Genomic DNA, 922746 nt, shown 5'->3' on the forward strand with positions numbered 1-922746 from the left:
GTGAGCCAGAACTCATCTTCTTTGCTCGAAACCTGGCGCCAAGTTGTTGCCGATCTCACAACTTTGAGCCAGCAAGCGGACAGTGGATTCGACCCATTGACGCCAACTCAACGTGCATATTTGAACCTGACGAAGCCGATTGCCATCGTCGATGGCTACGCCGTGCTGTCCACACCCAACGCGATGGCAAAAAATGTCATTGAAAACGATTTGGGCGATGCTTTGACCCGTGTGTTGTCGCTGCGCATGGGCCGATCATTCAGCTTGGCCGTCAGTGTGGAGCCTGAGCAGGAAATTCCAGAAACCCCAGCTCAGCAGGAGTTTAAATATCAGCCTGACGCACCTGTGATCTCTTCCAACAAGGGGCCAAAGCAGTATGAAGTTGGTGGTCGGGGAGAGGCGTCGACAAGCGACGGCTGGGAACGCACCCACTCTGCACCGGCTCCTGAGCCGCACCCGGCACCTATCGCCGATCCTGAGCCAGAGCTGGCCACCCCGCAGCGCATTCCGCGTGAAACCCCAGCTCACAACCCTAATCGGGAAGTGTCCCTCAACCCGAAATACACTTTTGAAAGCTTCGTGATCGGACCGTTCAACCGTTTCGCCAACGCAGCCGCAGTTGCTGTGGCGGAAAGCCCAGCGAAAGCTTTCAACCCGCTGTTTATTTCCGGCGGTTCCGGCTTGGGCAAAACTCACCTGCTGCACGCAGTAGGAAATTATGCTCAAGAATTGCAGCCTGGCCTGCGGATTAAGTACGTCTCAAGTGAGGAATTCACCAACGACTACATCAACTCCGTGCGAGATGACCGTCAGGAAACCTTTAAGCGCCGCTACCGCAACCTGGATATCCTCATGGTCGATGACATCCAGTTCCTGGCTGGCAAAGAAGGCACCCAGGAAGAGTTCTTCCATACCTTCAACGCATTGCACCAGGCAGATAAGCAAATTATTTTATCCTCGGACCGCCCACCCAAGCAGCTGACCACGCTGGAAGATCGCCTGCGCACCCGCTTCGAAGGTGGCCTGATTACTGATATTCAGCCACCTGACCTGGAAACTCGCATCGCGATTTTGATGAAGAAGGCCCAAACCGATGGCACGCACGTGGATAGGGAAGTCCTCGAGCTCATTGCCAGCCGCTTTGAATCTTCGATCCGTGAATTGGAAGGCGCACTGATTCGTGTGTCTGCCTATTCTTCGTTGATTAATCAGCCGATCGATAAAGAAATGGCCATCGTGGCGCTGCGCGATATCCTCCCAGAACCTGAGGATATGGAAATCACCGCACCGGTGATCATGGAGGTCACTGCGGAATATTTTGAAATTTCCGTGGATACACTCCGTGGAGCAGGCAAAACTCGTGCGGTCGCGCATGCACGCCAACTGGCGATGTACCTGTGCCGCGAGCTCACCGATATGTCATTGCCCAAGATCGGTGATGTGTTCGGCGGAAAAGACCACACGACTGTCATGTACGCGGATCGGAAGATTCGCCAAGAAATGACAGAAAAGCGCGATACCTACGATGAAATCCAGCAACTTACCCAGCTGATTAAGTCGCGCGGACGTAACTAAGACCTGTTTAGCGTGGCGCTAAATTACAAAATTTAGCTCTGCTGCTCTTGAAGACCCATCTTCGGATGGGTCTTTTTGTAATTTAGGGGTTGTGCAGGGATTTTGTGGACAACTTCCGATAAAAGCCCAGCTCACAAAGCTATCCACAACCTTATTCACAGCAGTGTAATTACAAACTTGTAATTCGGTGAGCTTTGTCACAGAAAATGTGATTCCGCGGAACTTTCCGCCCTGTGCACAACTCCCCAAAAATTGGGGATAAGCTGGGGATACATCTGCACAGACTGGGGATAAAATCCGTACCTCGAAATCTATCCACAGATAGACAAAGTTATCCACAATCAATTCACAACCCAGTTCACACGCCAGAATTCCGCGACTACCTTGTAAAACAATGGTCTATCCACAGTTTCAACAGGACTTACTGTTATTACCGATTTTTTACCTAGAAATTAACTAAAAGAAAGAGGGGGTGGGGAGAAAGCTTCGTGGGTGAGCTCAATGCTCACGAAACTTCAGCAAAAGCCTCGAGGAAATTGAAATTACAAATTCCAGATCCGCGAGGAACACAGGTAGGTTGGGTTTGTGTAATTCGGACTGAAGCCACCTGGAGGGTGAACCTTCTTCCAAGAAGTTTTCCCTATCGGTAAACGTCCGGATTTAGTTAAACGATGAACTATATTTGATCTATATTTCCCAAGGAGCTTTAAAACAGCATGGAGTCACAAAACGTGTCCTTCCGTGTGGCCAGGGAAGACCTGGTTACCGCGGTAGCCTGGGTCGCTCGCAACCTGCCCACCAAACCGACTCAGCCGGTACTTCGAGCCATGCTGATCACTGCCGATGATGAGGGTCTTGAACTCGCCGGTTACGACTACGACGTATCCACCCGAGTTCGCCTCTCAGCTGAGGTTTCTCAGCCAGGTCGCATCGCAGTAGCCGGCAAGCTGCTGTCTGAAATCACAGGATCTTTGCCCAACAAGCCCGTTGATTTCCGCATCGACGGATCCAAAGCTTTTGTCACTTGTGGTTCTTCCCGCTTCGAGCTGCCACTGATCCCGCTTGATGATTACCCAATGCTGCCCAAGCTTCCTGCAGGTACCGGTTCCATCAACGCCAAGCTGTTCACCGAAGCAGTCTCCCAGGTGGCATCCGCTGCAGGTAAAGATGATTCTTTGCCGATGCTCACCGGTGTCAGCATGGAAATCGTGGGCAACCAGATCAACTTGGCTGCTACTGACCGTTTCCGCCTGGCGCTGCGCACCTTCGAATGGGAAGCAAACGACCCAGAGCTCAACGTTAAACTGCTGATTCCTGCCCGCACCCTGCTGGACAACGCGCGTTCTTTGGATTCCGGTCTCAACGATTCCATCGACATCGCTGTCGGTACCGGCGATCAGGTTGGCCGCGAAGGACTATTCGGCGTTCACACCGATAACCGCGAAACCACCACCAGGCTTCTCGACGCCGATTTCCCCAACATCGCACCACTGCTTCCCAAAGAGCACACCGCGATCGCATCAGTTGAAATCGCACCGCTGGTCGACGCCATCCGCCGCGTATCCCTGGTGGCAGAACGCAACGCTCAGATCGTCTTGCACTTCAGCGAAGGCCAGGTCATCTTGACTGCAGGCGCAACCGAGGCAGGCCACGCGGAAGAAACCCTGCCGTGTGCATTCACCGGCAAGGAACTGACCATCGCGTTCAACCCTGGCTACCTGAAGGATGGACTTTCTGTAGTTCCAACTTCTCGAGCAGTCTTCGGATTCACTGAGCCTTCCCGCCCAGCGATCATGATCCCAGAGCCTGAAGAAATGCCTTCCGCCAACGAAAATGGCATTTTCCAAACTCCGGACACCTATTTCACCTACCTGCTCATGCCAGTGCGCCTGCCAGGCTAAACACAAAAGTTTCACCCTTTTCGCGCCTGACTTTGTACACTTTTCAACCGACAAAGTCAGGCGCGTTATCCAATCCACTTCCCGCCGACTAAAAGGAGGTCAGACCCGATGCACATCCGTTCTTTGGAATTACGTGATTACCGTTCCTGGCCTGAACTCAAAGTGGATTTGGAACCTGGAATTACAGTTTTTATCGGCCGCAACGGTTTTGGTAAAACCAACATCGTCGAGGCCATCGGCTATCTTGCGCATTTGTCATCGCATCGGGTGTCCTCTGATGCGCCATTGGTGCGGGCGCACGCTGAAAACGCCCGAGTTTCGGCGGTTGCTGTTAATCAAGGCCGAGAATTGGCAGCTCACATGCTGATCAAACCCCATGCTGCGAATCAGGCAAGTTTGAATCGCACAAAAGTCAGGACTCCCCGGGAGCTGCTGGGTGTGGTGAAAACGGTGCTGTTTGCGCCGGAAGATTTGGCATTAGTCAAAGGCGAGCCAGCAGAACGTCGCCGCTATTTAGATGACATTATTGCCACTCGCCAGCCTCGGATGGCGGGGGTCAAGGCCGACTACGACAAGGTGCTGAAACAAAGGAACGCCCTGCTCAAGACCGCCACCATTGCGCTTCGTCGAGGTTACGGCACCGAGGAAGGCGCAGCTGCGCTGAGTACTTTGGATACCTGGGATGGCCAGTTGGCACGCCTGGGTGCTGAAGTGATGGCAGCCAGATTTGCCCTGCTCAATGAGTTGGGGCCGAAAATCTATGAGGCTTACACCACAATCGCCCCGGAATCCCGGCCAGCTGCGGTGAATTACAAAACCACCATCGATCAAGGCCTGTCGCAGTTTTCCGAATTCGATGCCGGCATCATCGAAGCCACGTTGCTGACAGAATTGGCAGCGAAACGTCAACGAGAAATCGAACGCGGCTCAAGCCTGGTCGGCCCCCACCGCGATGATGTCGATTTAATGCTCGGCGATCAGCCCGCCAAAGGCTTTGCCAGCCACGGCGAGACCTGGTCTTTCGCGCTTTCACTGCGAATTGCAGAATTTAACCTGCTGAAATCCGATGGCACCGACCCGATCCTCATCTTGGATGATGTGTTTTCCGAGCTCGACGCCGGCCGTCGCGAAAAACTCGTGGGCATAGCGCAAGAGGTGGAACAGGTGCTCATCACCGCTGCGGTCCACGACGATCTGCCGGAGAATCTCAAGAAAGTGCTCACTGCGCAGCACACCGTCACCGTCCAAGACACCGACACCGGGCGGATTTCACTCCTGGATGTGCAACCATGACAGATCCAATTGAGCAGGCATTTGAACGCATCCGCGCCGAAGCCATGCGCAGAAATGGATCCGTTCCCGACCTCAATAAAAACGATGCTTTTCGACGCCCACCTGCGCCGAAAGGGGACGTCGAAAAGCGCAAAAAAGGCCGTGCAAGCGGCCTAGACGGCCGCCAAAAACGATATGTGCGCGGCGCGGAGTCGCTGGGATCGGTGCTGAACAAGGAAATTCAGCGTCGTGGCTGGGGCAAAGACATTGCCGGCGGTTGGGTGACGTCCAACTGGGAAGAGCTTGTTGGCGCGAAGATTGCGCAGCATACGCGTGTGGAAATGATCAAAGATAAGAAGCTTTTTATCACTTGTGATTCCACAGCGTGGGCCACCAATCTGCGCATGATGCAGCGGCAAATCCTGCAGGTAATCGCTGAAAAAGTGGGTCCAAATATTATTACAGAGCTGCGTATTTTCGGGCCTCAGGCCCCAAGCTGGCGCAAGGGGCCGTTGCACGTAAAAGGACGCGGTCCGAGAGACACATACGGATAGTTTGGTGATAAAAACCGTCGAATTGGGGCCTATTTTGCCGTTTCTCGCGTTGTGTGTGGTACTACGTGGGGACCTAAGCGTGTAAGATGGAAACGTCTGTATCGGATAAGTAGCGAGGAGTGTTCGTTAAAAGTGGCAAACACTGAACACAATTATGACGCTTCATCGATCACCATCCTTGAAGGTCTTGAGGCGGTACGTAAGCGCCCGGGCATGTACATCGGTTCAACTGGACCGCGTGGACTGCACCACCTGATTTGGGAAGTCGTTGACAACTCAGTGGATGAGGCCATGGCTGGCCACGCCACCAAGGTTGAAGTGACCCTTCTAGAAGATGGTGGCGTTCAAGTTGTCGATGACGGTCGAGGAATTCCCGTCGATATGCACCCATCCGGTGCACCAACCGTGCAGGTTGTTATGACCCAGCTGCACGCCGGCGGTAAGTTCGACTCCGATTCTTACGCCGTTTCCGGTGGTCTCCACGGTGTTGGTATTTCTGTGGTGAACGCCCTGTCCACCCGCGTGGAAGCCGACATCAAGTTGCACGGCAAGCACTGGTACCAAAACTTTGAAAAGTCTGTTCCAGACGAGTTGATCGAAGGCGGCAACGCTCGCGGCACCGGTACCACCATTCGTTTTTGGCCAGACGCTGAAATTTTCGAAACCACCGAGTATGATTTCGAAACGATTTCTCGACGTCTGCAGGAAATGGCATTCCTTAACAAGGGTCTGACCATCACCTTGACGGACAACCGCGCCACCGACGAGGAACTCGAGCTCGAAGCACTCGCTGAGCAGGGCGAAACCGCAACGGAACTATCCCTCGATGAGATCGACAACGAAACCGAACTCGTTGAAGAGACCACCGATGCTCCAAAGAAGCCAAAAAAGCGTGAGAAGAAGAAAATCTTCCACTACCCCAATGGTCTCGAGGACTACGTTCAGTACCTCAACCGCAGCAAGACCAACATCCACCCTTCAATCGTGTCATTCGAGGCAAAGGGAGATGACCACGAGGTTGAGGTGGCAATGCAGTGGAACTCCTCCTACAAGGAATCCGTCCACACCTTCGCCAACACCATTAACACCCGCGAAGGCGGCACCCACGAGGAAGGTTTCCGCTCTGCGCTGACCTCCCTGATGAACCGCTACGCACGTGAGCACAAGCTTCTGAAAGAAAAGGAAGCAAACCTCACCGGTGACGACTGTCGTGAAGGCCTGTCCGCGGTTATTTCCGTGCGCGTTGGTGACCCACAGTTCGAAGGCCAGACCAAAACCAAGCTGGGCAACACGGAGATCAAATCCTTCGTGCAGCGCATGGCCAACGAGCACATCGGTCACTGGTTGGAAGCAAACCCTGCTGAAGCCAAGGTCATCATCAACAAGGCTGTCGGTTCCGCGCAGGCACGCCTTGCTGCTCGAAAAGCCCGTGACCTGGTCCGACGCAAGTCAGCAACCGATCTGGGTGGACTGCCCGGTAAGCTTGCCGACTGCCGTTCCAAGGATCCAGAAAAGTCCGAACTTTACATCGTGGAGGGTGACTCCGCAGGTGGTTCTGCGAAGTCCGGCCGTGACTCCATGTTCCAGGCAATCCTTCCACTGCGAGGCAAGATCCTCAACGTGGAAAAGGCCCGCCTAGACAAGGTTCTGAAGAACGCCGAAGTCCAAGCGATCATCACCGCACTGGGTACCGGCATCCACGATGAGTTCGACATCAACAAGCTGCGCTACCACAAGATCGTGCTGATGGCCGACGCCGACGTTGACGGCCAGCACATCGCAACGCTGCTGCTCACCCTGCTTTTCCGCTTCATGCCAGACCTCGTCGCCGAAGGCCACGTCTACTTGGCACAGCCACCTTTGTACAAACTGAAGTGGCAGCGCGGCGAGCCAGGATTCGCATACTCCGATGAGGAGCGCGATGAGCAGCTCAACGAAGGCCTTGCCGCTGGACGCAAGATCAACAAGGACGACGGCATCCAGCGCTACAAGGGTCTCGGCGAGATGAACGCCAGCGAGCTGTGGGAAACCACCATGGACCCAACCGTTCGTATTCTGCGCCGCGTGGACATCACCGATGCTCAGCGTGCTGATGAACTGTTCTCCATCTTGATGGGTGACGACGTTGTGGCTCGCCGCAGCTTCATCACCCGAAATGCCAAGGATGTTCGTTTCCTCGATATCTAAAGCGCCTTAACTTAACCCGCCCCTGGAATTCTGGGGGCGGGTTTTGTGATTTTTAGGGTCAGCACTTTATAAATGCAGGCTTCTATGGCTTCAAGTTGGCCAATACGTGGGGTTGATTTTTTAAAACCAGACTGGCGTGCCCAAGAGCTGAACTTTCGCTAGTCATGGGCATTCCTGGCCGGTTTCTTGGCCTTCAAACCGGACAGGAATGCCCAAGTTAACGGAAAAACCGAAAGATGGGCACGCCAGTCTGATTCCCCCAAACTCAGACCAAATTCTGCCTCGGTGCCCGGGAAAAGTGCCCTCTCTTAAATCGTTTCTAAGGGCTCGTCAGGCCCCAGTTGATACAAACATACATTCTGAAAATTCAGTCGCTTAAACGGGTGCAGCGGGAAATGCTGAAAACTACATTAATCACCGATACCCTAGGGCACGTGACCTCTACTGAACCCACCACCACAGCCCATGTTCCACTACCTGATGGATCTTCCACTCCAGTCCAAATTTGGGCGTCAGATAACAAAGACTCCCAGCTGGTGATGCTGTGGCCAGGTTTCGGCATGGGTGGCTATTACTATCGTCCGATTGCGGCAGCGCTAAATAAAGCTGGATTCCATGTGGCGATTGGTGAACTTCGTGGTCAGGGGCAAAGTTCCGCGAAGGCTTCTCGGAAAAGTCAGTGGGGATACCATGATCTCGCATCGGTAGATTTTCCGCTGCAGATTGCCGCTGCGAAAAAGGCGCTTGACCTGGAGGAAGGCCATCCCATGAGGTTTTTGTCGCATTCGATGGGTGGGCAGATTTCTTGTCTTTTCGCAGCGAGGCCGGAGGCTGAGAAATATAATCTTCGGGCGATTTTCGGGGTGGGTGCAGGGTCGCCGTTTAGGCCTACGTTTAGTCCGAAAATGGGGAAGCGTTCGGGATTGGGGGCGGTGTTGCTTGGCGGGATAGGTGGCCACATTGTGGGATTTTGGCCAGGCAAAGTTTTAGGAAAAGACCTGGTGGGTTATGGCCGACAATCGGGAACTCACATGAGGGAATGGCGTCGATTCCATAAGCACAATTCTTTGGACGATCTCACCGCGCAGGACATCAACTATGTGGAGGCGATGAAGAAGGTGAGCATTCCTATTACTTTTAGTCGTTGTCCTGATGATGAGGACTGCCCGCAGGCATCGATTGATGGGTTGGCGAGTTTTGTTCCCGCAGCGCAGATCAAAATGATAGAAATTCCAGAAGCCCTGGGACATAACCGGTGGGCTCGGGAACCTGAATCAACAGTGAAACTCTTCCTGGAACAAGCTCTTTAGTGACCGATGGAGCGGAGGTAGAGTTTGCGCCACTGGCGGACGAAGAATCCGATGAAAAACGCCGCGAACACTGTTCCTTCGCGCACGCCAATGAGTCCACCCATGGTGATCCAGGACAAAATGGCAGCGGCGGAGACGAAAGTCCAGTCGACGATTTGTTTCATGGTGCCAAATTCCACGTTGGGAAATTTCTTCACCAGCGCAGAGACAATGCCTTCACCAGCGATGAAAGTGATGTTGGGGAGTACTTGAATAAAAACTCCGATCGACATCAAAATGGTGGACACAATAACCCAGATCCAGGCCACAAAATAATTGTCAGTTTGCGCCCAGGTGGTTAGTTGCAGGCTTAAATCACAAAGAAACCCAAAGAGGAACGCCCACAGGATTTGGACTAACATTTGCGGTTTGAACTGGGAACGCAGCACAATTATTTGGCACAGAATCATGAAGCCATTGAAGTAAACTGTGGTCCAGCCCAGGGATAATCCGCTGGCAGCAGTCCACACCACGGGAAGTGATGAAATTGTGGTGGTTCCTAGTCCTGCGTGGACGGTGATGCCGATGGCGAAGGACATAATAAAGATCCCGACAAAGAACATCGCCCATCTGGTGGGGAGGGAGAATCTTTGTGCGGGATCTAAAGGTTTCTTATTAGGGTTGCTCACCTAATTATTGTGCGTTCTTTTCAATCAACTGGCCAATTGCAGGAAGTTCCTGCTCGATTACTTTGGCAGCCTTGCCGCGCACGCCCTTGTAGACCTTGCCAAGTCCTGGAACGTTGATGCTCTCTGCGTTTTTGTCAGCAACGCTGAGAATCGCGTCGAGTGCGGTGGAGCTGTTGGCCTCGAGGTGGGCGCCGAAATCTGCGGCGGTGCCACCATTTTGGTATTCCTGCCAGAGTCCGTCGAGGGAGTCAGCGATTTCCGGGAGGAGACGCCTGGAGCCTTTGGCTACGATGTCGGAGTCGATCTTGGTTGCAGCACCCATTGCGCCTTTGAGTGCGATGCCGCTGATGCCGGATTGCTTGCCCACGGTTTCTTCGATAAATGCTGACATATCTGCAATTGCTGCGTCGGCATTGGTGGAAACAAGTAAGTCCTTGAGTGAAGTCATGTTCTACATCTTAAGTGAAATGAGAAAAGACCGGCGTTCGACGCTTCGTTTAAGCGGACGCACGGTCATTCTCTTGAAAAAGCGTTGCAACCCTTCCTCCACAGAAACTGAAAACCACATCAGTCACTGCAATCACAACAGTCACAAAGCTTACATTTAGTAACATCGGCCCCGCAACATGGGTGGTAATTACACAAATGCTAACGGATCTTGACGGATCGGATGCAGCGCCACCTGGATGGCCGCGGTGCGGAGAATGTGGGCGTCTGCGCGTTGGATTCTCAGTTGGCTGCCGGTGTTTGCTCGGAGCTGGGTCACCACAATGCGAAGAGTTTCCGGATCCAGGGTGAAGGCTTCGCCGGCGAAGACGACGGCTTCGGGGTCGACAACATCAACGGCGGTGGTTACGGCGTCGGCAAGTTTGTGGGCGCGCTCGTTGAGGATCTGTCGGGCAAGCGGGTTGGTGTGGGAGAGTTGGACTAAATCGGAGAAAGTTGTTGGTGTGAGTCCACGTCGAAAAGCATCTTTTAAGGTATTTGTATTTCCGAACGCCGTCGGCGTGCGGCCGCTGTTGGGGCGGTGGACAGCGCCGTTGAAAATCCAGGCGTGGGAGACCATTTCGCGGGCGTAGAAATACAGCGTGGACTGCGTGGATTGGGTCAGTGGCGCGTTGATAATTTCCGAACCGGCCATCGCCGCAACACCTGATCCGATGGTGGCGGGGAAGGGGAGGTGTGCCCCAATTTCCACCTCTGACCAGCCATAATCTTCGGAAGTGACGGTTCCGTTGGCGCTTAAGTGGGCAGATAATGCCACGCCCACATTGCGGGGCTCGGGCAAGCCGGCGCTCAATGTTTGTAACCTATGTGCGACAAAATTCAGCGTTTCCGACGGCGTGGAGTGTGAAACTTCATGGTCCACGCGCTCATACCTAATCACTCGGCCGGCTAAATCGCACACCGCAAAATCCGTGCTGCGCAGGCCAATGTGCACTCCCCAGGCGGTGAGATGGCGGCCGTCGATGCCTAATTTTGTGCGCGGTCGCCCCGAGCGCGCCCCGGAATCCACTCGGGTTTCCTCCACGAGACCTGCATCAATAAGCGCTGACACATGCCGCGTGATGCCAGCTTGGGAGAGTTCAAGATCGCGTTGCAGAGAGGTGCGATCGGCGTCTGTGGCGCGAATTTGATGAAATACGCGCGCGACGGGTAGGTGGGGGGCGGTGATGTGAATGGGGAGTGTTCGCTGTGCAAGCATGAACACATGCTAGACCGTATGGTCTATTTTGGAATAGTTTAGATTCAAGAATTTAGCTGCGAAAACGTGAACAAATAGACCGTTCAGTCTATTTGTTGATCTCTAAAAGTACTCTCTGGGCGACTGCCGCGAAGGTCTCGTTTCGACCACTCAATGGCTTTAATGCTCTGATCATTTCAGAAACTTTTCCTGCCATCGCCTCAGCTGATCCAAAAACGCGCACGCCGTGGAAGTTGGCCGTGCTCACTGCTGCGGCGGCTGCAAGCGCTGCGAAATCCCGCACCACAACGCCGTGTTCCGCGCACACCTCATCGGCGATGGCCAGCACATTTTCCGCGCTTAAGCCCTTCATCGGGCTTGCCTAATTCGCTTTTCGACGCCCGCATACTCGTGCAGCATCGTCCGGGCGAGCCCGGCGATCTCAGCGTCGTCGACCGCCCTGCTTGCTGCCGCAATGATTGCTCGCGTGGCAGCTTCCTGTTTGCTGCAGCCTTGGGTCCTGGCAAGCAGGGTGAGGGCGCGGTCCTGGGCGTCGTTAAGCCTTAAAGTCATTGCCATACCCAAAATGGTATCGCTTTGATACCAGTTTTGGGGCATGCAAGGCGTTAAAACGGCCTGTGGACTAAAATCGGTAGGGTTGACACGAAGAAAGGTGATCAGTGAGCGACGACAATACCGGACAATTTGACCGCGTTAATCCCATTGATATCAATGAGGAAATGCAGTCGAGCTACATCGACTACGCGATGTCAGTCATCGTCGGACGTGCCCTCCCAGAGGTGCGCGACGGCCTGAAGCCAGTCCACCGCCGCGTCTTGTACGCGATGTTTGACAACGGCTACCGCCCCGACCGCAGCTACGTGAAGTCTGCAAAACCAGTGGCAGACACCATGGGTAACTTCCACCCACACGGCGACACCGCAATTTATGACACGTTGGTGCGCATGGCTCAGCCATGGTCCATGCGATACCCGCTGGTAGACGGCCAGGGTAACTTCGGTTCCCGCGGCAACGACGGCCCTGCAGCAATGCGTTACACCGAGTGTCGCATGACCCCACTGGCCATGGAGATGGTGCGCGACATCCGCGAAAACACCGTCAACTTCTCACCAAACTACGACGGTAAAACCCTCGAACCAGACGTTTTGCCATCGCGCGTTCCAAACCTGTTGATGAACGGTTCGGGCGGCATTGCGGTCGGCATGGCCACCAACATCCCACCGCACAACCTCAACGAGCTTGCCGACGCCATCTTCTGGCTCCTGGAAAACCCAGACGCCGAAGAATCCGAAGATCTCGAAGCCTGCATGAAGTTTGTGAAGGGCCCAGATTTCCCAACCGCTGGCCTCATCATCGGTGACAAGGGCATCCACGATGCCTACACCACCGGCCGCGGCTCCATCCGCATGCGCGGTGTCACCTCCATCGAGGAGGAAGGCAACCGCACCGTCATCGTTATCACCGAGCTGCCATACCAGGTCAACCCGGATAACCTGATCTCTAATATCGCGGAGCAGGTGCGCGACGGCAAGCTCGTGGGCATCTCCAAGATTGAAGATGAATCCTCCGACCGCGTCGGCATGCGCATTGTGGTCACCCTCAAGCGCGACGCAGTTGCTCGCGTGGTGCTGAACAACCTGTTCAAGCACTCCCAGCTGCAAGCCAACTTTGGTGCGAACATGCTCTCCATCGTCGATGGCGTGCCACGCACCCTTCGCCTGGACCAGATGCTGCGCTACTACGTGGCACACCAGATCGAAGTCATCGTGCGCCGCACCCAATACCGCCTCGACAAGGCTGAAGAGCGCGCCCACCTCCTCCGCGGCCTGGTCAAGGCCCTGGATATGCTGGACGAGGTCATCGCGCTCATCCGCCGCAGCCCAACCCCAGATGAAGCCCGCACCGGCCTCATGTCGCTTCTCGACGTCGACGAGGCGCAGGCTGACGCAATTCTGGCAATGCAGCTGCGTCGCCTGGCGGCACTGGAACGCCAAAAGATCATCGATGAGCTCGCTGAAATTGAGCTGGAAATCGCTGACCTGAAGGATATCCTGGCAAGCCCAGAACGTCAGCGCACCATCGTTCGCGATGAGCTGACCGAAATCGTGGAAAAGTACGGCGACGAGCGTCGTTCTCAGATCATCGCTGCCACCGGCGACGTGTCTGAAGAAGACCTCATTGCGCGTGAAAACGTTGTCATCACCATTACCTCCACCGGTTACGCAAAGCGCACCAAGGTCGATGCCTACAAGTCGCAAAAGCGTGGCGGCAAGGGTGTTCGTGGCGCGGAGCTCAAGCAAGATGACATTGTTCGTCACTTCTTCGTCAGTTCCACCCACGACTGGATTTTGTTCTTCACCAACTACGGTCGCGTGTACCGTCTCAAGGCATTCGAACTTCCAGAGGCATCCCGTACCGCACGTGGACAGCACGTGGCCAACCTTCTGGAATTCCAACCTGGTGAGCAAATCGCCCAGGTCATCCAGTTGGAAAGCTACAACGACTTCCCATACCTGGTGCTCGCAACCGCACACGGTCGCGTGAAGAAGTCCCGCCTGCTCGACTACGAATCAGCACGTTCCGGTGGCCTCATCGCCATCAACCTGAACGAGGATGATCGCCTCATCGGCGCCGCACTTTGCGGTGAAGAAGACGATCTGCTGCTGGTCTCTGAATTCGGACAGTCCATCCGCTTCACCGCCGACGATGAGCAGCTCCGCCCCATGGGCCGCGCCACCGCCGGTGTCAAGGGCATGCGCTTCCGCGACAACGACCAACTGCTGTCCATGTCCGTGGTCCGCGACGGCGAATTCCTCCTCGTTGCCACCTCCGGCGGCTACGGCAAGCGCACCCCACTTGAGGATTACTCCACCCAGGGCCGTGGTGGCCTCGGCGTGGTGACCTTCAAGTACACCCCGAAGCGCGGTCGCCTCGTCAGCGCCATCGCAGTTGAGGAAGATGACGAGATCTTCGCCATCACCTCCGCCGGCGGCGTTGTTCGCACCGAAGTCAAGCAGATCCGACCATCCTCCCGTGCAACAATGGGTGTTCGACTGGTCAACTTGGAAGAAGGTGTAGAACTGCTTGCCATCGACAAGAACGTCGAAGACCAGGGCGAAGCATCCGCAGAAGCAGTAGCAAAGGGTGCAGTCGAAGGACCAGCATCCAAGACTGCTGCCGAAGAAACCGACTCCGTTGACAACGGATCCGACGAAAACGGCGAGGAATAATTTATGGCATCCCGAGAAGTATCCATCACCCGAATCTCACCACTAGCAACCTTCCGAGTTGCACTGGCAATGTCCATCATCGGACTCGTGGCGTGGATCATCTGCGTAACCGTCCTCTATTTCGGACTTAACGTGGCTGGCGTCTGGCAGAACTTCAACGATGTCATCGGCGGTGTTGGTGCAGAACAAACCATCACCTTCGGGCTCGTCCTGAGCATTTCCGCACTTCTGGGAGCTATCGGAGCGATTACCGTCGCTGTGCTTGCACCATTGTGTGCAATCATCTACAACTCGATTGTTGACCTCTTCGGTGGACTGCAGATTCAACTGCAAGAAGAAGTAGACTAACCTCTGAAACACAAACCCCTAGACACTGCTAAATATAGCCTTTGAACAGGGGATTTGTTGTATTGTTAACTTGAAGGTAGAGTCTTATCTCGTTCCTAGAGGGGCCTATAGCTCAGTCGGTTAGAGCGCATCGCTGATAACGATGAGGTCGCAAGTTCGATTCTTGCTAGGCCCACCAGGAACAAAAAAGGGGCATTAGCTCAGTTGGTAGAGCACCTGCTTTGCAAGCAGGATGTCAGGAGTTCGATTCTCCTATGCTCCACAGTTTTCCCGGTTCACCTTGTTGGTGGGCCGGGATTTTTGTTTTTTTAGTGTCTCTGGGATACCTCGGTGGCACTCCGGCGGCACTCTGGGTCATTGGAAAGCTGTGTGTACTTTCGACAACAAGATTTGGGCAAAATGGTGGTCAAAATCAGGAAATCTTGTTGTCGAAAGTACAACTGGGTCTTCGGTTCTATCCGAGGTGGGTGAGTAGGGTGCCTGCAAGTGCGATACTGGTGACAAGTGTCGTGGATCCGAAAGCCAGAATGAAAGGCTTGACCCCAACATGGATCAGGTTCTGGATTTTTACGCTACACCCGAGACCAAACATTGCTGCAGAGAGCAAGGCTGTCTGTAGGAAACCTCCAGCCGCAATTACCTCGTCTGGGAGCGCAACAGTGGAGCGCAAAACTACCATCGCCAAGAATCCAAGGATAAATAGAGGAACGACCGGTGGTCTCTTTCCATCGGGGGACGTGTAACCCTGGCGGCGCTGGCGAAAACTTAAAATGGCAGCAATGGGTGCAAGTAGGAGTACTCGGGCGAGTTTCACCACAACTGCAACACCTAATGCTCCACCACCAATGATTCCTCCAGCTGCTACTACTTGGGCGATTTCATGGATGGATCCGCCTGCCCACATCCCACCGATTTCAGGGGATAACCCCAAGACTTTGGTTGCGAATGGGATAAAAGGAATCATCAGCGTTCCGAAAATAACAACAAGTGCAACCGCAGTAACGACCTCTTCTTCTTCGGAATCAGTTACTCCTTCAACACCTGCCACGGCCGCAGCGCCACAAATAGAAAAGCCACAAGCAATCAACAGAACTTGGGTTGGTTTCATTCTGAGCAGGTGTCCCATGAGGATGGTCCCAAAAATGCCACCGGCAACGATGCACACAATCACCGCCAGCATGGGGAAACCAAGTGACAAAATATCTGAGAAAACTAACTGCAGACCAAGGAAGACGATTCCCAGCCGCAAAAGCTTTTTCGACGCCAACGTGATGCCGGGTGAAATCGATGCTGGGAGCTGAACCAGATTGGTCAGGATGATGCCAAGAATGATTGCGACGATAAGCGGACTCACACCAGAGAAAAAGTGATTCACGATCATAGCGATGAGTACCGCAATGGAGCATAAGAGCAGGCCCGGGGTGTACTTCTGGAGGACTCCGGTGCGAAGTTGGGTAAAGGGCGGCGTCGATTCCAGAAGGTTTGTAGACATGCTTCAAGGTTGCGCTAATTGAAAAGAACGCGGTAGACGGTACTTTCATATCCACCCATATAATGTTGATATGGATAATGGGTGGCCGAACCTGCAAACTCTCGCACTCTTTGTGGCGATTGTGGAAGAGGGGAGCCTCGGTGCCGGTGCTCGAAAAGTCGGAATGGCCCAACCCAATGCCAGTCGGGCTATCGCAGAGCTTGAGGCAGACATGAAAGCCGAATTGTTGGTACGTCATCCTCGAGGTTCACATCCGACGGCGGCTGGTCTTGCGTTAATTGAGCACTCGCGCAATCTGCTTCAATCTGTACAAGAATTTACTGAATGGGTGACAGAGGGACGAACTGAGCAGCCGCTGAAATTGCATGTCGGGGCCAGTATGACCATTGCCGAGGCTCTACTTCCCGCTTGGGTTGCGGACATGCGCGCGCGTTTTCCTGCCTCCCGTGTCGACGTCTCTGTGATGAATTCTTCTCAAGTAATTGAAGCCGTCCAGAAAGGGCACTTGCAACTAGGTTTTATTGAAACACCGCATGTTCCCGTACGGCTTCATGCTCGTGTGGTGCAAGAGGACAAGCTGATTGTGGTGATTTCTCCTAATCATGAGTGGGCTAATCGCACGGGTAAAATCAGTCTCCGGGAGTTGTCGGAAACTCCGCTGATTGTGAGGGAAATCGGCTCAGGTACCCGAGAAGCATTACAAGAATTACTTGCGGATTATGACATGGCTGAGCCGATTCAAGTGTTAAACAGCAATGCTGCGGTACGTGTTGTTGTTGAAGCAGGGGCAGGTCCTGCAGTACTTGGTGAATTAGCCTTGCGTGATCATCTTGCTCTCGGCAGACTGTTGAGTGTGCCATTTGAAGGCAGTGGAGTTACTCGTCCTCTTACAGCTGTGTGGAGTGGGCCCCGCAGATTGCCGATTCTAGCGGGAGAATTAGTGTCCATCGCATCGAACCACATCTGATTTTGAGCCCTGGCTATCGGATTGTTTTTGACAGATTGGAATGACAATGATGAACGAGATTCCAGAATGGTTGACTCTTGTATCTGTTGAAGCAGGAAAGAGACTTGGGCTGCCTGGGCCATTGGTGTTTCCGCCGGAGTTGATCACTTTGGCAGTTGAAGGGATTGAGCTTATTGAACTTGAGCCTTCATGGACTTCTGATTTGCCTCTGCCGGAATTCGGGTTCCTATCTGCGGATATGGTTGATTTCTATGATGATTATGAGTTTAGTGAATGGATTCCGGGTGCGTGGCCTCTTGCTTTAGATGGTGGAGGAGGTTTCTTTTGCCTTGATCTCCGTGCTGCCAACGCTGATGGAGAGATTCCTGTTGTGTGGGTGCATGCCAGCAACTTGGGTTGGGGTGATGATGAGGCAGTACGCGTAGCTGCCTCGTTGGCAGATTTGTTGAGTCCGTCGAAATAGAAGAATTAGCATTTAGCGGAATTGACGGTAAATAGTGATGCCGTGGAATTATGGAGAAGTTGGGCGGATGGAAGTTTTTGATCATTTTGCTGAAGTCGTCAAAGCTATGGGGCGCTCGTTATTTTTCCAGCGCTGCCCCTGAGGCGAACCAATTCCAATACCGCCTCGCTCCAAAACTAATAATTAGCGAGGGTTAATAACCCATCCACTTTCTTTGGGTCGCTGAGCTTCTTCCTTGCGCTTTTGTCGTTTGTTCCAGAAGTACAAGAACAAGCCAGCGGCGACAATGATTACTGCGATGTCAAAGAGTGGTGAACCCAACGAGAACGTGGCTTCTTGCAGCCAGATCTGGGTGTCCATTGGAACAAGTTCCGGCATGCTGACAAGTCCATTGGTGGTCCAGAAGAGGATTCCAACTCCGATGATCAAAGCACCGCTGATGACGGACACAATGTGCCACCTCCTGCCCAAGAAAGTGAATTCCCGGCCGCGGAGAATCTGCTGTCCCCGTTGTCCAAGCTTGGCCCACAGTGCAGCAATGGCCATCAGGGGCAGCACCATTCCCGCACCATAAGCACTCAAAATGAGTGCTGAGGTGATGGAGTTTCCACTGGTGGCAGCCAAAGTAAGAACGGCGCCGAGGATTGGTCCGGAACAAAAACCTGCAATACTACTGGTCATTCCTAGTAAAAAGCTCTTTCCCAGGCCTGAGGTTACAGTGGCTTTTGATTGCAGTCGATCTAATCCTGGGAGTGCTTTTCCAAAGTCGAATCCGCCGCCGAAGATCTGGACAAAACCTAGGATAATCAGCACGATCGATGAAACCACGATGATGGTCTGGCGTTGCGTGATAAACAGCTCTCCCAGGATTCCTGCTCCAAGTCCAAGTGGCACAAGGAGCACCAACAGTCCTGCGTAGAACACAACACCGTGAAGGATCATGCGCGGGCCAGCACCCACTGAGGATGCAAAAAATGCTGGTAAAAGGAGTGCGGCACAAGGGCTTAGGAGTGCGAGTGTACCACCGAGAAATGCTGTAACTAGGCCGACATCCACGGTTTATTCTTTCGCTGCCAGTGCTTGCTCGAAGGCGGCTTCAAATACAGAAGCAGGCTGAGCGCCCATGATTGGCTGGCCACCTAGGAGGAAAGCTGGGGTGGAGTAGGCGCCAAGATCGATTCCCAGCTGTTGATGTTGCGCAATTGCGGCTGCAGTTTCAGGGGATTGGAAATCGGCAGTGAATTTCGATTCGTCTAGTCCAAGGTCGCCAGCAAGCTTAATGAGTCCCTCTTCGCTGAGTAGTTCTTCGCTGGGTTTTTCACCGTTGGCAAAGAGTGCGTTGTGGTATTCCAAGTATGCGTCCTGCAAACCCGCAGCGTATGCCGCTCTAGCTCCACGCTCAGATGGTTCTCCAAAGATGTTTACTTCGCGCCATTCGATGCGGAGGTTTCCATCTTCCACGTGCTTCATCATCTCAGGCAGGGTTTCATCGCTCCACTTTGCACAGAACGGGCATTGGTAGTCGGAAAACACTACTAACCCAACAGGTGCATTAACGTCTCCCACCGCAACAGGGTCGGAAGGGTCGCGTGCTTCCACGCTGGTCAGATCGGAGTCCGTAGCACCAGAAGCGGAACCTGAAGCAGCAGTCGAAGCAGCAGTCGAAGCAGCAGCCGAGTCCGAAGTCGCAGCGGCTGAAACGTCCTCGGCCGTATCACTCGCATTTCCTCGGTACATCAACAGAACAACTGCGATGAGGAGCACTGCAATGATGACGACCAGTGTCGGTACGAGCCACTTTTTACTCTGTTGGTTCACTGAATTCTCCTTAACCATCCCTGCGGGGAAGCCCTCAACTAAAAGCCCTCAACTAAAGTCGCCTAGCTAAAAGCCATGAATAAAACTCAACTATGGCGACTATGCCACATAGTCGACTACCTTGCATAGTTGACTATTTGATTGAGTTGAACTGTGTCAGTGTATGAAGAGAAAAATGAAGAGAAAAACAGCTGCACATGGTTTCAAAAGATAAGGAAGTGAAGCATGAGCATCGAGCCAGGAATCCCCACGCTTGGACCGCTTGAAGAACAAGTCATGCACATTCTGTGGGATCACGGAAAATTGACAGTCCGTGAAGTCATCGAATTCCTTCCAGGTGATCCTGCGTACACAACGATCGCAACCGTCCTGCGTCACTTGGGTAGAAAAGGCATGGTCACCACCGTCAAAGATGGTCGGACTGCTCGACACAGCGCGTTGATGAACAGGGAAGAATACACCGCTGGCGTCATGGACCAGGTGCTTTCTACCAGTCGGGATCGCACCGCATCAATTCTGCATTTCGTGGATACGATCACCGCGACTGATCGCGAGCTGCTTCTGGAGTATCTGCAACAGCAGGAGGGCAGGAAATGACCGCGGCTTCGGCGTTAACTGCAGCGCTAATAATTGGGATTTCACTGGCTGTCATTGGATTTTTCGGTCCGGCTCTTCTTCGCCACGCAGCGCCAGCGCTGGCTAAAACTCCGCGCCTAGCTGCGACGTTACTGGTCGGCGGAATTCTTGTTTGGCCAACCACACTGCTGGCCTTGAGTCTTGCGTTGGCGTGGGTGCTGGCAGGTCCAGCGCTTCTTCCACAAAAAGCTGCTTTAGTTTGTGAACAGTGCTTGACCGCAGCCAATCCGTTTTCTGTGGAGTCCATTCAGACGGCACTGCCCACCGTGCTGCTCCTGGCTGTTCCGACGGTGATTGCGGCGATGTGCACCGTCGGCATCGCGGCGCAGTTTCTGGCCCTGGTGCGGTGCTCGCGTTCCACGGCGGCGCGCGTGCAGCAGGAAGCTTATCGACGCCCCCTTCTCGGCTACAACGTTTCCGTTGTCCACGATCACCGTCCTTGGGCTCTGACGTTTTCACCTCGTCTTGGAGGAATAACCCTCTCTTCAGGGGCGATTGATCAGTTGGCTGATGATGAACTCGAGGCAGTCCTTGCCCATGAACAGGCCCACATGGATCAACGACACCACATTGTCACCGCATGGGTGGACAGTATCGCAGCACAACTGCGATGGGTGCCGTTTATTCGAGAAGCCGCAGAAGTCTTGCCGGACTATTTAGAAATCGCTGCTGATCAACAAGCCTGCAGAAAAGTAAACACCACGGCGTTGGTTCGGGCTCTTTTAGTTTTGGGGGAGAAGAAGATACCGACAGGAACCATTGGATCAGCTGCCGGAACGTTGTTTGCTGCAGGTCCTAGACGTATTCCGCATCTGGTGGGTTCATCCACAGGGCGGAAAGGGTACGTTCCGGCTCTTGCAGCAGGTAGTCAGATTCTACTGTTGGGATTTGTCAGCGTTATTGTGCTGCTGTCCTATGCAATTGCACTACTAACCGGGTGTTCCCTGCCGTAAAACTAGTCCAGCGATTGCAGTCGTTCGAGCATTCGTGGATCGTGGGTGAATCCCGCAAGGGGTTGTTGCTTGTCTAGGGCGGCGATACCCGCCATTTCTTCATCTGTGAGTGTGAAGTCAAAGACATCGATGTTCTCACGTAAACGGTGTTTTTTGGTGGATTTCACCACTGCAGTGATATCGCGTTGCAGGAGCCAGCGCAGCATCACTTGAGCAATAGATTTTCTGTGCTGTTCCGCGATGGACACCAAAAGGGGATTGGTGTGTGCTTCCTGGTTGCCTTGGGCCAGTGGTGCCCATGCCTGCAAGACCGTACCGTGTTGTTTCAGCAGCTGATCCATCTCGATCTGCTGGTTGAACACGTGGGTTTCGCGTTGGTTGACCGCAGGTACGATGCGGTTGTGAGCTACCAAGTCGGCGTACCGGTCGGCGTAGAAGTTGGACACGCCGATGGAGCGCACGAGGCCGGCGTCGATAAGCTCTTCCATGGCTTTCCAGGATCCGTAGTAGTCATTGAATGGTTGGTGGATAAGCCACAGGTCAAGGTAGTCGAGGTCGAGTTTTTCTAGTGACACCTGAAGTGCTTTTTTGGTGTTGTCGTAGCCGTGATCTTTGAACCACAGTTTGGTGGTGATGAATAGCTCTTCGCGGGCGATACCGGATTCGGCGATGGCGCGGCCGACGGCTTCTTCGTTGTAGTAGCGGGAGGCGGTGTCGATAAGCCGGTAACCTGCGTCGAGTGCCATGGGGATGGTGTCGAGGACTTGCTGGTCATTCATCTGGAAGACGCCGAGACCAAGCTTTGGCATCTGGTTTCCGTTGTTGAGGGTGATGTTTTCCATCGGGGGATCCTTACTTTTAAGATGCGCGGATGACTTTGATGTTGAGGTCGAAGGTGCCCAAAGCTCCAGTGAGTGTGAAGTAGAGGCGTGAGTACATTTCAGCGCCACGGGCTCCGGTGATGTCGCCGAGATCGATGAATGGGGTGGCTGGCCAGCCGAAACCTTCCAACGGTTCCTGTACGGTGTTTTTTGCAGCTTGGTCGTCGCCGGCGATAAAGAGGTCGTGGTCCCCGGGGATTCGGGATGGATCCACCATGACGGCATAAGCCACCGAGCTGAGTGATTTCACCACTTTTGCTTCGGGGATAGTGCGCTGAATTTGCTCGCCGAGGCTGTCGTCGTTGGCGATTGTCAGCGTTGGTGGCATGCCTTGAGAAAGATCAAGAGGCAGCGCGACATCGAGAAGTATTTTTCCGGCAAGGTTGTCTGCACCAACAGCTGTTAGCGCGCGGAGAGAGTTTGCACCATTGGTTGCGTTGATGATCACGTCACCGAAAGCACCGGCCTCGTCGAAAGGCAGGAGTGCAATATCGGGGTAGGTTTCCTGCCACTGCGCAAAAGGAGGGTTTCCAAACATATCGGGTTCGGTGTTTGCCAGGGTGTTTTCCACTTTGCGGGTACCAATGGCAACGTCATGCCCAAGATCAAAAAGGGCTGCTGCGAGGGTACGTCCGACGCCACCGGTGCCAATGACTGCGATCCTCATATAAGTGATTCTCTTAAATTTCTAACGTGGTGTGATTTCAACAGTTGCGGCTTGGGTGCGCGCAGAAACCATGGGTGGAAGGTAGGGGCTGCCTGCGTATTTCGTTTCGTAGGCTGCATCGATATCAGCTGTGAGGGTGGGATCTGCAGATTCAAATGCCACATCAAATGTCTGGCCAGCGGCGTCGATGCGTCCGGCTTTTGGGCAAGTGCGGAGTTGTACCAGCGGCCGTTTATACCGTTGTAGGCGCGCACGAACAAGCGACCGTCAACGACCACGGACCAGATCCAGGTTGGGGTGCCGTAGGTTTTGCCGTCTGCGCGGAATGGGTAAATGTGAAGATCGTCAGTGGATGCGATCTTAGAGATTGTTTCTGTGGACCATGTAGTCATGGTTTTCATTGTGTGCGCTATATTCGATCACTGATAGACCCTCTTAGGGACTCCCACTGCGGCTGCGTCGTTTCTATCCTTGGAAAGCATGGACATGAAACGCGAAATCAAGGAATTCTTGATGAGTCGCCGCCCGCAAATCACCCCAGACATGGCGGGGCTGCCGTTTGCCGGCGCAGATGATCGGCGAGTGCCTGGTCTACGGCGCGAAGAGGTAGCGATGCTGGCTGGTGTGAGCGTTGAGTATTACACGCGGTTGGAGAGGGGAAACTTGAGGGGAGCGTCGCAAAGCGTCCTCGAAGCCCTGGCCCGCGCGCTCCAACTAAATGACGACGAGCGCGCCTACCTGTTTGACCTTGCGCGAAGCGCAGGCACGCCACCTAAAAGGCGAAACAACAAGAACCCGCGGTGACTGACGCCGTGCAGCAGGTGCTTGATTCCATGAGTGTGCCCGCTGTGGTGATGAATTCGCGCATGGATATCGTCGCCGCCAATGAGCTCGGGCGCGCGCTATATCCCGGCCCGTTTAGCATGGCTGGCCAGCCGAATTTCGCCCGCTTCGCCTTCCTCGATCCGCGAGCCGCCGAGTTTTATGATCAATACGACGGCGCCAAAACCTTCACTGTCTCCGTCCTTCGCGCTTCCGCCGGACGCAACCCCCCTTGATACGAAACTCAGCGATCTCATCGGAGAACTCGCAGCTCGCAGCACAGATTTCACTGCGCGATGGGGCAAGCACAATGTGCTTCGACACTCCCAAGGGCAGAAAACTTTCCACCATCCAGGCGTTGGCACGCTCGAATTGATCTACACCGATCTCACGCTGCTCGGCGACCCCACCGTCTCCATGACCACCTACACCGCAGTCCCCGGCAGCCCCACCGCAGATTCCCTCGCACTGCTTGGCACCTGGGCACAATCACAGGAAGAACTATGACTCGAAAAATAGTCCAACGCGCCTTCGGCGGCCCAGAAGAGCTTTCGCTTATCGACGCGCCCCCACTCACTCACGCCGACCTCGCGCCGGGCGAAGTGCTAGTCGCAGCCACGGCCGCGAGCATCAACCCCATCGACATCATGACGCGCACCGGTGGTGGCATGGCAGCTGTAGGAATAATTTCCGTTCCTTACACCCCAGGTTGGGACGTCGCCGGAACAGTGGAAGCAGTTGGAGAATCAGTCGAGGGCTTTGACATCGGGCAACGCGTCATGGGTTTGCTGAACTTCCCACACCCCGGCAGCGCTTATGCTTCGCAGGTAATCGCACGGGCGGAAGATCTCATTGCAGTGCCAGACAACCTCAGTGATATCCAAGCCGGCGCGCTACCCATGGCTGCGATGACCGCTTGGCAAGCATTCGCCGACACCACCTCCGTTAGCCCTGGTCAACGAGTACTGATCACCGGCGCGGGCGGGGGAGTAGGACACTTCGCCGTGCAGATCGCCCACCATTTGGGAGCCCATGTCGTAGCGATCGCCAGTTCCGGCAAACACGAATGGCTGAAATCTCTCGGCGCTGATGAAACCATCGACTACCGCGACGAATCTTCGGTTGCCGGCCTGGAAGGAAGCATCGACGTCGCGCTCAGCCTCGCTGAAGGCTCACGACACACCGCCCTCCGCGCTGTAAAACCAGGCGGAACTCTGATCGGCCTCGGAGGCGGCGCGGGAGACATCGGATCTGACGCCGGTGCAGCAGGAATCCGTTTCGAAGCCACCCACGTGCACACCCAGCGCGAATGGTTGGAAAAAGTCACCGAACTAGCTGCCCAAGGAGAACTCATCCCGACCGTCTCTAAAGTTTTCGATCTGGCTTCTGCTGCTGATGCTTACCGCGCCGTGGAATCTGGGCACAGCACCGGAAAAATCGTGTTGGCAATCTAAATAATTTGGTCGGGAGTTTAGTCGGGACCTGAACCGCAACAGTGAGCCTGGAGATTCCTGCAACCCTTTCAGGTCCTCAAACCTTGTTGTCACCACCGATGCCCGCACCACAGCCAGCAGGAGCTTTTTGCATAGATTTTGTCAAAAACTATGCCTTTAGCTGCGGATTTCTTTAGAATCGTGGTCTAGGTGTAAAATCAAAAGAGCAAGTTTTAAAGCTTGTTCTTTAGTTTGGGGCATTAGCTCAGTTGGTAGAGCACCTGCTTTGCAAGCAGGATGTCAGGAGTTCGATTCTCCTATGCTCCACAGTTTCCCGGTTCGCCTGATTTAAGGTGAGCCGGGTTTTTGGTTTTCTTAGGTCAATAAAAAGCACACATTTGTCCCTTAGTGTTAAGGGACAAATGTGTGCTTTCCACAAAGGTGATGTCTTGGGTCGCCTTGCCCTTCCTTGGGTCATACCAAAACCTGAGAATTTAAACGGGGTGAATCAGGGGTAGAAGTAAAGCTGGGAGCTTATGTGTTAAGGGGCAAAAGTGTGTTTTTGCGGGTGGGGTAGCAAATTCTGTGCACGGTAGGTTCCCATTCCTTAACTAAGGCTTGGGGCGTAATTATACTTTCCCTATACAAACATTAAGCTCATGGTAAGAGCAGTATATGTGCAGGTAGGAGCGATATTTGCCACTTTCCTTATGTAAAGCAGTGTGAGAAAATCTAGCTGTATCATCTGGCGTTGGGACGGCTCTAGAATCCGGTTAGGAAACTCGATAAGCAGCCCCTCGGTGCATTTGGAGGAGGTGTCGGGTGGGAATCACAAATATCTCGTCTACGGAGCCTGAAGAGGCAGGGCACGAAGGGCCAGGGGAATCCCCAACGCACGCTAAACATGCGCGAGCAATTGACCTAAAACCCCAAAAGCGTATCGAGGGTTTGGATATTGCGCGTGGTTTTGCGCTGCTCGGAATGATTACTGTGCATCTTATTCCGTGGGATGTTGAGATTGGTGTTTCTGTTTTCCATGATCTCTTCGCTGGTCGCGCTGCCGCTTTGTTTACCTTGTTGGCTGGCATTAGTTTGGCACTGATCACTGGTGGCTCGACTCCACACACGGGTAAAAGGCTCCGGCGGGATCGAGTTGCTGTTGCTACCCGCGGGCTAATTTTGTTGGTTTTCGGTTTGGCGTTGAACTCTTTGGCACCGGGGGACATCAGCATTCTTCCGTATTACGGCGTGTTTTTCCTGGTGGGATCTCTGTTCATTGGATTACGTACCCGAACTCTCGCAGTTTTAACGGGCATCCTCATTGTTGCTGGTCCAGCAGTTGTTCATATGGCGTTGTGGGCTGAGGGGTTTGATTCGGTTCGCTCGTCCACTCTTCCTGAGCTGTTTACATCTCCTCTGAACACCGTGTATTCGCTGGTATTTATTGGTTTTTATCCGGCGGCTACATGGATCACGTTTGTTGCGTTGGGCATTGTGCTCGGAAGGATCGATGTGCAGGATCTGTCGGTGCAGATAAAGCTAATGTTTTTCGGTGGGCTGACAGCTGTGTGTAGTGCGCTGGCTTCTGAGGTGATTGTGTATCACTTTGGCGTGCTGGATCGGATTATTGAGGCAACGCCGTGGGAGTATTCGGATATCATGTTTGCCCTGGATTATGGCGGGGAGACGGTGCCAGGTTATTCCTGGTGGTGGTTGATGGTTGATAATCCGCACAATAACACTCCGTTTTCTTTGTTGGATGCGGGTGGGTCGGCGGTGTTCATGGTGGGGTTGTCGCTGCTTGCATCGCGGGTGTTGGCTAGGGAGCTGAGCCCGATTGCTGCTGCAGGTTCGATGACATTCACGTTATATACGGCTCATTTGCTGGCGTTGAAGATTGATCATTCGGAGTTGCAGATCATGTGGGTGTGTATCAATATCGCTGTGGCCATTGCGTTTGCGTATTTTTGGAAGAAGTACATCGGGCAAGGCCCGTTGGAACGCCTCATTTCTTCGGCGTCTAAATCAGCGGCGCGGGCGGTGGTGCCCAGGGTTTAAAAGATTGCTTGTCGACGCCCACCTTCAGTTGAGCAACGCAACAGGCCGAAAGTCACATATTCCGCAGTCAGATGTAGTTAAACTGATAACCCGAAGAAGTTTTTTTAATGTGGAGTACTTTTTTGGGCCCGACCGCTGGTTGTCAACGGGGCATGGAAAACACCTCGTGGCTAATTAATCCCGTCGTCTTACAAGGAGACCCATGAATTCCCTTGATATAAAAAACCCTAACTATCTCTTTGTTAATGAAAATATTGGTGGTCACCGCACAGTTCACCGATCACTAAGAAAAATCCTCGCTGATCGTGAGGATGTCACCGTAGAGTTCATCGATGGTCAGGATCCTGGTCTTATTGGAAAGGTTTTAAGAGCTCCGATTCCAGGGTTGTCCAAGCTTGATATGGATTTCCAGCCATTGCGTGGGCAGTTGGTGCATTCTTTTAATTTACGAAGAAGGGTGCGCAAGCGGCTGAAACAAGGTGGCGTGGATGCCATGCATGTCTATACCCAAAACGGCATGCTGGGTGGTGCGGAGTTGTTGCGTGAAACCCCAAGTGTCATCACGACGGACAGCACCGGTCGGTTGAATGTTTTCAGTGTTCCTTACCGAACCCCCACCAGATTCACTGCGCCGCTGAGCAAGGTGAATCCTATTTTTGAGCGACCTGTTTTGAAGGCAGCATCAAAGGTTTTTGCATGTTCCAATGCGGTGGAAACCTCTCTGACCTCCTCTGACTACACGATGACCTTGCAGCAAGTGGAGAGGTTGGAGATGGGTGTGCATTCCCCCTACTTCACTAATCCACTCCCGCCACGTGATCCAGCCAAACGTCCTGTCATTGTGTTTGTGGGAACATCTTTGGAGCGTAAAGGCGGAAGTCTTCTTCTTGAGGTGTGGCGCAACCAGCTTCGTAACCGTGCAGATCTTGTGCTTATTACTTTGGAAACCCCACCTGTTGAAGAAGGCCTGACTGTCATTAATGATTTGCAGCCGGGCGAGGATAGATTGTGGGATCTGCTGGCCCAGGCAGATATTTTCTGTTTGCCATCCCTCATTGATCAAGCACCCAACGCAATTTTGGAAGCGATGGCGGCCAGCCTTCCTGTGGTGGCTCATCCCAATGGAGCGATCCCAGAGATGGTGATCGATGGGGAAACGGGATTTCTCGTTGATGCCAGCAAACCGGAGCCAGTGGCGGATGCTCTCAACAAGTTGATCGATGATCCAGAGCTCAGGGCGACCATGGGTGCTGCAGGTTATCGCCATGCCAAAGACCACTATGACATGAGTTCGTCGGTGGAAACGATCTTGGCTGCGCTGCATCATGCGACCGATATTGGAGCACGCCCCGAAGACCGTGGAATGGTATTTGAAGTGCATGAAGAAGTTGACGATGAACTTCTTCAGCAGTGGAATGAACTAGCGGCTGCGCATTCCACGCGCTTTGCATCAAGGCCATCCTATGTACTCAATTGGTTTGAATTTTTGGGGAAGGGCCAAATGGCGATCGCTACGGTTTATCGCGATGGTCAATTGGTTGCCTTGCTGCCACTGCATTCGCGGACCCGCTTGGGCGTGACTGTATATCGCCTGGCTGGACACGGTTTAGGAACCATCGGTGAGGCGTTGGTAGCAGACCCACAGGCGTTGAAAGCCCTGGTGGAGGGGATGTATGAGCGTAAGTTTTTGCTCGCTCTGACACATCTTCCAGAAAATTCGCCTCTAGTTCATGCACTTGTTGATCATGGGGGTTGGACGATCAATCACCAAGTAGACGATGTTTGTCCGATCACAGAATTACCCAAGGGCACCACTGCGGTGGATCTGCGGGGTGGACGTTCGCTGAAACGCTTGCGAAGTGCTCGAAACAAAAGCGCCAAAGAAGGTGGCGAGGTCACGTTTGAGGTTATTAACAGCCCTGAGAGATTCATTGAAGTATGGCCCGAGCTGGTGCGCGTTGCGGCTGCTACGGAAGAAGGGGAGCAAATTGCCAGGTTAAATCTCACTTCTGGAGTGCATGGCAGTTTCACTCGAGCATTCATGTTGGAGGAAGCACAGCAGGGCCGCCTTCGGATTGTTTTGCTTCGCGTGGGTGGAGAAGCCATGGCTTTGGACGTGATGTTTAGTTCTCATGGTTATGCGGAATCATGGCTGACTCGTTTCGATCCTATTCAGCGCAACTTATCTGTGGGACACCAGCTCATTGAGCGATCAGTCAACGATAGTGATGCTGCCGGGATCACTGTGATGGACCACATGATTGGCGAAAGCGACTATAAGCAAGCCTGGGAAACTAGCACTTATCAGGTGGGCACCGTGATCGCTGCACCTGCGAAGACGGCGTGGTTCTGGCTCCCCATTGAGAGGCTTATTCGTGGTACTTCAGAGCTGGTGTACCACAAAGTTCAGGAGTGGAGGGAGAGGAAATGATGACCGCTCCGGCTCAAAGTGAATCCCGCCGATTATTCAGCAGCAGCGTCGCAATGATTGGTGGGCGGTTGATTTCGGCAGGCTTTGGTTGGGCAGGAAGCGTCATCATTGCCCGTTCGCTGACTGGCGATGATTGGGGCCGGTACTCTTTCGTTTTCGCTTTGTTGGGCATGCTTGAGATCGTCACGGATTTGGGGGTTGGGCGCGTCGTGCTGGCGCGCTTGACCTCAAATGACCGGGCCGAGGCGTCGAAAATTGCGGGCTCTTTCTTTGTTTTGCGCGCGGTTTTAGGTGTCGTCGGATTTGCCATAGCGGTGGGTTACGCCTGGGCTATTGGTTTGGATCCGGTGGTGATGGCTGCAACGATGTTGGCGGGCACAACTGTGTTGATCGCGACTCCTGCCAATGCGTTGTTTGTGCTTTATCAAAGCCGTTTGAAGCTTACGTATGTGGCGTTGTGCGATATTGCTGGGCAGGCCGTGCAGTTTCTTCTCATTGTTGTGGTGTCGCTATTTTCGCCGATGCTCTTGATGTTTATTCTGCCTGCGGTTGTGCGTGAAGTGATCGTTTTTGCAGGCAGAGCGTTTGGTGTACCGAAGTTGTTGGACCGGGAATTCCGGCCGTCGTTTCGGGAACCTACTGCGTACTGGGGTGAGATGTTGCGGGAGGCGATTCCACTTTCAGTGGGGTTTGCACTGCTGCATCTCCTGGAACGCATCGACATTCTCATGTTGCAATGGATGGATACGTTTGATGCAGTCGGTAAATATGCAGTCGGGTATAAGTTTTCGGACTTGCTGGGATTGGCTGTGAGTGCGTTGGCCATTCCGTTTACAACCGTGTTGATCACCGCGTGGCCTGGTAAACCGGAAGTTTTTCGTGCGCGGTTCCGGCAGGCCGTTCTCATTGCGGCGTTGCTTGCCGGTGTAGCTGTGGTGGTGTTCATTCCAAGTGCACAAGCGGTGATTACGTTGCTGTATGGCGTTGAGTTTGAAAGTGCATCACTGGCAGCCATTCTGCTTGTTGTGGGCGCGGGTTTTTCGGGCGTGACGTATGCAGTGGTGTCGTCGTTAATTGCGGCGAAGAAACTGCGGGTGTTTCCGATTATCGCGGCGGCCGGTCTGATACTCAATGTGGTGCTCAACCTCATTTTGATTCCGCTCCAGTCAATTGTTGGTGCGGCTTTGGCCACGGTGATTACTGAATCCGCGATGTTGGTGGCGATGCTTCTGGTTTTGCAGTGGAGTCTGAAGGTAGCTCAGCTTATTCCGTGGACAATTTTCATCCGCATGATCATCATCGTCGGTGTGGTGGTATTCCTATTTACGCAGCTCATTGATATTAATTGGGTGCTGGAAGTCGTCGGTTCACTCGTGGTGTTTGTGGCTGTGTGGGGTGTGGCTGAGCGTAAAACCAGCGCGGTGGTCGTGGATCTAATCCGCAACCGTTTCGGTACAGAGACGGAGCCAGCCGATGACCATTAGTGAATTCCTCCAACACAGACTCACCGAGTCCGGTGTGGTGTTGGCCTATCACGACATCATCGACGATTCCGCCTCCATCTATCCTTACGCCGTCCGCGAATCCACCTTCCGCGCGCAGATAAACCTCGCCCGCAGGCTCGGATTTGAATTCATACCGCTGAGTTCGCTTGTCGAGGCACTGCTATCCCGCGCCTCAGTGTCCGGCAAGGCCGCATTGCTTTTCGACGATGCCCTGCGGGGTGTTCATCTTCGGGCGATGCCTTACCTTTCGGAGGAGTCGATCCCGTGGTCTCTTCTTCCAGTAGTTGACCGGCTTGGTGTTTTTCCCGATTGGTGGGAACCCGCCGATCGCACCATGACATTAGATGAAGTTTTGGAGGCCGTGGACTCTGGTGCGCAATTGTGCGGACACACAGCCACGCATCCATCACTACCCAAGCTTGATGATGTCTCGATGCTTATGGAACTTCAGCATTCCCGTGAAAAGCTCTCCGACTGGGGAAACCGCGAAGTTTTGGATATGTGTTACCCCTTTGGGCACCAAGATGCTCGTGTCCGAAAACTAGCCCGCGAGGCCGGCTATCGCAGTGGATGGAGTTTTACCAATGGTAGATGTCACCCGGCTGATGATCCTTTTTCGCTTGCGCGCATGGCCATGCGAGAAGACATGAGCGGTGCTCGTTTCGCTAAATTCCTCCTGCGTCCACGGTGGACATGGCCAGCAGTGGAGGAGTTATCATGATCGGTTTCCTTACAGCATTACTTCTTGCTGGGCTGATATTTTTGGTGTCTTTGCAGCGTCCCCAGTGGGGTTTGCTCATCGTGGCCACGTTGGTGCCTTTTCACGGGTTGCTGCTCATTGCGCCTGTGACAGCAAGCTGGTGGAAGGAAGCAGCCGTTCTGGCTGTCGTGGCTGGTGCGCTTTTTGCTCCTAGGGAACGTGACAGAGTAGCGGTGTTGCCTTGGTTGAGGCCAGCTCTTGTCCTAGTGGCAGTCGGAAGTGCTTCAGCTTTTTTGGTGTTGGGGGAGCAGGCTGCTTTCCCAATTAAGATCGCGTTTTTCTACATCATTCCAGCTGTGGTGATTTATTGTCATCCGTTCACAAGGGCGGATAAAGATCTGTTGGTCACGCTGCTCCTGTCCACTGGTGCCATCACTGCAGCTTATGGGTTGTGGCAACAAATTATCGGCGGTTGGGCATTAGCTGATTTGGGCTACGAGTGGAATGAAGCCATTCGTCACGCAGGACCCTTGCTGCGTAGTTTCGGTACTTTCAATCAGCCTTTCCCCTTTGCGTTTTTCCTCATGTTGGTGCTGGTAGTGGGCTTTGCTGCGGCGATGGCACAACCTCGGCGATTCCGATCAAAGCTGTATTGGTGGCTTTCCCCATTTCTTTTAGCTGCAATGCTGTCCTCAGTGGTGCGCGCAGCCATGGTGGGGCTCGTGGTGGCGCTGATTGTTCTGGGAATTGTTTTGTATCGCAGGCTTTTGGCCCTGCTTGCTGTCCTCGCTGCGGTCGTGGCCATGCTCCTTCCACTGGCGTTGCTTCTGGATCCAGGCGGGGCTGTGAGCACGCTGTTTTCTGCAACCAGCCTGGAAGATCGGGGAGGCCACTGGTCTGAGCGATTGCCGGAAATGCTGGTTCAACCCTTCGGTACAGGTCTGGGAACCACCGGTTCTGCGGCGGAGCGTCTCCACAATTGGGGATCGCCGGTTGCAGCTGCCTATCAACCAGATAATCAGTACCTGAAAATCGGCCTGGAGCTGGGGATACCCGGCGTGGTCTTGTATGCAGTGGTGGTTATCATCGCGGCAGTTGTGCTGATTCGTTTGATAGGCGTGCACACCGACGCACTTGAACAAGCGATTACTGCTGCAGCCTTGGCGATGACGCTGGCGGCGTGTGTTGCCGGGTTCTTTTCCACCTATCTCGAGATTTTTCCTCTCGATTTTTACTTTTGGTTTCTTCTCGCAGTTGGGGCTTCTGTCCCAGCTAGCGCCAAAGCACAGGTGGTGTTTTGGCAGAAAAGCCCTGAAATTCTTAAAACCAATGAAAGTGAGAAAGTAGATGACCATTAGAGAAGTTGAAACCCCGGCGCGCCCTGTTCCGCGGCCACTTGATCTTGGTTTGCTGTGGGGAGCTTTCATCCGGTCGCTGCCGATCGCATTACTAATTGGTGTGCTTGCTGGCGGTGCAACGTATTTCATCCAAGATGGCGAACCCCCTGTGTACGAGGTGACGTCGACGGTGTCGCTCGGTGTGTTATCTGATGCGGATATCCCTGATTGGATCGTTGCCCGCGCAGAGCCGGTGTACTTGTCCATGGCTCAAGATCGAGAAACGGTGGAGCAGGTAAGCGCGGTAACTGGCGTGCCAGATCCGGTGATTAGCGCCGAATCAGGGGATGTGCAGGGAGTCATCTTGATCTCTGCGGAAGGTGCGGATGTCGCGCAGGCACGGTCGCTTGTCGACGAGACCGTCATGACTCTTATCCGTCGCAGTGCCAGAATGCATGAGACGGCGATGTTTGCGGCTAGTACCCAGTCGGAGCAGCTTACTGCACCGTTGCGGGCGCAAATAGCTGCACGTCAGTTGGAAGATCCGCTGGCTGATATTAGTGACCTTGAGTGGGAAATCCAGCTGATTGCTCGAGAGATTGAGACGTCAATTCCTGAGGTTGTTCCACCAGTCCAGGTGTCTCAAACAGACAATGATGGGGAGCCAGTTCGTCCGCAACCTTTAAATACAGCACTTGTGGTTGGAATGGCTGCTGGTTTGATCGCGTTGCTGCCACTTATCTGGTGGAATTTCAGCAACCCACGAAAAGTTGGCCGCATGTGGTTGCGGGGACTTCGTAATCGCTACGGCGTGGACACAGAGACGGCGTCATTTGCTCGTTCCATTAGTCCTCTTGCGGAGGCGCGTGCTGTGCAGACTCTGTCCACCAGCGGGACTGTTTTGCTGTTGGGCCAGATGGGATCGCTTTCGGAGCTTGAAGGTTCAGGACGTATTTATCAGGCTGATTGGTTTGATCCTTGGTGGCGTGAAGTTCCACCGAATGAGGTGGGATTAGCCATTGTCACTGTGGAAAAACGTTCCAAGAAACTCCGTGACATTGAGAAATTAGTTGCTCATCTCACGGGCATGGGAATCCCCACCATGGTGGCTTTTAACAATAAGGAGGAAAATAATGGCTCGCATAGCAATCGCTCATGAGCGATGGACGGACATTGCAGGCAGTGAGCAGGTCACCCAGCAGTTGACTAAAACCTGGTCAGAAACATCCGTTCATGTACCTTTTGCTAAGAAATCGTTGATTCCAGAGGATCTTCGAGACAGTTTTCATATCAGTCCACTCCAGGTGGCCTACCAATTAATCAGGCAGCGCACCTATGCGCCCTTGCTCCCCTTGGTGCCACCTGCCATGCAGTGGGGAAGCCTGCGGCAGGCTCACGACGTCGATGCGGTTGTTGTTAGCCACCATGCATTTGCGCTCGCTGCTGTTGGTGCAGCCCAAGCCATTAACAAGCCGTCTGTGGCTTATGTTCATTCACCAGCCAGGTGGGCGTGGGATGCGCGTTTTCGGCAGGAAGAGAACCGCAGCAAGGCAGGGAAGGCAGCGTTAGCAGTGTTGTCGGCGCGGGCTCGGGCAAATGAAACTAGATGGGCACCTCATGTGACAAGCATCGTGGGCAACTCCTCGGCTGTGGTGAAAAGGATTGAGCAGCATTGGAACCGAGAGGCTCAGGTTGTTCATCCACCAGTAGATACTGAGTTTTTTCACCCCGATGAGGCCATTGAAAAGGGAGACTACTTCATCTCTGTGGGACGTTTGGTTCCGTACAAGCAGGTGCCTTTAGGGGTGGCTGCTGCGGTTGCCGCAGGCGTCCGGCTAGTCGTTGTCGGTGATGGTCGCGATATGGATCGTGCGCGTGCTTTTGCTGGTCCAAACGTGGAGTTCAAAGGGCGACTGCCCGGCGATGAAATGCGTGATCTCATCCGCGGTGCCCGTGCGCTGCTTATGCCGGGTGAAGAGGACTTTGGAATCGTGCCGGTAGAAGCTATGGCCTGCGGTACCCCGGTGATCGCCCTGGGCAAAGGTGGCGCACTAGACACAGTCAAGCCAGGAATCAGTGGTGAACTCTTCTCAGGAGATGGGGAGAAAGAAGTCATCGCTAACCTGGCTGAAGTGTTGAAAAACTTTGACGATTCCCGCTTCAACACATCCACGTTAAGGAACTGGGCGGAGGGTTTTTCTGAAGCAGCGTTTCGGGAGAAGATGGCCGAGGTTGTTGACGCGGTCGTTTAGAGCATTTCTGCGTAGACCTGCGCAGTTGACCGTGCAGTGGCTTGCCAATTTAGAGAGGCAACCTGCAGGGTCGCGTCGTCAAGCAAACTGCTGCGGAAGGCAGCATCATTAAGCGCCGCAGACAAGCTCGCCCGCCACTCGCTCGTGCGCAATCGCTTTACGACGCAAGCGCCGGATCCTACCGCCTCCGGAATGCCGCCCACGGCGCTGGCAACGACGACCGCACCGCAGGCCATCGCCTCCACCGGAGGCAGCCCAAACCCTTCATAAGAAGACGCATAAGCAACCACGCTCGCAGCACGATACAACGCCGGGATATCTTCACGATCCACATATCCCAACCCAATTGAACCTGCCGGACGTTTCAGCCCATCAGTGTGCCCACCAGCAAGCACCAGCGGCACGCCCAAGCCCCGCAACGCATCATTAACCACATCAGGGCGCTTACGTGGCTCCAACGTACCCAATTGAAACACAAAACGTTTGGGCAAATTGTACTTTTCCCGCACCCGATTCACACTGGCCTCATCAGGAATATGCGTCCACGCAGCAGGCGCTAGGGGAGTAACCGTGGAATCCCGCCCCGTCAACGCCTTAATCCGCTCCGCGGTGAACTGTGACACCGCGATGATCGCATCCGCACGCCTCAAAGACCGGCGAAGCAGCAGCTGCTCACCGCGGGCCCGGAATTTCGACATCGCCCACGGAGTATCAAAAGCAGACATGTCATGCACCGTAGAAACCGTCAAACCCTTTTGCGCAAGCGGCAGATCGACATCGAGCGAATGGAACAGCGTTGCCGGTACCGGCCGCAGCCCCTCCACAGCCCGGCGCGTACCAGAACCTACCGGCCGCGTTACAGGTTTCACCGCCGACGGGAGAGCTCCAACGCTGTCCTTTTGTACTACCGCAGAAAACGATGGCAGCCCATCAACTTTGGTGAGTGCGTGGATGAGTTCACGCTGATAAGTCTGCACACCGCTGCCATGTGGACGCAGCGCAAGAGCCCCAAAGACGATTGATGTCATCCCCCCGTGCCCTTCAAAACAGCACGCACAGTGAGAAGCAAAATCTTCACATCCAACCAAATAGACCAGTGCTCGATGTACCAATTGTCATACTCAGCACGAGTTTTAATGTTGGTATCGCCCCTCAGACCATTGATGGCAGCCCAACCCGTCAAACCAACCGGCACGCGGTGACGATCGTGGTAAATCGGGTAATCGGCACCGAACTTCTCAACAAAGTGAGGGCGTTCCGGACGAGGTCCCACCAAGGTCATATCCCCGCGCAAAACATTCAAAATCTGAGGAAGCTCATCAAGAGAAAACTTCCGCATGATGCGATTCAACGGCGTTAACCGATCATCGTGCGATACATTCCATGTCACATCAGACTCATTCACCGTCGCTGGCGTTAAAGTGCGAAACTTCAGTAGCTCAAAAGGTTTTCCATCCAAGCCGATACGAGTCTGACGGAACAACAACGGATTACGTGGAGAATCCAATTTCACCAGTATCGCGAGCACTGCCATCAAAGGCGACAACCAAAGCATCGCTATCAGCGACAACGTAACATCAATCGGCCGTTTCAACAGCCACCAGACCGAGCGATAAGCCGAACGCTTCACAGGCCGAAGCGAGATGAGCCCTAATTCTTCAGTGTCATGTCTTTGCCCCTGAAGTGGAAGCGCGGGCACGACATAAAAGGTAGTTGGATCACGAAGGGAAGCACGGAACGCACTGAGAAGAAACTCTTCAGAATGCTGATTCGGTGCCACGATTACAACATCAGCCTCATGACGTTGCAATAATTCCGTGAGGTTATCCGAAAAATAGTCTGTTTCCACTTCGGGAAATTTTTCCGATGCTGCTTGCGACTCCAAATCAATGATAGCCACGGGCGACAACCCAAACTGCGGGTTTTCCTTTAACGTTGTCACGATCTCTACGGAATCATCAGCGGACCCCAACACCAGCGTGCGATGCAAAGAAATAGGTGCGTGGCGCCGCCAGGAACGAATAGCTGCAAAGCTCAGTGCCCAAGAAATTATCAGGCCAATTGTGCTGACCACAATGAAATCAAACGAATCCCTCGCATCGACGTGCGGATTGACCACAATGTATGCGAAGAACCCAACAATTAAGGCTCGGGGCACAACTGTGGGTAACGCGTTGAGTAGAGACAGATTAAGCCGATGCCGGTAGAAATCTGGAAGAACCTGCAAAATGATGACCATCACCAATGCTGTGATCCACGGCGATGGGATATCGACAATCCAGGCGGACAGAAAAATAGCTACGGTATCCAACACTCGATGTATAAATTTAGAAAAGCGGGTGTACTTCGCTGCTACGTGCCTAGCGGTGCGGGGTATGGCCTGCCGGTGTAGAGGGCGGATATTTGGAGCAAAGCGCGCTAGCCGACTACCTGTCGGAAATGCTTCCGTGCTCATGGGTCATCTCCTGGACTGTATCAAAACTTGCCACAGAGCTAACGATTCTAATTATCTTTTCAGGATCATTAGGGTCTGTTATAAGGGTGGGAAAGGCCTACTCTTAGAGCATGAAAACGCTGCTCTAAGAGTAGAAATGAGAGGCTATTGCCCGTCACTTAGCCAGGGAATTTTACCAGCAAATGCCACTCTTTTGTAGAAAAAGTTCTACCGCGTAAATATGGGGGTATTTTCCAAAGAATCAGTTTGTGACACGTGTGTCATATAGAGTTAGCACTATTGATATGGCGCCATGCAATATGTGGCGGTGCATTGCTTGCAAGTTACGGAAGGGAAACATGGAGGAGTATCGGCTTTCTCGTCATATAGTTTTCATCAACGCTGGAGCACAGGTGTCTGGAGCGGAGCGGGTGCTCCTTGATCTGGCAGAGCAGGCTAAATCATTAGGAGATCGGGTTACGGTGGTTAGCCCTTGCGGCCCCCTGTCCATGCAAGTGTTACCCCCGTTGCTGCACGTTACTGCTCCAATTGCCAGGCTCAGTGGTGGGCATGGGTTGCAAAGAGTGCGCCAAGTAATGGGATTGCCATTCCTGTGGTTTTTCTCAGCTAAGGAAATCCGCAAAATTTCTGCCGATGCAGACACCATTATTGTGAATTCCACCTTTGCCCTCCCGGCCGTGGGGCTAGCTTTTCCAATGCATGGTCGAAAGCGTGGTGGCCCAGTTATCTCCTGGCTAGTCCACGACACGATCACCAGTCTGAAACAACGCGTCGTAGCCAAACTAGGTGCTCATTCAATAACCAGGGCGGTCGCTGTCTCTGAGGTGACAGCAGCATCAGTAAGACCATTTGTGGGTACAGTGCTGGTGCAACCCAATGGTGTTGAAGTGCCGTCGGAAGTAGTGGCTGTTAAGCACAGCCAGGTACCAACTATCGGAATCCTGGCTGCGATCACCAAATGGAAGGGACATGACATTCTCCTAGAGGCTGTGGCCTTACTTCCAAACGTTCATGTGGATATCGCAGGTGAGGTTTTCGCCGGATCAGAAGACTTCGAAGCAGCACTACGAGAACGAGCACGCCAGCCAGATCTACAAGGCCGCGTGCATTTCCTCGGGCACGTGAACAAACAAGATGTGTTTCAGAAATGGAATGCTCTCATTTCAGCTTCAACCTCTCCAGAAGCCGGACCCTTAGGTGTCCTAGAAGCCATGGCGTACGGAGTGCCAGTAATAGCAACAAATCACGGTGGTGCAGCCGAATACCTGCGTGACGGAGCCGGCATACTTGTAACTCCATCAGATCCACAGGACTTAGCGAACGGTATCCGCCGCATCCTTGAAAACCCAGAACAAACTACTCAAATAATCGAAGTTGCTCGGCAACGAGTCGTTGCACATCACAATCTGGCGCATACCCGGAAACGTATGCTGGAGGTTTTAAACTGATGGGTTTCCTACACCCACGCGACCGAGCGTGGAGGGTTACTTTATTGATTCTTCTAGCTATAACACTGATTGTTGGAGTGATCGGACGAGCGGTGGTGGTCAGCCTTGAAAACGATGAACAGGTGACACAGGTGGAAAGGCTTTACCGATGTGACTCCCTAGGCATCGCCGGGCCCATGTCATGGGAAAACATGACTATCGAAGAATTCCAAGTCATGGTCCAAGAGATGGCTGACATAGGCGCTGCTTGGATACGCATTGGCGTGATTTGGCGTGATGTGGAACCCAGCCGTGGAAATTTTGAATGGGATGGCCTAGACCAGCGGCTGCAACTTGCAGTAGACGCTGGATTGCGCCCACTGCTTCTCATCCACACCACACCATCTTGGATTGATGATGTCGGAGAAGTTGGAAACGGAACCGCACAAGAATATGCCCGATTTTCCGAAGAAGTGGCCAAACGCTATCACGATCAAGCAGAAGGATATGAAATCTGGAACGAACCCAACCTAGATCGTTTCTGGCCTGAACCATCACCAGAATCCTATGCAGAGCTACTCACAGCCACCGCACCATTGCTCCGGCAAATCGACCCAGATGCCGAAATCGTTGCGGCTGGTCTAGCACCGGCAGCAAGCATCGAAGGATACTCCGTCACCATTGAGGATTTTCTCCGCGGACTATATGACCTCGATGCATTGCAAGATGTCACCGCCATAGGAATCCACCCATATTCCTACCCAGAAATGCCATCTGGAAACTCAAGCTGGAACACCTTTGCACAACTGCCACGCATTCAAGCAATCATGCACAGCTATGGAGATCGAGAGCGAGAAATCTGGCTCACAGAATACGGCGCCCCCAGCGAAGGAAACGGTGGAGTCGGCATAGAAATGCAATCCGATATGATCGTCGAAGCACTCCAAATGACCGAAGATGGCGACAACTTTGGACCCATATTCATCTACACCATGTACGACATCAACTTTGATCCTGGAGACCGCGAAGCCCATTTCGGACTGTTATACGGCCCAGGCAACCCGAAACCCGCATTCTCAGCTCTCCGTGAAGCGGCAGAAAGATGTTGCCTCCTATCCGACTTGGAGTGATTATGCTCAATCCTCCCAGCACAGGAGGATGAGTGTTGCTGCTACAGAATCCTCGTACCGATTACCCCTTTACGCTCGTGATTTGGTAGTTGCAACGCTAGTCGGTAGAGTTTGGGATTGTTCCTAGAGGGGCCTATAGCTCAGTCGGTTAGAGCGCATCGCTGATAACGATGAGGTCGCAAGTTCGATTCTTGCTAGGCCCACCAGGAACAAAAAAGGGGCATTAGCTCAGTTGGTAGAGCACCTGCTTTGCAAGCAGGATGTCAGGAGTTCGATTCTCCTATGCTCCACAGTTTTCCCGGTTCATCTTGTTTAAGGTGGGCCGGGATTTTTGTTTGCTTAGGTTTTTTGAAAAGCACACTTTTGTTCCTTATCCCTAAGGGCAAAATGTGTGCTTTTTCTGGTTTCCAGGTGTCACGTAATTTTGGGGTTCTGGGTGCATTCGCCAGCAAGGTTTGGCCAAAATGGTGGTCAAAATCAAGAAATCTAGCTGTCGAATGTACGACGGAAAACCGCTCATAGGCGAACTAGTTGTAGCGAGCGTATTCTTTGTGTTCTCTCACGACCAATATCGAAAGGAATACTGCTATGGCGATCGAGTCCATCGCGTACACCACTGAAGCACTCTCGACCGGCAGTGGCCGTTTGGGCCAAGTACGCACCACCGATGGTGCGCTTGAATTTGATATGACGCCACCGAAGGCTTTGGGCGGATCAGGTGAGGGCACCAATCCGGAACAGCTGTTCGCTGCAGGTTACGCAGCCTGTTTCCACTCTGCCATGCACTCTGTCGCTCGCAGCCGCAAGATCACTCTTGAAGACACCGCGGTTGGCGCTCGAGTCAGCATTGGCCCAAATGGCGCTGGCGGATTTGAGATTGCAGTAGAGCTCGAAGTATCTATCCCTCATTTGCCACTAGCCGAAGCCCAGGAACTTGCAGATGCCGCGCACCAGGTCTGCCCGTACTCCAATGCCACACGAGGCAACATCTCGGTAACTGTGTCAGTCATCGACGAAGAAGCTTAAAACCTCACACCACATGTTGATAGATTAACAAGACCCTCAGTTTCTACACTGAGGGTCTTGTTTTATAGAGTGAGGGACGCGCTACGCTGGCCTGAAGTGGTGGAGGTAGGCGTCGAAAAGCAATTTCTTTTTAGCCGCTCACTCCGGTGAGCTCGTTGGGGGTTCCTGGCAGGGTGGCGCTGGCTAGGATGTTGCCGTTAGCCAGGTCAACAACGTGGAGTTCGTTGTTTGATGGGTCGGAGACGTATGCGCGGTCCTTGTTGATGAACAGGGTTGGGCGTGCTTCTTGCCATACTTCTGGTTCGGTCCAGGCGTCGATGACGGGGTAGGTATTGTTGACGGATCCGGTGTTGGCGTCGATGATGTGGAGTGCACCGTCAGTGCCGAGAACTACTGCTTCGCCTGCAGGGCCACGGCCAAGTGAGCGGAATGAGTAGGAGGTGCCGAGGTCCACGAGGGTGAGCTCGCCGGTCTCGGTGTTGGTGAGGGAAACGCGCTCTGGACGCTCCAAGTCGGCGTCTTTATCTACCTTGTAATCGCCGAGGACGACAGGGGAGATGTCGCTGCCTGATTGGTTGCCGATACGGCCGTAGGAATCTGGTGCCTGGACCTTGGTGAACTCGCCGTCCTTGTAGATCAGTACACCGTCTTCACAGCCGACTGCGATGGCGTCGCCGAGTGCAGCGCTTTCACCGTGGACGCCGGGGCACTGCTCATTGCGGGCGATTTCTTCACCAGCTGCGTTAAATACGACGGCGCCGTTGCGGGAATCCTCATCGCCCAGGGTGTGCAGCAGGTCGCCGTTTTCGAGGACGACTGCCACACCGTGGTGGGGTTCTAAGGCGTTCTTGATTTCTGGCTCGACTTCATCGCCCTTGAGGAGGGAAGCGGTGTCGAAGATCTGGATCTTGCCGTCACCATCGCCGAACAGCACGGTCTTGCCGGCGTGATTTACCACGTGACCAGGCTTATCGGTGGAGTAGGTGATGTCGGTGAGTTCTGGGGTGGCGGTGTAGCTGTGAGTGTGGTCGCCGTGTGGTTCGGTCCATGCGCCAGTATCAAAAAGCTGGAAGCCGCCACCTGTGGAGACAAAGACATGGCGACCGTCGCCTGCACTGTTGAGGCGGTTGAATCCTGCAAGTTCGGTATCATCCAGAACTTCCAGGGTGTTGGCGTCGAGGGTAATGATGCCACCGTCGTAGGTGGTGACGATGCGGGCCTGCGGGGACGACACCTCAACGGCAGTGCTGCTGCCTTCGGCTTCGTGGCCATCATGATCGTGTGCCTCGGAGCTTGCTGTTGCAGAGCTGGATGCAGTTGCAGTATCTGCAGAGCTGTCAGTGCCGCAGCTTGCCAGCAGGATAGATGCGGTGGATACCGCAGCAATGAGAAGTAGCTTGGAGTTTTTCATGGTTCTCCTTTGAGTAAAAATGGGCAGTTTTGCGGTAGTACCGCAGCGTTGCGGTAGTGCCGCAGCGTTGCGGCGCTTAGGACAAAGTGCTTGCAATGCGCTCGGCATTGATTTTTTGCATGCTGATGTAGGTGGGTGCTTCACCATCTGCATCGGTGAGTGATTCCGTGAAAATGGACACCACTTGAGCATCAATGCCAGCGTTGCTGGCCAACACTTCAGCTAACCGTTGTGGGCTTGAGGTATCGGTGAAGATTGCGGGAACATTGTTGTCTTCGATGGCGGTGGAGATGTCATTGAGGTCAGATGCTGAAGGCGCCACCAATGTGCTTCCACCTGGGATGATGGTGCCAATGACGGTGTAGTTAAACCGGCTGGCCAGGTATCCAAAAACATTGTGATTGGTTACCAGCTTGCGGTTTTCTGGGGCCACGCCGCTGAGCAATTCGGTGACTTCCTCATCAAGGGCAACAAGTTCCTCACGGTAGTGCTGGGCTGATTGTGTGATCGATTCAGTCAGGGAAGGATCGAGTTCTTTGATCAGTTCAGCTTCTATAACTTCCGTGGCGGCGATCATGCGCGCCGGGTCTGTCCAAAAGTGAGGATCTGGAACGCCGGGGGAGTAGTCAATGACATCGATGTGTTCGCCGACTTCCAAGACGGGAACCCCTTGGTTTTTGGCATTGTCCACATTGGATTGAAGGCCCTCTTCCAGTCCTAGTCCATTGGCCACGATGAGATCGGCGTGTTCCATGGCAGCGGCGTCTTGTACTGAGACTCCGAAGGAATGTGGATCTGCGTTGGGTTTCATGAGTACTTGGACATCTGTGGAATCTCCCACGATGTGGCTTACAACATCACCCAGGATGTTGGTGGTGACCACAATGTCAGGGGTGTCATCTACAGCGGAACAGGCGGTGATACCAAAAGCTAGTGAGGCAGCAACGGCTGGAACAGCTAGTAGTTTTCGGAAATTTTTCGCGGAGGAAGCCCCAAAGAGCTCCCCATTATTGAAAATGTCTTTCAGTATCACGCGGTGAAGTTTAACCTACTAATGGCACTCTTTGTCAATAAGGTGGCAAAAAATATCGCAGCACTTAACAAAGTGATAGTGGCTCCCGCGGCAGTGCTTGCGTGCCAGCTGATTAAAAGTCCGAGGTAAATTTCCGCGCATCCAAGAAGCGACGCGACGATCATGATCAGTGAAATACTTGCTTTGTCTTGCACTAAAAGTGCAGCCGTGGCGGGCGGACCAATGAGAAGTCCAAACACTAAAAGCGTTCCCACCACCTGAAACGACACCACCGTAGCTAATGCGATCAGTGCCAGCATGAGTAGGTGTGCAAAGCGGGGGTTGAGTCCCAAGGTGTGAGCTTTACGCTCGTCGAAAGCGAGTGCAGTGAACTGTCGGTGGAAGAGGAAAATAGTCAATCCACCCAACACTGTTGCAATGGCGATGATGAATATATCCGAGGGTCGCACGCCAAGAGTGTCTCCACAAAGGAAACTGGTGAGGTCTACGGCGTGGGAATCGGAGTGGGACACAATAACCACGCCGAGGGAAAGCATGGTAATAAATTGCAGGCCAATGCTGACGTCTTGGGAGAGGCTGGATTTTCTGCTGGTCCACACCACTCCGGCTGACATGATTAATGCGCTGATTGCTGCGCCGAACATGAGATTTCCGCCCAATAGTGATGCCGTGGCTACTCTGGGGAGCATGCCGTGCGACATGGCGTCGCCGAAAAAGGTCAGCCTGCGCAAAATAACCCACGTTCCAATGAGTGAGCACAAAATTGCGGCCAGGCATCCGGCGACCAGGGCGCGGGAGATGAATGAACCGTCAAAAGGCACTATGAGGGCGTCAATAAAAACTTCATTTAAAAATGATAACCGTTATCATTAAGGAATGGCAGAACTCAGCGTCCGAAATCTCACATGCACATACGGCAATCACATCGCGCTCAACAACATCACGGCACGCTTCCCAACCGGAAAAATAACTGCCCTCATCGGCAGCAACGGCTCCGGAAAATCCACACTGTTGGAAACTTTGGCGGGCACGCTGGCACCCCGCAGCGGAAGCATTAACAACCTTGTGTCAGAAATCGCGTTCGTCCCCCAACGCAGCCACGTCTCCCATAATTTGCCCATCACGATCAGACAAACAGTCAGCATGGGGCGATGGTCAGCCAAGAAAAACTGGCAACGGCTCACTGCCGCAGATCGCAACATCGTGGACAGCTGCCTCGACCGGCTCGAAATCTCCGGCCTCGCCGACCGCCCCCTCGGCAAAGTATCAAGCGGGCAGCGCCAACGCGCCCTCATAGCGCAAGGTTTAGCGCAACAGGCGCCCTTATTGCTTCTCGACGAACCCCTCGCCGCCGTGGACTCCCACGCGGCAAGTCTTATCGAAGATGTCATTAACCAACAACGCAACCAAGGAACCACAATTATTCTTGCGACTCACGATCTTGATCAAGCACATCAAGCAGATCAGATTATCGCCTTGGAAAAAGGAATCATAAAGCCACAGCGCAAAGCTACTGAATCAATAAAGAAGCGTTAATAAAGTTTGACTTGTGCCTCTGACCTGCGTTGACTTGAGTAAATGAAGCTACCAAGACTCGCCGCAGCGCTCATTGGTGCTGCGCTGTTAATCACGGGTTGTTCAGCTACCGGGGGAGCACCACGGGCAACAGATGGGGCATCAGGCGGAGGAACCGTCGATACGCCTCGGTTGGTTGTTGCGATGGTGAGCCACGGCGCGCCGGGCGATACTTTTTGGGATTTGGTCCGAAAAGGTGCTGAAGACGCCGCCCAAAAAGACAACGTTGAACTCCGCTATTCCTCTAATCCGGAAATCCCTGAACAATCCAACCTCGTGCAAAATGCCATCGATTCACGCGTCGACGGCATCGCCATGACCATGCCTAATGCTCAATCACTAGGACCGGTCGCCCAAAAGGCCGTGGATGCGGGCATTCCTGTGGTTGGTCTCAACGCTGGAATGAACGAATACCAAGATTATGGAATGACAGGATTCTTTGGTCAAGATGAATCCGTCGCAGGAGCATCCGCAGGAGCGCGCCTTGCCGAGGAAAACGCACAAAAAGTTTTGTGTGTGATCCATGAACAGGGCAACTCCTCCCAGGAAGCTCGCTGTGGTGGCGTGTCTGAAGGTTTGGGCAAACAAGTAGAAACCCTGTATGTCAACGGCATGGATCTCACCTCAGTGAACTCCACCCTGCAGGCAAAACTTGCTCAAGACCGCAGCATTGATTGGGTTGTGGGACTCCAGGCTGGCGTATCAATGGCTATTTCTGATGCGGCAGACGCTGCGAACTCAGAAGTAAAGATCGCCACCTTTGATACAAACGCACAGCTCATGACCGCTATTCGTGATGGCAAGATCCAATTCGCCATTGATCAGCAACCATATCTGCAGGGCTACATGGCCGTGGATTCGCTGTGGTTGGCGCACCGAAACGGCACCACTGTTGGTGGCGGACGACCCGTGTACACAGGACCAGCCATTGTGGATGCCACCAACGTTGATGTCATTGCTGAAGCCGTTGGGGAGGGTCTGCGATGACAAAAATCAAGAGTGGGGAGGCGTCGACAAGCATTGTTGAGCGCGCCTTAAAGCGCCCCGAACTGACCAGCCTGCTTGGCGCCGTGCTTGTTTTTACGCTGTTTATGGTGGTCGCGCCGGCATTTAGGTCATGGGATTCGATGGCGACCGTGCTGTATGCGAGTTCCACGATTGGCATTATGGCGGTTGCCGTGGGCCTGCTGATGATCGCTGATGAATTCGACCTGTCCACCGGCGTTGCCGTGACAACTGCAGCGCTGGCGGCCTCGATGTTTAGCTATAACCTGTGGCTGAACACCTGGGTGGGCGCGCTGATTGCATTGGTGATTTCGCTGGCCATCGGCTTTTTCAACGGCTTTTTGGTGGTGAAAACCAAGATTGCATCCTTCCTGATCACCCTTGCCACTTTCCTTATGCTGCAGGGTATTAATCTGGCGGTCACCAAGCTGATTTCCGGTACTGTGGCCACGCCAACCATCGCGGATATGGAAGGTTTTCCTTCAGCGCGTGCGGTGTTTGCCAGCTCGATTCCCATCTTTGGTGTGAATATTCGCATCACTGTTTTTTGGTGGCTGCTGTTTGTTATCGTCGGCACTTTTGTGTTGTTTAAGACGCGCATCGGCAACTGGATTTTTGCGGTCGGTGGCGATGAAGAGGCAGCTCGCGCAGTCGGCGTTCCCGTGCGTGGCGTGAAAATCGGCCTGTTCATGTTCGTTGGTTTTGCCGCCTGGTTTGTGGGCATGCACAACCTGTTCCTGTTTGATTCGATTCAGGCTGGTCAAGGCGTGGGTAATGAGTTCCTCTACATCATCGCTGCGGTGATCGGAGGCATCTCCATGACTGGTGGCCGCGGTACGGTGGTGGGCACAATGATTGGTGCACTCATCTTTGGAATGACCAACCAAGGCATTGTTTATGCAGGTTGGAACCCTGACTGGTTCATGTTCTTCCTCGGCGGCACCCTACTTCTGGCTGTTTTGCTCAATCACCGATTCGAGCGTTTCAACAAGGAGCGATCATGACAGGCCTCATTCAACTCCGCGAAGTATCCAAAAAATACGGTGCTTTCCAGGCTCTCAACGACATCAATTTGAGCGTCCGCGCAGGCGAAGTCACCTGTGTTCTGGGTGACAACGGCGCCGGAAAATCCACCCTCATCAAGATTCTCTCCGGCCTGCATCCCGCCACCTCCGGCGAAGTAATCGTGGCCGGCGATGTAGTGAATTTTGGATCCCCCCGCGACGCCCTCGACGCCGGAATCGCCACCGTCTACCAAGACCTAGCAGTGGTCGGGCAGATGAGTGTGTGGCGCAACTTCTTCCTCGGCCAGGAACTCACCGGCCGATTTGGCGTTCTGAAACAAGAAGAAATGCGCCGCATCACCGACGAACAACTCCGCGAAATGGGCATCGAACTCCGCGATGTCGACGTCCCTGTGGCCTCCCTTTCAGGTGGTCAACGCCAAGTTGTTGCCATCGCCCGCGCCATCTACTTCGGCGCGCGCGTCCTCATTTTGGACGAGCCCACCGCAGCGCTGGGCGTGAAACAATCTGGCATGGTGCTGCGCTTTATTGCCGCAGCACGCGACCGGGGGATCGGCGTCATTTTCATCACGCACAACCCCCACCACGCCTACCTTGTCGGTGATCACTTCATCCTGCTCAACTTAGGCAAGCAGGTCATGGACAAATCCCGCGCAGAAGTCGAGTTGGAAGAACTCACCCTCGCCATGTCCGGCGGCGGCGAGCTCGACTCACTCAGCCACGAATTGAAGCGTTAACCTACTTCTTCTTTTCGCTCTGGGTGCGCTGAGGTGCATTCTTCTTATCAAACTCAGCCTGAATGGCCTCAGCTTCCGCCTCTTCTGCCGCTTCCTGCTCCGCATCGGCCTCAGCCTCGAGCTCGGCTTCGAATTCCGCCTCGAGCTCTGCCTCTAGTTCAGCTTCGGTTTTGGCTTCTTCTTCGGTGGTTTCTGCTGGGGTTTCGGTGGTTTCTGCTGGGGTTTCGGTGGCCTCAGCTGGGGCTTCAGTGGTTTCTGGGCTTTCTGTGGAGTACACCAACTCTGGCTCCTCCACAGCAGCCTCAGCCACAACCTCAGACTCATCCTGCTCCACGGCCTTCTTCAACTGAACCTCAACCCGTGGAGGCTGGGTGCCTGGGGTTTCCTTCTTGGTCTTGTTCAAAAACGCGTAGGCCACCGCGACGATGCCGGAGGTCGCTAGCGCCGCCAACGACAGATTGCGCACCCAGTGCGACTCCTTCTTTTCAGTCGCCTTGCGGGCTGCCTTAGCGGCCTTGTCTGCTTTTCGACGCGCCTTCCGGTTCAATTTCTTGCCCGATTCACGTGCGTCCTTCAACGCAGAAGTGCCCTGCTTGTCAGCCTCAGCGAGCGCCTTTTCCAGACGAGCACGAGCAGCCTTGGTGACATTTCCAGCCTTATCGCGCGACTCAGTATATAATTCCTTCGCTGATTCCCGCGCAGTCTCTACAGCCTGCTCAGCTTTTGGTGCATATTCACCAGCAGCTTGGGACAACGCATCATAAGTCTCAGAAACCTTGCGGTCACGGTAATCCGCATAAGTTCCATAAGCTTTACGTGCGCCATCCACCACTAACTTGAGGTTGCCAATCGTGCTCATATTCAACTCTCCTTAATTGGTCGCTTTCTTCTAAGACCCCACATTAGTAAAAGCATGGGACATGTGGTTGGCATTTCGCTCGATGTAGTTATGATGGGCGTTATGACTTCTAAGACCGCAACTGCGATTCTGCATACAAATCGCGGAGACATCACCATCGACCTGTTCGGCAACCACGCTCCAGAGACCGTCGCTAACTTCGTTGGCCTGGCACAGGGCACCAAGGACTACCAGTCCGCAAACGCTCAGGGCGACAGCGAAGGTCCGTTCTACAACGGATCTGTCTTCCACCGCGTCATCGACGGCTTCATGATCCAGGGTGGAGACCCAACCGGCACCGGCCGTGGCGGCCCTGGCTACACCTTCGCTGATGAATTCCACCCAGAGCTGCGCTTCGACCGCGCATACCTGCTGGCAATGGCAAATGCGGGCCCAGGCACCAACGGTTCCCAATTCTTCATCACTGTGACCCCAACCCCTCACCTGAACAACGCTCACACCATCTTCGGTGAGGTCACTGACGCTGAGTCTCAGAAGGTTGTGGATGCAATTGCAACCACCGCAACCGATCGTTACCACCGCCCAGCTGACGCAGTTGTCATCGAGTCTGTAGAGATCACCGCGTAACAGCCACCTCTACGTACACTAATCTTCAGGTTATACCGCAAGCCGGTATGACCTGATTTTTTTATGCCACAAAAACCTGTTGAAAGACCAGTTGAAGATTGTTGGATTCATGAATGTAGAACGGATTTATCGACAAGCGCCAGCAAGTACGTTGATCTCTTTAGCCATCATCGCTGTGTACGCAGTAACGGCCATTCAATCGAGATCAGTGACAGACAACCTGGGTTCAACCAGTATCGGTGACGCGTGGATTCTGTACGCACCGCTGATGGATGATGGTGGCTTTGGTCCACTGCGTGCCATCGGAGGAATGTTCCTGCACATTGGCCCCGGGCACATGCTGTTGAACCTTGTGTTGTTGTGGTTGCTGGGAAGAGAAATTGAACGAGACTTCGGTTCTGCGCTTTTCACTGCGATGTACTTTGTAGGCGGTATTGGTGCGTCTGCAGCTGTCATCTGGATGGATCCCTATTCACCGACAGCAGGTGCTTCCGGCGCTATTTACGCCATGATGGCTATTTTGGTGGGGCTTTTTGTGTTAAGAAGCGCGGATATCCGAGCACCCTTGATCCTTATCGCCATCAACATCGCCTATACCTTGATGTCCACCAATGTTTCTCTGTGGGGACACCTTGGAGGTTTGATCACTGGAGCTTTAATTACTTGGCCAATGGTTAAAGCGAAAACTCAAAGAACACGGTGGATTATCGTGCTCATTGGTTTTGCTGTAGTTGTGGCTGCTGTCATCCTAGGAATCGACCGGGTGTAGACACATTCCGCCCATTGCCCTCACCGGGGTCAAAAATCTGACATCCGGTGAGGGTATTTCTGTATCTATCGTTTGACAGGAATTGAACTAAATTACAATTTTGTAATTCACCGAGTGAATTAACCCCGTGTTAGCTTTTCCACAGAATGTGTAATTCCAAGTTTCCTCTTTGTACACATAACAACATCGAGCTTCCCACACGCCTGTGCACAGTTCTGTGGATGAATGTGGATAACCCACAACGGTTCAAGTTATCCACAAAAGTTATCCACACTGTGGATAGTTACATTTTTGTAATTTACCGATACATTGAGCCAATTTATTATTCGAACACGTAGATGGCTTGGAAACACTGACGTCAGCACCTGTACTATTCGAACAAATCACAACCCGGTGGAAACTGTTCACAGAGTTATCCACAGGCCGTGAAATGGTAGGTATACCTGACGGTGTCAGTCTAAAACTGTTCCATTCACAACTTTTTCCACAGCCTGTGGATAACTTGAGGAAAAGCGATTAACACACACTTGTCCACAGATCGATGTGTATAACTCCGAACCCCTGTGGATAACTCAGGGGGTAGGGATGCGCGCACAGTCAGCTTGGTACTGCATCGGTGTGCAACCATGAGTGGCGGTGAAAGCACGGTTGAAAGCAGGTAAGTGTGAGTATCCGAGGTTCCGTGCGACTACCCCCGGGCTTAGCCCTTTGCTTAATTGAATGCGCGCCAAAGTCATTCTTCGCAGAAGTCCCCAGCGCTGCACCGCAATGCCAGTGATGTGTGCAAACTCTTCCGCAATTCCGCCGCGAATAGCAGAAACATTAGTTTTTCGGGAGACTGCGAGATCAACTGCCAAAGAAATTAACTCATCGTTATGACTTTTAGTTGGGGCGTTTTCCGTGTTTTTCGTGGAGCTTTTTTGAAAAGGCAGGGAGAAGCACTGATCCGGGGCCGCTTTGTGCGGGTGAAAAGGAGTGTAGGCAGAAATCGTGCATTGCAAAAGCTGCTGAATAGAGCAATCAAACTGAATGATGTCCACATGTTGGGCACTGATTGAATGGGAATCTGAAAATTGGTAGCCCAACGGCAACATGAGTCCGCCCGCAGGAGTGTGAAGATCCAGGCGCATTCCAGCTGGAAGAATTAACCCTTCACCTTGATGAACAGTGAGTTCTCTATCAGCTACTCGAACGGTAGATGTTCCTTGAAAAGCCCACACCATGATGTGAGATCCATTGATCCGAGACCATGTTTCATTTGCTGGAATTTCTAAAGATGCGAGTTGGGGCAGTGGTGGATCAAGATGTTGCGGTTCTGGAAGTGTAAGAATCTGATTGGGTGAGATCCCCATATGAGTGCGAAATGCTTTGGAGAGGTTGCTTGCTCCAGAAAAACCAACGTGATGAGCTGCCCATTCTGCGCTGTCGCCATCGGAAAGATAGGCAACTGCAAGGCTTAAACGGGTGCGTGTTCTCCAGGTGCTGATGTTTAGCCCTGTTTCATCGAGAAAACGGCGCTGTGAAAAGAAACCAGACGATTCGGGTTGCAAAGCTTTCTGTGCAGTTCCGTCCCCGGACACTGATGGTAGTGCTCATCGCGGTTACGTTGGTGGTGATTCTTATTCATTTGAGTCTGACTGTTGGTTCCATCACTGCATCGCAGGAGTGGGTGATGCTTCTGATATTCGTTCAGTGCAATCACGGCGCTTGCCTCCAGTGCTGACAGTGGTAGGAGTGGGCGCTGCGCTGGGATTATCTGGCGCTTGTTTCAGTCCGTGTCACGTAACAGTGCTGGGCTCACCAGACATCATTGGATTTACCACGGGAGCTGCCACAGCTGCGGCGATCAGCATTATTTTCTTTGATGCAGGTGTGGTCTTAACCGGAGTGGCAGCCATTCTTGGTGGACTTGCGACCGCAGTTTCTGTCTATCTCATGGCCAGACAAAATAGCAACACCGGCGGGTTGCGTCTGGTGTTGGTTGGTATCGGAACAGGTGTATTTTTGGGTGCTGCTCGTGATTTCTTCATGGTGCGCGCAGATATTACGGGTGCTTCGACGGTACAGCTGTGGTCTGCCGGTTCGTTGAGCGGGCGCGACTGGAATCATGCCCTGTTGGTGCTGATTTCGTGTGCAGTGATTGTGCCAGCACTGTGCATTATTGTCCGCCGTTTACGCCTGATGGAAATGGGTGATGATGCAGCTGGGGCACTTGGAATTTCAGTGGAGAGAACACGCTTGATAGCCATTTTGTTGGCTGTGCTGCTGGTGGGGATCGCCACCGCAGCTGCAGGTCCCATCGCTTTTATTGCACTGGCAGCACCTCAGATTGCCCGGGCTCTGGCCCGGGAGGATGGAGTGCTGGTGGCGGCGTCGATAAGCATTGGCTCTGGACTGTTAGTCGCGGCGGATTACCTGGCGCAACACGTTGATATTGAGCTGCACACGCCCGTTGGCCTGGTGACCAGTTTGCTGGGCGGGGTGTATTTGGTGTGGCTTTTGAGCCGAAAGGAGGCATAAATGCTGCAAGCGCATGATCTCACGCTGAGTTACGGCGGGCGAAATATTGTAGAAGGGCTCAGTCTGGACCTTCCGGAAAGAGGCCTCAGCATCATCATTGGCCCCAACGGATGCGGGAAATCAACCGTTTTGAAAGCGTTGGGCAGACTGCTGAAACCACAATTGGGGAAGATCACGCTAGGTGGGCGAGATATTTCCAGCATGGGCACCAAGCATGTGGCGAAACACATCGGGGTGCTTCCGCAACCCCCATATGCGCCCGATGGGGTGAGCGTCACGGAGCTGGTCAGCCGCGGGCGGTATCCGCACCAACATCTGCTGTCGCAATGGTCAAAAGACGATGAAGCCATTGTGGCGCGCTCGCTGGCGGAAGTCGGCATGCACACCCATGCTGAGCATTTAGTGTCGGAACTTTCAGGCGGCCAGCGCCAACGGGCGTGGATCGCCATGGCGCTCGCTCAGGAAACAGACATTTTGCTTCTCGACGAGCCCACCACGTTCCTCGACGTAGCCCACCAAATATCCGTCCTCGATTTATGCTCCGACCTGCACCAACGTGGTCGCACCCTGGCCATTGTTCTACACGATCTGAACATGGCTGCACGGTATGCCACCCACATCATCGCCATGCGGGACGGCACCACCATCGACCAAGGAAAACCCGAAGAAATACTCACTAAAGCGCTGCTCAAAGAAGTTTTTGACCTCGACGCACTCATCCTCAAAGACCCCAACAACGGCCGACCACTCATCGTGCCCACAGACAGGAGAAACTCATGAAAGAAACCGACAACCTACTGCGCGAAAACTCCCACGACCGCGACATCTCTGAAATCGTCGCCACCATCACTGCCCTTGACCGCCCATCACCCTCACTTCTGCGATTCACAGCTTTTGTTCCAGGATCAGCAAACAACCCAGTGTGGGCAGAAGCCAACGTGGCAATCAGGCTTTACCTCAGCGAAGAATTCGACGACGCCACCCGCGTCTACACCGTCCGATCCTTTGATGCCGCAACTGAAAGCATCGTGGTGGATGTGGTTCAACACCACCACGAAAGCCCCATGATGCGCTGGTCAGACACCGTAAAAATCAACGACACCCTCGTGCTCACCGGACCCCGCCCACACTTTGTCATCCCCGAAGGCGAACAAGCAGCACTCTTCCTTGATGACACCGCCATCCCCGCTCTCGCCGCTATTTTGGATCAATGGCCAACAGGTCTTCGTGGCAAAGGATGGGGTGTCACTGACGATCCCGCAGCCTTCGATGAACTACCCAGCATCGACGGACTGGAACTGAACCTGCTCGCGCCGGGATCAGATCCAACTGTTCAGCCACTTGCCCAACAGGCATATGACCTGGAAAACCCAGAAACTTACGTGGTGTGGGCAGCCGGCGAGCGAGATGAAATGAAATCCATCCGCAGGCACTTCCGCAAGCAGGTGGGATTGGAAAAAGATGCAGTGGCCGTGTTTGGGTACTGGAAATACAACACCACCAACACTCAGATCGATGCAGTCCGCAAAGAAAACTACATGAAGATGCTCTCTGAAGGGCTACAGCTGGAAAACTTCGACGACCTCTCATTGGAGATTTAAGGGGTCGAGTTTTTAGAATGGGTGTTTGCATTGATTGGCGTCTGATGAGCTCTTAGAAGCGATTCTGGGAGGGCATGATTTTTGGGATTCGGAGCTGAATGTGGACTGATTTTGGGGGAACCAGACTGGCGTGCCCAAATGTCGTGTCTTCAGTCCACATGGGCATGCCTGTCTGGTTTCTCGGTTCTCAAACCGAACAGGAGTGCCCACGGCTGGCAAAAGTTCAGTTCTTGGGCACGCTAGTCTGGTTTTACCTTTTTGAGTGCCCCGAACTGCCAAACGAGAGTGCCCATGAGGGGCTAAATCTGGATCCGCCCGCACAAAACAACTGCCGCAGCACAACGAATCAACGCTGTGCTGCGGCAGTCACTTTTTTGAAGGATTAACGCCAACCCATGGTCATGAGTAGGCCGATGATCATCAGACCGAAGCCGATGCCATAGTTCCATGCACCAAGATCAGCCATGAATGGGATCTGTGGGCCCACGAGGTAGTTAATGATCAACCAGGCTAGGCCGACGATCATGAAGGCAAACATGATCACCTTGTACCACATTGGGGTTCCGGCGGAATTGATCTTAACCGGGGTGCGGTTTGCGCTTGGGTTGCTTGAAACCGGAGCGGTCTCGTTTTTAGTTACTCTTGCCTTTGGCATTGTTCACACCTTCATAATTTATTGTTTGGAAAACCCCAGCAACTGGTACTTATCTTGTTTGAGCTTAACGTATCAGTTGCCAGACCAGCTACCTTGACGGTTACCTTGTCAGCTATTGCACGAGTGCGGCGAGATCGAATTCGAAGAGTCGCACTTGAACTTGGGCATCTTTGCGGAAGAGCGTCGCAGGTGTTGGGGATTGGTATCCGATCTTGCCTTGGTCCACGAGTGCTGCGGTGTGGACTGGTTCGCCGACGATCAGGGATTGATCTGGGGCGGTCCAACCGGCGGCGCGGAGGGCACTGATTGCTTGCTCTGTGGACATGCGGGCTAGATCAGGGGCTTCGATGAGCATGCCGTTGGAGACTTCCACGGTGATGGATGAACCCTTGGGAAGCTCAGTTCCTTGGCTTGAAACTGAAAATACTTCGCCTTCTGGTTGTTGGCTGTCTAGATAGGTGGCGGTGGGATTGAATCCCATGGAGATGAGGTTTTGTTCTGCCTGTGACCAGTTCATGCCGGTGAGGTTGGGTACTCGGATGCTTTCGGCACCTGAGGACATGGTCAGGGACACTGAGGAGCCCACGACTACTTCTTGTCCGGCTTCGGGGTTTTGGTCAATGACGAGGCCGGATTCGACGTCGTCGGAGTTTTCTTCCCGAACGTTTTGGTTGAGCACGAGGCCCACCTCTTCGAGAGTTCGGGCCGCGTCCTCGAGTGTCATGCCGGAGACGTCTGGGATGTTGATCATTTCTCGGCCGGTGGACACGGTGATGGTGACGGTGGCACCTTGGCGGATTTCGGACCCAACGTTTGGGTTTGCTCGGATGACAAGGCCTTCGGCGACGTCGGCGCTGGCTTCTTCGACGATGCTGACCACAAATCCTGCGGCTTGAAGTTCTGTCAGAGCTTCTTGCTGCGGGAGTCCTTCAACGTTGGGGATTGCGCTGGTTGCGGTGGAGGAGCTGTTGGCAAAGTAGTCGTAGGTGAAGGCACCGGCAACGCCGACGACACCTAGGGATAACACGATGGCCAGGGCGGTGAGGCCCCTGGAGCCACGTTTGCGCGAATCAGACCCTGATCCAGACCCTGATCCAGACCCTGACCCAGCTCCTGCCGCAGCCACGCCTGCGGCGGGGGCCACTTGGGTGGAGGTGCGCGTCGAGAAGCGAGTTTCTGGTTCTTCTTCTGTTTCTACATGTGCGCGTGCCGCATGGGAGACTGCATTGCGGGATACCCGGCCCAGGTCAGCGGCCATTTCGGAGGCTGTTTGGTAGCGGTCGGCGGGGTGTTTTGCCATGGCGGTGAGTACCACGGCATCCACGTTGACAGCAGAGGTCGGGGTGAGGTCTGCGATGAAATCCGAAGGAGGGGTGGGGTCTTCCTGGACGTGTTGGTAGGCCACGGCGAAAGGGGACTCGCCTTCAAAAGGTGGCTTACCGGTGACCAATTCGTACATGACGCAGCCAGTGGCGTAAATATCGGAACGCGCATCGGCGGGCTTGCCACGAGCCTGCTCGGGGGAGAGATACTGGGCGGTGCCGATGACCGCGGAGGTCTGAGTCATGGCGGAGGTGGAATCGTTGACCGCGCGGGCGATGCCAAAGTCCATGACTTTCACGCCACCGGTGTTGGTGATCATGATGTTGGCGGGTTTCACATCGCGGTGAATAATGCCGGCGTCATGGGATGCCTGCAGCGCTTCACACACAGGGATGAGGATGTTGGCTGCCTCAACTGGGGTGAATACGCCGTCTTCGGTGACAACTTCGCGCAGGTTTCGGCCCCGCACACGTTCCATCACAATGTAGGGAACAGAGGTGCCGTCTTTGTCTACTTCGCCGGTGTCAAAAACAGCGACGATTGAAGAGTGGCTCAACCTTCCGGAGTTTTGGGCTTCCCTGCGGAAACGTTCCCGGAAATTGGGATCTTTGGCAAGGTCGATGCGCAGCATCTTTACCGCGACCTCCCGACCAATGAGCGTGTCGGTGGCCGCGAACACCTCGCTCATGCCACCGGAGCCGATGACGGCACCCAGTTCATAGCGATCAGCGATCACGAAGATCACTGCGCTCCTCCTACATCCAATAGGCCATTTACGGCGTCGATTAAATCATCAGCCGGTGCATTAGTCTCAACTGGAACGCTAGCACTCGTCCTAGGTGTAGAGGTAGGGATTTGAGGCACAGTTCGGCTACTTGTTGGAGCTTCCGTGGTTGGTTCCTCGGAGGTGCTCTCTTCACTTGTCGTCGGACGGTGTGAAGTTGTTTCAGGTTCGGTGAAAGTTGACCGAGTTGGAGGCGTTGGCGGTACCCACTGAGAGGTGGTTTCCTCCACGGTTGGGGTGTAGGTTTCCGTAATGGTTTCAGGTGTGGTGGTTTCTTCCGGAGTGTCGTTGAACAAAATTCCGGTGGTGCCCGCATAGATCACCGCGCCAATAATCACGGCCAGCAAAGCTGCGATGAACAGACCAATGCCAATGCCGGAACCGCGTTTCGGGGCCACTTCTTGGGTGATTGTTGCAGGCCGGGCCACCCTGCCCAGCATCGCCGTTGATTCGCTTGGCGACGGCGCCTCCGCCTGCGCCATCATCGCGCTCGTGCGCGGTTGAGGCGGGCGCTTGCCAAGGCGCACAGCAGAAACAGCTAGCGCCATTTCATTTCCATCAGGGAAACGGCGACCCGGATCCTTGCGCAACGCAATGCCAATCAACTCGCGAGTCTGTGCCGAAATGCTGGTGGGCATCTGCGGCGGAGCTTGGTTGATGTGCGCGATCGCCACAGACACCGAAGAATCTCCAGTGAACGGGCGGCGGCCAGCCATCATCTCATAGCCGACCACACCGAGAGAATAAATATCAGAAGCCGCGGTGACTTCCTTGCCCTGGGCTTGCTCAGGTGAAACATATTGAGCAGTACCCACCACCATGCCGGTGCGGGTCAAAGGCACAGCAGCGGCAGCCTTAGCGATACCAAAGTCCGTGATCTTCACAATGCCATTGGCTGTGATCAGCATGTTGCCCGGCTTGATATCGCGGTGCACCATGTTCATCCGGTGAATCACCGACAAACCATGCGCGGCCTGCTCCATCACATCAAGAGCCAAATCTTCCGGCAGGCTGCCTTCGCGCTCTAGAAGATCCGCAAGCGATTCACCGCGGACAAATTCCATGACGATGAAGCAGAAAGTATGCCCAGCAGGGTCTGGAACCTCACGGTAGTCATAGGTGGCCACCACGTGTTCAGAATCGATATTCTCAGCCGCTTGCGCTTCATTGCGGAAACGGCTCAAGAACTCCTGGTTGTCGGAAAATTCCGGGCGCAGTACCTTGATGGCTACTTCGCGATCATTGACCACATCATCTGCGAGCCACACGGTGGACATGCCACCGTGTCCGATGATCCACTGCAGACGATAATCAGCACCGATGAGTTCTTGGAGTCGATCTTTTCCAGTGATGTCTTCTTGACTCATATTTTAAAATCCTCCGGCTGCCTGAAGCACAGCTCGGCCAATTGGGGCTGCGACCTGACCACCAGTTGCACTGGTGCCAAATCCACCGCCGTCTTTCACCAACACAGCAACAGCAATGTCGTTGTTGAATGCCACGTACCAGGTGTGTGGTGGTGTGTTTTCATCACCATGCTCTGCAGTACCAGTCTTGGATGCAATCTGAATTCCGGCGTAGCCTGAGGTGTTGCGCTCTGAAGCTTCCATGAAAGTTTTCAGCTGCTCCGCAATTTCAGGCTCAATTCCACCGGCAGATTTTGGCTTGTGGGTGCTCAGTTCGCTCAGGTCCTGACCGGTGACGCGGGAGACCAAATATGGTTCCATGCGCACGCCACCGTTTGATACGGTTCCTGCCATGACAGCGGCCTGTAGCACGTTCATTTGCACGTCGCGCTGGCCAATGCTGGATTGTCCAAGGGCTGCATCGTCGGGGATCTCACCCAAGCCACCGGGAACGTTGTCCAGTCCCAAGCTGTAGGTTTGTCCCACTCCGAAGTCCTCGGCAGACGCGCGCAGAGCATCCGCGCCAACATCAATGCCGGTCTCCACAAACGCAGTGTTGCAGGAGAGCTGGAAAGCGGTGAGCAGGGTAGTGGTGCCACCGCCTGCACATGTCTGACCGCCGTAGTTGGTCAAGGTGGTGTTGGTGCCAGGCAGGGTCACTGCTGCTTCTGCAGTCACGGTGGAATCAGCGGAGTAGCCGTTCTCCAAAGCTGCGGCAGTAGTGATGATCTTGAAAATAGATCCAGGAGGCAGTGATTCCTGCGTTGCATGGTTGAGCAACGGTGCGCCTTCAGTGGAGGTGTACTCATCCCAGGCATCTTCAGCAGTTGCTGGATCCACGATCTGGTTGGGGTCATAGCTTGGCGATGACGCCATGGCCAGCACCTCACCAGTGCTTGGGCGAAGCGCCACCACAGCACCCTCGTAGCCGCTTTGGCTCAGCTGTTCATAAGCAGTTTGCTGCGCATTGAGATCCAAGGTCAGCTCAATGTTTGCGCCATGGGTAGGGCTGCCAGAAATGACATCCAGCCATTGGGAGGTAAATAGGGAGGAGTCGCTGCCGTTGAGGATTGAGTTGTATCCCAATTCCAGGCCGGCTGCGCCATACACATCAGAGAGGTAACCAACCACAGGCGCGTAGGCAGAAGGGTTGGTAGTGTAGCTGCGCTGATAGTAGCCCTGATCATCCTGAGAGGATTCCGCCAGCACTTGGCCACCAGTAGAGATCTGTCCACGCGGAGTGGACTTAGCCTCCAAGAAACCGCGCGCGTTCAGTGGATTTTGCGCAAGATCATCGTCCCTAAAAGCCTGAATCCAGGTGAGGTTTGCCACGAGCACCAAGATCAGGAGCAAAGAGAAGAGAGATGTGATTCGGATCGAGCGGTTCACGCAGCCACCTCCGATGCTTGCTTGGACATGACAGGTCGGCGGGCACTGTCAGAAATACGCAAGATGATGGCCATCAGAATGTAGTTAGCCATCAGGGATGAACCACCCTGGGACATAAACGGAGTGGTCAAACCTGTCATGGGCATCAGTGAAGAAATACCTGCCACGACGACGAAAATCTGGATCATGATGGTCATCGACAGACCAGATGCCACGAGCTTTCCGTAGCTGTCACGAGCCAGGGTAGCGGTGCGCATACCGCGGGTGACAAACACACCAAACAGCACGATGATGGCCGCCAGGCCAATCAGACCAAGCTCCTCACCAATGGCTGCGAGAATGAAGTCCGAGTGCACGACAGGGATCATGTTGGGGTAACCCTGACCAATGCCGGTGCCGGTGATTCCGCCCCAACTCATGCCAAACAAGGACTGGGACAGCTGGTAACCGGTGGTGTCGTAGTGGGCCACGGGATCCACGAAGTTTTGCACGCGTTCCTGAATCTTGCTTGAAACTTGGTACACCGCGAACGCGCCGACAGCCACCAACACAGCACCAATCAACAGCCAGGAACCACGGCCGGTAGCCAGGTACACCATGGCCAAAACGGTAGTGAAAAGCAGCAGTGCAGGACCGAAGTCGTTGGCGCCAGCCATGATCAAAATAGCCAACGTCCACACCATAAGAATCGGCGCGAGGTCACGCAAACGAGGGAAATCCATGCCGAGGAAACGGTAGCCCGCAACAGTAAACAAAGCACGCTTGGTGGCTAGCAGCTGAGCAAAGAACAGCAGCAGCAAAATCTTGGAGAACTCACCTGGCTGGATGGAGAAAGGTCCAAGCCAAATCCAGATGCGGGCTTCCACGCCGCCTGGCTGCGGCCACACGAGAGGCAGCGCCAGCAGCACGATGCCCACCACACCGAGGAGGTAGGAATAACGCGAGAGCGACTTGTAATCACGCAACAGCAACAACACAGCCACCATCAGCGTGACGCCAACAACCGTCCACATCAATTGGCTATTGACCGTGCTGTAGCCCGTGGCCTCATCAAGGCGATAAATCATCACCAAACCAATGCCATTGAGCACCGCCACCACAGGCAGCATGATCTGATCAGCAAACGGCGCCACCCATGCCATGGCTAGGTGCGCGACGATGAAGATACCGATATATCCGCCCATCAGCATCAAAATATGAGTACCCAACTCATTGCCCATGGCCAGCTCGAGGCTGATGAACATGATCGACACAACGAGTGTGGCAAGTATCAGCAGCCACATTTCCGTGCGACGAAGCTTTAATCGTTCAAGCGTGTTCATGAGACCTCCCTACAATTGACTCCGGGTTCGTTTCTATCGCCACCGGTTGTTACTTCTAAGTTCACGCACACCGGCAAAGCTTGAGCAGCCAGCCGTTGCATTTGCGCCTGGACTTCGTCATACGACCCATACGGTAATCCCGCGACACTACCGCGAACAGACGCCGGTAAATCATCCAACTTGAAAGACGTACCGTTTTCACAGGATTCCTTGAGTGACAAGGTGCCAGCTTCATTCAGGCACGCCACCTGGAATTGCGAATGTAAATCCTTGCCAAAGATGCGGTAATCCACACCGTGTTCCACGGTGATGGCTTCCTCATCATTGACCGCGACGTAAAAAGTGCTGTCAATACGGGAGTAGCCCCACCATCCTGCGGCAACTACACCGATGAGGATGACCAGGGCTACGATCAATACCGCAAGTTTGCTGGAACTTTTCTCTGGTGGCTCCTCAATTGTGGGAATATCCTCCGTTCCAGCATCAGATATCTTTGGTGCCGGATCAATCACTTGAGCTCGCCGTGTGATCGCCGCAGCGCGTCCCGCAGCGGTATCAGGCCGCGGATCCTCAGGCTGCTCACCATTGAGCGCACCAGCCGTGACAGGCACTGATGCTTCCGCTGCTGCTTCCGCCTCGGTGACTTCTACAACATCGGCCACAATGACCGTCACATTGTCCGGACCGCCAGAACGCAGCGCCAACTCCACCAACTTGGTGGACGCATCCTGCGGGGTGCCTACACGCACTGTTTCTTCAATCGTGGAGTGTGTAACCGGATCTGATAGACCATCAGAGCACAACAACAAACGATCCCCAGGCAAGGCCGGGAATTGCTCCAGAGTGGGCTCCACAGGATGGCCGGTATAAGCCTTCAGAATCAAAGAACGCTGAGGGTGAGTTGAAACATCTTCTGGATCAAGCTTGCCCTCAGCGACCAACGACTGCACAAAAGTATCGTCGACTGTAACCTGTACCAACTTATCGTCGCGAAGCACATAACCGCGACTATCACCGACGTGGCACATTGCCAGGTCACGCCCGTTAAACATGAACGCCGTCAACGTGGTGCCCATGCCGTCGCGCGCCGGGTCCTCGGCGATGCCCTCAGCAATCGCCGCGTTGGCTTCGCCTGCCACCATGCCCACCAGCGCCAACATATCGTTATCACCAGGATCAACATCAAGCGCACGCAAATGGTTGATCATGGTTTGGGAAGCGATCTCACCAGCAGCATGGCCGCCCATACCATCAGCCAGCGCCAACAAATGCGGGCCAGCGTAAGCGGAATCCTCATTGTTCCCGCGCACTAACCCTCGGTCAGATGCCACCGCATATTTAAGTTTCAACATCAGGGAACAAGCCTCACTGTTGTACGACCAATACGGATATCCGTGCCCACCGCAATCTGCTCAGGCTGATCAATGCGCGTACCACCGACAAAAGTGCCGTTGCGCGAATCCAGATCCTCCACAAACCACTCCGAACCACGCTTAAACACCCGCGCATGCATGCCGGAGGCGTAATCATCGCCCACCACAAACGTGCACTCAGGGCTACGGCCCATCGTCATATCCTCCGACACCTCAATCGAGGAGCCCGCCAACGGGCCCTCGACCACCGTCAAAAGACGAGGCGGGCTGGAGCGATTAAAAGCCCGAGCAAGGCCCTGCGGTGCCGCGACGGACGAGCTGCTTGTCGACGCTTGACCCGTCACTTTCAAATCCGCCCTCATAGCGCGCAGCGCCATCAAAACGAAAAACCACAACACCACAAGCAAAGCGATGCGAAGCCCAAGAAGGACCAGAGAATCCATTGATCAACCTCTCCCTCTAGGGACTAACAATACGAACTTCGATATTGGAATGACCCACCGTAATGACATCACCATCAGCCAACAACCAATTATCCACAGGAGTGTCATTCACCGTCGTGCCATTAGTCGACTTCAAATCAACCAAAATGGCATCCCGGCCATCCCACGTGATCTCCACATGCTGACGAGACACACCAGTATCCGGCAAACGCAGATCCGCATCATTACTACGACCAATGATGTTCGAACCCTCCCGAACCAAATAAGTCCGGCTCGAACCATCCTGCAGCAGCAAAGTCACCGTAGGTCCCGCAGGCTTCAACGCACTCTGTCGACTCGCATCAACCTGAGACTGCGGCACACCCTGAACCAAAGGGCGATCCGCTGATTGCGCCGGCAAAAACTCCGTACCAGTGTAAGGGGAACTGTCAGACACGTTCTTAGACTCACTTTCTGCGACAGGCAGGATGCCGTCGCCTTCCAAAGGCAGATAACCGCTACTTAACTCCGGATCCGGATCCTTCTCCGAAACCGACTTCAACTGGCCCGTGTGCAACGAAGAATCCTCTTCAATCAACACAATCACCGGACCAACCAACGTCCAGCCACTGTTCCTGCAGAACCTCATCATTTGATCACCAAAACGAGCCGGCTGATCAGGAAAACGATCGACAAGATTACTAAAATCGTTCGGGCTCACCGAAACCTTAAAAACATTCGGCGCCTCAACATAGCCAAACTCAGTATGAACCACATTGTCCTCAGCCTCTTGCTTCAAAAGCTCCTCAAGCTCAGCCGGAACAACGCGACCACGGAAAACAAACGCCAACGCATTATCAAGGCCGCGCTGCATAGAACTGTCCAGCTTGGCCAAACTGTTCATAGCATTAGCTATCCGATTCGAAGTAGCCATAACTTTGCGACCTCCTTTTCTAAATAAGTTGGGTGTTCCATAAGTGTCTTCTCCTAGAAAACGCCTAAGGGCATGGCTTTGTCCCTCCCTGTGACTGAAATTTCATTTAGAAAAACCTTCACACGGTCTAAACCAAAGCGCACGATAGCGTCATTATAGAGGTGAACGGCGCCAGAGTTATAGGCCAAACCACCGGGATGCATAAATTTACAACTTTGTTGCCATTCAGGAAACCGCTATTTAGCTGCCGATTTGGTATTCCATGCCAGGTGCGTGCTATCTTTAACAAGTCGCAAAAGACACCCTGCCCGGGTGGCGGAATTGGCAGACGCGCTGGCTTCAGGTGCCAGTGTTCGCAAGGACGTGGGGGTTCAAGTCCCCCCCCGGGCACCAAGAGCGGTTCTCGAACTGCACAGGCCGGAGATCACAAACTCGAAAGAGACTGTGATCTCCGGTTTTTCATTTTTTTGATGTAGAAGTATCGATGGAAACGGGTAACAAATCTGTGGGAAAACATACCAAATTACGTGCAGTATTGGCTCGTGACTGCTCTCGTGATATTTAGCTTAAAAGGATAATATCTAGGCGTGGCCTATGGAATTAATTGGCAGTACATGGCCTCATCTTGACGCTCTTCCTCATACTATGGAACTCACTGGAGCTAAATCCCTTCGTCTTATGGAACCTCTTGTGGTTGGTGCTGTCGATTGAGGCCGAGGGGAAAATATGAAGAACAATTGATATTGTTAGTTAATCATAGGAGACCAAGCCGCCCATAGGAGATAATAGCCAAATGGAGTTGCCGATATCTGATGGGAGCCACCGTTTTGTGAGCCGAGGCTGGGACCGTCAGTTTTATACGAGGTGCTGAGGTATGGCTGCGATGCAGGAGGAGTCAACTCAGCGGGGCAGATCCACTGCTTCAGAGCGAGTGAGAGCCTCACGTGATGGTGATAGATTCCACTACACTTGGGGTGCAGCTCAGCTTCTACAGCTCTTGAGTCCTGCGTCTAGACTCCAACAGGTGACTGTGGAGGGAGCTGATTCAACTTCTTCTCGCGAAGAACCGGATGGATCTGAAATTATAGACCTCACCGAGTTTTATGGCCCCACAGAGGGGAACTTCACATCTCTGGAAGTTCGGCAATTTAAACACTCGACACTACGTTCTAACGAAAACTTTACGCTGGGCGAAGTTTGCAAGGTTTTCAGTAAGTTCGCTGAACTTGACGGTGCGTTATGTCTGCAGTACCCCGATGCTATTATTCGGTACTCTATTGTCACGAACAAGCCAATAGCTCAAGTGGCAATCGATTCTGTGCGTGAGTTGGCGACTGGAATGTCACCCAAGGAAGGGTCGCCGGCTGCCAAATTGCAGGATGCTGCGAAACTCACTGCTGATGCTTTGGCGTCTCTGTGTTCGCGGATAGATCTTCTAGGCCGCGAACCTGGAATTACCGCACTCCGGCGAGGACTTGATCGAGAAGTCGGTGGGCTCACTGCTGATGTAGATCTTCGCGTATCTGCCTCCCTCATTGACCTCGTCGCGTCACGTGCAAGCACTGAGACAAGTGGTCCAATTACGAGAGCAGATATTCTAACCGCATTTGGATGCCGAGAAGATGATCTTGCTCCTGCGCCGTGTTTGATCGACAAAGGAGATTTCATTGAGCGAGATGCGTACAGGGATCTCGCGGACCACATTCTCAAGACTACAGGTTCAACAATTGTAACTGCGGAAGGTGGCGTGGGCAAGAGCACGTTCGCTCGCGTTCTACCAGATCTGCTTTCTGACTGTGCCGATGTTATCATTTACGACTGCTTTGGAAATGGTAACTATCGGAACCCAGCTCACCCGAGACATCGCCACAGGGATGGGCTTGTTCAGCTTGCGACTGAACTAGCTGGTTTGGGACTGTGCTTTCCTATTATTCACACAGGTAATCTCGCTCCCGAGGAATACACCAAAGCTTTTGTTCGCCGTCTTGCTCAGGCAAGCGAGATGCTTATACAACGCCAACGCCAGCTGGTTATCGTGGTGGACGCAGCCGATAATGCTGTAATCGCAGCCGAGGACAATGCGGATTCAAGATCATTCGTGCGTGACCTCCTCAGGCTTGAATGTGATATTCCCCGGAATATTCACATCGTGCTCACCTGTCGGCCAGAGCGTCTCGATCGTCTTGAAGCCCCAGTTGGCACGTTTTTAGTGCAATTACCGGCTTTCACTCTTGAAGAGTCGACGAAATTTGTTACAGATATTCATTCGTCGGCGACCGACTCGGACATTACAGAGATTCATGATCGCACTGCGGGAAACCCACGTGTTATGTCAACGGTGTTACTCGAATCTGCGACGATTTATGATGCGCTTAGTCGGCTCTCGGGATTGTCGAGTGCCACATCTGCGCTTGACTTACTCATGCAGAGGAAAGTCGCGAAGGCATTTAACAATGCCGGTAAGTCACGCATAGAACTTGAACGTGTGTCACAACTACTGACTCTCTTGTGTCCGAGTATTCCATTGGAAGTGCTCGCGGAACTTGCTGACACGCATGTTGCTAGCGTGCGTAGTTTCATATCCGACCTTGGCCAAGGACTGATCTTAAATGGGCAAACCGTACAATTTCTCGATGAGCCGACCGAAACATACTTTCGAACTAGTCACCCTGCAACACGGGAAGTAGCGACCCAGGTTGCGTCGCAGTTACGAGCACTGAGTAGTTCTTCCGCATACGCTGCGTCATCCTTGCCTGAGGTTCTCTGGAGCGCTCAACTTTATGATGAGCTCCTCGACCTCGTCGCAACGGACGACGGCTTGCCGTCAACGAGTGACGTCGAGCGTACCCAAGTCGAGCACCTGAGAGTGGAGTTTGGTCTTCGTGCAGCAGTCCGTCTACATCGTTCGGATTCAATCGTCCAACTCTCTATGCGAGCAGGCGCCGGGCGTTCGGGTAAGGGGCGCCAGTTCACGATTATCAGAGATAACCCTGACCTAGCAGGTTCATGGATGGATGCTAGAGTGCTCGGTGAGCTAATAGCGTCTCGAGAGCTTCCTGAGAGTTGGCCAGGGTCAACACTCGGCGCTGAGGCAGCGTTGCTTGCACACACCACTGGAGGAGTTAGTGCAGCCAGGAGCAGAGCCAGGCAAGCAGCATCAACTATGGCTGCATGGGTGCACGCCCCGAGAGAACGGTACTCGCAAATACAGAACATCGCCCCAGATCAAGTGGCACATATCGCATTAGCCATGCTGCGAACGGACGGACCTGCTTCGGCTGCCCGATACTTATCAGATTGGAGTCCCGCTCACTTCGTCATCGAATCAAGTGCAACGCTCGCTCGGATGCTAATTTCATCTGCGAGGGATAAGGACGTGTCGGATTTGATCGTGAGCGCCACCTGTCCCTCACTACTATTTGGCGTTCTTGGCGAGATGCAGCGAGTTGGCATGACCTTGGATGAACATATCATCGGTGACCTATGGAAAATGCTGAAGCTATTCGATTCTCCTCTCACAGCCACAGATTTCGACCACCAGAAGGCTGAAGATATCGCGTTTCGCGGTATTGCCTGGATTTGCGCACTTGCGGTGCGTCACTCGGTCGTCGATGCATCAGTAGCTGCGGAACGACTCTGCGGATGTCTACCGTCCTCGTTGCCTTTAGGGCTTGGCGACAGGTATAGTTCAGGCCGACTGGGTCTACTCTTCGCGATCGCGTTACGCGCAGAACTCATGGGTGAGGTACTCGATGTCAGTCACTACCGCCCCGTTGAAGCTCCACCGAAACGTGGCAGGCACGATGCCGCAAAGTCCAATGACAAGAATCTAGATCATTATTTGCGTCCTGCACTAAACTGGCTCAGCACCTGGGCAAAGTACGCTTGCGGTGACCTCGACCCGAAAACCGCAGTGGAAGTAATCGAGAGCTATCCCAAAAGCCTCTCACAAGACGAAGTCGGGTTGATTTCCAATCGGATTGCTAGACAAGTATTACCGTTAGTCGGAGTGGCCTTCACCGATGAGGCAGTGACAGTCGCTTGCAATCAAGCAATTCAGGCGATTGCCACTAATTCTCCGATTGCCGGTGCACTCGATCTGATCTCGGGTTTGCGTGGCGACACCCGTTTCGAATTGATGATCCTTGATCTTTCCAACGCAGCACACGATGAGCTGTTCAATACTGCTGAAGTAGCCGAAAGCAGAGCCGAGACGCTAGTGCGTATAGCACGGGGCCTATACCGCTTTAGTCCAGACGAAGCTAAAAGTTACTTTGACCAAGCAGTGAAAGTGGCTTCCGGAGTGGGCGATGATGCAATCCATCGTTGGAATGCAATAGTGGCCCTCACCCGGGCAGCTGCTGGCATTGATCCTCAGGATGCCCTCATTCTCGCCGAGCGTATCGCTCGCCTCAGCGAGGCCGTCAAACCGATTGTGCATGATAATTTCAATCAACACGAACTCGTCGCTGCACTCACGTTGATCTCGAACACCAGCATTTTCAGAATACTTGGGCAGTGGCGGGATCGCCGCTTCGGGACGCTCGAATCACAATTCAGTGGACTATTCGATGAGGATGATTCCCTGTTTGTGCAGCGACCAGACCTCACGATAATTCTGGCGCCCTTCTCAACCCACTTCAGGTTAAGCGACAGCCTCCGTGAACTTGACGCATCCGATGACCTCAATGCAAAAACCCTATCTACTGTGAATAATCTTGCAAAACGATTTGGTCGCTCACTCGATGACGAGTTCACACAATCGCTACTTCCTGACCCGCCTCGTGCCAAGGATTCTAATAAGTATCGGAGTACCATTTTCGATCTCACACCAGATCAACAAGCAAAAAGAAATATGCAGATAGAGCAATGTAGAACGCAGATTTCACAGCTTGACCTCACTAAGACAAGGGATGTGGACGCAGCGATCCGGCTTCAGAAAGATGCTCGTACATACAGCGAAAACCTCTTCATCGCAGAGGTTTTTAACCGTCCTATGCTCCAGTGGGGGCCAATTCTGGACGCTACCTCAAGCTCTGACTGTATCAGTGAATACGAGTTTGCCAAGCTCCTGAATGAAGCGTTAACGCGTCCTCGGAAGTCTCAGTCGTTCGTCAAATCGCTGAAGAATGCGGTCGGTACCTATGTCGCTCGACATGGTGCTTTTCTGGTTCAACACAAATGGGTGAGCTTTAACTTACATTCGGCGGCCGACCTTTTGGAAGTACACACGACTGATCTTCTTCAACGTGCCCTCGAACAGCTGAATCTTGAGGAAGCGTTGACCAACGCTGACAACTGCTACATGCTCGCAGCTGGAGCTTCAAAAATCCTAGATTCTCCCACAGCCGCGAGGATACTCGATGAAGCGCTCATCTACTTCGAAGAAGAGCTTAACGTTTGTCCCGAGGCAGCTATTGAGCAGATGCCAGCAGATCCAATTAATGTCGCTGTTGCGAACTTCATTTGGGCTGCGCTAGGTGACCCGCGCTCAGCAGTTCGTTGGCAGGCCGCACACGCAGTGCGTACTGCCATCGAGCTCAGCGTCAGTGACGTACTCGATGCACTCGGTTCTGCAGTTGTGCGAGGTGATGCCGCCGGGTACGCAGATGAACGTTTCCTCTTTTATGAGATGAGCGCAGCAGAGTGGTTCCTGGTCGCTGTCGAGCGAGTAGCACGCGACGATCCCTCGGCAATCGATTCACTCTTCTCCGCAGTGATCGAACTAAGCGACCGTTATCCGGACCACGCAATGATCCAAAGTCATTGCGCGTCGATTGCGGAACTGACAGGCCGCTTGGCTGGCAGATCTGTGGGGACCGACTGGAAGTCTAAACTTGCAGAACCTATGATCCTCGAAAACTGGCGTCGCAACAGCCATCCCCGTCCAATGATGCATGGGGCGCCGAAAGCGGAATACCGATTCGATTTTGACTTCGACGATTACGTCCTCGGAAAACTGACGAAAGCATTTGACATCACTCACCAAGAAGTGCTCAATGCAACTAGCGTTCTCATCCTCGATGAATGGGGTTTTAGAAACAAAGGTAAGCATTTAGAGGACCCTAGACGGACCGCAAGTGTGTACCAAGATGGTGAAACTTACGGATTTAAGTGGGAGACACCCAAAGCTGAAAGTCTAGATTACTATTTAGAACGTCACGCGGCTCTAACCATCGCAGGACGACTTATGCGGACAGCTATTCCGTACCGGGAACCCGACGCAGAACAGCCGGACGTCGTTGAATGGCTTGCTGATTTCGACATCGCGCGCTATGACGGGAGATGGATTACAGACCAGCGAAGTTCCGTTCCTGGTTCCCTGGCCGCCGTCGGACCGCGAGGAAGTAACCAGAACCTGGAATCAGAGTTCTTGGCTGCCCTCAAACCAGCTGACGGATGGGTGACAATCTGGCAATCGGCGTCTGCCGCTGACTATGATCGAACTCAAAGGATTGATATCGCATCAGCTCTGGTCAACTCCGAGACCGCAGGGGCGCTTGTGCGTGCGCTGCAAACTGCTGATAGTTATATGAGCTTTCGAATCCCATCAGCTGACCTAGATGACGAAGACTTTCAATTCTCTTCACCACCGTTCGAGCTTCGAGGTTGGGTATCAATACCGTATTCTGAAGGTGGTATTGATCGACTCGATTCCCTCGCCACCGGACTCGCACCTGAGCTCCCTCGTCCTTCGTCAGACATTGTGGAGATGCTCAGTATCATCTCAGCAGAAGGTGGCCTCCGCTGGGAGAATGAGGGTGGAGACAGTATCTTGGCATCTGAGAGTTGGGCTGAATTTAGAAATAGCCTCGAACAAGACGGCTCATCAGGATATCGGCTTCGGATCACGACCGAAGCACTCGACATGGTGCTGAAACGTCTCGATGTCTCGCTTATTGTGGAGGTACAGGTGAGACGAGAAGACCGCCGCACACGTTACATTGAGGATCCAGATCACAAAAATGAAGGAGGTAACGCCGATCATGGCAACGATTTCAGAGTCTTCTCCTACCGACCAGGAACAGGATGGAACGACTTCAAAGGCCATATTGAAACTGGGTAAGCTGTTGGCGGCTGAGCTGGACGAGACCGATACTTTAGGACGTTGGATAGCTCACTATCTTGCAAAGCAAATGACCGACCTTGAACAGAAGTCTGCATCTGAGAGAAGTATTGCCGAAGCTGAGGTTGCTGACTTAATTGTTCAACTTTGGTCCCTTCGCCGTCAGCTCCCTGGCGACCAGGTGCCCTTTGCTGAAGTAGACAAAGTAGAGGCGGCAATCGCAAGGTTATCGCCCGGACGAGGACAGTGGGCGTACTTCGGAGCATTTGCTTATGGTACCGAGCCAAGTACAGAGGAGACCGAGACTAGCGCGACTCTAAAGGCAGCATTGCTCGTCGATCAGCTTGCCGGCGATCTCGTCCACGGACTGATTGGTAGTGCAGCTGCGCTTGCTGAGGAGGACGGTGCAGCTTGGACCGAGCAAGCGGAAAAGCTCGGGGATAGGGCACTGTGGACAATTCGTCGTGTCCGTTTTGCTGATAGCGAAGATAATGACGAGGTCCTGGATTGGAACAGTGAAGTAAAAAGTAGAGCAAAAGAGCTGTTATCGGAGGTGTCGACTCTGGTCGCCACACTAGAGGCTGAAGGTTTGGAGCTTCCAATTGAGGACTGAGGATGATGTTTTCGGTTTCGCTATTGTCAGCACTTTTGTATGCCTCGTGGGAGGCCCGTTCTCGTTGTTGACTTGAAGTGTAATAGGAAAGATAATTTGGTGCAGGGGGCACCTGATGTACTCACAACAACGCAAACACGCCAGAGAACTGATTCTTAAATGAGGCTGCAGCAATGAGGAAAATCGAAGCAAACGCAAACCAAACCCGCAGTATCTAGTCTCGTCGCGTTTATAGAAATCTATGGTCAGTGTGCCTATTCGCTGCTCTCGGCCACGTTGTTCACAGTCAACTAGTCCCCAGCTGCGTAGTACCGTGTCGCATCAACAGACAAATATCAGGACCTTCACTGCGACTAAGTCCTGATTACTGCACCTTCGGAGCTTTAGGCAGGCTCTGCTTTCACAGTAGATGCCTCTTGAGATAGTTTCGCAATGTCGCGACCCATTCGGTAGCCAAACACAAGGGCTGGTCCGATGTGCGAGCCATAGCCTGGATAGCCACCACCGAATACCGAGACTGCAGAGGCACCGACAGAGTAGAGACCGCGAATTGGTTCTCCTGCTGTATCAATGACCGCTGAGTGATCATCAACATCGATGCCAGCGAAGGATCCAAGATCGCCCATCTGAATCTTTACTGCATAGTAAGGAGCCTTTTCAAGGGTTGCGAGGTTGGGGTTTGGCTTATGGTCGGGATCGCCGCGGAAGTGGTTGTAAGCGGTGGAACCTCGACCAAAGTCATCATCAACTCCCTTTTCCGCAAAGGCATTGAAGCGGTTAACGGTGGCTTCAAGAGTTGCGGGGTCTGCTCCAATTTTGGTGGCTAGATCACGGAGGGTATTGGCTTTGTGGAGGAATCCGATGTCATGGAAGTACTTGCGGGGGATGGGCCACGGTTTTGCGTAGCCAATTCCGTAGGTATGCATGCAAGCTTCGTCGGCGATGATCCATGCGTAGGTATCGTCATGGTTTTTGTCGTGCTCGAGAAGCTGACGTCCAAAATCGTGGTAACTGAGAGCTTCATTTCCGAATCGTTTTCCTGTGCGGTCGACGGTAATCATGCCGGGTAGGCCGATTTGTCGAAGGTGCGGGAAGAGTCGCTGGCGGCCGTCGCGAAGCTGTTTGAATGCGGTAATCGGTGCCCAGGAACCTGGTGCGAAGAGGTCATCGTTGATGTGGCCTCCTGCTTGTATCGCCATTTCGGCGCTTGATCCATCGTGGCCAACTGTTGGGGTGATGTGGTTGGTGCCGTGGGAATCGTGGGGGAAGTATTGACTGCGTAGGGAAGTGTTTCCGGTAAATCCTCCACCTGCCAGCACAACACCCATCCGGGCTTTTACCTTTCCGGAGTGAACGCCACCAAGGACTGCGCCAGAAACTGAACCGTCAGATTCCTGAATGAGGGACTCGACAGGTGTGGAAGTCCAGATCTGAACTCCAGCGTCGAGTGCTGATTTCACCATGCGGGTGATTAATGCTGAACCATTGGTTCGTTTGAGCGGCTGACCGTGAATTGCTGCATCAAACCAGGTGCGGGTGAGTTTTGCTGCAACATAAAGGAAAGACTTGATGGAACGGTTCGCGTGCAGGACCTGGTTGAGGTCTGCACCAACCTGAGGCATGTAACCGAAGACGGTGTAACTGCTCAAATAGGGCTGTAGTTCTCTACGTCGATCACCGAGCATGCGTGCATTGGCATCATCGGGAAGGATCGCTCGGCCACTTAGACGAGCACCAGGAAGATCCATTTGGTAGTCGGGCGCTTTTTCTGGGTAGACGAAATTTACTTCAGTGTTGTTCTCAAAGAAGCTGATGGCTTCCGGAACCGTATCAAGGAAGGCATTGACACCCGCTTCGTTGTAATGCTCTGGTGTGAGTGCCTTGAGGTAGGTTTCTACTTCTTCACGGCTATCTCCTGATGCGGAAGCACCTTTCGGGTTTCCAGGAACCCATGCCCAACCAGCGGAAATTGCTGTGGTGCCACCGAAGTACTTTTCTTTTTCAGCGACAATGACATCAAGTCCCTGATGAGCTGCAGCAAGTGCGGTGGCAAGGCCTGATGCTCCTGATCCGATGACAAGGACATCGCAGGTTCGGTCGGTGGTGATCGTCTTGATGGAGGTAGAGGACTTACTCAAGGGAATGCTTCTCTCTTTGTGGTGAGTTTCTGTTTACAAGCTGGGAGCAGGTTCTTTGGTTTGGGACATTGCAGGCTGATCTGCTTGCTGTGTTGGCCATGCGCCTGTTGCCTTCAAATAAGGCTCACCGAGCAGTTTGATATCGGTGAATGCGGTTTCACGTGCAGAGAGCACTGCGCCGATTGCCAGCAAAGAGCAACCTGCACCGAATACGGCGACTGGAATCCAGCCGTAGGTGCCGTCGTTAAGCAACATGCCGCCGATCATGGGGCCGAAACCTGCGACGACCAGGCCGAGCTGATTGCCCATGGCCATGCCGGTGTAGCGCACTGGCGCTGCGAAGAGTTCAGCAAAGAAGCTGGTCCAGACGCCATTGAATCCGGAGTAAAGGATGGTCATGAACAGGAAGCTTGCGCCGAAGACGAGCAGGATGTTTCCGGTACCAAGAGCCAAGAAGTAGACGAAGATGGTGAATCCACAGCCGATCATGGCAGTCAGCATGAGTGGCTTGCGGCCGATGCGGTCAGAGAGTCGTCCGGCTAGCGGCATCATCACCATAGATAGACCGATGGCGATGGCGTTTACTGCGAGGATGGAGGAACGTTCGAAGCCACCGTGGCTGGTTGCGTAGGACAATCCGAAAACCGTGAAGATGGTCTGCATGACTGAGAAGATGGACATCAGTAGCACTCGCAAAACATCGCCACCCTGGTACTTCAAAACTCGACCAGCAGGGAGTTTCTTCTCTTCCTCTGCTTCAGCAACTTCATCTTCAAAGACTGGAGTTTCATCAAGCCTCGTTCGGACCCAGAAGGCAATGATGAGGACTACGACTGAAAGCAGGAAGGGGATTCGCCAGCCCCAGCTCATCATTTGTGCTTCAGGGAGAGCAGCAACAGGGATGAAAACCAAGGTCGACAACACCATTCCGGATGCGTAACCGGTCATCACGAAGGAGTTGAAGAAACCACGTCGACCTTCCGGCGAGTGTTCCAAGGTAAGAGATGATGCGCCGGCTGCTTCGGCACCTGCTGAGAAACCTTGAGCTAGACGGGCGATGACGAGGAGAGCAGTGGCCCAAATACCGATCTGCGAATATGTGGGCAGCAAACCGATGGATAGTGAAGCGATACCCATGATGAGCAAGGTGACAAGGAGGACATTCTTTCGGCCCAAGCGGTCACCGAAGTGTCCCATGACGAGACCACCTAAAGGACGAGCGATATAAGCAACACCGAATGTTGCAAAAGCCGCGATAGTAGCGATCGCAGGGTTTCCATCCGGGAAGAAGAGCTTAGGGAAGACGAGTGCTGCTGCGGTGCCGTAAATGAAGAAATCGTAGTACTCAAGTGTGGAGCCAAGGAAAGACGCCATGGCAGCTTTCTTGGGACTGCGTCTAGCTTCCAGATCTGAACTAAGTGTTGTGCTGTGTGTAGACATGATGTGGTCCTTTTCTTGAAGGAAATCAGGGGAGTTCGAAATCGACGTAGGCGATTTCTTCAGCGTTTGGCAAAGAGTAGGGTTTGATCGCTTCGTGCAACGGATGTGTGTTGTACACGGCGATTGCTTCTGTAGATGTGAAATCAGCGATGATGACGTGATCCCAGGAATTGTTGGTTTTTAGGATGTCGTGACCGTGGATGAGTTTCAGGAGACCAGGGATATTGCCTTCGAGTTTTTCAAGGCCTTCGACCCATTTGCTGCGAATGTCATCAGTGAAGGAATCTTTCCACCGGATCATAAGAACGTGCCGGATCATGAAGCGTGCGATTCTGCAGGAACTCGGACAGTCGCGGCGATGGTGCGACCAGCTTGATACGCCATGGTCATGAGTGGTCCTAGAGTTGCTCCCGCTCCGGGGTATCCGGATGCGTAAGGGGATTCTGAGGCATTGCCAGCGGCAAATAGGCCGGGGATGGGGTTACCATCAACGTCGATGACCTGGGCGTTTCCGTCAGTGGCGATGCCACCACAGGTACCGAATGCGCCGTTTACTACTTCCATTGCGTAGAAAGGTCCTTGTTGTAGTGGACCTAATGAAGGGTTTGGCCACGGGCTGTCAGCATCGCCCCAGTATCGGTCGTATTCAGAATCGCCACGACCAAAATCTTCATCCACACCCTTGAGCGCCATTTGATTAAAGCGCTCAACGGTAGCAGTTAGGTTGCCGGCTGGAACGTTGAGTTTTGCTGCAAGCTCTTCAAGAGTTGCGGCCTCGATAAGATAATCAGGGGTTGGCTGGCCTGAGCGGTGATCTAGAATTCCATAGCGGTCAAGGTATGACTGATCAAAGACCACATGGGCCGGAGTGTTCAATGTTTGATTGTTTGGAGAATCCCATGACTGCAGGCAACGCGCCAGATCATTGTAGTTTTGGGCCTCATTGGCAAAACGCTGACCATGCCTATTAACCATGATGGAACCAGGGCCTTGGCGTTCAAAGCGAAGCAAGGAACCGATGGGCTCTCCATCGCGCATGCCGCCAGTAATCGACATGGGTGCCCACCATGCTTCGCGGGTTCCCCGGGTGGCAGCACCAATGCGCTGAGCCATTTTCAGGCCATCACCGGTATTAGTTGGTGGGGAACACATTGTGTACAAGCGAGTAGCCAATAATGAATCTGCAAGCTGGCGATCCCATTCAAATCCACCCGATGCGATCATGACTGAGCCAGCAGAAATGGTGTGGCCCTCTTCTAGCTCAATACCTGTTACCTGTTGGGCATCGCCGAGCAACTTAGTGACGCGCGCATCTACAGCGAAAGTGACATTGAGGCGGATACACGCTGCAATCAGCATTGCAACCAGTGCATGGCCTTTGGCTGCGAAACCATCCTCCACGCGCTTATTAAGTTCGTCCCACGGGAACTTGGTGAATGCACCCCAAGTTTCATATTCCTGCATCGTGTACGGATGCCGGCCATCGGTACGCACGTAATCGGCTAACTTACCGAGCGCTTCACGGTAGTTGAACAGCTGAGGCTCAATGGTTCGGCCACCGTGGACCGCGCCGGGAAGGTCTTGACGGTAGTCAGGGAAGTTGTCTAGGAAGAGGAACTTTACATCCAGCTCATCTTCGATGAATTCCAGCATGTCAGAGCCGTGAAGGAGGGCTGCGTCGAGAAGCTCTGCACGCCCGCGCCCCCTGGCAACCGCTTCGACGTACTCGCGGCCTGCTTGCTTGGAATCTGCAAAGCCCGCTTCGCGGGCGTAGTGGTTATCGACGACCCACAGCATTCCACCGGAGACTGCCGAAGTACCACCGAGCAGTTCAGCTTTTTCCAATACGAGGACGGAGAGTCCAGCGTGAGCTGCAGTAGCAGCCGCGGTGAGGCCTCCGGCACCAGAGCCGACGACGATGAGGTCGTAGTGGTTGGCCAGATTGTCAGTGTTTAAAACTTTCATTGAATGTGCCCCTGTTCGCACTTGATTAAGTATGTGATTTAGATCATGCAGGGGGTGGAGCTGGATTGAAAGAGAGAAACCATTCAATAGAACAGAGTGTTCCATTGAATGGTTTCTTGTTCGGTGGGTGGCGCTTTTCTTATGGATTGATGGGTATTCTGCGACTCATGACACACACGACTAAAAGAGTTGAAGGTAAAGTAGCGTTTATTACCGGCGCTGCTTCTGGAATGGGTGCATCCCACGCACGAGTTCTAGCAGCACATGGGGCGAAAGTGGTGATTACTGACCTGAATGATGAGCTGGGTCAGGAGCTAGTAAAAGAAATTGGCGAAGAAAAAGCTCACTACGTTCATCTCAATGTCACAAGCTTTGAAGAATGGGAAGTAGCTGTTCAAAAGGCTCTGGAACGTTTTGGCAAGATTGATATTCTGATAAACAACGCCGGAATTTTCTCTTCGGGAAGTGTTGAGGATGCGACAGTGGCAGATTGGGACAAGACAATTGCCATTGATCTCAACGGCACGTTTTACGGCATGAAAGCTGCGCTACCTGCCTTGAAAGAAAATCCCACGGCATCGATCATTAATATTTCATCAATTGCAGGCGTGACCGGATTCAAAAATCGAGCAGCATATTCTGCCGCGAAGTGGGGCGTGCAGGGCCTGACCAAAACTTCAGCTATGGACCTTGGAAAATACAATATCCGAGTAAATTCAGTACACCCTGGCAGCGTAGAAACCCCACTCACCGCCAACCTCAAGCGCGGGTTAGGCCAAATCCCACTGGGTAGGGCTGCTCAAGTGGAAGAAATCTCAAACCTCATTTTGTACTTGTCTTCCGATGAGTCCTCATTTGTGACAGGCAGTAGCTTTGTTATCGATGGTGGAGAAACCGCAGGTAACAACCTGCGAGATGATCAATAAGTACTCATCCCAGGGGTGATGGTCGAGTCTGCCGCGAGACTCTCGAATTCATTTCTGGGACAACTCCTGTACGCCGCTGGATCGCTCTGGCGGTGATTTTCATTTGCGGGACAATGAGATCCAGATCTTCATCTCCAACCGGAACAATGACCGTGAGTGCTGCAATCGCCAGCTTCTTGGGCCCGAAAATAGGCACTGAAATGCCGGTAGATTCCGGGATGATCGTTCCCAGTGAAGCTACAAACCCATCAAGACGCGCACGATTGAGTTTTTCTTTCAACTGCTCAATCTCCGTGGGAGTGGTTTCTGTAAAACGCGCATGACCACGGCTTAAGAACAACCGTTGACCTTCTTGAGAACCAAAGGCGTGAAGCACCAATCCAGCGGAAGTAGCATGTGCAGGCAACCTGCCCGCTACCGACGTGATGTTGACCGTGTAATCATCCGGAGTAATTCTCTCCAAATAAAGCACTTCATGGCGGTCCAAAATAGCCAAAGAAACATGGACTCGAAGTCCTGCAACCAGATCCTCCATCGGAGGAAGCGCAGCATCCCTCAGCGATTGAACCGGAGAGTTTCGGGAGGCAATTTCCCACAACCTAGTGCCGTGTTGCCATCCGCCATCGGTCATGCGGGTTACTAAATCTTCTGCCTCCAACTCCTTGAGCAACCGGTGAGTAGTAGTTACTGGGAGCGAGGCATACTCTGCAATTTCCCGGACGCTCAATGGGCGGTTGTACTTGGGGAACACAGATAAAAGGCGCACGACTCGAGCAATCATGGATTCGCCAGATGGGGAATTGGCCATATCGACCATCATATTGGACTGGATTGAGGTATTTGGTTTTTCGTGGAGCTACCGCAGGACCTTAACCCTGGTTCCACTCTTGCAATTTTTCTGACGGCCGAGCCAGATGTAGACAACATTTCGATCACCCGTGGCCGCGTCCGCCATGCCAAGGATCCGTTGGCTGTTGCTGCAGCATGGCGTGCCCGCGCAGAAAAAGACAACCTGTCCATCCGTGAGCTCGTTATTGAGGCCGCTGCGCGCACCAGTTTCGTTAGCACCTATAAATCTGTTGCTGAACAAATCAACGAGTTCATCCAGCAACGCGCCGCCGATGGATTCATACTCGTTTTCGTCGGCGGCGGACCTCGCACCACCGGAATATTACTGCGCCTAGCTGCAAACATCCCCGCTGAAGGCGCACCGATCACCGACATCCACGTGGTTGATCCATACCCGGCGGGCAGCGGACGGATCTGGCGCACCAAACAATCCGGCCTGCTGTGGATGAACTCGATGGCGCAGGACGTGACCATTTTTGCCGACGATTCCGTAGAGATGGCTGGCCCTGTTATCCCTGGGCCAAGTCTTGCCGAATGGGTGCTGGGCATAGGCCGCGAACAGGTAAAAGCCGCGGGCTTGGGCGAAGAATTGGAACATTTTAGTGGCCGTTCGTTTGCGTCCAGGCGGCTTCAATCGCTGTATTTAGATTGGGCATTTCAGGAAGCTGTGGCCAGATTAGGAAAGGTCACCGTGCATGAAGCGCTGGCCCTTGGCCTTGATGATTCCCAAACGGTCCATTTAGACAATGGCTTAAAAATTCATGCCGACACCGTAGTGCTCACCCAAGGGCATTTAGATATGGTGAAATCCCCAGAATCGGCAGCGCTGGCCTCCATAGCTGCCACCGAAGGACTAGCGTACGTACCGCCCGGATTCACCGCTGACCAGGATTTATCTGTCCTTCCCTCCGGTAAGCCGGTGCTGGTTCGTGGCTTTGGCCTGGCATTTATCGACGCCATGGTGCTCCTCATGGAAGGCCGCGGCGGCACATTTGTCACCGTTGACGACCAACTCGAATACATTGCCAGCGGCGCGGAACCCGAACTGTGGGTCGGCTCGCGCCGGGGCGTGCCCTACCTGCCGAAAATCGGATACTCGGTGCCTCTCCACACCGAGGCGCCACTATATTTCGACGATGACTCCCTATCCGCATTCGGATTTGTGCTTGACTACTGCGAACACATTTTTCCCCTGCTGACCTGGAATTTGCAGTACGCCCACTATGGCCAGCTGCTTGCCACCGATCCATCGCGCGCCACCGTGCCTTGGGGGGAATTATCTGCGGCACTACATCGCACTTTGCCACCAGAACTGGGTGGTTCTGACCACGATATTTCCGCGTTCCTTGAATCAGCAATTCCCGATCCCGCCGACCGCTTCGACTTCCTTAAACTAGACAAACCCCTAACTGAGCTGCACTTTACTACACAAGAGGAGCTTTCTGACCACATCGCAAACTACATCTCCGACCGCATCAAGCGTGCCAGCGACCCCCGATACTCCATGGACCAAGCAGTATTTTTCACCCTGCTCAAAATCTACTTCCGCGTCCACGAACTAGCCGAAACCGGCCGCTTCACCCTGAACGATCTCCGCGAAAACATCGACCGCTCCCTCCACAACCTCTTCTCCTACATCGCCAGCGGCCCACCACCCATCCGACTTGAACAACTCCTAGCCCTCAACCGCGCGGGCCTTGTCCACTTTCTCGGACCAGACATCCGCATCGGCATCGACGACACCCACTTCACCGCCAGCTCCACCGCCACACAAGGAGAAATAAAAGCAACAGCGCTTATCGACGCCTACCTCGCCTCCGATTCCGCCTCCGCCGTAGACGACACCCTCCTCCAAAACCTCCTCCAAGCAGGCGAAGTAACCGTAGAATCAATCGATGGTTCCATCTGGGGAAAATTCCTAGTCGACGGCATCGGACGCCCCATCCGCCACGACGGTACCACCCACCCCTCCCGTTTCCTTCTGGGCCCACTTGTCTCTGGTGGGGGAAGCGAAGCACCCTTCTCTAGGCCAGGAACTAACGCCCGGGGATTCCAACGCGCCGACCGCGTCGCCCGAAAACTTCTCGACCTCGACGAAGAACTCGACACCGACATCCAATTAGCGACTGCGAGCAGGCATCACGACTAAAAATGGGGCTTAGATCGACGCTTTATGGATGAGCACCAAACCACACTGCCCACGAAACCCAGAAATGAGTTTCGTGGGCAGCCTGGTTTGGTTTATCGACCTCGACACCGGTCACACATGCCCACGGATCGCGATTTCGGAGTTCATGGGCACTCTTGTTTGGTCTATCGGTTGTCGTTTGGAGTAGCTCGGGGCACTCATAAGTGGAGAACCAGATAGGCGTGACAATAGTCTGGATTTTTGCTTGATCCTGTCACGCCTGTCCGGTTTACAGTCCGGTTTAGAGTGTTGATAACCGGACACACGTGACGAAGATTCGCTTTTTCAGGAGATTTTGTCACGCCTGTCTGGTTTCCACTGGGTTGGCTAAAATCCAGCACCCGGGCCTCAGGAATAGTGAGCCTCCAGAATCGCTTCTAAGGGCCTTTAGGAGACGGATCCATACTAGAAGTTCATCCCAAAAACCCGAGGCCTTAAAACGATGCTGAGTGAGATCCCTTCTTGGGAGCGATGATCTCCACCCAAGAGTGAATGCACAAGCACTACAGTTCAGCTTCACATGTGCTGACTTCTCATGTTCAACTTCTCATCACACGACTTCACTAGGAAATGCCTGTAATCCTGACTGAAGTCAGCGCACGAAAAGTTGAGTACGCGAAGTCGGTGTTAAGAAGTCGAACGTAATGCAGACCTACTCAACAACTGCAGCTCCCAAAACACAAAAATCCACCACAAACATCCCAGTGTTTGCGGTGGATTTTCTCCTGGATGCTAGCCGGCGTAAGGATCCCGGATGCCGATGTACTGCACGGAGGTGTACTCTTCAATTCCTTCGAGACCACCTTCGCGGCCCATTCCGGATTGTTTTACGCCACCAAAAGGTGCAGCGGCGTTAGAGATGACACCGGAGTTGACGCCCACTAGGCCGAACTCGAGGCCGTCGGAGACGCGGAAGATGCGTGAGGTGTCTTGGGTGAACACGTAGGAGGCCAGGCCGTATTCGGTGGAATTGGCTAGGCGCAGAGCTTCAGCTTCATCAGAGAAGGTGACGATCGGTGCGACGGGACCGAAGATCTCTTCGTTCAGGATGGCTGCATCTGTTGAAACTCCCGTGAGCACCGTTGGTTCGTAGAAGTAGCCTGCACCTGTGCCGGCCTTGCCGCCGGTGAGGACGGTGGCACCTTCGGCGACGGCGCCGTCGACAAGCGATGCAACGCTATCCCGTGCTTTTTCCTCAACCAGGGGGCCCACGGTGACGCCTTCGTCGAGGCCGTTGCCTAGGACTTGCTCTTCAAGGCGGGCAGCGAAGCGACGGCCGAATTCATCGGCGACGGATTCGTGGACTAAGAAACGGTTGGCTGCGGTGCAAGCTTCGCCGATGTTGCGCATTTTTGCGCCCATGGCACCTTCGATCGCGAGATCTAGGTCGGCGTCCTCGAAGACAATGAAAGGTGCGTTGCCGCCGAGTTCCATGGAGGTGCGCAGAACTTTATCGGCAGCCTTTTTGAGTAGCTGCTGGCCAACTGGGGTGGAGCCGGTGAATGAGACTTTACGAAGGCGATCGTCTTCCATAATCGGGTTGGAAATCGCAGAGGCGGAAGCACCGGAGACCACATTGAGGACACCTGCTGGAAGACCGGCATCAAGCATGGTCTGGGCAAAATACTGGGAGGTCAGCGGGGTCAGGCGAGCTGGCTTGAGCACCATGACACAACCTGCAGCGATGGCGGGTGCAACCTTACGGGTGGCCATTGCTAGTGGGAAGTTCCATGGGGTGATCAACAGGCAGGGGCCAACTGGTTTGCGGGTGGTCATCATGCGCAGGTTGCCTTCTGGGGTGGCACCGTAGCGGCCGTAGAGGCGGACTGCTTCCTCAGAGAACCAGCGCAGGAATTCGTTGCCGTAGGTGACTTCGCCGCGAGCTTCAGCCAAAGGCTTGCCCATTTCCAAGGTCATGAGGGTGGCGAACTCTTCTGCACGTTCCGCGACGAGCTCGAAACCGCGTCGTAAAATATTAGAACGCTCGCGCGCTGGCGTCCTAGCCCACTCGGCCTGAACAGCGCATGCAGCATCAAGAGCAGCCAGTGCATCCTCGGAAGTAGCAGACGCGAGCGTTGCGATTGTTTCACCCGTCGCTGGGTTTTCCACATCGAAAGTACCGCCGTCGGATGCTTCCACCCAGGAATCACCAATCAGTAAACCCGTGGGGACTTTGGCAAGTAGTTCGGAGACATTAATAGGCATGGTGCGTTATTTTCCTTCACTTTTCGTATCCAGCAGCGTTGAGTTGCTGGACATCGGCACCGACTCGGACAAAGTTGGCGCCGGCGTCGAGGTAGTCCTGTGCTTAGTTCAAATCAAAGGCATTGACATCCACAGGTTTACCAGCATCGCGGAAAGTTTGGATGGATTTTTACTCCGGCCACAACGTCCGGCTGGAAGCTCAGCCACGTGCTTTCTGGTCGTGCGCCTGAATCTCTGCTGCGCACCTACCACGACGAGCACTACCCAGCTGCGGCAAACCTCATTGCTTTCGATAAGGGATGGTCTACCCTCATGGCCCCTCAGCTGGAAGATCCAGAGGCGGTGGAGAGGTACTACGTTGCTGCGGAGGAATTCACCGCTGGATTCCTCACCGAATACAAGGACAATCTGATCACTGCGGGCACGGAGCACCAGGCGCTCGCGAGCGGCTTCCCGGTGGGGCGTCGCTTCAAGTCCGATATTGCTTTACGACGCTGCGATGCGGTGACCACCCACATCGGCCACGAACACTCCTCCGATGGTCGATGGAAGAAAGCGAAGACTCACCACTCAACCGCTTCACTCCAGAAGACGGCGACCGCAACGCAATCTCCGATATCAAGGCCATCTACCAGCAGCATTACCACTCCTTCGACCTGTTCGATGCGCCAGAGGTCTTCTTCCCACGAGTTGGACCATACAAGCTGCAAAACCTCGAAAACGTTTGGACCGCACTGGATTCCCAAGACATCTTTGAGTCCCGTGGCATCAGTCGCGATGGCGCAATTGTTGTCGTTCGCCCAGACCAGTACGTCGCAGCAGTCCTCTCACTCGAAGACACCGCAGCACTGACTGAGTTCTTCAACGGCAAACTGCTTGAGCCATAAACCCTAAATCCTAGGAACGATTCCCCGGAACCTTGAGTGGTTTCGGGGGGTTTGTGCTTTTTTCGACAGAATGAGTGAACCTGCGCTTGAACTATACCCCCTGGGGTATTACTGTGGATTCTCAATACCCTGAGGGGTATCCAGTTTTTACGTTGAGAAGGAGAGCTCAGTGCTTATTGAACGCATCTACGACGAAGACCTTGCGCAGGCCAGCTATTTCATTGGTTGCCAAGCCCACAACACTGCGGTTGTGGTTGATCCGCGTCGCGATATTGCCGTCTATCTGGACATGGCCAAGAAAAACGGAATGGAGATTGTTGGAGTTACCGAAACCCATATCCATGCGGACTATTTGTCAGGAACACGCGAGTTAGCAGCAGCAACTAATGCCACTATGTACGTTTCAGGGGAGGGTGGCGCCGATTGGCAGTATGAATTTGACGCCGAGCGACTTTATGACGGCGGTGAGATTCGCCTTGGAAACCTGGTGCTCACAGCAGTTCACACCCCAGGCCACACTCCGGAACATTTGTCGTTCCTGCTGAAGGATGGTGCGTTCGCGGACGAGCCAGGATTCATGCTCACTGGCGATTTCGTTTTCGCGGGTGATCTTGGCCGACCAGATTTATTGGATGAAGCAGCTGGGGGAGTGGACACTCGTTTTGAGGGTGCTCGCCAAATGTTCAAGAGCTTGAAGGAAAAATTCCTGACATTGCCGGATCACATCCAGATCTTCCCAGGTCATGGTTCCGGTTCTGCGTGTGGCAAAGCCTTGGGTTCGGTTCCTTCAACAACACTTGGATATGAACGTCAATTTGCGTGGTGGGGAAAGTATCTGGAGGCAGATGATGAACAAGGATTCATCGATGAGCTTCTGGAAGGCCAACCTGATGCACCTGCATACTTTGGCAGGATGAAGAGGCAAAATAGGCAAGGGCCCGCAATTATGGGCGCTCGCGAGCCATTGCCACAGCTGGAAGCTTCTGATCTGCACGACGTCATTGTTGTTGATACCCGCTCAGCCGATGAAGTTCACCAGGGCACTGTAGCTGGTGCAGTGAATATTCCTGCGGGCAATTCGATGGCGAAATTTGGCTCGTGGACCGTTGATCCCGAGAAGGATTCCCGAGCTTTGGTTCTTCTCGCGGCAAGCCAAATTGGTGCCATGGAGATGTGGGATCATTTAGTTCGGGTGGGAATCGATAATGTTGCAGGATTTGTCACCAACTTTGATGGCGTGGATCTGGTTGCACCGCAAACCGTGTCCCCAGATGAGTTGGATAAATTTGAATATGATCTGCTTCTTGATGTCCGCAACCGCAGTGAAGTCGAAGAAGGCTACATCCCGGGAGCACTCCATATTAATGGTGCATCCGTGCTGTGGAATCTGGAGAAACTGCCACGTGACGGAAAGATCGTGAGCTACTGCAAGAGTGGAACACGCAGCTCAATCGCTGCAAGCACCCTGCGCAACGCTGGTTTTGATGTGGTGGAACTTGAAGGATCCTATGACAATTGGGTCCGGCACAACGCACAATAATTAATAGACAAAGGAACCCTCACGAACTGTGAGGGTTCCTTTTTTGGTTTCGCCGGAGGGAGACGTCGAAAAGCTTATAAAAGCTCTAAGCTGAGCACGAAAACGCCCATGACCAGTACGAACACGCCGAACCCTTTGCGGAGCAAAGTCTCAGGCATGCGCCCCGCAAGGCGCGAACCGACAAGCGAACCGACGATGGCGGCCGCAGTTACCATCAGCACCAGCCCCCAATCCAGCTGCACGCTGGTCAGATATCCGGCAAGCCCTGCAAACGACTTCATCGTGATCACCACCAACGACGTGCCCACAGCCACCGGCATCGACAGCCCGCCGAGCAGCGCCAGCGCCGGCACCACCAAAAAGCCGCCGCCCGCACCAACAAGCCCGGTCACCGCGCCGACCACCAGGCCATCAACAAGGACGCGCCAAAGAGAGCTTTTCGACGCCCCCCTCTTCTCCTTACGCCCCCGCAACATCGCAGTCGACGTAGCGATCATCATGAGTGCAAACGCGATCATCAAAATTGTGCCAGGAATGTAGCCACCGAGAAGGCCACCGCCAAACGCGCCAACCATGCCCGCAGCGCCAAACAGCAGTCCAGTTTTCCACCGAACCCGCCCATTTCTTGCGTGACTAATGGCACTGACCAGCGACGTTGTGCCCACAACAAACAGCGAGGCGGCAATAGCTTCACGAGGCTCCAAACCCGCCACATACGTCAGAATCGGAACAGTGAGGATCGAACCACCACCGCCCAACAGTCCTAGCGAAATGCCGATAAAAAGTGACAGAAACAACGTGATTATCAAAGTGGCGGTCATGGGGACTTCCTACTTAATCGGCAGATTGTTTTGGTACCACGCACTCATTCCGCCAGTCATAGAGTACGCGGTATATCCCGCCTGTTTAAGTGCATTTGCCACCTGTGTACTGCGGTTACCGCTGCGGCACACCACAATCACAGGCCGGTTCTGATCTAGCTCTTTGAAGCGAAAGTTGAGGTCCCCCATGGGAATATGTATCGCTTCGGGGATCATACCTTCGGTGATTTCAAAATTTTCGCGCACATCCAGGATCTGATCCAAATTTCGGCGCTCGTTAGTTTCAGTAATGGTGATAAACATTTAGTTCTCCTTAGGGTTTGGAAGCTTGCTCAATGTCTCGGTTTTGGTAGGAACTGGCTTAGTTTTATTCCACGGCAAGGCAGACAGAGCTTTGCCCATGGCACAGGTGTTGGAAACGCCAGAAAATGTCAGACCCGCACCAATAATTCCCGACAGGGTGCGAACTTTTGGTGAAAGGAATTTACCTCCCACAAGTCCCGCAAGTACCAAAGATCCAGCGGCAAAACGCACCTGACGTTCGATATCCCACACCTGGGTTCCGCGGACCACATCACCGTCAGCCTTAGCAAAACTATTGATGCCGCCCTCCAAAATAGCCACGGTGGAAATTCCCAAAAGTGCCAGCTTTTGTTGTGCCTGACCTGCACGAATGCCGGATTGACACACCAAAACAACATGTTCTCCAACACGAGAGGCAATCTCTTCGGAATGCTCAGCAAGTGTAGTCAGAGGCACGTTGTAAGAGCCTTTAATGTGCAAATTTGAAAACTCATGTGCAGTGCGGACGTCAATGACGGTGAGTCCTTCATGCTTATCGATCCACGATTTTAGAGTCTGTGCATCTACGGAAGTAATCGGTTGAGCGGAAGTCATACCTTGTCCTTTTCAATCTCAAAGTGATGGGTGATTCCAAGTGTGCCATATACCCTGGGGGGTATTCAAGATAGGGGTGGGGGTATACTGTGGGATCAACGTTCCAGGGCAACAAAAGGAGAAAAAATGCAACTCAATCCTGATGAGATCACCCCAGTACTCAACCGGCTCAAGCGCGCCCAAGGTCAACTCGCCGGAGTAATCCGAATGCTTGACGAGGGCGAAGACTGTAAAGCCGTAGTCACCCAACTTTCCGCAGTCACAAAAGCACTGGACAGGGCAGGTTTTGCCATCATTGCCACAGGTTTGGAACAGTGCCTCACCAACCCTGATGGCGACATGGACAAAAAGGAACTAGAAAAACTGTTCCTGTCGCTGGCTTAACTATGGCCTAGTTCAGGGCGTTTGGGTGTTTCGGGCGTCAAGGGGCGACTTCACGTGTGCTGACTTCTCATGCTCAACTTCTTATCCTCGACTTCGCTGGGAAAGCCCGGGTTTACCTAACGAAGTCGGCGACGTGAAGTCGTCCTTTTGATTAGGTGTTTAAGTTCGAGACCTTTAGTTCGATTTCACGGTACCGATTTCGCAAGTTCGATACCTTGCGCTCAATTTCTTAAGAGCGATTTCGGTCGGTTTTTGGCGTTTTTCCTAGTGGTCTCGAAGGTAAGAAATTGAGGATGCGGAACTGTAAATGCGAAATCGCTGTTGAGAAATCGAACTTTAGGTAACCGGCGGGAGCTGAACCTTTTCAAAACCTCTCAAAACCGGGAGCCCCCGCTCTAACCCCCACTAGGTGCACTGATACCTTTGCACTAATGAGAACTGTTTTTCAATTGGTGCAGGATTTCCACAAGGAAGCTAGGGGAGAGGGGCTTCCAATCAAGTGGGGTCCATCGCGTGGAGAATTTGGCGTGCTGGAGTTTCCTGCAGATGTCATTCCCGAGAACATCAAACACATTGCGCAGACAAAGTTCCAGACTGAAACAACTTCGGTGGAGGATATTCGTCGTGCGATTAAACTGCTGAGTGATCAGGCGGAGCGTGCGGGTGCGTCCTTTAATCCTGGTTTCATTCTTGCGCAGGTGGGCTCCACCATCGTGGAGGTTTATGGCGGTGCTCCGGTCGCTTGGCTAGATGCGGTTGAGCTGTTGATTAGTCCTGATGTGGAGTGGGTTGGGGTTCATGGCTCAAGGAAGCTCGATATTAATGTCAGCGGAGAATTGTCCGGGGTGATTTCTGCTGGTGACAAGTTGGGTGAACTGCTTGGCGATGATTGGACAATCAACATTGTTCAAGGCGAGTGCAAGATCCAGATCGAAGATGCTCAACTATGCACGGCGTTCTTTGCTGACGCAGCTGAACTGATTAATCAGGCAAACTCTGAGATCACTCCGTTTTATGTTCGGATGCTCAGTAACTCGAAAATTGTGATGTCTGGCTTTAGTGATTACTCGCTGGCCGGTGATTCGATTACATCGGCGGGCAACTTGGCTGAATTGGCGAGGCCTTTTGCGCACTGGAAAGAAAACATCATTCCAAAGATAGAAATAGCCATGGACTATGAACCACGGCCGGTGGCAGATCTTTGGCAGGGAGATTCTTCAGAGACACCTGAGCCTTTCGACGATTTTGAGCGCTTATTGCGGGAAGAAATCCTTATTCCTGAGTTTTAGCTGGTCGTAGGCCTGCCGTTTTTCTGGAAAGGTGAACGGCAGATGAACGAGCTCTTAAATCAATGCAACGAAAGTGGTTGATAGTTAGCGGAAATACTCCCAAATTCTCACAGGGAACGCTCGGGATTCTTTCAAAACAATGATTCATGATGATTGGCATGAGCAATCAAACAGTCAATCAAGCAGTGTCGTCAGGGGTGAAAGTTTCCCCGCACAGGTTCAATCGTTTTGAAATCAAATACTTGATTCCAGAGCAAGATGTACCTGCACTTCGCGAGCAGCTGGCTACGCGGATGAGCACGGATCCGCTTTCCCCACCCGGAGGCTACCGAGTGGAATCCCTTTACTTCGATTCAGCCGATTTGCGGTGCTACACCGAAAAGATCGAGGGTCTGAAATTCCGAAGGAAACTACGGATCCGTACCTACGGTGATGGAGTGCTCACTCCAGAATCCACCGTGTCGGTAGAGATCAAGCAGCGGGTTAACAAAGTAACTCAAAAGCGTCGACTGGATTTGCCCTTTATATATGCGCTCGCCCTGGGCGATAGCACGGGCGCCGCGGTAGGCGAGCAGGTGGACGTCGAGAAGCTTCTTGAAATCTCTCCGGAAAACCAGCACGCTTTGATTCACGAAATGGCGTCGTTTGCTAAAAATTATCGGCTGCGACCCATCGCCACCACGAAGTATCACCGCGAGGCATTCGTCGGCGCTGATGCGGAGGCAAGTTCGCGAGTCACCATTGACCACGGTGTTTCAGGCCGTGATCGTGATTTTCTGCTTGGCCAAGACCTTGAAGACCGCCCAACGGTGGCGCAAGGATTGGCAGTCGTGGAAATCAAATGCGATGAACGCGTGCCGTTTTGGCTCACTGATATGACTGCTCAACTGGAAATGTCCGTGATTCGGATGTCCAAATACTGCGAAACCATCGAAGCGTTTCACAACCGTCCGGCATCAGCTTTCGGCGCTGTCGACCCCATCTTCTAAACAAGAAAGGCCCCTCCAATGTTGAGCGATCTGAGCTCCATTTTTGACTTCCAAGACCTCTCCGGCACCTTCTCTGTCGTCGACGTTCTCATCACTTTGGTCTTGTCCTTCGTCCTGACCTCCATCGTGGGTGTGGTGTACCAAAAGACCCACCGCCATATCTCCTACAGTCAGTCATTTGTGCAGACGCTGGTGCTGGTTGGCATGGTCATCGCGATCATCATGCTGGTTGTTGGCTCTAACATTGCCCGCGCATTCGCCCTGGTTGGCGCGCTTTCGGTGATCCGATTCCGTAATGCAGTGAAAGAAACCCGTGACGTCGGATTCCTCTTCCTCGCGATGGCCATCGGCATGACCTGTGGTACCCGCTTCTACGTTCTGGCGATCGCTGCAACCATCGTTGTCTGTGGCGTTCTGTTCATCATGTACCGCTTCGACTGGTTCAAGGCTGATATCCAGCGCCAGGTCATCAAGGTGCAGGTCCCAGCCGATGGACAAGCTGATTCCGGCAGGTCCTACGCAGAAGAAGTTGAACTGATCCTCGCACAGTACTGCACTTCCTTTGAGATGATGTCCGCTGAATCTGTCCGCGGCGGAGCCCTGACCGAGTTCTCCTACACCGCTCAAATGCGCAAGAACGTGAAGCCACATGAGCTGGTCGCCAAGATGCGCGATGTGAACTACGGCCAAAAAGCGACTGTCCTGACCGGTCACGATCAAACGGATGTATAGAAAATGCCTAGCTTTAAATCTGCTCGATGGAGGATGAACAGACGCCTCTTCCTAGGAACTTCCGCAGCTATCATCGCTGTCGGTGGCGTGCTGGGTGGAGTGCAGGTTGTACCTTATATTTCCTCTGGTGAAATCCAAACGTCAGCATCATCGACTGCCACGATCGATGTCGGTGCAGGCAATGTCGATATTTTTGATACCTCCGTTTCCCATGAAATCAGCCTGCAGGTTTCGCAGGAAAGCCTCGATGAGATGCTCGCGGACTATCAAGAAGACGGTTCCAAAACCTGGGTGAAGGCAACCATCACGATTGATGGCGTGACCATTGAAAACGTCGGCATCCGCCTCAAGGGCAACTCCACGCTGTCCGGGTTGGGTCGAACATCTGAAGAAGGCGGACCTCAGGCACCAGAAGGCGTCGAAGAGTTTACAGATCTCAGCGAAGAGGAAATCGCCCAGTTTGAGGAACAGCTCGCGGCGCAGCAAGAGACTACTGACGCTTCAGAGACCGGTGAAACTGCGGAAACTGAAGAGACTCGCGGCCCCGGCGGTGGCATGGGTGGTGGCGGCATGGGTGGCATGACTTCGGTCGATGCCGACGATGTCAGCACCTGGCCACTTCTGATCAGCTTCGACAAATACGAAGACGGCCGCGTTTACCAAGGCATGACCCAACTGGCACTACGCCCCGGCACCACCGTGGTCAACGAAGCAATGGCGTTGGCCCTGACCGCAGAAACCGGCCAGGTCTCGCAGCAATCCAGCTTCACAACGTTTTCGCTTAACGACGAGCCCTCCACCACTCGACTCCTTTTGGAGCACCCCGATGAAAATTATGCCGACGCGCTCGGCAACGGAGTCCTCTTCAAAGCAGATTCCAACAGTTCCTTCACCTACCAAGGCGAAGACCAAACTGAATACGACGGACAGTTCAAGCAGATCAACGGTGACGGCAACGGAGACATCCAACCGATCATCAACCTGCTGAAATGGCTCGACACCGCAAGCGATGAAGAGTTTGCTGAACACCTCTCTGACTACGTCGATGTGGAAAGCTTTGCTCGCTACGTTGCCACTCAAAACCTGTTGGTAAATTCCGACGACATGGCTGGTCCCGGTAGTAATTACTACCTGTGGTACGACTACGACACCGGCCTGATCAGCGTGATCTCTTGGGATTTGAACCTCGCAATGTCCGGCTCAACTGATGCTGGCCCAGATGATGAAATCTCCATGGGCGGAGGTGGCGGTGGCGGAATGCGTCCTGGTGGAACGACCGACACTGAAACTGAAGGTACTGCGACCGAGGGTACTGCGACCGAGGATATGCCTGCGATGGGCGAAATGCCAGACATGGAAAACATGCCAGACATGGGTGAGATGCCTGATATGGCTGACCGGGAAGGCGGCGGATCGATGGGAGGAAACCAGCTCAAGGAACGTTTCCTCGCTTCCGATGCATTCACGGAAATCTATGAGCAGGTGTACTGGGAGCTGTATGAAGAAATGTATGGTTCCGGAACTGCCATCGAGTTGTTGGATGAGATTGCAGCGTCAATTCCAGAAACTGATGCGGTGACTGCAGATGAGATCGCTACGGAAGTGGCGTCAATGCGGGAATGGATCACTGCCCGCACAGAAGCGTTGGCCGCTTTGCAAGAGTGATCAAACTAGAAAACCAACAAGCCCTGGAATTTCCGAGGCCTGTTGGTTTTTCGGTTTTTGTCTCACATCCACTTACTGCGTTTGAAGATCCAGTACAAAAGGAGGGTGAATCCGAGCATCGCTAAGAGAGCCAACGGGTAGCCAAACGCCCAGTGAAGTTCTGGCATGATGTCGAAGTTCATGCCGTAGATGGAGGACACGAGGGTTGGGGCGAAGATGATGGCGGCCCATCCGGAGATTTTCTTCATGTCTTCGTTTTGGCGTTGGGCTACAAGGGTGGCGTTGACGTTCAAAATTTGGGATAGGGATTCGCGGTATTCGGAGACGCGGGTGTTGTCACGGGTGAGGTGGTCGGCGACGTCGTCGAGGTAGGCGCGGAGTTCTTCGGACATGCCACTTCGGATGAAGTCTTTGTTGAGGCGTTGCACCACTTCGGTAACTGAGCTGGTGGTGTGCTGCATGTCGATGATTTCTTGGGACAGGTTGTAAATACGTTCGGCGACGGCGGCGTCGCCGGAGAACACCTGGCGCTCAATCTGTTCCTGGTCGATGGCGATGCCTCTAAGAACGGGGGAGAAGCCGTCGACGATGGCGTCGAGAAGCCTATAGGCCACGGCGCGGGGGCCGGACGAGAGTAACTCGGCGTCGGCAAGCAATGTTTTTATGCGCTTATCGATCTCCTCGGGGTTGCTGAAGCTGGCGGCGCTGGTGCCGTCAATCCATTGGTTATCCTGGCACAAAATGGCTATGGCCTGAGGCTTCATGAGGATGTGGAATTCGGAGAAGTCCACCTCTTCGCGGGAGTCGATGTAGCGCGCGGAGCGGATCGCGATAAAAATGATGTCTTCGTAGCGGTCTAGTTTTGGGCGCTGCTGACCAAGGAGCAAGTCTTCTACGATGGTGGGGTGGAGGTCCCAGGCCTCTGCCAATTCCTCGATTGCGGGCTTGGATGGCGCAGGGTACAGCGACATGACCATGCGGTTGGAGGCGCCTTCGGCGAATTTTAAACCGTCAGCAACAGTGGCACCCAGCGGTGGGCGCTTCGGGATGCCGTCGGTGACATAGCGGGTCAGCGGAGAAACCTCTTCAGGTACAGGAGTTGAATTTGCCGAATCAGGAAGGTACCGACGTCTGAGCATATCCCGTCTGCGGATCGCCCCGTTGATGTCGTAATTCTTTGGCATTTTCAACTCCTTCAACAGTTCTGGACAGCATTTTCTACTAAGCCAGTATTGTCGATGAAGTAAGAAATGGCCTATTCGAGAGCTATTCTGACGATCCTTCTAGCTCGGTCAACCTTTCCCGCAGGCCTTCGGGAAGCGAATTAAACCACTTCTCCTCTTCGCCAGGTTCCATGAGGAGACGGCCATATTCCGTCATATTGGAACCAGGAATCTCCGTTATATATACCCATACTTCTTCATTGGGGATCCCAAGAATCAGCGCGATCTCTTGTGTCAGCCGAAGCAGAAGTTCCTCTTTTTGCTTCTCTGTACGCCCCGAACGAATCGTTGCTTGGACCCAAATGTGGTTTTCCGACGCCGACTGCGCCGCAATGAAATAAGAATCAGGCTCCACCTCATTGAAAAGCACCTGCACCAAATACTTGGGAGCATGCGCTAATTCATGGTGGGCATCGGTGATTGCCTCAGCGATGCGTTGCTTAGCTTCCCTAGAAATGCGAATTCTTTGCGACCAACAAGTATAAGTAGGCATGTGCGTGAACCTCTTTCATTTTGGAAAACCTGGAAAATTGAGAAGCTATCCCTCATCATAGTTTTAAATCTGGGGCAGAGACGGGAATTTAAACACCTCTGATACAGCGTTTACTGACTATAGTGTTGCGCGTGCCAAATCGAGTTCCTGTGTCAACCATTCCGCTGAATCGTCTAGCCGTTATCGCTGCCATCATTGGTGTCGGTACCGGGCTGTTTGTTGCTGCACTGAACTGGTCTGCCATTGGCGTGGAGCGTTTAGTTTATGGCGCTGACCATTTGCATAATCACAATCCGGTGGCCAATGTGTCGCCACTTCGCCTGTCCATCACGGTGATTGTGCTTAGCGTGGTGGCCTCCTGGGCGTGGTTTTTTGTGCACCGCACGGGGCTGAAAGAGGTTTCGATTGTGGGTGCGATCCGGGGCGAGAAGATGCCGATTTTGGAGACCATCGCGTCCGCATTTTTGCAGGTCACCACGGTTGCTGCGGGTGCGCCGGTGGGTGCAGAGAACGCCCCACGTATTGCTGGAGCCTTGGTGGGAGATCGGTTTAGTCGGTGGTTGCAGCTCGATATTGATGCAAAGCGCATTTTGGTGGCCTCCGCCGCGGGAGCTGGTTTGGGAGCAAGCTTCCACCTTCCCCTGGCAGGCGTGCTGTTTGCCCTTGAGGTCCTACTGGTTGAGGCCTCCACTCGGACCGTGGTCATCACAATTATCACCACGACCGCCGCCGTTGCCACCACTGGATTTTTCGTGCAAACCCCAGATGTGTTCAGCACTGTCCCGCTGACGGAAAGCCCATGGATGCTGCTTGCCGCGATGGTCACCGGAGTAGTCGCCGGCATGTGCGGGCATTGGTTCTCGGTGGCTGCCCATAAAATGGCGCAGGCCTCGCCCAAGGGTGTGGAGATTTTGTGGCAGATGCCGTTGGGTTTCGTGGTGATCGCTGCGGTGATTTATTTCTTCCCCGAAACCCTGGCGAATCCCCGTTGGCTTGCCGATTCCATGCTCGGCGATGGCCTGATCCTCAGCACCATTTTATTGGTACTTGTTCTGCGCACCGCCATGTTTTTGCTCGCCTTCCGCGTGGGCATGGTCGGCGGTAACCTGATCCCCGCGTTCGCACTCGGATCCATGGTCGGTGGGGTAGTGGGTGCTGTATTGGAACCCATCACTAACGTCCCGATCGCCGCTTTTGCGCTGCTTGGCGCCGCCGCATTTTTGTCCACCACCATGGCAGCGCCACTGTTCGGGCTCATCGCCGCAGTGGAATTCACCGACATGGAAGCCCAAGGCTACCTTCCGATTTTCCTCGCAGTAGCCTCCGCGGTCCTCGCCGTGCGCGTGTGGTCTGTCATCGCCAAGCACGAGCTCCGCGCCATCCCGATCACGTACGCGAGCTGGACGGGCGAGCTTAAATAAGCTTGTCGACGCCTCCCTCCACCTTCTATTTAGTAAACGCTTTTCAGACTGTCATAGACTCCTGAGCTTCCAGCGCACGAGCCTTGTCTGCTTTTTGCACCCGCAGCCACACGACAAATCCCCAGCTGACAAACGCACCGTACACCAGGTAAAGCACCGCGGATGGGTAGTAGCCAGCAGTCAAAAGTAGAGGAACGCCAACTATGTCGACGGCGATCCAGATCAGCCAGAACTCTGTCCATCCGCGAGCCATTCCGTAGGTAGCCAGGATTGAGCCGACGAAAATCCACGCGTCGGCCCATGGCCCCCAGGAGCCGAGTGCTTGGAAAATCCAGGCAAAGCTGAGTGTTCCCACAACCGCCGCAATCACAATGCCGGCGCGTTCTTTGGTGCTTGCCCAGCGAGGAACCACTGCTACTGCATTTTCTGGGGTGAGTGCGCGACGTTTTGCGGCCGACCATTGGTACCAGCCATAACCACTGACGATGATGAACATGATCTGGCGACCCGCTTGGCCGTAGAGATCGAGGTTTTGTGGAGTGTGGAAAAGGCCGCCCATAAATACTGTGAACAGCAGCGCGTTGCCTATGATGCCGATGGGCCATGCCCACACGATGCGTCGCATTCCTGCCCACGCGCTAAATAATCCGAAAACGTTGCCGATGATTTCGCGCCACAGAATCGGAACTCCGCCGATCCATAATGTTGCGTCTAATAATTCGGTTATAGGATTCATGATCTTGTCCCCTTTTCAAAGGATTTAAAAGCATGTAATCCTCGGGGCCTTAATTCCGGGTTCGCTAAAAAATCAGCGAAACCACGGTTCTCTTGCATCCGGACTATGACCGTCGGCTCCGGAATTTAACCGGATCTGCTGACCCACAAACCATTGCTAGTTGGTGGCGCTCGCGGGCTCAACTAGTCATATCTGATGATTCGTCTTACCGCCGGTGGGGAATTTCGCCCCGCCCTGAGAACAAAACTCACTATAGCGCTTGACGCGGAAAGTGTGAAGCATATGAACCGTCCTGGTTGAAACTGAACGATTGGTGACCGGCTCATGAAAACTTGACGAGTTCCCGGTATTCGCCAGCGGTGACTACTACCGTGGGCGACAAGCCCACTTAGAGGAGGACTTGTGACAACCACCTATCCAGATTTCCTTGGAAATTCTTCGCTCCAAACAGATACGGAGCACTGGGAAATGGAAGGAGGTGCGCAGGAAGTCTCTGTTACTTATGTTTTGGACACGTCAGTGTTGCTGTCTGATCCGTTGTCGTTGACACGGTTCGCGGAGCACGATGTAGTTCTGCCAATTGTTGTAATTACGGAATTAGAAGCCAAGCGTCATCACCCGGACCTTGGCTTTTTTGCTCGCCAAGCGCTTCGGATGCTGGATGAGCTGCGTGAGATCCATGGGGATTTGTCCAAGCCGCTACCGATTGGTGATGAAGGCGGACACATCCACGTTGAGCTGAATCACCAAAACACGGAGTCCTTGCCTGTGGGATTCCGCCTTGGTGACAATGACACCCGCATCCTTGCAGTGGCCAAGAATCTGCAGGAAGAGGGCCACAATGTGGTTCTGGTGTCGAAGGACCTGCCGATGCGGATTAAGGCGTCGGCAAGCGGAATCGCCGCACAGGAATACCGCGCTGCCCTGGCGCGCGACCGTGGTTACACCGGCATGACCCACGCCAATATCACCGATGACCAGCTCAGCGAGCTCTACGACACCGGCGAGGTGCGCATTGAGGAGCTCGAAAAGCTGCCCGTCAACCACGGCTTCACCCTCAAATCCAACAGCGGTTCGGCGCTTGGTCGTATGAATTCCGACAAGATCATCGAGCTTGTCCCCGGCGACCAGCAGGTATTCGGTATCAGCGGGCGTAGCGCTGAGCAGCGGGTTGCCATTGATTTGCTTAACGACGACGCCGTCGGCATCGTATCGATCGGCGGCCCCGCGGGTACAGGTAAAAGCGCACTCGCACTGTGTGCCGGCCTGGAAGCTGTGATGGAGCGTCGCATTCAGCGTAAGATTATCGTGTTCCGCCCACTCTTTGCCGTTGGCGGACAGGAACTTGGCTACCTGCCTGGCGACCAAGAAGAAAAAATGGGGCCTTGGGCTCAAGCGGTTTTTGACACCCTAAGCTCCATGGTCAGCCAAAACATCATCGATGAAGCCCTCTCCCGCGGCCTCATCGAAGTTCTCCCACTAACCCACATCCGCGGACGCTCACTCCACGATGCTTTCGTCATCGTCGACGAGGCCCAATCCCTAGAGCGCAACGTGCTGCTCACCATGCTGTCTCGCATCGGCCAGAATTCCCGAGTAGTTCTCACCCATGACGTAGCGCAGCGCGACAACCTGCGCGTTGGTCGCTACGACGGCATCGTCTCTGTGGTGGAAGCACTCAAGGATCACGAACTGTTTGGCCACATCACGTTGCAGCGTTCCGAACGTTCCCGCATCGCTGAGTTGGTCACTCAAGTTTTGGATGCGCCGTCTCTGTAGTCGCGCAGTCTGTGGCGATTTAAGGGCTTGGGGTCGCTCAATGACCTGTTGCCCTGGTTTGGGAAAGTTAGGGCTTCAGGAGCGATTCTAGGAGGGGTCGATTTTGGGGCCATTGGGGCTGTTGTGAATCCTGGCAGTTTGCAGGGCAAGGATCCACCACGTTTGAGCGGAAACCTCGGATCTGTGGTGGATTCGTGCAAGATTGGCCTCTGAACTTGCAAAAATCCACCACGTTTTGGCTGATCAGAGCGATTTGTGGTGAATCCTCACCATTACTGCTGTCGAAGGTGGGAAAGGTTGAGGAGCGCCAAGACTATCGAGCTCACTAGGGCAGCGCCCGCATATGAACCAATAGCGATGAAGATAAGCCCGACTCCCCAAAGGCCTGTCTCATCAAAGGGGGCTGAGATGGCGGCGAATGCAGCGCCGATGGCAAGTGTGAGGCCAGCCGAAACTCTAGTGATTACCCGCTTCGCAGTTAATCGCTGCCTATAGCCCCAAAAGGTGAGTGCGGCACAAATTAGGACGAAGTTGGTGCAAGCTCCGATAACTTGCACCTGGGAGAACTCATTTGCTCCAGTGAAAACAAGCCACAACGCAGCGAAAATGATGCCAACAATGAAACTGCGGAATCCTAGGCCGTACTCACGATTGCTCATAGTGGGTGATCATATTAGAAAACCCCTCTTCCCCGTGCACAGAACAACACGGGGAGGAGGGGTTTGGCGTCGAAAAGCTATTTTATGCGCTGAGTGGCACGACGCCGATGAAGAGGGCTACGGCGAGCATCGCGATGGACACGATGCAGGCGCGCCACAGAACCTTCTTGTGGTGGTCGCCAAGGTTGACGTTGGCGAGGGAAACCAGCAGGAGGATCGCTGGGACCAGCGGGCTCTGCATGTGAACGGGCTGGCCGGTGATGGATGCGCGGGCCATTTCCACAGGCTCGATGCCGAAGTGGGAGGCGCTTTCTGCAAGGACTGGGAGGATGCCGAAGTAGAAGGCGTCGTTGGACATGAAGAACGTCATCGGGATGGACAGCAGGCCGGTGATAACTGCCAGGTGAGGGCCCATTGCGTTCGGAATGACGGTGGTGATCCAGGTAGCCATCGCGTCGACCATGCCGGTGCCGCTGAGGACGCCGACTAGGACGCCTGCGGCGAGAACCATGGAGACAACGCCGACGATGCTGGAAGAGTGCGCCAGCATTTCGGTTGCTTGGTCCTTGACCTTAGGGAAGTTCACTGCAAGTGCCAGTCCGGCGCCAGCCATGAAGACGAAGGCCAGTGGGAAGATATCGGCAACCAGGAGAACCATGACGACCAGGGTTAGGGCTGCGTTGAACCAGAACAGCTTCGGTCGAAGTGTTGCGCGGTGTGGATCGAGCAGAGTGTCGGTCATGTTCTCGGTGAGGGTGGAGTCGTCGAGGTTGATGTGCTGCTCAGTTTCAACTTCGCGGTCCTCAACAAGTACGCCACCAGTAGGTCCTGGCTTTGGAGCGTCCTTTGCTTTGCCCAGTCCGCCGAGGCCTGGGAAGCCCTTCTTGTTGGAGCTGGAGCCTGAGCCCGTTCCTGTTTCTGGGGCGTCGAGTCCTGGCCCACCGAAGCGGGAGGAGTCAATCTTGCCCAGGCGCTTGCGCTCGGAGAGACCGAGGAACCATGCGAACAGCAGACAGATAACAACGCCGGCGATAAGCGATGGAACCATTGGTACGAAAACATCTGCTGGCTCGAGGCCAAGTGCTGCGGCTGCGCGGACGGTTGGGCCACCCCAAGGAAGGATATTCATGGTGCCGTTGATCAGGCCGGCAGTACAGGTGAGAACCACAGGGCTCATGCCAAGGCGCAGGTAGATGGGCAGCATCGCGGAGGTGGTGATGATGAAGGTGGTGGAGCCGTCGCCGTCGAGGGAGACAACACCTGCAAGTACTGCGGTGCCGATGACGACCTTTGCGGGGTCATCGTGAAGAACGCGGGTGATCACGCGGATCAGTGGGTCGAAGAGTCCGACGTCGATCATGATTCCGAAGAACATAATCGCGAACATCAGGAGTGCCGCGGTAGGCGCCATGTCCTTGATGGCGTCAAGCGCCATGTCACCAAGGCCGAGTCCTGCGCCGGCGATGAGACCGAAGATGGTGGGGACTAACAGCATGGCCACCATTGGGGTCATGCGACCCAGCATGATCAGTGTCATGAAGGTGAGGATCATGGCGAAGCCGAGGACTACCAGGATGCCATCTGAGGGGGTGTGGCTGAGCGTGTAGTCAGCGGCTAATGCCGTGACTTGTCCTGAAGCCAGGAGAAGTGTTGAGCTGCTCATTGCTGCCCTTTCTGTGTTTCTCGAAACTTTGAGATCCCGAGTGTTCTGTGTTGCTTGTGGGAGTATAAGGTGGCGCGTGTCACGAACTTAAGTGTTTGGTGCATTGCCTGGGGTAGTGCGCAAAAGAAGACTTTTGTGCATTATGCTCAGAATTGTTGGCCTGGGACTTCGCTTCACGCTCTGCTGATAATCGCCCCCGGGGGTAGGTATGTCTGTTGATGGATACGAATGAAAAACTTCAAGGAGGTGGACATCATTCGCTTTGCTACCCGAATACTGGTGATTCAAGTGGCTACCGTCGCGTTGGTGGTAGCTATTTGCACCGGAATTTTCGCAGTTTTGATGATGGATCAGATGAAAACTGAGGCCGAGCACACAGCGCTGTCCATCGGACGTTCGGTGGCATCCAACCCGCAGATCCGCGAGGAAGTAGCGCTTGATACTCAAACAGGAGCAAACCCATCGGCCGAAGAATTAGCCGATGGAGATATCCAAGCGGTTGCACAGGCGGCCAATGAACGCACTGGAGCTTTGTTTGTCGTTATCACTGACGGTTTAGGTATCCGCCTGTCCCACCCAGATGAGGAACGTCTGGGGGAGCAGGTGAGCACTAGCTTTGAGGCTGCCATGCGGGGTGAAGAAACCATGGCGTGGGAGACCGGGACCCTCGGTGCGTCCGCGCGAGCAAAAGTGCCTATCTTTGCGCCGGATTCTAATGTTCCAGTCGGTGAGGTCAGTGTTGGGTTTGAGCGAGACAGTGTGTATTCCCGCCTGCCCATGTTCCTCGCCGCCCTTGCTCTTATTTCTGTGTTGGGAATCCTTATCGGCGTGGGTGTAGCCATGGGCATGCGACGCCGTTGGGAACGCGTGACCTTGGGTTTGCAGCCGGAGGAGCTAGTGACCCTTGTGCAAAATCAGACTGCAGTCATCGATGGCATTGATGAGGGCGTGCTGGCGCTGAGCCCAAACGGAACAATTGGGGTGCATAATGAGCAGGCACAATCCATGATTGGTGCAGGTCCTATGAGTGGCAGGACGTTGAAAGAACTAGGGCTTGACCTCGGTCTTGATGGCGTTGTATTGCATGGTCAGCATCCGGAAACCGTTGCCCATAACGGCAGGATCCTCTATCTGGATTTCCACCCCGTGCGCCGTGGGGATCAAGATTTAGGCTACGTGGTAACCATCCGCGATCGCACCGACATCATTGAACTCAGTGAACGCCTCGACTCTGTGCGCACCATGACCCACGCACTCCGCGCCCAGCGCCACGAGTTTGCCAACCGCATCCACACCGCAACAGGGCTTATCGACGCCGGCCGCGTCCACGACGCGGCAGAGTTTCTAGGCGATATATCCCGCAACGGGGGACAGTCACATCCATTAATCGGATCAGCGCACCTCAATGAAGCATTTTTGAGCTCATTTTTAAGTACTGCTTCTATCTCGGCATCTGAAAAGGGCGTTAGTCTGCGCATCAACTCTGACACGCTCATCCTTGGCACTGTTAAAGATCCAGAAGATGTAGCAACCATTTTGGGTAATTTAATCAACAATGCCATCGACGCCGCGGTGTCAGGTGAAGCCCCACGGTGGATTGAGCTTACGTTGATGGATGATGCCGATACGCTGGTCATTTCTGTTGCAGATTCTGGTCCTGGAATCCCAGAGGGCGTGGATGTATTTGCCTCAGCCACCCAGATAGGAGACTCTGAAGATAATGAACGCACCCACGGGCATGGCATTGGTCTAAAACTGTGCCGGGCTTTGGCTAGATCACATGGTGGCGATGTCTGGGTGATTGATAGAGGAACCGAAGATGGCGCTGTATTTGGAGTGAAACTACCGGGAGTAATGGAGTAATGGATCAAACACTTAAAGTTTTAGTAATTGATGATGATTTCCGCGTCGCCGGCATTCACGCCTCCATCGTTGATGCGTCCCCTGGATTTTCGGTGGTCGGTACCGCGCGTACCCTCGCAGAGGCAAAAACCCTGATCGCCACATTTTCCCCGGATCTCCTACTTGTTGATGTCTACCTCCCCGACGGCGATGGCATTGACCTCGTGGGCACCTCCAATATTGATGCGTTTGTGCTCAGCGCAGCCGATGACATCAAAACAGTTCGACGCGCCATGCGTGCCGGGGCACTCGGATATCTGCTCAAACCATTTCCCCAAAAACGTCTCGTGGAACGCCTTGACCGTTACGTCCGCTACCGCCATGTCTTATCCGGCACCCAAGGACTTTCCCAAGACAAAATTGACCAGGCAACCGCAATCCTCAACGGCACCCAAGCGCCGGTCACCGTCTCTAGATCCGCCACAGAGCAATTACTTCTCGACGCCCTGGAAGGCCAAGAACTCTCCGCAACAGAAGCTTCCGAAGCTGCCGGAGTTTCACGTGCCACAGCACAGCGCAGGCTGGCAGCGATGGCTAGCCAAGGTGTGATCCAGGTTCGCCTTCGGTACGGACAGTCCGGGCGACCAGAACATCTATATTCAAAGCCACTGCTCTAGTAACCTTTGTGGATGTCCACCTCGGTCAGCATCTTTTCTCCAGCGAGAAACCGTCGGTAGTTTTCTGCCACCACTGGGGCAAGCATGCGATCCATCGAGGTCAACGTGTTGGCTACGTGCGGGGTAATGATCACATTGCTGCGCCCCCACAGTGGATGATCGTCCGGCAATGGTTCAGGATCGGTGACATCTAAGCCTGCCCCGGATATTTCTTGGGCATCTAAGGCGTCAACTAATGCTTCTGTATCTACTACTTCTCCGCGAGCCACGTTGATCAAAATTGCAGTAGACTGCATTGCTTTAAGCTCTGCTTTTCCGATCAGATGATAGGTGTCTGCGGTAAGCGGTACGCACAACACCACATGGTCGGCGTCGGCAAGTACTTGGTGCAGGTTGGATATAGGTTCCGTTGCATCAAAATCTTGGGTGGGTGTACCGGTCCTGCTTACTGCTAAAGACTTTGCGCCAAAAGGTTTCAACATGGCTGCTAGATGTTTACCGATTCCACCAGCTCCCACAATGGCAACTGTTGCACCATCAAGCCATCTGGTCTGCTGATCTATTTGAGTGCTTGGTGCCCAACTATCGGCGCGCACCATGGTGGGGTGCATATGAATCAGTCCCAGCAAAAGAGCCATTGCTGCTTCGGCTACCTGTTGGCCATACACCCCTGATGCATTTGACCACCGGCGTTTGTCATCAATCTGCCCAGCTGTGAAATATGCGTTGAGCCCTGCATTGGGAAATTGCACCCACCTCACTCCGTCGGGAAGTAGGGGAAATTCTGTGCCTGGTGTTTGAGTGAAGACAAACCCCTCGGCTTTTTCGAGGGAGTCGACTATTTCTGCGCCTGCCTCCTTAAGGGCTTTGGTGGTGAGTGGATAATCGCCAAAACCAACAAAGATTTTCATGGGCTCCAGGATAGGTTGTTGGTGTGAGGTTGGGTTTTGTCATCCTGAATGCTTCATTTCTACCCTCGTAGGTAAAGTTGGTGCCGAATCAACAATCTCTTTTGGAGGAACTTTAATGAGCATTTCCAACGCAATCCTGCGTGGTGTGTCTGGCGCTTATATTCTGCAGTCCGGCTACGGAAAACTTGGATTGCCTAATGAGGCCGCTGCTGGCATTCAGGGTCTAGCTGCAACGGGTATCCCAGCGGTGGCTGATATGGATTCAGATACTTTCGGTAAGTTTGTTGCCTACTCGGAGTTGGGTATCGGTGGAGCTTTGCTTGCTCCATTTATCCCTAGCCGTCTTGCAGGTTTGGGTCTTGGTGCTTTCTCTGCAGGTTTGTTGGCCATTTACTTCCGTAACCCAGCGATGACTCAAGACGACGGAATCCGCCCTTCCCAGGATGGAACCGGATTGTCTAAGGATCTTTTCCTTGCTGCTATTGCGGGTGCTTTGGTGTTCGCACCTGCTAAGAAGCGTAAGAAGGCGAAGAACAAGTCTAAGTAAGCTTGCTTGAACGGCGCTTGTTAGCAAGGCCGTTCAACCGCGCTGTTAATCAGCCATTTTTGAACAGTGTTCAAAAATTCTTGAACACTGTTCAAGTCATGGGTTAAGGTTGTCGTTTAAGGCACGTGTCATTTTGCATGCGCGTGCCCAATTCTTCTTAAGTGTGCTCAATTTTTAAGCGCGCAGTTCTTGACAACCAGCCTCTAGGAGACCTATGACCATCCCCGGCACCATCCTTGACACCGCCCGCACCCAAGTTCTGGAACAGGGAATTGGCCTTAATCAGCAGCAGTTGATGGAGGTTCTCACCTTGCCTGAAGAGCAAATCCCAGACTTGATGGAATTAGCCCATCAGGTTCGGTTGAAGTGGTGCGGGGAGGAAATCGAGGTAGAGGGCATTATTTCCCTCAAAACTGGCGGTTGCCCTGAAGATTGTCATTTCTGCTCACAGTCTGGGTTGTTTGAATCGCCGGTGCGTTCCGTGTGGCTGGATATTCCGAATCTGGTTGAAGCCGCTAAACAGACCGCAAAAACTGGCGCTACCGAATTCTGTATCGTCGCCGCAGTCAAGGGGCCTGATGAGAGGCTCATGACCCAGCTGGAGGAAGCAGTCCTCGCGATTCACTCTGAAGTTGAAATTGAAGTTGCAGCATCGATCGGAACGTTAAATAAGGAACAGGTGGATCGCCTCGCTGCTGCCGGCGTGCACCGCTACAACCATAATTTGGAAACTGCGCGTTCCTATTTCCCTGAAGTTGTCACCACTCATACATGGGAAGAGCGCCGCGAAACTTTGCGCCTGGTGGCAGAAGCTGGAATGGAAGTCTGTTCCGGCGGAATCTTAGGAATGGGCGAAACTTTAGAGCAGCGCGCCGAGTTTGCCGTGCAGCTGGCGGAGCTTGATCCGCACGAAGTCCCCATGAACTTCCTTGATCCTCGCCCGGGCACCCCATTTGCCGATAGGGAATTGATGGACAGCCGTGACGCTCTGCGCTCTATTGGTGCGTTCCGCCTTGCGATGCCTCACACCATGCTTCGTTTTGCTGGCGGTCGCGAGCTGACTTTGGGCGACAAGGGTTCCGAGCAAGCCCTCCTGGGAGGCATCAATGCGATGATCGTCGGAAACTACCTGACCACGCTCGGCCGCCCAATGGAAGATGACCTCGACATGATGGATCGTCTCCAGCTGCCCATCAAAGTCCTTAATAAGGTCATCTAAGAAGCACGCGCATGAACGACGATCTCCAAATGGCCATGATTCTGGCAGACACCCCGATCTTTCATCCAAACACCGGCAAGCCCTTCGATGGTGAACATAAGCTGTCGCCCTCTGCGCGAGCAGGTTTGGAAGCACCCCGTTATTGTCAGCTCTGCGGTCGGCGCATGAAAGTCCAAGTCCGCCCCGATGGCTGGGACGCCTTATGCTCCCGCCACGGTTTCGTCGACTCCTCTTATCTAGGGCGCCGATAATGCGTGGCCATCTCATTGACGGTGACGGCCGCTGCATCCACTATCACGGACCCTTCGACGTCGTCGGCAACAAATGCGCCACATGCAACGAGTGGTGGGCGTGTCATCGCTGCCACGAGGAGATTGCCAATCATCCTTTCGGGAAGATGCTTATCGACGCCCCGAGCTCCCTTCAATGCGGCCACTGCGGGGAGCTTATGGCCTACGGGGTGCAAAAATGCCCGCGATGCGGGCATAACTTCAATCCTGGGTGTTCACTCCACACTCCGCTGTACTACGAAATGCCCTCTTGGCCTGGGAAGTTGCGGACTGTTGGGCGGGTGTGTAAATTAATTCCAGTCAGCGCGACCAACAACGCCCCAACACATAAGAGATTATGTGGACAGTGAGGCGGATCTAGGAAAACAAACGCTCGACAAACCAACAACACTTCATCGAAGTCAACAAACACCGATTTGGTGAAAGTAAACAAGATGAAGTAACGTTGAACAAGCTGCCAACAAGACACCAACAAACAAAATGTTGATGCTCTTATGGTGTGCGTATGTTGTTTGAGAACTCAATAGTGTGCCATTTATTATTTTTGTCACTACCACAGATCACCTTGGGTGATGTGTGGTGGGTCATGCCGGGTGGTGGATCGCCAATATTTATCCATCACTGTAAACAATAATCTTATTGTTGGCATGATTTTGTGGGTCTGCTTGTTCCCCGTCAAGGGACTAGGCCCACGTTAAAGACACGATGATCCTTATGTGGGTTGTGGTGTTTTTTAAATCATTATTTTTTGATAATGCCAGTAACACCCCATTCTCCAACTGTCACCTTGTGTGTGGTTGGTGGGGGTGTTGTTGTTTTTGTCAGGTGTTGGGCTTTTCACGGCCTAAACAATCTTTTTTATTGTTTTTTGTGGAGAGTTTGATCCTGGCTCAGGACGAACGCTGGCGGCGTGCTTAACACATGCAAGTCGAACGCTGAAACCAAATGCTTGCATTTGGTGGATGAGTGGCGAACGGGTGAGTAACACGTGGGTGATCTGCCCTACACTTTGGGATAAGCCTGGGAAACTGGGTCTAATACCGAATATTCACACCACCGTAGGGGTGGTGTGGAAAGCCTTGTGCGGTGTGGGATGAGCCTGCGGCCTATCAGCTTGTTGGTGGGGTAATGGCCTACCAAGGCGTCGACGGGTAGCCGGCCTGAGAGGGTGTACGGCCACATTGGGACTGAGACACGGCCCAGACTCCTACGGGAGGCAGCAGTGGGGAATATTGCACAATGGGCGCAAGCCTGATGCAGCGACGCCGCGTGGGGGATGACGGCCTTCGGGTTGTAAACTCCTTTCGCTAGGGACGAAGCCTTTTAGGTGACGGTACCTGGAGAAGAAGCACCGGCTAACTACGTGCCAGCAGCCGCGGTAATACGTAGGGTGCGAGCGTTGTCCGGAATTACTGGGCGTAAAGAGCTCGTAGGTGGTTTGTCGCGTCGTCTGTGAAATCCCGGGGCTTAACTTCGGGCGTGCAGGCGATACGGGCATAACTTGAGTGCTGTAGGGGAGACTGGAATTCCTGGTGTAGCGGTGAAATGCGCAGATATCAGGAGGAACACCAATGGCGAAGGCAGGTCTCTGGGCAGTAACTGACGCTGAGGAGCGAAAGCATGGGTAGCGAACAGGATTAGATACCCTGGTAGTCCATGCCGTAAACGGTGGGCGCTAGGTGTAGGGGTCTTCCACGACTTCTGTGCCGCAGCTAACGCATTAAGCGCCCCGCCTGGGGAGTACGGCCGCAAGGCTAAAACTCAAAGGAATTGACGGGGGCCCGCACAAGCGCATGGAGCATGTGGATTAATTCGATGCAACGCGAAGAACCTTACCTGGGCTTGACATGGACCGGATCGGCGTAGAGATACGTTTTCCCTTGTGGTCGGTTCACAGGTGGTGCATGGTTGTCGTCAGCTCGTGTCGTGAGATGTTGGGTTAAGTCCCGCAACGAGCGCAACCCTTGTCTTATGTTGCCAGCACATTATGGTGGGTACTCATGAGAGACTGCCGGGGTTAACTCGGAGGAAGGTGGGGATGACGTCAAATCATCATGCCCCTTATGTCCAGGGCTTCACACATGCTACAATGGTCGGTACAGCGAGTTGCCACACCGTGAGGTGGAGCTAATCTCTTAAAGCCGGCCTCAGTTCGGATTGGGGTCTGCAACTCGACCCCATGAAGTCGGAGTCGCTAGTAATCGCAGATCAGCAACGCTGCGGTGAATACGTTCCCGGGCCTTGTACACACCGCCCGTCACGTCATGAAAGTTGGTAACACCCGAAGCCAGTGGCCCAACCTTTTAGGGGGAGCTGTCGAAGGTGGGATCGGCGATTGGGACGAAGTCGTAACAAGGTAGCCGTACCGGAAGGTGCGGCTGGATCACCTCCTTTCTAAGGAGCTTTACTAACCACCGGCAAACAGTTGTTTGTGTGTGTGGTTGTTGGTGTTGGAACCCGTATGTGGTTGCCATCAACATATTTTTAATCGGGTGGAGATGACCCCTGAGGGTGACAACAACACAGTCAATACTGTGATTAATAGGTGGCATGCTGTTGGGTGTCTGGAATGACATCGCTTGCATCACCTTATGGTGGTGTGTGTGGGTTGTTTCTAACATCGAGCATCGTCAACACGGGTAGAGAATGTTTGTGTTCTTTGGTTGTGGTGTCGGTGGTGTGTTGTGTGAGAACTGTATAGTGGACGCGAGCATCTTTATTTTTTTGTTTTTTGTTGTGTGATACCGAACGCGCCCAAACATTGGTGAGGCTTGTCCTTGTTGGTGGTTGGGTTATAGTTTTTTGTTTGTTGTTTTGTAGGGCACACGGTGGATGCCTTGGCATATCAAGCCGATGAAGGACGTGAGAGGCTGCGTTATGCCTCGGGGAGTTGCCAACTAAGCGTTGATCCGAGGATGTCCGAATGGGGAAACCCAGCCGCAGTGATGTGTGGTTACCTGCCAGTGAATGTATAGCTGGTGTGGAGGTTGACACGGGGAAGTGAAACATCTCAGTACCCGTAGGAGAAGAAAACAATTGTGATTCCGTTAGTAGTGGCGAGCGAACGTGGATGATGGCTAAAACTTATGTGTGTGATACCCGGCAGGGGTTGCATGTAGGTGGTTGTGGGGCAATAACGTTCATATTCTGCCGGATGTGGGCATGTGCTGCGTGGTTAGTGGAAGTGGTGTGGAAACACCTGCCGTAGAAGGTGAGAGTCCTGTACACGAAGATCATGGTGGTGTGTGTGGTTGTTGATACCCCGAGTAGCAGCGGGCTCGTGGAATCTGCTGTGAATTAGCCGGGACCACCCGGTAAGCCTGAATACTTGATATGACCGATAGCGGATTAGTACCGTGAGGGAATGGTGAAAAGTACCCCGGGAGGGGAGTGAAATAGTACCTGAAACCGTGTGCTGTCAATCCGTCAGAGCACCCGTTTGTGGTGTGATGGCGTGCCTTTTGAAGAATGAGCCTGCGAGTCAGCGGCATGTCGCGAGGTTAACCCGTGTGGGGTAGCCGTAGGGAAACCGAATCCTAACGAGGGTGATTTTGAGTGGCATGTCTTGGACCCGAAGCGGAGTGATCTACCCATGGCCAGTGTGAAGCAGCTGTAAGAGGTTGTGGAGGCGCGAACCCACTTAGGTTGAAAACTGAGGGGATGAGTTGTGGGTAGGGGTGAAAGGCCAATCAAACTCCGTGATAGCTGGTTCTCCCCGAAATGCATTTAGGTGCAGCGTCGTGTGTTTCTTGCCGGAGGTAGAGCTACTGGATGGTTTAGCGGGACCAACATCTTAGCGACATCAGCCAAACTCCGAATGCCGGTAAGTCAGAGCACGGCAGTGAGACTGCGGGGGATAAGCTTCGTAGTCGAGAGGGAAACAGCCCAGATCGCCGGCTAAGGCCCCTAAGGGTGTGCTAAGTGGAAAAGGAGGTGGGGTCGCGAAGACAGCCAGGAGGTTGGCTTAGAAGCAGCCATCCTTGAAAGAGTGCGTAATAGCTCACTGGTCGAGTGATTCCGCGCCGACAATGTAGTGGGGCTTAAGTACACCGCCGAAGCCGCGGCAATGATCCTTTTGGATTGTTGGGTAGGGGAGCGTCGTGCATGCGTTGAAGCTTTGGGGTGACCTTGGGTGGAGTGTGTGCGAGTGAGAATGCAGGCATGAGTAACGAATGATGCGTGAGAAACGTATCCGCCGGATGACTAAGGGTTCCTGGGTCAAGTTAATCTTCCCAGGGTGAGTCGGGGCCTAAGGCGAGGCCGACAGGCGTAGTCGATGGATAACGGGTTGATATTCCCGTACCCGAGTATGAGCGACCATGGTGAATCAGTGATACTAACCACCCATAAGCACCCGCGAAAAGGCTTTGCTTTTTGTGGTGTGTGGTTGCGTGGGACCTGATCTGGTAGTAGCTAAGTGATGGGGTGACGCAGGGAGGTAGCTCAGCCACTTATTGGATTGTGGTGTAAGCGTGTGGCACGCAGTGTAGGTCAAATCCGCACTGTTTTTGTGTGAGGCGTGATGCGGAGCCCGTAAAAGGGTGAAGTGGGTGATCCTGTGCTGTCGAGAAAAGCCTCTAGCGATGTTGATATTCGGCCCGTACCCTAAACCGACACAGGTAGTCAGGTAGAGAATACTAAGGCGTTCGGGTGAACTGTGGTTAAGGAACTCGGCAAAATGCCCCCGTAACTTCGGGAGAAGGGGGCCACGGCGTGTGAACAACTTTTCGTTGGGAGCGTGTTGTGGTCGCAGAGAATAGAGGGAAGCGACTGTTTACTAAAAACACAGGTCCGTGCGAAGACGTTTAAGTTGATGTATACGGACTGACGCCTGCCCGGTGCTGGAAGGTTAAGAGGACCGGTTAGTGACCTTTATGGTTGCGAAGCTGAGAATTTAAGCCCCAGTAAACGGCGGTGGTAACTATAACCATCCTAAGGTAGCGAAATTCCTTGTCGGGTAAGTTCCGACCTGCACGAATGGCGTAACGACTTCCCTGCTGTCTCAACCACAGGCCCGGTGAAATTGCAGTACGAGTAAAGATGCTCGTTACGCGGCAGGACGAAAAGACCCCGGGACCTTCACTATAGCTTGGTATTGGTGTTTGATTCGGTTTGTGTAGGATAGGTGGGAGACTTTGATCATATGACGCTAGTTGTGTGTGAGTCGTTGGTGAAATACCACTCTGATCGGATTGGATGTCTTAACCTTGGCCCATGATCTGGGTTGGGGACAGTGCCTGGTGGGTAGTTTAACTGGGGCGGTTGCCTCCTAAAATGTAACGGAGGCGCCCAAAGGTTTCCTCAGCTTGGTTGGTAATCAGGTGGTGAGTGTAAGTGCACAAGGGAGCTTGACTGTGACACTGACAGGTGGAGCAGGGACGAAAGTCGGGACTAGTGATCCGGCACCTACTTGTGGTTGTGGTGTCGCTCAACGGATAAAAGGTACCCCGGGGATAACAGGCTGATCTTCCCCAAGAGTCCATATCGACGGGATGGTTTGGCACCTCGATGTCGGCTCGTCGCATCCTGGGGCTGGAGTAGGTCCCAAGGGTTGGGCTGTTCGCCCATTAAAGCGGCACGCGAGCTGGGTTTAGAACGTCGTGAGACAGTTCGGTCTCTATCCGCGCGCGTTGAAACTTGAAGGAAGGCTGTCCCTAGTACGAGAGGACCGGGACGGACGTACCTCTGGTGTGCCAGTTGTTCCGCCAGGAGCAGGGCTGGTTGGCTACGTACGGGAGGGATAACCGCTGAAAGCATCTAAGCGGGAAGCCTGTTTCGAGATGAGGTTTCTTTTGAGGTTCCCTAGAGATTATGGGGTTGATAGGCCAGATCTGGAAGCACTGTGAGGTGTGGAGGTGACTGGTACTAATTTACCGATAACAACAAACCAATACTGGTTTGGTGTTGCGCAACGTAACGAAAACAGAACAATTGGTGTTCGCGTCCATTATGCAGTGTCTGACACAGCACAACCAGCAACGTGTGTTGTTGGTTTGGTGTGTGGTTGTGTCGGTGGTGATAGTAGCAGGGAAACGCCCGGTCCCTTTCCGAACCCGGAAGCTAAGCCTGGTTACGCTGATGGTACTGCACTCGGGAGGGTGTGGGAGAGTAGGTTACCGCCGACCAAAAACTTAAAATAGTATGGATAAGCCCAGAAACACTGTGTGTTTCTGGGTTTATTCGTGTTTGTGGGGGTGTGGTGGATACGCATGGTTGTGTGTTCACCGCACTCCCTGTTTTTTTGTGTTTGTGGGGGTCTTGGGCCCTTGTGCATGCGGCACCTGCGCCTGGGGGTGGGCGTCGACAAGCAAAAAGCTCGTACCTTCTTTATTTGAGGAGGTACGAGCTTTATCTGTCCTGGTGAAGTTTTAGATTTTTACAGCGATAGCTGGCTCAGGAAGGGTGATGCTGGTTTGTGAGACTTTGCCAGCGGCTTTTGGAATAAGGACTGCTGCGGTGATGGTGGCTGTTGCTGCGAATACAACGTTGATGCCAAGTGAAACTGTTCCGGCGAGTGCGACGTCGGAGTTGATGGAGGTGCCGTCGCGAAGTGCGAGGAACACTGAAGTGGAGATTGCGATGCCGAGTGCTGCGCCGAGGGAAGAAGACATCTTGAATACACCTGCACCAGCGCCGGTACGGTCTTTGGGAAGTGTTCCAAGGGCGGTATCTGTGACTGGGGTGGCGAAGAGTCCGAGGCCAAGGCCATAAAGGGAGAAGCCGGCGAGGGAGATGACGATGTACGTTGACTCGCTGACTGCGGTGATCATTAGGAGGGCGGTCGCAGTCGCTACCAAGATGCCAGCGGTGATGATCACTGCTCGGGCGCCAACTTTCTGCATGGCCTTTTCTCCAACTCGAATGAAAAGGATGACAAAGGCTGCGAAGCCGATGCTGGTGAGTCCCGAGATTGTTGGGGAGACACCCCATCCCATTTGCTGAACCCACATGACAACGGCAACTACTCCGCCAGTAGCGCTCATAATGAAGTTGGTGATGGTCGCACCGCTGAAGGCGTGGTCTTTGAAAAGGTTGAAGTCGAGAACTGGCCAGCTGGCGACGCGTTCAATGAAGACGAAAACAGCGAGAAATGTCAAAGAAACGGCAAGGAGAGTCCAGGCCATCCAGTGCGTCCAGCCAAGTGATTCTCCTTGGGTAATAAACAATTCAAGAGATAGAACACTGAGGGCAAGAACGATGATGCCACTCCAATCCAAGTGCATGCCAATGGGTTGAGCCGGACGGGATTCCGGGATGTGGCGGGTAAGGGCAATAGCAACGATGGAGACGATCGCGCAGAGGGCGAAGATTCCTCTCCAGCCAAAGGGGCTTGCTACAACAAGACCCGCGAAAAGTGCGCAGAATCCGGTGCCACCCCATGAACCAATGGACCAAATGGAGACTGCTCGTTGGCGGTCAGTACCTAACCAATATGTCTTAACTAATGCTAGGGATGCAGACATGATGGCCGCTGCTGCCAGTCCTTGGAGAACTCGGCCGGTGATCACCATTTGGGTGGCTAAAGAAGTCGTTGCCGTGGCGATGAGGAGAGATCCCAGGATGTTAAGGATGTTGCCAATCATCATGATTCGTACTCGGCCAAAGACATCTGCGATGCCGCCGGCTGCGACGATAAATGTTCCACAGAATAACGCGGCGGCCACGACAGCTATGTTCATGGTGCCATCGCTCATCCCTAAATCAGTTGCCATATCTGGGCCGATATTTAGGGTTGACTGAGCAAAAAGCCAAAATGTGAGAACTGATAAAACTATGCCAATGAGTGCTTTATCGTCGCCTTTAAAAGATGCGTTAGACATCTAAACTCCTTTTTCTATCAATCTATAGAAACTTGCAAAATCGACTTTAAGTCATACTTTCTATAGATTGATAGAAATGTGGGGAGTCCCACAAAATTTAAGGAGGCCCAACTGGGCTGTTAGATGTTCCAGTCCACCTGTTCGGGCTCCCTGGAGAGCACCTTTTTGCCGCGGTGGATGCTCAAAAGTACGGAAGCTTTTCTTTGTACAGCTTCCTTCTCGCTGCTCGCATCAAGAACCAGCAGGTTCGCCGGGGAGTTTTCTGCAATGTCGTAATTGTCCAGGCCTAGGTTTCCGGCTGGATTGGTGGTGATGAACGATAGTGCATTCTTCAAGTGGCTGGCTGTGAGCATGTGGGACACGTGTAATCCAGAATCAAGAATGCGGAGTAGATCTCCATCGCCCATGGGGTAGAAGGGGTCATTGAGTGAGTCCTGGCAAAAACTTACTGGAATTCCCCATTCGATAAGTTGCTTTACCGGTGCAACACCTCGGGGGACGGGTCCTTGGAAACCAAGTCCTTGCAGATGGAGGTTTTCATTGGGGCATACTGCAAAACGAACCTTTGATGCTGCGAGCTTGGGTAAAAGTCGCGCCATGTAGCCAGGTGAATAATAGGCCATCGCCACAGAATGAGACACCACGGTTTGTGCGCCCATGTCACGTTTTGCGGCTTCTGCGGCGAGAACTTCGACAAATCGGGAATGTGGATCGTCAATTTCATCGGTGTGGATATCGATGGGGGCTGAGTGCTTCTCTGCAAGGTCGAACAGCCATTTCACCGACTCGACGCCATCGTCTCGGGTGGGCTCAAGGTGTGGGATGCCACCCACGACATCTGCACCTGCGGACATTGCATCCGAGATTAATTTCTGGCCGCCTTCGTAGGCGTAGATGCCATTTTGTGGGAAGGCGACAATCTGGATATCGCACCACTCGCGGACTTCATCGCGCAGCTCCGCAATTGCTTCAAACCCGGCGAAGGTGGGATCTGTAACGTCTACATGGGTGCGGATGAAGCCAACGCCGTGTTCTGTTGCCCGACGGGCTGCCTGGAGAGCTTTCGCTTTAATATCCTCTTTGATGTGGAAGCCTTGGGTTTTGCGGTCGGCCCAGATTTCGATGGCTTCAAAAAGTGTGCCAGAAGAATTTTCGCGAGGTACTCCCGCGGTGTTTGCATAGTCAAGGTGGATGTGGGCTTCAGCAAACTGGGGTGAGACCAGTCTTCCTGCGGCATCGTAATCGTCCGCGCGGCGATCTTCTTCTGGTCGAATTGAAGAGGGGGTAATCGAGGAAATTTTTTCACCCTCTATGGTGATATCAACTAACTCCGTGTAGTTCTTAACCTGGGCGTTTGTAATGCGCACAAGAACTCCATTTCTACATGTCAAGGCATATTTTCAAACTCTGGAGGATCCAGATGCTATCTATTCTATTGCTTGACAGGTATTAGTGTGGAGTTAAATAAAAATGGTGAGCTGTCGTAGATAGTTTCTCAGCATTGCCTCTGCGTCGGGGACCTCCGCTTAGCCTTGTCCGAGAACCTCGATAGTTTTCATCGGGGTTGAGGTGGTCGAGGTAACTGGTCCGAGGACAGCTGCAGCATCGGTGATGGATGCGTCTGGAGTGTCTCCCGCTCCACTGACCTCAACTGATGATTCTGGGGGCTTCGCCTTCACCAGCCAGTTGCTATCCGTTAGGCTGAGCTTCATTTCCGCCGGAGACATCTGCTCCAGAAACGGCTGACGCATCCCCAACTGTTCCTTTGAGTCCGCAGCTTTCTGCTGCTGTATCCACTTGTGCCAAAGTAGCAAGGGTCTGATTTCCACGATCATGAAATACAGCTAGAGCTTGGGCTTAGGCAACTTTGTTTTGATAATCCGCGTCGTTGGTCCAATAGGCTTCCACTGTGGCACAAGAAATTTCACCTTGAGGGACTTGGCTCAGGAGAGCACCAACTGCGAGTGGGGTAAATAAGCGGGCAGAGAACTTAAGCATGGGAAAATAATGCATTTTGACTAGCGTACTTCTGCCTAACATGCACAAAGCCCCCACGCGGATCTCCGTGAGGGTTAAGGGATGTGAATAGATTTAGATCTTGATTCCGAACTGTGCCAAGAACTGTTGGACGATTTGGTATAGATCTGGCAGCTGAACCCCGCCAACTCCTGGAACTTCAATGGTGAAAGTTGGTGATCCTGCAGGTGCAAGGTTAACCACAGGGGTAGCTGCTGGTGCTGCTGGTGCTGTTGGTGCTGCTGGGGCAGGGGCAGTCTGAGAAGTGCCGGTGTTATCCTGCGGTGCAGTGGCTTCAGCCTGCGGTGCAGTGGCTTCGCCCTGCGCAGCTACGGTGCCGCCTTTGAGCCCACAGCGGTTTGCTGCTTCGTCGACGCGTGCGAGAGCTGCCTTGATCTGTGGGCCGCGGGAGTCGAACATCGCCAAGGCGTTGGCCTGCGCAACCTTGCTGTTGTAATCAGCTTCGGTGGTCCAGTACTTTTCAGCCTGAGAGCAACTGATCTCACCGGATGGGAGTGCTGCGAGGGCGTTGTCGATGATGTCAGCGGATGCGATTGCAGGAGTTGCAAGGGTTGCTGCACCAACGAATGTTGCGGTGAAGGCTACGGTCTTGGTTTTTGCAGAGTTAAGAAAGCTCATAGTCATTAACCATACGGGTTCACCTGAAACGGACCAGTGTTATACATCGGAATTTACTAACAACTTAATTGGCCAGGATGTGGCTTAGGATAGGGGAGTGTTTGATGAACTCACTGCTCGTGCCCACAATTCAGCGCTGAGGTCTATTGCTCGTGTCGTCGCGGAGACGGTAGAGCCAATGGAGGAGGATGTGGCGAGGGTGGGCGTCGTAAAGCAATTAAAGGCCGGGAACGTGCTGGCGGTGACTGGGGCTGGGGTGTCGACGGACTCGGGCATCCCTGATTATCGCGGCCCGAAGGGCAGCTTGAGCAGGCATCGGCCGATGACGTATCAGGAGTTTCGGCATGATCCAGCGGCCTCGCATCGCTATTGGGCGCGGTCGTTTGTGGGGTGGCGGGTGATGGATCAGGCGCGGCCGAATCGAACGCACTACGCCATGGTTGAGCTGGAGCAGCATGGTTTTTTAAGTGGTGTGGTCACCCAAAATGTCGATGGTTTACACGCGGAAGCAGGCACGAAAAACCTGGTCGCGCTGCATGGTGATCTCGCCCATGTGATGTGTTTGAACTGTGGTTTCGGGGAGGATCGACACCTCTTTGATGAACGTCTCGAAGCCGCCAACCCCGGCTACGTCGCTTCCATTCGCCTGGAACCGGGCGCAGTCAACCCCGACGGCGACGTCTTCCTCGACGAGGAACAAGTACGCCGCTTCACCATGATCGGTTGCTTGCGCTGCGGCTCGCTCATGCTCAAACCAGACGTGGTTTACTTCGGCGAACCCGTGCCCGCCGCGCGCAAAAAAGATTTAAAAAAGCTTCTCGACGCCTCCTCCAGCCTCTTAATCGCCGGCTCCTCCCTAGCCGTCATGAGTGGATACCGGATCGTCATCGAAGCGCAACGTCAAGGAAAACAAGTGTCTGTCATCAACGGCGGCCCAGGTCGGGCGGATTCCCGCGTGGACATTTTGTGGCGCACCCGCGTTGCACCGGCCTTTGATGACATTTTGGACGCGCTGGACATTTAGACTTTTGGTGCCTTAAGTTCGATTTCACGGTACCGATTTCGCAAGTTCGGTACCTTGCGCTCAATTTCTCAACGGCGATTTCAGTTTTTGGTGGTTTTCCTAGTGATCTCGCTTTTAAGAAATTGGAAGTATGAAATCGAACCTAAGTGCGGAGACCTCCGCCCAGACACGGCTACACGAGTGCTACAGTTCGACTTCACGTGCGCTGACTTCTCATACTCAACTTCTTAACCTCGACTTCACTCGGAAAAGTCCGCAATTTAGAGTGGAGTCAGCACACGTGAAGTCGAGCTTTAGACAACCACCAAAACCCCTAGTTCTCCGTAGTCTCGGAAATCTCCACCAATTTGCTCAAATCCGCCCTGACCAGTGCGCGTACGCGGGGATCGTAAGGCATTGCTTCGTGGAGCACGACTGAATTGGGGTCGAGGTTTTCCACCCAGATGTTTTGGACCCGCTTGAGTTCTTCGGGGTTCCGGGCCTCTAGGAAGCAGGTTTCAGGGGGCTGAATCACGGTGTCAAAGTGGGTGGCGATGCACAGATATGTCACGTCTGGATCCAAATCGCCGCCTTCATTGATGGCGTTGATGGTGTCGTGTCCGCGGATCATTTCAAATCCAGCTTCGCCGAACCACGATTGAACGACAGAATTAACCACGCTTTCGCCACGATTGTTACGGATTAGCGGGCTGACGATTCCGCCCATGGTGGTGCCGTGATTGGGGACAGCGAGGGAGACCATGTGTTTGACTTTGGATGCACCACCCAAAACACGCATCCAGTATCGCAGCAACACGCCGCCTTGGGAGTGGCCAACGACAATGACTTTTGAGGCTCCTGTAGCAAGCAATACTGTATCTATATAGGCGCCAATTTGTGCGGATGATTCTGCGACTGAACCGGTGGCGCGTTGGCCAAATTCGGGTGCAAACACTGCCCAGCCGTCGCGGCGTAGATCGGCTCCCAAGTCTTGCCAATCACCTTTTGTTGATCCAGTTCCGTGGACTAATACTACTGGCCAGGGGCGGTCTTCGGTGGGGCGGGCGCGCCAATCGTCTTCAAAAAGCCCACGTGAACGTATGCGCGCCAGCATGGGTAGGGAATCTGTTTTGTCTTCGTTGAGTTTGCCGCGGTTTTTGGGATTGCGATAGAAGTTTGTCGCGATCTCTTCCACTACATCGTCTGGCAAGGCATCGGCCTGCGGGGCGTTCTCGGTGGGGAGGTTTTTCCATACGGACCTTAACGCGTTTGTGAGTTCTCGGCGGAGATCATTGAGGGCGTCAACCATGACCCCAACTTAGCCGAGGCGTGCCACCCGGTCGAGCTCTGCGCGTACGATTTCGATCACCCTGGGATCGCGCACCATATCGTTGTGGGCAATCATTGCGCGCGGGTGTTCATCTTCGACCCAAATATTGTGGACTCGATTTGGATCATCGTCCTCGTTGACCTCAAGAAATGCCACTTCAGGGGGTTGAATGAAGGGGTCGAAATGGGTACCAACGCAGGTGTAGGTGACGCCTGGATCGAGGTCGCCACCGTCAGCCAAAAATTCAATGATGTCGTGTCCGCGCAGCTGCTCAAATCCAGTGGGACCGAACAGTCTGTGCATTAGTTTTTCGATCGTTCCCTCTCCCGATTTTACCTTTGTCATCGGGTTTAAAATGCCTCCCATGAGTGTCCCGTGATTCGGCGTGGAGATAGAAATCATGTGCCTGACCTTCATGTATCCGCCGTAGGTGCGCATCCAATACCGCGCCACGACACCGCCTTGAGAATGCCCAACCAGCACAATCTGCGCAGCACCAGTCACCAGCAAAACGGCATCAATATACGCACCAATCTGGGCAGCCGACGCCGCAATGGGCTCTGTGGCACGCGTTCCAAAGTCAGGTGCAAACACGGCCCAACCTTTGCTGCGCAGCTCAGAGCCCATTTCCTCCCAAGAACCTTTGCTGGCACCGGAACCATGGATCAACACGATCGGCCACGGTCGCGCACCACTTGGTCGCGCCCGCCAATCATCCTGGAAAAACCCCTTCGGCTTCAGCCGCGCCGTCAGGGGCAGGGTGATATTTGTTGCGTGATCGTAGAGTTCTTGGGTGAATTCCTCTGCAAAATCCTCGCGCGGATTCCGGCGCACCTTAGCCACACCACGCGAAATCGCGCGCTTGAACAAACCAGAATTTTCCTGGGACATGTGCTCACACTAGCGCCGTAGGCCGGCTTGCGCTCGGCAAGTGTTTTGCTTATCGACGTCTCCCCACATAACAATCCCAACTCGAAGCACCAACGATTCAAGCCTTATCAGTTTCGTACAGGAAAATAGTGCAAAAATGGGGTTTAAGCTTCGTGGAGAGGATTGTCATCATGAACAGCGTGCAACAGTTTCATCGATTTTTTGATGATTCCGCAGTCTATTATCCCTGCTTCGTCCCGCTTGACCGAGCCATCGGCGAACACTTTGATCGTCAGAACAAACCGATGTCCAGATTCATCGGAACGCTCATTCTGCCGTTAGCCAAACTGGAAGAAGCCGCCCAATATACCGGCGATGAAGTCCTTCGCGTGTCGGCAGTAATCAGTACTGATGAGCTCGCTGATCTGCGAAGGGATTTTTACGAACTCCCCAACATCGACATCGCTTCGGTGGAAATCAAGCTGGTCGGAGCAGCCCTCACCAACACCGCTTGGTTGGGAGATGTGGAAAAACTCATCCAACAACATCGCAACACTTTCGTATGGGTTGAGATTCCGACAGCCCTGGTCACCGCAGATATTGTCCGAAAACTCCGCCACATGGGAGCTGGCCTGAAATACAGAACTGGAGGTGATAGGGAAGAGCTCTTCCCCTCACCGCAGGACTTGGTCACTGTGCTGCGCACCGCCATCGATGCTGCATTGCCGTTTAAACTCACTGCAGGCCTGCATCGTGCTCTCAGGTATCGTGACGAGAAAACCGGCCGACTTCACTTCGGATTCCTCAACATTGCAGCCGCCGTGGCGACACTTCGTGCTGGAAAAGGCGAGGCAGAGGCACTGAAGATCCTTGAAGGCGATGATGCCGCTCCGCTTATTCACGCACTACAAAGCGGCGAAAACTGGCGGGATTCCTTCCGCAGCTTCAGTACCTGCAATGTTGTTGAACCACTCAACACTCTGATTGATCTTGATGTGTTGGCGGAAGGAGACGTACATCCCTAAGGATCGACGCTAGTTAGATCGGTTTTTACGAACCTTGGATGCGCGGTTGGAGTCGAGCAGTTTCCTGAGCAACGACTCCAATAAATCCTGCTCGATGTCGGTCAGGGTGCCAAACCACTCGGATTCCAAAGCATTTTGGCGGGTGGATGTTTTCTGAATGTATGTAGTGCCTTTTTCGCTAAGGCTTAAAACCTTTGAACGTCGGTCTTTTTCATCTGCTACCTGAACGATCAGAGACTCGGCGAGCAATGGTTTTAGCAGGTTGGAAATCGCCGACTTTTTCATCCCAGTCTTGTCAGCCACCTGGAGCGGACTCATGGGGCCATCAGTCCACAGTGAAAAGAGAATTCTATAGGACGCCAGACTTAGCCCATCAGGTCGATGAATTGAAGAGTCCGCATCATAAGCCAACAGATGTGCCACCTGATTTAGAGCGACAGAAAGCTGGTGTGCGTTCTCATTTCCATCCGGTAAAAGCATGTTGAAATGGGAGTCGGCCTGTCGGGGGTGTTCATCTTGAGTCATCGGTGCAAGCTTACGTCAAAATCAATAAAAGGCCGGTACACGGCGGTTTTATGCTTCATTTTTAAGGGGGTAGATATGCAGATGTAGCGCTACTTTCCTCTCAAAGGAAAGCAGTATATTGTCGGTTTTTTAGAGGCTCTCCCAAATATTGCGTTGGGGGAGCTAAACTAATTTCTGTTACCTGACAGAAAGGGGCAAAATTGCATATCACTCCTCGTGAACAAGAAAAACTGATGATCGTGGTGGCGGCTGACCTTGCACGTCGCCGTAAAGATCGCGGCCTGAAACTTAACCACCCAGAGGCCGTTGCCCTCATCACGTATGAACTGATTGAAGGCGCCCGTGACGGACGCACAGTCGCAGACCTTATGAGCTGGGGAAGCACCATTTTGACTAGGGATGATGTCTTAGAAGGCATCCCAGAGATGATCCCTGACATCCAGGTTGAAGCAACGTTTGATGACGGCACCAAGCTCGTCACCGTGCACAATCCCATCCGATAACCCTTGATGTTTTTAGGAGTTTTGCCATGATCCCAGGCGAGTACATCCTGTCCAGCGAATCACTCACCGGAAATGTTGGGCGCGAGGCCAAAACCATCGAAATCATCAACACCGGTGATAGGCCTGTGCAGATTGGTTCGCATTTCCACTTCGCTGAAGTAAACCCCAGCATCAGCTTTGATCGCAGTGAAGGTTACGGCTTCCGCCTTGATATTCCATCCGGCACCGCGGTGCGTCTCGAGCCAGGCGATGCCCGCACCGTCAACCTTGTTGCCATTGGCGGTGACCGCATTGTTGCAGGTTTCCGAGATCTCGTCGATGGGCCGTTGGAGGACCTCAAAGTCAACGTGTGGGAGGGACGCGAAGACGGTTGGCGTCGTTCCTCAGCTGCTGGTGATGCTCCACAAGAATTGCCACAGGTCGAAGCTGCTGAACGTGGCCGGAAACTAGATGACGCCACTGATGTGGGCACAAATGTGGGCACAGAAGAAGGCTCGGAAGAAGGTCGAAATTAAATGAGTTTTGAGATTTCCCGCAAGCAGTACACCGACCTTTATGGTCCAACCGTTGGCGATTCAGTACGTCTTGCTGATACTGAGCTTTTTCTCTGTGTGGAAAAAGATTACGCAGCAATCGGCGAAGAAGTAGCATTCGGCGGTGGCAAGGTCATTCGTGATGGCATGGGCCAAAATGGCACCTTGGTTCGCGATGTAGATATTCCCGATACCGTCATCACCAACGTCATCGTCCTTGACTATACGGGTGTGTACAAAGCTGACGTTGCGCTTCGAGATGGCAACATCTTCCGAATCGGAAAGGCCGGAAACCCGAATGTCATGGAAAACGTCGATATCGTCATTGGCGTTGCCACCGACATCATTGCTGGTGAAGGCAAAATCCTTACCGCAGGTGGCATCGACACGCACGTGCACTTCTTGGGCACTGACCAGGTGAATACTGCATTGGCATCGGGCATCACCACCATGATCGGTGGAGGTACCGGCCCAAGCCAGGCGTCGATGGCTACAACTGTCACGCCAGGTCAGTGGAATACCTACAACATGCTTAGTGCTTTTGAAGGCATGCCCATGAACTTCGGCATTTTGGGTAAAGGCCATGGTTCTTCCAAATCTCCGCTGGCTGAGCAGGTTCGTGCGGGTGCAATCGGTCTGAAAATTCACGAGGACTGGGGTGCCACACCATCGTCGATCAACACTGCCCTAGAAGTGGCCGATGATATGGACATCCAGGTGGCACTCCACTCCGATACCTTGAATGAGGCCGGTTTTGTGGAAGACACCATTGAAGCCATTGCGGGCCGAGTCATCCATACCTTCCACACCGAAGGTGCTGGTGGTGGACACGCTCCTGACCTAATCCGAGTGGCTGCTCTGCCAAACGTGTTGCCTGCATCCACCAACCCAACGCTTCCGTACACCAGAAACACTGTTGAAGAGCACCTGGATATGGTGATGGTTGCCCACCACCTCAACCCAGATATTCCAGAAGACGTGGCTTTTGCGGATTCCCGTATTCGTGCGGAAACCATTGCTGCCGAAGACGTGCTTCACGATATGGGTATTTTCTCTATTACTTCATCGGATTCCCAGGCGATGGGCCGAGTTGGAGAGACCATCACACGCACGTGGCAGGTCGCTGACCACATGAAACGCACCCGTGGATCACTAACGGGAGATGCTCCATACAACGACAACAACCGCTTGCGTCGATTCATCGCAAAGTACACCATCAACCCTGCGATTGCGCACGGTGTGGATTATGTTGTCGGTTCAGTGGAGGAAGGCAAGTTCGCTGACCTCGTGCTGTGGGATCCAAAGTTCTTTGGTGTGAAACCTGATCTGGTGATCAAGGGTGGGTTGATGGTCAATTCCCTCATGGGTGATTCCAACGGTTCCATTCCAACTCCGCAGCCCCGCACCCTGCGCAATACTTGGGGTGCGTTTGGCCAGGCAGTTTCCAGAAGCTCCATTACATTCCTATCCCAGGACGCTATCGATGCAAATGTTCCTGATCTGCTGAATCTGAGGAAGCAGATCCGGGGCGTTCGAGGTGTAAGGAATCTGACCAAACGAGATATGAAACTCAATGCAGAAATGCCTGATATTCATGTCGATCCAGAGACCTACCAGGTGTTTGTCAACGGTGAGTTGATCACCAGCAAGCCAGCAGAGACAGTGCCAATGGCACGTCGCTACTTCTTGTTCTAATCCGCCAACAAGGAAGGAAGATCCATGATTATCACTGCGATCGACACCAACATCTACGATCAACCGGAGTTTGTTGAAGGACGCGATGTCATCGGTGTGCGTTTTGAAGATTTAGTGCTGGATAAGCGCATTCAACGTGTTGCGCTCTCCGGAGGAGAAGAACTGGGGTTGCGGCTCAATCACGGGCACCCCATCCTGCGGGAAGGCGATGTGCTGAAAGCCGATGATAAGACAGTATTTGTGGTGGAGATTATTCCCACGGATGTTTTAGTCATCACACCAAGCGATATTCACCAGATGGGATTTGTGGCGCACTCTCTGGGAAATAGGCATCTGCCAGCACAGTTTTCCAAGCCAGGTGAAGTGACAGAGAAGGCAGCCATGATCGTGCAATACGATCACACGGTGGTCAGCTTCTTAGATGAGCACAGCATTGAGTATCAGCGCACCGAACTTGTTCCGCCAATTCCTTTCAGGCATAGCGGGCACACACATTGATGGATTTTGACGCTGATTTTCTGCTGTTGCATTTATCGGATTCAGCACTTCCAACGGGAGCGTTTGCGCACTCATTTGGATTTGAAACTTATATGGATGCAGAGCGAATCACCAATGCAGAGGAGTTCCAAGACTGGCTGAAAGTCCTGCTTAAGGTGCAATTGACCAGCTCTGATGCTTTGGCAATGAGGATGTTTTACGCCACCCCGACGGTGTCTGAGCTGAAACGGCTGGATGAGTGCCTTTTTGCTGGAACTCCGGCGAGAGAAATTCGGGAAGCTAATGCTCGAATGGGTACGCGCATGGCAGAGATCGTGGCTGAAACCTACTCCGTGCCCCTGATTGTTGAGTATCTCGAATTGATTCAACATCGAGAGCTATCAGGGCACCCGGCTTTGGCTTTGGCTCTTGCCACCCACAGCGCGGGGATTGATGTGGATCGAGCAATCCACGCTCACCTCACGGCAACGGTGAGTTCGCTGATCCAAAATGCGGTTCGTGGCATCCCACTGGGGCAAATGGCAGGTCAGCGGGTGCTGTTCGCCATGCGTGAGCATATCGGTGCGGCCGTGAAACGTAGCGTGAACTTGGATGAGATTGATTTCTGTTCGGGTGATCCAGGCTTGGATATTTCACAAATGGTTCATGAAACCCAACGCGCACGACTATTTATGAGTTAAGAAGGAGAAAAGAAACATGGGTCCAATCAGAATCGGCGTAGGCGGGCCGGTCGGCGCCGGCAAAACGCAGCTGGTAGAGCGGATTACGCGAGCGCTTATCGACGAAGTCAGCATGGCTGCAATCACTAACGATATCTACACCATTGAAGACGCCAAGATTCTTGCCGCCAATGGAGTGCTGCCAGAAGAACGCATTGTTGGCATTGAAACTGGAGGATGCCCACACACTGCGATTCGTGAAGACACCTCCATGAATGATGCAGCGATCAAAGACCTTGTGGAACGCTTCCCAGATCTGGAACTCATCTTTGTGGAATCTGGTGGAGATAATCTCTCTGCAACGTTCTCGCCAGAGCTCGTGGATTTTTCCATTTACATCATCGATGTTGCCCAAGGTGAGAAGATCCCGAGGAAAGCTGGCCAAGGCATGATTAAGTCGGATTTGTTCATCATCAACAAGACAGATCTTGCTCCATACGTTGGTGCCAACCTTGATGTCATGGTGGAAGATGCCAAGACATTCCGTAAAAACAAACCATTCTGCCTGACCAATCTGCGTACCGATGACGGTTTGGACAAGGTCTTGGAATGGATCCGCCATGAGGTGATGATGCAGGACTTGCAGGAAGCCTAAATGACACAAACCCAACCAGTGGGAACCCTGCGACTCACCATCGATGATCAAGGACCCCAAGGTCAAAGCCGTGCGGTGGAACAATTCCACCAGGGTGCGCTTCGAGTAATCCGGCCACACTATTTGGATGATTCAGGCCAGGTCTCGTACACCATCATCGCCATTGGTGGTGGCTACCTGGGCGGCGAGGTTTATGAGCAGCAATTCACGGTCAAAGACAACGCCAAAGCGTTGATCACCACGCAATCAGCCACCAAGATTTATCGCACACCGCAAGGACCAGTCACCCAGTACACCGAGATCAACGTCGGTGAAAATGCCGTGCTGGAATACCTTGCGGATCAAACTATTGCGTACCGAGAATCCACGTATCATCAATTCACCAAGGTGGCGCTGCACCCAACTTCAACGTTTGTGATGAGTGAACAAATCACCCCAGGCTGGCACCCCGACGGCAAACACTTTGCTTACGATGAAATGCGTCTACACACCGAAATCACGGACTCCACCACAGGGCGACTCGTGCTCTTGGATAATTTACTGCTCCGGCCGGACTCCCGAGAGGGAAGTTTTGGGTGGACGGAACAGTACACACATTCAGGGCAGATGATTGTGATGGGGGAAGGCGTCGATAAGCAGCTTGTTGCTGAGCTGAATGAGCAACTTGCCGCGCACCCTGATGTGTATGGCGCTGTCAATTTTTTGAGCGCGCCGGGCACGGAGTTGCGCGGATTTATTGCGCGCACGCTGAGCAATCGCACTGAGGAGCTGGTTAACCTGCACGAACACATCGCGTCGCTGTTGCGTGGGCGATGGCGCGGGCAGGAACCGGTGAATTTGCGGAAGTACTAGAACCTAAACCACATACCCGCGTTTGATCTGCACCCCGCGGATTATTGCGGATCCAAGGGCGAGCGCAGCCAGCGCGTACAGCGGAATGGAGGCGCCTGCGTGTGGGAGGAGGGCGTCGAGAAGCACTGGCAGCCCGAATCCCAAATACGTGAACACATAATAGATGCCGATGCCGGTGCCACGTCGGTTGAGTGGTGTGTAAGTTTCGATGCCGAGGAGCCCTTCGCGCAGGCAGAGGCCATATGCGGTGCCGAGCAGGATCGATGCGATGACGAAAAGCCACACTGGAATGGAGTCGCCACCAAAAGCTGCCAGCGCGAAGCCGGCGAGAGCGCACAGCGCGCCCACGATTCCGGAGCCACGACCCCACGCGAATTTCCTACCTAAAAATTGTGCGATCAGGCCGGCGCTGAAGGCGATCGCCGCGCCGATCCCGGGGAGAAGAATGGCGTTGCCGAAGGTGGCGTCGATGCGCGCGGACATCACGATGAGGGAGGTGGTGATGCAGCTGAACACCCAAATTGCCATCGGCAAGGACACCGCGAGGGCCTTTTTCATGCTTCGTTCGTGTTTGATTCCGCTGTATGCGCCAAGTGCGCTCGGGGTGCTGCGGGCATCGCCAAGCGCAAATCCCACAACCACCGCGATCAGCGAGAGGGCAACGCTTATGGCAAAGGGCGTAATAATGCTTGTCGACGCCATCCCCAACCCACTTGTCACAATCGGCCCCATCATGAAACCGGCGGTCAGAATAATGCCGGCCAATGTCACGCCGCTTGCTCCGCGCAATCTGCCCGCCCATGCGGTGCCGGCGCTGACTACTAATCCCACGCCAAGACCAACGATGAATCGTCCCACCAGGAGAGAGGGGCCATCATGAAATGCCAGGAGGGAGAGGTTTCCAAGCGCAGAAAGTACACCTCCGGTGAGTACCACCATGCGGGCACCAAAACGGTCGGCAAGCACACCGCCTGCGAGCAAACTTGGAAGAAGTCCCAGTGCATAAATACCAAAAGCGCCGTTGACCAGCACGCTTGATACGTCTAATTGTTCACGGATCAACACCAACACTGACGCGAAATGATTGGCTGCCCATCCTGCAGTAAACAGCAGGATGGTAACACCTATGAAGACGCGATTGGCGTTTCCTGATCTCATGGGTGCTCACTTTAATTCATAAGCAGCATGTTTTCTTGGGATTTCTTGGGTTCTTGGGCGGTCTGTTTCCCTCAACCAAACCAGGTGACCAAAGGAGTGTATGTCGAGGTTCCCTTGGTCATATGGGCTGGTTCTGAAGTCTGATAACCGTCCCATATGACCAGTGGCGGGCTAGCCGATGCGTTTTCGGTCACCTGGTTTGCTCGGCCCTCAAAGAGGAGAAAAACTGCCCCTCGGTCTAAAGAAAGTGCCCTTCCAGAATCGCTCTCAAGCGCCTAAAGCAGGTCTGCCTAGACCGACACCCATTCTGAAACTTCGACTCTTTAAACGGTCGTTACTCCAGAAGCTGCTGCTTTTCCTGCGCCTGCTGCTCCCAGTACTGCGACTTCGCGGAATCGCCGAAATCTTCATAGATGGAAGACAGTGCATTTGCGTAGTACAGTGCCTGCTCAGTGGGGATGCCTTCAACCCTGAATGCAGATTCCAGCAGGCTTGCGCCGTCAGTTTCGTGGCCCAATTGGAACAAGTACTGTGCACACTGCTCCAACTGGGCAGCTGCATTGGAAGGGTCATCGTTTTGCATGGCCAGGGCAGAAGCTTCGGCTGCTCCGCTGATGCAATCTTCAGGGCGGGCAAAAGTGAAGTATGCGCGGTTGAGGGATTCCTGCACGTATAGCTTCTGAGCTGTGGTTTCTGCGAGTCCCATTGCGGTGCCCAGGGTTTCCAGCGCTTCGGTGGAACCGAGGTCTGCCTGGACGATGGCAATGCTGTCCAGCAGTTTCAGTTCAGCTTGGTGTTGATCATCAAGCATTTGAGCATAGGGGAGAGAGTGGTTGAGCTCCTCCAGCAGTTGCTCGTGCATGTCTTGGGTGTAGAGGACATCCGTGATCATGGTCATCGCTTGGACTGCGAGTTCGAAGTTGCCGAACCCTGCGGCGTTTTCGCGAGCGTGGCGCAAAATTGCTGCGGCAGCCTGGGGGTCGTGGATAGCAACGGTAGCACCCAAAGGAAGGAGTGCTTCAGTTTCAAGTTCATCAAGTGTCAGATTCTGCTCGAATTTAGGCAGCAGCAGCTTTTCCAGGATTTCGCGGGCTTCAATTGGTTCAACCTGGGCGAGTTGCATGCCCAATCGCAGTTCTTCCTCACGGTGGGAAAGTCCTGCCGCTTGAAGTTCCTCGAAAGCGAGTCGTGCCATTTCAATGGAGCGTTCCTGCCTGCCCACAAATGAGTAAAGCTGCGCGAACTGGCTGGCGGTGCGGGCAGTGGTTTCACGCATGCCGGCGCCGATCATGTACCCGATAGTTTCATCTAGGATGGCTTCGCCGTTTCCGGTGTTTTGAACAACGGCATGTTGGCCGAAAATGCTGTCCAAGGCGAGTTCTTGAACAAAGTTTCCCTGTGTACGAAGCTCCTGGTAGAGGGCTACGTCGAGGTTCTCCGGGCTTTGAGCAAGCAAGATGGTGAACTCGGAGAACTGGGCCTCGAGGTTTTCGAATCTCAGCTCAGGATGGGAAGCGGTTTCCTCGATGATCTTGCGGGCGATTGCAAGTGGCTCTTCGTTTTCCTCGCCGTATGGAACGAGATCGATGTTGTCCAATGCCATTTGATTGAGGACTGCCCAAGACCTCAAGTCATCGCGAATCAGTTCCGCTTCGGTGAGGTAAGTCTGGACATCGGGGTTATTGAGCTGCTCCACGGTTTGGGATTCCAAGAAATTGACAGCGCGATAGCCCTGGCGGCGAAGCTCCGAAAGGAAAAGTTCGCGTCCTTCTGCTTCTTTTCCAGGCTGATCAAGCAAGGTGATGGCATAAGCCAGACGCTCATAATCAGAAAGCTCCGCGAGCTCATCGGCGTTGAGCAGGAATCGCTGCGCATCGGAAAATGCCCTCTTACCATTGGCGATGCAGAAACGGTACAGTTTGTCCTGAGCATTCGCAGGCTCAGATGGGGTCGCGGTTTGCGCCTTGAGCAGCAAATTGGAACCGCCCAATCCCACTGGAATATCCAGGGTGGAATTAGCGATTGAGGCCTCGAAACGCTTCATGAAATTGTCGTTGCCATTGCGGGCGTCATACTCGCGCGCCAGGTTGCGCGCCAATTCCAGGCAGCGTTCTTTAAGCTTTTCGACGTTTAGATCCTCATCGTGGCCAAACACCTCTCCAGTACCGGAGACAACAAGATCCCCGAAGCCTGCGCGTTCAGTGGAGGACAGCAACGTGTAGGTGCCCAAGTAAAACTGGAAATGTCCCAGAGTTGCCAAAGGATCCGTGATCAAGCGGTGCTGGTAACGGGTGAGAAAGCCCAAGCCCCTGGAATGGTTTCCAGTGATGCCGAGGAATTCTAGGTGGCGTCCAACGGAATCAAGGGACTGGAATTCGGGGTTTGCCTTCGCACTGACATCTTGCAGGTAGCGGGCATAATCAGCATCGCCGGACTTAAGCACACGCAGCATGAACGCAGCGAGGGTGGTTTCTGGCTCCATGACGCAGCCGATGGATCCGTAGCTGATGATTTGGGAGACGAGGTTTTGGGTTTCGTCGTAATCATCTGCCGCCATTGCGAGTGCCGCTTTTCCTGCAATTTGGCAGGTTGGGCAGTCGTCGAAGGGATCGTCGTGCGGGGAGGCGTCGATAAGCTCTTGCAGCTCTAGCGCACGCTCGAGGGAGCCGTTCATCAGGGCGTCGTCGCGGCGCTCAATATCAATCGCGATGCGCGGGATACCCGCGCGCGTGAAGTGTTCATCCATCTGATCGAGCATGTTGTCCATCTGCTCACGGGTGAACAGCACTGAGCTAATGACCAGGTTGAGGGCGTTTTTGTACAGCCAAAAAAGATCCGGGTAGGAACCGTCGCCCTGGCCTGGGAAGCGAGCTGGATCGCGGTCATGCATGCCGACAGCTGCGGAAAAGTGGGTGAGCATTGAGGTGTGATCCTCGTTGATATTGCCCAGCGTGGCCAGAAACAGTCGAGCTTTAAACTCAGTATCTTGATCTTCGGTTTCCTGTGCCACGCTCAATGCAAGTTGAAAAGCTTCCATCTGCTCATCGTTCATGGGCATGTCAATTGCACGATCTAATAGCGCAGTCGCCGACTGCTCAAAGGCATAATCCATGGCCTCGAGAGTAGCGGAGGATTGCCTTAGATATCGGATGACAAAGACAAAGAAACCAGATCTGCCAGCGAATCATTAAGCAGCGCGCGTTCCTTCACCCGCAGTGGCCTCTTGCTGGACAACAATGCCTGAACGTAGAGCAAACGCACCGTGCGCGACACCACGGCGGTGTCATCAGTGGAGGCCAATTTCCTGACCAGCGAATTGTTCCAATTCAAGCACAACGCGGACAGTCCCTGATCTTGTGGAATGTTGGCTGTTTGACGGCTCAACGTGTTATCCACCGTTGCCAAAATGTCAGCCCAACGATCAGTCGTTGCGCTTTGTGTTTCATTGCGATCCCGTGAGGCCTGCGCCTTGGAATCAATAATCACCACGGCAGGAACATCTGCGGGTTCAAAAACCCTCGTTGCACCTTTGATCTGGAAATCCTTCAGCGAGTCCGTGACTTGTGCATCCAGTGCCTTGGCTTTTTCTACATCCTGCAGCGGCGGAAGCTCCATCAGATCCATGGATTCGCGCAGGTCAGCAGTAGATACCGTAAGCGGTGGGTAGTGAACGGGAATGAGCCGAGCCAGATCGCTGTCGTGAATGTAGCCGCCATTAATAATCAAGGTGTCCGGGCGCGCAATGGTGTTGAGCTGCCTGAAATCATCCAACGTGGTAGCCAGCTGCAGCGACACATCCTCGGTGATGGACAACGTGGTGATCTCACCGATCGAGATGCGGCCACGAGAGGTCTCCAAAGTGAGAAGACCCAACATGGTTTCAGCCAGGTCCGCGTCCGATAGGCACAGCTCGCGCAGGGCAAGATCATGAATCGCAGTAAATTCCCGCACGCGGTGAGGCTTGGTCATGGCGAGATTAATCAGCCACGATTTAATGCACTCACCGATATGTTCCCTGGTTGCCGCGAACGCGGTGTCATCCATGAGCGCTTCACGCGATGCGGTGGGTTCCAAATCGGTTGAATTGATTTCACATTCCACAAAGAACGCCCAGTTGGGCAACACCGTGGAAGGCCCATCAGAGACCAACATGCGGTTGACATAAATACTGTGACGCCTGGACATATGCGGAGCCTGAGCCTCCGGCAATACATAAGCCACACCCTCGATGCCAGGACCGGTGAGATCAATGACATCAAAAGGAGTTTTACCAAGGCGCTCCCGGCCGGCATACAGCCTGTGCTGCTGATCAGTATCTTTTGCAAACACCGGCGATGTAGTGATGGTGGTGTTTTTCTCACTCTGCACCACAATTGAAACCGGCAGGTAACGGCCATAATTGCTCGCAATGGTGACCACGGAATTTTCCGTCAGCAACGTGCGCTCATCAGGGCGCGGTGTCAGGTGCACAGTCGTGCCCACCGGAATGACATCCGTTGCGTCATCCCCAAGAATCTCCAGGTTAAACGTGCCATCCGCATGACCAGTCCACCGAATCGCCGACGCACCCTCCGCATGCGACACCATGGTGATCTCATCCGCCACCATGAAACAACTAAGCAGCCCGATGCCAAATTGCCCCAGGCGACCTTCCCGCTGCAGACCGAATTCATCGCGTTTCGACGTCCGCCCCACCGTCGCCAGCAATTCCCGCGCCTCCTGCGCGGTCAGGCCCGTACCATTATCAACCAGTGAAAACGTGGCACGATCCTTGGTCACCGGCCGAATACGAATACTCGGCTCGTAGCCCTCCTCACCCTGTTCAGAACGTGCAGTACAAGCATCAACCGCATTCTGCAGCAACTCACGCACATACACCCTCGGACCGGAATAAATGTGGCGACTCAAAAGATCAACAACGCCGCCGAGGTCAACTTGGAAATTATCACGTGAGGATTCTTGCATACGCCTATAAAAGCACAGTTTTGAATCCACAGGGCATCAGGGCGTGCAGAAAGATAGTGTGGTGCGCATGGAAGCAACAACGATCGATGACGCAATCGCGAAGCTCATTGACATCTACGACACCTCGACCAAACTGGCCAAAGAAACCCTCAACAATGAGGACTACGCCGCATACGCCGATGTTGTTTACCCCAAACTCACCGTTGACGTGCTGGAATGGAAACCCATCGACCGCACCGAACCCTTCGGCTATGTGGATCGAGCCGGGCGATACTCCGCCACCTTGTCCAAACCACGCGTGATTGAGCGTTACCTCCGCGAACAACTCGAGCGTCTCACCAGTAATTATCCCTGCAAGATTTACGTATCTGAGTCAGATATCCGCATCCCACCGGAGTACATTCGCGGCGCACCTTCCGCTACCGAAGCTCGCCGTGCTGGTGATGTTGCAGATATCATCCCACGCCCCACCCTGGATGAAGTCCACGACGCAATTATCGACGGCGACTGGCACGCCTTCAACGGCCCCGAACTCCCGCTTTTCCACTTCGGGCCGCAACGCTTCGACATCGCCTGCGCCCGCATCGAGCACTACACCGGCATCAACGTGGAACACGTGCAGAAGTACATTCTGTTCACCAACTACGCCATGCACACCACCGAGTTCGTGCATTTTGCCATGTCCGAACTTACCTCGGAAGACTCCCGCTACGTGGGTCTATCCTTGCCAAACGGGCAGGTAATTGACCGAGAGACCGCCACCAGCCTCGGTACGGAAACCCTTGATCTGACTAGCCGTTTCCAAATGCCTCGTTACGATCTCATCACCGAAGCCGGTGACGGTATTACCATTATCAACATCGGTGTCGGCCCATCCAATGCAAAAACTATCACCGACTGCCTTGCTGTACTCCGCCCAGAAGCCTGGGTCATGATCGGCCACTGTGCTGGCATGGACGCCCGCATGCGCATCGGCGACCTCATCCTTGGCAACGCCTACCAGCGCGAAGACCACATTCTGAATACCCGCATCCCACTTGGTAATCCGATCCCGGCAATACCAGAAATTCAAAAAGCTCTAGAAGCCAGCGTCGACGAAATCTACGGATCCGACAACAGCCTCATGCGCACCGGTACGGTCTTATCCACCGACGATCGAAACTGGGAATGGCACACCCCAGAAGACCTCTGGAACTGGCTCAAAGGATCCACCGCCGCAGCTGTTGACATGGAATCTTCCACCTTGGCCACCAACGGATATCGATACCGCATTCCATACGGCACCCTGCTGAGCGTCTCTGACCTGCCACTACACGCAGTGCCGAAACTTCCCGCGCAAGCGCAGGCGTTTTACTCCAACTCCAAGGAAGCCCACGTCATGTGTGCTGTTCGTGCAATGGAATACCTGGCAGTAGATCCTGAACGGTTGCGTACCCGTAAACTGCGCAGGACCTTAGGTGAGGTGCCGTTTCGCTAAAGTCTCGGAGAGCTAGGCCAGTTGCGCGGCCATTTTTTCAGCCGCACGACGTGTCGCATCGCCGAAACCTTGGCCCACTGACCTGATCACTCGGTTGAGAGGCGTGGCAATACAAACAGCGGTGCTGTTGCAAAGTTGGGGCAGTAGGAAGATCGACGTGAAATAATCACAGCCATGGGTATCTTCTCCGGTCGTCATTTCCCCCGTGACATCATTTTGTGGGCAGTGCGCAGGTCACTGCCGCTACGGGGTGAGCTGACCTAAGATCTGGAGGAAATGATGACTTCAGCCGCGGCGTGCCGGTCGATCACACCACGATTCTCACCGCTGGGTCCAGAAATACGCCCCTGAGCTGGACAAGCACACTCGGTGGTACCGGCAGGTACCTGACTGGCAGGCCCGGTCCTGGCGGGTGGATGAGACCTACATCCGGGTCGGCGGCAGGTGGTGCTACCTCTATCGGGCTATTACCGCCGGTGAGCAGACCCTGGACTTTTACCTCTCCCCGAAGCGCAACGTCGCGGCAGCGAAGCGTTTCCTGGCTAAGACCCTGCGGTCGAACGCGTCAGCCGGGTCCCCGCGGGTGATTAATACAGATAAGGCACCCTCCCTGGCCAGGGCAATCGCTGAGTTGAAGTCAGAGGGAATCTGCCTGCCAACAGTGGAACACCGGCAGGTGAAATACCTGAACAACGTTCTCGAGGGAGATCATGGGCGGCTGAAAAGGATCCTCGGGCCGAAGGGTGCATTTAAGAACTTAGACATCTGCATATCGGACGCTGAAGGGGATGGAAGCGATGCACTCCTTGCGGAAAGGTCAGGGGACGATGTTTGCTTACGGGCAACCGAACCCGGACGCGGTGATCGTCAGCCGGGTCTTCGAGACGGCCTGAGAACGCTGAGTCGCAGAGACCATGGAGAAATGAAACTCGGGCGTTCGTGGCCCCTCCACCCGACTTTGCAACAGCACCGTTCGAGATACCTTGAATATGCTCCATGATCTTCGCGAACGCGAGGTTGGAGTACGTACCCTGGCCGATCCCATCAAGGTCGATTCCTCCAACCCCGATGACCCAATGGCCCAGTTATCAGTCGTGATCCTGTCGTTGTTCGGTCAGATGGAGCGCACCTACGCCATTGAGCGCGCGGCTCATGCCCGGGCCGTGGCGACCGCGAAGGGAAAACAGGTGGGCCGGCCCAGCGTAGTCGACCCGGCGAAGCTCCGCTACGCGGAGCATTTACGCAATGAGGGGTACTCGATGCGGGAGATCGTCGAGGAAACAGGAATTGCCCGCACCAGCCTCTACCGGCACCTGCCGCCTAGGCCGGTCGAGGCCCACACTGTCGAAGGGCAGGACGCCGCTCCTGGTGATGGTTAGTGAACACGGCTTCTGAAAAATGACGGACAGTGCAGGTGAGTCCTGAAATTTGAATTTCAGAAGTCGACTTCACTCCGCAGGTCACAGTGTGCAGATAGTGCAGACGATTTCTGAAAACCACAAATGGTGTCCGGTTCACCTGTCACGTAAACGTTCGTTCCGGTGTCGGGTGCTTGCCCTGCTGCCAATTCTAAAACCCAAAGATGAAGAGCAAGATTCTCCTTGCCCCAATCATAATTAAACATGCTTCGCGGCGATTACCTGCGCTAACATCGTATTGAGAGCGCTTGTGATGGAGTATCGTGAAAATATGGGACGATTGAAAAAAGGTTTTCTCGTCATAGCAGTTGCTGCGACTACTGGGGTTTCTGGTTGCGGAAACTACACCCCGGTTATGGACATACAAGGATTGACCGGAGTGTCTAAAAGTGACGACGGAACAGTTCAATTAATGATTGAAACCTGTTCCTTGACTCTCAACCGTATTGTCGTTTCTGAGGGGCGAGAGGGGATTGAAGGTAATGAACCAAACCCCAGACTGGGGGAGATAAGCCCGCTCAGGAATAAAACAGGTTTCTTAGAAGTTAACCTGGATTCAATAGGGAGTGACTGGGAGGGGAGCGACCGGATACTACTTCCTGACGACGACGAGCTTTTTATCGTTTCCCCTGAGGTGTCAGAGAAGAATTCCGCCATACCTCAGGTTTCTGCTACGCAAGCTGCTTTGGAAAGATTGAGACCTGGGGAGGTTATTATTCATAATGGAGAGAAAGCTGCGGTGGAAGAGTTTTCTACTGCTTGTGATTAGCTAAGTAGAAGGCCCTCTCCGTGTGCAACTTTCCCTCTCATCAGAGTTTTTACAGGTTGTTCGCGTGAGACCAGGTCACCCCATGCCAGTAGGTGACTGCCGTGTTGAGGCAACTTTGACGACGCACATCGAACCCGCTATAGACAGTCCTGCAGATGCTATCCATATTCATTTTCAGCTCGGAGATCGCCTTGGCCAGGGAGGGTGCCTTATCTGTATTAATCACCCGCGGGGACCCGGCTGACGCGTTTGACCTCAGGGTCTTGGCCAGGAAACGCTTGGCCGCCGCCACATTCCGTTTTGGTGAGAGGTAAAAGTCCAGGGTCTGGCCACCAGCGGTAATAGCCCGATAGAGGTAGCACCACCTGCCGCCGACCCGGATGTAGGTCTCATCCACCCGCCAGGACCGGGCCTGCCAGTCAGGTACCTGCCGGTACCACCGAGTGTGCTTGTCCAGCTCAGGGGCGTATTTCTGGACCCAGCGGTGAGAATCGTGGTGTGATCAACTGGCACGCCCCGCTGAAGTCATCATTTCCTCCAGATCTTAGGTCAGCTCACCCCGTAGCGGCAGTACCACCGCACTGCCTACAGAATGATGTCACGGGGGAAATGACGACCGGAGAAGATACCCATGGCTGTGATTATTTCACGTCGATCTTCCTACTGCCCCAACTTTGCAACAGCACCAATTCAACTGGGCTCTTGTTACTAGCACTAATGTTCCTTTTTCAAACACTGGATCAGAGTACTTCGCCAGAAAACTGGATCAGTTGAACCTGACCGCCGACACGTTCAGATTGGAACGTGACAAAAACTGCACAAGTTCTTAGCCTAATCATCGGGCGAGTGGCTTTCCGTGCGCGTGCTTAAACTGCTGCGATTTCAACGTCAGCAAGATCATTGCCGGAAGTGTCATCGAGGTCTATTTTCCATTTCAGCTGGCCGTCGTCTTCGTCTAATTCAACAGAATCAATAATTCCGTCTGGGTATTGATCCAGCGCTAGGCCAATGGCTTGAGCTGCGGTGACTGTGGCTGCGTGAGCTTCGCGGATGTCGTCATCATCATCGTTGTCGCGGTCGTCGACGCTGATTTGGCCACTGGTGGTGACATCAAGTTCAAGGACTTCTTGGCCAACTATAACATCGACTTCGTATTGATCGGAGGAGTCTTCGCGGTCAATGTCGGTGATGATCCCGTCGGGGTATTGGGCAAGGACGATGTCGATGATGTCGAATACCGGATCGTCATCAATCGCGGCAGAGGTGGCGGTACTTGAGGAGGTAGAAGTGGTGGCATCTACTGCAGAAGCAGTTTCGCTGGAAATGGTGGATTCTGCTGTTCCGGAATCGGTGGAGCTGCAGCTAGCGAGGAGAAGGGGAGTGGATACGAGCGCGAGGAAAAGTTTTGCGTTCTTCATGTGTTCAACCCTATGAAGTGAATATGAAATGAAGATGAGAGTTTGTTTTGAGCGGTAAAACGGGGGTATCAACAGGCTGAGGTGGAAGCGTGTGCGCTGCACTTTTGGCAATTTCAGTGGCGTAAAAAGGGGTGCGGTGGTTAAAAATCCATGTTTGGGATTATGTTGGGGGCCACATCTGAAAATAGTTGCTGGGATCCATCACACCTACGATGCGAAACGGCACCCACACTGCTGATCTTGAAGGAGAACCGCCACCATGACATCGATGAATCTGCCTATTGAGTTGGCTACGCTGTCTGACCAGGCTGTGGACAAGGTGCGCTCCTGGCTGGAGTACAGCAAAAAGGAAAGCGTGCCCAATGCCGATGCGAAGCGTCTAGCTGCAGTGTTGCAGGATCCTAATGGTTTGGAATTCACGGTTGGTTTCGTGGATCGAGTGGTTCGAACTGAGGATCGTGAAGCGGCAGCGCATGCGTTGTATGAGTTGGGCAAGATTGCTCCGTCGACGATGTCCTTTTTGGATCGGGCGCAGATTCAGGCTGGTTCTTTGGTGGGGCGGGCGTTGCCGCAGGTTGTGGTTCCTGCGGCGCGGGCTCGAATCCGGCAGATGGTTGGGCACATGATTGTGGATGCCCGCGACAAGCAGTTCGCCAAGGCTGTCGCTGAGATTCAGTCGGATGGGCACCGCCTGAACATCAATTTGCTAGGTGAAGCGGTGTTGGGCCGAAAGGAGGCAGCGAAGCATTTGGATGACACGGTGCGGTTGTTGCGCCGTCCGGATGTGGAATATGTGTCCATCAAGGTCTCCTCGGTGGCATCGCAGATTTCGATGTGGGGTTTCGAAGACACCGTCACTTACGTTGTGGAACAGCTGACACCTTTATATATAGAGGCCGCGCGGGCGCCCCAAGGCACGAAGTTCATCAACCTGGACATGGAGGAATATCGCGACCTGCGTCTGACCATGGAAGTGTTTAAACGGCTGTTGTCCAAGCCGGAGCTGCATGAACTAGAAGCCGGAATTGTGTTGCAGGCGTACCTTCCCGATGCCCTCGGTGCGATTCAGGACCTGGCGCAGTTCGGCCGCGAGCGCGTCAACACAGGCGGGGCGGGCGTTAAGGTTCGCCTGGTCAAGGGGGCTAATTTGCCCATGGAGCACGTCCATGCACAGATCACCGGCTGGCCGGTTGCTACGGAACCTTCCAAGCAAGCCACTGATGCCAACTACAAGCGCGTGCTGTATTGGACGATGCGTAAAGAAAACATGGAGGGCCTGCGCCTGGGTGTTGCCGGCCATAACCTTTTCGACATAGCATTCGCGCATTTACTCTCTGTGGAGCGCGGGGTTGCCGACCGTGTGGAGTTCGAAATGCTGCAGGGCATGGCGTCCGATCAGGCGCGCGCCGTCAGCGTTGACGTCGGTGAGCTGCTGCTTTACGTACCAGCCGTGCGCCCACAGGAATTCGACGTGGCCATTTCTTACCTCGTGCGCCGCCTCGAGGAAAACGCCGCGAGCGAAAACTTCATGTCCGCCATCTTCGACCTCGACGCCGACAACCCGTCCTTCAAGCGAGAGGAGAGCCGCTTCCGCGCCTCCATATCTGACCTCGCCACGCTTATCGACGTGCCCGCGCCCGGCCCCAACCACACACAAGACCGCAGCAAAGAGACGCTTCTCGACGCCCCCCTCGTCCCATTTATCAACGAGCCCGACACCAACCCAGCGCTCATCCAAAACCAACAGTGGGCCACAAAAGCCCTCGCCACCGCAGCAGAGCCCGGTTGGTTGGAAAAACAAACAAAGCCGGAGGTGTTGGAAGAGGGGGACGTCGACAAGCTAATTAACGATGTGCGCGACGCTGCTGAAGCGTGGGCAGCGCGCCCAGCCCGTGAACGCGCTGAGATTTTGTACAAGACCGCCGAGATTTTGCGCGTGCGACGCGGACACCTGATCTCAGTGGCGGCCGCGGAGGTGGGCAAAGCTGTGGAACAAACCGACCCGGAAATCTCTGAAGCCATTGATTTCGCCCGCTACTACGCGCATTTGGCCCTGGAATTGGACGACGTAGACAATGCGGAATTCACCCCAGATCGCGTCGTTGTGGTGACCCCGCCCTGGAATTTCCCCATCGCGATCCCCGCTGGATCGACTTTCGCAGCACTCGCGGCGGGCGCTGGCGTGATCCACAAACCCTCAAAACCTAGCCAACATTGCTCCGCTGCAGTGGTCGAAGCCCTCTGGGAAGCCGGCGTTCCCCGCGAGGTTCTGCATTGCATTTACCCAGCTAATCGCGATGTTGGACGTGCGTTGATCAGCCATGAACACGTCGACCGCGTCATTTTGACCGGCTCCTCCGAGACCGCCGCGATGTTCTCCTCCTGGCGACCAGAACTCACCATCAACGGCGAAACCTCCGGCAAAAACGCCATCGTGGTCACCCCATCTGCCGACCGCGACATCGCCGTCGCCGACCTGGTGAAATCCGCCTTCGGCCATGCAGGACAAAAATGTTCCGCAGCCTCCCTCGGCATCTTGGTAGGCAGCGTCTACGAATCAGAACGCTTCCGGAAACAGCTGGTAGACGCCGCATCCTCACTCATCGTCGACTGGCCTACCAACCCCTCCGCAACCGTCGGACCACTCACCGAACTCCCCAGCGATAAACTCCACCACGCCCTAACCACCCTCGAAGAAGGAGAAAGCTGGCTGCTGAAACCCCGACAACTCGACGACACCGGCCGACTCTGGTCACCCGGCATCAAAGAAGGCGTCAAACCAGGAACCTTCTTCCACCTCACAGAAGTATTCGGACCAGTCCTCGGCCTGATGAAAGCCACCGACCTCAATGAAGCCATCGAATTCCAAAACGGCAACGACTTCGGACTCACCGGCGGACTCCAATCCCTCGACGCCGACGAAGTCCGCACCTGGCTTGACCACGTCGATGTCGGAAACGCCTACGTCAACCGCGGCATCACCGGCGCCATCGTCCAACGCCAATCCTTCGGAGGCTGGAAAAAATCCTCCGTCGGCCTCGGATCCAAAGCCGGAGGACCCAACTATGTCATGCTCATGGGAACCTGGGCCGACGCGCCAAGCCACCACGCCCCACGCAAAACAAACCCGCTGATCAGCAAACTGGATCTGTCCGGTGAAGACATCGAATGGCTCGAAAAAGCCAACGCCAGCGATGAAACAGCATGGAACACGGAATTCGGCAGCCCACGCGACCCCTCCGGCCTCGATGTAGAAGCCAACATCTTCCGCTACCGACCAGCAGAGGTAGTACTCCGACTCGATGATTCCGCTATACCTCGCGATGCTGCCCGCGTACTTTTGGCAGCGCGCCGCGCCGGGGTTACTCCGCGAGTTCTTCAAACACCAGGTGTTTCAGAGCAAGTCCGCGAAGTATTGTCCGCTGCTGGAGTGAGTGCAGAAACAGTCGATGATTCAGTATTTATTTCCAACGTGTTGCGCGGCGAATACGACGAGAACTCCAGCGTCCGAGTCCGCTACCTGGGCAAAGTTAGCGACACTGTCCGTGAACGCCTAGCTGTACGGCCCGAAGTTGTTCTGCTTGACGATGCAGTAACTGCCTCCGGTCGAGTTGAATTACGTTACTGGCTCAAAGAACAAGCAATTTCCATGACGTTGCACCGTTTTGGAAACCCAGTTGCGGCTTTCCACGAGTTGGCGGAGGAACTTAAACGTTGATGGTTTTGCGCATGGGTCGCTGCGTGCCGATTTAAGGGCTCCGTGAGTCGCAGTGACCTGTTGTCCTGATTTCAGTTCTGAAGGCTCTTAGAGGCGATTCTAGAAGGGGTCGAATTTGGGGCCATTGGGGCTGATGTGATTCCTGCATACTTGCTGCATGATTACTGTTCATCTTCTCGTTGCGGATTGCCGGGAAACCTCAAAATCGAACGAGTATTTGCATAATACGGACCCATTAGCGCAAATCTTCGATCAAAATCTACCTTTTGCCGCGGTTCGGGGACGGATTTTTGCGTTTCGACACACCTCAGGCTCCAATGACTTATTTCTGAAAGTCTCCTGAAAGGTTCCAAGGCAAGGATTCACCACGTTTGAGTGAAAACCTCGGATCTGTGGTGAGTTCGCGCAAGATCGGACTCCGAAACCGCAAAAATCCACCACGTTTCGGTTGATCAGAGCGATTTGTGGTGGATCCTAACCGATTTGGCGGTGGGCGCAGTGACGACTCCATGGGAGGGCTGTTTAAAGGTCATATGTCGATTTTGGGGCGAAAAATCGACACGTTTTCTAGATGTGTTTAAGACATCAACATATGGCTTGTGCTACTGAAAGATTTTTATTCTGAAATTCTGTAGAAGCGCTCCTATGCTCGGGGCAGTAAGTTGTGAGCATAGGAAATGGAGCACGGCGTGACCGTTATTAAAGGCACTGAATTTGATGTTTTCCCACTAAACCTCGGTGGAAATACCTTTGGCTGGACCTCGAATAGGGAACAGACCTTCGCGGTTTTGGATGCATTCGTGGCAGCGGGAGGAAACTTTGTTGACACCGCCGATTCTTATTCTGCATGGGTTGAAGGCAATGAGGGTGGCGAGTCGGAGCGGGAGCTCGGCGCGTGGATTAAGGAACGTGGCGCAGACAAGCTGATCATTGCTACCAAGTCTGGTGCGTTGGAGCCTGTTGCTGGTCGTTCCCGTGAGGCAACTTTCAAGGCTGTCGAGGGTTCCCTGGAGCGTTTGGGCGTGGAATCGATCGATATTTTTTACTATCACTACGACGATGAGGCAGTCAGCATTGATGAGCAGGTTGCTATCGCTAATGATCTGATTGCACAGGGCAAGATTAAGCACCTCGCATTGTCTAACTACAGCGCGGAGCGTTTAGCTGAGTTCTTTGAGAAGTCTGTAGGCACTCCAGCGCAGCCGGTTGCTCTGCAACCGCACTACAACCTGGTGTCGAGGAAGGATTATGAGGAGAACGTGCAGCCACTCGCCGAGAAGTATGGCGTTGCAGTCTTCCCTTATTTCGCGCTTGCCGCGGGTCTTTTGACCGGAAAGTACACCTCCAAGGAGGATATTTCGGGTAAAGCGCGTGCGGGGCAGTTGGATCGTTACGCCAGCGATGAGGCGTTTGCCGTGGTGACAGAGTTGCGTGCTGTTGCCGATGAGTTGGGTGTTGCGCCAACGACTGTGGCGCTTGCGTGGTTGGTTGCGCATGGTGTGACCGCACCGATTGCGTCCGTGTCCAAGGTAGAGCAGTTGAAGGATTTGATGGCTGTGAAGGATGTGGAGCTGAGCGCTGAGCAGCTTGCACGTTTGGATAAGGTTTCGGAGCCTTTCGCTTAAGCTCTCCTCAAAGTAAGTGATGCAAGTCATAACATTTGCATTACGGTTGCCTTATTTTCCGATATTTATTCGGTGAGTTACTTAGTCTGGCTGGCATCGCCGGAAAACCGGACCGAGGTTTTCCGCATGACTGCAAAGGTCTGAGAAATGAGCTCAACAACCTCAAAAACCTCAGAAAGACAACAGCCAGACGCACCGACGAGCAAGCTCGGTAAATGGAGCGATAAATTTCTCAATGGTGTGGAAACACTTGGAAACAAGCTGCCCACACCATTTACGCTTTTCTTAATCCTTTTCCTCCTCACAGCGCTGGCCTCATCGGTCATGGCGTGGATGAACGTGTCCGTGATTGTGCCGGGTTCGGATGAGGAACTATTTGTAAAAGGCCTGTTCACCGGTGAAGGCCTAACCTGGTTGACTACGAATCTCGGGGCAAACTACATCGGGTTCCCGCCGTTGCTCACCGTGTTGCCAATTCTGTTGGCAGTGGGTGTTGCTGAACGTTCCGGCATGTTGGCTGCGCTGATTAGGAAACTTTTTGGTTCGGCGAAAAAGATCGTGCTGCCTTATGCCGTTGGTGTGATTGGTGTGACGGCGTCGATCATGGCGGACGCTGCCTTCGTGGTGGTGCCACCTTTGGCCGCGATGGTGTTTAAAGCTGCTGGTCGGCACCCTGTGGCTGGGCTATTGGGTTCGTTTGCAGCTGTGGGTGCAGGATATTCCACAGCGATTGTGCCCACCAGCCTTGATGCACTTTTTGCGGGAATTACCAACGCCGTGATGGAGACTCTGCCGGGAATCGCCACAACTGAAGTGAATCCGGTGTCGAACTATTACTTCAACATTGCATCCTCGATTGTGCTGGGTCTGCTGTGTGGTTTCCTCATCGATAAGGTTCTGGAACCCCGCATGTGGCGTCAGGATATCGCCACCGAATACGCGGAGAGCGTTGAACCGATAAGCGGCACCGGTGATGAGGAAATCTCGGCAACGTTGACGGTTCAGGAAAACCGCGCACTGGCGATCTCCATGTGGACCACCCTGGTCACGGCCATCATTGTGCTGGTAGTTGTGCTGATTCCTGGATCCCCATGGCGAAATGAAGACGGCGGATTCCTCCCAACTTCGCCACTGCTGAGCTCTGTGGTGTTCATCGTGTTCTTGTTCTTCATGGTGATGGGTCTGGCCTACGGCATGGTGGTGGGCACGATCAAGAACATGGATGATGTCGTGAACATGATGGGCGAAGCAATCAAGGACATGATTGGTTTCTTGGTTTTGGCCTTCATTTTGGGACAGTTTGTGGCGCTGTTTAACTGGACGGGCATCGGTACCTGGACTGCTGTTCAGGGCGCTGCGGGATTGGAAGTGATCGGGCTTACCGGATTCCCTGCGATCATTGCATTTATTATTTTGGCGTCATGTTTGAACCTGCTGATTATTTCCGGCTCTGCGATGTGGACGCTGATGGCTGCGGTGTTCGTCCCGATGTTCGCTCTGCTTGGCTATGAACCATCATTCATTCAGGCAGCATTCCGCGTGGGTGACTCGGCAACTCAGGTGATCACACCGCTGAATCCGTACATGATTGTGATCCTCGGTTTGCTCCGTCGATACGAACCGGATGCAGGTTTAGGCACCTTGATGTCAAGGCTTATCCCATTTGTGATCCCTTTCTGGCTAGCCTGGGCTACATTGTTGGCAATTTGGTTCTACGCCGATTTGCCGCTTGGACCTGGCTCTGCGATCTTCCTCGAAGGATAAGTTTTCATGAGTACTGACAATTTTTCTCCACAAGTTCCGTCGACTGTGTATTTGGATTACATGGAGCAAGGGATTGCCGCGCGTAAAGCGGAGGCAGAATCTAACGCCAGCACGCAGGGGGAGAGCCCGGATTATCCAGGCCAGCAGGTTATTTGGCGCCTGATCCAGGAAGCAGGGGAGTCGTTGCGCGATGAACTGCGCACACTGGCTTTCACGCTGCACGACCATCCGGAAGAAGCGTTCGAGGAGGTGTTCGCCACCGAGGAAATCACAAAACTTCTGCAAAATCATGGTTTTGAGGTTCAGAGTGGAGTTTATGGTGTTAAAACCGCTCTAGAAACTAGTTTTGAAACCCCTGGTTATGATCCAGCGCAGCATCCAAGCATTGCGATCTTGGCGGAATACGATGCCCTTCCAGAGATCGGCCATGCATGCGGGCACAATATCATCGCAGCAGCTGGTGTTGGCGCATTTTTAGCTGTCACCAACATGATCAAAACTGCCGAAGTGAAAGGCGTGGATCACCTCGACTTTGAAGGTCGGATCGTGCTGTTGGGAACACCTGCTGAGGAGGGGCATTCCGGCAAGGAATACATGATCCGAAATGGCGCATTCGATGGCATTGATGCGTCGATTATGATGCACCCCTTTGGCTTCGATCTGGCGGAGCATGTTTGGGTGGGCAGACGTACCATGACGGCGACGTTCCACGGTGTCTCTGCACACGCGTCTTCGCAGCCTTTCATGGGTAAAAATGCCCTCGACGCTGCAAGTTTGGCGTACCAAGGTTTTGGAGTTTTGCGTCAGCAAATGCCGCCGAGCGACCGTCTTCACGCCATTATTACGGAAGGCGGAAACCGGCCAAGCATCATTCCAGACACTGCAACGATGTCGCTGTACGTGCGTTCTTTGTTGCCGGAAGCACTCAAAGACCTATCGAAACGCGTGGATGATGTGCTCGATGGGGCGGCCTTGATGGCGGGGGTTGGCGTCGAAAAGCAATGGGATGTGCACCCAGCTAGCTTGCCCGTGCGCAACAATCATGTGTTGGCGCGGCGCTGGGCAAAAACGCAGAATCTGCGTGGTCGAACTGCGCTTGCCGAGGGCATTTTGCCCGACACACTCGCCGCATCGACTGATTTCGGCAACGTTTCGCACCTGGTTCCGGGCATTCATCCGATGGTGAAAATTTCTCCGGAAAACGTTGCGCTCCACACCAAGGAATTCGCCGCTTATGCGCGCACGGAAGAGGCCATCGACGCAGCCGTCGACGCCGCAATCGGGCTGGCGCAAGTCGCCGTTGACGCGCTTGCAGATCCGAAAATGCTTATCGACGCGACCCTCGAGTTCACCAACTCCGGCGACGTACTTAAAGTAGGGGACTATTTGGCTTAGGCAACGACTCCGAAACCTTCAAGAACGTGTGGCACTAACAATTGCGGACTATCCTTGGGAACTGTTTTAGATTTTATTCAGGGTAGGGAGATTGTTGTGGATGAACGAAGCCGGTTTGCGCGCAGCGTTTTCCCGGACGGTGAAGAACCAGATCCACGTTTCACTTTGGCCAATGAGCGCACGTTTCTAGCATGGACGCGTACGTCTTTGGCGTTTCTTGCCGGTGGTATTGCTTTTGAGGCGTTCCAGATCAGTGGACTATCGGATACTGTCCGTACAACAATCGCGGTTTTTATCATTGCGGTTGGCATGATCATTGCCGCTGGTGCTGCGGTGAGGTGGATGAATGTGGAGCGTGCAATGCGTAAACAGAAGCCACTTCCCGTACCTGCGATTATTCCGTTTTTGTCTATCGCAGCCTTGGTGGCCTCTGCGGCTGTCTTGGTTCTGATTATTGTTCAGTAACATCAGAAACAATGCGCATTCATGAGGATCCAGGTTTGCAACCTGAACGGACTGTGTTGGCATGGAATCGTACGACGGTGTCCTTGGCTGTGTGTTCGGCAATTTTGCTGAGGTGGACTAATTTCTATGGGATTTTTGCACTGCTGCCGGTGGTGATTCTCAGCGGAATGGCGATTTTCATCTTGTTTACGCAGCGGGTTCGTTATGAACGTCAGGCTATCGGGCTTGCGGATAATAAATTGCCACCTAATATAGTTGGGGTTGTTTCTTTAACGGTGACACTTTTGGCGTTCGGGGCCGCTGGAATTGTATTCGTCTTCATTGATTAAAACGTTTGTGTTGCAAAGTAGTAACAGGTCTATAACTTTTGTAATGAGGGGTTTCTTCTTTGCGATATTGATGCGATTATGGCAACTAACGCCCAAGGGATTGGGTTGGTAAGGCTTCTGGTTGGTGTCGCGATTCTTGCTAGCGTATTGGATGAGCAATGAGCCCATTGTCCTCCAGTCAGAAGAAGCCCCTCACCGTGTAACACCCAAAACACGGTGAGGGGTTTTTGCTGCGTCATTTTAGGGTGGCTACTGGTCCGTTAGTCGTTTGTGCATGTTGTGCGTAGAGAAGCTAAGGACAAGGTCCCTGTCCATGAGTTGAAGAGGACTACAAAGCATATATGGCTGTAGACCTTTTCTTTATTAGGATCACTTTGTATGAAGTGCGCGGATGGTAATGATGTTGAAAAACCAATCGACCAGGGGTTAGATTGATGCTTCTGACCGGTGCGAAGGTATCGATAATGCTGTCAAATACATCTACATTGAGCAAGCTGTCTGAAATCAGGCTGTGGCAGCTGCCGGTGGTGAGTGGAAGTGGTCGAACTACCAGGTCTATTGCGGTTCCCACTTGCACTGCTCGGACAAGTGCAGAACCAACCGTCGGGTGCTAGGAGCAAAGAGAGCCAGAACGGTCACCAACCTTCGTCGGATCGTCGGGTGGCAGCCTTGGATATCCCGGTATTGGTGATCATGCCAGCTAAGCAGGTGAGGTTGAATTCCATGATCGCATACACAGCCACGTGGCGTTCGTAGTTAACTCCCCGACTGCAGATATGTCAGGAAGCTGGCCTTGAGATTCGCATTGTCCTGTTCGATTAACAGTATGGCTATGGAGGGGGTCTTGTCGGCTGTAACGTTGTCCAGATCGCTAGTGGTGTACATTGCACGGAACCGGTGCAGGTCAAACAGGCCCTTCCGGTTTTGGGGTACATCACAGAACCTGGGCTAGCGGTGTAGACCCGAAAATAAACGAGCCTTTTGTCAGGGTTAAGGTTTAGGTATCTAAGCTAACCAAACACCAACAAAAGGCTCTACCCATGAAGTCTACCGGCAACATCATCGCTGACACCATCTGCCGCACTGCGGAACTAGGACTCACCATCACCGGCGCTTCCGATGCAGGTGATTACACCCTGATCGAAGCAGACGCACTCGACTACACCTCCACCTGCCCAGAATGCTCCCAACCTGGGGTGTTTCGTCATCACACCCACCGGATGCTCATTGATTTACCCATCGTCGGGTTTCCCACCAAACTGTTTATCCGTCTACCTCGCTACCGCTGCACCAACCCCACATGTAAGCAAAAGTATTTCCAAGCAGAACTAAGCTGCGCTGACCACGGTAAAGGTCACCCACCGGGTCACCCGCTGGATTTTACAACGCCTTGCTATTGACCGGATGAGTGTTCACGCAACCGCGAAAGCACTTGGGCTAGGGTGGGATTTAACCTGCCAACTAGCCCTCGATATGTGCCGTGAGCTGGTCTATAACGATCCTCACCATCTTGATGGAGTGTATGTCATTGGGGTGGATGAGCATAAGTGGTCACATAATAGGGCTAAGCATGGTGATGGGTTTGTCACCGTGATTGTCGATATGACCGGGCATCGGTATGACTCACGGTGTCCTGCCCGGTTATTAGATGTCGTCCCAGGTCGTAGTGCTGATGCTTTACGGTCCTGGCTTGGCTCCCGCGGTGAACAGTTCCGCAATCAGATACGGATCGTGTCCATGGATGGATTCCAAGGCTACGCCACAGCAAGTAAAGAACTCATTCCTTCTGCTCGTCGCGTGATGGATCCATTCCATGTTGTGCGACTTGCTGGTGACAAGCTCACCGCCTGCCGGCAACGCCTCCAGCGGGAGAAATACCAGCGTCGTGGTTTAAGCCAGGATCCGTTGTATAAAAACCGGAAGACCTTGTTGACCACGCACAAGTGGTTGAGTCCTCGTCAGCAAGAAAGCTTGGAGCAGTTGTGGGCGTATGACAAAGACTACGGGGTGTTAAAGCTTGCGTGGCTTGCGTATCAGGCGATTATTGATTGTTATCAGATGGGTAATAAGCGTGAAGCGAAGAAGAAAATGCGGACCATTATTGATCAGCTTCGGGTGTTGAAGGGGCCGAATAAGGAACTCGCGCAGTTGGGTCGTAGTTTGTTTAAACGACTTGGTGATGTGTTGGCGTATTTCGATGTTGGTGTCTCCAACGGTCCGGTCGAAGCGATCAACGGACGGTTGGAGCATTTGCGTGGGATTGCTCTAGGTTTCCGTAATTTGAACCACTACATTCTGCGGTGCCTTATCCATTCAGGGCAGTTGGTCCATAAGATCAATGCACTCTAAAACAGGAAGAGCCGTCAAACAGTCCCGACTGTTCGATATCCTTCTTGCTCAGTTTCGCACTAGGAGCACGACTAGGCCACCGACTGGTTAGAGCAAAGCTGCATGAGTGTGAACCTACCGAAGGTTTGGCTCGAATCTGTGGACTGATTTCAGTTAGAACGGGGTATGCGTGGATGCCTGGTTGAACATCGGACGGAAGGATTGAAAATCGATATGCCTAGCCACCTTCACAAGGTGTCAGAGCTCATGGAGGGAAGAGCAGCGAGAAAGATGCTGGAGAGCGATAGATGGACATAACGGGTTACTAATTGCGAGCTGCTTCCCTGGATGCCAAACTGTGCGGTTAGGCGCCCATGCAACATACAGGCGAAAGGTATATTAGTAGGGACTATGAGTAGCGCTGATCAATACCAAAATAAACCGCCGATCGACGCACCAATTACGTCATCGGTTGATGATAATCTAGGTCGTTCACCAGTGGCACACGACTTCGCTGCATCGATCCGAGAGCTTGACACAAGCCAAGGACTCGTGGTGGGCATTTTGGGTCCTTGGGGCCACGGCAAGAGTTCGTTTATCAATCTGATGCGCGAACAGTTTGAGACCAATCCGACTCTTACTGTCGTCGACTTCAACCCTTGGATGTTCTCTGGTTCGAACCAGTTAGTTAACTTTTTCTTCACTGAAATTGGCGCTGAACTCAATGTTCGCAATGAGAGTCGTTTTGGGAAAGCAGCGGACTGGTTTGCTCAATACGCCGGCATCCTAAAACCTGTGTCTCAATTCATTCCTATTCCGGGGGGCGGCAGCCGTAGGAGAGATGGCTGCGGTTGCGCTCACGGGGATGGCGGAAACGACCAATGCAGATCGCAGCGCAAAGAAGATACGAGAAGAAATCACCAAGGAACTCACCGCACTCACACAACCGATCGTGGTCGTCATCGATGATATCGACCGGCTCACCACGATCGAAATTCGCGAGATCTTCAAACTCGTCCGCCTTACGGCTAGCTTCCCGAATATCATCTACGTGCTTGCTTTCGACCGGGAACGCGTCGAGCAAGCCCTCACCGAAGACGGAATCCCTGGACGGGCGTATCTCGAGAAGATCGTCCAACTGAGTTTCGACGTTCCGCAGTCCCCCGGAAAGCTGCTTCGATCCCGGGTCTTCGAGGAATTGAATCTCATCGTTGCTCCCGTCGTAAACGCCACGCTAGATGAGGGCCGATGGAGTGACGTTTACTGGGAATTGATCGATCCGCTGTTCTCGAACATGCGTGATGTCACGCGTTATGCAACCTCTGCTAGATCAACGATCAAGAGCCTTGGCAATGAAGTCGATCTTGTCGATCTCCTCGTAATGGAGGCGCTTCGCATTTTTCGTCCTGAACTTACGCAGCAGCTGTCAAAGCTTCGACGCGAGTTGACGAGCACACGTGATATCACAGGGCGAAAGGACGAGCAGGCTCAGAAAAGCATTTCTGCATTGCTCGCGAAGTTCCCTGATGATGACGACCTGATCCGATCACTCTTCAACCGCGTGTTCCCGGTTGCGCTGCAATATATTGCGAACAATCATTACGGGAACGACTGGCTTATTACGTGGCGAACTGCCCACAGGATGGCACACATCGATTTTCTGGACCTCTACTTCGATCGAGTAGCACCTGACGAACTCGTTGCGTTTCGAAGCTCTGAGCGTGCCTTTGAATTAATGGAAGAAGGCATGGCGCTCAAAGAGTATCTGACCAACTTGGAACCAGAACAACTTGAGACCATTCTTGAAGGGCTCACCTCGTATGAGTCAAAGTTCACAATCGAGATGATTGTACCGGGATCGATCACGCTGTTAAACCTCATCGACGCGATCCCAGAGAAGAAGCCGCGAGGTTTCTTTGACTTTGGACGCCCCGACGTCACGGTTAACCGCGTCGTCCTTCGGCTTCTCCGACGCATAGAGGACGAGGCAGAGCGTGAAGTGCTTATTGCGGAGATTCTTGATCACATCGAAACTTACTCCTCGCAACTGAACTTGATCCACATGGTCGGATACCAAGAGGGAGCTGGTCACAAGCTTGTGACCGAAGAGTTCGACGAGAAGATTCATACTGATTTTATCGAACGCGTGAAGAAGGTTTCGCCCACAGAACCTGCACGTGAATGGAATGCCTGGCGCATCTATGACGCTATTCAATCTCAGACCGGTAAGACACCCCTGGCGCCGAGTGACGATCCAGTCCTGCTGCGAGCGGTTCTTCGATCCGTCAAGTCCGTTGCAAGGTCGCAGTCGATGGACTCTCGGCAGGTCAAAGTTGAAGGCCGTCTTGCTTGGGAGCCTTTGGTCAAAGTATTCGGATCTGAAGATGCAGTAAAAAATGTCGTAAGCAAAGTGCGCGAGACGCTCGGAGATGACGAAACTCTCCAGCTCGCAGACAAGTATCTATCGGGGTGGAGACCGGAGAGCTTCCCAACATAGCTTTCACAAACTAACAAGTGCAGACTATCATCGACCACTGCTAGTACTTTGTTAGGTGGGTGCAGACCCGCAACACAGACAATGCTCCCCAGAGCTGGATAGCCATCGATTGGAGTTCTACGAGGATGGCATAAAAACTTACACCTCCGTCGAGGCTTTGGGGCAGCCAACCGTTGTTGAGTGACAATCAGATAGGCCACCAAACCTTGCCTAAGCGCACTAATTGCTCGAACGTGGCTTCCTTTGTGAGGGCTCCGAGTACTCTTTGCACGGTGAACTCGCAATGTGCTTATGGGATAGATCACTCTGTGTTGCTTAGAACAGCTTAGCGACGATGAAGAGTTAACTTCGTTGCCCGTCAGGGGCGGGAACAGTAATAACCTGCACGCCGAGATCTCGGATCTCGGCGAGGATTTCCCGTGGCGCATCGGTGGTAGTGACCAGCTGGTGTAAGACCGCGACGTCTGCGAAACGGAAAGTGGAAACGTGGTTGAGTTTACGGGCGGCTACCACAAGGATTCGTCGGTTAGCAGCATGGATGGCCGCGCGTTTGTTTTCTGCGTCGTCGTAGGTTGTGGTAGCCAACCCGTGCTCTAGTGATGTGGAACAGGATCCGAGGATCACGACATCGGCGGAGAAATCTCGTAACGCGGTGATCACAGCCGGGCCAGATAAGGCGAGGGAGTCGTTTTCCACGGGGCCGCCGGGGATGAAAACGTTGGTGCCAGCTCGGCTTCCCAGGGCGACCGCCGAATGTAGAGACAGACACAATGCCGTGATGGGACGCCCCGCCAACTCTTGGGCCACTGCCTGGCAGGTGGTGCCGTTGTCGAAAATTACTGCTTCATCATCAGCGATTAGTTGGGCGGTGGCCTGGGCCAAAATGCGTTTGGCCTCTCGGTCTTCAGCCTGGCGCACGGCAAACGGTTGGGGAGTACCGCGTTTGGGCACACGTTTCGCTCCACCGTGGGTGCGGGCGAGAAAACCTGCTTGCTCTAGCTCGACGAGATCCCGGCGAATGGTCACCGCGGAAACCCCAGTTAGTTCAGTAAGAGCATCAATGCGTGTGATCCCGGGGCGGTCGATCGTTCGCATGATCACTTTGTGTCGTTGTTCGCGCTCCATGTGATCAGAATTCGCTAATTCCTAAAGAATGTCAACCCTGACCTAACCGAATGAACACTGGTTAAAATGCCTTTTCGTGCAAATTCTGGGGTCGCGGGACAAGTGGGAATACCCCGCCGTATAGGGGTTTAAATGATCATTTTTAGTGATCGAATAATCATTTACACTGTGGCCCATGAACAACCAAGAAGGCATTCAGAAGTCGATGGTGACCAGCACAGTTACCAGTGGGAAAGTGGTTCCTACCAGTCAGTCAGATAAGCGGTGGGCACTTAAGTGGGAATGGTTTCAACGCACCGGCCTGAAGATAACCGGGCAGTTTTTGGAGAGATAAAAACGCCACTTTGGTGTCGATAACACTGAACTTCCGAACATAAAAGATGCGTTAGTGCTCTCTGCACAATGTTGCTTTCGGAACTACTCTGGCGACCATGCGAATTGAAATCACAAGCGTATTTGTTGATGACCAGGCCAAAGCGCTCGATTTCTACACCACGAAGCTCGGATTTGAGCTCAAACACGATGTAACTGCTGGTGACTACCGCTGGTTGACTGTTGTTGATCCAGAAAACCCAGATGGTGTGCAGCTTTTGTTGGAACCAAACCAGCACCCAGATGCCGCGACTTACCAAGCTGGAATTAAACGAGACGGTATTCCCGCTACACAGTTTTATGTTGATGATGTGCAGGAAGAATATGACAGCCTCAAGGATAAAGGCGTGGATTTCATCATGGAACCAACCGATGTGGGCCCTTCAGTGATTGCCATTCTCGATGACACCGTAGGAAACCTAATTCAGATTGTTCAATTGAAGCAGAACTAACCCCGTGGAATGACAAAATCTGTCAACCGAGCAGAGTTTCTCTCAAGTTTTGACCAAGGGGTGTTAAATTCCAACACTGCAATGGCGCTGGTGGGGAATTTTTCATCCATTTGATTCCATCCTGGATGGCTGTCACGGATACCAAAGTGGTTGGCTAGTTCTTCAACACCTGGCCAGTGCCCAATGAGAAGCGCGGTTCCCACTTCTTCCGGCAAGCCAGTGATCAAGTGTTCAAATTCAGACACTTGGTTTTCATAGATGTCATTGTGGAAGCTAGAGCCTTTGGCGGTTGCGCCACCAAGCTGGACGCGTTCCCACGTTAATTGTGTGCGGGTGGCATCTGAACACAGCACATGATCGATTTCGCCGATGTTGCCAGCTAGCCATTGGCCAGCTGCCACGCCATCGCGAAGCCCACGTTCATTAAGTGGGCGTTTATGGTCGAGTACTCCGGTGGACCAGGAAGATTTGGCGTGTCTAAGGATGACGAGGCGATGTGTGGGAGACATGCCTCAACCCTAGCGCGCAACGGATTTAGACAGTTACCTGCGTAAGAAGTGCATCGATGGTTGCTTCCGCGCCACGGTCATGAAGGGAGGACAGTGTCTCGGAGTATGCCTTGGTGAATGGTTCAGCATCGACCAAGTCCCCGAAGATTCCACGGTCGCGGATGAATGACAAAATATCGGTGCGATTTCCTGATGCGTTTTCTTGGACGCGCTCACTCAAACGGTCAACAATCTTTATTGGGTTGCCCTGCTCGTCGGTGCCTTCTGCGTAGCGCGCCCAGGATGCGACGATGGCTGCAGAAAGTGTGACGTCGCGGCCTGCTGCGAGGTTTTCGCGTACGACTGGCAACAGCCACTTTGGAATGCGGTCGGAGGATTCCGCACACAGGCGCGGTACGGTGTCTTTGACTGCGGCGTTGCCGAATCGCGCGATGAGTTGGCGTCGATAAGCATCTAGATCGACACCTGGAAGTTCCTTGAGGGTAGGGGTGGCTTCGCGCTCCATGTAGGCCAGGAGGAAATCCTGGAAGCGGGTATCCGCCATGACGTCGTGGACCATGTGGTGGCCAGCCAAGTGGCCGAAGTAGCAAAGTCCCTGGTGGGAGGCGTTGAGCAGGCGCAGCTTCATTAATTCATAAGGCTCCACGTCGGAGACGACCTGCACGCCAACCTCCTCGTACGCGGGGCGGCCCTGGGTGAAGGCATCCTCGAGGACCCATTGGGTGAAATCTTCAGAAACCACTGGCCACGCATCGATGTAGCCGATTTCCTTGATGTCATCGCGGTCGCCGTCGGTGGTTTCAGGGGTGATGCGGTCCACCATGGAGTTGGGGAAGGCCACGTTGTTTTCCACCCATTCGCCGAGCTCGGAAGACACGGAATGCGCGAAGGCGAGGAAGAAACGCTTAGCCAGATCGCCGTTGCCTTGGATGTTATCGCAGCTCATGATGGTAAATGGCGTAGATCCTGATTCTTTTCGGGAAATCAATGCGGCAGTGATCAACCCAAAGAAGGTCTGCAAAGTGGAAGTATCGCCAGTTTGCAGGGCTTCACGGTCAGCAACGATTCGAGGGTTGGTGTGGTCGAAATCTTCTGTCGCCGGATCGATGTTGTATCCGCCTTCAGTCACCGTGAGGGAAACAATGCGGATGGAGTCCTGCGCGAGGGTTTCAACGGCCCGTGCTGGGTCCTCGGGAGCGAACACGTAGTCAATGATGGATCCGATGATTTTTTGATCAAGAGTTCCATCAGGAGCTTTAGTGGTCAGGGTATAAAGGTGATCTTGGCTGGCCAGGGCATCGCGCATGCGCACATCGGAAGGCATGACACCCATGCCGATGATGCCCCAATCCAAGGCCTTGCCCTCATTCATCAATTCATTGAGGTACATCGCTTGGTGAGCGCGATGGAATCCGCCAACACCGAAGTGGACAATGCCCGGGGTGACGTCAGCGCGGTTGAACGCTGGGATCTGCACTCCGGAAGTCGAAGCGATTTCCTGCAGGTTTTCAGTGTTGAGCTGGAGTGGGGTGTTCATGGTGGAAAAGATCCTTTCAAGGATGGGTTTAGCTCGAAAAACAGTTAGGCGTTTGCGTTTACATCTGCAAGGTCTTCGATGTGGGCGTCTTCAGCAAGTGCTGGCACTCCGTCGAATCCTGGTTGGGTGCCGCGAAGTTGAAGAGTCATCCAACCGGAGAGCAGGTAGAGGGCGATCATGACCAGGATCAATCCGGTTGGACCAATCAGTGGGTGGAAGACTGCAACCAGGAGCGGTCCCACAGCTACAGCGCCACCAACGCCGAGGTTGTATGTGGCCATCGCTGCGCCAGGGTGCTTGGGATCAAGGGAGACAGCGATTGCGGAAAGTGGCACGAAGCCCGCGAGGGACACACCAAAGAGTGCGCCGGCTGCGATGGTGATTCCGAAAACGACACCGTTGGACATGCCAGCCTGAACGCCGAACATCGGAATGAAGTAAACCAACGCGAGGGTAACTGCGCCACCGATTGATCCGCTCCAGAACACAGTTCGTGCCCAACCGTGGCGGTCGCCGAAGCTACCGAAGAAGGGGTTAAACGGCAGATTGACTGCGTAAATCACGGTGGTGAGGATGAGGAACCAGCTTAGCTGCCACTTCAGATCGTCAGTGAAAAATGATGGGAAGAACACAGCCATCGCGTAGGTCGGAATGGAGTTGATGGTGCGGATGTAGGTGACAAAACGTGCACGTCGATCATTGCGCAGAAGTTTGAAACCTTGGCCAAGTGTTTGCTTTACATCATCAGGGTTGGCAACCAGCGGGTGGCGTCCGCGGCGTTCCTTCACTCCCAGCAGTGCGATGAGCGATCCGATGACCACCAGCACGAGGGAAACCCACAACGTTTCATAGAAGGTCAAGTTCACGTACTGCATGGAAATGGTGGCAACCAGCGCGCCCAAGGTGGGTAGACCTGCAGAGAAGGCAACGTAGAACCAGCCCACGCCAGTACCCAATTGCTTAGGTGAAGCAGTTGCGGTGATCCACACCAAGAATCCATAGGCGAAGAATGGATAACCAAAGCCGCGGAGACCATAAGCAAGGAAGATTAACCAAGTGTGGTCGGTGGTCAGCGCCACGGTGAGGAAGATCAGCTCAAAGACGATCCAGATTGAAGCACCGAGGATCATCACTTTTCGTGGACCCCACAGGTCCGAAAGTGCCGCCGCGAAGAACGCTGCGATCGCCACGGCAACGCCGTAAACAGTCACCAGGGTTCCTGCGAGGGAAACACTGAAACCATGTTCGGAACTGAGGAAAGGTTCCAAAATGTTGGTTTCGACACCGTCACCGATCATGAAAATGGTGAGGCCGATAAATCCGAAAATCAAGGGTCGGGGAATGCCGAGACGTTCGAGCAACCCGCTTTGCTGTACTGACATGTGTTCACCTTTGTTTTAAATGTTGAGTCCAGCGCTAAAGCATCAGAAGCCAAAAGCCAGAAGCTAAAAATACTGAGAAACCGTCACGTTAAATCCGTGTTAGATTCAACAAAATCTGGCTTAGCTTCAGCGCTGAACTCACAATTCCGATTAGTTCGTGGTGCGAATCACGTGAAACTAACAACAATCTAACGCCATCATGTTATAAAAAAGCAAGACCTAACATAAAAATGTTAGAAAGTGCTGGATCTAACAACATTTCCGTGGTAACTTTTTCACATGTCCCAAGTGATTCCCGCCAGCTCACAAGAAAAGCGTCGTGAGCGCATCGTTTCTTATGTCACCCGTCATGGATTCGCTCGTGTTGAAGCATTAGCTGAGCTTTTTGAGGTCAGCGCAATGACCATTCACCGTGATTTGGAGGCGCTGGCTGCGGACAATTTGGTGGAGCGCATTAGAGGTGGAGCGCGTTCAGTGTCGCCGTCGATGAGTGAGTTGGCGGTGGAGCAGCGTCGGCATTTGCATCGCACTGTTAAAGAGGCGTTGTGTACTGCAGCAGCACGGTTGATTCCGGAGGGCGCTGTGGTGGCGATTGATGATTCCACCACGTTGGAGTCTTTGGTGGAGAAGTTGCCGCAGCGGTCACCATCGGCGTTGATTACGCATTCTTTGAAGACAATGGCGGATCATCGTGTGCGCGCCGGGATGAGCGATATCCGTTTGATTGCGTGTGCGGGATTGTATTTCGCGGAGACTGATTCTTTCTTGGGCAAGGCAACGTCAGCGCAGTTGAATGAGTTGTCGGCGGATATTTCTTTTGTCTCTACGACTGCGGTGCGCGCTACGGGGGAAGTTCCGGCGCTGTTTCATCCTGATATGGAGGCTGCTGATACAAAGCGGGCATTGATTGGGATTGGCAGCGTGCGTGTGTTGGTGGTGGATTCTAGTAAATTTGGTTCGGCTGGTGTGTTCAAGGTTGCTTCGATTGAGGAGTTTGACCACATCATCATTGATCAGCAGTGCACCCGTGAGCAGCGGGATCTTTTGCGTAATTTGCGCGCGCAGATCCACGTGATTGACCACAATGGTGATGAAATTTTGAATACCCCAACGGAAGAGGATTTTTAAGATGGCTCTGGTTCTTGGAATCGATAGTTCCACCCAATCCTGCAAGGCTTTGCTTGTCGACGCCGCCAGCGGCCGCATTATCGACGAAGGCCGCGCGAGTCACCCGAGCGGGTCGGAGGTAGATCCACGTGCGTGGATCGCTGCGCTGGATCAAGCTACCGAGGGGTTGCTAGAACGTGCGGATGCTGTGTCTATTGCAGGCCAGCAGCACGGCATGGTGGCGTTGGATGAAAACGATGAAATCGTTCGCCCGGCGTTGTTGTGGAATGACACTCGTTCTGCCCAGGCTGCGTTGGATCTCAATGAGGAGATCGGCGGCGATCAGGCTGCGGTAGATGCCACGGGAAGTGTGTATGTTGCTTCTTTAACTGCCACCAAGATGCGGTGGATGCGTGATCATGAGCCAGAAAATGCAGCGCGTACAGCGTCGGTGATGTTGCCTCATGATTTCCTCACCTGGCATTTGATGGGACGTGGCCGCAAAGTCACTGATCATGGTGATGCTTCCGGAACGGGCTACTACAGCACTCGTGATCGTGCGTGGCGCACCGATCTAGCTGCCTTGGCGCTGGGCCATGAGGTGGAACTTCCTGAACTCCTGGCTCCGAATGAGATTGCGGGAACAACTCCAGGTGGTGTGAAAGTTGCTGCAGGCACGGGCGATAATGCTGCGGCTGCGCTTGGCCTTGATTTGCATCCAGGCGATGTCAGCGTGTCGATCGGCACCTCAGGCGTTGCCGGCATGACTGTTCAAAACAGCGTCCACGATCCGTCTGGTCTGGTCACTGGTTTTGCCGATGCCACGGGTGCGTATTTCCCGCTGGCCTGCACGCTCAATGGCGCACCGGTGCTGGAATTCGGCCGCCGCATTCTGGGCGTGGAATGGGAAGAGTTCGATGCGCTTGCGCTAGCTGCTCAACCCGGTTCAGGTGGAGTAACGTTCCAGCCTTATTTGGAGGGCGAGCGTACGCCGAATCGTCCCGCAGCACGTGGCGTTTTGGCTGGACTAAACAGTGCAACTACCCGCGAGGATTTTGCCCGCGCAACTGTTGAAGGCTTGTTGTTGGCGTTAGATGATGCTGTAACGGCTCTGGTTGAGGCCACGGGGGTGCCCGTTCAGCGCATTCAACTCATCGGTGGCGGCGCGCGTTCACGGGCAGTTCGTGAGATCGCTCCTGAGATTTTCGGCCATGAGATTGTGGTTCCAGAACCCGCTGAATATGTGGCGTTGGGTGCAGCTCGTCAGGCGGCATGGGCGCTGTCGGGTGAGGCCACGCCACCGCAGTGGCCAACCCTTGGTTCAGATCCGCACCGCGCGCCCAAAAACACTGAGCTGAGCACGCGTTATGCGAAGCTGCGTGATGCAACGCAGGGTTGGTACTAGAGCTCGATATTGTCGATCAACCGCACCGGTCCTACGAAAATCGCCGCGACTACCAACGCTGGTTGGGTAAGCGGTCCATCGATTTCTAATGGTTCGAGGGTCGCTGGATCGACAATCTCCAGATGATCCAAGCGCACGCCGTCGGCGCAGGCCAAGGTGTCGCGCGCACCTTGGATATCTAGTGCTTCACCAGCTGCTTTTCGACGCTGCAACCCACTCAACACCTGCGGCAGCACCAGAGCTTGCGCTCGCTGATCCGCAGAAAGACGTTGGTTTCTACTAGATTCGGCCAACCCATCAGCGCCACGAATAATCGGAACGGGGCGGATCTCTACGGGAATGTCCAGATCAGCAACCAAACGTCGAATCACCGCAACTTGTTGAGCATCCTTTTGTCCAAAATATGCACGATCAGGGCGCACCAAATTGAACAGCTTCGCCACCACGGTAGCCACACCATCGAAATGGCCAGGCCTGCTGGCACCTTCCAACTTTGTTCCAATGGAACCGGTGCGCACCCACACTAGTGGCAAGCCACCGGGGTACATTTCTTCCACATCGGGTGCGAACACAATATCCACACCTGCCTCTTCAAGCAGTGCTAAATCGGCGTCGAGTTGGCGGGGATAGTTGCGGTAATCATCGCAATCACCGAGTGCTTCAAACTGCAGGGGATTGACAAAAATACTGGCTACAACAGTGTCGTTTTCAGCGCGTGCTGCTTTAACCAACGAGGCGTGTCCGCTGTGTAGCGCACCCATGGTGGGGACAAGCCCGACGGATTCGTGGTGGAGGAGGGCGTCGATAAGCGCCTTCTTTGTGGTTGCTACCTGCATTAAAAGGACTCCGCTTCGCCTGGGAAGGTACCCGCGTGGATATCAGCGATGTAGGCCTGCGCGGCGTCGTGCAAGGAATCGCCCAAGGTGGCGTACTCGCGGACGAAGCGTGGCTTCTTGCCGCGGTTGAGGCCGAAGGCATCCTGCCACACCAAAACCTGCCCATCTGTGCCATTTCCGGCACCGATTCCGATAGTGGTGATGGACAAATCCTCCGTAACTTCACGCGCGGCCTCTGCCGGAACCATCTCTAGCACAACCGCAAACGCACCCGCCTGCTCCACCGCGCGGGCATCGGCGATGAGCTTTCCAGAACTCGCGCCACGCCCCTGAACCACGTGGCCACCCAAGGAATGCTCGGACTGCGGGGTGTAACCAATGTGGCCGACAACCGGAATTCCAGCATCAACAATACGACGGATCGTCTGCGCGATCTCCACGCCACCCTCGATCTTCACCGCAGCCGCACCCGTTTCACGCATGATTCGGATCGCGGACTCCACCGCCTGATTTGGGCTCACCTCATAGGTACCAAATGGCAGATCAACCACCACAAGCGCACGCTTCGTAGCGATCGTCACCGCCTTGGCCAGCACAATCATCTCATCCAAGGTGATCGACAAGGTGGTGTCGCGGCCCAACACAACGTTGGCGGCGGAATCACCAACAAGGAGCATATCGACGCCAGCCTCATCAAAAATGCGCGCCGAAAGCGCATCGTAGCTGGTGAGAACCGAAACTTTCTGGCCGTTTACTTTAGCCTCACGGAAATGACGGGTGCGGATTTTCTTTGCATCAATGCCTGACATGGGCATGAGTATAGATGTGATGACCAGCTCAGAATAAATAAATTCCGATTTGATTCACTATTCAGGGGTGTTGCTCGATTAAGTTCGCCAATTCTTATTGGTGTAACGCCAAGTTCGAGAGGTGGGCAAACTATTGAAAAATACAGTCGGAGGTCTCGCGCCCGGTTTCGCTCATCCAGATTGGTCGAGTGCGGCTAGGAAAGACGGAAGGAAAATCATCTTCGGCGTCTAGCTCGATCTTTGCGGCGATTTGTACTACTGGGTGCTCCTTATCGCCCTTCTCTTCGTATTCCTCATTTTCTGGTACTTCAACGATGGTCGTGAAAATGAATATAGAGTAGTTTTCTTTTCCCTCTTCCGATAGTTTTTCTCCGAACCCGACAATCTCATCAAGAAGGAGGCTGAATATCGGCTCTGTCTGGCCCGCGTTATGGGCCTGTTCTGATGCTAAAAGAACGTTGTGGGATTCTCGAACGCGATCTACTGCTTCTTGATATTTTTGTTTTGCTGCTGGCAGAGAATCATACGCAGAAACAAATTTGGTTATATAGCACCATAGGTGACTATTTGTGTTTAATCTGTTGTTAAGCATGAAACTCGATAGTACATCGGAGTCTGGTTGGTCTTGCTTGAGCTGATGCCAGTGAGGTAGTCAATGAGGATTGTGGAGTAGCAGCTTCGTCGATGAATTCGATTGATGCACCGTGGGCTCGTGAGGGATCTGAAGCTGGGGTAAAGGGTTTAATTAAGGTCTATTTTAAAGAGGTGGTCTTAAAATGGAGAAACTATTTTTAGCCTTGCAGCCTGAGTTTGGTCATCCAACCTCACTCTGGGCAGACAACGTGCCCTTTCCTCGGAGAAAGATTCGAGTAGTAACGTTTCCCGATGAACTAGGCCTGTCGAGTGAATTAAGCGAAAAGGTACTGCAGTGGACTCGATATTGGGCCAAGAATTTCATCAATCGCGAAGATTTACCCAACGGCCGACCAATGTGGAAAAACGGATCAGACGTTGAAGCCTGGGTAGCGCAAGGTAATGATATTGAGCTTTCACTGATTTCAGAATTGCCTGATTACCAGTTGCATTCACGGTGGAGTTCTTATGCGAAAAATCCTCGTTTTGTAGATTCTGATTAGGTCAGGAATGTGGATTGGGAGTTGAGGTAGCATCCGCAGGATTAGTTTGCCTCAGTTCTACGTCAAGTTCATCTTTTTGAATCCGTCGCAACTACTGCCAGCAACGCCTAGAAATACAACAACCCCAAACACAATGCTTGGGGTTGTGAGGTAAGGGGCATCGACCTACATCGATGCTCGTGATGCTAATGCCAAGAAACCTGGTATCCAAGCCACATTATCTGGTAATGCTCTTTTAATTTGCAGTAGCGTCAGTGGTCTCATTTTAACGGACATTGCAACGCACTCATATCCGTCAAGTCAGAAGACCTGTTGATGTTGTTGTGAGAATCAGAGCTTCCGGTAGATATCTTTGCGGTGACCGAGATGCAGAACCAGGATCACTAGCTCGTGATCTTTAATGTCGTAGATTATTCGGTAGGAGCCCACCCTTAAGCGGTATTCCCCTTCACCGCCTTGAAGTTTTTTCACTCCGTCGGGGCGTGGTTGGTGGGCCAGTGCATCGATAGCAGTGATGATCGCCTGTTGGTGCTGGCGATCGATTTTGCGGAGAGATTTCGCCGCCGAGGGTTTATAGGTAATCGAATAGCGCGGATCAGGCATAGGTGATAGGTCAGCTTAGTCCGAGTTCAGCCTTCAGGTCTTCGTGGGAGACCTCGCCAGCTTCTTTGCGGGCTTCTGCTGCAGCGCGGATATCTTCAATATCCTCCAGCGCCTGGACCGCACGGTCATAGAAGTCAGGGGAGACAACTACCGCACGTCGACGAGTCCCACGGCTGAGGATTGCAACGGGTTCGCGTTGGGCGGCGTCGAGGAAGCGGCTTTGTTCGTTTCGGAACTCGCTGGGAGTTGCGGTGATGCTCATATCCCTTACCGTACATCTTGTACAAGATGTACATCAAGAGGTTTAGTTAAACGGCTCCTCCTGAAATAATCGGCGACCGTCAAATCGGCCTGATCGCATAAAAACTCATCAGTACCTTGTACCTCGATGCCGTATTGCTCCATTACGGATTGAGGAAAATCCCGTGCCTGCCAGTCTGATCAGGATGTCGCGCTGCGTATAGGGGTACAGCACGTTGGCGTCATGGATAACGGTAAAGCCACTTATTCGTAAAGCCCCATCTCCTCAGAAAGCGCTGTGAGATCGTCTGTGGCCGTGCGGGTATCAATATTTCGTTGGTGTTTATAGGCCTGCACATCAGCAGTATAGATACGCCGATGGGTGCCACCTTATGTCCAGGCAAGATACCTTCATTCATCAATTTGATTACATGCGGACGAGAAACATTAAGTAAGTTAGCTGCTTGCTGGGTGGTTAACTCCGCCCGCATAGGGATTACGCCTACAGATCTGCCGGCTACTGAATTAACCAGGATTTCCCGGAGTGCTGTGGCAACCTCTCGGGGCACCCGGATGACATCATCAGACTGCTCCACCACGACATTGACGTCCTTGTCAGTAGATGTATCGCTCAGGACGCGGTTGATTTTCCGCAAAGCCTCGCGGGCCGTAGCCGCAGTGTGGGCGAGTTCATTGTCTTGTGGGTGTGACATACTTCTGCATTACTGAATAAACGAAATAAGTGAAACACTGTCTGCGTGAGCGTCGTCGATAAAAATATTCTTGATCTTTAAAAATTCAGTTTTCTACAGATTGGCTATCGGTGTATTCTTCCGGAATCTCTCGGGAAAGAGAATATTCTCCGTTAGCTGTTTGTAAGGTGGGTGTTTGTCCGCCCTAATCCTTAGTTTGATGCGTATTCGGTAATAACTGTTAGCCCTATTGAGGCACTAGATTTATCGGCGATGCTCTATCTCCTTCCGTAGCTAACACGGTCAACCATAGGTAACGGAACCGAAAATAATGCCTCGATTTTAGTTTTAAAATAGCTCCAAAGCGTCCAATGGGAAGACGTCCGCAATGGCTAATCCTTCGGATACCCACGGCGACCACTGACGGTCGGATCATTGGGAATCCAAAACCTTAAGAGAGCTTCGGTATTTTTGCTGATACCAATGCGGGGACCTCGCACAATTTCGGGTGTTTCAACACGGTCAGAAATGACAAATGAAGGACCAAAAACTGCAGCATGGTTGTCGCCGATTTCTAAACCGAGAGCTTGCCCAAAATTTCCGGGACCTTGCGCAAGACGTGCGTGAGGAATTCCTTCCCCTCGTCGGTTCTGCGCGATTGAATCCCCTGAAACTACTTCACCTGCACGAAGAAGTACTCCTTGACCTGTTCCTTCTGGCCCGCACACAATATTTCCCGCTCGGTGAATCCCGTAGGAGATATAGACGTACATGTGACCACCGGGGCCAAACATCGCGGCATTTCTTGGGGTTTTACCTCGGAATGTATGTGCAGCTTCATCAGTCGAATCTAAATATGCCTCCACTTCGGTAATACGAATACCAACGCCTCCATGTGTGAGTGTGCATCCCAGAAGTTGTGGGGCAACAATGTCGGCGGGTTGAAGGAAGTCGATGGGCATGGCGCCGATTCTAGGTCGAATTGATCTAAAGTCCCACCACACAAAAGTAACCAAGGCGTGTATCTACCCCGCACTTTAAGATCAGTGGCATGAGCACTTCTTTTGAGTCCATTCCCGGAGTTACGATCTCTGCTCGAAAAGCCTTGAGCACGGCGGGGTTTAAAGATCTGGAGTCACTTGCAGGTACCAATTACGAAGAGGTGGCTGGTCTACCAGGAATTGGCGCACGTACTTTGGAGCGTTTGCAAGCAGCGCTGGTGGAAAAGAGAATGAGCTTTGGCGGTGAAGTTCCAGAGGCAGAACAGCGCACCGCGACGTGGACAACGCTAGATTCTGCGGCACCAGAGACAACAGAAACCTTAGAATCCCCAGAGCACTTCATCCAAAACCTAGACAGTCCTCGCAGAATTACCCACGGCCAGTTGTTATTGGAAATTTTCAACAGAGCGACAGGTCAAGAACCTTATGTGGCAGGGTCTTCAATTGTTGGATATGGGCGAGTTCATTATCGCTATGCCACGGGTAGGGAAGGGATCACTATCCGTGTTGGGTTTAGTCCACGAAAGGCAAAGATTTCACTTTATGGACTAACTAGTGCGCCTGCTTCTCAAGAACTTCTGAAGAAATTGGGTAAGCATTCTGCTGGTGTGTCATGCCTGTATATCAACAAGCCAGAAGACGTTGATCTTGAAGTGCTCGAGGAAATGATCCGTATTTCTTGGGAAGCGGAACCTGGCGAATGTTAAATCCTATTCTTTAACAAAGTGCTGCTTCCAATTCGGCGCGGATGAGTCGTCGGGCAGCCCTGGCGTCGGCACTGATTCCCCCTAAATTAATGAAGGCGTGGATCTGTCCTTTGAATTCAGTCATCGTCACGGAATTTCCAGCCTCTAGTAAAGCTTGTCCATAGGCTCGCACTTCATGGGCTAACACGTCGCATTCGCCGTACACAATGGTGGTGGGTGGGAGGTCGCTCAAATCAGATGCCAGTAGCGGTGAGAGTCGTGGGTCGGTGCGGTCGTACCCATCGGCATATTGTTCGATGTAGCGTTCCATTGCTTCTTTGGTCAGGTAGCAATCTCCACCAAATTTGAGATAGCTCGGCGTATCCGTGGTGGAAACATCAGTTACCGGAAAAATAAGCACCTGGTGAGCCAATACAGAAACAGAATCCACAGCCCGTTTACGCAGCTGCTGTGCAGTAACCGCGGCAATATTTCCCCGGCACTGTCACCGCCAATTGCCACTCGGGAAGTATCAATACTCAGCCCAGACACCCCATCCAACACTGCGCTGGCCACCACAAACGCATCGTCGATAGCCGCTGGGAATGGGTGTGCGGGTGCAAGTCGGTAGTCCACGCTGATGGCGATGATCGGCAGGCCGACAACTAGGGAGCGAACCGTGGCATCGATCATGTCTAGGGTGCCACCGGACCAACCTCCGCCGTGAAAATACACCAAGCACGGAAAATCCCCAGCCCCAGATAAAGGTGTATAAACCCTCACCGGCACCCCAGCAATATCTTGATCCACCGCCGAATGAGTTGCATCAACTCCCGACCCAACAGCGTCTTTGCCAAAATTCACCTGCTCCTCCGCGCTGAGAGTAGGCAAAGTATCAATATAAAACTGCGCATCTGGATGAAGGAACATAACGACAATCCTAGAAGCCTTCGGTCAATAAATTTCAGCAAATTCCCGATCTCCACGACGCGTCATCTCAATTCCACCTAGGCTTGGACGCAGGTTAGAAAGGAGCCTTCGATGTCTAAGACTCGTACTTTTCTGTTTGATCTTTATGGTGTTCTCATCAAGGAGCATGGTGCGGCGCAGTTTGAGCGGGTTGCGCGTGCGGTGGGGGAGCCGTCCAAGAACGACAAGCTGCATGAGGTTTATGAGTCGCTTCGTCTGGATCTGGATGCCGGCCGCGTGAGTGAGGTGAATTATTGGAATCAGATCAAACTATTGGTGGGTTTGGAGTTTTTGGATATCCAGGAGGTCATCGCGGCTGACTACAAGGGCCTTTATGAGCGTGATCAGGACATGGTTGATTATGTGTTGTCGTTGAAGGCGAAAGGCCACCGCATTGGAATTTTGTCGAATATTCCGGAGGGGTTGGCCAAGCTGTTGAAGGAGCACAATTCGGAGTGGCTGGATCAGCTTGATGCGGTGACGTTGTCGTGCGATATTGGGGCGGCGAAACCGGAGCCGAAGTCTTTCCATGTGGCACTTGAGGCCCTTGGTGAAAAAGCTGAGGATGTGACCTTTATTGATGATCGCCTGCGTAACATTGAGGCAGCGCGCGAAGAAGGTCTCAGCACAATTCACTTCACTGGCTTAGATTCCTTAAAAGAAAGCATTCAGGAATGACACCTCAACCACTGATTTTGCCTTTCGGCGATAAAGTTCCGCGGATCCATGAAAGCGCATGGATTGCCCCGAATGCCACGATTATCGGGGATGTCGAGATTGGCCCGGATGCGTCCATTTTTTATGGCGTTGTCCTGCGCGGTGACGTCAACAAAATCACCATCGGCGCCCGCACCAACGTCCAGGACAATTGTGTTCTCCACGTTGATGGCGATGCGCCGTGCACCCTCGGCGACGATGTCACGGTCGGCCACATGGCGCTTGTTCACGGCGCGACGGTGGGCAATGGCACGCTCGTCGGCATGAAATCTGCGCTGCTTTCCGGCAGCCACGTCGGCGCCGGAGCACTCATTGCCGCTGGTGCGGTGGTGCTGGAGGGCCAAGAAATCCCGGCGAAAGCTTTAGCGGCCGGGGTTCCGGCCAAAGTGCGCAGATTGCTTGACGACGCCCAGTCCCAGTCATTTATCCCCCACGCGGGCCGCTATGTAGAAACATCAAAAGCCCAGGCTTCCATCGCTGAAGCACTGAGCTTAGATGAGGTTAGGGTACGAGGGTAAGTGGCTCGTTGAGTAGTCGATCAAGTGCGACTGCGCGAGCTGCTGCGCGGACGTTTTCCCGGTGGGTGGGGATCAACCGGAGCTCAATGTCTGCGTCGTATTCCTTCTTCAATTGGGAAGCGAACACCGACCGACCTTGTGGATCTTCGGAAAACGCCGATCCCGAGAGAACCAGGGTGGATGGCTTAACTGTTTCGGCAGCTTCTGCGGCAGTGTGAGCCAGCAGGGTCGCGCGATCGTTGAGGAATTCCCGTGCGGTTTCATTGTCTTTAGCAATGGTGACTAGCTCACCAAGGCTGTTGGCAAAGATACCCTGATCAGAAACCCTGCTTAAGAAACCTTGGGTGCTCAGCGCATCTTCGGCAGCCATGCCCAAAGTATCCAAACCTGATCCACGAGTTGTAGCCAGTGGTCCAATGACATGTACTCCCAAATCATTGCTGTAGGCCGCGCCTACAGAGTCATCGGCGTAGAAGGTCAAGGTGATGGGAGTTGGCTGCTCAGGGTGGGGAAGTGGGGAAGCCTGCAGTTCAGAAGCTGCGATGGCAGGAATTGCTGATGCCACGGTTGCTGGAACGCTGAATTGGTAGTTCAGGCGGCCGGCGATATCAACGCCATCCCAGCCCAAGTTGCTTGCGGTGACAACGCCCGCGTTGGTGACTTTTCCTGAGGTGGCCACACCAATACCTACCAGTGGTAGATCAAGACCAGTGGTGAGGCGGTTGACACCAGCAATGAGGTGTTCGATGAAAGTGTCTGGATCTAAATCAGCTGCTGAGATTTCCAGCATGGCATCACGAAGGGTGCGACCCTTGGTATCAAACAAAGCGACGTAGGAAGACTTGGTGCCGATTGCCACGCCTGCATGAATCCATGGACTTGGAGCGAGTTCTAGAGGAATATTGGGACGACCAGGGCCCGATGAGAGTGTGAGATCAGGGCGTTCACGAACCAAACCTGCCTGCATTAAAGCGGTGACTGCGCGGGTGACAGTCGGTTGGGACAGACCTGTGGCCTCGACCAGCTCATTTCTAATGAGTTGCTGGCCGAGGCGGATATGGTGCATGCACTTTGCAGCCGGGGTAGAGGGGCGGGCAAAGGACGCAGAGAAGTGGGCCTGATTGGGCATAGGTAAACCATAGCCAATCATAGACAACGCTGTCTAATAGGGGTCTTGTTATCTAGACCGCATTGTCTGTAAATGGGCGTGGATAAGTATTTAGATGCCGGTAATTTTTGGTTTCTCGTATTTCCAGAATTTAGGCACCGCCACCATACAAATTGCAGTGAGTACAATCACCGCTACTCCGCCCCATAATACCGTCCAACCTGCCCCCAAGGGCTCAGCGGCCCAACCGTGAAGGACGTCAGCTAAACGAGGTCCACCCACCACGACGATGATCCACACACCTTGGATTCGGCCCTGCACATGTTCCGCTGCAGACTGCTGCAGAATGGCATTTCGAACAGCCGAGCTAAACATGTCAGCCATGCCACCAATGACCATCATGATGATGAACATCCACGCCCACGCAGTCACCGCGCCGGGGCTGACAACAATTGCTACGCCACCCAAAGCGACAGCAGCACCCCAAGCGATAATGCACCAATAAACAGCAACACCCTGGCGGCTAATCCGGGAAACCCAACCAGACAGCACGCCGCCAAGAACTGCGCCAACAGCCATGGATGAGTACATGAACGCCAGCATCGTTGCACCGGCGTCACCACCACCGAAGTTCACTTCCGCGATCTCGGGGTAAAGCGCACGTGGCATGCCGAAAATCATGGCGATAAGATCCAGCACCATCACCATCAACAACACGGGTTGGCCAGCCAAATACTTCAGGCCATCCACCACACTGGCGAAACCGGCCTTCATGACCTTGCCGGATGGCTTGATTGAAGGCAGTGACCATACAGCCCACAGTGTGGGGATGATGGAGACAACATCAAGGAAATACAGCCACCCGAAACCGATCAGCGGAATCAACGCACCTGCGATCAGCGGGCCAACGATTGCGCCGGTCTGCATGAGCAGCATATTCAGTGATGTTGCCGACGCTAATTGATCAATCGGCAAAATACTTCGAAGGATCGCCGTTCGGGTGGGTTGATTCACCGCGAAAAATGCCTGCTGTAAAGAAAAGTTTATTAACAGGAGCCAAATATTCTCATTGCCTAAAATGGTCAGCACCCAAAAACCGGCAGTGGTGACACACATGCCGATCGTGGTGCAGATCAGCACGATGCGTTTATCAAAAGCATCCGCAATGGATCCACCATAAAGGCCAAAAATAACCAAAGGAATAAGGCCAAAAAGCCCGGTCAAGCCCACATAGCCGGAGGACCCAGTCATTTGGTAAATCTGCACCGGAACGGCAACAACAGTTAATTGGGCACCAATGACGGTGGCAACATTACCCAGCCACAGGTGCTTAAAAGCAGGGGTTTTAAAAGGCCTCGTATCGGCAAAAATATCTCTCAAACTCACCCGTTAGAGCCTAGACCTCCACAGGCGAAGAACAAGAGATTAATGCCCGCTGGACCAAGCCGTAGAAGTCACCGCAGGTGTGTCCCCACCAAGCAGATCCTGGATTTGGCATGCAGCATGAAGCACGATGTCGAAACGGAAAGACTCGGGGAGGGGGTGGGCGTCGTCAAGCAATGCATCACCGAAAAATGAAGTGCCGCGCCGGGAAGGACCGCCCAGGCGGGCAATCGCGATGGCCCCTGCAGCCTCGGCCTCCATGAGGACGGTGGTGGAATCGAGGTCGCGAGCGGGCAGATGGGTTTGCCAGACCTGCGGGAGGTGTTGGCAAAACACATTTCCTAAACACAACACGATTTCCGCGAACGCATTACGGCCAAGATGCTTGCCGATGCGGAAGTGATACCAGGCGTTGTCCTCGGTGAGGATCTCTGGAGGGGCATCCCCGGTGATGACCGGTGGGTGGCGGAGTTCTGCCCAGCTGGCGGCGTCGACAAGCGTATTCTCCCAGGTCGCAAGCGCGCCGATCTGAGCGATGTTGCCCAGCATGCGCGCGGTGTCCTCGTTGAAGGTGCGGTGGAAACCGACATACGTGGGCTGCGCGTGGAATGGTCCGCGGCGCCTGCGCCACTGCGCGATTTGGCTGTCCCGCGAAGGGATTGGGCCGGGCTGATAAGGCACAACATCGTGGCTGAGCAGGTGCAATGTTGGTGGGGCGAAAGTATCGTTGGCGTCGCTGAGCAAAATCGGCAGCGCGTTCTCTGCGGCGTGAAAGCCCAAAACATCCCATTCCAAGGCGGAGCGCATATCGACGTGCGTGAGCGCGTGTTTCACGCCAGCGAAACTCTGCAATTCAAAAATACGCATCGGGGCGGCCAATTGAATCGCAGCTTGGGTGGCATGCAGCACCGAATAATGGGGCCACGCACACACGGCAGCGAAGACGAATTGCTCGAGGCGACTGCGCTTTTCCGTATCGGGTTCGGCAGCGAGCATGTCGTGGATTGCTGCGTAGGATGCCTGGCTCATCGTGATTCCCCTTTTTCTTAGAAGTGTCGTTAATTCCACCGAAGTGCAGTTAAGGTTAGCCTAACCATTCGTGTGGGTCTAGGGGTTTCATGCGCGACGCACTAATTTGTACCTGTACCGGGTGCTTGAGCGGGGTGGATCGACGTAGAATCGATAGAACATTATTTTTCTAAGTTCTTCGTCTCTTCGTAACAGGAGTGTCATGGCTCGACCGCTTAAGGAAAAGCTTCCTCGAAATTTCGACAAAATCGCTGAATCGGGTGATTTTGATGCATTCAAGGAAGTTTTCACCGAGCGTACTTTGGACGCCAAAAACCGTCATGGCAACACTGCCCTCCACATGCGTGGAGTACCTGAAGAATTCAAGATTTGGATGCTTGACCAGGGCCTTGATGTGGATATCCGCAACGAAGACGGCGACACCCCGCTGCACGTGCACTCCCATGACTGGAACTTAAGCCCCGATTTTCTGCTCAAACGCGGCGCCGATGTCTGCGCAGTCAACAATGAAGGCGAATCGGTTGCCTACTCCGCTGCCTTCTTCCCAGAAAACCTCAAAAAGCTTATCGACGCCGGCGCCGACCCCTACGCGCGCGCCAACGACGGCACCACGCCGCTGATGCGTGTCATTCGAAGCGCCAACACCGGACAAATCATCGAACTAGCAGAAATAACCAAGCTACTTTCCGGCACAGAATTCACCGACGCAGAATTCCGAGAAACCCAAGAACGCATCATCGCAATGGGTGAAAGGTTCGAAGATGTCCGGGAAGTCTACAACGAAGAATCCGTCGACCAAGCATCTGCGGACATGATCTGGCTCTACGATCGTTTCGACATCCCCGAAGAACTCCGCGCCAACACACCAATTTTGCACGACGGAGTAAGCCCAATAGAACTGCTTGGGGATACCTGGCAAGAACAATTCATCGAAGGCTACGATCTCCTCGTTCCCGCAATGGGCAAAGCGAAATCCCTCCAAGGCGAAGCCATCCGAATTGCCGGACGAGTATCCAACGAATTTCACGGCAACGGTGGCGTCAACTGGGACAAAGACTTCAGACGCATGGCCAAATCTCTCAACCACATTTGTGAGCAGGGCGTTCCTTTGGGTGAGCCAGAATTAGAAGAACTGGCTGCGGCCGTTAAATCAGTGCGCAAAGGTGAACCCACCGAGGAGGAGATCGACACCCTTCCACGGTTGGCCACCAAATGGGTCGCACAAAACCCACAACCGCTGCCACTGGGAGAGGTTGACTACAAGCGCTGAACGTTGAGTTTGAGTTTGGTCCATTGAGGGGTAAAAGCTTACCTCTCGACTAGGTGGGGTGGGCGTAGAGCGCCTATTCTGATTGATCGTGTTAACCATCGCCATTGTGCTTCTCGCGTCAGTCCTCATCGGTGCTCTTCTCCAACGCATGACAGGATTGGGTGTCGGTCTAGTTACCGGCCCAGTCCTGACTTCTTTGTTAGGGCCGCTAGCAGGCGTGACCATGGTGAATGGTCTGTCCATCATCAACGCGGTGAATAATGCGTGGTCGGTGCGCAAACGCACTGACTGGGCCAAATTCCGAATTCTTGCCGGCGCTTTGGTGCTTGGTTCTGTTCCTGCTGTTGCAGTGGTGTATTTCCTTAACGGACCATGGCTGTTGATTTTCGTTGGTGCGATGGTGCTGCTCGCGTTGGGTGTTTCCCTGTTCCCAACAGAGAAATTCGCACTCAAGCAAGAAGCTAAACTGCCTATGGTCATCTTCGGCATGATTGGTGGATTCATGTCCACTGTTGCAGGCATCGCAGGGCCATCCCTGACTGTTTATGCGCGCCTGAGCCGCTGGGATTACCGCGACTTTGTGGCCACCTTGCACCCAGTTCTACTCGTGGCCAACACCGTATCGTTCCTGCTCAAGGTTATCTTGATCGGTGGACTCGATTTCGGTGGCGCGCCCGCATGGCTCTGGATCGGTGCCGTAGCGATGATCTTTGTCGGTGCTTGGTTGGGTGAAATCGTCAACGCTAAGGTGTCCACCCCAATGGCCAAGCGCATTGCTACGTTCCTGGCAGCAGCTGGTGCCGCAGTGGTGTTGTTCCGAGGCATCATGGAATTGGTTTAGCGGTCTTAATTGGTGGGAAGTCGATCGGAAGCGAATCGGAAGTTAATCGGACTCGAGGTTTTTGCGAGACCTTCGTATCCCATCAAATCCCAGTAACGCCAGGGCGCACACCAGTAGTGAGTAGACAATGGCGTCGCTGAGATTCAACGTTTCACCAAGTAATAGTGCTGCAACGAACAGTAAGATTGGTTCACCGTAACTTAGTAGGCCAAACATTGGCATACTGAGCAGCGTTGAGGCAGCCAGATACAAAGCCATAGCTAAAGCGCCAGCGAGGCCGGCCAGAATAACCATTGACAACATGGCGTTAGACAGCGGATCCTCGACAGTGGCGAGCATGAAAAACGCCAGGGGACTCAACACTAAAACTTCTGCGCCGTAAGCAAAAGCGTTGTTCAGCCCTGAGTATTTACGAAGCGCAAAATACAGTGCATAACCCGCAGCGATGGCAAAAGTTACCCACGATAATTGCGCACTAATGACAAATTTCAAAGTTACTGCGATCAGCGCGATTCCCACCGCAATCCACTGCAGCCTGGTGATGTAATCAGCGAAGAAAAACCGCCCCACAATTACTAGGAAAATGGGCAGTAACAGGTAACCAAGTGAGGCATCTAAAGCATGACTCTTAGGCGACCAAGAAAACAGCCACAGCTGAAGCGCAATAAGTACAACAAGGAAGATGAAGTACAGAATTTGACGAGGTTGGGACCTTAGTGTGTCCCAAAATTCCTTAAACACCCTCCGACCAGCAGGGTGCAGAAAGGCAAGCAAATAGCATGCCGCTGTTAGAAGGACACGCCAAGCAACAAGTGTTTCCGCCTTAGCCTCAATCGCCCCAGAGATGAAAAAGATCGCTCCGAACAAAGCGGATGCGAGAACAGACGTGATGACTCCAGCGGAAGATGTACGATTTGTTGCCACTATCAGCTCCTTGTTTCCTTCATTAGCTTTGCATATGTCTGGATCTTATTGGATGTATGAGTCAGAGATCAGGGAGATCGCGCGCTAACCCAACCTGGCCAGCGCAACAGGATCATGTTTAAAGCATGGATCTTACACTGGCTCAGGTTGATTCCACCGTTTCGGGGCTTTATGACGCCCTCGATCTCATCGGCGTGCTGCTGAACGGAATAATCGGTGGAACGATCGCCAGGCAACGAGGCTATGACATCATTGGCTTTCTGTTCCTGGCGTTATTTTCTGCGCTGGGTGGCGGAATGATCCGTGACATGCTGATTCAGCAGGGGACTGTGGCGGCGATCGATAATCAGATCTACCTTGCGCTCGCGTTTTCTGGCGCGCTGATTGCCATGGCGGTGAACTTTAAAGGCAGGGTGTGGGAGCTGTTTAAAGTTCACGGCGATGCCATTGTGTTGGGAGTCTGGGCGGTGACGGGTTCCGTGAAGGCGATGAATGCGGGGGTGGCTCCGCTGCCGAGTATTTTCATGGGCGTGCTCACCGCGGTGGGTGGTGGCATGGTGCGTGATGTGGTCACTGGCCAGACGCCGACGATTTTTGGTGGCGGGACTCTTTACGCTGTGCCTGCGACGCTTTCTGCCACGTCAATGGTTATTTTTCATAGCTTTGACCAGGTAATTCTGGGTATGATTATTTCACCGTTCTTGGGTATCGCGTTGGCGGTTACTGCGTATTGGTGCGGTTGGGTCATTCCGGTGAACACGGATTTCGCGCCGGTGAATCTGACGGTCAGCCAATTGCGGGCAATGCTGTCCAAAGCGGAGCGCAAAGATAAGGACCAGAAATGAAAACTTATGCAGTACTAATTGCGGTGGCAGGGTTGGCACTTGCTGGGTGTAGCTCGTCGGCTCCTGGAATCTGGCGTGCCACTGAACCCGCAGATGCCTACCTTGAAATAGCCGATGACGGCACGCTGTCCGGAACCGACGGCTGCAACAGACTTTTTGGCGGCTGGGAAAAAGACGGCTCTACCATCACTTTCGGCGCCATCGGTATGACAGAAATGTACTGCGAAGGCGTCAACGATTGGCTGTCCCAGATGCACACCGCCACCGTCACCGATGCCACCATGACCATTTTCAACGAGGCCGGCAGCAATATTGGCGAGCTAAAACGCTAAATGCTTCTCGACGTCAAAAGCCCGGATCCAGGTAGTGCTTCCGCAAGATCGTTGCCGAGCGCAACGATGCGGTTGTCGGCGTCCACGTGCACAATCTTTGGCTCATACGCCTTGGCTTCCGCATCAGTTGCCTGAAGGTAGCTCATGATGATCACAAGATCGCCAGGATTAATAAGGTGTGCAGCGGCACCATTGATGCAAATATTGCCCGTTCCGGCGTCGCCCACAATGACATAAGTTTCCAGACGAGCGCCGTTGGTGATGTCTACGATGGCAACTTTTTCGCCTTCGATCAATCCGGCGGCGTGAACCAGGTCGGCGTCGATGGTTACAGAGCCAACATAATCTAGATCAGCTTGAGTGACGGTGGCTCGGTGAATCTTACTTCCGAGGATGGTGCGCAGCATGTCCTGTGGTGTCCTTATTGGGGTTGTCCTGCAAGTTTTAGAAATCATAGCGTGAGATGACAAGGAAAGGAATATTTCGATCCGGCAACAACCCCCGCGTCAGGTGGGATTATGCCGAAAAAATCGCTACGATAGCCACTTATGACTCTTCAGAGTTCTGATAAACGTTCTCCTTCACTGTTAGACGCCTCCTCCGAGGTCTTTGTCCATGATTTGGCAGCTTTGTCTCCCACTGATGCCACTGCATGGGGTATCTCAGGCTTCGAAGGTGAGCTTCAGGATTTCTCTCCTGACTATTGGAATGCCATCGCCGAACGCAACCGCGACATGGTTGCCGATGTTGATGCTTTTGATGACGGCACTGATGACAACGATGACGAAGAAGATTTCGATGACGTTGACCGCGTCACCGCTGATGTTCTCCGTGATCGCGTATGCCTGGATCTGGCCCTGCACCACCAGGGCGAAACCTTAGCGAATCTCAACAACATTGATTCCCCAGTCCAGACCATCCGCGATACCTTCCTCATCATGCCCCGCGAGACGGACGATGATGTGGAAAATCTCCGCGAACGTCTCTCCCGCGTCCCCGACGCTCTCCACGGATACTGTGAATCGCTCGCTGAGGCTGCCAGCCAAGGCCATGTTGCAGCGGTCCGCCAGGTGGAAGAAGTGGTGTCGCAATGTGAGGACCTCGCTGATGAGGACTCCGTTTTGCAGCACCTTGGCTTGGATGAAAATGATCCAGTAGTTGTAGAGGCCCAGGAAGCTTTTGCACGAGTTGCCGGTTGGTTAGCAGAGCAACTGGCTCCGCATGCTCCTCATGTGGATGCGGTTGGCCGGGATCGCTATGAAATGTTCTCCCACCTGCACGTCGGCGAGTTTGTAGATCTGGATGAGGCTTACCAATGGTCCCTGGAACAGCTGCGTGACATTGATGCTCAGCAGCTTCAGGTAGCCCAGCAGCTGTACGGCCCTGGCACCACGATCCGTGAGGCCATGAAGAAGCTCAATGCTGATGAGCGCTACCTCATCCGAGGCACTGATGCTCTGCAGGAGTGGATGCAAAAGACCGCTGATCAGGCAATCGCTGATCTAGATGGCGTTTCCTTCAACATTCCAGAGCAGGCTCGACAGGTTGAGTGCCTCATCGATCCTGCTGGAACTGGCGGCATTTTCTACACCCCACCAAGCGATGATTTCTCCAGGCCTGGCCGCATGTGGTGGTCTGTGCCTAAAACCCAGGAAGTCTTCCACACCTGGCAAGAGCTCACCACCGTGTTCCACGAGGGTGTTCCTGGCCACCACCTGCAGATCTCCCAAACTTTGGTGGAAAAGGATCTGAACCTGTGGCGTCGAGTCGCTTGCTGGAACTCTGGCCACGGTGAAGGTTGGGCGCTGTACGCAGAATCCCTCATGAAGGAATTGGGATACCACGAAGATCCAGGCAACCTCATGGGCTACCTTGATGCTCAGCGACTCCGTGCAGCCCGCGTGGCCATTGACATCGGAATTCACCTGAACAAGAGGAACCCAGAGTGCACCGGCCTGTGGGATGCGTCTTATGCGCGCAGCTTCCTGCGTGAAAATACGTCCATGAATGAAGATGCGCTGTACTTTGAGCTCAACCGTTACCTTGGATGGCCAGGTCAGGCCGCATCGTATGCCATTGGTCAGCGACTCTGGTTGAACCTGCGCGATGAGGCCATTAGCCAGGGACAAACCTTGGCGCAATTCCACAGCAAGGCATTGTCCTATGGCAGCATCCCGATGGGCATTTTGCGCGATCAGGTGCTGAACTAGAAGGCCTTTAACGATCCCTACGCAAAATGCGTCGCAGTAGCGTGGGGATCAAACCGGCGATGGTCAAGATTGCCAGTAGTCGAATGATCTGGATCGTGACCACCACCGGGCCTGCAGATCCTTCCGAGGACAGCGCCAACACCGTCTCCAGAGCTCCAGGGCTGGTTGCTAGGTAAGCCTCGAAGAAGCTGATATCCAACCACCAGGTGAGCAGCCCCGCCGCACCTGCGCACACCGCAAGCAGCGCGAAAATAAACAAGAACGTGGCCGGAAGCTGCTTAGAAAACACCTTCAGCGCGGTCATATTCAAGGCACCGCCACACATCCAACCGATCGCCATGAACGCGATAATCTTAAACACGGTTGGCGGTTGCAGGCTGAGATCATCTGGAATCACAAAACTCACCAGCACGGTCAGGATCAGCGGCCCCATCACCGCAGGGGCAGGCAAGCGCAGCAACCTGCCGAGAGGTTCGCCGGCCAGCACAATACCGAAGAGCACCAGCAGCGATAAAACGCTTATCGACGTCCCGAACTCTCCCAAACTCAACACGTCCAACCATTTCTCAGGCGGCGATCCCAAATCCGCCCCGCCAGGTACGAAAAAGTGCGTCACCAGCGGCAACGTCATGGACACAACCAACAACCTGAGGTACTGCGTCAGCGCCACATAGCGGAAATCAGCGCCCAACTCTCGGGCTAGAATCGGCATCACCGACGCGCCACCCGCCAGCATGGACAGCACACCAGTTTCCGGCAAAATTTCCGGCCTGGATCTTGCCAGCAACAAACCACCGACGATGCCCACCGCGATGGTGAAAAAGGAAATCACAAGGCCCGGGATGAGGAAGCGAATAAGTTCCGATCCAGAAGCACTAATCAAAGGCAGCGCCGCCAGCATCGCCACGATTGAGCGACCAAAAACATGCACCCCCTTGGCCATTGGAAGATCTTGCCCTGTGGTCAGCGCACATACACCGGCAACAAGGATCGCCCCGAGGATCCATGCGGCTGGCACACCCCACATAGTAAAAAGCCACCCCACGGCTAGCGACAGCGGCGCTACGATGCACCAACGAAGTGCAATAACCTTGCGGGATGGCTTCTCTGGAATTTGTTCGTGGGGGTCTGGTTCTTTATCGCTCAATTGGGCACCGGACTCCTTGATCCACGTTTATTTCATAATGTCGCTTTCACTTTAGCAGCGGAATCGGTCAACACTTCATAGGAGTCAGGCGTGATCAGCACTGGTAAAACATCAGGATCGGTAGCATAAAAGCGAACTTCATTGTCACCAGGAACAACCACAATCCTGTTGACTGCGGTGGGCTTTGTGATGCTGGTCGGCACAATCATCGTGGTGATCAACGGTTCCTTGCTCGCTGTCACCGAAAGCTTGCCATCTTGGGCTTGGGTGATTTCAAGTTTCGCGGCTTGTTCGTGAGCGCCGTCGAGAAGCTTCCAGGTCACCGGGAAAGTCGCAGCACAGCTGGCGACGACGTGTGCTTCGGTGGAGGGCTCATCGAAAAGCACGCAGGTAAGCTTTTGCTCGTCGCCCATGTCAATGGAATAAAGTCCGTTTCCGGCTGTCGCCGGGGTGGCGGCGATCGCGGGCGTGGCGGCGGTGAGCAGGACCAAAGCTGCGACCGCAGCGATTGTTTGATTACGCATATGAATCATCCTTAACCGTCCAGAAATACTGGTGATTCCCATGCTAATCCGCGAAAATGGCACTTCAACAGCCATATACTTTTAAACAACACAAATGATGCAAGACTGATACCGGGATGTGATAGGAGCGCACCACATGGGGTTGGAATTAGCAGCTAGCGGGTGGGGCATCCTCATCGCAGGCGCCGCCGTAGCCGGATGGATCGACGCAGTAATCGGCGGTGGCGGACTCGTCCTCATCCCGCTGATCCTCGCGGTCATGCCGCAACTCGCACCTGTGACAGCGCTGGCCTCCAACAAACTGGCAGCCGTCACCGGCACGGCATCGGCGGCATTCACCCTGGTCAGGCGCGTCAAACCCGACAAAAAACTGCTTGCGCTCTACGTTCTGGTGGCAGCTGTGTGCTCCGGTGCAGGCGCCCTGGCTGCGAGTCTCATTGACAAACAAATCATGCGACCGCTGATCATCGTGTTGATGCTGGTCGTTGGCCTGATCGTGGTGTTCAAACCAAACTTCGGAACCGGCGAAAGCAAAGCCCTGCCCACCGGATGGAAACGCTGGGCCGCCATCGTTGCAGTCGGACTCATCGCAGCCTACGACGGCATCTTCGGACCCGGAACCGGCATGTTCCTCATCATGGCGTTCACCGCACTGCTCTCCCAAAATTTCCTGTCCTCCGCAGCCATGGCGAAGGTCGTAAACACCGCAACAAACCTGGGTGCGCTAATTGTATTCATCATCGGCGGCCACATGTGGTGGACCCTAGGACTCGTGCTGGCAGTCGCCAATGTCGCAGGCGCACAACTCGGTGCCCGAACGGTGCTTGGTGGCGGTACCAGGCTAATTAGATACGCACTACTCACCCTGGTTGTCGTCATGAGCGTCTACCTCACCTGGCAACAAATCCAAGGAATGTAGATAAGTCGGGGCAAACTCTAAGAAATCATCCTGGTTTGTGGCAGGGAACATTCCTAGGATGGGAGGCATGACAAAGGCAAAACTAGAAAGCATCTCCGAGCGCAACTCGGATGATCCGCTTAGTTACCCCGAACTGACTCTTGCACCAATATCCACAACAGTCACAGTCGTGGTCGCCGAAGACGCCCCAAACGATAACTTCTCAGAACTTCTCCTCGGCGCAGCAGAATCAACCCGTCTTTTAGGACTCGACGAGCTCCACATCATCGCTCCATCAGTCCACCTACCCGCTCTCGCAGTAGCAGCCGCCGACATCGCGCACCATCTGCCAGAGAAATTCCAATTCTGTGAAGCCGAAACCTGCACTCATCTCCACCCCGACGATGACACCTATCTCACGGCTGAATCCGTTGCTCAATTGGGTACGAAGCTGAAGTCTGCGTAGTTGTTAGGATCCACCACAGACCCGTAGATTCTTGGGCGGTGTGGTGAATCCTTGCCCTGGAACCTTGCGGGAGACTCTCAGAAATGAGTCATTGGGGTCCGGGGCATGTCGAAACGCAAAAATCCGTCCCCGGACCGCGGTAAAAGGCCGATTTTGATCGAAAATTCCTGCTAATCCGACATTGAAATGCAAATACTCGTTCGCTTTTGAGTTTTCTCGGTGATCCGTAACGAGAAGTTGAACAGTAAACCCGCAGCAACCGTTCAGAAATCACAACAGTCCCAATGGCCTCAAAATCGGCCCCTTCTAGAATCGCCTCTCAGGGCCTTTGAGCGCTAAATTGGGGCAACAGGTCACTGCGTACAAAGAGGGCCTTAAATCGGCTCACATCAAGTCGTGCCAAAACTACATGCGATTCTTGGTGCGCGCAGTGGCAGGAGCGGTCCATGGATCCTCCGGCCACGGGTGTTTGGGGTACCGGCCCCGCATTTCTGCACGGACTTGGCTGTACGGGCCAGACCAGAAACTACGCAGGTCATCGGTAACTGCAAGAGGTCTTCCCGCAGGTGACAGGAGATGAAATTGCACCGGGATTCCGCAGAGCTGCGGGGATTCTTCTAATCCGAAGCATTCTTGTAATTTCACTCGCACAACGGGTCGGCCGGAAGAATAATCCAGTCGGTGCTGATTCCCACTTGGTGCGGCCAGATGGGAAGGAGCGAATTCTTCAAAGTTGGTTGCTTCAGGCCAGGGGAGAAGTCGCTGGAGTGCGGGATACATATCGATATTGTTTAGTCGTGTTCCGTGGCTGAGCGCCTCAATTTCTGGAGATAACCACAGGTGCGGGTCCGCGGTTTCAATATCTGGCCAGGGTTCGCCACGGTGTTCGTGGATGAATTTCAGTCGGTCACGCAAGGATGCCGCTTTGTCGGAGAAGTGGAATAGGTCGATTCCGCCTTTGGCAAGGGCTGTGGCGATTGCTTCCGAGGCTTCGGCGGGTGTTGGTTTTGTCGGAGTGGAACTTAATTCGATCGCGCCTGCTGCTTTGACCTTCCGGGCTTGGACTTTTCCGTTGACAAAAATCGCGCGGGTTTCTTCCACGACTCCGATGATGTCTATGGCATCGTGCTCTGAAATGCGGGCGGCGGCGCGGATGATGGCAGAATTTTGTGAGCGGTTAATTGCAGCAACGGAGATCCATTCGGCATCTTTGAGATCTGAATCCATGAGGCGTGCGCGGGTTCCACTGGCTAAAAGGTATTCTCCATTGTCTATTTTTCGGCCGATGAGCTGCGGGAATGCAGCGCCTACGATTTGCCCCGCACTCGCTTTTCCAACCGACGCAGGTGCCAAACGGCGAAGGCGTTCCACTTCACGCTTGTCGGGTTGTTGCTTTTCGACGTCCCCCTGCGGGTTTTCGGACACCACCGCCAAGATTTTTGCGGATTGTTCACCGAAGCGGAGGAGGGAAGCGCTGAGTTGAGGGGAGAGGGGAAGCGTCGATAAGCGATGTCCCAGGCTCGTGATAGCGTCACCTTCAAGCGCGCCGATGAGGCGCAGGATCTGTTGTGCAGCCGTCCAGGCTGCGTGAGGGGGTTGATCAAGAAGCGGTAAATCCGCAGGTGACGTTCCCCATTGGGCGAGCCAGAGGGCTGCTTGGGTGAGGTGAGCGGAGCTGATTTCTGGTGTCACAAATCGTGGGAAGTGGGAGAAGTCTTCTTCGGAATAGCATCTGATTACTTGTCCTGGTCCTTCACGGCCAGCGCGACCTGCGCGTTGGCCTGCTGAAGCCTGCGCGCAACTGCTGGTGATCAGTCCTGTCATGCCGCGGGCAGAGTCTCGTTTGGGGCTTCGTGAGAGGCCGGAATCCACCACGATGCGAACTCCAGGCACAGTTAGGGAGCTTTCCGCAACGGGAGTGGAGGCAATGATGCGCTGCTGTTGTGACGGTGCGAGGGCGCGGTCTTGTTCGGCCGGGCTGAGTTGGCCATGAAGTGGGAAAACATTATTATGGCCGAGCGATTCGAGCGTGCTCATTACTCGATCAATTTCACGCACACCTGGGACGAAAATGAGTGCAGAGTGCTCTGAATGTGTCACCGCATCGTGAGTTTTCTGCGCCATGTGGTCGAGGAAATTCCAATCCACGCCCTTTGCATTGAGGCGAGGCGCGCGGGCTGGAGCATAAGAAATGTCTAAGGGGAAAATCGGTGCTTCAACACTAAGGACCTGAGCGTCTAATAAGTTTGCGAATTTATCTGAATCTAAGGTTGCGGACATGGCGATGAGGGAGAAATCGTCGCGCAGTTGACTGAGTTCAGCAAGCATTCCTAGCAGTAGATCGGAATCGAGTTGACGTTCGTGGACTTCATCGATAATCACAGCGCCGATGCCGGGTAATTCTGGGTTGTTTAAGAGCTGGCGGATTAACACACCGGGGGTCATAAATTGCACGTGGGAGCCTGAAATATGTTCACTACGCACGCTGAATCCCACTTTTGTTCCGAGCTGGCTACCATCTAGTTGGGCGAGTCTGCGAGCTGCTGCTCGGACGGCCACACGACGAGGTGCCGTTACTAAAACCTTGGTTGGGGTGGCATTTCCCGCTCCTTCATTACATAAGATGTTAGCTACTAATGGGGGGAGAAGTGTCGTTTTTCCTGTGCCGGGAGGGGCCTGAATGACAAGGTTTTTAGGTCCGGCCGAAAAAGCTTCTTGCAGGTGAGGGATAATATTTTCTACGGGCAGGCCCGTGGAAATGCGATTTATAAGAAAATTGCCAATTCTTGAACTCATCAATTGCCTGTACATTAAGAATTTGCTGGGTGAACACATCTTTTTCCTAACTTCTACAGAGAAACCTAAGGCAATGATGTGTTTTCTAGCGGGTTGTGGAAAGTAATTTTTCCTTCGTGGCGAAGCGGATATCCCCACAAAGAGATGTCATTTTCTAACCTAAGGGCACTGTCCTTTCAAGAGTTGCGCCAGGGGTTGTGCTTTTATATCCAACCGTATCGACAAGATTCATTATGGAATGGAAAGTAGGGAAGTCATTGTGGGCTGTGCTGAGAAACAAGACTTCACCAAACTTTTATCAAAACAAAAGACCAGGTGGCCTCCCACAGCACTGATTTCTCTCGGTTGTATCGTTGTCGCTATTTTAGCTTTAGTAGTTTTCCATGGTTGTTCCAGGCCGTGTATTTTGCACCAAGTAATTTGCCCTTTGATCTTGGGAATTTCTGGAGCAATTACAGGAATCATCGCAAAGAAACCACTGCTGACTGGCATTAATCTTGGCTTCGCATTCTTCTTAGTACCTGCGTATTTAATATTTTTCGGCAATATTTTCTGACAGCCTAGGTGATTTTGTAGGAAGAATCCCCAACGCATCCACGGAAACGCCTTCAGGTAGCTGCGAACGTTCGAGCCGGCTATCATCGCGTTTCCGCACTACTCGCGCAGGGTTGCCCACAGCAATGGAATCATCCGGAATATCTTTAGTCACCACTGCTCCCGCGCCAATTACACACCTATCACCAATGCTCACGCCACCAACGACCGTGACATTTCCGCCCAGCCACGTATCCTCACCAATGGAAATAGGCGCGCCGTTTTCCCACCCGCCGGAGCGCATCTCCCAGTCATCGACCGGGTGACCCGCGGCGAAGAGCTGACAGTTTGGCCCGAGCATACTGCGCGTACCGATGCTTATCGGTGCGATATCTAAAATGGTGAGGCCAAAGTTGATGAACACATGCTCGCCGATCGTGGTGTTGAAGCCGTATTCAATGATGGCCGGCGCTTTGATCGTGCAGGTTCCGCTGGCAGGATTTAGTACAGTTTTTAATATTTCGGCAGTTCGTGCGGGGTCTGTAGGTCCAATTTGGTTGTATTCGTGGAAAAGTAACGCTGTTTTTTGTGCCACTTCTTCACGTTCTGCGCCGGTCGCCACGTACCAATTGCCGCTTGTCATTTTCTCGATAGATTCAAAGTCCTTGTCCATATACTCCATTGTGCAGGAGAACTTTAGTGCCTACGCTTTTCGACGATCCCCTCCATCAACTTCCCAGGCCACCGCGCAGGGTTACAGCTGGTGTGGTGCACCTGCCCAACTTCCTCAGCTTGGCTGAGCAAAATGCGCTGGTCACACAGTCCAGGGAGATTGTGCGTTCAGTTGCAGGGACACCGTTGGCGATGGTTCGTCCCAAGACAAAAAGCGGGCAAATGAGTGTCCACATGCTGAATTTAGGGAAGCACTGGGCGACCAATACTTATCGCTATGTGGATGCTGTAGATGGCTTTCCAGTGCCACCGTTGCCAGATTCCTTCGTGAACTTGGCACACCGAGCATTGCTGTCTGCAGGATCTTTAAGCAATTCACTTCAGTCTTGGTCGGAGGCATATCGAGCAGAAGCGGCATTGGTGAATTACTACTCGCCAGATGCTTCAATGGGCATGCACCAAGACGCTAATGAAGAATCGGAAGCCCCTGTGGTCTCCCTATCGATCGGTGATACCGGAATCTTCCGACTGGGCGGCACTCTAAATCGCAATAAACCGTGGACAGATATCCCATTAATGAGTGGCGATCTCATCGTTTTTGGTGGTGCACACAGGCGTGCATTTCATGGCATTCCCTCTATTGAGGCCAATACTGCACCTGCAGGATGCGGGTTGAAAGAAGGGCGAATCAACATCACGATCCGCCAACTTGCACTATAAAACTACAGGTAGAGGTATGTCTCGGGGGTGAATTAGCCCCGCAATGTCCCATGCTCAAATTATGGTTCGCACCATGACAACAAACAAAGCTAATCCAAATGAACTTGTAATCTGCGCTGATGAAAAGTCACGGCCCCGCTGGGCATCTAGAAGTGAGCTGTGTTGGGAGTATTTCGACAATGAGTGGGGCAGACCTCCGGTGGATCTCAATGCTCTTTTTGAGATCTTGACGTTGGTAGTTTTCCAAGTGGGTGTCACCTGGCATGCTGTGCTGTCCAAACGGGAAGGGTTCCGTCAAGCATTCGCCCAATTCGATGTTGCAAAAGTAGCCGCCTTCAATGAGGACGACGTGGAACGCCTACTTGATGATCTACAGATTTTTAGAAACCGAAGAAAAATCAACGCTGCCATCACCAACGCCAAAGCGCTGCTGGAGCTCACCGATGAAACGGGAACCTTTGACTCAATTATTGCCGACCGCTCAACTGACGCCACAGCCATGGTGAAGCAGCTCAAAGCCTTGGGCTTTACCCATATCGGACTGACCTCCTTGAGCATCCTCCAGCAGGCCATTGGGGCCACAGAGCTGAAGGCTGCCTAAGATATAACTCCGATGACAACAGCACAGTTTCTAGCGCTTTTTCTGGTGTGGATCGCAGCAATTGCATCCCCCGGGCCAGACCTTTTCCAGATCATCAGGCTAGGTGCCAAAAACCGCCGTGATGGCGTACTGACTGCCGTAGGCATCATGGTGGGAAACTCCATCTGGATCATAGCCAGCCTCCTCGGGCTCTCGGCACTGATCTCCACGCATCCAGCAATTTTGAACCTGTTGCAGCTCGTCGGCGGCGGTTATTTGACCTGGATGGGCATCGGGGCAGTGAGGTCATGGTGAACGAAACGCTCCACACAGCAAGCTGCAGCGGATTCTCAAGCTGTAGAGAATACGTTGGTGACAGCCACGGCTGCATCTGTCGGAGTGTGGCCAGCTATTCGATCTGGCATTGCTACCAACTTGTCCAACCCCAAAGCTGTGCTGTTTTTGGTTCCGTTTTCGCCCAATTTGTTAGACCTGACATGGGAATCGGGTGGAGTATTTTCATTGGAGTCTTCCTCACCCTCACTGGCCTGCTGTGGTTTGTGGGATTCGCCGTCTTGGTCCGCAAACTAGCCGCTGGCATCACCCGAAATGGAGCCATCATCGACCTGCTAACGGGGGTGATTTTCATCGGGCTGGGAATGTTCATGATCTTCGAGGGGGTTGTAGGAATCGGTGGCAGGGTAGTGGGTTAGCCCCGCCCCCAGGACATCACTAGACTTAGGCACCATGCAACCTGAAGAAGTGCACATCAAGGACGAGACCATCAAGTTAGGTCAGTTCATCAAATTGGCCAACCTTGTCGAATCAGGCGGAGCGGCCAAAGATGCCATCGCCAACGGTGATGTCACCGTCAATGGTGAAGTGGATACCCGAAGGGGTAAGACACTTCGCGATGGCGATGTGGTGTGCATCGGCGAGGTATGCGCGCAGGTGTCTACTGGTGACGCAGCCGACGACGATTATTTTGACGAAGCCACCGCAAACGATGACTTCGATCCCGAAAAGTGGAGGAACATGTAATGCCAGCCTTTGAGGCAATGCCAGGAATGCCGTATTGGATCGACCTGTCCACCTCGGACATTGCAAAATCTGCACACTTCTACGAAAACGTTCTCGGCTGGGAAATTGAAGAAGTCAACGATGGCTACCGCATGGCTCGTCTGCAGGGACTACCCGTGGCAGGGCTGATCGATCAGCGCGGTGAATCAAGCATCCCGGATACCTGGATTACCTACTTCCTCTCCTACGATCTGGATGCCACTGCAAAGAAGATCGCAGAACTGGGTGGACGAATTCTGGCCGAGCCAACTGACGTGCACTTGGGACGCATGATCCTAGCTGTTGATACGGCCGGCGCACTGTTCGGCGTTATTGAGCCAGGCAGCGAGGAATCATTCGTCGCTGCTGGTGAACCAGGCACATCCGTGTGGCATGAACTCACCACTGTCTCCAAATATTCCGAAGCTATCGATTTCTATGGCGAGCTGTTTACATGGACTACCTCTGAAATGGCTAGTGCTGAAGACGATAGTTTCCGCTACACCACCGCATTGGCTGACGGTTCCGCCTTTGCTGGAATTTTTGATGCCAAAGGCCACTTCCCACCTCAGGTTCCAAGCTTCTGGCAGTCCTACCTTGGCGTGCTCAACGCCGATGATGCTGCAGCGAAGGCCAAGGAATTTGGTGGCGATGTTATTCGTAAGCCATGGGACTCAGAATTTGGCCGCATGGTTCTCATCTCTGATTCCACTGGCGCCACAATTACCTTGTGTGAAGTAGAGGAATACGTCGAGGAAGCAGCAGAAGGCGATGATCTCTTCGACATCGATCTCAGCGCTTTCGAAGAGCAGTTCCGCAATCAAGAAGGACAATAATCCTACAGCGCCATGGAGGAATTAGAATTTGATGAGCTCACCTCCATGGTGCTCGACTGCGCAGACCTCATTCCGCAGGGGAAAGTAGCAACCTACGGGGACATTGCCAAAATAGTAGGAACTGGCCCACGTCAGGTCGGCCGGATCATGGCGACCGCTGGGCAATTCACATCTTGGTGGAGGGTGGTTCGCTCTGATGGTGGCTCCCAGGTAGCGGGCACCGCGCGGTCTAAATGGGCAGAGGAAAATATTGCGTTTTCAGAGCTCAGCGCACCAAAAGTGAGAATGCAGCAGCATCGTCTTTCTGAAGAAGAACTAGAAACTATTGCAGGGAAGCTTCAACAAATAGCTGACTAGCCATCATTGGTAGTTCCTAATTGTTTCCATACAGTATTGCTCCAGCACAACTTCTGAGTGCAAGTTTTTTATAACAGGGCAGTAACGTTTACTGGTATGAAAACTCCCCGTCTGCTGAAGTTCCTCAGCGCGATGGTGGCTGTCACTGGACTTCTCATTCCAACGGTGGTCCCCATGGCCGCCGCTGATGCTGCTGAACTGTCCGACAACGTTCCCGATCGCACCCAAATTGCCATCATCAACCCTGATGGCAGCGTGCAAGAATCTGACAACGCCGAAGAATCCCGCCCGGCATTATCCCTGGCCAAGCTGTATTTGGGTTATTATGTGTTGGCTCAAGGCGCGGAAGAAGATATTGAACTAGTCCAAGATATGATCCGCTACTCTGATGATCTCACCGCGGATTATTTGGAGAGCGAATACCCGGAAGCAATTCCTGAGGTTATTGATGCCTTCGATTTGGAAGACACCGAATGGGCTGGTTTCTGGGGCAATGCAACTACCAGTGCGGTGGATATTGCGACGTTTGTAGCAGCACTCATCGACGATCCCACGGCGCAGCCCTTGCTTGACGCAATGTCTGACACCGCTGAGTATGCGGCGGATGGCTACGCCCAGAACTTTGGCACTTTTACATTGTCCGATGTCACCGGTACTAAATTTGGTTGGTCTGATTCCCTCGATGTGCATTCATCGGTCAGCTTTGGCCCTGGTTTTGTGATCGCTGCCAACACCTACGGTGACGCCGAAACGCTCACCGAAGATGTTCAAGATTCCGTGTCTTCGCTGTATCCGGAGGAAGTAACCACCGCGATCGAGGAGCAGGTGGATCAGCTGTATGAGTGCGCTGCAGAGACCACAAACCTCGGAATGCACACTGGCGCGGAGCTGAAAGCACAGCTTGAGGGCACTATTTATGGAAAAACCCTCAGCTTTTTACCTAATTCAGCTCCAGTGCCAGCGTTTATTTACAATCTGCTGGCACATTAGCCAACAGTTTTGAGGAATTCCGCCACGTCGGTGATTTTTTCGCGCGCGACCTTCGGTGTGGAAATACGGTGGCGGGAAACGTATTCCTTCACGGTCGCGTCGCCAAGCTCTTCTGGCCGCTCCGCGATCTCATCCTGCGCCGCGATCTGCACAAAGGTCGTCGGCCACGCAGCCGCCGCGGGCACTACAGCGTCTCCACGAATTTCGGCAGGGAGCTTCTCGACGCTACCCAGGTCCGGAAAGGTGAGGACCAGGGCGTCGAAAAGCGATGCATTAATCGCGGCTAACGCCGCGCCCGAGGAATAACCCCAACCCGTGATCGACACCGGATTATGGTGGCGGGCGTAACCGACCGCCTTGCCTACAACCTCATTCATATCGTGGAGGTTATGGCCCGGAGCCAGCGGATAGTCCAGGTCAAGGATGGTTGTGCCGGATAATTCCGCAGCCGCCGCGACCTCTGGACGCCACTGGAACTCCAACGCATCGCCGGAACCGCGCCACCAACCACCGCTGTGGAACGATACAGCCCAGCGGCCCGTCGGATTCGACGGATGGAAAATCGCGCCTCCGACCTCCGGGACGTCATCGACGCTCACACCACCGATAAATGCGACACCCGGCATGGAATGATCAAGGCCAGAACCCAACATGATCATCGCAGTATGCGTGGTGCGATCGGGAAGATGTGCAATATAGCGGTCCGCTGGATCCGGATCGCCGGCGCCACCTGCCCAAGGGGGCGTGAAATCTGGAACAGGGTAGTGCGCATCAATATACGATCCGAGCTGCTCCAGCTGTTCTTCTTCAGAAAGCTGACGATCCTGACCGCCAACCTCGAACTCCTCACGGAAGCGTGCTTCCTGATCTTGTTCAGTTTCTTGTGGGGTGTTGTTTTCAGCCATGGGCACCACCTTAGTGCGTGCGCTCACGTCGCTGGTTGGAAAGTGGAAATATCAACAGTGTTTTGGGTGGGGGTGAGATTGGAATGATTTCGGCCCGGGCGCTCGAAAACCGTGATAGACACAATGAACCGAGCAAATCCGCCAGGAAATAAATTAAGTAAGGAATATCCATGGGTGAAACCCAGTCGAATTCAGTGTCAGCGGTAATGCCTGCGCAGCTCCCTCCAGGGCCTGCCGAGCGTACTGTGTACTCCTACGGTGTTCGTGCTGGAGATCAACTGTACATTTCGGGAATGGTGGCTTTGATTCTGACGCGAATATTGTCGGCGAAGGGGACATTGAGGCGCAGGCTGAACAAGTCTTTAAGAACCTGCAAGCAGTAGTCGAGGAGGCAGGAGGAACGATCAACAACATTGTTTCCACCACTACTTATCTTGCCGATGTCACCGATGCTCCCGTTATTAACGCTGCTCGCTCCCGCTATTTCACCGGAGATGTATTGCCTACCCACACCGTAATTGGGGTTGCTGCTCTGGCTCGCCCACAGTTTCTAGTCGAGATCTCAGCGGTGGCCTATTTGGGGGACCTTTCAAAAGACTAGATACATGATTATTTTTGCATTAACCCCAGGTAGGGGCATTGTCGCAAAACCCAACTACAGCAAGGTGCGTACGCTGGTGGCCAACTGAATACGTTTGAGGAGAAGGTTTTCTATGAGTGGCACCGCCATCATGTACGACACGACAGTTGTTCCATCGAAGAAAGAAATCGCGCAGGCTTGGACTGGTTATGTGGATCTTCAGGGAAGCTACCGCCTGGTAGATACGGTGGATGGGGAAGTTGGCGTTGAGGTGCTGATTTCCAAGGATCGGGAGGGGCGTTTGCTCCAGATTCCGTTTAGCTATCGTTCGGCAGAGATCAATCCAGAGCAGACACTGTCCACGTTGGAGCATGGTGTGTTGGGTAAGCGTTGGGTGACTAATGCGTTGGGTGACCCGGTGGCAGTGCGGGAGTTTATTCGCACTATTTTGACGGGCGATGATGGTGCAGCTCGTAGCGATGGCGTGAAGGGCTATCTGGATATTAAAGGTTCCGGCGATGCTGAGTCGGTGGATTTACAGGATGTAAAACTTACTGAGGTTACAAGGCAGCGTGCGATTGGTTCGGTAACCATCAATGGTGAGCGAAAGCAATTCTCGCTGCGGTTGCCTCAGTTGCTGAAGAATTTCAGGGAGACAGCGGCGGGCCATACAGCTACGACTCTTCGTATTGTGGCGACTCATCCGGAAAAGGACGATGTTGAGCTGCTGGTCGCTGAGTTCAACTGGATGGAATAATCCGAGACAGCTCCTGAAAGCTAAAAAGCCCTCGCCCCGAAATCCATCGGCGCGAGGGCTTTTCAATACCAACTAACAACTACCAGATAGCTAGGCGCTCTTCTGGCTTGATGTACACAGGTGCATCTTCGGGGACGTCGAATGCTTCGTAGAATTCAGCGACGTTTCCAGCGATGACATTGCAGCGGAATTCTGCAGGGGAGTGTGGGTCGATGGCCAGGTATTGGACGGCCATCTGTGGGCGGATTTTGGTGCGCCACACGCGAGCCCAGGACAGGAAGAGGCGTTGGAGACCGTTGAATTCTTGCTTGGCCAGGCCTTCCTCGGCGCCTTCTGCTTCGAATTTTTGGACTGGTGAGGTTTCAAAGGTTTGGCCACGGTCAGCGAGATACTTTTCGTAGGCAACGACAGCGATGCCCAATCCGCCGAGGTCACCGATGTTTTCGCCGAGAGTGAATTCACCGTTGACGCCGTCGGTGTCGATTCCTTCAGAGGTCAGGACGGCAGGGACGAGTCCGCTGAATTGGGTGACCAGACGTGAGGTGAGCTGCTCGAATGCGGAGCGGTCTTCGTCGGTCCACCAGGAGTTGAGGTTGCCGTCGCCGTCGTATTGGCTGCCTTGGTCATCAAAGCCGTGTCCGATTTCGTGGCCGATCACAGCGCCGATTGCACCGAAGTTTTCTGCGGCTTCTGCTTCGGGGTCGAAGAATGGTGCGCGCAGGATCGCTGCGGGGAAGGTGATGTCGTTGACCACCGGGTTGTAGAAGGCGTTGACGGTTTGTGGGGTGGTGACCCATTCGTCGCGGTCGGCTGGTTTGCCGATCTTGCCCAGCTCATAGTCATGGAGGAACGCGGAGCCCTTGCGGGAGTTGTCCACCAGGTCGGAGCCGAATTCGAGGCCTTCGTAGGAGCGCCACTTGTCGGGGTAGCCGATCTTCGCGTTGAATTTGCCCAACTTTTCGAGGGCGCGCTCGCGGGTGGCGGGCGTCATCCATTCGAGGTTGGAAATGCGATCACGGTAGGCGGCAACCAGGTAGTCGACGAGCTCAAGCATGTGCTCCTTGGAGCTTGCAGGAAAATGCTTTTCGACGAATCGTTGCCCGATTTCCTCGCCCACCATGCGCTCTGCCAGGCCGACAGCACGCTTCCATCGATCTTTTTGCTCGGTGGCGCCGGACAGCTTGGTGCCATAGAAGTCGAAGTTTGCTTGGCTAATTTCCTCGGTCAACAGTCCTGCTCGAGACCTCAAGATGTGCCAGGTTGCCCATAGCTGCCAATCGGGGAGGCGGTCGTCGACAAGCAAGCCGCTGAGGTGGTCGAGGTATGACGGCATCATCGATACCAGGCGCTGGTCCGGGAGGCCTGCGGAGCTGAGCAGCGTGCGGACCTTTGGTGGCAGCGCGCCGAGTTCGGTGGGGTTGTAGGTGGCTACGGCGTCGCGGGTCTTCACGACATCCCAGTGGCCAGCAGCGATTTCCGTTTCCAGGGCGACAATTCGTGCGGCAGCGGAAGCAGCCGACAGACCGAAGAGGCGGCTGTTATCCAAGTAGCCGAGCATGCGCTCAACGTGCTCTTTGTAGGCCGCGAGAGTTTCGGCGTGTGCTTCCTCGCGGTAATAAGCCTCATCGGGCAGGCCGAGGCCGGACTGGATGACATAGGCGACGGATTCGTTGGAGGAAGAATCCTTCTCCACCCAGAAACCTACTGGCGCGCCAACGCCTTCACGGTCCAATTCGCCGAGAGCAGCTGCGAAAAATGATGAGTTGGCAACAGACAGCCTGTTCAGATCCGCATCGAGCGGTGCAACACCAGCAGCGTTGATGGTGTCAGTATCCATAAATGAGGCATAAAGTGTGCCTGCGCGTCCAGTGTCTTCCTTGACGATCTCATGGACGTCTTCTTCAGCATCATCGCGCAGCTTGTGGAACGTGCCGTCCACCGCGCGATCGTCGGGAATGATGTGGGTGTCAAGCCACGGGCCATTGACAAAGCGATAAAGATCCTTCATGTGGCCTACTCTAGGGGATTTACCGCCACAGGGTTTGTGCTTGGTGCCACAAGTGGGTTGAGCGTTGGGGATCATGTCCACCCCAGAAGGTAGCCTGTCAGGGTGAGCGTAATCGAGGGCAAATACCAGCTGAAACCCCAAGGCCGAGGTGGCCTGTGGTGGTCAATCGTGGGTGTGGCAGTTGTTTTGTTGCTGCTTCCAACGTTGATCAACCTGGTGGTTCCGGATAAAACCAATGACTACAAGCAGCTAGAAATCGATCTTCTGGGTGTGGATTGGTCAGTGCCAATCACCACGGAGGAATCCGCTGCGGTGCTGTGTGAGGAAACATCTGATGAAATCACACAGAAGTATTGGGACTGCAACGGGGACACCACGGTGGTGACCATGATCGTCGAGGGCGTGAAAGATCCGTCCAATACGTTGCGTCGCATGGTGGGTTCATCGCTGATAACCAGCGTGGATGACAGCCTAGAGGCAGTATCTAGCGAAGATGGCCGTGCACATGCGTTGTATGTGCCAGGTCAGCAAGAAGGATCTTTGTGGACGCTGCCTATCGTGGCACTGAGCGTGCAGGGTTCGGGTGATTATGAAGACCTCACAGCGATCGCAATTATCAACGGCACCTCGTTGGATTATTACAGCACCCACATTTGGTCCAGCATGGCCGCTGACCGCGGGTTGCCGTACCAGCAGGACTTCCCCCTGATACTGGAAGAGGAGCCATGGCAAGACACCCCCGGCGGGGATCTTCCCTTCGAGCTGCCCAATGATTTCTTTGATCAGTACCCCGATCTTTTTGGCCCAGGCTCCGTCATTCCCAACCTTGAAGGAGAATCCCTATGAGTCGCATGTTTAGCATCACCTTGTGGGTTGCCATCCTCCTTTCAACCCCGGCGCTGTTTTTGAGCTTGGCCACGTTTCTCTTCGTGGATGGCATCTCTGTCCTCGTAAACTTTGTGTTCGCAGTGCTCTACTTGGTAGTCATCGTTTTCCTGTTAAGTCGCACCCCGCTGTGGCCACGTTTTAAAGGCTCCGGCAGCAAGAAGGGAGGCGGATTCGCGTGGGCGGCGTCATCATTGTTGTGGGGCGCGTTCGTTGGTTTCGGCATCGTCATGTTGTTTGCCGGTCCGGTCATGGATCTCACGGACAAACTCGGCTGGGATTTCGTTGCCATGAGTTTCACCGGAGCGTATCCAGAAGAAATCGCCAAAGCGTTAGGCGTTGCCATCATCTTGTTGAGCTTCCGCCAACTCAACCGTCCGTGGCATGGATTTATCACCGGCGCGCTAGTGGGCTTAGGTTTTGAGGTCAACGAAAACCTCCTCTATGGCGCCACCGGTGCAATCATGGACCCCAACGCTGACCTCGACGGTGTCCTTATGATGTGGCAATACCGCACCATGTTGGGCCCACTCATCCATACGTTGCTCACCGGATTCGCAGGTTACGGCATCGCGTTGGCATTCTTCCGCGCACGAAAAACAGTCGCCTGGCGCTGGGGCGTGGCGATCGGTTGGACTCTCATCGCCTTCGCACTGCATTTTTCATGGAACCTGATGTGGGAAAACGTAATCGGTTCCTATGTCACCATCATCGTGGTCAGCGTTGTCATGTACGGTCTGGCTATCTACATCATTTGGAGCAATTGGGCCGAAGCCCGCGACGACTCCAGCTACGCTTTCGTCCCAGGAATCATCACAAACACCAAAGATTTATCGCTTCTCGACGCCCCCGTTCCCGTAGGCACTGAGGTCCCCGAGCCGCGAATTCCCCAACAGATAGAGGAACCCAAGGCGGAGAACTAGCTTTCACTCGCTCTCCATCCGCTGGACCAAACCAGGTGACCGAAGATCCCATTTTCTTAAGTGGGTCGGTCACCTGGTTTGGTTTTACAGTCTAGAAACCAGCCCATGTGACCGAAAATCCAAAGAACCCCACTCCGTTGGCCGTATGGTCTGGTCGGGGCACCTTCACGTAAAAAACTTGCACTCAAACCCTGGGAACTCGACCTCACAGAATCGCTTCTAAGGGCCTTTCAGGGTGTCATCGATACCAATGCTCGTTTGAGAAACTCGACGCCTTGGAGCGCTGCTGCATATCCAGACCAAAGACCCTGAAATTCAGCATCCGTTTGGTCTGATAGAGCAGTTTTCCAGCCTTGAACGCTCGCTGCCAGGGGTTTGTGAACCAGGGGGGCGATAAGAACACGTGCTAACTCAAGCACTTAACAGCGACGCTACACCACCAACCCTCTCCTGTACAGACCCATCATCACGCGCACCATTAAGACGCACCACACCAGCAACTTCCTGAACCACCGGCTGTCCCACATACCGCTGCGGGAACTGCCGGTAATGGGCATCCAACGCCTGCACACGCAACCGATGCACCGCCCTCCAACTACCATCAAACACCGACTGTGGAGTATGCCCAGCCACACCAGAATGCGGATGAACCGTGTTGTAATACACCACAAACTCCTCCACCCACACCCGGGCCTGATCCATCGATGCAAACACCTTCGGATAAAACGGCCGATACTTCAACGTATGAAACACCGACTCCACAAACGCATTATCATCACTCACCCGCGGCCGAATCAACGACAACGCCACACCATGATCCGCTAACAACCGCCGCACCCTCGTCGATGTCATCGCCGACCCATTATCCGAATGCACCGTCACCACACCCGGATTATCCGCTAACACCTGCGTTAACAACTCCACCGCGGTGGAGGTATTTTCCGTCGGCGCGACCTTCGCCCCAACAATCTTGCGGGAAAACAAATCAATCGCCAGATGCAACGCATAGGTCTTACCACGTACCAGCGACGGCAAGAACGTCACATCCCAACACACCACCTGACCAGGCTGTGTTGCTTCCAACCTCGGCTTAACCCGTGGCGTTGGTGATCGTTTCACCGGGGACAGGGCACTGACTCGGTCTTTGTGTAACAACTTGTGCTGCTTGGCAACACGCCACCATGTACGTAGTGATGCGCGGTAGATGCCTTTGTTAAACAACATGTTAAACACCCCACTAACGCTCAGTTGTGGGTACGCGGTGATCGCATCAACAATGAACTGGCGTTCGTGTTCTGCCAACGCTTGACGCACCGACGACACTGCTGGCTCCTTCCCCTGCCAAGGCTCTGGTGTGGGTTCCACACCAGGTGCTGCTAGTTCCACACCAGGTGCTGTTGGTGCTGGCACGGCCTGCAGGACAGGTTTCGGTGCAGGACAGGGACGCGCTTGTTGCGGTAATACGCCGTTGATTTCGACAGCTTGATCAGCCGTAATGCCTTGTTATGGCTCAGCCTGGCACAGGTGGTGAGATCTGTGATCAAGGTGTTTTCTTCCTTGAGTCCTTGATCAAAGGCGCGTTGCTCATCCACGTTTAGGTGGCGTCCTCCTCGTCTAAGCCCTCGCCAGGATTGGGCCTGGTCCCAATAGCTTTTCCCAAGATATCGATCACCATTTGATTCTGATGGTCTTTTTGCTTGTAGTGCGCGAGTTCTTTCTTCAGCGCTGCGATTTCTTTGAGGTACTCGTTTTCCATGATCGTGGCTCTTTCTAGTTGTTGGGCAATCATGTGGCGTAGTCGAACGATTTCGACCACGGTTCGGGTGGTCATCAACCCGATCTTGCGGGGTGAGATATCAGCGTCTAAGTCCCCGTCGGTCATAGCGGCGCACCAGGCCATGATGGTGTGCTTACGGAGTTGGTAAAACGTGAGGAATTGCTGGCCCTGACCGTGTGGTTGAGCTAAGTATCCTATGACCAGGTCACGTTTGTCATCAGCCGTTAGTGTGGTGACATCGTCGACTGGGGTGGTGCGTTCGATCCCGAAGCGGTGGGCATCATCAAAAGCATGGGGAAGCCGGCTGAAGGTGCTTATTGCTGCTAGCCAGGTTCGAACGGTGCAGTGGCCGATGTTGTTGGCTGTGAGGAAGGGCTGGCGGTAGCCGTGCGGCAGGGTGGTGTAGATCCGCATGAACTCGAGTCGTGTTTGTGGCTCGTAGTAGCGTCGCCCGTTGGCGGAGATTCGATCTGGTGGGAAGATCGGCCACTCGATGCTGTGTGGGTCCGGCGCCGGTGGTAGCTGGGGTGCTGTGGGGGCAGGGGCCGGGGGCTGTGGGATCTGGGGTAAGGCTTCGGGACTGATCAGATCCAGGTAGTCCTGAAGGACTGAGAAGGGGATGGACATGATGAACTCCTTGCTAAGGATGGTGGTTCACCACTGACCTGACACTGAGAGTGAAAATGCCATATCAGACCAAGAGCTCCAGTTCAGAAGGGCTCTTTGGTTTATTTCTTACCTGGCCACCAGAGTGGTTTCAAAGTTGTACATATCTGGGCGGTAGCAGTGGCTTCCCAACTCGATTACTTGGCCGGAATTATCCAATGCAACGCGTTCGACGGTGAGAAGTGGTCCGCCGTCTTCGATGTCGAGGAGGGTGCTTTCTTCACCGACTGCTCGGCGCGCACCGATTTTCTGGTTGGCGATTTTTAGGACAACGCCACGGCTGCGCAGTGCATCGTAGAGTCCGCCTTTTTCCAGTTCGTCGAGGGAGACGTCGTTGAATGCTGGGGGGAGGTAGTTTTCCAGGATCGCTACGGGGATGTCTCCGGTGGAGCGGAGGCGGCGGATGAGGAGGACTTCGTCACCTGCGGAAACTCCGAGTTTTTCTGCGATGGCGGAACTTGCAGCAAGGAGGCGGTGCTCGAGGACTCGGGTTTTGGGGTCCAGGTTGGCGTTTTTGAGGTCGTTGAAGAAACTGGTCAGTTCGACTGGGCGGGTGACGTGGCTTTGGACGACCTGGGTGCCAACACCGCGGCGACGAACTAGGAGGCCTTTGTCTACGACTTCTTGGATGGCGCGGCGGACGGTGGGGCGGGATACGTTGAGGTGTTTCGCCACGGAGATCTCGTTTTCTAGGCGTGCTCCGGGTGGGAGGACTCCACTGCGGATGCCGTCTTCGAGGCGTTGGGCTACTTGGAAGTAGAGGGGGATTGGTCCGTTGCGGTCGAGGTCTTCGAAGAGTTCGGCTGGCCAAATGGGAGCTTCGGTGGTCATGATGTCTCCTTTCGTTGCCCGCCCAACAAGCTCATGTAAATGTGTTAGGACATTTGAACAATGTAACTGAATTGCGGGTGGTGGTCTTGGTGAATCCGTGTTTATGCAGGACTTTTGTGTCATCCAGGGCTTTTATTGATCTGACATTATCACTTGTAGTGGGGAATGAGTAGCGAAACTTAGTGAAAAGGGCAGAGTTTGCAGGTCATAACGTGCAACTTTGTTAACCCCGTACCCTCCAAAGCGAGGGGGTTTTCGTCGACAAGCAAAATCTTTGAATGAAAACCGGGGCGTTGTCCTGGAGTTTTGCGCGTTTTCGTGAATCGTTTTAGAAAATTTTCGGAAATGTATTGCTTTGTCAGGACAATGTGTTATTGTCATGACATGCGATCGTGAGGGTCGCCACATTCCATCGAAAATGAGTGAAGGGTTGCATCGCCACATGACTAACTTGACGAGCACTCACGAAGTCCTAGCTATCGGCCGCTTGGGCGTAGATATTTACCCACTTCAAAGTGGAGTCGGACTGGCCGATGTTCAATCTTTCGGCAAGTACCTCGGCGGAAGCGCAGCAAACGTTTCTGTTGCAGCCGCCCGCCATGGACACAATTCCGCACTGCTGTCCCGTGTGGGAAATGATCCTTTCGGCGAGTACCTGCTTGCTGAGCTGGAGCGTTTGGGCGTGGACAACCAGTACGTTGCCACCGATCAGACTTTTAAGACCCCAGTGACCTTCTGTGAAATTTTCCCACCGGATGATTTCCCACTGTACTTCTACCGCGAACCAAAGGCTCCGGATCTCAATATTGAATCCGCAGACGTCAGCCTGGACGATGTGCGCGAAGCCGATATTTTGTGGTTCACACTCACTGGTTTCAGTGAAGAGCCAAGCCGCGGCACACACCGCGAGATCTTGACTACTCGTGCGAACCGTCGCCACACCATCTTTGATCTGGACTACCGACCAATGTTCTGGGAATCCCCAGAAGAAGCCACCAAGCAGGCGGAATGGGCGTTGCAGCATTCCACGGTGGCGGTTGGCAACAAGGAAGAATGCGAAATCGCAGTGGGCGAGACCGAGCCAGAGCGCGCGGGCCGAGCACTGTTGGAACGCGGTGTGGAGTTGGCCATCGTCAAGCAGGGACCTAAGGGTGTCATGGCGATGACCAAGGACGAAACCGTAGAAGTTCCTCCGTTCTTCGTCGATGTCATCAACGGTCTTGGTGCCGGCGATGCATTCGGCGGCGCGCTGTGCCACGGTCTGCTCTCTGAATGGCCGTTGGAAAAGGTTCTCCGTTTTGCCAACACCGCGGGTGCGCTTGTGGCGTCCCGTCTTGAATGCTCCACCGCAATGCCTACTACCGATGAGGTGGAAGCCTCCCTCAACCAGAAAGTCTGATATGACTCCTCCGATTATCTCCCCAGAGAGCTTTGAAGCCCTAAGGCGGATGCGTGCGGCTGAACCCACGATGGTGGCGGAACGTTTCAAGCAGCGCCGTAAGCGTGAACTGCTCGGTGAGGACGGCAAGCTGTTTATCGTGGCTGCCGACCACCCAGCGCGCGGCGCACTTGCTGTTGGCGACAATGAAACCGCCATGGCTAACCGCTATGAACTGCTCGAACGCATGGCTATCGCACTGTCTCGCCCGGGTGTGGATGGTGTGCTGGGAACTCCAGACATCATTGATGATCTGGCGGCGCTCGGACTGCTCGATGACAAGATCGTGGTTGGCTCCATGAACCGTGGTGGCCTGCGTGGCGCTTCCTTTGAAATGGATGATCGCTACACCGGCTACAACGTGTCCTCCATGGTTGATCGTGGCGTGGATTTCGCGAAAACCCTAGTGCGCATCAACCTGAGCGACGCCGGAACCGCCCCGACCTTGGAAGCCACCGCGCATGCAGTCAATGAGGCTGCAGCAGCACAGCTGCCCATCATGCTGGAGCCGTTCATGAGCAACTGGGTAAACGGCAAGGTGGTCAATGATCTTTCCACCGATGCAGTTATCCAATCTGTCGCCATTGCTGCTGGTCTGGGCAATGATTCTTCCTACACCTGGATGAAGCTTCCAGTGGTGGAGGAGATGGAGCGCGTCATGGAATCCACCACCATGCCAACCCTGTTGTTGGGCGGCGAAGGCGGCAACGATCCAGATGCCACCTTCGCATCCTGGGAGCATGCACTCACCCTGCCGGGTGTGCGTGGCCTGACCGTGGGACGCACTCTGCTGTATCCGCAAGACGGCGATGTCGCCGCCGCTGTTGATACCGCAGCGCGACTTGTTCACACAGATATTCAACAATTCACTTCGCAGAGCATTTAAGGAATTTACACACATGTCTGAACCACAAACCATCTCGCACTGGATTGACGGCGCGATTTCCCCATCCACTTCCGGCAAGACCGCTCCTGTCTACAATCCTGCAACTGGCCAGGTCACCGCCAATGTTGCGCTGGCTAGCCAGGAAGAGATCGATGCCACCATCGCTTCTGCCACCAAGGCTGCTAAGACGTGGGGCAACCTGTCTATCGCTAAGCGCCAAGCTGTGCTTTTCAACTTCCGTGAGCTGCTGAATGCTCGCAAGGGTGAGCTGGCGGAGATCATCACTGCAGAGCACGGCAAGGTCTTGTCCGATGCCATGGGTGAAATCTTGCGTGGTCAGGAAGTAGTGGAGCTTGCTACCGGTTTCCCACACCTGCTTAAAGGTGCGTTCAATGAGAATGTTTCCACCGGCATTGATGTGTATTCCTTGAAGCAGCCACTGGGTGTTGTCGGTATCATCAGCCCGTTCAACTTCCCTGCGATGGTGCCACTGTGGTTCTTCCCGATCGCGATCGCTGCAGGTAACGCAGTTATTTTGAAGCCTTCAGAGAAGGATCCTTCGGCAGCGCTGTGGATGGCTCAGATCTGGAAGGAAGCTGGTCTTCCAGACGGCGTGTTCAACGTGCTCCAGGGTGACAAGCTGGCTGTTGATGGTTTGCTGAACAGCCCTGATGTCTCCGCGATTTCCTTCGTGGGTTCCACCCCAATCGCAAAGTACATCTACGAGACTTCCGCGAAGAACGGCAAGCGCGTCCAGGCGTTGGGCGGCGCGAAGAACCACATGCTGGTGCTGCCAGATGCTGATCTGGATCTGGTTGCCGATCAGGCAATCAACGCAGGTTACGGCGCTGCCGGTGAGCGTTGCATGGCTGTTTCTGTGGTCTTGGCTATTGAATCTGTTGCCGACCAGCTCATTGAGAAGATCAAGGAGCGCATCGACACCCTGCGCATCGGCAACGGTGCCGGCGACGAGCAGGGCGAGCCGCACCTGGGCCCACTAATCACCGACGTCCACCGCGACAAGGTCGCTTCTTATGTCGACATCGCTGAGGCCGACGGTGCCAAGATCATCGTGGACGGGCGTAACTGCGCCGTAGACGGGCACGAGGAGGGCTTCTTCTTCGGCCCTACGCTTATCGACGACATCCCCCTCACGTCCCGCGCCTACACCGAAGAAATCTTCGGCCCGGTCCTCTCTGTCGTTCGTGTCGCATCCTTCGACGAGGCAATTGAGCTGATCAACTCCGGTGAATTCGGCAACGGAACCGCAATCTTCACCAACGATGGTGGAGCGGCACGCCGCTTCCAGCATGAGATCGAAGTGGGCATGATCGGCATCAACGTACCAATCCCAGTGCCTGTTGCATACCACTCCTTCGGTGGTTGGAAGAACTCCCTCTTCGGTGACGCCAAGGCATATGGCACCCAAGGTTTTGATTTCTTCACCAGGGAAAAGGCGATCACCAGCCGTTGGCTCGACCCAGCAACCCACGGTGGCATTAACCTCGGTTTCCCACAGAACGATTAATTGAAGGAGAGCACAGGACTATGCGTTGGTTCCATAAGAAGGGCGAATTGGCCCGAGATGGTTGGCAAAGCGTTGTCGATGCCACCACCCCAGGTTGGGAATACACCGGCATCCGCATTGCCGAACTGGGCAGTGGTGAATCGCTTGAACTAAATGACACTGGTGTGGAACGCATCTTCATTCCACTTCAGGGCAGCTTCGATGTTGCCCACCATGGTCAGGTGACCCATCTTCACGGAAGAAAGTCAGTCTTTGATGGACCAACCGATGTGCTCTACCTCCCCACTGGACAAACAGCAACGCTCAGTGGTCAGGGACGAGTCGCCGTGGCGGAAGCTCCCACTCAGGAACCCAAGGAGTGGAAGTACATCGCTCCAGCAGAAACTCCTGTGGAGTTGCGTGGAGCTGGCCGCTCGAGCCGACAAGTCCACAACTTTGGCACCCCGGAAGCTCTCGATGCTGCTCGACTAATCGTGTGTGAAGTAATCACCCCAGGTGAAAACTGGAGCTCTTACCCTCCACACAAGCATGATGAGCACATCCCAGGACACGAGTCCAAGCTGGAGGAAATCTACTACTTCGAAAGCGCCCCATCGCGAGTTGGTGGCAGGGCCGAAGCAGCAGAAGGAGCTTTCGGAATGTTTTCCACCTACTCCTCACCAGCGGGGGAGATCGATATCAACGCCATGGTGTACAGCGGCGATATCGCGCTAGTTCCTTTCGGATACCACGGCCCTGCCGTGGCAGCACCTGGCTATGACTTGTACTACCTCAACGTCATGGCAGGACCTGATCCGGAGAGAATCTGGCTGATTAACGATGACCCAGCGCACGCCTGGGTTCGAGATACATGGACCGGGCAAGCATTTGATGATCGCTTGCCATATGAGAACGCAAACAAGGAGGGATAAAATTTCATGGCTGAAACGAAGAGAATGACAGTTAGCCAGGCACTGGTTGAATTCCTTGGTCACCAGTGGACTGTCGACGGCGATATCCGTGAGCGCACCATTCCAGGCATGTTCGGAATTTTCGGACACGGAAACGTTGCTGGCATTGGCCAGGCACTCAAGCAGTACAACGTTGAACAACCTGAGCTCATGCCGTACTACCAGGCTCGTAATGAGCAGGCGATGGTGCACCAGTCTGTTGGATATGCACGCATGCACCGCCGTCGTGGCACATACGCATCTGCCGCATCTGTTGGACCCGGCGCGACCAACCTGTTAACCGGTGCGGCTCTTGCTACCACCAACCGTTTGCCAGCGTTGCTGCTGCCTAGTGATACTTTTGCCACCCGCGTGGCGGATCCAGTGTTGCAGCAGTTGGAGCAGCCATGGGATATCGGGCTGACGGTTAATGATGCTTTCCGCCCTGTGTCTAAGTTCTTTGATCGGGTGCAGCGCCCGGAGCAGTTGTTTTCTATTGCGTTGGCTGCGATGCGTGTGTTGACCGATCCAGCGGAAACTGGTGCGGTGACCATTGCACTTCCAGAAGATGTGCAGGCTGAAATGCTCGATGTGCCGGTGGAGTTCTTGCAGGATCGTGAGTGGCACATTAGGCGCCCACGTCCAGAGCGTGCTGCGTTGGCTCGTGCGATTGAAGTCATCAAAAACGCTAAGAATCCGATGATCATTGCTGGTGGCGGAGTGTTGTACTCCGATGCGGAAACGCAGCTGCAGGCACTTGTGGAGCAGACTGGCATTCCAGTGGGTACCTCCCAAGCTGGTGGTGGCGTGTTGGCGTGGGATCATGCACAAAACCTCGGTGGTGTGGGTGCCACCGGAACATTGGCTGCTAACCGCATTGCGGGTGATGCTGATGTGATCATCGGTATCGGTACTCGCTACAGCGATTTCACCACCGCATCTCGTACTGCGTTCCAGAACCCTGATGTCACCTTCATCAACATCAATATCGCTTCCTTTGATGCCTACAAGCACGGCACTCAGCTGCCAGTGATTGCCGATGCACGCGAAGCAATCGTGGAGCTTGCTGAAGCTTTGCAGGGATTCACTGTGTCTCAGGACTTTGCACAGCGCATTGCAGAGGAAAAGGCTGCGTGGGACGCAGAAGTAGATAAGTCTTTTGCCCCCTCCGGTCTTGCGCTGCCTGGACAGCCGGAGATCATTGGCGCGGTGCAGGCGTCGACAAGCGAAAAAGACGTCATTGTGCAGGCTGCTGGATCCTTGCCTGGTGACCTGCACAAGCTGTGGCGTGTGCGCGATGCGCTGGGCTACCACGTGGAATATGCGTTCTCGTGCATGGGCTATGAAATCGCGGGCGGTATCGGCGCGAAGCGTGGCCTCGATGCCGCAGGCGATGACCGCGATGTGGTGATCATGGTTGGTGACGGCTCGTACCTCATGCTCAACACTGAGCTGGTCACCGCGGTTGCGGAAGGCATCAAGGTGATTGTGGTGCTCATCCAAAACCACGGCTACGCCTCCATCGGCCACCTGTCTGAAACTGTCGGTTCGCAGCGTTTTGGTACCTGGTACCGCGAATACGACGCTGACGCGAAGAACTTCCAGGGCGAGCAGATTCTGCCTGTCGACCTGGCGATGAACGCACGCAGCTACGGCATGGATGTCATTGAAGTGGAACCAAGCGCGAATGCGATCGAGGATCTCAAAGCAGCGATGGCAACCGCGAAGGCTTCGGAGAAATCCACCTTCATCCACATCAACAGCGATCCGTTGATCTACGCACCAGACGGTGCTGGTTGGTGGGACGTGCCGGTGTCGGAGACGTCCACTCTGGATAGCACCAACGCGGCTCGTGAAGATTACCTGAAAAACCAAGCCCTCCAGCGTCCGCTGCTCGGCTAAATCAGTTGGCTAAACCAAAACGTATTTAAGGAGAAACACCATGACCACTTCTGTACCTGCATCCACCAAAGCTTCATCTGTGGCTGGCGAAAACCCAGGCCTGCGCATCGGCACCGCACCTGACTCCTGGGGTGTGTGGTTCCCAGAGGATCCAAAGCAGATCCCTTGGGAGCGCTTCCTCGACGAGGTCGTCAAAGCTGGCTACACCTGGATCGAGCTTGGCCCATACGGCTACCTGCCAACCGATGCCAACCAGCTTGAAGATGAACTGGGCAAGCGCGGCCTGAAGCTGTCCGCTGGCACCGTGTTCACCGGATTCCACAAGGGTGAAGAGCAGTGGAAGCGCGCCTGGGATCAGGCACTCGACGTTGCAGGTCTGGCCTCCAAGTTGGGCGCTGAGCACCTCGTTGTCATCCCTGACCTGTGGCGCTCCGACGCAACCAGCGAAGTACTGGAAGCTCGCACCCTTGATGATGAGAAGTGGGCAAAGCTTGCCGCCGGCCACGACCGCCTGGGAAAGGCGCTGCTGGAGGAATTCGGCATGAAGCAGCAGTTCCACTCCCACGCTGACAGCCACATCGGCACCACCCGCGAAGTACTGCGCTTCCTGGAAGAAACCGATGCTCGCTACACCAACCTCTGCCTTGATACCGGCCACTTCGCCTACTACGGCGGCGACAACGTCAAGCTCATTGAGCAGCACCCAGAGCGCATCGGCTACCTGCACCTCAAGCAGGTCGATCCGACTTTGCTTTTCGACGTACTAAAGAACGACACTCCATTTGCCGAAGCCGTAACCCAAGGCATCATGATCGAACCACCACACGGCATCCCAGACTTGGCCCCAATCATCGAAGCTGTCTCCAAGATCGACTCCGAGATCTTCGCCATTGTGGAACAAGACATGTACGGCTGCGACATTGACTACCCATTCCCAATCGCTGAGCGCACCCGCAAGCATATCTTCGGCTGCACCCACTTCGCACGCGTCAACTAATCACACTTATTTTTAAGGAGTACAAGAATTATGAGCAAGAGCCTTCGCGTTGGAGTTGTCGGTGCAGGAGCCATGGGCGCTGACCACATCGATCGCATCAACAACCGCACCTCTGGTGCACATATCTCCGCCATCATTGAGCCAGACGCAGCACGTGCCGCCGCAGCTGCAGAAGACGCGCCGGGTGCACAGGCCTTCACTCGCATTGAAGATGCTATCGCAGCCGATGCTGTCGACGCAGTGCTGATCGCCGTACCAGGTCAGTTCCATGAGCCAGTACTTGTCCCAGCACTGGAGGCAGGCCTTCCCATCCTGTGTGAAAAGCCACTGACCCCAGATTCTGAATCCTCACTGCGCATCGTCGAGCTGGAGCAGAAGCTGGACAAGCCGCACATCCAGGTTGGTTTCATGCGCCGCTTCGACCCTGAGTACAACAACCTGCGCAAACTGGTGGAATCCGGCGAAGCTGGTGAACTGCTCATGCTCCGCGGCCTGCACCGCAACCCAAGCGTTGGTGAGAACTACACCCAGTCCATGCTGATCACCGACTCCGTCGTCCACGAATTCGATGTCATCCCATGGCTCGCAGGCTCCCGAGTTGTCTCCGTTGAAGTGAAGTACCCAAAGACCTCCTCACTGGCGCACTCCGGTCTCAAGGAACCAATCCTGGTGATCATGGAGCTCGAAAACGGCGTGCTTGTCGACGTAGAGATGAACGTAAATATTCAATTCGGATACCAGGTAGCAACCGAAGCGGTCTTTGAAAAGGGACTTGCCCGCATCGGCCAGCCATCCGGAATGCAGCGCTGGCGCGACGGTGAATTCCTGATCAACGAACACACCGATTTCACCACCCGTTTCGCTACCGCCTACGACCGCCAGATCCAGAGCTGGGTCGACGCAGTCCACGAAGGCACCCTGGTCGCAGGCCCTAACGCATGGGATGGTTACCTGGTTGCACTGTCATGCGAAGCTGGTGTCAAGGCACTCGACGGCGGCGTCATCCCAGTTGATGCGGCACCTCGCCCAGATTTCTACGCTTAAGGAGTTTTGAACGTGGTTCGTATTGCTCTTGATCCCACCCCCTTCCACCATGATTACGATCTGTTGGATTTCCCCGACGTCACCGCACGTTTGGGATATGAATACATGCAGCTGACCCCTCATGTAGATTTCGGTCCTTTCTTCCGCCACCCCAAGGCAGACGATGATCTCGTGGCAGCCCTGAAAAAGCGTGCCAAGGATGCCGGAGTCACCATTCCTGCGCTGTTGCCAGTGCAGCGTATTTCCTGGCCGGAGGAAACCCAGCGTGTTGCAGCAGTACGCAACATCAAGCGCATCATCCAGTTGGCCGTTGATCTGGAAGTAGACACCCTCAACACGGAGTTTTCTGGACGCCCAGAACGCTCCGAGGATTCCGAAGATGCCTTCTACCGCTCCATGGAAGAACTCCTGCCAATCCTGGAAAAAGAGGGCATCAAGTTCAACATCGACCCACACCCTGATGATTTCGTGGAAAACGGTATTGAAGCATGGCGAGTCATCCGCGGCCTGAACTCCAAGCAGGTGGGCTTTGTCTACGTGGCACCCCACTCATTCCACATGGGTGACCAGGCCGAAGCAATTCTGCCAGCAGTAGGGGAGCGCCTTGGCGCCGTCTACCTGTCCGATACCTTCGACCACCACAAATCCCACGGACTGCGCTACATCACCAACCCTCCAGGCAACGCAGTGCGCGTGCACCAGCACCTGAAAATCGGTGATGGCGATGTGAACTTCGAAGAGATCTTCGGCCTGCTGCGCTCCACCGGTTACCTCGACCGCGAAGACGCACTGCTGGTCTCTAACGTGTTTGCAGAAGATGAAGCAGCAGATGAAGTATCCCGCTACCAGCTGGAGAAAATCCGCTCACTCATCGAGAACGCATAGAGTTATCTCGAAACTACCAAGACGGTTTCTTTTCTTTAGATCTAAGGAGGAGAGACCGTCTTTCACCCTTTCATCTGATTGGACATCGACGCCATGCGCAATGATCGGTCCTTTAGCGTTCCCATTGCGCTGCTTGCCGCGGGAGCACTGTTTCTAGAAATCCTCGACGGCACCATCCTGACAACCGCAGTCCCAGCTATTGCTCGTGACTTCGGTATCGACGCCGTGGATGTCAGCATCGCCCTGGTTGCGTACTTGGCAGCCGCAGCTGCTGGTATTCCGGCTGCAGGGTGGCTGGCGGATCGATTTGGTGTGCGCAAAGTGCTATTACTGGCGCTGACTGTTTTTACTGCTGCCTCCTTGGTGTGCGCCATCGCGCCGGGGCTGACCGTGCTCACTGGAGCTCGTGTCATCCAAGGGCTTGGTGGTGCTCTACTAGTCCCAGTCGGGCGATTAGCGGTGATTCGAGGAACTGACCCCAAGGATCTCCTCGATGCCATCGCGTTTTTAACGTGGCCGGCTCTGGTTGCCCCAGTGATTGCCCCACTTCTGGGAGGCCTGATTGCCGACACCATTGGTTGGCGATGGATCTTCCTACTCAACGTGCCTTTAGGAATCGTCGCGATCATTGCTGGACTATTCATCCTGCCCAAGCACACCGCAGTGGAAGTCAAACGTTTTGATCTCCCAGGTTTCCTCGGCGCAATGCTAGTGATGGTGGGGCTGACCGTGGCTGCTGAATTAATTTCCAGGGGAAGCCCGGCCGAACTCGTTGTTGCCGGGTGCTTGATTTTCAGTGCAGCAATCGTGTGCGGTTTTGTAGTGCGCTGGCTACGAGTTCCAGGCAGGCTTTTTGATCTCAGCATCATGCGCATCCCAGGCTTCCGGGTAGGTAATTCCTCCGGCAGTGTCTACCGCTTGGTAATCACCGCAGCACCATTCATGTTCACCCTGCTCTTCCAGGTGGCGTTTGGGTGGTCTGCAACATTAGCGGGTGCCATGGTGGTCGCACTATTCGCAGGAAATGTGGCCATCAAACCTTTCACCACGCCGATCATTAAGCGTTGGAATTTCAAACCAGTACTGGTCTTTTCTAACGCTGCTGGCGCCTTGGTATTGGCATCATTCTTGTTCGTTCGCGTAGATACTCCACTGGTGCTCATTGCGCTGCTGCTCTTTGTTTCGGGCGCATTAAGATCCCTCGGTTTCAGCGCCTACAACACCTTGCAGTTTGTCGATATCTCACCAGAACAAACCAGCAACGCCAACGTGTTATCAGCAACCCTGCACCAACTAGGCATGTCTTTGGGTATTGCGGTAGCAGTCATCGCCATGTCCCTTGCACCCACCGCCAACTGGGCATTCCCACTGGCAGCAGCGTTGTTCCTCATTCCTTTAATCGGCGCACTATCTTTGCCTCGCGACGGCGGTGCCCGAGCCTTTTCCTCCTCTTAGAAACCGACTTCTGAAAGGTATAAAAACATGACTATTCGAATCGGACTCGTTGGCTACGGTGTCGGCGGCAGGCTCTTTCACACCCCTTACATCCAAGCTTCTACGCACTGCGAATTAGTAGGCGTAGTTGCTCGTTCCGAAGGCACCAAAGCAGCCGTTGCAGAAGATCTTCCAGATGTTGCCATCGTGGGATCGCTGACAGAACTCCTCGAACTGGGCGTCGATGCAGTGGTGATCTCCACCCCTCCAGCCACGCGCCGGGAACTGGCCTTGGAAGCAATCAACGCAGGTGTCGCAGTGGTTGCCGATAAACCGTTTGCACCATCAGCCGCAGATGCCATGGAACTTGTCGAAGCCGCCGAAAAGGCTGGAGTGCTGCTCAACGTCTTCCACAACAGGCGCAACGACACCCACATTGTCACGGCACTGGGAATCCAAGAAGAACTTGGTGCGATGCGTGGACTGGACCTGCGACTAGACCTGATCGAACCTGATTCCTTGGAGGCAGGTCCTGAAGGTGGTTTACTGCGCGATCTGGGCTCACACGTAGTCGATCAGACCCTGGTTCTCATGGGGCCGGCTACCTCTGTCACCGCCCAACTTGGATCTATCGACCTTCCAGAAGGCCCAACCAACGCAAGGTTCCGCATCGTGTTGGAACATGAATCGGGCGCCATATCGCACATTTCTGCCAGCAAGATTGACCGCTTGGAGTCCTGGGAAATCCGCTTGGTGGGCGAGTGCGGCTCCTACGTATCCAACTACACCGACGTGCAGACCGTGGCGATCAAACAGGGACTTCGACCAACCAATGACCGCGAACACTGGGGCTACGAATCGGAGGAGCGGTGGGGCACCTTGGTTACCGATGAAGGCTCAGAGGTGATTCCTTCAGCACAAGGCGATTACACCCGCTTCTACGATGCCTTTGCCTTGGCTGTGGAAAACGGTGGCGCAGGGCCGGTGCCTGCACGTGAAGGTGTTGCAGTGCTCAAGGTGTTGGATGCTGTAGCCCAGAGCGCTGCGGAAAAACGCACCATTGAGTTGAGCTAAGGAGAAGTGCTGCTGGCTGCTAGCGGTAATTAGACGTCTGTCTCTAGGGATGCCGCATCCCGCCGGCGCTCCTAGGGTCAGCTTGTAAAACCTAGACTTCCGAATACGTTCCGAATAGGGTGGGGGTATGAGTAAGATAGTTGATCTGCGCTATCGGACCCGGCGTTCCTCGGAGTTGAGCAAACGCTCTGCTGAAGTCTTTGCCGAAGCTGAAGAACATCCCATTACTGTGACACGTCGTGATGGTGAAGCGTTGGTATTGATGTCGCAGCGCGAAGCTGACGGGCGAGCCCGCCTGCTGGAGTTGGCTGCACAGTTAATTACTGTGGCCACTGATCATCAGGGCACGTTAGCCGAACGTATGGCGAAAGTATTCCCGTGGATGCTGGCCCTGTCAGTGGCGGATCGTGAGGCGTGTGCCCGTGAGATTCTTGACGCTGCACGAGCATCGTTTGCAACCGAACAACCTCACCTCGCTCTTACTGAACTGACCTCATGGAAAGAAACAGCAGCAGCTGTTGCTGCTGGATTGAGTAACACTGATCTGCAGTGGTACGACGATCCGCATCTGGTGGAGCGTCCCTAAGCGTGGCTGGAAAGAAAAGCGAGTTAGTTCCTCGCCCGCGCAAGAAAAATGAATTCGAAATCCGCTTTGCTACCACTCACGCAGCAAAAGGGTGGCGAGATTTAGTGGCAAGCATCCGTAACCACATGGCAGAGACGTGGGATTTTTTGACCGTGACGCCGCTGTTGACCACGCCGACGAACTACCGACTTAAAGGTGAATTGGGTATCGTTCACCATAATGGGAAGGCGCATGATCGGTGGCAACATAAACCTACTGCGAAAGGGTCTGCTCGAATCTGGTTGTATGTTGAGAAGAACACTGTGTTCCTCGAGCAGGTTCATACCCATCATCCTAATGAGACGAAGTAATCCCTCTTTAGGAAGTCCAAGTATTTGGGGTAGCTATCCTCCACTTGGCGCGCACGTGCCCCGTTCAATCAGCGAGGGCTGCAACGTATGCATGATCTCCGGGTGGGGTGCCTCGGGATCAAGCATGCCCAGCAACAAGAGAGCGGCGTTGTAGCCGACGCCGATGCTGTTGTCGTCGATGGTGGTGAGGTTGATCAGTCGGGTTTGGGCGAGGGGAGTGTTGTCATATCCGATTATTGATAGATCTTCAGGTACGCGTAAACCTAGTTCACGGGCGGCACCGAGTGCTCCGATGGCGGTGATGTCGTTTGAGGAGAAAATGGCGGTGACCTCAGGGTGCTCTTTGAGTAGTGCGAGGGTTTCGGTGTACCCGGCGTGCTCAACGGCGGGGCCGAGGTAATCGTTGGAAAGCGGCTCCAGGCCATGTGCACGCATGGTTTCCTCAAAGCTTTCGAAGCGTCGTAAGCCAGCGCCGCTTCCCACGCGTAGGTGGGCGATGTGGGTGTGTCCAAGATCGATGAGGTGTTTTGTGGCTATTTCTGCGCCCCGGAAGTCATCGTTGGCCACTGAATAATGGGTGCTGGCTTGGGTGATTCTGGTGCCTGCGATGACAAATGGGGGTAGGGAATCGGGGACAGTGAAATCGGGGATGTCTTGGGCGATGATAATTCCATCGGGGCGCATTGATAGTGCACTGGTAATGGGATCGGTGCCGGCTTGAGAGGTTAATGAGTCAATGACGGACAGTCGGTACCCCTTGGGGGTGAGCACATCGCTGAGGCTTTGAATCAGGTCGATGAACCACGGATTGGAGTAGTCGTCGATAAGCACTGCAATGAGCTGCGTGCGCTTGGCCGCAAGGTCTGATGCGGCGCGATTTGGCTGGTAGTTGAGCTTTTTTATCGCGGTCTTGACCGCGGCTTCGGATTCTTTGCTCACGTTGGTGGAGCCGCGAAGCACGAGAGAAACTAGTGATTTGGAGACGCCTGCGGCTTTGGCGACGTCATAAATTGTGGGGCGGGATGTGCTCATTTTCTGCGATTTTCTCTTGAACTATTGACAGGACATTTAAACAAATATAGCTTGTGTTGGAGCGCTCCAATTGCGTAGTGGATCACAATACCGGATCCACATGGTCTAACAACACATCATCTTTTCTCGAGGAGGTCATAGTGACTCAGCAAGAACTTCGCGTAGCTGTCATTGGTGCAGGCATGGCAGGCAAAGCACACGCAGCGGGCTACCGCACCGCATCCAGCATCTACTCCACCACTCTGCCCAACATCCGTCTGGTTTCCATCGCGGATGCCAACGTGCAGCTAGCTGAAGAAACCGCAGCACGCTTCGGCTTTGAGCGCTTTGATACCTCTTGGCAGGCGATCGTTGAGGCCGATGACATCGATGTTGTCAGCGTCGTGGTGGCTAACTTCCTGCACCGCGAAATCGTGGAAGCACTTCTGGCGTCCGGCAAGCATGTGCTGTGCGAGAAGCCACTGTCAGACACCATCGAAGATGCAGAAGCCATGATTGAGGCAGCCGGCCGTGCAGCAACAAATGGCACCATCGCCCGCATCGGACTGACCTACCGCCGTTCCCCAGGCGTGGCACACATCCGTGATCTCGTGCAGTCCGGCGAGCTTGGCAAGGTTCTACACGTCACCGGCCACTACTGGACCGACTACGGATCCAACGCACAGGCACCAATCAGCTGGCGTTACAAGGGGCCAAACGGCTCCGGCGCACTGGCAGATGTGGGAAGCCACCTCACCTACCTGGCAGAATTCGTTGCAGGATCTGACTTCGCCGACGTCCGTGGTGGCCAGTTGTCCACCGTGATCACCGAGCGCCCCAAGCCACTCGGCGCGATTGTCGGCCACGAAGGCGGCGCAGTTTCCGATGAATACGAAGCAGTGGAAAATGATGACATTGCATCATTCTCCGGATCCTTCATCAGTGGCGGAACCGCAACCCTCCAGGTCAGCCGCATTTCCCAGGGACACCCAAACACCCTAGGTTTTGAAGTGTTCTGCGAAAAGGGCTCCGTGCTCTTTGATTTCCGCAACTCAGGCGAATTCAAAATTTTCACCCCAGCAACCTCCGGTGACATCAGCCAAGAAGCCGGCTACCGCACCATCACCATCGGACCAAAGCACCCATACTGGCGCGGCGGCCTTGCAATGAATGCACCAGGCGTGGGAATTGGCCAAAACGAAGGCTTCGTTTTCCAGGCACGTGCATTCCTCGAAGAAATCGCCGGAATTCCTGAAGAGGAAAGCTTGCCACGCTGCGCAACTCTGGAAGAAGGACTGCACAACATGCAGCTCATTGACGCCGTAGCTCAGTCCGCAGCAGCCGATGGCGCAACCGTTGCAGTCCCCGTCCTGGCACCAGTTCAAAACTAACAAGAAAGCCTCACCATGAAACTCGGTCTCTACAACGCGATCTTCCACGACCGCACCCTGCCAGAAGCGCTCGCAGCCATCAAAGCTGCAGGTCTCACCGGAATTGAGCTGAATACCGGCGGATTTTTGCCTGCAACCCACATCCCGACCATCGATGACATCCTGGTCAGCGACGATGCCCGCGATGAATTCCTCGGGATTTTCGAAGGCACCGGCGTGGACATCTACGGCCTTAACTGCAACGGCAACCCGCTTCACCCCAACAAGGCGATCGGGGACAAGCACGCCGAAGACATTCGACGTTCCATCCGCCTCGCAGAGCGCCTCGGCCAAAACCGTGTGGTCACCATGTCTGGTCTTCCAGGGGGCGAACCAGGCGCGAAGTACACCAACTGGGTTGTTAACGCGTGGAACTCCGCAGCCTTGGATGTCCTTGATTATCAGTGGGATATCGCAGCTGACTTCTGGCGCGAGACCGACCGTCTTGCCGCAGATCACGGCGTGAAAGTGGCTCTTGAGCTGCATCCACAGAATGTCGTGTTCAACTCCGCTGACGTGCATAAGCTCATCGATCTCACCGGCGCCACCCACGTGGGCGTCGAGCTGGATGCATCGCACCTGTTCTGGCAGCAGATGGATCCAGTAGCTGTGATCGATCACTTGGGCGAGCTCATCTTCCACGCCGCCGCCAAAGACGTGCGAGTTAATAAGGAATGGGCACAGCTCAACGGTGTGTTGGACAACAGCTTCCGACGCCTCGACCCATCCGAAAACCGCACCAACCTGGGCGGCGATGAGTGGGCAAATGAATGGCCAAAGAACTCCGCCTGGGATTTCGTCGCCCTGGGCCGCGGTCACGACGTTGCCTACTGGACCGAATTCCTCCGCGCGCTCCACCGCGTCGATCCAAACATGCTGGTCAACATCGAGCACGAGGATGTTTCGCTCGGCCGCGAAGAAGGCGTCAACGAAGCCGCTAAGGTGCTGATCGAGGCCAACAAGGCACTCGAAGAGTCCCTGGTTTCTTAAAAAGTTACGTAACCTGCCCCGCAACGCTTGCGGGGCAGGTTGCGCTTTTAAAAAGATGCTTATCGACGCACCCCTCCTTCTGCATATACAATCGAGCACATCTAACAAAAGGCAGGGGTTCAGGCATGTATTCCAACAATTTGTTTCTCTTATCCGTGTCTGAAGATAGTGAAGAATATGAATGCTGCGTCGGCCTACTAGATGGTTCAGATGGACTTGCTTATATCAAGAAGCTTCTCAAAGGAAGAAGGCTGAAGGATCATCATCTAGTGTGGGATCAGATTGATAAGGCCACTGTTGCTCGTGAACCAATACACAAAGGGCAATTGGTTCATCTGATATTTTTGACCGCACTAACCACACCTGGCGAATTCTCCTTTGTTTACCCAGGTCAAAACCTTATCGAAGCAACACTTGAAAAAGATTATGCTGCACTTGTACTTGACGAAGAGCGCAAACAATTTGTACCTGAACTGATTCAAATGTGGTCACTCCCCGTCGGGTGGGTCGCTCCTGGGCTTGAAGATTTCTTGTATCGCAATTCGGAGTGGTACTAAATCTAACCTGACTTTCACCATTTTGTTCGGTCCCGAGTTCCGACCTGATCAGAGCCTTGATTGCACACTGACCGTAGGACGATACATGTGCTTTAAGTTCGATTTCTCACCGTCGATACCGCTAGGGAAACAGCCAAAAACGGCACGAAATTGGAGTCGAGAAATTGAGTTTGCGGTATTGCTGTTGCGAACTCGATACCGTGAAATCGAGATTAATAAACCACGGCGTTTATCGCTTGTTTAAGGTGTTGATTTTTTCCGATGGGTGCTTGTATCACTCGAGGGCTTAAAGGCCTTGAGAGGCGATTCTGGGAGGTTACTTTTTCGGGGCCTTTTGAGCAGTTTTTCACCGCAGTTCATTTGGAGACCAAGGATGATTGTAGGGGACTTAGTTTTGGTCATATATGACGTTTTATTTGATCTGGTGACCAAGGATCTTTGACCATCCTCTGCATTTGGTCGTATATGCCGGTTTTCGAAGATTGCCGCAACCAGATCATTAATTTTTCGCGGCTCAGGAAAAACATTGTGTGTGAGGAGTGGTGAAGTGTGCTGACCTTGCAATACTGGGAGATAAAACGACATAAGTGTGTTAGAAAGTGTGCCGGATTGTCTGCTTTTACACCCCAATTTTGAAAAGAAAGTTTCCCATCAGCGCAGATTCATGGCAGACTAGACGTTAGTCGCGATTTCTATTCGCAGTGTTTAGGCGCTGATAAGAGATATAACTGTGAGCGCCTAGTTTTCCTTTACCCTGCAGCATCTGTGAAGGTAGATGGTTTGACGAGGAGTTCCAACGACTCGGACGCTGGTGAATCATGCTGGCGAACGTAGCATCACCTGATTAGGAAAAGGTACAAATATGGCACAGGGTACTGTGAAATGGTTCAACGGCGAAAAGGGATTTGGTTTCATCGCTCCCAACGATGGCTCCGCAGATCTCTTCGTCCACTACTCTGAGATTCAGGGCTCCGGTTTCCGTAATCTTGAGGAAAACCAGCCAGTTGAATTTGAGGTCGGCGAGGGAGCCAAGGGCCCACAGGCTCAGCAGGTTCGTGCTCTCTAAGCTCTAACTGCTAGCTAAAAATTCCGCTTCGTCCTTTTCGGACGGGGCGGTTTTTTAATGGGTGGATTGTGCCCCTCGAGATCGCTCAATCGTCTTTATTTTCAATTCATTAAGTCGTTGACAATTCGTAAAATTGCGTCTAGAACTAATGCTATAACGGGGAGAATGAAAAGCTTTACGCACACTGCTCACTTGGCGCAGTCTGGAAATCCGAGGAACATTTCACAAGCAGAGGGGTGGTTGCTTGTAGTTCAATCTATGGGAATTGCTGTATTGCTTGCAGTTAGTTTTCAGTCCCATTTGTGGGAGTGGGGTGGGATCATAAGGATGCTCGCCCAAATCGTATTTATTATCTTGATTATCTTGGTGTCTAGAGGGCTTGCGAAGACTAGGCGGGTTCATCCTCGGGGATTTAAATGGCGTCTTACCTGCGCAGGAATCTTACCGGTAGTTGTGGCAGTGATTGGTGGATGGTTCTGGACGGCTCCCACATTTCATGACACATCGTGGATAATTACAACAGCAGTGGCAGTGGGAGCAAGCCTTCCTGGTGCTTTGGTTGGTTTGGAATTAGTGGTTAGAGGAAACAAGTGAATCTCGAAGAAGCACGAATCGCTTTGAATGACACCATTCATTCACCTGTTCGTCTGGCGTTGATGGCCGCGTTAAATTCTGTTGATTCAGCTGATTACCAAAGTCTTCGTGAAGAACTGGGCGTAAGCTACTCGTTGCTTTCTAAACACGCTGCAATACTTGAACAAGCCGGTTATTTGAAAATTTCCAAAGCTTTTGATGGACGAACACCCATCACTCATCTGAATTTAACTCGCGATGGACGGCAGGCTTTTCAAAGTTACCTTTCTGCGCTGGATCGGTTGGTACGGGGGTTAACAACCTAGCTTTGTATCTGAAGGCTTCGGAGATTTCCTGTATACATCAACAATTGCCCTTTAACCAGGAGTATTCTTAGCTTCTATGACTCCTGATCTTGCAGCTTTTCTGGACAAACTTTATGCCGAGGGGCAGGAATTTGATGCAGGACAACCGAATCGGCTTGATCGCAGGAGAAACCTTGAACCTGAAAGCGCTGCGCTACTTCGCTCGCTCATCTACGGAATTAGTCCAAAGTCAGTTCTCGAGCTAGGCACATCCAATGGTTACTCGACTATTTGGATGGCAGATGTCGTGAATTTAACAACAGTAGACAATGATCCTGAGCGGTCTTTGGATGCTGCAGCAAACCTTCGCGCCGCTGGAGTTGAAGAAAAAGTTCAACGAATCGTCGCCGATGGAGCAACCGTACTTGCCGATTCCGCCGATGAACAATGGGATTTCATTTTCCTTGATGCCGAACAATCACTCTATGTAAATTGGTGGCCTGACCTGCAATGAGTTCTAGCAAATGGCGGCTTGTTAGTGGTTGACAATGTTCTGTCGCAGGCCGATCAGGTTGTGTCATTCCGAGAACACGTTGATCAAACTGAAGGGTTCCGATCCCTAGTTCTTCCCATCGGTGCGGGACTTCTCATTATCGCTAAACAAAGCTAGGTGACGGTGTCCTGCTGAGCGAGAGAGATTACCCGCGCTAGACCCTTTCTTCAGCTCTTTTCCACACACATGCATAGCGTTCCCGTTCCGGCCAACGAGGATCCCGCTCTTTTGGCGAGATAACAAAACCAAGTTTGCGGTAAAAATCCACCGCGTCATCATCGGTCTCTAAATAAATCTCTGGGAAGCTCGTCGCCACAATGTTTAGAAGCTGGCTTCCTAAACCCATTTCTTGATGAGATTCCAGGACCGCGATGTACTCAACTACCGCCCGAGTTGGTTCATTGAAATAGGACGCAAACGCGATGGGGGAAGCATCCTCAAAGATACCGATGGTGGTCATCTGGGAAATCTCATGCGTGATGGTGTGGTCTAATTGTGCTGCAGAATAGCCGGAAGCAAGCCACAAAAGGTGAGCGAACTCAGCGGATTGCAGGGCCTCTGGGCTGAAAATTTCAATTTTCATTATTGTGCGCCTCTACCTTTAAACCTTTGGAGTTGTCCCACGGACAATGAGCTGCCCCGGAATGCTTAAGTGGTTTTCGGGGAGTGGGGCGGCGTCGAGAAGCGTTAAAACCTGCGTGGCAGCTGCGGCGCCCATGGCTGGGAGGTCTGGTGCGAAAACGGTGATGCCAGGGCCCCACACTGCGAGCCATTCGGCGACGCCGTAACAAGCAAGTGCCAGGTCATCCGGTATTTTTATGCCGTTTTCTTGGGTTGCTTTGAGAACTCCTAGAGTTAATTGCGTGCTCAGGGGCACCACGATTTGAGGGAGATCATTGCGGAATTCTGCGAATGCTTCATAACCGCCGGTGGGGGAGTAGCGGGAGTGAACTACCCGGAATCGTAGCTCTTCGCGGATTCCGCGTTGAGTGGCTTCGGTTTCGAGGGCGTTGATGAATCCGGCTTTGCGGTCTCGGGCGGTGCTGAGCTCAGCAGGACCGACAATGATACCTATATCTCGGTATCCCTGATCCAAAATATGAAGAGCAAGTTCCTTCAAACCAGTGGCATCATCGCTGGTCACAGTAGGTCGGTTGAGATCGCTACGACGATTAAGCTCGACCACTTTGAAGCCCTTTGGAAACTTCGCTTGGGGATTAACTGGAACGTGCACCACTGCATCTACCTGGCGGTTGAGCATGGATTCGATAGCTCGACGTTCCTTTTCTGCGTCGTTTCCAGTTGTGGAAACAACTAGTTGGTATCCGGATTTGTCTAATTCATCTTGGAGGACAGTGGCGGATTCGGTGTAGAACTCATTGATAATGTCGGGAACGATCAGGCCAACGGTGCGGGTCTTGTTTTCCCTAAGCACACGAGCCATAGCGTTGGTTCGGTACCCAAGTTTCTCGGCGGCGGTGAGCACTTTGTCACGTGTACCTGCATCAACGGAACCTCGTCCAGAAATTGCGCGAGAAGCAGTACCGTAACCTACTCCAGCTTCACGGGCGACATCAGTTAACTTCACATTCACACCGTTAAGCCTATGCGTTGGGGTAAAAATTATGGCAGATTGGTGCTTAAGTAATGGACTGTTTTCACCCTTTAAACTTCTAGATTTAAACACGAGGGGTTTCGGTAGCACGGTTTAGTAACTTGTCAAAGGCTTGCAAATACCCACTGCTACTACTCTGATGGCGATTAAGCGAACTTTACTATGACTCGAAAATTTAGAAGACTCCACGATCTCGGTTATTTCATCATTCCGTTTGTTGAATTTTTAAGTATTGCGGCAGGATACTTTCTTATTAAAACTGCAGCGGATGAGTTTGGAAAGCTCAATTTTATCGGGACGATTCTCGTAGTCGGAGGGGTCGTTTCCCTGTTTACCGGGTGGCCACTTCTATTCGCAAGAGTGAATGATTTTAGGTGGGATGCAGTTTACCTTGTGGGTGGAGCGGTATTTTTAGCATTCCTTTTTCTGGGGCCAAAGGAAATGACAGTTCTTGGACTGGTGGCGATGTTTGCTGGTCCGGGAATGCTAATAGCAGGGTTTTCATATCTGAGTCGTCGTCTTATTGCGTATTTTGTGGAATTGAGGCGGTTGCAACCTAGTGATTAAGAGGCTGTGATCACACCATGGCTTGAAGCAAATGGAGAACAGCTTGAAGCGCCACAAATGCTCATACGGTGTCTGCAAGAAAGACATTTGTAAAGCTGCTGGTAGCCCAGGTAAAAAATGAAATCACTGCAATGCGTGGATAGTCCTGGGAAATATGCTCACAGTGGCGGTTGAATTTAAACAAAAGCGTTGCGCGTGTGGCACTGAAAGCGGTGGAACTACCTATTGGATATGAGTGTGCTTCACTCCCGAATTCGGTGATTTGGAATCCAAACTTTAAAGAAAAACACCGCTGCCCCTCCACCTGCGCGAAGCAGGGGAGGGGCAGCGGCTGAGAAAAATCTGGAGCGTTTTATCTATGCAGTGTCTGGGTTTTTAGTGCACCTTTCCCTTCCGGATATCCTTGTTGAAGATGACTCCGGAAGTAACATCCGCATCGATCTCCTCCAAGGTGCGTCCACGGGTTTCTGGAACCTGGGTGTAGATGAAGATCAAGGCAACCACACCGATTCCGGCGAACATGAAGAAGGTTCCGGTTAGTCCTACTGCTTCCATGATGGTTGGGAAGAACAATCCGAGGAACGCGTTTGCGATCCAAAGGAAGAACACTGAGATACCGATTGCGAAACCGCGCATTGCCAGCGGGAAGAGCTCGGAGAGCATGACCCAGGTGGCTACGTTGAGGAAGGTCTGCATGGATCCTACGAAGACCACAACTAGAGTCAAGATAACGTATGGGCGAAGTGGATCGCCAACTGGGAATGCTACGGATGCGATGCCGATCAACACGTGGCTAATGGTGGTGAGAGAGTAGCCGGTAATGAGGGTGGTACGGCGGTTGATGCGATCCATCATCCACAGTGCGATGAATGCACCGACAACTGCGATAACTCCAGGTGCCACGTTGGCGATCAGAGCTGCATTTTCGGAGAAACCAGCCTCAATGAGAACAACCTGGCCGTAATACATGATGGAGTTAATGCCGGTCAGCTGCTGTGCGACACCCAATCCGATACCTACCAGGAGGATGCGCACAAGCCACTTGCTGGACAAAATTTCCCTTAAGCCCATGGACTTCTCGGAAATGACATGTTCTTCTTTTGCTAGGTGTTCAACATCAGCAACTTCTGCATGGGCACGTTCAAGAGGGCGAATGGTTTCAAGAACTGCGCGAGCCTCATCAATGCGTCCTCGCTCAACAAGCCAGCGTGGGGATTCTGGAACTCGGAGCATTCCAAAGAAGAGGGCAATTGCTGGGATTGCGGCAATTGCCAGCATGTAGCGCCACACACCATCGTGGTGTCCAAAAACATTTCCAATAATCGCATTGATGACAAAAGCTGCGAGCTGACCAACAACAATCATCAACTCATTACGGCCAGCCAGTGAGCCACGGATTTCAAAAGGAGCAAGTTCAGCCAGGTAGACAGGGACAACAGTGGAAGCGCCACCAACTGCGAGTCCAAGAAGCACACGTCCGACAACCATTACTGCAAAAGATGGAGCAAACACGCAGATCATGGTGCCGATAAAGAAAGCTACTGCAAGTGAGATGATTGTTTTCCGACGACCCCAGTTGTCGGAAATACGACCGAAAAACATCGCACCAGCTGCTGCACCAAACAGCAGAGAAGAAGTTACAACACCCTCAGTGAACGCGGTTAGCCCGAGCTCACGTGTCATTGGGTTGAGTGCACCGTTGATTACGCCGGTGTCGTATCCGAAGAGCAGTCCACCGAACGTCGCAACTAGTGCAACGTAGAATAGCCGTTTTCTATACGGACCTTCTGTGAGTGGGGGCAGCTTCTTACTTTTTTCAGGGCTGTCGGCCTGAATGAAGGTACTAGCCATCTTGTCTCCTAAGTTTGTCGTGCCCTTACTTGGAGGTGCAGGGTCACGAAACACGATGTAGTAGGCAGTGATTCACATCACCAATGTCTTTAATCGTGGCAGACACGATATGTCCCGTCAATCGTACATAACAAACTTTTTTTGAACACTTTTGAGTAATTGGTAATACTTAGGGGTGGGAGTGTCTGCTTGGGTATGGTTTTCCATTCGGGATTTTCAGCAGGGGTGTGGCGATTAGCTGCGGGTTGATGCAGGAGTTATGTAGTTAATGTCAGAAACTGCCCCCTCTGGAAATGTTGGAGCATGGGAGTTTCTGGATAAGGGTGCGGGGGTGGAGGGGGTAGTGTTTGGGGCTGTTTGACACCTTTGTTAGGTGACATTGTCACCTCATTCACTGCTTAAAGATCCTAATGTCATTACAAAAAGCGTGCGAGGAGCGGACATCGGGAATGGTGGGGCGATAATCGCCCGTTTAAGCGGCTCGAGACGTCGATCGACCACTTGTGTCAAAGTGGGCACAAATTGCCGTCAGGCGGCGCTCTGGAACGTCATCATTTTGGGACTAGTGGGGCGAATGTGAAACCTGGGTGTTTGCTGATCAAATTTTCACCACAAACCTGAGGTCAGACCACTTAATCGAACGAATTTTCGCACCAAACCCCCATTTGGATGCAAAAATCCACCACAAACGTGTGGCATGACCAAAGTTTCGAACGAATATTTGCATTTCACCCAACGGTTAACCCGTTACTGTCAAAAAGTCAGCGTCCGAACCTAAAAATGGGGCAATCTAACCCTCGATCTGACGTTCCAGTTCCTTGATGCGGATTCGTAACGCCTTTTTCTCATCCCAATTAGCGGTGACGTCGCGGAGGAATGCTGCCACGCCTTCGATTTTTCCGGAATCGTCTTTCAGGATCGTGATGGAGAATTCCAGGGACATTTTGGATCCATCTGCGTGAATTCCGGGAACGTTGAGGGGCTCGGAGCCATAGCGGGTTTCGCCGGATTCCATGACGTGATCCCATCCGTCCCAGTGTGCCTTGCGGTGTTTTTCGGGGATGATGATGTCGAGGGATTTTCCGAGTGCTTCGCCGGCCGTGTATCCAAAGAGTTTCTCGGAGCCGCCGTTCCAGAGTCTGATAATTCCATCGCGGGTGGCGTAGATGATTGCTTCTTCTGTTTCGGTGACAAGTCGGGCTGCGATGGTGTCAAAATCGACCATTTTTATCTTCTTTCACGAGGTGGACAGGCGAACATCTTCTACCATATCCTGTGATGTGTAACACAGGAGCGTAATCTGACCTCCCGTTTTCCTGTAGGTTGATCGAAAGTAACCCTTTTGTTACTTGCGTTGCAGGTAGTGTGCCTGATTTTCTTATTATCGAACGATTGATAGAAACAGGATTAAAGTGAGGTATCCCGCATGAAACCACAAGGACTCTACAACCCTGCGCATGAACATGACGCCTGCGGTGTGGCGTTTATTGCGGATATCCACGGTCGCCCAAGTCGCAGCATTGTTGATCGCGCACTTGAGGCGCTTCGCAATATTGATCACCGAGGTGCCGCCGGTGCAGAGAAGAACACTGGCGATGGTGCGGGCATCCTCATGCAGATTCCGGATAGTTTCTACCGTGAAGTATCTGGCATTGAGCTTCCTGAGGCAGGGGAGTATGCCACTGGTATTGCGTTCTTGCCTCGCGGTCGCATGGCGATGATGGATGCTCAGAAGGAAATTGAGCGCATCGCAAAGCAAGAAGGTGCCGATGTGCTTGGTTGGCGCATGGTTCCTTTTGATTCCCGTGAGCTGGGTTCCATGGCTGAGGAGGCGATGCCTAGTTTCGCGCAGATTTTCCTTACTGTGCCTGGAAAATCTGGTGAAGATCTTGACCGTGTGATGTTCTTTATCCGTAAGCGTTGTGAGCGTGAGCTGGGCACCACCAATGGTCGCGATACGGTGTATTTCCCATCGCTATCTTCACGCACCATCATTTACAAAGGCATGTTGACCACTCTGCAGCTTGAGGGCTTCTTTGAGGATCTGGGTGATGCTCGCCTGGAGTCGGCCATTGCTATTGTGCACTCGCGTTTCTCCACGAACACTTTCCCAAGCTGGCCACTGGCGCACCCGTACCGTTTCGTTGCCCACAACGGTGAGATCAACACTGTGCGTGGCAATGAAAACTGGATGCGCGCCCGCGAGGCGCTTATCAAAAACGACAAGCTGGGCAATTTGAGCAGCGTGCTGCCTATCTGCACCCCGGAGGGCTCGGATACCGCGCGTTTCGACGAGGCTTTGGAGCTTTTGCACCTGGGCGGATACTCACTTCCGCATGCTGTTGCGATGATGATCCCTCAGGCGTGGGAACACAACAAGACGCTGAGCCCTGAGCTGCGTGATTTCTATGAATACCACTCTTGTCTGATGGAGCCATGGGATGGTCCTGCAGCGCTGGCATTTACTGACGGTCGTTTTGTGGGTGCCGTGCTGGACCGTAATGGCCTGCGACCTGGGCGAATCACCATTACTGATTCGGGTTTGGTTGTGATGGCTTCTGAATCGGGAGTGTTGGACTTGAGGGAGGAGAGCGTCGTAAAGCGTACTCGCGTACAGCCTGGACGCATGTTCCTTGTTGACACGGCCGAGGGCCGCATCGTTGAAGACGAGGAAATCAAGCAGAAATTAAGCGAAGCGCAGCCATATGGTGAGTGGATTCGCGATAATTTTGTGCATCTGGATCGTCTGCCTCAGACACGCTACAACTACATGGCGCACTCTCGTGCTGTGTTGCGTCAGCGTGTTTTCGGAATCACTGAAGAAGATGTGGATTTGTTGCTGCTGCCGATGGCCCGCCAGGGTGCTGAGGCAATTGGTTCCATGGGTTCGGATACGCCAATTGCGGCGCTATCCCAGCGACCACGCATGCTTTATGATTTCTTCGCGCAGCGCTTTGCTCAGGTGACAAACCCACCTTTGGACTCCATCCGTGAAAAGCCTGTGACCAGCATGTTCACTTTGTTGGGTGCGCAGTCTGACGTGCTCAATCCGGGTCCTGATGCGGCGCGACGTATCCGTTTGGAATCGCCGATCATTGATAACCATGAGCTGGCCACCTTGATCAATGCCAACGCGCATGGTGAGTGGGATTCCTTTGGTGCTGCTGTAATTTCTGGTTTGTACCCAGTGGCTCACCATGGTGCCGGCATGAAGGCTGCGATTGCTCGTGTGCGCCGCGAGGTTTCTGAAGCAATCCGCAATGGCAAGACGTTGATCGTGCTGTCGGATCGTGAATCTGATGAGCGCATGGCACCTATCCCTGCGCTGCTGCTGACTTCCGCTGTGCATCAGTACTTGGTGCAGCAACGTACCCGTACCCAGTGCTCCCTGGTGGTGGAATCCGGCGATGCCCGCGAGGTTCATCACCTGGCGATGCTCATTGGTTTTGGTGCCGATGCGATCAACCCGTACATGGCATTTGAAACCATCGATGAGCTGCGCATGAAGGGTCAGTTGGGTGATCTTTCTTTGGATGAGGCATCCCGAAACTACATCAAGGCAGCCACCACTGGTGTGCTGAAGGTGATGTCCAAGATGGGCATTGCAACGGTGTCTTCTTACCGTGGCGCGCAGCTTGCTGATGTCACCGGTCTGCATCAGGATCTCCTGGACAACTACTTCGGTGGTATTGCTTCACCAATTTCTGGCATCGGTCTGGATGAAGTTGCAGCTGACGTAGAAGCTCGTCACCGCAGCGCATTTTTGCCACGCCCAGAAGAGCACGCTCACCGCGAATTGGATTTGGGTGGTGAATACAAGTGGCGCCGCGAAGGTGAATACCACCTGTTCAACCCAGAAACCATCTTCAAGCTGCAGCATGCAACTCGTTCTGGCAGCTACGAGATTTTCAAGGATTACACCCGCAAGGTTGATGATCAATCCACTCGCTTGGGTACTATTCGTGGACTGTTTGAGTTCAGCACGGACCGCAAGCCAATTTCGGTGTCTGAGGTAGAGCCAGTCAGTGAGATCGTGAAGCGTTTCTCCACTGGTGCGATGTCTTATGGCTCGATTTCTGCTGAAGCCCATGAGGTCTTGGCCATCGCCATGAACCGACTGGGCGGTATGTCCAACTCCGGCGAAGGTGGCGAGGACGCCCGCCGATTCGATGTGGAACCCAACGGTGACTGGAAGCGCTCTGCCATCAAGCAGGTGGCCTCGGGACGTTTCGGCGTGACCAGCCATTACTTGAACAACTGCACCGATATTCAGATCAAGATGGCACAGGGCGCAAAGCCCGGTGAAGGTGGCCAGCTGCCACCAAACAAGGTGTACCCATGGGTTGCAGAAGTCCGCATCACCACCCCAGGTGTTGGTCTGATTTCTCCTCCACCACACCACGATATTTACTCCATTGAGGATTTGGCTCAGCTGATCCACGACCTGAAGAACGCTAACCCACGCGCACGAATCCACGTGAAGCTAGTGGCAGAACAAGGCGTGGGCACCGTTGCCGCAGGTGTGTCCAAGGCACATGCTGATGTGGTGCTTATTTCCGGACATGACGGAGGAACTGGCGCATCTCCTTTGACCTCCCTGAAGCATGCCGGTGGTCCATGGGAGTTGGGCTTGGCTGAAACCCAGCAAACGTTGCTGCTCAACGGCCTGCGTGATCGTATTCGCGTGCAGTGCGATGGTCAGCTGAAAACTGGCCGAGACGTGGTTATCGCAGCTCTGCTCGGTGCGGAAGAATTCGGTTTCGCCACCGCACCGCTGGTGGTCGAAGGCTGCATCATGATGCGCGTCTGCCACCTGGACACCTGCCCGGTGGGTATCGCTACCCAGAACCCGGATTTGCGTTCCAAGTTCACCGGCAAGGCTGAACACGTGGTCAACTTCTTCACCTTCATCGCCCAGGAAGTCCGTGAGTACTTGGCACAGCTTGGTTTCCGCTCTATTGATGAAGCCGTCGGACAAGCCCAGGTGCTGCGTAAGCGTTCCGGAATCCCAGCTGATTCCCGGGCAGCACACCTGGATTTGAGCCCAATTTTCCATCGCCCAGAAACTCCACACTTCCCAACTCAGGATGTGCGTTGCACCAAGACCCAGGAACACAGCCTAGAAAAAGCCCTGGACAACGCATTTATTGATAAGGCTTCGGACACGATCACCCGTGCCGCAGCGGGTGTGGAAACCAGTATTGTTATTGATAGCTCCATCAGCAACGTCAACCGTTCAGTTGGCACGATGCTGGGTTCTGCAGTCAGCCGCGTGGCTGGTGCCCAAGGTTTGCCAGACGGCACCATCACCTTGAATCTTCAAGGCTGCGCCGGTAACTCCTTTGGCGCGTTCATCCCACGAGGCATCACCATCAACCTCACCGGCGATGCCAATGACTTTGTGGGCAAGGGATTATCTGGCGGAAAGATTGTGATCAAGCCTTCCGCTCAGGCTCCGAAGCAGCTGAAGAACAATCCAAATATCATTGCCGGAAACGTGCTTGGATACGGCGCAACCAGTGGTGAATTGTTCATTCGTGGCCAGGTCGGCGAACGTTTCTGCGTCCGTAACTCTGGCGCCACCGCAGTGGTTGAAGGTATCGGAAACCACGGTTGTGAGTACATGACTGGCGGCCGAGTCCTGGTTTTGGGCCCGGTTGGTGAGAACTTTGGTGCCGGCATGTCTGGTGGCATTGCATACCTGGCTAATTCCCCGGACCTAAACCAGAAGATCAATGGCGAATTGGTGGATGTTGTTCCACTGAGCGCTGACGATCTGACATGGGCTGATGAGCTCATTGCTCGCCACCGCGAACTCACCGGATCCGAGACCAAGCTGCGTGCACAAGATTTGGTGAAAATCATGCCGCGCGATTTCCAAAAAGTACTCAACATCATCGAAACGGCCCACGCTGAGGGCCAAGACCCAGCAATCAAGATCATGGAGGCAGTGAGCTAATGGCCGACCCACAAGGATTCATCAAATACTCCCGACGCGAGCCTGCACACCGCCCGGTCCCGCTGCGCCTCATGGACTACTCCGAGGTCTACGAAAAGGCACCGGCAGGTCAGATCGAGGAACAGGCTGCCCGCTGCATGGATTGCGGTGTCCCGTTCTGCCACGAAGGCTGCCCACTGGGCAACATCATCCCTGAGTGGAATGATCTGGTACGCCAAGGTCGGTGGAAGGAAGCCTACGATCGCCTGCACGCGACCAACAATTTCCCCGAGTTCACCGGCCGTTTGTGCCCCGCACCCTGCGAAGGCGCCTGCGTGCTCGGCATCAACGATGATTCTGTCACCATCAAAAACGTTGAGCTGGAAATCGTCGAAAAGGCTTTCCAAGAAGGCTGGGTTCAGCCTGTCGTCGCATCCATGTCCACCGGCCTGTCCGTAGCCGTCGTCGGTTCCGGCCCCGCTGGCCTTGCCGCCGCGCAGCAGCTCACCCGCGCAGGCCACAGCGTTACCGTCTTTGAACGCGACGACCGTCTCGGCGGCCTCATGCGCTACGGCGTGCCCGAGTACAAAATGGAAAACCGCTGGATCGACCGACGCATCCAACAAATGGAGGCAGAGGGCACAACTTTCCAGGTAGGCACCTCGCCGCGCGCCGCTGAACTAGCGCTTTTCGACGCGATCCTCCTCGCAACCGGCACCCCAGTGGCCCGCGAACTCTCAGTTCCAGGCCACGATCTCAACGGCATCCATGCGGCAATGGATTACCTCACCGCCCAAAACCGCATCAACGAAGGCGACGGTGAAGTCTCTCCAATCAACGCCAAAGGCAAGAAAGTTGTCATCATCGGTGGCGGCGACACCGGCACCGACTGCTTCGGCACCGCACTGCGCCAAGGAGCAGAATCAGTCACCCAATTTGATATCCGCCCCCGCGCACCTTTCCAGCGCGCCGATTCCACCCCGTGGCCGATGTACCCCAACCTCTTCCGCACCGCAACGGCTCACGAAGAAGGCGAATACATCATCACTGGCGATGAATCAGCCGATGAAATCGCAGCCCTGGGCCTCGCCGAACGTGCCGCAGGCTCCACGCTTGGTGAACGTAAATTTGCCGTCAACACCGTGGAATTCCACGGCAACAACGGCCACGTCACCGGACTGACTGGCAACCAAATCCGAGTTGTCAACGGCAAACGTGAACCAATCGAAGGCACCGAATTCCCCTTCGAAGCAGACCTCGTTCTTGTTGCACTTGGCTTCACCGGCGCAGAACAAGGCGGATTGGCACACGAACTAGGCGTAGGTTTCGATGACCGGGGCCGCATCCTCCGCGATTCCGAATACCGCAGCCCCACCAACTCCCGCGTTTACATCGCAGGCGACAACGGCCGTGGCCAGTCCCTGATCGTGTGGGCAATCGCCGAAGGCCGCGCATGTGCCGCAGCTATCGACGCCGACCTCATGGGTGAAACCGCACTTCCAGTAGCTGTTGCACCACAGGACGTGCCGCTGGCTGTCTAGCTTGGGTAGAAAATGCTAGAAACCACCATCAGTAATTGGTGGTTTCTAGCGTTTTACGGGATGCATCATCGCATAGACAGCACTGGCTAGTCCTAGCAGGGCAAATACTAGATAAACAGCAGCTGATGCCAGCGCAAAAAGAACAGAACTCGACCACACCACAAGTTGAATTGCCGCTGCTCCAAAGAGAATCACGACTGCAAAACCAACAACTGGGGACGTGGTGATTAACCACAAAGGTCGTCGGGCTCTGGTTTCTTCAGAAGATCGGAAGAACCTGGTCAGCACATAAATTGAAATCGTTCCAAGGATTGCTCCCAGTGCTTAAACCTCTCGAATGCTGTCTGGGAACACGGAAGCGGCGGCAAAAGCCCCGAGGAATAAAACGATGAATACCGCCAGGAGAGAACCGATCTTTGTGGTGGCGTTGTACATCATTCCGGGTATTACCTTTCCTTGCCGTTTTACGAACCAATAGCCCATGTGTGGACAGGTTGGCCGCTTTCTTGATTCTGTAAATACTCTTGCAACATTGCTGCAAGACCTGCTTTTCGAGCATCGGAACCCGGCATGCTTCCGTGTGCTTCCAGCTTGTTGAGGCTACGCAACTGCCAGGTGGCACCGTTTTGGCGGGACTTCGCGCGTTCGGTGATGATGCCCAGGTATTCGTCGATAAGGTCTTTGTTTACTTCAAGTCGTTCCAGTCCGATTCTAGCTTGAGGGATTAGGTGCTCTTGGACCAAATCAGCGACGTTTACTTGTCCAAGGGTTGGCCAGGTCATGCGGGCGAACAGCCCTGAACGTGCACCGGATTGGAAGTTCTTTTCCGCATCAGGGAATAGGAGACGTGACCAGACAGGGCGGTTTTCCTCGGCCAGATATTTGACCAAACCGTAATAGAAAGCGGCATCGGCAGTGATGTCGATGGGGGTGGGACCTGCAGGTAGGAGACGGTTTTCTAAGCGCAGGTGGGAGCGCTCTTCGCCCGGTGCGTAAATGGGTCGGTTCCAGCGCCACACTGTTCCGTTGTGCAGGTTGAGGTAGTGGAGTGCGGGGGATTTTCCCTTCATCATTGGTGTGCCAGACAGTGCGCGTGATTCTGCGATGAGAGGGGAGAAATAGCGTACGTTTTCTTCGAAAAGATCAAAAACACTGGTGATCCATCGTTCGCCGAACCATACTCTGGGGCGGACTCCTTGATTCACAAGTTCAGGAGTACGCGTATCGATGGCTTGTTGAAACACTGGAATGCGGCTTTCATGCCACACCCGACGGCCTAAGAAAAGTGGGGAATTAGCCGAAAGAGCTGCTTGAACACCAGCTATTGCTTGCGACGCATTCCACGCTGCAGCAAACTTATTGGGCGCTAATTGCAGGTGCAACTGAATAGACGTGCAAGTTGATTCGGGGGCGAGATCAGTGAAATCGTGGATGATTTGTTCACGGTCGGCGATGTTGATGTGCACTAACTCGCCACGCGATTCCATCACCGCATTGCTCAGCGCACGGTAGCGGTTTTCTTGGGTCATCCATGCCGGATCTTCAAGAAATTCCGGAGTGATGGTGGGCAGCGTGCCGATCATCGCCACGTTCACATTCTCCGATGTGGCGGCCGCGCGCACGCGACCTAGACGCGAGGTGATGCCTTGCTCGAGGCGTCGTAAAGCATCGCCTTTAACGGATAGTGGCGGGTGGTTCATTTCAACATTAAAGTTACCGATCTCCGACTGGTACTCATCGTCTAAATGGGAAAGCACCGCGTGGCCTGCCAAAGCAGGTTGCATATGCTTATCCACGAGGTTGAGTTCCAACTCGAGGCCGATGGAACCCTGATCCTCAAAATCGGAATGCTGCAAATGCCGATCAAAAATCTCAAGATCTTCCATGAGCAGCTGGCGATAACGCGTGCGCTGCTGCGGAGTGTACCTGTCAGTACTTACTGATTCGCCCATAACTTAGAGCAAACCACAAAAAATGGTGCTGGGTAAGGATACCAATCAGGAATTTTCCACGCGATAAACCTGAGCCACCAATTGGGTACGCGACCTGACTTTGAAAATATCCAACAATTGGGACACTGTCTTCTTCACTGTCGCTATCGTGAGGCCTGTGGCTTTGGCAATTTGGCGGTTGGAATTGCCCTCGCAAACAAGTTTCATCACTCGCTGCTGAGTCGCCGTTAATTGTTCAGGAATCTGCGTGGTTCTGGGAAGCATGGCACGCAGACGAGTCATGGCCAACGGGGAAAGCGTGGTGCCACCGGACACAGCAATGCGGATGATATCGCGAATGTCCTGGGCACGGTCGCTCTTGACAATGTATGCAGCTGCACCATTGGAGAGCATTTCAACCAGAGTTTCATCTGTAGAAAAAGCAGTCATAGTGACAAAAGCTGGTGGCTCGGAAAGTTTGCGTACCTCAGTGAGCAGCTGCCTGCCGTCCATGTGAGGCATTTCGACGTCAGACACCACAACATCGCATGGAGTTTGGGCCAATACTTCCAGAGCTTCAATACCGTTTGAGGCGGTGGCAGCCACTTCCAATTCCGAATCGGAGCTTAAATAAGATGTAATGGCATCGAGGACGAAGCGGTCGTCATCAACTAGTAGAACTTTATAACTAGGCACGGCCACACCATGGAAGATATGGGAAGGACTGGCAAAGATCAGCCATCGGTGCTGCAACTAGAGGTTCGACCTGGGTAGGAATCATGATCGATGCAGCGAGTGTTAAAGCAAGAAGTGTTTTCAAGATTGTGTTCTTTCTTAGTAGGAATCCGTGGACTGCTCTGTAGGGCTAACTTTCAAAGGCACTGGAGATGGATTTTTTAGTGTGGCATTGATGATCCACATCGAATCATTTTCATTAACACTAAAGTTTCCTCCAACCGACTCCACTGCGTGCCGCATGTGTATAAGCCCAATTCCAGATGATGCAGCTCTAGCTAGATTCCCCGGAACTTGTTGAACTTTGTTGCGGATGGATAAGTGGATTTCTTCTGTTACTCGGGCGATGCTTAATTGAACTGGTTCTGATTTGTCAGCATATTTTGCAATGTTGTTGGAGGCCTCTTCCAAAACCGTCACTATTGCTTCAACATTTTCGGCACTTAAATCCTCGTTAAACGTAGTGGTGTTGATCAACATGGTGAATCCGAGATCTTCAAGATCTGCTTTCATCACTTTGAGAACAACATGTAAAGGAATGCGGTCTAATTCTGGAACGTAGGGTAGCTGATCAAAGGTCTGCAAACTCTTCATTAAATCATGAGTTTGCATCAATGCTTTGCGGGCCGACTCTTCGATGTCATAAAGCTGCTTTTTGACATCTGTTGAAAGATTATCGCGACCACTGAGCTCCTGCGATTTCATCACTGCAAACGTAAGTTCTTTGGCAACCGACCGATGCAGATGGAGTGCTAGTTCTTTTCTGCGCAGTTCTGTCTGAATTTTTGCCTGCTCCTCAAGGTTGGCTCTTTGTTCAACTTTTGATCGAAGAACCTGTCCAAGTGCCATCGACAGCGCAAAGAATACGGCAAGTGCTAGCGCGGACATCACATGAGGAGACCAAGCACCGTTTGTTGGATCGATGGTCCCAATCCAAATGAGCCCACCTGCAGAGATAAAAGCGAGCACCCGTTGCCCTCTGAACATGAGCAATCCCGAAAACGCCATTTGGGCAACAATTAAAGTGAAAGGGCTGGTGCTTTGAGGTTCACCATGAATACACAGGTATGCAAGCGCGAGTTGGGCAATGCTTAGAAGCACCACAAAAGGAACCGAGAGTTTAGGAATAAAACACAATACGAGAAGCAGAGTTTGCAAGAAAGTGAAAACAAAAAACTGCGGTGTTGACCACTGGCCACGCAGCAGGACTTCCGCGAAACCTAGCCCTAGAAAAGACAAACTCCCAAGAACAATCAAACGGTGAGTGTTTAAGAATTCCATCATTGCACTGAGATCTCCGAAAAGTTGGGGCACCTATAGTTTGATAATGGTATCCGCTGATTCTCGGAAGAGGGGCGAGTGCGTAGCAACAACAACGGTGGCGCCTTTGTCGGCGAGTGCTCTCAATGCTTCTATGACTAGCTCACTGTTTGTTAAATCTAGAGCTCCGGTTGGTTCATCAGCCAGAATTATTCGGGGATTTTTGAGCAGTACCCGGGCCAACGCAGTTCGTTGTTGTTCGCCACCAGAGAGTTCAAAAACTGGCTTTTCCTCGAACGACTCAAGACCAACAGCATGAAGTACTTGAGGAATTTCAGGCCATTTGTGTTTTTCCACCGCAAGCTGAAGGTTGAATTTAACTGTCCTGTCGGGAATCAAGGCATAATCTTGAAATAAATAGCCCACCGTATTTTTCCTGTATAACCGTTGCTTACGCGTAGAGAGTTTCAGAAGGTCTACATCCTCGACAAGGATCTGTCCGGAACTTGGTTTGTCAAGTGTGCCAAGACAGTTGAGCAAAGTCGATTTTCCTGAACCGGACGCTCCAGTCAGTGCTGTCATTGTTCCTGGTAAAAACTTATGACTGAGACCTTGCCATAAGATCCGAACGCCAAAAGATTTCTTGAGGTCATTGATTTCTATCATTGTGTGCTCTTTTCAAAAGGAAGCTTCATCGAACTGAAAAATGAAAGTGAAGTCCAACCGATTATTAAGATTCCTAAAACCAACGGCAGTGATGGAGGTATAGAATTGAGATGTTCTAAGTATCTGGCTGAGGGAGCATCTGAAGCTATTGCTGCAGATCGCTCGAAATAGCGGTTCGCGAGCCAGACGCACGGAATTGAAGCGAAAATTACTTCTACAATTAGCAGCTGTAATCGAGCTCTTAATGGATGATTTCCTAGTAGATGCGCTACCCATAGTCTTCTTTGATTTCTTAAATGAAATACCAGTGCAGTAGCTAGAACAAGAGTCGTCGTGAGGAACAATGCAATGAAAGCGTTGAAGGCGATTATTTGGTTCGCTTCCTTCAACCGAACAACGCTTTCTTCCCACGTGTCAATCATCGGGGATGCAGCTCCCACATAATTGCGTGAATCCTCTGAGGATAGAAGAGCGTTCACACCAGTCTGGTCTTTTATCAGCAGACTATTCTGTGTGAGTCGAGCCGACAAATTTTGATCACTTAAAAGCTCTAAGCCTGCGGGAAGGATAACTACGATTGGGTTTCTTACTGCACTATCCAGGTTAATGTTGTAGGTAAAAACTTCAGACATGGGGTTGGTTGAGTCTTCGCTATCATATGGAATGCTTTGGATCTTTGGCATTGGCACTTGTGAGTTGGATGCTTCGAACTCCAGCAAACCAAGTAATTCTGGCTCTTTGGCCGAATCCAGAAACTGAGGATGCAATATTGTGATCTCGTCACTTTGCGGTAGATCTTTTGGCGCAAGTAGTCCTTCATCAACGGCAAAAGTTGTGTTTGATAATACGACTGGTGCACCGATATCAAGGGGAGCTGTTAACCATTGACGATCTGCCAAAATAATTTCCCCATGCCTATCCATAGTGCGTAGAGTCTCAGCAAGCCCGTAGAAGTCTTGTCCTGCTGCGGAAGCTATGGAGACTCTATAGGTTTCTTTATGGGTATCCCATAATGTACTAAAAGTAGTTTGTGCACGTAGTTCACTGAGGTTACCGGTTAGCGATCCAATGATTCCTAGGAAAAAGAACAAGGTAATTAGTCGGGTCGCCAGCATCCCTGAGTTTAAAAGTAGGCCCGCCCGCTCTCCTTTAATAGCAAGATTCAGCGGAATTGACACAGCAATAAAATGCCCAACTAATTGTCCCAGAACTAGGCCGAGGATTCCCAGCAATAAGCTGGCAAAGTATATGCCGAAAAAGAGTGGTGTTTGGGCAAATCCATTAACACTAAGAATAGCGATGGTACTAAACAATGAAAGACCAATGCTTAGAAGAGGAATTTTCCACGATGAGAGATACTCATCCAGAAGATTTAAATGAAGTGGACGACCCAGCAAACGCTTAATTGCAGTTGCGCGACCTCGAATAATTTCATGTGTTGCAGCCAAAAATAGCGCAGCGATAATCATGAGTAGCCCTGTTATCAGATAGGGGCTTTGACCGATGATATTCCAAAAGTTGGTCTGCATAATTAAGCCGTCAAGACCTATTTGATTTGCCCAGGCAAGGAATAAAATATCGCTTCCAGCAGGGCCCTCCAGAATATAGAGACCTCTATTATCTGATTCGTGCAGATCGGAAAATGGGTAGATGATGCGAGTTTTATCATTTCCAAAAGACGCAATCTCTTTTGGATCCTCTTGAAAATAATCCGTTGAGAAATAATGCTCCTCGTTGTCAGGTATCGAGGCACTTATCTCCCGCAACGTGATGTTTACATCGTTTTCTGCTGCAAAGTCGTGAAGCTCAGTCTGGAAATATGAAGGGTCTACAAAACTAACTGTGTCATTAAGCAGAACGCCTTGGTCTCCGAAACCATAACCCATTCGGTCCATTGTGTTTGTGAGCCCATAAGAAAGGAATGGTGAAAACAATGAAACAACTATTATCGCGCAGCTCAGTAACGTGGGTAAGCGATGCAAATCGTATCCTCAAAATAAAAATTCTTCATGTGCCGGAAAACTCCGGCACATGAAGAATAGAGCGTTAGCAGTGACGGTAGTAGGATTGTCCAGTTGTGAACATTCCCTTTTCAGCAGAAGCATGGGACCAGACATTTCGATTGACGCAACCACTGTCAGATGTGTAGTTGCCAATAGCAGTTGATCCATGCTTTTGACCATTATGGTAGTAGTGGGACCATACTAAGTTTGATGAGGTTCCATAATCCCAGGTACCACCATCAATTTGCACAATGACTGCGCCTGCAGTGCCAAGGCCAACTAAGGATAAGCAAACGGTCAAAGTGGCAGCTAAAAGACCTCTTGCTGAGAATCTCTTATTCATGTGTAACTCCTGATATTTGAAGGGGACGAGTGAATCGTTAGCAGAAGTAGAGGATTGGGCCTCGGAGAGTTCGTTGCTTTCCTAGTTCTTCTGCTATTCCAGAATCTAACTGTTCCTCCCACTCTCATCAAGGACTAAAAGTCACCAACAAAGGTAACTTTTGGCTATTGACTTCTGGTAAAACCATAGCTCTAGTGACAAAGTAGAGTGGCCACCCTCTGTGCGAGTGTGGTTGCAACTACGTTTTCAAATATCTTGAGTTGATACTGGCGACACTGGCTGTACCTGCTAGGTACCACCGCTATTCGGTTCAGGAGTTACTACTCCGAAGTAGGTATCGTTTTGGTGCTTGATGATGAGTAGCCTCGCAAGTCGACACCATAGATGTCTGGAGTACAGCTGGCGAGTTTGCTGACGGTCGAGTCCGCAGCGACCTGGTCGGGGATTATCTAGATCCAGTAGCTAGGTGTGGACTGGGGTGCGGTGACGTCGTGGCTGGCAAGTATCGCTCACAGATTGCTGGTGGAGTGCTGGTCGATTTCTGGGGTACCTGTTGCCCACTAATAGACGAGGCAGTGGATTCTTTTGAAATCGGCTATGGCGTCGCCCCTGTCGCGAGCTCAAAAGGTCGACGAACCACTGAATGACAGCATTGCCTTACAGTTGCAGAAAATTGTTTCAGAATTGGGAGTGTCGTTGAACTGATCTGGGGATAACTTTTTTCTTGTGTTTGTTCACCTCGACCAGTGAGGTATATTCCGCTAGAAGCGAAAAGTGCCACGCTGAAAGAAAATATAGACCATCATCAGTGTTATGACTCAACATTCACAGCAGAAGGCACTGGTAACTGGTGGATCCCGAGGAATTGGACGTGCAATCGTAGAGCGGCTCACCTCCTCAGGCTTTGACACCGTATTTACTTGGAACAGCAATCAGGATGCGGCCGAAAAACTCGTCGAACAGCTTCAGCAACGAGGACATCAGGTACGCGCAGTACAAGCGGATCTGAGCACCATTGAATCTGCAGAACAGGCCGCACAGCAACTTCATAGTGAAGGACCGTTTCAGATCTTAGTCAATAATGCCACCACCGAGACTCCCATTAGTCCAGTCGTGGATATGCCCATCGACGCATGGACGGAAGCGCTGACAGTTAGTGCTACCGCGCCCTTCCTGTTGATCAAGTATCTCGCCCCGGATATGGTCGAAGGCGGTGCTATCATCAACATCTCGTCGCTTAATACTGTGATGCCGCAAGCAGGTATCGCTGGTTATTGTGCAGGAAAATCGGCACTTGAATCATTGACACAGGTTGTGGCGAAAGAATTGGCACCCAAAGGAATCACCGTAAATGCTATTCGCCCAGGGGCTACCGATACCGACGGTCAGCGCGTGGTGAACTCGGACCCGGAGGTTAGAAACCAGATAGCACAGATGACTCCGATGGGTCGGCTCGGCAGGCCTTCCGATATCGCCGACGTGGTCTCATTTCTTGCTGGACCTGATTCCCGTTGGGTTACCGGGCAAAGCTTAACGGTATCAGGAGGACTGTGATCTAACGCGGGAGTTAGGCTGCAACGGCGAGCTGCGGGGTAGAAGACCCCAGAGTTCGTTGGAGGAGATCATCCAACTCAAGACCAAGAGAATGATGGATGCTTCGGAGAACTTCCGAAGATGCCTCTTTCCGACCCCGTTCAATATCTGACAAGTGTGAAATAGAGATATTCGCCTGGTCAGCAAGCTCCTGCAAAGTCCTAGTCTGTTTAAGTCGCTCCTCGCGAAGCGCGTCACCAATACGAATACGCAGCAGGTCTGGCTTGTCGTTCTGAGAAGATGAAACCACGCGGAGGTGCATGATTCTAAGCTACCAGCTTTCCCTCCAGGTGGTTTCCACAATCTACTCGGAACAATAGTTTCATCTAGCCTTGATCTTCACTAAGCCTCAGAGCATCTACTTAAAAACTTCCAGTACTGAAGGTCTTATTCATCTACCTTCATATGCCCTGGATTCCAGAGTCCGGAACGTTGGATGGTTTCAAGGTTGATGTCTGCAACCTTAGGTGCATCGCCGTTGGAGTTGGTGCGCAGGGAGTAGCGTTCGATGGAACCCCAGTCGCGGCCCCAGTCGTTGCGGAGGTAGGACGAGATTTCGTAGGCGTTGTTTACTGTTTCGGCCGTGCCCATGGATCCGCCGCCTGCCCAGTCTTGGAATGGGGAGAGGGTGGATTTTCCACCGTGGTCTGGGGAGATTCGGTATTCAGGAATCTCGGTGACTCCGGCGTAGTGGTCGAAGGTGCGTTGGCATGGGAATTGCAGGCCAACTGCCCAGTCGAGGAGTCCTGGGGTTTCGGATCCGATGACGTTGTTCAGAGAATCTAGGTTAGGTACGCGTGGTGGCGTCAGTGCTACCCATTGGTCTTCGTCGAGGTTGACGTCGGTGGCGACGATGCGCACGACATCTGCTTCTTCTGGGAGTTGGTCAAGTGGGTAGCGGAGGTTGCGCCAGGATGGCTCGGGGCCGATGTCGTACATCATGGCTTCGCCGAGGTCTTCAACGTCGCCGTTATCGCGAAGGCGACCGTATTCGAGCATGACGGATTGTCCGGATTGGTGGACGCCGTTGATATCAAAGTGTTCGATGCGACCTGCTGCAGATACCACGATGATGGGTGCTTCTTCGGTGGCTTCTGGGATTTCGTACCAGTCGGTGGTGATGTTTGCTGGGTTTTGGGTGCCAGCGGACCAGGAGCCGACGACTGGAACTTGGGTGTAGTCCAGGTTGAATGGCAGGCGGGCGTTGGAGCCGTTGATGCCTTCGGAGCCTCGGACACCGCCGGTGTTGCCGGTGGATTGTCCGGATGATTCGTCGGATCCGCCGGTTTCGGTGGAGTCGTCAGTGTTGGCAATGGCACCAACAGCAGACAGGTTTGCTTGGTCCTGGCTGATTGATGGTGGGATGCCGGCAGCACTAAAGCCACGAATATCTTCGGATTCCAGGGACTCACCAAGTGTGGAGTTCACTGGGGTGAGGAAGGAATCGTTGGAGTTGGTTTCCAGCATGGCGTCGGAGGCAAGGCCACATGTGTTGCCGGTCAGGGAGCGGAGGTTGCCAAGACCCACGGAGTACGCGGGGTATTGGTCCACAAAGCCTTTGCCCATGGATGCACAGGTAATCAGCACAACGAGGGCGGACACTCCTGCGATAGGGGAGGCCGCAAGGCCGGTGAACCGCGAGGCACGCTCGCGCTTTGCTTCATCTTCCGCCACGAGTTCGCCCATGGAGTGATTGGTTTCGGCTTGCGCGGTTTTCACATCGTGGACAAAGGATTGAATAACACCGATGATCAGCACGATCACGGCGATCACGAGCACTACGGTGGATGCTTCGATGCCCTTGATCTGGATGGTTTTATCCCACCATGGCACGGCGTAGCTGGAGGTGTACCAGAATCCGTTCACGCCTGCGAGAGCCAGCGCCAGCAGGAAGAGGAACGCACCGATGGAAATGGTGCGCATGCGTGGTGATTTCACCGCAACATAGGACAGCCCCACGGCAGCAAGTCCGGCCAATGCGCCGGCAAGTCCTGCGTAGACACCGAAGTGGTGAGTCCACTTGGTTGGGGTGAACATCATGAAGAACATGGTGCCGAAAATGACCATCATCAAACGCAGGGATGGTCCCTTCGCAGCGCCTGGAATGCGGCCGTAACGCAGGATCGCGATGACCACAATAGCCAGACACGCCATGAGCATCAGCACAGCAAAACGGCGGGTGAAGGAACCATCAACGGTTTGTTCCATGACGGTTTGGTAGCGCACATATTCGTGGTACCAGGTCAGCGCCGGGCCCTTCGCGGAGCGCACGCTGATGGATTCCATGACGGTTGACAGAGTCTGATCGCCAAAAACGGCGATGAGAATCGCGGTGCCAGACGCCAGGAATGGGGCAAGCATAGCCATCGAGGCGCCAAAGACTTTGCTTTTCGACGCCCCCCTCGGCGCCCCAATAAGCGGCAAGCGCCTATAAAGAATGCGAATCAACGCGGACAAACTGACCAGCAACGCAGCAACTGCCATCAGACCGGTGGGGCCTGATGCCAGGGAAATGGTGGCGATAATAACACCAATGGCAGCGGGCAACAACCTGGAGGTAGCGATAGCGCGCTCGAAGGAAACCCACGCAAGTAGAGCTCCCATCGCGATGATTGGCTCTGGGCGAGTGCCGTTGTTGTATGGAAGCCAGAACGCCAGGAACACCATGGCTGCAGACCAGTGCGCAACGCGGCGACCGTTAACCAATGAGCCAAACCGTGGCATGACCTCTCTGGTGATCACGAACCACATGATCAGTCCAGCGAGCAATGCGGGTAGACGAAGCCAGATTGATGAGGTTGAGATGTAGGCCATCAGAGCCAGCAAGTCGTAATATGGTGCGCCGAATGGTGATTCTGGGACACCGAACCAGCGGTAGTAGTTGGCCATATAATCCGCGTTCTGGGACACGCGGGCCATGGTCATGATGAAGCCGTCGTCAGAGGTGTTGGCGCCAAGGAAGTGCCAGAACACCAAAATCGCTACGACAACACCATCAAGTGGCTTCAGCTTGTACCAGTTGGCAGGCAGGAAGCGGTGTGCTTTTCGACCATCCAAAATATCCATGCGGTGCAGTGTCCACAGGGAGACCAACACAGACGCAAGGCCAATGAAGATGGCTGCGTACTTTAGAAGGCTGGGGGATGAAGTGAAGCGGGAGTTGATCTCAATATCAACGTTTAAGCCCGCTGAGGCCAGGGCCGATGCGGTGGAGGGGTCGTCGACAAGCTCGGTGTAAACGCCGGTGACCTGAGGCCGCTCATCGCCTTCGGTCTCGCCGCTGAATGCCGTGCCGGTGATTTCCGCGCTGGTGGTTTCCTCGGTGGAGGAAATCTCCAGGATCGCATCATCGGGCAGACGGTTCACCTCTGTTGGCGAAAGATCCAACAGCACCTCACCGCGAACAATCACGTCAAGGTTGCCGTCGATGGTGCGCACAAACAGACCACGGTTGGTGGCGTCCGTACTATCCAGAGGCAGCGTGCCCATCACCAACGACTGATTGTCATTGAGACTGTCCAGCGCGGACACAGGGATGGACGCATCCATCGACTGCGGTGCGTAGGAAATCAGCGGGGCGTTAACGCTGGAAAGCTCACCATTTTGTGGCCATGACAGCGAAGACTGCACCTGGTTCACTGGCAGGAAAGGCAACAGCACAAACATCAACAGGCCTAGCAGACCTGATGAGATAGCCAGTTTCTTCAGCCAGCCCGGGGCAACCTGCGGGGGTTCTTGCGCAGAACCCTTTAGTTTCTTCGACTCAACTACATCTGACACGTTGATCGAGTCTAGTTGATGGCCCCCATTACCACCGACTTGGCGCATAGGGCTTGGGTCGTTTGGTGAGGAATTACTCATTGTGCGTTACCACCACGAAAGGTCCCACTTGCTTGGTCTGCCACATCTGATCAAATGACTCCGGGTTAAAGTACACGCCGCGGAAGCGCACGTTTGGATTGTTCGGGTACAGATCTTCAGCCACGTCGTATTTCCAACCGGCGTCAGGATCATCGATGGAGCCGCGGAAGATGAACACCTCAGGGATCGTCCATGGAGATGTGTTCAACGCGTCGCTGAATTGTTGAGGATCAGCCAACTCATCCCAGCTTCGGATCGCGAGATCTTCGATGAATGCGTTCCTGTTTCCGAACTCACCAAGCGGGTTGGCGTAGTGGGAAGTAAATGCTTGGTATCCGCGGTAAGGGTAGTAGGACATGAAATCGAGTTCGTCTGTCAGCACGACAGTTTCGGAAGGCTCGAATCCTTGATCAAGCAGATGATCGTTGATGTCCTTGTAATAACGTGCAGCTCCGGCTGGATACAGATCGGCGCGCTGACCGTAGCCATCAGTATCGGTATAGGCCAGATCGATAGCCCGTGCGTTCTTCTGTGGCAGATCCTGCGCGTAGTACAGGCCACCAAGCAAAACCAGAATGACAATAAAATTGGTCAAATAGTTTGCGGTGCGCTCTGTAATTTGGGTGGGGTAGAGCTGATACACACTGGCAAGGCGGAAATCTGCAATGCCCAACACACCAGCCGTGGCAAAAATAAGCACCAGCACTGTATCAAGACGGAATCCCAGCAACGTGTTGCCTAAAAGCGTGATCGCCATGGACATACCCATCCAGGCATAAAACACTGCGATGCCGATCCACATCGCGCGCACCTCATTGTTGTGGAAGCGCACCACCAAATAGATCAGGCCAACCAGACACAACAGTCCCACAACGCTCGATGCCAAGAAAGGAACCGGGAATTGGGTGCCTTCAAGAGGCAGGTAGTGTGTTGCAGAATCGCCAGAGCGCTCCGCTCCGTTGATGGAAGCTAGAAGGTAAGGACCCCAAGAAATCAACGCGATGACAATGGATCCACCACCCAGCACTGCAAGCCACAGCAATGGCTTGATGGAGCGCTGCATAATAGCAGCCATCACGATGCACACTGCGACCGCAGAAAGCGCGATGGCGCCGGTGAACAAGGTATAGAAAGTAGCCGAAACACCCAAGTAAATAATGCCGCTGGCAAGCGCAAACTTATCGCCCTTGGCAATGCGGGAAGCCAGCACGAGCATCGCTGGAATACCCATCGCAACGATCGCAGCGTAGGGCTCTTCGGAATTCATCGCCAAGATAATGCAGGTTGTCACCAACGCAATGCCTGTTGCCACCGGCAGGGAACCGGTGATGCGCTGCCACACTGGAACTAACACAGAAGCAGCAACTGCCATGGACACAATTGCCCATGGCTGGAAAGCTTCCCAACCGGGCAGCCCCAAAAGATTGGCCAAGCGACCACCGAGCCAGAACCATCCAGCAGGGTAGAAGGTAGGCATATCGATGTAGTTCATGTCCGACAAGCTGATATCGTCAGCCATACGGGTTAAAAACTGAGTTCTAAAGCCCTGGTCAACGCTGATTCCGTCCAAATACAGGCGGGTCGCAGACAGCGGAATAGCCAACACCGCAACCACCAGCGCAGCTGGGCTTAAGTAAGACGCCAGATACGTCAGCGCCGTCCTCCACTTGGGCCTTGGCTTGACGTCCTCCAACTCCCACCGCGGATTGCTCTGATGTTCATCGCGCAGCCACAGCCACGTCAAAAAACCCGTGACAATCAAAACCGCAGCGATGGTGGCAGAAGCAACAGCCCTCGTGACATTCGATGGGCCGAAAGCTGGAAGGTTTGTTTGTTTTAAACCCATCCACAACACCAAAGCAAATGCGAAAGCCAGGATGGCAGCTCCCACAATTGCAGCAAGTGTAGCTTTCCTGTTTAGACGATCAGGCCGATACACTTCGCCTTCGGGCACACGTGATGGACCATAAGGATTCAAATCCTCATGAACCACGACTGCACCTTCATCTTCAGAGGTGTTAATCATGATAGAAGTCTTTCATACTCAACGAGCATTGCTGGGATCGAGGAGCAAAATTACAAGTATGTATTAATGAGTCTCACGTGCTATCTGCTTTCAGAGCTTGCCATATGTAAAACCCGCCATCCTTTAAAAATTTTGAGGACGGCGGGTCGCGTAACTTCCGGAACTTCAGTTAGAACGGCAGTTTACGGAAGATTGCCCGCGGAATGAATTGGAACGCAAAAGAGACGTACTGGAACAGTGGGTGGACAAAGATGATGTCCTTCTTGTTCACCACTGCATCATAAACAGCATCTGCCACGTCTTCGCGGTTGACGGTCAGTGGGGCTTCGCCACCATCTGCGGACATCTTGGTGCGTACCTGGCCTGGGCGAACCACCAATACGTTAGCGCCGGAGCCACGAAGAGCTTCGCCGAGCTGGGTGTAGAAACCGTCGAAACCTGCCTTGGCGGAGCCGTAGACAAAATTGGAGCGGCGGACTCGCTGGCCTGCCACAGAGGACAATGCCACGATGGTGCCGTGGCCCTGCTGCTCAAATTTCTGGCCCAGCAGTACACCTACGGAAACGCCGGCGGTGTAGTTCACGGTGGTTGCTTCCACGGCTAGTGCTTGGTCGCGCCACTGTGCTTCGTTGTCGCCGAGGATGCCGAAAGCCACGATTGCTACGTCAACGTCGCCGTTTTCAAAGGCTGCGTCGATGGCTGCAGGGTGGGATTCGGTGTCGAGCGCATCGAAATCAACAACAGTAACGGAAGCAGCGCCAGCTGCTTTGATCTCTGCAACTGCTGTGTCCACGCGTGGGGAATCTTTACGCGCTGCCAAGGTCACATGGGATGGACCCTGCTTGAGGAAGCGGGAGACAATGGAAATACCGATCTCAGAGGTTCCACCAAGAAGGAGAATGTTTTGGGCTTTGCCCACTGCGTTAAGCATTGTTTAGTTCAAGCCCTTTCTTAAGAAAGCTCAAGTCGGCGGGACATGTCAGATGCAAAGACTCCGGTTGGGTCGATCTCATTTCGAGTCTTCAACCAGCCTTCCATGCCTGGGTACATGGCGTGGAAGTTCTCTGCGGAGGTGCGGGATTCCTTGGCCAGGTAGAGGCGGCCGCCGAATTCCATGACGCGCTTGTCCAGATCGTCCAAGAAAGCTCCCAGACCTGGGCGGATAGGGAAGTCAACGCAGACGTTCCAGCCTGGCATTGGGTAGGACAGTGGTGCGCGGTTGCCTGGGCCAAACAGTTTGAACACGTTGAGTGCGGAGTAGTGGCCGGACTTTTGCATATCGCGGATGATGTCCTTGAAAGGCTCAACAGCTTCTGTGGGGACCACGAACTGGTACTGCAGGAAGCCCTTGGAGCCGTAGCCACGGTTCCATTCGCCGATCAAATCAAGTGGTTGGTAGAACTGGGTGAGGTTTTTCACCTGGTTTTTCGCTGGTGCACCCATGGCGTAGTAAGCCACACCGACTGCGGAAAGGGTCAGCTTGTTCAAAGTCCAGGATGGGAAGATATCTGGAACCTTCATCAGCTGTGGAGCATTGAACTTCAGTGGATCCTTGGCCAGCTTTGGTGCCAGTTCTTCCAGCTGAGCAAGTGTTGCCAGGGAACCACGGGAGATGGTGGAGCGGCCAAGCTTTGGCTCAGGGCTGATGACATCGAACCACGCAGAAGAATAAGTGTAGTTGTGCTCTGATCCGTCGGAGTGGAACGCAACGGTTTCTTCCAAGTTGTTGGTGCGGTCGGTGTCCGCAATGAAGTAGGCGGTTTCCGTCTTGGTCATTCGGATGCGTGCACGGACGATGATGCCGGTCAGGCCCATGCCACCAACGGTTGCCCAGAACAGGTCGCCCTGTGGGTCTTCGGCGGTGCCTTCTGGCTCGAGGTGCAGGATGCGTCCGTCTGCAACGAGGAGTTCCATGGAGACCACGTGGTCGCCGAAGGAACCTGCAGAGTGATGGTTCTTGCCGTGGATGTCTGGTCCGATTGCGCCACCGATGGTGACTTGGCGGGTGCCGGGAAGGACAGGAACCCAGAGGCCATATGGCAGGGCAGCCTTCATGAGCTGATCGAGGGTGACGCCGCCATCTACATCGACGATCGCAGAATCAGGATCAATCGAGTGGATTTTGTTCAGTGGCTGCATGTCAATGACAAGGCCACCGGCGTTTTGGGCTGGGTCACCATAGGAACGACCCATGCCACGGGCAATCACGCCGCGCTTGAGGTAGTCCGGCTTGGAGTCGTTTTGTTCAGCGACTTGGCGGACTGCATCCACAATGATGTCTAGGTCTGGGGTGGTAAGTACCTCAGCGGTGGTGGGGGCTGTGCGGCCCCAACCGTTCAGTTTCTGAGCTTCTAGGGGAAGGGCTCCGTGGGCACCGGCCGAAGCGCCGGAGCTGGACGTGCCGTGAGAACTGTTCATCGCCTTTAAAGGTTACCCCCGAAAGTTTTCAGGTGGTGAAGACAAGCGTGAAATCGTCCAATCTCACATTTATTGCCTAAAGATCCATGAGTTCACGAATCTCTGCGGGGATTTCTTCCTGGGAGCTAATTGTTGGGCCGTCGTATTCCCGAAGCAGGCGGTAGACCTCTGAACGTGAGGTGCTATCGAGCAGGGGGAGTTCCTGGGCGAAGAGGCGGGTCATGAAATCGTTAAGCGGAAGGTTGGTGCGTTCCGCCGCGATGTGGACCTCGGGAGCCTTGGCTTTTTTGAATCTTTCAAACATGCCCACCACCTTAATCAGTGAGTAGTCTTGGCAACATGGATACCAGGATGAGATTGCAGGTAGCAGCAGGTTCCGCGCTGATTGGTGCTGGGGTTGCGGTTAATGATTACGTACAAAGCCCAGTCCGCCGGGCCATCAGTTATGGTGCGTTGGCGCTTTCTGGGGCGACGGTGATTGCGATGGGTCAGGACCCGACTGGGGAGCGGTCCATCATTGCGAAAGATTCCGCGACGATGGTTGATCAAATCCGCCAGGAGATCGGCGATTTGGGTGTCACGCCTGGTCCAGAATCTGATGTGGATGCCATCACGGAGCGAGGTCCGCTGGTGACGTGGCTGTTGCTTGCTGTTTTTGTCGTGGCATTTTTCACCTTGGCGTATTTCTCCATGCGCATGGATGTGGCGGTGATGAGAAGGATCGCTAAGTTCTTTGAAAAACGTGGCGCTTCCAGGCCATTCACCTGCACTGGCATGGTGTACGCCGCTTTTATTTACGCAATCTGTGAGCTGGAGGCCCGCACAAAATGACCTATCCCGTGTTGAGTGTTTTGGATAATTCTGGCGAGCACAACATCATCTGGCATGTGCAAACTTATCCCGCGGCGCTGCCCACCGGGGCGTGGATTGCCGATGAACAACAACTGACTGACCTGCTGAAAGACACAGTAGTGTTCCTTACCCCTGGGAGCACCGCTCCGGAAAATACCCCCGTGGCGACGATAGAAGGGGTGCGGGTTGACGTCGATAAGCAGGTGGCAGAGTACAACAAACATGGAATCCGCCTGCCCAGCTTGGGCGCGTGCACTGTGGAGGCGCAGTACCGCGGCGAGCCGGAGGCAGAGGCTGCGTGGCGCACGGCGATGGAGCTCGCAGAGATCGCAGGCGGCTGGCTAGAAATTGAAGCCAAGCGCCGGGCGCGGAAGGCGCTGGCTGAGGCCTTCGGCGCGGAGGTCCAGCCACTGCCGCTTGACACCGAATAGGACAAATGGGTCTATCCTGGGGCGCATGCCCACGAATTATGCACGCGACAACGTCATTTCCTTGGCGTCTGCCCGCGAGCAGCGTTCCGGGAAACCCGAGCCCAAACCCGAACTAACACTCATCGTCCGCGCCACCAACGTGCAAGCGGACGGCGAGGTCCACAGGCAAATTGGGTTGAACTCGGCGATGAGCCTGGACGAGCTGCACAATGTACTCAACATCGTTTTCGGTGTTGGCGGCGAGCAGTCACCCTGGCGTTTCGAAGACCAATTCCACCAACCCAGCGCCCCCGACACCAACCTCGGCGAACTCCTGCCCGAACCCGGCGACTTCCTGTTTTACTTCTGGGGCCTGTGGCAATTCAACCTGCAATGCGTGGAAATGTACCCGCGCGACAACGGCACCCCGCGCGCGCTGTGCATCGGCGGCTCCGGCGGCCTCGGCGACGACTTCGACCAAGCCACCATCAACGCCGAACTCACCGGCACCGACACCATCCGCGACGTCCTCTCCGGCGTGCGCCCCGAAGTCATCGACCTCGTCGACCGCACCGGCGTCTTCGACTTCATCCCACTGCTCCAAGCGCTCGACCTCAAAAGAGAACCGCTTATCGACGCCACCCGCCACCACACCTACCGCACGCTGCCAGTGGAAAACAGCGCCGAAGCCTCCGACGCATTCTGGTCCTGCGTACTCGCCCTGTCCTGCCTCGGAAACGACGAACTTTTCATCGAAGTGATCGAATCCACAATGAGCACCCTCGGCTGGGTCGCCGACGACGGCTCCCCACTACGTGCACCAGAGATCACCAGCGCCTGCGAAGCCTCCCTGAAGATACTCGCAGAACTCGGCGGCTACGGCCCAGAGCGGCTTGCCCCCGTGGATCGCCTGGACATTTATAGGGAGCTGCTGTGTTTCTAGGTATTGTGTAACCTCGTGCCCGAAAATCCTGATGTTACGATCGTCCGACCAATGAGCCTGAAAACCCAAGCTTTCCGGTTCATCCTCACCGGTGGCCTCTCAGCCATCGTGGACCTCGGCCTGCTGTCACTTTTGCAGCTAGTGTTCGGCCTTCCCGTACCTGTTGCCCGCACGATTTCCTTCATCGCCGGCACCACCACCGCCTACATGATCAACCGCCGGTGGACCTTCCAAGCAGAAAGCTCCACCTCCAGGTTCCTTGCCGTGGTGGCCCTCTACGGCGTGACCTTCCTGATCAACATTGGACTGCAAACCCTCTGCTCCGCATTGTTTGAGAATTGGGGCTGGAACGAAGCCGTCGCGATGGTGGTCGCCTTCGTGATCGCCCAAGGCACCGGAACGGTCATCAACTTCATCGTCCAAAGAACCATCATTTTCCGAGTGAAGTAAGGTACCCCTCATGAAGACCTTCAATCCCACCATGATTGCCGGACTCATCGGCGTACTCTACTTCGTGCTGCTCACCCTGATTTTCTCCATCCAAGACATGGAACTAGCAGCAGAAATCGCCTTCGGAATTGTCACCATCGTCGGCCTGATCGCGGTGTGGGACAACTTCCGCGACCGCAACAACTCCACCTGGAAAACCTGGACCGGCCTCGTCGGCGGACTGCTAATCGCCGTCCCCGGAATCTGCCTGCTTGTGGGAAACCTCGTGCTCCTCGCAGTCGACGGCAACCCCTCAACCATGGTGAACACCCTGCTCAGCGTCGCAGGAATCGGCGCAATCTTCCTCCTTCCGATCGGCATCATCATGTGCCTGATCGCCGGATTCAACCGCTTCTACGCAGCCCTTAAGGTCTAAAATGCCCGGTCTTGTTCTCTCCACAAACGTCGCCCACATCCAACAAGACCCAGGCGGCGACGACCGCATCAGCGGCATCAACAAACTCCCCGTCGCCACCGGCATCGATGTATTCATCCCCGGACCCAACTACGGCGACGGCTCCGGCGTAGTCGGCGACGCCATCGGCGATACCCTCCACCACGGTGGCGCCCACAAAGCCATCTACGCCTACAGCCGCGAAGAACTCGACTTCTGGGACCCCACCTACCGTAACGGATACTTCGGTGAAAACCTTACTACCAGTGGAATTGTATTAGAAGATCTCCTGATCAACCAACAAGTTCGCATCGGCACCACCTTGCTGGAAGTCTCCATCCCCCGCAGCCCCTGCCGCACCTTCGCCCACTGGCTCGACATCAAAGGCTGGCTAAAAACCTTCACCCAACGCGGCCTCCCCGGCAGCTACTTCCGAGTCATCGAAGAAGGCCACATCAACCCCGGCGACCCCATTGAAGTTCTGCAGGCCCCCGACCATGACATCACCATGTCCATGGCCTTCCGCGCAAAAATGGGAAACAAGGACCTAGCGCGCCGGGTTGTTGCAGCCAACTGTCTTCCAGCGCGCTACCACGAGGAACTACTGAAACTGATCTAAGGCCTATTGAACTTCTCGTCGCGGCCCAGTTTGTGCAGGCGCAGCCACTCCCGGAACCCCTTCACATCCCGTTTCTGAACCAGGAAGAACCACGCAAAACGCGCATATTCCTGAGGGAGAAGCTTGCGCATTCCCGGCTGGCTCATGAGATAACCACGGTTGCGGTAGGTGAAAAACCTCTTGAAATCATTATCCGGATACTGCGTATGCATCCGCCCACCCAGAATCGGCTTGAACTCATCAGAACCATCCGGGTGCAAATACGCCGTGGTCAAACACGTACCAAACGGCAAACCGGAACGCACCAAACGGCGGTGATACTCCACCTCATCGCCGCGAATAAACAGTCGATAGTCCGGCACACCAATGCGCTCCATTGCATAAGCGCTGATCAGGGCACCATTGAACAAGGAGGCGATGCCCGGCAGCAAATCATCCTCCGGGTTGGCTGGATCAATCAACTCACTGCGCATCCGACGCCACTCCAAGCCCCGACGCAGCGGAAATGCCAACCGCTCCGGATCATCAGCATTGCATACCACCGGAGAAACCTCCTCCAGATTATGCCGAGAAGCGGCGTCGATAAGCGTCTTCAACACCTCCGGCCCCTCCGGCCGGCCGTCATCGTCCGCGCACCACACCGCGTCCGCCCCCAGTGCCAACGCCGTCAAAAAACCAAAAGCAAAACCGCCACCGCCGCCCAAATTGGTGCGCGAAGGCGTGTAAACGGCGCGGTCACCCGCCACCTCTAAAACCAGCTTCTCGACGTCCGGATCCGCCCCATTATCCACCACCACAATATGCTTCACTGGATAGGTTTGATTGGCAACAACCTCGAGGGAATGCCGCAGCAATTCCACACGATTGTGGGTCACAATGACCGCTGCGACGTTGATGCCCGGCTGGAGGTGGGTAGTGGTTTGTGCCATGGCGTATATCTTGCCACGCCATCACAAATCACTCAGATTAACCCGCCCCTTCGGCGACTCCAACACCAACTCCAACAACGGCTTACCCTCCTGAAAAATTGCAGGCTCTGGCAGCTCATCCGGCTCACTATGGCCATAGACCGTGAAACTGTGAACACTGACCTGGGGTTCTGTGACCTTGGAAGGATGCGGCGACCCCAACCAATCAATCGCAAACGGCACCGGCGCAAAATCCACACCCGGCTCCGGCAAAATCAACCGCCACGTCAGCGTCGTCCCCTCCGGAGTGTGCCTGCTCATCAACTGCGACTGCGTCCCCCGCTTAGCGGCGAGAGCCTCCAAATCATCCGGACGCACACACCACGCCGCCACCCTCGGCTCCGTCGACTGCGTCGTAGCGATCGCGAAATTATCCTGCGTCACCGCGTCCGCCTCAGGATCCGGGCCAATCAACTCCAGGTACGACCCCTTTGGCTCTTTTAGTGGCACCAGCGCGTTCGCCGTCCCGTATCGTGACGACCACCCGCCACCGCCTTAACCCCCGTCAACTTCTCAAACCGCGACACCAGATCTTCAAGGTTTGGCGCTGCAATAACAATGTGATCAATCTGCGTTCCCATAGGGTCATCCTAGGCGTTTCTTGGCGGTGGCTTTGGTTGCTTTGGTGCGGCGGCGGGCGAAAGTGGGCGGGTTTGTTGCTGGGATCGTCGCTTCGAGTGGCTAACTTGCCCTGTTTGAACCGCCCGATCACAACAGGGCGGGCTTGGTGCGGGGAAGGTCAGTTTCGGCGGGGAGTCCGCCTTGTTTGGGACGCCAGCGAACGAAAGTGGGCAGGCTTGGCACCGGGGTGGTCAGTTTCGGCGGGGAGTCCGCCTTGCTTGGTACACCAGCGAACGAAAGTGGGCGGGCTTGGCACCGGGGTGGTCAGTTTCGGCGGGGAGTCCGCCTTGCTTGGTACACCAGCGAACGAAAGTGGGCCAACTTGCCGCCAGACCGGTCACCTCCAGTGGCTAACTCGCCTTGTTTTGGTGCGGCGGCGGGCACAACGAGGCGGGTTTAGTGCTGGAGTGGTTGGTTTCGGCGACTAACTCGCCTTGTTTGGCGCACCCGCGCACAACAGGGCCAACTTGCCGCCAGGGTGGTCACCTCCAGCGACTAACCGCCCAACCGCGCAAACCCGAAACGCAGGAGCTACTTTTCTTCTTCCATGCGGGTGAGGAGTCTGCGGACGTGGTCGCCGGCGCCTTTGCCTTCGTAGGATTCGACGATGTCGGGGACGAGGCCGGCGTCGCGGATTTGTCCGTGGTCGACCCAGAGTGCGGTGTTGCAGAGTTGGGCTAGGAAATCGTTGGAGTGGGAGGCGAAGACGAGGATGCCGGATCGTTCGACGAGGGCTTGGAGGCGGTCGCGGGCTTTGGCCATGAAGGCGGCGTCGACGGCGCCGATGCCTTCGTCGAGAAGCAGGATTTCGGGTTCGATTGAGGTGACTACGCCGAGGGCTAGGCGGATGCGCATGCCGGTGGAGTAGGTGCGCAGTGGCATGGAAAGGTATTCGCCGAGTTCGGTGAAGTCGGCGATTTCTTCCATTTTGGCTTTCATCTGTTTGCGGGTTTGGCCGAGGAAGAGGCCGCGGATGATGATGTTTTCATAGCCGGAGATTTCGGGGTCCATGCCGACACCGAGGTCGAAGACGGGGGCGACGCGTCCGCGGATGTCGGCGGAGCCGCGGGTGGGTTCGTAGATGCCGGACAGGAGTCGCAGGAGGGTGGATTTGCCGGCGCCGTTGTGACCGACGAGTCCGACGCGGTCACCTTCGCGGAGGTGCAGGTTGATGTCGCGGAGGGCTTCGACGACTACGACGTTGTCTTGGTTGCGTCCGATTGCGCCGCCGGCTGCTCCGAGGAAGGCTTTCTTCATGGAGCGGGATTTGGCGTCGAAGATGGGGAAGTCGACGCAGGCGTTGTATGTATCGATGGATACCATGTGGTGCTCCTTATACCCAGTAGCTGACGCGGAATCGCCATTGCTTCATCGCGAGGAGAGCAAGGCCAAGGCCGACGAATGTGAAGGCGAGGACGATCCACCAGTGGTAGGCGGGAAGGTCGGCGCCGATCATGGGGGCGCGGACGATTTCGAGGTAGTGGTAGAGCGGGTTGAGTTCGGCGAGGCGTGCGCGGTTGCCGATTTCCGCGCTCTGGGATTGCAGGGTGGAAGTCATCCAGACGATGGGGGTGACGTAGAAGAGGAGTTGGGTTCCGGCTTCTAGCAGCGGGGAGACGTCGCGGTAGCGGGTGGCGATGATGCCGAAGAACATGACTACCCACACGCCGTTGATCACCAGGAGGAACATTGCGGGGATGATCAGGAGGACGTCCCAGCCGAGGGGTCGGGGGAAGATCATCATGAGAATTACCCAGATGACCAGGTTGTGGGCGAGGAAGAGGGCTTGTTTCCACACGAGTCTGTACACGTGGACGGACAGCGCCGAGGGGAGCTGTTTGATGAGTCCCTCGTTATCTATGAAGATGTCGGAGCCTTCTTTGATACATCCGGAGATGAAGTTCCAAATGATCAGGCCGACGGTGACGTGGGGCAGAAATTCCGCGATGGGGATTTTGAACAGCACGGAGTACAACAAGCCGAGGGCGAGCGCCATGACACCGGTGGCGATGGTGATCCACAGGGGCCCAAGGACGGATCGCCGGTAGCGTTGCTTAATGTCTTGCCAGCCGAGTTGCAGCCACAACTCATGTTGCTTGAATCCGCGGACGATATCGTTCCAGGCAGCGCCAAAGGTCATTGACTGGGAATTCGGAACTGTGTCCGATTTCACGGCAGTGATTCTGGCGATATCGGCCTGGAGGTCTTTCTGCTTCGATTGTTCCTGCACATAAGACACCCTAGTGGTGGTGGAGTGATTTTTGGGTATCGACGACAGGTGAAATCATGCACGTTTGAGTGTCCCGTGTGTGGGGTAATGTTGTCCAAGAGAGTGCAAGGAAATGCTGTGGCGGTTGAAAGGAGTGCCTTTCGTGGGTTTTGATGTGGCCAGGGTTCGGGGGCTTTATACCTCTTTGGGCGATGGCTGGACGTACCTTAATTCACATCAAATTCCGCAGGTTCCGGAGCGGGTGGCGTCGGGAGTTGCGGCGGCTTTCCGCACGCATGCGCAGATTTCTGAGGTGACGTCGCGGCCGATTGCGGTGGATCAGTTGGAGGCTGCTCGCGAGGCAGTTGCGTCGTTGGCGGGTGTGGATCCGGACTGTGTTGTGCTGGGTCCCACGAGGCAGTTTTTGGCTCATACGTTGGCGCGCGGTTTGGGTGGGTTTGTACGTCGAAAAGCGGGCGTGGTGTTGTCGCGCGCGGACGCGGACTGGCTGACCGCGCCGTTCCGCTCCCTCGACGGCGTTTTTAGCTGGGCCGAGCCCGATTTGGGCACCGGCATGCTGCCGGATTGGCAGTACGAGAAGCTTGTTGACGGCTCGACGCGCCTTGTCGTGCTCAGCGCCGCGCACCCGCTGCTCGGCACGGTCGCCCCAGTGGGCAAGATTGTGGATAAAGTGCGTGCGCGTTCGCGTGCTTGGGTGCTTGTCGACGCCACCACCTACGCAGCCTACCGCCCCCTGCGCCTAGACGAGTGGGAAGCCGATATCGTCATGCTTGATCTCGGCGAGTTGGGCGGCCCGCAGATTTCGGCGTTGATTTTCCGTGATACCTCGATGTTCCCGCGCTTGGATCGCACCGTTCCACTCGAACTGCCCGCAAGCTCCCTGCCGCATGGGCTGCTCGGCGGCGTACCCAACCTGGTGCGGCACCTGGGAAACCTGGATGAAAACGCCCCGTCCGTCGTTGAGGCGATGGGGGAGATGGCGAAATTCCACAAGGGACTTTTTGAGCATCTTGTGGAATCGCTCGAAGGACTTCACGCGGTGCATATCGTGGGAATTTCCGGCGATGCCGCAGGTCACGACGCCGCGTTCCTGGATCGAGTGCCCCGCCTGACCTTCACCATGGAGGGCGTGCCCGCAGATATGGTGTACCGCCGATTGGTGGACAATCGTTTGATCACTACCGTCAGCCCTGCTGACCCGCTGCTCGAAGCAATGGGTGTGACTGAAGCTGGCGGATCGATCACTATCGGACTAAGCCCGTTTAGCACCTACTATGAAGTGGATCAGCTGACCAGGGTGCTGGCGTCGCTGGCCTAAACCGTAAGCACGAGCTTGCCGGTGATGGTGCCATCTTGAATTTTCTGCAAGGCGGCGGCTGCTTCGGCTAGCGGCAAGGTGTGGTCGATGTGAGGGGTAATTTCCTTCGATTGCAGCAGCGGCCAAATATTTTCGACAGTGCTGCTGACAATCCGAGCCTTATCCGCCTCATCGCGACCACGCAGCGCAGTGGCAGAAATCGTGCCCCGCTTGGCCAAAAGATGACCCAAATTCAGCTCCCCTTTCACGCCACCCTGCATCCCGATGACCACCATGTGCGCGTCCTTGGCCATCGCCTTCACATTCTGTGACAAATACTTCGCGCCAATAATATCGAGAATGACATCCGCCTTGTTCTTCAAAACCTCGGCGAAATCTTCCTCCTTGTAATTGATGAGGATATCGGCCCCTAAGTTCTTACAGGTTTTTAACTTTTCAGTTGAACCGGCAGTCACCGCAACCGTCACACCCAGAGCCTTGCCCATCTGAATAGCAAACGTTCCGATACCGCCCGCGCCACCATGAATAAGGAAAGTATCCTCCTTCTGCAAGCCCGCCAGGATGCCGATATTCGACCACACCGTGCACGCAACCTCCACGATCGAGGCCGCTTCCACAAAGCTGTAACCCTCTGGAATTGGCATCAACTGACCTTCCGGAACCGCCACATATTGCGCATATCCACCGCCAGTGAGAAGGCAAGCGACTTCCTGACCCACTGTTTGCCCAGTGTCGCCGGCATCCACGATCACACCCGCACATTCCAGCCCGAGAATCTCCGAAGCCCCCGCCGGCACAGGATAATTTCCCTGCGTCTGCAAAAGATCCGCACGGTTAACGCCCGCAGCCTTCACCTCCACCAACACCTCACCAGGCTTCAGAGCCGGGACGGGGACTTCCTGTAATTCCAGAGAAGCCGTGACTTTCTCCTCAGTTTGGACGATGGCTTGCATGGTTTGGCGCGTGATTTCAGTCATGTATTCGAGGGTAGCCGGTTATTCCAATTCGTTGCGCTGTTTGACGTGATCGCTGCCACCACATTTAGCCCCGCACCAACACCAACAATGACCATCACTAACCCAAACGCCGACAATCCGGTTTCATCCTGAGGCAAAGCATCCATGGCCCACGCGAAACTAAACCCCGACGTACCACCCAACGCCGAATAAAACGGACCAGACGCAGTCCACCTAGTCCACAGACCAAGAATCACAGTGACCGCGACCATCGTGACACCACAAGCAACAACCTGCCACGGACGATAAGGACCTTGCATCTGCCCAAACTCATTCTCGTAATAACCACCCCAACTCAACCACACAAACCACACGATGAGCCCCGCAACAAAACCAAGCAACAACCCCAACCCAATACCCGGACGACGACCAGACCGCGGCACTTCCTTAGCCAACTTGTGCACCGCGAACACAATGAGGAAAACCACCAGAACCGGCACACCAATCATGACTGCAGCGATGATGGCGATCTTTAACACATCCATGTAATTCCCCCTGATTAGGTGATTTAGTATGTTCGAGACTATCGGGTATGATTTCAACTTGTCGCAAATATCAATTTTTGATGTTTGAGTCGCTGGAGACGTGACAGAGCGGCCGAATGTACTGGTCTTGAAAACCAGCGATGGGAAACCATCCGAGGGTTCAAATCCCTCCGTCTCCGCTAATAGCCCCCGTTTACGCAGGTAAACGGGGGTTTTCTGATTCTTGGGCGGTCGGGGCTTTATCCGAAAGCGCTGTTGCCTAAACTAGGGCACATGGCCCTGCACACGCACAAGATAGACGGCGAGACCTACGCTTTTTCGTGGTCACCCACGCAAACGCTTCTCGACGCCCTCCTCCAGGCCGACCTACCCGCCCGCTATTCCTGCATGGAAGGCCACTGCGGAACTTGCCAATGTACGCTGACGGGAGGGCCCTCGCACATGCTCAACAATGAAGTACTGAGCAACTACGAGATCGTCTCCGAAAACCAGGTGTTGGCCTGCCAGACAATCCGAGACGCTGACGGGCCATACCACTGTTCCTTCGATGACTAGCTCTTCTTGATCACTTCCATCGCTTCGTGATAGTTGGATGTAGCTGCATCTTTGCCGTTCCAGCACGCAATATTACGAACCTCTGGCATCATGTCGCGGTGGAACACAGGATCCAGACCAGCCTTCTTCTGAATGGTGTAATTCTTAAGCAACTTCACTGCAACGCCACCCAGCGGAATGATCGCCGCCAGGTTAATGAGCACCATGATGCCAGCGAAAGTATCACCCAAAGCCCAGATCAACGGCACCGAAGCAACCGCGCCAGAGAACACGCTGAGCAGCACCAAGAGTCGGAAAACAGTCATGACAGTCTTCGAATCGGTGAAGTACTGAATATTCGCCTGTGCCAAGTAGTAGTTACCCAGCACGGAAGAAAACGCCAGGAAGAACATCACTACGGTAATGAAGTGGGTTCCCCAACCACCAACAACGCTAGCCAGCGCGGACTGAGTCAAAGAAGAAGACTGAATATCGCCGGTCGCGTACTCCACTCCAGACAGCAGGATGACAAAAGCAGTAATGCTACAAACGAGCAGGGTGTCGAAATATACGCCCAGAGTCTGAACCAAACCCTGCTTCACAGGGTGAGACACAGTCGCGGTAGCAGCAGCGTTCGGGACAGAACCCTCACCAGCCTCATTGGAGAACAGTCCACGGCGTATACCGTTCATAAACGCCAACCAGAACGCGCCCCACACCGACGCAGTAGCAACCGGACGGAAACCAAAAGCACCAGCAATGATGTCGTTGATCATGGTCGGAACCTGCTGAATGTTAATCACAATCACCACCACACCAACAATGATGTACGCACCCGCCATGAACGGAACCATCCACTGCGTCACGTTTGCGATACGCTGCACGCCGCCAAAAATAACCAGCGCAGACAATCCAGCCATGCCCAAGCCAACAAAAGCCTTTGCAGTGGTAGAAGGGGTGCCGAGTGATACAGTAATCGCCTCAACAACCGCGTTGGACTGCAAAGCGTTGTACACAAAACCAAAGGTCAACGTGATGGCGACACCGAAAACAACCGCAAGCCACCGAGCATTCAAACCAAGCATCATGTAGTACGCAGGGCCACCGCGATAGCTGTCGCCGTCCTTCACCTTCCACAACTGTCCAAGAGTCGACTCAATGAACGATGTCGCACCGCCAACCAGCGCAATGATCCACATCCAGAACACTGCACCCGGTCCACCCAGAGTGATCGCCAGCGCAACACCCGCAACATTCGCCGTACCAACTCGCGACGCCGCAGAAATCGTGAACGCCTTAAAAGCCGAAATGTCCTGCTTGTCCGCGAACTCCCCATCCTTCGCAGGCTTCTCGACGACCGCTTTGAACATCTCCGGAATCATCCGAATCTGAACCAGCAACGTACGCCCACCGAAATAGAGGCCAGCAGCAACGAGCAAGAAGGGCAAGATCATCCACAAATTGTCGTTAATGACATCAGTGATGAAGGTCTCCAATAATTCCATGCGAAAAATACTACGCGCGTGTTACCCGATTTTTAGTAAATCCCTAGCCACGGACACTGGATTGTTATAGCCCGGAGGTGTAAAGCAAGGCAGATTAGCTCCCTGGGTGGGCGGCTCCGGAGGGGAGTCTGCCCGGCTTCGTCCGCTGTGGTGCAAACAGGGCGGGTTTCAGCTCGGGATGGTCGCTTCGACGCGCGAGCTTGCCTTGTTGTGCGCGCGGCGGGTCAATCAAGGCAGGCTTCGGCCTGGGATAGCCCTTCCCGTCGAGGAACCCGCCCTGTTTTGCCCGGGCGGGAATCCACGCGCGCGAAACCGGGCGGATTAGCCTCCCGAATGGCTGCATTCGCCGACAAGTTCGCCTTGTTTTGCACGGAGCGGGGACAGCCCGCTCGAATTCAGGCGGGTTAGCTTCACAGACGGCCGGTTTCGCCGATGAGTCCGCCCCGTTGTGCGCGCGGCGGGTCAATCAAGGCAGGCTTCGGCCCGGGACAGCCCCTCCTGCTGAGGAACTCGCCCTGTTTTACACACGCGGCGAACGAAACACGGCGAACTAGCCCGCCAAATGGCACCCCCGGCTGGGAAACTCGCCTTGTTTTGCACCAACAGGGAACCTGGAGCGCAGTTTCGGGGTCTAAGTAGGTATGGGAGAAAAACGGCGGATGTGGACGGCGAAGGAACTGATCGGGATGGGGTATTCGCGGCGGAGGATCAACAGTTTGGTGAAGGAGGGGAAGTTACACCGGGTGTTGAGGGGTGTGTATGCGTTGGATCCGCCGTCGGGGGAGGTTGTGTGGTCGGCGATTCGCCTGGTCAGGCCGGGTGCTATGTTGGATGGGAAGTCGGCGGTGGAGGTTTATCAGGGGGTGTCGTTGTCGTTGCCTGTGCGGGTGAGGGTGAGTACGTCGAATGTGTTGAGGGGGTCGCGGAATGTGGTGGCGCGGAGGTCTCAGAGGATGGATGGGATTGCTCATCGGGGGTTTAGGGTGGTGTCGTTGGTGGATACGGTTGCGACGTGTCTTGATGAGCGGAGTGTAAATCCTTCTGACCTGCGGAGATTAGTGGAGGAGAGGTATAAGTCGGGGAGCGGGGTGAAGCAGATGGCGCATGATCTGAAGTTGTTGAGAACGCGGAGGAAGGCGCAGCTGCGGGAGTTTTTGGAGGAGTGTATCTATGGTTTGGACAGTGGTCTAGAGAAGGTGATGGTGCAGGAGCTGCGGGATGCTGGGTTTCGGACCAGGCAGAATGTGGTGGTGGAGGGGTATCGGTGGGATATTCAGGTGGTGGGTGTGGCGCTGATTGATGTGGATAGCAGGAAGTATCACCAGGCGAATGGGCGGAATTTCATCATTGATCGCTGGAAGAGCAATGAAGCCGTGGTACAAGGCCATGTGCCGTTGAGGTTTACGGATGATTGTGTGAATTATGCGACGGGGGAGATCATTAAGTTGGTGAAACAGGTGGCGGAGTTCAAACGGAAGCATCCGCGGAGGAGGGTGAAAACGCAAGGCGTTGGGCCGGTGTTTAGGTGGCACAACGCCTTGGTTTTACCCTAGGGAATCTAGCCAGCCTTCGATTCCGCCGTCGAGGCTGCTCATTCCGGTGTAGCCTGCGGATTCTAAAATTGCGATGGCTTGTGCGGAGCGGACACCAGCTGCGCAGTAGACGATAACCTCTTTACCTGCGGAAACGGCGGGTGGGATGGCGCCTTCGCGGATGGCGGACAGTGGGGTGTTGTGCGCGCCGGGGATGGAGTAGGCGGAGAATTCGGAGGGTTCGCGGACGTCGATGAGCGAAACGCCGTCAACCAGCGCGGAAACTCGAGGAACATCGAGCACCTCACCAAAACCGCCAGAAATCCCCGAAACACCAGCAGACCCAAGCACCCGTTCCAGCACCTCCGGCGAACCGACGACGGGGATGTATTCCCAGGTGCCGTCGAGGGAGGAGTAGTAGCCGAGTTTTCCGATCAAGGGTGTGCCCACACCGGTGATGATTTTCAGGGCTTCCATGGCCATCGCGGAGCCCATCACGCCGACGACTGGGCCTAAAACGCCTGCTTGGGAGCATGATGGGACGGATCCGGGTGGTGGCGGGGTGGGGAAGAGGTCTTCGTAGATGGGGCCGTGGCCGGCGTGGAAGACGGAGAGTTGGGCGTCGAAACCCAGGATGGATGCCCAGACGTGGGGGATGCCAAGTTTTGCGGCGGCCCAGGATGCGAGGTGTCGGGTGTCGAAGTTATCGGAGCCATCCAAAATCACATCGGAATCTGCCAGCTCAGAAAGTGCATTTGACCAGTCCAGTCGCCTGACAGAAACCGTCACTTTAACGGAAGGGTTCAGTGCCAGCATTGCTTCGCGGGCGGACTCGGCCTTGGGTGTTCCAACGCCAGCGGTGGTGTGAATGACCTGGCGGTGGAGGTTGGAGAGGTCGACGAGGTCATCGTCAATGATGTGGATGTGGCCGACGCCAGCGCCAGCAAGGTAGAGCAGGGCGGGTGACCCGAGGCCGCCTGCGCCGATGACGGAGACCTTAGCGTCGAAAAGCGATTGTTGTTTTTGCTGGCCGATTTCGCCGAGCATAATTTGGCGGCGGTAGCGGGCGATGTCGAGGTTTTTCACAGGCCGACCCAATCGGTGGAGCCGTCGAGGCGCGTTTGCTCTTTCCAGATCGGGACCTGGGCTTTGACGGCGTCGGCGAGGTCGGAGCAGGCGGCGAAGGCGTCGGCGCGGTGGGCGGAGGCGGCGACGACGAGGAAGGCGGCGTCACCGATTTTCAAGGCGCCGGTGCGGTGCGCGGTCCAGAGGCGGGTGCGCGGGTGTTTTTCAACGATGGAGTCCGCGACAGCAGAAAGGACCTGCGGCGCGGTGGGATGCGCGGTGTAGGTCAGGGAGGTCACGCGGGCGCCGCCGTCGTGGTCGCGGACGATGCCTTCGAAGGTGACCAGCGCGCCCATCGCCTCGGTGCAGACGTCGTTTTTGGCGGCGTCGAGCAGCGGTTCGAGGGGGTCGGTGGTGAGGAAAACGTCGATGAGTTTGCCGGTTTGTTCGGCGACGTAAGCGGGGTCAGTGTTCATGGTGGCCTTGTAGAGTTCCAGTGATGTGATCAATGAGCGGGTCGAGGACAGCCGTGGCATCGCGCGCCGCACCCGTGGAGCCGGGCAGCGCCATGATGAAACTGCTGCCGATGGTGCCCGCGACGGTGCGCGACAATACTGCGGTCGGGACGGCGTCCATGCTGTAATTCCAAAAAGCGTGGGCGATGCCGGGAATTTCTTTGTCGAGGCGCGGGATTAAAGTGTCCACGGTGATGTCATCAGGCGTGAGTCCGGTGCCACCTGAAATAAGCACTACCTGCGGAAATTCCAGCTCGTCCAGGAATGCGGGCAGGTCGGCGTCCGCCACGATCACGGGGTCGGGTGTGTCAAAACCTTTTGCACGTAACCACGACACCAAAATTGGGCCAGAGCGATCCTCATACACCCCGGCAGCGGCGCGAGTGGACGCAACGATAACCAGAGCTGTCACTGCACGGACCAATCCCCAGATTTACCGCCAGTTTTTGACAGCACACGAATGCCATCAATCACGGCCATCTTATCCACAGCCTTGATCATGTCGTACACCGTCAGCGCTGCAGTGCTCACGGCCGTCAGCGCCTCCATTTCCACACCAGTAACCCCACGCGTTTTCACCGAAGCCTCAATCCGAACACCATCAGCAAGCTCAAAAAAATCCACAGTAATTTTGCCCAGCGGCAACGGGTGGCATAAAGGGATAATGTCCGGCGTCTTCTTCGCGCCCATGATACCCGCAATCCGTGCTACAGGTAACGCGTCACCTTTAGGCAGGCCAGCGCTAAAAAGCTGCTTTACGACGTCCCCCCTCATCTTCACAAACCCTTCGGCAACAGCAGTTCTCGACGTTTCATTTTTGCCCGTCACATCCACCATATGTGCGGAACCGTCTTCTCGAACGTGGGTGAGCTTGCTCATTAAATTAACTCCTGTTAGTTGAATGGGTAGATCTTAACGATGTCGTTTTCCTCCACCGTAGTCCGCGCCGGGATCCTGATCAGACAGTTGGCTGTGGCAGCTTGAACCAGCAGGTGGGAACTGGTGCCGATGAGAGGCGTGGCGAGGACCTTGCCGTTGGCATAATTGATGGTTCCGCGAAGGAATTGTTCCCGGTTGTCTTGCAAGCCCTGGACCGGGGCGGTGATGTGGGCATCGAGGTGGCGGAGCGGCTGGCGGTTGAGCGCTGGCGCGACGAAAAGTGTGAAACTCACCAAAGTGGAAATCGGATTTCCGGGAAGTGAAATGACAGGAGTTTCAGCAAAAGTGGAGGTGCCTTGTGGGCCGCCAGGTTGCTGATCGACATGCCCAAACCAGGAGTTCGGGGAGTCTTCGAGGATCTGCCTGAACACCTCAAATTTTCCGTGGCTGATACCGCCAGAGGTGATGATGGCATCTGGTTGGTACTGGTCAATGGCGTTGTCCAGTTCAAAGCGGAGTCGTTCCGGATCGTCGTTGGTGTGTAGTCCTGCGATGACCTCGATGTTGTTGCGGGCGCACAGGGAACGAAGCAGAGGGCCGTTGGCATCAGGGATCGTGGCGGGGCCGTGCTGTTCTGAAATTTCAGACCCGCCGGTAATGATCAGGACACGTGGCTTTGCTGCGACTTCAATGCTCTTGATCGACTGACTAGCCAACACCCCGATGTGCACCGAGTTAAGCTCCGTACCTGCTGGAATGATCTCGTCGCCAGCAGTAATATCCGAGCCCTGCAACCGTATGAACTGACCTTGCGGGGTGGCGGGAATTTTTACCTGTGTGGCGTCGAAATTTCCCGGTGTGGTTTTCTCCACAGGAATGATCGCGAGGGTGTTTTTAGGAAGGCGCGCACCCGTCATAATCGGCGCGATGTCTTTTTCGATGCCTCGTGGGTACCACTGATCAGGATCATGACCAGCGGGAATGATTGGTCCGACTGCGAAGGTACCACCGTTTAAATGTGAGGGGCCAAGCGCGAAGCCATCCATTTGGGAATTATCAAAACGCGGCGAATCCCACTGTGCAGTGACCGCTGAAAACGTGCGACGTCCCAACGCTTCGCGCAGATTCACGAACGTGGACTTTTGCGAGGGAAGCAGCGCTGAAATTTCTGCCAAATGTTGCTCCGGCGAACGAGACATCAATTAAACCTTTCTCACCTTGGAAAACAATCGTAACGCTCCGATGGCTCCAATGATGAGAACATAGACAGCCAAAAGCATAATCACCGCTCCCAAGGCTTTATCCATGTCATTGGAACTCAAACCAAGCTCAATATGCAACGGAATGGTGCGGGTAACACCTGCAATATTTCCAGCAAAAGTTAGCGTCGCACCATACTCGCCCAACGCCCTGGCGAATCCCAAAATCATACCGGTGAAAATTCCAGGCATCGCCAGCGGAATGATCATCTTGTGCATGATCTCCCAGCGGGTTGCACCTTCAGTAGCTGCGATTTCCTCAAACTGTTTTGGAATGCCACGCAGCGCAGTAGTCACAGTGGAAATGAAAAACGGCAACGCTACAAACACCTGGGCAAACACCACAGCCGTGGTGGTAAAAGCAATCGGCAATCCAACCTGATCAAACCAAGAACCTAAAAGACCACGCCTGCCCCACAAAAAAGTCAGCGCCAAACCAGACACCACCGGCGACAACACCAAAGGAGCATAAACCAGCACCGTCAAAACAGATGTCACCCTGGAATGCGAACGCTCATATAAATGCAGCGCCAACGCCAGCGGGAAACCCACAATTGCGCATAGTGCGGTAGAAAACAGAGCAGTTCCGATAGATAACCGTGCGGTTTCTAAAGATTCCGGCGCTGTAAGCAACTCCCAAGACCGATCCCAGGGGATCTGCAACAGCAAAGCAAAAATAGGTCCAATGATCAGCAGCATCGCCAGGGTGGCCGGGATGAGCAGCCACCCTGGGAGGATATGATTCTCGCTTCGACGCGTCTTTGTTTTTGGTGCTTTAGTTTGTGCCAAAACCATAACTGGCAAGGATCTCCTTGGCACGATCGCTGCTGAGGAACTCTGCGAAAGCCTTCGCTACCTCATTGTCTTCACCGGAGGTGGTCAATGCCATTGGGTATTCGTTGGCGTCGATACCTTCGAGTTCAATGACAGTGTTGTCCTGAGTTTTAGCCAAAGACTGAGCATCGGTTTGGTAAACAAAGCCCGCATCAACTGCACCGGTGGAAATCTTCGTGGCGACATCAGCAACATTGGCTTCCTCAGAGCTGGTGTTCAACTCGATGTCTGCGTAGTCCAAAGCCTCGTGGGTGATGGTTCCACATGGAACTTCAGGGGCGCAGATAGCAACGAGGGAGTCCTTGACGTCGGCAAGCTCTGAAATTTCGCCGGGGTTGCCGTCTGCGGTGACCAGCACCAGCTTGTTGGTAGCGATGACCTTCGAGGTTGCGCCGGCAAATTCTGGAAGTGCCAGCGCATCGTCCATGTTGGCGATGTCCGCAGAAATGAACAGATCAGATGGTGCGCCTTCGCTGATCTGGCGAACCAGCGCGGAAGAACCAGCGAAGTTAAACTCCAACTTTGCATCAGGATTGTCTTCGTTGAACGCAGCCGCGAGATCCTCAGCAACGTTGGTCAAAGACGCCGCAGCGAAAACGCTAGCGGTTCCGGAAACCCCAGCTGCTTCGGTAGCAGAGGCATTCTGGGTGGTAGTACTTGCGGTGTCTGAAGAAGAGCACGCTACGAGTGAGATACCCGCCGAAATAGTGATGAAACTATAGAGAGCTCGACGGATACTTTTGTTCATCTGAGTGCCTTTCCTACGGTAAGTTCAGTACTTAATCAGCATAACTGTGGGGTGGGAAACTTTCAGTGGGATTGGGTGGAAATTAAACGCTCCTTGTTTAAGTACTGTGCCTTTCCTACGATTAGTTCAGTACTTAATCCAGAGGGAAGTTTCAACAACATGGACATTCATTATTTTGCGGCAGCTCGGGCAGCTCGTGGGGTGGCGCAGGAAACTGTGGCACCAAGTGAACTTACACTCAGCGATCTGCTGAAACAGCTCGGTGAGCAGCACACTGAAACCACCGCAGCGGGCATGACGTTGGCGCAGGTGTTTGATCGCTGCACCTTCCTTATCGATGGCCGTTCGGCTGATTCTTCCGCCTCGCTCAGCGGGGCATCACGAGTGGATGTGCTCCCTCCTTTTGCAGGCGGCTAGAAACTAAACACCTTCTTCTGGGTTAGCGTGACGCTTTCGCCGACGTCGAATTTTTCCTCCGACACGGCGTGCCCCTCGGTGGTTTGCACAAGCCACTCGCGGCCCAAATACGTCACGGCTTCCACGGTCGCAGTGCCACCGCGGGTGAGCTGGGTGTCTTCGGGTCGCCATGCCTCCACGGCGTCCCCACGTCGGCGCACATTGAGCTCGGTGGGGGAGAGGAACTCGGCTATTTCTAGGGTTTTTGGCTTTTCGACGAGCTCCTCCGCCTCACCAACCTGCGCGACTTGGCCATCTACCAGCACAACAATTTGGTCGGCGAGCGCGAATGCCTCGGATTTGCTGTGGGTGACGTATACAAACGTCAGTCCCAACGATTGTTGAATTTTGCGCAGATCGGCCACAATATCGCGGGCTAAGGCTTGGTCGAGGTGGGCCATCGGTTCGTCGAAAAGGTAAACCTCTACGTCTCTGACCAGTGCTCGAGCAATGCCGACGCGCTGTTTTTGCCCGCCGGAGAGTTCGGTAATTTTCCGGCGGGCGAGGGGAGCAATTTCGAGCATTTCCAAAACATCACTCACCCGCTTTTTCACCACCTCATCTGCAGCATTGGTGGCTTTGAGCTTGAGCGGAAATGCCACGTTTTCCCACACATTAAGGTGCGGATACAAAGGCGAATCCTGGAAACACAGCGCAGTGTCACCCAGCTTGGCGATCTTATTCCCAATGCTCACGGTGCCTTCATCGGGTGAATCAAGGCCTGCCAGCAAACGCAGTAACGTGGTTTTACCGCTACCGGACGGCCCGATGATGGCGGTGATGGAGCCTGAGGGGACGGTCAATGACACATCGTTCAAGGCGGTGGCATCGCCGAAAAACCTTGATACGTGTTCAATGCTCAGATCCGCCATGGTTAGTCCTTTTTTGCACCGAGGAGGCCGGTAATGGGGCCAAGAACCCAGTTCACTAACGCCAGCACAATCGCACCCCAGAAGGCCGCACCGAAGGTTTCAATGTGTAGACCGAAACCGATCAAATCTGACACATACTCCGCCAGCAGCATGATTACCGCGTTGATGACCAGCGAGAACAGACCCAAGGTGATGATTGTCAACGGCAAACCAAGCAGCTTCAAGACGGGTTTCACCGTGGCATTCAACACGACAATGATTGCCGCCACCGCCAGGAATGTCAGCAGATTGTCGTGCTGACCGTCCTGATAGAGAGGTGTGGTGGGAAAACTCAGAGAGATGCCGTCGATAAGCTTAATAACCACCCACAACGCCACCGCGCCTGCTGCGGTGCGCACCGCAAAACGCCAAAGACTACCCAACATTGATGGCCTCCCACGCGCGCAGCAGCTTGTCAGTTTCCTCGGCGTTGGTCACCGAAATGCGCGCGCCCTCGGGGAACGCGCGAATGACGATACCGTGCTCGGCTAATTTAGACGCCAACTCAGCGGCGCCCTCTCCCGGCAGCCAGACGAAATTGGCCTGCGTCGGCGCAGCACCAAGCGCTGCCGCCACCGCATCACGCTTTTCGACGGTTTCCTCCACCCGCTCCATCAACTCATCGGCAGAATTCAAACTCGCAAGCGCTGCCGCCTGAGCCGCTGAATTTACTGCGAAAGGAATAGCCACCTTGTTCATCGCCGCGATGATCTCTGCGTTTCCGAAGGCGTAACCAACACGCAAGCCCGCCAGGCCATATGCCTTGGAGAACGTGCGCAAACCAATCACGTTGTCGTGGCGGTGGATTTCCTCAGTGGCAACTGGGGTGTCGTCCGCGCGGTTGAACTCAAAATAAGCCTCATCCAGCCCAACAACGACATCGTTTGGAACCTTTTCCATGAAATTATCAAACTGCGCCTGGGTGATGGTGGTGCCCGAAGGATTGTTGGGGTTGCAGATGAAAATCAGGCGGGTCTTATCAGTGATCGCGGCTGCCATCGCATCAAGATCATGATTCTGATCAGCAGTCAGCGGAATGGCAACAGGAGTGGCGCCCGCGACCTGCGCGAAAATTGGATAAGCCTCAAAGCTGCGCCATGGAAAAATGACCTCATCGCCCTGAGCGCACGTTGCCTGAACCAGCTGTTGACACAGCGCAGACGAGCCGCAACCTACCGTGACCTGGTCAAACTCAACCTCTAAATGCTCTGCAAGAGCCTCACGGAGCTCAACCGCACCCATATCCGGGTACCGATTAGCCCCCTGAGTAGCCTCCGTCACCGCATCAACTGCTGCCGGGAGAGGGGAAAAACTAACTTCATTACTAGATAACTTCGTAGCATCAACAAGACGACGGCCAGGGACATAAGTAGGGATAGTTGCCAAATCTGCTCTAATCATGATTTACACAGTACTAGCCCCTATGGACACGCATCCGATTAAGTCATTTACCTGCAGGTTTGCTGAAATTTAGCAAGAGGGGGTACTGTAACATATCGGTTCTATCGGCCAGCCCGAGCGAACTAAGGAGACGTGCCAGAGCGGCCGAATGGGACTCACTGCTAATGAGTTGTCCTCTTAACGGGGGACCGGAGGTTCAAATCCTCTCGTCTCCGCTCTAGCTTGATTTCGGTCAAGCGAGAAAGCGCCCGTAGCTCAACGGATAGAGCATCTGACTACGGATCAGAAGGTTGGGGGTTCGAATCCCTCCGGGCGCACAAGTAAAACCCCAGGTAAACACGCTGTTTGCCTGGGGTTTTGGTGTTCCTCCCTAACGCTGCCGAGTGTGATGGGGGTAAGCGTGTTGAAATAGCATGGAAAACTAGCCCCTCAGCACGGCATCCTGTAGTCGTATTACAGCTTCGCGTAGTTGTTTAACATGGGCTGAGTCTGAAAGCGCGAGTGCTTCCCTCAGTAGTGAGGTAAATTGCTGATCACTGAATTATGTCAGAAGTATCTTATCTATGACGCTGGACAGGATGTGGGTCGAAGCAGACATGTCTTCGGTGGTAGGCCTGGATGAGTCGCTTTCTGTGCGCACTTCTAGCTTAAAGTTTATCGTCTCCGAATTATTCGTTGACTGTCCAGTGGACTAAATGTCGTTTTCATGGATACAAACCTCAAGTACGGACCTAAGTTTGATTTTCCATAATCTCGTATTTCCCCTGATAGGCTCAGATGCGCCTGAAATCGGGCCTGTTGAGGGGAGAGGTATGTGACATGAAAGAGTTGGAACTGGGCGAGGCGAGGGACGTCGCTGCAACGTTGGAAGCGATGCCGATCCAAGAGGTTATTGATCAGGTTGAGCGAACTTCTATAACTAAAGGCGCGGTGCTGCTGCGTCTGCTCAGTAAAGATCGATCGTTGTTGGTCTTCGATGCTCTTGGTCCGCGCCTCCAGGCTGATCTCATTGGTGCTTTTCAGGATGCGGAAGTGCTGGATTATTTCGCTGACCTTGACCCTGATGACCGCGTTTCACTGCTTGATGAGCTGCCGGCGTCGATCGCTGACGAGTTGCTTCGCAGTCTCGATCCGCAGGAAAAGCAGGTCACGGAGCTGGTCCTGGGTTACGCAAAGGGGTCGGTTGGACGTTGGATGTCGCCCCAGGTTTTATTGCTTTTCGACGACATGTCCGTCGCCGAAGTCTTAGATTTTGTGCGCAATCATGCTGCTGAGGCTGAGACGATTTATGCCTTACCTATTGTGAACCGTGCTCGCCAAGTGATGGGCGTGGTGTCGTTGCGAAAGCTGTTCATCGCAGATCCCACTCTAAAAGTCTCGGAAATCATGGTGCGTCCTGTTTCGGTGTTGGCGTCCGCGGATATTGAAGAAACCGCCCGCTGGTTCCTGCAGTTGGACCTCGTTGCGATGCCCGTTGTGGATGAATCGAACATGCTCTTAGGAGTGCTGACCTTCGATGATGCGCAAGACATCGTGGAGCAAGCCGACTCTGAGGACTCCGCTCGCAGTGGTGGTTCGGAACCTCTCCAGCAGCCGTATCTATCCACGCCGATTCGGAAACTGGTGAAGTCCCGCATCGTATGGCTTCTGGTTTTGGCAGTGTCAGCAATTTTGACGGTTCAAGTTCTTGATATTTTCGAAGCCACCTTGGTTGAAGCCGTGGTACTGGCATTGTTCATTCCTTTGCTCACTGGTACTGGCGGAAACACCGGAAACCAAGCTGCAACAACCGTGACCCGTGCGCTCGCATTGGGTGACGTCCGAAAATCAGATGTCTTCCGCGTCTTGGGCAGAGAAATCCGAGTCGGCCTCATGCTCGGGGCATTGTTGGGTGCCGTTGGATTTGTGATCGCATCGCTTGTTTACGGCATGCCCGTAGGCACTGTCATCGGTCTGACATTGTTGGCGGTGTGCACGATGGCCGCATCAGTTGGCGGAGTAATGCCAATTATTGCCAAGGCGATCGGAGCGGACCCAGCGGTGTTCTCTAATCCTTTTATTTCAACCTTCTGTGATGCAACAGGTTTGATCATCTACTTTGCAATTGCCAAGTTGGTGCTCGGAATCTAAAAGATTTTTGCTTTTCGACGTCCACTCCCAGTCCTTAACCGTATTGGCAAGCCTGCCAGCTTCGGCATTTCTATGAAGTTTCTCTGTCGCGGTTAATCATCAAATTTGGAGCAAAGTTCAAAAAATTTTACTTCGCGTAACCATTGCACATTGGGGTGGGACGGGTGTAATGCAAAACTTAGTAACCTTTACCTACCGCCAAGAAACTAGTGGTCAGGCCAATCCATTAAAAAGGTGTGATGATTGACGGGGGAGGGGCTGAACGTGATCTTTCTACCAATTCGCACTGCGAACGTTAATATTCCCTCGTTGGCTTACATGGTCATTGATGACCGGGCTGAGTATGTGAGAAAATCCATCCCTTCTTTAAGCAAGGGAGTGAATTACAGAAAAGGATTGTTCAGCAATGAGCACACCTGACATTAAAGAAGGCTCGGCAGAATCACCGGGCGAAGTAATGGTCGTTGGAGACAGGCGAGAGTGGCGTCGACAAGCAACCGGCATCATTGCCGGCCTCGTCCTAGCCGCCCTGGTCTATCTTCTCTTCCCCTCGAACTCCGTGGAAACCGTCATGCAATCCAGTGGCGTCGATCCAGAAACTGAATACACCAACAACGCGATGCGTCTTACTGCTGCAGTCACAATCTTGATGGCAGTGTGGTGGATGACAGAAGCAATCCCACTAGCAGCAACCGCACTTATCCCGTTGGTTGCATTCCCTGCTTTCCAGGTTGTGGACTTTGGGAAGGCAGCAGCTCCGTATGCCAACCCTACGATCTTCCTCTTCTTGGGCGGCTTTCTCATGGCACTTGGCCTGCAGAAATGGAACCTACACCGACGCATGGCTCTAGCGGTCGTGCTAGCTGTTGGTACTAAGCCAAAGCAATTGGTCTTGGGTTTTATGGTGGCAACTGGATTTTTGTCCATGTGGGTGTCTAACACTGCAACGGCCGTGGTTATGTTACCGATCGGTATGTCGGTACTAGCACTGACCGCTGAGACTGTGGGCGGAATGAAAAACCAAAAGAAATTCGCCACTGGACTCATGCTGTCCATTGCTTATTCTGCTTCCATCGGTTCACTCGGCACCTTAATTGGCACGCCACCCAATGCCTTGCTTGCTGCGTATATGTCTGAATCGCATGATATCCACATCGGATTTGGTCAGTGGATGATTCTGGGTGTACCAATTGCTGTCGTCTTCACCATCATCGCGTGGCTTGTGTTGACCACCGTGTTCAAGCCAGAAATGAAAGAAATCCCTGGCGGACGTGAACTGATCAAACGTGAAATCGCTGAAATGGGGCCGTGGACTGCACCTCAGGTCACAGTGGGTGTTATTTTTGCTGCAGCTGCACTGGCTTGGGTCTTCATTCCATTAATTCTAGATTGGACCGGTTCCCAGCTCTCTATCAATGACTCCCTCATTGGCATCGCTGCCGGCCTGCTGATGTTTATCGTTCCCGCTAACTTTAAAACCGGCGAACGCATTCTTGATTGGCGTACTGCAGGCGAACTTCCATGGGATGTTCTCTTGCTTTTTGGTGGCGGGCTTTCACTTTCTGCGATGTTTACCAGCACGGGACTTTCCCTATGGATCGGTGAACTAGCTAAGGGACTTGATGCCTTTCCAATCTTCCTTCTCATCTTCGCCATTGCTGTACTGGTGTTGTTCCTGACCGAGTTCACCTCCAACACCGCAACAGCGGCAACCTTCCTGCCAATCATGGGTGGCGTCGCCGTAGGTATCGGACTGACCGCAGGTGGCGAGCAGAATGTTCTGCTGCTGACCATCCCAGTCGCACTGTCCGCAACCTGTGCGTTCATGCTTCCAGTGGCAACGCCTCCAAACGCGATTGCATTCGGCTCCGGCTACATTAAGATCGGCGAAATGGTCAAGGGTGGTCTGTGGCTGAACATCATCGCAGTCATCCTCATTTCGATCTCCACCTACTTCGTAGCGATCCCACTCTTTGGCATCATGCTTTAAAAGTTAACAGGCCCGCAGTCAACGTAAATGGCGTTGAACTGCGGGTTTGTTGTTCTTTCTGAAGCTGTGTAAAGTAATCGTCGTTGCAGAGAACGCCACACGGTAAAAAATCTGCACTGCGCCCGTAGCTCAACGGATAGAGCATCTAACTACGGATCAGAAGGTTGGGGGTTCGAATCCCTCCGGGCGCACAAATAAAACCCCAGGTTGATTAAAAAGTCAGCCTGGGGTTTTCGCGTGCGCCGGTGTGTACTTTGTGCACGTTCGACACCAAGATTTCGGCAAAATGGTGGCCAAAATTAAGAAATCTTGGTGTCGAATTCATATTAGGAATCGCCTGAGAATCATCAGCCGATAAAACTAGAACACTTCGATCCGTGCGCCGAGGGTTTCAGCGTGGATGAGCTGCTTCTCCCAGTTTGGTGTGCCCGGGTGGAGACGGAGCACTGGCCTGGATGAGGTGATGGTAGGGCTAACGGATTCTTTGGCGCGTCGCTGGCCGGAGCGGGCTTCGTAGCGGATGCGGGATCGGTAGCCGTTGTCGGCAAGTTGCTCGATGTTTGGCTGTTCTGCGGTGAGGCCTTCGCGGGCTTCGTGGAGGATCGCCAGTGCTTCGTCGAGGGCTTTGACCAGTGGGCCGGCATTGCTTTCACACATGGCGCGGACGAGTCCTGGGTCGGTGCCTGCAACGCGGGTGGAGTCGCGGTAGCTGCCAGCGGCCAAAGAGAGAGACAGTGCGCCACCGTTGTCACCGACGATGGCGAGGGTTTCAGCCAGGATGTGTGTTAAATGAGACACTCGTGCTGCTGCTGCATCGTGTGGGCCAACTCGGGATGGGACAACTTCAGCGCCCACGGCGAGTGCCATTTGGACGACGTCTTTCCAGATGCTGATCCAGGTGGAGTTGATGTCGGTGCCGTCGAAAAGCTGGTCGAAGGTGACCACCCATACTGCTCGTTTGAACAGTCCGTCCATGGATGCGCTCCAGCCGGAGTTGGCGGTGCCTGCCATGGGGTGGGATCCCACATAGCGGTGTTGCATGTTGCGGGCTTTTACTGCATCGTAGACGGCGGTTTTTACGGATACGACGTCGGTGAAGCCGTTGTTTGGTGCGTGGGTGTGGATGGCGTCGAGAAGCGAATCGATTGCGGTCATGGGGACCGCGAGGACGATGAGCGCATCTTCGGCGGCTGCACGCTGGAGGGTTGCTTCAAGATCGGCGGAAACGTCGAAGCCTTCGTCGACGGCTGATTTAGCGCCGGAGCGTGAGCGGTTGTAGCCGAAGACGGAGTGGTTGGCTGCATGGAGGTCGCGGAGGAGGGATCCGCCGATGAGGCCGAGGCCCAGGATGCATACTGGGCGGGAAATGTCTTTGGTAGTCACCTGACAAGTGTGGCACATACCTACTACGGTTATCTCTATGAACACTGAAGAGGATGGCCTGAGCTTTGCAGTTACGGCTACCTTAGTTGAAGGTAAATGGCAGGTACGCGAGTTTGAGGATCACTTCTCCAAGCTCTCTACCTCTATTAATGCGGTTCGCTCGCTGCGTAGCGAGGGGCCGGCGTTTGCGCTGTTGTGCGTTGATGATGAATATTTTGTGATGGTGCGTCCCACCCCAAGTAGGGTATTCCTTTTCCTTTCGGATGCGCCGATGGCTGTCGACGATGATTTCGCCGCCGCGGTGATGGATGAACTCGATGCGGATCTTCCAGATATCAACCCTGATGATTTGGACGACATCGATCCATGGCCAGAAGGTGATTTCGATATTTTGGCGGATTTGGGGCTGTCTGAGGAGGTTCTTTCCGTGATTTGCGATGACATGGATTTGGATCCTTCCGAACAATTGCTGCGCATCGCGGAAGAACTCGGTTTTGATAATGATCTGGCTCGGGTGGTGGGATTCGACTAGTGGGCGTTTTACCTGTGCAGGCGCGCATCGAAGACGATGAGCGCCGCATGCGCCATGCTTTGGATATTGCTCGCCAAACCCCTGAGGGGGACGTTCCCGTTGGCGCCGTCATTTACGCGCCGACCGGGGAGATCCTGGCGACCGCAACGAACCGTCGAGAAGCAGACCGCGATCCCACGGCCCACGCCGAAATTATTGCTTTACGACGAGCCGCCCGCCGTTTTTCCGACGGCTGGCGGCTGAGTGACTGCACCGCGGTGGTCACCTTGGAGCCCTGCAGTATGTGCGCCGGCGCCTTGGTGGGTGCTCGAATCGGACGCATCGTATTCGGAGCATTTGAGCCCCGAACCGGCGCCTGTGGATCTGTATTTGACGTGGTTCGAGACCCCGCGGTGTTGCACAAAGTGGAAGTCAGTGGAGGAATCCTCGAGCCTGAATGTGCTGCCTTGATGACCGAATTTTTCGAACTTCACAGGTAACGGATTTATATCAATTTCAGGGCGGGGCGAGCTTTTGCAAAGACTCGCTCCTATGGTGGGGGTCACAAAAACCTCAACAAGAAGTAGGAGAGGAGCACCACATGAGCGATTTTTCCAACAAGGCAGAGGACCTCACAGGTAAGGCTAAAGAAGGATTCGGCGAGGCAACTGATAACGAGTCCCTAGCTGATGAGGGCCGTGCGGATCAGGCTAAGGCAGACATCAAGGATGCTGCTGAAAATGCCGGTGAAAAGGTAAAGGACGCAGCTAACAAGGTTCTGGGTGCGTTCAAGAAAGACGACTAATCCCGTACTTGTTCAGGATTAGAAGCCGAACTCTGGATTTGTTTGGCGCGCAACCATTCCGATAGACTAATCGGCGGTGGCGTGTCCGAGCGGCCGAAGGTGTTCGCCTCGAAAGCGAATGTTGGGTAATCCCCAACCGGGGGTTCAAATCCCCCCGCCACCGCCAAAGTAAGAACCGGTTCTCAGGTACTGCTGAGAACCGGTTCTTCGCATTCTTGACCAATAAGTATCGATGAATTGCTCTACTCTGTGGTCATGAACCTTGCACTTTTCTTTGCGACCGCTGTGACCGCTTTGGTCGGCGTTTCTTTGTTACGAAAACAATCCACAGAGGAGCGGGTGTTTCCGTGGTTTTGGGTGTTCTTTCCGTTGACGCTCATGTCGATTTCCGGAATTTTCATGAAGCTTGAGTTACGGACTTCCTTCGATTTTGGATGGACAATGTATGAGCCGTCCATTTACTCAAGTGAGTTCCAGCCAGATTTTTTCGATCTTTATAACGCCACCACAATTTCGATGATCATTTATATTGTCACTTTGATTGTTGGCGTGATTGGTTCTGTGATCGCGTGGAAGAAGCGTCGGATCTAGGAGATTTTCTCGGATTCACAGCAACCGCAGGTAAGTTAGTGGGGCGTTAAAAAATAGCTCATTCAAGAGGAGAAGCAACCCCGTGGCGAAATTGCTATTCAGGTTGGGGCGATGGTCCTATAATCGCAAGTGGATTGTGATTTCGGCATGGCTACTTATTTTGGCCATTGTTGGTGGTCTGGCCCTGACGATGCAGAAGGGGTTCAGTAACTCTTTCACTATTGAAGACACCCCTTCGATTGATGCCACTGTTTCTCTGGTTGAAAATTTCCCTGATCAGACGAACCCGGTGACGGCCGCCGGAGTTAACGTGGTTTTCCAATCCCCGGAAGGAACCACGCTTGATGATCCTTCGATGATGACTGCGATGGATGCAGTCGTTGATTACATTGAGGACAATTTGCCTGATTTTGGTGGGGGAGAGCGTTTCGGCAACCCAGTTGAGGTGTCTCCTGCTCTGAAAGAAATGGTCATCGAGCAGATGACCAGCATGGGGCTTCCGGAGGAAACAGCTGCAAAGGATGCTGCCAACCTGGCGGTGTTGAGCGAAGACAAAACCATTGGCTACACCTCTTTCAACATTGATGTTTCGGCCGCAGAATATGTGGAGCAAAAACACCGCGATGTGATCAACGAAGCAATGCAGATCGGTGAAGATTTAGGTGTCCGGGTGGAAGCCGGTGGACCTGCTTTCGGTGATCCAATTCAGATTGAAACCACCAGTGAGATCATCGGTATTGGCATCGCGTTCATCGTGTTGATTTTCACCTTCGGTTCTTTGATTGCTGCAGGCTTGCCTTTGATTACCGCGGTGATCGGCGTGGGCATCGGTGCGCTGGCCATCGTGCTGGCCACGGCGTTTACTGATCTCAACAATGTGACTCCAGTGCTCGCAGTGATGATTGGTCTGGCTGTGGGCATCGACTACGCGCTGTTCATTTTGTCTAGGTACCGTGCGGAGTATAAGCGCATGCCACGTGCCGATGCTGCCGGAATGGCGGTGGGTACGGCTGGTAGTGCGGTGGTGTTTGCTGGCGCAACGGTGATTATCGCGCTGGTGGCCCTCATCATTGCGGATATCGGATTCCTCACGGCCATGGGTATTTCTGCGGCGTTTACGGTGTTCGTGGCTGTGCTCATTGCGTTGACGTTTATCCCGGCGCTGTTGGGTGTGTTTGGTGGTCATGCGTTCAAGGGCAAGATCCCTGGAATTGGTGGAAACCCAACGCCAAAGCAGACGTGGGAGCAAGCGCTTAATCGTCGTTCCAAGGGTCGCTCATGGGTCAAGCTTGTACAGAAAGCACCGGGTCTTGTGGTGGCAGTGGTGGTCTTGGGTCTTGGTGCCTTGACCATTCCTGCAATGAACCTGCAGTTGTCACTGCCTTCTGACTCCACCTCTAATATTGATACCACTCAGCGTCAGTCGGCTGATTTGATGGCAGAGGGCTTTGGCGCGGGCGTTAATGCGCCGTTCTTGGTCATCGTCGATACGCATGAGGTCAATGCTGATTCCACAGCTTTGCAGCCCCTCATTGAGGCACAGGAGCCTGAAGAGGGCGAGTTTGATCGGGAGCAGGCGGCTCGTTTTGCTACCTATATGTATGTCACCCAGACCTACAATTCCAACATCGATGTGAAGAATGCGCAGATCATCAGCGTCAATGATGATTTCACTGCGGCGCAGATTCTCGTGACTCCATACACCGGACCTGCGGATAAAGAGACCCCTGAGTTGATGCACGTGCTGCGTGCGCAGGAAGCTCAGATTGAGGATGTTACGGGAACTGAACTGGGTACCACTGGGTTCACGGCGGTTCAGTTGGACATTACTGAGCAGCTGGAAGACGCAATGCCGGTTTACCTCGCTGTGGTTGTTGGTTTGGCTATTTTCCTCCTCATTCTGGTGTTCCGTTCCCTGCTTGTTCCGCTGGTTGCTGGCCTTGGCTTCTTGTTGTCTGTGGGTGCGGCCTTCGGTGCGACTGTGCTGTTCTGGCAGGAGGGCTTCGGTGGATTTGTGAACACTCCAGGTCCGCTGATTTCCTTCATGCCGATCTTCCTCATCGGCGTGACCTTCGGTTTGGCCATGGATTATCAGGTGTTCCTGGTGACTCGCATGCGCGAGCACTACACCCACCACGGTGGCAAGGGACAGCCTGGTTCCAAGTACTCCCCAGTTGAGCAGTCAGTTATTGAAGGCTTCACGCAGGGGTCCCGTGTGGTCACAGCAGCAGCACTGATCATGATTGCTGTGTTCGTGGCGTTTATTGATCAGCCACTGCCGTTTATTAAGATCTTCGGTTTCGCATTGGGTGCGGGCGTATTCTTTGACGCCTTCTTCATCCGCATGGGTCTGGTCCCGGCATCGATGTTCCTGATGGGCAAGGCAACGTGGTGGATGCCTAAGTGGCTGGATCGAATTCTGCCAAGTTTGGACATTGAAGGCACCGCCCTGGAGAAGGAATGGGAGGAGAAGCAGGCTGCACGTTAGACTTGGCACCTATGTCAGATCTTTCATTCACCCTCAACAACAAGCTTGCCGATGACGCCCCCGGCAAGCATGGTCGTACAGGTGTAATCCACACACCTCACGGTGATATTGCCACCCCTGCTTTCATTCCTGTGGCTACCAAAGCCACGGTGAAAACCCTTACCCCTGAGCAGATTCGGGAGACCGGCGCACAGGCTATTTTGTCCAACGCCTACCACCTGTATCTGCAGCCTGGCCCAGACATCGTGGATGAGGCTGGCGGTGTGTCTGCCTTTGAGAACTGGCACGGCCCCACCTACACCGACTCCGGAGGATTCCAGGTCATGAGCCTGGGCTCCGGCTTTAAAAAGGTGCTGGCCATGGACACCACCAACTTGACGCGCAACGATATCAAGGCGGCTAAAAAAGAGCGCATGGCGCTTGTCGACGAAGACGGCGTGGATTTCAAATCTGTTATCGATGGCTCAAAGCACCGATTCACCCCAGAAGTCTCCATGCAGATTCAGCACCAATTGGGCGCAGACATCATCTTTGCTTTTGATGAACTGACCACCTTGGTTGATACCTATGACTACCAGGTGGAATCTGTGGAACGTACCCGCAGGTGGGCACAGCGCTGCCTCCTGGAGCATGAACGTTTGACTCAGGAACGTGTGGATAAACCACTTCAATCCCTATGGGGAGTGGTGCAGGGGGCGCAGTTCGAGGATTTGCGTCGACAAGCAGTAAAAGGCCTGTTGGACCTGGATCGCCAGGCCGCCGACGAAGGCCGTCGCGGCTTCGGCGGTTTCGGCATCGGTGGCGCCCTAGAGAAGGAAAACCTGGGCACCATCGTGGGCTGGGTGTGCGATGAGCTGCCCGAGGACAAGCCACGTCACCTGCTGGGCATTTCCGAGCCGGACGATCTGTTCGTGGCTGTCGAAGCCGGTGCGGACACCTTTGACTGCGTGGCGCCGACTCGTTTGGGTCGACGCGGCGGTGTCTACACGCTTGATGGACGCATGAATTTGACCGGTGCGCGTTTCAAGCGTGACTTCAAGGGAATCGATGAGGAAGTCGGCGGATACGCCAGCGAGAACTACTCCCGCGCGTACATTCATCACCTGCTCAAAGCGAAGGAATTTTTGGCCGGCACGCTGTGCACCATGCACAATCTGTACTTCATGATCACCTTGGTGGATAAGATTCGTGCCAGCATCGATGATGGCACGTACTACGAATTCAAGGAAGAATTCTTAGGCCGGTACTACGCGTCGAAGGTTTCATAACCTTCGCGGCGTTTCACCCACCTAATGACTGCGTAGGTGATGGGCATGAGGATGACCTCTAGAAGGGTTTTCCACACGAAGCCCACCACAACGTAGTTGATGAAATCCGGGGCGGTGGCAATACCGATCACTGGCGCTGCGATGGCGCAAAACAGCAGGGTATCGACAAATTCTCCGACAACGGTGGAGCCAATCAGGCGCGCCCACAGGGACTTTTCACCCGTGCGCTTTTTGATAGCCACCAGAACTTTGGCGTTGAGCAGCTGCCCCACAATATAGCCCGCCAGTGATGCCACGATGATCTGTGGAACAAGGCCGAGCGTTGCTTCGAAAGCTTCTTGGCCTTCCCAGAAACTTGCGCCAGGCAGCCAGATGGAAATGTAGAAAGACAGCGCCGCGAGCATCGTGATGCCAAAACCAGTAAGAATGGCACGACGAGTGGATTTGAAGCCGTAACATTCGGCTAGAACATCGCCCAACACATATGAGATGGGGAAGAGGAAGAACGCACCGTCTGTCACCAACGGGCCGATTTCTACGCCCTTGGTTGCGGTGATATTTGAAATTAGAAAGACTGCAACAAACAGCGCCAGCAAAATGGGGTACAAGCTTGGCTGAATGTGAATGAACGTGGAGTTTCCGGACGCAACGGGGGTTTTCTTGGCTGCGCCCTGCCCAGGTTGAGGCTGGGTTTCTGGGGTGTGTGATTGATTTTGCACGTCCACAACCATAGCCAGAAAACGTGGATGAAAAAACTCTCATGTTGGTTTCATCGTGGTTTCATGAGGCGGGATTTAACTAGAGATTGTTAGCCAATCGGCCAGACACTTCCTCCTAGAAAGGTCCCTCCTCATGACCATTGCTCTTGAACACCCAGTACTGCACTCCACGGCGATCGCGTTGCCTGCTCGTTTTCAGGCGAGCTATACGACGCGTTTGGTGGCGGTGGGCGTCGATAAGCGTCCTTCTGATTTTTGGTTGGAAACAGCCGGCACGCCGCAGGCGGGCGATGTGGTGATTGCGCGGGTGACGGCGATTAATAATCACAAGCGGGTGGAGACGCCGGAGTCGCGCAAGGCCATTTTGTTTGAGGGTGCGTTGGTGATGTTGGCGTATGGACACCGGTATGCGGCGGATCAGTTTTTAGCGCATGTACCGGAGGATTTGGGGCCATGCCATTTGGTGGCGGCTGGTGGCATCGCGGGAACGGTGACGGCGCTGCACGATCGGGTGGATGAACCCACAGAGATTGAACCGTTGGGATTGCTCACCAATGCGCGCGGAACGGTGAATGTGCGCGACTTTGCGGCTTTTGATAATCCTTTGAAAGTGGAGGCTCCCAACAAGCGTGCGCAGGTGATCGCGGTGCTGGGAACGTCGATGAACTCTGGAAAATCCACCACGCTTGCCTGCTTGGTCAATGGTTTGGCTGCGGCGGGGCAGAAGGTGGCGGCTGGAAAGATCACGGGCACTGGTGCTGGAAATGACCGCATGATTTATCACGATGCTGGTGCTCACAGCGTTATTGATTTCACCGACTTTGGCTACCCAACCACGTTCAAGCTGAATTTCGCGGAGATTCGTGCGCTGAGCGTCAACATGATTAATGTGCTGGCTGATTCTGGTGCCGATACCGTGATCGTGGAAATCGCGGACGGAATTTATCAGGGCGAAACCTCGCGGCTGTTGCGCGATCAAGTGTTCCAGGAGAGCGTGGATCATGTGGTGTTCTCCGCTGTTGATGCCTTGGGCGCGAAGGCCGGTGTGCAGGAGCTGCAGGCGGCGGGGCTTCATGTGGCTGCGGCCTCGGGAGTGATGACGGCTTCGCCGCTGGCCACCGTGGAAGCCGCCACTGTGCTTGAAGTTCCAGTGGTGCCCACTTTTGATCTCACCAACCCGGAGATCGTCACAGCGGTGCTAACGGATCATGCCTAGGTTATGGCGTGCTCGTCGCAGACTTTTGCTCATTGCCCTAGGTGTACTTGGTGTGCTGCAGGCACTGCTGGCGATCATGGTGTCGTTGAGCGTAGCCGCCATACTTGAGGGAAACCGAGCACTTGTTGGATTGCTGCTTGCTACCACGTTGGGTTTGGGGGTGGCGCAGTGGATTCAAAAAGTAGTGGCAGAAGATCTAGGCCAGCATTATGTGCATGAGGTGCGTCGTGAATTGGTGGGTGCTGCGCTGGTGCCTGGAAATACGGCCTCGTTGGGCGTGACTGTCACCCGAGCCAGCAATGATCTCACCGCGGTGCGCAATTGGGTGGCTTTGGGCATTGTTCCGATGGTCACCGGGCTGCCGTTGATTGCGATTGTGCTGGTGGCGTTGTTTATCCAAGATCTCCGCACAGGAATAGCGGTGGCTGTGCCACTGCTCATGTGTGTAGCCGTGCTGCCGGTGGTGGCGCGGTGGACTTTGAAAAGAGCACGTGAACTACGCAAAAAACGTGGACGCATGGCTGCGCGGATCGCAGATTCTGTCATGGCTGGAGAATTACTGCACGCAACAGGAGCAATAGACCGTGAGCTCAATGCAGTCACCCGAGATTCCGACCGAGTGGTGATAGCTGCTGTAAGACGTTCCTGGGCCACCGGTTTTAGCCGCGCATTGATGGCCATGGCAGCCTCGCTTGGCACTGTCAGCATTGTGATTTCTGGCCACCTGGAAGTAAGTGAGGTTGCGGGAATAATGATGCTTCTTGGCGTTCTTGCCACTCCAGTTGCAGAACTTGGCCGCGTGGTGGAATATCGCCAAAATTATAAAGCCGCGACACGCATCCTGATTCCACTTCTGCAACGAGGCTCAGAATTTAAACACTCCCAACAAAAACTACCCGGGTTGCAAGCAACAGAAGGAATCCCCGGTGTCTATGTCAAAGGTATTTCCGCCCTTCCTGGAGAACGGATCTACCTCCACGGCTCTGCAGATGCGACGAGAAAATGGGTCACCTCGTTGTCTGCAATGGAGGAAGGCACAGATGCAATAGTCAACGGTCAAAGGCTTTCGCAGCTTCCTTTGAAACAACGACGCGCCCTCATCGGAATCGCCTCAGCACACCACCACTTAAGCCGTGGTTCAGTATCGCGCCTGGTTGGTTTGCGAGTGCCGGATGCCACCGTGGAAGAAATTGAGCAAGCACTGGAACAAGTTGGTCTGAACAACACCGGGAAACAACGCTTGAAAAACGGCGGACACCCCTGGAGTACTTCGCAGATCAACAAACTGAAAATTGCCAGCGCCACCCTTCGAACCCCACCGCTTTTGGTACTTGAAGGCATCACCCCTGAAAACCTCCTCAACTATCCCGGAGTGATCATCTCCACCGTTCAGGAGAACCCATCCGAAACATGGCGGCAAGTGAACATCTAATCTAGAAACATGGCAGGACGATACGCACCATCACCAAGCGGCGACCTTCACTTTGGCAACCTCCGCACAGCACTGCTGGCCTGGCTGTTTGCCAGGTCCGAAGGAAAAAAATTCCTCATGCGGGTCGAAGACATCGATGAACAACGCTCATCCAAGGAATCCGCCGAAAGCCAACTCGCAGACCTATCCGCCCTGGGTCTCGACTGGGATGGCGACGTCCTCTACCAATCCACACGCTACGACGCCTACCGCGCAGCCCTTGAAAAACTAGACACCTACGAATGTTATTGCTCGCGCCGGGACATCCAAGAAGCCTCGCGGGCACCCCATGTGGCTCCGGGAGTGTATCCGGGAACGTGTAGGGAATTGAAGGAGGAGGAACGCGTCGAAAAGCGTGCAACCTTGGCTGCGCAAAACCGGCACCCCGCCATCCGCCTGCGCGCGCAGGTGACCTCGTTTGATTTTTATGATCGACTTCGTGGCCCACAAACCGGCCCCGTGGATGATTTCATTCTGCTCCGCGGCGGGCAGGAACCCGGATGGGCGTACAACTTAGCTGTCGTCGTCGATGACGCGTTTCAAGGCGTTGACCAGGTAGTACGCGGCGACGACCTACTTGATTCCGCCGCCCGCCAAGCCTACCTCGGCTCGCTGCTGGGCACCCCCGCGCCCGAATACATCCACGTGCCACTCGTGCTCAACGCCCACGGCCAGCGCCTCGCCAAACGCGACGGGGCAGTTACGCTTAAAGAAATGCTTATCGACGCCCCCCTCCACACCATTTTCTCCCGCCTCGCATCATCGCTCGGCTACGAAGGGGTAAATTCCGCACCCCAATTGTTGGAAATCTTCGATCCCACAACCCTCAGCCGGGAGCCGTTTATCTACTGAGCATTCTGAGGTGGAGCCATGCCATCTGGAGGGGTCATGCCACCTGGTCCTCCTTGTCCACCGGGGCCTCCCTGGCCTCCACTTGGCATGTTCATCGACTGATCCTGCTCAGTGGTTGGATCAATCGGCACATCAATCGAGGCAATGAAACCGCTGGTTGCATCGCCCGTAAGGTTAGCCATCTGCTGATCCCAACCATCGGAAAAGACATTGTCTGTATCCAGAGAAATGTCATTCAAGTTGGTCAAGGAATCTCCGTACACATCAAGTGCATACACAGATGCTGCAGAAGCCTCATCGAGCGCAATCTGCGACGTCAAAATGTTGTTCGTGGAATCCGTGATGCTGTCTCGATCAGGGAAAACCTCAAAGTGAATGTGCACCCAACGACCCGCGTAGCAACCTGGGAAGATGGTATCGAAAGTGACCTGACCATACTTATCGGTGATCTGCACACCACGAAGGTAAGTCTCCTCCAGCAGCTCATCGTCATACATCGAGTAACGACCCGGCGCATCACAGTGCCAAATGTAAACCGCAGCACCCTCCATCGGCTGATTGTTGTTGTTCATATCCAAAATGGTCATGGTCAACGTCAGTGGCACACCCTCTGCCACCGTGTCAGAATCAATCGACTTGGTGATGTCCTGGCGCTCCACACCGGAGACCTCCAAAACGTCCGGACCATTTGAACCATCGCCCGGGTACGGACCAGCAGTCTCCGACTTCATCTCAGTCAAAGTCTCAGCCGCTGCACTGGTGGTTGCAGCTGCGCTGCTGGACGCGCTTGAGGTGCTCGATGCCGCGGAAGAACCAGAAGGTGAACAAGCAGCAAGTGCCACACCTGCTCCACCAACACCGATGAATCCCAAAACCTTCCTGCGGGAGAAAACGGTTCCCAGGTCAAATCCCAAACCCTGATCTTCCAAGTCCTCGGATTGATTAGGGAGGACCCTGCCTTCAAATTGACGCAACTGCTCAGCCATGGCTTTTCTAGCCTTTCATGTTCGGACGTTTACGCTGATAGAGACATGCTAAGAAAAGATTCTGAATGGTTCCTGAATGCTTACTGGGTAGATTTTTCTAGATTTTTGCCAATTGACCTCTTGGCTGTATGGGGTTGTGGGAATTTCTGTACGTAAGGCGCGTGTCCTGCCATTTGAGTGGGGAAGTTCCGAGGTTGTGCTGGTTTGGCATAATGGAGCTTTGTTTCTCAAGTCACTATTTAATTTAGTTGGGGCGATTTAACGGGTCGAATGCTCGAGGAGGGTATTTGTATGGGTGCTGTGATGTTGGTAGCTCAGGAGCGATTCTGAAGGGTCACTTTCGAATCCTTCAATTGGGAATTTTGGGCTAGATTCGGCGGGGCTGCATATCTAGGCCAAACGGCGGTTGGGATTTGGGTCCTTGGTTCCAAACTGCAGTATTGGCGCGTGAATGTGTTCGTTTAAGGCCAAGCGAGGGGTGGGAAATCGGCAGTCTTGGTTCGAAACGAACACGGCCTGGGCGAATCGCTACTTCTGGGGCTGTACTTATCGATCATCCCGACTACTGGACGAGAATTACCGGCGATGGGGCAAACCAAGTGGCCGAAGAGCCCCTAACTGAGAGATTCTCGGTCATATGGGACGGTTTCCAGACCTCAAAACCATCCCATATGACCGACGGCAGTGAAATTCGGCGTTCATTGGTCACCTGGTTTGGGCTTGCAGGGACTCACCAGAGAAAAGCACACATTTTGTCCCTTAACCACCAAAGAGAATCCCCAATACATGAAAAAACCAGCTTCCCACCGAAGTGAGAAGCTGGTTTGGTTTGCGGAGGATAGGGGATTTGAACCCCTGAGGGATTGCTCCCAACCCGCGTTCCAGGCGAGCGACATAGGCCGCTAGTCGAATCCTCCAGCTAGAACGGCTGCAACACATGGCTGCTTTGTTCTGGGGATTAGATTACACAAAAGTCGTTTAGAAACTCAAATCCGCTCGCAGTTGGCGTTTTCTGGGGCGGTTCAGCTAGAGTTATGCGAAGGATCCCGTGCGGCGTTTATCTTGTGAACTCCCCCAGGGCAGGAATGCAGCAAGGGTCAGCGAGCTCTGACGGGTGCGCGGGGTCCCCTAAAACGTCTAGAGTAGTGGCTTGAGGTCACTACTCTTTTTTTGTGCCCTTTTTTTGGTCCGTCTATTTTGCCACCACATGCGGAGGTACGCAGTTATGAGTTCAGTTTCGCTGCAGGATTTTGATGCAGAGCGAATTGGTCTGTTCCACGAGGACATTAAACGCAAGTTTGATGAGCTCAAGTCAAAAAATCTGAAGCTGGATCTTACTCGCGGTAAGCCTTCGTCGGAGCAGTTGGATTTCGCTGATGAGCTGTTGGCGTTGCCTGGTAAGGGCGATTTCAAGGCTGCGGATGGTACTGATGTCCGTAACTATGGCGGGCTGGATGGCATTGTTGATATTCGTCAGATTTGGGCGGATTTGCTGGGTGTTCCTGTGGAGCAGGTCTTGGCGGGGGATGCTTCGAGCTTGAACATCATGTTTGATGTGATCAGCTGGTCGTACATTTTCGGTAACAATGATTCGGTTCAGCCTTGGTCGAAGGAAGAGACCGTTAAGTGGATTTGCCCTGTTCCGGGCTATGATCGCCATTTCTCCATCACGGAGCGTTTCGGCTTTGAGATGATTTCTGTGCCAATGAATGAAGACGGCCCTGATATGGATGCTGTTGAGGAATTGGTGAAGGATCCTCAGGTTAAGGGCATGTGGGTTGTGCCGGTATTTTCTAACCCGACTGGTTTCACGGTGTCGGAGGACGTCGCAAAGCGTCTGAGCACGATGGAAACTGCGGCGCCGGACTTCCGCGTGGTGTGGGATAACGCTTACGCCGTTCATACGTTGACTGATGAGTTCCCTGAGGTCATCGACATCGTTGGGCTTGGTGAGGCGGCGGGTAACCCGAACCGTTTCTGGGCGTTCACTTCTACTTCGAAGATCACTCTCGCGGGTGCGGGCGTGTCCTTCTTCATGACTTCTGCGAAGAACCGTAAGTGGTACTCCGGTCATGCGGGTATCCGTGGCATTGGCCCTAACAAGGTCAATCAGTTGGCTCATGCGCGTTACTTTGGCGATGCTGAGGGAGTGCGCGCGGTGATGCGTAAGCATGCTGCGTCGTTGGCTCCGAAGTTCAACAAGGTTCTGGAGATTCTGGATTCTCGCCTTGCTGAGTACGGTGTCGCGCAGTGGACTGTCCCTGCGGGCGGCTACTTCATTTCCCTTGATGTGGTTCCTGGTACGGCGTCTCGCGTGGCTGAGTTGGCTAAGGAAGCCGGCATCGCGTTGACGGGTGCGGGTTCGTCCTTCCCATTGCATCAGGATCCAGAGAACAAAAATCTCCGTTTGGCGCCTTCTCTGCCTCCTGTTGAGGAACTTGAGGTTGCCATGGATGGCGTGGCTACGTGTGTTTTGCTGGCAGCTGCGGAGCACTACGCTAGCTAGAGTGAATACCGCGGAAACTGCACATTGGATTAACCGTTTGCTGCCGGGTCAGCCGGAGTTTCACCAGGTTGGCGCGTTTAAAGTGGCGGGTTACACGCTTGATGATGAGTCAATTGCGTGTTCCGTCGACTTCGGGCGCGTCAACACGGGCCTGGTCACCGAGACAGGCGCGGAAACCGTCGATGTGCGAAGTGAGATTTTGAGCCTGGCCAGGGCCGACGTGTCCGTGCCTGGGCGCGCCGTCGGCGCTGCTGCAACAATGCTTCTCGACGCCTCTCTCTCCTTCAAATCCGCCCCCGATTCCAGTGTCACTCCCATGCATGCCCAACCAGGTCAGATCCTGCCTGGTGTGGGTATCATGGCGAATCTTCCCCAAGAGGGTTTTTCTGTGGTGCACGGAATTTTGGCGGATCCCCGCATTTGGGGCCCGGAGATTCCGTATGTTCGTGAAGAAGCAGGTCAAGTAAATGTGGAAGCACCCGACGAGGCTGGCGATCTAGCCCGATTGACGTTGCCTCTGCAGTTGATCCTGCTCACGGAGGAAGAGTTTGCCATCGCTCTCAACGAGGGCAGCGACGTCATGTTCGAACGAATGGCGGAGCAAGAAGTCGATCTTCTGGATCTGAAACGTTAAGACGGTAGGCTCAATTCCGTGGCTTTGTATAGCAAGTATCGACCGGCAAGTTTTGGTGAACTAGTTGGGCAGTCGCAAGTGACTGACCCTCTGTCCGCAGCTTTGGATAGCGGGCGCATCAACCATGCGTACCTTTTTTCGGGTCCGCGTGGTTGTGGCAAGACGTCGTCGGCACGCATCCTTGCCCGGTCCCTCAACTGCGTGGAAGGCCCAACTTCCACGCCGTGTGGGGTGTGTAATTCTTGCGTAGCGCTGGCCCCGGGTGGCCCTGGAACCCTTGATGTCACTGAGCTCGACGCCGCCAGTAACAATGGTGTCGATGACATGCGTGAACTGCGCGAACGCGCGAACTACGCCCCGGCGGAATCTCGCTACCGCGTGTTCATCATCGACGAAGCCCACATGATCAGTACCCAAGGCTTCAACGCCTTGCTGAAAATCGTTGAAGAGCCACCAGCGCACCTGATTTTCATCTTCGCCACCACCGAGCCGGACAAAATGATCGGTACGATCCGTTCCCGCACGCACAATTACCCGTTCCGCCTGCTCACCCCAGGCGATATGCGCAAAGTGCTGAAAAATGCGGTCGATGGCGAAGGCGTCCACGTCGACGATTCCGTCTACCCACTGGTCATCCGCGCCGGCGGCGGCAGCCCCCGCGACAGCCTCTCCATCCTCGACCAGCTCATCGCCGGCTCGGGCCCAGAGGGCTTGACCTATGAGCGCGCCTTGCCGCTGCTCGGTGTCACAAGCTTCACGCTTATCGACGATTCGATCCATGCCCTTGCATCTAAAGACAACGCAAGCATGTTCACCACGATCGATAACGTCATCGAAGAAGGCCTCGAACCGCGACGTTTCACCATCGACCTCCTCGACCGCCTCCGCGACTTGATGGTCCTCCAAGCCGTCCCAGAAGCACTAAACCTCGGGCTTGTCGACGCCCCCACCGACCGCGCCGACGCCCTCATCGAACAATCCACCCTGTTCAAAGGCAACGAGCTCGCCAACCTGGCCTCCATGGTGAACTCCGGACTCGACGACATGCGTGGTGCCACCTCACCGCGCCTCCTTCTGGAAATCCTCTGCGCCCGACTGCTCCTGGCAAGCAATACCGTGGCAGGTCCAGCGGTCAGTAGTTCGACTGACGCTGCGCCTGCAGCTACTCCGGGTGGTCTCACTGGTATTGCTGCTGCCCGCGCGAAAGCACGGGAGTATGGACAGAAGAAGGCGGCTCCAGCTCCTGCACCAACGCCTGCGCCCGAGCCAGTGCGCGAACAGTCTCTTGCACCAACGCCTGAACCAACGCCAGCGGCTGAACCTGCACCTCAGCCCGCGCCGGAACCGGAACCCGCCAGGGAACCAGTGGTGGAAGTGCGGGAGGCGAGCGTCGAAAAGCAGCCTGCAAGCAGTGATCCCCTCGAAACCATTCGAAGCCGCTGGTCAGAGCTGCGAAACATTGTGGAAAAACAAAGTGTGCGCACCTCAATCATGCTGACCGAAGCGCGAGTTTTGGGACTGCGAGGCGATACCCTCGTGCTCGGGCACAGCACCGGGGCGTTGGCTGCGCGTTTGAACGCTGCTGATCACAACGGAATTTTGGTCAAGGTGTTGGCTGAGGAAACTGGTCTGCAGCTCAAGGTCGAATGCATTGTGGGCACGAACCCAGCCGAAGCTGGATTTACCGCCCAGCCTGCTGTGCAAAAGAGCACGTGGAACCCCAACTACGACTCCAAACCAGCCACTCCAAGTGCGCCTGCGCAGCCTCAGACGCCTAAGCAAGAATCCGTGCCCACCGAGCCAGAGGAGCCTGAGAGTTCGGCTGAAACTTCGGGATGGGGGCAACCGGTAAAAATCGGTGGGCCAGCACCTGAGGCACAGACTCCAACGCCTCCGCCTGCTCCGGTGGTTCCGGCTACTCCTGCTGCTCCGGCTGCGGGTTCTGCGAAACCAGCGTGGAAGGAACGCGTCGAACAAGCCGCGGCAAATGCAGCGCAACAACGTCAGCATCGCCAGGGCAGCTCCGAGCCCTTCGAGCGGGGTGTTCCGCTGCCACCAGAACCTGACCTGCCACCGGACCCCTATGGATACCCAGCTGACGAGGGTTTCCCCGACCGCGGCCAAGGACTCCAGCAACAGCCAGCGCCTCCCGTTGAGCAACCAGCTCCTGAGCCTGCGACGGAGCCAGTTCCAGCAGTTGCGCCTGAGCCGGAGGTCAGCCAGCTATCTGAAGAAGAGCAGCTGATCCGCGAAGCAGACGAAGAGCCAGGTGAAATGGATCGTCGTGATGCGAAAACCATCGCGATGGAACTGCTTGCTCAGGAACTCGGCGCGAAACCTTTGTAAGACTCGTTTGTAAGCCGAGAGCGAACCTGCCAAAAGTAAGGGGCGGGTTCGCGATGACGTCGGTAGGATCGAGCGAAGAAACCAACAAACTTCTTAGGAGCCATTCTCATGACCCAGCCAGATATGTCCCAGATCCTCGCCCAAGCTCAGCAGATGCAGGCTCAACTACAGGCCGCTCAGCAGGAAATCCTGGCAACCACCGTTGTCGGAAATGCAGGAAACGGCCTGGTTACCGTCACTATGGCCGGCAACGGCGAGGTCTCCGCGGTGACCGTTGACCCAAAGGTTGTTGACCCTGAAGATGTCGAAACCTTGCAGGACCTCCTGCTTGGCGCATTCAAGGACGCTCACAACAAGGTTGCAAACGTTGCTGAAGAGAAGATGGGCCCACTATCCCAGGACATGGGTGGCCTCTTCTAATTAGTTGCTAAACGCAGGGCCGGGTTCTCGATGAACCCGGCTTTTGTCATGTATGCGATACTGTTCCTTGTCCAATTTTTAGTCCAGATAGGTAGTGTAAGACGTGTTTGAAGGCCCACTCCAGGATCTCATCGACGAACTTTCTCGTCTCCCCGGCGTCGGCCCCAAAAGCGCCCAACGCATCGCATTTCACCTGCTCAACGTAGATCCTACCGATATCACCCGCCTTCAGGAAGCCCTCGGAGGCGTGCGTGATGGCGTCCAATTCTGCCGCATCTGCTGCAACATTTCCCGCGAAGAAGTCTGTCGCATCTGCTCCGACTCCGGACGTGACGGCGGAACAATCTGTGTCGTCGAAGAACCAAAAGACATCCAAGTTATCGAGCGCACCGGCGAATTCTCCGGCCGCTACCACGTCCTCGGCGGCGCCCTCGACCCGCTGGCCAACATCGGCCCCCGCGAACTCAACATTTCCACGCTCCTGCAGCGCATCGGCGGCGTCCTGCCAGACCGTGAGCTCGCGGATTCCACTCCTGAAAATAAGCTTTTCGACGCCACCCCCACCGTCCGCGAAGTCATCCTCGCAACAGACCCCAACACCGAAGGCGAAGCCACCGCCTCATACCTCGGCCGCCTCCTCAAAGACTTCCCAGATCTGGTAATTTCCCGCCTCGCATCCGGAATGCCACTAGGCGGCGACCTCGAATTCGTCGACGAACTCACTCTCTCCCGAGCATTGAGCGGCCGCCTGCAGATCTAGTTTTTCTGTTTTCTGGTTTGCTGGGGGTGTTTCGCTGTTTCGCGGGTGTGCGAAAGTGGGCGGGTTTCTGCCTGGAACGGTCGGTTTGGTGAGGGAAGTTTGCCTAGTTATGTACGCGGGTGATCCAAACAAGGCGGGCTTCCTCCCGGAATGGACGGTTTGATGGGGGAGTTCGCCCTGTTGTGCACGGGGTGTACGAAACAGGGCAGGCTTCGGCCGGATGCGGTCAGTTTGATGGGATAGTTTGCCTTGTTTTGGCCGGGCGAACTTAACAGGGCGAGCTTCGTCGCGGAGCAGTCGGATCGACGAGGTAGTTCGCCTTATTGCACACGGGGTACAAAACAGGGCAGGCTTCGGCTCAGAACGGACGGTTTGAATGGGGAAGTCCGACCTGTTGTGTTCGGACCATAAGAAATACCCGAGTTTCCTCAAACTAGAAAACCCGGAAGATGGAAAACTGAGCCAGCAGTTCGGCGCGGTGACCGTTGACGGAAGTTAAGTCCAGAATCGCAGGGACTCTTTTGTATTGATGGCTAGTCTCCGGTGGTGGATCGTGGTGGTGCACTTGCCGATCCGAGATAGTCGAATCGAAGGAAAACCCACGGTAGCTTCGATATGTAAGGAGAAACTCTCCGCCCTCTGCACCTCCAGATCAACGAACTACTCCAGAGCAGGAAAGCCATGTCTATTGGAGATCTAGATGTGAAATGCCGTGGAATAGCAACCGTGCTAAATTTGAAGGTATTTTTCTGTGTGGATTGGGGAAGAAAAGTTGAGGCGACCGAAGAGATCTGTCCGAACTCTTTCCGTCCTGGTCATTGTGACCGTTCTGGCATTGGTTGCGCTGGTGATCCCATTTGTCGTCTCTGAAGACGACGGTTTTGATTCCGCGGCTGACTGTACTGCTTACGGAATCCCAGCTGGTGATCCTCTGGCGACTGCTGATCCGGTGATGCATTCAACTTCGAGTGGTCTCTTTAGCATTTTCAGCAAGGATGAAGAGGAGACGTCGTGGTACACCAACCCTTGGGACACAGAAGATTACGTTGAGGCTGAGGGGGTGGCTCTGGGGCGGTCGTTCGGTGAATGGCATGACCGCAGCAATTACCATCTGTTTACCCGGGGAGTCGATTTTACTGAGCCGGTGGGTTTGCTTGTTCGCTTGCATGGGGACGGAGCTGAGGAGTATCTGTCCCCAGAGGGATTGAGCGCCTGTCTGGCTCTTGTGGCTGAAACCTACAATATGATCACGCTGGTACCCCGTACACCAGACGAGCGTTCAATGACCTGGTGGAGGAATTTGGAAGAGAATGTTGACTGGTTGAATTCACTCGTGGCACAGATCAGTGCAGAGTATGGCTTGGACGCTGAGTCGGTGTGGTGGATGGGATATTCCGGTGGGGCAGAGTTAATTAGCTACGGTCTCATTCCATACAGCGCAGAGTCTGTCACCGGTGGCGCGATCCTCCTCGGCGGTGGGGGAGCGCCGGAACGAAACCGACTGGATGTTGCCGCTTCACTGCGTGAGCGGATGCCCTTGTACTGGGTAACCGGGCAACGTGATGACGGTACTGACCCTGCGGAACCCTTCAATGCTATTGAAGCAGCAACTGAGGGGGCGCAGTGGTATCGAAATCATGGATTTGCCCGTGTGCATACGGATTTCCCGGCCGAATACGATCATTTCACGTTGCCACACGCGGCGATCCTTCAAGAAGTTTTGTTAACTGAAATAAAGTAGAAAGAATGCTGATATTCTTCTGATCTTAACTCAGTGATTAGATAAGTTCGGGGGGAACAGATTATTTGACCTGAAAAGCGAAAAAACGACCCGAAAATGAGCGGGATTTCGGGGTGGATTAGCTTTCCTGCTGGATAGCAGTACTTTCAGAAGATTTTGTGGCCCTTTAATTCGGGTTCCTGGGTTGGGTGGGAACCTTAGATTTAGGGTAAAGCGGACTATTTCTGCAGCTGAAGCCTAGTGTTGATGGATTTGAGGGCGATAAAGTATTGCTCAAGTCTTGCCGGTAGCAATACTGCTGGCAGGTGTTACTCGCTTCATTAGATAATCCAAATACGGTCTGGGATCCTTGTGAGAGCTTGGCCGTTGGAAGGTTCAACATTATGAATAGATTCAGTAGTCCTATATCGCGACATCGCAGAGTCTATACGTTGCCAGCACAGCTTAATTATTACAGCATACTAATGTCACAAGCATTCGCAACTTTTCCTGTTGGATGTTCAATTACCCAGGGTGACCGGGCAGGGAACTCCTACCAAAGTGCTCCTCGTGGCCTCGGATTCCGACAAAACGCTCTGGTTGCGATCGCGGCGAGGGAATCATGAGCACTCAGGACCATCCGAAGTATGCGGTCTATGGCGTGGAGGCTCCTCCGCCGGAGTGCACTCTGATTGACATTGTTGATGCCACCGTTGCAATGTACCCGGAAGTTCGTGGACTGGAAGGCACCAACGGCACCTTAACCTACTCAGAGCTACGTGACACGATTGAGGTGGAGGTGAGCAGGCTCCGCTCCGCAGGGGTTGGGCGTGGAGATCGAGTAGGAATCCGGGTCCCCTCCGGAACTGTCGATCTTTACGTCGCAATTTTGGCCACCCTCTACGCCGGTGCAGCTTATGTACCTGTGGACTGGGATGAATCTGATTCCAGAGCTCAGACGGTGTGGGAGGAAGCGGATGTCGCGGTAGTCTACGGTCTAAGCCTTAGCATCGATGTCCGCCGTCATGAACCTAACACTGATCACAGTCGTGCCACCCTAGATGATGATGCCTGGATAATCTTCACATCTGGAACCACAGGTAAGCCAAAAGGTGTCGCCATCACGCACCGCTCCGCTGCTGCGTTAGTCGAATCGGAACGGCTGCTTTACCTGGTTGATGCACCGCTGGGACCACAAGACCGAGTCATGGGAGGACTCTCGGTAGCCTTCGATGCCTCTTGTGAAGAAATGTGGCTCGCCTGGCGTAACGGCTCCACACTGGTGGCGGCTCCGCGTGATCTTGTGCGCTCCGGAGAAGAACTAGGACAGTGGATTGTCGATGAGAAAATCACCGCGGTGTCTACCGTGCCAACACTCGCGGCGATGTGGGATCCCGATTCCCTCACCGCGGTTCGACTACTGATCTTTGGGGGGGAGGCATGCCCGCTCCCATTGATCGAAAAGCTCTTCGTGCCAGGTAGAGAACTGTGGAACACCTACGGGCCAACCGAGACCACAGTGATCGTCAGCGGTCAGCTGATGACTCCGGAACCGCCGGTGCGGATCGGTCGTCCCATCGTTGGCTGGGAACTCGCGGTGGTCAATGAGGACGGCATTCCGGTGAACTGGGGTGAAACGGGTGAGCTGGTTGTCGGAGGTATTGGCCTCGGCCGCTATCTCGATGAAGAGAAGGACCGGGAATCCTACAGGGCTCTGCCAGCCTTAGGGTGGAACCGTTCCTATCACACCGGCGACCTGGTAAAAGCCGAGCCAGAGGGGCTCATCTTCGCTGGACGGGTCGACGACCAGATCAAGATCGGTGGTCGGCGTCTGGAGCTGGGCGAGGTGGATGGCTACCTTAACGACATCCCTGGTGTCGATGCTGCCGCAGCTGCGGTGCGCACCACCGAGTCCGGTAACGATGTGCTGGTGGGATATCTTTCTGGTGCAGATCCAGATGCAATCGACCTGCAGCAGGCCCGTAAGTTAGTCGCAGAGAAGATGCCCAAAGGTGTTGTTCCTTTATTGTGCGTTCTCGATGAGCTACCCATGAAGACCTCCGGCAAGGTGGACCGCAAAGCCCTGCCTTGGCCTTTGGCTACCCAACAGGACACTGGTGGGCTTCCGGAGCGTTACGCTGCCCTCGGTGAACTTTGGGTAGAGCAGCTTGGTCCGGTGTCGCTGACCTCAGACTCCAACTTCTTCGAACTCGGCGGTGGTTCTGTCGCAGTGGCTCGATTGGCTGCCCGTATCCGCGAGACCCACCCCGGGGCGGAGATCGGTGAGCTTTACCAGAATCCTTTCCTGGGAAGGATGTCGCACTACCTGGAGAGCCTGGTGTCGGATTCTGAGGAACGACCGATGCCAAAGCGTATCCCGCGGATAGGAGTTCTGTTCCAGGGCTTTTGGGTGTTATTCCTCTACCTGATTAATGCGCTGCGCTACGTCACTGGCGTCCTAATTGTGGTGTGGCTCTTGGAACGGTTCTTCGATGCAGGCTGGGTTCCTGGAATCTCCGGATTCCCGCTGTTGATTGCCTGGCTGGTGCTGTATTCATTGCCTGGCAAGGTGATGATTACGGCTCTGATCACTCGTCCGCTGACATTCCGGATGAAGGCGGGTCGTTACCGGCGCGGCGGATGGACGCACCTGAGGCTATGGGCGTCGCAACGCACTCTGACTTTCATGCAGTTGGAGAACCTGAACGGCACACCCCTCGCGCCGATGATGCACCGTCTTTTGGGAACGAAAGTGGGACGGAATACCAGCCTCTCCCATTCTCCTTCGGTCACTGGACTGCTGACCATCGAGAAAGGAGCGACGGTCGAGTTTGAAGCGGATCTGGAAGGGTACTGGATTGATGGTGACACTCTAATTGTGGACACCATCACGATCGGAGAAAATGTACGTGTCGGTGCACGCAGCATCATCCAACCTGGGGTGCGAATCGCACCGGGGGCGGAGATCCTGCCAGGCACCAACGTGGACCGTGACATCGAGGGCCCTGAAACGTGGAGTGGCTCTCCGATGACCTATCAAGGGCCAGCAGGTGAAACCTGGCCTGCGACCACCCCAAGCAACACCCGGGAAACTCCGGTGATGGGTAGGCTTCGTTCTGGACTGACTTACGGTGGTGGTCTGCTGGTGCTTCGAATACTTCAGGTGGCGGCGCTAGTTCCGGGGTTCATGCTGGTTTTCCCATTTGTCTCCCGTCTAGAGTTCTATGAACTGGTGTTCCCAATCCTGATAGTGTGGGTGCCTGTTTTCACTATTCTCATGGTGTTCACCTGGCTTCTGGGCGTGGTGATAGTTATTCGGATACTGTCTGTGTTCATTCGGCCTGGATATTTCCCACAGCGCAGTTTTACCGGATTTGCGGTTTGGCTCACGCACACCCTGATGCAGCGCACGCTGATTTCCACGTATCCAATCTATGCTTCCAGTTTCACTCCGCTGTGGTTCCGCTTGCTAGGCGCCCGGGTAGGCAAAGACGTTGAGATCTCCACTGTGGAGACGATCCCGCACCTAACCTGGATCCGAAGTGGCAGTTTTCTGGCTGACCATGCGCTGGCTAATTCCACACGGATGTGTCGGGGCTGGTTGCATGTTGGCACAACAGTGATTGGTGAAGGCAGCTTCGTCGGTAATTCAGCAATTGTTGGCCCGGACCGTGATGTGTCCGACGGAGCCTTGATGGCGGTGCTGTCCACGGCACCGTACCATCCGGAAGCTGGAAGCTCGTGGTTGGGACGACATCCGATGCAGATCACCCGGCAACGAGTCAAGGGCGAGGACAGCCTGACATATAAGCCGCCATTTCAGAGGAAGGTGCTGCGGGCGGGGGTTGAACTCTGCCGAATTATCCCAGCGATGATCAGTAACTGGATGGATCTACTGAGTGTGTACATCCTCACCTCCATCTACATGTACTACTGGCTGGGTGGGGAGACTCAACTTGATTCTCTGATGTTCGCGTCTTTGTGGTCGTGGCCGGTGCTGGTGGCTTCAGGATCTCTTGCCGCGTTGGTTGCGCTGATCGCTAAATGGCTGCTCGTAGGCAGATTCCGGGAACGTAGCGTGCCGCTGTTCAGTTCACTGGTGTGGCGCGGGGAGCTCGCTGATGTCTTCATCGAGTCCCTCGCAATTCCTGGATTCGTCCGGATGAGTCTGGGCACTCCGATGCTCAATCTGTGGCACCGCTGTCTGGGCGTGAAGATCGGTCGGAGCGTGTGGTGTGAGACCTGGTGGCTTCCAGAATTTGATCTCATCAGAATCTCAGACCTCGCTTCCGTCAACCGTGGCACTGTGCTGCAGACCCATCTTTTTCATGACCGCGTCATGTCCATGGAACCCGTCGTCTTGGAGGATGGTGCGACGTTGGGGCCCAACAGTTTTGTTCTTCCGGGTGCTGTGATCGGGGAGTGCACGACAGTGAGGACGGGGTCATTGGTGCAACGTCAGGAAGCCCTCCCTGATAACAGTGAGTGGGCAGGTAACCCCGTGCGTTATCTCGGCAGCACATCCAGTAACGCCGGTAGAGCAGAAACCGGGCAGGAAACCCTAGTTATGGAAGGTGAAGATCAATGACGAGCCATTTGGAAGAGAAACAGGTGCGAGTCCTGGAAGGAGACCTTCCGGTAGATGTTCGACCTCATTCTGGCTGGAGTGAAGAACGTTCGGTATGGACTGGTCATGGCGATGAAGCCCAGCCGATCAAGTTCGGCACCACCGCAGTGGGTACCTATCGGGCGGAGGAAGAATACGGTGCCGAACGGCAGTGGAGCAAGGGGAGGATCATTGGTATCAATGTTGCACGTGGTTTGGCCCTGTTCGGAATGTTTTCGGTGCACACCCTCGATCCATGGAATGAGGAGGCCGAGCGAGTCACCGTCCTGTGGATGATGACCGCAGGAAATGCCGCAGCCTTGTTCGCGGTGTTGGCAGGGGTGGGAATTGCGCTGTCCACCGGTGGATCCAAGGGGCTACGCCCGGAGCGTCGGATCAATGCTCGTGTGCAGCTCTTCGTCCGCGCACTGCTGATTCTCTTCATCGGTTTGTTGTCTAATCTTTGGCTGGATCCTCCAGTGTTCAATATCTTGCCGTACTACGCGGTACTTTTTCTGCTGGCCAGTCTTTTCCTTGGAGTTCGTAAACGAACTCTCTGCACCTGGGCATTACTAATCATGCTTGCTGGGCCGATCGCACAGTACTTCGTGCGGTCAGCGGAGCCGTATGAACGCATTCTCAGCCCTGTACCTGCGGATTTAATCTCCAATCCCGCAGATGTGTTGGGAACTTTGTTGTTCACCGGAACTTATCCGGTAACGACCTGGTCCGCCTACATGCTTGTGGGGTTGGCTCTTGGACGGATGCAATTGAACCGGATTCAGGTGCAACTGGGGTTGTTTGGCTTCGGCGCGTTTGCTGCAGTATCTGGCTGGCTGATGTCTCGTATGGCGGTTAATTTCCTGGGCGGATATGAGGGCATGCTCTACTCTGAGGTGCGGATTACTCAAGAAATGGTGGAGGCTTTCCTAACAGAAGGACCTGGTGAGGATCTGCCGACTTCCTCATTCTGGTGGCTTACTGTCGCGGGGCCGCACACCAACACCTTTTTCTCGCTGCTGTTGAGTACCGGTGTGGCGGTGTCGGTTCTCGGCGCAACTTTGCTGATATGCCGAGTCTTCCCGAGATTGTTGTGGCCTCTGGCTGCAGCTGGTTCTATGACCTTGACGCTCTATGTCTGTCACATGGCTTTTCTGCACTTCTATGCGATCGGTGATTATTCCACAGATCAGGAGCTCAACTTGGCACTGGCGATCCAGATTTTGGGAGTGCTGATTATTTCTGGTCTGTGGAGCTTGCTTTTCCGTCGTGGACCTCTGGAATGGCTGGTGGGTGAGCTCAGTAAGAGGATTGCGGATCCGCGGAGAAAGTCAGCTGAAACTGGTGGTGCCCTGAAGTCTGGTTCAAGGGGTATGACGGGAAGTGGCTGGTGGCGTCACCGGGCAGTAAGTGGCAGACACAGAATGTAGCTCCTCCGGTTACTGCGGGGTGGGACGGGAAGCTAGGCCACCCGGAAGACTAACTCACCTTGTGGCAACAAAGAGAAACCGGGTTCCCTCAATGAGAGGAAACCCGGAACTCAAGAAAAACTAGGCCAGGCGTTCGGCGCGGAGGCGGTCGATGACGTCGATGTCCAAAGGCTCCAGGTCTTTCAGCGCGACACCCATTGCTTTTGCGAGCATGAGGTCGGCGAGTTGGGGGTTTCGGGCGAGTGCGGGGCCGTGCATGTAGGTGGCGATGATGCTGCCTTGGACGGCGCCTTCGGCGAATTGTTGGCGTTGGTCATCGGTGTTTTCGGAGGCTGCCCAGACATCGGTGTTGCCTTCACCGCGGACGACTCGTCCAAGTGGTTCGGCGTCGGGACCCAACAGGGTGGCACCCATGTGGTTTTCAAAGCCGGTGAGTCGTTCGGTCAGCTCGGCGGTGAATCCGGCGCGGGTTGGTGTCGTTTCGACTTCTCCGATGGCTCGTTTTTGTAAAGAGACGGTGGTGGCGTCGATAAGCCCAAGGCCGTCGATGACGCGGCCGGCGGCGCGGAAGGAGTCGCCGAGTACCTGGAGACCTGCGCAGACTGCGAAGATGGGGCGGCCTGCGGCGGCTGCGGTTTGGAGGCCGCCGTCTTTGGTGAGGTGTTCGGTGGCAAGGATCTGTGCGGTGTCTTCGCCGCCGCCGAGGCAGTAGAGGTCGAGGTTGGAGGGGACGGCGTCGTCGAGGGTGACGCGCTGGATTTCAGCATTAATGCCACGCATGCGTGCGCGTTGGCGCAGGACTAGTGCGTTGCCGTCGTCGCCGTAAGTTCCGAGTACGTCGGGGAGGATGAGGCCGATGTTGAGGGTGGTCATTATTGTTCGGTCCCTTTCTCCAGAGCCTTTTTGAGGTCTCGGAATGCGGTGTAGTTGGCGAGGACTTCGATGCGGCCGGGAGGGCAGGCTGCGATGGCGTCGACGGGGTTGGAGATGAGCTCGTGGTCGATTTCGGCGTAGGTGAGGCGGACTGCCAGGTCGGTGCCGCGCTCGCCGGAGGCTTTAACGGAGAGGTTTTCGAAGTCTTCGAAGCGGACGTCCCAAAGCCAGGAGAGGTCTTCGCCGTCGGCAACCTGGCCATTGACGACGATGACTAAGCCATCAGCTGTGCGATCAACCATGGAGAGGGCTTCTTGCCAGCCTGCTGGGTTTTTGGCGAGCAGGAGGTGGACCTTGTGTTCACCGACAGTGATGGTGGAATAGCGTCCAGCAACGTTGTTGACGGAGTTGACTGCGGGCAGTGCGGAGGAAACGGGCACATTAAATACGGTGGAGGCTGCGATTGCTTGTGCCGCGTTGCCACGGTTGGCCTGACCTGGGAGGTTGAGATCCAAAGTGAGGTCGCCGGATGGTGAATGGATGGCATCACCCTCGACCTCCCATGAGGGGGTGGGACGTGCGAAGGTGCGGCCGTCGAGAAGCGTCTTCTCGGCGCTCCAGTGACGTCCGTCGTGGAGGATGCGGGATTCGGTGCGTGGGCAGGTGACTGATTCGCCTTGCCAGCCGGTGCCAGCGCCGACCCAGATGACGTTTTCGGCGTCGAAGGCCACGGAGGTGACAAGCACGTCGTCGCAGTTGGCGATGACGGTCATTTCCGGGCGGGAGCGGACGGCGTCGCGGAGGACGCGTTCGATTTTGTTAATTTCGCCAACGCGGTCGAGCTGGTCGCGGGAAAGGTTGAGCAGCACGAGGGCGTCGGGCTTGAGGCGTTCGATGGCGGCGGGTACGTGCAGCTCATCGACTTCCAAGACCACGTGTGAGGCGTTTCGGCCTGCGAGCAGCGCAGAAATGATGCCGGCGTCCATGTTGTCGCCGCCTTCATTGGTGGCGACGGTGTAAGTGCTGCGCATCGCGGCGGCCAGCATGCGGGTGGTGGTGGACTTGCCATTTGTGCCCGTGACCAGCACTGTTGGGCGGTTGTTGATGAGGTTGGACATGATGTCCGGGTCTACCTTGCTGGCCACCAGTCCGCCGATCATGCCACCGGATCCGCGACCGGTCGCTTTGGACGCGGATGTCGCAACTTTTGCTGAGACGATGGCGGCAGTGCTGCGCAAACGGCGTAGGGGTGCAGGCAGTGAAAGCTTCATGAAAAACGAGTCTAGTTAAGCAAACGCCACTAGTGCTTTTCGACGTCCGCTTTCTTCCCTTCTTTTACCCTTTTAACAGCTGCTAAGAAGGCAACGTCAGATAGCAACGGAATTCCTTTACGCTGCGCGTGCATCGCTTTGCCGTCGATATCGCGCGTCTGATTGCACACAACCACCGACGTCTGCCTGGTGAGTTTCTCAGAATACGCCAAATCTGCGTCCACGCTTGCCTGAATAATGATGTCCGGATCTACCTCAATTTCCGGCGCGACAACCACTTCCATGCCCGCGATCAGCGTCTTGCCTGGCTCATATTTTCCGGGGTTTACCAGCGTTGACGTAGCTTCCTGGGCCTGCACTCGGATGGCCGAGCGCTGCAACCCGAATTTATCGGCGCGCAAAGATTGTGGATCGATTTCTGCCAGTGGTCCAGACTCCCTCAATGAGCTGAAAAGCTTGGCTACCAGCAGCGTTTCCTCGCGACACAACTGGCGGTGTGGCACCTGCGCGCGTTCCACCGACGCCTCCGCTGCAGGCGCGTCAAGGCCGAGGGCATGTGCGACACCCCGGATGCGCACGTCGTCCAAAGCGATTGCTTGTCGACGCGCCGATGCAAGCGTATCGACGATCACCAGCGGCTTTGGGATGTGCCCCACGCGCTGCCTGCGGCGGCCGCGCCCACCACGGCGGTTCCCACGATTGTTGTTTCGATTCGCCCGGGCAGCATCATTCATTGCGCGCTTGGCTTCAGAAACAATAAAGCCCCAGCTCCGCGCAGCATTGTGAATCAACAAGGTACGGCCATCGATGAGTCGGTCCAAACTTTTCAGAATCTGGCCGAAACGTTTAGCGCTGGCGAACTCTTCCTCGGTCACACCATGGAGGTGGAAAGGACCTGGATCAGTTTTGGAATCCAACACGGCGTGAAAAGTTTCCACCGGCTCTAAACCAGGGGACAGTGTCACAAGGTCAATGGTGACCATGCGTGACGTTGATGGATGGATGCCACTTGATTGAATGGTGACGGAAACAAAAGGAGCCGCCTCGATAGCTTCTTGGCGCTCAGCTTCGATTCTTGCGGCGCGATCTTGTGATTCCGAAGTGGTGCTCATTTTTACAACTCTAGTTGTTTAGTGAGTTTTCACAGCATTGCTCAGCGGAACGATCCGGACAACGCACACCAGTTGGATGTTTAGGGTTGAAAGATATTGGATTTTTGGCCAATGTCAAGGTGGTTTATAACAGCGACAGTCATTCTCAAATAAAAATAACCAGACAATAATTCTTAGTGACTGGGAACACATTTTGACAGGCTGGGCGGGGTGTGAGGGGTTATTCGGGGGTAGTGGAGTTCCTTAGAAAATTTACTCAGGTGCAGATATTAAAAGCGATACATAAGAAGAAAACTAATCAAATTACACGCTTTATTAAATCTATGTGAGAAACATAAATGAATTCTCTTAAATAGGGCTAGTTTTTCTTGGATTTAAGCTGCCACGGTCCTTGAAACCTTCTGGTCAGAGGCGATATCCCTATGGTTTACTAGCTTGCGATTAGCAAGACCTGTGCCCATCTGGGGTAGAAAACTTTAGGAATTAGAAAGACAAGGGACGCGAACCGAGCGTAAAGGTTCCCCCTTGGCCAGGGAGGATAATGCGCACTTCACCGAAGGTTTCATTGTGGGGCAAAGCTGCACAGCCTCTTGGCCGGCGTGTCCTATCGAGCGCCGCTGCCGCTGCTTTAGTAGCGGGCCTTGGCCTTACCGGAGCTGCACCAGTTTTGGCTGATGAAGAAACGGAAACCAATGTCGAAGAGGTTACGTCACCAGATTTAACCGATACTGAAACAGAGCAAGATTCAGAAAAAGTCGATGATGGTATCGAACTTCCCACCACTAATCCCCTAGATCTAATTGACACCCTTTTGGGCGAAGAGCCTACTGCTCCGTACATTCACTGGGATGTGCGAGACACCGAGGGAAATCTCGTGCCTGGAGCAACTTTTAAGCTTGAGCACCGAGACGGCGATGAATGGGTATCCGGACCAGGAGCCGATCAAATCGAAGACTGCGATGAGATCTGCGCAGCATTAAAAGACCAAGATCAGCTTGATATCGACACCACCGCCGGTGAGATTCTCTTAGAAAACCGGGACACCGGACTGGGTTCACGTCTGGAAGAAGGCGAAAACTACCGCCTCAGCCAGGTCGAGGCGCCAGAGGGGTACTCCTGGGTGATTGAAGGCGAAAACCCCCAAACCATTGGTGACGACGACGAGGATTCTGCAAAATGGAATGGCGTTGACATTCACGATTTCGGAACCTTTGAAGTCCAACAAGGCGCACCAATGGCTTTTCGCGCAGCGCGGGCAGGTGATAGCCTGACCTGTGAACCTGGATACGTGTACGGAATTAGCGCTACTGGGCAGCTCCAGCAAGTAACAAATGGCAGTGTGACCAATATCGGACGCAGCGCAGCGGGCGTAGCCAGTTTTAACGGACTGGGCATTGGCGACTTCGGTCAAACTGTCTATGCCTACGAACGCCAAAACAATGCACGTACCGCAAAAATGTACAGTTTTGATCCCGGAACTGAACGATGGTCAGATACCGGCGACTCTTATAACACCGCTAATTCCCCTGGATTTTACCAAGGAACATTAGTGGCAGGTGCCGTTAATCTGAGTAACGGTAAATACTACTTTGGTGGATTCCAAGCATCGGGGAGTGGGCAGGTTTTCAAAATTTGGGAATACGATCCGGAGCAATCCTCTCAGAATAGATTCTCCTACAAGGGTCAGATCCAAACTTCTAGATTTTCCAACCCCACCGCCAACGGTGACATGGCTTTCAATGCTGCCGGCGACCTCTTTGTTGTTCGAGGTAGTGGATCAACCACCACAGTATTCAGTGTGACAGCAGAGAATTTTGAGGCTGCAAACGGCGGATCCATCACGACTTCAGGATCAAATAATTTTACAACCATGAGTAACGTCAACGGCGTTGCATTTGATTCCTCAGGCCGTGCGTACCTGGGATCTGAAAGCCAGATTCGTTCCTATGCGATGCCCGGTTGGAATAACCGGCAAGATGTTGTTACCAGTGGTTATTCAGGAACTGACCTTGCCAGCTGTTCTTCTCCCGCAACCATCACCATTGAAAAAGAAGTAATTGGTGGGCGAGTCAATGCTGATGATCAATTTACTCTGACCCTGAATCAGGGATCTGAACAATTGGCGCGAGCTACAACCACTGGTTCTGATCTGGGAATCCAAGAAGATCGCATTGGACCGTTGCCAACGGGACGAAACGTTACGCTCAATTTCGCTGAAACCGGCGCAAATGGAACTAATCTGGCAAATTATGCCACCGCATATCAGTGCACAGTTACTTACATTAGCGGTGTTGAAATAGAGCTTGACCAAGAACATGGAACCTCAGGCTCGGTTGTGATTCCCGCTGATGGAGATTCGGTTAACTGCGTGATTCGAAATTCTCCACTGGTGGCAACAGTGAACGTGACCAAGCAGGTTACTGATGCTCAGGGCGAAAACCCACAACCTCGAGCTGGCTGGGATGTTTCGGCTTCCGCGGACTCAACACTTGAGGTGACCCCCAATGCGGCTGTTCAGCAGACAGATGCGGAGGGTACTGCTTCCTGGGAGATGAAGTTCTCCAGCTTTGACCAGACATCTTCAGTGTTTGTATCTGAAGTTATGCAGGACGGCTACCAATTCCAGTCGGGCAAATGTGAAGTCACTTCACTAACTGGTTCTAAACGTTCGGTAGATCTGTCTGGTCCGGAAAGCACGACTCTTGCTGATGTTGAGCCTGGCGATACTGTGGACTGCACCTATGTGAATAAGCCCGCGACAGGTGCATTTAAAATCATCAAAGAATTCAACGACTCTGTCCTAGCTGGTTTTGGAGAGAACACTGAGTTCAAGGGAGCTTATGTCTGCAAGCTTGATGAGAAGGTAGTCCGTGAAGGTTCTTGGACTTCAACTGGCGCAGGTGAAGCTGTGCTGGATCCTGCAGGCGAAGACTTGCCTTCTGGTACTGAATGCTCAGTTACTGAAACGCTTCCTGAGGCTACAGACGGTTTGCCAAACAATTCCTGGACCTGGGATGTTCCAAGGATCAGTAATTCTGCGATCATTGCTAGCGATGAAACTGGCGAGGTTACTGTCACAAACGCAGTGAAGCGTGTGTATGGCAAGTTTGATGTAACAAAGGTGCTTGAAGGAACCGCGGACTCGGATCTTAAGTATTCGGGTAATTTCAGCTGCCGTCTTGATGATGAGACTGTAACTGGTACCTGGGGTGGCATTGCTGCAGGCGATACCTGGCATGCAGATGCAACGCATGAGATTCCCCTGGGTGCTGAGTGCTCAGTGCTTTCTGAAGAACGACCTGAACAGCCAGTAAGCAACGATCCTTCCTATTCATGGGACGGGGAGCCAGAGTTTTCTGCTGCAGTAATTTCAGTGCCTTTGGATGCAACCGACGCTCATCTGATTACGGTCACTAACAGGACGACGCAGCAGCTAGGGTCTGTTATTTGGTTCAAGACTGATTCGAACGACGTGCTTCTTGAAGGCTCAGAATGGCAGTTGACGGGACCTGGAACTGATTCAGTTGCAATCCAAGATTGCGTAACAGCAGATTGTGAAGGCGTGCTAGATATTGATCCAGCATCAGGGCAGTTCAAACTTGAAGGTCTAGCTTGGGGTGAATATGTCTTGAAGGAGACTAAGGCACCTGCCGGTTACCAACTTCGAGATGAAGATATTACGTTCACGGTTAGTAACGCTGATCCTGCGAGACTGGATTGGGATCTCGGAAGGTTGGTCAACGACAAACGTGATGCACCGGTAATTCCATTGACAGGTGGAATTGGACGAGATTTCTTCTCAATCCTCGGTGTGCTCGTTCTAGCTCTTGGAGCTGGCGCCGTCGGACTAAATAAACTACGTCGCCGCGAAAAGTAGATCACACGAAGTCATTTTTAAGATGACTTAACCCCCCACCCGGAAGTGGCTTTAAATAGGTTGCTTCCAGGTGGGGTTCTTTGCATTTTTATGTCAGAAACCGTGTAGAAATCTGTATCTACTTGTTTTGTAGACAAATAAATAACTGTACGAATATTAGAGTGGGTAATTTCACATAGATTTGGCAGGTTCAGAGCGGGGGAACGTGGGACTTTTATTGAAATATGTCGTTTGAAAAGGAGTAAAAATAATCAAATTCTAGTGGGTGCGCGGAAGGCCTTTGGGATGGTCAATTTGGGGTTGGATTTGAGCTGGGGTGAGGGGTGTGGCACTGCCTTCCTGGAGGTGGTGGTGAGTTGTGAATGTGCAGAATTAAAGATTGATCGGGTGGCATCTTCGACCACTTTTTCACATTGAATTTAATTATTTTTTCCTCCTAATGCTTTTTCAGGGATATTATGGTTGCATTTCGATGAAAAAATAGCTTTAAGCTCGTCTTTTTTGAGTTTTGACAAAACTTAAAGAATTTGATTTTTACCCTCGAATGGGGTTGAAAAAATTGCACAAAACTAAGGTTTTCTAAGGTTTTCTAAGGTTTATCCATTGGGGTGGAGTTGAGTAAACGATGGTGAAAAATGTCAAATTCTAACGAATCCTGACACTTAAAATATTATATGAAATTGATATATTTTGCAGAAAACTTGGGCTTTGAGCGGGGGTTTTAAATCCAAGGTGAATTGGCTCAAATTACCGAGTTTGAGCTAAGGAAATCTGCTAATTGGGTCCTTTTTGAACCGGTAGATCACCAAGATTTTTAAAGTGAATTCCAGGGCGTTGAAAGCATAACTAATTCTGTATAAGAACCGTATAAGAAGTTAATAAGTGGCTGTTTTTCGTATATAAGTTTCGAATAAAAGGTGCGATGATGTTGAGGGCTTTAGCAAGTATGCGTTGTGAAAGCTGGGGCAGGGATCGCATCTCATGGTCAGTTTTAGCTAAAAGAAACCACATCTTTTTACCCCTTTTGTGGCCGGCATTGCGGCAGAGGAAAAGAAATTCATACGGAGGAAAAATGACTAGCAAGTCATCGGCGTTTAGGCGCCTCACCGCCGCCGTCGGCACAGTTGCCGTCGCAGTGGCTGGTGTCATTTCTATGGGGCAGGTTGCTTCTGCACAACAAGCAACAGCAGTTGGTCCCGATCAGCCAGGCGCACCTACACATGGTTCCCTAACTGTTCATAAGTACGTGGGCCAGGAGGGTAACGCCGGTACCGGTGAGGAGATCTCCGTGCCGGGTGGACAGCCACTTGAAGGTGCTGAATTTACCATTTGGCGTCTTGGTACCAATGACGGTGATTCTTGTGAGCCAATCGATTTGGCTAACACCAACGATTGGGCGCAGGTTCCAACTGGTGCCGCACCTCGTGAGCTTTCCGCAGTTCAAAATGATTTCTGCCTCGTTGATGGAGGCACTGCTAGAACTACTAACTCTGCTGGCGAGTACACCTTCGGCAACCTTGACCTTGGCTTGTACTACGTTCAGGAAACTGATGCCCCTGCAAATATTGTCAGTAGGACCGCTCCGTTTTACGTTTCCATCCCACTGCCACATGCTCAGCAGAACTGGCTCTACGACGTTCACGTGTACCCAAAGAACCAGGAAGTAGATGCGCCTACTAAGACCATCAACTCTGATTCGGATCAGGCTGGTAAGGGACTTACCGTTGGTAGCGTTGTTGAGTGGACAATCAGCCAGACCGTGCCCGCTCTGAATGATGGCGAGCAATACACCTCTGCGACCATTTGGGATGTTTTGAATCCTGCAGAGCTTGAGTATGCAGGTACCACCTCCGTTTCCCTCAATGGGACTCCACTTGTTGAAGGCACTGACTACACCATTGATGCAGGTGTTGTTTCTTGGTCACTGACTGAGAAGAAGCTTGCTGAAATTAAGGCTGGCGACACCATTGAAGTTGTCTTCACCACCACTGTTCTTGCCGTAACAGAGACCGGTGATATCGATAACCCAGGTAGCGAAGGCCCAGACAAGCCAGGTTACGGTTCTGAGTTTAACGGTGGAACCACTCCTGGCGGCACCACCCCACACACCTACTGGGGACAGCTGACTGTGAACAAGGGCGATACTGGAATGGTTAACAAGCTCGCTGGAGCAGAGTTCGCCGTATTCAACAACGCAGAGAATGGTGTCTGTGCACCAGAAGCACCTGAGACTGATGCAATTGCAACCGGTGTTTCCGATGCTGAGGGCGTTGTTCGTTGGAACGACGTTACCCCGGATAATCCACTTGGACTGTGGATTGCAAACTCTTCTGATGGAGAAATCGCGAATCCAAACAAAGATTACTGCCTGTATGAAACCAAGGCTCCTTCCGGTTATGTTGCAGGACCAGTTCAGAAGGTGAACATCACCCCTGGAACCACTGCAAAGCTTGTTGTTGATTTCGAGAACACCAAGAAGGATGGTCCAAACCTTCCTCTCACTGGTGGTCAGGGCACTTTGATGATGACCATTGGCGGTCTTGCATTGATGCTTGTTGGTGCAGGTGCAGTTTACGCACTGCGTCGCCGTAACGAAGCATAGTTTTCCCAAGGCTGAACCACTAGTGGTTTTGGTTGGCGGTGGCGCACAAAAGCGACACCGCCACTGCTCATTGTTTGATATTTCAAGGAGAATCGTTGATAACGTCACCGCACCCAGGCGAAACTAGGAGTCGCTCTGGGGGCTTTCCGTGGTTACAGATTCTTGCTGGCCTGTTAATTGTTGTGGGTATGGCAATCTTTCTTTATCCCCAGACTGCCTCATGGTTTAATCAACGTGAGCAGTCGAAGGTTACGGCGTTTGCGATGTCTCAACTTCAGCAGCCTCCCAATAATGATGCAGCTTTTCGGGCTCGTCAGTTTGAGTTGGCGCATCAATATAATGAAGCCCTCGCTAGTGGGGCAGTTCTTAATGCCGGTGCGAATATTGCCGTCGGTGATGGTGTGTCCAGCAATGATCAGCTTGTATACAACGAGTTGTTGAATGTTGGTGACAATGGGTTCATGGGGCGTATGAAATACGATTCCTTAGGCATCGATCTTCCCATTTATCACGGTACTTCCGAAGAAACCTTGAAGCATGGCATTGGCCACTTGGAAGGTACGTCACTTCCTGTGGGAGGTGAAGGTACCAGGTCTGTGCTTACTGCTCACCGTGGCTTGCCTGAAGCAACGCTTTTCAATGAGCTTGATCGTGCTGAGGTTGGCGATCGGTTTACTGTTTCGGTACTTGATCAGGTGTTGACTTATGAAGTCACGGAAACTCGGGTGATCTCGCCTGATGACACACAAGCGATTATGGCTGAACCTGGGCAGGACCTCATCACGTTGATTACGTGTACTCCGTTGGGAATCAATAGTCATAGGATTTTGGTAACTGCGGAGAGGGTGACGCCGACTCCAGAAGCTGACATTGTTGCAGCTGCTGTGGTTCCAGATATTCCAGGATTCCCTTGGTGGGCTGTCATTTTTGGAGCAACAGTGTTGGTGGCTGGCACTTACATTGTGGCAGCAATCCGGAAACGAAACGGAGAAGTTGAACAATGAGTCAGCATAAAACTCAGAGGCGTTCGCCGATTCGGTTTTTGGCATTGTCTATTGCTGTTTTGGTGTTTTTGGCTGGTGTTGTGACAATGCTTTATCCCGTTGTGGCGTCATCTTTAAATGACTGGGAACAAACTCGCGCTGCAAAAAACTACAGTGCGGATCGCGATATTCTTCCTCTTGCAAGCCAACAGGCTTCGTTGGAGGCTGCTATTGAGTACAACAATCGAGTGGGCGATTTGCCGCTTTATGATGCGTGGAATGGTCCAGAGAATCCTGTGAGTCCTGAGTACAACGATTACTTAACGCAGCTTTCGGATGGCAATGCCATGGGGCAGTTAGTTATTCCGACGATTGATGTGAATCTCCCGATGTATCACGGAACTGATGAGGAAACCCTAGAAAAGGGAATTGGCCATTTGTATGGCACATCGTTGCCGGTAGGTGGACAGAGTACTCACTCGGTGCTTACGGGCCACACTGGAATTGTTAGTGCGACGATCCTGAATCGACTAGATGAAGTCGAGCTTGGTGAAAGCATATATATAAGGACAGTTGGGCAAGATTTGAAATATGAAGTCAGTGACATTCGTGTTGTCTTGCCTGAAGAGACCGATTCTTTGCGGATCGTGGAGGGGGAGGACCTCCTTACTGTCATTACATGTACTCCTTACGGCATCAATAGCCACCGGTTGTTGGTGACGGGCCACCGAGTCCCCATGGACCCCAATGAGGCAGCGGTGTTTGAGGAAGCTGGTAGTAAACTTGATTGGTGGATGCTTGTTGTTGCCGGTGCAGTGATCATGGTTTTCATCGTGATTTTTGTGCGCAGTCGTAAGAAGTCCACTCGGAAATTTGAACAGGAAACTATTCGATGAATCTCCTTTCTTCTCGTCGTGTTATGGCGTCTATGTTGACAGTTGGTTTGGCTGGGTCGCTGGCTTTTGCTGGGCCAGTTTCGGCTAGAACAATTACTGGCAATGTTTCTGACGTTTCTTTTGAGACTATTTCGCAGAGCTGCATTAATGGCATCTCCTTGGAAATTCAAAAGCAAAAACATAAGCCGTATCAGAATGCGCAGCCAGGGAACATTCCTGCTGGTGTGATTTCTGGGCTAACTTTTGAAGCCCTGCTGATTAATGATGTGGATATCACGTCTGATGAAGGTTGGAATTTAGCGAATTCCCTGTCGGTGAAGCAGGCAGAGGAGCGAGGATTTTCTCAGCGCTTTACTGCAGAAACTGATGTGGCGGGAGCTGCGAAATTTCAAAAGTTGCTTCCCGTCGGTTTGTACTTGATTCGTGAGATCACGCCTGAGAATCCGCATAAGGATTATAAAACTTCTGAGCCGTTCTTGATCACGTTGCCTGTGGGTAATGTGACAGGCGATGCGTGGCAGTGTGATGTGGTGATCAAGACAAAGGAGACTCCGGACCCAGACCCAGATCCGACTCCGACCCCAACTTCACCACAGCCCCCTACTTCGACAGAAACCACGACGACTCCGCTGGTACCTACCCCTCCGATCACGCCGCCAGCTGAGGATATAACTGGCAGCACCACTGAGAAAGATCCGAGTCGCCCTAGTATTCTGGCGTCTACCGATGCCAACGTGTTGTGGCTGGTAGGTGGAGCATTACTGGCTGTTATTGCTGGTGTGTTCTTTGTTCTTCGTGGACGTAGATCTAAAGACTCCTAAAGTAAAAAAGGTTCTGCCCTCACTCCACATGGAGTGAGGGCAGAACCTTTCGGTGTGTAGGGCCTAGGGGGAGGCGTCGTAAAGCTTAAACGCCGCCAGCCAGGACTGCCTCGTGGTTGACGTCCAGCGCGCGGTTTACGGCGGAGGTCACTGCCTTCAGCGAAGCGTAGGTGATGGAGCCAGCGATGCCGACGCCCCAGACCTTGCGGCCGTTGACCTCAGCCAGCACGTAGGCGGCTGCTTCTGCATCGTCGCCCGAGGTGCGGGCGTGCTGGTTGTATTCCTGGATCTCAACGTCGATGCCCAGCTTCTCCAGCGCGTTGGCGTAAGCAGCCAGTGGGCCGTTGCCGTGGCCATCGACGGTGACGTCCTTGCCGTTGTGGATGAGCTCGGCGGTGATGGATGCATCCTCGTTTTCGGTCTGAGCGTTCTCGACGCGCAGCGCGATCTGCTCAACTGGTGCGGTGCGCTCCAGGTACTCGGTGGCGAAGATATCCCACATTGCCTTGGAGTTGACCTCGCCGCCCTCAGCGTCGGTGACGTTCTGGACAACGGTGGAGAACTCAACCTGCATGGAGCGAGGGATCTGCAGACCGTGATCGGTCTTCATGATGTAAGCAACGCCGCCCTTGCCGGACTGGGAGTTCACGCGGATAACAGCCTCGTAGTCGCGACCGACATCCTTTGGATCGATAGGCAGGTAAGGAACCTCCCATTCGGTGTCGCGCAGCTGCTCCCAAGAAACTTCAGTGGAGCTAGCACCTGGCTGAACCTTGGCAGCCATGGCGTCCAGACCCTTGTTCACAGCGTCCTGGTGGGAACCGGAGAAAGCGGTGAAGACCAGGTCGCCGCCGTATGGGTGGCGCTCAGGAACGCGCAGCTGGTTGCAGTATTCAACGGTGCTGCGGATCTGGCGTATATCGGTGAAGTCCAGCTGAGGGTCAACGCCCTGGGTCAGCATGTTCAGTGCCAGGGTGACCAGGCAGACGTTGCCGGTGCGCTCGCCGTTGCCGAACAGGCAGCCTTCGATGCGGTCAGCGCCAGCCATGTAGCCCAGCTCAGCTGCGCCAACGCCGGTGCCACGGTCATTGTGCGGGTGCAGGGACAGGATAATGGAATCACGACGGTTTAGATTGCGGTGCATCCATTCAATGGAGTCTGCGTAAACGTTAGGGGTGATCATCTCAACGGTGGAAGGCAGGTTGATGATCATTGGGTTCTCAGGAGTTGGATCCATGACCTCAACAACTGCGTCCACAACTTCCTTGGCGTACTCAACCTCAGTGCCGGTGAAGGACTCAGGGGAGTACTGCCAGCGCCAGTTGGTGTCTGGGTAATCCTGAGCGACGGTCTTGATCAGTTCAGCGGCATCGGTAGCCAGCTTCTTCACCTGCACCTTGTCCATGCGGAACACCACGTTGCGCTGCAGGATGGAGGTTGAGTTGTAGAAGTGCACGATAACGTTTTTTGCGCCTTCGCAAGCTTCAAAAGTACGGCGAATCAGGTGCTCACGAGCCTGAACCAGAACCTGAATGGTGACATCGTCAGGGATCATGTCCTTTTCGATGATCTCACGAACGAAATCAAAATCAGTCTGGGAAGCTGAAGGGAAACCGACCTCGATTTCCTTGAATCCCATCTGAACCAGCAGCTCAAACATGCGGCGCTTACGCTCAGGAGACATCGGATCAATCAGAGCCTGGTTGCCGTCACGCAGGTCAACAGCACACCACTGAGGTGCAACGGTGATTTTTTTATCTGGCCAAGTGCGGTCCGGCAGAGAAATATCTTCTACCTCAACCTCGAAAGGCATGTAGCGGTTAACTGGCATTGAGGAGCCACGCTGCTTATTCCATGCTGGCTGGCCTTCATTGCGAGGCCCAACTGGGGTTTCGATCTTGGCAGGTGCGGAGATGAATGCATCGTTAGGAGACATTGTGTTCAACCTTCTTAAAAAGTTTTGGGTGGGTCCACGACCGGCAACACCAAACTCCGCGACGGGATGCCGGTCGTGTTAAGACCTCTGGGACCCGCCGCGGCGAAGAAGAAGTAGATTCGCACGCGAAGTCATGTGGTGAAGCATACAACAACTTTGTGGTGTGGGTAGCAACTCGGGGGGAGTTTTCTTTTAAAAAAGCTTTTCGACGCCCAGTTCCAGTGCTGTCATGTCTCGGGGGGGAACTTTGGAGTTTTACCTTTTCGATCCGGCCGGCATTGTGCTTGTACGAGACAGTGCAATGGTGGAAACAATCATCACCAAGAGTGCGATGCCCATGGCGATCCATTCCCAGTCCACGACTTGGAATTTTTCGCCCAGAACCAAGTAGCCCAAACTGAAGGCGACAATTGGTTCGGCAATGGTCATGGCGGGTAGCGATTTTTGTAGTTCGCCAGCGTTAAAGGAATACTGCTGCACGATTGTTCCAAGTAATGCGGTGAGGATTAGGCCGTAGCCTTCCCAGTTCAAGATGAGTCCCGTTATGCCTTGATGGACAAAAAGATCCACCGCGGCTTTGGACATCACTGCTACGTAGCCAAACAATGCGCCTGTCACAAGGCCAAGGATGAGTGCTTTGTCCTTCTTTAATACGTATTCCGCAAGCAGCCACATTCCGCCCATTACTGCAACGCCGACTAAAAGTACTGGAATCCATCGATCGAGTGGGGGATGGGGGTTTCCGGGAAGGGGGCGTCCCAAAACGATCATGATGCCCACGGCTACGGTGAGGAGGGTAGCCCAGAAGATTTCAGTTCGGCGTAGTCGGTAGCCATTGAATCGTGCTGAGAGTGGCAGTGTGAACATCAGCGACAGGACAAGCACTGGTTGCACTACCAAGAGGGTGCCGAAACCAAGTGCTACTGTTTGTAAGAAATATGCCAGCATCGCGGTACTCATGCCTGCCCACCACATCGGTGTCATCAGAGCATTGAGTAAAGGTGAGCTCCTTAGGGAGCCATCTTTTGGGGTGCGGAGCGCGATCCGGTGTCTGACCACGGTGCCCCATGCGATTGTTAATGCCGATGCTAGGGCGAAAAGCACGGCGAGCAGATTGCTTTGCACTTGATTCAGGGTAGTTGACTAAAGAGTTGCTCGCGAAGTAGCACCTGTCACTTTTGTCTCAAATATTAAATCGAATATCAATATACGGTCTGTTTATTGGAACGCATCCCAGTGGCTGAGACGCATCCGCTAAAGCCCCAGGAACCCTGTGCAGAAAGAAAACACTCCTCTGGCTAGGTAGACACAGTTTATAAAGGTAGAGTTGAGCGGGTAACTGTCAGCACGTAGATCGAAAGGTGCACAAAGGTGGCCCTGGTCGTACAGAAATATGGCGGTTCCTCGCTTGAGAGTGCGGAACGCATTAGAAACGTCGCTGAACGGATCGTTGCCACCAAGAAGGCTGGAAATGATGTCGTGGTTGTCTGCTCCGCAATGGGAGACACCACGGATGAACTTCTAGAACTTGCAGCGGCAGTGAATCCCGTTCCGCCAGCTCGTGAAATGGATATGCTCCTGACTGCTGGTGAGCGTATTTCTAACGCTCTCGTCGCCATGGCTATTGAGTCCCTTGGCGCAGAAGCTCAATCTTTCACTGGCTCTCAGGCTGGTGTGCTCACCACCGAGCGCCACGGAAACGCACGCATTGTTGACGTCACACCGGGTCGTGTGCGTGAAGCACTCGATGAGGGCAAGATCTGCATTGTTGCTGGTTTTCAGGGTGTTAATAAAGAAACCCGCGATGTCACCACGTTGGGTCGTGGTGGTTCTGACACCACTGCAGTTGCGTTGGCAGCTGCTTTGAACGCTGATGTGTGTGAGATTTACTCGGACGTTGACGGTGTGTATACCGCTGACCCGCGCATCGTTCCTAATGCACAGAAGCTGGAAAAGCTCAGCTTCGAAGAAATGCTGGAACTTGCTGCTGTTGGCTCCAAGATTTTGGTGCTGCGCAGTGTTGAATACGCTCGTGCATTCAATGTGCCACTTCGCGTACGCTCGTCTTATAGTAATGATCCCGGCACTTTGATTGCCGGCTCTATGGAGGATATTCCTGTGGAAGAAGCAGTCCTTACCGGTGTCGCAACCGACAAGTCCGAAGCCAAAGTAACCGTTCTGGGTATTTCCGATAAGCCAGGCGAGGCTGCCAAGGTTTTCCGTGCGTTGGCTGATGCAGAAATCAACATTGACATGGTTCTGCAGAACGTCTCCTCTGTGGAAGACGGCACCACCGACATCACGTTCACCTGCCCTCGCGCTGACGGACGCCGTGCGATGGAGATCTTGAAGAAGCTTCAGGTTCAGGGCAACTGGACCAATGTGCTTTACGACGACCAGGTCGGCAAAGTCTCCCTCGTGGGTGCTGGCATGAAGTCTCACCCAGGTGTTACCGCAGAGTTCATGGAAGCTCTGCGCGATGTCAACGTGAACATCGAATTGATTTCCACCTCTGAGATCCGCATTTCCGTGCTGATCCGTGAAGATGATCTGGATGCTGCTGCACGTGCATTGCATGAGCAGTTCCAGCTGGGCGGCGAAGACGAAGCCGTCGTTTATGCAGGCACCGGACGCTAAAGTTTTAAAGGAGTAGTTTTACAATGACCACCATCGCAGTTGTTGGTGCAACCGGCCAGGTCGGCCAGGTTATGCGCACCCTTTTGGAAGAGCGCAATTTCCCAGCTGACACTGTTCGTTTCTTTGCTTCCCCGCGTTCCGCAGGCCGTAAGATTGAATTCCGTGGCACGGAAATCGAGGTAGAAGACATTACTCAGGCAACCGAGGAGTCCCTCAAGGGCATCGACGTTGCGTTGTTCTCTGCTGGAGGCACCGCTTCCAAGCAGTACGCTCCACTGTTTGCTGCTGCAGGCGCGACTGTTGTGGATAACTCTTCTGCTTGGCGCAAGGACGACGAGGTTCCACTAATCGTCTCTGAGGTGAACCCTTCCGACAAGGATTCCCTGGTCAAGGGCATTATTGCGAATCCTAACTGCACCACCATGGCTGCAATGCCAGTGCTGAAGCCACTGCACGATGCCGCTGGTCTTGTAAAGCTTCACGTTTCCTCTTACCAGGCTGTTTCCGGTTCTGGTCTTGCAGGTGTGGAAACCTTGGCAAAGCAGGTTGCTGCAGTTGGCGACCACAACGTTGAGTTCGTCCATGATGGACAGGCTGCTGACGCAGGCGATGTCGGACCTTACGTTTCCCCAATCGCTTACAACGTGCTGCCATTCGCCGGAAACCTCGTCGATGACGGCACCTTCGAAACCGACGAAGAGCAGAAGCTGCGCAACGAATCCCGCAAGATTCTCGGCCTCCCAGACCTCAAGGTCTCAGGCACCTGCGTCCGCGTGCCGGTTTTCACCGGCCACACGCTGACCATTCACGCCGAATTCGACAAGGCAATCACCGTCGAGCAGGCGCAGGAGATCTTGGGTGCCGCTTCAGGCGTCGAGCTTGTCGACGTCCCAACCCCACTTGCAGCTGCCGGCATTGACGAATCCCTCGTTGGACGCATCCGTCAGGACTCCACTGTCGACGACAACCGCGGTCTGGTTCTCGTCGTATCTGGCGATAACCTTCGCAAGGGCGCAGCACTGAACACCATTCAGATTGCTGAGCTGCTGGTTAAGTAAAAACCCGCCATTAAAAACTCCGCTTGAGTGCTACACTTTAAGCGGGGTTTTAATCTTTGAGGGGCGATGGGGGTCGAGCTTGTGAAGTGGAATTTTCCACAAGTTTTAAGTTTCTTTAGCAGGGAAAACACTGCTGATAGCACTAGCGATAAAGAACATGAAAATGCAACGGAGCTAGCGGCCGAAGCTTTAGCGGATGTCATTTTTCAGTGGAAAAACTGGGTCTACCGACGCGTTGATAGTGTGCATCCATCCGAAGGAGCTCGAGGGAGACTCAGACACTCCATGGATTGCGAACCTCCACCGGACCCACGGCTTGCGTACAACGAAGTTGAACGCCGTTATAACGATATTAATGACGTAAAGGGACAACTAATGGTCCCGCTAGCGTTCATTGAAAAAGGCCCGATGCGTCATCTTGATGTCTGGAGAAATGATGGGATGAGCATTCCTGTCCTTGGTTCGGAAGAAACTGGTGAACTAATGGTGGCTGTCCTCATGCTGTTTTTGAAGAAAAATGGCATCGAGCGAACATCTGAACTTGAAGATGCGATGCGTGCCCTTGTGATATCAAGAGAAAAGGGAAACCTAGCAAAAGCAACGAACCTAATTGAAAGTGGGATGTGGGAGGGCAAAACATTATGGGATAGTAATGATCCTGCAGTGAGATTTGATGTGGGAACAAAAGACTTGCTTTTGAATCTATCTACTGATTTTTTGTTGATCGGTTTGTTGCCCGCGGAAACTTCTGGAATCAGGCAAGTTTTAAAATTTTCATATCACTGGGTGGTTGAATTACCTGACAGAGGGCTTCTTAGATCATTGTGGAGTAGCGTGTGTGTCGCATTTCGAGCAGCTCCAATGGAAATTGAATTACCAACACATATGCCCACGGATGCGAAATCGTACCATCTTGAATTCCACACACCGCCTGAGTTAGATACTCAAGAGTTATCGCTTCCAGTTGATTCCAAGAATAAGGGCCATCGGGTCGGCTATCCAACTGACTCTAGTAGGACACCTATCGCCCATGTGCACTCGCATTTTTTCCGAGATAATGACCACAAATGCAAAAGTAAAATTGGAGGTTCCCAAAAGGGGAATTTGGGTTACTGCACTTTTATCGAATGCACTAACAGCCGGAATTTTTATCCTAGCCTTGTTGCTACCCAATGCAACTGATGCTTTGCGTAGTGTTGGAGGAAATGCAGCGGCCTTGATGCTTGCAGCGCCGGCAGTATTTGTAAGCTTTCTCATCTTTCCTAAAGAACATATTTTTGTATCTTCCATGCTTAATCCGCTTCGTATCGTCGTAGGAATATGCGCACTACTGCTCTTTATGATGGCAGGAAGTCTTGTGGGTGGGTTGGAGCGACCATTTCTTATTCTTCTGTGTTCATTTGGAGCTGGGTTTTCATTGCTAGTTGTTAGCGCACTAGTACTAGGTCCACTCCTAGGAAAGTTTTTTGAGAGGTTGCACCTGCGCCCTAGTACTAAGAACTGATGTAGAGTTTGTGGAAAGATGAGTTAGAAATCCCAGGTTGTAGACGTCGTGGGCGATGCACCATTACTTTTAAATAAGTAAGACTCTTAAGGATAAATATGGGAAAGATTAGAGGAAGCGCACCTCGAAGAGCTGTCGTTCGGGGCGGGGTTATTACTTCCATTGCTGGAGGAAAATCATCTGCGAGCGTAAAAATTAAAGATTCAGTTTTAGATAAAAACAAAGTGTTGATGCGGTCAAAGGATTCTAGGGTGGGTAAGAGTCGCTTTGATCGAGCAGCAAAATAGAACTGTAAATTAGCAATCTGGTTAAGGGATTACGCCGTTGACGTAGCTCATCTGCTAACCTTGCGCGGATTTGCCATCTTCGGCTGAGGAATCACCGGTAGCTGTTGCAGCAATGAGGTCCGCTCTGGCGCGGGCTACGCGTGAACGGATTGTTCCGACTCGGACGTCGGCGATTTTTGCGGCTTCTTCGTAGGTGTAGCCCAACACTTGGGTGAGGATGAGGGCTTCGCGGCGTTCGGGTGGGAGGGCGTCGATAAGCGTGCGCACGTCGATCCACTCGGACCAGATGCCTGCGTTGCTCGCGTCGGTGGCACCGGTGTCTTCGTATTCGACGATGGATTTGCGGGGGCGTGCCATGTCGTGTCGGATGTTGTCGACCCAGACACGTCGGGCAAGCGATAGGAGCCAGGTGCGCGCCGAGGAGCGCGCTGCGAAGCGGGGGAGGGCGCCCATAACCCTGAGATAGGTTTCTTGGGTTAAATCGTCGGCGTTTTCGTGGCCGCCAAGGTGGGCGAGGAGACGCCAGACATCGTCTTGGGTTTCCCGGATGAAATCCGTGAGAGCTGCGCGATCGCCACGGCCGGCGGCTAGGGCCAGCTCGGTGACGTGGGCGTCGTTACGCTCTTTTGACTTCACAATTGCTCAGAATACCAGCTCAGACCGGGGTCACCATAAAGGTGTGTAGGGGGTGTCAAAGTGGGCAAAAAGTATCATACTTTTGTCTTTTTGCTGGCAGTTTACGTAAGGGCTGATTATTTGGTGGCGCGAAGCGACATTCTGATGTAGACTATCAATCAGACTTAATCCATAGGTAACCCTCATAAAAGGAAGGAATGCTAATGTCTGAGAAGTCAGCAGCAGACCAGATCGTAGATCGCGGAATGCGTCCAAAGCTTTCTGGAAACACCACCCGCCACAACGGAGCACCAGTTCCATCTGAGAACATCTCCGCAACCGCAGGCCCACAGGGCCCAAACGTTCTCAATGACATTCACCTCATTGAAAAGCTCGCACACTTTAACCGCGAGAACGTTCCAGAGCGTATCCCTCACGCAAAGGGCCACGGCGCTTTCGGTGAGCTGCACATCACCGAGGACGTATCCGAATACACCAAGGCAGACCTGTTCCAGCCTGGTAAGGTCACCCCGCTGGCTGTTCGCTTCTCCACTGTTGCTGGTGAGCAGGGCTCCCCAGATACCTGGCGCGACGTCCACGGCTTCGCTCTTCGCTTCTACACCGAAGAGGGCAACTACGACATCGTGGGTAACAACACCCCAACCTTCTTCCTTCGTGACGGCATGAAGTTCCCGGACTTCATCCACTCACAGAAGCGTCTCAACAAGAACGGTCTGCGCGATGCAGACATGCAGTGGGATTTCTGGACCCGCGCACCTGAATCTGCACACCAGGTGACCTACCTGATGGGTGACCGCGGTACCCCTAAGACCTCCCGCCACCAGGACGGCTTCGGCTCCCACACCTTCCAGTGGATCAACGCTGAAGGTAAGCCAGTTTGGGTTAAGTACCACTTCAAGACCCGCCAGGGCTGGGATTGCTTCACCGATGCAGAAGCAGCAAAGGTTGCAGGCGAGAACGCTGACTACCAGCGCGAAGACCTCTACAACGCTATTGAAAACGGCGACTTCCCAATCTGGGACGTCAAGGTTCAGATCATGCCTTTCGAGGATGCAGAGAACTACCGCTGGAACCCATTCGATCTGACCAAGACCTGGTCTCAGAAGGATTACCCACTGATCCCAGTCGGTTACTTCATCCTGAACCGCAACCCACGCAACTTCTTCGCTCAGATCGAGCAGCTTGCACTGGATCCAGGCAACATCGTTCCTGGCGTCGGCCTGTCCCCAGACCGCATGCTCCAGGCACGTGTCTTCGCATACGCGGACCAGCAGCGTTACCGCATCGGCGCTAACTACCGCGACCTGCCAGTGAACCGTCCAATCAACGAGGTCAACACCTACAGCCGCGAAGGTTCCATGCAGTACATCTTCGACGCTGAGGGCGAGCCTTCCTACAGCCCTAACCGCTACGACAAGGGCGCAGGCTACCTGGACAACGGTACGGATTCCTCCTCTAACCACACCTCCTACGGCCAGGCTGATGACATCTACGTCAACCCAGACCCACACGGCACCGACCTGGTTCGTGCTGCTTACGTCAAGCATCAGGATGATGACGACTTCATCCAGCCAGGCATCCTATACCGCGAGGTCCTGGATGAGGGCGAGAAGGAGCGATTGGCAGACAACATCTCCAACGCAATGCAGGGCATCTCTGAGGCAACCGAGCCACGCGTCTATGACTATTGGAACAACGTTGATGAGAACCTCGGCGCTCGCGTCAAGGAGCTTTACCTCCAGAAGAAGGCTTAAGTCCTTCTGATTTAAAATGAGGGCCTATCCACCAATGGTGGATAGGCCCTCATTCGACTTTGAAGCTATTGAGAGGAAATTAGCTAGACAGCAGATCCGCAATTCCCAAGGTCACTGCAGTGGAACCAATGGCGGTGGAGCCGAGTCCAACGGCAAAGAAACCAGCGGTGCTCTGAATTGCTCCTTCAACCTGCGCAGCCTGAGCAGCAGGCAGGAAGCTCAACAGATCGCTGACTTCCTGTGGAAGCTGGATCCCAGAGCTGAGGTTGGAGGAACCAGCGTTCGAGCCAGCTTCCTGTGCACTAGCGACTCCAGTGCCACCAGCCAGGGCGGCGGTAGCGATTGCAATTGCTGCGATTGATTTCATACGCATGGGATCAGTCCTTCACTAGATGAAAAAGATTCATGCTCCAAAATACATGCTTCACACCTGGGGGCGAGCTGGTTTCACCACTTTCATAGCAAAACGTGATGAGATCTTTGCAATTCCTGGCACGGTTTGAATGTGATTGGACAAAAATTGCTCATACGCCTCCAAATCAGCAACGCCGATGCGAACAAAATAATCTGGCGAACCAAAAAGCCTGTGCAACTCCAGTACTTCATCATGCTGCGCAACGGAGCTTTCAAAATTGTCTACAGTGGAGCGGTCGAAGTTGCTGAGAGTGACATCCACGGTCACCTCAAATCCACGATTCATCACCGCAGGGTGAATGTCCGCGCTGTAGCCCAAAATGATTCCTTCGGCTTCCAAACGCTGCACCCTCCTCAAGCAAGGTCCCGGAGTGAGATGCACCTTGTCAGCCAGTGCGAGATTTGAGATGCGCGCATTCGCGCTAAGCTCCGCAATAATTGCGCGATCAATGGAATCTAGCTTCATATACTGCACAATAGCCTAGTTGAGGTGTGCAAACTGGCAACAAAACTATCCGGCAATTGTGTGATGATTGTAGTGTGCAAAAAACGCAAGAGATTCATTCAAGCCTGGAGGTGTCGCCATCCAAGGCAGCCCTGGGACCAGGTGATAAAGGTTATCGGCGCTACGAAATCGCGCAAGGTCTAAAAACCTCCCTTGCTGCAGGTTTGGGCATGTACCCGATTGGTATTGCGTTTGGTCTCTTGGTTATTCAATACGGCTACGAATGGTGGGCAGCCCCACTGTTTTCCGGCCTGATTTTCGCGGGCTCCACCGAAATGCTGGTCATCGCCCTCGTTGTTGGCGCAGCGCCCCTGGGCGCCATCGCGCTCACCACATTGCTGGTGAACTTCCGCCACGTATTCTATGCGTTTTCATTCCCGCTGCATGTGGTCAAAAACCCCATTGCCCGTTTCTATTCGGTTTTCGCGCTTATCGACGAAGCCTACGCAGTCACTGCGGCCAGGCCCGCAGGCTGGTCGGCGTGGCGACTTATCTCAATGCAAATAGCGTTTCACTCCTACTGGGTATTCGGCGGTCTCACCGGAGTGGCGATCGCAGAGTTGATTCCTTTTGAAATTAAGGGCCTCGAGTTCGCCCTTTGCGCTCTCTTTGTCACGCTGACTTTGGATTCCTGCCGAACGAAAAAGCAGATGCCTTCTCTGCTGCTCGCAGGCTTGAGCTTCACCATTGCTCTTGTGGTAATTCCAGGTCAGGCCCTATTTGCGGCGCTGCTGATCTTCTTGGGTCTGTTGACCATCCGGTACTTCTTCTTGGGAAAGGCTGCTAAATGACAACTGATTTCTCCTATATTCTCCTTGTTGTCGCAGTATGTGCAGTCATTACTTTTGCGCTCCGGGCGGTTCCGTTCTTAATCCTCAAGCCCCTGCGTGAATCACAATTTGTGGGCAAAATGGCGATGTGGATGCCAGCAGGAATCCTTGCCATTTTGACCGCATCAACGTTTCGCAGCAATGCGATAGATCTGAAGACTCTAACCTTTGGTCTCATTGCCGTTGCGATTACAGTGGCGGCGCATCTTCTTGGCAGTCGACGCACCTTGTTGAGCGTTGGCGCTGGCACCATCGTTTTTGTTGGACTGGTGAATCTTTTCTAAAACTGCATAAATAACAAAAATCCGCATGCCCTCAATTTGAAGGGGATGCGGATTTTTTAAGGAACCTAGAAAAGGCTTAAGCAGACAGCGCTGCAGAACCAACAGCTCCCAGACCAAGGAATGGAAGAACGATTGGAAGGATGATTCCAGCGGTACTGTTCAGTGCCACAGAACCAGCGGTGCTTTGGATAGCGGACTCTGCATCGCCGTAAGTCATACCTGGCACGAAGTTCTGCACGGTGTGGACGAATTCTTGAGGGATCTCAATCATGGAACTAGGGCTAACCTGCTGAGCATTAGCAACGCTTGCGGTTCCACCCATGATCATTGCGGTGGAAAGTGCGATAGCTGCAACTGACTTGAAACGCATTGGGACTCCTAAAAAATATTGCATGGGAAGTATACTTGCCCTTACGAGGATAATGTATGAAACCTGATAATTCCCTGCAGTAGAATGTGTTCTATATCTATTTATTTTTGTCCGATTTGCAGGATTGTGCGCAGGTTGGTGAACGTTTCTGGCTGGACCTGATGAAAGACGGTTCGTCCTTCGGGGATTCTTACCAATAGACCAGCGTCAGTCATCTTTTTTAGGTGGTGGGAGATGGTGGGTTGACTTAATCCCATGATTTTGGTGAGTTCGTTGACCGTAGTGGGGGTGCAACCTTCTGCTGCAAGATGGGACAGGATTCTTAAACGAACTGGCTCACCGAGCACTTTGAAAATCTCGGCATAGCGTTCGGCATCGTCCACGCTGAGTGGTTCTGCTGCCAGTGAGCAACACTCTGCGGAGTTAATGAGCGGTAGGTGGATGGGCGCGGTCATGTCCGTCATTATATATTGACGTACATCGATATCGAAGGTATTTTTATATCGACAAACATCAATATGATTGAAAGCTGGCTCATGACCCTTACTAAAGAGCATTCGACACCTCGAGCGGCTGGCTCAATGTCGTTTCTTGACCGCTGGTTAGCTGCCTGGATTTTCTTGGCTATGGCTGCTGGGTTGTTAATCGGCAAGGTCTTTCCAGGAATTGGGGCGCTTTTGAGCGCGGTGGAAATTGGTGGAATTTCCATTCCAATTGCCATTGGCCTGATCATCATGATGTATCCACCTTTGGCCAAGGTGCGCTACGACAAAACTAAAGAAATCACCACAGACCGCACTCTCATGGTGGTGTCGATTATGTTGAACTGGATCGTTGGACCAGCACTTATGTTTAGCCTGGCGTGGCTGTTTCTTCCAGATCAACCAGAGCTTCGCACTGGGCTAATTATCGTGGGCCTTGCGCGCTGTATCGCGATGGTTTTGGTATGGAGTGATCTCGCTTGTGGTGACCGGGAAGCAACTGCTGTGCTGGTTGCAATCAACTCGGTGTTCCAGATCCTTATGTTCGGTGTGCTTGGTTGGTTTTACCTGCAGATTCTTCCCTCGTGGCTGGGATTAGACACCACGTCGGTGACTTTCTCTGTGGTATCAATCGTGACTTCCGTTCTCGTGTTCTTGGGCATACCACTTGTAGCTGGAGTTTTATCTCGCGTCATTGGTGAAAAAACAAAGGGACGGCGCTGGTACGAGGACACGTTCCTGCCTAAGATTTCACCCTTGGCGCTGATTGGCTTGCTATACACAATTGTTCTGCTGTTTTCGTTGCAGGGGGATGAAATCACAGCGCAGCCTTGGACAGTAGCTCGTCTTGCATTGCCGCTGCTGATGTACTTTGTGGGCATGTTTTTCATTTCCCTGGTGGTATCCAAACTGTCCGGGTTAACTTATGAGCGAGCTGCTTCCGTGTCTTTTACTGCAGCAGGAAACAACTTTGAATTAGCGATTGCGGTATCGATCGGAACCTTTGGTGCGACATCACCGCAGGCATTAGCTGGAACGATCGGCCCTTTGATTGAAGTCCCAGTATTAGTCGGATTGGTTTATGCCATGTTGTGGCTTGGACCAAAAATCTTTAAAAAGGAGAATGCAGGATCATGAAATCAGTTTTGTTTGTGTGCGTCGGTAATGGCGGAAAATCACAGATGGCGGCGGCGCTGGCACAGAAGTATGCATCAGATTCAGTAGAGATCCATTCTGCTGGAACCAAGCCTGCACAGGGGCTAAACCAATTGTCTGTGGAATCCATCGCTGAGGTGGGCGCTGATATGTCGCAAGGAATTCCCAAAGCGATCGATCCGGAGCTGCTGCGCACTGTCGATCGTGTGGTCATTTTGGGCGATGACGCACAGGTAGATATGCCTGAATCTGCACAGGGCGCTCTTGAGCGTTGGTCAATTGAGGAACCGGATGCTCAAGGTATGGAACGTATGCGTATTGTGCGGGATCAGATCGATAACCGAGTCCAAGCTTTGCTAGCGGGATAATTACCGAAAAAGGGGCATGTCAGCAATAACTTGTTGGCACGCCCCTTTTTTTCTAAAAGCAGTTTATTTGGATCGTCTGTTATCCACTACGGTCACACCATAGATGGCGCGTCCCATGTAGTAGGAACCAACGGAACCGATGACCCAGACGCCGATGATGGCGATGATCGCTCGGATGAAATTGTTGGGGTTAAATCCGTCGACGGACCAGGTGTGAATCAGCAGCGCAATGATGAGCAGCGGTATGGAGACACCCACGGTGGTGCCAAGCAGGTTGGCTCGGGTGAGCGGATCCGGTGCGCGCCACAAAGCGATTGCAGTACCTAGAGAAAACAGGCCTGCGAGGATCACGAGGATGGAGACGATGATCTCTGGAATGGTCATTTACCTGCGTCCCTTCGAAATGATGCGAGCCATGGACAGGGTTGGAAGTACGCCGCCGAGGACTGCTGCGAGAAGAGCAATCTCAAAGGCGATTGAGGTTGGGTTGTTGAGCACCCAGATGAGGTAGATCGCGATCATAGAGTAGAAAACCATGTCGGAAAGCACCACGCGGGTGAGGAAATCTTTGGTGCGCAGAATAAGAACCAGGGCAGATAAAAGGGAGAGCGCAAACATGCAGATGCCAACTGTTGTGACAATTCCAAAAGCAGTCATGTTGTTTTAAAACTCCCTCTTGTCTTGGCTGACGGTGTTTTGGGCGGTGTCAGCGATCTCGCGACTTGGCCACTCAGCATCGCCGGGGCGGATCTCCTTGTAAGGGCCTTGGCCTGGGACGCCGTGGTCAATTGAAGCGACCGAAGGGACGAGGCGTTGTTCCATATCGGCGATGGATTCAAAAACTTCTACTGGATCGGAACCAAACACTGCTTGGATCAGCAAAATGGTGGGGTCGCCGGGCTTGCGTGGTTCGCGTAGGCCAAGGGACAGGGTGGAAGGAGTCGCGGTGATGCACGTTGACAGGGCTGCGATCTGGAAGTCCGTGGTCACTCGAAGTGGGTAGCGGATAACAACGGGGTTGAAGCCGGTGTCTTTTTTCACCGCAGCGGTGATCACGCTGAAGCCAGAGAGGAAAATCTGGCCGATCAGCCATGGGATGAATTTCAGGGCGTTAAGCATTAGTTTCCTCCCTGGTAGCTAGGGCTTGGCACTCCGATGGCGTTTTCACCGAGCACAGCCTGCTGGTATGCATCGGTGTTCAAGAGGCCGTCGGTGGCGGTGAGGGTCGCGTCGATAAGCGAGCCCGCGAAGATGAACATGCCTACCGATAAAATGATCAGGCTGAGCGCTGGGGCGATTTTTGCTGGGCTGATGCGCAGCTGCGGCGAGACGCCGCGCTGGTGCATTGTGCCGCCCCAGAAGACTTCACGCCACACGCGGATCATCGAGAGCAGTGCGCCGAGGCTGGCGATGATGATGGCGGCGATTGCGATCCATGCTGCAATATTGCCGACGCGGGCGATCTCGAGCAGGATGAGCGCTTTGCCCCACATGCCCGAAAACGGTGGGAAACCGACAACAGAGAAGGCACCTGCGGCGAACACTGCTGCGACGACAGGTTCGCGGCGTGCAAGGCCAGACAGCTTGGACAACATACCGGTGCCGTAGGTTTCTTCGATTGCGCCGGAAGTGAGCACCAATGCGGCGATGGTGATCATGTGGTGCAGGGTGTACAACAGACCAGCGGCAAGTGCGCGCTGTGGATCGTCAGAGGTAAACGCCATCATGATGAGAATAAATGGCATGCCGTTGACCATTTGGTAGGCAAGGACGCGACGGATGGAGTTTTCAGCAAGTCCAGCGAAGCCACCGACCAGCATGGATATCACCATGAATGCGACAATCAGCCAATTCCACGTGGGATCCATGTCAAAAATGTGGACCCAAATGCGATAGAGCATGTATACCGCGACTTTGGTGTGCAAACCGGAGAACAACCCCATCACAGCTGCTGACGTACCAGGATAGGTGCGTGGCAGCCATGTGTGCACTGGGAATACACCGGCTTTAACCGCGATGGCAATAACCACGATGCCCATTGCGCTGGCAACCAGGGGGTTGCCCTCTACGACATCTTGCAGAGCTGCGATGTTGACTGAGCCTATGACACCGTAGACGATTCCCACACCTGCAACCAGCAATGTGGAGGCAGAGAGATTGACTAGTACGAAGATTCGTCCAGAGGCTAGGCGCGCCCACGTTCCGGTCATGGCGATCAAACCATAGGAAGGCAGCAGCATCACTTCGATGAACACAAAGAAGTTGAACAGATCGGCAGTCAGCAGAGCACCGTTGACGCCCGTGATCAGCATCAATGTGAGCGCTGGATAGAAACGCGCGCGGGTTTCACCGACGATGGTGGCAAACCAGTTGGCAGCCACCGCAACGATCGAGGTGGTGATCAACATGATGGCGCTGAACGTATCGGCAGCAAAGGGGATTGCCACGCCACCGACATAAAGGCCCACGTTGTGAGCAATCGGGCCGTGTTCAGCGGTGTGTGCAAACAACCAGATGCCAGCAAAAATACCCGCGAAAGGCACGATGATGTGCAAAATATCGCGGATGAGACGCCACGGCAGAAGCACCGCAATGGCAGAGGCAGCAAGGGGAACTGCAACGAAAATAGGGAGGAGAATATCCATAGCCATTTAAGCTCGGTCCTCCTGATCTGTTGGGTTGGTGACTGAACGAGCGCTAGTAGTCAAAGGCGATTGATCGTCATCTGGTTCGATGGACCGGGTGTCGTCGCTGCGTCCCAGTGCTGCCAAGGCCAACATGATGGTTGTGGTGGCCATCGCGATGACGATGGCGGTGAGGACGAACGCTTGGGGGAGTGGATCGGCGGCGTCGGTAAGCGGGGTCCTGTCGGGGAAGGCTTCGCCGCGCCACGTGGGCACACCGGCGTACAGGATGGTCAGGTTCGCTGCGTGGCCGATCAGTGACATGCCGAAGACGATGCGCACCATTCCGCGTTGCTGAATGAGGTAGACACCTCCACCGAAAAGTATCGCGACTGTCAGTGCGAGAATCATCGGTTTGCCTCCTCTTTGTTATCGCCTGCGGGGTTGATGGGTTCGGGCCAGTCTTCATCGCCTTCTGGTTCGGGTTCAACCGTTGGCGTTGCTGGCAGTGGGCCACTTCGGCGGGCGTAGTCCAGATCTGCAATGTCGGTACCTGGGCGCAGGTATCCGCCCAGGCCGTTGATTGCCATGGACACCATGCCCAACACGGCCAGGTACACGCCGAGGTCGAAGATCATCGAGGTGGTCCAGTGCTGGCCTGCGAAGTTGAAGTGGATGGCGTACAGGAAAGAACCGTGGGTGAGTCCCAGTACGCCCGAGAACACTGCCATCAAGATGCCCGCACCAGTGAGAATGAAAGGAACATTCGGGCGGAAAATGCGGCCATCTTTGGCCTTGGACAGGTACAGGAACATCAGCGCGCCACCGGCAATTAGGGCTGCGATGAAACCGCCTCCCGGATCATTGTGTCCACGCATGAACACCATGAAGCTCAAGAAGCATAGCGCTGGAACCAGCACCTTAAGCAGCATGCGCAGCGGAATGGAGTTCAACTGTGATTGGCCAAAGGGGCGAGGGTGGGTGCCCTTGGCAAACGGATGACGAGGCATGGAAGCCACCATCGCACCGATGACGACAGCTGCCATGCCAAGCACGGAGAGCTCGCCCAACGTATCCAGTGCACGGAATTCCACGAGGATGGTGTTCACCACGTTGGCGCCAGAGGTGATCTCTGGACCTTGGTTGAGGTACCACATGGCCAGCTCAGAACGTTCGTGACGGCCAAGCAATCCCCACACCGCCATGAATGCGGCGAAGGCAGCAAGGACGGCGACAAGAACGGTGCTGCGCCTTCTGCTGGGCTTGATGCGCTTGAAGTTGGCAGGCTGGTGGCGGACAACCATCATGATGATTACCACGACGAGGCCTTCGACCAGGAACTGGGTCAGTGCCACGTCAGGTGCGCCGAGCAGCAGCATTTGGAAGGACACACCCACGCCCACGGTGCCCACCAAAACTGCAGCGCTGAGGCGGTTTTGGGTGGTGACAAGGCCAAAGACAGATAGCGCGATGATGGCAAGCGGAATGAGGTCGATCCAGCGGTCAATGCCTGGCTGCTTTGGTGCCAGTTGAACAGACGGATGAATGGTGGCAAAAGCAGCCAGCGCCCAGAGCAGCACGATGAGGCTGACCAAGTGCCTGCGTGGGCTCATGGAATCAGCCATGCGGCCGAAGAATTTACCCAGCAAGTTGGCTCGGTAAACCAGCATCGATAGGATGTCGTTGCCTGTGGCGATGGGGAAAGGGCTGGTCTCGGCGATTTTCCACAGCTCTTTGCGGAACAGCACACCAAGGATTCCGGCCACCAGCACACCCAAGGAAATCAACAGTGGGGTGTTGATGCCGTGCCACAATGCCAAGTGCATGTGCGCCGCTTCCCCCGCGGCGGAGGTGGCTGCGGCGGAGACGGGGGCGTCGAAAAGCGAAAGTACTAGGACTAGTGGCAGAGACATAAGCCCAGGCAGGGCGGCCGGAAGCCAGAGGGAGACGGGGGCTTCCTTGACGTGTGACATGTCGCGTGGGCCGTCGACGAATGCGCCGAGCACGAGTTTCGCGGAATATGTGAAGGTTAGAACCGCGCCGATTGCTGCCCCGACTAGCAGTAATACAACATAGGAGTTGCCGATGGGGGCGTCCATGAACGCTGTGATCATGCCTTCTTTGGACACGAAGCCGAGCAGTGGCGGGACTGATGCCATCGACAGCGCACCTATTAATACAGACACAAACGTGAACGGCATCTTCTTGACCAGGAAACCGAGGCGACGAATATCGCGCGTGCCAGTCTGGTGATCAATCACGCCAATGAGCATGAACAACGAGGACTTGAACAGCGCGTGGCTGAGCGTGTGCACAATGGCAGCGCCGAGCGCGAAAGGAGTGCCCACGCCGATGGTCGCTACGATCCAACCCAAATGCGACACAGTGGAATACGCCGTGAGCTTCTTCAGATCGGTCTTCTGCACCGCGAAATACGCCGACATGATGGCCGTACCCATGCCGACGATAATCAGCAACCAATTCCAGACCGCAACATCATGGAACACAATGCTAAAGCGCAGCAACAGGTAAATACCCGCCTTGACCACGGCCGCAGCGTGCAGGAACGCCGACACGGGGGTGGCCGCAGCCATCGCCTCAGGCAGCCAGAAGTGGAACGGGAACTGCGCAGATTTGGTGAACGCGGACATTGCAATCAGCACCGCAATAACACCCGTGAGCACTGGCTTCTCCGCCCAGAAATCAGAGTGCAAAATACCATCGAGGCTGGTGGTGCCAGCTTGGGTCGCAGCAATCGCCACCGCAGTAAGCAGCGTGAGGCCGCCGAAAAACGTCAAAATCAACGTGCGGATCGAACCAGATTCACCAGAAGAACCCGAACGCGCAATCAACATGAATGACGCAAGCGAAACAAGCTCCCAGCCGACGAACAACACAAAGACATCATCGGCAAGCACGAGCAGCAAAATGGCAGCGGTAAACGCCGTCATGATGGTGTAAAAACTCGTGTTGCCCTTCTTCCGCGGCAAATATTCCGCCGAATACACAAACACCACAGCGCCGATAACCAGCGCCAACAGTGCAAAGAACAAACTCAACGCATCAGCGCGCAAGGCAAACTTGACGTCGACACCCGAGCCGAGAATATCCCTCACCCACGTGATATCCCAGGTCAGCGCCTGACCATCCAAAATTGGACCAGCCTCACGCACCAAAAAATATGCGGCGACTGCAAAGATTACAGCCAAAGGCCATCCAGCTTTTCGATCAATCACCTTGACCGAAATTGGCGCCAAAAATACTGAGATCACAGCAAGCGCCACAACAAATAGCAAACTCATGCATTATCCCTAATCGCCCATAGAACCCTCGCCACCGCCAAAACGATTTCAGTGACACGGGAGGGCATTTACCCTTTAAATTGACTATTTACAAAACTACTTGATGAGGTAGCAAGAGCACATTTCGGTGCGCCTCCCTGCTAAACCTTAAAACAATAACTAGATTGCACACTATGTCTGCCGCTGCTTCTCGATCAAGAAAAATCTTGACTGCCCTCCTGCTATTAGTCCCGCTCATCGCAGGTACTATCTACGCCTCCGCCATGGGCTTGGACGTCTCCCGCGCATGGTCCTCAGCAGATGAGGTAACGGGGGCACCTGCAGCCTCCGTAGCCACCAACAACCAGGAGCTTATCGAAGCCCGTCGCGCCGCCGGAGAAGCCGGCGCCCAAGCGGGGTTCCTCACCTCAGGAACTGAAGAGCTAACCACAGGAACACAGCAGCTTATCGACGGCGCAGCCCCACTCGAAGACGGCGTCTCAGCCGCGGCTGACGGTGCAGCGCAACTCCACGATGGCCTCATCCAACTCCAGGCCGGCACTGGACAAATGGGAACCGGCGCCACCGAAATTGCCGACGGCGTCCAAAACGCAGTCGAACAACTTGGCGGTCTTGTCGTTGTACAGCAGCAACTCTTAGGCGCCCTCAACGAAGCAGACAAACAACTCGCCTCCAGCAAAATCCCCGAAGCAGAAGACCTACGCAAACAAATCACCGAAGTCCGAGGACACCTCGAAAACTTCGGCATCTCCGTAGAAATGACCGACCAACTCGATCAACTACGCTCCGGCACCCGCGACCTGGCTAACCAACTCGCAGTCCCCGGCTATGGATTCCACGATGGTATTTACAGCGCCACCAATGGAGCAGCCGAATTATCTGCAGGTTTGCAAGAGCTAGAAGCAGGCGTTGGGACTGCCGTCGAAGGCTTCACCGCACTCGATGAAGGTGCAAACCGATTAGACTCCATGGCCACCCTCAACGAAGAAAAAACCTCCGCAGTCCAACGAGCCCTCCCGGTACCCCAAGTACCCGCCGGCACAATCGAAGGCACCGCAGACGAAGAACGCACCAGCGCACTAGCGCCCATGTACGCCTTCTTAATTTCAGCATTGGTCATGCTGGCCGGTGCAGCACTTGGATGGGCAACACTAAAAAACAAGTGGCTGATGGCCTTTGCTGTCATTGGTGTCACTGCAATCGGTGGCATTATCTTGTTCACTGTCGCCCTGGGAATGTCCGTGGTTGCACTCTTTGGAGCTCTAGGAATTTTACTTCTGGCCACTGTTGTTGCCGGTATTCTCTCCCGGATTTTGCTTGACGTGTTGGGAACAACCGGGGCTATTGTGGTTTCTGTTCTGGGATGGGTAGCCCAAGCTGCAGTAATTGGCCACGTTTGGAGTGTTACCGCTGTATCCAATATCGCACTTGTGTGGCGAGTCGTCGCAGGCATGATGCCACTGCATTACCCAACCTTTGCAGTGACTTCCATTGGTAATGGCGGATCAGCTGCAGCAGTGTGGATGTCAGTCGCTGTTCTAGTAGCGATGGGTGCCATTGGAGCTGTTGCGCTTCGGAAGCCAAAGGCGGTTGCGGTTGCGGATGATGTAGATACAGACCAAGAAGCCTCGGAATTCTGATGGTTTTGGTCTGATTCGACCTGTTCTAGGCCTAAAAAGTTAAAGAAAAAGACCAAGAGCCCTATGTTTTTATGGTGCTCTTGGTCTTTTTTCAGTGATGCCGTTAGCCCACCGTTTGCATGGGTAACCTTCGGCGTCTCTGAGCCTGCTTTCGGCGGAGAGAGCTATTGATCTGTTGTATCAGGTTGTTCCAGGAATTCGGATTCTGCAGAGTTTTTGATGTCACTTCTAGGACATCCCATCCCGCACTTTTCAGAGCATTCTTCCGATGAGAATCTTTCTCTCGCTGCTCAGAGGTGTAGTGCCATCCGCCGTTGTATTCGAGGGCAACCTGCCACAGCGGATCTGCGAGATCTAGAAAATAGGATTGACCGTCGTATTCAACATGAATCTGTGGGATGAAGCCGTGGTAACCCAGTGAATGAAGTCTGACCCGAAGTCGTGATTCTTGCGGAGATTCAGCAAAAGGATTGGCGTATTGAGTGTGTTTCTTCAGTTTTGGCTCTTGTATGAGTTCTTGGAATAATTCGGGGCGCTGCCTGATGAGATGATCGATGAGAGCTACTTGGTCTTCAAAGTCGTTGAGAGAATGCAGGTCGAAGACGTCTTGGATCGCTTGAACATCATTAACGAACCTAATGTTGCCACTGAGCAGGGTGTTTTCTGGTTCAATCCGCCTGAGAATTTCACCTCGTGAGCAGTCCCTCTTGTTTAGATCTCCGGAAACACTGATGATTGGCATCCACTGATCGTCTAAAAGCTGATAGCCACGTTGCTTTAATGCTGCATATCCGCGAAGTACTCCTTCTGGGCATCTTTTGAGCAGTGCTTGGGTCACTAAGTTGGGATCGTTGATTAGATCGTTTTTTAGATAGACGAAGCCAGTAATTTTGGTGAAGAGTTTGTTAAACGTTCTTCTTGAATATTCGTGGGCAAGTTCTTTATATGTGACAGGTTTTTTCGGTTCCATACTCTAGTTAGACTGCGATCTCGAGCAATTGGTTCCGAGGCTCTAGAAGCTCGTATAAGGCGTCGAGTTTTTCGAATGAACGTTCCCCTGGGAGTGCTTGTGTTCGTGCTTCTAACGGCCACACAGCGAGTTGGGATTTTTGGGTTCCGAGCTGGCTTTTTGGTCAGATTGCGGTGTTAGGCCAAAAGCCCTTGCGCCTTTGTACTCTTTGGTTCAATACGACACTTTGGAGGGCTAGAACGCTCGCTGCCAGGGGTTTGTGAACCAGGGGGGCGATAAGAACACGTGCTAACTCAAGCACTTAACAGCGACGCTACACCACCAACCCTCTCCTGTACAGACCCATCATCACGCGCACCATTAAGACGCACCACACCAGCAACTTCCTGAACCACCGGCTGTCCCACATACCGCTGCGGGAACTGCCGGTAATGGGCATCCAACGCCTGCACACGCAACCGATGCACCGCCCTCCAACTACCATCAAACACCGACTGTGGAGTATGCCCAGCCACACCAGAATGCGGATGAACCGTGTTGTAATACACCACAAACTCCTCCACCCACACCCGGGCCTGATCCATCGATGCAAACACCTTCGGATAAAACGGCCGATACTTCAACGTATGAAACACCGACTCCACAAACGCATTATCATCACTCACCCGCGGCCGAATCAACGACAACGCCACACCATGATCCGCTAACAACCGCCGCCCTCGTCGATGTCATCGCCGACCCATTATCCGAATGCACCGTCACCACACCCGGATTATCCGCTAACACCTGCGTTAACAACTCCACCGCGGTGGAGGTATTTTCCGTCGGCGCGACCTTCGCCCCAACAATCTTGCGGGAAAACAAATCAATCGCCAGATGCAACGCATAGGTCTTACCACGTACCAGCGACGGCAAGAACGTCACATCCCAACACACCACCTGACCAGGCTGTGTTGCTTCCAACCTCGGCTTAACCCGTGGCGTTGGTGATCGTTTCACCGGGGACAGGGCACTGACTCGGTCTTTGTGTAACAACTTGTGCTGCTTGGCAACACGCCACCATGTACGTAGTGATGCGCGGTAGATGCCTTTGTTAAACAACATGTTAAACACCCCACTAACGCTCAGTTGTGGGTACGCGGTGATCGCATCAACAATGAACTGGCGTTCGTGTTCTGCCAACGCTTGACGCACCGACGACACTGCTGGCTCCTTCCCCTGCCAAGGCTCTGGTGTGGGTTCCACACCAGGTGCTGCTAGTTCCACACCAGGTGCTGTTGGTGCTGGCACGGCCTGCAGGACAGGTTTCGGTGCAGGACAGGGACGCGCTTGTTGCGGTAATACGCCGTTGATTTCGACAGCTTGATCAGCCGTAATGCCTTGTTATGGCTCAGCCTGGCACAGGTGGTGAGATCTGTGATCAAGGTGTTTTCTTCCTTGAGTCCTTGATCAAAGGCGCGTTGCTCATCCACGTTTAGGTGGCGTCCTCCTCGTCTAAGCCCTCGCCAGGATTGGGCCTGGTCCCAATAGCTTTTCCCAAGATATCGATCACCATTTGATTCTGATGGTCTTTTTGCTTGTAGTGCGCGAGTTCTTTCTTCAGCGCTGCGATTTCTTTGAGGTACTCGTTTTCCATGATCGTGGCTCTTTCTAGTTGTTGGGCAATCATGTGGCGTAGTCGAACGATTTCGACCACGGTTCGGGTGGTCATCAACCCGATCTTGCGGGGTGAGATATCAGCGTCTAAGTCCCCGTCGGTCATAGCGGCGCACCAGGCCATGATGGTGTGCTTACGGAGTTGGTAAAACGTGAGGAATTGCTGGCCCTGACCGTGTGGTTGAGCTAAGTATCCTATGACCAGGTCACGTTTGTCATCAGCCGTTAGTGTGGTGACATCGTCGACTGGGGTGGTGCGTTCGATCCCGAAGCGGTGGGCATCATCAAAAGCATGGGGAAGCCGGCTGAAGGTGCTTATTGCTGCTAGCCAGGTTCGAACGGTGCAGTGGCCGATGTTGTTGGCTGTGAGGAAGGGCTGGCGGTAGCCGTGCGGCAGGGTGGTGTAGATCCGCATGAACTCGAGTCGTGTTTGTGGCTCGTAGTAGCGTCGCCCGTTGGCGGAGATTCGATCTGGTGGGAAGATCGGCCACTCGATGCTGTGTGGGTCCGGCGCCGGTGGTAGCTGGGGTGCTGTGGGGGCAGGGGCCGGGGGCTGTGGGATCTGGGGTAAGGCTTCGGGACTGATCAGATCCAGGTAGTCCTGAAGGACTGAGAAGGGGATGGACATGATGAACTCCTTGCTAAGGATGGTGGTTCACCACTGACCTGACACTGAGAGAGAAATGTGAAATCTGAACCAAAAGACAGCGTAGATTTTAGGTTTTTGGTCTCGTTCTGCAGTTAGCGCAGCCGGTAGCCAGATCCTCGGATGGTTTCGACCCGATGGGCACCGATTTTCTTCCTCAACGCGCGGATATATACGTCCACCACGTTTGAGCCGGGGTCCCAATCCATGTCCCACACCAGTCGGAGGAGTTGGACTCGGGAGAGGATTTGCCCTGGGTGTCGCATGAGAGTTTCTAAGAGATCGACTTCGCGGCGGGAAAGGTCGTGCCAGGAGCCGTCGATAAGCACACGCTGGGTACGAAGATCGAGCTCCAAATCGCCGTTTCGTAGCACGCGCGCATCGGTCGGCATTTCCTGAGGAGTGTGTTTGGCGAGGCGGAGTTTGATGCGGGCCAGTAATTCTGCGAATTGGAATGGTTTGGGCATGTAATCGTCGGCGCCGCCCTCGAGGGTGCGGAGGCGGTCCTCGATGTTGGTGCGTGCCGTGAGGACAATGATAGGTAGCGTGACCTGCAGATTTCTTAATTGCTCTAGGATATCCGTGCCGTCCATGTGGGGGAGGCCGAGGTCTAAAACCATGAGATCGAAATCGCCGGAATGTGCGCGGGCGAAAGCTTCGGCGCCGGATTCGGTGACCTCGCATTCGAAGCCTTCGCGGATGAGGCCACGAACGATGAAATCTGCGATGCCGGCGTCATCTTCAGCGAGCAGGATCTTGCTCATGGGTGTATTCCTTTGATTGTTGTGGTGCGGGAATTTCTAGTCCGAAAATGGAACCTAAACCTGGTGTTGAATTAACGAAAGCTCGGCCACCATGGGCCTCGCCGATTGCTTTGACAATAGATAAGCCTAGGCCGGCGCCACCGGGACGCCGTGAATTTTTTTGGGAGCCTCTGGAGAAGCGATCGAACAGGGCTTCTTGTTCATCCATATCGACACCCTTTCCTTTGTCACGAACCCAAATGCGAAAAACGCGGTCGGGGCCAGACCCCCTGAAATCTGATCCCAACTCCACCACATCATCGCTGTAGCGCAACGCATTGCCGAACAACTCCAGCACTGCCTCGGTGACCCGATGCTCGTCGAGGTTTACTTGCCCCTCGGCGGCGTCGACAAGCAAAATTCGGTCGCTGATGGTGCGGGCTTTGTCTTCGATATCGATTGTTAAATCCGTGACATCCGTGGGGTGGGCGTGGATGAAGGTGCCGGAATCGGCGACTGCGAGGGTGAGCAGATCATTGACCATTCGCGACATTCGATCCAACTCAGTTGTGGCCAGCTCAATCGACCGCGCTTGTTCCTCCGGCGGGGTGGTGGCGAGAAGCTCTAACTGGCCACGCACCACTGTGATCGGGGTGCGCAGCTCGTGGCCGGCATCATCAACGAACTGGCGCTGATCGTTATACGCGATTTCGATGCGATCCAACATGGCATTGAAAGTCCTGGCCAGCTGCGCAATCTCATCACGACCCTCCACAGGGACGCGCCAGGTGAGATCCGAATTACTGATCTTTGCGGACACGGAACTCAATTTGCGGATCGGGGCAATGATCTGGCCTGCAATCAACCAAGCAATCAGAATTGAGGCAATCAAACCCCCTGTGCCGATCAAAATGAGAATCTGGATTTGGCCGTTGACCTGGTCTTTAAGATTATCAGCGAAGAATGCGACAACGAACTCACCATCGGCCTCACCGGAAGCAGTTTGGAAATTCACCTTTCCCCAGTGAGTGGTTCCGCGTTCAAGATCGCTGAAAACTCCAGAATTCAGCGTGGACTGTCGGATTTCCGAAATCAACGGATCGGAGTGTTCCAAAGGAAGCGGATGGGCGCCACTGAGCTGGGAGTAATCAACCTGAATGAGCTCACCTGGGAAAATGCCGACAATGGCTTCATTTTCATCCGGAATCTGCCTCGACAGGTAAACCTCCATCAGGCGATGCCCCGATTCAAAAGGCTGCGCAGTTGTTGGATCAATTCCTTCGGCTGCAAAGCGACGAAACTCCTCAATTTCCTGCTCAACTGCCGAGTTCGCGGTGTTGGTTACCTCTGAAAGCAGCACCGAACGGGTAATGATCACAACGCTGGCCAGGGTCAGGAAAACAACCGCTGTCATCCACAGGACGATTCGCCAGCGCAGCGATGCAATCAAAGGAGTTGATTTAGCCATGAAATAGAAAGTGCCTCAGGGGTTAGTTAGTCGTCATCGTCGTCCCAGTCGTCGTCGAAGTCATCATCATCGTCGTCGTCCCAGTCATCGTCATAGTACTGATAATTGAGTGGAACTTGTGGGGCTTGAGGAATTTGAGCGGGGGCAGGAACTGGGGGTTGTACTGGGGATTCTTGAATTTGTGTGGTTGGTTCTTCCGGAGCTTCTGTAGCAGGGGGCTCATACGCGGAAGTTGTGGGAGTGGAACGCTGGTTGACCGTGGCGGGTTCACTTTCCACATTAGGGGTAGCACGATTATTTGCCAGTGCAGATCCTCCGATGGCAACGAGTACGAGCAGAGCCAGAATCGTAATCAGTGGGGCGAAACGGGGGAGTGATTTCATTGGGGGTTCTCCTTGATCAACTCAATCTGTATTCCATTGTTAGGCACCAAGATGAAATGAAGATGAGAAGTTTCACTCCAAGTGCGCAAGGTTGCGGTTTGGGGTGGAATCATCAAGAAATTGCCAGGATTGATCATTAATATCGGCTCAATAAGGCTCTTTTTAATGAGAGGGATTCCCATTGAATGATCAGTTGGTGAGTTGGGTGGAAACACTCATGACAGCATCGGTGTTTTATCCGGTGCTGTCAGTTGTGGTGCTCATCGACTGCATTTTGCCGCTTATCCCCAGTGAGACTGTTCTTGCTTTGGCAGGGGCGTGGTCAGGAGCTCGGGGAACTCCAAACTTGTGGTTGGTTATTTCAGTAGCAACGTTGGCCGCGATCATTGGTGACAACCTGTGTTATTTCTTTGGCACGCGGTTGATCAATATGGTGAACAGGATTCCGGGAGAATCGAGGCGCGGAAAAGCGCTGGAGTGGGCGCGGAAGAACCTTAATGAACGGGATGTTTCGACAATCATTATCGCCCGCTTTATTCCGTGGGCTAGGTGGTTTGTCACCATCATTTTGGGATCTGTGGGATATTCCTGGTCGAGGTTTATCGTGTGGGATTCCATTGGAGTGCTAATTTGGGCAACCCAGGCAACTTTGTTGGGTTATGTGGGCGGATGGCTTTTCCAAGAACAGCCGTTGATCGGCCTGGTTGTAGGCGCAGCTTTGGGAATCTTCTTCGGGTTCTTTTTGCAGTGGCTCAACAAAATGTGGGAGAGGCGTCGTCTGGCGAAAGTGGCTGCAGAATGAAAATCAGGCCAGACAGTGGGAACACTATCTGACCTGGGTTTTAAGTTGTCGGGATAACAGGATTCGAACCTGCGACCTTACCGTCCCGAACGGCACGCGCTACCAAGCTGCGCCATATCCCGAGTTACTGGAATCAGTACGGGAAATCACTGTAGTCCTGTGGGTTTGTCAGGTCAAAGTGCCTGTTCAGTGATCTTTATTAGGGTGGCGCTGGGTCGGCAGAAGATGCGGAATGGGACGTATTTGGAGGTGCCGAGGCCGTTGGAAACGTGCATCCACATGTCGCCAAATTTGTTGAGGCCGGTGGCGCGTTTGCGGTCGATTCCACAGTTGGTGACAATTGGCTTGCTGCCCGGAAGACAAAGCTGACCGCCGTGGGTGTGGCCGGAGAGGGAAAGCTGGTAGCCGTCGGCTTCGAACTGAGCGAGGACTCGAGGTTCTGGGGCGTGAAGCAACGCTATGGACAGATCAGCGTCCACGTTTGGTGCCCCTGCGATCTCTGAGTAGTCGTCGAGGTCATGGTGGGGGTCATCAACACCTGAGATGGCGAGGCGGACGGAACCTACTTGGAATTCGAGTCGCTTTTGGTTGGCGTCTTGCCATCCGTGTTCGATGAAAGCAGCTCGCATGGCTCGCCAGGGGAGGTCGATGTGGCTCACTTCGCGTTTTTTACCGAAGAGGTAGCCGAAAGGATTGACGGGGCGGGGTGCCCAGTAATCGTTGGTTCCGAAGACAAACGCGCCGGGGCGGTTCATCAGTGGGCCGAGTGCGCGGAGGACGTCGGGGACTGCTTTTTCATCGCTAAGGTTGTCGCCGGTGTTGATCACCAAATCGGGGCTTAGTGAATCGAGTGCGGAGACCCATGCTTTTTTGGTTTCTTGGCCTGGGATCATGTGGAGATCAGAGATGTGGAGAAGGCGGAATTCCTTCTTTCCACGGAGCGTTCCAGGCTTCAAAATTGGCAGTTCTACTGTTTTGAGCTCGAATTTTTTGAGCTCTGAGTATCCCCATGCAGCGGTGGCGATACCAGCTCCGAGTAGGGCTGCACTTGAAAAAGTGAGTGTTTTAGCGATAGTTGACACCTTATTCACCCTACCTGGGGAGTACTCTGGGCAAACATGAGTGAACTAAAAGACAAAATCCGCGCAGATCTGACCACCGCTATGAAGGCCCGCGACAAGGACACCACTGGTACCTTGCGCATGCTGCTTTCCGCATTGACCCAGGAAGAAACATCGGGAACCAAGCACGAACTCAATGATGAAGAAGTGTTGAAGGTGATTGCTCGTGAGATTAAGAAGCGTCGCGAGTCCGCTGAGGTGTATACCGAAAATGGTCGTCAGGAATTGGCTGACGTTGAGCTTAAAGAGGCTGCCATTTTGGAGGGCTACCAGCCTGAGCAGCTTGATGATGATCAGCTGAACGCGCTGATCGATGAGGCTATCGCCGAAGTCGGTGGCGAGGCCGATATGAAGAAGATGGGCCAGATCATGAAGGCTGCTACCGCTAAGGCTGCTGGCCGTGCAGATGGAAAACGACTCTCCACCGCAGTGAAGAGCCGTTTGAGCAACTAGGTATTTCTAGCGGAAGAACTGGTTGATGGCGTCATTGATGGCGTCTTCAATGGTTGTTCCGCGGTTGTTTGTTGATGGAGCAGGGGTGTCTCCATCGTCGCTGTCATCATTGTTGGTGGCAGCGGGGGCAGGGCTTGTGCCGTCGGAGATGTTCAAAATGACGGTTCCACCGTCGATAAGCACTGCACCCTGAGGGGTTGCGCTGACCACGGTGCCGCGCGCGCTGCCGGCGCCGGAGACTGAACGCGTGGTGACCTTGTAGCCTTTGGCTTCGAGGGTGCGTCGAGCGGAGGCTTCGCTTTGGCCGACAACCTGGTTGAGGAGTTCGCCTGAAGTGCCGAGGCGGAATGAATCGCTGCTGGATGGCAGTGTTCCTTGCGAAGCTGCGGGGACGTTGCTTGCCATGTTAAACCATGTTTGAGCTGGTTCGTTACCGCCGAAGAGGTTACCGCTGCTGCACTGGCGGACGGGGCCGCTGCACAGTGGGGTGGTGGAGGTGCCGTCATTGTAGATGTATGGAGCTGCGGCAAAGTTGCTGTTGAAGCCCATAAATGCTGAGGACTGGTTGGACTCGGTGGTACCGGTCTTCGCTGCGGTTGGCAAGGACCATCCGTACATGCTGGCTGCAGAGGCCGCAGTTCCGCTGACCGTATCCTTGCTCATGCCGACGGCCAAAGCTGAAGCCGTTTCGGCATCGATGGCGCGCTCACATGCAGGGCGGTCGATGTAGACTTCGTTGCCTTCACGGTCATGGACGCTGGCGATGGGGTTGGGTTCGCACCACATGCCACCGGACGCAATGGTTGCAGCAACATTGGACAATTCAAGAGGGTTAACAGCGGTAGGTCCAAGAGTGTAAGAACCGAGGTTGTTGTCCTTCATGTAGTCCGCGATTGAGCTTTCGCTGTCGAAGGAACCTTCATCGGTGTAGCTTCGCAGGCCCAGCTTTACTGAAAGATCCACAACGGTGTCCACGCCAACCTGCTCGATCATTTCAACGAATGCAGTGTTGGGGGACTGCGCGAGAGCGTCCTGCAGAGTCATGCGAGGCGCGTAGGATCCTGCGTTTTCCACGCAGTAAGTATTTGCGGGACAGTTCGCGGCACCGCCGGAGCCCATGCCCTTGACCTCATATCGAGAAGGAACATCCAACATGGTGTCTAGGCCAGCGCCCTGCTGAATGGCTGCAGCGGCGGTAAAGATCTTGAAAATGGAACCGGCACCATTACCCACACGGGACGTTGCCTGAGGCAGCATCGTTTCACCAGCATCCAGGTCAAGGCCGTAGTTGCGAGAAGAAGTAATAGCCAAAATATCGCGGGAGTTCTCGCCAGGCTCAATGACGTTCACAACTTCAGCGACACCTGGGGTGGTTGGATCAACGTGGGAGGACACCGCATTGTGCGCTGCATCCTGAACATCTGGATCCAAAGTCAATTTGATGGTGTAGGAATCCTTCGCCAGCATATCTTGGGTGATTCCCTGCTCAGAAAGATATTGCAGAGCGTAATCGCAGAAGAAACCACGATCGCCAGCGCCGATACAACCATTGGATAAGCCTTGCGGGGTTTCCAGGACACCCAAAGGTTCCTGCTGGAAAGCCGAAGCCTCGTCTGGGGAAATCGCGCCAGCATCAGCCATAGCGCCCAAAACAGTATTACGACGCTCAAACACAGCATCATGATTGGTGTATGGATTGAGATAAGACGAAGACTGCACAATGCCCGCGAGCATCGCAGACTGTGGAATGGTTAACTCGGCAGCCGACGTACCGAAATACGTCCGCGCCGCAGCCTCAACACCATAAGCACCATTACCAAAAGGAACAATGTTGAGATAACGAGTCAGAATCTCATCCTTCGACAACGTCTTTTCCAAATCAGACGCCATCTTCATCTCACGGAGCTTACGAGGGATGGAGGTTTCCACAGCAGCTGCCTGCTCCGCCTCATCATCAGCTTCCACCAACAGCAAGAAGTTCTTCACATACTGCTGGTTAATCGTCGAAGCACCCTGCTCCACGCCACCCGCAGCCAGGTTCGTCAGGATTGCACGACCAAAGCCCTGCAAATCCACACCATCATGCTCATAGAACCTGCGATCCTCAATCGAAACGATCGCATCCTTCATCGACGTAGAAATCTGATCACCCCCAACCTCAAACCGCCGCTGCGCATAAATATAAGCAATCGGCTGGTCGGTGGAATCAGTAATCGTCGTGACGCCCGGCCCGCGACCATCCGTCAGATCTGAAAGGTTGGTCTGCATCGTGTCATTGGTACGCGCAACCGCAACGCCAGAAAGACTAGCGAAAGGCACAAGTGCGAGCGCACCAAGGACGCCAGCGGCGACTGTAGATGCAACGAGCTTTGTCAGAGAATTCGTGGTGGACACTCCAACAGCCTAGCGATAACCCCGGGAATCGTGAACCCAAGACTCCAACAATGTCAGCCAATCTTTATTTATTCGACTGTGCGTTACTGCTGACAGTCGGCATGCTTTGGGAATCCACCAGGCAAGCTATAGGGGACTGTAGAGCTGACGTTCGGAAAACGTGCAGAAAACCACGAACTGCAGTCCGGAAAGCGCCCCACTGGCCCTTTGTTAGCAGCCACAGAGGGGTTAAACCATTTATTCGCAACTGTGCTTACGTCCAAGAATTCTTCTACAAGAAAAATCCTTCTATCAACATTTTAAGTGAATGACCTTAAGGGTTTGCGGAATGCGATCCATGTTCCAACTCGTCTCAAGCGGTATGTGTGAAGCAGGTTTGAAGCCAGTGATGACCTCTGATGGGGTTAGTTTGTGGTAATTTCGGGGCTGGCTGAAATGCCTAATTTTCCAAAACTGAATTTAATGAGTTGAGCTGTGGTAGGGCTAGTGAACTGCAGATATGTTGGACAATTGTAAAGTCCTCTCGTTGGAGGCTTGGCAGTGTGGCCATAAAAGTATTGCCCCCGTTGGTGTGATGCATTCGACGGCAAATTGACTGTGTGACTACACTTACGAGTGTATTAAGTATTAGGCCGTGCATATGTAGCGCATTTTAAGGAGATTGTCATGACGTCTGTGATTCCAGAGCAGCGCAACAACCCCTTTTATAGGGACAGCGCCACAATTGCTTCCTCGGACCACACAGAGCGTGGTGAGTGGGTCACTCAGGCAAAGTGTCGAAATGGCGACCCAGATGCATTGTTTGTTCGTGGTGCAGCGCAACGCCGAGCAGCAGCAATTTGCCGCCACTGCCCTGTAGCCATGCAGTGCTGCGCCGATGCCTTAGATAACAAGGTGGAATTCGGAGTCTGGGGAGGCCTGACCGAGCGCCAGCGCCGTGCATTGCTTCGAAAGAAGCCGCACATTACTAACTGGGCTGAATATTTGGCTCAGGGGGGCGAGATCGCCGGGGTTTAATTAATTTCAAGGGCTGGCCATTAACGTGGTCAGCTTTTTTGATTCAGGGCGCACCACAGGCGCACCCCAGGGCACCACAGGCGCACCCCAGGGCACCACAGGCGCACCAGCCCAGCACAAGAGCCAACGCAAGTGTCAGGCACGCCAGCAAAGGGGCTAGCAAGAAGCACGCCCCCGAAGCCTTAGAAATGCGTTCCCCGGTAGGATGATTGCCATGACTAAATGGGAATACGCAACTGTGCCTTTGATTACGCATGCAACTAAGCAGATCCTCGATACTTGGGGTGAGGACGGCTGGGAGTTGGTCTCGGTCATGCCTGGTATGAACCCTGAGAACCTCGTTGCTTACATGAAGCGTGAGGTGGCTTAGTTCTTATGGCTTCTAATTCCGAACGCCTTGCAGAGCTGGGCATTTCTCTTCCTTCCGTTGCGGCGCCCGTTGCTGCGTATGTTCCTGCGATTCAGACCGGTAACCAGGTGTGGACTTCTGGTCAGCTGCCTTTCGTTGATGGTCAGCTTCCTGCAACCGGCAAGGTTGGCGCTGAGGTTTCCGCTGAGGATGCGGAGAAGTTGGCTCGTGCGGCTGCGCTAAACGCTCTTGCTGCGATTGATGCGCTTGTTGGCATTGATAAGGTCACTCGCGTGTTGAAGATTGTTGGTTTCGTGGCGTCTGCTGATGATTTCAGTGGTCAGCCTGCTGTTATCAACGGTGCTTCCAATTTGATGGGTGAGGTTTTCGGCGAGGCTGGCGCGCATGCGCGTTCTGCTGTGGGCGTTGCGGAGTTGCCGCTCAACTCGCCTGTCGAGGTCGAGGTTGTCGTCGAGATCGCGCAGTAGCACGCTTTTCGACGCAAAATGCCGGTTTCGCACTTCGTGCGAAACCGGCATTTTTAAATTGACCCTATCGTCCCCTTAGTGTTCGTAAGTAGAAAGATCGTGGTCTTTTGATTCTCTGGTGATTGTGATGGCGATGATGGATACTAGGGACATCGTTGCGAGGAAGACGATGACTGGGGTGACAGAGGTTCCGCCGCCTGGTCCCGCGTAGAGGCTAGCCAGGATGGTTGGGGTGAATCCTGCACCGATGAGCGTGGCCAACTGGTAACCCAGGGATGCACCTGTGTAGCGCGCGGAGGTTCCGAATTGTTCGGAGATAAACGCTGCTAGTGGGCCGTAAAGCATGGCGTGGAGTGCGAGCGCGATGGTGAATGCCGAGAGCAGGATGAACCAGTTGTCTGAGGTGAGCATCCGGAAGAATGCCGGCAGGTAGGCCACGAACAGTACGAGCGCGATGATCATGACGGGTCGGCGTCCGAAGAGGTCGGATACGCGACCGAAGAGGACCACAAAGAAGACAGAGAACACTGAGGCGACTGCGAAGGCGTAGAGGACGCTGGATCTTTCGATGCCGGATTGTGTTGCGTAGCTGATGGAGAAGGTGGACAAGAGAACTTGAAGTCCGAATCCTGATGCGCCGCCAAGCATGGTCAAGATCAGTGCCTTTGGTCGGCGAAGGACCTGCAAGAGGGGGACTTTACGTTCGGTTGGCTTGGCCTTTTCGGCGGCCGCTGCAGCTGCGAACAGCGGGGATTCGCTAACTTTCGCGCGGATAACCAAGCCGACAATCAGCAGAACGAAAGAGAGCAGGAATGGGATGCGCCAACCCCATGAAAGGAATTGCTCCTGGGTGAGAACAGCAGATGCTGTGCCAAGCGCGAAGGTTCCCAATGCAGCGCCGGTCGGTGCACCAGCGTTGGTGAAGGATGCAGCGAATCCGCGTTTCTTGGAATCTGAGTGTTCCAGTGCCATGAGGGCAGCTCCGCCCCACTCGCCACCGACAGCAATACCTTGGCAGATGCGCAGCATGATCAGGATTACCGCACCCATGCTTCCGATCATTTCAGCGCTCGGGACAAGGCCGATGCATGTGGATGCCACACCCATGATGAGCATGGACAATACAAGCATCTTCTTGCGTCCAAGACGGTCACCGAAGTGTCCGAAGATTGCTCCACCAAGTGGCCTAGCTAAATAACCTGCGGCGAAGGTTCCGTAGGCGGCAATGGTTCCAGCCAGCGGATCGAGATTGGTAAAGAACACTGCGGGGAATACCGTCGCGGAGGCTGCGGCATATAACAGGAAGTCATAGAACTCGATCGTGGAGCCCAAGTAGCTGGATATAATCGCGCGCCGGGATTCTGATTTTCTTTGCTTCGGGCTGAGGTTTTGTAATTCAGCGATCGGCGAAGCTGTGGAAGATGTAGTCATTGCGTTCTCCAAGTGTTTTCAAAGTGACGTTGGGGGGTTATGAAACGGGGATGGTGAAGTCTCGCAGGATGTTCTTTTGGATTTTGCCTGTGGCGTTGCGGGGGAGTTCTTCGATGATGTGGATTTCTCGTGGAAGTTTGTATCTGGCTAGGACACTGCCTAGTAGTTCTCGTAGTTCCGGTCCGGTTGGTGGGTTGGTCAGGTAGCTTTCTCGGATGGAGACAAAGGCGATGCCAGTTTCGCCCCATCGTTCATCGGGGACTCCGATGACTGCGGCATCAAGGACTGCTTCCAGTTCCTGGAGTGCTTGTTCGACTTCTGCGGGGTAAATGTTTTCGCCGCCGGAGATGTACATGTCTTTGATGCGGTCTTTAATGGTGTAGTAGCCGTCTGCATCTTTGATGGCGATATCTCCGGAGTGGTACCAGCCATTTTGTAGTGCGCTGGCGGTGTCTTCTGGTCGGTTCCAGTATCCGGTCATCACATGTGGTCCGCGGATGAGAACTTCGCCGGCCTCTCCGGTGGGGACTTCTTCGCCGGTTTTCGGGTCCACTAGTTTGATGTCGGTGAAGAAGTGGGCTCGACCTGCGGTTCCAAGGTGTGTGCTTGTGTCTGTTGCCTCGAGGATACAGGCGCCCGGTGCGGTTTCTGTCATGCCGAAGCCTTGGACAATTTTTACGTCGCGTCCTTGCCAGATTCGCAGCGCGCGTTCGCTAAGGGGAGAGCCGCCCACCATGATGGCGCGAAGGGAGGAAAGGTCGCGTTCGGCAAATGATGGGTGGTTGGACAACATGTCGATCATCGCCGGCACCATAAAGGATTCGGATACCTTGGAGCGTTCAATTTCGTCGAGGACGTGCTCTGCCCGGAATTCGCGGTGGATTATCACCTTTCCGCCCTTCATCATCACCGGGATGGTGGTCATGTTGAGGCCCGCGATGTGGAATAACGGCGCAGTGGATAAAAGTACCGCGCCTTGTTCAATTTCCTGGCTGAGCAGGGCATTGAAGTAGTTAAAGAAGAGGTTTCGGTGGGATAACATGGCGCCCTTTGGGCGGCCAGTGGTTCCGGAGGTGTACATGAGCAGCGCGATGTCATCATCGCTGACTTCTAGGTCGATGTCGGCGTCGCTCGCCGCTTCAATAAGCGCTTTTCGACGCAAACCTGGACCCTCATCGCCTTCAACGGCCACCATGATGATCTCTGGATGGAGCTCTTGGAGGTAAGTGGCGTGCTCGATGAGGTCGATTCCGTAAAACACGATGCTCGCACCGCTGTCTTGGATGATGTAATCGATTTCGTTTGCCGATAGGCGAGGGTTAACAAGCACGGGTGTTGCCCCGATGAGGTTCGTTGAAAAGAACACTTCTAGCAGGGCAGGGTGGTTGAATCCGACATAAGCTACTCGATCTTGGTGTGCAACGCCGAGGTCTAGAAGGGCATGTCCAAGCCGATTGACTCGTTTGCTGAATTCTCCGTAGGTGATGCTGGTGCCTTCGAATTCGATTGCAGTGGACTCTGGTCGAACAGTTGCCCTGCGTCGTGGGTAGCTTCCTATTCCGAGGTTCACTTTCATTCTCCTTTGTGCTTTGGATCACGTTTGAAGTCATTAAAAGCGTAAACGTTTAAAAAGTCAATCGTTTAAAAAACGTTCTATAGGAAAATTCATCACTCCACAGGGTTTCGGGGGTGGTGATAATCGCTCTTAGCTGCACCTTTGTGGATCCTTGCAATAAGTTTGCCCCCGATCTTCACAATTGTGCCGATCTCTAATTGGCATGAAAAAACCGGCCATGTGAACATGGCCGGCGTGGTTAAGAGACTTAAAAGGCGATTTTGAGCAGCAGTTCCCTTAGTTGTTCTTGCTCGTCGGAGGTGAGGTTTTTTAGAGATTCACCCTCGGCGATGAGGAGGCGTTTGGTGGCTTCGTCGTGAATTTCCAGACCTTCTTCGGTGGCGACGATGATCTTCGAGCGCCTATCCCGGGGGTCGACTTCCCGGACCACTAATCCGCGCTTTTCTAGGAAATCGACCAAGGCAACAATCTGACTTGGGTCTAGGTCGAGAAATGCTCCCAATTCTCGTTGGGTTGGTTTTAATCCGCTGGCCGCTAGGGACAGTGTGGAGTATTGGCGAACTTTAAGTCCGAGGCCGACTAAGGCTTCGTTTCCTTTGGCGGATCCCTTGGCTCGTGCGCGGGCGGTGAGGAATTGAATCTGCTGAGACAATTCGGCCTCGAGGAATCGTTCTGGTCCGCCAATGATCTCGGCGGTGGGGTTGCTGGCGGTCATAGTGGCTCCATGTGAACTGGCTGAAAAATAGTTTCGATCTTCAATCATTTGAACATGCATGCATTCTGTGCGTCAAGCGAACGATGTAAGTTTTCAAAATTAATAGTTGACATTTTCAACGTTATGAGTTTTCATTGGTATCACGCCCCGACGGAGTGTCTGGGATCACAAACCTTCAAAGGAGTTTGAAATGTCTCTCAATGGAAAAGTCGCCATCGTTACCGGATCTGGTGCAGGACTTGGTCGTTCCTTCGCTCAGGAGCTTGCCCGTCAGGGTGCATCTGTCATCGTCAATGACGTAAACCAGGCAGCCGCAGATGAGACTGTCGCAGCAATCACCGAAGCCGGCGGCAAAGCCGCCGCCGTTATCGCCCCCGTTGGACCCTCTGAAAGCGCCGCATTGCTGGTGCGGGAGGCCGTCGACAAGTTCGGTTCTTTGGACATTCTTGTCACAAACGCGGGCATCCTTCGTGATAGGTCCCTGCTGAAGATGACGGACGATGATTTCGATGCAGTCATTAACGTGCACCTCAAGGGCACTTTCACCTGTGTCCGCGAGGCATTTGGATACTTCAAGGAGAATGGAATCGCGGGGCGCATCGTCACGATTGGTTCTCCCACCGGGCAGCGCGGCAACTTCGGACAGAGCAATTACGCTGCAGCTAAGGCGGGCATCGTGGGTATGGTTCGCACGTGGGCGCTGGAGATGAAGCGCGCAGGTGTCACCATTAACGCGATCATTCCGGAAGCAGCCACCGATATGACCAAGACGGTGCCATATTTCCAGAAGGCTGTAGAGGCCGATGAGCGTGGCGAGGCCATGCCAGCATTCTTCCGCGAGACCCTAGGTTTTGGCACTCCTCAGGATGTTGCGGGACTTGTGGCCTTCCTTTCCTCTGATGAGGCAGCGAATATTTCTGGACAGGCCATCGGTGCAGGCGGCGACCGCATGCAGGTGTGGAAGCACCCAGAGCCAGCAGTTACTGAATTTAACCCAGGTGGCTGGACCTATGAAGCACTGCAGGAACGTGGCAAGAACATTATTGAGGACAACCTGCAGTCCGTCGGTGTCGTTTTCCCTGAACTGCCGGCAGAGCTTCAGCCACAAATCCCAGTCAAGGCATAACACCGCACACCAAGAATTTTAGGAGGGGTCATGAGCAACAACGTAGTGAAATATGAGTGCGCGGTCGATGCCGACAACATTGTCGCAGTAGATATGCATGTGCACTTGGAAGTCGATAGCTGCGGACACGAATCGATGCCGGCAGACATCATGGAGGCATCCTCGAAGTACTTTAAGGCTGCGGAGCGAACTCCCTCAGCAGATGCCATTGCTGATATTTATAGGGAACACAAGATGGCGGCGGTGGTTTTCACCATCGATGCGCGGACCCAAATGGGGCATCTGCCGAACTCGATTGATGATTTGGTGGCAAGCTGTGCCCGCAACAATGACGTGCTGATCCCTTTTGGCAGTGTGGATCCTCGTACCGGCGAGGACGCGCTGGTGGAAGCTCGCCGACAGGTGGAAGAACTCGGGGTGCGAGGCTTCAAATTCCATCCATCGGTTCAAGGATTCGACCCATCCGCGCCAGAGTTCTATCCACTGTGGGAATTACTGGAGAGTTTTGGACTGCCTTGTGTGTTCCACACTGGCCAAAACGGCATGGGTGCAGGTCTTCCAGGTGGTCGAGGCATTAAGCTGCGCTTCTCCAACCCAATGTTGCTTGATGATGTTGCGGCGGACTTCCCGAACCTGACCATCATCATGGCGCACCCTTCTGTTCCTTGGCAGGATGAGGCTAACTCGATTGCCACCCACAAGGCCAATGTGTTCATTGATCTTTCCGGCTGGTCGCCGAAGTATTTCCCAGAGTCTTTGGTCAGACAGTCCAATAACGTGCTGTCCAAGAAGGTGCTGTTTGGCACGGACTTCCCGCTGATTACCCCAGAGAAATGGCTTGCGGCTTTCGCGAATCTGCCACTGAAGGATGAGGTTCGTCCGGGAATCCTCAAAGACAATGCGGTGAAGGTACTTGGCCTAGCCGCTAGCACTGAGCGCGGATATCAAGCAGAAAAGGCCGTGCAACATGCGTGATCCCATTCAAGGTGCTGTTATTCCTTCTGATCTTTTTGGTTTCGCAGAAGTTCTCACCGAAGCCGAACGCGCAGTTCTTCTGGAAACCCGCAGGGTGCTTGAGGAAGAGGTGAAGCCTTATATTAATGAGGCCTGGGATAAGGCAGTCTTCCCCGATGAGATCGTGCAGCCCCTCCAAGATCTGCAATTGCTTGATCCGCCTGCACTTCGGGAAGCAGGGGAGTCGGTTCGAGACATTTTCACTGGTTTCCGCAATTTTGAACTCGCGCGCTGTGACATCAATGTTGGTACCTATTACAACGCATCTGCTGGTCTCTTCCGAACGGCCTGCATGGTTGGTGGCTCCCCGGAGCAGGCGCAGCGATTGGATGCGCAGATCAAATCTGGTGAGGTCAAGGGCGTTTTTGCACTGACGGAACCTGATCATGGCTCAGATATTGCGGGTGGTCTGGCAACCACGGCCACTAAGGACGCAGACACCGGCGAGTGGATTATCAATGGTGAAAAACGGTGGATCGGTGGTGCTTCCACTGCTGATTTGATCGCTACCTTCGCCAGGGATACAGCTGATAACCAGGTGAAATGCTTCCTCGTGGCACCTAAGGCAGAGGGCGTGTCCATGGAGATTATTGATCGCAAAGCCTCACTGCGCATCATGCAAAATGCACACATTACCTATAACAATGTCCGGGTGTCTGAGGATGCGCGGCTGCACAACATCAATTCTTTCAAGGATGTTTCGGAATGCCTGCGCCGTATGCGTTCCGATGTGGCGTGGATGGCGGTCGGCGCGCAGGCAGGTGCCTATGAAGCAGCCGTGAAGTATGTGCGCAGCAGGGAACAGTTTGGCCGTCCGATCGCGGGGTTCCAGTTGATTCAGGAAAAGCTCGCGCTCATGCTGGGCAATCTCACGGCGTCGCTGGGCATGATGGTCAAACTCACCGAGCAGCAGCAGGCGGGAATTTTCAAAGAGGAAAACTCCGCGCTGGCGAAAATGTTTACCTCGCTCAAACTTCGGGAGACCACTAGTTGGGCGCGGGAAATCTGCGGAGGCAACGGCATCATTTTGGACAACGATGTTGCCCGGTTCCATGCCGATGCAGAAGCCGTCTATTCATATGAAGGCACCCACGAAATCAATGCACTCATCGTTGGTCGCGCCATCACGGGCGTCAGCGCTTTTATCTAACACACTTTTAAGGAGAACATCATGACTACTTCCACCACCCCAAACACCATCGTTTCTTTCGAAGACGCACCAACCCTCACTGGCCAGGACCTGGGCTTTTCGCAGTGGCGCACTGTCACCCAGGAGATGGTGAACACCTTCGCAGACGCAACTGATGATCAGCAGTGGATTCACACTGATCCTGAGCGCGCCAAGGACGGTCCTTTTGGCGGCGCAATTGCCCACGGTTTCCTCACCTTGTCCATGATCATTCCGTTCTGGGGCGAGCTTCTCGATGTCACCGGCGTGACCACCAAGGTGAACTATGGCCTGGATAAGGTGCGTTTCACCTCTCCCGTCAAGGTCGGTTCCCGCATCCGCATGGGCGCTGTGGTCCGTGAGATCTCTGAGGTGAAGGGCAATGGCCTGCACCTGGTCGCCGATGGCACCATTGAGATCGAAGGGCAGGAGCGCCCGGCCGTCGTAGCTACCTTCCTCACCCGCTTCTACGCTTAAAAGCTTGCTTTTCGACGCAAAAACCCATCCGGCGCATCCCTTCAATGTTAGGGGTGCGCTGCTATTTTTCTCCCCAGTTCTACGAAATGACTTATTGTGACTAAGCTTGAGCGCATGGAGCATCCTGCTTACAGCCAATTGCGGCCGGTTACCCCGTCCGCATCTGTTGTTTTGTGCCCTAATCCCGGTTACAGCTCGCTGGAAGGCACTAATTCTTGGGTTATCCGGGCACCAGAAGACCCCCGGAGCATTGTCATCGATCCAGGTCCTGAAGATGAGGGCCACCTTAACGTCTTGCATTCCAAGGCTGAGGAGGTGGGTTTGATTCTTCTGACCCACCGTCACTATGATCATGCTGACGGCGCACAGCGTTTCCGTCAGCTGACCAATGCACCTGTGCGTGCGATGGACCCTTCGTACTGTGCTGGTGCGGAGGAGATTCATGATGGTGAGATCATCACGATCGACGGTGTCACCCCACAGATTGAGGTGGTGGCCACACCTGGTCATACCCGTGATTCTGTGTCTTATTTTATCTGGAGTGGAGTCCCTCATGAGTCCACTTTGGAGGGCATCGTTTCTGGCGACACCATTGCGGGTCGTCACACCACGATGATTTCAGAGACCGACGGCGATTTGGGTGAGTACCTGAATTCTTTGGCCATTTTGGAGGAGCGCGGCAAGGATATTCCGCTGCTTCCAGGACATGGTCCAGATGGACAGGACGTTGCCTCGTTTGCTCGTAAGTACATTGAGCGTCGTGAGCTGCGTCTGAACCAGATCCGTGAGGTATGGGAGACCCGTGGCCGTGACGTGTCCATGAAGGATCTCATCGACGCCATCTACGATGATGTTGATCCAGTTCTGCGTGGTGCAGCCGAGCAGTCCACTCATGTGGCTATTCGTTACCTGCAGGCTCAGGAAGCTTCCGCCTCAAACTAAACACTTTTAACTAAACAACAAAGAAAGCGCCTAATCAGTATGAAACTGATCAGGCGCTTTTTAGCGCTTTGGTGATTAGCGAGCGCGACGTGCCAAATGCTCGGTGTCCACAATGAGGACGGACTTGCCCTCGAGGCGGATCCAGCCACGGTGGGCGAACGTTGCAAGGGCCTTGTTCACGGTTTCACGGGAAGCACCGACGAGCTGTGCGATTTCTTCCTGGGTGAGGTCGTGGTTCACGCGCAGCGCGCCAGCTTCTTGGGTGCCGAAGCGGTTAGCCAGCTGCAGGAGGGTCTTAGCAACGCGGCCTGGAACGTCGGTGAAGATGAGGTCAGCCAGGGAAGCGTTGGTGCGACGCAGACGACGAGCCAGCACGCGCAGGAGCTGCTCAGCGATCGCTGGGTGGTCAGCTACCCAGTTGCGCAGCATGTCGGAGTTCATGGTTGCTGCATGAACTTCGGTGACACACACTGCAGAGGAGGTGCGTGGGCCTGGGTCGAAGATGGAGAGCTCACCGAACATGTCGGAAGGACCCATGATGGTCAGCAGGTTTTCGCGGCCGTCCGGTGCGTGGCGCGCAAGCTTCACTTTGCCGGAGGTGATGATGTAAAGGCGGTCACCTGGCTCGCCCTCGTCGAAGATGGTTGCTCCGCGTGGGAAGCGAACGGTCTCCATATCCTGGATGAGGTTATTGACTGCCGTTGGGTCAACGCCTTGAAAAATTCCGGCGCGCGACAGGATCTCCTGTACACCTTCCACTGCTTTTCTCCTTCATCTGCACACATCTTGTTTGAGTCCGGATGAGTGGCAACACCTGGGGTGTTAGGGTTTGAGATAAAATCCGGATGACACCTAACTGGAGGCATCTATTAATGTGGCAAAGACCACTCTACTATGCAATTGGTCACCATATTAGTGCATTTGGCTAAAATGTCACACTTTAAAAACCGTAATTTCAATATTCACAGATTGCTAGCAGCCAAAGTTTATTTTGAATAAATCTTTAAAATTAACTCTTGTTTAGGCAGCTGATGCTTCCTGCACGTCGTCTTCATTTAAGTTTTCTGCACCGACAGCGTCCTTTGCTAACTTTACCTCAGTGTTCTGCGGAGCGTTGGAGTGCAGGAAAGAAGACTCGATCCGCTCCATCGCAAATGCAAAAAGCATCAGCAAGAGCGGGATGATCACCACAAGCAAACCTGTCATGGGAGTCATTCTAGTGATGAATCAAATTCACGCTAACTTAAGGGTATGGGTTCCATTACTCCGCAGAAGCGGCCTCGCGTGGGGTCTCACATCGCGAACAAGGGTCAAGAGACTGATATCGGGCGAAAACGCCGAGCTCGACGCATCAATCGCACACTCACCGTGGCGTATCCGGATGCGCACTGCGAATTAGATTTCACTAATCCGCTAGAACTCACGGTCGCCACCATTTTGTCCGCCCAGTGCACGGACGTTCGCGTGAACCAGGTGACGCCCGCGTTGTTCAAGCGCTATCCGACGGCCGCAGATTACGCCAACGCCGATCGCACGGAAGTGGAAGAGTTCATCCGTCCGACAGGCTTTTACCGCAACAAGGCCACTTCTTTAATCGGCCTGGGTGAGGCACTAATTTCGCTTCACGACGGCCAGGTCCCCGGTACCCTTGAGAAGCTAGTTGAGCTGCCGGGGGTCGGGCGGAAAACCGCCAACGTGGTGCTGGGAAATGCTTTCGGTGTTCCGGGAATCACGGTGGATACACACTTTGGCAGGTTGGTGCGTCGCCTGAAGCTCACTGATGAAGAAGATCCCGTCAAGGTGGAAAAAGTGATGAACGAACTCATCGAAAAGCCTGAGTGGACCATGTTTTCACATAGGCTGATCTTCCACGGACGTAGGATATGTCATAGTCGACGCGCCGCCTGTGGAGCCTGCATGCTGGCAGCTGATTGCCCATCCTTTGGTTTGGAGGGGCCGTCAGATCCATTTGAGGCGCAAAAACTCATTAAAAGTGATGATAGGGAGCACCTGCTGAAAATGGCAGGAATGTAGAAAACAAATGACAAGCAGTGCAAAGTGGTCCATCGTTGGAGTTGTCGCCATCCTGGCTGTGATCGTTGCGTTAATCCCGCAGCTTGTGGGCGGAGAAAGCGCAGAGGAAGCGCAGGGGGAGACGTCGACAAGCAAAATTACGACGCGCCCTGACTGCGTTGCCTCCGGCGCGGCGGGTGTGGACCTGCCCTGCTTGGGCGGCGCCAACGGCGTCGGCAACGAGCTGGCCACCGTGGTGAATCTGTGGGCGTGGTGGTGCGAACCATGCCGCGCGGAGCTGCCGATTTTTGATGAATTCGCCACCACCCACCCCGAACTCAACGTCATTGGCGTGCATGCAGACCAAAACGCAGCCAACGGCGCCGCGCTCCTTGAGGATCTGGGCGTGAATCTTGCAAGCTACCAAGACGATTCCAACCTGTTCGCAGGCACCCTTGGGCTGCCGGGCGTCGTGCCGATCACCGTCGTAGTATCCCCAGAAGGCGAGGTCGTGGGCACATTCCCGCAGCCTTTCGAAACCATCGATGACCTCGAAACCGCCGTGGCAGGGGCGCTGCAGAATGCGTAACTACCCTGATTTACCGCACGATTTCCCAGGTCAAAACACAGAACTCACCCCAGCAAAGGCACCCGTGTGGATGCACCGACTCTTAGACCGCATCCACACCGGCCGTATGGTCAACCCGCTGGACGGTGCGGAAACGCTCGGCGACACAGACTCCGAAAAGCGCGCTGCCGTGCTCATGCTATTTTCTGGCTCGGAAACCTCCTTTGACCTGCCCAATGACGCCTCCGTGCTGCTGACGCACCGCACCCCGACGATGCGTTCCCATGCAGGTCAGATTGCCTTTCCCGGTGGCCGAATCGACCCCACCGATACTAACGCCGTGGACTGCGCCTTCCGCGAGGCCTGGGAAGAAACCGGGCTGGATCGCCGCACCGCAACCCCATTAGCCCAGCTCAACGAGGTGCACATCCGTGCCACCGGATACCCCGTCTACCCAATCCTTGGACACTGGCACACCCCATCACCCGTCGCCGTGGCCAGCCCACACGAAACCGACGAAGTTTTCGACGCCCCACTCTACGACCTCATCGACCCCAAAAACCGCCTCATGGTCGGCTGGCGCGAATGGCACGGACCAGCGTTTCGAATCAACGACTACATCATCTGGGGATTCACCGGCGGACTACTCTCCGCGATCCTCGACACCGCCGGCTGGGCCACCGAATGGGACACCGACCGCATCTTCGACCTGGAAAATACATTGTCAACATCTCGCAACAATGAGCGTATGCGTTAGGCTGACGGGCTCCGGTGGCCTAAAATCGAAGCGATCTAAAAATTTGGCAGTTAATATTATCGATTTTCGAAAGCGTAGAACACCAAACCATTGTTGAGCCCCAGCCTGGTCGTCGATGCCGTCATCGTCCTCGTTATGGCATTCGCCCTGTGGGGTGGTTGGCGTCAAGGCGCCTTCACCTCGCTGCTGTCCACCGTCGGCGTCGTTTCTGGCCTGGTAGTTGGCGCAGCAGCAGCCCCGTTTGTCATGGGTCTCACCGATTCCACAGCGCTTCGTTTCTTACTGGCAATCGGCACCGTGGTGCTGCTGGTTGGCTTGGGAAATCTCATCGGTGCTCATTTGGGTGCTGCAATCAGGGACAACATCAAATTTCGGAGTTCAAGGACTTTAGACTCCGGACTCGGCGCCATTTTCCAAGTATTGGCCACCTTGATCGTGGTGTGGCTCGTCGCAATTCCCCTGGCCACAGGCCTCCCCGGAACTGTCGCCAGCGGAATTAGAGACTCCCGCATCCTGGGCTTTGTAGACAAATACACCCCGCAAGGCCTAGATACCCTGCCCTCCAAAATCGCTGCGATGCTCAGCGAATCCGGCCTCCCACCACTGATTTCCCCCTTCACCGGCGGATCCTCGGTGGAAGTGGACGCCCCCGAAATCAACGTCACCAACGTTGACCTAGTCGAAGCGATGCGCCCGTCCGTCATCCACGTGATGGGTGACGCCCAAGAATGCAGCCGCCGACTCATGGGGTCCGGATTCGTGGCATCCCCCGACTACGTGGTGACCAACGCCCACGTTGTTGCAGGTACCTCCACCGTCAGCCTGGATACCATGATCGGAACCCGCTCCGCAGAGGTAGTGTTCTACGACCCGAACCTGGACATCGCAGTCCTTTACAGCCCTGACCTCGGCTTGGATCCACTGCCGTGGGCATCCACTCCGCTAGACACTGGCGATGAAGCAATCGTCATGGGATTCCCACAGTCCGGACCTTTCAACGCCTCCCCAGCCAGGGTCCGCGAACGCATCATGATCACCGGCAGCAACATTTACGCCAACGGCCAGCACGAACGCGAAGCCTATTCAGTCCGCGGATCCATCCAATCCGGCAACTCCGGTGGTCCGATGGCCAACGAAATGGGCGAAGTAGTGGGTGTTGTCTTCGGTGCAGCGATTGATGGCTCTGATACCGGCTACGTTCTCACCGCCGAAGAGGTTCAGGAGCGAATTGGTGATATCACCGCGCTGACCCAGCCTGTCGATACGATGCAGTGCGCGGTTTCTTGATCGTAGTGAGCTAAGACCAGACAGGGATGCCCACGTTTGCGGAATTCGCAGTGCGTGGGCAGTGTGGTTTGGTTTTGGGGGCTCGGAACCGGTCACAGATGCCCACGATTGCGGTTTTTCCGTTGCGTGGGCAGTGTGGTTTGGTCTTCGCAGTGAATCGCCCAATCCGAGATAGATGCGACCAATCCTGTGTGGCGTTTTAAGGGCCTGGAATCGGAGAGGTGTCTATTGGTATGGGTCGGGGAATCCCAAGCGCTTAGAGGGGCATATAGGACGTTTTGGTTTTTGAGTGACTAGGGGGAAATCCGTGAGGTTTGCGGTCGAACTAGATGAAACCGGACACACGTGCCAAAACCTGGCGAAAATCTTGATTCTTGTCACGCCTGTCTGGTCCGGTCAATGCGCCAGGGTAAAACCAGGGAAAAACCACTAATTCACGCCAAAATCATGCGACCTTCTGACGCCAAATGAGCAGCAGCGCCTCAGCCACAGTGCTTAAAACGTGGTGCGCGCGAACTCTGCGATGGTTGCTGCAAATTCGGAAGGGTTCTCGAGGTAGGGGAGTTCGTAGCCGCCGGGGATCGCGATGGTGGTGAATGGCCCTGTCGTTCGAGTGCGCGCAGTATTGGCTAGATGTTCCCAGCGTCGAGTGTTGGTTCTGAGCAGCCACACCGGTGCGGAGACTGTTTTGCTGGGGATCGATCCAACGAGGTAGCGGTTGGTGCGGATGATCGGGGTGATGGTGTGGTCGATCGATAGTGCTTTTTTGCGGAGGAGCACTGTCTCTGTGAATGCGTTGCTGCGCTGGTAGGACGAGGACGTGTTGTTGACGATCTCACGTCGAGCTTCGCTGGTGATTCCAAAGTGGAAGAGGTTGTGCAGGAATGAGGGCAACCGAAAAGGAGCAAGTCGGCTGAGGTCAGAGACGTGTAGGTGGGGTTTTCGTCGGATGGCGCGTCTCATATCCAGGGGGTGGATCGCGCCGAGGGAAATTAGGCCGCGGACCCGTTCGGGGTACATGGAAGCGATAGCCCAGGCGATGCTGGCGCCGGTGTCGGAGCCGACAAGAAGTGCGTCATCGTGGCCGAGAGCTGCGATAACGCTGCTGAGTTCTCCGGCTGCGTGGCGGAGGTCGTAGCCTGTTGGGGGTTTGTCGGACATGCCGTAGCCGCGTAGATCGATGGCGGCGACGTGGAAGCCGGCATCTGCGAGTGGGCCGATGACTTCGCGGTAGTCGTACCAACCGCCGAAAGCCCCGTGGATCAGAAGAACCAGGGGGTTTGTGGGGGAGCCTGCCTCTGCTAAATGGAGGCGAATGCCACGTACTGAGACGTGATCGTGGGTGAACGGTCCGTCTAGGGCAATGATGCCGGGGGAGCGTTCAATCGACGCGATTGTGCTGCTCAGGCGCCGTTTGGCGCCTGTGGCTTTGGAGCGGCTGCCGGGGATGAGGCGGGTGAGGGGAGACGTCGAAAAGCTAAAAAAGGCCATCGAAGTCTCCTCTTTTAGTGGTCGCCAGTGATGGCGCCGGGGCTGTGGAAGGACGCGGAGGTGTAGAGGCCACGCTTGTTGGCCTTCTCCAGCTTCTCGGATGCCTGACCTGGGACCAGGTTCTTCAGTTGGTTGACCGATTGGATGGTGTTCTTCGGAGCGCCCATCTTCTTCACCTTGCGCCAGCCGAACAGTGCGAGAGCTGCGGCGATGACCAGCATGAAGAGGAACACGATGAGGAATGCTGCCCAAGGCTTAATCCACTCGCTCAGCAGTGCTGCGACGAAGAAGAAAAAGAAGAAGGAGCTGTACAGTGCGATTACGCCAGCAACGCTGAATGCGCCGCCGCCGATGGCAGCTTTCTTGGCTTCGCCTGCGAGTTCAGTCTTCGCCAGTTCAACTTCTGCACGGAAAAGGCTGGACATTTGGGAGGTTGCGTTGGAGATCAGCGTGCCGATGGAGGCTTCACCGCTAACGCTGGTATCCACATCGCTAAGGGGAATTGAATCCACCTTAGGTGCAAACGTGCTGCTACCGTCAGTAAAAAGGCCGTCTTTGTTGCTCACGTGGAAGCTCCTCCAGTGTTTAAAATTAGCGTTCGTTATTCCCAATCGTGCCACGAAATCTCATCTTGGGTGAAGTTTAGCGTGACTGGACATTCGATATACATATTAAACGATGCTTGTCGACGCACCCACCCACCATGCCACTAACTGCTGTCAGGTGAGGCTCAGGCCGATCCGCGCCGTGCGCGTTTCATCCACCAGATACTACCTGCTGCAACAGCTGCGATGCCGGCAACAACTCCGGTTCCGATGCCGACGTCGCGGGTGCTGGGCATTTGGAACAGCGGTTCAGGGTTTTTGAAGCTTAAGATTTTCCACCCCTGTTCAAGGGCGATTTTCTTCAGCGCGCGGTCGGGGTTGACGGCGGCCGGGTTGCCGACAGCTTCCAACATGGGCAGGTCCGTAAAGGAATCGGAGTAGGCGAAGCTTAGGGAAAGGTCGTAATTATTCGCCTCGGCGAGATCCAGGATGGACTGCGCTTTAGCGTCGCCTTTGCAGTAAAACAGCACTTCACCGGTGTACATGCCGTCGTGGGCTTCAAGCACGGTGGTGACAGTTTTATGTACACCCAGTTCGCGGGCGATGGGTTCCACCAGTTCTTTCACAGAGGCGGAAATGATGATGACATCGTGGCCGAGCTCCTGGTGGTGCTCGATCAGTTCGCGGGCCTCTGCGTAGATGGTGGGAGTGACCACGGAATGCATGGTTTCCTCCGCGATCGAGCGCACCTGTTGGACTTCCCAGCCGCGGATCATGGCGGTGAGTTGGTCGCGGGTGTTGTCCATTTGTTCACTGGTGTGGCCGGCGAACATGTACGTTGCTTGCGCGAGGCTTAATTGCAGGGCTTCGACAGGGGAGATGAGCCCGCTGTTCATGAATTCACGGCCGTAGGCGTAGGTGGAACTCATGGCGATGATGGTCTTGTCCAGATCGAAAAAAGCAGCCACCTTTGTGGGGGTGGTCGCAGTGGTGCCCTCTACTTTTTGGGCGGGATCTGGGTGCTTCACACCGCATAGTTTAGCGCTTTTTGGCAACTTTCCAAGACTGAGAAAGAAACTAAAGTTACCAATGATATTGAAGTGACGTGCTGGGGTCGCGCATTGGGAATGTAGAAGGCGTGCGGGAAGTGTCATTTGCCACACTGTTAAGTATTCGTGTTATTCGAATAAATAATCGGGTTTGATGTTGTCTTGTGGCGTTTGATATGCCATAATTTCAGGTGCAAGGCCCCGATATACAGTGTGGCCTGCCCCGGCACAATCCCCCCCGTTGCCGGGTTACTGACGGCCCGCGCACACCCCCCCCGAGGCGCGGGCCGTCCCTTATTTTCTATAGCCCCTGCGCCTAGCAGATTTTCTACGATCGTGCACCGTGAATGCGAAAGTTATTCACAGATCAGTCTGGTGCGGGCGGTTGAGAGGTGAGTTATCCACAGGCCGCAGAGGGGGTCGTTGAAGGCACGTAAGCCGCAGGCCACAGTAGGTGCCATGAACACCACCACACACCAAGCAATTCTCATCGCAGTGGAAGATCCGGTCCTGCACCCAGAGGCTATGCACGTAGCTGCAGCCACTGGTCGGCCGGTTATTGAAACAACAAATTTGATGGACATCTCCAGGCATTTTCACCGCGCATCGGCAGTGCTCATTGATACGTCGATGGCTTCTCAATTATCACCTGGAAAACGCCGCGACAGGGTGTTTCTTCTCGATTCTGATCCAGGGCCCTCTGATTGGAAAACGGCGATGAAAATCCACGCTGAGCAAGCCATTTTGCTTCCAGCCCAGGCAGGGGAGTTGCTCAGCGCTTTAGGCAGAGATGACAACAAACTGCCGGTGGCTTCGGGCCATGTCATCGGTGTTGCCGGGGTGGTGGGAGGAACAGGCGCAAGCACGTTTGCTGCGGCGCTCGCAAAGCGGCGTGCGGAGTCAGCCACCACAGTGCTTATCGACGCCGACCCTTCCTCTGGCGGCATCGACCTGTTGCTAGGAATCGAAGATGTGCCCGGCGCGCGGTGGCCTGATGTGGGGTTGCGTCGCGGAACTGTCCAGGCTGCTGATGTGTTGAAAGCGCTGCCGAGCACTCCTGATGAGGTCGTGGTGTTGTCTACGGCGCGGGCTAATATTCTGGATCCTTTTGCATTATCCGAGTCTGATGTTTCGGCGGCGATTGATTGTTTCTTAAGCGCCGATAGGTCGGTGGATGTGGTGGTGGATCTGCCTCATGCGAGAGTGCATCCAGATATTGCGGAGCGCTTATCCCACCTGGTGTTAGTCATCCCTGCAGAAGTCCGAGCGGTGGCTGCTGCCAGGGCGAGGTATATGGAATTACAACAATTGCATGTATCCATCACGTGCGTGTTGAGGCATCGCGGGTGGTCAGGCTTGGATGTCGCAGAAGTAGAAGAGATTTTAGGCGCGGACATCACTGCGGAGATCGGCTCGATCCAGAGGCTGGCTAAATCTGTGGAGATGCATGGGCTGACCGGTTCTTTGCCGAGGGTTTTAAGCTCAGCATGCGACGCGGTCCTCGGGGAGGTGGCGGCATGACTGACATTGATCTGGTGGTGGAAAACGTCCAAAGGATTATCGCCACCAAAGAGACACCGCCGACCTCTGCGGAAATAGCGAGCCTGATTCGGGAACAAGCAGGCGTGATCAGTAACGAGGACATCGTGATGGTGTTGCGTCGACTGCGCAGCGATTCCGTGGGAGTGGGACCGTTGGAATCTCTGCTTGCGCTTCCTGGCGTGACGGATGTGTTGGTTAATGCCCATGACAGCGTGTGGATTGATCGCGGTCAGGGCGTGGAGAAAGTCGACATGGATCTGGGCTCAGAGGAGGCGGTGCGTCGCCTTGCCACCCGGTTGGCGTTGACCTGTGGCAGACGCTTAGATGATGCGCAGCCTTTCGCTGATGGCCGAATCACCAGGGACGACGGCAGCGTGTTGCGCATTCACGCGGTGTTGGCACCCTTGGCGGAATCCGGCACGTGCATCAGCGTGCGAGTACTGCGTCAAGCACGGTTGAGCCTTGATGATCTCATCAACAGCGGCACGGTTCCTGAGGACATCGCGCCTGCGCTCCGGAACATCATCAATCAACGGCGCTCGTTCCTTGTTGTCGGTGGCACGGGCACAGGGAAAACCACCTTGCTGTCCGCGATGCTTACCGAGGTTCCCGCTGATCAGCGCATAATCTGCATCGAGGACACTGCAGAGCTTCATCCCGGCCATCCCAGCATCATTAACTTGGTGTCTCGCCAAGCAAATGTCGAGGGCGCAGGTGCCGTGAGCATGGCGGATTTGTTGAAACAATCGCTGCGCATGAGACCTGACCGGATTGTTGTGGGTGAGATTCGCGGTGCGGAAGTTGTGGATCTTCTAGCTGCGATGAACACGGGACACGACGGTGGCGCTGGCACCATTCACGCGAACTCCATCTCTGAAGTTCCCGCGCGCATGGAAGCTCTTGCGGCGACCGGCGGATTGGACCGCATGGCATTGCATTCTCAACTCGCGGCCGCAGTGGACATTGTGCTGGTCATGAAACACACCCCTTTTGGCCGCAGGCTAGCTCAACTCGGGGTGCTCCGTGGAAACCCGGTGACCACGCAGGTGGTGTGGGATTTGGACCACGGCATGCACGAAGGGAGCGAAGAAGCATGGTTTATGTCCTAGGCCTTCTTAGCGCGGCGGTGTTGATCTCTGGTTCAAGGGGCCCCGGCGCGCGTACCAGGCCACCAACACCTGGAAATGGCGTCCATTTATTCGCCCTAATTGCACTATTTTGCCTGGCCACAGTGCTATTTATCGTCGTTGACGCCTACACGATGATCGCCGGCATCATCATCGCCACAACTCTATTCTGGTATCTCCGCCAGACACACGCTGCAGCCCAACGCACCAAACAATCCCTCCAATTAGCCAGCTTCTTAAGCCTCTGCGCAGGCAATTTACGCGCCGGGGTCACCATGGTCGACGCCATGGACTACGCGCTCGACAACACCACGCCGGACAAACTCCTAAGCCCCACGTTGCAGACCGCAGCCAGGCAGGCGCGCTCGGGCGGCAGCGGGCCGCGAGTGCTTATCGACGCCTCCCTCCCCGATCTTCAACGCCTCGGCCATTTGTGGGAAACATCAGAACGACACGGCATCCCGCTGGTCGCCCTCATCGATCAAATGAGGTCCCGGATTTCCTCGAAGCAACGCCACGGCGAATCCACCCGAGCTGCACTCCAAGGACCGCAAGCAACCGCAGTGATCCTCACGGTGCTGCCACTAGCAGGACTATTGATGGGAACCGCGATGGGAGCAAACCCCGTTGGGCTACTCACCGGTGGTGGGATTGGTGGGCTCCTGCTTGTTATCGGTGTGGGCCTAGATGCTGCGGGGTTTGTAGTCACCCACAAAATTCTCCAGAGCGCGAGCCCCTCATGATCACAGCACTAGTTATCGCAGCAGTGGCCATGTTCATCGGTTCACCCAACCCTGGAGTTCGCGGTGGATTGATAAGCCCCAAATCCGGTAAAAGCCTGCGTATCCGAGCTGGCCCAAAAAAGCTGGGCAACGCTGACCCAGTGGATGTCTCTGCAGATATCGAACTGTTTTCAGCGTGTTTGGATGCGGGTTTAAACACACGTGATGCAGCGCAGGTGGTGGCTCATGTTGCAGCCATTACGCACCGCGAACTGTGGACACATGTGGTGGCATTGCTATCGATTGGAGTGAGTGCCCCTCAAGCATTTGCGCTGATGGCAGGAGTTGATGGGCTGGATGAACTAGCCAATCTAGCCACAGTGTCGCACAGATCAGGCAGCGCCTTGAGTGATGGGTGCAGGAACATTTCCACCTCGTTGTTGGCCTCTGCTGGTGACAAGCGCACCGCCGCAGCAGAACGCGCAGGAGTGTTCATCGCGATGCCACTTGCTCTGTGTTTCCTCCCCGCATTCATGATCGTCGGGCTTGCACCAGTGGTGCTCAGCTTGGGTACGCAACTTATCAATTTCTAGAAAACACTCACAGGAGAAAAATCATGTCCAACAATCTCGAACTACTTCGACTTCGCACTCGCGCCATTCTTGCTCAAGACGATGGCCTCACCACCGTTGAATACGCCTTGGGAACTTTAGCTGCCGCAGCTTTGGCCGCTGTTTTATACATGGTGGTCAACAGCGACGCCGTGTCCTCGGCGTTCGAATCAATTATCAGCGATGCCTTGAGCGCACGACCGTAACCGATGAGAACAAAACAGCAGCGTGAACCACCTGAACTGTGCAGCGACGATGGCTCTGTCAGTATCGAAGCAGCTCTCGCATTGTCATCGCTGGTGATCGTGTGCGGGTTGATCATTGCAGCAATGGCCACCTTGGCGGCGTATCTTGCAGCTGTCGATGCTGCTGGCGCTGCTGCCAGGGCACATGCCATTGGGGAGAGCTTCGAACCGGCACGAGGACACGTCGATATGCATGAAGCAGGGGGAATGCTCACAGCAACAGCCACTATCCCGGCACCGATTGGGCAGGTGAGCGCGAGTGCGGTGTTCCCAGTGGAAAACTAGCAGTGCAAATGACGAAGGCTACATGACCATCGCCAGCGCTGGTGTCGCCTCCATCCTCATTAGCCTGCTGGTGGTGCTGGCCTGGCAGGCGGGAAACCTCGTGGCCAGGGAACAAGCACAGGTAGCGGCCGATGTTTCAGCTGTTGCCGGAGCCTACGCCTTTGCCCGCGGGGAACTACCCGACGCTGCCTGCGCCACCGCGAAACACACAGCCGAAGCAAACAACGCACAACTAGAAAACTGCGCAACAGAAGGGGAGGATCTCACGCTCACCGTCACCGTTCGTGGACAAGAAGCCCACGCAAAAGCAGGACCTTTATGAGGTTCCCAACAAGGTCACCATCGCACCCAGTAACTTGATGGCACCTGCCTTATCCAACGGATTGTTTCCATTGCCACATTTCGGGGACTGCACACAGCTCGGGCACCCAGATTCACAGCTACAGCTGCGGACGACCTCAAATGTGGCCTCAATCCACTGGGCGAAACGTCGAAAACCAGTATCCGCAAAACCAGCTCCGCCGTCCATACCGTCATAGACAAACACAGTGGGGTAGCCCGTATCCGCATGAAGTGCCGTGGATACGCCGCCGATATCCCAACGATCACACGTCGCAAGCAGCGGCAACATACCAATCGCCGCATGCTCCGCTGCGTGAAGAGCACCGGGAATATCAGCGGCGGGAATGCCCATCGCTTCCAACGCCAACGGATCAATCGTGTACGCCACCGCACGAGTCTGAAGAATTTGAGGAGGAAGATACAACGGAGTCGCATCCAACGTGGTGCCATCACTAAGGCGGGTGACATAGCCAGTCACACGGTCGGTGACCTGCACCTCTACGTTGGCGACCCACAAACCACCACCAGCATCAAAAACCTCGTCCTCCAACGGGGCAGAGGTAATCCTGATGTCCGTGTCACTTCTCGCATAAGTGGTGTAATCAGGCAGCTCAGGCCTGGCCAGTGCCAGATTCTCCTCCAAATCCAACTCATCAATGACAAAGGATTCACCCTGGTGGAGATACACCGCGCCGGGATGAGTCTGCGACATCGCCTTGGCGGAATCGATGGTGCCTAACAACCGGCCGTCACTGATATCAACAATCATGAACTCCGAACCAGACCCACCACGCAAACTCACCTGCTGGTGTGCCGAATCAGGACTCAGCTCATCCGGATCCCCTGACATGGGCTTTTCCACCGCAAACCAGCCACGCGGACGCTTGCGCAACAGCCCTTCAATCTCGAGCTTCTCCACCACCTTTTGGGCACCAAACGCCGCGACCTCCGCCTCTGTCAGTGGCTTTTCCACCGCAGCGCAATAAACATGACCCCGAATAACATGCGGATTCGTTGGATCAAACACCGCAGCCTCAACCGGCTTCTCCAACAGGGCTGCCGGATGATGCACCAAATACGTATCCATCGGCTCATCACGAGCAACAAGCACCACCAACGAACCCTGCCCACGCCGACCAGCTCGTCCCGCCTGCTGCCAAAACGACGCCACAGTTCCTGGAAAACCAGCCGTGACCACAGCATCCAGTCCACCGACATCAATGCCCAGTTCAAGCGCATTGGTGGAAGCAACACCGAGGAGGGTGCCGTCGTCAAGCAATCTCTCCAACCTACGGCGGTCCTCCGCCAAGTACCCCGCCCGGTAGGACGCGACGCGCCGGGCGAAATCGGGGCGGCCCAGCGTGCTGAGCTCTTCCTGCGCGCGCAGGGCAACGATTTCTGCTTGTCGACGTGAACGGACGAACGTCAACGTGCGTGCACCCTCGGAAATGAGCGTGGCCATAATGTTTGCTGCTTCGGTGCTGGCTGCGCGACGCACCGGCGCGCCGTTCTCGCCCTCGGCGCCTTCGATGAAACCGGGCTCCCACAGCAAAACGGTGCGTTCACCCGTCGGGGCGCCATCTTCCGTCACTGCTTTAACCGGCGCGCCCAGCAATCTGGAAGCGTGAATTTCCGGATCGGAGCTGGTCGCGGACGCCAAAATGACCGTCGGGTGGGATCCATAAAACGCGGCGATGCGCAGTAGACGACGAATCACCATCGACACGTTCGCGCCAAACACGCCACGGTAGGCATGGCATTCATCAATCACGATGAACTTCAAATGGCGCAACAACCTGGCCCAGCGCGAATGATTCGCCAGCATGGACGCATGCACCATATCCGGATTGGTGAACACAAAACGACTCAGATCGCGGATGCCGGACCGCGCCTCGGAGGGGGTATCGCCATCGTAGGGCGCCGGATTGATCGGGTGGAAATCCGGAATGTCGCGCAGCAACGTGGACGTGGAGGTTAGCTGATCAGATCCCAAAGCCTTGGTGGGAGTTAGATACAACGCACAGGCGGTAGGATCCGTGCCGAGCGCTGACAAAATGGGCAGCTGATAGCCCAAAGATTTTCCCGAAGATGTACCGGTGGCAACCACCACATGCTGGCCATTCCACGCCAGATGTGCGGTCTGCTCCTGATGGGAAAAGAGCTTATTGATACCACGATTCAGCAACGCATCGCGCAGGCTAGCAGGTACCCAACTCGGCCAATCGACGTATTTAGCTTTCGATGCGGGCAACGTCACCATATGCGTGAGCGTCGATTCGGAGTAACGTTTGGAAACGATTGTGGCCAGCTCTTCACCAAAGCTGGGCCTCATAGCTTGAGTCTTTTCACTCTCAAAATCGGGGGTAGTCAAGAATTTACCCCCTTTCGCTGGGCTGTATAAATGGGACTGACCTGCCAAAACGTAAAACTAATCCTAATAGACTATCGCTTGGGCTTTAAACGTGAAAGACTTGTTCCCAGGTCGCAGTTTCAGTGCGCAGTGTTCAACGCTCGCAAGGATAGACGTGAGCGTTCGGCATTCATACCGTCGGCGTTCGTTCAAGAAACGGCCAGATGTTGCTGTTCGAGCTCATGCAAGAGTGGAACATCGAACCCGGTAGTAATTCCAATCAGTAAAGGTAAGACAAATGGCACAGGGCACTGTTAAGTGGTTCAACCCAGAGAAGGGCTTCGGCTTCATCGCTCCTTCCGACGGATCCGCTGACGTTTTCGTCCACTACTCCGAGATCCAGGGCAACGGCTTCCGTACCCTCGAGGAGAACCAGCTCGTCGAGTTCGAAATCGGCGAGGGCGCTAAGGGCCTTCAGGCTCAGGCTGTTCGTGCAATCTAATTGCATCTGAGTTCGAAACCGGTAACTTTTGTAAGTTGCCGGTTTTTTTAATACCTAAAACAGGTGGGGCTAGAAGGGCCGTTTTATTCGTCCGAGCGTTCTTCAATGCGTACTTTCGGCACCAAGATTTCGGCAAAATGGGGCCCAAATCGGAGAAATCTTGGTGTCGAATTCACACTCGTGCTGCGATTGGCGGGAATCTGAATTTTTGCCACGGTGCAAAAATGAAATAACCCTCCCACATCCTCCCACGCGGCCTTGAGGTGGGAAAGTGTGCACAAATATCCAACTGGGATTTCTAAGCCTTTAGAACGGCAACTGGAGTGAGCTACGGGGGTAGTGGATTTTCGTCCTGGAGTGAATTGGGGTTGGAATCTGCGCGGAAATCACCCAAATATGGCTAGGGTGTGCAGGAGACTCAATTAATACTGTGTACCGTGTTAGGGAAACGCGTCGTGTAAAACTGTCGTGTACAACAACTTAAGACAGCACACGAAGTTTATGTTCTTCCCCGGCGAAGAGCACCGGATTCAGTGAAAGCTACTCACTTATGGTTATGCTTTCCAAGAGTGAACGTTTACATGTTCGATAATTTTCGACATAGTGGGCACAGACACGCAATAAGAACAGTGGCTTTCTGAAGTGTTCTAAAAGGAACATGAAGGGGGTCAAGGCAGTTAACGAGAGGGATGCATTCCCGTGGCAGATACCGCAGGCACCACAGGCACCGCAGGATCGAAAAAGAAGTACTTGGTGATCGTCGAGTCGGCGACCAAGGCTAAAAAGATTCAGCCTTACCTTGGCAACGACTACATCGTCGAGGCCTCCGTTGGTCATATTCGTGATCTGCCTCGTGGTGCTGCTGATATCCCTGCAAAGTACAAGAAGGAGCCTTGGGCTCGTCTTGGTGTGGACACCGATCGCGGTTTCGCGCCGCTGTATGTGGTGAGCCCCGATAAAAAGAAGAAGGTCGCTGACCTCAAGGCGAAGCTCAAGCTCGTTGATGAGTTGCTGCTGGCAACAGACCCCGACCGTGAGGGCGAGGCGATTGCGTGGCATTTGCTTGAGGTGTTGAAGCCGACTGTTCCTGTGCGTCGCATGGTGTTCAATGAGATCACGAAGCCTGCCATTTTGGCTGCGGCGGAAAACACTCGTGAGCTGGATGAAAACCTGGTGGATGCGCAGGAAACTCGTCGTATTCTGGACCGTTTGTACGGCTATGAAGTCTCTCCTGTGCTGTGGAAAAAGGTCATGCCGAGGTTGTCGGCGGGCCGTGTGCAGTCGGTGGCAACTCGTGTGATTGTTGAGCGGGAGCGCGAGCGCATGGCGTTCGTGTCGGCGGATTATTGGGATCTGTCGGCGGAGTTTAATGCGGGTGAAAACGGCAAGGCGGATTCGGATAACCCGTCGTCGTTTACTGCGCGTTTGTCCACGATTGATGGAAACCGTGTTGCTCAAGGCCGTGATTTTAATGATCGGGGAGAGCTGACCTCGGAGGCTGTCGTCGTCGATAAGCAGCGTGCTGAGGCGTTAGCCGAGGCTTTGGAAGGCCAGGAAATGGCCGTCGTTGGGGTCGAGGAAAAGCCGTACACCCGTCGCCCTTATGCGCCGTTTATGACCTCTACGCTGCAGCAAGAGTCTGGCCGCAAGCTGCATTACACTTCTGAGCGCACGATGCGTATTGCGCAGCGCTTGTATGAAAACGGCCATATCACTTATATGCGTACTGACTCGACCTCGTTGTCGGAGCAGGGCATGAAGGCTGCGCGCGATCAGGCGTTGGAGCTGTACGGCGCGGAATATGTTTCGCCGAGCCCACGTACCTATGACCGCAAGGTGAAGAACTCCCAGGAGGCCCACGAGGCTATTCGCCCAGCTGGTGAAACTTTTGCGACCCCGGGCCAGCTGCATGGTCAGTTGGATGCGGAAGAATTTAAGCTCTATGAGCTGATTTGGCAGCGCACTGTGGCGTCCCAGATGGCCGATGCCAAGGGCACGTCCATGAAGGTCACCATCGGTGGCACCGCGAAGACCGGCGAGAAGACTGAGTTCAACGCGACCGGCCGCACGCTGACTTTCCCTGGCTTCCTGCGCGCTTACGTGGAAACCACCCGCACCGCCGATGGCCGCGACGTAGCTGACAACGCCGAAAAGCGTCTGCCACTGCTGTCTGAGGGCGATCTGCTCAAGGTTTTGGGCATCGAAGCCGATGGGCACAGCACCAATCCGCCTGCGCGCTACACAGAGGCGTCGCTGGTGAAGAAGATGGAAGATCTGGGCATCGGCCGTCCTTCCACCTACGCATCGATCATTAAGACGATTCAGGATCGCGGCTACGTTTACTCGCGCGGCAATGCGCTGGTGCCGTCCTGGGTCGCGTTCGCCGTGGTCGGATTGCTTGAAGCCAACTTCACCTCCCTGGTGGATTACGATTTCACCTCCTCCATGGAAGACGAGCTGGACAACATCGCCGCAGGTCGCGAGGGCCGCACGGAGTGGCTCAACGGCTTCTACTTCGGCGATGCCGAAGCGGACCAGTCCATGGCTGAATCAGTTGCCCGCCAGGGCGGTTTGAAGGCGCTTGTCGACGCGAACCTGGAGCACATCGACGCGCGTTCAGTAAACTCACTCAAGCTTTTCGACGACGCCGAAGGCCGTGCCGTGAACGTTCGAGTCGGACGCTACGGTCCGTACATCGAGCGCATCGTGGGCACCACCGCGGAAGGCGAGCCAGAATTTCAGCGCGCCAACCTACCTGAGGAAACCACGCCTGATGAGCTGACCCTCGAGGTCGCTGAAAAGCTTTTTGCTACCCCACAAGGTGGACGTGAACTGGGCATTAACCCAGCAAACGGTCGCATGGTGGTGGCTAAGGAAGGCCGCTTTGGTCCATACGTGATCGAGCAGGTCACGGACTCTGAGCGTGCCGGCGCCGAAGCCCAAGCTGAAGAAGTCGTTGCAGCGGAACGAAAAGCTGAAGACGAACAGCGCGCCGCCGACGGCATGCGACCCAAGAACTGGGAAACCAAGACTGCCGCAAACCAGAAGGAAAAGCGCATCAACCAGCTGGTTGAGGAAAACCTCAAGCCAGCGACCGCGTCCCTGTTCAGCGGCATGGAACCTGCAACCGTGACCCTGGAAGAAGCCCTCAAGCTGCTGTCCCTGCCACGCGAAGTAGGTGTCGATCCTTCCGACAACGAAGTGATCACCGCTCAAAACGGACGCTACGGCCCTTATCTGAAGAAGGGTAGCGACTCCCGTTCCCTCAACAGCGAAGAGCAGATCTTCACCGTCACTTTGGATGAGGCTCGCCGTATCTACGCCGAACCAAAGCGTCGTGGACGCGCCGCTGCTCAGCCACCACTGAAGCAACTGGGCGACAACGATGTGTCCGGAAAGCCAATGACCGTCAAGGACGGACGTTTCGGCCCATACGTCACCGACGGCACCACCAACGCGTCACTGCGCAAGGGCGATGTTCCAGAGTCCCTGACCGATGCGCGTGCCAACGAGTTGCTTTCTGAGCGTCGTGCCAAGGAAGCAGCAGATGGCGGAGCTCCTGCGAAGAAGACTTCCACTAAAAAGACTGCAGCCAAGAAGACCACGGCTAAAAAGACAACAGCTAAGAAAACCACTGCTAAGAAAACCGTGAGGAAGGCTCCGCCGAAAACCACCAAAAACGTGGTGAAGGCCGGCGCTAAGAAGAAGTCCTAAAACATGCTGAACGGGCTCGTGACCAAAACACGCCAAGGTGCATCTGCGCTGGTGAAAGCCGTGTCGAAATCAGGGTCCGAACCCGAGCGTGCCGCCTTCGTGACAGCGGCTGGTGCACATGTGTGCGCCAGCCTAATGGGGGTTTCCAAAGTTAAGACTCTGAGCAAACCCACCCTCATGCCACTTCTTGCAGGTCGGGTGCTGCGATCTTCCTGTGGTTCTTTAGAAAAGGGGCTCGGGTTAGTTGGCCTTGCCGGCGGTTGGGCAGGGGACCTGGTGCTGATGAAGCCGGATTCATTGCCTAAAGGTGCTGCTGGTTTTGCCATCAATCACGCCGCGTACATCGCATTGTTGCTGCGCAGGGGAGCTAGGCCAAGTGCGGTGCGTGCAGGAATCCGGGCAGTTCCTCTCCTGGGTGCCGCAGGTTTTGCAGCTATCCGTGAGCCCAAAATGCTCCCCATCGTTCTTGGATACGGAGGCCTGTTAGCTACCACTTCCATGCTTGCCGATGACTCTAAACTTCACGATTCTTCCAACCTCGCGAGCTTTGGAATGGGCCACGGTGGCAACTTATTCTTGATCTCTGATGCGGTACTTTTTACCCGTGAGCTCTTCCTTGAGGATGGCACCGTTGCTGCACAATTCGCAGATGGAGCAGTGATGGGAACGTATACAATTGCTCAACTTTTGCTAGTAGATGGGTTGTTTTCGGACTAGCTCATTGGTGTTGCCAAGAGAAAAATCCCCCGTCTCACAGTGTGAAACGGGGGATTTTTGCGTCGAAAAGCGAATTAGGACCTGTCCGCCAACGTCGGCCGAATAGGCCGCGCAATCTGCGTCATCTGGCCGCGTCCGCGCAGCTCCACGGACTTCATGAGCGTCCAGCGAGCCTGCTCCGCCTCGTTGGCCTCACGCAGCGTGGAAGCGTTGGTGACGGTGCGGCCTGGGGTCGTTTTCGCGATCTCCGTCAGGCGCGCAGCCTGGTTGACTGCGTCGCCGATGACGGTGTACTCAAACCTCGCGTGACCGCCGATATGACCAGCAACGACATGGCCAGCAGCCACACCAATTCCGGCCTTGAGCTGGAGATCTTTCAGCTCTGCGCGGAGCTCACGGGCAGCCGCAAGCGCATGACCGGTGGCATCAGACAGGGGCAGGGGAGCGCCGAAAATCGCCAACGCCGCGTCACCCTGGAACTTGTTGATAACACCCTTGTTGCGGTGCACAACCTCCACGACGTGCTCGAAGAAGTCATTGAGCGCCTCCACAACCTCTTCAGGAGTGTGGTTGACGGCAAAGGTGGTGGAGCCGATGACATCGACAAACAGCACGGCAACCTTACGGTCCTCGCCACCCAGAGTGGGGCGTTCCTCCAGCGCGCGCTTGGCCACTTCAGCGCCCACGTAGCGACCGAAAAGGTCACGGACGCGCTGACGTTCACGCAGGCCACGCATCATCTCATTGAAACCAGCCTGAAGCACACCGATCTCAGAGCCATCATAAATATCAACCTGCACATCGTTTTCACCGCGGCGCACCCTGTTGATGGCCTCCTGGAGCTCCCGAATCGGATCCACCACAGAGGACACCACAAGCCGGTTGCCCAGGTAACCCGTGACCAACGATGCAAACGCGAGCGCTGCGATGGCAGGCATAATTCCGGAGGCATCAGAGCCGAAAATGCCCTGCGAGTAGCCCCAAATAAGCAGCAGAATTCCCATCACTGGAATGCCCAACGTCAGCAACCACGTCATACGCAAGCGCTGGCTCACAGGTGGTTCCAGCGTGGAATCCTCAAATCGACGCGCCAGGGCAGACGCAGCAACCGGACGCACCAAACGCTCAGCCTCAAGGTAGGTGAGCAGCACGACGATTGCGGCAGCCATCAACGTGGAAAACGCCACGACCAGCGCCAAACTGGTAGACACACTGGCCGAAATCAACGTTGCAATTGCAATGCCGATTAACCACACCACTGCGCACAGAATTGCCTGGTAGATGGGGATGCGCATAACCAAGTTGCGCACCATATTTCGGTCATGATCTTCAGGGCTTCGCTGCCAATCAAGCACCGGGCGGAACATCAAAAATGTCACCAGCATGCCCGCGACAATGGCGAACGCCAGGTATGCGAAACCAACAGCTGGCAGATACGAGATCTCAGCGTTGAAATTTGAAGCATCTGGCTGCGGAATGAGAAAGCGCACAAACAGCATTACTGCGAGCGCACCAAACACATTCGTGCCGAGCACCGTCGCAGCATACAGCGGCCACGATGTGCCCCACAGCCATTTCAATGCTCTAAGCAATCGACTCATGATCAATACTCTAACGTGCCAGTGGGACATCGCGAGGATGTAGTGAGGAAGTAGTGTAGAGATCGTGACTAATTCGAGTGTGTTTGACAGTCTCGCCGGCTCCAAAACAGTGTCCAAGACGCTTTTCGACGCGGCCTCCAGCGCGCGTGCCCTTGTCCGCGCCCGAACCACAGAACGTGCCCGCGCCCGGGCAGAACACCAAAACCCTGCAATGATCCACGACTCCGGCTTCGCCCAGTCATGGCTGTTTACAGGCCCTCCCGGATCGGGACGTTCTGTGGCAGCCAAGGTTTTCGCCGCTACGCTCGTATGTTCGAATCCAGATGTTGTGGGCTGTGGACAATGCGAAGATTGCCGCGCCGCCATGGGAGGCAGCCACCCCGATATTGAACACATCGTCCCGCAGCAACTGTCCATCGGTGTTGATGCAGCTAGAGAGGTCATCAAAGCCGCAGCGGTCAGTCCTGTTGCAGGAAACTGGCGAGTCGTTATCTTCGAAAACGCCGACCGACTCACCATGCAAGCCGCCAACGCCTTGCTGAAAACCGTGGAGGAACCAACCGAAAGCACCGTGATGATTCTGTGCGCACCCACCACAGACCCCCGCGACATTGCGATCACCCTCCGCTCCCGCTGCAGGCACCTCTACATTCCCACCCCCTCCATCGCGGAAGTCGCAAGAATCCTCGTAGCTGAAGGCAACGTCAGCCAAGCGGATGCAGAATTAGCGGCGGCTGCCTCAGGCGCTCACATCGGCAGGGCTCGATACTTAGCCCACAACAACGCCGCCCAACGCAGACGCGCCAGCATCCTCAACCTGGCCGAATTAATCTTCCACGGTGATGTCGCCTTCCGCTCCGTAAACACCTTGGTCAAAATGGTGGAAACCGAAGCCAAAGACAGCAACAAAGAAAAAGAAGAAGCCGAACTCGAAGCCGTAAGAATCTCACTCGGCATGGGAGCCAAAGGCAAAGGTGTCCACAAAGCAGTACGTGGAGGAGCGGGAGATTTCAAAGCACTCGAAGACCAACAAAAACTCCGACGCACCCGATTCCTCCGCGACAGCCTCGACCTCGCACTCGTAGACCTTGCAGGCATCTACCGCGACGCCATCATCCTCTCCTCCCAAGCCCAAGTCGGACTCACACACCCCGACATGGAAGGTCTCTCCCAAGAACTCGCAACAAAAGTAAGCCAAGAAGGACTCCTGGCATGCCTCGACGCGATCTCCAAATGCCGCGAATCCTTCGGCTTCAATGTACGACCCATCGTGGCCATGGACGCCCTGGTAGGACGCCTGCGCAAAGCCTACAAAGTGTCCTAAACACCCCAAATTATTGAAGTCAAGAACACATCAGGTAAAGTAGCCAATCGGTAAATAGTGAAGTTAAATTTCTGCAGTATTTCCGTGCCGCTTTAGCTCAGTCGGTAGAGCGTCTCACTCGTAATGAGAAGGTCGCGAGTTCGATTCTCGCAAGCGGCTCAAGTAAAAGGCAAGGTCAAGAGCCCTTTCCCACTTTTGGGAAAGGGCTCTTGTAGGTTCTGGTACGCACTGGGTACGCACCCAGAATTTTAGTAGTAGTAGCCGGTGCCAGCGCTCAGGCTGAGCATTATGGAGCCTGCGTAAGAGCCAATGAGTGCGTATGATGCGTTGACCATGTCCCAGTAGGTTTGGACTGGGAGGCCTGTCATCTCTACCCATTCTTGGGCGTGGTAATTATTGATGTTGTTCCAAACGGTCATTAAATCCATGGTTTTCTCCCATTAAAGAGTTGTTAGTGTGTGGTCTTTACTTGTGGCGAACGATTGTCGCTGTAGCTAGCACGGAGTCGGCGTGAATGTAGCCGCCCCATTGTTTTCCAACATTTGGTTCGGGAGTGACGTCGAGAAGGGTGCGGTAGGTGTCCTCGTATTGGTTTGTCAAAGTTACGAAAACTTCCACAGTGAGTCCGCTTGCTTCAAGGTCCTTTCTCAGTTGTTCTTTGTGCACATCGGACGCATTAAAATACTGCTTGGCTAGGGAATCTGCTGAAGCATTGAAGTTGTAACCTCTTGTGGTGTAGTGCCTGTGGTAGCCGTCGAGTAGTGTGTTCAGCGCCTGGCGTAAGTCTGCGGGGGTGTTTATGTATTTTGTGGAGCTCAGGCTACTGCTGAGGCCTGCCCATTCAGAACTTTGCGCGCTTGCAACGGGCGATGAAACGCCAGTAATTGCGATTGCAGCGATAGCCGCCCGAGTGATGATCTTCTTCATGAGGATCCTTCTAGATTGATGGCGTGCCTAATTGCACGACCGGATGGACAAAGACTGCAATGATGTTTAGCACAGGTGCTAAGGCGTCAAGATGTGATCCTACGAGAAAATCAGGTTAGATACTGGGTTTCATTGTTGGTGAGGGCACCCGTTGTGGGTGGTGCTTCAATCTGTCAAACATCTAAAAGCTTGAAATTTTGATGCCGTGATAGGTTGGGGATCTGCCCAAGGGGAGTTTGGGGCGGTCGGGCGCGTTGCGCGGAGATCCGAGGCTTGAAACCTCCAGCAACTCTTGACTAAGAGCCTGGAGGGTCTCTTTTTGTCTGCATTTTCTGATTCACCCACCCGTCGTTGGTGGGCTCTTGGCATTTTGGCCATGACTGAACTAGTTGTTGTTCTCGATACGATGATCGTCACAATCGCTCTTCCCCAAGCACAAGCAGATCTTGGCATGAGTGATGCTCAACGTCAGTGGGTCGGGCCCGCATTTGCGGGCGCTGGCGCCACCATGATCATTGCAGCGATCGTGGCTATCACCATGATTCGTGGCAAAAAGGATGACTTGATGCCGTCTTGGGATGCTGAAGCTGAGTGGGAAGAAGAAAAGGTGAGTGTTCACTAGACGCTGAATCTTTTCGGGAGGCCTTGCGTTATTATCGAAAACCCACGACTAACAAAAGGCCTCCACCATGAAAACTGCTTCTGATCCGATTGATTGGAATCCGCAGCGCATCGCTGTTTCTGGCGTGAGTGGTGTGGGAAAAACGACGTTGTGCAAGCAAATCGCTGCACTTTCAGGATTCCCTCGGGTGGAGTTGGACAGCCTTTATCATGGGGAAAATTGGGTGCCGCGTGAGACTTTCGTTGCGGAGGTACAGGATTTCATCAAAGGTCCGCAGTGGGTGATGGAGTTGCAGTATCGGCAGGTTCGTCCACTCATTGTGGAGCGGGCGGATACGGTGCTGTGGTTGGATTATTCGACACCGCGGCAGATGTTTCGGTTGATTAAGCGAACTATTCCGAGAAGTTTGTTTAAGACAAAGCTGTTTAATGACAATATCGAGCCGCCTCTGTGGACGATTTTTAAGGATCCTGACCATATTGTGCGGTGGGGTTGGCGGACTAGGAACTCGTTGAAGAAGGTCACGCCAACCTTCGAGGGACGGTTTGCTCCGCTGACAGTGGTGCGCCTGAGCAGCCCAAAAGAGACAAAGCGCTGGTTGAGGGCATATGGGGAAAGCGTGAAACTCTGATAGGGTGCCATATCCATGGCAGAAAGTTTTATAGAGGTCTCGGCGGGACATGCGGATCGGCGGATAGATAAGTTTTTGCGGGCACAGCTAAAGGGCGTGCCCGCGTCGTTGATTTTCCGTCAAATGCGTAAAGGCGACATTCGGGTGAATGGTCGTAAAGTGGGTCCGAATTACCGGTTGCAAGAAGGCGACCGAGTTCGAATGTGGCAGATGGATTTTCCGGCAGATTTGCCGCCACCGGTCGTCGATAAGCATATTTTTAAGGCTGTCGCAGACAGCGTGCTTTTTGAGGACGCCGAATTACTGGTGATCAATAAGCCAGCTGGCATTCCTGTGCACGGTGGCACGGGGCACGGCGGTGGCGTGATTGAGGCGCTGCGGCAGAAGTTTCCGCAGGAACGCGACCTGGAATTGGTGCATCGTTTGGATCGGGACACCTCAGGTTTGTTGCTGGTTTCTAAAACGACATCTGTGTTGCGTGAGTTGCAGGAAATTTTGCGAGACCGCGAAGAGGAGATTTTTCGGGGGTATTTGCTCAAGGTCGAGGGGGCTTGGCCTGGCGATTTGCGACAAATTGATGTGCCGTTGAAGCGGACGGAGACAACTGTTGTGCCACATTCGGATGGTTTGCGGGCGCGGACGTATTTTGAGGTTGTAAAGCGTTTGCCGGGTGCGACCTTGGTGAAGGCGCAGTTGGCGACTGGGCGGAAACATCAGATTCGGGTCCATGCGCAGTATGCAGGTCACCCTATTGTTGGCGATACACGATACGGGTCGCGTGGGGGCAGAGCTGCGACGATGCATTTGCATGCGGCGGAATTGGTGGCGCCTCGTGGGGCGGGGAAGCGTCAGAAATTCACTGCACCGTTGCCGAAGGAGTGGGGTATGGGACGGGTCTGAGTCGGGCCTTCGTGGAATCGCACTTTTTAGGCCAAGAGGCGCTTTTCTGAGGGAGGTTTTGGTCTCTTTTGCACTTTTTAACGCGTCGAAAAGTGAAATAGAGACCAAGGACCGGATTTCTAAGGTCGCGTTTGGTTTAATACGGCATCCGGCCCGAAAGGGCAGTGTGGAACCCAAAAATCATGCCCTCGCAGAATCGTGTTTAAGGGGTTAAAACGCCTCGACCCACACTCTGACCCATCCGTGAAACTAGACCTCTTAAAACGACTTCTGGTTGGTGAGGTGTGAAAACCGCACTGCGGGGCCCAATTCACAAAAATCCATACGAGTGTGCACACCCGATTTTCACATCGCTTCGAGACCTCCCTTTTTGACACCTTAATTGTCTAACCCCGTATAGGTGAGAAGTGTTGGACAAGTGTCTGTTTTTTGTGGGGGAAATCTGACTACGATGGTAAGAAACAGGGAAAGGGATTACCATTATGTCTCAAGAGCAGCCTCAAATCGGCTCCCGCCTCTCTCGTGTCATTGAACAAGACGGCCTACAATTCCGCGATCTCGACGGCGACGGCGTACTTGCACCTTATGAAGATTGGCGTCTAACCCCAGCAGAGCGTGCCGCTGACCTGGTGAAACGTATGAATATGGAAGAAAAAGCGGGCCTGATGATCATCGGTTCGCACTACCCCGGATACTCGCCTTTGGCGCCGGAGAGTGAAGGCAAAGACGCGGAAAAGTGCGAGCCTTTGCTGAACCCCGTCGATATGTGGCGTGAGGATAACCCGATCACGGGTGTTCCTTTCACCGAGCCTGTGCTGGCAACTTCTTCCACTGAAAATGCCATTAACCTGCGCAATCAGCGTTACTTAATTGTTCGTGACAACCTGCCAGCTCGTGAGCTTGCTACTTGGACCAATGCTGTTCAGGAAGTCGCGGAGCGTTCCCGTTTGGGTATTCCTGTTGTGTTTGCGTCGAATCCTCGTAACCACGTCGCGCTCGTTGCGCAGTTCGGTGTGAACGAGTCCGCGGGTGTGTTCTCTGAGTGGCCTGGCGAGCTGGGTCTTGCTGCGCTTCGCGATGCTGAACTGATGGAGACTTTCGGTACCGAGGCTGCTAAGGAATGGCGTGCCGGTGGTGTGCACAAGCTGTACGGTTACATGGCTGACCTCGCTTCTGAGCCTCGTTGGTCCCGCTTCAACGGTACTTTTGGTGAGGATCCGGAGTTGATCTCTGATTACATCGCTGCTGTTGTGCGTGGTTTGCAGGGCCCTGAGCTGTCCAAGAATTCCGTGTCGACCACCATTAAGCACTTCCCAGGTGGCGGCGTGCGCCTCGACGGCCACGATCCTCACTTCCACTGGGGTCAGACCAATGAATACCCAACCGAAGATGCGCTAGGCAAGTACCATCTGTCTCCTTTCCAGGCAGCTATCGACGCTGGCTGCGCCTCGATCATGCCTTACTACGCACGGCCAATGAACAACTCCGCCAACCAGCTCGATCAGCAACTGTGGCAAAACCCGACCACGCAGTTCGAAGAGGTTGCGTTTGCCTACAACCGCACCTTCATTCAGGATTTGCTTCGCGACGCCATGGGTCACCGTGGGTACGTCAACTCCGACTCCGGCGTCATCGACGCCATGATGTGGGGCGTGGAGGAACTCAGCGAGCCAGAACGCTTCGCCGCAGCAGTGCGTGCAGGCACCGACATTTTCTCCGACATGGCTAACCCACGTCGACTGCTCGAAGCAGTTGCTGAGGGACACCTTGATGAGTCAGAGCTGAATCAGCCAGTCCAGCGACTCCTGGAGGAAATCTTCCAGCTTGGTCTGTTTGAGAACCCATACGTCTCTGAAGATGAAGCAGAAAAGATCATTGGTGCGCCAGAGGTTTCTGCATTGGGCAACAAAGCACAGCTTGATTCCGTCACCTTGCTGCGCAACAACCCATCCGTGCTGCCACTGGATCCTGCAGCAAGCCTGAAGATCTACCCATTGGTTACTGGCCGTACCAAGATCGACGAGGTTCAACTACAGCTGGAAGCTGCCATCCGCGCAGAACTCCCAGGGGTAACCTTGGTGTCTTCCGAGTCAGAAGCAGATCTTGCAATCGTGTGGGCTCGCCCTGAAATTGCACTGTTTGAAGATGACCTCGAAGGTGTTTCCCTCTCTGTTGACCCTCGTGCCAACGGTGTCGATGTGGAACGCGTTCAGGCTGTGGAAGCCGCAGTCCCAACCATTTTGGCTGTGAACTTCACCAACCCTTGGGTGCTGTCTGAGATCGAGCCTGGTGCCGCTGCTGTGGTGGGCACTTTTGAGATCAAGCCAGAGTTCCTTCTCAAGGCTTTGACTGGTCAAGAGGGTGGACCAAAGGGCAAGCTGCCATTGACTGTTCCTGCTTCTATGCAGGCGATTGCTGATTCCCCTCGCGATATCCCAGGCAAGTTCCTCGATGAGTCTTACACTTACGTGGACTCCGCAGGGGTGGCCTACAAGTACGGTCACGGACTTAATCTCTAGTTTGTCGGTAGTCTCGTGGGCACAACTGAAATCTTATTGAAAAGGAGTGTCCATGAGCACTGTCGTGCCTGGAATTGTCGCCCTGTCCAAGGGTGCACCGGTAGAAAAAGTAAACGTTGTTGTCCCTGATCCAGGTGCTAACGATGTCATCGTCAAGATTCAGGCCTGCGGTGTGTGCCACACCGACTTGGCCTACCGCGATGGCGATATTTCAGATGAGTTCCCTTACCTCCTCGGCCACGAGGCAGCAGGCATTGTTGAGGAGGTAGGCGAGTCCGTCACCCACGTTGAGGTCGGCGATTTCGTCATCTTGAACTGGCGTGCAGTGTGCGGCGAGTGCCGTGCATGTAAGAAGGGCGAGCCAAAGTACTGCTTTAACACCCACAACGCCTCTAAGAAGATGACCCTGGAAGACGGCACCGAGCTGTCCCCAGCACTGGGTATTGGCGCGTTCTTGGAAAAGACCCTGGTCCACGAAGGCCAGTGCACCAAGGTTAACCCTGAGGAAGATCCAGCAGCAGCTGGCCTTCTGGGTTGCGGCATCATGGCAGGTCTTGGTGCTGCGGTAAACACCGGTGATATTAAGCGCGGCGAGTCCGTGGCAGTCTTCGGCCTTGGTGGCGTGGGCATGGCAGCTATTGCTGGCGCCAAGATTGCTGGTGCATCGAAGATCATTGCTGTTGATATCGATGAGAAGAAGTTGGAGTGGGCGAAGGAATTCGGCGCAACCCACACCATTAATTCCTCTGGTCTTGGTGGCGAAGGTGATGCCTCTGAGGTCGTGGCAAAGGTTCGTGAGCTTACCGATGGTTTCGGTACTGACGTCTCCATCGATGCGGTAGGCATCATGCCGACCTGGCAGCAGGCGTTTTACTCCCGTGATCATGCAGGCCGCATGGTGATGGTGGGCGTTCCAAACCTGACGTCTCGCGTAGATGTTCCTGCGATTGATTTCTATGGTCGCGGTGGTTCGGTGCGTCCTGCGTGGTACGGCGATTGCCTGCCTGAGCGTGATTTCCCAACCTATGTGGATCTGCACCTGCAGGGTCGTTTCCCACTGGATAAGTTTGTTTCTGAGCGTATTGGTCTTGATGATGTTGAAGAGGCTTTCAACACCATGAAGGCTGGCGACGTGCTGCGTTCTGTGGTGGAGATCTAAATGGCTCACGACGGATTGCGCGTAGAAAACATTGTCACCTCAGGCATCTTTGCCCTTGATGGTGGCGAATGGGAAGTCGACAACAACATCTGGGTTGTGGGAAATGATGATGAGGTTTTCATCATCGATGCGGCACACACTGCAGCACCCATCATCGAGGCTGTCGGTGGACGTACTGTGAAGGGCATTTTGTGCACCCACGCACACAATGACCACATCACTGTTGCGCCTGAGTTGGCCAAGGAATTTGATGCACCGATTTTCGTGCACCCAGGTGATCAAATGCTGTGGGAGGAAACCCACGGAAACCTGGCTCATGAGGATTTGGCAGATCAGCAGAAGTTCCAAATCGCTGGAACTGAACTGATCGTGCTTAATACCCCTGGACACTCACCTGGATCCAGCTGCTTCTACCTCCCTGAAGCAAACGAGCTCTTCTCTGGAGACACTTTGTTCCAGGGTGGGCCGGGAGCAACTGGTCGTAAGTACAGCTCCTTTGACACCATCATTGAGTCCCTCAAGACCTCAATTTTGGATCTACCAGCGGAAACCACCGTGCGCACTGGACATGGTGATCACACCAGTGTGGGGGCTGAGGCTCCACACTTGGAGGAATGGATTAAACGCGGGCACTAAGCCACGAACGATTAGTAGGCTTGGGCACCATGGATCTTAAACTTGGTGGCCAAGTCATACTTGTTGTTGGCGGTGCAGGAACTATTGGTTCTGAAGTTGTAAAACTCTTAACTGAAGAAGGCGCAACCGCGGTAGCGGCGTCGAGAAGCACGCCCTTATCTATTGACGCTTCGGATGAAGCGTCCGTCCGCGCTGGCATTGATCAGGTGATCGCAGAACATGGTCGCCTGGATGGGCTGGTTGTGTCTTCTGCACCCGCTGCGCAAACTCTTAGCGCGGAGACAGCAGATGATCCGGACACTGTGTTGGCTGCTATTGAAGGCAAAGCCATCACGTTTATGAAGGCTGCAACCGTGGCGCTCGAGAAGATGCGTGAGGCTGGATATGGGCGCATCGTTGCACTTTCCGGCATGAACTCATACAAAACGTTGAGTACTGCTGCGTCGGCGCGAAATGCTGCGCTGAATGTCGTGGTGAAAAATCTGGCGGATCGTCACGCGGGTACCGGAATTACAGTAAATGCGATTAGCCCGGGATTCGTGGTAGCTGAGCCAGACGCTGAGGTAAACCGCGCAAATGGTGACACCACGGTGGAGGAGGTCGCGGAGGCGATCGCGTTCTTATTGTCGCCGCGCACCGCATCAATTTCTGGCGAGATTATTTCGGTGGGACATAAGGCGAAGGGCGTCATCCTTCCTTAGCTCGCGTGAGCTTCCCAAGCGTAAGCACCCCCGTGTGAGGGCATAACGGCCGTTCTGTTAAAGATTGGTCTGGCCATTTCCTCCATATGGGGGTGTCCGCGCTTAACATGTCTGACATGGTGGCGAACAAACGGGCACAGCGTAAAGTCTGGCTAGCGGTAGCTTTATCGGTCTTTACGGTCGCGTGGGGTGGCAATGAATTCACTCCCTTGCTGGTGTTTTACCGAGGTGAAGGGTTCTTTAGCAACCTGTTCATCGACCTTTTGCTGGTGTTTTATGCCATCGGAGTAGCGGTAGGTTTGCTGGCAGCTGGTCCTTTATCTGACCGCTATGGCCGACGTGCCGTCATGTTGCCTGCGCCATTGATCGCGATCTTGGGTTCCGCGTTGATTGCCTCGGGTGAAGAAACCGCCATCCTGATTGCCATTGGTCGAGTGCTGTCGGGAATTTCGGTGGGCATGGTGATGACAGCGGGAGGTTCCTGGATTAAGGAACTTTCATCGTCGCGGTTTGAGCCAGGGGTGAAAACCAGTGCTGGCGCAAAACGCGCATCGATGTCTTTGACCGGTGGTTTTGCGCTCGGCCCAGCGCTTGCTGGTGTGATGGCACAGTGGCTGCCACTACCTGGTCAGTTGGCATATGTTTTGCACATTATTCTCACCCTGATTTTGTTCCCGTTGCTTATTACAGCGCCGGAAACTCGTCAATCAGCGCACCTGAAAACTAAGGGATCATTCTGGTCAGATGTGCTTGTGCCATCTGCACTAGACAAGCGATTCTTGTTTGTGGTTGCTCCAATTGGACCGTGGGTTTTCGGTGCGGGCTTCACTGCCTACGCAGTTTTGCCGTCGCAGTTGCGTGACATGGTTTCTGCACCCGTTGCGTATTCTGCGCTGATCGCTTTGGTTACCTTAGGTTCTGGATTTGGTATTCAACAATTCGGTCCTCAAATCATGGGCACCTCTAAAACTCGCGGGCCGATTTTGGCTATGTTCGTCACAGTCATCGGCATGATCGGCGCGGTGATCGTGGTGATGAACCCTCATCCATGGTGGGCGCTAGTTGTCTGCATGGCCCTCGGTCTGTCTTATGGCCTGTGCATGTTCATGGGTTTGGCGGAAACTCAAAACATTGCTCCACCTATTGATATGGCAGGCCTGACGGGTATTTTCTACTGCCTGACGTACGTAGGTATGGTCTTTCCAGCCTTGATGACCTGGTTGAATCAATGGCTCAGTTACCCGTTCATGCTGGGCTTTGGTGCGGTGATGGCAACTATTTGTCTGATCATTGTGAGTTTTAGTGCACGCCGATTCTGAGAAACAACTAAAGTGAGCCACATGCGCACAGTAGTTACCGGCGGTGCCGGCTTCATCGGATCCCATCTCGTTGACCTTTTGATCAAGGAAGGCCACGAGGTTGTTGTGATCGATAACCTCTCCCGCGGACGCCTGGAGAACCTTTCCGATGCAGAAGCCACCGGAAAACTCACCTTTGTGGAAGCCGATCTTCTCGACGTTGATTTCAACGAGTTCTTAGGCGAGCACAAGCCTGAGGTTATTTTCCACCTGGCAGCGCAAATCGATGTGCGCCACTCTGTTGTAGATCCTCTTCACGACGCCGAAACCAACATTTTGTCCACCATCCGCATCGCTGACGCTGCCCGCCAGCACGGTGTTCGCAAGGTTGTCTTTACCTCCTCAGGCGGTTCCATTTACGGTGAGCCTTCGGAATTCCCAGTTGATGAAACCGTGCCAGTGGATCCACATTCCCCTTATGCGGCATCCAAGGTGTCCGGTGAAATTTACCTGAACACCTTCCGCCACCTGTACGGCTTGGACTGTTCTCACATCGCACCGGCAAATGTTTACGGCCCACGCCAAGATCCACACGGTGAAGCAGGAGTAGTGGCCATCTTCGCGCTGCGTCTTCTCGGAGGCCTGGACACCAAGGTATTCGGCGACGGCGGAAACACCCGCGACTACGTCTACGTCGGGGACGTTGTCCGTGCTTTCTACCTGGCTTCTGGGGAAATCGGTGGGGGAGAGCGGTTCAACATCGGCACCTCTGTGGAAACTTCTGACCGCCAGCTGCATACTCTCGTGGCTGCTGCGGCGGGTTCCAAGGATGATCCTGAATATGCACCTGCACGTCTCGGCGATGTGCCACGCAGTGCACTCAGCTTCGGCAAGGCCAAAGAGGTGCTTGGTTGGGAGCCTGAAGTGAACATCGAACAAGGTGTGGCCAAGACTGTGGAGTACTTCCGCACCCACTAGGGAAAATCCACCACAAATCGCTCTGATCAGCGGAAACGTGGTGGGTTTTTGCATTTTCCGCACTCAAAAACGCAAGGATCCACCACAGATCCCAAGATTCTTCAGGGATGTGGTGGATCCTTGCCTTGGAAGCTCACAGCTACCCCGAAGGGATTGATGGGGTGCGCTGACGGGGAAAATTCGTCCCCGGCACGCGATAAAAGGCCGATTCTGGTCGAAAATTTGCGCTAATTCCGGGAGATTATGCAAAAACTCGTTCGATTTAGGGGTTTTTGAGCGATCTGGGACGAAAAGTTGAACAGCCAGCCCACAGGAATCACACCTGCAACACCAGCCCCAGAATGGACCCCCTCTAAAACCGTCTCTAAGCGCTCAAACGGTCCCGACCCATACAAACGCTCATTCGATAGGGTTCGAGCCCTTAAATCGCCCCCAGTGGCCAAGCGCTTTCCTAAGCGGGCTCAGAACCCTGGGAATCCTCCGGCAGCACCGCATTTTGCAAAGCGACAGCGCGGGCCAGCTTGGAATAACGCAGCTCTTGTTCACGGAAACGCACATAACTGGACAGCGTGGTGAACATAAATGCCACAACCAGGGCGTAAAGCATGAGGTCGGTGCCGCGGTCCACGCCCACAAAGTTGGCTAGTTGGGTGAGGTCATCGGGGCGGAGCACTGCCCATACTGCGGCGAAAATGAATACTACGAAGCCGATTTTCACCCATGCTTTGGCGCGGGCTTTGCGGCGGTTTCGGAGGAAATATAGTGCCAGTGCTGCGGTCGCAAGGAGGAGCAGTATCTGGATGATGATTTGGGTGGTGGTCTGCGTCATGGGAGTCTCCTCGCTAGGAAGCCGTCGGCCAGGATGTTTACGCCGTTGAGCAGGGATTGTCCCTTGCTCATGGAGTATTCGGTGTAGAGGATGTCTACGGGTTCTTCTGAAATGCGCCAGCCGCGTTCATCGATTTGGTCGACGATTTCGGATGCATGCGACATGCCGTTCATGCGGATGTTCATTTCCTGCGCCACTTTTTGGTTGAATACGCGCAGGCCGTTGTGGGCGTCGGTGAGCCCGAGTCGGCGGGTTTTCGGTGACAGCAGGACCACGGTGCGCAGCACAAGGCGCTTGATTAGTGGCACCTGGTCATCGGCTTGGCGTGGGCGTCCAAAACGCGTGCCGACGATAATGTCCACGTCCTCGGCACGCAGTCGCTCCACCATGCGGACAACGTCTTTCACTTGGTGTTGGCCGTCGGCGTCGAAAGTCACAAAGTATTTTGCGCCGGGTTGCTTGCGGGCGTATTCGATGCCGGTTTGGATCGCGGCACCTTGTCCGAGGTTCACGGGGTGGTTGACCAGGTGTGCGCCGGCCGCATGGATTTCTTCCGCGGAGTTGTCCGGGGAGCCATCGTTGACCGCAACAATATTAGGGAATGTTTTGAGTGCGTTCTCTAAAACTTCCCGGATAACTGTTGCCTCGTTATAACAAGGTACGACTAGCCAGGTGTCTTTAAAGTCGCTGTTTTTTGATGCATCCATGATAGGGATAGAGCCTAGTGCATGATGGCCGATTTTCCTGTTAGGTGCCACCGACCCCAGTGATGATAACTTGATTGTCATGAAATCCATTGATCTTGAGCAGCTGGCGGGCACGCAATCGCGCACGTATCAATCGCGAAAGATCACCGATGAGATGGTCGCCCGGCCGGTGCATGTGGCGATCGCGTTGTGGGAAGTGCCGTGGGAGTCGGCAAAATCCGGCAAGATTGAGGGTTGGGTCATTGCCGTGGATTCGCCGCGTGGGCGGTTTGTGCGCAGCGGGCAGACCAAAAATGGCGACGCCGTCAACCGGACTGTGTCGATGCTGAAATCAGCGTTGAAAGGGGTCCGCGGGAAGGCGTGGATTGTAACTGGGCGTCGACAAGCAGCTTTACGCGCAGCCCTGGTGCGCGAAAACTACCTGGTCACCGGAAGCTTCGCCGAGCAAAATAGGGCCGGCGTGAAGGCATCGGCGATCTCGCGCCGCGCCGAACAATCCGCGCTCTACAAGGCGAAAAAAATCGGCGAATTCGCCGAACGCGCCCCACGCGTCAAAGAGCGGCAAGAGGCACATTGGTGGCCACGGTTGTCACGCACGCAAGGCGCCGCAGGCGTTTTACGCTTAGCGACGGACGCCTCCACCGATGGGGTCTTCCGCGGCGCCATGTGCTTCGTAGCCTCAAACGGCGACTACCTCCTGGAGACCCAAGACACCACCGCAAGCTCCGACGAGTTAGAACTCGAAAGCATCACCCACGCCCTGATCTACCTCAAAACCATCGGCGCGACACAAGCCATCATCGAATCCGACAGCAAAGCCGCCCTTGAAGCCATCGATTTCATCCTCAACACCCGACCGCGCCGGGGCAGGTGGCGCGGCATCACCGCACGCGCCCGCAACCGGTTCCGGGATGCCTGGGAGGCGCTTATCGACGAGTGCGTTGTGGAATTATCCCGCGTACTAGGGCACGCCGGGGATCCACTGAACCAAGCAGCCGACCAAATCGCATACATGGGCATGCGCGCCGTAATTTTTGAACAAAAATCCGCACACCCCACATTGCTCAAAGGAATTGACAAGGCACTGCGCAAGGCCGAGTAAGGTGGGCAACGAGTCGGTGAGAGTATGAGGAATATTTGATGAGCAACAAACGCATCGGTGTAGTGATCGTTTCCTACGGACACGAACAAGATGTTGCCAACCTGGTAGACACATTTGCAGATCAGCTGAAAACTGGTGACCGCGTGGTTGTCGTGGACAACCGCAAACCTTGGGTGCTGAAAGACGCCGTGGGGGAGCGCCTAGAAAAACACGGCGTGGAGATCATCAACCACGACAACGGTGGTTTCGCCGCTGGCTGCAACGTGGGCGCAGCGCACATCGTGGATGACGTTGACCTGCTGTTCTTCCTCAACCCCGACACCGTGATCGACGATCCCACCCTGTTCAATTCGCTGAGACGCGTCGATGAACAGTGGGCTGCATTCATGCCGTACCTGCTGCTTCCCGACGGCACCATCAACTCCGCAGGCAACGCCCTGCATATTTCCGGACTGTCGTGGGTGACTGGTCTGGATGAAAAACCAGTTGAAGGCTCATCTGAAGTTACCGATATTTCCATCGCCTCCGGCGCCTGCCTGGCCGTGCGCGTGGACTGGTGGAAACGCCTCGGCGGCATGGAAGAACTGTATTTCATGTACCACGAAGACACTGACTTCTCCGCCCGCTTGCTGCTGGCCGGCGGTCGAATTGGTCTCCTGCATTCCGCGTATGTCACCCACCACTACGACTACGCCAAGGGTGACTACAAGTGGATTTACATCGAACGAAACCGACACGTTTTGCTGCTCAGCGTGCTGCCGCTTCCATTGCTGTTCGTGCTGATCCCGCAGATCCTCGGAGTGAACCTGGGACTGTGGGCGATTGCCGCAAAGGAAAAGAGGGTCGGGCTCAAGGTGAAGTCCCTTCGCCTCCTGATCCGCGATCTACCAGCGATTTTCAAACTGCGTAGGAGCACGCAGGAGCTTGCCGAACTCACACCTTCGCAATATCTGGCAAAAATGGAATGGCGCCTAGACAATCCCAACCTAGGCAACATTGGATCCAACAAGATTGTTGCGACTGGATATAAGACCTATTACAAGTTGTGTATGAGTATCCTGAAATTGCTCGCTTAACACCCCATAAAGAGGGTGAAGATTTAAGTTTAGGTGCGGTCCGGGTGAACAGTACATAAATATCATCTTTCGCTAATGGAAAGCCCCAGCTCACCGAATTCTCCATTCGTTTTAATTGCTTCGTTAATTAAAACGCCATCTAAAAATCGGCTCGTTGCCGGTTCTTTTTCAGGAGAATTTAATGAAGAGGCTTTCCCGTGCAGCCCTCGCAGTGGTCGCCACCACCGCAGTTAGCTTCAGCGCACTCGCAGTTCCAGCTTTCGCAGACGAAGCAAGCAATGTTGAGCTCAACATCCTCGGTGTCACCGACTTCCACGGACACATCGAGCAGAAGGCTGTTAAAGACGATGACGGTGTAATCACCGGTTACTCAGAAATGGGTGCCAGTGGCGTTGCCTGCTACGTCGACGCTGAACGCGCAGACAACCCAAACACCAGCTTCATCACCGTTGGTGACAACATTGGTGGATCCCCATTCGTGTCCTCCATCCTGAAGGATGAGCCAACCTTGCAAGCCCTCAGCGCCATCGGTGTTGACGCATCCGCACTGGGCAATCACGAATTCGACCAGGGCTACGCAGACCTGACCGACCGCGTCTCCCTCGACGGCACCGGCAGCGCACAGTTCCCATACCTCGGCGCAAACGTTGAAGGTGGCACCCCAGCTCCAGCAAAGTCTAAAATCATCGAGATGGACGGCGTCAAGATCGCTTACGTCGGCGCAGTAACCGAAGAGACTGCCACCCTGGTCTCCCCAGCAGGCATCGAAGGCATCACCTTCACCGGCGACATCGACGCCATCAACACAGAAGCAGATCGCGTCATTGAGGCAGGCGAAGCAGACGTAGTCATCGCATTGATCCACGCTGAAGCCGCTCCAACTGATCCGTTCTCCAGCAACGTTGACGTTGTATTCTCCGGCCACACCCACTTCGATTACATCGGTAAAGGCGAAGAGGCACGTGGCGACAAGCAGCCACTCGTTGTCATCCAGGGCCACGAATACGGCAAGGTCATCTCCGACGTGGAGATCTCCTACGACCGCGAAGCAGGCAAGATCACCAACATTGAGGCGAAGAATGTCTCTGCTACTGACGTTGTGGAAAACTGTGAGACTCCAATCGCAGCAGTCGACGCAATCGTTGCAGCTGCTGTTGACGCCGCTGAAGAAGCAGGTAATGAAGTTGTTGCAACCATTGACAACGGCTTCTACCGTGGGGCGGATGAAGAGGGTACGACCGGCTCCAACCGTGGTGTTGAGTCTTCCCTGAGCAACCTCATCGCAGAAGCTGGACTGTGGGCAGTCAACGACGCGACCATCCTGAACGCTGACATCGGCATCATGAACGCAGGCGGCGTGCGTGCGGACCTCGAAGCAGGCGAAGTTACCTTCGCAGATGCATACGCAACCCAGAACTTCTCCAACACCTATGGCGCACGTGACCTGACCGGTGCACAGTTCAAGAAGGCACTGGAGCAGCAGTGGAAGGAAACCGGCGACCGCCCACGTCTGGCATTGGGACTGTCCAGCAACGTCCAGTACTCCTACGACGAGACCCGCGAATACGGCGACCGCATCACCCACATCACCTTCAACGGTGAGCCAATGGATATGAAGGAGACCTACCGCGTCACAGGATCGTCCTTCCTGCTCGCAGGTGGCGACTCCTTCACCGCATTCGCTGAAGGCGGCCCAATCGCTGAAACCGGCATGGTCGACATTGACCTGTTCAACAACTACATCGCAGCACACCCAGACGTTGATGTTCGTGCTAACCAGAGCTCTGTAGGTATCACCCTCTCCGGCCCTGGAGTTGCAGAAGACGGAACCCTGGTAGCTGGTGAAGAGCTGACCGTTGAGCTTTCCTCCCTGTCCTACACCGGACCTGAAGAAAAGCCTTCCACTGTTGAAGTGACCGTCGGTTCTGAGAAGAAGACTGCGGACGTCGATAACACCATCGTTCCTCGGTTTGATAGCACCGGCAAGGCGACTGTCACCCTGGCTGTTCCTGAGGGAGCTACCTCTGTCAAGATCGCAACTGACAATGGCACTACCTTTGAACTGCCAGTAACCGTTGAAGGTGACGACAACGGCAACGGTGATGACAACACGGATGATCAGGCTTCCGGTTCATCCGCTGGATCCCTCGTAGCAGTTCTCGGTGTACTTGGTGCACTGGGTGGCCTGCTTGGATTCTTCCTGAACTCAGCACAAGGTGCGCCATTCATAGCACAGCTACAGGCAACTCTTGCTCAGTTCATGTAAAAAGTACGTAATTCAGTAAGTGGCCGGGCCTCACCTTTAGGATTTATTTCCTTTGGTGGGCCCGGTCTTAGCATTAGATAAAGGATCTTTGTTGCCGCAGTGAGAATGCGATGGATTTCTAGATAATTTTTCATATAGAGCCCAGGGGCTCTCCTTCTCACGTGAGTGGGGAAAGTATACGGCAATCAAAGTGATGCGAGAGGCAGCAATGATGCTGCATTAGTCGGAATCTAGTTTCTGAAATTCTTGGTAGCGCTAGATTGCTTTCAATTCGATTTATCAAATAATTTCTGAGATAGATTTTGGACCCTAAATCAGTAATAAAATGAGGTACAGTACTAGTCATAAGTCACCGGCCCCCTCTGAACCAGATCGTGAGATCAAGTAAGGGGTCGGTTTTCTAATTCTTGTGGTGTTTTGAAGTGTACAAAGCGAAACAAGAGTGGCGCTGGAGCAAGGCTCTGACGCTACTTCAGGAGCTGATAACAAGAGGTCACTGTCCTCCACTGGATCCCTCGTAGCAGTTCTCGGGTGTACTCAGTGGGTTGCTTGGATTCTTCCTGAACCGTGCAGAGTGCTTCATTCGTGGCGCAGCTATAAGGAAATGATTATTCAGGTCGTGTAAAAGTTAGTACTTATCCTCATAGCTAGGAGCATTCTTGAAAAGAGATCTACTCCACGAAGTGGTCTGAACAGCCTTAATATTTTTGATGATTGCATCGGGAATATTTTGGTGAATTTGATAGAGACTATCCCCACCTAGGCGGGGAGAACGCTCTGTATGTGGTGAGCCCTGCGGTTCCATCGGGACCATCCCCACGTGAGCGGGGAGAACACTAATTAATTAGCAGATATTTTGGGTCTAAAGGCCATTTTACATCACTTTGATTTTGAATCTGTTGCTTACTATTCCATCAATAAATAAGAATGATTCAAGATTTCATCCGTCGAATAATGAACCAGAAAAACGGCGCCGGAATAGTCTGTACAACCCACGTAACCGGCACCGCCTAAAGTAACTTCCAAAGCCAAAGCCAAAGCCAAAGCCAAAGCCAAAGCCAGGGCCAAGACTAACTCCAGGCCCCTAGCTCCACTCAAGAAGTAAAAACTAAACCGCCTTTACCTCAGCAAATGAAGCAGTGTCAATAACAACGCGGAACTGAACGTCGCCGGCAACAACGCGGTCGTAGGCTGCATCAACATCGTTGACGCCGACAGTTTCGATCATTGCGCCAAGGCCGTGTTTTGCACAGAAGTCGAGCATTTCCTGGGTTTCAGGGATGCCACCGATGTTGGATCCGGTGAGGACTTTTCCGCCGCCGATGAGGGCACCGAAGCTCAGTGGCTGCTTCTCTGGTGGCAGACCGACAACAGCCATAACTCCTTGTGGCTTGAGAAGTCCTAGGTACTTGTCGACTGGGATGGATGCGCTAATGGTGTTGAGGATGAAGTCGAATTCACCGGCGTGCTCTTTGAAAAAATCCTCATCAGCCGTTGCAAGAGTGCGGGCTGCACCGAGTTCCTTGGCAAGTTCAGCCTTGCGCAGGGAACGGGACAGAACGGTAACCTCAGCACCCTTGGCTGCAGCGATCTGGACACCCATGTGTCCGAGTCCGCCGAGGCCCATGACTGCTACTTTGTCGCCTTCTTTAACGTTCCAGCGAGCGATTGGGGAGTAGGTGGTGATGCCTGCGCACAGCAGTGGTGCTGCGACATCGAAGTCGAGTTCCTCTGGGATGCTGCACAGGAAACGTTCGTTGACCACTACCTTTTCAGCGTAGCCGCCTTGGGTGATGGTGCCATCGACGTCGTTAGAGTTGTAGGTTCCGACGTTGCCTCGGAGGCAGTTGTTTTCAAATCCCGCGACACACTGTTCACATTCGCCGCAGGAGTTAACTAGGCAGCCGACGCCAACGCGGTCGCCGACTTTCCACTTGGTTACATCGGAGCCAACCGCAGAGACAACGCCTGCGATTTCGTGGCCGACGGTGAGCGGGAAGTGTGCCTCGCCCCATTCGTTGCGGATGGTGTGGATATCGCTGTGGCAGATGCCGGCAGCTTTGATGTCGATAACTACGTCGTCAGCGCGAGGCTCACGACGCTCAATGATTTTGACCTCGAAAGGTGCTTCGGGGCCGGTTTTCTGGAGTGCTTTTACTTAAATGCTCATTTCCTCGATATTACCTACAGGTACTTTTTGCGGATAGGTCCAAATGCTTTTTGCAGGTTAATAGTGATTGCAGGGAGCGATTATTTTGGAAGGGAACTGTCATTTAAGAGTCTCTATTGAAGTTTCGGGTGCTGTAAAAGCGAGTCTTCGTGGTTCAATGGCTTGAAATTGAGTTGCGTGTGAATGTTGGCTCTGCGAAGCCTGGGGCATTCAGTAACGCGTGCCGATTTATGAAGAATTTATTTACCTTGTGGCTTTTTCTGTAGATCGGCACGCTTGGTAAATACAACTCCAAAAGTGCCCAAAAATGAATCTCTAGAAGTGAGTTTAAAGCACAAAGGGACTCCCGAGGTGGAAGTCCTTTTGTCAAAGTAGAGGCCTTAAATCGTGCTTAAAGCTTAACGGGTGTTTTAATGTGCACTCCAAATTCATAAGCACAGATTCCGGCAATGGCGGTTGCAGCTGCATCAGCAATGATCTTGCCTTTTCCGGCAGTCGCTCCGACAGCATCGGCGAGAGCTCCATGACTAGGGATATCACTAGTTTGTAGTGGGACCCGAAGGTATGGAGGAACAGTGAAAGCTTCTTTAGCGGGTAACTTATCTGAATGCACTAGCTCAGGAGCGAGGTGCATGAGTAAGGAAGTTTCTGTGACCGCGGCATGTTCTAGATCCCAGCCTGGAAACGTGATGTCGGAAAAAACTTCATCCATAACTGAATCTTTAAGAGGATCCCACCAGTTAGCCAAAACAATCTGGTTGTCGGTGCAGTGTTGGCGTTGAGCAAGGTGCATAGCTTCAAGGATTGGAGCTTGGTTCTCGAAGTGCGCACTGAGGAACAAGATCTTGCGGAAACCATCGGCAAGGAGTTCGTCTAGTAGGTTGCTTGCTAATTCCACCATGGTGTTGAGGGAGAGATCTACTGTGCCGGGGAAGAGCGGACCGCCACCACTATAAGGAGAAGACCGGTATCCATAATTGAGCGTTGGAAGCACTATGCCATCGATTTGCTCAGCGACCATTCGAGAAATCTCGGTTGCGATGATGGAATCGGTGGAAAGTGGAAGGTGAGAGCCATGCTGTTCACATGATCCAGCAGGAATGATGGCTACTCCATCAGTTTTGGCAGCGTATTGCTCCCAGCTCATATTGGCTGCAAATATCATTGTGTTGAGCTTTCTATTTGGACTTTGCGGCGAATGTGACACCAATTGCGGTAATGATTGCAGCTGCGACCATGTAGTAGGCCGGTGCAATTACGTTGCCACTGGCACCGATCATCCAGGTTGCGATCATCGCTGCGGTGCCGCCAAAGAAGGCATTCGCGCAGTTGAAAGTAAGGGCAAAGCCGGTGAGTCGAACATCAGGTGGGAATTGTTCGGAGATGAAGGACGGGAGCACTCCGTCGTTAAGCGCAAGGAAGGCACCCATTCCGACCTGGATCAAAATGATTCCGGCGAAGCTTGCGCTGTCTAGCGCGAGGAAAGCAGGAATTGAAAATACTGCAAAAAGTGCTGCGGCCATAAGCATTGTGGTGCGGCGGCCTAGGCGGTCAGAGAGTGCGCCGGTTGCGACGACGAGGACTGCATAAACTGCGGAGGAGATGGTGGTAGCGATAAAAGCACTGCTAGAGCTCATGCCGAGTTCTTCGGAAAGATAAGTAGGTAGGTAGGCCAGAACCATGTAGAAACCGATGGCATTGAGGATGGCGCCGGAGAAAGCTACAAGAAGTGCACGTGGGTATTTGAAAACCTCGAGGATTGGAAGCTTTTTAGCGGAGTCTTCGTCTGCTACGTGAGTTTCGGGGGCCATGCGGCGGATGATGAGGCCAACAATTCCTAGAGGTGCTGCCAAAAGGAATGGTAGACGCCAACCCCAGGAAGCGAGGGAAGCATCGTCAAGGAGGGAAGTGAGAAGAGCGGCGAAGAGAGAACCAAGGAGGAGTCCACAAGCGGTCGCTGCGGGAACTACTGAGGCGAAAAGTCCACGACGGTTCTGTGGGGCAGATTCTGAGATATAGGTAGCTGCTGCGGCATATTCGCCGGAAGCACTAAATCCCTGGATAAGGCGTAGTACCAAAAGCAAGATTGGTGCGACAATACCGATGGAGTTGTACCCGGGAAGTAATGCAATACAGAAAGTGGCAAGGCTCATAAAGAGGATTGACGCGGAAAGGCTCTTGGTGCGGCCAAGGCGGTCTCCGATGTGTCCCCAGGCAACTGCGCCGATAGGACGAATGAGGAATGAGAGTGCAAATAGGGCGAAAGTGTTAACAAGTGCTGCACGTCCGGTGAGCTCCGGGAAGAAAACTCCCGCGATGATGGATGCCATGTACATATATGCGGCGTAGTCGAACCATTCAACAAAAGTTCCAATGAAGCTTGCACGTACTGCATTCTTAAGGTCTTTTTTGCTGATTTCAGAGGTGCTGATTGTGTTGCTAATTGTGGTGTCTGGCGTGGCACTTACTATTGCCGGGTTTTGAACAGACATTGCAGTTCTCCTTTTATTGGCTCACCCCGTCCAATATGTTTCTATAGGGTGATAGAAAAGAATATAAATACAAGTTTTGAGCAATGTCAATTTCTATAGACCGATAGGTTTCATTGGTGGTGAGTATCACTAATTTCACCCCAATTCCTTTCGGAGAACTCTCGGAAATGGGGATGGTCACGCTCCTGGGCGCTTCTATGTCGGGGCCTTTGTGGATCGGCACCGCTAAGTGACTTGAAATGGAGTGCAGGATAAGAGTTTTAGCCCTGCAAAGACGGGGTGTTCGGTCCAATGTGCCAATTCACCCGAAAATTTCCCTTTCGGCCCCTACTTACGTAAATCGGCACGCTTAGTGAATCAAACTCCACAACCGCCATAAAATGGCTCTTTAGAAGCGTATTTAAGGTAAGAAAAATGGACTCCCGAGGTGGAAGTCCATATGTCAAACTTGAGGCGTCAAAAGGCGCTGACTAAGAACAGCTATTCTCCCGCGACGCGCATCAGGTAGTTGCCGTAGCCGGATTTCTTTAATTCCTCACCTAGTACCACTAATTCAGAGCTTGTGATGAAACCCTCGCGGTATGCAGCAACTTCAGGGGAACCAATGATATTGCCGGTACGTTTTTGCAGGACCTCAACATAGGAAGACGCCTCGGACATGGAATCGATCGTGCCGGTGTCCAGCCAGACGTCGCCTCGGTCTAGGCGCTGCACAGTTAAAGCACCTTGCTGGAGGTAGGCATCGTTAACGGAGGTGATTTCCAGTTCGCCACGCGAGGAAGGCTTGATTGACTTGGCGATGTCCACCACGCGATTGTCGTAGAAATATAGTCCTACCACGGCAAAGTTGGATTTTGGCGCGGTGGGCTTTTCTTCAATAGACACCGCCTTATTAGCAGCATCAAATTCCACCACGCCATAACGCTCAGGATCGGAGACCTCATAAGCAAAGACAATGCCACCGTCGGGGTTGGAGCACTGCTTTAGTGCGCGGCCAAGTTGTGCGCCGTCGAAAATGTTGTCGCCAAGCACCAGTGCGACGTCGTCGTCACCGATGAAGTCTTCGCCGATGATGAATGCTTGGGCTAGTCCGTCGGGGGAGGGTTGGACGGCGTAGGTGAGGTTGATGCCCCAGGAGGAGCCGTCGCCAAGCAAGCGTTCAAAGGAGGAGCTGTCTTCAGGGGTGGTGATGATCAGGATGTCGTTGATGCCGGCCTGAATGAGCGTGGTCAGTGGGTAGTAGACCATGGGTTTGTCGTAGATCGGCATGAGTTGCTTGGAGATGCCCTTGGTGATGGGGTAGAGCCGGGTGCCGGAGCCACCTGCGAGGATGATGCCTTTCACTTTGAGAGCTCCTTGAGGTAGTCGTTGAGGCGGGTCTGCCAGGTCGGTGCGCTAAATCCTGTTGCTTCAATCTTGCCGAGTTTCAGCACAGAATTCAGTGGGCGGGGCGCTGCGTCTTTGTCGGCGAAGTACTCCGCGGTGCTCACGCCGGTAACTTTGGTGGGGTCGGAAAATACTGCGCGGGCAACATCGGCCCAACTTGCGGGTTCGCCAGAGTTGGTGAGGTTGTAGGTGCCATATGCTGCACCCACTTCCAAAAGGTGCGCGATGCCGGCTGCGATGTCTTCGGTGAAGGTCAGGCGGCCGATTTGGTCGTCGACAACTGATGGGGCGATGCCGCGTTCATCGAGGGATTTCATAGTGCGGACGAAGTTGTTGCCGTCGCCAATCACCCAGCTGGTACGCACAATGTAGTGGCGCGGTGCGGTCGCAGCTGCGATGTCGCCGGCTGCTTTTGATTGGCCGTACACACCCAGCGGGGAAAACGGTGCGTTTTCATCGTAGGATTCGGCGGTGCCATCGAAGATATAATCTGAGGACACGTGCACGAGGGTGAGGTTGTTTTCGCGCGCGATGGTCGCGAGGTTAGCGACTGCCGCTGCGTTGATGTCCCACGCCGCTGCGCGATCGTGTTCTGCCTGGTCAACGGCAGTGTAGGCGGCGGCGTTGATGATGGTGGAGTACTGCTTCCACGCGCGAGCCTCGGTGAGATCTGAGGTGATATCGAGTTCTTGGCGCGTGACAAATTCCGCGTCTGGGAACTGCGCGCGTAGCGCGGTTCCCAGTTGTCCGCCGGCGCCGACCACTAGAACCTGGCGGGCGGGCAGGGGGGTGGCGTCGATAAGCGTGGGATGTTTTTTATCTTTTTCGGAGATCTCGGTGATGGGCAGCGGCCAGTCGATCATGTTGAGGTTGACGTTGGCGTAATGCGCGTCGGGGGACCAATGATCGTTGACGAGGTAGGTGTACAGCGTGCCGTCCTCGAGCGCCTGGAAGCCATTTGCCACACCACGCGGGACGTAAACTCCCACGTCAGGGGTAATTTTTTGCGTTACGACGTTACCGTACGTGCTCGAGCCCGCGCGCAGATCCACCCAAGCTCCGAAAACGGAACCCACCGCGACGGACACAAATTTATCCCACGGCTCAGCGTGCATGCCGCGAGCCGTGCCGGCGGTGGCGTTGAAACTCATGTTGTTTTGGACGGGGCCGAAATCAGGCAGACCCAGGTTGGTCATTTTGGTGCGCTGCCAATTTTCCTTGAACCAGCCGCGGTTGTCGCCGTGGACGGGGAAATCGAACACCAGCAGACCTTCGATGTCGGTGTCGCGCGAGGTGAGTTCTTTGTTAAACATTATTGGCCTTGCTTTGCGTAGGTTGCTTCGACGTTGTCCTTGGTGCCGCGCCACCAGGCCTCGTTATCGCGGTACCAATCGATGGTCTGCTCTAGGCCTTTTCGCATGCCGGAATCAACGTCGGTGTATTTCGGTGCCCAGCCGAGCTCGGTGCGCAGCTTGGTGGAATCCATGGCGTAACGCATATCGTGGCCGGGGCGGTCTGCGACGTGCTCGTAGGCATTTGCGTCTAGGTCCATGAGTTCACAAATAAGCTCGATGACCTGCTTGTTATTCACATGATCGTTGTCGGCGCCGATGATGTAGGTTTCGCCGATCTTGCCCTTACTCAGGATCAGGTGGACGGCGTCATTGTGATCATCGACGTGGATCCAGTCGCGGACCTGCTCGCCGGTTCCATAAAGTTTTGGTGTCAGGCCGGCCAGAATATTGGTGATCTGGCGGGGGATGAACTTCTCAATGTGCTGGTAGGGGCCGTAATTGTTGGAGCAGTTAGACATGGTTGCCTGGATTCCGAAGGAGCGGATCCATGCGTGCACCAGGTGATCAGACCCGGCCTTGGTTGCAGAATATGGAGACGATGGCTTGTAGGCGGTGGTTTCAGTGAAGCGGTTTGGATCATCCAGCTCTAGATCGCCGAAGACTTCATCGGTGGAGATGTGGTGGAAGCGTTTGTTGTGTTTGCGTACGGCTTCTAGCAGGACGAAGGTGCCGATGAGGTTGGTGTGGACGAAGGGGAAGGGATCGTTCAGGGAGTTGTCGTTGTGGGATTCTGCTGCGAAGTGGACGGTGATGTCGTGGTCTTTGACCAGGGCGTCGACCAGTTCAGCATCACAGATATCGCCTTCGATGAGGGTTACTTTGCTGTCGGGGAGGCCTTTGAGGTTGTCGGCGTTTCCTGCGTAGGTGAGCTTATCCAGCACCGTGATGTGGGTGTATTCAGGGTGCTGCTCTACGGTTTGGCGGACGAAGTTGGCGCCGATAAATCCGGCACCTCCGGTCACAAGCAAAGAAGTCATGCCGTCTACCTTAGTTCGTCTGAGCGAGCTGGCAGAGTTAGTAGCTGTTGTCGATGCGCCTATTCTGCAAACGACCAGGGTGCTCCGGCTGTTCATTAGGGAATCCGGTAGCAATAACAAGGGCGATTGCACGATCCTCACGCCCGCCGAGACCGATTGCTTCCTTCACTTTTTCCTCATCCCAACCCGTGGTCGGGCTGGTGCTCAAACCCTCCGCCTGAGCAGCCAAAATTAAGAAAGCTGCGGCGAGGCTGGCATCCCTCAACGTTGCTTCGCGTGTCTGCTGAATGCTGCGACCGTTGATGAATCCCGCGACACGTTCAGCCCTTTCCGTACCAAGAATCTCTTCCAAATCCTCAGGTTCATTTTCCACGCGGGCAACCGCAATGAAAGTTACAGGCGCGGTGAGGAATTGTTTCTGATGGGAGGCCTCGTAAAGCTTCTGCTTCTGTGTGGGATCAGTAATCACAACAATTTCACGTTGCTGCGCATTGAACGCACTGGGTGCCTCCAGGGCAAGGTCAACGATTTTGTCGATCAGCTCAGGGGTAGGGGCTTCATCGGTGTATTTGCGGGTGGCGCGGCGGTTGGTGATCGCCTCGACGACTGAAAGTGACATTTTTTATCCTTTTTATGTGTTGGAAACAGAGTCATGGTAGGTCGCCTTATTTGTCAGTGCAAGGGTTTTATTAGCTTTTGGAGATAGTTTCTGGCAGGTTGAAATAGTTGACATCTGTGCAGGTTGGGGGCTTTTGTTTCCGACTTGGGGTTATGTGAAGTGGGGTGCTGTGTGGCGTTTTAAGCGGTCGACTGTCTGCGGCGACCTGTTGTCCTAGTTTTGGCGAGTTGGGTGCTTAGAAGCGGTTTTAGAGGGGGTCGAATTTGTGACGATTGGGGCTATTTTGATTTCTGCTGGGTTGCTGTGGGCTTGCTGATCAACTTCTCGTTCCAACGGGGCCTCACGCCCTCAAACGGGGACGAGTTTTCGCATAATACCCCGTGATTAGCGCAAATTTTCGATTAAAAATGGCCTTTTCCCTCTGGTTGGGGACGGATTTTCGCAACTTCAGGCAGTCACGTGTCGAGCGGGACATGGATGACTCAATGGGTAAGGGGATTGTGGTGCCTGTCGGATGGCGATGGTTAGGACTCACCATTTTTAGGATGCCACCTCGAAAAAATGGTGAATCGGCACGCTTTTAACCCCTCGAAAGTGTGCCAATTCAACATATTCTGCGCCCAACCTTCAAAAAATGGTGAATCCTAACAGGCTTAGGGGGCTTGCAAGGCGGGACTCATGCCGGGGGTATACCATGGGGCAGTATTAAGGATAACCTTGCCTTAATAATTTGAATTGCAGTAATTTAAGTGAATGCATTTTTGTCTCCTGTCTCTGGCCAAACCTGCCAAAATTGTGGCACCACTCCTCGGCGTTGCACTGCTTCTAAGCTCCTGCTCTTCAACCTCTTCCGATGAAGCAATCCAACCTGAAGTTGCCAGCACTGGATATTCAGTGGAGCACGCAATGGGCACCACCGAAATCCCTGAAAACCCAACGCGTGTGGTCGTCATTGATTCTCCACACCTCGACGCACTTTTGGCTTTGGGAATTACTCCAGTCGGAGCTACGGAATCTGGATCCGAAAATGGATTTCCCACCTACCTGGCAGATGAGCTGAAAGACACCGAATCTGTTGGCCTGACATCTGAGCCAAATTTGGAAAAGATCGCCGCACTGGATCCGGATTTGATCATTGGTGCAAAGGTCCGCCACGAGGCTATTTATGATCAGCTTTCAGACATCGCACCAACCGTGATGTCCGAAGGTTCCGGCACAAACTGGAATGAGCAGGCAGAAATCACTGCGGCAGCAGTAAACAAGTCTGATGAGATGGACAGACTGATCTCAGACTTGGACACCCGTGCCACAGAGCTTGGTGAAGAGATCGGTGCTGACGGACAAACCGCTTCAATGGTTCGATTCCGCACGGACAACTTCAGGCTCTATGGTCCAGAGACCTTCTCTGGTTCAGTTCTGGAACAAGTTGGCTTTGACCTGGGGGAACGTGATTGGAATGAGTACTCCATGATGGAACTCTCCCCGGAAAACTTTGGTCAGATCGATGGCGACCTCATTTTCTACACCATCCCAGGATCTCCTGAAGCAACTACTTATCCGCAGGTGTCAGAGTTGTGGGTAGATTCGCCAGCAGTTCAGCAAGGTAAAACTTACGAGTTTGAGGATGAAACCTGGATGGTCGGCATTGGTGTTCTAGGTGCCAATGAAATCTTGGATGACCTGGAAGAAACTCTGAGCTAGTTTCCTTTAGACCAAGCAACCCCTCGCCGTTGTCCCTCCGCATATTAGGAGAGTCTCGATGACGAGGGGTTCTTCTTATTCGAAGAACTGTCTTCGAAGCACTATCTACTCAAACTCGAATTCGAGCTCAATCTTGGTGTCTTCGTATCGATCTGTATCGAGTTTCTCGGTGAATTCGTGGAGCAGGTCGTTGTAGAAATCAACCGCTTGATCTTCCAACATTTCCCGGTTAGTGGTTACTTGCTCGACGAAGTTCTCTTGGCTCATGATCTCAGAAACTACTTCTGCAGTATCGATATCGTCAGTGCTGAAACTGATCCAACCGTCATCTTCGGCTATGGTCTTAAACTTTAGATCGTCGTATCCGATGAAGATGAACTCAGGGATAGTGATGGAAAGCTTATTGTCACCTGCGGATTTGATTTCAACATCTGAGGCATCGATTCCGAGTTTTCCGGTGTAGCTGTATTGGACGTGCACGGTCTTTTGCGTGCCAGGAATACGTTTTCCACGAATTGTACGTTCAACGGTTTTCTCATGGATTCCAAGTGCTCCGGCGCTGAGAAGTACGATTTCTTCTTCGCGCTGGAGAGCTCTGATGACCATGGAGTCATTGACAGTTGTGCGAGTTGAAGATGATGTCTGTTTACTGCTTTGCGAGTTAATTAGCAGCAAAATACCGCCAGTTATTACACCGATCAGTGCGATTAGCGCGAAGAGCCTAAGAAATAGCCTGTTTGGAAGCACGTGTTTTGCCTTCTATGAATATGGTGGGCATTCAGTCTTCCGCGGTCTTTTTGCTATTAAACTGCAGGTGGTGTGTGGAAACTTAATGCGATATTGAGAGGATGTGTGGAATAGTAGCAACTTGTTTAACAAAGTAACAACTGAACTACCACGTTTTTCATAGGGAATTTTTATCTTGTAAGCAATCGAAATCCCCCAATCAAACCAAACTATCCCGCAGTCAAAATCCGCTTCCGATCCCCACCAATAAACGCACCCATATGCACCAGCAAGCCACACAGTGGGCCAACTATAAGTGCAAGGCCAGCAGCGACGCCCAAATCAAATGGTCCCAGCAAGAATCCGACGGCAACGACAGTGGCAACAACCCATCCGGTGAGATAGATCCCGTGACGTTCAAAGGCGATCGCCGCGCAGCCGGACACCATCAATGAAGCGGTAGTGGTGGCGCCTAAGGTGAGCATCGCCAAGAGCCAGCCGGGGACTGCGAAGAGTTCCTTTTGGAGGACAACGTCCAGGATCCATGGGCCAACTAACCATGCAAGACCAGCTCCAACAAGTCCGACTGCCCACACAATTGCTAATGGACCCGCCAGGGTTTTCAATGGACCGGACGTACCTTTGACAAAACGAACGATGATCGCCGATTGGAATTGTTGCAGCGGAACTAGCAGGGGAGCGCGGGTCAGGATGACGGCGTAGGAAATGGCGGCCATCGAAACCCCTCCTGCAACGGCTGAAGGGTTCGTGAATTTCAGCAGTGTCGGGAAACCAGTAATGAGCACAGCCGTGGCACCGGATGCTGCCATCGCAAGCAGAGCCTGTCGGATGAAAACGCCACGGGGGACATCGGCGACTGAACCCAAAACGGAACGCACCGATCCAAAACACAGCACGATGACCAGCCAGGATATTGATCCCACAACGGTGATGATCAAGAAAGCCAGCAATTGATAGCCCAGCAACCAGGCGGCAACAGCTAAAACCATGCGCACGCCGGTGTCCAAAGAAATCAGCGAGGCATACTCTTTCCACAGCTGGCATCCGGACAGAATGCCGGAGATTGTCGCTTGGATCGCGTAGCTTGCAAGACCCACTGCGAGCAGCCCAACGCCCACACCTTGCAATTCATCCAGCAGCTGGCCGATCCACAGCGGTGCCGAAGCGCCAAGTGCCACTAAAACAATTGCCGCAACCACGAAGCTAAACAAAAACGGCCGAAAACCAACAGGAACCCCAGGAACCCCAGAAACCCCAGAACCAGCACGCCCACCACGAGAACCACCACCAGCACCACCACGAGAACCGGCCGTCACCGCACGAGTCGTCTCCTGCGTCAGGCCGGTCAGCACTCCGGTTCCTGCAAAGAACAGTCCCCAATAGGCGGTGAATTCTTCGGAAAGTTGGCTGGAATCACCAAGGGCCCAGGCGGCGATGATGATGACGACGAACCCGGAGAGACCTGCGATGATTGTGGCCAGCGTCAGATAGCGCACTAGTCCAAACCACCAGAAGGAAACTCCGGCAATTCCAGATCGCGAAGCCATGAGTGCCACACTGCATCTAATGCAGCATGATCGGTGGAAACAGCGTAAAGGTGCCTCTTTAAGTCGCGGGGTTCTACGAGTCCGTGTCGGCCTTCGGATACATATGCTTGAACCGCCTTGAAAAATGCCTCATCGCCAAGCAACACCCGCAACGCATGCACTGTCAATGCACCACGTTTGTACACGCGATCGTCAAACATATCGTGGGCGCCGGGATCCCCAAGCAAGATATCCTTCGGCAGCGCCTCCAGGCCTCGATAAAACTCCAACGCACTTTCCGCAGCGGGCTTAACTCCAGCCGCCTCAAACCAGAGCCATTCGGCGTAGCAGGCGAAACCTTCGTTGAGCCAGATGTCGTTCCATTGTGCGAGGCCGAGTGAGTTGCCGAACCATTGGTGGGAGAGTTCGTGGGCGATGAGTCGTTCCCAGGTTCCTTCACCGGTGGCGTGGTTGGCGCCGAAGCTGGAGAGGCCTTGGGCTTCGAGTGGGATTTCGAGTTCGTCTTCGGTGATGACTACGCGGTAGCTGCGGAATGGGTAGGGGCCGAAGAGTTTTTCGTAGGCGTCGAGCATGTCGACTTGTTTGGCAAAGTCCTCCAAAATCCGAGAACGCAAGGCCGCATCCCCCACAGGCACATACGCCTCCACCACGACGCCCGATTCCGATACTCCCAAACTTACAGTGTCGTATTCGCCGACGTGGACGGCTGCGAGGTAGGTGGCCATGGGTTCGCGGGATTGGTAGTGCCAGGTGGTCATGCTGCCACTGACGTTTTTGGAGATTAAATCACCGGTGATAATGGCGGCGTATCCGTTGTCGGTGTGGAAGTGGACGTCGAAAAGCGCCTTCTCGTCGGGCGTGTCGTCGCAGGGGAACCAGCTTGGCGCGCCGCAGGGCTGGGCGGCGACGAGGGCGCCGTTGTCGAGCTCTTCCCAGCCGATCATGCCCCATTCGCTGCGCAGGGGGCGCGGGTTGCCGCGGTAGCGGATGGTGAGTGAAAATTCCTGGTCAACCGGGATTTGGTTGCGGAAGGTGATGCGTAATTTGCGGCCGGCGTGGCGGAAGCGCGCGACCTGGATGTGGGTGCCGGCGGTGCCTTTGGCGGTGACTTTTTCCACGCGTAGGCTGCCGCCGAAGTCCAGGGTCAGCGCGTCGAGCGCGCGGTAGTTGTCCATGTGCAACGTTGCGGTGCCCATGAGCAGGTTGGGTGCTACGCGGTAGGTGAGATCAAGCTCGTAGCGTCGGATGTGGAAGCCTAAGTTGAAATCAATTCCCGTGTAAGAATCGCGTGTACCAGGGACCGGGGTGGAGCGCAGCCTTCGCATAATCATAGGTATTAAATGCTACCCTGCTGATCCAAAGTCTTCTCGATCCAGGTGTAGATCAGCGATTCCACAAACGCGGTCTGCTTGTTATCCGCCGCGCCGGCATGGCCGCCCTCGGTGTTTTCGTAGTAATCCACGGCCTGGCCAGCATCAAGCAAAGCTTGAGCAAAAAGGCGGGCGTGCGCGGGGTGGACGCGGTCGTCTCGGGTTGAGGTTGTCACCAATGCGGGTGGATAAATTCGCTTCTCGACGCCCACCACCGCCTGCACCGGGGAGTACTGCTCAATCACCGCCCGTTCCTCCGGATTGTCGGGGTTGCCGTACTCCGCCATCCACGAAGCACCCGCTGACCAGGTGTGATAGCGCAACATATCAGCCAATGGCACCTGCACAACTGCCGCACCGAATGCTTCTGGGTACTGAGTTAACGCGCCACTTGTCAGCAAACCACCGTTGGATCCGCCGCGAATCGCAATCTGCTCCGGCGTTGCGTAGCCGCGCTCCACAAGGTCGGCGAGCACCGCGCGGTGATCCTCCCACACTTTCATGCGGTTCAGCTTGGTTGCCTGCGAATGCCATTCCGGACCGAACTCGCCGCCACCACGCAGGTTGGCTTCCACAAAGTAGTAGCCCTTTTCCAACCATGCGATGCCGCGGGTCGGGGAGTGGCTTGGGGTAAGGGAAACCTCGAAGCCGCCGTAGGCATGGACGAGGGTTTTCCGATGGGCTGTCGGATCTGAGAAATGGCCAGTAATAAAGTACGGAATCTTCGTCCCATCCGCCGAGGTCGCCCAATGCTGACGAGTCTCCTGACCAGCATTTTCAAACTGCAACGGCGCCTTCTTCACAGCCTCAAGCGCACCAGGCAGCTCCGCACGCAGCAACGTTGGCGCCTCCGTGAAACTAGCCGCCTGCACCCAGATTTCATCGCCATCCAACGGGGAGGTAGCAACCACATGCGCGGTGACGTGATCGGGAAGCTCCATGCGGGTCGGTTCCGCAACCGGATCAGCGAGCGGCACAGAGACGATTTCCGTCGACACATTATTTAATAAGGTAAGCACCAAGAAATTCTTCGTGGTGGCAAGCCCCTGCAAAGAGGTAGAAGCAGAAGGCTCAAACACTTGATTGAAATCCCGCGCACCGTCCAAGAACGCATCCAACTCCAGGACACCCAAACCACCCGCCGGAATACCCGCATAATCAGTACGGGGATTTACAAACAGCCACTGATTCTTCACGATCACATCGCAATCAGTCGGCACCTCCAGAAGAACCAAACCATCAGCGGTTTCCAGGTAGGTTTCCGAGTTATAGAAATCCAAAGACCGTGAGGCAAAAATCCGCTCAAACCCAGGGGTAGAATCCCGCCACGCATGAGTCGCAACATCCTCACGCGCGCCTTCAAAAAACACTGATGCCTGCTCAATCGGGGTGCCACGCTTCCACTTCACAGCGCGCGCCGGGTAACCCGAATCCGTCAGTGAGCCCTCACCCGTGTCGGTTCCAACAAGCAGCGTGTCCGCATCGATCCACGTCACGCTGGACTTGGCCTCAGGTAGCTCAAAAGCCCCAGCCCCCACGAATTCACGAGTGGCCAGGTCAAACTCCCTAATAACCGTGGCATCCGCACCACCCCGCGACAGCTTAACCAGCGCTAAATCCCGCTCCGGCGAACGCACCACCGCGCCCTTCCATACCCAGTTTTCGCCCTCGGCCTCAGCCAACGCATCCACATCAATTAACACGTCCCACTTAGGCTGCGTACTGTAATAGGACTCCAACGTGGTCGTGCGCCAGACTCCACGCGGATGCTGTGCATCCCGCCAAAAGTTGTACAGCTTCTCCCCGCGCCTGCTCACGTACGCAATACGGTCATCGGTGTCTAACGCCGCCAGCAGCCTGGCTTCCAGGGCATCCTTGGCAGGGCTTTTTAGCTTTTCGACGCTTTCCCCCGACCATTTTTCCGCCCACGCGAGCGCTTCCGGGGTGTCAATATCTTCGAGGAAAGTGTAATCAGTCATGAAGATCAGACTAGTGATCTTTTACCTGGCAGGTTTTTTAAGGCGTCTTCTGCGGACGCCTTCAAATGGATCAGCCGACGTAAACTTGAACCGAGTAGTAGTGGCCGTTTTCAAAATCTACGCGCACTCCGATTTCCCCGGTGTCTTTTTCATCATCAGGATTCAGGAACGATGTGTTTTGTTTGATGATGGCGATTTCGTCATCAATCCTCTCTGGAGGAATTGAATTAGCCACAACATAGAGCCGTTCCGATTCGATGTAATCGGTAAAGAACATGTCATCAAAGAAATACAGCTCGCCATTCACAGCACGCTGATAGTAATCATCTGCAATGGCTTCAGCGTTGTCAGTTTTGGTGCGGCCAGTGGCGATGAAGAACTCTTCCAAACCGTTTTCAAATTCAACAGCCTTTTTATCTCTAGTTTCAGAGAGGCCGCTGCTTCCAAAAGAGCTAGAGCCAAAGCTTAACTCCGCATGAGCCACACCAGCACTCATTGGAGAAATAAGAACGCCAGAAATGAGCACTGCCAGGGCTTTAGTTAAGGATCTTCGCATTGTTAGAGCGTACCTACCACCATGTTGGAGGCGCTAGGCAACAAGAGAGTTTTATGCTTATCGACGCCACCCTCCACCCACCCTTCTGCCCACGCAGGTGCTGCCGTGAGGCTGAAGTGGAAAATCTACTAGGAGGGTATTGCGTGACCGTCCCTGAAAAACTCCCCGAACAGCTTTCTGAACAGGTTTCTGATCAGCCACAACAGCGAAACTATGTAGCCATCGCAGCCTTGACTCTAGCTGTAGTTGGCTTTGTCCTTGCCTGCACCCCGTCGGCTGTATTGGTAGGCCTAATAGCACTAGTGATCGCTTTCTTTATAGCCATTATTTCGCTCTGCATTCCAGGCTGGCCGAAACGCCAAGGAGTGTATGCGTTGGTGCTGTCTGTTGTGGGATTCGCGGTGGGAGTTGTCAAAATCATGGTGATTTTGGAAGACATGATGAGCTGATAAGCCCATCCTTTTGTGTTCCCGATCCAAGGGCACTCAAAAGGATCCACCAGTTTTAGAAAGTAAAAATCCAGTAAATGGAGTTCATTTACTGGATCTACTTATTTGAATCAGGCATCAAACAGAGGATGAAACGCTGGTTTAAAGGTCAGCCTAAACGCCAACCTAGACGCCGATTTAGACGTAGGTTTCAACACCGGCGATGTAGTAGTAATCGCCGAGTTTTCCTACTTCCAAACCAAATTCCTTGTCGGAGTCTTCTGGGTTTTCTTCAGCCCACTTGATGTCTGCTTCGATGTTGTCCAGGATTTCTTGCGCCTGCTCCTCGGTCAGCAGATCGATCCAGTACTCGGTGAGCTTCTCTTCGTCGTAGACATAGAATTTGCCCTCCACGAATTCGAATTCACCAGCAAATGCACGGTTGAGGAGGCCGGTTGCTTCCAATTCCTGATCGGCGTGAAGGACGTGGCCGTTGGCGGCGATGAGTCGTTCGTATGCGACCTCAAGGCGAACTTCTAAAGGCTCAACTTGTGGCTCTTCAGGGCTGGAAGATCCAAAATCGAAGGAGCTGGAGCCGGCGCTGAAGTTAGATTGTGCATGGGCAATGCCAGTTGTTGCGGGGAGGATGAGGGTTCCTGCGATGGCGAGGGCTGCGATTTTACGGGTGATGTTTTGCATGTCTGAATATTAAGCATGTATTAATGTTCGATGCGTAAATACTGAAAGATACTTAATTGCCTACCCCGTTTCGGAGGTATTTTTCACTGTATTTTCTCAGGAAAGCCACAATCGAACGCGCGAAACTTCACTTCCGGGCACCCACGAAAGAACCCCAAAGAACCCTAAAGAACCCCAAACATCCACCAAACATTCACAAGAACTAAAAAGTCTAATTAGTGAATTGGGTTGTAACTAGGTAGTAAGTCCCGTTCTTAACTCCAACAGCCACTCCGAACCTGAAGGGAGCCCCGGAAAAATAGGAGGTAGCTAGTCGCTCGCCGCCGTTGATTCCTTCAAGAAAATCTTGAATTTCTTTTGGAGTAACAGTACTAACCGAGGAAAGTGTGTTGCTGGCAGGGTCAAGTTGTAGGTAACGACCATTGCGTGTAATTGTGTGCCCTTTGATGACGGAACGCAGTAGAAGTTCCGCGCGCATCTCAGCATTGAGGTCTAGTGAGTGGCCTCTGCTTAGCCCGTAGTCCTCAAAGGCTTTCTCAAGTTGAACGGCTACTGGGTCGGAGTCGTGGGACATGCCCAAGTCGAAGGTGCCGGAGCTGAGGCTGGATTGTGCACTTGCGGTTACGGCAGTGGTCGGCAGTAGAAGGGAGCTTGCGATAATGGTGGCTGCAACCGTGCGAACAATGTTTTTCATGCTTAGAGCATAAATTAGTTCAGCATTATTGGCAGGGGGACCGCAAAAGCGTCAAAAGATTTTTGCTTTTCGACGCCACCCTCCGGCACAACCGCCCCGTTAAAACTTAGCCACCAATGATTGGGCTAGTTCCGCCGCTGGTTTCTTTCTGAACAATCGCCACGTAGTAAAGATCGCCTTCTTGGGCGACTGAAACACCAAAGTCGGCCACATTGTTTTCAGGGGCTTCCTGAGCATCGCGTACTGCTGTGGAAAGCTGTGACAGAAAGTCGTCTGCTTGTTCCTCGGTGAATACTTTGACCAGGTAACGGGAGCTGTCGATGAAATTGAATTCTTCGTACTAGCCTTCAATGATTGGAAGTTCATTGTTGAGCGCCTGCTGGAGCAGTTCGGTGGCCTTGTCTTCTTCGGTCTGGTTTAGCTTTTGGCCGTATGCTTCGCCCAGGCGCTCGAAGCCTTTCTCCAGTCGAGTGGTGGTGGGAAGATCGGCGGTGGATGATCCCGTGTCGAAGGAGCCGAAGCCGAAGCTGGATTGTGCGTTCGCGACAGCCGCAGTTGGTAGGAGCAGCGCGCCGGCAACGGCGAAGGTTACAAATTTACGGGTTAGGTTCTGCATTCCTAAATAATAACTATGTGCATTTTAATTCGCTGTCCTAGGTCATACCTGCCCTGGATATCTGGTGGAAGGCCCAAAAAAAGATTGCTTTTCGACGTCCCCCTCCACAACCCTCCACCCACGAAAATTCAGACCCTAACCGATCTGTTTGCGAGCTAAAGCGCTACGTGCACAATGTAGTAGTACTGGCGATCTTTGCCGGAGGCTACACCAATCTGAATCAGGTCCTCATTGGGGTAAATTTCCAGATCTGCATAAACGATCTCAAGAATCGACAGCTCAAAATCAAGGTCATCACTGCTGATTTGATCAACGGAGGCGTAGTGGATCCCCGGAGAATTTTGTTCCACGTAGGAGCCATTCTCGAACACTAATTCGCCGCGTAAAGCGCGTTGTAAAAGATCGTCAGCTTTAGCCTGTGCCAGTAGATTTAGCTCGTGGCCTAGGGCTAAAAAGACCTTCTTGTAAAGCTCTGTGTATCTAAGTGATTTTGCATCTTGATTGATGTTGGTTTCTACCGAGCTGGAGCCTGAAACGAAGCTTGATTGGGCGTGTGCGATGCCCTGGGTGCCCGCAAAGATTATCGATAGGGATAAAGCGGTGGAGATGAGTCGTTTATTGGAAACTTTCATAATTAGATATTGATCGAAATATGGTGATTGGCCTGCCTAAATGTGGGAGCTCTTGTAACTACGCCACTTATGTTTCGTGGACATTGCTGATTTGCTATTGCTTACTCGAGCGCGTGATTATTTCAAGAAGCATTTTCTTGGATTTGTTTATGCTCTGAACGGCACTGAAACAGGGTGCGCACGAGTTTCAATATTCAGCCATCGAATAGGCAGCTTAAAATTACATATGAGGCGGTGAGTTTACTCAACTCACCGCCTTAAAAGGTTTAGATCAAGGGACTCATGACCTCCGAGGCCCTAAGAGTCTTCGCAACTCCCGAAGATCCCCAAAACCCAAACTACCTAGGGCGTGATTCGCAGCCAATGCCGTCGCGGTCGCGGTCGAGGTGTGTGCCGTAGCCTGGATCGCTTTGGCGGATAGACCTTCCCAGGACGTTCCATACTTCGGTGCAGTTTTTGTAGGTGCGGTTGGTCTGTACTGGGGCTGGAGCAGGCGCGACAGCCTGGGGTGCGACGGCCTGAGGTGCAGGAGCGGGCGCAGGTGCTGGGGCAACTGGCTGAGGTGCCAATGCTGGGAGATTTGGAATGATTCCTGGTAGGGGATTTGGGATCATGCGCTGTTGTACTGCCCAGTGCACACCACCTGCGATAAGTCCGCCGACTGCAGCGATAGCTGCGATACCGAAGATGATGTCCCGGTTGGAGATGTCAGAATCTTCGGAATCCTCTGAACTTCCTGAGCTTGTGCCGCTGCTTAGCTCAGATGACACGGAGGCGTCAGTGTCTGTATCCACGGTTTGCGCCTGCACTGGTGAGATGGCGGAAAAGGCGATCGCGGTGGTCGCGAGCATGGTGATGAGGGTTTTACGCATGCCAATCATCTTGGCACCAGCTGTCAAAATTATTACTATTTTCTGTCAGTGCTCCCCTTTTTTCGGGTGTATAGGAGGTGCTATTTTCCAGGCGCCTAGCGAGCAGGCGCCCCGTTAAGCTATATGCCCGGTGTAAGCTTTTTGCTTATCGACGCCCCCCTCAACGACAATCCACCCAGCCCCAATGCAACTTTAATTAGATGCCAACCTCATTATATTTATCTCGCGGGGAGCCGAAATTAGGTTGGGTTGGATGAAAACGCTTTACGCACATTGCCACCGGCTGTTCATTATCTATGCAAGATCGATTTAATTTAAAAACCTTAGGATGAAGTTGAATCGGAGTGTTTATAACTGGCTGGGATAGTGCCAGACCCCGGCAACTGTGATGTGGCTGATTGGTTACCAAACACTCTTGTTCAGAAGCTTTTGGGCTAAAAGAGAGTTGTGTAATGCCACTTTCACACACAGGTGTGAGTGCTGTAAATGATTACGGGGAATTTAACTATTATGCTCTTTATCTTCCGCTTTTCTGGTGGCCACAGCATCATCGACAAGCGCAGAAAGGTGAAACAAACTGGTGAGGAGAGAACCATAGATAGGCCACTTCTTTGAAGTTAATTGTTGATCCTCACTCATCTCACTTGAAAGTTTAGAGAGCCGGTCGCGGATAGGATCTATTTCCTGATTCGGATCTGCGAGTAAAGCTCCGGCATCGTGCATAAGGTATACCCACTGTTGCTGGAATACTGGATCCCAATCGGAATCTATATTCGGGGTATCACGAAGAGTACGGGCAAGGTGGCGTAAATGAGCGATCCCTTCATCAATGCGGGTGAGGTTTGATTCATAACTTGTGTCCGTAGGCTGGGGGCGGCCCTCTCGGATGCGGATTTTACGAGGATTAACCCGACGACTTTCGCGAGCGAACCGCACGGAGTGCCACGCTTTTTCTAGGTCATTGTTAATAGAATTAATTTCTTCCAGCCACTCATCTGCATTGTCGATATTCCACTTTTCTGCAAGCTCATCGGCCATTTTTTGTAAAACCTCACCCATCCTCCGATCTAAGCTTCCTACCACCATGTTTGCCTCCTGGTCGCGTAAGGGAGGAAAGATGATGAGGTTGATGGCTATGGCAACAGCCACGCCGAGCAGGATCTCTAAAATACGGTCGTATAGAAGGGGTTGTTGATCATCAAACCCGGAGGCAAGAAGAAAAATGGATGTAGTAGCAATCCCTATTCCTTCCGCGCGGAGCTTTGGTACTCGTGCACCTATTAATCCTATGACCATTGCAAGGCCGAAAGTCCACACATTGACGTCTAAGTAAGTGCCTATGACAAAGGAAAGTCCAACTCCGATGACAGAAGCAATTGCAGTCTGAATTCCACTGATAAAGGTGTGGTAGACGGTGAATTGCATCGTCATCAACGCTACCCAGGGAGCTAAAAAGGGTAGTTGGGAGTGGAGGAGGTTAACCGAAATCCACCATGTGACTGTCGCAGCAAGTGCTGATTTAAAAACCTGCAGTGCATCTGATTGGACTGCGGGTGAGCGAATTTTTTCCATTAATGGGGTGGTTCTTTCAGCCACGAGTCTCCCTTCGACGGGGATGGTTTCACAGAAGCCTATCCGAGTTCCCGTAGAAAAGGGCGAGCCTAGTATGACGAGGCAATAAAGATGGCAAAACCGGCTGCCTTCTATACACAAAAGGCAGCCGGTTTTAATGTTAAATCTGTTTCTAGGCCTCTAACTCAAATGCGCGAGCGAAGGTATCCCATGAGCCGCGGAGGTCATCCTGCCACCAGCCCCATGAGTGGGTGCCGGTTGGGCGGAGGTTCCAGTCGGCTGGGATTCCTGCGGAATCAAGCTTCGCCTTGAGATCATGGGTGCACTTGTTGGTGGCAGCCTCGATGATTCCACCGGTGAGGACGGTTTCTGCCATTGCAACGGACTGTACCTGCTGGTTGAGTCCTTCGAAGCGTGGGCTGTCTACGGACTCCCACTTGCCGGCGAGGCCGGATGCGTTGGAGACATACAGTTCAGTTCCGCGCAGCTTATCCGAGTTGATCAGTGCGTCGTTGTAGATGTTGTATTCGCCACCACGTGGTCCCCACATCTGTTCTGGGGTTGCGTTACCGCGGTCAAGGGTGAGCTTGAGGTATTCCCATGGAAGCAGGCTGGAGGTCGCTGCGCATCCGGAGAATGATGCTGCTGCGTCGTAGAAGCCTGGGTAGTGCTGAGGGAAGATTAGGGAAGTGGTTGCAGACATGGACATGCCAGCGATTGCGCGCTGTCCGTCAGCGTTGAGCTTTTCTTCCAATGGTCCTGGGAGTTCCTTCACGAGGAAGGTTTCCCACATCTGCTTGCCACCGAGGTTGGCGTTTTCTTCTATCCAGTCGGTGTAGTAAGAGAACTTGCCCTCCATTGGGATGACAACGTTGACGTTCTTGTCCAGGTAGTAGTCAAGAGCGTCGGTCTGCATGACCCAGTTAGCTGCGCCTTCGCCGCCGTCGCCACCGTTGAGCAGGTAGATAACTGGACGAGGTCCTGCGGACTCATCTGCAGTGATAACTACCAGAGGAATATCGCGATCCATGGAAGGGGAGTAAGCCCACATTTCCTTCACGCGCTCGTCTGCTTCGTTGACGTATGCACGCCAGCGAGGTGCAGAGGCTTCATCTGCAGGAGCACTATCGGAGATGGTGGATAGTGGAGTATCACCAGCAACGTCTGCTGGGGTTACTTCGGTAGCGCCTGCGGTGGATGGCGTGACAATGGTGGACATCGCAATTCCCAGCGCGATGGCTGGTGCAGCGATGCGGCGAAGAAGCTTCATACGTCTTTCCCTCGTGAACTTGTGGTTGGTAGCCCTGGCATTACCTATATGGGGTAAATACGGGACTGCAGGGCGAAAACCCACTAATCGACAATATAAACCAAAGTTGGGCTAACAGCCCGTTGCACACCGCATCTAGGAACAGATTGTGGCGCACCTTTCATTTACATCGAGAACTCAAGCAACAACGTTAACAGGCGGATCCGGATTTCGGAATCGATAACTCAAAAAAATGCGTTCACACTAATACCAGGTTGCAAAATGAAGTTACTGAAAGTGAGAGGTTTTGCTCCGGTGCAGGGTTTATGGCAAAAAGGTTGGAATCCACTGAAGGAAGTTAGCATTTCCGCTGCATGAGGGGTGAATCCGAAAAACCCATAACTGGACAGTGAATTCAATCTGTTATTTTCTTGACAGGAGATATGTTGCTAACGTGGCTTTAATTGAATGATTAAAGGCCTGCTGGTTGCGTGTGATGAGCTTCCGGGTCATTTTATTTTGCTCTAAAAAGCTCTTAAAAGAAGGTAAGGCTTCTTTGTGGGTTAAATCTGGATTGGATAATTAATGCGCAAGCCAAAAATTATGACGGTGTATGGAACTCGGCCTGAAGCTATCAAAGTTGCACCCGTAATTAAAGCCCTTGAACAAGACGAACGATTTGAATCGGTTGCAGTTTCCACTGGCCAGCATAAAGAGATGCTGGATCAGGTAAATGACATGTTCAGTATTAAACCTGCATACGATTTAGGGTTGATGAACAAAGTCTCCACTTTGAGCGGAGTTGTATCAAAAGCGCTCGAAGGCCTTGACGAAATTATTGAAGCAGAGAATCCTGACGTAATTATCTCTCAAGGAGATACCTCCACAGCGATGTCAGCAGCGCTGGCAGGCTTCCATCGCGAGGTCAAGATTGTTCACCTTGAAGCGGGGCTGCGTACAGGTAACATCCATTCCCCATTCCCTGAAGAGGCAAATCGTCGGATTATCGGGCAAGTCTCTGAACTGCATTTAGCACCGACTGAAATATCAAGAGAAAACTTACGACGAGAAAACTTCCGCAGCGCAGATACTGTCGTTGTGGGAAACACCGTCATCGATGCATTGCTTGAAGCTGCCACATGGGAAACCACATTCGAGGATCAGCGACTTAATGACTTAGTGGAGTCGGATCAACGAATTGTGCTTGTGACCACCCACCGTCGTGAGAATTTGACCGCAATGTCGGAAATTGGTGGAGCTGTACAGCAACTGGCTGAAGCGTATCCTGATGTGATTTTTGCACTCCCACTTCACCTAAATCCCAAGGTGCGAGATATCGTTCTACCAAAAGTAGATACTCTTCCAAACGTGATTATCACTGATCCTCTCCCATACGATCAGTTCACCAAATTGATGGCGTCATCGACGTTGGTTTTGACTGACTCTGGTGGAGTCCAGGAGGAAGCGCCGGCGTTTGGAAAGCCTGTTCTGTGTATGCGCGAAAACACAGAGCGGCCGGAAGCAGTTTTAGCAGGAACGGTAAAGCTCGTGGGCACTAATCAAGCGCGGATCATCACTGAAACCAGGCTGTTGCTAGATGACCCAACCGCATTTAGTGCTATGGCTCAAGCTATCAATCCCTATGGTGACGGTAAAGCTGCAGAACGCTCAGTTGCCGCGATTGCAGCATTACTTGGTGTTGGAGAGCGTCTCCCTGATTTTCAGCCAGAGAAACCTATCGAACCAGGTTTGGATGAGCCACGGTTAAGCGAACAATTATAGAAATCGAAAGTGATTCCCGATCAGACCGTCCGCCTACTGCTCTAATGGTTTAATGAGGTGGAACTGGTGACAGCTTGGTCGCCATTGATCGTCAATACAGAGTTTGTTACTTGGCAAAATCATCATAAAGCTAATTGGCAATTCGAAGTCCATTTCGCACTTTTGTGACTCAAAGTAGCAAGCTCTTCTTTCTGGGAATACACTGAACAAGTTTTAATCGGAATTAAGAGCTTCAATCTCAGATCGGCGTTGAAAGATGAAAATCCTAGTGTTATCGCAGTATTGGTACCCTGAAAACGGTGTTCATCAACGGCGCTGGTCGTGGCTTTCAAAATTATCAGTCGAAGCTGGGCATGAAGTGACAGTAATTTGCCCAGTTCCTTATCATGAGCGAAAGACAAGTTTTTGGAGTTGGCTATGCTCTGTTAAGGACCTTCGAAATACTCACGAGACGGGTCCTTCCGGGGAAACTATCATTCGTTCAGGGCATATGCCTGGTGGTCAATCGATTACCGCAAAAGCTTTTAATCAGGGGGGCGTTGCATTGGCAATGCTGAAAGAGGCTTTCTCTCAAAAAATGCAGAGAAATTTTGTTAGACCTAATTTAATTATCGGTACAGTTCCATCAGTTCCAACCGCTTTAATTACTCCAATTATTGCAAGGATTTTTAGTGTCCCTTATGTCATTGATTTGCGAGATCCGTGGCCAGATCTTTTTAGTGAAGGCAGGAGTTGGAATTCAGGAAATGGCAAAGCTTCAGTTAGACAACGAATTTTGAGTTCGGGTCCGCTTCAACTCGTGAGTATCGTGGTTTCTTGGTTGATGTATAGATCATTCAAATCGGCAGCGGGGATTATGTTTACCTCAAAGCGACACGAATCTGAGCTGCTTGATCGGGAAGAGCTGCGTGGTATTCCACTGAAAACAGCTGTCATTCGCAATGTATTTCCTCCTAAATCACGAGCTTTAAGAACTAAACACATTGATGAAGGCAAGAAGGAACTCAATGTGCTCTATGCGGGAACTCTCGGTAGAGCTCAGAACCTAAATAATGTCCTGGATGCGCTAAAAATAGCCAGAGAAAAAGGTAACCTAATTAGTATTCGCCTGGTTGGTGCCGGAGTGAATAGTTCAGAGCTGCGGAAGAGGATAAAGGAAGAAAATCTTCCTGCTAAAGTTCTAGGAAGAGTGCCAGCGGAAGAGCTTTTGGAACATTATTCGTGGGCAGATACTGCATTGGTGCATTTGACGGATTGGAAATCGCTCGAGCTAGCTGTACCCAGTAAAATCTACGAATTAATGTCAAACAAGATCCATATATCCGGAGTGCTTAGAGGCGAGTCTGCCGAATTAATTGAACGGTTGAATTGCGGACATGTTGTAGAGCCCGAAAACCCAGATGCTTTGGCGGATTATTGGGAACGATTAATAGAGGACAGGTCACGGTTGGCTGTCTCTGAAGATTCGTCTATTTGGGTGGAAGAACAACGCAATGAAGTGGTTCCAAAGGTTTTTATGAGTTTTTTGAATGAATTAGGAACAAATGACTAGTTCTTTAAGGAACATCAGGCTTCTTGCTTCGATTATTTATCAGATGATGCGGGAAGATCCCGAAGTATTTATCGTCAAGTTGGCAGAGCGTCTTCGTCAAGTAGGAATTCCGGGGTTAAAAAAATCTATTCGCTCTGTACCTCGGATTGAGCCAGAAAGAATTGCAGATTATGGAGAGTTAAGTGTAGCGCTTTCAATGGTTTCTGCTGATCCGCATCGATTTGGGTGGAAAGGAAAACGATTAGCAGATCGTTTGACGCAACAGATTCAGGTGCTAAACATCCGTCCTCCAGTGTCCACACAGCATCAGAGGCCCAATGTTGGAGCTTCTATTTTGTATCTGTTAACCAATTCTTTTCCCTACACGAATTCTGGTTACACTCAACGAAGCCATCAGGCTCTCCTGACGATGAAGGCAGCAGGTATTCCTGTATTCGCTGTTACCAGGTTGGCTTATCCGTTGGATATCGGAAAGATGCCCCAAAAAAGTATTGAATCCGTTGATTCTATTCGCTATCATCGTCTACTCCCTAACAGATACCCCAAAACGACGAAAGAACGTTATGAGAGATCTGTCACGATGCTGACCAATCTCGCTAAAGATAAAGGTGCAGCTGCGATCCATACGACAACTAATTATCTGAATGCGATCGTCGCAAGTCGTGTAGCAAGGAATCTTCAAATACCATGGATATATGAGGTTCGCGGAGAATTTGAGAAGACTTGGTTGGCTTCTTTACCTCTGGAAGCTCAGGAACAAGCTAAAATTTCTGAGTATTACGATCTAATTCAACAGCAGGAGATTCAGTATGCCATAGCTGCAGACGCAGTGGTTGTGCTCAGCGAAATCGCTAAGGATCAGTTGATTGATCGAGGGGTCTCACCAGACAAAATCTCGGTTATCCCTAACGCAGTTGATCCAAACTTGCTCGAATTGGACTTTGATAAGGAAGACATCCGCCGTGAGCTTGGACTTCCAACTAGCAAAACACTAGTTGGGAGTGTCAGCTCGATAGTGGAGTACGAAGGTTTTGATGTTCTCATTCATGCACTCCAAGAACTTCCAGAGGAATGCACGATGGTCTTGGTCGGGGAGGGTACTGCGCGCCCAGGGCTGGAGATGTTGGTCAAGTCGGAAGGTCTCGAAGACCGGGTCATCTTCACTGGGAGAAAGCCATCGGAGACCATCTGGAAATGGTATGCGGCGCTCGACGTCTTCGTGGTTCCACGTCATGATATTCCAGTTTGCAGAACTGTCACACCGATCAAAGCATTGACTGCTCAAGCACTGGGAATCCCAGTGGTTGCAAGTGATCTTCCTGCACTGCGTGAAATTACGGGTGGAGTGGCAAGCTACGTTTGTGCGGATGATCCTTCTCAATTAGCACAAGGAATCATGTGTGCTTCAGATGGTTCTGAGGGGCGTGAATGGGCAGCCAGAAGGTCATGGATTTCGATGGAAAAAGCCTATATTCAGCTCTACCGCACTCTTGGAATCGGGTTTTAGTTTTTTAAGATTCTGGTGATCAGGCCTTTTCGCACTGCTCTGAATCAGTATTCACTTGGGGCGAGTACAATAAACCCTCTACCCTTCTTGGAATCCTTCGACATTTTGAATAAACCCAGCGCTATTAAGGCTTTCATTGCTGGAAATCTGTGAATCACTAAGATTTCTTAGAATATCTTGAAATCGATCTTCAGGTATTGGTACATGTCCACGCCCATCCGATTCAAGACGCGTCCACAAATTTGTTTTAGTTTTGAGCGTGCTGACGAAAGGGGTGAACTGTCTCTTAAAATATCCAGTGTCATCGGTATTTTGGTATAAGGCGAGGCTAAATGGCAGATCCGTCACGAAAAGTGTGGCTAAGTCCATTGTAATGTGTCGGTCTCTTGCTTCTTTGATTTTGCCAATACCCGACACCCCATATGCAGCCTTAACCATATTTGTAATATCAGGCCATGGAGCTGCATTTAGGCGTAGACGTGGGTTTAGAGCTAATGCGATACAGCCCGGAAAGTGGATTCCAAAATTAACCGCAGCGTAACCTCCCGCGGATGCACCTACGAGTATCAATCTTTTGGTGCCAAGTTGGTCGGCAATATGATCAATAATTGGCTTCATAAACGTCGGGAAATCTCCGACAGATCGATTTCCGATATGCCAACCCATCCTGATTTCCTTTGACATTTGTAGAGTAGGGTCAGCTATTGAAATTAGATTCAAGCCAGTATTTTTGGTTGATTTATCACCTGAAAATGACGGATAATAAGCGTTTATACCTACAGCAGCATGGAAAAACACCACGGTTGTATCTGAATCTCTGCTTCTGATAAGAATGTCGACTAATTGATCCTCTACTTGGATGGTGTGTAGGCCATCCTCGAATGCTGATCTCAAAAAACGATGTTTATCGGTATGGATAGTACCGGTACCCCATCGGTCGGTTTTGCGTGAGCGAGGGGTAAACTGGAGATTTTTGTTGCTGTCTGACACCAATACATCGTACGTCCTACATAATCGAGTAGACCAATATGAAATTTAGCAATCTAGTTAGTTCGGGGAACTCTAGTGATCACTGAGCAATCAATACTTTGCGTTCGCACTGTATTAAGTCAATGTTGAAGTCATTTGCATACCTACAAGTTAAGAGATGAGTTCCGTGGATAGTATTCCTGATCAAGGTTCGAGTTGAGTCGGGTACAGCCTGTATCGTAAATGCCAGTAGGTTTTTCCAGTCCAGTATTATTGTTGACTTTCTCAGGTGATTTTGATGTTTCTTATTTCCATTCCTAAGCCTCATGCGGAGGCTGGACCGTGTAATGTCGAATCGCGAGAGGCTCTCAATCGGGTATTGCATGAATACAAGGCGTTAGTGCAATTATCGAAATTTAAAGACGAGGTCTTTATTTCTGAAGATGGTAAGTCTCCTAGTTTTTTTGTTCTTAAGAAGGAACGCGATACAGATCCAGTATCATTTTTAGGGAGTAATTGGTGTGTCACAGCAGGTGTCTGCGACAGTGCAGCCCTTGTTAAGTCATTGACCCATCGAGCAGGCCGACTCTATTACAACGAGCCTGTATGGGGAAGCTATGCGGCAGTTTTTGCCGAGCAGTCAGAGAGCCGAGTGAGTGCTTGGAACACAATTCCTGGAACAGAGACTGTTTACTATGGACAGAACCAAAAGGCTGTATTCATTAGTAATAGGCCGCTACTGGTTTCGTTAGCTCTATCTGACGGAGTGCGAGATGCAGTACAGCTATCCAAAGACTTCTTGGCGGAGTACTTATTGTATGGATATTCAGTAACTGACCGCACTCCCTATATTGGGGTCAATATACTTTCTTCAAATAAGCGGTTAGAAGTGCGGCACGGAATATTGAAGATTCTAGATTTTCCCCTAGGTTTGGAAATCTCGCTTCCTGAACAAATGAGCGTTCAAGATAAAGCTGCTCGTTTGGCTCTTGCGATGCGCAATGCGTTAGATCGATGCAGCGCCCATCTTAACGATCGATCCCTTCAAATTCGCGTAAGTGGCGGAAAAGATTCTAGGGCGATTCTCGGACTCGCGCGAAACTTAGATAATTCTGTGTATGCTGTCACTTTTGGTCAATCTCAGGACCTAGAAGTCAAAATGTCGAATTACCTGACTAAACTTTCGGAATTTGATTTGGAAGTCAAGACTGCCCCCAAGAATTTAGGCGATGGTCTTCGTAATCAAGTAGAGATCTCATTGTCTACGAGCGATGGTATTCCTCTTTCTGAACCACATGGTTCTATATACTTGGGTTCTAATTCGAAAGAATTCGGGGATGGGATAATGCTTGGTCAGTGGCCGCTTATGAAAGGTGGTGCTGCAACACGATTTTCCTATACAATGGACAAAGTAGAAGAGATTATTCTTGGGCAAGGGGCGCCAATCGTGGATTCGCGGGAACGCCAGCAATTCGACCAGTTTTTTCAGAACTGGATAAAAGATAAAAACGTTAGCGATAACAGCGAACTTCTTTATCTTTTCTCTAGGGATTTTAGATCTGCAAGATGGATGCTTGCCCTTACGACTCAATACGATCGAGATGCAACGGTTGTATACCCATTGGCTGATGCAGAAGTAGCTGCGGTGTCTGACGCACTGCTTATGAAGGAAAAAGTTAGTCAGCAAGTATATTTTTTGGCGATTAATGAAATATGGCCAGAATCACTTTCTTCCCCATGTGTCGGGTCGGCTTGGCCATTTGAGGCGAAAAAGATGCAGAAGGGCTATCGGGAAAATGATTACGAAGCCAGGCATCTTTCGCCACTCGAGTTTTTTGAACGTCAAGAGCAAGACTATGCTGTTGCGGTTCCAGTAGCTAAAACTACAGAGTTTTTGCGAGCGACAGGAACTGAGATGGCCCAGGCAATTATTTCATCGCCACTGAAGAATGTTTTTCAAGGGGTACTAACCAAAGATTTTTGGGAAATGTTGGTTGAATGGAGCACCGGAAAGCACTCTATACATCTCGAAACCAGCATGCGAATCACCATCCAATGGATATGGCGAGTCTTTGTTGCTGATGTATGGTTTCAGCGAAATTGGTTACTCGGCTGAATCAGAGTTCAAGAATAAAAGTCCAATTGACTAGCATGATTGCCAAGAGGTTATTTGGGTAGACTGTCAATAACCTCGAGGCTCTCTTGGATTATTTACCGGACGATAGTTACATCAATCGCTTCTTAACCCCTCGCGCAACTTTTAGGGGATACTTACCGAAGCGAGATGTCTCCAAGCGCTTTCGAATACCTTTGAGCACATCAATCTTTTCTCTCAGCTGGCGGAGCTCTTCGGTTAACTCATAATTTGTCTGTTCAGCAAGCTCAAGCCTTTTGAGAACACTATCTTGATCAGGCATTACTGAATTAGCTATAGGTCGTCGAGCATTACTTTGGAAAGCTCCTGGTTTAGTTTTGTAAGTGCTTTCGTCTGAGTGATCATTCATGAACTTGCGCTGGTTGGAAAGGTGCTTCCATGTGTCTGTTTGAAACTTAGCAATAGTGGCTAACTCCGCAACAGTACTCTCAGAATCGGCATCAATTTTGAATGAAACCCACAAACCGTTGATGGATGCTTGGGCCTTTTGAGTCAGCAAATGCGTTGGGATCTGGTCAATCGAGACTGAACTTATCGGAGCGAAGAAGTCATTCAATTTAGAATCAGGAGTGTTTCCAAGATGTTCCATGAAAAGGGGGAGTACCTGCGAGTACCAATGAGATTTTGAAAGCTCATAACAACGACGGGCTGCAATTTCCACTTCGTTTGCCATATTACCTAAGTTCGCCAGCAGTGCCTTGAACTCAGTTGTCGTATTGGCAAAAAGTGGATAGTCAGCACCGAGTAAGTCTTCATGGAGTTTATTTCGGTTCAGGATCGAAGGCCGCCCCATTGCCCCATACTCGAGAATTTTGGTTGAGAGTTCAGAACTATTATCTAATTCAGGTGCTCGCCAACTGATCCCGATATGGGAACGCTGAATAATTGATCTAGAAACTTCGCGAGTTACTCGCCCGTGCCATAGAAGGCTATCCGAGGAATTCAGTAAGTATCTTACGTTATTCACAAAGTAGGGATCAGATGGATCATTTCTAAATTGATCACCTGCGACTTCAAATGTTAACCCAGGGTTTTCAGTAGCTTTGACAGATTTGTAGGCAGCGAGAATTTTGTCGGCGTTCCACGCTTTGAAGAATTTTCCGGTGTATGCAAGCCGAAAAGGACGTTCGTCAAAATGGTAGACCTCGTCGAACGATCCATGAGCATCGGGTACATGAGGGGGGAGCACGAATATTTCATGAAGCTCTACACCAACATTGAGACTAGCAATGGATTTTGCCATTGTAGGGGTTTGGCTAACAACCTTTGCTCCACTTTCGGCAATTTCATGAATTTGGGAACGCAATATTTGATCAGGTTTAGCATCCAAACTTGTAATGCCAGTGATATAGACAGAGACTTTATTTGCAATGTCCGGAAAATTCTTTACCAGCTCATAACCAGTTTCGGTATCTCGGATTAGAAGTGCAGTGTAGTCACCATTTAGAAATTCATTCCCGATTATTTTTGCGTAGGTAGACCGTGACATTGAATCGCCATTGGGGGCAAAATCTAGGGATTGAATTCGAGTATCGATGTAAGGATCGAGTACGTGAACATTTGGATAGTGCAGGATTTCATCCAGTACTTCGGTTTTTCTTACAGGATTCGCCGTAACCAAGGTAGTTGAGATAGTAGGAATCGCTGCACACATCCCCACTAGTCCGGATAAAAAGAACGCAGAGCCGTCAATTACATTGACATTAATATAACCAGCAATAAGCAGTTTGAAATTCTTGATTTGGAAGTTACTCTTTTGAATCGTTTCGTCTATCATAGGGCAATCTCCCTTTCCACTATCTGTGATTCTTGTGACGCGCAAGATTTTGCAGTGACTTTGCATCGGGTAGCTGTTTTTTTGTCAGTAGGAATAACTGACGTGTTGGATCTCTGGAAAGGCACTTGGTGGATCAGCTTATTATCGATGAAAAATTCAAACTGGTACTTAATGTTGACACCATTTGCGATACAGCAAACTGCATCAAGTTTGTTGAATTTTATACGATCAAGCTTGTAAATCTGTAAATTCTGCTGCTGGCTTACCGACTTGTTGGATTCAATCTCACTGAGTACTTTTTCAAATCCCAACAACACCTGTTCGAGAGTGGATTCGAGTTCGTAATAGCGGGTCTTCCAAGAAGTGTCATTTGAGGTCATCAGTTACTCATCCGTCCCTGAATTAGTTCAATCTCGCGACCGATAGTTGCGGAGCGCCCACAATTTTTAGCCATCCAACTACTGCCAGTGCCGGATAGATTTTCGAAGAGCTCCTCGTCAAAGTAAAGAATTTCAATCAAATCAGCAAGAGCAAGTGAATCTTCGGGTGGAGCTAGAAGTCCAGTTTCCATATGATGTATAAATTCTGGAATGGCCGCTACATTAGAAGTTACAGCTACTAGTCCGGAACTTACTGCTTCACACATAGATACCCCCTGAGAATCAAATCTAGTTGGACACAGAAAAACACCGTGCTCAGCATGGAGCTGAGAAATTTCTTCCTGTGTGAAGAATTCATTTTTTAAAGTGACATTTTTGAACTTACGCAGAGGTGCGACTGTTTTATCAAAGAGTGGTCCTTGACCACAGATTGTAAATTCTAGATCACCGAAGAAAGGCCTTTTGGAGAGCTCTAAAATGGCAGATACAGATTGATCATTCGCGTATTTCATGGATGCGAAAGGTCTTATTGAGAGAATTTTTTTGCGCAGTGCAGGATCTTTTTTCCTGTAAGGAAAGACTTTTTCATCTACTAGATTAGGTATCGTGACGGAATTTTTAAACTCAGTGCGGACGTCAGGCTCGACAATGTTTTTTTGAAACCAATCTGAGACGTTGACGAACGAAATATTGAGATTTTCGTCATTCATTAGTCCAGCTAGGAAGGAATTTTGACCATTGTAATAGTTCGTCTTTTTTCTTAGAGCGGCACGGATATCTTCAGCTGATCCGATGAAATTGAACCAACGACGGTACCAAGCCTCGGCCTCGAATCCATGTATCCAAACAATTACAGGTTCTTTTACACCGGACCGACGAAGTGGTTCGATCCGAGTTGGCTCAGCGAAATGAACTAAATAGGTTCCGTAACTAGATTCTTGAATTAATTTTTCAAGGGCCTCGTCGTTACCGACACGTACGATTACTCCATCGAACTCGTAGGTGTATGCCTTAGCTACGGGTTGATGATTATAGAAAACATCTACCTCTAGCCCTTTCTCCTGATATCCCTTGACACGTCGGTGGATGAAACCATTACGGTAAAGGTTCGAAGAACTGGGGTAAGCATTACAAATTAATAGAACTCTGCCGACATTGTTAGAAAGAGGTCTGTTTGAAATCGCCATTTATTTTCCTAGAAACGACTTGAATATTTAACTTAATGCTCTGAATTAGTTATTCCATATACCCTTGGTGTCTACCACAATTTTGTTTGCAAAGCGTGAATGATCCACAGCTTTGAATGGAGTGTGATCTACAAGCACTAAGACCAAGTCTGCACCTACGATGGCATCGTCGAGCTTACTAAGTTCTACATTGCTTAATTTGGAAAGTGAACTTGGAAGTACAGAAATATTGGGTTCAACAACATTGATTCTGAGCTCAGACTGTGCAAGTTGTTCAACGATGCTAAGTGACGGAGACTCTCGTAGATCATCAATATCGGCCTTGAACGCGATGCCTAGGGCTGCGATGGTAGGCGAAGGAATACCTTTAACAAGCTCTTTAACCTTGTCTAACACTTTGTTGGGCTTACCGTCATTGACTTCTCTGGCAGTGCGGATTAACGGTGTCAAAGTAGGAGCGGAAGACACAATAAACCATGGATCCACCGCAATACAATGGCCCCCTACTCCCGGGCCGGGTTGTAAGATATTGACTCGAGGATGGTGGTTCGCCAAAGAAATTAATTCCCAAACATTGATATCTAAGGATTCGCAAACAATTGAGAGCTCGTTAGCAAATGCAATGTTTACGTCACGGAAAGAGTTCTCTGCAAGCTTCGCCATTTCTGCGGTGCGAGCGTTTGAAACTAGAATTTCACCGGTACAAAAGCTACGGTAAAGTCTTTCAGCAGCTCTACTTGACTGACTATTGATTCCGCCGACAACACGAGCATTGCTTTCCATTTCCTCCATGATTTTTCCAGGAAGAACACGTTCAGGACAATGAGCAATGAGAATGTGATTGTCAGATTCAGGGTCAAGCGAAAGATCAGGGCGTTCGTCAATTAGAACATTGGCCATGTGCTCTGTTGTTCCTGGAGCAGCGGTAGATTCCAACACAACCAAAGCTTTAGGGCGTAAGAAGGGAGCTAGGGAACGTGCAGCTGAATCGATATATGATGTATCAACGGTTTTGTCGTCATTGAAAGGAGTGGGTACTGCAACGATATAGGAATCTGCTTCAATTGGAGTTGTCTGCGCACTAAGACTTTTGGAAGAGACTACATCTTTCAAAAGGGAGCTAAATCCAGGTTCGTAAAAGGGAACTTCAGAATTGTTGATCTTATCAACATAAGTCTGATTGACGTCTACCCCTAGTACTTTAAGGCCTTTGGAAGCCATGAAAGCTGCAGTAGGGAGGCCGATATAGCCCAACCCGATGACGCAGACATCCACTGTGTAATCGAGTGCGCCTGCTGTTGAACTCAATGTATTTTTCTCTCCCTGGTGGTACGCCCAAAATGCGTAATTAGTATTTTGTTAGTCTGATCTGACAGATTAAACTACTCTAAATATGCTAGATCGTCAGGTCGTTAGATGTAAACTTCATGAAAAATGGGTTTAATACGGTACTCTTTCATAATTGCGCTGGCGCCAAGCAGGGTGATTTAGTTTTAAGTACCAGGAGGAAAAATGGCCGGGGAAAGTCTTTCTTCCGATTCAGCGATTGCAGGAAGCAGTAACCAAGAGGATTTGTCTGCACAGCGAGACGGCGAAGATTCGAATCTAGTTTTGGTGGAGAATGGACACCTCTTTAGCCTGCAGAGTCGGCCGTCAATCAAAAAATACTCGAAGGACCTTTGGGATCGCAGATACTTTATTTTGACGCAGGCTCGAGCGAAGTCACTACGCGTTGGCCAAGATACATTTTTGGGTCGTCTCTGGATTATATTGACTCCGATTATCAGTATTAGCATTTACGCCTTTATCTTCGGAACTGTACTTCATGTTTCGAAAGGCATGGATAATTTCGTAGGTTTTCTTACCTTGGGGGTTGTCTATTTTGGATTTTTCACTAAGGGAATTTCTTCAGGATCAGGGTTGATCAAGAGTTCGAAGAGCATGATTGCGGCCTTCGCGTTCCCTAAGGCAGCATTAGTTATGTCGATAGTACTTCGACAATTCATCGATAATATTACTCCAGCATTAATTGCAATCATTGGCTGTGTTTTATTGCAACTGGATCAGTTTCCACACTGGACCATGATTTTTGTTGTTCCGCTATTTTTTCTCTCTCATGTATTTATTTTGGGGACTAGTTTCATTACAGCTAGGGTGACAGCATTTGTTCCTGATCTGAAATCATTGATATCGGTTATCAACCGGGGGCTCTTCTTTGTGTCTGGAGTATTTTTCACCATCGATAGGTTTCAGACGAATGAGACTATTTCGAAAATCGTTCAAGCAAACCCTATTTATCAGTTCTTGCAGGCAGTGCGGCAATGCGTGATGGATGGGCAAATACCGTCGTTTCAAACTTGGGCGTACATTTCTGTGTGGTCATTTGGCTTGGTGATTATCGGATACATTTTTTTCTGGCAGGCAGAGGCAAGGTATTCAAGTGTCAAGTGATGTGACCGTGGTCGCTCAGAAGCTCCACAAGAAGTACGTTCTCAATCCAAATGGTTCAGAGTTTGGTTTTTCAAGAAAAAGTAAAAAAAATACAGTACATGCGATCAATGATGTTTCCTTCGTGGCTCACCGTGGCGAGTCTATTGGAGTAGTCGGACATAATGGGTCGGGAAAGTCCACGCTATTTCGGCTTATCTCTGGAGGAGAGTCGCCGACGTCAGGTGGTGTTTATGTTTCTTCAGAGCCGACTCTCCTCGGGGTTTCGTCCGCCCTTCAACCATCGGTTTCTGGGCGATTAAATGTGCGTTTAGGGCTCTTGGCAATGGGACTTTCTCCAGATGAAGTAAAGGTCATTGAGGATGAGGTTTGTGCATGGGCTGATATTAGCGATGCAATTGATCGTCCAATGAAAACTTATTCATCGGGCATGAAAGCTCGATTGGTGTTTTCCATTTCCACAGCGATAAAAAGAGATATCTTATTAATTGACGAGGCGCTTTCTACTGGTGATGGAGCGTTTACGGCTCGGGCTAAAGTACGTATGAAAGAGTTTCTCGATGAAGCTGGCACCGTATTTCTAGTTTCGCATGGTGCCGGCACTATCAAAGATCATTGCAATCGCGCGTTGTGGATGCATGCTGGAGAGATTATTGCAGACGGCGATGCATTCGTAGTTTCCAGTTCCTATGTCAGATGGAGTAAAGCAACATCGCGTGGCGACATAAATCTGGCTGATGAATTAATCAACAAAGCGAGAAGCTCATATCAGAAGCCAAATATTGTAATTGGTTGAGAAGCGAGAAGCATACTGGGATCGTAAAAATCCCTGGAGTGTTAATCCCAGGTGCAATAGTTTGATTATGGCTATGCAGGGTCCCTTAGCCTTTCCCGGGTGAAACTGATGCGCTTAGTTTCGGTATTGGGAAGCTGATTGTCTGATTGGTAACATGTAAATCATCGTTTTTCAAATAAGAGAGAAAAATTAGAAGGATTCATGGGGAGAGAAAATTTCTGTGGCAATTAAATGGGCAAATGAAGAAGCGGTTATAAGCATTCCGCATAGTGAATTGGTTAGAAATTCACTCAAACTGGCTCTTCATTTTGATCAGTCTATGGAAAATCGGGAGCTTATTGCTGTCGTGTCTAGCCCTAGTATTGGGTTATTGGTGGAATCAAATCCCAAATGGGTTTACAGCGAAGGCCTTAAGAGCATTTATGCTTACGTCCAAGGTGGCGATCAATTTGGTTTGACTGATTTGCGACGTTTGAACTTACCTAGTGGCATCGAATCACTGGACATCGTTATCTCAAAATGGCGACCTAAGAAAAGATTCTCGATCCGCGAGGCGATCGGCGCAGTGTATTTAGCACGTGAGAGGGATGGTATTTCTATTTATGAGTTGATGGAAGGTGACAGCATTGCCTAAGAACCCAGAGATATCGATAGTTATTGGGTTTAAAGATTGGGGTCTTGATCGGCTGTCTGGAGCAGTAAGATCAGTGAAAAACTCCCTTAAAGGAATAAATTCTGAGATAATTATTTCAGATTATGGCTCGTCTTCAACTGAAGGGTATAGAGAAGCTCTGGAGCAACTTGGAGCAATATACCGTTACGTTGAAACTGATGGGGTTTGGTCCAGGTCTCGAGCGCTTAATGCTGGACTTCAAATCGCCAGTGGGGAATTCTTAGTAACTACGGATGCTGACATGGTTTTCTCGGAGTCCACGTTTCCTAAGATTCTTGAGTTTTTGAAAGCAGACCCATTTGCATCATACTTGTTGCAATGTAGAGATCTTCCTGAAGGAATTGATCACGCTCATATATTTGATGGATCAGTGGACTGGAATGCGATAGAGAATGCTTCTCGACTAAGGCCCCGTTGGGGAATGGGTGGGATGATTGCATTCAGTCGATATGCTTATGAATTGACTCGCGGCCTTGATGAGCGAATGCAGATTTATGGTGGCGAGGATATCGATCTTGCAAAGCGATTGCTCAGAATTGGTTATAAACGAGTATGGATTGAAGACCCTGCAGTGCGAATGTACCATGTATGGCATCCGTCTTCTCGTGCGTTAGCGGATGATTCTGAAGAGGGGCGACAGGCGATTGCACGCAATCGAGATATTCATTTGAATGATCCGTCTGTCATAAGGAATCTAAAAGAGTGGAATGGCCGCCCCTTAGATGCTCCTCCACTGGTTACTGTCGCCATTTCTACCTACAACCGAGCTGAATACCTTACAGATTCGATTAACTCAGTATTGGGGCAAACTTTCAAAGATTGGGAGCTTATAGTTGTTGATGATGGTTCGACCGATAACACTCTTGAAGTTCTTTCGAGCTTCAATGACCCACGTATTCGAATCATCTCTCAGGAGAACAAAGGTCTCGCATGTGCTCGCAATAGAATTACAGCAGAAGCACGCGGAAAATATATCGCGGTTCACGATGATGATGACATAATGTTGCCTTGGAGTTTGGAAGTCAGGCTTCAAGCTATTTCGAATGGGGCACATGGAAGTTATGGTGGTTGGGTAGACTACGATAACCGAACAGGCCAGCGCTTTTATAACAGTGGGAAAAAGCTTTCGATTGAGTCTTTGCTTTTTAACCGTTCAACTTACCTTCATCCAACACTTCTTGTAGAGAAGGCTGTTTTGAAGGCGATTCCATACGACGACACGATGCGTAGTGGATCTGATTTCAATTTGGCAGTTCGGATGGTTCGTGCCGGAATTAAGCTTAATCATTCAACGCAGTATGTATTGTTACGTCGCTTGCATGAGGGCCAGATTACGAATTCTGATTCAGCTCTGCAAAAAGTCTCCGGTTTCGTGACTAATTTTATGGCGCGTGGAACGATGATCTCAAGTGATATAGCAACCATGCGCGAAGACCGTCATGAGAAGGACAAAGTAGCCGTTCCATTTAATCAGGATCAAGCGGATTCATTTGTTGTTCCATTTATGCCAGATCATCTAGTCCGTCGAAGCGCTGATATTAGTCTTGAGTTGCCCCAAGAAAACTCTCAATTCGAGCAAGATGACTATCCGATCAGTTCTTTTTGGATCTCGGAGGATGAACGGTCAGTCGAGATCAACGTTCACTTAGATAATGTGCCCTTGCCAGATTTGTTTGAACTGTATAAGACTCATGGTGAAGCACTCGCGGTTTACGCTACTGAAGTTACTCACCTTGAAGATCAAGCACAGGAAAAGCGTGAAGAGATGCGCTTTACAGAGTCTCATATTGCTGGGCCGTTTCAAGGATTAGAAAATTGGTTAGTTAGCCGATTGCATAATTCTCCTTCTGGTGTTTATCTCGCAGTCCAATGCACCGCGAAGCATGCACTAGAAAGTTTGGCGATAGATGAAATCGACTTTTCAGCCAATATGAATCGAAATTTATGCGGTATTAAGGACGATTTTAAATTCTATCGCTTGAACTCGATCGAACGGGCATTCACCTTTTTATCAGAGATTAAAAATTGTACTGAAATGTTTTCAGCGAAGCCGAAGCATTTCATTCTTGTGAAAGGGAAATAGGATTTGAAGTTTCAATGGACCGGCCGCTTGTCGGATGGGCGATTTGGATTGATGGCCACTCCAGAAGATTATGATGGCGTGCCATCGATTGATATGCTCACATTTGATCGAGATCCTTTAGTCGTCCATGATGATATTGTTTCTATTGCAAGTATTCTTGCATTTGGTGAGTTCTGTGGCGGTCCGATTCAGTTGCCGCGTAAAACCTCCCCCGAGGTGGTTAGAGCCATAGAGCATTATCTGGAACCGATTTGGATTTCAGCTTCTCCGGTTGAATTTGAATCGAGAGCTAATCCAAAGGGGGAAGGAACTTTGCTCTTGGATTCCACTTTGTCAGAATTTGGAAATTTTGAGTCGGAATGGGGAAAACCGCGCAATTCAACCTTATGCGTAGTTCCATCGTCAGAGTTTAGCGGTTCAGTCAGTAGCTCAAACGGTATGATTTTGGCATCAAATGCGCCTATTATGGGTGCTCTTTCTCCGCGTGAGTCATCGATTGGTGCTGATTTGGCAGTGGGGCTATTGTTTGCTGAGAGCTTCCAAGCTGGCACTATTCGTTTGGGAGATAACTATAACGTTGCTGATTCCATATTTCTACGCCTTCAGAAACTGTTGTATAGTTGCAAAATTAACCTACTCAGTGCGTCCTAACTGGATAGAAAATAATCACTACTTCAGATATAAGGGCCGATCTGTGACTTGGAAGAACCAAGTAGCCTAATAATAGGGACGCATGAGTTATTAGGCTACTTGCAACTTTGAAGGATGCTTAGTCTCGATTAAAGATGTCACGGCTGTAGATTTTTTCTTGGACGTCTACTACCTCTTGAGAATTGCGATTTGCTACGATCACGTCGCTAATAGTTTTGAATTCATCAAGGTCATTAACTACGCGGGAATTAAAAAAGAGGTCTTCCTTGAGGCTAGGTTCGTAGACAACTACCTCGATTCCCTTCGCTTTTATTCTCTTCATAATGCCCTGGATGGACGATGCCCGGAAGTTGTCCGAGCCTGATTTCATGGCAAGACGATAAATACCAACAATTTTAGGATTTCGTCTAAGAATGTCGTCTGCGATGAAGTCTTTGCGCGTTCGGTTTGCATCGACTACGGCTGAAATAAGATTTTGAGGCACGGCGTCGTAATTAGCAAGAAGCTGTTTGGTGTCTTTAGGCAGACAGTATCCGCCGTACCCAAATGATGGGTTGTTGTAGTGAGAACCGATTCGTGGATCAGCGGATACTCCGCTGATGATTTGTTTTGTGTTTAGGTTTCTCATAGCAGCGTACGTATCGAGTTCGTTAAAGTATGCGACTCGAAGAGCTAAGTAAGTGTTAGAAAATAGTTTGATTGCCTCTGCTTCTGTGGAATCAGTAAGTTGAATATCTATATCCGTACTTTCTGCCCCTTTGGCAAGGAGTTTAGCGAACTGTGCGCCGACCTCAGATCTATCTCCAACAATGATTCTCGAAGGGTAAAGGTTATCGTAAAGAGCTTTTCCCTCCCTAAGAAACTCCGGGGAGAAGATGATTGTGGACTGTGGGTATATTTTCCGTAGTTCTTCGGTGTATCCCACCGGGATTGTGGATTTAATGATAATTTTGGCGTTAGCGTTGAGACCTAAAATGGTTTCGATTACATCTACGACGCTGGATGTATCAAAGTAATTGTTGTCTGGATCATAGTTAGTAGGAGTGGCAATTACTACGTACTCAGCATCAATGTAAGCGATCCGGGCATCTGTAGTTGCGGTAAGTCCTGATGGATGGGTATCGAGGTAGGCTTCGAGTTCAGCGTCCAGAATCGGCGATTTGAAGCTTTTTATCATGTCGACTCGGTGCCGATCTATGTCGATAGCTATGACCTCGTGCTGTTTGGATAACAGCGCTGCATTCGACAAACCAACATAACCCATGCCTGCCACAGCAATCTTCATTGTGAAACTCCATTGAAATATTTATATTATCTGTCGCTAATTTTAGAGAAGAAGTAAATAATAACCTACGAGGTTTAATGTTCGAATCTGCTCGGGTTGAGTAGACCTCAACGGAGGGTAGTCCATCGAGTTGGCATTCTTCCTTCATGTAGTTGGAAAGTTAAATTAACGGACTGCCGCAGCTTCTACCGATTTCTCCTGCGTTGTGGAATTCATGGGCACCAGCATTTTTCAATGCAGTTAATTTTCCTTTTCGGAATCAAGTTTCAACTTTGTTAACGTTCTGTGGAGCTTGAGCGTTATTATTCTTTGAGAGCAATAAGAGGGTTTGTCTTGCATATTTTGCTTCAGATTTGCCCATGATCATTTAAGGACGTTTTACACATGTACCAGATTTTTGAGCAGATTTTGTTCGCCATCAATGAGATTTTGGGCTACGGCCTTCACGCAGGTTCCTCTGCTTCAAGCAACCTGTCACACGGCCTCGGACTGTTCTGATCCGAGCAGTTGTTTCGCAAGAAGGCCCACGATTTGAACATCGTGGGCTTTCTCGTTCCCCCTATTTAGTGTGGATTGGTCTTTCTGTAGACCACGTGCACGACAAGACAATCCTAAACACGTATCCTTGAATGCGTGACTGAACATTATGATGTAGTAGTACTCGGAGCGGGCCCCGGTGGCTACGTCTCCGCCATCCGCGCGGCCCAGCTTGGCAAGAAGGTTGCTGTAATTGAGAAGCAGTATTGGGGCGGTGTCTGCCTAAACGTTGGCTGCATCCCTTCCAAATCTCTTATCAAGAACGCTGAGGTTGCCCATACCTTTACCCATGAGAGGAAGACCTTCGGCATTAACGGTGAAGTGACTTTCAATTACGAGGATGCTCACAAGCGTTCCCGTGGCGTTTCCGACAAGATCGTCGGCGGAGTTCACTACCTGATGAAGAAGAACAAGATCACTGAAATTGATGGTTTTGGAAATTTCAAGGATGCTAAAACCCTTGAGGTTACTGAAGGCAAGGACGCTGGTAAGACCGTCACTTTCGATGACTGCATTATCGCAACCGGCTCGGTTGTCAACACCCTGCGTGGCGTCGAATTCTCTGAGAACGTGGTTTCTTATGAAGAGCAGATTCTTAACCCTGTTGCACCCAAGAAGATGGTCATTGTTGGCGCCGGTGCAATCGGCATGGAATTCGCTTACGTTCTCGGTAACTATGGTGTAGACGTAACCGTCATTGAGTTCATGGATCGCGTTCTTCCAAACGAAGATGCTGAGGTCTCCAAGGTTATTGCTAAGGCATACAAGAAGATGGGCGTTAAGCTCCTTCCTGGCCACGCAACAACCGCAGTGCGTGACAATGGCGATTCTGTTGAGGTTGATTACCAGAAGAAGGGCTCTGACAAGACTGAGACCCTCACTGTTGATCGCGTCATGGTTTCCGTCGGCTTCCGCCCACGTGTTGAGGGCTTCGGTCTGGAGAACACTGGCGTTAAGCTCACTGAGCGCGGCGCAATCGACATCGACGATTACATGCGTACCAACGTTCCTGGCATCTACGCTATCGGTGACGTCACCGCTAAGCTGCAGCTTGCGCACGTTGCAGAAGCTCAGGGCATTGTTGCTGCTGAGACCATCGCTGGTGCAGAGACCCAGGCCCTTGGTGATTACATGATGATGCCTCGCGCAACGTTCTGTAACCCACAGGTTGCTTCTTTCGGTTACACCGAGGAGCAGGCTAAGCAGAAGTGGCCTGATCGTGAGATCAAGGTTGCGTCCTTCCCATTCTCTGCAAACGGTAAGGCAGTCGGCCTGGCTGAGACCGATGGCTTCGCAAAGATCGTTGCGGATGCTGAATTCGGTGAGCTGCTCGGTGGACACCTCGTTGGTGCTAACGCTTCCGAGCTAATCAACGAACTGGTTCTGGCACAGAACTGGGATCTCACCACTGAGGAGATCTCACGCAGCGTTCACATTCACCCAACGCTGTCTGAAGCTGTTAAGGAAGCCGCTCACGGCATTTCCGGACACATGATCAACTTCTAGTTCGAAGATTCAAAAGGCCCTGATTGTAAGTGCAATCAGGGCTTTTGCCTTTGGTCTTCCAAATTTATAGCTAACTTTTTATTAAGTGTTCATGTTCACATAAACTAACCCGCTGTCAAGAAGAATTATTCTAAAAAGGCGGTATCGTCATGGCCTATGAATTTGCCAATCGATAAGCATCAAAATGCTGTAAAAACTGTTGTTGTACCTGCCGCTGGAATGGGCACGCGCTTCCTTCCCGCTACCAAGACGATCCCCAAGGAACTTCTCCCTGTGGTTGATACTCCGGGTATTGAGCTTGTTGCTAAAGAAGCTGCGGATCTCGGTGCATCTCGACTGGCTATTATTACCGCGCCAAACAAGGACGGAATCCTTAAGCACTTTGAGCCGTTCCCTGAGCTTGAGGCAACTTTGGAAGCTCGTGGCAAGACAGATCAGCTGAACAAAGTTCGAGCGGCCAGGGAGCTGATCGATACTGTTCCTGTGGTTCAGGAAAAGCCACTGGGACTTGGTCATGCAGTCGGACTTGCGGAGTCAGTGCTTGATGAGGACGAAGATGTAGTTGCAGTCATGCTTCCTGATGATTTGGTTCTGCCTTTCGGCGTGACTGAAAGGATGGCTGAAGTTCGCGCCAAGTTTGGTGGATCAGTTCTCGCCGCTATTGAAGTGGCTGAGGATGAAGTCTCCAGCTATGGCATTTTTGAGCTAGGCGATCTTGATGCGGAATCGGAAAGCGAAGGCATTCGACGTGTCGTAGGAATGGTGGAAAAGCCTGCGCCTGAAGATGCTCCATCAAGGTTTGCGGCTACTGGCCGTTACCTACTTGATCGCGCAATTTTTGATGCACTTCGTCGCATTGAACCTGGTGCCGGTGGGGAACTGCAGTTAACAGATGCCATTGCATTGTTGATTGAAGAAGGCCACCCAGTCCATATTGTGGTTCATGAAGGAAAGCGCCATGATCTGGGCAACCCAGCGGGGTACATCCCGGCTGTTGTGTACTTCGGGCTTCACCACGCGGAGTATGGTTCCAGAATTCACCGTGCAGTGAAGGAAATTCTCGCTGAGTTTGAATCTTAAAAAGCAGAAGCCGCCTTCCATAGACACAATGTGGGAGGCGGTTTTTGTATGCAGCTAAAATGGCCCTTCCGGTTTTGGGGTACATCACAGAACCTGGGCTAGCGGTGTAGACCCGAAAATAAACGAGCCTTTTGTCAGGGTTAAGGTTTAGGTATCTAAGCTAACCAAACACCAACAAAAGGCTCTACCCATGAAGTCTACCGGCAACATCATCGCTGACACCATCTGCCGCACTGCGGAACTAGGACTCACCATCACCGGCGCTTCCGATGCAGGTGATTACACCCTGATCGAAGCAGACGCACTCGACTACACCTCCACCTGCCCAGAATGCTCCCAACCTGGGGTGTTTCGTCATCACACCCACCGGATGCTCATTGATTTACCCATCGTCGGGTTTCCCACCAAACTGTTTATCCGTCTACCTCGCTACCGCTGCACCAACCCCACATGTAAGCAAAAGTATTTCCAAGCAGAACTAAGCTGCGCTGACCACGGTAAAAAGGTCACCCACCGGGTCACCCGCTGGATTTTACAACGCCTTGCTATTGACCGGATGAGTGTTCACGCAACCGCGAAAGCACTTGGGCTAGGGTGGGATTTAACCTGCCAACTAGCCCTCGATATGTGCCGTGAGCTGGTCTATAACGATCCTCACCATCTTGATGGAGTGTATGTCATTGGGGTGGATGAGCATAAGTGGTCACATAATAGGGCTAAGCATGGTGATGGGTTTGTCACCGTGATTGTCGATATGACCGGGCATCGGTATGACTCACGGTGTCCTGCCCGGTTATTAGATGTCGTCCCAGGTCGTAGTGCTGATGCTTTACGGTCCTGGCTTGGTTCCCGCGGTGAACAGTTCCGCAATCAGATACGTATCGTGTCTATGGATGGGTTCCAAGGCTACGCCACAGCAAGTAAAGAACTCATTCCTTCTGCTCGTCGCGTGATGGATCCATTCCATGTTGTGCGGCTTGCTGGTGACAAGCTCACCGCCTGCCGGCAACGCCTCCAGCGGGAGAAATACCAGCGTCGTGGTTTAAGCCAGGATCCGTTGTATAAAAACCGGAAGACCTTGTTGACCACGCACAAGTGGTTGAGTCCTCGTCAGCAAGAAAGCTTGGAGCAGTTGTGGGCGTATGACAAAGACTACGGGGTGTTAAAGCTTGCGTGGCTTGCGTATCAGGCGATTATTGATTGTTATCAGATGGGTAATAAGCGTGAAGCGAAGAAGAAAATGCGGACCATTATTGATCAGCTTCGGGTGTTGAAGGGGCCGAATAAGGAACTCGCGCAGTTGGGTCGTAGTTTGTTTAAACGACTTGGTGATGTGTTGGCGTATTTCGATGTTGGTGTCTCCAACGGTCCGGTCGAAGCGATCAACGGACGGTTGGAGCATTTGCGTGGGATTGCTCTAGGTTTCCGTAATTTGAACCACTACATTCTGCGGTGCCTTATCCATTCAGGGCAGTTGGTCCATAAGATCAATGCACTCTAAAACAGGAAGAGCCGCTAAAATGGCCCTTCCGGTTTTGGGGTACATCACAGAACCTGGGCTAGCGGTGTAGACCCGAAAATAAACGAGCCTTTTGTCAGGGTTAAGGTTTAGGTATCTAAGCTAACCAAACACCAACAAAAGGCTCTACCCATGAAGTCTACCGGCAACATCATCGCTGACACCATCTGCCGCACTGCGGAACTAGGACTCACCATCACCGGCGCTTCCGATGCAGGTGATTACACCCTGATCGAAGCAGACGCACTCGACTACACCTCCACCTGCCCAGAATGCTCCCAACCTGGGGTGTTTCGTCATCACACCCACCGGATGCTCATTGATTTACCCATCGTCGGGTTTCCCACCAAACTGTTTATCCGTCTACCTCGCTACCGCTGCACCAACCCCACATGTAAGCAAAAGTATTTCCAAGCAGAACTAAGCTGCGCTGACCACGGTAAAGGTCACCCACCGGGTCACCCGCTGGATTTTACAACGCCTTGCTATTGACCGGATGAGTGTTCACGCAACCGCGAAAGCACTTGGGCTAGGGTGGGATTTAACCTGCCAACTAGCCCTCGATATGTGCCGTGAGCTGGTCTATAACGATCCTCACCATCTTGATGGAGTGTATGTCATTGGGGTGGATGAGCATAAGTGGTCACATAATAGGGCTAAGCATGGTGATGGGTTTGTCACCGTGATTGTCGATATGACCGGGCATCGGTATGACTCACGGTGTCCTGCCCGGTTATTAGATGTCGTCCCAGGTCGTAGTGCTGATGCTTTACGGTCCTGGCTTGGCTCCCGCGGTGAACAGTTCCGCAATCAGATACGGATCGTGTCCATGGATGGATTCCAAGGCTACGCCACAGCAAGTAAAGAACTCATTCCTTCTGCTCGTCGCGTGATGGATCCATTCCATGTTGTGCGGCTTGCTGGTGACAAGCTCACCGCCTGCCGGCAACGCCTCCAGCGGGAGAAATACCAGCGTCGTGGTTTAAGCCAGGATCCGTTGTATAAAAACCGGAAGACCTTGTTGACCACGCACAAGTGGTTGAGTCCTCGTCAGCAAGAAAGCTTGGAGCAGTTGTGGGCGTATGACAAAGACTACGGGGTGTTAAAGCTTGCGTGGCTTGCGTATCAGGCGATTATTGATTGTTATCAGATGGGTAATAAGCGTGAAGCGAAGAAGAAAATGCGGACCATTATTGATCAGCTTCGGGTGTTGAAGGGGCCGAATAAGGAACTCGCGCAGTTGGGTCGTAGTTTGTTTAAACGACTTGGTGATGTGTTGGCGTATTTCGATGTTGGTGTCTCCAACGGTCCGGTCGAAGCGATCAACGGACGGTTGGAGCATTTGCGTGGGATTGCTCTAGGTTTCCGTAATTTGAACCACTACATTCTGCGGTGCCTTATCCATTCAGGGCAGTTGGTCCATAAGATCAATGCACTCTAAAACAGGAAGAGCCGCTAAAATCTGGTTTTATGGCCAAGAAAGTTGATACCTCGAACGCTACTCCTGCGCTTGCTCTGCTTACGGAGAAACAGATTCCATTTGAGTTGGATGTTCATGATGTGGATCCGAAATCATCAAAGGGTTTTGCTTTGGATGCTTCCGAAGTGATGGGTGTGGAGCCGGAAGTGGTGTTTAAGACGCTGATGGCGGATATCGACGGAGAACATGTCGTAGCGATTGTTCCGGCTAGCAGCACGCTGAATCTTAAACAGCTGGCTAAGGCTGGAAAAGGTAAGCACGCCAACATGATGGACCGTAGCCGCGCACAGGTCGTTACTGGTTATGTCCCGGGTGGAATCTCACCAATCGGGCAGAAGAATAAGCATCGTGTGTTTTTGGATGAGTCTGCAATTCTCCAGGAGCGAATCTATGTCAGCGCAGGGCGACGCGGGTGGTCCCTGATTATCGCCCCGGATGATGTTCTTCTGGCTACCGATGGTGTTTACGCGGATATTGCCGATCATTCATAAAAGGTAAAACCCACCCCCGCAGGGGTGCGTCGACAAGCACTCCCGCCGACCAGCTAGTAAGGCGCAATCGTGGATTCGTGCGCGTCGATGTTGATGCGACCGTGGACGGATGGGAAGGCGCGCTGCGCGCAGTTCTCGCGGGTGCACACCCGGCAGCCGGACCCGATCGGGGTGGCGGTGGAGAGGTCCTGGAGGTTGAAACCGCGGGAGTACACGGTGCGGTCGGCGTGGCGGGCCTCGCAACCAAGGCCGATGGCGAACATTTTGTCCACTTCGCCGAACCGGGCTTCGTGGTGTCGCACGGTGCGTGAGATCCACAGGTAGTTGCGTCCGTCGGGCATTTGCGCGAATTGGCGGAGCACTTGGCCGGGGTTGGTGAAGGTTTCAAACACGTTCCACAGGGGGCAGGTGCCGCCGTAGTGGGTGAAGTGGAAGCCGGTGGCGGATTGGCGTTTGGACATGTTGCCGGCGCGGTCGACACGCACGAAGGTAAACGGGATGCCGCGCAGGTTGGGTCGTTGCAGGGTGGACAGGCGGTGGGCGGTGGTTTCATAGCCGACGCCGAAGAGTTGGCCTAGGTACTCGATGTCGTAGCCGGATTTCTCTGCTTCGGAGTGGAAGATTTTGTAGGGCAGCATCACGGCGGCGAAGTAGGAGGCCACGCGGATAGCTAGAGTGCGGGCTTCGGGGGTGGACCAGATGCCGTCATCCACAATGCCTTCGATGAGGTCGTTGGCCTCGAGGTAGCCGAGTTCGGTGGCCATGCGGAAGGCGCGTTGTCCGGGGTTGAGGCGCGCGTGGATTGTCAGCAGGCGGGTTTCGGGGTCGAAATGGTGCAGCGTCCCGGATTCCTCTTTGGAGGAGGTGATGGTGACATCGTGATCCATTTGTAGGCGGCGGGCGATCGAATCTTCCATGGCGCGGGAATCGTACGGCTGCCAGCCCAGTTGCGCGGCTATAGCTTCGGCGCGGTCGAGCGCATCGAAGTAGTTTTGGCGGGCGTAAATGAAATCGCGCACCTCTTCGTGCGGCATGCTCACGGCCTCCGCGATGGGGCGGCGTTCCTCAGGCGTATTGGTGCGATTATCCACTGCGATGGAGAACTTATCGCGCACGTTTCGGTAACGCTGGTGCATTTCCACCATCGCGCGCGCTAGTTGGGGGTGGTTGTACACCATCTCCGAAAGCTCTTGCAGCTCCACGTTCGCAGGATTGATCTCCCGGTCCAGCATGACGTCTTGGACCTCGGCGAGCAGGCGGGAGTCATCGTCGCGGGAGAAAAACGTTGCGTCTACGCCGAACGCCTCGGTGATGCGCAATAACACCGGTACGGTGAGCGGGCGTACGTCGTGCTCAATCTGATTTACATAACTGGCAGATAAGCCAAGGGTTGCTGCCAAGGATGCCTGGCTCAGGTCTCTTTCGCGGCGCAGTTGGCGCAGCCTGGACCCCACATATGTCTTTCCCATGGCGCAACTATAGCGTGATCACCATCACCTTAACCACTCTTGGCATTGAGGTGTTGCAAAGTTGTTGATTTTCGCTTTTCGACGCAGCCCGCCGCCATCGGGTGCCCGGCGTGGTCAGGCCACATGCGCCCCGGGAACTTTTTGGGCACCTACGGTGCAACAGTTGCGAAAATTGTGTCACCTGCGCAAAGCCTTGCTTCTATTCGGGAAATTCGGGTGTCTAAACTTTTTGGTTGATACCAAACGGGGTTAGAAACAGTTCAAACCGGAACCTTGTGAGGAAGCTCACCTTGGATTTAGAATGTTGAAAAAGCCTCACGTTTCCGCAGGTAGAGCACACTCAATTAAATGAGCGTCAAACGACAATAAAGTAAGGCTACCCTAATAAGTGGGGTTTTATGCCTCTAAACAGTCAGTTGGAGGCGGTAGGGGAGCGTTCCATGACTGGTTAATGCCTCGATCTGGCACGTACAGTAACAACGACACTGGAGGTGCCATGACTGTTAGAAATCCCGACCGTGAGGCAATCCGTCACGGAAAAATTACGACGGAGGCGCTGCGTGAGCGTCCCGCATACCCGACCTGGGCAATGAAGCTGACCATGGCCATCACTGGCCTAATCTTCGGTGGCTTCGTTCTTGTTCATATGATCGGAAACCTGAAAATCTTCATGCCGGACTACGCGGCCGATTCTGCGCATCCGGGTGAAGCACAAGTAGATGTCTACGGCGAGTTCCTGCGTGAGATCGGATCCCCGATCCTCCCACACGGCTCAGTCCTCTGGATCCTACGTATTATCCTGCTGGTCGCATTGGTTCTGCACATCTACTGTGCATTCGCATTGACCGGCCGTTCTCACCAGTCCCGCGGAAAGTTCCGCCGTACCAACCTCGTTGGCGGCTTCAACTCCTTCGCGACCCGCTCCATGCTGGTGACCGGAATCGTTCTCCTTGCGTTCATTATCTTCCACATCCTCGACCTGACCATGGGTGTTGCTCCAGCAGCCCCAACCTCATTCGAGCACGGCGAAGTATACGCAAACATGGTGGCTTCCTTTAGCCGCTGGCCTGTAGCAATTTGGTACATCATTGCCAACTTGGTTCTGTTCGTCCACCTGTCACACGGCATCTGGCTTGCAGTCTCTGACCTGGGAATCACCGGACGTCGCTGGAGGGCAATCCTCCTCGCAGTTGCGTACATCGTTCCTGCACTGGTCCTGATCGGCAACATCACCATTCCGTTCGCCATCGCTGTTGGCTGGATTGCGTAAAGGTTAGGAAGAATTTATGAGCACTCACTCTGAAACCACCCGCCCAGAGTTCATCCACCCAGTCTCCGTCCTCCCAGAGGTCTCAGCTGGTACGGTCCTTGACGCTGCAGAGCCAGCAGGCGTTCCCACCAAAGACATGTGGGAATACCAAAAAGACCACATGAACCTGGTCTCCCCACTGAACCGACGCAAGTTCCGCGTCCTCGTCGTTGGCACCGGCCTGTCCGGTGGCGCTGCAGCAGCAGCCCTCGGCGAACTCGGATACGACGTCAAGGCGTTCACCTACCACGACGCACCTCGCCGTGCGCACTCCATTGCTGCACAGGGTGGCGTTAACTCCGCCCGCGGCAAGAAGGTAGACAACGACGGCGCATACCGCCACGTCAAGGACACCGTCAAGGGCGGCGACTACCGTGGCCGCGAGTCCGACTGCTGGCGTCTCGCCGTCGAGTCCGTCCGCGTCATCGACCACATGAACGCCATCGGTGCACCATTCGCCCGCGAATACGGTGGCGCCTTGGCAACCCGTTCCTTCGGTGGTGTGCAGGTCTCCCGTACCTACTACACCCGTGGACAAACCGGACAGCAGCTGCAGCTCTCCACCGCATCCGCACTACAGCGCCAGATTCACCTCGGCTCCGTAGAGATCTTCACCCATAACGAAATGGTTGACGTCATTGTCACCGAACGTAATGGTGAAAAGCGCTGCGAAGGCCTGATCATGCGCAACCTGATCACCGGCGAGCTCACCGCACACACCGGCCATGCCGTTATCCTGGCAACCGGTGGCTACGGCAACGTGTACCACATGTCCACCCTGGCCAAGAACTCCAACGCCTCGGCCATCATGCGTGCATACGAAGCCGGCGCATACTTCGCGTCCCCATCGTTCATCCAGTTCCACCCAACCGGCCTACCTGTGAACTCCACCTGGCAGTCCAAGACCATTCTGATGTCCGAGTCGCTGCGTAACGACGGCCGCATCTGGTCCCCTAAGGTTAAGGGGGATGATCGCGATCCGAACACCATCCCTGAGGATGAGCGCGACTACTTCCTGGAGCGCCGCTACCCAGCATTCGGTAACCTCGTCCCACGTGACGTTGCTTCCCGTGCGATCTCCCAGCAGATCAACGCTGGTCTCGGTGTTGGACCTCTGAACAACGCTGCATACCTGGACTTCCGCGACGCCACCGAGCGCCTCGGACAGGACACCATCCGCGAGCGTTACTCCAACCTCTTCACCATGTACGAAGAGGCAATTGGTGAGGACCCATACTCCAGCCCAATGCGTATTGCACCGACCTGCCACTTCACCATGGGTGGCCTCTGGACTGACTTCAACGAAATGACGTCACTCCCAGGTCTGTTCTGCGCAGGCGAAGCATCCTGGACCTACCACGGTGCAAACCGTCTGGGCGCAAACTCCCTGCTTTCCGCTTCTGTCGATGGCTGGTTCACCCTGCCATTCACCATCCCTAACTACCTCGGCCCATTGCTTGGCGCCGAGCGTCTGTCAGAGGATGCACCAGAAGCACAGGCGGCGATTGCGCGTGCACAGGCCCGCATTGACCGCCTCATGGGCAACCGCCCAGAGTGGGTCGGTGACAACGTTCACGGTCCTGAGTACTACCACCGCCAGCTGGGCGACATCCTGTACTTCTCTTGTGGCGTTTCTCGAAACGTAAAGGACCTCCAGGACGGTATCGACAAGATCCGTGCGCTCCGCGAGGACTTCTGGGCAAACATGCGCATCACCGGCAGCACCGATGAGATGAACCAGGTTCTCGAATACGCAGCACGCGTAGCCGACTACATCGACCTCGGTGAACTCATGTGCGTCGACGCCCTCGACCGCGACGAGTCCTGTGGTGCACACTTCCGCGACGACCACCTCTCCGAAGATGGCGAAGCAGAACGTGACGACGAAAACTGGTGCTTCGTCTCCGCATGGGAACCAGGCGAGAACGGAACCTTCGTCCGCCACGCAGAACCACTGTTCTTCGAATCCGTCCCACTGCAGACAAGGAACTACAAGTAATGAAACTTACACTTGAGATCTGGCGTCAAGCAGGCCCAACTGCGGAAGGCAAGTTCGAAACCGTCCAGGTTGACGACGCCGTCGCGCAGATGTCCATCCTGGAGCTGCTTGACCACGTAAACAACAAGTTCATCGAAGAAGGCAAAGAACCATTCGCGTTCGCCTCTGACTGCCGCGAAGGTATCTGCGGTACTTGTGGCCTCCTCGTGAATGGCCGCCCTCACGGCGCTGACCAGAATAAGCCTGCCTGCGCGCAGCGCTTGGTCAGCTACAACGAAGGCGACACCCTCAAGATCGAACCACTGCGTTCCATGCATACCCAGTGATCAAGGACATGGTCGTCGACCGCTCCGCACTGGACCGCGTCATGGAACAGGGTGGCTACGTAACGATCAACGCAGGTACCGCACCTGACGCTGATACCCTCCACGTCAACCACGAAACTGCAGAACTCGCACTTGACCACGCAGCCTGCATCGGCTGTGGTGCATGTGTCGCTGCCTGCCCTAACGGAGCAGCACACCTGTTCACCGGCGCAAAGCTTGTTCACCTCTCCCTCCTCCCACTGGGTAAGGAAGAGCGCGGACTGCGTGCACGTAAGATGGTTGATGAAATGGAAACCAACTTCGGACACTGCTCCCTCTACGGCGAGTGCGCAGACGTCTGTCCCGCAGGCATTCCACTGACCGCTGTGGCAGCTGTCACCAAGGAACGTGCGCGTGCAGCTTTCCGAGGCAAAGACGACTAGTCTTTAATCCAAGTAAGTACCGGTTCAGACAGTTAAACCAGAAAGACGAGTGAACACCATGTCCTCCGCGAAAAAGAAACCCGCACCGGAGCGTATGCACTACATCAAGGGCTATGTACCTGTGGCGTATAGCTCTCCACACTCATCCCTCGAGCGCAGCGCAACCTGGTTGGGCATGGGATTCCTCCTCACTGCTCTGGCAGGCGTTGGCACAGTCCTCTTCGCAGTCGGCGCAAACAGCGTTGGCCAGCAGCAGGAACACTGGGTCCTCTACAGCATCATCGGTGTTGTATTCGCCGTTGTCTGCACAGTTTTGGGCACCGTCCTGATCATCAAGGGCCGAGCACCTTACAACCGTTACGTCAAGGAAACCGGCCGTACGCAGTAGTTTCTGTATGCAGGTTCTTTGACTAGCACCTCCAACAACACCCTTTCTTCCATTTATGTGGGGGAGAGGGTGTTGTTTTGTTTTTGCTTGGAGTTCCCTGGGTTTGTATAGCTTAGCCTGTCCTAATATATCTACCGTGGGTAGATAATTTGATCGAATTGGAAGGCTATATGAAAAAGTATGCAGTCGCGGCCCTCGCGCTACTCACCCTGGCGGGATGTTCTACTAGTGAAGAGGTGGCGGCTTCTTCTGACTCGGCTCCGCAGAGGATTGTGATTGCCCAAGCCAACTTCCTCGATCTCGCCCTCGCACTCGACCTCGAACCAGTCGGAACCACCTACTGGGGCGGAGCCGGAGGAGTGCAGGATTATTTGCTATCTTCCGCTCCTGCTTCGATGGAAGCAGTCGGCAACGATGACGAACCCAACTTCGAAACCGTCGCCAAACTCCAACCCGACCTCATCATCGGCGACGAAGAAATCGAAACCAACCTCGCCAAATACGAAGCCATCGCACCCGTCTCCATCATCAAATCCGTCGACGAAAACGGATCCAACAGCTGGCGCGACCAATTCACCGCCCTCGCAGAACTCACCGGCACCCAAGAAAAAGCAGCCGCAGTGATTGAAGATGCTGACAAATCCGTAGCTTCACTGGACTCGAAGATTACGTCGCCCGGTGAGAAGACTATGCTGCTCCGCATCCGCGAAGAACAAGTCCGCCAATACCTCCCCGACAGCTTCGTCGGCGCCGGCGTCCCCCAACGCCTCCAAAACATCACCCTCGTCGAATCCATCGTCCCCTCCGAAAACGGCCAATGGTCAGTCATTCCACCCGAAAACATCGGACTTCTCGACGCCGACCGCATCATCGCCTTCATCGACAGCCCCCAAGCCCTCGAAAACGCTGAAAGCAACCCACTGTGGAGCCAACTCCCCGCAGTCAAAAACGGCCAACTCTGCACCACGGAAAACCTCACCCCATGGATCCTCACCGGACCAGCAGCTGCTGAGATTGTGACCTCTGACCTCGAGGCATGTTTCGCTGCGTCGTAGTTTGTGTTGATGTTTGGTGGAAAGTCGACCTTGCAGAAGGAAGTTTGACAATATAGGATACGCAAGTTCGAAGTCTAGGTAGAATAGCTCGTACAAACTAGTAATTCTAAACTTTTAAATGAGGAGGTGACAGGGATGTCCTTCGACCTTGAAATGACCCAATTCCTCACTGGTGTTACTGAACATCAATTGCGGCTGTGGTCGAAGAAGGAGATCCTTGTCCCCGAAATCAGTGCATCGCGTCCTATGCTTTATTCTTTTCGCGATATTGTCGCCCTAAGAATCATTGCAAAGTTTCGTGCTGAAGTATCTTTGCAAAGAATTTCTAGCGTGTTGCGTAACTTGGAAGAAAACGAGTTCACGGAACATTTATCCGAATATCGCTTTGCCTTTGATGGGAAATCTATCAGAGTCAAAGATGGAGATAACTGGATGGATATTGATAAGCAGTCCGGACAGTGGGAATTCATTAGCTTTGAAGACGTATACCGTTCCTTTAGTAATTTTAGAGGGAAAACGGTGCCTAACCTTCTATCACCAGCACCTGGAATTGAAGTGGATGCCGGAACGCTTGGAGGTACTCCTCGGGTTAAGGGATCTAGAATCCCCACTGATGTTGTCACAGATCTTCTTCGAGACCCTGAAACCACGGAGGATGAAATCCAGGAGTTCTATCCCAATCTGAACAAAACTGATTTGAAGAATGTCGGGAAATTTGATTCAGCCGTATATGGTGCGGCCTAATGAATTTCTTGCTCGATGAGAATTTTCCAGCGAACTCTATCGGGTATTTGCGCCCGATGTACCAAGGGCATTCCTTCGATCGTGTTGTAGACGGTAATTATCAGTCAGGAATTGATGATCTCACTTTGTTTGCTGAGGCTCAAAAGCAAGGTGTCAATGTTCTAATTACAGGTGATATTAGACAGATCATGGGTCAAGACCGATTGGATGAACGCGCAGCTTGCAGAGCTGCGGGGATTCATTGGCTTGGAATACCGCAGGTGCTAAGAGCTAAAGGGAAAGAAAGAAAATGGGCTCAGATTAACTCTCTGTTGGCTAATCTTCGATATGCAGTGAAGCATTTTGAATCTGCATCAGAGCCAACAGCTATATTGTTGCAACCTGGATCTTTTAAGCTCCAGGCCGAGAAAGATTTTCCACAGCCCCTGTAGTTAGTTCTTCTGTGTGAGGCTCTTCCTCTATTCCGCAGCTTTGATTAGTCTCAGGGAGGAAGACTTTAGGGATCAACAATGCTTCCCACATTGGAATTTCTGAGCTCGTTCGGGCAGTGGAATCCGGGAGTCGATTAGTATCGCCAAGCAGGGGAAAGAAGTTGTGCAGTTGTTACCTGCACAAGAGACACAACGGCTTCGGAAGAGCAAAACGACCTTATGGATGCGGTCCTAATTCTCTCTCGAATGCTTAACGACACCGGCGATCGAATGGAATTACAAGAAGTAATAGATCGCCTTGGCTTTGATGTTTCCGAACTTGAATCCGAAATTTAAGGGTTTCACCGGAGGTTGGCGTCGATAAGCAAAAATCTTTGCCCGTATTTGGCTGCCAAACGTGCGTGAAAAGGCGATCGCAGCTTCACTTGTATCACTCAGGGTGATACAAGTGAAGCTTTTAAAGAACTAAACCGGCAGCGCCTCGCCGTGAATAACTTTGAATGGTTTGAATACACCGTTTTTGCCCGGGCCGATGCTGAACAGGTGCTCGGGATCCATGACGTGGCTGCGGTCGGTGTAGGAAAGTAGGTATTCGTCAAAGGCGGGGAGGGTTAGTTCCAGGGCGAGGGCGTCGTTGATTTCTGTTTCTGTGACGTCCTCTGCCCAGGTGGGGATCCACATTTCTTCGCCGTTGGGTCCCTGAACTGCGGTGATTGAACCTTCGGCGGAGACAGCGGCGATGCCTTTCTTGACGTCGCGGACCGTGAGGCCGGTCCACCACACGAGGTCTTTGTGGGTGGCGGCCGCGGGAATTGAAGTACCGGCGGGTAATTTCTGTGAGGGCTTCGTCGCCGCTAAGTGCTAGGGAAAGGGGGCAGATGGAATCGAGAAGCACAAAGGAATCTTCCGTTCCGATGGGCGGGCCTTGTACGATGTCACCTTCGCCACCGAAATGCCGGAGTAAATGTTGGCCTCTGTGCTCGCCGGGGTCAACGTCTACGGATCGGAAAATTTCGTAGGCCTGGGTTCTGGATACGGGGGATTTTTCGGCGGCGGTTGTTAGTGCGTCGCGGGCGCGCTGGACTGCGGCGCTATCAAGCGAAAGGCTGGAGCGGCGCTTGGCTGAAGCAGCCAGGATGCGTGGGGAACATAGTAGTGTCATCCAGCGGACGTCTTCGGCGGCAAGTATTTGGTGGGTGCGCGCTGCGTCCAGCTGCGGATGAGCAGAGACTGTTCGAGCGCGGTGGCGGCGTCGGCGTTTTCGGCACGTGTATCCAGCGCGACCAGGGCGGATCCACGGAGTTGAGCCTGGCTGGCGAGCATGTGTTTTGCCACGTCGACGGCATTGCGCTCGGACTTAAAATTCAACGCCGCAGACGGTGCAAGCAGCTGTGAAATGAGGCGTAGGGCGCGGACGCGTCCTAGAGAAAGTGCAGGCATAACCCCTAAAATACCCTGATCTTCCCCCGTGTCCTGCCCCCGTGTCCACCCCTGCGTACATAATAGGACGCATGGGAAAACATGAGGTTGCTCAGCAGACGGTTCCGGGTCCTTCGCCGGAAATGGAAGCGCAGCGGCGTAAGGAGTTGCGCAAGCACAAGGCCATTGCCACTGGCCTGTTGATTTTTGCTGCCGCTGTATATTTTCTTTGCCGTTTCGTGGAGACCCGTCCGGGTGAAACTGCAGCGTGGGTAGGTTTTGTGCGCGCTGCGGCAGAGGCCGGAATGATCGGCGGGTTGGCCGACTGGTTCGCGGTCACCGCGCTGTTCCGCCATCCATTGTGGCTGCCTATTCCGCACACTGCGATTATCCCGCGCAAGAAAGACCAGTTAGGTGAGGCCTTAAGCGGGTTTGTGGGGGATAACTTCCTAAATGCCCAGCTCATTACGGAAAAAGTCTCTCAGGCGCAGATTCCAGAGCGCGCCGGGGAGTGGCTCGCCCAGCCGGAAAACGGGGAGAAAGTTTCGCGCGAAGTCGGCAAATTGACCGCTAATATTGTGCGCGCAATCGATCCGGCAGATGCTGAAGCGGTGATTAAATCTGCGGTGATCGACAAGCTTGCGGAACCCACCTGGGGCCCACCAGCTGGGCGGTTGCTGGAACAACTTCTCGCCGAAGGCAAAGCCGAACCAGTTGTCCAGGAACTTGCGCAGTGGCTGCACAAAAAGGCGTTGGGCTCCGAGCCGCTGATTGATCGCCTGCTCAACGAGCGCCGTCCGATCTGGGCGCCTAAATTCACTGCGCAGCTGGTCAGCGGCAAAGTCTATGACGAGGTCATAAAATTCACCGAAGCCGTCGCTGCCGATCCTAACCACGAGGCCCGCAAATCGCTGCGCCGATTCCTTAATAAATTGGCGCAAGACCTGCAGCATGACCCAGGCATGATCATCAAAGTCGAAGAAATCAAACGCGACATCATGGGCTCCGGCGCCATCGCGCAAGCGCGCCAACCATCTGGGCGTCAGCCTCCGAGTCGCTCATTGAATCCGCAGAAGATGAGTCATCAATTCTGCGTCGCAAAATCTCCGAAGCAGCTACCAGCTGGGGTCAAAGATTGCTTGACGACGCCACCCTCCGGCATTCACTCGACACCCGGATTACCGGCGCCGCTGCTTTCCTCGCCGACAATTACGCCCCCGAAGTCACCGGCATTATCTCCGAAACCATTGAACGATGGGACGCTGAAGAAGCTTCAGAGAAAATCGAACTCATGGTGGGCAAAGACCTCCAATACATCCGCCTTAATGGCACAATTGTAGGTGCATTAGCAGGACTGGCCATTTACGCTATTTCCCATATCCTCTTCGGAGCTTAACTAGGAGTAACCATCATGTCCGATGCAAAAGACGATTCCATCTTGTCCAAATGGAGCAATGCAGCTTCCGAGCTCAGCGGTGCCGTCAGTGGAGTAGCGAAGAAGCTCCGTGAAGAACTCTCTGAGAAGGAAACCTTCAGCAAGCTTAAAACCGAAGCCAGCGAAGCCGCCGATCAAGCAAAGTCCGGCTCCTACCTAGATGCCGGTAAGGAATTCGCCCGCGACGCCGGATCCATCATCAAAGATGCAGCCAAAACCGTCAAAGGTGCCGTCAGTGATTCCGATAAAAACGACGTGAAATCCGCCTTCGGTGACGCCGTGGAAGCTTCCCGCGACAAGTTCGATGACACCCTAGAAAAGCGCAAGGCTAAGAAGGATTCCCCAGAACCAGGCGATGACGATATCATCGATGGAGAAGTAATTCCTCCGCAGAATTAAGAAAGTCGGTTTTCCTCCAATGGATTTCGCCCAGCTCTTCCAAGTGACCAACTACGTAATTTGGGGAATCTTTGGACTTATTGGCATCTTTGGCTTCATTGGTGCCTTCCTGGCGGCCACCACGCGTGAAGATGCCTTTGAGGTAGCGGATCGCCAAAAGAAGATGGTCTGGGTAGCAATCCTTATCGCTTCTGGATTTGTTCTCGCCGCATTCGGCCCCGAAATTCCAATTCTTCCATGGGTTGCGATCATCATGATTGGCCTCTACTGGTTCGATGTGCGCCCCCAGATCAAGAGCATCCTTGAAGGTGCCGGTGGCTGGTAAAAGCTCCCTGAACTGCGAAAATTCCCCTACATCCCGTAGGGGAATTTTTTGGCCCATGTGCGGTTGTGTCCTAAGTCATTGATGTCACCTAACACCCCTAAGTTCACTCGGTGCAATATTGCACTGAGTGCAAGTTTGCACTAGGTTTACTTCAGTGGATATTGAAGAGCAGCCCTCGTTAAGAGAAACCAAGCGCCAAAAGACCCTGGAAGCGATAGAAGATAACGCAACCAGACTCATCTTGGAGCGTGGCTTCGACAATGTCACAATCGAAGACATCTGCGCAGAAGCAGGGATATCCAAGCGCACATTCTTTAACTACGTGGAGTCCAAAGAGTCTGTGGCCATCGGGCACACAGCCAAGCTCCCAACGGATGAAGAACGTGAAGCATTCCTGGCGAAGCGACATGAAAATATTATCGATACGGTGTTTGACCTGGTAATCAACCTCTTTGGCAACCACGACAATTCCAAGTCTGGAGTTGCAGGCGACATTATGCGTCGACGCAAAGAGATCCGGGTGAAGCATCCAGAACTGGCAGTGCAACATTTCGCCAGGTTCCACCAAGCACGCGAAGGGCTAGAACACCTAATTGTTGAGTACTTCGAAAAATGGCCAGGCTCCCAACATCTAGATGAGCCTGCAGATCGAGAAGCAATTGCCATCGTTGGCCTGCTGATCTCGGTCATGCTTCAAGGTTCTCGTGAATGGCATGACATGCCACAAGGCACGCAAGCTGATTTCCAAGCCTGCTGTCGCAAAGCAATTAAAAATACTTTTCTTCTTAGAGGTGGATTTTCAGAATGACATCACAGGTCAAACCGGACGACGAACGTCCGGTAACAACAATTTCAAAAAGTGGTGCACCTTCGGCCCACACCTCAGCACCATATGGTGCAGCAGCAACTGAAGAAGCTGTCGAGGAAAAAACCAAAGGTCGCGTTGGATTTATCATCGCAGCCCTCATGTTGGCGATGCTTCTTAGCTCCTTGGGTCAGACCATTTTCGGTTCTGCCCTGCCAACGATTGTTGGTGAGCTTGGCGGCGTTAACCACATGACCTGGGTGATTACCGCCTTCCTCTTGGGCCAGACCATTTCATTGCCTATTTTCGGCAAGTTGGGTGACCAGTTTGGTCGCAAATACCTCTTCATGTTTGCCATCGCACTGTTCGTGGTGGGTTCCATCATCGGGGCTTTGGCTCAGAACATGACCACCTTGATTGTGGCTCGTGCACTGCAGGGTATCGCCGGTGGTGGCTTGATGATTCTGTCTCAGGCAATTACCGCTGATGTCACCACCGCCCGTGAGCGCGCAAAGTACATGGGCATCATGGGTTCCGTTTTCGGACTGTCCTCCATCCTTGGCCCATTGCTTGGCGGCTGGTTCACTGACGGTCCAGGCTGGCGTTGGGGTCTGTGGTTGAACGTTCCAATCGGCATCATCGCACTGGTTGCTATCGCTGTGCTGCTGAAACTTCCAGCTCGTGAACGTGGCAAGGTCTCCGTTGACTGGTTGGGCAGCATCTTCATGGCTATCGCCACCACCGCATTTGTCCTCGCAGTGACCTGGGGTGGCAATGAATATGAGTGGGCATCACCAATGATCATCGGTTTGTTCATCACGACATTGGTCGCTGCGATAGTGTTCGTTTTCGTCGAAAAGCGTGCTGTTGACCCACTGGTCCCCATGGGCCTTTTCTCGAACCGCAACTTCGTGCTCACCGCCGTCGCCGGTATCGGCGTAGGCCTGTTCATGATGGGCACCATCGCGTACATGCCTACCTACCTGCAGATGGTGCATGGGCTGAACCCAACGCAAGCTGGTCTGATGCTGATCCCAATGATGATCGGCCTCATCGGAACCTCCACCGTAGTGGGCAACATCGTATCCAAGACCGGTAAATACAAGTGGTACCCATTCATCGGCATGCTCATCATGGTCCTTGCCCTAGTACTGCTATCGACGCTGACGCCATCGGCAAGCTTGGCTCTCATTGGCCTGTACTTCTTCGTCTTCGGATTCGGCCTGGGCTGTGCAATGCAGATTTTGGTTCTCATCGTGCAGAACTCCTTCCCAATCACCATGGTTGGCACCGCGACCGGTTCCAACAACTTCTTCCGCCAAATCGGTGGAGCAGTAGGTTCCGCACTGATCGGTGGCCTGTTTATCTCCAACCTGTCCGACCGATTCACAGAAAACGTGCCAGCTGCAGTCGCCTCCATGGGCGAAGAAGGCGCACAATACGCCTCAGCAATGTCCGATTTCTCCGGTGCATCCAACCTCACTCCACACCTTGTTGAATCACTTCCACAAGCACTCCGCGAAGCAATTCAACTTTCTTACAACGACGCCCTGACACCAATCTTCTTGGCGCTCACCCCGATCGCAGTAGTCGCCGCGATCCTCCTCTTTTTCATCCGTGAAGATCACCTCAAGGAAACGCACGAATAATGACACACGAAACTTCCGTCCCCGGACCTGCCGACGCGCAGGTCGCAGGAGATACGAAGCTGCGCAAAGGCGCGCGAAGAAGGAAAAACTCCTTCATCAATGACGCCTGAACAACAAAAGAAAGTCTGGTGGGTCCTCAGCGCGCTGATGGTCGCCATGATGATGGCCTCCCTTGACCAGATGATTTTCGGCACAGCCCTGCCAACAATCGTCGGTGAACTCGGCGGCGTTGACCACATGATGTGGGTCATCACCGCATACCTACTTGCCGAAACCATCATGCTGCCGATCTACGGAAAGCTCGGCGACCTCGTTGGACGTAAAGGTCTCTTCATCGGAGCCCTCGGCATCTTCCTGATCGGCTCCGTCATTGGCGGATTGGCAGGAAATATGACCTGGTTGATCGTCGGCCGCCGTACAGGGCATCGGTGGCGGTGGACTGATGATCCTCTCGCAGGCAATCATTGCTGACGTTGTTCCAGCACGTGAACGTGGCCGCTATATGGGTGTCATGGGTGGTGTCTTCGGGCTCTCCGCAGTTCTTGGCCCACTACTCGGTGGTTGGTTCACCGAAGGACCAGGCTGGCGCTGGGCATTCTGGATGAACATCCCACTGGGAATCATCGCCATCGGTGTCGCCATCTACTTCCTGGACATTCCAAAGAAGAGCGTCAAGTTCCGCTGGGATTACCTGGGCACTTTCTTCATGATCGTTGCCGCAACCAGCCTGATCCTGTTCACCACCTGGGGTGGATCCCAGTACGAGTGGTCTGATCCAATCATCATTGGACTGATCATCACCACCATCGTTGCCGCTGCACTGCTGGTTGTTGTGGAACTGCGCGCAGAAGATCCATTGGTTCCAATGTCCTTCTTCCAAAACCGCAACTTCACGCTCACCACCATTGCAGGCCTGATCCTGGGTATCGCAATGTTCGGCATCATCGGCTACCTTCCGACCTACCTCCAGATGGTCCATGGAATCAACGCCACCGAAGCCGGCTACATGCTGATCCCAATGATGGTCGGCATGATGGGAACCTCCATCTGGACTGGTATCCGCATCTCCAACACAGGAAAGTACAAACTCTTCCCGCCAATCGGCATGATCGTAACCTTCGTGGCACTGATCTTCTTCGCCCGAATGGAAGTGTCCACCACCCTGTGGCAGATCGGAATCTACCTCTTCGTCCTCGGTGTTGGCCTGGGTCTTGCCATGCAGGTTCTGGTCCTGATCGTTCAGAACACCCTGCCAACCGCAGTAGTTGGATCTGCAACCGCTGTGAACAACTTCTTCCGCCAAATCGGTTCCTCACTCGGATCCGCGCTGGTCGGTGGCATGTTTGTTGGAAACTTGGGAAACCTCATGGAAGAAAGAATGCCAGCAGCCATGGCAGAACTTTCACCAGAAGAACAAGCCGCCATGGCAGCCCAAGGCGGACTGGACTCCAACGAGCTGACCCCGGCAATCGTTAACCAACTGCCAACCGTGCTTCACGACGCATTCGCTGGCTCCTACAACGACGCACTCATCCCAGTGTTCTACGTGATGATGCCACTGATCGGCATCGCGCTGCTTCTCCTGCTGTTTATCAAGCAAGAAAAACTACGCGAAACCACCACAGACTAAACACAAAACAAATGAGACCTACCCTCGGGTAGGTCTCATTTGTTTAGGGTCGCGTCGAAAAGCAAAAAAGCCTTAATCAAAGACAACCGTGCGGTTACCGTAAACCAGCACCCGGTCCTCCAAGTGGAAACGCAAACCGCGAGCCAGCACCTGCTTCTCCGCATCACGGCCCAGACGCTGCATCTCAGACGGCGTATCCTTATGCGTCACACGAATAACATCCTGCTCAATGATCGGACCATCATCCAGATCCCCAGTCGCATAATGGCAGGTCGCACCAATCAACTTCACACCACGGCTATACGCCTGATGATACGGGCGCGCACCCATAAACGACGGCAAGAAACTGTGATGAATATTCAACACACGACCAGCCCACATCTCACACAAATCCGGCAAAATCTGCATAAAACGAGCCAAAACAATCGCATCCGGATCATAACCATTCACAATCTCCGCGACCTGGTCAAACGCCTTCCGCTTACCAACCGCATCCTTAGGGAACGGCACATGGAAAAACGGAACATTATGGTTCTCCGCAATATAACGCAAGTTCTCATGGTTACCCACAACCGCAACAACTTCCATCGGATAATCATTCTCAGCCACACGACCTAACAAATCGTGCAAGCAGTGGCCCTCCTTCGACACCAACAACACAGCCTTCTTCACCTGCGCAGTGTCAGTGAAACTCCACTTAGCCCTCGGGCCGAACTCCTCCGCAAGCGGAGCGAACTCCTCCCGCAACTGCTCAATCGTGGTATCAATCGACTCAGCGCGAATCGCCTGACGAGTAAAGAACCAATTCGAATCAGGATCTGTGAAATATCCAGCCTCAGTAATCCAACCCCCACGCTCAGCTAGGAACGACGACAACTTCGCCACAATTCCAGTGGAGTCAGGGCAGCCAAAAGTGAGCACAAACTGACGCTCTTCAGGCGCAGTGCTCGGACGATTACGAACTTCAGGAGAACTCGGGGTCATTCGTCGCATTCTACCCTGGAAATTTTCCCACACTAAGTCAGGTCTAAGTAGGGTATGGATATGATGATTTCCCGCTCCACCATGGCCCAAATCCTTGACTACACCCTCCTCGGACCAGAAGTAACCAACTCCGAACTGGCCGCATTTATAGATTCCGCAATTGAGCTGGGAGTCGGCACGATTTGTGTCCCCAACAGCATGGTCAACTTAACTGCAAAAGCCCAAGAAGCTGGAATTCGAGTAGCCACCGTCGCAGGATTCCCGCACGGCAAAACCCCCGCGTTGGTGAAAGCCGCCGAAGCTCGCCTTGCCGTACAGTCCGGAGCTTCCGAAGTGGATGTTGTTTTGGATATTGCGGTAGTGAAAGAAGGAGATGCCAATAGGTTGCTGCAGGAAATTGTGGCAATCAGGGAGGCTGTTCCATCTCCTGTGGTGCTGAAATTCATCCTCGAGACGGCTGTGGTGAGTGATGATGCAATTGTGACTGCAGTGAATGCGTTGATTGCTGCTGGTGCTGACTTCGCTAAAACTTCCACGGGATTCCACCCAGCGGGAGGGGCAACTGTTGAGGCTGTTCGGGTGATGGCTTCGGCTTCTCGGGGAAGGGTTGGAATTAAGGCTGCCGGTGGGGTGAACACTTGGGAAGATGCGGTGGCTTTTGTTGAAGCAGGGGCTACTCGCATTGGAACTTCTAATGCGGGAGCCATTTTGGAGGGTGCGCCGGAGTAGTTTGGCGTTCTAATCGGGACTGATGGGTAATTGAGGGCGGTTGAGAGGGCTCGAAGTTCGATTCGGGGGTTAGGCTTCGGGGCAATGCAAAAATCCACCACAACCTGCAGGAATGTTGAGATCTGTGGTGGATTTTCCCGCTTTAGAGGCCCTGGGATGCAAAAATCAGACCGATTCTGCTGCGGAGGCTGCTCGTTGTGGTGAGTAGTTGATCAGGGAACTCACAGACTCCTGGGGTGGGGTGAAAGGGGCTGAAAAATAGCCTTGTATGCAAAATATTTGATGCTTTGTGTGCCGTTTTAAGAGCTTGAAGGCGAGGAACTGACACTAGAGCTCATTTGGAGAATTGGGTGCCTTAAACGGGAGGGAACCGAATCGGCGGAATCACAGTCTAACTTAAGCATGAAGCCAATTAGATTTGAAGATGTCCAGCATGAAATGAATAGAAGACAGTTCTCTGCAAAGTACACAAGAGTAGTGGGAACGTTTTGGATTAAGAAGGAATATGCGGAAAATCCGGTTGTGGTGGCAGATGCGCTATTGCGGAGATTTCCCAACGGTGTAATCAGGGGATTCACCGCACTGATTGTGAGAGGATACTCCCTGTTGGATGAACCTCGAACGGCGGAAATTAGCGTCCCGAGGGGAGCGAGCCATGTGACTGTCCTTTTGGGAAAAGTCGTGCGCCACAAAATGCCAGAGGTGCATGTGGTGAAGGGGAGGCGCTGCGTGAGTGTTGCCCAGGCGCTGTTAGATGAGTTTCCCGCGATGGTTCTGGAACAGCAGGTGGCATTGGTAGACCATTTGGTGAGGCAGAATGAGGATCTGTACAAGCAGCTGCAGCAGGTGAAAGCGCTAAAAGAAGTGATGCGGCTGGCGAATCCGATGGCGGAGTCGAGGCCGGAATCGATGCTCAGGGTGAGGCTTCGTCGTGAGGGGATTTGGGGGTTTGAGCCGCAGATTCCGGTGGAGTGTGATGGGGTGACGAGGTTTGTGGATTTGGGAAACCCGAAGCTTCGGATAGCGCTCGAGTATCAGGGGGCTGTGCATTTTGAGGATGCGGAGAAGAGGTCGCAGGATAGTCGGCGGGTGAATGAGTTGAGGGCTGCGGGGTGGGTGGTGATAGAAGTAACCTGGCCTGATCTTGCGGATCAGGCCAGGTGGGGAGGTTGCTTACTGAGTTAAGGAAGCAGATCGGGCGGGCAGAGGAGGAAAGGAAAATGAGGAGGACACCGATTCCAATGCCGCCGGATCCGTTTAGGCCTTACTGAAGCGGGCGATGGCGTCGGAAACTTCTTTGAGTTTTGCGTCGAGTTCGTCGCCGCCGAGGTCAGCTGCTTCTTTGACACAGTGAGCGAGGTGATCGTCGAGGAGGCCGAACGCCACGTTTTTGAGTGCGGAGTTCACTGCGGAGATCTGCGTGAGGATGTCGATGCAGTATTGTTCCTCGTCGATCATGCGGTGAATGCCTCGGGTTTGGCCTTCGATTCTTTTGAGGCGTGCGAGGTAACGCTGCTTTTCTTCGATGTAACCGTGGGTGTGGCATTCGCTGTTGGACATTAGTTGCTCCTTGCTTTGAATCCTCGCAGACGCAAGGAATTGGAGACGACGAAAACTGAACTGAAAGCCATCGCGATGCCGGCAAGCATTGGGTTGAGGAGTCCGATCGCCGCTACTGGGATTAGTGCAACATTGTAGGCGAAAGCCCAGAAGAGGTTTCCCTTGATGGTGCCGAGGGTTTTACGGGACAGTCGGATGGCGTCGGCTGCGGATCGGAGGTCGTTGTTCATGAGGGTGATGTCGGAGGCTTCGATGGCTACGTCGGTGCCGGCTCCCATGGCGAGTCCTAGGTCAGCTTGGGCAAGAGCTGCGGCATCGTTGACGCCGTCGCCGACCATCGCAACGTTTTTACCCTGTGCTTGGAGGGCTTCAATGTTTTGGACTTTTTCGTGGGGGAGGACGTTGGCGATGACTTGGTCGATGCCGACTTCAGCGGCTACGGATTTAGCTGCGCCTTCATTGTCTCCGGTGAGCAGGATTGGGGTGAGTCCCAGTTCCTTGAGTCCGCGGATTGCTTCGGCGGAGGTGTCTTTGACGGTGTCGCGGACGGTGATTATTCCGGAATCTACGCCGTCAATCGTGACGACTACGGGGGTTCCGCCGATTTTTGGGCGTGTTGGAAGGGGTGGAGGAGGGCGTCGATAAGCGTGCTTGAAGGCCTGCCCACGCGGACCTCGTGTCCGCGGACTACGCCGGTGACTCCCTGACCTGCGGTGTTTTGGAAGTCGGTGACTTGCTCGTGGTCGGTGGCCTTGGCGATTGCCTGGGCGATGGGGTGTTCGGAGGCGGACTCGACGGCTGCAGCGAATTCGAGGATTTCGGTTTCGCTGTAGTTGATGGCGGTGACGTCGGTGACGGACATGGTGCCGGTGGTGACGGTGCCGGTTTTGTCGAGGACGATGGTGTCGACTTTTTGGTGGATTCGAGGATTTCAGGGCCCTTGATCAACAGACCGAGCTGCGCGCCACGGCCGGTTCCGACCAGAAGTGCGGTTGGAGTTGCCAGGCCGAGGGCGCAAGGGCAGGCGATAATGAGGACGGCGACTGCTGCGGTGAATGCTGGGGCGAGGCCGGCGTCGGTGAAGACGAGGTGCGCGATCAGTGTCACGATAGCAATTACGATGACAACGGGAACGAAAACCTGCGAGATTTGGTCAACAAGACGCTGGACAGGGGCCTTTTTGGACTGTGCGTCCGTGACCAGTTTAGCCATTTGCGACAGGGTGGTATCGGCGCCGATGCGGGTTACTTTCACCATGAGGCGGCCGGAAGTGTTCAGCGTTGCGCCGGTAACTTTGGAGCCCTTGGTGACTTCAACGGGGATGGATTCGCCGGTGAGCATGGATTCGTCGACTGCGGAGGAACCTTCGACGACTTCACCGTCGGTGGCGATTTTCTCTCCGGGGCGGGTGATGAAAACATCGCCGAGTTTAAGCTGATTCACAGGAACGCGGACTTCGGCGCCGTCACGTAAGACGACTGCATCTTTGGCGCCCATGTCCAGCAGTTTGCGCAGAGCTTCCGAAGATTGGCCCTTAGCTTTTGTCTCAAACCAGCGTCCAAGCAGCAGGAACGTAACAACGACCGCGACGGTTTCGAGGTAAATCTCATCCATCGTGGAGGCCGACGGCAGCAGGTGCACCTCCATCTTCATGCCAGGTTGACCAGCATTTCCAATGAACAAAGCCCACAGGGACCACAGGTAAGCAGCGGACGTGCCGAGTGAAACCAGGGTGTCCATGGTGAAGGAACCGTGCTTCAGGTTCGCCCACGTTGCCTTGTGGAACGGTGAACCGCCCCAGAAGAAAATCGGGGTGACCAAAGTAAGTACGGCCCACTGCCAGTTGTTGAACTGCAGCGCCGGGATCATGCTGACCAAAACCACGGGAACGGACAGCAGTGCAGAGACGATCACGCGGTGTTTCAGGTCGGCTGCTTCGTGGTCGCGAGCTGCGTCGATGCGGGACTGGCCGCTGTCAGCTGGCGCGTTGTCCTCTTCTGATTCGGCAGCTGCGGAAGCCATCGTGAAAGCACCGTAGCCGGTGTCCTCAACAGTCTTAATCAGCTGTTCAGGGCTGACCTTTGAGGGGTCGTAGCTGACCTGTGCGGATTCCGTCGCGTAGTTGACGGTTGCTTCAACGCCGTCGAGCTTGTTCAGTTTGCGCTCGACGCGGGCGGAGCAAGAAGTGCAGGTCATGCCGGTAACGCCGAGGTCGACGTCAATGAAATTCAGTGCCGCCGGGATTTTGGCGGGTGTCTGAGCCATGGGATCGCTCCTTCTGCGAGTATGTTTACATGACTCACTGTATACCCCCTAGGGGTATGGGTCAACCCTTCGCGGGAACATGCCTGGCGTAAACCATGTGAGGATCATTGCAATTACTGCCGCGACAATCGAGCCCCATGTGGCGTCGACGAACCTGTATATCGCGAAACTAATCGCCGCGATCAGGAACCAAATCAACGGCACAAAAATGGATGTTCGATTATTGCGTGTGATTTCCTCATCAATCCAGCCTTCCTGCGGAAACCTGGCGCGCGCTTCTCGACGAATCCTCCTCGCCGTTTTCGACGCCGGCACGAAGGTGGCAAACAAGACCAAAACGAGACCCACTCCTGTAATAAGTAGGTCCCCACTTGCCGCCGAAAGCGATAGTACCTGCAGCAACACATGCCGCAAGACGTTCACCGAAAGTGATGGGAATGGGTGTCGATGGGTCTACGTCCGGATAGAGATTGGGGAAAGCTGCATTTTGAAAAGTCATGATGGTGTCTCGGGCTCTGTGAAAGGTCGGGGGGAATCAACCTTTTGGCGGGTTCTGAAATTGAAACAATTTAAGTTAGCATAGCCTTAACTTCATTTGTGTGTTGAATACTTTGATGCAAACAAAATGATGGCCTGCCCCTGAAACTTTTATGGCTTTCAGAGCGCAGGGCATCATTTTCTTGTGTCGCCAACACTTGAGAAAAATTGCGGAAAAGGACACTGCTGTTCATGAAACTTGCACCTCGTATGCGGATGAGGAGCCACAAAACTTTCGCGGCCCTCGCCTCACTTGCTTTAGTCATAGGTCTCGGCCAGGTACCGATCGCCAAGGCAGACACCGAGTATCGAACTGCTTCCGACGGCTCCCTGAACTGGGGATTTAGGCAATCGTTCCGCAATTACATCCAAACCGGCGTGGCCAAAGGTTCCATCATGCTTGGCGACGGCGCGTCCGACAACGGCGGCAACTTCGCATTCACCCCACGCACCAACGGCACCACCGTGACCAGCGATTCCCAAGGCACCGTGGAATTCAACGGCTCCGTGCACTTCCTCGGCCACCAAGCTGATGACAAATGGATCCTGGACACCACCATGTCCGATATCAAAATGGTGTTCAACGGATCCTCCGCGCAGCTAGTTGTGGATTTGGTTGCCCGCGAATTCAAAGGCACAACCTACGATGACATCGGCGAATACATCATTTCCGACGACATCGTCCTTGCCGACGTCTCCCTCAACTCCGCCGCCGACTTCTCCCAAGATTCCATCGACCTGTCCGGCACCACCGCCCTCACCGCAGCTGGCGCCCAAGCTTTCGGAGGATTCTACGAAACCGGCGACGCCCTCGACCCGACCGGCGGCAGCCTGACCATTTCCTCCACCACCACCACGCCATCGACCGGCACGACCTCCACCTCTGCCTCAACTTCCGGTGGGACCGCCGACTGCTCTTCCGGCGCATTGGGCGTTGTCACCACCGGAACCAACGACGGCATGCTGGGAACCATCCAGGAAGTGAACAACACCTTCGCGATCTGGAACAACCTCATCGTCAACACCGAGCGCATGTTCTGCAACATTGATACCCTCAAGGCGCGCTTCGACACGGATGATTCCAGCGATTCAGCGACCTCTGCGACTTCTGGAACTACTGCGTCCACCGGCACCACCGCTGCAACTACCGCGGGAACCACGGGTACCACTGGAACTGCCAGCACCGCTTCCGGAACCCCAGGAACCTCCGGAACTTCCGGAACCTCCGGCACCGCAGCAACTGTCGCTGGCACCACCCCAACTGACAACGGCGTATGCACCGCTTCCGGATCTTTGGGCGTGACCCAAGCATCTTCACAGTGGGGTGTGAAGGCGTCCTTCCAGAACTACATTCGCGGATCGATCGCCAACGGTAGCTGGACTCTCAACGGCGTTGGTTTTGATAATCAGCAGTTCCAATTCTCTGGAAATTCCGGAGCAGTCGACGCGGAAAACAAGACCGGCAGCATCAATTTCCCTGGTTCCATCCACTTCACGGGCCACGGCGGAATCTTGGACATGCAGATCGCAAACATTGAGATCAGCTTCAACGGCAACTCCGGCGAGCTGATTGCGGATGTCGTGTCCTCTGACATGGATGGAAATTCCACCAACTATGGCCGCACTGTCGTGGGCACCCTGAACTTCTCTGCGCTGAATGTTTCTGCAACGGAAGCTTCCGGTTCCGCTTCGGTATCCTTATCACAGTCGGGTTCGCAGGCGTTCGCTGATTTCTACACCCCAGGCACCCAGTTGGATCCGATCAGTTTCAGCGCAACTTTGGGCGAGGCCAGCTGCGCCACCGGATCCACCTCGACCACAGGCGCTGCTGCCACCGCGAACACTGACAACACCGAAGGTGTTGCCGGCGAGGAATCCACCACCCCCGCTAACCAAAACAGCCAGTTCCAAATCCGCCAGGCCGCTGCAGATTCCACCGGACTGGATACCACCACCACAATGTTGCTCATCCTCGCGGCGTTCGTTGTCGCAGGTGGCTCCATGACTCGCTTCACCGTCGGCAACCCGACTGGAAAATAAGGCTTCACATGAATAACGCTTTTCGACGCACCCTTACATCCGTAGTCCTCATGCTAGCTTGGCCTTAACGGCCTGCGCAAGCTGGGATTCACCTACGGCATCTTCCAATGGTGATCTGATTGAGGAGATCCAGGCAAGCTCCACCTCAACAGATCCGCGCACCTTCACAGGCTTGAGCATCGTGGAAGATATCGGCGATGTGGTTCCCGTAACCGACAACGCCTCACCAGCCCTACCTGTGTCTTTGACGGATGCTGATGGTAACGACGTAGTGGTGGAGGACGTGTCCCGCATCCTCCCACTGGATCTCTACGGAACCTATTCCAAAACCATCGCTGGCCTGGGACTCGTGGACAACATTGTGGGTCGTACTGTTAGTTCCACCGAGCCTGCATTGGCGGACACTGAGGTGGTCACCACTGGCGGACACACCCTCAATGCTGAAGCGATCCTTAATTTACATCCGACTTTGGTGATCATCGACCACTCGATCGGCCCACGCGAAGTCATCGATCAGATCCGCGCAGCTGGTGTCGCCACGGTGATCATGTCGCCGCAGCGTTCCATTGCCTCAATTGGCGATGACATCCGTGACATCGCCTCCGTCGTTGGACTTCCTGAAGAAGGGGAGAAGCTCGCGGAACGTTCCGTTGCTGAAGTCGAAGAGGCCAGCACGGTTGTCGATGAACTCACCCCAGAAGATCCCCTCAAAATGGTATTCCTCTATGCCCGCGGAACTGGTGGAGTGTTCTTCATTTTGGGCGATGCCTATGGTGGACGCGATCTCATTGAAGGCCTGGGCGGCGTCGACATGGCTGCTGAAAAGGGCATCATGGATCTGGCACCAGCCAACGCGGAAGCACTTGCCGAACTAAATCCAGACGTCTTCGTGATGATGTCGGAAGGACTAGTCTCGACAGGAGGCATCGACGGTCTTATGGAACGCCCCGGCATTGCTCAGACAACCGCCGGACAAAACCAACGAGTACTGGCGCTTCCCGATGGTCAATCATTGGCCTTTGGTGCCCAAACTGGCGAGTTGTTGCTCCGCGCATCCCGCGAACTGTATGTGCAGGGCGGCGAGTAGATGGTTGTGAAGGAGGTTGACGTCGAAAAGCAAAAAGCTGGCCGGGTGCCTGGTGCTATAGCTAAGCGCCGGACCGTGCGGATTGTGCTGTTTGTCGCGCTGGGCGCGATCGTGATTGCGGCGTCGCTGTGGTCGATTCTGGTCGGCCAATACACCATCCCGATTCGCGATCTACCTGCGATTTTAGCCTCCGGTCCGACTGGTGCGCAGACGATGGCCGAACAAGTCGTGTGGCAAATCCGCATGCGCGCATCGTGCTGGGACTGCTCGTGGGTGCCGCTTTGGGTGTGGCCGGCGCGCTGTTGCAGGCCGTGTTTTCCAACCCGCTGGCGGAACCGTCGATCATCGGCGTGACCTCCGGCGCGGGCGTGGGTGCTGCTGCGGTGATCGTGTTTAACCTGACATTTTTGGGCACATCCACCGTCGCAGTCGGCGCGTTTATTACCGCGGTGATCACCACGATTTTGGTATATCAGCTGGCCAGAAGCCGTGGACGTGTGCAAGTGATCAACCTGATCCTCACAGGCATCGCCATTAATGCAGTGTCCGGCGCGCTGACCTCGTTCTTCATCTACATCGCTCCGACGAGCTCCCGCGAAGAAATTATCTTCTGGCAGATGGGTTCCCTCAACGGCTCGCAATGGGCGCACGTCAACGTGGTGTTTGTGATCGTGACAATCGGCCTCGTCGCCGCATTTGGCCTGGGCAAACAGCTCGATGTGCTGGCGCTCGGCGAAAGCGCCGCCGGACACGTCGGCCTCAACGTGAAGAAACTGCGCATCATCGCGATCGCCGTATCCACCCTCCTCACTGCCGGTGCCGTCGCATACGCAGGACTAATCAGCTTCGTTGGCCTGATCATCCCGCACCTGCTTCGCACAGTCACCGGACCTGCCAACAAAATCTTAGTACCAGCCTCCGCACTGGGCGGCGCAGCACTGATCAGCGTCTCTGACATCCTCGCCAGAACGCTCATCCCATACGCTGACCTGCCGATCGGCATTTTCACAGCGCTGGTCGGCGGCCCAACATTCTTCATAATGTTGCGCCGAATGATGAAAAAGGGCGTGCACTAAATGGCCATTGTTTCCCTCGACAACGTCACCGTATCCATTGAAGGAAAAAAGCTTCTCGACGCCGTCTCCCTCAAGGCCTACCCCGGGGAAGTACTTGGACTCATCGGCCCAAACGGTGCCGGAAAATCCACTCTGCTGAGTGTCCTTTCAGGCGATCGGCTTCCCGATTCAGGCGAAGTCAACGTCGGTGGCTTAGATCCCGCAACAGCAGCGGCATCCGATATGGCCAGGGTGCGAGCAGTCATGCTTCAAGATGTCAGCGTGGCGTTTTCCTTCCTTGTGTGGGATGTCGTAGAAATGGGCAGGCGGCCGTGGCAGAAGGTGTCGACCCCCGAAGAGGATCACGAAATCATCGAAGCAGCGCTTGCCGCCACCTCGGTATCGCACCTTGCCGAACGTGAAATCACCACACTGTCAGGCGGCGAGCGGGCACGTGTTGCTTTGTCCCGTGTCCTTGCTCAGCAAACCCCCATTGTGCTGTTGGACGAACCTACAGCCGCGATGGATATCAGCCACCAGGAACAAACTCTGGGCACAGCGCGAGCACTAGCAGCCGCCGGGGCAGCAGTGATTGTGGTCCTTCATGATCTCAATGCGTAGCTGCATATTGCGACAGCATTGTGTGTCTCAGTGATGGTCGAGTTATTGCCTCCGGTTCTGTTGATCAGGTGTATTCCACGGAAACGCTGTCCCGTGTTTACGGTTGGCCTATCAGGGTCGATCATAGTGGAAAATATGTTCGAGTGGAGCCGGACCGCTCGGAAGCTGATTTGCCCCCTGTGTTGCGGATTAAAAATACCGTTTCACCATCTTAGTCACATGACCAACTAAGGCAACCCTGCCCAATTTGGGGTAGGGCTCTTTCTTTTTGCTAGGTTAGGTTAAGCTAATCTATGTTTTGTTGTGTTATCGAACTGGAGAACAAAAATGAACAAGCTTGCCACCCGTGCGCTCGTTGCTCTCACGGGATCTGCTATCGCTATGACTGGCCTCGCAGTAGTTTCGGCTAACGCAGCCGAGAAAACCGGCGAATGTCGCGTCACCACCACAGGAACCGCTGACTGGGCTCTGAAAACTTCCTTCAACAGCTACCTTGAAGGCCCAATCGCAAACGGCACTGCCTACAAGTACAAGAGCGGCATTGAAGTACGCGACGGTGTGGAAACCTCCGGTGAACGCACCACACGTCAATTCACCTGGCCAGTAGAAGGCAGCGAAGAAGGAACCGTCAACCTTGGCGGAGGCGTTCACTGGACCGGACACAACCACTACGATGGCGACGACGAGTCACAGGTAGCAGGCAACTTCCTCCTCGACCTCGACTTCTCCAACCCAACCGTCAAATTCGATGGCAACAAGGGCACCCTGCTTGTCGACTTCAAGTCCCGTGAATTCGTGGACTTCACCAACGCTGGTGAATTCCTCACCGGAACTCAGACAGAGTTGGCTACCATCACTTTCGATGAGCCAATCGACCTGACCCAGGAGAACGTCACCGTCACCGGCCAGACCACCCTTTCTGAAATTGGTGTTGACGTCATGGGTAACTTCTACGACGCAGGTGACGAACTTGCTCCAATCACCTTGAACCTCACCAACGAAGTTGTGTGCGACGAGCCTGAAGCTCCGGTCGAGCCAGAGGTTCCTGTCGATCCAGAAAAGCCTGTGGACCCAGAGACCCCAGTCGATCCTGAGAAGCCTGGCGATGACACCGATGACAACAAGAATGACGACGCAAACAACAGCAGCAGCAACGGCGATATCCTCGGAATCTTGGGCATCCTCGCAGTGCTTGGTGGCGTTGGCGCACTTGTGTACAACTTCCTCGTAGCTAGTGGATTCCTCGCAGCATTCAAGTAAATGACACGTCTTTCTAGCGCCTTATTAGCAGCCTCTGTCGCGGGGGCTGCGTTGGCCATTCCAGCGACCTCTGCACATGCAGCAGAATCTATTTGTACATTCACCGGCGATGTTGGGTGGAATGTGCGCGATTCTTTCAACAGTTATCTTTTGGGAAACATCGCAAATGGTAGTGCTTATAAACATAAGGGCGGGTTGGACGTTCGTGACGGCGTCCAGACCTACGGTAACGGCAAAACTCCAGCACTGACCTGGCCAGTTGATTCGGTGACGTCTTCGAAGATTTCCACTTCCGGAGGCGCGCACTGGACCGGACACAACCTGTACACCGGTGATGACCTCGCGGAAGTCCCTAACAATTTCACGTTGGATCTTGATTTTTCCAACATCACTGTGGAGCTGAGTGATTCTACAGGTCGGTTGTTGGTGGATTACACATCTCGGGAATATATCAACACCCACACGTTGGGTGAGTTTCAAACTGGTGAACAGGCTGAGCTTGCCACGATTACTTTTGCCAAAGCTCCAGACCTCACCTCTAATTCAGTCAACGTGACTGGCGATGTGGCATTGACTGCTGATGGTGTGGAAGTTTTCGGTGGTTTCTACACTGCAGGGGAGGAGTTGGCGCCAATCACGCTGAATCTCACTGCAGATGAGGGATGTGGATCGACCCCCGAGCCGGAGGACCCAGAAACCCCTTCTGCATCGTCTTCAGACTTCTCCTTAGGATCGTCTTCTGATGTCAGCAGCAGCTCCTTCGGGGATACGATTACTCAGGTGTTGTCGATTGGTTCGATGGTGGGCATGGCTGGTTTGTTGTTTACGATCGTGAATTACTTCATCCAAAGCTTCGCCCCATAAACCCATAAACCCATAAACCCATAAACCAGAAAAAATCGCTGTCACCGTAGAGGTGGCAGCGATTTTCTTCGTTTAGGACTAAAAGTCACAGACGCGAAAGCGCTCTTTACTGGGCGGCTTCTAGGGTCTGGATGTTGATGTTGTCTCCGGTCAGGGTGACGTTGATGCCAGCGTCGACAACTTCGAGGCTTTGGATTTGCAGGCCACCGGCTACTTCATTGATTGATGATTGCAGTGCGTCGGTGAGCATTTGGGAGATTTCATCGGGGAGGCCGAATCCGAAGAGTTGGGAATCTACGATCTCAAAGCCGAGTTGGCCGTTCGTCACGATGGGGTGCAGTGAGGCTCGGGCGGCGCCGTCGGTGAATTCAACTTCGATGGTTTGATTAGCTGCATCGGAAGTAATGTCGGTGACTTTGATGAGTTCCTGGATGAGCTGTTCTGCGAATCCTTGGGAGGTGCTGTTCCCGCCGGTTGCTTCGGCCATCTGCTGTTGGATGGTTGCCAGGATGAAATCGTCGGTTGCGAATGTGGTTAAGGTGAGGTGGTCTGCGACTGGGTTGTCGCGGTCACCGATATCAAGCCCTTGGAGTTGGATAGTTGACTCTGGTGTGCCACTGATGGAGGGGACACCGTCTTGGTTAGTGATGGATACGGAGTCGGGGGTGTCGATTGTGACTTCATTAATGCTTCCCCGAGCGATGCCTAACAGGAGTGGGGATGCGCCGAAGCTGATGGAGGGCTCTTCAGTTGCAGAGATTCCCTGTGAGGCAGCCTGAGCTTGGAACTCATCTTTCAGCTGTTTTCCGATCATGAAGCGCAGCCCGAATTCTGCTACCAGCACGAGCAGCAGCAGAATCACCACGATGGTGAGCAGAACTTTAGGTAAAGCGGATTTCTTTGATTTAGCCACGCCCACTAGTGTCCCTTATCTAGCTGGTGTTGGAAAGTTGCAAACCGGGTTAATCACCTAAAAGGTTCCTGTCAGCACGCGTAAAACAATTAAGGCGCCACCGTTTCCCACGGCACAGTCAGCAAGCTATCGCCCACGCGTCGGCGGGAAACTGTGATGGGCCATCCTTGGTCTATGAGCATCTCGCGGGCTTTTTCCCAGCGCACGCGCGGTCCGTGGGGTTCCCAGCCAGCGCTGTGGTCCCAGGCTAAATCAGCAGCTGCTAACAGGGAGTGAATTTTTTCACCGGGGACGTTTCGGTGGATGAGAATTTTGGGCAGTCGTTCGGCGACATCGGAGGGGTGGAAATGCCCCAAGGATCCCAGGCCAGGGTGAGTTCTTGGGGGCCCTCGGCATTAAGTGTGATCCAGGTGCAGCGTTTGCCGATTTCATCACAGGTGCCTTCGAAGAACAGTCCTCCGGGGGCAAGTCTGGAGGTGACGGTTTCCCATGCGGCTTCGACTTGGTCCACGTCGTATTGGCGCAGCACGTTGAAGGCGCGCACGAGTTATGGGGTGTAGCCGGCAAGTTCGAATCCACCGAGTTCAAAGGACACGCCGTTTTGGGGTTCGAGGACTCGTTCGGGGTTAATTTCCAGGCCGATGACATCCATGTCGGGTTGGAGGCGGTGGAGCCAACGTCCCCATTCGACGGTGGTTGTGTGGCTGGCGCCGTACCCGACATCTAACGCCAGGGAAGTGGCGTCGAGAAGCGAACGTATTTTGGGATGATGAAAGCACCACCGATCGAAGCGCCGTAGGCGGTTCACACCGGTGGTGCCGCGGGTGATCACGCCGATTGGCTTCTGCTTTCCGTTTGCACCCTTGCGGAAAGAGGCGCGCAGATTGTGGGCGTGATCAGCCATTTAGAGGTTCTCGGAGATCCACTTTTCGGTCAGAGCGCCTTCGTTTGCGAAGAGCTCGCCGAGTGCGTCGGCAACCTTAGGCTCAATTGCAGGGCCCATGAATGGGATGTTCACGGACACTTCGTTGCTGTAGTCGAAGGTGGTTGCTGCGTCGTCGCCGTTGATGGCGATGGTGCCCTTGAAATCAACAGGGGTGCCCTTGACGTCAGCGTTGTACTCGACGGTTGTGGCGTTGTTGGTCAGTGCAGGAACCGTGAGGACTCGCTTGACCTTCAGTGCCTGGCTGATCATTGCGCGAACTGCCTCTGGGAGTACCTCGAGTGGGAGGACCTCAAAAGGGTTGCGGTTGCGCCGCCGTCAGCTGCGGTGAACTCGTTGACCTCGCCAGCTTCGGGGAGAGGTTCTCTGCGATGTATGCCCAGTAGGCTTCGGTGGTCAGTGCTTGGTGCACCTTGCCGACGGGCTGATTGATCGTAATGGTGTTTTCTGTACGCGTTGCCATGAGGATAAGACTACCGTTAGTGGGGTGTTGGATTCATCGCTAGCCCAGGAAATCGCCGCGATCGACGGCGTCGAACTCGATTCGGAAGTCACTTTCGCCGATCTGACGACCCTCCGCATCGGCGGAAAACCCCGCAGCGCCGTACGTTGCCAGACCACGGAGGCGCTGGTCAGCGCCATAAAATTGCTTGACGACGCCTCCCTCCCCTCCTCATCGTCGGCGGGTCCAATCTCGTCGTGGCCGACGGCGATCTGGATGTTATTGCCGTCATCATCGAAACCGACGACGTCTCCATCAACCTCACCGACGGTCTCCTCACCGCCGATGCAGGCGCTGTTTGGGACGATGTTGTCCACCTTTCGGTGGATGCTGGCCTCGGTGGAATTGAATGCCTCTCCGGAATCCCCGGCTCCGCCGGCGCCACCCCAGTCCAAAACGTGGGCGCCTACGGCACAGAAGTTTCCGATGTACTCACCCGCGTCCAGCTTCTCGATCGCACCACCCACCAAGTCTCCTGGGTCGACGCCTCCGAACTTGACCTCTCTTACCGATACTCCAATCTCAAATTCACCAACCGCGCAGTCGTCTTGGCGATCGAACTCCAGCTCCTCACCGACGGATTGTCCGCGCCGCTACGTTTTGGTGAATTGGGACGTCGATTAGCGATCTCCGAGGCCGAACCCCACCCACGTCGCCCCGTCCGCATGGTCCGCGACGCCGTCCTAGAACTCCGCGCCAAAGGCATGGTCGTGGAACACACCGACCACGACACCTGGTCCGCCGGATCCTTCTTCACCAACCCAATCGTCGACCCAGCCCTTGCCGACGCAGTCTTTGAAAAAGTCGGCGAACCCACCATGCCCCGCTTCCCAGCCGGCGATGGCAAAGAAAAACTCTCCGCAGCCTGGCTCATCGAACGCGCCGGCTTCAAAAGGGACACCCCGGCGCAGGCGCAAAAGCCTCCCTGAGCACCAAACACACCCTCGCACTCACCAACCGTGGCGACGCCCGCGCCTCCGACCTCGTCGCATTAGCCAAAGAAATCCGCGACGGAGTCCTCGAAACCTTCGGCGTCACCCTCGTCCCAGAACCCGTCTGGATTGGAATCAGTATCGATGACTAAATTTTCCGACGTCCCTGGCACCGCCGCCCACTGCACAGGGCGTTGGAAAATGCCGGATACCCTACTTTAGAATCCCTCGACGGTGTTCCTTACAAATCGTTGATTGCCCTGCACGGTGTCGGAGAAACTGGCCTCGGCAGGATCCAGGCAGCATTGTTGGAACGTGGCCTTTCCCTGGGTGAAGAAACAAAAGGAGCCACCATCACCCCAGGTCACACCGGTAAAGTGGCCTCAGATATCAAAACTCACATCACTTCCGTGGATCCCGTCGCATACGTCGATGGTCTAGAGGGGCGTCGGGTTGCTCACGGGCACCAATTGCTATCGATCTTCGGTCGCGTCACCGGCGCGGAACCCAAAATGTGGGGACCCTCCATGATCGGATACGGCTCAGTCCACTACGTTTCCCACACGGGAAGGGAAGGCGATTGGTTCCAGTGTGGTTTCAGCCCGGCAAAGTCCAAAATCTCTCTGTATGGCCTGAAGGATTCGCCTCGCGGTGAGGAATTGCTGCAGAAACTTGGAAAATACACCGAAGGCGCGGATGTGTGTACATCAATAAGCCGGAAGACATCGATTTGGATGTTTTAGAGGCCATGATCAGCGAGTCATGGGCCGGCCAAGGCTAGGTTGCAAATCCCCACCACAAGTTGCTCTGATCAGCGATTTTGTGGTGGATTTTTGCGTCTCCGCCACCTGAAACTGCAAGGATTCACCACAGATTCGAGTTTTCCTTTGAAACGTGGTGGATCCTTGCCCTGGAATCTTTCAGGAATCACATCAGTCCCACTGGCCACAAATGGGAAACCCCTCAGAATCGTTTCTGAGGGGTTAACTAGCGCAGTCAGGGAAGTGTCCGTTTGGGAAACTCGACCTCTTAAATCGGCGTCTACTTGCCGAGCTTCTTCAACAGCTCCGCCTGCACTTCACGACGCCTAATCTTGCCCATCTGATCCCGCGGCATCTCCTCAAAGTGGTAGAAAGTGCGCGGAACCTTGTAGCGGGTGAGGTTCTTGCGGGCGAATTCCTTCAGGCCATCCGGATCCAGCGCTGCACCTTCCACCAAAGTGATTGCAGCAACGACGTTTTCGGAGCCGTCTTCACGCGGGATACCAACGACTGCGGAATCTTCAATATCTGGGTGCTCTGCGAGGACTTCTTCGACCTCAGCTGGGTAAACATTGAAGCCGCCGGTGATGATGACTTCCTTGATGCGGGCAACTAGTCGGATGAACCCGTCTTCTTCCATCACTCCGACGTCGCCGGTGCGGTACCACTCGCCGTGGAAGCTGTTCTTGGTGGCTTCTTCCTGGTTGAGGTAACCCTTGAACACCTGTGGGCCCTTGACTAGGACTTCGCCTTCGCTGCCGTCTGGCATGGTTTCGTCGAGGTTGTCTGGGTTTGCGATGCGCACGATGGTGTCGGGGAAGGGGATTCCTACGTAGCCTTGGCGTCGGTGATCGCTCATGGGGTTGCCGACGATGATGGGGAGGTTTCGGTGAGGCCGTAGCCTTCGACGAGACGTCCGCCGGTGTGCTTTTCCCAGCGTTCAACGGTGCGCTGGGAGAGTGTGGATGCACCGGAGAAGGCGTTGCGGACTCCCTTGATGGGGATTCCTTCTTTTTCGGAGGCGTCGACGATTTTTTCGTAAAGGGTGGGCACACCTGGCAGCCAGGTTGGGGTGTGCTTTTTCATTACGTTCATGATCAGGTCGATGCGTGGGGTGGGAAGTAGCACCATTTCGCCACCGATGAACACGGACAGTGTGCCGACCATGGTCAGACCGTATGCGTGGAACATTGGTAGGGCTGCAAGCATGCGTTCTGGTTTGTCTCCGAGACCTGGAACCCAGTGCTTTCCTTGGAGGAGGTTGGAGAACAGGTTTCCGTGGGTGAGCTGGGCGCCTTTGGGGCGTCCGGTGGTGCCGGAGGTGTAGAGAATCAGCGCGACGGATTCTTTGGTCACGGTGGGTTCTGAAACTACGTCGTCGCCGTCGCCGCCCATTGCTGCGCTGGTCAGGGTTTCAAAAGGAACGGTGTTGGGGGCTGCGCCGGAGAGGGATTCGCGGCTCTTGCGCAGTGCAGGGATGGGGAGACGAAGTGCTAGGCGCTGGAGTGGTGGCATCGCGTTGATCATGTTCACGGACACGATGGTTTCCAACTGGGTTTGTCCACGAAGCTGCTCGACGGTGGGGGAGGCTTTGTCCCAGACGATGGCAACGCGGGCACCGTGGTCTTTGAAGGGTTCGAGCAGTTCGTGGGCGGTGTAGAGCGGATTGTGCTCAATGACTACTGCGCCGAGTTTGAGCACTGCGTAGAACGCTGCGATGTGCTGCGGGCAGTTAGGGAGGATAATCGCTACGTGATCGCCGGGGCGGACACCTAGTGCGCGCAGGCCAGCGGCAGTTTTACGGACTTCTTTGTCCAGTTCACCGTAGGTTTGTGAACGACCAAAAAGTAGGTGGCTGGCTTGTCTGCGTTGATAGCCAGGTTGTTGTCGTAAACGTCCAGCAGGGTGGTGTCGCCATATTCCAGCGAGTGTGGCGTCCACTCTGGGTAGTGCTGGAGCCATTCTTTTGTTTCGTATGCTGACATGGTGTCCCTTCAACTGCGTTGCTTTAGTGCCCTTTAGTATATAGAGACGTCCCGCTGCTTTCTTCGGCGATCTAGAATGTGGGCATGCGCGTAGCTATGATTTCCATGCACACCTCTCCGTTGCAGCAGCCCGGAACTGGTGATTCAGGCGGCATGAACGTCTACATTCTTTCGACCGCGACTGAGCTAGCGAAACAGGGTATCGAGGTCGATATTTACACTCGTGCCACGAGGCCTTCCCAGGGTGAGATCGTGAGAGTAGCTGAGAATTTGCGGGTCATTAATATCGCTGCGGGGCCGTATGAGGGGCTTTCCAAAGAGGAACTTCCTACTCAGTTGGCGGCGTTTGCGGGTGGAATGCTGTCGTTTACGCGCCGGGAGAAGGTCTCTTATGATCTGATCCATTCTCACTATTGGCTGTCTGGTCAGGTGGGGTGGTTGCTGCGCGATTTGTGGCGGATTCCCCTCATTCATACGGCACACACTTTGGCGGCGGTGAAGAATTCTTATCGGGATGATTCGGACACTCCGGAGTCGGAGGCGCGTCGCATTTGTGAGCAGCAGCTGGTGGATAACGCTGACGTGTTGGCGGTGAACACTCAGGAGGAGATGCAGGATTTGATGCATCACTACGATGCGGATCCGGATCGGATTTCTGTGGTGTCACCGGGTGCGGATGTGGAACTTTATAGCCCTGGAAATGATCGCGCGACGGAACGTTCCCGTCGTGAGCTGGGCATTCCGCTGCACACCAAGGTGGTGGCTTTTGTGGGTCGGTTGCAGCCTTTTAAGGGCCCGCAGGTGCTGATCAAGGCGGTTGCGGCGTTGTTTGATCGCGATCCGGACCGAAATTTGCGCGTCATTATTTGTGGCGGCCCTTCTGGTCCGAATGCGACACCGGATACCTATAGGCATATGGCAGAGGAACTGGGCGTCGAAAAGCGAATTCGCTTTTGGACCCGCGCCCGCCGAGCGAGCTAGTGGCCGTGTATCGGGCGGCGGATATCGTGGCTGTGCCAAGTTTTAATGAGTCCTTTGGACTCGTCGCCATGGAGGCGCAGGCCAGCGGCACACCGGTTATCGCGGCCCGGGTTGGCGGCCTGCCCATCGCAGTCGCGGAAGGGGAGACGGGATTGCTTGTCGACGGCCACTCCCCGCATGCCTGGGCCGACGCCATAGCCACACTCTTGGACGATGACGAAACGCGCATCAGGATGGGCGAAGATGCCGTCGAACACGCCAGAACATTCTCCTGGGCGGCCACTGCCGCACAGCTATCGTCGCTGTACAACGATGCTATTGCCAACGAAAACGTCGACGGTGAAACGCATCACGGCTAAATAAACGCGCGTCATGGAACATAAAGTGGCAAACTAGTACCTATGACTAACGGAAAATTGATTCTTCTTCGTCACGGTCAGAGCGAATGGAACGCATCCAACCAGTTCACTGGATGGGTCGACGTTAATCTGACCGAACAGGGCGAGGCCGAGGCCAAGCGCGGAGGCGAACTCCTCGTCGAGGCAGGCGTCCTCCCAGGCGTTGTATACACCTCCTTGCTGCGTCGTGCGATCCGCACCGCAAACATCGCACTGAACGCTGCAGACCGCCACTGGATCCCAGTGATCCGCGACTGGCGCCTCAACGAGCGTCACTACGGCGCACTGCAGGGCCTCGACAAGGCTGCAACCAAGGAAAAGTACGGCGACGACCAGTTCATGGAATGGCGCCGCTCCTACGACACCCCACCACCAGAGCTCGCGGATGACGCAGAGTACTCCCAGGCAAATGACCCTCGTTACGCGGACCTCGACGTAGTTCCACGCACCGAATGCCTCAAGGACGTTGTGGTTCGTTTTGTTCCTTACTTCGAGGAAGAAATCCTGCCACGCGCAAAGAAGGGCGAAACCGTCCTCATCGCAGCACACGGCAACTCCCTGCGTGCACTGGTTAAGCACCTTGACGGCATCTCCGATGCTGATATCGCAGAGCTCAACATCCCAACCGGCATCCCACTGGTCTACGAAATCGCCGAAGACGGTTCCGTAGTAAACCCAGGCGGCACCTACCTCGATCCTGAGGCAGCAGCAGCCGGCGCAGCAGCAGTAGCAAACCAGGGTAATAAGTAGCTATTTGTAGGTGAGCACTCTTCTTGCTTTCGTATTGGGCGTGGTCCTCATGGGCCTCGCCCTACCTGCGTATACGAAAATTAAAGATCGGATGCGTCGCCACAAGTCCGCGGTCACCCTGTCCGAAAATCAGGTCACCACGGTGGGGCAGGTCCTCCACCTGGCGATTCAAGGCTCCCCAACGGGAATCACGGTTGTCGATCGCACCGGCGACGTCATCTTATCCAACGGCCGCGCCCACGAATTGGGCATCGTCCACGAAAGATCCGTCGACGGCAACGTTTGGCGCGTCGCCCAGGAAGCCTTCCAAGACCAAGAAACCCACTCACTCGACGTCCACCCAGACCGCAATCCGCGGCGCCCGGGTAGTCGCATTACCGCAGTGCAGGCAGTGGTCAAGCCTTTAACGCTTATCGACGATCGTTTCGTGATCGTCTATGCCTCCGACGAATCCGAAAACGTGCGCATGGAATCGGCACGCCGAGACTTCGTCGCAAACGTCTCCCACGAACTGAAAACCCCGGTCGGCGGCATGGCACTCCTCGCGGAAGCCCTCATGGAATCCTCCGACGACCCAGAACAAGTCGAATACTTCGGATCCAGGCTCCACCGCGAAGCCCACCGCATGGCCGACATGATCAACGAACTGATCTCCCTTTCCAAACTTCAGGGCGCCGAACGACTCCCTGATATGGAACCCGTCCAGGCTGACGACATCATCAGCGAAGCCATCGAACGCACCCAACTCGCCGCCGACAACGCCAACATCGAAATCATTCGCGGCGACCGCACCGGCGTTTGGGTAGAAGCCGATCGATCCCTGCTGGTCACAGCCCTGGCGAACCTGATCAGCAATGCAATCAACTACTCACCAAAATCAGTCCCCGTCTCCGTTTCACAAAGCATCCGAAACGACGTGGTCATGATCCGAGTAACCGACCGCGGCATTGGCATCGCACCCGAAGACCAAGGCCGAGTTTTCGAAAGATTCTTCCGCGTCGACAAAGCCCGCTCCCGCCAAACCGGCGGAACTGGCCTTGGCCTCGCGATAGTCAAACATGTCATGGCCAACCATGGCGGTAGTATTAGTTTGTGGTCACGTCCTGGAACAGGCTCCACATTCACACTTGAACTCCCCGTTTATCACCCAGAGTCCAAGGAACCGGCAGGATCTAAGCAGGGACCTAGTTTGGATTCACCTATTCGTACGACTGCGTCCAAAGCATCTGGGCGCCGAAAGGAAAAATCATGACGACAATCCTGATCGTTGAAGATGAGGAATCGTTAGCAGATCCTTTGGCCTTTCTTCTTCGCAAAGAAGGTTTTGACACCATCATCGCCGGTGATGGCCCAACCGCACTTGTGGAGTTCAGTCGCAACGAAATCGACATCGTCCTCTTAGACCTCATGCTCCCAGGCATGTCTGGCACCGACGTATGCAAAGAACTCCGCAGCGTATCCACTGTTCCCGTCATCATGGTCACCGCCCGCGACTCCGAGATCGACAAAGTTGTTGGCCTCGAACTCGGCGCCGATGATTATGTAACCAAGCCATATTCTTCCCGCGAACTCATCGCCCGCATCCGTGCTGTCCTGCGCCGACGCGGAGTTACTGAAACCGAAGCCGAAGAATTACCACTTGACGATCAAATCCTCGAAGGCGGCGTCCGCATGGACGTCGATTCCCACACCGTCACCGTCGGTGGCGAACCAGTGAGCATGCCACTGAAGGAATTCGACCTTCTGGAGTACCTCCTCCGCAACGCCGGCCGAGTCCTCACCCGCGGACAGCTCATCGACCGAATTTGGGGCGCAGATTACGTCGGCGACACCAAAACCCTCGACGTTCATGTCAAAAGGTTGCGTTCCAAGATCGAAGAAGAGCCATCTCGACCTCGTTACCTCGTGACCGTGCGTGGATTGGGCTACAAATTCGAGCTGTAGGGCTCTGTTAGGCCCTGTTGGGCGCTCAACTTAGTTAAAACCAGACACACGTGCCCACGGTTCGGGTTTTTCGAGTTGGTGGGCACTCTGGTTTGGTTTATCGCTTTCGAAACCGGTCCCAGTTGCCCAAGTGTTTCGATTTGAGGATTCGTGGGCACGCCTGTCTGGTCGGGGTGAAAAGTTGGCCTTAGGCCCAAAAACCAGACTCGCTGTATGGCTGTTAGACGCGCTTCCGTGACCCACTTTAGGGGAACGTTCCTTCGAAAAACTCGACCGCTTACACGGGCTTCTAGAGTGTTGATGCTTTAAGGGGCCGTAAATGTAGGGTTCTTTGGATGGGAGCTAAGGCTAGGGCTCACTTTTGCTTTGATCGGGAGGCTCCAAGCCAGCAAACCAGACACACGTGCCCGCGGTTCGGGTTTTCCGAGTTGGTGGGCACTCTGGTTTGGTTTATCGCTTTCGAAACCGGTCCCAGTTGCCCAAGTGTTTCGATTTGAGGATTCGTGGGCACGCCTGTCTGGTCGGGGTGAAAAGTTGGCCTTGGACCTGAAAATGTCGACTCGCTGTATGGCCGTTAGACGCGCTTCCGTGACCCACTTTAGGGGAACGTTCCTTCGAAAAACTCGACCCTTTAAACGGGCTTCTAGAGCCTTGGAACCATTTGGACTTCTTCGGAGTCTAACCAGAGTATGGACAACAATAATTCCTACCTCTGGCCAGTAACCTACGACGAAGTCTCCCATGAATTAACCAAGTGGAAGTTCTACAAACACTTCACCAAAATCTCAGGATCGGTGTATTTAAAGAACGATCTGATCGATGATCCTGTTTTAGTCACCCAAGCACTCATAAAGAGATGCCTTCAAGGAGTGTTGAGGGGATATGCGGCATTGAATCGAAGAGGATATCAACTATTCGACGACCCTTGGATGCCCATAATTAGCATTTCGGGTGAGCCTCGCACGAGAAAAACAACCAACGTCGGAAAAATCATTCGGCGCGAGAACCCCGAAAATCTAAGGCGTAGCGGGGAATTCACGCTCGTGAGTGATTCCCAAGCACTTTTGGATGTGTTTAGTTTGCACGGGCTCGATAGTTTTGAGCATCAGGTGGCGTTGATCGATCATCTGATTAGGCAGTGTCCGGATTTGAAGGATGAGATCAAAAAGGTTCCTGAACTGCGGAAACATGCGGAATTTACGGATGAGTTTGCGGAGTCGCCACCGGAATCGAGATTGCGGGTGCGTCTTCATATGCAGGGACACCGGAATTTTATGCCGCAGGTTCGTGTGGAGTTAGAGGGGAGAAGGTTCTATTTAGATTTGGCGGATCCGGTGTGGGGTGTCGCGTTGGAATATAACGGTGGGTGGCATTACACCGCTGAGCAGAGGGCGAAGGATTCGTTTCGGAAGAATGCTCTGAAGAATGCAGGGTGGGATGTTTTTGAGGTGACTTCTAAAATTTTGCAGAGTCAGCAGGCGTGGGATTATTTCTTTCAGCAGGTCAGGGTGGCGATTCAGCGGAAGTATGCGGATCGTAAGAGGAGGTTGCCGATGCAGACTGTTAGTTGATTGCTTCCAAAGGGGAGATTCGGGAGGCTCGGTTGGCTGGGATGAGGGCTGCTATGCCTCCGATGATGATTGCGGAGATGAGCATGAGTCCGATTTGGGTCCAGGGGAATTCGACGGGTGCCATGCCTCGGGTGCGGAGACAACTGACGATTGCCCAGCCGATAAATGTACCTAGGAGGAGTCCGTGGATTGCGCCGTGGATGGAGAGGATGACTGATTCGAGGGTAATCATGCGACGGATTTGTCCTCGTTGGACGCCGGTGGCGCGGAGGATTCCGATTTCGCGGGTGCGTTCGCTGATGGAGAGGAACAGTGTGTTGACGATTCCCAGGACTGCGATGATCACTGCCAGGGCGAGCAGTCCGTAGATGATGCCGAGCAACTGGTTGATTTGGGTGCCGAGGCTTCCGCGGAATTCATCTTTGGATTTCACTTGGACGATGAGGAAGGTGGCTACGGCGTCGACGAGGATGTCGCGGAGTTCTTCGTTGGTGGTGGAGCCGTCGCCGTTGACGAAGATTTGGGAACGGTGATAGGTGTCCGCGGAGGTGAGGACTCGGTTGGTGGCGGCTGCGTTGACCATGAGGTGTCCGACGAGGTTGGTTTCTGCGTAGATGCCGGTGATAGGGACGCGGATGCCGTCGTCGGATCCGTAGGGGTTGACGGTGACGGTGTCGCCTACTTCGAGGTCGGATTGGTCGGCGTAGGTGGTGGAGATCATGACGCCGGGGGTTTCGTCGTCGAAGGCGTCGCCGGAGCGGACTGCGAGGTCGAGGAACTGAGAGAGGTCGCCGTCGAAAATTGTGGTGTTTTCGTTGTCCCATCCGTTGACTTGGACGCTGCCGGTCATGAGGGTGCCCACTTCGCCGACTCCGCGGGTTTGTGCGATTTCCGGTGCGACGGCTGCGGACATGGACAGTGACCTTGAACCGCCGGCGGGTTGTCCAGGGATCATGGTGCCACCGATGCTGTCGAGGACATATGGGGATTTGATGGTGGATTCCATGGACCCGAAGACGCTGGCGCGGGTGGTGGCGCCGATGACTCCAACGCAGGCGACGAGGCCAACGCTCAAAGTGACGGCCAGTGCGGTGGTTGCGGAGCGTCGCGGATTGCGCAGGGTGTTGCGTTGTGCGAGCTTGCCGACGGCTCGGAACGGCGACATTATCGCCACGCCAAGAGTCTGAGAGGTTGCCACCATCAGTGCGGGACCGGACAGGGAGAGTGAGAAGAACACTAAGAGAAGTCCGGCGCCGATGAATGCGAGGCGTGTTTCTGTTTTAAATTCATCTCCGTTGATGGCGGATACCACGGCACCTGCGATCGTCAGACTGATTCCAAGGGTGAGCATGACGGCGGCGACGAGGAAGCGGATCCTTCCGAGGGCGTCGCTGCGGGCATCGGAGGATTCGAATGCTTGGACTGGTGGGAGGTTACCGGCGCGGTGAGCTGGGGAGATGGCGCTTAGTACGGTGGCAGTGACGGCGAAGAGGACGGGGAAGATGAAGGATCCGGCGTTGGAGGTGATGTCGATGGAGGAGAGGGTGTCGCCGAATTGGTTGAGCACTTGGACAAGTGCATTGACCACTCCGAAGCCAACTGCGATGCCGATGAAACCGCCGATAAGTCCGACGAATACTGCTTCCATAATCACGGAGAATCCGATTTGGAACGTGGAGACACCAATGGAACGGAGGAGGGCGAATTCGCCGGTGCGTTGGGCGACGATCATCGCGAAGGTGTTGGCAATGATGAACGAGCCAACAATCAGTGCGATCGCGGCGAATGCCAGGAGCACGTAGGTCATGAACTCCAGTTGGCGGGCGGTGTCGCCGGTGGTTTGGTCGATGATTTGCTCGGGCAGCAGGGGCAGGAGGTCACGGTGGTTTTTGCCGATGCGGTTGCGGACTGCCATGGGGTCGGCGCCGTCGTTGACTGCGATGGTGATTTGGCTGGCGTCGGTGCCGTTGGTGAATAGTTCGACGTAGCGCTGTGGGGTGAATCCGACTCCGACCCAGCCTGCGACGTCGGTGTTTGATTCGAAGGTTCCAGACAGGGTGGCGTCGATGCGTTCGGTGGGTGTGACGATCGTTAGGTGATCACCGAGGGAGAGCCCGCCACGTTTGGCCGCCGAAGCGTTGACAACTACCTCGTCGGGTTTGGTGGGGAAGTGGCCGTCGATAAGCGTTGGCTCGGGCGAGACCCACTCGCCCTGCGGATAAATGGCTAGCGGGTGCGTGCCGGAGCTGCCTGCTTGCAGGGGATTGCCGTCGGAGTCGGTGAGGATCAGCGCGGATTGGCCGGTCATGGTGGTGCCGGAGGGCATGCCGGGGCCGTCGCCGATGATGTTGACGGCGCGGACTTCCGGATACTGCTCAATTTCGGCGATGACGGAGAAAGGTACGCCGTCGGGGTTGTTTTGTTGCGCGATAACGCCCACGTCAACGCCCTCCACGCCGGCATCAACGATGGAGGAAAATGTTCTTTCAAGGGAATGTGTGAGGAGGAGGGAGCCACACAAAAATGCGGTTCCTAGCACAACCGAAAGCACTGTTAATGCCATGCGGAGTTTATTCGCCACAACGCTGCGCCACGTGATGGTGCGCAGCGGCGAATTTAGAAAAGCCTTAGCCGTTTTTAAGACGGTGATAATTTTCCTCCTTGGTGAACTCCTTAAAGTTTAACCGCGAGGAGTCTCATTATTGTTACTCGCAGAAGCTGGGTGCTGGGCTCGCAAATGTGCTGGGATGGCTGATCGTGCTTCCAAATATTCACGTAACACTTCGTAGGAGTTTGGTCCCATGAGTGCACGGAGTTCTGTTTCCTGTGTTTTCCACATGGGTTCGGCATTGGTGTGGCAGCGCGGAGAGGTGGTGCAGTACCAGTCGAAATCCTCGCCGCCGTTGCCCCAGCCGCCGGTTGTATTCAGTAATTGTGGTGCGCAAGATTTCTTGCCCGTCGGGGCGCTCTTCCCAGGCCTCCAGGCGGCGCAGGGGAGCTGCCAACAAACTTCAGGCTTGACGACGGTTAGATCCTCATTTGCGTCCACGCCCCACTGATGCAGCGCACACCCCGCGCCTGTTTCCCAACCTGCCCTGTTGGCAAAAATACAGGCGCCGTTGACCACAGTTGTCTTCAAAGCGGGCTCGGGATTGCCGTCTTCATCATCTAATTCATCCCATGTCAGCCACGGCTCAATATCGGTGCCATCATCGGATGCTAAAAACGAGTCCGTGGAGGCGGGGCGTAGCTGCCAATACTTAGCGGGCATCTGAGCAACGGCATCATAAAGCTGATCTCGATCTGTCTCATCCGCTAAGAATGCACCGTGGCCGCAACAACCCACATCGGCGTTTTCGGAATCAATACCTAAACAATCGGGGGTACCAAAGGTGCAATTCCAATTAGACTCAAGCCAGGTTAAATCGATGCTAAATATATGCTCAACATCAGTTGGATCCGTGAATTCATACCATTCACGTGGGAAATCAAGAGGAGTTCCTCCCCAGCACGAATCGATGCCGCCGGCGAAGACTCGGGGAAACCTAAAAATACCGAAGAAGAATTTGACCGATTCACACTTTGCCACCCTAGACCGTCTAACCTTTAGGTGTGAGATTAGGTGTATTAGATGTGGGCAGCAATACTGTCCACCTAGTTGCAGTAGACGCGCGTCCCGGTGGACACCCCACCCCGATGAGCAATTGGCGTACCCCACTGCGCCTTGTTGAGCTTCTTGATGACTCCGGGGCGATCTCCGAAAAGGGCATCAACAAACTCACCTCAGCAGTCGGGGAAGCAGCAGACCTAGCGAAAACGCTCGGCTGCGCTGAACTGATGCCATTTGCTACATCGGCAGTCCGCTCCGCCACCAACAGCGAGGCAGTGCTCGACCACGTGGAGAAGGAAACCGGCGTCCGCCTGTCCATCCTTTCCGGTGAAGACGAAGCACGCCAAACTTTCCTCGCAGTTCGACGTTGGTATGGATGGTCCGCAGGGCGCATAACTAACCTCGACATCGGTGGCGGCTCCCTGGAACTATCCTCCGGAACCGACGAATCCCCAGACCTCGCGTTCTCCCTGGACCTCGGTGCGGGCCGCTTGACCCACAACTGGTTCGACACCGATCCACCGGCACGTAAGAAAATCAACCTCCTGCGCGATTACATCGATGCGGAACTCGCAGAACCCGCCCGCCAGATGCGCACCCTAGGGCCCGCGCGCCTGGCAGTGGGAACATCCAAAACTTTCCGCACCCTGGCACGACTGACTGGTGCTGCGCCCTCATCCGCAGGACCACACGTCACCCGAACCCTCACCGCGCCGGGTCTGCGCCAGTTGATCGCATTCATCTCACGAATGACTGCGGCGGACCGCGCTGAGCTGGAAGGTATCAGCTCGGATCGGTCACATCAGATCGTGGCAGGTGCGCTAGTTGCGGAAGCTGCGATGCGTGCTTTGGATATTGACAAGGTAGAAATTTGTCCGTGGGCACTTCGTGAAGGTGTGATCCTCACCAGGATCGACAAAGGACTCGAGTAACATTTACCCGGAAAGGAGTTGGCGAAAATGAGTGAAGAGAAACTCACAGTCGCTGAGCTGATGGCGCGTGCCGCGAAAGAGGGACGCTCCACCGATGCTCCCCGACGACGCAGGCGCCGCAGCATCGAAGACGGTGGCGTATCCGTTGCTGAGCTGACCGGCTCCATTCCTGCCGTTAAGGAAAAGCCCGCGGAGTCCAAGCACTCCAGCGTGCCCATCGATGCACCAGCAGAACCTGAGGTTGTTGAGGCCCCCAAGCCTGAGCCCGCCGAAGAAGTAGAAGTGGCTTCGGTGGAGGGCGACGTCGATAAGCAGGAAACCCCTGAGCGTCCGGCTCCGAGCAACGAAGAAACCATGGTGCTGCGCATCGTGGATGAAAAAGATCCAATTAGCTTGACGACGGGCGCGTTCCCCGTGGTTCCGGCAGTTGCGCCAAGCCGGCGCCCGTAGTGCGCGCGGAGAAGGACGCCGATGTGGAGACTGCCGTAAAGGCAGATTTTGCAGAGGTGGAAGTCGATAACACTGACACCACGCAGATGGCTGTGGTGGAAGACGTTGACGAGGAGCCAGAGCAAGAAAACAAAATGTCCGTGTTCGCGATCATCATGATGGCGATCGTCGGAGTTGTTCTCGGTGTCGTTGTATTCCTCGGCTTTGAAATGCTGTGGGAGCGCCTGAACAAGTGGATCGTCGCTGTTCTGGCAGTCGGCGTGACCTTGGGAATGGTGGGCATCATCCACGCTTTGCGCACCTCACGTGATGGTTTCAGCATGGTTCTCGCAGGCATCGTGGGCCTGGTCATGACGTTCGGGCCGCTGGCAATCGTCATGTAATTTGTCGTTTTGGGCCCCCGCTGCTGCAAAACAGGGGTGGTTAGTGGCAGTGTGGGAACCATGACAACAATTGCTGTAATCGGCGGCGGACAAATCGGCGAGGCTTTAGTCTCAGGTTTGATCGCGGCCAACATGAATCCACAAAATATTCGCGTCACCAACCGTTCGGAAGAGCGGCCAAGAGCTGCGTGACCGCTACGGCATCCTCAACATGACGGATAATTCCCAAGCCGCAGACGAAGCCGACGTGGTGTTCCTGTGCGTAAAGCCGAAATTTATCGTCGAAGTGCTCTCCGAAATCACCGGCACTCTGGATAACAACTCCGCACAAAGTGTTGTGGTCAGCATGGCCGCAGGCATCAGCATCGCCGCCATGGAAGAAAGCGCCTCTGCGGGGCTCCCCGTCGTGCGCGTCATGCCGAACACTCCAATGCTCGTAGGCAAGGGCATGTCGACTGTCACCAAAGGCCGCTACGTCGACGCGGAACAGTTGGAACAAGTCAAGGACCTGTTGAGCACCGTTGGAGACGTCCTCGAAGTCGCAGAATCAGACATCGACGCCGTCACTGCGATGTCCGGATCCTCCCCTGCATACCTGTTCCTTGTGACAGAAGCGCTCATTGAGGCAGGAGTGAACCTAGGCCTGCCCCGCGCTACCGCTAAAAAGCTCGCTGTGGCCTCATTCGAAGGTGCTGCAACCATGATGAAGGAAACCGGCAAAGAACCCTCAGAATTGCGCGCAGGCGTTTCCTCACCCGCAGGCACCACCGTCGCAGCCATCCGAGAACTCGAAGAAAGCGGAATCCGAGGCGCTTTCTACCGCGCAGCCCAAGCCTGCGCCGACCGATCTGAAGAACTCGGAAAGCGCTAGAAACCGTTATTTCCCCGTTATCAGCTCGTTGTTTAGGAAGAAATTCACGAAAACGTTTTTCTTCCACCAACTCCAATGACCTGCAGATTCACATTTGAAACTATTAATAACGGGCGAAACACCCGCGTGTTTAAACAACAATTGTCGCACTATTCACACAAATCACGCTAAGCTGAACCAGGCAAAAGCGTGATCGTACTGCGGAGGGGAAGCCCGCAGCGCGCGAATTGCTGAAGGGTAATGATATATATGGCTAGAGAAGATAACGGAACCTTCCTGACAGTCGCCGAGGTCGCAGAAATCATGCGCGTCTCCAAAATGACTGTCTACCGATTGGTTCACTCCGGAGAACTCCCGGCAGTTCGCGTGGGACGATCATTTCGTGTCCACGAGAAAGCTGTCAACGAGTACCTGGACTCCTCCTTCTACGAGGCTGGCTAGACTCCACAACAGCAAAAACCTCTCCACGTAACTCCCGGATAACACCTCCGAAAGTGACGTAGAGAGGTTTTTCTGTTTGTTCGCCCGGCATGATGATTTTGGGGTTTTGTTGAGGTGTTTTTGAGGTGTTTTTGGTGCTCAATAGTCTTAAAGGTAAGATGGAAAAATCGTGCCAGCGCACACCCTTGGAAATGCCATCGCGGATACTTCCGATGGTGTAGCACGCGGGTTAGATTTTTGCTCGCGATCCGAAAGTGCACTTCGGCAAAAAGTGCTGGCAGGTTTTGTACGTACAACATCGATTTAAGCGAGGGAAACCGTAATGGGTTCTGTCATCAAGAAGCGCCGCAAGCGCATGTCCAAGAAGAAGCACCGCAAGATGCTGCGCCGTACTCGTGTCCAGCGTAGAAAATTGGGCAAGTAAGCCTTCAATTGAGCTTCAAACTAGCACCGCCTTTCGGGGCGGTGCTTTTTTGTGTCTTGGGTGGGGTGCGTTTGGGATTTTTTGTGGGTTCTTTGTGGGTTCGGGGGTCTCAAACTCCCTGGGAAAGCGATTCGGGTGCTGGGGTTTTGGAAAACGTGCGTATTGAACCAAGGAGCACTGCTGTGGGCGAGCTTTTGGTCTGAATCTGCAGTTTCGCCGCCTCGAACTCTCAGTGTCAGGTCAGTGGTGAACCACCATCCTTAGCAAGGAGTTCATCATGTCCATCCCCTTCTCAGTCCTTCAGGACTACCTGGATCTGATCAGTCCCGAAGCCTTACCCCAGATCCCACAGCCCCCGGCCCCTGCCCCCACAGCACCCCAGCTACCACCGGCGCCGGACCCACACAGCATCGAGTGGCCGATCTTCCCACCAGATCGAATCTCCGCCAACGGGCGACGCTACTACGAGCCACAAACACGACTCGAGTTCATGCGGATCTACACCACCCTGCCGCACGGCTACCGCCAGCCCTTCCTCACAGCCAACAACATCGGCCACTGCACCGTTCGAACCTGGCTAGCAGCAATAAGCACCTTCAGCCGGCTTCCCCATGCTTTTGATGATGCCCACCGCTTCGGGATCGAACGCACCACCCCAGTCGACGATGTCACCACACTAACGGCTGATGACAAACGTGACCTGGTCATAGGATACTTAGCTCAACCACACGGTCAGGGCCAGCAATTCCTCACGTTTTACCAACTCCGTAAGCACACCATCATGGCCTGGTGCGCCGCTATGACCGACGGGGACTTAGACGCTGATATCTCACCCCGCAAGATCGGGTTGATGACCACCCGAACCGTGGTCGAAATCGTTCGACTACGCCACATGATTGCCCAACAACTAGAAAGAGCCACGATCATGGAAAACGAGTACCTCAAAGAAATCGCAGCGCTGAAGAAAGAACTCGCGCACTACAAGCAAAAAGACCATCAGAATCAAATGGTGATCGATATCTTGGGAAAAGCTATTGGGACCAGGCCCAATCCTGGCGAGGGCTTAGACGAGGAGGACGCCACCTAAACGTGGATGAGCAACGCGCCTTTGATCAAGGACTCAAGGAAGAAAACACCTTGATCACAGATCTCACCACCTGTGCCAGGCTGAGCCATAACAAGGCATTACGGCTGATCAAGCTGTCGAAATCAACGGCGTATTACCGCAACAAGCCGCGTCCCTGTCCTGCACCGAAACCTGTCCTGCAGGCCGTGCCAGCACCAACAGCACCTGGTGTGGAACTAGCAGCACCTGGTGTGGAACCCACACCAGAGCCTTGGCAGGGGAAGGAGCCAGCAGTGTCGTCGGTGCGTCAAGCGTTGGCAGAACACGAACGCCAGTTCATTGTTGATGCGATCACCGCGTACCCACAACTGAGCGTTAGTGGGGTGTTTAACATGTTGTTTAACAAAGGCATCTACCGCGCATCACTACGTACATGGTGGCGTGTTGCCAAGCAGCACAAGTTGTTACACAAAGACCGAGTCAATGCCCTGTCCCCGGTGAAACGATCACCAACGCCACGGGTTAAGCCGAGGTTGGAAGCAACACAGCCTGGTCAGGTGGTGTGTTGGGATGTGACGTTCTTGCCGTCGCTGGTACGTGGTAAGACCTATGCGTTGCATCTGGCGATTGATTTGTTTTCCCGCAAGATTGTTGGGGCGAAGGTCGCGCCGACGGAAAATACCTCCACCGCGGTGGAGTTGTTAACGCAGGTGTTAGCGGATAATCCGGGTGTGGTGACGGTGCATTCGGATAATGGGTCGGCGATGACATCGACGAGGGTGCGGCGGTTGTTAGCGGATCATGGTGTGGCGTTGTCGTTGATTCGGCCGCGGGTGAGTGATGATAATGCGTTTGTGGAGTCGGTGTTTCATACGTTGAAGTATCGGCCGTTTTATCCGAAGGTGTTTGCATCGATGGATCAGGCCCGGGTGTGGGTGGAGGAGTTTGTGGTGTATTACAACACGGTTCATCCGCATTCTGGTGTGGCTGGGCATACTCCACAGTCGGTGTTTGATGGTAGTTGGAGGGCGGTGCATCGGTTGCGTGTGCAGGCGTTGGATGCCCATTACCGGCAGTTCCCGCAGCGGTATGTGGGACAGCCGGTGGTTCAGGAAGTTGCTGGTGTGGTGCGTCTTAATGGTGCGCGTGATGATGGGTCTGTACAGGAGAGGGTTGGTGGTGTAGCGTCGCTGTTAAGTGCTTGAGTTAGCACGTGTTCTTATCGCCCCCCTGGTTCACAAACCCCTGGCAGCGAGCGCGAAATGTGCAAATGAGACCAAGGACCGGCTTGGCCCAGGTAGTTTTGGTTTAAAACGGCAGTCTGCTCGAAACAGCAGCGAGGAACCCAGAGATCATGACCTCTCAGATTGGCGTTTAAGCGCTTGAAACGCCGAAACCCATACTAACCCCATCGGAGAATTCGGACCTCTTAAAACGGCTCCTGTGCGTTATTGTTTTCTCCATCGGCGGCGTAGTCTCCAGCCGGCGACACTGAATGCGGCGGTGACCAGGGCGGGGATTCCGTATTCGCGGGTGGCTTTGCGGATGCTTCGGAAATCGCGGACGTCCCAGCCTCGGGTTTCGGCTTCTTTGCGGAGTTTGGAGTCGGGGTTTACTGCGACGGCGGTGCCGACCATGGAGAGCATGGGGAGGTCATTGATGGAGTCGGAGTAGGCGGTGCATCGGGTGAGGTCGAGTTGTTCGATGGATGCGAGTGCTGCGACTGCGTGTCTTTTGCCGGGTCCGTGGAGGATGTCGCCGACGAGTCGGCCGGTGAATACTCCATCTTTTGCTTCTGCGACTGTGCCGATCGCTCCGGTGAAGCCGAGGCGTTGTGCCAGGATTTGGGCGAGTTGGACGGGGGTTGCGGAGACGAGCCAGACTTGGTGGCCGGCGGCGATGTGCATGTCGGCGAGTTGTTTGGTGCCGGGCCACATTTTGTCGGCCATGCGTTGGTCGACGATTTCTTCGCAGAGGTCAACTAGTTCTTGGACGGGGCGGCCTTTGATGAATTCGAGGGCTTGTTCGCGGCCGCGGGAGACGTCTTCGGCGTTTTCGGAGCCGGTGAGTTTGAATTTCACTTGTTTCCACACCACGGGGAGGATTTCTTTGATGGTGAAGAATTTCTTCCGGAAGAGTCCTTGGGCGAAAACGATGAGGGAGGAGCCTTGGATGAGGGTGTTGTCGACGTCGAAAAATGCTGCGGCTCCGACATCTTGGGGGACATCGGGATCGGGGATGCTGACGTGGATGGCGCCGGCAGATTCGATGGCGCCGGCGACGGCGTCGACACCTGCGTTGAATTCGTTGAGCTCCATGCCGTAGATCGCTGCGACGGCTTGGGTTGCTGCGGCTTCACCTGCTTGGCGCTGGGCGGCATCGTTTATGGGGGCGGCTGCGTGGTCTTCGAAAAAGCGTCGTAGATTTCCGCGGGATGCGCTCCAGCTGGCGAGGAAATCCTCTGGGGTGCCGATGGCGGCGTAGTCCCAGTTGTGGTTTCTTCCTTCAGAGCTCATGAGACAAACAAAAACCTTCCTGGTTCATGAGCGCACAGACGCCAAACCGATAATGGATATCTCCATTGAGTATCGTATCCATGGTAAAGCTTTCGGGGCGGATACGCTCGCGAAGGGTAGTGAAATGTGAGGGAGTGGGCGCAACCATGGGCCATTCGGTGGAGATCATTGTTCGGGACAATTGTGGCTCGTGTGTTCGGGTAAAGGCCCAGATTTTGCCGATTGTTGAGGCTGCCGGAATTAAACTCACTGAGCGAAATGTTGATCAAGATGCGAGCCTTAAACTGGAATTCGGTGATCGCGTGCCAGTCATTTTGGTAGATGATGAAGAGTTCGCATGTTGGGAAGTGGATAACGACGAGTTAGCCAATGCTTTGTTGTGATGTCCGCGAATGAAAGCTACCGTATTTTAATCAACTAGGATTCATTCTTTTGGTGGATCAAAGGCTCCGTTGAAAGTCGGGTGGAATGGTGAGTGTACTCATCGTAGGGATGTCGCACAGGTCTGCGCCTGTGTCGCTTCTTGAACGTCTGAGCATGGATGATTCAGTACGTGGTGAAACAACTCAAGCACTCCTGGGTAGGGCGTCGTTAAGCGAGGCCCTCATTGTCTCTACGTGTAACCGCCTGGAGGTCTACACCGTCACTAGCAGTTTCCATACTGGTGTTAATGATGTGGTGGAGGTTCTCCATGAGGCAAGTGGCGTAGATATTGAAACTTTGCGCGGATATCTTTATGTCCGTTACGCCGATGCTGCTGCTGAACACATGTTGGTGGTGACTTCCGGGTTGGATTCCATGGTGTTGGGTGAGCAGCAGATCATTGGTCAGGTGCGCACTGCGTACCAAGCAGCTAATGAATATGGTTCTGTCGGTCCTGCTTTGCATTCACTTACCCAGACCGCGCTGCATACCGGCAAGCGCGTGCATTCGGAGACTGCCATTGATGATGCTGGTGCATCGATGGTGTCTTTCGCTGTGGATCGCGCGTTGGTGCAGATGGGTCTTGATTCGGAGGCAGAAGCCCCACTATCTGGCAAGACAGCCTTGGTGTTGGGCGCTGGCGCGATGAGTTCTCTTGCAGCCACTCACCTTGGTCGCGCTGGAATTTCCAACTTGATCATGGCCAACCGCACTCTGGAACGTGCAGAAAGGCTTGCGGAGCATTCCCTAGAAGCCGGAGTTCCTGCAGAGGTTGTGGAATACGATCAGCGAGCTTCCGCCTACAATCGCGTTGAACTGGTAGTTTCCGCCACGGGAGCGGATGATTTCACCGTGAAGCCTGAGGATATTCCAGAAGGTGCTTCGTTGATGTTGGTGGATTTGTCCATGCCACGAGACATCGATGATGCTTGTGCGGATCTGCCGGGCGTTGATTTGGTGAACATCGAACGCCTGCACAAGGCCTCCCGTGAGGGTGGATCGGGCATGGCGCCAAGCGAGGAAGAAGCTTTGGCGATTGTTCGGGAAGAGTTGGATTCTTTCACCTCTGAGCAGCGCATTCGCGATATCGTTCCGGCTGTGTCCGCGTTGCGCAGGCAGGCCGCGTCGGTGGGAAGCGATGAATTGGATCGACTCCGCCAACGTGCCCCCGGGATTTCCGAGGCGGAATGGGGGGAAGTGGAGAAAACAGTGAGACGGGTCGTCGATAAGCTTCTTCATGAACCCACTGTGCGCGTCAAGGAACTGGCGGCCCGGTCCGGCAGCATCTCTTATGATTCAGCTCTGCAAGAGCTGTTCGGCTTGGAGTCGCTGGCGAGCACCGCAGCACCGGCAACCACGTCCGTCAACGCGTCAGAACTGCCGGATGCGGGTATCGTCGCATTCGTGAACGCACCTTCTGCCACACAAACGAGGGAGTAACATGACCTTAAAAATTGGTACCCGAGGATCCAAACTTGCCACTACCCAAGCTGGCACCATCCGCGACCAGCTGAAACACTACGGACGCGACGCTGAACTGCACATCGTGACCACCCCTGGTGATGTCAATATGTCCCCAGTCGAGCGTATCGGCGTCGGCGTGTTCACCCAGGCGCTGCGCGATGTGTTGCATTCCGGTGAATGCGATGTGGCTGTGCACTCCATGAAGGATCTACCGACCGCCGCCGATCCTCGATTCCACCTGGTCGTGCCAACTCGTGCGGACTCCCGCGAGGCCCTTATCGCCCGCGACGGCCTGACTCTGGCTGAGCTTCCAGAAGGCGCAAAGGTGGGAACTTCCGCTCCTCGACGCATCTCCCAGCTCAAGGCAATCCGCCCTGACCTGGAGATTCTCCCACTGCGCGGAAACATTGACACCCGCATGGGCAAGGTCACCTCCGGTGAACTCGACGCCGTGATGCTCGCCTACGCAGGCCTCACCCGCGTCGGCATGCAGGACCGCGCAACGGAAGTTTTCGACGCCGACATCATCATGCCCGCCCCCGCACAGGGCGCACTTGCGATCGAATGCCGCGCCGACGACACCGAAACCGTCCGCGCGCTCAACATGCTGATGCATGCCGACACGTTTGTCTCCGCGGTTGCAGAACGCACCGTGCTCAACCGCCTCGAAGCTGGCTGTACCGCGCCTGTCGCAGCGCACGCCACCCTGGACGGCTACTCCGGCGACACCATGACTCTTACCGCCGGCGTTTACGCACTTGACGGCTCTGACCAGCTGGTATTCTCCGCCGAAGGTGACGGCGCCCGCCCAGAAGAGCTCGGCGAGCTCGTTGCACAACAGCTTATCGACGCCGGAGCCGCCAATTTGCTCGGCGACCGCAGCTAATTAGGGCCCGAAATTTCCATATTGAGGGCGTAGCGAAAAAATGTGCGAATATCCACCATAGTTCCCTTGGGGAATGTGGTGGATCCTTGCTCTGGAACCTCTCAGCTGCCCCGAAAGAATCGGTTTCAGGGCCCTCGGGTCCTGGGGTGTGCTGGCCGGGAAAATTCGTCCCGGATCCGCAGGAAACGCGGCCTGTCAAGTAAATGTGAAGAATGACGTAGGATTTCTCAGATACTGATCACTCAATCAACAGATACTCATCACCGACCCGACTCGCATTAATACTCACCTTCCGCGCCGGCACCTTCACCCTCGGTGGACGATGAAACCTCTCCGGATGAGCCGCATAATAACGCCGCAACACACCCCGACGCTGCTGCGCGGTAGACACCCAACTGCCATCAAAGACCTGCTCCGGAATGAAATTCGCAATCCCACTGTGATAATCCGTGGTGTTATACGCCGAAATCACCAACCCCAAACTCTCATCAGCATCAGTGATCGAATCATAAACCTCCAACCCCAAACGATGATGCTTAATCGTATGATTCACCGACTCACAATGCGGATTATCATTGCTAACCCCAGGCCGAATCAACGACTGCTCCACCCCATAACGCTCAAGCATCCTAGCCATATCCTTGCTCGTCATAATTGAACCGTTATCGGAATGCACCACCTCAACACGACCTAAACCTTCCTGCTTGATCGTCTCCTCGATCAACATGACAGCCACATTTTTGTCTTCACGTGACTGCAACGTCCACCCCACAATCTTGCGGGAAAACAAATCCATCACCACATGCAAGGCATACAACACCCGCGTATGTGATCCCTTCACCCACGTCACATCCCACACAAACACCTGACCAGGACCTGTCGCTGTCACCGTCGGCACAGTTGCTGGTTCACGAGTACGTCGCGCAGGTTTAACCACCGGATCACGCAAGGTCTGCGCAATCCGGTAAAACATCCGCTCACCAGCTAAAAGCCGCTCGCCACTATCAAGATGCTGGTAATAGATTTGTCGCACACTCAACCCCTGCTCAAACCCGGCAGACAGCAGCACGGCGATCTGGGCGCGGTCAGCATCACTGATGCGTTTAGACCCACTGCGCTTAGTATGCGGGATCGGGTTTTTCACCCGCGGCCTGGGATGGTGTCGGTAGTAGTAACTAGATTCCGATAGCCCTAGAACAGCAAGTGCATTCTTTTTGGAATACCCGCTTCGGCGTAGACAGCTAATCAGGTGCTCTTCAAGATCAAGGTTGCTCTGATACATGCTGCGCTGTGATGTGGATAGTGTTGCGCCTCCTCGTCTTATTCCGCGCCATCCTTGTGCATTATCGCGATAGCTTTTCCCAACGCATCAATTGCGGTGTGGAGCTCCTCATTGTTTTTCTTCAGTTTCGCAATCGTTGTGTCGGAAGAATTATTCCGCGCCTCAGAGGCGTCGAGCTTGGCTTGCATTTCTTCGAGCTGGGCGCGCAGTGCGATGTTTTCGCGGACTTCCTTGAAGGTCATGCGTCCAGTCTGGCGTGGAATCAGCCCACGTTCAAGATCACCATCGGCCAGGCCCCTGCGCCATGTCGCAATCGTTGATGCTGACAGGTTGTGCTGGGCGAGGTATCTACCTTTCGTGCCGTGGGGGCGGGAGAGGTAGGCGATGACGTGGTCTCGTTTTTGCTCCGGGGTGAGCTCTGCTGTGTCGACGGTGGGAATGTTCACGGTCATGATGGATTGTCTCCTTAGCTGGTTTTGACTGCTTCACATTCAGCTAAACAGAAAGGGAAAAGGCCGATTTCGATCGAGAATTTGCGCTAATCATTGGCCGTAATGCAAAAATTCGTTCGATTTAAAAGGTTTTCGAGCGCCTAGGGCGAAAAGTTGATCAGCAAACCTACAGGAATCACACCTGTCTCACTCGTAACAAATTGAAGCCCCTCTAGAATCGTTTTTAAGGCCACAAACAGGCGTCATCCATATGTGGACCTGTTTTGGAGATGGTGACCTCTTAAAGTGAATTGTTTGGGAATACTTATGTGACTCGCAGGTATTTGGGGGCGTTACATGCCACAATTGGTGGGGTCGTTTAACCGCCGCACAGTCGGCAGAAAAGAGCTTGATCGTTGTGGCTGAGTTGAGAATCAATAATCGTATCGTGACTGTTCATTTGTCATGGTGGGAGAAGTTGAGTGCTAGGCGTAGCCATTTGAGGATTCCTCGGAAAGCAATCCGGAACATTCAGGTTGTAGACAATGTCATCAGTTCAGTTGACCGTCCCATTAAGCACACTGGTCGTTTGCGTATTCCGGGGGTCTTTGTGGCTGGCACTCATGCGTATGTCAATGAAACTCTTTCGGAAAATGAGTTCAGCATGTGCCGAAAGAATGAACCTGGTTTGGTCATTGAGCTGGAGAACATCAGTATCGATCGCATTGTCATTTCCACACCAGATGCCCATCGCTATGCGGATGAGCTCATGGCGGCTGTTTAGAACTCAGTTTCCGTCAATAAATTTCTGGATCAGGGCCTTCACCGCGGGGGTGGGTTGGGGGTTCCAGGTGATCCAGGTGCGAACAACAAGGTCATTTCCGGAGGCGTCTTCGCCTTCGATGGGGACCCATTGCCAGCTGGGGAAGTTGGTTCCTGCGGATTCTTCGGTTGTGAGGGCGACATCTGCGTGGACGAGGTCGGCGATCAGTGAGCTATATTGCCCAAATTTTCGGAAGATCCACGTGGCATTAACTCCTGCGGCGAGCATGGCGTTTTTGAGGATTTCTTCCTGAATTCTTACTTCACCGCGGGAGTGTGCGAGGACTCGAAGCCCTTCAAGATCGAAGAGTGTGGCGTTGTCTCTGCCAGCGATTTTCTGGTGAAGTTCGGAGTCTTTTCGGACCACGATTCCCAGTTCTTGTTCGTGGACAAGTGTGGTGGCAAAGGCCTCGCTTTGGCGTCGACAAAGGGCGATGTCGAGTTCTCGTTGTTTAAGAAGTTTTAGCTGATCATCGGTGGGGGATTCGATCAGTGAAATGCGGGTCTCGGGGCCTAAATCGATGAGTTGGCAGCGCAACCAGTCGATGGGGATTCCAGGGGGAACTCCGATGTTGATGCTGGTGATGAGGTGTTCACCGGATTGGATTTCATCGACTACTGATTGCATCCTGCTAAGCGTTCGGAGGGCTTCTTCGTGGAGGATTTCTCCTGCCTTTGTGAGGGAGACACCGCGGGAATGGCGTTCGAAAAGTGGGGCACCGACGGATTTTTCAAGTGCGGAGATCTGTCGGCTGAGAGCGGGTTGGGAAATGAGGAGTTCTTCGGCGGCGCGGTTGATCTGTCCGTGTTGGGCTACTGCGATGAAAAATTCGAGCTGATTGAGGTGCATGTGTGCTAAACCTTTCGGCCGGTATGCAAGAGATGGATATCACGGTTAATGTTTATGCATTTGTACTATAGGTCACAATTGCTTAGAGTTCAGGGAAAGGGTCATACATCCACCCCTTCTGAGAAGTTAAAAGTAGGGACGCCAACACAATTGGCAGAATTTAGAACTTCAAAGCACTACCTACAATTTCAATCGGTTTATACAACCAGCCCCTAACTGGCAACAGGACTGCAGACAGAAACTGTTGCTGGAACCTTCGATGAACAGGATCGACAATGAGCGAACAACTTCAGGGTGTAACTCACTCCGAAACAACTCCGGGCAAGACGCCCAAGCGAGCAGCACTATCCAGCTGGATCGGCTCAGCTCTCGAATACTACGACTTCGCTGTTTACGGAACCGCTGCAGCGCTGGTTCTTAACCACCTCTTCTTCCCAGCTGATACTTCACCAGGCATCGCAATTTTGGCTGCGATGGGTACCGTGGGCGTTGCTTATGTGGTTCGCCCTCTTGGTGCGCTGATCATGGGTCCATTAGGTGACCGTTACGGACGTAAATTTGTCCTCATGCTGTGCCTCTTCCTGATTGGAGCATCCACCTTTGCAGTTGGCTGCTTGCCAACATTTGATCAGGTCGGTTACTTGGCTCCGGCACTTTTGGTGCTGTGCCGTGTGATCCAGGGACTGTCTGCATCCGGTGAGCAGTCCAGTGCGATTTCCGTTTCTTTGGAGCACGCCGATGAGCGTCACCGCGCATTTACTGCTAGCTGGACTCTTCACGGAACCCAGTTCGGTACCTTGCTGGCAACCGGAGTGTTTATCCCATTCACCTTGTTCCTGAGCGAAGATGCTTTGATGTCATGGGGTTGGCGCGTTCCGTTCTGGCTGTCCGCTGCTGTTGTTTTGGTTGCCTTCCTCATCCGTCGTGGACTGGAAGAGCCACCAGCATTCCGTGAAAACAAGGAAGCAGTTGCAGGCGCAGCATCTCCACTGGCTAAGACCTTGCGTTACCACAAGGCGGCGGTTGCTCGCGTTGCTATTGCTGCGATGATCAACTCCGTGAACATTGTGTTTACTGTGTGGGCACTGTCGTTCGCCACCAACATTGTTGGCCTGGATCGTTCAACTGTTTTGCTGGTTCCAGTTGTTGCGAACTTGGTTGCACTGATTGCGATTCCTTTGTCCGGCATGCTGGCTGACCGCATTGGTCGCCGACCAGTGTTCATCATGGGTGCCATTGGTGGTGGCCTGGCCATGAACGGTTACCTGGGAGCTATCTACTCCGGCAATTGGACCATGATCTTCTTCATGGGCGTGTTGATGTCTGGTCTGCTGTACTCCATGGGTAATGCCGTGTGGCCAGCGTTCTACGCAGAAATGTTCCCAACCTCTGTGCGTGTCACCGGCTTGGCTCTTGGAACTCAGATTGGTTTCGCAGTCTCTGGTGGTTTCGTCCCAGTTATCGCATCCGCGCTTGCTGGTGATCAGGGTGACCAGTGGATGAAGGTGTCCATCTTCGTTGGTGTTGTTTGTGTGATTTCTGCACTGGTTGCCATGACCGCTAAGGAAACCAAGGCTCTGACTCTGGATGAGATCGATGCTCTGCATACTGCTCGTGGTGAGGCCGCAGACCTGGCAGCCGCAAGCAAAGCCTCCGAGGCCCAACTCGCGGCTCAGTAAAACCAAAAGGACTCTTTGACCACATGCGTACATCCATTGCCACTGTTTGTTTGTCCGGAACTCTTGCTGAAAAGCTGCGCGCAGCTGCAGATGCTGGATTTGATGGTGTGGAAATTTTCGAGCAGGACTTGGTGGTTTCCCCGCATTCAGCAGAGCAGATTCGTCAGCGGGCTCAGGATTTGGGATTAACCCTGGATCTGTTCCAGCCGTTTCGAGATTTTGAAGGTGTGGAAGAAGAGCAGTTTCTGAAGAATCTGCACCGCTTGGAAGAGAAGTTCAAGCTGATGAACAGGCTTGGCATTGAGATGATCTTGTTGTGTTCCAATGTGGGCACCGCGACCATCAATGATGATGACCTTTTCGCGGAGCAGTTGCATCGTGCAGCCGATTTGGCTGAGAAGTACAACGTCAAGATTGCTTATGAAGCGTTGGCGTGGGGCAAGTTTGTCAATGATTTTGAGCATGCGCATGCACTTGTGGAGAAGGTGAATCACAAGGCGCTGGGAACCTGCTTGGATACGTTCCATATTCTTTCCCGTGGTTGGGAAACCGACGAGGTGGAGAACATCCCTGCGGAGAAGATCTTCTTTGTTCAGTTGGCGGATGCACCGAAGCTGAGCATGGACATTTTGTCCTGGTCGCGTCACCACCGTGTTTTCCCTGGTGAAGGCGATTTCGATCTGGTGAAATTCATGGTTCATCTGGCCAAGACGGGTTATGATGGCCCGATTTCTTTGGAGATTTTCAATGATTCTTTCCGCAAGGCTGAGGTTGGCCGCACCGCGATTGATGGATTGCGTTCTTTGCGTTGGTTAGAAGATCAGACTTGGCATGCGCTAAGTGCTGAGGATCGTCCAAGCGCACTAGAGCTGCGTGCACTTCCTGAGGTCGCGGAACCTGAAGGCGTTGATTTCATTGAGATCGCCACGGGTCGTTTGGGTGAGACCATTCGGGTTCTTCATCAATTGGGTTTCCGCTTGGGTGGTCATCACTGCAGTAAGCAGGATTACCAGGTATGGACCCAGGGCGATGTGCGCATTGTGGTGTGTGACCGTGGGGCTACTGGGGCTCCAACCACGATCTCTGCGATGGGCTTTGACACCCCCGATCCAGAAGCTGCTCATGCCCGTGCGGAATTGCTGCGGGCTCAGACAATTGATCGTCCCCACATCGAGGGCGAAGTTGACCTAAAAGGTGTGTACGCACCGGATGGGGTGGAGCTGTTTTTCGCGGGGCCGAGCCCCGATGGAATGCCCGAGTGGCTGCCGGAATTCGGCGTCGAAAAGCAAGAAGCTGGTCTTATTGAAGCCATCGACCACGTCAATTTCGCCCAGCCGTGGCAACATTTTGATGAGGCAGTGCTGTTTTACACCGCGCTGATGGCGTTGGAGACTGTGCGTGAGGATGAGTTCCCGAGCCCAATTGGTTTGGTGCGCAATCAGGTGATGCGTTCGCCGAATGATGCGGTGCGGTTGCTGCTCAGCGTGGCGCCGGAGGACGGTGAGCAGGGAGATTTCCTCAACGCAGCCTACCCGGAGCACATTGCGTTGGCCACGGCGGACATCGTGGCGGTGGCTGAACGTGCGCGCAAACGGGGCCTGGATTTCTTGCCCGTCCCAGAGAATTACTACGACGATGTGCAGGCGCGTTTTGATTTGCCACAGGAATTCTTGGACACACTCAAGGAAAACCACCTGCTTTACGACCGCGACGAGAACGGCGAATTCCTCCACTTTTACACCCGCACGTTGGGCACGCTGTTCTTCGAAGTGGTGGAACGCCGCGGCGGTTTTGCAGGTTGGGGCGAAACAAACGCTCCGGTGCGGTTGGCGGCGCAGTATCGTGAGGTGCGGGACCTCGAGCGGGGAATCCCAAACTAGCATCCCAAACTAGCATCCCGAACTAGATCCCCAACAACAATTAGAAAAGGAACCTAAAATGCCTGGAAAAATTCTCCTCCTCAACGGCCCAAACCTGAACATGCTGGGCAAACGCGAGCCTGACATTTACGGACACGACACCTTGGAAGACGTCGTCGCGCTGGCAACCGCTGAGGCTGCGAAGCACGGCCTTGAGGTTGAGGCGCTGCAGAGCAATCACGAAGGTGAGCTAATCGATGCGCTGCACAACGCTCGCGGCACCCACATCGGTTGCGTGATTAACCCCGGCGGCCTGACTCACACTTCGGTGGCGCTTTTGGATGCTGTGAAGGCGTCTGAGCTTCCTACCGTTGAGGTGCACATTTCCAATCCGCATGCCCGTGAAGAGTTCCGCCACCATTCTTACATTTCCCTCGCCGCGGTCTCCGTTATCGCTGGCGCTGGCATCCAGGGTTACCGTTTCGCGGTCGATATCCTGGCAAATCTCAAAAAGTAGAAAGCCCAAAAAATATGAACGACAGTATTCTCCTCGGCCTAATCGGCCAGGGCCTCGACCTATCGCGCACCCCCGCAATGCACGAGGCGGAAGGCCTCGCGCAGGGACGTGCGACCGTGTACAGGCGCATCGACACGCTTGGGTCGCGTGCTTCCGGGCAAGATTTAAAGACGCTTCTCGACGCCGCCCTCTACCTTGGCTTCAACGGCCTGAACATCACTCACCCGTACAAACAAGCAGTATTACCCCTGCTTGACGAAGTCTCCGAACAAGCCACCCAACTCGGCGCAGTGAATACTGTCGTTATCGACGCCAACGGCCACACCACCGGCCACAACACCGACGTCTCCGGATTTGGCCGCGGAATGGAAGAAGGCCTCCCCAACGCCAAGCTCGATTCCGTCGTGCAGGTCGGCGCCGGCGGCGTAGGAAACGCAGTGGCATACGCCCTGGTCACCCACGGTGTCCAGAAACTTCAGGTCGCTGACCTCGACACTTCCCGCGCGCAGGCACTGGCAGATGTCATCAACAACGCAGTCGGCCGTGAAGCCGTCGTGGGAGTAGACGCCCGCGGCATCGAAGACGTCATCGCCGCCGCCGACGGAGTAGTCAACGCAACCCCCATGGGAATGCCAGCACACCCCGGCACCGCCTTTGATGTCAGCTGCCTCACCAAGGATCACTGGGTTGGCGACGTCGTGTACATGCCCATCGAAACTGAACTTCTCAAAGCCGCCCGTGCCCTCGGCTGCGAAACCCTCGACGGAACCCGCATGGCAATCCACCAAGCCGTCGATGCCTTCCGCCTGTTCACCGGCCTCGAACCCGACGTCTCCCGCATGCGGGAAACTTTCCTATCCCTCTAAAAGAGTCAGTAAAACCTCGACGCTTCGACCGTTTCCTTCGCTTCCTTCAACCCTGCCCCGGTAAGTTCGCGGTGACGTTTGATCGCCGCGATCTTCTTACCTTGCTGTAGGAGCGCCACCACCTCAGGATGCAACCCCGACTGTGGCCTCTGCAACGAAAGCGGAATCGAAGAATCACCCCCTAGCTGAGCAATGATCCGATCTTGCTCAGCTAGTCTGCGTTCAAGAGCAGCAACACGAGCTTCCAAAGCACTGAGATTTACGTCTTTTCTGCCAAACATACCCCCACAATAGGTGAGTGCTTAGTTTCGGGGGTGTCCCATGTTCAACTTCGCGTCATACGACTTCAGTAGGAAATCCGGTGATCGCCTAATGAAGTCTGCACATGAGAAGTCGCCCTTTAAGGTGATCAAATGCCTCTTTGGCTCACTAGCAGTCGAAAACCAAACCAGGTGATCGAGATTCCCTGAAGAAAAAGTTTTCGGTCACCTAGTTTGGTCTGCCTAGATTCACAGTAAAGAACCCGGAAAACATGCCCTCTCAGAATCGCGTCTAAGCCCCTAAAACGCCTCGCCCCATACTTAGACCCATCCGCGAAATTGGACCCCTTAAAATTAGGCGTCAGTATTAGGCCAAGGAGCACTTTTCTTGGGGAGCTTTTGGTCTCAAACTGCAGTTTCGTCGCCTCGAACTCTCAGTGTCAGGTCAGTGGTGAACCACCATCCTTAGCAAGGAGTTCATCATGTCCATCCCCTTCTCAGTCCTTCAGGACTACCTGGATCTGATCAGTCCCGAAGCCTTACCCCAGATCCCACAGCCCCCGGCCCCTGCCCCCACAGCACCCCAGCTACCACCGGCGCCGGACCCACACAGCATCGAGTGGCCGATCTTCCCACCAGATCGAATCTCCGCCAACGGGCGACGCTACTACGAGCCACAAACACGACTCGAGTTCATGCGGATCTACACCACCCTGCCGCACGGCTACCGCCAGCCCTTCCTCACAGCCAACAACATCGGCCACTGCACCGTTCGAACCTGGCTAGCAGCAATAAGCACCTTCAGCCGGCTTCCCCATGCTTTTGATGATGCCCACCGCTTCGGGATCGAACGCACCACCCCAGTCGACGATGTCACCACACTAACGGCTGATGACAAACGTGACCTGGTCATAGGATACTTAGCTCAACCACACGGTCAGGGCCAGCAATTCCTCACGTTTTACCAACTCCGTAAGCACACCATCATGGCCTGGTGCGCCGCTATGACCGACGGGGACTTAGACGCTGATATCTCACCCCGCAAGATCGGGTTGATGACCACCCGAACCGTGGTCGAAATCGTTCGACTACGCCACATGATTGCCCAACAACTAGAAAGAGCCACGATCATGGAAAACGAGTACCTCAAAGAAATCGCAGCGCTGAAGAAAGAACTCGCGCACTACAAGCAAAAAGACCATCAGAATCAAATGGTGATCGATATCTTGGGAAAAGCTATTGGGACCAGGCCCAATCCTGGCGAGGGCTTAGACGAGGAGGACGCCACCTAAACGTGGATGAGCAACGCGCCTTTGATCAAGGACTCAAGGAAGAAAACACCTTGATCACAGATCTCACCACCTGTGCCAGGCTGAGCCATAACAAGGCATTACGGCTGATCAAGCTGTCGAAATCAACGGCGTATTACCGCAACAAGCGCGTCCCTGTCCTGCACCGAAACCTGTCCTGCAGGCCGTGCCAGCACCAACAGCACCTGGTGTGGAACTAGCAGCACCTGGTGTGGAACCCACACCAGAGCCTTGGCAGGGGAAGGAGCCAGCAGTGTCGTCGGTGCGTCAAGCGTTGGCAGAACACGAACGCCAGTTCATTGTTGATGCGATCACCGCGTACCCACAACTGAGCGTTAGTGGGGTGTTTAACATGTTGTTTAACAAAGGCATCTACCGCGCATCACTACGTACATGGTGGCGTGTTGCCAAGCAGCACAAGTTGTTACACAAAGACCGAGTCAGTGCCCTGTCCCCGGTGAAACGATCACCAACGCCACGGGTTAAGCCGAGGTTGGAAGCAACACAGCCTGGTCAGGTGGTGTGTTGGGATGTGACGTTCTTGCCGTCGCTGGTACGTGGTAAGACCTATGCGTTGCATCTGGCGATTGATTTGTTTTCCCGCAAGATTGTTGGGGCGAAGGTCGCGCCGACGGAAAATACCTCCACCGCGGTGGAGTTGTTAACGCAGGTGTTAGCGGATAATCCGGGTGTGGTGACGGTGCATTCGGATAATGGGTCGGCGATGACATCGACGAGGGTGCGGCGGTTGTTAGCGGATCATGGTGTGGCGTTGTCGTTGATTCGGCCGCGGGTGAGTGATGATAATGCGTTTGTGGAGTCGGTGTTTCATACGTTGAAGTATCGGCCGTTTTATCCGAAGGTGTTTGCATCGATGGATCAGGCCCGGGTGTGGGTGGAGGAGTTTGTGGTGTATTACAACACGGTTCATCCGCATTCTGGTGTGGCTGGGCATACTCCACAGTCGGTGTTTGATGGTAGTTGGAGGGCGGTGCATCGGTTGCGTGTGCAGGCGTTGGATGCCCATTACCGGCAGTTCCCGCAGCGGTATGTGGGACAGCCGGTGGTTCAGGAAGTTGCTGGTGTGGTGCGTCTTAATGGTGCGCGTGATGATGGGTCTGTACAGGAGAGGGTTGGTGGTGTAGCGTCGCTGTTAAGTGCTTGAGTTAGCACGTGTTCTTATCGCCCCCCTGGTTCACAAACCCCTGGCAGCGAGCGCGAAATGTGCAAATGAGACCAAGGGACCACATCGCCGCCGCCGTTTTGGTTTAATCCGCGCGGTAGACCATCGGGTTGTCGATGCTGAGCCCGATGGTTTCGCTGATTTCGGGGACGGAGCAGGTGATGGACATTCGGAAACTGTGTCCGCTCTGGGTTTTCGCGGTCACGGAATAGGACGTGACCTGGAACAGCACCGAGGTGATCTCCGCGAAAATGTAATCGGGGTGGTGAGCGGGGCCGATGCCAACGGAGTGGGGTGGGATTGCGATGTCGACGAGGTCGCCGTCGAAAATGTCATCAATCGCCTGTACTGCGTCTAGATCCCAAGAAGTATCGAGATCAGGACACATCACTCTGCCATTTCGAACAATTCCATTCAGGACGGTGGCGTCGACGATGAATCGGGCAACATCGGCAGTAGCGGGGGCGGAAAGGAGCTCAGTAGGGGTGGCTACCTGTTGGATTCGACCGTTGCCGAGTACGACGATGCGGTCAGCGATGGAGATCGCTTCGGCGCGGTCATGCGTCACGTGCACAGTAGTGAGGCCTTCGCGCCGGGTCAAAGATACGAGTTCGCGTCGTAAAGCGTCTCGCAGCGGTTCGTCGAGGGCGGAGAGGGCCTCGTCGAGAAGCAGCACGGTGGGGTCGGCGATGATGGCGCGCGCAAGCGCCACCCGCTGACGTTGACCACCGGACAGGCTGGCCGGTTTGCGGCTGCCGAACCCCTCAAGCCCCACCAGCGCGAGCGTGCGCTCCACGCGTTTGCTTATCGACGCCCCCTTCTCACCATTTCGCGCCAGCGGGTATCCCACATTCTTGGCGACCGACATATGCGGCCACACCGCATGCTGCTGAAACACCATGCCCATGCGACGGCGCTCCGGCGGGACATGCGTCATGTCTTCGCCGCCGATGAGCACACTGCCGGAACTTGGCTCCACAAACCCCGCGATGGTGCGCAACATGGTGGTTTTACCGGACCCCGACGGCCCGATGAGCACCACAAATTCTTCCGGCTCAATTTTCAAATTGATATCTTGCAGCCCGAAGGTTCCGTCGCGGAAGCTCACGCTTAAATCGCGCAATTTGATCGATGACACCTAAAACTCCTTCTGGCTGCGCACCGTCAACGCGAGCGCCACGATACCGATAATCGCAAACATCAACGACAACGCCGATGCCTGATTGTAATTTCCCGCCTGCTGCAAATTGAACACCTGCACACCCAGGGTGGTGGTGCCCGGCGCGATGAGCAAAATGGACACAGTTAACTCTCGAACCGCAGTTACCGCAACCAGCACTGCGCCGGCGAAAGCTGCGGGAATTGCCATCGCTCCAGTGGTGTCCATGATGGATCGTAATCTGCCTGCGCCGCTGATTCGTGCGGCTTCTTCGATTGCTTCGGGTGCTTGACTGAGTGGTCCGCGTACAGCTTGGACAACCAGCGCGGTAAAAGCACACACGTAAGCACCCAAAATCACCCAAGGTGTGTTGTAAATTCCGGTGTATCTGCCCAAAATGAGCCAGCCGACGCCGATGATCATGCCCGGCAGTGCGGTGGGAAGCAGCACAGTGAGTGTCAACGGTACGTTGGCGAAATGCTGGGTTCGGGTGATGAGCACTCCGATCAGCCATCCCAGCACCCCACAGATTAGGGCTGCACCCAGGGATAACATGAGGGAGTTGCTGAATCCTTCGATTACTCGTGGATTGCTCAGTGCTGCTTCAAAGTTGTTGAGCGTGATGTTGTCTAGGTTGAACGGCACTCCTGGGGCAGGCAGTAATGCCCTGTATGCCAGACCCAGCAGCGGGGCGGCGGTGATGATCAACGCGATGATCCCCGTGATCACGCTGACTGGGATTCGTGATTTGTTGAGAGTAAAGCGATGCGGTGTTCCTGCGTCTTGCAACTTTGATGCCGCGTACAAAGACACCAGATAATCCGCGGTTACTGCTGCGATTCCCAGGAACAACAACACGACGCCAATGGTGGATACCACCTGCAATGGATTGCTCACGGTGCCGGATTCCATGAAGCGATAAATCATGGTGGCTAAGGTTTCAAAACGCGCTGGCGATCCCAACAGAGCTGGAATGCCAAAGTCGGCGAGGTTCGCCACTGCGGTGAGCGTGAATGCGGATAACAATGCAGGTTTGAGCAGTGGGAGTGTGATGGTGCGCAACACCGTAAAAGTATCCGCACCCGCGATCCGTGCAGCTTGCTCCAAATCACTAGGAAGTTGCCTCAGAGCTGCCGAAACAATGATGTACACAGTGGGATAGGAGTGCACAATCAACAAAAATGTCACACCATCAGCGCCGTAAATATCCCACACTTCCGTGCCGAAAAACCGGTTGATGCCCTGGTTCTTCCCGAACAGCTGCAACCACGCAATAGCCCCAATAAACGGAGGGATCAACAGCGGGGATAACAAAAATAACCGCAACGCGGTGCGCCCGAAAACATCAGTTCGGTCCAGCGTGAGAGCCATGATCGTGCCGATAATGGTCGCGCCCACCGCAGAAAGCACGGTTGTATAGGCGGAATTCCATAGGGCTTTGCCCAATCCGGAATCCCACAGAGCAGGAAACTGATTGCCTCCCAGCGCCAAGCCCACCACCAGCGCCAACGGAGTGATAAACAACCCCGCGACAATCAGCCACACACCCAGACGCATGAAAGACAAAGACGTCAACGCAGAGATGTGAAAGCGCTGCGTCGACGTATTTGAAGGAGATAACTGCATAGGAAAACTAGTTCATTGCGTTTTGGAAGAACTCAACAGCAGCCGCCTTATCAGCGGTTACAACCTCCAGGTCAGGGGTCATGAGCTCGATGTCAGCCAACTCGGGGGTGCCCTCTGGAGTTCCGACATCTTCACGCACTGGCAGGTATGCCTGCTCAACTGCGATTTCCTGGCCTTCAACAGACAGCAGGAAGTTGATGTAGCGCTCGGCTGCTTCCTTCTTTTCAGAATCAGCGAACACACCTGCAGGCTCAGTGATGTAAGGAGAACCCTCCGATGCGTAGATGGTGTCGATTGGAGATCCAGCAGCAGCCAAGTCGCGCACCAAGTAGTCCACCACGATGCCCACTGGGTGGCCACCGCCAGCGATCTCCTGGGAGGTTGGGCCGTTGGACTGAGCGATCATTGGTTGGTTTTCACCCAAGGCGGTGATCCAGGCTTCGCCAAGCGCAGGGTCGTTCTTCCACACAGAAGCATTGAACGCTGCAGCACCAGACACAGCAGGATCCGGCATAACTAGTTGGCCTGCATACTTAGGATCAGTCAGATCAGCCCAAGACGTAGGAAGCTCCGCCTGATCAACAACTTCAGTGTTGTACGCAATCACGGTTGGGATGATGCGGGTGCCTACATAAAAGTTCTCAGCATCCAGAGCCTCTTCAATGATGTCGGAAGTATCAACATCTTCCAGCTCTGCAAGGTCGCCCTGTGCTGTATAAGTTTCAAAGGTTGCAGCATCCGCAGCCCACAACACATCAGCCTCGATAGAACCGGATGCCTTTTCAGCTTCAATGCGAGCAGTCAGATCGCCAGTACCAGCGCGGTACACCACAACCTCAATATCTGGGTTGGCTTCCATGAACGCCTTGTTGATCTCATCGACCTTTTCCTCAGGCTCAGAGGTGTAGACGGTGATGGTTACTTTTTCACCGGCTGCATCGGATGCGTTAGCGGAAGAGCTTGCAGTGGTGGTCTCTGCGGTGGAAACGTCCTCAGAAGGTTCAGAGCAAGCCACGAGGAGAGCAGCGGAAGCGCCGAGTGCAAAAACAGTAACGGCAGTGCGCTTCAAAGGGTGCTTCGAAGACATGAAAATAAGGCCCTTCTTGAAATTTTAAGGAGTGTTTGGGGGAGGAAATAACATCTTTACATGAGTGGGGACATTTCGCAGGACTTATGGAAAGTCTGCACCTTTGGAGATTTTTCATTTAGGCCGTGTGGGGGAGACCTACAAGCAACTGCAATGTGCAGTGAACTGCCCAACAAAGGGGTGAGTTATGTGGGTAAGGAAAAGAACGATTTGTGCCGTCGGTGGAACGTCGAGAAGTGTTCTTGCTGAATCTTCCTGAACAGCTTGTATGGTGCATGAAAGGTGTGACCCAAGGTGTTAAAAGGGGACCTAATTAATGGTCGAAAAATGCCGTTTGGTAAAAGCAAGAAATGGAGCGGTTTTTCAAAACGGGTATGACTCAATTATCGTGTATATACCACACGGTAAACACCTGTTGAGAGGGTGGTCGGTTTTTACGCCACCAATGTTTGAACTGGCCGTTTTCTTTTAAAAGCGTGCTTGGTTTGAATGCCCTCGTAAATTTAGGTGCAAATATTGTGCGCCGACCAGTTATGTCCTCATCCGACGGCGGTCAGTGTGCTTCATTAAATTTCGTGGACAATCCCGGATCGAAAATTTGATTCGGCTTTTTTCATGGCTGTTGATGGAGTACGTTGGTCGTTTTCGAGACAAGTACTAGAAAAGATATTGATGACTATCGCCCATAAGCCCGAGATGGCTGAAACTACCGGGATCGAGACCAACCAGGTTTCCGAAACCATCGGGGTTGAATCGCTCACGCACGGAAACTTACGTCCTGTTTCATCTTTTGAGGGACAGCATGGGGGACAAACGGAAGAGTTACTTCCAGGCAAAGTCATTTTTGTTGGGGCCGGGCCCGGTAACCCTGATCTTCTTACAGTTCGTGCCCGTGAAGTTCTGGGCAACGCGGTTCGTGCGATTACTGATGAACAAGTACTAAGCGGCGTTCGAGCTTTTGTCGCCACTGAAATTCCTGTGCCGGAAGATAAGCTTCAGGCTGCGGAAGATGAGTACGAGCGCATCTGCATTGAAGCGAAGGAGAACGGTGCACGCCGTAAGCCTCCTCGTCCAGCACCACCAACCGCTGCAGAGATCACGGAAGTTTCTGAGGCGACTCCAGCTCAGATTGTTGAGCTTGTGCAGGATGCTCTTTCTTATGGTGGAGATGTTATTCGTCTTGTCACCGGCAACCCATTGAGCAGCGATGCCACACTGGCTGAGATCTCTGCAGTTTCCGAGGCTAGCCTGGAGTTCCAGGTGGTTCCAGGTATGTCTTTGCCTGCAACGGTTCCTGCATTTGCGGGAATCGCGTTGGGCTCGACCTACACCGAAACTGATGTTAACGGTCAGGATTTGGACTGGGATCAGTTGGCTAGCGCACCTCAGCCTTTGGTGCTGCAGGCCCGCGTGGATGACCTTTCCCGTATTGCACAGGAACTAAAGGCCCGCAATATGTCTTTGGAAACTCCTGTTTCTGTCACCGCTAACGGCACCACCCGTTTGCAGCGCACCTATGACACCACCCTCGGTTTGTTGCACAAGCTTGATGCTGAACTGAGCGGACCTTTGGTTGTTACCTTGGGCAAGGGCGTGGATGATCGCTCCAAGTACTCATGGTGGGAAAACCGCGCTCTGTACGGTTGGCGTGTGCTGGTGCCTCGCCCTCGGGAGCAAGCGGCATCCATGTCCGCACGTCTGAGCAGCCACGGCGCTATCCCGCAGGAAGTCCCCACGATTTCGGTCGAGCCACCGCGCAACCCAGCGCAAATGGAACGCGCCATCAAGGGCATCGTCGAAGGACGCTACCAGTGGGTTGTCCTCACCAGCGTCAACGCAGTGAAGGCAGTCTGGGAGAAAATCACCGAATTCGGCCTCGATTCACGTTCCTTCGCGGGCGTCCGCATCGCCGCAGTCGGTGAAAAAACCGCCGCTGAGATCCGCTCGCTCGGCATCACGCCGGAGCTTCTGCCTGCACGTACCAGGCAAAATGCGCAAGGGCTTGTCGACGTGTTCCCCGAATATTTCGAAGAACTCGATCCAGTCGGCCGTGTCCTCTTGCCGCGCGCAGATATCGCAACCGACGTGCTTGTCGACGGCCTGACCCACCTTGGTTGGGAAGTCGAAGACGTGGTGGCTTACCGCACCGTCCGCGCAGCACCACCAAGCGCTGACATCCGCGACATGATTAAAACTGGTGGATTCGATGCCGTGGCCTTCACCTCTTCATCGACCGTGAAGAACCTCGTTGGTATTGCAGGTAAACCACACCCACGCACCATCGTCGCGTGCATCGGACCCATGACTGCAGCGACCGCTGAAGAACTGGGACTGCGTGTTGATGTCATGCCAGAGATCGCCGAAGTACCAGAACTGATCGACGCTCTTGCGGAACACGTGGCGGATCTGCGCGCTAAGGGCGAGCTGCCGCCGCCGAGGAAGAAACGCAGGCGTCGAAAAGCGTCTTAAAAGGTTTTTCACTAGGGTGTTGTCCATGGACATCCAGCAGCTAGACGCCGAAACAACAGCATGGAAAGACAGCCTCCTGCGCGCCGCACAGGAGGCTGGTTTTCATTTTGAGCCACCGAAACTTTTCGAGGATTTTGAGACCATGGTGGAGCAGTACAAGCAGGCAGCTGCGAGCGACCCGGACATTGATGTCACTGATATTCAGCAAATGTGGGGCATCGTGGTGGGGGAGTACCTGCGCGAAAAAATGGGCATGGAATGGGTCGTCATCACCGATGACTACGGCACTGACCTCGCGATTCTAGCCACGGCACCCAACGGGGACCACGTATATTCCTGCCCCATCATCGTGGTGGGCAAGCGCTTCTCACCCGACTATGAACCTGGTCAGCTGGAGTTTTTCTGCAACCAATTCATGGTGACGTCGCTCGCCCAACTGCAGTGAAAATAGTAGCGGACGTGGTCGTGTCCACCGCTGACTCTATGATTGGACAAGGACCTAGAAATTTCAAGAGAGCAAAGGTTACAAGCAATGAGCACTTCTTCTGATTACTCCCACGCACTAATTCGTCGTCCGCGCCGACTTCGCGCTAACCCTGCGATGCGGGAACTAGTCGCGGAAACCGCATTGCGCCCGGCGGATCTTATTTTGCCCATGTTCTTTGCGGATGGAATCACCGAGGCACGTGAGATCTCCTCCATGCCTGGCGTTTATCAGCACACGGAAGATTCACTGCTGCGTGCCGCCCATGAGGCTTTAGATGCGGGTGTTCGTTGCGTTGATCTGTTCGGTGTTCCAGTGGATGCGGACAAGGACTTCAATGGTTCCCAGGCATGGTCTGAAACCGGTGTGTTGAACCGTGCCCTTGCATCTTTGCGCAAGGAATTCGGCGATGACCTGCTGATTATGGCCGATACTTGCCTTGATGAGTTCACGGATCATGGTCACTGCGGCGTCGTTACCGAGGACCGTCATGGAAATGCAATCGTGGACAACGATGCCACGTTGCCGCTGTACCAGCAGATGGCTGTTGCTCAGGCTCGTGCCGGTGCACATATTGTGAGCCCTTCCGGAATGATGGACGGCCAGATCGCTGCTATTCGTGCAGCGTTGGATGAGGAAGGCTACCAGGACGTCGCCATCATGGCTTACTCCGCTAAGTATGCATCAGCATTCTTCGGACCTTTCCGCGAAGCAGTGGGATCTTCCCTCCAAGGCGATCGACGTACCTACCAGCAAGATCCTGCGAACCTGCGTGAGTCTCTCCTTGAGGCAGAGCTAGATATCGCAGAAGGAGCGGACTTCATTATGGTCAAGCCTGCACTGCCATACCTTGATGTGCTGACCCGCATCGCTGATACCTCACCTGTCCCAGTGGCTGCCTACCAAGTTTCTGGTGAGTACGCGATGATCCAAGCAGCAGGCCGCAACGGTTGGGTTGACCTTGATGCAGTGATGATGGAATCTTTGACCTCCATCAAGCGTGCCGGTGCAAACCAAATCCTCACGTACTTTGCCGTTGACGCTGCCCGCGCACTGCGAAACGCTTAACAAGAACTAACTGATTAGTAGGACTCCCCATGAGCATGCTTCCCAATCTCACACCGAAGAAATCTGCCCCGCCTTCATCTTCAGCTTCTGCGAAAAATGCTGGAGAAAAGAAGGAAGACACCGTCAAGCTCCTGATTCAGATGTGGGCTGTGATGATCGGTTTGGAGCTGCTGCACCAGATCTTAAACGTGGTGATGAGTTTTACGGACCCGACTGCGCTGCGGACTGTTGCCAAAGAACAAGCAGCAGCACAGGGGCTTTCCGATGGCATTGTTAACGCCACAGTCATCGCAGCAATCTTGGTCATGGGATTCTTCAACCTCATTGTGATTGCCATTTTGTCCTGGATGGTGGTGATGGTGAAAAACCGTTCCAAACGCCTACCGACGGCATTCTTGCTGCTTACCATCTTCAGTTTCTTCTTTATCCTAAGAGTCTTGATGCTGTTTTTCGCCTCACCTGGTGGGACTGATGTTCCAATGGCACTATTTGCTATCGACGGTTGTGTACAAATCCTCGTCGGAGTGAGCGCCGGTGTGGCATATGCGCTCTCGCGCACTGAGCAGCCTGTCAAAATGCTCACCGACTACGCACCAGAAGACGCTAAACGGTAAGTACTGAAGAATTTTTAAAGACGACGGAGATTTCACCACAATGCCAAGCATGTTCCCATCACCCGCAACTGGCGGAGATGACATCAACCGACGCCCCCTGAATGAACCAAACGCAGATGCAACCACCATCCCCACTGCACTAAAAGTGGTGTTCTGGATGCTGTTTGCCACTGCAGCGTTCATGATTTTTACAGGCCTGGTGATGTACACCGCCGGATACACGGGACCTGATGATGTGGATGAGAGCTACAAAGCCGTTGTGGTGAACAACCAGGAGTTCATCGGCGGCATCAATGCCTTTGCTGGCATCGTGATTGCTGCACTTACTTCACAACTGCCAAAGGGCGGCAAGAATCCGCGCCGTCTTTTGTTGGCCATCATGTTGTTGGTATTGCTGACAGATCTGTTGTCTTTTGCCACCCGCGCTGGAGGCTTCGCACTCGCAATCATCGCAGTCTTGTTGGCTTTGGAAGCACTCTTGATGTTCCGCCCAGCAGTCAATGATCACATCGACCGAAATCATATGGCTCGTGTAATGAATCGCGAGAAGTAGAACGGTTCGACCGTACTTTTTCGCTACCGTGAGTCTTACCGTGAGCCTTATACTGTGAGGACATTAAAAGTGACACCTCTTTTTCTATCTTTTACGACCCAAGAAGGTTTATCGTGAGCACACCGGATTCTTCCTCGGTGGACAAGGCCGTAAACACTGCTATCTCTGACGCCAAAACAGCGGCGCTCAAGGCAGGTGTTGGATTGAACCGAGCCACCGACCCAGGAGAAGAGGAAGATTTAAGCTCAAGCATTAAGGTTTCTTTGGCCTTTGAGCTCGAGGGATTAAGCAATGCGCCATCGCTGATGGCGGTTGAGAAAGCTCTAGAAAAGATCCCGGGTGTATCTGCGGATCTGATCTATCCTTCACAAACTGCATGGATTACAGCAACTGATCGGGTACATCCCGAAACCCTCATTGAGGTGTTTGAGCAGTTCGGCATCAAAGCACACCTTTCTAATTCATCGCTGCTGCGCAGGCATCAACAGCTCAGCGCGGAAGTAAATAGGGAAGCACGCCTTGATCGTTACCGCTCCCGAATGGATGCCAAGCGAATCTCGCCTCGTGTGCGAAGGCATAACCGACAAGAAATGGTACATGCGGTACGCGCTCGTGAAAGTGGTTGGATTAAACGCAGGAATCACACCACCTCGCAGCATGAAGACCCAATGTCGGGCGATGTGCTGTTCACCGCCCGCGCACTGATTACACCTAAGCGTTTGTGGGTGTCGTTGCCGTTTGCGCTCATCGTATTGGCGTTATCGTTGAATCCTTCGTGGCAGTTTGATTATTGGCAGTGGTTGTCCGCTGTGTTGGCTATTCCTGTGGTGGTGTGGGGTGCCTGGCCGTTTCACCGCGCTGCAGCAGGCGGTATTCGTCGAGGAATTTCCGCTCTTGATGCGACCAGCTCAATCGCTATTGCTGCTGCATACGCGTGGTCTATCGCCATGCTGTTGTTTGAAACCCCAGGAGGTAAATCCTGGCGGTCATATCCGTCCTGGTTCGCTTTTGACCACGGCACGTTGACCCAAAACGAGATTTATTTTGATGTGGCCTGCGGAATCACCGTGTTGCTTCTTGCCGGACGGCTGCTGACAAGGCGTCGAAGCCAATCCAGTTTGTTAGCGGAACTTGGTCGCCTCCAAATCGATCCACAGCGCATTGTCACTGTGGTGCGTAAACACCGATTGAAGCGCGTAGTCCAGGAGCTGGACATTCCAGTGCAGGAAGTCCGTGTCAATGACGATGTGAAAGTTCCACCTAATACCACGATCCCTGTGGATGGCACTGTCATCGGTGGCGGTTCGCGGATCGCAGCTAGCATCATCATGGGACAAGACCAGCGTGATGTAAAAGTAAATGACAAAGTTTTCGCCGGCAGCCTCAACCTCGAATCCGAAATCAAGGTTCGTGTTATTCGCACTGGTCACCGCACCCGCATCGCCGCGGTACATAGGTGGGTTAAAGAAGCGACGTTGAAGGAAAACCGCCACAATAGGGCAGCGATCCGTTCGGCCGGTAACCTTGTGCCCATCACGTTCACCCTTGCTGTGGTGGACTTCTGTCTGTGGGCACTGATCTCTGGAAACATCAACGCTGCATTTACCACTACCTTGGCTGTCCTTGCGTGCGTGGCTCCGGTGGCCTTAGCGTTGTCTGCTCCACTTGCCACGAGGAATTCCATCGAAGCTGCAGCACGACACGGTATTTTGGTCCGCTCTGGTGAAATTTTCCGAGTTCTCGATGATGTGGATACTGCCGTATTTAATCGTGTGGGCACACTAACCGATGGCGAAATGACAGTGGAAACCGTCACCGCAGACAAAGGCGAGGACCCAGAACTAGTGCTGCGTGTCGCCGGGGCGTTGGCCATGGAATCCCACCACGCGATTTCCAAAGCACTGGTGAAAGCATCCCGTGAAGCTCGTGATACCGGCGCCGGTGGTGAAGATGTCCCACACTGGATTGAAGTAGGCAACGTGGAAATCACCGAAGCCGGCTCATTCCAAGCAACCATCGAGCTGCCACTGATCAAACCATCTGGCGAAAAAATCATGCGCACCACAGAAGCACTCCTGTGGCGACCACGATCCATGACAGAAGTCCGTGAGCACTTAAGCCCCCGACTAGTGGCAGCAGCAACCTCAGGTGGCGCACCACTGATCGTGCGATGGAAAGGCAAAGACCGCGGAGTTATCACTCTAAGTGACCACGTGAGATCAGATTCCTCCGATGCGATTATTGCGATTGAAGAACAAGGCATCGAGACCATGATGCTTTCACGTGATACTTACCCGGTGGCACGTCGATACGCAGACAGCTTAGGCATCACCCACGTCTTGGCCGGCATCGCGCCGGGCAAGAAAGCCCAGGTTGTCCGTGCAGTCCACACCCGCGGATCCACTGTCGCGATGATCGGCGATGAATCAGTAATGGACTGTTTGAAAGTCGCTGACGTGGGTGTACTGATGGGCGTCGATCGTCCCTCAGAACTGCGTGATGATTCCGATGACCCGGCAGCTGACGTTGTGGTCATGCGCGAAGAGGTCATGAGTGTGCCGACGCTGTTTAAACTGGCTCGACGCTACGCCAAGTTGGTCAATGGCAATATTGCTCTGGCCTGGATCTATAACGGTGTTGCCATGGTGATTGCAGTGTCCGGCTTGCTGCATCCAATGGCTGCGACCGTGGCTATGCTGGCGTCTTCGCTGCTTATTGAATGGCGCTCGGGCAGGGCGCGCAAGTACTAACCAGCAATTCCCAAGCCCAAAAACCCCTCCCCATATAGTTCTTTTTACTGATGCATTGTCCTCAATTAGGTGTGGCTTCTTTTCCTAAATTGGGATAAATGGGGCAAGATTGAGCGCATGTCTGCTCTTACTATTCCAGCTGCGCGTCGCACGCTAAATAACGCGCCCATTATTGATGCCGCTAATGGCAAGACCCCGACTCGCACTCCGGTGTGGTTTATGCGCCAGGCGGGTAGATCGTTGCCTGAGTACAAGAAGGTCCGTGAGGGAATCAGCATGTTGGATTCCTGTTTCATGCCGGAGTTGTTGGCGGAGATTACTTTGCAGCCGGTTCGTCGTCATGATGTGGATGCTGCGATTTTGTTCTCTGACATTGTGGTGCCGTTGCGTGCTGCGGGTGTTGGTGTGGAAATCGTGGCGGGTCGTGGACCTGTGTTGGATGCGCCGGTGCGGAGCCGTGAGGATGTGTTGAATCTTCCTATTTTGGAGGGCAACGTTCCGGAGGTGGAGCAGGGTATTGGCATCATTTTGGATGAGTTGTCTGATTCTCAGGCGTTGATTGGTTTTGCTGGTGCGCCGTTTACGTTGGCGAGCTACTTGGTGGAGGGGGGTCCTTCTAAGAACCATGAGAAGACCAAAGCAATGATGCATAGTGATCCTGAGACGTGGCATGCGTTGATGGCTCGTTTGGTGCCAACGATTGTGAATTCTCTGAAGTCGCAGATCGACGCAGGCATTGATGCGATGCAGTTGTTTGATTCGTGGGCTGGGTTCCTCACTGAGCGTGATTACACCGAGTTTGTGTTGCCGTATTCCACTGAGATTTTGGCAGAAGTGGGCAAGTACCAGCTGCCTCGTATTCACTTTGGTGTGGGTACTGGTGAGTTGCTTGGTGCGATGAGCAAGGCTGGCTCAGAGGTCATGGGTGTGGATTGGCGGGTGCCGTTGGATAAGGCTGCGGAGCGTATTGCTGCGGTATCAGGTCCTAAGGTGTTGCAGGGTAACCTCGATCCTGCGTTATTGTTTGCGGGTCGCGCACCTTTGACTAAGGAAATTGAGCGCATCAAGGCAGAGGCTCAGACTGCTATTGATGCAGGTCATGCAACGGGCCATATCTTTAACCTTGGTCATGGTGTGCTTCCTAATACGGTGGCGGAAGATATTACTGAAGCCGTCTCCATCATTCATTCTTAAACTAAGAGGAGTTTCATGCGTTTTGCCATCATCGGTGCAGGCCTTGCGGGTCTGACTGCTGCATATGAGATCCATAAAGCTGATCCCACTGCCCAAATCGATGTGTTGGAAGCAGGCGAACGCATTGGCGGCAAGCTTTTTACGGTGCCGTTTGCTTCCGGACCTACCGATATTGGAGCGGAGGCGTTTTTAGCTGCGCGTTCCGATGCGGTGGAGTTTTTTACTGAGCTTGGGTTGGCTGATTCTTTGGTCAGCCCGTCTGCTGCGAAGTCTCAGTATTTCGCGGGCGGTGCGCTGCATGCGTTCCCCGCAGGTGGAGTGATGGGTATTCCAAGCAATCCACCAGCAGGCGCGCAAGACACCGCTTTTGATTGGACTCCTGGCCAAGATATTTCTGTTGGCGCCTTAGTGCGCCGTCAGTATGGCGATGAGATCGTCGATACTGTGGTGTCTTCGCTGCTTGGTGGCGTTTATTCCTCCACCGCTGATGATCTGGGTGTGCGCGCTTCCGTGCCGGCACTTGCTGCAGCCCTTGATCAGCTGGCTGAGGCCGGCGAGCCGGTGACTCTGTCAGCTGCGGTCAAGGCCGTGGAAGCTCAGCGGGAAGCTGCAAAAACAACTTCAGAAACCCGCCCCGTTTTCCAGACCTTTAAGGGCGGATACGCGGAGCTGTACGAAGCGTTGGCAGAGCAATGCGGTGCAGATATTCACTTGGATAGTTTCGTTTCCGCCATCACCAAAGATGGTGAAGGTTTTGCCATCAAGGGCGGTGGCGAAGGCACCTACGACAAGGTGATTTTGGCGGTTCCCGCTCCAACCGCCGCTGTGCTGCTCCGCGACTTGGCACCGGCCGCAGCGCCACATTTGCGCGCAATTAAGTTGGCTTCTTCAGCAGTCGTCGGCATGCGTTTCGATTCCAGCGAGGGCCTGCCCGACAACTCCGGCGTCCTGGTCGCTGTTAATGAGCCGGGCATCACGGCGAAGGCCTTCACGTTCTCCTCGAAGAAGTGGCCTCACCTGGAGGCTCGCGGGGGCGCGCTCGTGCGCGCGTCGTTCGGCAGGCTGGGCGATGAGGCGTCGGCACGCATGGACGAGGATTTGCTTGTCGACGCCGCCCTCGACGATCTCCTCACCATAACCGGGTTCGACGGCCGGGCTGTCGGACTGGGTGAAATTTTCGTGCAGCGCTGGTTCGGTGGGCTCCCAGCCTATGGAGTTGATCACATTGCTACCGTTTCGGCTGCGCGTGCAGAGATCGCAGCCGTGCCTGGCGTGGAAGCAATTGGCGCGTGGGCTGGGGGAGTGGGAGTTCCCGCAGTTATCGCAGATGCCCAGGCAGCAGTACACAGGTTGCTGGGATAAGCACCCAAAAACACTATTGAACACCCCAATCGCTGTTGAGAGTTTGTAAAGTTCGACTGTCAACGGGCTGGATTGGCTTCACAGATTGAATTAATACAATGACGCACATGACATCGTCCAATACGGCTCGATCCGCAGAGTGGTTTGAAAAGGCTCAGAAGCTCACCCCTGGTGGTGTGAATTCTCCTGTTCGTGCTTTCGGTTCAGTTGGTGGACAGGCCCGTTTTATCGAAAAGGCTCACGGTTCGACGCTGATCGATGTGGACGGAAATGAATACGTTGACCTGGTCTGTTCTTGGGGCCCCATGCTGATGGGTCATGCTCACCCAGAAGTGGTCGAGGCTGTGCAGAGGGCCGTTGTTGATGGTCTTTCTTTCGGCGCTCCCACCATCGGTGAGGTTGAGTTGGCCCAAGATATCGTCAAGCGCACTTCTGTGGAGGAAGTCCGCCTGGTCAACTCCGGCACTGAGGCCACCATGTCGGCGGTTCGTCTGGCGCGCGGTTACACTCAGCGTTCCAAGATTTTGAAGTTTGAGGGCTGCTACCACGGCCACGTCGATGCGCTGCTCGCATCTGCTGGTTCTGGTGTCGCAACTTTCGCTCTGCCTGATTCCCCAGGCATCACCGGCGCTCAGACTTCTGACACCATTGTTGTTCCTTACAACGACATTGAAGCCGTGCGCAACGCTTTTGCGGAGTACCCAGGCGAGATCGCCTGCATCATCGCAGAGGCAGCCGGTGGCAACATGGGCACCGTCGCTCCAAAGGACAACTTTAACGACAAGCTTCTCGCGATCGCTCACGCTGACGGCGCGCTGTTGATCCTCGATGAAGTCATGACCGGCTTCCGCACCTCTTACCGTGGCTGGTTCGGCGTCGACAAGGTTGCCGCTGACCTGGTCACCTTCGGCAAGGTCGTCTCCGGTGGCCTGCCTGCCGCAGCGTTTGGCGGCAAGGCTGAAATCATGAACATGCTGGCCCCACAGGGCCCCGTCTACCAAGCAGGCACACTGTCCGGCAACCCGGTTGCGGTCGCAGCTGGTCGGGCATCGCTTAAGCTTGCCGACGAATCCCTCTACACAACCATCAACGCCAACGCAGATCGTCTCCACGGTTTGATCTCTGATGCCTTAACCCACGAAGGCGTAGCCCACCACATTCAGCGTGCCTCAAACATGCTGTCTATCCGTTTTGCAGAAGGTGAGGGCCACAACTTCTCTGATATGAAGGCAGCCGACATCTTCCGCTTCGCACCGTTCTTCCACACTTTGCTGGACAACGGCGTCTACGCACCACCAAGCGTTTTCGAAACCTGGTTTGTGTCTTCCGCTCTCACGGACGATGATTTCTCCAAGATCGAGCAGGCACTCAAGCCCGCCGCACGTGCAGCAGCAGAAGCGAAGGCATCATGACGCAAACCATTGTCCATCTAGTTCGCCACGGCGAAGTCCACAACCCAGAGAAAATCCTGTACGGACGCATGCCCGGATACAGGTTGTCTTCCCGTGGACGCAGCCAAGCCGCCCGCACTGCAGCCTCTTTTGAAGGCCACGATGTCACCTACATTGCGGCCTCCCCATTGCAGCGTGTGCAGGAAACCTCCGAACCGTTCATCAAGGTCACAGGCCTAGAACTGATCACCGACGAGGATCTTCTGGAGGCAGGCAACCGTTTCGAAGGCCTGCGCACCAAAGGTTGGCGTTCCCAGTTGTGGAACCCCGTGCGTTGGCCTTTGATGTACAACCCTACGCTTCCCAGCTGGGGCGAACACTACACCGACATTTTGGAAAGAATGATGGTGGCTGTGGAACGAGCTCGGGTGGCAGCGGAAGGACACGAAGCAATCCTGGTGACCCACCAGTTGCCGATCGTGTGCGTGCAACGCCACGCCCGCGGACAAAGCCTGTCCCATAACCCAGCGACCAGGCAATGCGACCTCGCCTCAGTGACATCCTTGGTGTTCCAAGACGATCAAATTGTCGGCGTGCATTACAACGAACCAGCTCAGGAGATTTGATCACTCGTGCGTTTGACCAAACTAGCAGCAACAATCGGCTGCGTGACACTCAGCGGACTAGCGCTAGTAGCCTGCAGCAGTGACAGTACCGCTGGTACTGACGCTGTTGCTGTCGGCGGAACCTTCCAATTCCACTCCCCGGATGGAAAGATGGAAATTTTCTACGACGAGGCTGACCGTCAACAACTCCCCGACATCGGTGGAGATTCCCTCATGGAAGAGGGCACACAGATCAACCTGTCTGATTTCGAAAACCAAGTTGTCATCCTCAATGCGTGGGGGCAGTGGTGTGCACCGTGCCGCTCCGAATCCGATGATCTCCAGATTATCCATGAGGAACTCCAAGCTGCCGGAAACGGCGACACCCCTGGTGGCACCGTGTTGGGTATCAATGTGCGTGATTACTCCCGCGACATCGCCCAAGACTTTGTCACCGACAACGGCCTTGATTACCCAAGCATTTACGATCCACCATTTATGACAGCAGCATCCCTCGGTGGTGTTCCCGCATCGGTGATCCCAACCACCATCGTGCTGGATAAACAGCACCGCCCCGCAGCAGTGTTCTTGCGCGAAGTCACCTCCAAAGATGTGTTGGATGTTGCGTTGCCATTGGTAGATGAGGCCTAAATGTCTGAGATTGTGGTAGCCCAAAGCATCGGCCAGCAGTTTGCTGACGTCGCAGCTTCCGGGCCACTGTTCCTTGGCATCCTTGCCGCAGCGCTCGCAGGTCTGGTGTCTTTTGCCAGCCCGTGTGTTGTGCCGTTGGTGCCAGGATATATTTCCTACCTCGCCGGCGTGGTCGGTGGGGAAGTGGAATACAGCGCGCAGGGCACCAAGGTGAAAACCAAGCGTTTCGCCGTGGGTGGCGCAGCCATGCTGTTCATCCTGGGATTCACCGTGGTGTTCGTGCTGGCTACGGTCAGTGTGTTTGGTGCCATCAGCGTGCTCACCCTAAACGCCGACACCCTCATGCGTATCGGCGGCGTGGTGACCATCATCATGGGCATCGTGTTCATGGGCTTCATTCCAGGCCTGCAGCGCGATACCCGCATGGCACCAAAGCGTTGGACCACCTGGTTGGGTGCGCCCCTTCTTGGCGGAGTGTTCGCTCTCGGTTGGACCCCTTGTTTGGGCCCCACCCTGGCTGCGATCATCTCCATTTCTGCAGGTACTGAAGGCATGACCGCTGCGCGTGGCGTGATCTTAATTGTGGGTTACTGCCTCGGACTGGGGCTGCCGTTCCTGCTGATCGCGTTGGGCTCCAGCAGGGCACTCACCGGAGTCGAGTGGTTGCGCAAGCATTCCCGCACCCTGCAAATTATCGGCGGTGTGTTTTTGATCTTGGTCGGAGTAGCGTTGCTCTCTGGCTCATGGGCAGTTTTTATCAACTGGGTCCGTCAGTGGACCGTTGAATACGGCGCAACACTGCTCTAGAAAAAGACTTTTAGTAGGAAGAGAATCGGCACGACAATGCTCAAAACAGTCAAGCTGTATGCACGGAAAGCGTGGAACTGGCTCACCAGCATGCGCACAGCACTGGCGTTGCTGTTTCTTCTGGCGATCGCTGCCATCCCTGGCGCATTGCTCCCGCAGCGTTCCCTCAATGAATCAAACGTCATTGAATACATTGAGAACAATGGAAAGCTCGCTGAGTTCTACGACAAGATTCAGCTTTTCGACGTCTTCTCCTCCACGTGGTTTACCGCCATCTATGTGCTGCTCCTGATCTCTTTGGTCGGCTGTATTCTCCCTCGAAGCTGGGAACACTACAAAGCCATGCGCGCACCTGTGGTGCGGGCGCCAAGGAACCTCGCACGTTTGGCTCACAACGGCGAGGGGCTCGTCGAAAAGCGTGAAGAAGAGGTAGAAAAAGACGCCCGTAAACTCCTCAAAGGCTGGAAAATCACCGAATATTCCGCCGAGGAAGACCGCGCGGGAGTGCGCTCCATTGCCGCTGAAAAGGGCTACACGCGCGAACTCTTCAACCTGATTTTCCACCTGGGCATCGTGGGCATGATTGTGACCGCAGGCCTGGGACGACTGTTTTACTACGAAGGCCACGTCATCGTCGTGACCGACGGCGAGCAAAACCAACAGAACTCCGTGTTCTGCAACACTGCCACCGCCAACTACGACTCCTTCCGCGCCGGCGCCAACTTCGACGGCACCGGGCTGACCACCTTCTGTTTTGAAGCGCACGATTTCTCCGCCGACTACCTCGCCAACGGCCAGGCCGAGATGTTCCGCTCGAATATTTCCTACGCAGTCGGCGACGACATCCAAAACGACCCAGAAACCTGGGAAGACTACGAACTTCGCGTCAACCACCCACTGCGCATCGAAGGCGACCGCGTCTACCTTCAGGGCCACGGCTTCGCCCCAACATTCACCGTGACCTGGCCAAATGGCGAGACCCGCACCCAGACCGTGCAGTGGCGCCCAGACGACCCGACCTTCTTCCTGTCCTCAGGCGTGGTCCGTTTCGATCCACCCGCCGGCATGTACCCAGACCTTTACGAGCGCCGCCAAAACCAGTTGGCCATCCAGGGACTTTTCGCACCGACCGCACAATGGGAAGGCGACAACAACGAACTGCTGACCTCCTCCTACCCGGCGATGCGTGACCCAGCCGTGGCGATCGATATTTACCGCGGCGACAACGGCCTCGATACCGGCATCGGACAGTCATTGTTCAGCCTGGACTCTAGTCTCATGCACAGCGGCGTGCTGCAAAAAATTGAGCGCGTCAACCTCCAAATCGGCGACACCGTCACCCTGGATGATGGCACCACCGTCTCCTTCGACGGCGCCTCAGAATTTGCCAACTACCAGATCAGCCGCGACCCCACACAAAACTGGGTGCTGGTCACCACCGTGATTTCGCTGGTCTCCCTGGTTGGATCCCTGATGATCCGACGCCGCCGCATTTGGGTGCGTTTCTATCCACAAGAAAACGGAACCACCCGCGTGGAAACTGGCGGACTTGCCCGCACCGACCGCGCAGGCTGGGGTGGCGAATACGAGAAATTCCACCGCGAACTGCTGGGTCTGAAGGAGGAAGATGAAGACGAAGAGTACTTCGACCACGACGACTAACACCGCAGTTTAAAGGCTTTTCAAGCCTGCCCCACATCGAAGCAGTTTTCACAAAGAATAAGGTTGGAAAATTATGTTGCCCGTAAACCAAACGTATGCGCAGTTCTCAGACACTGCCTTCGTATCGGCATACATCATCTACGTTCTGGCACTCATCCTCTCCCTCGTCTACTACGTAAAACAACAAGGCACTATCGACGCCCGCCGCGAGCAAACCCGCGTCAGCGAACTCGTTGGTGCAGGCGGCAGCGCTGATGTTGATACTGACCTGCCTGATGACATCGCCGACGGTGTCCTCGCCGACGAAGACCTTGCAAAACGCGAAGAAACCGCACGCAAACTAGCCAACATGACCCAATCTCTCATGTGGCTCGGCGTCATGGTGCACCTCGTATCCGTCGTGATGCGCGCGCTGTCTGCCAGCCGATTCCCCTTCGGCAACCTGTATGAATACATCCTCATGGTGACCCTCTTTGCCATGATCGGAGCCGTACTCATCCTGCAGCGCCCACAATTCCGCGTGGTATGGCCATGGATCCTCACCCCAATGCTGGCACTGCTCTTCTACGGTGGCACCCAGCTGTACTCCGACGCAGCACCAGTCGTTCCAGCACTGCAGTCCTTCTGGTTCCCGATCCACGTTTCCTCCGTCTCCATCGGAGCATCCATCGGTATCGTCTCCGGTATTGCATCCCTGCTGTACCTACTGCGCATGTGGCAACCAAAGGGTAAAGAAAAGGGCTTCTTCGGAGCAGTAGCAAAACCACTCCCATCCGGAAAAACCCTGGATAACCTGGCATACAAGACCGCGATCTGGACTGTCCCAATCTTCGGCCTGGGCATCATCTTGGGTGCCATCTGGGCAGAAGCAGCCTGGGGTCGTTTCTGGGGATGGGATCCTAAGGAAACAGTCTCCTTCATCACCTGGGTTCTCTACGCTGGTTACCTCCACGCACGTGCAACTGCTGGTTGGCGCAACACCAACGCTGCATGGATCAACATCCTGGCGCTGGTCACGATGATTTTTAATCTGTTCTTCATCAACATGGTCGTATCTGGTCTGCACTCTTACGCCGGACTGAACTAAGCACTTTTGGTTGGCGCGGTTAGCGAGACCCGCCCTCGTTCTTCATTGAGTGAGGGCGGGTTTGTTGTTTTTTGGGGCGCTCATGGATTTGGGGGCATTGTGTGCTTGCCTAGTCGATTATTTGTCATCCCTTTGGCTTTCCATCAGTCCTTGAAGCAGCCATAGGGGGAATGTCTTAGTCCACGAAAGTACAGGTACTTCCCGGAATCTCATTTAAAGGCGATCTAAGGGGTCGGGTTTTTCGAATGGGTGTGTGTCTGGGTTGGGTGGGGTTAGGCCCTTAAAAGCGATTCTGGGAGGGCAAGTTTTTCGAGGTTGGGGTGGCTTTTCGGGTGGCGTGTACGTATTAAACCAAGGAGCTTGTTTGAGGGGGAGCGCTTGGTTTGATTCGACAGTTTTCGGGAGTTGAAAGTGAAGAATTAGGCCAGAGGGGGCTCGAAAATCCGTCTCCTTGGTTCCAATCGCACGCTTTACTCTTTCTCGTGCCCCACATCGTCTTTGACTTTCGTTGGATCGTGGCTTTCACCCGCTCATGCGTGCACGCCATTTAGCCAACGGATAGGAAGGGTTTTTAGGGAGGCCCTCTCTGGCGATTTAAGAGGTCGAGTTTTTCGAGGTTGGGGTGGCTTTTCGGGTGGCGTGTACGTATTAAACCAAGGAGCCAACTACACGGGGAGCGCTTGGTTCAATTCGACAGTTTTCGGGCATTGAGCCTGACGGAAGGGGAGATCATTCCCATCCAAACAGAGCTCGGCCACTGGCGTGATGTGCGGGATTCCGAAGATCTGCCATTCCAAGTAATCGCATCGCGCACCAGCGTGACCATTATGGAAAACACCCTGGAATGGACCAACAGCCGCCTTGAGCGTGGGGAAGAGTTCACCGAGCTCGACATTTATGCTCACTACTTGGAAGAGTTGGAAGATTACGCCCTCCAATTCACCTTCGATGTCGAGCCCTACTTCACCAACCTGCACTCCTCCAACAGAATGCTCTTCCCTGGACCTCCTGTGGATTTCCCGATCAACGCAGAAACCCGATGCATTCAGCTCGACGCCGGTGTTGCAGTAAAGAAGGACGGCGTGGTTCTGGGTACCTCAGATATGGCGAGGTCCCTGCCTCGAACCGCCGCTGGCCAAGAAGCCTATGAGTACTTCTTCAAGGTGGTTCGTGAAGGCATCATCGGGCAGCTGCGCCCGGGCGTGATCTGCGCTGACGTGCACGAAGCAACCCTTGATTACCTAAGCCCGCAGCTACCTCGCATGATTGACATCGGAATGCTGGGTGCCGACACCGATTTCAACACCATCTACCGCAAGCGCAATGTTGGCCACCTCATGGGTAAGCAGGAATCCTTTGCCAATGAGCTTCGCCCTGGATACAAGCACATTCTTCACCACGGCTCCTATGGTGCCGCGGAGATCCCTTGGCGCTACAACGGTGTAGCCATTGGTACCGAGGATCTGTGGTACATCGGCGCAGACAAGACCTACATTTTGAGCCAGCGCTAAGGAGAACCCAGTGACAGAAATTGCAGAAAACCTTCAGCGCTTGGGTATTGAATTACCTGATCTACCAGCACCGCAGTATTCCTACGTACCGTTCAACCGCCAAGGAAACACCCTCTATGTATCGGGGCAGATTTCACGAACCGCAGCGGGAGACATCCTCGCCGGACGAGTTGGCGAAGACGCAACATTAGAAGAAGGAATCCACGCCGCAGAGGTAGCCACCATCAATCTGCTGGCCAGAATCCACCAATCCATCGGTTTAGACAATGTGGCCCAAATTCTGAAACTGAATGTGTGGGTCAATAGCTCCGATGACTTTATTCAGCAGCCTCAAGTGGCCGACGGTGCATCCCAGCTCCTTGAGGCAGTGTTGAGTGAAGCCGGAAAACATACACGCACAGCACTACCCACAAATACTCTCCCCCAGGGAGCACTAGTGGAATTGGATGCTGTCGTTGCGGTCACCGAGGCCGCCGAAGTTTAGGACGAGTGGGCGAAAATTTCAGCAACCGTATCAATATGAGCGGAATTAATGCTGAAATACGCCCACTTTCCGCATTGTTCACGGTTGACCAAATTAGCTGCGATGAGCTTTTTCATATGGTGGGTCACCGTGGGGGCGGAAATATTGAGTGTGTGTGCCATGGCATTCGCGCTCACCCGTGAGCTTTTTGTAGTGAAAATCAGGTACAAGATTTCTAGGCGGGTGGTGTCACCGAGTGCCTTGTAGAAATCGCTGGCCTCTTCGGCGATGTCCGTGATCCTGCTGGGTACGGATTTTAGCGGCGCGAAGCGCTGCTCAGTGGCACTGTCTGCGCTGGATGGGATAACGGAGGTCATTCACTCAATATATAGGTATGGCAAGCCTAAGTGAATTGATTGAGTGGATTGAATGCATCACACCCGATTACAGGGGTATTGAAAATCCTTTTAAAGAAGCCCTTTTAAGAATCCTCAGTGGGCTTCTCTGGACCTTCTTCTGAGCTTTCAGGCTTTGCGTAGCGTTCCCTGGCCCGTTTGAGACGTTCTTCCTCTTCTAATTGGGCAGCCTCTTCGGCGCGACGCTGTTTGAAGCGATTCTTTTCAATATTCCACAAGAATTCTTCATCATCGTCGGGGCCTTTCACTGCACGAGGTGCCTGGCCCTGATTGATCTCCGCATTACGCTTCCATGTAGATGGCTTGAAGGCCTTCCACAGCAAGACGATTGCGACGATAACCAAAATAATCAGCAAAAGCCTACCCACTTGAACCTCTCCTTAAATATCTGCTTCAACCTCCCACAATACGGAACTTTGAGGCATTCTTGGGTATCGGTATGTATTGAGTAGGGTTGAATATGTGAGTGAGTCCAATACCCCCAATATCCAGACACACCAAGCGCCGGAATTAAACCCGGAACTACAAAAAGCTGCCCGGAAAAACGTGCTGATTTATGGTCTGGCACGTTTGCTTCTGTTCGTCGTGCTGACCTTGATTATTCATGGCCTGGCTCTGCTGATTAGTGCGCCTGTGCCACTCGTTATGTCTGCGATGCTGGCTCTGATTGTGGCGTTCCCATTGTCCATGCTGGTGTTCAGCAAACTGCGCATGAATGCCACCCAGGCTGTTTCCCAGTGGGATGCACAGCGCAAGGCCCACAAGGAATGGGTTCGAAGCGAGCTGGCGGACCGCTAAAAAATTCCCCTCGTTCTTTGCGGAAGCGAGGGGAAAGGGGAGGGGAGTGTCGAAAAGCGTTTTAGCTAAACGCTAATGCCAGGCCCGTGAGCACGGCCCACAACACCATGGCGCGCCCTGTTGAGCCGATGACGGGGATGAGATCCTTGCCGGTGGCGTTGTTGCGGATCGGCCCTGCGGCTTTCAGTGCCAGCGGGAAAACGATGATAGCGATCAGCGCTGGCCAGGCGAGAAACGCCAGGCAGATGGACATGATGAACGGCGTGGAAATCAGCGCGAGGAACAGCTTACGAGCACCCGCATCGCCCAGGCGGACCGCGAGGGTAATTTTTCCGGTCTTGCTATCGGTTGGAATATCGCGAATATTGTTGGCCAAGTTCACGCCAGCAGACATCGAACCCACGCCAACTGCGGCGGCCAAACCGGCCCAGCTGACGGAACCTGTTTGGGTGAACTGCGTTCCCATGACCGCGACGAGGCCGAAGAAGATGAACACAGCAATCTCGCCGAGCCCGCGGTAACCATAAGGATTTTTACCGCCGGTGTAGAACCACGCGCCCAGCACACACAGGATGCCGATGAGGATCAGCCACCACGCGCTCAACAGGCTCAGCGCGGTGCCGGCGACACCTGCGATACCGAAAGAAATAAACGCCGCAGCTTTCACTTTCTTCGGCTCAGCCAACCCAGAACCAGTGAGTCGCAGAGGACCGGTGCGGTCTTCATCGGTGCCACGAATGCCATCAGAGTAATCATTGGCGTAATTCACACCGATGATCAAAGCCCACGCCACGACAAGCGCCAGCAAGGCCTTCCACCACACAAAACCATCATGAAAAGCGGCGACACCTGAACCGGCAATGACAGGCGCGAACGCATTTGCCCAGGTACGCGGGCGTGCGCCCTGAATCCAATCGGACAAAGTTACAGAATTCGGCTGGGGTTCCGTGTGAGACATAACCTCTATCTTTCCCCATCACATACTCGATCGCGCAATTGCTTGAAATACGTTCGGCAGGCTATGGGGGAGTGTGAAACGCTATTGTGAAATGAATAGATAGGTTCCATAGTCGATCGAGGAGGAGTCGCAGAAGTTTATGTGGGTTGGTTATGCGGTTCGACAGATCGCCAGTGTTTTTCTTACTCTTTTGCGCATGCTGCCACTAGCAGCGCGAAATCGAGTTGCCAGGGGACGCATCCCGGAAACCGGCGATGTGGTGATCTCATTGACCACCCATGGGAAGCGAATTAACTACGTTCACTTCACCATCGAATCGATCGCACGCGGCCATGTGAAAGCACCAATTGTGCTGTGGTTGGACAAACCAGACTTTGATGCGCCGTGGCCTGCCACCATTAAGCGACTTGTCGCCCGCGGTCTGCAAGTACGGTGCAGCGACGGCTTCTACGGCCCCCACACCAAATACTGGAACCAATTCCGAGAAATCCACGGCACCGGCGTGCGTGTCGCCACCGTCGACGATGACATGATCTACCCCGAGTGGTTCCTGCAGCGCTTGCTTTTTATTGGCGACCTGCGCATGGATGCGGTTGTCGCCTACCGGGCGCACAGAATTGAGCTTCGCGACGACCGAATGCTCCCGTACGTTAAATGGAGTGCCGCAGACACCTCAAAAGCGTCATTCCTGCACTTTGCCACGGGAGTGTCAGGCGTTTTGTACCCCGTGACCTTCATTGATTATGTGGTCTCCCAGGGCGATGTATTCCTTGAGAACTGCAAGCGCGCCGATGACGTATGGCTGCATGCCTGCGCACTGCGCTCTGATCACCCTATTCGCCAGGTCTACGCTCAGCCCCGACACTTCGCTGTCGTGCCCACCACCCAAGTGGGAGCACTAGTTGTTGGCAACACCCTCATGGGTGGAAATGATGAGCAGATCGCCAAAGTGTACACCGATGAAGATGTGGCAAAACTAGTTGCAGCCAGCAAGAATGAAGACTAAAACAGCTTCGCGATAGCGCGTCGATCAGCTTTTCCAGGACCAATGCTGGGCAAAGATTCCAGATGCTTCAGCCGTTTGGGAAGCTGCCAACGAGGTAGATCGTCGAGGCCCTCAATAACTTCAGACGGACTGATCGATCCGGAGTACGCGGCCACAATTGCTTGGCCTAATCGGGGATCGGGAATACCCACAACACACGCCGCGGTGACACCTTTAATATCTGCGATGGCACGTTCCAGTACCTCTGGGTGCAACTTCAATCCACCGGAATCAATGACGGTATCCACGCGACCAGTCACGGTGAGAATCCCGTCGTGGAGTTCACCTGAATCAGAGGTGGTAAACCAACCCTCGTTGGCGAAATCCGGATGTTCAGGTGCATTTCTGTAGCCCTGCGCAATCATCGGGCCACCCAACTCAATGCGCTCATCCGAAATACGGACTTTCGCGCCGGGAATGGGCTTGCCATCATAAACGCAGCCACCTGAAGTCTCTGAGGAGCCGTAGGTGGTGACAATGTTGATGTCTAGCTGCTCCGCAGAAATTCGGGCCCGCTTAGACAATGCAGCACCTCCGACAAGAATGGCATCAAAAAGTTTCAGCGCCTCAATTCCTTGGAGTGAGTCCATTGCTTTGAGTAGCTGCATTGGCGTCAAAGATGTGTAAACGCGGTCACCGGTATTTTTCAATTCAGCAGCAGCGTCTGCGAACGCATCAATGTGAAAACCTGTGCTGAGATCAATAGCCAGTGGCTCAACTCCAGCAATGAGGCTGCGAATAAGCACCTGCATGCCTGCAATATGGTGTACCGGCATGGCGAGCAACCATTGGCCTTCGCCACCCAAAAACTGATGCGTGGCGTCGGCAGAGCTGACTAAATTCAGCGGAGTGAGCTGAGCACCCTTCGGAGTACCTGTAGAACCAGAAGTGGCCATCACCAAAGCGATCGAAGGATCGATGGCGAGGCCAACTCGTTGAGAATCGCGCAGCAACTGTGCACGGGTTTTATCTTGTACAGGGATGGGGAGGAAAGTTTTCTTCCCAGAGATTGCGTCCTCGAGATCTCCCAGAATTGCGGTGGGATCTGCAAGATCAACAGGTAGTGCTTCGAGGACGCGAGTATTCATATTCCGAGATTCTAGTGCCGATGATTCAGAATTCGGAGTTGTGGCGCGAGATTTAGGCCTTGCGTTTTGCCAGAACCCCGTCGATGCTCCATGCACCTGCACCAACTGCGATGAGAAGCAGTGCGCCAGCGCCGATTGCGCCGGTCAATTCCCAACCATTGTTGGCAACAAAGATACCGGAGGAGATGTGTGCAAACAGTGCTGCGAAGAGCATGTCTACAGCAACGAATGCGGCGGCGACGCGGGTAAATGCTCCTAGGATGATGAGAATTCCTCCTAGGAGCTCAACCACTGCAGCAACAGGAGCGGCAATGCCGGCTGCTGGGATGCCGAGTGAATCGAAGAAGCCGGTGACGCCTTCAAGTCCTGTGATGGCGAACTTGTCCCAGCCGTGGGCAATGAGGATAACGCCCAAGAGGATACGTGCGATGAGGAATGCAATTTCCCTGGTAGTTGACATGGTCACTAAAGCTAGAATGAATTGGTTTCCGTGTCAACTATTGGGGTTTCGTCGGAGCTTTCTGGCAAATGTAAAGACCAGCTATTAACTATCTATTTCCCGAGGTACAGCCCATTTATTCGCCTCAGAAACTGGATCTGGAAGCAGCTCAGCCGGGAAAGTTTGATAAGAAACCGGGCGCATAAATCTCTCGATTGCCAGGGTTCCAACACTTGTCGACTGCGCATTTGAGGTCGCCGGATAAGGGCCTCCATGGATAACCGTGTGCCCAACCTCCACACCTGTTGGCCATCCGCCATAAAGAACGCGGCCCGCGAGATTCTCCAAGAGGGGGATAATTTCCGAGACTTCCTGGAAATCATCCTGGGATGCGTGAATCGTGGCAGTTAATTGTCCCTCGAGTGAATTGGCTACTTGGTGAAGTTGATCCGGGGAATCATAACGCACCACCAGGGATGCTGCGCCGAAGATTTCCTCCTGCAACACCGCATTATTTAACAAAGCCTGCACATCGCTTTCAAACACCACCGGGCCCGGCGCGTTCTCGCCATCTCCGGGGGTGCCTTGGGCGAGGATTTTTACGCTTGGTTGTGCTGCAAGGTTGTCCACTCCGCGCTGCCACGCCTGGGCAATGCCTTGCGTGAGCATGGTTTGTCCCGTGGTTTCTTTAAATTTGGCTGCTACGAGCGCCACAAAAGCATCACCAGCAACACCGCGCGGGATGAAAACGAGGCCAGGCTTGGTGCACAATTGCCCAGAGCTGCCTGTGACAGAAGCGGTAAACGCCTCAGCCAAGGAACTCGATGCATCCAAATCCGCCAGCGCGCCGGGGAAGACGAACACAGGGTTGGTGGCACTCATTTCTGCAAAGACTGGAACGGGAACTGGGCGGCTAAACGCAGTCTGTGACAGTGCCAAACCACCCTGGCGTGAACCGGTAAAACCGATTGCCGTGATATTCGGATCCGCAGCCAGCTCCTGGCCAATTTCCACGCCACGGCCGTAGACAAGGTTAAACACACCAGCATCAAACTCATGCTTTTCGACGGCTCCCCGCACCGCTTGCCCGACGAGCTCAGCGGTTCCAGGGTGCGCATTATACGCCTTAAAAACTACGGGGCAGCCTGCAGCCAACGCTGATGCTGTATCGCCACCTGCAGTAGAGAAAGCGAGGGGGAAGTTGCTTGCCCCGAATACCGCGACTGGTCCCAGAGGGACCTGACGCTGGCGAAGATCAATCCGCGGTCCTCGTTCAATGCGCACTCGGTGGAACTTTCCGGTTCTCACAGTTTCTGCAAACAGGCGGAGCTGGTTGCTGGTGCGGGCTACTTCGCCTGTGAGTCGGGTAGTTCCCAAACCTGTCTCCAGGCTCGCGCGCTGCACAATCTCGCCGGATAGCGCATCGATGTTGTCAGCGATGGAATCCAGGAAATCTGCTCTAACCTCTGGGGTAGTGAGTCGGTAGCTTTCAAAAGCTCGCTTCGCTGATGCTGTCGCGGCACGTAGCTGTGCGCTGTTTGCTAAAGAGTAGGAAGGGTTCAGGCTCGCATTGGTGCACGGATCGAATCCTGTAATCTCACCATTTTTTCCAGCGACCCACTCGCCATCAATCAGTGAACACCCATGCAGTGCGGTTGCGGTAATCATGCTTTCACCTCAACTGGAAGGCGGTAAGAACCTGCGCCAGAGGTGGCGAGCAAGTCGGAGAGATCTGCAATGTCTTGTTCGGAGAGGTTACGCAGTGGTGGGCGAACGCCGCCAGCGTTGCGGCCAACAGCCTTGAGTCCACCCTTAACAATGGAGACACCGTAGCCTTGTGCGCGATCGCGGATATCTAAGTAGGGGAGAACGAAATCGCTCAGCTTCTGCTTTACTGCTGCGCTGTCCTGCGCACGAACATCGGCGTAGAAGCTCAGTGCGAAATCTGGAATGAAGTTGAACATCGCAGAGGAGTAGGTGCTCATGCCCATCTGAAGCAGTGGTAGTGCAAAGGTCTCAGCGGTGGGAAGTCCACCGAGGTAGAACAGTCGGTCTCCGCATAGCGTGGTGATCTTTGCTAGGTGCTCGATGTTTCCGGTGCCATCTTTGAATCCGATGAAGTTGGGGTAGCGCTCAGATAGTCGGGCAATAACCTCAGGGGAGTAGATGGCGTTTGCGCGGTTGTACACGATGACACCAAGGGAGGTGGATTCACAGACTGCGGCTGCGTGATTGTACAAGCCTTCTGCATCGCATTCGGTGAGATAGGGAGGAAGCAGGAGAACACCTTCCGCGCCGGCGGCCTCTGCGCCCTGTGCGTTGGCGATGGCAGATTTGGTTGAACCAGTAGCCGATCCCAGCACCGGAACCTCCGGGCTGGACGCCTGAACTGCAAGTTGAGTAACACGGTGGTTTTCCTCAACGGTAAGGCTGAATCCTTCGCCAGTACCGCCAGCTGCGAAGAGACCGGCGACTGGGTAGCTGGACTGCCATTCAATGTGCTCGACATAAGCAGCTTCATCTACTTCGAGGTCATCTTGGAAAGCGGTGGCCGGGAAAGAGAGCAGTCCATCCTTGAGGTGGTCTGCGAGATCTTGTGGTGAAAAGCGTGCCATGAGGGCTCCTTGGGTGAAAGTTTTTTTAAGACACTTTGGAGTCTAAGAGGAGCCAGTGATACCCGTCCAAGATTAGTTTGGCATGCTGAAATGCTTAAAAGGTATCGTCAATGTTCCTGATGAACATCGATAATGTGATACAGGTGGATCATAAACCACCAGGTCAAGGCAAATATCAGCCCACAACCCGCAACCCGGAAGAACCAACTTCCCCCCGATTTCCCCCAAACTCACTATTAATGATCCGCAAAGCACGAGTCGTATCCTCCGGCAAAAAGTGCGCATACACCCTCATCAACACCTCCGGAGTATGCCCCATAAGCATCGCCGTAGCACTTGGCGACAGCCCCCGAGCGTACGTCAGCGCGCTAGGGTATTTAGCCACAGCTGGGCTAGCTATGTGGGGGTTCGGTAGAGGTCGTGACCCGCATGTCATTGTCACCATCGGCAAGTCTGGGGGGAGCTGATACCCGAAACCGTAGTGACATTTCTCGGTGCGGTTCTAGTCGCTGCGATCACCGGCGCAGTCATCTGGGGCACAACGAAGCTCACCGCCACAGGCCAGAAAAACACCGCCGAAGTTGAATCACGCGGCCCCGAGTGGGAGAAGTTCTTCGACACGGTGAAAGACTGGACCGGGAAAGAACTGGAATCCCGCGATAAAGACATTGAACGATTGACTGAGCGGGTGGAATCCCTGCGATCAAAAGTGGATTCACTGCAGGGAAAATGCCGTGCCGCTTTGCGATATGCGCGGGCGTGGCGACTGCTTCACCCCGAGTCCGTCAAAGAAGTTGATGTGCCTGCTGAGATTGTCGAAGATATTTAATTTGCCCCCACCTGGCCGTGTGCTGGGTGGGGGCATTTTTGTGTTTAAAGGCGAAATATTCTTTAAGAAAGAGGCGTGAATTTCAAAAAAGGCGGTTGGATAATTCCAAGAGCGAGTAACGGGCGGAGTTCTAAGAATAGATCCAACTGCTCTAAATACTTCTCACGGCAATCTGTTGGCAATAGTTTTGAGAGGCTTGCCAGCGCCACAAAATGAGCTTGTTTGTACGTGGTTCGTAGCTCAAAATGCTTGTAGCGGCGGTCCAAATCTTTTGCAAAACCAGGATTCATAGGGATTGGGCGCATCCATATCCGTTGGTGATGGAATATCAGGTTGCGAGTGATCCCGAAACACTGAACGGATTTATTAAAAGAATTCTTGCCGATGTCGAGCTCCGCTGCTACTAAGTCTCCAACGGGTTTTTCCCCACATGGTTGACAGCCACAGGACAATAAGAATTTACCCAAAGTGCCTATGCTGAAGCTGTCTATCACAGACCATAACGGCAGTTCCTGGACTAATGACAACCAAGTGCCTCGGTTCTCGGATATACACCACTCAGGAACTTCAAATCCAGCCTGGCGCGCTCGTTCGTCTATGTGATCTTGAACGTAGGGCTCACCGTGTCGTTGTATATCTTTGAGCATTGTGAGCTGAAGATGTTTCTTAGGTTGAGCCCAAGACTCCATGTCCAAGTAGCCTTCGCCATGCAGTTGCTGCCCGCAGTAGTACTTGACCGTCAGCGCTCGTAGATGAGTTTCGGCACGCCTTATCCATGGGGCTAAAAAAGCTGCGAGCTCGTCTTCTGAGTTCACGAGTGATTGAATCTCGGTTAGATTTTTTGGCCCCTCCCAATGGGACTCATTAATGAGATTTCGGTAGTGCCGTGCGTACCCCATTAGAAAGTGAAAATTCACTGATTCTAGCCAGTCACGCTGGGAATCATTACATGGGCCTTCTTCGATCATTCCATGATCGACAAGAAAAGCCTCACGTTCATCAGGTTGTAAATAGGGGACAGTAGACATTAATTACACCTAAAAAGAAAAGGGCCCCCATGAGGCGCATCGTTGAGAGGCGTTGGGGGTGCTGTTGGCTTCTACGATATATCTAATTTTGCCTGATGTGTCAGTAGCTCGAACGTCACTTTCACTTGTCGTCTGAAGTTTCGATGTTTCTGCACCATAAACGGTGTTTATGAATTATCCCCCCCTCTACCCCCCGGGGGTGAGGTTTTCGCTGAGAAGGCTGGCTTCAAACGGGGGCTGGACACGTACGCGGAGATGGCGACGCGTTCTGTCACGAATCGTGCGTTGCGTGCTGGCCATTCCGCCACCCAAGCCAGATCCAGGTCATGAGGGCTACCAGGCCACACAGAAGCAGCGCTACCTAGAACGCCAGATCAGGGCGTCGAAACGGATGGAAGCTGCAGCCATCGACCCTAGAGACATTGACACCGCAAAACAGCGCATACGGGCATACCAGGCAAAACTACGCGACCACATCAAACAGCACGACCTGCCAAGGCGCAGACACCGAGAACAGATTAAAATGCGCTAAAGAAGTTAACATCATGCTGCCACCGCCCAAGCGGGAAACATTGCGATTGGGGTTGGGGCGGGTCCGTTAGGGGGTCGGTTTGCCCAAACTCTTTTTTGCCCGGTACTCGTTAATGTCAATGATTTTTTCGTCCATTACGCTGCGACCTCCTTGGTGGAGGAAACTAGGCGACTGATTGCGGATGCTCCCCTTGGGGTGATTTTTAGTGTGTGCATGACTTCACCGCGAAATCGTGGGGCTTCGTGGGCGTCCACCGGCTGGGGAGGTATTCCCCGAAATTGGGGAAAAGTCCTGACCTGCAACAAAAAGGTGCAACAAATTGTTGTGGGGCATTCTTGAACATTTCAAAAACCCCAACCCGCACATTTTTAGATTTCTATTTTGTGTACATAGGGTTCGGAACAAAGCTTAAACCATCCCCAATTGAAATGTCGTTACACACCCACATGTTTGAAGTGGAGCAAACCGAAAACCAGTTTTCCCCAACGGCAGCCGCCCCCCACGTTGAACCTTCGAAATAGTAGGCAACACCATCAAGCGGATCTTCATCAAGCGAAATAGTGATTGACTCTTCACCGTTCCGCTTACAAACTGCGTTAGTGTCGCTATTTTCCACCCACTTGTCACACTCGTACCCGTTTTCATTTAGCCATTTTTCGGCATGTCCTATTTTCTCGAACCGGGCAGGAGCGTCAGGGCTTCCGCAGCCCGCTAGTAGTAGTCCGGCTGCAATGATGCTTAATGTTTTTTTCATGAATTAAACATAGTACTTTGCTGGTAAAAATATTGGAGAACCCCACTGGCCTACATGGTCAGTGGGGGCATTTTTGCGTTTCACCCCTCAAAAATCATCACCACACTTGCGGGATTTCCCCCTGATTTCCCCCACTCCCACACCATTCCCAGTGGACAGTGTGGACGTATTGGACACATTAAACACATTGCGACCAGGTAAAACGTCATGACCAGGTATCGTCAATGTTCTTGATGAATTTCCGCACCGCAGGATTATCATTCGAGGTGGAATAAATAGCCTGCAGCTCCGCTAAACCAACAGGTAGATCATAAAAATGGCGATACTCAACACCGCTGTAATTGAGTTTTTTCGCGGACTCCGGAACCAGCGCAACACCCAGTCCAGAGGCCACCAAACTAACCATCGTGGTGATCTGGCTCAGCGTATGTTGCACCTGCGCATCATTGATCGTGAAGTTTCTAACAACGATGTCGTAGAGGTACTTCGCCTTGGTGGGAGAGTGCTGCAGAAAAGGAACCCCAGTCAGATGCTTCCGCAACAGTGGTCGATCCTGATCAAGAAGTGGGTGCCCCTTCGGAGCTGCAAGAACCAAGGAATCAGCCTGGAGACGTCGAGTTTGAAGACCCTCAACTGGCGAGCTCAATCGGCCAATGCCAAGATCCAACAGCCCAGACTTCAAGGCGGCGATCTGCTCGGTGGAGACCATCTCAAAAAGATCGACACTGACCCCCGGCATCTTCTCATGCAACTGATTCAACGTCGGGCCCAGAATGGAAAAACCCGCTGCAGCGGTGTATCCAATATTGAGCTGTCCCCACATGCCAGAGCTAGCCAATCGTGCGCGCTCAGCCGCCTTCTCGGTGGAATTGAGAATGAGGCGAGCATCCTTCAAAAATGCGAAACCCGCAGTGGTCAGTTCCACCTTGCGGTTGTCACGATCAAGCAGGGTTGCACCGACGATCTTCTCCAGCTTTTGAATCTGACGACTCAACGGCGGCTGCGTCATGGATAGCTCTGCAGCAGCTTTTCCGAAATGAAGATGATTGGCGACGGCGACAAAACACCGCAACTGTTCAAGAGTGAACAACAAAACTCCAATTAATTAATTGCGGGTGGGGAAGCCCTCAGCCTGCAGCTTTTTCTGAATTCGATCGATGTCTTCATCCTCAGGTGGCTGACTGTGAACATGCGTGATCAGCTTGCCGATTTTTTCACGCGTAATGGGATTATCGTGCAGCCCATTGTTCTCACCTTCCGCGATGAGAAGCTCTGCGAGCTCGTTGAGATCTTCTTCAGTAAGCTCCCGCTCCAAAACGTAAAACAGAGCGAAAGTATCGTGCCGCGGAACACCGGTTGGATAACCTTGGCGGAGCCAATTGAGCGCTCGGCGAGCAAAGTTTGGGCTGTCGTTGTGGCTCATGATTTAAGTTTAGGCCTGTGGGAAAAGAAAATCATTGAATTTCACTATTGATTAATCCGTGGGCTTTGGGGTTACTACAACTCACGACATAACAATGTCCCTCCCGCTTAACTTAAAAGCGGGAGAGACATTTCGGGTCTTAAAACTACTGGTCTCCGAGGTAGAACGCTGCAGCGTTGTTCCAGAAGACGTTGTCGACATGATCTTCGCCAACCGTTTCAGCGATCAAATCTAGGTCAGCGTCTTCGAAAGGTCGCTTAGCGCGGGTGGATGGAAGATCAGTTCCGATCATCAAAGCAGTGGGATCGACAGCCATGATTGCCTGGATGACTTCAGTTGGATCTAGTTCTACCCGTCCGAATCCGGTTGCTTTGACTTTAATGCCATTTTCTACCAAGCGAAGAAGTGCGGGAAGTCCATTGCGGTGGAGCCCTAAGTGATCAATGCTGACAGCAGGGAGGGAGGCCAAGGTTGATTCCAACTCGTCTAGTTCGCGAGCATCCACATAGAGTTCGGTGTGCCAACCGGCTAGGTCGTGGACTCGGCGTGCCAAGGTCTCGAGATCGTCAAGACCTGCCGAACCACCGCGCTTCAAGTTTAAACGCATAGCCTTCACGCCAGCTTTGTCCAGATCAAGAATCTCCTGATCAGAGGTATCTGCGGGGATCTGAGTGACACCGACATAGCCTGGGCCAAGCACTGCGAGAGCATCTTTGAGGTAGCCCTGGTCGAAAGCCTGGAAAGAACCGGAAACAATCGCTCCGCCAGCAACTTCGAGGCCTTCAACACGCGCAGTGTAATCCTCCACGGTGAAAGGCTCGGGGAGGTAGCCGTTGTTTTCGATCAGTGGGTGCTGGGGATCGATGATATGGAAATGGGAATCAAACAACTTGGCCATGATTTAGTTTTCCTTAGGTGCTTCAGGCAGACGGGAGACAAACTTCTCACGGTTAACCACACCGCGCTGGTGGGTGCCGGTGCTGATAGTGGCGAACTCATCAGCTGCAGTGATGTTGAAGGTAACTGCACGACGGTTGATCTCTGTCACCTCAACATCGATGGTGACCGTGGATCCAGGAACCGTTGGAGCTGTGTGGGAGAAGTTCACATGAGTGCCCAGCGAGATTTCACCGTCGTCCAAATGGGGACGCAGAAGTTCCATGCAGGCCCACTCGATGATGCCGACCATATATCCAGTGGCCAGGACATCTGGCATGGTTTCAAATTCTGCTGCTTCGGGAAGCAGATGCGGAACTGTGCGGTTTGCTGGCACTATGTAGGTCATTTGGTGGGTTAAACCGGTGGTTAGTGTCTCTTTCATGAGGACTCTCCTGAAGCGTTGCGTCAGATGTTAATAATTTCTGTTGCTGCTTGTTTTGCGTCCACGATGCCAGTGATCTCGCCGGTGGTGATGGCACGGACGCTGGCGCCGTCGATAAGCAATGAAAAGAATGACCCGCACTTTGCTGGGTTCGCCAGGCCATCTTGAGCGGAATGCTCGGTGAGCGTGTGGCGAATCCAGGTATTCGGTGATGTCCCATTTTCTGGTATCACTACGGCGTTAAAGAACTGCGGCGACCAGGCCGGATTCAGCCACGACCCGGTCGACTTAGATCGTGCAGAGTCCTTCGGCGTAGAACAGCCGAGTGGCTTCGGAGAGGTTTTTCTCTCCGCTTGTCGAGTACACGCCATCACCATAACTTACAGGTCAGTAAAGCATCTTGCTTTTGGAAAAACTTCTCATATAGGTCTCTGGAATGACAAAAACCAGGCCCCTTTGAAGAGACCTGGTTTGGAGAAAGTTGTTATTCGCAGCTGGTGCTTTTAGCCTTCAGTGCCGAAAATGTCGAAACCAGAGTACTGGTAGATCGTTGCTTTGGTGACCCAGAGAATGCCAGCGATGATAGCAACCGCAATGATGGCAAAGCAGATGGTTGAAGCAATTTTTCCAAGAGCGTTAGTGCCGTTGGAAGAAGGGCTGTGAGCAAAGCGGATTCCTAATGCAAAAAGGGCTGGAAGGCCTGCGCCGAGCAAAATGCCCACGAGGGTGACCTCAAAGATGCTTCCGAAAATAGTAGCGAAGTTCATTACTTGGTTACCTCATTCTCGTTGTTGAGATCTTGAACGGCATGAGCGGCTGGAGCGGCAGGAGCTTCTGCAATCTCAGAAGCAGTCGGGGCGGAAGGTGTTGCAGGTTCCACGCTGTTTGATTCTTCATTCCAGTCAGCGTTGACGTTGCTTGGATCAACAGGCACGCGACGGGAACGGGCGTAAATGTAGCCAGACAGAAGGACCAGAATGGCGAATGCAACGAGGACTCCGAGGAGGTCTGAGCTGATAAGACCAATTCCGTGAGCTACCCACCAGCAGAAAACGCCAACGATCGCGGAGGCAGGGAGGGTGATAACCCAGGCCATTGCCATGCGTCCTGCGACGGACCAACGAACCTTCGCACCTTTACGTCCAATGCCGGTACCCATGATGGAGCCAGTAGCAACGTGAGTGGTGGACAGTGCCATACCGAAGTGGGAAGAAGTCAAAATGATTGCTGCAGAAGAAGTTTCTGCTGCCATGCCCTGAGGGGAATCAATCTCAACCAAGCCTTTGCCCAGTGTGCGGATAACGCGCCAACCACCCAAGTAGGTACCGATTGCGATTGCCAATGCACATGAAGCCTTGACCCAGAATGGGATGTCAGCGTCAGTTCCCAGGTGACCGGTGGCAACCAGGGAAAGGAAGATAACGCCCATGGTCTTCTGGGCATCGTTGGTGCCGTGTGCCAGGGAAACCAGGGAAGCGGAGCCGATCTGACCCCAGCGGAAGTAACGGTTCTTCTCGTTGTCTCCAACTGCCTTTGTGATGCTGTACACGGCGAAAGTGCCGATGGCGGCCACGAGACCTGCAACAACTGGTGCAGCCAATGCTGGGATGATCATCTTGGACAAGACACCTTCCCACACCACTCCGCCGAAACCGAGTGAAGCAATTGCGGCGCCAATGAGGCCACCGAAAAGTGCGTGAGAGGAGCTGGAAGGAATGCCTAGCAGCCAGGTCAGAAGGTTCCAGACGATGGCGCCAATGAGGCCGGCGAAGACGACAAGCAGGAGCTGGTGGGAATCCCAGGCATTGCTTAGGTCGAATTGGTCGAGGTCAACAACGCCTTTGGCAACAGTTGTCGCAACTTCTACAGAGAGGAATGCGCCAACAAGGTTCAGTGAGGCGGATAGTGCCACGGCGACTTTAGGTTTTAGAGCGCCTGTGGCAATGGATGTGGCCATCGCATTGCCGGTGTCGTGGAATCCGTTTGTGAAATCGAAGGCGAGCGCCGTCACGATAACAATCAATAAAATAATCAGCTCGGTCACGATTGGGAAGTATGCCCTAAAAAGCGTAGAAACCAAACGTCGATTTTGGATTTTCTGACGGTAAATGCCCAGGATAGAGTTCGAATTCCCCATGATTGGGGTGACCATTTGTATTGGGGCTATAGCTATTATTGGTTTGCACCAACTAGCAACATGGGGTTTTAGGTCAGTTTCGAGACCAAATTCGTTAAATTACTTAAGAAAGTAAAAACCTTAAATCAAGGAACCAACAAGATGAACAGTGAGTGAATTCTTTTGATCTTGCTGATATTAACGAGTTTCGGGGGTGGAAAGTTCCTGAATTTCAGAAACTACATGTGCGTACTTTTGGAGTGCCGAAGTTTTCCCCTCACCGTGTGTCAATGGAGATGAGCTGAGTGTGACAAGGGAGTTTGTTGCTGGCAATTAAGATTCTCATCCTGATTTCAGCTAAAGCTTCACGGAAAGTGTTTTTAACTTCATTTACGGTGTGCACAGATCAGCTTTTGAAGGCGAATGGTAGTTGGTATAGCACCAATGGCGATTCCGCATTCATATGGATAACTCGATGTGCGAATAAAGGATTTGAGGCGGTGTATCTGTAAGGAGGATCGTGATAGCATGTAGGCATTGCCTCCTGTTACGACAGTGAAGGAAGAAGACCCTAGGATCCCAGCCGGACGACTGGACCTAGGGTCTTCGCTTTGTTTTATTCTCATAGTGATTCCGGGGTTAATGAATTGAGAACAACTCTGTCTTGCAATTGTTTCCAGTAGAGATCATTTCCAAGATATAGCTCTCCCAAATCAAAAGCTTCACTCACAAGCTCAGATCCGGTAGGCAAAAGCCGATGAACCAATAAACGTCTCAAACCCAATACAGGTGTCTTCGAACACCAATCTCTGGCGGTTACTGATCGCTGCTTTCGCCTCATTCCACACCTTCTCAATCGGATTATGATCCGGGGCATACGGTGGCAACCACACCAGGTGCACGTTGGCCAACGCATTGCCCTCCCCAAGATGCTCGCGGAGTTTCTTCGACCTATGCCACCTCGCGTTATCCCACACCACGGTGATCTTTTTCCCTGGATGCCTGCCCACTAAGGTGGTGAGTGCCTCGATGATGGTTTCAGTGTTTTGCCACTCCAACCGCAATAGATCCACCTCACCGGTGGTCTGGGATAAAAACCCAATATAGGACTGGGCCTGACGCACACGATCCACACTTAAGGTGGTGGGCTGGCCTATGTGTACCCAAGCTTTGCGTACTTCTGCTTCATGTTCGATGCGGACTTCATCAGCAGCAAAAACCACCTGGCCTGGATCATTAAGTGCTTCTGCGATCTCGTCACGGATCTGGGACATCCGGGCGTTGATTTCTGCGTCACTGCCGCGGCGTTTATCGAAGACCTGGGGATATTTAAAGCTTAGGCCCGCGTGGCGAAGTAACAGGTGGTAGGTGGTGTCAGAGTCGTAGATGACATCAAACTGGCTGGTTATCCAGTCTTTTAAGTGTGGCACGGTCCAGAACTGGGCGGGGATATCCTGTGCAGAGGGCGGTGTGGATAACACTGTGGCTATCTCATGGCGTTGTGTGAGGGTGAGTTTGGATGCATTCGTGTTGGCTGCGTGGCCGGTGTAGAGGCTGGCCATTCTGATGCGTTGGTAGTCTTTCGCCCACGTTGTCACGGTCGAGGGTCGGCGGTCTAAAAAGTCTGCGATGAAGTTAATGTCGATGTTGCCGTTGAGCAGTAGGAGTGCTTCTGCCTTGTGTTGGACGAGGCTGAATCGGGAGCGTTTGTAGCTTTTGAGGATGGTGATTTCCTCGCCCGTGAGTGCGGTGGTCAAGGTTGCGGCCATAGTTCAAAAGTCAACAACCCAGGTGACATGGATCAGCGTTCAAACACGCTTATCAGGGAGCTTTTGTTTTGGGGGAGCTATAGTTAGAGTTAATTGCTCCTAAGAAAATATCTGGAATCCAGAGTAAAGGTTCATCTCCGCCCCCGGATGTGTACTATACGAATCTTTGAGGCTTGTCCACGCCCTTGTAGTGCGACGATATGTTCGATGTCCTTTTTATTTTGAGCCACTTGTCGACTTTCCAGGACGACCTATTGGACTCCCATGTTGGATAGCTCAAAATACATATTTTCGAGGCATTTCCTTCGGTAGCGTTCTGTCTTTTTACTTATCTCGCTGCGATGAGTAACTACAGCTTGCATGGAATCAAGGGCGGATAATGTCTTGACTATCGTTCTGCGACGACTCTCACGCTCGTCTGTCCAATGCAGCTTAATCTGACCTGGAAGGCGTAACGGTAAGAGTTCAGTGCGTATCGCGTCCGAGTTGACAGAATCAATAATGGCCGCGCACACCATGTAATCTTGGCGGTTTTGGGATCGCATGGCTGATGATTCGTCTATATAGGCAACTAGCTGGGATTTCACCTGTTAAAGCGTAACCTATTCTGGATTTTCTTCCGGCGGCCTCGTTGTAAAAAAAGAAAGCAAGCCTCCCCCTCTCAAAGTGAGGCGGAGGCTGGGCATGAAAAACAATTAAGACAGCCGAGCTCGTACCCGGTAAGTGTTTTAGGAACCCATGAACTCACTAGTAGTAGTAAGGGAATTCATTCCAGTTGGGTTCGCGCTTTTCTAGGAATGCTTCCTTACCCTCTACGGCTTCATCCGTCATGTAGGCCAGGCGGGTGGCTTCGCCGGCGAAGACTTGTTGTCCCATGAGGCCATCGTCGGTGAGATTGAAGGCGAATTTCAGCATGCGTTGCGCGGTGGGGGATTTGGTGTTGATTTCGCGGGCTGCTTGGATGGCTTCTTTTTCTAGGTCGCCGTGGTCGGCCACGATGTTGACTGCGCCCATTTGTTGCATGCGTTCGGCGTCGTAGGTGCGTCCGAGGAAGAAGATTTCGCGGGCGTTTTTCTGTCCGACCATTTTCGCTAGGTAGGCGGAGCCGTAGCCAGCGTCGAAGGATCCCACGTCAGCGTCGGTTTGCTTGAAGCGTGCTTCTTGGCGGGAAGCGATGGTGAGGTCGCAAACGACATGGAGGGAGTGTCCACCGCCGGCTGCCCAGCCGTTGACTACTGCGATGACAACTTTGGGCATGGTGCGGATGAGGCGTTGGACTTCCAAAATGTGGAGGCGTCCGCCTTCAACTTTGGTGCGGGCAATATCTACCGTGGAGACATCAGCGGTGGCATCGTCGCGCGCGTGTTCGGTGGCGTATTGGTAGCCGGAGCGGCCGCGGATGCGTTGGTCGCCGCCGGAGCAGAACGCCCAGCCGCCGTCTTTTTCGCTGGGGCCGTTGCCGGTGAGCAGGATGGTTCCAACATCTGGGGTGCGGCGCGCGTGGTCGAGGGCTTGGTAAAGCTCATCGACGGTGTGGGGGCGGAAAGCATTGCGAACTTCGGGGCGGTCGAAGGCGATGCGCACGATGCCATCGGCGCGGGTGGTGCCCACGTGGCGGTGGTAGGTGATGTCGGTGAATTCTTCAAAACCTGGAACGGTGGCCCATTGGGTGGGATCAAAAGGGTTGTCGGTGCTGTAGTTGCTCATAATCTTTAACCTTAAGCCTCTGCCGAAATGTTCAAGGTCTTGGCGTGGGCGTCGATGACTTTTGCTAGGGCGACATCACGGTCGGTTATCTCACCCACATCGTGGCTGGTGAGGGTGATGTCCACAAAACCATAGGTGAGAAGGATATCGGGGTGGTGGTTGGCTTCTTCTGCGGAGTCGGCAATGAGGTTGACAAATTTCATGCCAGTGGAGAATTTTCCGGTGTTGAAATGTGCGGTGAGCTTGGCGTTGGCGGAGGACCAGTGTGGGGAGACGTCGAAAAGCGAATTCATGGCCCCATATTGCCTTAAAATGGCGCACATGCGCTTACTGCTGATCTCCTTTGGCCATGATCATATTCGGGATTTTGTGCGCGGTACCGTGGCGTATATCCCTGATGCGACCAGGCTTTTTGCTGGTAGTCCCGAGGCCGCTCCTTTTATGGAGACGGAGCGAAATATGCTGCGCGAGCACGGCTTGAGCATTCGTGAGCTGCCGATTTCCACGTCGACTCCGGAGGAAGTGGATCGGGTGCTTGGTGAGGTTGATGGGGTGTATGTGGCGGGCGGTGAGACTTTTGATCTGATGTGGCTGCTGCGTTCCACAGGCAATGATGAGGTGTTGATTAAGCATGTTCGCGCTGGTCTGCCGTATATTGGAACGAGCGCCGGCGCGGTAATTGCAGGTCCTTCGATTGAACCGATCAGCCTTTTGGATAGCCCCGATGTCGCGCCGAATTTAAGCGACTATTCAGGTCTAGGCCTGTGCGAGCATGTCGTGGTGCCCCATGCTGGTGGCACGATCCCGCAATTTCCCATCGACGTGTTTGCGGAAACCGTGCGCACCTACGGCGCCGAATTCCCGCTGGTCCTGCTTAAAGATGGACAGGCACTGCTTATCGACGACCACGGCGTCCACCTAATTTAGGATGGTTCCCCATGAGCACCCCAACTGTTGATGAGATTCTAGAGCGCGCCCACGTGGTGTCGCTGCCGATGCGTGTGAAGTTTCGTGGCGTCACCACCAGGGAGGCTTTGCTGATTGAAGGCCCTGCTGGTTGGGGAGAGTTCGCGCCCTTCCTTGAGTATGACCCGCAAGAATCGGCCAGTTGGCTAAAGTCCGGCATTGAAGCAGCGTGGGAGGGTTTTCCGGCGCCGTTGCGTGATCGCGTGGAAGTCAATGCCACCATCCCAGCTGTTCCGACCGATCAAGTGGCAGAAGTTTTGGACCGTTTCCCAGGCTGTCGCACCATCAAAGTAAAGGTCGCGGAACCAGGCCAGACCTTGGCTGATGACATCGCGCGAGTTGCCGCTGTCCGTGAGGCACGCCCCGGCGCGATCATCCGTGTTGATGCCAATTGTGGGTGGAGTGTGGAGCAGGCGGTGGAGGCGGCTCAGGCGTTGGCGCCGTTGGATTATTTAGAGCAGCCGTGTGCCACCGTGGAGGAACTGGCGGAAGTGCGCATGACGGTGCAGCGGCGCGGACTTTTTGTGCGCGTTGCAGCGGATGAATCGATCAGAAAATCTGATGATCCTTATCGGGTGGCGGATCTGCGTGCTGCGGATGTGGCTGTGGTGAAGGTTGCTCCTTTGGGTGGTGTGAAAAGAGTGCTTGAGGTGGCGCAACATTTGCGGTCGCGCACGATGGACATCACTGTAGCAAGTGCGTTGGACACGGTTGTGGGGATGAATGCTGGGTTGGCTGCGGTGGCGGCGTTGCCGAAGTTGGATGATGACGATCTCATTGATGTGCCACCAGCGGCGGCGGGTCTTGCGACTTCGCAGTTGTTCCTAGAGGATGTCGCGACCCCGCACGCAATCACTGATGGGTTCATGGAAACGCGTGTAATTGCCCCGGAAATGGATCGTTTGGAAACGCTTGCTGCCAGCAAAGATAGGCGTGATTGGTGGTTTGCGCGCGTGCGTGAATCGTATCCGTACCTGGAGACAATCTAGACTGTTGTGCATGTCCAGCACGCCAGCTCAAGATCTTGCCCGCGCCGTTATTGATTCCCTCGCACCACACGTCACTGACGTGGTGTTATGCCCAGGATCCAGGAACTCACCGTTGTCGCTTGAGTTGCTGGCGCGGCAGGATTTGCGTGTCCATGTGCGTATCGACGAGCGCAGCGCCTCATTTTTGGCGCTGTCCCTAGCGCGTACCCAGGCCCGGCCGGTGGCTGTGGTGATGACCTCCGGCACGGCTGTGGCTAACTGCCTGCCTGCTGTTGCTGAAGCTGCGCATGCCCATATCCCGTTGATTGTGCTCTCTGCTGACCGTCCTGCACATTTGGTGGGAACGGGGGCGAGCCAAACGATTAACCAGACCGGTATTTTTGGTGATCTTGCACCGACGGTCGGTATCACTGAGCTGGATCAGGTAGCGCAGATTGCTGAAAGCCTTGCTCAGGGGGCTTCCCAGATTCCGCGTCATTTCAATCTTGCACTTGATGTTCCTTTGGTTGCTCCTGAACTGCCAGAGCTTCATGGTGAGGCAGTTGGAGCATCATGGACGCATCGCTGGATCAACCACGGTGAGGTGACCGTGGACCTGGGGGAGCACACCCTCGTGATTGCCGGTGATGAAGCATGGGAAGTGGAAGGGCTGGAAGATGTGCCCACCATCGCTGAACCTACTGCACCAAAGCCTTATAATCCGGTGCACCCACTGGCTGCTGAAATCTTGCTGAAGGAGCAGGTCTCCGCGGAAGGCTATGTGGTAAACACCAGGCCTGATCATGTGATCGTGGTGGGACACCCCACGCTGCACCGCGGAGTGTTGAAGTTGATGTCAGATCCTGACATTAAATTAACTGTGCTTTCACGCACCGATATCATCACTGATCCCGGCCGCCATGCCGATCAGGTGGGCAGCACAGTGAAGGTCACCGGCACCCAGGAAAAGCAGTGGTTAAAGATCTGTTCGGCAGCATCAGAACTTGCGGCCGATGGTGTGCGTGACGTCCTGGACAACCAAGAATTCGGTTTCACCGGCCTCCATGTTGCCGCAGCCGTGGCGGATACCTTAGGCACCGGCGATACCCTCTTTGCTGCAGCATCCAACCCAATCCGTGACCTCTCCCTGGTGGGTATGCCTTTTGATGGCGTGGATACCTTCTCCCCACGAGGTGTCGCAGGCATTGATGGTTCTGTTGCTCAAGCAATCGGCACTTCACTTGCTGTGCAGTCCCGCCACCCCGATGAAATCCGCGCGCCACGCACTGTGGCCCTTCTGGGCGATCTGTCGTTCCTTCACGATATTGGCGGACTGCTCATCGGCCCTGATGAACCACGCCCAGAAAACCTCACCATCGTGGTCTCCAACGACAACGGTGGCGGAATCTTCGAGCTCCTAGAAACCGGCGCAGATGGTCTCCGCCCCAACTTCGAGCGTGCTTTCGGCACCCCACACGACGCGTCCATCGCGGATCTCTGCGCAGGCTACGGCATTGAACACCAAGTGGTAGACAACCTCCAAGACCTCATCATCGCGCTAGTTGATACCACCGAAGTATCCGGATTCACCATTATTGAAGCTTCGACCGTCCGAGATACCCGCCGTGCACAACAGCAAGCTCTCATGGACACGGTGCACTAAATGGAGTGGTACCAAGTGCGCCGACGGGCCCGACAACTGCTCATTGTCCTTTTTATAGCAGCGATGCTCGGAGCAGCCTCCATGGTGATCGGGCCATTCCTTAACGACCGCACCATCGAAGGCAACTCCGGGCGCGCCTTGGCACAAGTAACCAACGTCGGCAGCTACCGCACAACGGTGGATTTCCAAGATGAAAACGGCATCTATCACTCACCAGCCACCGGCCTGTTGTACCCCACGGGACTGGGCGAGGGGCAACGCGTGTGGGTGAACTACGCCAAATCAGATCCAGACCTGGTCAAAGTAGAAGGCCGCAAGTGGACACTGTCCATCATCCCAGCGCTTAGTGTCGCAGCTGTCGCCACCGCCATCTGGTCAGTACTATGGCTGGGAATGGGCAGATTCGGAAGACGATCCGACGACGCCAACGAAACCACAGTGTAAAGCTCTATGCCGGGAGCATTCACCAGGATGTAACCGAAAAGATCTCAACACTTAAATAAAGTTCTCGATAAAGCCATGTTCGGTTAACTGCGATGTAGGCATGATGTGGAGATAATAAGGCCCATGCGGGTAGCAATTGTTGCAGAGTCGTTCCTTCCAAACGTCAACGGAGTCACCAACTCGGTGCTCCGGGTGTTGGAGCATTTGAAAGCCAACGGACACGACGCGCTCGTCATCGCGCCGGGTGCCCGGGATTTTGAAGAAGAAATCGGCAACTACCTGGGCTTTGAAATTGTGCGCGTCCCCACCGTTCGGGTCCCACTGATTGATTCACTGCCCATCGGTATTCCTCTGCCCTCAGTTACCTCTGTGCTGCGCGAGTACAACCCAGACATCATCCACCTGGCATCCCCATTTGTGCTCGGTGGAGCGGCAGCATTCGCAGCAAGGCAGCTGCGCATCCCAGCAATTGCTATCTATCAAACTGATGTCGCAGGGTTCTCCCAGCGCTACCACCTGGCACCGTTGGCCACTGCAAGCTGGGAATGGATCAAGACGGTCCACAACATGTGCCAGCGCACCCTTGCTCCCTCATCCATGAGCATTGACGAGCTGCGTGACCACGGAATTAATGATATTTTCCACTGGGCTCGTGGCGTGGACTCCAAGCGTTTCCACCCTGGAAAGCGTTCCGTAGCGCTACGTAAGTCTTGGGATCCAAGTGGAGCAAAGAAGATCGTTGGTTTCGTTGGGCGCCTTGCATCCGAAAAGGGCGTGGAGCGCCTTGCTGGATTATCCGGACGCTCAGACATCCAATTGGTCATCGTCGGTGATGGCCCAGAGGCCAAGTACCTGCAGGAAATGATGCCGGATGCGATCTTCACAGGAGCTCTCGGCGGCGAGGAACTAGCCACCACCTACGCATCACTCGATCTGTTTGTGCACCCAGGTGAGTTTGAAACCTTCTGCCAGGCGATCCAGGAAGCCCAAGCATCAGGTGTGCCCACCATTGGCCCACGCGCAGGTGGTCCCATTGATTTGATCAACGAAGGCGTCAACGGCCTGCTTCTTGATGTTGTAGATTTCAAGGAAACCCTCCCCGCTGCAGCCGAATGGATTTTGGACGATTCCCGCCACTCCGAAATGTGCGCAGCTGCTTGGGAAGGTGTGAAAGACAAGACCTGGGAAGCTTTGTGCACCCAGCTTCTCCAGCACTACGCGGATGTAATCGCTTTGTCACAGCGCATCCCACTGACATTCTTTGGCCCTAGCGCTGAAGTAGCAAAGCTTCCACTGTGGGTTGCTCGCGCGCTGGGTGTTCGCACCCGCATCAGCATCGAGGCTTAACTCTGCAGAATTAATCCATGGGAGTAGGATTAGCGCCCATTAACGCTTCACATCCTTATATTCCCAAGGAGCACGACCATTTCTGATTCAGCAGTCCAGGAGAATCACGAACCGCACCTCAAGCGCGGTTTGAGCAATAGACACCTTCAGCTCATCGCCATCGGCGGAGCGATCGGTACGGGTCTGTTCATGGGGTCCGGCAAGACGATCTCCGTTGCGGGGCCATCAGTAATTTTGGTGTACGCCATTATTGGTTTCATGCTTTTCTTCGTCATGCGTGCCATGGGAGAGCTGCTGCTCGCCAATTTGAATTACAAATCTTTGCGCGATGCGGTCTCTGATATTTTGGGTCCTGGCGCAGGTTTTGTCACCGGCTGGACATATTGGTTCTGCTGGATTGCCACAGGCATGGCGGACATCGTGGCGATCACTGGATACACCCAATACTGGTGGCCTGAGATCCCATTGTGGCTTCCAGGTGTGCTCACCATTGCGTTGCTGTTTGCCCTGAACTTGGCTGCGGTACGACTGTTCGGTGAGATGGAGTTTTGGTTCGCCATCATCAAAATCGTGGCTATCGTGTCCTTGATCGTCGTGGGACTTTTCATGGTGGTCACAGCCTTTGAATCACCTAATGGCACCACCGCGCAGTTCAACAACCTCATTGAGCATGGCGGATTTTTCCCCAACGGCATTACCGGTTTCTTGGCTGGTTTTCAGATCGCTATCTTTGCGTTCGTCGGGATTGAACTTGCCGGCACTGCAGCTGCAGAGACTGAGAATCCCACCAAGACGCTTCCTCGGGCAATCAACTCCATTCCCATCCGCATCGTGGTGTTCTATGTTTTGGCGTTGGCTGTCATCATGATGGTCACCCCATGGGATCAGGTCAGTGCTGACAACAGCCCATTCGTGCAGATGTTCGCGCTGGCAGGAATCCCAGCGGCGGCAGGCATCATTAACTTTGTGGTCATCACTTCTGCAGCATCGTCTGCCAACAGTGGTATTTTCTCCACCTCCCGCATGTTGTATGGATTGTCTTTGGAAGGCGCAGCTCCGAAACGGTGGAGCCGGTTGTCCAAGAACTTGGTGCCAGCCAGGGGATTGACTTTTTCTGTGATTTGCCTCATTCCAGCGGTGGGTTTGCTGTACGCTGGCGGCACTGTCATCGAGGCATTCACACTGATCACCACGGTTTCTTCGGTGTTGTTCATGGTGGTGTGGTCCTACATTTTGGTGGCTTATATCGTCTACCGCCGCAACAGCCCGGAATTACACAAAAAGTCGATTTTCAAAATGCCTGGCGGCGTGGTCATGGCAGTTGTGGTGTTGGTGTTCTTCGCAGCGATGTTGGTGGTGCTGTCCCTGGAGCCGGATACCCGTGCAGCGCTCATCGCGACGCCAGTGTGGTTCATCATTTTGGGTATCGGTTGGTTGTCCATAGGTGGAGCTAAGGGCGCTAAGCGTCGCAGCCAAATAACCTCCCACTAAAGCTCCTGGGTTAGACTCGAACGCGTGGCTAAAGCAGATTTAGACAAGGACCCCTTCGACGTAGCGTCAATGTTCGATGACGTCGGAAAGAACTACGATCTCACCAATACCGTGCTTTCTTTTGGTCAGGACCGTGTGTGGCGAAAGCGCACTAGGCAGCGCCTGGACCTCAAGCCAGGGGAGAAGGTGCTTGATCTAGCTGCAGGAACAGCCGTTTCCACCGTGGAGTTGGCAAAATCCGGCGCGTTTTGTGTGGCGTGTGATTTCTCCCAGGGCATGCTCGCCGCAGGTAAAGACCGCGATGTGTCCAAGGTTGTGGGCGATGGCATGCAGTTGCCGTTTGCAGACAACAGCTTTGATGCTGTGACCATTTCTTATGGTCTGCGCAATATTCACGATTTCCGCGCTGGCCTGAAAGAAATGGCCCGCGTGACTAAACCTGGTGGGCGCCTCACCGTGGCGGAGTTCTCCACCCCCGTGATCCCTGTGTTCGGCACCGTGTACAAGGAGTACCTCATGCGCCTGCTGCCCCAGGTGGCGCGCGCAGTATCGTCCAACCCGGAGGCCTACATTTACCTGGCTGATTCCATCCGCGCATGGCCTAGCCAGGCGGAACTAGCACGGGAGATCAACCAGAATGGTTGGTCAGATTGCGGTTGGCAGAACCTGACCTTCGGCATCGTCGCGCTGCACTCGGCGATTAAACCAGAGAACTAGTCGAGTCCCACAGAGGGGAGCCCTTCCGCGCCCAACTAATCGCGGATCCGGCGACCTGCCAACCCTTGGCGAGCAGGTCTTTATCCTCCTCTGTGATCAGGTTGCCCATCAAACGCGCAGCCGCCGGCATGATGGCCTTTTGCAGCGGCCCGCGGAATGCGAGCGGCCCAGCCATCGGCAAAAACTGCGGGTACGTCAGCAGTCGAGCAGCCGTGCGCGCCAACATGAAGGTCTCGCCGTACGCGTCGCGCAACCTATGTGGCCATACCAAGGTCAAATCGCGCTTGGGGTTTTCCACAAGCGTGTCGACGGCCATCGCCGCGGTTTCCAGGCCATAGTCGATGCCTTCGCCGTTCAGCGGGTTCACACACGCGGCGGAATCGCCGATCAGCATCCAGTTCGCGCCAGCCACATTCGACACCGCGCCGCCCATAGGCAGCAGGGCAGAGGCGACGTCGTGCTCGGGCCCGAGTTGCCATGCTTTACGACGCTGACCCGCATAGAAGCTCAACAATTTCTTCGTATTGATCTTCGCTGGTCTCTTATCAGTCGAGAGCGCGCCACAACCCAAATTCACCGTGCCGTTGCCCAGCGGGAAAATCCACCCATATCCTGGCTGCACCACACCATCTTCATCGCGCAGTTCCACATGGGAGTGAATCCACGGTTCATCAGACAGCGGAGTTTCACAATAAGCACGAGCCGCAATGCCATACACCTCATCGCGATGCCACTGCCTACCCAGTTTCTTACCGAAAGGGGAGCGGACACCATCGGCAATAATCACATGCTTCGCCTTGACGGTTTTCTCTTGCCCTGCGTGATTAATCACAACGCCTTCCAAGAAATTCCCCCTCAAAATGGGGTCTTGGGCGCTCGCGTTCTCCCACGTGGTTACTTCCTCATGAGATTTTGCCAAGCGGAATAACAAATCATCGAACTCCATCCGCGACATCGCGGAACCCTTATTCGTGAAATATGTCTCCGGCCACGGCGCCTCAACAGAGCCGCCAAAACCATGCAGTTTCAAGCCCTTGTTGAAATAATCCCCGGTAACCTGATCAGCAACACCTAGAAGTTCTAGCTGGTGAATCGCACGGGGAGTAAGGCCATCGCCACACGTTTTATCCCGCGGGAAGGAGGAGGCGTCGATAAGCAATGTTTGAAGCCCAGCCCTGGCCGCATGGACGGCGGCGCTGGCGCCTGAGGGGCCCGCGCCGATGATCAACACATCAAAAGTTGTAGACACAAACCCCATTGTCTCAGTCCGGAGAGCAAGAAGACTAACCCAAGGTGCTTCAAGTGCCTTCCGTCGACTACGGTTAAACAAAAAGCTTTTTGTCCATTTCACTGGATTCACCGAAAGAATGAATCCACACTCGATCACCAAAGGTAGCGATGAATGAGTAGCGGCCGAACCGTTCCAACCCGTTCCCACGGGCTCGGAAAAGAAGGTGTATCCACCACAGGAGCATCTCAGGTCGAGTTTGGTGATCCCGAGCTAACGGCCAGGATCAATGACGCCATGGTGCAGGTAGAAGAACTCCTGCACACTGAACTATCGTCCGGGGAAGACTTCCTCGTCGATATCGTCATGCACCTAACACGAGCCGGCGGCAAACGATTCCGCCCCATGTTTGCACTGCTGGCCTCCGAGTTCGGTGAAAAACCACTCTCCGAAAACGTCATCAAAGCCGCCGTTGTCGTAGAGATCACCCACCTGGCCACCCTGTACCACGACGATGTCATGGACGAGGCATCCATGCGCCGCGGCGTCCCAAGTGCTAACGCACGATGGGACAACTCCGTAGCCATCCTCGCAGGCGACATCCTCCTAGCACATGCATCAGGTCTGATGAGTCTGCTGGGTACCGACACAGTCGCCCACTTCGCCGAAACATTCGGCGAACTAGTCACCGGCCAAATGCGCGAAACAGTCGGGCCACGCGACACCGACCCGATCGAGCACTACACCAACGTAATCCGTGAAAAAACTGGTGTCCTCATCGCCTCCGCAGGCTATTTGGGAGCCATGCACGCAGGCGCCGCACCAGAACACATCGACGCTCTGAAGAACTTCGGCGCAGCCGTAGGCATGATCTTCCAAATCGTCGACGACATCATCGACATCTTCTCGGAAACCCACGAATCCGGAAAAACGCCCGGCACCGACCTCCGCGAAGGTGTATTCACCCTCCCAGTGCTCTACGCACTCCGTGAAGACACCCCCGTCGGCGCAGAACTCCGCGACATCCTCACCGGCCCTCTAGAAGACGACGAGACCGTCAACCACGTCCTCGAGCTCCTCTCCCAATCCGGCGGACGTCAAGCAGCCCTCGACGAGGTCTACCGCTACATGGACATCGCCAACGCAGAACTCGACCGCCTCCCAGACAGCACCGTCAAGGAAGCCCTCCGCAACCTTGCAACCTTCACAGTCAAGCGCGTCGGATAACCCCTTAATCCACCACTTAACCTGCCGATTTGCATAACAGGCGGGGTCTCATAGTAAAGTATGAGGCGCACCAAACGAGGTGCCCGCCAGATTGCCCGAGCGGCCAATGGGAGCGGACTGTAAATCCGTCGGCTTGCGCCTACGTAGGTTCGAATCCTACATCTGGCACAATCACCCGCTGCACTTTCTTAGGAAAGTGCAGCGGGTTTTTGCATGCGTGGACTTTTTGAGGATCTTTCTGGGATCCTCAGAGGAGTAGCGGCGGCGTTGGCTCCGTAAGTTCGATTTCACGGTAGCGGTTTCTCAACTACGGTTTCGCGGGCTCAATTTCTTAAGAGCGATTTCACTCGGTTTTTGGTGGTTTTGCGAATGGTCTCGAAGGTAAGAAATTGGATTTGAGAAATTGTATTTGAGGTATCGAACTTAAGTGGGGGAGTCCTTCGCCTCGATATGGCGGCAGCAGTCCTATTGCTCGACTTCGCGTGTGCTGACTTCTCATACTCAACGTCTCGTCAGATGACTTCAGTAGGAAATCCTGACAGCACCGACTGAAGTCGAGCATAAGAAGTCGGTGTTAAGAAGTCGCCGTTGAGGTGTTGCCTTCGAGAAATTGAACTTAAGGCAACCACACCAAGCGTCTGTTGCAGATAACTCAATCCACTGTCACTTTAGGGCGTCTTTGAGTGCTAAAAAGTGGCGGCTGACCAGTGATTTTGTGTTTCTTCAAGTTCACGCTAATCTACTTAAGACTTCAACGGAGCACAGCCTGGCTGTTTTTGAAGAAGTAGATGCCCCCTTAGCTCAGTCGGTAGAGCGTTTCCATGGTAAGGAAAAGGTCAACAGTTCGATTCTGTTAGGGGGCTCTTTTTGCATTTCTGGACCATTTTGGAATCATTTCTGGATCTCTTTAGGCCACAAATGCACACCTGGCAGACGCACCTAGGGTGTGGGTTTTTAGTTTCAGACCACATGCATCGCAGTGGGGGTGCAATTTAATCCAAGAAAACCTTTAGCTTCCTGCAGATTTGTGTTGCGGTAGCGGTTCGGGTTAAAGTTCTTAAGGCTTCAACGGAGCGCAGCGGTAGTTATACGGACTGCATTTCAAAGAGCTTGACGCCCCCTTAGCTCAGTCGGTAGAGCGTTTCCATGGTAAGGAAAAGGTCAACAGTTCGATTCTGTTAGGGGGCTCTGTTGCTTTTATTCTCGTAAGAGATGTTGAGCAATGTGGCGGTGTAGCTCAGTGGTAGAGCAAGCGACTCATAATCGCTGTGTCGCGAGTTCAATTCTCGCCATCGCTACCGCGGATGAAACCGCTTCTAACTGCAAATTTTTTTAGGTTAGAAGCGGTGTTTTCGCAAATTGACAGGCTGATGGTAACATTGCCTGTGCTCCATAGGGGCGTAGCTCAATTGGCAGAGCAACGGTCTCCAAAACCGTAGGTTGCAGGTTCGATTCCTGTCGCCCCTGCAAGATGAACACCCTTGATCTGGTTTTATTGTTTAACCAGATCAAGGGTGTTTTTTGTTTCATCAAGGGATCTTTCACCTGTAGCAGGTATGTCCTAATAAATATTGCGAGGGTTCGCGGGATTAATGTACTCTCGAAGGTTGAACACAGGGCTGCGATTGTGCTGGATCAAATGTCTGCACGAAAAATTGTTATCGCCCCTGGATGAGTAGTGATTTAGAGGAGTGCTGTGAGCGACGAGCAGAATTCTGGCGTAGGCGGAACGTCTCGCCCAACGGGTAAACGCCAGCTGTCGGGTGCTTCCACTACCTCTACCTCTTCATATGAGGCAAAGCAGGTATCTACACAGAAGAAGTCATCTGATTCGGACTCTAAGCCTGGTGGCGGTGTTGTTTCTTTCCTGCCTGAGGTTGTGGGAGAAGTCCGTAAGGTTATTTGGCCTACTGCGCGCCAGATGGTCACGTACACCCTTGTGGTTTTGGGATTCTTGATTGTTTTGACCGCTTTGGTGTCTGGTGTGGATTTCTTAGCTGGTCTTGGAGTTGAGAAGATTCTGACTCCGTAGGTAGGATGTGTAACATCTTTTTTGAAAAGTCCCGCTGGTTCCCTGGAGGAGCCGGCGGGATAATTTTTGCCCAGGTGGTTGGTTTGGGGCAGCGGTTGCAATTGGATGTAATTGGTTGTTTGTCGCAGTAGCATGGGACGAAAGCTGTTAGATGGCATGTTGCATCCCTGCGTTGGCTGATTATCGCTGGGTTTTAGGGTCGATAGATAGGTTGGGAGAACACGCATTATGAGCGATGAGAACATTAACGAGTTTGAGCAGGACGAGGATCTGAACTTCGGCGCGAGCTTTAGTGATGAATTCGCAGATGACGATTTCGCTGCAGAAGCAGACGTAGAAGCAGATGCTGCTGCAGAGGCCTCTGCCCTGGAAGCTGAGCAGGATCTGGAAGAAGAGACCCTAGATGCTCCAGAAGAAGCCGCAGAAGAAGCTCCTGCTGCTGCAGAGTCCGAAGCTTCAGTAGAAGAGGACGAAGAGGCTGACAGCCTTTCTCAGGCGGCTGCTGCACTTGGTGACACCGATGAGCAGGACGCGGATGCGGAGTACAAGGCTCGTCTGCGTAAGTTCACTCGTGAGCTGAAGAAGCAGCCTGGTGTTTGGTACATCATTCAGTGCTACTCCGGCTACGAGAACAAGGTGAAGGCGAACCTTGACATGCGTGCTCAGACCCTTGAGGTTGAGGATGACATCTTTGAGGTTGTTGTTCCTATCGAGCAGGTCACTGAGATCCGTGATGGTAAGCGCAAGCTGGTTAAGCGTAAGTTGCTGCCGGGCTACGTTTTGGTCCGCATGGACATGAATGACCGCGTGTGGTCTGTTGTTCGCGATACCCCTGGTGTGACCAGCTTTGTGGGTAACGAGGGCAATGCAACTCCTGTGAAGCACCGCGATGTTGCGAAGTTCTTGATGCCTCAGGAGCAGGCTGTTGTCACCGGTGAGGCTGCTGCTGCGGCTGATGAGGGTGAGCAGGTTGTGGCTATGCCTACCGATACCAAGAAGCCTCAGGTTGCTGTGGACTTCACTGTTGGTGAGGCTGTGACCATTCTGACTGGTGCTTTCGCTTCTGTTTCTGCAACGATTTCTTCTATCGATCCTGAGCTGCAGAAGCTGGAAGTTTTGGTGTCCATCTTTGGTCGTGAAACTCCTGTTGATCTCAGCTTCGACCAGGTTGAGAAGGTTAGCTAGTAGCTAAACTGCACCACTTACCCCGCATTTCCTAGGCCACATATAAGGGCTTTGGTGATGCGGGGTTTTGCGTGTAAGGTAGACACTCGCGTGTTTTTTAAGCATGCTCAAAATCATTCATCCCCGGTGGCCCGGTTACGTAAAGATCAGCAAAGATGATCAACTAAAGCGATCATCTGAAGTTGTAGCGGGACCGAGCATCCGGACGGTTACTAGTGGGGTTTCATCGTCCCAGTTGTGGCCGGTAACAAGGAAGCAGGTTTAACGATGGCTCCTAAGAAGAAGAAGGTCACTGGCCTCATCAAGCTCCAGATCCAGGCAGGACAGGCAAACCCTGCTCCTCCAGTTGGCCCGGCACTTGGTGCTCACGGCGTCAACATCATGGAATTCTGCAAGGCTTACAACGCTGCGACTGAAAACCAGCGCGGCAACGTTGTTCCTGTTGAGATCACCGTTTACGAAGACCGTTCATTCGACTTCAAGCTGAAGACTCCTCCAGCTGCAAAGCTTCTTCTGAAGGCTGCTGGCCTGCAGAAGGGCTCCGGCGTTCCTCACACCCAGAAGGTCGGCAAGGTTTCCATGGCTCAGGTTCGTGAGATCGCTGAGACCAAGAAGGAAGACCTGAACGCTCGCGATATCGACGCTGCTGCGAAGATCATCGCTGGTACCGCTCGTTCCATGGGCATCACCGTCGAAGGCTAAAAGCTTTCACACCGGTTAGTGGCTCATTCAAAATGAATGGCCACCAACCAATTTTCACCAAAGTTTTATGTGGCAGGGCCAGCTCCGGCCCGTTAAACCACAGAATTCCATGAAAGGGAATTTCTAATGAGCAAGAACTCTAAGGCGTACCGCGAGGCCGCTGAGAAGATCGACGCTGGTCGCGTCTACTCCCCACTCGAGGCTGCAAACCTGGTCAAAGAGACCTCCTCCAAGAACTACGACGCTTCCATCGACGTAGCTATCCGCCTGGGCGTTGACCCACGTAAGGCTGATCAGCTTGTTCGTGGCACCGTCTCCCTGCCTAACGGCACCGGTAAGACCGTTCGCGTTGCTGTGTTCGCACAGGGCGAGAAGGCTACTGAGGCTGAGGCTGCTGGCGCTGACTTCGTTGGCACCGACGAGCTCGTTGAGAAGATCCAGGGTGGCTGGACCGACTTCGACGTTGCTATTGCAACCCCTGATCAGATGGCTAAGATCGGCCGTATCGCTCGTGTCTTGGGCCCACGTGGTCTGATGCCTAACCCTAAGACCGGCACCGTCACCAACGATGTCGCTAAGGCTATCGAAGAGGTCAAGGGCGGCAAGATTTCCTTCCGCGTTGACAAGGCTTCCAACCTGCACGCTGCAATTGGTAAGGCTTCCTTCGATGCGAAGAAGCTGGCTGAGAACTACGGCGCTCTCCTCGACGAGATCATCCGTATCAAGCCTTCTTCCGCTAAGGGCATCTACGTCAAGCGCGTGACCCTGTCTTCCACCACCGGTCCTGGTGTTGAGGTTGACACTCACGTCACCAAGAACTACGCAGAAGAGGCATAAGCCTTCCCACGCGTAACTCTTTAGGCCCCATGCTTTGCATGGGGTCTTTTTTAATGCTTTTCGACGTCTCCCTCCTTCGTTGCGATCACTAAGAGCAGCTCCGCTCTGGTCAGTGGATCATTGAGGTCGATTTCGCAGATCTCTTCAATGCGGATCATGCGGGTGCGCACGGTGTGGCGGTGGATGCCCAGTTCTTTGGCGGTGTCGCCTATATGTCCGCCGTGCTGAGTAAAAGACACCAAAGTGGGGGCGAGCTCGGTGTTGTTGGTGCGGTCGTGGTCGAGGAGACGGTCGTAGGTGTCGCGGGATCGGGTCTTAAGGATTTTGCGCAGCTCGGGGTTTTGGAGCCACAGCAAGGTGCCGTCACGGGGTTCGGCGTAGGTTCCAAGTTGTAGGGTTTTTGCGGTGGCAGTGAGTTCGCGGATGAGTTTCTTATCGATGTTTTCCACTCGGGTGGGCAGACCAATGCAGAGGCGAACTCCGCTTGCGGCAGTACCAAAAAGTTGCACGATGTTGTGCACGCTGCGGCTTCCGCGAAGGAAGAGGAGTTCGGTGGATTCGGCGAGGCGTAGATGAGCTAGTGCTCGTTCCTGTTTGTACAGTGCGGTGGCGACACTGGAGAGTGCTTTTCGTACTGATTGGGGTGTGTTGCCGGTGATGAGGATGGGGCGGATATTTCCGGAAGCATCAGTGATGTCAGCGAACACGCGGTGAATGGTGGCTAGGTCGTCGCTTCTACCCAGAAGTAGTGACATGGCAAGTGAGCGCACTTCGATTTCTCGGTCGCGCATGGCTTCGGGGCGTTGAAGTAAAATATCGGCAAGGCCTGCGCAGTGTCTGATCAGTGCGCGGTGTTGTTCGCTGGGGCGGGTGGGCATAAGGACTGAGAGCACGTGGTGGCGGTCGCCGTACCTGGTCATGCGGTGGATGAATCCAAAGTTGGTGGCATCCGTGAGTGCTTGACTGAATCCGTTAAGGCGCGAGACAGCTTGGGGGAGTGCGTCTAGGTCATCGGTGGTAATAGAGCAAGCCACGCGGCCGTCGCTGTCCACGATGGCTACTGCACCACCCAAATAGTCGGCGGCAGCACGGCACAGGGCTTCGATGCCACCGGAGATGGCGATGGAGTTAAGCCGTTCCTGTTCCAGGAGGAGTTCTTGTTGCAGGCGGCCGGCACGGCGGGTTTGCTCATCACGCACGCTGGAGGTGATCGAGATAAATGGAATTTCACGGGGGACTTCAAAGAGGCCGAGGCCAAGGTGGAGGGAGGCGTCGATAAGCGCCTGCGGAACCTGTGGGAAGGTGAGGCCGGAGCCGAACCCGATCGCGATGACCCCTGCGTCGGCGAGTCGGTGTGCCCAATCGCGAAGCCCGTCGGGCGTTTCTGCGAAGGCGATGCCAACGGATAAGACCACGCTGTTGGGGCTGATGAAGTCGGTGGGGTCAACGAGTTCGCTGATTTGGATGACATCGAAGGTTTTGTTTGTGGGGAGAATTTCGCGGAGTTTGAGCTGGCTTTGGGTGTATAACCAGCGGACATCCATGTCTTGGGTTGGGGTTTCCATGGCGTTAAACTCCTGTCAATTATCCATATGGGCGAAATATTGTCTACAACTTCGCCCTCATGGACATATTAACTTCGTTGCCTCGGAGAGAATACTCATCACCTAGACAACAGTTTGCATCTCACCTCACAGGAGGAACCGTGGAAGATCTCTCATACCGCATCCCGCAGTCGCGCACCGTGGCCGAGCAGGTGCCAGGGCCGAAGTCGAAAGCGCTGGATGAGCGTCGACAAGCAGCAGTAGCACGAGCACTTGCACCGGGTCTGCCTGGATACGTGGTGGACGCAGACGGTGGCATCTTGGCTGACGCGGACGGTAACCGTTTCATCGACCTGGCCTCCGGCATCGCCGTGACCACGGTCGGCGGATCCAACGCGGCCGTCGCGAAAGCCGTCGGCGCCGCAGCTGCCCGCTTCACCCACACCTGCTTCATGGTCTCACCTTATGAAACTTACGTGGCCATGGCGGAGAGACTCAACGCCTTGACTCCAGGCGATCACGACAAGAAGAGCGCGCTGTTTAACTCTGGCGCTGAAGCCGTGGAAAACGCCGTCAAGGTGGCACGCGCCTACACCGGCAAGGGCGCGGTCGTGGTGTTCGACAACGCGTACCACGGACGGACCAACCTCACCATGGCGATGACCGCGAAGAACCGCCCATACAAGTCCGGATTCGGACCACTAGCCGCAGACGTCTACCGTGCACCAATGTCTTACCCACTGCGCGACGGACTGTCCGGCCCGGAAGCCGCAGAGCGCGCGATCTCCGTGATCGAATCCCAGGTCGGAGCCGAAAACCTCGCCTGCGTGGTCATTGAACCGATCCAGGGCGAAGGCGGATTCATCGTCCCCGCACCAGGATTCCTCGCAGCCATTTCCACCTGGTGCCGCGAGAACGACGTGGTCTTCATCGCCGATGAAATCCAATCTGGCTTCCTGCGCACCGGCGACTGGTTCGCCAGCGACGCAGAAGGTGTGATCCCCGACGTCATCACCACCGCAAAAGGCATCGCCGGCGGCATGCCACTATCCGCAGTGACCGGCCGCGCAGAAATCATGGACGCACCCGGCCCCGGCGCGCTCGGCGGAACCTACGGCGGAAACCCCGTTGCTTGCGCCGCAGCACTTGCAGCCATTGAAGTGATGGAACAAGCCGACCTTAAGACCCGCGCACAAGAAATCGAGGCCATCATCCGCGATGAATTCGCGCAGCTGAGTGCCTTCCCGGAAGTCGCCGAAATCCGCGGCCGCGGAGCAATGATGGCCATTGAGCTTATCGACGCTACCGGCCGCCCGAACGCAGCTTTAACCGCCGCAGTGGCTGCGCGCGCAAAAGCTGAAGGTGTGCTGCTGCTGACTTGCGGCACCGATGGCAACGTCATCCGCCTGCTGCCACCACTGGTCATTGCAGAGGACACTCTCCGTGATGGTCTTCAGGTGTTAGTCGCAGCCCTAGAGCGCGAAACCGCGCACCAGAAGGTGGGCTAAAGTGTCTTTGACCTTCCCAGTAATCAACCCCAGCGATGGCTCCACCATCACCGAGCTAGAAAACCACGATTCCACCCAGTGGATGTCCGCGCTCTCTGATGCAGTTGCAGCTGGTCCTTCATGGGCTGCGAAAACTCCCCGCGAAAGATCCGTGGTACTCACCGCAATCTTCGAAGCACTCACCGAACGCGCCCAAGAACTTGCAGAGATCATCCACCTGGAAGCTGGAAAATCCGTTGCAGAAGCTCTTGGTGAAGTAGCTTATGGTGCAGAATACTTCCGTTGGTTTGCGGAAGAAGCAGTGCGCCTGCCCGGCCGCTACGGACAGTCACCTTCCGGAATCGGTCACATCGCCGTCACCCGCGCACCCGTGGGACCAGTGCTGGCGATCACCCCATGGAATTTCCCCATCGCCATGGCCACCCGCAAAATCGCCCCAGCCCTGGCCGCTGGTTGCCCCGTGTTGGTGAAACCTGCTTCAGAAACCCCACTGACCATGGTCAAAGTTGGGGAGATCATCGCCTCCGTCTTTGATACCTTTAACATCCCGCAGGGCTTGGTCTCAATCATCACCACCACTCGAGATGCAGAGCTATCGGCAGAACTCATGGCTGATCCTCGCTTGGCTAAAGTCACCTTCACTGGATCAACCAACGTGGGACGCATCCTGGTCCGCCAATCCGCGGACCGACTGCTGCGCACCTCCATGGAACTCGGCGGAAATGCAGCTTTTGTTATCGACGAAGCCGCAGACCTCGACGAAGCCGTATCCGGTGCCATCGCCGCAAAACTCCGCAACGCCGGCCAAGTATGCATCGCAGCTAACCGTTTCTTGGTTCATGAATCCCGCGCTGCCCAATTCACCTCAAAGCTGGCGACAGCCATGCAGAACACTCCCATTGGTCCGGTGATTTCTGCCCGTCAACGCGACCGGATCGCAGCACTAGTGGATGAAGCCATCACCGACGGCGCCCGCCTCATCATCGGTGGGGAGGTCCCCGACGGCTCCGGCTTCTTCTATCCAGCCACCATCTTGGCCGATGTCCCTGCACAGTCACGGATTGTGCATGAGGAAATCTTCGGACCTGTGGCCACCATTGCCACTTTCACCGACTTGGCCGAAGGCGTTGCACAAGCAAATTCCACCGAATTCGGCCTCGCAGCCTACGGATTCAGCAACAATGTGAAAGCAACACAGTACATGGCGGAACACTTGGAAGCCGGAATGGTCGGAATCAACAGAGGCGCCATCTCTGACCCAGCAGCACCTTTTGGCGGCATCGGACAATCCGGCTTCGGCAGAGAAGGCGGAACCGAAGGAATCGAAGAATATCTTTCCGTGCGTTACCTCGCTTTGCCGTGACACATGAGCTGTCTGGTGAATAACCCGAAGGAAAAAACATGACTACCGAATCAATAGTTGCGCACAATGCTGCAGGTACAGCACCTCAGAATGTGTCCTCTGCTAAGAAGAAGTACCTCAGCGTTGCCCAAGGCGTTGCCCTTATCTACGGAACCAACATCGGCGCCGGTGTGCTCAGCCTCCCATACGCTGCCCGCAACGGTGGTTTCCTCGCCCTGGTTGTTGCCCTGCTCATTGCGGGAACACTGACCACCATCTCCATGCTCTACATCGCCGAAGTATCCCTGCGCACCAAGAAGCCACTGCAGCTTTCCGGCCTGGCAGAAAAATACCTGGGGCAGTGGGGCCGCTGGCTGGTGTTCATTGCCATTGTGGTCAACAGCGTGGGTGCACTGATTGCCTACGCATCAGGATCCGGCATTTTGATAGGCAACCTCACCGGCCTGCCACCAATCGTGGGCACCCTTGGATTCTTTGTTTTAGGCACCTTGATCATGTGGAAAGGCCTGCACACGGCAAGCTTCGTGGAGGCATTGATCACCACTGGCATGGCAACGATCATCATCGTGCTGTGTGGATGGACAGTGCTTGGCCCTGGAATTTCCGCAGACAACCTGATCGTGTTCCACCCATTCTTCATCGTTCCGATCATGAACCTCGCGGTCTTTACCTTCCTTGCCCAATATGTGGTTCCAGAAATCGCACGAGGAGTTAACCCTGCCACCCCGAAGGCAGTGCCACGCGCGATCATCATCGGCATGGTCGCAACTGGTGTCACCCTGGCAGCTGTACCATTCGCGGCACTAGGGCTTCTGGGCACAGGCGTCAGTGAAGTTGTCACCATCTCCTGGGGTGAGGCACTCGCCCCAGTGGCCTATTACATGGCCAATGCCCTCGCACTATTGGCCATGTTCACTTCATTCATCGCCATTGGATTCACCGCGATGCGCAACGTACTAGATATTGGCCACTGGCCAGAACACGGATGGCAGCGATCCGTTGCTGTCGGACTAACTGTTCTTCCACCACTGGCAATTTCACTTGCGGGATTAGGCGGATTCGTGGCAGCACTGAGCTACGCCGGAGGATTTGCCGGAGCAATCATGTCCATCATCCCCGTGCTGTTGCTGCGCAACTCCCGCAAGAGTGGCGACCAAGAACCAGTGTGGAAAGCCACCTGGCAAGCGCACCCCATCTTCCAGATCCTGTTGATTGTGGTGTACTCCCTGGCGTTTGTGTACTCGGTTCTCGCGATCGTCGGATTAATGCCTGCGGGTTGGGCATAGTCACTTCCTGTTGTGGCTGCCTGTTGCAGCCAAATACGGCCAACGGCTCCTTGGAAATTTAAGGGGTCGTTGGCCTTATTATTTTAGGGAAAGCCCATCCTTACCTTGCCAAGGGAAGCCTGTACATGCTGGTCAGGGACATTTTTATGGGTGATAATGGGGTTATGAATAAAAAACTTAATACCCCAAATCCCTGGATGTTATTCATCCGCTCATTTGATGGCATCATCACTGTCGCAGCCCTTGTTGCCATCGCAATACATCTCATTTTATGGCTGGCTCTAGCTCTAGATGGCCTTGCTAAAAACTGGCCTTTAATAGCCATCGTTATCGTAGGTGGCATTCCGTTGATGTGGGATGTGCTGAAATCAGCCATTAAAACTCGCGGTGGCGCGGATACTTTAGCAGCAGTCTCCATCATTACTTCTGTGTTGTTAGGGGAGTGGTTGGTTGCCGCGATCATCGTGCTCATGCTCTCTGGTGGTGAAGCGCTAGAAGAGGCAGCATCACGGCGAGCCAGTGGCACCTTGGACGCACTTGCCCGGCGCGCACCAAGTACAGCTCACCGCCTGTTGGGTGCAACCATTCTTGATGGAACCGAAGAGATCGCCGTGGAAGAGATCACGGTTGGTGATCTAGTGGCGGTGCTCCCGCATGAACTTTGTCCCGTGGATGGTGAAATCGTGGCAGGCCACGGCACCATGGATGAGTCTTATCTCACGGGTGAGCCCTATGTGGTGAGCAAATCTAAAGGTTCGCAAGCAATGTCGGGTGCAGTCAATGGTGATACTCCGCTGACGATTGTTGCCACAAAGCTTGCCCATGATTCCAGATACGCCCAAATTGTTGGTGTACTCCATGAAGCAGAAAACAACCGCCCAGAAATGCGCAGGATGGCTGACCGTCTTGGCGCGTGGTATACGGTGATTGCACTTGCCCTCGGTGGTCTTGGCTGGATTGTCTCCGGCGACCCAGTGAGGTTCTTGGCTGTTGTCGTTGTCGCCACCCCATGTCCATTGCTCATTGCAGTGCCAGTGGCGATCATCGGTGCGATTTCCCTTGCGGCTCGTCGGGGCATCATCGTGAAGAACCCTGGAATGCTGGAAAACGCTTCAGAAGTAAAGACAGTGATGTTCGATAAGACTGGAACGCTCACCTATGGCAGGCCAGTGATTACTGATATCCACACTGCTCCCGGAGTTGAGGAAGATACAGTCCTAGCTTTGGCTGCTTCAGTAGAGCGCTACTCCAGACACCCGTTGGCTGACGCGATTCGTGAGGGCGCAAAAGCCAGGGAACTTCATCTGCCTGATGTAGTGGAAGTATCGGAACGTCCAGGACAGGGACTAACCGGCACGGTGGGCGAGCACCTGGTTCGAATAACCAATAGGCGCAGCACACTAGAAATTGATCCAGACAGCAAGAACTACATTCCGGTGACAAGTTCCGGCATGGAATCTGTGGTGCTTGTTGATGATAAATATGCAGCACTCATTCGCCTCCGGGATGAACCTCGTGCATCTGCCAGTGAGTTCATCGCGCACTTGCCCAAGAAGCATAAAGTGGACAAGCTCATGATTATCTCTGGTGATCGCGCATCTGAGGTTCGTTACCTTGCGGACAAGGTTGGCATCGATGAGGTACACGCAGAGGCCTCACCGGAAGACAAGCTGAACATTGTTAATCGGCATAATGAGCACGGCGCCACCATGTTCTTAGGTGATGGAATCAACGATGCGCCAGCCATGGCCGTTGCCACCGTTGGTGTCGCGATGGGAGCAGACTCCGATGTCACGTCCGAAGCAGCAGATGCTGTGATTTTGGAGTCTTCCCTGGAACGTCTCGACGATCTGCTCCACATCAGTGCACGGATGCGTCGAATAGCGTTGCAATCTGCGGGTGGTGGCATGGCGTTGAGTGTCATAGGAATGATCCTCGCGGTATTTGGATTCTTGACGCCACTGATGGGTGCGATCTTCCAAGAGGTCATTGACGTGCTGGCTATCCTCAATTCCGCTCGGGTCGCACTACCACGCGGAGCGATTAGTGATTTTGATACGCAAGAAAAAGTTTCTTAGCAGGGTAACCTAAAAGTCGTGACATTTCGAGGCGGAAACACTGGCGCAAAGCACGCGGTCGTTGTTGGTTCTGGCCCCAATGGGCTCACCACGGCGGCGGTGCTGGCCAAAGCAGGTTGGCAAGTAGAAGTGTATGAGGCGGCGCCAACCCCTGGAGGGGCGGCGCGCTCAGCAAGCGTTCTGGGGGAGGGGACGATAACCGATTTGGGTGCCGCAGGGCATCCTTTCGGAGTGGCAAGCCCAGCTTTTCACTATTTGGGTCTGGAAGATCACGGCCTGGAATGGGCGTATTCTCCCTTTGCGATGGCCCACCCCTTAGATCATGGTCGGACCGGACTGCTGGAAGCTTCACTCCCAGAGACCGCCAAAAAGCTTGGACCTGATGCACGTCGTTGGAAGAATCTGCACCAGGGATTAACCACACATATTGATAAACACTTAGCCAATCTATTGGGGCCGGTGCTGAAATGGCCAGCACATCCGATTCGGATGGCAAAGTTTGGCCCACTTGCGTTGCTGCCCGCGAAACGTCTAGCCAGTGCCGCTTTTGAAACAGAAGAAGCCCGATCCCTGTTTATCGGTTCGGCGATGCACTCGGTGACTCCACCACACAAGCCGATGACCGCATCACTTGGAATGCTTTTCGGCGCTCTGGGGATGTCGCGAGGATGGCCGGTTGCAGTTGGGGGAAGCGGACGGATCGTCGATGCTCTGGTCAATGTCATAAACCATCACGGTGGCACCATTCACTGCGATTCACAGATTGATTCCCTCTCACAATTCCGCGACACCGATGCCATTATTCTGAACCAAACCCCCTCACAGGTGCTGAAACTCAAAGGAACTGACCTTAATGCAGGGCTTCCGCAACGCATGAGCACCTGGAAACACGGACCAAGTTCCTACAAAGTGGACTACCTCCTCGACGGCCCAATTCCCTGGAGCAATCCCCAGGTAGGCCAGGCCACAACCGTCCATGTGGGCGGAAGCTCTGAGGAAATCGCTTTCGCAGAAGCAGAAGTCGCAGCGGGACGGATGCCCGAACGCCCGTTTATCATTTTGTGCCAACAACAACTGGCGGATCCTTCACGCGCCCGGGAGGGGCGCCACGTCGTGTGGGCCTACGCGCATGTGCCGCGGGGTTTCGTCGATAAGCGAGCTGCTTTATTAATCACTGCGCAGATTGAACGCTTCGCCCCCGGTTTCCGTGATCGCATCGTGCATTCAGTGGATACCAACGCGGAGGATTTAGAGGCGTGGAACCCCAATCTTGTTGGCGGAGACATCACCGCAGGGTCCGCGCTGCTTCGGCGAATGCCGACCAAAATCGGCGAGAAAACGTACATGGCATCCGCCTCCAACGCGCCGGGCGGGGGAGTCCACGGAATGCCCGGCTGGTGGGCAGCGCAAGCCGTTTTAGCAGATCACAGGTAGAATCGCGACATGGAGCCCACCGTAAAAGCCAGCGCGCGCCACACCCTACACGTCACCGCCGACACCTGGCGCATCCGCCTGAGTGCCTCAGCCCACTCACACCCCAACGACGCGTACGCGCGCCGGGCTACGGCAATTTCCGCCATAGGCAGCGTGCTTATCGACGTCCCCCTCCAAGGCGAACGCATCTCTGAATCCACTGCATACGACGGCCAAATCAACGCCGACTGGAACGCAGAAGTCACCGGCACCGATGTGAACATCGCACGCGACATCATCTCCCGGCTCGCAGCGGTGCCAGACGTTCAAGTCGACGGCCCGTTGTGGTCCTTGAGTGACAGTTTAGCTGCAGAGGCTGCTGTGGAGGCATTGCAAGGTGCTGCCGACACTGCGCGGAACACCGCGGCCGCCATCGCAGAATCCCTCGGCGGGCAGCTAGGTGCACTTCTCTACGCAACAACCGACACCCACAGCTCCACACCCATACCAGCACGCGCAGAAATGATGGCAGCAAAAGCCTCCATGCCACCGCGCACACTCGACCTAGAACTCGCCCCCTCTGACATCGAAGTCACCAAAGAAATCGCCGTGACCTTTGAATTCCTTGCAGACTAAACCGCGATTTGGTATTTCGGCCGATCCTACCCTAAAGTAATAGACCGAAGTTTGAACGATCGGCCACGCGCTAGATCGAGCTCAAGGTTCACCGAAGACCGTAGGTCATCCGCACAGCGGATCGAAGGTTTCCTATCCCTAGGAACGGCCCACGCAGGAGACACTTGAACGCCTTAGATTCCTTATGTGGAATGTATAGCGCCCTGTGCTCTTGCACGGGGCTTTTCTCATTGGTTTATTGACCGTGTGAAAGCTCCGCGGATCAGTAGATTACACATAAGAGGAAGGAGGCGAAGTAATGGCAAACCCAAGAAACGAAGCAGCTCTGGCAGAGCTCAAGGCACGTTTCGCTGAGACCGACACCGTCGTTCTTACCGAGTACCGTGGCCTGACCGTGGCTCAGACCACCGAACTGCGTAAGGCACTGGGCTTCGATGTCCAGTACTCCGTCGCCAAGAACACCCTTGTTAAGATCGCCGCTAACGAAGCTGGCATCGAGGGCCTTGATGATCTCCTGACCGGTCCAACCGCTGTTGCCTTCATCAAGGGCGAAGCAGTTGACACCGCTAAGGTGCTGAAGAAATTCGGCGAAGAAAACAAGGCATTCGTAGTCAAGGGTGGCTACATGGATGGCAACGCGCTGACCGCTGAACAGGTCAACGCAATCGCCGAGCTGGACAACCGTGAGACCACTCTCGCGAAGCTTGCCGGCGCCATGAAGGGCAGCTTGGCAAAGGCCGCAGGCCTGTTCAACGCTCCTGCTTCCCAGGTCGCACGCCTCGCCGTTGCGCTCCAGGACAAGAAGGACGCATAAGTCGCCACCAGGCGCACCAGTTTTACCCCAAACTTTTTCGAGCGTGCTAAACGCTCAACAACAGGAAGGATGCCACCATGGCTAAGCTCACCAAAGACGAGCTCATCGAGGCTTTCAAGGAAATGACCCTCATCGAGCTCTCCGAGTTCGTTAAGGAATTCGAAGAGGTCTTCGACGTAACCGCAGCTGCTCCAGTTGCAGTTGCTGCTGCAGGCGCTGCAGGCGGCGAAGCTGCTGCTGCAGAAGAGAAGGACGAGTTCGACGTCGTTCTCGAAGACGCAGGCGCAAAGAAGATCGGCGTCATCAAGGCTGTCCGCGAGCTCGTCTCCGGCCTGGGCCTGAAGGAAGCAAAGGAGCTCGTTGAGGGCGCACCTAAGGCTATCCTCGAGGGCGCAAACAAGGACGACGCTGAGGCTGCAAAGGCTAAGCTCGAAGAGGCTGGCGCAAAGGTCACCCTTAAGTAAGAACTTTCTTACACTTTTTCAAAACCCCACACTCTGGACTCATTCCAGGGGTGGGGTTTTGTGCTGTTTGGGGTGGGTTTGGGTTGGGTTCCGGGGTTTGTTGGGGTCGGCGGTGTCTTAAGTTCGATTTCACGGTAGCGGTTTCTCAATTGCGGTTTCTTGGTTTCGGTTTCTCAACTACGGTATCGCTTGCTCAATTTCTTAAGAGCGATTTCAGTAGGTTTTTGGTGGTTTTGCGAATGGTCTCGAGCTTAAAAAATTGGATTTGAGAAATTGAGCTTGCGATATTGGAAATGTGAACCCGCTAGTGAGGTATCGAACTTAAGAGGGGAGGGGTTCCGCTCAGAACTGAAAGCAGCAGTCCTCTTGTTCGACTTCGCGTGTGCTGACTTCTCATGCTCAACTTCTTAACCTCGACTTCGCTAGGAAATCCTGACATCGCCGACGGAAGTCGACCACGTGAAGTTGAGCGCGTGAAGTCGTGTGATGAGAAGTCGCCCTTAAGGTACAGATACTGAGGAATCCAACTTAAGGGAAAGTTGTGATGGCAAATATCTAGATCTTGGTGGAGGTGCTAGTCCGGTTTGATCTCGATTGTCTGGTTCACTCACAACGCCGCTAAACTCAAGCCCACAATCCAGGACTTAAGACCGTTGACTTTGGAGTTTCAAAGACCGACTGGGATACGCGAAATGATGCAAAGAAAGAACAAAACTGATGGCGATCTCTTCTTGCTACACTGACGATATGCAGGAAAAACACGGTTTTCAGATGAAGATCTTGTTTAGATCTTTGATGCTGACTGGAATTTTCTTTGAACTTGTTATTGTGTTGGCATCAGTTATTGGAGGAGGGTTTCCACTCCAGGTAGTGACTTTTCCTCTCGTTCTAATACTTGTGGCTTTGGGGCTCTTGTTTAGCGGAATGATTCGTGACCGATTAGCTTGTGACTCGTGGGCGAGTTCGCTGAGTAAGACTGCACGTAGGTTTGGAGTTCCCCGGCGTGCATTGGTGTTATTGGTCTCGGAGATTTATTCGATTACTTCTTTTGCCAGGGTTTTTAATCGTGTAAAGCCTGTCCAGGTAGGAGAGATTCACACGGGGTATAAGAATCTTCGCACCGTGGTATTTCTAATTGTGGGATTAGTTGTTGTTGAAATCGTCGTAGTGCATTTAGCAATAACCAGCGAAATCTGGAGAATCGTTCTATTTGTCAGCAGTCTGTATGCACTAGTCCTATTGCTGGGATTTTACACCTCTATAAGGATGAATCCCCATGTAGTTGAAAGTGACAGCCTGAAAATTAGACATGGAATTAGATTTTCTTGTGTCATTCCATGGGAGCAGGTTCGCTCGTTAAAAGGGGTCGGTGCTGGGCAGGGCGGAGACATCTTTGTCAATGAAGATAATGAGTTACGGGTTCCGGTGCTTAGTGAGGTGAATCTTCGACTTGAGCTGCATTCGACTGTTGTGATTGAAGATCTGTATTTCGGAGAGGCTGAAATTACTGCGGTTGATTTCTACTGCGATGACAAGAAGGCGCTGTTAGATTCCGCTAAACAGGTATTGGATCAATAAATCTTACCGTCGATACCAATGCCTGGTGGGTGCTCCGGTAACATCGTCCGCATGCTGCCTAAATCCAGGATTTTCTCCGCGCTCCTGCTCGGAATTGGTGTGGCACTTGTGGTCTGGGGTCTGGTGGCTCCGCGCTTTGTGCACGCTGATGGCCGTTTGCCTCTTGATTTGGAGACGACGACGTACGTTCTCCATGACTCTGACGCTCAGACCACTATTAATTCTGATCCGTTGGCGGGTGTGGTGACTACGCCGGTGACTCGTCAGTTGCATTTTGAGGTGATGGATCCTGCGAGTGCTGATGAGGCCACTATTCGGATTGGTGATTCAATGCTGCGTGGTAATCCTGATACTCAGGGTTTTGAGCAGGAACGGCTCCTGTCAGCGACTGTGTCGAGTTTCCGCATTGATCGCACCTCTGGTGAGGTTTTGTCCGATATTGCGCTGACTAATCAGTTGGCGAGCCCTACGGTGCAGTATTCGGTGGATGGCATTTGGTTGAAGTTCCCAACTGACGCGCAGGAGACCACTTACAACGTGGTGGATCCGGTGCTGAGGTCTGCGCTGCCGGCGGATTTTGTGGAGTCCACGGAGATCGATGGCCGTGAGGTGCTGCATTACCGTCAGGTGATTGATAACGCGAATGTGGCGGAGTATTTCGCGGATGCCAACAACACCACCACGTTCACTAAAGAGGATGGCGGTACCACGACGGGCTATTTTTATCACAATGTGACTCGTGATTTTTGGGTGGATCAGCGTACCGGTTTGGTTGTCGATCTAGCTGAAAATATTGATGATTTTTACGGCGACCGCAGCGGCCAGAAGTACGAACAGAAATTGCTTTTCGACGCCTCCCTCGACGATGCAGCTGTCTCTAAGCTGGTTGCACAGGCCGAAAGCATCCCTGATGGTGATGTGAGCAAAATCGCAAATACCGTAGGTATTGTGATCGGTGCGGTATTGGCTCTCGTGGGCCTGGCCGGGTGTCTTGGGGCGTTTGGGAAGAAACGTCGAGAAGCTTAACCTGCTGTTCAAATAGATTTTCCCTGTTTCGAATTGCGGAAACCCCGGGTTTGTTTGCTAGGGTGCCTCGTAGAAGGGATCAAGAAGATTTCTGGGGAACGCGCCCGTGCGGTTGGTTGCTAATAGCACGCGGAGCACCAGATGAAAAATCTCCCCTTTACTTTCGCGCGCGATTGGTATACTCTGAGTCGTTGCGTTGGAATTCGTGACTCTTTTTCGTTCCTGTAGCGCCAAGACCTTGATCAAGGTGGTTTGAAAAAACCGATTTGACAAGGTCATTCAGTGCTATCTGGAGTTGTTCAGGGGGATCGGGTTCCTCAGCAGACCAATTGCTCAAAAATACCAGCGGTGTTGATCTGCACTTAATGGCCTTGACCAGCCAGGTGCAATTACCCGCGTGAGGTGCTGGAAGGACCCATCTTGGCAGTCTCCCGCCAGACCAAGTCAGTCGTCGATATTCCCGGTGCACCGCAGCGTTATTCTTTCGCGAAGGTGTCCGCACCCATTGAGGTGCCCGGGCTACTAGATCTTCAACTGGATTCTTACTCCTGGCTGATTGGTACGCCTGAGTGGCGTGCTCGTCAGAAGGAAGAATTCGGCGAGGGAGCCCGCGTAACCAGCGGCCTTGAGAACATTCTCGAGGAGCTCTCCCCAATCCAGGATTACTCTGGAAACATGTCCCTGAGCCTTTCGGAGCCACGCTTCGAAGACGTCAAGAACACCATTGACGAGGCGAAAGAAAAGGACATCAACTACGCGGCGCCACTGTATGTGACCGCGGAGTTCGTCAACAACACCACCGGTGAAATCAAGTCTCAGACTGTCTTCATCGGCGATTTCCCAATGATGACGGACAAGGGAACGTTCATCATCAACGGAACCGAACGCGTTGTGGTCAGCCAGCTCGTCCGCTCCCCGGGCGTGTACTTTGACCAGACCATCGACAAGTCAACTGAGCGTCCACTGCACGCCGTGAAGGTTATTCCTTCCCGTGGTGCTTGGCTTGAGTTTGACGTCGATAAGCGCGATTCGGTTGGTGTTCGTATTGACCGCAAGCGTCGCCAGCCAGTCACCGTACTGCTGAAGGCTCTTGGCTGGACCACTGAGCAGATCACCGAGCGTTTCGGTTTCTCTGAAATCATGATGTCCACCCTCGAGTCCGATGGTGTAGCAAACACCGATGAGGCATTGCTGGAGATCTACCGCAAGCAGCGTCCAGGCGAGCAGCCTACCCGCGACCTTGCGCAGTCCCTCCTGGACAACAGCTTCTTCCGTGCAAAGCGCTACGACCTGGCTCGCGTTGGTCGTTACAAGATCAACCGCAAGCTCGGTCTTGGTGGCGACCACGATGGTTTGATGACTCTTACTGAAGAGGACATCGCAACCACCATCGAGTACCTGGTGCGTCTGCACGCAGGTGAGCGCGTCATGACTTCTCCAAATGGTGAAGAGATCCCAGTCGAGACCGATGACATCGACCACTTTGGTAACCGTCGTCTGCGTACCGTTGGCGAACTGATCCAGAACCAGGTCCGTGTCGGCCTGTCCCGCATGGAGCGCGTTGTTCGTGAGCGTATGACCACCCAGGATGCGGAGTCCATTACTCCTACTTCCTTGATCAACGTTCGTCCTGTCTCTGCAGCTATCCGTGAGTTCTTCGGAACTTCCCAGCTGTCTCAGTTCATGGACCAGAACAACTCCCTGTCTGGTTTGACTCACAAGCGTCGTCTGTCGGCTCTGGGCCCGGGTGGTCTGTCCCGTGAGCGCGCCGGCATCGAGGTTCGAGACGTTCACCCATCTCACTACGGCCGTATGTGCCCAATTGAGACTCCGGAAGGTCCAAACATTGGCCTGATCGGTTCCTTGGCTTCCTATGCTCGAGTGAACCCATTCGGTTTCATTGAGACCCCATACCGTCGCATCATCGACGGCAAGCTGACCGACCAGATTGACTACCTTACCGCTGATGAGGAAGACCGCTTCGTTGTTGCGCAGGCAAACACGCACTACGACGAAGAGGGCAACATCACCGATGAGACCGTCACTGTTCGTTTGAAGGACGGCGACATCGCCATGGTTGGCCGCAACGCGGTTGATTACATGGACGTTTCCCCTCGTCAGATGGTTTCTGTTGGTACCGCGATGATTCCATTCCTGGAGCACGACGATGCTAACCGTGCACTGATGGGCGCGAACATGCAGAAGCAGGCTGTGCCACTGATTCGTGCCGAGGCTCCTTTCGTGGGCACCGGTATGGAGCAGCGCGCAGCATACGACGCCGGCGACCTGGTTATTACCCCAGTCGCAGGTGTTGTGGAAAACGTTTCAGCTGACTTCATCACCATCATGGCTGATGACGGCAAGCGCGAAACCTACCTGCTGCGTAAGTTCCAGCGCACCAACCAGGGCACCAGCTACAACCAGAAGCCTTTGGTTAACTTGGGCGAGCGCGTTGAAGCTGGCCAGGTTATTGCTGATGGTCCAGGTACCTTCAATGGTGAAATGTCCCTTGGCCGTAACCTTCTGGTTGCGTTCATGCCTTGGGAAGGCCACAACTACGAGGATGCGATCATCCTCAACCAGAACATCGTTGAGCAGGACATCTTGACCTCGATCCACATCGAGGAGCACGAGATCGATGCCCGCGACACTAAGCTTGGCGCCGAAGAAATCACCCGCGACATCCCTAATGTGTCTGAAGAAGTCCTCAAGGACCTCGACGACCGCGGTATTGTCCGCATCGGTGCTGATGTTCGTGACGGCGACATCCTGGTCGGTAAGGTCACCCCTAAGGGCGAGACCGAGCTCACCCCGGAAGAGCGCTTGCTGCGCGCAATCTTCGGTGAGAAGGCCCGCGAAGTTCGCGATACCTCCATGAAGGTGCCTCACGGCGAGACCGGCAAGGTCATCGGCGTGCGTCACTTCTCCCGCGAGGACGACGACGATCTGGCTCCTGGCGTCAACGAGATGATCCGTATCTACGTTGCTCAGAAGCGTAAGATCCAGGACGGCGATAAGCTCGCTGGCCGCCACGGTAACAAGGGTGTTGTCGGTAAGATTCTGCCTCAGGAAGATATGCCATTCCTTCCAGACGGCACTCCTGTTGACATCATCTTGAACACCCACGGTGTTCCACGTCGTATGAACATTGGTCAGGTTCTTGAGACCCACCTTGGCTGGCTGGCATCTGCTGGTTGGTCCGTGGATCCTGAAAATCCTGAGAACGCTGAGCTCGTCAAGACTCTGCCTGCAGACCTCCTCGAGGTTCCTGCTGGTTCCTTGACTGCAACTCCTGTGTTCGACGGTGCGTCAAACGAAGAGCTCGCAGGCCTGCTCGCTAATTCACGTCCAAACCGCGACGGCGACGTCATGGTTAACGCGGATGGTAAAGCAACGCTTATCGACGGCCGCTCCGGTGAGCCTTACCCGTACCCGGTTTCCATCGGCTACATGTACATGCTGAAGCTGCACCACCTCGTTGACGAGAAGATCCACGCACGTTCCACTGGTCCTTACTCCATGATTACCCAGCAGCCACTGGGTGGTAAAGCACAGTTCGGTGGACAGCGTTTCGGCGAAATGGAGGTGTGGGCAATGCAGGCATACGGCGCTGCCTACACACTTCAGGAGCTGCTGACCATCAAGTCTGATGACGTGGTTGGCCGTGTCAAGGTCTACGAAGCAATTGTGAAGGGAGAGAACATCCCGGATCCAGGTATTCCTGAGTCCTTCAAGGTTCTCCTCAAGGAGCTCCAGTCCTTGTGCCTGAACGTGGAGGTTCTCTCCGCAGACGGCACTCCAATGGAGCTCGCGGGTGACGACGACGACTTCGATCAGGCAGGCGCCTCACTTGGCATCAACCTGTCCCGTGACGAGCGTTCCGACGCCGACACCGCATAGCAGATCAGAAAACAACCGCTAGAAATCAAGCCATACATCCCCCGGACATTGAAGAGATGTTCTGGGGGGAAAGGGAGTTTTACGTGCTCGACGTAAACGTCTTCGATGAGCTCCGCATCGGCCTGGCCACCGCCGACGACATCCGCCGTTGGTCTAAGGGTGAGGTCAAGAAGCCGGAGACCATCAACTACCGAACCCTCAAGCCTGAGAAGGACGGTCTGTTCTGCGAGCGTATCTTCGGTCCAACTCGCGACTGGGAGTGCGCCTGCGGTAAGTACAAGCGTGTCCGCTACAAGGGCATCATCTGTGAACGCTGTGGCGTTGAGGTCACCAAGTCCAAGGTGCGCCGTGAGCGCATGGGACACATTGAGCTCGCTGCACCAGTAACCCACATTTGGTACTTCAAGGGCGTTCCATCACGCCTCGGCTACCTTTTGGACCTTGCTCCAAAGGACCTGGACCTCATCATCTACTTCGGTGCGAACATCATCACCAGCGTGGACGAAGAGGCTCGCCACAGCGACCAGACCACTCTTGAAGCAGAAATGCTTCTGGAGAAGAAGGACGTTGAGGCAGATGCAGAGTCTGACATTGCTGAGCGTGCTGAAAAGCTCGAAGAGGATCTTGCTGAACTTGAGGCAGCTGGCGCTAAGGCCGACGCTCGCCGCAAGGTTCAGGCTGCTGCCGATAAGGAAATGCAGCACATCCGTGAGCGTGCACAGCGCGAAATCGATCGTCTCGATGAGGTCTGGCAGACCTTCATCAAGCTTGCTCCAAAGCAGATGATCCGCGATGAGAAGCTCTACGATGAACTGATCGACCGCTACGAGGATTACTTCACCGGTGGTATGGGTGCAGAGTCCATTGAGGCTTTGATCCAGAACTTCGACCTCGATGCTGAGGCTGAAGAGCTGCGCGACATCATCAACAATGGCAAGGGCCAGAAGAAGATGCGTGCACTGAAGCGCCTGAAGGTTGTTGCAGCCTTCCAGCGTTCCGGCAACGATCCTGCCGGCATGGTTCTGAACGCGATCCCAGTGATCCCACCAGAGCTTCGCCCAATGGTTCAGCTTGACGGTGGTCGCTTCGCTACCTCCGACTTGAACGACCTTTACCGTCGTGTGATCAACCGCAACAACCGTCTGAAGCGCATGATTGAGCTCGGTGCACCTGAGATCATCGTGAACAACGAGAAGCGCATGCTGCAGGAATCTGTGGACGCGCTGTTCGACAACGGTCGTCGTGGTCGCCCAGTTACCGGACCGGGTAACCGTCCGCTGAAGTCTCTGTCTGACTTGCTCAAGGGCAAGCAAGGCCGTTTCCGTCAGAACCTTCTGGGTAAGCGTGTTGACTACTCTGGTCGTTCCGTAATTATCGTTGGTCCTCAGCTGCGCCTCCACGAATGTGGTCTGCCTAAGCTGATGGCTCTCGAGCTCTTCAAGCCTTTCGTCATGAAGCGCTTGGTGGAGAACGAATACGCACAGAACATCAAGTCTGCAAAGCGCATGGTTGAGCGTCAGCGCCCTGAGGTGTGGGACGTCCTCGAAGAGGCCATCTCTGAGCACCCAGTGATGCTGAACCGTGCACCAACCCTGCACCGCTTGGGCATTCAGGCTTTCGAGCCTGTCCTTGTTGAGGGTAAGGCTATTCAGCTGCACCCACTTGCTTGTGAAGCTTTCAACGCCGACTTCGATGGTGACCAGATGGCAGTTCACCTGCCGCTGTCCGCTGAAGCTCAGGCTGAGGCTCGCGTGCTGATGCTTGCATCCAACAACATTTTGTCCCCAGCTTCCGGTAAGCCTTTGGCTATGCCTCGTCTGGATATGGTGACCGGTCTGTACTACCTGACTCTGGAGAAGTCTTCCGAGGAGTTCGGTGGACAGGGCGCTTACCAGCCTGCAGATGAAAACGGTCCTGAAAAGGGCGTGTACTCCTCACTGGCAGAAGCCATCATGGCTTATGACCGTGGTGTACTCGGCCTGCAGGCCCCAGTTCGCATCCGTTTGAACCACCTGCGCCCACCAGCTGAGGTAGAAGCAGAGCAGTTCCCAGATGGATGGAACCAGGGCGAGACTTGGTTGGCTCACACCACCTTGGGTCGCGTTATGTTCAACGAGATCCTGCCTTGGAACTACCCATACCTTGAGGGCATTATGGTCCGTAAGGGTGGCGGCTCCGACAAGATCATGCTTGGCGACGTAGTCAATGACCTCGCTGCTAAGTACCCAATGATCACCGTGGCTCAGACCATGGACAAGATGAAGGATGCTGGCTTCTACTGGTCAACCCGTTCCGGTGTGACCATCGCTATGTCTGACGTTTTGGTTCTTCCTAACAAGGAAGAAATGCTGGACCGCTACGAGGAATCTGCACGCCAGATCGAAGTTAAGTACAACCGCGGTAAGCTCACCGGCCGTGAGCGCTACGACCGTCTGGTCGAGCTGTGGAAGGACGCAACTGACGAGGTTGGACAGGCTGTCGAGGATCTGTACCCAGACGACAACCCAATTCCAATGATCGTGAAGTCCGGTGCTGCCGGTAACATGCGTCAGATCTGGACCCTTGCTGGTATGAAGGGCATGGTTGTGAACTCGAAGGGTGACTACATCACCCGCCCGATCAAGACTTCCTTCCGTGAAGGCTTGACCGTTCTCGAGTACTTCAACAACTCCCACGGTTCCCGTAAGGGCCTGGCCGATACCGCGCTGCGTACCGCTGACTCCGGTTACCTGACCCGTCGTCTTGTTGACGTCGCTCAGGACGTCATCGTGCGTGTTGAGGACTGTGGCACCCGCCAGGGTGTTCGCGTTCCTGTCGCTGCTGAGGTTCTGGATGCAACCGGTGCTGTCACCGGCTACACCCGCCATGACCTGATCGAGACTTCTGTCTCCGGTCGTGTTCTGGCTGGCGATGCAACCAACGCTGCAGGCGAGGTTGTGCTTGCTGCTGGTACCGATCTGACCGAGCTCAACATTGACCTTCTGGTCGAGGCTGGCATCAAGGACGTCAAGGTTCGTTCCGTACTTACCTGCCAGACCCCAACCGGTGTTTGTGCTAAGTGCTACGGCAAGTCCATGGCTTCCGGCCAGCAGGTTGATATCGGAGAGGCTGTCGGTATTGTTGCTGCACAGTCCATTGGTGAGCCTGGTACCCAGCTGACCATGCGTACCTTCCACCAGGGTGGTGTCGGTGGCGATATTACCGGCGGTCTGCCTCGTGTTCAGGAGCTGTTTGAGGCACGTGTTCCTAAGAACTGTGCACCAATTGCTTCTGTTGAAGGTGTTATCCACCTTGAGGATGAAGGCAACTTCTACACTCTGACCATCGTTCCTGACGATGGCTCCGACAACGTTGTCTACGAGAAGCTGTCCAAGCGACAGGGTCTTGCATCCACTCGCGTGGCTATGGAGTCCAACGCTGGTGCGTTCATTGAGCGCACCTTGACCGAAGGTGACCGCGTCACCGTTGGTCAGCGTCTGCTCCGTGGTGCAGCTGATCCACACGACGTGCTCGAGATCCTCGGTCGCCGTGGTGTGGAGCAGCACCTCATCGATGAGGTGCAGGCTGTTTACCGTGCACAGGGTGTGGCCATCCACGACAAGCACATCGAAATCATCATTCGTCAGATGCTGCGTCGCGGTACCGTCATTGAGTCCGGTTCCACCGAGTTCCTTCCTGGTTCTTTGGTTGACCTCTCTGAGGCGAAGCTGGCTAACTCTGAGGCAATCGGTGCGGGCGGTCAGCCTGCAGAGCTGCGTTCTGAGATCATGGGTATCACCAAGGCCTCTCTCGCAACTGAGTCTTGGCTGTCTGCAGCGTCCTTCCAGGAGACCACTCGTGTCCTGACTGATGCTGCTATCAACAAGCGCTCCGATAAGCTCATCGGCCTGAAGGAGAACGTGATCATCGGTAAGCTGATCCCAGCTGGTACTGGTATTTCCCGTTACCGCAACATCTCCATCAAGCCAACCGAGGCTGCTCGCAACGCCGCATACTCGATCCCAACTTATGGTGAGTCGATTTACGGTGACGATGGATTCGGTGAGTTCACCGGCGCATCCGTCCCATTGGATGAGGCTTTCTAGAGCAAGGAAACCTTAAATCCAGCACAGCTAATTGGTCGCTGAGAAGTTGAGGCCCTGGATCTACTTGAAAAAGTAGAACCAGGGTCTCCTTTCTTTTTGTACACAGACGTGGGGAATAAAACCCTTAACCCCCAGATTCTTAGGCAAATCCCCAGATCAGACCTAGTTTTATAACTATGTGGAAACTATCTATTGGCATCGCAGTTGGTGCCATCTTGTTCGGTTTAGGTCTGTGGGGAACCCACTTTGAAGACACCGTCATCTCGATCGCAGGATGGGTCGGAACGTTCGCGTCGTTTGCGGTGTGGTTCTGGGTCATTTGGTGGGCAGCGGTAGGAAATACAAAAAGCCCACTCTAAGATGGCAGGGTATGGATGAGCTGCTCAAACAGGAAGTCAAGGATTTCCTCACCACCAGGCGTGCACGGATTACGCCGGCCGCTGCGGGACTAGAAACGCAGCCGTGGAGTGATCGTCGGGTGCCGGGGCTTCGGCGGGAAGAAGTCGCGGATCTGGCGGGCATTTCTTTGGAGTATTACATCCGGTTTGAGCGCGGAAATCTCAAGGGTGCATCGCCTGAAATATTGCAATCGTTGGCTAAGGCTCTCCAGCTGAGCCCAATTGAGCGCGAACACCTTCACAATTTGGCTTATCGCGCCGACCATCCGCGCAACCTACCTAGTGCAGAGACCCCAACGGCACCCCTCCAGGACATTGTTGATGCGGTCACAGATAAACCGGCGTGGATCCGCAACGAGCAGATGGATATTTTGGCTACAAATCGGCTCTGCGCGGAACTTTACGCCCCGATTTTCAAGGATCTGCCCGATCGGCCCAACACTGCGCGGCATTGCTTTATCGGCGCAACAGCCGCGCAGTTTTGGGTGGACCGAGATCAGTTCAGTGCGGAGTTCGCTGCCAAACTACGCCTCGAGTACGCCCGGCGCCCCAGCGCGCCAGGTTTAAAAGAGCTTATCGACGAGCTCCATCAGAAAAGTTCTGTTTTCCGCGAGAATTGGGCGTCTGCCGATGTTTTGTCATTCGGCTCTGGCATCAAACGTTTCAGGCACCCAACACTGGGGGAGCGGGACTACAAATACGAGACGTTTAATCTCAATAGTGCACCGGGGTATGTGTTGAGCATTTACTTTTAGGTGGTGGAGGGGCGCGTCGACAAGCTTTTTAAATGTTTTTCTTGGTGACTACGCTGACTCCGCCCATGAACGCCAGGCCCTTGACGTGGACCGTGGGCGCGTTGTTTGGCAGGCGCGCAGGATTGAGTGCACCGGCCTTGTCCACAGACTGTTCGAAGCCGCCGAAAATGCCCATGCCATCACAAATGACAAAAACACCCTCGGGAACAATAATCTCGATGCCACCCATGAATGTGTAGGCGTTGATCTGAATGCGGTCGCTCTCCAGGAAGGCGTCGCGCAAATCGATTTGATTGCCGCCCATCATGGCGAAGGATGTGTGAACATTAGGCACATGCCATCCACCTTTGCGCACGGTGCCGCCCATAAACGAGACCGACAATTTGGAGCCATTCGGGTTGCCGGTAATCCTGTTGCGGACAATATTTACAGGATCTGACACATTGGGCATCGCTGGGGGAGTGGTCTCGTAGGCCGCCGGCGCATAGGAGGCGCCGGGAAATTGCTGACCAAGCAGAGTGTAGGGATTGTCGTTCACATCAGAGATCAGCTCTACAAGAGTGTCTAAGTGGCGGGCATTCCATGCTTTGGAGGAGCGATCTTCAAATTCCTCCAAAGTGAGTTGACCTCGGGAAACAGCTGCAGAAAGTTCATCCACGACTTGGTTTCGGTTAAGGTCAGTGGCGAGTTTCTTTGCTGGTTCGTTTCCTTGAGGAACAGTCATGGGAACCATTCTAACAAGGGATTTGGTGTTTTCTGCGGCTAGCTGATAATGTGAACGGCTGAGTCCCACTCTTGTAGTTGGGAACTGACGGCACCTCGCACTCAAGCGCGGTATCGCCCCTGGTTTTCCGGGACGCGGTGGCGCATGTTTGCATTTGATGAGGTTGTCCGTGACACGTTTGGTCGGGCCCCAAAAAGAGCCCCCTTTTTTGCGTGTCTGGACACTTTTCAAATCCTTCGCCATCGACAAGCTCAGCCTTCGTGTTCGTCCCCCGGGCGTCACGTCAGCAGTTAAAGAACAACTCCGAAATAAGGATGGTTCATGCCAACTATTCAGCAGCTGGTCCGTAAGGGCCGCCACGATAAGTCCGCCAAGGTGGCTACCGCGGCACTGAAGGGTTCCCCTCAGCGTCGTGGCGTATGCACCCGTGTGTACACCACCACCCCTAAGAAGCCTAACTCTGCTCTTCGTAAGGTCGCTCGTGTGCGCCTTACCTCCGGCATTGAGGTTTCCGCTTACATCCCTGGTGAGGGCCACAACCTGCAGGAACACTCCATGGTGCTCGTTCGCGGTGGTCGTGTTAAGGACCTCCCAGGTGTCCGTTACAAGATCGTCCGTGGCGCACTGGATACCCAGGGTGTTAAGGACCGCAAGCAGGCTCGTTCCCGCTACGGCGCGAAGAGGGGATAATTAAAAATGCGTAAATCAGCAGCTCCTAAGCGTCCAGTAGTTCAGGACCCTGTATACAAGTCCGAGCTCGTTACCCAGCTCGTAAACAAGATCCTCATCGGTGGCAAGAAGTCCACCGCAGAGCGCATCGTCTACGGTGCACTCGAGATCTGCCGTGAGAAGACCGGCACCGATCCAGTAGGAACCCTCGAGAAGGCTCTCGGCAACGTGCGCCCAGACCTCGAAGTTCGTTCCCGCCGTGTTGGTGGCGCTACCTACCAGGTGCCAGTGGATGTTCGCCCAGAGCGCGCAAACACCCTCGCACTGCGTTGGTTGGTAACCTTCACCCGTCAGCGTCGTGAGAACACCATGATCGAGCGTCTTGCAAACGAACTTCTGGATGCAGCCAACGGCCTTGGCGCTTCCGTGAAGCGTCGCGAAGACACCCACAAGATGGCAGAGGCCAACCGCGCCTTCGCTCACTACCGCTGGTAGTACTGCCAAGACATGAAAGCCCAATCACCTTTAAGATCAACGCCTGCCGGCGCCCTTCACATTTGAATAAGCTGGCAGCCTGCTTTTCTTCAAGGCGACTGGGCTTTTAGTCTCATTAATGCAGTTCACCGCTGTAAGATAGCTAAATAGAAACACTGTTTCGGCAGTGTGTTACTAAAAAATCCATGTCACTTGCCTCGAGCGTGCTGCTTGAATCGCAAGTTAGTGGCAAAATGTAACAAGAGAATTATCCGTAGGTGACAAACTTTTTAATACTTGGGTATCTGTCATGGATACCCCGGTAATAAATAAGTGAATTACCGTAACCAACAAGTTGGGGTACCACTGTGGCACAAGAAGTGCTTAAGGATCTAAACAAGGTCCGCAACATCGGCATCATGGCGCACATCGATGCTGGTAAGACCACGACCACCGAACGCATCCTCTTCTACACCGGCATCAACCGTAAGGTCGGCGAGACCCACGACGGTGGCGCAACCACCGACTGGATGGAGCAGGAGAAGGAACGCGGCATCACCATTACCTCCGCCGCGGTTACCTGTTTCTGGGATAACAACCAGGTCAACATCATTGACACCCCTGGCCACGTTGACTTCACCGTTGAGGTTGAGCGTTCCCTCCGCGTGCTTGACGGCGCAGTTGCTGTGTTCGACGGAAAGGAAGGCGTTGAGCCACAGTCTGAGCAGGTTTGGCGTCAGGCTACCAAGTACGACGTTCCACGTATCTGCTTCGTGAACAAGATGGACAAGCTCGGCGCTGATTTCTACTTCACCGTTGGCACTATCGAGGACCGTCTGGGTGCAAAGCCATTGGTTATGCAGCTTCCAATCGGTGCTGAGGACAACTTCGACGGCGTCATCGATCTTCTTGAGATGAAGGCTTTGACCTGGCGTGGAGTTACCCCAATTGGTACCGAAGCTACCGTTGAGGAAATCCCAGCAGACCTCGCAGACCGTGCAGCTGAGTACCGTGAGAAGCTTCTCGAGACCGTTGCAGAGTCCGATGAAGAGCTCATGGAGAAGTACTTCGGTGGCGAAGAGCTCAGCATCGCTGAGATCAAGGCAGCTATCCGTAAGATGGTTGTTAACTCTGAGATCTACCCTGTTTACTGTGGTACCGCCTACAAGAACAAGGGCGTCCAGCCACTGCTCGACGCAGTCGTTGACTTCCTGCCTTCCCCACTGGATCTCGGCGAGACCAATGGCGTTGACGTTAAGGATCCTGAGAAGGTTCTGACCCGTAAGCCTTCCGATGATGAGCCACTGTCTGCACTTGCATTCAAGATTGCTGCTCACCCATTCTTCGGTAAGCTGACCTTCGTTCGTCTGTACTCCGGTAAGGTTGAGCCAGGCGAGCAGGTTCTTAACTCCACTAAGAACAAGAAGGAACGCATCGGTAAGCTGTTCCAGATGCACGCCAATAAGGAAAACCCTGTTGAGGTTGCACACGCTGGTAACATCTACGCGTTCATCGGCCTGAAAGACACCACTACTGGTGACACCCTCTGCGATGCAAACGCACCAATCATCCTGGAGTCCATGGACTTCCCAGACCCAGTTATTAAGGTTGCTATTGAGCCTAAGACCAAGTCTGACCAGGAGAAGCTCGGTGTAGCTATCCAGAAGCTCGCGGAAGAAGACCCAACCTTCACCGTTGAACTAGATGATGAATCCGGCCAGACTGTCATTGGCGGCATGGGCGAGCTCCACCTCGACGTTCTTGTTGACCGTATGAAGCGTGAGTTCAAGGTTGAGGCAAACATCGGTGACCCACAGGTTGCTTACCGTGAGACCATCCGTAAGCCTGTTGAGTCCCTCAGCTACACCCACAAGAAGCAGACTGGTGGTTCCGGTCAGTTCGCTAAGGTCATCATCACCATTGAGCCTTACGCACCTGCACCAGAAGAGCTTGAAGAGGGCGAGTCCGCAATCTACAAGTTTGAGAACGCTGTCACCGGTGGTCGTGTTCCACGTGAATACATCCCATCCGTTGACGCTGGTATCCAGGACGCAATGCAGTACGGCTTCCTGGCTGGCTACCCACTAGTTAACGTCAAGGCAACCCTTGAAGATGGCGCTTACCACGACGTTGACTCCTCTGAAATGGCCTTCAAGCTCGCCGGTTCCCAGGCGTTCAAGGAAGCTGTTGCAAAGGCAAAGCCAGTCCTTCTCGAGCCAATCATGTCCGTTGAAATCACCACTCCTGAGGAGTACATGGGTGAAGTCATCGGTGACGTTAACGCCCGTCGTGGCCAGATCGCTTCCATGGATGACCGTGCAGGCGCAAAGCTGGTCAAGGCTAAGGTTCCACTGTCACAGATGTTCGGTTACGTCGGTGACCTCCGCTCCAAGACCCAGGGTCGTGCAAACTACTCCATGATCTTCGATTCCTACGCAGAGGTCCCAGCCAACGTTGCAGCAGATGTTATTGCTGAGCGCAACGGCACCGCTTCCTAAGAACCTTTAAGGTCCGTAGGAAAACGTCGAAAAGCATTTTGCTTTTCGACGCCCCACCCCACGCATCTAAGCGTGTCAGTAGAAGCGTAGGGTAAGTGGGGTAGCGGCTTGTTAGATATCTTGAAATCGGCCTTCAACAGCATTGATTTCGATGTATTTAGCTGGCCGTTACCCTGCGAATGTCCACAGGGTAGCTGGTAGTTTGAAAATCAACGCCGTTGCCCTTAGGATTCAGTAACTGGCACATTTTGTAATGCGCTAGATCTGTGTGCTCAGTCTTCCAGGCTGCTTATCACAGTGAAAGCAAAACCAATTCGTGGCTGCGAAAGTCGTAGCCACCACGAAGTCCAGGAGGACATACAGTGGCAAAGGCGAAGTTCGAGCGTACCAAGCCCCACGTAAACATCGGCACCATCGGTCACGTTGACCACGGTAAGACCACCACCACCGCGGCTATCACCAAGGTTCTGGCTGACGCTTACCCTGAGCTCAACGAGGCTTTCGCCTTCGACTCCATCGATAAGGCTCCTGAGGAGAAGGAGCGTGGCATCACGATCAACATCTCCCACGTTGAGTACCAGACCGAAAAGCGCCACTACGCACACGTTGACGCTCCAGGCCACGCCGACTACATCAAGAACATGATTACCGGCGCTGCTCAGATGGACGGCGCAATCCTCGTTGTTGCTGCTACCGACGGCCCAATGCCTCAGACCCGTGAGCACGTTCTTCTTGCTCGCCAGGTTGGCGTTCCTTACATCCTCGTTGCTCTTAACAAGTGCGACATGGTTGAGGATGAGGAAATCATCGAGCTCGTCGAGATGGAAGTTCGTGAACTTCTTGCTGAGCAGGACTACGACGAAGATGCTCCAATTGTCCACATCTCCGCTCTGAAGGCTCTTGAGGGCGACGAGAAGTGGGGCAAGCAGATCCTTGAGCTCATGCAGGCTTGCGATGACAACATCCCTGACCCAGTTCGTGAGACCGACAAGCCATTCCTCATGCCTATCGAGGACATCTTCACCATCACCGGTCGTGGCACCGTTGTTACCGGTCGTGTTGAGCGCGGTACCCTAAACGTGAACGATGATGTTGACATCATCGGCATCAAGGAGAAGTCCACCTCCACCACCGTTACCGGTATCGAGATGTTCCGTAAGCTTCTTGACTCCGCTGAGGCTGGCGACAACTGTGGTCTGCTTCTCCGTGGTATCAAGCGCGAAGATGTTGAGCGTGGCCAGGTTATCGTTAAGCCAGGCGCTTACACCCCTCACACCGAGTTCGAGGGCTCTGTCTACGTTCTGTCCAAGGATGAAGGTGGCCGCCACACCCCATTCTTCGACAACTACCGTCCTCAGTTCTACTTCCGCACCACCGACGTTACCGGTGTTGTGAAGCTTCCAGAGGGCACCGAGATGGTCATGCCTGGCGACAACGTCGACATGTCCGTCACCCTGATCCAGCCTGTCGCTATGGACGAGGGCCTGCGTTTCGCTATCCGCGAAGGCTCCCGCACCGTTGGCGCTGGTCGTGTCACCAAGATCATCAAGTAATTTGATGCTCTAACTGTTGAGGTCTTTTAGACTTTGACTAACTGACAGCGACCCCAGAGGAAATATCCTCTGGGGTCGCTGTTTTGTCGTTTCTAGGGTTGGTTTCGGAGTTGGTTTGTCTAGTCGGCGTCTTAGGTTCGATTTCACGGTTTCGGTACCTTGCGCTCAATTTGTTAGGGGGCGATCTCAGTCATTTTTTGGTGGTTTTCCTAGTGGTCTCGAGATTAAGAAGGGGGACCTCCTCCGAGATATGACTGTATAAGTTCTACAGTTCGACTTCGCGTATGCTGACATCTCATGCTTAACTTCTCATCCCACGACTTCACTAGGAAATCCTGACAACGCCGACTGAAGTCGACCACGTGAAGTTGAGCGTGGGAAGTCGTGTGATGAGAAGTCACCCTTAGTAAATCGACTTTTACCAAACCACCTCCGAATCTGCATACCATCACTCCGGAACTACAATCAGGAGCTATGAAAGATCCATCTAGAATTCCCCCAGTTGTGGCTCAGTTACAGAAAGTGTGGGAGGCTCAGCCAGATTTGTCGTTGCCGACACTTTTGGGGATTTTGGGCAACCGTGGCATTGGGTGGGGAAGTACTGATGAGGATCTGGTCGAGGCGCTAAACACGATGTATACGGAGAACCCGGGCGAGATTCGTGGGGGTTCTAGAATTGCAGATCCTCAAAGGGAAGTTCCGGGTCGTTTTCTTGTGGAGACTGAATCTCCGGCTTATCGGATTACGGTGGATCCGTTTCGGGTCAGTGTACGGAGAATCGCCAAGGGTCCGCACCGACCTTTGCAACCTGGGGTGTGGGAGTTTCAGGAGATTCGTCGGTGTCGGTCAGGTGAGCCTTTGTTGATTACTGATGTGGAGGGCATTGATCATCGGCTGGGTGTGGTTGTTCGGATTACGCTGCTGAATGATTCTCCTGCTCCGAAGACGAAAAGCCTAGACAAGGTCCGACGCCGTGAAGTGGGGGACAAGGTGTTTTACTTGCACTTTGAGAGCGGGGATACTGCTTTGTTGAATCATGGTTTAGAGATCTACCAGGCGTCTAGGCGCACCTTGGAGCAGCACAGTGTGAAATGGGATCAACTCATTACTGCTACTCCGGGACAACTTTTGAAGCTGAAGGAAACCGGCAGTGGGAGAATCCTTGAGCTTGGGGTGTTAGAGAAGATCATTCCGTTGGAGGGGTAGCTACTTAAGCTTCTGCGTGAGACCGACTGAGGGGAACGACGGTGGGGGTTCCTGTGACGGGGTCTGGGGAGATGATGCAGGGCAGGCCAAAAACTCCTTGAACCATCTCGGCAGTTAAGACTTCCTCTGGTGTGCCCGTGGCATGTACGTGCCCATCTTTCATCACGATGAGGTGGTCGGCGTAGCGGGCGGCTTGGTTGAGATCGTGAAGCACAGTGACCACAGTTTTCCCGGCCTCGTTGAATGCGCGCAGCAATTCCAAGAGTTCGTATTGGTGGGCGATGTCGAGGAAGGTGGTGGGCTCGTCGAGAAGCATGATCGGTGTTTGCTGGGCGAGCAACATGGCCACCCACACTCGTTGGCGCTGGCCACCGGAGAGTTCATCGACGAGGCGAGCTGCAAGTTCGGTAAGATTCGTGGAGGCGAGCGCTTGCGCGACGGCGTCTTCGTCGGAGGTGCGCCATTGTTGTATGAGGCTTTGGTAGGGAGCGCGCCCACGAGCGATGAGATCGTAAACCCGGATGCCTTCTGGGGCGATGGAGGTCTGTGGCAGCAGGCCTAGTTCTCGGGCGATCTCTTTAGGCTTGAATGAATCGAGTTGCCGACCGTCGAGAAGCACTTTGCCGTGCTGCGGATTGAGCACGCGGGAGAAACCGCGGAGCAGGGTGGATTTGCCGCAGCCGTTGGGGCCGATGATGGCGGTGAAGGTGTTGTCGGGGATGGTGACGTTGAGGTGCTCAGCGATGACGCGGTTGTCATACGCCATGGTGACGTCTTCCATGGTCAGGCGGTTATTCATGGTAAATCCTTAAAGGCTATCGAATGGTGCCGGTGCGGTATTGGCGGCGGGTTTCGCGCAGCAGAAGCCAGATCATGTAGCAACCACCAATGGATACTGTCATCAGACCAACTGGAATGGTGCGGTAGAAGGAGCTGATAATCAGGGAAAGGAGGTGAGCGCAGCTGAGCAGTGCGGAACCCATTGCAGCGGCAGCAAACAGGCTGACACAAGGGGTTTTAGTAAGGCGACGAGCCAGCTGTGGGGCAACCAACGCGATGAAGGAAATTGGTCCGGCAGCAGCAGTAACCAACGCTGAGGTGGCAACGCCGACAACAATGAGCGCCAAGCGAGTGGAGTTGGTTTTTACACCGAGGGTGGTGGCTACGTCATCGCCCATTTCCATGAATCGCAGGGATCTGGCCAAAACGATGGCAGCAACGATGATGATCACTGCGATTATCAGCGAAGGAATGAGTGATTGCCAGGTCACCCGGTTGATGGAACCGGCGCTCCAGAAGCCCACAACCATGGCGTCTTCCACATCTGCTCGGGTGATTAGATATGCATTGATCGAGCTCAGCATGGCGGAAACACCGATGCCCACGATGATCAAACGAAAACCCTGCACACCTTTACGCCACGCCAGGACATAGACGGTAAATGCTGTAATAATGCCACCGACGATGGCAGCGAAAGCGATGCTCCAGTAGTGAGTGTTGCCGAGGACCAAAATGACAAGAACCACCGCGGTGTAAGAACCTGCATCGAAACCAATCACGTCAGGTGAACCCAACGGGTTTCGAGTAATCGACTGGAAAATCGCTCCACCAATGCCAAGCAGCGCGCCGAAGACAACAGCAGCAATGGCTACAGGTAGACGCCATTCCCGCACCACCAACAACTGGAATTTCTCGCCGGTGCCAGCAAGTGCATTAATCACCTGCCCCAAAGACAGTGGGTAATCGCCCATCGTGATAGCCCATGTGGCGCTGCATAGCGCGATGGCGAAAAGGATAAGGCTAACCACCACGAGGCGGGCTGGGATGCGGAAAGAGAACCGGTGCCTCTGCACTGAAACTGCGTGGTAGCCGGGGTTAAGCGCAGGGCTTGTCGAAGCTTCAGACACAGGTCTAGTGGATTCCACCGGCTCAGACGCAGCAACAGGAGTTTCATCAGTTCTAGATTTGATATTAAAGACCACTGGCTTTCCTCCGTCGAACTAGTGCGATCAGGACAGGTGCGCCGATGACTGCGGTAACAATGCCTACTTCAATTTCGCCGGGGCGGGCGATGATGCGTCCCAAAATGTCTGCGCCGAGCACAAGAACAGGGGCGCACAGGGCACTGAAAGTGATGATCCATCGTTGATCGGGGCCAACTACCCAGCGCACAACGTGGGGAACCATAAGGCCTATGAAGCCGATACCACCAGTAAGGGCGGTCGCGCCGCCGGCCAACAAGGTGACTGAAATGATGCCGAGCACGCGGGTGCGCATCACTTTGGTGCCCAGGGATGCAGCAAGGTCATCGCCAAGCGCAATGGAGTTCAGTGCTCCCGACAGCAGGAGCGCGATGGCCAGTCCGACTGCCAGGAATGGCAATACGGTCATGGTGTCGCTGAGGTCGGTGCGTGCAACAGAACCAAGATTCCAATTGCGGATGCTTTCAAAAGTCTCAGGATCAATCAGTGTGAGGAAGCTGGTGACGCCACCAAGCACGGCGGCCAGAGCAACGCCGGCGAGGACCAGAGCAACAGGATTAACGCTGCCGCTGGTGCTCGCACCAATGAAATACACCAGCAGGGTAGCGGCGGCAGCGCCCAGGAATGCGAACCAGATGTAGCCCGTCACGCTGCTGAGTCCGAAAAATCCGACACCTACGGTCACTGCGAAACCTGCACCCGCGTTAACTCCCAAAATTCCGGGATCGGCAAGCGGGTTGCGCGTCAGCGCTTGAATTAAAGCACCCGCCACACCAAAAGCAGCGCCAGTCACGATGCCCACCAGCGTGCGCGGAATACGCATTGACCACACGATAATCGACGCCTCAGAGCTGTCGTGTGCGGTAAAACCCTGCCATACGGAGCTAAAAGAAAGTGGGTTCGCACCCACAGCAATACTTAAAACAATAAGCGCACCTAGTGCCATGACGATTCCGAGAATGCCCAGCGCTCGGCGCCTGCCGAGGTTTTTGCTTATCGACGTCTCCTTCTGCTTCTCTACCGCCACCGCCGTCATATCGCGTGACTCCTAAAGATCGAGGGGGAAAGAAAAGTGTGAGACATCGAAAGTCCTTAAAACTAGCTGAAACTAAAACGCTTAGAACATCTTAGGTGAGCCTTTACTAAATGAAAATCCCCCCGTGCTATAAGTTTCATGGGACTATAGGGAAATCTTTAGGAAAACCGATTGCTAAACGTATGAATTTTTAGCGCTTCAGAGGAGTTGGAGCAGTTTGGGGATCTTAAAGGCGACTTCACGTGCGCTGACTTCTCGTGCTCAATTTCACACCACACGACATCACTGGAAAAACCTGACATCGCCGGCTGATATATATGGAAATATCAACTCCACCCACGTTGCGGGTACGCGCGTGATGAATGGTATCGGCGGCTCGGGCGATTTCACGCGTAACGCCTTTGCTTCCACATTTATCTCTCCCTCGGCAGCCAAAGTTGATGCGATTTCCGCGATTGTGCCTTTCGCGTCCCATATCGATCACACGGAACATGATGCGATGGTTGTCATTACTGAATATGGCTACGCAGACCTGCGCGGGCTATCGCCAAAACAACGAGTCCCCAAAATGATTGCCATCGCCCACCCGGACTATCGACCACTGCTGGAAGAATACTTTGACCGGGCGCTAAACAGTGCAGATTCCTATCAGCACACCCCGCATGATCTGCGAACCGCCTTCGATTTCCATAATCGCTTGAACTCACGAGGAACCATGAAAATCGAAAAAGCATAGCGCTTTTCGACGAGCCCCCCACCTTCGCCGCCACCAGAGTGCCGGCGGTCAATGTGGGTGGGCTATTTCACTGCGGGGCAGTGAAAGTAAAAACGCAACTTTCTTACAGAACAGGGTTGTCTTTCAGATGACTATGTGGTTAACTACTTGGGTTGCTTTAACACGGCGTGAATTAACCATGCCAGTTGGTAAGGCAAACATGACACCTTCAATTGGAGTCGAGGCGCATGGAAATGCACTTCAACTTCAGGGGGTATCCACTGAAGCCGGGTGACTGGTGAAGGCGGAACCGGAGAAGGGGCATGGCAAATAAACAGCGGCAGTTACGTTAGGGCCTAGATCACGCATTTTGGTCCCTTCCGATTTCCCTGACTTCATTGTTGGGTTCAGCGTGGCGCGTTTTATTTGTACAGCGCCCGTGATCCAATGTCAGAAGCATTTGACAGGTCAGGTTAAATACTGGCGTTGCGCCCGAGCCCCAAGCCCGGACAACGTTATAGAGAAAGAATGAAGCGAATTCCCACCGCTTTTCCAAAATGGAAGATGTGGGACGAGCGAGGAAGAGGATAAGCGTGGCGGGACAAAAGATCCGCATTAGGCTCAAGGCCTACGACCACGAAGCGATTGATGCGTCTGCACGCAAGATCGTTGAGACGGTCACCCGTACGGGTGCCCGAGTCGTTGGACCGGTGCCTTTGCCTACCGAAAAGAACGTATACGCCGTTATTCGTTCTCCACATAAGTACAAGGACTCTCGCGAGCACTTCGAGATGCGCACTCACAAGCGCCTGATCGACATCCTCGACCCGACGCCGAAGACTGTTGATGCCCTTATGCGCATCGACCTTCCGGCCAGCGTCGACGTGAACATTCAGTGATCGACGGAATTTTTGGCAGCGGAGAATAAATAATGAGTGAAAACGAGATCAAGGGCATTCTGGGCACCAAGCTCGGCATGACTCAGATCTTCGACGAGGAGAACCGCGTTATTCCGGTTACCGTCGTTGAAGCGGGTCCATGCGTAGTTTCCCAGATTCGCACCGTTGAGACCGATGGCTACAACGCCATCCAGATCGCCTACGGCGAAATCGACCCACGCAAGGTGAACCAGCCATTGACTGGTCACTTCAAGAAAGCAGGCGTTACCCCCCGCCGCCACGTCACCGAGATTCGTATGGACGATGTCTCCGGTTACGAGGTTGGACAGGACGTTACCGTTGAAATCTTCAACGACATCAAGTTCGTTGACGTCACCGGTACCACCAAGGGTAAGGGCTACGCCGGCGCTATGAAGCGCCATGGCTTCGCTGGCCAGGGTGCCGGCCACGGTAACCAGGCTGCACACCGCCGCGTAGGTGGCATTGGTGCAGCTGCTACCCCAGGTCGCATCTTCAAGGGCAAGCGTATGGCTGGCCGCATGGGTAATGACCGCGTCACCACCCAGAACCTCAAGGTTCAGAAGATTGACGCCGATGCCAACATCATCCTTATCAAGGGCGCAATCCCTGGTAACCGTGGTGGCATCGTTACCGTTAAGACCGCAGTGAAGGGCGGTGCACACGCATGACGAATCTGAAGCTGGATGTTCAGACCGCTGATGGAAACATCAACGGATCTGTAGAACTCCCTGCAGAGATTTTTGACCGTGAGGTCTCCGTCGCACTGCTGCACCAGGTTGTCAACGCACAGCTTGCAGCAGCTCGACAGGGCACCCACTCCACCAAGACCCGTGGCGAAGTACGTGGCGGTGGCCGTAAGCCATTCCGTCAGAAGGGAACCGGTCGCGCTCGTCAGGGCTCGATCCGCGCACCTCACTTCACCGGTGGTGGCATCTCCCACGGCCCTAAGCCACGCGACTACTCTCAGCGCACCCCTAAGAAGATGATCAAGGCTGCACTTTACGGTGCACTGTCTGATCGTGCACGCAATGCACGTATCCACGTCGTCTCCGAATTGGTGCCTGGCCAGACCCCTTCGACCAAGTCTGCAAAGGCTTTCATCGAGCGTCTGACCGAGCGTAAGTCCGTGCTGCTCGTAGTGAGCCGTGAGGATATCAACGCCCAGAAGAGTGCTAACAACCTGCCTGGCGTCCACATCCTGGCCGCTGATCAGCTGAACACCTACGACGTTCTCAAGTCTGACGACGTTGTGTTCTCCGTTGAGGCTCTCCACACCTTCATCAACCGCGCTTCCGGTGCGGCACAGGAGGAGCAGAACTAATGGCTACTATCGCCAACCCACGCGACATCATCATCGCACCGGTCGTTTCTGAGAAGTCCTACGGCCTCATGGAGCAGAACGTTTACACGTTCTTCGTCTCCACTGACGCTAACAAGACTCAGATCAAGATTGCCATCGAAGAGATCTTCGGCGTCAAGGTTGCATCTGTGAACACCGTTAACCGTGCGGGTAAGCGCAAGCGCTCCCGCACCGGCTTCGGTACTCGCAAGGCTACCAAGCGCGCTTATGTGACTCTTCGCGAAGGCAGCGACTCCATCGACATCTTCAACGGCTCCGTCGCTTAAGACGTCGATAGAAAAGGACACATTATGGCTATTCGTAAGTACAAGCCGACAACCCCGGGTCGCCGCGCAAGCTCCGTTTCCATGTTCTCGGAGATCACCCGTTCGACCCCTGAGAAGTCACTTCTCCGCCCACTGAGCAAGACCGGCGGACGTAACTCTCACGGCCACATCACCACCCGTCACCGCGGTGGTGGACACAAGCGCCGCTACCGCGTCATCGACTTCCGTCGTAACGACAAGGATGGCGTATTGGCGAAGGTCGCTCACATCGAGTACGACCCAAACCGTACCGCTAACATTGCACTGCTTCACTACTTCGATGGCGAGAAGCGTTACATCCTCGCACCGAAGGGCCTGACCCAGGGCACCGTTATCGAGTCCGGCGCTGCAGCCGACATCAAGGTTGGTAACAACCTGCCACTGCGTAACATCCCAACTGGTACCACCATCCACAATGTGGAGTTGAAGCCAGGCGCAGGTGCAAAGCTGGCACGTTCCGCTGGCGCTTCCATCCAGCTTCTTGGTAAGGAAGGCTCCTACGCAGTTCTGCGTATGCCATCCTCCGAGATCCGACGCGTAGACATCCGCTGCCGCGCGACTGTTGGTGAGGTCGGCAACGCCGAGCAGATCAACATTCGTTGGGGTAAAGCTGGTCGTATGCGTTGGAAGGGCTGGCGCCCAACCGTCCGTGGTGTCGTTATGAACCCGGTCGACCACCCACACGGTGGTGGTGAAGGTAAGACTTCTGGTGGTCGCCACCCAGTCTCCCCATGGGGACAGAAGGAAGGCCGCACCCGCAAGCCTAAGCGTTACAGCGATGACATGATCGTTCGTCGCCGTCGTGCTAACAAGAACAAGAAGCGCTAAGAGGAGGTAACGAAGAATGCCACGCAGCCTTAAAAAGGGTCCTTTCGTCGATGAGCACCTCCTCAACAAGGTAGATGCTCAGAACGAAAAGGGAACTAAGCAGGTCATCAAGACCTGGTCCCGCCGTTCCACCATTCTCCCCGATTTCATCGGTCACACCTTTGCTGTCCATGATGGACGCAAGCATGTGCCAGTTTTCGTGGACGATGCCATGGTTGGCCACAAGCTGGGCGAATTCGCCCCTACCAAGACCTTCAAGGGTCACGTCAAGGACGACAAGAAGGGACGTCGATAAGCGATGAGTGACAACATCACCTCCGCAAGCGCGACTGCTCGCTTCGTCCGCGTCAGCCCAATGAAGGCACGTCGCGTCATTGATCTTGTTCGCGGCAAGACCGTCGTTGAAGCACTGTCAATTCTGAAGTATGCGCCACAGGCAGCATCTGAGCCTGTAGCAAAGGTTGTTGCATCTGCAGCAGCTAACGCTGAGAACAACTTCGGCCTGGATCCACGCACCCTGGTTATCTCCGAGGCTTACGCCAACGAAGGTCCAACCATGAAGCGCTTCCAGCCACGTGCTCAGGGACGCGCATTCCAGATCCGTAAGCGCAGCAGCCACATCACCGTGGTCGTTGAGAGCCAGAAGGAAGGAGCCAACTAGTGGGCCAGAAGATCCATCCACACGGCCTCCGTTTGGGCATCACTTCCGACTGGAAGTCCCATTGGTACGCCGACAAGTCTTACGCTGACTACGTCGCAGAAGACATCAAGATTCGCGAATTCCTGTCCAAGGGCCTCGACCGTGCCGGCATCGCCGACGTCGTCATCGAGCGCACCCGCGACCGCGTTCGCGTTGACATCCACACCGCTCGCCCAGGCATCGTCATTGGTCGTCGTGGTGCTGAGGCTGACCGCATCCGCCGTGAGCTCGAGAAGCTCACCGGTAAGCAGGTTGCCCTCAACATCCTCGAGGTCAAGAACGTCGATGCAAACGCTAAGCTGGTGGCACAGTCCATCGCTGAGCAGCTGACCAACCGCGTGGCATTCCGCCGCGCAATGCGCAAGGCTATCCAGTCTGCAATGCGTCAGCCACAGGTTAAGGGCATCAAGGTCGTGTGCTCCGGTCGTCTCGGCGGTGCCGAGATGTCCCGCACCGAGCGCTACCACGAAGGTCGCGTTCCACTGCACACCCTTCGCGCAGAAATCGATTACGGCACCTACGAGGCTCACACCACTTTCGGACGCATCGGCGTCAAGGTGTGGATCTACAAGGGTGACGTCGTTGGTGGACGTCGCGAGAGCGAGATCAATGCACCCGCAGAGCGTCGCGGCCGCGGCGACCGCAACGCACGTCCGCGTCGTGGTGGCCAGCGTCGTCAGCGTGCTGAGCAGAAGCAGGAGGGCTAAACATGCTTATTCCTAAGCGCGTTAAGTACCGTCGCCAGCACCGTCCTACCCGTAGTGGTATCTCCAAGGGCGGCAACCGCGTCACTTTCGGTGAGTACGGCATCCAGGCTCTCGAGCCTGCCTACATCACCAACCGTCAGATTGAATCTGCACGTATTGCAATCAACCGCCACGTCAAGCGTGGTGGCAAGGTTTGGATCAACATCTTCCCAGACCGCCCACTGACCCAGAAGCCACTCGGCGTTCGTATGGGTTCCGGTAAGGGCCCTGTGGAGAAGTGGGTTGCAAACATCAAGCCGGGCCGTATCCTCTTCGAGATGAGCTACCCGGACGAAGCTACTGCTCTCGAGGCTCTGCGCCGCGCTGGCCAGAAGCTTCCATGCAAGGTCCGTATCGTCAAGAGGGAGGATCAGCTCTAATGGCTATCGGTACCCCAGCACACGAGTTCCGTGAGCTCAACGAGGAAGAACTGGTTACCCGCCTCAACGAGGCTAAGGAAGAACTGTTCAACCTTCGCTTCCAGCTTGCCACCGGCCAGCTGACCAACAACCGCCGCCTGCGCACCGTCAAGCGCGACATCGCCCGCATCTACACCGTTATTCGCGAGCGTGAGCTGGGCTTGTCTGTGGTTCCGGGAGCTGAGGCTTAATCATGAGTGAGGCAAACGTGAACAACCAGGAAAAGAGCACCCGCAAGGTCCGCACTGGCTACGTGGTTTCTGACAAGATGCAGAAGACCATCGTTGTCGAGGTCGAAGACCGCAAGCAGCACGCTCTCTACGGCAAGATCCTTCGCTCCGCGAAGAAGGTCAAGGCTCATGATGAGGAGCAGATCGCCGGAATCGGTGACTTGGTTCGCATCGAAGAGACCCGCCCATTGTCCAAGGACAAGAACTACCGTCTGATCGAGATCGTCGAAAAGGCTAAGTAGTTTGGGCGTCATCTACTGATGACCTCTTGCTATTCGCTTTAAGCGAATGCGTAACACCCCTGGTGGAATTTCCTTTTGGGAATCCACCAGGGGTGTTTCTTTGTCTTTATAACAGCCAAGTACTAGAAGCCAAAGACGAAGAATCCAGCTGTCAGCCAAATGATGGGGGACAGCAGGGCGAGGATTGCGCAGATACCCAAGACCCAACTCTTGGACTTGAACGCGGTAAACAATGCATATCCAATGAGTGGAACGGCAATGATCGGGTAGATCCACTCACGGATGCCGTACCAGGAAATCGGGACGAGCCACAGGACATATCCGAGGATTGCGACAACTAGAACGCTAAGCCATGCAAAAATTGAAACAGTTTTTTGGTTTTCATGAGCCATCCGAATGTTCCTAATAGAAGGGGCATGGAGATTTAACCACCAACGTATCAAGAGTTTTTAGCTGGGGCTACAGCAGATATAGACGCATGTGAGTATCGATGTGTTCTGGGAGATCGCCGCGTCCAGAAAGAACGCCGTTGTCAACGAAGAAGTTAAAGGTGAAATAGTCCGTAACACCTTCGGCAGTAGATCGGCCGGCATGTCCGTAAACAACTTGGATTTCTGAATCTGACACTCTGGTGACGGATTCAACGGTCTTCATTTCAAAAGGAGCAGGACGAGCAACCATATGGCCGTCGATAAACAGCACCACCACGTCGGCGATCGCAGCACCCGTTCCAGCAGAACGTTCGGCGTCTCCATTGGAACCGTTGAGAACCACATAGCTGAGCTTGGAACAGGAATCGTAGCCGTTGTCACCCATTTGGAAGTGATAAAACCAGTCAGGAACCTGCGCGACGGAATCTGCAGACCCTGCTAGCTCACCAACCGGGGTGCGAGATTGTGCAAGATATGGCCCAAAATCCGAGGTGCGGGGATCCAAATTGCATTGCACAGGTGCAGTCGTGGGAGCAGACGTAGAGGTTGGGACAGCTGTTCCAGGTTCTGCCATTGCTGTCGACGTGACCGTAGCGGTTACCGTGGTGACATTTTCCGTGGATGTGTTCATGGATGTATTCGTGGACGTATCAGTGGATCGTTCATCGAGAGAAACACATCCGCCAAGCAGCGCCGTTAAAAGTACTGCACTGCTTCCGACGCTGAGACTTTTGAGTAGGGACATGACATCTACCTCCTAAAATAGGCGACTACTTAAGGTGGAAAAACAAGCTGATTGTTATATCGCGAATCACACCTATATTGTTCCTTATTAACACGCAACACGGATTTGAATTCGGGGGTAGGGGTGTGGTTAGATATACAGGTTGTCTGTGTAGGTCGGACTCGCGGTGCTTTTCCGAGTCGCGTTTCCGAGACCCCTCGACGAGGCTGTAAAAGGCCAAGCGTTCGTTGCCCACATTCGTGGAGTATGTAGACATCTGTAGTACAAAGACCACGCGTGTTTGGGACGGAAATCCAGCACGCATTAATCCAGGTCAGGAGACCAGTAGTGATTCAGCAGGAATCGCGTCTGAAGGTCGCCGACAACACTGGTGCACGCGAAATTCTGTGCATCCGCGTTCTCGGTGGATCCACCCGACGTTTTGCTGGCATTGGTGACGTAATCGTCGCCACTGTCAAGGAAGCAACCCCAGGCGGCAACGTAAAGTCTGGCGAAATCGTCAAGGCTGTTATCGTTCGCACCAAGAAGGAGACCCGTCGTGCAGACGGTTCTTACATCTCCTTCGATGAGAACGCTGCCGTCATCATCAAGAACGACAACGAGCCACGCGGCACCCGTATCTTCGGACCAGTTGCTCGTGAACTTCGTGAGAAGAAGTTCATGAAGATCGTTTCTCTCGCACCGGAGGTGATTTAAGAATGAAGGTCCACAAGGGCGATATGGTTCTGGTCATCTCAGGTCCAGACAAGGGTGCTAAGGGACAGGTCATCGCGGCTTTCCCTAAGACCGAAAAGGTTCTCGTCGAAGGCGTTAACCGCATCAAGAAGCACGTAGCTAACTCCGCACCAGAGCGTGGCGCAGAGTCCGGCGGAATCGTGACCCAGGAAGCTCCGATCCATGTCTCTAACGTCATGGTCATCGACTCCGACGGAAACCCAACTCGCGTTGGCTACCGTTTCGATGAAAACGGCAAGAAGGTCCGCGTTTCTCGTCGCAATGGGAAGGATATCTAATGACTGAGAATTACATCCCTCGTCTGAAGACCCGTTACCAGGACGAAATCCGCACCAAGCTTCAGGGCGAGTTCGAGTTCGAAAACGTCATGCAGATCCCAGGCGTCACCAAGATTGTCGTCAACATGGGTGTCGGCGACGCAGCTCGTGACTCCAAGCTCATCAACGGCGCTATCGAGGACCTCACCGCAATCACCGGTCAGAAGCCACAGCTTCGCCGTGCGAAGAAGTCCATCGCTAACTTCAAGCTCCGTGAAGGCATGCCAATCGGCGCAAAGGTTACCCTGCGCGGCGACCGCATGTGGGAGTTCCTGGACCGTCTGCTGACCGTGGCACTGCCACGTATCCGCGACTTCCGTGGACTTTCCGACCAGCAGTTCGACGGCCACGGTAACTACACCTTCGGCCTCACCGAGCAGACCATGTTCTACGAAATCGACGTCGACAAGATCGACCGTCCTCGTGGTATGGACATCACCGTTGTTACCACCGCTGTAACCGACGATGAAGGTCGCTCCCTGCTCCGCGAGCTCGGCTTCCCATTCAAGGGTGAAGACGGCAACCGCCAGCAGTAATCTGCATAGTTAAAAGCACTTACCTTAACCGGTAGGTGCTTTTTTCATGTCTATGCAATGGGGAGTTTCCCGCGAATTTAACCAACTAAAATAAAGGAACTTCCATGAACATGCAACGCAAACTGCTGGCGATCGTAGGGGCTTTCATGGCTGGGGCTTTAGCCTTGGGAGCACCAATTGCGCAGGCCCAAAGCATTGGCAGCAGTGCCTCACAGAAAACTGAAGTCTTACGTGGGCTGACCTCATCTGCCGGAATACCAGATGCCACAGCGCCGGAAGGCGGGGCAAAAGTCGTGGTCTTTGGAGATTCACATGCATCAGGAACCAATGCACCATTTGATGTGGATGAACGCGGCTGCCTCAAGGGGAACCAATCGTGGCCTGATCAATTGCAAGCACAACAAGGATTGCAGCAGGGGGAGCTCATTGACCTTTCCTGCAACGGCGCCTCCATCAACTCGACGGGTTTCCACTTTTCCGATGAAGTTCGGCATGCAGACGCACTAGGGGCCATTGGTCCAAATACCGAGAACATCTTCATCCAATTTGGCAAGAATGATCAGTGGGGACACTCACCAATCAATTTGCGCTATTCCGTGATCAACTGCCTTTTTGATGCGGCCAACGGATGCGGTGAGAAAGCTGTAGTGGCTGGAACCATGCAGGATCCCTCCTCGGTCACCGGCGAAAACTATGCTCAGCGGATGAAACCTGTTATCGACTACCTCAAGTACTACGCTCCAGATGCGCAGATCACGTTGCTGGGATACCAGGAATACACTCCACGAAGCGGAAGCGAGATCTGTGTCCGCGTGGGAGGTACGGAACTAAGGAAACCAGACGCCACCAACCTGGTGTCCTATATGAACAATCTTGAGTCGGCCATTTTTGAAGCCTCTGAGATTCTTGACGTCCAGCATGCCAATCTCCGTGAGGCCACTGCAGGACACAGCAGCTGCTCAGCTGAACCGTGGGTCAACGGAGTGCTGGATATGCGGGTAAACGCTGTAGGAGGCACCTGGCACCCATCTCCAAAGGGAGATGAAGTGACCGCGGGCCTCCTCGGAACCTTGATGTAACTATCTAGAATTCTTCATAGACGGCTGGATCTTGATCTTTGATCCGGCCGTTTTTGCGCGCCAAAGCGGTAATCGCCTGGACGTCTTCGTCGATAAGCGAAATCTTTACCGCCTCCAAGTTGCTGCGCTGCCTGGCCGGGTTGGTGGAGCGTGGAATCGGAACGATTCCCCTGGCGTGATGCCAGGCGAGGGCGATTTCGCCGCCGCCGACCCCGTAGCGCTCGCCGATTTCCTTGAGCAATGGCTCTTCGACGAGTCCGCGACCGTTGCTGAGCGGGCTCCAGGCCTCGGTAATGATGCCCAGCTCATCGTGGAAATCTACCTGCTCCACCTGCGGGAAATAGGGGTGCAACTCGATCTGGTTAACGGCCGGCAGTTCACCGGTTTCGCGGCGCAGGCGATCAATGTGATTTGGAAGGAAGTTAGACACTCCAATGTGTTTGACCAGGCCAGCATCGCGGACTTCAATCAGCGTTTCCCACGCCTCGACGTAAAGATCCTTGCTGGGATTAGGCCAGTGAATCAAGAGGAGATCGATGTAATCTAAGTTGAGGCGGTACAGACTTTCCTCAATGCGGACGCGTCCTAGATCGCGAGCATGGAAGCGGCCAGGAAGCTTACTGGTAACAATCAATTCCTCGCGGGGGACACCCGACTCGCGGACAGCCTTGCCCACGGTACCTTCATTTTCATAGTTGTACGCGGTGTCGATGAGGCGGTAACCAGCATCAATGGCAGTAGCGATGGCTTCAACGCCAGGGGCGCCATCAAGATGAACAGTGCCGAAACCAATTGGAGGAAGGGAAAGAGTCATGTATGCCAGGTTAGCGAAACTTCAGCGAAGGGGATCGGAGAGGAATTGCAGGTTAGGCTTCGAGGTTGAAAAAACTTCAAAAAGGCAGCCGATACGCAGGTCTCCAGGTACTTGACCATGCTCATACTTTCGCTGATCCACAGCCGACCAGGTGTAGATCTCTAGGAAGTAAAACCACTCTTCAAGGGCATTCCACAGACAGTCTTGGATTTGTTTGTGCGAGAGGTCTTCCCAGTTGTTTGGAAACGATAAAGTGACCCCCGGATAGTGGAAAGCACCCGGCTGGTGGGCGAGAAGATCGTTGATTAATGAATCAAAATTGATGATCAATGGCATGACTAAATCTTGGTCGTCATAACTGAAACTGAAATCAGGGAACAGCCACCTTTTCGGGGAGAACTTCATTGCCTGACCGACAGACATATCCCTGTTTTCTGCAGCTGACACGAACCACTGCGGGAAAATCCTCTCCAGCTCTTCGCGTGCTTGATTCGGCTGTTCTGCCTGTTCTGGCATTATCCGAGCTCGCCCGCATAGTGGTTAAACTTGTTGCCCCGAACAAAACCAGCAAGGAAAATACCTGCATCCTGCGCCGCCTCGATTGCCAGCGATGTTGCAGCACCAACAGCGATTACACCCGAAATTCCAGCCATGGCAGCCTTTTGGACAAGCTCAAAAGACGCCCTAGAACTCATCACCAAAATAGTGTTTTCCAAGGGGAGCTTTCCCGCCATCAGCATGTTTCCTATAACTTTGTCAGCTGCGTTATGCCGACCGACATCCTCTCGAATAATCAACATCTCACCATCAAGCGTGGCCAAACCAGCAGCATGAACCCCACCAGTTTTGTCGAAAATCTTCTGCTTCGACTTCAACTTATCTGGCAACGACACAATCATCCGCGGATCTGGTGTAATCGGCGTAATGGGCCAGCCCTTCTTGTTCATCAACTGCTCAATAGATGTCGTGCCACAAACACCACAAGCAGACGTAGTCAGCACATTGCGTTGGGCTGCCACGAGGTTTAGTTCGCGTACAGGTTGGAAAGTTGGGATGTGGAGTGCTTCGTGTTGGCTGCCTTCGGGATTCTGGGAGGGATTCTGGACGAGATCCCGGGCCGGATTGTCTTTGGGGATGACATCAAGTTCTAAGACGTTGTACGTATTTTGATTATCTGGGCCAACAGCTCCTGCACAATAGCGGGCGGTAAAAACCTCAGAAGCATCCGTGATCAGACCTTCTGCCAAGAGGAGGCCATGCACCAACTCAATATCATGGCCGGGCGTGCGCATAGTGGTGGTAAGCGCAGTGCCATTAACCCGAATTTCTAGAGGCTCCTCCACCGCAACAGTATCCGGACGAGTGTTAACAAAAACTTGCTCGTCAGTGGATACAACGCGTGGGACCTGCAAGTTTTGGGTAATCCGACCCATTTTTATTTAGCCTCCGGGTAATTTTTAGCGATGATTTCTTGAAGATGCAGAGCATTAACCAATGTGGACTCGGCCCAATCATCAGTGCTTGTTCCAGAACGGCCAGCAGCGAGACCAAGAAGGAAAGACGTCATTGGTGCCGCTGGTCGAGAAGGGCCATGCGCAACATCACGCGTGAGGTTCAACAGGTGGGGGACAACCTCTGCGAGAATGTCTGGATCAATATCCAGCTCTGCGCACACAGTGTCGAGCCACTGATACATCTTCTGCATCTTCTCGGCTTCGTTGTTTCTGCTTGGTGTGGTGTCCACAGTGAAACTCGTTTCTGATGATGGCTGCAATTGTAAAACTGCAATTGTAAATAAGCCCGCATCCTCGTTTATTCAAACAAGGAAGCGGGCGCGGAAAATTCCCTGGCGTTTTTTAAGAAGCGGTACGTCCTGTTGCTTCAAGACGAACCACAACTGACTTGGACACTGGAGTGTTGGATCTTTCAGCTACCGAATCCAATGGAACCAAAACGTTGGCCTCAGGGAAATACGTGGTGATGCAGTCCCTCGCGGTGTCATATTCCACCACTCGGAAATTCGGTGCTCGGCGTTCGCCATCATCAAACACAGAGACGATGTCTACGATGTCTCCATCCTTGAGACCACGTTGCTTACAATCTTGAGGATTGACGAACACTACGCGGCGACCATTGCGAACACCGCGGTAGCGGTCATCCAGACCGTAAATCGTGGAGTTGTATTGATCATGTGAACGTACCGTGTTCATGAGCAAATAGTCCTTGGGTAGCTCAATCACATTGGTTTCATTAACCGTCAATTGGGCCTTGCCATTGGATGTGTTGAAGATGCGCTCACGAGGTCCGTTGGGGAGGAGGAATCCACCGGGGTTGTCGATGCGACGGTTGAAGTCGTGGAACCCAGGAATGGTGGCCTCGATGTGATCGCGGACCACATCGTAGTTATCAATCATGGGCTGCCAGAAGGCATCACCGAAGGTCTGCTTACCGATGGTTCCAATGATGTCGCATTCGGACTTCAAATTCAGATCCTTGTTGGCGGTTCGCTTACCAGTGGATGCGTGAACAGCACCTGCGGAATCCTCAACTGTCACACGCTGGACGCCTGACTTTTGGACATCCTTATCTGTTCGAGCAATCACCGGAAGGATAAGTGACTGCTCACCAGGCCATGCTTGTGAACCATTGGGCTTGGTCGACAGATGCACCGTCAGCTCATTGGATTCCATGCCCTTTTCAACAACAGACGTATCTGAGGACACTCGAACGAGGTTGCCACCGAGGGAGAGAAAGAACTTGGTCTTGCCTTCGCGCATGGCTCGCAGGGAATCCACCGTGTCGAAGCCGTGCTTGCGTGGCACATCAAAACCAAACTCGTTTTCAAGAGCAGCAAGGAATGACTCCGGCATTTTCTCCCAAATACCCATGGTGCGATCACCCTGGACGTTTGAGTGCCCACGAAGCGGGGCAGTGCCTGCACCAGGCTTACCGATATTTCCAGTAAGCAGCAGGAAGTTCACCATTTCACGGATGGTGTACACAGCGTTCTTATGCTGGGTGACCCCGAGAGTCCATGACACCACCACGGTGTCAGACTTTTCCACCATGTCAGCGGCCTTGTTGATCTCCGCTGCCGTCAGACCGCATCCCTTGAGCAGAACCTCATCATCGAGTGATTTGAGGTGCTCGATGGTTTCATCCACACCTGAACAGAATTTATCCAAGAATGCATGATCTAGGGCATCTCTACGGATGAGTTCCTTGTTGAGCGCCTGGAAGAATGCGCGGTCTCCATCAAGACGGATCTGCAAGTATTCATCAGCAAGTTTGTCTGAAATGCTCAACGCGCCCTTGACTGATTGGGGCTCACGGAATTTCATCAGACCGGTCTCTGGCATGGGGTTCAGCGCCAGAATCTTGCCACCGTTTTCCTTCAATTCTTTGAAAGCCGTCAACGCACGTGGGTGGTTGGTGCCCGGGTTTTGTCCCACGGAAATCAACAAATCAGTGTTGTAGAAATCCTCCATCACCACGGATCCCTTGCCCAAACCCAAGGTCTCACCCAAGGCAGTACCGGTGGACTCGTGGCACATGTTTCCACAGTCTGGAAGGTTATTTGTGCCAAGTCGGCGGGCTAGAAGCTGCAGCATATAAGCCGGCTCATTGGGTGCTCGACCAGAGGTGTAAAACACCGCTTCATCTGGCTTGATTTCGCGGAGTTTTGAAGCAATGATCTCAAATGCACGATCCCAAGAAATAGGGCGGTAGTGATCATCGCCAGAAGAACGATCATAAAACATGGGCTCGGTGATTCGGCCACGCTTGCCCAGCCAGTGATCGGTCTTTTCCCGCAGATCATAAATAGAATGCTCTGCCCAGAACTCTTTGCCGGCACGATCAGGTGTTGTTTCCTCGGCGACCGCCTTGGCACCGTTCTCGCAGAACTCAACCACACCAAGGTTGGCAGTGGAAGGCTCAGGCCAAGCACAACCAGGACAGTCGATGCCACCTGGTTTATTCATGGTGAGCAACGGCAATAAGGCACGATTCGGAATAGCATGCTGGAGCGCATGCAAAACGCCTGGCACACCTGCAGCAGAAGTAATGCGCCGTCCCACATCCGGATCATCAAATTCATTCGCGGTGGGATTCACGTTCGAAATCTCAGTTGGAGGGGTTGTCATAGGTCATAGTCTAGACCCCACATTTGAACCCATGCCGAAAAAAGAATTCTTCAATCTATATGGGGGTATGTGGAAAACCGAAAATCAAGAGAACTCGCAGCACATGCGATAAAATCTCGCATGTCGTTTGATACTGCAAAGTACCGAATCGCACTGTTAGTTTTTCAAGGGAAGCCGGTTAACAATCCGGCGCTGACCCGCAACCGTAGATCACCTTCGCCTGGAGTTTTCACGCAAAGGAGACAAGCCGGATTACTTGGAAAACTGGCATTGACTTAGAACTTTTTCGTCGTGGACTACGAAAAGCTTGCATCTTCAAATTCTGCGCACAAAGTGTTCTAAGACGACGTTTGCCCATCGGCGCTCTAATGCACATTACAGCGTTTACAGAATTGAAAATGAAAGGTTCAAAGCCTTGACCATTACTTTTAGCCGCGTTGCTCTGACCACCCTGGCAGTCACCGCAACCACTTTGTCCTTGAGCACTGCTGCGAATGCACAGTCTCCTGTTGCTAATGACATCGCTGATGCACGTGAGTGCGTCGATGCCAACAATGTCTGGGTCTACGTAGAGTACGGCGAAGACTCTGAAAAAGAACCAGAGGGCGCATGTGCCACCGAGTTCACTGATGGTGCTGTCGCTCTTGAATCTGCAGGGTTCCTACCCACCTTTAATGAAACCGAGTTTGGCAAATACTTGACCAGTATCAATGACGTGGCTCCAGAATGGGATGAAAGAGAGCTCTATTGGGTTTATTCCTCTGGTGAAGTCGCAGATGATTACAGCGTGGACTACACCTATTACCAGGTCGGTGCATCTGATTCTCGACCTGAAGGCGGAACTGTTGAGGCTTGGGTTGTTGGCACAAGCTCGGATAAACCAGCGCTCACCACTCTTGCTGAAACTCCAGCGGCAACCGGATCTTCTGAAGATGGCGGCTGGATTGCAGTCATCGCAGGTCTTCTCGCATTGATCGGTGGTGGAGTCGCAGCTTTGTACCAGGGCTTGATCACTATCCCAGGTCTGGTTCTGCCTAAGTTTTAAGCAACCTAACCTAAAGCTTTAAACAAGAGTGCCCACCGACCCTTCAAGATCGGTGGGCACTTTAGGTTTGCGCCACGAAGCAAGCCAACAAAATCTTTAGACCCGAGGCACCCCGGCCTCCCCGAAGTCGCGCTCGACGCCGAAAGCGGCGCGGCGGCTAGCGCGTCGTAAAGCACCTAAAACGGGCTTGGCTGTGAGCAGTAATAGCACTGAGGTGAAGAAGGCGCGGCCGAGATCCCAACCCATGGATGTGGTGAGGCAGAACAGCATGAATGTGTGGAGGTTTTCCAGGACGGGCGCGCCGGGTGTGAAGGAAAGCCCGCTGGTGACACCGATGGCGTAGGGCCAGAAGCTCATGTTCATCATGGTTCCGTAGCCGAGTGAGGAGACGATGGCGTATAGGACGATGATGAGTATTTCCTTTTTGCCGCGGACTTGGGGGAGTAGTCCAGCGCCGAAGCTGACCCAGGCGGCTGCGAGCATTTGGTAGGGGAGCCACGGTCCGATTCCTGCGGTGAGCAGCGCGGATGCGAACAGTCCGGTGTTGCCGAGGATGAATCCGAAGCCGGGGCCGAAGGCTCGTCCGCCGAGGATGAGGACAAAGAAGACTGCTTCGAAGCCTGCTGCGCCGGCACCGAATGGTCGGACTACGGCAACCATGGCGGTGAGGACGCCGAGCATGGCTACGGCTTTAACGTCGAATCCGTTTTCACTGATTTCGGCGATCACGGCGGCCAGCACGAGGGGAATGACGATCGCGATGTAGAGGGGCGCTTGGGCTTTGTCGGACAGGAAGGATTCCGGGTTGACGATCAGCGGCCAGAAGAAAATCACGATGCTCAAAACCGCAAGGAAGCTCAAGGTGAGGAAGGTTTTGGGCTTGAGTGCGATGGCGTTGATCATGAAATTTCACCGTGTCCTAGCGCAGCTTTCACAGCAGGAACAGTGAGCCAGTGTGATTCCTCTTGGATTCCGGCGGTGATTTTCGCGACCTGTGGGGCGTAAGCCGGTGAGGCGGGAAGGATTTCTACGGCTGTGCCATCGGAGATGATCTTTCCAGAGGCCATAAACAACACTCGGTCGGCGCACAGTGCAGAGAATTCCACGTCGTGGGTGACCACCAAAATGGCGTGGCCGTCGTCTGCGAGTTGTTGGAAGGAGCGGGCGAGGGATTTCTTGCCGTCGTAATCTAGGCCGCGGGTGGGTTCGTCGAAAAATACCACGCGGGGTTTTGCGGCGAGTTGGATGGATAGCGCGAGGGAAAGCTTTTGGCCTTCCGATAGATCACGTGGGTGGAGGTGGTCCGGAATATTCGGGACCAGTGAATCCAGGATTTCCCGCGTGGTGCCGGCGGGTGCTGCGGCATCTTTATCAGAGCGTGCGAGCTCTGCATGCACGGTTGATTCATACAAAATATCGGTCGGTGTTTGCGGAACCATGGACACAAGATTGCGCCGCTTGGCGGGCTTTAAAGTTTTGGGGTCTGTCCACGAAAATCCCGCGGCCTCATCAAGCACCTGCACCGAGCCCTGATTTCTAGTCCCTGAACCTTGTAAAGCCCACAGCAGGGATGATTTTCCGCAGCCGTTTCGGCCCATGAGCACGGTAATTTCACCGGAGTTGAGATTCAAGTTCACGCCGTCAACGGCACGGATTTCGGGGAAATCAACCATGATATCTTCGGCGATCAAAAGTGGCTGGACAGCGTGGTTGTGTAATTTGTTCACCACTAAACCACGCTGATACAGGCGTTTGCGCATGTCAGCGGAGTGTGCGCGAGCATCGCGGATCGACAGCGGTAGGGGAGTCCAGCCAGCCCAGCGTCCTAATTCCACAATGGGTGGTGCCACATCAGCATCAGCCATGATTTCTTCCGGCGTCCCAACAGTGACGTGCCCATCAGCGCCCACATGCGCCACGCGGTCCACGTACTGCAGTACGCGCTCGATGCGGTGTTCAGCAAGCACTACGGTCATCGCCAAGTCATGAGCCAGCTTGGTTACGGTTGCCAGCACATCCTCGGCACCATTAGGGTCCAAAGCGCTGGTTGGTTCATCCAAGATAATCAGCGCGGGGCGAGTGGTCAGCACCGCGCCAATCGCCACGCGTTGCTGCTCACCACCAGATAGTTCCGCCAATGGCACGTATCGCAGCTCCGCGATGCCTAAAAGATCAAGGGTTTCCTCTACGCGCTTGCGCATGACCGCAGGTGGGAGCCCTAATTGCTCCATGCTGTAGGCAAGTTCTTCTTCAACCGTGTTGGTGATAAAACTCGCCGCCGGATCTTGCCCAACGACGCCGACCACGTCGGAAAGCATGCGTGGTGGGAAATCACGCGTATCCCGGCCGACCACTCGCACGCGTCCATCAAGTCGGCCGCCGGTCGCATGCGGCATCGCGCCGGACATCGCGTTCAGCAGCGTCGATTTGCCGGAGCCGGTGCGCCCCACAACCAGCAGGATTTCGCCTTCAAAAAGCGTCAGATTCACGTCGCTGATCTGCGGCGCCGCCAGCGTGCGCTCGTCGTCATAATACGAGGCAGCGACGCTTTCCAGTTCCAGCACGGGGTCCGTCGACCACGCAGTGCGCGCGCTAAAAGGAGCACTCATTAAACTTCGGCCCTTTCTGGGCTATTTATTGCTTTTCGACGCTTGACCCTCACTTTGTTCTTCGGCAAGCGGGGCGTCAAGAATCCTGGCATCGTCGCCACAACAAGTCCTGCCACAACGAGCAACGGAACGGTGTCTGGCATATGCAAAGGAACCCAGGTGGTGATCATGGAACCTGGATCAAGGTATCGGGTTAGCGCAGCCATGAGCAGCGGAATCACACCTGTGATGCACACCAGCCATTCCGCAGCGCCCCACGGCAATTGATCAAAAGTGGTGGATGTTTTTCTATGTGAAGCAACGACCAGGGAAATGATCAAGAAGCCCACGCCGGTAATAAACACCGGAACGGCAACGAACATCGGTGATGATGCATCCAAGACCACAAACAGACCAACAGTCACACCGAGAATTCCCAACGCACCAAAAATAGAGGTCACACGCTGTTGGAATTTGGATACATGAGCCTGCCTGCCATAACCACGGGCATCCATGGAATTAGCCAAGGCCAAAGACCTATCCAAAGTGTCCTGGAAAACCGGCATCAAAATCCGCGCGAAACCACGAACACCTCTGGCATCATCACCACGCAAGGTTCGTGCACGATTAATGCGGAACGCCGACTCAGCCATCTGAGGTGCAATGGAAATACCGATGACCACCGCAGTTCCCAATTCACCCAACGCACCAGGCAACGATTTGAGCAGCTTCTTGGGATCCGCCAAAGAGTTCGCAGCACCCACCGCCACGATCATCGTTCCAAGCGTTAAACCCTGCGTCGTCGCGATGATCAACCCCTCGAGATACACCGTGCCAAACACGTGGATACCCGCAGCCCACTCCGGCAACTGCACCGGCGGGATCCGAAACAGTTCAATGGTGCCAATTTTTGCGCCCACCACAATGTGCATGACCAACCGGTACACCACGAGCCAACCCGCGATCATCAAATAGATCGGGAAAGCACGCGACCACGGCGATGACCCACGACGGTTAAACACCACAAAACACAACGTGGCAAAAGTGAGCGCCAAAATATAAGGATTGTTGGTCATGCTGGCACAACCAGCAATTCCTAACGCCCACACCCACCACGCCCAGGGATGAACCATCCGCCGGGACAGCACATATCGCTCAATCCATTTCACGAAGCTTTAACCCTGGACCTCTGAACGACGAATCGTCCACGCCGCCACAGCAGACGCTGAAACCAAGGAAATGACAGCCAGTGTGAGTCCAATGATCCATCCCTGAGCAGAAGAATCCACCGTGCCTGTGGCGTACATCTGCTGCGTCGAACCCTCAGCCATGACGTCTCCATCTTGGCCCGCAGGCGCCATAAGAACCTGCGTGGTCATCGGATCAACTTCAGGAGCTTCTGCCACCGCTGTTGCCTGCGGTTGGCTATTTGCTTCACCAGCCCCAGCTGGGGCTTGGACAGCAGCAGTGGTCTTAGCGGCTGCTGCAGCAACCAAGTTCTCGTACTGACCTTTAGTAATCGAGTTTCCTTCAGAATCCTGATACACCAATACCTCATTAGCGTTCTCAGGGTTTACCTCAGCAGTGGGTTCAGCTGCTTGTCCTCTTGCCGAACCAGCTCCAGCCCCTGCGATAGGAGCTTCAGTAGTTTCAGTGGGCTCTTCGTCACCCCCTAAATCGGCGATAGGGGACTCGGAGGTTGGGGTTGTGGTGATGAAATCATTTGGATCAAAATCAATTTTGTAATCCGGATCCGCGGAGTCTAACCCCAACTCCGCCTGAGATTTACTCACCGGGATCGCGCCGGGACGATCAGTATCTCCCCAATACCACGCTTCAACAGTGCCGGGTTTGGGGTAGTAGAGGAAAGCACCAAGGTTGCTGTATTCCCATTCATCTCCGCCGAGGGGAGCATGCCAATAAGACCAATAAGCTTCAGCAGGTGATGCGGTCATGCAATCGTCCACATCAGGACCTGGGAAATCATTGATTCGGCACAAGAATTCTGGAAACTGAACGGTGGTTTCCACATCAAATCCGGCATCAAGAAGCGTTTGATAGCCATTTCCGCCGGCGTCAGCACAGCCGATGGTGTTGCCCTCAACCATCACTGTTACTTGGTCGTCTTCACAAGGCGTGGTCAAGGCGTGCGCAGAAGGAACCCATGGCGATATGGCAAGAACAATCCATAGTGCGACTGCAGCTGCAAAAGACTTCAGCGACAGGTGAAAAGTTGAGGTTCGAGACATCACTGTACTTCTCTCAGATGTTAAAACTGCAGGTTAGCCATCATTGGTCCCATGACACCAGCGATGGCGGCAAGGATGGCCAAGATGGCGATGATAATTCCAGCGCCGCCAATTCCACCGGTGGATCCCTCTGAATCAGCTGGGGGAGTTGGAATTTCTGAATCAGCTGGGGGAGTTGGAATTTCTGGATCTGGAGTTGGAATTTCTGGATCTGGAGTTGGATCTACTGGGTTCGCAATGGTGATCAGTTCAGCGTAGTTACCGCCTGCAAAACCTAATGCTGCTTGGCCAGTTGCGCGTCGAATCTGATCGCTAATCGCAGTGGTGGTTTCCTTAGCCTTCACGGTGAATGCAAAGCCACCCTGAATTGATGGCTCCGAATCTTCGCCAAATTGAACAGATGCCAGGTATTCACGAGCCTTGAGGTAGTTTTCCTCATCGCCCGCAAGAGCAAAAGCGGACCCGACAAGTCCCGTGGAGTTGGAATTCACACCGGTCCAAGCATTTTTGACACCACCGGTCTCATCCATCGTGGTGACGAGGTAATCGAGAGTGGCTTGTGTGGTTGGATCCTGCGCACCATTTGCCAGAGTCAAAGCCTGTGCAGCCATTGCAGTGACATCGGAATCCGTGGTTTTGCATTTAGGTTCGATTGCTGAGGCTAATTGGACACCACCGTTGGAGCACACTTGAGTTTCAAGGAAATCTGCTGCGCGCTCGGCTGCTTCGGTTTCACCGACGCGGTGCAGAGCTAGAACGCCCCAGGCCTGGCTGAAGTTATTAATTGCAGTTGTGGCTTCGCCATTGTTCAAGTTTTTGATCTGACCGTTTTCTTGAACAGCGCTGACAAGTTGCGCGATAAAATCATCATTTCTGATGCCCAGGGCATCTTGGAAAGCAACGGTCTTAGCTAGACGATCGCTGAAGATGTGGTCAGAACTTGAGAAATAGCCCTCGAGCTCCGGAGCAATTGCAGTATATGCAGCGTCGATCTTTGGTGAATCAGGATCAAGCGCTATGAGTGACAGCAACAGATCCTGATTGAGCCCAATATCTGGAGTACCTGCAGGCCCAGGGATGAGGCTATTCGTTGCAAATTCTTTTTCGATGAATTGGGTAGCTAATTGAATATCCGATGATGCATCTTGTGCAGCAACGACCTGTGGAGCCAACAGGGAAACACCGGTTGCTAAAGCCACGGTTGCAGCAGACCAGCGAATGGTTCTCTTCCCACGTAGATGAGCCATGAAAATATGTCCTTAAAATGAATTGGGGAAATGTTCTGACCCCGCTTTAAGGCACACATCACTGCGCTTCAAGACGGGCTTCAGAACCGTAATCCTCGACGGTTTGGAGCCACTCATTTCTTATTCAGGTGATCCGGCTTAATGCAATACCTGGTGAAAGCGGTTGCATAATACGGTTGCGGGTCAGCTTCGGGTTCTCACCGAAATTCCCCTGAAAAAGAACAGATGGTGTCCTACACCATAAAATCACCATCGGTGCTGGTCAAATGAAAGCCCCCGTAGGGGTGGCAGGGAAAATGTAAGTTCTTGCGAAGATTTTTTAAGAATCTGTGGCTATCCAATAGCGTCGCATTCCACGGATCGTGGATTCATAAACTCCACCGCACTTTTCTATGACGCTCCTGGACGCTTCGTTATCTCCTGCGACGCACAGCAAAACCTTGTCGATGCCCAAGGCCTGAGCTTCATGAACACCGAGTTTCAGCGCTGCGGTTGCGGCACCTTTTCGACGCGCAGACGGGCGCACGCCGTAACCAATGTGGCCCGCGACTTCCAGGAGATGTTGGTTCAGCTCGTGCCTTAAAGCTAAGAATCCGACAAGAACATCGTCATCATCAACGATCCAGAAATAGCTGCAGTGCACAAAACCTTCCGGTGGTGGAACCGAAGGATCGGCCGCGTCAGTGCGCTCCTTGAGGTAGTGGTGAAATCCTGCTTCGGAATAGTCGATGGGAAGATAGTTCTCGAAATAACCCGAGCCGTGGATGGGGTCTGATCCGAATTCTTCCAAAGCCTCTTTCCACATGGCGTGGCCTGACAAATGCGGTGAGATTAATTTGTACATCGGGCCAGGTTAGCAGCGCTAACCGTGCCCTGCGTGGGGCACGCGGGGGAGGGCGGCGTCGATAAGCGTGCTAGGAAGTTTGTGTTTTAGTGTTCACTTGCTGTACTCTGTCCGTTTGGACTTTGCACCAGAAAACTCTATAGAGCACAACGGTGTTTTAAAGATCCATGTAAACGTAAACACCTACTTTGTTGTAGGCCCCCCGCCATGAATGGCGATCCGTGTGGGAAATGGTAGCGAGCAAACCGACTATTGAGTTCGGTGAGCGTTGAGTGGCCAGAAAACACACGGTTAACGTCCAAGGTGGGAAGGGAACCCCAACGAGAAAGGCATCAGGTCGTCTCTAATGACAATGACTGATCCAATCGCCGACATGCTGTCGCGCGTGCGCAATGCTAGCAATGCGCACCACGACACCGTGTCCATGCCATCCTCCAAGATCAAGGCAAACATCGCCGAGATCTTGAAGCAGGAAGGCTACATCGCTAACTACACCGTTGAGAATGCAAAGGTCGGCAAGACCCTGTCCCTCGAGCTGAAGTACAGCAACACCCGTGAGCGCTCCATCGCTGGTCTGCGCCGCGTTTCCAAGCCTGGTCTGCGTGTATACGCTAAGTCCACCAATCTGCCACAGGTTCTGGGCGGCCTTGGCGTGGCTATCATTTCCACGTCACAGGGCCTCCTGACCGACCGTCAGGCTACCGAGAAGGGCGTAGGCGGAGAAGTTCTCGCCTACGTCTGGTAATAGGGAGGATTGACTAAACATGTCACGTATCGGAAAAGAACCGATCACCATCCCATCCGGTGTCGAAACCAAGATTGACGGACAGCTCGTTGAGGTTAAGGGTCCTAAGGGCACCCTGAACGTTAACGTTCCAGAGCCAATCTCCGTTGCAGTGGAAGACGGCAAGATTGTCGTCACCCGCCCGGATGATCACCGCACTAACCGTTCACTCCACGGTCTCTCCCGCTCCCTGGTTAACAACCTGGTTGTCGGCGTCACCGAGGGCTACACCATCAAGATGGAAATCTTCGGTGTCGGTTACCGTGTCGCGCTGAAGGGCAAGGACCTTGAGTTCTCCCTCGGCTACTCACACCCAGTTCTGATTGAAGCTTCTGAAGGCATCACTTTCGCAGTTGATGGCAACACCAAGCTTTCAGTTTCTGGCATCGACAAGCAGAAGGTTGGACAGGTCGCAGCAGTGATCCGCCGCCTGCGTAAGGACGATCCTTACAAGGGTAAGGGCATCCGCTACGAGGGTGAGCAGATCCGCCGCAAGGTCGGAAAGACGGGTAAGTAAGCAATGAGCAACACTGAAAACAAGCAGAAGCGCGTTTCCGTTGGCAAGGACATCGCGACTCGTCGTCGCGTTGCCCGTGCACGCCGCCACTTCCGCATCCGCAAGAACCTGCGTGGCACCCCAGAGGCTCCACGTTTGGTTGTCCACCGCTCTTCTCGCCACATGCACGTTCAGATCATCGATGACGTTGCAGGCCACACCCTGGCTGCAGCTTCTTCCATCGAGGCTGAGGTTCGCGCAACTGAGGGCGACAAGAAGGCTAAGGGCGCAAAGGTCGGTCAGCTGATCGCCGAGCGCGCTAAGGCTGCTGGTATCGAGCAGGTCGTCTTCGACCGCGCTGGTTACAAGTACCACGGCCGCGTTGCAGCTCTCGCTGACGCCGCTCGTGAAGGTGGTCTGAAATTCTAATGATGACCATTTCTAAGAACATCAACGGAAGGATTGCGTAATGCCGGGACGTGAACGGCGTGACGGCGGACGCTCCGCCGACGACAACAAGCAAAACGATCGCAACGAGCGTCGTGGCGGAGGCCGCCGCGATGACCGTCGCAATCAGCAGCAGGACGAGCGCTCACAGTACATCGAGCGTGTAGTCACCATCAACCGTGTGTCCAAGGTCGTCAAGGGTGGTCGTCGCTTCAGCTTCACCGCACTTGTCATCGTTGGCGACGGCAAGGGAATGGTCGGTGTCGGTTACGGCAAGGCCAAGGAAGTCCCTGCCGCAATCCAGAAGGGTGCAGAAGAGGCTCGTAAGAACTTCTTCCGCGTCCCAATGGTCAACGGCACCATCACCCACCCAGTTCAGGGCGAAAAGGCAGCCGGCATCGTTATGCTGAAGCCAGCTGCTCCAGGTACCGGTGTTATCGCCGGTGGCGCAGCACGTCCAGTTCTTGAGTGCGCAGGTATCCAAGACATCCTGTCCAAGTCCCTTGGTTCTGACAACGCTATCAACGTCGTCCACGCAACTGTGGATGGCCTGAAGCAGCTGGTCCGCCCTGAAGAGGTTGCAGCCCGCCGTGGCAAGACCATCGAAGAGGTCGCACCAGCACGTATTCTGCGTGCACGCGCAGGTCAGGAGGCGTAAGAAATGGCGCTGAAGATTACTCAGATCAAAGGCACTGTGGGCACCAAGCCCAAGCATCGCGAAAATCTTCGTTCCCTCGGTCTGAAGCGAATCCGCCACACCGTGATCCGCCCCGATACCCCAGAGGTACGTGGCATGATCCTGGCAGTTCGCCACCTGATCGTCGTCGAAGAAGTGGCGGGGGAGTAGGTAACAATGAGCGAACCAATTAAGCTCCACGATTTGCGCCCAGCAGCGGGCTCAAACAAAGCTAAGACCCGCGTGGGTCGAGGCGAAGCATCCAAGGGTAAGACTGCAGGTCGCGGTACCAAGGGTACCAAGGCGCGTAAGCAGGTTTCTGCAGCATTCGAAGGTGGCCAGATGCCACTGCAGATGCGTCTTCCTAAGCTGAAGGGCTTCAAGAACCCTAACAAGGTTGACTACCAGGTAGTTAACATTGCAGATCTCGCAGAGAAGTTCCCACAGGGCGGCGACGTCACTGTAGCTGACATCGTTGCAGCAGGACTTGTCCGCAAGAACGAACTGGTTAAGGTTCTTGGCAACGGCGACATCAGCGTCAAGCTGAACGTCACCGCTAACAAGTTCTCCGGCTCTGCCAAGGAAAAGATCGAAGCCGCTGGCGGCTCCGCAACCGTGGCATAAGTTCACCAGAGCTTTAAAAATGACCCCCAAGGGAAACCTTGGGGGTCATTTTTAGGTTTTTTGGGTGGACCTGGGGTTCTCGGAGGGGGATTGCGCAGGGGGCCTACTGATTGGGTTTGATTTGAGTGCATGGAAAATGCCACTCTGTGGGGTAACAAGAGTGGCATTGCAAAGAGACTTACTTAGTGGGTGGGGAAGCCAAGCTCAATCTGTGATTCATTTGGAAGAGGCCAGCGAGTGGTAACCACCTTGCTTCGGGTATAGAAGTTGAAAGAGTCAGGTCCATACATGTGTGTGTCTCCGAATAGTGAGTCTTTCCAACCTCCAAATGAGAAAGCGCCAATTGGGACTGGGATTGGCACGTTAATGCCAACCATTCCGACTTCGATGTCCATCTGAAATTCTCGAGCTGTACGGCCATCAACAACTATTGAAGCGCCTTCTTTCAAGGCTGAATCGAGAATTCTGTCCGCACGTCCCTGTGGCTGAGAATTGGAACTTTCCAACTTGGCCTTTTGAAGGGGCTCTATTGGCGAATATCTTGTTCTTGGCTTGTAGAGATTCCGGTGAGGTTTGATTTTGGCGAAAAGGGTTAACTAGTAGTTTGACGGCGCCTGGGCCACATTCGGCTAATAAGTAGGGCAGCTTCGGCGATGACTGCTCCTGAGGCTACAAGGAGGACGGCGACATCGAGAATTCCCTCGGGAACGGTGATCCAGAGATAGATGCAAATTCCCACAATGATCAGGCCAACAAGTCCTACGGTCAGTAAAACCCATTGGGGAGATTTTTGAGTGAGTGCTGCGGTGATGATGGCTGAAGCGAAGGAAAGGGCGAGGATAAAGCCAATTACCGCTATGTCCGGAATTAATTGAATCTTGAACCACAAGCAAAGCACGACAAGAACTACTGCGTAGAATCCGAGAATCGATTTACCGGGTACCGGGGGATGTTGCACTGCGCGGACTCCTGTAGGGCATCAAATATTCTAAATGGGAATAGCTTTTAATAAGCAAACCATACTGAGCGTAGACTTTCATTAGTTTGATGCGATACAAATGGGCTTCCCTAAAACTAAACACCCGCCACAATGAAACGCGGCGGGTGTTTAGCTGAGAACTTTCAGTAACTAAATGGTTCGGTGAATACTCTTGTATGTCAGGTAAGCACTGAGGCCTTCGATGCCGTATTCCACTCCCATACCGGATTCGTGGCGTCCTCCAAATGGGGCGGAATGGTTGGAACCGAAGAAGTTGATGCCTACGGAACCAGAATCCACTTGACGGGCGACTTCTAGTGCTTGTTCCTCATCCGCACCAAATACCAAGCCACCGAGACCGAATTCCGTGTTGTTGGCTAGTGCGATTGCTTCGGAAACACCGTTTGTATCGTCGTACTTTAGGATGGAAATAACAGGGCCGAAGATTTCTTCGCGTGATATCCGCATGTCGGGGGTGACATCGGCAAACACGGTTGGTTGGATAAACTCGCCTGATTCTAAACCTTCAGAAAGGCCGGTTGACCGGTTTCCACCTGCAACCACTCGTGCACCTTCCTCTCGTGCGGAGTCAATGTAAGACATGACCGTTGCATATTGGGCAGCGCTGGCAACTGGTCCAAAAACAGTTGCTTCATCATAAGGATCACCTTGTGCACCTGCAGCGATAGTGCTTGCCACTGTTTGCACGACTTCCGCATAGCGTGAGCTAGGAGCAATGATGCGGGTACTGATGTAGCAGGTTTGTCCAGTGTTGCGCATACAAGATCGAATCAACCGCGCCGAGAGTACTGACATGTCTGCATCCGGAAGGATAATCGCAGAAGATTTTCCGCCTAGCTCTAAAGTCACTGGTCGGAGTAGTTCTCCGCAGGCGGCAGCGATCTTCTTTCCAACAGGCGTTGATCCGGTAAACGCTACCTTGTCTACTCCGGGGTGGCGGACAAGGGCATCACCGAAACGCCCTGAACCGGTGAGTAGGTTGACTACGCCTGCTGGCACTCCGGCGGCTTCGATGGCTTCGATGATGAAACGGATCGACAGTGGGGTGGGGGAGGCTGGTTTGATGATGACGGTGCAGCCGGCAAGAAGTGCTGGTGCCAGTTTGATGACCACGAGGTTGATTGGAAAATTCCATGGTGCGATGAGTGCACAGACACCGATGGGATCTTTGTCCACGATGGATTCTGCTCCACCTGCAGGGAAGGGGCGAATGTCTTCGTCGTCTAACCAAGGTGCGAGAGTGGCAAAGTAACGGAAAATTCCTGCTGCGTTGGACGCCGCGCCCCGGGTCTCGGAAATGGGGGAACCATTTTCGCGGGTATTAGTAAGTGCTAGAGCTTCGGAACGGGATTCAATTTCCGTCGCGATTTTCAGGAGGTAGCCTGTTCGTTCCGCACCTGTAAGTGCACTCCACGACTTTAGCGCTGTACGTGCAGCTCCCACCGCAGAGTCCAATTCAGATGCGGTTGCTTCTGGAACAGATCCCCATTCTTGACCGACCGCAGGATCAACTACGGGGTTGCGTTGTGTTCCTTCTGCTTTAACCCAGGAACCGTTGATGTAGAAATCATCGACATGGGTATAGGGGAGTTGCAGGGAAGCACGCCTGGTTGCAGCATTCATCGGATCGCATCCGTTCTTAACAGGGCCTTTGCACGATTGAGGTCTGCAGTAGCCATCTGGTGTGCAGCCTCGGTGATTAATTCTGGGAGGATTTCCCTGTGCAGGCGGTCGACATAATCAGAGACTGGCATCCCGAACCATGAGCTAGAAGCCGTGATCCCGGCGCGGTCGAAACGCCAGAGTCGGTCGCAATCGCGAACAAGAGCATCTTCTAGGGAATAGGCCACTTGGCGGGTGTCGTGTCCGTCGATGATGTCGCAGACATGCTCGACAAAATCGACAGTATATCCGAGGGATGGAAGCACTCGGCGGGCCACAGTGCAGCCTTCTGTTTCGTGTTCGAAGCGGATTGCTGCTTTGCGCCAGTTTCCGGAGAAGCCTTCGGAGATGATTCGGCTCTCATCGACATGTGCCCAGCCCGTGTCGTGGAGGATTGCGGCTACGAGAACCAATTCTCTATCTGCCAGTGGGTAAGCGTCGCAGAGACGTTCAGCGTACGCCACGACGATGGGAAGATGAATGTCGTTGGCGCGGGTGCGGGTTTCCGGCTCAATGGCTTTCCATAATTGCTCAAATCCATTTGAAGGTGTTGCACAGATAGCGGTGGTATCAATTGGACCTACGGCCGGGATGGGACGAATCCCAAAATCCTCCGCAAAAGTGATGGCGCGGGGATCAGAGGCGTGGACGCTGGGGTCTGCTTGCTCCCAAGCGGGTAAATTACTGCGAGTCATCGGGTAACCTCCAGGTCAACGGCTAGTTTTTTCAGCGGCTGCGAAATATCTGCAGCAAGGTCGGCGGGGATATTTTGGTTCCTGGAAAGTGCACTGCGCACAGCCATGAAATCCAGTGGAGCGTTGACGCAATCGGCGGCGATGATGTTGTCGCCACGGTAATAAAGGACAGAGAACTTCTTTTTCTCGGGATCCTGTCGGATTACTGTGCTGTCATAACCAAGGGTAAGTCCTGCAATTTGTAGTTTGAGATCGCCTTGGTTGGACCAGAACCAGGGGATTCCGGCGTAGGCTTCGGGCTGGCCGACGAGTGAGTATGCAGCGATCTTTGCGTGCTCGATGGCGTTATTGACGCTTTCTAGTCGGATGCGTTCATCAGCGGGGGAACCAGGGATTGGATTGGGAATGTTGGCGACATCGCCAATCGCAATGGTGGTGCCATCTGACGCGACGGCATGTTTATCCACCACGATGCCGTTGTTGATGTCTAAGCCCAGATCAGCGGCAAGTTCTGTGTTCGGAATGACACCGATGCCCACAATGACTAGTTGGGCAGGAATTACTGTGCCATCTTCTAGCTCAATGCCGCTGAGCTTTCCATCCTTGCCCACAAACTGTTTCATGCGGGCATCAAGCACGATATTTACGCCACGGGAACGGTGTTGTTCGAGGAAGAATGCTGCGGTTTCTTCACCCACCGCTCGGCCAATCAGACGCGGACCATATTCCAGGACGGTGACATTTTTGCCGAGGTCATGAAGCGAACACGCAGCTTCCAATCCGATGAACCCACCACCGACTACAACGGCATCGGTGACAGAACCAATCATCGCTTTGAGCGCCAAGGCGTCGTCCGCGTTGCGCAGGTAGGTGACACCCTCCAAGGTGGCGCCCGGGAGGTCGAGGTGGCGAGGGCGGGCACCAACCGCTAGAGCGAGACGTCGAAAAGCGAATTCTTGTCCGGCGCCGTAGGCGACCCCTGATCCGTCGTCGTTCTTTTCAATGCGTTCGATGCGCACGCCCTTGACCAGGCGAATATTATTTTCTTCCCAATACTCATTGGAACGGAAAATCAGACGCTCTTTGTCGATCTTGTCCTGGAGGAACTCCTTGGACAAGGCGGGACGCTGGTAGGGGCGGTGATCCTCCTCGCCTAGAAGCGTGATCGATTCGGTGAAACCCGTGGCCCGCAGGGAAATCGCCAGCTGCACACCCGATTGGTTTGCGCCGATGATCAAGATTCCAGTTTCAGCTGAAGTATTCATGATTCAACCTCACACTTGCGTTTCTGGCGTGGTCAACGAAAGATCCATGCCTTCGGTGACCTTGATTTGGCAAGACAAACGGGAGCAATCCTCGCGGTCGACGGCAGCACCCCACAGCATTTCATCTTCCATCTCCTCCATTGGGGGAAGCGCATCATACTGTGCAGGGTCAACAAACACATGGCAGGTTGCACACGATAAGGAACCGCCGCATTCAGCAACAATTCCAGGCACTCCGTTTCGGACTGCGGTCTCCATTACTGAATCACCAACAGTCGCCTCGATGGTGCGGGTTTCGCCAGCATGATCAATGAAATGAATAGTAGACATGATCTTCTCCTTAGAACTTTTAGTACTTAGATGAACTGTCGGCCGCCATCAACGATGAGCGTTTGCCCAGTGATGTATTCGGCTTCTGGGGATGCAAGGAACATGGTGGTGCCGACGATGTCTTTCGGTTGGCTTGCGCGCTTGATGGATCCGCGATCGACACCGTACGTTTCCGCGTTATCCATGAGCCCCAAGCTGGCTTCAGTCAGCGTAAACCCAGGCGCAACCGCATTGACCGTGATCCCACGACCACCCAGCTCTTTAGCAAGCACCCTGGTTAAAGCAATGACCCCACCTTTGGATGCCACGTAGTGCGCCCAGTGTGCAGATCCTGAAAACACAGTCGCGCTGGAAAGATTGACCACACGGGCATTATCGGACAAAAACGGACTCACAGAACGCGTCACCAACCACGGGCCTTTGAGATTGACTCCCATGACCAAATCCCACTCCGCAGGGTCAATATCCTCAAACGGTGAACGAGTCACTGTCGCATATATCGCTGCGTTATTAATAAGGACATCAATTCGGCCACCGCCAAACTCAGCGGCACCGGCGGCTAGGGCCTCGGTGGACTCCAAAGACGTGACATCAACTTCAAAGGCTGCGGCATCTGCGCCCAATGCTTTCAGCTTGTCAACGGTCTCTTGCGCCCCATCCAGATTGATATCCGCCACCGCGATACGGTCTCCTTGGGCTGCGAAACCTTCAGCGAATGCCCGACCCAAACCGCCAGCGGCACCAGTGATAAGAACAGTGCGTGGACTAGGCATGTGTATCCACCCCATGTGCTGCTACTGAGTGCGCATGGCTGTGCGCGCCGGGTCCTTCGATGCGTGGCGCATCTGGATCAACAATGACAACCTTGCCCTTGGTTCCATCGACCTTGAGGTAATCGCCGGTTTTGATGGTGGTGGATGCAGCGCCAGTTCCAGTAACAGCCGGCAAGCCGTATTCGCGGCACACGATCGCAGCATGGCTCATCATGCCACCAATATCAGTGACTGTTGCCTTGATTTTGCCAAAGATTGGGCCCCAAGAAGGTGCTGTTACAGGGGCAACGAGGATTTCATCCTGCTGGATTTCTGAAAGGTCATCTGCGCTGAGAATTACTCGAGCGTAGCCTTCCATCACACCAGGGGATGCAGCCATGCCTTTAAGGGTTCCTTCTTCGGCATCCTCGTCATTGCCCAACCATGATTGCACCTGTTCGGTGGTGATTCCCCAGAGCATGCGGGTGAAAGGTTCGGTGATGGACTCTGGAGGAGTGTTTAAAGCTGGCGCTGGTCGGGCAGTTTTCAAAGCGGTGACAATTGCTTTTCTTCGCTCAATTTCTTCCGGCCAAATGATCGTGCCAATTGGACCACCGGGTGCACCGACACCCCACGCAGTAGCCAGGTCGAAGAGGACATCGCGGACTTCAGTGCGGTTGAGGTACAACATGTCATCCTCGTTCTCCCAGAAACCGTAGCCCTGGAGAGTGCGGGAAAGTTCGCGTACTTTGCGCCAAAATACTGACATGGTCCAGTGCTCGATGTAGAAGTTATGGTTTTCCACATAGGGGTATGCAGTAGCAGCGAGGCCGCATTTTGCATCAAACTGCGCGAGTTGTTCTCCATCCAAAAGGTCGCGGTATTCTTCCACCACGCGTTCCTTTTCTGCGATGAGTTCATCTTTCGGACGGGAGATGGTTTGGCCTTCATCTAAGCGGCGGATGTAATCCGCGATGTAACCCAGTGGAAGTTCCAGGTGCTCGATCCAGTATTTATCGTGACCGTAGAAGCCATTGCCGACGGTGAAGTTGAACCACGGATCTTGTGCTTCTTCCCAGCGCGCTATCCATGTCGCGCCGCCTTCTGCCTTTGCGATAGCAGCCAAGGTAGCTTGAGGATCATCCGGGTTGGCAAAGTGAGTTTGCAGGCCAAGGTCGACCGCTAGCTGTGCCAGAGACTTCAGTTCATCATCGGGGCGGAACAGTTCCATATCCACGCCCTGAACCATCATGGAAATTGACTGATCAGGGATATCTGGGAAGACTTCCTTGCAGAAATTGAAGAAGTCCAGGTAAGCGATGTAACCCAAGTTGAGGAACTCAAAGTGGTATTGCCAGTTTTGGTAGGCGAGCTGAATGAGCCGATCGAAGTTTTCCATGAGTACTTCGGTGCCGTCTTTGGCTTTACCGGAGACAATATCATCGATGGGCACGTAGTCAGGCAGTGGCTTGAATTCTAGAGATTCCAGCTCATTGATGGTTCCTAATACTCGCTCCTTCCAATTTGCCAGCATTGGCTCCCAGTTTTGGAAGTAGTGCGTGATGCGTTCCTGGAACATGGGGACGCGTTCCGCAATCTGATCTTCAGGCACTGGAATAGGGGACATATAGAGGTATCCCAGATGCACGCGGAACTCGATGCCATTGGCATTCGGGATCATCAAATGCCGAGCGTTGTATTGGCCGAGGCACTTTACAGCGAATTCACCACCGATGGTTTCAAAAGGCTTGAACACAGTTGGCCAGTGCTGTGAATCGCAGAACCAGAATTTCTCGTTTTCTTCATCCATGAGCTTGTCTTGGAAAACGAGGTAGTACGGGTACAGATCTTCCCAACCTTCAGCGCCCTTGGGCACTGGAAGATCGGAGGGCTTGGGGAAAGATTTATTAGCCATGGTCAAACTCCTTTTAGATGCTTTTCGACGAAAAGATGCGGTGGTTCTACTTCGTGCCGGTCATTGCGACGGTGATTGAGCTGAAATCGAAGGTGCCGGTGGTTTTGGCAGCTTGCGGAGTTGGGGTTTCCTTCTTCACACCGTTGGAGTGGATGGTTTCCGGACGGGATTGCAATAACAGAAGGTTTTCTCCATCTGGCAGATCAGCGTCCAGCGCCCATTCGATATCTTGTGGGCACTTGTAGTGTTTTTCTGCACGCTTAGCCATTTGTGCCACAGCGAGCATTTCCTCATCAGTCAGACTGCGGCGGTTTGCGCGTTCTTCATCAACGGCCTTTTCCACGAGGCTTCCACTGGTGGCATCGGGGATGAGTTCAGCGTGTTTGCTTCCAATGTGTTCGGAGACAACCTGCAGCGTGATCTTGTCCAGCAAGATATTGTCTGGTGTCACTTCACCTGAGACCACCATTTCACCAACACCCCATGAGGAATCGATGGTGATCTTCGAGCGGTCGCCGTTGGAAGGATTCATAGTGATTGCCACGCCTGCGACACGAGAGTTGACCATTTTTTGAACAACTACCGCCATGGAGAGGCCCTCATTGGGGATGTTGTTTTTCAGACGGTAGATAATGGCACGGGAAGTGAACAGCGAAGCCCAGCATTTACGGATGTGTTCAGTGACAGCGCTCAAACCGACTTGCCACAGATAGGTGTCCTGTTGCCCTGCGAAGGAAGCATCGGGCAGATCTTCGGCAGTGGCCGATGACCGGACAGCAACCGGGACGTCGCCACCGCATCGTTCCATGAGATCGCGGTAAGCCTGGTGCACTGCGAAACGAGCGTTCTCTGGAACTTCGAGGCTGCACAGCTCATCGCGGATGATCGCAGAAACTCGATCCACTTCCTTAATATCTTCTGCATCGAGATCGTTAAGGAATTTATCGATGTGTTCAGCAACGCCTGCTTCACGGATGAACTCATCAAAGCTTGCAGTAGTGACCACAAATCCAGGCGGAACGGGCATTCCAGCATCGGTCATGGTGACTAGTGAAGCGCCCTTGCCACCGAGTACTTCTAGAACAGGATCCAGGCCTTCATCAAAGCGCTGGACAAACGGGATGTTCAAACTGTTGGTCATGGTTTCTCCTTATTTACTAAAGGTGTTAGGCGTTCCAGGCCACGGGAACAGATGTGGGGACGCGGAAGGAGAGGTTTTCCCGGAACCCGATAGCTTCGTCCGCCACCAAGTGCAGGGAAGGAACCAGTTTGGTGACTTCCTCTAGGCAGATCTTGGCTTGAAGCTTGGCCAGCATGTTTCCTAGGCAGTAGTGGATGCCGAACCCAAAGGACAAGTGTTCGCGGGCATTAGCGCGGCTGATGTCGAAGTCTTCGCCATTTTCAAAGCGAGCTTCATCGCGGTTCGCGGATCCCATGAGCAGCAGCACACCATCGCCTTCCTTAATGGCAACGCCGCCGATCTCGGTGTCTTTTAATGCTTTTCGACGCCACCCCACGATCGAACCGGAGTACCGCAAGACCTCATCAACTGCCGCAGGAATCAGTTTTGGATTCTCTAGAATGGCTTGCCACTGCTCTGGATGATCGAGGAGGACTCGGAAACAATTGGAGATCAACGTGGTGGTTGTTTCGTGCCCCGCAAAAAGCAGGGAGTACAGCAAGGAAGCAATCTCATGATCGGTGATTTCTTGACCCTCTTGCTGTGCTCGCACTAGATCAGCGGTGAGGTTGTCGCCACCGTGTGCATGCGCATCAGCTACCATGCGTTGGCATTCCTGCCAGTACTCAACCAAATTGTGTGCGTGTGGGATCTGCTCTTCATCACTAAGATCGCCCCAGGTCATGGCCGCACGGGAATCTGACCACCGCTTGTAGGTGTCCACCATGGAAATATCTGCACCGATCAGCGTCAGGATCGTGATGGTTGGAATGTCGTAGGCAAGATCTGACACCATATCGCCGACGTGTTGATCATTCGCCAACATTTTCTCCACACGATCAATCACCATTGCTCGGATATCTGGTTCGAGTGCTTTATAGCGGCGTGGCGTGAAGGCCTTTTGTGCGATTGCGCGGATGCGGGTGTGCTCTGGTGGAATACGAGCTGATAATCCGGAGTATGCAGTGAAGCCGCCATCGGTCATGATTTGGGTTGCCTGAGGTCCACGCTTGCGGACTGGGGCTTGTGCATTTTCAGAGGAGAATGTTTCCCAGTCATCAAAGGTGGCTTTGATGTCGTCATATTTGGTTACCACCCAGTAGCCGATGCGCTCATCGAACATCACTGGCTCTTCCTGACGGAGTTCTTTATATGCAGGAAACGGGTTGTGCATATCGAAAGGCTGGTAGCCGTGATGGCTGGTGGACTCTGATGTGTGCCCGAATGGGCATCCACCGGTTGAGGTGGATTGTTGGGAAGTCTGGGAAGTCATTGTCATCTCCTGACACTTGTGTGTGGCCGAAGCCGATCACAGTGAAGTTTGAATCACTTTTCCTAAAGATTCGTGATGGCTATCACTTTTAGGTGTGACTCAAAGTGTCGTCAAGAAGAGATGAAGATACGAATTCAGATTCCACTCAGTGGAATCAGTTTTAGTTTATGTAGGTGGAGGGCGGGTTTAGGTATCGCCTTTTCGTTCTGCATTTTTGTGTGAAGCCAAAAGTGTGTCCAAAGGAATGAGCGCGGTTGCTTTTGTAATTCTCTGACTTGTCGCCTGAAGGATCGGGAGATAGCGCTCAAGATTTGCAGCCTGTGCGGTGGGAACCACCAACCCCAGTGCTGCTCCCAGTTTTCCTGTATGCCAGACCGGTACGGCGATCGATGCGCCGCCGATTCGTTGCTCGTCATGTGTGATGGCAAAGCCTTGCGAGTGAATTTGTTTCAGCTGCGCAGCCAAGACTTCGGGATTCACAATTGTCTTTGGGGTGGAGGCGTTAAGTGGCAGCTTGAGATAGGACTGTTTTACCCATGGCTCATCAAACGCAAGGAGAATCTTGCCAACCGCAGTGGAGTTCAGAGGTAGTCGACCACCGACTCGAGCCGAGCGTGGAATTTTCTTCGTGCCGTAGGCTCGGTCAATCAAAAGTGCTTCATCTTTATCGCGGACCACTAGCTGCGCAGTCTCGGAAGTAAGTGAGTAGAGCTCTTGGATGAACGGGCGTGCAGTGTCGCGTAACTGCCGTCCTGTATTTTGGGCGAGTTCCCAGATACGTAAGCCCAATTGGTAGCGCCCATCAGATTTCTTGCTGAGTAGTCCGCCTTCGGTTAATTCAGAAACGAGACGGTGGGTAGTACTTGGTGGGAGGTCTGCCAGTTCAGCGATTTCAGTGACACCAAGTGGACGCATGGTGTGTTCAAAAGCTCCCAGTACGGCGATCACCTTGGAGGTGACTGTGCGTCCAGGTTCGCGATTTCCTCCCGCCATTATTTAATGCTCCTCTAAGTTCCCCTGGCACTCCTATGAAGGGTAAAAGTTTTAAAAGGTATCAAATCGGCCAGTGTAACGACGTATTGTTCAAGCCTATCGGCAAATCTTTGATGCGACACAGACCCAGTATTTTTATTATCCAACACTTAAGGTAACTATTGGGCGGGGTAGGGGAGGAGCTTTTCGCACCTATGATGCGTCTTACACAAAGGGGTTGCCATGCGGTTCTTGGGTAAATACTGGTAGGGTAGACAAGTCAATCGTGTCCGATTTGTAATCGGACCAGGATCTAAAGAACACATCTCCCGGTACCTTTTAGTCACTATTGTGAAAATATGTGGGTTTGAAGTGCTGAGGAGGCCAGGAGGATAAGTGTCCGCCATAATTCAGGCATTCAAGGACGCCGATCTGCGTAAGAAGATTTTCTTCACTATCGCAATGATCGTTCTATACCGCATCGGTGCGCAGATCCCTTCCCCGGGAGTTGACTATGCAACGATTAGTGGTCGTCTGCGTGACTTGACTCAGGATCAGTCAAGCGTTTATTCGCTGATTAACCTGTTTTCCGGTGGAGCGCTGTTGCAGCTGTCCATTTTTGCTATTGGTATCATGCCGTACATCACGGCGTCTATTATCGTGCAGCTGCTGACTGTGGTTATTCCACACTTTGAGGAGTTGAAGAAGGAAGGCCAGTCTGGCCAGGCCAAGATGATGCAGTACACCAGGTACTTAACGGTTGCCTTGGCGTTGCTTCAGTCTTCGGGCATCGTCGCGTTGGCGGACCGCGAGCAGCTGCTTGGCGCAGGCATTCGCGTGCTGTCGGCTGATCGCAACTTCTTCGACCTCATTGTTTTGGTCATCACCATGACCGCAGGTGCGGTACTCGTGATGTGGATGGGTGAGCTCATCACGGAAAAGGGTGTCGGCAATGGTATGTCGCTGCTGATTTTCGCTGGTATCGCAACTCGCCTCCCAACTGATGGCATGAACATTCTGGGTAACTCCGGCGGCGTGGTTTTCGCTGTTGTTCTGGCTTCCGTTCTGATCCTGGTCATTGGTGTTGTATTCGTTGAGCAGGGCCAGCGTCGTATTCCAGTGCAGTACGCAAAGCGCATGGTGGGTCGTCGTCAGTACGGTGGTTCTTCCACCTACCTGCCTTTGAAGGTCAACCAAGCTGGTGTTATCCCAGTGATCTTCGCGTCTTCCCTGATTTACATGCCAGTGCTGATTACTCAGATCGTGAACTCTGGTTCGCTGGAAGTGTCTGATAACTGGTGGCAGCGCAACATCATTGCGCACCTGCAGACGCCTTCTTCCTGGCAGTACATTGTTTTGTACTTTGCACTGACCATCTTCTTCTCTTACTTCTATGTTTCCGTTCAGTATGATCCAGCTGAGCAGGCTGAAAACATGAAGAAGTACGGTGGATTTATCCCTGGTATTCGTCCGGGCCGCCCGACTGCTGAGTACTTGGGATTCGTCATGAACCGCCTGCTGTTTGTTGGTTCCCTGTACCTGGCTGTCATTGCTGTGCTGCCAAACATTATGCTGGATCTAGGTGTTGACGCCGGTTCGGCCGGAGCAACTCCATTCGGCGGAACCGCAATCTTGATTCTTGTATCTGTTGCACTGACCACAGTGAAGCAGATTGAGAGCCAGCTCCTGCAAAGCAACTACGAAGGACTTCTAAAATAATGCGACTCGTACTCCTCGGACCTCCCGGTGCTGGTAAGGGCACCCAGGCTGCAATTCTCTCTGAGAAGCTTGGCATTCCTCACATTTCTACTGGCGATCTTTTCCGCGCCAACATTGGCGAAGGTACCCCTCTGGGTATCGAGGCCAAGCAGTACATCGACGCTGGCAAGCTGGTTCCAACCGACGTGACTGCACGTATGGTTGCTTCCCGCCTTGCTGAGTCCGATGCTGCAGAAGGCTTCCTTTTGGATGGTTTCCCACGCACCGTTGAGCAGGCTGACATCTTGGCTAACCTGCTTTCAGAAGCTGGCCAGACCCTCGATGGTGTTGTTAACTACCAGGTTTCTGAAGACGTCGTCGTGGACCGCATGCTGTCCCGCGGTCGCGCTGATGACAACGAAGAGACCATCCGCACCCGTCTCGGTGTCTACCGCGACGAGACTGCTCCTCTGATCGATCACTACGGTGACAAGATCATCAACATTGAGGCTGAAGGCGAAGTCGAAGAGATCAACGCTCGTACCCTCAAGGCACTGGGCAAATAAGATTTCTTCTCTCGTGCTGCTGAATCTACGATGATAGGTAGATAGCAAGCAGTGACGTGGAAGAACTCACCTCAAGGTGGCCGGAACCGCATGCATTGTGCGGTGCCGGCCACCTTTGGTTTTAACAGTTTAATTTGAAGAAAGAGACGTGGAAGTATGGGTTTCCGTTCCAAGAAGAAGGTTATTGCGGCAAAGACCGCCGCTGAGCTGGACGCGATGCAGGCGGCGGGTGAGATCGTCGGCAAGGCTTTGCAGGCTGTGCGTGCTGAGGCTAAAGCTGGCATGAGCACGTGGGATCTGGATCAGATCGCGGAGCAGGTTATCCGCGATGCTGGCGCCGTTCCTACATTCCTGGGTTACCAGGGTTTTCCGGCATCAGTGTGCGCTTCGGTCAATGAGGTGATTGTTCATGGCATTCCATCCAAGGAGACCATCTTGGAGGAAGGCGATCTGGTGTCCATCGACTGCGGCGCAACCTTTGATGGTTGGGTCGGCGATTCCGCGTGGAGCTTCGGCATCGGCGAGATGGACGAGGACGTCCAGGGTCTCAACTTGGCTACCGAGTGGGTCCTCATGGAAGGCATGAAGGCCATGGTTCCAGGCAATCGTTTGACCGATGTCTCCCACGCTCTCGAGGTCGCAACCCGCAAGGCTGAGTCCAAGTTCGGCGTCGCGCTCGGCATCGTCGATGGCTACGGCGGACACGGCATTGGCCGCCACATGCACGAGGAGCCATACTTGGCTAATGAGGGCAAGGCCGGCAAGGGTCCTGTGATTCAGGAGGGCTCCGTGCTCGCCATCGAGCCTATGCTCACCCTCGGCACCGAAGATTCCGCAGTGCTGGAAGATGATTGGACTGTCGTGACCCTCGACGGTTCATGGGCAGCGCACTGGGAGCACACCGTTGCAGCCACCAAGGGCGGCCCGCGCATCCTCACCCCGCGTTATTAAAATGATGCTTTTCGACGCATCCCCACGTTTTCGGGGTTAAAGGTTGCCCAGTTGAGCAAAGGTTTGCGACCTCCCCGGCGTGCCGCCAGGGGAGGAGGCGATAAAACTTTTTTGCCTTTCGAATATCAAAATCATAAAACAGCCTTATATACTTCAACGCATGGCGAAGAATTCTCGAATCCGATACAGCGCGTCAATCAAGCGTGGCGCAGCTGCAATCCTCACCGCAGCTGCTACCTCAGTCGCGTTGATCGCTGTGCCAGCAACTGCTTCAGCACAGGACCTCGCAACCGGCAGCTCCCAGATCCAGACTGATGCTCGTGAAGGTGCGTGGGCAACCCGCAACACCATCCAAGACCAACTTGCCTCCATCGGCCCAGCAGCCCTCCCAGTCCGCGCTGCAGTGGATGACGCCATCAACGGCATGTTCCCAGGGCTCGTTGATGAAAAGGTCGCAGCAGAACAGGAAGCTGCGCGCGCACAAGCAGAGCGCGAGGCCGCAGCTGCACGTGAAGCAGAAGCAGCCCGCGTAGCCGCAGAAGAAGCCGCACGCTTTGACCGTGGTTCTTGCCCGGCAAGCGCTGACGTCTGCGTGGATATCGACGGCGGACGTACTTGGCTGCAGGAAAACGGTCAGGTCACCTACGGTGCAGTCCCAGTTTCCTCCGGCGGAGTTGGCCAGGAAACCCCTCGCGGAACGTTCTACATCAACCGCAAGGTCAAGGATGAAATCTCCTACGAGTTCGGTAACGCCCCAATGCCGTACGCCATGTACTTCACCTACAACGGCCACGCATTCCACCAGGGCAATGTTGCGACTACTTCCGCTGGTTGTGTTCGCCTGAACACCCAGGATGCCATCTACTACTTTAATAACGTTGGCATCGGCGACATGGTGTACATCTACTAAAACTTGGATTTCTCAAGCACGCTCGCTGCTTCTTCAATTTCGATTGAAGAGGCAGCGAGTTTTTTATCGATTTTGCTAAAACACGCTGACAAACGAGTAAGATAATTAGATACATAAAAGCTGTTTTAGTAGTTTATTTCTGATTGTTTGTCGTGTACGTAGACGTTTTCTCCATGCCTAATCCGGTTTAAAAATGAGAGAGCAGGTAATCATGAAAATCGCTGTTGCTGGCCTTGGCTTTGTCGGAACTTCAAATGCGGCTTTGCTCTCGAAGAACAACGAAGTCATCGCAATGGACATCAACCAAACACGCGTAGATGCCCTGAACAACTATGTGTCTCCAGTAGAAGACGCAGAGCTAGATAGATATCTAGCAACCAAGCCTGAAACATTACGTGCAACCACAGATACCCAAGAGGCTTATGGGGACGCAGAATTCGTCATTGTTGCGACACCCACTGACTATGATCCCGAAACCAATTTCTTTGACACCAAATACGTGGAAAGTGCCATTTCTGAGGCACAAAGGGTAAATCCTGATGCGAGTATCGTTATTAAATCAACGATTCCTGTCGGTTTTACAGAAAAAATGCGCGCACAGTATCCCAATGCCACCATCTTCCCATCGCCAGAGTTCCTGAGAGAAGGCAGTGCTTTTTACGACAACCTGCATCCCTCGCGTATCGTCGTTGGGGAGCGCTCAGAGGTGGGACAACAATTTGCTCTGCTTCTCAAGGAAGGCGCAGTGGATGAGGCCACACCAGTCCTTTTCACTGATGCCACAGAAGCAGAAGCGATCAAGTTGTTCGCCAATACTTACCTGGCGATGCGCGTCGCCTACTTCAATGAACTGGATACGTATGCATCCACCATGGGTTTAAAGTCCAAGCAAATTATTGAGGGCGTTAGCCTCGACCCTCGCATCGGCAACAAATACAACAACCCGTCTTTTGGCTATGGCGGTTACTGTTTGCCCAAGGACACAAAGCAGCTATTGGCCAATTTCGATACTGTTCCGCAGAGGATGATTTCGGCGATTGTTGAGTCCAATTCGGTTCGTAAAGACTTCATCGCTGAAGATATCTTGAGTCGACAACCCAAAACTGTGGGCGTGTATCGCCTTGTCATGAAAACTGGATCAGACAATTTTAGATCTTCTTCAGTTCAAGGGGTCATAAAAAGGATCCAACAAGCAGGTGTTCCTGTGGTTATTTATGAACCCACTTTGAACTCAGAAAGCTACTTTGATTCCAAGGTTGTCACAGACCTCGATGAGTTCAAGCGTGACTGCGACCTGATTATTGCCAACAGGCCAACCCATGAGCTCGACGATATTGCCGATCGCATCTATACGCGGGATCTCTTCGAACGTGATTAATTAGTAGGTATGGGAATCATACATATCGGGCCGAGTCCTCAGCTTTTGCCAGTTAAGCTCGGCCCGGGCGATATTTTAGAGATCGATAGCGATCTCACCGGGGTTCTCACCGTCATTGCCCACGGCGATGCACACAACCGGGTGCATATTCGGCCTGCCAATCCTGATACGTTCCTGAATTTAGAAAGCTTAGTTCTCACCAACCCACGCCACGTCACACTCAGTGATCTCAACATTATGACCACAGACGATCGTGACGGCGTTTTGGTATGGGCAACTGAAGCGAGCGCAGACATCCGCTTGGAGAGAGTGTTTGTTAAAGGCGCTCGCAATGGCATCGCAATCGGAACTGATCAACCCGCAGGACTTCGTGATGTGATTGTTGATTCCTGCCTGATCCAGGACTGCCTTCTCCAAGGCATACTGTGTTTTGGGCCGGAGACACCGCAGTATGGCCTTCACAACGTCAAGGTCACGCAGTGCAGAGTCGAAGGCACACGAGGGGACCCCACACTGACTAATAATCATTCAGGTTCGGGAATTATCCTCGGATCGGTTGATGAGGGAGAGATCGTCGATTGCCATGCAGAAGGTAATGGCGCCGCATGTGTTGCCACGGAAGGCCCAGAGGGCATCTTTGTTTATGATTGCCGTCGAGTCCGAATCAGGAACTGTGCGTCGAAAAGCAATCGCACCGGAGGCCCTGCCGACGGCGGAGGATTTGGAATCGATATCCGGTGTGTGGACTGCCTGATCGAAAACTGTGATGCGATAGATAACGATGGAGCCGGAATCCTTGTGTGGAATCTACCTGGGATGATTGGTGGCGGCCATGTGCTTCGCGGGAACCGATTGAGCAACAATTGTCGGCGCACGACCTGGCATGGAGAGATTACGGTGACGCCCTCAGCAGGCAAAGTCGAGATCTCTGAAAATACTATTGAATCTAAAGCAAATATAAGTGGGATTCTGACCGGAATCGGAGCTAAAAATATTAAGCTAAAAGCTAATGCTTTTCTTGAGAGTTCTGCTCTTGAGATTGAAGAATGTCACATGCCCCAGCATTAGTCTTAGTTTAAAGTGAGAGTTTCTAAATGAATCGAATTTCGGGTTTGGTTTTTACTCCGCTAGCAATAATCGCCTTGCTGGGATTTGTTGGCTGCAGCAATCCTCCAGTATCGGCTGGACCATTTACCTACTACGTATCCGCAGATGGGGATGATTCTGCAAATGGTTTGAACCCTGAATCAGCCTGGAAAACCTTGGATCGAGCTTCGACACAACAGCTGAAACCTGGCGATACCATCATGCTCATCGGTAATAAGCCATTAGTGGGGGAGCTTTCCCTAGATTCCGCGGATGCCGGCGATCCATCCAACCCTGTTCACGTAACATCCGAAAGGGATTTTCCAGGAATTGAAGCCGAAGGCCCCGCCGGAATTACAATTATTGATACTTCAGGTGTGATCGTAGAAGACATCTCAGTGTCGGTATCTCACGATCATTCAGAAGAAGCGACAGATGGTGTACTTCTGCATGCAACTGAAGGGTCCGGAATGCACTCGGACATCACCGTTCAACGAGTACGCGTAACAGGAGCTTATAACGGAATTGCAGCATCATCTGCAGCTCCAGGCGATGGATTTGATGATGTCATCATCCAAGATGCCATCGTCAGAGACTGCATTCGCAACGGTATTATTACATACGGCCCGACTGCCCCAGATTACGGTCATAAAAATATCCGCGTGCTGGATTCTGTCGTCTCAGGGACAAAAGGCATTAGTGATATTACTACCAACTCAGGCAGTGGCATTGTCATTGGCTCAGTGGAAGATGCTGTCGTTGAAAGGAACGAGGCATTCAATAACGGTGCGCTTTCAAATGCAGATGAAGGTCCAATCGGAATTTGGACGCATGACTCAACACGTGTGTTAGTTCGTGACAATCGATCACACGACAATAGCTCCCAACGATCCGACGGTGGTGGATTCGGGTTGGACATCGCAACAACGAATTCTACTATGGAACGTAACTACAGCTATAACAACGCCGGACCCGGATTCTTACTCATTGCCCACCAAGGTGGAGGAAGCTCCGGTGCAAACGTTGTACGGTATAACGCCAGCATTGGAGATTCGTGGCTCAATGCATATCACGGTGGTATTAGTGCGATTGGTGGGTTCTCATCGTCAGAAGACGAACCTCAAATTGAGGACACCAAAATTCATCACAACACTGTATTTCCAGCTCCATCGAGTGGCGCAGCAGCGCTCAAACTGCGAGGAAACCTAGACGGAATCACCGTTCATCACAACATTCTTGACACCTCAGCAGGTGATGCGCCCAGCATTGCCGCGATAGATGTTTCCGCTGATTCCAAAGTGAATTTCATTGCCAATCAATTAGCAGTGAACCAATTTACGCGTACGCCAGTTTTCGATTGGAACGGAGAACGCGCACAAACAGTAGAACAAGCTGAAGCACTAGTTCAGGATTCTTTTGATAACTTTGAATATGCGCCCATTTACCCTGGCGGATTTGAGATCTCCACGGTGCTGGACACAATCGCATGGACCCAGCCTGTGTCAGTGCCATCACCGGTGCCAGGCGATAGCACTCCAGCAACAAAAGACCTGGCTGGTAACACCGTTGAAGAACCAAACTCTTATGTAGGAGCGATTAACCCTACTTTTTCTGATCAAAACGCCAGGCGTCAGCGCACATTTGAAAGACGCTAAACTCTGGAACCCAACCCCATTGCGTAGCTACACGTTGAGCGTCGGCAACTAGAGCAGAAACATCTCCAGAACGGCGGGCAGAAATCTCATAAGGGATTTCTCGCCCGCTGGCTTCTTCCATTGTGTTGAGCAGTTCAAGCACACTGGTACCAACGCCGGTTCCGATGTTAAAAACTTCTGCCTGGCCTGTTTTGAAATGCTCAAGTGCACGGACATGGACTCGAGCCACATCCACAACATGAAGATAATCCCTGATGCACGTGCCATCAGGAGTCGGCCAATCGTCACCGAAAACTTCCAATGATTGCTTGCGACCCGCAGCAACATCAAGAAGCCATGGCATAATATTGCGTGGCCGCCCCAGGCCTGATTCACCTAGTTTTCCGGAGGGATGAGCACCAATCGGATTGAAGTAGCGAAGCGAAATCGCTGACCACGATTCATCAGCTTCAACCAACTGGGACAGCATTTTCTCGCCGGTGCGCTTGGTGAAAGCATATGGGTTAGCCGGTTGTGTAGGAGAGTCCTCATTTAAAGGTGAGTGAGTGGTTTCACCATGCACAGAACATGATGAAGAAAATACGATGTCGCGGACTCCCGCATGGTGAAGCGCATCTAGTAACGTCGCGGTGCCGCCAATATTGATGTTGAGGTACATCGTTGGTTGCTCAACAGATTCGCCGACAGCTTTTTTAGCAGCAAAATGTATTGCCGCGCTTGGCTGATATTGAGCAAGCACCGAGTCAACGAATGCACGATCTCGGATATCACCGATTTCTAAAGGTGGTTTAGAACCGGTGATTTCCTCAATTGAGGCGAGCACATCAATGGTGCTGTTGGAAAGATCATCAATGACAACTACTTGTTTACCGGCATTGAGAAGCTCAACAACAGTATGGCTACCAATGAAACCCGTGCCACCAGTGACCAGCACAGGGCCTTTTACCAGATCCATTGGTAACCTCCGAAGAAAATCGCAGCGTAGAGAGCCAAAGCAAAAACCGAAGCCAAAAACATGATGATGCCAGCAAGAAGTGGGAATGCTACAGCGCGTAGACGTTCCATGAAGGTGGTGTTCGCTGAAGGTAATTCACAAAAATGCATCCACGGGACAATGAAACAGACAAATCCATAGATGAGACCACCCAGCAGCGTGAGCCCTGCATATCCAGGAGAACGATGATCAATCAAGCCCCACAAACCAATGACAACCATTGCCGCGGTTAGAAAATGATAGGGGAGCATCACATTCATGGAGATTGGTTGTATTCCAAGATCACCTTTAGGCGTGACTTTGAAGTGAACCTCTTTCCGAAAAATAACTTGACGGAGACCTGCGAAAAAACCTCTGACTACATAAGGCCATCGAACAAGTTGGAATAATCCGCTCTCCCAATTCACAACCGGAATATCGTTTGGCCGAAGCAGACCGGCTTTCTTGAGAATTAATAGCATTCCAACAAGAGGAAGCGAAACGACAGTGGTGAAGATGAAGAAGTCTAGGATATTCATACTCATCCACTGTTTATCGAAGACAACTGCCAATGGGGCGATGAGAAATCCAGCACCTGTCATCATGCCCATAGCTGGCATCACCAGAAGTGCAAAAAGAAACCGGAATTTTAGCCTTGGACGGTAGACGTTAAGTGTGCGTCCAACCAAAGTAAACAGCAAAACTGTTAGGCTACGGCACCATTGAAACTCCTGAGTCACCATGGCTGCAAATGTTGAAGGACCTTGACCGTGAGCTTTGGCATCAACTGCGAACGCACCGTCCGCGCCGGTTAACCGAATAACATACGAAGTCGAAAAATCCTCGGCAAGTTCCGGCCCGATTCCACCAGCTTTTGCAAGGTCTGCGGTGCGAACTGCATAGTGGGATCCGATGCAGGTTGGAGTGAGGCCACCGTTATGAGCTGATTGGTGAGGTCCATGAATCATGGCTTCGGCATAGAGCCTTCCCCGTGCAGACCAGGAGTCCTTTCGATTCAAGTCGCACATGCTGGGCGCAGCTACATAGCCAACATTCGGATCGCTAAAAGGACGCAGAATTGCTTCAAGATAGTCAGGCTCTGGAATGTGGTCGCAATCGAACTGAGCAACGATGTCATAATTTGCGTATCCATGATTGTCATAGAAGTACGCGAGGTTTCCCTCTTTACAACGAGTGCGTCTTGGCCAACTGGAGCGGTGATAATCTTCATCCTCAAAACGAGTTGAAAGATAAACTCCGTTTGCTTCGCACCAATCGGAGATTTCTTCCGTCGGAGATTCATCGCAAAGCCAGACGTCATAATCTGCCTTGTAATGCTGGTTCAACATTGCCTCAAGCGTTGGCTGAACCTCAGAAAAGGGTTCGCTAGGAGCTCGGGTAGTCACCATTGCTACACGCGAATCGGGGAGCGGAACATCCGGATTGATGCGACGAATTGAACGAATTCGAGATACAAAAGCAATGGGAAGCAGAAGAATGAAGGATGCCACTGCGGAGTTGAGAACTAGTCCCGTAGTGGTACCAACATGTTCAGGCTTAAACCACCAAACGACAAAACAAATCACCAACACGACCCAGAGTAGAACCGTCAGATTAAGCCATCGCTGAGTTGAACGAGGCATAGCTGGTACAAACAGTTCTTCGCTGGCGTCGCGAATAACTCGGGGAGTATCTGTGGCAAGAACCGGTCCCGTGGAACGGATATCCGAGACCCAACCGTTGCTCAACGACTGAATTTCTGCAGATAGATCCGAAGGGATGAGATTCTGGGACTTTTTATGCAGGGGCTGGTGCCTCACTCTTGCTTGGCGAGCCCCAGCTCGTCGGACAGTCACGATATCTGCTCCGAGAAGGCCCTTTGCGTCTCGATCTGCCAATTGATGACTTCGCGAAGACCCACGTCGATGCCTACAAGAGGCTCCCATCCAAGGAGCTCCTTGGCTTTGGAAACGTCGGGACGACGACGTACCGGATCATCCGAAGGTAGGGGCTCGAAAGTGATCTCGGATTCGGAATTAGTGGATTCCTTGATCAAGTGCGCCATGCTCAGCACTGTTTGCTCAATTGGATTACCCAGGTTGATGGGGCCGGGCTGGTTTGAATTACCCATGAGCCACAGGCCTCGAACGAGGTCTGAGACATAGCAGAAGCTGCGTGTTTGAGATCCATCACCGAAAACGGTGAGCGGCTCATTAGCCAAGGCCTGTCGCACAAACCCGGAAATCACTCGACCATCAAAGGGATGCATGCGCGGCCCATAGGTATTGAAGATTCGAATGATGCCCGCGTTGAGCCCTTGTTCCAGTCGCATTGCAGACAGGAGTGCTTCGGCGAATCGCTTGCCTTCGTCGTAGCAGCTGCGCTCACCGATGGGGTTGACGTTACCCCAGTGGTGTTCGATTTGGGGGTGGCTCAGTGGATCTCCGTATACCTCACTTGTTGAGGCCTGTACGAGACGAGCACCCTTTTCCAAGGCGAACTCCGCGACTTGGAGCACGGCCTCTGAGTTAATAAGGAGGCATTCAACGCGACGCTGAGTGTAAACAGGGGGAGACGCTGGGCTGGCGAGGTTGAATACGATATCGACTGGTCCATCGATGTCGAGCTTTTCTCTCACATCGACAGTCTTGATCTGCAGGCGAGGGTTACTGATTTGGTGGAAGAGGTTGCTGAGTGATCCTGTGCTGAGGTTATCCAAAACGATAACTTCGTGGCCTTCATTGAGAATCAGATCAGTCAGATGGCTGCCTAGGAATCCAGCACCACCGGTGATAACACAACGCATTTTGAATCCTTCCAGAAAAATAATCAACTTCTCATAAATACTTAAGGAACGGTTTTGATTTCTTTAAGAAATGTGGTTTTTTTAGATAAATGTGCAGTTTTTCATTAGGAGCGGATTAAGAGTTTGTTAAGAATTTAGATTTGAGCGCTCTTGGTGATATCAACCTATTTGTACAGCAGTTTTGCAAAGTTTTAACACTGATTGAGTGTTGATTTCACATCATAGCACTTTAGCTTTTTCTGCCATCACCAATTTTCGTATGAACCAAATCGGGGGTGGATAAAATGTATCTATTCGATTATTCTAATACAAGCCTCGCCCCCCTTAATGGGGTGTTAGGATCCACTGAGGTTTATGAAATTTTAGTTAGCAAACATGCTTTTCTAATGGGTTTAAGGTTTCGGATTATTTGACTTGGAGGTGAATTGCTCTTGTGTTGCTCGACTTTTTGAAAAGGGGAGGGTGAAAGAGTTGAGCTATTTAAGGTGTGATAAAGAGAAATTTGGCTCTAGGGGGTCATGCGTGTACTGTTAGACGACGGTGTATGTGCATCTAGCCCATCACCTCACTTTTGCAGTGGATAACTAAAGGGAATGACATTAGGGTCGTTTCCGGGAATGCGGAGGATATGGCTAAGGAAGGCGCTATTGAAGTTGAGGGTCGCATTGTCGAACCTCTGCCGAATGCAATGTTCCGAGTCGAGCTTGACAACGGACACAAGGTACTCGCCCACATCAGTGGAAAGATGCGCCAGCACTACATCCGTATCCTTCCTGAGGACCGCGTCGTTGTAGAGCTGTCGCCCTATGATCTGACTCGTGGACGAATCGTTTACCGCTACAAGTAAAAATAAGCTTTAAGCCTCCATATATCAGGGCTAGTCGGGGATATCCCGGCAGGCTGACACACCTTCAGGCAACGATGGCTGAAGCCTTGCGAATCACAATCCACCTCCCGGTTTCCGTCCGGGGAAAGTATTGCTTGGCAGGGGCGATTATGGGGAAAACCATCGCAACAACCGGAAAGGTAACTGCCACATGGCACGTCTAGCTGGTGTTGACCTCCCACGCAACAAGCGTATGGAAGTCGCTCTCACCTACATCTACGGAATCGGCCCAGCCCGTTCCAAGCAGCTTCTCGAGGAGACCGGAATCTCCCCAGACCTGCGCACCGACAACCTCACTGATGAGCAGATCGCTGCTCTTCGTGACGTTATTGAAGGCACCTGGAAGGTCGAGGGTGACCTCCGCCGCCAGGTACAAGCTGACATCCGTCGCAAGATCGAAATCGGCTGCTACCAGGGCATCCGCCACCGTCGTGGCCTGCCTGTTCGTGGTCAGCGCACCAAGACCAATGCGCGTACTCGTAAGGGTCCTAAGAAGACGATCGCCGGAAAGAAGAAGTAAAAATGCCTCCTAAAGCACGCACTAACGCGCGCCGCACAGGCCGTCGCGTTGTAAAAAAGAACGTTGCTAACGGCAACGCTTACATCAAGTCCACCTTTAACAACACCATCGTTTCGATCACTGATACCAACGGTGCTGTAATCTCTTGGGCTTCCTCTGGACACGTCGGATTCAAGGGCTCACGTAAGTCCACTCCGTTCGCTGCTCAGATGGCTGCAGAGAACGCTGCCCGCAAGGCAATGGATCACGGCATGAAGAAGGTTGACGTTTTCGTCAAGGGCCCAGGATCAGGCCGCGAGACTGCAATCCGTTCCCTTCAGGCTGCAGGCCTGGAGATCGGTTCAATCTCCGACGTGACCCCACAGCCACACAACGGCTGCCGTCCACCAAAGCGTCGTCGCGTTTAATAGGGAAGGAAAGGTAATACAAAATGGCTCGTTATACCGGCCCAGCAACCCGTAAATCCCGTCGTCTGCGCGTCGACCTTGTTGGTGGAGACATGGCGTTTGAGCGCCGTCCTTACCCTCCAGGACAGGCAGGCCGTGCACGCATCAAGGAGTCCGAGTACCTGCTGCAGCTCCAGGAGAAGCAGAAGGCTCGTTTCATCTACGGCGTCATGGAAAAGCAGTTCCGTCGTTACTACGCCGAGGCTAACCGTCGCGCAGGCAAGACCGGTGAGAACCTGGTCGTCCTGCTCGAGTCCCGCCTCGACAACGTCGTGTACCGCGCAGGTCTGGCAAACACCCGTCGCCAGGCTCGTCAGCTTGTTTCCCACGGTCACTTCACCGTGAACGGCAAGGCAATCGACGTTCCATCTTTCCGCGTTTCTCAGTACGACATCATCAATGTTCGTGAGAAGTCCCAGAAGATGAACTGGTTCGAAGAGGCTCAGGACAACCTGGTCGACGCAGTCGTCCCAGCTTGGCTCCAGGTCGTTCCTGAGAACCTTCGTATCCTCGTGCACCAGCTCCCAGAGCGCGCACAGATCGATATCCCACTGCAAGAGCAGCTCATCGTCGAGTTCTACTCGAAGTAGTTTTTGCTTACCCGGCTGCCCCGGGTGCACAGGAATCTTTCGATTTTCCAAACATCCTTCATGGTTTTAAAAACCTTTACCGACGTCAAATAGCGGTCGTCACTCAAGGAGAGTTCAATGCTCATTTCACAGCGCCCAACCATCACCGAGGAATTTGTTGATAACGCACGTTCCCGGTTTGTCATCGAGCCACTGGAGCCAGGTTTTGGCTACACCCTCGGTAACTCCCTGCGCCGTACCCTGCTGTCCTCCATTCCTGGAGCAGCAGTAACCAGCGTCAAGATTGACGGTGTACTCCACGAGTTCACCACCATCAGCGGTGTTAAGGAAGATGTCTCTGACATCATCTTGAACATCAAGGGATTGGTTTTGTCTTCTGATTCTGATGAGCCAGTTGTTATGCAGCTGGTCAAGGAAGGCCCAGGAGTTGTAACTGCAGGTGACATTCAGCCACCAGCAGGCGTGGAGATCCACAACCCGGATCTGCACATTGCAACCCTGAACGAGACCGCCAAGATTGAGATCGAGCTCATCGTCGAGCGTGGGCGTGGTTACGTTCCCGCAACTGTTACTGCAACCGGTGGAGAGATCGGCCGCATTCCGGTCGATCAGATCTACTCCCCAGTACTGAAGGTCAGCTACAAGGTTGAAGCTACTCGTGTTGAGCAGCGCACTGACTTTGACAAGCTGGTCATCGACGTTGAGACCAAGAACTCTATTACCGCACGTGACGCCCTGGCGTCGGCAGGTAAGACCCTGGTTGAGCTGTTCGGCCTCGCACGCGAGCTGAACATCGCAGCCGAGGGCATCGAGATCGGACCATCTCCTCAGGAGACCGAGTACATCGCTGCCTACAGCATGCCAATCGAGGATCTGGACTTCTCTGTCCGTTCCTACAACTGCCTCAAGCGCGAAGACATCCACACCGTGGGTGAACTCGCAGAGCGCGCTGAGTCCGATTTGCTGGATATCCGCAACTTCGGACAGAAGTCGATCAACGAGGTAAAGATCAAGCTTGCTGGCCTGGGTCTGACCCTGAAGGATGCTCCTGAAGACTTCGATCCTTCAACTCTTGAAGGTTATGACGCCGAAACTGGTGGCTACATCGATGTCGAGGCGGAAGATTCCGAGTAAGTCGCATGGTCCAATTCATGGGCCGCGCTAAATCAACGTACAAGGAGTACATCTAATGCCTACCCCTAAGAAGGGCGCCCGCCTCGGCGGATCCGCAAGCCACCAGAAGAAGATCCTCTCTAACCTGGCTGCATCTCTGTTCGAGCATGGCGCAATCAAGACCACCGATGCTAAGGCAAAGGCTCTGCGTCCATACGCTGAGAAGCTGATCACCAAGGCTAAGTCCGGTTCCGTTGCAGATCGTCGTAACGTTCTCGCACTGGTTCCTAACAAGGAAATCGTGGCTTACCTGTTCAACGAACTTGCTCCTAAGTTCGAGAACCGTCCAGGTGGTTACACCCGCATCATCAAGCTGGAGAACCGTAAGGGCGACAACGCTCCTATGTCCCAGATCTCCCTCGTTCTCGAGGAGACCGTCTCCGCAGAAGCATCCCGCGCAACCCGCGCAGCTGCTTCCAAGAAGGCTGCTGAAGAGGCTGAGACCGAAGAGGTAGTCGAGGCTCCAGCTGAGGAGACCGCAACCGAAGAGGCTGCAGAAGAGAAGTAAATTTCTCTAACTCCGCATAAAATGCCCGCAGTGAACATTGTTTACTGCGGGCATTTTACGTATCTGCACCCCGCCCGGCTGCGCTGAGCAGCCGTAAAGCGTGGGGCGTGACGTCGAAAAGCAAAAAATGAAAGGCAGACATGGACAATTCAACGGTGCGAATCCGGCTGGATCTAGCGTATGACGGCACGGATTTTCATGGCTGGGCGAAGCAGGGTACCAGCGATTTACGCACCGTGCAAAAAGTGTTGGAAGACAATTTGAGCATGGTGTTGCGTGAGACTGTTGAATTGACTGTGGCCGGGCGAACCGATGCGGGGGTGCATGCGGCGGGCCAAGTGGCGCACTTTGATATTCCGGCACACGCTTTAGAGCAGCGCAGTATTGATGGCGATCCAAGCAAGTTGGTTCGGCGCTTGGGCCGGTTGCTGCCCGATGATATTCGGGTGCATGGCGTACGTTTTGCCGAGCCCGGGTTTGATGCGCGATTTTCCGCGATGCGCAGGCACTACGTTTATCGCATTACGACGCATCCCGCCGGTGCGCTGCCTACGCGCCGCCACGACACGGCGCAGTGGCCAAAACCTGTCGAACTAGAGCGGATGCAATTAGCCGCCGATGCACTGCTGGGGCTGCATGATTTCGTGGCGTTTTGCAAAGCTAAGCCACATGCGACGACGGTGCGTGAACTACAAAAATTTGCGTGGAAAGACGTCTCCACCGACATCGAACCGCAGGTGTATGAAGCACACGTGGTGGCCGATGCTTTTTGCTGGTCGATGGTGCGCTCGCTGGTCGGCTCCTGCATGGCCGTGGGCGAAGGACGCCGCGGATCAGGGTTTACTGCAGAATTGCTTGATGCAAGCGAACGCAGCCCCATGGTTCCAGTAGCACCTGCGAAAGGTTTGAGCTTGGTTGGCGTGGATTATCCTTCCGCTGATAAGTTACAGGAAAGAGCGCTGGAAACCCGAGCTGTTCGCGAGTTTCCGGATGCGTCCGCGAGCCTAAAACTAGATGATGAGTAAAAGGGACTAAACTCGTCTCTCGTATCTTTCAGTCATTTATGTCTGATAAGCAGGCGCGTGCGCCACACAATTGGCACAATCACAAGAAAGTGAAGTGGGAACCTAGATGCTGACGACACTATGGATTGCGGTGTTGGTATTTACCGTTCCAGGATTGGTCGTCTCATGGGTTTCTGGCCTTAAAGTGCCGTGGGCTATCGCAGCTTCCATCCCAGCAACCTTCGGTATTTACGGCCTGTCTGCCTGGTTGCTGGGCTTGTGGGAGATGCGTTTTGATCTCCATTCCGTAGTTATTTCCACGTTGGTTTTCGCTGCGGTTGCTTTGGTATGGCGCTTGTTTTTTGTCGGTGGTTGGCTTGTACGTCGGCGTAAAGCACGTATCCGCAGGCAGACGCTCGCGGATGAAGAGCCGGCAGAAAATGCTGAGGTATCTGCAGGGGAGCCTGCCGAATCGAGCACAAACGAAGCAGCCGAATCTGAATCTGAAACCTCGGAGCGTCGCGGAATCTGGCGCGTGATCTTTGATTACATGCGCGACGGTGGCATCTTGGATCAGCGTTGGCTGCTGCCTGCCGCAGGTGCTATCACTGGTGCGTGGCTGATCATTGATCGTGCCGTTGATCTGCTCTTGAGCACCGAGCATGGTTTGGGCGATATCGTCCAAGGCTGGGATGTCCATTGGCATGCTTCGACTGTCCGTTTTATAGATGAGACCGGCATTGCGTCATCCACGATGATGGGGCAGCTGCGCAATATTGAAACGCAGCAAGATCTGTTCTACCCAAGCGCATGGCATGCTGGTGCATGGGTGCTGTCGGATGTCGGAAATCTGACGATTGTTGAAGCCACCAACCTCACTGGCATTGTGCTGTCCGGATTGTTGCTGCCGTTGGCTGTTGCACTGATTGCATGGCGGATGATCAACAATCGTGGACTGACCGCGCAGATTGGTGCGGGCTTTGCTGGACTGATCACCATTGCCTCCCCGGTGCTGTTCTGGGTTGGTAACTACGTGGGTGCGTGGCCTTATGTTGCTGCGATCGGTGCTTCAGGTGTGGTGCTTGCGCTGTTTATGTCCACTCCGTCTGTGCCGGTAAGAATCTTTGCCGCAGCATTGGCGTTTATGGGCATGTTCCAGCTGCATCCAGCCCCATCCACCATCGTGATCATGGTGTTGCTGCTGTGGTGGCTGCTCAAACTCGTGGTGGTTCCAAGCCGGAAGGTGAAGGGCTGGAAGGCGGGCATCGGTATCCGTTTGAAGGATGTCGGCATCTTGGCCATCACGGGCATCATCGGTGTGCTCTTCATGCTGCCTCAGGTGATTTCAGGTTCCGAACAAACCGAAGATGTGCTGTCATATTCTGCTGAGGAACAAGTCACCCGCAGCGAGTCCTGGTTGGTGTCTATTTTCATGGAGACCCGCCATGTTGATTTCTTCGGAAATATTGACATCGTCCCAGTGCTGGTATTCGCAGCAATCGGTGGCGTGGTTTCTTTGGTGTGGCGCGGAAACTTGTGGGCGCCGGTGTTTTACTTCGCCAGCGTTGCACTGACCGCTAACTCGCTGAAGCCTTTTGAAGAGCCGTGGGGTGATTGGCTCAACATTGTGGGCGGTCTGCATTACTCCACAGGACACCGTTTGATCATGCCTGTCGCCATGTTCACTTTTGCTGCCGCAGGTATCGGCGCTGCCGCAGTGATCCGTTTGATCTGCTTGGGACCAATAAAGAAGTTCGCCACTGTTTCCGGTGTTGTTTCTGTGGTGATGGCTCTTGTTGTGGCTGTGCCATTGCAGACTTGGGCGAAGGATTTTGTGGAGGAAGGATCCGAAACCACAATCCTTGCGCCACACAATGATGAACGTATGGTGAGCAACAACGACTTGGCTGCCTGGGACTGGTTAATCCAACAGCCAGGTGGTGCTGACATGAACATCATGGGTGACCCCGCAGATGGTAACGGCTGGATGTATGCCTACAACGGCTTGCACTCCGTGGCTCGCCACTATGCATGGCCAGCGGCAGGCGAAGGCTCTGCCACCGCGATGCTGTTTTGGTGGCCTCAACTTCTTGGCGTGGGCACCGATGAAAACCCAGATCAAGTCAACGATGTGGATCAGGCTGCTCGTGATCTCAACGTCGGCTACTTCATGATCAGTCCGTGGACGTTCTGGGATTTCCAGATCCCCAACTTCCGCCAGATCGATCTGCTGTGGCAAACCCCAGGCGTGACACCGGTGTACAAGAAGGGCGACTCGGTGATCTTCGCAGTCAACGATATGTTCACTGACGCCGAACTAGATCAGATGCGTGCACCTGGTAATTCCCCAGAACCACTGCCAGAGCTTCCTACCTTGGGCGAGATTGGGTTGGCTGAAACTGAAGACGAGGTAGATCAGACTTATTACCATCGTCCAACGGTTCCTGCTGGCGAAAACTCGGCGATGCCTTCAGCCGAAACTCTGTATGCACCGGATCCAACGAAGCCTCATACGGTCCCTAACTAATCACAAAGAGTATTCAGTAAATCGACCGCAGTCGGTGAATCCTAGTTTGCGATAAACGGGCTCACCATCTTTGGAGGCTTGTAACACGGCGGTGTCACACCCTGCGTTACGTGCGGTATGCAACGTGGCTAAGGTGATGGCTCCGCCGTAGCCACGCCGGCGTTCGTTCTCAAGCGTGGAGATGTTGTAGATTCCAGCTACGCTCGCGTGTATGAATGCTTCCGCTGAACACACTGCGCGGCCGTACACATAGCCCACCAGATAAAGTGCGGATGATTCTTCACTCAGAGCGAATTCCGCTGCTTCGGCATAGAAACGCTGCACAGTTTCGGCAGGCGGATTCCAATTCGCAGAAAGAACTGCAGCGTAATCTGCCAGCTCTTCGGGAGATTTAACCACCCGGATCTCTAAGCCCTCAGCGCAAGCTTCGGGCAGCGGTTCGGTTAAGTCTTTCCACATGCCTGTTTCTGTTTCGGAGGCATTTCATTGGGCCTCAACGAGCAGCTCTCCGATATTTCTAGGGCTGGATGCGGGGCCGACCCACCAGGAAAACGGACGGAGTGCATGTTCTACAAAAGCGGTGGTTTCAGCGATCCGGGCAGCTGCAATCTCAGGGGTAAAGCGTGCGCCCGCAATATGTTGAACGTGTCATCGTCGAGGCCACTGTCTGCGATGAGCAGGTCATCGGTGTGCGTGATTGTTGCGGATGCAAGATGCCGGTGGAGATGGCAGAAATGCTCCGCTAAGTTCTCTTCGATTGCGCGTTGTAATTTACCGAGGTCCTTCATAAAACTTCATTTTAGGAATCACAAAGGTGCCATAAGTCGCACCCATTGTTAGACTGCAAAACTCGCCTTTTGGTTCCCTCAAAAGCAAATCTGAGAATCTTCCCACTTTCACTAGTCTTTTCCCTGGCCAGCGCACTACAGTTCCTGGATTAGGGGATATAGAGATTTTTAGGCTGGGGGAACACATGGCTGAAGGTATGTTGATGCCCACGACATCGGCGCAGGTGTCGGGGCATAAATTTCTGGTGCGGCGCATCGAACATGGGTTGGTGATGGGCGATGTGCGCATGATTCATGATCCACTTGGTAGGCGCCGGCGGGCGTTGGTGTTTGGGGTGGTGGCGTGCGTGATGTTGGCGGTAGGCTCGTTGGCGTTGGCTATTTTTCGACCCGCGAAGGATCCGGCCGATGCGCCGTTGATCCGTGCTGAATCCGGCGCGCTGTTTGTGCAGCTGGATGGGGCAGTGCATCCGGTGGCTAATGTGGCCTCGGCTCGGTTGATTGTGGGGGAGCCGATTGATCCGGTGAACGCCAGCGATGCGATCATCGCGGGCATGCCGCGCGGAGTGCCGGTGGGGGTTTCTGATGCGCCAGGGCTTTTCAGCAGCGCCAAAGAACCTGAGCAAGATTGGTTTGTGTGCCAGGATGTCGGCACTGGGGATCTACACATTACGGTTCCTAGGGACGGACTAGGGCCCACCCTGATTGCGGAAGGAAATGGGTGGCTGGGGGCGTCGAAAAGCGAAACCGGCGAGGTCACCTGGAACCTGATTACCGCGGACGGGCGCCGCGAACTGCCGGCGTGGGACAGCGAACATGGGCGCATTACGCGCCGCCACCTGGGGATTTCCGAGGACACCCCGCGCATTTATCTGACCACTGAGCTGCTCAACGCGATCCCCGAGCACGACTCGGTCCGCTTCCCAGACCCGCTGCCCGAGCTTGTCGACGCCTCCACCCACAGCTGGTTGCGGCTCGACGGGGCGCTCGCCGAAATCACGCCGCTACAGCGCGGGTTGCTTATCGACGCCGGTTCCGGTGTTTTCCCCGACCCCACCGCGCTTCTTGGTGTGCATGAAGAAACAGCCAACACCTTGACGCTGCCCGAGCAAACAGTTTCTTGGCAAGATCTGGACGGTGGTTTTGCCTGCGCGGATGGTGAAGGCCAGATCGGTTTCCTGGAAACTCTGGAATCGGGTGTGGCGCTATCTGGTGATTCCAGGGCGAAAAGTTTCAGCACAAACGCTGGTGGGGCAGTGGGCGTGGACAGTGGCTTTGGCTACTATGTGGTCTCTGAATTTGGGCTGATGCACCCTGTTTCTACTGGTGAATCGATGGTTGCCCTAGGAATCACTGACGTGCAGGTCGTGCCGTGGAGCGTGCTGCGATTGTTGCCGCAGGGAAGTGAATTAGCAAAAGAGACAGCGCTCGCGCCCACCTATTAAGGAGTATGGTGGCCTTACATGAGCGGATTAGTTGACCCGGATAGTACTTTTTTAAAGACCATCGGAAAACTGAGCAACAGCTTGTCCATTGGTCGTGGAGTAGATCAAAAAGAGGTAATCCCCAAAGGCTGGAACGCCCATTGGGAGGCAATTACAAAGCTTAAGAGAAGCTTTGACGCGATTCCTGCTGGGGAGCGGGTGCGTTTAGCTAAGAAAACCTCCAACCTGTTCCGTGGACGCTCCGATGCAGGTCACGGCCTAGATGTGGCAGCGCTTGGGGGAGTGATTGCCATTGATCCGGTCAATGCCACCGCCGATGTACAGGGCATGTGCACGTATGAAGACCTGGTAGATGCCACTTTAAGTTATGGTCTGATGCCGTTGGTTGTGCCTCAACTGAAAACCATCACGCTTGGTGGCGCAGTGACCGGAATGGGCGTGGAATCCACATCCTTCCGCAACGGTTTGCCACACGAATCAGTGCTGGAGATGGATATATTTACCGGCACTGGTGAGATCGTGACTTGCTCGCCCACAGAAAATGTCGACCTTTACAGAGGTTTTCCCAACTCTTATGGTTCGCTGGGATACGCGGTGCGGCTAAAAATTGAGCTGGAACCAGTGCAAGATTACGTCCAGCTGCGCCACGTGCGCTTCAACGATTTAGAGTCTTTGACCAAAGCGATTGAGGAAGTCGCGTCTTCTCTGGAGTTTGATAACCAACCCGTCGATTACCTTGACGGCGTGGTGTTTTCACCCACGGAAGCCTACTTAGTTCTTGGCACGCAAACCTCACAACCTGGCCCCACCAGCGATTACACCAGGGATTTAAGCTACTACCGCTCCCTGCAACACCCAGAGGGCATCACCTATGACCGCCTGACAATCCGCGATTACATCTGGCGCTGGGACACCGACTGGTTCTGGTGTTCACGCGCATTCGGCACCCAAAACCCCGTGGTGCGCAAACTCTGGCCCAGGGATCTGCTGCGCTCGAGTTTCTATTGGAAGATCATCGGCTGGGATCGAAAATACTCCATCGCTGATCGCCTGGAAGAGCGCAAAGGCCGCCCGGCTAGGGAACGGGTGGTCCAAGACGTGGAAGTTACGATTGATAAACTGCCAGTATTTTTGAAATGGTTCTTTGAAAGCAGCGACATCGAGCCGCTGTGGCTGTGCCCGATCAAGATTCGGGAGGTACCAGGTAGTTCGGTTGGTGCTGGAGAAATTTTGAGCTCCCCTGAAGCAATCGGCTCCGGTGCTGCTGAACACCCTTGGCCGCTGTATCCCTTGAAGAAGGACGTGCTGTGGGTCAACATCGGATTCTGGTCCTCAGTGCCGGTTGATCTGATGGGCTCCGACGCACCAGAGGGAGCATTTAACAGAGAAATCGAACGCGTCATGGCAGAGCTAGGCGGACATAAATCGCTGTACTCCGAAGCGTTCTACACCAGGGAAGACTTTGAAAAACTTTATGGCGGAACCATCCCGGCGCTGCTAAAAAAGCAGTGGGATCCCCACAGCCGATTCCCCGGTTTGTATGAAAAGACAGTAAAAGGCGCCTAGGATCGCTCACTGTAGGTAGAGGCTTGTGGTCACTACTTGTGGCCACATTTTAAAAAAATGCACAAGAAGAGAAAGCAAAGCATTATGAGTAACGCCGTAGCGCAGGACCTCATGACCATCGCCGACATCGTCGAGGCCACGACCACTGCACCCATCCCATTCCACATCACTGCCTTCGATGGAAGCTTCACTGGCCCTGAAGATGCTCCCTACCAGCTGTTTGTTGCCAACACGGATGCAGTATCCTACATCGCAACAGCGCCAGGAGATTTGGGTTTGGCACGTGCCTACCTCATGGGAGACCTCATCGTGGAAGGTGAGCATCCCGGCCATCCTTATGGGATCTTTGATGCGTTGAAGGAGTTCTACCGCTGCTTCAAACGCCCAGATGCATCCACCACCTTGCAGATCATGTGGACTCTGCGGAAAATGAATGCCTTAAAATTCCAGGAAATTCCACCAATGGAACAAGCCCCCGCATGGCGTAAAGCACTGATCAACGGGCTAGCATCCAGGCACTCGAAATCCCGCGACAAGAAAGCCATTAGCTACCACTACGACGTGGGCAATGAGTTCTACTCCCTGTTTTTAGATGATTCCATGACCTATACCTGCGCGTATTATCCAACGCCAGAATCAAGTTTGGAAGAAGCCCAAGAAAACAAATACCGCCTCATCTTTGAAAAACTGCGTCTGAAAGAAGACGATCGCCTCCTAGACGTGGGATGCGGTTGGGGAGGCATGGTCCGCTACGCCGCCAAACACGGTGTGAAAGCCATCGGAGTTACGCTGTCTGAACAGCAATATGAGTGGGGTCACGCAGAGATCAAACGCCAAGGTTTGGAAGACCTCGCGGAAATTCGCTTCATGGATTACCGCGATGTTCCAGAAACTGGATTCGATGCGATCTCAGCAATCGGCATCATTGAACACATCGGTGTGAACAACTATCCCGACTACTTTGAATTGCTTAGCAGCAAACTCAAAACAGGCGGACTGATGCTCAACCACAGCATCACCTACCCAGACAACCGCCCCCGCCACGCAGGTGCATTTATTGATCGCTACATTTTCCCCGACGGTGAACTCACTGGCTCTGGCAACCTGATCAAGCACATGCAGGACAACGGTTTCGAAGTGCTGCACGAAGAAAACCTCCGCTTTGATTACCAACGCACCCTGCACGCGTGGTGCGAAAACCTCAAAGAAAATTGGGAGGAAGCAGTTGAACTCGCCGGTGAACCCACTGCACGACTCTTTGGCCTGTACATGGCAGGTTCGGAATGGGGATTTGCCCACAACATCGTCCAGCTGCACCAAGTACTGGGTGTGAAACTCGATGAGCAGGGAAGTCGCGGAGAAGTTCCTGAAAGAATGTGGTGGACTATCTAAAGAAACAGTGTTTCTTTTTGAGGTTCCCTAGGGGCAGGAGTTAATTGTAGGTAAACTCGACTAGCAATTAGCGACCGTCCCATTTCCCACCTGCTTTTGCGGATTTTCAACACTTTCAGGATGCATCTGTAACTATGCCCATGCCACACCCCATGTTTATCGATGTCTCCTTCCCACCCGCGGAGACCTGTAGTTAACCCATGGGCACGATGCGAGAAATGGTCAGTGACCGCATTGACCGACTACAAGAAGCACACGCACGATCAAAGCAGAAGAAGTTCGGCTTCTTAGTTCGGCCAGGCACCCTGATCCTTGGATGGTTGGTCACGATCATCGGTCTGATCACCATTCCACTTCCCGGCCAAGGCTGGCTGACCACCTTCATTGGTGTGGGCATTTTGTCTCTGGAGCTTAAATGGGCGAAGAACCTCCTGGCCTGGGGAGTGCATCAGTATGATCGCTTCTTCACCTGGTACGGCAAGAAATCATTCCGCTTCCGCATGGCGATGTTGGCACTGATGATTCTGCTGATTTGGGTGGTGTTCATCGTGACATTTTGGTTGATGTGGCACGCCGGAACTATCCCGTGGGCAGATGAGTTCTTCACCTGGCTTGGGTTGAGCCGCTAACAACTATTCGCTTTGAAGGCGATCCATTAATTCGGAGCGCCTGGAAAAGATCTCATCCAAGGCATGCGATACAGATTCCTGAGTCGTTTGTGTAGTTGGTTTGGGCTCTTGCGGTTGATGGGATTCTGAACGGTGCCTCATAGATTAAGTGATAACACTTGAGCTAGCTTTTTGAAAGGCCGAGTGATGATGAATTCGGCGTAGTCCCATCAGCACAGCTAACACTGCGAGCAACCCAACAATGATTGCGGTAACTAGGATGCCCCGCTCCCGTGGAGAATCATCCGGCGGCGTGGGAACACTTAGTGCGATCTCATGAACCAGGGGAGTGGTGGGATAGATTTCTTGAGTAAGTGCCAGGTAGGGATCAATAGCGCCTCTTGCAGGGTCGATGCTGTTGAAGATTCGTGCACGAATTTCATAGGGTGTGGCAAAGGGAAAATGCTGGCGAAGCAGTGCAGCTGTGGCGCTGACAACTGGAGCAGCAAAACTGGTGCCCTCGAAGGGGCTTTCGCCAGCGGTGGTGATCATGTGGCTGGCGAAGCCGTCGCCACGCGGTGATAGACCAGCCTGAATGTGGCTTGGTGCAGAAAGGATTTGTTGGTTGCCAGGCATGGAATATTCTGCAAGCGTGTGAGAATCAAAACGCGCCGACACAGAGAGCACAGTGTCTGAATGTGCAGGATAAACGGTAGATCCAACTGGACAATCCTGCCCGAGGTTTCCTGCTGCTGCCACCACTATCACCCCTTGAAGTTCTGCTCTGTTAAGAGCATCCGTCAGAGGCTGGAACGATGCGGCCTCGTCGGGTGATTGGGGCAAACAGGACACCACGGAAATATTGATCACGTGGGCACCGGAATCGAGAGCTCGGTGGATGGATTCCGCCAGGGTGCTCAGCGTTCCGACGTTGGAATCTTCACGAGTACGCACATATGAGCTGGTTTGTTTAATGGAGATGATTCCGGAATCTGGGGCGACACCGATATAAGGATCGGAGCTGCCGTCATATGGCCAGCCGGTGCCGGGGTTTCCTTGGGAGGCGATGATTCCGGCGACGATGGTGCCGTGGCCGTCGCAATCGATAAGTTCACCTGGCACATCGGGGCTTTGGTGGGCGCCCACGAAATCACCGCCGGGAATTAAGTGGGGCAGACGTGGATGCAGGGATACTCCGGTGTCGATAACTGCCACCATCACACCGGCGCCAGTTGCTAGTTGGTGAGCTTGGGATAATGACTGTGCAAGATGTTCATCTAAAACTGCGGAGGAAGGATCGGCGATCGCTACCTCGGGGCAAGCGAGAGCTTCTACTTCCTGTGCCCTCGTCGCTGGGGAGGAAGCCAACATAAACAGAGCAGCCAAGCTAACCGCGATGAGCCTGCGCATTTTATCCACCGAATCCAATATCAAGACCGCGCAGCATTCCAAATACATCCAGCAAATGCAGTGCGAGTGGCAGACTAGCTGCAAGACACAGTGATTCCAACCTTTCAAGCCACACAATGGTGGTGGGTTCCAGCGTGGGGATTGTACTGATCCACAATGCCACGCTGACCAGCACAGCGATGATAACCACAGAACCGATCAGTGCAACTAGTGAACCTGATCGGCTTGCGGATAACGCCATGGAAATGAAACCAAGGGCAGATAACCCCATCAATGTCCACGTGGGAATTGGTGCTTGATGACGATTAGCGTGAAGCAGCGAAGCCACCGCGATGCATAAACTAAAAACGGTGGTTGTCCAGGTGCCCGGGGTAACCGACAACAACGCCAAAGGCCCGCTCAAAACGCCAAGGCCAAGGATCTGGGCGTCGAAAAGCGTCTTTGTTGTTTTTATTCTTTTCTCGGGATCAGTCATGGTGAGGTCGCTGACGGAGAGATCTTCGCCGGCGGTGGGAAGCGATGGGACGCGCAGGCCTGCTAGCGATGCTGCGATTTTCGGGGCGAAGCACATGGTGATGGTGGAAGCGGTGACCGTGATCGCTGCTGGACCGCTGAAATCTTCGGTAGCTTTGAGCTTCCACAGAGTGGTGGTTGCTGCAAGGACTAAGAGGCCGAGCCCCAATGTGGACAGTGTTGCCACCAGAAGAATTGCTGGACGATACACCACATGAACCAGCAGCGAACTGGCAAGAATAGTGCACGCGCCAGCGAAAATCGTCCAGGTAAGCGCGCCGGGAGAAGTCCCAGAAGTGCCTGCAACCAGCACTGATACCGCTCCGCCTGCGCCCAAGATCAGGGTAATCGGCAGGACGTTTCGAAGGATCGGGGTGTGCGCGGGTGGGAGCCACAGAAGCAGTAGTGCGCAGATTGCAACGAAGATTCCCATGCGGCCGGGCACAATAATTCCGGAGGCAGCAGGACTTGTCATTAACACGGCAGCCCCGATGAGCCCCGCGAAAGTCATCAATTCCACGAGGTGCCCGGCGCGGTTCGTGGAAGAAAACTCCACCAACGCTTCGGCGACATCACGTAACACGGGGGCTTCCAAGTCCCTTTCGGGTGAAAGGACCACCACGCTGCCTTGTTCCACTTGTGTTTCTGCAAGCGGAATCCCGCAATCAATGGGACTTCCCGCAGCAGTGTGAGCCACCCACGGCCTGGAAATCCGGGGTGCATCGGTGAGTTCTAAAATTTCATCCAAAATGTCCGCCAGACTCGAACCTGCAGGTAGCGCCACATCAGCCACAGCAGCGGGCGCATCGCCAACGGTGAGATCTATGCGGATGCTCACGCGCAGCGCATTATCGATTGCCAAAATAACCAACCCCCAAAATTGTCCCCCAACAAATGTGTCTTTGAGTATGCCAGCAAAAGGGGACGGGGAGCAGCGTTGGTGAGAATTCCCCTAATTTCACATTCAAGGGAACCTTTTGGCCGTTTTTCCAGTCAAACACTTATTGACAGCCTTTTCTTTTTTAGATGACTTTCTAAAAAGCACGACACTAGGCAAGACAAGAAGAACTCGGGGGAGTTAGAAAATGACAACATCAGTGGAGCGACAAGAACAATCACCAACTGGTTACATCGTGGAACCGGTGACGTGGCCAGAACGCGATCCGGCGCCACCGCTGCCAACGGAGCCGCTGATCGCTGAAGCTGTGCCACAAGCGGTACGTCCAGCGCCGAAACCACTGCTCAAAGTATTGATGCCTGTGATTATGGTGGCCATGGTGTTGGCGATGGTGGCGCTGATGATCCTTACCAGTGGGCAGTTAAATCCTATGGTCTTGATTTTTCCAATGATGATGGGAATGAGCGTCCTGATGATGTTCGCCCCACCTGAAGGCGACGATACTGATGAGGTTCGGCGCACCTATTTACGTCACCTGGGTGCATTGCGGGCGAAAGCGACAGATCACGCGGCGATGCAGCGCAGGCATGAATGGCACAGGCATCCTGATCCAGCAACCTTGTGGTCCACGTTGGGGACTCGGCGGATGTGGGAGCGCACCCAAGATGATCAAGATTGTTTGGAGATCCGTTTTGGTTTGGGCGTGACCAGGCTTGATCCGGCTATTAACGTGAGCGATTCGGGTGCGCCGGAGGATCTTGATCCGGTATGTGCGGTGTCGTTGCGTCACACCATTCGGGATGTGGGGTCGGTGCAGAGCATGCCGGTGTCGGTTCAGTTGCAGGCGTTTCGATTCATTGGGCTCAACGGTGCGGGCGCACATGATCTGGCGCGGGCGCTGGTTGTGCAGTTGTTGTATCACCACGGACCGGAGGTGGTGGGTATCAAGGCGATCGGGGAGTCGGGTTGGGAGTGGCTGAAATGGGTACCGCACACCCGCGATCCGGAGAGGGCTGCTTTTCGGATTTTGCTGGTGGATTCCGTGTTGACCAACGGCACCGAAAGCTTCATTGATGACCCCCAATGGACCACGATCATCAACGTTGGCGCGCAGACCAGCACCGCATTGGGCCAGCTGGCAGAGGATGAAGGGCTGCTGTTGCACGTCGATAAGCGTCTGCATGTGGCTACCGCGCACGGCACGGAGGAGCTGGGCACGCCGGATGCGGTTAGCGCTAAGCTTGCGGAGGTTTTTGGCCGCCGTTTGACTGCTTTTCGACGCACAACCACAGCACACGCGGCGAGCTCCGGCGAATTGTTATCTCTGTTGGGGATCGATGACGTGGAGCATTTAACTCCAGAAACCTTATGGATGAACAAGCGCACGCAGCCTAAAACTCGCTTGGCGGTGCCCTTGGGTTTGAACGCGTCCGGTCGGCCGATGGTACTGGATCTGAAGGAATCGGCGCACGGCGGAATGGGACCACATGGGCTGTGCATCGGCGCTACTGGCAGCGGAAAATCCGAACTTTTAAGAACACTTGTTCTAGGTCTGACGATCACCCATTCGCCTGAGGAATTGAATCTGGTGTTGGTGGATTTTAAAGGTGGCGCCACCTTTTTGGGCTTCGAGCAGCTGCCTCACACGTCCGCGGTGATCACCAACTTGGAGGAAGAGTCCATGCTGGTGGAGCGCATGCATGATGCGATTTCGGGTGAGATGAACCGCAGGCAAGAAGCCCTTCGGCAGGCAGGTGGCTGCGCCAATGTGGATGAATATAACCAGCGTGATGGTGTGAAACCGATGCCTGCGCTGCTCATTGTGATTGATGAATTCTCGGAGTTGCTTGGCCAACATCCCGATTTCGCAGACCTATTCGTCGCCGTCGGACGCTTGGGCCGTTCCTTACACATCCATTTGTTGCTCGCTAGCCAACGTCTGGAAGAGGGGCGGTTGCGCGGATTGGATTCCCACTTGTCCTACCGGATCGGCTTAAAAACCTTCTCAGCGTCAGAATCGCGCCAGGTATTAGGCATCACTGACGCATATCAATTACCCAGCCAACCCGGCGCAGGTTTCCTCAAATCCGACGTCGACACCGTCACCCGCTTCCAAGCAAGTTATGTATCCGGCCCCATCATGCGTCGCCATCACCTCGCACCAACGCAGTCCCGGGTGCGCCTTTTTACCGGCTGGGAGGAACCCAAAGAGGAGGTGATTGTCGAGCAAAGCACCGAGACGCTTATCGACGCCGTGGTTGCGCGCGCTATCAGCGCCGCGAAGTTGCGGGGGTTAAGCGCTCATCGCATCTGGTTGCCACCGTTGCCGGCAGAAGTATCGATTGGTGCTTTGGCTGATGATGTCGGTGAGCTAAGCGCCGTGATCGGGATGATCGATAGGCCCTATCAACAGCGACAAGATCCATTGCTGATTGATTTTTCCCTCAACGGTGGAAGCGGACACTGGGCTATTTGTGGTGGGCCCCAAACCGGAAAGTCCACGGCATTGCGCAGCATCGTGGTCTCCATGGCAGCCACCCACAGTACGGAAAACATCCGCTTTTACGTGCTGGATTTATCTGGAACCTCCCTGGAAAATCTCTCCCGGCTGCCTCATGTAGCAGGCGTGGCAGGACGCAAAGATCCAGAGAAAGTCCGCCGAGTTGTTGATGAAGTACGCAGCCTGATCAACCACCCTGAACAACGCCACACCTTCCTTATTGTGGACGGCTGGCACACCATCACCCAAGAATTCGACGAGCTTTTCGACGCCTTCGTAGACATCGCCGCCAACGGCCTTGCCTCGCGGGTGCATTTAGTTTTAAGCACTCAACGCTGGAGTTCCATCCGCCCCGCGGTCCGTGATCTGGTGACTGGCAGAATCGAATTGAAGCTCGGCGAAGCCATGGATTCGGTGATTGATCGTAAAGCTCAGCTTCGGATCCCGTCGAAACCTGGGCGTGGCCTCAACCTGGATAAAGAACACATCCTTATTGCTCATGCGTCTGGCCAAGACATCGCCCAAGTATGCGTCATGGCCGATGGGCAAGGATGGCAGCAGGTCCCACAATTAAGCGTGCTGCCTGCGCATATCCTGCTTCACGAGCTTGAGCTTTCTGCGACACCTGGCATCCCGATTGCACGGGGAGGTGCTGAACTATCCACGCTGACGTGGGATCCAGAATCCAGCCGCCACCTTCTAGCTTTTGGTTCTCAAGGTTGTGGCAAATCCTCGCTGATCCGCACGATTGTCACGGGTCTGACAATTGTGGGGCGGGAGAAAGCACGCTTGGTATTTTTCGACCTTCGACGCACCCACCTAGGCCTGGTCCCCGAAGACATGTTGGCTGCTTATTGTGCCACTTCCACAGCAGTCCACAACACCATTAAAGACATGGTGGCCACGCTATCCGCCAGACTTCCAGGACCTGATATCACCGCCCAAGAACTTCGCGAGCGTTCCTGGTGGCAGGGACCCGACATTTATTTAGTTATCGACGATTATGATTTGCTCCCCGCCGGCACTTTGCATCCACTGCGCGAGATCATCCCGCATGCAAGAGATGTGGGCCTGCACATCGTGCTCACCCGCAAAGCCGGTGGCGCCTCGCGTGCGCTCTACGATCCGGTCATGTCCGAGATCAAGGACCAATCACCGCACGTCGTGCTTTTCGACGCCGACCGCGACGAAGGCGCCATCCTAGGCATCAAACCCACAGCACAACCACCAGGACGTGCCACGATGTCCATCCGCGGTGAAAACATCGGTGTTGCACAGATGGCACGCATGGGTGATGACTCATGAGCACCCAAACAATCACCATCACAGTCCTAGAAACCGCCACCATCTTTGACGGCCCTGAAACCATCTACCGCTATGACCTGGCTGCCGAAGGCATCCTTGATGGATGGGCTCACTCTGCTGTCCTGGATCAAGTGAAACAAATAGCAGGTGAAAACTGGCCATCTGTTGAGATCGTGGTGGATGGCACCGACAACGTAGTCAATGCACTCACCTCCATGTTTGCTTCCAAAGGCGTGACCTGCGGCGGGGTTGAAGCAGAAGCACCTCCCGTTGCGGAGGAACCACCGAAAATTAAACGGCCCACGAGTGGAAAACAAGTCCGCCAGTTCTACGGCATCAAGCCACTACACCTGTTGTTGGTCAGCATATTGGTTGGTTCTATTGCTGGCATTTGGGTGATTTCGGGTTTCACGGGGCCAGTGGACTCACGGCCGGTAGATAAGGTGGCGGAGATTTCAACGCAGGGGGAGACGTCGATAAGCAATCAACCCCAACCCCAGCCCACCGTGCTCGTGACCGAGGACCTGCTTATTGAGGCACCGTTCGGTTTTGAAATGCGAAGCGACGAACAGTCGCGCTACCTGGAAGGCCCCGACCCGAACCTGCGCATCCACGTGGGCGTCGATCCGCTGCACGGCGCGGACGCCGCGCTGGTTGCCGAAGAGCTGCGCCGCCTGATCACCGAGGATCCTTCGCTGGAGGAAATTCCCGCAGGGGAGTGGGGCGAGAAAACCACCATCGACTACCGCGAAACACCCGGCGACGGCTCCAACGTGCTGTGGGTGACCTGGTTTGAAGCCGACCGCCAACTCAATGTTGGCTGTCACAGCAAAGCCGCCGAAACCCTTGTTCACAAGGCACAATGCCGAAATGTGATTGAGCATCTGACGCTGAAATGATGCCGAAATAAGGCCGGAATGATGCCGAAATAAAAAAGTTTTGAAAAATAGGGAACCAAAACGCGACTTTCACAGTCCAACATAAATAGGAAAGGCAAAAAGCTTTTCCGGGGGAACACCAGAGAAACTGGTGAACTTTAAAATCATTTCGTTCGAGGAGGGGCGAACCAATGTCAAATCTTTTCAGGACAGAATCCGATGTGATGCTCGCGACGGCGGGCCAGGTAGACGACATTAACGATCAAGTTCAGGGCGAACTGAGCCGACTTCGCGGAGTTGTTGATTCCGTACGCGGCAGCTGGGCCGGCCAAGCACAGGTCAGCTTCGACTCCCTGATGAACCGCTGGAACTCATCAGCACGCCAACTGCAGGAAGCACTGGCGTCCATCTCTGACAACATCCGCCACAACGCGCGCAGCTTCGAAAACACTGAAGCCGACAACTCCCAGGCATTCAACGCTGTCGGTGCTGGCGACGGCGCTGGACTCCCACTGTAAAACTCTCAAAGAAGAATAAGGAACCAAGAACATGGACATGATCCGCTATGAATTCGGTGCCATCCAAGGTGCCGCAACCGACATCAACTCCACCTCAGGTCGCATCAACTCACTTCTCGATGGTCTGAAATCCCAACTGCAGCCAATGGTAGCCAGCTGGGAGGGCGAATCCAGCGAAGCATACAGCGAGGCGCAGCTGAAGTGGGACCGCGCAGCAGCAGAACTCAACACCATCCTTGCCACCATCTCCAACACCGTTGCCCAAGGCGCTGAACGTATGTCTGATGTGAACCGCCGCGCAGCAGCAAGCTGGGGTGCATAAGGGCTAGTTGTGAAAGCTGGCTTTGATGGCTGGCGGGGTGACGGCAGTTTTAGAAGGCAAAAAATAGCGAAAACACACCCCAAGTTTTTCCTGTAACCCCGCTAGGCTATACAAATTCGGCTCTACCCAGTTTTTCAAAGAAGGTCACCAGCTTTTCCGCTGGTCACCTTCTTTTTGGTTTTTCAACGCAGAGATAGTACACTTTACTCTTTGTGTGTGGAGTCAAACCTCCCCTTTAAGGGGTGCGTTTGGACAGCAGGACAAATTCGGGTCACCACCGGCCGCCGAATTTAGCTTCCTTCCGAACATATTCCTGGCTGGCAGTTCTAGACCGACTAATTCAAGGAGTCATTGTGTCTACTTACCACCCGAAGAGCGGTGACATCACCCGTAAGTGGTACGTCATCGACGCCACTGACGTGGTTCTGGGTCGCCTGGCAACCCACGCCGCTGACCTACTTCGCGGCAAGGGCAAGCCTTTGTACGCACCTAACGTTGACTGCGGCGACCACGTAATCGTGATCAACGCTGACAAGGTTGCAGTTACCTCCAACAAGCGCGAGCGCGAAATGCGTTACCGCCACTCCGGTTACCCTGGTGGCCTGAAGTCCATGACCCTGGGTCGTTCCCTGGATCTGCACCCAGAGCGCACCATCGAGGATTCCATCGTCGGCATGATGCCGCACAACAAGCTCACTGCTGCTTCCGCAAAGAAGCTGCACGTTTTCTCCGGCTCCGAGCACCCATACGCTGCTCAGAAGCCTGAGGCCTACGAGATCAAGAAGGTGGCCCAGTAATGTCAGAGCCTATCCAGAACGATAACGTAGAGAGCAACGTCGCAGACGCTGCTGACATCGCTGCAGCAACCGCTGCAACCGAGGAGTTCACCAACACCATCGGCGATGCAATTGCTACTGCTTCCGAAGAAGAGACCACCGAGGCTGCACCAGTAGTACTCGACGGCCCAATCCAGACCGTTGGTCGCCGTAAGCGCGCCATCGTTCGCGTCCGCCTTGTAGCTGGCTCCGGCGAGTTCAAGTGCAACGGTCGCACCCTGGAAGAGTACTTCCCTAACAAGCTGCACCAGCAGCTGATCAAGGCTCCTCTGGTCCTCCTGGACCGCGAGAACCAGTTCGACATCGTTGCAACCCTGAAGGGTGGTGGCCCAACCGGACAGGCTGGCGCATTCCGCCTCGCAATTGCACGTGCACTGAACGCATACAACCCAGCAGAGCGCGGCGAGCTGAAGAAGGCTGGCTTCCTCACTCGTGACGCTCGTGCAGTTGAGCGTAAGAAGGCTGGTCTGCACAAGGCACGTCGTGCACCTCAGTACTCCAAGCGTTGATATTTACTCGACGTTTGCGCAAACCCGTTTCGCCGAATTTCTCGGTGGGGCGGGTTTTCCGCATTCTTGGGGTTTTGTGACTTGGAGGCTTGGATTTTCACTTGGGTTTCACTTGGGTTTCACTTGGGTTTGCACAGTTCAACCCAATAAAAATTGTTGAACAGGGTTTTGAACAATGTGTTCTCAGCTTGGCAGTGCATAATTAATCGCATGACTCGACTATTTGGAACTGATGGCGTCCGCGGACTAGCCAATGAAGTACTCACCGCACCTTTGGCCCTGAAACTGGGTGCCGCTGCAGCTCACGTACTTACCGCAGAGAAACGCGTAGATGGACGCCGCCCGGTTGCGATCGTTGGTCGAGATCCTCGAGTCTCTGGAGAGATGCTCGCGGCAGCACTTTCAGCAGGCATGGCCAGCCAGGGTGTTGATGTCATTCGTGTTGGTGTCATCCCAACCCCAGCTGTTGCATTCCTCACCGATGATTATGGCGCTGATATGGGCGTGATGATTTCTGCATCCCACAACCCAATGCCGGACAACGGAATCAAGTTCTTCTCCGCAGGTGGACACAAGCTTCCAGACCATGTGGAAGACGAGATTGAGCGTGTCATGGACAGCTTGCCTGCCGAAGGCCCAACCGGGCATGGAGTTGGCCGTGTCATTGAAGAAGCAACCGATGCACAAGACCGCTACCTGGAGCACCTGAAGGAAGCCGTTCCTACGTCACTTGAAGGCATCAAGATTGTTGTGGATGCAGCCAATGGTGCAGCAAGCGTTGTAGCTCCAAAGGCTTATGAAGCAGCAGGTGCAACTGTAATTGCTATTCATAACAAGCCAGACTCCTACAACATCAACATGGATTGCGGTTCCACCCACATTGACCAGGTGCAGGCGGCAGTTCTGAAGCACGGTGCTGACCTTGGACTCGCACACGACGGCGATGCTGACCGTTGTTTGGCTGTGGACAAAGATGGAAACCTCATTGACGGTGATCAGATCATGGCAATGTTAGCCATTGCGATGAAAGAAAACGGCGAGCTGCGCAAGAACACCCTCGTGGGCACCGTCATGAGCAACTTGGGACTGAAGATTGCCATGGATGAAGCCGGAATTACGCTGCGAACCACCAAGGTGGGCGACCGCTACGTGCTGGAAGACCTCAATGCGGGTGGATTCAGCCTTGGTGGCGAGCAGTCTGGACACATTGTTCTTCCAGATCACGGCACCACTGGCGATGGAACTTTGACTGGTCTTTCCATCATGGCGCGCATGGCTGAAACCGGAAAATCCTTGGGCGAGTTGGCACAAGCGATGACGGTGCTGCCACAGGTTCTGATCAATGTGCCAGTCTCTGATAAATCCACCATCGTTTCTCACCCAAGTGTCGTTGCAGCAATCGCTGAAGCTGAAGCGGAGTTGGGTTCTACCGGTCGTGTGCTTCTTCGCGCTTCTGGCACCGAGGAGCTTTTCCGTGTGATGGTCGAAGCTGGCGATAAGGAACAAGCCCGCCGCATTGCGGGACGTCTTTCTGCCGTGGTCGCGGAAGTCTAATTCACTTCCGTTACAGCGTAACGCGATCTGCGAGGTCGAATCTGCCCAAAGGCTACTTATATCGAATTGGGCAGGTTTGACGCTTGAGGGGCCACATAAAGCATCACTAAGTGTGCATGTGTGGCCCCTTTTTCACGCCTGTGAACTTGCTGGTCAAGGATCCGTCCCCGGGGAAGTGGGAAATGCTAAAATGGAACGAGCATTCGCATAATGGTCATAAATTAGCGCGAATATTCGATCAATTTTGGTGGAAAGTTCAGAAAATGATCGAGAATTTGCATTGCCAGTCCTGCGCAGGACTGGAACACACATCCTTCGAGAAAAGTTTCCCCAAATTGGGAACCTAAACGCCTTTGAGACAGTCAAACCATAGTGGAGGGCAAAAATACTGCCACGAAACTGACATTGGTTGACACATCTTAAAAAGGGGGACTTTTAGGTGTCTGGATTCGAACTTAAAATTGGGGAATCTTTAGCGACACTGCGCGGGCTTCTGGGGGAAACCGCGCAGCAACACAGCATTCACCGGCAACGCGTGCCTTACTATTCACCTTCGGCCTCTGGCCGAGGATTTAGCGCGCACGGCGTGGCCTTGGCGGACATGTTTGAGGGGCTGCACAGGGGCGTCGAGAAGCGTATCGACGCTTTTACCCAAACAACCCAAGCCGCCGAGGAAGAAGTTAAACGATTCGACAATACCGACAAAGTTTTTGGTGCCGGATTTGATGGGATTGATCCGAAGTGAATGATCCTTTAGCCGGCTACGGAGCAGTGGTCTCCGCACTACAAGGCGCCAGTGGTGGGATGTATCGCGGACCGGCGAAATCCGAAGGCCAGTTGCGCGAGATGTACCAAACCATCGAAGGGCTAGACACCAGCTCGTTGCGCGAAGCTGCCGAAGCAGCAGTGGGCGGAACGAACGAAGCCAGAATACAAGGGTGGGTCGGCCCGCTCTTGAAATTCTTCGGGACGGTTGGCGGGGGAATGATCGCCACGGAGATAGCTGAACGGGCAGTCGATTGGTTCAAAAACCGTAATGATGTGGAAGAAGTTAGCGAAGCCGCTGATAAAGCCGCCGATGCGATCGACTCCACTGTCACAGAGTCCGACCAGGGCATGATGCACATTATCCAGCAGCTCTTGGACATTGTGTCTACGTTGACGCAGATTCTTGGCAGCATGGATCGGGGGAAATTTCCTCAAGAATTCCGGGACTGTGTCCAAACTGGAGCTGATCTTATTGACCAGGCAGGGGACATGCTTGAAGGATTGTGCGCTGATCGAGATGAGGCGATTTCACAGTGTTTCTCCGCGTTGACCGATCATGGAAAACAAGTTTGTGAAACTGAGCCAAAGCCGTTGTGTAGTGCAGCTTCTGGGGGTTCATCTGGTGGAGCGACTTCTTCGGCTGCGGCCTCTTCAGGTGGTTCAAGCTCGAGTACTGCTAGCTCTGGGAGTTCTGGCGGATCGAGCAGTGCTGCGAATAGTTCGACGTCGACCAATGCTGAATCCAGTGTTGAAAAGGAAAAGACCACACCTGCTGCCGTTGAGAAACCTGACGAGAAACCAGTGGAGAAGCCGGTTGAAAAGACGCCAGAAAAGCCGGTAGAAAAACCTGTCGAGAAGCAAGAGTGTGAAGAAAAGCCTGACCCAAAGCCGAACCCAAAGCCTGAGCCTGACCCGGAAAAATGCAAAACAGAGCCGGTCGAGTGTGAGCCAACACCGAAACCTGAAACAGAGCCTGAACCAAAACCGACACCCACGCCCACACCCGGAACACCAACACCAATACCTGATCTAGAGACTGAGGATTGTGAACCTGGCAAGGAGACGGGCACAGACTCAGAATCTGAATCGGAAGAGTGCGACCCCGAGCTCAATGACGTTCCAGAAGAGTCGGATCTGATTGGGCAACACATCAAGGGAGCAATCGGTATTGGGATTGTTGTTGTAGGCGTTGGGCTGTTAGTGAATTTCCTGGAGCAGTGCGTCCCTGTGATTGAAGAAGTACCTGTGCCGGAGCCCGAGCCTATACCTGAACCCGCTCCGCAGCCTGAGCCAACTTCAGTGAAACCACCAGAGTCTGAATTAGATAAGGTGGCTGAGCCTGCACCGAAGCCAATTCCACAAGCTAATTACACTGCTGCTGCAGCGACTAACTATTCCGCTCCCGCGCACGCTCCCGTTGTCCCAATTACGCCAGCAGCACCTGAAGTTCCGGCAGCACCAGAAGTGCCTGCACCGGCGGTTAATCTTCACAAGGCCGGCGGGTGGTAGCGGTGGAGTATGCGGAATTTCTCCAGCAGTTTCGGGAGCGCACAGCTAAGCGGATGGAAGAGTTCGAAAAGGCAATCGCTTTGACTCAACGAAAGCTTGATAATGCGGCGGAAGATGTGGAAAAGAAGAAACAGCCTGTTGTGGTTGAGTCTCTGGAAAAACCGATTCGGATGGCCAGGCGACAACAGAGAGGTCGGGGGCCTGTGAAATCGGTACTGCGGGAAGCCTAAAACTAGAAAGGGGTGATCTTGGTTGGTACAAAACCGCAAGACCGCGTTAGTACCAAACAAAATCACCCACTAAGAAAAGCGAACTACTTCTCGTTAAGGAACGCGAATGGGGACGTGTCCTTAGGGAAGGCATGTTCCTGCAGCTCCTGGCCGAAGTAGGAGACAACTTTCTTGGCTTCAGCATCTGGTTCGGAGAATGCTTTGTATTTCTTTTCTCCGGCAAGTTGGTGGAGAAGGAATCCGGTGAGGAGGCCGCGGACGGTTTCTTGAGCTCCGGTTTGTGGGCTGCCGATTCCTGCGACAAGTTTGAACATGGTGTCTTCAGAGAAGCCCTGTTGGTTGCCTTTTTCTGATTCGCGGTAGCAGACATCGCCGGCCCAGTTGGCTGCGAGTTTTGCTGGTTCGCCGGATTCAAAGAGGCCGAGGTTGGAGGATCCGATGACTAGGCCTGGGGCTTTGACCGCGAAGGCGGCGTCGATTGCTGAGGGGGAGGTTTTCGCTGGGTAGATTGCTCCGACTGCGCGCACGAGGTCGCGGTTTGCTGCGGATAGTACTGCAGCTCCGCCACCCATGCCGTGGCCTACTACACCGAGGCAGGCTGGGTTGACGGTGACGTTTCCGGAGCCGAGTTTTACGCCGCCGAGAATCTGAATGGAGGATTCGAGGTCAGAGGCGAAACCTTTGTGGTCTGGCATGAAGCCATTTTCGGTGTCTGGGGCGGCAACAGCGATGCCCCAGGACGCGAGGTGTCGCAAAGTTTGGTGGTAGTACTTGATGGATTTCATCCAGTCGTGGCCGAAAGCTACACCTGGGATGCCGTCGCCTTCTGCTGGGGTGTAGATTTTGCCCGGGATGCCGGCGTAGTTCATATCGCCTACCAGCACGCGGTGCGGTCCGCGCTTGGACAGTTTGGACAGGTGTTTGTTCAGATTCTCAGCCACGTGTTTAAGGATAGTTGAAAGCGTGGGGCAATACTGGCACTAACCCCGGCACCAATCGTATTTCTGTCCGCCGTTGGTGGCACAATAGGTCAACATGAACTTGCTGACCACCAAAATTGACCTGGATGCCATCGCCCATAACACGAGGGTGCTTAAACAAATGGCGGGTCCGGCGAAGCTGATGGCGGTGGTGAAGGCGAATGCATATAACCATGGCGTGGAGAAGGTCGCTCCGGTTATTGCTGCTCATGGTGCGGATGCGTTTGGTGTGGCAACTCTTGCGGAGGCTATGCAGTTGCGTGATATCGGCATCAGCCGAGAGGTTTTGTGTTGGATTTGGACACCGGAACAGGATTTCCGCGCCGCCATTGATCGCAATATTGATTTGGCTGTTATTTCTCCCGCGCATGCCAAAGCCTTGATCGAAACTGATGCGGAGCATATTCGGGTGTCCATCAAGATTGATTCTGGGTTGCATCGTTCGGGTGTGGATGAGCAGGAGTGGGAGGGCGTGTTCAGCGCGTTGGCTGCTGCCCCGCACATTGAGGTCACGGGCATGTTCACGCACTTGGCGTGCGCGGATGAGCCAGAGAATCCGGAAACTGATCGCCAAATTATTGCTTTTCGACGCGCCCTTGCGCTCGCCCGCAAGCACGGGCTTGAGTGCCCGGTCAACCACGTATGCAACTCACCTGCATTTTTGACTCGATCTGATTTACACATGGAGATGGTCCGACCGGGTTTGGCCTTTTATGGGTTGGAACCCGTGGCGGGACGAGAGCATGGTTTGAAGCCGGCGATGACGTGGGAGGCGAAGGTGAGCGTCGTAAAGCAAATTGAAGCTGGACAAGGCACTTCCTATGGCCTGACCTGGCGCGCTGAGGATCGCGGCTTTGTGGCTGTGGTGCCTGCGGGCTATGCCGATGGCATGCCGCGGCATGCCCAGGGGAAATTCTCCGTCACGATTGATGGCGTGGACTATCCGCAGGTTGGGCGCGTGTGCATGGATCAGTTCGTTATTTCTTTGGGCGACAATCCACACGGCGTGGAAGCTGGCGCGAAGGCCGTGATATTCGGTGAGAATGGGCATGACGCAACTGATTTTGCGGAGCGTTTAGACACCATTAACTATGAGGTAGTGTGCCGACCAACCGGCCGAACTGTCCGCGCATATGTTTAAGTGAATACGTTTAAGGAGCAGCAATGAAATCTGAGTTTCCGGTATCCGGCACGAGGCGTTTTGAGCATGCCGCAGATACCCAAAATTTTGGGGAAGAATTAGGCAGGCATCTAGAAGCTGGCGATGTGGTGATTTTGGACGGCCCGCTGGGTGCTGGAAAAACCACATTTACTCAAGGTATCGCTCGTGGATTGCAGGTGAAGGGGCGGGTGACATCGCCGACGTTTGTGATCGCGAGGGAACACCGCTCGGAAATCGGTGGGCCAGATCTGATCCACATGGATGCCTACCGATTGCTGGGCGAAGACAGCGAGGATGCTGATCCGATCGGTGCGCTGGACTCTTTGGATTTGGATACCGATTTGGATTTGGCTGTGGTTGTTGCGGAATGGGGCGGTGGCTTGGTGGAGCAGATCGCTGACTCGTATCTTTTGATTACCATTGATCGAGAGACCGCTGTGCAGGAAGACCCGGAATCTGAGGCTCGAATTTTCCATTGGGAATGGCGCGAAGGCCGTTGAGAAAGTTTTCCACACTAAAATAGTGTGATTCCGTCCGAATCTGTTGTTTTAGTTTTGAAAATGCGGGATCATGGAAAGTAGTGAAAAGTGAATTTTAGTTCTGTGCTTTCTCTGCCCTTTAAGTGAACCTTTTGTTGGATCTTGCATTGAAAAAATGAAACCTCGTCGGGAATGCAACTTGGGATCACGTCTCGGGCAAGAAACGTCCTTAAAAAAAGGGGAGTGATTGTGAGTGCTTGATTTCTTAGCTGCGAACCCGCTGATTGCGCTGGTGGTTATTTTGGCCATTGGTTTAGCAATTGGTCAGATTAGGGTCTTTGGCCTTTCTTTAGGTGCCGCCGCGGTGCTGTTTGTGGCCCTGGTGTTTTCAACTGCAAATACCGACATCGTCATCCCCATGATTGTTTATCAGCTGGGCTTGGCGATGTTCGTTTATGTCATCGGTTTGTCCGCCGGACCAGCATTTTTCAGTGAGTTCGCCAAAAAGGGCTGGAAGCTCACCATCTTTATGCTCCTGCTGCTGGCAACACTGATTGGTTTGGCGTGGGTGCTTATTAAGTCACTGGGGCTTGATGCAGCGATCGGTACCGGTATGTTCACCGGCGCGCTGACCTCGACTCCCGGTATGGCAGCGGTCGTGGAATTGATTGAAGGAATCGATCCAAGCCTTGCCAGTGAACCTGTTATTGGTTATTCCTTGGCATATCCGGGAGCCGTGCTGGGATCCATTGTGGTGGCCGCGGTTGGAGCGAAACTGCTCAAAGTAAATCACCGGGAAGACGCTCGAAAAGAAGGCATGATCACCGCACCGCTGGTGTGGAAGGGTGTGCAGCTCAAACCTGGAATCACAGGCAGGGTGGGAGATCTTCCACGCCTTGCAGGTGAAAGTATCATCGCAACCCGCATTGTGGATGATCCACATACGCACCGCCTCGCGGATCCAGATCTGCCGATTACTGAAGGCATGGAACTGTTGATCAACGGCACTGAAGAAGCCGTGGATCGGGCAATTAAGGCGTTGGGTGAAGAACGCGAAACCAAAATTGAGGACACAGAGCTGATCTACACCCGCCTGACGGTATCTAGCCCTGAGGTTGCAGGTAGAACCGTTGCTGAGCTTGATACTGTAGCTCACGGATTCATGATTGCCCGTATCCGCCAGGGCGATTCTGAGGTAGTGCCTAAACCTGACACCGTGATCAACTACTCTGACCGCGTCCGCGTGGTGGTTGCTCCTGGTCGTGTGGCTGAAGTGCGACGATTCTTAGGGGACTCTGAAAAGTCCCTTGCTGATGTTAATCTGCTGCCTTTAGCCATCGGATTATCTCTTGGCCTGTTGTTGGGCGCGATCCCGATTCCTCTTCCAGGCGGCACCACGATGTCCCTTGGCTTTGGTGGCGGCCCGATTATTGCCGGCCTGATTTTGGGAGCACTCAAGCACACAGGACCGCTGACGTGGCAGATGCCGTTCCACGCCAACCGCACGATCTCCACCTTGGGCCTGGCGCTGTTCTTGGCTGGTGTGGGTACCTCTGCAGGTGCAGGATTTAGAGCTGCGCTTACCGATTTCTCCTCCTTGATCTACATGGCCGGTGGCTTGGTGATCACCTTGGCCTCTGCGCTGCTGTGTGCTGTGATCGGCATGTGGGTACTTAGGTTGAGGTGGGATGAAGCCATGGGTGTTGCCGCTGGCACCACCACAAATCCTGCAATTATTTCCTATCTGAATGGGCAAACCGGAACGGATCTTGCCAACAGGGGATATGCCACCGTGTACCCCACGGCGATGATCGGTAAAATCCTCGGCGCGCAGATATTGTTCTTGCTGCTCTAAGGTGATTTTTGGGCAGTGGTGGGGGTGGTGTCCACCCCTGCGCGTAACCTGGGAAGCATGACTAAAACACTTGGTTCCCTTCAGCTGGAAGAAATCACGCTGACCCTCCCCCTGACTGAAGATGTGGCCGATGAACGCACCATTGATGTGTTCGCACGCATTGTCACACGCGTCGGTGGGGAAGACCTTCCATATTTAGTATTCCTGCAGGGTGGGCCTGGCAATGAAGCTCCACGTCCAAGCCTTAATCCCCTCAACCCCAATTGGTTGGGCGTGGCCTTGGAGGAATACCGCGTGGTCATGTTGGATCAACGTGGCACCGGCCGTTCCACCCCAGTGGGTAATGATATTTTGGAAAAACCCACAGCAGAAGTAGCGGAGTACTTATCCCACCTGCGCGCAGATGGCATTGTGCGAGATGCTGAAGCCCTGCGTAAGCATTTGGGTGTGAATCAGTGGAACCTTTTAGGCCAGTCCTTCGGAGGTTTCACCACCCTGCATTACTTGTCCCGGCACGCCGATTCCTTGGACAACGTGTTTATTACCGGCGGTCTCAGCGCTATTGATCGCCCAGCAGAAGATGTGTATGCCAACTGTTACAACCGCATGCGCCGAAACTCTGAGGAATTCTACCGCCGCTTCCCGCAATTACGGGAAACTTTCCGAGGGTTGGTTAATCGTGCTCGCGCCGGGGAGATTGTGCTTCCCACCGGCGAGGTTGTGTCAGAAACCCGGCTGCGATCCCTTGGTCACTTGTTGGGTAGCAATGACGGCTGGTTTGATCTGTACAACCTGCTGGAATTAGATCCCACCTCCAACGCTTTTGTCCATGACCTGGCAGGACTTTTGCCTTTCGGCAACCGCAACCCAATTTATTACGTGCTCCATGAGTCCTCTTACGCCGACGGTGTGGTGACAAATTGGGCAGCAGAACGTGTGCTTCCAGAGGATTTCCGCGAGGATCCAACACTGCTCACCGGTGAGCACGTGTTCCAGGAGTGGACAGACACCGTGCCTTCGCTCAAGCCGTGGAAGGACGTTGCCCTGGCATTGGCTCAGCAGGAATGGCCCAAGCTTTATGATGCGAAGGCATTGGAAAACTCACAGGCCAAGGGCGCTGCAGCAGTGTATGCCAATGACGTTTTCGTGCCCGTGGATTACTCCTTAGAAACCGCACAGCACCTGCCCGGTGTGCAGCTGTTTATCACCAGCCAGCATGAACACAATGGACTTCGTGCCAGCTCAGGCGCAGTACTGAAGCACCTTTTCGATCTGGCCCACGGCCGAGAGGTACGCTGATTCCTCGTGTTAGTACTAGCCCTAGACACCTCAACCCCTGACCTGATCGTCGGCGTCGTCGACTCCGACACCGGAGACACCCGCGCCGAAACCATCATCGAGGACACCCGCGCACACAACGAGCAGCTCACGCCCACCGTCCAGAAGACGCTTCTCGACGCCAACTTGAGCTTTTCAGATATCGACGCGATCGTCGTGGGTTGCGGCCCGGGACCGTTCACTGGACTTCGAGTAGGCATGGTGTCCGGCGCAGCGTTCGGTGATGCCCTGGGAATCCCTGTCTATGGGGTCTGCTCACTTGACGCGATTGCTCACAATATTGGTGCACGCAACATCCCGTACGCATTAGTCGCCACTGATGCGCGCCGCCGTGAAATCTACTGGGCAACCTACCGCTCCGGCGAACGTGATCAGGGACCAGATGTCATCGCACCAGCAAGCATCCAGATCGGTGGTGCTGTAGACACCATTTCGATTCCTGAGCACCTGGTGGAAAAACTCCCAGAAGAACTCCAGAATGTCACCATGCATAGCGGCAAACCTGCCCCCGCAAGCTTGGTGGCAGTGGCTGATTTCAGCGTGGAACCACAACCATTGGTTCCTCTTTACCTGCGCCGCCCAGATGCCAAAGAACCAAAACCAAAACCTAAATCTGCAGCCATCCCCGAGGTGGATCTTTCATGAGTGAACAATTCGAGCTACGGGAACTCCGCAGGGAAGACGCGGGGCGCTGCGCCGACCTGGAGCAAATCCTGTTCCCAGGTGATAACCCCTGGCCACGTGATGTCTTTGCCGTGGAGTTTTCCCACCCCACCAATTTCTACATCGGCGCTTTCGACGAAGGATACTTGGTGGCGTACGCAGGTCTTGCCATGATGGGACCTGCGGATGATCCAGAGTTTGAAATCCACACCATTGGTGTCGATCCGGAATTCCAAAGAAAAGGCTTGGGACGCGTACTCATGGATCAAATGATGCATGCAGCGGACAGCCACGACGGTCCAGTTTTCTTGGAAGTCCGCACCGACAACGTACCCGCGATTTCCATGTACGAGGCTTTCGGCTTTAAAACCCTGGCCGTGCGCAAAAACTACTACCGGCCATCCGGAGCTGACGCCTACACCATGCAACGCCCACGCTTGAGCGATCGCAAAGATCAACAGACAGACACAGAGGGGACACCCAGCTAAACCATGATCGTTTTGGGAATTGAAAGCTCCTGCGATGAAACAGGCGTAGGCGTAGTCAAACTTGACGGCGAAGGAAACCTAGAGATCCTCGCCGATTCAGTGGCCTCCTCCATGCAAGAACATGCCCGCTTTGGTGGCGTCGTGCCAGAAATCGCCTCCCGGGCGCACCTGGAATCTATGGTCCCCGTGATGCGTGAAGCGTTGAGGCAGGCGGGCGTCGATAAGCCAGATGCTGTGGCTGCAACCGTGGGCCCTGGTTTGGCGGGCGCGCTGCTCGTTGGGGCCAGCGCTGCGAAGGCGTATGCCGCTGCGTGGGGAGTTCCGTTTTACGCGGTCAACCACCTGGGCGGACACGTCGCCGTGGCCAATCTGGAAGGTGAAACTCTTCCACACGCAGTGGCTTTGCTGGTTTCCGGCGGACACACTCAATTGTTGGAAGTCGACGCCGTGGGATTACCCATGAAGGAATTGGGATCCACCCTCGACGATGCCGCTGGCGAAGCCTATGACAAAGTCTCAAGGCTGTTGGGATTGGGCTACCCGGGCGGCCCCATCATTGATAAATTGGCGCGCCGGGGTAATCCAGAGGCCATTGCTTTCCCCCGCGGATTGATGAGAAAGTCGGATTCTCGGCATGATTTCAGCTTCTCCGGTTTGAAAACCTCCGTTGCCCGCTACGTGGAAGCTGCGGAAAGAAACGGTGAAGTTATTTCCGTGGAGGACGTCTGCGCATCATTCCAAGAGGCGGTGTGTGATGTGTTGACGTTTAAGGCCGTGCGTGCGTGTCGCGATGTCGGTGCGAAGGTGCTGCTGTTGGGTGGAGGAGTGGCTGCCAACTCTCGTCTGCGGGAGCTTGCTCAAGAACGTTGCGATAAAGCCGGCATCGAACTCCGGGTTCCTCGTTTCAATTTGTGCACCGATAATGGTGTCATGATTGCAGCGTTGGCGGCTCAAAGAATCCACGAAGGTGCCCAAGAATCACCAATTTCGGTCGGAACTGATCCTTCTTTGTCCGTTGAGACCCCACAGGTGTTTTAAACATTTAGTATTAGTTCCATGAAACCAGTCTTCTCCGTTGACCAAATCCGACGCGCAGAAAACACCCTTTTTGAGCTTCAGGCAGATCCGGATGAGCTGATGATCTCCGCGGCATCGGCGGTGGCCGATGTCGCGTTGGCAATGGTGGACGGCCCCGCTCCGGCGGTCTCCAGTGAGGAGTCAATCCTGCTGCTGGTCGGCCCCGGTGGCAACGGTGGCGACGCCTTGTATGCAGGCGCGTTCCTTGCAGAAGAAGGCCACCACGTTGATGCTTTGCTGTTGGGAAACGGCAAAGTCCATCAATCAGCATTGGCATATTATGAGTCTTTGGGCGGGCAGATCATTTCCGATTTTCCCCCTCCCTACCTCTACCGCCTGGTGATTGATGGTTTGTTTGGCATCGGTGGTCGGGGAGGGCTCACCCCAGAGCTGGCCAGTTTGGCGGAGTCTTTTTCCGCGTCAGGTATCCCCATTTTGGCGATTGATGTGCCGTCTGGCGTGCATGCCGATAGTGGTGAACTGCCGCCCGGCGTGATGGTGACGGTGGAAGGATTTGATGATGATGCACCGATGGCGCGTCAGAAAATTCCGGCACACATTGACGCTGATGTCACGATCACGTTTGGCGGTTTGAGACGCGCCCACGCGGTCAGTCCTGCGTGTGGTGAAGTGCTCTGTGCTGATATCAACATCGCTGGTGGCGGCGGAAAATCGCTGTCCGCTGAGTTGAGTCAGGTGCAGGCAGAAGACGCGACCCCGCAGATGTTTGCCTCCAAGGCGTATCAACGGAAAGATTCGCTTTTTGAGCGCGCGAATCTCAAAGCTACGGCGCCACATATCCATAGGATCGGCCAGCATTTTACCTTGTTGAACATGGAGCCTGGCCCGGATCATGATAAATACAGTGGCGGAATTGTCGGCATTGTTGCAGGTAGTGGCACCTATCCAGGGGCTGCTGTGCTGTCGGTGAAGGCGGCTGTCAGGGCCACAAGCGCCATGGTCCGATACGTTGGCCCTGCGGTAAATTTTGTCATCCAGTCGCTGCCGGAGGTCGTCGCAACGCAATCACTTGCCACCGCGGGCCGAGTGCAGGCCTGGGTGCACGGCCCCGGACGCGGGCTGGAGGCTGAGCAATCAGCTGAGCTTGCGGAGCTTTTGAGCCGGCCTGAGCCTGTGCTTATCGACGCCGACAGCCTCTCATTACTCCAGCTCTCAGCGGAGCTTCGGCAGGCGTTGCGCGAGCGAAAAGCGCCAACGGTACTCACCCCGCATAAGGGTGAATTTGAACGTATCGCAGCAGAATTACGATCCGAAGGCGTCGAGATTCCCCAAGCGGGCAAAGATCCCATTGGTGCTGCGCAGGCGTTAGCCAAAGAATTTGATTGTTGCGTATTGCTCAAGGGGAAATACACCGTCATTGCAGCTCACGACTTTGTGCATGCGATCAACGCGGGGCATTCCTGGTTGGCAACCCCTGGCTCTGGCGATGTGTTGTCAGGTCTTGTCGGTGCACACTTGGCTCAAAGCTACGCAGAATTAAACCGCTTGCCGGAGTTTTTCCCCGATGTGACCTTGTCTGATTCTGCGATTTACACCCAGATTGCACCTGCTGCGACCATCCACGCGGTTGCTGCTGGGTTGGCCGCACGAACCGAATTTGGGTTTGCGCCGACCTCCGCAAGTTTGATCGCTGATGCCATCCCTGCAGCGACCGCCAAGGTGGATTTGAAGCGAATTGTCTAGCTCTGCATGAATTCCGTATGAATTCTTTTCTTTCAAGTGGCCGAGACGTGAAGCGCACGGTTAATTGAGAGGCATGACCTACGGATTTCTTGTCAACACAGATCTCACCCACCGCGCGATTGACTTTGATTTAGAAAACGCTGCGAAGTTCCTCGGCGGTGCCGATGATGGCCGCGTCGCTGTCGCTTTCCAAGAGGATGGCACCTTGTACGCCGCTCTCTACAGCGCCAGCGCAAAAGATGAGGGTGCCGCAGCCAACCCAGTAGCCTCCCTTGGCCGCAACGCCGCTGCTACCGGTGATGGCTCCTTCTTCTCTGATCCGACCACTGCAATCTGTGGCCCTGTGATCTTCGTGGGTGCCGAAGGCGAAGACATCACGTTGGATGAAATTGAGCGAATTAAGGACGGCATTCGCGCCGCTCGTAACTACCGCGATGATTATCCAGAGGAATTCAACCTGTGGCGCAACGCTGTATATAACCTGCGTACGGCTTAAAGTTTGGCTGCCATGTGAATTTTTAGCACCCTCAACAGTTGAGTGCTGGCACTCTCGGGGGTAGAGTGCCAAATAGGTTGTTTGACACACAGTTGTTCACCCGCGACGACGGCTGTGCTGGAAACCCACAACCGGCACACACAAAATTTTTCTCATGGAGGGATTCATCGTGGCAAACGTCAACATCAAGCCGCTTGAGGACAAGATCCTCGTTCAGATCAACGAAGCAGAGACCACCACCGCTTCCGGCCTGGTCATTCCAGATTCCGCTAAGGAAAAGCCACAAGAGGCAACCGTAATCGCAGTTGGCCCAGGCCGCTTCGATGACAAGGGTAACCGCATCCCACTGGACATCAAGGAAGATGACGTTGTGATCTTCTCCCGTTACGGCGGCACCGAAATCAAGTTCGGTGGCGTGGAGTACTTGCTTCTCTCCGCTCGTGACATCCTCGCAATCGTCGAGAAGTAGGGGATAAGTTCATGGCAAAGCTCATTGCTTTTGACCAGGACGCCCGCGAAGGCATTCTCCGGGGCGTCGACGCTCTGGCAAACGCTGTCAAGGTAACCCTCGGCCCACGTGGCCGCAATGTGGTTCTTGATAAGGCATTCGGCGGACCTCTGGTCACCAACGACGGTGTCACCATTGCCCGCGACATCGACCTTGAGGATCCTTTTGAGAACCTCGGTGCACAGCTGGTGAAGTCCGTTGCTGTTAAGACCAACGATATCGCTGGCGACGGCACCACCACCGCAACTCTGCTTGCTCAGGCACTCATTGCTGAAGGCCTACGCAACGTTGCTGCTGGCGCAAACCCAATGGAGCTCAACAAGGGTATTGCTGCAGCTGCAGAAAAGACCCTGGAAGAGCTGAAGGCACGCGCAACCGAGGTGTCTGACACCAAGGAAATCGCAAACGTCGCAACCGTTTCATCCCGCGATGAAGTTGTCGGCGAAATTGTTGCTGCAGCAATGGAGAAGGTTGGCAAAGACGGTGTCGTCACCGTCGAGGAGTCCCAGTCCATCGAGACTGCTCTCGAGGTCACCGAAGGTATTTCCTTCGACAAGGGCTACCTTTCCCCTTACTTCATCAACGACAACGACACTCAGCAGGCTGTCCTGGACAACCCTGCAGTGCTGCTTGTTCGCAATAAGATTTCTTCCCTCCCAGACTTCCTCCCACTGTTGGAGAAGGTTGTGGAGTCCAACCGTCCTTTGCTGATCATCGCAGAAGACGTCGAGGGCGAGCCTTTGCAGACCCTGGTTGTGAACTCCATCCGCAAGACCATCAAGGTCGTTGCAGTGAAGTCCCCTTACTTCGGTGACCGCCGCAAGGCGTTCATGGATGACCTGGCTATTGTCACCAAGGCAACTGTCGTGGATCCAGAAGTGGGCATCAACCTCAACGAAGCTGGCGAAGAAGTTTTCGGTACCGCACGCCGCATCACCGTTTCCAAGGACGAAACCATCATCGTTGATGGTGCAGGTTCCGCAGAAGACGTTGAAGCACGTCGCGGCCAGATCCGTCGCGAAATCGCCAACACCGATTCCACCTGGGATCGCGAAAAGGCAGAAGAGCGTTTGGCTAAGCTCTCCGGTGGTATTGCTGTCATCCGCGTTGGTGCAGCAACTGAAACCGAAGTCAACGACCGCAAGCTGCGTGTCGAAGATGCCATCAACGCTGCTCGCGCAGCAGCACAAGAAGGCGTTATCGCTGGTGGCGGTTCCGCTTTGGTTCAGATCGCTGAGACTCTGAAGGCTTACGCCGAAGAATTCGAAGGCGACCAGAAGGTCGGCGTTCGCGCACTGGCTACTGCTTTGGGCAAGCCAGCGTACTGGATCGCCTCCAACGCAGGCCTTGACGGCTCTGTTGTTGTTGCACGCACTGCTGCTCTGCCAAACGGCGAGGGCTTCAACGCTGCAACTTTGGAATACGGAAACCTGATCAACGACGGTGTCATCGACCCAGTCAAGGTCACCCATTCCGCAGTAGTGAATGCAACCTCTGTTGCACGCATGGTTCTGACCACTGAGGCTTCTGTTGTTGAGAAGCCTGCAGAAGAAGCAGCCGATGCACATGCAGGACATCATCACCACTAAAGTTCTGTGAAAAACACCGTGGGGCAGTTTCTGCTTCGCGGTGTTTTTTATTTGTGGGGCAGAAGTGATGGTTAGAGTTACTGTGCAAAAGAGCTCTGCATAAGAATAAAGACCCGGTCAATGACCGGGTCTGCTCTTTTAAACTGCTACTGGTTGCTTGCGCTCGTTGTTGCGAAGGATAACCAGTCGTTCGGACTCTGAAAGTCCGCCCCATACTCCATAAGGCTCTGCTACAGCTAGTGCATGCTTGCGACAGGATTCCAATACTGGGCACGCTGCACAGATGGCCTTTGCGCGCAGCTCGCGACGCTGGCGAGCACGACCGCGCTCGCCGTCCGGGTGATAGAACACGTCGGAGGTCTCGCCGCGGCACGTTCCGTGCAACTGCCAGTCCCAGAAGTCTGCATTTGGCCCTGGAAGCTGGTGAGGCAATGTCATCTTCAAATACTCCCTATTGTCAGCTACTTTTTATAGCTTTGATCGCGTTCTCTGATGTGGGGTGTTCGCCCGAGACAACAGTGTCGACCGCAATGATGAACAAATTGTGACTTGTTAGTGAAGCAAAGCTGACTAAATGGCCATATGCAGGCGAACTCCTGCCAGTACGCCCGTTCTGACCTGCGGTTATGTGTTGAGGTGAATCTCCGGTGAATTCTTGTAGATAACTTGTTTTTGCAGGTCAGGACGGGGTTAAAGCAGTAGGTGTTATCTGTCAGTTTCTGAGGGGATCAGGGTTTGAGGGGTTCTAGTTGCTAGGATGGTGAAAACCCGTGGGACCAAAATCTGACTGGGTGAATGACCCCTGCGTAAAAGCGTAAGGGATTTATACTAGTCTTATTATTAAACTTTTAGAGTTTTAATGCAGGAAGGTGCGAGATCTTGGCTGACACTGAGCGCGAGCTCGCCACCCTGGTGCCACAGGCAACGGCAGGCGATCGTCGGGCATTGCAAAGGATCATGGAGATTATTCATCCCATTGTTTTGCGTTATGCTCGCGCTCGTATTGGAGGTGGACGGCAGCCAACGGCAGAAGACGTTGCTCAAGAGATCTGTCTGGCAGTAGCTACCTCCATTAAGAACTTTGTCGACCAGGGTAGGCCGTTCATGGCGTTTGTCTACGGCATTGCATCTAACAAGGTTGCAGATGCTCACAGGGCGATGTCGAGGGATAAATCGACTCCTATTGAGGAAGTCCCAGAAACTTCACCAGATACTTTTACCCCCGAAGACTTTGCGCTGGTCAGCGATGGAAGTAACAGAGTTAGGGAACTTCTCGATCTACTGAGTGAAAAGGCACGCGACATTCTTATCTTGAGAGTTATCGTTGGTCTTTCCGCAGAAGAAACTGCAGAGATGGTGGGCAGCACCCCTGGTGCTGTACGAGTTGCCCAACACCGGGCGCTCACGACACTTCGAAGCACACTTGAGCAGCAGGAGAACAAGTAATGACTCGACGTCTAAATGGTGGTGACCAGGATGGCCAAGAACACGTTAATGGGCAGCTAAAGCAGCTGTTCGACGACGACGCGTTTTTGACTGACCTGTCCCGTGGCGTTGATCCCTCAGAGGGCGATGACGCCCTCGCTGGCCTCCTCCTCGATTTAACAAAGGAAGCTCAGGAGCCGCCGGCAGCAATGCCGGATTGGTCTACTTTGCTCCCTGGAATTTTGGATCAGGATCAGGATTCGCCAGTGGAATCCACTTCGGACACCACGGTTATGCAGGCATCAAACCCTGCAACCCAAGAATTCGCACCTGTTTCTATTTCTGATACCCCCAACACTGCAACTAATTCAGCTGATGCAGATGAGTCCGCAACTGTTGTTCCACTTGCAGCACGCCGTGAGAAGCGTGCCAAGAGTGGATCAAGCGGGGTTCATTCACTGGATGCTTCGGCAACCCAGCGCAAATCTCACCCATTCCTTAGCGGTTTGGTGGGTGCTGCAGCTGCAACTCTAGTCATCGCAGGCGGTGGAGCAGCAGTGTACAACGCTGATGAAAACTCCCCGTTGTATGGCATGAATCAGCAGCTGTTTGGCAATCAAGATTCTCCAAGCGTGGTGGAGCTTGCCTCCACGCTGGAAGAAGTTGATAGTCGTACAGCTAGTGGCGATGTGGAAGGGGCACGTGCTCTACTCGAGCAGGCTCGAGCAATGCTGGATGGCATGGCACCTCCTCCAAAGGCGCCGTCGGAGGCAACCCGAACGGTTGAATCTGAACCAGGTACTCAGACGTTGACTGCAACGGTTACTGAATCCGCAAGTCCGGAACCACCGGTCACGGAAACTCAAACTGTTACCTCCACCGAGGTACAGACAGTGACAACCACTGCGGTTGCTCCACCGGTCTGGACTCCTAATCCAGAGCCAACAACCACAGCTGCCCCGACTTCTACGCCTTCAACTGGTGGCGGTGAAGGAACCGGCAATGATGGTGACTCTGGACTTGTGCCACCTCAGACTCCTGGAAACTAGGTAAAAATATAAAAACTGCTAGCAACGTATCTTTAGTTGCTAGCAGTTTTTATTTGGCTTCAAGTCCGTCTAGGTAACCAATGCAGTAGTCCCACGGCACATAGGCATCAATATTGGGTTGCGCACTTGGTTCATGCACGGGGCTGAGTTCCCCAGCCAAGGTGGCGCGCATGTTTGCTGCCATGATGTCCCAGTCGTAGTAGTGGAACTCTTCGCAGTCCTCGCACATGAAGAACACGCCTTCGATTCCTCGGGGACCTAAAACTTTTTTAAATTCCATCACGAGGCGAAGGTCTTGGCTCACGTGGATTCGCTCTTCTTCAGAAAGCGGTTCGGGATGATCATAAGGGTCATCGTCGGTAATAAACGATGCCGGGTCATTGGGATCATCGGCAAACGGGTCGCGGGGCATCATCGCATCAAAGTTCACATCTTCCACCCTATTGGCAGAGGTTGCTAAAACCCAATACACTGCCAGATTTCCGGTTGTGGAATAGCGTGTGAGCTGCAGCGGTTATCCGATTTAAGGACAAGCTACTAAAGTTTAGATAATTGTGGACACACTATGAGGAGGAACTGTCGCACATGACAACCCAGAGCCGAGTTTCTACCGGAGGAGACAACCCAAACAAGGTTGCCCTCGTTGGATTAACCTTTGATGACGTACTTTTGCTTCCAGATGCGTCGGACGTTGTTCCTTCAGAGGTAGATACCTCGACGCAGTTAACACGTAATATTCGCCTTAACACCCCTATTCTTTCTGCCGCAATGGATACTGTCACCGAGGCTCGCATGGCTATCGGCATGGCACGCCATGGCGGCATTGGTGTTTTGCACCGCAACCTGTCTATTCAAGAGCAGGCAGAAAACGTTGAGCTGGTGAAGCGTTCCGAGTCTGGAATGGTCACTGATCCTGTTACCTGTACTCCTGACATGAGCATCCAAGAAGTGGATGATCTGTGTGCACGTTTCCGCATTTCCGGTCTGCCTGTTGTTGATGAGGCCGGAAAGTTGGTTGGTATTTGCACCAACCGCGATATGCGTTTTGAAAGCGACATGAACCGTCGTGTCGCTGAAGTTATGACCCCAATGCCTTTGGTTGTTGCTGAAGAGGGCGTCACCAAGGAGCAGGCTCTTGCTTTGCTGTCTGCAAACAAGGTGGAGAAGCTTCCTATCATCGCAAAGGACGGCAAGCTTGTCGGTCTGATCACGGTGAAGGACTTCGTTAAGACTGAGCAGCACCCGAACGCATCCAAGGATGCATCAGGTCGTCTGCTGGTTGCGGCTGGCATCGGCACGGGCGAGGAGTCATTCCAGCGAGCTGGTGCGCTTGCCGACGCCGGCGTCGACATTTTGGTCGTAGACTCTGCACACGCCCATAGCCGTGGAGTTTTGGACATGGTGTCCCGCGTGAAGAAGGCGTTCCCCAAGGTCGATATCGTTGGCGGCAACTTGGCGACCCGCGAGGCTGCGCAGGCCATGATTGAAGCTGGCGCAGACGCTATCAAGGTGGGTATTGGCCCAGGTTCTATTTGCACCACTCGCGTTGTCGCAGGTGTCGGTGCACCTCAGATCACTGCGATCATGGAGGCAGCTGTTCCAGCTCACAAGGCTGGCGTTCCTATCATCGCCGATGGCGGCATGCAGTTCTCTGGTGATATCGCTAAGGCTTTGGCTGCTGGCGCTAACTCCGTGATGCTGGGCTCCATGCTGGCTGGTACCGCTGAGGCTCCTGGTGAGACCATCACCATCAACGGCAAGCAGTACAAGCGTTACCGCGGCATGGGCTCCATGGGCGCTATGCAGGGCCGTGGACTTAGTGGTGAGAAGCGTTCCTACTCCAAGGACCGTTACTTCCAGTCTGACGTTAAGAGCGAAGACAAGCTCGTTCCAGAAGGCATCGAAGGTCGCGTGCCTTTCCGCGGTCCCATCGGAGACATCATTCACCAGCAGGTCGGTGGACTTCGTGCAGCAATGGGCTACACCGGTTCCTCCACCATTGAAGAGCTGCACAACGCTCGTTTCGTGCAGATCACCAGCGCGGGTCTGAAGGAATCCCACCCGCACCACATCCAGCAGACTGTGGAAGCTCCTAACTACCACTAGATTTTGCTCACTTAAACAGCCCGATTTCTTCATTGAAATCGGGCTGTTTCTGGTTGTGTCGCGTATCTCGGGTAAAGTCTTCGTCGTATACGACCATTTAAGGGAGGCCCGTCACAATGCGTGACCACGTTGAAATCGGTATCGGCCGTGAGGCACGACGCACCTACAGCTTGGACGATATTTCTGTCGTTTCTAGCCGCCGCACCCGTTCATCCAAAGATGTCGACACCACTTGGCATATTGACGCCTACAAGTTTGATCTGCCGTTCATGAATCACCCAAGTGATGCATTGGCAAGCCCTGAGTTTGTCATTGAAATGGGCAAGCAGGGTGGCCTTGGCGTGATCAACGCTGAGGGTCTGTGGGGTCGCCATGCTGATCTCGATGAGGCGATCGCAAAGGTGATTGCTGCGTATGAGGAAGGCGACCAGGCTGCAGCCACTCGCACTCTTCAGGAGCTGCACGCAGCGCCACTGGATACTGAGCTGCTGAGTGAGCGCATTGCGCAGGTTCGTGATTCCGGTGAGATCGTTGCTGTGCGCGTGTCTCCACAAAATGTTCGTGAGATCGCACCAATCGTCATCAAGGCAGGTGCTGATCTGCTGGTTATCCAGGGCACCCTGATCTCTGCAGAGCACGTCAACACCGGTGGAGAGGCCCTGAACCTAAAGGAATTCATCGGTTCTTTGGATGTTCCTGTCATCGCTGGTGGCGTGAACGATTACACCACCGCGCTGCACATGATGCGTACCGGTGCTGTGGGCATCATCGTCGGTGGCGGCGAGAACACCAACAGCCTAGCTTTGGGCATGGAGGTATCCATGGCCACTGCGATTGCCGATGTCGCTGCGGCACGCCGTGATTACCTGGATGAAACCGGTGGTCGTTATGTGCACATCATTGCAGATGGAAGCATTGAAAACTCCGGTGATGTAGTCAAGGCTATTGCCTGTGGCGCAGATGCTGTGGTGCTGGGTTCACCGTTGGCTCGCGCTAAAGAAGCTGCTGGAAAGGGCTACTTCTGGCCAGCAGTGGCAGCGCACCCTCGTTTCCCACGCGGTGTGGTCACTGAGTCCGTGGACTTGGATGAACAAGCACCAAGCTTGGAGCAGATTCTGCATGGTCCGTCTACGATGCCGTGGGGTGTGGAAAACTTCGAAGGTGGATTAAAGCGTGCGCTGGCTAAGTGTGGCTACACCGATTTGAAGAGCTTCCAAAAGGTAAGCCTGCACGTTAACTAGGTGTGTGTACTCGCCTCTTCGCGTTGCGTTTTTGAGTGGAGGGGCGCGTCGACAAGCATCTTTTTAGGCTCCCACGTGACGCCGATGCTGGCCGCGATGACAAGGATGATCGCGGCCCACTTGAGCGCGGTGGGGGTTTGATCAAGCAGGATCCAGCCGACGGCGGCGGCGAATGCCGGTTCGAGGCTGAGCAGAATGCTGAAAATGGGGGCGGGGAGTCGGCGCAGTGCCGATAATTCCAGCGAATAGGGGATAAGCGACCCGAGAAGTGCTGTGCCAAGCGCCAGGATGAGTAGGGTTGGGGTCTGGAAAATCGGGCCCATGTGTGTGGCACCCAGCGGAAATACTGCTACTGCGCCGATGATCAGTGCGACGGCGAGGCCACTTGTTCCGGGGATGAGTTGGCCGATTTTCTTTGATGCCAGGATGTAGCACACCCAGAAGATTCCTGCGACGGCTGCGAAAATGACGCCGAGTGGGTCAAGGGTTTCGCCGCTGAGGGAATCGATACCCAGCAGTGCCATGCCGAGAAACGCTAAAGCCACGCACAATCCGTTTTTCAGCGTGCGGGCTAACACCGCGGAGAAAATCAGGGGGCCGAGGAACTCAATGGTCACGGCGGTGCCCAGCGGGATGAGTTCGATGGATGCGTAAAACAGGCTGTTCATTCCGCCAAGAGATAATCCCAACAGCAGCACGGCGATCCATTGTTTTTTAGTCCAGGAACGAAGTCGCGGGCGGATCACCAGGCACATGATCAAGCCTGCGATGAACAGCCTTAAAGAGGTGACAGCCCAGGGGCCGATGAGGGGGAAAAGCTGCGTTCCAATGGCAGCACCAAATTGCAGGGATAGGGCGGAACCCATCACCATCAACACTGCAGCGGACTGTTTATTCATGCCCTTGATTATTGCCAAAGAAACCTTTAAGGACTAGCTCGAAAAACAGCCAACTATAGTTAAGTAATACTGAACAATTTTGGAGGTGTCGTGCTCAATCTCAACCGCTTACACATCCTGCAGGAATTCCACCGCCTGGGAACGATTACAGCCGTGGCGGAATCCATGAACTACAGTCGTTCTGCCATCTCCCAACAAATGGCGCTGCTGGAAAAAGAAATTGGTGTGAAACTCTTTGAAAAAAGCGGCCGAAACCTCTACTTCACAGAACAAGGCGAAGTGTTGGCCTCAGAAACACATGCGATCATGGCAGCAGTCGATCACGCCCGCGCAGCCGTCCTAGATTCGATGTCTGAAGTATCCGGAACGCTGAAAGTCACCTCCTTCCAATCCCTGCTGTTCACCCTTGCCCCGAAAGCCATCGCGCGCCTGACCGAGAAATACCCACACCTGCAAGTAGAAATCTCCCAACTAGAAGTCACCGCAGCGCTCGAAGAACTCCGCGCCCGCCGCGTCGACGTCGCACTCGGTGAGGAATACCCCGTGGAAGTCCCCCTTGTTGAGGCCAGCATTCACCGCGAAGTCCTCTTCGAAGACCCCATGCTGCTCGTCACCCCAGCAAGCGGCCCATACTCCGGCCTCACCCTGCCAGAACTCCGCGACATCCCCATCGCCATCGATCCACCCGACCTTCCCGCGGGCGACTGGGTCCACCGGCTCTGCCGGCGCGCCGGGTTTGAGCCCCGAGTGACCTTTGAAACCAGTGATCCCATGCTCCAAGCACACCTCGTGCGCAGCGGCTTGGCCGTGACATTTTCCCCCACACTGCTCACCCCGATGCTGGAAGGCGTGCACATTCAGCCGCTGCCCGACAACCCCACGCGCACGCTCTACACCGCGGTCAGGGAAGGGCGCCAGAGGCATCCAGCCATTAAAGCTTTTCGACGAACCCTCGCCCATGTGGCCAAAGAATCTTATTTGGAGGCTCGTCTAGTAGAGTGAGTTCTTGTGAGCCTTCAGACAAATCATCGCCCAGTACTCGTCGTTGACTTCGGCGCACAGTACGCGCAGCTGATCGCACGTCGTGTGCGTGAGGCCGGCATCTACTCCGAAGTCATCCCGCACACCGCCACCGCAGACGATGTGCGCGCTAAAAATGCAGCAGCCCTCGTCCTTTCCGGTGGCCCATCCTCCGTGTATGCCGAGGGAGCACCATCCCTTGACGCTGAGATTCTTGATCTCGGATTGCCAGTATTTGGCATTTGCTACGGCTTCCAAGCCATGACCCACGCGCTTGGTGGCACCGTTGCCAACACCGGTAAGCGCGAATACGGACGCACCGACATCAACGTTGCCGGTGGCGTCCTCCACGAAGGCCTCGAAGCCTGCCACAAGGTGTGGATGAGCCACGGCGACGCCGTCTCTGAAGCCCCAGAAGGTTTCGTAGTCACCGCGTCCTCCGAAGGTGCGCCTGTCGCAGCTTTCGAAAACAAGGAACGCAAAATGGCTGGCGTGCAGTACCACCCAGAGGTATTGCACTCACCACACGGCCAGGCAGTTCTGACCCGCTTCCTCACTGAGATCGCAGGTCTAGAGCAAAACTGGACCGCAGCAAACATCGCTGAAGAACTCATCGAGAAGGTCCGCGAGCAGATCGGCGAAGATGGCCGCGCTATTTGTGGCCTTTCCGGTGGTGTGGACTCCGCAGTCGCAGGTGCACTGGTTCAGCGCGCTATTGGCGACCGTTTGACCTGTGTCTTTGTTGACCACGGTCTGCTTCGTGCCGGTGAGCGCGAGCAGGTTGAAAAGGACTTCGTCGCAGCAACCGGCGCCAAGCTGGTTACCGTCGATGAGCGTCAAGCATTCCTGTCCAAGCTTGCAGGCGTTACCGAACCAGAAGCAAAGCGCAAAGCCATTGGTGCTGAATTCATCCGTTCCTTCGAACGCGCAGTTGCCGGTGTGCTGGAAGATGCACCAGAAGGTTCCACCGTGGACTTCCTGGTTCAAGGCACCCTGTACCCAGACGTCGTGGAATCCGGTGGTGGATCTGGTACCGCAAACATCAAGAGCCACCACAACGTCGGTGGACTGCCAGACGACGTGGAATTCAAGCTCGTTGAGCCACTGCGTGATCTGTTCAAGGACGAAGTTCGTGCCGTTGGCCGTGAACTTGGCCTCCCTGAGGAAATCGTTGGCCGCCAGCCATTCCCAGGACCAGGACTTGGTATCCGCATCATCGGTGAAGTCACCGAAGATCGCCTAGAAACCCTCCGCCACGCTGACCTGATCGCACGCACCGAGCTGACAGCAGCTGGCCTTGACGGAGTGATCTGGCAGTGCCCAGTAGTCCTCCTGGCAGATGTCCGCTCTGTTGGTGTTCAAGGCGATGGCCGCACCTACGGACACCCAATCGTGCTGCGCCCAGTGTCTTCCGAAGACGCCATGACGGCTGACTGGACTCGACTTCCATACGAGGTTCTGGAGAAGATCTCCACCCGCATCACCAACGAAGTTCCAGATGTGAACCGCGTGGTTTTGGACGTAACCTCCAAGCCACCAGGAACCATCGAATGGGAGTAGGCCTTAAATGAGCCTTCGTTAAGCGGCAATCACCTTATTGGAGATTGTCGCTTTTCCCATTTCTCCGGGTTTTCTGGAACTTTTTGGGCGTATGCTGGGAATGATTCTATTATTGCCAAATCAGAAAGCAGGAGAGACCCGATGAGCGAAATCCTAGAAACCTATTGGGCACCCCACTTTGGAAAAACCGAAGAAGCCACAGCACTCGTTTCATACCTGGCACAAGCTTCCGGCGATCCCATTGAGGTTCACACCCTGTTCGGGGATTTAGGTTTAGACGGACTCTCGGGAAACTACACCGACACTGAGATTGACGGCTACGGCGACGCATTCCTGCTGGTTGCAGCGCTATCCGTGTTGATGGCTGAAAACAAAGCAACAGGTGGCGTGAATCTGGGTGAGCTTGGGGGAGCTGATAAATCGATCCGGCTGCATGTTGAATCCAAGGAGAACACCCAAATCAACACCGCATTGAAGTATTTTGCGCTCTCCCCAGAAGACCACGCAGCAGCAGATCGCTTCGATGAGGATGACCTGTCTGAGCTTGCCAACTTGAGTGAAGAGCTGCGCGGACAGCTGGACTAATTGTCTCCCATTTAAGGAGTCCGATTCTTCAGTTGAGTAGATGCCTCCAAGTGAGGCTGGGAGGCTCTTAGAATCGATTCTGAGAGGGCACTTTTTATCGGCCCTGGGGTGGAATTTTTGATTGTTTTTGCAAAACCAGACAGGCGTGCCAAAGGTCCTCAAAAATCTGAATCTTTGGCACGTGTGTTTGGTTATGAGGACTTGGAGCCAGACAGGCGTGCCAAAACTTCAAGCAAAAGGAAGTTCTTGGCACGCGTGTCTGGTTTTGCTAAATCGACTACTCACATAGGGTCGGGCTAGTCATTCTGATCAGCGAATTCCACGTTCACATCGCCAATTCCAGAGTTCACAACCAGATTCAGCATTGGACCTTCTAGATCAGCATTGTGGGCGGTGAGATCTCCAACATCACAGCGCGCTGTGCCCACACCGGCGGTACAACTTAGGCTCACGGGCACATCATCGGGCAGGGTGACCATGACTTCGCCGATCCCTGAGGTGATTTGGATGTTTTGTTCCTGATCCAATTGGGTGAGGTGGCTGAAATCGAGGTTCATTTCACCCACGCCAGAGGTGTAGCTGCTGAGGAGTTCATCGTTGGTGGGGATGAGATTGACATCGCCGATTCCAGGGTCGTCTTCAAAGTAGATGGGATCGATATTTGAAATAAACAGGCCTGCGAGGGCGCTCATGACAACTCCGGTACCAACTACACCGCCGACAATCCATGGCCACACATGGCGCTTTTTCTGAGGCTTTTGTGGAGGGACTTGTACATCCCAGGTGTTGTATTGGTTTTGGGCAAGTGGATCCCAATGAGGCGCTTCGGGGGTTTGTTGCGCGAAGGGTGCATAGTAGCCCTCAACGGGGGTGATAGTGCTTAGATCTGGTTGGGGTTGTGGGTAGAGATCTTCGTTTTTCATGGTGGCATCCTCAGAAACAGTGAATTCAGTGGTGAGTAGTCCGCGGGGTGGAAGTGGTTGTTTCTTATGCAACGCCCACCACATGGCTAAAAGGCAAAGGTAAGTAATGGCTGCTGCTGGGCCGAATATTCCTCCAGCGCCGGAGGATAAAACACCTGAGAACATAAAGAACGCGATGACCAGCCACCAGCCGTGGGTACGATCTTTGGGGTGGCCCGGTGTCCAGAGAGCTTCGATGGGGGAGACCGGAACGGAGTAGCGGGGCATGCACAGCCATGCAATGAGATAGGCTGCGACACCGGCGCCGAAGACACCAGTGACCACGAAAAATAGACGAATGAGCACCGGGTCGATTTGATAACGCACACCAATGCCTTCACAGACACCAGCTACTTTGGCGTGACCACCTTGCTTGGCAGGAATGCGTGCGGGGCGGGTCTGCCACATTTGCTGAAAAGTACCAGTTGCAAGGTGTGGTGTTGGAGCTTCATAACCAGGTTGGGCAAAAGGGATGAATCCCTGGTTGTGGTGGGGCTCCTGAAAAGTACTCATAGACTCTATTGTGGAGTGTTGAGGCTGATAAGTGAATGGGGGAAAGCCCTGAAAAGGTGGCGTTCAGGGTCTTCCCCGATGGTTTGGTGTCGCAGGGGCATGACATGATCGAAGATATGAGTAACACGCCCACGCCTTACACTCCGCAACCTGCGGGGCAAGCGGTGCCTTTATATCCCACGTTTACCCGGTCAAGAGATGGCCGGGTTGTTGCGGGTGTCGCATCGGGGCTGGCAAAGCATCTTAATGTGTCGGTGTTTTGGGTTCGTGCGCTGCTGATTTTTGCGGCGTTGCTGAGCGGTGCGGGTCTTTTTGCGTATGCCTTGATTTGGATTTTTACGCGCATTGAGAAAAAGGGGAGTGGGGAGGCGTCGACAAGCAAGCGCTGGGTGTCGTGGTGCCTGGTGCTGCTCGCTATCGGTGGTGCTGCGGCGTCGGTGATGCTGAGCACCGGCTTCGCGGTGGGCACGTTGGTGCCCATCGGCGTGGTTGGTGTGGGCCTGTTGATGGTGTGGCTGGCGTATGACCGCGGGGTGGAATCCGGCCCGAATCTGCTGATCATTGCCACCGGCGGTGTGCTGATGCTGGTGGCAATCGTGCTGATCGTGATGAATTGGAGCACCCAGGACGGCTTCGTCATGGCGCTGGTGGCCGTGGTGCTCACGCTGGTGGGTGTGGCTGCGCTGGGCGTTCCGCTGTGGGTGCGGATGTGGGATCAGCTGGGCGAGGAGCGCGCGGAAAAAGCCGCAGCTGCTGAGCGCGCAGATATTGCTTCCCGCCTGCATGATTCGGTACTGCAGACCTTGGCGCTGATTCAAAAGCGTGCCGACGACCCCGCCGAAGTCGCCCGCCTGGCCCGCGGGCAGGAACGCGAGCTGCGTCAATGGCTGTTTGATTCCCAAGATAAAACACCTCAAACAACCGGCACTGTCTTTACTGCGTTGGAGCGCGCCTGCGGTGAAGTCGAGGATATTTACGCCCTGCGTATCGTGCCTGTGACTGTGGGAACCGATGAAGCGCTGACTGAGAAAACGCAGGCAGCGGTGATGGCAGTCCGCGAAGCACTCGTGAACGTGGCCAAGCATGCCGGCGTGGAAACCGCCGATGTGTACGCCGAAATCATGCTCGGCGAACTGAACATTTTCGTCCGCGACCGCGGTGCAGGATTCGACCCCGACAACATCCCCGATGGGCACCACGGACTCGCCGAATCCGTCCAAGGCCGCGTCGAACGAGCCGGCGGAAAAGTACGCATCAAATCTGAAATCGGCGAAGGCACCGAAGTGGCAATCACCATGGATGTGTAGTTGGTCGTACGCGCGTGTCTTCGGGGCTGTAACCTGAAAGGCATGGTTGATGTGTTTTTGGTCGATGACCACTCCGTGTTTCGCTCCGGCGTCAAAGCAGAACTAGGCAACGCCGTCACAGTAGTCGGCGAAGCAGGGACGGTGGCCGACGCCGTAGCCGGCATCAAGGCAAGCAAACCAGAGGTCGTGCTTCTCGACGTCCACATGCCCGACGGCGGCGGCCTCGCAGTGCTCCAGCAGATCAACGACTCCGATGTGGACACCATCTTCTTGGCACTCAGTGTCTCTGACGCAGCTGAAGATGTCATCGCCATCATCCGTGGCGGTGCCAGGGGATACGTGACCAAATCGATCTCCGGTGAAGAACTCGTCGAAGCCATCAACCGCGTGAAATCCGGCGACGCATTCTTCTCACCACGCCTGGCAGGCTTCGTCCTCGACGCCTTCGCCGCACCCGACTCCGCAGCTGGCGCAGGCATTGTTGACGCACCCGAAAAAGACGCCGCCGTAGAATCCGGAAAAATCCTCGACGACCCAGTTGTCGACGCCCTCACCCGCCGCGAACTCGAAGTCCTCCGCCTGTTAGCCCGCGGCTACACCTACAAAGAAATCGGCAAAGAACTGTTCATTTCCGTTAAAACCGTGGAAACCCACGCCTCAAACATTCTGCGAAAAACCCAGCAATCCAACCGCCACGCGTTGACCCGGTGGGCTCACTCGAGGGATCTTGACTAATGGCGGCTAAAAAGAGTGGCGCTGGTTCTCGGGGTGGGGCTGGGAGGTCAGCTTCGGCTGATAAACAGATCGATCAAAGCCAAGCGAAATTCACCTTCCAACCCACCCGAACACTGCTGTTCAGTGTTATTTTCACCGTCTTGGTGATGTGGCAATCCGGTTTCTCATACTGGTACGCGATCCCTATTTTGTTCTTCATCTGGGCGATTTTCATCCTCGGCCACAGCTTCTACAACTGGGCAAACCTCAAGTTGATCGAAATGGGGCGCCGCAACAAACAGGTCCTAGAAGAACAAGAAAAGCAGAAAAAGAAGAGGGGCTTCTAGTTTCTGCTTGGGTAGGTGGACTTGCTGTAGGTATTTTGCTTAGGTGATGTGCTGAAGCGAGAACCGCTTAGGTGTTACGGCGGGGGCCTTCAGCGAACGCCAGCTTCCGGCTGCCATCCACGTGGGGGAACGTGAGATACATCCAGGCGGTAGCTGCCAGGAACACTAGAATCGTTGCCCACAATGGCGCTCCTGAAATAATCGGTGCAAGCATCAGCGCCAGCCATGTGAAAAATAGTGGCATGACCTGGCCGATAGTGGGGACTGGGGAAATATTGTTTTGGAAGCGGTACATCCTCATCTCCCCACGGTAAGGATGCGCGAAAGCGATGAGCAGGGCTAGCGCCAGACCAACTCCAGTGACAGAAAATTTCACTGCTGGGGCTAGATCAGTGGTTAATGAAGCGATGGCAGCACCTACTAATACCGAGCTACTCAGCCGCACGCTCACCGGCGTTGGAATTGGGGTGACGTGGGACTTCATGGTGTTGTAGCTGTTCATCGGATCCATAATTCTAAGAGTATCGGAGACTTCAGTAGGAGATGTGGTGTAGGTCTTTAATGGTCTTGGATGCTTTGATTCAGGCAGTTAATTTAAAGGGGATAACTGCGAAAAGGCAGGTATCGATCGTGTCGGGGTTGTAGTCTGAACCCTATTTGCGGTGGTCTTACCTGAGAATCTCTAGCAGCACGAGTTGCATGAATTTGTGAATAACAAATGAAAGCTTGGCTTGTTACTAAGATCGCAGAGTGTGTCCTCGCGGATCTTTAATTGAGGCAGTGGGGTTCGGACCTCTATGAGTTTCTAGAGATGGGGGGCTTTGGGGGATTTACCGAAAACTTTTGTGCTTTCAGCACTAACGGTTTTTATTATGGTCGCAGGTTTAAGTCTCTGGCCAACCTATATACACAGCTATCGGACTTCGTGATTGCAATAGCACCGTGGCTTGTTAGCGTTCATCTTCACGATTGAGGCTATTCTGTTGGCACTTAAGAGTCAGTAGATGAGGCGCACCCAAAAAATAGGAGGGTGCACAGTTAAAGAGAGTTTAATAAGTCAGATCTGCGTATTGGGAGCAGCGACCAACAACAACTCCTTGGACAATCTTTGTGGCCTGCCATCCGGTATACCCTGTGACGGATTCAACGATTCCAAGGGCTGCATCTAACCCGCCACCTGCATCGTAAGAATTACATACAGGACCACCCACCTGGGAAACTTGTTCATCAGTAATATCTACTCCATAACCACGTATCACCTGGCCATAGATTTGATCTTGCTGGCTAACGCGTATTGGCGTTGTTGCCACCGTTGCTGCAGTTTGTTCTTCAGGGGTAGGAATAGCTGAAGCTTCTACCTCGACAGTTTCAGTGACGGTGGTGACTTGCGTTGAGATAGAAGTGGTAGTGATTGTTACAGGAGCAGCCTCTTGATCCAGAGTGCTGTTTGAGCAGCCAGCTATAATTGAGCTCAAGGATAGGGCCACAGTGAGGAACGCAGGAAACTTCCAGCTTGTTTTCATGAAAATAACTATATCTCTTCACCTAGGATAGCGTGACGATGTCGGATACATGGGGTTGTTAGGACTGGTTTTTGACTGGGTTTTGAGACCCGAAATAGAGGTTGAATCTGGGTTTAAGTATCCGGTTGCCTAGACACAGGAGCTGACGTCAAGGTCGTTTGCGCATTAATGGTACTAGGATCTGTTGGGATCATCGTAAGGTGTTTACTGAACAGGGGTAGATCACCTTGGCTGGTACTGATTTGTCCACATCCATTCAGTTTTGCTGAAAAGGAAAACGAGCGGCTTTATGAACGGAGCTCTGTGCTGATTTCATCAGTGTTGTCAAGGTGAAGGAAAGAAGGATCCGGTATTTTGGCGTACCTTGAACGTAATCGTGGCTGCTCCTGAACATAGGCTTTGATCGAACTATCTGAGGCTCCAAGTTCGTTAGCTAGCCAGATTTGTACGATGAGACTTGTTCTATCATTTGTTTCGGCTATTTTTGATGTTAAAGGTAGCTTTCTGTTTAGGTGTTTCATTGCTTGATAAGCTTCATTTACATCTGTTGCCCACGTTTCGAATTCATCAGGGAAGATACGTAGTGCAGGTTCGGCAACAAGCTCAAAAAGTTGACGAGCATGTAGTTTGTCTGCTTTTTTCTTTGATGTTTTAGCTTCCCTTATTTTAAAACCGAGAGATTCTAATCCAGCACCAAGCTGAAGCGCCTTGACTGACGGTGCCATTTGTGGCTGATTAATTACTTGTAGAAATAGCTCTAGTGGATGGCTTTTTTCTTCTCGCAATTGAATCCACTTTGTTAAGCTCTCTTCATTAAAGTCCGCAAAGGGAAGAATGAATTCGGTTGATTGTCTTTTTTTCGGCGAACCGAAGGTTGCGGGGAATTGGCTATTGAAGAGTTTTAGCCACGGACCTACCGGTGTCGGTGGTTCTATTCCTAACTGCTCCCAGAACGCTAAATTGTTATCGGGATTTTGAAAGAATGCTCCTTCTAAATTACTGGATGTGAATGATCTCCAGGAAAGTAAGTTCACTAAATCCTGAAATCGATTGAGTGAATGTAAAAATTCTTCCCAAGTGGAAGCCGAGTCGTTTTCAGTTTCAACTACTGTTCGGAATCGTATGCCAATTTCATCAGTATCACGACTTCGAAAGTGCTCTTTTAGTGGTCTGATGGTGATTATCTGATCAGTTTTAGGTGCATTTAATTTATACCGGAAAGACGGAAAATCGATTGTCTCCAAACGAACCTTTTCATTCCCAGTCCGTTCATCTTTTTCACTGTTTAGTGAAATTGATCTGGTTATGTGTACATCGTGCATCCATTGAGCTAGCCCACCGATTTCGGCGCGTAGTGAAGCAGGTGTCTTCCAGTAATCTTCTAACAGCGTCCCGGCGACTACGTACTGAGGAGAAAAGTTAAATTCGATTGGTCGACCCACGAGGTGCCTCCATTGAAAGGGAGAACCCGTCTGTATGAGAGTAAGAATTCCGCCTATGCTTTCAAAGAAACCGATTTGAGGGATCTCTTGTGGGGGGACTGTTTGCCCATTTACTACAGCGAGTGTGGTTTTATCTATTCCTGCTTTTATCGGTGAATCTTCCTCCAGGATGAGTTTCATGACTACCTGACCATTGGGATTGAGAGTCAAGCATCCAGGAATTCTGAAACTACTAGTTCCTTCATTTGTATAGAGGAATCCGCTAAGTGGCTCTCCTGCAATAAGTTGCTCTAGATATTCTTTATGCATCTAAAATCCTCAATTTTGGATACTTTTTGTCATTAGCTTATCTAAAGAAATGTTTTTCTTAGGGGGCCTGTTAAACGGGTGTAACAACCACCCCTTTTCTCACACCAGCCCCTCCCGAACAGGCTTGTTGCACGCCGCTGAAAATGAGTGTTTACTGGAACTCATGAGTGGAACAGGTGTTCGAAAGTTGTGGGGAGATGGCACTCCGGTGTCGCTCCCTGACCTTTCGGGATTAAGTAGAGCGGAGCGCATTGATGCGTTGCGTTCACGCATGTCCACCATGGGTGCTGCGGTGCCAAAGTTTGAGCCGTCGGTGGAAGAAAGTGCTGAACAAAAGCAGGATTCTCTCGCCGAAAAACAGGACATAGTTGCAGTTCCTTCCGCTTTTTCTGGTCTTTTCCCTGGGGGTGGTTTGCCGCGTCGTGCGGTTACTCATTTGGTTGAACAGCCGCTTGTGGTGGTGGACTTCCTGGCTCATATTACTGCCCAGGGTGGACACGCTGCGGTGATTGGGTGGAAGGATTTGGCTTACGCTGGGGTGATTGATTCCGGAGGTGTGTGCGAGAACATCATTGCTATTCCAAATCCTGGTACGGAGCCACTGAATGTGGCAGCGGTGCTGTGTGAGGGGCTGGATGTGGTCGTGTACAAAGGCCCGGAGATTTCACTGTCGCCAACTAGGGCTAGACCACTGCTGGGAAAGCTGAGACAGGGGACTGCTGCGTTGGTGATGGTTGGCACGAAGGTAGCGGCGCCGGCGCTGTCGGTGGATGCAGAGATCACTGATTATGTTGGAATTGGTGCAGGTAGTGGGCGTATTCGTGGCGTTGAAATGCAGGTGCGGGCGGTGTCGAAAACTCACGGTGTGCGCAGCGGAAAAGTCCTGATTAGTAGGCCTCAGGATGCAGCATTGCTTGAACCTGAACAGCCAACAACGTTGCGGGCGGTCCCATGACGCGGGTGATGGCATTGTGGTTTCCGGATTGGCCTGTGCAGGCGGTTCATTTGGATGAAGATGCTCCCGCGCACAATAAACCTGTGGCGATTGCTGCGCATTACCGCATCCAGGTGTGTGGCGTGGCTGCGCGCAAGCGTGGGGTGCGTCGTGGGATGAAGGTTCGGCAGGCGCAGGCTGTGTGCCCTGAGCTGGAGGTTGTTGACGCGGATGCAGATCGTGATGCCCGGATGTTCGAGGGCATCGTGGCATCGCTCGGTGAGGTTGCCTCCAGCGTCGAGGTGCTTCGTCCGGGTCTGGTCGCGGTCGATGCGGGAGCTGCCGCGCGCTATTACGGTTCAGAGGACATCGCTGCTCAGATGCTTATCGACGCCGTCCTGCGCCAAGGCATCGACGTTTTCGCCGGGGTTGCGGATGAGATCACGACGGCCGTCATCGCGGCGAGGGCGAATGGTGGGACTGTGGTGAAGAGGGAGGCGTCGAGAAGCTTTTTACAGCAGCAACCCCTGGGCGTGCTGGCGGCCGAGGAAGCGCTGGGTTGTGAGGCGGAGGTGGTGCGCGCGCTGGCGGATCTGGGCATGCGCACGCTCGGTGAGCTGGCGGAACTGCCTGTAGAAGCCGTGGCGACGCGTTTCGGCAACGCTGGTCTGCGGTGTCACAACATTGCGCGTGCCAGGCACGATCGTAAGGTCGCGCCACCGATCACGCATGCAGATTGGGAGGTTTCGCATGTGCCGGAGGAGCCTATTTTGCGTGTCGACGCCGCCTCGTTTGTTGCGCGCAACCTTGCCTCGCGCCTGCATCAACTGCTGAGCAAAGGTGGCGTGGTGTGCCAATTGCTCAAGGTCACAGCCGATTTCAGTACTGGTGATACGGTGAGCAGAATTTGGCGTACCGGTGAACCTTTAACGGAACAGGCAACTGCGGATCGGGTGCGTTGGCAGTTGGATGGTTGGTTGACTGCGCGCGGTGCGCATTCCGATGATCCGAATGAGCACGATGGGATTACGGCGTTGTGGCTTATTCCTTTGGAATGTGTGCCACCGGATATGGCCAGCGGCGGATTGTGGGATACGGGGCGCAGCCAGCAGCATGTGGCCAGACAAGTCATTGAGCGTGTGCAATCAAGCTTGGGCGTGGATGCGGTGCTGCAGCCTGTTCCGGCTGGTGGTCGGGGAGTAGAAGAACGCATTCATTTTGTTCCCTATGGTGAAAAACGTGATGCTATCCGCAATCCATCGGGGTCGTGGCCAGGGAAAATACCAGGTCCGCTGCCTGCTCGGTTGGGCGGTGGGATCAACCACCCGGCCTCGCAAGTGACCATGATTGATACAGAAGGGCAGCGTATTTACGTCACCGCAGAGGCATTGCTCAGCTCGTCACCGTATGCCTTGTCGTGGGGGCCGGCCCGTTATTTAATCACCGCGTGGGCTGGGCCGTGGCCGGTGGATGATAGGTGGTGGGAGAAAACGGGTACAAAATATGCCCGCCTCCAAGTGGTGGGGCGGGCTGTATCTGAAGAAAGGCAGTTGAGCGCGTGGTTGTTGATGTGGAAAGACAACAAGTGGCGAATTGAGGCCACGTATTAGAAAACTACTGCGCTAGAACATCCACAACGAGACGGTGAGGATCTTGCAACTCAGTAACAGAGTATGGGTGCTTGCCGTTAAGTCCGATGACAAACTGGGAGCGACCCTCAAAAGTACCTGCGCTTACCACCTGGGACACGATGCTGCCGGAACCATCCACGGTGCCGATCGCTGGATCCTCAAGACCTAAATCAAAAGGATAAACAGTGCCATCGATGTTCACGTTCAGCGCAGTGTCGCCAGAGAAGTTGATGGTATTTCCGCTACCTTGCTGGGTGGGGTTGGAGGTGTAATCAATAAACCAACCAGGGCTGCCCTCGCCGGTGAGATCAAACACCACGCGGTCAAAACCATTGTGGGAACCGATCCGAACATCGGTGACCATGAGCTGTGCAGGGGCCTCAGGTCGAAGAGTTTTCATAGCAACATCGGCTTCACCCAAAGCAGTTGGGCCAGTGGAGGCTTCATTGGACAACTGTGCGCCATCCGCAGTCGCGGACATAGTTTGGGTTACAGAAGAAGCATCGTTGGTGGTGGAATTGGAGGTTCCACAACCCGCAAGAGTCAACGCGCTAGCGCCGACAATCGCTAGAGTCTTCAGGCGGGCACGATGCTTTGAATGAGAAGTTGGCTGCACAATCATGCACACACCGTAACCCTGGGTCACCCCCGAAACCTAAGCAAGACGCCCAATTTGGCTTAATCGTGAACGAATTGTTGTAATTCGTCTTAAAAACGCCAGGAGACGTGAAAATTACAGACACCCCAGACATCAGATGGAGGCGGCGATACTAGGGTAGAGGACATGACTCTTCGCTGTTCTGACGTCAATGTTGAACCCCTGCCGGGAACGGCAAAAACAGGTTCTGGGTTTGTTCTCCTTGAACATGCTGGCTCGTGGAGCCGCGATGTTTTAGATGGCGGAACATTTGATCCTGAGTTGACTGATCAATTGAAGAGGCACCTGAAAGCTTCCGGAATGGGTCTGCAATTAATTAGGAAGCCGGGGCGGGAGGGGCGAAACGTCGAAAAGCATAATCTTTTTCTCGTTTTTGCTGAGGCCTCAATTATTGAGCACCTGGTGGTGGACTCGCCGGCCGATGTTTTGGACCTTGATTTAAGCGGGCCGGGCAAAAATAATGCGCAGCGCATGGACGATCCGATGTTGCTGATCTGTACGCACTCGAAGCGCGATGTGTGCTGCGCGATCAAGGGGCGTCCGCTGGCAGCTGCCGTGGAGCCACAATTTGGGCCGCTGCATGTGTGGGAGGCTTCGCACACCAAGGGCCACCGGTTCGCGCCATCGATGCTGCTCATGCCGTGGAATTACTCTTATGGCCTACTTGATGAGGCCGAAACCGTGCAGCTTTTCCAAGGCGCGTTGGACAACAAACTCTTCCTGCCGGGCAACCGTGGCCGAGGAACCTTAGATGCTCGTGGCCAGGTTGCAGAAATTGCCGTGGCGAAAGCTTTCGGCGAGGCGGTTGCTCCTGCGAGTTTGCAGGTTGAATTCGAAGATGATTCTGTTTTGGTTACTCATCCCGATGGGCGCACGTGGGTTGTGGAGCTTGAACGCATCGAGGTCGACGGCGTGGTGTCCTCGTGTGGTGATCAGCCGAAAACTGGAAAAGCGTGGGTGGTTAGGCAAGTTACAGAACTGATCGGATAAAAGCAGAGTTATATCTGATGAACGGCCATCAGCAGTATCGTTATCACAGCACCAACAAAGTAGTTTAGCCAGAGGAAAACTTTCCAACTGCGATTAGCCTGTTCACAACTGGCATCTGTAATGTTCCAAAATCGTGCGGCATTAAATACGTAAGTTAAAATCGCAATCCCGATGATCCACGCCGGATTAGGCAAAGTAGTGACTAAAACAGCAGCTAGTAAATAAAGTACTACTGAAAGCCGAATGGCTCCGCGAGCACCAATTACAGTGGCAATTGAGCTCAGACTAGCTTCCCGGTCGGCATTAACATCCTGTACTGCGCCAAGGATCTGACTGGCCATGCCCCACAAGAAAAAGGATCCCAGTGCTATCCACATCGCTGCTGAAGGAGATGTTCCAGTGATCGTGGCACCGACTAATGCAGGTGACGTGAAGTGAGTAGAAGATGTTAGGGCATCGAGAAACGGGCGTTCTTTAAAACGCAATTTCGGCGCTGAATAAGCAATCACTGCTAGCACTGAGATTGTCAGCCATAAAGACGACATCCAGGTGCCAAATATGAAAAGAATAACTAGGAAAGGAATTGTTGAGATAGCCGAGGCCCATAACAGTGTGCTGTGGGAACTTTTCGGTAGCACAGCCCCCTCGACGCCGCCTTTGCGGGGATTACGTATATCAGATTCGTAATCAAAAACATCGTTGATGCCATACATGGCGATGTTATACGGGATAAGAAAAAATACTATGCCTAGCCAAAACAGCCAGTCAATCTCTCCTGCATTTAATAGGTACGCCAGACCAAAAGGGTAGGCGGTATTGACCCAGCTAATGGGGCGAGATGACAAAAGAATTAGTCTTATTTTTTTCATCATGACTACGGCTTTTCTGGCTCAGATTGCGTGGTGGCGGATCTAGTACTGATGCTTCGGTTGGTTCTGGTGGGTAAGGAATGGTGTGGACGTCTTTTCCTGCGTTTAAACATGTTTCCAGGCAACCATAGGGCAGGAATCAGAAGTACTGCGAAAAGCGGATAGAAAAGATCCTCTAGGGGGATTAAACCGAGCCAAATCCCAAGATGCTGGGTATCCCCATATCCAAAGAGATCAGCCCAAACCATGAGGTTATCAAATATGATAGTTAGAGAACATAGGGTAAGGGCACTGACGGCGGCGATTGGTAAAAGTTTAGGTGTTCCAGACTTCAGCTTTAAGGCAAATAGGACGATGGCTATTGCTAAAAAAGGAATGCTTATAAAAACATAAGTCATGGTTCAACCTCGGGAGTGGTAGTCGCTTGGAAAGTATCGTGCTGTGGAGCGGGGGGAGACTTTTTACCGGGTTTTTTAGGCAGTGGCGCGTTAAGCCATAATGCTGCTGCCGAGGTAAGGTTGAGGGTGATGTAGCAGAGGAAGAATAGGAAAAAAAGTTCTTCAATGGGCATATGGGGTGCAAGGTTAATACCGGACATAAACGCTGAGTCTCCGCGATAAAAAGTGCCAGTAATAATGCCAAATATATCCCATAAAAGAAATCCGATATATGCAGCACCTACCGAAGCCATTGCCCTTAACGGATGGCGGAAGAATGCTAGCTTCCAACGGTGGTCGCACAAAGCCATGCACCCAATGAGAACTAGGAGAGTCCCTAGATAAATAAAGGCCATAAAAATATCGCTATCTTGCTCATTGTGGGAAATATCGATGATAGGGATCAAAATTTAATGATCGTATGAGGTCTTTTGAGATGGTGTCGTTTTAGCCGGCAAGGGTTCGGGCAGCGGTCCTGCACTGGTATCGGCATGTAAGCGCTTAATAATATTCTCGGCAGAAATTAAACACATGGGTATTCCTACGCCCGGGACGGTGGTAGCACCGGCATAGAAGAGGTTCTCGACCTTGCGGGAGCTATTGCGCCCCCTTAAGAAAGCGGACTGCCTGAGGGTATGTGCTGGACCCAGTGCGCTGCCTACCCATGAATGGTAGCGGTGTTCAAAATCCGCAGGGCCAATGGTGCGTTTGACCACAATTCGATCAGTGAGGTCAGGGATGCCGGCTTGCGTAGCAATTTGATTGATTGCATGGGATGCGATTGTTTCCACGGATGCTGAAGCTGACTGTATATACGCATCGCCGTGGCCGATGCCACTGGAAGCCTTGGTTGGAATTAAAACAAAAAGGTTTTCGTATCCAGCAGGTGCAACGCCGTCTTCGGACGTTGAAGGCTTGGAGACATAAATGGAATTTGATGCATTGTGGGGGCGGGTAAGTTGAGGCCCATCGAAAACTACAGCAAAATCGTCTGTCCAATCTTCACTGAAGAAAAGATTGTGATGATCGAGCTGGGGTAACTCTCCTTTTACGCCCAAGAGGATTAATACCGCTCCAATTCCAGGATTGCGAGTGGACCAATATCGTTCGGGATAGGTTCGAAGTTCCCGGGGAAGCAGATTATTTTCTGTATGGTGCAGGTCGCCAGCTGAAACCACAAGATCCGCATCTAGATTTTGCACTTTTCTGTTGTGAAGGAAGCTCACACCTGTGGTGCTTGTGTTGCCCCTAGATGAAGAAGTGTTGATAGAAATGACCTCAGAATCAAGTTGAAACTCAACCCCGTTTTCCAGCGCTAACTGATGCAGAGCATCCACCACTGCAGTAAAACCACCTATAGGGTATTTCACTCCCTGCACCAAATCGGTATGACTCATCAAGTGGTACATCGATGGGGTAGTCGTTGGTCGGGAAGACAGGAAGACTGCTGGATAGGTGAGGATCTGGCGCAATACCGGGCTACTGAATTGACTATTTACGTACTTTTGTAAAGAACGGGTCAGTAGAGAAAACAGTCGGCCAGCTCGGGTCAGTACATCCCGGTGAAGCAGCGGGCCCAACGTGGAGAAATTATTATAAAGGAATCTATCAATGGCAATGTCATAGGCGTCTGCCGCGCTATCAAGATAATTTCCTAGTTTTGCACCCGCGCCGGGTTCAATGGATTCGAATAGAGCAATTGCTTCTTCACGGCCAGTGGGGACATCGACAGCGTCATGTATGCCGGAAAAAACTCGATAACCAGGCGTTAATTCTACCAAATCGAGATAATCAGAAGTACGTGCACCAAAAAGTGCGAAGAAATGGTCAAAGGCCTCGGGCATGAGGTACCAAGAAGGTCCGGTATCCCATCGAAAGCCAGGGAAGCCTGATATTTCCAGCGATCCAGCTCGGCCACCAACATCAGTGTTTTTTTCCAAAACAGTCACTTGCCAGCCATCACGTGCTAAAAGTGCAGAAGTTGCTAAACCAGCAACACCTGCGCCTATGACTACGGCGGTACCTGAAGAGCGTGGAGTTGTAGTTGATGTCTTCATCGCGAATTCTTTCTGTAGATGCTCATGGATAGACCTCTCATCGTGGCGCTAGCGAGTATAGAGAGTTTGATATGAAGTGGAACTCTGACTCGCTCCTGCAATAAATCGGAGGTAGGAGTAGCCTCAATTCGGTCAGTGAGTTTTTGAAAGAGCAAATAGGCAGAGATCACTCCGATGCGAGCCTGCACTGGTATTTCTGGAAATGCATCGTGGGCAATTGCCAGGTCTTGACGAATATCAGCGATGAGATCTTCTTTTTGTTCTTTAGTAAGAGTTCCTTGGCTGGTTTCGGGGAAATAGAAACGGCCCAAATTTTGCTGATCTTCTGCCAAGTCACGGAGAAAGTTAATTTTCTGGAATGCTGCTCCCAATGAGCGGGCTCCGTTTTGCATAATCTCTAGCCGTTTTTTGCTAATCGTTCTACCTTGGTTGAAAACGCTGAGACAAAGTAGGCCTATAACTTCCGCGGAGCCATAGACATACGTTGTGAAGCTATCTGGGTCGTGTGTATTAGCTTTGAGGTCCTTACGCATTGATGCAAAGAAGGCTATTACATGCTCTTGTTCGAAATCACAGCGTCGGGCAGTTTCACCATAAGCTTGTAAAACAAGATCTGTGTTGAAGCGTTGTTGTGGTGCTGCAAGAACCGCAATTTCATAGGCATCGAGAATCTCTTCGATTTTGGCAGTTGAGCAACCAGCGGCATGTGCAGTGCCGTCGACAATTTCATCGGCGATACGAACTACTGCATAGAGATTTCGTATGTCATTTCGTATGCGTGGGGATAGCAACCACGTAGACAGACTGAAGCTCGTTGAATATTCCTCGATCACTTTATGTGAAGCCTTGAATGAAGCCCGATTGTAAAGTCTCAGTGCACTTTTAAGAAAGAGAGGCGAATTTTGGTGTGTCATAGCTGAGCCTGCTTCTGGTATTTCTGATTGGACAATTTTGAGGGCCACCAGATTTTCGGTCCGATGTCGTAGAACAAAGCAGGCACCAAGAAGGCGCGAACGAGCAGGGTATCAATAAGAACTCCAAAAGCGACAATGAAGGCAATTTGTGCCAGGAATAGAATTGGGATGACATAAAGTGCTGCGAACGTTGCGGCAAGAACTACTCCAGCTGAGGTAATTACTCCGCCGGTTACTGTCAGACCTCGAAGAATTCCAAGTCTTGTGCCGTGGGTTTTGGTTTCTTCACGGATACGGGTGACTAAGAAAATGTTGTAGTCGATGCCCAAGGCTACCAAAAATACAAATCCGTAGAGAGGTACTGCGGGGTCTGCTCCTGGGAAATTGAAAACGTGATTGAAAAGTAAAGCAGCCACGCCTAAAGCAGTAGCAAAAGACACCACGGTGGTGACTACTAGCAGGAGTGGTGCGACAATAGACCGCAGCAACAGCATGAGAATAACCAAAATGACCAGCAATACAATTGGGATGATCAGGTTACGGTCATGGATGGAGGCATCGTTAGTGTCTACGGAAGTTGCAGTGACACCACCTACTACCGCTGATATATTTTCATCTGCAAAAGTTTGGCGGATACTGCGAATAGCTTTTTGAGCTTCTTCGGAATCTGGTGCTTCAACGAGTGTTGCTTGTAAAAGGACTTGCCCTTCTACAACTACCGGGGCTGGAGCTGTACCAGAACCTAACGGCACAATGCCGCCAGCGGTGATGGGGGCTGAGCCAGAGGGGGAGTCAGCACTAGTGACAGTTACAGCCTCAAAATTGTCATTGTTAAGGACTACGCCAGCAACCTGTGCTGCCTGTGCTTCATCAACGATAATATAAGCAGGACTGCCGGATCCACCGGGGAAGTGTTCGCCTAAAGCCTGCTGGCCATCACGTGCTTCCGAGGAACCCAGAACTAAGTCGGATTGGGACACACCATCCGCTTTTAGTGTGGGAACGAAAGCCGCACCCAAGAGAAGCACAATAAGTGTAGATACCCAGATTGCACGAGGATGCCGCTCCACTAAATGAGCCACTTTTGACCAGATCCCGCTGGCGGGGATGTCGTTTTTGGCACGGGCTCTTTCAGGTTCGTATTTTGGTCGCTTGGGCCAAAAGGCCACCCGACCGAATACAAATAGCAGGGCTGGTAGGAGAGTAAGAGCAGAAAGCATTGCAAAAATAATGCCCACCGAAGCTACTGGACCTAGCGTGGAGTTAGATTTCAAATCACTAAATAGCAAACAAAGGAGGCCTGCAATAACAGTGCTGCCCGAGGCAAGAATGGGTTCCACCGATGCCCGGATGGCTTTCCCTGTGGCTATCCCTTTGTCTTGCTGAACGCGTAACTCTTCACGGAAACGTGCAACGTATAGCAATGAGTAGTCGGTGGCAGCGCCAATGACCAGAATGAAGAGGATGCCTTGAGTTTGACCCGAAAGCAGCAGGATGTCCCACTTGGCCAGCCACCACACCACCAATAGAGCTACAGTCAGCGCAAACAAACTGGTGGCAAGCACAGCGATGGGAAGAATGAATGAGCGGTAGACGATGACAAGGATGACAAGCACGGCAGCCAAGGCCACTGCTAGGAGTAGTCCATCAATACCCGCGAAAGCCGCGCTGAGATCAGCGGTAAACCCAGCCGGTCCGGTCACATAGGTGCTTACATAGTCCGGCGTTTGCTGGGCCAAGGTCTCAGAGAGCTTTTCGACGCTTTCCGTCAGCTCCGCTGATGGATTGAGGGGGACAAACACCTGGACAGCTCTGCCGTCCTCAGATGGAATAGCAGGGGAGACTTCATCGGAAACTATGTCTAATGCTGAGAGCCCAGCAACAACTTCATTGAGTTGTGCGATATCTTGTTGCGTTAAGGGGTCATCGCTGACCATGACGACAATGGCTGGGATGGATTCAGAATCAGTGAAATCTCCCAACTGTTCCTGTACCTGAGTGGCATCGGCAGATTCTGGCAGATACGTGGTCTGGCTGTTGGAGGAGACCTCACTAACCTTGCCAAAATAAGGCCCGCCGATTCCAGCTCCTACAAGCCAAACCAAAATTAGCAAGGCGGGCAGAAAGATTCTCATCAAGCGAGTAGAACCAGATTTCTTCCTGCGCTCTGTTGTGATGCTAGTAGACATCAAATTCACTTCCGTTAAAGGCGTAAAAGCTAGTTCTAAGATTTGCGGCTGGCTAGTTGCTCAACGTGTTTGAGTAATAACTTTTGAGCCTTGGGATCTACCTGGGTGCTTAGTGTTTCGATCATCGAACGGCAGATATTTAAGTGATCGGAGATGGCATTTAGGGAGTGATTCTTTGCTCCGCACTGTATGAGAAGATGTTGAATTCGCTCTGCCTGAGAGGTGCTCAGATCTGCGGAACCGAAGTTGTCTTGAATATCATTCCATTTAGCAGTATTTCGAGCATAGGCGATGATTGTCGTTTCTTTTCCTTCTCGAAGGTCAGAAAAGGCATCTTTGCCGTGTTCGGCTGCGTCACCAAAAGTAGATAAGTAATCATCCTGTAATTGGTAAGCGATGCCCAAGTTGGTGCCTATCTCACCTATCTGTGTTTCAATCTCCTGAGGTAGTTCCGCGAGAATTGCCGCTGCTCTCATTGGAAGCTCAAAACTGTATGTGGCTGTTTTTAGCCGACTCATTTCTAGAGCAATGTCCATATTCGGGCTGATTGCTTTGCTGCTTAATCCCACATCAAGAAACTCACCCACAATCGTGTCATTCATCGTGTGGTTGAGTAAATCTAACAGCCGAACCCGTTGGGGATGTGGAAGGTCAAGGCGGGCGAAGATTTGATGGGTGGCAGCAAGAAAAAGATTCCCCATAAGTAGCCCATTAGATTGTGCCCAATCTAGATGCTCTGGATCGCGCTGGGTTTGTGCAAAACTTTCAGGTGTGCGATGAATGAGAATCTGCCCAATAAAATTAAGTTTGCCTCGCCGATAGAGGTCTCCGTCAATGACATCGTCATGAACCAAAAGGGAAAAATGAAGTAGTTCTAAAGCTGCTGCTACCTGTAAAGCGGTGTTGAGTTTGACCTCAATATCATCGTCTACAAGCGCGTCGTATAGCCCTAATAGCATCCGAGGACGGATTAACTTGCCACCCCGCAAAGCTTGGAAAGCGGCATCTAGGCATGTACGGAACTCTGGTGGATATGTGCTGCACTGTTGAGATAGCGAAGCGCAGATGCGATTTAGTTCCCGATAGATCTCATCATTGAAATCAAGATCAGGATGAGTTGAATGCTCTGTGGTGATTGTCATGCCATTGTCCATTCGAGTATCGCACGGCCAGTTATGTCGCAAAAATTCCCAATCGTTGTATATGGCGCTCTATCTTAATGAAGTACAGAAAGTGTGAAATCGGGTTCATAAAAATAATGTGCCTACAGGAAATTTATACTATCTCATGAGTTAATATTTTTAAAAACAAACTTTATCTGACTTTGTAAAAAAAGGTGATTAATATGCTGAATATGCAGGAATCAGATAAAATCCATCCGGCAGAATCTCCACTTCGTAATATTTATGACGTGAAAACTAGTGATCCCAAAAGTGAATTAGTTGATCGTTCTGGCATGTCGGAAGAAGACATTGCGCAAATTGGGCGGCTAATGAAATCGCTGGCAAGTCTTCGCGATGTGGAACGTAGTATTGGTGAAGCCTCGGCACGTTATATGGAGCTAAGTGCCCCTGATATGCGGGCTTTGCACTATTTGATTGTGGCGGGCAATGCGGGCGAAGTGGTGACTCCAGGAATGCTTGGAGCTCACCTTAAACTGGCCCTTCCGGTTTTGGGGTACATCACAGAACCTGGGCTAGCGGTGTAGACCCGAAAATAAACGAGCCTTTTGTCAGGGTTAAGGTTTAGGTATCTAAGCTAACCAAACACCAACAAAAGGCTCTACCCATGAAGTCTACCGGCAACATCATCGCTGACACCATCTGCCGCACTGCGGAACTAGGACTCACCATCACCGGCGCTTCCGATGCAGGTGATTACACCCTGATCGAAGCAGACGCACTCGACTACACCTCCACCTGCCCAGAATGCTCCCAACCTGGGGTGTTTCGTCATCACACCCACCGGATGCTCATTGATTTACCCATCGTCGGGTTTCCCACCAAACTGTTTATCCGTCTACCTCGCTACCGCTGCACCAACCCCACATGTAAGCAAAAGTATTTCCAAGCAGAACTAAGCTGCGCTGACCACGGTAAAGGTCACCCACCGGGTCACCCGCTGGATTTTACAACGCCTTGCTATTGACCGGATGAGTGTTCACGCAACCGCGAAAGCACTTGGGCTAGGGTGGGATTTAACCTGCCAACTAGCCCTCGATATGTGCCGTGAGCTGGTCTATAACGATCCTCACCATCTTGATGGAGTGTATGTCATTGGGGTGGATGAGCATAAGTGGTCACATAATAGGGCTAAGCATGGTGATGGGTTTGTCACCGTGATTGTCGATATGACCGGGCATCGGTATGACTCACGGTGTCCTGCCCGGTTATTAGATGTCGTCCCAGGTCGTAGTGCTGATGCTTTACGGTCCTGGCTTGGCTCCCGCGGTGAACAGTTCCGCAATCAGATACGGATCGTGTCCATGGATGGATTCCAAGGCTACGCCACAGCAAGTAAAGAACTCATTCCTTCTGCTCGTCGCGTGATGGATCCATTCCATGTTGTGCGACTTGCTGGTGACAAGCTCACCGCCTGCCGGCAACGCCTCCAGCGGGAGAAATACCAGCGTCGTGGTTTAAGCCAGGATCCGTTGTATAAAAACCGGAAGACCTTGTTGACCACGCACAAGTGGTTGAGTCCTCGTCAGCAAGAAAGCTTGGAGCAGTTGTGGGCGTATGACAAAGACTACGGGGTGTTAAAGCTTGCGTGGCTTGCGTATCAGGCGATTATTGATTGTTATCAGATGGGTAATAAGCGTGAAGCGAAGAAGAAAATGCGGACCATTATTGATCAGCTTCGGGTGTTGAAGGGGCCGAATAAGGAACTCGCGCAGTTGGGTCGTAGTTTGTTTAAACGACTTGGTGATGTGTTGGCGTATTTCGATGTTGGTGTCTCCAACGGTCCGGTCGAAGCGATCAACGGACGGTTGGAGCATTTGCGTGGGATTGCTCTAGGTTTCCGTAATTTGAACCACTACATTCTGCGGTGCCTTATCCATTCAGGGCAGTTGGTCCATAAGATCAATGCACTCTAAAACAGGAAGAGCCCTTAAACTTTCCCCGGCATCTGTAACAAAGACGCTCAATAGGCTAGAAAAAGGTGGACATATTGTTCGTAAGGTGCACCCCGTCGACCGCAGGGCTTTCGCCCTTACAGTCACTGATGCCACTCGTGGAGAGGCGATGCGGACGCTTGGTAAGCATCAGGCGCGTCGTTTTGATGCTGCTAAACGATTAACTCCACAAGAGCGTGAAGTGGTTATCCGATTCCTTCAGGATATGACGCAGGAGTTGTCCCTTAATAATGCACCATGGCTCAACACGGAATAACGAAATAGATGACAATCTACGTCGATTAAAGTGTGCAGAGCGGAGTGGCGGTATTTAAGCCGCCTGTTGCTGGGACTGTAATGAATGCGCATGGCCACCATCCACGGTTTTCCGTGATGTTACGGATGTGAGACCATTTCTCACTACTCAGAGCTGGTGTGCGGGAAAGTATGAATCCTGAGGACCGGCTTGGGCTGCCGACGATTGCTAGTGAATAATCATCTTCGATATAGGTCACGCGGTAGTTTGCTTGATTGTCTTCACTCTGAAATGGAACACCTGGGAAGCTAACCTTTAGTGAAGCATTGGAAACTACTTTAGCGCTGCCTTCAATAACTGAAGGCCCAAAAAAGGTGCCACAGCTGTTAGTTACGGAGATTGTGCTTGAGTCGATCATCTCGTATTTGGCGGTAGTGTCATGGGAGCACTGTAGCGAGTATGGCTGGGGAATGGCTGCTACTTGATACCACGTGCCTTGGTAACGTTCGAGGTCAATGCCGTTCTCCACTTCATGCAGGGCTTGGTTTTCGGGTACCGAACTTAGGTTAGATACCTGCGAGGAGCCACCTGCAAGTCGTCCGCCGTCAAAAATGTCTTGGGCTTGTGCCGTGGATATCCCGAAAAGTGAAATGGCTGCGAGTAGTGCTGTGGTGACAAGTTTGCTTGAAATGCGCATAAAGCAAATCCTTTCTTCATGTTTATATTAACTCAATAGTTATTACTGCTAAAAGTATAGTAGGTAGTTGTGGAGGGGTGAAGAATTTCGTAGAAATCGCACTCCATTCACTAAAGACCCAAGAGTAAAATCCCAGGATTTGCTTATACTTGCGTTCATGGATAATCAACTTCGTCCCACTTTGCATTATCAAGCTCAAAACCCGCACCGGCGGGTACTGGTCACCGGTGCGACAGGCTACATTGGCGGCAGGTTGATTACTGAATTACTCGCTGCCGGTTTCCAAGTTCGGGCCACCTCGAGGAAAAAAACAAGTCTTCAGCGCTTTGACTGGTACGAGAACGTCGAGGCAGTGGAAGCGGATCTGACTGACGCGACTGAGTTAGATACGTTATTTAAGGATGTAGACGTTGTTTACTATCTAGTGCATTCCATGGGCGGCAAGGATGTTGATTTTGAGGAGCAGGAGCAGCTCACTGCTAAAAATGTCATCCAAGCTGCTGATCAAGCCGGGATAAAACAGATTGTCTACCTTTCCGGCTTACACCCGCGTAATCGAAAAATAGAAGAACTATCTAAGCACATGCGCTCACGGGAAAAGGTCGCCCAGATTTTGCTGGCTGGCCAGACACCAGCTTTAATTTTAAGGGCTGCCACAATTATTGGTTCCGGCTCTGCATCATTTGAAATAATCCGTCATCTCACTGAGCGTTTGCCTAGAATGATAGCGCCTCAGTGGATTACTAATCAGATTGAGCCTTTAGCAATACGGGATGTTTTGCATTACCTAATCTCGGCGGCTGATTTAAAGGATCCAGTCAACCGCTCCTGTGATATTGGCTGCGGAAAGTCGTATGAATTTGCGGATTTATTGCGTATCTATGCTGATGTTCGGGGACTGAAACGTCATGTAAATTCCGTTCCTCTCAATTTGCCCATGGACAAGCTATCCGGTCTCTGGATTAGTCTAGTTACACCTGTTCCATTTCAATTGTCTTTCCCCTTAGCTCAATCAATGGCTGAGGATGCCGTCACTGAAGAGCACAGCATTAAAGATATTATTTCAGATCCACCCGATGGTTTTATTGAGTATCGGGAAGCAGTGGAGCTGGCATTAGCTGCAGAGTTTGATCGTGGAGTTCCAACGTCATGGGATCGAAGCTGGACTGTACAACAACCGTGGGCTAGCCAACCTACCGATCCAGAGTGGGCGGGCAAAGCTGTTTATGAAGACGTCCGCACAGAAGATACTGATCTCCGAGCAGCGCAGGTCTGGCCGATCATTGAAGGTTTGGGTGGCGTGAACGGCTGGTATTCTGCACCACTGCTATGGCGATTGAGGGGTATCGCTGACAGACTCATCGGCGGTCCAGGTTTGGGCGGACGGCGGGATCCCCGTCATTTGAAACTTGGGGATCGCATTGATTGGTGGCGGGTTACTGAGATCGATCCACCAAATAGATTAGTGCTCACCGCAGAGATGAAAGTAGATGGTGGCGCTTGGCTGATCCTAGAAGTCGAGGACAAAGAAAATGGCGGATGTACTTATACCCAACGCGCAATATTTGAGCCGAAGGGTTTGCCCGGTTATCTCTATTGGTGGGTTGTTTCACCGTTCCATGCGATTATTTTTCCTTATATGCGTTCGAATATTTTAAAAGCTGCGCGTAAACTCACTTAATCGCAGAGTAGGCGTCTAAAGCAATTTGACGGGATTCCTTCAGATCGACGATGGGATCCGGATATGATGGTGTTCCATATTCGGGTACCCAGCGACGAATATAAGTTTCATCTGGATCAAATTTTTTCGCTTGGGTGACCGGATTAAAAATACGGAAATAAGGCGAAGCGTCATCTCCGCTACCCGCAGCCCATTGCCAGTTGAAAGCATTAGAAGCTGGATCAGCATCTACGAGAGTTTCCCAAAACCATTCTTCGCCATGACGCCAATGGATCTGGAGATTCTTGGTTAAAAAACTAGCTACTACCATTCTGACGCGATTGTGCATTGACCCGGTGGCCCATAATTCTCGCATACCTGCATCGACCAGTGGAATTCCTGTTTTTCCTGCACGCCATGCTGCTAAATCCTCATGGAATTGGTCAGCTTTGGTGGGGATAAGAGGGGTGGATGGAGTGTTAAGTTTATCTTTTTCACTCGGGTCCCAGGACCATCCGAAACGATTAAATTGCATACGAACGTTTTGCGTGTCCATGTGTGGCAGGGCATAAAGTCGATGCCACGCAAAATCTCTCCACAGAAGTTCTTTAAGAAATAACTCAGTTCCTTCAGAGTCTATTGCTGCAGTCTCTGCCCACACGCGGTGGATGCTGATCTCACCAAACCTTAGATGAGCAGATAATTTACTTGTAGCGGATCGGGCTAAGCTGTCTCGAGCTTGCGGGTAGTCCTGTAGATGTTCCAAAAAATCAAAGAGTTTTTCCGAAGCATTTTTTTCACCGGGAGCACACTCCTTAACTAACGTTGTTGCCCAAAAAGGTTGCTCCATTTCTGGAATGGGCAGCTCTACACCCTCTGGTCCTGTTAGGTGAGAGGGGACAGGCACATTGTTTTTAACAGTTTCATATGCATGTCCTCTGGCTACTTCCCATGCGGCTTTAGAAAAAGGGGTAAATACCTTGTAGGGAGTTCCGGTAGCGGTACTGACTTCCCAGGGTTCAGTGAGTAAAAAACCTGGGTGGCTATGCACTTCAATCCCTTGATCGCGGAGATTTTTTTTGAGAGTGGCATCCACTTCACATAACGGTTGATGATAGCGTCGATTCCATGTGACGGCTTTGACTTCCATCTCAGAGACTATTTTCGGCAGTATTTCAAGCGGATTACCGGTACGTCGTAGTAAAGGTACTCCGTAAAAAGAAAGATCTTGGGCTAAAGCATTAAGGCTTTGTTCCCGCCACCATCGTGCTGCGGCCCCAATGCTGCGATTGATCGTTTCATCAATGAAGAGTCCAATAACGGGGCCATGATCAGCAGCCCATTTTAAAGCAGCATTATCACTTAGTCGGAGGTCATCGCGGAACCATAGAAGGGTGAGAGAGCGTTGTGGATCATTCATAGCTAATGAGTTTAAAATAAACACCCTTACGTTTGCATTCATTCAACCGTGGAGAAAGCCAGATTTATGACAACCTCAATCCAACGCAGTATCAGTATCGTAATTCCATGTCTAAATGATGCAGTACTTCTAGAACAGTGCTTAAGCTCAATTGTTGCGCAGACTCTTCAACCTGAGGAAGTCATCGTCGTGGATAACGGTAGCACTGATAACTCAGTTGAAGTGGCAAATCGGATGGGGGCTCGGGTGGTTCATGAGCCACTTCAAGGCATCACTTGGGCTAGTGCAGCTGGATATAATTCTGCACGTGGAGACCTAATTGTCCGTTTCGACGCAGATTGTGTGATTCCTCCCGATTATCTAAGCCAAGTCAATGCCATTTGGAACCGTACAGAGGAGACACCTGGTCGCACTATAGTTGCGCTAACAGGTACCGGCAGTTTTGATATTCCTGGCCGTATGGGAGAGTGGTTGGCTCTATGCTATCTAGGTGCCTACCGATGGTCCACGAAACAAGCACTAGGACACTATCCGATTTTTGGTTCGAACTCCGTAATTAGCAGGCAATGGTGGGAGGATGTAAAAGACCAAATTACGTTATCAGAAACTTTTGTGCATGAGGATATGTACTTTTCCTTCTTTGTCCGCCCACATGAGACGGTCTGGTTCGAAAAAAATTTAAAACTCACCATGCATCCACGTGCTTTGATGGGAGTCAGGCAGTCCTTTATCCGATTAGTTCGAGGATTTTATACTATTAAAATTGCTTGGAAAAGAGAACCAGTCCATCAGCGGCTGGAATCTAGAAGAGATTGGACCTGACTTTTCTTTTTTTAGATTCCTAACATCTCCGAGAACCTGGGGTTGGCGGCTCATCTGTTTATGGTGGTCAATCACGGCACATCTCAGCGGATTAATTGCGTCTGCATCGACCAGAAAGCGCTGTAGCTTGAATCCTAGTTTATGCAAAAGATTCGGCTGCAAAATGATTCGGCACAGAATTTTAGCGGCTTATTAAGCCTGGTGCCTATGGTCATTAAGGCTGTATTAGTCGTAATCGGAATTTTTTAGGTCGTTGTCCAACCAGAACGGATGCTGTTTATTTTCCTTATTCCGCTTGGCTTTGGATTCTGCTTAGGCGGTTTGTGAAATGTTGGCAACTGGTTCTGGTTCGAAAGAACCCAGGTAAATAGTTGAATTTTTGGATTTTATACTCAAACCACCCGACGTCGTTTGTTTGCCAACACGATGAGCGCGCACAGCACGGATCCAACCACCATTGCGATTACTGTTCCGCTGAGAATGTCTTCTTGTAGAGGTGCCATTGAGGTAGTGCTGGTGGCGGAGCTGGCAACGAATCTGCCTAAGAATCCTCCCGAAACTGCGCCAACAATGGCGGCAGGCAGTGATAGCGCGATCATTTCAATAGCCATCACAAGAATCTGACCAGTTGAGGTCAGTCCAATGGTGCGCAGTAAATAACGATCGCGGGCACGCTCAGAAATCGTGAGTGCCACTGTGTTGATCAGGCCAACGGCAGCGATCGCTAAGGCCACGATAGCGAGCAGCGTGGACATGGTGGTTATGCGGGAAACCAGTTCAAAAGTGTTTCCGCGAGCGGAGAAGCCCTCGGTGATGGAGTATCGGCCGTCGAAAAGCGAAATGCTATTGCGGACCGCCTGCACTGTGGCGTTGTCGGGTCCTTGGTTAGCGTCGCCGTCGAGCAGGATCAGCATGGTGCGCGTGACAGTGGGGCCGGTGACGAGCGCGGGGTCGATCATGGAGAAGTAGTTGTCGCTGTGGAAGATTTCTACTTGCATCGGGGTATCAGCGATGGTGATATCTGCAATCTGGCCAACTGGGTAGGCGTCTTGATTAGCGGCGTTTCTACCCAAAACAAGCCCATTAGCAGGTGCGCCGGCATCGCCTGCACGCATCACGGAAGCGCCGTCTGCTTCAGTAAGAAGCAGTGCGGAAAGGCTACCGGAATCGCCCAATTCCACCGCTGTGGTGGCTGGTGTGAGGGCAGTTTTTACGCCGTCTACGTTGGAGATTTCCTCTACCATTCCGGGCGGAATTTCGCCGTCCAAAGCGGTGACCATCAAGTCTGTGCCACCCATGCCTTTAGCCACGGATACCAAATGTGTACCGATATGTGCCTGGCCGTGCAGCACCGCGGAACTCAATGCGGAACCTGCAAGAATCACAGCGATCAGCGCTGCCGAGCGAGATTTCTGCTTCGCCGCAAACGCTAAACCGAGCTGAAGCGTGGGGAAAAAGCCACCTAAAATCCTGGAGAAAACCTGCAACAACCAGGGCACGATCACGGCAGTAGCAATGAGCAATGCACTCACCAACGCACCTGAAGCAGCGATGGATAAAGCGACTCCACGCATGCCGTGGTAGTCCGGTGTTGCGCCATATGCCCACACTCCGCCGGCGCCCAAAATACCTGCAAGCAGCAGCCACAACACCGCGAACCAAGGGGACGTCCGCGAAATAGCTGGCGTGCTCAGTGATTCCACCGCAGATTTCCTGCACACACTTAACACCGCAGGCAGCGCCGCGACCACGGACATCACCACGCCGATGCTCGCGATCAGCCACATGGAGTTACCCGGCAGATCAATCACATCGATCGGCACATTAATGCCAAAACGCGCGGCATTATCCGACAACAACCGCGCCGCCATCAACCCAGCAGGCGCGCCGAGACCAGCAGCCAGCACACCCAAAATGCCGGCCTCAAAAATCACCGAACCCAAAATCTGTGGCGTCGATGCACCCACGGAACGAATCAGGCCAAACTCCCGAACTCGCTCACCCGTGAGCACGGAATATGAAGAAAAGACCACCAAAAACGCCACTGCAGCAGCCACTACAACAAATGCGGCGAGCAGCAAGAAATAGCGATCCCGCTGGCCCAAATAAGAATCAGCAAGCTTATCGACGTGCCCCGCCGCCGAAGCAACCACCACCGTAGCGTCGCTAAAGCTTGCAGCCTCTAGCGAGGCAGGATCGGAAGTTGCCACTCGGAATTCACCCCGCACACCGGAAGAATTCCACTCCATCAGCGCATCAGGTGAGGCCACAATGACCGGTGCGCCACCTAAAGTTTCCTGTGCCGCGGGCTCCACCACACCGACTACGATGACATCGGTATCCTCAGTGTTTTGGGACAGGCGAATGGATACGTGCTCACCAACTTCAGGCGCACCCGGGGCCGTTGTTACTGCAATCTCACCAGGTCCTTGGGGCAATCGGCCTTCTAGGATTGGCCGCCACTGCAGTGGGCCTTCCGAAATTGACTGGACTGAAGTACTGGCGTAAATCCCGTCTGATTGCTTTACAGAGGCTGCAAAATTTTGATCAAAAGCCAGAGCTTCAACACCAGGTGTCGTAGCTAATTGTTGCTCAAAAGCTGCAAAGGAATCTTCGTTTTTCGCAGATACCGTGACCACAAGATCAGCGTTTTCATACGGCTTGGCAAAAAGATCATTAACACTGGACACCAAAGAATTTGTCAACGCAGTGGCGCTAACAGTCAATGCAACCGAAGCGAAAATCGCGAAAAACAATGAAAAATAGCGCCCACCTCGTCGCCGAAGTTGAGCGAAAGCAAGCCTGAACATTAACGCCCCACCCGCAAATCTGCAGTATTGATGATCTTTCCATCACGCATGGTAATCAACACATCACCACGGTGAGCTGCATCTTTATCGTGGGTGACAAACACAAGTGACTGCCCAAAATCATCAACAATGCTGCGGAACAAATCCAACACTGCATCGCTGGTGACGGAATCCAAACTTCCTGTTGGCTCATCCGCAATGACAATATCTGGCTTCGACATCAACGCTCGAGCAATCGCCGCACGCTGCTGCTGACCACCGGAGAGTTCTCCAGGCAAATGGCGCATACGATTATCAATCTTCAACACACTGGTGATGTGTTCAAACCACTGCTTATCCAGCCTGCGATGCGCAAGACGCAACGGCAGCAAAATATTGTCCTTCACCGACAAAATAGGCACCAAGTTGAAATCCTGAAACACCATGCTGATGTGCGTGCGACGCAGTTTGGCACGCTTATTTTCTGACAGGGAGCTCAACGTGATGTTGTTTTTGTTCAGTGTCACTCTGCCTGAGGTTGGCTGCGCCAATCCGGAAAGGCACTGCAACAGAGTTGTTTTGCCAGAGCCTGATTGCCCCATGATGGAGGTCCATTTGCCGGACTGAATCTGTACAGAAATGCCATCGAGAGCCCGAACTTCTGTTGATCCTTTTCCATAGATCATCATGAGATCTTGGGCTGAAAGGACCGGCGGAGCGTTATCTGTGGCAGGGTTCAAGATTATTCCTTTGGGGCGTAGCTGCGTGGGTGGACTAACGCATCAACACTATATGGGCATTTGGGCATAGAAAAACCCGCGATGCCTACTTCGAGGTAGATATCACGGGTTTTTCTATGCAAGAGGTTTAGCGGCGCATGATCTTCTTGGACAGCCAATTGCCCAGAAGCTGGGCTGCCTGCACGATGATGACGATAACCAGGACGGCAACGTACATAACTTCGTTGTCGAAGGCGCGGTAGCCGTAAACAATGGCGAAGTCACCAAGACCACCACCACCGATGTAGCCGACCATTGCGGACATATCGACGATCGCGATGAACAGGAAGGTGTAACCCAGAACCAATGGTCCAAGTGCTTCTGGAATGATCACGGTGGCGATGATGCGCATCGGGGACGCACCCATGGAGCGAGCTGCCTCGATGACACCAGGATCAATGGAGACCAAGTTTTGTTCCACGATGCGGGCTACGGAAAACGTTGCTGCAACGACCATGACAAAGATGCCAGCATCGCGACCAATGGATGTGCCCATCACTGAGACCGTGAGAGGTTTGATCGCTACGATCAAAATGAGGAAGGGGATGGGGCGAACAAAGTTCACCAGCACGTTCAAAATGGTGTAGATCGGCTTGTTTTTCAAAATGCCACCGGAGCGGGTGGTGTACAGCAGCAAACCGACAATCAGACCCAGCAAGCCTGACACCACCATGGTGATGATGACCATCAACAGGGTGTCAATGATGGCTGTTTGGAAGGTGGGTCCTAGCCGGTTCCAGTCAGCTGCGAGGATCATCTCGTTCATCGGGTGATCTCCTTGATGGTCGTGGTCTTGGTCAAGGTTTGATAGAACTCTTCAATCGCAGCGGTGTTGCCGGTGAGTCGAACAGTCATTTTGCCAAATGATTGGCGTTGCAAGGTGGTCACGCCACCGTGAACGATGTTGACAAAAGCACCTTGTTCGGCAGCACGAGCGGTTGCTGCAAAGAAGCCGGACGTTTCAGTCAGATCAATGGTGAACAGACGTCCCTCATGGCTAAGCAGATCTTCAGATTCCACTTGATCTGGGGTGTTGCGCAGCGCGGTGGCCACGAACTTTTGGGCGACCTGGGTCTGTGGGTTTGAGAACACCTCGTAAACGCTGCCGTATTCCACGACTTTGCCGGATTCCATCACAGCAACCTTGTCTGCGATGGAACGCACAACTTCCATTTCGTGGGTGATCACAACGATGGTGATGCCCAGTTCGCGGTTTACCTTGCGCAGCAGCTCCAGAACTTCATGGGTGGTTTCTGGGTCCAAAGCGGAGGTGGCTTCGTCGGCAAGCAAAAGCGTTGGATTGGTGGCCAGTGCACGGGCAATGCCGACGCGCTGCTTCTGGCCGCCCGACAGCTGCTCGGGGTAGTTTTTGCCTTTGTCGCCCAGGCCGACGAACTCGAGCATTTCTTGCACGCGAGCTTTGCGAGCTGCCTTGTCCATCTTGGCAACTTCCAGCGGGTACTCCACATTTCCAGCCGCAGTACGCGACTGGAACAGGTTGAACTGCTGGAAAATCATGCCGATATTACTGCGCAGTTTACGCAGCTTAGACTCGGGCATTCCGACGATGTCGGTGCCGTTGAGCAGCAACGAACCGCTCGTGGGGGAGTCAAGGCCATTGATGAGGCGGACAAGAGTGGACTTGCCGGCGCCAGAGTAACCGATGATGCCGATTACCTCACCGGGTTCTACGGTGAGAGTGACATTATCAAGCGCGGTGGTTTTAGCAGATTTATTGTTGCTAAAGACTTTGGTTATGCCGCGGAACTCAACGCGAGTGCCCTGGGTGCTGGGTTGCTGCGCGGAGTATTCCTCTGGCGTCGGTGTGGACGCGGTGTGTGACACGACGGTGTCCTCGATTCGTACAAAAGTCGGGGGACAAAAGCTGGAAGACAAATAGTTTAACGCCCCGAGGAAGCGTACGCGACGTGGTGTTCGTCAAAAGATTCCAAGCGGGGCGTTGAAGTTCACAGTCTGATTTTCAGGCTGTGATTGTGCAAAGAAATCTGCACAGGGGTATGCAAAGAACTCAAAAGAGATTATGCGTTTTCCTGATCAGCCTCAAGGCGATCAAGGATTTCCTGAAGGTCAGCTGCTGGACGATCAACTGGGACGGAGGTGCCCTCAGAGTCGCGGTCTACTGCAGCCAGAACCTCTGGGTCGTGCCACAGCTCAACGAGGCGAGCGATGTTGGCATCGTCCTTGTCCTCAGCCTTGGTGACCAAGACGTTGATGTATGGCTCTGCTTCTTCAGACTCAGGATCATCTTCGAAGACCGCGAGGTTTGGATCGATGCCTGCGCGGTCAAGGAAGGAGTTGTTGATGATCGCTGGGCGACCCTCCTGGTAAGCGGTTGGTGCCTGAGCTGCGTCAACTGGAATGACGGAAACCTTGGAAGCTGCCTCGTCGATATCGACTGGAGCTGGGGTGACCAGACCTGGGGTCTTCAGGGTGACAAGACCTGCCTGAACGAGAACGTTGATGGCGCGGCCCTGGTTGGAAGGATCGTTAGGGATGGCAACGGACTCGCCGTCAATCCCGTCGATGGAGTCGTGGTCCTTCCAGAACAGTGCCAGTGGCACGATTTCGCTGGAGCCAACTGGGGTGAGGTCTGCGCCGGAGCCGACGTTGTACTCAGCCAGGAACTTCAGGTGCTGGAAGAGGTTAACATCCAGCTGATCCTGGGCGAGAGCCTCATTTGGGGTGGAGTAGTCAGAGAAAGGAACGATGTCGAGGGTGATGCCCTCATCTGCTGCCTTTTCTTCGAATACGGTCCAAGCTTCCTTCGCAGCGTCGGTGGTGCCGATGCGGATGGTTACGCCTTCGGTGCCTTCAGCAACAGTGGTGCTGCTTCCATCAGAGTCGGAGCCACAAGCAACAAGTGCGGTTGCGGCGAAGAGGCCAGCGATGGCGGTGGTTGTGATGCGACGAAGTTTCATTTTCAAATACGTCCTTGTTTGGGAAAGTTTCTGTGAATGGATCACGAAAGGGTCATTCAAGTATTTAGGAGATTAGCACCCTAGACCGCTATCTGTACAGCTTGGTCTATTTTCTTATCTGACTGTTGTGAAAAATAGATTGGAAAATGTGTTCTAAAAATGTATCCTATCATTATGGAATGGAATGGCGGGGGAAGCTTTAACGGGAGGCCATTATCGTGGTCCAAATTGGAAAGAATCCTCTCAGATAAAAAGGTCGAATCTCTGCGTCCGGTGCTGCATGAGCCGGATGCGCAGGCGCCTTCATCTGCCATGCAGGGGGAAGCGTCGGTTCTTTTTGCCGAGCTGCATGCCGCCAGCAGTTATAACTTTCTCACTGGCGCATCGGATCCGTCTGATGTGGTTGTACAGGCTAAAAAGTTAGGACTCGTTGCTCTATCAGTCATGGATAGAGATGGTTTTTATGGTGCAGTGAGATTTGCGGAAGCTGCCGCGGAAGCTGGAATGCATACCGTTTATGGTGCGGAGCTGAGCCTACAAGAAGGCGTGTTGACAGTCTTGTGTAAAAATCCGGAAGGCTACAAAAAGCTCAGTCACCTGATCAGTGACGCGAAAATGGCAACGGGAGAAAAGGGGGAAGTTCGCTATCCGCCGCTGCCAATGGTTGCTGAACATGCTGCAGGGGATTGGGTGGTCCTTGCAGGTTTTCAGTGGTTGGACAAAATCGACTATGTGATCGATTGCTTTAAACCGGAAAATATTGTGCTGGAATTCGGTTCAACCATGACACCGGAAGACGCTGATCGCAATGAATATCTCAGAAGAACGCAAACCAAATTCCAGCTTCGAGGCATCCTAAGCACCAACCCAGAATCCGCCACCCGGGTGAGCGTGCGCCTCGCCGGCGCCAAGCAGGCACTAGCCCACAAGATGTCGCTTGCCGACGCCGAAAGCGAGCTACATCCCATGGGCGCTACCTGGATGCGCAGCGGGGATACATTGTTAAAAGCACACCCTGATTACGCGGATCTCATTGCAACCACAGTGGAATTAGCTGCTGAATGCGCTTTCACCCTAGATTTGGTGGCCCCGAATCTGCCCAAGTGGGATACCCCTGGTGAACACACAGAAATGTCCTGGCTTGCGCACCTGGTCTCCACCCGGATTGATACCCGCTATGTGGGGCGCTCCGCAGACATCAAAGCACGAGCTGCCACACAAATTGACTATGAATTAGGCGTTATTGAAAAGCTGGGTTTTCCAGGCTATTTCCTCATCGTTAATGATCTGGTGGAGTTTTGTCGCGATTCCAATATTTTGTGCCAAGGCAGAGGTTCCGCGGCAAACTCGGCGGTGTGCTTTGTCCTAGGCATCACCAACGCAGAGCCGATCTCTGCTGGATTGTTGTTTGAACGGTTTTTATCTCCTGACCGGGATGGTCCACCAGATATTGATATCGATATTGAATCCGGCAGGCGCGAAGAAGTAATCCAGTACGTGTATGAAAAATACGGACGGGATAACGCTGCTCAAGTAGCCAATGTCATTACCTACCGAACAAAAGGCGCGATGCGTGATGCTGCCCGCGCACTGGGCTACCCGCAAGGTGCTGCCGATGCCTGGGCTAAAGGAACCTCGGAACCACCCGATGATGTGCTGGAATTAGCTGCTCAATTTAAAGAGCAACCACGGCATTTGGGTATTCACTCCGGTGGCATGGTCATTTGCGATCGCCCCATCGCCGATGTGGTGCCAGTGGAATGGGCTCGGATGGATAACCGCTCGGTTGTGCAATGGGATAAAGATGACTGTGCCACGGCAGGCTTGGTCAAATTCGACCTTTTGGGATTGGGCATGTTGGAAGCCATCCATCACATGCTGGATCTGGTGGCAGAACACCGAGGTAAAAAGATCAATTTGTGGGAACTAGATCTGGCGGAACCGGAGGTCTATGACATGTTGTGCAAGGCAGATGCCGTGGGTGTGTTCCAGGTGGAATCACGTGCGCAGTTATCCACGCTGCCTCGACTCAAGCCCCGCACCTTCTTTGACCTGGTCGTGGAGGTAGCTCTGATTCGTCCAGGTCCCATCCAAGGCGGATCGGTGCACCCGTATTTGCGGCGCCGTGCTGGTGAAGAGGCCATTACTTATGACCACCCCGTGTTGGAAAAGTCTTTGGGTAAAACCTTAGGAATCCCACTGTTTCAGGAACAGCTCATGCAGGTAGCTGTTGATGCTGCAGGTTTTAGTGGTAGGGAAGCGGATTCCTTGCGCAGAGCGATGGGTTCGAAACGCTCACCTGAACGCATGGCTGCGTTGCGCTCGCGGTTTTTCCAAGGGCTGAAAGATACCAATGGGATTGTGGGGGAGACCGCCGAGAAACTGTGGAACAAAATTGTGGCCTTTGCTGCCTACGGTTTTCCGGAATCGCATTCGCAGTCGTTTGCGTCCTTGGTGTATTTCTCCGCGTGGTTTAAATACCACTACCCGGCTGAATTCTGCGTGGGATTATTGCGGGCACAACCCATGGGTTTCTATTCACCACAGTCTTTGATCAGTGATGCCAGACGCCACGGCGTGAGTATCCTGCCGATCACGGTCAATGATTCCGGTGTGGAGGCCGATGCTCCGAATGGTGCGATTCGATTGGGGCTCAACCTGGTGAAAGGCCTTGGCCACGATGCCGCGCAAAGAATAGAGGACAACGCCCCGTTTGATTCCATTCCGGATTTATCACGCCGGGCTGATCTTAATGTTGCTCAAGTTGAGGCATTGGCGCGAGCGGGGGCGGTGGACTGCTTGGGGGTCGGACGTCGACAAGCATTATGGCAAGCGGGCGTCGCGGCGACCGAAAAACCTGGAATGCTGCCTGGCCTTTCGGCGATTGAAGCTCCGGCGTTGCCGGGGATGAGCGCCTTTGAACTGATGGCGACCAATATTTCCGCCACGGGAGTCACCGCGGATTATCAGCCGATGGCGTTGATTCGGGAGCGGATGGAGGAGCTGGGGATCGTGCCGGCGGATCGGCTATTGGAGGTGGAAGATGGCACGCGGCTGCGGATCGCTGGCATTGTCACGCACCGGCAGCGCCCGCAAACTGCGTCGGGGCTGACATTTTTAGGGATGGAGGATGAGACCGGGCTGATGAATGTGATGGTGTCCGTTGGGTTGTGGCAGCGGCAGCGCGTGCTGGCCAGAAATGCCAAGGCGTTGATTATTCGAGGGATTGTGCAGAATGCCCAAGGGGTGGCGACAGTTGTCGCTGACCGATTGGAACCGTTGGACATGGGGGAGTTTCTCAGCCGTGGCTCACGAGATTTTCGATAATTTGGCAAAGTGGACATTATGACAAATACGCACAGGCGAACCCCAGAACCACATGAGGGCATGAATCCAGTGTCACCAAAACTGACCACGGCCAGGTACCTCACCCGCATTCCATGGCTGCTGATCAGCGCGATTGTGTTTGGGGTGCTTGGAGTTTTTGTGTCTTCGTGGTTTTACGCCGGTGTGATCGTAGTTGCCGTCATTCTTATCTGGCAGCTGTGGCTGATCCCGCAGCAGGTCAAGCGACTGGGATGGCTGGAAACCTCCGATGAGCTGCTGATCACCAAGGGAAAACTGTGGCACACCTTCACGGTTGTTCCCTATGGCCGCATCCAGTTTGTTGATGTCACCGCAGGTCCCCTCGAGCGCGCGTTTGGCATGAAACAAGTGCAATTGCATACCGCGTCGGCGTCCTCTGACTCCACCATTCAAGGCCTGCCTGTCGCGGAAGCCGATGCCTTACGTGAGCGACTGGCTATTAAGGCCCGGGAGAGGATGAGCGGACTATGAGCAGCCTTGAAGGGTTTCGAAAAGTCCACCGCGCCACCCCATTCCTTCGCATCTGGACCATCATCGTCGCAGTTCTCGCGGCATTCGCATTCAATTCCGGCGCATCCGTTTTAAGTTTCATCTGGGGTGTCGTCACCGGCGAATACGGATTCGCAGTGCTGCCGATTCTATTGACCGTCGGTGGCGCCGTCATTGTGGTGGCACTGGCCTGGATTATCACCGGAATTTGGTGGAAAGCCGTCGGATTCCGCATCACCAATGAAGAGGTGCAGCTGCAACGCGGAGTGATCAGCAAAGACCTCCGCACTGCCCGATTCGACCGTATCCAAGCCGTTGACCTGGTGGAATCATTCATCGCCCGTATCTTCCGACTGGCAGAAGTCCGCATCGAAACCGCCGGCGGCAGCGACTCCGCCATCAGCATTGGTTTCTTAAGAAAAAGCGAGGCCGAGGCCCTAAAAAGGGAGCTTCTCGACGCCTCCCAGCACTCAGTCGCCACCACCCCAGCCGGAGTTCCGGCTGAGCCTGGGGTAGGGGAGACCGTTGTAGTTGAGAGCGCGGGCGATGTTCTGGTTCCACAAATCCCCGTGCAACGCACCCTCGCCAGCACCGCCTTATCACTAGCAACCATCATCACCGCGATCGGTATTGTGATTTTGCTCTTCGTTCCTTTCGGAGTGAGCATTGCCGTGCCGTTCTTTGCAGGCATGGTGCCAGCGGTCTGGAACTTGATCGATAAGTCGTGGCAATTCACCGCAACACAGCGCAACGATGTCCTGCATGTCAGCTATGGACTTGCCAACCGCCGCAAACAATCAATCCCACTGGGACGCATCCACGCAGTGAAACTAAAACAGCCATTGCTGTGGCGACTGGTTGGCTGGTGGACCGTGACCGTGACTGTAGTTGGCTACGGCGACACCACCCAAGGCGGAACCTCCAAAATCTTGCCCGTGGGTTCCAAAGAACTCGCACTAAAAGTCCTTGAAGCGGTGGGGCCACTAAACAGCGCCGACATCGCCGAATCTGCAGACCCATCACATATGAGCAGACCCCAGTACACACCACCAGTTGCTGCACGCCTGCTCACACCAGTCGATCGGACCCGCCAAGGCGTCACGTTGATTGGTGTGGCTGGTGCGCCTGGTGCGGTGGTCGTGCATGAAGGCAGATTCATGCCACGTATGTCTGTGATTGATACCTCCCACATCCAAGAACTCACCCTTAAACACGGGCCGATCCAAAGAATGCTGGGACTCTCCACCGTGGTGTTTAACCTGGTCCAAGGGCCAGTGGGAATGGCCGCATCGGATCTCAGTGCAGCTGATGGCAAAGAACTTCTCAACATTCTCCGCAACAGAAAACTACCCGCACTGGAATCAGCTCCGCTGGGACAAAACAGCCTGGACTAAGGTGTAATCATGCACATCTCAGATCTTCCCGATAGGTCCCAGGACTACCTGAAGACAATCTGGGACATCACAGAACTCCTTGATGATCAACCAGCAGCACTCGGCGACATCGCTGAAAAAATGAACCAGAAAACTCCTACCGCCTCCGAAGCAATCAAAAAGCTGGCGGCAAGGGGCCTGGTCAACCATGAAAAATATGCTGGTGTCACTCTGACCGAACAGGGCAAAACGTTAGCCATTGACATGGTGCGACGCCACCGTTTGCTGGAGACTTTCCTCCACGATGTTTTGGGATACACCTGGGACGAAGTCCACGCCGATGCAGACCTGTTGGAACATGCAGCCTCTGATCAGCTCATCGAACGCATCGATGCTCACTTGGGTCGTCCACGCAAAGATCCCCACGGCGATCCCATCCCAACTGCCGAAGGCGTTATTGAAGAGTCCCCCCGAACCACCCTCGAGGCAGTTCAGCTAGGGGAGACTGTCACGATTTCCAGGGTCAAAGACATTGATCCTGAATTGCTGCGCTACCTCGCGCAATACAACGTCTCACCAGGATGCCGGATCACCGTTGCGTCCGGCCCACTAGCTGGCATGGTGCATGTCGTTGTAGAAGGCACCGACACCAGCTTCCCCCTGGCCGAAACGCAACTGCCATTAATTACAGTGCAGGACTAAGCAGATTCATCATAATGGTGCTCATATTTCCCGATGAGACCAAACCAATCTGAATGATGACCGCCACCGAGAATACGAACAGTAAGAACTTATCGGCAGGACCGTTGGCACGAATGCTTAAAAACTTAGGCAATTTGAGGTTCCACCAGCGTTTGCCCTTCAGCGGAATGACCGGGGCAAATGCTGGGATACCGGCCTTAGTGGCCATATCACCAGCCAAGTGGGTCAGGCTTCCAACTGTAATGGCGGAGCCTAAAACAATGCCGAATGAACTTTCGGGAGCATAATTCCATACTCCCACAGCTAATGCAGCGGAAGCTCCAGTAACTAAAAGCCAATCTGCGTTCTTTGACCATTCAGGCATGAGACCTCTAATGGCGAGCCCGAGGAAGAAAAACAGCAAACCAATCACCGCAGGTTTTCCGTAGGCGCCAATTAGCGCTGTGGCACCAGCGCCTGTGGCAGCAGCGCTCCACACCGTATGTGTCAACGTGCGGTGCCCGTTGTTGCAGTGTTTGTCTTTCCTGCCCCTGGTGACATTGACGAAAGTTTGGCAAATATTCTCTGTAAAACGCGAAATCACTTGGGTAATCGGACCAAAAGAACGCGACACCGTGGCCTGCGGTGAATCAAGGTCCGGGAGCAGCGCTGCACCCGCCGCTAAACCCGCATAAATAAAAGCCTCCGTGGCGGTGGTAACCCCACCCCATTCTGCTGGGAGAATTTGAGCAACAGCAAGCCCCACGGCTGCACCGCTCATAGCGTGGGTTGGCCCCATAACCACTTGTGCATCAACTACTTTCACAACTAAAAATTCAAAACTTAAGTGAGTTCAAGAATAAACCAAAGGGTGGACACTTATTCGAACGGGTGCTTGATTTAGGCAACTTGAGCAAAATCCTGCCATTTCGCCTCAAATCGGGCTAGTTTTGAAGCATGAGCGAACGTCAGCTGGAAAAGTCAATTGAGCACGCCGTCGAGTTAGCCCGTGAAGCCCGAAACATCGAAGTTTTTACCGGAGCCGGAATGAGCGCCGACTCCGGGTTGGAAACGTATCGTGATGATAAAACCGGGCTGTGGAGCAACGTAGATCCACAAGCGATGGCAAGTATCGATGCATGGCGCAAAGATCCAGAGCCAATGTGGGCGTGGTATCGCTGGCGCGCCGGGGTGGCAGCTAGGGCAGAACCCAACGCGGGGCATCAAGCTATTTCCTACTGGGAGGGGAGTGACACCGTCGAACACGTTCACATCACCACCCAGAACATTGACAACCTGCACGAGCGAGCTGGCTCTAGCGATGTGACGCATCTTCATGGCAGCTTGTTTGAATACAGGTGCTCTGATTGTGCGACTCCATGGGAAGACGATAAAAACTATCCGCAAGAACCCATTGCACGCCTTGCTCCTCCACAATGTGAAAAGTGCGGAGGGCTGATTAGACCAGGTGTGGTGTGGTTTGGTGAGAACCTGCCCGTAGAAGAGTGGGATATTGCAGAGCAACGCATCGCAGAAGCCGATCTCATGATCATTGTGGGTACCTCCGGGATTGTTCATCCTGCAGCAGCACTCCCGCAATTAGCCCAACAACGCGGCGTTCCCATCGTGGAGATCTCCCCAACGCGCACCGAACTTAGCCGGATCGCAGACTTCACCTGGATGTCCACCGCAGCCCAAGCGCTACCAGCGTTGATGCGAGGTTTGAGCGCCTAACATGACTGAAGATGACTTAGATCTGCTGCACCGCACAGTAGAACTAGCCACGCAGGCACTCAAGCAGGGAAACAGTCCTTATGGATCCCTGCTGGTTGATCCCTTCGGCGCGGTCGTTTTTGAAGACCACAACCGAGATGCCGATGGGGATCTGACCAAGCACCCGGAATTCGCCATCGCCAAATATGCGATCGAAAATTACAGTGCATCAGAACGTGCTGCGTGCACTGTTTATACCTCGACGGAACAATGCGCGATGTGCGCCGGTGCCCATGCGTGGGCTGGACTGGGCAAAATTTACTGCGCCACCACAGGTGAGCAAACAGCCGCTTGGTACGCAAAGTGGGGTGCAGAATCTGGGCCTTTGAACCCGATTTCAGCGGACAAAATTAGCCCGAACATATCCATCGAAGGACCTGCTTCCAGATTTGATGAAGTCCTGTATGAACTGCATCGATGGTTTTATTTAGGGCAGTCTCCGGATAAGGCTCTTTAGCGCTGGGCATGTGACTTTAAAAGCGCACTAAGAGCTCGTCAATTCTTTAAAACAAGCTGAGAATGTGGATAATAGGATAGGTTAACCTGATTCGATTAGGAAACGGAGATTTGTCGTACAATCCCGCCTGTCCAAAATCCTGCGCAGTAGCGCCGTAGGCGTTGCTGTCCTAGCCCTGTTAGCTGGGTGTTCTAGCAATGCAGATGACACCGACGCTGATTCAACATCCACGGGAAACTCCGCTTTTCCTGTTTCGATTGAACACGAGTTCGGAACCACCACAATCGATGATGTACCCGAAAGAATTGTCACCCTTGGCGTTACCGACGCCGATATTGTCCTCGCATTGGGGACCGTCCCAGTAGGCAACACCGGATACAAATTCTTCGAAAACGGATTGGGACCGTGGACTGATGAGTTAGTGGAAGGCAAAGAATTAACACTGCTTGACTCTGATTCCACACCAGATCTTGAACAAGTAGCAGCCCTGGAGCCAGACCTGATTATTGGAGTCTCTGCGGGGTTTGACGACGTTGTATACGAGCAACTATCTGATATCGCACCGGTGGTCGCCCGTCCAGCGGGAACAGCTGCATACGCAGTAGCTCGCGAGGAAGCTACCAACCTTGTTGCCCGTGCGATGGGGCAATCAGAAAAAGGACAAGAGCTCAATGAGGAAACGGATGCTCTGATCCAAGCTGCGCGTGAAGAAAATCCTTCTTTTGACGGTAAAACAGGAACCGTCATCTTGCCATACCAGGGTAAATACGGTGCCTACCTGCCAGGCGATGCACGGGGACAATTCCTCGATTCACTTGGCATTTCGCTGCCGGACGCAGTTCTTTCGCGAGACACCGGCGACAGCTTCTTTGTCGATGTCCCCGCTGAAAGCGTCAAAGACGTAGACGGTGATGTTCTCCTCGTGCTTTCCAACGACGAAAATCTGGATATCACAGCAGAGAATCCACTGTTTGAAACACTCAACGTTGTGCAAAAAGACGCAGTAATTGTGGCAACAACCGAAGAACGCGGGGCGATTACCTACAACTCAGTGCTGTCTGTTCCTTTTGCGTTGAAACATCTCGCACCACGTATTGCTACGGCTTTGGGGTAAAACTCAACTACTCGAGCACAATCAAATGAAACCACCCCGGAGAATCTATCCCCGGGGTGCTTTTTAAATGAGGCACATGCCTGCTCCAGAAGCCCAGCAAAAAACTAAACCCCACCCACAAATCCAAGTTGCCGCCATGCTTCATAGGTCGCAACTGCCGCGGAATTGGAAAGGTTCATGGAACGCCTGCCGGGAAGCATGGGGATCCGAAGCTCACTGGTGATCCGGGAATGCTCAACATGTTCTTGAGGGAGTCCTGTTGGTTCAGTTCCAAAAAGGAGTGCATCGCCAGGTTCAAAAGCGATATCGGTGAAGCGGGTATTGGCCGTTGTGGTGAAGGCAAATACGCGACCAGGGACTGCAGCCATGGCTTCATCGAAGGTTGCATGCACTGTGACATCGGCTAAGTCGTGGTAGTCAAGGCCTGCTCGGCGAAGGTGCTTTTCTGTCAGCTCAAAGCCTAAAGGTTCAACAAGGTGCAGGTGAGCGCCTGTTCCTGCACACATTCGGATGGCGTTTCCGGTGTTGGGAGGGATGACAGGATTGTCGAAGATAACGTGAAGTGGGTGTTCCGGCATGTGTTTGATTGTAAGGCCTTGGAAAAGGGTGGAATAATAGCGGGCGTGACTGCAATCAAACTTGATGGAAACTTATACCGCGGGGAAATTTTCGCCGACTTGGAACAGCGCGTTGCTGCGTTGAAGGAGAAAGGGATTGTGCCGGGGCTTGCCACCGTGCTGGTGGGTGATGACCCAGCGAGCCACTCTTACGTGAAGATGAAGCATCGTGACTGTGAGCAGATTGGTGTGAACTCGATCCGTAAGGATCTGCCTGCTGATGTCACGCAGGAAGAGCTTTTCGCTGTCATCGATGAACTGAACAACGATGATTCTTGCACTGGTTACATTGTGCAGCTTCCTTTGCCTAAGCACTTGGATGAAAACGCTGTGCTGGAGCGCATTGATCCAGCTAAGGATGCTGATGGCCTGCACCCTGTAAACCTGGGCAAGCTTGTGCTCAACGAGCCAGCTCCACTGCCATGCACCCCGAATGGTTCCATCAGCTTGTTGCGTCGTTTCGGCGTTGAGCTTGATGGCGCGAAGGTTGTTGTCATTGGTCGTGGCGTCACCGTTGGTCGCCCAATTGGCCTGATGCTGACCCGCCGTTCTGAGAACTCCACCGTCACCTTGTGCCACACTGGCACGAAGGATCTGGCTGCGGAGACCCGTGCGGCTGACGTCATCATTGCTGCAGCTGGTCAGCCGCACATGCTGACCGCAGACATGGTCAAGCCAGGCGCAGCGGTGCTCGATGTCGGCGTCTCCCGCAAGGACGGCAAGTTGCTTGGCGACGTCCACCCCGACGTGTGGGAAGTCGCCGGCGCGGTCTCACCAAACCCTGGAGGAGTCGGTCCTCTGACCCGTGCATTCTTGGTGCACAATGTTGTCGAGCGCGCTGAAAAGCTGGCTGGACTCTAAAAACACATGACTAATCCCGGCAAAAAGCACATCAGTGAAGAGCAACTTCTGGCGAATCCCCATGACGGTGGATTAGCCCCATCGAAGTTTCCCATCAAGGTGCAAAAAGCCGGGATTGTCGTATTCGTACTGGCAGTGGTGGTGGCATCTGCCTTTGCTCTTACTGAGCATTGGCGCCGAGCCACATTCACACTTGGTGCGTCATTGCTGTATCTTTCGCTACTGCGTCTGACCTGTGACTCCAAGATTCTTGGCGTGCTCGCAGTACGATCGAGGCGTTTTGATGCCATCTACACCGCCATTGTTGGCGGATTGATGACATTCCTTGCTATCTCAGTCGATGCGCTGGGCAGCTAGATTATTTTTCAGAGCGATCTTCCACAGTTTCATCGCGTGAAAGCGCTTCAGCAATCGCTGCACCCTGAGCGGAGCCCTGTGCATGTCCAGCAGCACGGCCTTGGATGATCTCAGCTAGATCAATGCCGGTGGTTTGCTTGACTGATTCAATAATGGATTTCAGTCCAAGTGCTTGTTCACCGGCAAAACGTGAACCCACGGAATTCTCGGATCCTTCTCCACCGGAGAGCACTGTCATGGATCCAATGTTTGCGTATCCAGAGGCGAAGTTGCTCATGAGTTCCGGCAGGATTTCCATGGCTTGCTGAGCGAGTAGTGCTTCTTGGTTTTCGCGGTAGGCCTCGGCCTTTGCCTTGATAGCGTCTGCCTCTGCCTGTCCCTTCAATCGAACAGCTTCGGCTTCAGCCATTGCACGAACCTTTGCAGCGGTAGCTTCGGCTTCTGCGATTTCGACCTGAGCCTGTGCGCGCCTGGTTTGCTCGAAAGTATCGGCTTCGACTTCCTGCTTGCGGCGGTAGCGTTCAGCGTCGGCCACCTTGTTCACTTCGGCTTCCAGCTCGATCTGCTTATTTTCAGCCTGTTGGCGAAGAACCTCTAGTCGAGCTTTTTCATCGGCAAGGCGTTCAGCCTGCATAGCCTGGGCACGGGCTTCACCGACCTGAGCATCAGCGGCAGCCTTGTTGGCATCAAGTTGGGTCTGTTCAACCAGATCTGCCTCTTGGTTAGCAATGCGTGATTTAGCGATCGCACGAGCAGCTTCAGTTTCTGCAATTTCCGCAGCCTGCTTCTTTGCCTGAATTTCCGGTGCGCCGAGGGATTTGATGTATCCCACATCATCGGTGATGCCACGAATCTGGAAGGAGTCAAGAATCAAACCCTGCTTCTCTAGCTCGGGGATGACTGTTTCAGCGATCTGCTCGGAGAACTTTTTACGCTCACGCATGAGCGACGTGACTGTCTGCTGCGCCACGACACCACGAAGCACACCTTCCAGCTGATCCTGTGTGAACCGAACAATTTCTTTGTCACTGGAAGCGAAGCGCTGGGCAGCGCGACGAATAAACTCAGCTTCGGAACCGATCTTCACCAGCGCAACAGCCTCGACATTCAACGTGACATTGTCATCGCTTTGTGCCGTCACCTGCATATTTACCTGACGGGAACGCAGAGAGATCTTCTGGTGAGTCTGGGTAATAGGCATTACCACAGCTTTGCCGTGGACAATGACCTGCGATTCCCCCTTCTTCTTCGCAGAGACAATGAGCGCTTCATCAGCTGCAGCCACCTTGATCCAGGTGCGTGAAGTTAAGAAGAAAATTCCGAGGACAATCACCGCGACGACAAGAATCGCCCCAATGACAAGTAGCATGGCAAAAGCTTCCATAAATGGTCACTTGCTTTCTGTATTGCTGGTTTTTATAAGGACAGGGCGGAATATAGGTGGTCTTTAAGGCTAAGAAAAAACTCTTTGCCCCAACCAAACTACTATTTTCCGTTTATAAATCACCCCATGGTCATTAATCGGGTGCCCCTGACCAACACGAAACAACGCTCATCTACCTCGAAACGGCAGAAAGCTAGCCGGAAGAAATACTCAATTACTTAAGCATTGGTTTTCGTAGAAGCGCGAGCGTCGTGGAGTCGATAGCCCTAATGGTTTTTGCTACGGAATTTTTGAACAAGCCAGAAAATGAAGAAAACTAGCCCAATCAAAATAAGTAGGGAAACAATGCCAAAGAGCAGCGCAAAAAACGCAATTAAATCCAAGAAGACTCCTCCATCACAAAAACTGGCCCGCGAGAAACTAGAACCGTGAACAAGCCCTCGCCAGGTTAAAGCCTAGCAACCGTATTCAAACTAGTGGCAAATGTTTTCATTGGAAGTATGAGTCCAAAAAATTGATACCGTTAAATCGCCACAACAACCTTCAGCTGAATGTGATGGAAGTTAGGCGAGAAAAGACCCTGCAGCTGGGAGCATAAAAGGGTAGTTTTTCTCACATCGTTTTAAGGTGACTGAAAAGAGGTCTGAATATTGGGGACGCTCTGTGCAGAGAGTTCGGTGTCCTCAGGCAAGCTTTCCTTATAGCTGAAATCGAGTTCAGGGCCTTTCATCTGGAAGAATGCTGAGCCATCTTTCTGCTCATTCCAAATGATGTAGGTATCACTGAACGTATCAGCGATTTCTTCTTGCTGTTCAGAGCCGGAATCCCCATTGGCAAGGTCGATCCAGTTGGAGGTCATCTTTAAGAACAGAGTCTTTTGTTCTTCGGTAAGTTGCGCGCCTCGCAAACCGGATCCTTGGAGCGCTGCCTGCTGGGTGGGATTGAGGCTTCCCACTAGTTGTTCCGCAGCTTTCTTGATTTTCGATTCCGTGTAGGAAGTATCCAGCGCCTCAGTGACACTAACGACCTCAGCTGAGCTCAGGCCCAAATGAGCATCCTTGAAAGTGATCTGACCGTCGGGGTCGAAGGTGACCTTAATGCCGACAGTTGGTCCATCCAGGGTCATTTCCCACGCGTTCTCGGTGGATGGCTCAGGGGAGAACTTCAAAAAGTGGTGCGGATTATCGCCAGGTTCTTGAGCTACATGCTGAATCACTGCAGAAACCAGTTCGTATGCATGCTCATTGAAGAGGGATTCCAGCACGCGCAGCGCGGTAACCTGGTTGGCCCAGGTCAGCGTGCTGATGTCCAGGCCTTCACCGAGCAACGCGGCGCGTTGCTCCTCGTCAAGATAGTCCAAGAAACCCAGCGCCGTCAGCGAGGTTTCGCGTGAGGCGTTAAACGAGGTTTCATTGCTTATCGACGTCTCCCCAGTCGTTGTCTGCATTGCCGCCGCAACTTTAGTCGGCGGTTCAGGGGAGCTCGTAGCACTGGAAGTTACGGAGGTACATCCGCTTAATCCGAGAGTGCTGGCGACTAGCGTGGTAGCAAAAGCGCCAGCGGCCCGACGAGAGTTCAACAAAGTCACAACTACTTATGTTAGAGATTGTTTTTTGGTTTATCCGGAGGGTTGCCTGTGAGTTGTTTAGAGATCCCTGTCTATTTGTCGTAAATACCTATTAGATGTAGAACTCGATGTACGTCGAAGGGTTGTTTTCGTCTGGGGAGATGAGGCTGAAGAAGTTCCTCACGATGCGATCCATTTGGCGGCTTTCGGTGAGGAAAGCATCGTGGCCGACAGGGGATACGATTTTTGCCATTGCCAGTAGATTTCCCAGGTTTCGGGAGAGGTGTTCTTGCTGGTGGTAGGGGTACAAAATATCGGTGTCTACGCCTGCGACAAGGACTGGAACTTTGATGGATTCGAGTGCCTTGTTGAGGCCTCCGCGGTCGCGACCAATGTCGTGGCGGTTGAGGGCGTCGGTGAGCAAAACGTAGGAGCCGGCGTCGAAACGCTGTACTAGCTTGTCTGCTTGGTAGTCCAAGTAGGATTCCACGGCGAAGCGCTGGTCGGGCTTGCGGTAGGGACCGAGTGGGTTTTCGTTCTTTTGGGCTTTGGTGCCGAAGCGTTCGTCGATTTCTAGTTCGCCACGGTAGGTGAGGTGGGCGATGCGTCGGGCGGCGCCGAGTCCGGTGGCTGGGTTGCAGCCGGATTCGTAGTAGTTGCCTTCGTGCCAGTGGTGGTCGTTTTCAATCGCCTTAATTTGGGCGGATTGAATGCCGATTTGCCAGGCGCTGGCGCGTGCAGAAACTGCAAGAACAGCAGCTGCGCCAACAATTTCTGGGTACATTGCGGCCCACTCTAGGGTGCGGGCACCACCCATGGAACCACCAAGTACTGCGGCGACCGTGGTGATGCCGAGTGCGTCGAGGAATTGTTTTTCGGCGTTTACCTGATCACGAATGGACGTGGCGGGGAAGCGATTACCCCAGAAATTTCCATCTGGATGCATGGAGCCAGGTCCGGTGGAACCGTTGCAACCACCGATGACGTTGGTACAGATCACGCAGTAAATATCAGTGTTGATGGCTTTGCCGGGACCGAGCAAGTCAGCCCACCAATCGGCTGCGTTGGAATCTCCAGTGAGGGCGTGTTCGATGAGGACGACATTGCTGCGTCCTTCTTTATCTACGCGGTATTCACCCCAGCGGTGATAGGCGATTTCAGCGTTTTTAATGATTGCTCCGGCTTCGGTGGAGACATCACCGATCGCTTGGATTTCAAGTTGACCTGAAGGCGCGAGGGTGGGCATGAAAATAACCGCCTGTTCTGGGTGGACAAGACTAAAACTTCGTCCAGTGTATATGGACAGCTCTGTCTAGTCTAGTTTGCATTCTCACGAGTTTGAAAAAGAAAAACCCAGCGCTTTAAGCACTGGGGTGAGTCTATTTAAAGCTAGATTGCAGCAAAGCCGCCTTCGAGGTCAGCGATGATATCATCAATGGTCTCGATGCCAACGGACAGGCGGACGGTGGACTGGGTAACGCCCGCGCGTGCCAGGCCAGCTTCGTCGGACTGTGAATGGGTGGTGGTTGCTGGGTGAACAACGAGGGAGCGAACATCGCCGATGTTTGCAAGGTTGGAGTGTAGCTTCAGGGCGTCGATAAATGCCCAAGCCTCATCCTTGCCGCCCTTGATCTCGAAGGTGAGAACGGAGCCGGTGTACTTCAGGCCAAGCTTTTCCTTGGTTGCGTACCAAGGGGAATCCTTCAGGCCTGCGAAGTTAACCTTTTCCACCTTCTCGTGGTTGTTGAGGAATTCTGCAACCTTGATGGCGTTTTCGTTGTGGCGCTCCAGGCGCAGGGAAAGGGTGTCGATGCCCTGGACTGCAGCCCATGCGTTGAATGCGGAGAGGGTGGAGCCGGTGTCGCGTAGAAGACCAACGCGAACCTTGAGGCCGAAGGCTGGTGCACCAAGGTCTGCGTACTTCAATCCGTGGTAAGCAGCATCTGGAGTGACGAAGTAGGGGAATACTGGCTTTCCATCCTTTTCGACAGTCCAATCGAACTTTCCGCCGTCGATAAGCACGCCGCCCAGTCCGGAGCCGTTGCCGGTGTAGAACTTGGTGAGGGAAGCGACGACAACGTCTGCGCCGAGCTCGAGCGGGCGCACGAGCGCTGCGGTAGCGATGGTGTTGTCGATGATCAGTGGAACGCTGTTGCGGTGCGCAACTTCAGCCACCGCAGGAATATCCAGGACGTCTGCCTGTGGGTTGGCGAAAGTCTCGCCGAAGAATGCCTTGGTGTTTGGCTGAACGGCTGCCTGCCAGGACTCAGGGTCGTCGGGGTTTTCCACGAAGGAAACATCGATACCCAAGCGGTTAAGAGTGATAAGGAATAGAGTCTCGGTGCCACCGTAGAGGCGTGGGGAGGTGACGATGTGGTCGCCCGCTCCTGCCAGGTTCAAAATGGCGTTGGTGGTTGCGGCCTGTCCGGAGGAGAACGCTACAGCGTGGACGCCACCTTCGAGGGAAGCGATGCGGTTTTCCAAAGCCTCAACGGTTGGGTTGGTGAGGCGGGAGTAAACAGGGCCCAGATCCTCAAGTGCGAAACGCTGCTTGGCGTGCTCAGCGGAGTCGAACACGAAAGCGGTGGATTGGTAGATCGGAAGGTTTCGTGCGCTGGTCTGTGCGTCTACTGACTGGCCTGCGTGAATGGAGCGGGTTTCAAAGCCCCACTGGTCAGCATTGGAATTGTCGTACTTTGGCATTTGGAGGTCCTTAAGAGTTTTTATTAGGAAATTCTTCTCCCATGCACCCTACTGAACAGCTTGGTCTATTGCAATAGACTGTGTGGTATAAATTTATTCTCGGGTAATTTTCTTGACTTTTTCCAACTGATTTGAAATCGATTGCGTACAGCTAGGGTTATGGGGGTATGACCAGCCCCACTCTAAATGGTGCAGGATGGTATAAATCATCTCTCAATCTCTCAGTGTCAGGTCAGTGGTGAACCACCATCCTTAGCAAGGAGTTCATCATGTCCATCCCCTTCTCAGTCCTTCAGGACTACCTGGATCTGATCAGTCCCGAAGCCTTACCCCAGATCCCACAGCCCCCGGCCCCTGCCCCCACAGCACCCCAGCTACCACCGGCGCCGGACCCACACAGCATCGAGTGGCCGATCTTCCCACCAGATCGAATCTCCGCCAACGGGCGACGCTACTACGAGCCACAAACACGACTCGAGTTCATGCGGATCTACACCACCCTGCCGCACGGCTACCGCCAGCCCTTCCTCACAGCCAACAACATCGGCCACTGCACCGTTCGAACCTGGCTAGCAGCAATAAGCACCTTCAGCCGGCTTCCCCATGCTTTTGATGATGCCCACCGCTTCGGGATCGAACGCACCACCCCAGTCGACGATGTCACCACACTAACGGCTGATGACAAACGTGACCTGGTCATAGGATACTTAGCTCAACCACACGGTCAGGGCCAGCAATTCCTCACGTTTTACCAACTCCGTAAGCACACCATCATGGCCTGGTGCGCCGCTATGACCGACGGGGACTTAGACGCTGATATCTCACCCCGCAAGATCGGGTTGATGACCACCCGAACCGTGGTCGAAATCGTTCGACTACGCCACATGATTGCCCAACAACTAGAAAGAGCCACGATCATGGAAAACGAGTACCTCAAAGAAATCGCAGCGCTGAAGAAAGAACTCGCGCACTACAAGCAAAAAGACCATCAGAATCAAATGGTGATCGATATCTTGGGAAAAGCTATTGGGACCAGGCCCAATCCTGGCGAGGGCTTAGACGAGGAGGACGCCACCTAAACGTGGATGAGCAACGCGCCTTTGATCAAGGACTCAAGGAAGAAAACACCTTGATCACAGATCTCACCACCTGTGCCAGGCTGAGCCATAACAAGGCATTACGGCTGATCAAGCTGTCGAAATCAACGGCGTATTACCGCAACAAGCGCGTCCCTGTCCTGCACCGAAACCTGTCCTGCAGGCCGTGCCAGCACCAACAGCACCTGGTGTGGAACTAGCAGCACCTGGTGTGGAACCCACACCAGAGCCTTGGCAGGGGAAGGAGCCAGCAGTGTCGTCGGTGCGTCAAGCGTTGGCAGAACACGAACGCCAGTTCATTGTTGATGCGATCACCGCGTACCCACAACTGAGCGTTAGTGGGGTGTTTAACATGTTGTTTAACAAAGGCATCTACCGCGCATCACTACGTACATGGTGGCGTGTTGCCAAGCAGCACAAGTTGTTACACAAAGACCGAGTCAGTGCCCTGTCCCCGGTGAAACGATCACCAACGCCACGGGTTAAGCCGAGGTTGGAAGCAACACAGCCTGGTCAGGTGGTGTGTTGGGATGTGACGTTCTTGCCGTCGCTGGTACGTGGTAAGACCTATGCGTTGCATCTGGCGATTGATTTGTTTTCCCGCAAGATTGTTGGGGCGAAGGTCGCGCCGACGGAAAATACCTCCACCGCGGTGGAGTTGTTAACGCAGGTGTTAGCGGATAATCCGGGTGTGGTGACGGTGCATTCGGATAATGGGTCGGCGATGACATCGACGAGGGTGGCGGTTGTTAGCGGATCATGGTGTGGCGTTGTCGTTGATTCGGCCGCGGGTGAGTGATGATAATGCGTTTGTGGAGTCGGTGTTTCATACGTTGAAGTATCGGCCGTTTTATCCGAAGGTGTTTGCATCGATGGATCAGGCCCGGGTGTGGGTGGAGGAGTTTGTGGTGTATTACAACACGGTTCATCCGCATTCTGGTGTGGCTGGGCATACTCCACAGTCGGTGTTTGATGGTAGTTGGAGGGCGGTGCATCGGTTGCGTGTGCAGGCGTTGGATGCCCATTACCGGCAGTTCCCGCAGCGGTATGTGGGACAGCCGGTGGTTCAGGAAGTTGCTGGTGTGGTGCGTCTTAATGGTGCGCGTGATGATGGGTCTGTACAGGAGAGGGTTGGTGGTGTAGCGTCGCTGTTAAGTGCTTCCATCCCCTTCTCAGTCCTTCAGGACTACCTGGATCTGATCAGTCCCGAAGCCTTACCCCAGATCCCACAGCCCCCGGCCCCTGCCCCCACAGCACCCCAGCTACCACCGGCGCCGGACCCACACAGCATCGAGTGGCCGATCTTCCCACCAGATCGAATCTCCGCCAACGGGCGACGCTACTACGAGCCACAAACACGACTCGAGTTCATGCGGATCTACACCACCCTGCCGCACGGCTACCGCCAGCCCTTCCTCACAGCCAACAACATCGGCCACTGCACCGTTCGAACCTGGCTAGCAGCAATAAGCACCTTCAGCCGGCTTCCCCATGCTTTTGATGATGCCCACCGCTTCGGGATCGAACGCACCACCCCAGTCGACGATGTCACCACACTAACGGCTGATGACAAACGTGACCTGGTCATAGGATACTTAGCTCAACCACACGGTCAGGGCCAGCAATTCCTCACGTTTTACCAACTCCGTAAGCACACCATCATGGCCTGGTGCGCCGCTATGACCGACGGGGACTTAGACGCTGATATCTCACCCCGCAAGATCGGGTTGATGACCACCCGAACCGTGGTCGAAATCGTTCGACTACGCCACATGATTGCCCAACAACTAGAAAGAGCCACGATCATGGAAAACGAGTACCTCAAAGAAATCGCAGCGCTGAAGAAAGAACTCGCGCACTACAAGCAAAAAGACCATCAGAATCAAATGGTGATCGATATCTTGGGAAAAGCTATTGGGACCAGGCCCAATCCTGGCGAGGGCTTAGACGAGGAGGACGCCACCTAAACGTGGATGAGCAACGCGCCTTTGATCAAGGACTCAAGGAAGAAAACACCTTGATCACAGATCTCACCACCTGTGCCAGGCTGAGCCATAACAAGGCATTACGGCTGATCAAGCTGTCGAAATCAACGGCGTATTACCGCAACAAGCGCGTCCCTGTCCTGCACCGAAACCTGTCCTGCAGGCCGTGCCAGCACCAACAGCACCTGGTGTGGAACTAGCAGCACCTGGTGTGGAACCCACACCAGAGCCTTGGCAGGGGAAGGAGCCAGCAGTGTCGTCGGTGCGTCAAGCGTTGGCAGAACACGAACGCCAGTTCATTGTTGATGCGATCACCGCGTACCCACAACTGAGCGTTAGTGGGGTGTTTAACATGTTGTTTAACAAAGGCATCTACCGCGCATCACTACGTACATGGTGGCGTGTTGCCAAGCAGCACAAGTTGTTACACAAAGACCGAGTCAGTGCCCTGTCCCCGGTGAAACGATCACCAACGCCACGGGTTAAGCCGAGGTTGGAAGCAACACAGCCTGGTCAGGTGGTGTGTTGGGATGTGACGTTCTTGCCGTCGCTGGTACGTGGTAAGACCTATGCGTTGCATCTGGCGATTGATTTGTTTTCCCGCAAGATTGTTGGGGCGAAGGTCGCGCCGACGGAAAATACCTCCACCGCGGTGGAGTTGTTAACGCAGGTGTTAGCGGATAATCCGGGTGTGGTGACGGTGCATTCGGATAATGGGTCGGCGATGACATCGACGAGGGTGGCGGTTGTTAGCGGATCATGGTGTGGCGTTGTCGTTGATTCGGCCGCGGGTGAGTGATGATAATGCGTTTGTGGAGTCGGTGTTTCATACGTTGAAGTATCGGCCGTTTTATCCGAAGGTGTTTGCATCGATGGATCAGGCCCGGGTGTGGGTGGAGGAGTTTGTGGTGTATTACAACACGGTTCATCCGCATTCTGGTGTGGCTGGGCATACTCCACAGTCGGTGTTTGATGGTAGTTGGAGGGCGGTGCATCGGTTGCGTGTGCAGGCGTTGGATGCCCATTACCGGCAGTTCCCGCAGCGGTATGTGGGACAGCCGGTGGTTCAGGAAGTTGCTGGTGTGGTGCGTCTTAATGGTGCGCGTGATGATGGGTCTGTACAGGAGAGGGTTGGTGGTGTAGCGTCGCTGTTAAGTGCTTGAGTTAGCACGTGTTCTTATCGCCCCCCTGGTTCACAAACCCCTGGCAGCGAGCGCAATGTTACTTTTCCATTGTTAAGAATCAACAACTCTCGGTGATTTGTCGCATACCCAGCTGTCAAAGATCCGATCATCGGCATACAGAAACACCCATCTGGCCGAACTTTCCTTTTTCTGCATGCATTTCTGCACACAGTTTCTGCCCGCTGTTTCTACGCATAGTGGCTTTGAAACGACCCGAAGAGAAAACAGTAAAGATCGTGACCATAAAACAGACTGACAACATCAATGACGATGATTTGGTGTACAGCAACGCTACTGACCTTCCAGTAGGCGTGAAGAAGTCCCCTAAAATGTCACCGACCGCCCGCGTTGGTCTCCTTGTCTTTGGAGTTATCGCGGCGGTGGGTTGGGGAGCAATCGCTTTCTCCCGTGGCGAAACAATCAACTCTGTGTGGCTGGTTTTGGCAGCAGTTGGTTCCTATATCATTGCGTTTTCTTTCTATGCCCGACTGATTGAATACAAAGTTGTTAAGCCGAAAGATCAGCGAGCAACCCCGGCGGAATACGTTAATGACGGCAAGGACTATGTCCCAACGGATCGTCGTGTGCTTTTTGGCCACCACTTTGCAGCTATTGCAGGTGCCGGTCCATTGGTTGGACCTGTCATGGCCGCGCAGATGGGCTACCTGCCAGGCACCTTGTGGATTATCCTCGGTGTGATTTTTGCCGGTGCAGTGCAGGACTACCTAGTGCTGTGGGTGTCTACTCGTAGGCGTGGACGCTCACTTGGCCAGATGGTTCGTGATGAAATGGGCACGGTCGGTGGAGCTGCCGGTATCTTGGCCACCATCTCCATCATGATCATCATTATCGCGGTGCTCGCATTGATCGTGGTTAATGCACTGGCTGATTCACCATGGGGCGTTTTCTCCATCACCATGACCATCCCAATTGCACTGTTCATGGGTGTGTACTTGCGTTACCTGCGCCCAGGTCGTGTTACTGAAGTGTCCATCATCGGTGTGGCACTGCTCCTGCTGGCTATCGTTGCTGGTGGTTGGGTTGCAGACACCTCATGGGGCGTGGAATGGTTCACCTGGTCTAAGACCACTTTGGCGTTGGCCTTGATCGGTTACGGAATCATGGCTGCGATTTTGCCGGTGTGGCTGCTGCTTGCACCGCGCGATTACCTGTCTACCTTTATGAAGATCGGCGTCATCGGTCTGTTGGCAGTGGGTATTTTGTTCGCACGTCCTGAGGTGCAGATGCCTTCCGTGACCTCCTTCGCACTTGAGGGCAACGGTCCGGTGTTCTCTGGAAGTCTGTTCCCATTCCTGTTCATCACGATTGCCTGTGGTGCACTGTCTGGTTTCCACGCACTGATTTCTTCAGGAACCACACCAAAGCTCGTGGAGAAGGAATCCCAGATGCGCATGCTCGGCTACGGCGGCATGTTGATGGAATCTTTCGTGGCGATGATGGCACTGATCACCGCTGTTATTCTGGATCGTCACCTGTACTTCTCCATGAACGCTCCGCTGGCACTGACTGGTGGAGATCCAGCAACCGCAGCTGAGTGGGTTAACTCCATTGGGCTGACAGGTGCGGATATCACCCCGGAACAGCTGTCGGAAGCTGCTGAAAGTGTCGGAGAATCCACTGTTATTTCCCGTACCGGTGGCGCACCAACCTTGGCGTTCGGTATGTCTGAAATCCTCTCCGGATTCATCGGCGGCGCCGGAATGAAGGCATTCTGGTATCACTTCGCCATCATGTTTGAGGCTCTGTTCATCCTTACCACTGTGGATGCAGGTACTCGTGTGGCTCGCTTTATGATGACCGATACCTTGGGCAATGTTCCAGGTCTGCGCCGTTTCAAGGATCCTTCATGGACTGTCGGCAACTGGATTTCTACCGTGTTTGTGTGTGCTCTATGGGGTGCCATTTTGCTCATGGGTGTTACCGATCCACTGGGAGGCATCAACGTGCTGTTCCCACTATTCGGTATCGCTAACCAGCTGCTCGCCGCTATTGCACTTGCTCTCGTGCTGGTTGTTGTGGTGAAGAAGGGCCTGTACAAGTGGGCGTGGATTCCAGCTGTTCCTTTGGCATGGGACCTCATTGTCACGATGACTGCGTCATGGCAGAAGATTTTCCACTCTGATCCGGCTATTGGCTACTGGGCTCAGAACGCGAACTTCCGCGATGCAAAGTCTCAAGGCCTTACCGAATTTGGTGCTGCTAAATCTCCTGAGGCAATCGATGCGGTTATCCGAAACACCATGATTCAGGGCATCTTGTCCATCCTGTTCGCGGTGCTCGTCCTCGTTGTTGTCGGCGCAGCCATTGCGGTGTGCATCAAGTCCATCAGGGCTCGTGCAGCCGGAACACCTTTGGAGACCACTGAAGAGCCTGATACTGAATCTGAGTTCTTCGCCCCAACTGGATTCCTTGCATCTTCTAGGGATAAGGAAGTCCAGGCCATGTGGGATGAGCGCTACCCAGGCGGTGCGCCCGTGTCTTCTGGAGGGCACTAAAACATGATGGCTCTTACTCATGCACTGTGGAAAATCCCGCGGGCGGTGTGGTGGTATCTCACTGAGCTCATGGGGGACACGGCGTATTCCAAGTATGTGGTGCACTTAAAGCACCACCATCCGGATGCTCCGATTCCTACTGAGCGGGAGTATTGGCGGGCAAAGTATGCAGATCAGGACGCTAATCCTGGTGCCCGCTGCTGCTAGATAAAACGAAAAGGCGCGTTGATTCTTAACTGAGTCAACGCGCCTTTTATCTGTGGCAGGAAGCGATTAGTCGCGAACCAAACCAGGTGACCGAAAAACTTCCGCCACTCAATTTTCGGTCACATAGGACAGTGATCAGCGCTCGAAACCAGTCCATATGACCGAAGAACTCTCAAAACTTCTCCCGTCGGTCACCTGGTTTGGCATGAAGAGCGAGGCCACCCCAAAAAAGACTTTGCTTATCGACGCCTCCCTCCAGCGTCCACGAATATGCCCCCGCGCGCCGGGTGGGGAGCGAAGGGAACCCCCAAGGAATTGGCGTTGAGGTGGCGATTTTGCATGTTTTACTCAAAATTACTTTGGTGGTCACAAAATTACACAACTTTTACAGTGACCTAGATCGCTTTTTAAAGAATTAGCGTGGTGTGCAACATTAATTCGTTGAGAAGGAGTCACATTCCAGCCATGATTAACCACGAAGTGCGCACCCACCGTTCTGCGGAAGAGTTCCCGTACGAGGAGCACCTGGCTCACAAGATCGCTCGCGTTGCAGCCGACCCAGTTGAGGTTGCTGCGGACACTCAGGAAATGATCATCAACCGCATCATCGACAATGCATCGGTGCAGGCAGCTTCCGTGTTGCGTCGACCAGTTAGCTCTGCCCGTGCGATGGCACAGGTCAGGCCAGTTACCGATGGTCGGGGTGCATCTGTTTTCGGTCTGCCAGGACGTTATGCCGCGGAATGGGCTGCGCTTGCTAACGGCACTGCGGTGCGTGAGCTTGATTTCCATGACACGTTCCTCGCTGCGGAATACTCCCACCCAGGAGATAACATTCCTCCGATTCTGGCTGCAGCACAGCAGGCTGGAAAAGGTGGCAAGGATCTGATCCGTGGCATCGCTACTGGATATGAGATTCAGGTGAACTTGGTGCGTGGAATGTGCCTGCATGAGCACAAGATTGATCACGTTGCTCACCTTGGACCATCAGCGGCTGCTGGTATCGGAACCTTGCTAAACCTGGATGTGGACACCATCTACCAGGCAATTGGTCAGGCATTGCACACCACCACGGCGACGAGGCAGTCCCGTAAAGGTGCGATTTCTTCATGGAAGGCATTTGCTCCTGCGTTTGCGGGCAAGATGTCCATCGAGGCAGTAGATCGCGCAATGCGTGGCGAGGGCGCACCGTCACCAATCTGGGAAGGCGAAGACGGCGTAATCGCGTGGCTGCTGTCCGGTCTTGATCACATCTACACCATTCCTTTGCCTGCAGAAGGTGAAGCCAAACGAGCAATCTTGGATACCTACACCAAGGAACACTCAGCGGAATACCAGTCACAGGCACCGATCGACTTGGCGCGCAGCATGGGGGAGAAGCTGGCAGCACAGGGCTTGGACCTGCGTGATGTGGACTCCATCGTTTTGCACACCTCCCACCACACTCACTACGTGATCGGCACCGGATCTAATGATCCACAGAAGTTCGATCCAGATGCATCGCGAGAAACCCTTGATCACTCCATCATGTACATTTTCGCTGTCGCGCTGGAGGATCGCGCGTGGCACCATGAGCGTTCCTATGCTCCTGAGCGTGCCCACCGCCCAGAGACCATCGAGCTGTGGAACAAGATTTCCACGGTGGAGGATCCTGAATGGACCAGGCGTTACCACTCCGTTGATCCTACAGAAAAGGCCTTCGGCGCACGCGCAGTGATCACCTTCAAGGATGGAACCGTCGTGGAAGATGAACTGGCTGTGGCGGATGCGCATCCTCTGGGAGCACGGCCTTTCGCTAGGGAGCAGTACATTCAGAAATTCCGCACCTTGGCTGAAGGTGTTGTGTCCGAAAAGGAACAGGATCGCTTCTTGGATGCGGCACAGCGTACGCACGAACTTGAGGATCTTTCAGAACTCAACATTGAATTGGATGCCGATATTTTGGCCAAGGCTCCTGTGATTCCGGAAGGACTGTTCTGATGGCGGGTTTGTTTTCCTCTGCTGTTGCACCAACGGAGCGTCGAAAAGCATTACGCGCGGCACTGGCTGCGCCTGAAATTGCCCGCATGCCTGGTGCATTCTCCCCGCTGGCGGCGCGCGCAATCCAGGAAGCCGGATTTGAAGGCGTGTACGTCTCGGGCGCCGTCGTGGCGGCTGACCTTGCATTGCCGGATATCGGCCTGACCACATTGACCGAAGTGGCGCACCGCTCCCGGCAGATCGCACGCGTGACAGACTTGCCCGTGCTGGTCGACGCCGACACCGGCTTCGGCGAACCCATGTCCGCAGCGCGCACCGTCTCCGAACTCGAAGATGCAGGTGTCGCGGGCTGCCACCTGGAAGATCAAGTCAACCCCAAACGCTGTGGGCACCTGGACGGAAAAGAAGTAGTGGGCACGGACATCATGGTTCGTCGCATCGCCGCAGCTGTCAACGAGCGTCGCGATGAGAAATTCGTCATCTGCGCCCGCACCGACGCCGCGGGAGTGGAAGGCATCGACTCCGCGATCGAGCGCGCCAAAGCTTACGCGGATGCCGGCGCCGACATGATCTTCACCGAAGCGCTGTACAGCCCTGCAGATTTTGAAAAATTCCGCGCGGCCGTCGACATTCCGCTGCTGGCCAACATGACGGAATTTGGCAAAACCGAACTTCTGCCCGCGCAGCTTCTGGAAGACATCGGCTACAACGCAGTGATCTACCCAGTGACCCTGCTGCGCATTGCGATGGGACAGGTCGAACAAGCTCTCGGCGACATTGCAAACACCGGAACCCAAACCGACTGGGTCGACCGGATGCAACACCGATCCAGGCTGTATGAGCTGCTGCGTTACAACGAGTACAACGCTTTCGACCAGCAAGTATTCACCTATTCTGCTGACAGCTACAAGCCCACCTTCTAACCCGCCTATATATAAGGAGTGAATCACCATGTCCAGCGCCACAACCACTGATGTTCGCAAAGGACTCTACGGAGTCATCGCGGATTACACGGCCGTTTCCAAAGTCATGCCAGAGACCAATTCACTGACCTACCGTGGTTACGCGGTGGAAGATTTGGTGGAAAACTGCAGCTTCGAGGAGGTGTTTTACCTCCTGTGGCACGGCGAGCTGCCCACTGCGCAACAACTTGCGGAGTTCAATGAGCGTGGCCGTTCCTACCGCTCCCTGGATGCCGGTTTGATCTCCCTGATCCACTCTTTGCCCAAAGAAGCCCACCCGATGGATGTTATGCGCACCGCGGTGTCCTACATGGGCACCAAGGATTCCGAGTATTTCACCACCGATTCTGAGCACATCCGCAAAGTTGGCCACACCTTGTTGGCGCAGCTTCCGATGGTGCTAGCCATGGATATTCGTCGCCGCAAGGGCCTCGATATCATCGCCCCTGACTCCAGCAAGTCAGTCGCCGAAAACCTGCTGTCTATGGTGTTTGGCACCGGCCCGGAGTCGCCTGCATCTAACCCAGCTGACGTCCGCGATTTTGAGAAATCACTGATCCTCTACGCCGAGCACTCCTTCAACGCCTCCACCTTCACCGCCCGCGTGATCACCTCCACCAAATCGGATGTGTACTCCGCAATCACCGGCGCGATCGGTGCTCTCAAGGGCCCATTGCACGGTGGCGCCAACGAGTTTGTCATGCACACCATGTTGGCGATCGACGATCCCAACAAGGCCGCCGACTGGATCAACAACGCTTTGGACAACAAGAATGTGGTCATGGGCTTTGGCCACCGCGTGTACAAGCGCGGCGATTCCCGCGTGCCATCGATGGAGAAGTCCTTCCGGGAATTAGCTGCCCGCCACGACGGCGAAAAGTGGGTTGCCATGTATGAAAACATGCGCGACGCCATGGACGCCCGCACCGGCATCAAGCCGAATCTCGATTTCCCCGCTGGCCCTGCCTACCACCTGCTCGGCTTCCCGGTCGATTTCTTCACCCCGCTGTTCGTCATCGCGCGCGTCGCCGGCTGGACCGCACACATCGTGGAGCAGTACGAAAACAACTCGCTCATCCGCCCACTGTCCGAGTACAACGGCGAGGAGCAGCGCGAGGTCGCGCCCATTGAAAAGCGTTAAAAGATTTTCGCTTTTCGACGCCCCCTCCCACTCATTTCAGCCATGGTGCAACATTCTCGTTCCCACCATATTCTTCTGACTCCCGGGAACAACATGTTTCGCCACCGCTTCGCGCCACACGTAAAAATGCGGCGCGCAGCGGTGGGCATCAAGAGCCGCTTGATCCGCGTAGAGCTCGAAGAAACTGAAATGAAGCTCATCATCAACATCTTGTGAAACGTCGAAATACACACAACCTTCTTCATCCTGAAAGCTTCGCTGCGCATTCTCCGAAATGGCGTTGAGGAATTCTTCCAGATGGCCAGGTTTAACGCGCAGATCAACGGTGAGTGACAACATGGTTCTCGATTGCCAGTTCTTGCAGTTCCATCCACGTTTTTTCAGGCAATGAAATACCGTGCGCAGAGTTTTTCCGATGCGCACGGTCTTCCAATTCACCGGGGTAGAAAATCTCCTCGGTGTTTTGTGCTTTCGGGGTGGATTTCACTTGCGTAACCAGATCGCTGAGCGCGTCATCGAAATCTTGTGGATCGCGAAACGCCGCAACGTCCAACGCGATGAACAAGTGGCCGGCCCCGCCTGGGGGAGTGGGTTCATAAGGCCCATGCACCTTGGTGCTGTGCTGGGAACCAGTGAGAACTCCAGAAAGCACATCCATCATGAAGCTAATCGCATAACCTTTGTGGCCAGCCATGGGAAGGATGACACCGTTGATTGCCTCAGAAGGATCCGTGGTGGGTGCGCCCTCACTCGTGATCGCCCAAGTCTCAGGAATGGGCATGTTTGTCTGTCGTGCGTGGTAGATCTTTCCGCGCGCAACCGCAGTATTGGCTATATCGACTACCGTAGCCGTCTCACCAAAAGGCGCCGCGATAGACCATGGGTTGGTACCGATCCGTTTTTCTCTGCCACCCCAGGGCGCCATCGCCGGAGATGCATTGGTGGTGAGAATGGAAACACATCCTTGCGCTGCCGCTTTCCGGGTGTAGTACATGGCAGTTCCAAAATGATTGGAGTTGCGCACCGACACCGCACCGATGCCGAACATCATTGCCCTAGTCACTGCTTCTTTACGAGCATAATCAGCTAAAACTTGGCCGATTCCATTGTGTCCATCCAACGCCAACACGGCACCCAAATCATTGAGAACCTCCACGTGTGCATGTGTAGTCATCGCGCCACTGTGGAGTCTGCGCACATACCAAGGCAGTCGAAGCACACCGTGGGAGGGGTGACCCCAAAGATCAGCCTGCACCAAACTATCACCGACAAGATGGGCGTCTGCTGCAGGTACTCCAGTTTTGGTGAGGATGTCTGTGCAGAGAACAGTGAGTTGTTGGGCGTTGACAGTGACTTCTGGCATGAATCCCTCAATTCGGTTTAGGTATACCGAAATGTATACCAGCAATAGGTATAGGCGCAACCCCCTTTAATCGCCATCAGTGCACGCTGGTTCTAAGACCTAATATCAATGCCCTGCGAGCCCGTAGAATCAGCATTAATCAACGCGGTCAAAATGCTCTTTTCTACATGGATCAGGTGCTGTCTACACGCAGCGCCTGCCGACCTTAAATCTCCTGAGGCCACAGCTTCACACATTTCAATATGTTCCTGAACCGATTGGCGCAGACGCGCATGATCGGAATGCGCAATGATCCGCAGCCTCGTGGTGTGCGGTTTCAAACTTAAGATGCTGCGTCCAAGGAACTGGTTGTGAGTATTTGCTGCAACAAGATCATCAAACTTACTGGTCAATCGCCTAAAATCGGCGGTGAAATCTGCATCGTCTGCAGAGTTTTCCAGCTCTCGAAAATCTGCCGCCAACGTAGAAAACTCACCAAAGATACGCGGTGATTTACTCGCTCCAACAGAGATTTCCTCAAGCGCTGCGACCTCGACGATCCTGCGGAACTCAAACAGATCCTTAATGTGGCGAAGCGAAAGTGGCGACACCATGGGCGCCTGACGTGGCTCCAAAATGATCAACTCGTCCGCTGCTAACCGGCGGAGAGCATCCCGGACTGGGGTTCTCGAAGCGCCGGTGTGTTCAACCAGCCACACTTCCGACATTCGTTGCCCAGGATTTAAGGTTCCATCTTCGATTTCACGACGAATCTGTGTGTATACCTGATCTGCTTTTCTCGTAGCAGGGGAGGCCTGGGCATCTTTTTGAACCATGACAACACCTTAGTACACCGAAATTTAGACTATTTGTGACACTGGGTTGCAGAAAGTGGATGCTAGGTTGGGGGAGACGTCGACAAGCAATTTTTTGCTTGGCGTATTACTGGCTGTGCTTGGGCTGCTTCCTTGAGTTAGTCCACGCCCTGATCCCGAGGACGATGACCGCCAAAGCGATGGCGCCTCCAATCAGGATGTACTGCAGTGGGATCGGGCGGGCGTCATCGATGGCATCGATGCAGTTTTGGAAATCCTCTTTAAGAGCGGTTTGGGATTCGTTGTAATCATCGGTGCGGTTGGCGAACACTTCGGCGCGGATTTCTGCGGTGCGGGTGCCGGTGGTGGCGGCTTGTTGAAGTTGGCTGAGTACATCGCTGGCTGGATCGCTGGAGAATCCGCTGATGATGTCTTTGGCTTCGTCGTATGTGTACTCCGTTTTGAAACTTTCCTCGGCGTTGGGGTCTGCCAGCGTGGGATCATCTGGGAGGATCATGGCTAGGCCTTCGCCGGATTCGATGGCATCGAGGCGTACTTGCAGTTCAGCAGCAGTTGGGGCGTTGTCATCTTGGGCGATGTAGCTTTCAATCGCCGCTTTGATTCCTGGATCTTGGGCATCTAGTTCGTCGAGGCGTTGTTCGCGCACGGAGTCTTCAATGGAGTTCCAGAAGGTAACCACCGCGGACTCGTCGGTGTTGCTGGCGATGCACAATTCCTTGTCGGTGTCGGCGGTGAGTGTGGCAGCAGATGCTGTTGGGATGCTCACAGCGGTGGCGATGAGAAGTGCGGGAAGAACTCGAGAAAAACGCATGTGCCCATTATGGCAATAAAAATATGAAAAAGCGCTGTGCTTCCATGTGAGGAAGCACAGCGCTTTTTGTGAAGAGACTTTACTTCTTCAGTGCGTCAACGATCTCGTTGAACTGTGCGACTGGGCGCATGATGTTGGTGAGCTTCTCCTCGTTAGGGGAGTAGTAGCCACCAAGGTCAGTTGCTCCACCCTGAACTGCGAGCAGTGCAGCGTCGATGTCTGCAGCGCCTGTGTTCAGTGCTTCTGCGACTGGTGCGAAGGTAGCAGCCAGATCTGCGTCCTCGGTCTGAGCAGCGAGCTCGTCAGCCCAGAACTTGGTCAGCCAGAAGTGGGAGCCACGGTTGTCGATCTCGCCGACCTTGCGGGATGGGGACTTCTCTTCGTTCAGCAGCTTCTCAGTTGCCTTGTCCAGAGCGTCAGCCAGAACGCCGGCCTTGGTGTTGCCGTTGTTGTTGAGCTCGTGGCGGAAGGACTCAGCCAGTGCGAGGAACTCACCGAGGGAATCCCAACGCAGGTGGTTTTCTTCCTGAACCTGCTGGACGTGCTTAGGAGCAGATCCACCAGCACCGGTCTCGAACAGTCCGCCGCCAGCCATCAAAGGAACGACAGACAGCATCTTTGCAGAGGTGCCCAGCTCCAGGATTGGGAAGAGGTCGGTGTTGTAGTCACGCAGAACGTTACCGGTGACAGAGATGGTGTCCTCGCCGCGGCGGATGCGGTCGATGGAGAGCTGGGTTGCCTCAACAGGGGAGAGGATCTGGATGTCCAGGCCCTCGGTGTCGTGGTCAGCCAGGTACTTCTCCACGAGGGAAGCCAGGTTGCGGTCGTGTGCGCGCTCTGGATCCAACCAGAACACTGCAGGCATTCCGGAGAGGCGGGAGCGGGTGACAGCAAGCTTGACCCAATCCTGGATTGGGGCATCCTTGACCTGGCATGCACGCCAGATGTCGTTTGCCTCAACGTCGTGCTCGATCAGTACATCGCCGTTGGAGGAAACAACCTGAACCACACCGTCTGCTTCGATGCGGAAGGTCTTGTCATGGGAGCCGTACTCTTCAGCCTTCTGAGCCATCAGACCAACGTTAGGGACGGTACCCATGGTGGTTGGATCGAATGCGCCGTTCTTGCGGCAGTCTTCGATAACAGTCTGGTAGACGCCAGCGTAGGAGGAGTCTGGGATGATTGCCAGGGTGTCCTGCTCCTGGTCGTCCTTGTTCCACATGTGGCCGGAGGTACGGATCATTGCTGGCATGGAAGCGTCAACGATGACATCGGAAGGGACGTGCAGGTTGGTGATGCCGCGAGCGGAGTTAACCATGGCCAGGTCTGGGCCTTCTTCTAAGCCCTTCTCGAATGCAGCCTTGATTTCTTCGCCGTTGTTCAGGGACTCCAGGCCGGAGAGGATTGCAGCGAGGCCGTTTTCGCCGTTGAGGCCAGCTGCGAGCAGCTGCTCACCGTACTGTGCGAAAACGTCTGCGAAGTAAGCGCGCACAACATGGCCGAAGATGATTGGGTCGGAGACCTTCATCATGGTTGCCTTCAGGTGTGCGGAGAAGAGGATGCCCTCTGCCTTTGCGCGAGCAACCTGCTCGAGAAGGAATGCGTCCAGTGCCTTTGCGGACAGAACGGTTCCGTCTAGAACTTCGCCTTCAAGAAGCTTGAGGCTGTCCTTGAGGATGGTCTCGGTGCCGTCAGCTGCGATGTGCTTGATCTGAACTTCATCAGCAGCGTCGAGGATGATGGACTTCTCGTTGTGGCGGAAGTCGTTTGCATCCATGGTTGCAACGTTGGTCTTGGAATCTGCAGACCACTCGCCCATGCGGTGTGGGAACTTCTTAACAAAGTTCTTGACAGCGATTGGTGCGCGTCGGTCAGAGTTGCCTTCACGCAGCACTGGGTTCACTGCGGAACCCTTGACAGCGTTGTAACGAGCGAGGGTGTCTTTTTCCTCGTCGGTGGTGGCGGTGTCAGGCAGCTCTGGGATGTCGTAGCCCTGGTCCTGCAGTTCCTTAATAGCAGCCTTGAGCTGTGGAACAGAAGCGGAGATGTTTGGAAGCTTAATGATGTTTGCTTCAGGAGTCTTAGCTAGCTCGCCGAGTTCTGCGAGTGCGTTGCCTACCTTCTGATCTTCGGTGAGGCGCTCTGGGAACTGGGCGAGGATGCGTCCAGCGAGTGAAATGTCCCGGGTCTCGACCTCAATGCCCGCGGTAGCAGCAAATGCCTCGACGACCGGCTTCAGCGAGTAGGTCGCGAGCAGCGGTGCTTCGTCGGTGCGGGTCCAGATGATCTTAGCCATGAGTCTCCTTGGTTGATGGGCTCTTTTGTTCAGCTACCTAGAATACAGTGTTCTACTAATTGCTGGCGCCTATGGTGGCAGTTTCAGCCCCGCATGGAAACGCCGTGTTTCCAATACCCCATGAATGCCACTTGGGAACGGTCGAGGCCTTTCTCTTTCACTAGAGATCGACGAATGCTGGTCACGACACCACTTTCGCCAGCAATCCAGTAGTAGTCACCTGAACGTGGGTTGGATTCTGTGATCTGTTCGCCAGTGGCGGAGAACACAGGAGTCTCCCACACAAGTTCGCCTTCGGAGGTGGCTGCGGCTTCTGTTTCTTCGTGGTGTAGGGCCAGGGTTTCCATCAGTAATTCGCCGTGCTTGCGGCCGTTGCGGGGCAGCCATTTCACATCGATGGAGGAAGGGCCAGCGATGGCAAGTGCATCGTCATCCGAGGGGATTTCGATCATGGCGGTTCCTGGAATATCGGAATCTGCGAGGTCTTCGAGGATGCGTGCGATTGCGGGTGCTGCGGTTTCATCGCCTGCCAAGATCACCTTGGTGGCTGCACCGGGAGCGAATTCAATGCCACCCATATATTCAGCATCGAGTCGTGGTGCCACAATCAAAATTTCATCACCAGCTGCAGCAGACGCCGCCCACGTGGATGCAGGTCCGGTGAGCCCCGGCGCGATGTGGAGGACGAAATCGACGGTCATGCGGGTGGCTTCTTCGGTGCGCTCCAGTGAGCGGATGGAGTAGGTGCGCATGACGCCGCGGGAGTCTTCGGGAAGTGTGGCCCATTCTTCGTACCAGAGTCCTTCTTGGGGGAATTCAGGTAGGGGTTGGCCGGGGTTGGGAAAAATGAGTTTGATGCGCTGATCGTAAAGCGGTGTGTCGCTGCCCACCACTTTGAGTTCTGGTCCGGTGAACACAATCCGGATGAAGTTGGGGCTGATCTGGGTTGCGGATTCAACGATGGCGGTTACTGGGGCGGGCATGGTGTTCTCCTAGTGAAGTGCGGTGATGTGGTGTCGTCCCATGGGCATGACCAGTGGTGCGCCGGAGACTGGGTCGGCGATAATGCGGGCGTCGGTGTGGAAGACCTCGCTCATCATGGTTTCGGTGATGACGTTGGTGGGGGTGCCTTGGGCGTAGATTTTTCCGGCGTTCATGGCGATGAGGTGGTCAGAGTAACGTGCGGCAAGTCCCAATTCGTGGAGCACCATGACGATGGTGGTGCCGTGGTTGTGGTTGAGGTCAGTGAGGAGATCAAGCACTTCGAGCTGGTTGGCGATGTCGAGGTAGGTGGTGGGTTCATCAAGAAGCAGGATGTCTGTTTCTTGGGCAAGGGCCATGGCGATCCAGACGCGTTGGCGTTGGCCGCCGGAGAGTTCGTCGATGGGGCGTTCGGCAAGCTCGGTGGTGTTGGTCATTTCCAATGCTTGGGCCACTACTTCGTAGTCGCGTGTGGACCATCTGCCCATGAGTCCTTGGTGGGGGTGGCGGCCGCGGCCCACGAGGTCGGCGACGACGATGCCTTCAGGTGCGGTGGGGGATTGCGGTAACAGCCCGAGCATGCGAGCTAGTTCTTTGCCTGGCAGTGAATGAAGGGGGTGGGCGTCGATAAGCGCTTGCCCGGCGCTAGGTTTAAGGAGGCGCGCAAAGGCGCGCAGCAGCGTTGATTTGCCGCATCCGTTGGGGCCGACGATGGAGGTGATTTTGCCGGGGACGATGTCGACGCTGAGTGAATCGATGATGGTGCGCTCGCCGTACGCCAGGGAAATTTCTTCGGCGGATAGTTGATGGTTGGTGGTCACAGGGTTACTCCCGCGCGGTTGGAACGAATGAGTAAATAGATAAGGAATGGGGCGCCGAATGCGCCGGTGACAACTCCGACGGGGTAGCGGGTGCCGAGGAAGTATTGGCCAATTAGGTCGGTGATGAGCACGATCAACCCGCCGATGAGTGCGGAGGGGATGATGAGCGATCCGCCGGAGCCTAAAATGCGCGCGGCAATGGGGCCAGACACAAACGCCACGAATGCGATCGGGCCGCATGCAGCGGTAGCAACGGCGATGAGCGCAACAGCGGCAATAATCGCAATGACGCGCGTGCGATTGGTAGCAACGCCCAAACCCACCGCGGAATCATTGCCCAAACGCATAAGATCCACATTGCGCGCATTAGCCACCAGCAGCGGAATGAGTACCACAGTGGTGACAATCAGCGGCATCGCACGATCCCACGTCGCACCATTGAGCGAGCCGGTAAGCCAGCGCGTCGCGGTCGGCAGATCCCAAGAATCAGCCTTGGACAGCGAATACGACACTAATGAATTCAGCATCGCAGCAATACCAATGCCGGTAAGAATCAGACGCGTGGCCGAAAAACCACCGCGATACGCCACCAGATAAATCAACAACGCCACGGCCAAGGACGCACACAAAGAAATCGCCGACACCGCAGACTGCGACATCCCGAAAAACACAATGCAAATCACGCCCGCCGCCGACGCGCCAGAAGAAATGCCGATAATATCCGGCGACGCCAACTGATTACGCAACAACGTCTGAAAAATCACGCCCGCCGCGCCAAACGCCAAACCCGCAGTCAAACCCATCACCGCACGCGGCAAACGCAACACGCCAACGGAATAACTCGCGCCGGGAACCTGCTGTCCAGACAACACCTTCAGCACCTGAGCAGGGCCATAAAATACCTCGCCCCACATCAAAGAAAAAGCAAAAACACTAAGCGTGACGACGCCCAATGCCGCAACAATCAGCCACCTGCGGGAGTTGCGCGATGCGCGCTGGCGCTTGAGTTGATGGCTAAGGCTCATAGCTCTTTGACTTTCTGACGACGAATAATCCAAATAAACAGTGGCGCACCAATGAGCGGCATGATGATGCCCACGGCAATTTCACTCGGACGAGTCACCACGCGCCCAAAAGTATCCGCCACAACAATCAACACCGCGCCCGCCAGCGCCGAACAGGGCACCAGCCAGCGATGATCCGTGCCCACAATCAGGCGCGTAATGTGCGGCACCACCAGCCCCACGAACGCGATCGGGCCGGCCAGCGCCGTAGCCACGCCGCACAAAATAACAGCGCCTATCGACGCCACAATCCGTGTTCTCAGCACATTCTCACCCAAACTGGTGGCCACATCATCACCCAACGCCAACGCGTTCAAACCAGTGGATGTGAGCACACACAGCAAGAAACCGACAGCGAGAAACGGTGCAGCCAGGGCCATTCGATCCCACTCTGCGCCACCCACGCCACCGATCTGCCAAAAGCGGAATCTGTCCATGACATCAACGCGAGGCAACAACACAGCACTGACCAAGGACGTGAGCGCAGCGGTGGTGACTGCACCTGCAAGAGCAAGCTTGAGCGGCGTGGCCCCACCGCGACCCAAAGAACCCACGGTGTACACAAACACCGCAGCGGCCGCAGAACCAACGACCGCAACGATCATCGTGGGGACCGCGCCAGCCAAACCGAAAAAAGAAATGCCAATGACCACAGCCAGAGAAGCACCAGCAAGAATGCCAAAGATACCTGGATCTGCCAGCGGATTCCTGGTCACCGCCTGCATGGTGGTTCCCGCAATCGCCAGGGCAGCACCAATGATGATGCCCAGCACAGTCCGTGGAATTCTCTTTAATGCCGCTGCCTGCTCCGTGGTGTCCGAATGCCCAAGCAACGCCTGGATCGCATCATCAGTGCTGGTGGAACGCACACCAAATTTCACAGAGCACACGCACGCAACAGCTAAAAGAACCAGCGTGGCGCTGAGAAACAAAAGCTTTTTGGTTGTTGACATCAAGCAGTTTTACTTCAGAGGTTCAGCGATTTTAGCGAAGTACTCGTTGATACCCCAAGGAATAGACAGCGGGGATTCATTCGCTGAAGCAGCCAGCGGGTTAGCACCCAAGAACACCACCTTGCCCTCCGCAATAGCTGGGATTCGAGACAGCAGTGGATCAGCCTGCATCTTGGACAACAGCTCAGCGTTTGCAGCATCATCTTCGGTGCCGTAGGTGATGATCACATCAACATCGTCGAAGGTTTCAGGGTTTTCTGCAGAAACCTGCTCGTAGAAGCTATCTGGGCTGGAGTGCTCCTTGAGGACTGAAGCTTCCTGGACACCCGCATCAAGCAAGAAGCTCATGCGAGGATCAATGCTGGTGTACACACCAATCTGCGAGAAATCGCTCTCATCGAAGAACGCGAATACAGGCTTCGCATCCTTCAACTCTGGGTTGGCATCGATGGCGGAAGCAACCTCTGCATCCAGATCTGCGATGAGATCCTTGCCTTCTTGCTCCAGACCAATCGCCTTGGAGTTCATCTCAATCATTTCATCCAGGGAGGTGCCCCATGCGATTTCTGGGTAAGCCACCACAGGAGCAATCTGGGACAGCTGATCGTAGTCTTCTTGGGTGATGCCAGAGTAGGACGCCAAAATGACATCCGGCGCAGTGTTGGCGATCTCCTCAAAAGGAATGGAATCGGTGGCATCGAAAAGCACAGGATCATCGGAGCCGAGCTTGCTCAGGGTTTCTTCCACCCATGGCAAGATGCCGTTGTTGTCATCGTCGCCCCACGTGACCTTCTCAAAGCCGACAGGAGTCACACCCAATGCGAGAGGGACTTCATGGTTGGACCAGCCAACAGTTGCGATGCGTTCTGGCTTGGACTCAATGGTGGTCTCGCCGAAAGCGTGCTCAATGGTGACAGGGAACGCCTCGTTGGAAACGTCAGAGCTTTGGGATGATGCTGCTGAAGACGAATTGGAGGACGTTTCTGAAGAATCCTGGGAGCAGGCCGCGAGGGACACCGTGAGGGTTGCGGCAAGAATGCCGGCTAGAACGCGAGACGTACGCATGAAAAGTTTCTCTCTCTTTCTCGAACAACAACGGAATAACTTAGGTTAGGCTGCCCGACAGAATATCACTGGAGAGGTATTGGAGGAAATGTCTCACGTCACAACCTTTTGAAAGGTGGCTAAGTACGCACATTTGTTGTCTGCAATAGTGCCGGTGAGGGAGCTGTCCGATATTGTGCTTACATGCACGAATCTGGAAAAAATCCTGTCAAGGTTGTCGACTCGCAGGCACCACAAGGACGCGGTGGGCATATCGGCGGACATATCAAACGCCGCCCGATTCCTAGGCAAACGGAAATTTCCGAGGTTCGTCGATATATCGTCATGACTGCCCTCGCACTCGGTGGCTTCGCCATCGGTGTGACGGAATTTGTCTCCATGGGTCTGCTCAGCGCGATCGCCTCCGACTTTGAGATCTCCGAAGACCAAGCCGGACACATCATCACCATCTACGCCCTCGGCGTGGTTGTGGGTGCCCCGCTGATCACAGCGTTTACCGGCAAACTTCCACGACGCCGCCTGCTGCTCATCCTGGTGGCCTTCTTTGTGGTAGGTAACGCGTTGTCCACACTGAATGCGTCCTATGAAGTCCTGTTGATTGCCCGCTTCATCGCTGGTCTGCCACACGGCGCGTACTTCTCAGTTGCAGGTTTGGCAGCAGCATCGATGGCACCAGACGGACAGCGTGGACGTGCGATCGCCTATGTCGGGATGGGTCTTTCCGTGGGTACTGTCGCCGGTGTTCCAGCAGCCCAAGCACTGGGCGATGCTTTCGGTTGGTCCACCGCCTACGTGCTGGTCACCGTCCTGGGTGTTCTCACCTTGCTGGCCCTATGGTTCCTCATGCCACACATGACAGAGATGAAACCCACCAGCCCGCTGACAGAACTCAGTGCTTTGAAGAACAGCCAGGTCTGGCTCACCCTGGGCATTGGTTCCATCGGTTTCGGTGGCATGTTCGCGGTCTACACCTACATCTCTTGGACCATGACCGACCAAGCTGGCATGCCAAGCTCCCTGATCTGGATTGTGCTGATGGCCTACGGCGTGGGCATGATCTGCGGAAACTACGTCGGTGGACGCATCGCCGACTGGAACGTGGACCGCGGAATCCTCCTCGCACTGATCTGCATCGTGGTGGCCCTCATCGGTTTCTACTTCACCTCCAACAACGCCATCCTGGGAACCATCAACTTCGGACTCGTCGGATTCTTCGGCTCCACACTGATCCCATCACTGCAGATCCGACTCATGGACGTTGCAGGACGCGCACAAACGTTGGCTGCATCTCTGAATCAATCTGCACTGAATATCGGTAACGCTTTGGGCGCAGCGATCGGTGGCGTGGTTATCGGCGCGGGTTATTCCTACAGCACTCCAGCCCTTGCTGGCGCTGGCCTGGCATTCCTTGCCATCGTGGTGTGGTTCCCCATGGTGGCCTTGCGTAAACGCACATAAACGGGGTTGGCGGATGGAGGATTTCCCCCAAGCACCCACTAGTGTGACAAGCATGAGTTTTCACATCACATCCGTCAATGTCAACGGCATTAGGGCAGCGGTCAAACAGCGAAGCGAAACAAACCTAGGTTTCCTTCCGTGGCTTGAAGAAACTCGCCCGGACGTTGTCCTCCTCCAAGAAGTCCGCGCAAGCGAAAAAGACACCGCCACCGCACTGCAACCCGCCTTAGATAACGGATGGCACTACATTGGTGCCCCAGCAGCTGCCAAGGGACGTGCCGGTGTCGGCATTTTGTCTAGGCATGAACTTGAAGATGTGAACATCGGTTTTGGATCTTTCCTTGACTCCGGCCGCTACATTGAAGCAACCATCAAAGACACCACCCTGGATGTGCCAGTAACCGTGGCATCTCTTTACCTCCCCTCAGGCTCAGCGGGCACCGACAAGCAGGATGAAAAGTACCGCTTCCTCGATGAATTCGAAGGGTTCCTGGACCAGCGCGCTAAAGAACGCTCCCACATGGTCATCGGTGGCGACTGGAACATCTGCCACCGCCGCGAAGACCTAAAAAACTGGAAAACCAACCAAAAGAAATCCGGTTTCCTCCCCGACGAACGTGCATTCATGGATTCAGTCTTTGGCACCTTCCCAGATGAGGCAACCCAGGTTGCAGGGGCCGGCGACTTCTTCGGTGCCGTGGACTATGAAGGAACGAGGCGTCGAGAAGCAACTACGGACCCTGCGTGGTTCGACGTTGCACGTCGCCTGCAACCTGAAGGCGACGGCCCCTACACCTGGTGGACCTACCGCGGAAAAGCCTTCGACACCGGTGCAGGATGGCGCATCGACTACCAAGCAGCAACCGCAGCGATGCTCGAACGCGCAGAACGCTCCTGGGTAGACAAAGCCGCTGCATACGATTTGCGCTGGTCAGATCACTCACCACTGAACGTGATCTACTCCTAAAATGCTGCTGACAATTCTATGGGCCATCGGCATCACCGCCGAAGGCATGACAGGCGCGCTGGCCGCCGGCCGACAAAAAATGGATCTCTTCGGAGTATCCGTCATCGCATGCGTTACCGCGATCGGCGGCGGGTCCATCCGCGACATGCTGCTGGGACATTACCCGCTGGTGTGGGTGGAAAAGCCACTGTATCTACTGCTGATCATTGGCGCAGCCATTTTGACAGTGTCCATTTCCTTCCTGATGGAGCACTTCCGTGTGTTGTTCCTCGTGCTCGACGCCGTGGGTCTTTCTGCATTCGCTGTGATCGGCACACAAATCGCACTGGAAATGGGCTACGGATTCATCATCGCAGTAGTGGCATCAGTGCTCACAGGTGTATTCGGCGGCGTCATGCGTGACCTTTTGTGTGACCGCATCCCACTGGTATTTCAAAAAGAGCTCTACGCATCAATCGCATTCCTCGCCACCTGCGTCTACTTTGCGATGATGTACCTTGGAGCTTCCGAAAACGTCACCGTCCTGGTCTCTGTGGTGGTTGCCTTTGTAGTCCGACTGCTATCCATCTGGCGCGGATGGAGCCTCCCCGTATTCGACTACCAAGAACGCGAATACAAACGAGATCCCAAAATGCGTCTGTGGAGAATGTTCCGGAAGTAAGGGTTTTGCACTCGGGGGAAAATTTTACTACCCCTAATTGCAGAAGTTCCTTAAAATACGGGTAAGGTCAGATCAGAAAACTTCAATGAGGATGTATCAACTTTTCTCAAGCTGATACGAAAAGTAAGGATTGTACATGGGTAAGTCATTCGCCCTTCTAGTTCTTGGCGCTATCATCTTGGCCGGTGGTGTCTGGTACACCATCGAGGTTGGGTACTCCGTGATGGCAATTGTTGCCGCACTGATCATGGCTGCCGGTGGCGGAATCATCACCTGGGGTCTCGCAGTGGCTGCAGATGTAAATTCACCAACCTCACACAAGATCTAAAACAGACGCCCCTTTGGGGTGTTTTAAGTTAGAGGCGTTTAAGGCGCACGTTTGCTCTACTAGCTGTGGCTAGGGGCGGGAGCGTGCGCCTTTTGCTGTGCTTACTGGGCTTAATGGACTTTTCATTGCGTGCGAGAGGCCGAACCCTGCTTTGGACGCAGGAGGCGATTTAAGAGAGTGAGAACTTCAAAGTAGGTCTTGGTATGGGGTGGGCCAGTTGAGGCGCTTAAAAGCGATTCTGAGAGGTTTCGATCTTGAGGCTAGTGGGGCGGATGTGATTCTTGTGGATTTACTGATCAAGGATTCACCACAAACGTGTGGGCTACCCTTTCTGTTTAGCTGAATGTGAAGCAGTCAAAACCAGCTAAGGAGACAATCCATCATGACCGTGAACATTCCCACCGTCGACACAGCAGAGCTCACCCCGGAGCAAAAACGAGACCACGTCATCGCCTACCTCTCCCGCCCCCACGGCACGAAAGGTAGATACCTCGCCCAGCACAACCTGTCAGCATCAACGATTGCGACATGGCGCAGGGGCCTGGCCGATGGTGATCTTGAACGTGGGCTGATTCCACGCCAGACTGGACGCATGACCTTCAAGGAAGTCCGCGAAAACATCGCACTGCGCGCCCAGCTCGAAGAAATGCAAGCCAAGCTCGACGCCTCTGAGGCGCGGAATAATTCTTCCGACACAACGATTGCGAAACTGAAGAAAAACAATGAGGAGCTCCACACCGCAATTGATGCGTTGGGAAAAGCTATCGCGATAATGCACAAGGATGGCGCGGAATAAGACGAGGAGGCGCAACACTATCCACATCACAGCGCAGCATGTATCAGAGCAACCTTGATCTTGAAGAGCACCTGATTAGCTGTCTACGCCGAAGCGGGTATTCCAAAAAGAATGCACTTGCTGTTCTAGGGCTATCGGAATCTAGTTACTACTACCGACACCATCCCAGGCGCGGGTGAAAAACCCGATCCCGCATACTAAGCGCAGTGGGTCTAAACGCATCAGTGATGCTGACCGCGCCCAGATCGCCGTGCTGCTGTCTGCCGGGTTTGAGCAGGGGTTGAGTGTGCGACAAATCTATTACCAGCATCTTGATAGTGGCGAGCGGCTTTTAGCTGGTGAGCGGATGTTTTACCGGATTGCGCAGACCTTGCGTGATCCGGTGGTTAAACCTGCGCGACGTACTCGTGAACCAGCAACTGTGCCGACGGTGACAGCGACAGGTCCTGGTCAGGTGTTTGTGTGGGATGTGACGTGGGTGAAGGGATCACATACGCGGGTGTTGTATGCCTTGCATGTGGTGATGGATTTGTTTTCCCGCAAGATTGTGGGGTGGACGTTGCAGTCACGTGAAGACAAAAATGTGGCTGTCATGTTGATCGAGGAGACGATCAAGCAGGAAGGTTTAGGTCGTGTTGAGGTGGTGCATTCCGATAACGGTTCAATTATGACGAGCAAGGATATGGCTAGGATGCTTGAGCGTTATGGGGTGGAGCAGTCGTTGATTCGGCCTGGGGTTAGCAATGATAATCCGCATTGTGAGTCGGTGAATCATACGATTAAGCATCATCGTTTGGGGTTGGAGGTTTATGATTCGATCACTGATGCTGATGAGAGTTTGGGGTTGGTGATTTCGGCGTATAACACCACGGATTATCACAGTGGGATTGCGAATTTCATTCCGGAGCAGGTCTTTGATGGCAGTTGGGTGTCTACCGCGCAGCAGCGTCGGGGTGTGTTGCGGCGTTATTATGCGGCTCATCCGGAGAGGTTTCATCGTCCACCGAGGGTGAAGGTGCCGGCGCGGAAGGTGAGTATTAATGCGAGTCGGGTCGGTGATGAGTATCTGTTGATTGAGTGATCAGTATCTGAGAAATCCTACGTCATTCTTCACATTTACTTGACAGGCCGCGCTAACCACTAAATCGAACTTATTTTTGCATCACAGGGCCTCATGAGTGCAAAAATCCACCACAAATGGAACTTTACCTCCATTCTGTGGTGGATATTCGCACATTCTTTCCCCTGCGGGCTATTCGTGGGTCAGTAAGCAGTCAAACAGGGAACTTCCGCCGCGGGATCCGAACTAAACACCCACGATAAAGACAAAAGAGGAATTACGTAGGGGAGTTCTTGGGCACTTGGGCTAGTTTCAACATCTCAAAACTAGCTCAGCATTTCTGCCACTTGCTGCAGGCCAGTGGTGATATCGGTACCTGCAGTAACTCCAGTGGTGACAGTGTCGGCGTAGAAAATCTTGTCGTTTTCAATGGCGGGAACGTTGGCTAGCGCTGGGTTGGAGAGGAAATCAGCGAAGTCTTCTCGGCCTTTACCTTGGAAGTCCTGAATGATGATGATCTCAGGTGCCATCGCAACAACTTGTTCTGGGTCTGCAGTGATGGTGCCTACCGCGCCGAGAGAATCTACCACTGGAGTGCCGCCGGCTTCGCGGATCAGGCCGTTGAGCATGGCAGATTCTGGCATGACCATTTGGCGTGGTCCGCGTTGCATCAAAGTGAGCACAGTGGGGGAGGTGGCAGGCTTGTCGATGTCGATGCGGTTTGCATCGATTTCTGCGATTGCTTCTGCGGCTTTGTCTTCTTCGCCGACGAGTTCACCCACAATTTCTAGGTGTTTGGTGATGGCGTCGATGTCTCCCCAAGCGTCTGAATCGAAGTTAACTACGGGGACGTTGAGGCCTTCCAAAATGTCGATGGTGCCTTGTTCGGTATCGAAACGCGCACTGACGATCACCAAATCTGGGTCGGCGGCGACAACTTGTTCGGGGTCGAGGCTGCCACCGTTTTTGACTCGGTATTCCACTTGGGAGGCTAGAGCTGCGGTTTCTTCGTCAGCGGTGTCCATTTCGGCGGTCATCACGACGCGGTCGGCGCCTGCGATGGGGAGAACCAAGGATGCTGCCTCTGGGGTGAGTACGGCGATGCGCTCTGGTTTGGATTCTAAGGTGATGGAGGAATCGTCGAGTGCGACGGTGCGTGGGAATGCGCCGTCAGCTGCGGCAACGCTGGTTGCAATCGAAGTGGTTTCCACAGTTCCGGAAGTGCCGGAAGAGTCAGAAGAATCAGAGGTGCAGCCGCTTAACACGAGCGCACTGGCAACAATGGCGATGAGTGATTTTTTCATGGGTTTTTAAGTCAAACTTTCAATCAAAAGGGATTTGGATGCGGGATCACGCGAAGTGAGCTGGTTTCGGGATCATCGCGCACCGCAATGGGCAGTCCGTACACGGTGGACAGTGTGGCAGGTTCGAGCACCTCGCGGATGTCACCTTGGGAGACAACTTCGCCGTCGGCCATCAACACTGCATGGTCGCACCAACGGGCAACGTGGTTGAGATCGTGAAGGACGACGATCACGGTGGTGCCGGAATTAGCTCGGGCGCGCAGGAGTTGAAGGACTTCAACTTGGTGTCGTAGGTCAAGGGCGGAGACGGGCTCGTCGAGAAGCACGACGGCGGTGTCTTGGGCGAGCGCTCGGCCGATGTGGATGAGCTGCTGCTGGCCGCCCGATAATTCGTTGACGGGCTGCTCGGCTATGTCGAGCGCGTTGATGGCGCGCAGGGCGTCATCGGTGGCGCGTCGATCTGCGTCGGTCTCCACGGCGAAGCGGCCACGATGCGGGTAGCGGCCCATCGCGACAACGTCGCGTGCACTAAAACCAATGCGCAACTCGGTGTTTTGCGGCACGAGTGAGAGCAGGCGGGCTCGGGCTTTAGCGCTTTTCGACGCAACCCCACTCCCACCAACCATTACCTCGCCGGTGGATTCAACCAATCCTGCAATCGCCGAAAGGGCAGTACTTTTACCAGCACCATTCGGGCCAATCAGTGCGGTGACTTTTCCAGCAGGCGCAGAAAAAGACACGTTTTTTACTGCACGGCGAGTGGGGAATTCAACGTTGAGATCACGAATTTCAACTAATTGAGGCATGAGTTTTTACAGCCCCAATCCGCGTCGCTTGCGCATGCTGAGCAGTAAATAAAGGAAAATTGGTGAGCCAATGAACGCCACCACCACGCCTGTTTGCAAGACGATGGGGGAGAAAATCATGCGGGCAACAGTGTCGGAAACGATAACAAACGTGGCGCCCAAAATCGCGGCGGCCGGGAGTAACGCGCGGTGATCGGCACCTAAAACAATGCGCACCAGGTGGGGTACTACCAATCCAACAAACGTAATGGTGCCGGAGACCGCAACAGCTGTGGCGGTGAGCAGTGCCGCAAGTGCTAGCAAAATGATGCGTGCGCGGTTGACGTTGAGTCCAGATGTTTGCGCTGTGGAATCACCCAGCAGCAACAAGTTCAGATCGCGGGAACCGCCGATAGCTAGAATCAACCCAACGATAATGGGGATTATTGCAACGCCCACATGTTCCCACGTCCGAGATACCAGATCGCCGTTGAGCCAAAACGTCACGGATCGAAGCTCAGAATCTTGTGGCGCGTTCGCAGTGGCGCTGGAAATAACAGCACCCAAAAAGGCAGTGATAGCCATGCCGACCAGTACCAACGTGGCCGGATCTGCGCCACGGCCATCCATCGCGCGGGAACTAGCGATCAAATACACCACAGCCACCGTGACCAATGCGCCCACGAAGGCCGCAAAAGGAACGGTCCATTGGCCAAAGAAACTCGCACCGGTGACAATCGCCAAGACAGCTGCAACAGCTGCACCGGAGGACACACCCACAATGCCGGGATCCGCCAACGGGTTGTGAAACACCGTCTGCATGATCGCACCGGAGACAGCCAGCGCCGCACCCACCAATGCTGCGATGATAATGCGTGGTGCACGGATGTCGGTGACAACGGGGTTGGTTGCAAGCTCATTCAATGGAACCGTCACGGGACCCAGCATGAGGGAAGCGGTGAAGGCGATGATCAACAAGACGAGGGTGCCGATGATGACAACAGGAGCGGTGAGCTTTGGTTTTTTCGAAACACCTGTGCGCGACAAAACGACCCTTAATGAAAATTGTTATGACTTGTTTACCCAAGCAATACTAACCAACAGATTGAACAAAACCCTAAACTTTCGGCCGATAGCAACCCCGCTCGACTGGTAAATGTTGCCTCACCGGAAAAGGTCTGCTCAAGGTGACTACACTGATACAGCATGACGACGCAGGATAAAGATCTCACCGCACAAACCGCTTCCAGAGTCCTTTCTGGAATTCAGCCCACCGCCGATTCCTATCACCTGGGCAATTACTTGGGAGCAGTCAAGCAGTGGATTGACCTGCAAGATTCCTACGATGCCTTCTACTTCATTCCAGATCTCCACGCGATTACCGTCGATCAGGAACCAGAAGAGCTGCGCAACCGCACCATTTCCGGCGCCGCACAGCTGCTGTCCCTGGGCATTGATCCAGAACGCTCCACCTTGTTTGTGCAGTCGCATGTTCCCGCACATGCAGAACTGTCATGGGTTCTGACCTGCCTGACCGGTTTCGGCGAGGCATCCCGCATGACCCAGTTCAAGGACAAGTCCTCCAAGCGTGGCGCCGACCGTACCTCAGCTGGTCTGTTCACCTACCCGATGCTGATGGCAGCAGATATTTTGCTGTACCGCCCACATCTTGTCCCAGTCGGTGAAGATCAGCGCCAGCACCTGGAGCTCACCCGCACCCTCGCGGAGCGTTTCAACAATCGTTTCGGCAACGCCTTCGAGGTTCCAGAAGGATTCATCCCGCAGGGCGCATCCAAGATTTACGATCTGCAGAACCCCACCGCCAAGATGTCCAAGTCCGGCGACAACCCGAAGGGCATCATCAACCTGCTTGATGATCCAAAGGTGTCCACCAAGCGCATCAAGTCCGCAGTCACCGACAACGACGGCGTCATCGCCTACGATCCAGAAAACAAGCCTGGCGTGTCCAACTTGCTGGTCATCCAGTCTGCGCTGACGGGTACCTCCATCGATTCGCTTGTCGACGGCTACCAGGGCGCTGGCTACGGTGCGTTGAAGGGTGACACCGCCGACGCGCTTGAGGCTTTCACCACTCCTTTGAAGGCAAAGTACGACGAGTACATGAACGACCGCGGCGAGCTCGAACGAGTCTTGGCTATCGGTGCTGAGCGCGCCACCGAAGTTGCCAACGAAACCTTGGCTGATGTGTACGACAAGATTGGTTTCTTGGCGCCTCGTCGCTAACAACTAGACCCTCGATTATTACAATCCGGCTACTTCGGAAGCGTTTGTGGCCGGATTTTTCTATCCTGGAAGTTATTAATACTTCTTTAAGGGTCGGAGGATTTTCGTATGTCTACTAGAACAACGCCACAAGACCGTTATACCGACGAATACGGCATCGAACGCGTCAACAAGGATGAACCCGGCCTGGTGGACAAACTCCGGGACAAGCACGACTGGTTTGATCATCTCATGCGCATGAATGAACGTTTCGGCGCAAAAGGTGGCAACCAATTGTCGGCGGGTATTACGTATTTCTCCGTGCTGTCGATCTTCCCGATTGCCATGCTTGTCTTCGGTATTGCAGGTGTCATCCTTGCCGGAAACCCTGAAGTTCTCACAGATATTCAAAATCGAATCAACGATGCTTTAGAAGGCGAGATCGGTAACACCGTCAACGGCATCATTGATTCCGCGATTGCGCAGCGTGGTGCTGTGTTGGGCATTGGTGGTGTAACTGCCCTGTGGTCTGGACTGGGGTGGATGGCGAACCTGCGCTTTGGAGTTTCCCGCATGTGGGCCATTGACCCAACTGAAGGCAACTTCATTCAAAAGAAGCTCACCGACTTGGTCGCGCTGATCGTCTTGCTGCTGGCCATGGGCGTAGCCTTCGGTATCACGGCGCTCGGTGCTTCCGGACTAACCAAAAACCTGCTGGACTTTGTGGGACTGGGGGAGATTCCGGGCATTAGCTACATCACCTGGGTGGTCGCAGCACTTGTTGGTGTCTTGGCTAACTTCCTGGTGTTCATGTGGCTGATTTTCTCCCTGCCACGTACCAAAGTTCCCATGAAACCGGGTCTTCAGGCAGCACTGCTTGGCGCAATCGGTTTTGAGGTGGTCAAGCAGGTTGGATCGCTGTTGGCTTCAAATGCATTGAGTAACCCCGCGGGTGCAGCATTCGGTCCGATCATCGGCATCATGGTTGTGCTGTATTTGATCTGGCGCATCCTCATGTATTGCTCTGCGTGGGCTGCCACCAGTGAAGAAGCGTTGCGTCTTGCGACTGTTCCAGCACCAGAGCCTGCGATCATTCGGGTTCGCCATGAAATTGATCCAGGTGAAGAAGTCTCCCAATCTGCTCGAAAAGTGGGCATTGGAGTGGCCGTGGGTGCCGCGACTGCGGGTGCTTTTGCGCTGTTGCGTAAAAAATAGTTTTTATTAAGGGCATTCCCTGATTCCCAGGTGGTGCCACATTGTTTATGGTGGAGATATGAACACGAACTTGCCGAACCTATACACCGCATTTGACCTTGATCGAAGTGAATCCTCCGAAGCTTTAGGTGTTTCCCTTTCTGCCCGCGATCTTCGCTTAGAACAAATGGGAATTGCCCACGACGATCCTCGACGTGCCCAAACCGTCCAAGCTTTCGCAGTGCTTGCAGACCCAGCAAAACGCGCCACCTACGATGCTCAATTAGAAGCTGGAGTTCCACTCACGTGGGCGCAGATTCAGCATTTAGGAAACTTCGGCACCTTGCCTTCCACCCCTACTGCGCAGCCGTTTGCGGCACCTCAGCCGGAGCCGTCGCCGGAACCGCAACAGCAGTGGAATAGCGGACAAAACTATGCGTATGGCAATCCGACCATGGATTACCAAACGCAGCAGAGCTACAATCCGATGCAGGACCAAACCCAAGCGTCGATGTATGCGCAACCTTTCGCGAACACCCCTGCACCGATGTACAACAGCAATCAGGTTTTTAACAGGCCTACTGCGGGTACGCGTTTGTGGATGGCGATCCTCGACAGTATTTTTGCCGGCATCGCTGGTGGAATTGTCTCCGGTATTTTCGGCTTTGGATCTGAATTCCTCACCAGTGTTATCATGATTTTGGTGCTGATCGTCTATATCGTGGGTAGTGAATCCTTCCTGGGATCCACCCCTGCGAAGAAGATAATGGGCTACGAGACCCGTGATGTGGACACTCACTCCAAGCTTTCCGCTGGTGCCGCAGCAAAGCGCAACTGGTGGAAACTGATCAGCTTCACCGGTATCGGTTCTGTGGTGTCGTTTGTGATGGCCATCGTTTATGGCTCTTCCATTAATGAAAGCAATCAGATGCGCGGTATGCACGACCGCTTGGCCAACGCAGAGGTCGTGAAGAAAAACACCTAGTTCTTTTTCTTGGGAGATCTGAATGTCCACGCTAGTGCGGCGATTAGCAACAGCACGATGATTCCGATGGGCACCATGAGCTTAAGCAGCGTGTTCTGCGACCCACCCTCACCTGAAGTCAGGTTGTCGGTGGGTTCTGGTAATTCTGGGGTCGCCGGTGCCACATCGTTCGCGCTGCCGGAGCCTAGCTGGCCCACGCCGGACCCCGGCGTGATGGGGAGGGAGGCGTCGATAAGCAATCGTGCTTGTTCCCACGGACGAATGTCGCTGACGGTGGAATCCAAGAGTACGGCGGCGAGGCGGCGACCACCCCGATCGAGACCGCCGACAAAGGTGTGGTTCGCGTCGTCGGTGTAGCCGGTCTTGCCGCCGATGCCCTCAGGATCGTTCATGAACAAGGCGTTATCGTTCCAGACTTGGAAACCCTCATTATCGCCCCAACCAGGGAAATCAATGTGATCGGTGGAGATAATCGACTCGAAAACCGGGTTCTGCCACGCATGCTGATAAATCAATGACATGTCGTATGCGGAGGTCGACATTCCCGGCGCATCCAAACCGGAATAAGTGGCAACGAAGGTGTCTTGAGTGCCCAACTCCTTGGCCAGCGCGTTTACTTTCTCCAGGGTTGCTTGATCCCCACCAAGTTCCTGAGCCAACAGATACGCAGCATCGTTACCGCTGGCTAAAAGAAGACTGTGCAGCAGCTGATCAACGGTATACTGGCCGCCCTCGCCGACACCCACGCGGGAGCCCTCAATGTTGGCGGCTTCCATCGTGCCCGTGACCACGGTGGTGGGGTTCAGCTCATCGATGGCAACCAAGCTGAGTAACACCTTGATGATCGATGCGGGGCGATACCTTCCGTGGGGATCCTTTGCTGCGATGATCTCACCGGAATCAATATCAAACACCATCCACGCCGACGCAGTGATAGTTTCATCAGAATCTTCAGGAAGCTCAAAGCCATTGGGAGTGATCACACCGCATGTCGCCAATTTCTCACCACCTGCGGGAACAGATGGAACCGGAACCGGCGCGGGCGTTTGTGCACCCGGCGCGACTACCTCTGATGTGCTGCGCGCCGGGGAAGGAGATTCCTTGTAGGGGCACAGATCAGTGTTGGGAGCTTCCGACCGGGTGGTGGGGGTAAGCGCGTCGTCGATGATGTCTTCGAGAGTTTCTGCGTTGTCGGCTGTCACTTCGGGGACGTTGTCGATCGGTTCCTGTGCTACCGCAACAGTGGGTAAAAGTAGCGCTCACGTTGTCAGAAGTGCTGTGAATCCGTGTCGAAGTGATCTCCTCATGGGTTGGACATATTACCTTTTCTTGCGTGCTCGACGAGGGACCGGTGGTGTTTAGGCGTGTCTGTGTGCCTGTAATGTCGTGGCCGGCTGGGCGGCTATTTAAGAGGTCGAGATTCCTAGATGAATGCTTGTGTGGTTTAGTGCGTTAAAAGGCCTTAGAGGCGAATCTGGAGCCTCTGTTTTTGGGCGATGCTGGACAGAAAAAGGATGGTTTCCAGTGCGACCAAACAAGAGTGCCCACGAGAGCCTCGAAACCAAACTTTGGGCATCTGTGACCGGTATTGAGGCCGCAAAACCACACAGGTGTGCCCACGGACCGGGAAAAGCTGATCCGTGGGCACTCCTGTTTGGTGCGGTGGGGACGAACCCCAAATAGGCGACCTAGAACTTGCTGAATCGCTTGATCAGCATCTCCTCCAGCTCGCGCCAGCTCTCAGAGTGGTCGTTGAATGGTGCGTGAGGGACATATCCGGAGGTGTCGCTGCCGCCGAGCATGTAGGAGATGTAGTCCTGCATGCGTGGGTTGGCCAGGAAGTAGGAATTCATGGAGTCGTCGTCGGCCCAGTCGGCGGTGTCTGCCATGAGTTCGTAGGCGCGGGCCATTTGTTGGGTGTCTACGGCGTCGACGGAGGTGTTGATGTCTTTGACCAGGCCGTTGAAGGAGTAGACGTTGTCGCTGTGGACGAGGAGTTCGGTTTCACCGGCGTTGATGCCGAGCATGAGGTCGCTCCAGGTGGAGGCGCGTGCGAGGTCGTGGTCATCGTGTTCGACGAGCCAGCGCAGGAGGGATTTTGGGCTGTTGAAGGTGAAGATTTCGCCGAATTTTCCGAGGAATACTGGCTGTCCTCCGAGGTAGGTGCGCAGGGTGTAGATGGTGCGTCCGTCGATGGAGACCTTGATGGGGTCGATGCCTGCTGTAGCCCAAGGGGAGTTGTCGTAAGGGTCGACCTTTTCGGCTTCTTCCTTGGCGATTTGCTCTTCAGCCTCGCGAGCTGCCTGAACAGCTGCTTGTGCTTCTTGAATGCGGGTTGCGGCGTCTTCGGTGAAGAGGCTGTTTACTTCCTTGACGGTGATGGCTTCGTCGAGTGCGTCGACAACTCCGTTCCAGTTGGTGGCTACTGCGCGACCAACGGAGGTCCATTCGCCCAGGCCGTTGGGTCCGGAGTAGTGCTCGGATCCGCGATCAACGTTGCTGAGCACGGAGTGGGAGGAGAAGAACACGGTGACTGGGGAGGCAGCGGTGACGTGGCCGAGGCTGCGCATGACAGCGAAGATGCGGGAGAGGGTTTTGACGTTTGCGTAGGAGGGGCGATCGGCAAGAAGTGCTGGTGCGCCGATGATGTCGAGCTCTGCGTTGGCGTCTGGGACAACGCGGGCTGCGTCGCCGGAGTTGAATTTCTTCCACTCTGGGTGGGAGGTCAGATCATGCTTGTCGTCGGATTCTAAGAAGACAAGGAGCTCTTCCGGGGAGTTGAATACATAAAGGTCATCGTTCGCACCGAGAAACGCTTGCCATTCATTGCCGCCTTCGCGCCAGTTTGGTGCCCACAGGGTATAGAAGTCACCTTCTGTGAGGGAGAGTTTAACGGGAACGATTCCTTTTTCAGCCATGCTGATAAATCCTAGCCGGTAGTGGTTTTCTTCGTCACGTATGAGGTAGGGCCTTTAAGGATTTTCTTAGCCTGTGGGTCGGAAGTAGCCGTGAAAAGCCATCCCGATGTTGGAGGTTCGGATGGGATTGAGCTGCACGGGGTCGCCGGCTTCGATGATTTGCCCACCGCCGGCGTACATGGCTACGTGGCCGTCCCAAATCAGTAGATCGCCTTCTTGAAGTTCGTCGTAGGTGACTTGCCGGCCGACTGCTTGCTGGTCCGCGATGCGCGGAATTTCCACCCCGGCGCGACGCCAAGCCCACTGTGTTAAACCGCTGCAGTCGAAGCCGGAAGTGCTGGTCCCGCCCCATAAATAGGGTGTGCCGAGGGCTTCTTTCGCCGCGGCTACTGCTTGTTTGCCCACCTCGTTGTCATTGCTTGGCGCCTGCGCCGCCATATAGACCGGCGTAGTTTCCGCGACGGGTTCGGCGGTGGGCTCAGGTGTGAGGTCCTGAATCTGCACTAGCTTTTCGACGATTGGTTGCACCTGTCGGGACATCTCTTCTAGCCGTTGACTGGCTTCGGCAATCATCAGTCCAGGAAGTGAAATTAATTCGGTGCGCGCTGCGAAAGATTCCGCCGGATTCATGGAGAAACTGCGCATGACTAATCCCGCTGCCTGGTTGAGGTAGTGCTGCGCGGTGGTGGCGATGTCGTGGCGGGCTGCGTCAATGAGGGGTGCGGCCTGGATGAGGGAGGTGACAAGGAGGTGGTGTTGTTGTGACGTGGCGTCGAAAAGCGATAAAAGGGTGGTGGGGTTGGCGCTGAGCTCGCGCCCGAGCGCGATGGCGGCTGAAATGTCAGGCGCCTGCGGGATGGCCAGTTGCGGAAGTTGTGCTGGTTCGTGTGTGGCTAGTCGGCTAAGGGCGCTGATCAGGCCGATCATGTCAGGCGCTCCAATGCGTGTGCGAGTTGGTCGTCGGTGTCTTCGATTTCAGCGAGGCCGGTCAGAGCGCGGTTTCCTAAATTCTCGGCGGTGTGGGACAGCAAGGTGAGGTTGCGGGCATAGGTGGCAAGAGAGGCGGACAGTGCCTGGTGGATATCAAACTGCGCGCCAGAATCAGTGGGAAGCGCGGGCACAGCAGGGGTGGGCAACAAACACAGCTCGTGGGCGAGCTCTTTGGCGTGGGGCAAATTAATCCTCATACTTTGTTGGACTGGAAAAGTGGCCGTTTGGTTCCCTCCAAGCCCAAATTCGCCCGCGCGGTCTTCTTCTGGGCGGCAATGATTTAACATGTGAAGCTATGGACATCACCATCGTCAACCACCCACTCGTTGCTAGCCGCCTAACCCTGTTGCGCGACGAGCGCAGCGACAACGCAGCTTTCCGTGCAGCAGCCAACGACCTCGGCGCCATGCTGATCTACGAAGCATCCCGAGATCTGGAAGTCGAACACTTCGACATCAAAACCCCCGTTGCCATGGCTGAAGGTACTCGCCTGAAGCAGCCACCCATCATCGTTCCCATCATCCGTGCAGGTCTCGGCATGATCGACCCAGCGCTGTCGATGATTCCGGACGCACAGGTCGGCTTCATTGGCCTTGCCCGCGATGAGGAAACCCATGAGCCAGTCCCATACCTTGAGGCGCTGCCACAGGATCTAAGCAACCAGCCTGTATTCCTTGTCGATCCCATGCTGGCCACCGGCGGTTCCCTCCTGCACGCGATCCGCCTTCTTGCTGATCGTGGCGCCACCGACATCACCGCCATCTGCATGGTTTCTGCGCAGCCAGGTGTGGACGCATTGGCGGAATCTGGTCTTCCAGTTCGTTTGGTTACCGCCACCATCGACCCAGGTCTAGACGAAAACGCCTACATCGTGCCTGGTCTTGGAGATGCCGGTGATCGTCTCTACGGTCCGCGAAACATCGACCTTTAAAAGTTTCTAAGGGCATTACGGAAAATTCTTGCCCACTGTAGTGGGCGGTGAGTATTCTTACGCATCGGCAATGTTGTCTATGTGTCAAAGGAAATGTCGGAAAAGCGGTGGTCAAGCTATGGCCACGCTTTCGCGAGCCGACTGAAAAAACTTCGAACCCTCCGTGGCTTCAGCCAAGAAGAGCTCGCAGATCTCTCCGGAGTGTCCCGAAACACCATTTCTAATTACGAGCGCAACGAAAACAACAAGGGCAACGCCGTCGATCCGCAGCTGTCCAACATCTACAGGTTGGCCCAAGCCCTCGACGTGCCGCCCATCGCGCTCATGCCCGCCGGCTCCGTGCCCGTAGCAAAAATCTGCGTCGACGAAACCGCCGCCATTGACGTGCGGTGGCCTTCAGAAAAAGATCCATTGCTTTTCGACGCAGACCTCCGGCTCACCCGCAACCGCGAGCAGCCAGGAAACTAAAGTTTGCTCAACCAGCTTTGGACTTCATCCTCTAACTGATGAAGCAACTGAGCCGCCTCATCATGGGAGCTGGCCTGACCAACTTCCAAATAGAGCTTGGCTTTTGCTTCAGTGCCAGAGACTCGACCAATAGCGCGGATATGCACATGCCCCACCTGGCCATGCAAAGCAATGCCCTGTTTTTCAGGAAGAATATGTGGGGTAACAGACACTCCAATGAGTTCTTGCTGAGGATGCGCAATCCAGTGATCAACTAACTCGCGTGGACTGCTCGTGCGCACAGCAATTTGAGAGGACGCAAAATACCCATATCGGCGATACAACTCATTGAGTTTTTGCTGCAGGCTTGCGCCCTGAGCCTTCAGTTCGGCAGCCCACGACGCCATGAACAACGCTGTAGAGATGCCGTCCTTATCCGGCACGACATCTGGAACCGGGCAGGTGCCCACAGCTTCCTCATAAGCGAAAGCAAGCGGTCCGTCGAGACCATCGGCAGCCCTCGACAGATTTTTGAATCCCGTCAGTGTCTCGGAAAAATCCCACCCTTTATCCTCGGCGATGATACCCAGAAGCTGCGAAGACACCACCGTGGTGGCAACCACGGGACGTGGGCCTTCACCGGAATACTCCGGAACCAAACGAGTAGCCAAAAGTGTGCCCACCTCATCGCCAGAGAGCATTCGGTGGCCGCCATCAGCGGTACGAATACCCACAGCACAACGATCGGCATCAGGATCAAGCGCAAACAAAATGTCAGCGTTCTTTTCCTTTGCGCGTTCCAACAACAACTCAATCGCAGAAGGCTCTTCCGGATTGGGGAACGCCACAGTGGGGAAGGTGGGGTCAGGATACTGCTGAGCCTTCACGCCATGAGTATGGGGAAAACCAGCAAATTGGAAAGCATTGGCCATCGCGCGGCCACCCACACCATGCAGAGCGGTATACACCACGCGAAGATTGCCCCGCTCAGAATTCACCCGCAACAAATCAGCCTGATCAGGAGTCACCAACGACACCATCTCATCAACATATCGACGCAGCTGATCAGCAGTGGGGCGCACCGTCACCCGAGGAACCCGAATCGGATCTTCCACAGCATTGATATGCGCCTCAAGCTCAGGCTCCAATTCAGAATAAAGCTGGCGACCATTAGACAAAAACACCTTGTAGCCATTGTCCGCCGCACCATTATGCGAAGCCGTGATCTGAACGCCCGCATCCAACCCATGCTTGTTCACCAACCACGGAATCAACGGCGTAGGGCTAGGCGTGGGGAGCAACGTCACCTCAAAACCAGCACCCGCGAACACCTCCGCAGTGGTTGCAGCAAAAGTATGCGAACCATAGCGAGCGTCATACCCCACAACGACCCGCAACGGACCATCTTGGGGATACAACGCCCTGCCGATTCCTGTTTCATCCTCAGGAACCAAATGCGGCACTGGATTTAGTGCCGCACGTTCTGCCAACCAACTAGCAACACCTGCTGTAGTTCTGGTTACCTGCAAAACATTCATCTGATGGCGCGCCGGGCCAACTGGTGCACGCAACCCTGCTGTGCCGAAACTAAGCTGACGAGACTCGTCCATGAACACCCCGATCCTTTGTTTTCGTGGGATCACTATTAGACTCGACTCTACCGCGCTGCAGGTTTTCCTGATACGCCTGCGGACAAAACAGAAAGGTATTTCACGTGATGGAAATTGGTGTGCAGGTTGCCTCATGGATGGACCGCCACCATGACGAGGTCATAAAGTGGCGCAGGCATTTGCACAGCCATCCTGAGCTCTCCCACATGGAATACCGCACGACTGAGTATTTGGCCTCGGTTCTGAAAGATCACGGCATGGAACCACACCTGTTCCCAGGAACCGGTTTGATGGTGGATATCGGACCAGAAGGGGACTCCCGCCTGGCGTTTCGCGCTGATATCGATGCCCTTCCGCTGCTTGAATCAACCGGCTTAGAGTTCTCTTCCACAGCCACTGGCGTTGCGCATGCCTGCGGACATGACGTGCACACGGTGATCGCTTTGGCACTTGCCTGTGCACTGAACACCATCGAACTGCCCATCGGCATTCGGGTGATTTTCCAGCCGGCAGAAGAAGTCATGACTGGTGGCGCAACGGACGTCATTGCCCACGGTGGCCTTGATGGTGTGGATGCGATTTACGCCATCCACGTTGAACCCAAATTGAAGGTCGGTCGCGTCGGTGTACGCGCTGGCGCGATTACTTCTGCCTCAGATGTGATCGAAATCAGGGTCAAGGGTGAAGGAGGACATAGCGCACGTCCACACCTCTCCGCTGATGTTGTTTACGCCTTGAGCAAATTGGTCGTTGATCTTCCCGGTTTGCTGTCCAGGCGCGTCGATCCACGCACCGGCACCGTGCTCGTTTTCGGCACCATCAACGCCGGCTATGCGCCCAACGCGATCCCAGATTCCGGCATCGTGTCAGGCACCTTGCGTACAGCCGACATCTCTACCTGGCGTGACATGCGTCCGCTTGTCTCTGAGCTGGTGGAACAGGTGCTCGCACCCACCGGAGTCACCCATGAACTGATCTACAATCCGGGTGTTCCACCAGTGCTTAACGACGATGTCGCCACCGCTTTGTTGGCAAGCGCAGCACGCGACATGGACACACAATCTGTTGTCCAAGCGCCGCAGTCATCCGGTGGAGAAGACTTCTCGTGGTACCTTGAACACGTCCCAGGATCAATGGCCCGGTTGGGTTGCTGGCCGGGGCACGGACCCAAGCAAGACCTCCATCAAAGTGACCTGGTTGTGGATGAGCGAGCCATCGGAGTTGGCGTCAGGCTCTTTGGCTCCCTTGTGCAGCAGTACAGTAGCCGATCTGAAGCTTTCTTAAATTCCTAATGGGGGTAGTGTGTAGGGCTGGCTCTAAATTGCTGACACGTCACCCAGGATAATTCAGCAGTAATCATTTAGACTTGGAACCGCTTACCAGTGGTTTCAACAATGCATTCACCCAGCTCACACGTGTGGAGGTGCCTTAATGGCAAAGAGGATCGTAATTATCGGCGGTGGACCTGCAGGCTATGAAGCCGCACTCGCAGGCGCTAAATACGGTGCAGAAGTTACCGTTATTGAAGATGTCGGAGTTGGCGGATCCGCAGTCACCATGGACTGTGTACCTTCAAAGTCCTTCATCGCTGGTACCGGTATCAAAACCGACCTCCGACGTGCTGATGACATGGGACTTAACCGTGGGCTTGGAAAAGCACACCTAGAAATCGATGCACTGAACATCCGTGTGAAGGACCTTGCGAAAGCACAGTCCGAAGATATCTTGGGCCAGCTGCAGCGCTCAGATGTCCGCATGATTAACGGTGTGGGCCGCTTTGATGATTACAACACCAAGCAAACCACCCACTACATTAAAGTCACCCACAGCGATGGCTCCGAAGAAACCATTGAGTGCGATCTGGTGCTGGTTGCAACTGGTGCAACTCCCCGCATTCTTAAAGGTGCAGAGCCAGACGGCGAGCGCATCTTGACCTGGCGTCAGGTCTATGACATTGAAGAACTCCCCACCCACCTTATCGTGGTTGGTTCCGGTGTGACCGGTGCGGAATTTGTCTCTGCGTTTGCTGAACTCGGCGTCAAAGTCACCATGGTGGCATCCCGTGACCGCATTTTGCCTCACGATGACGCAGATGCCGCAGACGTGCTGGAAACCGTTCTGGCTGAGCGCGGAGTATCCCTGGAAAAGCATGCCCGCGTGGAGTCTGTCACCCGCACCGAAGACGGTGGCGTGTGTGTTCGCACTGCTGACGGACGAGAAATCTACGGTTCTCACGCGTTGATGACTGTTGGTTCCATTCCAAACACTGCAGATCTTGGCATGGAGAACATCGGTGTTGAGCTGGCACCATCCGGCCATATCAAGGTTGACCGCGTCTCCCGCACCAACATCCCCGGTGTGTACGCAGCAGGTGACTGTACTGACCTATTCCCACTGGCGTCCGTTGCAGCGATGCAGGGCCGTATCGCCATGTATCACGCACTCGGTGAAGGCGTGAGCCCCATCCGTTTGAAGACTGTTGCCACCGCAGTGTTTACCCGCCCAGAGATCGCAGCAGTAGGTATCACCCATGCACAGGTTGATTCCGGCGAAGTGTCTGCTCGTGTGATTGTGCTTCCTTTGGCTACTAACCCACGCGCCAAGATGCGTTCCCTGCGCCACGGTTTTGTGAAGCTGTTCTGCCGCCGTAACTCTGGCCTGATCATCGGTGGTGTCGTGGTGGCACCGACCGCGTCTGAGCTGATCCTACCGATCGCTGTGGCAGTGACCAACCGTCTGACAGTTGCTGATCTGGCTGATACCTTCGCGGTGTACCCATCATTGTCAGGTTCGATTACTGAAGCAGCACGTCAGCTGGTTCAACATGATGATCTAGGCTAATTTTCCGAGTCTTAGATTTTGAGAAAACCCAGGATTGCTTTGTGCACTCCTGGGTTTTCACTTTGTTAAGCAGTTTTGGGGAAAAGTGCAAAGTTTGCAAAGTTTAGAAATATTTTAAGAGGTAAGATGTCTGCAGGTGGAAGCGTTTAAATGCGTTAAACTTGGCCAAATGTGGCAACCTTTGCAAGGTGAAAAACTGGGGCGGGGTTAGATCCTGGGGGGTTTATTTCATTCACTTTGGCTTGAAGTCGTGCAGGTCAGAGGAGTGTTGCCCGAAAACATTGAGAGGAAAACAAAAACCGATGTTTGATTGGGGGAATCGGGGGTTACGATACTAGGACGAAGTGACTGCTATCACCCTTGGCGGTCTCTTGTTGAAAGGAACAATTACTCTAGTGTCGACTCACACATCTTCAACGCTTCCAGCATTCAAAAAGATCTTGGTAGCAAACCGCGGCGAAATCGCGGTCCGTGCTTTCCGTGCAGCACTCGAAACCGGTGCAGCCACGGTAGCTATTTACCCCCGTGAAGATCGGGGATCATTCCACCGCTCTTTTGCTTCTGAAGCTGTCCGCATTGGTACTGAAGGCTCACCAGTCAAGGCGTACCTGGACATCGATGAAATTATCGGTGCAGCTAAAAAAGTTAAAGCAGATGCTATTTACCCGGGATATGGCTTCCTGTCTGAAAATGCCCAGCTTGCCCGCGAGTGCGCGGAAAACGGCATTACTTTTATTGGCCCAACCCCAGAGGTTCTTGATCTCACCGGTGATAAGTCTCGTGCGGTAACCGCCGCGAAGAAGGCTGGTCTGCCAGTTTTGGCGGAATCCACCCCGAGCAAAAACATCGATGACATCGTTAAAAGCGCTGAAGGCCAGACTTACCCCATCTTTGTAAAGGCAGTTGCCGGTGGTGGCGGACGCGGTATGCGCTTTGTTTCTTCACCTGATGAGCTCCGCAAATTGGCAACAGAAGCATCTCGTGAAGCTGAAGCGGCATTCGGCGACGGTTCGGTATATGTCGAACGTGCTGTGATTAACCCCCAGCACATTGAAGTGCAGATCCTTGGCGATCGCACTGGAGAAGTTGTACACCTTTATGAACGTGACTGCTCACTGCAGCGTCGTCACCAAAAAGTTGTCGAAATTGCGCCAGCACAGCATTTGGATCCAGAACTGCGTGATCGCATTTGCGCGGATGCAGTAAAGTTCTGCCGCTCCATTGGTTACCAGGGCGCGGGAACCGTGGAATTCTTGGTCGATGAAAAGGGCAACCACGTTTTCATCGAAATGAACCCACGTATCCAGGTTGAGCACACCGTGACTGAAGAAGTCACCGAGGTGGACCTGGTGAAGGCGCAGATGCGCTTGGCTGCTGGTGCAACCTTGAAGGAATTGGGTCTGACCCAAGATAAGATCAAGACCCACGGTGCAGCACTGCAGTGCCGCATCACCACGGAAGATCCAAACAACGGCTTCCGCCCAGATACCGGAACTATCACCGCGTACCGCTCACCAGGCGGAGCTGGCGTTCGTCTTGACGGTGCAGCTCAGCTCGGTGGCGAAATCACCGCACACTTTGACTCCATGCTGGTGAAAATGACCTGCCGTGGTTCCGACTTTGAAACTGCTGTTGCTCGTGCACAGCGCGCGTTGGCTGAGTTCACCGTGTCTGGTGTTGCAACCAACATTGGCTTCTTGCGCGCGCTGCTGCGGGAAGAGGACTTCACTTCCAAGCGCATCGCCACCGGATTTATCGGCGATCACCCACACCTCCTTCAGGCTCCACCTGCGGATGATGAGCAGGGACGCATCCTGGATTACTTGGCAGATGTCACCGTGAACAAGCCTCATGGTGTGCGTCCAAAGGATGTTGCAGCACCAATCGATAAGCTGCCCAACATCAAGGATCTGCCACTGCCACGCGGTTCCCGTGACCGCCTGAAGCAGCTTGGCCCAGCCGCGTTTGCTCGTGATCTCCGTGAGCAGGACGCACTGGCAGTTACTGATACCACCTTCCGCGATGCACACCAGTCTTTGCTTGCGACCCGAGTCCGCTCATTCGCACTGAAGCCTGCGGCAGAGGCCGTCGCAAAGCTGACTCCTGAGCTTTTGTCCGTGGAGGCCTGGGGCGGCGCGACCTACGATGTGGCGATGCGTTTCCTCTTTGAGGATCCGTGGGACAGGCTCGACGAGCTGCGCGAGGCGATGCCGAATGTAAACATTCAGATGCTGCTTCGCGGCCGCAACACCGTGGGATACACCCCGTACCCAGACTCCGTCTGCCGCGCGTTTGTTAAGGAAGCTGCCACCTCCGGCGTGGACATCTTCCGCATCTTCGACGCGCTTAACGACGTCTCCCAGATGCGTCCAGCAATCGACGCAGTCCTGGAGACCAACACCGCGGTAGCCGAGGTGGCTATGGCTTATTCTGGTGATCTCTCTGATCCAAATGAAAAGCTCTACACCCTGGATTACTACCTGAAGATGGCAGAGGAGATCGTCAAGTCTGGCGCTCACATCTTGGCCATTAAGGATATGGCTGGTCTGCTTCGCCCAGCTGCGGTAACCAAGCTGGTCACCGCACTGCGCCGTGAATTCGATCTGCCAGTGCACGTGCACACCCACGACACCGCGGGTGGCCAGCTGGCTACCTACTTTGCTGCAGCTCAAGCTGGTGCAGATGCTGTTGACGGTGCTTCCGCACCACTGTCTGGCACCACCTCCCAGCCATCCCTGTCTGCCATTGTTGCTGCATTCGCGCACACCCGTCGCGATACCGGTTTGAGCCTCGAGGCTGTTTCTGACCTCGAGCCGTACTGGGAAGCAGTGCGCGGACTGTACCTGCCATTTGAGTCTGGAACCCCAGGCCCAACCGGTCGCGTCTACCGCCACGAAATCCCAGGCGGACAGCTGTCCAACCTGCGTGCACAGGCCACCGCACTGGGCCTTGCTGATCGCTTCGAGCTCATCGAAGACAACTACGCAGCCGTTAATGAGATGCTGGGACGCCCAACCAAGGTCACCCCATCCTCCAAGGTTGTTGGCGACCTCGCACTCCACCTGGTTGGTGCGGGTGTAGATCCAGCAGACTTTGCTGCAGACCCACAAAAGTACGACATCCCAGACTCTGTCATCGCGTTCCTGCGCGGCGAGCTTGGTAACCCTCCAGGTGGCTGGCCAGAACCACTGCGCACCCGCGCACTGGAAGGCCGCTCCGAAGGCAAGGCACCTCTGACGGAAGTTCCTGAGGAAGAGCAGGCGCACCTCGACGCTGATGATTCCAAGGAACGTCGCAACAGCCTCAACCGCCTGCTGTTCCCGAAGCCAACCGAAGAGTTCCTCGAGCACCGTCGCCGCTTCGGCAACACCTCTGCGCTGGATGATCGTGAATTCTTCTACGGCCTGGTCGAAGGCCGCGAGACTTTGATCCGCCTGCCAGATGTGCGCACCCCACTGCTTGTTCGCCTGGATGCGATCTCTGAGCCAGACGATAAGGGTATGCGCAATGTTGTGGCCAACGTCAACGGCCAGATCCGCCCAATGCGTGTGCGTGACCGCTCCGTTGAGTCTGTCACCGCAACCGCAGAAAAGGCAGATTCCTCCAACAAGGGCCATGTTGCTGCACCATTCGCTGGTGTTGTCACTGTGACTGTTGCTGAAGGTGATGAGGTCAAGGCTGGAGATGCAGTCGCAATCATCGAGGCTATGAAGATGGAAGCAACAATCACTGCTTCTGTTGACGGCAAAATCGATCGCGTTGTGGTTCCTGCTGCAACGAAGGTGGAAGGTGGCGACTTGATCGTCGTCGTTTCCTAAACCTTTCTGTAAAAAGCCCCGCTTCTTCCTCATGGAGGAGGCGGGGCTTTTTGGGTCAAGATGGGAGATGGGTGAGTTGGATTTGGTCTGATTCGACACTTTTAAGGACTGAGATTTGAAGATCGAGACCAAGGCTCAAAGGGAATCCATGCCGTCTTGATTTAATACTGCACCCCGCTAATGAAAATCATTACTATTAGGTGTCATGATGGACTATGCACACGATTCCTGCTCACCAACTCTGCGCCGTGACTTGGAGGTCACCGGACAAGTCCAACCTGAGAAAGCTGTGGATTTAGCAGCGTCGTACGAGGGGAAGGTTGCCGCAATAACGAAGGTGACCTCCTCAAATATGGAGCATGCCATCACGCAGGCCTCAAAAGCTAAGGAGGTGGTGGTGCTCATTGGTCACTCCCTGCTGCCCACATTTCAGGATTTGGAAAAAGACATTCTGCACTTTCAGGCAGGTAATAAAGGGCGATTTTCTGTAGCGATTGTTGATCCTGATCGCAGTGCAGATGTGGTTGCCAGATTTAGGCCAAAACAGATTCCGGTGGCATACGTGGTGAAAGATGGCGCCAGCATTGCGGAGTTCAACTCGCTCAACAAGGAGCCGGTTGCACAATGGCTTGATCATTTTGTGTCGCGGGAAACGATCTCCAATGAAAAAGAGGGGGACGTCGATAAGCAAATAGACCCGCGCCTGTGGCGGGCAGCGGAATTGGTGAACGCCGGTGATTTTCGCGCGGCGTTGGCGTTGTATGAGCAGTTGCCGCAGGATGCGACGGTGAAGCGGGCGCACGCGGCGGTGTCGGTATTGGCGCGGATGTCTGTGGTGGATCGGGGAGAGGATCCGATCGAGAAGTCGCGCCGGGATCCAGACGATGTGAACAAGGCGCTGGCGGCGGCGGATATGTATGTGTTGCTGGATCAGCCAGACACAGCGCTCGCGCACCTTGCGGCACTATTGCCAAAACCGGAGGCTGCCCGGCGGATCGTGGAATTGCTGAACTTGTTTGATCCGCTGGACCTGGTCGCATTGGAAATCAGGGCGCAGGTGGCGAATGCAATGAGCTAAGAAAACACTTTAAATATTCTAAGAAACAGTTCAAGTTTTGCTGTAGTTTAGATATGACAAGGCAATGACACAAGGAGACAAATGAAGAAGGCCATGAGAGCTGCGATCGGGCTCGCTGTTTCCACTGCCATGACATTTGGGATGGCTCCGAGCGCACACGCTTTTACCGCACTGTCGAGCAACATTTTTGCCCCACCAGCTCGCAATACTGAAAATGCGAACGGCGATGTGAGTCAGGTTGAATTAGAAGTATTTGCGCTCGTTAACCAGCATCGAATTGCCCATGGTGTAGCACCGTTGGCGATGAATGAGTCTCTTAATTCCGGCTCTAAGGGCTGGTCTTATACAATGTCGCGAACCGGAAATTTTGTTCATTCCAGTGGCGAAAACTATGGCGAGAATATTTACTGGGCTAGCAATATCCGCCCAGCTTCGCTCATTTTTGAAAGCTGGAAGAACTCACCTGGGCATAACCGGAATATGCTAGACACGCGCTACTCCCAGATTGGTGTCGGAGTTGTCTATGATAGTTCTGGCCAAACGTGGGCGACAACTCAGTTTTATTTTTAGTGCAAAAAGGGCTTCGAAAAGTAGTGTGACCAGTGCTTTTTGCGGATATGGTCGATGATTGAAGGACATTTTATAGGCTGTCGATTCGGCCCGTTGCTCAAATTTCTAAGCAAGGCAACGGAAGGAATCGAACGCGTCTGAGCTTGAGGAAGAGCCCCGGAAATTCCTTCGGGGTCACTGCCTTTACGAGCGAAGTCACTGTGGAATTCACGGACTTGAGGAACTCACAAAACCAGTGCCGCCACTTCCGCATCGGTAAGCGTCGCGCCTTGTAGCAGTGCGAGCAAGGTGGGGACGTCGATGTGGATGCCGATCAGAACCAATTCGGTGCCGGGGGTGATCTCTGAATTGGCCCAATAAGCGGCAGGGCGAATGCTTAAATTGGGGCCGGCTTGGTGCCAGACCTGGACGATGTCGAGGTGATCAGCGATCCAGCAATAGCCTTTGGAACGAACGAGTCCAGTGGTGGAACGCAGTACCTGAAGTAGGCGATCCTTGTTGAACGGCCGGTCAGAGCGGAATACCACGGAACTGATGCCGTATTCCTCGGTTTCGGGAGTATGCGGATTTTTCGAGTTCTTCCGTGTAACCCTCGTAGGCGCGGGCGGTGGCTTCGTCGTAGAGGAAAGCTCCGAGGATGTCGTCGGTGATGGGGGAGCCGTCGTTGAGGCCATCGATGAGTAAGTCAATGCGGGCGCGTGGGTTCATGCTGGCGATCAGTGCTTTGTCAGCCAGGCGGGTGCCGTCATCCCACTGCCATTCAAATGTGGCGGCTACCGGCATTGGTTCGGAGATGCCCGTGGATTCGATGACGATGTGGTCGAAGCGGTCGCTGCTGGCGAGTTCGCCGACGGAATCCACGAGGTCTTCGCGCAGGGTGCAGCAGATGCATCCGTTGGTCAGTTCCACGAAGCGGTCTTCGCCGCGGGTGAGGTGGCCTTCGGGTGCGATGAGGGCTGCGTCGATGTTGATTTCTGAAAAATCGTTGACAATGACTGCGATTTTCCGGGATCCTCGGTGGTGGAGGATCTGGTTGAGCAATGTGGTTTTTCCGGAGCCCAGAAATCCGGATAGCACGGTGACGGGGGTCGTTGTGGCCATGGGAAAGCCCTCCTCTTAGGAATCATTTTCAATAGAGTCGACGCAAGTGTACACTTCTTAATGGAAATTGTTTTCAATAAAGTCAAGTTTTTTGACCTTCGCTTTTTAGGAGCACCCCATGTCATCTCATGATCTCGTTGACGTAGTTGTCGTCGGCGCCGGCGCTGCAGGTCTCGCCGCCGCTGTCGCGCTCGGCCGCTCACTGCGCAGTGTCATCGTCATCGACGCTGGTCAACCCCGTAACCGCTATGCGCACGCTGCTCACAATGTCCTCGGCCAGGAAGGCATTGCGCCCGCCGAGCTGCTGGAAAAAGGCCGCGCCGAAGCGCGTTCCTATGGCGTCACCATTGCGCCCGGGCGCGTAGCAAAAGTTGAGCGCACCGGTTCCACCTTCGCCATAACGCTTGACGACGCCTCCCTCCTTCACTCTCGGCGCATCATTTTGGCCCACGGCGCCGTTGACGATCTGCCAGAGGTAGAAGGACTGTCAGATTTTTGGGGAACCAAAGTGTTGCACTGCGCTTACTGCCACGGCTTTGAGGCCCGCGATTCTGAAATCGTCGTGGTGGGTACCTCGCCCATGGCTGCGCACCAAGCGTTGATGTTCTCGCAGTTGTCCAAAACTGTCAGCTTGGTGGGCACGATCGACATTGATGAACAAACCAGCGAGCGCCTAGATAGTGCTGGAGTAAAAGTGTTGGGCACCAATGCGGTGCGCGTATCCGCCGAAGGTGATGGCCTGTCTGTGGAACTGTCCGAAGGCGATCATTTAAGCTGCGACAACATCGTGGTGGCATCTCGTCCACTGGTGGATGGCACGCTGTACACCCAACTTGGTGGTCAGATGGAAGAAAACCCGATGGGCAGGTTCATTCCAGGTACCCAAACCGGGCGCACTCCTATTGAAGGTGTGTGGGCTGCCGGAAACGCGCAAGCTCCCATGGCGATGGTCTATGGTTCCGCTGCTCAAGGCGTAATGGCTGGTGCAGAGATTAACTTTGATCTAATCCTGGAAGATATTTCCGTGGCAAGCGCGCAGAACTAAACTGCGTGAGGTTGTGGCCTGTCGCACATAATCGGCCTAGGGTGGGCTCTAAGAGAACAGTGCACAAATAAATCTCAAGGAGCCCCATGCGCATCCACGATGTTTATACCCACCTTTCGGCCGATAACTTTCCCAAAGCAGAGCACCTTGCGTGGAAATTCGCCGAGCTTGCCACCGACCCCGTGGAGGTGACACCGGAGGTTTCGGAGATGATCATCAACCGGATCATCGACAACGCGGCGGTGTCTGCCGCGTCGGTGTTGCGCCGGCCTGTGACTGTGGCCAGGCAACAAGCGCAGTCCCATCCGCGGGAAAAGGGTGGAAAAGTTTTTGGAATTTCAGGCAGCTACTCACCAGAGTGGGCTGCCTTTGCTAATGGTGTGGCCGTACGTGAATTGGACTTCCACGATACATTTTTAGCAGCTGAATACTCCCATCCCGGCGACAATATTCCACCACTTCTTGCGGTGGCGCAGGCTCAGAGAAGCAGCGGCAGGGATCTCATTCGGGGTATCGCCACTGCCTATGAGGTGCAGGTGGAATTGGTGAAGGGGATCTGCTTGCATGAGCACAAAATTGATCACGTAGCCCACCTTGGTCCCAGCGCTGCAGCGGGTTTGGGCACGTTGTTGCATGTAGATGAGGAAACCATCTACCAGGCGATCGGCCAGGCATTGCACACCACGACGGCTACGAGGCAGTCGCGAAAAGGTGAGATTTCCAGCTGGAAGGCGTTCGCGCCAGCGTTTGCGGGAAAGATGGCCATTGAGGCGATGGATCGTGCGATGCGTGGGGAGGGTTCGCCCGCACCGATTTGGGAGGGCGAAGACGGGGTCATCGCGTGGCTGTTATCGGGCAAAGATCATGTTTATCATGTGCCATTGCCGGAACACGGCGAGCCCAAACTGGGGATTCTAGAGACTTACACAAAGGAACATTCAGCGGAATATCAATCGCAGGCACCGATTGATCTGGCGCGCAGGATGAAGCCACTGGTTGACGCGGCTGGCGGAACGGAACACATTGCAGAGATTGTGCTGCGCACCAGTCACCATACGCATTATGTGATTGGCACTGGGGCGAACGATCCGCAGAAGATGGATCCGCAGGCCTCGCGTGAAACCCTGGATCATTCCATCATGTACATTTTCGCCGTCGCGCTTCAAGATGGCGTGTGGCACCACGAGTTTTCCTACACCCGCAAGCGTTCCACCCGCCCGGAAACTGTGGAGCTGTGGCACAAGATTCGCACCGTGGAGGATCCTGAATGGACGCGTCGATACCATTCTGATGATCCTGCAAAAAAGGCCTTTGGTGCGAAAGCAGTGATCACCATGGCTGATGGCACCGTGATTGAGGATGAATTGGCTGTCGCGGATGCCCACCCGCTGGGTGCTCGGCCGTTTGCGCGGGAGAATTACATTGAAAAATTCCGCACACTCGCGCAGGGGATTGTCATTGATTCAGAACAGGAACGCTTCTTGCATGCCGTGCAAAGCCTGCCTGACCTGGATGATCTTGATCAGCTCAACATCGAAGTCGACATAAGCAACCAGGCCGCGACGAAAGCGGGGCTGTTATGAATCTCTTTTCGAATGGTGTTGATGTGGGGAGGCGTCGACAAGCATTTAAAGCGGCACTCGCCGCACCCCACATCGCCCGGCTGCCCGGCGCATTCTCCCCTCTGGTTGCGCGCTCCATCGAAGAAGCCGGCTTCGAAGGCGTCTACGTTTCCGGCGCCGTCATAGCCGCTGACCTGGCACTACCCGATATCGGCTTGACGACGCTGACCGAAGTCGCCCACCGCGCGCGGCAAATTGCGCGCGTCACAGACCTAGGAGTGCTTGTCGACGCCGACACCGGCTTTGGCGAACCCATGTCGGCCGCACGCACCGTCGCCGAATTGGAGGATGCCGGTGTGGCCGGATGCCACCTTGAAGACCAAGTCAACCCCAAACGTTGCGGGCACTTGGACGGCAAAGAAGTCGTGGGCACAGACGTGATGGTTCGACGCATCGCAGCCGCAGTCTCGGCCCGGCGCGACCCGAACTTTGTCATCTGCGCCCGCACCGACGCCGCTGGAGTGGAAGGAATCGATGCCGTCATTGAGCGCGCGAAAGCCTACTTGGATGCGGGCGCCGACATGATTTTCACCGAAGCCCTCCACAGCGAAGCCGACTTCCGATACTTCCGGCACGCCATCCCTGATGCCTTGTTGCTGGCGAATATGACCGAATTTGGCAAAACGACGCTGCTGTCAGCCGACGTGTTGGAAGAGATTGGCTACAACGCCGTGATCTACCCCGTGACCACGCTGCGTATTGCCATGGGACAAGTAGAACAAGCACTAGCCGAAATCAAAGAACACGGTACCCAAGAAGGATGGCTGGACCGCATGCAACACCGCAGCAGATTATATGAGCTCCTGCGATACGAAGACTACAACGTCTTTGACCAGCACATTTTCACCTACAGAAAAGGAGAAAACAATGAGTGACAGCCAAGTCCGCAAAGGACTCAACGGCGTCATCTCTGACTACACAAGCATTTCCAAAGTGATGCCAGAGAGCAACTCGCTGACTTACCGTGGCTACGCCGTGGAGGATTTGGTGGAAAACTGCAGCTTTGAAGAAGTGATCTACCTCCTGTGGTTTGGGGAGCTGCCCACCACTGAACAACTCCGGACCTTCAACACGACAGGTCGAAGCTACCGCTCACTCGACGCCGGACTGATTTCCCTCATCCACTCCTTACCCAACACCTGCCACCCCATGGACGTGCTGCGCACCGCAGTGTCCTACATGGGTACCTTTGATCCCGATCCGTTTACCCGCGATGCCGATCATATCCGAAGCATTGGACACAACCTGCTTGCGCAGCTTCCCATGGTGGTTGCCATGGATATCCGCAGGCGAAGTGGGGAAGAGATCATGGCACCTGACCACAACAAAGGTATCGCTTCGAATTTCTTATCCATGGTGTTTGGCAATGATGACGGTTCTGTAGCCAACTCCGCAGATGACATCCGCGATTTTGAACGCTCCCTCATCCTCTACGCCGAGCACTCCTTCAACGCCTCCACATTCTCAGCCCGCGTGATCTCATCAACGCGATCCGATACGTATTCGGCGATCACAGGTGCGATCGGTGCTCTCAAAGGCCCACTGCACGGAGGTGCCAATGAGTTTGTCATGCACACCATGCTGGATATCGACGATCCCAACAATGCTGCCGACTGGATGGGCAAGGCGTTGGATCGTAAAGAACGCATCATGGGATTCGGGCACCGCGTGTACAAAAACGGCGACTCCAGGGTCCCCTCCATGGAGAAATCCATGCGCTCCCTTGCTGCTCGTCACCGTGGTCAAAAATGGGTGCAAATGTATGCGTCGATGCAGGAAGTCATGGAGGCTCGCACTGGCATTAAACCCAACCTCGACTTCCCGGCCGGCCCTGCCTATTACATGCTGGGATTCCCCGTCGACTTTTTCACACCACTGTTTGTGCTGGCCCGAGTGTCAGGGTGGACGGCACACATCGTGGAGCAATTTGAAAACAATGCGCTGATCCGACCATTGTCTGCCTACAACGGAGTGGAAGAAAGGGAGGTGGTGCCCATTTCGGAGAGAACCTAATCAGTGAGGCTGATTTCTAAATAGCCTTGTGCCCATCTGGTGATGGTGTCGCGGCCCTCCGCCACAGCATCGCCGATGGTTTTTGGAGCGAGCACTGGATCATTGGGCAATTGGGTGGCGGGATCACCTGCGGGCATGACCTCGAGTGTGCGCTGCTTGGGATCAAGGCGTGCCAGAGCCAGTAGTTCAACACTGGTCTGCTCGCAGATAGCCCAGGTGTATTCGGTGTCCTCGTGCCAGGCTGTGGTGGCGTCCGCGATGAACTGTGCCGCATCGGGAAGGATCAGTGAGAGCGCCGGGACATCATCAATCCGATTATCTGAGGTGAGCTTGCGGGCGTAGAAACGACCGCCGTTTAGTTCCATGGGTTCCATAGTGTTTTTTAAGTGCTGCCTTTTTAGTTGAGGAGTTGGACAGGGGCTGGGCGGATAGATTCTTGACCCGATGGTGGGAATGCACGCTGCACACAGTTCTCCCGAGGACAGATCCGACAACCAGGGCCGATCTCTGCGGCGGACTCGGGATCCAAATTGAGGCCTTGGGAATACACCAAGCCTGGTGCCTCGCTGATATCGCAGCCCAGGCCGATGGCGAATTCCGCAGCAGGATACCCGAAACCATGAGTTCGACCTTTCACCGCGCGTGCGAGCCACAAATAGGTCCGGCCATCCGGCATGCGAGCAACCTGGCGGGTGATGTTTCCTTGACGTTCAAAAGCTCGATGCAGCGCCCACAAAGGACAAGTGCCGTCTGTTCGCGAGAAGTGGAACGTAGCTGCAGATTGCCTCTTGGAAATATTTCCTGCCCGGTCCGAGCGCACAAAGAAAAACGGCACCCCTGACGCCCCCGAACGCTGCAGCGTAGACAAGCGGTGGCACGCGGACTCGAAAGACACTCCAAACGCCTCAGAGATCAACTCGATGTCATAGTGCTTGTCCTGGGCGAATTCCAAAAAGCGGGTGTACGGCATGACAACAGCAGCCGCGAAGTATTGGGAGAGGCCCACCTTAGCCAGGCGGATAGCTGCCTCATAAGGGAGATCCGGTTGATCTGTGGTCAGGGTATCCAAGAGCTCTGCATGAGCAAGAAACGTCAATTCCTCCGCCAACTGAAAACACTGCTGCGCCTCGCTGAGATCTTGCCGCAGCAGAATCTGACGCGATTGGGGATCAAAGTGCCTCCGGCCAGTAATATCCGGCGCCCGGAAACGCACCGTGATGTTGTACTCCGCATCAAGCAACTGCGCGAGCCTGGTAACCCGAAGCCCCGGCTGACCAATGGCAGTTGCCAACTCCTCACCAAGGCGATCAAGAGAATCAATGTAGTTCTTGTGGGTGGCAAAATAATCCCGAACAAAATCATGCGCAGAACTATGTGCGGGATCGACCTCAGCAGGCTGGATAATATGCTGTGCCAACTGAGGGAAACGATCCGCGAAATCTAACAGATCATCCATCGACATCGTCGGCCCCTGATTCATAGCCAAGGTTTCTGCCAGTCGGGTAGCCGTGGCTGTGCCCCGGTCAGGGGAGAAATAACTGGCCTCAACATCGAACACTTTCATCAGTTGCAAAAGCACCGTGGCAGTAAGCGGCCGGCCATCATTTTCCAACTGGTTGAGATAGCTCGTGGAGAGATCAAGCTTGTCGGCTAATGCTGATTGGGTCAGTTGGTGGGTTCGGCGCAGTGCATTGATCCTTGCCCCCGCGTAAAGCTTCGACATCTTTTGACCACCTCCCGAAAAGCTTATGACCTCATGATTTAACTAGATTTACAAAAACCTTCAAATCCACACGACACAATTACACAAATTTTACCTTGTGCATTGAAAGCCGTCAGCCGATTAGCGTTAAAGAAAATAAAAAACCACAAGGGGAGCACACCATGAAAGACACCACCGAGATCAACTGGCAAGGCTACGCCGATGGAACCGCAATCCGCGAAGCAGTCATCCACTCCATTGAACGAGAAGTATCAGCGGGCGAGCAGCCAACCCCAAACGATCTTAAATTTCTCGGGCTGTTCCAGCACCGCGCCGGGTATGTGGGCTCGTTGATCACCGGTTAAGTGTGGGGAGCAGGCTGGCTAAATAACAATCAACGCAGCGAACCGTGAAAGCCCACAATGCGGTGTACATTCGACAACAAGATTTCCTGATTTTGACCACCTTTTTACCGAAATCTTGTTGTCGAATGTACAACAGGGGCCGGGGCCAAGCGTGTTAACCCCAATAGTTAAACCGGGCCACATCTGAACATCAGATGCGACCCGGTTTTTGACTAACAGGAATCCAAGAACTTACTTGATCTCGAGGAGAACAACGCCCTTGTTGACACCCTCGCCTGCAGCGACAGTAAGGCCGGTTACGGTTCCGGACTTATGAGCCTTCACAGGGTTTTCCATCTTCATAGCCTCGAGGACAACAACGGTGTCGCCTTCGTTGACTTCAGCGCCTTCTTCGACGTTGACCTTGATGACAGTGCCCTGCATTGGAGCTGCCACTGCATCGCCGGATACGCCAGCCTTTGCGCCACCTGCGCGACGCTTCTTGGCCTTCTTCTTAGGACCAGCGGTGCCACCGAGTGCCAGATCGCCTGGGAGTGCAACCTCAACGCGACGGCCGTTGATCTCCACAACAACCTTCTGTGCTGGGGTCTTGTCCTCATCTTCGTCGAGCTCGGAAGCGTCAACGTAAGGTGCGATTGGGTTATCCCAAACCTCTTCGATCCACTTGGTGTAGATCTCGAAGCCTTCGTCGTTGCCCACGAATGCTGGGTTTTCCACGATGTGCTGGTGGAATGGGATAACGGTTGGCATGCCCTCGACAACGTACTCTGCAAGTGCACGGCGGGAGCGCTGGAGAGCCTGCTCGCGGGTGTCGCCCCAAACGATCAGCTTTGCCAGCATGGAGTCGAACTGTCCGGAGATTTCGGAACCTTCAACGACACCGGAGTCCATGCGGACGCCTGGGCCCTGTGGCTCGCGGTAGCTGGTGATCTTGCCTGGTGCAGGCATGAAGTTGGAGCCAGCGTCTTCGCCGTTGATGCGGAACTCGAATGCGTGGCCGCGTGGAGCTGGATCTTCCTTGATGGAGAGCTCGTGGCCTTCTGCGATGCGGAACATTTCGCGGACCAGGTCGATGCCGGTGGTCTCTTCGGTGACTGGGTGTTCCACCTGGAGGCGGGTGTTGACCTCGAGGAAGGAGATCAGTCCGTCGGAGCCAACGAGGTACTCAACGGTGCCTGCACCGTAGTAGCCAGCTTCCTTACAGATAGCCTTCGCGGAGGAGTGGAGACGCTCGCGCTGGTCATCGGTGAGGAATGGTGCTGGTGCTTCTTCGACGAGCTTCTGGAAACGGCGCTGCAGGGAGCAGTCACGGGTTCCGGCGACAACAACGTTGCCGTGCTTATCGGCGATGACCTGAGCCTCAACGTGGCGTGCCTTGTCCAGGTAGCGCTCCACGAAGCACTCGCCGCGGCCGAACGCTGCGGTTGCTTCACGGGTTGCGGACTCGAAGAGGTCAGCGACTTCTTCCATCTTGTAGGCAACCTTCATGCCACGTCCGCCGCCACCGAAAGCTGCCTTGATGGCGATTGGGAGACCGAATTCTTCAGCGAAAGCCACAACTTCTGCTGCGTCTTTTACTGGTTCCTTGGTGCCAGGAGCCATTGGAGCCTTGGCGGTATCTGCGATGTGGCGAGCGGTGACCTTGTCGCCGAGGGCGCGGATGGACTCAGGTGAAGGTCCAATCCAGATCAGGCCTTCGTTGATGACTGCTTCTGCGAAGTCAGCGTTTTCTGCGAGGAAGCCGTAGCCAGGGTGGATGGCGTCGGCGCCGGACTTGCGGGCCGCATCGATGATCTTGTCAATGACAAGGTAGGACTCAGCGGATGTTTGGCCACCGAGGGCAAAAGCCTCGTCTGCATATGACACGAATGGTGCATCTGCATCTGGCTCTGCGTAGACGGCGACAGATCCGATGCCTTCATCTCGAGCTGCACGGAACACGCGGATTGCAATCTCACCACGGTTAGCGACAAGAACCTTGGTGATCTTCCTAGTCTCGACTGACACTAATAACTCCTGATTTAAATTGATGACTCAGTGGGTAGACACATAGTTGCCTGACCAATAGTGAATATTCTTGCACACTCAACCCCGAAGAGCTCAACCAGATATGAGGATTTACTCATATCTGGGGGAATTCCTCTGTTTTAGGCAGAAAATATGGCTTATGTTCAGGCAAAAAGGGGATACGCCTATTCTATGACACCAACACGTTATTTTTTGGTGTTTTCGCCAGTTTCGATCGGCATGCGAACCATATTGCCCCATTCTGCCCACGATCCGTCATAGTTTCGGACGTTGTTGAAACCGAGCAGATACTTCAGCACGAACCAGGTGTGGGCCGCGCGGTCGCCAACCTGGCAGTAGACAACGGTATCGTCAGCTGGGTTGAGATCGGCGTAGAGCTTGTCCAACTCTGCACGGGTGCGGAAGTTTCCGTTGGGAAGAACAGCGTCCGACCAATCCAGGTTGATCGCGCCTGGGATGTGTCCACCACGAAGCACGCCGGTGTTTGAGGTTGGGTTGCCGTGCTCATCCAATCCGGAGAACTCCGAAGGGGTCCTGACGTCGACAAGCGTCATGCCACCGGATTGCGTGAGCGAACCGAGCACCTCAGCCACGAACGCGCGCTGGTTTTCGTCGACACGCTCCACGACGGGGTAGTTGGCGGAGGGGTACTCCGGAACCACGTAGGAGGTGTCGCGCTCTTCAGCCATCCACGCGTCGCGGCCGCCGTTGAGCAGGCGGACATCGGAGTGGCCGAACAGTTCGAAGACCCACAGGGTGAACGCAGCCCACCAGTTGGACTTGTCACCGTAGACAACAACGGTGTCATCGCGAGCGATGCCCTTGCGGTTCATCAGCTCAGCGAAAGCTTCACCGTCAATGAAATCGCGGGTGAGGGGATCGTTGAGGTCCTTTGCCCAGTCAATGCGCACAGCGCCGGGGAGGTGTCCGATATCGTAAAGAAGGGAATCTTCATTGGACTCCACAACCTTCAGACCAGGGGAGCCGAGGCGGGCGGAAAGCCAGGATGCAGACACGATCCTTTCAGGGTGTGCGTATTCCTCAAAAGCTGGGAATGGGTCGAACGGTGCTGCCATGTGGGGTCGCTGCCTTCCATAAACGAGTGCATAAATGGGTGAAAATTAAATACTGTATCCCAGCATATTGGTTAAAGGTGTTTGTGTCCTTAATTACTAGTGGCATAGTTGGGAAGCAAAGAACATCATCTGTGCTTTATTGTCTATTTTGTCAACGTGAAAATGCCCGGCGCTCAAGCTCACATTCAAGCGCTTCGAGGTTTCAGGGTTTCCCACGTTGAACATAGAAAACGTGTCTAAAAATTCAGTTTTTATTGCTGCTGATCACCTCTTGAAGAACTCAACCCAAAAGTGCTTCAAGTTAGGAGAAAGTGAAATCCAACACCCATGAAAAAGAGCATCGTTGTATTTGAAGTCGAAGGCGGCTCCGACAAGCACTTCGACGGTCACCGTAAAGACACCATGCCTATCGTCAACTCCATAAATGATGCTGGCTGGCAGGCAGATGTTGTGTACTACCGCCCAGAGTGGACCGAAGGTCTCTTTGAGTACGTATCTGAAAACTTCGACGGCTACATCTCACGTGTCAACCCAGGCAACATCCCAGGCGGCGAGCGCGGCTACTTTGACCTGCTCACCCGTCTGTCCGAAGCAGGGCTCGTGGGCATGTCCACCCCTGAGGAAATGATGGCATACGGCGCGAAAGATGCGCTGGTCAAGCTATCCCAAACCGACCTGGTGCCATCCGACACCGAGGCGTACTACGACGTGGAGACCTTCCACAAGGTTTTCCCAACCTCCCTGTCCTTCGGTGAGCGCGTGCTCAAGCAAAACCGTGGCTCCACCGGCTCCGGCATTTGGCGCGTCCAGTTGGTAGACAAGGAACTGGCTGCATCCATCGAGCCAGGCACCGCACTGCCATTGGACACTGAAATCAAGTGCACCGAAGCAGTCGACAACCACACTGAAGTCCGTAAGCTCGGCGAGTTCATGGATTTCTGTGACCAGTACATCATCGGCGACAACGGCATGCTCGTTGATATGCGTTTCATGCCACGCATCGTCGAAGGCGAAATCCGCATCCTTCTCGTCGGACCACACCCAGTGTTCGTCGTGCACAAGAAGCCAGCAGAAGGCGGCGACAACTTCTCCGCAACCCTGTTTTCCGGCGCGAAGTACACCTACGACAAGCCAGAGCAGTGGCAGGAACTGATTGACCTCTTCGCAGACGCTCGCCCAGTCATCGCGGAAAAGCTCGGCGGCGACAACATCCCATTGATCTGGACCGCAGACTTCATGCTCGGCGATGTCGTTGACGGCAAGGACACCTACGTGCTCGGTGAAATCAACTGCTCCTGCGTCGGCTTCACCTCCGAGCTGGACATGGGCATCCAGCAGCTCGTGGCATCAGAGGCCATCAAGCGCATCGAGGAGTTCGCGCAGCTTACTGTTTAAAACTTTGCTTCTCGACGTCTCCCTCCCGCACCTTGCCAGGCAAGGCGCGGGAGGGAGATTGTTTTATCTGTGGTTGTTCTATTTGTCGAGTAGGACTGCGACGGACTCTGGATCCGCATCAGAGAGCATCTGGCGGCAACGATCGTATTCGTTGTCCTCACCAATCAGCTTCGCGGCAAGAGCTAGGGAAGCGATAGCCCGCAACACTCCCTGGTTTGGCTCATGAGAGAAGGGGACAGGACCCCAACCCTTCCAACCATTGGCACGCAGACGATCGAGACTGCGGTGGTAACCCGTGCGCGCAAAAGCATAGGCCTGAATCATCTCTTCATCATTTGATGCAGATTTGATAAGATTTTCAGCTCGGTACGCCCACACCAATGGGCTGTCAGGATGCGCAATCGCTGTCGAGGTCAACGTTGGATCGGCGCCGAGGGCAGGATCTTCCGGAAGTTTTACTGGAGGAGGGGCAAGCATGTCATTAATTTGAACCATGTCCCCAATCCTAACTTCAAAGGCAAGTGTGAGAAGATCATAGCGTTGTGCAGGATATGAAAAGAGGTTGTCGGTGGGAACGGCGAGAGGGCTTTCTCAAGTTCTGAAAGAAGCCAGACAAGGTGGAAAACCTACTTCAGCCACCCAGAAAGTTCCACGCTCCGGCTACAGATATGACCTCGATGGGCTCCGCGGCATTGCGATCGCCTTCGTAGTTTTGTTCCATGTTTTCGTCGGAAAAGTCTCCGGCGGTGTGGATGTCTTCCTGCTGCTGTCTGGCTATTTCTTCTTAGGGTCGCAATTGCGTTATGCAGATCGTCCAGATTCTTCCATCAACCCCTGGTGGCCGATTTGGCGCACGCTACGCAGATTACTTCCTGCGTTAGTGCTGGTGTTGGGCGTTTCCATGCTCCTCATCTTGGCGTGGGTGCCCAGACTGCAACGAATAGAAATAGCCAACCAAGCAGTAGCCAGCCTCTTCTATGTCCAAAACTGGGAGCTCGCATCCCAAGGTGCTGCCTACGGAGCAGCCTCTGCAGAAGTCAGTCCTTTCCAGCACTTGTGGTCCATGGCTGTGCAAGGGCAGTTCTACCTCTTTGCCATCTTGTTGAGCATGGCGATCATCCTGATTCGTCGATACCGCCCCGAATACTCCGCAGTGCGACTAGCGACTCCTGTGCTGGCAGTGCTCACATCCGTATCATTTTTCAGTGCAATCCTGTGGCATTTCATTGATCAATCAGTCAACTACTATTCCACCTTCACCAGGTTCTGGGAGCTCGGCCTTGGTGCACTATTGGTGCTGCATGCGCCTCGAATTTTGATTTCTGCGAAGACTAAATCAATACTCGCAGCCGTCGGTTTGTTTATGGTGCTATCCACTGGATTCTTCATGGATGGCGCAGAGACTTTCCCTGGATTCCCCGCGCTGTATCCCATCTTGGGTGCTTGCTTAGTCATCCTTGGCGACGGTAAAATCTCGGTCTTTCTCTCCCGAAAATGGATGCTTTGGCTCGGTGATATCGCCTACCCGCTCTACTTGTGGCACTGGCCTCTGCTGATCATTTTCACCGCTTTGTTCAACCAAGAAGAGCCATCCATCTGGCTGGGTATCGCCGTGATTGTGCTGTCCCTTGGCTTGGCGCAGCTGACTAACAAATACGTAGAAAAATCAATGCAACAGCAGGGAAAGCGCCCACTATTTAGGGAATCCCGCAGTGCTGATGCTTTGCAAAAGCTGCGTTCCTCCAGGCCGGCCCGAATGCGTGCGTATGCGGGCATCGCAGTAGTCGCAGTCGGTTTCGCCCTGACATCTACTCCGCAGGTGCTCTACCAACGAGTACTCGATACCCAAATGAGTGATCTCGATCCGGAGATCTACCCCGGTGCACTCTCCCTGGCGGGCTTCGATGCCCCCGAAGTAAAACCCAAACCAAACCCCTACGTGCTGGCCGATACCGTCTCACCCGCCTGGGCAAAAGGCTGCATGTCCGTCTTCGGCGACGATCCATCTGAACTAGCACCAGACAACTACGACGAAGATTACTGCGCTTTCGGCAACCCCAACTCACCCGTCGAGGTCTACCTCGTCGGCGGATCCCACGCCGAACAATGGATGGCACCACTCGACGCCCTAGGCAAGCAACACAACTTCAAAGTGATCCCCCTCGTCCGCCAATCCTGCCCCACCTTCGTGGTGGAACTCGACGGAATTTTCAGCGACGACTGCATCGAATTCAACGAAAAAGTGATCGAACGCCTCGCAGAAGTAAAACCCGACCTCGTGGTCTCCAACTCCACCAGACCGCTCCTTGAAAAAGGCCGCGGCATCGACGAAGTGCCAGAATCATACATCACGTTGTGGGACTTCCTCGAAGCCGAAGACATCCCATTCATGGGACTCCGCGACAACCCGTGGTTCATCCAGCCAGGAGGCGAAGGATGGATGGTGTCCCAATGCTACGAAGAAGAACAATCCTTGGTGGACTGCTCGATCACCAAAGACAACTTCTACGCACCAGTAGACCCCGCTGAAAAAGAACTAGCCATCAGAAACAATATGCTCGCAGTGGATACTTCACGATGGTTCTGCCCAGACGACCTGTGTATCCCAGTGATCGGCAATGTGTATGTGTACCGCGACGGCAACCACATGTCCGATGAATACGCACAATCTTTGGCTCCATTCCTGTGGAGCAATATGCGCAGGCTTCTGGTCGCTTAGGACTCTTTATATAGGCGAGGCTGTGTTAGGCCGATAGAAGCGGTTCTGAGAGGTCGACTTCTTTGGGGATAAGTGCCGGACATAGCGTCGGACCAAACGAGAATGCCCACGAAGCCCTAAAGGGGAGTTCGTGGGCATGTGTGTTTGGTTTCCGAGCCTCAATACCAGTCACAGATGCCCACGGATGGGGAATCCATCGTTGGTGGGCACTGTGGTTTGGTGGGGGACTCGAGACAGACCAGACAGGCGTGACAAAACTCTCGACGAATCGAAAATCTTGGCACGCCTGTCTGGTGCGGAAAGTGTTTACATGTTCCAGAAGTCGCTGGCGTTGAAACCGAGGCGGTACAAAGCACGGCGCACGACGGGGAGAGACAATCCGATCACGGATGAGGGGTCGCCTTCGATGGAATCGATGAACCAACCACCAAGTGCTTCGAGGGTGAACGCGCCTGCGCACTCTAAGGGTTCGCCGGAGTCGGCGTATCGCTCAATATCCACATCGCTGGCCTCGGCGAAATGAATGTTGGTGGAGGAGGACTCCACGATCACTTCATCGCCAAAGATGATGGCATGGCCGGTGATCAGTGTGGCCTTGTTGCCGCGTTGTTGTTTCCATCTTTCGATGGTGGCTTCGCGGGTGTGGGGCTTGCCTTGGAGGGTGGCGTCGATAAGCAGCATGGAATCGCCACCGATGACGACGTCGCCCGGATAGGACGGCGCAACCACCTGTGCTTTAGCCAGCGCAAGCTGGCGGACGATCTCCTCCGGCGCAGAGCCGTTGAGGGAGTGAAGGAGCACGTCCTCATCAACATCAGCTGGGTGGATGAGAGGCTCGACGCCCGCCGAATTGAGGATTTTTCGGCGGGACGGGGACTGCGAAGCGAGAACGATCTGCATGTAACTAGAAGAAATTCACATTCTGAAACGCGCTGGGGTTAAACGTGTTCGGGCGAGACAGACGCTCATCCAGGTTGCCCCAGTTGTTGCGGTCCTTGCTTGCCGACACCATCTGCTGTGCGGCGGCAGCTTTAGCCAAACCAGCGAACACCACGGTCAAGGCAGCAACCTCTTGATCGGTTGGGTTGCCAGATACGATCTGCAGAAAAGGCTTCTCTGCAGCCTTGGTGTCCTGAGTGATTTCTTCAGACATGGTTCTCCTTAAAAAAACAGTTTCTATAGTGGGATGTTACCGTGCTTTTTAGCAGGAACATTGACCACCTTGCGATCCAGCAGACGCAGACCCTCAATGATCTGGCCGCGGGTCTCAGAAGGTGGGATAACGGCATCAACCAGGCCACGCTCAGCTGCGACATAAGGGTTGACCAGAGTTTCTTCGTACTCCTGCTCGTAGCCCTTCATGACCTCAGCAACGTCCTTGCCTTCGGTGGCAGCCTGCTTGAGTTCCTTGCGGTAAATAAATCCAACAGCACCTGAAGCACCCATGACGGCGATCTGTGCGGTAGGCCAAGCGAATACGAGGTCAGCGCCCATATCCTTGGAACCCATCACGCAGTACGCTCCGCCGTAGGACTTGCGGGTGATGACGGTGATCTTGCCGACGGTTGCTTCAGCGTAAGCGTAAAGCAGCTTTGCGCCGCGGCGGATGATGCCGTCGAATTCCTGGTTGGTGCCAGGCAGGAAGCCTGGAACGTCCACGAACTCAAGGATTGGGATGTTGAACGCATCGCAGGTGCGGATGAAACGGGCAGCCTTCTCAGATGCCTTAATATCCAAGCAGCCAGCGAACTGGGTTGGCTGGTTAGCCACGATGCCAACAGAACGGCCCTCAACGCGAGCGAAGCCACACAGGATGTTCTCTGCGTAGTCTTCCTGGATCTCGAAGAACTCGGCGTCGTCGACGATGCGGGAAATAACTTCCTTCATGTCATAAGGCTGGTTCGGGGAATCCGGGATGATGGTGTCCAATTCCAGATCCACATCGTTGATGTTTTCCTGGATGGAACCGATCATGATGTCGGCCTCCTGGCGAGGAGTTTCCGCACGGTTGTTGGATGGAAGATAAGAGGTCAGCTCGCGAACCCAATCCAAAGCATCTGAATCATCAGACGCAGAGTAATGGGAGGTACCGGAGGTAGCCATGTGGGTGTGAGCGCCACCGAGCTCTTCCTGGGTGACATCTTCACCGGTGACAGTCTTGATGACATCAGGGCCGGTAATAAACATCTTGGAAGTCTGATCCACCATGACGATGAAGTCAGTCAGAGCAGGGGAGTACACGTGACCACCAGCGCAGGCACCCATGATCAAAGAGATCTGTGGGATAACGCCAGACGCCTGGGTGTTGCGGTAGAAGATCTGTGAGTACAGACCCAGAGACACAACACCTTCCTGGATACGCGCACCAGCACCCTCATTGATACCGATCAAAGGCACACCGGTCTTGATCGCAAGATCCATAACCTTAACGATCTTTTCACCATAAACTTCACCCAAAGCGCCACCGAATACAGCGCCGTCCTGGGAGAACACACAGACCTTACGGCCATCGATGGTGCCGTAACCAGTTACAACACCGTCAGTAACTGGACGCTTGGCATCCAGGCCGAAGTTCTTGGAGCGGTGACGAGCAAGAGCATCGATCTCTACGAAAGAGCCCTCATCGAGCAAATACTCAATACGTTCGCGGGCAGTCTTCCTGCCAGCAGCGTGCACTTTTTCTACAGTTGCCTCGCCCATTGGAGCTTGAGCTTCTGCAAGACGGGAGCGAAGATCGGACAGCTTTCCAGCCGTGGTGGTGAGGTCAGGTTTGGTCTGTGCTGCAGTCATGGTTTCTTAGTCTAAATCCTGAAGGGTGAGAGTGAATAATGCGCTTGGTTGTGGTCGACGTACTTTGAAGGCGTTGTGCAGGGTTCTTGTGTGAACATACAAACGCCAAAATACGACCCACTTCGAGGGTTAATCCCCCTAACAGGGGACTAATCGTTTCGCTAACCTGTTATGTTAGCCCAGCGCCACCCCCATGTCTTAAAGATTGGGTGTAAAAAGTTGCCAATTTTCATTGGTATTTCTTTACACCCAATCAGTTAAGACGGCCCTTATCGAACTCTTATGGAACCCTTATCGAACCCTTATTGAATCCTTTTGAACCTTTATGGATTCGCCGATTTACAGTGGCATGTTGCCGTGCTTGCGAGCAGGGCGAGTGACGTTCTTGTGTTTGAGCAGGCGAAGGTTGCGGGAAATCTGTCCGCGGGTTTCGCTTGGCAGGATCACGGCGTCGATCAGGCCACGTTCTGCAGCGTGGTACGGGTTGAGCATGTGGTCTTCGTACTCGCGCTCGAAGGACTTAGCCAGAGCTACGGTATCGAGGCCCTTGGCATCAGCTGCCATGAGCTCCTTGCGGTAGATGAATCCGACTGCGCCAGCAGCGCCCATGACGGCGATCTGTGCGGTTGGCCATGCAAGGTTGATGTCAGAGCCCAAGCCCTTGGATCCCATCACGCAGTACGCTCCGCCGTAAGCCTTACGCATGGTGACGGTGATCTTTGGAACGGTTGCTTCGCCGTATGCGTAGAGCAGCTTTGCGCCACGACGCAGGATGCCACCATACTCCTGGCCTGCGCCTGGGAGGAAGCCTGGGACGTCGACAAGCATGACGATTGGGATGTTGAACGCGTCGCAGGTGCGGACGAAGCGAGCTGCCTTCTCAGAGGAGTCGATGTCCAGGCAGCCAGCGAACTGGGTTGGCTGGTTGGCAACAAATCCAACGGACTGGCCTTCGATGCGGCCGAATGCAATAACAACGTTTTCTGCGCGGTCTGCCTGGATTTCCAGGTATTCGCCATCGTCGGTGAGGCATTCGATGACATCGCGGACGTCGTAAGGAACGGTCGCGGAATCTGGGATGATCTCGTCGAGCTTCAGATCGTCAGCGGTGATGTTTTCTTCAACGCCGCCTTCTTCCTCATCGAAGTCTTCCAGTGGTGTGTAAGAGCGATTGTTGGATGGGAGGAAGGACACCAGGTCCTGTACCCAATCCAGTGCTTCCTCATCGGTCGCAGCGGTGTAGTGGGAGTTACCAGCGGTCACCATGTGGGTGGTTGCTCCGCCAAGCTCTTCCTGGGTGATTTCCTCGCCGGTGACGGTCTTGATCACGTCTGGGCCGGTAACGAACATCTTGGAGGTCTTGTCCACCATGACCACGAAGTCGGTCAGGGCTGGGCCGTAAGCGTTGCCACCTGCACATGCGCCCATGATGACGGAGATCTGTGGGATAACGCCAGAAGCCTGAATGTTTTGGTAGAACGTCTGGGAAATGAAGTCCAGGGAGACAGCGCCGTCCTGAATACGAGCGCCAGCGCCTTCGTAAAGACCGATCAATGGGCGGCCGGTGTCGATTGCCAGCTCCATGATCTTGATCATCTTTTCGCCGTACACCTCACCAAGCGCGCCACCGAATACGGTGCCGTCCTGCGAGAAGATGCAGACTTCCCGTCCATCAATGGTGCCCCAGCCGGTCACGATGCCGTCGGTTGCAGGACGCTTAGCGCCCAGGCCGAAAGCGGTGGTGCGGTGGCGAGCCAGCTGATCGGTCTCGATGAAGGAGCCCTCATCGAGTAAGTAATCCAAGCGCTCACGGGCAGTGAGGCGTCCAGCAGCGTGGACCTTCTCTACTGCCTTTTCACCCATGGGGAAATGGGCTTCCGCGCGGCGAGCCTTAAGGTCGGCGATCTTGCCGGCAGTGGTGTTGATGTCTGGAAGGTTGGCGACGTCAATCAAAGGTGAGGAAATGGTCATGTTTTGAAATCGTAGCGGTAGGCGGGGGTAACGTCCACAATATTTCCGCGGTGATTTACATCACTGAACAGGTTCGTGCTGCGTGCGGGTAGTTTTTAAAGGTAAAACTTTTTGGGCGTGTCGCCCTTAAAGCGCGCTTTTCGACGCGACCCCACTACATTGGCTTCCATGAACGTTGACATTTCACGATCCAGAGAGCCGCTAAACGTTGAGCTCCTGAAGGAAAAATTGCTCCAAAACGGTGACTTTGGCCAGGTCATTTACGAAAAAGTGACAGGCTCCACTAATGCTGACTTGCTGGCACTTGCAGGTTCTGGCGCTCCAAACTGGACGGTGAAAACTGTCGAGTTTCAAGATCATGCGCGTGGGCGACTCGGCCGCCCGTGGTCTGCCCCTGAGGGTTCCCAAACAATCGTGTCTGTGCTCGTTCAACTATCTATTGATCAAGTGGACCGGATTGGCACTATTCCACTCGCGGCGGGACTCGCTGTCATGGACGCGTTGAATGACCTCGGTGTGGAAGGTGCCGGACTGAAATGGCCCAACGATGTTCAAATCCACGGCAAGAAACTCTGCGGCATCCTGGTGGAAGCCACCGGCTTTGATTCCACCCCAACAGTTGTCATCGGTTGGGGCACTAATATCAGCCTGACTAAAGATGAGCTTCCTGTTCCTCATGCAACTTCCCTCGCATTGGAAGGTGTTGAAGTCGACAGAACCACATTCCTTATTAATATGCTCACACATCTGCATACTCGACTGGATCAGTGGCAGGGTCCAAGTGTGGATTGGCTCGATGATTACCGTGCGGCATGTTCCAGTATTGGCCAAGATGTTCGAGTGCTTCTACCTGGGGATAAAGAACTCTTAGGTGAAGCGATCGGTGTCGCGACTGGCGGAGAAATTCGCGTTCGCGATGCTTCGGGCACCGTTCACACCCTCAACGCCGGTGAAATTACGCACCTTCGCCTGCAGTAAGGTGACGGTATGGGGAATTCACTTGAGAAACATATTGCAGAGGGAGACCGGATCCACGTCGATCTGACATCTCCTCTATCCGCAATGTTGTTCCCCATTTTTGAACTCATTGTGATTACTGGAATCTGTTGGATGGGCATCGGCTTTTTGGATCAGCTTCCAGGAATCGATGGCACCAACCCCGCCGATAGCTTCCCCGAAGGCACCCGCAATCTTCTAGTGGGTGTGTGGGCAGTACTTGCTGCATGGCGTTTCGGTCTTCCTTTAATAAGGCAACGTCGACTCCGCGTGATCTTGAGTGATCGTAAACTGCTGGTCCGACGCGCGGGTCTGCGCACCGGGTTTGATTCTATTCCACTGAGCTACATTCAGCGAGTCCAACGCCGGCGAAACACCCTGGTCTTAGGTGTTGGTGGACACCACCGACCCTATGTAATCAACCAGGTTCCCAAGGCTCGAAAAGTGGAAGCGCTGCTCAAAGATCTTACATTTTGGTGAAGGCGTTATAGTTAGGACTTGTGACTTCTACAGGAAACCAAGCCCACGCTCCAGGAATGCCCATCGTCGCAGTAATTGGTGACGGCCAATTAGCCCGCATGATGCAGACCTCCGCCATCGAACTCGGACAATCACTGCGAGTTCTAGCTGGAGCGCCGGATTCCTCCGCAGCTCAAGTAGCTGCTGATGTTGTTCTCGGCGATTACACCAACATTGATGATCTGCGCGTCGCCATCGAAGGCGCCGATGTGATGACCTTCGACCACGAGCACGTCCCCAACGAACACCTGCACCAGCTCATCGCAGAAGGCGTCAACGTGCAGCCACGCCCAGAAGCACTGGTCAACGCCCAAGACAAACTTGTCATGCGCAAGCGTCTACGTGAACTCGGCGCACCAGTCCCACCATTTGCTGCCATTGAATCAGTCGAAGATGCAGTGGGATTCTTCGAAGCAGTTGATGGCCAAGTTTGCCTCAAAGCACGCCGTGGCGGATACGACGGCAAGGGAGTATGGTTCCCAGCCGATGTAGCAGAGCTTCAGTCGCTTGTGGCTGAGCTTCTCGACGGCGGCACCCCACTCATGGCAGAAAAGAAAGTTGCCCTCAACAGGGAACTGTCCGCCATGGTTGCCCGCACCCCAAGTGGAGAAACCAAAGCGTGGCCAGTCGTAGAATCAGTGCAGAAGAACGGTGTGTGTGCAGAAGCAATCGCTCCCGCACCTGAACTATCCGCAGAACTGCAGGAATCCACCAGGGGATTGGCCCAGAAGATCGCCACGGAACTCGGCGTCACTGGTGTCTTGGCAGTGGAGCTTTTTGAAACCCTTGACCAGAACAGCCAGCCAGAGATCTTTGTCAACGAGCTCGCCATGCGTCCACACAACACCGGCCACTGGACTCAAGATGGCTGCGTGACCAGCCAATTCGAGCAGCACCTCCGCGCAGTCCTCGACTACCCACTGGGTGCTACCGACACTTTGGCTGATTACACCGTGATGGCCAACGTGCTCGGTGCTGACACCGACCCAGAGATGCCCATGGCAACCCGCATGGTGGAAGTATGGCGCAAATACCCAGATGCCAAGATCCACCTCTACGGTAAGGGACATCGCCCGGGACGAAAGATTGGCCACGTCAACATGGTGGGATCCGACCTTGAAAAGACCCGAACCGAAGCCCTGGCCTGCGCATACTTCCTTGTCAACGCTCGCTGGGATTAGGTCTTTTCTGAGCGCTAGCATTTCTCCACTCAAAGGAGCATGCTTAACCGCATGAAAAGTGCGCGGCCAAAATCAGTCGCTCCAAAATCCGGACAAGCTTTACTCACTCTTGGTGCCCTAGGTGTTGTGTTCGGTGACATCGGCACCAGCCCCCTGTATTCACTTCACACTGCATTTAGCATGCAGCACAACAAAGTCGAAGTCACCCCGGAAAATGTGTACGGGATCATCTCCATGGTGCTGTGGACAATCACCTTGATCGTCACCGTCAAATACGTCATGCTGGTCACCCGAGCTGACAACCAAGGACAAGGTGGCATCCTGGCGCTCGTTGCCTTGCTGAAAAACCGTGGGCACTGGGGAAAATTCGTGGCAGTAGCCGGCATGTTGGGTGCAGCGCTGTTTTATGGCGATGTGCTGATTACTCCGGCGATCTCTGTGCTTAGCGCGACGGAGGGGTTGACGGTTATTTCCCCAAGCTTTGAGCGCTTCATTCTGCCCGTATCTCTCGCAGTTTTGATCGCTATTTTTGCAATCCAACCGCTCGGCACAGAAAAAGTCGGCAAAGCCTTCGGCCCCATCATGTTGCTGTGGTTTGTCACCCTTGCAGGATTGGGAATTCCGCAAATCATCGTACATCCAGAAATCTTGCAGAGCTTGTCTCCACATTGGGCCCTGCGCTTGATTGTGGCTGAGCCTTTCCAAGCATTTGTGCTGCTTGGTGCCGTTGTCCTGACAGTAACGGGTGCGGAAGCGCTCTACGCTGATATGGGCCATTTTGGGGCGAGGCCAATTAGAGTGGCGTGGTTTTGCGTCGTCATGCCTGCTTTAATCTTGACGTATTTGGGGCAGGGCGCCTTGGTGATTAACCAGCCTGAAGCGGTGCGCAACCCCATGTTTTATCTCGCGCCGGAAGGTCTGCGGATTCCGTTGGTTATTTTGGCGACCATCGCCACGGTGATCGCATCGCAGGCCGTGATTTCTGGTGCGTATTCATTGACCAAGCAGGCCGTGAATTTGAAACTGCTGCCACGCATGGTGATCCGGCATACCTCCCGAAAAGAGGAAGGCCAGATCTATATGCCGCTGGTTAATGGATTGCTGTTTGTATCCGTGATGGTCGTGGTGCTGGTATTCCGATCCTCAGAAAGCCTCGCCAGCGCGTATGGACTTGCTGTGACCGGAACATTGGTGCTGGTCAGCGTCTTGTATCTGGTCTACGCCCACACCACATGGTGGAAAACAGCGTTGTTCATTGTGTTCATCGGTATTCCAGAAGTACTTCTATTCGCCTCGAACACCACGAAAATTCACGACGGTGGCTGGCTTCCACTACTTATTGCAGCCGTGCTCATCGTGGTGATGAGGACCTGGGAGTGGGGAAGTGACCGCGTCAATCAGGAACGCGCAGAGCTGGAACTTCCCATGGATAAGTTCTTGGAGAAACTCGATCAGCCACACAATATTGGGCTTCGTAAAGTTGCCGAAGTGGCAGTATTTCCACATGGCACCAGCGATACTGTCCCGTTGTCATTGGTTCGCTGCGTGAAAGACCTCAAGCTTTTATACCGAGAGATCGTGATCGTTCGAATCGTCCAAGAACACGTTCCGCACGTGCCACCAGAGGAACGCGCGGAAATGGAAGTGCTCCATCACGCCCCGATTAGGGTGGTTCGGGTTGATCTGCACCTTGGTTATTTTGATGAACAGAATCTGCCTGAAAATCTCCACGCCATTGACCCAACATGGGATAACGCCACTTACTTCCTGTCTGCGCTGACACTTCGGAGCAGGTTGCCTGGAAAGATCGCTGGCTGGCGTGATCGTTTGTATCTTTCGATGGAACGCAATCAGGCATCTCGAACCGAGTCTTTCAAACTGCAACCAAGCAAAACCATCACTGTCGGAACAGAGCTACACCTTTAGTCAGGCAGGCGCTAGCCAACTGGGTTAGCCTAAAACGATGAAGAAAAATCCTTTGGTTGAATGGGTCTGGGTTATGGATGAACTCGGGGTTGGCTGGTGCCAATGCGAGAAAGATCCCATCACCGGAAAAGCACCGCATCCGGTGAACAAACCACTGGTTACTAAATCAATTATCAGCGCTCTAGGTGATGTTCCCGATGTCATGAGCAACCAAGATATCAGCCTTGTGGTGGTGGATTTGTGGAAATTCGACACGATTACGCCACCAATTGCAGAATCCCTCATGCGTTCCGTCAAAGCTGTCAACGGTGAAATGCACCCGCAGTATCCAACCGCGACAGCAATGGCTGCGATCAAGCATTTCTCCAACACTTTTGATGGACAGATTAACGCTTAAAAGGCCTGTTATAGACTGATAAACCGATACGTAACTTTTGCGCTTAAGGAGAATTTCAGTGGGTCCTCTAGTTGGTTTGATCATGGGTTCGGATTCGGATTGGGATACTGTGGCGCCAGCTGCAGAGGTACTTGCTGAGTTTGGCATTCCTTTTGAGGTGGGAGTTGTCTCTGCACACCGCACCCCAGAGAAAATGCTCAACTACGCAAAGACTGCACATGAGCGCGGCATCAAGACGATCATCGCGTGTGCTGGCGGAGCTGCGCACCTGCCAGGCATGGTGGCTGCAGCAACTCCACTTCCAGTCATCGGTGTTCCACGCGCATTGAAGGATCTCGACGGTTTGGATTCCTTGCTGTCCATCGTCCAGATGCCAGGCGGCGTTCCAGTCGCCACTGTCTCCATCGGTGGCGCGAAGAATGCAGGCCTCCTTGCCGTTCGTATTCTCGGTGCTGGTGATCCTTCTTTGGTCACGAAGATGGCCGATTACCAAGAGAATATGGCGAAGGAAGTTGAAGCCAAGGACGAAGCCTTGAAGAAGCGCTTGCTCGGCTAATGAATCCGATCGTGGTGCTGGGATCCAAAGTTGTTGATGGTCAGGTCACTGACTTGTTGGCTTCAAGGCTGGAAAAGGCCATTGAGGTCTCATCTATGACCCCGGAAGCACCCGTTGTGGTCAGCGGTTTCGGTGAAGCCGCGGCCATGGCAGATTATTTACGCGCCCGTGGAGTAACCAACATTGTGGAAGAACCATGGGCCACCAGCACCAACGAGAATTTAGAAAACGCCCACGCATTATTTCCGGACACACTACAGTGGACTGTTGTGACCAGTGGCTTTCATGCCTGGCGCACCTATTTATGGGCTTGGCATTTAGGGATTCCCATCAAGGTGGTCACTGCTCGTACACCTTCAGCTGAGCGCCTAGGGATGGCGATTAGAGAGTGTTTTGCACTGCCGCATTCCACACTTCGAGTGCTGTGGCGAAAACTCCGAGCCCCCAAGAGCTAGCGCAAGTGCTAGTCCCTAGAACTAGCCTCCCAAAATTACTGATAGTGAGGTTTTCGCATGTCAACTGCATATTTTATTGCGCACGGAAATGATACGTACCGCCCAACGGAGCATTCCAGTGGTGCGTGGCGCGATGATGAACTCCACCTTGCACCGGTTGCCGGTTTGGTGATTCACCATATGGAACGCTGGCGCAGGGAAGTCGTCGGCGATGCTTTTGTGTTCAGCCGTTTCAGTTTGGAGGTCTTGGGCCAGATCGCTCGGGATGATGTCACCTTGAGAACAGAGATCGTTCGTCCCGGGCGCACCATTGAACTTATTGAGACGGTCGCTGAGATCAACGGCAGAGTGACGATTCGTGCACGCGCCTGGTTGTTGAAGACCTCTGATCTTGCCCATATTTCTGGCGATACTTTTGAAGCATTGCCGTCGATGGCTGAGTTGTCAGATGCTCAAGCAGCGTGGCAGTGGTCTGGTGGCTTTATGGACAGCATTGTCTTTGTCGAGGATGCAGAGAAAATCCCAGGAAAAAACCGTGCGTGGATTACCGGCGATGTGCAGTTGGTTGACGGCGAAGATTCTGAGCCTTTGGCAGAGTTTTCCAAATTCTTGGATGTGGCCAATGGCGTGGCGGTTCGAGAAGATCCCAAGACGTGGATGTTCCCGAATGTGGATCTTACTTTCCATCTGTTCCGCCAGCCGGTGGGCACCAAGGTGGGTTTTGATACCCGCGCGGCGTTCGGACCCAACGGCATCGGTTTGACCACTTCGGTGATTCACGATGCCGAAGGTCCTGTGGGCACTCTTAATCAATCATTGACAGTGCGCCCAATTGCTGAGTTAAACAAGTGACCTAGTTAAACAAGTGACCGGGCTGAATAAGCAACCTGGTTAAACAAGTGACCGCGCAGCGTGGTGTGACTGTATTCTGTGCGGAATCGGCCACGTCGCTGCAGTTCAGGGACTACTAAGTCAACAAAGTCGTCCAAACTGTGGGGGAGCATCGGTGGCATGAGGTTGAAGCCATCGGCACCGCCCTCGTCGATCCAGCGCTCGATTTCATCAGCGATACTTTCCGGTGTACCGATGAATGTGGCGTGCCCACCACCTGCTGCGAGGTAGCCCAGAAGTTCGCGGACGGTTGGTGATTTAGATTCGATGATCCGCAGCACCGTTTCGTACCTGCCCTTAGGACCGGAAAACTCTTCTAGCGGTGGCAGTGGTGGGGGAGGTGCATCCAAATCCCACGTCGAGCAATCTTGACCCACAAAGAAACTCAGCTGATTTAGTGAGTCTTTGACCGGCAACAACGCGTTGAGAGCCTGCTGTTTTGCACGCGCTTCTTCCACGGTCGTGCCAACAAAGGTCACCAAACCAGGCAGCACCGGCATGGGTTCGCGACCCTGGGCAGTGGCACGAGCATGAATATCAGAGCGATAATCTTGTGCTTGCTCCAAATCCCAGGCCACGGAGTAAATCGCCTCGGCATACCGTGCAGCGATCTCCCGTCCCTGCGGTGAGGATCCCGCTTGGAAAATAACTGGCCTGCCCTGCGGAGTACTTGGAACATTCAGCGGACCAGCGACTTGGAAGAACTCACCATCATGATCGATAGATTTAATGAGCGAGGAGTCCGCAAATTTTCCAGCACGATCCATCACCAAACTTTCCGCAGGCCAAGAATCCCACAGCGCAGTGATGGTTTCAATAAATTCCGCAGCGCGCGCATAGCGAACATCGTGACCCGGCAACGCATCCATCCCGTGGTTACGCGCCTCCGCATCGGTCATCGATGTCACCACATTGATTCCAGCACGCCCACCCGAAATATGATCCAAGCTGGCGATCATCCGCGCCGCATGAAACGGCTGCCAAAACGTACTGGAAATTGTGCTGATCAACCCAATATTGTTCGTCGCCCGCGCCATCGCAGTCAACGCGGTCACCGGTTCCAAAAACCAGCCCGGCCCATTCTCCAGACCGACCGGATTAATCGCCTGCCCATCCGCCAAAAAGACCGCATCCAGCTTGCCCCGCTCAGCGGTGCGCGCGAGTTCCTCCCACCAGGAAATTAAACCCAGCTTTTCGACGCTTCCCTCCACCGCTCGCCACGCCGCCGCGTGGTGCCCGGCACCGAAAGCAAAAAGGTTGAGGTGTATTTCTTTCGGTGTCATTAGTTGAAAACCAGTCCTCCGTCGACGACCAAGTTTTGGCCTGTAACCGCGCGCGACCAGGGGGATGCGAAGAAGAGGGAGGCGTCGGCAAGCTCTTGGGGCGTGGTGACGGACCCCAGTGGGGTGCCGGCGGCGATGAAATCAAAGACTTCCTCGGGCGTGGCGGCGCTGGCGCCAGTGGTGCGCAGCAGGCCGCCGCTGACCATGTTGACCGTGATGTGGCGCGGGCCCAGATCCTTGGCAAACGTGCGGGTCAAGGACAATAGTGCAGCCTTCGCCGCGGTGTAATCGTGGTAGGGGACCGTGGGATTCTGGAAAAGATTCGTGCCGATGTTAATCACACGACCACTTCCCACCTCCTCAAAACCAGGCAAAGCCTCCTGGATGGTGTTCAGCGCGCCCTCGATTGCGCTGGTGTACTGCTGATTAAAACGCTCAATGGTGATGTCCTCCGCCTTGGGACGCGCATCGCCATCAAAGCTGAAATCCGCCAAAGCGCTGTTCACCACAGTGGTGATCGGGCTGCCGAAATGTTCTTTCGCCTGGGCAAACATGCTTTTCACTTGTTCGCGATCACGAACATCAGCCTGAATCGCCACCGCTTTGTCCCCAGCCAACTCTGCAGCAGCATCAGCCGAACGGTGATAGTTCACCACAACACGAGCACCCTCGCGCAAAAAAGACTCAGACAACGCGCGACCAAGTCCGCGTGCACCGCCGGTGACCAAAACAATTTGCTCAGAAATATCAAGCATGAAAAAACGCCCTTCTTGGGTTGGGGCGAAGGGCAGAGGGACCTATCCCTTGGGAGGATGGGTCCAATGCGACAGTCCCTTCGCCAGTACTAACTGGATCAGGTTCGACGGGTGTAATCTCAGCGAAAGCTTTGTGAAAGTGCTTTTGCACCCCGTGTCACTAGTAGCCGAGGGTATCAGTTTGTGAGCGCGCGTGGGGCGAGTTGGTAAAGAAGAGCAATTTAGGCCGACATCACAAACCTCGATCTAACAAAGTTTTGCGCTGCCGACTCTGGAGTTTGTCTCCTAGATAGACCGCTTGTAAAAGTACTGCAGGTGGATACTGGTCTGCCGTAACGCTATACCATATAACAAATCTGTAATCCTCTAAGGAGCGCGATGAAAGATTCGTCTAAGTTTGCGACAAAAAATTATTCTGCTCGACTGTTCTTATTGCTTTATGTCTTAACGGTCGTAGTCGGGTGGATATTTGCCCTTGGGAATCCCTATTCAGTAGTAACCGCTTTTTCAATTTTTGTTGGAGTTGGTTTTGCTGTAGCTGCAGTTGCTTGTGCCCTAACAAGAAGAGCTCCCTTGTGGCTTTTGGGGTTCTTAGGTGGTGTAGGAATCGTTCTTGTCTTGATGGGAATCTATTTCAGGGTAACTCAGCCTGATGGAATCCTAACTGGATATTTGATACCGATTGGTTTTGGATTTTTTCTCGCAGAAGCAGCTGTGGCAATAGAGCGTTATTGGCATCGTCGTCACTAAGCACTGCGTTCTTAAAGGAAGAGCTTTCTGCCCAAAACTCTACAAATTAAGCCCCTTTAATCGTCTCCAGAGTGATCTCAGTGAATTGCCCAACTTCGCGGACATTGACGGTGCGGAGACGATTACTTTCGATCCCGCGGGGCATCGCTGGCTGGCCTTCATCTAAAAATACTGGCGCTATGGTCAAAATGATCCGATCGAGAGCACCCGCATCAAAGAATTGACCCGCCAGATCGCCACCACCGACGATCCAGATATCAGTGTTCTCTGGACTCTCTTCCAGTATGGCGGGGAGAACATCGGCGACATCTCCATTTACTACCTTGACAGGTTTTCCTTCCGGGGTTTCCAAGTTCCTGCTGCTGAACACCCACGTGGGGCGATCGCCATACACATCGGTCCATTTCTGGGGATCGCTGATGAAATCCAGATCCTTGAGCAGCCATTCATAGGTGGTGGAGCCCATCACGATGGTGCCGACTTTTGAAAGGAAATTACCGAAGTCTTCAGAGGCACCGTCGCTGCCGGGGACGTCGAAAAGCCATTGCAGGGAGTTGTTTTTGTCTGCGATGAATCCGTTGAGCGTGCTGGATGTGTTGTAGATGATCGCCATCACACGATGCTACCTACGATGGGGATCATGGGAATTAAACGTTTGGACAACGTGGCGATTGTGGTGGAGTCGTTGGATGAAGCAGTCGGTTTCTTTGAGAAATTAGGGATGTCCCTAGATGGTCGAACAATGGTCCAAGGGGATTTTGCTGATCGGACCGTTGGTCTCAGCGGGATTCGATCTGAGATCGCGGTGCTGAAAACTCCCGATGGGCATTCTCGGGTGGAGCTTACTCAATATCTACATCCGGAACCGATTGCAACGCCTCCACCAGCACCCAACCAGATTGGGATGCACCGATTGATGTTTGCGGTGGATGATATTGAGGAAACGATCGCACATATCGGTGCGGAACCACTCGATGGAATCGCCAACTATGAGGACGTATTTCTGCTGTGTTATCTACGCGGGCCGTCTGGAATTATCGTGGCGTTGGCGCAGGAACTTTAATTAGGGCGGTGCTTTCGCCAAGCCCTCCATACTGAGACTGTGGCGATTACTAAAACGAGCGCGAGAAGAGCTGGCCACACGGCAGGTTCGGGGCGTAACACGTTGATGACTGCCTGGATGACGGCGAGGAATGAGAAAAATCCCAGGAATCCAAGCAGCGCTTCGAGTTGAAGCCCTTTGCGTTGCGATTCGGATTGATCCTGGGATTTATCAGCACTCATGAGTATCTAGTCTAGGCTTTCACGCCACCTGCGGTGAGTCCGGAGACGATGCGGCGTTGGAAGATGAGAACCATGATGATCAGTGGGATGGTCACCAGCGCGCCGGCAGCCATGACAGAGGCGTAGGGGTATTCGAAGGAGCTTGGTCCGCTGAACCTGGCGATCGCAACGGTCACTGGCTCTGTGGAGGTGTTGGATAGTTGGCGGGCCAGCATGAATTCGTTCCACGTTGCGATGAATGCGAGGATCGCGGTGGTAAATAGTGCGGGCGCTGCTAGAGGAAGCAGGATCATGCGGAAGGCTTGGCCACGGGTGGCGCCGTCGACACGTGCTGATTCTTCGAGTTCCCAGGGCAGTTGTCTGAAGAAAGACACGAGCGTGTAGATCGTCAGAGGTAGCGCGAAGGAAATGTTCGGGATAATCAGCGCTTGGTAGGTGCCGATCCAGTTGAGGTCACCGAAGAGCTGGAACAGCGGAGTGACCAGGGCGATGCCGGGGAACATGGAGGCTGCCAAAATGATGCCGGTGACAATGCCTTTACCGGGGAATTCTAAGCGAGCCAGTGCGTAGGCGGTGAACACTCCCACGAGAACCGCGATCGCTGTTGTGGTGACACTGATGATCAGTGAGTTGCCAATGGCTGCGAGGAAGTTATTGCCTTTGTCGGTGGCCAGCGCGTCACGGAAGTTATCCAAGGTGACGTGCGTTGGCCAGGGAGTGGTGTCAAAGGTGTGCTTGGAATCGCGCAGCGCGGTGATCACCATCCAGTAGAAGGGAGCTAGTCCCCAGAACAGGATGAATACCACTCCGGCGTAGTTGAGGATGAGTCCTTTTGTTCGTTTAGTCATGGCTTAGCCACTTCCTTCACAGCAGAATCGGCTTTTACAACAGCATCCTTAGCGGTGGGCTTCTCATCCTTGGTTCTGCCCAGTTTCTTTTTCTTCATCCCTCGTTGGCCCGAAACGTCTGCTCCGAGGAACCGGATCATGATGAACGCCACGAAGAAGATCAGCAGGAAGATCAGCGTGGAGAGTGCGGATGCGGAGTTGAAGTTGTTTTGGCGCATGTCTTCCACAACCAGCTGGGAGATAACAGCGGTGGGGGAGTTGGAGGAGCTGGAGATCATGATGACGGGGAGGTCATACATGCGTAGTGCATCGAGGGTGCGGAAGAGTACTGCCACCATCAAAGCTGGGCGCACCAGCGGGAGGGTGATCTTGGTGAATTGCTGCCACGCGGTTGCGCCATCGACGCGGGCTGCTTCGTAGGTTTCCTTCGGGATCATTTGCAGACCGGCGAGGATCAGCAGTGCCATGAATGGTGTGGTTTTCCAGACGTCGGCCAAAATAACGGCGGCTCTGGCAGCCCACGGATCGGTTGTCCAACTGATACTAAGCCCAAACATGGAGTTGATGATGCCTTGTGGCGCGAAGATGAACTGCCACAGTTTTGCGGTGACTGCGGTGGGGATTGCCCAAGGGATAAGAATCGCTGCGCGAACAAGTGCGCGGCCACGGAATTCTTTGTTCATGATCAGTGCCATGGCGGTGCCGAGGATAGTTTCCAAGCCGACGGTAACCACGGTGAAGAACAACGTGATGCGTAGTGCTGGCCAGAAGTCGGTGGCTAGTGTGCCGGGTGGGCAGGTACGGATGGTGCCGTCTGAACCCATGCATCGTTGGGTGAGCCAGTAGAGGTAATTGTCTAGTCCTGCGAAGCCACCGTCGGTGAAGAGTCCGGTGGTGGGGTCGAGGCCTTTGTCGGCCTGGAAGGATAGCCAAATTGCTCGGACGATGGGATATCCGATCACCACTGCAAGGACCACGAGGGCGGGGGCGATCAGCCAGGCAGCGCTTCTGGCCTGTTTGAATGTGGCCATGTGTCGTCGCTCCTTTTGTCAAGTCAAAATAAGTTGATTGTCAGTTCTGTGAAACTGCACATTCTTGTTACATAGATCATAATCCGCCACACATCGTGATGGACACATTGCCTATTGCTTATAAAACCCGTCGCGGAGGTTCACTCCGTATTCCAGCCATGCTTTTAAAGCAGAGAGCATGCCGGTCCATCCCATCTGGCTGCCTAGGGCCTCTTGGGCTCCTGCGGGGGTGAGTGGCCAGCTGCCTTCGGTGATGGTGAGTTTTGTGCGGGTGAAATCTCTAAAAGGTTCGAATTCGAAATTGACGGAACGCAGCTCATTTGCTTGTCCCCAGCGGAGTTCAATGTGCTCGGCCTGTGTAGCTGAGACAACTTGGACGGGAAACGCGCCGGGGAAATCAGCGAAGTCCCAATAGACAGTCGATCCGGTTTCGAGGCGGCCGGATACTCCGCCGGTGGCGAAGTAGCGTTCTAGTTGTCTGGGATCTGCGATTGCTTCGTAGACCTGCACGGGGCAGCGGGAGATGTAGACAAATGTGGAAACTTGAAGATCTTTGTCGGAAGCCATCCGGACTCCTTTCACACAAGTTCAATTACACCCAACAATAGGACAAAACTCCGGCCACCTTTGTGGAAATCCGCTAAGGATTTCAGGGAAGGTGGCCGGAGGATGAACCTAAAGCATGAACCTAATTACCGAACTAGCTGGAAGCGTTTTCGATCGCTGCCTTCATGTCGGTGGTTGCCTGGTCAACGTCGACGTTGCCGTTAAGCGCTGCGTAGGCGTTGTCCTGGATTGCCTTGGAGATGGCTGGATAGAAAGGAGACACTGGGCGTGGTGCTGCGTTTTCCAGGGATTCCTTCAGTGCTGGCAGGTATGGGTACTGCTCAACAAGGGACTCATCATCGTAGATGGATGCGAGCACTGGTGGGAAGGAGTTGTCCGCGAACCAGGTTTGGTTTTCTTCGTTGATGATGAATTCGATGAAGTCGCGGGCGGTTGCCTTGTTTTCGGAGTTGACGTTGATGCCGTTGTTGTAGCCACCAAGGGTGGATACGCCGACGCCGTCTTTACCTACGAGGGGCTGTACTTCGAATTTGCCTGCGGTTGCTTCGGCTTCTTCGGAGTTGGTGTACATGTATGGCCAGTTAATGGCGTAGGCGGTTTGGCCTTCGGTGAATGCGAGGTTGGTTTTTTCTTCGGTCGCTGCAAGGGATGCCTTGGAGATGGTGCCGTCGTCGAAGCCGTCGACAAGCGCTTGAAGGCCTGCCTTGGCGTCGTCGCTGTCGACGGTGACGTTGCCGGAATCATCCAGCACGCTGCCGCCCCAGCCTTCGATGAAGCCGATGGTGTTAACGGAGAGGCCTTCGTACTGCTTGAGCTGAGTGGTCAGGCAATCAACGCCTGCTTCTTCAGCGAGGGTGCAGGATTCCACGAGGTCAGCCCAGTTTTCTGGTGCTTCTGGGATGATTTCGGTGTTGCGGAACAGCAGCTGGCCATTGGTGTTTTGAGGCAGCGCATAGAGAGTACCGTTGTAGGTTGCGGAATCCACGGTGGATTGCAGCAGTCCGGAAGTGTCTACCTCGAGGTCGCCTTCAAGGGGTGCAAGCCACTGGTTTGCCGCGAAGTCTGCGGTCCAGATGACGTCGAGCGCCATGACGTCGTAGTCAGAGTTGCCGGCCTGCAGGGATTGCACGAGGGTTTCGCGCTGCGCGTCGGCTTCACCGGCGAGTTCGTTGAGCGTTACCTGCTCATCGGGGTGGGCTTCGTTCCAGCGGTCGATGATCGGAATGACTTTGTCGGTGTCGTTTTTGCCCATCGCAAAGGTGATGGGACCGCGGCTGTCTGCGCCTTCGCTGGCGGTGGAATCTGTGGAGTCGGAGCTTGAGTCTGAACTACAACCGGCCAGTGCGATCGCTGCCAACAGTGTGGTGGCTGCAAGTGACGCGCCGGTCTTGCGGGAAATCGAGGACATAGGAAGTCACCTTTCTTAACAACAGATGCTTATCAATCTAATGACCTCGAACACGTTTGTGTGGAATTTTAGGTTAAATCACTCCCGGAGGGTCAAAAATAAAGATGCTTTTCGACGCCTCCCTCCACGTCCGAAACTAAGCGATACGCTCGCCCGACTCCAGATCGAAATGATGCGCCTGCGCCGCATCGTAGGAAAAAGTCACAGGCGTGCCAGGGGCTGGCACGGGGCCTTCCACCCAACGGGCCACCAGGCGGTGGCCCTCCCAAGTGGCATAAACATACGATTCAGAACCAAGTTCTTCGACAATATCCACCACAGCATCAATGCTTGTGAAACCCTCAGGGGTCTCATTGACCAGCATCTTCTCCGGGCGCACACCCATCGTGTGCCCGTTGGCAGGGAAGAGGTTCATGGACGGCGAGCCGATGAAGCCCGCAACGAATTCGTTGACCGGTGCGTCGTAAAGCTCCCTGGGCGGTGCGACCTGCTGCAGCAACCCGTCCTTGAGCACCGCAACCCGATCGCCCATCGTCATTGCCTCGACCTGATCGTGGGTGACGTACACCGTGGTGGTGCCCAGGCGACGCTGCAAAGCGGCGACCTCCGCGCGGGTTTGCACGCGCAATTTCGCATCCAGGTTGGACAGCGGCTCATCCATGAGGAACACCTTCGGATCGCGCACCAACGCGCGGCCCATCGCCACACGCTGACGCTGACCACCAGACAAATCCTTAGGCTTGCGATCCAAAAACTCCGTCAACCCAAGAATTTCCGCAGCCTCATTGACCTTCGCATCGATCTGCGCCTGCGGCAGCTTAGCCAACTTCAGCGCAAAACCCATATTCTTCGCCACCGTCATGTGAGGGTACAGCGCATAATTCTGGAACACCATCGCGATATCGCGATCCGCCGGCTCCTGACCAGTGACATCCTTGCCATCAATTTTGATCACACCCGACTCCACGCCCTCAAGCCCAGCCAAAGCACGCAGCGTAGTGGATTTACCACAACCCGAAGGGCCGACGAGCACCAAAAACTCGCCATCAGCGATATCTAAATCAAGCTCATGAACAGTTGCGCGCTCCGCGCCGGGGTAGCGGATTGTGACCTTGTCGAATGTGACCGTTGCCATGTTCTACTAAATTACCAGCACCAGTACACATTGTGGTTCTAATGGTGGTTCCAATGGGGTCAAAAACGCCCCCGTTACACAAGAGATCTCCGACCGGTTGTCTACTCTAACGCGATTGATTAAATCCATTGCCTTTTCCAGTCGCAGATGCCGTGGCAACTCAAGTGAATGGATCGAGCCCAACGCATCGGCTACCTCATCACTGTCAATCCCCACGGTTTCTAGCCCAGGCAGGGCGCCGAGCGCTTCCACGTTTAAAAGCGTTTCGACGTTTTCCTCCCTCACCATCCTCAACGTTGGGTGTTTTGTCAGAGGCGACAGATCGGTATTCTCAAGATCAATTAAACAAAGCTGTGGTAACGGAGGGTGCTGAATACCTTCAAGGTCAACTGTTTTGATGTTTCTCAACAGCAGTGATTTCAGCGAAAGAACCTAAATTAAATAGTCTGAGTGATTCCGTGTCATCTGGAACACCTGCACTCACAAAAGTCCTCTGCTCGATCAAGTGAGATTTCGATACTCAACGTGACTTGAAATTTGGTGGGTCACAGCGCATGCAAGGTGTTTTGGAATTATTTAAAAAAACCGAAGTCGGATTTAAGGTTTGTCCCACCTTCTTTAAGACAAGAGATCCGTAATGAAAAGGATCCCTGAAGAAAGTTCAAATGACGATCTGTGCAGCCGATTTCTCTCAGGACCATTGAAGGGACGCCGAGGGATTGGTAAAACGGGGCCGGTGGCAAAGTCATAGGGCCGTTTTTAGAAGAAAACTATCTAGATGCGGTGATTAGTTTTTTCGTTGATAGCGATCTGGTCCAAACGATCCGTATCAGCAAGTCCCGTCACGATGACCGTTGAGCCACCAACGGCGAGTGGTTCTAACACCTGATGATTAAAAGATTTGGTATCTGACCACCCAGTAGCAAGAACTCGAGCGCCAGTTGGAATATCCGTGCGCTCAACAATCTGTGGTAGAGCAGGCGTTGGGTTGAAGAACTGATCTCCGTAGAAGCGGACAGTGGGGCCAAAGTCGATGGCACCATTGGGAATTTCACCGCCACTTTCAACGATGCCACGTCCGAAAGGATCATCGCTGACTAGCAGTACATCACTGTGAGCCTCATATGGTTTGTAGCGATCGAGAGATGTGAAGATGACATCGGCATCAGTCTCACCAGAAACAAAATCCGCTTCAACGCCAGTAGCTAAAGCCCCAAGCACGATCACCGCAGCCTGCCAGCTGACGGGAAGGTCGATCGCGATAGTTGACCCTTCTTCCAAATCAAGCTCATCAATCAGCATGTTTCCTACTTTGGAAGCCCAGTTGTCCAACGTGATCGCGGAGAAATCTAAACGTGCGCCAGTGGTTTCGTTGTAGACAGTCAATCGGGGAGAAGCAGGATCAAGTGCGAGCAAATGTGAAAGAAGTTCCATGACCCCCAGAGTAAATAAAAGATACAGACAGTGCTTGAACGAAAAATCCCTCCGGCGGGTAAGGGCCGGAGGGAGGCGTCGAAAAGCGGGGTTTTAGTTAACGCAACGGGGACCGTCGCCGCCGGCATCGAACTCTGGGCTTTCGATGGGCGCTCCGACATCGGCGCCCGGCTGGCCAACGGTGCTGCTGGTGATGACAGCGTTGGCTTCGGCGGTAGGACCAGCGTAATCGCCGGCAGAAACGACGATGACGGTGTTGTCGTCGAGGGAAGAGTTGGCCACGATGGGGAGGCCGCCGAGGGCTTCGGAAATCGCGAGGGCCTTTTCGTTGTCTGCTTCGGCGGCGAGGATCTGGGACTCGTAGTAGAGGCCTTCCGCTGCGTTGCCAGTTTCGGAGATGGTGTACCCCATTTCCTGGAGGTGCGCTGCAATGCCGTTGGCTAGGCCCTCGGTGTAGGAAGCGTTGAGGACGTGAACCTCGACTTCGCTTAGGTCAGGGGCCTGATCAGCAGATTGATCGTCGGAGCCGTCTTCTGGAGCTGGCTCTGTTTCACCGAGTGCTTCTTGGAAGAATGCGTGCACCTGGTTGACATCGATGGTGACAACGGACTCGCCGTAATCGCCGGTGCCGTCAATGGAAGTCACTGGGATGGTGGCAAATGTGACGTTGCCGCCGGCGAGGTTTTGCAGCTGAGTGGCAAAGCTCATGATCTCCCAGCCTTCGTCGATGACGACGGAGCGGGTGACGGCATCAGCAAGTGCGGAAAGCTTTGCAGGGTTGGTGAGCGTTCCAGAAGACAGCACCTGGTTAACAAGCGATGCCATATACGACTGCTGGCGGACGATGCGGTCGAGGTCGCCGCGGGGGAGATCGTGGCGCTGGCGCACATAAGACAACGCATCGGAGCCACCGAGGGTTTGACGGCCTGCAGGGAAGTTGGCGCCGGATAAAGGCTCATCGACGGCGTTGTTGAGGCAGACTTCGACACCACCGACAGCATCGGTGAGCAGGACGAATCCCAAAAGGCCGACTTCGGCGTAGTGATCGACGGTGATTCCGGTGAGATCTGACACAGCATCGATCAAACCTTCTCGGCCAGCATCCTTCGCCCGGGTTTCCAACTCCGACTCATTGGTGAAACCCTGATCCATGAGCTCAGCACGACGGGCATCCTTGTACGCACCATAAACGCCGTTGATCTTCATGTTGCCGTAATCGTCATCATGAATATAGGTATCGCGAGGAATCGACACAGCGGTGGCAGACGAGCCATCGTTAGGAACACGAATCACCATGATCGTATCGGTGTTGTCGTTCTCCTCGTCGCCTGCGCGGAGCATCGCCAGCTCCTCCTCAGTCAGCGTGTTGCCCTGAGCATCGGAACGGGAATCAGAACCCACCAACAAAATATCGGTAGCACCGTCAGCAGCATTGCCGTCCTGGATGCCGCGACCGCCACCAAGGTTCAAGTTGCCAGAAGCGACACCGTCCACTTTTCCGACAGCAAGATACCCCAAACCCGATACCAACAACACCAGCACTGAAACAAAAGCTACAACGCTTCGGAACACAGGATGGCCCGCTTGTTTAGTTGATTGCATTGCTGCCGGAGCAGGCTTAATGTCACGGACGGGACGATACTTTTCAGTCACGTGCTGCTAACCCTTCGCGGTAATTAGATTGTCGGTCAAGTTCTGTATGTGTTCTGTATTTATGGAGCGGGGGTTTTCATACGTGGCCATTGGCTGCTTGGAGCGGCCATTGGGTGCTTGGGGCGGCCTTGGCGACTTTAGGCTGCTGAACTGTGCTCAAAAGCTTGTGTGCCGGTGTCCTCTCGGCAAGCGAGAAGCCCCGATGAAATTATGAAAAACCATAGGTTCTGGACAATTCTAAGCCATATGAGGGTGTTTTCCTCATCGGTTATCGGGAGTGGCGGATACTTCTTGCAAACTTAAACCACTATGCTTTCGCTTCGTGAGTACTTTGAAATCCCCCATCGCTGTGATCACAGTGACCTATTCGCCAGGTAAATACTTGGCGTCGTTCCTGGATTCTTTGCCTGGTGCGACTTCACGAGACACCCACGTTGTGATGGCAGACAATGGCTCTGTCGATGGTGTTCCTGAGCAGGCAGCAGCCTCACGCAGCAACGTGGAGTTCCTCTCAACTGGCGGCAACTTAGGCTACGGAACGGCTATTAATATTGCCGCCCGATCGTTGCGTGCGCGCCGGGAGGCAGGAGAGATCGATGGGGAGTTCTTCCTCGTCTCAAACCCTGATGTTGTTTTTGACGAAGACTCTATTGATCAATTGCTTGAATGTGCGAAACGTCACCCTGAAGCAGGAGCGGTTGGCCCGTTGATCCGTGAGGCGGACGGTTCGGCGTATCCGTCGGCTCGGGCAGTACCCACTTTGGCGAATGGCATTGGTCACGCTTTGTTGGGTGCTGTGTGGAAATCCAATCCGTGGTCAGTGGCTTACCGTGACGATGAAGATATGGACACCGAGCGCACCGCTGGCTGGCTGTCGGGATCGTGCCTGTTATTAAGGTGGGATGCGTTTGATCAAGTTGGTGGTTTTGATGAACGCTACTTCATGTACATGGAAGACGTTGACCTGGGAGATCGCCTGGTTCGCGCCGGTTTCACCAACGTCTTTTGCCCAAGTGCGCAGATCATCCACGCGAAAGGTCATGTTGCGGGTAAAAACCCAGAGAACATGTTGCCCGCACACCACGAGAGCGCGTATCGCTTCCAGGCTGATCGCCTCGCGAATCCGTGGCAAGCCCCCATTCGGTTGGCTCTGCGAATTGGTTTGAAATTACGAGCCGGAGTCGCGGTTGGTGTCTCTAAGATGAGAACGAAAGCCTCTTAGACCGTCGACGACCACCGGACGGTGAATTCAACTCATTTCAGGCAAATGTAAAGTGAATCTACATTAATTTTCTGAAATGGATTTGCTGCGGCCCCGGAATTACCCTTTTCGAGGCCGTCATCAAATTTGTACCCCCTTAAAGACACCCTAAACACGAGTGAAACAGGAACACATGACTTTAACTGACAACAGCAAAAACGTTGATGCTGTCATCTTGGTCGGTGGCAAAGGTACCCGACTGCGCCCCCTGACCGTCAATACTCCAAAGCCAATGCTGCCAACTGCTGGCCACCCATTCTTGACCCACCTTTTGGCCCGCATCAAGGCTGCAGGCATCACACACGTCGTGCTGGGAACGTCATTCAAAGCTGAAGTCTTCGAGGAATACTTCGGAGATGGCTCCGAAATGGGCTTGGAAATTGAATATGTCGTCGAGGATCAGCCTTTGGGCACTGGTGGTGGCATCCGAAACGTCTACGACAAGCTGCGTCACGATACTGCGATTGTGTTCAACGGCGATGTGCTCTCCGGTGCGGATCTCAGTAGCATCCTGGACACCCACCGCGAAAAAGAAGCGGATCTGACCATGCATCTCGTGCGCGTGGCCAACCCCCGCGCGTTCGGTTGCGTGCCCACCGATGAGGATGGTCGCGTCAGCGAATTCCTGGAAAAGACCGAAGATCCACCAACAGACCAGATCAACGCCGGCTGCTACGTGTTCAAGAAGGAACTCATCGAGCAGATCCCCGCTGGCCGTGTCGTTTCCGTTGAGCGCGAAACCTTCCCTCAGCTGTTGGAAGAGGGCAAGCGAGTCTTCGGCCACGTCGACGCCTCCTACTGGCGCGACATGGGCACCCCAAGCGACTTCGTCCGCGGCTCGGCTGACCTGGTCCGCGGCATTGCGTACTCCCCACTGCTCGAAGGAAAAACAGGAGAGTCGCTTGTCGACGCCTCCGCCGGCGTTCGCGACGGCGTCCTGCTGCTCGGCGGAACCGTAGTCGGCCGCGGCACCGAGATCGGTGCCGGCTGCCGCGTTGACAACACTGTTATTTTCGACGGCGTCACCATTGAACCAGGTGCGGTCATTGAAAATTCCATCATTTCCTCGGGAGCACGCATCGGTGCTAATGCGCACATCTCCGGTTGCATCATCGGTGAGGGAGCACAGGTTGGCGCGCGGTGTGAACTCAACGCAGGGATGCGCGTCTTCCCAGGCGTTGTGATCCCAGACAGCGGAATTCGTTTTTCGTCTGATCAGTAGGCATTTTTAGCTCTTTTGGACGGGCGTTTTCACAGCGACCGTTCGGGGGCGAAAATGTTTTTGGTTGAGCGGTTTTTGGAGATTATGCAGCACTGCTTATACTTGTAGGGAGTGCTGATCTTGTGGCAGAATCTGTCTAATTAAGATTAATGACACAATATGTAGTACCCCCGGAAAATGCCCCCGTGAGAGGGCTTTTGTGACTGGTGTGAATATTGTGAATTAACCGGCGGAAGTTTGGCTGATTTTTTCTGTAACGGTTGACGGCGATGTACCAGCACGTGTGTAATCGCTTGGGAGAGGGAAAAATTTTCCAAACCTGCTCGGGGACCAACATCCCCGATGAGAACAGACTTAAAGTAGCTTTGAAAGTGAGAGGGGGGCGAGTAATGGAAGATTCAGCTGGGGACGTATCTGCAAAGTTGAAAGCAGGCCAGACTCGCACCGCACTGGAGATGACTTTGGATGATCTGTTCGGAGCGGTTGAGCAAGAATGGCAGGAGCAGGCGCTGTGTGCGCAAACTGATCCTGAAGCATTCTTTCCAGAAAAAGGTGGCTCAACTCGCGAAGCCAAGCGGATCTGCCAGGGCTGCCCGGTTCGGGATGAATGCCTAGAGTTTGCTCTTGAGCATGATGAACGCTTTGGAATTTGGGGTGGTCTCTCTGAACGTGAGCGCCGTCGCCTGAAACGCGAAATTTCTTAAAATTCAAGACCAGCAAGCGAACCTTTAATTAATTGAGGGTTCGCTTTTGTTCTTGGCTGCACCGGCTTCTAAAAGACCAAAACCGGCGTGTTTTTAGAGCTACTTTGGTCTCGATCGCTACTCTGCAGGCCTGAATGGGGTGGAATTGGACCAAAAGTGGCAATGGCTGGAATCGTTCTTGGTCTCGATTGTTAACCTCCGGTGGAGTGCCATTGAAACTGGCCTGGCGTCGGAAGAAGCCCAGAATCGTCTCCCAATTGCCCATGGTCCACCGGCCACACTAGAGATCCTGGAATCCCGGATCGATGTCTCGTGGATCAATATTCAGATAGTTCGCCACCAAAGAGGTGAGGACATGAGTCAATAGCTCGTGGCGTTCCACAGCGTTGGTGACTCGTTGCTCGATCGGCATTCTGAAAATAACGATGCGTGCTCTCGTGGGGTTTCCCTTGGTATCGATCGCCGGTGGGATGACGCGACCGAGTGGAACGGGGCCGTCGGCGGTGATTTCATCGGGGAGGATGGCAAGGTCGGCGCTGAGTCGCATGCGAGGAACGGTATCGACAGCGATGTCTAGATTGCTGAGCTCTTTTTGGTAAATCCCGTAAAGAGGGGAGTAGGCCTCTAAGACTGCGCGGTCGAAGGCTTGGCGTCTAGAGGCGTGGCGGGGAACTTCGACGGGCATGAGTGGGCCGCGGAGACCGCGTCCGTGCCGATTGCGGAAAGTTCTCGTATGCATGAAAACAAATTCTATGTGTGTTGAGCTGCCAAAAGGGGTTGGCGCGCCGATGATGACTGTCCAAACCTAAACCAAAGGTCTAAACTTTGGCTTCGTGAGTCAGTTTCGTCGTTGTTCCCGCCCTGGTTGTGGCAAGCCTGCCGTCGCAACCCTCACCTACGCATATTCGGATTCCACTGCGGTGGTTGGTCCGTTGGCGCCTGCAGCAGAGCCCCATAGTTGGGATCTGTGTGAGCATCATGCCGAGCGTATTACTGCGCCCCTTGGTTGGGAGATGCTGCGGGTGAACGACATCAAAGTCGATGACGATGAGGATCTGACGGCTCTTGCGCAGGCTGTTCGTGAGGCTGGACGCACTGTGAGTGGTCTGGTTCCTGAAGACGAAGTGGGCGGCAACCATCCGGTGAACCGGAGTGCGCGGATCGCGGAACAGAAAGTTCACCGCAGGGGTCATCTCTATGTTGTGCCTGATCAGGACGAATCATAAGGTTTGCTATTCGGATTGGATCCTTTGGCAGGGGTAGGATTGCAAGCGTTATTTTGTTCCCTAACCCCTTCGAGGATTTATGCGTACCCGTGAATCTGTCACAGCTGTAATTAAGGCGTATGACGTACGTGGTGTTGTTGGTGTCGATATTGATGCTGATTTCATTTCTGAGACTGGCGCTGCCTTTGGTCGGCTCATGCGTAGTGAGGGTGAAACCACCGTTGCTATTGGCCATGACATGCGTGATTCCTCCCCTGAATTGGCCAAGGCGTTTGCCGATGGCGTGACTGCGCAGGGTTTGGATGTTGTTCATTTGGGACTGACTTCTACTGATGAGCTGTACTTTGCGTCCGGAACCTTGAAGTGTGCTGGTGCGATGTTTACTGCGTCGCATAACCCCGCTGAGTACAACGGCATCAAGTTGTGTCGTGCGGGTGCTCGTCCGGTCGGTCAGGATTCTGGTTTGGCCAACATCATTGATGATCTGGTTGAGGGTGTTCCAGCGTTTGATGGTGAGTCAGGTTCGGTTTCTGAGCAGGATTTGCTGAGCGCATATGCCGAGTACCTCAATGAGCTTGTTGATCTGAAGAACATCCGCCCGTTGAAGGTTGCTGTGGATGCGGCAAACGGCATGGGTGGGTTCACTGTCCCTGAGGTATTCAAGGGTCTGCCACTTGATGTTGCGCCACTGTATTTTGAGCTTGACGGCAATTTCCCCAACCATGAGGCCAATCCTCTGGAGCCTGCCAACCTGGTTGATTTGCAGAAGTTCACCGTAGAGACCGGATCTGATATCGGTTTGGCTTTCGACGGCGATGCGGATCGTTGCTTCGTGGTCGATGAGAAGGGCCAGCCAGTCAGCCCTTCTGCGATCTGTGCGATCGTAGCGGAGCGTTACTTGGAGAAGCTTCCGGGTTCCACGATCATCCACAACCTGATTACCTCTAAGGCTGTGCCTGAGGTGATTGCTGAAAACGGTGGCACTGCGGTGCGTACTCGCGTGGGTCACTCCTTCATCAAGGCGAAGATGGCAGAGACCGGTGCGGCCTTTGGTGGCGAGCACTCTGCGCACTACTACTTCACTGAGTTCTTCAATGCGGACTCCGGCATTTTGGCTGCGATGCACGTGCTGGCTGCGCTGGGAAGCCAGGACCAGCCACTGAGTGAAATGATGGCTAGGTATAACCGGTACGTTGCTTCAGGCGAGTTGAACTCCCGTTTGGCTAATGCAGAGGCGCAGCAGGAGCGCACCCAGGCTGTGCTCGATGCGTTCGCTGATCGCACCGAGTCCGTGGACACCCTTGACGGCGTGACTGTGGAACTCAAGGACACCTCCGCGTGGTTCAACGTGCGTGCGTCCAACACCGAGCCGCTGCTTCGCCTCAATGTTGAAGCTGCATCGAAGGAAGAAGTCGATGCGTTGGTAGCGGAGATTCTAGGGATTATCCGCGCATAATCCCATTTTCCGGCGGGCATCACGGGAATTCCTTATCCTTGGTAGTCAAAGTCAAGGAAAGGACTTCAATCCCCGTGGTGCAAGTGGACAATACCTTTTATGACGGTTCTGCTTATGATCCTGAAACCGTCCGATTTTTTGATGTGGCGCAGGAGGGGGCCCAGGTTCGCCAGATCGGTGGCCTCGTGGCGCAGGGCGCGTTGAGTGCGTTCGAGGGGTTGCGGCCACGTAGCGTGGTGGTGATGCTCGACGGCCAGATTCACCGCAGTTGTGTGCGATTGGTGGAAACCTTGCATTCCCCGATGCGCCAGCCGCTGGTTATTACCTCCACGCTGCCACATTACATCGGTGCGCTCGACGTGCTGATTGTCATCACCGACAACGGTGCAGATGAAAAAGCGCTCAAGGCACTCATCACGGCGTCGCAGCGGGGCGTGGCCACGCTGCTCATTGGCCCTAGTTCAGGCCCGCTTATCGACGAATCCCCCCAGGACACCTTCGTCCTTCCCACCTTGCCCACGGCCGCAGGCTTGTCGCCCGCCCGCATCGTGGCGTCGATAAGCACTCTTTTGGATCTTTTAGAAGCAGACCCCAGCATTATTTCCGACCGCTTGGAACACCTCGCCGACTGCATTGATGAGGAAGTGGAATCGCTATCGCCGGAACGTGACGAACTAGTCAATCCCGGCCGAAAACTGCGCGCATACGTAGATCACGCACGGATCGTGCATACCGGCCGAACTGATGTGGGACTCGCGATTGCCAACGTTATCGCCCCAATCTGGACCCGCCGAGGCCTGGTATCAGCCGTGCTGGACTTTCCCGAGCTCATGGAATCACTGCCGGAACTACGCGGACCCGAGCCAATTACCGACGATATATTCCATGACCCATTCATAGATGACGAACCCGGGGTGGTACCGTTTAGGGCTGTTGTCTGGGCCGAAGAGGAACCCGGAATCCCCGATGCCATGGCGCAAAGCTGCGACGGACCTAGCAAAGGGGCGCTGACACAAGCACTGCGTTTGCTGGTGCGCGGACAGTCAGCCACGACCTATTCCATTGAAGAAAAGGACTTGTAAATGGAGCTATTGGAAGGCTCACTGCGCACCTACCCATGGGGTTCAAGAACACTGATCGCTGATCTCAAAGGCGAAGAATCACCATCGTCTCGCCCAGAGGCCGAAGTCTGGTTCGGTGCCCACCCAGGATCACCATCAACCATCGGTGGAAACGCACTCAACGAAGTCATCGCAGCGAACCCCGAAGAAGCATTGGGCACGCGTGTTGCCGAAGCGTTTGAAAATGAGCTTCCATTCCTCCTCAAAATCCTCGCGGCGGGAGCGCCCCTATCACTGCAGGCTCATCCATCGCTGGAACAGGCCCGTGAAGGATTCGCCCGCGAAAACTCAGCAGGAATTGACCTCGCCGCACCGAACCGCAACTACCGCGACCCAAACCACAAGCCAGAGCTGATCGTTGCTCTCACGGAATTTATCGCGATGGCAGGCTTCCGCCCACTGCGGAACACCCTCACCATTTTCGACGCCCTCGCCTGCGAACCCCTCGACCGCTACCGCAGCATGCTCACCGTCGACAACGAGGAAGAATCCCTCCGCGCACTGTTTACCACCTGGATCACCATCCCCATCGGTAAACGACACGAACTCATCGATGCCCTCATCAGCAACGCCCACACCTACCTTGAGGCAAACGATCGTGACGAGGACATCGCATTCGTGCTCTCACACATCATTGAACTCAACGAACAATACCCCGGCGATGTCGGCGTTCTGGGTGCTCTGCTGTTGAACTTCTACAAACTTGCCCCAGGCGAAGCCCTCTACCTCGACGCCGCAAACCTTCACGCATACATCAGCGGCCTCGGCGTAGAGATCATGGCGAACTCCGACAACGTGCTCCGCGGTGGACTGACATCCAAATACGTCGACGTCCCGGAGCTCGTGCGCGTGTTGGATTTCAACTCTTTGGAAAACGCTCGGGTGGACGTTGAAGAAGACGGTGCAACGACCCACTACCCAGTTCCAATCAACGAATTCCAACTCGATCGCGTTGCAGTTCAGGGCGAAGCAGAAGCCAACCACGATGGTCCCATGATTGTTCTGTGCACCTCCGGAACTGTTTCTTTGGAAGCAGGGGAGAAGACCCTCGAAGTAGCAGCAGGTCATGCCGCATGGGTTCCAGCAAACGACCCAACCATTGCGATGCGTTCTGAGGACGCAGAAGTATTCCTCGCTAGGGTTTAGATCTTTTTAGATTAAAATCATGCGCCCCGCCAGAACTTGGCGGGGCGTAAATCTATTTTGCGCTCGGATTGGCTGACGGGGCGTGTCTGCTGCCGTCAAAATCTGGATTCGGTTGGGGAGCCTCTGCACAACCGTCCTATATGGCCGAAATTGAAAGGCTCGAGGCTTTTGGTCACCTAGTTTGGTCTGGCTCAAAACTTGCATCTGTACCCAAATATTAGTGCCTCTCAGAATCGCCTGTAAGAGCTTAGAAACCTTGTGGTGGCACTTACACACGCATTGCCACTTTTCGACCTCTTAAACGCCCTTCTAAATGCACGTGAAATTCAGGTCGAAGTGGTTTAGCTCGTGGCAGTTGGTTCCACAGAGTTAGCTACAGAATTGGATGTTGTGTCAGCTGGTGCGCTTGGTGTTGCGTTTGGCGTCGCATCAGTAGTTGAACCGGCTGGCTGATCCGGATTGAGAGGAGCAGTAGGTTCCTCTACGAAATCGGTAGGTGGCGTATCAGACTCATCTGGTTGGGGAGTGCTTGTTGAATCATCGCTCGTTGGCGGGGTGGACGGAGCTACCGGATCGGTTGTCTCAATCGGATCGGTTGTCTCAATCGGATCGGTGGGTTCCGTAGGTTCAGAAGGTCCAGTTGGGTCTACCGGATTTGTAGGTTCGGTTGGCCTGTCTGGGCTCGACGGTTGTGTAGTAGCAGTTGACTCATCATCAGGTTCACTAGGCTCGTTTGACCTGGAGGTGATTTGAGTCGGGCTTGCCGATCCTGCTGAGGAGGGAGAACTCACCCGAGAGGTGGTAGTTGGAGAACTGCCAGAAGGGGTTGAACCGGAGCTTCGGCCATTGTCTGGACGCACAAAAGCATTCGGTGGAAGATATGGATCTTCGGTGTTGATAGGCGCCAAAGTTTGGTTTTCTAGGTCAGGTTCCGCCTCTTTGGTCTCTGTATAACCTGGGGAATCGTACCTAGCCTGGGTTTGGGTGGTAGACGTAGTAGTAGACGTGGCAATATCAGAGGTGGGTCGGCTTGGGCTGGACATCTGCCAGACCATAAAACCCAGGGCGGTGGCGGCTAAACAGCCGGCGACGATGAAGACGAGGGCTCGTCGAGTTTCTGTTTTCATCGTGGTTCACCTCCGAAGTGCAGTAGTTGTCTGAAAACTGGAAAATAACAAGTCAATAACAAACGCTATCATGTCTTGGCTTTCGTGAATAGGTCGCCAGGTAAAGATGCAGGTAATTAGCGATTTTAAAGTTCGTTGATGTGCTGTCTGAATCGTGTGGGCGTTAGATGAATTGTTATAAACCGGATGTTTAACGGAATTTAATACGTGTCTGATTACGCGGACTAGAAAGGTTTTAGAGACATGGGTGCATGGGACGATGCAATCTTGACTGAGGAAGTCAACGTTGATTTTCTCGACGAGATCTCAGAATTAGATACTCAAGACATTCTTGAGGCGTTGGAAGACGCATGTTTGCTGGTGGTTAACCAGGACAACGCCACTGAAGACGAACACCTCAACGGTCAGGCGGCTGCGACGATCGCGGCCATCATGTTTGGCGCTCCATATTCTGCGGGCCAGGTGCTGGAGAATTACCCATTTATCCGCGAACTCGTCGGTGAGGGCTCTGAAGCTCTTCGCGGTGCTGCAGCGCAGGTTTTGGAAGAGGCAGATGTGGAATATGACCTCGAAGCTTATTTAGAGGCCCTCAACTAGCCCTCCACTAAACAGCTTCAATCAATTCGGTGTCCACTCCAACATGTAGAGTGGTGCGCGTTAAAAAAGTTTTCCTAATTTTCATTTTCTTAAAAGGAGCTCGCCAGGACATGGCACAGGTTATGGACTTCAAGGTTGCCGATCTTTCACTAGCAGAGGCAGGACGTCACCAGATTCGTCTTGCAGAGTATGAGATGCCAGGTCTCATGCAGTTGCGCAAGGAATTCGCAGACGAGCAGCCTTTGAAGGGCGCCCGAATTGCTGGTTCCATCCACATGACGGTCCAGACCGCCGTGCTTATTGAGACCCTCACTGCTTTGGGCGCTGAGGTTCGTTGGGCTTCCTGCAACATTTTCTCCACCCAGGATGAGGCTGCAGCGGCTATCGTTGTCGGCTCCGGCACCGTCGAAGAGCCAGCTGGTGTTCCAGTATTCGCGTGGAAGGGTGAGTCACTGGAGGAGTACTGGTGGTGCATCAACCAGATCTTTAGCTGGGGCGATGAGCTGCCAAACATGATCCTCGACGACGGCGGTGACGCCACCATGGCTGTTATTCGCGGTCGCGAATACGAGCGGGCTGGTCTGGTTCCACCAGCAGAGGCCAACGATTCTGATGAGTACATCGCATTCTTGGGCATGCTGCGTGAGGTTCTTGCTGCAGAGCCTGGCAAGTGGGGCAAGATCGCTGAGGCCGTTAAGGGTGTCACCGAGGAAACCACCACCGGTGTGCACCGCCTGTACCACTTCGCTGAAGAAGGCGTACTGCCTTTCCCAGCGATGAACGTCAACGACGCTGTCACCAAGTCCAAGTTTGATAACAAGTACGGCACCCGCCACTCCCTGATCGACGGCATCAACCGCGCCACCGACATGCTCATGGGCGGCAAGAACGTGCTTGTCTGCGGTTACGGCGATGTCGGCAAGGGCTGCGCTGAGGCTTTCGACGGCCAGGGCGCTCGCGTCAAGGTCACCGAAGCTGACCCAATCAACGCTCTTCAGGCTCTGATGGATGGCTACTCTGTGGTCACCGTTGATGAGGCCATCGAGGACGCCGACATCGTGATCACCGCGACCGGCAACAAGGACATCATTTCCTTCGAGCAGATGCTCAAGATGAAGGATCACGCTCTGCTGGGCAACATCGGTCACTTTGATAATGAGATCGATATGCATTCCCTGTTGCACCGCGACGACGTCACCCGCACCACGATCAAGCCACAGGTCGACGAGTTCACCTTCTCCACCGGTCGCTCCATCATCGTGCTGTCTGAAGGCCGTCTGCTAAACCTTGGCAACGCCACCGGACACCCATCATTTGTCATGTCCAACTCTTTCGCCGATCAGACCATTGCGCAGATCGAACTGTTCCAAAACGAAGGACAGTACGAGAACGAGGTCTACCGTCTGCCTAAGGTTCTCGACGAAAAGGTGGCACGCATCCACGTTGAGGCTCTCGGAGGTCAGCTCACCGAACTGACCAAGGAGCAGGCTGAGTACATCGGCGTTGACGTTGCAGGCCCATTCAAGCCGGAGCACTACCGCTACTAATGATTGTCAGCATTGAGGGAATCGACGGCGCCGGCAAAAACACCCTGGTTTCGGCATTAACGCAGGTTATTGATGCAAAAGTCCTTGCATTCCCACGTTATGAAACCTCGATTCACGCCCAATTGGCCGCGGAAGCACTCCACGGCCACATGGGCGACCTCACCGACAGCGCCTACGCCATGGCCACGCTTTTCGCCCTCGACCGCCACTTCGCGATCGATGACTTAAACGCGCCCGGCGTGGTGCTGCTCGACCGATACGTCGCCTCCAACGCGGCTTATACCGCCGCCAGATTGCTTGACGACGACGCCCCCCGCTGGGTTGCAGACCTCGAATTCGGGCGGCTTGGGCTCCCACGTCCGACGCTTCAAGTGTTGTTGGATACCCCCGCGGAGGTAGCGCAAGATAGGGCTAGACGTCGAGAAGCGCTTGACTCCGCGCGTGCGCGGGACCGCTATGAATCGGATTCGGCGCTGCAGCAACGCACCGCCGAGCACTATCGCCGCCTCGCGGCGGACAACTGGGAATCACCGTGGATCGTGGTTGCCCCTGATGAAGACCCCGGCCACGTTGCGCAGAGAATCGTGGAATTCCTGGGTACTATAAACTAATCCCAATTAGCAGGAAGGATTCTCATGTCACAGAAAATTCTCGTCGTTGATGATGATCCCGCCATCTCCGAGATGCTCACCATCGTGCTCAGCGCAGAAGGCTTTGACACCGTAGCTGTCACCGACGGCGCACTCGCCGTGGAAACCGCCTCCCGGGAACAACCGGATCTGATTTTGCTCGACTTGATGCTTCCAGGCATGAACGGCATCGACATTTGTCGCCTCATCCGCCAAGAATCCTCCGTACCCATCATCATGCTCACCGCCAAAACCGACACCGTTGATGTGGTGCTCGGTTTGGAATCCGGTGCAGACGATTACGTGAACAAGCCTTTCAAAGCGAAAGAACTTGTCGCCCGCATCCGTGCCCGCCTCCGCGCAACCGTGGACGAGCCCAGCGAAATCCTCGAAGTCGGCGATCTGTCCATCGACGTCCCAGCACACACCGTCAAACGAAACGGCGCTGAGATTTCCTTGACCCCACTCGAATTCGACCTCCTGCTGGAACTCGCCCGCAAACCACAGCAAGTATTCTCCCGTGAAGAATTGCTGGGCAAAGTGTGGGGCTACCGCCACGCATCCGACACTCGACTGGTCAACGTTCACGTTCAGCGTCTGCGCGCCAAGATTGAAAAAGATCCAGAAAATCCGCAGATCGTCCTCACCGTCCGCGGTGTTGGCTACAAAACTGGCCACAACGATTAAGTTTTTCATTTAAAAAAGGGGCAGTTTCTCATTCTTGCCTGGCTCACGCGACTCCGACATCGCATTGTAGATAAATGGCGAACCTCACTGCAGGTTCGCGTGCTCGGCTCCATCTTCACCGCATCAGCTGTCGTGATGATCCTTTTGGGGCTGGGCATGCTGACTGTATTCACCCAACGGTTGGTGGATCAGAAAATCGATATTGCGAGCTCCGAAATCGACCGCGCCCGCGTCATCGTCGAAGAACAAATCACCGCATCCGGCGCCTCAACATCGGTGCAGGCGCGAGTGAACTCTGCCCGCGCTGCGCTCTCCAGCTTGGGTACCAGCGGCAGTACAGAAACCAACGCCGCCTACGATCCAGTCGTGTTGGTGAACAACGATGACCTGGTGGTCTCTCCCGAGGGTTACCAAATCCCAGAACGTTTGCGATACTTCGTCTCTGAGAACCAAGTCTCGTATCAGTTCTCCAGCATCGACCAAGGCGACGGATCGTCCTACCAAGCGCTCATCATCGGAACGCCCACGGAAAGCGACATCCCGAACCTCCAGGTGTATCTGGTGTTCTCCATGGAAAGCGACGAATCCTCTCTTGCTCTCATGCGAGGACTCCTCTCAGCTGCACTGCTGATCGTGGTGGTGCTGCTGGTCGGTATCGCATGGCTTGCCACCCAACAGGTCACCGCGCCGGTGCGTTCGGCGAGCCGGATTGCGGAGCGTTTCGCTCAAGGCAAACTGCGTGAACGCATGGTGGTGGAAGGCGAAGACGAGATGGCCCGCCTGGCGGTGTCCTTCAACGCGATGGCCGAATCGCTGTCCGCGCAGATCACCAAATTGGAGGAATACGGCAATCTGCAACGACAATTCACATCGGATGTCTCACACGAATTGCGCACACCGCTGACAACGGTGCGCATGGCTGCTGATCTAATTGCCGATAGTGAAGATGAACTTTCACCCGGTGCGCGCCGCGCCAGCCAACTGATGACCAGGGAGTTGGACCGATTCGAGTCGCTGCTGAGCGATCTATTGGAAATTTCCCGACACGACGCCGGCGTTGCCGAACTGTCCACCGCGCTTCACGATGTCCGCATCCCAGTGCGATCGGCATTGGAACAAGTACAACACTTGGCCACCGAGCTCGATGTGGAATTGCTTGTTGATTTGCCCGAAGAAGCGATCAACATTCAAGGCGATTCCAGGCGCATCGAAAGAATCATTCGCAACCTTCTAGCCAATGCGATCGACCACTCCAAGGGCTTGCCGGTTGAGTTGAAAGTTGCCGACAACGAGGACGCAGTAGCGATCGTTGTTATTGATCACGGCGTCGGCCTGAAACCTGGACAAGACGAATTGGTGTTCAACAGATTCTGGCGAGCCGACCCTTCGCGCGTCCGCCATTCTGGTGGCACCGGCCTGGGTCTTGCGATTTCTCGCGAAGATGCGATGCTTCATGGAGGAAACCTTGATGCGGCGGGAACGATCGGTGTTGGTTCCATTTTCCGTTTGGTCTTGCCTAAAGAGCCGCATGGAAATTATCGTGAAGCACCGATCCCGTTGATCGCTCCAGAGACACCGTGGGAAGGGGAGCAGCAGTGAGTAAAATTTCGACGAAACTGAAGACCCTCACCGCGGTGCTGTCTGTGACAACTCTGGTGGCTGGGTGTTCCACGCTTCCGCAGAACACGGATCCGCAAGTGCTGCGCTCATTTTCCGGGTCCCAAAGCACACAAGAGATAGCAGGGCCGACCCCGAATCAAGATCCGGATTTGTTGATCCGCGGCTTCTTCAGCGCAGGTGCGTATCCGACTCAGCAGTATGAAGCGGCGAAGGCGTATCTGACGGAAGGGACGCGCAGCACGTGGAATCCGGCTGCGTCGACTCGTATTTTGGATCGCATTGATCTGAACACTCTGCCAGGTTCGACGAATGCGGAACGAACGATTGCGATCCGTGGAACGCAGGTCGGAACGTTGCTCAGCGGTGGCGTGTATCAGCCGGAGAATGCGGAGTTTGAAGCTGAGATCACGATGCGTCGGGAAGATGGGGAGTGGCGTATCGATGCTTTGCCGGACGGGATTTTATTAGAGAGAAACGATCTGCGGAACCATTACACTCCGCACGATGTGTATTTCTTTGATCCTTCTGGCCAGGTGTTGGTGGGGGATCGGCGTTGGTTGTTCAATGAGTCGCAGTCGATGTCCACGGTGCTGATGGCCCTTCTGGTTAATGGTCCTTCGCCGGCAATTTCTCCTGGTGTGGTCAATCAGCTGTCCACGGATGCGTCGTTCGTGGGGTTCAACGATGGGGAGTATCAGTTCACTGGTTTGGGAAATTTGGATGATGATGCGCGTTTGCGTTTCGCCGCCCAGGCCGTGTGGACGTTGGCGCATGCGGATGTCGCAGGTCCCTACACTTTGGTCGCTGACGGCGCGCCGTTGCTGTCGGAGTTCCCAACGCTCACCACCGATGACCTCGCCGAATACAACCCAGAGGCCTACACCAACACGGTGTCCACGTTGTTTGCGTTGCAGGATGGATCGTTGTCGAGGGTCAGTTCCGGCAATGTGAGTCCACTACAGGGCATTTGGAGCGGTGGCGATATCGATTCTGCAGCGATTTCCTCCTCCGCCAATGTGGTGGCAGCGGTACGCCACGAAAACAACGAGGCAGTGCTTACTGTTGGCTCCATGGAAGGCGTGACTTCAGATGTGTTGAGGAGTGAAACGATCACTCGTCCCACCTTTGAATACGCGTCGAGTGGATTGTGGGCTGTGGTGGATGGGGAGACGCCTGTTCGAGTCGCACGATCGGCAACAACCGGTGAGCTCGTCCAGACGGAGGCGGAGATCGTGCTGCCAAGGGATGTGACGGGTCCGATCTCTGAATTCCAACTGTCACGAACTGGGGTCCGGGCCGCCATGATCATTGAAGGCAAGGTGTACGTGGGCGTCGTAACGCGTCCTGGTCCGGGTGAGCGGCGCGTGACAAATATCACGGAGGTGGCGCCGAGCTTGGGCGAGGCGGCGCTGTCGATCAACTGGCGCCCGGACGGCATTTTGCTGGTCGGCACGTCGATTCCGGAGACTCCGCTGTGGCGCGTCGAGCAGGACGGATCGGCGATATCGTCGACGCCGAGCGGGAATCTCAGCGCGCCGGTGGTGGCGGTGGCAAGTTCCGCGACGACGATCTATGTCACCGATTCGCATGCGATGCTGCAGCTGCCGACTGCCGATAATGATATTTGGCGCGAGGTGCCCGGTTTGCTGGGCACACGTGCGGCGCCGGTGGTTGCGTACTGATGGAGCTGTTCTTCCCGCGCGCATGTGGTGGTTGTGGGGCGCCGGGAGCGTCGTTATGCAGTGACTGCCAGCGCGTGTGGAGGAAGCCGCCAACATTGGCGCGGCTCGATTTAGATTTACCGGTGTGGACGTTGTCGCCGTATGACGGCCCGCATCGCAACGTGCTCATTGCGCTGAAGGAGCACGGCCGAAGCGACCTTGTGGCGTTTGTGGGTGCGGTGGTCGGTGCGTCGATAAGCTATCTGGCGGCTCAGGGGGAAGTTGAGCACGACATCACGCTGGTTCCGGCGCCCACCCGCGCCACCTCGCGACGCCGGCGGGGCGGCGATCCGGTTGAGCGGGTGTGCAATGCATCACGCTTATCGACGTTTCCCTGCCTTCAAATCTCATCCCGCACACCAGACTCCGTCGGTCAAACTGCGCAACAACGAAGACTCAATATGCGAGTGGAGTTAGTCCGACAACCTCGGGGTTCTGTCTTGATCATCGACGATGTGGTAACAACGGGGGCAACTATTTCTGCATCTGCAAACGTTCTTCGCGCAGCGGGTGTGCAGGTCAGAGGAGCTTTAACTTATTGCCAAGCGTGATCTTGGATATAAAAGGGGCCCCTATTGGCAATGTGGTTATGACCAGAAGTAGTATAAGAAGTGAAGTTGATCGCGTCATCGTAGTACGAGTAATTCCACTCACACATCAATGCGGTGACCACAATTGGGAGGAGAAGTAGCACGTGACTACACCTGCTGAGAACAACACCCTTAGCCCCGAGACCAAAGTAAGCATCACTGGTCGAAACGTTGAGGTTCCTGATCACTTTGCAGAACGAGTAAATACCAAACTCGCAAAGATTGAGCGCCTCGACCCAACGCTGACCTTCTTCCACGTTGAGCTACAGCACGAGCCAAACCCACGTCGTGCTGACGAAAGTGATCGCATTCAGATCACCGCCACCGGCAAGGGACACATCGCCCGAGCAGAAGCAAAGGAAGACAGCTTCTACGCGGCACTGGAAACTGCACTAGCCAAGATGGAGCGCTCCCTGCGCAAAGTGAAGGCACGTCGCAGCATTTCCCGCTCCGGACACCGCGCACCACTAGGCACTGGTGAGGTCGGTGCACAGTTGGTAGCCGAGTCCCAAGAGGCACGCGGCGCCGATGAACTAGGCAAATACGATGTTGATCCTTATGCAGACAAGGTCGATGACGTCATGCCGGGCCAGGTTGTTCGTACCAAGGAACACCCAGCAACCCCAATGAGTGTGGATGACGCACTATCCGAGATGGAATTGGTTGGACACGATTTCTACCTCTTCGTCAACGAAGAGACCAACCAGCCATCGGTGGTGTACCGCCGACACGCATTCGACTATGGATTAATTTCCCTGTCCGATGCATAGCAATTAGTTGCTAAGTACCCGCTACCGTAACGGTAGCGGGTACTGTGTTTTAGGAACCGTGCGTAGTTTTAGGAACAGTGCGTACAATATAGGTTCGTTATCATTTTTCCGTATCGCTATTTATAAGGACGACTGCTCGTGTTTGGATTGTCCAAGGTGCTCCGCGTCGGCGAAGGCCGTGCCGTGAAGCGACTTCACAAGATCGCTGACCAGGTTGTCGCGCTTGAAGAAAAGTTCGCCAACCTGACCGATGAGGAGCTCAAGGCAAAAACAGCCGAGTTCAAAGAACGCATCGCTGGCGGTGAAGGCCTCGACGAAATCTTCCTCGAAGCATTCGCAACGGCCCGCGAAGCATCTTGGCGTGTGCTCGGCCAAAAGCACTACCGAGTACAAATCATGGGTGGCGCAGCACTGCACTTCGGCAACGTTGCCGAAATGCGCACCGGTGAAGGCAAAACCCTCACCTGCGTGCTGCCCGCATATTTGAACGCACTTGAAGGTAAAGGCGTCCACGTTGTCACCGTCAACGATTACCTAGCGAAACGTGACGCCGAAATGGTCGGTCGTGTCCACCGCTACCTGGGCCTCGAAGTGGGAGTCATCCTCTCCGACATGCGCCCAGACGAGCGTCGCAAGGCCTACACCGCCGACATCACCTACGGCACCAACAACGAACTCGGCTTCGACTACCTGCGCGACAACATGGCACGCTCCTTAAGCGACCTCGTGCAGCGTGGCCACAACTACGCCATCGTCGACGAAGTGGACTCCATCCTCATCGACGAAGCCCGCACCCCACTGATCATCTCCGGACCAGTAGACGGCACATCGCAGTTCTACAATGTCTTCGCACAGATCGTCCCACGCATGACCAAGGACGTTCACTACGAAGTCGACGAACGTAAAAAGACCGTCGGTGTGAAAGAAGAAGGCGTCGAATACGTCGAAGACCAACTCGGCATCGACAACCTCTACGCACCTGAGCACTCACAGCTGGTCAGCTACCTGAACAACGCCATCAAGGCACAGGAACTGTTCACCCGCGACAAGGACTACATCGTCCGCAACGGCGAAGTTATGATCGTCGACGGCTTCACCGGCCGTGTCCTTGCCGGCCGCCGATACAACGAAGGCATGCACCAGGCGATCGAAGCCAAAGAGCGCGTAGAGATCAAAAACGAGAACCAGACCCTGGCGACCGTTACCCTCCAGAACTACTTCCGCCTCTACACCAAACTCGCCGGCATGACCGGTACCGCAGAGACCGAAGCAGCAGAGCTCAACCAGATCTACAAGCTCGACGTCATCGCGATCCCAACCAACCGACCAAACCAGCGCGAAGACTTGACCGACTTGGTGTACAAAACCCAAGAGGCTAAGTTCGCAGCAGTCGTCGACGACATCGCAGAGCGCACCGAAAAGGGCCAACCAGTCCTCGTCGGTACCGTCTCCGTCGAGCGCTCCGAATACCTCTCCCAGCTGTTGACCAAACGAGGCATCAAGCACAACGTCCTCAATGCGAAGCACCACGAGCAGGAAGCACAGATCGTTGCTCAGGCAGGTCTTCCAGGCGCCGTCACCGTTGCCACCAACATGGCGGGCCGTGGAACCGACATCGTGCTCGGCGGAAACCCAGAAATCCTCCTCGACATCAAACTCCGCGAACGTGGACTTGATCCTTTCGAAGACGAAGAAAGCTACCAGGAATCCTGGGACGCTGAACTTCCAGCAATGAAGCAGCGATGCGAAGAACGTGGCGACAAAGTCCGCGAAGCCGGAGGACTCTACGTCCTTGGCACCGAACGCCACGAATCCCGACGCATCGACAACCAGCTGCGCGGTCGTTCTGCACGTCAGGGCGACCCAGGATCCACCCGCTTCTATCTCTCTATGCGCGACGACCTGATGGTTCGCTTCGTCGGCCCAACCATGGAAAACATGATGAACAGGCTCAACGTCCCAGACGATGTGCCCATCGAATCCAAAACCGTCACCAACTCCATCAAGGGCGCCCAAGCTCAGGTGGAGAACCAGAACTTCGAAATGCGTAAGAACGTTCTGAAGTACGACGAAGTCATGAACGAACAGCGCAAGGTTATCTACAGCGAGCGACGCGAAATCCTCGAATCCGCAGACATCTCCCGCTACATCCAAAACATGATCGAAGAAACAGTCAGCGCATACGTCGACGGCGCCACCGCCAACGGCTACGTCGAAGACTGGGACCTCGACAAACTCTGGAACGCCCTCGAAGCCCTCTACGACCCATCGATCAACTGGACCGACCTCGTCGAAGGCAGCGAATACGGCAAACCAGGGGAGCTGTCCGCCGAAGATCTACGCACCGCACTCGTCAACGACGCCCACGCCGAATACGCAAAACTCGAAGAAGCCGTATCCGCAATCGGCGGCGAAGCACAGATTCGCAACATCGAACGAATGGTGCTCATGCCAGTCATCGACACCAAATGGCGCGAACACCTCTACGAAATGGACTACCTGAAAGAAGGCATCGGCCTGCGCGCAATGGCACAGCGCGACCCACTGGTCGAATACCAAAAGGAAGGCGGCGACATGTTCAACGGCATGAAAGACGGCATCAAGGAAGAAACCGTCCGCCAGCTGTTCCTCCTCCGCAAGCAGTTCATCAAGCAAGACGCGGAAGTCGCTGACTAACTCAGAACCCTGAAATTCAGCATCCGCCACATGCCGCCCGATTCGGCCAATCGGGCGGCATATGCCGTTCTCCGAACACCCATAGAAATACTCCCGCACACTTCCGCAGACTTCTCTCCGAGTTGGACATGGCAAGACAACAGATCCGCCGACTCGGTAAACCCCAGCCTGCGGCGAGCGGAAACGTGGGCGCGGACGGGGGCGTCGAAAAGCTTCGGGGTTAAGTGAGCGATTGGCCGAAGGCCGAACGCGGAATCCAAAGCGACCCTCACCAGCACTGACACCTCCCGCGGCACTTCGGTGCGTGCGTGGATTGCCTGAGGCAACGGATCGGGCACAAGATATAACAAATGTGCGAAACCTGGAATTGGAACAAGCACAACAAATCTCCTTGAGAGAAAATCTCAAGGCAAAAAACAAGCCACCCCAATCTGTGCGACAATCAAACCACAGACTACGACTATTATGTCACGAAGAAACCAAAGAAAGGGAAATAATGCGCGGACTAATTGTTGACTACGCCGGAGTACTAGACGGAACCGATGAGGACCAGCGTCGCTGGCGCAACCTGCTCGCCGCAGCAAAGAAAAATGGCGTCGGAACCGTGATCCTCAGCAACGATCCAGGTGGGCTCGGCGCAGCGCCGATCCGGGAACTCGAAACAAACGGGGTAGTCGATAAGGTGCTGCTGTCGGGAGAACTTGGCGTCGAAAAGCCAGAAGAAGCCGCTTTCCAGGCCGCCGCAGACGCCATCGACCTGCCCATGCGTGACTGCGTGCTTGTCGACGACTCGATCCTCAACGTGCGCGGCGCCGTCGAAGCCGGACTCGTAGGCGTCTACTACCAGCAATTTGACCGTGCAGTCGTCGAAATCGTCGGACTGTTCGGGCTAGAAGGAGAATTCTAATCTTGCGCGTCTACATCCCAGCAACGTTTTCCACACTCCGCGGACTCAATGAATCCCGCGTCATCACAGCACGCTCCGGATACGGCTTCGCAGTCACCCCAGCACTCCTTGACTTCTACACCGACGGTGACGAAGAAGAAATCGCACACGCAGCCTTCCAAGACGCCGCAGAAGCCTCCATCCGACTCCTCGCAATCGGCGACGAAGAAACATTTCCCTACCGCCGAGTCGTCGTCTCAGTAGATGTTGACGACTCCGTGGTGACCTACCAGCCTGAAAACGGCGAATCCGTAGTCAAACTCAGCCCAGCGCACATCAACCTCGACGACGTAGCAGCCATCCACATCGACGTCGAAGCCTCCGAAGCAGACACCAAAAAAGCTATCGAAGTCATCGACGAATCCGACCTCGGCGAAGAAGACGCCGAACTCACCGTCGGAGACGCCCAAGACAACTTCATGGCCTGGTACGACCCAGAAGAGCTCCCCTTCCTAGTCGAGCTCCTCTAGATCACATATCCCACGCGTCGTTGCTCCTCAACGCAACGAGCAACGCACGCACCGCCTCAACACGACGCGCACTCGCACCCTCCAGGCGATCCAACGCACAACCAGGATCCGCCGGAGGGCCCAAATGCGAACACCCACGAGGACAATCCTCCGCCGCTAAAGCCAAATCGTCGAACACACCAACCACAGTGTCCGCATCAACATGCGCCAAACCAAACGAACGAATACCCGGCGTATCGATAATCCAACCATTATCAATGGCAAGAGCGACCGACTGAGTCGACGTATGCCGACCCTTGCCAACCCCCGACACGACACCAGTCTCACGATCGGCATCCGGCACCAAACGATTCACCAACGTCGACTTACCCACACCAGAATGCCCAATAAGCGCCGTAATATGGCCCTCCACGACCTCCAAAACAGGATCAAGAGGATCATCAACACCACAAACAACAACCGGCACTTCCAAAGCCTCAAACTCCGCAGCGAACTCCGCAGGATCCGCCAAATCAGACTTCGTCAAACACAACACCGGCTGCAAATTACCAACAAACGCAGCAATTAGAGCACGCTCCACAAAACCCGCCCGAGGCGGCGGATCGGCGACAGCAGAAACAATCAACAACTGATCCGCATTAGCCACCACAATCCGCTCAAACGGATCCGTGTCATCAGCCGTACGACGCAACACACTCGTGCGCTCCTCAAGGCGGACAATTCGAGCCAACGAGCCCGGACGGCCAGACGTATCGCCGACAACTCCGACACGATCACCCACTTCGATAGCCGTACGCCCCAACTCACGGGCACGCATCGTCACAATGGCATCTTGACGACCATCGAGAACAACACCCCAACGACCACGATCCTTCGTCACAACCATGCCCACTAGAGCATTCTCATGCGATGGCCGATCCTTCGTACGAGGGCGGGTACCTTTACCTGGGCGAACACGAACATCGGATTCGTCATAGCTGCGTCTAGCCAACCATCTCCTCCCAAACATTTTCAAAACCAGGGAAAGTCTTGGAAGTGGTCTTAATGTCTTCAACCTGAACGCCATCAACCGCGAGGCCAATGATCGCACCAGCAGTAGCCATACGGTGATCAGCATATGAATGCCACACACCACCGTGCAGCGACGCAGGCTCAATCAACAGACCATCCTTAAGCTCAGTGCACTTTCCACCAAGTTTGTTGATCTCCGCAGTCAACGCAGCCAAACGATCCGTCTCATGGCCACGAAGATGAGCAATACCGGTCAAACGAGACTCTGTCGACGCCAACGCAGCCAACGCCGCCACGGTAGGGGTCAACTCACCGATATCGGACATATCGATCTCAATGCCCTTGAGAGCAACCGGACCAGTCACCGACAGATCGTAACCTTCACCCTGAGCAACCAGCTCAACTTCGCAGCCCATGCGCTCAAGAATCGAACGAATAGCATCGCCAGGCTGAGTAGTTTTGATTGGCCAGTGGTTAATCTTGATGGTTCCACCAGTGACCGCAGCGGCAGCTAGGAACGGAGTCGCATTAGAAAGATCCGGCTCAATGCGCCAGGTCCGACCCAAGATCTCACCAGGATGAACAACCCACTGATTTTCTGACTCTTCGATCTCAATGCCTGCGGAACGAAGCATATCGACGGTCATCTCAATATGCGGCATGCTCGGCAGACGACCACCGACGTGCTTAACGGTGACGCCATTTTTAAAACGAGGCGCTGAAAGCAAAAGACCAGAAACAAACTGAGATGAGCCGGAAGCATCAATCTCAACCACGCCACCCTCAGGGACCTCACCAGCATTAACAGTGAAAGGCAGATTGTTGTTGTCTACCTCCACACCAAGCGAACGCAGCGCATCCAAAATGCTGGTCATCGGACGAACACGAGCTTGAGGATCGCCATCAAAATGAACAGGACCATCAGCGAAAGCAGCAACAGGAGGCAAAAAGCGCATGACCGTACCAGCAAGACCACACTCAACGGAGCCAGCAGACAACTGTCGGGGCTCAACGCGGTAGCGATCGACTGCCTCTTCAGTAATGGTGATTCCGAGGCTGCGTAGACCATCAGTCATGAGATCGGTATCACGACTACGAAGGACATCAATGATGGTGGATGGAGTTGATGCGAGCGCAGCCAAGATGAGGGCGCGGTTGGTGATCGACTTGGAACCAGGGATAGCCAGGTCCGAGACTATGGGGCCGCGAGCGCGCGGAGCATCCCAGATGGGCAAAGAGATAGACGAATCAGACACAAAGACCATAATAGATGTTATGTGTGGAAGATTTGTTTTGTTCACCACCGGTGATTCGCTTATTGACGCAACCGAGATAGCACTTGACCGATCAGTCGTGGCTCCGCAAGGAACTCCGGGACCGCGATACAACCTTGCTCCGACTCAGATAATTCCGATCGTTCGCCCCGGGGAAGAGATGCTTTTGGAACCGGCGCGTTGGGGATTGTTTCCGCATTGGAAGAAGGATGATTCAGGTCCTCCGCTTTTTAATGCACGTGGCGAGACGGTGGCGGAGAAGCCGTCGTTTCGTGATGCATTTAAACAGCAGCGTTGTTTAATTCCGATGGATGGTTATTACGAATGGCACGATAAGAAGCCTCATTTTGTTTCTTTAGGTGATGAGCTGATGTGGGCTGCGGGTTTGTGGTCGACTGGTTTAGATCAGATGTCGGCGACGATGGTGACGACCGAATCTGTGGAGCCGATTGCATGGTTGCATAATCGTTTGCCACGGTTTTTGGAGCATGACGAGTTGGAGCAATGGCTGTTTGGTACAGCTGAGGAAGCTAAAGAGATGTTGCATCCGGTTTCTCAAGAGTGGGTGACGCGCTTGAGTATCCGAGAGGTGTCGTCTGATGTGGGGAACGTGCGTAACGATCACGCTGGCTTGCTGGATTAGGCGGCGATTCGACGCTCCATGTATTTGCCGAACTTTGTCCCCCAGGTTTTATTCGATTTAGATAAAGGCCCGTCGGGGATGGAGAACACCGGTATTCCATCCACTAGGAATAGGACGGTGCCGTCCGGTAGTGGATAGCACTGGAGCCTCCCTTCAGTCTTCTGGATGTGGTGGAAGACACACAGGGGATGAATATTCCACGGTGTTGTCGGCCCTCCTTCACCCCAGGGGATGATGTGGTCCAGTTGGCAGTTTTCGACCGCTACACTGCAGTCAGGGACGCTACAGGTGGTGCGTAGACCTTTGATGTAGACGCGCATTTCTCGGGTTGGAGCGTAGGCGGTGGTGTAAGAGAAGTGGGCGGCGTCCATATCCCGACTGGACGTGGTTCGGGTTTTCCAGAACTCAGACTGTTCCTTTGACAGCCAGGTTCCTCCTTCTAAGTATTCAGGGCTGTCTTTGGTGCCGTAGGTGTTGAGTACGACTTTTGTCGGCAGACCACGAATGATGTGGAGTAGGGAAGTGCCTGGTGTGCAGTCCTTATCTTTGGACATTTGTTCCAGGGCAGCCTTGATTTCTGTTACTTCGCTGGCGGTGGCATCGACGGTGATACTGATCCCGCCTTTGTTGTTTCTGCGGTAGCGGATGGAGCCATCATTGGTGGCTGAGGAGGCATTGTCGTCGGGGCAGTGTTGTGCGATAAATTTCCGCATCATTGCGGAAATTGAGCTTGCCTGGGGCAAGCACTGAGCCTCCGCTCGAGGCGTCAGGTAATCGACGAGGTAGGCGTCGAAAAGCTCTCTCTTCTCGCTTGGCACTTTTTCGCCAGCTTTAGTGATCGCGTTGATGCGCGCCATGTCGAGATGACCAAGCTTTTCGACGAGTTTGTAGAAGTTGGGTAAGTACGGCAGGAAGCAGATGCTAAATAAACAAGCGGCGATCAGTTTGCGGGATAAGCCTGTGCGCACGCATATTTTGTTGATGGCTGTGGCTAAATCATCGTCATCTTTGGGGCGTAATCGATGCCAAAATGCGAGGTCACGGCGATTAGTCTCAACAATTTCGGTGCTTAAAGGATCCTGCGGATTATTGACGGTGAAGTAGAACATTGTTTCCCCCTAGATTTGAAGTGGTACATATGTTCTAACTGATGTGGTGGACACGCGGGGGTAGAGTAAAGTCTAAGCAACAGCTCACGTGGCTTTACAGCTACCCCCGAAAGGTCTGTTTTTTATCGGAAGTAGAATAGTCAACACGCATTTTCGAAAGGGGCCACATGGCTGAAAACCGAACCGGCACAGTCGATGGAGACGCGTTGGCTGCCCGCTTTGAAGAGGAGGCACTGCCACTCCTTGACCAGCTCTATGGCGGTGCTCTGCGCATGACTAGAAATCCCGCAGATGCGGAAGATCTCGTGCAAGACACCTATATCAAGGCGTACCAGGCGTTCGCGAGCTTCAAACCAGGCACCAACCTGAAGGCTTGGCTCTATCGGATCATGACGAATACCTACATCAACCTGTACCGAAAGAAACAGAGGCAGCCATCGCAAACCTCTGCCGATGAGATCACTGACTACCAGCTCGTTGAATCTCAATCGCATACCTCAACAGGGTTGGAATCCGCCGAGGTTGAGGCTCTGAAAAATCTGCCAGACGGAAAAATTGGCGATGCAATGAATCAACTCAGCCCGGAATACCGGATGGTGGTTTATTATGCCGATGTAGAAGATCTCGCATACAAAGAAATCGCCGAGATCATGGACGTTCCACTCGGAACTGTGATGTCCCGACTCCATCGTGGAAGAAAACAGCTCCGAGGAATGTTAAAGGAAGTAGCGAAGGAACAAGGCATTGGTCTTGAACATCCCGACATGAAGAAAAATTCGGAGGCATAACGATGACGAATCTCAACCGCAGCGACTCGCAAGGTGATTGTGGCTGCCCTGAATTCTTCGATGAAATGTATCAGCTACTCGACGATCAACTCAGCGAGTCTGCCTGCGAGCGTCTGCGGATTCACGCGGCAGGCTGCCCCGCATGCCAGCAACTGCTAGAGGCCGAATCGGAGTTTCGTAGTCTGTTGCGCAAGTGCTGCTGTGAATCGGCACCTGTGGAGCTCCGTCAGCGAATTTCTTACCGAATTCGTGTCGAGCATCATCTGGAATAGAAAAAACCGCCTGGAAGATAATTTCTTCCAGGCGGTTACTCTTTTTTAAGAGTTAGGGCGGCGTCCGTGGTTCGCGCCCTTCTTGCGACGATCCTTACGCTTACGTCCTCGCTTGCTCATGAGTCCTCCTTTTAGTTCAAATGTTGATCAACTGTAGATACTTTAGCGGGTGCTCATCAGCGGAACAAAGATGAGGTTACGCAGCGGGAAAAATGTAGTTGTGAAAGTTGTTTAAACTGCGATGCGTGCGCGACCGCGACCGCGGTTCTTGCGGCGCTTGAGAGCGCGACGCTCGTCTTCGCTCATGCCACCCCAAACGCCAGCATCCTGACCGGTTTCCAGAGCCCATGCAAGGCACTGGGATGTAACTGGGCATCGGTTGCAGACCATCTTTGCGGATGCGATCTGTGCGAGTGCTGGGCCGGAGTTGCCGACTGGGAAGAACAGTTCGGGATCCTCTTCACGGCAGATTGCTTCGTGGCGCCAATCCATTTCGATAACTCCTTTTCGTAAAAGCCTGTTGTTGTCACTGGTCCGGGCGCGCAGGAAGGAGACCATCTAGTGGTCTGAAGAGTGGATTTCACAACCCGCGATCGATAAATACGGACGCTCTTTGCGTCCTGCCGTTTACCTGGGGTTCATCTTGCGCTGCACCGGTGTTAAGAATCAGTTTTTTCTGAGTTCTTTTTGGTACTTGAAAATAGTCTCATGTACACCCGCTGTTGGCTAGACCTAGACCCCATTTTGTGAGGTAATTCACATATTCGGGCCGAGTTTTAATCGAATTCAAGGCATATATTGTGGGGTGGAACACATTGCCCTGCTGTTTGAGGCGTGTTAAAAGGCGGACTACCTGTAGTTTCTTGAAAACTAGAGAAAGAACACTCTCGCCCGATGTGTCAAATTCCCTTAAAGCTTTCACCGGAAAGTATTGTCACCTGGCGCAATATAAAAGTTAACCAACCAGTCATCCAATATGTCGCCTAAGTAGTCTTCCCAAAGTTAACAGCTAGAATCATGGCCGTGACTTCTCCGAACATGCCTGCATCAATTCGCTGGGGCGGCATCGTCGCCCTCATTCAATCCACCATCGGATTCGGTTACGCCTTTTTCCTTATTTACAGGGAAGCTACGGGCGAGACGGATCCAAGCATCGTCTACGAAACCGATAACGCCAACACGTGGGTTGGCTACGGTACCGCCGCATTCTTCATCATTGTGTTCGGAACGGTTGTTGCAGGCGCAATCAACATGATGAAGGGGCATCGCTGGGGACGCGGAGCTGTCGTCATGCTGAATATTATTTTGTTGCCGGCTGCGTATTACATGTTTATCGAAGGCCGATTCTCCTGGGCGATCGTCACAGGAATCTCAGCTCTCTTCGTTTTGGGCGCACTGTTTAATAAGCGCGCCGTCCTTTGGGCTAACAACGAGATCTAGCCTAGAGCAACGAGATCTAGCCTAGAGCAACGAGCTCAGAGCCACGCTTTTCGACGATCACCTGCCCTACAACGCCGAGCGCAACTTCACCGTCGTAGCCCGCACGGTCCACCGGAATGGTGCGCTGCACCTCTCCGGTGTCCCAATTAGCTACCGTGATGCCCTCAGCGGTGGGGTAGAGGAGACTTCCGTTCAACGCAATGCCGGTTCCTAAAGCATCATTGAAGCTTTGTCGTACATTGAGCTGAGTGGGAGAGAACAGTACGAGGCTGTCTCCGTTGAACCAACTCATATGGTGTGGAAGATCAGCGGTCGCGCTTTGAAACGGCGGATCCGGGAACTCAACCTCATCGACTGCTTGTTCTCCAACTAGTTCACCATCATCGTTGTAGGAGACGATTCGAGGCGAAGGATCGTTTGTATACACCGCAGCCGCTGATTGACCGATGGCAACGATCCTGCCATCGGTTATTTCTATGTCTTGGGTGATTTCAGGAGTTCGGGAATCGTCTGGTGTTGTGCCCATGAACCTCAAGTAAGAAGATCCGTCAGGGCAATCCTCGGTGATAGCCAATAGATCTTTGCGTGTCATGGCGGACGTAATCGAGCATTCCGGATGTGGTTGTTGCCCAGATTCTTGAGGAGCTTCCACATCGCCGTATTCGATGGTTCGCACCAGATCGGATCGCCAAAGCTCCAAGCGTTCTGTCCCGAGAACACCGATCCGATCGTTCGAGGAGATCGGTGCTACGTGGTCGCTGGAGATTGCGCTGCGTGTTGCTTGGTATTGGCCGTCGTTGGCGTTGATGGCGGTGACGTCGCCACATCCGATTCCGGTTTTGTAGGTGGCGACGGCGGCGTCGAATCCTACGGAGAGGCTGCAGAGTTCTTTGTCGCGTTCGTAGCTCCACAGGAGGGCGCCGTCGGGGGTGTAGGTCTTGATGGTGTTGCCGTCGGCGGTGGAGATGACTCCGCCGGTGATGAGGGGTTTGTGGTTTGTTGAGGTGTCGGTGGCTCGCCAATGTTCGCTGAGTGTTTCGGGGATGGCGTCCAGTGTGGTTGAGGCGATGAATGGTTCGTCGGCGGGGGTGAGTTCAGATCCTCGTATTGGTGCGGTTGCCCAGACCGTGCCGACGCCAATGACTGCGAGTGCTGTGATGACACCGGTTGCGATGAGGTCTTTTTTGGTGCGTTTGAGTGGTTGAAGCTTTGCTGCCATGAGTTATTTCCGGGTGCGGCGTGGTGGTCGTGGGGCTGTTCCGCCTAGAACTTTGGTTGGTGGTCCGACTCGTTCGGTGACACCTTCTGGGATGTCGAGTGCTTCAAGCAGCTCTGGTGAGGTGGAGAACCATTGTGGTGGGTTTGGTTGGCCGAGTTCGAGTTCGTTGTCGATGACGGTCCATTTGAGGGTTTCGTCGTAGCCGACAAGAGTGACGGCTGTTCCGTTGTGCCCTGCGCGTCCCGTGCGTCCGATACGATGGACGTAGGTCATAGGATCGTCGGGGGTTTGGTAGTTGATGACGTGGGTGACGTCATCAACATCGATGCCTCGGGCGGCTACGTCTGTGGCTACAAGGATGTCAATTTTTCCTGTGCGGAATGCGTTGAGTGATTTCTCGCGGGCTGGTTGGCCCATGTCGCCGTGCACTGATCCGACGGAGAATCCTCTGGAGGCTAGGTCTTCGGCAACTTGCGCTGCGGTGCGTTTCGTGCGGGCGAAGATGATCGTTTTGCCGCGATCTTTCGCTTGCAGGATTTTCGCGGTGATGGCTTCCTTGTCCATTTTGTGTGCCTGAAAAACCACTTGTCTGGTGGTTTTGTGTGTTGCTGAGGCGTCCGATGTCTCGGCTCGGATGTGCACTGGTTTGTTCAGGAAGCTGCGTGCGAGTGTGAGGATCGCGCCGGGCATCGTGGCAGAGAACAGCATGGTTTGATGCTGGTGGGTGAGGGCGCGGAGGATTTTTTCGATGTCGGGCAGAAAGCCCAGATCGAGCATTTCGTCGGCTTCATCGAGGACTAGGATCGCTACTTTGTCGAGCGATAGCGCGCCTCGTTTGTGCAGGTCGAGTAGTCGTCCGGGTGTGCCTACGACAACGTCGACGCCGACTTTGAGTGCGTCGATCTGTTCTTCGTAGGGGGTGCCACCGTAGAAGGTGAAGATCTTTAGCGGCAGGTTGGTTGCTGCGCGTTGGAGGTCGTCGCCGACTTGGACTGCGAGTTCTCGGGTGGGCACGATGACGAGGGCTCGGGGGGTTCCGTCGGTTTCTGCGACGTCGGCTGAGTCGAAGACTCTATCGAGGAGTGGGACACCGAATCCGTAGGTTTTGCCCATGCCGGTGCGGGCTTGGCCGATGAAGTCGTGGCCGTCGAGCGCGATGGGAAGTGTGTACTCCTGGATCGCGAAAGTTCGGTTGATGCCGAGGGCTTCGAGTGCGTCGGTGATTTCCACCGCAACGCCGAGCTCTGTGAACGTAGGTCTGGGGCTTTCAGAAGACACAACTTAGATACTATCGTTGCACGGTTACAATAGGGTCATTCCAATACAACGATTCTTTTAGGAGAGCTATGGATATCAAGATCGGATTTGCCGATACTGCCCGTGAACTGGTCATTTCTTCTGCTTTGCAGCAGGATGAGGCCGCTGCGAAGGTGTCGGAGGCTTTGGCTAATGATTCTGGCGTTTTAGATTTGAGCGATGAAAAGGGTCGCCGTTACATTATTCGTAATAGCCGAATCGCTTATGTTGAGGTCGGCACGAGTACTCCTCGTACTGTCGGCTTCGCTGGCGCATAGGGGCTTTTAGGCACGTGTCGTCTAAGGAACCTTTTTTGGTCCGCTTTGCGCGGGATTATGGTTGGCGTGCGTACGCCATCCCGGTGTTGACGGTCATTACTGTTTGGGTGCTGTTCGACGTGTTTTCTGCCGATCAGCCCGCTAATGGTGCGAGTGGGGAAGCGTCGACAAGCTTATCGACGCCCACCTCCACCCTCCGCGCCGGCCCCGACCCCGCGCAGGCCGAACCGCAAAGCGTTCCGCTGACGGAACTGCCGCCTGGCGGCAGCTACACCGAAACCGGTGCTGGCACTTTCCGCCAGGTCGGCGCTGCTCTTCCTCGCGTGGGCGAGGGGCAGGAACAAACTTTTACGTACGTCATTGAGATTGAGGATGGCGTCAATACGGCCGCTTATGGTGGCGACGATGCGTTCGTCGCAGCCGTCGATGCGACCTTGTCCGACCCCAAAGGCTGGACCGCCGACCCCGCGTTTGCCTTCGAGCACGTTTCTGGCGACGAGGACCCGGATCTGCGCATTCAACTGACTTCTCTGAGCACTACGCATGAGTTGTGTGGGAATGACATTGAGATGGAAACGAGCTGTTTCTACTCCGATGGCGGACGCGTCATGATCAACGAATCACGATGGATCCGTGGAGCCGCACCTTTTAAGGGCGATCTGGGCTCTTACCGCCAGTACTTAATCAATCACGAAGTCGGGCACGGCCTCGGCTACGCCGCCCATGATGCCTGCACCGCCCCTGGCGAGCTCGCTCCGATTATGATGCAGCAAACTTTGAGCTTGAATAATTCTGAACTTTTCCGCATCGACCCAGATGAGGTTTACCCCGACGACGACGCCACCTGCGAATTCAACCCATGGCCGTATCCTCGCGGATTTTAGGAGATAAATGTCTAATCAATTACCCGATCACGTCCGCGATGCTTTCCAAGTAGGTGCGGGACCTGCCGAACAACTCGGTCAAGCTTGGGACTTCGGATTCCGCGTCGGCAACACTGTGTTCGCCAAAGTGACGGCGCCGGAAATGTCGGGCTGGTCGTCGAAAACTCGCGAAACCCTGAAACCAGAAGGGGTGCGAGTCGTACGACCGATCCGCTCCACCGACGGCCGATTTGTGGTTGCGGGGTGGCGCGCATCGGTGTTCTCTACGGGAACGATCAGCAAACGAGTCGATGAGACCGTTGTGGCGGGTCTTCGTTTGGCAGATGCATTAGTGGATACGCATGCACCGGAACCTGTGGACAATGTGTTTAACCGTGCTGATGTGCAGGCCTGGGAAGAGCAGCCCGGTCGAATCGGTGAATTGTTGGAGCCGATTAATCGCGTGAACCAGGTTGGTCATGCGGATATGTTGGCGACAACGCTGTATGCGGGAACTCAGCCACCTGCAGTGACGGATTTGGTGCCAGTGCTGCGTCCGCATGGTTTCACTGCGGCATTGGTGATCGTTGATGGGTTGCTGCTGGGTGCGGTTGATGAGGGAATTCTGCGGAGGTTTTCGCATTTGCCGGAAATTGAGCAGCTGGTTTTGAGGGCATTTTTGTTCCGTCGAAACTTGCAGGAGTTCTCTGAGAACAACGATCCGAATGTTATTTCGAACCTAAACAGGGTGGAATCGACACTCGTGTCGTATGTTTCTGACAAGATTTGAGGTATGTCGGAATATAAACCACCCATTCCATCGGATCCACAAGTTCGGCTGATTAAGCCAACATCCAAGCTTCGTCCTCGTTCGTGGGAGGGCGAAGTTTCGCATTTAGTTAAACAAGGCACCGGTTTGTGGCGGGTGACTGGTGAGGCGGGCTCGGGGGTGAGCTCCGCTGTTGTCGATACTGTCCTTGAACGCATTCGCCAAGGGTGGGAGCCGTCGTCGATGTTGGTTGTCGCCACGTCGAAAGAGGCGGCGAGTCGCTTGAGGCAAGAGATCTCGGAATCCGTAGCCCAGATGGATTATGTGTCGGAGGGGCCGTTGGTGCGATCGGTGCACTCGGTGGCTTTCGCGCTGGTTCGTGATGCGTCGGATGATGATGTGCGGTTGATTACGGGCGCTGAGCAAGATGCGGTGATTCGGGAGTTGCTGCGTGGTCATGCTGATGATGGTCGGGGTGGGTGGCCGCAGGAGCAGCGTGAGGGTTTGCGGATGGTGGGGTTCGCTAGGCAGTTGCGTGACTTTTTGCTTCGTGTGGTGGAGCGTGGTGTGGGCCCTGATGAGTTGGTGGAATTGGGGGAGCGATTTGAGCGCGCCAATTGGGTTGCTGCGGGTGAGTTCCTTCGTGAGTACAAGCAGGTGATGAAGCTGTCGGGGGCGCATAGTTTTTCTGCGTCTGAGTTGGTGACTGAAGCGCTGCGTGGTCCTGAGCCGTCGGTGAAGTATCGCGGTGTGTTTATTGATGATGCGCAGCATTTGGATCCGAAGTCGGCGGAACTTGTGTCGCGGTTTTTTCCTGAGGCGGAATTGGCTGTGGTGGCGGGTGATCCGCAGCAGTCGGTGTTTAGGTTCCGTGGTGCGAATCCGGATTTTCTCACCAAGTTGAGTGTGGATCACGAGGTGGTGTTGAAGGGGAGGAGGAAAGCGTCGACAAGCATTGTCGTGGCAGAGACCGAGTCGGCGCATGCGGACCTGCTTGCTGACACGGTGCGGCGCGCGCATCTCATTGATGGGCGCAGCTGGTCGGAGATCGCTGTTATCGTGCGCTCGGCCGGCATGATTGCGCCGATTCGGCGCACCCTGCTGGCCGCCGGCGTGCCCGTGCACATCAGCCCGACTGATGTGGTGCTCGCCGAACAACGCATCGTTGCCGCAATGATTCTCGGGCTGCGCGCGCTGACGGAATCGCTCAACGCCATCGAGTTGGAGGATCTTCTCCTAGGACCGATCGGTGGCGCCGATCCGGTGACTCTGCGTCGTTTGCTGCGCGGGTTGCGGCAGGCGGAGATGAAGATGGGTGGGCAGAGGCGAGCGATCGAGGTTCTCAGAAGCCTGCTCGAAGAGTCGGATGCGGAGATGTTGGGCTTTTTGACCGATCGTGAGCTGAATTTGCTCGAGCGGGTGCGATCTGTGTTGGAAGCGGGTCGTGAAGCGCTCGCGGAACACGGCAGTATCGAAGAGGTGTTGTGGGCGCTGTGGTCGGCGACCGATCTGTCGAACTCGTTGTCCGCGATCAGCCTCCGAGGCGGCGCATCGGGGTCCCAGGCCGATCGCGATTTGGATGCGATGATGGCGCTTTTCGACGCCGCCGGCGACTACGTGGAGCGCTACCCGTCAGCGGGCGTGCGGAGTTTCATTCTGCATATTTCTGAGCAGGAACTTCCGACCGGCATGCGTGAGCGACGCGGCGCGATCCCGGAGGCCGTCGAGGTGCTGACGGCGCACGCGACGACGGGTCGTGAGTGGAAGCGCGTGATCGTTGCTGAGGTGCAGGAGGGCAGTTGGCCGTCGCTCGGTGAAACTGGCACGCTGCTTGGTCAGGAAGAGTTCGTCGATTTGGTGGATGAGGGTATTGATCCCGATATCATCATTTCCCGATCCGCCGAACGACTGGCGGAGGAACGCCGACTGTTCTACCTCGCCACCACCAGATCCACCGAATCGCTCCTGGTTACCGCTGTGAATTCCCCCGACTCCGACGAAGTCCGCGAACCCTCCCGGTTTTTGGAATTGCTGAGTCAACCGATCGTTGTTCTCGAGGGGGAGGAAGCTTCGGCGATCGCGGAACCTGAGGAGATTGGGCATCGGTTGTTGTCGATTCCTGCGATGGTTGCTGAGTTGCGTCGTGTGGTGAATGATCCGCGGGATCCGCGTCGGAAGCAGGCTGCGAGGCAGTTGTCGAGGCTTGCGGAGGCGGGGATTCCGGGTGCGAATCCTGCCGAGTGGACGAATCTGCGCACTCCGTCGACTGATGAGGAGTTGATCAAGGGGGCGGTGTCGTTGTCGCCGTCGCGGATTGAGCAGTTGTTGAATTGTCCGCTGCGCGCTGTGTTGGATCGTTTGGACAGTGAGGAGGAAACGCCGATCGCGATGCTCAAGGGCACCTTGGTGCACGCGTTTGCGGAGGCGGTCGCCGGTGGCGTCGATGCGGCGCTCGCCGAAGAGAAGGTGACCAGCGCCTACATGCAGCTGGCGAACGTGCCGAGCTGGTCGCGCGAAAGCACCGAAATTGCTTTTCGACGCATCCTCTCACGTACCGATACCTGGCTGAAGACTTCTCGCGCCGATTTTACGGAAGTGGGAACGGAGATGGACGTATCGGTGACCATCGATGACTCCGTATCGATCCGTGGTCGCATGGACCGTTTGGAGCGAAACAAATCCGGCGAGTTGGTGGTTGTTGATTTCAAAACGGGCAAAACTCAAATCGCTGCAAAAGACATGGGCGATCACCCACAGTTGTTTGCGTATCAATTGGCGTTGTCGAAAGGCGTGCTGCATGGTGACAAAATCAGTGACCCCAATCCCGGCGAAACCCCCGATCCTGTAGGCGGCGGATTGCTTGTCTACCCAGCAACCGACACCAAGGCAGTCGGCCAGCGAATGCAGGATCCGAAAACTCAAGAAGATCTCGACGATTTCGCAGCGATGCTCCCCGGCTTGGCAGAACACCTCCGCGGCCCCAATCTGCTCGCCCGAGTAAATCCCACATGCTCGACGTGTCCCGTTCGAAGCCTGTGTCCAGTTCAACCCGAAGGACGTGTCATCCATGCCTAGGATTTCTCCTCGACTGCTCTCCCAATATTTGGGACAAGAGCATGCGCCAACTGATCAGCAATCTGCGATAATTGGATCCGAACCCGGCCCACTGTTGGTAGTGGCTGGTGCCGGCGCAGGAAAAACGGAGACGATGGCTGCACGAGTGGTGTGGTTGGTAGCGAACGGATTCGTCGCCCCAGATCAAGTGCTGGGTCTGACATTTACCAGGAAGGCGGCGCAACAGCTGTCGCAGCGCATCCGAAAGCGTTTGGAGACTCTTGCTGGTGTGCCTCGCCTGAAAGACATTGATCCCACCGGCCAGTTGGAGAAAAACCTTCAGGCGATCACCCCAACGGTATCCACCTATGACTCCTATGCGGGCACGTTGATTAGAGAATACGGATTGCTGCTTCCAGTAGAACCTTCCGCAAGGTTGATTACACAAACGGAGCTTTATCACATCGCTCGCAACGTGGTGAACAACTACGACGGTGAGCTCACCGCCACCCAAACGTCGGCCACTGTCACGGAATACCTCCTCAAGCTGGTATCCGAAATGGACAACCACATGGTTACCGCAGAGGTTATCCGTGAGGAGTCCGATCCGTTCATTAAGCTTTTCGACGAACTCCCCAAGGGCAAGGGCCAACGTGACAACCTGAACGCCGAAATGACGAAGTGGCGGGATACGCAGATCGCTCGCCTCCAGTACTTGCCCCTCGTGAAGGCTTTGAAAGAGGAACTGCACAATCAGGCGGTGGTGACGTTTGGTGAGCAGATGTCTAAGGCAGCTCATCTCGCATCGACGCATCCTCAGGTGGGCTATTCGCAGAGGCGACGGTTCCGCGTTGTCATGCTTGATGAGTATCAGGACACCAGCCACTCGCAGCGTGTGTTGTTGAGCAGTCTTTTCGGTGGCACCGATCCTGGTCTCACTGTTAATGCTGTGGGCGATCCAATGCAGGCGATTTATGGTTGGCGAGGTGCGACAGCGGCGAACTTGGAGAATTTCGTTGACGATTTCCCCGTCATCCATCTCGATGGAAAAACGAGAGCACCGAAAAACGAGTTGACCACAAGTTGGCGAAACCCACCAGAAGTCCTCACCCTTGCCAACGCAGTTTCGCGGGAGGTGCTTGGGTCGCCCGATGCGCCGACTCGGACGGTGCAGCCGCTGCAGCCTCGGGAAGGCGCACCGACCGGTGAAGTGTCGCTCGGATGGTTTGGTACGGCGGCGCAGGAACGTGAGTTTGTGGCTGATGAGATGGTGAAGCATTGGAATGCGCGGGAGGAGAAGGGCACATTCACTGCTGCGGTGTTGGTGCGTAAGAAGCGTCATTCGGCACCGATGGCGGAGGAGCTGACCAAGCGTGGCATCCCCGTGGAGATCGTCGGACTGTCTGGTTTGTTGGATATCCCTGAGATTGCCGATCTAATTTCTCTAGCAACTATGCTCGTGCGTCCTCAAGATAATCGGGCTGCGTTGCGTATTTTGGCGGGCCCGCATGTGGGTTTGGGTGTGGCGGATTTGCAGCGGTTGCAGGGTCGTGCGCGCAATATTGCGGGTCGTGTGTCTCGTGAGCGTCGAGAGAAGAACCCAGATCCATTAGCGGAGCTTGATGCGATTATTGAGGAAGCGACTGCGATTGAACCGGAAGCTGTGGTTGGTCTAGCTGATGCGGTTGCCGATTTGGGTGAGGGCGATCGTTTCAGCGAGGAGGGGTTGAGTCGTTTGAAGCGACTGGCCACTCAGTTGCGATATTTGCGTAAGTACAGCTTGGGTCGTTCGGTGGCGGACATTTTTGCCGATATTGAAACTGTGTTCAATATTCGCACGGAGGTGTTGTCGAGGCAGGATCCTCACGCCGATGGTGCTGCTGGAACGGTGCATTTGGATAAGTTCGCAGAAGAGGTCGCAAGTCACGGTGGCATTGGGCTGCCTGAGCTGTTGGACTATTTTGAGCTCGCGAAGGATCAGGAAGAGGGCCTTGAGCCGGGTGAGGTGACGGTTCGCAGCGATCGTGTGCAGATCCTTACTGTCCACAAGGCTAAGGGTTTGGAGTGGGATATCGTTTCGGTGTTGCATGCCGATGCGTCGACCTATGATGCGAAGGCTTCGACGTGGTTGAAAAATGTCACGATGATCCCGTCGTCGCTTCGTGGCGATGCCGGGACCGGCGCCCCAGAGATGGATACCTCTGAGGCGGACGATCGCAAAGCTCTGGAAGATTCCGGCAAGGAGTACACCAGTGAAGTGCGTGAGGGGTTACGGGAGGAAAATTCGCGACTGTTTTATGTCGGTATCACGCGCAGCGAACGGGTGTTGCTCGTGACGGGTTCGGCGCTTGATGAAAGTGGCACAAAGGCGAAAGTTCCCTACGGCCACTTGGAGATCCTTCGGGATAAAGCGCCGGAGTGCGTGGTGTCGTGGTGGGAAGGGGAAGAGGGGGACGTCGAAAAGCAAAAACCTGCGGAAGGCGTCTTCCCGCAACTGCTCACCGCTGACTCCTCCGGCGCGGATTTGGTGCGCGGCCCGCGCGCCGAGCCAAACAACGAGGGCGGGCTGGAAAGCTTGTGGGAAAAAGAGGTAAGCGCGCTTATCGACGAACACCGCCGCCTTTCCAACCCCAACGTCGAAGTCGAAACGCCCCGCGAACTCACGGCCACCGACCTCGTCTCTATGAAAAACAATCCCGAACAGTTCGCCCGACGAATGCGTCGCCCTGTCCCGTTCAAACCAAACACCTACGCAAAACGCGGCACACTGTTCCACCAATGGCTCGAAGATCGGTTTGGCAGCACCGCGCTTCTCGACGAAACCGAGCTCCCCGGCATCGACGAGGACTACTCGGATGACGCATTCATCGAACTCCGCGACGCGTTCCTAGGCTCTACTTGGGAAAACCGCACACCGGAATTCGTCGAGCATCCCTTCGAAGTAACGATCGGCGAACACGTCATCCGCGGCCGCATGGACGCTGTCTTCCACACCGATGGCACCTGGATGGTGGTCGACTGGAAAACCGGACGCACCCCAACCGGCCCCGAAATGGACGCAGCGATCATCCAGCTCGCTGTCTATAGACTCGCCTGGGCACGACTCAAAGGCCTCGAACCTGAAGAAGTCCGCGCAGCATTTCATTACGTCGCCCACGATCACACCTTTGAGCCGAACGATCTGCCGACTCAAGAAGAACTAGCCCGGCTGCTCAGTCAGGAATGATGCGCCTAAGATCAAACAAGAATGAAAGGACGGTGAACAATGGGCCGAATGAAAAACGATGGTGAACTCGCGGATCTGCCGGATCATGCACTTTTGAGCATTATTCGTATCCCCCAAGCTGCGAAAAGAAGCCCCTGGGCGCTGATTTTAACGCGCATCGGATACGCGATGGTGCTGCTGGTTATCGTCACCATGGTTGTCTATTTTGACCGCAACGGATACTCCGAAGACCTCACGTTCATCGACGCGTTGTACTATTCCACAGTCTCGTTGACCACCGTGGGCTACGGCGATATCACCCCGGTGACGCAATCGGCACGCCTAATCAACATCATCGTCCTCACACCAGCACGCATCGGCTTCCTGATCCTCCTGGTCGGCACCACCTTGTCAGTGCTCACCGAAGAATCACGCCGGGCCCTGCAAATCCAACGTTGGAGAAAACGCATGCGCAACCACACCGTCGTTGTCGGATACGGAACCAAAGGTCGCTCCGCGGTCGCTGCACTGCTTGCCGACGGCGTCCCCGCCAACCAGATCGTTGTTATCGACACCGACCAAGTCTCCCTCGATGCCGCCAACAACAGCGGACTCGTCACAGTCAAAGGCTCCGCCACAAAAGCAGATGTGTTGCGTCTAGCTGGCGTGTCACGAGCGCGCGCCGTCGTCGTGGCACCGAACCTGGACGATACTGCAGTTCTGGTGACTCTATCGGTGCGAGAAATCGCGCCGCAGGCAATGATTGTGGCCAGTGTCCGAGAATCTGAAAACCAACACCTCCTCGAACAATCCGGTGCGGACTCAGTAGTGATCTCCTCAGAAACCGCTGGCCGAATGCTTGGTCTGGCAACAGTTACCCCATCGGTTGTGGAGATGATGGAAGACCTCCTCTCACCCGACGAAGGATTCTCCGTTGCCGAACGACTAGTCGGTGAGGATGAAATCGGCTCCAACCCACGACACCTCGCTGACATCGTCCTCGGTGTTGTTCGATCCGGTGAGCTCTACCGCATCGACTCCCCAGAAGCAGAAACAGTAGAGCCCGGCGATCGTCTCCTTTACGTTCGCCGAGTATTTAGCGAGGAGGTAAATGACAAATGAGAATTCTTCCCATCGGCCCCAACGATGAAATCGCCGTCAACGGATCAATCGTCTTTCTATCCGAGCGCGACGGAGACATCGTATCGGTCGGCCCCGACCTCGGCACGGTGCGAGTTACCCTTGAAGAGATCGAAAGTTTAGGTACGCCGACGGCACCCCGCGATCTGGGTTCTCGGGAAGTCGACGCATGCGTATCGTTGCTCCGCAACCGCGAGTTAGTGCGATTCGATCCCCACGATGGCAGTGAATTAACCTATCGGGAACATAGCGTTGCTTACGGTGCGAGTGGCAAGCCATTGTTTCCCCGATTGGATCCAGCGGTGATCGGCATTGTGGAGCTGCGAGGTGAGGATCGTTTGCTTCTGGGCATGAATGCGCAGAAACGCCAACGCTATTCATTAATCGCAGGTTATGTTTCGCATGGTGAGTCGCTGGAAGACGCATTCACCAGAGAAGTGTTCGAGGAAGCGGCGCGCCGGGTATCTGAGATTTCCTATGTGTCGTCTCAACCATGGCCGATCTCTGGTTCGCTGATGCTGGGTATGAAGGGCTTCACGGAAGATGAGTTGCCTCAAGGCGAAACTGATGGTGAATTAGCGGAGACAATCTGGGCTTCGCCACTAGACATTATCGATCGTAAGATTCCGATCGCCCCACCCGGATCGATTGCCTACGACATGATCAACGCCTGGGCGCGAGATAAACAAAACTAAGGGAGCTTTTTACAGTGATCAATTTGCAGGACCTCGACGAGGATCAACGCATCGCTGCTTCTGCGCCTCGCGGACCAGTGTGCATTCTCGCCGGAGCCGGCACGGGTAAAACTCGAACGATTACTTATCGCATCGCGCATCTGATTGATCAGGGTTTTGTGAGCCCGAATCGTGTTCTTGCTGTGACGTTTACATCCCGCGCGGCAGGGGAGATGCGTCATCGCTTGAATCTCATGGGGATCGGTGGCGTGCAGGCAAGGACATTCCACGCAGCAGCGAGGAAGCAGTTGTTGTATTTTTGGCCTCAGGTGGCGGGTAATCTGCCGTGGCGCCTGTTGGATAATAAGTTTCAACTTGTGGGTCGTGCGGTTCGTGGTGCGCGGTTGGAATCGCAGACTGAAAAAGTTCGCGATATTTTGGGTGAAATTGAGTGGGCGAAGGCGTCGTTGATTACACCTGAGCAGTATCCGGATCGTTTGGGTACGAGGACCCCTCCGGCACCCGCGGAGAAAATCGCTGAGGTGTATCAGCGATACGAAAACATGAAGGCAACCCCTGAGGGGATGTTGCTTGATTTCGACGATCTGTTGCTTCACACCGCCGGCGCGTTGGAGAATTCCCCGGCGGTGGCGGAGGAGTTCCGCCAGCAGTATCGCAGCTTTGTGGTCGATGAGTATCAGGATGTGACGCCTCTGCAGCAGCGGGTGCTCGATGCGTGGCTCGGCGATCGCGATGACCTGACGGTTGTCGGCGATGCGAACCAGACGATTTATTCGTTCACGGGGGCAACACCTGAATATTTGCTTAATTTCTCGAGGAAATATCCGGAGGCAACCGTCGTCAAGCTGCAGCGCGACTACCGCTCAACGCCGCAAGTCACCGCGCTGGCCAATACCGTCATCGGCCAGGCGCGGGGGCGCGTTGCTGGCACGCGCCTAGAGCTTCAGGGAATGCGGATCGCCGGGCCGGAGCCCGAATTTTCGGCTTTCGACGACGAACCCACCGAAGCCCGCGAAGTTGCGGGCCGCATTTTGACGCTGCTTAAAAACGGCGTCCAGGCCTCAGAAATCGCCGTTTTGTACCGCATCAACGCGCAGTCGGCGGTTTTCGAGCAAGCGCTTGCCGACGCCGGCATCGTATATCAGGTACGCGGCGGCGAAGGCTTTTTCACCCGCCCAGAAATTCGCCAAGCCCTGAGTCAACTGATCCGCACTTCCCAACGCGACGTCGATGAAAGCGATCTGGTGCGTCTGACGCAACGCACACTCGTGCCACTTGGGTTGAGTTCGGAAGAGCCCAGCGGTGCCCAAGAGCGGGAACGCTGGCAATCGCTCAACGCTTTAGTCGATCTGGTGAAAGACCTTGTTAAAGCCACACCAGATTTGGATCTCACAGGCTTGCTGCTGAAACTTCGGGAACGCCAAGAGGCGAAGCATCCGCCGACCGTCGAAGGTGTCACCTTGGCATCGCTACACGCGGCGAAAGGCCTCGAATGGGATGCGGTGTTTCTTGTCGGACTTGTCGATTCCACGTTACCGATCAGCCACGCCATTAAATCTGGCGATGAAGCAATCGAAGAGGAACGTCGCCTGTTCTATGTCGGTGTGACCCGTGCCCGCGAACACCTCCACTGCAGTTGGGCACTCGCGAGGCAAGAAGGCGGACGGAAATCGAGAAAGCGGAGTCGATTCCTCGATGGCATAGTCGTGGAGATGGCCTCCGAATCGGGCACACCTCGCAGCAATCGTCCGAAAAACTGCCGAGTGTGCGGATCGGTTCTTTCAAGCCCTGCCGAAAAAGCTGTCGGTCGGTGTGCGAGTTGCCCAATCCAAGCGGATGAACGAGTCTTCGAACAGCTGCGAACGTGGCGCAATGACACCGCGAAGCGCGAAAACAAAGCGGCGTACATGGTGTTCAGCAATGCAACGTTGATGGCGATCGCTGAAATGAACCCCACCAACGAAAACGAATTGCTCAGCGTGCCGGGTGTGGGGCCGATGAAGATCGAGAACTATGGCGATGACGTGCTCGCGATTTTGGGAGCACTTTAGGAACCTAAACTCCAACACATCGGACATTTTGGATGCACAGGGAGGGTGCGTACCGAGTTTGTTCGATCGTGGGGGTTTACTTCCTCCACAACGCCGGGCAACCATGTATCGGCAGTGACCCAGGCGACGAGTCGGGCAGCCGTCGCCATCTCCGTGACGGGATCAGGAAAGGTGGGACCGTTGGGTTGCTGATTGATAATCGAGAGCCAATGCGGATCGATATCGCAGCGATGCAGATCCACACACATCAAACACGGCCCCGATCGTGATCTCCGGCCCGGGCCGATGATGCCACGATTATCGACGATCGCGGCGCACAGATACGTCGGCGCATATTTGTGAAGCAGCGGGGATAAACGTTGGGAATGTGCGAGCTTGTTGAGAACCAAAATGTGGCTGGAGGGAAGCTCGAAAAACTCTCGAGGCGACTCATCGATGATCTGGGGTCTGGGAACAAAGCCGGAGGTTTCCAAAAGGAAGGAGGTGACGTCGACAAGCGAACCGTCCCCGAACAGCAACACCTGCGCCGCCACCGATTCGCGGACCACACCGAATTCTAAAAGGTCCTCGAGCAAACTGCTCGCAGCGGTGGGTGCGAGGCCTGCAGTCGTGAGGTCGGCGATGACATCAACGATCGGTCGGGCGGTCCGCAGATTCCGCAGCACCGGGACGACTCGCGACGACAGCGATGGATCGATATTTAAGACGCCAGCGCGGGTGGCGTCGATGCCGAATTGAATCGCAGAATCCGGGCGGATCAGAACTTGGGCAGAGTTGGCTAAAGCGATGTGTGTCATCTGAAAAATTTCCCCCAAAACTTAATCGACACAGTTACTTCATCTGGCCTTATTTCATCACAGTTACTTCATCTGGCCTTATTTCATCACAGTTACAATCATCTGTCATGCAGGAAAAGCCAGAGATGCCAGCGATTGAGGTCATCCGTTCAGCGAAACGCACCAAAACTGTTCAAGCTCGAATTGTGGACGGGCAAATCCAGGTGCGCATCCCTGCGAGGATGTCTAAAGCGGAGGAAGAAAAAGCGGTGGGGGAGATCGTCGCAAAGCTAAAGCGACGCACCCGATCGGCCGTCTCAAGCGACGCCGACCTGATTGAGCGCGCCCATAAGTTGAACAAGACTGTGTTGGAGGGGCGGGCGCGGGTGGAAAGTATTCGGTGGGTGAGTAATCAGAAGGGGCGGTGGGGGTCGTGCACGGTGGCGACTGCGGAGATTCGGATTTCGGATCGTTTAAAGCATGTGCCGGATTATGTGTTGGATGCGGTGTTGGTGCATGAGCTGACGCATACGTTTATTGCGGGGCATTCGGCGGAGTTTTGGGAGTGGGCAGACAAAACGCCCCTGGCCGAGAGGGCCAAGGGCTATTTGGAGGCGTATCAGCGGTGGGGCTGAAGGTTTAGTTCTTGTCGGAGGTTCCTTCAGAACCGTCGTCCTCGGAATCATCTTCGGAATCGTTTTTCTTCTCCGCCTCTTCCGCAAGCAGTTTTTCCAGGGCGGTGATTTCTGCGATGGGGTCGAAGTCTTCGCCGTCGGATTCGCCGAGGAGTGCGTCGATGAATTCGGCTGGTTTGTCGATATCTTCGGCGGTTGGGAGGAAGTCGGGGTGGTTCCAGACTGCGTCGCGGCGTTCTACCCCTACTGCGTTTTCGACTCGGCGCCACAGTTCAGCTGCTTCAGAGACCTTCGGTGCGCCGAGCTCAATGCCGACTACCTGGGAGAATGCTTGTTCTGCGGATCCGCCGGTTGCGCGGCGGCGCTTCCAGGCTTCGTTCATGGCGTCGGTGGATGGGATGCGTTCGCTCAGGGCTTGGGTAACTACGATGTCGACCCAGCCTTCGACGAGTGCGAGGAGAGTTTCCAGGCGGGATACTGCGTTGGCGTTGCGGGATCCGATGCGTGGGGACAGGTCCATACCTTGGAGTTCGTTCATCATTTCCTGGAGGCGTTCAGGATCTGGGTTGTCCATTTGGAAGTTGCCCATGGCCTCTTGGATGTGTGAGGTGTCGATTTCTAGGCCGACGGCGTATTCCTCAACGGAGGAAACGAGGCGCTCGACAAGCCACGGCACGTGCTTGAAGAGGCGTTGGCGGGCGGCTTCGCGGGCACAGATGTAAACGAGCATTTCTTGCGGTGCCACGTTGAGGCCCTTGGATGCTTCGGCGATGTTGCCGGGCAGGACGGCAGAGACGCCGACTGGGGAGATAGGCAAACCGAAGTCAGAGCCGGTGAGGGTCTGCTTTGCGAGGTCGCCCAGCGCATTTCCTAATTGAACTCCGAAGTTCATCGAAGACATGGAGTTCATCAAAGAAGACATCGGGCCCATCATCTCGCGGGCTTCTTCAGGGAGGTTTTCTAATTGGGCTTTGTTCATTTGCTCCGCAACAGGGGAGACAAGACGCTTCCACACAGGCAGGGTGTTTTCTAACCAGTTTTCTGGATTCCACGCTTCGACGCGGTGCCCGGAAGTGGGGAGCTGGGTGGCGTTATCGAGCCAGAGTTCAGCAAGGCGAAGGGACTCTTCGACTGCTTCCTTCTCAGAATCCTTCACCGGCGCTACGCGACCAATCTGCTGGCGGGCGATGCGTGCCGCTAAATCATAATTAACCGGGCCTGCTGCTTCGGGGGAGTTCATCGAATCTCCCATTCCGGACAGCATCTGGCCGAACTGGTTTAAAATATCGCCTAATCCGCCGGGGCCACCAGCGCCACCTTGTCCTCCGAATCCGAAGTTGCCACCGAAAAGGCCGAATGGGTCGTTGTTGCGGTTTTTGTCATCGTCGTCATCGTTGTTGCCAAAAGAGAAACCAAAGCCATTAGAGTTCATATTTACCAATCTACAAGGCAACTATTTCCTATTGCTACGATCCGAACAACGCTGTAAGCGAACACAGGTTGTAGGGTGGATATTCGTGAATCGCCGAATCAAGACTCTGACGTGGGGTGCTATCCCTTTGGTGCTGCTGGCATCGTTGGTAAGCATTGACCATATTCCGGGAACAAACATCAACTTGAGCGTGCCTTATGCCGCTGAAGGCCCAGGACCGACGATCGATACACTTGGTCAGGTCGACGGCGAGGATGTTGTGTCCATCAGTGGCGCTGATCTGGATGAGACCGAAGGTAACCTGAACATGACCACTGTGTCGGTTCGTTCCGGCATGACATTGTCGCAGGTAATTTCCCGATGGCTGTTTACCAATGACACAATCGTTCCCATCGAGCAGGTTTTCCCTCCCGGCCAATCCACTGAGGAAGTCGAAGAATCCAACCGCACCGCGTTCATCTCTTCGGAGTCTTCCGCAACGATCGCCGCGATGAATTACCTCAACATTCCCGTCGAAGTTGAAGTTGCAGAAGTCCTCACCGACAGCGCCGCAACCGGAATTTTCGAACCCGGCGACAAACTTCTCAGCATCGACGGCACCGCAATCTCCACTCCCGGCGATGCACAAACCATCGTGCGATCGAAAGCTCCCGGCGATGAGATCACGATTTCCTACGAGAGAAACGATGCGGAATCTCAAGCAACCATCACTTTGAGGGAACACCCGGATGATTCTTCGGTGGCGTTGTTGGGTATTTCAATGTTGTCGGTGCCTTCGAGCGCGATTGAGGTTGATTACAACTTGGAAGATATCGGTGGTCCGAGCGCTGGCATGATGTTTTCGTTGGCGGTCGTCGATAAGCTTTCGCCTGGCGCGCTGAATGGTGGCAAGTTTGTCGCTGGCACTGGCACCATCGCGGAGGACGGGTCGGTGGGCCCGATTGGCGGTATTGCGCACAAGGTGCGCGCTGCGGAGGACGCGGGCGCGGAAGTGTTTTTGAGCCCTGCGGACAATTGTGCGGAGGCGATGAGTGCGAAGCCTCAGGATATGACGATCTTGAAGGTGGATTCGTTGTCTCAGGCAATCGATCAGATGGCTGCCTACAACGAGGGCTCTGATTTCCAGACGTGTGGCTAGTTTTTAGACGCTGAGGTTTCTTCCGAGGACTCTTCAGTGTCCTTCGGTGTCGACAGCCCAAGTTCGTAGATGCGTTCCTCCGGATCGATTTTGTCGGACGACACCATTTGCTGCAGCACTAGGCCTTGGTCATTATCAACGACCGTGATAATCGACATCGTGCCAATCGTGGTCCAGCCCACAACCTTGGATCCGGAATCCTCAACCACGCGTGAGCTGCGCAGTTCCGTGAGCAGCTGCGTCGTGCTCGTGGCCTTCGACGCATTGTCAAAGAATTGGAATTGGCCAACTTCCGGCCCGTTGCACGCGAAGGAATCCTCGACCCCTGACGGGTCGCAGGTTTCGAATTGCTCAAAAAGCTCGACGGGCGCGAGCGAGGAGAAAGCTTTATAGGCGACTTCAACGTCCTTGGTCATACGAGGTTTGCTTGTCGACGTCTCCCCACTCTCTTTCGTCGACGTTTCGGCAGTGCTTGACTCTGTCGTTTCAATTACTGAAGACGAAGCAGTGGTAGCAGGAGTTGTCGTTGCTTCCGTTGTTGTCGCAGGAGTTGTTTCTGCCGTGGATTCAGTGGAAGTTTCGGTGGATCCGCCGCCCGTACATGCAGCTAAAAGAGGAATGAGCGCCACTAATCCCAGTGCAACGCGGACATGCTTGTGCGGGGTGGACGCCACAGTGTGAACTCCTCAAATAAATTGTGGGCGGGGTTAACTTAATTTATCCTAGCGAACCTGGACGAAAAGTCAGTTTTTAGATTTCGTCTGGGTCCGCTTCGAGGGTGTAGCGCAGTGCTGCGATTACACCCGGTGCAACCCCTGGACCACCGCGCAGTTCGATTTCATCTTCAGCAAACGGTCCGCGTTCTGCCAATTCCTCTTCGGTGGGGCGAAGCTGCAGAAGGGTGAGTTCTGCTTCGCCGCGCAAAACGCCGGAAAAAAGACGAGCGGGTCGTGGCTCTGAGCCTGCAACGGCAGCATCGGTGAACATAATTTCCTGAGCCAACACCGCGCCGGCAATCTCTGCTGGCCACGCCAAACGGGACACATAGTCACCTAACGCTTCGGAACCTGGCAGCAAGTTGTCAGGGAGGTTGTCCTGCACCACGAGGGTCAGTGGGGAATCGTCAGCTGTCTCATCAAGGGTATCTACCAGCATTTCAGTGGGAACCAATGCGAACAAGGTAGGGCCGGCGTCCCAACCTTCGGCGTGGATAAACTCGACGGCTTCGAGCATCGCTTTATTCAGTGCTTGGGGACTAAAAATGGAATCGTTCATAATTTTTTCCTTTTGTGAACTACTTGTTGGCCTTTATAGGTGATTAAACCGTAGAGTGGGGGAGAAACGCATAATCACGTACATATAAGGATATTGTCTTGTCGACTGGTCTCACACCTCCTCCCCAACCGATCAAGCGACCTCCCAAGGCGGTGACATGGATCTTCGCCATTATCGCGTTGATCATCCTCATCGCCCCAATGAGCGTTGGCTTCTACACCGACTGGCTTTGGTTCGGTGAAGTCGATTTCCGAGGCGTTTTCAGCAAGGTTATCGTCACTCGCATTGTTCTCTTTGTGATCTTTGCGCTAATTGCCGGGTTTGTCACATGGCTTGCTGGTTACTTTGTGACGAAACTTCGACCTGATGAGATGTCGGCTTTTGATACGCAATCTCCTGTGTATCAGTACCGTCAGATGATCGAAAACAGCCTTCGTCGCGTCATGGTGATCATTCCGGCGTTTATCGCGCTGCTAGCAGGTCTGATTGGTCAGCGTTCTTGGCGCACTGTTCAGATGTGGATGAATGGCCAAAGCTTCGGTGTTTCTGATCAGCAGTTCGGCCATGATTATGGCTTCTACGCGTTTGATCTTCCGATGCTTCGCCTTGTCGCTGATTCCCTGTCGATGATTTTGATCGTTGCTTTCCTGATCGCACTTGTTGGTCATTACCTCATGGGTGGCATTCGCGCTGGAAACCAGATGACAGGACAGAAGTCCTTTGTCTCCCGTGGTGCACGCACACAGCTTGCGGTCACTGCTGGTCTGTGGATGCTCGTTAAGGTCGCTGGCTACTGGCTTGATCGCTATGACCTGTTGACTAAGGAAAACTCCACCTTCACAGGTGCAAGCTACACCGATATCAACGCGCAGCTGCCAGCGAAGATCATTCTGTTGGTTATCGCTTTGTTTGTTGCGATCGCTTTCTTCTCCGCGATCTTCCTCAAGGATCTCCGCATCCCGGGCCTCGCCGTAGTTCTGATGCTGCTGAGCTCTGTGATCATTGGTGCTGCTTGGCCTTTGATGCTGGAGCGTTTCTCTGTGCAGCCAAACCGTGCAGAAAAAGAAGCCGAGTACATTTCTCGAAACATTGAATCGACACGCTATGCCTATGGCATCACTGATGACGATGTCACCTACGAGGAAAACTGGGGAGCAGGGGAGACCACTAATGAAGAGGTCGCTGCTGATTCTGCGACGATTTCTAACATTCGTCTGCTGGATCCACAGATCCTGTCACCAACCTTCACCCAGCAACAGCAGCTGCGAAACTTCTACGGTTTCCCAGACCAGCTGGCGATGGACCGCTTTGAAGTAGATGGCGAACTCCGCGACTTCGTTGTGGCAGCACGTGAGCTTGATCCAAACGCCCTGCAGCAAAACCAGCAGGACTGGATTAACCGTCACACTGTTTATACCCACGGCAACGGCTTCATTGCAGCTCAAGCAAACCAGGTGGATGAGGTCGCCCGCGACGTCGGATCCACTCGTGGTGGTTACCCTGTCTACACCGTCTCTGATTTGCAGTCGAATGCTCGTGCTGCAGAAAGCGAAGATGCTGAACAGCTTGGCATCAAGGTCGACGAGCCTCGTGTGTACTACGGACCACTGATCGCTTCTGCGACTGATGGTGCTGACTATGCAATTGTCGGTGACACCGGCGACGGCCCAGTCGAGTACGACACTGACACCTCCAGCTACACCTACGAAGGTGCTGGCGGCGTGGACATTGGAAACATGGTCAACCGTGCGATGTTTGCATTGCGCTACCAGGAAATGAACATGCTCCTGTCCGATCGTGTTGGTTCCGAATCCAAGATTCTCTTTGAGCGCGATCCTCGTTCCCGTGTGGAAAAGGTTGCACCTTGGTTGACCACTGACTCCAAGACCTACCCAACTGTGATTGATGGTCGTATCAAGTGGATCGTCGATGGTTACACCACCTTGGATAGTCTTCCTTACTCCACTCGCACCTCACTGACAGAAGCGACTCAGGATGCTGTCATGCCTGACGGCACCCCACAGCCGCTGATCACCGATAAGGTCGGTTACATCCGCAACTCCGTGAAGGCTGTTGTTGATGCATACGACGGAACTGTTGAACTCTACGAATTCGACACCGAAGATCCTGTTCTGAAGGCATGGCGTGGCGTGTTCCCAGACACCGTGAAGGACGAGTCGGAGATTTCCGATGAGCTTCGCGCACACCTGCGTTACCCAGAAGATCTGTTCAAGGTCCAGCGTGACATGCTGTCCAAGTACCATGTTGATGATTCTGGAACATTCTTCACCAACGATGCGTTCTGGTCTGTCCCAGGTGACCCAACTGCAGCGGAGGGCCGCCAGGAACTCAAGCAGCCTCCTTACTACGTGGTGGCAGCAGACCCAGAAACCGGTGAGTCCAGCTTCCAGCTGATCACTCCGTTCCGTGGTCTCCAGCGCGAGTACCTCTCTGCACATATGTCTGCGTCTTCTGACCCAAATACCTATGGTGAAATCACCGTTCGCGTTCTGCCTACCGATTCTGTGACCCAGGGTCCAAAGCAGGCTCAGGATGCGATGATGTCATCTGACCAGGTCGCTCAGGACCAGACACTGTGGCGTGGATCGAATGATCTGCACAACGGTAACCTGTTGACCTTGCCAGTCGGTGGCGGAGAGATCCTCTACGTTGAGCCGATTTACTCGCAGCGTAAGGATCAGGCGTCGGCCTTCCCGAAGCTTCTGCGCGTGCTGGTCTTCTACAAGGGTCAGGTTGGTTATGCACCAACGATCGCTGAAGCCCTATCACAGGTCGGTATTGATCCGAAGGCAGCGCAGGACATCGAAGAGGTAGATGGCACCACTACTACGCCATCGACTGATGAGACGGACACTGACACTGATCAGCCTGCAACCGAAACCCCAACTGCACCGGTGAGTGAGGCGGAAGGAATCGCGGCTATCAACGATGCGTTGAGCAACCTTGAAGCTGCTCGCGATGGTTCTTTCGAAGAGTATGGTCGTGCACTCGATGCGCTTGATCGTGCCGTCGATAGCTACCAGTCCGCACAGTAGCGTTTGAGTAAACAGCCCGAGAGGATCGTTCCTCTCGGGCTGTTTTTTCTTTAGCCCAGAGACACCGCATCGCTGATCTCAGCAAGCACCCATCTAAGGGTGTCTTCGTCGTGGGAGCCGAAGCCGAAAACGATGCCGTTGTCTGCGCCGGTGCCGCCCCAGTAGTGGGAGAGTGCGGTGACGTTGAGGCCACGGGAGGCCAGTGTAGAGACGACGAGCTCTTGGGGTTTGTCGCACAGAAGTACAGCGTGGAGACCGCCGTTGATGGGGCGAAGCTGTGTATTCGGGAGGTCACCGAGGGTGTCTTGGACGATGGAGCGGCGGTGTCGGTAAAGGCGCCGCAAACGTTGGGTGCGGCGTCGTAAAGCACCCGATGCGAGGTAGGAAGCGAGCGCGTGTTGGGTGATGGCGCCGACTGGCTGGCCGAGAATCCCGCGAAGCGTGGCGAGCACGCGCGCCTGGGGCGTCGGCGCGATGAGGTATCCGCAGGCGACTTGTGGTGTGATCACGGAGGAAAACGTGCCGAGCAGAATCGTGCGATCGGGCGCCAGCGCACGCAGCGGCGGAAGCGGCATACCAACGTAGCGCAGCTCAGAATCGAAGTCGTCTTCAATAAGCAACGCATCGTTTGCCTCAGCCCACGCGACTAGCGCGGTGCGGCGATCGGCGGGCAGCGAGCCGCCGTAGGGATATTGATGGCTAGGGGTTACCAGTAGCGCGTTGAGGTCGTGAGGCAGCGCGCGGGGTACGAGGCCGGATTCGTCGGTCGGCACATCGATCGTCTCATGGCCAAGCACCTGCGGGATGCGGCGCAGGCTGGGGTAGCCGGGCGATTCAACGCCGATGCGGGCAGGCGCATCCATGGTGCGCAGCAGCAGACTCAGCCCCTCACGCGCACCGGCGGTGACGATGATCTGCTCAGGCTCGACCATGAGGCCACGCATCTGGCGCAGGTGGTCGGCGATCTCGATCCGCAGCCTCAAAAGTCCCTGATCAGGGGAGTTCGTGGGTGGATTGGCGCAGGCTTCGCGCCACGCAGCGCGCCATGCGGAATCGGCGAGCGTCGCGGTATCAGGCACGCCGGGGCTCAGGTTGAGCAGCGGGGGCGGGACGCTTCTCGACGTCTCCTTCTTCTCAATTTCCACCGGCTTCAACAAATGCAGATCTGGGTTGATCGTTGTCCCGGAACCGCGGGCGGTGCTGAGGTAGCCTTCACCGGCCAATTGGTCATAAGCGGTCACCACACTGCCGCGGGATACCCCCAACTGGGTGGATAGCGAGCGACTGCTGGGAAGCGGGTCTCCTGGGGTGAGAATTCCCCTCGCCACGAGACGACGGATCTGTTCTGTGAGCTGCGTGGGGATGGATGTTGGTTCGTGTGGGTTTAAGGCGATGGGAAGGTCGGCAAGCATGGCTTCATCGTCCTCAAAAAAGTGGTCTAATGCAAGTGGCTGAAAGTGGATCTACCGCTAGTCCACTTTGTGGCGTTGGATCATCTGTCATGACCGAAACTCAAGAAACTTACCAAGCAACCACTCGTGTGAAGCGCGGCCTTGCCGACATGCTCAAGGGTGGTGTGATCATGGATGTGGTCACCCCTGAACAAGCGCGCATCGCCGAAGATGCAGGTGCCAGCGCAGTTATGGCACTCGAGCGCGTTCCCGCCGATATCCGTTCTCAGGGCGGCGTTGCTCGCATGAGTGATCCTGACCTGATCGAAGGAATCGTCAATGCGGTCTCCATCCCGGTCATGGCGAAAGCTCGCATCGGTCACTTCGTGGAAGCTCAGGTTCTGGAAGCTCTCGGTGTTGATTTCATCGACGAGTCCGAAGTTCTCAGCCCTGCCGACTACACGCACCACATCAACAAGTGGAAGTTCGACGTTCCTTTCGTCTGTGGCGCGACCAACCTCGGCGAAGCTTTGCGACGCATCACCGAAGGTGCTGCAATGATCCGTTCCAAGGGTGAAGCCGGCACCGGCGATGTCTCTGAAGCTGTCCGTCACCTGCGCACCATCCGCGGCGACATCAACCGCCTGCGCTCCCTGGATGAGGATGAACTCTTCGTCGCCGCCAAGGAATTCCAGGCACCATACGACCTGGTCCGCGAAGTCGCCTCCACCGGCAAGCTCCCTGTGGTCACCTTCGTTGCAGGTGGCGTCGCAACCCCTGCCGACGCTGCACTCGTGCGCCAAATGGGCGCCGAAGGCGTCTTTGTCGGCTCCGGCATCTTCAAATCCGGCAATCCAGCCGCCCGCGCCGCAGCGATCGTCAAGGCTGCAACGCTTTTCGACGACCCCTCCGTCATCGCCGACGTATCCCGCGGCCTCGGTGAAGCCATGGTGGGCATCAACGTATCCGACGTCCCAGCACCACACCGACTCGCCGAGCGCGGCTGGTGATCGTTGGAGTTTTAGCTCTCCAGGGCGGGGTGGAAGAACACCTCACCGCCTTGGAAGCTCTCGGAGCGACGACCCGAAAAGTACGTGTGCCAAAGGACCTTGATGGTCTCGAAGGCATCGTCATCCCCGGCGGGGAATCCACCGTGTTGGACAAACTGGCTCGGACATTCGACGTGGCAGAACCTTTAGCGAATCTCATTCGCGACGGCCTACCCGTTTTCGCTACCTGCGCTGGCCTGATCTATCTAGCGAAACACCTCGACAACCCAGCAAGGGGACAACAAACCTTGGCGGTAGTGGACGTGGTGGTGCGTCGAAACGCATTTGGCACCCAACGCGAATCCTTCGACACCACAGTGGATGTTTCCTTCGATGGTGTGACATTCCCCGGAGTGCAGGCCTCGTTTATTCGAGCCCCCATCGTCACCGCTTTCGGTCCTACGGTAGAAGCGATCGCTGTTCTCAACAGTGGGGAAGTGGTCGGTGTGCGCCAAGGTAACATCATCGCGCTCTCTTTCCACCCAGAGGAAACCGGCGATTATCGCATCCATCAAGCGTGGCTGGGCCTGGTTAGAAAACGCACTGAACTGGCGATTTGATGTTTGCAGTAGCGCTCTGTATAGTTTCTACTCGTTGCACAGAGCGTGAAAGCAATCATTGCAATAGATTAGATGGTTTCACAATCATCGCGTCGCGGGGTGGAGCAGCTCGGTAGCTCGCTGGGCTCATAACCCAGAGGTCGTAGGTTCGAATCCTGCCCCCGCTACTAAGTAAAAATCCTCTCAACTTCAGTTGAGAGGATTTTTTGCATTCCTATCTATATGGCCGATCGGGCAGCTTGATTGGCGACTCTGGCGGCTAAGAGTAGGGTGGCAACCTCGCACAGCATTCCGGCCAGGCCAGTGAGAATGCCCCAGGGGTTACCGAGAGCTAGTTCGGTAACAATTGCGATGGGGATCGTTATAGCTGCGACCCATCCAGTTTTATAAACAAGTGGCAGTGCAGCGGAGTGTCCCTTTTTCCAAGCAGCGTCGGAAGCTTGAGTATGGCGGGTGCGAATTCCTGCCGAGCCATGGCGATCCAATTTCCCCTGTGCGGCCATGCGCGTTGTAGAAGTGTAGACGACTGCTATAAGGACTACCGAAAATAGCATCAGTACAACACTGCCTAGACTTGAATCCATGAGGAGTCCTTCTCATTGTTTTCTTGAGGATAACACGTGTGGGAATACATATCTTGGTGTTGCGGTGCAGGCGGAGGAGCTAATCTGCTTCTGAATGTGGACATGACACCAATAAATCATTACCCCTAAATGGGGGATTATGAGAAATGGGGCTACTTTGGCATTTCGAGGCGGGCGTGTATCTAAAAGATGGAGTTTCCCCAGTTCAAAAGCCTTAATGTATGAAAATATTCGGTATTTCACAGCCCTTTCCTAACGTAGCCTTTGAGCGTATTTCGGAAAATGAAGTGAAATTTCTCCCAGTCAGAATTACCTAGGTCACACTTCGAATTTTAGCAAGCAAAAGTTACCTAGAGCGTGGCATTATGTAGTGCATTGCCCTTTTGCTGTTATGAAAGTGAACTAAAGATATCTATGCGCAGACCGGTCTCACGCCGCGCCATTTTTGCAACATCTGTTTTGGTTGCGGGGGTGAGCATCATGTCACCTTCGGCCAACGCAGCTGAGGCTCCGGCATCGGAATGGGTGAATACGACAGCGATCGTAGATCAAGCGAATGCTCAGTTGTCGCAGTTTGGCGTGAGTCTTGACCGAAGTGCAGCAGAACTTTTTGATGATCAGGCAAACTCCCAAATTGATGCAGCGCTTTCACCGTATGCCGATAAGGTTCCAACCTCTGGCGGCCAGGTAGTCGAGCAAAGTCTTCAGGTTGTGGAGCAGGAAGTTCAAAAGGCACTGCCCAACTATGAAATTCGTACCGATCTGCAATCCCAGGTGATGGGTGCAACTCTAGGAGAGGTGCTGCACCGAGTTCCTGGATCATGGTTTGATGCGCCAGCAGTTCCTGAAGAATCCAGGATTGTAGAGGAACAGGGTAAATCCCTGTATGGGCCCGGTACCCCGATCTATCTCAACGGAAATTCCATGTGCACGCTTGCGGTGACTGGAACTGATGCAGATGGGCGCAAGATCGGTATCACTGCAGGTCACTGTGGAAAATCGGGCGATGCAGTCCGTTCGGCTGACTCCTTCTGGGTCGGCGATACCGGAACAGTGGTGTACAACGCGCCTAACGCTGACTACTCCGTGATCGAGTTCGGTTCCAATGCAGAGTTGAGCAATACCTACAACGGTGTCACCGCGAATGCTGTCGGCGGTGGCGTGACTAATGGCCAAGAAGTATGCAAAAACGGAGTTGCTACTGGCTACACCTGTGGTTTGGTGTGGACTGCTGATGAGCGCATGACGATGTCTCAGGTGTGTGCGGGTCGTGGTGATTCGGGTGCTCCGCTGATTGCAGATGGTCGTGTGGTTGGTCTTGTATCTGGTGGTGTAATTCCTGATTACAACCTGGCATGCACCACTCCGTTGCAGGGACCTTTCTTCATGCCAACGCTGTCAGTGAACATGGATACTGTCCTAACTGATTTGGATTCGCAGGATCTTCCCGGTCGAGGTTTTCAGCCAACTGCTGGATAGAATTTAGAAAATCCGCCGTTCCACACAAGGAACGGCGGATTTTTTGATGACTAAGTGAGTTTGGATGCGGAAGATTTGGGCTATTTCCATAAATCGAACCAGGTGACCGAGAGTTAGAAGCCTGGAGAGGACGGTTCGCTTGGAATCTTTCCCCTTGTTCGAGGGTCCTGCCTTTTATCTGGGTGGTGGAGTTATGAAAAACTTGCGTATTAGACCAAGAGCCGCTTTTTTCGGGGAGTCTTTGGTCTCCATTGACTCTGTGTCGGAGCCGAAAAAAGAGCTTGGATCGCTTGTTTAAATCTAAGCTTCGTTTAGTTCTTGCCGGGCACTTTTTGAACGCGGATCCATCGGCGATGGCTTCAATTTTCGATGTGGATTTTGAATCTGGTGTTATTAGTTCCGTCATTAGGGCACGTGAGCTTACGTTGGATGACTTCTCTTTGGGCTGTGTTACGCCTTTGGTTGCTTTTGTGGGTTGGGAGTTTCCTCAAGGGGTTGAGCCGTGTTTACCGGTGAAGGTTGAGCAGTCGATCATTTATCCGCGTACTAGTGAGGGGGTAGGTGCTTCTCAAGGTGAAGGGATGGGTGATGCTGATTTTGAAGGGTTCTCTGGTGCGTGGTGTGCTGGTCTGGAGCTCTAGCTGGCTCTGAAGCTGGGTGCTCGTGTGACATGTCAGATGGGGTATTCGCTGGAAGGTCTCACTCGTATGGTCAGCCCTCGATGTCTTTACGGTCTGCGCTTCGGCAAATGGTAATTGATCGATCTGCTGCTAAAGAGATTTTCGGTAGAGGGTCTTTTGGAAGAGCTCAGCCGTATTTCGGTCAGTCAGCAACTAACTACGCTTATCTTCCGTGTACGATAGACCGTAGTTAACATAAGGAATGGAATAGGAGAATTGCGGCATGTATTCCGACAAGCTGATTCTCTTGTTCCTTTCTGAGCAGGATTCAAGCTATGAATGCTGCGTAGGTTTATTAGATGGCTCAGATGGACTTGATTATATTGAAAAGCTTCTGAAGGGTAGGAAGCTGAAGAACCATTTTCTTGAATGGGAAAATATTAACAAGGCTGATGTTGCTCGTGAAGAAATATATAAAGGGCAATTGGTGCATCTGGTGTTTGTGACGGCTCTTTCCACGCCTGGTGAAATTTCTTTTGTTTTTCCAGGTCAATCTCTTATGAGTGCAACACTCGAAGAAGACTTTGCTGCGCTTGTGCTTGAAGAGGAGCGCACATCATTTAGACCTGAACTGTCTCACCTGTGGTCACTCCCCGTAGGGTGGGTAGCTCCGGGGCTTGAGGGTTTCGTGGAGCGTAATTCCAAGGCAGCTTGAACCACCGCTTTCTGAGCCGGAAACCTCACGCGATAATGGCATCGAAAGACAATTGATTCATGCTGAATTCAGAGATCTACAACCTGTTGCGATAGTCCATCTCACGATGTGCCTAGTGTATGAGCTAATAAAGCTTAGACCTCTCTGCATCCCTGATAGCACTTTCGTAGTTATCAGATGCTATTTTGAGCTAGAAGTGGATCTTATCTACCAGGGTGAAAGCCAAACAACGCTGTACCTTTCTTTGCTGATGGGTGCAACGAAGACGGAGTTATGATGAAGGAACGACGAATCAAGACTTTGGCAGCCTTAGTAATCTGCGGCCTGACTGTTTCAGGATGCGGCAATTATTTGGGAGACATTAATGTCAAAGGGCGCGCTGGTTTTTCAGTATCTGAAGCAGGTGATCTCATTGTTCGTGTACAACCATGTGGGTTGCCTATTGATACAGTAGACATGGCCGGCCCAATGCCACAGGATCAACCACCCCAAGCAAACCCGGTGTATCTTCAATTGAGTGATCCCGACGGTCGTACTGATCCTTTCATAGTAGATCCTGAAAACTTAGACCCGAGCTGGGCAATTATAGCAGGTGACGGCCTGCCAACAGATCCTGATGCACTCATCATCGTTAATGCGCATGTCGAGGGTGAGAGTACTCAAACCTCACAGGTGTCAGCGTATGTTAGGGATGTTCAGGGGTTGAGGACAGATCAAATCTATGTAGGTAGCCTTGAAAGCTCACGAATAGTTGACGAGAGTACTTTTCTTCATTGTCGCAAGTAGCGTGTGGATCACTGCTGACGTTGAAGGTCAGGTTGGATTGACGCGTGCAAGTGACGGAGCGATCTCAATCGTGGTCCAACCATGTGGCCTTGAGATAGACATGGTTGCGATTAAAGGACTTCTCATCTTGCAGACTATTGAGGATTTTCACCAGTGCAGCACACCCTTGTTGATGAGAGTAGCGATGTAGTTTAGTGTCGCGTAAGTCTTTTTCAATCCTGAAAACAACACCCCGTACTGAATTTATGCAGTACGGGGTGTTGTCTGCGTGAATACCGATTTGTGTCATATCTAGAGCACTATGCGTGGAGGGCGGATCGCTAAGGCTCGTTCAACATATGCATAGGACAACGGTTGATAGCCGTTGTCCGTATGGAATCCACCGTTGAAAATGTATTCCATAAAAATTGTGCCTTCATTACTGAGAAAATCCGTATCGCGATTGAGTATCTCGTTGACCATGTCGATTGAGTCTTTAGTTGAAAAAATCTCTGCGAGCTGTTCAAGCTGATCGTAATGAGGTACAACCCTACCGTTGTTGATCTCCTTAAATTGCTCGCGGATCATGATCTCTTGTCGAGGAGTGGTGCACATATCAATCATGTCTTGGAGGTCGCGCTCGTTGAGTGTCGTCGGTTGCTGTAGTTCTTGTTCCGGCTTTGGTGCTGACGATGTAGCTATGTGTGTAGCTTCTGTGCGTCTTTTTTTCAGCTCTGCGTTCTTTCCAGTTATTTATAGATCTAGGAATCACTACTTCAAACAGGTGATTGACGCCCTTTTAGGTTAATTGATTTAGTGACGTCACCTATTACTGAAGTCGCAAATGAATTGAGTTTTGATGGGCTTTTAACTAGACGCGGTTCTTTTACTAGCTCTTCCAGCGTTCCATTTTGGTGTCGCACGCCCCAGAACTTAAGGAATCGTTAGTGACTTTGTTGCCGTTTTTTTGGTGATTTTTGAGACGTAACCTTCAATCTTTTGAAGATTCGAATTATTTTCGAGAGGCATGCATAAAAATATATCGTATTGTCGATATTATTGGGATGTTCAGACATATTCGGAGCCGAAATATACGTTGGAGGCCAAGACTCGGATTGGCGGGGTCGGTTTTGGTCAGATATGACAGTCAGCCTGCAATTACTATCTGGAACTCTAGAATCAGGGTCCTCTCAGGATCGTATATAAGAGGCTGAAATGCTTCAATTATACCTCTCTGAGAAATTTGATCCTTATAAAACGGCTCCTGTGCTCTTTGTACTTTCTGGGTAGTGGGGTTGAGGAAAATTCGACCAGGTGGCCGAAAGATCCACCCCACCCCAGACGTCGGTCAAATAGGACGGTATCCGGAAAACCAAGCAAAACCCGGGAGTCTATTTCAAACGATCCAGGGTCTCATCGTGCAGGATGCCGTTGGTGGCTACCGCGTCACCACCGTGTGGGCCATCGACACCCGCTAGCGAGGTGAATTTTCCGCCGGCCTCAGTAACCAGAATTGATAGGGGAGCGAGATCCCAGAGGCTGACTTCTGGTTCGGCTGCGATATCGACAGCACCTTCGGCGACGAGGCAGTAGGAGAAGAAGTCGCCGTAGCCTCGGAGTCGCCAGGTGGTATCAGTTAGGGAGACGAACTTATCGCGTAAGTCTCGTTCAGCCCAGCCGGAGAGGGAGGAGAAGGAGAGGGAGGCGTCGTCAAGCTTGGACACCTGGGACACGGACAGCTTGCGCGGGGAGCTGCCGTTGAAGGTGCGCCATGCGCCAGCCCCTTCGGATGCCCACCAACGCCTAGCCAGTGCGGGTGCGGAGATGACACCTGCGACGGGCTTGCCGTTGTCGAGCAGCGCGATGAGTGTTGCCCAGATGGGGACGCCACGGACGTAGTTTTTGGTGCCGTCGATGGGGTCGATGATCCACTGGCGGCCGCTGAATTCTACGTCGCCACCGAATTCTTCACCGAGGATGGAGTCGGCGGGGCGGGCGGTGGCGATTTTCTCACGGAGTGCTTCTTCGGTCGCCAGGTCGGCATCGCTGACGGGAGTCATGTCTGGCTTGGAGGATACTTCCAGGTCAGAGGCTTCGAAGCGGTCGAGGGTGATGGAATCGGCAAGTTCGGCGAGTTCGAGGGCTAAGGCTAAATCGTCTGCATATTTGCTCATGTGTTGTTAGTCTAGTGCGCTTAAAGTTTCGGAGATCTCACTAACTGCTTCCGCGTTTCCTGCAACGGACCATTCGACGCCGCCGGCGGTCACTTTGATGCATGCTCCGCCGACGCCTTCGATGAGTGCGCGGCCGGGTATCCAGTCCCAATCTGCGACGCTGTGCTGCACCCATGCGCCGATGCTGCCGTCGGCGATGTTGGCCAAATCGATGGAGCCGGCGCCGAACATGCGCAGCGTTGCAGGGTGGGTGGCAACGCTCATCCACGCCTTTTGAATATCAGGTTCCGCGATGCGTGACGGGTGGATGTAGGTGGCCAGGGAGATTTGATTGAGGGGGGCGTCGACAAGCAAATCTAGCTCCTTGCCGTCGAGCGTGGTGCGGATTCCCGGGCCACCGAACCACGTATAACCCATGGCTGGGCGGTGTACGGCGCCGAAAAGCACGCGCGATGGCGCGGATGGATCGCCCTCGACCAGCGCGAGCGCCGAGCACCAATAATCTGAGCCCTGGGTGAAGTTGTAGGTGCCATCAACCGGGTCGATGACCCAGGTTTTTCCGCTTTTCGACGCCCGGTCCGCGCCTTCCTCGCCAAGCACGCCGTCCTCAGGCCGCAACGCTTCAAGAACGCCTGCGACGAAGGCCTCGGCCGCACGATCGGCATCCGTGACCACATCAGACACAGAAGTCTTGTAATCCGTATCCACACCGTTTTCGCGCATGCGCCATGCCAAACGTCCAGCGTTGTACACCAGTGCCTGCGCAAGATGCTCATCAGAATCCTGATCGTGAGCAATCACGAAGGTCTTTGTGATGGTTTTGATCATGTCTTCGAGGCTTGCAGCGGGATGTGTCTGCTCTGGATTAGTCATGCCTTCCATTGTGCATGCCGTCGGCCAAGTGTGCTGAATAAGGTGGCGTTCTAAGAATCACAATCGGTGCGGGTAATATGTGCAATCATGCGTCCCGAATTTTCTGCAGAACTCTCCGAGCTAGACAGCACGCTGACAACCATTGAAAAAGTGCTGAACCCGCAAGAGATGTCTGACCGAGTCAGAGAACTTGAAGCTCAAGCAGCTGACCCGTCTCTGTGGGATGACCCTGACCATGCACAGCAAGTCACCTCTGAGCTGTCCCACGTCCAGGCGGAGCTGCGCAAAATTACCGATCTGCGCCAGCGCATCGAAGATCTGCCCATCATGGTGGAACTCGCAGAGGAAGAAGACGGCGATACCTCCATCGCGGAAGAAGAACTCGCCGATCTGCGTTCTCTGATCGATGCGTTGGAAGTAAAGACCATGCTGTCGGGTGAATATGATGCTCGCGAGGCAGTGATCAATATTCGATCCGGTGCCGGTGGTGTCGATGCTGCGGACTGGGCTGAAATGCTCATGCGCATGTACACCCGCTGGGCGGAAAAGAACGGCCACAAAGTAGATATTTACGATATTTCCTACGCCGAAGAAGCCGGCATCAAATCCGCCACCTTCGTGGTCCACGGCGACTACATGTACGGCCAGCTCTCCGTGGAGCAAGGCGCACACCGCCTCGTGCGCATCAGTCCTTTTGATAACCAGGGCAGGCGCCAAACCTCCTTCGCCGAGGTAGAAGTTCTTCCCGTGGTGGAAAAAGTGGACTCCATCGACATCCCTGATGCCGATGTTCGCGTCGATGTCTACCGCTCCTCCGGCCCAGGTGGTCAGTCCGTGAACACCACCGACTCTGCCGTGCGCCTGACCCACATCCCAACCGGCATCGTGGTGACCTGCCAAAACGAGAAATCACAGATCCAAAACAAGGCATCCGCGATGCGTGTTCTCCAGGCAAAACTGCTTGAGCGTAAACGCCAGGAAGAACGCGCCGAAATGGATGCCCTCGGAGCTGGAGGAAATGCATCCTGGGGCAACCAAATGCGTTCCTACGTGCTGCACCCTTATCAAATGGTGAAGGATCTGCGCACCAACTTTGAAGTCAACGATCCGCAAAAAGTCCTTGACGGCGATATCGATGGCCTTTTGGAAGCAGGTATTCGCTGGCGAATGGCTGAGAGCCAGTCGGCGGAATAAAGGTTGGTTTTCTGGCAGAATCTGGCGATTTCTTAAGAATTACCGGTTATTTGTCGTTGAGTTCTCCTCTGAGCACTCAGGGTAGTCACTTCCGTTTCTTTAGCCACAGGAGTTTCGCTAAAGTGTGACCCGTGATCACCTTCGAGAACGTCACCAAGAACTACAAGACATCAACCCGCCCTGCATTAGACAATGTGTCCCTACACATTGAAAAAGGCGAGTTCGTGTTCCTCATCGGCCCATCCGGCTCCGGAAAATCAACCTTCCTGCGCCTGATGACGCGGGAGGAAAACGTCAGCTCCGGATCGCTGACACTGGCTGATTTTCAGGTGAACAAACTTCGCGGCACGCAAGTAAACAAACTGCGCCAACGCATCGGATATGTGTTCCAAGATTTCCGACTCTTAAAAAACAAGAATGTCTACGACAACGTCGCATTCGCATTGGAGGTCATCGGGAAGAAGAAGGACAAGATTCAAGAACTTGTCCCCGAAACTCTGGAAATGGTTGGCCTTGCCGGAAAAGCCAACCGCATGCCCAACGAACTATCCGGTGGTGAGCAGCAGCGCGTGGCCATCGCCCGAGCTTTCGTGAACCGCCCACTCGTCTTGCTTGCCGATGAACCAACCGGCAACCTCGACCCCGATACCTCCGATGAGATCATGATTTTGCTCAACCGCATCAATCGCCTCGGCACCACGGTGGTCATGTCCACCCACAACGCCCGAACTGTCGACGACATGCGCAGGCGAGTAATCGAACTGCAATTGGGCAAACTAGTCCGCGATGATGCCCACGGCGTCTACGGCGAAATGCGATAGGGGAGTACTTCACATGGCTTTTGGATATGTACTGCGTGAAGCTGTTCGCGGCATGGGTCGCAACGTCACCATGACCATCGCGCTCATCATCACCACCTCTATTTCCTTGGCACTTCTTGCCACTGGATTTTTGGTGACCAACATGACCGACCGCACCAAGGACATCTACCTGGATCGCGTCGAAGTGATGATCCAACTCGATGAGGACACCTCTGCCAACGATCCCGAATGCACCGCGGAGTCCTGCACCGAAGTTCGCGATGTCTTAGAAGGACTCGACGGCATCGATTCCATCACCTACCGTTCCCGCGAGGCCTCCTACGAACGATTCGTAGAAGTTTTCAAAGATACTGACCCAGTTCTCGTCGCTGAAACCTCTCCCGACGCATTGCCAGCAGCGTTCCACGTCCGACTTGAAGATCCACTTGCCGTTGAGATTCTCGATCCGGTCCGCGATCTTCCTCAAGTAAGCAACGTGATCGACCAGGTGGATGATCTGCGCGGAGCAACCGAAAACCTTGACTCCATCCGCAACGCCACCTTCCTCATCGCGGCTGTGCAAGTTTTGGCATCGATCTTCCTGATTGCCAACATGGTGCAAATCGCTGCCTTCAATCGTCGTGAAGAAACTGAAATCATGCGCATCGTCGGCGCATCGCGGTTCTACACTCAGGGACCATTCGTCTTCGAAGCGATTCTATCCACCCTCATTGGTGCGGTTTTCGCCGTCGGCGCGCTCTTCTTGGGTAAAGAACTCGTCATTGATAAAGCACTCCGCGGACTCTACGATTCCCAGCTCATCGCACCAGTTACCACCACAGATATTTGGCTGGTAGCACCGATAATTTCCGGCATTGGCGTGGTGATCGCCGGCATTATCGCACAACTCACCCTGCGCTTCTACGTGAGGAAATAAGACTATTGAACTCCTTGCCGTAGACTTAGAACGACTATGGCCAAGAAGAAAAAGAAAGTCGACGAAAACAACTCAGTTCTCGCGACCAATCGCAAGGCCCGCCATGACTACCACATCATTGATACGTGGGAGGCGGGCGTGGTGCTCTTAGGCACCGAAATCAAATCACTGCGCGAAGGTAAGGTATCCCTCGTGGATTCCTTTGCCACCATTGATAACGGAGAAATCTGGCTTCAGCATCTCCACATCCCGCAGTATTCCATGGGCTCCTGGACAAACCACACGCCCAAGCGCACCCGCAAACTTTTGCTGCACCGCAACGAGATTGATTCCCTGATGGGTAAAGTCCGCGACGGCAACCGCACGTTGGTTCCGCTCAAGCTTTACCTCAAAAACGGTCGCGTCAAACTCGAACTCGGACTCGCACAAGGTAAGCAGGATTACGACAAGCGCCAAGATATCAAGCGTCGCACCGAAGAACGCGAAGTCACCCGTGAGCTCGGCCGTCGCATTAAGGGAATCAACGCGTAAATGAGTATTCACATCGCAAAAGTCCACGACGTCCTCAAAGGTGAAAAAACCTACGGAACCACCATTTTGGTGGATCGGCTCTGGCCACGCGGTGTGAAAAAAGACGACCTTGAGCCAGACCTCTGGCTCAAAGGCGTCGCCCCCACAACCGAACTCCGAAAATGGTTCGGCCACGACCCAGCTAAATTCTCCGAATTCAGCACCCGTTACACCGAAGAGCTCAACGCCAGCAACGACAAAGACCTAGAGACGCTTGTCGACGCCACCTCCCGCCACCCCGTAACCCTCCTCTACGGTGCTGCCGACCGCGACCACAACCACGCCATTGTTCTAGCCAAGTGGCTAAAGAAATAACTCCTTGCAAATAGTTGCAAACTTAAGTTATGATGAACCATCTTGTGGAACTCGCACGAGCCCACCACAGGAATCAGTAAGAATCAATGGGGCTGACATGGTTTCGACTACGTTGATTTAGCCAGGGGAAGCGTGCCGGTGAAGGCTGGAGACCACCGTAAGCGTCGCAGCAAACCAATAAGCGCCGAGAAGTCTCAGCGCGACTACGCCCTCGCTGCATAAGCAAGCGACCGCGTGTCTGTCAGCCTAGGGAAGTCCCTGACCTAGATCCTGGCATCGACTAAGGGACTTGCTGTTCAATCGCGTCAGCGGGGTTGAACAGGACTTTTACCGTTGACTGGGCTCATCATCCGGAAGTGTTCGTCCTAGCCGGAGGGCCAAGCAGAGATCTTTGCGCGAACTGCGCACGGAGAAGCCCTGGCGAGGTGACGTAGGACCCGGGTTCAATTCCCGGCAGCTCCACTGTTTGCAATTCCCCTGGTCGTTACTGACCGGGGGTTTTGCTGTTTCTTACTGGTCAAACTATGTTTCAGCGTAACACACGTATGGACTGTTGGGGACTCATATATACTTTTATCGCGCACATGTTGCGGACGGATTGGGTACGTACCGCAAAGGACAACCAGCTCATGGCACGAAAAAGGAAACCAGCCTTGAAACGTAGGTTTGGCAGTATCAGACAAAAAGGGGCGCGCTTCACAGTCGCATTCACCGCCCCTGACGGCAAACGACACTCTCCCGGTAAATCATTTGCCACGGCAAAGCAGGCCGAACTCTGGCTTGCCAAAGAAGAAGCCCTGATCGAACAGCACAACTTAGGCTATGTCGTGTGGGTGCCACCGCAACAACGTAACGCCCAAGACATACAAAGTAGTGTCACTGTCGCACAGTGGCTAGACACGTTCCATGAGAACTTAGAGCACCGTCCTAAGCCCCCGCGCCCGTCCACAATGCAGAACTACCGTCGCGTGACTAGTAACCGGATTACGGATCCTCTCGCGCCGGGAGATAAAGAAGCAGACGTAACACGCCTTGCCGATATTCAGCTAGTGAAACTGACTAAGAACGACGTGTACCGATGGTGGGACGGCCTGCAGCGCGCTTACCCAACAGCTCACACCATTAACCAACAGGCCTATAAGCGACTTAAAGCGGCGTGTGATGAAGCTACCCGGCGCGAAATGATCCCCTTTAATCCCGTGGAGATTAGGGAAGCTGGTAAGAAAGTTACCCCTAAGGAAAAGTACCTACCCTCTGATGAAGAGCTCAACGCGATTTATGCCCACGTGCCAGAGCAATACAGGGTGCTGACCTCTCTCATGCTGTTTCATGGGCTAAGGATTGGTGAAGCTATCGCCCTCGAGCAACGCCACGTGCATGTTGAAGAACAACCGGGTGAGAGTGTGCCGCGTGTGGTGGTGCAGGTGGAACAAAACGCCCAACGGGTGAGAGACGATGACGGCAAAATATACATGATGGTGCAGCCCCCTAAAACAGAAGCGGGCTATAGAGATGTACCAATCATGCCGCAACATGTTCCCGATTTTTTACGGCACTTAAAAGAGTTTGCACCCACCACCACGACAACCGTTGAGACGTTAGACAGACCTCGAGAGGTGAAGCTGTTAACGGCTACTCGCAACGGGAAAATGGTCATGGATACCAGCTATAGAGAGGTGTTAGTCCGTGCAGAGACTCGAGCCGGCGTTACCACAGAGATTGACCCCCACTGTGGGCGTAACTGGTTGATTACACGCCTTGCCGAACAGGGCGCGCACTTGAAAGAGATTGGGCAGTTGTTGGGGCAAGACGATGTTCAAACAATCTTGAATGTGTATATGAAAGTCCGTGCAGGGCGTACAACAAGCCTTATGGACAAAGTTAATAGTTCACTAGCTCCCGGCGCGCCGGGCAACGTGCAGTAGCGGTAGGTCTTGAAGCCCCTAGTTGGGACTACTGTGACCTGCAGCTAACAAAAGTGTGTATAATGCGTAGCAGCGGCAGCCTATAGCCGTGAACCTGGTGTTACATCAGCCGGAATAGAAGAACAGGCAAATTTTACTAACCCTACTCAAAAGTGAGTGGGGTTTTTTTATGCCTAAAAATAGGTGTGTCTTGTAACACATGCCTGTGTTCCTTTGAAAAAAACTAAATACTTCCATGCACTAGCAACCCGACACTTGTTTTCAGGTGCCGGGTTTTTCTGTTTCCAAGAAAGGAAAACATCATGAATAAAACCGCTAATCGCAGTAAGTGGCTCACCGTCGCTAACGCCGCGCTGCATATGGATTGCTCCACTAAGACAATCCGCCGCCTAATCGCTACCGGTGACCTGCAGGCTACCTACCTCACCCCAAGGGCTATGCGTGTCTCTGTTGAGTCCCTAGACGCGCTTATTAAGGCGAACTCAACTAACCAGTGGGGCGGTGCTGCATAATCATGGGCACCAAATACACACCACAAGACGCGCTTACCTATACCCGCGAACAGCTTAGAAACACTCTTGATTGGGTTCATGAGCACCTAGCGGAGTCATACGGGCTCGAGATGATCGACGGTGAAGAATACTTACCGGATCCACTCAACGACGTTATGAGCGCGTTGTACGGTATCGCTGGGGAGCTCACAACCATGTGTGCAGAGGTTGGGGCATATCACTATCAAGATGGTGAACTCATGCGGCCTGTGTACTACTCCAACGGCAACTGCGTATACGTTGAACGCGCTATCGGATCCCCTGGTGATTGGTATTTAACAACCGAGCTCGATAAGCCTAATGGGGATCCCCGGCGCGGCATGCATGTTGTTAAAGGTGGTGGCAGCAATGAGTAAAGCCCCCACGACTCACATGGGGGCAGTATCTCAGCAAGAGGTACACCCCAACAATAACCCATGTTCCCCAAACAGCGCACCCCAAGAGGTATGGCGTACATGGGCGGGTGAGATTGAAACAATCCCACAACACCAATGGTTACATGTTGCAGCTAATCGTTATGCACGCCACGGCCTGAAAGTGGGGATCCTCAACGGCAAAATTCCCATGACACCACACGGGTTTAAAGACTTCACCACCAACCTCGAGCAGATCAACGCATGGTGGGGAACCTACCCCGGCGCGAACATCGGAGCCACCCCGCCTAAGGGTGTTGTGGTCATTGATATTGATCCTCGTAACGGTGGTCACGAAACATGGGAAGCACTCACAAGGTACCGGGAGCTACCGGAAACACTTCTTGTACGCACTGGTTCAGGTGGGCACCATTTTTGGTACCGGCTCCCACATGAGGGCGCGATACGTGGAGAGCTAGGCAAAGGGATAGACCTTAAAACACATACCGGATACCTCGTTATGCCCCCTAGCATTCACCCCACCACTGGGGAGCGCTACACAATTTCCTGGTGGGCAGACATTGCAGTACTTCCCACATGGCTCAACGAGTACGTGTACAAACCAACCCCACGCCCCACACAGAGCATGCAGGCGCGCCGGGAGGGTAATAACACCGGTGGTGGTCTCGTTGAGACTGTGGAGCGTGCACCGGAGGGGCAGAGGAACAGCACCTTGTATTGGGCTGCATGTCGTAATGCGGAGGAGGGCTTAGGCCTTGATGAAGAACTCGTTGCAGCGGCGTTAGTGTGTGGTCTTTCAGAGCGTGAAGCACGCCAGGCAATAGCTAGTGCGCAACGTAAGGACGTGGCGTAAATGGCAATGTTTGATGAAGTAAAGCTTGCCCCGGCGCCTGTTGAGGGTGTGGCATATGTGGAACGGGCAGAGGTTAAAGAACAGGCACCCACAACGCTCGAGAGTGCTCTTACCGTCAAAGAGTGGGAACAGCTCGAACAAGATGTTTTTAGCGGTGCAGGTGCAGCGGTAACCGCAATTAGGGATTATGCGCGGGAAAACTCCCTAGCCCCTATTCCGTTCCTCATTGCGTCCGCCCTGTACGTCTCAACATGCTTGCCGGGTAACGCAACATTCAATGCAGGTGTAGGCAGAGGATCCCCGAACCTATTCATTGCCGTTGTCGCTAAGCCCGGTGGCGGTAAAGACTTACTCATGACGGCTGTAAGTAAAGCTCTCTCAGTTTCAACGGTGGAAGTGCAGCGCAAACCAAAGCACTTGCCTTTGGGCTCAGGTGAGGGCATTTACACCACCCTACGACCAGAGAAAGAGCAAACAGTATCGGATCCGGTGCTGTTCGGCATGTCAGAGGTTAACCAGCTAGGTGCACTCATGGGCAGAACAGGAAGCACTCTAAGGGGTGCAATCGTCAACATGTACTCAGGTAACGCCCTTGGAGCCACCAACAAGTCTGAAACCATTTACGTTGAAGCGAACAGTTACACGGCTGGCCTATGGGTAGGTGTGCAGCCAGATAGCGCGGGCGTGTTGCTTAATGGTGGTGACGATGGTTTAAAGCACCGCTTCGTGTGGACTGAAACTGTCAACCCAAGTATGGACGTTTCAGACGAATGCATAGACAACCTAGTTAGCGCATACACGGGCAAGCTAGACAGCCACATGCAGGCCGCTTCATGTTTGCCGGTGGTGATCCCTCAACAGTTGCTTGGGGGTAAGGGGTTCACGTTCCATGAGGATATTGTCAGAGCAACAATCTTAGCTAGGCGACTCAGGGTTAAAACTGGTCAGATTGGGGAGTTCGCCGGGCATAGGAACCAAACACGCTTAAAGCTTGCCTGTGGGCTCGCATTGCTTAGTTCACGCGCTCACGTCTCCCTTGATGATTGGGGGCGCGCCGGGGCGCTTATGGACTACTCCGACAAGGTGCAGAGCTATTGCCAACGACACTTAACAGATCGCCGCGTTGATGAACAGGTAGACCGGTTAGACGTTCAAGAGCAAGCTAAGGACACTCTCGAGAGTAAGCGACAAGGGCGAATGGAGGGCAAGATTATTGACTCGTTGAAAGACAGTAAGCGGGCACAGTGGAGAGGGCGCGGGGGTTTCTTACAGGGCGTTAAATCAAACGTCCGTGGTGCAGCTAATTCCGCTCTCATGGCGTTGATTCACCGGGATATTGTTGCCCCTATTTATGTGGCAGATGAGAAAGGGGAGAGTGTTTTAGATTCACTCGAGCGGGGTGATAAGTACCCCCGTTAATTTGTGTCGGTGGGGCGAGTTGTTTTGAACAACCGTCCTACCGTCCTACCGTCCTACCGCAGGTCAAACGGGGTGGGCACCGTCCTACCGGAGTCCTACACCGTCCTACCGTAGGACTTTTTTAGGGCATGTAGGACGCATGTAGGACGGAATTTAACCCACCTGACCAGCGTAGGACTGTAGGACGGTGTAGGACGCTCTCCGAAAAGTAAAAGAAAAAACGTCCTACCGATAACAACTAAAAAACAATAATCAAACTACCCCCGAACCAAACACTAAAACCACAAAGGTGCCCAATGAACGACAACAACGGCATGGACTTTTACACCACTTCACCGGACTACAACACCACCCCTTTAGAACGGCTCACCGCCTACCTCACCGCAGACCTACAACGGCACTACCCACAAGAAGAGTTTCACGCCTATAGGCTCGCACAGTCCCTTGCACACGTCCTTGCAGAGCACGCCACAACGATTAACTTAAGCGACTACCCGGCGCGCCACGTGGTGTAAATGTCACCACCTGGGGAGGGTTCCCGGCGGGCATGCGCAACACCTCCCCCCTTTGCCCAACTCTCTATATGCATTAATTCCGTAGGTACGTCCCAACGGCTAAGAATGTCTCACATGGCCTAAGCCCTATTGAGACACTTAGCGGGATAGGTGCTTACTTCAACACGCGCCGGGAGGTTACAGGGGCTTAGGGAGAGAGATAAGGGCAGATCAATCAAAGGGGGTGGTGCCGCTCAAACTTCTCTGGTTAAAACAAGCCCCCGTTGGCGTTAAGTCACTCTCTACACGCGCGGGAGTGGTGGCGGCTCCAACCATGGTCATCTTGACCATGGTTGTCACTCTCTACGCGCGCGGGGGGTCGAGTCCGATAAACGAAGATCTTCGCTTATTGCCACTCTCTACGTGTGCGGGGTGCCTGTTTTCTTGGTGGGGTTGGCAGCCTAGACCCTCCCCTTTTTGCCTGAGTCTGGGCTTCTCTCTCTGGTGGGGTGCTGGCTGTTTTCTTGGTGGGGTTAGTGACCTCGCCCCGCCCCTTTTTTGCTAGCGTGAAAGAATTCTTCAGGGTGGTCAAAACTTTTGGGGTGACCTGCATTAATGGGGTGTTGTATGGGTTCATGTTTGTTGTGTCACTGTGACGTTAATTATCTATTTATATGACTATGTATTTAGTGTCTTTAGGGAGTTTTCCCTACCACCTAGGGGGAGTGCTGCGTCAAATGACGCAGTAGATCCTCCCGCCGGTTTTTCCTACCACCTAGGGGGAGTACCCCTTAAGCCGGTGTAATCGTTCGCGGAGGGCGTTAGCGCTCATTGTCTGCCATTGTCTGCCATAGTCTGGCATTTCTGCACTATCGGGGCTTAACGCTATGTCCGTGAAGCTAGGGGCATGTTTCTAAGCGTGTGTGGTGCTCGCATTGTGGAACATGCCGGACGGGGCTTTAACAGCCTGTGGGGTGGGGGGCTAACCCCTCTGGGAGTCGTTCCAGGTTCGCCCGAGGGTATAGGCGCTATCGCTATGTACGGGTCTAGTGTTTTCGGGAGTGGTGTAGCTGTTGGCGGTGTTGGTGCTGCATAGGCGTGTCTTTGGGCTGTTCTGTGGGGTGTGATTGTGGAATGTCGCGGATCTGATCTAAGCGGTGTTCCCGGCGCGGCTTGTGCTCGAGAGGTTTGGGGGCGCGTTTAAAACGTGAACCTTTTAGGGGATCCACTGGCAAGGGTTGCATTTAAGATGTAACCCTTTTGCTTAGTGCCGCGTGCAGTTCGGTTAAGGCTAGGTGCTCTAAATTGAGCGGGTTCCCTTGTGCCCCCTGCAGGTTGGTTAGTGTGTCACCCACGGGCGCAAGGCACGTATACTATTTAAAAGTTTTAAATAGCGACAAGAAAAGTGTCACCCACGGGCGCAAGGCACGTATCTGTGGGCAAAATGCGGACGGTTGCCCAGGAGCGTGTCACCCACGGGCGCAAGGCACGTATGTACGGCCAGTTGAATTCTGAAGATCTTCAGAAGTGCCACCCACAGGCAATTGAGCACGTATACGTGGGGCTGTTAGCAGACCCAAGTCCGCTAAGTGCCGCCACGGGCTAGAGCACGTATCCCCGGATCCGGGGTTTTCGTCTGCCCCACGGGAGCAGGTTCGGGGGTGTTGTTGACAGGGTGGGGTGGGCATTTTCGGGAATTTCCCGTTTTTCCGCACCCACAGGCACAGAGCACGTATTGGCGGATCCGCCATTAGCGGCTGGTTTCAGTGTCACCCAACTGTAGAAGCGGTTCGGGGTGGTAAAAAATCAACATTTGCTGGTTTTTTACCACCTCTCACGGTAGATACTGTGCGATCTTCGGGTGGGCAAAAATCGACATTTGTAGGTTTTTGCCCACCCACAGGCACAGAGCATGTATAAGCTGGGTCTCCGTTGTGAAGAGCACAACGCAGTGCCACCCACAGGCTAGAGCGCGTATCCCCGGATCCGGGGTTTTCGTCTGCCCCACAGGGCGCGGCCTGGTCGTAAGGGTTGATGTTAAGAATCAGCCCTTATTGCCGGAGCCGTCAAAAAGACTGTTCCAACCATGGTCATCTTCCACATGGTTGCCCATGCCCCTTGTGCAGGCTGGTTGTGAGTCGTGAGCCTACATTACGAAGATCGTAACGCAGGTTTATTTTCAATGTAAATGACAACGCCCGGCGCGCTAACGGGTGTTCAGGCGCGCCGGGATCCATTCCGGACGGGAGTGTTTGGGAGCGCTCAGGGCAGAGGTACCCCTGACAATATGGGTGCAGGGGGACTTTATAAGACTTCATTCCGTTGGTCGGTAGGTCGGCCATAGGTATAGAGATAGCCACAACATGGCTACGTGCACGGGCTACGGGTATTACTCGCATGCCCCGAGACTGGGTTATTCCACACACCGCTACTTACAGGTACCACCCTGTTCCCGCCCTAGTTCGCCTTTACCGGGTGCAGTTGTGTGGATAGGGGTTATACGTCGCCCTCAAACGGCCAGACACTGTGGTGAGCAGTGCCCCCTTGTTATTCACGCATTAGGGGTCAATCGCGGTAGGTAAAACGGGGTGGCAAAAACTGGGTAAGCCTTTATTCCAAAAATGGAAGAAAGTAGCGGTGCCTGTGTGCTGTTTGTGCAGCTCGAGCGGACTTTTAGGCCGCGTGTAAAAAATGTTCTGACTGTGCCAAAAAGGGTGGGGTCAGGAGGGGCACCGCTCTAAGATTTCGGCGGGTTCTTGTACCATGTACGGCATAACCACGTCGGGGCTTAATATGTGTAAGCCCCGGGGTGGTTGTTTGCTTTTTCACACACTTAGATGGTGCCTAGTCCACTTTGGGTGTTCCGTAGATAAGACCGCCGGCGGTGTGGTGATAGTTCAGGGTTGCTTCATGGATCACGGCTTGGGTGTTTTCCTCTGGTGTCTGACATGCCGGGCAGAGATAGAACACGGGCAGACCGCCTTTTAGTTCAACGTTCCAATCCCCTTGATTGCGGTAACGCCTATTGCAGCGCTCGCACCTAATTGTCTTGCTCATTTGTTTTCCCTTTCCACGATGGTGTTAGCGGGCTGTTGATCCATTGCCGCGATTAGTCCCTTGATTGGGTATTTGTTCTGCCCCTGCATTTCAGCTTGGGTAAGTGCCATTGTCATGCACGCCGGGCAGAGCTCCAACGGGTCACCGTTAAGCGTTAAGGCATGCCCACGGGTGTTAAGTGCCCCTACTGTGAAGCCGGTGTTAGAGCCCACGATGAAGCCCTTTAAATCGCCGTGCAGTTTGAAGCCTTTCAGGTCAACAAGATCACGGTAATTACCGCCGGTGCAGTACGTGCCCACGTAGAAGTTCCCGGCGCGCTTATCGTTCGGTATCCATAGGTGTGCAATGAGGTTCCACGGATCCAAAGCAAGCCACCTTATGTGTGTTCGGTGGTGGGATCCCTGGTAGTTATCTGGTTGATCGTCTTTAGGCAGTGTCATGGTTGCACGTCCATAACAATGCAGGCAGCTTCACATACAACACACGCAATGGTGTTGTGGTCTTTGGTGCCGCTCTTAGCGGTGAACGTTTGCCCACACATGGTGTGTGTCGTACCGTTTGGCTCGACGTGGTGCACGGTGTGGATTAGGCGCGGTCTGTTAGGTGTGGTGGGGGCTTCATGGCGCGCCGGGTGGTGTTGGGTGCTCATTGGTTGACCTCCACCGGGGCAATTTCAACACACAGGAGCCAACATAGATCTTCAATGCGTGGATCCGTGGGGTTGGTGGTGAGGAGTTCTTGAAGCTCTCGCACGTTGTGCCACTCGTTGAACCACGGGGTGGGGAGCTGTTCGGCGGCCTGCATGAAGCTTCCCGGGGTGCAGGTAAATGACTTGCCGGTGATGGTGTCCGTGACCTTGAGCGTGTCTGTGAGGTCTGTGGGCACGTAATCAACGGGGGCGTGCTCATTAGCAACAATCCACCCAATAGGGGTGAGCCGGTACGGTGCAGGCGCGTGCAGGGTGCTCATTGGTTACGCACCTCGCTTAGCTTCATCACGGGCTACGGCTGCAATGGTGTGGAGGAATTGATCAAACTCGCCTGATTCCCTCCATTGGCGAAAGTAAGCGTCCTCGTGTTCGATCCATTCCCGGGATCCTCGAGGGTGCGGGTTGGGTTGTGGGGTGATGTTCGGCATTATGTTCCTCTTGCTGGTAGGTGGTCGGTAACGTACGTTTACCGCACGTATTACGCACACATTGCGTACAGACTGTTTTGGGTGGTCTGTGGTTGTGTGTCTGACCAGCAAGTATGAGGTTATCGGGGTGAGTCCCCGGCAGCTCCACCGAAACGAAGTTCTCCACACCATCTGGTGTGGGGTTTCTTTGTTTTTCATTCTCATAAAAGGGGAAAATGTCTTCCTATGCGTACATTCGCCAGTAAGATTTGGTCAAAATCGGGATATCTTGTGGTCTAATGCACCATGGGGTACAAGGAAAGGCGGGTAAGTTCGGATTGGCTCGAATTGTCGCATTGTGCGCCGACTGAAGCGCCCTGTCTATCCCTACCTGGTGCCGAAAAAGTTGCTCGGTGAGCATCAAACGGCTAGGTGTCCGTCGTAGAGACAGGTTTTCTTAGCGATTATCTTGAAGAGAATGTGGCTACTATCCATGCTAGTTGTGTTGCGGAGCTGTGGGAATTGAACCCGGAACCTCGGTTTTCCACTGGGAATTCGCCAATAATTGGTAAAAAATAATAATGGGTGTACAGTGATCATCGAAGCAAACAGTGAAAGCATGTTGTTTCAACATATGTAGCAATACATAGCGTCGCGGGGTGGAGCAGCTCGGTAGCTCGCTGGGCTCATAACCCAGAGGTCGTAGGTTCGAATCCTGCCCCCGCTACTAAGATTCCAAAACCCTCTTCAACTTTTGTTGAAGAGGGTTTTGGCGTTCTGGGGTCTGAATCTGAAAGCTAGTCTACGGTTCGTCGGCCGTATTTCCAGTAGCCGAGGAAAGTGATTCGTGAGGAATCAACTCGGTAGCTGTTGATTAGTTCTTTGCGGATGAAGCGCACCATGCTAGTTTCACCGGCGATCCAGAAGTGTACTGAAGGATCTGCTGCATTGGCTGAAGCCCATTGGAAGACCTTTGCTTTGTAAGCGTCGATGTCTTCGAAAGTGAGCTTGGTGGAGCTATCGGCGATCAATACATCATCTTCTAGGCTGTCTACGTGGAGGAAAACCGTAGTAGGTACTTTTGATTGATTGACGATATTTGCGATCGCGGGAGCTGATGCACAATCGCCGATGAGACAGAGGCGATCGATCGCAGAAGTCGGATGATAGGTGATTCCGTAGCAGGTTTCTCCTGCGCGTACGTCAGGGCCGGTGATGATTAGTTCATCGTCAACACTGCAGTTCTTTGCCCATCTGGATACTGGTCCCGAAGGGTTGTGAAGATAGATATCAATGTCTACTTCGCATAGTTCGGGTCGGACCGCAGATGGGGTGTAGGTGCGCAAGATCGGTCGTTGGTCCGCTGGAAAAGACTTAGCACGAGGAAGCCACGTTGTCGGTGGGGGAGTGGGTTCGTCGAGGATTCCGAAATCTGGGATGTTCCCAGCCGGGCTTGGAATGATCAGTTTGATGCGTTGGTCCAAACCCCACTGGCCAAAGAATCGGAGCTTGTCACCAGTGACGGTGATCCGCATGAAGCCGGGACTAAGCCGTTGCTTCTGCGAGATCTGCACGGGGAAGGCACTGTATTCCCACTTGAGCTGATCGGGGAGAGCTGTGGACATTATTGCTGTGCGTCGAGGAAGGCATCGATGTCTTCCAAGACCTTGCTGCCGCCAAGTGGACCAACGCCGGATACCCAGTAGCTGGTATCGACAAGGGTGAGTGATGGGAACTGCTCGCGGTTTTCGCGGATTACTTCGGGGAGCTCGTTTTCATCAGTGACATCAGTTGCGGTGACAAAGACATAGTCGGCGGTGGCGAGCATGAAGTTCTCAGGAGCGATGTCGGCCTGGAGGCCATCCTTCCATTCCTGATCAGGAATGGTGAGTCCTGCGCACTCCAAAGAGCTGCCGGCAAATGAGGTCGGGCCGTATAGGCTCATGGTTTGCTCGTCGCGGGGACGAATCATGTTGACGGTCTTACCTTCGACATCATGCTCGGACTTGATCTCTTCGCACTTGTCGTTAAAGCCTTGGATGAGATCCTCGGATTCCTGCTTCTTGCCCAATGCATCGCCGATGAAGACGACATTGTCTTTCCACGGATCAACATGGGTTGTCATGAAGACGGTTGGGGCGATGGATTCGAGGCGGTCGTAGATTTCGGCGTGGCGGGAATCGGTGCCCAGGATCAGGTCGGGCTCGAGAGCAGCGATCGCTTCGATATTTGGCTCAGAAACGGTGCCGACAGGCTCGATTCCATCGACGCCGAGATATGCAGGAATACCAGTGACGTTGTTGGCGACAGCTGCACCCACTGGGGTGATTCCGAGGGCGATTGCGGTGTCTAGCTCAAGTGGCTCGAGGACAACGACGCGCTGAGGATTTTCAGGAACTTCGGTTGTTCCGTGAACGTCTGTGAATTCGCGAGTCGCAGAGCTGGTGGATGTTTCCTCTTCTGAGCTGGAGGAACAAGCAGTAAGAGGTAGTGCTGCTGCGAGAAGCACGATCAGTGCGGAGGAGAGTTTCCTGCGAGATGACATGGGCTGTGAATATCCTGACTTTAGATTGAAAAAGATTAGGCAAACCTTACAGCTTCGGTCAGGTGTGTGTAAATAGGGGAAAACTTAGACGTGGGGGTGGGCGTCGACAAGCAAAAAAGACCGGCACAACCGCAAAGGTTGCGCCGGCCTGAAAGCCTTAAATGCCTAGAACATGTAGCGGAATGACCACACAGCTGCGGCTGCGATGAGCAGCAGCCAGACGATCGCGATGACCCACTTGTATTTGTACAGTGCGTTGACGAACGTGCTGTCGGAGCCGCTGAAAGTTTTCACATTCCATGCAGTGACCAGCACGAACATGATGATCGATACGGTCCACACGCCCATGCAGTAAGGGCAGAGCGCGCGGATGACGGACATGGATTGGTAGGCGAGCCAGTGGCAGAACATCATGGCAAAAGTGAGTCCGGCCTGGGCGCCGAACCAGAACCAACCGCGGAACCTGCCGCCCGCGAGGATGCCGGCGCCGATGATGGCGACAGCGGCGAAACCGGCGATGCCGATGAGCGGATTCGGGATGCCGAACGCGTTAGCTTGGCCGGAACGCATGACATCGCCACAAGCTAGGACTGCATTGAAATCGCAGCTGGTGATGTGGCCGGGATCCTCGAGGATGGCAAGTTTTTCGGCCATGATGATCACCGACAAAATGAGGCCGATTATTCCGCCGATCATGAGCACCCAGCCAAGCCAAGTTGGGGCCTTGGGTGGGGCGTTGTGGATTTCGGTAGACACGGGGAGACCTCCGGGTGGGAAAACGTTTGTTGACTGACGATTAATCTTAAGTCTTTTGGCTTGATTTCTTGTGCTGTGCGCCGAAGTTCACAGGCTAGCTATACAGAAAGTGCCAAATTAGACAGGTTTTCGCTACAGAAAGCGTAATGCCCTTCATAAATTTATGCGGGGTGACGGGGTTAGCTAAGACCTGCGCGTATGCAACGAAAATATGTGTCTTAAGTCGCAAAGGTTTGGCTTGGTTAACTAGCTGTGTTAACTTTCATCTTTAGGTAACCTAACCTCACTAAAATTCTGGGAATACTCTGGCAGTTTTGGTGGATTATTTTTATAGACCTTTAAAGGACGACATGGTGAAAAACCGATTCAAGCTAGTTTCAATCGCAACTGTTGCTGCCCTGGCGCTCGTTGGCTGCTCTTCCACCGACAGCACTTCTTCCGAGTCTTCTTCCGCTGCAGAGTCAACCGCTGCAGCTAGCACCCTGACTATCGAAGACAACCACGGCACCGAAGAGATCTCCCTGCCAATCGAGGGCGTCGCTGCGACCGACAACCGCGCATTCGAACTGCTTGATCGCTGGGGTGTAGAGCTCGTTGCAGCTCCACTTCAGCTGGTTCCATTTACCGTTACGGGCTACACCGAAGAGGGTGGCGTCGCTAACCTTGGCTCCCACCGCGAGCCAGACCTGGAAGCACTTGCTGCTGCACAGCCTTCCCTGATCATCAACGGCCAGCGCTTCGCTCAGTACTACGATGACATCGTTGCCCTGAACCCTGACGCAACCGTCGTTGAGCTGGACCCACGCGATGGCGAGCCACTTGACCAGGAGCTTATCCGCCAGGCTGAAATCCTCGGTGAGATCTTCGGCGAAGAAGAAGATGCTGCAAAGATCGTTGCTGATTTCGAGTCCGCGCTTGAGCGCGCAAAGACCGCATACGCAGCAATCTCCGACCAGACCGTCATGGCAGTTAACGTTTCCGGCGGAAACATTGGCTACATCGCTCCTTCCGTTGGACGCACCTACGGCCCAATCTTCGACTTGGTTGGACTCACCCCAGCGCTCGAGGTTGACAACGCATCCTCCGACCACGAGGGTGACGACATTAACGTCGAAGCAATCGCAGCTGCAAACCCAGACCTGATCCTAGTCATGGACCGCGATGGTGGCACCAGCACCCGCAACGAAGCTGATTACGTTCCAGCAGAGCAGATCGTCTCCGACAATGAAGCACTGGCAAACGTCAAGGCTGTCACCGACGGATACGTTTACTACGCACCTGCAGATACCTACACCAACGAAAACATCATCACCTACACCGAGATCCTCAACGGCATGGCAGATATGTTCGAGAAGGCAGCTCAGTAGAGGATCGATCCCACACTGACACCTAAGTAATGCGCAAAGTTTTATGCGTAAAAATTTCTTAGGTTAGGCTCTAATATGAAAGGCTGTCTTGTAAAGAACAAGGCAGCCTTTTTACTTGTCTTAAATAAATATTTTGAATTGAGAACCAAGACCTCGTTTTGGCCGCAAGTTCTCGTTAGTTAAAAACTGTAGGAAACCAGGTTCCACACATGACACACAATCGGTTTAACAGGGAAGGGGATCGGCACTGATGGCAACACCAGCATCGGCTCCCACTTCCGAACCACGTCTCAAACGCACCAGAGCCAAGCTTTTTGATTGGAAGCTTCTCATCGGCATCATTTTCGTCGCCGGCCTCGTGGTGCTTTCCCTCCTCACCGGCCAATACGACATTTTCGGTGGCGATGATGGCCAACTGATGTTCGAGGCAGTTCGCATCCCGCGTACTGTTTCCCTCATTTTGTCCGGTGCAGCAATGGCGATGTGTGGCTTAGTCATGCAGCTGTTGACCCAAAACAAATTCGTGGAACCCAGTACCACAGGAACAACCGAATGGGCAGGTCTTGGCCTCCTCTTCGTGATTTACTTCGTGCCAGCCGCGACCGTTTTGGATCGCATGCTCGGTGCCGTGGTGTTTTCCTTCATCGGAACCATGGTGTTCTTCCTTTTTCTACGCCGAGTAACACTGCGTTCCTCATTGATCGTCCCGATTATCGGCATCATGCTCGGTGCCGTGGTGTCATCGATCTCCAGCTTCTTCGCCTTGCAATTCGACATGCTCCAGCAATTGGGAACATGGTTTGCGGGTTCCTTTAATACAGTGTTCCGCGGACAGTACGAAGTGCTGTGGATCGTTGTCATCGTCGTTATTGCAGTGTTCTTCTTCGCAGACCGGCTCACCGTAGCTGGCCTTGGCGAGGAAATCGCGACAAACGTGGGTCTCAATTACAACCGCATGGTCCTTATCGGAACTGGCCTCATCGCCATCGCAACAGGTGTGGTCACCGTCGTGGTTGGTAGCCTGCCATTCCTCGGACTCATCGTGCCCAACGTTGTGTCCATGTTCCGTGGCGATGACCTGCGCTCGAACCTGCCATGGGTATGCCTAACCGGCATCGCGATCGTAACCATTTGTGACTTGATCAGCCGAACCATCATCGCGCCTTTCGAAATTCCAGTTTCAGTAATCCTGGGCATCATCGGCGCAGTGGTCTTCGTGATCATGATTGTGAGGCAACGTGGCCGTGGATAAAGATATTGAAAACCGCACCTCAGACCTTTCTCGATGGGAAACTATGGAGGAATCAGCAACGGTCGAGGGACGCACCGATGTCGAACTAGCATCAGCGCCGAGCAAACGACGCACCTCAGGTGCATTCCAAACAGCGCGCGCCAAGCGCCGCTACTGGATCATCATGGCCGCGCTGCTGGTCACCGCGCTTGCCTTCACCTGGGGCCTCATTTGGTACAAGAACCCGATGCCCGTTGGGCATCCGGCCTTCGCGCTGATTGCAGAACGACGCATGGAGTCGGTCTTTGTCATGCTGATTGTTGCGGTTTGCCAAGGCTTTGCGACGGTTGCGTTCCAGACCGTCACCAACAACCGCATTATCACGCCGTCGATCATGGGCTTTGAATCTCTCTACACACTGATTCATACCTCCACAGTGTTCTTCTTCGGCGCAACTGCACTGCTGGCCACCAGAAATCTCGAAATGTTTGTCGGCCAGCTGGTGATCATGGTTCTTTTGACCTTGGTCCTCTACACCTGGTTGCTTTCCGGAAAACGCGGCGATATGCACGCCATGCTGCTTGTCGGCATCATCATTGGTGGCGGACTCGGCTCTATCTCCACCTTTATGCAGCGCATTCTGACCCCATCAGAATTCGATATTCTTTCCGCCCGACTTTTCGGATCAGTAAACAACGCGGAAACCGAATACTTCCCAATTGCTGTTCCACTAGTAGTAGTGGCGTCCGTCTTGTTGCTGCTAAGCTCTCGACGCCTCAACGTTGTAGGCCTTGGCAAAGATGCCGCAACCAACCTTGGAATTAATCACCGACGATCCTCCATTTACACACTGGTTCTCGTCTCTGTATTAATGGCAGTATCCACCGCACTTGTCGGACCGATGACATTCCTCGGATTCTTGGTCGCGACCTTGGCATATCAATTCGCCGACACTTACGATCACCGATACATCCTTCCGATGTCCGCACTCATCGGATTCGTCGTACTCAGCGGCGCTTACTTTGTTATGAACCACGTGTTCCGCGCACAAGGCGTCGTGTCCATCATTATTGAGATGGTCGGCGGTACCGTCTTCCTCATCGTCATCCTCAGAAAGGGCAGACTGTGATTACGTTAACCAATGTCCGCAAGGAATACTCCAGCGACGTTGCCATCGGCCCCGTCAACCTTGAGATCCCAGCCGGCGGCATCACCGCGTTGGTCGGCCCAAACGGTGCAGGCAAGTCAACACTGCTCACCATGATCGGTCGACTCCTCGGCATCGATGACGGCAACATCACCGTAGCCTCCTACGATGTCACCTCAACCGCATCCAAAGATCTGGCCAAGATCATCTCCATCCTGCGCCAGGAAAACCACTTTGTTACCAAGCTGACCGTGCGCCAGCTCGTAGGTTTCGGACGCTTCCCATATAGCAAGGGCCGGCTGACGGAAGAAGACGAGGGAATCATCTCCCGCTACATCGACTTCTTCAACCTCACCGAACTCGAAGACCGCTACCTCGACCAGCTTTCCGGCGGCCAGCGCCAGCGCGCCTATGTCGCCATGGTGCTGTGCCAAGAGACGGACTACGTGCTTCTCGACGAACCCCTCAACAATCTTGATATCGCACACTCGGTGGAAATGATGAAACACCTCGAGAATGCTGCAGCCCAATTTGGCCGCACCATCATCGTGGTTCTTCACGACATCAACTTCGCCGCCCGCTACGCCGATTACATCGTGGCCGTAAAGCACGGAATGATCGAAAAAGAGGGAACACCTGAACAGATCATGAAAAACGAGATCCTTTCAGAAATCTTCAATACAGAGATCGAAGTTATTGAAGGACCACACGGCAAGATTGCTTGCTACCACTAAATGAAGAGAAATCAGCCGACATTTGATGTCGGCTTTTTCTTTTTTCTCGGGTTATTCGAGCTTGAATCGAGCGGAAAGTGCTTCGACCTGCAGATTTGTGGAAAATCTGGGAGTAACGTACATTTAAACGCACACCAGCAACGTGGCCAAGAGGTTACAAGCTGGTTAAGACATGCAGAATGATTAAAAAAGAAACTTTGACTTTTTTAAATCGACTCTGTAAGGTCAGTCAAGCTGCTAGGGGAGCAAGAACAAACATTGTATCTTGTTTTCAGAGTGTGCGTATGTTGTTTGAGAACTCAATAGTGTGCCATTTATTATTTTTGTCACTACCACTTTTAACCCCTTGAGGGTTTTGGTGGTGGGTCATGCCGGGTGGTGGATCGCCAATATTTATCCATCACTGTAAACAATAATCTTATTGTTGGCATGATGTTGTGGGTCTGCTTGTTCCCCGTCAAGGGATCAGGCCCACATGAAAGACACGATGATCCTTATGTGGGTTGTGGTGTTTTTTTAAATCATTATTTTTTGATAATGCCAGTAACACCCCATTCTCCAACTGTCACCTTGTGTGTGGTTGGTGGGGGTGTTGTTGTTTTTGTCAGGTGTTGGGCTTTTCACGGCCTAAACAATCTTTTTTATTGTTTTTTGTGGAGAGTTTGATCCTGGCTCAGGACGAACGCTGGCGGCGTGCTTAACACATGCAAGTCGAACGCTGAAACCAAATGCTTGCATTTGGTGGATGAGTGGCGAACGGGTGAGTAACACGTGGGTGATCTGCCCTACACTTTGGGATAAGCCTGGGAAACTGGGTCTAATACCGAATATTCACACCACCGTAGGGGTGGTGTGGAAAGCTTTATGCGGTGTGGGATGAGCCTGCGGCCTATCAGCTTGTTGGTGGGGTAATGGCCTACCAAGGCGTCGACGGGTAGCCGGCCTGAGAGGGTGTACGGCCACATTGGGACTGAGACACGGCCCAGACTCCTACGGGAGGCAGCAGTGGGGAATATTGCACAATGGGCGCAAGCCTGATGCAGCGACGCCGCGTGGGGGATGACGGCCTTCGGGTTGTAAACTCCTTTCGCTAGGGACGAAGCCTTTTAGGTGACGGTACCTGGAGAAGAAGCACCGGCTAACTACGTGCCAGCAGCCGCGGTAATACGTAGGGTGCGAGCGTTGTCCGGAATTACTGGGCGTAAAGAGCTCGTAGGTGGTTTGTCGCGTCGTCTGTGAAATCCCGGGGCTTAACTTCGGGCGTGCAGGCGATACGGGCATAACTTGAGTGCTGTAGGGGAGACTGGAATTCCTGGTGTAGCGGTGAAATGCGCAGATATCAGGAGGAACACCAATGGCGAAGGCAGGTCTCTGGGCAGTAACTGACGCTGAGGAGCGAAAGCATGGGTAGCGAACAGGATTAGATACCCTGGTAGTCCATGCCGTAAACGGTGGGCGCTAGGTGTAGGGGTCTTCCACGACTTCTGTGCCGCAGCTAACGCATTAAGCGCCCCGCCTGGGGAGTACGGCCGCAAGGCTAAAACTCAAAGGAATTGACGGGGGCCCGCACAAGCGGCGGAGCATGTGGATTAATTCGATGCAACGCGAAGAACCTTACCTGGGCTTGACATGGACCGGATCGGCGTAGAGATACGTTTTCCCTTGTGGTCGGTTCACAGGTGGTGCATGGTTGTCGTCAGCTCGTGTCGTGAGATGTTGGGTTAAGTCCCGCAACGAGCGCAACCCTTGTCTTATGTTGCCAGCACATTATGGTGGGTACTCATGAGAGACTGCCGGGGTTAACTCGGAGGAAGGTGGGGATGACGTCAAATCATCATGCCCCTTATGTCCAGGGCTTCACACATGCTACAATGGTCGGTACAGCGAGTTGCCACACCGTGAGGTGGAGCTAATCTCTTAAAGCCGGCCTCAGTTCGGATTGGGGTCTGCAACTCGACCCCATGAAGTCGGAGTCGCTAGTAATCGCAGATCAGCAACGCTGCGGTGAATACGTTCCCGGGCCTTGTACACACCGCCCGTCACGTCATGAAAGTTGGTAACACCCGAAGCCAGTGGCCCAACCTTTTTAGGGGGGAGCTGTCGAAGGTGGGATCGGCGATTGGGACGAAGTCGTAACAAGGTAGCCGTACCGGAAGGTGCGGCTGGATCACCTCCTTTCTAAGGAGCTTTATTAACCCACATCAGGCTGTGTCTGGTTGGTGGGTTGTTGGTGTTGGAACCCGTATGTGGTTGCCATCAACATATTTTTAATCGGGTGGAGATGACCCCTGAGGGTGACAACAACACAGTCAATACTGTGATTAATAGGTGGCATGCTGTTGGGTGTCTGGAATGACATCGCTTGCATCACCTTATGGTGGTGTGTGTGGGTTGTTTCTAACATCGAGCATCGTCAACACGGGTAGAGAATGTTTGTGTTCTTTGGTTGTGGTGTCGGTGGTGTGTTGTGTGAGAACTGTATAGTGGACGCGAGCATCTTTATTTTTTTGTTTTTTGTTGTGTGATACCGAACGCGCCCAAACATTGGTGAGGCTTGTCCTTGTTGGTGGTTGGGTTATAGTTTTTTGTTTGTTGTTTTGTAGGGCACACGGTGGATGCCTTGGCATATCAAGCCGATGAAGGACGTGAGAGGCTGCGTTATGCCTCGGGGAGTTGCCAACTAAGCGTTGATCCGAGGATGTCCGAATGGGGAAACCCAGCCGCAGTGATGTGTGGTTACCTGCCAGTGAATGTATAGCTGGTGTGGAGGTTGACACGGGGAAGTGAAACATCTCAGTACCCGTAGGAGAAGAAAACAATTGTGATTCCGTTAGTAGTGGCGAGCGAACGTGGATGATGGCTAAAACTTATGTGTGTGATACCCGGCAGGGGTTGCATGTAGGTGGTTGTGGGGCAATAACGTTCATATTCTGCCGGATGTGGGCATGTGCTGCGTGGTTAGTGGAAGTGGTGTGGAAACACCTGCCGTAGAAGGTGAGAGTCCTGTACACGAAGATCATGGTGGTGTGTGTGGTTGTTGATACCCCGAGTAGCAGCGGGCTCGTGGAATCTGCTGTGAATTAGCCGGGACCACCCGGTAAGCCTGAATACTTGATATGACCGATAGCGGATTAGTACCGTGAGGGAATGGTGAAAAGTACCCCGGGAGGGGAGTGAAATAGTACCTGAAACCGTGTGCTGTCAATCCGTCAGAGCACCCGTTTGTGGTGTGATGGCGTGCCTTTTGAAGAATGAGCCTGCGAGTCAGCGGCATGTCGCGAGGTTAACCCGTGTGGGGTAGCCGTAGGGAAACCGAATCCTAACGAGGGTGATTTTGAGTGGCATGTCTTGGACCCGAAGCGGAGTGATCTACCCATGGCCAGTGTGAAGCAGCTGTAAGAGGTTGTGGAGGCGCGAACCCACTTAGGTTGAAAACTGAGGGGATGAGTTGTGGGTAGGGGTGAAAGGCCAATCAAACTCCGTGATAGCTGGTTCTCCCCGAAATGCATTTAGGTGCAGCGTCGTGTGTTTCTTGCCGGAGGTAGAGCTACTGGATGGTTTAGCGGGACCAACATCTTAGCGACATCAGCCAAACTCCGAATGCCGGTAAGTCAGAGCACGGCAGTGAGACTGCGGGGGATAAGCTTCGTAGTCGAGAGGGAAACAGCCCAGATCGCCGGCTAAGGCCCCTAAGGGTGTGCTAAGTGGAAAAGGAGGTGGGGTCGCGAAGACAGCCAGGAGGTTGGCTTAGAAGCAGCCATCCTTGAAAGAGTGCGTAATAGCTCACTGGTCGAGTGATTCCGCGCCGACAATGTAGTGGGGCTTAAGTACACCGCCGAAGCCGCGGCAATGATCCTTTTGGATTGTTGGGTAGGGGAGCGTCGTGCATGCGTTGAAGCTTTGGGGTGACCTTGGGTGGAGTGTGTGCGAGTGAGAATGCAGGCATGAGTAACGAATGATGCGTGAGAAACGTATCCGCCGGATGACTAAGGGTTCCTGGGTCAAGTTAATCTTCCCAGGGTGAGTCGGGGCCTAAGGCGAGGCCGACAGGCGTAGTCGATGGATAACGGGTTGATATTCCCGTACCCGAGTATGAGCGACCATGGTGAATCAGTGATACTAACCACCCATAAGCACCCGCGAAAAGGCTTTGCTTTTTTGTGGTGTGTGGTTGCGTGGGACCTGATCTGGTAGTAGCTAAGTGATGGGGTGACGCAGGGAGGTAGCTCAGCCACTTATTGGATTGTGGTGTAAGCGTGTGGCACGCAGTGTAGGTCAAATCCGCACTGTTTTTGTGTGAGGCGTGATGCGGAGCCCGTAAAAGGGTGAAGTGGGTGATCCTGTGCTGTCGAGAAAAGCCTCTAGCGATGTTGATATTCGGCCCGTACCCTAAACCGACACAGGTAGTCAGGTAGAGAATACTAAGGCGTTCGGGTGAACTGTGGTTAAGGAACTCGGCAAAATGCCCCCGTAACTTCGGGAGAAGGGGGGCCACGGCGTGTGAACAACTTTTCGTTGGGAGCGTGTTGTGGTCGCAGAGAATAGAGGGAAGCGACTGTTTACTAAAAACACAGGTCCGTGCGAAGACGTTTAAGTTGATGTATACGGACTGACGCCTGCCCGGTGCTGGAAGGTTAAGAGGACCGGTTAGTGACCTTTATGGTTGCGAAGCTGAGAATTTAAGCCCCAGTAAACGGCGGTGGTAACTATAACCATCCTAAGGTAGCGAAATTCCTTGTCGGGTAAGTTCCGACCTGCACGAATGGCGTAACGACTTCCCTGCTGTCTCAACCACAGGCCCGGTGAAATTGCAGTACGAGTAAAGATGCTCGTTACGCGCGGCAGGACGAAAAGACCCCGGGACCTTCACTATAGCTTGGTATTGGTGTTTGATTCGGTTTGTGTAGGATAGGTGGGAGACTTTGATCATATGACGCTAGTTGTGTGTGAGTCGTTGGTGAAATACCACTCTGATCGGATTGGATGTCTTAACCTTGGCCCATGATCTGGGTTGGGGACAGTGCCTGGTGGGTAGTTTAACTGGGGCGGTTGCCTCCTAAAATGTAACGGAGGCGCCCAAAGGTTTCCTCAGCTTGGTTGGTAATCAGGTGGTGAGTGTAAGTGCACAAGGGAGCTTGACTGTGACACTGACAGGTGGAGCAGGGACGAAAGTCGGGACTAGTGATCCGGCACCTACTTGTGGTTGTGGTGTCGCTCAACGGATAAAAGGTACCCCGGGGATAACAGGCTGATCTTCCCCAAGAGTCCATATCGACGGGATGGTTTGGCACCTCGATGTCGGCTCGTCGCATCCTGGGGCTGGAGTAGGTCCCAAGGGTTGGGCTGTTCGCCCATTAAAGCGGCACGCGAGCTGGGTTTAGAACGTCGTGAGACAGTTCGGTCTCTATCCGCCGCGCGCGTTGAAACTTGAAGGAAGGCTGTCCCTAGTACGAGAGGACCGGGACGGACGTACCTCTGGTGTGCCAGTTGTTCCGCCAGGAGCAGGGCTGGTTGGCTACGTACGGGAGGGATAACCGCTGAAAGCATCTAAGCGGGAAGCCTGTTTCGAGATGAGGTTTCTTTTGAGGTTCCCTAGAGATTATGGGGTTGATAGGCCAGATCTGGAAGCACTGTGAGGTGTGGAGGTGACTGGTACTAATTTACCGATAACAACAAACCACTTATGGTTTGGTGTTGCGCAACGTAACGAAAACAGAACAATATGTGTTCGCGTCCATTATGCAGTGTCTGACACAGCACAACCAGCAACGTGTGTTGTTGGTTTGGTGTGTGGTTGTGTCGGTGGTGATAGTAGCAGGGAAACGCCCGGTCCCTTTCCGAACCCGGAAGCTAAGCCTGGTTACGCTGATGGTACTGCACTCGGGAGGGTGTGGGAGAGTAGGTTACCGCCGACCAAAAACTTAACAATATATGAGAAGAAGCATGAAACAGACAGTGTTTGTTTCGTGCTTCTTCTCTTTTGTGCTTTCTAGACCCCTGTGCACGCGGCAGCCTGTGCCTGGGGGTAAGCGTCGACAAGCACAATCTTTTTGCTTAATTGAATCCTTTGCGCACCAATCAATGGGGGATCAAATATAGTAGCTGCATGAGTAATGACTTCGTCGTTTCTAGGCTTAGACCCTTTGGTGAAACGATTTTTGCAACCATGACCCAGCGAGCTGTTGAGGCGGGTGCAATCAATCTTGGTCAGGGCTTTCCTGATGAGGATGGTCCTCGTCGGATGTTAGAGATCGCGTCGGAGCAGATTCTCGGGGGAAATAATCAGTATTCGGCGGGGCGTGGGGATGCTTCGTTGAGGGCGGCTGTGGCTCGTGATCATTTGGAGAGGTTTGATCTGGAGTACAACCCTGATTCGGAGGTGTTGATCACGGTGGGGGCCACTGAGGCGATTACGGCGACTGTGTTGGGTTTGGTGGAGCCTGGGGATGAAGTGATCGTTTTGGAACCGTATTACGATGCGTATGCGGCGGCTATTGCGTTGGCGGGGGCGACGCGGGTGGCGGTTCCTTTGAAGGAGGTGGAGAACTCGTGGGATGTGGATGTCGATAAGTTGCATGCGGCGGTGACTAAGAAGACGCGGATGATTATCGTTAATTCGCCGCATAATCCGACGGGTTCGGTGTTTTCTAAGAAAGCGTTGAAGCAGTTGGCGGGTATTGCTCGTGCGTATGACTTGTTGGTGTTGTCAGATGAGGTGTATGAGCATCTTGTTTTTGATGATCAGAAGCATGTGAGTGTCGCGAAGCTGCCCGGTATGTGGGATCGCACGGTGACGGTGTCGTCGGCGGCGAAGACGTTCAATGTGACTGGTTGGAAGACGGGGTGGGCGTTGGCACCGGAGCCGTTGTTGGAGGCGGTGTTGAAGGCGAAGCAGTTTATGTCTTATGTGGGGGCTACACCTTTTCAGCCGGCTGTGGCGCATGCGATTGAACATGAGCAGAAGTGGGTGTCAAAGATGTCTAAGGGGCTTGAGCTCAAGCGGGATATCTTGCGTACTGCGTTAGATAAGGCGGGGCTGAAGACTCATGACAGTAAGGGCACGTATTTCATCGTTGCGGATATTGGGGATCGTGATGGTGCGGAGTTCTGTTTTGAGTTGATTGAGAAGGTTGGGGTGGCGGCGATTCCGGTGCAGGCGTTTGTGGATCATCCGAAGAAATGGTCGTCGAAGGTTCGTTTTGCGTTTTGCAAAAAAGAAGAGACGCTCCGCGAAGCTGCGGAGCGTCTCAAGGGGGTTAAGAAACTATAGTTTGAACAGGTTGTTGGGGGTCTTTTTAACGTCCTCCAACTTGCCGCGGTTCTTTTCTAGTTTAGCCCAGAGTTCGTGGGGGATAGTTTTCTCGGCTTCACGGATGATGTCTTTGTCCGTGGTGCCCCAGGTAATTGGCATGGGGCTGATTTCATCCCAGTGGTCTTGGTCTTTGACGGTGCGTCGGCCGGTGATTGCGACGGATGGGATACGTTCGCCGAGGCGACGTTCGTGTGCTCCGACGCGAACGATCGTGCGGGTGGCCAATGCCCACTCTGGTTTGGCTTCGGGGTCCACATTGCGGTTGACGAGTGCCAGGAGGACCACATCGCGGGGGTTTACTTCTGCGATGATGGCGGGGGCTAGTTCGTAGTTATCGTAGAGCGTTTGTGCGTTGCCCATTTGGCGGGGGATCACAGGAATCATGATG

At 53.9% G+C, this 922746-nt stretch carries 834 protein-coding genes, 21 tRNA genes, 6 rRNA genes, 2 other RNA genes, 30 pseudogenes and 3 riboswitches (1 of these 896 only partly in view); of the genes and pseudogenes, 535 read left to right on the plus strand and 358 right to left on the minus strand.

The annotated features are described in order from the left end of the window. The 6 genes from dnaA (at position 1) to KW808_RS00030 (ending at position 8799) form a co-directional block, all read left to right on the plus strand. Positions 1–1575 (plus strand): chromosomal replication initiator protein DnaA, encoded by a 1575-nt coding sequence (dnaA, locus tag KW808_RS00005; RefSeq protein WP_003860980.1) that lies wholly within the window; start codon positions 1–3, stop codon positions 1573–1575. Positions 1576–2291: 716 nt separating this feature from the next. Continuing rightward, positions 2292–3476: a DNA polymerase III subunit beta gene (dnaN, locus tag KW808_RS00010; RefSeq protein ID WP_003855336.1), complete on the plus strand. Its 1185-nt coding sequence runs from the start codon at positions 2292–2294 to the stop codon at positions 3474–3476. Between the two features lie 108 nt (positions 3477–3584). Continuing rightward, positions 3585–4769: a DNA replication/repair protein RecF gene (recF, locus tag KW808_RS00015; protein ID WP_003860982.1), complete on the plus strand. Its 1185-nt coding sequence runs from the start codon at positions 3585–3587 to the stop codon at positions 4767–4769. Beyond that, positions 4766–5302 (plus strand): DciA family protein, encoded by a 537-nt coding sequence (locus KW808_RS00020; RefSeq protein WP_003860983.1) that lies wholly within the window; start codon positions 4766–4768, stop codon positions 5300–5302. The genes recF and KW808_RS00020 overlap by 4 nt, the downstream gene beginning before the upstream one ends. 132 nt (positions 5303–5434) lie before the next feature. Continuing rightward, entirely contained in the window at positions 5435–7489 is a 2055-nt protein-coding gene (gene gyrB, locus KW808_RS00025) for a DNA topoisomerase (ATP-hydrolyzing) subunit B (RefSeq protein WP_003860984.1), read from the plus strand. A gap of 341 nt (positions 7490–7830) precedes the next feature. Next, positions 7831–8799: an alpha/beta fold hydrolase gene (locus tag KW808_RS00030; protein WP_170844382.1), complete on the plus strand. Its 969-nt coding sequence runs from the start codon at positions 7831–7833 to the stop codon at positions 8797–8799. Here KW808_RS00030 and KW808_RS00035 read toward each other — a convergent pair. The 5 genes from KW808_RS00035 to KW808_RS00055 all read right to left on the minus strand — a co-directional run bounded on the left by KW808_RS00035 (position 8796) and on the right by KW808_RS00055 (position 11730). Beyond that, the gene (locus KW808_RS00035; protein ID WP_003860988.1) at positions 8796–9377 is read right to left on the minus strand and encodes a YczE/YyaS/YitT family protein; all 582 of its coding nucleotides are present in this window, start codon (positions 9375–9377) and stop codon (positions 8796–8798) included. The genes KW808_RS00030 and KW808_RS00035 overlap by 4 nt on opposite strands. A 94-nt stretch (positions 9378–9471) precedes the next feature. After that, positions 9472–9915: a DUF6918 family protein gene (locus tag KW808_RS00040; RefSeq protein WP_003855342.1), complete on the minus strand. Its 444-nt coding sequence runs from the start codon at positions 9913–9915 to the stop codon at positions 9472–9474. A gap of 189 nt (positions 9916–10104) precedes the next feature. Beyond that, on the minus strand, positions 10105–11178 hold the full coding sequence (gene ssuR / locus KW808_RS00045) for a transcriptional regulator SsuR (RefSeq protein ID WP_011896349.1): 1074 nt from the start codon (positions 11176–11178) through the stop codon (positions 10105–10107). 82 nt (positions 11179–11260) lie between these two features. After that, complete coding sequence (locus KW808_RS00050) at positions 11261–11524, minus strand: hypothetical protein (RefSeq protein WP_003860993.1); 264 nt, start codon at positions 11522–11524, stop codon at positions 11261–11263. Further along, positions 11521–11730, minus strand: coding sequence for a hypothetical protein (locus tag KW808_RS00055; RefSeq protein ID WP_003855345.1), 210 nt, complete (start codon positions 11728–11730; stop codon positions 11521–11523). Before KW808_RS00055 ends, KW808_RS00050 begins: the two co-directional genes overlap by 4 nt. Before the next feature lie 161 nt (positions 11731–11891). Here KW808_RS00055 and gyrA point away from each other — a divergent pair, with 161 nt between their 5' ends. The 4 genes from gyrA (at position 11892) to KW808_RS00075 (ending at position 15012) form a co-directional block, all read left to right on the plus strand. Continuing rightward, the gene (gene gyrA / locus KW808_RS00060) at positions 11892–14402 is read left to right on the plus strand and encodes a DNA gyrase subunit A (RefSeq protein WP_413540403.1); all 2511 of its coding nucleotides are present in this window, start codon (positions 11892–11894) and stop codon (positions 14400–14402) included. 3 nt (positions 14403–14405) lie between these two features. Next, entirely contained in the window at positions 14406–14750 is a 345-nt protein-coding gene (locus KW808_RS00065) for a DUF3566 domain-containing protein (protein WP_003860996.1), read from the plus strand. 101 nt (positions 14751–14851) lie between these two features. Further along, positions 14852–14928, plus strand: a tRNA-Ile gene (locus KW808_RS00070). An 11-nt stretch (positions 14929–14939) separates the two neighbouring features. Next, a tRNA-Ala gene (locus tag KW808_RS00075) sits at positions 14940–15012 on the plus strand. Between the two features lie 192 nt (positions 15013–15204). Here the strand turns inward: KW808_RS00075 and KW808_RS00080 are convergent. Next, complete coding sequence (locus KW808_RS00080) at positions 15205–16242, minus strand: YeiH family protein (RefSeq protein WP_003860997.1); 1038 nt, start codon at positions 16240–16242, stop codon at positions 15205–15207. A gap of 70 nt (positions 16243–16312) precedes the next feature. Here KW808_RS00080 and KW808_RS00085 point away from each other — a divergent pair, with 70 nt between their 5' ends. Beyond that, positions 16313–17209 carry a LysR family transcriptional regulator gene (locus tag KW808_RS00085; protein WP_003860999.1) on the plus strand — a complete coding sequence of 299 codons (897 nt, stop codon included), beginning with the start codon at positions 16313–16315 and terminating at the stop codon, positions 17207–17209. Positions 17210–17255: 46 nt separating this feature from the next. Beyond that, complete coding sequence (locus tag KW808_RS00090) at positions 17256–17672, plus strand: SMI1/KNR4 family protein (protein ID WP_230622865.1); 417 nt, start codon at positions 17256–17258, stop codon at positions 17670–17672. Positions 17673–17855: 183 nt separating this feature from the next. Here the strand turns inward: KW808_RS00090 and KW808_RS00095 are convergent, their stop codons facing one another. Together KW808_RS00095 and KW808_RS00100 are read right to left on the minus strand one after the other, a co-directional pair. Further along, positions 17856–18728 (minus strand): cytochrome c biogenesis CcdA family protein, encoded by an 873-nt coding sequence (locus tag KW808_RS00095; RefSeq protein WP_003861004.1) that lies wholly within the window; start codon positions 18726–18728, stop codon positions 17856–17858. Positions 18729–18731: 3 nt separating this feature from the next. Further along, entirely contained in the window at positions 18732–19490 is a 759-nt protein-coding gene (locus tag KW808_RS00100; protein WP_003861007.1) for a DsbA family protein, read from the minus strand. A gap of 225 nt (positions 19491–19715) precedes the next feature. Here KW808_RS00100 and KW808_RS00105 point away from each other — a divergent pair, with 225 nt between their 5' ends. Continuing rightward, positions 19716–20087 (plus strand): BlaI/MecI/CopY family transcriptional regulator, encoded by a 372-nt coding sequence (locus tag KW808_RS00105; RefSeq protein WP_003861009.1) that lies wholly within the window; start codon positions 19716–19718, stop codon positions 20085–20087. After that, the gene (locus KW808_RS00110; RefSeq protein ID WP_003861011.1) at positions 20084–21079 is read left to right on the plus strand and encodes a M56 family metallopeptidase; all 996 of its coding nucleotides are present in this window, start codon (positions 20084–20086) and stop codon (positions 21077–21079) included. Before KW808_RS00105 ends, KW808_RS00110 begins: the two co-directional genes overlap by 4 nt. A 2-nt stretch (positions 21080–21081) precedes the next feature. On the opposite strand, the gene KW808_RS00115 is transcribed toward KW808_RS00110, so the two are convergent. From KW808_RS00115 to KW808_RS00125, 3 genes are read right to left on the minus strand one after another with little or no spacing between them, the layout of a single operon-like run. Then, positions 21082–21921, minus strand: coding sequence for an aldo/keto reductase (locus KW808_RS00115; protein WP_003861013.1), 840 nt, complete (start codon positions 21919–21921; stop codon positions 21082–21084). A gap of 16 nt (positions 21922–21937) precedes the next feature. Next, positions 21938–22627 (minus strand): NADPH-dependent F420 reductase, encoded by a 690-nt coding sequence (locus KW808_RS00120; RefSeq protein WP_003861016.1) that lies wholly within the window; start codon positions 22625–22627, stop codon positions 21938–21940. Continuing rightward, the gene (locus KW808_RS00125; protein ID WP_003861017.1) at positions 22624–23019 is read right to left on the minus strand and encodes a DUF2255 family protein; all 396 of its coding nucleotides are present in this window, start codon (positions 23017–23019) and stop codon (positions 22624–22626) included. The genes KW808_RS00120 and KW808_RS00125 overlap by 4 nt, the downstream gene beginning before the upstream one ends. A gap of 88 nt (positions 23020–23107) precedes the next feature. Between KW808_RS00125 and KW808_RS00130 the strand changes: the two are divergent. The 10 genes and pseudogenes from KW808_RS00130 (at position 23108) to KW808_RS00175 (ending at position 35165) form a co-directional block, all read left to right on the plus strand. After that, positions 23108–23956: pseudogene (locus tag KW808_RS00130) on the plus strand (helix-turn-helix domain-containing protein). Continuing rightward, on the plus strand, positions 23953–24903 hold the full coding sequence (locus KW808_RS00135; protein ID WP_003861024.1) for an NADP-dependent oxidoreductase: 951 nt from the start codon (positions 23953–23955) through the stop codon (positions 24901–24903). The pseudogene KW808_RS00130 and the gene KW808_RS00135 overlap by 4 nt, the downstream one beginning before the upstream one ends. A gap of 233 nt (positions 24904–25136) precedes the next feature. Beyond that, positions 25137–25209: transfer RNA gene (locus KW808_RS00140), tRNA-Ala, on the plus strand. 495 nt (positions 25210–25704) lie between these two features. Beyond that, the gene (locus tag KW808_RS00145; RefSeq protein WP_003861026.1) at positions 25705–26940 is read left to right on the plus strand and encodes a heparan-alpha-glucosaminide N-acetyltransferase domain-containing protein; all 1236 of its coding nucleotides are present in this window, start codon (positions 25705–25707) and stop codon (positions 26938–26940) included. Between the two features lie 202 nt (positions 26941–27142). Beyond that, positions 27143–29371 (plus strand): GNAT family N-acetyltransferase, encoded by a 2229-nt coding sequence (locus tag KW808_RS00150; protein ID WP_499652378.1) that lies wholly within the window; start codon positions 27143–27145, stop codon positions 29369–29371. A 53-nt stretch (positions 29372–29424) separates the two neighbouring features. Next, positions 29425–30855 (plus strand): flippase, encoded by a 1431-nt coding sequence (locus KW808_RS00155; RefSeq protein ID WP_499653083.1) that lies wholly within the window; start codon positions 29425–29427, stop codon positions 30853–30855. Then, positions 30845–31597, plus strand: a complete 753-nt coding sequence (locus KW808_RS00160) for a polysaccharide deacetylase family protein (RefSeq protein WP_003861032.1) — start codon at positions 30845–30847, stop codon at positions 31595–31597. The genes KW808_RS00155 and KW808_RS00160 overlap by 11 nt, the downstream gene beginning before the upstream one ends. Further along, a complete protein-coding gene (locus KW808_RS00165; protein WP_003861035.1) occupies positions 31594–32934 on the plus strand; it encodes an O-antigen ligase family protein in 1341 nt (446 codons plus the stop codon). Before KW808_RS00160 ends, KW808_RS00165 begins: the two co-directional genes overlap by 4 nt. Then, positions 32924–34072: a hypothetical protein gene (locus tag KW808_RS00170; protein WP_003861037.1), complete on the plus strand. Its 1149-nt coding sequence runs from the start codon at positions 32924–32926 to the stop codon at positions 34070–34072. The genes KW808_RS00165 and KW808_RS00170 overlap by 11 nt, the downstream gene beginning before the upstream one ends. Further along, positions 34047–35165 carry a glycosyltransferase gene (locus KW808_RS00175; RefSeq protein ID WP_003861039.1) on the plus strand — a complete coding sequence of 373 codons (1119 nt, stop codon included), beginning with the start codon at positions 34047–34049 and terminating at the stop codon, positions 35163–35165. The genes KW808_RS00170 and KW808_RS00175 overlap by 26 nt, the downstream gene beginning before the upstream one ends. Here KW808_RS00175 and KW808_RS00180 read toward each other — a convergent pair. Together KW808_RS00180 and KW808_RS00185 are read right to left on the minus strand one after the other, a co-directional pair. Then, positions 35162–36193 (minus strand): glycosyltransferase family 4 protein, encoded by a 1032-nt coding sequence (locus KW808_RS00180; protein WP_003861041.1) that lies wholly within the window; start codon positions 36191–36193, stop codon positions 35162–35164. The two genes, KW808_RS00175 and KW808_RS00180, sit on opposite strands and share 4 nt — an antisense overlap. Continuing rightward, positions 36190–37620 carry a sugar transferase gene (locus KW808_RS00185; RefSeq protein WP_232508465.1) on the minus strand — a complete coding sequence of 477 codons (1431 nt, stop codon included), beginning with the start codon at positions 37618–37620 and terminating at the stop codon, positions 36190–36192. Before KW808_RS00185 ends, KW808_RS00180 begins: the two co-directional genes overlap by 4 nt. A gap of 338 nt (positions 37621–37958) precedes the next feature. On the opposite strand from KW808_RS00185, the gene KW808_RS00190 reads away from it, so the two are divergent. From KW808_RS00190 to KW808_RS00210, 5 genes are all read left to right on the plus strand, one after another. Beyond that, on the plus strand, positions 37959–39068 hold the full coding sequence (locus tag KW808_RS00190; protein WP_074495325.1) for a glycosyltransferase family 4 protein: 1110 nt from the start codon (positions 37959–37961) through the stop codon (positions 39066–39068). 191 nt (positions 39069–39259) lie between these two features. Continuing rightward, positions 39260–40177, plus strand: coding sequence for a cellulase family glycosylhydrolase (locus tag KW808_RS00195; RefSeq protein ID WP_230622866.1), 918 nt, complete (start codon positions 39260–39262; stop codon positions 40175–40177). Between the two features lie 129 nt (positions 40178–40306). Then, a tRNA-Ile gene (locus KW808_RS00200) sits at positions 40307–40383 on the plus strand. Between the two features lie 11 nt (positions 40384–40394). Further along, positions 40395–40467, plus strand: a tRNA-Ala gene (locus KW808_RS00205). A gap of 298 nt (positions 40468–40765) precedes the next feature. Next, on the plus strand, positions 40766–41203 hold the full coding sequence (locus KW808_RS00210) for an organic hydroperoxide resistance protein (RefSeq protein WP_003855372.1): 438 nt from the start codon (positions 40766–40768) through the stop codon (positions 41201–41203). A 130-nt stretch (positions 41204–41333) separates the two neighbouring features. Here the strand turns inward: KW808_RS00210 and aztD are convergent, their stop codons facing one another. The 3 genes from aztD to aztB form a co-directional block, all read right to left on the minus strand. After that, positions 41334–42614, minus strand: coding sequence for a zinc metallochaperone AztD (gene aztD / locus KW808_RS00215; protein WP_003861049.1), 1281 nt, complete (start codon positions 42612–42614; stop codon positions 41334–41336). 76 nt (positions 42615–42690) lie between these two features. Then, the gene (locus KW808_RS00220; protein WP_003861051.1) at positions 42691–43647 is read right to left on the minus strand and encodes a metal ABC transporter substrate-binding protein; all 957 of its coding nucleotides are present in this window, start codon (positions 43645–43647) and stop codon (positions 42691–42693) included. After that, a complete protein-coding gene (gene aztB / locus KW808_RS00225) occupies positions 43644–44468 on the minus strand; it encodes a zinc ABC transporter permease AztB (protein WP_003861053.1) in 825 nt (274 codons plus the stop codon). Before aztB ends, KW808_RS00220 begins: the two co-directional genes overlap by 4 nt. Before the next feature lie 55 nt (positions 44469–44523). On the opposite strand from aztB, the gene aztA reads away from it, so the two are divergent. From aztA to KW808_RS00245, 4 genes are read left to right on the plus strand one after another with little or no spacing between them, the layout of a single operon-like run. Then, positions 44524–45183, plus strand: coding sequence for a zinc ABC transporter ATP-binding protein AztA (aztA, locus tag KW808_RS00230; protein WP_003861057.1), 660 nt, complete (start codon positions 44524–44526; stop codon positions 45181–45183). A gap of 42 nt (positions 45184–45225) precedes the next feature. After that, entirely contained in the window at positions 45226–46209 is a 984-nt protein-coding gene (locus KW808_RS00235; protein WP_011013332.1) for a substrate-binding domain-containing protein, read from the plus strand. Beyond that, a complete protein-coding gene (locus tag KW808_RS00240) occupies positions 46206–47231 on the plus strand; it encodes an ABC transporter permease (RefSeq protein ID WP_003855379.1) in 1026 nt (341 codons plus the stop codon). Before KW808_RS00235 ends, KW808_RS00240 begins: the two co-directional genes overlap by 4 nt. Beyond that, a complete protein-coding gene (locus KW808_RS00245; protein WP_003861061.1) occupies positions 47228–47989 on the plus strand; it encodes an ATP-binding cassette domain-containing protein in 762 nt (253 codons plus the stop codon). The genes KW808_RS00240 and KW808_RS00245 overlap by 4 nt, the downstream gene beginning before the upstream one ends. Before the next feature lies 1 nt (position 47990). Here KW808_RS00245 and KW808_RS00250 read toward each other — a convergent pair whose 3' ends face one another. Further along, positions 47991–48848, minus strand: coding sequence for a hypothetical protein (locus tag KW808_RS00250; protein WP_003861063.1), 858 nt, complete (start codon positions 48846–48848; stop codon positions 47991–47993). Between the two features lie 90 nt (positions 48849–48938). Here KW808_RS00250 and KW808_RS00255 point away from each other — a divergent pair, with 90 nt between their 5' ends. Then, a complete protein-coding gene (locus KW808_RS00255) occupies positions 48939–49475 on the plus strand; it encodes a peptidylprolyl isomerase (RefSeq protein ID WP_170844398.1) in 537 nt (178 codons plus the stop codon). A gap of 109 nt (positions 49476–49584) precedes the next feature. Beyond that, the gene (locus KW808_RS00260; RefSeq protein WP_034983883.1) at positions 49585–50244 is read left to right on the plus strand and encodes a rhomboid family intramembrane serine protease; all 660 of its coding nucleotides are present in this window, start codon (positions 49585–49587) and stop codon (positions 50242–50244) included. A 572-nt stretch (positions 50245–50816) separates the two neighbouring features. Here KW808_RS00260 and KW808_RS00265 read toward each other — a convergent pair. Both KW808_RS00265 and KW808_RS00270 read right to left on the minus strand, forming a co-directional pair. Continuing rightward, positions 50817–51596, minus strand: coding sequence for a helix-turn-helix domain-containing protein (locus KW808_RS00265; protein ID WP_230622871.1), 780 nt, complete (start codon positions 51594–51596; stop codon positions 50817–50819). A gap of 36 nt (positions 51597–51632) precedes the next feature. Then, positions 51633–51824 (minus strand): annotated as a pseudogene (locus KW808_RS00270) (helix-turn-helix transcriptional regulator); the annotation flags it as partial. 136 nt (positions 51825–51960) lie between these two features. Here KW808_RS00270 and KW808_RS00275 point away from each other — a divergent pair. From KW808_RS00275 to KW808_RS00285, 3 genes are read left to right on the plus strand one after another with little or no spacing between them, the layout of a single operon-like run. Continuing rightward, positions 51961–52764 carry a FecCD family ABC transporter permease gene (locus KW808_RS00275; RefSeq protein ID WP_230627355.1) on the plus strand — a complete coding sequence of 268 codons (804 nt, stop codon included), beginning with the start codon at positions 51961–51963 and terminating at the stop codon, positions 52762–52764. Continuing rightward, positions 52765–53544, plus strand: coding sequence for an ABC transporter ATP-binding protein (locus tag KW808_RS00280; protein ID WP_003861071.1), 780 nt, complete (start codon positions 52765–52767; stop codon positions 53542–53544). Then, positions 53541–54365, plus strand: coding sequence for a siderophore-interacting protein (locus KW808_RS00285; protein ID WP_003861072.1), 825 nt, complete (start codon positions 53541–53543; stop codon positions 54363–54365). The genes KW808_RS00280 and KW808_RS00285 overlap by 4 nt, the downstream gene beginning before the upstream one ends. A gap of 382 nt (positions 54366–54747) precedes the next feature. Here the strand turns inward: KW808_RS00285 and crgA are convergent, their stop codons facing one another. From crgA to KW808_RS00325, 8 genes are all read right to left on the minus strand, one after another. Next, positions 54748–55020 (minus strand): cell division protein CrgA, encoded by a 273-nt coding sequence (gene crgA, locus KW808_RS00290; protein ID WP_003861074.1) that lies wholly within the window; start codon positions 55018–55020, stop codon positions 54748–54750. A gap of 112 nt (positions 55021–55132) precedes the next feature. Beyond that, positions 55133–57088: a Stk1 family PASTA domain-containing Ser/Thr kinase gene (gene pknB, locus KW808_RS00295; protein WP_499652386.1), complete on the minus strand. Its 1956-nt coding sequence runs from the start codon at positions 57086–57088 to the stop codon at positions 55133–55135. Further along, positions 57085–58494, minus strand: coding sequence for a serine/threonine-protein kinase (locus tag KW808_RS00300; RefSeq protein WP_003861079.1), 1410 nt, complete (start codon positions 58492–58494; stop codon positions 57085–57087). Before KW808_RS00300 ends, pknB begins: the two co-directional genes overlap by 4 nt. Positions 58495–58497: 3 nt before the next feature. Continuing rightward, the gene (locus tag KW808_RS00305) at positions 58498–59922 is read right to left on the minus strand and encodes a penicillin-binding transpeptidase domain-containing protein (RefSeq protein ID WP_003861081.1); all 1425 of its coding nucleotides are present in this window, start codon (positions 59920–59922) and stop codon (positions 58498–58500) included. Beyond that, on the minus strand, positions 59919–61244 hold the full coding sequence (locus KW808_RS00310; protein ID WP_003861083.1) for an FtsW/RodA/SpoVE family cell cycle protein: 1326 nt from the start codon (positions 61242–61244) through the stop codon (positions 59919–59921). Before KW808_RS00310 ends, KW808_RS00305 begins: the two co-directional genes overlap by 4 nt. Further along, on the minus strand, positions 61241–62596 hold the full coding sequence (locus tag KW808_RS00315) for a PP2C family protein-serine/threonine phosphatase (protein ID WP_003861085.1): 1356 nt from the start codon (positions 62594–62596) through the stop codon (positions 61241–61243). Before KW808_RS00315 ends, KW808_RS00310 begins: the two co-directional genes overlap by 4 nt. Next, entirely contained in the window at positions 62596–63060 is a 465-nt protein-coding gene (locus KW808_RS00320; RefSeq protein ID WP_003861086.1) for an FHA domain-containing protein FhaB/FipA, read from the minus strand. Before KW808_RS00320 ends, KW808_RS00315 begins: the two co-directional genes overlap by 1 nt. 16 nt (positions 63061–63076) lie before the next feature. Then, the gene (locus KW808_RS00325) at positions 63077–63973 is read right to left on the minus strand and encodes an FHA domain-containing protein (protein ID WP_003861088.1); all 897 of its coding nucleotides are present in this window, start codon (positions 63971–63973) and stop codon (positions 63077–63079) included. A 306-nt stretch (positions 63974–64279) separates the two neighbouring features. On the opposite strand from KW808_RS00325, the gene KW808_RS00330 reads away from it, so the two are divergent. The 3 genes from KW808_RS00330 to KW808_RS00340 all read left to right on the plus strand — a co-directional run bounded on the left by KW808_RS00330 (position 64280) and on the right by KW808_RS00340 (position 71652). Further along, positions 64280–64366, plus strand: a tRNA-Leu gene (locus KW808_RS00330). Positions 64367–64997: 631 nt separating this feature from the next. Continuing rightward, positions 64998–71039: an ATP-binding protein gene (locus KW808_RS00335; RefSeq protein ID WP_499652390.1), complete on the plus strand. Its 6042-nt coding sequence runs from the start codon at positions 64998–65000 to the stop codon at positions 71037–71039. A 70-nt stretch (positions 71040–71109) separates the two neighbouring features. After that, on the plus strand, positions 71110–71652 hold the full coding sequence (locus KW808_RS00340; RefSeq protein WP_230622868.1) for a hypothetical protein: 543 nt from the start codon (positions 71110–71112) through the stop codon (positions 71650–71652). Between the two features lie 383 nt (positions 71653–72035). Here KW808_RS00340 and chcC2 read toward each other — a convergent pair whose 3' ends face one another. The 4 genes from chcC2 to chcC1 form a co-directional block, all read right to left on the minus strand. Continuing rightward, positions 72036–73790 (minus strand): 4-oxocyclohex-2-ene-1-carboxylate 5-dehydrogenase, encoded by a 1755-nt coding sequence (chcC2, locus tag KW808_RS00345; RefSeq protein WP_003861093.1) that lies wholly within the window; start codon positions 73788–73790, stop codon positions 72036–72038. A gap of 33 nt (positions 73791–73823) precedes the next feature. Continuing rightward, entirely contained in the window at positions 73824–75164 is a 1341-nt protein-coding gene (locus KW808_RS00350; RefSeq protein WP_003861095.1) for an MFS transporter, read from the minus strand. Positions 75165–75255: 91 nt separating this feature from the next. Beyond that, positions 75256–75549 carry a Dabb family protein gene (locus KW808_RS00355; protein WP_003861098.1) on the minus strand — a complete coding sequence of 98 codons (294 nt, stop codon included), beginning with the start codon at positions 75547–75549 and terminating at the stop codon, positions 75256–75258. Further along, positions 75546–77195, minus strand: coding sequence for a 4-oxocyclohexanecarboxylate 2-dehydrogenase (gene chcC1, locus KW808_RS00360; RefSeq protein ID WP_003861100.1), 1650 nt, complete (start codon positions 77193–77195; stop codon positions 75546–75548). Before chcC1 ends, KW808_RS00355 begins: the two co-directional genes overlap by 4 nt. Positions 77196–77344: 149 nt before the next feature. Here chcC1 and chcB1 point away from each other — a divergent pair, with 149 nt between their 5' ends. Beyond that, the gene (gene chcB1, locus KW808_RS00365; RefSeq protein WP_003861101.1) at positions 77345–78121 is read left to right on the plus strand and encodes a trans-4-hydroxycyclohexanecarboxylate dehydrogenase; all 777 of its coding nucleotides are present in this window, start codon (positions 77345–77347) and stop codon (positions 78119–78121) included. A gap of 4 nt (positions 78122–78125) precedes the next feature. Here chcB1 and KW808_RS00370 read toward each other — a convergent pair whose 3' ends face one another. Beyond that, entirely contained in the window at positions 78126–78929 is an 804-nt protein-coding gene (locus tag KW808_RS00370) for an IclR family transcriptional regulator (protein ID WP_003861102.1), read from the minus strand. A gap of 42 nt (positions 78930–78971) precedes the next feature. On the opposite strand from KW808_RS00370, the gene KW808_RS00375 reads away from it, so the two are divergent. Next, positions 78972–81119, plus strand: coding sequence for an FAD/NAD(P)-binding protein (locus tag KW808_RS00375; RefSeq protein ID WP_003861104.1), 2148 nt, complete (start codon positions 78972–78974; stop codon positions 81117–81119). A 771-nt stretch (positions 81120–81890) separates the two neighbouring features. Here the strand turns inward: KW808_RS00375 and KW808_RS00380 are convergent. Then, the gene (locus KW808_RS00380) at positions 81891–83363 is read right to left on the minus strand and encodes an NAD-dependent succinate-semialdehyde dehydrogenase (RefSeq protein ID WP_003861106.1); all 1473 of its coding nucleotides are present in this window, start codon (positions 83361–83363) and stop codon (positions 81891–81893) included. 312 nt (positions 83364–83675) lie between these two features. Between KW808_RS00380 and KW808_RS00385 the strand changes: the two are divergent. Continuing rightward, positions 83676–84250: pseudogene (locus KW808_RS00385) on the plus strand (hypothetical protein). 169 nt (positions 84251–84419) lie between these two features. Continuing rightward, a complete protein-coding gene (locus KW808_RS00390) occupies positions 84420–85790 on the plus strand; it encodes an MBL fold metallo-hydrolase (RefSeq protein ID WP_003861110.1) in 1371 nt (456 codons plus the stop codon). A 74-nt stretch (positions 85791–85864) separates the two neighbouring features. Here KW808_RS00390 and KW808_RS00395 read toward each other — a convergent pair whose 3' ends face one another. Genes KW808_RS00395 through KW808_RS00405 form a run of 3 tightly spaced genes read right to left on the minus strand, consistent with a single transcriptional unit; the run spans position 85865 to position 87508 of the window. After that, the gene (locus KW808_RS00395; RefSeq protein WP_003861112.1) at positions 85865–86611 is read right to left on the minus strand and encodes a sulfite exporter TauE/SafE family protein; all 747 of its coding nucleotides are present in this window, start codon (positions 86609–86611) and stop codon (positions 85865–85867) included. Positions 86612–86620: 9 nt separating this feature from the next. Then, positions 86621–86914, minus strand: a complete 294-nt coding sequence (locus tag KW808_RS00400; RefSeq protein WP_003861114.1) for a rhodanese-like domain-containing protein — start codon at positions 86912–86914, stop codon at positions 86621–86623. Continuing rightward, positions 86915–87508: a rhodanese-like domain-containing protein gene (locus tag KW808_RS00405; RefSeq protein ID WP_499652394.1), complete on the minus strand. Its 594-nt coding sequence runs from the start codon at positions 87506–87508 to the stop codon at positions 86915–86917. Between the two features lie 126 nt (positions 87509–87634). On the opposite strand from KW808_RS00405, the gene KW808_RS00410 reads away from it, so the two are divergent. From KW808_RS00410 to KW808_RS00430, 5 genes are all read left to right on the plus strand, one after another. Further along, complete coding sequence (locus KW808_RS00410) at positions 87635–87892, plus strand: metal-sensitive transcriptional regulator (protein WP_003861117.1); 258 nt, start codon at positions 87635–87637, stop codon at positions 87890–87892. Positions 87893–88323: 431 nt separating this feature from the next. Continuing rightward, on the plus strand, positions 88324–89181 hold the full coding sequence (locus tag KW808_RS00415; protein WP_003861118.1) for a hypothetical protein: 858 nt from the start codon (positions 88324–88326) through the stop codon (positions 89179–89181). A 146-nt stretch (positions 89182–89327) separates the two neighbouring features. Continuing rightward, positions 89328–90170: a polyphosphate polymerase domain-containing protein gene (locus KW808_RS00420; protein ID WP_003861120.1), complete on the plus strand. Its 843-nt coding sequence runs from the start codon at positions 89328–89330 to the stop codon at positions 90168–90170. An 18-nt stretch (positions 90171–90188) separates the two neighbouring features. After that, a complete protein-coding gene (locus KW808_RS00425; RefSeq protein WP_003855408.1) occupies positions 90189–90902 on the plus strand; it encodes a DUF4956 domain-containing protein in 714 nt (237 codons plus the stop codon). Between the two features lie 33 nt (positions 90903–90935). Next, positions 90936–92567 (plus strand): CotH kinase family protein, encoded by a 1632-nt coding sequence (locus tag KW808_RS00430; protein ID WP_003861123.1) that lies wholly within the window; start codon positions 90936–90938, stop codon positions 92565–92567. Between the two features lie 62 nt (positions 92568–92629). Here the strand turns inward: KW808_RS00430 and KW808_RS00435 are convergent, their stop codons facing one another. Both KW808_RS00435 and KW808_RS00440 read right to left on the minus strand, forming a co-directional pair. Continuing rightward, on the minus strand, positions 92630–93751 hold the full coding sequence (locus tag KW808_RS00435; protein WP_003861125.1) for a magnesium and cobalt transport protein CorA: 1122 nt from the start codon (positions 93749–93751) through the stop codon (positions 92630–92632). A gap of 82 nt (positions 93752–93833) precedes the next feature. Then, positions 93834–94283 (minus strand): tautomerase family protein, encoded by a 450-nt coding sequence (locus tag KW808_RS00440; protein ID WP_003861127.1) that lies wholly within the window; start codon positions 94281–94283, stop codon positions 93834–93836. A 149-nt stretch (positions 94284–94432) separates the two neighbouring features. On the opposite strand from KW808_RS00440, the gene KW808_RS00445 reads away from it, so the two are divergent. Next, on the plus strand, positions 94433–95704 hold the full coding sequence (locus tag KW808_RS00445; protein ID WP_003861128.1) for a chloride channel protein: 1272 nt from the start codon (positions 94433–94435) through the stop codon (positions 95702–95704). A gap of 43 nt (positions 95705–95747) precedes the next feature. On the opposite strand, the gene pnuC is transcribed toward KW808_RS00445, so the two are convergent. Continuing rightward, positions 95748–96440: a nicotinamide riboside transporter PnuC gene (gene pnuC / locus KW808_RS00450; protein ID WP_003861129.1), complete on the minus strand. Its 693-nt coding sequence runs from the start codon at positions 96438–96440 to the stop codon at positions 95748–95750. An 82-nt stretch (positions 96441–96522) separates the two neighbouring features. Next, positions 96523–96686: riboswitch (FMN riboswitch) on the minus strand. Between the two features lie 156 nt (positions 96687–96842). Here pnuC and phoH2 point away from each other — a divergent pair. Then, entirely contained in the window at positions 96843–98219 is a 1377-nt protein-coding gene (gene phoH2 / locus KW808_RS00455; protein WP_003861130.1) for an RNA 5'-3' helicase PhoH2, read from the plus strand. 272 nt (positions 98220–98491) lie between these two features. Here phoH2 and KW808_RS00460 read toward each other — a convergent pair whose 3' ends face one another. Beyond that, positions 98492–98878, minus strand: coding sequence for a hypothetical protein (locus KW808_RS00460; RefSeq protein WP_003861131.1), 387 nt, complete (start codon positions 98876–98878; stop codon positions 98492–98494). 82 nt (positions 98879–98960) lie between these two features. Beyond that, positions 98961–100541, minus strand: a complete 1581-nt coding sequence (gene citH, locus KW808_RS00465) for a citrate transporter CitH (protein WP_003861132.1) — start codon at positions 100539–100541, stop codon at positions 98961–98963. 228 nt (positions 100542–100769) lie between these two features. Between citH and KW808_RS00470 the strand changes: the two genes are divergently transcribed. Both KW808_RS00470 and KW808_RS00475 read left to right on the plus strand, forming a co-directional pair. Then, complete coding sequence (locus tag KW808_RS00470) at positions 100770–102404, plus strand: sensor histidine kinase (protein ID WP_003861133.1); 1635 nt, start codon at positions 100770–100772, stop codon at positions 102402–102404. Continuing rightward, positions 102404–103060, plus strand: coding sequence for a response regulator (locus KW808_RS00475; protein ID WP_003855418.1), 657 nt, complete (start codon positions 102404–102406; stop codon positions 103058–103060). The genes KW808_RS00470 and KW808_RS00475 overlap by 1 nt, the downstream gene beginning before the upstream one ends. Here the strand turns inward: KW808_RS00475 and KW808_RS00480 are convergent. Continuing rightward, positions 103057–103971, minus strand: coding sequence for a D-isomer specific 2-hydroxyacid dehydrogenase family protein (locus KW808_RS00480; RefSeq protein ID WP_003861134.1), 915 nt, complete (start codon positions 103969–103971; stop codon positions 103057–103059). The genes KW808_RS00475 and KW808_RS00480 overlap by 4 nt on opposite strands. Before the next feature lie 115 nt (positions 103972–104086). Here KW808_RS00480 and KW808_RS00485 point away from each other — a divergent pair, with 115 nt between their 5' ends. The 7 genes from KW808_RS00485 to rrf (KW808_RS00515) all read left to right on the plus strand — a co-directional run bounded on the left by KW808_RS00485 (position 104087) and on the right by rrf (KW808_RS00515) (position 112152). Then, on the plus strand, positions 104087–104518 hold the full coding sequence (locus KW808_RS00485) for a hypothetical protein (RefSeq protein ID WP_003855420.1): 432 nt from the start codon (positions 104087–104089) through the stop codon (positions 104516–104518). 214 nt (positions 104519–104732) lie between these two features. Continuing rightward, complete coding sequence (gene bioB / locus KW808_RS00490) at positions 104733–105737, plus strand: biotin synthase BioB (protein WP_003861135.1); 1005 nt, start codon at positions 104733–104735, stop codon at positions 105735–105737. Positions 105738–105748: 11 nt separating this feature from the next. Continuing rightward, entirely contained in the window at positions 105749–105988 is a 240-nt protein-coding gene (gene bsaP, locus KW808_RS00495) for a biotin synthase auxiliary protein BsaP (protein WP_011013366.1), read from the plus strand. Further along, complete coding sequence (locus KW808_RS00500) at positions 105988–106377, plus strand: CHY zinc finger protein (protein WP_003861136.1); 390 nt, start codon at positions 105988–105990, stop codon at positions 106375–106377. The genes bsaP and KW808_RS00500 overlap by 1 nt, the downstream gene beginning before the upstream one ends. Before the next feature lie 517 nt (positions 106378–106894). Further along, positions 106895–108421 (plus strand): 16S ribosomal RNA (locus KW808_RS00505). A gap of 411 nt (positions 108422–108832) precedes the next feature. Further along, a 23S ribosomal RNA gene (locus KW808_RS00510) occupies positions 108833–111916 on the plus strand. Positions 111917–112035: 119 nt separating this feature from the next. Next, positions 112036–112152 (plus strand): 5S ribosomal RNA (gene rrf / locus KW808_RS00515). Together the 16S, 23S and 5S rRNA genes form the textbook arrangement of a ribosomal RNA operon. 243 nt (positions 112153–112395) lie before the next feature. Here rrf (KW808_RS00515) and KW808_RS00520 read toward each other — a convergent pair. The 4 genes from KW808_RS00520 to KW808_RS00535 all read right to left on the minus strand — a co-directional run bounded on the left by KW808_RS00520 (position 112396) and on the right by KW808_RS00535 (position 116502). Beyond that, positions 112396–113847: an MFS transporter gene (locus KW808_RS00520; RefSeq protein WP_003859957.1), complete on the minus strand. Its 1452-nt coding sequence runs from the start codon at positions 113845–113847 to the stop codon at positions 112396–112398. A 119-nt stretch (positions 113848–113966) separates the two neighbouring features. Further along, positions 113967–115214, minus strand: coding sequence for an amidohydrolase family protein (locus KW808_RS00525; protein WP_003859955.1), 1248 nt, complete (start codon positions 115212–115214; stop codon positions 113967–113969). Positions 115215–115373: 159 nt separating this feature from the next. Beyond that, positions 115374–115598 (minus strand): hypothetical protein, encoded by a 225-nt coding sequence (locus tag KW808_RS00530; RefSeq protein WP_003859953.1) that lies wholly within the window; start codon positions 115596–115598, stop codon positions 115374–115376. A gap of 340 nt (positions 115599–115938) precedes the next feature. Next, complete coding sequence (locus tag KW808_RS00535; protein ID WP_003859952.1) at positions 115939–116502, minus strand: hypothetical protein; 564 nt, start codon at positions 116500–116502, stop codon at positions 115939–115941. 97 nt (positions 116503–116599) lie between these two features. Here KW808_RS00535 and KW808_RS00540 point away from each other — a divergent pair, with 97 nt between their 5' ends. After that, the gene (locus KW808_RS00540; protein WP_499652402.1) at positions 116600–117526 is read left to right on the plus strand and encodes a Sir2 family NAD-dependent protein deacetylase; all 927 of its coding nucleotides are present in this window, start codon (positions 116600–116602) and stop codon (positions 117524–117526) included. A gap of 313 nt (positions 117527–117839) precedes the next feature. Here KW808_RS00540 and KW808_RS00545 read toward each other — a convergent pair whose 3' ends face one another. Continuing rightward, the gene (locus KW808_RS00545) at positions 117840–118814 is read right to left on the minus strand and encodes an esterase/lipase family protein (protein ID WP_003859948.1); all 975 of its coding nucleotides are present in this window, start codon (positions 118812–118814) and stop codon (positions 117840–117842) included. Between the two features lie 9 nt (positions 118815–118823). Beyond that, on the minus strand, positions 118824–119726 hold the full coding sequence (locus tag KW808_RS00550) for an esterase/lipase family protein (RefSeq protein WP_003859946.1): 903 nt from the start codon (positions 119724–119726) through the stop codon (positions 118824–118826). A gap of 170 nt (positions 119727–119896) precedes the next feature. Between KW808_RS00550 and KW808_RS00555 the strand changes: the two genes are divergently transcribed. Further along, positions 119897–120730: a hypothetical protein gene (locus KW808_RS00555; protein ID WP_003859944.1), complete on the plus strand. Its 834-nt coding sequence runs from the start codon at positions 119897–119899 to the stop codon at positions 120728–120730. Between the two features lie 9 nt (positions 120731–120739). Here the strand turns inward: KW808_RS00555 and KW808_RS00560 are convergent, their stop codons facing one another. Further along, entirely contained in the window at positions 120740–121255 is a 516-nt protein-coding gene (locus KW808_RS00560; protein WP_003859942.1) for a MarR family winged helix-turn-helix transcriptional regulator, read from the minus strand. A 200-nt stretch (positions 121256–121455) separates the two neighbouring features. On the opposite strand from KW808_RS00560, the gene KW808_RS00565 reads away from it, so the two are divergent. From KW808_RS00565 to KW808_RS00595, 7 genes are read left to right on the plus strand one after another with little or no spacing between them, the layout of a single operon-like run. Continuing rightward, positions 121456–121758, plus strand: coding sequence for an urease subunit gamma (locus KW808_RS00565; RefSeq protein ID WP_003857708.1), 303 nt, complete (start codon positions 121456–121458; stop codon positions 121756–121758). 26 nt (positions 121759–121784) lie between these two features. After that, on the plus strand, positions 121785–122273 hold the full coding sequence (locus KW808_RS00570; RefSeq protein WP_003859941.1) for an urease subunit beta: 489 nt from the start codon (positions 121785–121787) through the stop codon (positions 122271–122273). Continuing rightward, positions 122274–123986, plus strand: coding sequence for an urease subunit alpha (ureC, locus tag KW808_RS00575; RefSeq protein ID WP_003859939.1), 1713 nt, complete (start codon positions 122274–122276; stop codon positions 123984–123986). It abuts the gene before it with no gap. Between the two features lie 24 nt (positions 123987–124010). Further along, the gene (ureE, locus tag KW808_RS00580; RefSeq protein WP_003859936.1) at positions 124011–124484 is read left to right on the plus strand and encodes an urease accessory protein UreE; all 474 of its coding nucleotides are present in this window, start codon (positions 124011–124013) and stop codon (positions 124482–124484) included. Further along, positions 124484–125164, plus strand: coding sequence for an urease accessory protein UreF (locus KW808_RS00585; RefSeq protein ID WP_003859934.1), 681 nt, complete (start codon positions 124484–124486; stop codon positions 125162–125164). The genes ureE and KW808_RS00585 overlap by 1 nt, the downstream gene beginning before the upstream one ends. A 16-nt stretch (positions 125165–125180) precedes the next feature. Continuing rightward, positions 125181–125798: an urease accessory protein UreG gene (gene ureG, locus KW808_RS00590; protein WP_003859932.1), complete on the plus strand. Its 618-nt coding sequence runs from the start codon at positions 125181–125183 to the stop codon at positions 125796–125798. Further along, positions 125799–126650, plus strand: coding sequence for an urease accessory protein UreD (locus tag KW808_RS00595; RefSeq protein ID WP_003859929.1), 852 nt, complete (start codon positions 125799–125801; stop codon positions 126648–126650). It abuts the gene before it with no gap. A 3-nt stretch (positions 126651–126653) separates the two neighbouring features. Here the strand turns inward: KW808_RS00595 and KW808_RS00600 are convergent, their stop codons facing one another. From KW808_RS00600 to KW808_RS00610, 3 genes are all read right to left on the minus strand, one after another. After that, positions 126654–127808, minus strand: a complete 1155-nt coding sequence (locus KW808_RS00600) for an MFS transporter (RefSeq protein ID WP_003859926.1) — start codon at positions 127806–127808, stop codon at positions 126654–126656. A gap of 334 nt (positions 127809–128142) precedes the next feature. Continuing rightward, positions 128143–130920: a hypothetical protein gene (locus KW808_RS00605; RefSeq protein WP_499652408.1), complete on the minus strand. Its 2778-nt coding sequence runs from the start codon at positions 130918–130920 to the stop codon at positions 128143–128145. A 26-nt stretch (positions 130921–130946) separates the two neighbouring features. Continuing rightward, a complete protein-coding gene (locus tag KW808_RS00610; protein ID WP_003859922.1) occupies positions 130947–132773 on the minus strand; it encodes an HSP90 family protein in 1827 nt (608 codons plus the stop codon). Between the two features lie 67 nt (positions 132774–132840). On the opposite strand from KW808_RS00610, the gene amn reads away from it, so the two are divergent. The 4 genes and pseudogenes from amn to KW808_RS00630 all read left to right on the plus strand — a co-directional run bounded on the left by amn (position 132841) and on the right by KW808_RS00630 (position 136437). Beyond that, positions 132841–134250, plus strand: coding sequence for an AMP nucleosidase (gene amn / locus KW808_RS00615; protein WP_003859919.1), 1410 nt, complete (start codon positions 132841–132843; stop codon positions 134248–134250). 174 nt (positions 134251–134424) lie between these two features. After that, positions 134425–135143 (plus strand): annotated as a pseudogene (locus KW808_RS00620) (IS6 family transposase). 75 nt (positions 135144–135218) lie between these two features. Beyond that, a pseudogene (locus tag KW808_RS00625) lies at positions 135219–135629 on the plus strand (helix-turn-helix domain-containing protein); the annotation flags it as partial. Between the two features lie 289 nt (positions 135630–135918). Beyond that, positions 135919–136437 (plus strand): hypothetical protein, encoded by a 519-nt coding sequence (locus KW808_RS00630; protein ID WP_144290629.1) that lies wholly within the window; start codon positions 135919–135921, stop codon positions 136435–136437. A 172-nt stretch (positions 136438–136609) separates the two neighbouring features. Here the strand turns inward: KW808_RS00630 and KW808_RS00635 are convergent. Further along, positions 136610–137019 (minus strand): annotated as a pseudogene (locus KW808_RS00635) (IS6 family transposase); the annotation flags it as partial. Positions 137020–137303: 284 nt separating this feature from the next. Beyond that, positions 137304–137855 (minus strand): PepSY domain-containing protein, encoded by a 552-nt coding sequence (locus KW808_RS00640; protein ID WP_003863681.1) that lies wholly within the window; start codon positions 137853–137855, stop codon positions 137304–137306. A gap of 268 nt (positions 137856–138123) precedes the next feature. On the opposite strand from KW808_RS00640, the gene KW808_RS00645 reads away from it, so the two are divergent. The 9 genes and pseudogenes from KW808_RS00645 (at position 138124) to KW808_RS00685 (ending at position 151976) form a co-directional block, all read left to right on the plus strand. After that, positions 138124–141573: a bifunctional proline dehydrogenase/L-glutamate gamma-semialdehyde dehydrogenase gene (locus KW808_RS00645; RefSeq protein ID WP_003863682.1), complete on the plus strand. Its 3450-nt coding sequence runs from the start codon at positions 138124–138126 to the stop codon at positions 141571–141573. A 677-nt stretch (positions 141574–142250) separates the two neighbouring features. After that, entirely contained in the window at positions 142251–143198 is a 948-nt protein-coding gene (locus tag KW808_RS00650) for an aldo/keto reductase (RefSeq protein ID WP_003863683.1), read from the plus strand. Between the two features lie 147 nt (positions 143199–143345). Beyond that, on the plus strand, positions 143346–144962 hold the full coding sequence (locus KW808_RS00655; RefSeq protein WP_040072418.1) for an AbgT family transporter: 1617 nt from the start codon (positions 143346–143348) through the stop codon (positions 144960–144962). A gap of 6 nt (positions 144963–144968) precedes the next feature. Beyond that, positions 144969–146357 (plus strand): M20 family metallopeptidase, encoded by a 1389-nt coding sequence (locus KW808_RS00660; protein ID WP_003863685.1) that lies wholly within the window; start codon positions 144969–144971, stop codon positions 146355–146357. Positions 146358–146453: 96 nt separating this feature from the next. Beyond that, the gene (locus KW808_RS00665) at positions 146454–146822 is read left to right on the plus strand and encodes a YidH family protein (protein ID WP_003857248.1); all 369 of its coding nucleotides are present in this window, start codon (positions 146454–146456) and stop codon (positions 146820–146822) included. A gap of 11 nt (positions 146823–146833) precedes the next feature. Further along, a complete protein-coding gene (locus tag KW808_RS00670) occupies positions 146834–147151 on the plus strand; it encodes a DUF202 domain-containing protein (protein ID WP_003857246.1) in 318 nt (105 codons plus the stop codon). A 1040-nt stretch (positions 147152–148191) separates the two neighbouring features. Further along, positions 148192–149500, plus strand: a pseudogene (locus KW808_RS00675) (ISL3-like element IS31831 family transposase). Between the two features lie 390 nt (positions 149501–149890). Further along, positions 149891–150448: a KAP family P-loop NTPase fold protein gene (locus KW808_RS00680; protein WP_462574233.1), complete on the plus strand. Its 558-nt coding sequence runs from the start codon at positions 149891–149893 to the stop codon at positions 150446–150448. After that, a complete protein-coding gene (locus tag KW808_RS00685; RefSeq protein WP_462574235.1) occupies positions 150345–151976 on the plus strand; it encodes a KAP family P-loop NTPase fold protein in 1632 nt (543 codons plus the stop codon). The genes KW808_RS00680 and KW808_RS00685 overlap by 104 nt, the downstream gene beginning before the upstream one ends. A gap of 342 nt (positions 151977–152318) precedes the next feature. On the opposite strand, the gene KW808_RS00690 is transcribed toward KW808_RS00685, so the two are convergent. After that, entirely contained in the window at positions 152319–153101 is a 783-nt protein-coding gene (locus KW808_RS00690; RefSeq protein ID WP_003863689.1) for a DeoR/GlpR family DNA-binding transcription regulator, read from the minus strand. Positions 153102–153276: 175 nt separating this feature from the next. On the opposite strand from KW808_RS00690, the gene KW808_RS00695 reads away from it, so the two are divergent. Together KW808_RS00695 and KW808_RS00700 are read left to right on the plus strand one after the other, a co-directional pair. Beyond that, positions 153277–153435, plus strand: a complete 159-nt coding sequence (locus KW808_RS00695) for a hypothetical protein (protein ID WP_170844383.1) — start codon at positions 153277–153279, stop codon at positions 153433–153435. A gap of 97 nt (positions 153436–153532) precedes the next feature. Next, positions 153533–153925 (plus strand): VOC family protein, encoded by a 393-nt coding sequence (locus KW808_RS00700; RefSeq protein WP_003863690.1) that lies wholly within the window; start codon positions 153533–153535, stop codon positions 153923–153925. Here the strand turns inward: KW808_RS00700 and KW808_RS00705 are convergent. The 3 genes from KW808_RS00705 to KW808_RS00715 are packed head-to-tail and all read right to left on the minus strand — an operon-like array spanning position 153922 to position 157353. Beyond that, positions 153922–154434, minus strand: a complete 513-nt coding sequence (locus tag KW808_RS00705; RefSeq protein WP_003863691.1) for a SixA phosphatase family protein — start codon at positions 154432–154434, stop codon at positions 153922–153924. The genes KW808_RS00700 and KW808_RS00705 overlap by 4 nt on opposite strands. A 25-nt stretch (positions 154435–154459) precedes the next feature. Next, complete coding sequence (locus tag KW808_RS00710) at positions 154460–155971, minus strand: mannitol dehydrogenase family protein (protein ID WP_003863692.1); 1512 nt, start codon at positions 155969–155971, stop codon at positions 154460–154462. 44 nt (positions 155972–156015) lie between these two features. Next, positions 156016–157353 carry an RbtT/DalT/CsbX family MFS transporter gene (locus KW808_RS00715; protein ID WP_003863693.1) on the minus strand — a complete coding sequence of 446 codons (1338 nt, stop codon included), beginning with the start codon at positions 157351–157353 and terminating at the stop codon, positions 156016–156018. A gap of 279 nt (positions 157354–157632) precedes the next feature. Between KW808_RS00715 and KW808_RS00720 the strand changes: the two genes are divergently transcribed. Both KW808_RS00720 and xylB read left to right on the plus strand, forming a co-directional pair. Continuing rightward, complete coding sequence (locus KW808_RS00720; protein WP_003863694.1) at positions 157633–158481, plus strand: DeoR/GlpR family DNA-binding transcription regulator; 849 nt, start codon at positions 157633–157635, stop codon at positions 158479–158481. A 1-nt stretch (position 158482) separates the two neighbouring features. Next, the gene (gene xylB / locus KW808_RS00725; RefSeq protein ID WP_003863695.1) at positions 158483–159865 is read left to right on the plus strand and encodes a xylulokinase; all 1383 of its coding nucleotides are present in this window, start codon (positions 158483–158485) and stop codon (positions 159863–159865) included. Here xylB and panC read toward each other — a convergent pair. The 3 genes from panC to KW808_RS00740 form a co-directional block, all read right to left on the minus strand. Next, entirely contained in the window at positions 159862–160701 is an 840-nt protein-coding gene (gene panC / locus KW808_RS00730; protein ID WP_003863696.1) for a pantoate--beta-alanine ligase, read from the minus strand. The genes xylB and panC overlap by 4 nt on opposite strands. Beyond that, the gene (panB, locus tag KW808_RS00735; protein WP_034983889.1) at positions 160701–161510 is read right to left on the minus strand and encodes a 3-methyl-2-oxobutanoate hydroxymethyltransferase; all 810 of its coding nucleotides are present in this window, start codon (positions 161508–161510) and stop codon (positions 160701–160703) included. The genes panC and panB overlap by 1 nt, the downstream gene beginning before the upstream one ends. 130 nt (positions 161511–161640) lie before the next feature. Further along, complete coding sequence (locus KW808_RS00740) at positions 161641–162102, minus strand: hypothetical protein (protein ID WP_003863698.1); 462 nt, start codon at positions 162100–162102, stop codon at positions 161641–161643. Between the two features lie 184 nt (positions 162103–162286). On the opposite strand from KW808_RS00740, the gene KW808_RS00745 reads away from it, so the two are divergent. Further along, the gene (locus tag KW808_RS00745; RefSeq protein ID WP_003863699.1) at positions 162287–162646 is read left to right on the plus strand and encodes a hypothetical protein; all 360 of its coding nucleotides are present in this window, start codon (positions 162287–162289) and stop codon (positions 162644–162646) included. Between the two features lie 330 nt (positions 162647–162976). On the opposite strand, the gene KW808_RS00750 is transcribed toward KW808_RS00745, so the two are convergent. The 4 genes from KW808_RS00750 to KW808_RS00765 form a co-directional block, all read right to left on the minus strand. Further along, positions 162977–163249 carry a type II toxin-antitoxin system RelE family toxin gene (locus KW808_RS00750; protein WP_003863700.1) on the minus strand — a complete coding sequence of 91 codons (273 nt, stop codon included), beginning with the start codon at positions 163247–163249 and terminating at the stop codon, positions 162977–162979. A gap of 10 nt (positions 163250–163259) precedes the next feature. Continuing rightward, positions 163260–163511 carry a type II toxin-antitoxin system prevent-host-death family antitoxin gene (locus tag KW808_RS00755; RefSeq protein ID WP_003863701.1) on the minus strand — a complete coding sequence of 84 codons (252 nt, stop codon included), beginning with the start codon at positions 163509–163511 and terminating at the stop codon, positions 163260–163262. A gap of 220 nt (positions 163512–163731) precedes the next feature. Beyond that, positions 163732–164202, minus strand: a complete 471-nt coding sequence (locus KW808_RS00760; RefSeq protein ID WP_003863702.1) for a helix-turn-helix domain-containing protein — start codon at positions 164200–164202, stop codon at positions 163732–163734. A 371-nt stretch (positions 164203–164573) separates the two neighbouring features. Continuing rightward, positions 164574–165143, minus strand: coding sequence for a DNA-3-methyladenine glycosylase (locus KW808_RS00765; RefSeq protein ID WP_003863703.1), 570 nt, complete (start codon positions 165141–165143; stop codon positions 164574–164576). Positions 165144–165232: 89 nt separating this feature from the next. On the opposite strand from KW808_RS00765, the gene KW808_RS00770 reads away from it, so the two are divergent. Then, a complete protein-coding gene (locus KW808_RS00770) occupies positions 165233–165889 on the plus strand; it encodes a DUF1801 domain-containing protein (RefSeq protein ID WP_003863704.1) in 657 nt (218 codons plus the stop codon). A 10-nt stretch (positions 165890–165899) separates the two neighbouring features. Here the strand turns inward: KW808_RS00770 and KW808_RS00775 are convergent. Further along, positions 165900–166798 (minus strand): annotated as a pseudogene (locus tag KW808_RS00775) (alpha/beta hydrolase). A 111-nt stretch (positions 166799–166909) separates the two neighbouring features. Between KW808_RS00775 and KW808_RS00780 the strand changes: the two are divergent. Next, positions 166910–167515, plus strand: coding sequence for an HAD family hydrolase (locus KW808_RS00780; RefSeq protein ID WP_003857210.1), 606 nt, complete (start codon positions 166910–166912; stop codon positions 167513–167515). Further along, entirely contained in the window at positions 167512–168072 is a 561-nt protein-coding gene (locus tag KW808_RS00785; protein ID WP_003863705.1) for a gamma carbonic anhydrase family protein, read from the plus strand. Before KW808_RS00780 ends, KW808_RS00785 begins: the two co-directional genes overlap by 4 nt. Here the strand turns inward: KW808_RS00785 and cysR are convergent. The 3 genes from cysR to KW808_RS00800 all read right to left on the minus strand — a co-directional run bounded on the left by cysR (position 168056) and on the right by KW808_RS00800 (position 171592). After that, entirely contained in the window at positions 168056–169201 is a 1146-nt protein-coding gene (gene cysR / locus KW808_RS00790) for a transcriptional regulator CysR (protein ID WP_006283847.1), read from the minus strand. The genes KW808_RS00785 and cysR overlap by 17 nt on opposite strands. A gap of 90 nt (positions 169202–169291) precedes the next feature. Next, positions 169292–170566 carry an MFS transporter gene (locus KW808_RS00795; RefSeq protein WP_003863706.1) on the minus strand — a complete coding sequence of 425 codons (1275 nt, stop codon included), beginning with the start codon at positions 170564–170566 and terminating at the stop codon, positions 169292–169294. Positions 170567–170605: 39 nt separating this feature from the next. Next, positions 170606–171592, minus strand: coding sequence for a hypothetical protein (locus tag KW808_RS00800; RefSeq protein WP_003863707.1), 987 nt, complete (start codon positions 171590–171592; stop codon positions 170606–170608). Positions 171593–171794: 202 nt separating this feature from the next. Between KW808_RS00800 and KW808_RS00805 the strand changes: the two genes are divergently transcribed. Further along, positions 171795–172862, plus strand: a complete 1068-nt coding sequence (locus tag KW808_RS00805; protein WP_003863708.1) for an ankyrin repeat domain-containing protein — start codon at positions 171795–171797, stop codon at positions 172860–172862. Between the two features lie 82 nt (positions 172863–172944). Continuing rightward, positions 172945–173703 carry a sulfite exporter TauE/SafE family protein gene (locus KW808_RS00810; RefSeq protein ID WP_003863709.1) on the plus strand — a complete coding sequence of 253 codons (759 nt, stop codon included), beginning with the start codon at positions 172945–172947 and terminating at the stop codon, positions 173701–173703. A gap of 42 nt (positions 173704–173745) precedes the next feature. Here KW808_RS00810 and KW808_RS00815 read toward each other — a convergent pair whose 3' ends face one another. Further along, positions 173746–174627, minus strand: coding sequence for an EamA family transporter (locus tag KW808_RS00815; protein ID WP_003863710.1), 882 nt, complete (start codon positions 174625–174627; stop codon positions 173746–173748). A gap of 125 nt (positions 174628–174752) precedes the next feature. Here KW808_RS00815 and KW808_RS00820 point away from each other — a divergent pair, with 125 nt between their 5' ends. Next, positions 174753–175472, plus strand: a complete 720-nt coding sequence (locus tag KW808_RS00820; protein WP_003863711.1) for a trimeric intracellular cation channel family protein — start codon at positions 174753–174755, stop codon at positions 175470–175472. Then, a complete protein-coding gene (locus KW808_RS00825; protein WP_003863712.1) occupies positions 175469–175804 on the plus strand; it encodes an META domain-containing protein in 336 nt (111 codons plus the stop codon). Before KW808_RS00820 ends, KW808_RS00825 begins: the two co-directional genes overlap by 4 nt. Here KW808_RS00825 and panD read toward each other — a convergent pair. Beyond that, on the minus strand, positions 175801–176211 hold the full coding sequence (panD, locus tag KW808_RS00830; RefSeq protein ID WP_003857183.1) for an aspartate 1-decarboxylase: 411 nt from the start codon (positions 176209–176211) through the stop codon (positions 175801–175803). The two genes, KW808_RS00825 and panD, sit on opposite strands and share 4 nt — an antisense overlap. 141 nt (positions 176212–176352) lie before the next feature. Here panD and KW808_RS00835 point away from each other — a divergent pair, with 141 nt between their 5' ends. After that, positions 176353–178014, plus strand: coding sequence for a DUF885 domain-containing protein (locus KW808_RS00835; RefSeq protein WP_003857181.1), 1662 nt, complete (start codon positions 176353–176355; stop codon positions 178012–178014). 7 nt (positions 178015–178021) lie between these two features. On the opposite strand, the gene KW808_RS00840 is transcribed toward KW808_RS00835, so the two are convergent. Beyond that, positions 178022–179161: an AbrB family transcriptional regulator gene (locus KW808_RS00840; RefSeq protein ID WP_003857179.1), complete on the minus strand. Its 1140-nt coding sequence runs from the start codon at positions 179159–179161 to the stop codon at positions 178022–178024. A gap of 32 nt (positions 179162–179193) precedes the next feature. Next, complete coding sequence (locus tag KW808_RS00845; RefSeq protein ID WP_034983438.1) at positions 179194–179685, minus strand: hypothetical protein; 492 nt, start codon at positions 179683–179685, stop codon at positions 179194–179196. Positions 179686–179821: 136 nt separating this feature from the next. Here KW808_RS00845 and KW808_RS00850 point away from each other — a divergent pair, with 136 nt between their 5' ends. Continuing rightward, complete coding sequence (locus tag KW808_RS00850; protein WP_003863714.1) at positions 179822–180604, plus strand: TSUP family transporter; 783 nt, start codon at positions 179822–179824, stop codon at positions 180602–180604. Between the two features lie 67 nt (positions 180605–180671). Further along, the gene (locus KW808_RS00855) at positions 180672–181049 is read left to right on the plus strand and encodes a hypothetical protein (protein ID WP_003863715.1); all 378 of its coding nucleotides are present in this window, start codon (positions 180672–180674) and stop codon (positions 181047–181049) included. Between the two features lie 405 nt (positions 181050–181454). Here the strand turns inward: KW808_RS00855 and hrpB are convergent, their stop codons facing one another. After that, a complete protein-coding gene (gene hrpB, locus KW808_RS00860; RefSeq protein WP_034983891.1) occupies positions 181455–183845 on the minus strand; it encodes an ATP-dependent helicase HrpB in 2391 nt (796 codons plus the stop codon). Positions 183846–184374: 529 nt separating this feature from the next. Continuing rightward, entirely contained in the window at positions 184375–185052 is a 678-nt protein-coding gene (locus KW808_RS00865) for a sugar O-acetyltransferase (protein ID WP_003863717.1), read from the minus strand. A 26-nt stretch (positions 185053–185078) separates the two neighbouring features. On the opposite strand from KW808_RS00865, the gene KW808_RS00870 reads away from it, so the two are divergent. The 7 genes and pseudogenes from KW808_RS00870 (at position 185079) to KW808_RS00900 (ending at position 189593) form a co-directional block, all read left to right on the plus strand. After that, complete coding sequence (locus KW808_RS00870) at positions 185079–185771, plus strand: alpha-ketoglutarate-dependent dioxygenase AlkB family protein (RefSeq protein ID WP_034983442.1); 693 nt, start codon at positions 185079–185081, stop codon at positions 185769–185771. A 73-nt stretch (positions 185772–185844) separates the two neighbouring features. Continuing rightward, the gene (locus KW808_RS00875; RefSeq protein WP_230622875.1) at positions 185845–186372 is read left to right on the plus strand and encodes a DNA-3-methyladenine glycosylase I; all 528 of its coding nucleotides are present in this window, start codon (positions 185845–185847) and stop codon (positions 186370–186372) included. Between the two features lie 12 nt (positions 186373–186384). Further along, a pseudogene (locus KW808_RS00880) lies at positions 186385–187064 on the plus strand (LysE family translocator). Positions 187065–187098: 34 nt separating this feature from the next. Continuing rightward, entirely contained in the window at positions 187099–187392 is a 294-nt protein-coding gene (locus tag KW808_RS00885) for an RNA-binding S4 domain-containing protein (RefSeq protein WP_003857164.1), read from the plus strand. Then, positions 187392–188246 (plus strand): VOC family protein, encoded by an 855-nt coding sequence (locus KW808_RS00890; RefSeq protein WP_003863720.1) that lies wholly within the window; start codon positions 187392–187394, stop codon positions 188244–188246. Before KW808_RS00885 ends, KW808_RS00890 begins: the two co-directional genes overlap by 1 nt. Positions 188247–188258: 12 nt before the next feature. Further along, a complete protein-coding gene (locus KW808_RS00895) occupies positions 188259–188603 on the plus strand; it encodes an MGMT family protein (RefSeq protein ID WP_003863721.1) in 345 nt (114 codons plus the stop codon). A gap of 96 nt (positions 188604–188699) precedes the next feature. Further along, positions 188700–189593: a hypothetical protein gene (locus KW808_RS00900; protein WP_003863722.1), complete on the plus strand. Its 894-nt coding sequence runs from the start codon at positions 188700–188702 to the stop codon at positions 189591–189593. On the opposite strand, the gene KW808_RS00905 is transcribed toward KW808_RS00900, so the two are convergent. Beyond that, complete coding sequence (locus KW808_RS00905) at positions 189590–190498, minus strand: alpha/beta hydrolase (RefSeq protein WP_003863723.1); 909 nt, start codon at positions 190496–190498, stop codon at positions 189590–189592. The two genes, KW808_RS00900 and KW808_RS00905, sit on opposite strands and share 4 nt — an antisense overlap. A 337-nt stretch (positions 190499–190835) precedes the next feature. Between KW808_RS00905 and KW808_RS00910 the strand changes: the two genes are divergently transcribed. Together KW808_RS00910 and KW808_RS00915 are read left to right on the plus strand one after the other, a co-directional pair. Beyond that, a complete protein-coding gene (locus KW808_RS00910) occupies positions 190836–191099 on the plus strand; it encodes a RidA family protein (RefSeq protein WP_230622876.1) in 264 nt (87 codons plus the stop codon). Between the two features lie 112 nt (positions 191100–191211). Then, complete coding sequence (locus KW808_RS00915; protein ID WP_003863725.1) at positions 191212–191835, plus strand: CG0192 family protein; 624 nt, start codon at positions 191212–191214, stop codon at positions 191833–191835. Positions 191836–191914: 79 nt separating this feature from the next. On the opposite strand, the gene KW808_RS00920 is transcribed toward KW808_RS00915, so the two are convergent. Then, positions 191915–193843: a M13 family metallopeptidase gene (locus tag KW808_RS00920; protein ID WP_003863726.1), complete on the minus strand. Its 1929-nt coding sequence runs from the start codon at positions 193841–193843 to the stop codon at positions 191915–191917. A 102-nt stretch (positions 193844–193945) separates the two neighbouring features. Between KW808_RS00920 and KW808_RS00925 the strand changes: the two genes are divergently transcribed. Together KW808_RS00925 and KW808_RS00930 are read left to right on the plus strand one after the other, a co-directional pair. Further along, complete coding sequence (locus KW808_RS00925) at positions 193946–194689, plus strand: hypothetical protein (RefSeq protein ID WP_003863727.1); 744 nt, start codon at positions 193946–193948, stop codon at positions 194687–194689. Beyond that, positions 194686–195651 carry a PrsW family intramembrane metalloprotease gene (locus KW808_RS00930; protein ID WP_003863728.1) on the plus strand — a complete coding sequence of 322 codons (966 nt, stop codon included), beginning with the start codon at positions 194686–194688 and terminating at the stop codon, positions 195649–195651. Before KW808_RS00925 ends, KW808_RS00930 begins: the two co-directional genes overlap by 4 nt. 411 nt (positions 195652–196062) lie before the next feature. Here the strand turns inward: KW808_RS00930 and KW808_RS00935 are convergent, their stop codons facing one another. The 4 genes from KW808_RS00935 to iolR all read right to left on the minus strand — a co-directional run bounded on the left by KW808_RS00935 (position 196063) and on the right by iolR (position 198925). Further along, the gene (locus KW808_RS00935; RefSeq protein WP_499651907.1) at positions 196063–197061 is read right to left on the minus strand and encodes an IS3 family transposase; all 999 of its coding nucleotides are present in this window, start codon (positions 197059–197061) and stop codon (positions 196063–196065) included. Further along, positions 197028–197243: a hypothetical protein gene (locus KW808_RS00940; RefSeq protein WP_499651905.1), complete on the minus strand. Its 216-nt coding sequence runs from the start codon at positions 197241–197243 to the stop codon at positions 197028–197030. Before KW808_RS00940 ends, KW808_RS00935 begins: the two co-directional genes overlap by 34 nt. Before the next feature lie 2 nt (positions 197244–197245). After that, positions 197246–198055, minus strand: coding sequence for a hypothetical protein (locus tag KW808_RS00945; protein WP_034983451.1), 810 nt, complete (start codon positions 198053–198055; stop codon positions 197246–197248). Positions 198056–198163: 108 nt separating this feature from the next. Beyond that, positions 198164–198925: a GntR family transcriptional regulator IolR gene (gene iolR / locus KW808_RS00950; RefSeq protein ID WP_003857140.1), complete on the minus strand. Its 762-nt coding sequence runs from the start codon at positions 198923–198925 to the stop codon at positions 198164–198166. Between the two features lie 442 nt (positions 198926–199367). Here iolR and iolC point away from each other — a divergent pair, with 442 nt between their 5' ends. The 12 genes from iolC (at position 199368) to KW808_RS01010 (ending at position 211978) form a co-directional block, all read left to right on the plus strand. Next, a complete protein-coding gene (iolC, locus tag KW808_RS00955; RefSeq protein ID WP_003857138.1) occupies positions 199368–200324 on the plus strand; it encodes a 5-dehydro-2-deoxygluconokinase in 957 nt (318 codons plus the stop codon). 1 nt (position 200325) lies between these two features. Continuing rightward, entirely contained in the window at positions 200326–201249 is a 924-nt protein-coding gene (locus KW808_RS00960) for a class I fructose-bisphosphate aldolase (protein WP_011265480.1), read from the plus strand. 13 nt (positions 201250–201262) lie between these two features. After that, the gene (locus tag KW808_RS00965; RefSeq protein WP_003862466.1) at positions 201263–202777 is read left to right on the plus strand and encodes a CoA-acylating methylmalonate-semialdehyde dehydrogenase; all 1515 of its coding nucleotides are present in this window, start codon (positions 201263–201265) and stop codon (positions 202775–202777) included. 20 nt (positions 202778–202797) lie between these two features. Next, entirely contained in the window at positions 202798–203688 is an 891-nt protein-coding gene (iolB, locus tag KW808_RS00970; RefSeq protein WP_003862468.1) for a 5-deoxy-glucuronate isomerase, read from the plus strand. Positions 203689–203694: 6 nt separating this feature from the next. Next, positions 203695–205608 (plus strand): 3D-(3,5/4)-trihydroxycyclohexane-1,2-dione acylhydrolase (decyclizing), encoded by a 1914-nt coding sequence (iolD, locus tag KW808_RS00975; RefSeq protein ID WP_003857130.1) that lies wholly within the window; start codon positions 203695–203697, stop codon positions 205606–205608. Between the two features lie 40 nt (positions 205609–205648). After that, entirely contained in the window at positions 205649–206605 is a 957-nt protein-coding gene (locus tag KW808_RS00980) for a sugar phosphate isomerase/epimerase family protein (protein ID WP_003857128.1), read from the plus strand. Positions 206606–206635: 30 nt separating this feature from the next. After that, positions 206636–207649: a Gfo/Idh/MocA family protein gene (locus tag KW808_RS00985; RefSeq protein ID WP_003862470.1), complete on the plus strand. Its 1014-nt coding sequence runs from the start codon at positions 206636–206638 to the stop codon at positions 207647–207649. Positions 207650–207661: 12 nt separating this feature from the next. Continuing rightward, a complete protein-coding gene (locus tag KW808_RS00990; protein WP_003862472.1) occupies positions 207662–208534 on the plus strand; it encodes a sugar phosphate isomerase/epimerase family protein in 873 nt (290 codons plus the stop codon). 93 nt (positions 208535–208627) lie between these two features. Beyond that, positions 208628–209989, plus strand: a complete 1362-nt coding sequence (locus KW808_RS00995) for an MFS transporter (protein WP_003862474.1) — start codon at positions 208628–208630, stop codon at positions 209987–209989. Between the two features lie 27 nt (positions 209990–210016). Beyond that, complete coding sequence (locus KW808_RS01000) at positions 210017–211042, plus strand: Gfo/Idh/MocA family oxidoreductase (protein ID WP_003862476.1); 1026 nt, start codon at positions 210017–210019, stop codon at positions 211040–211042. A gap of 127 nt (positions 211043–211169) precedes the next feature. After that, entirely contained in the window at positions 211170–211628 is a 459-nt protein-coding gene (locus KW808_RS01005) for a prevent-host-death protein (protein WP_003857119.1), read from the plus strand. 2 nt (positions 211629–211630) lie between these two features. Further along, positions 211631–211978 (plus strand): hypothetical protein, encoded by a 348-nt coding sequence (locus KW808_RS01010; protein ID WP_003862478.1) that lies wholly within the window; start codon positions 211631–211633, stop codon positions 211976–211978. Between the two features lie 33 nt (positions 211979–212011). Here KW808_RS01010 and KW808_RS01015 read toward each other — a convergent pair whose 3' ends face one another. Then, positions 212012–213010, minus strand: a complete 999-nt coding sequence (locus KW808_RS01015; RefSeq protein ID WP_003862480.1) for a LacI family DNA-binding transcriptional regulator — start codon at positions 213008–213010, stop codon at positions 212012–212014. A 140-nt stretch (positions 213011–213150) separates the two neighbouring features. Here KW808_RS01015 and KW808_RS01020 point away from each other — a divergent pair, with 140 nt between their 5' ends. The 6 genes from KW808_RS01020 to KW808_RS01045 all read left to right on the plus strand — a co-directional run bounded on the left by KW808_RS01020 (position 213151) and on the right by KW808_RS01045 (position 218424). After that, complete coding sequence (locus KW808_RS01020; RefSeq protein WP_499652432.1) at positions 213151–214380, plus strand: Gfo/Idh/MocA family protein; 1230 nt, start codon at positions 213151–213153, stop codon at positions 214378–214380. 15 nt (positions 214381–214395) lie between these two features. Then, positions 214396–215409, plus strand: a complete 1014-nt coding sequence (locus KW808_RS01025) for a sugar phosphate isomerase/epimerase family protein (protein WP_003862483.1) — start codon at positions 214396–214398, stop codon at positions 215407–215409. 125 nt (positions 215410–215534) lie between these two features. Next, the gene (locus tag KW808_RS01030) at positions 215535–215966 is read left to right on the plus strand and encodes a hypothetical protein (protein ID WP_003862485.1); all 432 of its coding nucleotides are present in this window, start codon (positions 215535–215537) and stop codon (positions 215964–215966) included. 862 nt (positions 215967–216828) lie between these two features. After that, the gene (locus tag KW808_RS01035; RefSeq protein WP_003862487.1) at positions 216829–217032 is read left to right on the plus strand and encodes a cold-shock protein; all 204 of its coding nucleotides are present in this window, start codon (positions 216829–216831) and stop codon (positions 217030–217032) included. 590 nt (positions 217033–217622) lie between these two features. After that, the gene (locus KW808_RS01040) at positions 217623–217931 is read left to right on the plus strand and encodes a winged helix-turn-helix domain-containing protein (protein WP_003862490.1); all 309 of its coding nucleotides are present in this window, start codon (positions 217623–217625) and stop codon (positions 217929–217931) included. 76 nt (positions 217932–218007) lie between these two features. Then, complete coding sequence (locus KW808_RS01045) at positions 218008–218424, plus strand: O-methyltransferase (RefSeq protein ID WP_003862491.1); 417 nt, start codon at positions 218008–218010, stop codon at positions 218422–218424. 193 nt (positions 218425–218617) lie between these two features. On the opposite strand, the gene KW808_RS01050 is transcribed toward KW808_RS01045, so the two are convergent. Both KW808_RS01050 and KW808_RS01055 read right to left on the minus strand, forming a co-directional pair. Continuing rightward, a complete protein-coding gene (locus KW808_RS01050; RefSeq protein ID WP_003862494.1) occupies positions 218618–219046 on the minus strand; it encodes a GNAT family N-acetyltransferase in 429 nt (142 codons plus the stop codon). An 18-nt stretch (positions 219047–219064) separates the two neighbouring features. After that, complete coding sequence (locus KW808_RS01055; protein ID WP_003862498.1) at positions 219065–220057, minus strand: LacI family DNA-binding transcriptional regulator; 993 nt, start codon at positions 220055–220057, stop codon at positions 219065–219067. Between the two features lie 183 nt (positions 220058–220240). Here KW808_RS01055 and KW808_RS01060 point away from each other — a divergent pair, with 183 nt between their 5' ends. Further along, complete coding sequence (locus tag KW808_RS01060; protein WP_003862500.1) at positions 220241–220645, plus strand: hypothetical protein; 405 nt, start codon at positions 220241–220243, stop codon at positions 220643–220645. Between the two features lie 375 nt (positions 220646–221020). Here KW808_RS01060 and KW808_RS01065 read toward each other — a convergent pair whose 3' ends face one another. Together KW808_RS01065 and KW808_RS01070 are read right to left on the minus strand one after the other, a co-directional pair. Continuing rightward, a complete protein-coding gene (locus tag KW808_RS01065) occupies positions 221021–222496 on the minus strand; it encodes a sugar porter family MFS transporter (protein WP_003862502.1) in 1476 nt (491 codons plus the stop codon). A 790-nt stretch (positions 222497–223286) separates the two neighbouring features. Then, positions 223287–223721, minus strand: coding sequence for a PAS domain-containing protein (locus KW808_RS01070; protein ID WP_003863466.1), 435 nt, complete (start codon positions 223719–223721; stop codon positions 223287–223289). 201 nt (positions 223722–223922) lie between these two features. Here KW808_RS01070 and gltB point away from each other — a divergent pair, with 201 nt between their 5' ends. Next, positions 223923–228455: a glutamate synthase large subunit gene (gltB, locus tag KW808_RS01075; protein ID WP_034983459.1), complete on the plus strand. Its 4533-nt coding sequence runs from the start codon at positions 223923–223925 to the stop codon at positions 228453–228455. Continuing rightward, positions 228455–229975 carry a glutamate synthase subunit beta gene (locus KW808_RS01080; RefSeq protein WP_003863464.1) on the plus strand — a complete coding sequence of 507 codons (1521 nt, stop codon included), beginning with the start codon at positions 228455–228457 and terminating at the stop codon, positions 229973–229975. Before gltB ends, KW808_RS01080 begins: the two co-directional genes overlap by 1 nt. Positions 229976–230439: 464 nt before the next feature. Here KW808_RS01080 and KW808_RS01085 read toward each other — a convergent pair whose 3' ends face one another. The 6 genes from KW808_RS01085 to KW808_RS01110 form a co-directional block, all read right to left on the minus strand. Continuing rightward, a complete protein-coding gene (locus tag KW808_RS01085) occupies positions 230440–231927 on the minus strand; it encodes a glutamate-cysteine ligase family protein (protein WP_003863459.1) in 1488 nt (495 codons plus the stop codon). A 45-nt stretch (positions 231928–231972) separates the two neighbouring features. Continuing rightward, entirely contained in the window at positions 231973–232602 is a 630-nt protein-coding gene (locus KW808_RS01090; protein WP_003863458.1) for a response regulator transcription factor, read from the minus strand. A 138-nt stretch (positions 232603–232740) separates the two neighbouring features. Next, positions 232741–233955, minus strand: coding sequence for a sensor histidine kinase (locus tag KW808_RS01095; RefSeq protein WP_144290631.1), 1215 nt, complete (start codon positions 233953–233955; stop codon positions 232741–232743). After that, positions 233956–234567, minus strand: coding sequence for an ABC transporter ATP-binding protein (locus tag KW808_RS01100; protein ID WP_003863455.1), 612 nt, complete (start codon positions 234565–234567; stop codon positions 233956–233958). After that, a complete protein-coding gene (locus KW808_RS01105) occupies positions 234564–236453 on the minus strand; it encodes a bacteriocin-associated integral membrane family protein (protein ID WP_003863453.1) in 1890 nt (629 codons plus the stop codon). The genes KW808_RS01100 and KW808_RS01105 overlap by 4 nt, the downstream gene beginning before the upstream one ends. A 160-nt stretch (positions 236454–236613) precedes the next feature. Further along, positions 236614–236913, minus strand: a complete 300-nt coding sequence (locus KW808_RS01110; RefSeq protein ID WP_003863451.1) for a lactococcin 972 family bacteriocin — start codon at positions 236911–236913, stop codon at positions 236614–236616. 813 nt (positions 236914–237726) lie between these two features. Between KW808_RS01110 and KW808_RS01115 the strand changes: the two genes are divergently transcribed. Further along, positions 237727–238467: an SDR family NAD(P)-dependent oxidoreductase gene (locus KW808_RS01115; RefSeq protein WP_003863450.1), complete on the plus strand. Its 741-nt coding sequence runs from the start codon at positions 237727–237729 to the stop codon at positions 238465–238467. Positions 238468–238480: 13 nt separating this feature from the next. Here KW808_RS01115 and KW808_RS01120 read toward each other — a convergent pair whose 3' ends face one another. The 6 genes from KW808_RS01120 to KW808_RS01145 form a co-directional block, all read right to left on the minus strand. Beyond that, positions 238481–238756 carry a helix-turn-helix domain-containing protein gene (locus KW808_RS01120; protein WP_196763688.1) on the minus strand — a complete coding sequence of 92 codons (276 nt, stop codon included), beginning with the start codon at positions 238754–238756 and terminating at the stop codon, positions 238481–238483. A 137-nt stretch (positions 238757–238893) separates the two neighbouring features. Further along, positions 238894–242334 carry an arabinosyltransferase domain-containing protein gene (locus KW808_RS01125; RefSeq protein WP_003863446.1) on the minus strand — a complete coding sequence of 1147 codons (3441 nt, stop codon included), beginning with the start codon at positions 242332–242334 and terminating at the stop codon, positions 238894–238896. A 25-nt stretch (positions 242335–242359) separates the two neighbouring features. Then, positions 242360–244393, minus strand: a complete 2034-nt coding sequence (locus KW808_RS01130) for a galactan 5-O-arabinofuranosyltransferase (protein WP_003863444.1) — start codon at positions 244391–244393, stop codon at positions 242360–242362. Positions 244394–244562: 169 nt separating this feature from the next. Beyond that, positions 244563–245324 (minus strand): decaprenylphospho-beta-D-erythro-pentofuranosid-2-ulose 2-reductase, encoded by a 762-nt coding sequence (gene dprE2, locus KW808_RS01135; protein ID WP_003857671.1) that lies wholly within the window; start codon positions 245322–245324, stop codon positions 244563–244565. A gap of 20 nt (positions 245325–245344) precedes the next feature. Continuing rightward, positions 245345–246811, minus strand: a complete 1467-nt coding sequence (gene dprE1 / locus KW808_RS01140; RefSeq protein ID WP_003863441.1) for a decaprenylphosphoryl-beta-D-ribose oxidase — start codon at positions 246809–246811, stop codon at positions 245345–245347. Between the two features lie 76 nt (positions 246812–246887). Continuing rightward, a complete protein-coding gene (locus tag KW808_RS01145; protein WP_003857667.1) occupies positions 246888–247115 on the minus strand; it encodes a hypothetical protein in 228 nt (75 codons plus the stop codon). Between the two features lie 47 nt (positions 247116–247162). On the opposite strand from KW808_RS01145, the gene KW808_RS01150 reads away from it, so the two are divergent. Genes KW808_RS01150 through KW808_RS01175 form a run of 6 tightly spaced genes read left to right on the plus strand, consistent with a single transcriptional unit; the run spans position 247163 to position 250518 of the window. Further along, positions 247163–247642, plus strand: a complete 480-nt coding sequence (locus tag KW808_RS01150; RefSeq protein ID WP_003863438.1) for a hypothetical protein — start codon at positions 247163–247165, stop codon at positions 247640–247642. Further along, a complete protein-coding gene (locus KW808_RS01155) occupies positions 247639–248094 on the plus strand; it encodes a hypothetical protein (RefSeq protein ID WP_003863436.1) in 456 nt (151 codons plus the stop codon). Before KW808_RS01150 ends, KW808_RS01155 begins: the two co-directional genes overlap by 4 nt. A gap of 25 nt (positions 248095–248119) precedes the next feature. Beyond that, complete coding sequence (locus tag KW808_RS01160; RefSeq protein ID WP_003863434.1) at positions 248120–249016, plus strand: plasmid pRiA4b ORF-3 family protein; 897 nt, start codon at positions 248120–248122, stop codon at positions 249014–249016. A gap of 15 nt (positions 249017–249031) precedes the next feature. Further along, the gene (locus KW808_RS01165; RefSeq protein WP_003863432.1) at positions 249032–249466 is read left to right on the plus strand and encodes a GtrA family protein; all 435 of its coding nucleotides are present in this window, start codon (positions 249032–249034) and stop codon (positions 249464–249466) included. A 10-nt stretch (positions 249467–249476) separates the two neighbouring features. Further along, a complete protein-coding gene (locus KW808_RS01170; protein WP_003857656.1) occupies positions 249477–249881 on the plus strand; it encodes a hypothetical protein in 405 nt (134 codons plus the stop codon). A gap of 1 nt (position 249882) precedes the next feature. Beyond that, a complete protein-coding gene (locus tag KW808_RS01175; RefSeq protein ID WP_034983463.1) occupies positions 249883–250518 on the plus strand; it encodes an MOSC domain-containing protein in 636 nt (211 codons plus the stop codon). On the opposite strand, the gene glfT1 is transcribed toward KW808_RS01175, so the two are convergent. From glfT1 to wzm, 4 genes and pseudogenes are all read right to left on the minus strand, one after another. Continuing rightward, positions 250515–251447 (minus strand): galactofuranosyltransferase GlfT1, encoded by a 933-nt coding sequence (gene glfT1, locus KW808_RS01180; protein WP_003863426.1) that lies wholly within the window; start codon positions 251445–251447, stop codon positions 250515–250517. The two genes, KW808_RS01175 and glfT1, sit on opposite strands and share 4 nt — an antisense overlap. A 21-nt stretch (positions 251448–251468) precedes the next feature. Continuing rightward, positions 251469–252067 (minus strand): annotated as a pseudogene (locus KW808_RS01185) (VOC family protein). Between the two features lie 571 nt (positions 252068–252638). After that, positions 252639–253430, minus strand: coding sequence for a galactan export ABC transporter ATP-binding subunit Wzt/RfbE (gene wzt / locus KW808_RS01190; RefSeq protein ID WP_003857649.1), 792 nt, complete (start codon positions 253428–253430; stop codon positions 252639–252641). 10 nt (positions 253431–253440) lie between these two features. Further along, entirely contained in the window at positions 253441–254337 is an 897-nt protein-coding gene (gene wzm, locus KW808_RS01195; protein WP_003857646.1) for a galactan export ABC transporter permease subunit Wzm/RfbD, read from the minus strand. 142 nt (positions 254338–254479) lie between these two features. Here wzm and KW808_RS01200 point away from each other — a divergent pair, with 142 nt between their 5' ends. Next, positions 254480–255655, plus strand: a complete 1176-nt coding sequence (locus KW808_RS01200) for an aminotransferase class V-fold PLP-dependent enzyme (protein WP_003863419.1) — start codon at positions 254480–254482, stop codon at positions 255653–255655. Here the strand turns inward: KW808_RS01200 and KW808_RS01205 are convergent. Beyond that, positions 255652–256608 (minus strand): NAD(P)H-quinone oxidoreductase, encoded by a 957-nt coding sequence (locus KW808_RS01205; protein ID WP_003863418.1) that lies wholly within the window; start codon positions 256606–256608, stop codon positions 255652–255654. The genes KW808_RS01200 and KW808_RS01205 overlap by 4 nt on opposite strands. Positions 256609–256628: 20 nt before the next feature. Further along, the gene (locus KW808_RS01210; protein WP_003863417.1) at positions 256629–257156 is read right to left on the minus strand and encodes a hypothetical protein; all 528 of its coding nucleotides are present in this window, start codon (positions 257154–257156) and stop codon (positions 256629–256631) included. A gap of 94 nt (positions 257157–257250) precedes the next feature. On the opposite strand from KW808_RS01210, the gene KW808_RS01215 reads away from it, so the two are divergent. Both KW808_RS01215 and KW808_RS01220 read left to right on the plus strand, forming a co-directional pair. Continuing rightward, positions 257251–257335: transfer RNA gene (locus KW808_RS01215), tRNA-Ser, on the plus strand. Positions 257336–257429: 94 nt separating this feature from the next. Next, complete coding sequence (locus KW808_RS01220) at positions 257430–257711, plus strand: 2Fe-2S iron-sulfur cluster-binding protein (RefSeq protein ID WP_003857637.1); 282 nt, start codon at positions 257430–257432, stop codon at positions 257709–257711. Here KW808_RS01220 and KW808_RS01225 read toward each other — a convergent pair. Next, positions 257708–259195 carry an alanine/glycine:cation symporter family protein gene (locus tag KW808_RS01225; protein WP_499652442.1) on the minus strand — a complete coding sequence of 496 codons (1488 nt, stop codon included), beginning with the start codon at positions 259193–259195 and terminating at the stop codon, positions 257708–257710. The two genes, KW808_RS01220 and KW808_RS01225, sit on opposite strands and share 4 nt — an antisense overlap. A gap of 659 nt (positions 259196–259854) precedes the next feature. Between KW808_RS01225 and KW808_RS01230 the strand changes: the two genes are divergently transcribed. Then, positions 259855–260748, plus strand: coding sequence for a type IV toxin-antitoxin system AbiEi family antitoxin domain-containing protein (locus KW808_RS01230; protein WP_074496165.1), 894 nt, complete (start codon positions 259855–259857; stop codon positions 260746–260748). On the opposite strand, the gene KW808_RS01235 is transcribed toward KW808_RS01230, so the two are convergent. The 7 genes from KW808_RS01235 to modA are packed head-to-tail and all read right to left on the minus strand — an operon-like array spanning position 260740 to position 266027. Continuing rightward, a complete protein-coding gene (locus KW808_RS01235) occupies positions 260740–261813 on the minus strand; it encodes a ThiF family adenylyltransferase (protein WP_003863413.1) in 1074 nt (357 codons plus the stop codon). The genes KW808_RS01230 and KW808_RS01235 overlap by 9 nt on opposite strands. Beyond that, on the minus strand, positions 261810–262268 hold the full coding sequence (locus tag KW808_RS01240) for a molybdenum cofactor biosynthesis protein MoaE (RefSeq protein WP_003863412.1): 459 nt from the start codon (positions 262266–262268) through the stop codon (positions 261810–261812). Before KW808_RS01240 ends, KW808_RS01235 begins: the two co-directional genes overlap by 4 nt. Continuing rightward, positions 262258–262719, minus strand: a complete 462-nt coding sequence (locus KW808_RS01245) for a MogA/MoaB family molybdenum cofactor biosynthesis protein (RefSeq protein WP_003863411.1) — start codon at positions 262717–262719, stop codon at positions 262258–262260. The genes KW808_RS01240 and KW808_RS01245 overlap by 11 nt, the downstream gene beginning before the upstream one ends. After that, positions 262716–263186 (minus strand): cyclic pyranopterin monophosphate synthase MoaC, encoded by a 471-nt coding sequence (gene moaC / locus KW808_RS01250; protein ID WP_003863410.1) that lies wholly within the window; start codon positions 263184–263186, stop codon positions 262716–262718. The genes KW808_RS01245 and moaC overlap by 4 nt, the downstream gene beginning before the upstream one ends. A 14-nt stretch (positions 263187–263200) precedes the next feature. Beyond that, positions 263201–264385, minus strand: coding sequence for a molybdopterin molybdotransferase MoeA (locus KW808_RS01255; RefSeq protein WP_003863409.1), 1185 nt, complete (start codon positions 264383–264385; stop codon positions 263201–263203). A 3-nt stretch (positions 264386–264388) separates the two neighbouring features. Continuing rightward, positions 264389–265240 (minus strand): molybdate ABC transporter permease subunit, encoded by an 852-nt coding sequence (locus tag KW808_RS01260; protein ID WP_003863408.1) that lies wholly within the window; start codon positions 265238–265240, stop codon positions 264389–264391. Continuing rightward, on the minus strand, positions 265221–266027 hold the full coding sequence (modA, locus tag KW808_RS01265) for a molybdate ABC transporter substrate-binding protein (RefSeq protein ID WP_003863407.1): 807 nt from the start codon (positions 266025–266027) through the stop codon (positions 265221–265223). Before modA ends, KW808_RS01260 begins: the two co-directional genes overlap by 20 nt. 159 nt (positions 266028–266186) lie before the next feature. Between modA and KW808_RS01270 the strand changes: the two genes are divergently transcribed. Then, positions 266187–266444, plus strand: coding sequence for a MoaD/ThiS family protein (locus KW808_RS01270; protein ID WP_003863405.1), 258 nt, complete (start codon positions 266187–266189; stop codon positions 266442–266444). On the opposite strand, the gene KW808_RS01275 is transcribed toward KW808_RS01270, so the two are convergent. Genes KW808_RS01275 through hisC form a run of 3 tightly spaced genes read right to left on the minus strand, consistent with a single transcriptional unit; the run spans position 266441 to position 268795 of the window. Further along, positions 266441–267355, minus strand: a complete 915-nt coding sequence (locus KW808_RS01275) for an ABC transporter ATP-binding protein (RefSeq protein WP_003863403.1) — start codon at positions 267353–267355, stop codon at positions 266441–266443. The two genes, KW808_RS01270 and KW808_RS01275, sit on opposite strands and share 4 nt — an antisense overlap. Positions 267356–267357: 2 nt before the next feature. Continuing rightward, positions 267358–267780: a phage holin family protein gene (locus tag KW808_RS01280; RefSeq protein WP_003857613.1), complete on the minus strand. Its 423-nt coding sequence runs from the start codon at positions 267778–267780 to the stop codon at positions 267358–267360. Continuing rightward, positions 267770–268795: a histidinol-phosphate transaminase gene (hisC, locus tag KW808_RS01285; protein ID WP_034983466.1), complete on the minus strand. Its 1026-nt coding sequence runs from the start codon at positions 268793–268795 to the stop codon at positions 267770–267772. The genes KW808_RS01280 and hisC overlap by 11 nt, the downstream gene beginning before the upstream one ends. A gap of 126 nt (positions 268796–268921) precedes the next feature. On the opposite strand from hisC, the gene KW808_RS01290 reads away from it, so the two are divergent. The 5 genes from KW808_RS01290 (at position 268922) to KW808_RS01310 (ending at position 273106) form a co-directional block, all read left to right on the plus strand. Further along, positions 268922–269010, plus strand: a tRNA-Ser gene (locus KW808_RS01290). Between the two features lie 29 nt (positions 269011–269039). Further along, positions 269040–269112 (plus strand) — tRNA-Arg (locus KW808_RS01295). Between the two features lie 502 nt (positions 269113–269614). Next, on the plus strand, positions 269615–270925 hold the full coding sequence (mgtE, locus tag KW808_RS01300; RefSeq protein ID WP_003863396.1) for a magnesium transporter: 1311 nt from the start codon (positions 269615–269617) through the stop codon (positions 270923–270925). 406 nt (positions 270926–271331) lie between these two features. Continuing rightward, positions 271332–272915, plus strand: coding sequence for an SLC13 family permease (locus tag KW808_RS01305; RefSeq protein ID WP_003863395.1), 1584 nt, complete (start codon positions 271332–271334; stop codon positions 272913–272915). A 118-nt stretch (positions 272916–273033) separates the two neighbouring features. Then, a tRNA-Arg gene (locus KW808_RS01310) sits at positions 273034–273106 on the plus strand. A gap of 169 nt (positions 273107–273275) precedes the next feature. On the opposite strand, the gene KW808_RS01315 is transcribed toward KW808_RS01310, so the two are convergent. Further along, positions 273276–274298 carry a prephenate dehydrogenase gene (locus tag KW808_RS01315; protein ID WP_003855646.1) on the minus strand — a complete coding sequence of 341 codons (1023 nt, stop codon included), beginning with the start codon at positions 274296–274298 and terminating at the stop codon, positions 273276–273278. A 37-nt stretch (positions 274299–274335) separates the two neighbouring features. Between KW808_RS01315 and KW808_RS01320 the strand changes: the two genes are divergently transcribed. From KW808_RS01320 to tgt, 7 genes are all read left to right on the plus strand, one after another. Beyond that, a complete protein-coding gene (locus KW808_RS01320; protein WP_003863394.1) occupies positions 274336–274830 on the plus strand; it encodes a tRNA adenosine deaminase-associated protein in 495 nt (164 codons plus the stop codon). Continuing rightward, on the plus strand, positions 274830–275309 hold the full coding sequence (tadA, locus tag KW808_RS01325; RefSeq protein WP_003863392.1) for a tRNA adenosine(34) deaminase TadA: 480 nt from the start codon (positions 274830–274832) through the stop codon (positions 275307–275309). Before KW808_RS01320 ends, tadA begins: the two co-directional genes overlap by 1 nt. A gap of 101 nt (positions 275310–275410) precedes the next feature. Next, positions 275411–275614 (plus strand): CsbD family protein, encoded by a 204-nt coding sequence (locus KW808_RS01330; RefSeq protein ID WP_003863391.1) that lies wholly within the window; start codon positions 275411–275413, stop codon positions 275612–275614. A 75-nt stretch (positions 275615–275689) separates the two neighbouring features. Then, a tRNA-Ser gene (locus tag KW808_RS01335) sits at positions 275690–275780 on the plus strand. Positions 275781–275869: 89 nt separating this feature from the next. Further along, a complete protein-coding gene (locus tag KW808_RS01340; protein WP_230622879.1) occupies positions 275870–276205 on the plus strand; it encodes a hypothetical protein in 336 nt (111 codons plus the stop codon). A gap of 82 nt (positions 276206–276287) precedes the next feature. After that, positions 276288–278693, plus strand: coding sequence for an MMPL family transporter (locus KW808_RS01345; RefSeq protein ID WP_499652449.1), 2406 nt, complete (start codon positions 276288–276290; stop codon positions 278691–278693). 11 nt (positions 278694–278704) lie between these two features. Beyond that, entirely contained in the window at positions 278705–279961 is a 1257-nt protein-coding gene (gene tgt, locus KW808_RS01350) for a tRNA guanosine(34) transglycosylase Tgt (RefSeq protein WP_034983471.1), read from the plus strand. Here the strand turns inward: tgt and KW808_RS01355 are convergent. Continuing rightward, on the minus strand, positions 279940–280692 hold the full coding sequence (locus KW808_RS01355; RefSeq protein WP_003863385.1) for a queuosine precursor transporter: 753 nt from the start codon (positions 280690–280692) through the stop codon (positions 279940–279942). The genes tgt and KW808_RS01355 overlap by 22 nt on opposite strands. 121 nt (positions 280693–280813) lie before the next feature. Here KW808_RS01355 and KW808_RS01360 point away from each other — a divergent pair, with 121 nt between their 5' ends. Genes KW808_RS01360 through gluQRS form a run of 3 tightly spaced genes read left to right on the plus strand, consistent with a single transcriptional unit; the run spans position 280814 to position 284219 of the window. Next, complete coding sequence (locus KW808_RS01360) at positions 280814–281896, plus strand: DUF1611 domain-containing protein (RefSeq protein WP_003863384.1); 1083 nt, start codon at positions 280814–280816, stop codon at positions 281894–281896. Beyond that, on the plus strand, positions 281889–283328 hold the full coding sequence (locus tag KW808_RS01365; RefSeq protein WP_231640531.1) for an ABC transporter transmembrane domain-containing protein: 1440 nt from the start codon (positions 281889–281891) through the stop codon (positions 283326–283328). The genes KW808_RS01360 and KW808_RS01365 overlap by 8 nt, the downstream gene beginning before the upstream one ends. A gap of 9 nt (positions 283329–283337) precedes the next feature. Beyond that, complete coding sequence (gene gluQRS / locus KW808_RS01370) at positions 283338–284219, plus strand: tRNA glutamyl-Q(34) synthetase GluQRS (protein WP_040072452.1); 882 nt, start codon at positions 283338–283340, stop codon at positions 284217–284219. Here gluQRS and KW808_RS01375 read toward each other — a convergent pair. Next, positions 284213–285205 (minus strand): intradiol ring-cleavage dioxygenase, encoded by a 993-nt coding sequence (locus KW808_RS01375; protein ID WP_003863381.1) that lies wholly within the window; start codon positions 285203–285205, stop codon positions 284213–284215. The genes gluQRS and KW808_RS01375 overlap by 7 nt on opposite strands. Positions 285206–286037: 832 nt before the next feature. Then, positions 286038–286122, minus strand: a tRNA-Ser gene (locus tag KW808_RS01380). A 121-nt stretch (positions 286123–286243) separates the two neighbouring features. On the opposite strand from KW808_RS01380, the gene ffs reads away from it, so the two are divergent. The 9 genes from ffs (at position 286244) to KW808_RS01425 (ending at position 299627) form a co-directional block, all read left to right on the plus strand. Next, an RNA gene (gene ffs / locus KW808_RS01385) (signal recognition particle sRNA small type) lies at positions 286244–286338 on the plus strand. A gap of 92 nt (positions 286339–286430) precedes the next feature. Beyond that, entirely contained in the window at positions 286431–287711 is a 1281-nt protein-coding gene (locus KW808_RS01390) for an aspartate aminotransferase type Ic (RefSeq protein WP_003863380.1), read from the plus strand. A gap of 1 nt (position 287712) precedes the next feature. Further along, a complete protein-coding gene (locus tag KW808_RS01395; RefSeq protein ID WP_003863379.1) occupies positions 287713–288345 on the plus strand; it encodes a suppressor of fused domain protein in 633 nt (210 codons plus the stop codon). A gap of 18 nt (positions 288346–288363) precedes the next feature. Continuing rightward, complete coding sequence (locus tag KW808_RS01400; protein ID WP_034983475.1) at positions 288364–290691, plus strand: DNA polymerase III subunit gamma and tau; 2328 nt, start codon at positions 288364–288366, stop codon at positions 290689–290691. 108 nt (positions 290692–290799) lie between these two features. Beyond that, positions 290800–291111, plus strand: a complete 312-nt coding sequence (locus tag KW808_RS01405) for a YbaB/EbfC family nucleoid-associated protein (protein ID WP_003863377.1) — start codon at positions 290800–290802, stop codon at positions 291109–291111. Between the two features lie 103 nt (positions 291112–291214). Beyond that, positions 291215–291871, plus strand: a complete 657-nt coding sequence (locus KW808_RS01410; RefSeq protein ID WP_003863376.1) for a recombination mediator RecR — start codon at positions 291215–291217, stop codon at positions 291869–291871. Between the two features lie 820 nt (positions 291872–292691). Then, positions 292692–293612, plus strand: coding sequence for an alpha/beta hydrolase (locus KW808_RS01415; protein WP_230622882.1), 921 nt, complete (start codon positions 292692–292694; stop codon positions 293610–293612). A 601-nt stretch (positions 293613–294213) separates the two neighbouring features. Beyond that, positions 294214–298179 (plus strand): Pls/PosA family non-ribosomal peptide synthetase, encoded by a 3966-nt coding sequence (locus KW808_RS01420; RefSeq protein WP_003863374.1) that lies wholly within the window; start codon positions 294214–294216, stop codon positions 298177–298179. Next, on the plus strand, positions 298176–299627 hold the full coding sequence (locus KW808_RS01425) for a heparan-alpha-glucosaminide N-acetyltransferase domain-containing protein (protein ID WP_003863372.1): 1452 nt from the start codon (positions 298176–298178) through the stop codon (positions 299625–299627). The genes KW808_RS01420 and KW808_RS01425 overlap by 4 nt, the downstream gene beginning before the upstream one ends. Before the next feature lie 120 nt (positions 299628–299747). On the opposite strand, the gene KW808_RS01430 is transcribed toward KW808_RS01425, so the two are convergent. The 3 genes from KW808_RS01430 to KW808_RS01440 are packed head-to-tail and all read right to left on the minus strand — an operon-like array spanning position 299748 to position 302883. Beyond that, the gene (locus KW808_RS01430) at positions 299748–300500 is read right to left on the minus strand and encodes a type 1 glutamine amidotransferase (protein WP_003863371.1); all 753 of its coding nucleotides are present in this window, start codon (positions 300498–300500) and stop codon (positions 299748–299750) included. Next, positions 300500–301771 carry a Mur ligase family protein gene (locus KW808_RS01435; RefSeq protein WP_003863369.1) on the minus strand — a complete coding sequence of 424 codons (1272 nt, stop codon included), beginning with the start codon at positions 301769–301771 and terminating at the stop codon, positions 300500–300502. The genes KW808_RS01430 and KW808_RS01435 overlap by 1 nt, the downstream gene beginning before the upstream one ends. Positions 301772–301800: 29 nt before the next feature. Then, positions 301801–302883, minus strand: coding sequence for a DNA polymerase III subunit epsilon (locus tag KW808_RS01440; RefSeq protein WP_499652454.1), 1083 nt, complete (start codon positions 302881–302883; stop codon positions 301801–301803). Positions 302884–303424: 541 nt separating this feature from the next. Here KW808_RS01440 and KW808_RS01445 point away from each other — a divergent pair. The 5 genes from KW808_RS01445 to KW808_RS01465 all read left to right on the plus strand — a co-directional run bounded on the left by KW808_RS01445 (position 303425) and on the right by KW808_RS01465 (position 312062). Beyond that, a complete protein-coding gene (locus tag KW808_RS01445) occupies positions 303425–306760 on the plus strand; it encodes a SpaA isopeptide-forming pilin-related protein (protein WP_003863364.1) in 3336 nt (1111 codons plus the stop codon). 1072 nt (positions 306761–307832) lie between these two features. Next, on the plus strand, positions 307833–309362 hold the full coding sequence (locus KW808_RS01450) for a SpaH/EbpB family LPXTG-anchored major pilin (protein ID WP_003863363.1): 1530 nt from the start codon (positions 307833–307835) through the stop codon (positions 309360–309362). Between the two features lie 188 nt (positions 309363–309550). Beyond that, positions 309551–310366: a class C sortase gene (locus KW808_RS01455; RefSeq protein ID WP_034983480.1), complete on the plus strand. Its 816-nt coding sequence runs from the start codon at positions 309551–309553 to the stop codon at positions 310364–310366. Beyond that, positions 310363–311241 carry a class C sortase gene (locus KW808_RS01460; protein ID WP_003863361.1) on the plus strand — a complete coding sequence of 293 codons (879 nt, stop codon included), beginning with the start codon at positions 310363–310365 and terminating at the stop codon, positions 311239–311241. The genes KW808_RS01455 and KW808_RS01460 overlap by 4 nt, the downstream gene beginning before the upstream one ends. Then, positions 311238–312062 carry a surface-anchored protein gene (locus KW808_RS01465; protein ID WP_499652456.1) on the plus strand — a complete coding sequence of 275 codons (825 nt, stop codon included), beginning with the start codon at positions 311238–311240 and terminating at the stop codon, positions 312060–312062. The genes KW808_RS01460 and KW808_RS01465 overlap by 4 nt, the downstream gene beginning before the upstream one ends. Positions 312063–312147: 85 nt before the next feature. On the opposite strand, the gene leuA is transcribed toward KW808_RS01465, so the two are convergent. Beyond that, positions 312148–313998, minus strand: a complete 1851-nt coding sequence (leuA, locus tag KW808_RS01470; RefSeq protein WP_003863358.1) for a 2-isopropylmalate synthase — start codon at positions 313996–313998, stop codon at positions 312148–312150. Positions 313999–314253: 255 nt separating this feature from the next. Continuing rightward, on the minus strand, positions 314254–315123 hold the full coding sequence (locus tag KW808_RS01475; protein WP_011013505.1) for a DMT family transporter: 870 nt from the start codon (positions 315121–315123) through the stop codon (positions 314254–314256). A 246-nt stretch (positions 315124–315369) separates the two neighbouring features. Here KW808_RS01475 and KW808_RS01480 point away from each other — a divergent pair, with 246 nt between their 5' ends. The 3 genes from KW808_RS01480 to KW808_RS01490 all read left to right on the plus strand — a co-directional run bounded on the left by KW808_RS01480 (position 315370) and on the right by KW808_RS01490 (position 318875). After that, the gene (locus tag KW808_RS01480; RefSeq protein WP_003863352.1) at positions 315370–316635 is read left to right on the plus strand and encodes an aspartate kinase; all 1266 of its coding nucleotides are present in this window, start codon (positions 315370–315372) and stop codon (positions 316633–316635) included. A 23-nt stretch (positions 316636–316658) separates the two neighbouring features. Then, the gene (locus KW808_RS01485; RefSeq protein WP_003863349.1) at positions 316659–317693 is read left to right on the plus strand and encodes an aspartate-semialdehyde dehydrogenase; all 1035 of its coding nucleotides are present in this window, start codon (positions 316659–316661) and stop codon (positions 317691–317693) included. A gap of 66 nt (positions 317694–317759) precedes the next feature. Continuing rightward, a complete protein-coding gene (locus KW808_RS01490) occupies positions 317760–318875 on the plus strand; it encodes a hypothetical protein (RefSeq protein ID WP_003863347.1) in 1116 nt (371 codons plus the stop codon). 663 nt (positions 318876–319538) lie between these two features. Here KW808_RS01490 and KW808_RS01495 read toward each other — a convergent pair. Continuing rightward, positions 319539–320120, minus strand: coding sequence for an RNA polymerase sigma factor (locus tag KW808_RS01495; protein WP_003863346.1), 582 nt, complete (start codon positions 320118–320120; stop codon positions 319539–319541). Between the two features lie 245 nt (positions 320121–320365). Between KW808_RS01495 and KW808_RS01500 the strand changes: the two genes are divergently transcribed. Continuing rightward, complete coding sequence (locus tag KW808_RS01500; protein WP_374749999.1) at positions 320366–321874, plus strand: catalase; 1509 nt, start codon at positions 320366–320368, stop codon at positions 321872–321874. Between the two features lie 79 nt (positions 321875–321953). Here the strand turns inward: KW808_RS01500 and KW808_RS01505 are convergent, their stop codons facing one another. Continuing rightward, complete coding sequence (locus KW808_RS01505; protein ID WP_034983484.1) at positions 321954–322247, minus strand: hypothetical protein; 294 nt, start codon at positions 322245–322247, stop codon at positions 321954–321956. Between the two features lie 51 nt (positions 322248–322298). Then, the gene (locus tag KW808_RS01510) at positions 322299–322754 is read right to left on the minus strand and encodes an Lrp/AsnC family transcriptional regulator (protein ID WP_003855738.1); all 456 of its coding nucleotides are present in this window, start codon (positions 322752–322754) and stop codon (positions 322299–322301) included. 74 nt (positions 322755–322828) lie between these two features. Here KW808_RS01510 and brnF point away from each other — a divergent pair, with 74 nt between their 5' ends. After that, complete coding sequence (gene brnF, locus KW808_RS01515; RefSeq protein WP_003863345.1) at positions 322829–323584, plus strand: branched-chain amino acid exporter BrnF; 756 nt, start codon at positions 322829–322831, stop codon at positions 323582–323584. Then, positions 323581–323907, plus strand: coding sequence for a branched-chain amino acid exporter BrnE (gene brnE / locus KW808_RS01520; RefSeq protein WP_003855740.1), 327 nt, complete (start codon positions 323581–323583; stop codon positions 323905–323907). Before brnF ends, brnE begins: the two co-directional genes overlap by 4 nt. Before the next feature lie 76 nt (positions 323908–323983). Here the strand turns inward: brnE and KW808_RS01525 are convergent, their stop codons facing one another. After that, on the minus strand, positions 323984–324277 hold the full coding sequence (locus tag KW808_RS01525; RefSeq protein WP_003855742.1) for a hypothetical protein: 294 nt from the start codon (positions 324275–324277) through the stop codon (positions 323984–323986). 101 nt (positions 324278–324378) lie between these two features. Beyond that, positions 324379–324732, minus strand: a complete 354-nt coding sequence (locus tag KW808_RS01530; RefSeq protein ID WP_003863344.1) for an ArsR/SmtB family transcription factor — start codon at positions 324730–324732, stop codon at positions 324379–324381. 126 nt (positions 324733–324858) lie between these two features. On the opposite strand from KW808_RS01530, the gene arsB reads away from it, so the two are divergent. After that, positions 324859–325896: an ACR3 family arsenite efflux transporter gene (gene arsB, locus KW808_RS01535; RefSeq protein WP_003863343.1), complete on the plus strand. Its 1038-nt coding sequence runs from the start codon at positions 324859–324861 to the stop codon at positions 325894–325896. Continuing rightward, on the plus strand, positions 325893–326282 hold the full coding sequence (locus KW808_RS01540; RefSeq protein ID WP_003863342.1) for an arsenate-mycothiol transferase ArsC: 390 nt from the start codon (positions 325893–325895) through the stop codon (positions 326280–326282). The genes arsB and KW808_RS01540 overlap by 4 nt, the downstream gene beginning before the upstream one ends. A gap of 63 nt (positions 326283–326345) precedes the next feature. Here the strand turns inward: KW808_RS01540 and KW808_RS01545 are convergent, their stop codons facing one another. The 6 genes from KW808_RS01545 to KW808_RS01570 are packed head-to-tail and all read right to left on the minus strand — an operon-like array spanning position 326346 to position 332208. After that, a complete protein-coding gene (locus KW808_RS01545) occupies positions 326346–326666 on the minus strand; it encodes a Na+/H+ antiporter subunit G (RefSeq protein WP_003863340.1) in 321 nt (106 codons plus the stop codon). Continuing rightward, positions 326667–326939 carry a cation:proton antiporter gene (locus KW808_RS01550; RefSeq protein WP_003863338.1) on the minus strand — a complete coding sequence of 91 codons (273 nt, stop codon included), beginning with the start codon at positions 326937–326939 and terminating at the stop codon, positions 326667–326669. A 6-nt stretch (positions 326940–326945) separates the two neighbouring features. Further along, entirely contained in the window at positions 326946–327401 is a 456-nt protein-coding gene (locus KW808_RS01555) for a monovalent cation/H+ antiporter subunit E (protein ID WP_003863336.1), read from the minus strand. Next, positions 327401–328927, minus strand: coding sequence for a monovalent cation/H+ antiporter subunit D family protein (locus KW808_RS01560; protein ID WP_170844399.1), 1527 nt, complete (start codon positions 328925–328927; stop codon positions 327401–327403). Before KW808_RS01560 ends, KW808_RS01555 begins: the two co-directional genes overlap by 1 nt. A 6-nt stretch (positions 328928–328933) precedes the next feature. Continuing rightward, on the minus strand, positions 328934–329317 hold the full coding sequence (locus KW808_RS01565) for a cation:proton antiporter subunit C (protein ID WP_003855762.1): 384 nt from the start codon (positions 329315–329317) through the stop codon (positions 328934–328936). After that, positions 329314–332208, minus strand: coding sequence for a DUF4040 family protein (locus KW808_RS01570; RefSeq protein ID WP_003863333.1), 2895 nt, complete (start codon positions 332206–332208; stop codon positions 329314–329316). Before KW808_RS01570 ends, KW808_RS01565 begins: the two co-directional genes overlap by 4 nt. 173 nt (positions 332209–332381) lie before the next feature. On the opposite strand from KW808_RS01570, the gene KW808_RS01575 reads away from it, so the two are divergent. After that, entirely contained in the window at positions 332382–333848 is a 1467-nt protein-coding gene (locus KW808_RS01575) for an ABC transporter permease (RefSeq protein ID WP_034983487.1), read from the plus strand. Positions 333849–333951: 103 nt separating this feature from the next. On the opposite strand, the gene KW808_RS01580 is transcribed toward KW808_RS01575, so the two are convergent. The 8 genes from KW808_RS01580 to KW808_RS01615 all read right to left on the minus strand — a co-directional run bounded on the left by KW808_RS01580 (position 333952) and on the right by KW808_RS01615 (position 339714). Then, entirely contained in the window at positions 333952–334818 is an 867-nt protein-coding gene (locus tag KW808_RS01580; RefSeq protein WP_003863331.1) for an endonuclease domain-containing protein, read from the minus strand. Positions 334819–335111: 293 nt separating this feature from the next. Continuing rightward, positions 335112–335483: an integrase core domain-containing protein gene (locus tag KW808_RS01585; RefSeq protein WP_499652463.1), complete on the minus strand. Its 372-nt coding sequence runs from the start codon at positions 335481–335483 to the stop codon at positions 335112–335114. Further along, positions 335476–336108: a DDE-type integrase/transposase/recombinase gene (locus tag KW808_RS01590; RefSeq protein ID WP_499652464.1), complete on the minus strand. Its 633-nt coding sequence runs from the start codon at positions 336106–336108 to the stop codon at positions 335476–335478. Before KW808_RS01590 ends, KW808_RS01585 begins: the two co-directional genes overlap by 8 nt. Next, on the minus strand, positions 336075–336290 hold the full coding sequence (locus KW808_RS01595) for a hypothetical protein (protein WP_499651905.1): 216 nt from the start codon (positions 336288–336290) through the stop codon (positions 336075–336077). The genes KW808_RS01590 and KW808_RS01595 overlap by 34 nt, the downstream gene beginning before the upstream one ends. A gap of 2 nt (positions 336291–336292) precedes the next feature. Beyond that, entirely contained in the window at positions 336293–337102 is an 810-nt protein-coding gene (locus tag KW808_RS01600) for a hypothetical protein (RefSeq protein WP_034983451.1), read from the minus strand. A 113-nt stretch (positions 337103–337215) separates the two neighbouring features. Continuing rightward, the gene (locus KW808_RS01605; RefSeq protein WP_003863330.1) at positions 337216–337884 is read right to left on the minus strand and encodes a response regulator transcription factor; all 669 of its coding nucleotides are present in this window, start codon (positions 337882–337884) and stop codon (positions 337216–337218) included. Then, a complete protein-coding gene (locus tag KW808_RS01610; protein ID WP_003863326.1) occupies positions 337862–339331 on the minus strand; it encodes a sensor histidine kinase in 1470 nt (489 codons plus the stop codon). Before KW808_RS01610 ends, KW808_RS01605 begins: the two co-directional genes overlap by 23 nt. Positions 339332–339357: 26 nt before the next feature. Further along, complete coding sequence (locus tag KW808_RS01615; protein ID WP_003863325.1) at positions 339358–339714, minus strand: hypothetical protein; 357 nt, start codon at positions 339712–339714, stop codon at positions 339358–339360. Between the two features lie 181 nt (positions 339715–339895). Between KW808_RS01615 and KW808_RS01620 the strand changes: the two genes are divergently transcribed. Then, a complete protein-coding gene (locus tag KW808_RS01620; RefSeq protein ID WP_003863323.1) occupies positions 339896–340516 on the plus strand; it encodes a DedA family protein in 621 nt (206 codons plus the stop codon). Between the two features lie 48 nt (positions 340517–340564). On the opposite strand, the gene KW808_RS01625 is transcribed toward KW808_RS01620, so the two are convergent. Both KW808_RS01625 and KW808_RS01630 read right to left on the minus strand, forming a co-directional pair. Continuing rightward, positions 340565–340638, minus strand: a tRNA-Pro gene (locus tag KW808_RS01625). 51 nt (positions 340639–340689) lie between these two features. Next, positions 340690–341598, minus strand: a complete 909-nt coding sequence (locus tag KW808_RS01630) for a metallophosphoesterase (protein ID WP_003863322.1) — start codon at positions 341596–341598, stop codon at positions 340690–340692. Between the two features lie 36 nt (positions 341599–341634). On the opposite strand from KW808_RS01630, the gene KW808_RS01635 reads away from it, so the two are divergent. Further along, complete coding sequence (locus KW808_RS01635) at positions 341635–342090, plus strand: GatB/YqeY domain-containing protein (protein WP_003863321.1); 456 nt, start codon at positions 341635–341637, stop codon at positions 342088–342090. 6 nt (positions 342091–342096) lie between these two features. Here KW808_RS01635 and KW808_RS01640 read toward each other — a convergent pair whose 3' ends face one another. Next, positions 342097–344484, minus strand: coding sequence for a transglycosylase domain-containing protein (locus KW808_RS01640; protein WP_003863320.1), 2388 nt, complete (start codon positions 344482–344484; stop codon positions 342097–342099). Positions 344485–345150: 666 nt separating this feature from the next. On the opposite strand from KW808_RS01640, the gene whcA reads away from it, so the two are divergent. From whcA to KW808_RS01655, 3 genes are all read left to right on the plus strand, one after another. Next, positions 345151–345501 carry a WhiB family transcriptional regulator WhcA gene (gene whcA / locus KW808_RS01645; RefSeq protein WP_003863319.1) on the plus strand — a complete coding sequence of 117 codons (351 nt, stop codon included), beginning with the start codon at positions 345151–345153 and terminating at the stop codon, positions 345499–345501. Between the two features lie 214 nt (positions 345502–345715). Further along, positions 345716–345871 (plus strand): Sp36 family protein, encoded by a 156-nt coding sequence (sp36, locus tag KW808_RS01650; protein WP_003855791.1) that lies wholly within the window; start codon positions 345716–345718, stop codon positions 345869–345871. 5 nt (positions 345872–345876) lie between these two features. Next, positions 345877–346338, plus strand: a complete 462-nt coding sequence (locus tag KW808_RS01655) for a RidA family protein (RefSeq protein ID WP_003863318.1) — start codon at positions 345877–345879, stop codon at positions 346336–346338. Positions 346339–346413: 75 nt separating this feature from the next. On the opposite strand, the gene KW808_RS01660 is transcribed toward KW808_RS01655, so the two are convergent. From KW808_RS01660 to KW808_RS01670, 3 genes are all read right to left on the minus strand, one after another. Beyond that, a complete protein-coding gene (locus tag KW808_RS01660) occupies positions 346414–347769 on the minus strand; it encodes an MFS transporter (RefSeq protein ID WP_003863317.1) in 1356 nt (451 codons plus the stop codon). A gap of 37 nt (positions 347770–347806) precedes the next feature. Then, on the minus strand, positions 347807–349345 hold the full coding sequence (locus KW808_RS01665) for an acyl-CoA synthetase (protein ID WP_003863316.1): 1539 nt from the start codon (positions 349343–349345) through the stop codon (positions 347807–347809). 247 nt (positions 349346–349592) lie between these two features. Continuing rightward, positions 349593–350060 (minus strand): MarR family winged helix-turn-helix transcriptional regulator, encoded by a 468-nt coding sequence (locus KW808_RS01670; RefSeq protein ID WP_003863315.1) that lies wholly within the window; start codon positions 350058–350060, stop codon positions 349593–349595. 190 nt (positions 350061–350250) lie between these two features. Here KW808_RS01670 and KW808_RS01675 point away from each other — a divergent pair, with 190 nt between their 5' ends. From KW808_RS01675 to KW808_RS01695, 5 genes are all read left to right on the plus strand, one after another. Then, positions 350251–351186, plus strand: a complete 936-nt coding sequence (locus KW808_RS01675) for an SDR family NAD(P)-dependent oxidoreductase (RefSeq protein ID WP_003863313.1) — start codon at positions 350251–350253, stop codon at positions 351184–351186. A 30-nt stretch (positions 351187–351216) separates the two neighbouring features. After that, a complete protein-coding gene (locus KW808_RS01680) occupies positions 351217–352161 on the plus strand; it encodes a 4-hydroxyphenyl-beta-ketoacyl-CoA hydrolase (RefSeq protein WP_003863311.1) in 945 nt (314 codons plus the stop codon). Then, positions 352154–353350 (plus strand): acyl-CoA dehydrogenase family protein, encoded by a 1197-nt coding sequence (locus KW808_RS01685; protein ID WP_003863310.1) that lies wholly within the window; start codon positions 352154–352156, stop codon positions 353348–353350. Before KW808_RS01680 ends, KW808_RS01685 begins: the two co-directional genes overlap by 8 nt. A gap of 21 nt (positions 353351–353371) precedes the next feature. Then, a complete protein-coding gene (locus tag KW808_RS01690; protein ID WP_003863309.1) occupies positions 353372–353845 on the plus strand; it encodes a MaoC family dehydratase in 474 nt (157 codons plus the stop codon). Positions 353846–353959: 114 nt separating this feature from the next. Continuing rightward, positions 353960–354787: an MBL fold metallo-hydrolase gene (locus KW808_RS01695; protein ID WP_044394387.1), complete on the plus strand. Its 828-nt coding sequence runs from the start codon at positions 353960–353962 to the stop codon at positions 354785–354787. Positions 354788–354862: 75 nt separating this feature from the next. Here KW808_RS01695 and glxR read toward each other — a convergent pair whose 3' ends face one another. Together glxR and KW808_RS01705 are read right to left on the minus strand one after the other, a co-directional pair. Further along, complete coding sequence (gene glxR, locus KW808_RS01700) at positions 354863–355546, minus strand: CRP-like cAMP-activated global transcriptional regulator GlxR (RefSeq protein ID WP_003855810.1); 684 nt, start codon at positions 355544–355546, stop codon at positions 354863–354865. Between the two features lie 261 nt (positions 355547–355807). Beyond that, positions 355808–355993 (minus strand): hypothetical protein, encoded by a 186-nt coding sequence (locus tag KW808_RS01705; protein ID WP_003863306.1) that lies wholly within the window; start codon positions 355991–355993, stop codon positions 355808–355810. Between the two features lie 45 nt (positions 355994–356038). On the opposite strand from KW808_RS01705, the gene nth reads away from it, so the two are divergent. From nth to KW808_RS01725, 4 genes are all read left to right on the plus strand, one after another. Beyond that, a complete protein-coding gene (gene nth / locus KW808_RS01710) occupies positions 356039–356821 on the plus strand; it encodes an endonuclease III (protein ID WP_003863303.1) in 783 nt (260 codons plus the stop codon). 7 nt (positions 356822–356828) lie between these two features. After that, entirely contained in the window at positions 356829–357389 is a 561-nt protein-coding gene (locus KW808_RS01715; RefSeq protein WP_003863302.1) for a TlpA family protein disulfide reductase, read from the plus strand. Continuing rightward, on the plus strand, positions 357382–358125 hold the full coding sequence (locus tag KW808_RS01720) for an NUDIX hydrolase (RefSeq protein WP_003863300.1): 744 nt from the start codon (positions 357382–357384) through the stop codon (positions 358123–358125). The genes KW808_RS01715 and KW808_RS01720 overlap by 8 nt, the downstream gene beginning before the upstream one ends. Positions 358126–358215: 90 nt before the next feature. Continuing rightward, positions 358216–359412, plus strand: a complete 1197-nt coding sequence (locus KW808_RS01725; RefSeq protein WP_003863298.1) for a MarP family serine protease — start codon at positions 358216–358218, stop codon at positions 359410–359412. Positions 359413–359907: 495 nt separating this feature from the next. On the opposite strand, the gene KW808_RS01730 is transcribed toward KW808_RS01725, so the two are convergent. From KW808_RS01730 to KW808_RS01740, 3 genes are all read right to left on the minus strand, one after another. Further along, positions 359908–360903, minus strand: a complete 996-nt coding sequence (locus tag KW808_RS01730; protein WP_003863295.1) for an alpha/beta fold hydrolase — start codon at positions 360901–360903, stop codon at positions 359908–359910. Positions 360904–360917: 14 nt separating this feature from the next. Next, entirely contained in the window at positions 360918–361469 is a 552-nt protein-coding gene (locus tag KW808_RS01735) for a phage holin family protein (RefSeq protein WP_003855817.1), read from the minus strand. Between the two features lie 164 nt (positions 361470–361633). After that, on the minus strand, positions 361634–362476 hold the full coding sequence (locus KW808_RS01740) for an HAD family hydrolase (protein WP_003863293.1): 843 nt from the start codon (positions 362474–362476) through the stop codon (positions 361634–361636). Between the two features lie 480 nt (positions 362477–362956). On the opposite strand from KW808_RS01740, the gene ssd reads away from it, so the two are divergent. Genes ssd through KW808_RS01775 form a run of 7 tightly spaced genes read left to right on the plus strand, consistent with a single transcriptional unit; the run spans position 362957 to position 367351 of the window. Next, positions 362957–364018 (plus strand): septum site-determining protein Ssd, encoded by a 1062-nt coding sequence (gene ssd, locus KW808_RS01745; protein ID WP_003863292.1) that lies wholly within the window; start codon positions 362957–362959, stop codon positions 364016–364018. Beyond that, entirely contained in the window at positions 364015–365148 is a 1134-nt protein-coding gene (locus tag KW808_RS01750) for a TadA family conjugal transfer-associated ATPase (RefSeq protein ID WP_003863289.1), read from the plus strand. The genes ssd and KW808_RS01750 overlap by 4 nt, the downstream gene beginning before the upstream one ends. Beyond that, positions 365133–365909, plus strand: coding sequence for a type II secretion system F family protein (locus KW808_RS01755; protein ID WP_003863288.1), 777 nt, complete (start codon positions 365133–365135; stop codon positions 365907–365909). Before KW808_RS01750 ends, KW808_RS01755 begins: the two co-directional genes overlap by 16 nt. Beyond that, the gene (locus KW808_RS01760; protein WP_003863286.1) at positions 365906–366481 is read left to right on the plus strand and encodes a type II secretion system F family protein; all 576 of its coding nucleotides are present in this window, start codon (positions 365906–365908) and stop codon (positions 366479–366481) included. The genes KW808_RS01755 and KW808_RS01760 overlap by 4 nt, the downstream gene beginning before the upstream one ends. A gap of 23 nt (positions 366482–366504) precedes the next feature. Further along, the gene (locus tag KW808_RS01765) at positions 366505–366705 is read left to right on the plus strand and encodes a DUF4244 domain-containing protein (RefSeq protein WP_003855827.1); all 201 of its coding nucleotides are present in this window, start codon (positions 366505–366507) and stop codon (positions 366703–366705) included. 3 nt (positions 366706–366708) lie between these two features. Further along, complete coding sequence (locus KW808_RS01770) at positions 366709–367029, plus strand: hypothetical protein (RefSeq protein WP_003863285.1); 321 nt, start codon at positions 366709–366711, stop codon at positions 367027–367029. A gap of 22 nt (positions 367030–367051) precedes the next feature. Then, positions 367052–367351, plus strand: coding sequence for an Rv3654c family TadE-like protein (locus KW808_RS01775; protein ID WP_003855829.1), 300 nt, complete (start codon positions 367052–367054; stop codon positions 367349–367351). Here KW808_RS01775 and KW808_RS01780 read toward each other — a convergent pair. Continuing rightward, on the minus strand, positions 367346–369703 hold the full coding sequence (locus tag KW808_RS01780; protein WP_003863284.1) for a DEAD/DEAH box helicase: 2358 nt from the start codon (positions 369701–369703) through the stop codon (positions 367346–367348). The two genes, KW808_RS01775 and KW808_RS01780, sit on opposite strands and share 6 nt — an antisense overlap. A gap of 316 nt (positions 369704–370019) precedes the next feature. On the opposite strand from KW808_RS01780, the gene KW808_RS01785 reads away from it, so the two are divergent. The 3 genes from KW808_RS01785 to KW808_RS01795 all read left to right on the plus strand — a co-directional run bounded on the left by KW808_RS01785 (position 370020) and on the right by KW808_RS01795 (position 374654). Next, complete coding sequence (locus KW808_RS01785) at positions 370020–370223, plus strand: cold-shock protein (protein ID WP_003855831.1); 204 nt, start codon at positions 370020–370022, stop codon at positions 370221–370223. 699 nt (positions 370224–370922) lie between these two features. Continuing rightward, positions 370923–373937 carry a type I DNA topoisomerase gene (gene topA / locus KW808_RS01790; protein ID WP_003863283.1) on the plus strand — a complete coding sequence of 1005 codons (3015 nt, stop codon included), beginning with the start codon at positions 370923–370925 and terminating at the stop codon, positions 373935–373937. 3 nt (positions 373938–373940) lie between these two features. Next, positions 373941–374654 (plus strand): lysoplasmalogenase, encoded by a 714-nt coding sequence (locus KW808_RS01795; protein WP_003863281.1) that lies wholly within the window; start codon positions 373941–373943, stop codon positions 374652–374654. Between the two features lie 74 nt (positions 374655–374728). On the opposite strand, the gene KW808_RS01800 is transcribed toward KW808_RS01795, so the two are convergent. Then, positions 374729–376255, minus strand: a complete 1527-nt coding sequence (locus tag KW808_RS01800) for a class III adenylate cyclase (RefSeq protein ID WP_034983497.1) — start codon at positions 376253–376255, stop codon at positions 374729–374731. 64 nt (positions 376256–376319) lie between these two features. Between KW808_RS01800 and KW808_RS01805 the strand changes: the two genes are divergently transcribed. Together KW808_RS01805 and KW808_RS01810 are read left to right on the plus strand one after the other, a co-directional pair. Then, positions 376320–377579: a DNA polymerase III subunit delta' gene (locus KW808_RS01805; RefSeq protein ID WP_003863279.1), complete on the plus strand. Its 1260-nt coding sequence runs from the start codon at positions 376320–376322 to the stop codon at positions 377577–377579. Positions 377580–377665: 86 nt separating this feature from the next. After that, positions 377666–377738: transfer RNA gene (locus KW808_RS01810), tRNA-Thr, on the plus strand. 89 nt (positions 377739–377827) lie between these two features. On the opposite strand, the gene KW808_RS01815 is transcribed toward KW808_RS01810, so the two are convergent. Continuing rightward, a complete protein-coding gene (locus tag KW808_RS01815; RefSeq protein ID WP_155268196.1) occupies positions 377828–377998 on the minus strand; it encodes a hypothetical protein in 171 nt (56 codons plus the stop codon). A 46-nt stretch (positions 377999–378044) separates the two neighbouring features. Continuing rightward, positions 378045–378506, minus strand: coding sequence for a hypothetical protein (locus tag KW808_RS01820; RefSeq protein ID WP_003863277.1), 462 nt, complete (start codon positions 378504–378506; stop codon positions 378045–378047). A gap of 319 nt (positions 378507–378825) precedes the next feature. Between KW808_RS01820 and KW808_RS01825 the strand changes: the two genes are divergently transcribed. The 9 genes from KW808_RS01825 (at position 378826) to KW808_RS01865 (ending at position 387950) form a co-directional block, all read left to right on the plus strand. Then, positions 378826–379128, plus strand: coding sequence for an MFS transporter (locus tag KW808_RS01825; protein ID WP_003863276.1), 303 nt, complete (start codon positions 378826–378828; stop codon positions 379126–379128). Between the two features lie 67 nt (positions 379129–379195). Then, entirely contained in the window at positions 379196–379759 is a 564-nt protein-coding gene (locus KW808_RS01830) for a P-loop NTPase family protein (RefSeq protein ID WP_003863275.1), read from the plus strand. A gap of 15 nt (positions 379760–379774) precedes the next feature. Beyond that, positions 379775–380659 (plus strand): RluA family pseudouridine synthase, encoded by an 885-nt coding sequence (locus tag KW808_RS01835; protein ID WP_003863273.1) that lies wholly within the window; start codon positions 379775–379777, stop codon positions 380657–380659. Between the two features lie 482 nt (positions 380660–381141). After that, positions 381142–383178, plus strand: coding sequence for a glycoside hydrolase family 3 protein (locus tag KW808_RS01840; protein ID WP_003863272.1), 2037 nt, complete (start codon positions 381142–381144; stop codon positions 383176–383178). A 52-nt stretch (positions 383179–383230) separates the two neighbouring features. Continuing rightward, positions 383231–384337, plus strand: coding sequence for an S-(hydroxymethyl)mycothiol dehydrogenase (locus KW808_RS01845; protein WP_003863269.1), 1107 nt, complete (start codon positions 383231–383233; stop codon positions 384335–384337). After that, complete coding sequence (locus KW808_RS01850; protein ID WP_003863266.1) at positions 384338–384973, plus strand: MBL fold metallo-hydrolase; 636 nt, start codon at positions 384338–384340, stop codon at positions 384971–384973. It abuts the gene before it with no gap. Positions 384974–385002: 29 nt separating this feature from the next. Continuing rightward, positions 385003–385674 carry an SDR family NAD(P)-dependent oxidoreductase gene (locus KW808_RS01855; RefSeq protein ID WP_003863265.1) on the plus strand — a complete coding sequence of 224 codons (672 nt, stop codon included), beginning with the start codon at positions 385003–385005 and terminating at the stop codon, positions 385672–385674. 86 nt (positions 385675–385760) lie between these two features. Further along, positions 385761–386993 (plus strand): MFS transporter, encoded by a 1233-nt coding sequence (locus tag KW808_RS01860; RefSeq protein WP_003863264.1) that lies wholly within the window; start codon positions 385761–385763, stop codon positions 386991–386993. Between the two features lie 21 nt (positions 386994–387014). Further along, positions 387015–387950, plus strand: a complete 936-nt coding sequence (locus KW808_RS01865) for a GDP-mannose 4,6-dehydratase (protein ID WP_003863263.1) — start codon at positions 387015–387017, stop codon at positions 387948–387950. Between the two features lie 451 nt (positions 387951–388401). Here the strand turns inward: KW808_RS01865 and KW808_RS01870 are convergent, their stop codons facing one another. Both KW808_RS01870 and ppgS read right to left on the minus strand, forming a co-directional pair. Then, positions 388402–388779: a DUF2304 domain-containing protein gene (locus KW808_RS01870; RefSeq protein ID WP_003863262.1), complete on the minus strand. Its 378-nt coding sequence runs from the start codon at positions 388777–388779 to the stop codon at positions 388402–388404. Continuing rightward, the gene (ppgS, locus tag KW808_RS01875; RefSeq protein WP_003855424.1) at positions 388776–389486 is read right to left on the minus strand and encodes a polyprenyl-phospho-N-acetylgalactosaminyl synthase PpgS; all 711 of its coding nucleotides are present in this window, start codon (positions 389484–389486) and stop codon (positions 388776–388778) included. The genes KW808_RS01870 and ppgS overlap by 4 nt, the downstream gene beginning before the upstream one ends. 79 nt (positions 389487–389565) lie before the next feature. On the opposite strand from ppgS, the gene KW808_RS01880 reads away from it, so the two are divergent. The 3 genes from KW808_RS01880 (at position 389566) to KW808_RS01890 (ending at position 393930) form a co-directional block, all read left to right on the plus strand. Continuing rightward, positions 389566–390588 (plus strand): ribonuclease HI, encoded by a 1023-nt coding sequence (locus tag KW808_RS01880; RefSeq protein WP_003863261.1) that lies wholly within the window; start codon positions 389566–389568, stop codon positions 390586–390588. A 38-nt stretch (positions 390589–390626) separates the two neighbouring features. Then, complete coding sequence (locus KW808_RS01885) at positions 390627–391664, plus strand: glycosyltransferase family 2 protein (RefSeq protein WP_003863260.1); 1038 nt, start codon at positions 390627–390629, stop codon at positions 391662–391664. A gap of 181 nt (positions 391665–391845) precedes the next feature. After that, the gene (locus KW808_RS01890; RefSeq protein ID WP_003863259.1) at positions 391846–393930 is read left to right on the plus strand and encodes a bifunctional metallophosphatase/5'-nucleotidase; all 2085 of its coding nucleotides are present in this window, start codon (positions 391846–391848) and stop codon (positions 393928–393930) included. Between the two features lie 906 nt (positions 393931–394836). Here KW808_RS01890 and KW808_RS01895 read toward each other — a convergent pair. The 8 genes from KW808_RS01895 to KW808_RS01930 form a co-directional block, all read right to left on the minus strand. Beyond that, complete coding sequence (locus KW808_RS01895) at positions 394837–394998, minus strand: hypothetical protein (RefSeq protein ID WP_155268197.1); 162 nt, start codon at positions 394996–394998, stop codon at positions 394837–394839. 40 nt (positions 394999–395038) lie between these two features. Beyond that, positions 395039–396040, minus strand: a complete 1002-nt coding sequence (gene fudC / locus KW808_RS01900; protein ID WP_230622887.1) for a furfural detoxificationalcohol dehydrogenase FudC — start codon at positions 396038–396040, stop codon at positions 395039–395041. 451 nt (positions 396041–396491) lie between these two features. Continuing rightward, positions 396492–397265 (minus strand): creatininase, encoded by a 774-nt coding sequence (locus KW808_RS01905; RefSeq protein ID WP_034983505.1) that lies wholly within the window; start codon positions 397263–397265, stop codon positions 396492–396494. A 13-nt stretch (positions 397266–397278) separates the two neighbouring features. Next, positions 397279–398592: an MFS transporter gene (locus tag KW808_RS01910; RefSeq protein ID WP_003863255.1), complete on the minus strand. Its 1314-nt coding sequence runs from the start codon at positions 398590–398592 to the stop codon at positions 397279–397281. Positions 398593–399072: 480 nt separating this feature from the next. Beyond that, the gene (rfbA, locus tag KW808_RS01915; protein ID WP_003863254.1) at positions 399073–399936 is read right to left on the minus strand and encodes a glucose-1-phosphate thymidylyltransferase RfbA; all 864 of its coding nucleotides are present in this window, start codon (positions 399934–399936) and stop codon (positions 399073–399075) included. Further along, on the minus strand, positions 399933–401291 hold the full coding sequence (locus KW808_RS01920) for a sugar nucleotide-binding protein (protein ID WP_003863252.1): 1359 nt from the start codon (positions 401289–401291) through the stop codon (positions 399933–399935). The genes rfbA and KW808_RS01920 overlap by 4 nt, the downstream gene beginning before the upstream one ends. Next, positions 401291–402310, minus strand: a complete 1020-nt coding sequence (gene rfbB, locus KW808_RS01925) for a dTDP-glucose 4,6-dehydratase (RefSeq protein ID WP_003863250.1) — start codon at positions 402308–402310, stop codon at positions 401291–401293. The genes KW808_RS01920 and rfbB overlap by 1 nt, the downstream gene beginning before the upstream one ends. A gap of 37 nt (positions 402311–402347) precedes the next feature. Further along, entirely contained in the window at positions 402348–402929 is a 582-nt protein-coding gene (locus KW808_RS01930) for a nitroreductase family protein (RefSeq protein WP_003863249.1), read from the minus strand. A gap of 753 nt (positions 402930–403682) precedes the next feature. Between KW808_RS01930 and KW808_RS01935 the strand changes: the two genes are divergently transcribed. Continuing rightward, on the plus strand, positions 403683–404630 hold the full coding sequence (locus KW808_RS01935) for an ABC transporter substrate-binding protein (protein WP_003863246.1): 948 nt from the start codon (positions 403683–403685) through the stop codon (positions 404628–404630). Between the two features lie 105 nt (positions 404631–404735). Here the strand turns inward: KW808_RS01935 and KW808_RS01940 are convergent, their stop codons facing one another. The 5 genes from KW808_RS01940 to KW808_RS01960 all read right to left on the minus strand — a co-directional run bounded on the left by KW808_RS01940 (position 404736) and on the right by KW808_RS01960 (position 410799). Beyond that, the gene (locus tag KW808_RS01940) at positions 404736–405236 is read right to left on the minus strand and encodes a hypothetical protein (RefSeq protein ID WP_003863244.1); all 501 of its coding nucleotides are present in this window, start codon (positions 405234–405236) and stop codon (positions 404736–404738) included. A gap of 350 nt (positions 405237–405586) precedes the next feature. Further along, the gene (locus KW808_RS01945) at positions 405587–406873 is read right to left on the minus strand and encodes a hypothetical protein (protein WP_003863242.1); all 1287 of its coding nucleotides are present in this window, start codon (positions 406871–406873) and stop codon (positions 405587–405589) included. Beyond that, entirely contained in the window at positions 406873–408255 is a 1383-nt protein-coding gene (locus KW808_RS01950; RefSeq protein ID WP_003863239.1) for a M1 family metallopeptidase, read from the minus strand. Before KW808_RS01950 ends, KW808_RS01945 begins: the two co-directional genes overlap by 1 nt. 5 nt (positions 408256–408260) lie before the next feature. Further along, entirely contained in the window at positions 408261–410273 is a 2013-nt protein-coding gene (locus tag KW808_RS01955; protein ID WP_003863236.1) for a prolyl oligopeptidase family serine peptidase, read from the minus strand. A 70-nt stretch (positions 410274–410343) separates the two neighbouring features. Further along, on the minus strand, positions 410344–410799 hold the full coding sequence (locus tag KW808_RS01960; protein WP_230622886.1) for a hypothetical protein: 456 nt from the start codon (positions 410797–410799) through the stop codon (positions 410344–410346). Between the two features lie 173 nt (positions 410800–410972). On the opposite strand from KW808_RS01960, the gene KW808_RS01965 reads away from it, so the two are divergent. Further along, entirely contained in the window at positions 410973–411278 is a 306-nt protein-coding gene (locus KW808_RS01965; RefSeq protein ID WP_003863231.1) for a hypothetical protein, read from the plus strand. Positions 411279–411455: 177 nt separating this feature from the next. Here the strand turns inward: KW808_RS01965 and KW808_RS01970 are convergent, their stop codons facing one another. The 7 genes from KW808_RS01970 to mytC form a co-directional block, all read right to left on the minus strand. Then, positions 411456–411956 (minus strand): hypothetical protein, encoded by a 501-nt coding sequence (locus tag KW808_RS01970; protein ID WP_003863230.1) that lies wholly within the window; start codon positions 411954–411956, stop codon positions 411456–411458. A gap of 211 nt (positions 411957–412167) precedes the next feature. Further along, complete coding sequence (locus tag KW808_RS01975) at positions 412168–412650, minus strand: hypothetical protein (protein WP_003863228.1); 483 nt, start codon at positions 412648–412650, stop codon at positions 412168–412170. Positions 412651–412990: 340 nt separating this feature from the next. Beyond that, complete coding sequence (locus tag KW808_RS01980) at positions 412991–413266, minus strand: hypothetical protein (protein WP_003863225.1); 276 nt, start codon at positions 413264–413266, stop codon at positions 412991–412993. Between the two features lie 155 nt (positions 413267–413421). Further along, positions 413422–413898: a hypothetical protein gene (locus KW808_RS01985; RefSeq protein ID WP_003863222.1), complete on the minus strand. Its 477-nt coding sequence runs from the start codon at positions 413896–413898 to the stop codon at positions 413422–413424. A gap of 338 nt (positions 413899–414236) precedes the next feature. Beyond that, on the minus strand, positions 414237–414770 hold the full coding sequence (locus KW808_RS01990) for an excalibur calcium-binding domain-containing protein (RefSeq protein ID WP_034983894.1): 534 nt from the start codon (positions 414768–414770) through the stop codon (positions 414237–414239). Between the two features lie 501 nt (positions 414771–415271). Further along, on the minus strand, positions 415272–416366 hold the full coding sequence (locus tag KW808_RS01995; RefSeq protein ID WP_034983511.1) for an FUSC family protein: 1095 nt from the start codon (positions 416364–416366) through the stop codon (positions 415272–415274). 148 nt (positions 416367–416514) lie between these two features. Continuing rightward, the gene (gene mytC / locus KW808_RS02000; protein ID WP_003863216.1) at positions 416515–417612 is read right to left on the minus strand and encodes a trehalose O-mycolyltransferase MytC; all 1098 of its coding nucleotides are present in this window, start codon (positions 417610–417612) and stop codon (positions 416515–416517) included. 564 nt (positions 417613–418176) lie between these two features. Here mytC and wecB point away from each other — a divergent pair. The 3 genes from wecB to KW808_RS02015 all read left to right on the plus strand — a co-directional run bounded on the left by wecB (position 418177) and on the right by KW808_RS02015 (position 422432). Then, the gene (gene wecB / locus KW808_RS02005) at positions 418177–419373 is read left to right on the plus strand and encodes a non-hydrolyzing UDP-N-acetylglucosamine 2-epimerase (RefSeq protein WP_003863215.1); all 1197 of its coding nucleotides are present in this window, start codon (positions 418177–418179) and stop codon (positions 419371–419373) included. Positions 419374–419629: 256 nt separating this feature from the next. After that, positions 419630–420925, plus strand: a complete 1296-nt coding sequence (locus KW808_RS02010) for a glycosyltransferase family 4 protein (protein ID WP_034983514.1) — start codon at positions 419630–419632, stop codon at positions 420923–420925. After that, complete coding sequence (locus tag KW808_RS02015) at positions 420918–422432, plus strand: glycosyltransferase family 4 protein (protein ID WP_003863210.1); 1515 nt, start codon at positions 420918–420920, stop codon at positions 422430–422432. Before KW808_RS02010 ends, KW808_RS02015 begins: the two co-directional genes overlap by 8 nt. Before the next feature lie 78 nt (positions 422433–422510). On the opposite strand, the gene KW808_RS02020 is transcribed toward KW808_RS02015, so the two are convergent. Then, positions 422511–423422, minus strand: a complete 912-nt coding sequence (locus KW808_RS02020; RefSeq protein ID WP_144290630.1) for an alpha/beta hydrolase — start codon at positions 423420–423422, stop codon at positions 422511–422513. A gap of 277 nt (positions 423423–423699) precedes the next feature. On the opposite strand from KW808_RS02020, the gene KW808_RS02025 reads away from it, so the two are divergent. Beyond that, the gene (locus tag KW808_RS02025; RefSeq protein WP_003863207.1) at positions 423700–425517 is read left to right on the plus strand and encodes an adenine nucleotide alpha hydrolase family protein; all 1818 of its coding nucleotides are present in this window, start codon (positions 423700–423702) and stop codon (positions 425515–425517) included. 109 nt (positions 425518–425626) lie between these two features. On the opposite strand, the gene KW808_RS02030 is transcribed toward KW808_RS02025, so the two are convergent. Genes KW808_RS02030 through wecC form a run of 4 tightly spaced genes read right to left on the minus strand, consistent with a single transcriptional unit; the run spans position 425627 to position 430208 of the window. Further along, the gene (locus tag KW808_RS02030; protein WP_003863204.1) at positions 425627–427333 is read right to left on the minus strand and encodes a glycosyltransferase family protein; all 1707 of its coding nucleotides are present in this window, start codon (positions 427331–427333) and stop codon (positions 425627–425629) included. Then, complete coding sequence (locus tag KW808_RS02035) at positions 427330–427713, minus strand: hypothetical protein (protein ID WP_003863203.1); 384 nt, start codon at positions 427711–427713, stop codon at positions 427330–427332. The genes KW808_RS02030 and KW808_RS02035 overlap by 4 nt, the downstream gene beginning before the upstream one ends. Further along, positions 427713–428900 carry a glycosyltransferase family 4 protein gene (locus KW808_RS02040; RefSeq protein WP_003863202.1) on the minus strand — a complete coding sequence of 396 codons (1188 nt, stop codon included), beginning with the start codon at positions 428898–428900 and terminating at the stop codon, positions 427713–427715. The genes KW808_RS02035 and KW808_RS02040 overlap by 1 nt, the downstream gene beginning before the upstream one ends. 45 nt (positions 428901–428945) lie before the next feature. Continuing rightward, positions 428946–430208 carry a UDP-N-acetyl-D-mannosamine dehydrogenase gene (wecC, locus tag KW808_RS02045; RefSeq protein WP_003863200.1) on the minus strand — a complete coding sequence of 421 codons (1263 nt, stop codon included), beginning with the start codon at positions 430206–430208 and terminating at the stop codon, positions 428946–428948. Between the two features lie 204 nt (positions 430209–430412). On the opposite strand from wecC, the gene KW808_RS02050 reads away from it, so the two are divergent. The 5 genes from KW808_RS02050 (at position 430413) to KW808_RS02070 (ending at position 435551) form a co-directional block, all read left to right on the plus strand. Continuing rightward, complete coding sequence (locus KW808_RS02050; RefSeq protein ID WP_003863198.1) at positions 430413–431351, plus strand: ABC transporter permease; 939 nt, start codon at positions 430413–430415, stop codon at positions 431349–431351. After that, a complete protein-coding gene (locus tag KW808_RS02055) occupies positions 431341–432144 on the plus strand; it encodes an ABC transporter ATP-binding protein (protein ID WP_230622888.1) in 804 nt (267 codons plus the stop codon). The genes KW808_RS02050 and KW808_RS02055 overlap by 11 nt, the downstream gene beginning before the upstream one ends. 220 nt (positions 432145–432364) lie before the next feature. Further along, positions 432365–432778, plus strand: a complete 414-nt coding sequence (locus tag KW808_RS02060) for a hypothetical protein (RefSeq protein WP_003863193.1) — start codon at positions 432365–432367, stop codon at positions 432776–432778. Then, the gene (locus KW808_RS02065; protein WP_003863192.1) at positions 432771–434900 is read left to right on the plus strand and encodes a glycosyltransferase family 2 protein; all 2130 of its coding nucleotides are present in this window, start codon (positions 432771–432773) and stop codon (positions 434898–434900) included. The genes KW808_RS02060 and KW808_RS02065 overlap by 8 nt, the downstream gene beginning before the upstream one ends. A gap of 51 nt (positions 434901–434951) precedes the next feature. Further along, positions 434952–435551: a hypothetical protein gene (locus KW808_RS02070; RefSeq protein ID WP_034983517.1), complete on the plus strand. Its 600-nt coding sequence runs from the start codon at positions 434952–434954 to the stop codon at positions 435549–435551. A 118-nt stretch (positions 435552–435669) separates the two neighbouring features. Here the strand turns inward: KW808_RS02070 and KW808_RS02075 are convergent, their stop codons facing one another. Next, a complete protein-coding gene (locus tag KW808_RS02075; protein ID WP_003863188.1) occupies positions 435670–436836 on the minus strand; it encodes a nucleotide sugar dehydrogenase in 1167 nt (388 codons plus the stop codon). A 633-nt stretch (positions 436837–437469) separates the two neighbouring features. On the opposite strand from KW808_RS02075, the gene lpdA reads away from it, so the two are divergent. The 5 genes and pseudogenes from lpdA (at position 437470) to ybaK (ending at position 443449) form a co-directional block, all read left to right on the plus strand. Then, positions 437470–438879: a dihydrolipoyl dehydrogenase gene (gene lpdA / locus KW808_RS02080; protein WP_003863185.1), complete on the plus strand. Its 1410-nt coding sequence runs from the start codon at positions 437470–437472 to the stop codon at positions 438877–438879. Positions 438880–439035: 156 nt separating this feature from the next. Further along, positions 439036–439959: a UTP--glucose-1-phosphate uridylyltransferase gene (locus KW808_RS02085; protein WP_003863183.1), complete on the plus strand. Its 924-nt coding sequence runs from the start codon at positions 439036–439038 to the stop codon at positions 439957–439959. A 190-nt stretch (positions 439960–440149) separates the two neighbouring features. Beyond that, entirely contained in the window at positions 440150–441460 is a 1311-nt protein-coding gene (locus KW808_RS02090; protein ID WP_034983522.1) for an ISL3-like element IS31831 family transposase, read from the plus strand. A gap of 150 nt (positions 441461–441610) precedes the next feature. Beyond that, positions 441611–442919 (plus strand): annotated as a pseudogene (locus tag KW808_RS02095) (ISL3-like element IS31831 family transposase). 29 nt (positions 442920–442948) lie between these two features. Next, entirely contained in the window at positions 442949–443449 is a 501-nt protein-coding gene (gene ybaK / locus KW808_RS02100) for a Cys-tRNA(Pro) deacylase (protein ID WP_003859694.1), read from the plus strand. Positions 443450–443502: 53 nt separating this feature from the next. On the opposite strand, the gene ramB is transcribed toward ybaK, so the two are convergent. Next, complete coding sequence (gene ramB / locus KW808_RS02105; RefSeq protein WP_499652482.1) at positions 443503–444918, minus strand: acetate metabolism transcriptional regulator RamB; 1416 nt, start codon at positions 444916–444918, stop codon at positions 443503–443505. Positions 444919–445414: 496 nt separating this feature from the next. Here ramB and KW808_RS02110 point away from each other — a divergent pair, with 496 nt between their 5' ends. From KW808_RS02110 to KW808_RS02140, 7 genes and pseudogenes are all read left to right on the plus strand, one after another. Continuing rightward, the gene (locus KW808_RS02110) at positions 445415–446188 is read left to right on the plus strand and encodes a succinate dehydrogenase cytochrome b subunit (RefSeq protein ID WP_003859707.1); all 774 of its coding nucleotides are present in this window, start codon (positions 445415–445417) and stop codon (positions 446186–446188) included. 16 nt (positions 446189–446204) lie between these two features. Further along, a complete protein-coding gene (locus KW808_RS02115) occupies positions 446205–448226 on the plus strand; it encodes a fumarate reductase/succinate dehydrogenase flavoprotein subunit (protein ID WP_003859709.1) in 2022 nt (673 codons plus the stop codon). After that, positions 448226–448974, plus strand: a pseudogene (locus KW808_RS02120) (succinate dehydrogenase/fumarate reductase iron-sulfur subunit). The gene KW808_RS02115 and the pseudogene KW808_RS02120 overlap by 1 nt, the downstream one beginning before the upstream one ends. 58 nt (positions 448975–449032) lie before the next feature. Beyond that, positions 449033–449362, plus strand: coding sequence for a hypothetical protein (locus KW808_RS02125; RefSeq protein WP_003859712.1), 330 nt, complete (start codon positions 449033–449035; stop codon positions 449360–449362). Between the two features lie 170 nt (positions 449363–449532). After that, positions 449533–450417, plus strand: a complete 885-nt coding sequence (locus KW808_RS02130) for an ABC transporter substrate-binding protein (protein ID WP_003859713.1) — start codon at positions 449533–449535, stop codon at positions 450415–450417. 135 nt (positions 450418–450552) lie between these two features. Continuing rightward, positions 450553–451161: a DUF433 domain-containing protein gene (locus KW808_RS02135; RefSeq protein WP_003859715.1), complete on the plus strand. Its 609-nt coding sequence runs from the start codon at positions 450553–450555 to the stop codon at positions 451159–451161. Continuing rightward, entirely contained in the window at positions 451161–451592 is a 432-nt protein-coding gene (locus KW808_RS02140; RefSeq protein ID WP_003859717.1) for a hypothetical protein, read from the plus strand. The genes KW808_RS02135 and KW808_RS02140 overlap by 1 nt, the downstream gene beginning before the upstream one ends. 465 nt (positions 451593–452057) lie before the next feature. Here KW808_RS02140 and KW808_RS02145 read toward each other — a convergent pair whose 3' ends face one another. Both KW808_RS02145 and KW808_RS02150 read right to left on the minus strand, forming a co-directional pair. After that, entirely contained in the window at positions 452058–452375 is a 318-nt protein-coding gene (locus KW808_RS02145) for a DNA glycosylase AlkZ-like family protein (protein WP_499652486.1), read from the minus strand. 375 nt (positions 452376–452750) lie between these two features. Next, positions 452751–453032, minus strand: a complete 282-nt coding sequence (locus KW808_RS02150; RefSeq protein WP_499652489.1) for a hypothetical protein — start codon at positions 453030–453032, stop codon at positions 452751–452753. A 71-nt stretch (positions 453033–453103) separates the two neighbouring features. On the opposite strand from KW808_RS02150, the pseudogene KW808_RS02155 reads away from it, so the two are divergent. The 6 genes and pseudogenes from KW808_RS02155 (at position 453104) to KW808_RS02180 (ending at position 459254) form a co-directional block, all read left to right on the plus strand. Beyond that, a pseudogene (locus tag KW808_RS02155) lies at positions 453104–454407 on the plus strand (DUF445 domain-containing protein). A 15-nt stretch (positions 454408–454422) separates the two neighbouring features. Then, positions 454423–454845 carry a CGLAU_01105 family protein gene (locus KW808_RS02160; protein WP_003859724.1) on the plus strand — a complete coding sequence of 141 codons (423 nt, stop codon included), beginning with the start codon at positions 454423–454425 and terminating at the stop codon, positions 454843–454845. A 19-nt stretch (positions 454846–454864) separates the two neighbouring features. Next, on the plus strand, positions 454865–455170 hold the full coding sequence (locus KW808_RS02165) for a DUF2516 family protein (protein ID WP_003859726.1): 306 nt from the start codon (positions 454865–454867) through the stop codon (positions 455168–455170). Positions 455171–455324: 154 nt separating this feature from the next. Next, positions 455325–455978 carry a TetR/AcrR family transcriptional regulator gene (locus KW808_RS02170; protein WP_003859728.1) on the plus strand — a complete coding sequence of 218 codons (654 nt, stop codon included), beginning with the start codon at positions 455325–455327 and terminating at the stop codon, positions 455976–455978. Beyond that, positions 455975–457624, plus strand: coding sequence for an MDR family MFS transporter (locus KW808_RS02175; protein WP_003859734.1), 1650 nt, complete (start codon positions 455975–455977; stop codon positions 457622–457624). The genes KW808_RS02170 and KW808_RS02175 overlap by 4 nt, the downstream gene beginning before the upstream one ends. Beyond that, a pseudogene (locus KW808_RS02180) lies at positions 457624–459254 on the plus strand (MDR family MFS transporter). Before KW808_RS02175 ends, KW808_RS02180 begins: the two are co-directional and overlap by 1 nt. A 72-nt stretch (positions 459255–459326) precedes the next feature. On the opposite strand, the gene purU reads toward KW808_RS02180, so the two are convergent. Continuing rightward, the gene (gene purU / locus KW808_RS02185) at positions 459327–460238 is read right to left on the minus strand and encodes a formyltetrahydrofolate deformylase (RefSeq protein WP_499652493.1); all 912 of its coding nucleotides are present in this window, start codon (positions 460236–460238) and stop codon (positions 459327–459329) included. 60 nt (positions 460239–460298) lie between these two features. Here purU and deoC point away from each other — a divergent pair, with 60 nt between their 5' ends. Together deoC and KW808_RS02195 are read left to right on the plus strand one after the other, a co-directional pair. Further along, complete coding sequence (deoC, locus tag KW808_RS02190) at positions 460299–460967, plus strand: deoxyribose-phosphate aldolase (RefSeq protein ID WP_170844354.1); 669 nt, start codon at positions 460299–460301, stop codon at positions 460965–460967. A 477-nt stretch (positions 460968–461444) separates the two neighbouring features. Then, entirely contained in the window at positions 461445–462152 is a 708-nt protein-coding gene (locus KW808_RS02195) for a hypothetical protein (protein ID WP_499652495.1), read from the plus strand. Positions 462153–462224: 72 nt separating this feature from the next. On the opposite strand, the gene KW808_RS02200 is transcribed toward KW808_RS02195, so the two are convergent. The 3 genes and pseudogenes from KW808_RS02200 to KW808_RS02210 all read right to left on the minus strand — a co-directional run bounded on the left by KW808_RS02200 (position 462225) and on the right by KW808_RS02210 (position 465291). Further along, the gene (locus KW808_RS02200) at positions 462225–462527 is read right to left on the minus strand and encodes a metal-sensitive transcriptional regulator (RefSeq protein WP_003855480.1); all 303 of its coding nucleotides are present in this window, start codon (positions 462525–462527) and stop codon (positions 462225–462227) included. Next, positions 462527–464792 (minus strand): annotated as a pseudogene (locus KW808_RS02205) (heavy metal translocating P-type ATPase). Before KW808_RS02205 ends, KW808_RS02200 begins: the two are co-directional and overlap by 1 nt. Positions 464793–465033: 241 nt before the next feature. Further along, a complete protein-coding gene (locus tag KW808_RS02210; RefSeq protein WP_499652499.1) occupies positions 465034–465291 on the minus strand; it encodes a hypothetical protein in 258 nt (85 codons plus the stop codon). A 230-nt stretch (positions 465292–465521) separates the two neighbouring features. Here KW808_RS02210 and KW808_RS02215 point away from each other — a divergent pair, with 230 nt between their 5' ends. From KW808_RS02215 to KW808_RS02240, 6 genes and pseudogenes are all read left to right on the plus strand, one after another. Beyond that, entirely contained in the window at positions 465522–467369 is a 1848-nt protein-coding gene (locus KW808_RS02215; RefSeq protein ID WP_499652502.1) for an HtaA domain-containing protein, read from the plus strand. A gap of 8 nt (positions 467370–467377) precedes the next feature. After that, a pseudogene (locus tag KW808_RS02220) lies at positions 467378–468456 on the plus strand (heme/hemin ABC transporter substrate-binding protein). Next, positions 468457–469532 (plus strand): annotated as a pseudogene (locus tag KW808_RS02225) (FecCD family ABC transporter permease). An 81-nt stretch (positions 469533–469613) separates the two neighbouring features. Next, positions 469614–470132, plus strand: a pseudogene (locus KW808_RS02230) (ATP-binding cassette domain-containing protein); the annotation flags it as partial. Positions 470133–470459: 327 nt separating this feature from the next. Then, positions 470460–471392 (plus strand): HtaA domain-containing protein, encoded by a 933-nt coding sequence (locus KW808_RS02235; protein WP_003859756.1) that lies wholly within the window; start codon positions 470460–470462, stop codon positions 471390–471392. Further along, the gene (locus KW808_RS02240) at positions 471393–472256 is read left to right on the plus strand and encodes an HtaA domain-containing protein (RefSeq protein ID WP_003859758.1); all 864 of its coding nucleotides are present in this window, start codon (positions 471393–471395) and stop codon (positions 472254–472256) included. It abuts the gene before it with no gap. Between the two features lie 106 nt (positions 472257–472362). Here the strand turns inward: KW808_RS02240 and KW808_RS02245 are convergent, their stop codons facing one another. From KW808_RS02245 to KW808_RS02255, 3 genes and pseudogenes are all read right to left on the minus strand, one after another. Next, the gene (locus KW808_RS02245; protein ID WP_003859759.1) at positions 472363–473175 is read right to left on the minus strand and encodes an LmeA family phospholipid-binding protein; all 813 of its coding nucleotides are present in this window, start codon (positions 473173–473175) and stop codon (positions 472363–472365) included. An 83-nt stretch (positions 473176–473258) separates the two neighbouring features. Next, positions 473259–474073 (minus strand): annotated as a pseudogene (locus tag KW808_RS02250) (class I SAM-dependent methyltransferase). Next, positions 474074–474575 (minus strand): annotated as a pseudogene (locus tag KW808_RS02255) (DUF2505 domain-containing protein). A gap of 24 nt (positions 474576–474599) precedes the next feature. Here KW808_RS02255 and KW808_RS02260 point away from each other — a divergent pair. Together KW808_RS02260 and KW808_RS02265 are read left to right on the plus strand one after the other, a co-directional pair. Beyond that, a pseudogene (locus tag KW808_RS02260) lies at positions 474600–475698 on the plus strand (UDP-N-acetylmuramate dehydrogenase). Beyond that, a pseudogene (locus KW808_RS02265) lies at positions 475691–476327 on the plus strand (DUF1801 domain-containing protein). The pseudogenes KW808_RS02260 and KW808_RS02265 overlap by 8 nt, the downstream one beginning before the upstream one ends. Positions 476328–476587: 260 nt before the next feature. On the opposite strand, the pseudogene KW808_RS02270 reads toward KW808_RS02265, so the two are convergent. Next, positions 476588–478292 (minus strand): annotated as a pseudogene (locus tag KW808_RS02270) (long-chain-fatty-acid--CoA ligase). 84 nt (positions 478293–478376) lie between these two features. On the opposite strand from KW808_RS02270, the pseudogene mshA reads away from it, so the two are divergent. The 5 genes and pseudogenes from mshA (at position 478377) to KW808_RS02295 (ending at position 483936) form a co-directional block, all read left to right on the plus strand. Continuing rightward, a pseudogene (gene mshA, locus KW808_RS02275) lies at positions 478377–479632 on the plus strand (D-inositol-3-phosphate glycosyltransferase). A gap of 42 nt (positions 479633–479674) precedes the next feature. Next, positions 479675–480421: a phosphoglyceromutase gene (locus KW808_RS02280; RefSeq protein ID WP_003855496.1), complete on the plus strand. Its 747-nt coding sequence runs from the start codon at positions 479675–479677 to the stop codon at positions 480419–480421. Positions 480422–480431: 10 nt separating this feature from the next. Then, positions 480432–481673 (plus strand): sensor histidine kinase, encoded by a 1242-nt coding sequence (locus tag KW808_RS02285; protein ID WP_003859768.1) that lies wholly within the window; start codon positions 480432–480434, stop codon positions 481671–481673. After that, the gene (locus tag KW808_RS02290) at positions 481670–482365 is read left to right on the plus strand and encodes a response regulator transcription factor (protein WP_499652507.1); all 696 of its coding nucleotides are present in this window, start codon (positions 481670–481672) and stop codon (positions 482363–482365) included. Before KW808_RS02285 ends, KW808_RS02290 begins: the two co-directional genes overlap by 4 nt. A 689-nt stretch (positions 482366–483054) precedes the next feature. Beyond that, on the plus strand, positions 483055–483936 hold the full coding sequence (locus KW808_RS02295; protein WP_499652509.1) for a putative endonuclease domain-containing protein: 882 nt from the start codon (positions 483055–483057) through the stop codon (positions 483934–483936). On the opposite strand, the gene KW808_RS02300 is transcribed toward KW808_RS02295, so the two are convergent. Both KW808_RS02300 and KW808_RS02305 read right to left on the minus strand, forming a co-directional pair. Continuing rightward, positions 483929–486499 carry an ABC transporter permease gene (locus tag KW808_RS02300; protein WP_003859776.1) on the minus strand — a complete coding sequence of 857 codons (2571 nt, stop codon included), beginning with the start codon at positions 486497–486499 and terminating at the stop codon, positions 483929–483931. The two genes, KW808_RS02295 and KW808_RS02300, sit on opposite strands and share 8 nt — an antisense overlap. 117 nt (positions 486500–486616) lie before the next feature. Continuing rightward, on the minus strand, positions 486617–487525 hold the full coding sequence (locus KW808_RS02305; protein ID WP_499652512.1) for a DUF3109 family protein: 909 nt from the start codon (positions 487523–487525) through the stop codon (positions 486617–486619). 23 nt (positions 487526–487548) lie between these two features. On the opposite strand from KW808_RS02305, the gene KW808_RS02310 reads away from it, so the two are divergent. From KW808_RS02310 to KW808_RS02340, 7 genes and pseudogenes are all read left to right on the plus strand, one after another. Next, a complete protein-coding gene (locus KW808_RS02310; RefSeq protein ID WP_011265553.1) occupies positions 487549–488478 on the plus strand; it encodes a Ppx/GppA family phosphatase in 930 nt (309 codons plus the stop codon). Positions 488479–488505: 27 nt separating this feature from the next. Next, a pseudogene (locus KW808_RS02315) lies at positions 488506–489311 on the plus strand (Rv0497 family membrane protein). 60 nt (positions 489312–489371) lie between these two features. After that, positions 489372–490182: pseudogene (proC, locus tag KW808_RS02320) on the plus strand (pyrroline-5-carboxylate reductase). A 249-nt stretch (positions 490183–490431) separates the two neighbouring features. Continuing rightward, positions 490432–490623: a helix-turn-helix domain-containing protein gene (locus KW808_RS02325; protein ID WP_003855509.1), complete on the plus strand. Its 192-nt coding sequence runs from the start codon at positions 490432–490434 to the stop codon at positions 490621–490623. A 322-nt stretch (positions 490624–490945) separates the two neighbouring features. After that, complete coding sequence (locus KW808_RS02330; protein WP_003855542.1) at positions 490946–491047, plus strand: 30S ribosomal protein bS22; 102 nt, start codon at positions 490946–490948, stop codon at positions 491045–491047. Positions 491048–491324: 277 nt separating this feature from the next. Further along, a complete protein-coding gene (locus tag KW808_RS02335) occupies positions 491325–492134 on the plus strand; it encodes a hypothetical protein (RefSeq protein WP_034983451.1) in 810 nt (269 codons plus the stop codon). Between the two features lie 2 nt (positions 492135–492136). Beyond that, the gene (locus tag KW808_RS02340; protein ID WP_040967428.1) at positions 492137–493318 is read left to right on the plus strand and encodes an IS3 family transposase; all 1182 of its coding nucleotides are present in this window, start codon (positions 492137–492139) and stop codon (positions 493316–493318) included. 243 nt (positions 493319–493561) lie between these two features. Here the strand turns inward: KW808_RS02340 and KW808_RS02345 are convergent, their stop codons facing one another. Beyond that, on the minus strand, positions 493562–494629 hold the full coding sequence (locus KW808_RS02345; RefSeq protein ID WP_003855543.1) for an HAD-IB family hydrolase: 1068 nt from the start codon (positions 494627–494629) through the stop codon (positions 493562–493564). Between the two features lie 146 nt (positions 494630–494775). On the opposite strand from KW808_RS02345, the gene KW808_RS02350 reads away from it, so the two are divergent. The 3 genes from KW808_RS02350 (at position 494776) to hemC (ending at position 497402) form a co-directional block, all read left to right on the plus strand. Next, on the plus strand, positions 494776–495012 hold the full coding sequence (locus KW808_RS02350; protein ID WP_003855545.1) for a glutaredoxin family protein: 237 nt from the start codon (positions 494776–494778) through the stop codon (positions 495010–495012). A gap of 88 nt (positions 495013–495100) precedes the next feature. Beyond that, complete coding sequence (locus KW808_RS02355) at positions 495101–496492, plus strand: glutamyl-tRNA reductase (RefSeq protein ID WP_193352740.1); 1392 nt, start codon at positions 495101–495103, stop codon at positions 496490–496492. Between the two features lies 1 nt (position 496493). Next, positions 496494–497402: a hydroxymethylbilane synthase gene (hemC, locus tag KW808_RS02360; protein WP_003860420.1), complete on the plus strand. Its 909-nt coding sequence runs from the start codon at positions 496494–496496 to the stop codon at positions 497400–497402. 238 nt (positions 497403–497640) lie between these two features. On the opposite strand, the gene KW808_RS02365 is transcribed toward hemC, so the two are convergent. Beyond that, complete coding sequence (locus tag KW808_RS02365; RefSeq protein ID WP_231107904.1) at positions 497641–498684, minus strand: DDE-type integrase/transposase/recombinase; 1044 nt, start codon at positions 498682–498684, stop codon at positions 497641–497643. A 38-nt stretch (positions 498685–498722) separates the two neighbouring features. Further along, on the minus strand, positions 498723–499136 hold the full coding sequence (locus KW808_RS02370) for a hypothetical protein (RefSeq protein ID WP_006285365.1): 414 nt from the start codon (positions 499134–499136) through the stop codon (positions 498723–498725). Between the two features lie 397 nt (positions 499137–499533). Between KW808_RS02370 and KW808_RS02375 the strand changes: the two genes are divergently transcribed. Next, complete coding sequence (locus tag KW808_RS02375) at positions 499534–499899, plus strand: hypothetical protein (protein WP_034983905.1); 366 nt, start codon at positions 499534–499536, stop codon at positions 499897–499899. Positions 499900–499902: 3 nt separating this feature from the next. On the opposite strand, the gene KW808_RS02380 is transcribed toward KW808_RS02375, so the two are convergent. Next, positions 499903–500787, minus strand: coding sequence for a LysR family transcriptional regulator (locus KW808_RS02380; RefSeq protein WP_003860423.1), 885 nt, complete (start codon positions 500785–500787; stop codon positions 499903–499905). A 275-nt stretch (positions 500788–501062) separates the two neighbouring features. Between KW808_RS02380 and KW808_RS02385 the strand changes: the two genes are divergently transcribed. From KW808_RS02385 to KW808_RS02400, 4 genes are read left to right on the plus strand one after another with little or no spacing between them, the layout of a single operon-like run. Beyond that, positions 501063–502466, plus strand: coding sequence for an MFS transporter (locus KW808_RS02385; protein ID WP_003860425.1), 1404 nt, complete (start codon positions 501063–501065; stop codon positions 502464–502466). Between the two features lie 23 nt (positions 502467–502489). After that, positions 502490–504346 (plus strand): dehydroshikimate dehydratase QsuB, encoded by a 1857-nt coding sequence (gene qsuB, locus KW808_RS02390; RefSeq protein ID WP_003860427.1) that lies wholly within the window; start codon positions 502490–502492, stop codon positions 504344–504346. 58 nt (positions 504347–504404) lie between these two features. Further along, positions 504405–504842 (plus strand): type II 3-dehydroquinate dehydratase, encoded by a 438-nt coding sequence (gene aroQ / locus KW808_RS02395; protein ID WP_003860435.1) that lies wholly within the window; start codon positions 504405–504407, stop codon positions 504840–504842. Between the two features lie 14 nt (positions 504843–504856). Continuing rightward, entirely contained in the window at positions 504857–505708 is an 852-nt protein-coding gene (locus KW808_RS02400) for a quinate/shikimate dehydrogenase (NAD+) (RefSeq protein WP_003860437.1), read from the plus strand. Positions 505709–505713: 5 nt separating this feature from the next. Here KW808_RS02400 and KW808_RS02405 read toward each other — a convergent pair whose 3' ends face one another. After that, positions 505714–505989, minus strand: coding sequence for a ribosomal protein bL12 (locus KW808_RS02405; RefSeq protein WP_003860439.1), 276 nt, complete (start codon positions 505987–505989; stop codon positions 505714–505716). A gap of 461 nt (positions 505990–506450) precedes the next feature. Between KW808_RS02405 and KW808_RS02410 the strand changes: the two genes are divergently transcribed. The 3 genes from KW808_RS02410 to KW808_RS02420 are packed head-to-tail and all read left to right on the plus strand — an operon-like array spanning position 506451 to position 508443. After that, positions 506451–507260, plus strand: a complete 810-nt coding sequence (locus tag KW808_RS02410; protein ID WP_034983451.1) for a hypothetical protein — start codon at positions 506451–506453, stop codon at positions 507258–507260. 2 nt (positions 507261–507262) lie between these two features. Then, positions 507263–507478, plus strand: a complete 216-nt coding sequence (locus KW808_RS02415; RefSeq protein WP_499651905.1) for a hypothetical protein — start codon at positions 507263–507265, stop codon at positions 507476–507478. Further along, positions 507445–508443 (plus strand): IS3 family transposase, encoded by a 999-nt coding sequence (locus tag KW808_RS02420; RefSeq protein ID WP_499651907.1) that lies wholly within the window; start codon positions 507445–507447, stop codon positions 508441–508443. Before KW808_RS02415 ends, KW808_RS02420 begins: the two co-directional genes overlap by 34 nt. A 103-nt stretch (positions 508444–508546) precedes the next feature. Here KW808_RS02420 and KW808_RS02425 read toward each other — a convergent pair whose 3' ends face one another. From KW808_RS02425 to KW808_RS02435, 3 genes are read right to left on the minus strand one after another with little or no spacing between them, the layout of a single operon-like run. Beyond that, positions 508547–509599 (minus strand): ABC transporter ATP-binding protein, encoded by a 1053-nt coding sequence (locus KW808_RS02425; RefSeq protein ID WP_040072512.1) that lies wholly within the window; start codon positions 509597–509599, stop codon positions 508547–508549. Then, positions 509600–511246, minus strand: a complete 1647-nt coding sequence (locus KW808_RS02430; RefSeq protein WP_003860444.1) for an ABC transporter permease — start codon at positions 511244–511246, stop codon at positions 509600–509602. 7 nt (positions 511247–511253) lie between these two features. Further along, positions 511254–512333: an ABC transporter substrate-binding protein gene (locus KW808_RS02435; RefSeq protein WP_003860446.1), complete on the minus strand. Its 1080-nt coding sequence runs from the start codon at positions 512331–512333 to the stop codon at positions 511254–511256. A gap of 672 nt (positions 512334–513005) precedes the next feature. Here KW808_RS02435 and KW808_RS02440 point away from each other — a divergent pair. The 16 genes from KW808_RS02440 (at position 513006) to KW808_RS02515 (ending at position 531025) form a co-directional block, all read left to right on the plus strand. After that, positions 513006–514802 carry a bifunctional uroporphyrinogen-III C-methyltransferase/uroporphyrinogen-III synthase gene (locus tag KW808_RS02440; protein ID WP_499652527.1) on the plus strand — a complete coding sequence of 599 codons (1797 nt, stop codon included), beginning with the start codon at positions 513006–513008 and terminating at the stop codon, positions 514800–514802. Positions 514803–514827: 25 nt separating this feature from the next. Next, on the plus strand, positions 514828–515247 hold the full coding sequence (locus KW808_RS02445) for a DUF3806 domain-containing protein (RefSeq protein WP_011265559.1): 420 nt from the start codon (positions 514828–514830) through the stop codon (positions 515245–515247). Between the two features lie 87 nt (positions 515248–515334). Next, on the plus strand, positions 515335–516354 hold the full coding sequence (hemB, locus tag KW808_RS02450) for a porphobilinogen synthase (RefSeq protein ID WP_003860452.1): 1020 nt from the start codon (positions 515335–515337) through the stop codon (positions 516352–516354). A 29-nt stretch (positions 516355–516383) separates the two neighbouring features. Continuing rightward, the gene (locus KW808_RS02455; RefSeq protein ID WP_003860456.1) at positions 516384–516968 is read left to right on the plus strand and encodes a hypothetical protein; all 585 of its coding nucleotides are present in this window, start codon (positions 516384–516386) and stop codon (positions 516966–516968) included. A 40-nt stretch (positions 516969–517008) separates the two neighbouring features. Beyond that, positions 517009–517521 carry a hypothetical protein gene (locus KW808_RS02460; RefSeq protein WP_003855576.1) on the plus strand — a complete coding sequence of 171 codons (513 nt, stop codon included), beginning with the start codon at positions 517009–517011 and terminating at the stop codon, positions 517519–517521. Positions 517522–517634: 113 nt separating this feature from the next. After that, positions 517635–520271, plus strand: a complete 2637-nt coding sequence (locus KW808_RS02465) for a heavy metal translocating P-type ATPase (RefSeq protein WP_003860459.1) — start codon at positions 517635–517637, stop codon at positions 520269–520271. 117 nt (positions 520272–520388) lie between these two features. Next, positions 520389–521465, plus strand: coding sequence for a uroporphyrinogen decarboxylase (gene hemE / locus KW808_RS02470; RefSeq protein ID WP_003860460.1), 1077 nt, complete (start codon positions 520389–520391; stop codon positions 521463–521465). 15 nt (positions 521466–521480) lie between these two features. Beyond that, on the plus strand, positions 521481–522827 hold the full coding sequence (locus KW808_RS02475; protein WP_003860461.1) for a protoporphyrinogen oxidase: 1347 nt from the start codon (positions 521481–521483) through the stop codon (positions 522825–522827). Between the two features lie 98 nt (positions 522828–522925). Then, a complete protein-coding gene (hemL, locus tag KW808_RS02480) occupies positions 522926–524239 on the plus strand; it encodes a glutamate-1-semialdehyde 2,1-aminomutase (protein ID WP_170844355.1) in 1314 nt (437 codons plus the stop codon). Then, positions 524236–524844: a histidine phosphatase family protein gene (locus tag KW808_RS02485; RefSeq protein WP_003860463.1), complete on the plus strand. Its 609-nt coding sequence runs from the start codon at positions 524236–524238 to the stop codon at positions 524842–524844. The genes hemL and KW808_RS02485 overlap by 4 nt, the downstream gene beginning before the upstream one ends. 6 nt (positions 524845–524850) lie before the next feature. Then, a complete protein-coding gene (locus tag KW808_RS02490; protein WP_003855585.1) occupies positions 524851–525474 on the plus strand; it encodes a TlpA disulfide reductase family protein in 624 nt (207 codons plus the stop codon). Further along, a complete protein-coding gene (locus KW808_RS02495; RefSeq protein WP_003860464.1) occupies positions 525475–526281 on the plus strand; it encodes a cytochrome c biogenesis CcdA family protein in 807 nt (268 codons plus the stop codon). It abuts the gene before it with no gap. A 36-nt stretch (positions 526282–526317) separates the two neighbouring features. Continuing rightward, a complete protein-coding gene (gene resB, locus KW808_RS02500) occupies positions 526318–527943 on the plus strand; it encodes a cytochrome c biogenesis protein ResB (protein ID WP_003860465.1) in 1626 nt (541 codons plus the stop codon). Between the two features lie 73 nt (positions 527944–528016). Next, positions 528017–529030 (plus strand): c-type cytochrome biogenesis protein CcsB, encoded by a 1014-nt coding sequence (gene ccsB, locus KW808_RS02505; RefSeq protein ID WP_003860466.1) that lies wholly within the window; start codon positions 528017–528019, stop codon positions 529028–529030. Between the two features lie 707 nt (positions 529031–529737). Next, complete coding sequence (locus tag KW808_RS02510) at positions 529738–530541, plus strand: M24 family metallopeptidase (RefSeq protein ID WP_034983907.1); 804 nt, start codon at positions 529738–529740, stop codon at positions 530539–530541. 10 nt (positions 530542–530551) lie between these two features. Then, complete coding sequence (locus KW808_RS02515) at positions 530552–531025, plus strand: RidA family protein (protein ID WP_499652536.1); 474 nt, start codon at positions 530552–530554, stop codon at positions 531023–531025. Here the strand turns inward: KW808_RS02515 and KW808_RS02520 are convergent. Together KW808_RS02520 and KW808_RS02525 are read right to left on the minus strand one after the other, a co-directional pair. Continuing rightward, positions 531022–531381 (minus strand): ArsR/SmtB family transcription factor, encoded by a 360-nt coding sequence (locus KW808_RS02520; protein ID WP_003860469.1) that lies wholly within the window; start codon positions 531379–531381, stop codon positions 531022–531024. The genes KW808_RS02515 and KW808_RS02520 overlap by 4 nt on opposite strands. Before the next feature lie 104 nt (positions 531382–531485). After that, positions 531486–531788, minus strand: coding sequence for a hypothetical protein (locus tag KW808_RS02525; RefSeq protein WP_003860470.1), 303 nt, complete (start codon positions 531786–531788; stop codon positions 531486–531488). A 94-nt stretch (positions 531789–531882) separates the two neighbouring features. On the opposite strand from KW808_RS02525, the gene KW808_RS02530 reads away from it, so the two are divergent. Further along, a complete protein-coding gene (locus tag KW808_RS02530) occupies positions 531883–532218 on the plus strand; it encodes a DUF4229 domain-containing protein (protein ID WP_003855598.1) in 336 nt (111 codons plus the stop codon). Positions 532219–532279: 61 nt separating this feature from the next. Here KW808_RS02530 and KW808_RS02535 read toward each other — a convergent pair whose 3' ends face one another. After that, positions 532280–533176 (minus strand): 1,4-dihydroxy-2-naphthoate polyprenyltransferase, encoded by an 897-nt coding sequence (locus tag KW808_RS02535; protein ID WP_003860472.1) that lies wholly within the window; start codon positions 533174–533176, stop codon positions 532280–532282. A gap of 139 nt (positions 533177–533315) precedes the next feature. On the opposite strand from KW808_RS02535, the gene KW808_RS02540 reads away from it, so the two are divergent. Then, complete coding sequence (locus tag KW808_RS02540; RefSeq protein ID WP_003855600.1) at positions 533316–534182, plus strand: hypothetical protein; 867 nt, start codon at positions 533316–533318, stop codon at positions 534180–534182. Here the strand turns inward: KW808_RS02540 and menE are convergent. From menE to KW808_RS02560, 4 genes are all read right to left on the minus strand, one after another. Next, on the minus strand, positions 534179–535309 hold the full coding sequence (gene menE / locus KW808_RS02545) for an o-succinylbenzoate--CoA ligase (RefSeq protein WP_003860473.1): 1131 nt from the start codon (positions 535307–535309) through the stop codon (positions 534179–534181). The two genes, KW808_RS02540 and menE, sit on opposite strands and share 4 nt — an antisense overlap. A 52-nt stretch (positions 535310–535361) precedes the next feature. Beyond that, entirely contained in the window at positions 535362–535769 is a 408-nt protein-coding gene (locus KW808_RS02550) for a DoxX family protein (protein WP_034983538.1), read from the minus strand. Positions 535770–535853: 84 nt separating this feature from the next. After that, positions 535854–537416 carry an aldehyde dehydrogenase (NADP(+)) gene (locus KW808_RS02555; RefSeq protein ID WP_003860475.1) on the minus strand — a complete coding sequence of 521 codons (1563 nt, stop codon included), beginning with the start codon at positions 537414–537416 and terminating at the stop codon, positions 535854–535856. Continuing rightward, entirely contained in the window at positions 537413–538363 is a 951-nt protein-coding gene (locus tag KW808_RS02560) for a 5-dehydro-4-deoxyglucarate dehydratase (RefSeq protein WP_003860476.1), read from the minus strand. The genes KW808_RS02555 and KW808_RS02560 overlap by 4 nt, the downstream gene beginning before the upstream one ends. A gap of 239 nt (positions 538364–538602) precedes the next feature. On the opposite strand from KW808_RS02560, the gene KW808_RS02565 reads away from it, so the two are divergent. Both KW808_RS02565 and KW808_RS02570 read left to right on the plus strand, forming a co-directional pair. Beyond that, a complete protein-coding gene (locus tag KW808_RS02565; protein WP_144290610.1) occupies positions 538603–538830 on the plus strand; it encodes a hypothetical protein in 228 nt (75 codons plus the stop codon). A 14-nt stretch (positions 538831–538844) separates the two neighbouring features. Then, positions 538845–539192 carry a hypothetical protein gene (locus KW808_RS02570; protein WP_003860478.1) on the plus strand — a complete coding sequence of 116 codons (348 nt, stop codon included), beginning with the start codon at positions 538845–538847 and terminating at the stop codon, positions 539190–539192. A 62-nt stretch (positions 539193–539254) separates the two neighbouring features. Here the strand turns inward: KW808_RS02570 and KW808_RS02575 are convergent, their stop codons facing one another. After that, positions 539255–540220: an Abi family protein gene (locus tag KW808_RS02575; protein ID WP_003860479.1), complete on the minus strand. Its 966-nt coding sequence runs from the start codon at positions 540218–540220 to the stop codon at positions 539255–539257. Positions 540221–540509: 289 nt separating this feature from the next. Between KW808_RS02575 and KW808_RS02580 the strand changes: the two genes are divergently transcribed. After that, the gene (locus tag KW808_RS02580; protein ID WP_003860480.1) at positions 540510–540752 is read left to right on the plus strand and encodes a phage minor capsid protein; all 243 of its coding nucleotides are present in this window, start codon (positions 540510–540512) and stop codon (positions 540750–540752) included. Positions 540753–541128: 376 nt separating this feature from the next. Here the strand turns inward: KW808_RS02580 and KW808_RS02585 are convergent, their stop codons facing one another. The 11 genes from KW808_RS02585 to KW808_RS02635 all read right to left on the minus strand — a co-directional run bounded on the left by KW808_RS02585 (position 541129) and on the right by KW808_RS02635 (position 550135). Further along, positions 541129–541506 (minus strand): hypothetical protein, encoded by a 378-nt coding sequence (locus tag KW808_RS02585; RefSeq protein WP_003860482.1) that lies wholly within the window; start codon positions 541504–541506, stop codon positions 541129–541131. Positions 541507–541711: 205 nt separating this feature from the next. Beyond that, a complete protein-coding gene (locus KW808_RS02590; RefSeq protein ID WP_003860483.1) occupies positions 541712–542599 on the minus strand; it encodes a LysR family transcriptional regulator in 888 nt (295 codons plus the stop codon). Positions 542600–542611: 12 nt separating this feature from the next. Then, positions 542612–542929: a DUF3349 domain-containing protein gene (locus KW808_RS02595; RefSeq protein ID WP_003860484.1), complete on the minus strand. Its 318-nt coding sequence runs from the start codon at positions 542927–542929 to the stop codon at positions 542612–542614. Between the two features lie 145 nt (positions 542930–543074). Further along, positions 543075–543827: an amidohydrolase family protein gene (locus KW808_RS02600; RefSeq protein ID WP_003860485.1), complete on the minus strand. Its 753-nt coding sequence runs from the start codon at positions 543825–543827 to the stop codon at positions 543075–543077. A 3-nt stretch (positions 543828–543830) separates the two neighbouring features. Beyond that, positions 543831–544250, minus strand: a complete 420-nt coding sequence (locus KW808_RS02605) for a thioesterase family protein (protein WP_003860488.1) — start codon at positions 544248–544250, stop codon at positions 543831–543833. Between the two features lie 23 nt (positions 544251–544273). Continuing rightward, complete coding sequence (locus KW808_RS02610) at positions 544274–544621, minus strand: hypothetical protein (RefSeq protein WP_170844352.1); 348 nt, start codon at positions 544619–544621, stop codon at positions 544274–544276. Between the two features lie 132 nt (positions 544622–544753). Next, the gene (locus KW808_RS02615; protein WP_003860492.1) at positions 544754–545017 is read right to left on the minus strand and encodes a hypothetical protein; all 264 of its coding nucleotides are present in this window, start codon (positions 545015–545017) and stop codon (positions 544754–544756) included. After that, complete coding sequence (locus KW808_RS02620; protein ID WP_034983909.1) at positions 545017–546294, minus strand: inorganic phosphate transporter; 1278 nt, start codon at positions 546292–546294, stop codon at positions 545017–545019. Before KW808_RS02620 ends, KW808_RS02615 begins: the two co-directional genes overlap by 1 nt. 806 nt (positions 546295–547100) lie before the next feature. Continuing rightward, positions 547101–548135, minus strand: coding sequence for an IS630 family transposase (locus KW808_RS02625; RefSeq protein ID WP_499652545.1), 1035 nt, complete (start codon positions 548133–548135; stop codon positions 547101–547103). Between the two features lie 747 nt (positions 548136–548882). Further along, on the minus strand, positions 548883–549842 hold the full coding sequence (locus KW808_RS02630; RefSeq protein WP_003860502.1) for a 1,4-dihydroxy-2-naphthoyl-CoA synthase: 960 nt from the start codon (positions 549840–549842) through the stop codon (positions 548883–548885). 11 nt (positions 549843–549853) lie between these two features. Then, entirely contained in the window at positions 549854–550135 is a 282-nt protein-coding gene (locus KW808_RS02635; RefSeq protein ID WP_003860504.1) for a 4a-hydroxytetrahydrobiopterin dehydratase, read from the minus strand. Positions 550136–550163: 28 nt separating this feature from the next. Here KW808_RS02635 and KW808_RS02640 point away from each other — a divergent pair, with 28 nt between their 5' ends. The 7 genes from KW808_RS02640 to KW808_RS02670 all read left to right on the plus strand — a co-directional run bounded on the left by KW808_RS02640 (position 550164) and on the right by KW808_RS02670 (position 557438). Next, positions 550164–550769: a peptidase E gene (locus tag KW808_RS02640; protein ID WP_170844356.1), complete on the plus strand. Its 606-nt coding sequence runs from the start codon at positions 550164–550166 to the stop codon at positions 550767–550769. A gap of 11 nt (positions 550770–550780) precedes the next feature. Next, positions 550781–551797: an o-succinylbenzoate synthase gene (locus KW808_RS02645; RefSeq protein ID WP_003860508.1), complete on the plus strand. Its 1017-nt coding sequence runs from the start codon at positions 550781–550783 to the stop codon at positions 551795–551797. Positions 551798–551807: 10 nt separating this feature from the next. Next, on the plus strand, positions 551808–553439 hold the full coding sequence (gene menD / locus KW808_RS02650; protein ID WP_003860510.1) for a 2-succinyl-5-enolpyruvyl-6-hydroxy-3-cyclohexene-1-carboxylic-acid synthase: 1632 nt from the start codon (positions 551808–551810) through the stop codon (positions 553437–553439). After that, entirely contained in the window at positions 553440–553883 is a 444-nt protein-coding gene (locus KW808_RS02655; RefSeq protein WP_003860512.1) for a DUF3592 domain-containing protein, read from the plus strand. It begins immediately after the preceding gene. 123 nt (positions 553884–554006) lie between these two features. After that, entirely contained in the window at positions 554007–555230 is a 1224-nt protein-coding gene (locus KW808_RS02660; RefSeq protein ID WP_003860513.1) for a glycosyltransferase family 4 protein, read from the plus strand. 57 nt (positions 555231–555287) lie between these two features. Further along, the gene (cycA, locus tag KW808_RS02665; RefSeq protein WP_230582012.1) at positions 555288–556721 is read left to right on the plus strand and encodes a D-serine/D-alanine/glycine transporter; all 1434 of its coding nucleotides are present in this window, start codon (positions 555288–555290) and stop codon (positions 556719–556721) included. Positions 556722–556745: 24 nt separating this feature from the next. After that, positions 556746–557438, plus strand: coding sequence for a demethylmenaquinone methyltransferase (locus KW808_RS02670; RefSeq protein WP_003854177.1), 693 nt, complete (start codon positions 556746–556748; stop codon positions 557436–557438). Here KW808_RS02670 and KW808_RS02675 read toward each other — a convergent pair. Beyond that, positions 557422–558696, minus strand: a complete 1275-nt coding sequence (locus KW808_RS02675) for a geranylgeranyl reductase family protein (RefSeq protein WP_034983543.1) — start codon at positions 558694–558696, stop codon at positions 557422–557424. The genes KW808_RS02670 and KW808_RS02675 overlap by 17 nt on opposite strands. Before the next feature lie 144 nt (positions 558697–558840). Here KW808_RS02675 and KW808_RS02680 point away from each other — a divergent pair, with 144 nt between their 5' ends. From KW808_RS02680 to rplA, 10 genes are all read left to right on the plus strand, one after another. Then, complete coding sequence (locus KW808_RS02680) at positions 558841–559893, plus strand: polyprenyl synthetase family protein (RefSeq protein ID WP_003860519.1); 1053 nt, start codon at positions 558841–558843, stop codon at positions 559891–559893. An 85-nt stretch (positions 559894–559978) separates the two neighbouring features. Beyond that, positions 559979–560061, plus strand: a tRNA-Tyr gene (locus KW808_RS02685). A gap of 622 nt (positions 560062–560683) precedes the next feature. Then, a tRNA-Thr gene (locus KW808_RS02690) sits at positions 560684–560756 on the plus strand. A gap of 252 nt (positions 560757–561008) precedes the next feature. Beyond that, positions 561009–561081: transfer RNA gene (locus KW808_RS02695), tRNA-Thr, on the plus strand. A 38-nt stretch (positions 561082–561119) separates the two neighbouring features. Beyond that, positions 561120–561191, plus strand: a tRNA-Met gene (locus KW808_RS02700). 96 nt (positions 561192–561287) lie between these two features. Next, a tRNA-Trp gene (locus KW808_RS02705) sits at positions 561288–561360 on the plus strand. A gap of 229 nt (positions 561361–561589) precedes the next feature. Beyond that, positions 561590–561925 carry a preprotein translocase subunit SecE gene (gene secE / locus KW808_RS02710; protein WP_003860520.1) on the plus strand — a complete coding sequence of 112 codons (336 nt, stop codon included), beginning with the start codon at positions 561590–561592 and terminating at the stop codon, positions 561923–561925. 228 nt (positions 561926–562153) lie between these two features. Further along, positions 562154–563110 carry a transcription termination/antitermination protein NusG gene (gene nusG, locus KW808_RS02715; protein WP_003860521.1) on the plus strand — a complete coding sequence of 319 codons (957 nt, stop codon included), beginning with the start codon at positions 562154–562156 and terminating at the stop codon, positions 563108–563110. A 267-nt stretch (positions 563111–563377) separates the two neighbouring features. Next, on the plus strand, positions 563378–563812 hold the full coding sequence (rplK, locus tag KW808_RS02720) for a 50S ribosomal protein L11 (protein ID WP_003854189.1): 435 nt from the start codon (positions 563378–563380) through the stop codon (positions 563810–563812). Between the two features lie 126 nt (positions 563813–563938). Beyond that, complete coding sequence (gene rplA, locus KW808_RS02725; RefSeq protein ID WP_003860522.1) at positions 563939–564649, plus strand: 50S ribosomal protein L1; 711 nt, start codon at positions 563939–563941, stop codon at positions 564647–564649. A 50-nt stretch (positions 564650–564699) separates the two neighbouring features. Here the strand turns inward: rplA and KW808_RS02730 are convergent, their stop codons facing one another. Then, the gene (locus KW808_RS02730) at positions 564700–566214 is read right to left on the minus strand and encodes a PucR family transcriptional regulator (RefSeq protein WP_499652556.1); all 1515 of its coding nucleotides are present in this window, start codon (positions 566212–566214) and stop codon (positions 564700–564702) included. 140 nt (positions 566215–566354) lie between these two features. Here KW808_RS02730 and gabT point away from each other — a divergent pair, with 140 nt between their 5' ends. The 14 genes from gabT to KW808_RS02800 all read left to right on the plus strand — a co-directional run bounded on the left by gabT (position 566355) and on the right by KW808_RS02800 (position 587497). Continuing rightward, positions 566355–567701, plus strand: coding sequence for a 4-aminobutyrate--2-oxoglutarate transaminase (gene gabT / locus KW808_RS02735; RefSeq protein ID WP_003854195.1), 1347 nt, complete (start codon positions 566355–566357; stop codon positions 567699–567701). 1 nt (position 567702) lies between these two features. Continuing rightward, positions 567703–569064: an NAD-dependent succinate-semialdehyde dehydrogenase gene (locus KW808_RS02740; RefSeq protein ID WP_003860524.1), complete on the plus strand. Its 1362-nt coding sequence runs from the start codon at positions 567703–567705 to the stop codon at positions 569062–569064. Between the two features lie 38 nt (positions 569065–569102). Then, entirely contained in the window at positions 569103–570350 is a 1248-nt protein-coding gene (locus KW808_RS02745; RefSeq protein ID WP_003860525.1) for an aromatic amino acid transport family protein, read from the plus strand. Positions 570351–570475: 125 nt separating this feature from the next. Beyond that, positions 570476–572428 (plus strand): heavy metal translocating P-type ATPase, encoded by a 1953-nt coding sequence (locus KW808_RS02750; RefSeq protein WP_003860526.1) that lies wholly within the window; start codon positions 570476–570478, stop codon positions 572426–572428. An 18-nt stretch (positions 572429–572446) separates the two neighbouring features. Continuing rightward, the gene (locus KW808_RS02755) at positions 572447–573862 is read left to right on the plus strand and encodes a phytoene desaturase family protein (protein ID WP_003860527.1); all 1416 of its coding nucleotides are present in this window, start codon (positions 572447–572449) and stop codon (positions 573860–573862) included. A 9-nt stretch (positions 573863–573871) separates the two neighbouring features. After that, entirely contained in the window at positions 573872–574477 is a 606-nt protein-coding gene (locus KW808_RS02760; protein ID WP_003860528.1) for an SIMPL domain-containing protein, read from the plus strand. Between the two features lie 298 nt (positions 574478–574775). Beyond that, the gene (rplJ, locus tag KW808_RS02765; protein WP_003854207.1) at positions 574776–575291 is read left to right on the plus strand and encodes a 50S ribosomal protein L10; all 516 of its coding nucleotides are present in this window, start codon (positions 574776–574778) and stop codon (positions 575289–575291) included. Positions 575292–575368: 77 nt separating this feature from the next. Next, entirely contained in the window at positions 575369–575755 is a 387-nt protein-coding gene (gene rplL, locus KW808_RS02770; protein WP_003854210.1) for a 50S ribosomal protein L7/L12, read from the plus strand. Between the two features lie 747 nt (positions 575756–576502). Then, positions 576503–577333 (plus strand): hypothetical protein, encoded by an 831-nt coding sequence (locus KW808_RS02775; protein ID WP_230622896.1) that lies wholly within the window; start codon positions 576503–576505, stop codon positions 577331–577333. Between the two features lie 51 nt (positions 577334–577384). Next, positions 577385–578359 carry a cell envelope lipid trafficking protein PgfA gene (gene pgfA, locus KW808_RS02780; RefSeq protein ID WP_034983912.1) on the plus strand — a complete coding sequence of 325 codons (975 nt, stop codon included), beginning with the start codon at positions 577385–577387 and terminating at the stop codon, positions 578357–578359. A 402-nt stretch (positions 578360–578761) separates the two neighbouring features. Beyond that, positions 578762–582259: a DNA-directed RNA polymerase subunit beta gene (gene rpoB / locus KW808_RS02785; protein WP_034983547.1), complete on the plus strand. Its 3498-nt coding sequence runs from the start codon at positions 578762–578764 to the stop codon at positions 582257–582259. Positions 582260–582342: 83 nt separating this feature from the next. Beyond that, entirely contained in the window at positions 582343–586344 is a 4002-nt protein-coding gene (locus tag KW808_RS02790; RefSeq protein ID WP_003854213.1) for a DNA-directed RNA polymerase subunit beta', read from the plus strand. 176 nt (positions 586345–586520) lie between these two features. Beyond that, positions 586521–586703 (plus strand): hypothetical protein, encoded by a 183-nt coding sequence (locus KW808_RS02795; protein WP_003860534.1) that lies wholly within the window; start codon positions 586521–586523, stop codon positions 586701–586703. 11 nt (positions 586704–586714) lie between these two features. Further along, positions 586715–587497: a helix-turn-helix domain-containing protein gene (locus tag KW808_RS02800; protein WP_003860535.1), complete on the plus strand. Its 783-nt coding sequence runs from the start codon at positions 586715–586717 to the stop codon at positions 587495–587497. A gap of 28 nt (positions 587498–587525) precedes the next feature. On the opposite strand, the gene KW808_RS02805 is transcribed toward KW808_RS02800, so the two are convergent. Further along, entirely contained in the window at positions 587526–588221 is a 696-nt protein-coding gene (locus tag KW808_RS02805) for a DUF1707 SHOCT-like domain-containing protein (RefSeq protein ID WP_003860537.1), read from the minus strand. Positions 588222–588542: 321 nt separating this feature from the next. On the opposite strand from KW808_RS02805, the gene rpsL reads away from it, so the two are divergent. From rpsL to KW808_RS02830, 5 genes are all read left to right on the plus strand, one after another. Beyond that, on the plus strand, positions 588543–588911 hold the full coding sequence (gene rpsL, locus KW808_RS02810; protein ID WP_003854221.1) for a 30S ribosomal protein S12: 369 nt from the start codon (positions 588543–588545) through the stop codon (positions 588909–588911). A 6-nt stretch (positions 588912–588917) separates the two neighbouring features. After that, a complete protein-coding gene (gene rpsG / locus KW808_RS02815) occupies positions 588918–589385 on the plus strand; it encodes a 30S ribosomal protein S7 (protein ID WP_003854222.1) in 468 nt (155 codons plus the stop codon). Between the two features lie 347 nt (positions 589386–589732). Next, positions 589733–591862, plus strand: a complete 2130-nt coding sequence (gene fusA / locus KW808_RS02820) for an elongation factor G (protein WP_003860540.1) — start codon at positions 589733–589735, stop codon at positions 591860–591862. 362 nt (positions 591863–592224) lie between these two features. Then, a complete protein-coding gene (tuf, locus tag KW808_RS02825; RefSeq protein WP_003860541.1) occupies positions 592225–593415 on the plus strand; it encodes an elongation factor Tu in 1191 nt (396 codons plus the stop codon). 474 nt (positions 593416–593889) lie between these two features. Continuing rightward, a complete protein-coding gene (locus KW808_RS02830; RefSeq protein ID WP_003860543.1) occupies positions 593890–594621 on the plus strand; it encodes a hypothetical protein in 732 nt (243 codons plus the stop codon). A 4-nt stretch (positions 594622–594625) separates the two neighbouring features. On the opposite strand, the gene KW808_RS02835 is transcribed toward KW808_RS02830, so the two are convergent. From KW808_RS02835 to KW808_RS02845, 3 genes are read right to left on the minus strand one after another with little or no spacing between them, the layout of a single operon-like run. Continuing rightward, positions 594626–595420, minus strand: coding sequence for an ABC transporter ATP-binding protein (locus KW808_RS02835; protein WP_003860545.1), 795 nt, complete (start codon positions 595418–595420; stop codon positions 594626–594628). A gap of 16 nt (positions 595421–595436) precedes the next feature. Next, positions 595437–596603 (minus strand): FecCD family ABC transporter permease, encoded by a 1167-nt coding sequence (locus KW808_RS02840; RefSeq protein WP_003860548.1) that lies wholly within the window; start codon positions 596601–596603, stop codon positions 595437–595439. Next, positions 596593–597639: an iron chelate uptake ABC transporter family permease subunit gene (locus tag KW808_RS02845; RefSeq protein WP_003860551.1), complete on the minus strand. Its 1047-nt coding sequence runs from the start codon at positions 597637–597639 to the stop codon at positions 596593–596595. Before KW808_RS02845 ends, KW808_RS02840 begins: the two co-directional genes overlap by 11 nt. 307 nt (positions 597640–597946) lie before the next feature. Between KW808_RS02845 and KW808_RS02850 the strand changes: the two are divergent. The 12 genes and pseudogenes from KW808_RS02850 to rpsQ form a co-directional block, all read left to right on the plus strand. Then, a pseudogene (locus tag KW808_RS02850) lies at positions 597947–598375 on the plus strand (acetyl-CoA hydrolase/transferase C-terminal domain-containing protein); the annotation flags it as partial. A gap of 572 nt (positions 598376–598947) precedes the next feature. After that, positions 598948–599253, plus strand: a complete 306-nt coding sequence (gene rpsJ, locus KW808_RS02855; protein WP_003854291.1) for a 30S ribosomal protein S10 — start codon at positions 598948–598950, stop codon at positions 599251–599253. Between the two features lie 32 nt (positions 599254–599285). Beyond that, complete coding sequence (gene rplC, locus KW808_RS02860; RefSeq protein WP_003854292.1) at positions 599286–599942, plus strand: 50S ribosomal protein L3; 657 nt, start codon at positions 599286–599288, stop codon at positions 599940–599942. Beyond that, the gene (rplD, locus tag KW808_RS02865; protein WP_003854293.1) at positions 599939–600595 is read left to right on the plus strand and encodes a 50S ribosomal protein L4; all 657 of its coding nucleotides are present in this window, start codon (positions 599939–599941) and stop codon (positions 600593–600595) included. Before rplC ends, rplD begins: the two co-directional genes overlap by 4 nt. After that, positions 600595–600900, plus strand: coding sequence for a 50S ribosomal protein L23 (rplW, locus tag KW808_RS02870; protein ID WP_003854294.1), 306 nt, complete (start codon positions 600595–600597; stop codon positions 600898–600900). Before rplD ends, rplW begins: the two co-directional genes overlap by 1 nt. 24 nt (positions 600901–600924) lie before the next feature. Further along, positions 600925–601767, plus strand: a complete 843-nt coding sequence (rplB, locus tag KW808_RS02875) for a 50S ribosomal protein L2 (protein WP_003860556.1) — start codon at positions 600925–600927, stop codon at positions 601765–601767. Positions 601768–601783: 16 nt separating this feature from the next. Then, positions 601784–602062: a 30S ribosomal protein S19 gene (gene rpsS / locus KW808_RS02880; RefSeq protein WP_003854296.1), complete on the plus strand. Its 279-nt coding sequence runs from the start codon at positions 601784–601786 to the stop codon at positions 602060–602062. Positions 602063–602065: 3 nt separating this feature from the next. After that, positions 602066–602428 (plus strand): 50S ribosomal protein L22, encoded by a 363-nt coding sequence (rplV, locus tag KW808_RS02885; protein ID WP_003854297.1) that lies wholly within the window; start codon positions 602066–602068, stop codon positions 602426–602428. Continuing rightward, a complete protein-coding gene (rpsC, locus tag KW808_RS02890) occupies positions 602428–603174 on the plus strand; it encodes a 30S ribosomal protein S3 (RefSeq protein WP_003854298.1) in 747 nt (248 codons plus the stop codon). The genes rplV and rpsC overlap by 1 nt, the downstream gene beginning before the upstream one ends. A 2-nt stretch (positions 603175–603176) precedes the next feature. Then, entirely contained in the window at positions 603177–603593 is a 417-nt protein-coding gene (gene rplP / locus KW808_RS02895) for a 50S ribosomal protein L16 (RefSeq protein ID WP_003854302.1), read from the plus strand. Next, complete coding sequence (rpmC, locus tag KW808_RS02900; protein ID WP_003854304.1) at positions 603593–603823, plus strand: 50S ribosomal protein L29; 231 nt, start codon at positions 603593–603595, stop codon at positions 603821–603823. The genes rplP and rpmC overlap by 1 nt, the downstream gene beginning before the upstream one ends. Before the next feature lie 2 nt (positions 603824–603825). Beyond that, positions 603826–604104: a 30S ribosomal protein S17 gene (gene rpsQ, locus KW808_RS02905; RefSeq protein WP_003854306.1), complete on the plus strand. Its 279-nt coding sequence runs from the start codon at positions 603826–603828 to the stop codon at positions 604102–604104. A gap of 122 nt (positions 604105–604226) precedes the next feature. On the opposite strand, the gene KW808_RS02910 is transcribed toward rpsQ, so the two are convergent. Both KW808_RS02910 and KW808_RS02915 read right to left on the minus strand, forming a co-directional pair. Continuing rightward, on the minus strand, positions 604227–604496 hold the full coding sequence (locus KW808_RS02910; RefSeq protein WP_003860559.1) for a hypothetical protein: 270 nt from the start codon (positions 604494–604496) through the stop codon (positions 604227–604229). 67 nt (positions 604497–604563) lie between these two features. Continuing rightward, positions 604564–605280: an LppP/LprE family lipoprotein gene (locus KW808_RS02915; RefSeq protein WP_003860561.1), complete on the minus strand. Its 717-nt coding sequence runs from the start codon at positions 605278–605280 to the stop codon at positions 604564–604566. Between the two features lie 327 nt (positions 605281–605607). Here KW808_RS02915 and rplN point away from each other — a divergent pair, with 327 nt between their 5' ends. From rplN to KW808_RS02935, 4 genes are all read left to right on the plus strand, one after another. Then, a complete protein-coding gene (gene rplN, locus KW808_RS02920) occupies positions 605608–605976 on the plus strand; it encodes a 50S ribosomal protein L14 (RefSeq protein WP_003854312.1) in 369 nt (122 codons plus the stop codon). A 2-nt stretch (positions 605977–605978) separates the two neighbouring features. Beyond that, a complete protein-coding gene (rplX, locus tag KW808_RS02925; RefSeq protein WP_003854314.1) occupies positions 605979–606293 on the plus strand; it encodes a 50S ribosomal protein L24 in 315 nt (104 codons plus the stop codon). Further along, complete coding sequence (gene rplE, locus KW808_RS02930) at positions 606293–606868, plus strand: 50S ribosomal protein L5 (RefSeq protein ID WP_003854317.1); 576 nt, start codon at positions 606293–606295, stop codon at positions 606866–606868. Before rplX ends, rplE begins: the two co-directional genes overlap by 1 nt. A gap of 104 nt (positions 606869–606972) precedes the next feature. Continuing rightward, the gene (locus tag KW808_RS02935) at positions 606973–607947 is read left to right on the plus strand and encodes an SGNH/GDSL hydrolase family protein (protein ID WP_003860564.1); all 975 of its coding nucleotides are present in this window, start codon (positions 606973–606975) and stop codon (positions 607945–607947) included. 4 nt (positions 607948–607951) lie between these two features. Here the strand turns inward: KW808_RS02935 and KW808_RS02940 are convergent, their stop codons facing one another. The 5 genes from KW808_RS02940 to fdhF form a co-directional block, all read right to left on the minus strand. Continuing rightward, positions 607952–608761 carry an aldo/keto reductase gene (locus tag KW808_RS02940; protein WP_003860565.1) on the minus strand — a complete coding sequence of 270 codons (810 nt, stop codon included), beginning with the start codon at positions 608759–608761 and terminating at the stop codon, positions 607952–607954. 21 nt (positions 608762–608782) lie between these two features. After that, the gene (locus tag KW808_RS02945) at positions 608783–609277 is read right to left on the minus strand and encodes a hypothetical protein (RefSeq protein WP_003860567.1); all 495 of its coding nucleotides are present in this window, start codon (positions 609275–609277) and stop codon (positions 608783–608785) included. Next, positions 609277–610194 (minus strand): formate dehydrogenase accessory sulfurtransferase FdhD, encoded by a 918-nt coding sequence (gene fdhD / locus KW808_RS02950; protein ID WP_003860569.1) that lies wholly within the window; start codon positions 610192–610194, stop codon positions 609277–609279. The genes KW808_RS02945 and fdhD overlap by 1 nt, the downstream gene beginning before the upstream one ends. A gap of 2 nt (positions 610195–610196) precedes the next feature. Next, positions 610197–610505: a DUF6457 domain-containing protein gene (locus KW808_RS02955; protein WP_003860571.1), complete on the minus strand. Its 309-nt coding sequence runs from the start codon at positions 610503–610505 to the stop codon at positions 610197–610199. A gap of 112 nt (positions 610506–610617) precedes the next feature. Then, positions 610618–612906: a molybdenum-dependent formate dehydrogenase FdhF gene (fdhF, locus tag KW808_RS02960; RefSeq protein WP_003860573.1), complete on the minus strand. Its 2289-nt coding sequence runs from the start codon at positions 612904–612906 to the stop codon at positions 610618–610620. 415 nt (positions 612907–613321) lie between these two features. Between fdhF and KW808_RS02965 the strand changes: the two genes are divergently transcribed. Continuing rightward, the gene (locus tag KW808_RS02965; protein WP_003860575.1) at positions 613322–613951 is read left to right on the plus strand and encodes a hypothetical protein; all 630 of its coding nucleotides are present in this window, start codon (positions 613322–613324) and stop codon (positions 613949–613951) included. A gap of 96 nt (positions 613952–614047) precedes the next feature. On the opposite strand, the gene KW808_RS02970 is transcribed toward KW808_RS02965, so the two are convergent. The 6 genes from KW808_RS02970 to KW808_RS02995 all read right to left on the minus strand — a co-directional run bounded on the left by KW808_RS02970 (position 614048) and on the right by KW808_RS02995 (position 620879). After that, the gene (locus KW808_RS02970) at positions 614048–614854 is read right to left on the minus strand and encodes an ECF transporter S component (RefSeq protein WP_003860577.1); all 807 of its coding nucleotides are present in this window, start codon (positions 614852–614854) and stop codon (positions 614048–614050) included. Next, complete coding sequence (locus KW808_RS02975) at positions 614851–616560, minus strand: ABC transporter ATP-binding protein (protein ID WP_003860579.1); 1710 nt, start codon at positions 616558–616560, stop codon at positions 614851–614853. Before KW808_RS02975 ends, KW808_RS02970 begins: the two co-directional genes overlap by 4 nt. Continuing rightward, positions 616560–617672 (minus strand): energy-coupling factor transporter transmembrane component T, encoded by a 1113-nt coding sequence (locus tag KW808_RS02980; RefSeq protein WP_034983552.1) that lies wholly within the window; start codon positions 617670–617672, stop codon positions 616560–616562. The genes KW808_RS02975 and KW808_RS02980 overlap by 1 nt, the downstream gene beginning before the upstream one ends. 42 nt (positions 617673–617714) lie before the next feature. Further along, complete coding sequence (locus KW808_RS02985; protein WP_003860583.1) at positions 617715–618788, minus strand: hypothetical protein; 1074 nt, start codon at positions 618786–618788, stop codon at positions 617715–617717. 20 nt (positions 618789–618808) lie between these two features. Further along, positions 618809–620035: a prenyltransferase/squalene oxidase repeat-containing protein gene (locus KW808_RS02990; protein WP_499652589.1), complete on the minus strand. Its 1227-nt coding sequence runs from the start codon at positions 620033–620035 to the stop codon at positions 618809–618811. A gap of 73 nt (positions 620036–620108) precedes the next feature. Beyond that, positions 620109–620270, minus strand: a riboswitch (adenosylcobalamin (AdoCbl) riboswitch). 84 nt (positions 620271–620354) lie between these two features. Then, entirely contained in the window at positions 620355–620879 is a 525-nt protein-coding gene (locus tag KW808_RS02995) for a GNAT family N-acetyltransferase (protein WP_034983556.1), read from the minus strand. A 346-nt stretch (positions 620880–621225) separates the two neighbouring features. Here KW808_RS02995 and rpsH point away from each other — a divergent pair, with 346 nt between their 5' ends. From rpsH to rplO, 6 genes are read left to right on the plus strand one after another with little or no spacing between them, the layout of a single operon-like run. Next, complete coding sequence (gene rpsH / locus KW808_RS03000) at positions 621226–621624, plus strand: 30S ribosomal protein S8 (protein ID WP_499652591.1); 399 nt, start codon at positions 621226–621228, stop codon at positions 621622–621624. Positions 621625–621643: 19 nt separating this feature from the next. Then, a complete protein-coding gene (gene rplF, locus KW808_RS03005; RefSeq protein WP_003860588.1) occupies positions 621644–622180 on the plus strand; it encodes a 50S ribosomal protein L6 in 537 nt (178 codons plus the stop codon). Between the two features lie 3 nt (positions 622181–622183). Further along, positions 622184–622588: a 50S ribosomal protein L18 gene (rplR, locus tag KW808_RS03010; RefSeq protein WP_003854346.1), complete on the plus strand. Its 405-nt coding sequence runs from the start codon at positions 622184–622186 to the stop codon at positions 622586–622588. Positions 622589–622628: 40 nt separating this feature from the next. Continuing rightward, positions 622629–623264 (plus strand): 30S ribosomal protein S5, encoded by a 636-nt coding sequence (gene rpsE, locus KW808_RS03015; RefSeq protein WP_003854347.1) that lies wholly within the window; start codon positions 622629–622631, stop codon positions 623262–623264. 3 nt (positions 623265–623267) lie between these two features. Next, on the plus strand, positions 623268–623453 hold the full coding sequence (rpmD, locus tag KW808_RS03020) for a 50S ribosomal protein L30 (RefSeq protein WP_003860590.1): 186 nt from the start codon (positions 623268–623270) through the stop codon (positions 623451–623453). Between the two features lie 6 nt (positions 623454–623459). Further along, positions 623460–623906, plus strand: a complete 447-nt coding sequence (gene rplO, locus KW808_RS03025) for a 50S ribosomal protein L15 (protein ID WP_003860592.1) — start codon at positions 623460–623462, stop codon at positions 623904–623906. Between the two features lie 182 nt (positions 623907–624088). Here rplO and KW808_RS03030 read toward each other — a convergent pair whose 3' ends face one another. From KW808_RS03030 to KW808_RS03080, 11 genes are all read right to left on the minus strand, one after another. Then, positions 624089–624301, minus strand: coding sequence for an aldehyde dehydrogenase family protein (locus tag KW808_RS03030; protein WP_415877164.1), 213 nt, complete (start codon positions 624299–624301; stop codon positions 624089–624091). A 197-nt stretch (positions 624302–624498) separates the two neighbouring features. After that, positions 624499–624864: a hypothetical protein gene (locus KW808_RS03035; protein WP_003860595.1), complete on the minus strand. Its 366-nt coding sequence runs from the start codon at positions 624862–624864 to the stop codon at positions 624499–624501. A 171-nt stretch (positions 624865–625035) separates the two neighbouring features. Continuing rightward, on the minus strand, positions 625036–626529 hold the full coding sequence (locus KW808_RS03040) for an aldehyde dehydrogenase family protein (protein ID WP_003860598.1): 1494 nt from the start codon (positions 626527–626529) through the stop codon (positions 625036–625038). After that, complete coding sequence (locus KW808_RS03045) at positions 626526–627263, minus strand: HD domain-containing protein (RefSeq protein ID WP_003860600.1); 738 nt, start codon at positions 627261–627263, stop codon at positions 626526–626528. The genes KW808_RS03040 and KW808_RS03045 overlap by 4 nt, the downstream gene beginning before the upstream one ends. Continuing rightward, on the minus strand, positions 627260–628528 hold the full coding sequence (locus KW808_RS03050) for an NAD(P)/FAD-dependent oxidoreductase (protein ID WP_003860602.1): 1269 nt from the start codon (positions 628526–628528) through the stop codon (positions 627260–627262). Before KW808_RS03050 ends, KW808_RS03045 begins: the two co-directional genes overlap by 4 nt. A 9-nt stretch (positions 628529–628537) precedes the next feature. Continuing rightward, the gene (locus KW808_RS03055) at positions 628538–628858 is read right to left on the minus strand and encodes a 2Fe-2S iron-sulfur cluster-binding protein (protein WP_003860604.1); all 321 of its coding nucleotides are present in this window, start codon (positions 628856–628858) and stop codon (positions 628538–628540) included. 26 nt (positions 628859–628884) lie between these two features. Further along, positions 628885–629631, minus strand: coding sequence for an SDR family NAD(P)-dependent oxidoreductase (locus KW808_RS03060; protein WP_003860608.1), 747 nt, complete (start codon positions 629629–629631; stop codon positions 628885–628887). Continuing rightward, positions 629624–631525 carry a PEP-utilizing enzyme gene (locus KW808_RS03065; RefSeq protein ID WP_003860610.1) on the minus strand — a complete coding sequence of 634 codons (1902 nt, stop codon included), beginning with the start codon at positions 631523–631525 and terminating at the stop codon, positions 629624–629626. Before KW808_RS03065 ends, KW808_RS03060 begins: the two co-directional genes overlap by 8 nt. Positions 631526–631571: 46 nt before the next feature. Beyond that, positions 631572–632666 (minus strand): PEP/pyruvate-binding domain-containing protein, encoded by a 1095-nt coding sequence (locus KW808_RS03070; protein ID WP_003860613.1) that lies wholly within the window; start codon positions 632664–632666, stop codon positions 631572–631574. A gap of 25 nt (positions 632667–632691) precedes the next feature. Further along, the gene (locus KW808_RS03075; protein WP_003860615.1) at positions 632692–633978 is read right to left on the minus strand and encodes a cytochrome P450; all 1287 of its coding nucleotides are present in this window, start codon (positions 633976–633978) and stop codon (positions 632692–632694) included. 186 nt (positions 633979–634164) lie between these two features. Further along, complete coding sequence (locus KW808_RS03080) at positions 634165–634971, minus strand: IclR family transcriptional regulator (RefSeq protein ID WP_038582788.1); 807 nt, start codon at positions 634969–634971, stop codon at positions 634165–634167. Positions 634972–635346: 375 nt separating this feature from the next. Between KW808_RS03080 and secY the strand changes: the two genes are divergently transcribed. From secY to KW808_RS03115, 7 genes are all read left to right on the plus strand, one after another. Beyond that, positions 635347–636669, plus strand: coding sequence for a preprotein translocase subunit SecY (gene secY / locus KW808_RS03085; protein ID WP_003854402.1), 1323 nt, complete (start codon positions 635347–635349; stop codon positions 636667–636669). Then, on the plus strand, positions 636669–637214 hold the full coding sequence (locus KW808_RS03090; protein WP_003860618.1) for an adenylate kinase: 546 nt from the start codon (positions 636669–636671) through the stop codon (positions 637212–637214). The genes secY and KW808_RS03090 overlap by 1 nt, the downstream gene beginning before the upstream one ends. A gap of 156 nt (positions 637215–637370) precedes the next feature. Beyond that, complete coding sequence (gene map / locus KW808_RS03095) at positions 637371–638165, plus strand: type I methionyl aminopeptidase (RefSeq protein ID WP_003860620.1); 795 nt, start codon at positions 637371–637373, stop codon at positions 638163–638165. Between the two features lie 160 nt (positions 638166–638325). After that, complete coding sequence (locus tag KW808_RS03100) at positions 638326–639075, plus strand: L,D-transpeptidase (RefSeq protein ID WP_003860622.1); 750 nt, start codon at positions 638326–638328, stop codon at positions 639073–639075. 211 nt (positions 639076–639286) lie between these two features. Further along, positions 639287–640453: a nucleotide sugar dehydrogenase gene (locus KW808_RS03105; protein ID WP_003860624.1), complete on the plus strand. Its 1167-nt coding sequence runs from the start codon at positions 639287–639289 to the stop codon at positions 640451–640453. Positions 640454–640462: 9 nt separating this feature from the next. Then, positions 640463–641521 carry a right-handed parallel beta-helix repeat-containing protein gene (locus tag KW808_RS03110; RefSeq protein ID WP_003860627.1) on the plus strand — a complete coding sequence of 353 codons (1059 nt, stop codon included), beginning with the start codon at positions 640463–640465 and terminating at the stop codon, positions 641519–641521. A 26-nt stretch (positions 641522–641547) separates the two neighbouring features. Then, positions 641548–643194, plus strand: coding sequence for a right-handed parallel beta-helix repeat-containing protein (locus tag KW808_RS03115; RefSeq protein ID WP_003860628.1), 1647 nt, complete (start codon positions 641548–641550; stop codon positions 643192–643194). Here KW808_RS03115 and galE read toward each other — a convergent pair. From galE to KW808_RS03130, 3 genes are all read right to left on the minus strand, one after another. Then, complete coding sequence (gene galE, locus KW808_RS03120) at positions 643142–644149, minus strand: UDP-glucose 4-epimerase GalE (protein ID WP_003860630.1); 1008 nt, start codon at positions 644147–644149, stop codon at positions 643142–643144. The genes KW808_RS03115 and galE overlap by 53 nt on opposite strands. Next, a complete protein-coding gene (locus tag KW808_RS03125; protein WP_230622898.1) occupies positions 644137–645678 on the minus strand; it encodes a glycosyltransferase in 1542 nt (513 codons plus the stop codon). The genes galE and KW808_RS03125 overlap by 13 nt, the downstream gene beginning before the upstream one ends. Before the next feature lie 341 nt (positions 645679–646019). After that, entirely contained in the window at positions 646020–646973 is a 954-nt protein-coding gene (locus tag KW808_RS03130; RefSeq protein ID WP_003860634.1) for an NAD-dependent epimerase/dehydratase family protein, read from the minus strand. A gap of 628 nt (positions 646974–647601) precedes the next feature. Here KW808_RS03130 and infA point away from each other — a divergent pair. The 8 genes from infA (at position 647602) to KW808_RS03170 (ending at position 654627) form a co-directional block, all read left to right on the plus strand. Beyond that, positions 647602–647820: a translation initiation factor IF-1 gene (gene infA, locus KW808_RS03135; protein WP_003854422.1), complete on the plus strand. Its 219-nt coding sequence runs from the start codon at positions 647602–647604 to the stop codon at positions 647818–647820. A 190-nt stretch (positions 647821–648010) separates the two neighbouring features. Continuing rightward, positions 648011–648379: a 30S ribosomal protein S13 gene (rpsM, locus tag KW808_RS03140; protein WP_003854425.1), complete on the plus strand. Its 369-nt coding sequence runs from the start codon at positions 648011–648013 to the stop codon at positions 648377–648379. A 2-nt stretch (positions 648380–648381) separates the two neighbouring features. Further along, positions 648382–648786: a 30S ribosomal protein S11 gene (gene rpsK, locus KW808_RS03145; protein WP_003854428.1), complete on the plus strand. Its 405-nt coding sequence runs from the start codon at positions 648382–648384 to the stop codon at positions 648784–648786. 23 nt (positions 648787–648809) lie between these two features. Continuing rightward, complete coding sequence (rpsD, locus tag KW808_RS03150) at positions 648810–649415, plus strand: 30S ribosomal protein S4 (RefSeq protein ID WP_003854431.1); 606 nt, start codon at positions 648810–648812, stop codon at positions 649413–649415. A gap of 117 nt (positions 649416–649532) precedes the next feature. Continuing rightward, on the plus strand, positions 649533–650549 hold the full coding sequence (locus KW808_RS03155) for a DNA-directed RNA polymerase subunit alpha (RefSeq protein WP_003854434.1): 1017 nt from the start codon (positions 649533–649535) through the stop codon (positions 650547–650549). 55 nt (positions 650550–650604) lie between these two features. Then, complete coding sequence (rplQ, locus tag KW808_RS03160; protein WP_003860638.1) at positions 650605–651096, plus strand: 50S ribosomal protein L17; 492 nt, start codon at positions 650605–650607, stop codon at positions 651094–651096. A gap of 140 nt (positions 651097–651236) precedes the next feature. Further along, complete coding sequence (truA, locus tag KW808_RS03165; RefSeq protein ID WP_003860639.1) at positions 651237–652121, plus strand: tRNA pseudouridine(38-40) synthase TruA; 885 nt, start codon at positions 651237–651239, stop codon at positions 652119–652121. Between the two features lie 106 nt (positions 652122–652227). After that, on the plus strand, positions 652228–654627 hold the full coding sequence (locus tag KW808_RS03170) for a DUF6541 family protein (RefSeq protein WP_034983561.1): 2400 nt from the start codon (positions 652228–652230) through the stop codon (positions 654625–654627). On the opposite strand, the gene KW808_RS03175 is transcribed toward KW808_RS03170, so the two are convergent. Next, positions 654628–655086 (minus strand): GNAT family N-acetyltransferase, encoded by a 459-nt coding sequence (locus KW808_RS03175; RefSeq protein ID WP_003860644.1) that lies wholly within the window; start codon positions 655084–655086, stop codon positions 654628–654630. A 164-nt stretch (positions 655087–655250) separates the two neighbouring features. On the opposite strand from KW808_RS03175, the gene KW808_RS03180 reads away from it, so the two are divergent. The 5 genes from KW808_RS03180 (at position 655251) to KW808_RS03200 (ending at position 660447) form a co-directional block, all read left to right on the plus strand. Further along, on the plus strand, positions 655251–655373 hold the full coding sequence (locus KW808_RS03180) for a hypothetical protein (protein WP_257724421.1): 123 nt from the start codon (positions 655251–655253) through the stop codon (positions 655371–655373). A gap of 227 nt (positions 655374–655600) precedes the next feature. After that, positions 655601–656860, plus strand: a complete 1260-nt coding sequence (gene eccB / locus KW808_RS03185) for a type VII secretion protein EccB (protein ID WP_003860648.1) — start codon at positions 655601–655603, stop codon at positions 656858–656860. An 18-nt stretch (positions 656861–656878) separates the two neighbouring features. After that, the gene (locus KW808_RS03190; protein ID WP_003860649.1) at positions 656879–658426 is read left to right on the plus strand and encodes an FAD-binding protein; all 1548 of its coding nucleotides are present in this window, start codon (positions 656879–656881) and stop codon (positions 658424–658426) included. Positions 658427–658510: 84 nt separating this feature from the next. Then, the gene (locus KW808_RS03195; RefSeq protein ID WP_003860651.1) at positions 658511–659818 is read left to right on the plus strand and encodes an SAM-dependent methyltransferase; all 1308 of its coding nucleotides are present in this window, start codon (positions 658511–658513) and stop codon (positions 659816–659818) included. A 200-nt stretch (positions 659819–660018) separates the two neighbouring features. After that, on the plus strand, positions 660019–660447 hold the full coding sequence (locus tag KW808_RS03200) for a TIGR02611 family protein (RefSeq protein ID WP_003860653.1): 429 nt from the start codon (positions 660019–660021) through the stop codon (positions 660445–660447). Between the two features lie 144 nt (positions 660448–660591). Here the strand turns inward: KW808_RS03200 and mycP are convergent, their stop codons facing one another. Next, positions 660592–661836, minus strand: coding sequence for a type VII secretion-associated serine protease mycosin (mycP, locus tag KW808_RS03205; RefSeq protein ID WP_003860655.1), 1245 nt, complete (start codon positions 661834–661836; stop codon positions 660592–660594). A gap of 1 nt (position 661837) precedes the next feature. Beyond that, positions 661838–663220 (minus strand): type VII secretion integral membrane protein EccD, encoded by a 1383-nt coding sequence (gene eccD / locus KW808_RS03210; protein WP_003860658.1) that lies wholly within the window; start codon positions 663218–663220, stop codon positions 661838–661840. A 214-nt stretch (positions 663221–663434) separates the two neighbouring features. Here eccD and eccCa point away from each other — a divergent pair, with 214 nt between their 5' ends. From eccCa to KW808_RS03260, 10 genes are all read left to right on the plus strand, one after another. Continuing rightward, complete coding sequence (gene eccCa / locus KW808_RS03215) at positions 663435–667052, plus strand: type VII secretion protein EccCa (protein WP_003860660.1); 3618 nt, start codon at positions 663435–663437, stop codon at positions 667050–667052. Beyond that, positions 667049–667951, plus strand: a complete 903-nt coding sequence (locus KW808_RS03220; RefSeq protein WP_003860662.1) for a type VII secretion-associated protein — start codon at positions 667049–667051, stop codon at positions 667949–667951. Before eccCa ends, KW808_RS03220 begins: the two co-directional genes overlap by 4 nt. A 170-nt stretch (positions 667952–668121) precedes the next feature. After that, a complete protein-coding gene (locus tag KW808_RS03225) occupies positions 668122–668448 on the plus strand; it encodes a WXG100 family type VII secretion target (RefSeq protein WP_003860664.1) in 327 nt (108 codons plus the stop codon). Between the two features lie 31 nt (positions 668449–668479). Beyond that, positions 668480–668770, plus strand: coding sequence for a WXG100 family type VII secretion target (locus KW808_RS03230; RefSeq protein WP_003854533.1), 291 nt, complete (start codon positions 668480–668482; stop codon positions 668768–668770). 353 nt (positions 668771–669123) lie between these two features. Continuing rightward, entirely contained in the window at positions 669124–669567 is a 444-nt protein-coding gene (gene rplM, locus KW808_RS03235) for a 50S ribosomal protein L13 (protein WP_003854535.1), read from the plus strand. Continuing rightward, positions 669567–670115: a 30S ribosomal protein S9 gene (gene rpsI / locus KW808_RS03240; protein ID WP_003860667.1), complete on the plus strand. Its 549-nt coding sequence runs from the start codon at positions 669567–669569 to the stop codon at positions 670113–670115. The genes rplM and rpsI overlap by 1 nt, the downstream gene beginning before the upstream one ends. 210 nt (positions 670116–670325) lie before the next feature. Next, complete coding sequence (gene glmM, locus KW808_RS03245) at positions 670326–671669, plus strand: phosphoglucosamine mutase (RefSeq protein WP_003854539.1); 1344 nt, start codon at positions 670326–670328, stop codon at positions 671667–671669. Positions 671670–672108: 439 nt separating this feature from the next. Then, positions 672109–672414, plus strand: a complete 306-nt coding sequence (locus tag KW808_RS03250) for a hypothetical protein (RefSeq protein WP_003860674.1) — start codon at positions 672109–672111, stop codon at positions 672412–672414. Continuing rightward, positions 672411–673946, plus strand: a complete 1536-nt coding sequence (locus KW808_RS03255; protein ID WP_034983566.1) for a hypothetical protein — start codon at positions 672411–672413, stop codon at positions 673944–673946. The genes KW808_RS03250 and KW808_RS03255 overlap by 4 nt, the downstream gene beginning before the upstream one ends. After that, positions 673940–674176, plus strand: a complete 237-nt coding sequence (locus KW808_RS03260) for a hypothetical protein (RefSeq protein WP_003860677.1) — start codon at positions 673940–673942, stop codon at positions 674174–674176. The genes KW808_RS03255 and KW808_RS03260 overlap by 7 nt, the downstream gene beginning before the upstream one ends. Before the next feature lie 83 nt (positions 674177–674259). On the opposite strand, the gene KW808_RS03265 is transcribed toward KW808_RS03260, so the two are convergent. Continuing rightward, on the minus strand, positions 674260–675117 hold the full coding sequence (locus KW808_RS03265) for a poly(ethylene terephthalate) hydrolase family protein (protein ID WP_003860679.1): 858 nt from the start codon (positions 675115–675117) through the stop codon (positions 674260–674262). A gap of 94 nt (positions 675118–675211) precedes the next feature. On the opposite strand from KW808_RS03265, the gene alr reads away from it, so the two are divergent. The 11 genes from alr (at position 675212) to groL (ending at position 686515) form a co-directional block, all read left to right on the plus strand. Further along, positions 675212–676297, plus strand: a complete 1086-nt coding sequence (gene alr, locus KW808_RS03270) for an alanine racemase (RefSeq protein ID WP_003860680.1) — start codon at positions 675212–675214, stop codon at positions 676295–676297. A 23-nt stretch (positions 676298–676320) separates the two neighbouring features. Next, complete coding sequence (gene tsaE, locus KW808_RS03275) at positions 676321–676818, plus strand: tRNA (adenosine(37)-N6)-threonylcarbamoyltransferase complex ATPase subunit type 1 TsaE (RefSeq protein WP_003854549.1); 498 nt, start codon at positions 676321–676323, stop codon at positions 676816–676818. Between the two features lie 232 nt (positions 676819–677050). Then, complete coding sequence (locus KW808_RS03280) at positions 677051–678652, plus strand: aspartate:alanine exchanger family transporter (protein ID WP_003860682.1); 1602 nt, start codon at positions 677051–677053, stop codon at positions 678650–678652. 15 nt (positions 678653–678667) lie between these two features. Then, positions 678668–679951 carry an alpha/beta fold hydrolase gene (locus KW808_RS03285; RefSeq protein ID WP_003860683.1) on the plus strand — a complete coding sequence of 428 codons (1284 nt, stop codon included), beginning with the start codon at positions 678668–678670 and terminating at the stop codon, positions 679949–679951. A 6-nt stretch (positions 679952–679957) separates the two neighbouring features. Next, the gene (gene tsaB, locus KW808_RS03290; protein ID WP_003860684.1) at positions 679958–680635 is read left to right on the plus strand and encodes a tRNA (adenosine(37)-N6)-threonylcarbamoyltransferase complex dimerization subunit type 1 TsaB; all 678 of its coding nucleotides are present in this window, start codon (positions 679958–679960) and stop codon (positions 680633–680635) included. Continuing rightward, entirely contained in the window at positions 680632–681141 is a 510-nt protein-coding gene (gene rimI / locus KW808_RS03295) for a ribosomal protein S18-alanine N-acetyltransferase (RefSeq protein ID WP_003860686.1), read from the plus strand. The genes tsaB and rimI overlap by 4 nt, the downstream gene beginning before the upstream one ends. A 3-nt stretch (positions 681142–681144) precedes the next feature. After that, positions 681145–682179 carry a tRNA (adenosine(37)-N6)-threonylcarbamoyltransferase complex transferase subunit TsaD gene (gene tsaD / locus KW808_RS03300; protein ID WP_003860688.1) on the plus strand — a complete coding sequence of 345 codons (1035 nt, stop codon included), beginning with the start codon at positions 681145–681147 and terminating at the stop codon, positions 682177–682179. An 18-nt stretch (positions 682180–682197) separates the two neighbouring features. Continuing rightward, positions 682198–683922 (plus strand): NAD(P)H-hydrate dehydratase, encoded by a 1725-nt coding sequence (locus tag KW808_RS03305; RefSeq protein WP_003860690.1) that lies wholly within the window; start codon positions 682198–682200, stop codon positions 683920–683922. A gap of 73 nt (positions 683923–683995) precedes the next feature. Next, on the plus strand, positions 683996–684418 hold the full coding sequence (locus KW808_RS03310; protein ID WP_003860693.1) for a hypothetical protein: 423 nt from the start codon (positions 683996–683998) through the stop codon (positions 684416–684418). Between the two features lie 169 nt (positions 684419–684587). Further along, positions 684588–684887: a co-chaperone GroES gene (gene groES, locus KW808_RS03315; RefSeq protein WP_003854559.1), complete on the plus strand. Its 300-nt coding sequence runs from the start codon at positions 684588–684590 to the stop codon at positions 684885–684887. Between the two features lie 11 nt (positions 684888–684898). Then, positions 684899–686515: a chaperonin GroEL gene (gene groL / locus KW808_RS03320; RefSeq protein WP_003854561.1), complete on the plus strand. Its 1617-nt coding sequence runs from the start codon at positions 684899–684901 to the stop codon at positions 686513–686515. Positions 686516–686653: 138 nt separating this feature from the next. Here groL and whcB read toward each other — a convergent pair whose 3' ends face one another. Next, the gene (whcB, locus tag KW808_RS03325; RefSeq protein ID WP_003854562.1) at positions 686654–686953 is read right to left on the minus strand and encodes a WhiB family transcriptional regulator WhcB; all 300 of its coding nucleotides are present in this window, start codon (positions 686951–686953) and stop codon (positions 686654–686656) included. A 441-nt stretch (positions 686954–687394) separates the two neighbouring features. On the opposite strand from whcB, the gene KW808_RS03330 reads away from it, so the two are divergent. Continuing rightward, complete coding sequence (locus KW808_RS03330) at positions 687395–687961, plus strand: sigma-70 family RNA polymerase sigma factor (RefSeq protein WP_003854564.1); 567 nt, start codon at positions 687395–687397, stop codon at positions 687959–687961. Continuing rightward, the gene (locus tag KW808_RS03335; protein WP_003860697.1) at positions 687961–688989 is read left to right on the plus strand and encodes a hypothetical protein; all 1029 of its coding nucleotides are present in this window, start codon (positions 687961–687963) and stop codon (positions 688987–688989) included. The genes KW808_RS03330 and KW808_RS03335 overlap by 1 nt, the downstream gene beginning before the upstream one ends. A gap of 49 nt (positions 688990–689038) precedes the next feature. Here KW808_RS03335 and KW808_RS03340 read toward each other — a convergent pair whose 3' ends face one another. Next, positions 689039–689419, minus strand: coding sequence for a DUF5319 domain-containing protein (locus KW808_RS03340; protein ID WP_011265586.1), 381 nt, complete (start codon positions 689417–689419; stop codon positions 689039–689041). A gap of 155 nt (positions 689420–689574) precedes the next feature. Between KW808_RS03340 and guaB the strand changes: the two genes are divergently transcribed. Continuing rightward, positions 689575–691095: an IMP dehydrogenase gene (gene guaB / locus KW808_RS03345; RefSeq protein ID WP_003860701.1), complete on the plus strand. Its 1521-nt coding sequence runs from the start codon at positions 689575–689577 to the stop codon at positions 691093–691095. Between the two features lie 116 nt (positions 691096–691211). Continuing rightward, positions 691212–692336 (plus strand): GuaB3 family IMP dehydrogenase-related protein, encoded by a 1125-nt coding sequence (locus KW808_RS03350; RefSeq protein WP_003854573.1) that lies wholly within the window; start codon positions 691212–691214, stop codon positions 692334–692336. Here the strand turns inward: KW808_RS03350 and KW808_RS03355 are convergent. Beyond that, entirely contained in the window at positions 692333–693235 is a 903-nt protein-coding gene (locus KW808_RS03355; protein ID WP_003860703.1) for an EamA family transporter, read from the minus strand. The genes KW808_RS03350 and KW808_RS03355 overlap by 4 nt on opposite strands. A gap of 90 nt (positions 693236–693325) precedes the next feature. Between KW808_RS03355 and serR the strand changes: the two genes are divergently transcribed. The 3 genes from serR to KW808_RS03370 all read left to right on the plus strand — a co-directional run bounded on the left by serR (position 693326) and on the right by KW808_RS03370 (position 696400). Then, the gene (gene serR / locus KW808_RS03360) at positions 693326–694237 is read left to right on the plus strand and encodes a serine-binding transcriptional regulator SerR (RefSeq protein ID WP_003860705.1); all 912 of its coding nucleotides are present in this window, start codon (positions 693326–693328) and stop codon (positions 694235–694237) included. A gap of 6 nt (positions 694238–694243) precedes the next feature. Continuing rightward, a complete protein-coding gene (guaA, locus tag KW808_RS03365) occupies positions 694244–695815 on the plus strand; it encodes a glutamine-hydrolyzing GMP synthase (RefSeq protein WP_003860710.1) in 1572 nt (523 codons plus the stop codon). Between the two features lie 141 nt (positions 695816–695956). Continuing rightward, the gene (locus KW808_RS03370; protein WP_003860713.1) at positions 695957–696400 is read left to right on the plus strand and encodes an imm68 putative immunity domain-containing protein; all 444 of its coding nucleotides are present in this window, start codon (positions 695957–695959) and stop codon (positions 696398–696400) included. Positions 696401–696696: 296 nt separating this feature from the next. Here KW808_RS03370 and esrI read toward each other — a convergent pair whose 3' ends face one another. Next, entirely contained in the window at positions 696697–697875 is a 1179-nt protein-coding gene (gene esrI / locus KW808_RS03375) for a two-component system EsrSR regulator EsrI (RefSeq protein ID WP_003860715.1), read from the minus strand. A gap of 164 nt (positions 697876–698039) precedes the next feature. Between esrI and esrS the strand changes: the two genes are divergently transcribed. Genes esrS through KW808_RS03390 form a run of 3 tightly spaced genes read left to right on the plus strand, consistent with a single transcriptional unit; the run spans position 698040 to position 700243 of the window. Further along, positions 698040–699182, plus strand: a complete 1143-nt coding sequence (esrS, locus tag KW808_RS03380) for a two-component system sensor histidine kinase EsrS (protein ID WP_074506756.1) — start codon at positions 698040–698042, stop codon at positions 699180–699182. Positions 699183–699224: 42 nt separating this feature from the next. After that, positions 699225–699917, plus strand: coding sequence for a two-component system response regulator EsrR (gene esrR / locus KW808_RS03385; protein WP_011896826.1), 693 nt, complete (start codon positions 699225–699227; stop codon positions 699915–699917). Further along, entirely contained in the window at positions 699917–700243 is a 327-nt protein-coding gene (locus tag KW808_RS03390) for a hypothetical protein (protein ID WP_003860723.1), read from the plus strand. The genes esrR and KW808_RS03390 overlap by 1 nt, the downstream gene beginning before the upstream one ends. 67 nt (positions 700244–700310) lie before the next feature. Here KW808_RS03390 and KW808_RS03395 read toward each other — a convergent pair whose 3' ends face one another. From KW808_RS03395 to KW808_RS03405, 3 genes are all read right to left on the minus strand, one after another. Next, positions 700311–700754, minus strand: coding sequence for a hypothetical protein (locus KW808_RS03395; protein WP_034983570.1), 444 nt, complete (start codon positions 700752–700754; stop codon positions 700311–700313). Between the two features lie 538 nt (positions 700755–701292). Further along, on the minus strand, positions 701293–701766 hold the full coding sequence (locus tag KW808_RS03400) for a hypothetical protein (RefSeq protein ID WP_003854591.1): 474 nt from the start codon (positions 701764–701766) through the stop codon (positions 701293–701295). A gap of 287 nt (positions 701767–702053) precedes the next feature. Further along, positions 702054–703517, minus strand: a complete 1464-nt coding sequence (locus KW808_RS03405) for an ApeA N-terminal domain 1-containing protein (RefSeq protein WP_003860728.1) — start codon at positions 703515–703517, stop codon at positions 702054–702056. Positions 703518–703680: 163 nt separating this feature from the next. Between KW808_RS03405 and imuA' the strand changes: the two genes are divergently transcribed. Further along, positions 703681–704472 (plus strand): DnaE2-dependent mutagenesis accessory factor ImuA', encoded by a 792-nt coding sequence (gene imuA', locus KW808_RS03410; protein WP_003860730.1) that lies wholly within the window; start codon positions 703681–703683, stop codon positions 704470–704472. An 8-nt stretch (positions 704473–704480) separates the two neighbouring features. After that, positions 704481–706061, plus strand: coding sequence for a Y-family DNA polymerase (locus KW808_RS03415; protein ID WP_003860732.1), 1581 nt, complete (start codon positions 704481–704483; stop codon positions 706059–706061). 4 nt (positions 706062–706065) lie between these two features. Here the strand turns inward: KW808_RS03415 and KW808_RS03420 are convergent, their stop codons facing one another. Continuing rightward, positions 706066–706704 (minus strand): AMIN-like domain-containing (lipo)protein, encoded by a 639-nt coding sequence (locus KW808_RS03420; RefSeq protein ID WP_034983919.1) that lies wholly within the window; start codon positions 706702–706704, stop codon positions 706066–706068. Between the two features lie 162 nt (positions 706705–706866). Between KW808_RS03420 and KW808_RS03425 the strand changes: the two genes are divergently transcribed. Continuing rightward, on the plus strand, positions 706867–707730 hold the full coding sequence (locus KW808_RS03425) for a ferredoxin family protein (RefSeq protein ID WP_003860737.1): 864 nt from the start codon (positions 706867–706869) through the stop codon (positions 707728–707730). Between the two features lie 8 nt (positions 707731–707738). Here the strand turns inward: KW808_RS03425 and KW808_RS03430 are convergent, their stop codons facing one another. The 7 genes from KW808_RS03430 to KW808_RS03460 form a co-directional block, all read right to left on the minus strand. Next, positions 707739–708602 carry a prenyltransferase gene (locus KW808_RS03430; RefSeq protein WP_003860740.1) on the minus strand — a complete coding sequence of 288 codons (864 nt, stop codon included), beginning with the start codon at positions 708600–708602 and terminating at the stop codon, positions 707739–707741. 2 nt (positions 708603–708604) lie between these two features. After that, positions 708605–708997: a lycopene cyclase domain-containing protein gene (locus tag KW808_RS03435; RefSeq protein WP_003860742.1), complete on the minus strand. Its 393-nt coding sequence runs from the start codon at positions 708995–708997 to the stop codon at positions 708605–708607. Continuing rightward, positions 708994–709443, minus strand: a complete 450-nt coding sequence (locus tag KW808_RS03440) for a lycopene cyclase domain-containing protein (RefSeq protein WP_003860744.1) — start codon at positions 709441–709443, stop codon at positions 708994–708996. The genes KW808_RS03435 and KW808_RS03440 overlap by 4 nt, the downstream gene beginning before the upstream one ends. Before the next feature lie 3 nt (positions 709444–709446). After that, on the minus strand, positions 709447–711093 hold the full coding sequence (locus KW808_RS03445) for a phytoene desaturase (protein WP_003860745.1): 1647 nt from the start codon (positions 711091–711093) through the stop codon (positions 709447–709449). Then, the gene (locus tag KW808_RS03450) at positions 711090–712007 is read right to left on the minus strand and encodes a phytoene/squalene synthase family protein (protein ID WP_003854604.1); all 918 of its coding nucleotides are present in this window, start codon (positions 712005–712007) and stop codon (positions 711090–711092) included. The genes KW808_RS03445 and KW808_RS03450 overlap by 4 nt, the downstream gene beginning before the upstream one ends. After that, positions 712004–714142, minus strand: a complete 2139-nt coding sequence (locus tag KW808_RS03455) for an MMPL family transporter (RefSeq protein ID WP_003860746.1) — start codon at positions 714140–714142, stop codon at positions 712004–712006. Before KW808_RS03455 ends, KW808_RS03450 begins: the two co-directional genes overlap by 4 nt. Before the next feature lie 89 nt (positions 714143–714231). Beyond that, complete coding sequence (locus KW808_RS03460) at positions 714232–715155, minus strand: polyprenyl synthetase family protein (protein WP_003854606.1); 924 nt, start codon at positions 715153–715155, stop codon at positions 714232–714234. 386 nt (positions 715156–715541) lie between these two features. Between KW808_RS03460 and KW808_RS03465 the strand changes: the two genes are divergently transcribed. From KW808_RS03465 to KW808_RS03480, 4 genes and pseudogenes are all read left to right on the plus strand, one after another. Further along, entirely contained in the window at positions 715542–715904 is a 363-nt protein-coding gene (locus KW808_RS03465; RefSeq protein ID WP_462574401.1) for a hypothetical protein, read from the plus strand. 80 nt (positions 715905–715984) lie between these two features. Further along, positions 715985–717293: pseudogene (locus KW808_RS03470) on the plus strand (ISL3-like element IS31831 family transposase). After that, positions 717283–717354 (plus strand): annotated as a pseudogene (locus tag KW808_RS03475) (hypothetical protein); the annotation flags it as partial. The pseudogenes KW808_RS03470 and KW808_RS03475, both read left to right, overlap by 11 nt. 24 nt (positions 717355–717378) lie before the next feature. Continuing rightward, positions 717379–717588: a winged helix DNA-binding protein gene (locus KW808_RS03480; RefSeq protein WP_462574661.1), complete on the plus strand. Its 210-nt coding sequence runs from the start codon at positions 717379–717381 to the stop codon at positions 717586–717588. A gap of 25 nt (positions 717589–717613) precedes the next feature. On the opposite strand, the gene KW808_RS03485 is transcribed toward KW808_RS03480, so the two are convergent. Further along, a complete protein-coding gene (locus tag KW808_RS03485) occupies positions 717614–718264 on the minus strand; it encodes a lipocalin family protein (RefSeq protein WP_003854611.1) in 651 nt (216 codons plus the stop codon). Between the two features lie 157 nt (positions 718265–718421). Here KW808_RS03485 and KW808_RS03490 point away from each other — a divergent pair, with 157 nt between their 5' ends. Then, positions 718422–719945, plus strand: coding sequence for an SDR family oxidoreductase (locus tag KW808_RS03490; RefSeq protein WP_003854612.1), 1524 nt, complete (start codon positions 718422–718424; stop codon positions 719943–719945). Here the strand turns inward: KW808_RS03490 and KW808_RS03495 are convergent. After that, positions 719938–721344, minus strand: a complete 1407-nt coding sequence (locus tag KW808_RS03495) for a cryptochrome/photolyase family protein (protein ID WP_170844357.1) — start codon at positions 721342–721344, stop codon at positions 719938–719940. The genes KW808_RS03490 and KW808_RS03495 overlap by 8 nt on opposite strands. A 66-nt stretch (positions 721345–721410) precedes the next feature. On the opposite strand from KW808_RS03495, the gene crtX reads away from it, so the two are divergent. Further along, a complete protein-coding gene (gene crtX, locus KW808_RS03500; RefSeq protein ID WP_003854616.1) occupies positions 721411–722166 on the plus strand; it encodes a C50 carotenoid glucosyltransferase CrtX in 756 nt (251 codons plus the stop codon). Between the two features lie 392 nt (positions 722167–722558). Here the strand turns inward: crtX and KW808_RS03505 are convergent, their stop codons facing one another. From KW808_RS03505 to KW808_RS03525, 5 genes are all read right to left on the minus strand, one after another. Beyond that, positions 722559–724856, minus strand: a complete 2298-nt coding sequence (locus KW808_RS03505) for an FtsX-like permease family protein (protein WP_231107889.1) — start codon at positions 724854–724856, stop codon at positions 722559–722561. A 119-nt stretch (positions 724857–724975) separates the two neighbouring features. Further along, the gene (locus KW808_RS03510) at positions 724976–725695 is read right to left on the minus strand and encodes an ABC transporter ATP-binding protein (protein WP_003860750.1); all 720 of its coding nucleotides are present in this window, start codon (positions 725693–725695) and stop codon (positions 724976–724978) included. A 127-nt stretch (positions 725696–725822) separates the two neighbouring features. Then, on the minus strand, positions 725823–726500 hold the full coding sequence (locus KW808_RS03515; RefSeq protein ID WP_003860751.1) for a methionine ABC transporter permease: 678 nt from the start codon (positions 726498–726500) through the stop codon (positions 725823–725825). Beyond that, positions 726497–727579 (minus strand): methionine ABC transporter ATP-binding protein, encoded by a 1083-nt coding sequence (locus KW808_RS03520; RefSeq protein WP_003854632.1) that lies wholly within the window; start codon positions 727577–727579, stop codon positions 726497–726499. The genes KW808_RS03515 and KW808_RS03520 overlap by 4 nt, the downstream gene beginning before the upstream one ends. Before the next feature lie 194 nt (positions 727580–727773). Beyond that, positions 727774–728673, minus strand: a complete 900-nt coding sequence (locus tag KW808_RS03525) for a MetQ/NlpA family ABC transporter substrate-binding protein (protein ID WP_003860752.1) — start codon at positions 728671–728673, stop codon at positions 727774–727776. Positions 728674–728832: 159 nt separating this feature from the next. Between KW808_RS03525 and KW808_RS03530 the strand changes: the two genes are divergently transcribed. From KW808_RS03530 to KW808_RS03545, 4 genes are read left to right on the plus strand one after another with little or no spacing between them, the layout of a single operon-like run. Continuing rightward, positions 728833–732000 carry an error-prone DNA polymerase gene (locus tag KW808_RS03530; protein WP_170844358.1) on the plus strand — a complete coding sequence of 1056 codons (3168 nt, stop codon included), beginning with the start codon at positions 728833–728835 and terminating at the stop codon, positions 731998–732000. Positions 732001–732060: 60 nt separating this feature from the next. Continuing rightward, positions 732061–732510: a PH domain-containing protein gene (locus tag KW808_RS03535; RefSeq protein ID WP_003860754.1), complete on the plus strand. Its 450-nt coding sequence runs from the start codon at positions 732061–732063 to the stop codon at positions 732508–732510. Further along, entirely contained in the window at positions 732507–733922 is a 1416-nt protein-coding gene (locus tag KW808_RS03540) for a PH domain-containing protein (protein ID WP_003860755.1), read from the plus strand. Before KW808_RS03535 ends, KW808_RS03540 begins: the two co-directional genes overlap by 4 nt. 9 nt (positions 733923–733931) lie before the next feature. Then, positions 733932–734603 carry a metal-dependent transcriptional regulator gene (locus KW808_RS03545; RefSeq protein ID WP_003860757.1) on the plus strand — a complete coding sequence of 224 codons (672 nt, stop codon included), beginning with the start codon at positions 733932–733934 and terminating at the stop codon, positions 734601–734603. Here KW808_RS03545 and KW808_RS03550 read toward each other — a convergent pair. After that, positions 734587–735363, minus strand: a complete 777-nt coding sequence (locus KW808_RS03550; protein ID WP_003854639.1) for a metal-dependent hydrolase — start codon at positions 735361–735363, stop codon at positions 734587–734589. The genes KW808_RS03545 and KW808_RS03550 overlap by 17 nt on opposite strands. Before the next feature lie 176 nt (positions 735364–735539). Here KW808_RS03550 and KW808_RS03555 point away from each other — a divergent pair, with 176 nt between their 5' ends. From KW808_RS03555 to KW808_RS03565, 3 genes are all read left to right on the plus strand, one after another. Further along, on the plus strand, positions 735540–736316 hold the full coding sequence (locus KW808_RS03555) for an SIR2 family NAD-dependent protein deacylase (protein WP_003854640.1): 777 nt from the start codon (positions 735540–735542) through the stop codon (positions 736314–736316). A gap of 1 nt (position 736317) precedes the next feature. Continuing rightward, on the plus strand, positions 736318–736812 hold the full coding sequence (locus tag KW808_RS03560) for a nucleoside deaminase (RefSeq protein WP_003860761.1): 495 nt from the start codon (positions 736318–736320) through the stop codon (positions 736810–736812). A gap of 346 nt (positions 736813–737158) precedes the next feature. After that, entirely contained in the window at positions 737159–737926 is a 768-nt protein-coding gene (locus KW808_RS03565) for an iron-siderophore ABC transporter substrate-binding protein (protein ID WP_003860763.1), read from the plus strand. Between the two features lie 104 nt (positions 737927–738030). On the opposite strand, the gene KW808_RS03570 is transcribed toward KW808_RS03565, so the two are convergent. Continuing rightward, positions 738031–738504, minus strand: a complete 474-nt coding sequence (locus KW808_RS03570; RefSeq protein WP_003854647.1) for a tRNA (cytidine(34)-2'-O)-methyltransferase — start codon at positions 738502–738504, stop codon at positions 738031–738033. 45 nt (positions 738505–738549) lie between these two features. On the opposite strand from KW808_RS03570, the gene KW808_RS03575 reads away from it, so the two are divergent. Beyond that, positions 738550–739404, plus strand: coding sequence for a bifunctional methylenetetrahydrofolate dehydrogenase/methenyltetrahydrofolate cyclohydrolase (locus KW808_RS03575; RefSeq protein WP_003860764.1), 855 nt, complete (start codon positions 738550–738552; stop codon positions 739402–739404). 6 nt (positions 739405–739410) lie between these two features. Continuing rightward, positions 739411–739761, plus strand: coding sequence for a DUF3017 domain-containing protein (locus KW808_RS03580; RefSeq protein ID WP_003860766.1), 351 nt, complete (start codon positions 739411–739413; stop codon positions 739759–739761). Position 739762: 1 nt separating this feature from the next. Here the strand turns inward: KW808_RS03580 and KW808_RS03585 are convergent, their stop codons facing one another. From KW808_RS03585 to KW808_RS03600, 4 genes are all read right to left on the minus strand, one after another. Continuing rightward, complete coding sequence (locus tag KW808_RS03585; RefSeq protein ID WP_003860769.1) at positions 739763–741145, minus strand: SPFH domain-containing protein; 1383 nt, start codon at positions 741143–741145, stop codon at positions 739763–739765. Positions 741146–741767: 622 nt separating this feature from the next. Further along, positions 741768–742592, minus strand: a complete 825-nt coding sequence (locus tag KW808_RS03590; protein ID WP_003860774.1) for a DUF3500 domain-containing protein — start codon at positions 742590–742592, stop codon at positions 741768–741770. A 232-nt stretch (positions 742593–742824) separates the two neighbouring features. Continuing rightward, a complete protein-coding gene (gene metX / locus KW808_RS03595; protein ID WP_003860777.1) occupies positions 742825–743958 on the minus strand; it encodes a homoserine O-acetyltransferase MetX in 1134 nt (377 codons plus the stop codon). 143 nt (positions 743959–744101) lie between these two features. Then, complete coding sequence (locus KW808_RS03600) at positions 744102–745415, minus strand: O-acetylhomoserine/O-acetylserine sulfhydrylase (RefSeq protein ID WP_003854667.1); 1314 nt, start codon at positions 745413–745415, stop codon at positions 744102–744104. 269 nt (positions 745416–745684) lie between these two features. On the opposite strand from KW808_RS03600, the gene KW808_RS03605 reads away from it, so the two are divergent. The 12 genes from KW808_RS03605 (at position 745685) to KW808_RS03660 (ending at position 756487) form a co-directional block, all read left to right on the plus strand. After that, a complete protein-coding gene (locus tag KW808_RS03605) occupies positions 745685–746494 on the plus strand; it encodes a hypothetical protein (RefSeq protein ID WP_034983451.1) in 810 nt (269 codons plus the stop codon). Positions 746495–746496: 2 nt separating this feature from the next. Further along, positions 746497–746712 carry a hypothetical protein gene (locus tag KW808_RS03610; protein WP_499651905.1) on the plus strand — a complete coding sequence of 72 codons (216 nt, stop codon included), beginning with the start codon at positions 746497–746499 and terminating at the stop codon, positions 746710–746712. Further along, the gene (locus tag KW808_RS03615) at positions 746679–747311 is read left to right on the plus strand and encodes a DDE-type integrase/transposase/recombinase (protein ID WP_499652648.1); all 633 of its coding nucleotides are present in this window, start codon (positions 746679–746681) and stop codon (positions 747309–747311) included. Before KW808_RS03610 ends, KW808_RS03615 begins: the two co-directional genes overlap by 34 nt. Then, positions 747304–748479, plus strand: coding sequence for an integrase core domain-containing protein (locus KW808_RS03620; RefSeq protein WP_499652650.1), 1176 nt, complete (start codon positions 747304–747306; stop codon positions 748477–748479). The genes KW808_RS03615 and KW808_RS03620 overlap by 8 nt, the downstream gene beginning before the upstream one ends. A 2-nt stretch (positions 748480–748481) precedes the next feature. Beyond that, positions 748482–748697 carry a hypothetical protein gene (locus tag KW808_RS03625; protein ID WP_499651905.1) on the plus strand — a complete coding sequence of 72 codons (216 nt, stop codon included), beginning with the start codon at positions 748482–748484 and terminating at the stop codon, positions 748695–748697. Then, complete coding sequence (locus KW808_RS03630; RefSeq protein WP_499652648.1) at positions 748664–749296, plus strand: DDE-type integrase/transposase/recombinase; 633 nt, start codon at positions 748664–748666, stop codon at positions 749294–749296. Before KW808_RS03625 ends, KW808_RS03630 begins: the two co-directional genes overlap by 34 nt. Continuing rightward, positions 749289–749660: an integrase core domain-containing protein gene (locus tag KW808_RS03635; RefSeq protein WP_499652463.1), complete on the plus strand. Its 372-nt coding sequence runs from the start codon at positions 749289–749291 to the stop codon at positions 749658–749660. The genes KW808_RS03630 and KW808_RS03635 overlap by 8 nt, the downstream gene beginning before the upstream one ends. A gap of 257 nt (positions 749661–749917) precedes the next feature. Further along, on the plus strand, positions 749918–752197 hold the full coding sequence (locus KW808_RS03640; RefSeq protein WP_003860780.1) for a carbon starvation CstA family protein: 2280 nt from the start codon (positions 749918–749920) through the stop codon (positions 752195–752197). Positions 752198–752200: 3 nt separating this feature from the next. Further along, complete coding sequence (locus KW808_RS03645) at positions 752201–752404, plus strand: YbdD/YjiX family protein (protein WP_003854670.1); 204 nt, start codon at positions 752201–752203, stop codon at positions 752402–752404. A 465-nt stretch (positions 752405–752869) separates the two neighbouring features. Continuing rightward, positions 752870–754384, plus strand: coding sequence for a 2-methylcitrate dehydratase PrpD (prpD, locus tag KW808_RS03650; protein ID WP_003860782.1), 1515 nt, complete (start codon positions 752870–752872; stop codon positions 754382–754384). Beyond that, positions 754384–755307, plus strand: a complete 924-nt coding sequence (gene prpB / locus KW808_RS03655) for a methylisocitrate lyase (RefSeq protein ID WP_003860784.1) — start codon at positions 754384–754386, stop codon at positions 755305–755307. The genes prpD (KW808_RS03650) and prpB (KW808_RS03655) overlap by 1 nt, the downstream gene beginning before the upstream one ends. A 28-nt stretch (positions 755308–755335) precedes the next feature. Continuing rightward, a complete protein-coding gene (locus KW808_RS03660; RefSeq protein ID WP_003860785.1) occupies positions 755336–756487 on the plus strand; it encodes a bifunctional 2-methylcitrate synthase/citrate synthase in 1152 nt (383 codons plus the stop codon). Between the two features lie 36 nt (positions 756488–756523). Here the strand turns inward: KW808_RS03660 and KW808_RS03665 are convergent, their stop codons facing one another. From KW808_RS03665 to KW808_RS03710, 10 genes are all read right to left on the minus strand, one after another. Continuing rightward, a complete protein-coding gene (locus KW808_RS03665; RefSeq protein WP_003860786.1) occupies positions 756524–756826 on the minus strand; it encodes a putative quinol monooxygenase in 303 nt (100 codons plus the stop codon). Further along, the gene (locus KW808_RS03670) at positions 756807–757850 is read right to left on the minus strand and encodes an Ldh family oxidoreductase (protein ID WP_003860789.1); all 1044 of its coding nucleotides are present in this window, start codon (positions 757848–757850) and stop codon (positions 756807–756809) included. Before KW808_RS03670 ends, KW808_RS03665 begins: the two co-directional genes overlap by 20 nt. A 92-nt stretch (positions 757851–757942) precedes the next feature. Then, on the minus strand, positions 757943–758665 hold the full coding sequence (locus KW808_RS03675; protein ID WP_003860791.1) for a GntR family transcriptional regulator: 723 nt from the start codon (positions 758663–758665) through the stop codon (positions 757943–757945). 106 nt (positions 758666–758771) lie between these two features. After that, on the minus strand, positions 758772–759476 hold the full coding sequence (locus tag KW808_RS03680; protein WP_003860794.1) for a hypothetical protein: 705 nt from the start codon (positions 759474–759476) through the stop codon (positions 758772–758774). Positions 759477–759555: 79 nt separating this feature from the next. Further along, a complete protein-coding gene (locus KW808_RS03685) occupies positions 759556–761772 on the minus strand; it encodes an NADP-dependent isocitrate dehydrogenase (RefSeq protein ID WP_003860796.1) in 2217 nt (738 codons plus the stop codon). Positions 761773–761855: 83 nt separating this feature from the next. Continuing rightward, positions 761856–762755, minus strand: a complete 900-nt coding sequence (locus tag KW808_RS03690; RefSeq protein WP_003860799.1) for a siderophore-interacting protein — start codon at positions 762753–762755, stop codon at positions 761856–761858. A gap of 9 nt (positions 762756–762764) precedes the next feature. Beyond that, a complete protein-coding gene (locus KW808_RS03695; protein WP_003860801.1) occupies positions 762765–763574 on the minus strand; it encodes an ABC transporter ATP-binding protein in 810 nt (269 codons plus the stop codon). Continuing rightward, positions 763571–764599 (minus strand): FecCD family ABC transporter permease, encoded by a 1029-nt coding sequence (locus KW808_RS03700; protein WP_003860802.1) that lies wholly within the window; start codon positions 764597–764599, stop codon positions 763571–763573. Before KW808_RS03700 ends, KW808_RS03695 begins: the two co-directional genes overlap by 4 nt. Continuing rightward, complete coding sequence (locus KW808_RS03705) at positions 764596–765591, minus strand: FecCD family ABC transporter permease (protein WP_003860804.1); 996 nt, start codon at positions 765589–765591, stop codon at positions 764596–764598. Before KW808_RS03705 ends, KW808_RS03700 begins: the two co-directional genes overlap by 4 nt. A gap of 9 nt (positions 765592–765600) precedes the next feature. After that, a complete protein-coding gene (locus KW808_RS03710) occupies positions 765601–766656 on the minus strand; it encodes an iron-siderophore ABC transporter substrate-binding protein (RefSeq protein WP_003860806.1) in 1056 nt (351 codons plus the stop codon). A 183-nt stretch (positions 766657–766839) separates the two neighbouring features. On the opposite strand from KW808_RS03710, the gene KW808_RS03715 reads away from it, so the two are divergent. From KW808_RS03715 to KW808_RS03740, 6 genes are all read left to right on the plus strand, one after another. Beyond that, a complete protein-coding gene (locus KW808_RS03715) occupies positions 766840–768114 on the plus strand; it encodes an MFS transporter (protein ID WP_003854698.1) in 1275 nt (424 codons plus the stop codon). 52 nt (positions 768115–768166) lie between these two features. Continuing rightward, complete coding sequence (locus KW808_RS03720; protein WP_003860808.1) at positions 768167–769081, plus strand: exodeoxyribonuclease III; 915 nt, start codon at positions 768167–768169, stop codon at positions 769079–769081. A 1-nt stretch (position 769082) separates the two neighbouring features. Continuing rightward, complete coding sequence (locus KW808_RS03725) at positions 769083–769742, plus strand: trimeric intracellular cation channel family protein (protein ID WP_003854700.1); 660 nt, start codon at positions 769083–769085, stop codon at positions 769740–769742. 136 nt (positions 769743–769878) lie between these two features. Next, on the plus strand, positions 769879–770070 hold the full coding sequence (locus KW808_RS03730; RefSeq protein WP_003860810.1) for a hypothetical protein: 192 nt from the start codon (positions 769879–769881) through the stop codon (positions 770068–770070). A gap of 382 nt (positions 770071–770452) precedes the next feature. Beyond that, the gene (locus KW808_RS03735; RefSeq protein WP_006285365.1) at positions 770453–770866 is read left to right on the plus strand and encodes a hypothetical protein; all 414 of its coding nucleotides are present in this window, start codon (positions 770453–770455) and stop codon (positions 770864–770866) included. Between the two features lie 175 nt (positions 770867–771041). After that, entirely contained in the window at positions 771042–771947 is a 906-nt protein-coding gene (locus KW808_RS03740) for a DDE-type integrase/transposase/recombinase (protein WP_034983892.1), read from the plus strand. A 305-nt stretch (positions 771948–772252) separates the two neighbouring features. Here the strand turns inward: KW808_RS03740 and KW808_RS03745 are convergent, their stop codons facing one another. Genes KW808_RS03745 through KW808_RS03755 form a run of 3 tightly spaced genes read right to left on the minus strand, consistent with a single transcriptional unit; the run spans position 772253 to position 775062 of the window. Continuing rightward, on the minus strand, positions 772253–773230 hold the full coding sequence (locus KW808_RS03745; protein ID WP_003863643.1) for an ABC transporter substrate-binding protein: 978 nt from the start codon (positions 773228–773230) through the stop codon (positions 772253–772255). A 23-nt stretch (positions 773231–773253) separates the two neighbouring features. Further along, a complete protein-coding gene (locus KW808_RS03750; protein WP_003863642.1) occupies positions 773254–774036 on the minus strand; it encodes an ABC transporter ATP-binding protein in 783 nt (260 codons plus the stop codon). A 6-nt stretch (positions 774037–774042) separates the two neighbouring features. Beyond that, the gene (locus KW808_RS03755; protein WP_003858297.1) at positions 774043–775062 is read right to left on the minus strand and encodes a FecCD family ABC transporter permease; all 1020 of its coding nucleotides are present in this window, start codon (positions 775060–775062) and stop codon (positions 774043–774045) included. Between the two features lie 159 nt (positions 775063–775221). Between KW808_RS03755 and trpS the strand changes: the two genes are divergently transcribed. The 3 genes from trpS (at position 775222) to KW808_RS03770 (ending at position 778417) form a co-directional block, all read left to right on the plus strand. Then, on the plus strand, positions 775222–776259 hold the full coding sequence (trpS, locus tag KW808_RS03760) for a tryptophan--tRNA ligase (protein ID WP_003863641.1): 1038 nt from the start codon (positions 775222–775224) through the stop codon (positions 776257–776259). A gap of 108 nt (positions 776260–776367) precedes the next feature. After that, entirely contained in the window at positions 776368–777453 is a 1086-nt protein-coding gene (locus tag KW808_RS03765; RefSeq protein ID WP_003858295.1) for a YhjD/YihY/BrkB family envelope integrity protein, read from the plus strand. Positions 777454–777511: 58 nt separating this feature from the next. After that, positions 777512–778417, plus strand: a complete 906-nt coding sequence (locus KW808_RS03770; RefSeq protein ID WP_003863640.1) for an RDD family protein — start codon at positions 777512–777514, stop codon at positions 778415–778417. Here the strand turns inward: KW808_RS03770 and KW808_RS03775 are convergent. The 4 genes from KW808_RS03775 to KW808_RS03790 all read right to left on the minus strand — a co-directional run bounded on the left by KW808_RS03775 (position 778414) and on the right by KW808_RS03790 (position 782510). After that, positions 778414–779637 carry a D-alanyl-D-alanine carboxypeptidase family protein gene (locus tag KW808_RS03775; protein ID WP_499653029.1) on the minus strand — a complete coding sequence of 408 codons (1224 nt, stop codon included), beginning with the start codon at positions 779635–779637 and terminating at the stop codon, positions 778414–778416. The genes KW808_RS03770 and KW808_RS03775 overlap by 4 nt on opposite strands. Before the next feature lie 468 nt (positions 779638–780105). Further along, on the minus strand, positions 780106–781335 hold the full coding sequence (locus tag KW808_RS03780) for a SatS C-terminal domain-containing protein (RefSeq protein ID WP_003863638.1): 1230 nt from the start codon (positions 781333–781335) through the stop codon (positions 780106–780108). A 66-nt stretch (positions 781336–781401) separates the two neighbouring features. Beyond that, positions 781402–782262: a C40 family peptidase gene (locus KW808_RS03785; protein ID WP_003863637.1), complete on the minus strand. Its 861-nt coding sequence runs from the start codon at positions 782260–782262 to the stop codon at positions 781402–781404. After that, a complete protein-coding gene (locus KW808_RS03790) occupies positions 782259–782510 on the minus strand; it encodes a hypothetical protein (protein ID WP_003858290.1) in 252 nt (83 codons plus the stop codon). Before KW808_RS03790 ends, KW808_RS03785 begins: the two co-directional genes overlap by 4 nt. Positions 782511–782620: 110 nt before the next feature. Between KW808_RS03790 and upp the strand changes: the two genes are divergently transcribed. Beyond that, positions 782621–783256 carry a uracil phosphoribosyltransferase gene (gene upp / locus KW808_RS03795; protein WP_003863636.1) on the plus strand — a complete coding sequence of 212 codons (636 nt, stop codon included), beginning with the start codon at positions 782621–782623 and terminating at the stop codon, positions 783254–783256. A 93-nt stretch (positions 783257–783349) separates the two neighbouring features. Next, complete coding sequence (locus KW808_RS03800) at positions 783350–783724, plus strand: helix-turn-helix domain-containing protein (RefSeq protein ID WP_003863635.1); 375 nt, start codon at positions 783350–783352, stop codon at positions 783722–783724. Here the strand turns inward: KW808_RS03800 and KW808_RS03805 are convergent. Beyond that, positions 783721–785313: a phospho-sugar mutase gene (locus KW808_RS03805; RefSeq protein ID WP_003863634.1), complete on the minus strand. Its 1593-nt coding sequence runs from the start codon at positions 785311–785313 to the stop codon at positions 783721–783723. The two genes, KW808_RS03800 and KW808_RS03805, sit on opposite strands and share 4 nt — an antisense overlap. A 107-nt stretch (positions 785314–785420) precedes the next feature. Here KW808_RS03805 and KW808_RS03810 point away from each other — a divergent pair, with 107 nt between their 5' ends. From KW808_RS03810 to KW808_RS03830, 5 genes are all read left to right on the plus strand, one after another. Then, positions 785421–786605, plus strand: a complete 1185-nt coding sequence (locus tag KW808_RS03810) for a M20 family metallopeptidase (protein ID WP_003863633.1) — start codon at positions 785421–785423, stop codon at positions 786603–786605. A gap of 139 nt (positions 786606–786744) precedes the next feature. After that, a complete protein-coding gene (locus KW808_RS03815; protein WP_003858285.1) occupies positions 786745–788154 on the plus strand; it encodes an NAD(P)H-quinone dehydrogenase in 1410 nt (469 codons plus the stop codon). A 395-nt stretch (positions 788155–788549) separates the two neighbouring features. Beyond that, positions 788550–791972 (plus strand): pyruvate carboxylase, encoded by a 3423-nt coding sequence (locus KW808_RS03820; protein ID WP_003863632.1) that lies wholly within the window; start codon positions 788550–788552, stop codon positions 791970–791972. 205 nt (positions 791973–792177) lie between these two features. Further along, positions 792178–793050, plus strand: coding sequence for a YbbN family protein (locus KW808_RS03825; RefSeq protein ID WP_003863631.1), 873 nt, complete (start codon positions 792178–792180; stop codon positions 793048–793050). An 81-nt stretch (positions 793051–793131) separates the two neighbouring features. After that, positions 793132–793620 (plus strand): CAP domain-containing protein, encoded by a 489-nt coding sequence (locus KW808_RS03830; RefSeq protein ID WP_003863630.1) that lies wholly within the window; start codon positions 793132–793134, stop codon positions 793618–793620. 224 nt (positions 793621–793844) lie between these two features. Here the strand turns inward: KW808_RS03830 and KW808_RS03835 are convergent. Further along, a pseudogene (locus KW808_RS03835) lies at positions 793845–794721 on the minus strand (GTP-binding protein). Between the two features lie 118 nt (positions 794722–794839). On the opposite strand from KW808_RS03835, the gene KW808_RS03840 reads away from it, so the two are divergent. The 4 genes from KW808_RS03840 to KW808_RS03855 all read left to right on the plus strand — a co-directional run bounded on the left by KW808_RS03840 (position 794840) and on the right by KW808_RS03855 (position 799401). Continuing rightward, complete coding sequence (locus tag KW808_RS03840; protein ID WP_003863629.1) at positions 794840–795766, plus strand: NAD(P)/FAD-dependent oxidoreductase; 927 nt, start codon at positions 794840–794842, stop codon at positions 795764–795766. An 86-nt stretch (positions 795767–795852) separates the two neighbouring features. After that, entirely contained in the window at positions 795853–797349 is a 1497-nt protein-coding gene (prpD, locus tag KW808_RS03845; RefSeq protein WP_003863628.1) for a 2-methylcitrate dehydratase PrpD, read from the plus strand. After that, a complete protein-coding gene (gene prpB, locus KW808_RS03850) occupies positions 797346–798263 on the plus strand; it encodes a methylisocitrate lyase (RefSeq protein WP_003863627.1) in 918 nt (305 codons plus the stop codon). The genes prpD (KW808_RS03845) and prpB (KW808_RS03850) overlap by 4 nt, the downstream gene beginning before the upstream one ends. Further along, on the plus strand, positions 798256–799401 hold the full coding sequence (locus tag KW808_RS03855) for a bifunctional 2-methylcitrate synthase/citrate synthase (protein ID WP_003863626.1): 1146 nt from the start codon (positions 798256–798258) through the stop codon (positions 799399–799401). Before prpB (KW808_RS03850) ends, KW808_RS03855 begins: the two co-directional genes overlap by 8 nt. Here the strand turns inward: KW808_RS03855 and KW808_RS03860 are convergent. Further along, entirely contained in the window at positions 799398–799775 is a 378-nt protein-coding gene (locus tag KW808_RS03860) for a hypothetical protein (RefSeq protein WP_003863625.1), read from the minus strand. The two genes, KW808_RS03855 and KW808_RS03860, sit on opposite strands and share 4 nt — an antisense overlap. A 23-nt stretch (positions 799776–799798) precedes the next feature. Further along, on the minus strand, positions 799799–801124 hold the full coding sequence (locus KW808_RS03865; RefSeq protein ID WP_003863624.1) for a helix-turn-helix domain-containing protein: 1326 nt from the start codon (positions 801122–801124) through the stop codon (positions 799799–799801). A 161-nt stretch (positions 801125–801285) separates the two neighbouring features. Between KW808_RS03865 and KW808_RS03870 the strand changes: the two genes are divergently transcribed. Further along, on the plus strand, positions 801286–801468 hold the full coding sequence (locus tag KW808_RS03870; protein ID WP_003863623.1) for a hypothetical protein: 183 nt from the start codon (positions 801286–801288) through the stop codon (positions 801466–801468). 231 nt (positions 801469–801699) lie between these two features. On the opposite strand, the gene KW808_RS03875 is transcribed toward KW808_RS03870, so the two are convergent. Next, positions 801700–803475 carry an acetyl/propionyl/methylcrotonyl-CoA carboxylase subunit alpha gene (locus KW808_RS03875; protein ID WP_003863622.1) on the minus strand — a complete coding sequence of 592 codons (1776 nt, stop codon included), beginning with the start codon at positions 803473–803475 and terminating at the stop codon, positions 801700–801702. Positions 803476–803681: 206 nt separating this feature from the next. Further along, a complete protein-coding gene (locus KW808_RS03880; protein ID WP_003858271.1) occupies positions 803682–804572 on the minus strand; it encodes a sulfurtransferase in 891 nt (296 codons plus the stop codon). Positions 804573–804899: 327 nt separating this feature from the next. Between KW808_RS03880 and KW808_RS03885 the strand changes: the two genes are divergently transcribed. Further along, the gene (locus tag KW808_RS03885; RefSeq protein WP_003863620.1) at positions 804900–805967 is read left to right on the plus strand and encodes a Cj0069 family protein; all 1068 of its coding nucleotides are present in this window, start codon (positions 804900–804902) and stop codon (positions 805965–805967) included. Between the two features lie 78 nt (positions 805968–806045). Here the strand turns inward: KW808_RS03885 and KW808_RS03890 are convergent, their stop codons facing one another. Next, on the minus strand, positions 806046–806462 hold the full coding sequence (locus tag KW808_RS03890; protein ID WP_003863619.1) for a DUF3151 domain-containing protein: 417 nt from the start codon (positions 806460–806462) through the stop codon (positions 806046–806048). A 73-nt stretch (positions 806463–806535) separates the two neighbouring features. Here KW808_RS03890 and KW808_RS03895 point away from each other — a divergent pair, with 73 nt between their 5' ends. Beyond that, positions 806536–808686 carry an acyltransferase family protein gene (locus KW808_RS03895; protein WP_003863618.1) on the plus strand — a complete coding sequence of 717 codons (2151 nt, stop codon included), beginning with the start codon at positions 806536–806538 and terminating at the stop codon, positions 808684–808686. A 306-nt stretch (positions 808687–808992) separates the two neighbouring features. Here KW808_RS03895 and KW808_RS03900 read toward each other — a convergent pair whose 3' ends face one another. The 4 genes from KW808_RS03900 to KW808_RS03915 form a co-directional block, all read right to left on the minus strand. Beyond that, positions 808993–809586 carry a nucleoside triphosphate pyrophosphatase gene (locus KW808_RS03900; protein WP_003863617.1) on the minus strand — a complete coding sequence of 198 codons (594 nt, stop codon included), beginning with the start codon at positions 809584–809586 and terminating at the stop codon, positions 808993–808995. A gap of 4 nt (positions 809587–809590) precedes the next feature. After that, positions 809591–809839 (minus strand): acyl-CoA carboxylase subunit epsilon, encoded by a 249-nt coding sequence (locus KW808_RS03905; protein WP_003863616.1) that lies wholly within the window; start codon positions 809837–809839, stop codon positions 809591–809593. 23 nt (positions 809840–809862) lie between these two features. Then, entirely contained in the window at positions 809863–811476 is a 1614-nt protein-coding gene (locus KW808_RS03910) for an acyl-CoA carboxylase subunit beta (protein WP_003863615.1), read from the minus strand. Between the two features lie 339 nt (positions 811477–811815). Beyond that, on the minus strand, positions 811816–813447 hold the full coding sequence (locus tag KW808_RS03915) for an acyl-CoA carboxylase subunit beta (protein WP_003863614.1): 1632 nt from the start codon (positions 813445–813447) through the stop codon (positions 811816–811818). 111 nt (positions 813448–813558) lie between these two features. Between KW808_RS03915 and KW808_RS03920 the strand changes: the two genes are divergently transcribed. The 8 genes from KW808_RS03920 to KW808_RS03955 are packed head-to-tail and all read left to right on the plus strand — an operon-like array spanning position 813559 to position 820329. Further along, entirely contained in the window at positions 813559–814425 is an 867-nt protein-coding gene (locus tag KW808_RS03920) for a biotin--[acetyl-CoA-carboxylase] ligase (RefSeq protein ID WP_003863612.1), read from the plus strand. Positions 814426–814434: 9 nt separating this feature from the next. After that, a complete protein-coding gene (locus KW808_RS03925) occupies positions 814435–814923 on the plus strand; it encodes a hypothetical protein (RefSeq protein ID WP_003863611.1) in 489 nt (162 codons plus the stop codon). A gap of 56 nt (positions 814924–814979) precedes the next feature. Beyond that, positions 814980–816143 (plus strand): 5-(carboxyamino)imidazole ribonucleotide synthase, encoded by a 1164-nt coding sequence (locus KW808_RS03930; RefSeq protein WP_003863609.1) that lies wholly within the window; start codon positions 814980–814982, stop codon positions 816141–816143. A gap of 39 nt (positions 816144–816182) precedes the next feature. Next, the gene (locus tag KW808_RS03935) at positions 816183–818069 is read left to right on the plus strand and encodes a potassium transporter Kup (RefSeq protein ID WP_003863608.1); all 1887 of its coding nucleotides are present in this window, start codon (positions 816183–816185) and stop codon (positions 818067–818069) included. A gap of 37 nt (positions 818070–818106) precedes the next feature. Beyond that, positions 818107–818466, plus strand: coding sequence for a hypothetical protein (locus KW808_RS03940; RefSeq protein ID WP_003858251.1), 360 nt, complete (start codon positions 818107–818109; stop codon positions 818464–818466). A gap of 58 nt (positions 818467–818524) precedes the next feature. Further along, the gene (purE, locus tag KW808_RS03945; protein WP_003858249.1) at positions 818525–819022 is read left to right on the plus strand and encodes a 5-(carboxyamino)imidazole ribonucleotide mutase; all 498 of its coding nucleotides are present in this window, start codon (positions 818525–818527) and stop codon (positions 819020–819022) included. Then, entirely contained in the window at positions 819022–819477 is a 456-nt protein-coding gene (locus tag KW808_RS03950; protein WP_003863607.1) for a YdcF family protein, read from the plus strand. Before purE ends, KW808_RS03950 begins: the two co-directional genes overlap by 1 nt. Positions 819478–819534: 57 nt before the next feature. Next, positions 819535–820329 (plus strand): thioesterase family protein, encoded by a 795-nt coding sequence (locus tag KW808_RS03955; RefSeq protein WP_003863606.1) that lies wholly within the window; start codon positions 819535–819537, stop codon positions 820327–820329. Positions 820330–820334: 5 nt separating this feature from the next. Here KW808_RS03955 and KW808_RS03960 read toward each other — a convergent pair whose 3' ends face one another. Together KW808_RS03960 and KW808_RS03965 are read right to left on the minus strand one after the other, a co-directional pair. Beyond that, a complete protein-coding gene (locus KW808_RS03960; protein ID WP_003863604.1) occupies positions 820335–821651 on the minus strand; it encodes an LLM class flavin-dependent oxidoreductase in 1317 nt (438 codons plus the stop codon). Beyond that, on the minus strand, positions 821651–822406 hold the full coding sequence (locus KW808_RS03965) for a 3-oxoacyl-ACP reductase (RefSeq protein ID WP_003863603.1): 756 nt from the start codon (positions 822404–822406) through the stop codon (positions 821651–821653). The genes KW808_RS03960 and KW808_RS03965 overlap by 1 nt, the downstream gene beginning before the upstream one ends. A gap of 57 nt (positions 822407–822463) precedes the next feature. Further along, positions 822464–822571, minus strand: a riboswitch (TPP riboswitch). Between the two features lie 213 nt (positions 822572–822784). Here KW808_RS03965 and KW808_RS03970 point away from each other — a divergent pair. Then, complete coding sequence (locus KW808_RS03970) at positions 822785–823156, plus strand: hypothetical protein (RefSeq protein ID WP_003863600.1); 372 nt, start codon at positions 822785–822787, stop codon at positions 823154–823156. A gap of 46 nt (positions 823157–823202) precedes the next feature. Here KW808_RS03970 and KW808_RS03975 read toward each other — a convergent pair whose 3' ends face one another. Beyond that, positions 823203–823769: a dihydrofolate reductase family protein gene (locus KW808_RS03975; RefSeq protein ID WP_003863599.1), complete on the minus strand. Its 567-nt coding sequence runs from the start codon at positions 823767–823769 to the stop codon at positions 823203–823205. A 27-nt stretch (positions 823770–823796) separates the two neighbouring features. Between KW808_RS03975 and KW808_RS03980 the strand changes: the two genes are divergently transcribed. Continuing rightward, entirely contained in the window at positions 823797–824219 is a 423-nt protein-coding gene (locus tag KW808_RS03980; protein ID WP_034983926.1) for a VOC family protein, read from the plus strand. On the opposite strand, the gene KW808_RS03985 is transcribed toward KW808_RS03980, so the two are convergent. The 9 genes from KW808_RS03985 to lcpA form a co-directional block, all read right to left on the minus strand. Then, positions 824216–824440 carry a hypothetical protein gene (locus KW808_RS03985; protein ID WP_003863595.1) on the minus strand — a complete coding sequence of 75 codons (225 nt, stop codon included), beginning with the start codon at positions 824438–824440 and terminating at the stop codon, positions 824216–824218. The genes KW808_RS03980 and KW808_RS03985 overlap by 4 nt on opposite strands. Before the next feature lie 11 nt (positions 824441–824451). Continuing rightward, positions 824452–825288 (minus strand): carbohydrate ABC transporter permease, encoded by an 837-nt coding sequence (locus KW808_RS03990; RefSeq protein WP_003863593.1) that lies wholly within the window; start codon positions 825286–825288, stop codon positions 824452–824454. Then, positions 825285–826319: a carbohydrate ABC transporter permease gene (locus KW808_RS03995; protein WP_003863591.1), complete on the minus strand. Its 1035-nt coding sequence runs from the start codon at positions 826317–826319 to the stop codon at positions 825285–825287. The genes KW808_RS03990 and KW808_RS03995 overlap by 4 nt, the downstream gene beginning before the upstream one ends. Positions 826320–826430: 111 nt before the next feature. Continuing rightward, a complete protein-coding gene (locus tag KW808_RS04000; RefSeq protein WP_003863589.1) occupies positions 826431–826886 on the minus strand; it encodes an SRPBCC family protein in 456 nt (151 codons plus the stop codon). A 133-nt stretch (positions 826887–827019) separates the two neighbouring features. Beyond that, complete coding sequence (locus KW808_RS04005; protein WP_499652676.1) at positions 827020–828294, minus strand: ABC transporter substrate-binding protein; 1275 nt, start codon at positions 828292–828294, stop codon at positions 827020–827022. 136 nt (positions 828295–828430) lie between these two features. After that, on the minus strand, positions 828431–829429 hold the full coding sequence (locus tag KW808_RS04010; protein WP_003863586.1) for an ABC transporter ATP-binding protein: 999 nt from the start codon (positions 829427–829429) through the stop codon (positions 828431–828433). A gap of 6 nt (positions 829430–829435) precedes the next feature. Further along, positions 829436–829837: a hypothetical protein gene (locus tag KW808_RS04015; RefSeq protein WP_003863584.1), complete on the minus strand. Its 402-nt coding sequence runs from the start codon at positions 829835–829837 to the stop codon at positions 829436–829438. A 366-nt stretch (positions 829838–830203) separates the two neighbouring features. Next, positions 830204–830863, minus strand: coding sequence for a TIGR03089 family protein (locus tag KW808_RS04020; RefSeq protein ID WP_003863583.1), 660 nt, complete (start codon positions 830861–830863; stop codon positions 830204–830206). Positions 830864–830956: 93 nt separating this feature from the next. Next, positions 830957–832516, minus strand: coding sequence for an arabinogalactan--peptidoglycan ligase LcpA (lcpA, locus tag KW808_RS04025; RefSeq protein ID WP_003863582.1), 1560 nt, complete (start codon positions 832514–832516; stop codon positions 830957–830959). Positions 832517–832838: 322 nt separating this feature from the next. Between lcpA and KW808_RS04030 the strand changes: the two genes are divergently transcribed. The 3 genes from KW808_RS04030 to KW808_RS04040 all read left to right on the plus strand — a co-directional run bounded on the left by KW808_RS04030 (position 832839) and on the right by KW808_RS04040 (position 835703). Next, a complete protein-coding gene (locus KW808_RS04030; RefSeq protein WP_413540399.1) occupies positions 832839–833738 on the plus strand; it encodes a glycosyltransferase family 2 protein in 900 nt (299 codons plus the stop codon). Positions 833739–833910: 172 nt separating this feature from the next. Continuing rightward, positions 833911–834999: a mannose-1-phosphate guanylyltransferase gene (manB, locus tag KW808_RS04035; protein WP_034983597.1), complete on the plus strand. Its 1089-nt coding sequence runs from the start codon at positions 833911–833913 to the stop codon at positions 834997–834999. 389 nt (positions 835000–835388) lie between these two features. Further along, positions 835389–835703 (plus strand): WhiB family transcriptional regulator, encoded by a 315-nt coding sequence (locus tag KW808_RS04040; protein ID WP_003858209.1) that lies wholly within the window; start codon positions 835389–835391, stop codon positions 835701–835703. A gap of 280 nt (positions 835704–835983) precedes the next feature. Here KW808_RS04040 and KW808_RS04045 read toward each other — a convergent pair whose 3' ends face one another. Next, positions 835984–836442 (minus strand): metallopeptidase family protein, encoded by a 459-nt coding sequence (locus KW808_RS04045; protein ID WP_003863577.1) that lies wholly within the window; start codon positions 836440–836442, stop codon positions 835984–835986. A 94-nt stretch (positions 836443–836536) separates the two neighbouring features. Between KW808_RS04045 and KW808_RS04050 the strand changes: the two genes are divergently transcribed. From KW808_RS04050 to manA, 4 genes are all read left to right on the plus strand, one after another. Next, on the plus strand, positions 836537–836929 hold the full coding sequence (locus KW808_RS04050; protein WP_003863575.1) for a DUF3499 domain-containing protein: 393 nt from the start codon (positions 836537–836539) through the stop codon (positions 836927–836929). Between the two features lie 79 nt (positions 836930–837008). Beyond that, entirely contained in the window at positions 837009–838385 is a 1377-nt protein-coding gene (locus KW808_RS04055) for a phosphomannomutase/phosphoglucomutase (protein WP_003863574.1), read from the plus strand. 74 nt (positions 838386–838459) lie between these two features. Beyond that, positions 838460–839467, plus strand: a complete 1008-nt coding sequence (locus tag KW808_RS04060) for a hypothetical protein (RefSeq protein ID WP_003863573.1) — start codon at positions 838460–838462, stop codon at positions 839465–839467. Continuing rightward, positions 839468–840652 carry a mannose-6-phosphate isomerase, class I gene (manA, locus tag KW808_RS04065; protein ID WP_003863572.1) on the plus strand — a complete coding sequence of 395 codons (1185 nt, stop codon included), beginning with the start codon at positions 839468–839470 and terminating at the stop codon, positions 840650–840652. A 341-nt stretch (positions 840653–840993) separates the two neighbouring features. Here the strand turns inward: manA and KW808_RS04070 are convergent, their stop codons facing one another. After that, the gene (locus tag KW808_RS04070; protein WP_003863570.1) at positions 840994–841779 is read right to left on the minus strand and encodes a prolipoprotein diacylglyceryl transferase; all 786 of its coding nucleotides are present in this window, start codon (positions 841777–841779) and stop codon (positions 840994–840996) included. 243 nt (positions 841780–842022) lie between these two features. Between KW808_RS04070 and KW808_RS04075 the strand changes: the two genes are divergently transcribed. From KW808_RS04075 to secA, 9 genes are all read left to right on the plus strand, one after another. Beyond that, the gene (locus KW808_RS04075) at positions 842023–842376 is read left to right on the plus strand and encodes a hypothetical protein (protein WP_003858196.1); all 354 of its coding nucleotides are present in this window, start codon (positions 842023–842025) and stop codon (positions 842374–842376) included. Between the two features lie 110 nt (positions 842377–842486). Beyond that, the gene (gene ahcY / locus KW808_RS04080) at positions 842487–843923 is read left to right on the plus strand and encodes an adenosylhomocysteinase (RefSeq protein WP_003863569.1); all 1437 of its coding nucleotides are present in this window, start codon (positions 842487–842489) and stop codon (positions 843921–843923) included. Then, the gene (locus KW808_RS04085; protein WP_003863567.1) at positions 843923–844534 is read left to right on the plus strand and encodes a dTMP kinase; all 612 of its coding nucleotides are present in this window, start codon (positions 843923–843925) and stop codon (positions 844532–844534) included. Before ahcY ends, KW808_RS04085 begins: the two co-directional genes overlap by 1 nt. A gap of 24 nt (positions 844535–844558) precedes the next feature. Beyond that, positions 844559–845239 carry a two-component system response regulator MtrA gene (mtrA, locus tag KW808_RS04090; protein ID WP_003863565.1) on the plus strand — a complete coding sequence of 227 codons (681 nt, stop codon included), beginning with the start codon at positions 844559–844561 and terminating at the stop codon, positions 845237–845239. A gap of 63 nt (positions 845240–845302) precedes the next feature. After that, positions 845303–846838, plus strand: a complete 1536-nt coding sequence (gene mtrB / locus KW808_RS04095) for a two-component system sensor histidine kinase MtrB (RefSeq protein ID WP_181244858.1) — start codon at positions 845303–845305, stop codon at positions 846836–846838. Then, entirely contained in the window at positions 846835–848541 is a 1707-nt protein-coding gene (lpqB, locus tag KW808_RS04100; protein WP_003863562.1) for an MtrAB system accessory lipoprotein LpqB, read from the plus strand. The genes mtrB and lpqB overlap by 4 nt, the downstream gene beginning before the upstream one ends. Positions 848542–848636: 95 nt before the next feature. After that, positions 848637–849131, plus strand: a complete 495-nt coding sequence (locus KW808_RS04105) for a ComF family protein (RefSeq protein WP_230471468.1) — start codon at positions 848637–848639, stop codon at positions 849129–849131. 143 nt (positions 849132–849274) lie between these two features. Next, complete coding sequence (hpf, locus tag KW808_RS04110) at positions 849275–849940, plus strand: ribosome hibernation-promoting factor, HPF/YfiA family (RefSeq protein WP_003858182.1); 666 nt, start codon at positions 849275–849277, stop codon at positions 849938–849940. A 138-nt stretch (positions 849941–850078) separates the two neighbouring features. Then, positions 850079–852616, plus strand: a complete 2538-nt coding sequence (gene secA / locus KW808_RS04115) for a preprotein translocase subunit SecA (RefSeq protein WP_003863560.1) — start codon at positions 850079–850081, stop codon at positions 852614–852616. Here the strand turns inward: secA and KW808_RS04120 are convergent. Then, positions 852613–852996 (minus strand): Rv3235 family protein, encoded by a 384-nt coding sequence (locus tag KW808_RS04120; protein ID WP_003858177.1) that lies wholly within the window; start codon positions 852994–852996, stop codon positions 852613–852615. The two genes, secA and KW808_RS04120, sit on opposite strands and share 4 nt — an antisense overlap. Positions 852997–853112: 116 nt before the next feature. On the opposite strand from KW808_RS04120, the gene KW808_RS04125 reads away from it, so the two are divergent. Together KW808_RS04125 and KW808_RS04130 are read left to right on the plus strand one after the other, a co-directional pair. Further along, complete coding sequence (locus tag KW808_RS04125; RefSeq protein WP_003863558.1) at positions 853113–853523, plus strand: HAD-IA family hydrolase; 411 nt, start codon at positions 853113–853115, stop codon at positions 853521–853523. A 2-nt stretch (positions 853524–853525) separates the two neighbouring features. Beyond that, entirely contained in the window at positions 853526–854032 is a 507-nt protein-coding gene (locus tag KW808_RS04130) for a DUF6912 family protein (RefSeq protein ID WP_003858173.1), read from the plus strand. A 1-nt stretch (position 854033) separates the two neighbouring features. Here KW808_RS04130 and rsgA read toward each other — a convergent pair whose 3' ends face one another. Beyond that, a complete protein-coding gene (rsgA, locus tag KW808_RS04135) occupies positions 854034–855041 on the minus strand; it encodes a ribosome small subunit-dependent GTPase A (protein WP_370684771.1) in 1008 nt (335 codons plus the stop codon). Then, positions 855016–856308: a 3-phosphoshikimate 1-carboxyvinyltransferase gene (gene aroA / locus KW808_RS04140; protein WP_003863553.1), complete on the minus strand. Its 1293-nt coding sequence runs from the start codon at positions 856306–856308 to the stop codon at positions 855016–855018. Before aroA ends, rsgA begins: the two co-directional genes overlap by 26 nt. Before the next feature lie 10 nt (positions 856309–856318). On the opposite strand from aroA, the gene KW808_RS04145 reads away from it, so the two are divergent. Next, on the plus strand, positions 856319–856960 hold the full coding sequence (locus KW808_RS04145; RefSeq protein WP_003863551.1) for an SOS response-associated peptidase: 642 nt from the start codon (positions 856319–856321) through the stop codon (positions 856958–856960). Here KW808_RS04145 and KW808_RS04150 read toward each other — a convergent pair. Beyond that, positions 856957–858069: an HNH endonuclease signature motif containing protein gene (locus tag KW808_RS04150; protein WP_003863550.1), complete on the minus strand. Its 1113-nt coding sequence runs from the start codon at positions 858067–858069 to the stop codon at positions 856957–856959. The genes KW808_RS04145 and KW808_RS04150 overlap by 4 nt on opposite strands. A 167-nt stretch (positions 858070–858236) precedes the next feature. Here KW808_RS04150 and KW808_RS04155 point away from each other — a divergent pair, with 167 nt between their 5' ends. Both KW808_RS04155 and rsrA read left to right on the plus strand, forming a co-directional pair. Further along, positions 858237–858857 carry a sigma-70 family RNA polymerase sigma factor gene (locus KW808_RS04155; protein ID WP_003863549.1) on the plus strand — a complete coding sequence of 207 codons (621 nt, stop codon included), beginning with the start codon at positions 858237–858239 and terminating at the stop codon, positions 858855–858857. Positions 858858–858859: 2 nt separating this feature from the next. Next, positions 858860–859129 carry a mycothiol system anti-sigma-R factor gene (gene rsrA, locus KW808_RS04160; protein WP_003858161.1) on the plus strand — a complete coding sequence of 90 codons (270 nt, stop codon included), beginning with the start codon at positions 858860–858862 and terminating at the stop codon, positions 859127–859129. A 45-nt stretch (positions 859130–859174) separates the two neighbouring features. On the opposite strand, the gene KW808_RS04165 is transcribed toward rsrA, so the two are convergent. Next, positions 859175–859249, minus strand: coding sequence for a 50S ribosomal protein bL37 (locus KW808_RS04165; protein ID WP_020948532.1), 75 nt, complete (start codon positions 859247–859249; stop codon positions 859175–859177). A 111-nt stretch (positions 859250–859360) separates the two neighbouring features. Then, positions 859361–859621, minus strand: coding sequence for a WhiB family transcriptional regulator WhcE (gene whcE / locus KW808_RS04170; RefSeq protein ID WP_003858159.1), 261 nt, complete (start codon positions 859619–859621; stop codon positions 859361–859363). A gap of 525 nt (positions 859622–860146) precedes the next feature. Here whcE and KW808_RS04175 point away from each other — a divergent pair. Next, a complete protein-coding gene (locus tag KW808_RS04175; RefSeq protein ID WP_003858157.1) occupies positions 860147–860569 on the plus strand; it encodes a hypothetical protein in 423 nt (140 codons plus the stop codon). A gap of 16 nt (positions 860570–860585) precedes the next feature. Here the strand turns inward: KW808_RS04175 and KW808_RS04180 are convergent, their stop codons facing one another. Together KW808_RS04180 and KW808_RS04185 are read right to left on the minus strand one after the other, a co-directional pair. Further along, positions 860586–861788: an Rv3212 family protein gene (locus tag KW808_RS04180; protein WP_003863545.1), complete on the minus strand. Its 1203-nt coding sequence runs from the start codon at positions 861786–861788 to the stop codon at positions 860586–860588. Positions 861789–861791: 3 nt separating this feature from the next. Then, entirely contained in the window at positions 861792–863066 is a 1275-nt protein-coding gene (locus KW808_RS04185; RefSeq protein ID WP_003863544.1) for a DEAD/DEAH box helicase, read from the minus strand. A gap of 68 nt (positions 863067–863134) precedes the next feature. Here KW808_RS04185 and KW808_RS04190 point away from each other — a divergent pair, with 68 nt between their 5' ends. The 8 genes from KW808_RS04190 to KW808_RS04225 are packed head-to-tail and all read left to right on the plus strand — an operon-like array spanning position 863135 to position 875139. Then, positions 863135–863362: a DUF3107 domain-containing protein gene (locus tag KW808_RS04190; protein WP_003858150.1), complete on the plus strand. Its 228-nt coding sequence runs from the start codon at positions 863135–863137 to the stop codon at positions 863360–863362. A gap of 14 nt (positions 863363–863376) precedes the next feature. Beyond that, a complete protein-coding gene (locus tag KW808_RS04195) occupies positions 863377–864246 on the plus strand; it encodes a DUF3152 domain-containing protein (protein WP_034983598.1) in 870 nt (289 codons plus the stop codon). 7 nt (positions 864247–864253) lie between these two features. Then, entirely contained in the window at positions 864254–865015 is a 762-nt protein-coding gene (locus KW808_RS04200) for a TIGR02569 family protein (protein ID WP_003863542.1), read from the plus strand. Positions 865016–865018: 3 nt separating this feature from the next. Further along, the gene (locus tag KW808_RS04205) at positions 865019–868069 is read left to right on the plus strand and encodes an ATP-dependent helicase (RefSeq protein WP_003863541.1); all 3051 of its coding nucleotides are present in this window, start codon (positions 865019–865021) and stop codon (positions 868067–868069) included. Next, positions 868062–871274 (plus strand): ATP-dependent helicase, encoded by a 3213-nt coding sequence (locus tag KW808_RS04210; protein ID WP_003863540.1) that lies wholly within the window; start codon positions 868062–868064, stop codon positions 871272–871274. Before KW808_RS04205 ends, KW808_RS04210 begins: the two co-directional genes overlap by 8 nt. Before the next feature lie 39 nt (positions 871275–871313). Next, positions 871314–872375: a potassium channel family protein gene (locus KW808_RS04215; RefSeq protein WP_003863539.1), complete on the plus strand. Its 1062-nt coding sequence runs from the start codon at positions 871314–871316 to the stop codon at positions 872373–872375. Then, positions 872372–873088, plus strand: a complete 717-nt coding sequence (locus tag KW808_RS04220) for an NAD(+) diphosphatase (RefSeq protein WP_003863538.1) — start codon at positions 872372–872374, stop codon at positions 873086–873088. The genes KW808_RS04215 and KW808_RS04220 overlap by 4 nt, the downstream gene beginning before the upstream one ends. 14 nt (positions 873089–873102) lie before the next feature. Beyond that, on the plus strand, positions 873103–875139 hold the full coding sequence (locus tag KW808_RS04225) for an ATP-dependent DNA helicase UvrD2 (RefSeq protein ID WP_003858137.1): 2037 nt from the start codon (positions 873103–873105) through the stop codon (positions 875137–875139). Here the strand turns inward: KW808_RS04225 and KW808_RS04230 are convergent. Then, positions 875136–875936: a hypothetical protein gene (locus KW808_RS04230; protein ID WP_003863537.1), complete on the minus strand. Its 801-nt coding sequence runs from the start codon at positions 875934–875936 to the stop codon at positions 875136–875138. The genes KW808_RS04225 and KW808_RS04230 overlap by 4 nt on opposite strands. Positions 875937–876061: 125 nt before the next feature. Between KW808_RS04230 and KW808_RS04235 the strand changes: the two genes are divergently transcribed. After that, a complete protein-coding gene (locus tag KW808_RS04235) occupies positions 876062–876550 on the plus strand; it encodes a M48 family metallopeptidase (RefSeq protein WP_003858134.1) in 489 nt (162 codons plus the stop codon). A gap of 4 nt (positions 876551–876554) precedes the next feature. Here the strand turns inward: KW808_RS04235 and KW808_RS04240 are convergent, their stop codons facing one another. Then, the gene (locus KW808_RS04240; RefSeq protein WP_003858132.1) at positions 876555–877982 is read right to left on the minus strand and encodes a zinc-dependent metalloprotease; all 1428 of its coding nucleotides are present in this window, start codon (positions 877980–877982) and stop codon (positions 876555–876557) included. Positions 877983–878067: 85 nt separating this feature from the next. Between KW808_RS04240 and KW808_RS04245 the strand changes: the two genes are divergently transcribed. Next, positions 878068–879120: a YlbL family protein gene (locus tag KW808_RS04245; RefSeq protein WP_003863534.1), complete on the plus strand. Its 1053-nt coding sequence runs from the start codon at positions 878068–878070 to the stop codon at positions 879118–879120. Here KW808_RS04245 and KW808_RS04250 read toward each other — a convergent pair. Both KW808_RS04250 and KW808_RS04255 read right to left on the minus strand, forming a co-directional pair. Continuing rightward, positions 879117–879794, minus strand: a complete 678-nt coding sequence (locus tag KW808_RS04250; protein WP_011265619.1) for a hypothetical protein — start codon at positions 879792–879794, stop codon at positions 879117–879119. The genes KW808_RS04245 and KW808_RS04250 overlap by 4 nt on opposite strands. Before the next feature lie 76 nt (positions 879795–879870). Next, on the minus strand, positions 879871–880395 hold the full coding sequence (locus KW808_RS04255) for a PPA1309 family protein (protein ID WP_003863531.1): 525 nt from the start codon (positions 880393–880395) through the stop codon (positions 879871–879873). 98 nt (positions 880396–880493) lie between these two features. Here KW808_RS04255 and KW808_RS04260 point away from each other — a divergent pair, with 98 nt between their 5' ends. After that, positions 880494–883451, plus strand: coding sequence for a UPF0182 family protein (locus tag KW808_RS04260; protein ID WP_003863529.1), 2958 nt, complete (start codon positions 880494–880496; stop codon positions 883449–883451). 50 nt (positions 883452–883501) lie between these two features. Here KW808_RS04260 and pdxR read toward each other — a convergent pair whose 3' ends face one another. After that, on the minus strand, positions 883502–884863 hold the full coding sequence (gene pdxR / locus KW808_RS04265) for a MocR-like pyridoxine biosynthesis transcription factor PdxR (RefSeq protein WP_003863528.1): 1362 nt from the start codon (positions 884861–884863) through the stop codon (positions 883502–883504). 89 nt (positions 884864–884952) lie between these two features. On the opposite strand from pdxR, the gene pdxS reads away from it, so the two are divergent. The 3 genes from pdxS (at position 884953) to KW808_RS04280 (ending at position 886618) form a co-directional block, all read left to right on the plus strand. Further along, a complete protein-coding gene (gene pdxS / locus KW808_RS04270; RefSeq protein WP_003858119.1) occupies positions 884953–885852 on the plus strand; it encodes a pyridoxal 5'-phosphate synthase lyase subunit PdxS in 900 nt (299 codons plus the stop codon). After that, positions 885849–886451, plus strand: a complete 603-nt coding sequence (gene pdxT / locus KW808_RS04275; RefSeq protein ID WP_034983601.1) for a pyridoxal 5'-phosphate synthase glutaminase subunit PdxT — start codon at positions 885849–885851, stop codon at positions 886449–886451. The genes pdxS and pdxT overlap by 4 nt, the downstream gene beginning before the upstream one ends. A 93-nt stretch (positions 886452–886544) precedes the next feature. Further along, a tRNA-Met gene (locus tag KW808_RS04280) sits at positions 886545–886618 on the plus strand. A gap of 51 nt (positions 886619–886669) precedes the next feature. On the opposite strand, the gene KW808_RS04285 is transcribed toward KW808_RS04280, so the two are convergent. After that, entirely contained in the window at positions 886670–887035 is a 366-nt protein-coding gene (locus KW808_RS04285) for an SdpI family protein (RefSeq protein WP_034983603.1), read from the minus strand. 480 nt (positions 887036–887515) lie between these two features. Between KW808_RS04285 and KW808_RS04290 the strand changes: the two genes are divergently transcribed. The 4 genes from KW808_RS04290 (at position 887516) to KW808_RS04305 (ending at position 890635) form a co-directional block, all read left to right on the plus strand. After that, a complete protein-coding gene (locus KW808_RS04290; protein WP_230622906.1) occupies positions 887516–888514 on the plus strand; it encodes a S1 family peptidase in 999 nt (332 codons plus the stop codon). A 290-nt stretch (positions 888515–888804) separates the two neighbouring features. Next, positions 888805–889155 (plus strand): hypothetical protein, encoded by a 351-nt coding sequence (locus KW808_RS04295; RefSeq protein WP_230471471.1) that lies wholly within the window; start codon positions 888805–888807, stop codon positions 889153–889155. A gap of 262 nt (positions 889156–889417) precedes the next feature. Beyond that, a complete protein-coding gene (locus KW808_RS04300) occupies positions 889418–889849 on the plus strand; it encodes a hypothetical protein (protein WP_003863518.1) in 432 nt (143 codons plus the stop codon). Positions 889850–890122: 273 nt separating this feature from the next. Beyond that, positions 890123–890635, plus strand: coding sequence for a hypothetical protein (locus KW808_RS04305; protein ID WP_003863517.1), 513 nt, complete (start codon positions 890123–890125; stop codon positions 890633–890635). Between the two features lie 291 nt (positions 890636–890926). Here KW808_RS04305 and KW808_RS04310 read toward each other — a convergent pair whose 3' ends face one another. From KW808_RS04310 to KW808_RS04320, 3 genes are all read right to left on the minus strand, one after another. After that, a complete protein-coding gene (locus KW808_RS04310; protein ID WP_003863513.1) occupies positions 890927–891238 on the minus strand; it encodes a hypothetical protein in 312 nt (103 codons plus the stop codon). A gap of 767 nt (positions 891239–892005) precedes the next feature. Further along, positions 892006–892788: a histidinol-phosphatase gene (gene hisN / locus KW808_RS04315; RefSeq protein WP_003863511.1), complete on the minus strand. Its 783-nt coding sequence runs from the start codon at positions 892786–892788 to the stop codon at positions 892006–892008. A gap of 6 nt (positions 892789–892794) precedes the next feature. Then, a complete protein-coding gene (locus tag KW808_RS04320) occupies positions 892795–893670 on the minus strand; it encodes an inositol monophosphatase family protein (RefSeq protein WP_034983606.1) in 876 nt (291 codons plus the stop codon). 78 nt (positions 893671–893748) lie between these two features. Here KW808_RS04320 and prfB point away from each other — a divergent pair, with 78 nt between their 5' ends. The 12 genes from prfB to KW808_RS04380 all read left to right on the plus strand — a co-directional run bounded on the left by prfB (position 893749) and on the right by KW808_RS04380 (position 903114). Next, complete coding sequence (gene prfB, locus KW808_RS04325; RefSeq protein ID WP_003863507.1) at positions 893749–894855, plus strand: peptide chain release factor 2; 1107 nt, start codon at positions 893749–893751, stop codon at positions 894853–894855. A gap of 131 nt (positions 894856–894986) precedes the next feature. Continuing rightward, positions 894987–895676 carry a cell division ATP-binding protein FtsE gene (ftsE, locus tag KW808_RS04330; RefSeq protein ID WP_003858089.1) on the plus strand — a complete coding sequence of 230 codons (690 nt, stop codon included), beginning with the start codon at positions 894987–894989 and terminating at the stop codon, positions 895674–895676. 13 nt (positions 895677–895689) lie between these two features. Then, positions 895690–896592, plus strand: coding sequence for a permease-like cell division protein FtsX (gene ftsX, locus KW808_RS04335; protein ID WP_003858086.1), 903 nt, complete (start codon positions 895690–895692; stop codon positions 896590–896592). Positions 896593–896628: 36 nt separating this feature from the next. Next, positions 896629–897123, plus strand: coding sequence for an SsrA-binding protein SmpB (gene smpB, locus KW808_RS04340; protein WP_003858084.1), 495 nt, complete (start codon positions 896629–896631; stop codon positions 897121–897123). Next, positions 897124–897477, plus strand: coding sequence for a DUF488 domain-containing protein (locus tag KW808_RS04345; RefSeq protein WP_003863504.1), 354 nt, complete (start codon positions 897124–897126; stop codon positions 897475–897477). Between the two features lie 88 nt (positions 897478–897565). After that, positions 897566–897942, plus strand: a transfer-messenger RNA (tmRNA) gene (ssrA, locus tag KW808_RS04350). Positions 897943–898106: 164 nt separating this feature from the next. Continuing rightward, on the plus strand, positions 898107–899402 hold the full coding sequence (locus KW808_RS04355; RefSeq protein ID WP_003863503.1) for a tyrosine-type recombinase/integrase: 1296 nt from the start codon (positions 898107–898109) through the stop codon (positions 899400–899402). Between the two features lie 302 nt (positions 899403–899704). Beyond that, positions 899705–899914: a helix-turn-helix domain-containing protein gene (locus KW808_RS04360; RefSeq protein ID WP_003863501.1), complete on the plus strand. Its 210-nt coding sequence runs from the start codon at positions 899705–899707 to the stop codon at positions 899912–899914. A gap of 2 nt (positions 899915–899916) precedes the next feature. After that, on the plus strand, positions 899917–900309 hold the full coding sequence (locus KW808_RS04365) for a hypothetical protein (protein ID WP_003863500.1): 393 nt from the start codon (positions 899917–899919) through the stop codon (positions 900307–900309). Further along, on the plus strand, positions 900302–901180 hold the full coding sequence (locus KW808_RS04370; protein ID WP_003863499.1) for a bifunctional DNA primase/polymerase: 879 nt from the start codon (positions 900302–900304) through the stop codon (positions 901178–901180). The genes KW808_RS04365 and KW808_RS04370 overlap by 8 nt, the downstream gene beginning before the upstream one ends. Continuing rightward, a complete protein-coding gene (locus KW808_RS04375; RefSeq protein ID WP_003863498.1) occupies positions 901181–902599 on the plus strand; it encodes a hypothetical protein in 1419 nt (472 codons plus the stop codon). Positions 902600–902895: 296 nt separating this feature from the next. Continuing rightward, positions 902896–903114 (plus strand): hypothetical protein, encoded by a 219-nt coding sequence (locus KW808_RS04380; RefSeq protein WP_003863497.1) that lies wholly within the window; start codon positions 902896–902898, stop codon positions 903112–903114. A gap of 2823 nt (positions 903115–905937) precedes the next feature. Here KW808_RS04380 and KW808_RS04385 read toward each other — a convergent pair. The 4 genes from KW808_RS04385 to KW808_RS04400 all read right to left on the minus strand — a co-directional run bounded on the left by KW808_RS04385 (position 905938) and on the right by KW808_RS04400 (position 907287). Beyond that, positions 905938–906150: a hypothetical protein gene (locus KW808_RS04385; RefSeq protein ID WP_003863496.1), complete on the minus strand. Its 213-nt coding sequence runs from the start codon at positions 906148–906150 to the stop codon at positions 905938–905940. Then, positions 906147–906515, minus strand: a complete 369-nt coding sequence (locus KW808_RS04390; RefSeq protein ID WP_155268198.1) for a hypothetical protein — start codon at positions 906513–906515, stop codon at positions 906147–906149. Before KW808_RS04390 ends, KW808_RS04385 begins: the two co-directional genes overlap by 4 nt. Before the next feature lie 280 nt (positions 906516–906795). Next, positions 906796–907119 carry a hypothetical protein gene (locus KW808_RS04395; protein WP_003863493.1) on the minus strand — a complete coding sequence of 108 codons (324 nt, stop codon included), beginning with the start codon at positions 907117–907119 and terminating at the stop codon, positions 906796–906798. 3 nt (positions 907120–907122) lie between these two features. Continuing rightward, positions 907123–907287 (minus strand): hypothetical protein, encoded by a 165-nt coding sequence (locus KW808_RS04400; protein WP_003863492.1) that lies wholly within the window; start codon positions 907285–907287, stop codon positions 907123–907125. Positions 907288–907919: 632 nt separating this feature from the next. On the opposite strand from KW808_RS04400, the gene KW808_RS04405 reads away from it, so the two are divergent. After that, positions 907920–907993, plus strand: a tRNA-Met gene (locus KW808_RS04405). A gap of 70 nt (positions 907994–908063) precedes the next feature. Here KW808_RS04405 and KW808_RS04410 read toward each other — a convergent pair. From KW808_RS04410 to KW808_RS04420, 3 genes are all read right to left on the minus strand, one after another. Next, entirely contained in the window at positions 908064–908891 is an 828-nt protein-coding gene (locus KW808_RS04410) for a siderophore-interacting protein (RefSeq protein WP_003863489.1), read from the minus strand. Next, on the minus strand, positions 908891–909811 hold the full coding sequence (locus tag KW808_RS04415) for an iron-siderophore ABC transporter substrate-binding protein (protein ID WP_003863486.1): 921 nt from the start codon (positions 909809–909811) through the stop codon (positions 908891–908893). Before KW808_RS04415 ends, KW808_RS04410 begins: the two co-directional genes overlap by 1 nt. Before the next feature lie 165 nt (positions 909812–909976). Next, positions 909977–910567 (minus strand): vitamin K epoxide reductase family protein, encoded by a 591-nt coding sequence (locus tag KW808_RS04420; RefSeq protein ID WP_003858024.1) that lies wholly within the window; start codon positions 910565–910567, stop codon positions 909977–909979. A 350-nt stretch (positions 910568–910917) separates the two neighbouring features. On the opposite strand from KW808_RS04420, the gene KW808_RS04425 reads away from it, so the two are divergent. The 8 genes from KW808_RS04425 (at position 910918) to KW808_RS04460 (ending at position 922316) form a co-directional block, all read left to right on the plus strand. Then, positions 910918–911934 (plus strand): siderophore ABC transporter substrate-binding protein, encoded by a 1017-nt coding sequence (locus KW808_RS04425; RefSeq protein WP_003863482.1) that lies wholly within the window; start codon positions 910918–910920, stop codon positions 911932–911934. Between the two features lie 250 nt (positions 911935–912184). Next, on the plus strand, positions 912185–913186 hold the full coding sequence (locus tag KW808_RS04430; protein ID WP_003863480.1) for an ABC transporter permease: 1002 nt from the start codon (positions 912185–912187) through the stop codon (positions 913184–913186). Beyond that, positions 913179–914294, plus strand: a complete 1116-nt coding sequence (locus KW808_RS04435; RefSeq protein ID WP_003863478.1) for an iron chelate uptake ABC transporter family permease subunit — start codon at positions 913179–913181, stop codon at positions 914292–914294. Before KW808_RS04430 ends, KW808_RS04435 begins: the two co-directional genes overlap by 8 nt. After that, a complete protein-coding gene (locus KW808_RS04440) occupies positions 914291–915046 on the plus strand; it encodes an iron ABC transporter ATP-binding protein (protein WP_003863477.1) in 756 nt (251 codons plus the stop codon). The genes KW808_RS04435 and KW808_RS04440 overlap by 4 nt, the downstream gene beginning before the upstream one ends. 650 nt (positions 915047–915696) lie before the next feature. Further along, positions 915697–917224: ribosomal RNA gene (locus tag KW808_RS04445) — 16S ribosomal RNA — on the plus strand. Between the two features lie 410 nt (positions 917225–917634). Next, positions 917635–920725 (plus strand): 23S ribosomal RNA (locus KW808_RS04450). 119 nt (positions 920726–920844) lie between these two features. Beyond that, positions 920845–920961: ribosomal RNA gene (gene rrf / locus KW808_RS04455) — 5S ribosomal RNA — on the plus strand. A gap of 191 nt (positions 920962–921152) precedes the next feature. Next, complete coding sequence (locus tag KW808_RS04460) at positions 921153–922316, plus strand: pyridoxal phosphate-dependent aminotransferase (RefSeq protein ID WP_003862352.1); 1164 nt, start codon at positions 921153–921155, stop codon at positions 922314–922316. Here the strand turns inward: KW808_RS04460 and KW808_RS04465 are convergent. Next, positions 922311–922746: the 3' portion of a DUF3239 domain-containing protein gene (locus tag KW808_RS04465; RefSeq protein ID WP_003862353.1), read on the minus strand. It continues 206 nt past the right edge of the window; 436 of the gene's 642 nt are visible here — the last part of the coding sequence; its start codon lies off the right edge, out of view — the gene reads right to left on this strand; it ends in the stop codon at positions 922311–922313. The two genes, KW808_RS04460 and KW808_RS04465, sit on opposite strands and share 6 nt — an antisense overlap.

The organism is [Brevibacterium] flavum (assembly GCF_019317305.1).
GTDB lineage: Bacteria > Actinomycetota > Actinomycetes > Mycobacteriales > Mycobacteriaceae > Corynebacterium > Corynebacterium glutamicum.

Excerpts from the sequence above, each read along its gene's own strand:
- dnaN (WP_003855336.1), top strand. The coding sequence starts at position 2,292 with ATGGAGTCACAAAACGTGTCCTTCCGTGTGGCCAGGGAAGACCTGGTT.
- recF (WP_003860982.1), top strand. The coding sequence starts at position 3,585 with ATGCACATCCGTTCTTTGGAATTACGTGATTACCGTTCCTGGCCTGAA.
- KW808_RS00020 (WP_003860983.1), top strand. The coding sequence starts at position 4,766 with ATGACAGATCCAATTGAGCAGGCATTTGAACGCATCCGCGCCGAAGCC.
- KW808_RS00035 (WP_003860988.1), bottom strand. The coding sequence starts at position 9,377 with ATGTCCTTCGCCATCGGCATCACCGTCCACGCAGGACTAGGAACCACC.
- KW808_RS00040 (WP_003855342.1), bottom strand. The coding sequence starts at position 9,915 with ATGACTTCACTCAAGGACTTACTTGTTTCCACCAATGCCGACGCAGCA.
- KW808_RS00050 (WP_003860993.1), bottom strand. The coding sequence starts at position 11,524 with ATGAAGGGCTTAAGCGCGGAAAATGTGCTGGCCATCGCCGATGAGGTG.
- KW808_RS00055 (WP_003855345.1), bottom strand. The coding sequence starts at position 11,730 with ATGGCAATGACTTTAAGGCTTAACGACGCCCAGGACCGCGCCCTCACC.
- gyrA (WP_413540403.1), top strand. The coding sequence starts at position 11,892 with ATGCAGTCGAGCTACATCGACTACGCGATGTCAGTCATCGTCGGACGT.
- KW808_RS00065 (WP_003860996.1), top strand. The coding sequence starts at position 14,406 with ATGGCATCCCGAGAAGTATCCATCACCCGAATCTCACCACTAGCAACC.
- KW808_RS00080 (WP_003860997.1), bottom strand. The coding sequence starts at position 16,242 with ATGTCTACAAACCTTCTGGAATCGACGCCGCCCTTTACCCAACTTCGC.
- KW808_RS00085 (WP_003860999.1), top strand. The coding sequence starts at position 16,313 with ATGGATAATGGGTGGCCGAACCTGCAAACTCTCGCACTCTTTGTGGCG.
- KW808_RS00090 (WP_230622865.1), top strand. The coding sequence starts at position 17,256 with ATGATGAACGAGATTCCAGAATGGTTGACTCTTGTATCTGTTGAAGCA.
- KW808_RS00105 (WP_003861009.1), top strand. The coding sequence starts at position 19,716 with ATGAGCATCGAGCCAGGAATCCCCACGCTTGGACCGCTTGAAGAACAA.
- KW808_RS00110 (WP_003861011.1), top strand. The coding sequence starts at position 20,084 with ATGACCGCGGCTTCGGCGTTAACTGCAGCGCTAATAATTGGGATTTCA.
- KW808_RS00115 (WP_003861013.1), bottom strand. The coding sequence starts at position 21,921 with ATGGAAAACATCACCCTCAACAACGGAAACCAGATGCCAAAGCTTGGT.
- KW808_RS00120 (WP_003861016.1), bottom strand. The coding sequence starts at position 22,627 with ATGAGGATCGCAGTCATTGGCACCGGTGGCGTCGGACGTACCCTCGCA.
- KW808_RS00125 (WP_003861017.1), bottom strand. The coding sequence starts at position 23,019 with ATGACTACATGGTCCACAGAAACAATCTCTAAGATCGCATCCACTGAC.
- KW808_RS00135 (WP_003861024.1), top strand. The coding sequence starts at position 23,953 with ATGACTCGAAAAATAGTCCAACGCGCCTTCGGCGGCCCAGAAGAGCTT.
- KW808_RS00150 (WP_499652378.1), top strand. The coding sequence starts at position 27,143 with ATGAATTCCCTTGATATAAAAAACCCTAACTATCTCTTTGTTAATGAA.
- KW808_RS00155 (WP_499653083.1), top strand. The coding sequence starts at position 29,425 with ATGATTGGTGGGCGGTTGATTTCGGCAGGCTTTGGTTGGGCAGGAAGC.
- KW808_RS00160 (WP_003861032.1), top strand. The coding sequence starts at position 30,845 with ATGACCATTAGTGAATTCCTCCAACACAGACTCACCGAGTCCGGTGTG.
- KW808_RS00165 (WP_003861035.1), top strand. The coding sequence starts at position 31,594 with ATGATCGGTTTCCTTACAGCATTACTTCTTGCTGGGCTGATATTTTTG.
- KW808_RS00170 (WP_003861037.1), top strand. The coding sequence starts at position 32,924 with ATGACCATTAGAGAAGTTGAAACCCCGGCGCGCCCTGTTCCGCGGCCA.
- KW808_RS00175 (WP_003861039.1), top strand. The coding sequence starts at position 34,047 with ATGGCTCGCATAGCAATCGCTCATGAGCGATGGACGGACATTGCAGGC.
- KW808_RS00180 (WP_003861041.1), bottom strand. The coding sequence starts at position 36,193 with ATGACATCAATCGTCTTTGGGGCTCTTGCGCTGCGTCCACATGGCAGC.
- KW808_RS00185 (WP_232508465.1), bottom strand. The coding sequence starts at position 37,620 with ATGAGCACGGAAGCATTTCCGACAGGTAGTCGGCTAGCGCGCTTTGCT.
- KW808_RS00190 (WP_074495325.1), top strand. The coding sequence starts at position 37,959 with ATGGAGGAGTATCGGCTTTCTCGTCATATAGTTTTCATCAACGCTGGA.
- KW808_RS00195 (WP_230622866.1), top strand. The coding sequence starts at position 39,260 with ATGACTATCGAAGAATTCCAAGTCATGGTCCAAGAGATGGCTGACATA.
- KW808_RS00210 (WP_003855372.1), top strand. The coding sequence starts at position 40,766 with ATGGCGATCGAGTCCATCGCGTACACCACTGAAGCACTCTCGACCGGC.
- aztD (WP_003861049.1), bottom strand. The coding sequence starts at position 42,614 with ATGAAAAACTCCAAGCTACTTCTCATTGCTGCGGTATCCACCGCATCT.
- aztA (WP_003861057.1), top strand. The coding sequence starts at position 44,524 with ATGGCAGAACTCAGCGTCCGAAATCTCACATGCACATACGGCAATCAC.
- KW808_RS00235 (WP_011013332.1), top strand. The coding sequence starts at position 45,226 with ATGAAGCTACCAAGACTCGCCGCAGCGCTCATTGGTGCTGCGCTGTTA.
- KW808_RS00240 (WP_003855379.1), top strand. The coding sequence starts at position 46,206 with ATGACAAAAATCAAGAGTGGGGAGGCGTCGACAAGCATTGTTGAGCGC.
- KW808_RS00245 (WP_003861061.1), top strand. The coding sequence starts at position 47,228 with ATGACAGGCCTCATTCAACTCCGCGAAGTATCCAAAAAATACGGTGCT.
- KW808_RS00250 (WP_003861063.1), bottom strand. The coding sequence starts at position 48,848 with ATGAGCACGATTGGCAACCTCAAGTTAGTGGTGGATGGCGCACGTAAA.
- KW808_RS00255 (WP_170844398.1), top strand. The coding sequence starts at position 48,939 with ATGATGGGCGTTATGACTTCTAAGACCGCAACTGCGATTCTGCATACA.
- KW808_RS00260 (WP_034983883.1), top strand. The coding sequence starts at position 49,585 with ATGAATGTAGAACGGATTTATCGACAAGCGCCAGCAAGTACGTTGATC.
- KW808_RS00265 (WP_230622871.1), bottom strand. The coding sequence starts at position 51,596 with ATGGGGATCTCACCCAATCAGATTCTTACACTTCCAGAACCGCAACAT.
- KW808_RS00280 (WP_003861071.1), top strand. The coding sequence starts at position 52,765 with ATGCTGCAAGCGCATGATCTCACGCTGAGTTACGGCGGGCGAAATATT.
- KW808_RS00285 (WP_003861072.1), top strand. The coding sequence starts at position 53,541 with ATGAAAGAAACCGACAACCTACTGCGCGAAAACTCCCACGACCGCGAC.
- crgA (WP_003861074.1), bottom strand. The coding sequence starts at position 55,020 with ATGCCAAAGGCAAGAGTAACTAAAAACGAGACCGCTCCGGTTTCAAGC.
- KW808_RS00300 (WP_003861079.1), bottom strand. The coding sequence starts at position 58,494 with ATGAGTCAAGAAGACATCACTGGAAAAGATCGACTCCAAGAACTCATC.
- KW808_RS00310 (WP_003861083.1), bottom strand. The coding sequence starts at position 61,244 with ATGAACACGCTTGAACGATTAAAGCTTCGTCGCACGGAAATGTGGCTG.
- KW808_RS00315 (WP_003861085.1), bottom strand. The coding sequence starts at position 62,596 with ATGTTGAAACTTAAATATGCGGTGGCATCTGACCGAGGGTTAGTGCGC.
- KW808_RS00320 (WP_003861086.1), bottom strand. The coding sequence starts at position 63,060 with ATGGATTCTCTGGTCCTTCTTGGGCTTCGCATCGCTTTGCTTGTGGTG.
- KW808_RS00325 (WP_003861088.1), bottom strand. The coding sequence starts at position 63,973 with ATGGCTACTTCGAATCGGATAGCTAATGCTATGAACAGTTTGGCCAAG.
- KW808_RS00340 (WP_230622868.1), top strand. The coding sequence starts at position 71,110 with ATGACCGACCTTGAACAGAAGTCTGCATCTGAGAGAAGTATTGCCGAA.
- KW808_RS00350 (WP_003861095.1), bottom strand. The coding sequence starts at position 75,164 with ATGGCGTCTTTCCTTGGCTCCACACTTGAGTACTACGATTTCTTCATT.
- KW808_RS00355 (WP_003861098.1), bottom strand. The coding sequence starts at position 75,549 with ATGATCCGGCACGTTCTTATGATCCGGTGGAAAGATTCCTTCACTGAT.
- chcC1 (WP_003861100.1), bottom strand. The coding sequence starts at position 77,195 with ATGAAAGTTTTAAACACTGACAATCTGGCCAACCACTACGACCTCATC.
- chcB1 (WP_003861101.1), top strand. The coding sequence starts at position 77,345 with ATGGGTATTCTGCGACTCATGACACACACGACTAAAAGAGTTGAAGGT.
- KW808_RS00370 (WP_003861102.1), bottom strand. The coding sequence starts at position 78,929 with ATGGCCAATTCCCCATCTGGCGAATCCATGATTGCTCGAGTCGTGCGC.
- KW808_RS00380 (WP_003861106.1), bottom strand. The coding sequence starts at position 83,363 with ATGCCTATTAATGTCTCCGAACTACTTGCCAAAGTCCCCACGGGTTTA.
- KW808_RS00395 (WP_003861112.1), bottom strand. The coding sequence starts at position 86,611 with ATGACCGCCACTTTGATAATCACGTTGTTTCTGTCACTTTTTATCGGC.
- KW808_RS00400 (WP_003861114.1), bottom strand. The coding sequence starts at position 86,914 with ATGTTTATCACCATTACTGAAACTAACGAGCGCCGAAATTTGGATCAG.
- KW808_RS00405 (WP_499652394.1), bottom strand. The coding sequence starts at position 87,508 with ATGACTTCCGCTCAACCGATTACTTCCGTAGATGCACAGACTCTAAAA.
- KW808_RS00410 (WP_003861117.1), top strand. The coding sequence starts at position 87,635 with ATGCAACTCAATCCTGATGAGATCACCCCAGTACTCAACCGGCTCAAG.
- KW808_RS00415 (WP_003861118.1), top strand. The coding sequence starts at position 88,324 with ATGAGAACTGTTTTTCAATTGGTGCAGGATTTCCACAAGGAAGCTAGG.
- KW808_RS00420 (WP_003861120.1), top strand. The coding sequence starts at position 89,328 with ATGATGATTGGCATGAGCAATCAAACAGTCAATCAAGCAGTGTCGTCA.
- KW808_RS00425 (WP_003855408.1), top strand. The coding sequence starts at position 90,189 with ATGTTGAGCGATCTGAGCTCCATTTTTGACTTCCAAGACCTCTCCGGC.
- KW808_RS00430 (WP_003861123.1), top strand. The coding sequence starts at position 90,936 with ATGAACAGACGCCTCTTCCTAGGAACTTCCGCAGCTATCATCGCTGTC.
- KW808_RS00435 (WP_003861125.1), bottom strand. The coding sequence starts at position 93,751 with ATGCCAAAGAATTACGACATCAACGGGGCGATCCGCAGACGGGATATG.
- KW808_RS00440 (WP_003861127.1), bottom strand. The coding sequence starts at position 94,283 with ATGCCTACTTATACTTGTTGGTCGCAAAGAATTCGCATTTCTAGGGAA.
- pnuC (WP_003861129.1), bottom strand. The coding sequence starts at position 96,440 with ATGAATCCTATAACCGAATTATTAGACGCAACATTATGGATCGGCGGA.
- KW808_RS00460 (WP_003861131.1), bottom strand. The coding sequence starts at position 98,878 with ATGAGCAATCGTGAGTACGGCCTAGGATTCCGCAGTTTCATTGTTGGC.
- citH (WP_003861132.1), bottom strand. The coding sequence starts at position 100,541 with ATGAGCAGCTCAACACTTCTCCTGGCTTCAGGACAAGTCACGGCATTA.
- KW808_RS00470 (WP_003861133.1), top strand. The coding sequence starts at position 100,770 with ATGAAAAACTTCAAGGAGGTGGACATCATTCGCTTTGCTACCCGAATA.
- KW808_RS00475 (WP_003855418.1), top strand. The coding sequence starts at position 102,404 with ATGGATCAAACACTTAAAGTTTTAGTAATTGATGATGATTTCCGCGTC.
- KW808_RS00480 (WP_003861134.1), bottom strand. The coding sequence starts at position 103,971 with ATGAAAATCTTTGTTGGTTTTGGCGATTATCCACTCACCACCAAAGCC.
- KW808_RS00485 (WP_003855420.1), top strand. The coding sequence starts at position 104,087 with ATGAGCATTTCCAACGCAATCCTGCGTGGTGTGTCTGGCGCTTATATT.
- bioB (WP_003861135.1), top strand. The coding sequence starts at position 104,733 with ATGACCATCCCCGGCACCATCCTTGACACCGCCCGCACCCAAGTTCTG.
- bsaP (WP_011013366.1), top strand. The coding sequence starts at position 105,749 with ATGAACGACGATCTCCAAATGGCCATGATTCTGGCAGACACCCCGATC.
- KW808_RS00500 (WP_003861136.1), top strand. The coding sequence starts at position 105,988 with ATGCGTGGCCATCTCATTGACGGTGACGGCCGCTGCATCCACTATCAC.
- KW808_RS00520 (WP_003859957.1), bottom strand. The coding sequence starts at position 113,847 with ATGTCTAACGCATCTTTTAAAGGCGACGATAAAGCACTCATTGGCATA.
- KW808_RS00530 (WP_003859953.1), bottom strand. The coding sequence starts at position 115,598 with ATGCGTCAGCCGTTTCTGGAGCAGATGTCTCCGGCGGAAATGAAGCTC.
- KW808_RS00535 (WP_003859952.1), bottom strand. The coding sequence starts at position 116,502 with ATGAGCTTTCTTAACTCTGCAAAAACCAAGACCGTAGCCTTCACCGCA.
- KW808_RS00545 (WP_003859948.1), bottom strand. The coding sequence starts at position 118,814 with ATGGTTGACGCCCTCAATGATCTCCGCCGAGAACTCACAAACGCGTTA.
- KW808_RS00550 (WP_003859946.1), bottom strand. The coding sequence starts at position 119,726 with ATGTCCCAGGAAAATTCTGGTTTGTTCAAGCGCGCGATTTCGCGTGGT.
- KW808_RS00555 (WP_003859944.1), top strand. The coding sequence starts at position 119,897 with ATGAACAGCGTGCAACAGTTTCATCGATTTTTTGATGATTCCGCAGTC.
- KW808_RS00560 (WP_003859942.1), bottom strand. The coding sequence starts at position 121,255 with ATGACTCAAGATGAACACCCCCGACAGGCCGACTCCCATTTCAACATG.
- KW808_RS00570 (WP_003859941.1), top strand. The coding sequence starts at position 121,785 with ATGATCCCAGGCGAGTACATCCTGTCCAGCGAATCACTCACCGGAAAT.
- ureC (WP_003859939.1), top strand. The coding sequence starts at position 122,274 with ATGAGTTTTGAGATTTCCCGCAAGCAGTACACCGACCTTTATGGTCCA.
- ureE (WP_003859936.1), top strand. The coding sequence starts at position 124,011 with ATGATTATCACTGCGATCGACACCAACATCTACGATCAACCGGAGTTT.
- KW808_RS00585 (WP_003859934.1), top strand. The coding sequence starts at position 124,484 with ATGGATTTTGACGCTGATTTTCTGCTGTTGCATTTATCGGATTCAGCA.
- ureG (WP_003859932.1), top strand. The coding sequence starts at position 125,181 with ATGGGTCCAATCAGAATCGGCGTAGGCGGGCCGGTCGGCGCCGGCAAA.
- KW808_RS00595 (WP_003859929.1), top strand. The coding sequence starts at position 125,799 with ATGACACAAACCCAACCAGTGGGAACCCTGCGACTCACCATCGATGAT.
- KW808_RS00600 (WP_003859926.1), bottom strand. The coding sequence starts at position 127,808 with ATGAGATCAGGAAACGCCAATCGCGTCTTCATAGGTGTTACCATCCTG.
- KW808_RS00605 (WP_499652408.1), bottom strand. The coding sequence starts at position 130,920 with ATGGATTATGCCTTTGAGCAGTCGGCGACTGCGCTATTAGATCGTGCA.
- KW808_RS00610 (WP_003859922.1), bottom strand. The coding sequence starts at position 132,773 with ATGCAAGAATCCTCACGTGATAATTTCCAAGTTGACCTCGGCGGCGTT.
- amn (WP_003859919.1), top strand. The coding sequence starts at position 132,841 with ATGGAAGCAACAACGATCGATGACGCAATCGCGAAGCTCATTGACATC.
- KW808_RS00640 (WP_003863681.1), bottom strand. The coding sequence starts at position 137,855 with ATGAAGAACGCAAAACTTTTCCTCGCGCTCGTATCCACTCCCCTTCTC.
- KW808_RS00645 (WP_003863682.1), top strand. The coding sequence starts at position 138,124 with ATGAATCTGCCTATTGAGTTGGCTACGCTGTCTGACCAGGCTGTGGAC.
- KW808_RS00650 (WP_003863683.1), top strand. The coding sequence starts at position 142,251 with ATGGAGCACGGCGTGACCGTTATTAAAGGCACTGAATTTGATGTTTTC.
- KW808_RS00655 (WP_040072418.1), top strand. The coding sequence starts at position 143,346 with ATGAGCTCAACAACCTCAAAAACCTCAGAAAGACAACAGCCAGACGCA.
- KW808_RS00660 (WP_003863685.1), top strand. The coding sequence starts at position 144,969 with ATGAGTACTGACAATTTTTCTCCACAAGTTCCGTCGACTGTGTATTTG.
- KW808_RS00670 (WP_003857246.1), top strand. The coding sequence starts at position 146,834 with ATGCGCATTCATGAGGATCCAGGTTTGCAACCTGAACGGACTGTGTTG.
- KW808_RS00680 (WP_462574233.1), top strand. The coding sequence starts at position 149,891 with ATGAGTAGCGCTGATCAATACCAAAATAAACCGCCGATCGACGCACCA.
- KW808_RS00685 (WP_462574235.1), top strand. The coding sequence starts at position 150,345 with ATGGCGGAAACGACCAATGCAGATCGCAGCGCAAAGAAGATACGAGAA.
- KW808_RS00690 (WP_003863689.1), bottom strand. The coding sequence starts at position 153,101 with ATGGAGCGCGAACAACGACACAAAGTGATCATGCGAACGATCGACCGC.
- KW808_RS00695 (WP_170844383.1), top strand. The coding sequence starts at position 153,277 with ATGAACAACCAAGAAGGCATTCAGAAGTCGATGGTGACCAGCACAGTT.
- KW808_RS00700 (WP_003863690.1), top strand. The coding sequence starts at position 153,533 with ATGCGAATTGAAATCACAAGCGTATTTGTTGATGACCAGGCCAAAGCG.
- KW808_RS00705 (WP_003863691.1), bottom strand. The coding sequence starts at position 154,434 with ATGTCTCCCACACATCGCCTCGTCATCCTTAGACACGCCAAATCTTCC.
- KW808_RS00710 (WP_003863692.1), bottom strand. The coding sequence starts at position 155,971 with ATGAACACCCCACTCCAGCTCAACACTGAAAACCTGCAGGAAATCGCT.
- KW808_RS00715 (WP_003863693.1), bottom strand. The coding sequence starts at position 157,353 with ATGTCAGTACAGCAAAGCGGGTTGCTCGAACGTCTCGGCATTCCCCGA.
- KW808_RS00720 (WP_003863694.1), top strand. The coding sequence starts at position 157,633 with ATGTCCCAAGTGATTCCCGCCAGCTCACAAGAAAAGCGTCGTGAGCGC.
- xylB (WP_003863695.1), top strand. The coding sequence starts at position 158,483 with ATGGCTCTGGTTCTTGGAATCGATAGTTCCACCCAATCCTGCAAGGCT.
- panC (WP_003863696.1), bottom strand. The coding sequence starts at position 160,701 with ATGCAGGTAGCAACCACAAAGAAGGCGCTTATCGACGCCCTCCTCCAC.
- panB (WP_034983889.1), bottom strand. The coding sequence starts at position 161,510 with ATGTCAGGCATTGATGCAAAGAAAATCCGCACCCGTCATTTCCGTGAG.
- KW808_RS00740 (WP_003863698.1), bottom strand. The coding sequence starts at position 162,102 with ATGCTTAACAACAGATTAAACACAAATAGTCACCTATGGTGCTATATA.
- KW808_RS00745 (WP_003863699.1), top strand. The coding sequence starts at position 162,287 with ATGGAGAAACTATTTTTAGCCTTGCAGCCTGAGTTTGGTCATCCAACC.
- KW808_RS00750 (WP_003863700.1), bottom strand. The coding sequence starts at position 163,249 with ATGCCTGATCCGCGCTATTCGATTACCTATAAACCCTCGGCGGCGAAA.
- KW808_RS00755 (WP_003863701.1), bottom strand. The coding sequence starts at position 163,511 with ATGAGCATCACCGCAACTCCCAGCGAGTTCCGAAACGAACAAAGCCGC.
- KW808_RS00760 (WP_003863702.1), bottom strand. The coding sequence starts at position 164,202 with ATGTCACACCCACAAGACAATGAACTCGCCCACACTGCGGCTACGGCC.
- KW808_RS00765 (WP_003863703.1), bottom strand. The coding sequence starts at position 165,143 with ATGCCCATCGACTTCCTTCAACCCGCCGACATTGTTGCCCCACAACTT.
- KW808_RS00770 (WP_003863704.1), top strand. The coding sequence starts at position 165,233 with ATGAGCACTTCTTTTGAGTCCATTCCCGGAGTTACGATCTCTGCTCGA.
- KW808_RS00780 (WP_003857210.1), top strand. The coding sequence starts at position 166,910 with ATGTCTAAGACTCGTACTTTTCTGTTTGATCTTTATGGTGTTCTCATC.
- KW808_RS00785 (WP_003863705.1), top strand. The coding sequence starts at position 167,512 with ATGACACCTCAACCACTGATTTTGCCTTTCGGCGATAAAGTTCCGCGG.
- cysR (WP_006283847.1), bottom strand. The coding sequence starts at position 169,201 with ATGCCCAATCAGGCCCACTTCTCTGCGTCCTTTGCCCGCCCCTCTACC.
- KW808_RS00800 (WP_003863707.1), bottom strand. The coding sequence starts at position 171,592 with ATGAGCCAGGCATCCTACGCAGCAATCCACGACATGCTCGCTGCCGAA.
- KW808_RS00805 (WP_003863708.1), top strand. The coding sequence starts at position 171,795 with ATGGCTCGACCGCTTAAGGAAAAGCTTCCTCGAAATTTCGACAAAATC.
- KW808_RS00820 (WP_003863711.1), top strand. The coding sequence starts at position 174,753 with ATGGATCTTACACTGGCTCAGGTTGATTCCACCGTTTCGGGGCTTTAT.
- KW808_RS00825 (WP_003863712.1), top strand. The coding sequence starts at position 175,469 with ATGAAAACTTATGCAGTACTAATTGCGGTGGCAGGGTTGGCACTTGCT.
- panD (WP_003857183.1), bottom strand. The coding sequence starts at position 176,211 with ATGCTGCGCACCATCCTCGGAAGTAAGATTCACCGAGCCACCGTCACT.
- KW808_RS00835 (WP_003857181.1), top strand. The coding sequence starts at position 176,353 with ATGACTCTTCAGAGTTCTGATAAACGTTCTCCTTCACTGTTAGACGCC.
- KW808_RS00845 (WP_034983438.1), bottom strand. The coding sequence starts at position 179,685 with ATGCGTAATCAAACAATCGCTGCGGTCGCAGCTTTGGTCCTGCTCACC.
- KW808_RS00850 (WP_003863714.1), top strand. The coding sequence starts at position 179,822 with ATGGGGTTGGAATTAGCAGCTAGCGGGTGGGGCATCCTCATCGCAGGC.
- KW808_RS00855 (WP_003863715.1), top strand. The coding sequence starts at position 180,672 with ATGACAAAGGCAAAACTAGAAAGCATCTCCGAGCGCAACTCGGATGAT.
- hrpB (WP_034983891.1), bottom strand. The coding sequence starts at position 183,845 with ATGAGTTCAAGAATTGGCAATTTTCTTATAAATCGCATTTCCACGGGC.
- KW808_RS00865 (WP_003863717.1), bottom strand. The coding sequence starts at position 185,052 with ATGGACAAGGACTTTGAATCTATCGAGAAAATGACAAGCGGCAATTGG.
- KW808_RS00875 (WP_230622875.1), top strand. The coding sequence starts at position 185,845 with ATGACAACAAACAAAGCTAATCCAAATGAACTTGTAATCTGCGCTGAT.
- KW808_RS00885 (WP_003857164.1), top strand. The coding sequence starts at position 187,099 with ATGCAACCTGAAGAAGTGCACATCAAGGACGAGACCATCAAGTTAGGT.
- KW808_RS00890 (WP_003863720.1), top strand. The coding sequence starts at position 187,392 with ATGCCAGCCTTTGAGGCAATGCCAGGAATGCCGTATTGGATCGACCTG.
- KW808_RS00895 (WP_003863721.1), top strand. The coding sequence starts at position 188,259 with ATGGAGGAATTAGAATTTGATGAGCTCACCTCCATGGTGCTCGACTGC.
- KW808_RS00900 (WP_003863722.1), top strand. The coding sequence starts at position 188,700 with ATGAAAACTCCCCGTCTGCTGAAGTTCCTCAGCGCGATGGTGGCTGTC.
- KW808_RS00905 (WP_003863723.1), bottom strand. The coding sequence starts at position 190,498 with ATGGCTGAAAACAACACCCCACAAGAAACTGAACAAGATCAGGAAGCA.
- KW808_RS00915 (WP_003863725.1), top strand. The coding sequence starts at position 191,212 with ATGAGTGGCACCGCCATCATGTACGACACGACAGTTGTTCCATCGAAG.
- KW808_RS00920 (WP_003863726.1), bottom strand. The coding sequence starts at position 193,843 with ATGAAGGATCTTTATCGCTTTGTCAATGGCCCGTGGCTTGACACCCAC.
- KW808_RS00930 (WP_003863728.1), top strand. The coding sequence starts at position 194,686 with ATGAGTCGCATGTTTAGCATCACCTTGTGGGTTGCCATCCTCCTTTCA.
- KW808_RS00945 (WP_034983451.1), bottom strand. The coding sequence starts at position 198,055 with ATGTCCATCCCCTTCTCAGTCCTTCAGGACTACCTGGATCTGATCAGT.
- iolR (WP_003857140.1), bottom strand. The coding sequence starts at position 198,925 with ATGACCACCGAAGCTCCCATTTGGCCAGCCGAACTCTTCGAAGACCTC.
- iolC (WP_003857138.1), top strand. The coding sequence starts at position 199,368 with ATGACTAACTTGACGAGCACTCACGAAGTCCTAGCTATCGGCCGCTTG.
- KW808_RS00960 (WP_011265480.1), top strand. The coding sequence starts at position 200,326 with ATGACTCCTCCGATTATCTCCCCAGAGAGCTTTGAAGCCCTAAGGCGG.
- KW808_RS00965 (WP_003862466.1), top strand. The coding sequence starts at position 201,263 with ATGTCTGAACCACAAACCATCTCGCACTGGATTGACGGCGCGATTTCC.
- iolB (WP_003862468.1), top strand. The coding sequence starts at position 202,798 with ATGCGTTGGTTCCATAAGAAGGGCGAATTGGCCCGAGATGGTTGGCAA.
- iolD (WP_003857130.1), top strand. The coding sequence starts at position 203,695 with ATGGCTGAAACGAAGAGAATGACAGTTAGCCAGGCACTGGTTGAATTC.
- KW808_RS00980 (WP_003857128.1), top strand. The coding sequence starts at position 205,649 with ATGACCACTTCTGTACCTGCATCCACCAAAGCTTCATCTGTGGCTGGC.
- KW808_RS00985 (WP_003862470.1), top strand. The coding sequence starts at position 206,636 with ATGAGCAAGAGCCTTCGCGTTGGAGTTGTCGGTGCAGGAGCCATGGGC.
- KW808_RS00995 (WP_003862474.1), top strand. The coding sequence starts at position 208,628 with ATGCGCAATGATCGGTCCTTTAGCGTTCCCATTGCGCTGCTTGCCGCG.
- KW808_RS01000 (WP_003862476.1), top strand. The coding sequence starts at position 210,017 with ATGACTATTCGAATCGGACTCGTTGGCTACGGTGTCGGCGGCAGGCTC.
- KW808_RS01005 (WP_003857119.1), top strand. The coding sequence starts at position 211,170 with ATGAGTAAGATAGTTGATCTGCGCTATCGGACCCGGCGTTCCTCGGAG.
- KW808_RS01015 (WP_003862480.1), bottom strand. The coding sequence starts at position 213,010 with ATGAGCACATCCCGCCCCACAATTTATGACGTCGCCAAAGCCGCAGGC.
- KW808_RS01025 (WP_003862483.1), top strand. The coding sequence starts at position 214,396 with ATGAAACTCGGTCTCTACAACGCGATCTTCCACGACCGCACCCTGCCA.
- KW808_RS01030 (WP_003862485.1), top strand. The coding sequence starts at position 215,535 with ATGTATTCCAACAATTTGTTTCTCTTATCCGTGTCTGAAGATAGTGAA.
- KW808_RS01035 (WP_003862487.1), top strand. The coding sequence starts at position 216,829 with ATGGCACAGGGTACTGTGAAATGGTTCAACGGCGAAAAGGGATTTGGT.
- KW808_RS01045 (WP_003862491.1), top strand. The coding sequence starts at position 218,008 with ATGACTCCTGATCTTGCAGCTTTTCTGGACAAACTTTATGCCGAGGGG.
- KW808_RS01050 (WP_003862494.1), bottom strand. The coding sequence starts at position 219,046 with ATGAAAATTGAAATTTTCAGCCCAGAGGCCCTGCAATCCGCTGAGTTC.
- KW808_RS01060 (WP_003862500.1), top strand. The coding sequence starts at position 220,241 with ATGACTCGAAAATTTAGAAGACTCCACGATCTCGGTTATTTCATCATT.
- KW808_RS01065 (WP_003862502.1), bottom strand. The coding sequence starts at position 222,496 with ATGGCTAGTACCTTCATTCAGGCCGACAGCCCTGAAAAAAGTAAGAAG.
- KW808_RS01070 (WP_003863466.1), bottom strand. The coding sequence starts at position 223,721 with ATGGTCGATTTTGACACCATCGCAGCCCGACTTGTCACCGAAACAGAA.
- gltB (WP_034983459.1), top strand. The coding sequence starts at position 223,923 with ATGAAACCACAAGGACTCTACAACCCTGCGCATGAACATGACGCCTGC.
- KW808_RS01080 (WP_003863464.1), top strand. The coding sequence starts at position 228,455 with ATGGCCGACCCACAAGGATTCATCAAATACTCCCGACGCGAGCCTGCA.
- KW808_RS01085 (WP_003863459.1), bottom strand. The coding sequence starts at position 231,927 with ATGGGCGAATCAGTAAGTACTGACAGGTACACTCCGCAGCAGCGCACG.
- KW808_RS01100 (WP_003863455.1), bottom strand. The coding sequence starts at position 234,567 with ATGATAGAAATCAATGACCTCAAGAAATCTTTTGGCGTTCGGATCTTA.
- KW808_RS01105 (WP_003863453.1), bottom strand. The coding sequence starts at position 236,453 with ATGGGTTATGGTTTCGGAGACCAAGGCGTTCTGCTTAATGACACAGTT.
- KW808_RS01110 (WP_003863451.1), bottom strand. The coding sequence starts at position 236,913 with ATGAATAAGAGATTCTCAGCAAGAGGTCTTTTAGCTGCCACTTTGACC.
- KW808_RS01115 (WP_003863450.1), top strand. The coding sequence starts at position 237,727 with ATGACTCAACATTCACAGCAGAAGGCACTGGTAACTGGTGGATCCCGA.
- KW808_RS01125 (WP_003863446.1), bottom strand. The coding sequence starts at position 242,334 with ATGCGCCAAGTCGGTGGTAATGGGGGCCATCAACTAGACTCGATCAAC.
- KW808_RS01130 (WP_003863444.1), bottom strand. The coding sequence starts at position 244,393 with ATGATTAACACCTCTGAAGATGAAGGTGCAGTCGTGGTTCATGAGGAT.
- dprE2 (WP_003857671.1), bottom strand. The coding sequence starts at position 245,324 with ATGCTTAACGCAGTGGGCAAAGCCCAAAACATTCTCCTTCTTGGTGGA.
- dprE1 (WP_003863441.1), bottom strand. The coding sequence starts at position 246,811 with ATGAACAGTTCTCACGGCACGTCCAGCTCCGGCGCTTCGGCCGGTGCC.
- KW808_RS01145 (WP_003857667.1), bottom strand. The coding sequence starts at position 247,115 with ATGTTTGAAAGATTCAAAAAAGCCAAGGCTCCCGAGGTCCACATCGCG.
- KW808_RS01150 (WP_003863438.1), top strand. The coding sequence starts at position 247,163 with ATGAGATTGCAGGTAGCAGCAGGTTCCGCGCTGATTGGTGCTGGGGTT.
- KW808_RS01155 (WP_003863436.1), top strand. The coding sequence starts at position 247,639 with ATGACCTATCCCGTGTTGAGTGTTTTGGATAATTCTGGCGAGCACAAC.
- KW808_RS01160 (WP_003863434.1), top strand. The coding sequence starts at position 248,120 with ATGCCCACGAATTATGCACGCGACAACGTCATTTCCTTGGCGTCTGCC.
- KW808_RS01170 (WP_003857656.1), top strand. The coding sequence starts at position 249,477 with ATGAAGACCTTCAATCCCACCATGATTGCCGGACTCATCGGCGTACTC.
- KW808_RS01175 (WP_034983463.1), top strand. The coding sequence starts at position 249,883 with ATGCCCGGTCTTGTTCTCTCCACAAACGTCGCCCACATCCAACAAGAC.
- glfT1 (WP_003863426.1), bottom strand. The coding sequence starts at position 251,447 with ATGGCACAAACCACTACCCACCTCCAGCCGGGCATCAACGTCGCAGCG.
- wzt (WP_003857649.1), bottom strand. The coding sequence starts at position 253,430 with ATGGTATCCATCGATACATACAACGCCTGCGTCGACTTCCCCATCTTC.
- KW808_RS01205 (WP_003863418.1), bottom strand. The coding sequence starts at position 256,608 with ATGCAAGCCATCGTCCAAACTGAGGAGAAAGTCACGGCTTCTCTGGAA.
- KW808_RS01210 (WP_003863417.1), bottom strand. The coding sequence starts at position 257,156 with ATGGATGTGTTAAAGATCGCCATCATCGCTGCAGTCATGATTGGTGTG.
- KW808_RS01220 (WP_003857637.1), top strand. The coding sequence starts at position 257,430 with ATGGCCCTGCACACGCACAAGATAGACGGCGAGACCTACGCTTTTTCG.
- KW808_RS01225 (WP_499652442.1), bottom strand. The coding sequence starts at position 259,195 with ATGGAATTATTGGAGACCTTCATCACTGATGTCATTAACGACAATTTG.
- KW808_RS01230 (WP_074496165.1), top strand. The coding sequence starts at position 259,855 with ATGTGGACGGCGAAGGAACTGATCGGGATGGGGTATTCGCGGCGGAGG.
- KW808_RS01240 (WP_003863412.1), bottom strand. The coding sequence starts at position 262,268 with ATGAACACTGACCCCGCTTACGTCGCCGAACAAACCGGCAAACTCATC.
- moaC (WP_003863410.1), bottom strand. The coding sequence starts at position 263,186 with ATGAGCAAGCTCACCCACGTTCGAGAAGACGGTTCCGCACATATGGTG.
- KW808_RS01255 (WP_003863409.1), bottom strand. The coding sequence starts at position 264,385 with ATGTCTCGTTCGCCGGAGCAACATTTGGCAGAAATTTCAGCGCTGCTT.
- KW808_RS01260 (WP_003863408.1), bottom strand. The coding sequence starts at position 265,240 with ATGGTTTTGGCACAAACTAAAGCACCAAAAACAAAGACGCGTCGAAGC.
- modA (WP_003863407.1), bottom strand. The coding sequence starts at position 266,027 with ATGAACAAAAGTATCCGTCGAGCTCTCTATAGTTTCATCACTATTTCG.
- KW808_RS01270 (WP_003863405.1), top strand. The coding sequence starts at position 266,187 with ATGGACATTCATTATTTTGCGGCAGCTCGGGCAGCTCGTGGGGTGGCG.
- KW808_RS01275 (WP_003863403.1), bottom strand. The coding sequence starts at position 267,355 with ATGGCGGATCTGAGCATTGAACACGTATCAAGGTTTTTCGGCGATGCC.
- KW808_RS01280 (WP_003857613.1), bottom strand. The coding sequence starts at position 267,780 with ATGTTGGGTAGTCTTTGGCGTTTTGCGGTGCGCACCGCAGCAGGCGCG.
- hisC (WP_034983466.1), bottom strand. The coding sequence starts at position 268,795 with ATGATTAGAGCAGATTTGGCAACTATCCCTACTTATGTCCCTGGCCGT.
- mgtE (WP_003863396.1), top strand. The coding sequence starts at position 269,615 with ATGAAAGAGTTGGAACTGGGCGAGGCGAGGGACGTCGCTGCAACGTTG.
- KW808_RS01305 (WP_003863395.1), top strand. The coding sequence starts at position 271,332 with ATGAGCACACCTGACATTAAAGAAGGCTCGGCAGAATCACCGGGCGAA.
- KW808_RS01320 (WP_003863394.1), top strand. The coding sequence starts at position 274,336 with ATGAACACTGAAGAGGATGGCCTGAGCTTTGCAGTTACGGCTACCTTA.
- KW808_RS01330 (WP_003863391.1), top strand. The coding sequence starts at position 275,411 with ATGAGCGATTTTTCCAACAAGGCAGAGGACCTCACAGGTAAGGCTAAA.
- KW808_RS01340 (WP_230622879.1), top strand. The coding sequence starts at position 275,870 with ATGAACCTTGCACTTTTCTTTGCGACCGCTGTGACCGCTTTGGTCGGC.
- tgt (WP_034983471.1), top strand. The coding sequence starts at position 278,705 with ATGTCAGATCTTTCATTCACCCTCAACAACAAGCTTGCCGATGACGCC.
- KW808_RS01355 (WP_003863385.1), bottom strand. The coding sequence starts at position 280,692 with ATGGTTGTGGACGTGCAAAATCAATCACACACCCCAGAAACCCAGCCT.
- KW808_RS01360 (WP_003863384.1), top strand. The coding sequence starts at position 280,814 with ATGACCATTGCTCTTGAACACCCAGTACTGCACTCCACGGCGATCGCG.
- KW808_RS01365 (WP_231640531.1), top strand. The coding sequence starts at position 281,889 with ATGCCTAGGTTATGGCGTGCTCGTCGCAGACTTTTGCTCATTGCCCTA.
- gluQRS (WP_040072452.1), top strand. The coding sequence starts at position 283,338 with ATGGCAGGACGATACGCACCATCACCAAGCGGCGACCTTCACTTTGGC.
- KW808_RS01375 (WP_003863381.1), bottom strand. The coding sequence starts at position 285,205 with ATGGCTGAGCAGTTGCGTCAATTTGAAGGCAGGGTCCTCCCTAATCAA.
- KW808_RS01390 (WP_003863380.1), top strand. The coding sequence starts at position 286,431 with ATGAGTTCAGTTTCGCTGCAGGATTTTGATGCAGAGCGAATTGGTCTG.
- KW808_RS01405 (WP_003863377.1), top strand. The coding sequence starts at position 290,800 with ATGACCCAGCCAGATATGTCCCAGATCCTCGCCCAAGCTCAGCAGATG.
- KW808_RS01420 (WP_003863374.1), top strand. The coding sequence starts at position 294,214 with ATGAGCACTCAGGACCATCCGAAGTATGCGGTCTATGGCGTGGAGGCT.
- KW808_RS01425 (WP_003863372.1), top strand. The coding sequence starts at position 298,176 with ATGACGAGCCATTTGGAAGAGAAACAGGTGCGAGTCCTGGAAGGAGAC.
- KW808_RS01430 (WP_003863371.1), bottom strand. The coding sequence starts at position 300,500 with ATGACCACCCTCAACATCGGCCTCATCCTCCCCGACGTACTCGGAACT.
- KW808_RS01435 (WP_003863369.1), bottom strand. The coding sequence starts at position 301,771 with ATGAAGCTTTCACTGCCTGCACCCCTACGCCGTTTGCGCAGCACTGCC.
- KW808_RS01440 (WP_499652454.1), bottom strand. The coding sequence starts at position 302,883 with ATGAGCACCACTTCGGAATCACAAGATCGCGCCGCAAGAATCGAAGCT.
- KW808_RS01445 (WP_003863364.1), top strand. The coding sequence starts at position 303,425 with ATGCGCACTTCACCGAAGGTTTCATTGTGGGGCAAAGCTGCACAGCCT.
- KW808_RS01450 (WP_003863363.1), top strand. The coding sequence starts at position 307,833 with ATGACTAGCAAGTCATCGGCGTTTAGGCGCCTCACCGCCGCCGTCGGC.
- KW808_RS01455 (WP_034983480.1), top strand. The coding sequence starts at position 309,551 with ATGGCAATCTTTCTTTATCCCCAGACTGCCTCATGGTTTAATCAACGT.
- KW808_RS01460 (WP_003863361.1), top strand. The coding sequence starts at position 310,363 with ATGAGTCAGCATAAAACTCAGAGGCGTTCGCCGATTCGGTTTTTGGCA.
- KW808_RS01465 (WP_499652456.1), top strand. The coding sequence starts at position 311,238 with ATGAATCTCCTTTCTTCTCGTCGTGTTATGGCGTCTATGTTGACAGTT.
- leuA (WP_003863358.1), bottom strand. The coding sequence starts at position 313,998 with ATGTCTCCTAACGATGCATTCATCTCCGCACCTGCCAAGATCGAAACC.
- KW808_RS01485 (WP_003863349.1), top strand. The coding sequence starts at position 316,659 with ATGACCACCATCGCAGTTGTTGGTGCAACCGGCCAGGTCGGCCAGGTT.
- KW808_RS01490 (WP_003863347.1), top strand. The coding sequence starts at position 317,760 with ATGGGGGTCGAGCTTGTGAAGTGGAATTTTCCACAAGTTTTAAGTTTC.
- KW808_RS01500 (WP_374749999.1), top strand. The coding sequence starts at position 320,366 with ATGCGTCCAAAGCTTTCTGGAAACACCACCCGCCACAACGGAGCACCA.
- KW808_RS01505 (WP_034983484.1), bottom strand. The coding sequence starts at position 322,247 with ATGCGTATGAAATCAATCGCAGCAATTGCAATCGCTACCGCCGCCCTG.
- KW808_RS01510 (WP_003855738.1), bottom strand. The coding sequence starts at position 322,754 with ATGAAGCTAGATTCCATTGATCGCGCAATTATTGCGGAGCTTAGCGCG.
- brnE (WP_003855740.1), top strand. The coding sequence starts at position 323,581 with ATGACAACTGATTTCTCCTATATTCTCCTTGTTGTCGCAGTATGTGCA.
- KW808_RS01525 (WP_003855742.1), bottom strand. The coding sequence starts at position 324,277 with ATGCGTTTCAAGTCAGTTGCAGCTATCGCACTTTCCACCGCAATGATC.
- KW808_RS01530 (WP_003863344.1), bottom strand. The coding sequence starts at position 324,732 with ATGACCGCGCCCATCCACCTACCGCTCATTAACTCCGCAGAGTGTTGC.
- arsB (WP_003863343.1), top strand. The coding sequence starts at position 324,859 with ATGTCGTTTCTTGACCGCTGGTTAGCTGCCTGGATTTTCTTGGCTATG.
- KW808_RS01540 (WP_003863342.1), top strand. The coding sequence starts at position 325,893 with ATGAAATCAGTTTTGTTTGTGTGCGTCGGTAATGGCGGAAAATCACAG.
- KW808_RS01545 (WP_003863340.1), bottom strand. The coding sequence starts at position 326,666 with ATGACCATTCCAGAGATCATCGTCTCCATCCTCGTGATCCTCGCAGGC.
- KW808_RS01550 (WP_003863338.1), bottom strand. The coding sequence starts at position 326,939 with ATGACTGCTTTTGGAATTGTCACAACAGTTGGCATCTGCATGTTTGCG.
- KW808_RS01555 (WP_003863336.1), bottom strand. The coding sequence starts at position 327,401 with ATGCTTAACGCCCTGAAATTCATCCCATGGCTGATCGGCCAGATTTTC.
- KW808_RS01560 (WP_170844399.1), bottom strand. The coding sequence starts at position 328,927 with ATGGATATTCTCCTCCCTATTTTCGTTGCAGTTCCCCTTGCTGCCTCT.
- KW808_RS01565 (WP_003855762.1), bottom strand. The coding sequence starts at position 329,317 with ATGATTCTCGCACTGACAGTCGCGATACTTTTCGGTGGAGGTGTCTAC.
- KW808_RS01570 (WP_003863333.1), bottom strand. The coding sequence starts at position 332,208 with ATGAGTTTGCTATTTGTTGTGGCGCTTGCTGTGATCTCAGTATTTTTG.
- KW808_RS01575 (WP_034983487.1), top strand. The coding sequence starts at position 332,382 with ATGTCTGCCGCTGCTTCTCGATCAAGAAAAATCTTGACTGCCCTCCTG.
- KW808_RS01580 (WP_003863331.1), bottom strand. The coding sequence starts at position 334,818 with ATGGAACCGAAAAAACCTGTCACATATAAAGAACTTGCCCACGAATAT.
- KW808_RS01600 (WP_034983451.1), bottom strand. The coding sequence starts at position 337,102 with ATGTCCATCCCCTTCTCAGTCCTTCAGGACTACCTGGATCTGATCAGT.
- KW808_RS01605 (WP_003863330.1), bottom strand. The coding sequence starts at position 337,884 with ATGAGCAAGATCCTGCTCGCTGAAGATGACGCCGGCATCGCAGATTTC.
- KW808_RS01610 (WP_003863326.1), bottom strand. The coding sequence starts at position 339,331 with ATGGCTAAATCAACTCCTTTGATTGCATCGCTGCGCTGGCGAATCGTC.
- KW808_RS01615 (WP_003863325.1), bottom strand. The coding sequence starts at position 339,714 with ATGAAATCACTCCCCCGTTTCGCCCCACTGATTACGATTCTGGCTCTG.
- KW808_RS01635 (WP_003863321.1), top strand. The coding sequence starts at position 341,635 with ATGAGTGAACTAAAAGACAAAATCCGCGCAGATCTGACCACCGCTATG.
- whcA (WP_003863319.1), top strand. The coding sequence starts at position 345,151 with ATGACGTCTGTGATTCCAGAGCAGCGCAACAACCCCTTTTATAGGGAC.
- sp36 (WP_003855791.1), top strand. The coding sequence starts at position 345,716 with ATGACTAAATGGGAATACGCAACTGTGCCTTTGATTACGCATGCAACT.
- KW808_RS01655 (WP_003863318.1), top strand. The coding sequence starts at position 345,877 with ATGGCTTCTAATTCCGAACGCCTTGCAGAGCTGGGCATTTCTCTTCCT.
- KW808_RS01660 (WP_003863317.1), bottom strand. The coding sequence starts at position 347,769 with ATGACTACATCTTCCACAGCTTCGCCGATCGCTGAATTACAAAACCTC.
- KW808_RS01665 (WP_003863316.1), bottom strand. The coding sequence starts at position 349,345 with ATGAAAGTGAACCTCGGAATAGGAAGCTACCCACGACGCAGGGCAACT.
- KW808_RS01670 (WP_003863315.1), bottom strand. The coding sequence starts at position 350,060 with ATGACCGCCAGCAACCCCACCGCCGAGATCATTGGCGGACCAGAACGA.
- KW808_RS01675 (WP_003863313.1), top strand. The coding sequence starts at position 350,251 with ATGTCTCTCAATGGAAAAGTCGCCATCGTTACCGGATCTGGTGCAGGA.
- KW808_RS01680 (WP_003863311.1), top strand. The coding sequence starts at position 351,217 with ATGAGCAACAACGTAGTGAAATATGAGTGCGCGGTCGATGCCGACAAC.
- KW808_RS01685 (WP_003863310.1), top strand. The coding sequence starts at position 352,154 with ATGCGTGATCCCATTCAAGGTGCTGTTATTCCTTCTGATCTTTTTGGT.
- KW808_RS01690 (WP_003863309.1), top strand. The coding sequence starts at position 353,372 with ATGACTACTTCCACCACCCCAAACACCATCGTTTCTTTCGAAGACGCA.
- KW808_RS01695 (WP_044394387.1), top strand. The coding sequence starts at position 353,960 with ATGGAGCATCCTGCTTACAGCCAATTGCGGCCGGTTACCCCGTCCGCA.
- KW808_RS01705 (WP_003863306.1), bottom strand. The coding sequence starts at position 355,993 with ATGACAGGTTTGCTTGTGGTGATCATCCCGCTCTTGCTGATGCTTTTT.
- nth (WP_003863303.1), top strand. The coding sequence starts at position 356,039 with ATGGGTTCCATTACTCCGCAGAAGCGGCCTCGCGTGGGGTCTCACATC.
- KW808_RS01715 (WP_003863302.1), top strand. The coding sequence starts at position 356,829 with ATGACAAGCAGTGCAAAGTGGTCCATCGTTGGAGTTGTCGCCATCCTG.
- KW808_RS01720 (WP_003863300.1), top strand. The coding sequence starts at position 357,382 with ATGCGTAACTACCCTGATTTACCGCACGATTTCCCAGGTCAAAACACA.
- KW808_RS01730 (WP_003863295.1), bottom strand. The coding sequence starts at position 360,903 with ATGGCCTTTTTTAGCTTTTCGACGTCTCCCCTCACCCGCCTCATCCCC.
- ssd (WP_003863292.1), top strand. The coding sequence starts at position 362,957 with ATGAACACCACCACACACCAAGCAATTCTCATCGCAGTGGAAGATCCG.
- KW808_RS01750 (WP_003863289.1), top strand. The coding sequence starts at position 364,015 with ATGACTGACATTGATCTGGTGGTGGAAAACGTCCAAAGGATTATCGCC.
- KW808_RS01755 (WP_003863288.1), top strand. The coding sequence starts at position 365,133 with ATGGTTTATGTCCTAGGCCTTCTTAGCGCGGCGGTGTTGATCTCTGGT.
- KW808_RS01760 (WP_003863286.1), top strand. The coding sequence starts at position 365,906 with ATGATCACAGCACTAGTTATCGCAGCAGTGGCCATGTTCATCGGTTCA.
- KW808_RS01765 (WP_003855827.1), top strand. The coding sequence starts at position 366,505 with ATGTCCAACAATCTCGAACTACTTCGACTTCGCACTCGCGCCATTCTT.
- KW808_RS01770 (WP_003863285.1), top strand. The coding sequence starts at position 366,709 with ATGAGAACAAAACAGCAGCGTGAACCACCTGAACTGTGCAGCGACGAT.
- KW808_RS01775 (WP_003855829.1), top strand. The coding sequence starts at position 367,052 with ATGACCATCGCCAGCGCTGGTGTCGCCTCCATCCTCATTAGCCTGCTG.
- KW808_RS01780 (WP_003863284.1), bottom strand. The coding sequence starts at position 369,703 with ATGAGGCCCAGCTTTGGTGAAGAGCTGGCCACAATCGTTTCCAAACGT.
- KW808_RS01785 (WP_003855831.1), top strand. The coding sequence starts at position 370,020 with ATGGCACAGGGCACTGTTAAGTGGTTCAACCCAGAGAAGGGCTTCGGC.
- KW808_RS01795 (WP_003863281.1), top strand. The coding sequence starts at position 373,941 with ATGCTGAACGGGCTCGTGACCAAAACACGCCAAGGTGCATCTGCGCTG.
- KW808_RS01800 (WP_034983497.1), bottom strand. The coding sequence starts at position 376,255 with ATGAGTCGATTGCTTAGAGCATTGAAATGGCTGTGGGGCACATCGTGG.
- KW808_RS01815 (WP_155268196.1), bottom strand. The coding sequence starts at position 377,998 with ATGACCGTTTGGAACAACATCAATAATTACCACGCCCAAGAATGGGTA.
- KW808_RS01820 (WP_003863277.1), bottom strand. The coding sequence starts at position 378,506 with ATGAAGAAGATCATCACTCGGGCGGCTATCGCTGCAATCGCAATTACT.
- KW808_RS01830 (WP_003863275.1), top strand. The coding sequence starts at position 379,196 with ATGAAAACTGCTTCTGATCCGATTGATTGGAATCCGCAGCGCATCGCT.
- KW808_RS01835 (WP_003863273.1), top strand. The coding sequence starts at position 379,775 with ATGGCAGAAAGTTTTATAGAGGTCTCGGCGGGACATGCGGATCGGCGG.
- KW808_RS01840 (WP_003863272.1), top strand. The coding sequence starts at position 381,142 with ATGTCTCAAGAGCAGCCTCAAATCGGCTCCCGCCTCTCTCGTGTCATT.
- KW808_RS01845 (WP_003863269.1), top strand. The coding sequence starts at position 383,231 with ATGAGCACTGTCGTGCCTGGAATTGTCGCCCTGTCCAAGGGTGCACCG.
- KW808_RS01850 (WP_003863266.1), top strand. The coding sequence starts at position 384,338 with ATGGCTCACGACGGATTGCGCGTAGAAAACATTGTCACCTCAGGCATC.
- KW808_RS01855 (WP_003863265.1), top strand. The coding sequence starts at position 385,003 with ATGGATCTTAAACTTGGTGGCCAAGTCATACTTGTTGTTGGCGGTGCA.
- KW808_RS01860 (WP_003863264.1), top strand. The coding sequence starts at position 385,761 with ATGGGGGTGTCCGCGCTTAACATGTCTGACATGGTGGCGAACAAACGG.
- KW808_RS01865 (WP_003863263.1), top strand. The coding sequence starts at position 387,015 with ATGCGCACAGTAGTTACCGGCGGTGCCGGCTTCATCGGATCCCATCTC.
- KW808_RS01870 (WP_003863262.1), bottom strand. The coding sequence starts at position 388,779 with ATGACGCAGACCACCACCCAAATCATCATCCAGATACTGCTCCTCCTT.
- ppgS (WP_003855424.1), bottom strand. The coding sequence starts at position 389,486 with ATGGATGCATCAAAAAACAGCGACTTTAAAGACACCTGGCTAGTCGTA.
- KW808_RS01880 (WP_003863261.1), top strand. The coding sequence starts at position 389,566 with ATGAAATCCATTGATCTTGAGCAGCTGGCGGGCACGCAATCGCGCACG.
- KW808_RS01885 (WP_003863260.1), top strand. The coding sequence starts at position 390,627 with ATGAGCAACAAACGCATCGGTGTAGTGATCGTTTCCTACGGACACGAA.
- KW808_RS01890 (WP_003863259.1), top strand. The coding sequence starts at position 391,846 with ATGAAGAGGCTTTCCCGTGCAGCCCTCGCAGTGGTCGCCACCACCGCA.
- KW808_RS01905 (WP_034983505.1), bottom strand. The coding sequence starts at position 397,265 with ATGATATTTGCAGCCAATATGAGCTGGGAGCAATACGCTGCCAAAACT.
- KW808_RS01910 (WP_003863255.1), bottom strand. The coding sequence starts at position 398,592 with ATGTCTGTTCAAAACCCGGCAATAGTAAGTGCCACGCCAGACACCACA.
- KW808_RS01920 (WP_003863252.1), bottom strand. The coding sequence starts at position 401,291 with ATGTTTAACAAAGAACTCACCTCGCGCGACACCGACATCGAAGGTCTG.
- rfbB (WP_003863250.1), bottom strand. The coding sequence starts at position 402,310 with ATGACTTCTTTGCTTGTGACCGGAGGTGCCGGATTTATCGGCGCCAAC.
- KW808_RS01930 (WP_003863249.1), bottom strand. The coding sequence starts at position 402,929 with ATGTCACTTTCAGTCGTCGAGGCGATCACCAACCGCCGCGCCACCCGC.
- KW808_RS01935 (WP_003863246.1), top strand. The coding sequence starts at position 403,683 with ATGCATTTTTGTCTCCTGTCTCTGGCCAAACCTGCCAAAATTGTGGCA.
- KW808_RS01940 (WP_003863244.1), bottom strand. The coding sequence starts at position 405,236 with ATGGTCATCAGAGCTCTCCAGCGCGAAGAAGAAATCGTACTTCTCAGC.
- KW808_RS01950 (WP_003863239.1), bottom strand. The coding sequence starts at position 408,255 with ATGATTATGCGAAGGCTGCGCTCCACCCCGGTCCCTGGTACACGCGAT.
- KW808_RS01955 (WP_003863236.1), bottom strand. The coding sequence starts at position 410,273 with ATGACTGATTACACTTTCCTCGAAGATATTGACACCCCGGAAGCGCTC.
- KW808_RS01970 (WP_003863230.1), bottom strand. The coding sequence starts at position 411,956 with ATGCAAAACATCACCCGTAAAATCGCAGCCCTCGCCATCGCAGGAACC.
- KW808_RS01975 (WP_003863228.1), bottom strand. The coding sequence starts at position 412,650 with ATGAAAAACATTGTTCGCACGGTTGCAGCCACCATTATCGCAAGCTCC.
- KW808_RS01980 (WP_003863225.1), bottom strand. The coding sequence starts at position 413,266 with ATGCAGAACCTAACCCGTAAATTTGTAACCTTCGCCGTTGCCGGCGCG.
- KW808_RS01985 (WP_003863222.1), bottom strand. The coding sequence starts at position 413,898 with ATGAAAGTTTCCAATAAACGACTCATCTCCACCGCTTTATCCCTATCG.
- KW808_RS01990 (WP_034983894.1), bottom strand. The coding sequence starts at position 414,770 with ATGCGTAAAACCCTCATCACCATGCTCGCGACCACCGCGATCGCCTTT.
- mytC (WP_003863216.1), bottom strand. The coding sequence starts at position 417,612 with ATGAAGCTTCTTCGCCGCATCGCTGCACCAGCCATCGCGCTGGGAATT.
- wecB (WP_003863215.1), top strand. The coding sequence starts at position 418,177 with ATGCGCAAGCCAAAAATTATGACGGTGTATGGAACTCGGCCTGAAGCT.
- KW808_RS02010 (WP_034983514.1), top strand. The coding sequence starts at position 419,630 with ATGAAAATCCTAGTGTTATCGCAGTATTGGTACCCTGAAAACGGTGTT.
- KW808_RS02015 (WP_003863210.1), top strand. The coding sequence starts at position 420,918 with ATGACTAGTTCTTTAAGGAACATCAGGCTTCTTGCTTCGATTATTTAT.
- KW808_RS02025 (WP_003863207.1), top strand. The coding sequence starts at position 423,700 with ATGTTTCTTATTTCCATTCCTAAGCCTCATGCGGAGGCTGGACCGTGT.
- KW808_RS02030 (WP_003863204.1), bottom strand. The coding sequence starts at position 427,333 with ATGATAGACGAAACGATTCAAAAGAGTAACTTCCAAATCAAGAATTTC.
- KW808_RS02035 (WP_003863203.1), bottom strand. The coding sequence starts at position 427,713 with ATGACCTCAAATGACACTTCTTGGAAGACCCGCTATTACGAACTCGAA.
- KW808_RS02040 (WP_003863202.1), bottom strand. The coding sequence starts at position 428,900 with ATGGCGATTTCAAACAGACCTCTTTCTAACAATGTCGGCAGAGTTCTA.
- KW808_RS02050 (WP_003863198.1), top strand. The coding sequence starts at position 430,413 with ATGGCCGGGGAAAGTCTTTCTTCCGATTCAGCGATTGCAGGAAGCAGT.
- KW808_RS02070 (WP_034983517.1), top strand. The coding sequence starts at position 434,952 with ATGGCCACTCCAGAAGATTATGATGGCGTGCCATCGATTGATATGCTC.
- KW808_RS02075 (WP_003863188.1), bottom strand. The coding sequence starts at position 436,836 with ATGAAGATTGCTGTGGCAGGCATGGGTTATGTTGGTTTGTCGAATGCA.
- KW808_RS02085 (WP_003863183.1), top strand. The coding sequence starts at position 439,036 with ATGAATTTGCCAATCGATAAGCATCAAAATGCTGTAAAAACTGTTGTT.
- KW808_RS02090 (WP_034983522.1), top strand. The coding sequence starts at position 440,150 with ATGAAGTCTACCGGCAACATCATCGCTGACACCATCTGCCGCACTGCG.
- ybaK (WP_003859694.1), top strand. The coding sequence starts at position 442,949 with ATGGCCAAGAAAGTTGATACCTCGAACGCTACTCCTGCGCTTGCTCTG.
- ramB (WP_499652482.1), bottom strand. The coding sequence starts at position 444,918 with ATGGGAAAGACATATGTGGGGTCCAGGCTGCGCCAACTGCGCCGCGAA.
- KW808_RS02110 (WP_003859707.1), top strand. The coding sequence starts at position 445,415 with ATGACTGTTAGAAATCCCGACCGTGAGGCAATCCGTCACGGAAAAATT.
- KW808_RS02115 (WP_003859709.1), top strand. The coding sequence starts at position 446,205 with ATGAGCACTCACTCTGAAACCACCCGCCCAGAGTTCATCCACCCAGTC.
- KW808_RS02125 (WP_003859712.1), top strand. The coding sequence starts at position 449,033 with ATGTCCTCCGCGAAAAAGAAACCCGCACCGGAGCGTATGCACTACATC.
- KW808_RS02130 (WP_003859713.1), top strand. The coding sequence starts at position 449,533 with ATGAAAAAGTATGCAGTCGCGGCCCTCGCGCTACTCACCCTGGCGGGA.
- KW808_RS02135 (WP_003859715.1), top strand. The coding sequence starts at position 450,553 with ATGTCCTTCGACCTTGAAATGACCCAATTCCTCACTGGTGTTACTGAA.
- KW808_RS02140 (WP_003859717.1), top strand. The coding sequence starts at position 451,161 with ATGAATTTCTTGCTCGATGAGAATTTTCCAGCGAACTCTATCGGGTAT.
- KW808_RS02150 (WP_499652489.1), bottom strand. The coding sequence starts at position 453,032 with ATGCCTGCACTTTCTCTAGGACGCGTCCGCGCCCTACGCCTCATTTCA.
- KW808_RS02160 (WP_003859724.1), top strand. The coding sequence starts at position 454,423 with ATGTCCGATGCAAAAGACGATTCCATCTTGTCCAAATGGAGCAATGCA.
- KW808_RS02165 (WP_003859726.1), top strand. The coding sequence starts at position 454,865 with ATGGATTTCGCCCAGCTCTTCCAAGTGACCAACTACGTAATTTGGGGA.
- KW808_RS02175 (WP_003859734.1), top strand. The coding sequence starts at position 455,975 with ATGACATCACAGGTCAAACCGGACGACGAACGTCCGGTAACAACAATT.
- purU (WP_499652493.1), bottom strand. The coding sequence starts at position 460,238 with ATGACCCCGAGTTCTCCTGAAGTTCGTAATCGTCCGAGCACTGCGCCT.
- deoC (WP_170844354.1), top strand. The coding sequence starts at position 460,299 with ATGATGATTTCCCGCTCCACCATGGCCCAAATCCTTGACTACACCCTC.
- KW808_RS02200 (WP_003855480.1), bottom strand. The coding sequence starts at position 462,527 with ATGTCCAACAGCGAATGCCACACCCACGGTTACATCGAAGAAAAGCAG.
- KW808_RS02210 (WP_499652499.1), bottom strand. The coding sequence starts at position 465,291 with ATGACTTTTCAAAATGCAGCTTTCCCCAATCTCTATCCGGACGTAGAC.
- KW808_RS02215 (WP_499652502.1), top strand. The coding sequence starts at position 465,522 with ATGAAACTTGCACCTCGTATGCGGATGAGGAGCCACAAAACTTTCGCG.
- KW808_RS02235 (WP_003859756.1), top strand. The coding sequence starts at position 470,460 with ATGAACAAGCTTGCCACCCGTGCGCTCGTTGCTCTCACGGGATCTGCT.
- KW808_RS02240 (WP_003859758.1), top strand. The coding sequence starts at position 471,393 with ATGACACGTCTTTCTAGCGCCTTATTAGCAGCCTCTGTCGCGGGGGCT.
- KW808_RS02280 (WP_003855496.1), top strand. The coding sequence starts at position 479,675 with ATGACTAACGGAAAATTGATTCTTCTTCGTCACGGTCAGAGCGAATGG.
- KW808_RS02290 (WP_499652507.1), top strand. The coding sequence starts at position 481,670 with ATGACGACAATCCTGATCGTTGAAGATGAGGAATCGTTAGCAGATCCT.
- KW808_RS02295 (WP_499652509.1), top strand. The coding sequence starts at position 483,055 with ATGGACAACAATAATTCCTACCTCTGGCCAGTAACCTACGACGAAGTC.
- KW808_RS02300 (WP_003859776.1), bottom strand. The coding sequence starts at position 486,499 with ATGGCATTAACAGTGCTTTCGGTTGTGCTAGGAACCGCATTTTTGTGT.
- KW808_RS02325 (WP_003855509.1), top strand. The coding sequence starts at position 490,432 with ATGGCTAGAGAAGATAACGGAACCTTCCTGACAGTCGCCGAGGTCGCA.
- KW808_RS02330 (WP_003855542.1), top strand. The coding sequence starts at position 490,946 with ATGGGTTCTGTCATCAAGAAGCGCCGCAAGCGCATGTCCAAGAAGAAG.
- KW808_RS02335 (WP_034983451.1), top strand. The coding sequence starts at position 491,325 with ATGTCCATCCCCTTCTCAGTCCTTCAGGACTACCTGGATCTGATCAGT.
- KW808_RS02345 (WP_003855543.1), bottom strand. The coding sequence starts at position 494,629 with ATGAGCTCTGAAGGAAGAAACCACAACTGGGACTACGCCGCCATCGGC.
- KW808_RS02350 (WP_003855545.1), top strand. The coding sequence starts at position 494,776 with ATGGGCCATTCGGTGGAGATCATTGTTCGGGACAATTGTGGCTCGTGT.
- hemC (WP_003860420.1), top strand. The coding sequence starts at position 496,494 with ATGACCTTAAAAATTGGTACCCGAGGATCCAAACTTGCCACTACCCAA.
- KW808_RS02365 (WP_231107904.1), bottom strand. The coding sequence starts at position 498,684 with ATGTATCAGAGCAACCTTGATCTTGAAGAGCACCTGATTAGCTGTCTA.
- KW808_RS02370 (WP_006285365.1), bottom strand. The coding sequence starts at position 499,136 with ATGACCGTGAACATTCCCACCGTCGACACAGCAGAGCTCACCCCGGAG.
- KW808_RS02380 (WP_003860423.1), bottom strand. The coding sequence starts at position 500,787 with ATGCACCTCAATCAGCTCGAATTTTTCATCGCAGTAGCCCAACACGGA.
- KW808_RS02385 (WP_003860425.1), top strand. The coding sequence starts at position 501,063 with ATGAGCGAACAACTTCAGGGTGTAACTCACTCCGAAACAACTCCGGGC.
- qsuB (WP_003860427.1), top strand. The coding sequence starts at position 502,490 with ATGCGTACATCCATTGCCACTGTTTGTTTGTCCGGAACTCTTGCTGAA.
- aroQ (WP_003860435.1), top strand. The coding sequence starts at position 504,405 with ATGCCTGGAAAAATTCTCCTCCTCAACGGCCCAAACCTGAACATGCTG.
- KW808_RS02400 (WP_003860437.1), top strand. The coding sequence starts at position 504,857 with ATGAACGACAGTATTCTCCTCGGCCTAATCGGCCAGGGCCTCGACCTA.
- KW808_RS02405 (WP_003860439.1), bottom strand. The coding sequence starts at position 505,989 with ATGTTTGGCAGAAAAGACGTAAATCTCAGTGCTTTGGAAGCTCGTGTT.
- KW808_RS02410 (WP_034983451.1), top strand. The coding sequence starts at position 506,451 with ATGTCCATCCCCTTCTCAGTCCTTCAGGACTACCTGGATCTGATCAGT.
- KW808_RS02430 (WP_003860444.1), bottom strand. The coding sequence starts at position 511,246 with ATGCAGTTATCTCCTTCAAATACGTCGACGCAGCGCTTTCACATCTCT.
- KW808_RS02435 (WP_003860446.1), bottom strand. The coding sequence starts at position 512,333 with ATGTCTTCGAAGCACCCTTTGAAGCGCACTGCCGTTACTGTTTTTGCA.
- KW808_RS02440 (WP_499652527.1), top strand. The coding sequence starts at position 513,006 with ATGACTATCGCCCATAAGCCCGAGATGGCTGAAACTACCGGGATCGAG.
- KW808_RS02445 (WP_011265559.1), top strand. The coding sequence starts at position 514,828 with ATGGACATCCAGCAGCTAGACGCCGAAACAACAGCATGGAAAGACAGC.
- hemB (WP_003860452.1), top strand. The coding sequence starts at position 515,335 with ATGAGCACTTCTTCTGATTACTCCCACGCACTAATTCGTCGTCCGCGC.
- KW808_RS02455 (WP_003860456.1), top strand. The coding sequence starts at position 516,384 with ATGAGCATGCTTCCCAATCTCACACCGAAGAAATCTGCCCCGCCTTCA.
- KW808_RS02460 (WP_003855576.1), top strand. The coding sequence starts at position 517,009 with ATGCCAAGCATGTTCCCATCACCCGCAACTGGCGGAGATGACATCAAC.
- hemE (WP_003860460.1), top strand. The coding sequence starts at position 520,389 with ATGTCTGCTCTTACTATTCCAGCTGCGCGTCGCACGCTAAATAACGCG.
- KW808_RS02475 (WP_003860461.1), top strand. The coding sequence starts at position 521,481 with ATGCGTTTTGCCATCATCGGTGCAGGCCTTGCGGGTCTGACTGCTGCA.
- hemL (WP_170844355.1), top strand. The coding sequence starts at position 522,926 with ATGACGCACATGACATCGTCCAATACGGCTCGATCCGCAGAGTGGTTT.
- KW808_RS02485 (WP_003860463.1), top strand. The coding sequence starts at position 524,236 with ATGACGCAAACCATTGTCCATCTAGTTCGCCACGGCGAAGTCCACAAC.
- KW808_RS02495 (WP_003860464.1), top strand. The coding sequence starts at position 525,475 with ATGTCTGAGATTGTGGTAGCCCAAAGCATCGGCCAGCAGTTTGCTGAC.
- resB (WP_003860465.1), top strand. The coding sequence starts at position 526,318 with ATGCTCAAAACAGTCAAGCTGTATGCACGGAAAGCGTGGAACTGGCTC.
- ccsB (WP_003860466.1), top strand. The coding sequence starts at position 528,017 with ATGTTGCCCGTAAACCAAACGTATGCGCAGTTCTCAGACACTGCCTTC.
- KW808_RS02520 (WP_003860469.1), bottom strand. The coding sequence starts at position 531,381 with ATGACCTCCGTTATCCCATCCAGCGCAGACAGTGCCACTGAGCAGCGC.
- KW808_RS02535 (WP_003860472.1), bottom strand. The coding sequence starts at position 533,176 with ATGTCTCACACGGAACCCCAGCCGAATTCTGTAACTTTGTCCGATTGG.
- KW808_RS02540 (WP_003855600.1), top strand. The coding sequence starts at position 533,316 with ATGTGGGTTGGTTATGCGGTTCGACAGATCGCCAGTGTTTTTCTTACT.
- menE (WP_003860473.1), bottom strand. The coding sequence starts at position 535,309 with ATGAATACTCGCGTCCTCGAAGCACTACCTGTTGATCTTGCAGATCCC.
- KW808_RS02550 (WP_034983538.1), bottom strand. The coding sequence starts at position 535,769 with ATGTCAACTACCAGGGAAATTGCATTCCTCATCGCACGTATCCTCTTG.
- KW808_RS02555 (WP_003860475.1), bottom strand. The coding sequence starts at position 537,416 with ATGATTACCGCAACCGCACTGCATGGGTGTTCACTGATTGATGGCGAG.
- KW808_RS02560 (WP_003860476.1), bottom strand. The coding sequence starts at position 538,363 with ATGGCACGCTTTTCACCACAAGATCTCGCAGACCACCTCAAGGATGGA.
- KW808_RS02565 (WP_144290610.1), top strand. The coding sequence starts at position 538,603 with ATGATCCGCAAAGCACGAGTCGTATCCTCCGGCAAAAAGTGCGCATAC.
- KW808_RS02575 (WP_003860479.1), bottom strand. The coding sequence starts at position 540,220 with ATGTCTACTGTCCCCTATTTACAACCTGATGAACGTGAGGCTTTTCTT.
- KW808_RS02585 (WP_003860482.1), bottom strand. The coding sequence starts at position 541,506 with ATGAAAAAAACATTAAGCATCATTGCAGCCGGACTACTACTAGCGGGC.
- KW808_RS02595 (WP_003860484.1), bottom strand. The coding sequence starts at position 542,929 with ATGAGCCACAACGACAGCCCAAACTTTGCTCGCCGAGCGCTCAATTGG.
- KW808_RS02600 (WP_003860485.1), bottom strand. The coding sequence starts at position 543,827 with ATGGCCAAGTTGTTTGATTCCCATTTCCATATCATCGATCCCCAGCAC.
- KW808_RS02605 (WP_003860488.1), bottom strand. The coding sequence starts at position 544,250 with ATGAAAGAGACACTAACCACCGGTTTAACCCACCAAATGACCTACATA.
- KW808_RS02610 (WP_170844352.1), bottom strand. The coding sequence starts at position 544,621 with ATGGCGTGTACTCGACAAGCGGAGAGAAAAACCTCTCCGAAGCCACTC.
- KW808_RS02615 (WP_003860492.1), bottom strand. The coding sequence starts at position 545,017 with ATGAACTTCGCTACTATTTTCGGAAGCATCTTTGAGGTCACCCTCGTG.
- KW808_RS02625 (WP_499652545.1), bottom strand. The coding sequence starts at position 548,135 with ATGGCCGCAACCTTGACCACCGCACTCACGGGCGAGGAAATCACCATC.
- KW808_RS02630 (WP_003860502.1), bottom strand. The coding sequence starts at position 549,842 with ATGAGCAACTACAGCACCGACAACCCTTTTGATCCCACCCAATGGGCC.
- KW808_RS02635 (WP_003860504.1), bottom strand. The coding sequence starts at position 550,135 with ATGAATTCGCTTTTCGACGTCTCCCCACACTGGTCCTCCGCCAACGCC.
- KW808_RS02640 (WP_170844356.1), top strand. The coding sequence starts at position 550,164 with ATGCGCTTACTGCTGATCTCCTTTGGCCATGATCATATTCGGGATTTT.
- KW808_RS02645 (WP_003860508.1), top strand. The coding sequence starts at position 550,781 with ATGAGCACCCCAACTGTTGATGAGATTCTAGAGCGCGCCCACGTGGTG.
- menD (WP_003860510.1), top strand. The coding sequence starts at position 551,808 with ATGTCCAGCACGCCAGCTCAAGATCTTGCCCGCGCCGTTATTGATTCC.
- KW808_RS02655 (WP_003860512.1), top strand. The coding sequence starts at position 553,440 with ATGGAGTGGTACCAAGTGCGCCGACGGGCCCGACAACTGCTCATTGTC.
- KW808_RS02660 (WP_003860513.1), top strand. The coding sequence starts at position 554,007 with ATGCGGGTAGCAATTGTTGCAGAGTCGTTCCTTCCAAACGTCAACGGA.
- KW808_RS02675 (WP_034983543.1), bottom strand. The coding sequence starts at position 558,696 with ATGGGGTTTGTGTCTACAACTTTTGATGTGTTGATCATCGGCGCGGGC.
- KW808_RS02680 (WP_003860519.1), top strand. The coding sequence starts at position 558,841 with ATGAGTAGCGGCCGAACCGTTCCAACCCGTTCCCACGGGCTCGGAAAA.
- nusG (WP_003860521.1), top strand. The coding sequence starts at position 562,154 with ATGAGCGATGAGAACATTAACGAGTTTGAGCAGGACGAGGATCTGAAC.
- rplK (WP_003854189.1), top strand. The coding sequence starts at position 563,378 with ATGGCTCCTAAGAAGAAGAAGGTCACTGGCCTCATCAAGCTCCAGATC.
- rplA (WP_003860522.1), top strand. The coding sequence starts at position 563,939 with ATGAGCAAGAACTCTAAGGCGTACCGCGAGGCCGCTGAGAAGATCGAC.
- KW808_RS02730 (WP_499652556.1), bottom strand. The coding sequence starts at position 566,214 with ATGGAAACCCCAACCCAAGACATGGATGTCCGCTGGTTATACACCCAA.
- KW808_RS02745 (WP_003860525.1), top strand. The coding sequence starts at position 569,103 with ATGACTACCGAATCAATAGTTGCGCACAATGCTGCAGGTACAGCACCT.
- KW808_RS02750 (WP_003860526.1), top strand. The coding sequence starts at position 570,476 with ATGCTGGTCAGGGACATTTTTATGGGTGATAATGGGGTTATGAATAAA.
- KW808_RS02760 (WP_003860528.1), top strand. The coding sequence starts at position 573,872 with ATGGAGCCCACCGTAAAAGCCAGCGCGCGCCACACCCTACACGTCACC.
- rplJ (WP_003854207.1), top strand. The coding sequence starts at position 574,776 with ATGGCAAACCCAAGAAACGAAGCAGCTCTGGCAGAGCTCAAGGCACGT.
- rplL (WP_003854210.1), top strand. The coding sequence starts at position 575,369 with ATGGCTAAGCTCACCAAAGACGAGCTCATCGAGGCTTTCAAGGAAATG.
- KW808_RS02775 (WP_230622896.1), top strand. The coding sequence starts at position 576,503 with ATGCAGGAAAAACACGGTTTTCAGATGAAGATCTTGTTTAGATCTTTG.
- pgfA (WP_034983912.1), top strand. The coding sequence starts at position 577,385 with ATGCTGCCTAAATCCAGGATTTTCTCCGCGCTCCTGCTCGGAATTGGT.
- KW808_RS02795 (WP_003860534.1), top strand. The coding sequence starts at position 586,521 with ATGTGGAAACTATCTATTGGCATCGCAGTTGGTGCCATCTTGTTCGGT.
- KW808_RS02800 (WP_003860535.1), top strand. The coding sequence starts at position 586,715 with ATGGATGAGCTGCTCAAACAGGAAGTCAAGGATTTCCTCACCACCAGG.
- KW808_RS02805 (WP_003860537.1), bottom strand. The coding sequence starts at position 588,221 with ATGACTGTTCCTCAAGGAAACGAACCAGCAAAGAAACTCGCCACTGAC.
- rpsL (WP_003854221.1), top strand. The coding sequence starts at position 588,543 with ATGCCAACTATTCAGCAGCTGGTCCGTAAGGGCCGCCACGATAAGTCC.
- rpsG (WP_003854222.1), top strand. The coding sequence starts at position 588,918 with ATGCGTAAATCAGCAGCTCCTAAGCGTCCAGTAGTTCAGGACCCTGTA.
- KW808_RS02830 (WP_003860543.1), top strand. The coding sequence starts at position 593,890 with ATGAAAGATCCATCTAGAATTCCCCCAGTTGTGGCTCAGTTACAGAAA.
- KW808_RS02835 (WP_003860545.1), bottom strand. The coding sequence starts at position 595,420 with ATGAATAACCGCCTGACCATGGAAGACGTCACCATGGCGTATGACAAC.
- KW808_RS02845 (WP_003860551.1), bottom strand. The coding sequence starts at position 597,639 with ATGACGGCGGTGGCGGTAGAGAAGCAGAAGGAGACGTCGATAAGCAAA.
- rplC (WP_003854292.1), top strand. The coding sequence starts at position 599,286 with ATGAGTGAAAACGAGATCAAGGGCATTCTGGGCACCAAGCTCGGCATG.
- rplD (WP_003854293.1), top strand. The coding sequence starts at position 599,939 with ATGACGAATCTGAAGCTGGATGTTCAGACCGCTGATGGAAACATCAAC.
- rplW (WP_003854294.1), top strand. The coding sequence starts at position 600,595 with ATGGCTACTATCGCCAACCCACGCGACATCATCATCGCACCGGTCGTT.
- rplB (WP_003860556.1), top strand. The coding sequence starts at position 600,925 with ATGGCTATTCGTAAGTACAAGCCGACAACCCCGGGTCGCCGCGCAAGC.
- rpsS (WP_003854296.1), top strand. The coding sequence starts at position 601,784 with ATGCCACGCAGCCTTAAAAAGGGTCCTTTCGTCGATGAGCACCTCCTC.
- rplV (WP_003854297.1), top strand. The coding sequence starts at position 602,066 with ATGAGTGACAACATCACCTCCGCAAGCGCGACTGCTCGCTTCGTCCGC.
- rplP (WP_003854302.1), top strand. The coding sequence starts at position 603,177 with ATGCTTATTCCTAAGCGCGTTAAGTACCGTCGCCAGCACCGTCCTACC.
- rpmC (WP_003854304.1), top strand. The coding sequence starts at position 603,593 with ATGGCTATCGGTACCCCAGCACACGAGTTCCGTGAGCTCAACGAGGAA.
- rpsQ (WP_003854306.1), top strand. The coding sequence starts at position 603,826 with ATGAGTGAGGCAAACGTGAACAACCAGGAAAAGAGCACCCGCAAGGTC.
- KW808_RS02910 (WP_003860559.1), bottom strand. The coding sequence starts at position 604,496 with ATGGCTCATGAAAACCAAAAAACTGTTTCAATTTTTGCATGGCTTAGC.
- KW808_RS02915 (WP_003860561.1), bottom strand. The coding sequence starts at position 605,280 with ATGTCCCTACTCAAAAGTCTCAGCGTCGGAAGCAGTGCAGTACTTTTA.
- rplX (WP_003854314.1), top strand. The coding sequence starts at position 605,979 with ATGAAGGTCCACAAGGGCGATATGGTTCTGGTCATCTCAGGTCCAGAC.
- rplE (WP_003854317.1), top strand. The coding sequence starts at position 606,293 with ATGACTGAGAATTACATCCCTCGTCTGAAGACCCGTTACCAGGACGAA.
- KW808_RS02935 (WP_003860564.1), top strand. The coding sequence starts at position 606,973 with ATGAACATGCAACGCAAACTGCTGGCGATCGTAGGGGCTTTCATGGCT.
- KW808_RS02940 (WP_003860565.1), bottom strand. The coding sequence starts at position 608,761 with ATGACTCTTTCCCTTCCTCCAATTGGTTTCGGCACTGTTCATCTTGAT.
- KW808_RS02945 (WP_003860567.1), bottom strand. The coding sequence starts at position 609,277 with ATGCCAGAACAGGCAGAACAGCCGAATCAAGCACGCGAAGAGCTGGAG.
- fdhD (WP_003860569.1), bottom strand. The coding sequence starts at position 610,194 with ATGGGTCGGATTACCCAAAACTTGCAGGTCCCACGCGTTGTATCCACT.
- fdhF (WP_003860573.1), bottom strand. The coding sequence starts at position 612,906 with ATGACAACCCCTCCAACTGAGATTTCGAACGTGAATCCCACCGCGAAT.
- KW808_RS02970 (WP_003860577.1), bottom strand. The coding sequence starts at position 614,854 with ATGATCAACGCCATCGCACTCAAGCCCAAAACCTTCCTCACCTTGAGC.
- KW808_RS02975 (WP_003860579.1), bottom strand. The coding sequence starts at position 616,560 with ATGAGTGCTCCTTTTAGCGCGCGCACTGCGTGGTCGACGGACCCCGTG.
- KW808_RS02980 (WP_034983552.1), bottom strand. The coding sequence starts at position 617,672 with ATGGTTCATCCCTGGGCGTGGTGGGTGTGGGCGTTAGGAATTGCTGGT.
- KW808_RS02985 (WP_003860583.1), bottom strand. The coding sequence starts at position 618,788 with ATGTCTCGAACCTCAACTTTTCACCTGTCGCTGAAGTCTTTTGCAGCT.
- KW808_RS02990 (WP_499652589.1), bottom strand. The coding sequence starts at position 620,035 with ATGGCTCATCTACGTGGGAAGAGAACCATTCGCTGGTCTGCTGCAACC.
- KW808_RS02995 (WP_034983556.1), bottom strand. The coding sequence starts at position 620,879 with ATGTACAAATTAATCTCACCGCATTTGTCAGGCCACGCCATGTGGAAA.
- rpsH (WP_499652591.1), top strand. The coding sequence starts at position 621,226 with ATGACAATGACTGATCCAATCGCCGACATGCTGTCGCGCGTGCGCAAT.
- rplF (WP_003860588.1), top strand. The coding sequence starts at position 621,644 with ATGTCACGTATCGGAAAAGAACCGATCACCATCCCATCCGGTGTCGAA.
- rplR (WP_003854346.1), top strand. The coding sequence starts at position 622,184 with ATGAGCAACACTGAAAACAAGCAGAAGCGCGTTTCCGTTGGCAAGGAC.
- rpsE (WP_003854347.1), top strand. The coding sequence starts at position 622,629 with ATGCCGGGACGTGAACGGCGTGACGGCGGACGCTCCGCCGACGACAAC.
- rpmD (WP_003860590.1), top strand. The coding sequence starts at position 623,268 with ATGGCGCTGAAGATTACTCAGATCAAAGGCACTGTGGGCACCAAGCCC.
- rplO (WP_003860592.1), top strand. The coding sequence starts at position 623,460 with ATGAGCGAACCAATTAAGCTCCACGATTTGCGCCCAGCAGCGGGCTCA.
- KW808_RS03030 (WP_415877164.1), bottom strand. The coding sequence starts at position 624,301 with ATGGACATCGAAGTCGGAATGGTTGGCATTAACGTGCCAATCCCAGTC.
- KW808_RS03040 (WP_003860598.1), bottom strand. The coding sequence starts at position 626,529 with ATGAATGCTGCAACCAGGCGTGCTTCCCTGCAACTCCCCTATACCCAT.
- KW808_RS03045 (WP_003860600.1), bottom strand. The coding sequence starts at position 627,263 with ATGACTCGCAGTAATTTACCCGCTTGGGAGCAAGCAGACCCCAGCGTC.
- KW808_RS03050 (WP_003860602.1), bottom strand. The coding sequence starts at position 628,528 with ATGAATACTTCAGCTGAAACTGGAATCTTGATCATCGGCGCAAACCAA.
- KW808_RS03055 (WP_003860604.1), bottom strand. The coding sequence starts at position 628,858 with ATGTCTACTATTCATTTCATTGATCATGCTGGCGAAACCCGCACCATC.
- KW808_RS03060 (WP_003860608.1), bottom strand. The coding sequence starts at position 629,631 with ATGCCTAGTCCACGCACTGTTCTTATCACTGGTGCCGCTGGCGGTTTG.
- KW808_RS03065 (WP_003860610.1), bottom strand. The coding sequence starts at position 631,525 with ATGGCTAATAAATCTTTCCCCAAGCCCTCCGATCTTCCAGTGCCCAAG.
- KW808_RS03070 (WP_003860613.1), bottom strand. The coding sequence starts at position 632,666 with ATGACCAACAGTTTGAACATCCCGTTTGTCCAGCGCTTTGATGAAGGC.
- KW808_RS03075 (WP_003860615.1), bottom strand. The coding sequence starts at position 633,978 with ATGACTTCCCAGACTTCCCAACAATCCACCTCAACCGGTGGATGCCCA.
- KW808_RS03080 (WP_038582788.1), bottom strand. The coding sequence starts at position 634,971 with ATGGCGGGAGGAAATCGCGAACCTGGACGCACAGTCACCTCCAAGGTG.
- KW808_RS03090 (WP_003860618.1), top strand. The coding sequence starts at position 636,669 with ATGCGACTCGTACTCCTCGGACCTCCCGGTGCTGGTAAGGGCACCCAG.
- map (WP_003860620.1), top strand. The coding sequence starts at position 637,371 with ATGGGTTTCCGTTCCAAGAAGAAGGTTATTGCGGCAAAGACCGCCGCT.
- KW808_RS03100 (WP_003860622.1), top strand. The coding sequence starts at position 638,326 with ATGGCGAAGAATTCTCGAATCCGATACAGCGCGTCAATCAAGCGTGGC.
- KW808_RS03105 (WP_003860624.1), top strand. The coding sequence starts at position 639,287 with ATGAAAATCGCTGTTGCTGGCCTTGGCTTTGTCGGAACTTCAAATGCG.
- KW808_RS03110 (WP_003860627.1), top strand. The coding sequence starts at position 640,463 with ATGGGAATCATACATATCGGGCCGAGTCCTCAGCTTTTGCCAGTTAAG.
- KW808_RS03115 (WP_003860628.1), top strand. The coding sequence starts at position 641,548 with ATGAATCGAATTTCGGGTTTGGTTTTTACTCCGCTAGCAATAATCGCC.
- galE (WP_003860630.1), bottom strand. The coding sequence starts at position 644,149 with ATGGATCTGGTAAAAGGCCCTGTGCTGGTCACTGGTGGCACGGGTTTC.
- KW808_RS03130 (WP_003860634.1), bottom strand. The coding sequence starts at position 646,973 with ATGCGTTGTGTTATCACCGGTGGTGCTGGATTCCTAGGCAGCCATCTG.
- infA (WP_003854422.1), top strand. The coding sequence starts at position 647,602 with ATGGCTAAGGAAGGCGCTATTGAAGTTGAGGGTCGCATTGTCGAACCT.
- rpsM (WP_003854425.1), top strand. The coding sequence starts at position 648,011 with ATGGCACGTCTAGCTGGTGTTGACCTCCCACGCAACAAGCGTATGGAA.
- rpsK (WP_003854428.1), top strand. The coding sequence starts at position 648,382 with ATGCCTCCTAAAGCACGCACTAACGCGCGCCGCACAGGCCGTCGCGTT.
- rpsD (WP_003854431.1), top strand. The coding sequence starts at position 648,810 with ATGGCTCGTTATACCGGCCCAGCAACCCGTAAATCCCGTCGTCTGCGC.
- KW808_RS03155 (WP_003854434.1), top strand. The coding sequence starts at position 649,533 with ATGCTCATTTCACAGCGCCCAACCATCACCGAGGAATTTGTTGATAAC.
- rplQ (WP_003860638.1), top strand. The coding sequence starts at position 650,605 with ATGCCTACCCCTAAGAAGGGCGCCCGCCTCGGCGGATCCGCAAGCCAC.
- truA (WP_003860639.1), top strand. The coding sequence starts at position 651,237 with ATGGACAATTCAACGGTGCGAATCCGGCTGGATCTAGCGTATGACGGC.
- KW808_RS03170 (WP_034983561.1), top strand. The coding sequence starts at position 652,228 with ATGCTGACGACACTATGGATTGCGGTGTTGGTATTTACCGTTCCAGGA.
- KW808_RS03175 (WP_003860644.1), bottom strand. The coding sequence starts at position 655,086 with ATGTGGAAAGACTTAACCGAACCGCTGCCCGAAGCTTGCGCTGAGGGC.
- eccB (WP_003860648.1), top strand. The coding sequence starts at position 655,601 with ATGGCTGAAGGTATGTTGATGCCCACGACATCGGCGCAGGTGTCGGGG.
- KW808_RS03190 (WP_003860649.1), top strand. The coding sequence starts at position 656,879 with ATGAGCGGATTAGTTGACCCGGATAGTACTTTTTTAAAGACCATCGGA.
- KW808_RS03195 (WP_003860651.1), top strand. The coding sequence starts at position 658,511 with ATGAGTAACGCCGTAGCGCAGGACCTCATGACCATCGCCGACATCGTC.
- KW808_RS03200 (WP_003860653.1), top strand. The coding sequence starts at position 660,019 with ATGGGCACGATGCGAGAAATGGTCAGTGACCGCATTGACCGACTACAA.
- mycP (WP_003860655.1), bottom strand. The coding sequence starts at position 661,836 with ATGCGCAGGCTCATCGCGGTTAGCTTGGCTGCTCTGTTTATGTTGGCT.
- eccCa (WP_003860660.1), top strand. The coding sequence starts at position 663,435 with ATGACAACATCAGTGGAGCGACAAGAACAATCACCAACTGGTTACATC.
- KW808_RS03220 (WP_003860662.1), top strand. The coding sequence starts at position 667,049 with ATGAGCACCCAAACAATCACCATCACAGTCCTAGAAACCGCCACCATC.
- KW808_RS03225 (WP_003860664.1), top strand. The coding sequence starts at position 668,122 with ATGTCAAATCTTTTCAGGACAGAATCCGATGTGATGCTCGCGACGGCG.
- KW808_RS03230 (WP_003854533.1), top strand. The coding sequence starts at position 668,480 with ATGGACATGATCCGCTATGAATTCGGTGCCATCCAAGGTGCCGCAACC.
- rpsI (WP_003860667.1), top strand. The coding sequence starts at position 669,567 with ATGTCAGAGCCTATCCAGAACGATAACGTAGAGAGCAACGTCGCAGAC.
- glmM (WP_003854539.1), top strand. The coding sequence starts at position 670,326 with ATGACTCGACTATTTGGAACTGATGGCGTCCGCGGACTAGCCAATGAA.
- alr (WP_003860680.1), top strand. The coding sequence starts at position 675,212 with ATGAACTTGCTGACCACCAAAATTGACCTGGATGCCATCGCCCATAAC.
- tsaE (WP_003854549.1), top strand. The coding sequence starts at position 676,321 with ATGAAATCTGAGTTTCCGGTATCCGGCACGAGGCGTTTTGAGCATGCC.
- rimI (WP_003860686.1), top strand. The coding sequence starts at position 680,632 with ATGAGTGAACAATTCGAGCTACGGGAACTCCGCAGGGAAGACGCGGGG.
- tsaD (WP_003860688.1), top strand. The coding sequence starts at position 681,145 with ATGATCGTTTTGGGAATTGAAAGCTCCTGCGATGAAACAGGCGTAGGC.
- KW808_RS03305 (WP_003860690.1), top strand. The coding sequence starts at position 682,198 with ATGAAACCAGTCTTCTCCGTTGACCAAATCCGACGCGCAGAAAACACC.
- KW808_RS03310 (WP_003860693.1), top strand. The coding sequence starts at position 683,996 with ATGACCTACGGATTTCTTGTCAACACAGATCTCACCCACCGCGCGATT.
- groL (WP_003854561.1), top strand. The coding sequence starts at position 684,899 with ATGGCAAAGCTCATTGCTTTTGACCAGGACGCCCGCGAAGGCATTCTC.
- whcB (WP_003854562.1), bottom strand. The coding sequence starts at position 686,953 with ATGACATTGCCTCACCAGCTTCCAGGGCCAAATGCAGACTTCTGGGAC.
- KW808_RS03335 (WP_003860697.1), top strand. The coding sequence starts at position 687,961 with ATGACTCGACGTCTAAATGGTGGTGACCAGGATGGCCAAGAACACGTT.
- guaB (WP_003860701.1), top strand. The coding sequence starts at position 689,575 with ATGACAACCCAGAGCCGAGTTTCTACCGGAGGAGACAACCCAAACAAG.
- KW808_RS03350 (WP_003854573.1), top strand. The coding sequence starts at position 691,212 with ATGCGTGACCACGTTGAAATCGGTATCGGCCGTGAGGCACGACGCACC.
- KW808_RS03355 (WP_003860703.1), bottom strand. The coding sequence starts at position 693,235 with ATGAATAAACAGTCCGCTGCAGTGTTGATGGTGATGGGTTCCGCCCTA.
- KW808_RS03370 (WP_003860713.1), top strand. The coding sequence starts at position 695,957 with ATGAGCGAAATCCTAGAAACCTATTGGGCACCCCACTTTGGAAAAACC.
- esrI (WP_003860715.1), bottom strand. The coding sequence starts at position 697,875 with ATGAGTACTTTTCAGGAGCCCCACCACAACCAGGGATTCATCCCTTTT.
- esrR (WP_011896826.1), top strand. The coding sequence starts at position 699,225 with ATGGTTGATGTGTTTTTGGTCGATGACCACTCCGTGTTTCGCTCCGGC.
- KW808_RS03390 (WP_003860723.1), top strand. The coding sequence starts at position 699,917 with ATGGCGGCTAAAAAGAGTGGCGCTGGTTCTCGGGGTGGGGCTGGGAGG.
- KW808_RS03395 (WP_034983570.1), bottom strand. The coding sequence starts at position 700,754 with ATGGATCCGATGAACAGCTACAACACCATGAAGTCCCACGTCACCCCA.
- KW808_RS03400 (WP_003854591.1), bottom strand. The coding sequence starts at position 701,766 with ATGAAAACAAGCTGGAAGTTTCCTGCGTTCCTCACTGTGGCCCTATCC.
- KW808_RS03405 (WP_003860728.1), bottom strand. The coding sequence starts at position 703,517 with ATGCATAAAGAATATCTAGAGCAACTTATTGCAGGAGAGCCACTTAGC.
- imuA' (WP_003860730.1), top strand. The coding sequence starts at position 703,681 with ATGAGTGGAACAGGTGTTCGAAAGTTGTGGGGAGATGGCACTCCGGTG.
- KW808_RS03415 (WP_003860732.1), top strand. The coding sequence starts at position 704,481 with ATGGCATTGTGGTTTCCGGATTGGCCTGTGCAGGCGGTTCATTTGGAT.
- KW808_RS03420 (WP_034983919.1), bottom strand. The coding sequence starts at position 706,704 with ATGATTGTGCAGCCAACTTCTCATTCAAAGCATCGTGCCCGCCTGAAG.
- KW808_RS03425 (WP_003860737.1), top strand. The coding sequence starts at position 706,867 with ATGACTCTTCGCTGTTCTGACGTCAATGTTGAACCCCTGCCGGGAACG.
- KW808_RS03430 (WP_003860740.1), bottom strand. The coding sequence starts at position 708,602 with ATGATGAAAAAAATAAGACTAATTCTTTTGTCATCTCGCCCCATTAGC.
- KW808_RS03435 (WP_003860742.1), bottom strand. The coding sequence starts at position 708,997 with ATGACTTATGTTTTTATAAGCATTCCTTTTTTAGCAATAGCCATCGTC.
- KW808_RS03445 (WP_003860745.1), bottom strand. The coding sequence starts at position 711,093 with ATGAAGACATCAACTACAACTCCACGCTCTTCAGGTACCGCCGTAGTC.
- KW808_RS03450 (WP_003854604.1), bottom strand. The coding sequence starts at position 712,007 with ATGACACACCAAAATTCGCCTCTCTTTCTTAAAAGTGCACTGAGACTT.
- KW808_RS03455 (WP_003860746.1), bottom strand. The coding sequence starts at position 714,142 with ATGAGAATCTTTCTGCCCGCCTTGCTAATTTTGGTTTGGCTTGTAGGA.
- KW808_RS03460 (WP_003854606.1), bottom strand. The coding sequence starts at position 715,155 with ATGCTATTAGGGCTATACGACGCGCTTGTAGACGATGATATTGAGGTC.
- KW808_RS03465 (WP_462574401.1), top strand. The coding sequence starts at position 715,542 with ATGCTGAATATGCAGGAATCAGATAAAATCCATCCGGCAGAATCTCCA.
- KW808_RS03485 (WP_003854611.1), bottom strand. The coding sequence starts at position 718,264 with ATGCGCATTTCAAGCAAACTTGTCACCACAGCACTACTCGCAGCCATT.
- KW808_RS03490 (WP_003854612.1), top strand. The coding sequence starts at position 718,422 with ATGGATAATCAACTTCGTCCCACTTTGCATTATCAAGCTCAAAACCCG.
- KW808_RS03495 (WP_170844357.1), bottom strand. The coding sequence starts at position 721,344 with ATGAATGATCCACAACGCTCTCTCACCCTTCTATGGTTCCGCGATGAC.
- crtX (WP_003854616.1), top strand. The coding sequence starts at position 721,411 with ATGACAACCTCAATCCAACGCAGTATCAGTATCGTAATTCCATGTCTA.
- KW808_RS03515 (WP_003860751.1), bottom strand. The coding sequence starts at position 726,500 with ATGAACGAGATGATCCTCGCAGCTGACTGGAACCGGCTAGGACCCACC.
- KW808_RS03525 (WP_003860752.1), bottom strand. The coding sequence starts at position 728,673 with ATGAAACTTCGTCGCATCACAACCACCGCCATCGCTGGCCTCTTCGCC.
- KW808_RS03530 (WP_170844358.1), top strand. The coding sequence starts at position 728,833 with ATGTATCCTATCATTATGGAATGGAATGGCGGGGGAAGCTTTAACGGG.
- KW808_RS03535 (WP_003860754.1), top strand. The coding sequence starts at position 732,061 with ATGAATCCAGTGTCACCAAAACTGACCACGGCCAGGTACCTCACCCGC.
- KW808_RS03540 (WP_003860755.1), top strand. The coding sequence starts at position 732,507 with ATGAGCAGCCTTGAAGGGTTTCGAAAAGTCCACCGCGCCACCCCATTC.
- KW808_RS03545 (WP_003860757.1), top strand. The coding sequence starts at position 733,932 with ATGCACATCTCAGATCTTCCCGATAGGTCCCAGGACTACCTGAAGACA.
- KW808_RS03550 (WP_003854639.1), bottom strand. The coding sequence starts at position 735,363 with ATGAGCGGTGCAGCCGTGGGGCTTGCTGTTGCTCAAATTCTCCCAGCA.
- KW808_RS03555 (WP_003854640.1), top strand. The coding sequence starts at position 735,540 with ATGAGCGAACGTCAGCTGGAAAAGTCAATTGAGCACGCCGTCGAGTTA.
- KW808_RS03560 (WP_003860761.1), top strand. The coding sequence starts at position 736,318 with ATGACTGAAGATGACTTAGATCTGCTGCACCGCACAGTAGAACTAGCC.
- KW808_RS03570 (WP_003854647.1), bottom strand. The coding sequence starts at position 738,504 with ATGCCGGAACACCCACTTCACGTTATCTTCGACAATCCTGTCATCCCT.
- KW808_RS03580 (WP_003860766.1), top strand. The coding sequence starts at position 739,411 with ATGACTAATCCCGGCAAAAAGCACATCAGTGAAGAGCAACTTCTGGCG.
- KW808_RS03585 (WP_003860769.1), bottom strand. The coding sequence starts at position 741,145 with ATGGAAGCTTTTGCCATGCTACTTGTCATTGGGGCGATTCTTGTCGTC.
- KW808_RS03590 (WP_003860774.1), bottom strand. The coding sequence starts at position 742,592 with ATGCAGACAACGACTGGGGAGACGTCGATAAGCAATGAAACCTCGTTT.
- metX (WP_003860777.1), bottom strand. The coding sequence starts at position 743,958 with ATGCCCACCCTCGCGCCTTCAGGTCAACTTGAAATCCAAGCGATCGGT.
- KW808_RS03600 (WP_003854667.1), bottom strand. The coding sequence starts at position 745,415 with ATGCCAAAGTACGACAATTCCAATGCTGACCAGTGGGGCTTTGAAACC.
- KW808_RS03605 (WP_034983451.1), top strand. The coding sequence starts at position 745,685 with ATGTCCATCCCCTTCTCAGTCCTTCAGGACTACCTGGATCTGATCAGT.
- KW808_RS03645 (WP_003854670.1), top strand. The coding sequence starts at position 752,201 with ATGATGGCTCTTACTCATGCACTGTGGAAAATCCCGCGGGCGGTGTGG.
- prpD (WP_003860782.1), top strand. The coding sequence starts at position 752,870 with ATGATTAACCACGAAGTGCGCACCCACCGTTCTGCGGAAGAGTTCCCG.
- prpB (WP_003860784.1), top strand. The coding sequence starts at position 754,384 with ATGGCGGGTTTGTTTTCCTCTGCTGTTGCACCAACGGAGCGTCGAAAA.
- KW808_RS03660 (WP_003860785.1), top strand. The coding sequence starts at position 755,336 with ATGTCCAGCGCCACAACCACTGATGTTCGCAAAGGACTCTACGGAGTC.
- KW808_RS03665 (WP_003860786.1), bottom strand. The coding sequence starts at position 756,826 with ATGTTGTCACTCACCGTTGATCTGCGCGTTAAACCTGGCCATCTGGAA.
- KW808_RS03670 (WP_003860789.1), bottom strand. The coding sequence starts at position 757,850 with ATGCCAGAAGTCACTGTCAACGCCCAACAACTCACTGTTCTCTGCACA.
- KW808_RS03675 (WP_003860791.1), bottom strand. The coding sequence starts at position 758,665 with ATGGTTCAAAAAGATGCCCAGGCCTCCCCTGCTACGAGAAAAGCAGAT.
- KW808_RS03680 (WP_003860794.1), bottom strand. The coding sequence starts at position 759,476 with ATGCGTTTTTCTCGAGTTCTTCCCGCACTTCTCATCGCCACCGCTGTG.
- KW808_RS03685 (WP_003860796.1), bottom strand. The coding sequence starts at position 761,772 with ATGGCTAAGATCATCTGGACCCGCACCGACGAAGCACCGCTGCTCGCG.
- KW808_RS03690 (WP_003860799.1), bottom strand. The coding sequence starts at position 762,755 with ATGCCCGCCCCAGTAACCGCCATCGTTGAATCCGCAACCCAGATCAGC.
- KW808_RS03700 (WP_003860802.1), bottom strand. The coding sequence starts at position 764,599 with ATGAGCCTTAGCCATCAACTCAAGCGCCAGCGCGCATCGCGCAACTCC.
- KW808_RS03705 (WP_003860804.1), bottom strand. The coding sequence starts at position 765,591 with ATGTCAACAACCAAAAAGCTTTTGTTTCTCAGCGCCACGCTGGTTCTT.
- KW808_RS03710 (WP_003860806.1), bottom strand. The coding sequence starts at position 766,656 with ATGCGTACGTCTCGCGTTCTAGCCGGCATTCTTGCCGCAACCCTCACG.
- KW808_RS03715 (WP_003854698.1), top strand. The coding sequence starts at position 766,840 with ATGCACGAATCTGGAAAAAATCCTGTCAAGGTTGTCGACTCGCAGGCA.
- KW808_RS03720 (WP_003860808.1), top strand. The coding sequence starts at position 768,167 with ATGAGTTTTCACATCACATCCGTCAATGTCAACGGCATTAGGGCAGCG.
- KW808_RS03725 (WP_003854700.1), top strand. The coding sequence starts at position 769,083 with ATGCTGCTGACAATTCTATGGGCCATCGGCATCACCGCCGAAGGCATG.
- KW808_RS03730 (WP_003860810.1), top strand. The coding sequence starts at position 769,879 with ATGGGTAAGTCATTCGCCCTTCTAGTTCTTGGCGCTATCATCTTGGCC.
- KW808_RS03735 (WP_006285365.1), top strand. The coding sequence starts at position 770,453 with ATGACCGTGAACATTCCCACCGTCGACACAGCAGAGCTCACCCCGGAG.
- KW808_RS03745 (WP_003863643.1), bottom strand. The coding sequence starts at position 773,230 with ATGAAAAAATCACTCATCGCCATTGTTGCCAGTGCGCTCGTGTTAAGC.
- KW808_RS03750 (WP_003863642.1), bottom strand. The coding sequence starts at position 774,036 with ATGCCTCAATTAGTTGAAATTCGTGATCTCAACGTTGAATTCCCCACT.
- trpS (WP_003863641.1), top strand. The coding sequence starts at position 775,222 with ATGACGACGCAGGATAAAGATCTCACCGCACAAACCGCTTCCAGAGTC.
- KW808_RS03765 (WP_003858295.1), top strand. The coding sequence starts at position 776,368 with ATGTCTACTAGAACAACGCCACAAGACCGTTATACCGACGAATACGGC.
- KW808_RS03770 (WP_003863640.1), top strand. The coding sequence starts at position 777,512 with ATGAACACGAACTTGCCGAACCTATACACCGCATTTGACCTTGATCGA.
- KW808_RS03780 (WP_003863638.1), bottom strand. The coding sequence starts at position 781,335 with ATGGCTGAAAAAGGAATCGTTCCCGTTAAACTCTCCCTCACAGAAGGT.
- KW808_RS03785 (WP_003863637.1), bottom strand. The coding sequence starts at position 782,262 with ATGATCGGCCTGATCAGCGCCCTTAGCCGACTAGCCACACACGAACCA.
- upp (WP_003863636.1), top strand. The coding sequence starts at position 782,621 with ATGGACATCACCATCGTCAACCACCCACTCGTTGCTAGCCGCCTAACC.
- KW808_RS03800 (WP_003863635.1), top strand. The coding sequence starts at position 783,350 with ATGTCGGAAAAGCGGTGGTCAAGCTATGGCCACGCTTTCGCGAGCCGA.
- KW808_RS03805 (WP_003863634.1), bottom strand. The coding sequence starts at position 785,313 with ATGGACGAGTCTCGTCAGCTTAGTTTCGGCACAGCAGGGTTGCGTGCA.
- KW808_RS03810 (WP_003863633.1), top strand. The coding sequence starts at position 785,421 with ATGGAAATTGGTGTGCAGGTTGCCTCATGGATGGACCGCCACCATGAC.
- KW808_RS03815 (WP_003858285.1), top strand. The coding sequence starts at position 786,745 with ATGGCAAAGAGGATCGTAATTATCGGCGGTGGACCTGCAGGCTATGAA.
- KW808_RS03825 (WP_003863631.1), top strand. The coding sequence starts at position 792,178 with ATGATGGACTATGCACACGATTCCTGCTCACCAACTCTGCGCCGTGAC.
- KW808_RS03830 (WP_003863630.1), top strand. The coding sequence starts at position 793,132 with ATGAAGAAGGCCATGAGAGCTGCGATCGGGCTCGCTGTTTCCACTGCC.
- KW808_RS03840 (WP_003863629.1), top strand. The coding sequence starts at position 794,840 with ATGTCATCTCATGATCTCGTTGACGTAGTTGTCGTCGGCGCCGGCGCT.
- prpD (WP_003863628.1), top strand. The coding sequence starts at position 795,853 with ATGCGCATCCACGATGTTTATACCCACCTTTCGGCCGATAACTTTCCC.
- prpB (WP_003863627.1), top strand. The coding sequence starts at position 797,346 with ATGAATCTCTTTTCGAATGGTGTTGATGTGGGGAGGCGTCGACAAGCA.
- KW808_RS03855 (WP_003863626.1), top strand. The coding sequence starts at position 798,256 with ATGAGTGACAGCCAAGTCCGCAAAGGACTCAACGGCGTCATCTCTGAC.
- KW808_RS03860 (WP_003863625.1), bottom strand. The coding sequence starts at position 799,775 with ATGGAACCCATGGAACTAAACGGCGGTCGTTTCTACGCCCGCAAGCTC.
- KW808_RS03865 (WP_003863624.1), bottom strand. The coding sequence starts at position 801,124 with ATGTCGAAGCTTTACGCGGGGGCAAGGATCAATGCACTGCGCCGAACC.
- KW808_RS03870 (WP_003863623.1), top strand. The coding sequence starts at position 801,286 with ATGAAAGACACCACCGAGATCAACTGGCAAGGCTACGCCGATGGAACC.
- KW808_RS03880 (WP_003858271.1), bottom strand. The coding sequence starts at position 804,572 with ATGGCAGCACCGTTCGACCCATTCCCAGCTTTTGAGGAATACGCACAC.
- KW808_RS03885 (WP_003863620.1), top strand. The coding sequence starts at position 804,900 with ATGAAAAAGAGCATCGTTGTATTTGAAGTCGAAGGCGGCTCCGACAAG.
- KW808_RS03890 (WP_003863619.1), bottom strand. The coding sequence starts at position 806,462 with ATGGTTCAAATTAATGACATGCTTGCCCCTCCTCCAGTAAAACTTCCG.
- KW808_RS03900 (WP_003863617.1), bottom strand. The coding sequence starts at position 809,586 with ATGCAGATCGTTCTCGCTTCGCAGTCCCCGTCCCGCCGAAAAATCCTC.
- KW808_RS03905 (WP_003863616.1), bottom strand. The coding sequence starts at position 809,839 with ATGTCTGAAGAAATCACTCAGGACACCAAGGCTGCAGAGAAGCCTTTT.
- KW808_RS03910 (WP_003863615.1), bottom strand. The coding sequence starts at position 811,476 with ATGACTGCAGCACAGACCAAACCTGACCTCACCACCACGGCTGGAAAG.
- KW808_RS03915 (WP_003863614.1), bottom strand. The coding sequence starts at position 813,447 with ATGACCATTTCCTCACCTTTGATTGACGTCGCCAACCTTCCAGACATC.
- KW808_RS03925 (WP_003863611.1), top strand. The coding sequence starts at position 814,435 with ATGGGGAATTCACTTGAGAAACATATTGCAGAGGGAGACCGGATCCAC.
- KW808_RS03930 (WP_003863609.1), top strand. The coding sequence starts at position 814,980 with ATGCCCATCGTCGCAGTAATTGGTGACGGCCAATTAGCCCGCATGATG.
- KW808_RS03935 (WP_003863608.1), top strand. The coding sequence starts at position 816,183 with ATGCTTAACCGCATGAAAAGTGCGCGGCCAAAATCAGTCGCTCCAAAA.
- KW808_RS03940 (WP_003858251.1), top strand. The coding sequence starts at position 818,107 with ATGAAGAAAAATCCTTTGGTTGAATGGGTCTGGGTTATGGATGAACTC.
- KW808_RS03950 (WP_003863607.1), top strand. The coding sequence starts at position 819,022 with ATGAATCCGATCGTGGTGCTGGGATCCAAAGTTGTTGATGGTCAGGTC.
- KW808_RS03955 (WP_003863606.1), top strand. The coding sequence starts at position 819,535 with ATGTCAACTGCATATTTTATTGCGCACGGAAATGATACGTACCGCCCA.
- KW808_RS03960 (WP_003863604.1), bottom strand. The coding sequence starts at position 821,651 with ATGACACCGAAAGAAATACACCTCAACCTTTTTGCTTTCGGTGCCGGG.
- KW808_RS03965 (WP_003863603.1), bottom strand. The coding sequence starts at position 822,406 with ATGCTTGATATTTCTGAGCAAATTGTTTTGGTCACCGGCGGTGCACGC.
- KW808_RS03970 (WP_003863600.1), top strand. The coding sequence starts at position 822,785 with ATGAAAGATTCGTCTAAGTTTGCGACAAAAAATTATTCTGCTCGACTG.
- KW808_RS03975 (WP_003863599.1), bottom strand. The coding sequence starts at position 823,769 with ATGGCGATCATCTACAACACATCCAGCACGCTCAACGGATTCATCGCA.
- KW808_RS03980 (WP_034983926.1), top strand. The coding sequence starts at position 823,797 with ATGGGAATTAAACGTTTGGACAACGTGGCGATTGTGGTGGAGTCGTTG.
- KW808_RS03985 (WP_003863595.1), bottom strand. The coding sequence starts at position 824,440 with ATGAGTGCTGATAAATCCCAGGATCAATCCGAATCGCAACGCAAAGGG.
- KW808_RS03990 (WP_003863593.1), bottom strand. The coding sequence starts at position 825,288 with ATGACTAAACGAACAAAAGGACTCATCCTCAACTACGCCGGAGTGGTA.
- KW808_RS03995 (WP_003863591.1), bottom strand. The coding sequence starts at position 826,319 with ATGGCCACATTCAAACAGGCCAGAAGCGCTGCCTGGCTGATCGCCCCC.
- KW808_RS04000 (WP_003863589.1), bottom strand. The coding sequence starts at position 826,886 with ATGGCTTCCGACAAAGATCTTCAAGTTTCCACATTTGTCTACATCTCC.
- KW808_RS04005 (WP_499652676.1), bottom strand. The coding sequence starts at position 828,294 with ATGTCCTCGATTTCCCGCAAGACCGGCGCGTCACTTGCAGCCACCACA.
- KW808_RS04010 (WP_003863586.1), bottom strand. The coding sequence starts at position 829,429 with ATGGCAACGGTCACATTCGACAAGGTCACAATCCGCTACCCCGGCGCG.
- KW808_RS04020 (WP_003863583.1), bottom strand. The coding sequence starts at position 830,863 with ATGGAACTTCTTTCACATTTGCTCGCACTTGATCCTGCTTCTCCCCGA.
- manB (WP_034983597.1), top strand. The coding sequence starts at position 833,911 with ATGACTTTAACTGACAACAGCAAAAACGTTGATGCTGTCATCTTGGTC.
- KW808_RS04040 (WP_003858209.1), top strand. The coding sequence starts at position 835,389 with ATGGAAGATTCAGCTGGGGACGTATCTGCAAAGTTGAAAGCAGGCCAG.
- KW808_RS04045 (WP_003863577.1), bottom strand. The coding sequence starts at position 836,442 with ATGCATACGAGAACTTTCCGCAATCGGCACGGACGCGGTCTCCGCGGC.
- KW808_RS04055 (WP_003863574.1), top strand. The coding sequence starts at position 837,009 with ATGCGTACCCGTGAATCTGTCACAGCTGTAATTAAGGCGTATGACGTA.
- manA (WP_003863572.1), top strand. The coding sequence starts at position 839,468 with ATGGAGCTATTGGAAGGCTCACTGCGCACCTACCCATGGGGTTCAAGA.
- KW808_RS04070 (WP_003863570.1), bottom strand. The coding sequence starts at position 841,779 with ATGAAAACAGAAACTCGACGAGCCCTCGTCTTCATCGTCGCCGGCTGT.
- KW808_RS04075 (WP_003858196.1), top strand. The coding sequence starts at position 842,023 with ATGGGTGCATGGGACGATGCAATCTTGACTGAGGAAGTCAACGTTGAT.
- ahcY (WP_003863569.1), top strand. The coding sequence starts at position 842,487 with ATGGCACAGGTTATGGACTTCAAGGTTGCCGATCTTTCACTAGCAGAG.
- KW808_RS04085 (WP_003863567.1), top strand. The coding sequence starts at position 843,923 with ATGATTGTCAGCATTGAGGGAATCGACGGCGCCGGCAAAAACACCCTG.
- mtrA (WP_003863565.1), top strand. The coding sequence starts at position 844,559 with ATGTCACAGAAAATTCTCGTCGTTGATGATGATCCCGCCATCTCCGAG.
- KW808_RS04125 (WP_003863558.1), top strand. The coding sequence starts at position 853,113 with ATGCGCGGACTAATTGTTGACTACGCCGGAGTACTAGACGGAACCGAT.
- rsgA (WP_370684771.1), bottom strand. The coding sequence starts at position 855,041 with ATGTTTGGGAGGAGATGGTTGGCTAGACGCAGCTATGACGAATCCGAT.
- aroA (WP_003863553.1), bottom strand. The coding sequence starts at position 856,308 with ATGGTCTTTGTGTCTGATTCGTCTATCTCTTTGCCCATCTGGGATGCT.
- KW808_RS04145 (WP_003863551.1), top strand. The coding sequence starts at position 856,319 with ATGTGTGGAAGATTTGTTTTGTTCACCACCGGTGATTCGCTTATTGAC.
- KW808_RS04150 (WP_003863550.1), bottom strand. The coding sequence starts at position 858,069 with ATGTTCTACTTCACCGTCAATAATCCGCAGGATCCTTTAAGCACCGAA.
- KW808_RS04155 (WP_003863549.1), top strand. The coding sequence starts at position 858,237 with ATGGCTGAAAACCGAACCGGCACAGTCGATGGAGACGCGTTGGCTGCC.
- rsrA (WP_003858161.1), top strand. The coding sequence starts at position 858,860 with ATGACGAATCTCAACCGCAGCGACTCGCAAGGTGATTGTGGCTGCCCT.
- whcE (WP_003858159.1), bottom strand. The coding sequence starts at position 859,621 with ATGGATTGGCGCCACGAAGCAATCTGCCGTGAAGAGGATCCCGAACTG.
- KW808_RS04175 (WP_003858157.1), top strand. The coding sequence starts at position 860,147 with ATGGCCGTGACTTCTCCGAACATGCCTGCATCAATTCGCTGGGGCGGC.
- KW808_RS04180 (WP_003863545.1), bottom strand. The coding sequence starts at position 861,788 with ATGGCAGCAAAGCTTCAACCACTCAAACGCACCAAAAAAGACCTCATC.
- KW808_RS04190 (WP_003858150.1), top strand. The coding sequence starts at position 863,135 with ATGGATATCAAGATCGGATTTGCCGATACTGCCCGTGAACTGGTCATT.
- KW808_RS04200 (WP_003863542.1), top strand. The coding sequence starts at position 864,254 with ATGTCTAATCAATTACCCGATCACGTCCGCGATGCTTTCCAAGTAGGT.
- KW808_RS04205 (WP_003863541.1), top strand. The coding sequence starts at position 865,019 with ATGTCGGAATATAAACCACCCATTCCATCGGATCCACAAGTTCGGCTG.
- KW808_RS04210 (WP_003863540.1), top strand. The coding sequence starts at position 868,062 with ATGCCTAGGATTTCTCCTCGACTGCTCTCCCAATATTTGGGACAAGAG.
- KW808_RS04215 (WP_003863539.1), top strand. The coding sequence starts at position 871,314 with ATGGGCCGAATGAAAAACGATGGTGAACTCGCGGATCTGCCGGATCAT.
- KW808_RS04220 (WP_003863538.1), top strand. The coding sequence starts at position 872,372 with ATGAGAATTCTTCCCATCGGCCCCAACGATGAAATCGCCGTCAACGGA.
- KW808_RS04230 (WP_003863537.1), bottom strand. The coding sequence starts at position 875,936 with ATGACACACATCGCTTTAGCCAACTCTGCCCAAGTTCTGATCCGCCCG.
- KW808_RS04235 (WP_003858134.1), top strand. The coding sequence starts at position 876,062 with ATGCCAGCGATTGAGGTCATCCGTTCAGCGAAACGCACCAAAACTGTT.
- KW808_RS04240 (WP_003858132.1), bottom strand. The coding sequence starts at position 877,982 with ATGAACTCTAATGGCTTTGGTTTCTCTTTTGGCAACAACGATGACGAC.
- KW808_RS04255 (WP_003863531.1), bottom strand. The coding sequence starts at position 880,395 with ATGAACGATTCCATTTTTAGTCCCCAAGCACTGAATAAAGCGATGCTC.
- pdxR (WP_003863528.1), bottom strand. The coding sequence starts at position 884,863 with ATGCTTGCCGACCTTCCCATCGCCTTAAACCCACACGAACCAACATCC.
- pdxS (WP_003858119.1), top strand. The coding sequence starts at position 884,953 with ATGACCGAAACTCAAGAAACTTACCAAGCAACCACTCGTGTGAAGCGC.
- KW808_RS04285 (WP_034983603.1), bottom strand. The coding sequence starts at position 887,035 with ATGGATTCAAGTCTAGGCAGTGTTGTACTGATGCTATTTTCGGTAGTC.
- KW808_RS04290 (WP_230622906.1), top strand. The coding sequence starts at position 887,516 with ATGTCACCTTCGGCCAACGCAGCTGAGGCTCCGGCATCGGAATGGGTG.
- KW808_RS04300 (WP_003863518.1), top strand. The coding sequence starts at position 889,418 with ATGTATTCCGACAAGCTGATTCTCTTGTTCCTTTCTGAGCAGGATTCA.
- KW808_RS04305 (WP_003863517.1), top strand. The coding sequence starts at position 890,123 with ATGATGAAGGAACGACGAATCAAGACTTTGGCAGCCTTAGTAATCTGC.
- KW808_RS04310 (WP_003863513.1), bottom strand. The coding sequence starts at position 891,238 with ATGATTGATATGTGCACCACTCCTCGACAAGAGATCATGATCCGCGAG.
- hisN (WP_003863511.1), bottom strand. The coding sequence starts at position 892,788 with ATGAGCAAATATGCAGACGATTTAGCCTTAGCCCTCGAACTCGCCGAA.
- KW808_RS04320 (WP_034983606.1), bottom strand. The coding sequence starts at position 893,670 with ATGGAAGGCATGACTAATCCAGAGCAGACACATCCCGCTGCAAGCCTC.
- prfB (WP_003863507.1), top strand. The coding sequence starts at position 893,749 with ATGCGTCCCGAATTTTCTGCAGAACTCTCCGAGCTAGACAGCACGCTG.
- ftsX (WP_003858086.1), top strand. The coding sequence starts at position 895,690 with ATGGCTTTTGGATATGTACTGCGTGAAGCTGTTCGCGGCATGGGTCGC.
- smpB (WP_003858084.1), top strand. The coding sequence starts at position 896,629 with ATGGCCAAGAAGAAAAAGAAAGTCGACGAAAACAACTCAGTTCTCGCG.
- KW808_RS04345 (WP_003863504.1), top strand. The coding sequence starts at position 897,124 with ATGAGTATTCACATCGCAAAAGTCCACGACGTCCTCAAAGGTGAAAAA.
- KW808_RS04355 (WP_003863503.1), top strand. The coding sequence starts at position 898,107 with ATGGCACGAAAAAGGAAACCAGCCTTGAAACGTAGGTTTGGCAGTATC.
- KW808_RS04360 (WP_003863501.1), top strand. The coding sequence starts at position 899,705 with ATGAATAAAACCGCTAATCGCAGTAAGTGGCTCACCGTCGCTAACGCC.
- KW808_RS04365 (WP_003863500.1), top strand. The coding sequence starts at position 899,917 with ATGGGCACCAAATACACACCACAAGACGCGCTTACCTATACCCGCGAA.
- KW808_RS04370 (WP_003863499.1), top strand. The coding sequence starts at position 900,302 with ATGAGTAAAGCCCCCACGACTCACATGGGGGCAGTATCTCAGCAAGAG.
- KW808_RS04375 (WP_003863498.1), top strand. The coding sequence starts at position 901,181 with ATGGCAATGTTTGATGAAGTAAAGCTTGCCCCGGCGCCTGTTGAGGGT.
- KW808_RS04380 (WP_003863497.1), top strand. The coding sequence starts at position 902,896 with ATGAACGACAACAACGGCATGGACTTTTACACCACTTCACCGGACTAC.
- KW808_RS04385 (WP_003863496.1), bottom strand. The coding sequence starts at position 906,150 with ATGAGCAAGACAATTAGGTGCGAGCGCTGCAATAGGCGTTACCGCAAT.
- KW808_RS04395 (WP_003863493.1), bottom strand. The coding sequence starts at position 907,119 with ATGAGCACCCTGCACGCGCCTGCACCGTACCGGCTCACCCCTATTGGG.
- KW808_RS04400 (WP_003863492.1), bottom strand. The coding sequence starts at position 907,287 with ATGCCGAACATCACCCCACAACCCAACCCGCACCCTCGAGGATCCCGG.
- KW808_RS04410 (WP_003863489.1), bottom strand. The coding sequence starts at position 908,891 with ATGTCCACAGCTCTCCCCGATCAGCTCAAGTGGGAATACAGTGCCTTC.
- KW808_RS04415 (WP_003863486.1), bottom strand. The coding sequence starts at position 909,811 with ATGTCATCTCGCAGGAAACTCTCCTCCGCACTGATCGTGCTTCTCGCA.
- KW808_RS04425 (WP_003863482.1), top strand. The coding sequence starts at position 910,918 with ATGGTGAAAAACCGATTCAAGCTAGTTTCAATCGCAACTGTTGCTGCC.
- KW808_RS04430 (WP_003863480.1), top strand. The coding sequence starts at position 912,185 with ATGGCAACACCAGCATCGGCTCCCACTTCCGAACCACGTCTCAAACGC.
- KW808_RS04460 (WP_003862352.1), top strand. The coding sequence starts at position 921,153 with ATGAGTAATGACTTCGTCGTTTCTAGGCTTAGACCCTTTGGTGAAACG.